Origin of the sequence: Pedobacter sp. Hv1, from assembly GCF_001412215.1 — a bacterium.
Taxonomy (GTDB): Bacteria; Bacteroidota; Bacteroidia; order Sphingobacteriales; family Sphingobacteriaceae; genus Pedobacter.
This window is the reverse complement of the sequence record NZ_LLWP01000001.1, coordinates 286814-945871: the sequence shown is the minus strand read 5'-3', so window position 1 is coordinate 945871 and position 659058 is coordinate 286814. Positions and strand designations below refer to the sequence as shown.

Annotated in this window: 584 protein-coding genes, 4 tRNA genes and 3 rRNA genes (1 of these 591 running past the window's edge); 327 read left to right on the top strand and 264 right to left on the bottom strand. The window is 36.9% G+C overall.

Features of this window, described 5'->3' with window-relative positions:
* The first annotated feature begins 557 nt into the window (after positions 1-557).
* The 8 genes from AQF98_RS04370 to AQF98_RS04335 all read left to right on the top strand — a co-directional run bounded on the left by AQF98_RS04370 (position 558) and on the right by AQF98_RS04335 (position 11832).
* Positions 558-2077 (top strand): 16S ribosomal RNA (locus AQF98_RS04370).
* A gap of 181 nt (positions 2078-2258) precedes the next feature.
* Positions 2259-2333, top strand: a tRNA-Ile gene (locus AQF98_RS04365).
* Positions 2334-2352: 19 nt separating this feature from the next.
* Positions 2353-2429: transfer RNA gene (locus AQF98_RS04360), tRNA-Ala, on the top strand.
* A 199-nt stretch (positions 2430-2628) separates the two neighbouring features.
* Positions 2629-5507, top strand: a 23S ribosomal RNA gene (locus AQF98_RS04355).
* 135 nt (positions 5508-5642) lie between these two features.
* Positions 5643-5754, top strand: a 5S ribosomal RNA gene (gene rrf, locus AQF98_RS04350).
* The 16S, 23S and 5S rRNA genes sit together here with 2 tRNA genes alongside, the layout of an rRNA operon.
* 246 nt (positions 5755-6000) lie before the next feature.
* Entirely contained in the window at positions 6001-7767 is a 1767-nt protein-coding gene (locus tag AQF98_RS04345; RefSeq protein ID WP_055130674.1) for a S8 family peptidase, read from the top strand.
* A gap of 261 nt (positions 7768-8028) precedes the next feature.
* On the top strand, positions 8029-8895 hold the full coding sequence (locus AQF98_RS04340) for a hypothetical protein (RefSeq protein ID WP_055130673.1): 867 nt from the start codon (positions 8029-8031) through the stop codon (positions 8893-8895).
* Between the two features lie 39 nt (positions 8896-8934).
* Complete coding sequence (locus tag AQF98_RS04335) at positions 8935-11832, top strand: outer membrane beta-barrel protein (RefSeq protein WP_082434892.1); 2898 nt, start codon at positions 8935-8937, stop codon at positions 11830-11832.
* Here the strand turns inward: AQF98_RS04335 and AQF98_RS04330 are convergent.
* Positions 11829-13142, bottom strand: a complete 1314-nt coding sequence (locus AQF98_RS04330; RefSeq protein WP_055130672.1) for a sensor histidine kinase KdpD — start codon at positions 13140-13142, stop codon at positions 11829-11831. The genes AQF98_RS04335 and AQF98_RS04330 overlap by 4 nt on opposite strands.
* Before the next feature lie 135 nt (positions 13143-13277).
* Here AQF98_RS04330 and AQF98_RS04325 point away from each other — a divergent pair, with 135 nt between their 5' ends.
* Complete coding sequence (locus AQF98_RS04325; protein WP_055130671.1) at positions 13278-14021, top strand: DeoR/GlpR family DNA-binding transcription regulator; 744 nt, start codon at positions 13278-13280, stop codon at positions 14019-14021.
* Positions 14022-14029: 8 nt separating this feature from the next.
* Here the strand turns inward: AQF98_RS04325 and AQF98_RS04320 are convergent, their stop codons facing one another.
* The 4 genes from AQF98_RS04320 to AQF98_RS04305 all read right to left on the bottom strand — a co-directional run bounded on the left by AQF98_RS04320 (position 14030) and on the right by AQF98_RS04305 (position 21417).
* Complete coding sequence (locus tag AQF98_RS04320; RefSeq protein WP_055130670.1) at positions 14030-15781, bottom strand: serine hydrolase; 1752 nt, start codon at positions 15779-15781, stop codon at positions 14030-14032.
* Positions 15782-15847: 66 nt separating this feature from the next.
* A complete protein-coding gene (locus tag AQF98_RS04315) occupies positions 15848-17155 on the bottom strand; it encodes a RagB/SusD family nutrient uptake outer membrane protein (RefSeq protein ID WP_055130669.1) in 1308 nt (435 codons plus the stop codon).
* Positions 17156-17176: 21 nt separating this feature from the next.
* Positions 17177-20182 (bottom strand): SusC/RagA family TonB-linked outer membrane protein, encoded by a 3006-nt coding sequence (locus AQF98_RS04310; RefSeq protein WP_055130668.1) that lies wholly within the window; start codon positions 20180-20182, stop codon positions 17177-17179.
* Positions 20183-20220: 38 nt separating this feature from the next.
* Positions 20221-21417 (bottom strand): anhydro-N-acetylmuramic acid kinase, encoded by a 1197-nt coding sequence (locus AQF98_RS04305; RefSeq protein ID WP_055130667.1) that lies wholly within the window; start codon positions 21415-21417, stop codon positions 20221-20223.
* A gap of 288 nt (positions 21418-21705) precedes the next feature.
* Here AQF98_RS04305 and AQF98_RS04300 point away from each other — a divergent pair, with 288 nt between their 5' ends.
* The 10 genes from AQF98_RS04300 to AQF98_RS04255 all read left to right on the top strand — a co-directional run bounded on the left by AQF98_RS04300 (position 21706) and on the right by AQF98_RS04255 (position 28295).
* Entirely contained in the window at positions 21706-22410 is a 705-nt protein-coding gene (locus tag AQF98_RS04300; protein ID WP_055130666.1) for a LytTR family DNA-binding domain-containing protein, read from the top strand.
* Between the two features lie 376 nt (positions 22411-22786).
* On the top strand, positions 22787-23290 hold the full coding sequence (locus tag AQF98_RS04295; protein WP_055130665.1) for a hypothetical protein: 504 nt from the start codon (positions 22787-22789) through the stop codon (positions 23288-23290).
* 36 nt (positions 23291-23326) lie between these two features.
* Entirely contained in the window at positions 23327-23584 is a 258-nt protein-coding gene (locus AQF98_RS04290) for a hypothetical protein (RefSeq protein WP_055130664.1), read from the top strand.
* 216 nt (positions 23585-23800) lie between these two features.
* A complete protein-coding gene (locus AQF98_RS04285; RefSeq protein WP_082434891.1) occupies positions 23801-24799 on the top strand; it encodes an ankyrin repeat domain-containing protein in 999 nt (332 codons plus the stop codon).
* 37 nt (positions 24800-24836) lie between these two features.
* Positions 24837-25253 (top strand): hypothetical protein, encoded by a 417-nt coding sequence (locus AQF98_RS04280; protein ID WP_055130662.1) that lies wholly within the window; start codon positions 24837-24839, stop codon positions 25251-25253.
* Positions 25254-25255: 2 nt separating this feature from the next.
* The gene (locus tag AQF98_RS04275; RefSeq protein WP_055130661.1) at positions 25256-25864 is read left to right on the top strand and encodes a hypothetical protein; all 609 of its coding nucleotides are present in this window, start codon (positions 25256-25258) and stop codon (positions 25862-25864) included.
* 11 nt (positions 25865-25875) lie between these two features.
* Positions 25876-26673: a hypothetical protein gene (locus tag AQF98_RS04270; protein ID WP_055130660.1), complete on the top strand. Its 798-nt coding sequence runs from the start codon at positions 25876-25878 to the stop codon at positions 26671-26673.
* 218 nt (positions 26674-26891) lie between these two features.
* Entirely contained in the window at positions 26892-27398 is a 507-nt protein-coding gene (locus AQF98_RS04265) for a hypothetical protein (protein WP_055130659.1), read from the top strand.
* Between the two features lie 51 nt (positions 27399-27449).
* The gene (locus tag AQF98_RS04260) at positions 27450-27893 is read left to right on the top strand and encodes a hypothetical protein (protein WP_055130658.1); all 444 of its coding nucleotides are present in this window, start codon (positions 27450-27452) and stop codon (positions 27891-27893) included.
* Positions 27894-28007: 114 nt separating this feature from the next.
* Positions 28008-28295, top strand: coding sequence for a hypothetical protein (locus AQF98_RS04255; protein WP_055130657.1), 288 nt, complete (start codon positions 28008-28010; stop codon positions 28293-28295).
* A gap of 161 nt (positions 28296-28456) precedes the next feature.
* On the opposite strand, the gene AQF98_RS21795 is transcribed toward AQF98_RS04255, so the two are convergent.
* Positions 28457-31951 (bottom strand): DUF4157 domain-containing protein, encoded by a 3495-nt coding sequence (locus AQF98_RS21795; RefSeq protein ID WP_082434890.1) that lies wholly within the window; start codon positions 31949-31951, stop codon positions 28457-28459.
* A gap of 367 nt (positions 31952-32318) precedes the next feature.
* A tRNA-Met gene (locus AQF98_RS04245) sits at positions 32319-32392 on the bottom strand.
* 105 nt (positions 32393-32497) lie between these two features.
* On the opposite strand from AQF98_RS04245, the gene AQF98_RS04240 reads away from it, so the two are divergent.
* The 3 genes from AQF98_RS04240 (at position 32498) to AQF98_RS04230 (ending at position 35707) form a co-directional block, all read left to right on the top strand.
* The gene (locus AQF98_RS04240; RefSeq protein ID WP_055130656.1) at positions 32498-32878 is read left to right on the top strand and encodes an START-like domain-containing protein; all 381 of its coding nucleotides are present in this window, start codon (positions 32498-32500) and stop codon (positions 32876-32878) included.
* 30 nt (positions 32879-32908) lie between these two features.
* Entirely contained in the window at positions 32909-34354 is a 1446-nt protein-coding gene (locus AQF98_RS04235; RefSeq protein ID WP_055130655.1) for an LptF/LptG family permease, read from the top strand.
* A 141-nt stretch (positions 34355-34495) separates the two neighbouring features.
* Entirely contained in the window at positions 34496-35707 is a 1212-nt protein-coding gene (locus tag AQF98_RS04230; RefSeq protein ID WP_055130654.1) for a bifunctional 3,4-dihydroxy-2-butanone-4-phosphate synthase/GTP cyclohydrolase II, read from the top strand.
* Between the two features lie 47 nt (positions 35708-35754).
* On the opposite strand, the gene AQF98_RS04225 is transcribed toward AQF98_RS04230, so the two are convergent.
* On the bottom strand, positions 35755-40158 hold the full coding sequence (locus tag AQF98_RS04225) for a translocation/assembly module TamB domain-containing protein (RefSeq protein WP_235524164.1): 4404 nt from the start codon (positions 40156-40158) through the stop codon (positions 35755-35757).
* A 77-nt stretch (positions 40159-40235) separates the two neighbouring features.
* On the opposite strand from AQF98_RS04225, the gene tsaD reads away from it, so the two are divergent.
* Together tsaD and AQF98_RS04215 are read left to right on the top strand one after the other, a co-directional pair.
* Positions 40236-41237 (top strand): tRNA (adenosine(37)-N6)-threonylcarbamoyltransferase complex transferase subunit TsaD, encoded by a 1002-nt coding sequence (tsaD, locus tag AQF98_RS04220; RefSeq protein WP_055130652.1) that lies wholly within the window; start codon positions 40236-40238, stop codon positions 41235-41237.
* A gap of 11 nt (positions 41238-41248) precedes the next feature.
* Positions 41249-41470 (top strand): hypothetical protein, encoded by a 222-nt coding sequence (locus AQF98_RS04215; RefSeq protein WP_055130651.1) that lies wholly within the window; start codon positions 41249-41251, stop codon positions 41468-41470.
* A gap of 120 nt (positions 41471-41590) precedes the next feature.
* Here AQF98_RS04215 and recA read toward each other — a convergent pair whose 3' ends face one another.
* From recA to AQF98_RS04200, 3 genes are all read right to left on the bottom strand, one after another.
* Positions 41591-42604, bottom strand: a complete 1014-nt coding sequence (gene recA, locus AQF98_RS04210; RefSeq protein WP_055130650.1) for a recombinase RecA — start codon at positions 42602-42604, stop codon at positions 41591-41593.
* A gap of 127 nt (positions 42605-42731) precedes the next feature.
* Positions 42732-43391: an endonuclease III gene (nth, locus tag AQF98_RS04205; protein ID WP_055130649.1), complete on the bottom strand. Its 660-nt coding sequence runs from the start codon at positions 43389-43391 to the stop codon at positions 42732-42734.
* 59 nt (positions 43392-43450) lie between these two features.
* Positions 43451-44407 carry a hypothetical protein gene (locus tag AQF98_RS04200; RefSeq protein ID WP_055130648.1) on the bottom strand — a complete coding sequence of 319 codons (957 nt, stop codon included), beginning with the start codon at positions 44405-44407 and terminating at the stop codon, positions 43451-43453.
* Between the two features lie 203 nt (positions 44408-44610).
* Between AQF98_RS04200 and AQF98_RS04195 the strand changes: the two genes are divergently transcribed.
* Positions 44611-45285: a hypothetical protein gene (locus tag AQF98_RS04195; RefSeq protein ID WP_055130647.1), complete on the top strand. Its 675-nt coding sequence runs from the start codon at positions 44611-44613 to the stop codon at positions 45283-45285.
* Between the two features lie 77 nt (positions 45286-45362).
* Here AQF98_RS04195 and AQF98_RS04190 read toward each other — a convergent pair whose 3' ends face one another.
* Positions 45363-45554: a hypothetical protein gene (locus tag AQF98_RS04190; protein WP_055130646.1), complete on the bottom strand. Its 192-nt coding sequence runs from the start codon at positions 45552-45554 to the stop codon at positions 45363-45365.
* 309 nt (positions 45555-45863) lie between these two features.
* Positions 45864-46451, bottom strand: a complete 588-nt coding sequence (locus AQF98_RS04185) for an RNA polymerase sigma factor (RefSeq protein WP_055130645.1) — start codon at positions 46449-46451, stop codon at positions 45864-45866.
* Between the two features lie 261 nt (positions 46452-46712).
* On the opposite strand from AQF98_RS04185, the gene uvrA reads away from it, so the two are divergent.
* Together uvrA and AQF98_RS04175 are read left to right on the top strand one after the other, a co-directional pair.
* The gene (uvrA, locus tag AQF98_RS04180; RefSeq protein ID WP_055130644.1) at positions 46713-49514 is read left to right on the top strand and encodes an excinuclease ABC subunit UvrA; all 2802 of its coding nucleotides are present in this window, start codon (positions 46713-46715) and stop codon (positions 49512-49514) included.
* Positions 49515-49528: 14 nt separating this feature from the next.
* Positions 49529-50185, top strand: coding sequence for a LysE family transporter (locus AQF98_RS04175; RefSeq protein WP_055130643.1), 657 nt, complete (start codon positions 49529-49531; stop codon positions 50183-50185).
* A 92-nt stretch (positions 50186-50277) separates the two neighbouring features.
* Here AQF98_RS04175 and AQF98_RS04170 read toward each other — a convergent pair whose 3' ends face one another.
* Complete coding sequence (locus tag AQF98_RS04170; protein ID WP_055130642.1) at positions 50278-51147, bottom strand: vWA domain-containing protein; 870 nt, start codon at positions 51145-51147, stop codon at positions 50278-50280.
* 17 nt (positions 51148-51164) lie between these two features.
* Positions 51165-52883 carry an OmpA family protein gene (locus tag AQF98_RS04165; protein ID WP_055130641.1) on the bottom strand — a complete coding sequence of 573 codons (1719 nt, stop codon included), beginning with the start codon at positions 52881-52883 and terminating at the stop codon, positions 51165-51167.
* 217 nt (positions 52884-53100) lie between these two features.
* Here AQF98_RS04165 and AQF98_RS04160 point away from each other — a divergent pair, with 217 nt between their 5' ends.
* Genes AQF98_RS04160 through AQF98_RS04150 form a run of 3 tightly spaced genes read left to right on the top strand, consistent with a single transcriptional unit; the run spans position 53101 to position 57074 of the window.
* Positions 53101-54513: a TlpA disulfide reductase family protein gene (locus tag AQF98_RS04160; RefSeq protein WP_055130640.1), complete on the top strand. Its 1413-nt coding sequence runs from the start codon at positions 53101-53103 to the stop codon at positions 54511-54513.
* Position 54514: 1 nt separating this feature from the next.
* Complete coding sequence (locus tag AQF98_RS04155) at positions 54515-56329, top strand: sensor histidine kinase (RefSeq protein WP_055130639.1); 1815 nt, start codon at positions 54515-54517, stop codon at positions 56327-56329.
* Position 56330: 1 nt separating this feature from the next.
* Positions 56331-57074, top strand: coding sequence for a LytTR family DNA-binding domain-containing protein (locus tag AQF98_RS04150; protein ID WP_055130638.1), 744 nt, complete (start codon positions 56331-56333; stop codon positions 57072-57074).
* Positions 57075-57157: 83 nt separating this feature from the next.
* Here AQF98_RS04150 and AQF98_RS04145 read toward each other — a convergent pair whose 3' ends face one another.
* From AQF98_RS04145 to AQF98_RS04105, 9 genes are all read right to left on the bottom strand, one after another.
* Positions 57158-59377 carry a cation:proton antiporter gene (locus AQF98_RS04145; RefSeq protein WP_055130637.1) on the bottom strand — a complete coding sequence of 740 codons (2220 nt, stop codon included), beginning with the start codon at positions 59375-59377 and terminating at the stop codon, positions 57158-57160.
* Positions 59378-59427: 50 nt separating this feature from the next.
* Positions 59428-59793 carry a hypothetical protein gene (locus AQF98_RS04140; RefSeq protein WP_055130636.1) on the bottom strand — a complete coding sequence of 122 codons (366 nt, stop codon included), beginning with the start codon at positions 59791-59793 and terminating at the stop codon, positions 59428-59430.
* 50 nt (positions 59794-59843) lie between these two features.
* Positions 59844-60923 carry a bifunctional riboflavin kinase/FAD synthetase gene (locus tag AQF98_RS04135; protein ID WP_055130714.1) on the bottom strand — a complete coding sequence of 360 codons (1080 nt, stop codon included), beginning with the start codon at positions 60921-60923 and terminating at the stop codon, positions 59844-59846.
* A 10-nt stretch (positions 60924-60933) separates the two neighbouring features.
* Positions 60934-61797, bottom strand: a complete 864-nt coding sequence (locus tag AQF98_RS04130) for a YitT family protein (RefSeq protein WP_055130635.1) — start codon at positions 61795-61797, stop codon at positions 60934-60936.
* Between the two features lie 7 nt (positions 61798-61804).
* Positions 61805-62524, bottom strand: coding sequence for a tRNA pseudouridine(55) synthase TruB (gene truB / locus AQF98_RS04125; protein ID WP_055130634.1), 720 nt, complete (start codon positions 62522-62524; stop codon positions 61805-61807).
* A 33-nt stretch (positions 62525-62557) separates the two neighbouring features.
* Positions 62558-63352 (bottom strand): undecaprenyl-diphosphate phosphatase, encoded by a 795-nt coding sequence (locus AQF98_RS04120; RefSeq protein WP_055130633.1) that lies wholly within the window; start codon positions 63350-63352, stop codon positions 62558-62560.
* Between the two features lie 6 nt (positions 63353-63358).
* Entirely contained in the window at positions 63359-63586 is a 228-nt protein-coding gene (locus AQF98_RS04115; RefSeq protein WP_055130632.1) for a DUF3098 domain-containing protein, read from the bottom strand.
* Positions 63586-64464, bottom strand: coding sequence for an ABC transporter permease (locus tag AQF98_RS04110; protein ID WP_055130631.1), 879 nt, complete (start codon positions 64462-64464; stop codon positions 63586-63588). Before AQF98_RS04110 ends, AQF98_RS04115 begins: the two co-directional genes overlap by 1 nt.
* 488 nt (positions 64465-64952) lie before the next feature.
* A complete protein-coding gene (locus tag AQF98_RS04105) occupies positions 64953-66047 on the bottom strand; it encodes a PAS domain-containing sensor histidine kinase (RefSeq protein ID WP_055130630.1) in 1095 nt (364 codons plus the stop codon).
* 257 nt (positions 66048-66304) lie between these two features.
* Here AQF98_RS04105 and leuS point away from each other — a divergent pair, with 257 nt between their 5' ends.
* The 5 genes from leuS (at position 66305) to AQF98_RS04080 (ending at position 76433) form a co-directional block, all read left to right on the top strand.
* The gene (gene leuS / locus AQF98_RS04100) at positions 66305-69106 is read left to right on the top strand and encodes a leucine--tRNA ligase (protein WP_055130629.1); all 2802 of its coding nucleotides are present in this window, start codon (positions 66305-66307) and stop codon (positions 69104-69106) included.
* Positions 69107-69274: 168 nt separating this feature from the next.
* Entirely contained in the window at positions 69275-70870 is a 1596-nt protein-coding gene (locus AQF98_RS04095; protein WP_055130628.1) for a C1 family peptidase, read from the top strand.
* 34 nt (positions 70871-70904) lie between these two features.
* A complete protein-coding gene (locus AQF98_RS04090; RefSeq protein ID WP_055130627.1) occupies positions 70905-74309 on the top strand; it encodes a caspase family protein in 3405 nt (1134 codons plus the stop codon).
* 363 nt (positions 74310-74672) lie between these two features.
* Positions 74673-75230 (top strand): helix-turn-helix transcriptional regulator, encoded by a 558-nt coding sequence (locus AQF98_RS04085; protein ID WP_055130626.1) that lies wholly within the window; start codon positions 74673-74675, stop codon positions 75228-75230.
* A 96-nt stretch (positions 75231-75326) separates the two neighbouring features.
* Entirely contained in the window at positions 75327-76433 is a 1107-nt protein-coding gene (locus tag AQF98_RS04080) for a hypothetical protein (protein ID WP_152969627.1), read from the top strand.
* 150 nt (positions 76434-76583) lie between these two features.
* Here AQF98_RS04080 and AQF98_RS04075 read toward each other — a convergent pair whose 3' ends face one another.
* Positions 76584-77315, bottom strand: a complete 732-nt coding sequence (locus AQF98_RS04075; RefSeq protein ID WP_055130624.1) for a LytTR family DNA-binding domain-containing protein — start codon at positions 77313-77315, stop codon at positions 76584-76586.
* A 226-nt stretch (positions 77316-77541) separates the two neighbouring features.
* Between AQF98_RS04075 and AQF98_RS22110 the strand changes: the two genes are divergently transcribed.
* The 10 genes from AQF98_RS22110 to AQF98_RS04030 all read left to right on the top strand — a co-directional run bounded on the left by AQF98_RS22110 (position 77542) and on the right by AQF98_RS04030 (position 90248).
* Positions 77542-77697, top strand: coding sequence for a hypothetical protein (locus AQF98_RS22110; RefSeq protein WP_161805844.1), 156 nt, complete (start codon positions 77542-77544; stop codon positions 77695-77697).
* A 228-nt stretch (positions 77698-77925) separates the two neighbouring features.
* Positions 77926-78192, top strand: coding sequence for a hypothetical protein (locus AQF98_RS04070; RefSeq protein WP_055130623.1), 267 nt, complete (start codon positions 77926-77928; stop codon positions 78190-78192).
* A 357-nt stretch (positions 78193-78549) separates the two neighbouring features.
* The gene (locus AQF98_RS04065) at positions 78550-78810 is read left to right on the top strand and encodes a hypothetical protein (protein ID WP_055130622.1); all 261 of its coding nucleotides are present in this window, start codon (positions 78550-78552) and stop codon (positions 78808-78810) included.
* A 249-nt stretch (positions 78811-79059) separates the two neighbouring features.
* Positions 79060-80142: a BF3164 family lipoprotein gene (locus AQF98_RS04060; protein WP_055130621.1), complete on the top strand. Its 1083-nt coding sequence runs from the start codon at positions 79060-79062 to the stop codon at positions 80140-80142.
* A gap of 1 nt (position 80143) precedes the next feature.
* On the top strand, positions 80144-80731 hold the full coding sequence (locus AQF98_RS04055; RefSeq protein WP_055130620.1) for a hypothetical protein: 588 nt from the start codon (positions 80144-80146) through the stop codon (positions 80729-80731).
* A 16-nt stretch (positions 80732-80747) separates the two neighbouring features.
* Entirely contained in the window at positions 80748-81209 is a 462-nt protein-coding gene (locus tag AQF98_RS04050; RefSeq protein WP_055130619.1) for a DUF1573 domain-containing protein, read from the top strand.
* Between the two features lie 12 nt (positions 81210-81221).
* Positions 81222-82346 carry an efflux RND transporter periplasmic adaptor subunit gene (locus tag AQF98_RS04045; RefSeq protein ID WP_055130618.1) on the top strand — a complete coding sequence of 375 codons (1125 nt, stop codon included), beginning with the start codon at positions 81222-81224 and terminating at the stop codon, positions 82344-82346.
* Positions 82347-82371: 25 nt separating this feature from the next.
* Positions 82372-85491 (top strand): efflux RND transporter permease subunit, encoded by a 3120-nt coding sequence (locus tag AQF98_RS04040; RefSeq protein ID WP_055130617.1) that lies wholly within the window; start codon positions 82372-82374, stop codon positions 85489-85491.
* A gap of 52 nt (positions 85492-85543) precedes the next feature.
* Positions 85544-87058, top strand: a complete 1515-nt coding sequence (locus AQF98_RS04035) for a TolC family protein (protein WP_055130616.1) — start codon at positions 85544-85546, stop codon at positions 87056-87058.
* Between the two features lie 28 nt (positions 87059-87086).
* Positions 87087-90248 carry an efflux RND transporter permease subunit gene (locus AQF98_RS04030; protein ID WP_055130615.1) on the top strand — a complete coding sequence of 1054 codons (3162 nt, stop codon included), beginning with the start codon at positions 87087-87089 and terminating at the stop codon, positions 90246-90248.
* Positions 90249-90441: 193 nt separating this feature from the next.
* Here the strand turns inward: AQF98_RS04030 and AQF98_RS04025 are convergent, their stop codons facing one another.
* The gene (locus tag AQF98_RS04025) at positions 90442-91854 is read right to left on the bottom strand and encodes a PLP-dependent aminotransferase family protein (protein ID WP_055130614.1); all 1413 of its coding nucleotides are present in this window, start codon (positions 91852-91854) and stop codon (positions 90442-90444) included.
* Between the two features lie 98 nt (positions 91855-91952).
* Between AQF98_RS04025 and AQF98_RS04020 the strand changes: the two genes are divergently transcribed.
* Positions 91953-92849 (top strand): DMT family transporter, encoded by an 897-nt coding sequence (locus AQF98_RS04020; RefSeq protein WP_055130613.1) that lies wholly within the window; start codon positions 91953-91955, stop codon positions 92847-92849.
* A gap of 13 nt (positions 92850-92862) precedes the next feature.
* Here the strand turns inward: AQF98_RS04020 and AQF98_RS04015 are convergent, their stop codons facing one another.
* Positions 92863-93498 (bottom strand): response regulator transcription factor, encoded by a 636-nt coding sequence (locus AQF98_RS04015; RefSeq protein ID WP_055130612.1) that lies wholly within the window; start codon positions 93496-93498, stop codon positions 92863-92865.
* The gene (locus AQF98_RS04010) at positions 93488-95461 is read right to left on the bottom strand and encodes a sensor histidine kinase (protein WP_082434889.1); all 1974 of its coding nucleotides are present in this window, start codon (positions 95459-95461) and stop codon (positions 93488-93490) included. The genes AQF98_RS04015 and AQF98_RS04010 overlap by 11 nt, the downstream gene beginning before the upstream one ends.
* Positions 95462-95669: 208 nt before the next feature.
* Here AQF98_RS04010 and AQF98_RS04005 point away from each other — a divergent pair, with 208 nt between their 5' ends.
* On the top strand, positions 95670-96062 hold the full coding sequence (locus tag AQF98_RS04005) for a hypothetical protein (RefSeq protein ID WP_055130610.1): 393 nt from the start codon (positions 95670-95672) through the stop codon (positions 96060-96062).
* Positions 96063-96171: 109 nt separating this feature from the next.
* Here the strand turns inward: AQF98_RS04005 and AQF98_RS04000 are convergent, their stop codons facing one another.
* Entirely contained in the window at positions 96172-97143 is a 972-nt protein-coding gene (locus AQF98_RS04000; RefSeq protein WP_055130609.1) for a YeiH family protein, read from the bottom strand.
* A 59-nt stretch (positions 97144-97202) separates the two neighbouring features.
* Here AQF98_RS04000 and AQF98_RS03995 point away from each other — a divergent pair, with 59 nt between their 5' ends.
* Positions 97203-98087, top strand: coding sequence for a LysR family transcriptional regulator (locus AQF98_RS03995; protein WP_055130608.1), 885 nt, complete (start codon positions 97203-97205; stop codon positions 98085-98087).
* A gap of 80 nt (positions 98088-98167) precedes the next feature.
* On the opposite strand, the gene AQF98_RS03990 is transcribed toward AQF98_RS03995, so the two are convergent.
* A complete protein-coding gene (locus AQF98_RS03990; protein WP_055130607.1) occupies positions 98168-98641 on the bottom strand; it encodes a hypothetical protein in 474 nt (157 codons plus the stop codon).
* A 348-nt stretch (positions 98642-98989) separates the two neighbouring features.
* Here AQF98_RS03990 and AQF98_RS03985 point away from each other — a divergent pair, with 348 nt between their 5' ends.
* From AQF98_RS03985 to AQF98_RS03975, 3 genes are all read left to right on the top strand, one after another.
* A complete protein-coding gene (locus AQF98_RS03985; protein WP_055130606.1) occupies positions 98990-99496 on the top strand; it encodes an RNA polymerase sigma factor in 507 nt (168 codons plus the stop codon).
* Positions 99497-99502: 6 nt separating this feature from the next.
* A complete protein-coding gene (locus tag AQF98_RS03980; RefSeq protein ID WP_055130605.1) occupies positions 99503-100153 on the top strand; it encodes a hypothetical protein in 651 nt (216 codons plus the stop codon).
* Between the two features lie 331 nt (positions 100154-100484).
* Complete coding sequence (locus AQF98_RS03975; RefSeq protein ID WP_055130604.1) at positions 100485-102914, top strand: outer membrane beta-barrel family protein; 2430 nt, start codon at positions 100485-100487, stop codon at positions 102912-102914.
* A 497-nt stretch (positions 102915-103411) separates the two neighbouring features.
* On the opposite strand, the gene AQF98_RS03970 is transcribed toward AQF98_RS03975, so the two are convergent.
* Positions 103412-105043, bottom strand: coding sequence for an ABC transporter substrate-binding protein (locus tag AQF98_RS03970; protein ID WP_055130603.1), 1632 nt, complete (start codon positions 105041-105043; stop codon positions 103412-103414).
* A gap of 44 nt (positions 105044-105087) precedes the next feature.
* On the opposite strand from AQF98_RS03970, the gene AQF98_RS03965 reads away from it, so the two are divergent.
* Positions 105088-105543, top strand: a complete 456-nt coding sequence (locus AQF98_RS03965; protein ID WP_055130602.1) for a hypothetical protein — start codon at positions 105088-105090, stop codon at positions 105541-105543.
* Positions 105544-105633: 90 nt separating this feature from the next.
* Here the strand turns inward: AQF98_RS03965 and AQF98_RS03960 are convergent, their stop codons facing one another.
* Positions 105634-106155, bottom strand: a complete 522-nt coding sequence (locus AQF98_RS03960; RefSeq protein WP_055130601.1) for an NADPH-dependent FMN reductase — start codon at positions 106153-106155, stop codon at positions 105634-105636.
* A gap of 179 nt (positions 106156-106334) precedes the next feature.
* On the opposite strand from AQF98_RS03960, the gene AQF98_RS03955 reads away from it, so the two are divergent.
* The 7 genes from AQF98_RS03955 to AQF98_RS03925 all read left to right on the top strand — a co-directional run bounded on the left by AQF98_RS03955 (position 106335) and on the right by AQF98_RS03925 (position 114044).
* On the top strand, positions 106335-107138 hold the full coding sequence (locus tag AQF98_RS03955; protein ID WP_055130600.1) for a ParA family protein: 804 nt from the start codon (positions 106335-106337) through the stop codon (positions 107136-107138).
* A gap of 9 nt (positions 107139-107147) precedes the next feature.
* Positions 107148-108047 carry a ParB/RepB/Spo0J family partition protein gene (locus AQF98_RS03950; protein ID WP_055130599.1) on the top strand — a complete coding sequence of 300 codons (900 nt, stop codon included), beginning with the start codon at positions 107148-107150 and terminating at the stop codon, positions 108045-108047.
* The gene (locus AQF98_RS03945; protein WP_055130598.1) at positions 108047-108715 is read left to right on the top strand and encodes a DUF5683 domain-containing protein; all 669 of its coding nucleotides are present in this window, start codon (positions 108047-108049) and stop codon (positions 108713-108715) included. The genes AQF98_RS03950 and AQF98_RS03945 overlap by 1 nt, the downstream gene beginning before the upstream one ends.
* Complete coding sequence (dapB, locus tag AQF98_RS03940; RefSeq protein ID WP_055130597.1) at positions 108712-109455, top strand: 4-hydroxy-tetrahydrodipicolinate reductase; 744 nt, start codon at positions 108712-108714, stop codon at positions 109453-109455. Before AQF98_RS03945 ends, dapB begins: the two co-directional genes overlap by 4 nt.
* 3 nt (positions 109456-109458) lie before the next feature.
* Positions 109459-110658 (top strand): signal peptidase I, encoded by a 1200-nt coding sequence (gene lepB / locus AQF98_RS03935; RefSeq protein WP_055130596.1) that lies wholly within the window; start codon positions 109459-109461, stop codon positions 110656-110658.
* A 164-nt stretch (positions 110659-110822) separates the two neighbouring features.
* Positions 110823-112016 (top strand): signal peptidase I, encoded by a 1194-nt coding sequence (lepB, locus tag AQF98_RS03930; protein ID WP_055130595.1) that lies wholly within the window; start codon positions 110823-110825, stop codon positions 112014-112016.
* Between the two features lie 153 nt (positions 112017-112169).
* Entirely contained in the window at positions 112170-114044 is a 1875-nt protein-coding gene (locus AQF98_RS03925; protein WP_055130594.1) for a mucoidy inhibitor MuiA family protein, read from the top strand.
* Between the two features lie 56 nt (positions 114045-114100).
* On the opposite strand, the gene AQF98_RS03920 is transcribed toward AQF98_RS03925, so the two are convergent.
* Positions 114101-114451: a DUF6370 family protein gene (locus AQF98_RS03920; RefSeq protein ID WP_055130593.1), complete on the bottom strand. Its 351-nt coding sequence runs from the start codon at positions 114449-114451 to the stop codon at positions 114101-114103.
* Between the two features lie 102 nt (positions 114452-114553).
* On the opposite strand from AQF98_RS03920, the gene AQF98_RS03915 reads away from it, so the two are divergent.
* Entirely contained in the window at positions 114554-116188 is a 1635-nt protein-coding gene (locus AQF98_RS03915) for a mechanosensitive ion channel family protein (protein ID WP_082434888.1), read from the top strand.
* Positions 116189-116191: 3 nt separating this feature from the next.
* Here the strand turns inward: AQF98_RS03915 and AQF98_RS03910 are convergent, their stop codons facing one another.
* Together AQF98_RS03910 and ahcY are read right to left on the bottom strand one after the other, a co-directional pair.
* Positions 116192-117079 carry an alpha/beta hydrolase gene (locus AQF98_RS03910; RefSeq protein WP_055130592.1) on the bottom strand — a complete coding sequence of 296 codons (888 nt, stop codon included), beginning with the start codon at positions 117077-117079 and terminating at the stop codon, positions 116192-116194.
* Between the two features lie 123 nt (positions 117080-117202).
* On the bottom strand, positions 117203-118519 hold the full coding sequence (gene ahcY / locus AQF98_RS03905; RefSeq protein ID WP_055130591.1) for an adenosylhomocysteinase: 1317 nt from the start codon (positions 118517-118519) through the stop codon (positions 117203-117205).
* A gap of 185 nt (positions 118520-118704) precedes the next feature.
* Here ahcY and AQF98_RS03900 point away from each other — a divergent pair, with 185 nt between their 5' ends.
* The 3 genes from AQF98_RS03900 to AQF98_RS03890 all read left to right on the top strand — a co-directional run bounded on the left by AQF98_RS03900 (position 118705) and on the right by AQF98_RS03890 (position 120056).
* A complete protein-coding gene (locus tag AQF98_RS03900; RefSeq protein WP_055130590.1) occupies positions 118705-119058 on the top strand; it encodes a DUF2752 domain-containing protein in 354 nt (117 codons plus the stop codon).
* 6 nt (positions 119059-119064) lie between these two features.
* Complete coding sequence (locus tag AQF98_RS03895) at positions 119065-119499, top strand: CCC motif membrane protein (protein WP_200911832.1); 435 nt, start codon at positions 119065-119067, stop codon at positions 119497-119499.
* Positions 119500-119645: 146 nt separating this feature from the next.
* Positions 119646-120056 (top strand): BrxA/BrxB family bacilliredoxin, encoded by a 411-nt coding sequence (locus tag AQF98_RS03890; protein ID WP_055130589.1) that lies wholly within the window; start codon positions 119646-119648, stop codon positions 120054-120056.
* Between the two features lie 239 nt (positions 120057-120295).
* On the opposite strand, the gene cdaA is transcribed toward AQF98_RS03890, so the two are convergent.
* From cdaA to folP, 3 genes are all read right to left on the bottom strand, one after another.
* Positions 120296-121087 (bottom strand): diadenylate cyclase CdaA, encoded by a 792-nt coding sequence (gene cdaA, locus AQF98_RS03885; protein ID WP_055130588.1) that lies wholly within the window; start codon positions 121085-121087, stop codon positions 120296-120298.
* A gap of 181 nt (positions 121088-121268) precedes the next feature.
* Positions 121269-121628: a four helix bundle protein gene (locus tag AQF98_RS03880; RefSeq protein WP_055130587.1), complete on the bottom strand. Its 360-nt coding sequence runs from the start codon at positions 121626-121628 to the stop codon at positions 121269-121271.
* Between the two features lie 169 nt (positions 121629-121797).
* Positions 121798-122652, bottom strand: coding sequence for a dihydropteroate synthase (gene folP / locus AQF98_RS03875; protein WP_082434901.1), 855 nt, complete (start codon positions 122650-122652; stop codon positions 121798-121800).
* Between the two features lie 55 nt (positions 122653-122707).
* Between folP and AQF98_RS03870 the strand changes: the two genes are divergently transcribed.
* From AQF98_RS03870 to AQF98_RS03850, 5 genes are read left to right on the top strand one after another with little or no spacing between them, the layout of a single operon-like run.
* Complete coding sequence (locus AQF98_RS03870; RefSeq protein WP_055130585.1) at positions 122708-123250, top strand: DUF1599 domain-containing protein; 543 nt, start codon at positions 122708-122710, stop codon at positions 123248-123250.
* A gap of 11 nt (positions 123251-123261) precedes the next feature.
* Entirely contained in the window at positions 123262-124413 is a 1152-nt protein-coding gene (locus AQF98_RS03865) for a BT_3928 family protein (RefSeq protein ID WP_055130584.1), read from the top strand.
* On the top strand, positions 124414-125469 hold the full coding sequence (locus AQF98_RS03860; protein WP_055130583.1) for an ABC transporter permease: 1056 nt from the start codon (positions 124414-124416) through the stop codon (positions 125467-125469).
* Between the two features lies 1 nt (position 125470).
* Positions 125471-125914, top strand: coding sequence for a DinB family protein (locus tag AQF98_RS03855; protein ID WP_055130582.1), 444 nt, complete (start codon positions 125471-125473; stop codon positions 125912-125914).
* Entirely contained in the window at positions 125911-126408 is a 498-nt protein-coding gene (locus AQF98_RS03850; protein ID WP_055130581.1) for a shikimate kinase, read from the top strand. Before AQF98_RS03855 ends, AQF98_RS03850 begins: the two co-directional genes overlap by 4 nt.
* Before the next feature lie 61 nt (positions 126409-126469).
* Here AQF98_RS03850 and AQF98_RS03845 read toward each other — a convergent pair whose 3' ends face one another.
* From AQF98_RS03845 to AQF98_RS03835, 3 genes are all read right to left on the bottom strand, one after another.
* The gene (locus AQF98_RS03845) at positions 126470-126865 is read right to left on the bottom strand and encodes an acyl-CoA thioesterase (protein WP_055130580.1); all 396 of its coding nucleotides are present in this window, start codon (positions 126863-126865) and stop codon (positions 126470-126472) included.
* A gap of 65 nt (positions 126866-126930) precedes the next feature.
* Positions 126931-127926: a metallophosphoesterase gene (locus AQF98_RS03840; RefSeq protein ID WP_082434887.1), complete on the bottom strand. Its 996-nt coding sequence runs from the start codon at positions 127924-127926 to the stop codon at positions 126931-126933.
* The gene (locus tag AQF98_RS03835; protein ID WP_055130578.1) at positions 127926-129629 is read right to left on the bottom strand and encodes a M28 family peptidase; all 1704 of its coding nucleotides are present in this window, start codon (positions 129627-129629) and stop codon (positions 127926-127928) included. The genes AQF98_RS03840 and AQF98_RS03835 overlap by 1 nt, the downstream gene beginning before the upstream one ends.
* Before the next feature lie 142 nt (positions 129630-129771).
* Between AQF98_RS03835 and AQF98_RS03830 the strand changes: the two genes are divergently transcribed.
* A complete protein-coding gene (locus tag AQF98_RS03830) occupies positions 129772-132357 on the top strand; it encodes an AsmA-like C-terminal region-containing protein (protein ID WP_055130577.1) in 2586 nt (861 codons plus the stop codon).
* A 97-nt stretch (positions 132358-132454) separates the two neighbouring features.
* Here AQF98_RS03830 and AQF98_RS03825 read toward each other — a convergent pair whose 3' ends face one another.
* From AQF98_RS03825 to AQF98_RS03785, 8 genes are all read right to left on the bottom strand, one after another.
* On the bottom strand, positions 132455-132898 hold the full coding sequence (locus AQF98_RS03825; RefSeq protein ID WP_055130576.1) for a DoxX family protein: 444 nt from the start codon (positions 132896-132898) through the stop codon (positions 132455-132457).
* 429 nt (positions 132899-133327) lie between these two features.
* On the bottom strand, positions 133328-134854 hold the full coding sequence (locus tag AQF98_RS03820) for a glycosyltransferase family 39 protein (RefSeq protein WP_055130575.1): 1527 nt from the start codon (positions 134852-134854) through the stop codon (positions 133328-133330).
* A 76-nt stretch (positions 134855-134930) separates the two neighbouring features.
* A complete protein-coding gene (locus tag AQF98_RS03815) occupies positions 134931-136889 on the bottom strand; it encodes a beta-N-acetylhexosaminidase (protein ID WP_082434886.1) in 1959 nt (652 codons plus the stop codon).
* Between the two features lie 37 nt (positions 136890-136926).
* Positions 136927-137394 carry a hypothetical protein gene (locus AQF98_RS03810; protein ID WP_152969626.1) on the bottom strand — a complete coding sequence of 156 codons (468 nt, stop codon included), beginning with the start codon at positions 137392-137394 and terminating at the stop codon, positions 136927-136929.
* Positions 137395-137398: 4 nt separating this feature from the next.
* Positions 137399-137908, bottom strand: a complete 510-nt coding sequence (locus AQF98_RS03805; RefSeq protein WP_055130573.1) for a GNAT family N-acetyltransferase — start codon at positions 137906-137908, stop codon at positions 137399-137401.
* Positions 137909-138291: 383 nt separating this feature from the next.
* A complete protein-coding gene (locus AQF98_RS03795) occupies positions 138292-139341 on the bottom strand; it encodes a proline iminopeptidase-family hydrolase (RefSeq protein ID WP_055130571.1) in 1050 nt (349 codons plus the stop codon).
* Positions 139342-139570: 229 nt separating this feature from the next.
* The gene (gene dacB, locus AQF98_RS03790) at positions 139571-140977 is read right to left on the bottom strand and encodes a D-alanyl-D-alanine carboxypeptidase/D-alanyl-D-alanine-endopeptidase (RefSeq protein ID WP_055130570.1); all 1407 of its coding nucleotides are present in this window, start codon (positions 140975-140977) and stop codon (positions 139571-139573) included.
* A 155-nt stretch (positions 140978-141132) separates the two neighbouring features.
* Entirely contained in the window at positions 141133-142125 is a 993-nt protein-coding gene (locus AQF98_RS03785) for an aspartate-semialdehyde dehydrogenase (protein WP_055130711.1), read from the bottom strand.
* Positions 142126-142175: 50 nt separating this feature from the next.
* Here AQF98_RS03785 and AQF98_RS03780 point away from each other — a divergent pair, with 50 nt between their 5' ends.
* The 3 genes from AQF98_RS03780 (at position 142176) to AQF98_RS03770 (ending at position 145969) form a co-directional block, all read left to right on the top strand.
* The gene (locus tag AQF98_RS03780; RefSeq protein WP_055130569.1) at positions 142176-144770 is read left to right on the top strand and encodes a lamin tail domain-containing protein; all 2595 of its coding nucleotides are present in this window, start codon (positions 142176-142178) and stop codon (positions 144768-144770) included.
* A gap of 61 nt (positions 144771-144831) precedes the next feature.
* On the top strand, positions 144832-145182 hold the full coding sequence (locus AQF98_RS03775) for a YtxH domain-containing protein (RefSeq protein ID WP_055130568.1): 351 nt from the start codon (positions 144832-144834) through the stop codon (positions 145180-145182).
* 40 nt (positions 145183-145222) lie between these two features.
* Positions 145223-145969: a YdcF family protein gene (locus AQF98_RS03770; protein ID WP_055130567.1), complete on the top strand. Its 747-nt coding sequence runs from the start codon at positions 145223-145225 to the stop codon at positions 145967-145969.
* 1 nt (position 145970) lies between these two features.
* Here the strand turns inward: AQF98_RS03770 and AQF98_RS03765 are convergent, their stop codons facing one another.
* The 9 genes from AQF98_RS03765 to AQF98_RS03725 all read right to left on the bottom strand — a co-directional run bounded on the left by AQF98_RS03765 (position 145971) and on the right by AQF98_RS03725 (position 155493).
* Positions 145971-146849 (bottom strand): sugar phosphate isomerase/epimerase, encoded by an 879-nt coding sequence (locus AQF98_RS03765; RefSeq protein ID WP_055130566.1) that lies wholly within the window; start codon positions 146847-146849, stop codon positions 145971-145973.
* Between the two features lie 33 nt (positions 146850-146882).
* Positions 146883-148115: an MFS transporter gene (locus tag AQF98_RS03760; protein WP_055130565.1), complete on the bottom strand. Its 1233-nt coding sequence runs from the start codon at positions 148113-148115 to the stop codon at positions 146883-146885.
* Between the two features lie 89 nt (positions 148116-148204).
* Entirely contained in the window at positions 148205-148900 is a 696-nt protein-coding gene (locus AQF98_RS03755) for a DUF1080 domain-containing protein (protein ID WP_055130564.1), read from the bottom strand.
* 29 nt (positions 148901-148929) lie between these two features.
* Complete coding sequence (locus AQF98_RS03750) at positions 148930-150387, bottom strand: Gfo/Idh/MocA family protein (protein WP_055130563.1); 1458 nt, start codon at positions 150385-150387, stop codon at positions 148930-148932.
* A 26-nt stretch (positions 150388-150413) separates the two neighbouring features.
* On the bottom strand, positions 150414-150797 hold the full coding sequence (locus AQF98_RS03745) for a c-type cytochrome (RefSeq protein WP_055130562.1): 384 nt from the start codon (positions 150795-150797) through the stop codon (positions 150414-150416).
* Between the two features lie 6 nt (positions 150798-150803).
* Positions 150804-151856, bottom strand: a complete 1053-nt coding sequence (locus AQF98_RS03740) for a sugar phosphate isomerase/epimerase (RefSeq protein WP_055130561.1) — start codon at positions 151854-151856, stop codon at positions 150804-150806.
* A gap of 4 nt (positions 151857-151860) precedes the next feature.
* Complete coding sequence (locus AQF98_RS03735) at positions 151861-153015, bottom strand: Gfo/Idh/MocA family protein (protein WP_200911839.1); 1155 nt, start codon at positions 153013-153015, stop codon at positions 151861-151863.
* Positions 153016-153105: 90 nt separating this feature from the next.
* Positions 153106-154806 carry a GMC oxidoreductase gene (locus AQF98_RS03730; protein ID WP_200911831.1) on the bottom strand — a complete coding sequence of 567 codons (1701 nt, stop codon included), beginning with the start codon at positions 154804-154806 and terminating at the stop codon, positions 153106-153108.
* 18 nt (positions 154807-154824) lie between these two features.
* Positions 154825-155493, bottom strand: a complete 669-nt coding sequence (locus AQF98_RS03725) for a gluconate 2-dehydrogenase subunit 3 family protein (RefSeq protein ID WP_055130559.1) — start codon at positions 155491-155493, stop codon at positions 154825-154827.
* Between the two features lie 227 nt (positions 155494-155720).
* Between AQF98_RS03725 and AQF98_RS03720 the strand changes: the two genes are divergently transcribed.
* Positions 155721-156665, top strand: a complete 945-nt coding sequence (locus AQF98_RS03720; RefSeq protein ID WP_055130558.1) for an NAD-dependent epimerase/dehydratase family protein — start codon at positions 155721-155723, stop codon at positions 156663-156665.
* Between the two features lie 79 nt (positions 156666-156744).
* Entirely contained in the window at positions 156745-157473 is a 729-nt protein-coding gene (locus AQF98_RS03715) for a YebC/PmpR family DNA-binding transcriptional regulator (RefSeq protein ID WP_055130557.1), read from the top strand.
* A 252-nt stretch (positions 157474-157725) separates the two neighbouring features.
* Here the strand turns inward: AQF98_RS03715 and AQF98_RS03710 are convergent, their stop codons facing one another.
* The 12 genes from AQF98_RS03710 to AQF98_RS03655 form a co-directional block, all read right to left on the bottom strand.
* A complete protein-coding gene (locus AQF98_RS03710) occupies positions 157726-158502 on the bottom strand; it encodes a prolyl oligopeptidase family serine peptidase (protein WP_055130556.1) in 777 nt (258 codons plus the stop codon).
* A 93-nt stretch (positions 158503-158595) separates the two neighbouring features.
* Positions 158596-160905, bottom strand: a complete 2310-nt coding sequence (bglX, locus tag AQF98_RS03705) for a beta-glucosidase BglX (RefSeq protein ID WP_055130555.1) — start codon at positions 160903-160905, stop codon at positions 158596-158598.
* Positions 160906-160994: 89 nt separating this feature from the next.
* A complete protein-coding gene (locus tag AQF98_RS03700) occupies positions 160995-161402 on the bottom strand; it encodes a hypothetical protein (protein ID WP_055130554.1) in 408 nt (135 codons plus the stop codon).
* Positions 161403-161498: 96 nt separating this feature from the next.
* Positions 161499-162839 carry a glucoamylase family protein gene (locus tag AQF98_RS03695; protein ID WP_055130553.1) on the bottom strand — a complete coding sequence of 447 codons (1341 nt, stop codon included), beginning with the start codon at positions 162837-162839 and terminating at the stop codon, positions 161499-161501.
* Between the two features lie 11 nt (positions 162840-162850).
* The gene (locus AQF98_RS03690; RefSeq protein WP_055130709.1) at positions 162851-164518 is read right to left on the bottom strand and encodes a glucoamylase family protein; all 1668 of its coding nucleotides are present in this window, start codon (positions 164516-164518) and stop codon (positions 162851-162853) included.
* Positions 164519-164584: 66 nt separating this feature from the next.
* Positions 164585-165472, bottom strand: a complete 888-nt coding sequence (locus tag AQF98_RS03685; RefSeq protein WP_055130552.1) for a LamG-like jellyroll fold domain-containing protein — start codon at positions 165470-165472, stop codon at positions 164585-164587.
* A gap of 20 nt (positions 165473-165492) precedes the next feature.
* Positions 165493-167040: a RagB/SusD family nutrient uptake outer membrane protein gene (locus AQF98_RS03680; protein ID WP_055130551.1), complete on the bottom strand. Its 1548-nt coding sequence runs from the start codon at positions 167038-167040 to the stop codon at positions 165493-165495.
* Positions 167041-167066: 26 nt separating this feature from the next.
* Positions 167067-170093 carry a TonB-dependent receptor gene (locus AQF98_RS03675; RefSeq protein ID WP_055130550.1) on the bottom strand — a complete coding sequence of 1009 codons (3027 nt, stop codon included), beginning with the start codon at positions 170091-170093 and terminating at the stop codon, positions 167067-167069.
* Between the two features lie 254 nt (positions 170094-170347).
* Positions 170348-173251 (bottom strand): triple tyrosine motif-containing protein, encoded by a 2904-nt coding sequence (locus AQF98_RS03670; RefSeq protein WP_055130549.1) that lies wholly within the window; start codon positions 173249-173251, stop codon positions 170348-170350.
* A 73-nt stretch (positions 173252-173324) separates the two neighbouring features.
* Positions 173325-173696, bottom strand: coding sequence for a DMT family protein (locus AQF98_RS03665; protein ID WP_055130548.1), 372 nt, complete (start codon positions 173694-173696; stop codon positions 173325-173327).
* 34 nt (positions 173697-173730) lie between these two features.
* A complete protein-coding gene (locus tag AQF98_RS03660; RefSeq protein WP_055130547.1) occupies positions 173731-174663 on the bottom strand; it encodes a rhodanese-related sulfurtransferase in 933 nt (310 codons plus the stop codon).
* Positions 174664-174791: 128 nt separating this feature from the next.
* Positions 174792-177242 (bottom strand): DUF5686 and carboxypeptidase regulatory-like domain-containing protein, encoded by a 2451-nt coding sequence (locus tag AQF98_RS03655; RefSeq protein WP_055130546.1) that lies wholly within the window; start codon positions 177240-177242, stop codon positions 174792-174794.
* 128 nt (positions 177243-177370) lie between these two features.
* Between AQF98_RS03655 and kbl the strand changes: the two genes are divergently transcribed.
* The 5 genes from kbl to AQF98_RS03630 all read left to right on the top strand — a co-directional run bounded on the left by kbl (position 177371) and on the right by AQF98_RS03630 (position 182173).
* On the top strand, positions 177371-178561 hold the full coding sequence (gene kbl / locus AQF98_RS03650) for a glycine C-acetyltransferase (RefSeq protein ID WP_055130545.1): 1191 nt from the start codon (positions 177371-177373) through the stop codon (positions 178559-178561).
* Positions 178562-179038: 477 nt separating this feature from the next.
* Positions 179039-179977, top strand: coding sequence for an alpha/beta hydrolase (locus AQF98_RS03645; RefSeq protein ID WP_055130544.1), 939 nt, complete (start codon positions 179039-179041; stop codon positions 179975-179977).
* Positions 179978-180100: 123 nt separating this feature from the next.
* A complete protein-coding gene (gene pheS / locus AQF98_RS03640) occupies positions 180101-181141 on the top strand; it encodes a phenylalanine--tRNA ligase subunit alpha (protein WP_055130543.1) in 1041 nt (346 codons plus the stop codon).
* A gap of 43 nt (positions 181142-181184) precedes the next feature.
* Entirely contained in the window at positions 181185-181598 is a 414-nt protein-coding gene (locus tag AQF98_RS03635) for a hypothetical protein (RefSeq protein WP_055130542.1), read from the top strand.
* On the top strand, positions 181598-182173 hold the full coding sequence (locus tag AQF98_RS03630) for a TetR/AcrR family transcriptional regulator (RefSeq protein ID WP_055130541.1): 576 nt from the start codon (positions 181598-181600) through the stop codon (positions 182171-182173). The genes AQF98_RS03635 and AQF98_RS03630 overlap by 1 nt, the downstream gene beginning before the upstream one ends.
* 2 nt (positions 182174-182175) lie before the next feature.
* Here the strand turns inward: AQF98_RS03630 and AQF98_RS03625 are convergent, their stop codons facing one another.
* Positions 182176-182742, bottom strand: a complete 567-nt coding sequence (locus AQF98_RS03625) for a hypothetical protein (RefSeq protein ID WP_055130540.1) — start codon at positions 182740-182742, stop codon at positions 182176-182178.
* A 115-nt stretch (positions 182743-182857) separates the two neighbouring features.
* On the opposite strand from AQF98_RS03625, the gene AQF98_RS03620 reads away from it, so the two are divergent.
* Positions 182858-183388: a hypothetical protein gene (locus AQF98_RS03620; RefSeq protein WP_055130539.1), complete on the top strand. Its 531-nt coding sequence runs from the start codon at positions 182858-182860 to the stop codon at positions 183386-183388.
* A 296-nt stretch (positions 183389-183684) separates the two neighbouring features.
* Here the strand turns inward: AQF98_RS03620 and AQF98_RS03615 are convergent, their stop codons facing one another.
* From AQF98_RS03615 to AQF98_RS03605, 3 genes are read right to left on the bottom strand one after another with little or no spacing between them, the layout of a single operon-like run.
* Entirely contained in the window at positions 183685-185388 is a 1704-nt protein-coding gene (locus tag AQF98_RS03615) for a hypothetical protein (RefSeq protein ID WP_152969625.1), read from the bottom strand.
* Between the two features lie 4 nt (positions 185389-185392).
* The gene (locus tag AQF98_RS03610; protein ID WP_055130537.1) at positions 185393-186109 is read right to left on the bottom strand and encodes a hypothetical protein; all 717 of its coding nucleotides are present in this window, start codon (positions 186107-186109) and stop codon (positions 185393-185395) included.
* A gap of 54 nt (positions 186110-186163) precedes the next feature.
* On the bottom strand, positions 186164-186370 hold the full coding sequence (locus AQF98_RS03605; protein WP_055130536.1) for a hypothetical protein: 207 nt from the start codon (positions 186368-186370) through the stop codon (positions 186164-186166).
* A 447-nt stretch (positions 186371-186817) separates the two neighbouring features.
* On the opposite strand from AQF98_RS03605, the gene AQF98_RS03600 reads away from it, so the two are divergent.
* A complete protein-coding gene (locus tag AQF98_RS03600) occupies positions 186818-188542 on the top strand; it encodes a hypothetical protein (protein ID WP_161805843.1) in 1725 nt (574 codons plus the stop codon).
* Between the two features lie 59 nt (positions 188543-188601).
* Here AQF98_RS03600 and AQF98_RS03595 read toward each other — a convergent pair whose 3' ends face one another.
* Positions 188602-189213: a hypothetical protein gene (locus AQF98_RS03595; protein ID WP_055130534.1), complete on the bottom strand. Its 612-nt coding sequence runs from the start codon at positions 189211-189213 to the stop codon at positions 188602-188604.
* A gap of 269 nt (positions 189214-189482) precedes the next feature.
* Between AQF98_RS03595 and AQF98_RS03590 the strand changes: the two genes are divergently transcribed.
* Positions 189483-190055 carry a Crp/Fnr family transcriptional regulator gene (locus AQF98_RS03590; RefSeq protein ID WP_055130533.1) on the top strand — a complete coding sequence of 191 codons (573 nt, stop codon included), beginning with the start codon at positions 189483-189485 and terminating at the stop codon, positions 190053-190055.
* 194 nt (positions 190056-190249) lie between these two features.
* Positions 190250-191191 carry an NAD(P)-dependent alcohol dehydrogenase gene (locus AQF98_RS03585; protein ID WP_200911830.1) on the top strand — a complete coding sequence of 314 codons (942 nt, stop codon included), beginning with the start codon at positions 190250-190252 and terminating at the stop codon, positions 191189-191191.
* A gap of 68 nt (positions 191192-191259) precedes the next feature.
* On the opposite strand, the gene AQF98_RS03580 is transcribed toward AQF98_RS03585, so the two are convergent.
* From AQF98_RS03580 to AQF98_RS03560, 5 genes are all read right to left on the bottom strand, one after another.
* Complete coding sequence (locus AQF98_RS03580) at positions 191260-192291, bottom strand: AraC family transcriptional regulator (protein WP_055130532.1); 1032 nt, start codon at positions 192289-192291, stop codon at positions 191260-191262.
* A 275-nt stretch (positions 192292-192566) separates the two neighbouring features.
* On the bottom strand, positions 192567-193025 hold the full coding sequence (locus AQF98_RS03575) for a hypothetical protein (RefSeq protein WP_055130531.1): 459 nt from the start codon (positions 193023-193025) through the stop codon (positions 192567-192569).
* 126 nt (positions 193026-193151) lie between these two features.
* Complete coding sequence (locus tag AQF98_RS03570) at positions 193152-194018, bottom strand: AraC family transcriptional regulator (RefSeq protein WP_055130530.1); 867 nt, start codon at positions 194016-194018, stop codon at positions 193152-193154.
* A 138-nt stretch (positions 194019-194156) separates the two neighbouring features.
* Positions 194157-194921, bottom strand: coding sequence for a hypothetical protein (locus AQF98_RS03565; RefSeq protein ID WP_055130529.1), 765 nt, complete (start codon positions 194919-194921; stop codon positions 194157-194159).
* Positions 194918-195412, bottom strand: coding sequence for a MarR family winged helix-turn-helix transcriptional regulator (locus tag AQF98_RS03560; RefSeq protein ID WP_055130528.1), 495 nt, complete (start codon positions 195410-195412; stop codon positions 194918-194920). Before AQF98_RS03560 ends, AQF98_RS03565 begins: the two co-directional genes overlap by 4 nt.
* A gap of 346 nt (positions 195413-195758) precedes the next feature.
* Here AQF98_RS03560 and AQF98_RS03555 point away from each other — a divergent pair, with 346 nt between their 5' ends.
* The 4 genes from AQF98_RS03555 (at position 195759) to AQF98_RS03540 (ending at position 198443) form a co-directional block, all read left to right on the top strand.
* The gene (locus tag AQF98_RS03555) at positions 195759-195869 is read left to right on the top strand and encodes a hypothetical protein (RefSeq protein ID WP_055130527.1); all 111 of its coding nucleotides are present in this window, start codon (positions 195759-195761) and stop codon (positions 195867-195869) included.
* A 149-nt stretch (positions 195870-196018) separates the two neighbouring features.
* Positions 196019-197455: a 23S rRNA (uracil(1939)-C(5))-methyltransferase RlmD gene (gene rlmD / locus AQF98_RS03550; RefSeq protein WP_055130526.1), complete on the top strand. Its 1437-nt coding sequence runs from the start codon at positions 196019-196021 to the stop codon at positions 197453-197455.
* Entirely contained in the window at positions 197455-198021 is a 567-nt protein-coding gene (locus AQF98_RS03545; RefSeq protein ID WP_152969623.1) for a hypothetical protein, read from the top strand. The genes rlmD and AQF98_RS03545 overlap by 1 nt, the downstream gene beginning before the upstream one ends.
* A 5-nt stretch (positions 198022-198026) precedes the next feature.
* Positions 198027-198443 (top strand): hypothetical protein, encoded by a 417-nt coding sequence (locus AQF98_RS03540; RefSeq protein WP_055130524.1) that lies wholly within the window; start codon positions 198027-198029, stop codon positions 198441-198443.
* Here AQF98_RS03540 and AQF98_RS03535 read toward each other — a convergent pair.
* From AQF98_RS03535 to recJ, 5 genes are all read right to left on the bottom strand, one after another.
* Positions 198440-198868: a CBS domain-containing protein gene (locus AQF98_RS03535; protein ID WP_055130523.1), complete on the bottom strand. Its 429-nt coding sequence runs from the start codon at positions 198866-198868 to the stop codon at positions 198440-198442. The two genes, AQF98_RS03540 and AQF98_RS03535, sit on opposite strands and share 4 nt — an antisense overlap.
* A gap of 93 nt (positions 198869-198961) precedes the next feature.
* A complete protein-coding gene (locus AQF98_RS03530) occupies positions 198962-199369 on the bottom strand; it encodes a YkvA family protein (protein WP_055130522.1) in 408 nt (135 codons plus the stop codon).
* A 134-nt stretch (positions 199370-199503) separates the two neighbouring features.
* A complete protein-coding gene (locus AQF98_RS03525; RefSeq protein WP_055130521.1) occupies positions 199504-201015 on the bottom strand; it encodes a GH3 auxin-responsive promoter family protein in 1512 nt (503 codons plus the stop codon).
* A gap of 12 nt (positions 201016-201027) precedes the next feature.
* Entirely contained in the window at positions 201028-201762 is a 735-nt protein-coding gene (lptB, locus tag AQF98_RS03520; RefSeq protein ID WP_055130520.1) for an LPS export ABC transporter ATP-binding protein, read from the bottom strand.
* Between the two features lie 41 nt (positions 201763-201803).
* Complete coding sequence (gene recJ / locus AQF98_RS03515; protein WP_055130519.1) at positions 201804-203513, bottom strand: single-stranded-DNA-specific exonuclease RecJ; 1710 nt, start codon at positions 203511-203513, stop codon at positions 201804-201806.
* A gap of 150 nt (positions 203514-203663) precedes the next feature.
* Between recJ and AQF98_RS03510 the strand changes: the two genes are divergently transcribed.
* Positions 203664-204428 carry an MBL fold metallo-hydrolase gene (locus AQF98_RS03510; RefSeq protein ID WP_152969631.1) on the top strand — a complete coding sequence of 255 codons (765 nt, stop codon included), beginning with the start codon at positions 203664-203666 and terminating at the stop codon, positions 204426-204428.
* Between the two features lie 16 nt (positions 204429-204444).
* Here the strand turns inward: AQF98_RS03510 and AQF98_RS03505 are convergent, their stop codons facing one another.
* The 3 genes from AQF98_RS03505 to AQF98_RS03495 form a co-directional block, all read right to left on the bottom strand.
* On the bottom strand, positions 204445-204840 hold the full coding sequence (locus AQF98_RS03505) for a response regulator (RefSeq protein ID WP_055130517.1): 396 nt from the start codon (positions 204838-204840) through the stop codon (positions 204445-204447).
* Positions 204841-204980: 140 nt separating this feature from the next.
* A complete protein-coding gene (locus AQF98_RS03500; RefSeq protein WP_055130516.1) occupies positions 204981-205568 on the bottom strand; it encodes a YceI family protein in 588 nt (195 codons plus the stop codon).
* 203 nt (positions 205569-205771) lie between these two features.
* Positions 205772-208879: a protein O-mannosyl-transferase family gene (locus AQF98_RS03495; RefSeq protein WP_055130515.1), complete on the bottom strand. Its 3108-nt coding sequence runs from the start codon at positions 208877-208879 to the stop codon at positions 205772-205774.
* Between the two features lie 373 nt (positions 208880-209252).
* On the opposite strand from AQF98_RS03495, the gene AQF98_RS03485 reads away from it, so the two are divergent.
* From AQF98_RS03485 to pth, 3 genes are all read left to right on the top strand, one after another.
* Positions 209253-210194 (top strand): ribose-phosphate pyrophosphokinase, encoded by a 942-nt coding sequence (locus AQF98_RS03485; RefSeq protein ID WP_055130514.1) that lies wholly within the window; start codon positions 209253-209255, stop codon positions 210192-210194.
* A 119-nt stretch (positions 210195-210313) separates the two neighbouring features.
* Positions 210314-210895: a 50S ribosomal protein L25/general stress protein Ctc gene (locus AQF98_RS03480; protein ID WP_055130513.1), complete on the top strand. Its 582-nt coding sequence runs from the start codon at positions 210314-210316 to the stop codon at positions 210893-210895.
* A 343-nt stretch (positions 210896-211238) separates the two neighbouring features.
* Positions 211239-211799, top strand: a complete 561-nt coding sequence (gene pth / locus AQF98_RS03475; protein ID WP_055130512.1) for an aminoacyl-tRNA hydrolase — start codon at positions 211239-211241, stop codon at positions 211797-211799.
* Positions 211800-211806: 7 nt separating this feature from the next.
* On the opposite strand, the gene AQF98_RS03470 is transcribed toward pth, so the two are convergent.
* The 7 genes from AQF98_RS03470 to AQF98_RS03440 form a co-directional block, all read right to left on the bottom strand.
* Positions 211807-213393 (bottom strand): response regulator, encoded by a 1587-nt coding sequence (locus tag AQF98_RS03470; protein ID WP_055130511.1) that lies wholly within the window; start codon positions 213391-213393, stop codon positions 211807-211809.
* 13 nt (positions 213394-213406) lie between these two features.
* Complete coding sequence (locus AQF98_RS03465) at positions 213407-214240, bottom strand: protein-glutamate O-methyltransferase CheR (protein WP_055130510.1); 834 nt, start codon at positions 214238-214240, stop codon at positions 213407-213409.
* A gap of 8 nt (positions 214241-214248) precedes the next feature.
* The gene (locus AQF98_RS03460) at positions 214249-217740 is read right to left on the bottom strand and encodes a response regulator (RefSeq protein WP_055130509.1); all 3492 of its coding nucleotides are present in this window, start codon (positions 217738-217740) and stop codon (positions 214249-214251) included.
* A 119-nt stretch (positions 217741-217859) separates the two neighbouring features.
* Entirely contained in the window at positions 217860-218540 is a 681-nt protein-coding gene (locus AQF98_RS03455) for a LytTR family DNA-binding domain-containing protein (RefSeq protein ID WP_055130508.1), read from the bottom strand.
* Positions 218541-218586: 46 nt separating this feature from the next.
* Positions 218587-220107 carry a TlpA disulfide reductase family protein gene (locus AQF98_RS03450; RefSeq protein ID WP_055130507.1) on the bottom strand — a complete coding sequence of 507 codons (1521 nt, stop codon included), beginning with the start codon at positions 220105-220107 and terminating at the stop codon, positions 218587-218589.
* A 23-nt stretch (positions 220108-220130) separates the two neighbouring features.
* On the bottom strand, positions 220131-220967 hold the full coding sequence (locus AQF98_RS03445; protein ID WP_055130506.1) for an alpha/beta hydrolase: 837 nt from the start codon (positions 220965-220967) through the stop codon (positions 220131-220133).
* 56 nt (positions 220968-221023) lie between these two features.
* Positions 221024-222538, bottom strand: a complete 1515-nt coding sequence (locus AQF98_RS03440) for a sensor histidine kinase (protein ID WP_055130505.1) — start codon at positions 222536-222538, stop codon at positions 221024-221026.
* A gap of 201 nt (positions 222539-222739) precedes the next feature.
* On the opposite strand from AQF98_RS03440, the gene AQF98_RS03435 reads away from it, so the two are divergent.
* The 4 genes from AQF98_RS03435 (at position 222740) to AQF98_RS03420 (ending at position 227267) form a co-directional block, all read left to right on the top strand.
* Positions 222740-223087, top strand: coding sequence for a Spx/MgsR family RNA polymerase-binding regulatory protein (locus AQF98_RS03435; RefSeq protein ID WP_055130504.1), 348 nt, complete (start codon positions 222740-222742; stop codon positions 223085-223087).
* Between the two features lie 91 nt (positions 223088-223178).
* A complete protein-coding gene (locus tag AQF98_RS03430; protein ID WP_235524163.1) occupies positions 223179-224363 on the top strand; it encodes a GAF domain-containing sensor histidine kinase in 1185 nt (394 codons plus the stop codon).
* Positions 224364-224444: 81 nt separating this feature from the next.
* Complete coding sequence (locus tag AQF98_RS03425; RefSeq protein ID WP_152969622.1) at positions 224445-225158, top strand: hypothetical protein; 714 nt, start codon at positions 224445-224447, stop codon at positions 225156-225158.
* 102 nt (positions 225159-225260) lie between these two features.
* Complete coding sequence (locus AQF98_RS03420; protein WP_055130502.1) at positions 225261-227267, top strand: M1 family metallopeptidase; 2007 nt, start codon at positions 225261-225263, stop codon at positions 227265-227267.
* A gap of 101 nt (positions 227268-227368) precedes the next feature.
* Here AQF98_RS03420 and AQF98_RS03415 read toward each other — a convergent pair whose 3' ends face one another.
* A complete protein-coding gene (locus tag AQF98_RS03415) occupies positions 227369-228142 on the bottom strand; it encodes a hypothetical protein (protein WP_055130501.1) in 774 nt (257 codons plus the stop codon).
* A gap of 151 nt (positions 228143-228293) precedes the next feature.
* On the opposite strand from AQF98_RS03415, the gene AQF98_RS03410 reads away from it, so the two are divergent.
* From AQF98_RS03410 to AQF98_RS21985, 6 genes are all read left to right on the top strand, one after another.
* A complete protein-coding gene (locus tag AQF98_RS03410; RefSeq protein ID WP_055130500.1) occupies positions 228294-228821 on the top strand; it encodes a winged helix-turn-helix domain-containing protein in 528 nt (175 codons plus the stop codon).
* Positions 228822-228981: 160 nt separating this feature from the next.
* Positions 228982-231813, top strand: coding sequence for an outer membrane beta-barrel protein (locus tag AQF98_RS03405; RefSeq protein WP_055130499.1), 2832 nt, complete (start codon positions 228982-228984; stop codon positions 231811-231813).
* Between the two features lie 85 nt (positions 231814-231898).
* The gene (locus AQF98_RS03400) at positions 231899-232120 is read left to right on the top strand and encodes a VF530 family DNA-binding protein (protein WP_055130498.1); all 222 of its coding nucleotides are present in this window, start codon (positions 231899-231901) and stop codon (positions 232118-232120) included.
* 96 nt (positions 232121-232216) lie between these two features.
* Positions 232217-232924: a carboxypeptidase-like regulatory domain-containing protein gene (locus AQF98_RS03395; RefSeq protein ID WP_055130497.1), complete on the top strand. Its 708-nt coding sequence runs from the start codon at positions 232217-232219 to the stop codon at positions 232922-232924.
* A 34-nt stretch (positions 232925-232958) separates the two neighbouring features.
* On the top strand, positions 232959-233687 hold the full coding sequence (locus AQF98_RS03390; RefSeq protein WP_055130496.1) for a ThuA domain-containing protein: 729 nt from the start codon (positions 232959-232961) through the stop codon (positions 233685-233687).
* Between the two features lie 112 nt (positions 233688-233799).
* Positions 233800-234018, top strand: coding sequence for a hypothetical protein (locus AQF98_RS21985; RefSeq protein WP_152969621.1), 219 nt, complete (start codon positions 233800-233802; stop codon positions 234016-234018).
* 56 nt (positions 234019-234074) lie between these two features.
* Here the strand turns inward: AQF98_RS21985 and AQF98_RS03380 are convergent, their stop codons facing one another.
* Positions 234075-234803, bottom strand: a complete 729-nt coding sequence (locus tag AQF98_RS03380; RefSeq protein ID WP_055130494.1) for a DNA alkylation repair protein — start codon at positions 234801-234803, stop codon at positions 234075-234077.
* Positions 234804-234838: 35 nt separating this feature from the next.
* Here AQF98_RS03380 and AQF98_RS03375 point away from each other — a divergent pair, with 35 nt between their 5' ends.
* On the top strand, positions 234839-235069 hold the full coding sequence (locus AQF98_RS03375; RefSeq protein ID WP_235524162.1) for a hypothetical protein: 231 nt from the start codon (positions 234839-234841) through the stop codon (positions 235067-235069).
* Here the strand turns inward: AQF98_RS03375 and AQF98_RS03370 are convergent.
* On the bottom strand, positions 235066-235668 hold the full coding sequence (locus AQF98_RS03370; RefSeq protein ID WP_055130493.1) for a Pr6Pr family membrane protein: 603 nt from the start codon (positions 235666-235668) through the stop codon (positions 235066-235068). The two genes, AQF98_RS03375 and AQF98_RS03370, sit on opposite strands and share 4 nt — an antisense overlap.
* A gap of 319 nt (positions 235669-235987) precedes the next feature.
* Here AQF98_RS03370 and rpsL point away from each other — a divergent pair, with 319 nt between their 5' ends.
* The 7 genes from rpsL to AQF98_RS21980 all read left to right on the top strand — a co-directional run bounded on the left by rpsL (position 235988) and on the right by AQF98_RS21980 (position 242816).
* Positions 235988-236401 carry a 30S ribosomal protein S12 gene (gene rpsL / locus AQF98_RS03365; RefSeq protein ID WP_008244597.1) on the top strand — a complete coding sequence of 138 codons (414 nt, stop codon included), beginning with the start codon at positions 235988-235990 and terminating at the stop codon, positions 236399-236401.
* Between the two features lie 16 nt (positions 236402-236417).
* Positions 236418-236885: a 30S ribosomal protein S7 gene (gene rpsG / locus AQF98_RS03360; protein WP_055130492.1), complete on the top strand. Its 468-nt coding sequence runs from the start codon at positions 236418-236420 to the stop codon at positions 236883-236885.
* Positions 236886-236904: 19 nt separating this feature from the next.
* Complete coding sequence (gene fusA, locus AQF98_RS03355) at positions 236905-239019, top strand: elongation factor G (RefSeq protein ID WP_055130491.1); 2115 nt, start codon at positions 236905-236907, stop codon at positions 239017-239019.
* Positions 239020-239153: 134 nt separating this feature from the next.
* Entirely contained in the window at positions 239154-239459 is a 306-nt protein-coding gene (gene rpsJ / locus AQF98_RS03350; RefSeq protein WP_008244591.1) for a 30S ribosomal protein S10, read from the top strand.
* Positions 239460-239626: 167 nt separating this feature from the next.
* Entirely contained in the window at positions 239627-240973 is a 1347-nt protein-coding gene (locus AQF98_RS03345; protein ID WP_055130490.1) for a WG repeat-containing protein, read from the top strand.
* Between the two features lie 9 nt (positions 240974-240982).
* Entirely contained in the window at positions 240983-242233 is a 1251-nt protein-coding gene (locus AQF98_RS03340) for a WG repeat-containing protein (protein WP_082434885.1), read from the top strand.
* Between the two features lie 304 nt (positions 242234-242537).
* Positions 242538-242816: a hypothetical protein gene (locus tag AQF98_RS21980; protein WP_152969620.1), complete on the top strand. Its 279-nt coding sequence runs from the start codon at positions 242538-242540 to the stop codon at positions 242814-242816.
* 80 nt (positions 242817-242896) lie between these two features.
* On the opposite strand, the gene AQF98_RS03330 is transcribed toward AQF98_RS21980, so the two are convergent.
* Positions 242897-243193: a hypothetical protein gene (locus tag AQF98_RS03330; RefSeq protein WP_055130487.1), complete on the bottom strand. Its 297-nt coding sequence runs from the start codon at positions 243191-243193 to the stop codon at positions 242897-242899.
* 308 nt (positions 243194-243501) lie between these two features.
* A complete protein-coding gene (locus AQF98_RS03325) occupies positions 243502-244194 on the bottom strand; it encodes a hypothetical protein (RefSeq protein ID WP_055130486.1) in 693 nt (230 codons plus the stop codon).
* 190 nt (positions 244195-244384) lie between these two features.
* Between AQF98_RS03325 and AQF98_RS03320 the strand changes: the two genes are divergently transcribed.
* The 31 genes from AQF98_RS03320 (at position 244385) to rplQ (ending at position 261060) form a co-directional block, all read left to right on the top strand.
* The gene (locus AQF98_RS03320) at positions 244385-245221 is read left to right on the top strand and encodes a sulfite exporter TauE/SafE family protein (protein ID WP_055130705.1); all 837 of its coding nucleotides are present in this window, start codon (positions 244385-244387) and stop codon (positions 245219-245221) included.
* On the top strand, positions 245218-245613 hold the full coding sequence (locus AQF98_RS03315; RefSeq protein ID WP_055130485.1) for a DUF1634 domain-containing protein: 396 nt from the start codon (positions 245218-245220) through the stop codon (positions 245611-245613). The genes AQF98_RS03320 and AQF98_RS03315 overlap by 4 nt, the downstream gene beginning before the upstream one ends.
* A gap of 182 nt (positions 245614-245795) precedes the next feature.
* A complete protein-coding gene (gene rplC, locus AQF98_RS03310) occupies positions 245796-246413 on the top strand; it encodes a 50S ribosomal protein L3 (protein WP_055130484.1) in 618 nt (205 codons plus the stop codon).
* A 4-nt stretch (positions 246414-246417) separates the two neighbouring features.
* Positions 246418-247047, top strand: a complete 630-nt coding sequence (gene rplD / locus AQF98_RS03305) for a 50S ribosomal protein L4 (protein ID WP_055130483.1) — start codon at positions 246418-246420, stop codon at positions 247045-247047.
* A 1-nt stretch (position 247048) separates the two neighbouring features.
* On the top strand, positions 247049-247339 hold the full coding sequence (gene rplW / locus AQF98_RS03300) for a 50S ribosomal protein L23 (protein WP_055130482.1): 291 nt from the start codon (positions 247049-247051) through the stop codon (positions 247337-247339).
* Positions 247340-247362: 23 nt separating this feature from the next.
* Positions 247363-248187 (top strand): 50S ribosomal protein L2, encoded by an 825-nt coding sequence (rplB, locus tag AQF98_RS03295; protein ID WP_055130481.1) that lies wholly within the window; start codon positions 247363-247365, stop codon positions 248185-248187.
* Positions 248187-248453 carry a 30S ribosomal protein S19 gene (gene rpsS, locus AQF98_RS03290; RefSeq protein ID WP_055130480.1) on the top strand — a complete coding sequence of 89 codons (267 nt, stop codon included), beginning with the start codon at positions 248187-248189 and terminating at the stop codon, positions 248451-248453. Before rplB ends, rpsS begins: the two co-directional genes overlap by 1 nt.
* A 7-nt stretch (positions 248454-248460) precedes the next feature.
* Positions 248461-248823 (top strand): 50S ribosomal protein L22, encoded by a 363-nt coding sequence (rplV, locus tag AQF98_RS03285; RefSeq protein ID WP_055130479.1) that lies wholly within the window; start codon positions 248461-248463, stop codon positions 248821-248823.
* Between the two features lie 5 nt (positions 248824-248828).
* The gene (gene rpsC / locus AQF98_RS03280; protein ID WP_055130478.1) at positions 248829-249677 is read left to right on the top strand and encodes a 30S ribosomal protein S3; all 849 of its coding nucleotides are present in this window, start codon (positions 248829-248831) and stop codon (positions 249675-249677) included.
* A gap of 35 nt (positions 249678-249712) precedes the next feature.
* Entirely contained in the window at positions 249713-250135 is a 423-nt protein-coding gene (gene rplP / locus AQF98_RS03275) for a 50S ribosomal protein L16 (protein WP_055130477.1), read from the top strand.
* A 72-nt stretch (positions 250136-250207) separates the two neighbouring features.
* Positions 250208-250417 (top strand): 50S ribosomal protein L29, encoded by a 210-nt coding sequence (rpmC, locus tag AQF98_RS03270; protein WP_055130476.1) that lies wholly within the window; start codon positions 250208-250210, stop codon positions 250415-250417.
* A gap of 13 nt (positions 250418-250430) precedes the next feature.
* The gene (gene rpsQ / locus AQF98_RS03265) at positions 250431-250685 is read left to right on the top strand and encodes a 30S ribosomal protein S17 (protein ID WP_055130475.1); all 255 of its coding nucleotides are present in this window, start codon (positions 250431-250433) and stop codon (positions 250683-250685) included.
* Between the two features lies 1 nt (position 250686).
* Entirely contained in the window at positions 250687-251055 is a 369-nt protein-coding gene (gene rplN / locus AQF98_RS03260; RefSeq protein ID WP_041878524.1) for a 50S ribosomal protein L14, read from the top strand.
* A gap of 1 nt (position 251056) precedes the next feature.
* Entirely contained in the window at positions 251057-251395 is a 339-nt protein-coding gene (rplX, locus tag AQF98_RS03255; protein ID WP_055130474.1) for a 50S ribosomal protein L24, read from the top strand.
* On the top strand, positions 251395-251961 hold the full coding sequence (gene rplE / locus AQF98_RS03250; protein ID WP_055130473.1) for a 50S ribosomal protein L5: 567 nt from the start codon (positions 251395-251397) through the stop codon (positions 251959-251961). Before rplX ends, rplE begins: the two co-directional genes overlap by 1 nt.
* A complete protein-coding gene (gene rpsN, locus AQF98_RS03245) occupies positions 251961-252230 on the top strand; it encodes a 30S ribosomal protein S14 (protein WP_055130472.1) in 270 nt (89 codons plus the stop codon). The genes rplE and rpsN overlap by 1 nt, the downstream gene beginning before the upstream one ends.
* 154 nt (positions 252231-252384) lie before the next feature.
* Positions 252385-252786: a 30S ribosomal protein S8 gene (gene rpsH / locus AQF98_RS03240; RefSeq protein WP_235524166.1), complete on the top strand. Its 402-nt coding sequence runs from the start codon at positions 252385-252387 to the stop codon at positions 252784-252786.
* Between the two features lie 18 nt (positions 252787-252804).
* Positions 252805-253362, top strand: coding sequence for a 50S ribosomal protein L6 (rplF, locus tag AQF98_RS03235; RefSeq protein WP_055130470.1), 558 nt, complete (start codon positions 252805-252807; stop codon positions 253360-253362).
* 5 nt (positions 253363-253367) lie between these two features.
* Positions 253368-253721: a 50S ribosomal protein L18 gene (gene rplR / locus AQF98_RS03230; protein WP_055130469.1), complete on the top strand. Its 354-nt coding sequence runs from the start codon at positions 253368-253370 to the stop codon at positions 253719-253721.
* A gap of 33 nt (positions 253722-253754) precedes the next feature.
* Entirely contained in the window at positions 253755-254258 is a 504-nt protein-coding gene (rpsE, locus tag AQF98_RS03225; protein ID WP_225871113.1) for a 30S ribosomal protein S5, read from the top strand.
* Positions 254259-254262: 4 nt separating this feature from the next.
* Positions 254263-254442: a 50S ribosomal protein L30 gene (rpmD, locus tag AQF98_RS03220; protein ID WP_055130467.1), complete on the top strand. Its 180-nt coding sequence runs from the start codon at positions 254263-254265 to the stop codon at positions 254440-254442.
* 106 nt (positions 254443-254548) lie between these two features.
* Positions 254549-254995, top strand: a complete 447-nt coding sequence (gene rplO / locus AQF98_RS03215) for a 50S ribosomal protein L15 (RefSeq protein ID WP_055130466.1) — start codon at positions 254549-254551, stop codon at positions 254993-254995.
* 3 nt (positions 254996-254998) lie between these two features.
* A complete protein-coding gene (gene secY / locus AQF98_RS03210; RefSeq protein ID WP_055130465.1) occupies positions 254999-256336 on the top strand; it encodes a preprotein translocase subunit SecY in 1338 nt (445 codons plus the stop codon).
* Positions 256337-256401: 65 nt separating this feature from the next.
* A complete protein-coding gene (gene map, locus AQF98_RS03205; protein ID WP_055130464.1) occupies positions 256402-257187 on the top strand; it encodes a type I methionyl aminopeptidase in 786 nt (261 codons plus the stop codon).
* Between the two features lie 71 nt (positions 257188-257258).
* Complete coding sequence (gene infA / locus AQF98_RS03200; protein WP_008244555.1) at positions 257259-257477, top strand: translation initiation factor IF-1; 219 nt, start codon at positions 257259-257261, stop codon at positions 257475-257477.
* Positions 257478-257485: 8 nt separating this feature from the next.
* A complete protein-coding gene (ykgO, locus tag AQF98_RS21785) occupies positions 257486-257602 on the top strand; it encodes a type B 50S ribosomal protein L36 (protein WP_082434884.1) in 117 nt (38 codons plus the stop codon).
* Positions 257603-257672: 70 nt separating this feature from the next.
* Entirely contained in the window at positions 257673-258050 is a 378-nt protein-coding gene (gene rpsM / locus AQF98_RS03195; RefSeq protein WP_055130463.1) for a 30S ribosomal protein S13, read from the top strand.
* Positions 258051-258194: 144 nt separating this feature from the next.
* On the top strand, positions 258195-258584 hold the full coding sequence (gene rpsK, locus AQF98_RS03190; protein WP_055130462.1) for a 30S ribosomal protein S11: 390 nt from the start codon (positions 258195-258197) through the stop codon (positions 258582-258584).
* 65 nt (positions 258585-258649) lie between these two features.
* Entirely contained in the window at positions 258650-259258 is a 609-nt protein-coding gene (rpsD, locus tag AQF98_RS03185; protein WP_055130461.1) for a 30S ribosomal protein S4, read from the top strand.
* A gap of 77 nt (positions 259259-259335) precedes the next feature.
* Positions 259336-260328, top strand: coding sequence for a DNA-directed RNA polymerase subunit alpha (locus AQF98_RS03180; RefSeq protein ID WP_055130460.1), 993 nt, complete (start codon positions 259336-259338; stop codon positions 260326-260328).
* A gap of 129 nt (positions 260329-260457) precedes the next feature.
* Complete coding sequence (gene rplQ / locus AQF98_RS03175; protein ID WP_055130459.1) at positions 260458-261060, top strand: 50S ribosomal protein L17; 603 nt, start codon at positions 260458-260460, stop codon at positions 261058-261060.
* A 57-nt stretch (positions 261061-261117) separates the two neighbouring features.
* Here rplQ and pepE read toward each other — a convergent pair whose 3' ends face one another.
* The 3 genes from pepE to AQF98_RS03160 form a co-directional block, all read right to left on the bottom strand.
* A complete protein-coding gene (pepE, locus tag AQF98_RS03170; protein ID WP_055130458.1) occupies positions 261118-261810 on the bottom strand; it encodes a dipeptidase PepE in 693 nt (230 codons plus the stop codon).
* 89 nt (positions 261811-261899) lie between these two features.
* Complete coding sequence (locus AQF98_RS03165) at positions 261900-262526, bottom strand: gluconate 2-dehydrogenase subunit 3 family protein (RefSeq protein ID WP_055130457.1); 627 nt, start codon at positions 262524-262526, stop codon at positions 261900-261902.
* Positions 262527-262535: 9 nt separating this feature from the next.
* A complete protein-coding gene (locus tag AQF98_RS03160; protein WP_055130456.1) occupies positions 262536-264272 on the bottom strand; it encodes a GMC oxidoreductase in 1737 nt (578 codons plus the stop codon).
* Between the two features lie 114 nt (positions 264273-264386).
* Here AQF98_RS03160 and AQF98_RS03155 point away from each other — a divergent pair, with 114 nt between their 5' ends.
* The gene (locus AQF98_RS03155; RefSeq protein WP_055130455.1) at positions 264387-265589 is read left to right on the top strand and encodes an SAM-dependent methyltransferase; all 1203 of its coding nucleotides are present in this window, start codon (positions 264387-264389) and stop codon (positions 265587-265589) included.
* Positions 265590-265923: 334 nt separating this feature from the next.
* Positions 265924-267831: a molecular chaperone DnaK gene (gene dnaK / locus AQF98_RS03150; protein WP_055130454.1), complete on the top strand. Its 1908-nt coding sequence runs from the start codon at positions 265924-265926 to the stop codon at positions 267829-267831.
* A 117-nt stretch (positions 267832-267948) separates the two neighbouring features.
* Here dnaK and AQF98_RS03145 read toward each other — a convergent pair whose 3' ends face one another.
* The 9 genes from AQF98_RS03145 to AQF98_RS03100 all read right to left on the bottom strand — a co-directional run bounded on the left by AQF98_RS03145 (position 267949) and on the right by AQF98_RS03100 (position 276360).
* Positions 267949-268644, bottom strand: a complete 696-nt coding sequence (locus AQF98_RS03145; protein WP_055130453.1) for a TMEM175 family protein — start codon at positions 268642-268644, stop codon at positions 267949-267951.
* Between the two features lie 24 nt (positions 268645-268668).
* Complete coding sequence (locus tag AQF98_RS03140) at positions 268669-269745, bottom strand: phosphotransferase enzyme family protein (protein WP_055130452.1); 1077 nt, start codon at positions 269743-269745, stop codon at positions 268669-268671.
* Positions 269736-270635, bottom strand: a complete 900-nt coding sequence (locus AQF98_RS03135) for a sugar phosphate nucleotidyltransferase (protein WP_055130451.1) — start codon at positions 270633-270635, stop codon at positions 269736-269738. Before AQF98_RS03135 ends, AQF98_RS03140 begins: the two co-directional genes overlap by 10 nt.
* 53 nt (positions 270636-270688) lie before the next feature.
* Positions 270689-272260, bottom strand: coding sequence for a helicase HerA-like domain-containing protein (locus AQF98_RS03130; protein WP_055130450.1), 1572 nt, complete (start codon positions 272258-272260; stop codon positions 270689-270691).
* Positions 272261-272728: 468 nt separating this feature from the next.
* A complete protein-coding gene (locus AQF98_RS03120; RefSeq protein ID WP_055130448.1) occupies positions 272729-273184 on the bottom strand; it encodes a GyrI-like domain-containing protein in 456 nt (151 codons plus the stop codon).
* Between the two features lie 8 nt (positions 273185-273192).
* Complete coding sequence (locus tag AQF98_RS03115) at positions 273193-273819, bottom strand: chloramphenicol acetyltransferase (protein ID WP_055130447.1); 627 nt, start codon at positions 273817-273819, stop codon at positions 273193-273195.
* A complete protein-coding gene (locus AQF98_RS03110) occupies positions 273816-274505 on the bottom strand; it encodes an HAD family hydrolase (protein ID WP_055130446.1) in 690 nt (229 codons plus the stop codon). Before AQF98_RS03110 ends, AQF98_RS03115 begins: the two co-directional genes overlap by 4 nt.
* Positions 274506-274586: 81 nt before the next feature.
* The gene (locus AQF98_RS03105; RefSeq protein WP_055130445.1) at positions 274587-275318 is read right to left on the bottom strand and encodes a LytTR family DNA-binding domain-containing protein; all 732 of its coding nucleotides are present in this window, start codon (positions 275316-275318) and stop codon (positions 274587-274589) included.
* Complete coding sequence (locus AQF98_RS03100; protein WP_161805842.1) at positions 275311-276360, bottom strand: sensor histidine kinase; 1050 nt, start codon at positions 276358-276360, stop codon at positions 275311-275313. Before AQF98_RS03100 ends, AQF98_RS03105 begins: the two co-directional genes overlap by 8 nt.
* A 198-nt stretch (positions 276361-276558) precedes the next feature.
* Here AQF98_RS03100 and AQF98_RS03095 point away from each other — a divergent pair, with 198 nt between their 5' ends.
* Entirely contained in the window at positions 276559-278946 is a 2388-nt protein-coding gene (locus AQF98_RS03095) for an outer membrane beta-barrel family protein (protein WP_055130443.1), read from the top strand.
* A gap of 199 nt (positions 278947-279145) precedes the next feature.
* On the opposite strand, the gene AQF98_RS03090 is transcribed toward AQF98_RS03095, so the two are convergent.
* The 13 genes from AQF98_RS03090 to AQF98_RS03030 all read right to left on the bottom strand — a co-directional run bounded on the left by AQF98_RS03090 (position 279146) and on the right by AQF98_RS03030 (position 297169).
* The gene (locus tag AQF98_RS03090; RefSeq protein ID WP_055130442.1) at positions 279146-280909 is read right to left on the bottom strand and encodes a hypothetical protein; all 1764 of its coding nucleotides are present in this window, start codon (positions 280907-280909) and stop codon (positions 279146-279148) included.
* A gap of 70 nt (positions 280910-280979) precedes the next feature.
* The gene (locus AQF98_RS03085) at positions 280980-283796 is read right to left on the bottom strand and encodes a pitrilysin family protein (RefSeq protein WP_055130441.1); all 2817 of its coding nucleotides are present in this window, start codon (positions 283794-283796) and stop codon (positions 280980-280982) included.
* Positions 283797-283806: 10 nt separating this feature from the next.
* Positions 283807-284274 carry a hypothetical protein gene (locus AQF98_RS03080; protein WP_082434882.1) on the bottom strand — a complete coding sequence of 156 codons (468 nt, stop codon included), beginning with the start codon at positions 284272-284274 and terminating at the stop codon, positions 283807-283809.
* Positions 284275-284282: 8 nt separating this feature from the next.
* On the bottom strand, positions 284283-285737 hold the full coding sequence (locus AQF98_RS03075) for a RagB/SusD family nutrient uptake outer membrane protein (RefSeq protein WP_161805841.1): 1455 nt from the start codon (positions 285735-285737) through the stop codon (positions 284283-284285).
* A 13-nt stretch (positions 285738-285750) separates the two neighbouring features.
* Entirely contained in the window at positions 285751-288951 is a 3201-nt protein-coding gene (locus AQF98_RS03070; protein WP_055130438.1) for a SusC/RagA family TonB-linked outer membrane protein, read from the bottom strand.
* Between the two features lie 243 nt (positions 288952-289194).
* Positions 289195-290340 carry a FecR family protein gene (locus tag AQF98_RS03065; protein WP_055130437.1) on the bottom strand — a complete coding sequence of 382 codons (1146 nt, stop codon included), beginning with the start codon at positions 290338-290340 and terminating at the stop codon, positions 289195-289197.
* 64 nt (positions 290341-290404) lie between these two features.
* A complete protein-coding gene (locus AQF98_RS03060) occupies positions 290405-290956 on the bottom strand; it encodes an RNA polymerase sigma-70 factor (RefSeq protein ID WP_082434880.1) in 552 nt (183 codons plus the stop codon).
* A gap of 195 nt (positions 290957-291151) precedes the next feature.
* Positions 291152-291427 (bottom strand): hypothetical protein, encoded by a 276-nt coding sequence (locus AQF98_RS03055; protein ID WP_055130435.1) that lies wholly within the window; start codon positions 291425-291427, stop codon positions 291152-291154.
* A 43-nt stretch (positions 291428-291470) separates the two neighbouring features.
* Complete coding sequence (locus AQF98_RS03050) at positions 291471-292589, bottom strand: M42 family metallopeptidase (protein ID WP_055130434.1); 1119 nt, start codon at positions 292587-292589, stop codon at positions 291471-291473.
* 74 nt (positions 292590-292663) lie between these two features.
* Positions 292664-293074 carry a GNAT family N-acetyltransferase gene (locus AQF98_RS03045; RefSeq protein ID WP_055130433.1) on the bottom strand — a complete coding sequence of 137 codons (411 nt, stop codon included), beginning with the start codon at positions 293072-293074 and terminating at the stop codon, positions 292664-292666.
* A gap of 1 nt (position 293075) precedes the next feature.
* Positions 293076-294245, bottom strand: coding sequence for an MFS transporter (locus AQF98_RS03040; protein ID WP_055130432.1), 1170 nt, complete (start codon positions 294243-294245; stop codon positions 293076-293078).
* A gap of 73 nt (positions 294246-294318) precedes the next feature.
* The gene (locus AQF98_RS03035; RefSeq protein ID WP_055130704.1) at positions 294319-295860 is read right to left on the bottom strand and encodes an acyl-CoA carboxylase subunit beta; all 1542 of its coding nucleotides are present in this window, start codon (positions 295858-295860) and stop codon (positions 294319-294321) included.
* Between the two features lie 73 nt (positions 295861-295933).
* Positions 295934-297169 carry a hypothetical protein gene (locus AQF98_RS03030; protein WP_055130431.1) on the bottom strand — a complete coding sequence of 412 codons (1236 nt, stop codon included), beginning with the start codon at positions 297167-297169 and terminating at the stop codon, positions 295934-295936.
* 198 nt (positions 297170-297367) lie between these two features.
* Between AQF98_RS03030 and AQF98_RS03025 the strand changes: the two genes are divergently transcribed.
* From AQF98_RS03025 to AQF98_RS03015, 3 genes are all read left to right on the top strand, one after another.
* A complete protein-coding gene (locus AQF98_RS03025) occupies positions 297368-297709 on the top strand; it encodes a hypothetical protein (protein WP_055130430.1) in 342 nt (113 codons plus the stop codon).
* A gap of 88 nt (positions 297710-297797) precedes the next feature.
* Complete coding sequence (locus tag AQF98_RS03020; protein ID WP_055130429.1) at positions 297798-299402, top strand: SulP family inorganic anion transporter; 1605 nt, start codon at positions 297798-297800, stop codon at positions 299400-299402.
* Positions 299403-299406: 4 nt separating this feature from the next.
* On the top strand, positions 299407-300042 hold the full coding sequence (locus AQF98_RS03015; RefSeq protein ID WP_055130428.1) for a carbonic anhydrase: 636 nt from the start codon (positions 299407-299409) through the stop codon (positions 300040-300042).
* A gap of 125 nt (positions 300043-300167) precedes the next feature.
* Here the strand turns inward: AQF98_RS03015 and pruA are convergent, their stop codons facing one another.
* Positions 300168-301799, bottom strand: coding sequence for an L-glutamate gamma-semialdehyde dehydrogenase (gene pruA / locus AQF98_RS03010; RefSeq protein ID WP_055130427.1), 1632 nt, complete (start codon positions 301797-301799; stop codon positions 300168-300170).
* A 129-nt stretch (positions 301800-301928) separates the two neighbouring features.
* Between pruA and AQF98_RS03005 the strand changes: the two genes are divergently transcribed.
* The 7 genes from AQF98_RS03005 to AQF98_RS02975 are packed head-to-tail and all read left to right on the top strand — an operon-like array spanning position 301929 to position 312044.
* Positions 301929-302564: a TetR/AcrR family transcriptional regulator gene (locus tag AQF98_RS03005; protein WP_055130426.1), complete on the top strand. Its 636-nt coding sequence runs from the start codon at positions 301929-301931 to the stop codon at positions 302562-302564.
* A 43-nt stretch (positions 302565-302607) separates the two neighbouring features.
* Entirely contained in the window at positions 302608-303942 is a 1335-nt protein-coding gene (locus tag AQF98_RS03000) for a TolC family protein (RefSeq protein ID WP_235524161.1), read from the top strand.
* Positions 303943-303945: 3 nt separating this feature from the next.
* On the top strand, positions 303946-304995 hold the full coding sequence (locus AQF98_RS02995) for an efflux RND transporter periplasmic adaptor subunit (RefSeq protein WP_055130425.1): 1050 nt from the start codon (positions 303946-303948) through the stop codon (positions 304993-304995).
* Between the two features lie 60 nt (positions 304996-305055).
* Positions 305056-308118 carry an efflux RND transporter permease subunit gene (locus AQF98_RS02990; RefSeq protein WP_055130424.1) on the top strand — a complete coding sequence of 1021 codons (3063 nt, stop codon included), beginning with the start codon at positions 305056-305058 and terminating at the stop codon, positions 308116-308118.
* A gap of 59 nt (positions 308119-308177) precedes the next feature.
* On the top strand, positions 308178-309230 hold the full coding sequence (gene lpxK / locus AQF98_RS02985) for a tetraacyldisaccharide 4'-kinase (protein ID WP_055130423.1): 1053 nt from the start codon (positions 308178-308180) through the stop codon (positions 309228-309230).
* Positions 309202-310017 carry a purine-nucleoside phosphorylase gene (locus AQF98_RS02980; RefSeq protein ID WP_055130422.1) on the top strand — a complete coding sequence of 272 codons (816 nt, stop codon included), beginning with the start codon at positions 309202-309204 and terminating at the stop codon, positions 310015-310017. Before lpxK ends, AQF98_RS02980 begins: the two co-directional genes overlap by 29 nt.
* Positions 310017-312044, top strand: coding sequence for a putative porin (locus AQF98_RS02975; protein WP_055130421.1), 2028 nt, complete (start codon positions 310017-310019; stop codon positions 312042-312044). Before AQF98_RS02980 ends, AQF98_RS02975 begins: the two co-directional genes overlap by 1 nt.
* A 51-nt stretch (positions 312045-312095) precedes the next feature.
* On the opposite strand, the gene AQF98_RS02970 is transcribed toward AQF98_RS02975, so the two are convergent.
* Positions 312096-313358 carry a hypothetical protein gene (locus AQF98_RS02970; RefSeq protein ID WP_055130420.1) on the bottom strand — a complete coding sequence of 421 codons (1263 nt, stop codon included), beginning with the start codon at positions 313356-313358 and terminating at the stop codon, positions 312096-312098.
* A gap of 174 nt (positions 313359-313532) precedes the next feature.
* On the opposite strand from AQF98_RS02970, the gene AQF98_RS02965 reads away from it, so the two are divergent.
* Both AQF98_RS02965 and AQF98_RS02960 read left to right on the top strand, forming a co-directional pair.
* Positions 313533-313994 carry a peptidylprolyl isomerase gene (locus AQF98_RS02965; RefSeq protein WP_055130419.1) on the top strand — a complete coding sequence of 154 codons (462 nt, stop codon included), beginning with the start codon at positions 313533-313535 and terminating at the stop codon, positions 313992-313994.
* 70 nt (positions 313995-314064) lie between these two features.
* Positions 314065-314613, top strand: coding sequence for a DUF5606 domain-containing protein (locus AQF98_RS02960; protein ID WP_055130418.1), 549 nt, complete (start codon positions 314065-314067; stop codon positions 314611-314613).
* Between the two features lie 252 nt (positions 314614-314865).
* Here AQF98_RS02960 and rlmH read toward each other — a convergent pair whose 3' ends face one another.
* Positions 314866-315339 carry a 23S rRNA (pseudouridine(1915)-N(3))-methyltransferase RlmH gene (gene rlmH, locus AQF98_RS02955; RefSeq protein ID WP_055130417.1) on the bottom strand — a complete coding sequence of 158 codons (474 nt, stop codon included), beginning with the start codon at positions 315337-315339 and terminating at the stop codon, positions 314866-314868.
* A 53-nt stretch (positions 315340-315392) separates the two neighbouring features.
* Here rlmH and AQF98_RS02950 point away from each other — a divergent pair, with 53 nt between their 5' ends.
* The 4 genes from AQF98_RS02950 to AQF98_RS02935 all read left to right on the top strand — a co-directional run bounded on the left by AQF98_RS02950 (position 315393) and on the right by AQF98_RS02935 (position 319378).
* Positions 315393-317207: a DNA mismatch repair protein MutS gene (locus tag AQF98_RS02950; protein WP_055130416.1), complete on the top strand. Its 1815-nt coding sequence runs from the start codon at positions 315393-315395 to the stop codon at positions 317205-317207.
* 80 nt (positions 317208-317287) lie between these two features.
* Positions 317288-318625, top strand: a complete 1338-nt coding sequence (locus AQF98_RS02945) for a GH1 family beta-glucosidase (protein WP_055130415.1) — start codon at positions 317288-317290, stop codon at positions 318623-318625.
* 103 nt (positions 318626-318728) lie between these two features.
* Positions 318729-318953 (top strand): putative signal transducing protein, encoded by a 225-nt coding sequence (locus tag AQF98_RS02940; RefSeq protein WP_055130414.1) that lies wholly within the window; start codon positions 318729-318731, stop codon positions 318951-318953.
* A gap of 2 nt (positions 318954-318955) precedes the next feature.
* Positions 318956-319378 carry a DUF2007 domain-containing protein gene (locus AQF98_RS02935; RefSeq protein ID WP_055130413.1) on the top strand — a complete coding sequence of 141 codons (423 nt, stop codon included), beginning with the start codon at positions 318956-318958 and terminating at the stop codon, positions 319376-319378.
* Positions 319379-319431: 53 nt separating this feature from the next.
* On the opposite strand, the gene AQF98_RS02930 is transcribed toward AQF98_RS02935, so the two are convergent.
* From AQF98_RS02930 to AQF98_RS02915, 4 genes are all read right to left on the bottom strand, one after another.
* A complete protein-coding gene (locus tag AQF98_RS02930) occupies positions 319432-321090 on the bottom strand; it encodes a hypothetical protein (protein WP_055130412.1) in 1659 nt (552 codons plus the stop codon).
* Between the two features lie 99 nt (positions 321091-321189).
* Positions 321190-322038, bottom strand: a complete 849-nt coding sequence (locus AQF98_RS02925) for an AraC family transcriptional regulator (protein WP_055130411.1) — start codon at positions 322036-322038, stop codon at positions 321190-321192.
* A gap of 134 nt (positions 322039-322172) precedes the next feature.
* Complete coding sequence (locus AQF98_RS02920) at positions 322173-324452, bottom strand: aconitate hydratase (protein WP_055130410.1); 2280 nt, start codon at positions 324450-324452, stop codon at positions 322173-322175.
* A gap of 353 nt (positions 324453-324805) precedes the next feature.
* Positions 324806-325462, bottom strand: coding sequence for a polysaccharide deacetylase family protein (locus tag AQF98_RS02915; protein ID WP_055130409.1), 657 nt, complete (start codon positions 325460-325462; stop codon positions 324806-324808).
* 85 nt (positions 325463-325547) lie between these two features.
* On the opposite strand from AQF98_RS02915, the gene AQF98_RS02910 reads away from it, so the two are divergent.
* From AQF98_RS02910 to AQF98_RS02885, 6 genes are all read left to right on the top strand, one after another.
* Complete coding sequence (locus AQF98_RS02910; protein ID WP_055130702.1) at positions 325548-326909, top strand: TolC family protein; 1362 nt, start codon at positions 325548-325550, stop codon at positions 326907-326909.
* 32 nt (positions 326910-326941) lie between these two features.
* Positions 326942-328303, top strand: coding sequence for an efflux RND transporter periplasmic adaptor subunit (locus tag AQF98_RS02905; RefSeq protein WP_055130408.1), 1362 nt, complete (start codon positions 326942-326944; stop codon positions 328301-328303).
* A gap of 146 nt (positions 328304-328449) precedes the next feature.
* The gene (locus AQF98_RS02900; protein WP_055130407.1) at positions 328450-329448 is read left to right on the top strand and encodes an NAD(P)H-dependent glycerol-3-phosphate dehydrogenase; all 999 of its coding nucleotides are present in this window, start codon (positions 328450-328452) and stop codon (positions 329446-329448) included.
* A 99-nt stretch (positions 329449-329547) separates the two neighbouring features.
* The gene (locus tag AQF98_RS02895; protein WP_055130406.1) at positions 329548-329922 is read left to right on the top strand and encodes a BlaI/MecI/CopY family transcriptional regulator; all 375 of its coding nucleotides are present in this window, start codon (positions 329548-329550) and stop codon (positions 329920-329922) included.
* A gap of 1 nt (position 329923) precedes the next feature.
* Positions 329924-331627, top strand: coding sequence for a M56 family metallopeptidase (locus AQF98_RS02890; protein WP_055130405.1), 1704 nt, complete (start codon positions 329924-329926; stop codon positions 331625-331627).
* A 32-nt stretch (positions 331628-331659) separates the two neighbouring features.
* Complete coding sequence (locus AQF98_RS02885; protein WP_055130404.1) at positions 331660-333618, top strand: redoxin domain-containing protein; 1959 nt, start codon at positions 331660-331662, stop codon at positions 333616-333618.
* Here the strand turns inward: AQF98_RS02885 and AQF98_RS02880 are convergent, their stop codons facing one another.
* Positions 333619-334539, bottom strand: coding sequence for an AraC family transcriptional regulator (locus tag AQF98_RS02880; protein ID WP_055130403.1), 921 nt, complete (start codon positions 334537-334539; stop codon positions 333619-333621).
* Positions 334540-334596: 57 nt separating this feature from the next.
* Entirely contained in the window at positions 334597-335607 is a 1011-nt protein-coding gene (locus AQF98_RS02875; RefSeq protein ID WP_055130402.1) for an aldo/keto reductase, read from the bottom strand.
* Positions 335608-335752: 145 nt separating this feature from the next.
* Between AQF98_RS02875 and AQF98_RS02870 the strand changes: the two genes are divergently transcribed.
* Positions 335753-336091 (top strand): hypothetical protein, encoded by a 339-nt coding sequence (locus tag AQF98_RS02870; RefSeq protein WP_055130401.1) that lies wholly within the window; start codon positions 335753-335755, stop codon positions 336089-336091.
* Between the two features lie 109 nt (positions 336092-336200).
* Here AQF98_RS02870 and AQF98_RS02865 read toward each other — a convergent pair whose 3' ends face one another.
* The 6 genes from AQF98_RS02865 to AQF98_RS02840 all read right to left on the bottom strand — a co-directional run bounded on the left by AQF98_RS02865 (position 336201) and on the right by AQF98_RS02840 (position 341685).
* On the bottom strand, positions 336201-338105 hold the full coding sequence (locus tag AQF98_RS02865; RefSeq protein ID WP_200911829.1) for a DEAD/DEAH box helicase: 1905 nt from the start codon (positions 338103-338105) through the stop codon (positions 336201-336203).
* A gap of 145 nt (positions 338106-338250) precedes the next feature.
* Complete coding sequence (locus AQF98_RS02860; protein ID WP_200911828.1) at positions 338251-339072, bottom strand: hypothetical protein; 822 nt, start codon at positions 339070-339072, stop codon at positions 338251-338253.
* Positions 339073-339126: 54 nt separating this feature from the next.
* A complete protein-coding gene (locus AQF98_RS02855; RefSeq protein WP_055130400.1) occupies positions 339127-339789 on the bottom strand; it encodes an NAD-dependent epimerase/dehydratase family protein in 663 nt (220 codons plus the stop codon).
* 91 nt (positions 339790-339880) lie between these two features.
* Entirely contained in the window at positions 339881-340744 is an 864-nt protein-coding gene (locus tag AQF98_RS02850) for an alpha/beta hydrolase-fold protein (RefSeq protein ID WP_152969619.1), read from the bottom strand.
* 34 nt (positions 340745-340778) lie between these two features.
* Positions 340779-341225: a DUF1572 family protein gene (locus tag AQF98_RS02845; protein ID WP_055130398.1), complete on the bottom strand. Its 447-nt coding sequence runs from the start codon at positions 341223-341225 to the stop codon at positions 340779-340781.
* 1 nt (position 341226) lies between these two features.
* Positions 341227-341685 carry a DUF4293 domain-containing protein gene (locus AQF98_RS02840; protein ID WP_055130397.1) on the bottom strand — a complete coding sequence of 153 codons (459 nt, stop codon included), beginning with the start codon at positions 341683-341685 and terminating at the stop codon, positions 341227-341229.
* A 179-nt stretch (positions 341686-341864) separates the two neighbouring features.
* Here AQF98_RS02840 and truA point away from each other — a divergent pair, with 179 nt between their 5' ends.
* From truA to AQF98_RS02800, 8 genes are all read left to right on the top strand, one after another.
* On the top strand, positions 341865-342632 hold the full coding sequence (gene truA / locus AQF98_RS02835) for a tRNA pseudouridine(38-40) synthase TruA (RefSeq protein ID WP_055130396.1): 768 nt from the start codon (positions 341865-341867) through the stop codon (positions 342630-342632).
* A 67-nt stretch (positions 342633-342699) separates the two neighbouring features.
* Positions 342700-344493, top strand: a complete 1794-nt coding sequence (locus AQF98_RS02830; protein WP_055130395.1) for an ABC transporter ATP-binding protein — start codon at positions 342700-342702, stop codon at positions 344491-344493.
* A 36-nt stretch (positions 344494-344529) separates the two neighbouring features.
* A complete protein-coding gene (locus AQF98_RS02825) occupies positions 344530-345114 on the top strand; it encodes an RNA polymerase sigma factor (RefSeq protein WP_082434877.1) in 585 nt (194 codons plus the stop codon).
* A 115-nt stretch (positions 345115-345229) separates the two neighbouring features.
* Positions 345230-346423: a FecR family protein gene (locus AQF98_RS02820; protein WP_055130394.1), complete on the top strand. Its 1194-nt coding sequence runs from the start codon at positions 345230-345232 to the stop codon at positions 346421-346423.
* A 95-nt stretch (positions 346424-346518) separates the two neighbouring features.
* Positions 346519-349920 carry a SusC/RagA family TonB-linked outer membrane protein gene (locus AQF98_RS02815; protein WP_235524160.1) on the top strand — a complete coding sequence of 1134 codons (3402 nt, stop codon included), beginning with the start codon at positions 346519-346521 and terminating at the stop codon, positions 349918-349920.
* Between the two features lie 11 nt (positions 349921-349931).
* Complete coding sequence (locus tag AQF98_RS02810) at positions 349932-351320, top strand: RagB/SusD family nutrient uptake outer membrane protein (RefSeq protein WP_055130393.1); 1389 nt, start codon at positions 349932-349934, stop codon at positions 351318-351320.
* 57 nt (positions 351321-351377) lie between these two features.
* Positions 351378-352478 carry a cyanophycinase gene (locus AQF98_RS02805; protein WP_055130392.1) on the top strand — a complete coding sequence of 367 codons (1101 nt, stop codon included), beginning with the start codon at positions 351378-351380 and terminating at the stop codon, positions 352476-352478.
* Between the two features lie 31 nt (positions 352479-352509).
* On the top strand, positions 352510-353349 hold the full coding sequence (locus AQF98_RS02800; protein ID WP_055130391.1) for a cyanophycinase: 840 nt from the start codon (positions 352510-352512) through the stop codon (positions 353347-353349).
* 174 nt (positions 353350-353523) lie between these two features.
* Here the strand turns inward: AQF98_RS02800 and AQF98_RS02795 are convergent, their stop codons facing one another.
* Entirely contained in the window at positions 353524-353946 is a 423-nt protein-coding gene (locus tag AQF98_RS02795; RefSeq protein WP_055130390.1) for a hypothetical protein, read from the bottom strand.
* 226 nt (positions 353947-354172) lie between these two features.
* Here AQF98_RS02795 and dctA point away from each other — a divergent pair, with 226 nt between their 5' ends.
* The 9 genes from dctA (at position 354173) to AQF98_RS21780 (ending at position 363438) form a co-directional block, all read left to right on the top strand.
* Positions 354173-355447, top strand: coding sequence for a C4-dicarboxylate transporter DctA (dctA, locus tag AQF98_RS02790; protein ID WP_055130389.1), 1275 nt, complete (start codon positions 354173-354175; stop codon positions 355445-355447).
* Positions 355448-355753: 306 nt separating this feature from the next.
* Complete coding sequence (gene sucD, locus AQF98_RS02785) at positions 355754-356626, top strand: succinate--CoA ligase subunit alpha (RefSeq protein ID WP_055130388.1); 873 nt, start codon at positions 355754-355756, stop codon at positions 356624-356626.
* Between the two features lie 280 nt (positions 356627-356906).
* Positions 356907-357386, top strand: coding sequence for a methionine-R-sulfoxide reductase (locus AQF98_RS02780; protein ID WP_055130387.1), 480 nt, complete (start codon positions 356907-356909; stop codon positions 357384-357386).
* Positions 357387-357631: 245 nt separating this feature from the next.
* Positions 357632-358039, top strand: a complete 408-nt coding sequence (locus AQF98_RS02775) for a hypothetical protein (RefSeq protein ID WP_152969618.1) — start codon at positions 357632-357634, stop codon at positions 358037-358039.
* A gap of 174 nt (positions 358040-358213) precedes the next feature.
* On the top strand, positions 358214-358600 hold the full coding sequence (locus tag AQF98_RS02770) for a septal ring lytic transglycosylase RlpA family protein (RefSeq protein ID WP_055130385.1): 387 nt from the start codon (positions 358214-358216) through the stop codon (positions 358598-358600).
* Between the two features lie 446 nt (positions 358601-359046).
* Complete coding sequence (locus AQF98_RS02765) at positions 359047-360018, top strand: ribonucleoside-diphosphate reductase small subunit (RefSeq protein ID WP_055130384.1); 972 nt, start codon at positions 359047-359049, stop codon at positions 360016-360018.
* 158 nt (positions 360019-360176) lie between these two features.
* Entirely contained in the window at positions 360177-362561 is a 2385-nt protein-coding gene (locus tag AQF98_RS02760) for a ribonucleoside-diphosphate reductase subunit alpha (protein ID WP_055130383.1), read from the top strand.
* An 83-nt stretch (positions 362562-362644) separates the two neighbouring features.
* On the top strand, positions 362645-363067 hold the full coding sequence (locus tag AQF98_RS02755) for a lipocalin family protein (protein ID WP_055130382.1): 423 nt from the start codon (positions 362645-362647) through the stop codon (positions 363065-363067).
* A gap of 149 nt (positions 363068-363216) precedes the next feature.
* Complete coding sequence (locus AQF98_RS21780; protein WP_082434876.1) at positions 363217-363438, top strand: cysteine-rich CWC family protein; 222 nt, start codon at positions 363217-363219, stop codon at positions 363436-363438.
* Here AQF98_RS21780 and AQF98_RS02750 read toward each other — a convergent pair.
* A complete protein-coding gene (locus tag AQF98_RS02750) occupies positions 363435-365399 on the bottom strand; it encodes a sensor histidine kinase (protein ID WP_055130381.1) in 1965 nt (654 codons plus the stop codon). The two genes, AQF98_RS21780 and AQF98_RS02750, sit on opposite strands and share 4 nt — an antisense overlap.
* Positions 365400-365534: 135 nt before the next feature.
* Between AQF98_RS02750 and AQF98_RS02745 the strand changes: the two genes are divergently transcribed.
* The 5 genes from AQF98_RS02745 to fabG all read left to right on the top strand — a co-directional run bounded on the left by AQF98_RS02745 (position 365535) and on the right by fabG (position 369939).
* Positions 365535-366155 carry a response regulator transcription factor gene (locus AQF98_RS02745; protein ID WP_055130380.1) on the top strand — a complete coding sequence of 207 codons (621 nt, stop codon included), beginning with the start codon at positions 365535-365537 and terminating at the stop codon, positions 366153-366155.
* Between the two features lie 132 nt (positions 366156-366287).
* A complete protein-coding gene (locus AQF98_RS02740; RefSeq protein ID WP_055130379.1) occupies positions 366288-367163 on the top strand; it encodes a carbon-nitrogen hydrolase in 876 nt (291 codons plus the stop codon).
* Entirely contained in the window at positions 367153-367863 is a 711-nt protein-coding gene (bla, locus tag AQF98_RS02735; RefSeq protein ID WP_055130378.1) for a BlaB/IND/MUS family subclass B1 metallo-beta-lactamase, read from the top strand. Before AQF98_RS02740 ends, bla begins: the two co-directional genes overlap by 11 nt.
* On the top strand, positions 367860-368906 hold the full coding sequence (locus AQF98_RS02730; RefSeq protein WP_055130377.1) for an agmatine/peptidylarginine deiminase: 1047 nt from the start codon (positions 367860-367862) through the stop codon (positions 368904-368906). The genes bla and AQF98_RS02730 overlap by 4 nt, the downstream gene beginning before the upstream one ends.
* 289 nt (positions 368907-369195) lie before the next feature.
* Positions 369196-369939, top strand: coding sequence for a 3-oxoacyl-[acyl-carrier-protein] reductase (gene fabG, locus AQF98_RS02725; protein WP_055130376.1), 744 nt, complete (start codon positions 369196-369198; stop codon positions 369937-369939).
* Positions 369940-370021: 82 nt separating this feature from the next.
* On the opposite strand, the gene AQF98_RS02720 is transcribed toward fabG, so the two are convergent.
* A complete protein-coding gene (locus tag AQF98_RS02720) occupies positions 370022-370762 on the bottom strand; it encodes a murein L,D-transpeptidase family protein (RefSeq protein WP_055130375.1) in 741 nt (246 codons plus the stop codon).
* A 156-nt stretch (positions 370763-370918) separates the two neighbouring features.
* Here AQF98_RS02720 and AQF98_RS02715 point away from each other — a divergent pair, with 156 nt between their 5' ends.
* Together AQF98_RS02715 and AQF98_RS02710 are read left to right on the top strand one after the other, a co-directional pair.
* Positions 370919-373003 (top strand): hypothetical protein, encoded by a 2085-nt coding sequence (locus AQF98_RS02715; protein WP_055130374.1) that lies wholly within the window; start codon positions 370919-370921, stop codon positions 373001-373003.
* Positions 373003-373614, top strand: a complete 612-nt coding sequence (locus AQF98_RS02710; RefSeq protein WP_055130373.1) for a trimeric intracellular cation channel family protein — start codon at positions 373003-373005, stop codon at positions 373612-373614. Before AQF98_RS02715 ends, AQF98_RS02710 begins: the two co-directional genes overlap by 1 nt.
* 9 nt (positions 373615-373623) lie before the next feature.
* On the opposite strand, the gene AQF98_RS02705 is transcribed toward AQF98_RS02710, so the two are convergent.
* Entirely contained in the window at positions 373624-374121 is a 498-nt protein-coding gene (locus tag AQF98_RS02705; RefSeq protein ID WP_055130372.1) for a hypothetical protein, read from the bottom strand.
* A 73-nt stretch (positions 374122-374194) separates the two neighbouring features.
* The gene (locus AQF98_RS02700) at positions 374195-374506 is read right to left on the bottom strand and encodes a septum formation initiator family protein (RefSeq protein ID WP_055130371.1); all 312 of its coding nucleotides are present in this window, start codon (positions 374504-374506) and stop codon (positions 374195-374197) included.
* Between the two features lie 102 nt (positions 374507-374608).
* Here AQF98_RS02700 and AQF98_RS02695 point away from each other — a divergent pair, with 102 nt between their 5' ends.
* From AQF98_RS02695 to AQF98_RS02675, 5 genes are all read left to right on the top strand, one after another.
* Positions 374609-375193, top strand: a complete 585-nt coding sequence (locus AQF98_RS02695) for an RNA polymerase sigma factor (protein ID WP_055130370.1) — start codon at positions 374609-374611, stop codon at positions 375191-375193.
* Positions 375194-375300: 107 nt separating this feature from the next.
* Positions 375301-376464, top strand: coding sequence for a FecR family protein (locus tag AQF98_RS02690; protein ID WP_055130369.1), 1164 nt, complete (start codon positions 375301-375303; stop codon positions 376462-376464).
* 221 nt (positions 376465-376685) lie between these two features.
* The gene (locus AQF98_RS02685; RefSeq protein ID WP_161805840.1) at positions 376686-379946 is read left to right on the top strand and encodes a TonB-dependent receptor; all 3261 of its coding nucleotides are present in this window, start codon (positions 376686-376688) and stop codon (positions 379944-379946) included.
* A gap of 20 nt (positions 379947-379966) precedes the next feature.
* Positions 379967-381610 (top strand): RagB/SusD family nutrient uptake outer membrane protein, encoded by a 1644-nt coding sequence (locus AQF98_RS02680; protein WP_055130367.1) that lies wholly within the window; start codon positions 379967-379969, stop codon positions 381608-381610.
* Between the two features lie 91 nt (positions 381611-381701).
* Positions 381702-383858 (top strand): alpha-N-acetylglucosaminidase, encoded by a 2157-nt coding sequence (locus tag AQF98_RS02675; protein ID WP_082434874.1) that lies wholly within the window; start codon positions 381702-381704, stop codon positions 383856-383858.
* A 56-nt stretch (positions 383859-383914) separates the two neighbouring features.
* On the opposite strand, the gene eno is transcribed toward AQF98_RS02675, so the two are convergent.
* From eno to carA, 6 genes are all read right to left on the bottom strand, one after another.
* The gene (gene eno / locus AQF98_RS02670; RefSeq protein WP_055130366.1) at positions 383915-385210 is read right to left on the bottom strand and encodes a phosphopyruvate hydratase; all 1296 of its coding nucleotides are present in this window, start codon (positions 385208-385210) and stop codon (positions 383915-383917) included.
* A gap of 217 nt (positions 385211-385427) precedes the next feature.
* Positions 385428-386147 carry an aquaporin Z gene (gene aqpZ / locus AQF98_RS02665; protein WP_369816910.1) on the bottom strand — a complete coding sequence of 240 codons (720 nt, stop codon included), beginning with the start codon at positions 386145-386147 and terminating at the stop codon, positions 385428-385430.
* Positions 386148-386182: 35 nt separating this feature from the next.
* A complete protein-coding gene (locus AQF98_RS02660; RefSeq protein ID WP_055130364.1) occupies positions 386183-386746 on the bottom strand; it encodes an NADPH-dependent FMN reductase in 564 nt (187 codons plus the stop codon).
* Positions 386747-386995: 249 nt separating this feature from the next.
* Positions 386996-388087: an ABC transporter permease gene (locus tag AQF98_RS02655; protein ID WP_055130363.1), complete on the bottom strand. Its 1092-nt coding sequence runs from the start codon at positions 388085-388087 to the stop codon at positions 386996-386998.
* An 84-nt stretch (positions 388088-388171) separates the two neighbouring features.
* Positions 388172-388939 (bottom strand): ABC transporter ATP-binding protein, encoded by a 768-nt coding sequence (locus tag AQF98_RS02650; protein WP_055130362.1) that lies wholly within the window; start codon positions 388937-388939, stop codon positions 388172-388174.
* Positions 388940-389119: 180 nt separating this feature from the next.
* Positions 389120-390232, bottom strand: coding sequence for a glutamine-hydrolyzing carbamoyl-phosphate synthase small subunit (carA, locus tag AQF98_RS02645; RefSeq protein ID WP_055130361.1), 1113 nt, complete (start codon positions 390230-390232; stop codon positions 389120-389122).
* Between the two features lie 353 nt (positions 390233-390585).
* On the opposite strand from carA, the gene panB reads away from it, so the two are divergent.
* From panB to AQF98_RS02630, 3 genes are all read left to right on the top strand, one after another.
* On the top strand, positions 390586-391401 hold the full coding sequence (gene panB / locus AQF98_RS02640) for a 3-methyl-2-oxobutanoate hydroxymethyltransferase (RefSeq protein WP_055130360.1): 816 nt from the start codon (positions 390586-390588) through the stop codon (positions 391399-391401).
* A gap of 201 nt (positions 391402-391602) precedes the next feature.
* Positions 391603-392289 (top strand): RluA family pseudouridine synthase, encoded by a 687-nt coding sequence (locus tag AQF98_RS02635; protein ID WP_055130359.1) that lies wholly within the window; start codon positions 391603-391605, stop codon positions 392287-392289.
* A 136-nt stretch (positions 392290-392425) separates the two neighbouring features.
* The gene (locus AQF98_RS02630; protein ID WP_055130358.1) at positions 392426-392884 is read left to right on the top strand and encodes a hypothetical protein; all 459 of its coding nucleotides are present in this window, start codon (positions 392426-392428) and stop codon (positions 392882-392884) included.
* 50 nt (positions 392885-392934) lie between these two features.
* Here AQF98_RS02630 and AQF98_RS02625 read toward each other — a convergent pair whose 3' ends face one another.
* The 5 genes from AQF98_RS02625 to AQF98_RS02605 all read right to left on the bottom strand — a co-directional run bounded on the left by AQF98_RS02625 (position 392935) and on the right by AQF98_RS02605 (position 398067).
* Complete coding sequence (locus AQF98_RS02625) at positions 392935-393402, bottom strand: hypothetical protein (protein ID WP_235524159.1); 468 nt, start codon at positions 393400-393402, stop codon at positions 392935-392937.
* Positions 393403-393564: 162 nt separating this feature from the next.
* Positions 393565-395019 carry a glycoside hydrolase family 30 beta sandwich domain-containing protein gene (locus AQF98_RS02620; protein WP_055130695.1) on the bottom strand — a complete coding sequence of 485 codons (1455 nt, stop codon included), beginning with the start codon at positions 395017-395019 and terminating at the stop codon, positions 393565-393567.
* Between the two features lie 11 nt (positions 395020-395030).
* Entirely contained in the window at positions 395031-397343 is a 2313-nt protein-coding gene (locus AQF98_RS02615; protein ID WP_200911827.1) for a glycoside hydrolase family 3 N-terminal domain-containing protein, read from the bottom strand.
* Positions 397344-397444: 101 nt separating this feature from the next.
* Positions 397445-397651, bottom strand: a complete 207-nt coding sequence (locus tag AQF98_RS02610; protein WP_055130357.1) for a hypothetical protein — start codon at positions 397649-397651, stop codon at positions 397445-397447.
* A gap of 101 nt (positions 397652-397752) precedes the next feature.
* Entirely contained in the window at positions 397753-398067 is a 315-nt protein-coding gene (locus tag AQF98_RS02605; RefSeq protein ID WP_152969617.1) for a hypothetical protein, read from the bottom strand.
* 236 nt (positions 398068-398303) lie between these two features.
* Here AQF98_RS02605 and AQF98_RS02600 point away from each other — a divergent pair, with 236 nt between their 5' ends.
* Positions 398304-399398 (top strand): sensor histidine kinase, encoded by a 1095-nt coding sequence (locus tag AQF98_RS02600; RefSeq protein ID WP_055130355.1) that lies wholly within the window; start codon positions 398304-398306, stop codon positions 399396-399398.
* 2 nt (positions 399399-399400) lie between these two features.
* Positions 399401-400123 (top strand): LytTR family DNA-binding domain-containing protein, encoded by a 723-nt coding sequence (locus tag AQF98_RS02595; protein ID WP_055130354.1) that lies wholly within the window; start codon positions 399401-399403, stop codon positions 400121-400123.
* Here AQF98_RS02595 and AQF98_RS02590 read toward each other — a convergent pair.
* Positions 400104-400940, bottom strand: a complete 837-nt coding sequence (locus AQF98_RS02590) for a S9 family peptidase (RefSeq protein WP_055130353.1) — start codon at positions 400938-400940, stop codon at positions 400104-400106. The two genes, AQF98_RS02595 and AQF98_RS02590, sit on opposite strands and share 20 nt — an antisense overlap.
* A 175-nt stretch (positions 400941-401115) precedes the next feature.
* On the opposite strand from AQF98_RS02590, the gene hemA reads away from it, so the two are divergent.
* The 14 genes from hemA (at position 401116) to AQF98_RS02520 (ending at position 415339) form a co-directional block, all read left to right on the top strand.
* On the top strand, positions 401116-402342 hold the full coding sequence (gene hemA / locus AQF98_RS02585; RefSeq protein WP_055130352.1) for a glutamyl-tRNA reductase: 1227 nt from the start codon (positions 401116-401118) through the stop codon (positions 402340-402342).
* Between the two features lie 83 nt (positions 402343-402425).
* On the top strand, positions 402426-404003 hold the full coding sequence (gene hemC / locus AQF98_RS02580) for a hydroxymethylbilane synthase (RefSeq protein ID WP_055130351.1): 1578 nt from the start codon (positions 402426-402428) through the stop codon (positions 404001-404003).
* A 15-nt stretch (positions 404004-404018) separates the two neighbouring features.
* Positions 404019-404987, top strand: a complete 969-nt coding sequence (gene hemB / locus AQF98_RS02575) for a porphobilinogen synthase (RefSeq protein WP_055130693.1) — start codon at positions 404019-404021, stop codon at positions 404985-404987.
* 88 nt (positions 404988-405075) lie between these two features.
* Entirely contained in the window at positions 405076-406449 is a 1374-nt protein-coding gene (hemL, locus tag AQF98_RS02570) for a glutamate-1-semialdehyde 2,1-aminomutase (RefSeq protein WP_055130350.1), read from the top strand.
* A 1-nt stretch (position 406450) separates the two neighbouring features.
* On the top strand, positions 406451-407317 hold the full coding sequence (locus tag AQF98_RS02565) for a sensor histidine kinase KdpD (RefSeq protein WP_055130349.1): 867 nt from the start codon (positions 406451-406453) through the stop codon (positions 407315-407317).
* A 1-nt stretch (position 407318) separates the two neighbouring features.
* Positions 407319-408026, top strand: coding sequence for a response regulator transcription factor (locus AQF98_RS02560; protein ID WP_055130348.1), 708 nt, complete (start codon positions 407319-407321; stop codon positions 408024-408026).
* Entirely contained in the window at positions 408026-408544 is a 519-nt protein-coding gene (locus AQF98_RS02555; protein ID WP_055130347.1) for a hypothetical protein, read from the top strand. Before AQF98_RS02560 ends, AQF98_RS02555 begins: the two co-directional genes overlap by 1 nt.
* Before the next feature lie 6 nt (positions 408545-408550).
* Positions 408551-409576 (top strand): uroporphyrinogen decarboxylase, encoded by a 1026-nt coding sequence (gene hemE, locus AQF98_RS02550; RefSeq protein WP_055130346.1) that lies wholly within the window; start codon positions 408551-408553, stop codon positions 409574-409576.
* Positions 409577-409636: 60 nt separating this feature from the next.
* Positions 409637-410185, top strand: coding sequence for a CopD family protein (locus tag AQF98_RS02545; protein WP_055130345.1), 549 nt, complete (start codon positions 409637-409639; stop codon positions 410183-410185).
* A 326-nt stretch (positions 410186-410511) separates the two neighbouring features.
* On the top strand, positions 410512-411642 hold the full coding sequence (locus AQF98_RS02540) for a hypothetical protein (RefSeq protein ID WP_055130344.1): 1131 nt from the start codon (positions 410512-410514) through the stop codon (positions 411640-411642).
* A gap of 128 nt (positions 411643-411770) precedes the next feature.
* Positions 411771-412340, top strand: coding sequence for an RNA polymerase sigma factor (locus AQF98_RS02535; protein ID WP_055130343.1), 570 nt, complete (start codon positions 411771-411773; stop codon positions 412338-412340).
* On the top strand, positions 412330-413085 hold the full coding sequence (locus AQF98_RS02530; RefSeq protein ID WP_055130342.1) for a hypothetical protein: 756 nt from the start codon (positions 412330-412332) through the stop codon (positions 413083-413085). The genes AQF98_RS02535 and AQF98_RS02530 overlap by 11 nt, the downstream gene beginning before the upstream one ends.
* Before the next feature lie 33 nt (positions 413086-413118).
* Positions 413119-413916, top strand: a complete 798-nt coding sequence (locus AQF98_RS02525) for an outer membrane beta-barrel protein (RefSeq protein WP_055130341.1) — start codon at positions 413119-413121, stop codon at positions 413914-413916.
* A gap of 430 nt (positions 413917-414346) precedes the next feature.
* The gene (locus tag AQF98_RS02520; RefSeq protein ID WP_055130340.1) at positions 414347-415339 is read left to right on the top strand and encodes an ABC transporter ATP-binding protein; all 993 of its coding nucleotides are present in this window, start codon (positions 414347-414349) and stop codon (positions 415337-415339) included.
* Positions 415340-415346: 7 nt separating this feature from the next.
* Here the strand turns inward: AQF98_RS02520 and AQF98_RS02515 are convergent, their stop codons facing one another.
* The 16 genes from AQF98_RS02515 to AQF98_RS02440 all read right to left on the bottom strand — a co-directional run bounded on the left by AQF98_RS02515 (position 415347) and on the right by AQF98_RS02440 (position 433217).
* Complete coding sequence (locus tag AQF98_RS02515) at positions 415347-415763, bottom strand: hypothetical protein (RefSeq protein WP_055130339.1); 417 nt, start codon at positions 415761-415763, stop codon at positions 415347-415349.
* Positions 415764-415994: 231 nt separating this feature from the next.
* Positions 415995-416618 carry a GyrI-like domain-containing protein gene (locus tag AQF98_RS02510; protein WP_055130338.1) on the bottom strand — a complete coding sequence of 208 codons (624 nt, stop codon included), beginning with the start codon at positions 416616-416618 and terminating at the stop codon, positions 415995-415997.
* A gap of 70 nt (positions 416619-416688) precedes the next feature.
* On the bottom strand, positions 416689-417387 hold the full coding sequence (locus tag AQF98_RS02505; RefSeq protein ID WP_055130337.1) for a hypothetical protein: 699 nt from the start codon (positions 417385-417387) through the stop codon (positions 416689-416691).
* A 327-nt stretch (positions 417388-417714) separates the two neighbouring features.
* On the bottom strand, positions 417715-418968 hold the full coding sequence (gene ilvA, locus AQF98_RS02500; RefSeq protein ID WP_055130336.1) for a threonine ammonia-lyase IlvA: 1254 nt from the start codon (positions 418966-418968) through the stop codon (positions 417715-417717).
* Between the two features lie 205 nt (positions 418969-419173).
* Positions 419174-420334 (bottom strand): 2-isopropylmalate synthase, encoded by a 1161-nt coding sequence (locus tag AQF98_RS02495; protein ID WP_082434873.1) that lies wholly within the window; start codon positions 420332-420334, stop codon positions 419174-419176.
* A 4-nt stretch (positions 420335-420338) separates the two neighbouring features.
* Positions 420339-421433 carry a 3-isopropylmalate dehydrogenase gene (gene leuB / locus AQF98_RS02490; RefSeq protein ID WP_055130335.1) on the bottom strand — a complete coding sequence of 365 codons (1095 nt, stop codon included), beginning with the start codon at positions 421431-421433 and terminating at the stop codon, positions 420339-420341.
* Entirely contained in the window at positions 421433-422905 is a 1473-nt protein-coding gene (locus tag AQF98_RS02485) for an ATP-binding cassette domain-containing protein (RefSeq protein ID WP_055130692.1), read from the bottom strand. Before AQF98_RS02485 ends, leuB begins: the two co-directional genes overlap by 1 nt.
* 13 nt (positions 422906-422918) lie before the next feature.
* Positions 422919-423509 carry a 3-isopropylmalate dehydratase small subunit gene (leuD, locus tag AQF98_RS02480; RefSeq protein ID WP_055130334.1) on the bottom strand — a complete coding sequence of 197 codons (591 nt, stop codon included), beginning with the start codon at positions 423507-423509 and terminating at the stop codon, positions 422919-422921.
* A 74-nt stretch (positions 423510-423583) separates the two neighbouring features.
* Positions 423584-424345 carry a trans-aconitate 2-methyltransferase gene (locus AQF98_RS02475; protein WP_055130333.1) on the bottom strand — a complete coding sequence of 254 codons (762 nt, stop codon included), beginning with the start codon at positions 424343-424345 and terminating at the stop codon, positions 423584-423586.
* A gap of 68 nt (positions 424346-424413) precedes the next feature.
* A complete protein-coding gene (gene leuC, locus AQF98_RS02470) occupies positions 424414-425817 on the bottom strand; it encodes a 3-isopropylmalate dehydratase large subunit (protein WP_055130332.1) in 1404 nt (467 codons plus the stop codon).
* Positions 425818-425896: 79 nt separating this feature from the next.
* The gene (gene ilvC, locus AQF98_RS02465; protein ID WP_055130331.1) at positions 425897-427378 is read right to left on the bottom strand and encodes a ketol-acid reductoisomerase; all 1482 of its coding nucleotides are present in this window, start codon (positions 427376-427378) and stop codon (positions 425897-425899) included.
* Between the two features lie 180 nt (positions 427379-427558).
* A complete protein-coding gene (locus AQF98_RS02460; protein WP_055130330.1) occupies positions 427559-427936 on the bottom strand; it encodes a glyoxalase superfamily protein in 378 nt (125 codons plus the stop codon).
* Positions 427937-428041: 105 nt separating this feature from the next.
* Positions 428042-428644 carry an acetolactate synthase small subunit gene (gene ilvN / locus AQF98_RS02455; RefSeq protein WP_055130329.1) on the bottom strand — a complete coding sequence of 201 codons (603 nt, stop codon included), beginning with the start codon at positions 428642-428644 and terminating at the stop codon, positions 428042-428044.
* A 6-nt stretch (positions 428645-428650) separates the two neighbouring features.
* A complete protein-coding gene (gene ilvB / locus AQF98_RS02450; protein ID WP_055130328.1) occupies positions 428651-430390 on the bottom strand; it encodes a biosynthetic-type acetolactate synthase large subunit in 1740 nt (579 codons plus the stop codon).
* Positions 430391-430394: 4 nt separating this feature from the next.
* Positions 430395-432074, bottom strand: coding sequence for a dihydroxy-acid dehydratase (gene ilvD, locus AQF98_RS02445; RefSeq protein ID WP_055130327.1), 1680 nt, complete (start codon positions 432072-432074; stop codon positions 430395-430397).
* A 252-nt stretch (positions 432075-432326) separates the two neighbouring features.
* On the bottom strand, positions 432327-433217 hold the full coding sequence (locus AQF98_RS02440) for a branched-chain amino acid transaminase (RefSeq protein ID WP_055130326.1): 891 nt from the start codon (positions 433215-433217) through the stop codon (positions 432327-432329).
* Between the two features lie 526 nt (positions 433218-433743).
* Between AQF98_RS02440 and AQF98_RS02435 the strand changes: the two genes are divergently transcribed.
* Positions 433744-434343: a hypothetical protein gene (locus AQF98_RS02435; protein ID WP_055130325.1), complete on the top strand. Its 600-nt coding sequence runs from the start codon at positions 433744-433746 to the stop codon at positions 434341-434343.
* A 55-nt stretch (positions 434344-434398) separates the two neighbouring features.
* Here AQF98_RS02435 and atpC read toward each other — a convergent pair whose 3' ends face one another.
* The 4 genes from atpC to AQF98_RS02415 form a co-directional block, all read right to left on the bottom strand.
* Positions 434399-434644, bottom strand: a complete 246-nt coding sequence (atpC, locus tag AQF98_RS02430) for an ATP synthase F1 subunit epsilon (RefSeq protein ID WP_055130324.1) — start codon at positions 434642-434644, stop codon at positions 434399-434401.
* An 85-nt stretch (positions 434645-434729) separates the two neighbouring features.
* Positions 434730-436232: a F0F1 ATP synthase subunit beta gene (gene atpD / locus AQF98_RS02425; RefSeq protein ID WP_055130323.1), complete on the bottom strand. Its 1503-nt coding sequence runs from the start codon at positions 436230-436232 to the stop codon at positions 434730-434732.
* Positions 436233-436437: 205 nt separating this feature from the next.
* The gene (locus tag AQF98_RS02420; RefSeq protein ID WP_055130322.1) at positions 436438-436947 is read right to left on the bottom strand and encodes a hypothetical protein; all 510 of its coding nucleotides are present in this window, start codon (positions 436945-436947) and stop codon (positions 436438-436440) included.
* A 45-nt stretch (positions 436948-436992) separates the two neighbouring features.
* Positions 436993-437538 carry a hypothetical protein gene (locus AQF98_RS02415; RefSeq protein ID WP_152969615.1) on the bottom strand — a complete coding sequence of 182 codons (546 nt, stop codon included), beginning with the start codon at positions 437536-437538 and terminating at the stop codon, positions 436993-436995.
* Between the two features lie 196 nt (positions 437539-437734).
* Here AQF98_RS02415 and AQF98_RS02410 point away from each other — a divergent pair, with 196 nt between their 5' ends.
* From AQF98_RS02410 to AQF98_RS02355, 12 genes are all read left to right on the top strand, one after another.
* A complete protein-coding gene (locus AQF98_RS02410) occupies positions 437735-438649 on the top strand; it encodes an SDR family oxidoreductase (protein ID WP_055130320.1) in 915 nt (304 codons plus the stop codon).
* A 176-nt stretch (positions 438650-438825) separates the two neighbouring features.
* Entirely contained in the window at positions 438826-439290 is a 465-nt protein-coding gene (locus AQF98_RS02405; RefSeq protein ID WP_055130319.1) for a redoxin domain-containing protein, read from the top strand.
* Positions 439291-439455: 165 nt separating this feature from the next.
* Positions 439456-439529 (top strand) — tRNA-Arg (locus AQF98_RS02400).
* 376 nt (positions 439530-439905) lie between these two features.
* Positions 439906-440475 carry an adenylate kinase gene (locus tag AQF98_RS02395; protein WP_055130318.1) on the top strand — a complete coding sequence of 190 codons (570 nt, stop codon included), beginning with the start codon at positions 439906-439908 and terminating at the stop codon, positions 440473-440475.
* Between the two features lie 74 nt (positions 440476-440549).
* Positions 440550-441545, top strand: a complete 996-nt coding sequence (obgE, locus tag AQF98_RS02390; protein WP_055130317.1) for a GTPase ObgE — start codon at positions 440550-440552, stop codon at positions 441543-441545.
* 124 nt (positions 441546-441669) lie between these two features.
* Positions 441670-442215, top strand: a complete 546-nt coding sequence (locus AQF98_RS02385; protein WP_055130316.1) for an RNA polymerase sigma-70 factor — start codon at positions 441670-441672, stop codon at positions 442213-442215.
* Positions 442216-442320: 105 nt separating this feature from the next.
* Positions 442321-442971 carry a hypothetical protein gene (locus tag AQF98_RS02380; RefSeq protein ID WP_055130315.1) on the top strand — a complete coding sequence of 217 codons (651 nt, stop codon included), beginning with the start codon at positions 442321-442323 and terminating at the stop codon, positions 442969-442971.
* A complete protein-coding gene (locus tag AQF98_RS02375; protein WP_055130314.1) occupies positions 442955-444169 on the top strand; it encodes a DUF4374 domain-containing protein in 1215 nt (404 codons plus the stop codon). Before AQF98_RS02380 ends, AQF98_RS02375 begins: the two co-directional genes overlap by 17 nt.
* Positions 444170-444262: 93 nt before the next feature.
* Positions 444263-446650 carry a TonB-dependent receptor gene (locus AQF98_RS02370; protein WP_055130313.1) on the top strand — a complete coding sequence of 796 codons (2388 nt, stop codon included), beginning with the start codon at positions 444263-444265 and terminating at the stop codon, positions 446648-446650.
* Between the two features lie 34 nt (positions 446651-446684).
* On the top strand, positions 446685-447890 hold the full coding sequence (locus AQF98_RS02365) for a hypothetical protein (protein ID WP_055130312.1): 1206 nt from the start codon (positions 446685-446687) through the stop codon (positions 447888-447890).
* Between the two features lie 30 nt (positions 447891-447920).
* Entirely contained in the window at positions 447921-449048 is a 1128-nt protein-coding gene (locus AQF98_RS02360) for a PepSY domain-containing protein (protein WP_055130311.1), read from the top strand.
* A 10-nt stretch (positions 449049-449058) separates the two neighbouring features.
* A complete protein-coding gene (locus AQF98_RS02355; protein WP_055130310.1) occupies positions 449059-451542 on the top strand; it encodes an outer membrane beta-barrel protein in 2484 nt (827 codons plus the stop codon).
* 61 nt (positions 451543-451603) lie between these two features.
* Here AQF98_RS02355 and AQF98_RS02350 read toward each other — a convergent pair whose 3' ends face one another.
* The 30 genes from AQF98_RS02350 to AQF98_RS02205 all read right to left on the bottom strand — a co-directional run bounded on the left by AQF98_RS02350 (position 451604) and on the right by AQF98_RS02205 (position 482158).
* Positions 451604-452158: a WcaF family extracellular polysaccharide biosynthesis acetyltransferase gene (locus AQF98_RS02350; protein ID WP_055130691.1), complete on the bottom strand. Its 555-nt coding sequence runs from the start codon at positions 452156-452158 to the stop codon at positions 451604-451606.
* A complete protein-coding gene (gene xrtY, locus AQF98_RS02345; RefSeq protein WP_055130309.1) occupies positions 452151-452753 on the bottom strand; it encodes an exosortase Y in 603 nt (200 codons plus the stop codon). The genes AQF98_RS02350 and xrtY overlap by 8 nt, the downstream gene beginning before the upstream one ends.
* Before the next feature lie 12 nt (positions 452754-452765).
* A complete protein-coding gene (locus AQF98_RS02340) occupies positions 452766-453638 on the bottom strand; it encodes a glycosyltransferase family 2 protein (RefSeq protein ID WP_055130308.1) in 873 nt (290 codons plus the stop codon).
* A 3-nt stretch (positions 453639-453641) separates the two neighbouring features.
* On the bottom strand, positions 453642-454265 hold the full coding sequence (locus AQF98_RS02335; RefSeq protein WP_055130307.1) for a bifunctional 2-polyprenyl-6-hydroxyphenol methylase/3-demethylubiquinol 3-O-methyltransferase UbiG: 624 nt from the start codon (positions 454263-454265) through the stop codon (positions 453642-453644).
* Positions 454252-455424 carry an XrtY-associated glycosyltransferase XYAG1 gene (locus AQF98_RS02330; protein WP_055130306.1) on the bottom strand — a complete coding sequence of 391 codons (1173 nt, stop codon included), beginning with the start codon at positions 455422-455424 and terminating at the stop codon, positions 454252-454254. The genes AQF98_RS02335 and AQF98_RS02330 overlap by 14 nt, the downstream gene beginning before the upstream one ends.
* Positions 455387-456844: an exosortase Y-associated Wzy-like protein gene (locus tag AQF98_RS02325; protein WP_055130305.1), complete on the bottom strand. Its 1458-nt coding sequence runs from the start codon at positions 456842-456844 to the stop codon at positions 455387-455389. Before AQF98_RS02325 ends, AQF98_RS02330 begins: the two co-directional genes overlap by 38 nt.
* Positions 456831-457976 carry a glycosyltransferase family 4 protein gene (locus tag AQF98_RS02320; protein WP_055130304.1) on the bottom strand — a complete coding sequence of 382 codons (1146 nt, stop codon included), beginning with the start codon at positions 457974-457976 and terminating at the stop codon, positions 456831-456833. Before AQF98_RS02320 ends, AQF98_RS02325 begins: the two co-directional genes overlap by 14 nt.
* Positions 457969-458664 (bottom strand): FkbM family methyltransferase, encoded by a 696-nt coding sequence (locus AQF98_RS02315; protein WP_161805839.1) that lies wholly within the window; start codon positions 458662-458664, stop codon positions 457969-457971. The genes AQF98_RS02320 and AQF98_RS02315 overlap by 8 nt, the downstream gene beginning before the upstream one ends.
* 294 nt (positions 458665-458958) lie before the next feature.
* On the bottom strand, positions 458959-460251 hold the full coding sequence (locus tag AQF98_RS02310) for a glycosyltransferase (protein WP_055130302.1): 1293 nt from the start codon (positions 460249-460251) through the stop codon (positions 458959-458961).
* Positions 460252-460254: 3 nt separating this feature from the next.
* Positions 460255-461385, bottom strand: coding sequence for a glycosyltransferase (locus AQF98_RS02305; protein WP_055130301.1), 1131 nt, complete (start codon positions 461383-461385; stop codon positions 460255-460257).
* Between the two features lie 3 nt (positions 461386-461388).
* On the bottom strand, positions 461389-462378 hold the full coding sequence (locus AQF98_RS02300; protein WP_082434872.1) for a glycosyltransferase: 990 nt from the start codon (positions 462376-462378) through the stop codon (positions 461389-461391).
* A gap of 429 nt (positions 462379-462807) precedes the next feature.
* On the bottom strand, positions 462808-463026 hold the full coding sequence (locus AQF98_RS02295) for a hypothetical protein (RefSeq protein WP_055130300.1): 219 nt from the start codon (positions 463024-463026) through the stop codon (positions 462808-462810).
* Between the two features lie 9 nt (positions 463027-463035).
* On the bottom strand, positions 463036-463962 hold the full coding sequence (locus AQF98_RS02290) for a glycosyltransferase family 2 protein (protein WP_055130299.1): 927 nt from the start codon (positions 463960-463962) through the stop codon (positions 463036-463038).
* Positions 463955-464713 carry a bifunctional 2-polyprenyl-6-hydroxyphenol methylase/3-demethylubiquinol 3-O-methyltransferase UbiG gene (locus AQF98_RS02285; RefSeq protein ID WP_055130298.1) on the bottom strand — a complete coding sequence of 253 codons (759 nt, stop codon included), beginning with the start codon at positions 464711-464713 and terminating at the stop codon, positions 463955-463957. Before AQF98_RS02285 ends, AQF98_RS02290 begins: the two co-directional genes overlap by 8 nt.
* Entirely contained in the window at positions 464710-465678 is a 969-nt protein-coding gene (locus AQF98_RS02280; protein WP_055130297.1) for a hypothetical protein, read from the bottom strand. The genes AQF98_RS02285 and AQF98_RS02280 overlap by 4 nt, the downstream gene beginning before the upstream one ends.
* Positions 465679-465687: 9 nt before the next feature.
* A complete protein-coding gene (locus tag AQF98_RS02275) occupies positions 465688-466773 on the bottom strand; it encodes an acyltransferase (RefSeq protein WP_055130296.1) in 1086 nt (361 codons plus the stop codon).
* 39 nt (positions 466774-466812) lie between these two features.
* Positions 466813-467520, bottom strand: coding sequence for a methyltransferase domain-containing protein (locus AQF98_RS02270; RefSeq protein ID WP_055130295.1), 708 nt, complete (start codon positions 467518-467520; stop codon positions 466813-466815).
* Positions 467521-467533: 13 nt separating this feature from the next.
* Positions 467534-468529 carry a glycosyltransferase family 2 protein gene (locus AQF98_RS02265; protein ID WP_055130294.1) on the bottom strand — a complete coding sequence of 332 codons (996 nt, stop codon included), beginning with the start codon at positions 468527-468529 and terminating at the stop codon, positions 467534-467536.
* A 2-nt stretch (positions 468530-468531) separates the two neighbouring features.
* A complete protein-coding gene (locus AQF98_RS02260; protein ID WP_055130293.1) occupies positions 468532-469545 on the bottom strand; it encodes a glycosyltransferase family 10 domain-containing protein in 1014 nt (337 codons plus the stop codon).
* Between the two features lie 19 nt (positions 469546-469564).
* Entirely contained in the window at positions 469565-470764 is a 1200-nt protein-coding gene (locus AQF98_RS02255; RefSeq protein ID WP_152969613.1) for a hypothetical protein, read from the bottom strand.
* Positions 470754-471878: a DegT/DnrJ/EryC1/StrS aminotransferase family protein gene (locus AQF98_RS02250; protein ID WP_055130291.1), complete on the bottom strand. Its 1125-nt coding sequence runs from the start codon at positions 471876-471878 to the stop codon at positions 470754-470756. Before AQF98_RS02250 ends, AQF98_RS02255 begins: the two co-directional genes overlap by 11 nt.
* A 36-nt stretch (positions 471879-471914) precedes the next feature.
* A complete protein-coding gene (locus AQF98_RS02245; RefSeq protein ID WP_055130290.1) occupies positions 471915-472673 on the bottom strand; it encodes a class I SAM-dependent methyltransferase in 759 nt (252 codons plus the stop codon).
* A gap of 3 nt (positions 472674-472676) precedes the next feature.
* Positions 472677-473105, bottom strand: a complete 429-nt coding sequence (locus AQF98_RS02240) for a hypothetical protein (RefSeq protein ID WP_055130289.1) — start codon at positions 473103-473105, stop codon at positions 472677-472679.
* 10 nt (positions 473106-473115) lie between these two features.
* A complete protein-coding gene (locus AQF98_RS02235; protein ID WP_055130288.1) occupies positions 473116-474354 on the bottom strand; it encodes a polysaccharide ABC transporter ATP-binding protein in 1239 nt (412 codons plus the stop codon).
* Between the two features lie 24 nt (positions 474355-474378).
* On the bottom strand, positions 474379-475233 hold the full coding sequence (locus AQF98_RS02230; RefSeq protein WP_055130287.1) for an ABC transporter permease: 855 nt from the start codon (positions 475231-475233) through the stop codon (positions 474379-474381).
* Between the two features lie 10 nt (positions 475234-475243).
* Positions 475244-476374 (bottom strand): glycosyltransferase family 4 protein, encoded by a 1131-nt coding sequence (locus AQF98_RS02225; RefSeq protein ID WP_055130286.1) that lies wholly within the window; start codon positions 476372-476374, stop codon positions 475244-475246.
* Entirely contained in the window at positions 476364-478154 is a 1791-nt protein-coding gene (gene asnB, locus AQF98_RS02220; protein ID WP_055130285.1) for an asparagine synthase (glutamine-hydrolyzing), read from the bottom strand. Before asnB ends, AQF98_RS02225 begins: the two co-directional genes overlap by 11 nt.
* Positions 478155-478278: 124 nt before the next feature.
* A complete protein-coding gene (locus tag AQF98_RS02215) occupies positions 478279-478785 on the bottom strand; it encodes a UpxY family transcription antiterminator (RefSeq protein WP_055130284.1) in 507 nt (168 codons plus the stop codon).
* A 152-nt stretch (positions 478786-478937) separates the two neighbouring features.
* Positions 478938-481349, bottom strand: coding sequence for a polysaccharide biosynthesis tyrosine autokinase (locus AQF98_RS02210; protein WP_055130283.1), 2412 nt, complete (start codon positions 481347-481349; stop codon positions 478938-478940).
* Positions 481349-482158 carry a polysaccharide biosynthesis/export family protein gene (locus AQF98_RS02205; RefSeq protein ID WP_055130282.1) on the bottom strand — a complete coding sequence of 270 codons (810 nt, stop codon included), beginning with the start codon at positions 482156-482158 and terminating at the stop codon, positions 481349-481351. Before AQF98_RS02205 ends, AQF98_RS02210 begins: the two co-directional genes overlap by 1 nt.
* 595 nt (positions 482159-482753) lie before the next feature.
* On the opposite strand from AQF98_RS02205, the gene AQF98_RS02200 reads away from it, so the two are divergent.
* The 23 genes from AQF98_RS02200 to AQF98_RS02090 all read left to right on the top strand — a co-directional run bounded on the left by AQF98_RS02200 (position 482754) and on the right by AQF98_RS02090 (position 507822).
* Positions 482754-483149, top strand: a complete 396-nt coding sequence (locus AQF98_RS02200; protein ID WP_055130281.1) for a hypothetical protein — start codon at positions 482754-482756, stop codon at positions 483147-483149.
* 468 nt (positions 483150-483617) lie between these two features.
* Complete coding sequence (locus AQF98_RS02195; protein ID WP_055130280.1) at positions 483618-484130, top strand: hypothetical protein; 513 nt, start codon at positions 483618-483620, stop codon at positions 484128-484130.
* Between the two features lie 230 nt (positions 484131-484360).
* Positions 484361-484792, top strand: coding sequence for a hypothetical protein (locus AQF98_RS02190; RefSeq protein ID WP_152969612.1), 432 nt, complete (start codon positions 484361-484363; stop codon positions 484790-484792).
* A gap of 97 nt (positions 484793-484889) precedes the next feature.
* Positions 484890-485636 carry a glycosyltransferase family 2 protein gene (locus AQF98_RS02185; RefSeq protein ID WP_055130278.1) on the top strand — a complete coding sequence of 249 codons (747 nt, stop codon included), beginning with the start codon at positions 484890-484892 and terminating at the stop codon, positions 485634-485636.
* Positions 485637-485701: 65 nt separating this feature from the next.
* Positions 485702-486838, top strand: coding sequence for an MraY family glycosyltransferase (locus tag AQF98_RS02180; RefSeq protein ID WP_235524158.1), 1137 nt, complete (start codon positions 485702-485704; stop codon positions 486836-486838).
* Between the two features lie 55 nt (positions 486839-486893).
* The gene (gene gap / locus AQF98_RS02175) at positions 486894-487889 is read left to right on the top strand and encodes a type I glyceraldehyde-3-phosphate dehydrogenase (RefSeq protein WP_055130277.1); all 996 of its coding nucleotides are present in this window, start codon (positions 486894-486896) and stop codon (positions 487887-487889) included.
* Entirely contained in the window at positions 487861-488313 is a 453-nt protein-coding gene (locus AQF98_RS02170; protein WP_235524157.1) for a GNAT family N-acetyltransferase, read from the top strand. The genes gap (AQF98_RS02175) and AQF98_RS02170 overlap by 29 nt, the downstream gene beginning before the upstream one ends.
* A gap of 3 nt (positions 488314-488316) precedes the next feature.
* The gene (gene pgk, locus AQF98_RS02165) at positions 488317-489507 is read left to right on the top strand and encodes a phosphoglycerate kinase (RefSeq protein ID WP_055130275.1); all 1191 of its coding nucleotides are present in this window, start codon (positions 488317-488319) and stop codon (positions 489505-489507) included.
* A 233-nt stretch (positions 489508-489740) separates the two neighbouring features.
* Positions 489741-490211 (top strand): division/cell wall cluster transcriptional repressor MraZ, encoded by a 471-nt coding sequence (gene mraZ / locus AQF98_RS02160; RefSeq protein ID WP_055130274.1) that lies wholly within the window; start codon positions 489741-489743, stop codon positions 490209-490211.
* Positions 490201-491106: a 16S rRNA (cytosine(1402)-N(4))-methyltransferase RsmH gene (gene rsmH, locus AQF98_RS02155; RefSeq protein ID WP_055130273.1), complete on the top strand. Its 906-nt coding sequence runs from the start codon at positions 490201-490203 to the stop codon at positions 491104-491106. The genes mraZ and rsmH overlap by 11 nt, the downstream gene beginning before the upstream one ends.
* On the top strand, positions 491103-491519 hold the full coding sequence (locus tag AQF98_RS02150; protein WP_055130272.1) for an FtsL-like putative cell division protein: 417 nt from the start codon (positions 491103-491105) through the stop codon (positions 491517-491519). Before rsmH ends, AQF98_RS02150 begins: the two co-directional genes overlap by 4 nt.
* On the top strand, positions 491509-493614 hold the full coding sequence (locus AQF98_RS02145) for a penicillin-binding protein (RefSeq protein WP_055130271.1): 2106 nt from the start codon (positions 491509-491511) through the stop codon (positions 493612-493614). Before AQF98_RS02150 ends, AQF98_RS02145 begins: the two co-directional genes overlap by 11 nt.
* Position 493615: 1 nt before the next feature.
* Positions 493616-495073 (top strand): UDP-N-acetylmuramoyl-L-alanyl-D-glutamate--2,6-diaminopimelate ligase, encoded by a 1458-nt coding sequence (locus tag AQF98_RS02140; RefSeq protein WP_055130270.1) that lies wholly within the window; start codon positions 493616-493618, stop codon positions 495071-495073.
* Positions 495073-496320, top strand: coding sequence for a phospho-N-acetylmuramoyl-pentapeptide-transferase (mraY, locus tag AQF98_RS02135; RefSeq protein WP_055130269.1), 1248 nt, complete (start codon positions 495073-495075; stop codon positions 496318-496320). The genes AQF98_RS02140 and mraY overlap by 1 nt, the downstream gene beginning before the upstream one ends.
* 1 nt (position 496321) lies before the next feature.
* On the top strand, positions 496322-497665 hold the full coding sequence (gene murD / locus AQF98_RS02130) for a UDP-N-acetylmuramoyl-L-alanine--D-glutamate ligase (protein WP_055130268.1): 1344 nt from the start codon (positions 496322-496324) through the stop codon (positions 497663-497665).
* Positions 497666-497667: 2 nt separating this feature from the next.
* The gene (locus AQF98_RS02125) at positions 497668-498843 is read left to right on the top strand and encodes an FtsW/RodA/SpoVE family cell cycle protein (RefSeq protein ID WP_055130267.1); all 1176 of its coding nucleotides are present in this window, start codon (positions 497668-497670) and stop codon (positions 498841-498843) included.
* 182 nt (positions 498844-499025) lie between these two features.
* The gene (gene murG, locus AQF98_RS02120; protein WP_055130266.1) at positions 499026-500135 is read left to right on the top strand and encodes an undecaprenyldiphospho-muramoylpentapeptide beta-N-acetylglucosaminyltransferase; all 1110 of its coding nucleotides are present in this window, start codon (positions 499026-499028) and stop codon (positions 500133-500135) included.
* 172 nt (positions 500136-500307) lie between these two features.
* Complete coding sequence (murC, locus tag AQF98_RS02115; protein WP_055130265.1) at positions 500308-501660, top strand: UDP-N-acetylmuramate--L-alanine ligase; 1353 nt, start codon at positions 500308-500310, stop codon at positions 501658-501660.
* Entirely contained in the window at positions 501653-502816 is a 1164-nt protein-coding gene (locus AQF98_RS02110; protein WP_235524156.1) for a cell division protein FtsQ, read from the top strand. The genes murC and AQF98_RS02110 overlap by 8 nt, the downstream gene beginning before the upstream one ends.
* Positions 502817-502843: 27 nt before the next feature.
* Positions 502844-504199, top strand: a complete 1356-nt coding sequence (gene ftsA, locus AQF98_RS02105; RefSeq protein ID WP_055130264.1) for a cell division protein FtsA — start codon at positions 502844-502846, stop codon at positions 504197-504199.
* Between the two features lie 128 nt (positions 504200-504327).
* The gene (gene ftsZ, locus AQF98_RS02100; protein ID WP_055130263.1) at positions 504328-505974 is read left to right on the top strand and encodes a cell division protein FtsZ; all 1647 of its coding nucleotides are present in this window, start codon (positions 504328-504330) and stop codon (positions 505972-505974) included.
* 162 nt (positions 505975-506136) lie between these two features.
* Positions 506137-507378: an aminotransferase class I/II-fold pyridoxal phosphate-dependent enzyme gene (locus AQF98_RS02095; protein WP_055130262.1), complete on the top strand. Its 1242-nt coding sequence runs from the start codon at positions 506137-506139 to the stop codon at positions 507376-507378.
* Between the two features lie 267 nt (positions 507379-507645).
* A complete protein-coding gene (locus tag AQF98_RS02090) occupies positions 507646-507822 on the top strand; it encodes a hypothetical protein (protein WP_055130261.1) in 177 nt (58 codons plus the stop codon).
* A 72-nt stretch (positions 507823-507894) separates the two neighbouring features.
* Here AQF98_RS02090 and dapA read toward each other — a convergent pair whose 3' ends face one another.
* From dapA to AQF98_RS02075, 3 genes are all read right to left on the bottom strand, one after another.
* Positions 507895-508785, bottom strand: coding sequence for a 4-hydroxy-tetrahydrodipicolinate synthase (dapA, locus tag AQF98_RS02085; RefSeq protein WP_055130260.1), 891 nt, complete (start codon positions 508783-508785; stop codon positions 507895-507897).
* 42 nt (positions 508786-508827) lie between these two features.
* Entirely contained in the window at positions 508828-510840 is a 2013-nt protein-coding gene (gene ligA, locus AQF98_RS02080) for an NAD-dependent DNA ligase LigA (protein WP_055130259.1), read from the bottom strand.
* 63 nt (positions 510841-510903) lie between these two features.
* Entirely contained in the window at positions 510904-511575 is a 672-nt protein-coding gene (locus AQF98_RS02075; RefSeq protein ID WP_055130258.1) for a hypothetical protein, read from the bottom strand.
* Between the two features lie 220 nt (positions 511576-511795).
* On the opposite strand from AQF98_RS02075, the gene tyrS reads away from it, so the two are divergent.
* The 3 genes from tyrS (at position 511796) to AQF98_RS02060 (ending at position 514122) form a co-directional block, all read left to right on the top strand.
* On the top strand, positions 511796-513082 hold the full coding sequence (gene tyrS, locus AQF98_RS02070) for a tyrosine--tRNA ligase (protein ID WP_055130257.1): 1287 nt from the start codon (positions 511796-511798) through the stop codon (positions 513080-513082).
* A 105-nt stretch (positions 513083-513187) separates the two neighbouring features.
* Positions 513188-513667: an antitoxin Xre/MbcA/ParS toxin-binding domain-containing protein gene (locus AQF98_RS02065; RefSeq protein ID WP_055130256.1), complete on the top strand. Its 480-nt coding sequence runs from the start codon at positions 513188-513190 to the stop codon at positions 513665-513667.
* Positions 513667-514122, top strand: coding sequence for an RES family NAD+ phosphorylase (locus AQF98_RS02060; RefSeq protein ID WP_055130255.1), 456 nt, complete (start codon positions 513667-513669; stop codon positions 514120-514122). Before AQF98_RS02065 ends, AQF98_RS02060 begins: the two co-directional genes overlap by 1 nt.
* Here the strand turns inward: AQF98_RS02060 and AQF98_RS02055 are convergent, their stop codons facing one another.
* Genes AQF98_RS02055 through AQF98_RS02045 form a run of 3 tightly spaced genes read right to left on the bottom strand, consistent with a single transcriptional unit; the run spans position 514123 to position 517920 of the window.
* The gene (locus tag AQF98_RS02055; RefSeq protein WP_055130254.1) at positions 514123-515106 is read right to left on the bottom strand and encodes an acyltransferase; all 984 of its coding nucleotides are present in this window, start codon (positions 515104-515106) and stop codon (positions 514123-514125) included.
* Between the two features lie 27 nt (positions 515107-515133).
* Positions 515134-515484, bottom strand: coding sequence for a hypothetical protein (locus tag AQF98_RS02050; protein ID WP_055130253.1), 351 nt, complete (start codon positions 515482-515484; stop codon positions 515134-515136).
* Positions 515485-515487: 3 nt separating this feature from the next.
* Positions 515488-517920 (bottom strand): penicillin acylase family protein, encoded by a 2433-nt coding sequence (locus AQF98_RS02045; protein ID WP_055130252.1) that lies wholly within the window; start codon positions 517918-517920, stop codon positions 515488-515490.
* A gap of 193 nt (positions 517921-518113) precedes the next feature.
* On the opposite strand from AQF98_RS02045, the gene AQF98_RS02040 reads away from it, so the two are divergent.
* The 9 genes from AQF98_RS02040 (at position 518114) to AQF98_RS02000 (ending at position 534446) form a co-directional block, all read left to right on the top strand.
* Positions 518114-521032 carry a TonB-dependent receptor gene (locus AQF98_RS02040; RefSeq protein WP_055130251.1) on the top strand — a complete coding sequence of 973 codons (2919 nt, stop codon included), beginning with the start codon at positions 518114-518116 and terminating at the stop codon, positions 521030-521032.
* A 128-nt stretch (positions 521033-521160) separates the two neighbouring features.
* Complete coding sequence (locus tag AQF98_RS02035; protein ID WP_055130250.1) at positions 521161-523002, top strand: glycoside hydrolase family 13 protein; 1842 nt, start codon at positions 521161-521163, stop codon at positions 523000-523002.
* A gap of 5 nt (positions 523003-523007) precedes the next feature.
* Entirely contained in the window at positions 523008-523658 is a 651-nt protein-coding gene (gene pgmB, locus AQF98_RS02030) for a beta-phosphoglucomutase (RefSeq protein WP_055130249.1), read from the top strand.
* Positions 523659-523664: 6 nt separating this feature from the next.
* The gene (locus AQF98_RS02025) at positions 523665-525974 is read left to right on the top strand and encodes a glycoside hydrolase family 65 protein (protein ID WP_055130248.1); all 2310 of its coding nucleotides are present in this window, start codon (positions 523665-523667) and stop codon (positions 525972-525974) included.
* A 96-nt stretch (positions 525975-526070) separates the two neighbouring features.
* The gene (locus AQF98_RS02020) at positions 526071-527897 is read left to right on the top strand and encodes an alpha-amylase family glycosyl hydrolase (protein WP_055130247.1); all 1827 of its coding nucleotides are present in this window, start codon (positions 526071-526073) and stop codon (positions 527895-527897) included.
* 194 nt (positions 527898-528091) lie between these two features.
* Positions 528092-529501, top strand: coding sequence for an MFS transporter (locus AQF98_RS02015; protein ID WP_055130246.1), 1410 nt, complete (start codon positions 528092-528094; stop codon positions 529499-529501).
* A gap of 26 nt (positions 529502-529527) precedes the next feature.
* Entirely contained in the window at positions 529528-532002 is a 2475-nt protein-coding gene (locus AQF98_RS02010; RefSeq protein WP_055130245.1) for a glycoside hydrolase family 31 protein, read from the top strand.
* Positions 532003-532092: 90 nt separating this feature from the next.
* Complete coding sequence (gene glgB, locus AQF98_RS02005; RefSeq protein ID WP_082434871.1) at positions 532093-534096, top strand: 1,4-alpha-glucan branching protein GlgB; 2004 nt, start codon at positions 532093-532095, stop codon at positions 534094-534096.
* Positions 534093-534446 (top strand): DUF6717 family protein, encoded by a 354-nt coding sequence (locus AQF98_RS02000; protein WP_055130244.1) that lies wholly within the window; start codon positions 534093-534095, stop codon positions 534444-534446. Before glgB ends, AQF98_RS02000 begins: the two co-directional genes overlap by 4 nt.
* A 52-nt stretch (positions 534447-534498) precedes the next feature.
* Here the strand turns inward: AQF98_RS02000 and AQF98_RS01995 are convergent, their stop codons facing one another.
* The 3 genes from AQF98_RS01995 to AQF98_RS01985 all read right to left on the bottom strand — a co-directional run bounded on the left by AQF98_RS01995 (position 534499) and on the right by AQF98_RS01985 (position 540298).
* Positions 534499-537165: a CHAT domain-containing protein gene (locus AQF98_RS01995; RefSeq protein WP_055130243.1), complete on the bottom strand. Its 2667-nt coding sequence runs from the start codon at positions 537163-537165 to the stop codon at positions 534499-534501.
* A gap of 96 nt (positions 537166-537261) precedes the next feature.
* Positions 537262-539250: a PKD domain-containing protein gene (locus AQF98_RS01990; protein ID WP_152969610.1), complete on the bottom strand. Its 1989-nt coding sequence runs from the start codon at positions 539248-539250 to the stop codon at positions 537262-537264.
* A gap of 82 nt (positions 539251-539332) precedes the next feature.
* Entirely contained in the window at positions 539333-540298 is a 966-nt protein-coding gene (locus AQF98_RS01985; RefSeq protein WP_055130241.1) for a hypothetical protein, read from the bottom strand.
* A 179-nt stretch (positions 540299-540477) separates the two neighbouring features.
* Between AQF98_RS01985 and AQF98_RS01980 the strand changes: the two genes are divergently transcribed.
* The 3 genes from AQF98_RS01980 to AQF98_RS01970 all read left to right on the top strand — a co-directional run bounded on the left by AQF98_RS01980 (position 540478) and on the right by AQF98_RS01970 (position 544424).
* The gene (locus AQF98_RS01980) at positions 540478-541038 is read left to right on the top strand and encodes an RNA polymerase sigma factor (protein ID WP_055130240.1); all 561 of its coding nucleotides are present in this window, start codon (positions 540478-540480) and stop codon (positions 541036-541038) included.
* A gap of 5 nt (positions 541039-541043) precedes the next feature.
* Positions 541044-541772, top strand: coding sequence for a hypothetical protein (locus AQF98_RS01975; RefSeq protein WP_152969609.1), 729 nt, complete (start codon positions 541044-541046; stop codon positions 541770-541772).
* A 297-nt stretch (positions 541773-542069) separates the two neighbouring features.
* Entirely contained in the window at positions 542070-544424 is a 2355-nt protein-coding gene (locus AQF98_RS01970) for a PAS domain S-box protein (protein ID WP_055130238.1), read from the top strand.
* Between the two features lie 266 nt (positions 544425-544690).
* Here AQF98_RS01970 and AQF98_RS01965 read toward each other — a convergent pair whose 3' ends face one another.
* Entirely contained in the window at positions 544691-545587 is an 897-nt protein-coding gene (locus AQF98_RS01965; RefSeq protein ID WP_055130237.1) for a LysR family transcriptional regulator, read from the bottom strand.
* Between the two features lie 100 nt (positions 545588-545687).
* Here AQF98_RS01965 and AQF98_RS01960 point away from each other — a divergent pair, with 100 nt between their 5' ends.
* From AQF98_RS01960 to AQF98_RS01935, 6 genes are all read left to right on the top strand, one after another.
* Positions 545688-546296, top strand: a complete 609-nt coding sequence (locus tag AQF98_RS01960; protein WP_055130236.1) for an NAD(P)H-dependent oxidoreductase — start codon at positions 545688-545690, stop codon at positions 546294-546296.
* Positions 546297-546733: 437 nt separating this feature from the next.
* Positions 546734-547204: a hypothetical protein gene (locus AQF98_RS01955; protein WP_055130235.1), complete on the top strand. Its 471-nt coding sequence runs from the start codon at positions 546734-546736 to the stop codon at positions 547202-547204.
* A gap of 306 nt (positions 547205-547510) precedes the next feature.
* Positions 547511-548161, top strand: a complete 651-nt coding sequence (locus AQF98_RS01950; protein WP_152969608.1) for a hypothetical protein — start codon at positions 547511-547513, stop codon at positions 548159-548161.
* Between the two features lie 66 nt (positions 548162-548227).
* On the top strand, positions 548228-548782 hold the full coding sequence (locus tag AQF98_RS01945) for a hypothetical protein (protein ID WP_055130233.1): 555 nt from the start codon (positions 548228-548230) through the stop codon (positions 548780-548782).
* A gap of 18 nt (positions 548783-548800) precedes the next feature.
* Positions 548801-549169 (top strand): hypothetical protein, encoded by a 369-nt coding sequence (locus AQF98_RS01940; RefSeq protein WP_055130232.1) that lies wholly within the window; start codon positions 548801-548803, stop codon positions 549167-549169.
* Positions 549170-549468: 299 nt separating this feature from the next.
* The gene (locus tag AQF98_RS01935; protein ID WP_055130231.1) at positions 549469-549885 is read left to right on the top strand and encodes a hypothetical protein; all 417 of its coding nucleotides are present in this window, start codon (positions 549469-549471) and stop codon (positions 549883-549885) included.
* 1042 nt (positions 549886-550927) lie between these two features.
* Here the strand turns inward: AQF98_RS01935 and gap (AQF98_RS01930) are convergent.
* Genes gap (AQF98_RS01930) through pfkA form a run of 3 tightly spaced genes read right to left on the bottom strand, consistent with a single transcriptional unit; the run spans position 550928 to position 553772 of the window.
* A complete protein-coding gene (gap, locus tag AQF98_RS01930; protein ID WP_055130230.1) occupies positions 550928-551929 on the bottom strand; it encodes a type I glyceraldehyde-3-phosphate dehydrogenase in 1002 nt (333 codons plus the stop codon).
* A gap of 5 nt (positions 551930-551934) precedes the next feature.
* Positions 551935-552777 (bottom strand): hypothetical protein, encoded by an 843-nt coding sequence (locus AQF98_RS01925; RefSeq protein ID WP_055130229.1) that lies wholly within the window; start codon positions 552775-552777, stop codon positions 551935-551937.
* An 8-nt stretch (positions 552778-552785) separates the two neighbouring features.
* Positions 552786-553772 carry a 6-phosphofructokinase gene (pfkA, locus tag AQF98_RS01920; RefSeq protein ID WP_055130228.1) on the bottom strand — a complete coding sequence of 329 codons (987 nt, stop codon included), beginning with the start codon at positions 553770-553772 and terminating at the stop codon, positions 552786-552788.
* A gap of 124 nt (positions 553773-553896) precedes the next feature.
* On the opposite strand from pfkA, the gene AQF98_RS01915 reads away from it, so the two are divergent.
* Together AQF98_RS01915 and AQF98_RS01910 are read left to right on the top strand one after the other, a co-directional pair.
* On the top strand, positions 553897-554586 hold the full coding sequence (locus tag AQF98_RS01915) for an NUDIX domain-containing protein (RefSeq protein ID WP_055130227.1): 690 nt from the start codon (positions 553897-553899) through the stop codon (positions 554584-554586).
* A 97-nt stretch (positions 554587-554683) separates the two neighbouring features.
* Complete coding sequence (locus tag AQF98_RS01910; RefSeq protein WP_055130226.1) at positions 554684-555064, top strand: T9SS type A sorting domain-containing protein; 381 nt, start codon at positions 554684-554686, stop codon at positions 555062-555064.
* Between the two features lie 469 nt (positions 555065-555533).
* Here AQF98_RS01910 and AQF98_RS01905 read toward each other — a convergent pair whose 3' ends face one another.
* From AQF98_RS01905 to AQF98_RS01875, 7 genes are all read right to left on the bottom strand, one after another.
* A complete protein-coding gene (locus AQF98_RS01905; protein WP_055130225.1) occupies positions 555534-556385 on the bottom strand; it encodes a hypothetical protein in 852 nt (283 codons plus the stop codon).
* 285 nt (positions 556386-556670) lie between these two features.
* Positions 556671-558461 carry a SusF/SusE family outer membrane protein gene (locus AQF98_RS01900; RefSeq protein WP_055130224.1) on the bottom strand — a complete coding sequence of 597 codons (1791 nt, stop codon included), beginning with the start codon at positions 558459-558461 and terminating at the stop codon, positions 556671-556673.
* An 8-nt stretch (positions 558462-558469) separates the two neighbouring features.
* Entirely contained in the window at positions 558470-559240 is a 771-nt protein-coding gene (locus AQF98_RS01895) for a hypothetical protein (RefSeq protein ID WP_055130223.1), read from the bottom strand.
* A gap of 6 nt (positions 559241-559246) precedes the next feature.
* Complete coding sequence (locus tag AQF98_RS01890; RefSeq protein ID WP_055130222.1) at positions 559247-559744, bottom strand: DUF5004 domain-containing protein; 498 nt, start codon at positions 559742-559744, stop codon at positions 559247-559249.
* An 18-nt stretch (positions 559745-559762) separates the two neighbouring features.
* Positions 559763-561136 carry a RagB/SusD family nutrient uptake outer membrane protein gene (locus tag AQF98_RS01885; protein WP_055130221.1) on the bottom strand — a complete coding sequence of 458 codons (1374 nt, stop codon included), beginning with the start codon at positions 561134-561136 and terminating at the stop codon, positions 559763-559765.
* A gap of 23 nt (positions 561137-561159) precedes the next feature.
* Positions 561160-564216 (bottom strand): TonB-dependent receptor, encoded by a 3057-nt coding sequence (locus tag AQF98_RS01880; RefSeq protein ID WP_082434870.1) that lies wholly within the window; start codon positions 564214-564216, stop codon positions 561160-561162.
* 445 nt (positions 564217-564661) lie between these two features.
* Entirely contained in the window at positions 564662-565675 is a 1014-nt protein-coding gene (locus tag AQF98_RS01875) for a LacI family DNA-binding transcriptional regulator (RefSeq protein ID WP_055130219.1), read from the bottom strand.
* A gap of 127 nt (positions 565676-565802) precedes the next feature.
* On the opposite strand from AQF98_RS01875, the gene AQF98_RS01870 reads away from it, so the two are divergent.
* The 5 genes from AQF98_RS01870 to AQF98_RS01850 all read left to right on the top strand — a co-directional run bounded on the left by AQF98_RS01870 (position 565803) and on the right by AQF98_RS01850 (position 570730).
* Entirely contained in the window at positions 565803-566942 is a 1140-nt protein-coding gene (locus AQF98_RS01870; protein ID WP_082434869.1) for an alpha/beta hydrolase, read from the top strand.
* Between the two features lie 191 nt (positions 566943-567133).
* Positions 567134-568159 (top strand): low specificity L-threonine aldolase, encoded by a 1026-nt coding sequence (locus AQF98_RS01865; protein ID WP_055130217.1) that lies wholly within the window; start codon positions 567134-567136, stop codon positions 568157-568159.
* Between the two features lie 6 nt (positions 568160-568165).
* A complete protein-coding gene (gene accC / locus AQF98_RS01860) occupies positions 568166-569665 on the top strand; it encodes an acetyl-CoA carboxylase biotin carboxylase subunit (RefSeq protein ID WP_055130216.1) in 1500 nt (499 codons plus the stop codon).
* Positions 569666-570256, top strand: coding sequence for a riboflavin synthase (locus AQF98_RS01855; RefSeq protein WP_055130215.1), 591 nt, complete (start codon positions 569666-569668; stop codon positions 570254-570256). It abuts the gene before it with no gap.
* A gap of 15 nt (positions 570257-570271) precedes the next feature.
* On the top strand, positions 570272-570730 hold the full coding sequence (locus AQF98_RS01850; protein WP_055130214.1) for a DUF4268 domain-containing protein: 459 nt from the start codon (positions 570272-570274) through the stop codon (positions 570728-570730).
* 258 nt (positions 570731-570988) lie between these two features.
* Here AQF98_RS01850 and AQF98_RS01845 read toward each other — a convergent pair whose 3' ends face one another.
* Complete coding sequence (locus AQF98_RS01845) at positions 570989-572131, bottom strand: lipopolysaccharide assembly protein LapB (RefSeq protein WP_161805838.1); 1143 nt, start codon at positions 572129-572131, stop codon at positions 570989-570991.
* A gap of 147 nt (positions 572132-572278) precedes the next feature.
* On the opposite strand from AQF98_RS01845, the gene AQF98_RS01840 reads away from it, so the two are divergent.
* A complete protein-coding gene (locus AQF98_RS01840) occupies positions 572279-572578 on the top strand; it encodes a hypothetical protein (RefSeq protein WP_055130688.1) in 300 nt (99 codons plus the stop codon).
* A 74-nt stretch (positions 572579-572652) separates the two neighbouring features.
* On the opposite strand, the gene AQF98_RS01835 is transcribed toward AQF98_RS01840, so the two are convergent.
* Complete coding sequence (locus tag AQF98_RS01835; protein WP_055130212.1) at positions 572653-574425, bottom strand: histidine kinase N-terminal 7TM domain-containing protein; 1773 nt, start codon at positions 574423-574425, stop codon at positions 572653-572655.
* Positions 574426-574566: 141 nt separating this feature from the next.
* Here AQF98_RS01835 and AQF98_RS01830 point away from each other — a divergent pair, with 141 nt between their 5' ends.
* Entirely contained in the window at positions 574567-575154 is a 588-nt protein-coding gene (locus tag AQF98_RS01830) for a porin family protein (RefSeq protein ID WP_055130211.1), read from the top strand.
* Between the two features lie 111 nt (positions 575155-575265).
* The gene (locus tag AQF98_RS01825; protein ID WP_055130210.1) at positions 575266-575544 is read left to right on the top strand and encodes a hypothetical protein; all 279 of its coding nucleotides are present in this window, start codon (positions 575266-575268) and stop codon (positions 575542-575544) included.
* Here AQF98_RS01825 and AQF98_RS01820 read toward each other — a convergent pair.
* Positions 575541-576464, bottom strand: coding sequence for a YihY/virulence factor BrkB family protein (locus tag AQF98_RS01820; RefSeq protein WP_055130209.1), 924 nt, complete (start codon positions 576462-576464; stop codon positions 575541-575543). The genes AQF98_RS01825 and AQF98_RS01820 overlap by 4 nt on opposite strands.
* Positions 576465-576634: 170 nt before the next feature.
* Between AQF98_RS01820 and AQF98_RS01815 the strand changes: the two genes are divergently transcribed.
* Positions 576635-579628: a glycoside hydrolase domain-containing protein gene (locus tag AQF98_RS01815; RefSeq protein WP_055130208.1), complete on the top strand. Its 2994-nt coding sequence runs from the start codon at positions 576635-576637 to the stop codon at positions 579626-579628.
* Positions 579629-580035: 407 nt separating this feature from the next.
* Here the strand turns inward: AQF98_RS01815 and hppD are convergent, their stop codons facing one another.
* Together hppD and AQF98_RS01805 are read right to left on the bottom strand one after the other, a co-directional pair.
* On the bottom strand, positions 580036-581166 hold the full coding sequence (gene hppD / locus AQF98_RS01810; protein ID WP_055130207.1) for a 4-hydroxyphenylpyruvate dioxygenase: 1131 nt from the start codon (positions 581164-581166) through the stop codon (positions 580036-580038).
* A 77-nt stretch (positions 581167-581243) separates the two neighbouring features.
* On the bottom strand, positions 581244-582410 hold the full coding sequence (locus AQF98_RS01805) for a homogentisate 1,2-dioxygenase (protein WP_055130206.1): 1167 nt from the start codon (positions 582408-582410) through the stop codon (positions 581244-581246).
* 252 nt (positions 582411-582662) lie between these two features.
* Here AQF98_RS01805 and rpiA point away from each other — a divergent pair, with 252 nt between their 5' ends.
* From rpiA to AQF98_RS01790, 3 genes are all read left to right on the top strand, one after another.
* Positions 582663-583361, top strand: a complete 699-nt coding sequence (gene rpiA / locus AQF98_RS01800) for a ribose-5-phosphate isomerase RpiA (RefSeq protein WP_055130205.1) — start codon at positions 582663-582665, stop codon at positions 583359-583361.
* A gap of 95 nt (positions 583362-583456) precedes the next feature.
* Entirely contained in the window at positions 583457-584452 is a 996-nt protein-coding gene (locus AQF98_RS01795; RefSeq protein ID WP_055130204.1) for a fumarylacetoacetate hydrolase family protein, read from the top strand.
* A 290-nt stretch (positions 584453-584742) separates the two neighbouring features.
* On the top strand, positions 584743-585630 hold the full coding sequence (locus AQF98_RS01790; protein WP_055130203.1) for a flavin reductase family protein: 888 nt from the start codon (positions 584743-584745) through the stop codon (positions 585628-585630).
* 41 nt (positions 585631-585671) lie between these two features.
* On the opposite strand, the gene AQF98_RS01785 is transcribed toward AQF98_RS01790, so the two are convergent.
* From AQF98_RS01785 to AQF98_RS01745, 9 genes are all read right to left on the bottom strand, one after another.
* A complete protein-coding gene (locus tag AQF98_RS01785; protein WP_200911826.1) occupies positions 585672-586232 on the bottom strand; it encodes a DUF4287 domain-containing protein in 561 nt (186 codons plus the stop codon).
* Between the two features lie 3 nt (positions 586233-586235).
* Positions 586236-586646, bottom strand: a complete 411-nt coding sequence (locus AQF98_RS01780) for a DUF1801 domain-containing protein (RefSeq protein WP_055130202.1) — start codon at positions 586644-586646, stop codon at positions 586236-586238.
* A 61-nt stretch (positions 586647-586707) separates the two neighbouring features.
* Complete coding sequence (locus AQF98_RS01775; RefSeq protein ID WP_055130201.1) at positions 586708-587232, bottom strand: C40 family peptidase; 525 nt, start codon at positions 587230-587232, stop codon at positions 586708-586710.
* Between the two features lie 506 nt (positions 587233-587738).
* Positions 587739-588113 (bottom strand): hypothetical protein, encoded by a 375-nt coding sequence (locus tag AQF98_RS01770; protein WP_055130200.1) that lies wholly within the window; start codon positions 588111-588113, stop codon positions 587739-587741.
* 74 nt (positions 588114-588187) lie between these two features.
* Positions 588188-588889 (bottom strand): SDR family oxidoreductase, encoded by a 702-nt coding sequence (locus AQF98_RS01765; RefSeq protein ID WP_055130199.1) that lies wholly within the window; start codon positions 588887-588889, stop codon positions 588188-588190.
* Positions 588890-589071: 182 nt separating this feature from the next.
* A complete protein-coding gene (locus tag AQF98_RS01760; protein ID WP_055130198.1) occupies positions 589072-590847 on the bottom strand; it encodes an aromatic amino acid hydroxylase in 1776 nt (591 codons plus the stop codon).
* A 323-nt stretch (positions 590848-591170) separates the two neighbouring features.
* On the bottom strand, positions 591171-591659 hold the full coding sequence (locus AQF98_RS01755; RefSeq protein WP_055130197.1) for a GtrA family protein: 489 nt from the start codon (positions 591657-591659) through the stop codon (positions 591171-591173).
* Positions 591660-591723: 64 nt separating this feature from the next.
* Entirely contained in the window at positions 591724-593655 is a 1932-nt protein-coding gene (locus AQF98_RS01750; protein ID WP_055130196.1) for an LTA synthase family protein, read from the bottom strand.
* 69 nt (positions 593656-593724) lie between these two features.
* Positions 593725-594807 carry a calcium:proton antiporter gene (locus tag AQF98_RS01745; RefSeq protein ID WP_055130686.1) on the bottom strand — a complete coding sequence of 361 codons (1083 nt, stop codon included), beginning with the start codon at positions 594805-594807 and terminating at the stop codon, positions 593725-593727.
* 179 nt (positions 594808-594986) lie between these two features.
* On the opposite strand from AQF98_RS01745, the gene AQF98_RS01740 reads away from it, so the two are divergent.
* Both AQF98_RS01740 and AQF98_RS01735 read left to right on the top strand, forming a co-directional pair.
* Complete coding sequence (locus AQF98_RS01740; protein WP_055130195.1) at positions 594987-596186, top strand: NlpC/P60 family protein; 1200 nt, start codon at positions 594987-594989, stop codon at positions 596184-596186.
* A complete protein-coding gene (locus tag AQF98_RS01735) occupies positions 596173-596535 on the top strand; it encodes an arsenate reductase family protein (RefSeq protein ID WP_055130194.1) in 363 nt (120 codons plus the stop codon). Before AQF98_RS01740 ends, AQF98_RS01735 begins: the two co-directional genes overlap by 14 nt.
* 159 nt (positions 596536-596694) lie before the next feature.
* On the opposite strand, the gene AQF98_RS01730 is transcribed toward AQF98_RS01735, so the two are convergent.
* The gene (locus AQF98_RS01730; RefSeq protein ID WP_055130193.1) at positions 596695-598173 is read right to left on the bottom strand and encodes a glycine--tRNA ligase; all 1479 of its coding nucleotides are present in this window, start codon (positions 598171-598173) and stop codon (positions 596695-596697) included.
* 484 nt (positions 598174-598657) lie between these two features.
* Between AQF98_RS01730 and AQF98_RS01725 the strand changes: the two genes are divergently transcribed.
* From AQF98_RS01725 to AQF98_RS01680, 10 genes are all read left to right on the top strand, one after another.
* A complete protein-coding gene (locus AQF98_RS01725; protein WP_055130192.1) occupies positions 598658-599578 on the top strand; it encodes a glycerophosphodiester phosphodiesterase family protein in 921 nt (306 codons plus the stop codon).
* Between the two features lies 1 nt (position 599579).
* Positions 599580-600290, top strand: a complete 711-nt coding sequence (locus tag AQF98_RS01720; protein WP_055130191.1) for an ATP-binding cassette domain-containing protein — start codon at positions 599580-599582, stop codon at positions 600288-600290.
* A 4-nt stretch (positions 600291-600294) separates the two neighbouring features.
* Positions 600295-600828, top strand: a complete 534-nt coding sequence (locus AQF98_RS01715) for a hypothetical protein (RefSeq protein WP_055130190.1) — start codon at positions 600295-600297, stop codon at positions 600826-600828.
* A gap of 134 nt (positions 600829-600962) precedes the next feature.
* A complete protein-coding gene (locus AQF98_RS01710; protein WP_055130189.1) occupies positions 600963-601469 on the top strand; it encodes a hypothetical protein in 507 nt (168 codons plus the stop codon).
* 279 nt (positions 601470-601748) lie between these two features.
* The gene (locus AQF98_RS01705; RefSeq protein ID WP_055130188.1) at positions 601749-602297 is read left to right on the top strand and encodes an outer membrane beta-barrel protein; all 549 of its coding nucleotides are present in this window, start codon (positions 601749-601751) and stop codon (positions 602295-602297) included.
* A 96-nt stretch (positions 602298-602393) separates the two neighbouring features.
* Positions 602394-603122 carry a gliding motility-associated ABC transporter permease subunit GldF gene (gldF, locus tag AQF98_RS01700; RefSeq protein ID WP_055130187.1) on the top strand — a complete coding sequence of 243 codons (729 nt, stop codon included), beginning with the start codon at positions 602394-602396 and terminating at the stop codon, positions 603120-603122.
* Positions 603116-604804: a gliding motility-associated ABC transporter substrate-binding protein GldG gene (gldG, locus tag AQF98_RS01695; RefSeq protein WP_055130186.1), complete on the top strand. Its 1689-nt coding sequence runs from the start codon at positions 603116-603118 to the stop codon at positions 604802-604804. Before gldF ends, gldG begins: the two co-directional genes overlap by 7 nt.
* A 33-nt stretch (positions 604805-604837) precedes the next feature.
* Positions 604838-605962, top strand: a complete 1125-nt coding sequence (gene dnaN / locus AQF98_RS01690) for a DNA polymerase III subunit beta (protein WP_055130185.1) — start codon at positions 604838-604840, stop codon at positions 605960-605962.
* 86 nt (positions 605963-606048) lie between these two features.
* The gene (locus tag AQF98_RS01685) at positions 606049-606735 is read left to right on the top strand and encodes a DUF4397 domain-containing protein (RefSeq protein WP_082434868.1); all 687 of its coding nucleotides are present in this window, start codon (positions 606049-606051) and stop codon (positions 606733-606735) included.
* A 72-nt stretch (positions 606736-606807) separates the two neighbouring features.
* Positions 606808-607482 (top strand): VTT domain-containing protein, encoded by a 675-nt coding sequence (locus AQF98_RS01680; RefSeq protein ID WP_055130183.1) that lies wholly within the window; start codon positions 606808-606810, stop codon positions 607480-607482.
* Here AQF98_RS01680 and AQF98_RS01675 read toward each other — a convergent pair.
* The 6 genes from AQF98_RS01675 to AQF98_RS01650 all read right to left on the bottom strand — a co-directional run bounded on the left by AQF98_RS01675 (position 607479) and on the right by AQF98_RS01650 (position 613501).
* Positions 607479-608435, bottom strand: a complete 957-nt coding sequence (locus AQF98_RS01675) for a zinc dependent phospholipase C family protein (protein ID WP_055130182.1) — start codon at positions 608433-608435, stop codon at positions 607479-607481. The two genes, AQF98_RS01680 and AQF98_RS01675, sit on opposite strands and share 4 nt — an antisense overlap.
* Positions 608436-608476: 41 nt before the next feature.
* Entirely contained in the window at positions 608477-608983 is a 507-nt protein-coding gene (locus AQF98_RS01670) for a ClbS/DfsB family four-helix bundle protein (RefSeq protein ID WP_055130181.1), read from the bottom strand.
* Entirely contained in the window at positions 608983-609435 is a 453-nt protein-coding gene (locus AQF98_RS01665; RefSeq protein WP_055130180.1) for a DUF1569 domain-containing protein, read from the bottom strand. The genes AQF98_RS01670 and AQF98_RS01665 overlap by 1 nt, the downstream gene beginning before the upstream one ends.
* 36 nt (positions 609436-609471) lie before the next feature.
* Complete coding sequence (locus AQF98_RS01660; RefSeq protein ID WP_055130179.1) at positions 609472-610704, bottom strand: DUF3999 family protein; 1233 nt, start codon at positions 610702-610704, stop codon at positions 609472-609474.
* Positions 610685-613036: a DUF2339 domain-containing protein gene (locus AQF98_RS01655; RefSeq protein ID WP_055130178.1), complete on the bottom strand. Its 2352-nt coding sequence runs from the start codon at positions 613034-613036 to the stop codon at positions 610685-610687. The genes AQF98_RS01660 and AQF98_RS01655 overlap by 20 nt, the downstream gene beginning before the upstream one ends.
* Positions 613037-613120: 84 nt before the next feature.
* Positions 613121-613501, bottom strand: coding sequence for a glyoxalase/bleomycin resistance/extradiol dioxygenase family protein (locus AQF98_RS01650; RefSeq protein WP_055130177.1), 381 nt, complete (start codon positions 613499-613501; stop codon positions 613121-613123).
* A gap of 102 nt (positions 613502-613603) precedes the next feature.
* Between AQF98_RS01650 and AQF98_RS01645 the strand changes: the two genes are divergently transcribed.
* The 3 genes from AQF98_RS01645 (at position 613604) to AQF98_RS01635 (ending at position 616310) form a co-directional block, all read left to right on the top strand.
* Positions 613604-614674, top strand: a complete 1071-nt coding sequence (locus tag AQF98_RS01645) for an AraC family transcriptional regulator (RefSeq protein WP_055130176.1) — start codon at positions 613604-613606, stop codon at positions 614672-614674.
* Positions 614675-614717: 43 nt separating this feature from the next.
* Positions 614718-615824, top strand: a complete 1107-nt coding sequence (locus tag AQF98_RS01640) for an AraC family transcriptional regulator (RefSeq protein WP_055130175.1) — start codon at positions 614718-614720, stop codon at positions 615822-615824.
* A 99-nt stretch (positions 615825-615923) separates the two neighbouring features.
* A complete protein-coding gene (locus AQF98_RS01635; RefSeq protein ID WP_055130174.1) occupies positions 615924-616310 on the top strand; it encodes a response regulator in 387 nt (128 codons plus the stop codon).
* A gap of 370 nt (positions 616311-616680) precedes the next feature.
* On the opposite strand, the gene mazG is transcribed toward AQF98_RS01635, so the two are convergent.
* The 4 genes from mazG to mnmD form a co-directional block, all read right to left on the bottom strand.
* Positions 616681-617487, bottom strand: coding sequence for a nucleoside triphosphate pyrophosphohydrolase (gene mazG, locus AQF98_RS01630; protein ID WP_055130173.1), 807 nt, complete (start codon positions 617485-617487; stop codon positions 616681-616683).
* Positions 617488-617491: 4 nt separating this feature from the next.
* Positions 617492-617803 (bottom strand): hypothetical protein, encoded by a 312-nt coding sequence (locus AQF98_RS21775; protein ID WP_082434866.1) that lies wholly within the window; start codon positions 617801-617803, stop codon positions 617492-617494.
* Entirely contained in the window at positions 617803-618918 is a 1116-nt protein-coding gene (locus AQF98_RS01620) for an AI-2E family transporter (RefSeq protein WP_055130171.1), read from the bottom strand. The genes AQF98_RS21775 and AQF98_RS01620 overlap by 1 nt, the downstream gene beginning before the upstream one ends.
* A gap of 423 nt (positions 618919-619341) precedes the next feature.
* Positions 619342-620016 (bottom strand): tRNA (5-methylaminomethyl-2-thiouridine)(34)-methyltransferase MnmD, encoded by a 675-nt coding sequence (mnmD, locus tag AQF98_RS01615; protein WP_055130170.1) that lies wholly within the window; start codon positions 620014-620016, stop codon positions 619342-619344.
* Positions 620017-620080: 64 nt separating this feature from the next.
* Between mnmD and AQF98_RS01610 the strand changes: the two genes are divergently transcribed.
* Positions 620081-620419, top strand: coding sequence for an MmcQ/YjbR family DNA-binding protein (locus AQF98_RS01610; protein ID WP_055130169.1), 339 nt, complete (start codon positions 620081-620083; stop codon positions 620417-620419).
* A gap of 59 nt (positions 620420-620478) precedes the next feature.
* On the opposite strand, the gene AQF98_RS01605 is transcribed toward AQF98_RS01610, so the two are convergent.
* Entirely contained in the window at positions 620479-622518 is a 2040-nt protein-coding gene (locus AQF98_RS01605; RefSeq protein WP_055130168.1) for a M13 family metallopeptidase, read from the bottom strand.
* A 338-nt stretch (positions 622519-622856) separates the two neighbouring features.
* Here AQF98_RS01605 and AQF98_RS01600 point away from each other — a divergent pair, with 338 nt between their 5' ends.
* Positions 622857-624821, top strand: coding sequence for a heavy metal translocating P-type ATPase (locus tag AQF98_RS01600; RefSeq protein ID WP_055130167.1), 1965 nt, complete (start codon positions 622857-622859; stop codon positions 624819-624821).
* Positions 624822-624851: 30 nt separating this feature from the next.
* Positions 624852-625478 (top strand): Uma2 family endonuclease, encoded by a 627-nt coding sequence (locus AQF98_RS01595; protein ID WP_055130166.1) that lies wholly within the window; start codon positions 624852-624854, stop codon positions 625476-625478.
* A gap of 14 nt (positions 625479-625492) precedes the next feature.
* On the opposite strand, the gene AQF98_RS01590 is transcribed toward AQF98_RS01595, so the two are convergent.
* Complete coding sequence (locus AQF98_RS01590) at positions 625493-626197, bottom strand: DUF4386 domain-containing protein (protein ID WP_055130165.1); 705 nt, start codon at positions 626195-626197, stop codon at positions 625493-625495.
* Between the two features lie 12 nt (positions 626198-626209).
* Positions 626210-626668, bottom strand: a complete 459-nt coding sequence (locus AQF98_RS01585; protein WP_055130164.1) for a DUF6326 family protein — start codon at positions 626666-626668, stop codon at positions 626210-626212.
* Between the two features lie 380 nt (positions 626669-627048).
* Between AQF98_RS01585 and AQF98_RS01580 the strand changes: the two genes are divergently transcribed.
* Genes AQF98_RS01580 through AQF98_RS01570 form a run of 3 tightly spaced genes read left to right on the top strand, consistent with a single transcriptional unit; the run spans position 627049 to position 631011 of the window.
* Positions 627049-629733, top strand: coding sequence for a valine--tRNA ligase (locus AQF98_RS01580; RefSeq protein ID WP_055130163.1), 2685 nt, complete (start codon positions 627049-627051; stop codon positions 629731-629733).
* The gene (locus AQF98_RS01575) at positions 629733-630473 is read left to right on the top strand and encodes a hypothetical protein (RefSeq protein ID WP_152969605.1); all 741 of its coding nucleotides are present in this window, start codon (positions 629733-629735) and stop codon (positions 630471-630473) included. Before AQF98_RS01580 ends, AQF98_RS01575 begins: the two co-directional genes overlap by 1 nt.
* A 4-nt stretch (positions 630474-630477) precedes the next feature.
* Complete coding sequence (locus AQF98_RS01570) at positions 630478-631011, top strand: hypothetical protein (protein ID WP_055130161.1); 534 nt, start codon at positions 630478-630480, stop codon at positions 631009-631011.
* A gap of 4 nt (positions 631012-631015) precedes the next feature.
* Here the strand turns inward: AQF98_RS01570 and AQF98_RS01565 are convergent, their stop codons facing one another.
* Entirely contained in the window at positions 631016-631477 is a 462-nt protein-coding gene (locus AQF98_RS01565) for a type I restriction enzyme HsdR N-terminal domain-containing protein (protein WP_055130160.1), read from the bottom strand.
* Positions 631478-631533: 56 nt separating this feature from the next.
* Between AQF98_RS01565 and holA the strand changes: the two genes are divergently transcribed.
* The 3 genes from holA to ychF all read left to right on the top strand — a co-directional run bounded on the left by holA (position 631534) and on the right by ychF (position 636596).
* The gene (gene holA / locus AQF98_RS01560; RefSeq protein ID WP_055130159.1) at positions 631534-632559 is read left to right on the top strand and encodes a DNA polymerase III subunit delta; all 1026 of its coding nucleotides are present in this window, start codon (positions 631534-631536) and stop codon (positions 632557-632559) included.
* Positions 632560-632711: 152 nt separating this feature from the next.
* Positions 632712-635291, top strand: coding sequence for a zinc-dependent metalloprotease (locus AQF98_RS01555; protein ID WP_055130158.1), 2580 nt, complete (start codon positions 632712-632714; stop codon positions 635289-635291).
* A 210-nt stretch (positions 635292-635501) separates the two neighbouring features.
* A complete protein-coding gene (gene ychF / locus AQF98_RS01550; protein ID WP_055130157.1) occupies positions 635502-636596 on the top strand; it encodes a redox-regulated ATPase YchF in 1095 nt (364 codons plus the stop codon).
* A 63-nt stretch (positions 636597-636659) separates the two neighbouring features.
* Here ychF and AQF98_RS01545 read toward each other — a convergent pair whose 3' ends face one another.
* Positions 636660-636956, bottom strand: a complete 297-nt coding sequence (locus tag AQF98_RS01545) for a hypothetical protein (RefSeq protein ID WP_055130156.1) — start codon at positions 636954-636956, stop codon at positions 636660-636662.
* A gap of 135 nt (positions 636957-637091) precedes the next feature.
* On the opposite strand from AQF98_RS01545, the gene AQF98_RS01540 reads away from it, so the two are divergent.
* Positions 637092-637538 carry a DUF4395 domain-containing protein gene (locus tag AQF98_RS01540; RefSeq protein WP_055130155.1) on the top strand — a complete coding sequence of 149 codons (447 nt, stop codon included), beginning with the start codon at positions 637092-637094 and terminating at the stop codon, positions 637536-637538.
* Between the two features lie 2 nt (positions 637539-637540).
* Here the strand turns inward: AQF98_RS01540 and AQF98_RS01535 are convergent, their stop codons facing one another.
* Entirely contained in the window at positions 637541-638437 is an 897-nt protein-coding gene (locus AQF98_RS01535; RefSeq protein WP_055130154.1) for a hypothetical protein, read from the bottom strand.
* Positions 638438-638740: 303 nt separating this feature from the next.
* Here AQF98_RS01535 and AQF98_RS01530 point away from each other — a divergent pair, with 303 nt between their 5' ends.
* Entirely contained in the window at positions 638741-639043 is a 303-nt protein-coding gene (locus tag AQF98_RS01530; RefSeq protein ID WP_055130153.1) for a hypothetical protein, read from the top strand.
* A gap of 648 nt (positions 639044-639691) precedes the next feature.
* Here AQF98_RS01530 and hscA read toward each other — a convergent pair.
* Entirely contained in the window at positions 639692-641554 is a 1863-nt protein-coding gene (hscA, locus tag AQF98_RS01525; RefSeq protein WP_055130152.1) for a Fe-S protein assembly chaperone HscA, read from the bottom strand.
* Between the two features lie 165 nt (positions 641555-641719).
* On the opposite strand from hscA, the gene AQF98_RS01520 reads away from it, so the two are divergent.
* On the top strand, positions 641720-642301 hold the full coding sequence (locus tag AQF98_RS01520) for a tRNA-(ms[2]io[6]A)-hydroxylase (RefSeq protein ID WP_055130151.1): 582 nt from the start codon (positions 641720-641722) through the stop codon (positions 642299-642301).
* 230 nt (positions 642302-642531) lie between these two features.
* Here the strand turns inward: AQF98_RS01520 and AQF98_RS01515 are convergent, their stop codons facing one another.
* Positions 642532-643608 carry a DUF3810 domain-containing protein gene (locus tag AQF98_RS01515; protein WP_055130150.1) on the bottom strand — a complete coding sequence of 359 codons (1077 nt, stop codon included), beginning with the start codon at positions 643606-643608 and terminating at the stop codon, positions 642532-642534.
* Positions 643609-643670: 62 nt separating this feature from the next.
* Complete coding sequence (locus tag AQF98_RS01510) at positions 643671-645005, bottom strand: dihydroorotase (RefSeq protein ID WP_055130149.1); 1335 nt, start codon at positions 645003-645005, stop codon at positions 643671-643673.
* Between the two features lie 146 nt (positions 645006-645151).
* On the opposite strand from AQF98_RS01510, the gene AQF98_RS01505 reads away from it, so the two are divergent.
* The 5 genes from AQF98_RS01505 (at position 645152) to AQF98_RS01485 (ending at position 648091) form a co-directional block, all read left to right on the top strand.
* Positions 645152-646495 carry a DEAD/DEAH box helicase gene (locus AQF98_RS01505; protein WP_055130148.1) on the top strand — a complete coding sequence of 448 codons (1344 nt, stop codon included), beginning with the start codon at positions 645152-645154 and terminating at the stop codon, positions 646493-646495.
* 5 nt (positions 646496-646500) lie between these two features.
* Positions 646501-646797 carry a hypothetical protein gene (locus tag AQF98_RS01500; RefSeq protein ID WP_055130147.1) on the top strand — a complete coding sequence of 99 codons (297 nt, stop codon included), beginning with the start codon at positions 646501-646503 and terminating at the stop codon, positions 646795-646797.
* Positions 646798-646817: 20 nt separating this feature from the next.
* Positions 646818-647084 carry a hypothetical protein gene (locus AQF98_RS01495; RefSeq protein WP_055130146.1) on the top strand — a complete coding sequence of 89 codons (267 nt, stop codon included), beginning with the start codon at positions 646818-646820 and terminating at the stop codon, positions 647082-647084.
* Positions 647085-647212: 128 nt separating this feature from the next.
* Positions 647213-647548: a gliding motility protein GldC gene (gene gldC / locus AQF98_RS01490; RefSeq protein ID WP_055130145.1), complete on the top strand. Its 336-nt coding sequence runs from the start codon at positions 647213-647215 to the stop codon at positions 647546-647548.
* 138 nt (positions 647549-647686) lie between these two features.
* A complete protein-coding gene (locus AQF98_RS01485) occupies positions 647687-648091 on the top strand; it encodes a hypothetical protein (protein WP_055130144.1) in 405 nt (134 codons plus the stop codon).
* On the opposite strand, the gene AQF98_RS01480 is transcribed toward AQF98_RS01485, so the two are convergent.
* The 3 genes from AQF98_RS01480 to AQF98_RS01470 are packed head-to-tail and all read right to left on the bottom strand — an operon-like array spanning position 648088 to position 649649.
* Entirely contained in the window at positions 648088-648588 is a 501-nt protein-coding gene (locus AQF98_RS01480; RefSeq protein ID WP_055130143.1) for a lipocalin family protein, read from the bottom strand. The two genes, AQF98_RS01485 and AQF98_RS01480, sit on opposite strands and share 4 nt — an antisense overlap.
* Before the next feature lie 51 nt (positions 648589-648639).
* Complete coding sequence (locus AQF98_RS01475) at positions 648640-649155, bottom strand: DUF421 domain-containing protein (RefSeq protein ID WP_055130142.1); 516 nt, start codon at positions 649153-649155, stop codon at positions 648640-648642.
* A gap of 2 nt (positions 649156-649157) precedes the next feature.
* Positions 649158-649649 carry a methylated-DNA--[protein]-cysteine S-methyltransferase gene (locus AQF98_RS01470; protein WP_055130141.1) on the bottom strand — a complete coding sequence of 164 codons (492 nt, stop codon included), beginning with the start codon at positions 649647-649649 and terminating at the stop codon, positions 649158-649160.
* A gap of 721 nt (positions 649650-650370) precedes the next feature.
* Here AQF98_RS01470 and AQF98_RS01465 point away from each other — a divergent pair.
* The 10 genes from AQF98_RS01465 to iscX form a co-directional block, all read left to right on the top strand.
* On the top strand, positions 650371-651036 hold the full coding sequence (locus AQF98_RS01465; RefSeq protein ID WP_055130140.1) for a heme exporter protein CcmB: 666 nt from the start codon (positions 650371-650373) through the stop codon (positions 651034-651036).
* A 245-nt stretch (positions 651037-651281) separates the two neighbouring features.
* Positions 651282-651938: a cytochrome c biogenesis protein CcsA gene (gene ccsA / locus AQF98_RS01460; RefSeq protein WP_055130139.1), complete on the top strand. Its 657-nt coding sequence runs from the start codon at positions 651282-651284 to the stop codon at positions 651936-651938.
* A gap of 2 nt (positions 651939-651940) precedes the next feature.
* The gene (locus AQF98_RS01455; RefSeq protein ID WP_055130138.1) at positions 651941-652159 is read left to right on the top strand and encodes a CcmD family protein; all 219 of its coding nucleotides are present in this window, start codon (positions 651941-651943) and stop codon (positions 652157-652159) included.
* Positions 652160-652303: 144 nt separating this feature from the next.
* Complete coding sequence (locus AQF98_RS01450; RefSeq protein ID WP_055130137.1) at positions 652304-653725, top strand: Glu/Leu/Phe/Val dehydrogenase; 1422 nt, start codon at positions 652304-652306, stop codon at positions 653723-653725.
* A gap of 149 nt (positions 653726-653874) precedes the next feature.
* Positions 653875-654513, top strand: coding sequence for a peptide-methionine (S)-S-oxide reductase MsrA (msrA, locus tag AQF98_RS01445; RefSeq protein WP_055130685.1), 639 nt, complete (start codon positions 653875-653877; stop codon positions 654511-654513).
* 175 nt (positions 654514-654688) lie between these two features.
* Positions 654689-655105, top strand: a complete 417-nt coding sequence (locus AQF98_RS01440) for a cytochrome c maturation protein CcmE (RefSeq protein ID WP_055130136.1) — start codon at positions 654689-654691, stop codon at positions 655103-655105.
* Positions 655105-657576 (top strand): heme lyase CcmF/NrfE family subunit, encoded by a 2472-nt coding sequence (locus tag AQF98_RS01435; protein ID WP_055130135.1) that lies wholly within the window; start codon positions 655105-655107, stop codon positions 657574-657576. Before AQF98_RS01440 ends, AQF98_RS01435 begins: the two co-directional genes overlap by 1 nt.
* Positions 657576-658337, top strand: coding sequence for a Rossmann-like and DUF2520 domain-containing protein (locus AQF98_RS01430; protein WP_055130134.1), 762 nt, complete (start codon positions 657576-657578; stop codon positions 658335-658337). Before AQF98_RS01435 ends, AQF98_RS01430 begins: the two co-directional genes overlap by 1 nt.
* Positions 658338-658379: 42 nt before the next feature.
* On the top strand, positions 658380-658712 hold the full coding sequence (locus AQF98_RS01425; protein ID WP_055130133.1) for a 2Fe-2S iron-sulfur cluster-binding protein: 333 nt from the start codon (positions 658380-658382) through the stop codon (positions 658710-658712).
* 114 nt (positions 658713-658826) lie between these two features.
* Positions 658827-659058 carry the 5' portion of a Fe-S cluster assembly protein IscX gene (gene iscX / locus AQF98_RS01420; RefSeq protein ID WP_055130132.1) on the top strand. It continues 14 nt past the right edge of the window, so only the first 232 of its 246 coding nucleotides appear in the window; its start codon is at positions 658827-658829; its stop codon lies off the right edge, out of view.

The following is a 659058-nucleotide window of genomic DNA, read 5'->3' as shown; positions in this document are numbered from 1 at the left end:
GGAAAGCAGAAAAAAACTTCAAAAAAAGTTTTGGAAAGCAAAAAAGTTTCCTACCTTTGCAACCCGCTACGGAGGTAACGACAGAAGGAGAAAGAGATTAGGAGGAGAGAGATTTGAAATAAGGGAAATAAGAAACGGCAAACGTTTTTAAGAAGTTTAAAAAGCTTCGAAAAAAAATAAAAAAAAGTTTGCAAGTTTAAAAAAGTTTCCTACCTTTGCAGTCCCAAACGAAACGGGAGTTCATCAACGGATGTTGAAAGGACAAATACAACAAGATTGAAACAATGAAAACGTCGGGCAGACGATCGGAACAATAAAGACCGATGGAAAGCGAAACGTTACATTGCAACATATAAAGATCACCGCGAGGTAAGATCGAAAAGTTCATTAAAGAGATATCATTTATACAGCGCAGCGAGGCAAACAGGTACGATTTCAAAGTACATGATACCGAGCTGTTTCTTAAGTCTGTTCTATCAGACAACATAATAGAATAAAGACTATTTAATTTTAATAATACTAGAATAAGAATGGTCAGCGTTCAAACAAAACATTTTACAATGGAGAGTTTGATCCTGGCTCAGGATGAACGCTAGCGGCAGGCCTAATACATGCAAGTCGAGGGGTAGGGTTAGCTTGCTAACCTGAGACCGGCGCACGGGTGCGTAACGCGTATGCAATCTACCTCTATCTGGGGGATAGCCCGGAGAAATCCGGATTAACACCGCATAAAATCACAGTACGGCATCGTACAATGATCAAATATTTATAGGATAGAGATGAGCATGCGTGTCATTAGTTAGTTGGCGGGGTAACGGCCCACCAAGACCACGATGACTAGGGGATCTGAGAGGATGACCCCCCACACTGGTACTGAGACACGGACCAGACTCCTACGGGAGGCAGCAGTAAGGAATATTGGTCAATGGAGGCAACTCTGAACCAGCCATGCCGCGTGCAGGAAGACGGCCCTCTGGGTTGTAAACTGCTTTTATTCGGGAATAAACCTACTTACGTGTAAGTAGCTGAATGTACCGAAGGAATAAGGATCGGCTAACTCCGTGCCAGCAGCCGCGGTAATACGGAGGATCCAAGCGTTATCCGGATTTATTGGGTTTAAAGGGTGCGTAGGCGGCCTGTTAAGTCAGGGGTGAAAGACGGTAGCTCAACTATCGCAGTGCCCTTGATACTGATGGGCTTGAATGGACTAGAGGTAGGCGGAATGTGACAAGTAGCGGTGAAATGCATAGATATGTCACAGAACACCGATTGCGAAGGCAGCTTACTATGGTCTTATTGACGCTGAGGCACGAAAGCGTGGGGATCAAACAGGATTAGATACCCTGGTAGTCCACGCCCTAAACGATGAATACTCGCTGTTGGCGATACACAGTCAGCGGCTAAGCGAAAGCGTTAAGTATTCCACCTGGGGAGTACGCCCGCAAGGGTGAAACTCAAAGGAATTGACGGGGGCCCGCACAAGCGGAGGAGCATGTGGTTTAATTCGATGATACGCGAGGAACCTTACCCGGGCTTGAAAGTTAGTGAAGTATCCAGAGATGGATGCGTCCGCAAGGACACGAAACTAGGTGCTGCATGGCTGTCGTCAGCTCGTGCCGTGAGGTGTTGGGTTAAGTCCCGCAACGAGCGCAACCCCTATGTTTAGTTGCCAGCACGTAATGGTGGGGACTCTAAACAGACTGCCTGTGCAAACAGAGAGGAAGGAGGGGACGACGTCAAGTCATCATGGCCCTTACGTCCGGGGCTACACACGTGCTACAATGGATGGTACAGAGGGCAGCAAGCTGGCAACAGCAAGCAAATCTCAAAAAGCCATTCACAGTTCGGATTGGGGTCTGCAACTCGACCCCATGAAGTTGGATTCGCTAGTAATCGCATATCAGCAATGATGCGGTGAATACGTTCCCGGGCCTTGTACACACCGCCCGTCAAGCCATGGAAGTTGGGGGTACCTAAAGTACGTAACCGCAAGGAGCGTCCTAGGGTAAAACCGATAACTGGGGCTAAGTCGTAACAAGGTAGCCGTACCGGAAGGTGCGGCTGGAATACCTCCTTTCTGGAGTAGTATAGACTACTCGCTGCGCAAAAAATGATACATATCTCTAAAGAAAACCAAAAAGATGACGCGAAAGCACTATTAAGGTAGTGGGTTAGCGAGATTGGAAAGGAATTACGGTTGACGGGTTACGATTGACGCGAAAGATAAAATCGTAAATCACCACAGTCGTATCTTATACAGTCCCGTAGCTCAGCCTGGTTAGAGCACTACACTGATAATGTAGGGGTCTCCAGTTCAAATCTGGACGGGACTACAAAAGCGAAAGTTTTTTTGGGGGATTAGCTCAGCTGGCTAGAGCGCCTGCCTTGCACGCAGGAGGTCAACGGTTCGACTCCGTTATTCTCCACCATCACCGGTGCCTGTTACAAAAGGCACGTTTATAATAGGAACGATTGTTCCCGGGATTGAAAAGTTCTTTGACATATTGGAAGAAGTTAAAAAAGAAGAGCAAACAACAATAGAGACGTTGTCAGCTTGAAGTCCTTCGGGGCTAGAATTGACAACTAATCAAAAAAAGCATTTATATAGGCGCAAAAGGCTATATAGAGAAGAAAGTAAGAAAGAGTATACGGGGGATGCCTTGGCTCTCAGAGGCGATGAAAGACGTGATAAGCTGCGATAAGCTGCGGGGATCAGCAAATATGAATTGATCCGCAGATTTCTGAATGGGGAAACCTGGCTAGTTGAAGACTAGTCGCACATAGTGCGCAAACCTGCCGAACTGAAACATCTAAGTAAGCAGAGGAAGAGAAAATAATAATGATTTCCTAAGTAGTGGCGAGCGAAAGGGAAAGAGCCCAAACCAGCTATGTTACGGCATAACTGGGGTTGTAGGACTACGATGTGGTATTAGCAAAATGAAGTGGAACAGGATGGGAAGCCTGGCAATATACGGTGATAGCCCGGTACACGTAAGTAATGCTAGCCTAGTAGTATCCTGAGTACCGCGAGGTCGGAGACGCCTTGTGGGAATCTGCCGGCACCATCCGGTAAGGCTAAATACTCCTGAGAGACCGATAGTGAACCAGTACCGTGAGGGAAAGGTGAAAAGAACCCCGAACAGGGGAGTGAAATAGAACCTGAAACCGTATACTTACAAGCGGTCGGAGCGTCCAGGTGGCGTGACGGCGTGCCTTTTGCATAATGAGCCTACGAGTTACTCTTCTCTGGCAAGGTTAAGTGTTTAAGACACGCAGCCGAAGCGAAAGCGAGTCTGAATAGGGCGTATAGTCAGGGGAGGTAGACGCGAAACCTTGTGATCTACCCATGGACAGGTTGAAGGTGCGGTAACACGTACTGGAGGACCGAACCGATAAACGTTGAAAAGTTTCCGGATGATCTGTGGGTAGGGGTGAAAGGCTAATCAAACTGGGAAATAGCTCGTACTCCCCGAAATGTTTTTAGGAACAGCGTCGTGGTTAAGTTATATAGAGGTAGAGCTACTGATTGGGTGCGGGGGAGTCAAATCCTACCAAATCCAGACAAACTCCGAATGCTATATAATATACACGGCAGTGAGGCGCGGGGTGCTAAGGTCACGCGCCGAGAGGGAAAGAACCCAGACCATCAGCTAAGGTCCCTAAATTACCGCTAAGTTGAACTAACGAGGTGCGATTGCATAGACAGCTAGGATGTTGGCTTGGAAGCAGCCATTCATTTAAAGAGTGCGTAACAGCTCACTAGTCGAGCGATCGTGCATGGATAATAAACGGGCATTAAGTGGTATACCGAAGCTATGGGTAATATTAATATTACGGTAGGGGAGCATTCCAGCGGCAGCGAAGTTGTAGCGTGAGCTATGGTGGAGCTTCTGGAAAAGCAAATGTAGGCATAAGTAACGATAAGGCGGGAGAGAAACCCGCCCACCGAAAGGATAAGGTTTCCTGATCAACGCTAATCGGATCAGGGTTAGTCGGGGCCTAAGGAGAACCCGAAGGGGATATTCGATGGACAACGGTTTAATATTACCGTACTTTTTATAACTGCGATGTGGGGACGGAGTAGTGACACTGCCGCGATCTGACGGAATAGATCGTTGAAGGCTGTAGGTATAGGACTGGTAGGCAAATCCGCCAGACCTGCTGAACGCTGATAGTACCGCGAGCCTTCGGGTAAGTGGATAGTGCAGGTAATCAGACTTCCAAGAAAAACCGCTAAGCTCCAGGTTATAAAAACCCGTACCGCAAACCGACACAGGTATCCGGGAAGAGAATTCTAAGGTGCTCGAGTGAATCATGGCTAAGGAACTCGGCAAAATGGCCCTGTAACTTCGGGAGAAGGGGCGCTGGTAGCAATATCAGCCGCAGTGAAAAGGCCCAGGCGACTGTTTAACAAAAACACATGGCTTTGCAAAATCGAAAGATGAAGTATAAGGCCTGACACCTGCCCGGTGCTGGAAGGTTAAGAGGGGATGTTAGTCGCAAGGCGAAGCATTGAATCGAAGCCCCAGTAAACGGCGGCCGTAACTATAACGGTCCTAAGGTAGCGAAATTCCTTGTCGGGTAAGTTCCGACCTGCACGAATGGTGTAACGATCTGGGCGCTGTCTCAGCCATGAGCTCGGTGAAATTGTGGTCCCGGTGAAGACGCCGGGTACCCGCAACGGGACGGAAAGACCCCATGCACCTTCACTACAATTTAACATTGACATTGGATACAGGATGTGTAGGATAGGTGGGAGGCTTTGAAGCGGCGTCGCTAGGCGTCGTGGAGCCAACGTTGAAATACCACCCTTTCTGTATTCGGTGTCTAATCCCGCTCAGCGGGAGACATTGTTTGATGGGTAGTTTGACTGGGGTGGTCGCCTCCAAAAAGGTAACGGAGGCTTTCAAAGGTAAGCTCAGTACGCTTGGTAACCGTACGCGGAGTGCAATAGCATAAGCTTGCTTGACTGTGAGGCAGACAAGCCGAGCAGGGTCGAAAGACGGATATAGTGATCCGGTGGTTCTGCATGGAAGGGCCATCGCTCAAAGGATAAAAGGTACGCTGGGGATAACAGGCTGATCTCCCCCAAGAGCTCATATCGACGGGGAGGTTTGGCACCTCGATGTCGGCTCGTCACATCCTGGGGCTGGAGAAGGTCCCAAGGGTTCGGCTGTTCGCCGATTAAAGTGGCACGCGAGCTGGGTTCAGAACGTCGCGAGACAGTTCGGTCCCTATCTGTTGTGGGCGTAGGAATTTTGAGTGGGGCTGACCTTAGTACGAGAGGACCGGGTTGGACTAGCCTCTAGTGAATCTGTTGTTCCGCCAGGGGCATTGCAGAGTAGCTACGCTGGGGATAGATAAGCGCTGAAAGCATCTAAGTGCGAAACTAGCCACGAGATGAGAATTCCATATAGGACCGTAGAAGACTACTACGTTGATAGGCTATAGATGTAAAGCTGGTGACAGCACAGTCGAGTAGTACTAATCATCCGAAGCTTTCAAGAGCAGAACGTTGTTTGCTCTTCCAAAATAACTTCTTTCAATAATATGTCATTTAAGGCTTAAGGTAAAAGGCTTAAGGCGTAAGGTGAAAACCTTATACCCTATACCTTCAAACCCTCAACCTTATATAAAAATATTTAGGTGCCTATATCGGCGGTGTCCACCTCTTCCCATTCCGAACAGAGAAGTTAAGCCCGCCAGAGCCGATGGTACTGCAGTAACATGTGGGAGAGTAGGTCGGTGCCAAATCTTAAACAGACCCCTTAGTGAAAACTAAGGGGTTTTGTTGTTTATACAAACTTTTTTAAAGCCCTGATACAACTTTACCTTTCAGTCTGCTTACACTATTATCCTCAAATCCTTATCGCTGTTTTAAAGCAATTATTATTCTATATTTGCTTGTTAAATATTTGTTAAAATAGCCCAAATCTTTAATCTAGCTATTTTAAAACTGTATTATTGTAAATTACGTTAATCTTAAAAACAGTATTTGTTATGAAATTAAGGATTGGTTTATTTTTTGCATTTTTTATAGGGATAAGTGTCAGCGCTTTTGCACAAAATAAGAACGTTACTTTACCACCTAATTGGTTTAATCTTGATTTAACGGCAAATGGGTACTTTGGAATTAGCACCGAAAAAGCATACCTAGAATTGTTAAAAGACAAGAAACCTAAACAAAAGATCATTGTAGCCGTAATTGATGGTGGTACAGATATTAAACATGAAGATTTAAAAGATGTACTCTGGACAAATACCAAAGAAATTCCGGGCAATGGGATAGATGATGATGGTAATGGCTATGTTGATGATATCCATGGATGGAATTTTATTGGGTCTAAAAAGGGCAATTTGGCTTATGATAACCTTGAGCTGGTTCGCATTAAAAGAAAATATGAAGCCAAATATCGATCTACCATTCCGAGCACTGTTTTAGATAGTACAGAGAAGAAAGAATATGCCCTATATAAAAAAGTACTAGCCGATTTTGGTAAAAAATATGACGATGCGAGTTCAACTTTCCCAATTTATATTGCGATTAAAAAGGTATTAGATTCAGTCGCCTTCATTAATAATAAACCGATTCCATCTTTAGAAGATATTGAAAAGTATAAAGCTGATGATGAGATGGAGGAATACATTAAAAAAATTATTAGAAAGGGATCTAAAGAAGATGGAAGTATAGAGAAGTTTTATAAAAATATCAGCAAAGGCTACCACGAACTAGAAGTGATGATGAAGTATAATTTGAATGAAAATTATAACCAACGTGCTGAGCTGGTAGGTGATGATTATGAAAATTCGGCTGAACGGTTTTATGGAAATAACGATGTTACTGGTCCAAACGCAGAGCATGGAACGCATGTTTCTGGCATTATTGGAGCAAATAGGACAAACGAGTTGGGAATTTTGGGTGTGGCCAATAATGTAAGCATTATGACCATTAGAGTGGTACCAGAAGGTGATGAACGAGACAAAGATGTAGCGAATGGTATTCGATATGCAGTTGACAATGGTGCTAGAGTAATAAATATGAGCTTCGGTAAAGCTTATAAGTGGGATAAAAAAGTAGTGGATGAAGCGATCAAATATGCTGAAGCAAAGGGTGTAATCCTTGTTCATGCTGCTGGGAACGACAATAAAAACAACGATACAGAAGAGAACTATCCAAATAAATATTATGATAGTCCTGAAGCTGATGCTTATGCAAAAGCTCATCCAAAGAAAGGTGAGCTTGGTATTATACCACCAAGACCAATGGAAATGGCCCAAAATGGACAGGGAATGCAACGTAGACCTGACCCTTTTGCAAAACCAATTCCACCTGACCCAGCCAAGTTTAATTTACCACATGCTAGTAATTGGATAGAAGTTGGTGCCAGTTCGTATAAAGATGATGAAGACCTCAAGGCCTCTTTTTCAAATTACGGCAAATACAATGTAGATGTTTTTGCACCAGGTTATATGATCAACTCTACAGTTCCAGGTTCTAAATATGAAGAATTTGACGGAACAAGTATGGCAGCACCTGTGGTTTCTGGTTTATGCGCCTTAATTTTGACTTACCATCCAGAACTTAAACCTGCTGAGGTAAAAGAGATCATTATGAAATCTGTGACTAAGGTTAACCATAAAGTAAAATATAAAAACGAGAGAGATGAAAATGTTCGTGTGCTTTTTTCAGAAATTTGCGTAAGTGGTGGTATTGTTAATGCCTATAATGCATTGAAATTGGCTGATACTTATCAGCTATCTAAATAAATACTTAAATAGCGTTAAAATCCCCTGATTATTTTTTAGTCAGGGGATTTTTTATATCCTCATTTTTTTAAATGGTAACAATTTAGCGATGGATACCTACTTCATATTTTAAAAAAGGCGTTTATGAGTTAGAAAAATGGGTTTTTTAATATTTTAGCTTAAACAAAGGACAATTTTTAGTTTTTGCAATTAAGCTATTGCCTCTTTCGTCAGTCTATTCGCTTAAACCACATCAATGTAAACCTGATAACCAAATTAGACATGAAAAGAATTTACTCCATCTTGATCCTTTGTTTTTTAGTAGCTCCATGTTTTGCGCAAAAGTTGCCAGATGTCCAAACCTCAGCCATAAGTGCCCCATCAAATGTGAAAATTGATGGAAAGACTACGGAATGGAACGATACTTTTGCTGCAGAAAACAAACGCACTGAAGTTTATTATACCTTGGCCAATGATGATAAAAATCTTTATCTGATCTTAAAATCATCAAGCTCTGCCAATGCAGGAAAAATTATTGCAGGAGGAATTACTTTTAATGTGAATACGCAAGGTAAAAAGAAAGAAAAAGATGCCTTTAGCATTACTTATCCATTAATCAAAAGAGCACCGGGTGGTAGAGGGGGTGGACAAGGTCAGGGCCAAGGACAGAACAGACAAGGTGCCGGGCAAGGAGGTTTTCAAAATAGAACGCAGCAAACTCAACAACAACGTGATTCTGCAGCTTTGGTACAACGAAAAAATCAATTGGCTACAGTAAAGGAAATCAAAATTTCAGGCTTTAAGAGTATAACAGATACCTTAATCTCTATTTATAATGAGTATGGCATTAAAACCGTTGGCACTTTTGATGTAAAGGGCGATTTTGTATATGAGCTTGCCATTCCACTAAGTTTATTGGAGCTGTCTGTAAATGATAGTAAAGAATTTGCATATCAAATAAAGATCAATGGGTTAAGCAATAGCGGTTTCGGAGGGGGTAACAATGGCGGAAGAACATTTGCCGGCAATGGTGGAGGAAATTTTGGTGCAGCAAGAGGAAATGCTGCTGGATTTAATGGTGGTGGTTCAGGAATGGACATGATGAGCCCTACAGATTTCTGGGGTAAATATAGTTTCACCAAAAAATAATTTTAAGCCCTTTATTCCACCATCTATAATCAGCTCATCATGATCAATTCATATCGCCATATTGTTAAAGGGTTATTTTTATGTGCCCTATGCTTAGCTTTCACAAGCCAGTTATTTGCTCAAACACCGCAAACTGCCCCAAAGCCACAAACTCCACTACCATTAGCAGTTAGAGAAATTAGTGGTATTGTAAAAGATACTACAGACACTGGTATTCCTTATGCAACCGTTCGTCTATTTTCGGATAAAGATACGTTGGTAGTGACCACAAATGTGGATGGCATTTTTGTATTTAAGAATGTAAAATCGGCCAGTTATACTTTAAATATCAATAGTATCGGTTACAAATCCTTAGTAGGAAAGTACAAACAAAACGATGCTGTACCAAGGATAGTAATGGATCCGGTAACCCTTAAAAATCAAGCGAATACCTTAAACGAAATCGTTGTAAATGGTACACCCTCCATTACCTATAAAACAGATACGGTAGAATATAGGGCCAAAGATTATATTGTTAGAGAAAATGCTACGGTTGATGAGTTGTTGAAAAAAATGGAGGGAATGGAAGTAGGTACAGATGGCTCGCTTGTTCACCAAGGTACAGCAGTAACCAAAGCGAAAATTAATGGCAAAACTTATTTAGGTGGAGATGTGGCTACCGCTATTCAGAATTTACCAGCAGAAATTGTAGATAAAATTCAAATGGTTGATGATTATGGAGATCAGGCAGCAAGAACAGGTATCAAAGATGGTGATCCAGAAAAGATATTGAATATTGTAACCAGGGCTGATAAATCTGTAGGGAATACAATTAACCTAAATGGGGGTGCCGGAAATAATGAACGTTATGAGGCGGGTTTATTCGCAACCCGATTAAATGCCAACCAGACCATTGGGGTCAACTCAAAAATAAACAATACGATAAACGGAGTAGCCAACAGTGGAACAGGGAATAATGGCGGTAGTACAGGTGGTGGAAACACTGGAGGTGGCAATGCAGGTGGTGGTCGAGGTGGAGCTGGTGGTGGCGGCAATGCAGGAGGTGGAAATAACAACGGAAATTCATCATCTGGAAGTGGTGGTACCAATAATACCGGAAATAATTCTTTTTCGTACCGCGATCAATTGAGCAAAAAAGTAAGGATAAATACAAATTACAGCTATAATTTTACCAATAACAACCTGACAAACAGTAGTGTTTCTCAAATTTTCAGCTCAAATGGAACAACATTTTCTACTAACAATGGCTCCAGTAACAGCAATAATAAAACACACAATTTTAGTTTTGAACTTGAGGCCGATTTAGATAGCAATAACTTTCTACGTGTAGTACCCACAATAAGCTATTCATCAATTGGAAGTGGAAGTCAATCTGCAATTATGCAAACTGGTTTAATTCACCAAGATCAGACTGGAAAAAATACAAGTACCAATACCAGACCCGTTTTTGGCGCAACAGTGTTTTACCAGCACATTTTCCAAAAACCCAGAAGAAATTTATCTGTACAGTTGAGCTTAAACGATTCGAGACAAGAATCTGAACAAGAAAGAAATTCGAATATTCTTTATTACTTGGATAACAGCAATACTGTTGTTAAAGATTCGTTGATTCACCGCTTGGTAGAAAGAGAAAACTTGACCAAAACGTACAGGGCAAGTTTAACATTTGCAGAACCATTAAGTGCCAACACCCAACTTGAATTTAATGGACAGGTGAATTACAATGGATATGATAATACGGCAACCACAAGTAATATTTTTGCCAACGGGAGTACACATATCATCGATTCTCTGAGTAATATCTACGATTATTCTTTTACACAAGCCCGCTTGGCATTAAATTATCGTTATGGTATTAGCAATGCTTCAAAAGTTAAGTTCTCTGTTGGATTAACCGCAGTACCTGCAGTTTTAAGTGGTACTAAGGTAAGTTTAGGCACTACAACCCATAGAAATAGCTTTAATTTAATCCCAATTGCTCGTTTTCAATATCTGTGGTCTAAACAACATAGCATGCAGATTAATTATTCTGGAAATGCAACTGAACCAACTTTCGATCAGATCCAACCTGTTAGAGATGTGTCCAATCCGCAAAACCCGGTAGTTGGTAACCCAAATCTAAAAGTAACTTTCAACCACTCTATCAATACCAGTTATAATAATTACATCGCTAACGAGAAACTCAATTACTCTATCAATGCCAACGCCACTTTTGTAGAGAATTCTGTAGTAAGAAATACGGTACAAATTGCAGATGCCTATAACAGTTTAAAAAATGAGACCCGTTATGTAAATATTGGAGGTGTATATCGGATCAATGCCAATTATTCGATCAGTAAACAGTTGAGCAATCGTAAATATAACCTAGCCTATAATGGAAACATCTATCATAACCATGGGGTGTCAATGAGTAATAACATTAAAAACATTACCACTACTTGGAGTTTTAATCAAAGATTTGGACCAAGAATTAATCCAACAGAATGGTTAGAAGTCAATCCAAATGTTTCTTATGCTTTTACCAAATCAAATAATACGTTGCCAACTTCTATCGATAGCAGAACAAATACTTTTGCGCTTAATATTGATGGAAAAATGTACATGTGGAAGACATTGATATTTGGATACAGTGCAAGTAAAAATTATGTAAGCGGAATAAATGCCAATGTCACAAACAATCCATTGGTTATCAATAGCTATCTACAGAAAGAAATCTGGAAAAGAAGGGCTACACTTACATTTCAGGCATTTGATATCTTAAATCAAAACAATTTTGTGAATAGAAATATTACCGACGAAAGTATTACAGATACCAAAACGAATGCTTTAAGCAGGTATTTTATGCTTCGTTTTACAGTTCGTTTGCAGAAATGGACAGGCGTACAATCACGTAATGGTAGACAAATGATTAGAAGGGGAGATGGTAGTTTTAACTAAGGATGGATGTGTTGGGTCTGGTCAAGGTCTAAGCTTACAAAAAAAGTAGTACCCTTGTTGAGGTTGCTTTCGAACCAAATTTCACCATTTTGCTGTTCGATATAGGTTTTGGCCAACATGAGGCCAAGCCCAACACCTTTTTCTTGATCGGTGCCGTAAGTACCTTTGTTTTTTAGTGAGAAGATGTTAAAATGATCTTCTTCGCTAATGCCAATTCCGGTGTCGGTGACTTTTAAAATACACTTGTTTGCTTCTTGCTGTATACTCAAGTTGATCTGACTACCTGTTGAAGAGAATTTAATGGCATTGTTCAATAAATTTCTTACAATCAATTGCAACATATCTGGGTCTGCAATTACCCTGATCTCGTTGTCAATTGAATAATCGAGCTCAATATTTTTTTCTGAGGCCAATGTCTGTTGCAACAAAATAGTTTGATGTAAGGTTTTTAGCAAAGGAATTGGGCTCAAGTTTACCGTTATGCCCTGCATTTGATCTTTTGACCAATGTAGAATGTTCTGCAACATGGCTGAAGTTTGCCGAGTTGAGGTCAACAGATTTTGCTCAATTGTTTTTTTCTCTTCCGGATCAAGATCTATTTTATTCAATAAGGATAGATAGTTTTCTACCGAAGCAAGAGGGGCCTTGAGGTCGTGGGCAACAATAGAAAATAATTTATTCTTGGTCTCATTAATTTCTTCTAATGCAATCAATCTGCTTTTTGCTAGTTCTTTTTCTCGGTTGTAATTGTTTTGGATGTACATGGTAATCAAGGCAATCATCCCGGCAACTTCGACCCAGGTTTGTGCAATATCAACTAATCTATGTCGCCGATCTGGATAGAGTGGTTTAACCAATTCTGGATAGAAATATTCTAAAACAAAAAAACCGATTACTAGTAGAATATTTAGGGGAATCCATATGCTGAACTGTTTTTTTGAGGTGAGCAAACTGAGCAGGAAAATGATCAGTATAAAGGTAAACAGATTGACACTTCCAGAGCCTTCGGTTGCAAAATAAGTAGCGCCACAAAGCAGGTTAAAAACAACAGCAAATATACCAATGGCAATGTTCATTTTGTTGCGGTACCTTGAGAGGTAATAACCTAAGCCCAATACAGCAATGAGTGGAAGCATAATCAATCCATAAAAAATAAGCCCAAGCCTAAAATTGATGATTGAATTTATTGATGCAGTAAAAATAGCCAAAATACTAATGGCATGGAAAATTCTAGCCTCCAATGAAAATTGCAGTTCGGTCCCAATAATGGAAGACCATTGAGCGGTAATGTAATTTTTTAATGATTTCAAACGGGATGGATGACCATACCAAATATAGAAATATATATCACAATGCCTAACAGAAATCTACGATATTAGTTTGCAATTGATACATTGATTTTGAGCCAATTTTGGTATATTTGGTTTAATTAAAACCACTTTCTAATGCTCAAGGACGAAAGACAGGCTTTTATTATAAAGCAGATCAACATACATAATAAAGTACTTTCTTCTGATTTAGCCTTGCAATTAAATGTATCTGAAGATACCATTAGGCGAGACCTTAATGAGATGGCCGAAGAAGGTAAAGTTTTAAAGGTGTATGGTGGGGCAATTTCAAAATCATTTCACTATCCTTTTCAGCAAGATGGTGTTTATGCCAGAGATGCCAAGAAAGAGATCGCAAGAAAAGCACTCAAACTTATCCAGAATGGAATGGTGATCCTAACCGGTGGTGGTACAACCATGATAGAGTTGGCACGGATGGTACCCAGCGATCTACGTTGTACTTTATTTACCGTAAGTCCTTTGTTGGCACTAGAGTTAATTGAGAGTTCTAACATTGATGTGCATTTAATTGGTGGCCAACTTTCAAAAAACTCACAAATCAGTATCGGATCGCAAGTGATCAATCAATTATCAGACATCAAAGCTGATCTTTGTTTTATGGGAACAAATGGATTGTCTATTGAAAATGGTATTTCTGATTCAGACTGGGAAGTAGTTCAAATCAAAAAAGCAATGGTTAAATCAGCTCAAAAAACCATTTTGGTAAGTATTGCTGAGAAAATAGATTCTGTTCATAAAATGAAGGTATGTAACCTAAATGCGATTAACTACCTCATTACGGATTTAGATCCCAATGATCAATTGTTAGCGAACTACGCAAAGGTGGTTACGGTTTTATAAACAAATAACTACTTTTTAATTGCCCTATAAATTACATCTTGAATACGGCTACGGATATTCAATGTATTTAAAGATTTGTTGACATCGTCTGGATATACTCTATTAGACAGAAAAATATAGATCAGGTTATATTTGGGATCAATCCAAATGGCTGTTCCTGTATAGCCTGTATGCCCAAAAACCTCGTCAGATGCTAAAGTAGAAGGGTATCCCTTGCTCAAATCAGGATCTTTTCTGTCAAAACCCAAACCTCTTCTGCTTACATTCGATTGTTTGGAGGTAAATAAATTGATGGTAGCAGGTTGAAGATAGGATGTACCTCCATAACTACCTTTATTAAGTAACAGTTGGCAGAAGATAGCCATGTCGTTAGAGTTTGCAAAAAAGCCAGCATGGCCACTTACGCCACCTAACATCGCGGCTCCAGGATCATTTACAAAGCCCTGAACCAACATGCTTCTTAACCAGCCATCATTTTCTGTAGTAGGTACAATCTGATCTTTCTTGAAACGTGTTCTAGGTAAAAAACCAGCTGTTTGCATACCGAGCGGGCGATAATATTTTTGATCAGCGTATTTATTTAATGGAGTTTCTGCAGCTTTTTCTACCATTTCTTTCATGTAGTACATACTTAAATCGCTGTATACATATTTACCTCTGGTTAAAACTTTATCTCTTAACATTTCGGGCCACATTACTTCGTTGTAATAGTTTGCCCTCAAGTAATATTTGTCTGCCAATTGGGTTGGATAACGATCTGAAAATACTGTATCTGTATCCTTTGGTTTAAGTTGTTCGTAAAATTTAATATAAGGATAAAAACCAGCTTGATGTAAAAGCACTTCTTTTACGGTGATGGTTTTCTTTTCGGGCATTTCTCTCGTTCGAGCGATGTAAACGCCAATTGTACTGTCAATGCCTATTTTACCTTTTTCGTATAAGTCCATTGTTGTGGCAGTTGTAGCTGCAACTTTGGTAATAGATGCCATGTCAAAAATGTCTTGGATACGCATGGCTCTATTTCCTGTATAAGTATGTTTGCCATAAGCATTGTTGAAAATAACCTTGCCATCTTTTACAATCATTACCACAGCACCAGGAGCACCCTTGGCAGCAATAGCTTGTTGAACGATCAATGGAATACTGTCAAGATCACTGATATTAATGCCTACCTCTTCTGGTACAGTATACTTTAACCTAATCGCATTGCCATTGGTTGCAATGGCACCAAAAATAAACTGTGCCAAACAAGATGCTCCATTTGCGCTAGGTGTTGGATTAATGATCACAGGAGAACGAAAATTGTTAAAATCAGCTTTTTGATAAGCACCACTTAGTACCAATACAATTTGTTTAGTTTTTTCCAATTCTTTGATCAAGTTGATTAAGCCTTTGGTTAATGGCTTTGATGTTTTAAGGATGGCATAATTGTATAACTTCAAATCATCGTTGAGGAGATTGAGACTAGAAATACTTTCACTATTGTAGGACTGAACTAAGGGTTCAACTTTTGTGAACTTATTGGCAAGACTATCAAAAATGTGGGTATACTGAAAATCAAGATCTACACTTGCCATATTCAAATCCGTTAACTTAACTATAGGAAGTTGAGCTTTCTCATTATTAAAGATGAGGATTTGTTTAATGGTGTTAGCTTCTTCTTTTATCCGAGCTAAGTTTTCGATATGGTTTTGTGCCATAACAGAAAGCGTGCATATTAAACAGATAAATAAGAGGTAGATCTTTTTTGAAGTAATCATTTTACAGTATCATTTTGGGTAAACAAAAAAGCATGTGCAATTGGTGCACATGCTTTTAAATTTGAATTAGATTGCCGGATCAGCAGGGGTATTTGGATTGGTAATACGCTCTTGATCTGGATACGGATAGAAGTTTCTGTTGCGTTCTGTAAAGTCAGCTGGTGGCGCTGGGCGCTCAAACCTGCGGCTGTCTTCTAGTCTTTGGCCAGTTAGGTATAATTCGGCACAACGTTGTTTGTAAACTTCTATTAATAAAGCATCTTTGGTTACCGCACCGCTATAGGCAGGTAAACCAGCATTGACACCAAAAATATCTCCAGAAGTTTGTGTTCTCACTTCATTGATCAATGTTACAGCATCAGTTAATGGTCCATTGCTTCTTAAAATGGCTTCAGCTCTGATCAACTTCATTTCATCAGGTAGATACACCGGTACAAAACCAGTTTGGTCGGTTGTAAAACCTTTTAAAGTTCTGGTTGCGGTTGAACCAGAACCTGTTGTTGTAATATAAAATGCTTCACGTTGATCGCCAGCTTCAAATAACGAAGCTGGAAGACCAAAGCCAGCTCTTGGTACATAGTATTTTAAAATGTTAGCGGTATTCCATAATGGGTTTACACTTACTGAACTATACCCAAATTGGTTTTTGCTACTTAAATCAACTGCAGTTGCATTGGTTATTGCAGCAGCGTAATTGCCAGCCATTAAATTATACCTTGCATTGAAAGCATAAAGTACATTTTTAAGGTTGAAATTTGTGCCAGCCACATTGGTGGTGAACTCTGCAGATACTGGTGTGGCTGTCAATTGTGCAATGGCATCATTTAATAAACGAATAGCTTCAGCCAATACAGCTTGACGAGGAAGGAATGTAGCTTTACCAGTTTTGTCGGTATTGATGTTACTTTTTTCGAATGAAGTTGCTAACGTACCCAAAGCAATAGCTTTGTATAGTTTTGCATGAGCCATCACACCTGATAAGGTACCCCCAGTTATAGTACTAATATTTCCTGCATTGCTCATGATGTCTTCACTCATATTCATCAGTTTTTGCATATTAGCCCATAAAGTAAGGACACTTCCGTTTGCAGTTGGAAATTGTGTTCCGCCAGCTTCTAGTTCCAATACATTGGTAAATGTAGCCACCCCTTGTAATTCGCGACTGGTTACTGCTGGGTAGAAATAAGAAGCAGCAATGCCGTTGGTAGAATAATATTGTCTTAAACCAACACTTAATCCAATGATGCCATCTCTAGTCTTCAACACATCAGCATCTGTGGGTGCATTTACATTAATGGTATCCATCTTACAGCTATTGGCCACTAACATTATAGCGACTAGTAAACCAGCTTTTATTTTATATATATTTTTCATTTTTTTAAAATTTATGGTCAATTAAAAGGTCATGTTGAATCCTAAAATAATTTGTCTCGGGATTGGCACCTCCACAAAATCAAATCCTCTTACTGCCGAGCTTTGTCCTGCAGCATTAATTTCAGGATCGTAACCACTGTAATTGTCAATAGAGAATAGATTTCTGCCGGCAAGATTAAATCTCATGTTGCCTGTTTTAAGAAACTTTGGTTTAAATGAGTAAGAAACAGAAACCTCTCTCAATTTTACAAATGAACCATCTTCGATCCAATTTTCGAAAATAGAAAATAAAGCTGCAGAGTTTCCTTTTGGTACTTCTCCTCTTAGTTCAGGCTCATAACCTTTTAATCCACCATATAAATCTCTATCACCTACACGTCTGGTAAAGTTAAATACATCAGCACCGATAGAAGCATCTAATTGTGCTCTAAATGAGAAGTGTTTTCCCACACTTACTTCATTGATTAATGAACCTACCCAATCTGGATTAGGATCGCCAATTACTTTCTTTAATGTAGCGCCAGAAGGTTGTCCACCAGTTCTTCCTACTTTTTCAGTTTGTGGTAAACCACCAGGTGTAAGTAGTAGAGATCCATCAGCATTGCGAGCAAAATAAGTAGCGTAAAATGCACCCAGTGGATAACCATTTACAGCAGCCACTTGACCAAAACCTCCAGCAAAAGTTAATATACCACCAGGGATATTGTTTACCACATTTTTATTTCTTGAATAAGTAGCGGTCACATCCCATCTTACTTTGTCGGTAAGTACTGGTACCCCTCTAACCATTAGCTCAAAACCTCTGTTGGTCATTGTTCCAACATTAACATACTGGCTAGTGAAGCCTGTACTTGGGGTAAGATTAGCTAGTAACAATAAATCTTTTACATCTTTTTTATAGTAAGAAAATTCTATACCTAATCGATCTTTAAAAAAACTCATGTCTGTACCAACTTCAAACTCTTCTTGACTTTCAGGTTTAATTACATTATTACCCAATAAAACTGGAGAATAAACACTAGGTAACCCCCCAGAATTAACCGGAATATAAGAGGTGTATTGATCGTATGCACCTAAAGCGGTTAGATTTCCAGATTGTCCATAAGATGCTCTCAACTTAAAACTAGAGATGACATTGGATATTTTAGAATTTTTCCAAAAATCTTCATTAGATAAGAGATAACTTCCACTTAATTTACGATAAAACTGTGCTCTATCGTCTCTCCCAAAAACAGAAGAAACATCATAACGTAAGGCTCCCGTTAAATAGAGTTTGTCCCATAAGCCAAATGTTTGTTGAAGGTAAGCACCCATTACATTAATGTCATAACGCATTTCTGCTCCTTGTACTATTCCGTTATTAACGGTTTCTCCAATTAATCCTAATTGTGTAGCTTTTAATCCTGTTTGGAAGGTTTTGTCTGATTGTGCTGTACCTCCAATTCCGGTGGTCGACTCTAACCAATCGTTGATACGGGTTTGATAAGATGCAGTCAGGTCATTATTCATTAAGAAGGTGGTTTTATCTGCTCTCTGTGCAAAACCAGTATTATAGGTAGGGGTGGTATTGCCCACAGGAATATAACCTGTTCCAATTTGTGTAGAATTATCAAAACCTAAGGTATAATTGATATTTAAACCTTTTATAGGTGTTGCATTTGCCTGGAAATTACCAATGAAACGACTGGTACGTTGTGCAAATTTAAAACGATTAATAGCTTCTAGAGGATTGGTTCTTTGTACAGCAGTTGGTGATGTTGATGGATAAATACCAGTGATAGGGTCTTTTGCTGGATTAACAAAGTTATTGCTGAAGATAAAACCGGTTAAGGCACCATAAGCCTCGTTCAAACCGCCATTTGGAATCTCATGGCTAGAGCTTAAAGTGTAATTCATTCCAACAGATATTTTTAACCAGTCATTTAGTCTTTGATCTACTCTTGCTCTAGCACCAACTCTGCTGAAATCAGAATTGTCTATAATCCCTTGGTTAAATAAATAATTGCCGCTTACAAAATATTGGGTACCATTGCCGCCACCAGAAACAGACAGGTTGTTTTCTACGCCTACTGCACTTCTAAAAATATCATCTTGATAATCGTATCGTTGTACAGCCGTTTGAGAAAGATCAGTAGCCGTTGTATTGTTGAATCTAAATGGGTAAGTATTTACATCTAATGTTTTTCTTACATCACTTACCTTAATATTGGTAGAAAAAGCATAAGTGGGTTTACCCTCTTTACCCTTTTTGGTAAAGATTTGTACTACCCCACTACTCGCTCTAGAACCATAAATGGCAGCAGCAGCAGCTCCCTTAATAATCTCTACACGCTCAATGTCTGCAGGATTGATGTCTACCAATCTGTTTTGGGCATAACCGCCAAGATCAAGCAATTCGGTAGAAGTGTTGTTCACAATTACCCCATCAATAATATATAATGGGTCACCTGCGCCTACAACTGTACTAGAACCTCTTAACCTTACACTCATGCCACCTGCGGGGTTACCCGAGTTCTGTGTAATTTGTGCGCCTGCAAGTTTACCACTTAAGGCCTGATCAATAGAAGTAGCGTTACTATTCGCAAAATCTTTAGCTCCTACAGTTGAGATGGCATTACCTAAGGTTTTTTTGCTTGTTGCTACAGAGTTACCTGTTACTACCACCTCATTTAAGCGTACCAAATCTTCTGCAATGCTCGCATTTAAGATAATGTTCTTCTGATCTCCTAAATTGAAGTCTACAGTATATTGCGTATAACCTAAATAACTAACGATAAGTTCATATTTACCAGCAGGAAGTTTTGCTGTGAGTTCATAATTTCCACTCTCGTTTGAAGTGGTTTCAATTGTTTTGCTACTGATTTTTACACTTGCCCCAGCAATAGGCAGTTTTGTTCTGCTATCAGTAACTACCCCTTTAATGAGATAGGGGGCATTCTGGGCAAAAAGGGAACTCACTGTAAACAGTGAGAGAAAAAGTATCAAAAGGCTATGCCTACATACTTTAAAGGGTTGGTTTTTTTTCATAAATTAAAATTTATTTGAGGTAAGTTTAATGCTGTTAATTATTCTGGGAAACTGATTTTGCCCATGGCTGCCGCAGGCATTTCGGGTCTGTTTTTGTATGCTGGCTTTTCTCCTGCAATGCACTCGTTGCCCAATAAAGCAAAAAGAATGGCTTCCTTCGCATCTGGATTGATATCAAGATCTGAAGTGGTTTTAAGCTCACATTTTAGATAATCGCCAATCTTTTTAACCAATAAAGGATTGTGCATGCCACCACCACTTAAGTAAATGGTAAATGGATTGTCTTTCGGTACGCATTGCTCAATAGCCCTTACAATGCCTTGTACAGTAAACTCAGAAAGTGTAGCCATAATGTCTTCATTTGAAATGCCTTGCAACTGAGTGCGTTCAATGGCCTCATCCAAATAAGTAAGGCTAAATAATTCAGGTCCTGTTGTTTTAGGGAAACCAAAATCATAAAAAGGGGTGTCGAGCAAAGCATTTAATAGCTTTTCATTCACGGTTCCAGCTAGAGCGAGTTTAGAATCTGCATCGTAATACATGTTTTCATAGTTCAACTGTACAAATTGATCCATCATGGTGTTTCCAGGGCCAACATCTGAAGAAAAGATCAGGTCTGATTCTTTACCTGCTGGTAAAAAAGTGAAATTGGCTATGCCGCCAATATTTAATAAAATCCTGTTTTCAGTTAAGCTCGAAAATAAAAGATAATCTCCATATACAGCAAGAGGGGCACCTTCACCACCAGCCGCAATATGTTTTTGCCTAAAATCACTCAGGGTAATTACACCCGTTTTAAAAGCAAGGTGATCGCCATCTCCAATTTGGAGGGTAGCATTGGGATAAGAATCCAAGCCATGGATTGAAATGGGCGCATGGAAAATAGTTTGTCCATGACTGGCAATCAAGTCAACATCCTTTACCGGAAATTTCCATTCTTCAAGGCATTGTAAGATCAACTCGGCAAAGTAAGTACCAATATAAGCATTTAACAAGGTCACTTTTTGCAAGTCGACCATTGGTTTTGAAGAGACAGATCTCAGTTCGGCCTTAAATTCGGGGCTATAACTAATAGTTTTAAAATTAATGGTTTTGATTGATGTGCCAATTCCTGCGCCCTTAAACTCGCATAAAGCGATATCGAGCCCGTCTAGAGAAGTGCCAGACATTAATCCAATAATGACCCTTGAAGGAGCATTAGCTATTTCTTGTAGTCTGAGTATGTGTCTATTCATCTACTATTAGGTTTAAATATTTGGTGCTATAAATTGAAACAGGCACAAAAACGCAGTTCTGATGTGCCTTATTTATTGCTAGTGTAAATATATGGAATTTTAAAAATCAATTTATGCATATTTAAAATAAAAAAACGCAAGAACACGCATAATTTTACCTTAATGTGCTTCTAATGTCGCTTAGATGGTATTTTTGAAAAATGGAATAGAGATTGAAGGTGTAGAAATAGCTGTAAACAACGAGTTGATAACCCATTTATAACATATTTTAGATATATTTATCAGACTATGAAATGTTTGATAATAGATGACCAAGAAATCTTTCTTAAGATTTTAGCTAATCTAATGGCTTTAGAGCCATCATTGACGCTCATAGGTAGCTATTTAGACCCTTTAGAAGCACATAAAGAGATTCAGCAAAACGACATTGATCTTTTGTTACTTGATATTGAGATGCCAGAAATGAATGGGATTCAATTGGCAAAGATATTAGGAGATAAAGGGCCATTGATCATTTTTATTACCTCTAGAGCAGAATACGCAGTTGAAGCTTTTAATCTGAATGTGGTCGACTATCTGGTTAAGCCCATTGAGCCAGATCGGTTTTTAAAAGCGATTGAAAAGGCCAAAAGCATATGGAAGAGTAAAGATCTGATCGTTGCTAACGAAAGTGGAAAAGATGGATTCGTATTTATTAGAGATTCTTATACCATTAAAAGAATTAAGATAGATGATATCCTCTACTTTGAAGCCAATAGAAGTTATGTAGAAATACACATGGCTTCCAATCATATCTACTCCATCCATTCATCCATTAGTTCCTTAGAGCAAAAGTTACCCAAAAGCTTTTTTGTAAGGGTTCATCGTTCCTTTATTGTTAATTTGGGTAAGATAGATAAAATGGAAGGCAAAACTTTGATTATAAATGAAGAGACGGTGCCAATTGCGGATGCCTATAAATCTAATCTTAATGAAAGAATGCTGATCTTATAGCTATTCTTTTTATACCAAAATGAAATATTATTGAGCAATGCTTGCCAATTCAATGCAAGTTAATATGTTCTTTCTAAAAGACGTAAGAGGACTTCACATGTTCTCCGAATAGCTTTCAAACTATTCCTTATAGCCTGCCGATGGGCCGTTGCATAAATAATGTACTATTCTTCTTTAATCTAGCTTTAGTATCAAATTATCCAGTTGATTCTTTGAAATAAACGAAGTGCCAATATTGATTAAGCCAATGTTTTTGCCGTTTCGGCAAAAGTTATTGCCTGTCTGTACATTAGCTATTTTTTCACCATGTGGATCGCAATAATTTTGACCTGCCTTTTTTAATTAAATAAAGGGAATAAGAAATTATAAAAACTGTATGTATAACTTTTTACCCATTGATAATTACTTTAGAAAAGATGATAAATTATCTTTTTTCCCAAAATTATTCTTGTCTTTTTGCTTCATTTTGATACTGAACAACTCTTTTGCAACAAATGTGCCCCCGAAAAGTTCTACTACTTGGGGATGTAAAATTGGCCAGAAGGTTTATTGGAACTGGTTAGGTACATTTAATGTTAGTGGGGGAGTTACTTATTATCACTTCAATCCATCTGGAGAATATACACAATGGGATGATGATTATGCATTAAGACCCGAATATAAATGTTATAGGTTTCAGAATATTTCTGGACCAACTCATAGTTGTAGCGTTAATGGTGTAATTGGAATAAGAGGGAATATAGACTCATCTCCAGTTTATTGTTCAATTGATAGCAATTTAGCCATGCTGTTGATGGCTGTAGGTGTATATCTGATATACGCCATCCGTATCAACAGAAATTATAGAAGTGTATTTATAAATAGTGTTTTATCAGCTTAACAAATGTAGGTATTGGGTATACCCTGTAAGATTGAAATGGAAAGCAAAGAAACATCAGTACAAGCAATCGTGCATGTAGTTGAAGAATATTATCGAGGCAGACAAATTAGCGACATATGTGAAACCTATATGATTCCACTGGTTACATTTCATAATTGGTTGGCTGAATATAAACCTATTGCTTTAGAGTTGAGTTTGTTAAAAGTTGAAAATGAAAGGCTAAGGGAAGTGTTAATTGATTTTGTAATCAGTCATCCTACAAGAACAAAAAAGAAAAAGAGGAATGTCTTTTAGCTCAAAGCAGAAAATATGTTTATGTCTAATCTGCTTTAGCAATGAAAAAAAGGACTCTCATAGCAACCTGCTATACAATATTGCTGTTAGCTATTTTCATCTTTCTTTATTTCAATAAAAAGAAATTGATAAAACGCATGAAATTAACAGATACCAGTAGCAACTATTTTTGGTGTCAAAAAAGCAAATTGTACTCCTTCATCAAAATAAAAGTATATGCAGTCAACAAGACTTCAAACCCTAAAGAAAATTAAGTTATTGCTCCTGTTGGGTGTAACAATGGTCATCATCATACTCGCCATAGTTCAAGGTTATTGGGCCACGAAAGCGTACATGGAAGGGTCTTTGGCCAACTGCATGGACTGTAATATGGTATTTGAAATGCTTTCGTCGAGCATGTTGACGGTATTGGTACAGGCAACAGCACTGTTGCTTTTTCGTGTTTTTAAACCTCGTCTGTTAAATACTATTCTTATAGCTACAAGCCTGTTCTTTGCAACTTCAATATTGCTCAACAAACAATTGTTTGAGGCCAGAGAAGTGACATGGGGTACTTATACTCCTATTGAAACATGGATTGGGACTATTCAACTATCGTTGTTACCCGCATTGGTTTGTGCAGCTCTTTATGGCATAGTTGTTTATTTCGTGATGCAAAAATATAGAATCTACAAAAAGCAGATTTTTTCCACTATGCAATCAAAATCCATTCGTAAACTAGCTTTTAAAGGTGATATATCCTCCTTAGAAAAATTGCTTAGAACAAGTAATAGGCAAATCATTAACGAGGCAGATAATATTGGTCATACCGCACTGTTTTATGCCATAGGTGGAGAGCAGGTAGCTGCTGTAAAGCTGCTCTTAGATTTTGGTAGCAACCCCAATAGCAAAGACCATAATGGCATTACCCCACTCGCATTTGTAGCAGAACCTCAATCTATAAAAGAACCAAGTGCCCAAAAAAGACTAGACATCGCCAAGTTATTGTTACTGCACGGTGCTGATGTTTCAATCGATGATCATTATCATAATACCCCTTTATCTGCTGCAGTATTCCATGCGGCTATGGGTATTGAAGATCGTTTGCAGTTGGTGGAGTTGCTCATACGGCATCATGCCAGCCCTTATCGCGAAAATAAATCGGGGATTAGCCCAATGAGCTTTGCAAAAAAAGTGGGGTGGCAATCGCTGATTGATATTTTAGAGAAAAAATAAACTTTTTTAACAAACTGAAACTTATAAGATATGTACTATGGATTTTACCGCCGAGTTATTTAACCTATTAGACAAAGCTAATGGGTATACAGAAATGAATGAAATACAAAAAAAAGAGGTGCTTCTGAAAATAGATCAACAGTGGGATGACCTACCTGAGGCCAAACTAGAATGTAATGAAAAGTCAAAGCTTGCTCTTTTTATGACTAATTCGGCACTTGGTCTTTCTATGCTGGATATGGCGGATAAATGGACCGACATTTTGTTGATGGACCGATTGGACAATCCAATAGAAGTAGGAATGTACAAAGGAGAGATGGCTTTTACCAGGAAAAATTATGTGGAAGCATTCATTCATTTTAAAATGGCCTATGATGCAGGTGGCCAACATGTATTTAAAGGGTCAGATCCAGCATATTTTGACCTTTATAAGAATCCTGAAAAATATATGTGAAAATGATGAAGGATAGTTTAAAAAAAATAGGATGTGTACTAATTGTGTTGCTGTATTTTAAACAACAATCAATGGCGGGTGGTTACGCCGCTTTTGAGGAAAGAACACCATATCATAACCTTTTGGTATACGATGGTTCCTCTTCTTATTTGGTTTATCTGGAATATAGCGATAGTAATTCATCAACAATAGGCAATTCGAATACAAAAGAAAATGCTTATTTCAAACAATTCTATTTTTATAAAGGATACATCGTTGGACGAGCCGATAGCCTGTTCTTTGTGGCTAATGAGCGTAAACCAACGGTGTTAAAATTTACAGATAGTGTTAAGTTTGAAGCCTTCCTCATCAAAAATAATTTAAAACCTAAACTATGGACAAGATGGTATGATCACTATTACGATGAGGCTAATTTTAAATACCTGTTGCTTTTTGCTTTCTTCCTATTTCCTATAACCTTGCTTATTATCTCTTTGTACCTCTATTGTTTTGTGAATGTTTTAAAAGGCAAAAAAGTGAAATTTTATAAAGCTAAAATGTTTTATCTTATTGCTCTGCCTAGTTTTATTCTATTTGTTTACCTTTTTCAAACCTTTCCTCAAAGTATTTAATCGCTATTCAAATGAAGAAATTATTTCTATTAGTTGTAGTGTTAACAATGTTTGCCTGCAAATACAATGAAAAATCTGAAGAAAAATTAAGCGATACCTTATCTCAGATTCATCAGGCTAGTACAAAAGGGGAAACGCTATCTTTTAACAAAGATTCTCTTAATAAAACTGAAGCTTTACTACTGGTAAAAAGTATTTACGATACCGTAGCAAACGAACCTTCAACAGAGAATGTAGCCGATACCATTACAAGAGATGATGTTTCCTTAAAATATTTTGAAAATAGCTCGGGTAAGTATTATGTGTACGTGGTAGAAAACAGAGGGCCAATGTACGGTGTATCAACTGGATGGTGCGATGTCTTTATTCTTAAAAAAACAAACAACAATTGGCAGTTGAACGATTTTAGGTTGCAGGCTGGGGGTGGAGGTATGTATGGAAATTCTGGTTCTTTAAAAGAATTGGTTAAGATTGGAGATGAAAGTCTAGGTATTACCATTTCGGGTGGACAATCACATATGGGCCAGAATTACAATGTGACCATTATTGAATTGAGCCATGGTAAGCTTGGAAAAAGTTTCTTTTTGCCAATCTATCATGATTATGGACAAGGGGCAGGAGATGATTATAAAATAACGGTGTGCGATGAAAACAAATATTATTTCAAAAAAAGCACCAATAATAAAAACTATGATCTAATTATTGATCGATACAATTGTGTAAATAATTCGGCTGTAAAAGTTGATAGTGTACGTATTCTTTACCGTAACGGGTATAACATTCCCGAAAGATTTTTATTTGAAGGATAGGATTGATGGTTTATTTGTAGGCCCAAAAATTGCAGCAAGTGTTAGTAGTAAAAATTATTTACATAGGGGAAGGACAACCTCGAAATTGGACAAAAGGAGACACTCACCAATAACAAACAGGACGTTTAAAGTAATTGGTAGTTGAAGGCCGGAGTACTGCAAATACGAATTACAGAGTGCATTGATAAATTAGATTAGTTTTTAAAATAAAACCACTTATGACGACACTTGAACAATCAATTGAAAAATACAATTCAGAATTGAACGATGATCTCAAAGCAATGCTGATTGCCAGCGAATTTGAAGATATAGAAGACGACAAAAAATGGATATTTCTACTTCAGCTAATCCAGCAAAGAGATACCTATGATCTTGTGAAAATTAATGTGTACAAGATGATTGAACTTGCAGATTTTTCAAGCTTTGGCTTAGAAAAGGTTAAAAATGAAGTTCTTGTTGCTTTAAATGATGAAGAGGATGAATTGGTTCGTCAATGGGGTTTTATCAGTTTAATGAATAATTTTTCTCACTTCCACGATGTGCTAGACTTATGTATGCATACTGTTGAAAATATAACCGAAGATTTAGACTTAAGGCATTGTGCTTATGGTGTAATTAAAAAATCTAAGGATATGGAAAAAATAAAATCCTTTTACGAAAGACTATTACAGGTGGAGGAGTTTAAAAAATATGCTGAACGTTTTTATGCTGAAATAAATAAGTAACAATGTCTATAAAAGCAATTGGCTAGGCTGATAATTTTTAAATGAATAAATATGGAAACAAAAATAGCGCTACAGCAACTTGATATTTCATCAAACTGGGCAATTGTGCGAAATGTGTTTTACGACATTGACCCAGCCGACAATGTTAACGAAGAAGATAAATATGTACATATCTACTGTCAAGAAGATTTGTTATACCTAATCAAAGACAATTATCACTTAGACCTTGGTTGGTATGGTAGTGATAACCTAAGCGATGAGCATACAGGTTATTGCATTCATTTATTCAGAGGAGACAATTGGAATAACGCCGAATTGTTAGAGAAATTCCGCTCAAAAAGTAAACTAATTATTGTAAACAAAATAGCTGAGTTTATGAAAGCTATTGAACTAGGTGAATTTGATAATCTTAGTGGCTATAGCGTTAATGAAAGTGATGCTTCAAACGAAAATGATTTTAATAAAATTGAATTTTTTAGTGTACGACAAATTTAGTGAATAGCCTAAGGGGAGAAATAGAGTAATCATTTATGGAATTATCTAAATCCCAATTAAAAGCAATATTAAGATTAATAAAATAACTACTTCTTGAAAAATAAAATGTATAAAATGAAATATAGAAAAATCGGTTTTGCCTTCTCTATGTTAGCAGGTGGGGTAATTGCAGTGCTTTTAAACCTGACGTTAGTACAAGAACTTTTTACTCCTGATCCATGTTATTACCACAACCGTAAAACAAACTTTTTTTTCAACTTTTTTTATAAACTTTCAGCAGAAAATGGGGATCATCCAATCCCTACACTCTTTAACCTATTGGTTTCGCTGGTAATTGGTATGTTAGTTGGTTTGTGGTTTAAAATCATCATTTCAGAACAAAAAAATAATGCTAAATTTTAAAAAAATAGCCGATGGGAAATTGAACAACACAAATCGATATACTCACTAATACTAGCTCGAAATTAAATGTGTAATAGAAACACTCCATTAAAATAAAATCTCTTAGCGCTAGGTTGCAAATACATTGGTAAAATAGAAACTAGATGCCGCTGCATTCGTATTTAATGACTATGCCGCATATTTTCCATAGATTCGAACCAAACTCTTGAAACAATCATGTTTGCATTCTGCTCTACAGGTCCAATTGTTTCCGATGTGATTTTTAAAAATTCTTCAGTCCCCACAACAATAATTCTGCCTCCTAAAGCTTTATCAGACCCAAGCTGAGCATATTTAGTAAGACTTTCTACAATGATGTAGTTTCTGGCTCCATCGGGCACCATTGAAGGGACTTCATCTAAAGGAATGGTTGTTGCATCAAGCACAGGTACTAGCCCAACATTTTCACTAACAGCTTTGTGTAAGTTAGCTCTAATTGCTGTATGAGATTGTTCTGCTACAGAAGCGGTGGTATCTAATGGTGAAAGGTCTGCGATAATGGTTTCAGGAGGTAAATCTGATTTAAATCCTGCAGCTGCTGCAGTTGCACCTTTCATCTCAAAATAAGGGTGTAAAGCTATATATCCAGCATTTTTACCAGATGGTGCTCTTGCCTTTTTTCTTCTAAAGTCAACAGCAGCTATAGCCCCCGTAGTAATAGCCTGCATGCCGCTTGCTACATAGTAAATATGAACCACTCTACCGCCCTTAGCAAAGGTGTGACTAACAAATTGTCTAAAAGGACCAAGGCGCAACATCAAGGGTTCTTCAAGTCCTCTTTGATGTCTTTCTTCATTAACTCTGGCTGAGAGCAATAAATGCGTTGATTCATTTAAATTTTCAAGTGCTTGGGCTGTTTTGGTAAAATCTTTTTCGAGCCAAGTGATATAGGCTGTACCATCTCTTGGATTAGGGCCGTGTGCTTTGAGGATTGTTTGTGCTTTTAGCAGATTGATCATCAAGCTATGTTTCGCAAACTCCTTAATTCGATGTATTTTACCACTTTTACTCGGACGGTCAACAGCGATAACAGATAATGCATGATGTACAGCTACATTTAATGCAGCTCTGTGTACAAAATCCAACCTCGGATCTATTGCATGAGTTGGCTTAGCACCAATTGCACTTCCTATTCCAATTTGTAATAAACTCATTGGATACAGGCCAGGATTAATTCTTATCATGCCATTTAGGAGTGGAGAAATTGATGGTCTATGGTGACCAAAGCTGCCTCTAACCTGAAGGTTGGTTCTCAAGCCACTTGCATTCCATCCTTTTTGAATTTCTTCTACTCCTTGGTCTTCTTTCTTTATCCAAGTGCCGTTATGGAGTACAAGATTTGGATGTTCTCTACCACTACGATCTGTTATTGGACCCACAGTTGGCCCTCCAAAAAAATGTTCTAATTTAACCTGACGTCTGTTTCTAAGTAAATGATTGGCAAAACTATCACGTATGGGGCGATGTGCAGTAGGCGTAATGGTAGTTAAAGGTCGTAAATCTGTTGTTCGAGAATCTTGAAGTCTCTTTGGTCCTATATCCGACATAGGATTTTTGCTAGATCTTAGAAAGAAATCATGTTTTTCGACTAATTGGTGATGTAATGCATTTAACTCCCTTTCTTTTTTAAGCATTAATTGCAATTCAGTGTGTAGTTTATTTTGCCCTTCCCCCATCTTCGCTTCACTTTCTAGCATTTGATCCCTTTGCATTATTAGTTGATCAAAGGCTCCTTTAGCCGCTATTGCGTCTTTCGCCAAGGCAGCTGCATTTGTTTCAGCTTGAGCTTTACCATCTCCGTCGGTTTCAGCTGCAATTTTTCCTGCAGCTTCGGCTTCAGCTTTGGTTTTGCTCACAAGTTTAGATGCAGGGCCAAGCGATTTTAATAGTAACACTTTTGCTCTAGAAAGTTCATCTAGTTTTCTGGTATATCCATCTAACTCTTCTCTTTTTTTTGCAATACTATCCTTTAAAGGTCTAAGTTCAGACATTATTTTTTCCAGATGTTCTCGTGTTTGAGGTATTGGATCACGTTGAGCTTGTTCTATTAATAGTTTATGGCGCATGATTGCGGTTTCTCGAGCCATTTCTTCATGACCAATAACAGCTCCAGGCCCCCTTGCAATTCTATCTGGATGTTCTGCCATTCGAATCCTTATGCCCATGGGGCCTTCCATTGCTTTATCTTTCATGTTAGGAACACCCATAACCGTAGAAGCAATGTGCTCCCATCCTATATTAACCGGTTCAGTTGTTACACCCTCTTTATATACACCCATTACACGTTGGTGTCTTTCATAATCATGATGAAGGGGGTGGTGTGGGCTACTTCGAAAATACTCTCCAGGTTTACTGAGATTCTCATGACGATCTTTGCCATGGTGTTCAACATCACTTGGTATCCAAGGTGTAACATGGGTTAAATGTTGGCCAAGCGTTTCTAATGCAATGCCTGTATCTGGATCTTTTGCGCTAGCTAACATGCTGGGGCCAAGATGTTCAGGTCTGCTATTAAAAGCTACAGCTAATAATTTTGCATGCTTGCGATGTGCTGTACTTGATTTATCATGACCTAATCCTCTTTCATACCATTCAGGAGCATTCTTTGGTGCAAATACTCGTTCCGGAAGTGCAGGTTGTGTTCTTCCTCTATGGTCTATGGCAGGGGCGAATGCGGATCCTCTAGGGATGTTAGCGCCTCCAATAAATGTATCATCTCTAACGTAAGTTAAAGTGCGCTGCAACTCTCCAGCCACACTAATCACTCTTACCCAACGGTATTCTGGTGCGTTTTTAGCATCATAATGTCTGAATATCTCTGCATTTGGTCCGAGTCTTGACCTTATTTTATCTGATGTTTCAACATCAATAGGTGTTCCATGTGGCAGTAGCTTACCTTGAGTTCCATTAAAAATGGAGCCATGTAAAGCATGAACCAAATGTGTTGTCCCAGTTATTCTGGTTTGCATGCGTTCACGTTGTACAGTATTGCTGCTAATTTTGGAAGAAACAAGCGGTACATCCGCTACAGTATGAGCCATCGCTTTGGCACCCATCAAATCGGCCTCTTTTTCAAGTCCAGCATCATCATTCACATTTACGTTGCCTTTCATCTGTACGGTAGGTTTAACCCTTCCTTGCTTTTGTTGTACTACATGCCAGGCTTCGTGTGCTAAATGTTTTTCCTGGCCAACGGCTAAATGAATATTTGTACCTTGTGCATAAGCATGTGCTTGTAATTGGGCAGGTTGATTAGAGTTGTAGTGTACTTTTACATCATCAAGTGAGTAGCCAGAAAGGTTCTCAATCCCCGATTTCAAATGATCTGGTAGGCCAGTATGGTTTTCTTTTCGTTGTACGGTATGTTGATCAGCTGTAGCTTGCTGATTGGGTAATGGAGTTGTGCTAGGACTATTGGTTATTGATTTTTGTTTGGTTTTCAGTTGTTTAACTAATGGGTTGTTGCTGATAACTTCCTGAAGTTTTCTTTGTGCAATAGCTTCTGGTCTATTGTCTACAAGCTGTAATGTAGAAGGACCATTGCTTGGTGATTTTGATGAGTTTTCAGAAGCAGGCTTGGTTTTGTTTTCCTGCGATTTATCGGCGTGTGTATTCATGTTTGTTGTTTGTCTAATAACCCCGCATCACATCCCGTATTTAAGATAATTCTTATACAAGATAACAAGTTTAAATGAAATATCATCATCCTGCCTGTTTTAGAGAATAGGAGCTAGATGTAGTTGCTAATTGCTTAAGTGCTAGCTGAAAATGTAATATAAGCTTGAATTAAAATTGGAGAAAATAAGTCCGGATCCTATTAATCATATTGTGATAAAAGATGAGGAAAATTAAATGGGATAACAAGCAAAATAAGGATGCTAGAAACTTATTAAGTTGCCAATAAAAGCGGCAAAATGTTTTAGCTATGTTGTGTTAAAACAAAAAAGCCTCTAGCTTTTTAAAGCTAAAGGCTTGATTTTCAAGTAGCGGGAACGAGAGTTGAACTCGTGACCTCAGGGTTATGAATCCTGCGCTCTAACCAACTGAGCTACCCCGCCGGGCATCTTATTTTTTAAAGAGTTGCAAATATAGAATAAATTACTTTTCTTTAGAAATAATAAATAAAAAATAGTCCAATATTTTTAAGATAGAGGTGTTTAAGGATGTCAGAAAAGAAAAAATTTACACTAGAATATGAGTTAAGGTCATCTCCACGGATATTATTTAGTTTCATTAGCGAACCAAATGGTTTGTCGCAATGGTTTGCAGATGATGTGATTTTCAGAGATCAAGTATATACCTTTACATGGGACGATGAAGTTCAGAAAGCAAAATTGCTCAGCATAAAAGAAAACAAGTTGGTGAAGTTTAAATGGCTCGACGATGAACCCCACTGCTATTTTGAAATGGAGATTGTGCAAGATGAATTGACCAATGATGTAGCATTAGCAATTACTGATTTTGCTACCGACGAAACTCGCACTGAAAAAACTCAAATTTGGGACAACCAGATTACTTATCTGTTGAGTGTAATTGGTGCTTAAATTTTCAACGGTATTGTCTATCTTTGCATATTGAAAAAGATACATTTACTGTTAATTAAGGCATTTATTAGGCCTTTTATCGTCACATTTTTTATTGTGATGTTTATCCTTTTGATGTTTTTCCTGTTCAAATATATTGATGATTTGATAGGGAAAGGATTTGAATGGTATACCATAGCTGAAGTAATGATTTATGCTTCAGCATCAAATGTTGCCATGGCATTGCCACTTTCTGTTCTGCTCTCCTCCATCATGACTTTTGGTACCTTAGGAGAAAACTATGAATTAGTTGCCATCAAATCTGCTGGAGTATCTCTACAAAAGGCCATGAGGCCATTATTTGTGTTGATCATTATATTATCAATAGCCTCTTTTTACTTCTCAGATTACATGCTGCCAAAAGCGAATACAAAATACTACTCGCTTCTTTTCGATATCAGAAATAAAAAACTGTCATTTCTAATTAAACCAGGGGTTTTTAACAACAGTATTCCAGGTTATGCCATTAGAGTAGATCATAAAGGAAAGGGAGGAATAGATTCTCTATATGGAATTATGATTTACGATCATAGTGGTACAAATGGCATTCCTAAGATCATTATTGCCAAACAAGGCAGAATGACTAAAACAACAGATGGAAAATACATGCTGCTCAAACTTTCTGACGGAATTAGGTATGAAGAAGATGGGGGTAGGGGAAATAGCTATAACAATAGACAAACGCTAACCAGAATGCGTTTTAAAGAAACGGAGGTAAAGCTAGATTTCTCCACCTTTGGTGACATGAGCCGTACTGATGAATCGAGTTTTAGAAACAATGCACCCATGCTTAATCGTAAGGGGCTTATCAGGAGGCAAGATTCACTTTCCAAAAGCCTAGACAGTGCCAATAGAAGTGCTAAAATTAATGTGAGTAGTTACTATAAAACTACGAGCTATGTGAAAGGATATACGAAAGTTAAGAGTAAAGAAAAAACGATTAAGGGCAATATTCTCAATTCAATTCCTAAAAAAGACCTTACGCAAGTATTGCAAAATGCATCCGATCTTACAGCCAGTATCAGACAGGTAATTAATAATAGAATTCTTAGCTATCAAGATGAAAAAAAGGAAATTATTGGAGCTAGGGTAGAGTACCTTAGAAAATATACATTAGCTTTTTCTTGTCTTTTATTATTCTTTATCGGAGCGCCTTTAGGTGCAATTATCAGAAAAGGTGGCCTAGGTTTGCCAGTAGTAATTGCTGTAGTATTCTTTTTGGTCTACCATATTATCTCTACCGTTGCCGAAAAATCTGCCAAGGAAGGAACCTTGGAGCCTATTTTTGGGATGTGGATGGCAATTATCGTTTTAACACCATTGGGAATATTCTTAACCTATAAGGCTACAGTAGATTCTGCCTTGTTCGATATCGATTATTACAAGCAACTGATCTTAGGGCTGTTCAAACGTAAAAAGCTTAAAGCCAATAATTAATATAGTAAACTTCTTTTAGCCTTATTCATTACTTAATGATGATATTTTAGTAAAATATTGCTCTCAAAAGATTGTAACTTTGTAAATATTTATAATGCAGATGACCTTAATGGCCTTGCTTATAATTAAGACCAAAATAGAATGGAAATTAAATTGAATACGATAGCAGAAGCTATTGAAGATATCAAAGCAGGTAAAATAATTATTGTGGTGGATGATGAGGATCGTGAGAATGAAGGAGACTTTATTACTGCTGCCAGAAATGTAACACCAGAGGTAATTAATTTCATGTCTAAGTATGGCCGTGGATTAATTTGTGCACCATTGATAGAAGATCTTTGCAATGACTTGAAATTGGATTTAATGGTTCAAAACAATACTGTTTTACACCAAACCCCATTTACTGTATCAGTAGATTTAATTGGGCATGGTTGTACTACAGGAATCTCTACACACGATAGGGCAAAAACAGTTCAGGCCTTGATCAATCCAGATACTAAGCCAGAAGATTTAGGTAGACCTGGGCATATTTTCCCCTTAAAAGCAAAAAGAGAAGGCGTATTAAGAAGAACTGGCCATACTGAAGCTACTATTGATTTAGCCCGTTTGGCAGGTTTTGAGCCAGCAGGAGTGTTGGTTGAGATCATGAATGAAGATGGGACAATGGCCCGTTTACCAGACTTGATGTTAATTGCGGCACAGCACGAATTGAAGATCATCACCATCAAAGATCTGATTGCTTATCGTTTAGCTGCTGAAAGTTTAATTAGAGAAGAGGTTACCGTTAGTTTGCCTACACAATGGGGCGATTTTAAAATGACGGCCTACACGCAATTGAGTAACAATGCAACTCACTTGGCCATTAGTAAGGGCGAATGGACAGAAGGTGAGCCGATTTTAACACGCATACATAGCTCTTGTGTTACAGGTGATATATTTGGTTCATGCCGTTGTGATTGTGGCCCTCAGCTTCATAAAGCTTTCCAAATGATAGAAGCAGAAGGTAAAGGGGTGATCGTATACATGAACCAAGAAGGTAGAGGGATTGGACTGATCAATAAATTACGTTCGTATAATTTACAAGATGCTGGTTTCGATACGGTTGAAGCCAATCTTCAACTGGGCTTTAAAGGCGATGAACGCGACTATGGAGTAGGTGCACAAATTTTAAGAGCACAGGGTGTAAGTAAGATGCGCTTAATGTCTAACAACCCAACAAAAAGAGCTGGTTTAATTGGCTATGGACTTGAAATTGTAGAAAATATTCCAATTGAAATAGAAAGCAACAAACACAATGAAACTTACCTTAAAACTAAAAGAGATAAAATGGGTCATCAAATCATGAACCGCTAACATCTTAATTTAGTTAAATATATTGCTAAGCAAGAAAAATCAAAGCCTTATTTCTTTTGATTTTTCTTGCTTTCGTTTATAATGGCTTCTTTGTTTAATGTTTCTTTAGCCTTTTGCGCTTCTTTCTTTTTCTGCTCCCTACGATATTTTCCAGTAATCTTCTGTAAAAATTCATTAAAGGAATCAAACTGCTGACTATAGATCAGTCCAAAAGAGTTCACATTTGCGCTTTGATCTATCCCCGGGTTGGCAAAAATACTTTGTTGCGTAGGTGGTTTAGTGGCTATTTTGCCAACTAACGTCCCATCTTTTTTGATCAGGCCTAAAACCTCCAATTCTCCACCTACATTGTTTTTAGAAAAACCAATTGGTGTAAAATCGTTCGCACTTTTGGTATCGGTAATACCTGCATTGATGATAATACGGTCGTTGAATAATTTGAATGAAGCACTGGCATCATTTAACGAACGGAAATTGATATCGACAAAACTTAAATTTAATGAAGAAAGCAGGTTGTTAAACTGATTGAACAAAAGTTCGGTAGCCGTACTGGTTCCTACAGAGCCTAACTGTTGCCCAAGGTTTTCTTGACCTGACCCTGGTGCAAATCGCCTCTGGATAATCAAACTCAATGCTTGGGTGTTTAGGTTATTACCATCATTAAAGTAAGATTGTAACTTTTCTTTAATAGCTGGGTTGGCAGGAAAGAAGATGTCCAATTTAATATCAGGTTTTAACAATAACCCACTCAAGCCCATTTCTACTTCCGTTTGTACCCTCTCGTTTACATTTGAACCCTGTTCCTGATTCGCCGCTGTGTAAAGGTCTGTAGTACTTGCCCTTAATGCATAAATGGCTTTTAAGTTAATTTGTGCTGCGGTCGGGTTTCCAGTCCACCTAATTGTTCCACCTTGTCTAATGTCAAACCTTTTATTGATCACTTCTTGTGCCGTGAAATCGAAGATACCGCTTTCAATAATGTAGTCGCCTTTCATTTCAAAATCGCCCACACTACTGATATTTAGTTCGAGTTCGGCATTTCCCTTTCCACTTAACTTTCCTAAAATGGTGTAGATGTTTGCTGTACTGTTAGGATCTACCTTTAGTTTAAAATTCATCGTCAGACCATCAAAATTGGCCTGTTTTTTAACCACCTTAGTGGTGTCTTTACTCACAAAAGTGATAAAGTCTTTATCAGAAACCGTTTCAGAACTATTTAACGGAAGGTTAAAAATGGTTCCTTTTTCGGTTTTGGCATTGATATCAATCCTCATTTTATTGGTTGGCCCTTTAAAAGAGAAATTGCCACTTGCATAAGCTTTACCATAATAAACGGAATTATCTTTAGAAGTGGTATTTAACGCCATGAAGTTAGTGGCCACTAAATCAACCTGTATGTTTGGATTGTCTAGGTCGTTAAGGTCTACCGTTCCTGTAGCTGTCGCTTTATTACCATCCACATCTTCCAATACCAAATCTTCGATACCAATTACACTGTTTTCAACCTTTACTTTATCATCTAAAGTATAAGCCGTCTTGAGATAATTTACTGTTAGCTGCCCTTTATTGAAGGATACACTGCCGTCAATTCCGGGTTTGTCAAAAGTTCCTTTTACCGTAAGATCTGCAGATACCTCGCCTTTCAGGTTGGAAACTAATTTTTTAACAAAAGGCTCCAGAATTGCGAGTTTGCTATCATTTAATCTTACGCCTAAGTCAATTTTTTTATCTTTTAGGTCAAGATTTCCAGTTATCTTGAAGGTTTCTTTATTGTCCGTTAAGATTTGAGTATACACATTAGCCCTGTCTTTAGACTTGTCGTAAGAACTGGTATCTGTGAGTTTTCCTATAAAGGTGTCGTTAAATGTTAACGAATCAATCTCTAAACTATCGGTAACTCTTGCAGAGTTTAAGACGTTATAGAGTCGTGTTTTGCCATTTACATTTCCTGCCAGTTTTAAGCCGAGTGTTTTAACAAAAGGATTAATGGTTTTAAGATTGAAGTTCTTAAAACCAACCAACAACAGGTCTTGGGGATCATTGGATAAAATTCCATCAACAGTTAACAGCTGACCTCCATTACTCAAATCAAAATTGCTGATTTCAGTTTTTCCATTGTTAAAGTTGATCCTTACTTTTTCTTGGATGGTCCAATCTTCACTATTGATTTTTAAGTTGGATGGTAAAATGCTAATTTTCGCAGTAGTATCACCTGCAAATTCTACCAAGCCGTTTAAATCCAGTTGGTTGGCATCATCTGCATTAGAAAGTTTTACGTTTAAAGAAAGACTATCGTTTCTTAGGATATTTAAGATATTGACATTTTTGATGTATAAACTATCATTCAGGTCAACCCTATCTGAGGTGATAATGGCTTGTAACTGATTTGAGGTTGTGTTTTCATCAATAATGATGTTGTTTGCGGTAATGCCTTTATAGGTTAGCTTTTTGATGCTTCCATTTAAGGTGGCGGTATTATTTCTCGAGTCGAAATTTCCTATAAGGATAGCCTGGTCATCAATGCTTAGCCCTGGAACAATAAGTTCGGCAATAGGTTCAAATCGTTTTATTCTTAAATTGAAGTCAAAGATCTGGGTATTGTATTTGATAATTTGGGTGTCTAATGAAGGGACATAGGTTTTGGCAATGGCCTTGTAATAAGAAATGATGGTATTAAGGTCATATTGTCCTTTGATACTTGCATCTAAAATGTCGGATTTTACAGTTAGACTTCTATTGATACCAATGCCATTTGCATTCAATTGAACAGAATCAATGGTGTAGATTCCTTTCACATTGTTTAACCTGATCTTTTGGATAGCCAATTCTCCTTGTATATTGTCGAGGTTATTACCAGAGAAATTGGTGCTAAAAGTAGCATCTACCATTAGCGAATCCTTAAATAATTTTAAAGTCTTTAACCTTGCATTTTTAATTGATGCTTTGAAATTAAAGACAGGCAATTTGGGATTGAGGTTTACGCCACCATCAAAATCCAACTGCACATTTTTATCGTTGATCTTTAAGTTGCCATCAAAGTACTTTTTGTCGAATGTGCCATTGATTTTAACATTACGATAGCGGTAGTCATTAAAATCAATATAAGAAATGTCACCATCTAATTGCTCGGTAAGGTCTTTGATTTCGGTACCTTTTCCTTTTACATAAAGTGCAGATGTAATTCTACCTAGGCTCTTTTCATTTAAAAGCTCTCTAAGATTAAAATCGAAGGTTTTTACATTCCCTGTATAAGAAGGAATGCCTTTTTTGTCGATTTTCATGTTTACATCAGATTTGAAGCGGCCCAATTTTGTTTTGAACTCTCCAAAGGCAACAAAATCATTTTGAAAACCAGTAAACGAGCCATTGAAATTGATATTGCCAAACTTGTTTACAATTACAGGGATAGACTTCATAGGTTTTCCTGTAATGTCTGTTAAGATTTCGTCCAAGTCTTTTTTGTTGGTGCCCGCCATTTCAACCTTCATATCCAGAAAAGTCTGATCCCAATCTGGGAGACCTTTCATAGAGAAATCGCCTTTAATGTAGGTGGCTTTACCTGCTTTTAAGGATAGTTTTTTTGCCTTTAAATTATTTACATAACCACTGATTTGTCCATCAATGTCCAAATCGAGCTTCATTTTTTTTAGTGCAGGCGTAAAATAAGCTACATCGCTAGAGGAGATATGGCTGTTTTTAAAATTAGCCTTCATCCTCACTTTGTTCACATAATCATTAAAGTCTCTGAACCTACCAAATTTCATCTGGTAATAATCGGTTAACCTAGTCTGGTTGGTAACCAACAAAAGATTTTTCAACTCAATAGCATTGGTATCAATGGTCGTAAAAGCAGAGAGATTTTTAAGATGGAAGCCGCTTTTCTCTTTAAAAGTTAAATTTTTAATGTTGGCTTGTATCAAATGTCCATTGGTATTCAATTTCTCAAAAATACCATTGAGTTTAGTGAGCTCAATATCTTCAAAATTGATCCCTTTAATTACGGTATCTACTTTTAGATTTTTGTATTTGAAGTTGACATTGTTTAAGATGATCCTATCAAACAAGAATTGGAATTTCTTTTTCTTTGGTCGATTAGGGGGAGCGGGGCTATCGAAATAATCAATAATGAAATCAAGATTTGATGAACCATCCTGATTGTCTTTTAAAAAGAATGAGCCATTATTAATCTGTACCGTATTTACATCTAATATTCTTTCTTTTAAGGAAAGTCTATTGAGGTCTACCATGAATTTTGGAAATTTTGCAAGCGTATCTTTTTGGCGATCGAGTACAACGAGGTCTTCCAGCACAACAGACTTAAATGGTTTAACGTATAAACCACCTATCAATACCGTGTTTTTGAGTTCTTTAGATAGGTATGCCGCTGCTTTTTTTGCTACATAGGTCTGTACTGGCTTAAATTGAAGCGAGAATAAAACAGCTGCAAGCAATATTATTATTGATGCAACGACCCAAAGCAGTATTTTTAATAGTTTTTTAATAGTTTTGTAGCTTAATAATAATCAACGTGTCTGTAATACTTGCCATAGAATCTTCTTGTGATGAAACATCCGTTGCTGTATGTATCAACGGCAAAATTACTGCCAATGTTATTGCAAACCAAACAATTCATGAAAATTATGGAGGTGTAATTCCAGAATTAGCATCAAGGGTTCATCAACAAAACATAGTGCCAGCTGTTCAACAAGCGCTGGCAATTGCCAAAGTTAACAAAAATGAATTAAGCGGCGTTGCTTTTACGCGTGGGCCGGGCTTATTGGGTGCATTATTGGTAGGAGTGTCTTTTGCAAAATCTTTTGCATTGGCTTTAGATTTACCTTTAATTGCAGTGAATCATATGCAGGCACATATTTTGGCGCATTTTATAGATGAGCCAAAACCCAATTTCCCCTTTTTATGTTTGACAGTTTCTGGCGGTCACACTCAAATTGTACTGGTTAAAGATTATTTTGATATGGAAATAGTGGGTGAAACTTTGGATGATGCGGCAGGAGAGGCTTTTGACAAGACAGCTAAAATATTGAGCTTGCCATATCCGGGTGGTCCTCTAATTGACAAATATGCAAAAGAAGGTAATCCCTTAGCATTTAAGTTTCCTGAGCCACAAATCCAAGGTCTGAACTATAGTTTTAGCGGATTTAAAACTGCTATTTTGTACTTTATTAGAGACAGACAAAAAGAAAATCCTTTATTTATAGAAGAGAATTTAGCAGATATTTGTGCATCAGTTCAACACAGTATCGTCAATATCTTGTTAAATAAATTGAAAAAAGCAGCAAAACAATATCAAATTAAGCAAATTGCGATTGCTGGTGGGGTTTCTGCAAATTCAGGGCTCAGAAATGCGCTTTTAGAACAGAAAGAAGCATTAGGTTGGGATATTTTTATTCCAGCTTTTGAGTATTGTACAGATAATGCGGGGATGATTGCGATTGCGGGTTACCACAAGTTTTTAGCGGGTGATTTTATTGGCCAAGAAGTATCGCCAATGGCAAGAATGAACTTTTAAATAATAGAAATATGGGAACGATGAGTTATATCTTTTTTGGTTTAATGTTAATTCCAGCAATTATCTTTCTGGTATGGATGATTAAACAGGATAAAAAGAAAAACTATTTGGGGTTGTTTTTTTTGATATTAGGTGTGCTCATTGCTACCTATACGATTATCCGATTGGATAAGGATTTTATGGAGAAAAACGCAAAAGCTGCTGATGCTCCAAAATCTTCAAGTTTTAGATAAAAAAATCATTTCGACAGCTTTTAGCAACGGATTTCTTTTTGGTAACGCTGCCATTGAGAAATCATTTTCCCGATTACGATCGGTAGGTGATGTATGGGCTGTCGAAATGACGATATAGATTTAAGCTTTCTCTTCTAATTTTTCTCCGGTTACTTCTGTACGGATTTTTGCTTCAATTTCTTCTGATAACTCTGGGTTATCTAATAATAATTGTTTTACGGCATCTCTTCCTTGTCCTAATTTGGTATCTCCATAAGAGAACCAAGAACCTGCTTTTTTGATGATGTTAAAGTCTACACCTAGATCAATGATTTCTCCAGTTTTAGAAATTCCTTCGCCAAACATAATGTCAAATTCTGCAATTCGGAAAGGAGGGGCAACTTTATTTTTTACAATTTTTACTTTAACACGGTTTCCAGAAACTTCATCAGAATCTTTAATTTGAGAAGTTCTACGAATATCTAAACGTACTGAAGCATAAAACTTTAAGGCATTACCACCAGTAGTGGTTTCTGGGTTACCGAACATCACTCCAATTTTTTCACGCAATTGGTTGATGAAAATACAACAACATCCAGTTTTAGAGATCGTTCCTGTTAATTTACGTAAGGCCTGGCTCATCAAACGGGCTTGTAATCCCATTCTGCTGTCGCCCATCTCACCTTCAATCTCCGCTTTTGGTACCAAAGCCGCTACAGAGTCAATTACGATCACATCTATCGCTCCCGAACGGATCAAATTATCGGCAATTTCTAAAGCCTGCTCACCATTGTCTGGTTGCGAGATTAAAAGATTGTCAACATCTACACCTAATTTCTTGGCATACATTTTATCAAAAGCATGCTCTGCATCTATAAATGCGGCAATACCGCCTTTTTTCTGTGCTTCGGCAATGATGTGCGTAGCCAAAGTAGTTTTACCAGATGATTCTGGACCATATATTTCAATTACGCGACCCTTCGGTACACCGCCAATGCCTAATGCAATATCTAAACTGATAGAACCAGTTGAAATGGATTCAATAGATTCTACTGCTGCATCGCCTAGTTTCATTACGGAACCTTTACCGTATGATTTTTCTAATTTATCTAAAGTAAGTTGGAGTGCTTTTAATTTTTCTGCGTTTGGGTTCATGTTCAATCTAATTAAGTAAAAGATAAGTACCGGCTAAAAATGTTATTTATAAATACTAATAACTTTAGCAAACATATTAATTTAATTTTGATTATTGCAAATAAAATCTAAAAAATATTTTAATAATTTACAATTGGCTAATTTCTTTAGTTTTAAAATGCTGTTCGTAATATTTGCAAAAATGGGTAAGCTCGCAAATATTGCATTTCGGGCTTCTGGCTACACAAACATATCTGCCATGTAAAATTAGCCAATGATGTGCCATAGCTATGGTATGTTCTGGTAAATGTTTAACCAAGTCTTTTTCTACCGCTAATGGGGTTTTGCCTTTGGTTAAGCCAATTCTATTGGCTACCCTAAAAACATGGGTGTCTACAGCCATGGCGGGTGCATCGTAAATGACAGAAGCGATTACATTGGCTGTTTTACGGCCCACGCCGGGCATTTTTTGCAATTGATCTATATCTGAAGGTACTTGGTCATTAAATTCGTGCAACAGCATGTTGGCCATGCCTACCAAATGTTTGGCTTTGTTGTTAGGATAGCTTACACTTCTGATATAGTCAAAAACAATATCGGGTGTAGTTTCTGCCAATGCCTTGGCATTTGGAAAACGCTGGAAAAGAGCAGGTGTAACTTGGTTTATTCTTTTATCGGTGCATTGAGCAGATAAAATTACAGCTACCAATAATTGGTATGGATTGTTGTAGTGCAGCTCGGTTTCTGCGTTGGGTTGTTTTGCTGCGAAATGAGTTACAAACTGTTGGTAGCGTTCTTTTTTGAGCATAAACAAAGATAAGGTTTTTAGCTTGTGGGTTTAAAATCTGTTGGCTAGAATTTGGTCAATTAACGGTCGATTTCTTTTAAGAGCTCATCGCACTCTGCAAAAGCATTGTAAAGATATTTGTTGCGGTGTTTTTCTCCTTGTCCACTAAAGGAAACAGATTTTTTAATCTGGCTTTGCATCCATTGTTTGGTTTGCTGGCAATAAGATTGATCTTCAGTTTTTAAATAGTTGAAAGTGTTAAATCGATTGTAGCAAAGCATCGTTTCTTTAAGTTCAACCAAATAAGAGATACTGCCCAACACATCACAGTTGTACCAATTAAAGGTGTGGTTTGGATCTATGGTCTTCTTGCTGCTAATGGCATACATGTTCATGTCTGTAAGGCAGTAACGTACTTGTTCTATCACTTGTTTGGCTAAGGTATCGGTAATATATCCTGCCTCAAAAGCATACCTCACTTGTTCTATTGTGCCATGTACAGTATCTTTTGCCCAGATTTCTGTGCTTGGAATTTCTAAATAAATTTGATTCAGCTCTTTGGCCAGTGTAATAATTTCTTGGTCGAATGTACCAGGGTCAAATTTAAATTCGGCATTCATTACACTGTCAGACCAAAAGAAAAGCTTGAAACAGGTAAGCTCGGGGTATTTGAAAAAGTGAAAGAGCGGAATATCGTCTGTGGTAATGGTAATATGCTTTTGTTTACTCTGCTGAATCTGCTTCAGGTTTTTTAACAGATCTTGTAGGTACAAAAGCATGTTGGGGATTTCTTGATCTACGCTCAGGTAATCGAAAGTAACGGTTGGCAGTTGACTGGGCTTATATAAAAAGGGTGTAGCAAAATGATCAGAAAGCTTAATGATCTGCTGAAGACTTAAAGCGCTGTTCCCTCTTATTTTTTTATAAGCCTCATTAATGCTGATGGCTAAAACCTCTGCAACACTTTGTGCCAGGTTTTGGTAATCGGGCAGGGCCGATTTGATAGCATTAAAGAAAGTAACTTGAAGATTTTGCATCTAATAATATTCTTATAGGTGAATATAAGAATTATTTATCTTATTATGGATTAATATGTTTTATAAAATATCTTTTAAGGATAATTATTTGATTAATTTTTATTTAATTATTCTTTAGAGTTATGAATTTGTTTTTTGATATTTTATTAAGATAATTTACTGGTTTTATCGAGACTATATTTGACTATCAATTTAGCAACGATATGAAAACTAATGTATTTACATTGATCAGCTGCTTTGCTTTAATCCAAGGGGTTGCAAATGCACAAAATGAAACGAATAGAGGCACGGCGCCTGCAAAACAAAAAGACTTGAGCCAGGATAGCCTTATCACTGTCGACAACAAATTAGATGCCGGCGAAAAAAAGATCTCTTTGTTTAATAATCTGTATATGGGAGGGGAGTATGGCGTATCGACTGGTTACCAGAACTTTATACAAGGAGGTATGTGGGCTCAAATTGACCATGATTATTTTAAGATTATGTCGGCGGTAGCTGCCGATCCTGCCACTGCAGAACAAAAACAATTGCATAAAAACCACAGTAAGGATTGTAACTGCATCGAAACCAGGCAACTTTCTGATGTAAGCTTAATTTATGGTAAAAGTTATCAATTCTTCAAAGTATGTCAGATTCAATTTGGTGCAGGCTTGGCTTTTGTTTCTAAAACAGATAAAGATGATGCATTTAATAGCCAAAAACATGAATTTGAGCCAGAAAGGTATAAAAAACGTGGAACCGTGGGTATTCCAGCTGAAGCTAGATTTGTGATCCAATTTAAGCGTTATTTTTCCATTAGTTGCAGTACGCATGTAAATGCCAATCCAATTAAAAGTTTTAAAGGCGTATCTGCAGGTGTAGCCCTAGGCTTGTTTTAAAGGGTGTTTAGGATAGATAGGGGAATAAAAAAAGCTGTTTAACTTTGGGTTAAACAGCTGAATTTTTTTCTTGTAAATTATTTCTTTTTAGAAAAAGCTAAAATCTTTTCGATGGTCTCATCCGATGGATTTTTAATGAGCTTGTCTAATTGTGGCTTAATGCTGTTGTAAAACATTTTGTCTTCAGTTGTTGCTTGTTCCACAGCTTCGTCCGGAGATTGTTGGCCTTGATAATTTACAGTGTTAAGTGAAGTAGAGATTTTAATCATACGCAATTACAATAATTAGTTTAGAAAGAAAACGCAATTAAATTGACTTTATTTCATTCAAGTTACGTATAAAATTTTTGTAACCAAATAAAATTCTTTAAACTAAACAATTAGTAATTTAAAATTTTTAGAATCCTCGTTTAAAAGCAATATTGGCATATTAAATTTTAAAATTTTATTCAAAATAAAAATATGCCTAAAAATAAATCTTGCTAAAAAAGTGCAAATCACCTCTGCAAATTCAATTGGCTATTATTGAATTTTAACCCTGCTCAATTAGAAAGCGGCTAGACTGCTGCTGAAGAAAAATTAAGAATTGCGTTGCGAAACTTCTTTTACCTTCATCATCTTACGCAGGTTGCTCAAAGCATAACGCATACGGCCTAATGCAGTATTGATACTTACATCAGTGAGGTCTGCAATTTCCTTAAAGCTGAGGTCTGCATAATGGCGCATAATTAATACCTCTTTTTGTTCGTCTGGTAACAATTGGATCATTAGACGCAGGTCAACATGTGTTTGCTCCCTCAACATGCGTTCTTCAGCGCTTTCCTCATGAATTTGTAAGAGGTTCAGTACATCAGTACCATCGGCACTGGTAATTACGGGCGCACGTTTTTCTCTACGGAAATAATCGATTACCAGGTTATGCGCAATACGCATTACCCAAGGTAAAAACTTGCCCTCTTCGTTGTACCTGCCGCTGCGCAAGGTTTTAATCACCTTAATAAAAGCGTCTTGAAAAATATCTTCAGCAAGATATTGGTCTTTTACCAATAGATAAATAGAAGTATAAATTTTTGATTTGTGTCTTCTTAGTAGTTCCTCTAAAACAGTTTCTTCTCCGTTCAGGTATAACTTCACCAATTCCTGATCACTATGCTGTTGTATGTTCATAGGAGTGCGTATATTAAAATCTCTTTTTTTATTAAATAATAAATAAGTAGCTGTTTTAATCTATAGCTGATCTCCTTGTTTTTAAGATGTTGGTTTCTAACTTGTGTGAGTTGTAACACCAAATGACGGATTTTTTTTTGATAATCCAATAAAAAATATGTTAAAAAATGTAAATTTTTATAAAACCCATCTTATTTTTGAGCTGGTTGAAACCAAAATTGTAATTTTGGGGTATATTAGCCATATTCTAGAAAGCGGTACATGAGCAAGGAAATAGAGAAAGATCCACACAAAAATATCATCATAAAAGGGGCAAGAGTGCACAATCTTAAAAACATTGATGTTGCTATCCCTAAAAATAAACTAGTTGTAATTACTGGTATGTCTGGGTCTGGGAAATCTTCTTTGGCTTTTGATACCTTATATGCAGAAGGTCAGCGTCGTTACGTAGAAAGTTTATCAGCCTATGCCCGCCAATTTATGGGCAGAATGAATAAACCCGATGTCGATTATATTAAAGGTATTGCGCCTGCAATTGCCATCGAGCAAAAAGTAATTACGTCTAACCCACGTTCTACGGTGGGTACTTCAACAGAGATTTACGACTATTTAAAACTCTTGTTCTCCAGAATTGGGTTAACCTATTCGCCAGTTTCTGGTGCCATTGTTAAAAAAGATACGGTTACTACCGTTGTCGATTATATTATCGGTTTAGGTACTGATAGTGTAGTAACCATATTTTGTCCATTACATCCGCACAATAACAGAAGCATTAAAGAAGAATTGGCCGTGCTTTTACAAAAAGGTTTTTTGCGGGTCTATTTCAATAATGTAATTACAAAAATTGAAGACATACTGGAAGACGAATCTGTTAAGGACATCGAATTAACGGATACCACAACCATTAGGATCTTAATTGATCGTATTGTAGTTAACGAGGAAGAGGAAACTTTAAGTAGGATTGCAGACTCGGTACAAACGGCATTTTTTGAGGGTAAGGGCGATTGTTTTGTAGAACACGAAGGCAAACAGACTTTTTTCTGCGATCGTTTTGAATTGGATGGCGTAAAATTTGAAGAACCAACACCCAACTTTTTCAGCTTTAATAATCCCTATGGGGCTTGTAAACGTTGCGAAGGTTATGGCAATGTAATTGGTATTGATGAGGATCTGGTTATTCCTGATAAGAGCAAAAGTTTATACGACAATGCCATTGCACCTTGGCGTGGCGAAAAAATGGGCGATTGGTTAAAGAAGTTTATTAAAAATGCCGATAAATTCGATTTTCCTATTCATCGCTCGTATAGCGAATTAACAGAAGCACAGCAGCGCCTGATCTGGACAGGTAACCAGTATTTTGCTGGGCTTGATGAGTTTTTTAAAGAATTAGAAGAACAAACCTATAAAATCCAGTACCGTGTAATGCTTTCGCGTTACCGTGGGAAAACGGTTTGCCCGGATTGTAAGGGTACCCGTTTGCGCAAAGATGCTTCTTATGTGAAAATTAATGGAAAATCAATTTTAGATATGGTATTGATGCCATTATCTACTATTCTTCCATTTTTTGAAGGATTGACATTATCAGAAACTGAAGCTAAAATTGCCAAACGATTATTGGCAGAAATTACCAATAGGGTTTTGTATTTAAATAATGTGGGTTTGGGCTATTTAACCTTAAACCGATTGTCTAATACCTTATCTGGTGGCGAGAGCCAACGGATCAATCTGGCCACCTCTTTAGGTAGCAGTTTGGTAGGTTCTGTTTATGTTTTAGACGAACCGAGTATTGGTCTGCACCCACGCGATACCCATAAGCTGATTGAAGTTTTACAATCGTTGAGAAATGTAGGCAATACGGTTTTGGTGGTAGAGCACGAAGAGGAGATGATGAAGGCTGCAGATCATATTATTGATATTGGTCCGGAAGCGGGTACACATGGTGGAAACCTGGTGTTTAGTGGTACTTATGATGAGATTATTAAAGATAAAAGCTCCTTAACAGGTCGTTACTTAGCAGGAAAAGAAGAAATTGCAGTTCCTGCCAAAAGAAGAGAATGGCGAGACCATATCCTGATTAAAGGAGCGAGAGAAAATAACCTTAAAAACATTGATGTTAAATTTCCACTGGGTGTGTTTACCTGTGTAAGTGGAGTTTCTGGATCTGGAAAAACGAGTTTGGTTAAAAAGATTCTATATCCAGCTTTACAAAAGGCCATTGGCAATTATGCAGGCGAACAAACGGGGAGCTATGATGGTATTTTTGGAAATATCGATCTGGTAAGCCAGGTTGAAATGGTAGACCAAAACCCAATCGGGCGTTCTTCACGTTCCAATCCGGTAACCTATGTAAAAGCTTGGGATGATGTAAGGGCTTTGTTTTCGGCATTGCCAGCCGCAAAAGCAGGTGGGTTAAAACCAGCAGCATTTTCATTTAACGTAGAGGGTGGTCGTTGCGACGTTTGTCAGGGCGAAGGTGAAGTAAAGATAGAAATGCAGTTTATGGCAGATATTTATTTGCCTTGCGAAACTTGTGGAGGACGAAGATTTAAACAACAGGTATTAGATATTACCTATCAAGATAAAAACGTCGCGGATATTTTAGACCTAACCATAGAAGAAGCAGTTGAGTTTTTTGCGAAAGAGCCAAAAATCTTACAAAAATTGAATCCTTTATTGGACGTGGGCTTAGGGTATGTACATTTGGGGCAATCGTCGAATACATTATCTGGAGGTGAGGCACAAAGGATCAAATTGGCATCGTTTTTAATTAAGGGCAACAATGCCCAAAAAACGGTCTTCATTTTTGATGAACCGACTACGGGCCTTCACTTTCATGACATTAAAAAATTATTAAAAGCATTAAATACATTAATTGAGCAAGGAAACACTATTTTAGTGATCGAACACAATATGGACATGATCAAATGTGCCGATTGGGTAATTGATATTGGACCAGAAGGTGGAGATAAAGGGGGGCATGTAGTTTTTGAAGGCAAACCAGAAGATTTGCTCAAAGCTAAGGAATCTTATACAGGTCAATTTTTAAAAGCACATTTGAAATAGTAACTTAGCGACTTATGCTCTTCCTAACCTTAATTATAGGCATCCTGTTAAATGCCATGGGATATATTCCGCCAGGAAATATCAATTTGACTGTGGCGCAATTGACCATTAACAAGGGGATGCGTCAAGCCTTGTACTTTATTCTGTCTTTTTCTTGTGTAGAAGTCTTTTTCACATTTGGGATGATGCGTTTTGCCCGTTGGGTATCAAGCGATGTTAACTTAGATTCTAATATCAGCGAAGTAAGATTGGGCACCTATGTGGATGCCTTTATGATCATGCTGTTTATTGTAATGGGTACAATTACTTGGGTTAACCGAAAAAAAGTGCCTAAAACCAAAGCAGAAGATAACAGGAGTAGAAAGGGAAGTGTTTTTTATGGCATGTTGCTAGGTGTTTTAAACCCGGTTCAAATTCCATTCTGGTTGTTTTTTGGCAACTATGTGATCCTTCACGAATGGATCCATACAGATTACCTATCCTTAGTTATTTTTAGTTTGGGCTCGGGTATGGGCTCTGCAGTTGCGTTGTATGGTTATGCCCATTTTGCCAAATACATTCAAGAAAAATTTGCATTGAGCAGTCTTTTGGTTAATAAATCTATCGCTATATTTTTATGGGTATTGGCTTTGTATCTGATCATTAAACAAGCCTTGGTTTATTTTGGATAGGTTACTATCATAAAAAACCCCCCATTTCTTTTCAGAAACAGAGGGCTAATCAGAGTTAAGAACTTAGTTTGTAGAATAAACAATTTTATTGATTATTTATTCTGGCTATTGTTTTGGCACAGGTTATTGATCATCTTAATAATATCGGGAGAGATATTGGCAAAATTTGCCGACATTAATTTTAGTCCACCAGTGTTATTGTCGATCAATTTGGTTTCGTAATTGGTAGTAGCCTGCGACGAAATTAAAATACACTGCACACCAGACGAGTTCGCATTTGTAGCGAGGGTATTTAAAAAAGTATCATCTGCAGCAGTATTCATGTCGTCATCGCCACTGGCTGGAGCATCGGTAATCAAGATCACCAGTTTGGTGATATTTGGTCGCCAGGCACCAGCAAATGATGAATTGATGAGTTTGTCAATTAACAAATCTCCAGGTTCTGGAAAACCATTCCCGTTGCCCAAAGACATTGGGCCATTTAGTTTGGCCAATTGCGTGGCAAATGTAGTATTGTTGGCATAACCAAAATTCTCCATTACGGTTAGGTATTGATTTGTTGTTGGTCCGCTAGTGATCACCAATTTATTCGCAGCGGGCAAGCTGGTATAAGGCACTTGACCTACATAGGCTGGTGCACCACCTTTTGCAGCTTCGTCAAAAATGGTGAGTGCCAATCTGTAATCACCTGCAGATTTTGCGACAATCGTACTCACAATATTACTGATCGAACTTTTGATATTGTCAATTGCACCACCCATGCTTCCTGTATAATCAATTACAAATACTACATCCATTCCTTTGGTACACGCAGGAGGTAAGGTGTTGTTGTCATATTCACAGGTGCTCTTTTTGCAAGAGTTTTGGGTTAATAAGAGCATACATAATATCATAATGTATTTTGATCTGGGGTGAATGATACTTTTATAAATACCATTTTTAATTGTTGTTATCGTTTTCATGATGATGGTCTCCTTAATTATTTTTTATCGTTACAAATTACTTTCATTTCGGTTCTGCGGTTAATGGCATGTTGTGCTTCGGTACAGTTAACATTATCGGCACAGCCATTTAATAACTTAGATTCGCCGTAACCTTTAGCCTCTATTCTGTCTCTGGCAATACCTTGCGAAACGATATAGTCAACAGAGGCATTGGCGCGATTTTGAGATAATACCTGATTGTATTCGGCTGAGGCACGAGAATCGGTATGTGAGCTCAGTTCGACCCTCACCGTTGGATTATCTTTCATAAAGCGCACCAATCTATTCAGCTCTGGTTTTGCAGATTCTTTGATGAAGTATTTATCAAGATCGAATAAGATGTTGTTCAGTCTAATCGCTTTATCGCAATCGATCAGTTCAGCACACATTTCTAATTTGATGAACAGATTTTTAGACCTATCGTAATTTGAAGTTGTAATTTCTTCAAACTGCGAGAAGTAGTTGTCTTTTTTACCGTATAGGGTATATTTACCTATTTCTGCCAATTGGAATACAAAACTTCCTTGTGCATCGGTTATTGAGGTTTTTTTGAATGCCTTTTCGGTATTTTCTAAAATTACACTGGTTGAAGAAAGTGGGTTGGCTGTATTGCATGCAAATATTTTTCCTTTGATGATGAAATTTCTATCGGCATATAATATTTCTTTCTGTACCAACCCTTGATTTTTAAATTCTGATTTGGCTACCATTGCGGGATCTAATGGAGTAGTATATAAGGTGCCATAAGCCACATAATCTTCTGGGCTAACATTTTCAAAAACAACTACGCCCACCGAATTGGTAATACCTTTATATACTACGGTACCGATATTGTTTTTAATCTGAACCTCGGTTTCTGGTAGTAACTCATGCGTATACTTGTCTTTGGCCGTAATTTTTAAAGTGTAGTTTACTTTAGCAGGTTTCTCTTTCGATTTAGGGATTTTAACCACAATGCCTGCAAAAACTCCAATAGAAGCAATATCACAGTTGCATGGTTTGATTCTATCAATCCTTAAGCCATTGTAGGTATTGGAAGTGCCACTACTCCTAAATGGCTGGTAACTCGCCGATACATTTAAAACAGGATCAACTATTTCTGGGGTATTGAAATGTTGTAGATAGTATGCGCCTACATTTACACCCAGGTAGTCGTTAAAAAAGTAATTGGCTTTTAACTGTGCCTTTGCAGATAAAAGGTTTTTTACATCATATCCCGCATGGAAATTGAGTAACTGGTTAAGTGAGGTTGTTGTTTCACGCAGTTCTGTTCTTCCTCCTTTGATATAGGCCAACCCAACTCGGGTATTCAATTCTGCAGAAAATTTTCCGCTTTGGTTTTGGTACCTGAAATCTGGGCCTATGCCTGCAAAAGTTCTGGTAATGGAATGCTCTGATGTAGAAAAACTGGTTAATGGAGTGGATAAAGAGTTGAGTAAGTTATCGGTAGGATAAGTGCTTTTGGGTTTGTTTTTAATGTAATCTAAGTCTATACCCAATCCAAACCATTTCCAATAATGGTCTATAGATAGCCCTAAATCCATTCCGCCTTTATAGTCTATGTATGGTAGGTTGTTACGGTATTTTGGAATATCGTAGCCCACCCGGGGCGAAAAATGCCAGTTTGCCTGTTCAGGCTTTGTTACCATCTGCGCTTTTGCAAATGGAATAGATAATCCTATGAGCAGGAAGATCGTTAGTTGAAGTGTTTTCATAATGCGATGAGTTAATAGTTAGTATTCCTTTTAGGGTATATCAATCGTTATTGTTAATTGTTACCCCTTTTATTTATTATTTTGAATAATTACTAGCATCATATAGTTAAAATTCCTTCTATTATGGTTCTTTTACTAGATAGAAACGCATACATTCTATTTATGCCTTTTTAAGCTGTAGCTTATTGATGAGTTTTGATCATCAAATTAACTTTATATGAAAAAGATATCCTTAATTACTTTGTTTTGTATCATAGCTTTTCAGGCTATTGCCCAACAAAAAATCAAGATCAGTGGCAAGCTATTGAACTGTACAGACCGCATACTGGAACTTATGCCAAGTACAGGCAATTTTAAAGATAGCGTGCTCATTAATACCGATGGAACATTTACTTATGAAACCACTGCCATTCAAACACCTTTTAGGGCAAATCTGACCAACAGAAAACAAATCCAGATTCAATTATTTTTGGCACCTGGTTACGACCTGCAGCTCCAAGCAGATGTTAAGGATAATGCAACCAGCAGATCTACTTTAACCTATACCGGAATAGGTAGCAAAACCAATGCGTATTGGAAAGAGATCTTGGCCAATTTTAAAGCAGATACGGTAAAGTGGCGCCTGAAGACTCCAGATGTATATATCAATCACTTACTGAGCAATAATAAAAATACAACATTGATCGACAAGGTTTTTAATTCTTCCAATAAAGAACCCTATAGTGCCTATTTTAAAAAATCATTATTGATTGATAAAAAATATGGCACATTTCTGTCTATCTATAATAGTTATGCTTATGAAAATAATTACAAATGGGAACAGATAACGCAAATGGCAGCTCAACTTGGCTTTAAACCTTTAATGAGCGAGCTTAACAATGCAGACAATCTGAGCAGTAATGCATTCTCGTATTTTGTTAACGAATATCCTTTCTATTGTGATATTTATAATGCTTTTCCTGCGGATAGCCTCATTAAGAAAAGTGGGAATTATAGTCTATATCTAGCATCAAAATTTTATACAGGACGTGTTTATGACTATGTAGCAAGTAAAAAAATTGAATCAACTTTATCATCTATCTATAAATTGGGTGATTTTCAGAAACTACAACCCTATATTGATAAGATTAGTGATCCAGCACTTAAAAAATCGATCTTGAAAATCGGAGCAGCAAGGGTTAAAGAGGCAATGAAACTACAAGCGGGTGCACCATCGCCAACATTTAACCTGCCTGATACAAGTGGGGTGTTGCATAACCTGGCTTCATTTAAAGGTAAAGTGGTGTATATAGATCTTTGGGCAAGTTGGTGTGGACCATGTAAAGAAGAAACACCCTATTTAAAGAAAATTGTTGATCGATATAAGGGTAATGACAAAATCGAGATCATTAGCATTGCTGCATTTGATGCCAAGAATAGAGAACGTAGATATGGAATCATCAAAAAAGACCAAATGAGCTGGTTACAGTTAGAAGATACCAATGACAGTTTTGCTAAATCATATCAAGCTAATTTTATTCCTAGATTTATCATCATAGATAAACAAGGTAATATTGTAGATAGTGATGCGGTGAGACCAAGTGAACCAGAAAAATTAATGGCTATTTTAAACCAAGAAATAAACAAATAAGATGAAAAATATAGTATGGCTTATTTTATTGTTGAGTAGTGTTTTGGTTAAAGCGCAAAAGGAAATGCAAACTGACACTGGGAAATATGTTCAAATTAAAGGTTCAGGCTATTTTGTTGTAAAAAGCGATTCGAGTAAATACTTAAGATATGATGGGGAAGATATTTTTGATATTCGTAAAGCCACTAAAGGCCAATTGGCAGGACTTAAAAATAGGGAAAGAATTAACATCTTGACCGATGATCGTTTTTGGGGGCTATCTATATTTTCTTATCAATTCCCTTTTCCTAGACAGTCATTAGGGCTTAGGTTTCAGCAAAATACGAAGGCAAAGATATATGAGGGTAGATTATGGAAATGGGGTACACTATATAGAAATACCATTTTAATTGATGGACAATCTGATGTAGAAGTGATCGATGGTTTAATTACAGCAGAAAACGCTAAGGATTATCGTTATCGAATTATACAGAACGATAATAAGGAGTTGGTAAGTTGGACTACACCTACTGTCTTTAAAAAAACAGCCAATCAATTGACTACCTATTGTTACTTGGGCAATATTCCATATCAGAAAAACCAGTTCATTCTGATAGAAATCTATAATGTAAAAAATTATAAAGATAGAGATGCCATCATTATCGATTGGCGGCCAACTAGAAAAATGGCTTTTTGGACAACGGTTGATTATCGGAAAAAAGGGAGAAAAACAAATGTATATTCAGTTTCTTTAGGGAACGATAAGGAATCTGCAAGGGTAAATTTTATTGAAACAGATACTTTAAAGGATATCAGATTCAGATTGGGCGATTCGTTGGTGAGATTGGGTTTTCGTTCACATCACCAAGCTACTCCTTATGATTATCAGATCAACTATAAACGAACTATTAATGAAAAAGTAGAGCGTACGGATTTAGGGGTATGCGACGGAACCTATTTTCTTTATAAGGAATTTTGGGACCAACCTGGCCAATATGAAATTACTTTTACACCAAAACTAAGTAGTGTTGGAGGTAAACCTGTTTTATATCAAAGTGAAAAAGGTGTAACCTATAAATTTACGGTATTGCCCGAGCTGAATCCTAAGAAACTATTTTCTAAAAGGGAGTTACTGTTAATGGGAGTGGTAGCTGCACCTATACTGATAGGGATTGTGCTTTTGATTATTTTCTTTATAAGAAGAAGGGCAAGAAAACGGTTGGCCAAAGAATATCAACAGAAGACGATTGCACAATTGCAGCTAAGTAGTGTCCGTTCTCAGCTCAATCCACATTTTATGTTCAATGCTTTAGCTGGTATTCAAAGCTTCATGAACCAGCATAAAATTGATGAAGCCAATCGTTATTTAGGGAAATTTGCGAGGTTGACACGTAATGTGCTTGATAATAATGAATTGGTTAGTCTCACGGAAGAAAAAGCGTTATTAACAGACTATTTAGAAATGGAACAACTGCGTTTCGGTTTCAGTTATGAATTATTAGTCGCAGCTAACCTAGATATTGAAAATATTGAAATTCCGGCCATGTTATTACAACCATTTGTAGAAAATGCAGTGAAACATGGCATTGCGGAAAAAGAAACTGCAGGAACAATCATTGTATCTTTTGCCAAAAAAGACCAAGATCTGATTTTGACAGTACGGGACAATGGAAATGGATTTGATGTAGAGAAAGATTATGAAGGATTAGGTTTGCAACTTAGCAAAAACAGGATATCTTTATTGAATACGATTTATTCAATTACCCCCCTTGTGCTTGTCATCAAATCGGATACAATGGCAACCGAGGTTACAATCACTTTAACTCAATGGCTATAAAATGAGGGCAATTTTAGTAGATGACGAGCGTGCAAACTTAGTGAACCTACAGGTGCTGCTAGTCAAATATTGTCCAAATATTCATATCGTTGCACAGGTTAACCAAGTAGAAGAAGCCGTGGTGCAGATCAACACACATCGGCCTGACCTGCTATTTTTAGATATTCAAATGGGTAAACAATCGGGCTTTGACTTATTGAACAAGATTAAGGATCAATCTTTTGAAGTGATTTTTGTAACCGCTTATGATCAATATGGAATTCAGGCCGTAAAATTTGCGGCATTAGATTATCTATTAAAGCCTGTAAATCCTGATGAACTGATCAATGCTGTTTTAAAGGCTGAAACAAAAACTAAAAACAAAATACAGAATGAACAATTGAATTTTTTGCTACAACAGCTCAAAAGACCAGAGGCTAGTGTCCAAAAAATTGCATTGCCACAGCAGAATGAAATTAGATACGTAGCTATCAATGATATTTTACGTTGTGAGTCTGATAATACCTATACTTTTTTCTCTTTGGCAAATGGTGAAAAAATATTGATCTCAAAATCGCTAAAGGAATATTCAGACCTTTTAAAACCACAAGGTTTTTTAAGGGTGCATCAAAGTCATTTGGTTAATCCAGAGTTTGTAAAAAGCTGGTTGAAAGAAGACGGAGGAATGCTTTTGTTAAAAAATGGAGATAAAATTCCCGTATCTAAACCTAACCGCGATAGCGTAAAAGCAGTTTTAGGAAAGTAAAAAATACCATTTTATTTTGTCATTCTGAGCGCAACGAAGTATCTCATTTCAAAACTTCCCCACTCAGAATGACAATTTTAGCTTTATTTCAGCAAATCTGGAATTCGTTTATTGTTACCTACAATCCATACAATATCCTCGTTTTCGAATACCAAATTAGAATCTGGATTTAAAATGCGTTGGCCATTGCGCTCAATACCTACAACCAATCCTTGTGTTTTTTCTCTAATGCCAGAGCTGCGGATACTTTGCCCAAAAACAGGCGATTTACTATTGATGATTACTTTTTGCAATGACATGTCTTGCTTAGGGAAGGTACTTTCACTTTCTTCTACAATACCTTCGAAAAGGGATTTTACTGCTGCCAGTTGATCATCGGTACCAATTACCAAAACCTTATCATTAGGGTAAAGTCTTTCTTCACGGTTTGGTGTAGGGATCATAATTTTACCACGCTCAATCAGGGCAATGTTGATCCCGTATTTTTCCCTCACTGCAAGGTCTACTAAAGTTTGTCCTACTAAAGTTGATTCTGGCGCAACTGTGAGCTCTAGCAAGTGGCTATCCCAAGGTAAAATCTCTGGTTGTCTGCTGGCTTCTTCACGGGCATTCAGGTTGTGCAAGAAACGATTTTCCATACGCTCGTAAAAACTTTGCAGTTTTCTGGAGAATACAATCATGCCAATAATAATTAGTCCCAAGGCAATAGAAACGGCAATCCAAGTATTGTAGAACTGTACAATTAAAAAGCCCACAAAGAAAATAGCCAAGGCAATACGCAGTAATTCTAGCGCAACTAAAGGTCCACGGGTATATTTTTTATTCAACCAAAGGTGAGAATAAGCCTTTCTTTCTATCCTTCTAATGGCTAAAGCCCATAAAAATGGAATCATAAAGATCAATGCAATAATTAAACTCACTACAATACCATTGTTGCCATTGAGCAAATGTTCGCTTACAAATGGTTGTAGATATCTTGAAGAAAGTAAAACAATGCCTACTAAAATTACCCCATGGATAATGGTATTGAAAGCATAGGCACGCAATAAAATTTTCCAATCGCTAAAAGTGGTAATGCCTTGCGTACTGGAACTGTATCTACTAATGGCATCTAGCCATTTTTGTGGAAGGATTCTCGCTAAAAAATCATAAAAAGGTTCTGATACTTTGATCAGATAAGGGGTAGTAAAAGTGGTTATGGCCGATGCGGCTACGGCAATTGGATACAGAAAATCGCTGGTTACTTTTAGGGTTAATCCTAAGGTAGCGATGATGAAAGAAAACTCCCCAATCTGCGCCAAACTCATCCCGGTCTGTACCGATGTTTTAAGCGGTTGACCAGATAGCAATGCACCCAAAGTAGAACTGAGTAGTTTTCCTAAAACAGTAGCTAAAGTAACCACTACAATAGGCAAGGCATACTCCAATAGAATACTCGGATCAATCAACATCCCTACAGAAACAAAGAAAATAGCTGCAAATAGATCTTTTACAGATTTTGTTAAATGTTCTATCTTTTCGGCCTGAGTAGTTTCTGCCAAGATAGAACCCATAATAAATGCCCCTAATGCAGGAGAAAAACCAACTTTAACGGCCAGCAATACCATTACTAAACATAAAGCTAGAGAAACGATCAACATGGTTTCGTCGTTCATTAACTTTTTGGTGGCCTTTAAAAAAGTAGGGATCAGGAAAATGCCTCCTAAAAACCAAAGTACCAAAAAGAAGGCCAGTTTAAGGATGGAGACTAACATTTCTGTGCCCGCAAACTGCTGACTAACAGCAAGTGTAGACAATAAAACCAGCAGCAAAATGGCCACCAGATCTTCAACAATCAATACACCAAATACCAGACCTGCAAACTTTTTATGTTTAACCCCAAGCTCTTCAAATGCCCTAATGATAATGGTAGTAGAGGAAACCGATAAAATTCCCCCTAAAAATATGCTGTCCATAGTACTCCAACCCAGCATCTTGCCAACGGCAAAACCGATCAGTAGCATAAATACAACTTCAACTATGGCGGTAATAGAGGCAGAGCCCCCAACTTTAACCAGTTTTTTGAAACTAAATTCTAGTCCTAAGCTAAAGAGTAAAAAGATAACGCCAATCTCGGCCCAAATGGTAATGCTTTTATGGTCGGTAACGGTAGGCATAAAATCAATGTAGGGGCCTACCAAAACCCCGGCTAAAATATAGCCAAGTACTAAAGGTTGTTTAATTTTTTTAAATAGGAGCGTAGTTACCCCAGCTGCGGCAAGTATAAGGCCTAAATCGGCGATCAATACTGGTAAGTGGATCATAAAGAATATTTTTTTGTTAAATAATGGTTATTGCGGATGGGCAAAAACAATTACCAAAAAGTATGCTTCGGAAACAGGCAGTTAAAAATAAACTGATAACTATAATTATTGGTGTTATTAAAAAAATAAACAATCAGAATAGGCGCAAACAAATAATTGACCATGCGTTGCATTAAGCCCACTACATTGGCCATGCTATGGTTATTTACTGTTTGATAAATACGGTCTAAATGGTCTGAAAAAGGTTCTTTGCTTAACGAATTACTACTTTTTGTAGCTAAAGTAGTTACCTTATCAAAAATTGGACTGGATTTTTTGATGGATTTTTGTGGAACTGCAATAGTAAGATCTTCCGAGGCGCTTGCGCTAGGAAAATACAAACAGGCCAACAATAAAAAAGCAATAAAAAACCTCATTGCTTTAAAAATAATAAAAATAATTGGTTTTTAAACGATAGAAGGCACTCTTACAATGCTTGGTAAGTTTCAAAGAAAGCCAAAGTGTCTAATTTGTCTTGATGGAGCTGTTGTGTTAAGGTCTCTAAACCAGTAAATTTTACATCGTGACGTAGGAATTTTAAGAAATTCATCTTGATATTTTGTCCGTAGATTTCACGGTTAAAATCAAAAATATTTACTTCTATATTACGTGTCATTCCGTTAATAGTTGGTCGTTGCCCAATGTAGGCCATTCCTTTGTACAGTTGAAGTCTAGAGTCTTTAGTCCTTAGTCTTGAGTTAGATTCTACTTCCAATCCTTTACTCTCGACTCCTGACTTCTGACTTTGGACTGTGGACTTCTGACTTCCGACTTCAGACTCCTGACTATGGACTTCCGACTCTTCTTCCTGCATTTCAATCGTTACCGCATAAATGCCATCACTCGGAATGAGTTTATACGTTTCTTCTACAAAGATGTTGGCTGTTGGAAATCCGATGGTACGGCCAATTTTATCTCCTTTAATTACAGGTCCATTGATGGCGAAGTGGTAACCTAAATAAGTAGCTGCTAAAGCAACATCACCCTCTAGCAAGGCTTTACGAATTTTGGTTGAGCTTACGGCAACATCATTAATGTCTTGCTCTGGTATTTCTTCTATGTTGTATTGATAGGTTTTAGATAAAGCTTCCAATTCGGCCATGCCACCTTTTCTGTCTTTACCAAAACGATGGTCGTAGCCTACAATGATTTGTTTAGTACCAATGGTATCTACTAAAATATTTTTGATATACTCAGTAGGACTGAGATTAGAAAAATCTCTGGTAAAAGGGGTAATGATCAAGTGGTCTACTCCGAGGTTGGCTAGGATTTCGGCTTTTTCCTTAATGGTATTGATCAATTTCAGGTCTTGGTTTTCTGGATCGATGATCATCCGTGGATGCGGGAAAAAAGTAAGGATTACACTTTCTCCGCCAGAAGACTTGGCCAATTCGCACAGGCGTTTCACAATTTTTTGGTGACCATAATGTACGCCATCAAAAGTGCCAATGGTAACTACGGCATTGCTCAGTTTTTTAAAATCAGAAAGCTGGTGATATATTTTCAAAGTAATCGTATTAATGGAAAGCTTGGCGTTTAACAACTCCGCCTTTGATATCTGCAATTTGTTGTTGTACTACAAAAGCATCAGGGTCTATGCGCCTCACTTCTGTTTGTAGTTTGCTCATTTCGAGCTTGGTTACAACGGTATAAATAATGTCTATGTCTTTTTTCTCTAAATAGCCACCCTCGCCCTTATAAATGGTAACTCCTCTTTTCATGTCAGAGATAATGAAATGTTTGATCTCCTCATTTTTATCAGAAATAATGGTTACACCTGTATAAGCTTCCAATCCATTTACAATAAAATCGATGGTATTAGATGCCGATAAATAAGTTAAAATGGCATATAAAGCGGTGTCGATATTGATAAAATAGGCGGCAAAGGCAAAGATAATGATGTTTAAGATCAAGATGATATTGCCCACCGTTAATTGGCTTCTTCTACTGATATAAAGGGCCAGAACTTCAGTGCCATCAATTACACAACCACCACGCATGGCCAAACCTATACCACCACCCAAAAAGAAACCACCAAAAAAGGCGATCAATAACTTTTCATGCGTAATGGGTACAAATGGAATAAAGACCAAAGCTAGAGAAAGGGCTATAATAGCGATGGATGTTTTAATGGCAAAACCTTTGCCAATTTGCCTGTAACCTAAAATAACGAATGGGATATTAATCACCACGATCAGGTAAGATAAATTCCACTTGGTTAAGGTGCTGATCAGTAGTGAAATACCAGTTACACCGCCATCTATAAAATGATTGGGAATTAAAAAACTTTTAAGACCAAAGCAGGCAGAAATCACCCCGCATACAATCAATGCTACTTCTTTTAATCTTTGCAAATTTTGTGTTTGTGCTTTGCGCTGCATAAAACCCTTATCCGTTAGTTTCCTCTTTCTTATTGCGAAGATACTGAACCAAATCAGCTACTTCAAATGCATTGGCAAGTAAAAAATTACCACTTCTAGTTCTGGTAAGTTTAGAGAGGTATGCACCGTTGTTGAGTTGCTTGCCAAAATCTGAAACCAGCGAACGGATATAAGTACCTTTACTACAAACAATCCTAAAATCTATTTCTGGTAGGGCAACTCTGGTGATCTCGAATTCATTTACCGTTACAAAGCGCTGACGGAGCTCCACTTCTTCTCCTAAACGGGCCTTTACATATAGCCTTTCGCCATTTACTTTTACAGCAGAATGTGCTGGTGGGTATTGTGCAATGTCTCCTTTAAATGGGGTTGTTGCTGCATAAACTGCATCTTCGGTAATGTCATCAATCGCAAATTCTTGGTCAATGGCAGTTTCCATGTCAAAAGATGGAGTAGTGGCTCCCAAAATCATAGTGCCAGTATACTCTTTTTCTTCTGCCTGAAAAGTGTCGATTTGTTTGGTTAGTTTGCCTGTACAGATAATCAATAGGCCAGTAGCCAAAGGATCTAAAGTTCCGGCATGGCCAACCTTTAGTTTCAATGGTTTGAGTGAATTTCTGATCTTTCCAACTACATCAAAAGAGGTCCATTTATAGGGTTTGTTGATGAGGAGCAGCTCGCCTTGGGCAAAGTTAAAATCAGGGAATTGTGGGTTTTCGTTATCCAAAAGCTTAAATTAAATTTATGCAAAGGTACGGGTTTAAATGATAGACAGCTCGTGTCCAGATAAAATCAATGCAATAATAATTGCACCCACTACAATTCTATACCAGCCAAAAATTTTAAAACCGTTTTTGTTTAAATAACCAATAAAACTTTTAATGGCCAATAAGGCAATGATAAATGCCACCACATTGCCAAAAGCTAGAATCTGCATTTGGTCTGTGGTAATGCTATGACCTTCTTTATAAAAATCTAATAGTTTTTTGCCAGTGGCCGCAAACATGGTTGGTACTGCCAAAAAGAAAGAAAACTCTGCAGCTACCTTTCTACTCATTTTTTGGCTCATTCCGCCTACAATGCTAGCGCCAGAACGAGAAACCCCAGGTATCATGGCTAAACATTGGAAGAAACCAATTTTTAAAGCGGTGAGGTAATTTATTTCTTCTTCCTCATTAATGGTAGGTTGGTTAAACCACTTGTCTACAAATAATAAAATAACACCTCCAACCACTAAAGAAACACCAACCGTAAGTGGGCTTTCTAACATCTCGTCTATCTTATCGCTTAACAAAAAGCCAAAAATAGCTGCTGGAATAAAGGCAATAAAAAGTTTGATGTAGAAATTGATGCTTTTAAAGAATCTTTTAAAATACAGCACTACTACAGATAGGATGGCACCCAGTTGGATACAAATGGTAAATAATTTTACAAAAGGATCTGAAGCAATGCCCATTATCGAAGAGCCAATAATCATGTGGCCCGTTGACGAAACAGGTAGAAACTCGGTTAATCCTTCGATAATTGCAAGGATTAAGGCTTGTAAAAAACTCATGTAACCTTATTTTTTGAGTACGGCGTAAATGCCAAAAGCAAAGCCAAACAACACCACCATTGGGGCAATTAAGGTTCTTCTTACATCATAGATGTCGCCAGTTGTGCCTATCATTAAGATAAAGCCAATTACAACAATTGCGATGCTGATTAATAACAATTGATAATTTTTTTTGGTAAAAACCAGTTCTGTTTTTTCTTCCTGTTTTACAGGAGCTGCTTGTTTTTGTGCCATTATCTATAAAGATCGTAAATTTTTAAACGTAAATATCTGCTTACCGCAAATAAGGTACTCATTGAGGTAATGAATATGCCAACGGCAACCATGCCAATGAGTACAAAACCAAATTCGGTATAGTTTCTAAGAATTAAAATCTCAGGAATTTCTTTTTGTGCATAATACAAAAGTCCCAATAAAATGATGATGGCAATAAACGATGCAATTAAACCATGCAAAGCAGCCACTAAAATGAAAGGCTTTCTGATAAAGTTCTTGGTAGCGCCAACCAACTGCATGCTCTTAATTAAAAAGCGTTGCGAGAAAATGGCCAAGCGAATGGTATTGTTGATCAATGCCACAGCAATTACCAATAAAATAATGGCAAATCCCAGTACAATTAAACCAATGGTGTTGATATTTTTGTTCACCATATCAATTAAAGAACTTTGGTAAACTACTTCTTTAACAATAGGATTTTTTTCGATGTTCTTTTTCAATGCGTCGATATTCTGGTTATTGGCATAATCAGCTTTCATATACACATCAACGGTGGAAAGTAATGGATTGTAACCTAAAAAGTTTACAAAATCTTCGCCCAGATCTTTGGTTAAGTTATGTTGTGCAACTTCTTTATTTACATATTCCGTTTGTTTAATAGCCGGATTGCCATTTAATTCTTTCTGAAAGGCTATAATATCGGTTTCTTTAGCACCCTCGTCTACAATAATATTGAGCACAATATTTTCCTTAACATAATTAGATAGATTTTTAGCGTGAACTAAAATTAAACCCAACATACCCAACATTAACAATACCAAGGCAATGCTAAAGATGGTAGAAATATAAATGGTTTTGGTTTTCTTAGCTGCCTCGCTTACTTCGAATTCTTCCATGTATTTATGTTTTTGTTTTGCGAAAATAAAGAAAGATAAGTAAAATGTATATTTAAAAATGGCTTTTGTTTGTAGAAAGCAAAATATGAACCATGCTAATTTAACAATAGCTAATTAATATGTAGCTTTTTGAACCCCATATTTAACGATATTTAACATTTTGGGCTAAGCTCATGTTTGGTTAATCTAAATTAATTTATTGATGCGCCGATTTTGTTCACCACATAGGCTCATAGTTCGCATAGATTGATTGGTTGCTTTGATTTTCAATTTAAACAACCAACCAATTCCAACAGTTTAGCGATTGACAATTCTAACAATTTAGCAATTTAACCTTCACCACATAGGTACATAGTTCACATAGATTGATAGGTTGCTTTGATTTTCAATTTAAACAACCAACCAATTCCAACAGTTTAGCGATTAAACAATTCTAACAATTTAGCAATTTAACCCTCACACATAGTTCACATAGGTTGGGTTGGTGATTATATATCATATTCTTGTCCTTTAAAGGTTATGATAAAAGTTGCCCCTTCATTCACTTTACTCACGATTTCTATTTTACCACCTAAATTGGTAATGTGATTATAGATGAGGTAAAGACCAATTCCTTTGCTGTCTGTTTCTTGATGAAATTTTTGGTGGAGCCCGAAAACCTTATCCTTAAATTGTTCTACATCTAAACCAAGCCCATTATCTGAAAAGATGAGCTGGCAAATACCTTCTTCTTTTCTGGTAGAGATGGTAATAGCTGGTAATTGGTCTGGTTTAGCATATTTGATAGAATTGGTAATGAGGTTCAAAAAGATGCTTTCTAGATACGACTTGTTGAAAGGAATGCTCTCTACAGCCGAAAAATTAGTGGCAAAAGTTACCCTCGAACTCGATATCAGTGCTCCAATACTCTGTTGTACAGCTTTTAAAGTGTCATCAAAACGGAGTTCCTCAATTGGCAGGTTTAACCTGTCGTTTTGAATTAAGATATCTACATAATTGTTTAAGGTTTCCTTCAAGCTTCTGGTGGCCGATTTCAATTTTTCAATAAAACCACTGGTCTGTTTGTCTTGTATCTTGGTGGGGTCTAACAAACTAAAAATAGAAAGCAAGTTGTTTACTGGTGCCCTCAAATCGTGTGCAGTAATATAGGTAAATTGTTTAAGGTCCTTATTTACTTGGGTTAAGTTGGTCAACAACAGGTTGCGTTGTTCTTCCAACATCTTTTTATGGGTAATGTTTTTAGCGATGGCATATACCAGCTGTTCACTATCCAAAGGGATGGAGGTCCAGGATAGCCATACAACCTCTCCACTTTTGGTTACATAACGGTTTTCAAAATTTAAGAGCGGATTGTTCTTGGTGAGGTTAGCCCTTCTTTTAGCGGTAATGTCCTTATCTTCTGGATAGATGAAATCTTTGATAGGCCTGGCAAACAGTTCTGCTTCGCTATAGCCCAATAAGTTACTTACTGCAGGATTGATCTTTCTAAAATAACCATCATACCCTGCTATAATCAGTAGGTCTGGCGAAAGTTCAAAAAAAGGTTCTAGTTTGTAGGTTTTATTTAAGTGATCTTCCTTCATCAATATTCAATGTAGAATAGAGCCTTTAAAATGTTATTAAGGGGATAATCATTTAAATACGCTATTGTTTTAATTCTGAACGAATATAATGGTTTTTTAAGCAACAGGATAAGAAAATTTAAAATTGGAATGTAATTTTAATCTCCCTTGATCTGGTATTTTGTTCAAACAAAATTCTTCAACTAAAGCAATCATTTAACTTTAATCACAAGCTTAATTTCCTTATTTTCGCAAACTATTTAAGAAAGAGCAGATTAATGGATTATCAATTTAAAGAGATAGAACAAAAGTGGCAAAAGTATTGGGCAGCAAATCAGACTTTCAAAGCTGATACCAATTCGAGCAAGCCTAAATATTATGTGTTGGATATGTTTCCATACCCATCTGGGGCTGGTTTACATGTGGGGCACCCACTAGGTTACATTGCATCAGATATTTTTTCTAGATATAAAAGACTAAAAGGCTTTAATGTGCTGCACCCTATGGGTTACGATTCTTTTGGTTTACCAGCAGAGCAGTATGCCATCCAAACTGGGCAGCACCCGGCCATTACTACCGAAGCTAATATTGCTACTTACCGTCGTCAGTTAGACCAGATTGGTTTCTCTTTCGATTGGAGTAGGGAAGTGCGTACCAGCGAGCCATCCTATTATAAATGGACACAGTGGATTTTTATGCAACTGTTTAACTCTTGGTACAATCTAGAAACAGACAAGGCAGAAGATATCACCACTTTGATTGAAAAGTTTAATGCTGCAGGTAGCGATGGTATCAAAGCCGTATGCGATGAGGATGTACGTAGCTTTTTGCCTAGCGATTGGGCAACTTTTAGCCCTGAAGAGAAACAAAGTGAGCTTTTAAAATACCGTTTAACCTATTTAAAAGAAAGTACGGTAAACTGGTGCCCTGCCTTGGGAACCGTTTTAGCGAACGATGAAGTGAAGGATGGTTTTTCTGAGCGTGGAGGTTATCCTGTAGAGCAAAAGAAAATGATGCAATGGAGCATGCGAATTTCTGCTTATGCCGAACGGTTGTTGCAGGGCCTAAATACCATCGATTGGCCAGAGCCGGTAAAAGAGATGCAACGCAATTGGATTGGTAAAAGCGTTGGTGCGAGCGTTAAATTTAAAATTGACACTCCCTCTTCCATTTTCCCTCTTCCATTAGACTATATTGAGGTATTCACTACCCGTATCGATACCATTTTTGGCGTGTCGTTTATTGTATTGGCACCAGAGCACGAGTTGGTAAAACCTTTAACAACCGAAGCACAACAAGAAGCCATTGATCAATACATTGCCCAAACCAAAAAGAAATCTGAATTGGACCGCATGGCCGATACCAAAACAGTTTCTGGTGCATTTACAGGAAGTTATGTAACCAATCCAGTTAATGGAGAAAAGGTACAGATCTGGATTGCAGATTACGTATTGGCAGGTTACGGAACAGGAGCGGTTATGGGTGTGCCAAGTGGCGATCAACGCGATTGGTTATTCGCCAAACATTTCAACTTGCCGATTATCCAGATTTTAGATGCGCAAAAAGACATCGAAGTAGAAGCTGATCCAACTAAAGAAGGAAAATACATCAACTCTGATTTTATAAATAATTTGGGTTACAAAGAAGCAGTATCCTATCTTAACCATTGGATAGAAAGAGAAGGGGTGGGCAAGGCCAAAACCAATTACCGCATGCGTGATGCTATTTTTGGTCGCCAGCGTTATTGGGGAGAGCCTATTCCAGTGTATTTTAAAGATGGCTTGCCTTATCTAATTAAGGAAGAGGAATTGCCATTGATGTTGCCAGAAATTGACAAGTATTTGCCAACCGAAAGTGGTGAGCCACCATTGGGCAGAGCTACGGGTTGGAGTTATGAGCAACAATACGAATATGAATTGTCTACCATGCCAGGTTGGGCAGGCAGTAGCTGGTACTGGTACCGTTACATGGATGCACAAAATGGATGTGAGTTTGCATCGAAAGAAGCAATTGAATACTGGAAAGCGGTAGACTTATATATTGGTGGTTCAGAGCATGCAACTGGTCACTTGTTGTACAGCCGTTTCTGGAACAAGTTCTTAAAAGATTTAGGTTATGTAAACGAAGAAGAACCGTTTAAAAAACTGATCAATCAAGGGATGATCCAAGGTAGAAGTAACTTTGTGTATCGTGTGGTTGATGAAGAAGGAAGAGGCACGAATACCTTGGTATCTTATGGTTTAAGAAAGGATTATAAAACTTCTGCATTACATGTTGATGTAAACATTGTAGAGAATGAGGTTTTAAATATTGAAAAATTCAAACTGTTTAGGCCAGAGTTTGCCAATGCCGAATTCATTCTCGAGAATGGTAAATACATTTGTGGGGTTGAAGTAGAAAAAATGTCGAAATCAAAATTCAATGTGGTTAACCCAGATGTTTTGATTGAGAACTACGGTGCAGATACCTTGCGCATGTACGAGATGTTTTTAGGCCCATTAGAGCAGAGCAAACCTTGGAATACCAATGGTATTGAAGGGGTATTCAAGTTCCTGCGCAAGTTTTGGCGTTTGTTCCATAACGAAGAATGGGTATTTAGCGTAAGCGATAGCATTCCTACCAAAGCAGAATTGAAAGCTTTACACAAGATCATTAAAAAAGTACAGGATGATGTAGAGCGTTTCTCGTTCAACACTTCGGTATCTAGTTTTATGATTGCGGTAAACGAATTGACCGACCTGAAATGTAAAAACCGTCAGGTATTGGAAGATCTGGTTGTGGTACTTTCTCCATATGCACCACACATTTGCGAAGAGCTTTGGGCTTTATTGGGCAATACCGACCTTTCTAACACAGCTTATCCAACATTTAACCCAGCTTATTTAGAAGAAGACGAATTTGCTTACCCTATTTCGGTAAATGGTAAAATGAAAATGAACTTGAACCTTAGCTTAACCTTAGATGAAGCTCAAGTGAGAGAAGCCGTTTTAAGCAACGAGCAAGTTAAAGGTTACTTGGAAGGTAAGGAACCCAAAAAACTGATCTTCGTAAAAGGCAAGATTGTTAATATAGTAATTTAAGGAAACTTGTTTTCATCCAAATAATACAAGGCCACTTCTTTAAGGAGTGGCTTGTTTGTTTTGCCATTTCTCAAAAAGGATGGAGTGCGCTAATCATAAATATACCCATTAGAGGGTATTTACAGTTGTTGAGATATCCAATATCATTGCATCATAAATAATATAGTTATGATATTCAGATATTTTCTCCTGCTCGGTTTAGTTTTTGGCCTATGCCAAGCTCATGCACAACAACGTAGTACTGGTGCTATTTTTAATGCATCAACCATAGAGGCCACTCCACAAAAAGTGACTCTATCTTTTAGAAGTTTTGCAGCAATGCCGAGCAGCTATAGCTTGGAAAAATATTGTCCAACGCCAGCAAACCAAGGTAACCATGGTACCTGTGTAGCTTTTGCCAATGGTTATGGTATTGCAACCATTCTGTATGCCAAAACACATAACCTTACCGATAAGGCACTCATTAACAAATATGCATTTTCGCCTACTTTTTTGTACGAGCAGATTAAAAATACCAACGATAAAGACTGCCAAAGTGGGGCAGACCCAATTACGGCCATCATCACCATGATCAAAGGTGGCGAAGCCTTGATGAGAACAGTTCCCTATCAATGTGGGGTTGCATTAACCAGTTCTGCAAAGGCAGAGGCCATTAACTATAAGATCCAAGATGCAGCCATGTTGTTTGCAGCCAAAGGGATGATGAAAGAAGATGCCTATTACAAAGAACCACAAGATATCATCAACATTACCAAAAAAGCACTTACAGAAGGCACACCAGTTTCTGGAGGTTTTAATATTCCAGAAAGTTTCTTCACCATTAAATCGCCCATTTGGACATCCGATCCGGCCGAAGTAAATAAAGATTGGAAACACAATGGACATGCCATGGCCGTTGTAGGTTACGACGACAATGTTGCTGGAGGTGCTTTTAGGGTTTTGAACAGCTGGGGCAACCAATGGGCCGATGGAGGTTTTGTGTGGATGAAATACAACGACTTTGCCCGTTACTGCGTTATTGCTTTACAGGTTTTTGCCGATCCCAATACCTTAGCGCCAGAAGAGAACAAACCTCAACCGGCCCCAAAACCAAGCCCTACACCAAGTCCAACACCACAGCCAGTACCTGTACCAAAACCTAGTGAAGCTACCTTTGCTTTAAGTGGAAGTATAGAATTTAAGCTCAATACGGGGGCAGATATGACGGTTAACAAAACTTCAACCCGTAATTTAACTGTTGAAGAAGATGTAAAAGGACCCAAAGAAGACTTGGTAGCCTATACCATGAACGGAGTATATGCAAGTGGTACCAAGTTTAGGTTTTACATGAACATAGATCAGGAAGCTTATGTATATGCCTTTGCCACAGATTTAACAGGAAAAGTAAACCTGATCTTGCCATTTGCAGATAACATTTCTACCCATGTGGGCGCCAATAGTACCATTGCTTTTCCATCTGATAGTAAAGTGATCCAATTGGATGAGCAGAAAGGAACAGATTACCTGTTGATTTTATATGCTGCACAAAAGTTAGATGCACAAGCCATTGCCACCCAAATGAACAGCATGCAAGGGGCATTGAGCACAAAAATCAAAACTGTTTTGGGCAATAAGCTGATCGACAAATCAAAAATTACGTACAATACCGATAAAGTAGGCTTTAGTACCAAAGGCCATTCTACCCGAAACCTAACTGTAGTTGACGATAGCAAACCTACCACAGGTAGTGTAGTGCCTTTAATGGTAGAGATCAAACACAATTAATCAAACTAAAAGCCCAACTCAATCACTGTCTGTTATGAAAAAGTACATTATTGGCGTCTTTATCTTGTTTTTTCTTATTGCCAAAAGTTATGGTCAAGAGAAAATGCATCTCGTTATTCCGCAAGGGCATACCAGCGATGTACAGTGTTTGCTCTTGAGCAAAGATGATCGTTACCTGATTAGTGGTGGAGCAGATGGGATTGTTAATTTTTATGATCAAAAACAACAGAAACTCTTAAAAGCCATTCCGCTCCTTTCAGATTTTGGACGGGTAGATCCCAGAAAACTGGAATTCAATGCAACACAGACCAAGGTGCTGATTTCTGGTGATTGGGCAATTTTTATATTAGATGTTGAAACATTGATTTGTAAGGTGCTCTTCCAAAAAAAAGGGGTCATCATGAGTACCTTTTCGCCCGATGGCAAGTCTGTTTATGTGGCTACTAGAACTGGAGGGTACCAAGAAGGAGGAGTTGATTTTCCTTTAAAAAATGGTGCTCACCAGATAGATGTTGCTTCTGGAAAAGCAATAAGTTTGTTTGAATTGGAGCAAAAAGTAGAATTTACCAATGTATTGGTGGCTAAAGATGGACGAACACTTTATTTCTGTACAGCAGTGAACGTTACCAAATATGACATTGCCCTCAAAAAAACAACCGTATTTAATATCCCAAATGTATATGATGTTTTGCCCAATGGGCAACTGTTTGCCTTTAATCTGTTAGATGAGGATAAAAACTTGTACAACATTGTCCGTTACAATCCTTATACTTTACAAGAAGTTGGCAAGCTCACCTTTACAGGAAATTCTTGGCGGTTTAAATATGTGTTATACAAAGATTGGCCCCCTTTAGATATGCTCCATTGGTGGAACATTGATGCCAAACGGCACCGGGTAATCTTAAGCAACAAGCAGGAAGGGATTGTTTACGATTATGAAAAAAATACCGTTACGCAATTGCCAAAATACAGCATGCCTTTTGCCACTTCGGTAGTAGTGAGCAATACCGACCCAAACAAATGGTTTATCGGTTTTGGTGGGGGAGAAAGCACTTTAGATGTAAGAGCTTATAATCCGATCAGCAATGTCATTTCAGAACCGATGCTTAAAGGTGGTTTTGAAAGTAGATTTCTCAGTGCAGCACAACATAGCAATGGATTTGTTTGTAGCCCCAAAGTATCAGACGATATCAAATATTTCAATGTTACTGAATCGGGTAAACAAGTTAAACTGTTAACCTGGGGAAGTGCAAAAACCAGTGCCAAATTGCTCAATAGCATTGGCGAAACGGCTACATTATCGCCCGATGGCAAATACATTACCGCAGCCAATTATTTTGGCTACAATATGATTGCCGATGTATATGGCTCAGGCCAAACCGCAAAAAAGATCTTCGAATCTAAAACTACGGGCAACATTAACACTATCGATTATTCAAATAATGGATTAATAGCCTATTTCAACAATAGAACGATATATATCTACGATATCAAAACAGCTACCATTATCAAAAAGATAACAACTGGGGGTGGAGATATGGCAGCACATGGTGATAAATATGGGGCAATTTCGGCCGATGGAAAGATGGTGTATGCCATGTATGGGGGCAAAAACAATGCAGGAACCGAATTACGATTTGTAGCCGCATTTAATGTAGAAACAGGGCAAGCTATTTGGAGAAGGAGACTGCCTGAAGAATGCACGTTGGTGCAGTTGAGTGAGGATGGAAAAAAATTATACGCCTGTTATGGATTAACCATAGAAGAATTGGAACCAGTAACAGGAAGTGTACTGAACACCAAGAAGTTTAAAGGATTTATGGAAAGTCCTGATGGCTTTTACATTTATGCTTTGAGTAAAAATGCTACTAAGGCATATATTCTTACGCCAGATGGACAAGCCTGTGTATACAATACGGTTGATCAGACCCAATTGTTCAGATTTCCGACAAGGTTACAAGAAGGGATTTTCTTGAAAAATGATAGCTTAATGGTAACAGGTACAGGCAGTACCTTGAAAATTTGGGACATTTATGCCCGCAAAGAACTGGCCAGCATTTATGTGTTTAAAGAAACCAGTGCTTATATTGTTATTACTCCAGAGGGATTGTTTGACGGTACAGAAGAAGCCATTCGCTCCATCTATTTTGTAGAGGGTAAAGAAGTAGTTCCGGTAGAGTCGTTTTACGAAACCTACTATACTCCAAATCTGTTGGCCCGTATTTTAAGTGGACAAAAACTGCCTATTGTTAATGATGTTAGAAACTTGCATCCCAGACCCAAAGCCCGACTTAATTATGCGGTAAAAACACGTAACCTTAAAGTAACTGATGATCAACAAGCAGATTTTACCAATAGCACAGGTTTGGCAGAAATTGCCATCGAAGCTTCGGCAGAAAACGATAGGGTAGATGAGGTAAGGTTGTTCCACAATGGTAAAATTGTAAATGTGGTTAACCGTAACTTGGTGGTAACAGACGAAAAAACAGGTAGGGTAAGGAGATTGTATACCATCAATCTTTTACCAGGCATGAATACATTTAGAGGGGTGGCATTAAACGGACAAAGAACAGAAAGCGCACCCGACCAGATTGCTATCAATTATATAGGTGCCAATGCTGCGGGTTCAAATGTTTCGCCTGTGGTGGTACAAGGAGATATAGACCAAATAGACAAAGAGGCTACCCTGCATTTGTTTGTCATTGGGATCAATGCCTACAAAAACCCTAACATGCGTTTAAATTATGCTTTGGCAGATGCCACTGCCTTTAAAGATCAAATGGAAAAAGGAGCCCAAACGGTAATCAAAAATGTAAAGACCTATTTTGTGACGGATGATCTGGCCAATAAACAGGGCATTGTGAATGCTTTTGAAACTGTTCAGAAGGCCGCCAAAGCACAAGATGTATTTGTATTTTATTATGCAGGGCATGGGGTGATTAGTGAGAAAAACAAAGAGTTCTATTTAGTGCCAAATGATGTAGCTGATCTAAAGAATATGGACGAGAGTTTGGCCAGCAAAGGGATTTCTTCTAAGTTTTTACAACAATATGCGGTGAACATCAAGGCGCAGAAACAGTTGTTTATTTTAGATGCTTGCCAAAGTGCAGGTGCTTTTTCTAAGTTGATTGAAAGTGATGCCACCCAACAAAAAAGTTTAGCCATTGTAGCCAGAAGTACCGGAACGCATTGGATGGCAGCCAGCGGAAGTCAGCAATATGCACAAGAGTTTAGCCAGCTAGGTCATGGTGCGTTTACCTATGCCTTATTGTCTGGGCTTGATGGCAAGGCAAAGGTTCAAAACTTGATTACCGTTAACGGCCTAAAGAACTACATTAGTGAAATTATCCCTAAATTAATGAAACAATACAACGGCTCAGAACAGTTTCCAGTTAGTTATGGTTTTGGTAAAGATTTTCCGGTAGAGGAGGTGAGGTAAAGGTGTTTTATTGGACATCTGAGTTCTAAACTCAACGGGATTGCAAATAATAATGAAAACATAAGAAATAAGTAATTCATTAGAAAATTCGACCAATAGAGAATGCAACTCGAAATTATAGAACACCAAGGTCAGATACATGACAGTCGCCAAAGAATAAAAGTAAAGGTTAGAGACTTAGGTTAGAAGCGACATTTATCTTTGCCGACAACCGGTGATTGAGAGCCGTCTTGACAATGATGTAGTTAGCTAAAGTCGAAGAAATGTCTTGGAAAGTCACGAGAATGTCGTGAAAAGTCAAGAAAATTCCATAAGATTATCGCTTGATTTCTATAGTTTTACACCATACAAAATAGAATATTTATGAAATCAACCGGAAAGATAATCTACGAAGTTCGTATGAAAAAGGGAATCTCTCAGGAGGAATTGGCGGCGATGGCCAAAGTCAATTTAAGGACAATACAAAGAATTGAAAACGATCTTAACGAACCTAGAGGTACTACCATTAATTTGATCTGTAACGTACTGCAAATAGATCAACATGAATTAAAACCACAAGTAGAAGAGAATGATTTTGGTCATCTAGTTCAAAAATCAATAAATGTTATATTTACAATATTATTGAATGTTACAATAGCAGCTATTATCGTATACTTGACAGTTTATGATAATGCTAATATCTATAGTAGAATAGGTGCCTTCATTCTGTGCGTTTTATTCCCATATTTTATCGTATTATTAACACGTAGTTCTACAAGTCTTATGAGACTTGTTAAATTTGGAACAGGATTTATTTTTGTAATCATTTTCTTGCTTTTCCAAGTAAAGATGTCAACAGCGGTGCTTAGTGGTGCTATTCTATCCTCATTAATAGGTCTCTCCATCCTTTTTTATGGAAACCTTATACAACTCAAAAAATGAAAATATATAGGGCTTTAAATATTCTATTTCTATTCATCTACTTTTATTAATTATCCTCACATTATGATAAATTTCATACACCTAATTTTTTTTCAATTGAAAAAAAACCATTTTGTGATTATTTCTATATTCCTGTTATTCACCCTAGGCTTTACTGAAGAACCTTCAAAAACACCATTTAAGAACAAATTAAATACAAAGAAGACTGTTATTAAAGGTAAAGTTCACAATTGGCCTACAGATACGGTATATTTTGCTACGTTTACATTCCATTCTCCATATTCCACCTCAGAAGGTTTTCAAGTACTCACCTCAGATAAAACCTTTGAATACACCTTCGATCAAGTAGATAAACCATTCATTATTTTTCTAACACCAGAGCGAAAGTTCCTTGATTTAAGAAATGATGTTTTATTTGAGAACTTAACTGATAAGTACTATAGAGGGTATTGCCAAAAGTTCTATGATTATCCAATTACTACATATTTGATAGAACCAGGAACTGAAACAAAAGTAGAATTGACAAAAACGAAACGCTACGGTAAAACACAGATTAAATTCTTAAATGACAATACATATAACTCAGAATATTATCAAACTACATTTGAATTAGATGCTGGACTTGAGGAGGTATTAGATTCGAAATTTGATTCAACATTAAAAGATCTTAGAAATATCGATAATGCAATTAAAAATTTAAACAATAAATTAAATGAATTATCAACCAAATTAGATAAGGAGCAGAAATATATAAGCCCATTTTTATATAAATACACAAAGTCAGAAATCGAATTTGGAGCCAAAAAGGAGTTTCTTAGATATTTACTATTAGACCATAAAGAGGAAATATCGGAAATATTTAGAGATGAAATTCCGGAAAAAATAAATAATGTTATTGAATTTAATAAAGGAAAGGTCGATTATGCTACTATGATTGGTCAAGAATACAATGAGTTTCTTGAATTATATTTAACCTTTAAGTTTAGCAAACTCAAAAATAAATTGATTAGCTATAAAGATTTTGATAAAGAAAAATTCGACTTTGCTTTAAAAGAACTTCCAAAAGCATCAAAATATTATTATTTAGCAAATAATCTTTTGCATATAAATTACAATGAAAAAACAAAGGAACTTGTTACTAGACTTATTGGTTTATACCCCGATGGAAAGTTGAATGATAGATTATTAGAAAAATATAACTAATAACAATACACATTTATCAAAAGGTTGAAGAGAATAAATAGTGTTATTAATACGATTTAAGCAATAAGAGCCCATAGTGTAGAATTTCAGTTCCCAATTACCTCATTTTTTTATTCAATTTAATGCCGACTTAATATGATGTATTCGCTTTTATCTTAAAAGGTTTTGATCCATGAAAACCAAAAAACCAGCACGATAAATTGGGCTGATTGGAAAAACCTTTTCAGTGTCTAGGATGATGGTATTGCCTTTAACCTGTTTGATGTATGCCTTCGAAACAATTACTGACTTGCTGATCCTAATGAATCCACTATCCTGTAATAGTTTTTCGGCTCGATTGATTCCAATGCGGATCAAATGAGGTTTAGAGGGTTTTAAAGTATGAATCTCCACATAGTTCCTATCAGCTTGGACGTGGACCACTTGGTCAAGGTTGACTGATAAGAAATCCGCTTTTCCTTCACCCTTGATAAAGCGGAATCTAGACAGATTAGCATCTTGTCGCTGGTGATAATCAGGTAAACGTGGAGTGATGAGTGAGCCTATGGTGAGTGCGAACTTGGAGAATGGATAAGGCTTGAGTAGGTAATTATTTGCATTAACTCCGAAAGCATCCAGCGCATAACGTGCGTGTGCAGTATTAAAAATCAAGAACCTGGTAAAGGGTCTTAGTTGGCTGGCCAATTCGATTCCGTTGATACCGGGCATATCAATATCCATAAAGATAATGTCAACCTGCTGAGAACCATCAATCTTCAGCAATGCTTCAAAAGGATCTGTATAGGTGGCAATTAAAATAAGTTGTGGCAGTTTATCAATATATTGGGCGAGGGCATTAATGGCATGTTGCTGATCGTCTATAATGATGCAATGATGTAACATAAGGGATGAATTTGCCACAAGTTAGCAAAAATGTGCAGCATTTGTCATAAGGCAAGCTTGAGAACTATAATATTAGGTTTGGTAACAAAAATGGCAGTTTCGTCCCATATTTTTTGTTGCAAAAGTTTTGTTCATTAAACTTACTTTTCATTCGATTTAGGAATTCTTCCTATCGCAGTGATTAGATTAAGGGAAAAAAACTGGGTACACAATTAAAGAATATATTATGAAAGCTCTCATTTTGCTATCGGAGGCGTCTTTGTTTACGCTCAGTACCAATTCGCAATCCATTTTCAACTTGAATTTTGAAAAGATAGCAGATTCGATCAAAAAAAAATGCTATCCCGACGTAGATCGTCCAATTCAATTTAAAGGAACTTAAGGAAGTAAAAGGCAACTATTGGAGCCAGTTTGAAAAAAATCAAAATCTAAGAAGAGGAATCTATAAAAATTGATTTTATAAATTCTTAAAGTGGCTTTTTTATAAGTTGTTGTAATGTTTAGCAAAAGTACCATTACTATACTTCTATGCAAAAGCAATAATAAATGATCACCAAAGGGTGGGGTATTCCGAAGAACAAATTAAACTTTACAACATAAATTTTACAACATGAAAAAATTAGTAGGAATTTTAGGTTTAGCTATGATAGCTTCCACAGTGTTTTTTAGCGCTAAGGCTAATGATACCAGTTTAGCAGGTATTGTAGCATCAAATACTTTAAATGCGCAAAACAATCCAACTGAAAATGATACGGATTGTGATTATGATCCTAACGATACTTGCTGGAATGCCGAGACTGGCCAAAAAATTCCAGATTGTGATACATCAATTTTCTGGGATACTTGTGGAGATGTAGATACGGAAACTCTGGGATAGTTTAGGCAAAATTTTAAGACAGCCATTATAGCTACAAAACCAATAAAGAAATAAAAAATTCTCTTATTCCAATCAAAAAATAAGAATAGATAATAATAAAATATAAAAATCCTTTGGGTTTTAAAAATTAAATAAATCTCACAATGTTTAACTTAAAAAAATGTAGCCTATGACATAGACTAGCCCCAAAGGAAGATTTTATAAACGAAAATGACTTGTAATTTCGTTCAACTGTTTTTGTATAAGCAGTTGAAATGTTTGGCAAAAGTAGCATTCCTATATGACTTTGCAAAAACAATAAAACACTAATCAATAAAAGGTAGAAATACCCTAAACAACAAATTAAACTTTATAAAAATGAAAAAAGTAATCGGAACTCTAGCTGTTGTTATGATAGCTTCAACAATGTTTTTTAATGCCAATGCTAATGATTCAAGTTTAGCAAGTATAGTTGCTACAGATACTGCAAACTCAAAATCAGCAGCAGAAAATGATACAGATTGTGATAATGACCCTAATGATGTTTGCTGGAATCAAGAGACTGGTGTAAAATACACAGATTGTGATCCATCAAGCTTCTGGGATACATGTGGCGATCCTGTAGATGATGAAGCATAAGCATAATATCTAAAACTAGGTATATTATATTTCTGAATGTAAGTTAGTTGGTTTAAAGTCTATTTTAAACCGGCTAACTACATTAAATAATTGAAACTATTACAACTCAATAAAAGCAAATAGCACAGAATCATTAAAGAAAATTTCCTAGAGCAAAATCTCAAATGGAGAGTATTAAAAGTCTTGAAATTGCTAAAAACGACGAATGCTTAAGGTAATTAAACATTTAAATAATTAAAAGGAATAAATATGAGTATTTATAATAATGAAAAAAAAAATAGTAGACTAACAATACTAAGTATGATCCCATTTTTTTTTTTGATGGCGTGCAAAAACAAAGATAAAATTGTTTTACACGAAAATATTACTTCATTTTCAAAATTTCCTAAAGAGATAAACGTCTCTTTTAAGGAGCTATATGAATACAATAAGGGAACCCCTAAGTCCATGCATTCTTTAGATTCAACTCTAATAATTTTTAACGTTAGTCATAAGATTGAATCATTTTTTTATAACTATTCTTTAAAAACTGGTCAACTTTCTGAGGGATATTTAAAAAAAGGTAGAGGCCCTAATGAGGCCATTGGAGGATTTTGTTCTGGATTAAGTGGCAATAATTTATGGGCATACGATCTAACGCTTAAAAAAATATTTATTACAGACAAAACAAAAGCTATAACTAACAATAATCCTTCATTCCATGTCAGCCCCTTAAAAACAGATTTCTATAATATAATTCTTCTTGACAGTAATCGCTTTTTGGTTAATGGAAAAGAGGATTCAAAATTCAAAATTCAAGAAATTGATGCTTCGGGAGAAGTAATAACCGAGTTCGGCGAGTTTAAACACATTCCCGCAGACATGCCTTTGGGTGCATTAAAAGATGCTTGTCATTCTTTTTTCTTTTTGAAACCTTCTGGAGGTAAGGTTGCGATGTCATATTTACATACAGATGTATTAGAAATTTATGATATGGAAAAACCATTTAAAAGTAAAGCAGTACAAGGACCCGTAGGTTTTGATTTGGACTTTAAAATTGGGAAACGAGGAAAGTATAATTACATGGAAAAAACAGATGAGACAAAAAAAGCTTTTATAGCGGGAGCTGTCACTGACAAATATATTTATTTAGCATATTCAGGTATAAGCCATACTAAAAAGACTGATTGGAGCTATGCCAAATTTGTTTATGTATATGATTGGGACGGTAATCCTGTCAAAAAACTAAATCTAGATAGACGCATTTCAGGTTTGACTGTCTCTCAAGATGACAAGACAATGTATTCATATGATGTTGATAAAGGATTTTTAGTTGAAGCCAAAATAAATTAAGATGAAAATGTATCATATCTCAAAGTCCATACTAGTGTTGATATGGATGTGCTGTATTATATCTTGCAAAAATAAGGAAGAAACAGACGAAATAGCATCTTTAAAATCTGTGGTTGAAAATACCTTAGGGAAAAAGTTAATTATTCCAGCTAGTTTGCCAACATATTCCCCATTTACAAATTATATTGCTGATAGCGCGGCTATCTTTAATTCCGAGTACAGAATTTATTCTAAAGTAAATGCGTCATGTGGTTCATGTATAACACACATTAATTTATGGAAGAATTTGATTGCTGAATTTAGCAAATATAAGATACCTGTAATATTGGTTTGTAATTCTGATGACCAATTTGAATTGATAAAATACTTCTGCGAAACGGGCAAGCTTAAAAGCTTCTCCTATCCTTTTTTTCTTGACAGGAAAAATGAGTTTGTGAAAAAAAATAAGTTCATGGCCGCAAGTAAAAATTTCGAAACTGTATTAACAGATAAAAATAATACTATACTACTATTGGGCAACCCAGCAGTTTCTAAAGCAATAAATAAGTTGTATCTAAAAGAAATACAAAAAAGAATTAACAAAGATTAACCATTAATACTAAAGCATGATTTCTAAAACCAATATTCAATTGAAACATTTCTTATTGTTTATGCTTGCAATACTTTGTGTCTCTTGTATCTCAAAAACACAAAACAACAATGCAACTACCAATAGTGAATTGACAAACATGGTTTTTAAACAAAAAGAATATGATTTTGGCAATATACCCGCTGAAAAAAATGTGAGTGCTGTATTTGAGTTTTCAAACACAGGAAATAATGCGCTGATAATCAAGGAAGTAACCACTAGCTGCGGCTGTACTGTGTCAGAATGGCCTAAAGTGCCAATAAAACCTAATGAAAGTGGAGAAATTAAGATTGTCTATGATGCCAAAGATCCTGGACGTTTTAACAAAACAGTTACTGTAATTTACAACGGTAAAGATTCTCCCTTAGAATTAACCATCAGAGGAGAAGTTCCTTATCCTAAAAAAGAAGTAAAACATACCTCAAATAAATCCAACTAAAATATTATATAAATGAGCAAAAATTGTAATCGTAAGAATCATCAGATAACTATTGTTTTTTTTGTAATATTAGGTTCTTTATTGTTTCATAGCTGCTCTCAATCCAAAACCAATACCGAAACTGCTATCGAAAAAAAAGCTTATATAGCGGAAAAAAACGAAGTTGAAACCGTGGTTTTGAAAAAAGAATCGTTCCAAAAAGAGTTGGTAAGTAATGGTAAAATTATAGCAACTCAAAAGAGTAGTGTACAATTTGAAGTTAGTGACAAACTAGAACATCTGTATGTGAAAAATGGGGATAATGTTCAGAAGGGACAATTGTTAGCTTCCTTAAATTCATTTAAATACCAACAAAGTCTAGCAAGAGCAGAAATCGAATTGAAAAAAGCCAAATTCCAGTTTGAAGATATGCTGATAGGGAGGGGGATTTTTACCACGAAGAAAGACAGTATTCCTAAATCTATTTATGATATGGCAGCTAGTAGAACGGGGTATGATGTCGCATTACTTGGATTAAAAACAGCTCAGTTTGAATTACAGTCTACTAAGTTAATCGCTCCATTTAGTGGGAAAGTAGCTAATATTGTTAGTAGAGTTCATGAGAATGTAAATGCTGGAAAAAGCTTTATGGCTCTGATTGATGATGCTGTTTTTGAGGTAGAATTTTATTTGATAGAATCTGAAATTGGAGATGTTGCCTTAAACAGTAGTGTACAAATCGTTTCTTTTGCATTGGGTAAAACCTATAATGGGCGCATATCTTCTATTAATCCGTTGGTGGAGAAAAACGGAACGATCTTGGTGAAAGCGACTGTAAAAAATGATGGAAAACTTACCGAAGGCATGAACGTAAAAGTTCGAATTGGAAAAGAGGTGCCAGAACAGCTAGTGGTGCCCAAAACGGCAGTAATATTAAGAGATAATCAAGAAGTATTATTTAAAGTGGTATCTGGCAAAGCCTATTGGACCTATATACAAACTACTTTAGAGAACAGTAGTTCTTATGCGGTAATTTCCCATCCAGATAAAAGCAATGTAACCCTAATGCCTGGAGATACCATTATTGTGGCTGGAAATTTAAACCTCGCTCATGATAGTAAAGTATTTGTTCGCTCTGATAAGAAAAATAAGAACTAATTTTTTTACTTTATAAGAGCCTTTTATGGTAAAATTTTTAATCAATAAGCCCATTGCGGTTCTAATGACTACGCTTTGTATGCTTATTTTAGGCCTTTATTCATTTGGCTTCATCCCCGTATCTTTAATGCCTAATATAGACATTCCTGAAATTACGGTACAGGTTGAAGCAGATAATATGTCTGCAAGGCAAGTAGAAGATGTCATTATAAAAAAATTACGTGCTAACTTGATGCAGGTAAGCCATCTGAAAGATCTTAAAACAGAATCAAGCAATGGCAACGGTATCATTAGGTTAAGTTTTGATCAGGGAACTAAAATTGATTATTCTTTTATTGAGGTCAATGAAAAAATTGATCGTGCAATGGGAAATCTTCCCAAAACAATCAAACGTCCCAAAGTAATAAAGGCTAACATTACAGATGTTCCTGTCTTTTACTTAAACTTAAGCTTAAAAGATCACAGTAGAGCAATAACTGATATTTCTGATAATGAACTTTATCCAGTTTCTCAGAAGTTTGTTGATTTTAGTCGTTTTGCTAATCAAGTTATTCGTAAACGTATTGAGCAAGTGGATGAGGTAGCCATGGTTGATGTAAGCGGACTGGTTTTTTCTGAAATTCTAATTGTCCCTAATACAGAGAAACTAGATGCACTAGGTATTAGTTTGAATGAATTAGAGGCAGCTATCAAAACCTACGATATTGAGGTAGGGAGTTTACTAATTAAAGACAATCAATATCAATATAATGTTCGTTTAGGGTCAAACCTGAGTAGTATCCAAGAAATTGAAAATATTTACATCAAAAAAAGTGATCGAATTTTCCAGTTAAAAGATCTCGCCCAAGTAGTAGAACATCCTCAAAAACGCACGGGACTGGTCTTGTCTGATGATAATGAAGCCATTACAATGGCAATTATTCAGCAGAGTGATGCCCGAATGGAAAATTTAAAATTATCATTAAATTCTCTTGTTGAGAGACTTAAAAACGACTATCCTACTATTACTTTTTCCATAACTAGAGACCAAACCAAATTATTAGATTATGCGATATCAAATATAAAACAAGATTTGATCTGGGGAATTTTATTGGCATTTGGAATCATGTTTCTGTTTTTGAAAGATGTCAAATCTCCATTATTGATAGGAATATCAGTCCCTGTTTCCCTTATAGTTAGTCTAGCATTTTTTCATGTTTTTAATATTTCTATTAATATCATTTCTTTATCTGGGTTAATTTTAGGAATTGGCCTTATGATTGATAATTCCATTATTGTAATTGAAAATATTATACAATATAGAGAGCAAAAATACAGCTTAGTCCAAGCTTGCATTTTGGGTGCCAACGAAGTCATCAAACCCTTATTTTCCTCCGTATTGACAACATGTTCAGTTTTTTTGCCACTCTCTTTTTTGAGTGGCATTTCTGGCGCCTTATTTTATGATCAAGCTATGGCTATAACTATAGGGTTATTTGTTTCGTTACTGGTTTCAGTTACTCTGGTACCCTTGTTATATCATTTGTTCCATTTGAAAGAATCAGGAAAGAAAAGTAGAATAAATCGTTTTCTTGAAAAAACAAATACTTTGGATTATGCCGAATTATACGAAAAAGGATTCCGTTTTGTGATGAGAAAACAAAAGATTTGTTGGGGCATTTGTATTTTTTTACTTATAGTGGGTGCCGTTTTATTTCAAGTACTACCCAAAACCCAGATGCCTTATTTAACTACTACAGAAACATTATTAAAAATTGATTGGAACAAACAAATTAATGTAGAGGAAAACAAACGAATGGTATTGGAATTACTAAAGCCAGTAAAAACAGAAATACTAAATTATACTGCATTAGTAGGTTCGCAACAATTTATTTTAGACAAAGCATCAACTTCTTTAACTTCAGAAAGTGCCATTTATATTAGCTGTGAATCTCCAGAAAAATTGGCAAGGGTTCAAAAAGAAATCATTTTTTTTATTCAAAAGAAATATGCGAATGCAGTTGCTTCTTATAGCAATGTGGATAATATTTTTAATATGATTTTCTCAGACAAACAAGCGCTATTAATTGCCAGACTACAAAATGCAGAAAATATAGGAAGTGCACAAAATGAGCAATTAAAAAAAATTTGGGGGCAAGTGCAACAAAATATAGGAGACATACAAATAAACCGTATTGCATGGCAAGAGCATATCAATCTTGTTGCAAACCAAGAAAAATTAATGGTTTATGGCATATCAACAAATACGCTATTTGATGCCTTAAAAAGTGCTTTTAATGAACGTGAAATTCTATCAATAATAGACAATCAAAATTTTGTACCTGTCATACTTGGAGGCGAAACCAAAACAATAGAGAAAGTCTTAAGTGAAACAGTTGTACAATCTAGAGACAGTGCTTTATTCCATGCGAGCGATTTTATTAAAGTGGTCAATTCACAAGATATGAAAACCATAGTAGGAGGTGTAGAAGGAGAATATTACCCCATCGTATTAAATACCTATGAAGATAATGTGAATAACACGATTGATAATGTAAAAAAAGTGGTAGAAGATAGTAAATTGTACAACGTTTCATTTAGTGGTAGTTTTTTTAGCAACAAGGAGTTAATGGGAGAGTTAACTGCCGTTTTATTAATTTCATTAATCCTACTTTACTTCATTTTAGCTTCTCAGTTTGAATCTCTAATTCTGCCGTTTATCATTTTAATCGAAATTCCATTGGATTTGGCAGGGGCCTTTCTGTTGTTGAAAATTTTTGGTATGAGTATTAATTTAATGTCTATGATCGGTATTGTGGTAATGAGTGGAATAGTAATCAATGACTCCATCTTGAAAATAGATACTATTATCCAATTGCAGCGTCAAGGATATTCTTTAATAAGAGCACTCTTGTTTGCAGGACAGCGAAGATTAAAACCCATATTGATGACCAGTTTAGCTACCATTTTGGCTGTAGTACCACTTCTTTTTACCGGTGGCTTAGGAGCAGAACTTCAAGCTCCATTGGCAACTGTGTTAACTGGAGGGATGATATTAGGAACCATTATAAGTCTTTATTTTACCCCCTTATGCTATTACTATTTCGCTAAGAGGATTGAAATCAGAGCTGAAAAAACTAAGTCCACACTCCCAAAGGTTATTTAATAGTAAATAGGGTAAAAACATTAGATAGTAGCAACAGTTTTATATTTAAGTAATGAGATTAATTAACCAGATACAAGTAGCCTTACTAATCACTTTTATTTTACACAATTTACAAGGTAACGCTCAGAAAATAAATAATATACAGTATAGTAGACAAAAAATTACACTAGATGATATAATTGATATTGCGAGCAAAAAATCCTTAGATGCTTTTAAAGCCAAACAACAATATGGGGCAAGTTATTGGCAGTTTAGGTCTTTTGAAGCAAGCCTATTACCTAAAGTAAATTTGGAGCTAGAGCCGCTAAGTTATAATAAGTCTGTTTTAAAAAGATACGATTCAGAAAATAACATTGATGTTTATAGACCACAACAGAATTTAAACAGCTACGGAAATATTAGTATTAATCAAAACATTAAAGCTACTGGAGCAACAATTTATGCCAATTCCAGTTTCAACAGGTTAGCTAACTTTGGATTAATTGATTCAAAATATTTCTCCGCTGTACCCATTCGTATAGGAGTGATTCAACCTATTATGGCTTTTAATAGTTTCAAATGGGCACGTAAAATTGCCCCCCTTCAATTTGAACATGCTAAAAAAGAATACCTCTATGAATTGCAAGATATAAAGCTAAAAGCAGTTAATTACTTTTTTAATTGGGCTTCAGCAAGTAAAAGAGTTGAACTGGCTCGAGAAAATGTAACAACTACGCAAAAACTTTTTAAAATTGGAAATAAAAGATATGAATTAGGTTCTATAGAAAAAGATGACATTCTTAATCTAGAATTAGATGTGTATAATGCAGAAACCAACTTAATAAGAAATGAGAGAGAGTTGGAAAAAACAGAATCGGAATTAAGATTATTTTTGAGGGAAGACAGCCCTCTGCGTTCCTTACCAGAATTGCCAGAATCAATTTCAGATCTACAAATTGACCCTAAAGAAGCTACTGCACTTGTTGAAATAAACAATCCTGAAATCTTCAATTTAAAAATAAGAAGGATAGAAGCAAAGAGAGATCTGGATAAGGCAATCAAAGATAACCGTTTCGATTTGTCAGTGATAGGGAGTTATGGTCTGAACCAAAATGCGAAGACTTTTAAAGATGCATATGGTAGGTTGTTAGCACAACAAATGATTGCAATTCAATTGCGTATCCCTATCCTAGATTGGGGTGAACGTAAGGGGAATATTAAAACCGCAAAAATGAATAATGAAGTGAGCGAAATTGCCATTCAACAGGAAGGAGATAAAATATACCAACAACTAGGTTTGAAAATTATCGATTTCAATCTTCAGAAACAATTAGTAGCGGTTGCTTTAAGAACTATGGAAATTTCGAAATCTTCTTATGAATTAACTGAGAAAAGATTTCTATCAGGAAGCATCGATCTGCTAAGGCTTACTAGTGCCAGAAAAGCTTGGCAGGCTGCCTCCGAAAATTATGTAATGTGTTTATATAATTATTGGAAATTTTATTATGAAGTACAGCAGTTAACACTTTACGATTTTCAAAGCAAAAGTACTATCAGTAAGAACTTTGATGAAATGATAAACAAATAAAGATCCTCTGGGTTTAAAAAAAATCTACATGAATTTAAAACTTCCATCTTTTACCATATTAACTTGCTTTATTTGTCTAAGCATTATTGGTGCTAGTATGGTTCCTTTATTGAGTGTTCAATTAAATCCGTCAAGAGCTTTACCATCATTGAGTGTTAGTTTTAGTTGGCGTGATGTTTCAGCAAAGGTGATTGAACAAGAAGTGACTTCTAAGTTGGAGGGTGTTTTCAATACGGTTAAAGGGATCAAGGAAATAAATTCTACCACAAATAAAGAAAATGGTTCCATAAATATTCAATTTAAAAAAAATACAAATCTGGATGCTGTTCGATTTGAAATTGCCAATCTAATTCGTCAAGTTTATTCAGAACTTCCTCAAGGAGTAAGTTATCCTCAGTTATCTGTTAGTGGAGCAAACGAGAACTCTTCTCCAATTTTGACTTATAGTGTTAATGCCAATGAAAGTTCTTATCTCATTAAGAAGTATGCCGAAAATCAGATACTTCCAAAATTAGCAACAATAAAAGGAGTTAACAAAGTATATGTATATGGTGCAGATCCTTTTGATTGGGTTGTAAAGTATAATTCAGACAAACTTTCACAACTTTCTATATCGGTTAATGAAATAGAAAACGCCATTAGTCAATATTTTCAAACACAACAGCTAGGGCAGGGAAGTTTAAACTCTACAAATAATGCTGAGATTCAGGAAATATCCATCGTTTTAAGCTATAAATATGAAAATGAGATTGATTGGGATCACATCCCGGTAAAAAAAATAGGGAATAGAATTATCTATCTCAAAAATATAGCTCAGGTTCAATTTAAAGAAGCCCCTATGCAAGCTTACTTTAGAATAAATGGGAAAAATTCCATAAACATGGTGGTGTATGCTGAAAAAGGAGCCAATACTATTGATGTGTCTAAAGAGGTGAAAAAAGAAATTGATAATTTAAAAAGATCGCTAAAAGGGGAGTATTCTTTGAAATTAACTAATGATACTTCTCAATATATTACTGAAGAACTACAAAAAATTGAAGAAAAGATGTTATTTTCTTTGTTGATATTATTTCTTCTCATTTTAATTACAACTAGAAGCTTAAAATACATATTAATTTTATTTTTCAGTATTGTTACCAACTTGTTAATTGCTGTAATATTCTATTATATATTCAAAGTAGAACTTCAATTATATTCGTTTGCAGGCATTACAATCTCTTTAGGAATTATTATAGATAATTGTATCATCATGATAGATCACCTGAGAAACAAAGGTGATAAAAAAGTATTTCTGGCTATTTTAGCAACAACTTTAACCACTACAGGTGCATTATTGTCAACCTTTCTATTAGATGAATCCTTGCAATCCAATTTAAGGGATTTTACCTTAGTTATTGCCATAAATATTGGAGTTTCATTATTTGTTGCATTGTTTTTTGTTCCTGCTCTTTTGGATAAAATGGCTGTCAATCAAAAAAAGAAACAATTTTCAAGAAAAAGAAAAAAAACAATAATTAGATATACAGACTATTATTATAAATTGATTTTAACATTTAAAAAACCGCGTTTCAAATGGGTATTTATTGTTGCTGTATTGCTTGGATTTGGATTGCCATTATATCTTTTTCCTAAAACAATGGATGGAGATGGTTTTTTAGAAAAGACGTACAATAATACGATAGGCAATCAATGGTTTTATGATGAAGTTAAACCTACATTAGAAAAAATACTTGGAGGCTCTCTTAGACTGTTTACAGAAAATGTTTATGAAAATGCTTATTATGCTGATACAGAGCGAACTAAATTGTCAATTTGGGGCAGTATGCCTGAAGGGTGTACTATTGAGCAATTAAATGATGTAATTGTTAAAATGGAAAATTACATCGGAAGCTTTAAAGAAGTGGAAATGTTTGAAACAAATATAAGCAGTTATAAAAAATCAACTATTTCCATTTATTTTAAAAAAGAGATTGAATTTAGTGGCTTCCCACTTAAATTAAAAGGATTGTTGGAAACAAAAGCCATTAGTTTGGGAGGTCTAGATTGGTCTGTTACCGGTGTTGGCCAGGGTTTTTCGAATGCCTTAGGTTCAGACTATAAGAATAATAGAATTATAGTTGAAGGCTATAATTATGATAAATTATACTCCTATGCCCAACTTTTAAAATCACAATTGATAGCAAACTCTTCTAGAATTGATGAGGTAGATATAACTAATGGTGATTCTTGGCGTAATTCTAATTCGTATGAATACTTTTTAGGATTTGATGCCGAAAAAATGGCAATGGCTGAAGTTTATCAAACAGGAATCTACTCTTATCTAAGAAATCAAACACATGCCGGTGGTGTAACCTCATTTATTAGCAATAATGAATTACAACAAGTTAAATTAGTCTCTGATAAATACCAAAAAGTTAATGTTTGGGATTTAAAACATGTTCCTATTAGTATGGGGAACAATCAATATAAATTAGATCAAATGGCAACTGTTGAAAAAAGAAAAACAGGAAACTCAATTTCAAAATTCAATCAGCAATATCGTTTAAAAGTAGAATATGACTTTATTGGACCAGAGCCCTTAGCAAAAAAAGTACGAGAAGATAATGTAACAGAATTGAAAAACAATTTGCCTATTGGTTATAGAGTCTTTGAGCAAGATTCTGGTAGATGGGATATAAAAAATAAACAACAATATTATTTCATTTTCATGGTCATTTTGATCATTTTCTTTATTTGCTCCATTTTACTAGAGTCTTTGAAGCAACCTTTTGCAATAATAAGCATGATCCCAATTTCCTTTATTGGGGTTTTTTTAACATTTTATGCTTTCGATTTTAATTTTGATCAAGGTGGCTATGCATCTTTCATTCTTTTGTGTGGAATTAGCGTTAATGCGGCCTTGTATATCATTAATGATTATAATAATTTAAAAAAAGAATATCCAAAAAGGAATACGCAATTGATTTATTTTAAAGCCTTTAATTATAAAATAATTCCTGTATTGTTAACAATTATATCTACTATGGCAGGTTTAATCCCTTTTGTTTGGAATGGACAAAATGAGGCATTTTGGTTTTCATTTGCCGTAGGTTCTATTGGAGGCCTATTGTTTTCATTAATTGGGATATTAATTTATTTACCATTATTCATTGTGAAGGATGTTAGAACCTCAATGCCGAAAAAAGGGTAAAATGCCTATTCTTCTTCAATCTAGATTCGACAAAAGCAATGATTCAGAAATTGACGATTCAGGATCTTCTTAGAAAAGTATTCAATCACGCACTAAAAAAAAATGTTTAGTAGATTTTTAAAATATCTATAATTACTATCTAAGCACTTATTTTCGGATTAGCTTCTAGTCCCTGAAGGATTATATAAATACCTCAAAGCATCTTCGCCAAGCTTCCTAGCTGTTTCAGCTTAAATCTGATCTCTTCAGACCAAGGTAGGCCTATGCAAAGTCGCATGCAATTTTCAAACTGATCTTGCAGGGTAAACATGCGGCCAGGGGCAATGCTAATTTTTTGTTTAATGGCAAGGTCGTACAATTTCTTGGTATCAATTGCTTTGCTAAACTCCACCCAAAGTGTAAGCCCACCTTGTGGCCTGCTCGTTTTGGTGCCCTCTGGAAAATACTCGGCAATTGCACTCACATAGTTTTGATAGTTTTCTTGTAAAGTTCTACGAAGTTGACGCAAATGGTTTTCATATTTTCCTGTTTTGAGGAAACTGGCTACCGACTCTTGAATAATGGCAGCAGAAGATATCGAATGGATCAGCTTTAACTTAAGTAATTTGTCTTTGTACTTACCCGGTGCAACCCAACCCACACGATAACCCGGAGCCAAGGTTTTGGAAACAGAACTACACCATAATACGTTCCCTTCCTTATCAAAAGATTTACAGCATTTAGGGCGTTGGGTACCGAAATACAAATCACCATAGATGTCATCTTCAATTAATGGGATACGATGTTGGGCCAATAGCTTAACAATTTCTTCCTTACGTTCGTCGGGCATGCAATAGCCAAGCGGGGTGTTAAAGTTGGGCACCAACAAGCAAAGATCAATTTTTGGAATGGCTTCCTTTAAAGCTTCAATGGCTACACCTGTAATTGGGTGGGTAGGCAGTTCCAGTACTTTAAAACCCAAACTAATCGCCAATTGTAATGTGCCTGGGTAGCATGGGCTTTCTATGGCAATGGTATCGCCAGGTTTTCCTAAAGCCATTAAACAAAGCGACACGGCATTCATGGCTCCATTGGTGGTAATTAAGTCGTTTTCTTGTAGGTTCCCTCCCCAAGCAAGCGAACGCATGGCAATCATTCTTCGCAATTTGATATTGCCCTGCAAAGGTTCATAAGCAGTACCGCCTTCTTTAAGTTCACGGGTAGCTTGTACAATTTCCTTTTTTAGTTTGGCTAAGGGTAACAAACTTCCAGATGGGGCACTGATAGAAAAAAGAGTGAGTTCATCATTTCCCATATTGGCGTAAACCCTACTGATCAATTCATCAGGTTCATTATCCTTAGCTAAAGATAAAGGCTGACTGATTTCGGGCAAAGGGAGTTTGAAATGGGGCAACTGTGCTACAAAATAGCCTGATTGTGGTTTTGAATCAATTAGCGATTGAGCTTCTAATTCCAAAAATACCCGTTTGGCCGTATTCATGCCAATGTTGTGGTTTTTACATAACATTCTTACAGAAGGCAATCGATCGCCAGTTTTTAAAATTCCAATTCTGATCTGACTGGCAATCCCATTGGCAATGTCATTGTATAGAAAATCCTTACTCATGTTACAAATGTAACTGTGTCTATTTATAAATGCAAAACTGATACTGTTATTGTTCTGGTAAGCAGGCTACTTTTACTGCAACAATTGAATACAACAACATGGCACATAGCATCTCATTTTTAAGAAGGCCAATCACAACAAGTAACAGTGGTTGGATCAACGGATTTATTGGCGTACTGATCTTTAGTGGTTCGATGCCGGCCACACGTGTGGCAGTATTGGCACTCAGTCCGTTGTTTGTAACGGTTGCCAGAGCAACCATAGCTGGTTTGTTAGCACTTGGTTTGTTACTGGTTTTTAAAGAAAAACGACCTTCAAGAGCGCATCTTTTTTCGTTGGTTATTGTGTCGATAGGCGTGGTGATCGGTTTTCCATTACTTTCGGCCTTGGCACTACAGTATGTAACTTCGGCACATTCTATTGTATTCTTAGGGATGTTGCCCCTTACCACGGCCATATTTGGTGTAATGCGTGGAGGAGAACGTCCACATCCGGCATTTTGGATCTTCTCAGTTATCGGGAGTTTGTTGGTAGTTGGTTTTGCCATTGCTCAAGGACTTTCCGCATCACCTATTGGCGATATCTTGATGTTATTGGCAGTGATTTTATGTGGACTAGGTTATGCCGAAGGTGCAAAACTTTCAAAAACATTGGGCGGTTGGCAGGTTATTTCTTGGGCCTTGGTATTGTCGTTGCCATTAATGGCACCATTGGTGTTTTTCTTAGTTCCAGCTCAGTTAAGTAGCATTGATAGTTCTGCTTGGTTCGGTTTGGCTTATGTTTCTGTATTTAGTATGTTAATTGGCTTTATCTTTTGGTATAAAGGACTGGCACAGGGTGGAATTGCTGCGGTGGGGCAACTGCAATTGCTACAGCCATTTTTTGGTTTGGCACTGGCCGCTACTTTATTGCACGAACAGGTGAGCGTTGGTATGTTGGGTATTACAATTGGCGTAATCTTATGTGTAGCAGCTTCCAAGAAATTTGCAAAATAATAGAGCGGAGATTTTAAACTAAGCGCATTTCTACAGCAGTTTTAATAAGAGTTGCCACATTTTTTGCTTCAAACTTGAGTAACAGGTTTTTACGATGTGTTTCTACTGTTAATGGACTTAAATGAAGAATCTCTGCGATTTTAATGGTAGTATGTCCATTGGCAATCATGTTCAAGATTTCTTTTTCTCTTTTTGTCAATTGTGGTGGACTATTGAGTTCATTGGCTAAAGGGTGGGCCATGATCTCTTTTACAGCTTTGCTAAAAGTAACAGATCCACTCATCGCCTCATTGATACAAGTTACCAATTCGTCGGCAGCTACGTTCTTTAATACATAACCAGTTGCTCCATTTTGTAGCAGCTGTAAAATAATACTCCGCTCGTTATGGTTGCTCAAGGCCAGTACATGGGTTTTTGGCGAAATCTTTTTAATTTCCTTACACAGGTCTATACCATTGGCATCTGGAAGGGTAATGTCTAATAGTACAATATCAACGTTGTTTTTGTGTAAGAAATTGATAAAATCGGTGGCAAAAGTAAAACAGCCAACAATGTTGATGTTTTTAACATTAACCAATAAGCGCTGTAGTCCTTCTTGTACAATAAGATGATCGTCTAAGATGGCTAATCTTACTTTATTAATCGACATATAGTTCTATGTTAATTGTGGTTCCTTCGTTCATTACCGATTCTATATCCATCTTTCCTTTTAAAAGACCTACCCTGTTTTTGATATTGCTTAAGCCAATGCCAGTTTCATTATTGGTTAAATTGAGGTCAAAACCCTTGCCATTGTCTTCTTGCGTAATTAAGAAAACATTTTCGTGCTGGCTACATTGCAGCATAATGTTGCTGGCATTGGCATGACGGATGGCATTGGCCAACATTTCTTGCGCAATACGGTAAATGTTAATTTGGGTCTGTTCTGGAATAGTATCTTCTATGCCAAATGCCTGAAAATCTATTCTGGTATTTTCGGTCATCAATACCTCGCAAAGATCTTTTAAAGCAGTTTCTAAGCCGAATTTAAGCAGGTTTACTGGCATCATGTTATGGGCAATACGACGAAGCTCGGTAACAGAACTGTCTAATTGTGCCATTACTTTTTGTAGCTCTATTTTTTTAGCCTCTACAAAGGGCTCTTTTACTTGCAGCGATAAATTGATTTTTATACCTGCCAACATTCCACCTAAACCATCGTGTAGGTCTCGGGCCAGTCTTCTGCGTTCTTGTTCCTCTCCCAACAATACAGCTTTGCTAAATTTGAGCTGTTGTTGCTGTTCTAACTCGTTTAAATGTTTTTGGTAACTCAGCTCGCGACGTTTTTTCTTGTTTCGATAATACCAAATTCCTAACAAGAGCAACATTAATAGTACTGCGATTACGGCACTCATTAGCCAATTCATTAGCTTGGTGTTTTTTGCTGCCAATAAAGCACGTTCGTTTTTAACCTTTAATACTTCTATTTCTTTTTGTCGCTCGGTATTTCTAAATTTTATTTCCAAAGCATTAATGTCTTTCTTCAGTCTACTATCGTTCAGGCTATCGCTTAACCTGCTGTATTCTTTTTGAAATTTATAGGCTGCAGAGGTTTCCTTTAACTGGTTTAGCGTGGTTGCGAGCTCGGCATAAATGCGTTTTCTGTTATTTACGGTAGACATGATCTCTTTTTGCTCAGAGAGGTAGATGATAATTTGTTTGGCCTCGTTGTATTTTTTCTGGTTATAGAGCACCGAATATTTCATCAACATGATCGCCTGTCTTTCATATTCCTCTTTTAAAACCTCAGCGGCCTTTATCCCCTTGTTAAAGCTGTTTAATGCCTCTTCAAGTTTTGAAAGTTTGGCCAAATAAAGCCCTTCTGTTTGGTAGTACAATGGTGCTAACCTAGAGTTGGGAAAAGATAAAAGGATCATTTTGGCCTTATCAAGCATTTTTTTTGCCTCTTGATAACGTTTGAGCTGGTAATAGGTAGAAGCCAGCGACAGGTAAAGATCAGCTGTGCCTTCGTCAAATTGGTTCCTCACCAATTGTAATGCAGCGCTGTAATAGAATTCTGCTAAACTATATTGACGGTTATTTTTAAATGTATTTCCTAAACCAAGGTACATTCTGCTTAAAAGATCGTTATTGCCACTTCGCTTGGTTAGTGGAATGGCTTTATCCAATATCAGTGTTGTACTTCGTTTGTTATCATTCAATTGTATCAGCACAGAACAATTATACCATGCTCTTGCCCTCAATAAATAGGCATCTTTGGTATTGTATCTAGACAGTAAACTGTCTGCTTTCATGTATAAGGTTTCGCATTTAACTGGATCTGAAGCTGCATAATATTTTGCTTCGTAAAATGGAGAAATGGCTTTTAGATAAGGATACCTTTCGCTTAAATTTTTTGCTTCATCTAAATGGTTTTTAGCTTTTGCAGGTGCTCTATTTTGCCAATACTCAAATAAAAGAAAATTTGCTCGGGCCTTAACACTATCAGATTTTGTGTCTTGCAAAATGTATATCAAGCTATCGGCAGCACTTTGTTTAACAATAGGCATTTGTCCGGCACACCAGAACGAAATAGAAAATAAGTACAAAAAGACAAACAGATACCGGGCCATAGCTATACAAGTATATGGAACAATCTTAAACACCTTGCCATCTTTATCAAAAATACCAGAAAACAGGTATAAAAAATTCCTAGAATGTTGGTATTGTTACGGCTAATGGGCCCACGTAACTTTGATTGTTAAATAGCTAATAAGGAATTTTAGCAATCAGGGAAGCCGAAAACTGCATGTTGAAAGAGTAGGCGCTAATCATTTACCTATGAAAAATTTTAAAAATTATTTGTGCTTAGGCCTGGCTTTAACCTTTGCTGTAGTTTTACTGAGCTGTTCTAAAATACCAAAAGAACCACCTAGCAATGGTGCCCATAATGTTGTTTTCAAGGTTGAAGCGTCAGCAGGAAGTAATCTTCTTGTAGCCAATTATGGATATGATGGTAAGGTAACCCAAGTTGGTTCTTTAAGTGGTAGCACATGGACAAGTCCAGAAATTGTTGTTCCGGCCGGAACCATTGTGCTTGCAGGTGGCGCAGGGGGCAATGGAGCCAGTGCAGCTTCTACAATTAAGATGCAGATCTATGTAGACGGGGTATTAAAAAAAGAATCTACAGGTAGTGGTACGTCACTTACCGTTGCAGTAACTCATACTTTCTAGTTTATTGCTAAAGACAAAGTATGAAGAAATGGTGTTTAAGGCTAACGAACTACACCTTGGGACAAATTAATAGCGGTTAATTTGTCCCGTTTTTGATGTCGCTATTGAATTAAATTAGTAGTATCACTGCCCATAAAGCAGCAACGGAAATTACTGCCCAAAGGATAACGCCTTGTAGCAAAGGCAATATGCCTACCACTTTTAAGGTGTTAAAAGATAATCCACTGCCAATCAGAAATAATGTTAGGGTTAGTCCGAGTTTGGCCACCTGTAAGATGTACGGTGCAATAGGCTGTATAAAAGGCAGGTAGGTGTTGGCTAGCATGGCCAATAAAAAAAGACCAATAAAATAAGGTGGCTTGATTTTTTTCTGCTCTCCTTTAAATAAAAAGGTTGTACCAAATGCCAAAGGTACAATCCACAATGCTCTGGCTAATTTTACCGTAGTTGCCAATTGTAAAGCTTGTTCGCCATACCTACTTGCCGCACCTACAACAGAGCTGGTATCGTGTATGGCAATGGCGCACCATAAACCAAACTGAGTTTGTGAGAGGTTGAAAAAATGCCCTATTGCAGGAAATAGAAACAAAGCCACTGAGTTTAAGATAAACACAGTTCCCATGGCAATTGAGATCTGTTTCTCTTCGGCCTTCACTAATGGAGACAATGCTGCAATTGCACTTCCACCACAAATTGCTGTTCCAGCCGAAATTAAATAAGATATTTTGAGATTAATCTTGAACAGTTTGCCTAAAATATAACCCAATGTCAATACCCCAACAATAGAAACGATGGTAAAAAGTATGCCCTCTTTCCCAGCTTTTATTGCACTGAAAACATTCATCCCAAAACCTAACCCTACTACAGCTATTTTCAATAGCCAATTGGTTGCTCGGTGATTGAGGTGTGGGAAGGGATGTTCCATTAACTGAGCAAAGATTAAACCTAAAAGCAAGGCCAATGGTGGTGAAATGAAAGGGAAAAGGCATAATGTTGCTGCCAAAAGGAATATGATTTTTCGGGTATTTGGATGAAGAAATAACTGTTGCATATTGATTTGTTCTTGAATGCAAATATCCATCACATTTTAGCCTGTTTAAAATCGTTAATTATTATCTTTGATAACTTAAGGTTATTGATATGATTGATTTTAGACTGCAAGTATTTTATACTGTTGCCAAAAGATTGAACTTTACTAAGGCTGCTAAAGAGTTATTTATTAGTCAGCCAGCTGTTACCAAACACATCAAAGAATTGGAATACCAGTTTAAGGCATCTTTGTTTGAGCGGAGTGGAAATAAGAAAATCGTACTGACTACAGCAGGCCAACTGTTAATGTCTTATGTAGAACAGATTGTTGGTATTTACAGAGAATTGGAATTTGACATGAACTTGTTGGTTAAACAAAATAAGGGCATTATGCATATTGGAGCCAGTACTACCGTAGCACAATATGTAATACCAGCCGTACTGGCCAGGTTTCATCAAAAGTTTAAAGACATACAAATTCAGCTCAAAATGGGTAATACCGAAGATATAGAGCAAGCATTGTTACAGAAAGAAATCGAATTTGGAATTATAGAAGGCATCTCACGTCATCCACAAATCAGGTACGAAAAATACTTTACAGACGAAATTGTGTTGGTATGCTCCCAAAACAATACAACGGTTAAAAAAGATACCATCAAACCAGAAGAACTTAAAAACTATCCTTTGGTGCTTCGCGAACCCGGTTCAGGTACACTTGATGTGATTGCCTATGCCCTGAAGGCACAAAATATTAAACTGGCAGACCTTACTGTAGAAATGCAGCTTGGAGGAACCGAGGGAATCAAGTCGTATCTAATGCAAAGCAACTGCCTGGCTTTTTTATCTATACAATCTATTTTAAAAGAATTGAAAAACAACGAATGTAGAATTATAGATATTAAAGGATTAACAATAGAAAGGTCGTTTCATTTTATCCAATTGCATGGCCAACCTGATTCTTTGGCCGAACTTTTTATGCGCTTTGCTAAAGCATAAAATTTTTATGACCTACTTAACCAAAGCAGCCCCATTAACTATTTTAATGAGGCTGCTTTATATCGAAAGTTAGTTGTTGATTATCTGGTTAAGGTAATGATGGTTTCGCGGGTATTTTTAGGACCAGTATCACTAGTGCCAGGAATGCTGCTTTTAACTGGAACAATAACTTCTTTAGAGTGTAATACCAGTTTATTGTCAGTAAGCACATCAATGGCATAAATTTCTTTATCATTCGCACCAAATATAAATGTGAGCTGTTTATCATTGTCAATGGTATAGTTGGTTCCTTCTTCGGCACTTCCACTTTCTTTTAAGTACACCATGTTACTGGTGCGGAAATCAAGATATTCTCCAGGTTTACCAGCTTCACTGTCTTTTTCTATTATCCCGTTTATCGTTTCGATATCTTCTCTTAGGGTGAGATTCCATTTGCCCTGAATTTTTTCTGCTGTTGTTTTCTTTTTCTCCTCGCCATCTCCTCCTTTTTTACAGCTTGCAAAACCCAATACGGCCATTAGACAGATTAGCATTAATTTAGTGTTGTTTTTCATAGTTTTTGATGTTTAAATTAAGTTTTGGTAAATGATGTGCAATAGTAACCACAGGTTAGGTTTTGATGTGAAGCCACTATTGTCACTATGTTTTTAGTTGTTTTGATAAAAATATAACTTAACAATTGATAACCAAAATTTTTAGACAAAACTTCTAACCGATGCTTCAAGTTGAGGAGTATTGTATTTATGATTTTTAGCTCAATAAAGTTAGGAGATTGATCAATGAAATTAATATTCCACTAAGTATTTGAATGACATTTTCTTACACCTCAAAAAATAATTTTCGGTTTGGTTGTGATTTTTTAGAACTTGTTACGAATAATAGGGAAACATGATTTAAAATCAATGCAGACCACAACAACAGTTCAACAAGATTTCGTTTCTACCATAGAGGCCAATAAGGGTATCATATTTAAGATATGTAATTCTTACTGTCGCAATGCGATCGATCGCGAAGACCTTGCCCAAGAAATCATTTTTCAATTATGGAAATCGTGGGAGCGTTTTGATGAGACTTATAAGTTGTCTACCTGGATGTATAGAATTGCCTTAAATGTGGCGATTTCTTTTTACCGGAACGAAAAGAAAACCACACCAACCATTTCCATGGGCGATCACCTGATCGAACTGAGTGATGAAAATTTAGAAGACGGCTTGGAAGCAAACCTCAATGCATTGCAACAGTTTATCAACGAACTCAAACCTTTAGATAGGGCATTGATGATCCTTTATCTAGAAGAAAAACCGCACAAGGAAATGGCAGACATTATTGGAATTAGTACAACCAATGTGGCCACTAAAATTGGAAGGATTAAAGAACAATTGAAACAAAAATTTAACAATCAAAATTAAAAAGACATGGACAATATAGAAATGATCAACCTTTGGAAACAATACGATGAGAAGTTAGAAAAAAGCCTTTCTTTAAATCGGAAAATTATTACTGAGCTGCAGCTGCAAAAGGCTAAAGGTGCATTGAAGCCAACTAAACGGATAAAAAAATGGGCTGTTTTTATTGGGATATTATATGTTATTTTTTTAGGCATGATTATTTATGGCGCAATAAAACATCATGCTTCAATATTTTTTACAGCTTCAATTGTTATTCATTTATTAGTGTCTGTAACGGCTATTGCATTATATATTAGGCAATTATATTTAATTAATCAAATAGATAATAGTGAAAATGTAATAGAAATGCAGCAAAAACTGGCTAATTTGAAATCATTATCACTAACTATTGTTGGTATTAGCTTTTTACAGATGCCCGTTTTTACCACTTGGTTCATCACCGAGAAATGGATAATAGAGGCACCATTAAATTTTGCTTTAATTCAGGTACCAATTGTATTGGCATTTACTGCAGCCGGAATTTGGCTTTACAAAAATATTAACATTAAAAATATTGATAAAAAATGGTTTAAACTCTTATTTAGTGGTCCTGAATGGAATGGAACTATTAAATCAGCTATGTTTTTAGAAGAGATCGAAAGCTTTAAACACAACTAGTTTCCCATGGTTAGTGGAGATGTTAACCATGGCAATGGTAGATACATGAACCCCAAGAGATTGAAATTTAAAAAGTTTCTAAATAAGCATTCAAATCAAAGTACAAAATCCAGCAGATTTTAGCTCCCTAATCAGGTTGCCGTAATAAACAACTCATATTCAGCCAGAATCTGCAAATCGCACAGGTTTGCCTATTGAAGTGGTGTAAAACCATTCACCGACTATTTTTTGCCATTCACCGCCTTTTCAATTCAAATGATCTAAAATGAGTTTAGGTCGATGTAACAAAAACTAATTTTGTTAGACTAATTAGCAAACAAACAATAAAACTATGAAAAAAATTATACTTCTGTGTGCAGGTTTAATGATGATGTTCGGTGCGCAAGCCCAGTTTCCCGGTATGGGAGGGGGTGCCCAGAAAGTAACTGTAACAGGTCGTATCACTGCTTTGGTGTTGGATTCTTTAACCAAACAACCTATAGATTATGCAACAGTATCTTTAATTAAAGTAAAAGACAATAAAACTGTGAATGGTGGTTTAACCGATGATAAAGGTAAAATTGTATTACAGAACATTGCACCAGACGAATATAAACTGGTGGTGGGCTTTATCGGTTACAAAAGCAAAACCATGCTGGTAAAAACAACACCAGAAAAGTTAGACAATAACGTAGGTAATGTGTTTATCGTGGCCTCATCTAATACTTTGAATGAGATTACCGTTGAAGGTAAAAAAGCCATGATCGAAAATAAGATTGACAGGTTGGTATACAATGCAGAAGCAGATGGAACCAATGTGGGTGGCGATGCAACCGACGTGATGCGTAAAGTGCCTATGTTATCGGTTGATATGAATGGAAATTTACAACTACGTGGCGCTGCGGTAAGAGTGTTGATCAATGGTAAACCATCTGGAACCATGGCCAACAGTGTAGCCGATGCCTTAAAGATGATGCCAGCAGAACAGATCAAAAGTGTAGAGGTAATTACAAGCCCTTCGGCCAAATACGATGCAGAAGGTTCTGGTGGTATTGTAAACATCATTACCAAAAAATCGAATGCCCAAGGCGTAAGTGGTAGTTTAAATACAACCGCAGGTACCCGTCAAAATAATGGCTCATTTAACCTTACTGCAAAAACCGGTAGGTTGAGCATGAACACTGCCCTTGGTGGTAACTATGCCTTTACCCAAAACACAAGGGTATTGTCGGTAAACAATACCAAATTAAACAGTGGTGGTACCAATAGCATTCAGCAAGATGGTGTTTCTAAATGGGATAGAAGTGGTTTCAATGGTAGTTTAGGTTTAGATTACGATTTTAACGCCTATAACAACATCAGTACCAATGCCAAGTTCAACCGTTTTTCGAATGGTGGCCCTGGTGAATCTAACTATATCATTAATGGTGTAGCTTCGAAGAATATCAGTAGCATGGATGCCAGCATGAACAATTTGGATTGGAACGTTGACTACAGAAAAACCAGTAAAAAAGCTGGCGAAGAGTTTTCAATTTCAGCACAGTTGTCTACAGGTCGTGCACCACAAACTTTTAGCAATAGCTTAACCTCTCCATTGTATCCAGGTGCATTAGAGACTTTTAGTAGCAATACTGGTAAAAATAACGAGTATACCGCTCAAACAGATTACACTTATCCGTTTAGCAAAGCAACTACTTTAGAGGTTGGAGCAAAAGGGATTTTCCGTAATTTTAATAGTCAATTTGATGCTGCTGCAAAAGATTTCAAATACAATCAGAATGTAGCTTCGGTGTATAGTGTAATTAGCTTTAACCTCACCAAAAAACTACAGGTAAAAGGTGGCGTTAGGGGAGAGTATACGAAGATCGACTTCAATACCAAAACCAGTGGAACAGAGACGAATGATTACTTGAATTTATTCCCAAGTGTAATTGTAGCGCAGACCTTAAAAGGAAGTTCGATGTTGAAACTGAGCTATAACAGAAGGGTACAAAGACCAAGTCAGATTCACTTGAATCCTTTCCGTAACGAGGCCGATCAGTTCAATATCATGCAGGGTAACCCACAATTGAATCCAGAGTTGAGCGATAACTTAGAGCTAGCTTATTCTACCTATATCAAAGGTTCTATTATCAATGCCTCTATTTTTTATCGTCGTACCAACGGGATCATTGAAAACTCAATTTCACCAATTGTTGAAAATGGTGTAAACAAAACCCTAACCTCGTACATTAACGTAGGTTCTTTAAAAACCTTTGGTTTCAACATCTTCGGGTCTTATAACCCTAAACCAAAATGGACTTTAATGAGCAGTATAGGGATGAACAGTTATGACATCAATAGTGAGCTTGTAGATGTGAGCAAAACCTATTATATGTTCAATATCTTTGCCCGTTCGGCCTACGCCTTTGGTAAAGGTTGGAACCTCGAATTATTCGGTGTAGCCACTTCACCACGTCGTACTTACCAAGGTAAAACAAATGCATTTTATTTTTATGGTGGAACGGTTAAGAAAGATATCCTGAACAAAAAAGGAAGTATCGGTTTCAATGTATTGAATCCATTTACCCGCGATCTTGAGATCAAAACACAGAACAACGCTGTAAATAGTTCAGGTACAGTATACCAAAATACACAGATTTTTTACCCTTTGCGTTCATTTAACTTGGCCTTTAGCTATAGCTTTGGTAAGTTGAAATTTACAGAAAAGAAAAAGATCAAAAATGATGACGTTAAACAAGATCAACAAGGTGGTGGCCAGATGGGGGGCGTGCAACAATAATGTTGCTGCAAAATAATTAGGTTGAAACTCGTTCTATATCAAATTTTATTTTATCTTTGATTATAGGAGTTAGTTGATGTGTCAATTAACTGGTCAGAACGAGATCAAAAACAAACCAAATATAAATTCTAGCCTCTGGTGCAATTGTATCAGAGGCTTTTTTTGTGCGTTTGTAATTTTATGAAGCAGTTTTGTGTTTACCACCTAAGGAATGCTTAGACTTAGATGTGACTAAGGTGTCTTAGATGGTTAAAACCCTATGTGAGCCATGTATCTATTTGATAATCAAGTCAATTATTTACCACCTAAGAAGCCTAAGGAATGCTCAGACTCAGATGTAACTTAGGTGCCTTAGATGGTTAAAGCCTAGGTGAACTATGCTTCTATGTGGTTGTATCTTCTAATTATTCACCACCTAAGAAACCTAAGAAATGCTTAGACTTAGATGCGGCTAAGGTGCCTTAGATGGTTAAATGATACACTTCTGTTGTTATTATCTACTTTTTCTTTACCCTTTTTAAGATCATTAAACTTAAAGGGTTAATGGGGTAGCCACTAATGTTGTTCTGTAACATAACCACAGCTTGGTCGTACAATATAGGTACTACAGAAGAATGTTCAATAATCATATTGTCCATCTTGTAATACAACTCATAACGCTTTTTAGGATCGCTTTCAAAATAGCTTTGTTCAAATAAACGGTCAAATTCATCATTGAAAAAGCCAGTGTAGTTAGGCCCAAAAGGAACTCTGTTCTTAGAATAGAATACAGATAAATAGTTTTCTCCATCAGGGTAATCGGCAATCCAAGATCCTCTAAAAAAGTTCACTTCATTTTTGGCCATCATGTCTCTAAGACTGGCATTTGGACTAACATCAACCTTCGCCTTGATACCAATATTGCCCAGTTCGCCCTGTATAAATTCAATCAAGTCTTTATAGGTTGTAGAAGTACTCAATGTTACCTGTGGCATTCCCTTCCCGTCAGGATAGCCAGCCTCTGCCAATAACTTGGCAGCCAAAACGGGGTTGTAATCATAACCTTTCACACGGGTGTTATCAAAGCCCGGCATTCCTCTCGGAATAAAACCAGAGGTTGCAGGAGTACCTACGCTGTTTCTTAAATATTTGATCAGCTTTTTACGGTCTATGGCATAATTAATGGCCTGTCTCACTTTTTTAAATCGCAATGGCGAATTTTTAACAATCGTTTTAGAAGTATCGACCAAGATTCCTACATATTCAGTACACAGGTACGGACCTTTAATCAGTTGAAACTTGCCCGCATATTTGCTGGTCATCTTGCCACTTTTTGTTAAAATATCATCGCGATAGCTTCCGTCGACACTGTTAAAAAAGTCGAGGTCTTTTTTGATAAAATTCATAAAGGCACTTTGTTTATCGCTGATAAATGTAACCTTTACCGCATCGAGGTAAGGTAAGCGCACATCGCCATTCTTTTCCCAATAATGGTCGTTTTTTACCAATACCAAAATCTCATCCTCTTTCCAATATTTAAACTTAAATGGGCCAGTGCCCACTGGGTGGCTCCTAAAGTCTTTTCCATAATGCTCTACCACCTCTTTAGGTACTACCGAACAATATTGTGCTGTTAACAGCTGCATAAAAGCAGGAAATGGTTTAAGCAAGGTAATTTGAAAGGTAGTATCGTTTAGTGCTTTAAAGCTATTGGCGTCTTTTACCTTATCGCTAAAGATCCAACCGCCAGAAGAAGCTACCTTTGGATCAATTAAACGGTAAAAACTATAGGCAAAATCTTCGGCAACCACTTTTCTTCCTTTTCCATTTTTAAACAAAGGATCGTCCTGAAAGTACACGTCATCCCTTAAATTAAAAGTATAGGTTAGCCCGTCTGTAGACATTTGCCAGGTTTTGGCAATGCAGGGTATGGTATTCAAGTCTTTGTCTACCTGTACCAGTCCATTAAAGATCTGGTTGATCATCCAAATGGCATTTTGGTTACGGGCAAAGGCCGGATCAAGAGAGGTTACATTTTGGTCTAGATTGATATTGAAAACTTTTTTGCCATCATCAGCGTTTTTCCCTTTACAAGAGACAATTAACGCTACACAAAAAATCCAAAATATATCACTTATAATTCTACGCATCAGTTTAGGAATACTATTTTTGCACAAATTAATAAATAATTCAGATGTCTTTTTTAAATGAGGTTATAAATAGTGAAAATGATGAGTTTTTACGTGAAGAATTGCATGATCGGGTAGATATTGTAACACATAAGATCAAATTTATGGATAAGGTGCCTGTAATTTGTTTAACTACGGGTAACGAAATCCAACATGCTTTAGATCATTTAATTGAGTTGGCAGGTGGCGAATTGGTACCCATTGCTTTAGAGGCAAAAGTGATCATCTATTTTGAACACCAAGCTGGAATAGGCAGTCTGATCGGTAAAGTGGTAGGCGCAATTTCGCCACAATGGCCTGCGGTAACTTATAACCACGTTTACGTTATGGATGACCAACACAGTCTAGTTAAGTTGGCGCCAGAAATGGTTACTGTTTTAGAAGATATTGCCGAAATGCTCCACCCAGGCTTTTTTGTATTTGGTAACGAAGGAAAGAACTGGATTAATTTTGGAGTGTAAGTTAGGAAATAGTAAATAGGGAATGGGAAATAGAGAATAGGTTAAGAAACTAATGAACCAATGAGCCATTGAACTAATGAACCATTGAACTTAATAAACAATAAACTTATCTACCTGTTGGTTTACAAATTTTAAGGTATCTTCTTTAAAAAGTTGGTCATTTTCATCCAATTCTGTTTTAATGGCCGAAATGTGCAGGCGTAAGGGCATAATGTTAAGGTGCAAATAAGCACAAACCCCATTAAAATGTTCTATGCCACGAATATTGCCATATTTGCCTGAAGAAATTCCTACTAAACAAGCCTTTTTATCAAAAAAACTTTCAGGGAAAGCACAAGCATCGATAAAAGTTTTTAGTACACCTGGGAAACTACCATTGTATTCTGGTATAATGAAGAGAAACTTGCTGGTCTCGCTAACCAAGTCCTGTATCTTTTGAAATTCGGCACTTCTTTTTCCGTATAGATCTGTATCAATTAAAGTAGCTGGTAGGTCTTGTAAATTTAACAATTTGGTTTCCAAGCCCTTTTCTGTCAGTTGTTTCTGATAGTATTTTGCAACTTTTAAGGTATTGCTTGCAGGTCTGTTGGTGCCGGATATGATAGTGATCATGTTCAAATTGTTGATAAGATGTGTAAAACACTTATGGCTTTAATACTGATATTGTGATTTAGTTTGTATCTTAGCTAATTGTTAAAAAATGCCTAAATCGATACAAAAATAGCATTTTTTGAAGATTTTTATTGTAAAATTAGGCCATAATCAAATTTGGCAATTTTTTAAAAAGATAGATGAGTAAAATTATTGCTTTAGCAAACCAAAAAGGCGGTGTAGGTAAAACTACCTCGTCTATAAATTTAGCAGCCAGCTTAGCGGTTTTAGAGTATAAAACACTTTTGGTTGATGCAGATCCACAGGCAAACTCTACTTCAGGTATTGGTTTTGATCCAAGGAACATTAAAAATAGCATTTACGAGTGCATCATTAATGATGTTGATCCGCTAGATGCCATTGTTAAAACCGAAACACCAAACCTTGATCTGTTGCCTGCGCACATTGACTTGGTGGGTGCTGAAATTGAGATGATTAACCTGAGCAGCCGTGAGTACAAAATGAAAGCGGTGCTTGAAAAGGTAAAAGATCAGTATGATTTTATCATTATCGACTGTTCTCCATCTTTAGGTTTGATCACGATCAACTCTTTAACAGCAGCAGATTCAGTAATTATCCCTGTACAATGCGAATATTTTGCATTAGAAGGATTGGGTAAATTATTGAACACAATTAAAATCGTACAAAATCGTTTAAATCCAGAATTAGAAATTGAAGGAATCTTGCTTACAATGTATGATGTAAGATTACGTTTATCTAATCAGGTGGTAGAAGAAGTAAAAACCCACTTCCAAGAATTGGTTTTTGAAACAATTATCCAGCGCAATACCCGATTAAGTGAAGCACCAAGTTATGGTGTATCGGTCATCATGCATGATGCAAATTGCAAAGGAGCTATCAATTATTTAAACTTAGCCAGAGAGATTGTTCGCAAAAACGGTTTGGTAACCGAAGAACAAGATGTAGATACGGCAACTATATAACTTATACAGATGACATCTTTTCAGCGAAAAACAGGTTTAGGTAAAGGATTAAGTGCGCTTTTAGATGATACTGATGCGGCCCATCCACCAAAAAATGGTAACGATGGCCTTGAGCAAACTGCACAAATTGGTAGCATCAGCCATGTAAATATCAATGATATTGAAACCAATCCTTATCAACCACGTACAGAATTTGATCAGGTTGCCTTAAACGAACTTTCAGAATCTATTAAAGTACAAGGGCTAATCCAGCCTATTACCGTTAGAAAACACGGTGCAAAATATCAATTGATTTCAGGAGAGCGGAGATTAAGGGCGTCTAAATTGGCGGGTTTAACACAAATTCCGGCCTACATTAGAACAGCTGATGACCAACAGATGCTAGAAATGGCACTGATTGAAAACATCCAGCGTGAAAATCTGAATGCGATTGAGGTGGCCTTGAGCTTTCAGATGATGATTGACGAATGTAACCTCAAACCAGAACAATTGGGAGAGCGTGTAGGTAAAAACCGTACTACGGTTAGTAACTACCTGCGTTTGTTAAAATTACCACCAATTATTCAAGCCTCTATACGCGATGGCAAAATATCAATGGGCCATGCCCGTGCTTTGATCAGTGTAGAAGAAGAAGCCAAACAACTTTTCCTGCACCAGGAAATTTTAGATAAAGGTTTATCGGTACGCAAGGTAGAAGAACTGGTGCGTAGCATTAACCACGTGCAGATTAAACCCAAATCGGCTCCAGTAGCAGTTACTTTTGAATATCAAAAACTTCAAAAAGACCTGGCCTCTAAATTCGCAACCAAAGTGAAATTGAAGGTGAATGACAATGGCAAGGGAGCTATAGAAATTCCTTTTGTTTCTAACGATGACCTGAACAGAATTTTAGAGCTTTTAGATTGGTAATGCGTATTCTATTCCTTTTAATTGTAGGTGTTTTAACTTTTACCTCGGTAAAGGCCCAAGAAGTGATCGGTAATAAAAATGCCGATACGACTACAGGTAGAGTGGACACCCTAAAAGGTCCAAAATACATTAACAAAGGAAGAATTGCAGGAAGAAAAGCGATCAGAAGATCGTTGATTTTGCCTGGTTTAGGACAAGCTTACAATTATGGTTTAGTTGTAGATGATGTGAAAAGAGGCGTTTATCAAGATAAAAGGGTATGGCAAAAAATCTATATCGTTGGTAAAATTGGACTGATTTATACTGGTGGAGCCTTATTGGTGTCTTCTTTTATTGACAACAATAGAATGTACAGGGCCTCATTAGCCGAATTACAATGGAGGCAACAAAATCCTGGCGCAGCCAATCGCGACAATCAATTTGTGAGATATGAAACTTCCTATTTAACCACAGCTAAAGCAATTTTTAAGAACAATAGAGAGGTGGTACTCATTTCGTTAGCGGTGTTATATGGCGCAAACGTAATTGATGCCTATGTTACAGCTCGTTTAAAATACCACAATGTGGAAAATGAACTCTCATATCAAATTTCTCCAACATTAATTAACGCAAGTCCGATGTATGGCTTTAAGCCCTTGCCCGGATTAAAACTTACGCTCAAACTATGAAGATAGCCTTATTAGGTTACGGCAAAATGGGTCAGATTATTGAACGTTTTGCATTAGAACGTGGCCACGAAATTGTGCTTAAAATTAGCATAGATAACATCAATGATTTTACGTTAGACAATTTGGCAAAAGCAGATGTTGCTATAGACTTTAGTGCGCCAGATGCGGCTGTAGCCAATATTTATAAGTGTTTTGATGCTGGTGTACCCGTTGTAGTGGGTACTACAGGTTGGTATGGCAAATTACAGGAAATTAAAAATGATTGCTTAAGTGGCGGCAATTCGTTAATTTATGGCTCTAATTTTAGTATTGGAGTTAATCTTTTCTTCCATTTAAACAAGGTGCTGGCCAAGCTGATGAACAATTATCCGGCTTACGAGGTGCAGGTTGAAGAGATACACCATACCCAAAAACTAGATGTGCCAAGTGGTACAGCCATGACCATTGCCGAAGGGATTATAGAAGAGCTAGACCGCAAAACAGAATGGTTAAATGAAGTTGTAGGTACGCCAATACCAGATGTGATTAAAAATGAGCAGTTGCTGATTGAATCGCATCGGATTGAAAATGTACCCGGTACACATACTGTAGTTTACAGTTCGGAGGTTGATGAGATAGAAATTAAGCATACTGCACACAGTAGGGCAGGTTTTGCTTTAGGAGCTGTGGTTGCAGCAGAGTGGTTACAAAACAAACAAGGCTTTTATAGTATTGCCGATGTTTTTAATTTTAATAGTTAAGATATGAATTGGAAATTCTGGCAGCGAAATAAAAGTGCCGAACCAAAAAAGAAAAAAAGTAAAGCGAGAGAATGGACTGATGCCATCATCTTTGCTGTTGTAGCAGCAACCATTATCAGGGTGTTTTTTATTGAAGCCTATACCATTCCTTCTGGTTCAATGGAGAAATCGCTATTGGTTGGCGATTTCCTTTTTGTAAGTAAGGTAAACTATGGTGCACGTATTCCGATGACACCTGTTGCTTTCCCATTTGCACACCATACCATGCCAATTACCGGTACCAAAGCATTTTGGGATGGCGTACAATGGAAGTATAGAAGATTACCAGGACTACAAGATATTAAACGTAATGATGTTGTGGTCTTCAATTTCCCGGAAGGTGATACGGTTGCCTTAGAGAACCAAAATGCAAGTTATTACGATTTGGTTCGTGGTGCAGGTTGGAAAACGGTCAATAGCCAGTATACCATCGGCAGTAGACCGGTAGATAAAAGAGAAAATTACATTAAAAGATGTATTGCCATTGCTGGCGATGTAGTGAGCATGAAAAATGGGATTGCCAATGTAAACGGCAAAGACGAGCCACTAAAAGATACCGGAATGATGCCTTATCGGATCCAGTTTAGCTCTACCGATTTTAATCCACAAGTTTTAGCAGATCTAGGCATAAATACAGCCGAAATTCAACGTACAGAAGATCCACAGGCTTACATCGTTAACGCCTCTGCAGAGATCATTACTGAGGTGAAAAAGCTTGATTTTGTTAAATCTGCAGCGTTAAGTGCGGCAAGCAGTACTGAAGTAGAATCGGGTGGTATATTCCCTCATGATCCAAACAGACCATGGAACAGAGATAACTTTGGGCCAATTAAAGTTCCGGCAAAAGGTTGGACGGTTCAGATTGATAGCAATACCATGCCATTGTATTATAGAGCAATAAGAACCTACGAAGGAAATAAAGTAGAGCAAAAAGGTAAGGTATGGTATATTAACGATAAGGAAGCAACTTCTTATACTTTTAAATTGAACTATTACTGGATGATGGGCGATAACCGTCATAACTCGCTCGATTCTCGCTATTGGGGTTTTGTACCAGAAGACCATATTGTTGGCAAGGCCCTATTTATATGGATGAGCTTTGACGGCGAAGGTTCTTGGTTCAGCAAAATTCGTTGGAGCAGAATATTTAAAGGTATTCATTAAGCTTTTAGCAAATGAAATAACAAGCATCCTGATCAATCAGGGTGCTTTTTTTTATGCCTAATTTTTAAATGGCTTAGTGTAGTTAAAGTATGGCAGTTACTAGCGTAACAAAGTGGTCGAATGGCCATCTAATTGAATACTAAACTGAACCAAATTAAGAGCTTATGAATTGGAAATTCTGGCAGCGAAATAAAAGTGCCGAACCAAAAAAGAAAAAGAGTAAAGCCAGAGAATGGACCGATGCCATTATTTTCGCTGTTATTGCAGCTACGATTATTAGGGTGTTTTTTATTGAAGCCTATACTATTCCCTCTGGCTCAATGGAAAAATCGTTGTTGGTGGGCGATTTCTTGTTTGTAAGCAAGGTGAATTATGGTGCTAGAGTTCCGATGACACCAATTGCTTTTCCCTTTGCCCACCATACCATGCCTTTAACAGGTACAAAAGCCTATTGGGATGGTGTTCAATGGAAATACAGACGTTTGCCTGGTCTGCAAAAAATCAAAAGAAATGACATTGTGGTATTTAATTTGCCTGTTGGCGATACCGTGGCTTTAGAAAATCAAGATGCAAGTTATTATAAGTTGGTTAGAGAATTGGGATGGAAACAGGTAAATAGCCAATATACCATTACAACAAGGCCAGTAGATAAAAGAGAGAACATTATTAAAAGATGTATTGGTATTGCCGGCGATACCGTGAGCATGAAAAATGGATTGGTCAGCATAAATGGCAAACCAGAACCTTTAAGTGGCACCGGAAAAATGCCCTACCGAATACAATTTAAAACTGAAGACATTAATCTGGATGTTTTAGTAGGTCTGGGCTTTAGTATTGCAGAAATGAAACAGCTCAACGCCACTACCTATACAGCATTTGGTACGGCAGAGATGGCCAATCAAGTGAAAAAACTCGATTTTGTAAATGCAATTACTTTGGATGTCAAACCTCCATCACAAGATGATGGCGATATTTTTCCGGTTAATACACAGTATAAATGGAACACGGATAACTTTGGACCATTGATCATCCCTAAAAAAGGCTGGACGGTTCAGTTGGATAATTTAACCATGCCCATTTATTACAGGGCTATCCGTACTTACGAAGGTAACAAAGTAGAACAGAAAGGCAAGGAGTGGTATATCAATGATAAAGCTGCTACTTCGTATACCTTTAAGTTAGATTATTATTGGATGATGGGCGATAATCGACACAATTCAATCGATTCTCGTTATTGGGGCTTTTTGCCAGAAGACCATGTAGTAGGTAAAGCCTTATTCATCTGGATGAGTTTTGATACCAATGGATCATGGTTCAGTAAAATTCGCTGGAGTAGGATTTTCAAAGGCATCCATTAAAATTTCTTTGCCAAATGGAATAAAAAAGTATCCTGATCAATCGGGATACTTTTTTATTTTATAGTTTTATGTAATTACCAATTGAATTGCATCTAATCTGTATATAGATTTTTGTCAATGAAAATCCCAATTTGAAACCTTGATCCAATTTTTATGAAAAACTTTTTCTTTTTTAACGTGCTGGCACTATTGATTTGTACAAGTGCAATTGCCCAAGAGACACAAATTCCCGTCAATTCCAAAATTAGTCATGTAACGGTTTTCATCAGTGGGGCCCAAATACAAAGACAGACCGAAAGTGTAGATATCCCGCAAGGCGTAAGTCAACTTGTTTTTACAGGCGTTTCTTCTGTTATCGAAGCACAAAGTATACAGGCCAAAGGCGAAGGTAATTTTACGATCTTATCTGTTGCCCAACAGAAAAACTATTTGTTGGAACGAAAAAATTCAGATCAAAAAACAGCCTATTTAAATAATGTGACCAGCCTCAACGATAAGATCATTGCATTAAGAAACGAAAGTGACGTATATAAGGCAGAAGAAGAGATGTTGATCAAGAACCAGGTAGTAATGGGGCCAAATGTGAACTATGATCTTGTAAAATTGAAACAGGCCTTAGATTTTCAGAAGCAACGTTTAACTGAAGCTAAAAACAAGCAGATCGAAATCAACAAAGAGGTAGGCAAACTTCAGATAGAGTTGGATAAATATAGAAAGCAGATTAACGAAATAGATAGCAAGGGGCCTAAAAATTCTAACGATATTGTGGTTAAAGTTTCGGCCAAAACCGCTACCAAAGGAAAATTTCAGTTGACTTATATGGTGAACAATGCGGGTTGGTATCCTACTTATGATATTAGGGCCACAGATGTTTCGAGCCCCATCGCATTAGTATACAAGGCCAATGTTTCGCAAAGTTCTGAAGAAGATTGGAAAAATGTTAAACTGACGCTTTCTTCGGGTAACCCCACAACGAGCAGTGTAAAACCTTCTTTAGGTTCTTATAACATCGGCTTTCTCAGCGCAGGCTATTTTGGTACGGGAACAAATTCTGCCATCAGATCAGTAAAGGGCAGAGTGGTAGATACAGATGCTAACCAAGTCTTACCTGGTGTATCAGTTCGTGTAAAAAACACTTCAGTTGGTACAGTAACAGATGCAAGTGGTAATTTCAGCTTACAAATCCCTGTTGGGGCTAATGTTTTAGTGTTTAGTTACATTGGTTTTGATACGCAAGAACAACTCATTAATGCCAACCAGTTCAATATCAGATTACGACCAAGCCAACAAATGCTACAAGAAGTTGTGGTAACAGGTTATGGAGAGGCTAAGGCCATGAGAGAAAAACCTGCTCCAGTAGCATTAAGAGGGATGAATAGCTTAACCTCTAATGCAGTAGAAGTAAGTACAGTTGAAAAACAGACCAATGTTACTTTCGACATCCAAAATCCATACACCATTTTAAGTGATGGCAAACAGTTTTCTGTAGATATTGGCAATTATGATTTTAAGGCAGATTATGAATATTATGCTGCACCTAAAATTAGCAGTGAAGCATTTTTAACTGCAAAGATCAGTGGATTTAATGAAATCAATCTGATTAGTGGCGAGGCCAATGTTTTCTTTGAGGGAACGTTTTTAGGTAAAACTTTATTAGATGTTCAAAATGCTGCGGATACGTTGACTCTATCTTTGGGGGTTGACAAAAACTTGGTCATCAAAAGAGAAAAACAAAAAGACTTCAACGAAAGACAGTTTATGGGTTCATCGCAAAGAGACAGCAGACACTTTGTAATCGATATCAAAAATAGAAAAAGCCAAGCCGTTAACCTTATTGTACAAGATCAATTGCCCATTTCTACAAGCAATGATATCAGCGTAGAGAAACAGGAAATTTCGAAGGCCCAACTGGATGAATCTAATGGGCTATTAACCTGGAAAATGCTGCTCCAACCTAATGAACAGAAAAAATTGGTGTTGAAGTACCAGGTCAAGTATCCTAAAAATAAACCTGTTAATATCGAGTAAAAGCAAAAAAGGCATCCCAATCGGGATGCCTTTTTACATGAAGGAGTTTCGCTCCCTTACATTTTTGCCTTATCGTCTAATAATTTTATCGAGGTAGCCTTGAAGCGATTTTTTACAATGCTTCCTGTTACTTCAGCCTTGCTTACAGCGTTACAAAAACCATGTTCGCTATGTGCATCGCCAAAGTCATCAATTTTTTTGCCATCTACAAAGTACGATTTTCCATCAATTTTAACCGCAAGTTCGCAGTCTTTACCTTTCATCTTAAATTGACAGGTGCCACAAGAAATATCTACAATTTGATTTTTTAAAACCTTTGGTGCGGTAGTTGTTTTTTTAGTTGGGCTTTGTGCATTGGCTACAAAACCGAACAAACCTAAAAATAGGAGTAGGGTTAGTCGTTTCATCAGTATTTATGTTAAGTTTCTTAAAGTTAAGACTAAGAATGGAGATACTATTCATATTTATCTAGATTTATTTGTAATTTGTTAAATAAAGCACCTTGGCAGATGAAGTTGATAAAGACTATACTATTTTTATTATTGTTACATCCGGTTGTTAATGCACAAGTTAAAACGGATACATTAACTACAAAAAAAGGTTATCCAGTTGTTTTAAATCGGGATACTTTATTTTATGTGCTAAATAAATTTGGGTCGCTTTCTGCTAAAGAACGAGCAGAGCGAACTTCTGGTCTATTGCAAAAATTGGAAGACAACCTCACAATGGTGCCCGATTCTATTAAGGTAAATATTGATGGTGAAAATGCACAGCTCGCTTTTAATGATGATGTTATTGTAAGTATATCAAAAGCAGATGCAGACAGTGTAGCGACCAATGTAACCGACTTGGCCAAAAGTTACCGAGGCAAAATTGTAAGCTCAATTCAACAATATAAATCGCAAAATGACATTACAGAACTACTAACCCGAGGAGCCTTAGGTCTATTGATTCTGATCCTATTGGGTACAGCCATCTTTTTGTTAAATAAGTATTCTAATCGTATCCGTAATTTCTTTACAAAGTACCTGTCGAGCAGATTAAATGGAATCAAGATCAAAGATTACGAACTAGTTTCAAAAAGTGGCGAATTGCTGTTTCTGAGAAGGATGTTTAATGTGGTAAAGTATATCTTCATTCTTCTAATTGTGTATTTGACCTTGCCGATCATCTTTAGGCTTTTCCCATGGACTAAAAGTTGGGGTGATCTTTTACTCAATTTTATCTTGAACCCACTGCATCAAATTTTGGATAAGACCATTAAATTTATCCCTAATCTGATTAGTATCATTGTGATCTACTTTGTATTCCATTATATCAACAAACTGATCAAATTCTTAGCCACCGAAATAGAAATGGGAAAACTAACCATTAACGGTTTTTTCCCAGATTGGGCCAAGCCAACCTATAACATTGTACGTTTTGTACTGTATGCTTTTATGTTGGTGGTGATATGGCCATTTATACCAGGCTCTGATTCTGATATTTTTAAAGGAGTTTCTGTGTTTTTGGGTTTGTTGATTTCTTTGGGCTCATCTACTGCTATTGGAAATATTGTTGCAGGCTTGGTCATTACTTACATGCGACCATTTAGATTGGGGGATAGGGTAAAGATTGGAGATGTAACAGGCGATGTAATTGAAAAAGCTTTTTTGGTAACCAGATTGAGAACCATTAAGAACGAAATCATCACCATCCCTAATAGTGCCATTTTAAATGGGAATACCTTAAATTACAATGTGCTGGCCGCAAATGAAGGATTAATTGTACATACTACAGTAACCATTGGTTATGACAATCCTTGGAAGACCGTACATGAACTATTGATCCAAGCGGCATTAGAAACAGATGGAATAAATAAGGATCAAAAACCTTTTGTATTGCAAACCAGTTTAGACGATTGGTATGTTTCTTATCAAGTGAATGCTTACACGAACGAACCCAATAGAATGGCACAGATTTATTCTAACCTGCACCAAAACATACAGGATAACTTTAATAAAGCAGGGGTAGAGATCATGTCGCCACATTACCAGACTTTAAGAGATGGGAATGAGATTGCAATACCTCCATCTTACCGACCAAAAGGTTACGAGGTTCCAGGTTTTAACGTGGCTAATAAAGCACCAAAAAATGAAACTTGATCGCTAATTTAACAGCCATTTCATTAGGTCTACGGGCTCGGCAATACTCCAGGAGTGGGGGTGTCTTTGTCCTCCGTTCCGTATGCCCTTGTTTTTGGTTAAAATTAACTCAACCTTTTGGTTGGGCGATTTTTGGAGCAGTTTATTAATGTAACCCGCAGCATCAGTAATATTCATGTCTGACAGGTCCATGTTTCTATTTTTGATCCACCATAAAATATCAGGTTCACTATAGATCCTTAATGCTGTATTGGAATAATCGGGTAACATTGCTAATGTGGTATAATCAGGGTGATAAACCGATAGCTCTTTTAAGCTTTGTTCTGCAGGTTTATTTTGTGTGTTTAAAACATCTAATTTGGATACGAAATCTTTTTCCCTTCCTTTTAAAAGTGATTTTCTTAACCTTACCATGTCTAAAGGTGGATCGATGGCAAAAACCTTATCAATTTTATATTCCTGATGCTTTTCTGCATAAAATTTTAAAGCACAAGTGCCACCAATAGAAAAACCACCAATAAATAGCTTGGTGGCGCTAGTCAGGTTCTGACCCGTATAGAAATGTTTAATCATCACACCCAATCTGGTTAATGAAGTTTGGTCAATTGGAAATTCTTCGTTGTTTTTTGAAAGATTGACCACCATTACTGCAAGGTTGTTTTTTGCGGCCTCTTGTAAAATAGTACTTTGTGCCGAAACCGATAATGGGTTTTCCAAGTAACCTGGTATTAAGACCAAAACACCTTTTAGTTCTTTGTGGTTGGGTACAGCCTGAAAATAATAACATCCATTACCGAATAATGCATCGTTCTCTATTTTTTGTGGCGATTGGGCATAACTAGAAATGGCTGTAAAAAGAAAGAAGCAAAAAACAATACCTATTTTTTTCATTTGATGATTGATGAAGTGGGTTGCTGGACGAATATAGGTTTTTTATTGATTTTGTTGTCGCAATAAAAAAGGGACCTGCAATTTGCAAATCCCTTTTAAACTGTGAGCTTTTAAAGCTTGAGATTAGTATCTATAAGTATCTGGTTTGAAAGGACCTTCTACAGCTACACCGATATAATCTGCTTGGTGCTGATCTAAAACGTCTAATTCTACGCCAATTTTTTCTAAGTGTAAACGGGCAACTTTTTCGTCTAAGTGTTTAGGCAACACATAAACTTTGTTCTCGTATTTACCAGGGTTTGTCCAAAGCTCTAATTGAGCTAAAGTTTGGTTGGTAAACGAGTTGCTCATTACAAAACTTGGGTGACCAGTTGCACAACCTAAGTTAACCAAACGACCTTCGGCCAAAACGATTACGTCTTTACCATCGATGGTATATTTATCAACTTGTGGTTTAATTTCAACTTTGGTATCTCCATAAGTGCCATTTAACCAAGCCATGTCAATTTCATTGTCGAAGTGACCAATGTTACAAACAATAGCTTTGTCTTTTAGTGCTCTGAAGTGTTTTTCGCGAACGATATCGCAGTTACCAGTAGTGGTTACCACAATGTCAGCTTCTTTAATCGCAGTGTCTAAACGTTTTACTTCATAACCTTCCATTGCAGCTTGTAAAGCACAAATTGGGTCAATTTCAGTAACAATTACACGTACGCCTTGTGAGCTTAAAGATTCTGCAGAACCTTTACCCACATCACCATATCCACAAACAACAGCTACTTTACCAGCCATCATTACATCTGTAGCACGACGGATTGCATCTACTAGAGATTCGCGACAACCGTATTTGTTATCAAATTTAGATTTGGTAACTGAATCGTTAACGTTAATTGCAGGTAAGTGCAATGTTCCGTTTTTCATTCTTTCGTATAAACGGTGTACACCAGTAGTCGTTTCTTCAGAAAGACCTTTAATATCTGCGATCAATTCAGGGAATCTGTCGAATACCATATTGGTTAAATCGCCACCATCATCTAAGATCATATTTAATGGCTTGCGGTCAGCACCGAAATGTAATGTCTGCTCAATACACCAATCAAAATCAACTTCGTTTAAGCCTTTCCAAGCATAAACCTGGATGCCAGCAGCAGCAATTGCCGCAGCAGCGTGATCTTGGGTTGAGAAAATGTTACATGATGACCAAGTAACTTCTGCACCTAATTCTACTAAAGTTTCGATTAAAACTGCAGTTTGGATCGTCATGTGTAAACATCCAGCAATGCGAGCACCCGCTAGAGGTTTTGATGGGCCGAATTCTTTACGTAAGCTCATTAGACCAGGCATTTCTGCTTCTGCTAATCCAATTTCTTTACGGCCCCATTCTGCCAGTGAAATGTCCTTAACTTTGTAAGGAACGTAAGTTGTCTCTACTGATGACATAATTTATTGTTTTTAAATGTGATGCAAAGTTACAGGATAGCTTTGTGAAACCCAAATGATAAGCAACACTACAGAGCCGTAAATGGTTTTAAAATTGTAAATTTTAAATTTAGCTGGTCTCAATAATTCACTCTAACTATGTAAATGTTTGCTGCCCACTGTAAAATCATTATTTTTATAGCCAAATGAAGGCAGCTCTATTCTTGTTTTTTCTGGTGTTGTGGAGCGAAAGTAAAGGAGTTCTCCATTGGCTAGAAAACCATTTGCTAACTTGTCCCTTTAAACACCTTACAGGTTTAGATTGCCCTGGTTGTGGGGCACAACGTTCTGTTGTAGCTTTATTGCGGGGCGATTTGATAACTTCCTTTAAATTATACCCTGCAACCCTCCCTATAATTGGGCTATTGGTTTTTTCTGCAATCCATTTGAAATTTGAGCTGAAAAACGGAGCTTTTATTATAAAATTCCTTTATATTGTTGTCACATTAATTATTGTAATCAATTACATTTATAAAATATTTACCCACCAATTAATTTAATTCCTAATGTCTGAAGAACAATTACCACCTCAAGAAAACCCTCAACCAACGCCTAATCCACAACCGCAAAATCCTTTTCCGCCTCAAAATGGAGGTTTCGGTTACGGTATGCAACAAGCCTTGCCCAATGCAACCATTGTATTGATCTTGGGTATTTTATCTATTGTAACCTGTTGTTGTTATGGAGTTATTGGTTTAATATTAGGCATTGTAGCATTGATTTTAAGTAAAAAGGACAGGACTTTGTACGCGGCTAATGTTGCCTATTATACCGAAAGCTCATTTAAAAACTTAAATGCAGGTAGAGTTTGTGCTATCATCGGTTTAATTTTAAACATACTCTATCTCTTGTTATGTATTGCGCTTATTGCCATGTTTGGGGTAGCCACGTTATCAGATCAAGAAGCGATGAAAAAAGCAATGGAAGGCATGCTTCAATAAACTTTATTATGATATTAGAAAGCAACTCATTTAAAGGGTTGCTTTTTTTATGCCCTGTACGTCAGTAAATTGTTATTTTATATTGTGGCCATATTTACAGCATCATATTTGCTATCTTTGCAGTATTATTCATAAAAATAGAAAAGATGTATCCTGAATATTTAGTAGAACCTATGCGTGCCGAATTAACCAACGTAGGTTTTGAAGAATTAAAAACAGCAGAAGCAGTAGATAGCGCTATTAAAAGCGAAGGAACCGTATTTGTTGTAGTCAACTCTGTTTGTGGTTGTGCAGCAGCAAATGCTCGCCCAGCGGCAAAATTGGCAGCCTCAAATGCTAAACACCCTCAAAAATTGGTAACCGTTTTTGCAGGTATGGAAAAAGATGCGGTAGATAGAGCAAGAGGTTATATGATGCCTTTCCCTCCTTCATCACCTTCAATGGCTTTGTTTAAAGATGGTAAATTGGTACACATGATCGAACGTCACCAGATTGAAGGCCGTCCGGCACAAATGATTGCTGATAGCCTGATTGGTGCTTTTGAGCAGTACTGCTAATTAGATAAAAATCAAGAAAAAGAGGATAAGAATGGGTGTTGAAGCCTGTTTTTGTCCTTTTTTTGTATAGTGGGGAATGGGGAATAGTAAGTAGGGAATAGGAAATGGGGAATAGGAAATAGTTTAGTAAAGCTGAAAGCCTAAAGCTACATGAAATCAATGGTGAGCTTATCAGTCTTTGGTCTTGCTACTTGATACTTGCTACTTTGTACTTCTTACTCGATACTTTCTACTTGATACTAAAAATCCTTATTCAATAGTTTTTCCAGTTCGCCAAAAGAGACATTCATTCTTACTCGGCCCTGTTTGGCATAAGCAATTTCACCTGTTTCTTCAGAGATAATTACGGCAACAGCATCTGTGGTTTCAGAAACGCCAATACCAGCTCTATGTCTTAGTCCAAATTGTGGTGGCAGTTTATCGTTATCCGTTAAAGGTAAAATACAACTGGCACTTTTAATTTTATTTTCGGCAATTACCACCGCACCATCATGTAATGGACTATGTTTTTGGAAGATACTTTCCAATAATCGTTTGGAAATTTTAGAGTCGATAATTTCACAGCTATTGGTAAAAAGCTCATCGTCATAAAACTTAACAAATACAATCAATGCACCTGTACGGGTTTTTTTCATGCTTTTGCAAGCATCAATAATTGGCTTGATCCTAATCAGGTTATCTCTTTCTAGGTCTTTACTGCCAAATAAGTAGCCCCACCAAGCCTTGTTTTTTTGGAGGAAGGTATTTTTTCCAATGTGGAGTAAAAATCGCCTGATTTCGGGTTGGAAGATAATCACTAGCGCCATGATACCCACACTCATAAATTTGTTGATAATGGCCGACAACAAATTCATGTGGAGACCTTTTACCGCATAATAAACAATGAGGATAATGAACATGCCCAATAGCAGGTTAACGGCTAAGGTATTGCGGATTAGGCTATAAATGTAATAGATTAAAATGGCGACCAGAATAATGTCTATTCCATCAATCCATGTAATTTTTAGGAAGTCAAAGTCGAGGCTTTTCATTGCAGCACAAGATAGGAAATATTAGGTTAATTGTGTAAAATGGTTAGCTGGATAAAGTGGTTAATCGGTTAATTGTACAAATCGGTTAACTGTACAAATTGGTTAATTTTACAGTATGTTTAATTTCAACAATTAACCGATTAAACAGTTAACCTCTTTCAGTTAATAACTGAATGAATACTTATTTCAATATTGAATTTCTTAATGCATTTAATTTGTTGGTCAGCTCGTCTAGTTTAAGTCTAAAGTGCTTGTACTCTTCGTTATCGATAAACCCTAAATCAAAGGCACCTATGATGTGGTTTACAGTTTCAATAGCACTTGAATAAGACATGGTTATGAAATGGGCCTTGTCCTTTGCGGTAATTCTAGCTGAGCCCTCAGCTAAACAATCGCCAATGCTACCTGCTGAGCGTTTAATTTGACTTGTCAATCCAAATATTTCTTCCTTAGGAAATTTCCTGACCAACATATAGATCTCTTTTCTAAAAATTCGTGCCTTTTGCCAAGTCTCCAGTTTTTCAAATGAATAGATGTGCATAATGATGTGGTTGAATTATACAAAACGATAAATTAGTTTTTTGGGATGGCTATGTCAATTTAAGCAATTAACCGATTAAACAGTTAACCTTTTTGATGATATAGAAATAAACAGTTAACCGATTAGACAGTTAACCTTTTTGATGATATGGAAATAAACAGTTAACCGATTAACCAACCAAACAATTAACCAATTTCACACACTCAACAGCTTCTTTTACATCATGTACCCTTAAAATCGAAACGCCTTTTAATAGGGCAGTGGTATTTAAAACCGTGGTGCCATTTAAGGCATCTGCAGCCTTAATGTCCAATACTTTGGTGATCATAGATTTTCTGGAAAAACCAACCAAGATTGGTAATTCGAAAGTATTAAATACCTGTAGCTGTTGTAAAAGCTCGTAATTATGGGCTATTGTTTTAGCAAAACCAAAACCGGGGTCAATCAGCATATCTTTAACGCCTAGCTTTTTTAGGGTAGCAACTTTTTCTTCGAAATAAGTAAATACTTCTTGGGTTACATTTTGATAACTTGGGTCTTGCTGCATGGTTTGAGGTGTACCCTTCATGTGCATGAAAATATAAGGTACTTGTAGTCGAGCTACAGTTTCGAACATGTTTTTGTCCAATTCGCCAGCTGCAATATCATTGATGAGGTGTGCACCAGCTGCAATGGCTTCGCTGGCTACTTTTGCCCTGAAGGTATCTACAGAAATCAAGGCTGTTGAAAACTCTTTTGCAATCGCAGCTACAATGGGTATGAGTCGTTTGAGTTCCTCGTCTGTACTGACATCGGCGGCACCCGGACGAGAAGAATAGGCCCCAATATCGATGAACTTAGCGCCCTCATTTAGAAAGTTTTCGGTGGCTTTTAAAGCTTCATCAATGGTATTGATCCGGCTGTTGCCATAAAAAGAATCAGGGGTAATATTTAAGATGGCCATTACAGCAGGACTGCTCAAATCTATCAATCTGCCTTTACTATTTAGTGTTACTTTTCGGTTTAAAAATGTATCTTTAGCCATCATTTAATACAAAAATAGGTATTAAAATAGCTTTAAACTAAATATTTTAATTGTTTTGGCCCTAAACACATCACAAGAGTACGATAACGTTATAGCGGTATGTAAATCGCTTTTTTTAAAGAAGACCAAAGATTATGGAACCGCTTGGCGTATCCTTAGGTCTTCGTCTATTACAGACCAGATCTTTATCAAGGCACAGCGCATCCGCACCTTAGAAGAAAAGAAAGTTTCTAAGGTAGGAGAAGATATTACTTCTGAATATATTGGTATTGTAAACTATTGTGTAATTGCCATTCTGCAATTGGAGCTCACGGTTGAAGATCCAAATGAAATGGAGGTTGAAGTGGTAGAGAATTTGTTCGATAAACGGGTAAATGAGACTAAGGAATTGATGTTTGCTAAGAATCACGATTATGGTGAAGCTTGGCGAGATATGCGCATTAGTTCTTTAACGGATCTGATCTTGATGAAAATTTTAAGAGTCAAGCAGATTGAAGATAATTTAGGCCAAACACTGGCATCTGAAGGGGTAAAGGCCAATTATCAAGATATGCTAAATTATTCGGTTTTTGCGTTGATTAAACTAGGTGTCAAATAAAACTTAAAAAAATGCAGAAAATAGCTTTAAACTTTTGTAGGTGGTTTGTTGGGGTTCTATTTATCTTTTCGGGGCTGATCAAAGCCAACGATCCATTAGGTTTTGGTTATAAGCTGCAAGAATATTTTGAGGTTTTCCATTTAACTTTTTTAAGTAATTGGGCAACTGGCATTGCCATTTTGCTTTGTGTGCTGGAAATTGTTTTAGGTGCTTTATTGTTATTCGGATTTTGGCGCAATCAGGTGTTGAAAGGGCTATTGGCCTTAATAGTTTTCTTTACTTTTTTAACCTTTGTTTCTGCCGCATTTAAAGTGGTAACTTCATGTGGTTGTTTTGGCGATGCCATCCCACTTACACCATGGCAGTCATTTGATAAAGATCTGATCTTATTGGTGATGATCGTTTATCTCTTTATTAAACGCATCCACATTCACCCGGTAACCAATCATCCGGGTTGGCAGAGTGGATTGTTCTCTGCTGTTTTCGCCGCTTCTCTATTCTTTGGAACATTTACTTATAACTATTTGCCAATTATAGATTTCTTGCCCTATAAAGTGGGATCAAGTATTCCAGAATCGATGAAAATTCCGCCAGGTGCGGCACAAGATGAATTTCTGATCATGTACCAGCTTAAAAACAAAGCAACTGGCGAAACCAAAACCATGAGCGATAAAGACTACATGAAATTGGAGATATGGAAAGATAACAATTGGGAAGTAGTGGGCGATCCAGAAAAAAAACTGATTAAAAAAGGCTACGATGTGAAAATCAAAGATCTATCGATTTCTGATGCATCTGGTACCGATTATACCAAAGAACTGATCGAAAACCCCTATTATAACCTCGTTATTGTTGCCTACGACCTAAGGCATACAGATGAAGAGGGAATTGCAGAAACAAATGCTTTGGCTTTAAATGCTGCAGAGCAGTTTAACATCCGCACGGTGTTATTAACCTCTAATTCTGCAGCAGATGCTGATGCCTTTAGCAAAAAAATGAAACTTTTTATGGAAGTATTTTATGCTGATGCTGTTCCTCTAAAAAGTATGGTAAGGGCAAACCCAGGTATATTGTTATTGAAAAATGGTGTAGTGATCAATAAATGGCATTACCACAATTTGCCATCATTTGAAGAACTGTCTAAAAAATACTTCGCTAAGTAAATGGGTGCCTACGCAATTAGAAAATTAGTATATGGCCTTGCAGTAATGGCAGGGGTGATATTGGTGGTGTTTGTATTGTTTAATATTTTACCTGGAGATCCGGCAAGGATGACCATGGGACAAAGATCTGATGTACAATCATTAGAGGCTGTACGTAAAGAGTTTGGCTTAGACCGGTCTAAACCAGTTCAGTTTTTTCTTTATATCAACGACCTTTCTCCAATTAGTATCCATCCAGCTACTGAAGAAAATCAACAGAAATATCATTATCAACAATTGTTTAAAGTGGGTAAAGATGTGGTGGTGGTTAAAATTCCCTATTTGAGAAGATCGTACCAAACCAAAAGAGATGTAACCACCATACTTTCAGAAACGGTACCCAATACGTTTGTACTGGCTTTAACAGCCATGATATTTGCCACATTGATTGGTGTACTATTGGGCGTAGTTTCAGCGGTTCATCAAGGCACTTGGATAGATAATGCGGCCAATTCTTTTGCCATTCTAGGTATTTCTGCACCTTCTTTTTTTGCAGGGATTATTATTGCCTGGCTTTTTGGTTTTGTATTGGCAGATTATACAGGGTTAAACATGAGTGGAAGTTTGTATAGTTACGATCCTTTTAAAGGAGAGATCATTACCTGGAGAAATTTATGGCTTCCGATGATTACTTTGGGTTTAAGGCCTTTAGCCATTATTGTTCAATTGACACGCAGTGCGATGTTGGATGTATTGGCCCAAGATTATATTCGTACAGCTAAAGCCAAAGGTTTAGGCCGTTATGCCATTATCTATAAACATGCCTTAAGAAATGCCCTAAACCCAGTAATTACGGCTATTTCTGGATGGTTTGCTTCTTTATTGGCTGGTTCTTTCTTTGTTGAATATATTTTCGGTTACAATGGCTTGGGCAGAACAACGGTTAACGCATTAGAAATGTCCGATTTTCCGGTGGTAATGGGCTCTATTTTGTTTATTGCCTTTGTATTTGTGATTGTGAATATCTTGGTAGATCTGTTGTACGCCTGGGTAGATCCTAGGGTTAAATTGGCCTAATATGTTAGAAGAGATCATGCATTATACCCAAATTGCCGATCAAAAGTTGATCGACATTTTTCAAAACCAAAAAAATATTTCGCCAAAGGCACATGCTCTTTTTTGCCATGTACTCAATGCACAACACATTTGGAGTCATAGAATTTTGAAACAGCAGCCTAAGTATGGTGTTTGGGAGAGTTATGAGGTTGATCGATTTGCCGAAATTTCTAACACAAACTTCCAATTATTTGACCAGATTTTGAAGAGTGTTCCGTTAGATGAAGAAATAACTTATGCCACTTCTAACGGCGACAAATATACTGGCATTACCAAAGATCTTTTATTTCATGCGTTTAACCACTCTACTTACCATAGGGCGCAAATTGCTACCTTGTTCAAGGCAGATGGAATTACGCCGCCTGTAACAGATTATGTTATACTTAAACGCAATCATCAATTATGAGAGTTTTTTTGATCGGATTTATGGGCTGTGGCAAAAGTACCAAGGCTAAACAATTGGCCAGTCGTTTGGCCTGCCCTGTAATTGATTTAGATGCTGTAATTGTAGCAGAACAAGGTAAAACCATTGCCGAATATTTTGCGGCTTATGGTGAGGCTGCTTTTAGACAATTAGAAAGCGATACTCTAAAAAATTATCCTTACCCAGAAACTTGTGTAGTGGCTACAGGTGGAGGTTTGCCTTGCTTTTTCGATAATATGGATTGGATGAATGCAAATGGAAGAACAGTCTATTTGCAAATGGAACCTGCCCAATTGGTTTCTCGATTGCACAATCGGCAAAAACGCCCATTGATTAAAGATATGGACGATGAACAACTGTTTGCTTTTATTCAACATAAACTTGCAGAACGAAACCAATTCTATACCCAGGCTCAATTGGTGGTCAATGCCTTTGATCTAGATGCAGAGCTACTAGAGGAAAGATTAAAAGGATAGGTATTTATTGATGGTTTACCATCTAAGAATGCTGAGTTAAGCTTAGCTGGTATAATTTAAACTATCCTAAATCATCAAATTGTTCTTCAATATACTTGATTGTGGTTTTGCCATGCGGAGTAGGGTCGCCATAATCGTTAATGTTTACAAAAACAATCTTGTCTATGGTTAAGATACTTTTTCTAGTGATCTTATTTCTTACCTCACAGCACATGGTAATGGAAGTATTGCCAAATGCGGTGGCTGTAATCCCCAATTCAATAATATCACCTTGTTTGGCCGAGCTTACAAAATTGATTTCAGACATGTACTTGGTCACCACTTTTGGATTTTCTAATTGTACAATGGCATAGATTGCAGCTTCTTCATCAATCCACCTTAATAGGCTGCCACCAAATAGGGCACCATTCGGGTTAAGGTCTTCGGGTTTTACCCACTTGCGTGTATGGAAATTCATATCGTTGTGTTTGAAGCTAAGTTAAGCATTGGCCGATCGATAATGCTCATCTGAATGCAAGAAACTTAATTTCTTTCACGTCTTGAAAGCCCATTAAAGCCAACTATTGAATCAGGAAGATTGGCCAACTTGATTTCAGTCTTTTTGCTTGGAATAAAAGTTTTGTATTTGAAATTTTTATAATCTTTTAGGGGAACCTCAATAAGGGTATACGCTCTGGTTGCTGCGGTAGAATCGCCAAGGAGCTGTCTGGCACCTTCGCCAATACAGCCCATATTGAGTATTCTTAATCCATCTTCTTGAGCAGGATAATAGGCATGTTGATGTCCGCTAATGTATAAATCAACTTTGTGTTGTTTAAAAAAAACTTTAATCTGTTGCGTAGCTGCTAAAACCTCGCCCGGTTTGTTTTTACTCGCCACAATGGCATAGATTGGGAGGTGCCCAAGTACTATTCTAAGCTTGGCTCTTTTGGCTGTTTCAGAACTGAGTTGATCCTCCATCCACTTGAAAACATCGGCTTGTACATTCGCACCTGCTGCATCCCAGCTGATCAAAAAGACATCATTTTGCAAATAACTGTAATAGAAAGGAAAATTGGTTTTGTCAATATAGCTTAGCCCCAACTGATCCTGGTTTTCACTCCAAAACTTTTTGGCCATTTGTCTGTCTTTGGCAAAACTAGGGGCAGCATCATGATTGCCAACTGTGAAACCAAAAGGAGTTTTCATCGCTTTGATGGGGGTTAACACATTTGCATCAAAGCTTTGCCACATTTCGGCTAAATTTTGTTCAGTTAAGGTCGATTTTTGCCCAGCTACCATATCGCCAGCACATAAAATGAGGTCGGGTTTTATGGTGGCTAGTTCTTTGAGTGTAGCCGCAACATCTGGATGATAATTGGTATCACCATAACCAGAATTCAGGTCGCTAATCACTGCAATTTTAAAAGATTTGTCTTTAGCAATTGGCGTAAGAACTTGAGGTTCTTTTAAACCGCCAACCAACAGGACTATAAATAATCCTATTGGAAGCGCAAAAGACATTAATCTTAATCTCATTATTTCAGTAAGTCCAAATATTCTTGGGTTTGTTTTTCAATGGCTAATGTGGCTACTTTAATTGCAGAACCCACTCTTGTGGTTTCTGGTTTCACCGCCATATTTCCAATGGTAGCTAAGGCATCGGTATACCATTTGCCCCAAACTTCGATGATGTGTTTTTCATCTGCAGCAGCTTTACCTTCAGCAATTGCTTTTTTACTCAATTCAAACTCTGTTTTTAAACGGATCAAAGCATCATTTTTAACCTGATCAACAGTACTTACGGCTGTACTTTCATTGGCCGTAACTAAAGTATAGGCGGCAGTTAATGCGCTAACGCCAACATTTTTCATCGTTGTTGCAGATACCTTATCAATGCGGTCGTTATCGGTATGGTAAAATACATCGGTAAAATGCCACATCAAGAGACCTGGAATTTTATTTTGTAAAAATGGAGTATGGTCGCTACCACCTTCAAAAGGATTAAAGTTTACTGTCCAGTTGGCAAATTTTCCTTGTGCTTTACAGATATCGAAGATAAAATCGTTGTAATAATGAGGGAAAAGGTCTTTTTCTTTTACATCACCAGCTCCCCACTCAGAATGTTTATCTGTTCCACGGGTCCAGATGGCAGAAGGGTCAGGCATTTTTTCAATTAAAAAAGAACCTCCTGTTTTTTTTGTGTCTTCGCCAACCATATCCAAACTCATGCCCCATAAAATTCCCTTGGCACGTTCTTTATCATCTGTAATGTACCTTCCGGTCGATACGATTTCATCACCCCATAAAAAGGTTAAGGTTCTTTGTGGTTTAAATTGACCAGACTTAACCAAATTGGCGGTTACCCTAGCCATCTCTGCTAAAGTTCCTACGCCTGTGGCATTGTCGTTGGCTCCAGGTTCTTGTACGTGTGCACTGTATACAAAACGTTCATCAGGTTTTATACTTCCTTTTACATTGGCTACAATGGTTAATTCTTCAGCTTGGTATATTTTGGTTTGAATATCAACTTTTAAACTTACAGCACCTTTTAAACAGGCTGCTTTTAGTTTCTCTTTTACGCCATAAGATAAAAACAACGACCAGATACCTGCATTGGCTTGCATGCTGCCAAAAGAGATAGAGGTTTGGTATTTCTCGGGTTGGTTGTATTTAGGTACTGAGTAGCCCATTACACCAATAGCGCCCGCTTTAACAGCTAAGGCCACCAATCTTCCAGCCGAGGCATCAGCAAATAAAATCTTTCCTTTGAGGTCTTTACCTTCCAACTCAGCAGCTGTACCTTTCCCTACAAAAACCACTTCTGCGGTTACGCCACCTACAGGTGTAGAAGGGCAGTTGATCGGGATCATATTGCGGTTGGTTTTAAAAGCAATTAAGGGTTGTGCCTCTCCAACTATGGTTACGCTTGCATTAACGGGTTCCCAAGTATTGCGTTTCATGGGTCTTTTTTCAATGCGATAGGTGAGTGGAGCTTCAAATTCATTCGCTTTTTCTTGTACATAACCTGCCTTTTTCAAAATGTTTTCTACATAATGGATACTGGCATCGAAACCTGTATTGCCGGGTACTCGAAAATATTGCTCTACAAAAGCAGTGGTAGCATAGGCATTTTTCTCATTGAAGGCTGCTCGTGTAAGCTTAAAATAATTTGCAGTTTGGCTTTGCGAAAAAGCATTTGCCGATATGAACAATAAGGCGGAAAGTAGAATTTTTTTCATTGGAGTTTTATAAAGCTGAAAGGTAGTAAGTTTATCAATAAAATTATAGATATTAATACCTAAATCTGTAAAAGAGAGTTAAGTTACTTTACTGGCTTACGATTTGCCTTTTAAGGAAGAAAAATATCAATATTCAAACGTTATGTTTAAAAAAATTGCCATCACCTTTGCGGTTCTCCTTGTTGTTTTATTTGCAGCAGCGGCCTGTGTGCCATTAATTTTTAAAAAAGAAATTGTCGCTAAGGTTAAATCATCCATCAATAATAAGGTAAATGCCAAAATAGATTTTGGCGATTTTGATTTAAGCCTTATTAGTTCTTTCCCCAATTTGGGTATAAAATTGAACAATTTGACTGTGGTAGGGGTCGATAGCTTTGCACTAGATACCTTGGCAAAAATTAAACAGACCCAGTTAAATTTAAACCTGATGAGTGTAATCAAAGGGGAAACTTATGAGATAAAGTCTGTCAATTTGAACGAGCCTACCATTTATGCAAAAGTATTGAAAAGTGGTAAAGCCAATTGGGATATCATGAAGCCAGATAGTGCTGTAGCACCAGTTGATACTGCAAAAAGTTCTTTTAAAGTGGCTTTACAACAATATGGAATTGAAAATGGAAAACTGACTTACGATGATGCTTCTTTAGGTGTGTTTTTACAAGCCGAGAACTTAAATCACAGTGGAAAAGGTGATTTTACACAAGACCTTTTCACTTTGAAAACACAATCTGATATCGAAAAACTAACCGTGAAATATGGTGGGGTTCCTTATTTGAACAAAGTAAAGTTAAATGCTGAATTGCCTTTGGATATCGACATGAAACAGATGAAGTTTACGTTTGGCGAAAACCATATCAAACTGAACGAACTTCTGTTATCGGCTGTTGGTTACCTAGCGATGCCAAATGATCAAGACATGGTGATGGATTTTAAATTTAACGCAGAAAAATCAGACCTGAAAAACTTTCTTTCTTTAATTCCAGCCATTTATGCTACCAATTTTAAAGATTTAGCGGCTAGTGGAAAATTTGCAATGAATGGGGTTGCAAAAGGTACTTATAATGATCATTCTATCCCTGCTTTTAATGTGAATTTGGCGATAGAAAATGGAAAGATCAAATATCCATCTTTACCATCGGCTATCAATAACATTCAGGTAAAATCTACTATTTCTAACCCTGATGGTGTTTTAGACCATACTGTAGTTGATGTTCCTGCTTTCCATCTTGAATTTGGAGCTGCGCCAATTGATGGCCGTTTATTGGTTAAAACACCAATGAGCGATCCTTTTGTGGATATGGCCTTGAAAGGCAAATTAGATCTTAAACAACTGACTACTATCTTTCCGATCAAAGACATGAGCCTGAGTGGAATTTTAGCTGCTGATGTGCAGGCTGCGGGTCGTAAATCGGCCATTGACAAAGGACAATATCAAGATTTTAAAGCTTCTGGACAAATGCAAGCCAGCAATTTTGTATATGCTGGTAAAAATGTACCAATGCCAGTAAGCGTGCCTTCTGCTCAAATGACTTTCAGTCCGCAGAACATTAGCTTGAGCAATTTGGTTGCAAAAGTAGGGAAGAGCGATTTTACCGCAAATGGCGCAATAAATAATTACCTAAACTATGTATTCAAGAAAAACCAGTTGTTAAAAGGAAATTTTAATTTATCATCAGGTTTAATTGATGTAAACGAATTGATGGGGCCACCAAGTACTGCTGCTAAACCTGCTGCCGATGGTGCAAAGATGTCGGTTTTTGAAGTGCCAGGGAATATTGACTTTAATTTGGCTATAAAAGCGGCTAAAGTAATTTATGATAAATACGACATCAGCAATGCAAAAGGTGCTTTACAAGTAAAAGACAAAACAGTTTATTTTAAAGACATGGCTTTGAGCATGTTGGATGGAACCGTGAAAATGAATGGTTCTTATGCTACGGTAAACCCTAAAAAGCCTAAAGTTGACATTGATTTTGGGATTGAGAAAATGGATATTCAACAAGCCTTTAGTGCTTTTAATACGGTTAAAATGTTGGCGCCGATTGCCAAATTTGCTAAAGGGATTTTCTCTACCAATTTAAAATTCAATTCTGATCTGGATGAACACATGATGCCTGTTTATTCTTCGATCAATGCGGAAGGTTTAACCAATATCATACAGGCCATTGTTGATGGTTTTGAACCCATGAACAAATTGGCGGCATCTTTAGGCTCTAATGAATTTAAAAAGTTAGAATTAAATAATGTGCTCACTAAGTTCAAGATCAAAGATGGCCGTTTAAATGTGGCGCCGTTTGATATCAAAACTAAAGGGATACTGATGAATGTGCAGGGCTCTAACGGAATTGACCAAACCATGGACTACCAGTTAGGCTTAAATGTGCCTAGGGCAATGTTGGGCAGCAAAGCCAATGATGCAGCTAATACGCTTATTGCTAGCTTAAATAGCAAAGCTGGAACCAATGTGTCCATTAGCGAAAATATTAAGATCAATGCTGTGCTAGGGGGTACATTCCTTAAACCAAGTATTAAATTGAAATATGGTGCAGCAGAAGGTAAAAGTGGTACTAAAGAGGTGGTTAATCAGGTAGTGGCCGAAAAGAAGGCGGAGCTGCAAGCCAAAGCGCAAGAGAAGGTAGATACTTTGAAGAAGAAAGCCGTAGAAAAAGCGACTACAGAAATAGGAAACAAACTGAAAGGTCTGTTTAACAAGAAGACCAATAATTAAAATTTTAAAATGCGTTTCCAATCGAAACGCATTTTTTTATACATGATTCTTTGACTGAAAATGCAATTACAAATTCAGCATCGTTTTTGAATGCTTATTAATGTTTCCTTCTAATTTGATGGTCTACAGAAAAAACACCAGAACCAACAACCCAGAATAGAATTAAGAGGCAAAGCACAATTACAGATAGCCACAATTCCGAATTTAGGGCAGAAAATCCGTTGCTGATATTCACAAACAGGATAGCGCAAACTAAAATTGGAATTTGAATAACTACTGCAAAGCGGGTAACTAAACCAATGGTAATTAAAATACCGCCAACCAAATGGGCAAAAGCCACCAAATGAATGGCCACACTCGACATCATTTCTGAAAACCCGAATACGCTGTTTCTGAATAAAAGTTCTTGTTGTTGGCCTGTATCGCTGATGAGTGCAATACCTTTACTAAAAATTATTAAGCCTAACACGATGCGAACTACAGCTAACCATTTTGCTTGATGGGCATCGCCCCAGTGCTCAACTTTTTGGATAACGTTCATGATAAACCTCCTTTTTTAAGCTGATATTAAGTTACAAAATATATTTAGTTTAACAAATAAATATATAAGGTATAGACTGAAAATGAGAGATTTAGTTTAAATATTTGGTGAGGGTAATCATCAAAATATTGATTAGTCGTTATTGCTGATTTTCGAAGGTTTCTTTACCACATAGGAACATAGGACACATAGTTTTAATTGTTTTGTGTACATCGTGTCTTCGTGGGTCTGTTTGTTTTTACCACAAAGGCACAAAGGGCGCTAAGTTGTTAACTGTTTTATGTATTTGGTGTCTTGATGGTAACTATTTTAAGTTCAATTATTTTACCACATAGGAACATAGTACACATAGTTTTATGGTGCCTTTGCTGTGTGTTGAGCTATAATTTCTTATCATTCCGAGTTTTCGATGAAGCTCATTTCATCAAATTAATCTTTACCCGCTTTCTTTTGGGCTAGCTCTTGTACAATAATTTTATTGATATCAACTTTTGGCTGGGTCATCACTAATATCTGTGTTCCCTTTTCGCGGGCATAAGGATTTTCTATTTTGGCCACAGCGACTATATGTCCAAATAAGCTTTGTTCTCTGGTCAGGTCGGTGTCGTGTGCTTCTTTTATACGGATCAATGTTTTAATTTCAGGTCCCAGTTTCATCCAATTGATATAATCTGCATCAAACGAATGGGCCGTTAAGCCTTTAACTTTGGTGTAATAATTAATTGCTCCGGTTTCTCCATAATTATTGCTAAGGATAAAAACATGTTGTTGATCTGGTAAGCTATTGTAAACGGAATCGGTTTTACGGGCCAGTTCTTCCCAGCCTAACATATCTGCGAAATCTTGAGAGAGCGGATGTTTTTTACCATCTTCCCAAGTATGTGTGCTAAATGGTTTACCTTCTTTTGCTGCTTGTACATAGGCCTCGGGTGTACGAGTTGGCATGGTAATCCTGAACAAAGGCCAAAAGAAAAACAAGATCATCGCAATCACTACAAAACGGAGGCAATAGGTCCAGCCTTTTTGCGAAATCTGACTAAGGTAAATTGCACCAAAAGCAAAAAATATAGGGTAAAGCCCTATGGCGTAATATGCTTTTGCTCTTAAAAAAATAAAAATGGTAAGGCTAAAAACATAAGTCCAGAATAAGATTCTATAAGGCTTAAATGGTGGATAACTAAAGAAAGAGACAAAGGCCGCAATTAGGATGAAAATGGAGCCCAAAAAGAAAAAGATTTGTTCTTTTACAAAATCTAGTCGGTTTACATTAACCAATTGGGTGTCATTCAACTCTTTTAAATGCTTGAATACTGGGAAGTCATTTTGGAATTGCCAAATCAGGTTTGGGCTAATGATCAACAAGCCCAAGGCCAATGCGCCATAAAATTGTGGCTTTAGTAAAATTTTTCGCTGAGGGCTCAATACTAAAGCAGGAAGTAAAGCGATCAGACAAAAAGCAATATTGTATTTATTCAAGAAACCAATGGCAAAGGTAATAGCCATTAAATACAACCATTTATATTGCTCAGTTTGGATAAACCGAACTAAGGTATAAAATAGCAATGTCCAACAGAGAATGTCTAATGAATTAGGCTGATATAGAATATTAAGCCTCAACAAGGTAGAAAAAGTAAGACCCAAAGCAGCCAAGAAACAAGCAAATAAACTGCCTTTTAAACTTTCAATGGTTTTCCAAACCACCAAAATTGTGAGGGCACCAAATAGGGCAGGAAAGAACCTGATCCAAAAAACAGAATTACCCAACTGCAAGATGAGCCACGAAATCCATGAGGTAAGTGGAGGAACTGAATGATAACCCCATGCCAAGTGTTTAGCTTGGTCTAAATGCAGAAACTCATCACGATGAAGTTCATATACTGGATGAACCAGTACATACTGCAAAATCATTTTAACTAAAATGAAAATGCCAAGCAAAACTGTACCTTTCTTTAACATAGGATATTTAATATTTAGACCCCAACATCAAACCAATTGTTACAACATTCTGCTTGGCAAAAATGAGCTGTGCTAGTTATTTTTTGCCAGCTCTTTTTTCTAATTCTTCAATTGGCATATTCATCATACGTCCAACAGGAGTTTTCCCTCTGTAGGTAATTACTTTTAAAACCTTAGCATCAATTGGTGGTACCAATGGCGTAGTATATTTTGGATAAAAATGATCTGGGAAAGAGTTATCAAAGCTATAATACATGTCTAATCCTTCTACTTCTGTACTCAAACTTACTGCTAACTGTCTGTCTGCACTTCGTTTTACGGCAAAAATTGGATCGTAAACACTTGGAGCATATTTAGTTTCGGCAATGTCTAAGCGTTTAAAATGTTGTTCGGTACGGGCAAAAAAGTTTGGCCAATTCTTTTTTTCTTTCGGGCTCCATACTGATTCGGCGATAGCAAAACCCCTTGGCCAGGTCATGTATTCGGCTTGACGGATGTTATACACCTGTTCTGTCCATAAGTTGGCCTGTCCACCTTTAATGTAGATTGGGTTTACACCTTCTGGAACTGGATCAAATTCATAAGATTTACTCAAACGCAATGAAGCGTATACTTTAGGTTCAGTAATCACATCGGCCTGCATGTAATCAAGATAGGCAAATTGAGTTGGACTCATTACTACTTCATGCCCTGCTTTGGCCGCTTCAGTGCCGTGTTTCATATCTCTCCAACTCATTACTGCTGCAGATTGCGAAACACCACCTTCTAAAACTTCATCCCAAGCCATAAATTTCTTGCCTTTAGCCGTGATGATCTGTTCTACTCTTTTTTCAAAATATGCTTGTACCTCGGGAATGGTCTTTAAACCTTCACGTTTCATTAGGGCCGCAACCTGATCATTTTTTTCCCAGAAATTACGGGCAACCTCATCGCCACCCACATGGATGTATTCAAAAGGGAATAATTTAGCAATCTGGCTAAATACAGTATCCAAGAAAACATAAACCTTTTCGTTAGCAGGGCAAAGTGTATTGTCTACAATGCCTAATGGTGGGGCACCACGGCTCCAGTCCATAATCTTTTCGCCACTACGTACCTTGTAGTTTACTGCGTCTGGTGTACATGACAATTCTGGATAAGCAGCAATTGCAGCCAAGCTATGTCCAGGTACATCAATCTCTGGCATGATATTTACAAAACGCTCTTTGGCATATTGTATCAATTCTTTAATGTCTTCTTGTGTATAAAAACCTCCGTAGTTACGTGGCTCTTCAGGTTTTGGTGGAATAAAATCTCCAAATGTACCTGTTCTATTTACTCTCCAAGCTCCAACTTCGGTTAATTTAGGCAAACCTTTAATCTCAATTCTCCAACCTTCATCATCGGCAAGGTGCAAATGCAAAATGTTGTACTTGTAACGTACCATTGCATCAATATACTGTTTCACTTCTTGTTTGGTAAAGAAATGTCTGGCTACATCAAACATAAGTCCACGCCAGCCCAAACGAGGGAAATCGGTAATCTCTACACATGGCATTGTCCATTTGATACCTTTTACCAACTCTTTGCTTTCGATTTCTTTTGGCAACAATTGCAGCAAGGTTTGCACACCATAGAATAAACCAGCAGGCTTATTGGCCCTAATGGTTACTTGTTTTAAACCTACACTTAATTGATAACCTTCTGCACCAATACTGGCATCAGTTTTTTCATTTAAGATCAGTTTAAATGTAGCTGTAGGCGACGGAGTTGAAATGGTAGTTACATAATGCCCGGTTGCTGTTGTTAAGCGCTCTTGTAAAAAAGCAACAGTCTGTTTCAATTCTGCAGACCTACCAGCTTGTATGGTAATATTAGCTGGTAATATAAAATGACCAGTTTGTTTGATTACACTTACAGGTTCTGGAATAATGGCAATTTCTGTATTGGTTACAGGTTCGTTGTTCGAAAAAGTTTCTGAAGTACCTTCTATAGATTGCGCAGAAATATTTGTGCTCGCTAATAAAAGGAGGAAAAAAGATACGATAAGTCTCATGAATAGGATATCCGGTTAAATATTAAACTGCAATTTATTAATTATTGTGCGAATTAGCCTGCTTATTTTGAAAGAATAGGTAAGAAAGTGGAAATCCGATGCAAACGATCAAGATGGCACAGTTTAAAAGTGCCTTTGTCCATGTAAATGGAATTTCTGGAGCCAAAGAATTGGGAACAACCAATAAATTCATCACCATCCAGATCAAAATGCCATACAGAATGGCAATAACATACCCATTTTTAAACCAATACCATAGCTTGTCGCAGATGAATGAAAAGAGAATCGTAAAAGCAAAGGCGATCACAAAATGGAACAATAAGCCTAATAAAATTACAACTGTAGGATCGTATGCTGCTGTATTACCTAGTGCCGCACTGGCAATATATTTAAGCACAATACTTGGGTTTTTACCTGTTTGAATGTAGAAGTTCAAAAATGCAGCTAGGATATCTAAGGTGCCTACAATTAGTGCTGCTTTAATAATCAATTTGATTGGTTTCATATTATTATCGGTTAACGGGTTTTCTAAAGGCATATACCATTTCATCGTAAACGGTTCCATTTTTATAGAAAGTCTCCTTTAGTTCGGCCTCTAGTTTAAATCCTGTTTTTTCCAATACTCTTTGCGATTTGATATTGGTATCAAAAGTTCTTGCATAGATGCGGGTAATGTCGAAAGTGTTGAAACCATAATTCAGCATCAATTTAATGGCACTTGGAACAATGCCCAAACCCCAGTAATCTTCAGCAATCCAATAACCCATTTCTGCATTTTTACAATAAAAATCTGCTTGGGGATGCACACCAATTGAGCCTGCAACTTCGCCATTTACCACAATGGCAAAAATTTGTAATGGGTTTGATGATAGTGCCAAGTTGATAAATGCAATGCCATCATCTTGGGTGTAAGGAAAGGGGAATTTGTTGCTGAGGTTTTTAGCAATATTGTAATTGTTGGCATATTTAACCAAACTATGTAGATCGGTATGTTGAAAGGGGCGAAGTTCAAACTCCATAATTTCTGTTTATTGTGATTGTATTTTGTTTGACCACATAATTACTATTGCTTTGTGTACTTCGTGTCTTGGTGGTTCTATTTGTTTTTACCACAAAGGTGCAAAGGGTACTAAGTTGTTAAGTGCTTTGTGTATTTCGTGTCTTGATGGTTATTATTTGTTTTACCACATAGGTACATAGGCCACATAGTCGTTAATTGCTTTGTGTACTTCGTGTCTTAGTGGTTCTGTTTTTAAGTTCGATTGTTTTACCATATGGGTACACAGTACACATAGTTGTCAATTGTTTTGTGTATTTGGTGTCTTGGTGGTTATTATTTGTTTTACCACAAAGGAGCAAAGACACTAAGTTGTTATGTGCTTTGTGTTTTGATGGTTGAATTTTAAAATTTGATTTTACTTTCACCTGCATCTACACCTTTCATAAACTTAATGATACCCTTCATATAGGTTTGTTGATCGTCGTAAAGACTCATGTGGCTCCCGTTTTTACAGTACAAATAGCTTCCATTTTTTAAGGCAGATGCCATCCATTCCATGTGTTTTGGATCCATCGTATCGTATTGTGCACCAATACTTAAAGCAGGTACTGTAATATTTTTTAACTGGTCTTTGATATCCCATTTTAGCAATTTACCCGAAACACCAAACTCACTTGGTCCTTGCATGGTAACATATAATGACTGATTCATTTTGCTAAAAGAACGGTTAATTGGTTCAGGCCATTGATCTAATGGAATGCGACAAATGTGTTTGACATAAAAATTTGGCATTAAAAGGCCCATATATTCTGGGTTTGCAAAATCATTTTTGGCTTCCATAGCTCTGATCTTTTTCAATACTTGAGGATCCATTTGTTTGGCCAATACCTCGTCGGCATATTTTCCATAATCTGGAATGCTCGACATCATGTTGCTAATGATTAGTCCTTTGAGGTTTTGCTGGTATTTGAGGGCGTATTGCATGGCTAAAATTCCGCCCCACGAATGGCCCAATAGATAAAAATTATCTTTGTTTAAGTTTAATGCCGTTCTAACTTGTTCTACTTCCTCTACATACCTACCCAAATCCCACATGGCAGTGTCTTTTGGATTGTCTGAATTACCACAGCCCAATTGATCATAATAAATAAACTCAATGCCTTCTTTGGGTAAAAAGCTTTCCATACATTCAAAATACTCGTGTGTAGCCCCGGGACCACCATTTAAAAGCAGTACTTTAATTTTTGGGTTATTGCCAAAACGTTTGGTCCATACGTTGAACTTTCCTTTTGGCGTTTCGATGGGGATTAGCTTTGCCCCACCATCAAGTACACCTGTGTCTGCTGTTGCAAAATAAGTGGAGGTATTTTCTGTTGTGTTTTTTGGGGTGCAGGCATACAGTAAAATGCAGAGCACAGCAATTCCTGTATAAAGTAAGTTTCTGGTCTTCATTGCATTGTGGTTTGGTTCAAAGGATGAAGATATAAAATTCTCAGCTCTTTCGTATCATTTCTTTCAGCCCCAGCTGGTTTTCTGATAGCCCCGATTGCAGTGGAAAGCCCACAGTGAGCACAGCGAACGAGGACTTGGAACGTAAGACGGGACTGGCGTTGTGAACAACAGTGCCATTGCGCTACTCATGATTTTAAATCCAAGAAAAATTTAAAGAGATTTCCCTGCTTTATTTCAGCGCATCTAAAACCTTAAATAGTTTTTTACTAATGCCAGAACCACTGTAGTTGTTGATGTTGATGACGGCGATGTATTTATTGCCATTTTTGTCGGTATAATAACCTGCATAGGCCGAAACATCGTTGATACTACCGCTCTTTAGTTTCATGCCATTGTTTTCTGGAAAGGAGTTTTGATAGGCAGCAAACCAATCTTCTTTTTGCACCTGAAATAAGATATTGGCCATGGCTAAAGAAGTTACCCTTGTGCCAGGCGAAAGCCCACTGCCATCTAAAATATTTAGGGCATTTTTATCTAAACCCTTAGCCGTCCAATAATTGATTACTGCAGCTGCTCCGTTTTTAGTACTCGGTGTTTTGCCAGCTTTCCAGGCAATGGTTTTTAAAAGCTGTTCGCCATAAAGGTTGACACTTTTTTTATTGAACCAGTAGATGATTTCGCTTAAATCTGGTGAACTGATGGTAGACAATTTTTGAGTTGGACTAGGTACGGTTTTTCCTTCTAGATTTAATCTTCGGGCTGTTGTAGCTTCGTTGCTGGCAATGTTTAACCTCGCCAAAGTATCTTGTAAGCGATAAGCTGCATCATAAGCTGGGTCTGGTAGGGCCAAAGAAATGCCAGCCTTGCTAATTCCCATACCCCAGGTGCCACGCAGATAGGCCAGGTTACCATAAGGAGGCAAAAAAGCATAAGCATTATCACCAGAGCCTGTACTGCCTGTTTTAAGCTCATTCACTACTTTTAGATAAGGCATGGCAGGTACCATTTCTTTAATGCTTACTTCTGCACCTGTGCTAGCACCGGGTTTTAAATGAATGTCGAATTGATTTTCTCGCCAAGTTAATGAAGAACCGCCTGAACCATAATAATTACCCATATCTTGCCAAATCCAGCCTTCTGGCATAGATTGGGTGCCGAATAAACTATCATCGCCAATAATGGCGCCACTAATTTTTTTAATCCCCGCTGCTTTGATGGCTGTTACCCAAGCGTTCAATACTACTTTTTCCTTGCTTTGCTCATATCGCCATGAGCCTAGTGTAGGGTCGCCACCACCGATAATAATCAGGTCGCCCTGTAAAGTGCCATCGGGTGTAATGCTTCCGTTGTAGGCCAATGTAGTTTGGTATTTAAAATCTTTGCCCAATATGCCAAATGCAGTGGCCGATGTAATGGTTTTTAAAGTAGAAGCAGTGGCCAGACCAATGTTCTCATTTTTGGCATAGATTATTTTTCCCGTTTGGGCATCGAGCACACAGAGCGAGGTAATGGCATATTTTGCCTGCTCATCAGCTACTAAATTTTGATAAGCCTGATCTAATTTTGCAACGGGAAACTGGGCAAAACAATGATAGGATAGAACAGTTAAGGATATAATTAATTTAAGGATCTTCATTTTACGATTTACATTAAAAAGCTTGAGTAATTTTTTCTATTAATTACGACCATTTCATTAATAGGGTAGGATCTATATAATTTTTAGTTTATAAAACTAAACGGCATAAAAAAAGTGATGCAATTTAATGCATCACTTTTAAAAACCGGGTAAAATTATACCAATTCTTTTCTTACCAGATACTCGGCAATTTGTACGGCATTTGTAGCAGCACCTTTGCGTAGATTATCGGCAACAATCCACATGTTTAAAGTATTTGGCATCGATTCGTCTCTACGGATACGACCTACAAAAACTTCATCTTTTTCATGTGCATCTTTAGGCATTGGATATTTAAGGTTGGCAATATCATCAACAACGATAATGCCTTCTGTTTTTTCTAATAACGAAGTTACTTCAGCTAGATCGAAATCATTTTCAAACTCGATGTTTACCGACTCAGAGTGACCACCCATTACTGGAATACGAACTGTTGTAGCTGTTAAACGAATATTTTCATCGCCCATAATCTTACGGGTTTCGTTAATCATCTTCATCTCTTCTTTGGTGTATCCATTTTCGGTAAATACATCAATCTGAGGAATTACATTTAGGTCAATTTGATAAGGATAAGCCATCTCTCCATCAAAATTTCCTTTACGCTCATTCATCATCTGGTCTACGGCTTTAACACCTGTCCCTGTAACCGATTGATAAGTAGAAACCACTACACGCTTAACACGATATTTGTCATGTAGAGGTTTTAGGGCTACCACCATTTGAATGGTTGAGCAATTTGGGTTGGCAATAATTTTATCGTCGATAGATAAGGTATTGGCATTCACTTCAGGTACGACTAATTTAATAGCTGGGTCCATTCTCCATGCAGATGAGTTATCGATTACAGTAGTGCCTGCTTCTTTAAAACGTGGTGCATGTGCCAATGAAGTACTTCCACCAGCAGAGAACAAAGCGATATCTGGTCGCATACCAATTGCAGTATCCATGCTAACGATTGGAAACTGCTTACCCTTAAACGTAATTAACTTACCAACGCTCTTTTCTGAAGCAACGGGAATTAATTCGCTGATAGGGAAATTTCTTTCTTCCAATACTTTTAACATAACGGTGCCTACCAATCCGGTAGCACCTACTACTGCAACTTTCATTTTTCTTTGTTTTTTTATTATATTGAGTTCATTCTTAATATCTACCAAATATGAGAAAAACTTTACTTTTTTTAATGTTACTGAGTGTTAAACTTACATTCGGTCAGGTTTCTGATGATTTTACCGATGGTAATTTCACCACAAATCCCACTTGGCTGGGCAATCAAACTTCGTTTAAAATCAATAATTCCAAGCAATTGCAGTCAGGGTTAAGTGCTAATGCTCAAACAGTTACATTGGCTACGGCTAACGCAATGGCCCTCAACGTAAAGTGGGAATTTGGTGTGCAAATGAATTTTGATCCTACTGCTACCAATCAGACAAGAATTTATTTAATTGCTGATCAGCAGGATTTAAATGGCCCCTTAAATGGTTATTTTATTCAAATCGGAGAGAGCGGTGGCACAGATAGTTACGATTTGTATCGGCAAACAGGTACAACTGTGGTCAAAATTATAGATGGTCCGCCCAAAACCAGAGCAAATGTCAACACCTTGTTAGCTCGAGTTAAGGTAACAAGAAATGAACTTGGCAAATGGGAAATCTATACGGATATTACTGGGGGTAGAAATTATGTGTTGGATGGAACCACAGTTGATTTGAGCTTTACCACCACCAATTGGTTTGGGGTGTACTGCAGGTATACGGCAACAAGATCTGATGGTTTTATTTTTGACGACTTTAAGGTAGAAGAACTCATGCCTGATATGATTGCACCAAGCTTACTCAGTATCAAAGTAGTAGACGAGTTTACTGTTGAAGCTCTATTTTCTGAAGGTTTAACAAGTACTACAGCCTTAATCAATACCAATTATGAGTTGAGTAAAATTGGAAATCCGACAAATGTGGTACTTACAAATTTGCCTAATGTTTACAAATTAACCTTTGCTACAGCATTATCATCTGGAGATTATACCTTAACTGTAAATAAGGTAACAGACCTTAAAGGGAATGAGATTGGAACAAATAATAAGGCCTCGATATTTTACGTGAAGCCTTACTTGGCACAAAAAGGAGATATTGTGATTAACGAGATTTTTGCCGACCCTTCTCCACAGATTGGATTACCCAATGCCGAATTTGTAGAGTTATGGAATACCACCGATGCTTATATTCTTTTAAATGGATGGAAGTATGAAGATTTAACGAGTACCTATACTTTCACAAGTGATACTTTAAAGCCAAAAGCATACCTCATCCTCACGGCCAATGCAGATGCCAGTGCATTTAAAGGTTATGGCAAAACAATTGGATTAAGTACTTGGCCAAGTTTAAATAACGACAAAGATGTTTTAAAGTTAACCAGTTCCACAGGAACGCTGATTGATGAGGTGGCTTACAACATAGATTGGTACAAAGACGAGGTGAAAAAACAAGGTGGTTATAGTTTAGAATTGATTGACCCTAACAATGCTTGTAAAGGCATTCAAAACTGGGGGGCAAGCACCTCACTATCGGGAGGTACACCAGGGCAACAAAATGCTAGCTACCAAAGTCAGTTAGGTACTACGGCTCCCAAATTGCTACTGGCAAATATCATTGATGATTTAACCATCCAACTAGAATTTAGCAAATATATAGATGCGGCAACGGCAGCAATGGTAAGCAATTACAATATCAACAATGGTATTGGGTTTCCAGTTACGGCGTTACCTATGAGCCCGGCATTTACTACAGTAGAACTCAAATTGGCAAGCCCTTTGGTTAGGGGAATACAAAATGTAATTACAGTAAATAACCTTTCCGATTGTGCAGGCAATTTAATAGACCCCTTGGCAAATACAGCGCAGATATTTAAGGCCAAAACCATTCTTAAAGGGGATATTTTAATTAGCGAGGTGTTGGTGAACCCCAAAAATGGAGGAGTAGATTTTGTAGAAGTCTACAACCAAACGGATCATGTATTGGATTTAAAAGAACTGAAATTGTCAAATCTAGAACTCAATGGAAGTAAAATCATCAGCAGTCAATCGCTGTATATGCCAGCCAAAACACATTGGGTTTTAACAACAAATCCAACCCTAATCAAACAAAATTATAAGGCCGATTTTCCTAATCAATTTGTAGAGATGAATAGCTTTCCAGCCTATAATAATGACAAGGGAACTGTGGTTTTGTTAGGGGAGAATGGTATTATCGATCAGTTGGATTATCATGAAGGGATGCATTTGCCACTTTTGAAAAATGCAGATGGTGTATCGTTAGAAAGGGTTTCTTATGCTAAACCAACTCAGGAGATTGGAAATTTTAAATCGGCGGCAGCAGCAGTTGGTTTCGCCACACCAAGTTATCGCAACTCGCAAGAGGAAGATCCGAATCTTGTTCAAAATAAGGTAAACCTGGCAAGTAAAACTTTTTCACCAGATGGAGATGGGTTTGAAGATCTGCTCCAGATCAATTATCAATTTGTGAAAAATGGTCATTTGGCTACCGTAAATATTTATACAGACCGTGGCATATTGATCCGTAAGTTGGAAAGAAATACGTCTATTGCTACAGCAGGTAATTTTACATGGGACGGGATGGATGACAATGGACAAAAAAGTAAGGTAGGTATTTACGTGGTTAAATTTGATGCTTTTGCCCTGAATGGAAAGATGGAAAGCTTTAAGCAGGTTTGTGTTTTGGCGGCAAAATTGAACTAACAAAAGGATATTTTTTAAACAATATGTAAATAGGATTGTTCTTTCTGTTAAAGATACCGTTATGAAATACAGAAAATTAATTGCCCAATGTTTGGCCTACAGATCCAATAACAATGCCCAAGTTGCCGTTGCCGTAATTGCAGGTTTAGCTGCGGGTGCCGTAATTAGTGTTTTATTTGCCCCGGCTCAAGGAACGGATACGCGTAAATTGATTTCGAAAAAAGCGAAAGATTTAGGTAATAATGTTAAAGATTCTTACGCTACCATAATGGACAAAATGAATGGTGCTAGCCAGGCCGAAACAGAAGGCCCTCTTTTTGTACGTAAAGCCCCAAAAAAGAATAAACCAGCCCTTAAAAACAACATTAGAGAAGCTAGTAACGACGATCATACAGAACAAGCTATCGGCTAAAGATAAATTAAAAGCCTATTTTTAGGGTCTATCTAAGGCTATGATTTTCATTCTTTCCAAAGTACTATTGTTTTTGATCAAACCCTTGATCTGGGCTTGTTGTTTGTTCCTGATTGCTTTATTCAGTAAACATACATTGCGCCGTAAACGATTGTTAATTGCAGGGGTGGTGGTGTTACTATTTTTTTCTAATGGTTTTATTTTTGGTAAAGTAGCTGATGCATATGAGGCCAGTTACCCACCTAACGACGTTTACGATGTAGCGATTGTTTTAGGAGGTTTTTCTGGAATAAACAGTAGAAACAATCAGATTAGTTTTGCTGCCAGTGGCGATCGCTTATTTCAAACATTGGCTTTATACAAAAGTGCAAAGGTAAAAAAGATTATGATTGCCAGTGGTAATGGCAGTTTAACAGGAGAGGGGATAAAAGAGGCAGATATGGCGCATGATTATCTTCAAAAAATTGGTATTCCAGATTCTGTAATCCTTATTGAAAACCAAAGTAGAAACACCATCGAAAATGCGGCCAATTGTTATCAGCTTTTAAAAAGAAAGGCGCCGAATGCCAAAATCGTGGTCATTACCAGCGCTTGGCATATTCCAAGGGCTAAGCTTATCTTTTCTAAATATTTTGGCGAAGAGTTAAATTACTATCCAACCAATTTTATCGGCAAAACCGAATTTGGTTGGACAGATTTTATTATCCCCAATGCTGAAGCCTTAAGCAATTGGGAATTTCTTTTTAAAGAATGGATTGGTCTGGTGGTGGATCAAATTAGAGCCTAAATTACAATAATTGTGTATTTACATAATTAAAGCTTGTTTTGATTGAACCTAATTCATCAGGCTTGTAGTTGAACTCGTGCTCTACAAAATAATGTTTTACACCAGCCATTTTTGCTTCGGCAAATATGGATTTAAAATCTATGGCTCCTTGCCCAATTTCGGTATTTACATTTTTATCCTTTTTATCAATGTCTTTTACATGCCACATCTTAAACCTATTGGGATGTGCCTTAAACAAAGCCAACGGATTGGCTTCTGATCTTACTGCCCAATACAGATCCAGTTCAAAATCTACCAAGTTTTTATCGGTTTCATTTAACATAATTTCATACCCTGTGGTATTTCCATATTTGGTAAACTCGAAATCATGATTGTGGTAGGCTAATTTTAAACCAGCAGCTTTGCATAATACGCCAGCTTCGTTTAGTTTGGAAGCAATCTTTTTAAAATCGTCTGCAGTTTTTCTAATTGCAGGTTGTAGGTAAGGAACAGTTACATATTCGCTGCCAATGGTGTTGGCAGCTTCAATATAGGTTTTAAGTACATCTGGATTTTTGCCATCCATAAAATGGTCCATTTCATAATGGCCACTTGGCGCTTTTAATCCATGTTGTTTGAGTAGGGCATTGAAAGCCTTGGCATCCAAGCCCCAAAATTTATCTTTTACAGAGTAACCATAAGTTTCTACTTCTTTGTAACCAATCTCAGCTACTTTGGCAATGATCCCTTTTACATCTTTAGGTATCAAGTCTCTTAAACTATACAATTGCAAACCTATTGCATGTTTGGCTTTATCCATTGAGCAGGCCAAAGAAGGTGCTAAAGCGATACTAGCAGCCAATATACTTGATTGTTTGATAAAGGTTCTTCTAGAATTCATATGATTAGAGTTGAAAAGGTAAATAAATAAGGTTTAGGCGTTGGTTTCTGGCTTCGTTTTGTCGTTAAAGAAAAGGGCAAACAAGATAAATACCACAAAAGCGATAATTGCCGGAATAATCCAGATCATTTTCCAATCGAAACCTCCTTCTGTTAAGGCATAATTATCTTTGATCATACCAGCGATAGCAAAGCCAATTAACATGCCAATACCATAAGTTGCTAAGGTAATTAAACCCTGTGCAGAGCTTTTAAAACGCTCACCTGCTTTAGAATTGGTGTAAATTTGACCAGATACGAAAAAGAAATCGTAACAAATACCATGCAGGGCGATGCCTAAAATCAGCATGAAACTCAATTCGCCAGCATTACCATAAGCAAAAAAGACATAACGTAATGCCCAGGCCAGCATGCCCACCAAGATTGTTTTTTTGAACCCAAATTTTTTGAAGAATATTGGAATAAATAACAAAAACAATACTTCTGAAGCTTGACCAATGGTCATTTTACCCGTTGGGTTGTCTACACCAATGGTAGAAAGGAACAAGTTGGCATTTTGATAATAAAAAGCCAAAGGGATACAGATCAAAATAGACGATACAAAAAAGATGAGGAAGTTTTTGTCCTTCAATAATTTTAAAGCATCTAAACCCAATAATTCCGAAACTTTTACTTTTTCTCCACTGGCCACTTTAGGTGGTGTTTTTGGTAATGCAAAACTAAATATGCCTAAAACCAAAGAGGCAATGCCTGCCATTAAGAAAGTGTTTTTTAACAAACCAGCACCTGTACCTTCTTGCGAATCCCAGTGGAAGTAATAGCTGATCAATAAACCAGCGGCTATCCAGCCCAATGTACCCCAAATCCTAATGGTAGAAAACTCTTTTTCAGGGTCTTTCATCTGGTTAAATGAAACAGAGTTGACCAAGGCCAATGTTGGCATATACAATACCATGTATACAAACACATAAGGATAGAATACGGTAATGTCGCTCGCATTGTACATTTGATACATTAGAACAGCTCCAATAAGGTGTAAAATGCCAAGAATTTTCTCTGCATTAAAATAACGGTCTGCAATCAGTCCGATAATAAATGGTGCAATAATAGCACCCCAAGATTGGGTAGAAAAAACTGCTGCGGTCTGTGAACCTGAAGCTGTTAAATTTGAAGCTAAAAAAGTGCCTAATGTTACAAACCATGCGCCCCAGATAAAAAATTCTAGGAACATCATGAATGAAAGTTTAATTCGGATAGTTGGGTTCATTTTTTTAAGGTTTAGGGTATAGGGTTTAGAGGTGTAAGGTATGTTGGCGTAATTAACCTTACGCCTTTTGCCTTACAGCCTTTCACCTCTTATTTTAGTTCTTTGATCATAATGTTTTTATACCATACATCGTCTCCATGGTCTTGAAGGGCAATTTTGCCAGTTTTATAGGTTCCAAAACCTTCCCATTTCGCGAATTTACTACCTGCAATTAGAGCTTTCCAATTGTCGTCCCATAGGGTAGTATTTACTACTTTTACACCATTTAGGATAAAAGTCAATTTTCCTTTATTGCTAATGATCTCTGCTTTGTTCCATTCGCCAACTGGTTTAACTGGCTCAGAAGTACTTTTAATCATATCATATAGATCTCCAGCTCTGTGCTTGGTTATTTTACCATCTGGATGTCCATCATTGTCTAAAACCTGCATTTCAGGTCCGGTAAGGTAGGTTTGTCCGTATTTAGGGTCTTCATGTACATAAAAGATAATGCCACTGTTGGCTTTTGGAGCCACCTTCCATTCTAACTTAAGATGGAAATTAGCATATTCTTTGTCCGAAACTAGATCTCCACCACCATCTTTGCCTTTTTTTGTTGGGCTCATGTGCAGTGTCCCATCTTGTACTTCCCAAGCAGAACCTACTGTGGTTTTGTTATAGGTATGCCATCCTTTGGTTGTTTTTCCATCAAAAAGCGAGGTAAAACCTTTTTCTTTTTTAGTTTGTGCAGTAGCACTAAAACCTATCGTAGCTACGATTATTGTTGATAATAAGAATTGTTTCATTGTTGATCTTATTTAAATTTTATAAAATATTAAGCGCCTAAAGTCCAGCCCTTTCGGTATTCTCTTTTTACAAACTGATTGACATCATCAAAATTGGTTACTTTCATTTGCTCGTTATCCCAAAGCAATTTGGTGTACCTGCCAGGATAGCTAATTTTACCATCGGCAGCTTTGCGTTGTACATCGGCACCGCGAATGGCCAGATTTGCCATCAATAAAGCTTCGGTTAAAGGCCCTGCAATTTCGAAAGGAGAACTCAGCTCATTTTTGCCATGACCTGCAATACAAGCTTCTACCCATTGTGCATAGTGACCTTTGTCTTGATCTTTTACTCGGGCAAATTTTTGTGCTACCTTAATGTCTGCATTTTTGCTTAATGGCAATAAACGCGGATTGGCACTATAAGTACTGCTCATCATTTTACCTTTTGTACCAATAAATAAAGTACCATTGCCACCATCGCCAAAAGTTTCGTTGGCCTGTAGTTCTTCAGGTCTTTCTGGCTGAATTCCACCGTCCATCCAATGTACGGTTACATCGCCTTTGGTTTTGTTGGTTTTAGGGAATTTTAAGGTTACGTGACTAGAAGGAGGGCAGCTATCTGGGAAATATCCACGTTTAAATTCGTCTACATAAACAGAACCTACACTTGCTTGTACCTCACTTGCATATTTTAAATTCAGTACGCTGAAAGGAGCTTCTAATAAATGGCAACCCATATCGCCTAAAGCACCAGTTCCGTAATCCCACCATCCACGCCAGTTAAAAGGCACCAATTTTTCTACATAATCTTTAAAAGGAGCAGTTCCCAACCATAAATCCCAATCCAATTCTTTAGGAATATCGGCTCTGTTGGCCGACCATGGAATACCTTGTGGCCAAACCGGACGGTCTGTCCATGCATAAACGGTATGTACATCGCCAATTAAGCCAGCATCATACCATTCTTTCATTTGGCGGGGACCATCGTTTGAAGCACCTTGATTACCCATTTGCGTAACCACTTTATATTTTTTGGCGGCCGAAGTTAAAGCACGGGCCTCATAAATATCATGTGTTAATGGTTTTTGAACATATACATGTTTGCCCAATTGCATGGCCGCTAAAGTTTGTACGGCATGGTTATGATCTGGAGTAGAAACAGAAACAGCATCGAAGTTTTTATGTTCTTTGTCGTACATTTCTCGCCAATCTTTATAGAATTTTGCTTTAGGGAAAGCCTTTACACTATCTGCAGCCCTGCGTGTATCTACATCGCAAAGAAAACCAATGTCGGCTTTACCACTTTGTGCAAACATGGCAATATCGCTTTTGCCTTTACCACCTACACCTACACCCGCAATAATTAAACGGTCGCTTGGTGCTAAAAATCCTGGTCCACCCAAAACATGGCGTGGCACAATCATAAATGCTGCAGTTGCAATTGCTCCAGTCTTCAGGAAATCGCGTCTGCTTGTTGCTTCGGTTTCTTTTTTTACATTATCCATTTAGGCTGATTTTTTTATGTTCAATGTTATTTTTTTAGGGATAAAATATACTTGGTCATGAGTTTGGCATCGGCATCGGTTATTTTTGAATGTGGTGTCATAGGTACTGGACCCCAAACACCTTTGCCTCCTTTGATGATCTTGCCAGCCAATAAGCTGATATTTTCTTCTGTTGCAGGGTATTTGGCTGCAATATCTTGATAAGAAGGACCGATCAATTTGTTTTCTTTATGGTGGCAGCCTACACAATCAGATTTGGCGATCAGTAATTGACCAGGTTCCATTGCTGTTTTCGGAGCTTCTGTTGGGGTAGAAGTTGTTGAACTTGAACTGCTGGTTTCGCTACTAGAGCCACCGCATGCAGCTAAAAATAAGGTAATTGCGCTTAAAAATAATAGTGTTTTTTTCATGGTAATTTATATGCCTAAAATTGTTTTGTTAAAATTTGAATCTCCTCCAGATGCCGCAAAATCGTCGAATGCTTTGGTGGTTACTGGAATAATATGATTTTTGATAAATGCTGCGCCTTCTCTTGCACCTGTTTCGGAGTCTTTGATACAACATTCCCATTCCATTACGGCCCAGCCTTTAAAATCGTATTGGGCCAGTTTACTAAAGATCCGTTTAAAATCTACCTGCCCATCGCCCGGTGAGCGGTAACGGCCAGCTCTGTTTGCCCAACTTTGGTAACCTCCAAAAGTGCCTTGTTTACCTGTTGGGTTAAACTCTGCATCTTTTACATGGAAGGCTTTGATCCTTTCGTGATAAAAATCGATGTATTGGATATAATCTAATTGTTGCAGTACAAAATGAGAAGGATCATAAAGTAAACAAGCTCTTTGGTGATGGTTAACTTTGTCTAAGAACATTTCGTAGGTTTCGCCATCAAACAAATCTTCACCAGGGTGAATTTCATAACAAACATCAACGCCACAATTGTCGAATTCGTTTAAAATGGGTAACCAGCGTTTGGCCAGTTCAGTAAAACCATCTTCTACCAAGCCTGCTGGTCTTTGTGGCCATGGATGAAAAGTATGCCACAACAAAGAACCACTAAAAGTAGCATGTGCATTTAGCCCTAAATTCTGCGAAGCTTTAGCCGCATATTTTAATTGCTGAACAGCCCATTCCGTTCTGGCTTTTGGATTGTTCTTTACCTCATCGGCAGCAAATGCATCAAATAGTTGGTCGTAAGCAGGGTTAACTGCTACCAATTGCCCTTGCAGGTGCGTAGAAAGCTCGGTAATGACCAAGCCATGTGCTGCAACCTTAGCTGTAAGCTCGTCTGCATAGGTTTTACTTTCTGCAGCGAGTTTTAAATCTATAAAACGTTTGTCTAAAGTGGGTAATTGTATGCCTTTGAAGCCTAAATTGGCTGCCCATTGGCAAATTCCATCTAACGAATTAAATGGGGCTTCATCTCCAATAAATTGGGCTAAAAATACGGCAGGTCCTTGTATAGTTGTCATTGTTTTAAATTTTAAAATCGAACCATTTGAGGTCTGATTTGCTCGAAGCCACTACATTCTCTATAAAAGCCATTCCTCGAACACCATCTTTGGCATCAGGGAAATCTAACATTTCAGGGCTAGGTTGTACGCCATTTTGTTTGGCCATTAAGGTTAGGGCAAAGTTTTTATAAATATTGGCAAAAGCTTCTAAATATCCTTCTGGGTGGCCAGCTGGTGTTCTGGTATTGTGTTTGGCTATATTGGTTAAATAGCCATTGCCTGTTCTATAGATTTGGGTAGGTTGGTCTAGCCATTTTACAATTAAAGTGTTTGGCTCCATTTGGTGCCATTCTAGTCCGCCTTTTTCTCCATACACATAAATCTTTAGGGCATTTTCTTCACCGGCTGCAATTTGCGAAGCCATTAAAATACCATTGGCACCGTTGTTAAATTTTAACAAAATATTGCCATCATCATCTAATGCTCTACCTGCTACAACAATGTTGAGATCGGCACATATTTTACTGATTTCTAATCCAGAAATATATTCTGCCAGTTGTGCAGCATGTGTACCAATGTCGCCCATACAACCGCTAATGCCACTTTTACTAGGATCGGTGCGCCAAGCAGCCTGTTTATTGTCGCCCTGTGCAGGTTGGCTTAACCAGCCTTGTGGGTATTCAACACAAACTTTTCTAATCTTACCAAAAGCTCCCTCTTTTACCATCTGTTTGGCTTGTTTAACCATAGGGTAACCAGCGTAGGTGTGTGTGAGGCAAAGCAATAATCCAGTTTCTTCCACCTTTTGTTGCAAGGCTTTTGCTTCGGCAAGGCTAAAGGTAATTGGTTTATCGATAACCACATTAAAGCCATGCTCCAAAGCCATCATTGCAGGTTCAAAATGCAAATGGTTGGGAGTAACAATACTCACAAAATGCATTCTTTCGTTTTCAGGGAGCTGATTTTCGGCAACAAACATTTCTTTGTAACTTCTATAACTTCTGTTTGCAGGTAGAAACAGGTCTTTGCCAGATTCTTTTGCCGTTTCTGGGTTGCTACTTAATGCGCCACAACAAAGTTCTATTAAGCCATCTAGATTGGCCGCCATGCGATGAACAGCACCGATAAAGGCCTGTTTACCACCACCAATCATTCCCATTCTTATCTTTTGCTGCATCATAATTGTATAGGTGTAAGGTTTGGGACTTAAGGCGTAAGGTTTGACCATACAAACCTTATACCTTAAAGCTTCTACCTTTTTGCCTTTTTAAATGTTTCCTTTTTTTAATTCGCTAACTGCATAATCGCATGCTCTGGCTGTTAAAGCCATATATGTTAATGATGGATTTTGACAAGCTGCAGACGGCATACACGATCCATCGGTTACAAACACATTTTTAACTTCGTGCATTTGGTTCCATTTATTTAAAACCGAAGTTTTAGGATCAAGACCCATTCTGGCTGTACCCATTTCGTGGATGGCCATACCAGGTGTTGAACCATTATCGTAAGTTGATACATTTTTGATTCCTGCTGCTTCTAACATTTCTGCGGCATCATTCATCATGTCCTTACGCATTTTAAACTCATTGTCTTTAAATTCGCAATCAATTGCCAATACAGGTTGTCCCCATTTGTCTTTTTTGCTTTTGTCAATATATACTTTGTTCTCATGGTATGGCAATGATTCTCCAAAACCACCCAAGCCCATGTTCCAGTTGCCTGGAGTAGAAATTAGGTCTTTAAAATCGCCACCAAATGCCAGTTCAGCAATGTCATTGTGCCATCCCGAACGGCTTGCGCCGCCCTGATAACCAAAACCACGTACATAATCACGTTTATCGTTCCCTACATTTCTATAACGAGGGATATAAATTCCATTGGCTCTTTTGCCAAAGGTATATTTATCGTCGAAACCCTCTGCCTGACCAGAAGCGCCACAACGGAAATGGTGATCCATTAAGTTATGACCCAACTCTCCACTGCCGTTTCCTAAACCATTGGGATGTTCGGCCGAAGTAGAATTTAACAATAAGAATGTTGTGCCTAAAGTAGAACCATTAACGAAAACTATTTTGGCAAAATACTCATGGTGCTCGTTGGTTTCTGCATCTATAATTCGTACACCTTTTGCTTTTTGGGTTTCTTTATCATAAATAATCTCATTCACAATAGAGAAAGGACGTAATTTTAAATTGCCCGTAGCCATAGCTGCCGGAAGGGTAGAAGATTGGGTGCTAAAATAAGCGCCAAACGGACAGCCTCTGCTACATAGGTTTCTGTACTGGCAGCTTCCTCTGCCTCCATGTTCTACAGTGAGGTTGGCTGTACGACCAATGGTCATGATCCTTGCTCTTTTGTATTTTTCTTCAATCCGTTGTTTTACCGATTTTTCTACACAGTTCATCTCCATTGGCGGTAAGAAATGTCCATCTGGAAAGTGCGGATAGTTTTCTATTGAGCCACTGATGCCAGCAAATTTCTCTGCATAATCATACCAAGGTGCAATGTCTTTGTAACGGATAGGCCAATCTACGCCATGTCCGTCTTTTGCATTTTCTTCAAAGTTAAGGTCACTTAAACGATAGCTTTGGCGGCCCCACATTAAAGATTTTCCACCAACATGGAAACCACGGTACCAATCAAATCTCTTTACCTCTGTATAAGGGCATTCCAAATCGTTTACCCAAAAACTTTCATTGTATTCTTGGTAAGGATAATCTCTTTTTTGTACCGGGTGGGTCTCTTTTTGTGCTTCGGTTAACCTACCGCGGTGTTCAAACTCCCAAGGCTTTTTCATGGCCGTGGTATAGTCTTTAATATGTTCTATATTTCTGCCACGTTCTAGTAACAAAACTTTTAATCCTTTTTCAGTTAATTCTTTAGCTGCCCAACCACCACTAATTCCAGATCCTACTACAATGGCATCATAAGTGTTTTGTGCTGTTGCTTTTGTATTTAAATTCATTATAAAATGAGATAAGGTTTATGCATAAACTCTTTGACCAGGTTTAAGGTCAACACAGCCATTGTAACGGCCAGGGATTTCAACAAACTCATAAGCTTGCGTTGCACCAATTTCTGAAGTGAAGAAACCCAGCATGGTCAAGTCTCTAGCTATGGCAAAAAACTGAGGAACAGTTTTTGGTTTTTCTTTGGCTGCCATCGGATTGCCTGCTTTTTCTTTTTCTGGTGCAGCAGCCTTGGTGTCTTGCTCCAATTTTGCAGCAGCATCATTTTTATCTTTCTCTGCTTTTTGGGCGGCAACAGTTTCGTCGCGTACCTTGGTAATCAACTGCTCACGTTCTTTAACAGAAATGTCTAAGAACGATTTTCCGAAATCTTTTTTAGACCTGGTTTCGATATCTTCCAGTCCCTTAACAAAGGCTTTCTGAGCATCTTCAGGGTAACAATCTTTAACCATCATGGTGATGAATGGTCCTACATTGGCTGCTTTAGCCCCTGGCGATTTTTTGGTAGTAGGAATGATGATGTCGGCAATTTCGGAAACTAATTTTTCTTGATCTGTAGTGAAAAGACTTCCATTTGTTTTTCCAGGTTCATTACAGCTGTCGAATAAAGTAGCTATTGTGGTGGCAGATAATGCCCCTCCAATTAAAAAAGCGACACTTTTTACGGCTTCTCTTCTGTCCATACGTTTATAGTTAGTTTTGTGCACTTAAATTAATTAAAAAATATGAAGATTAAGCACCTATTGCATTAATTTATCACAACTTTAGGCTTTAATATTGTACAAAGTACACTTAGGTGTTATTTGGCGACAGTATGGCCAATGTAAAAATTAGTTTACATTAATAAATCGTTTTACCTATTATAAGGTTTGACGCATTTTTTTACCTTTGTTGCAATACCCATGATTGTATGAACGAAAAGATATTAGTTTTAGGTTCTAATGGACAAATAGGAACCGAATTGGTTACTGCGTTGCGCAAGGCTTATCAGAATGATAATGTAATTGCGTGCGACATTAGAAGGCCTGATTATGAAACCAAAAATGCAGGTCCATTTGAATTTGTAAATGTTTTGGATAAGGAAATCTTAAAAGAGATTTTTCAAAAATATAAGCCTACACAAGTTTACCTGTTAGCGGCTTTATTGTCGGCCACTGGCGAACAAAATCCGAAGTTAGCTTGGGATTTGAATATGAATGGTTTATTGAATGTGCTTGATTTGGCCTTGGTTTATAAAACGGCAAAGGTGTACTGGCCAAGTTCAATTGCTGTTTTTGGACCAAATTCGCCTAAAGACCATACGCCACAATATTGCACCATGGATCCGAATACGGTGTATGGAATTAGTAAGTTGGCAGGAGAACGCTGGTGCGAATATTACTATCAGAAATATAATTTAGATGTGAGAAGTATCCGTTATCCAGGGTTGATCAGTTGGAAAGCTGCTCCAGGAGGAGGAACTACCGATTATGCCATTCATATTTTTCATGAAGCCTTGAAAAAAGGAAGTTATGCTTCGTTTTTATCTGCAACAACAGAGTTGCCAATGATGTACATGGATGATGCCATTAGAGGTACCATTGAATTAATGGATGCGCCATCAGCGCAGATTGGAATAAGATCGAGCTATAATTTTGCAGGAGTAAGTTTTACGCCAGAAGTGTTGGCAGCAGAAATTCGTAAACATATACCAGAATTTAAATTAACTTACACCGAAAATGATCCACGCCAAACTATTGCAGATAGCTGGCCAAGATCTATCGATGATAGTTTTGCAAAAAAGGATTGGTTATGGAAACCAGAATTTGATCTGGCGAACATGACAGATAATATGTTAAAGAATTTAAAAAAATAAGATAGGGTGTAGGGTATATGGCTTAAGGCTTAAGGTTGGCCATCACAATACTCCATACCAATAAAAATTTGATACTAAAATGGGAAGAGCATTCGAATTTAGAAAAGAAAGAAAATTTAAACGTTGGGCTAAAATGGCCGTGCAGTTTACACGTATCGGAAAAGATATTGTAATGGCTGTAAAAGATGGCGGATCTAGTCCAGAAACTAACTCTCGTTTACGCACGGCCATGCAAAATGCAAAGGCGGTAAACATGCCAAAGGATAGGGTAGAGGCGGCTATTAAGCGTGCTTCTGATAAATCATTGGCCAATTACGAAGAGATTGTGTACGAAGGTTATGCGCCGCATGGGGTAGCCGTACTCATTGAAACCGCAACTGACAATACTAACCGTACGGTAGCCAATGTGCGCAGTTACTTTAATAAAACCAATGGTACTTTGGGTAAAACAGGTTCATTAGATTTTGTGTTTAACCGCAAGTCTATTTTCAGGTTTACACCTGTAGAAAACATGGACCTTGAAGAATTGGAATTTGAACTGATTGATGCAGGTTTGGAGGAGTTATATGTGGAAGCAGATGAAGAAGGAAATGATGTAGCAGTGGCACAAGCGGCCTTTGAAAACTTTGGTCCGATGCAAAAGGCCCTAGAAGAAAAAGGAATTGAGCTTAAAAGTTCTAAACTAGAGCGTATTGCGCTTTCGCACCACCCAGTTTCTGAAGAACAAGTAGCTGATGTTTTAAAACTGATTGATAAATTGGAAGAGGATGATGATGTGCAGGCAGTTTATCACAATATGGCAGAGTAATTACTAATTTTAGTATAATGGAAAAGCCCTGGATAATTTATTCAGGGCTTTTTGGTTGAATAGGTCGAGATTGCAAATCCCGACCAACAATAGAGATTGCAAATCCCAACCAACGAAAGATTACAAATCCCGACCAACAATAATCCCGACCAACACATAAAAAAGGCCGAAGTTTTACAACTCCGACCCACTAACTATATAAACTTTGCTTTTGTTCCGTTAGTCGGGATTTGTAATCCCGACTTAATACTACTACTTCTGTTGGCTAAATAACCAGGGCAATAATTCTGGCTCTGCAAATGCAGAATCCCAACTGTTGTGGTTGGCTTTGAGATACACATTAAATTTAGGCTCGTGCCCTAATTTTTTCAGTTCTCTATAAACACCAAATGAAAATTGAGGGCTTACCACATCATCTAATCCTCCGTGGAAAATCCATAAAGGTACATGCTGATATTTTTTGGCATTGGCAACATTGTCGCCCCCACAAATGGCAAATGCAGCAGCAAAAGTTTTAGGCAAACGTCTTAAAATCTCAAATGTTCCCATACCACCCATAGATAGGCCACCCACATAAATCTTGCTTTGATCTGTAAATGGTTTTTTCGCAAACTGGTCAGTAAGTTTTAATAAAAGACCCATAGATTTTGTTGGTTTTCCATCTTTTACAAACGTGAAAAAACGTTTAGTGTTCACAATATCAATTTCTACATTGGCCCAATAGCTTTCTTCAGCGCATTGCGGGAAAATCACAATTGCTGGGAAAGTTTTTCTAAAATTGTCTGTTAAGAACATTTTAGAACCATGGGTCAATTGTTTTTCATTATCGTTTCCGCTTTCGCCCCGGCCATGTAAAAATAATACCACAGGGTATTTTTTATTGACATCAAAATTCTCTGGATATAGAATCCTATACTTTAAGGTATCATTTCCCTCAATAAAATTCTCTTTTTTAAATTGGGATAGGTCTTGTGCTAATGCAGTAGAAATAGCAAAACAAAAGAGTAGAAATGGGATAATCTTTTTCATATTCAATCAAATTCTCATCGTTCCAACTAGTGTAGAAGTTTCTTTAATTATAGATTCTTCGCCATGCTCAGAATGACAAAATCATTTTTTGGTTTATTTGGTCAGTTTAAAATCAGCTTGTTTTACATCCCTCGAATTTGCACCGATGAATAATTTGAAATCGCCAGGTTCGGCTACAAATTTTAAATCAGAGTTGTAAAACTTAAGGTCTTCTTCGGTAAGGGTAAAACTTACTTGTTTGCTCTCTCCAGCTTTTAAATTCACTTTTTGGAAACCCTTTAATTCTTTTACTGGGCGGGTAATGCTGGCTACCATGTCTCTGATATAAAGCTGTACCACTTCCTTTCCATCGTATTTTCCGGTATTGGTTAAGGTTACGGTGGCGGTAATGCTTTTGCCTTTGCTTAGCGTGTTTGAACTTAATTTAATGTCGCTAAAGCCAAAAGTAGTATAGCTTAAACCATATCCGAAAGGATAAAGCGGATCGTTACTTACATCTAAATAGTTAGAGCGAAATTTGGTAAACCATTTACCTTCTGCCAAGGGGCGACCAGTATTTTTGTGTGCATAATAAAAAGGAATCTGTCCAATGTTTTGAGGGAAAGTTGCCGTTAGTTTTCCTGAAGGATTTACCTCGCCAAATAAGACATCAGCAATCGAGTTTCCAGCTTCGCTACCCGGGAACCACACGTTTAATATAGCAGGAATATTTTCTTCTTCCCATTTTAAAGCCAATGGTCTGCCAGTAAATAAAACCAACACAATTGGTTTGCCCGTTTTAGCCAATTCTTTTAACAGGTTTTTTTGTGTTTCAGGAATTTCAATATTAGTTACACTGCTGCTCTCGCCACTAAATTCAGAACCTTCGCCCATTACTGCTACCACCACATCCGATTTTTTAGCTACTTCTACCGCTTCCTTAATCATCTCGGCCTCTGGTCTTGAATCGTGCTTGTAGGTAGGGTTATGGATATTTACATAGCGATTTTCTAAGTTGGCATCTGCCAAGAAATTAGAACCACGAGCAGTTAAAATAGTTGCATTTGTCCCTAACACATTTTTCAATCCTTGCAATACCGTTATCGATTTATCGGCTATGTCTGGCATGGCAGCCACACTCCAAGTACCAAACATGTTGGCTGTATTGTCCATTAATGGGCCAATTAAACCAATGGTGCCTGATTTTTTTAAGGGCAATACATTGTTTTTATTTTTTAACAATACAAAACTCTCAGCGGCAATTTCGCGAGCTGCTTGGCGGTTTTCTGGGGTGAATACTTCTTTTGCGGGTCTCGATGGATCGCAAAACTTATACGGATCGGTGAACAGACCTAATTTATACTTTGCCTCTAAAATTAAACGGCAAGCATTGTTGATCTGTGCCAAGGTTACTTTTTTCTCTGCCAATGATTTTTTTAAGGTGCCCACAAAACCATCGCCAACCATATCCATATCTACACCGGCATTTAAGGCCAAAGCAGAAACAGCTTGTAAATCGCCCATGCCATGGTCAATCATCTCTGGAATACCAGTATAATCGGTTACTACGAAGCCTTTAAAGCCCCATTGATTACGTAATATGTCGGTCATTAACCATTTACTGGCTGTAGCAGGGATGCCTTCTACTTCGTTAAAAGAAGCCATGATACTTGCAGAACCTGCATCAATAGCGGCTTTATATGGTGGAAGGTATTCGTTGAACATTTTTACACGGCTCATATCTCCTGGGTTATAATCTCTTCCTGCTTCTGCGGCTCCATAAAGGGCATAATGCTTTACACATGCTAAAATCTCGTTATTGGCTTGTAACCTGCCTTGGAAACCTGTAACCATTGCCTTGGCAATTTGAGAGCCTAAATAAGGATCTTCGCCACTACCTTCAGAAACGCGGCCCCAACGTGGATCTCTTGCAATATCTACCATTGGTGCAAAGGTCCAATTGATACCACTGGCACTTGCTTCTACAGCAGCTATACGGGCAGATTTTTTGATTGCTGCCATATCCCAAGTGCTACTCAAACCTAGCGGAATTGGAAATACGGTATGGTAGCCATGCACTACATCCATTCCAAAAAGCAATGGAATTTTCATGCGGCTGTTTTCTACGGCAATCTTTTGTACAGCTCTTATTTTATCTACACCTTTAATGTTGAATAACCCTCCAACTTGTCCTTCTCTGATATTTTTACTGATGTTAGCGCTATTGGCCTGCCCAGTAGTGATATCGCCAGAACTCGGTAAATTTAATTGACCAATTTTTTCATCAATGGTCATTTTAGACATGAGGGTACTAATGAAAGTATCCATTTGTTGTTGGGCAGCAGGAACTGCTTTTTTCTGCTGGGCAAAACCCTGAGCAGTGCTGAAAACGGCTAATAAAAGAAGGAGACTAATTTTTTTCATTGAAGTATAATTTGTGTGTTGTTTTTATAGATGTTTGTTGGTTTTGTTAGGTTACATGGTCAATAAAATGTTTAACCAATTGATTTGATTTAGTCGATGCTCACAAATGCGCAGGCGCCACAACCAATAGCTAGGTCAGTGCCATTTAAAGTGTTTATTCCTACGCCTCTTGCGTGGTAAAGTTGAATGGTTCTATAACTTGCATCTTCCAATTGTACAGTTCCGGTATAAATATCATCGTTGTAAGGGATCTGGCCAATTACGGTACCATGCGATGGGGTATTGGCAGGTACACTGTAATAGTTTCCTTCGTCTGTTACCGTATTGTATAAATAGACCCAAGCAGTAGTTGAGGTACTGTTATAAGCTACAAAGTCTACCATGGTTTGTTTTTTGACTATCTTAATAACTTTATGATTGTTTTTGCTGGCCGAAATAGGGGTAGTTACTCCTACAACAATTACAAATAGACATAAGACTTGAATAGTTTTTTTCATGATTTAAGTTTTAGGGTTAAAAAATTATAATTGGCTAAACATTTTAAATCTATTCTTAAGTTTATTATCCAGCTACTTTGTTATTTAAAGTGTTTTTTATTTAATGGCAGGACTAGTAAAACCTAATTTTTTTAACCCAGTTTTTACTTCTGGGGCACTCATAAATAATTTCCATAACAAACCAGTTCTGCCATTTTCGATCATCACAACAATAGGACCTTGATCAATGCCCAAATAACGTTTTGGATACCAGTTGTCTGTTTCGCTATAGGCATCATAAAAACCATATTCTCCCCAAACCTTATCGCCCAAATCTTCATATAAATGCCTAATCATTTTCATTGATTCTTTTGGCGTATATGGATAAGATGATAAGGCTGCAGTTGGTGTAATTACACCTAAATCATTTGTTGGACTATGGCCAGAGTAGCCCTTTACCGAGTAACTTGCTGTTAAACCCCATGAGTTAGGACCATAACCTTTAAATTTTTTCGGATTTGCAACGCAATAATCATAATTAACAAGGGTATGATTTTTACCTTCTTCCCAATAGTTGGCATAACGGTCTTTTAAACCACGGGGATCTAAACCTAAATAAGAGTATTGCGACCAAAAAAGTGGGCCTACACTATTTTTTTCTCCGTTATGCGCCAATTTAATGGGATGGCCATAAGGCTTGATATTGGTGTTGATCTTTCCATTTCTTGCCCAACCTTCATGATAAACTTCAGCAGGAATGGTATGGGTAGGAGAGGCAGCAGCCATGATATAGGTAATCAAACACTCGTTGTAACCTTCTAGGGCAAAATTCATTTTCCAGCCTACATTTGGCGACCAGTGCCAGTACAATACATTTTTATTGCCGTTTCTATACCAAGTCCAATCTATGCCTTTCCAAAGTTCATCTACTTGAGCAGCTAATGCTTTTTCTTTTGCATTTCCATTTTTAAAATACTCACGAACGCAAAGTAAACCTTGTGCTAGGTAAGCAGTCTCAACTAGATCGCCACCATCATCAAACTTGCTAAATGGCTTAACTTTGCCACTTGGGTAAATCCAATGTGGCCATACGCCATGGAAACGGTCTGCTTTCTCCAAAAAGTTGACCCCTTTTTGGAGGCGTTCCAATCCTTGTTCCCTGGTAATGAACTTACGTTCAATGCCTACTAAGATAGCCATTACACCAAAACCAACAGCACCAGTGGCAATTACATCTTTGTCGTTTTCTCTGTATACATTGTCGCTATGGAAACGTTCTCTTGCTAAACCAGAAATGGGTTCTGCACCATCCCAGAAATAATTAAAAGTTTGCTTTTCTACCAAAGTCAGCAACTCGTTGTCGCTTAGCTTCTTTTTGGTGGTTGATTTATTTTTTTGCTGGGCCTGACAGCTGATCGTTAATATAAATAGTAAGGAAAATGTATATACTAATTTCATTTGTGTGTGTTTTATAGGTTAGGACTTGCAAATCCAAGTGTTCTCATTCCTGTTTTTACTTCTGGAGCGCTCATAAATAAATTCCACAACAATTTGCTGCGGTGATTTTCTATCATGATGATAATTGGACCTTGGTCTATAGCCAATGTTGAGCTGGCAAACCACGGATCGTTTAAATTAAATGCGTCTACAAAGCCATAGTCTTTCCATATTTTATCACCCAATTTGTAATAAAAGAATTTAAGTGCCTGCATTGACTCTGTTGGGGTATATGGGAAAGAAGATAAAGCGGCAGTTGGTGCAATTACACCTTTATCGTTTGTAGGCGAGCTTGCTCCATAACCATTCGGGAGATCGCTTGCAGTTAAACCCCAACAGTCTGCGCTGTAGCCAGCATTTTTTAATGGATTGGCTACACAATAGTTATAATTGATTAAGGTATGCGCCTTGTTTTGTGTTTCATAATTGGCATAAGCATCGGTTAAGCCCATTGGGTTAATGCCTAAGAAAGAATAATGGGCGAAAAATAATGGGCCCCCACTGGCAATACCTAATGGCAATTGTACGCCATAATAAGAGTTGCCATTTTTCATGGCGCCATTTTTTGCCCAACCCTGATCGTATACTGTTTTTGGAATAGATGAGGTAGGCGAAGCGGCAGCCAATACATAAGTAATTAAACACTCGTTCCAGCCCTGAATGGGTAAATTCATTTCCCAAGCATTTGTAGGGCTCCAATGCCAATACAGTACATTGCTGTTGTCTTTTCTAAACCATGCCCACTCTACACCATTGTAAATGGCATTGATATCTGCCCTTAGGGCAACTTCGGCAGCATCGGCTCCATTAAAATATTGCCTAGCTGTAATTAGGCCTTGCATTAAATAAGAAGTTTCTACCAAATCTGCACCATTGTCTTTTGCACTAAAAGGAAGGGTAGCTCCGGTATTTCCATCTAACCAATGAGGGTAGGCACCATGATGTCTGGTTGCTTTGTTTTTAAGGAAGTCGACAATCTTTTGCAATCTTGCCAATCCTTCTGCTTTGGTGATAAAATTACGGTGAATACCTGTTACAATGGCCATAATGCCAAAACCAGAACCACCAATAGCAATCGTGTTGCCTGATGTGTTTCTTTCTCTGGCCAAGCCACTAACTGGGTGTGCAAAGTCCCAAAAATATTTAAAGGTTTGTTGTTGTACCAAGGTTAACAGCTCATCGTCTGTAATACGAGTAAACTTGTCGCTATTGTCTAAACCAGATACGAGGTTAATGTTGATCGGATTGATCAATCTACCACCACCTGCTGATTTTAGATTGTCGTTTACAGTTAAGGTATAACTGGTAAAAGACTTGAAATCGCTTTGCGGGGTAATGGTTAATGTTTTATTACCATCTTGGAATGAACTTGCAACTGGCATTGTAGCGCCACCTGCATCGGTTAAAGTTATTCCGCTTGCTACGGTTGAAGTATTGATGGCTTCGGTAAAGGTAAATTTGATATTAGGTTTTAAGGTGAGGCCAGTATATTTTAAGGTGCCATTATTTACACCATTTACTGTAAACGATAAGGAAGTATCGGTATTTGCAGGCGTGTCTTTACCGCCTTTTTTGCAGCCTGAAAAAATGAGGATGACCAATAAGAGCTGGACAACATTTAAGGTTTTTATTATTTTCATGCTGTGGGTGTTCAATAAATACCACAGTAGCGCATTTGCACTACTGTGGTAAAACATAGGGTTAAGTTATTTTTTGTCTAAATAAAGCTTGTACATTGCATTTACAACGGCGTCTGGCATAAAAGCATTGTAGATTTTAATCTCGTCAATTTTACCAGTCATGGCAGCATATTCTGTACTTGTGTTTACAGTTTTGCCTGGTATAACGTTGTAATTGCCACCAATGATAAATTCTCCTGGCTCGTAAGATTTGAATAAGTTGTTGCCAACGCCTCTATCAGAATAGCTGCCAATGTTTATTCCATTGGTAAGTACGTTGAACCTGCCAGTTTTTCCATTGTAACTTAATACAAGGTGTACCCAGTTATCAGGACCAATTTTTGGAGATAGTGTAGCGTTCAAATTATCTTGAGAACCGCCACCTATAGTGCTAAATCTCGGACCTACTTTTAATACATCGATATTACTAGCAGGATAACCATTGGTGTTTAACCTTACATCTAAACTTCCATCAAACATACCTGGACGTGCAAACTGCATTAACATGGTTCTTTTAGAGCCATTGTTAGAAATTTGAATCCATTGGCTAATGGTGAAACTTTTAAAAGGATCGGTTTTAAATGCAGCAAATTGGTTGGCAAAATATAGGAAACCTGCATCTAAGCTCAATGCTTTTCCTTTAAAACCAGTAACCAACGAGTTTCCAGCAGCTGTAGTTGGTGCTGTGTTGCTCAATTTTTCCGAATAGTTATCGTCAAAGCTAAAATAGGCAACTAGATTATCTTTTAGAATTTCATCGGTGGTTCTAAAACCTCCAATCGTTCCTGCATAATCATTAGGGTCTAGCTCTGGTAGATTATTTGGATTGCCATCTTTTTCGCAAGATGAAAATGTTGTAGCAGTAAGTAAAATACCTAGTGCACAAACTGTTCTATATAAATTTGAAAATTTCATGTTTCTACTATTTTAAGTGATTAGTAACCTGGGTTTTGCGTTAATACACCTTTACTTAAATCAATTTGTTGTTGAGGGATTGGTAACAATCGATCACGATTTGGATTGTAGCCAGTTTTTCCGGCAGCTATCATTGCATCTTGATCAATACCCCAACGTACAATATCGAAGAAACGTTCGTGTTCCATTGCCAATTCGATTCTTCTTTCCTGACGGATAGCATTACGCAAAGCCGTTTGGTCTGTAGTGGTTACATCTGGAAGAATAGAATTGTTACCCGCTCTTGCTCTTGCACGTACACTGTTCACTGCAGCTAAGGCTGCTGTAGTGTTGGCAGTACCACCTAACTCATTTGCAGCTTCTGCATACATTAAAACAACATCAGCGTAGCGCAAAATACGAACATTCATCCACCAACCAGCTCTGTTATTGTACATGGCAATATAGGTAGGGTTAGCCAATACTTTTTGGTTGTATTTGGTATTTGGTACATCTGTAGGGAAAAGTGGAGCTGTTTGACCATAGATAGTAGTACTTGGTGTTGAAGCCGTACTGCTATACAAAATCGTTCTGGTTTTGCGTGGATCTCCAGGCTCATAAGCAGCCTCTAACATGGCGCTAGGCATATTCCAGCCCCAACCTCTGTTCCATTCTGTACTGCTTCCTCTTGTGCCTTGGATACTTGCATATTGAATTCCATTGTTAGTTGGTACTGTTGCACTAGCTGTACCTTGGATTTCAAAAATCGATTCTTTACTGTTTTCGCCAGCCTCACCAAAAATGGTAGTGTATGGTGTAGACAAGTCGTATTGGCCAGAAGTCATCACAATGTTTGCAGTTGTCATGGCTTGATTCCATTTCTGCTGATATAAATAGGCTTTAGCCAATATACCATTCGCCATTCCTTTTGTTGATCTGCCCACAAATTTTTTGTCCCAAACCGCTGGTAGGTTAGTCGCTGCAAATTGAAGGTCACTTTCTATAAAAGCATAGATCTCTGCTGGTGTACTTTGTGGTACATTTGAAGCTACAGCTTGTATTTTGTCAATTTTAGGTACCCTGCCAAATGCTCTAACCAATACAAAATAAGAGTAACCACGTAAAAATCTGGCCTCTGCTTCAGCTTGGATCTTCATTTGATCTGTAGCAATAATATCTTTATCGTTTTGCACTTTATCCAGAATGGTATTACATCTGCCAATCATGGCATAGTATTCTGTCCATAAACTGTTTACCCTTCCGTTGGTTAAAGCTGGGAAATTGTCCATTGCAATTACATCGGCTCCACCATCAGTAGGGGTACTGCCTTTGTCGGCATCGTCACTTCTAATACTGGTTACTACCATAAAACCATCAGAAACATAATTGTAGGCTCTTAAGGCATCGTAAGCAGAAAACAAGAATTGATCATATGGTGTTCCTCCCTGAGGGTAAGGATAATTGTCGGCAGTATATGCTCCTTGTCTCTGTGTATCCAAGAAATCTTTACAGCCCGAATTGATAGAAACAAATGTTGCTGCAGTTAAGGCCACACATAGGTTTCTTTTATAATTATTAAATATTTTCATTTGATAAAAATTTAAAATGAGGTCAATTAAAAAGTAATATTTAATCCAAAAGTGTAAACAGCTGGAACAGGGTATACTCCGTTATCAGCTCCACCACCTAAAATGCTTCCAATTTGTGCTTCTGGTGTATAACCAGTTGCTTTGGTCCAAGTTTTAAGGTTTTGGCCACTAACGTAAACTCTCAATCTTTGAGCACCTATTTTAGTCATTAATGTTTTACCGAAAGTATAACCCAATTGAACGGTACGCAATCTGAAATAATCTCCCGGCTCTAAAAAGTACGAACTAAACAAGAAATTGTTTCCACGTGTATTGTCTAAAATTGGCTCTACGTTTGAAGTACCAGGACCAGTCCATGCGTTTAACCTGTTGCTCTCGTAGTTTAAAGTAGCAAAATTGGCTGTACGACGTTGGGTATAGATCTTATTGCCTACCACACCTTGACCTTCTACCAAAGCATCAAAACCTTTGTAAGCTAATGAAAGGCTCATGCCATAGCTATATGGAGGAAATGGAGTACCCAAATAAGTTCTATCTAAAGGAGATATGATTCCATCGCCGTTGATATCTTCATAGGCGATATCTCCCAATTGTGAGTTTGAGAATGCTGGCATACTCAACATATCTTTAGCAGTTTGGTAGATACCTACTTGTCTGTAACCATAAAAATAACCGATAGATTGACCTGTGCTGGTTAAGTTGATGCCACTATTTCCTGTAATCTGGAATTCGGTAGTATTACCAAGAGATACAATGCGGTTTTTGTTATAACTGAAATTACCAGAAAGGCTATAGCTAAACTCTTTGCCAATTTTATCAGACCATCCTAAAGTTGCTTCAATACCTTTGTTGGTATTTTTACCCAAATTGGTAAAATAAGTTAATCCACCTTGTGCGGCTGGTAAAGGGAAAGTAGTTAAAAGACCAGTAGTTGTTTTACTGTAGAAATTGATATCTGCACTTAAGCGGGTATCTAAAGCTTTTACCTCTAAACCAATATCTGTACCTTGTACAATCTCAAAATGAAGGTTAGGATCGGGTTGATAAGCATTTTGTACGGCAGTATAGATATTGTCGCCAAATATAGCAGTAGAACCAGTTGAAAGGCCTTGTTGATAAAGGTTTCCAGGAACACTATTTGAGTTTCCTAATCTACCCCAAGAGGTACGGATCTTTAAATAATCGATGCCTTTGATGTTGTTTTTAAAGAAATCTTCTTCACTAGCTACCCAACCAAAACCAACACTACCAAAGGTTCCCCATCTGTTTGCAGGTGCAAATCTCGAACTACCATCTCTACGGATCGTTCCATTAAATAAGTACTTGTCTTTGTAGGCATAACTTACTCTTCCAAATACACCAGCATTGCTTTCTTCGCCACCACCACCAGCATTGCTTTGGATGTTGTTCGGGTTAATGATGCCTAAATACCAAAGATCTGGATCGCCAGGTACCACTAAAGTACTATCTGTACGAGAGCCACTTACACTTGAGTTGGCAAAACGTAAAGACGTGAAACCAGCCATTGCAGTTAGTCTATGGCCGCCTTCAAGAGATTTCTCATAGGTTAAAGTATGATCTTGTTGGTATCTATGGCTTTCTGATTGACCTTGGGTAACTGTAGAACGGAACAGGTTGTCTTTGGTAGTTGTAGTTGCTCCTCCATTTTCGCCTACATTGATAAAGGTAAAAGGTGGGCGAGAAAATCCTCTTGAAGTACCAAAAGCATAATCAGCATATAAAGTAGAACGTAAGGTGAAATTTTTAAGGAATTTTAACTCTGCAAAAATGCTTCCGTTGAATCTGAAATTTTTATTGATTGCTGATCTATTGTTGCGTTCTAAAGCTGCAATTGGGTTACCAACTTGCGCTCTTTGGAAAGAAGGCATTGCATAAAATGTAGAAGCATTGGTTTGAACTGGAACGATTGGGGAGGCCCAAAGCGCATTGTTTAAACCTGCAGAAGCTGGATTGTACTTCGAATGAAATCCAGTAAAATCGCCACCAATTTTAAATTTATCAGTTACTCTAATTTCCTCACTTAAACGAAGTACGAATTTTTGAAAGTTTTCATACTTCACCACTCCATCTTGGTTATTGTAGCCAAGGTTGATTAATGTGGTGCTTTTTTCGCCAGTGTTAGAAACACTTAAACTGTTTGAATTGATGATTGCATTTTGAAGGATCAGATCTTGCCAGTTTGTATTGCCTGTATAATTACTAAAATCGAAAGGCGCTGCATTGATATTGGCAAGTTGGGTTGAATATAGTTTTTTAAATCCTTCTGCATCGGTAACTGCAATTTTATTGAGTACTTTTTGAACACCCACATTGCTGGTAAAATTAATACGGGTTTGACCTTTTGCTGCACGTTTGGTGGTAACGGCAATTACACCATTTGCTCCTCTTAAACCATAGATAGCTGATGATGAAGCATCACGCAATAAATCTATCGACTCAATATCAGCAGGATTAAGGTAGTCGATATTGTCTTGTATTAACCCATCAACTACATAAAGTGGATTTGCATCGTTTGTACTTGCAATACCACGGATCCTGATTACTGGTTGAGAACCTGCACCACCAGAGTTAACTACGGTTAAACCGGCTACTTTTCCTTGTAAAGAAGCCAAGGGACTAACTGCAGGCATTTTTGCGACATCATCTCCGCTTACACTTGAGATGGCACCAGTTAAATCTTTTCGTTTTTGAGTACCGTAACCAACTACCACAACCTGCTCTAGGTTTTTGGTATCTGCTTTTAAGGTAACATCAATTTTTGTTTTGTTGTTGACCGCAATTTCTTGTGTTATATATCCTAAATAGGAATATACCAATGTACCGTTGCTCGGGGCACTAATGGAATAGTTTCCACTAGCATCTGACTGAACTGCACGATTTGTTCCTTTGATGAGTACTGTTACAAATGGGATAGCAATATTGCCATCATCTTTGACACTACCCGTAACTGTAATGTTCTGGGCATTTGCAACACTAAACAAAAACAAACAAAGAATAGTTAGAACAGAAAATTTTGTAAAGATTTTTTTCATACTGTTATCATATTTGATTTAATTGATTGTTCTAATTTTCTGTTTTTGTTTGGTAACTACAAGTTCAGACACCTATACATTAATACATCAAAGTACTGATACGTACTTTCACAAGCGAGAGCTTGAAGTGGGTTATTTGCTTAAAAATGGCGTTTTTAGGTAAATAATAGAAAAAATGGGGGTACTACAAAACCGAAAAATGAATGGCCTTGTAGTGTGTTTAAAATTAAGCTATGAGAGGTAATGATGTAGTGCTACAATTCCATTAAAAACTCAACTAAGTTCTTATCGTGTGGAACTTCTAGTTTTTTACGCAAGCGGTACCGACGTATTTCTACACCTCGAAGTGATATATTTAAGAGTGAGGCCATCTCTTTACTGCTCATATTCATGTGCAGATAAGCACATAGTTTGAGGTCGTTTGGTACAAGATCTGGATGGTTAGCTTTGAGCTTTTTAAAGAAACTTTCGTGCGCTTCATTGAAACTACTTTCAAATAAGTTCCAATCTCGTTCATCGTTCATACCGTCGTCAATTACCTTTTGCAATTTTCGCAATTGGTCTTCCGAAAGCTTCTTGCCATTCTCATCTTTAAGTTTGGTCATCTCTTCGCTGAGTTTTTGAAGGAGCTCGTTTTTATAAACCAGGCTCATGGCAGAGTTTGCCAATTCTCTATTTTTAGAGGCTAATTCTGCCTGAAGTTTTTCTGTTCGTAATTTAATAATCTGTTTTTCGTTGGCTTCTGCTTCTTTCTTTACAAATTCTTCTTTTTCGGCTTGTAATTTAAGGCTAATTGCTTGTTGGTCTTTGTTAAGCTTAGCCTCATAAATTCGTTTACCTGCAATTAGTGCTACCACACCAATTAAGGCATAAAATGCGATAGCCCAATTGCTGCCATACCAAGGTGGTAAAACCACAAATTCAAAACTGGTAATCTCGCTAATCGAACCTTCGTTAATTTTTGCCCTTACCTTAAATACATAAGTGCCACGACTTAAATTAGTAAAATCCTTTTGCGTAGCTGAACTCCAATCAGACCATTGTTTAGAGTAACCTTCTAAATAATATTGAAACTTGATTTTAGATTGGCGATAATAGGGTAGGGAAAAAGAAATGCGAATGTTGTTCCTGCTAAATGGAATTTCTATGGCTTCTTCACTACTTCCATTTTCAGTAAGGGTACTATATTTATCGGTAATGTCTTCTACTTTTCTAATCAGTACCGAGGGTAGTTTTAATGTTTGTGCTTTATTTTCGGTATTGGTAGTGTTGTAAATTACAAAGCCATCGTCAACACTAATTAAATAGATTTTACTACTAATTTGACTAATGTTCTCATAATACTGCACCATTCGGCCATCTAAAATGCTAAACCTGCTCGAATCGATAGCTATTTTACCAGGTTCTGTTAAGTTTACCAAACTCATTTTACCGTGGTTAATGAACCAGTACTTTTTTAATCCGGCATTGATGATTTTATTGGAAGCATAAAAACTGCCAATATTCTTATTTAACGATTCGTAAGGTTTAAAGCTATTGTCAATTTCATCATAAGTTAAAAAACCAGAATCTGATGAAAAAATGATCTTATTTTCTACATTGAAGATATTGATGTTAAAGTTGCTGGGTAAACCATTCTTCTCATCAAAATATTTAATACTGGTTACTTTTTTTAAATCGGCACTTAAAGTCAGTTTGTACAATCCTTTATAGGCATGGCTCACCCAAATATCGCCTTTGCTATCTTGTTCTACATAACGTGATGGTTCTCCGAAACCTGTTATTTTATGGCTAAATTTCCAGTTGCCGGCAGCATCTTTTACAAAAATGACCAAACCAGTATAAGTACCTTGAATTAGGTAGTTGGGATTTGAGTTTAGTTTTTTGATGGTCCAACCTCCACTAATGGTTGATATTTTCTCCATCCTATCGCCCACAATGTTAAATGTACCATCGTTATGGCCGCAAATCAATTGGTTGTCTATTTCGCTCAAGTCCCAAACCTGCCCTTGCGAATTTGGAATGAGTTTAAAATCAAAAGAATTGAATAAATTTCCATTCTCAGGTATCCACGGACTCCAGAACAGCCCTTGATTGGTACCCAAATAAATTTTGTTCTTAACAATTAAACTAGAATAAACAGTCCCAAACTGACCGGCTTTGTCAAAATAGAAATATAGGGGTGAGTTTAGTTCAATGCGGTCTATACCATTATCTAATCCTGCCCAAAGGTTCTGTTCATTATCGGCATATAAACTTAGAATGGTATTGTTCTGTAAACCACTAGATTTATTAATGCGCTGCACAACTTTGCCATTCTCGTCAATAATGATCAGCCCATTTAAAATGGTACCATAAGCATAATATTTATCTAAAATTCTTACGCCATTGTTCAGTTGGTAGGTTTTTAAAAACCAGTTGGCAGGGCTGTTTAACGGTGTAAAACTTTGACCATCGTATATAAAAAGGCCATTTTTACTGGTGCCGATAATAAAGCTGTTGTTTTTGTATGGCAGGATAGATAGAATACCCGTATTGCCCAATATTTCACTTCCTGCTAAGGGTACAAAATTTCTTCCTTTAAGTTCAAAAAGACCTTTGCCCAATACTTCGGCAAAGAGTTTTTGATTAGCCTGATGTAAAAACAAGAAAGCATTTGGGGCTTTTAGTACCACCACCTTTTTATTCTCGTAAAGATAGATGGTAGAAAAAGATTGGAAGAGGATTCGCTTTCCATCAACATATATTTTCCAGATCTCATCACTTAATTGATAAGGTTTTGGAATGAGTTTAACCAACGAATTATAGGTTAATTGTTTGTTTTTGTACGACCAATAGCCAAACTCACCAAAACTACCTGTGTAAATGGTACCATCGCTACCTGTAGCTACAGAACGTACAATTTGACGATTTGGCATTTTATATTGTTGCCAATATTTGCCATCATAGGTTAAAAGTCCTTCGGCGTTACCAAAATACATCAAACCATTTTTGTCTTTGGCAATAGACCAGTTTTGGTTACCCGATAAATAAGATGATTTTGGATAATTCTGAACATAGGGAACCCCAATACTTTGAATATCATTGGCAAAAAGACCAATTGATAACAACAAAAAAGCAAAACAAGTGATGAAATATCTGAATGTATTGTTTTTCATGTATGCAAAGGCGCTGCTAGTCAAATTGTTGTGCAAAATAAATAATTAATAGAGATAAAAAACAAAACAGGACTTATTTCTTGATAAAGGCAAAAAATACAGCCAAAATGATCAGCACAAAAGCAACGATATGGTTCCAGGCTATTTTTTCGGTTTTAAAGAACAGGATAGAAAAAATAAGGAATACAGTAATGGAAATGGCTTCTTGGGTTACTTTTAATTGCATTAAGCTAAAAGGACCGCCATTCTCTTTAAACCCATATTTATTGGCGGGTACTTGAAAAATGTACTCGAACAAGGCAATTCCCCAACTAATGGCAATAATGCTCAATAAACCTAAACTTTTACTCCACTCCATATCCTTAAACTTTAAATGCCCGTACCAGGCCAAAGTCATGAAGGTATTAGAAATTAAAAGGAAAACTACTGTTAAAAAAGCACGCATATCATTGTGTATAAGTTAACAATTTAGTTTGGGTCTAGTTTTTTGCTACGGGTTGAGGCACTTTTACATAATACCCAGTTCCATCATAAGGGCGTTTGCGTGGATGTGTAGTACAAGCTACAGAACAACATCCTTGTAGTTCATCACCACATTCATCACACTGTGTAAAATGCTCATTGCACTCTGGATTGGCGCAATTGATCATTTTAGGTGTAGTTTTACCACAGTTTAAACAGGTAGAAACAATTACTGGATTTACAGAATTTACATCTACTGCAATCCGATTATCGAACACATAACATTTGCCCTCGAAATCTTTACCACCAGCCTCTTTGCCATATTTGATAATGCCACCGTGCAATTGATACACATCTGTAAAACCATGATGTAATAATAAAGCCGATGCTTTTTCGCATTTGATGCCGCCTGTGCAGTAGGTCATCACTTTTTTATCTTTGTATTGGGCTAATGCTTCAATCTGATCTGGAAAATCGCGGAAATTCTCAATGTCTAATGTAATGGCATTTTTAAACTTCCCAAGGTTATGTTCGTAATTGGAGCGTACATCAAGTACCACCACGTCATCACGATTTAACATTTCACTAAATTCTTTAGGCTCTAAATATTGTCCTGTTTTTTCATTAGGGTTAATGATACTGGTATCGCGTAAGCCAGAATGCACAATTTCTGGTTTATATCTGCAATGCATTTTAATAAATGATGGTTCTTCAACCTCATCTATTTTAAAATCGGTTTTGGCAAACCTTTCGTCAGCTTTAACGTGGTTCATATAGGTTGCACAAGCTTCAACAGTACCGGAAACGGTTCCGTTTAAGCCTTCTTCGGCAACGATAATACGGCCAACTAATCCTAAAGATTTACAAAAAGCCAAATGGTCTGCAGCAAATTGTTCTGCATCTGCTATTGGAGAATAGCAGTAATAAAGTAGGGTGTGATATGTTGTCATAATTCATTGATACCGTTGCAAACGGCGTTTAATGTTGGCAAAGATAGCAAAAAAGATTTAGGGCAAAAAAATAAGGTTTAGGATGCCATACCCTAAACCTTATCTCTTCAGTAGATTGTTAACCTTTGCTAAAAACCATAGGTAATTCTAACTCCTTCTTCTACTTTTTTATTGCCATCATAAGCATAGCCATAACTTACGCCAAAACCTAAACGCTCAATACCGAAATAGAATTCTTTGTAATTCTTTTTGTTGGGTTGGGTTAGGTAGTTCACGCCAACAATCTCTTCTAGTTTTAACTTGCGCAACAAAGGAATTTTATTGATAAAGAAACCGGCAAAATTGTGTTCAATATGGGCCTCTAAATATTGTTTGTCTGTACTGTACTGATAAAAATCAAGATACCTGAACTTTCTTAGGTTAGGAGGGAATACGGTAGAATTGTTTCCTCTAAAATGTTTGCTGTCTGGGTAGTAAACGGCATTGTTGTTTAAGAATTTCCCTGCACCAATTACAAAAGAGGTATAGCCAAATAGACCTGCACTAATGCGTTCTTGATAAATTTCTACACTTAATAGATCGTAATCTACATCACTGCTCAATATACCTTTGATTCCTTTTCTATAACCTAAGCTTAAGCGTGGGAACCTAGATTCTTGGTAAAACTTGCCATCAGGTCTGGTAATATAAGTTTGACCAATAGTGTAGGTTAAATCTGCAGCAATGTTAAACGAACTATAGGTCGGAAACAAAGGTGTTTCGGTAGTTGGGGTAAAAGGATTGTTCGAAGTGTATTCTTCATCCTTAACGTCTCTAAATTTATAGTTACTGGTATTTTTTAAAGTGTAGTTTTTAGCATAATTAATCGCTACAGATCCTTGTAAACCGTCGGCCAGTTCTCTGGTGGTAGCTACGGTAGCATATTCTTTTTTATAGAATTTAGCAAGGTTTCTCTCAAATAGCAGAGAGTTGAAGGTATTAGAGCGAAGACTCATCGATCCGTATCTGTTGAGATCTGAAATTGATGAACCGAAACTTGCACTAACACTCGCTCTTTTTAAAGGGTCGTAATAATAGTTAGCACTGATATTGCCCGTAAACATGCGGTTAGAAAAACCATACCTCACTTCAGGACTGATACTATAGTACTTTCTATCTTCTAAAGTTTTTCTGTAGGTTACCCCATACTTAAGTGCAGCTCCCTCAACGGTGTTAAAAAACACAGAACCTAAAATTGGATCGAAATAGATCGATTTTTTATTGTACCTGTCATTGATGCTATAGCCAGATAAGAACAGTTTGCCTATACCAAATTTATTGTTTTTCTTTTCCAACGAATCCAGGTATTGTTTAGATGTTTTACGCAGGGCGATGCTATCCTTTTTCTTGTAGTCGAATTTTTCTTCGTCTGTTAAAGGAATTGGCCTGTTGTTCATCCAGTACAAAGAATCTTTTTTATTAACCGCTCTGGTTACTTTTAAAATCTCTGCAGTAAAATGGTTTTTCGGAAAATTGGGATGAATATTGTAATTGCTATAAATACCCATATAATAACCTTCAAACTTAAAGCCAAATACATTGCCCTTAAATTGAAATCTAACGGTTGTTGGCATATATACACTTTCAACCTTGTTATACTGTTGACTAATATTTAAAGTGTCTACAAAATTAATTCCTGCGGCTTGGGTTAAATCTAAGCTGGTACCCATTAAACGCCAGCTGTTATCGGCAATGTAAACCACACCTCTAAAAACAGGATCGTTTTTTCTGCGTGGAATGACTTCGATTTTATTAATAGTTACTCCATTTTCTTCCGTAGTACCCAAGAGCTTATACTTATAATAAAATAAAGCATTGTCGGCAATTGGCGATACAAAGCTTCTTGAGCTTAAACCACTACCTTCTAACATTAAGTTTTCGTAAAAATTAATAATCAGATCTGAGGCTTTATTAAAGCTAAAAGAGTTATTTCTTCCAGAAACTTTAGAAGACACCATTTCTTCATGGATCTTGTTAGGACGTTTAAAGCTAAATATAGATTGAGATTCTGATAAATATAAAATACCTCTTCTATTGGTATCTAATTCCAGCATTTTTTGGATATCCTGTCCAAAGAATTTTTTTGGCGCCCCTACCAATTTTTGAAGACCTTTAATATATACGTCGCTACTAAAAGACTCTACTTCTGTTAAGTGTTTTTTCCTGTTTTTAATGGCTTGTCTAATAATTTCAAATGCAGGGTCTTCCGCATTTGGCCTTACTACAATGTCTTTTAAGGTATAACTTTCAATACTTAAGGTTTGGTTAACCACCATGTCTGCAGTTACATTGATATTTTTTTCTACAGTTTTGTAGCCAATAGCTTTAAAAACTAAGGTTGCATTGCCTTTATCAACCGTTAATTGATATTGTCCGTCAACATTGGCAGATGCCCCTTTGGTAGAGTTTTTAAGATAAATTGAAGCAAAAGGAACAATTTCTCCATTGGTGTCGATAATTTTACCAGAAACTTGATGTTGCGCCAAAGCAGTACTAAAGGTTGCCAGGCAGCATAAGAGTAGGAAGTAGGTTTTCTTCATATAGGGTTAAAGATAGAATATCAAGTTTTGATTTTAGGCAAATAAACTGTTAAAGTTTGTTAACTGGTAATATATTATATTTGTAGAGCCATTTTTCGGACTAATGGTTGCATCAAAAAAAAATAAATATGTATAAAACATTACAACCCGTTCTACAAAAGGAACTTGAAGAAATAGAAAACGCTGGATTATTTAAACGTGAGCGAATTATTATAACCCCTCAAGGAGCTGATATTAAAGTGAGTTCTGGTGCAGAGGTAATTAATTTTTGTGCCAATAACTATTTAGGGCTATCATCTCATCCTAAGGTTATTGCTGCTGCCAAGCAGGCAATAGACGATTATGGGTATGGAATGTCTTCAGTTCGTTTTATCTGTGGTACTCAAGATATACATAAAGAGTTAGAAGCAAAGATCTCTGAGTTTTTAGGTACAGAAGATACTATTTTATATGCAGCAGCTTTTGATGCAAATGGAGGTGTTTTTGAACCTTTGTTCAATGCCGAAGATGCCATTATTTCTGATGAATTGAACCACGCTTCTATTATAGATGGCGTTAGACTTTGTAAAGCTCAACGTTTCCGTTATAAAAACAGCGATATGGAAGATTTAGAGCAGCAGTTAATTGCTGCAAAAGGTTGTAGACACCGTATCATTGTTACCGATGGTGCTTTTTCTATGGATGGCTCTGTGGCACCTTTAGACAAAATTTGCGATTTGGCCGATAAATATGAGGCATTGGTAATGATTGATGAATCGCATTGCTCTGGTTTTATTGGTAAAACAGGAAGAGGTACCCACGAACATTTTGGCGTAATGGATAGGATTGATATCATTACAGGTACCTTGGGTAAAGCATTGGGTGGTGCATCTGGCGGATTTACTTCTGGTAAAAAAGAAATTATCGATATGTTGCGCCAGCGCTCTCGTCCATATTTATTCTCCAATACATTGGCGCCAGCAATTGCAGGGGCTTCTGTTGCAGTATTAGATATGTTAAGCAGTACAACAGCCTTGCGTGATAAACTAGAAAGCAATACCAAGTATTTCCGCGAAAAAATGACAGCAGCAGGTTTTGATATTAAACCGGGCTTTCACCCAATTGTTCCGGTAATGTTATATGATGCCAAAATAGCGCAAAATTTTGCAGCTAAAATGCTCGAAGAGGGTATTTATGTGATTGGTTTCTTTTATCCGGTTGTAGCTCAAGGTAAAGCCAGAATTAGAGTTCAACTATCGGCCGCACACGAGCAGCATCATTTAGATAAAGCAATAGCCGCATTTACCAAAGTAGGCAAAGAACTTGGCGTAATCAAATAGAATTTAAAGCACCTTTTACAGGTGCTTTTTTGTTATCCTAGGGTTCGTGTAGACACGAACCCTAGGTAGGGCTTATATTATGGTTCGCGTCCGCACGAACCATGATATTCTTAGATTGATCAGGAAACGAATATCAGTAATTCTTGGCAAAATGAGCCCTGCTTTTCGCTTTACTCCGCCTACGGCTCCGTGTTCGCTACAATCAGGTTTAATTAACAAGGGGACTGCTGCAAGGCGAAGGTTCAAAGAGCTACCATCTTCTGTATATTAAACCCGATGGGAGCGGCACACAGTAGAGCGTACAGCGGGAGTATCGGAACAGAAGCGCTACAGAATTTACTTTCCAGAAAAGAAGAATGATCAATTTTTGCTCCCAAGAATGTTTAACAAATGGAAATTTTATCTTTATTTTAACCAAATAGTTTATTTTTATATCCGCAAGCAAACGTTGTTGTCAATTGAAGTAACCCCAAATCAATGAAGAATTTCTCTAAAGCACTATTTGCCCTTACGTTTTTAATAGTAATCGGTAGCTCTTGTAAAAAGGATGCAGCAACCGAAAGTAATCCAAAAATTATAACTGAGGCCAAAACAATGCTCAATGTTTCTTATGGAAACCATGCCTCAAAAATTATGGATGTGTACCTCCCAACTAATCGTACGGCAAATACCGGCGTAGTTGTTTTTGTACATGGTGGAAGTTTCATTGCAGGTGATAAGAGTGACTTTACTACTTTTGTAAAAGAGCTGGTAAGAAATGATTATGCTGTATTAAATATCAATTACCGTTTGGTAGATGCTACAGGCCTAACAGATTCTCCAACAAAGCATAAACGAAGTGAGGTGTTGGTACAAGATCAGGTAAGTGATGTGAGTGAGGTGGTAGATTATGCCATTGCACATGCCAAAGAATGGCAGGTTAGCGAAAGTAAAATTGCATTGGCAGGTCACAGCGCAGGTGCAACACTATCTTTGTTATATACTTATGGCAGCCGAAATACCAATAAAGTAAAAGTGGTGGCAAATTTGGCTGGGGCCTTAGACCAAACTTTTTCGGATATTCCTTTTTACTTTTATTTATTACCAGATTATATACTAGAGGCAGGTTACCGCTATACAGGTTACGTGGCAGAAGCAGCAAATGAACAATATTATAGAGCCATCAGCCCTTTGTATGTGGCCAACGCCAATCAAAAAATTCCGACCTTAAATATCTTTCCAGAAAATAATGCTGTAGGAGCCTTACCTAAACAGGGGAGAGCTACATTTGATGCTTTTACAGCAAAACTGAACAGTTTAAATGTGCCCAATAAATTTGTGATGGTAGCTGGTGCCGATCATGAGTTTACCAAAATGGGTAATTTTGATATTGTATTGAGTGAAACCATGACCTATTTGAATGCCAATTTAAAATAGTACACAAGTTGAGATCGTTTTTTTAGTCTCCTTAGTTCATTTTCTTGTAATAAATACACTTCAAGTTAATTTTTGGACTCGCTGGCTGTAAAATATTTCTTATAAATGCTGTATCTTTGGCAGATGTTACAAGACCAGATCACACAATATACCACAGAGATCAATGCATTTGACACTACAAGTGCCGATGAGCTGGAGCAATTTCGTATCCGTTTTTTAGGAACAAAAGGCATTATCAAAGATATCTTTGATGAGTTTAAGGCTGTTTCTCCTGAAGAAAAAAGAACATTGGGGAAGGTATTAAATGAGTTTAAGCAATTGGCAGAAGCTAAATATCAAGCAATTAATGAGCTTGTAGCCAACTCTGGTCCAAAAACTGAAGATTCTGGTGTAGATTTAACTTTGCCAGGCGAAGGATTTGAAGTTGGTGCTCGCCATCCATTGGCTTTGGTACGAAGAGAGATCATCGAGATATTTAACAAACTAGGTTTTAGTGTAGCAGAAGGTCCGGAAATAGAAGACGATTGGCATAACTTTTCGGCTTTGAATTTTCCAGAAGAACATCCTGCAAGAGATATGCAAGATACTTTCTTCATTAAAAAAGGAGGAGAGAAAGGTGACATCGCTTTGCGTACACATACATCATCTGTACAGGTGCGTATGATGGAGGCTGGTCAGCCCCCTTTTAGAGCATTAATGCCTGGTCGCGTATATAGAAATGAAGCAATCTCTGCAAGAGCACACTGTTTCTTCCACCAGGTAGAAGGTTTGTATGTAGATGAGAACGTATCATTTGCAGACTTGAAACAGACTTTATTCTATTTCGTTCAAGAATTATATGGCGAAGGTACCAAAGTGCGTTTTCGTCCTTCGTATTTTCCTTTTACAGAACCATCAGCAGAAATGGATATTTCTTGTACCATTTGTAAAGGTGCAGGTTGCCAAATGTGTAAATACAGTGGTTGGGTAGAGATTTTAGGCTGTGGTATGGTAGATCCAAATGTTTTGGAAAACTGTGGCATCGATTCAAAAAAATACAGTGGTTTTGCTTTCGGAATGGGTATTGAGCGCATTGCAAACTTAAAATTTGAGATCAAAGATTTACGCTTGTTCTCTGAGAATGATGTACGTTTCTTAAAACAGTATAAATCGGCTGTTATTTAATTCAGGCCTACTAGGGTTTAATAGTTTAAATAATAATATGCACATGAAAAACGTAATTGGTTTAGTATTGATTCTTATACTTGGTGTTTCTTGTGCAAAAGAAAGAAACCTGATCCCTAATGTGCCAGTTAACTTCAGTTCGCCATTAACAGACCCACGATTAAGCAGACTAAGTACTGCCGGTGGTGCGGTAAGTTTAACAGGTTATGGTGTAGCAGGACTGATTATTTACCGTAGAGCTGATAATGCTTATGTGGCCTATGATCGTTGCAGTACTGTTAATCCAGAGAAAAAAAATCCGATCAATATAGACGATCCTAATTTAACGGCAACCGACCCAGCTTCGGGTGCTAAATATTCATTGTATGATGGGAGCCCGGTAAAAGCGCCAGCTACCACATCATTAAGACAATACAGCGTTACCATTGCAGGTAATACTATACAGGTAACAAATTAATGGAACCAGAAAAAATTAAAGAAAGTATCATCAGAGCAGCTAAAGAGCTCTTTCGTAAATATGGTTACCATAAAACCAGTGTAAATGAGATTGCAAAAAAAGCAAGAATAGCCAAAGCAACCATTTACAAATATTTTGACAGCAAAGAACAGGTTTTAGATGCCATATTAATGGATTATCTGGATGTAAACCTTCACGAAATTTTAAGTAATAAAGTACAGTTTGCCAACGAAGAAGAACATTTAAAGGCATTGGTGATGAAAACCTGCCGCTTATCTTATACCGTTTGTAATGAGTTTATCGGTTGGGATTTTGTGAGAGAAAACACCAACTCTCAAGAGTTTTTGAAACATCTTTCAGATCAATTGGAAGCACTTTTATTGTCAGCATACTTAGAATTAGATCACTTTAAAAAGAACCCGGCACGTAGAGGCGGATTGGCATTTCTATTAAAAGCAAGTAAAAGCATTGTCTTTTCTTTTGCCTTTACTTCTGTAAGCGATGCCGATGTGCGCAAGAACTTTGTCACCTTCCAGAAAGAAATCCTACCTTATTTGGTAAAAGCTGCTTTGTAAGGTTAGTCTTTTGTTCCCCACGGAGCAGATGGAGTGGCAATGGGTTTAGTTAAATCAAATTTTACGGTAAACAAACGATCAGAACCTATTCTTCGTAAGTTGTAGGTAAACGAGTCTTTAGTTAAGGTAATCCACCATACATTGCCAGCCGCTGCAGGCAAGAGATCTAAGGTTTCTTGGTCTGCCGGAAAAATTTGGATGCTTTCTTGTCCGCTATTGGTAGCCAAGCCGCCGTATTGTGTAATTTGATCAGGTGTGCCATCTTTATGTCGATGGTCGTGTTTCAGTAAGATCCTGTCATTTTTAAGTTTCAGTACCCAAGTTCTCGATTTATCTTCACCAACAAAAAATGGAATTTTAATCAGACCGTCTTCGCAAGACCTTACATGCATCATCAGTGACTTATTTTTGAAATCGTCTGTTAAACCTTGCGTAATTTCTCCTTGGTAAGCCTTGCCACAATGTTGTTTCAGGTTATTCCAAAACTGCTCTGCGCCAGATTTTTGTTGGGCTGATACAGCTATGTTCACTAACAAGAGCAGGATAAGAAGGGGAAGGTACTTTTTCATGATTTTAACTTAAACCACAAGATAAGCGCATTTGATGGAAATCAAAATAAAACTATTTGGTTAGTTTGTTTTTTTTAAGAAATTGGCTAGCTTGGTTGAGCTAAATACTTAACTAATGAAAATAAACGCTACTCACACTCTTCTCTTCAGGATTACTTTGATCCTTACTTTTTTAATAAATGCCGAACTTAAAGCGCAATTTAAATATGGTGCCAAAATCGAAGTTGGCCGAATGTCGTACCTCAGTAAAACCATACGTGGAAATGCAAGTACAGGGCCAAATCTTGGACGCCCCCGCTTGGAAGAAGGTAAAGATGGTACAGAGATCAACGTCGTAAATGGTTTTCGTTTTAGAGAGGTATTGCTTGTAGGTGTGGGTGTAGGTTATTTAAATTACGAGGGCGCTAAAGGATACTCCATTTATGGCGACATCGAAGCATTGACCTCCAAGAAAAAATGGGCTGCCTTGTTTGGTTTTAGGGCAGGTACCTCCAACCTTAAAGATTACAAAAAATCGGGTACGGTAGAATTTAATACAGGCGTTAACTATAGGCCTATCCACCAATTAAGACTTTATCTAAAAGGAGGGGTAAGCTTTGCATACAGCTCGTCGTTTACAGCGCTGAGGTTGGGTGTTGGGTTTTAATTTTATACTTCAATCGTTTAACTAAATAACCATAGGGCTACACCAAAGCTCAACTTGTACCTGAAAACAGGAGTAATGTTTGCTTATATGGCCATGTTTATCCCCATAAGAATTGGTGCTAGCTTGTAAATGAAATAGCTATAACTTTGTCCACATTCTGAGCTGTAAGGAATAGCATTGATGTGCCTATTCAAAGAACATATAATTGTTAAAATGGTTGTATTCCAAGCCTAAAAATGAGTATCGGCATTGATCCCAACTCAATTGTTGAGATCAATACCGATGAAAAGGTTGAGTTATGAACCTGTTTTTTTTCTCAGATAGCTACATTCATCATCAGTTAATGGTCGGCTAAGATCTATTTTATTGCCATCAATCGTAACAGAACCAAAATCAAATGGAGTAGCCAATTTACCTGTTAAAGCCACAAATTTACCTTGGTACATGGCCAATATGGCATATTTCTTTCCTTTTTTAAGCATCGCTGTACTCGTTTTCAACACACCCTCTTTCATCTCGCCCAGTACAATAATATCCTTGGCAAAATCTTTACCTTCTTCTAGAGCTGTTACAAAACATTGCGGCCTAATCTTTCTGCCGGGATTATCCGGACACGATGTTTCAAGTACAATCTCAAATTCTTTGGCGGGTTCTGGTGGGCACCAACTCGATGGAAATTTAATAGTGTTCGAACTAGCAGGGTCAAACTCCAACACATCATTCGGGAAATCCTTTCTCCAATAACTATATACCAGAGGTAAAAAGTTACTAGCCGTGAAAAAAACTGCTTTATGTGCAATATGAATGGGCTTGCCTTTGTCTAGGGAAATCACTGCGTTTTCTGTTGGTTTACCAAAATCAACTTTGACTCCGTCGTACCCCTTGATATATTGTTTTATTAAGATGCCTTGTGTCGTATTAAAATAGTCAGGACAATCTGCAGACATTGTTACACTTGTATACTGAATTCCAGATTCATTACGCTCACTTGAAGTAGCAACCTGCCAACTAGATAAGTGCGTCATTTCAAAGGTAGCTTCCAATTTTCCAGTTGTGCTGTTCTGTTTCACTACTACATCAGACTCGTATCTCCATGCGGCCAAAGCCTCGTCGTAACTGTACACCTTTAGGCTACTGCCATTGCTAAGCAAGGTTCCATCTATCTTTTTTGCTCCTGTAGGGATAGATATCGTCGTTTGGATTGCTTGTCCAAACTTCTTTACAGCTGTACCGTCTGTGGCAGCCATCTCCATCGAAATCCAGCCAAATGTATCGAAAAATACATTTTTATTATCCGTTGTTTTGCTGTTGAGCATGCCACCCGGAAAATTTTCCTTGGCCTTATTGTTTATGGGGTTAAAGTAGGCCAACGTATAACTTACATTACCAGATACGGCGGCATTGTCTTTGTCCATCAGCTTTGTTCCAGCAGGGATGTTCACTGATGCGGTTGTGCCTGTTGCAGCTACAGGGCTTGGAGCAAAGGTAGTGCTACCCACGGTTACACCAGAACTCGGAACCGCTGGTAATGCCCCCTGTTTGGCACTTACTCCATCGGGTGTATCGTTAACCTTTACCATCGATACAATAAAGTGGCGGTGTCCTTCCTGCACAAGTACTGCCTGTACATCTGCAGGCAAGTAGCCATTGGCTGTGGCATGTATCGTAAATTCGGTGGGTGCAGTGGTGCTGGGCAGTACTCCTTCATTCAAAGCAACGGCCAAAAACCCAGATGCAGTGCCCAGGTTCTTGCCACCAAGGTTGTCTACCACATCGGCTGCATTTTTGCCATAAATAGATATCTTGATTTTCTCGTTTCCGTTAACGTCTAATAATGCACCCGTTTTGGCATCTACAAACTGAAAAGAGGCTGTCGCTTTAGAAAAGGAGCCATCTATTATGGTTACTACCCCTGCTCCTGGGTGTATGCGTTTACAAGTGGTCATTGTTGCTGCTGTTAAAAAGAGTAGCAGTATACGTTTTAATAGGTCAGTTGTCATTTTCTTAGTTTTTTTGGTCTTTGGTCGATTGTGTTTTTCCTAGTTTAAAATTCAGCTGTAAGTTGCCATAAGGATAGAATTGTAGGCTGCTTACATTACTTTCGATAATTGCCCTATTGCTTTCGTTGGCAGTTGGGGCAACGCGTCCGGTTCCGGTAAATCCTAGCCGTGGTTTACCTTGATAAAATGTGCCTATTTCAAAGGCAAATGAAACCCTTCTGGCTTTTGCTTGGTTGCCCAATATCAAACCTAGATAGGGACTAATTGGCATTTTCTTCGATTCTAGGTACAAGTTGCCCAGGTCCAAATTGTAGTTTGGTTCACGAAAATCTCTCGATGCCGTAATCTTCAAAAACGAATACACTGCACCAAAGGACAGCTTGATACCAGAACGGTTTTTGCTCAATGCAAAATCAGAGAACAGGCCTATTATACCACTCCGAAGTGTGTATTTGGCACTATAATCTACAGTTCCTTCTGTTCCACTGGTAGTATAGGGTAATTGAGGGAGATAACTACCCGTTAAACGGAGGTCCCAGCGCTTGGCAATGGGGTAGGCAAACTGAAGGCCTGCACCCGTACTACCCAAGTGTACGCCCATATAGGGTTTACGATGATCTCCAAGGTTGGTGGGTTTACCCACCGGAGCTGATGGCTCTTGTGCACTGGCAGATATCATCAATAGCACCAGTAAAAATGTATAGAGAAGCGTTTTGTTCATGTTTAAAAAAAATTGAATGTTTGGTTATTAAATCTATTGAGGTTGGGTAAGGGTTCAATCAGCCGGAGGTGGTTTACTTGCACTTAAACCTGCTGTTTTGCTATCAATTCGTAAGGCAATTTGCTGTTTTTTTAAAGTGTCGATACTGGTTCTTTTGGAATGAGGTCTTTGACTATTTTTTTCTTCAGAATAAGAATTTGTATATATAAAGTGCACGAAAATGCTACCAGCAAGAAATATTAAAGAGAGGCATTTTTTCATTTTTAACAATTAGTATAAATAAGATTGCTTGTTGGTTCTTAATTCAATATTGATCTGAACGAAGTAAAACTATTTATAAAATGTGAGGCAGCAGTAGCAATAACCCCGTTTCAACGTTTTTTCAACGGTCTAAGTGGGTAGTTGGCTTGTTTGAAATTGCTACTTTAGAACTATGGTTGCTAAAAAGAAATCCTTAACGACAACAAGCAATAAGCCTACAAAAAATTATCGGGTATACTGGTGGATCATTATCATTGGTGTCATGTTAATGGTTTTGGTGTGGTTATATTTTGAAGCATACACCAGCAGCTGATGATGACAAGCTTTTTTAATCTGAAAAAGAATAAACAGAATAGTTGTGTATCTTTATTTGCCAGCCCATGGTGTCAATTTATGGTATTCCGTTCCAAGTCATTTTTACAGTATAGCTTATTAAACCTGTGTGGAATGGTATTTTTTATATCTGTTAGCGCTTTTTCGCAAACCATTCCCTCTAAAAATTTAATTAAAGTATTTAAAAGGTCTGATGTTGACCAAACTCAAAAATTTGCAGATCTATGTAGTGAACTACTTTTAAATTTTAACGAACGTAATTTTAATTTACGTGTAAGAGAAATACAAAAATATCTACGCAACAATACCGATGAGAGGGTAAGAATTAGGACGTTTATGTATGAGCGGTTTGGTTATCAAAAAATAAACAAGCCCGATACCCTGAACACTGCTATTCATTATTTTAAGATGATTAAGCTGGCTGGTCCATTAAAAGATGAACAACTTTTATCAGAACTGTATAGTAAATATGCAGCATTGTGTGCGCCAAGTGAAAAACTATATTACCTGCTGAAATGCATAGGAATTAGGGAACATATCGGCTTGAGCCATTTCTCGGATATTTCTGCAAATTATTATTGGGCAAGTGAGTTATTATATAGTATCACCGATTATAGAAGTAGTAGTACTTATGCTGCACGATGTGTGTCTTTGTATAAAGAAAAAGATAAACGAGATTTTTTGCTCCACTACATCTTAGCGGTAGACCTAGCTGGGGCCTCTTATCTAAAAATCAATCAACCTGATAGCGCAATTTATTATTATCAACATATCAATAATCTGATTGATGACCGCATAGCCAATCCAAGTCGCTATAAATCGCCAATGACCCCACAAATGCTCGAAGTATGGCGAGGTGTTGTTAAAGGTGGAATGGCAAAAGCTTATATGCTTCAAAAGAAGTATGCCGCTGCCTATACTTTATTATTACAAAACCTGAAATCAAGCACCCATTTTGAACAATGGGACGATGTTGCGGGAGTTCAAAATTCGTTGGCAAAAATAGATGAACTAGAACAGCGTATCCCTTTGGCCATATCAAGGTATTTGCAAGCTTACCATTTGGCATCAAAAAGCTCCAAATTAGCTATTTTAGAGTCATCTGCAGAGGGTTTGTCGACTGCTTTTGCCACTCAACAGCAATACGACAGTGCTTACATTTATCATAAAAGATACCTGCAATGGAAAAGTAAATTAGATCAAAATATCAATCAAAGCCGTTTAGACATTGTAAAAACACAGGTAGATTTTGAGAAGATGGAAAAGGAATTATTGCAATCACAAAATAATTTGCTTAACCAAAAAAGGATCCGCAATTCTATCTTGATCACTATTGTATTTTTAACTGCAATAGCCCTATTACTGTACAACCGTAAAAGGTTACAAATGAGTTTACAAAATGAGAAGCTGGAAAAAGAAAAGCAGATATCGGATGCTGGAATAATTTATGCTCAACAACAGATAGATTTCTTTATTCAGAATATTGCAGAAAAAAACAATTTGGTTAAACAGTTGCAGACCCAACTAACCATGGCCGACAATGCAGAGGTTACGTTGGCACTTAACCATTTCACTATTCTTACCGAAGAAGATTGGCAAAAATTTAAAGTTAATTTTGAAACAATTAACCCACGGTTTTTATATCGATTGAAACAAAAAATGCCCCAAATTACTCAAGGAGAGCAAAGAGTGATGGTGCTTACCAAGCTAGGTTTTAGCACCAAAGAAATGGCCAATGCAACTGGTGTTTCTTCAGAAACCATTCGTTCTGTGATTAGTCGGATGCGTAAAAAGTTCAATCTTAATGCAGATATTCGTACAATAGCTAATGAAATTTAACCCTTTTATTGAAAGGTTAAAGTCGAAATATATAAGTGTAGGATACTAAAAATAAGCTGCTAAAGCTCCTTATCTCCCTCATAAATATAAGAAACGTTGTACCAACCTACAAGATCGTTGGTATTGGTCATCTCTGCTGGCGATCTAAAATTAACGCCTTCAGAACGGAACATGTTTTGAGCTAAAGTTAAGCCATGTTCTGTGCCTACTGCTGCGGTAAGGTATGGGGGGCTAACCCTAGTATAGATATAGAAGGTCATGCTATAAGCCAAACGCTTTTTCGATTTAAAGCCATACACTTCCCAAGTATTGACATACCTGTTGTGGCCTTTTAAAGTATCGCCATTAAATTTATACTTTAACAAATCTACTTCAACACGTTTAGGTAATTGCGATAGTGAATCTTTAGATTTAAAAATGAGTTGGCTTGGTGGGGTAAAATTCTTTAACCTATCTAAAAATAATCCTTCTGGCGTATAATCTTTAGAAACTTCTTTGCCCCCAGTGGGATCGCCTTTGTACACCTTAAACTCAGAAACTTCCATTTTTCCGGTGTAATTAAAGGTTGCAATTGGAGAATTGCTTGGTTTTGGTTGTTCTGCATCTTTTTTCTTGCAAGAAAAAAGCAAGCTCATTGCCAATAATGACAAAAGGGGCAAGTATGTTTTCATATTTTCAATAGTAGATGTTTCAAATGTAGCAAAATCTGTTGTACCTAAAAGTTAAGTTTTCGTTAAGGATTTTAATGGATGGAGTAAATCTTTAGAGAAGAATACTTTAGATATGTTGACACAGTAGTTTTTTGTTGATGTAAAACTGATTGTCACGTTTGATATTAATCTATTGATGATCACAAATTAAATTGGATTTGCCATCCTGTTTACTCCCTTCTGATTTTTCTTTCAATATATTTGCTATATTAAAAACGTCAATACTCCTGATGGAACAAATACTTTTTGATTACATAGAAAACTATATTCAACTTTCAGTAGAAGAAAAGCAGATCATTAAAGATTTGAGTCTGATGAAAACTTACGAGAAAGGAACGGTATTGTTAGCAGAAGGGCAAAAATCACAGGATAACTATTTCGTGCTAAAAGGTTGTTTAAGGAGCTATTATGTAATTGATGGCGAAGAAAAGACCACTGGATTTTATACAGAACTGGAAGTATTGGCTCCACTTTGTGTAATGAAAGGAACACCATCCGAGTATTATATCTCTTGTGTAGAGCATACTGTGTTGCTGGTTTCCAATCCCAAAGTTGAGCAAGAAGGATTTGCTAAATTCCCAAGATTTGAAATGTTATGTAGGGTACTGTCGGAAAAATTAGCAGCCAAAATACAATTCGAATTTGACAGTTTTAAAACCTCCAATCCAGAGAAACGTTATCTCACTTTATTACAAAACCGCCCTGATCTTTTTCAAAGAGTACCTCAACATCAATTGGCAAGCTATTTAGGTATTACCCCTCCATCATTGAGCAGGTTACGAAATAGGTTGGTGAAAAAGTAACAACTTTCCCATTATAATTTTTCAGAGGGCTTCATTTCTTAACTTTAGTTAACGGATTAAGTATAACTCGGTTCATAATATTGTAGAAATATTTGTAATCATTATGAAAACAAGAATAGTTTCACTCACATTAGTGTTGAACCCTCTATTGCAGTTATACACCGCTCTTATACATTTCATTCTAAAATATGCAAATGATGAAAGCAGCGATATGTAGTCAATACGGTCCCCCAGAGGTTTTACAGTTACAAGAAGTAGCTATGCCCTTGTGTAAAGACAATGAAATATTAGTAAAAATTATGGCTACAGCTGTCAACTCTGGCGATGTTAGAGTTCGGGGCCTTGTCGTGAGTGGTTTTCTAAAAATAGTTATGCGATTGGTTTTGGGTTTTTTTAAACCTCGTCGCCCAATTTTAGGTACTGTTTATGCAGGTATTGTTGTAGAAACTGGAAAAAATATAAGCCAGTTTAAAGTAGACGAAAAGGTATTTGGAATAACGGGTTTCAAGTTTGGTACCTATGCAGAATATATTAGTGTGAATGAAAAAAGTATTGTAACCCACATGCCGATCAATGCGAGCTTTGAAGCAGCGGCCTCGTTGCCTTTCGGCTGGCATACTGCCATTCATTTTTTAGAAAGAGCGGGTATTGAGAACGTTAAAAAGCCAAAAGTGCTCATTTATGGTTCAACAGGGTCGGTAGGTGTGGCAGCAGTACAATTGGCTAACTATTTTAATGTAGCATTAACTGTAGTTTGCAGTTCTGAAGGTAGGGAATTGATGAGAAATTTAGGCGTTGATAACGTTATTTGTTATGACCTGCAAGATTTTACACAAACACCTCAAAAGTTCGATATCATTTTTGATGCCGTAGGTAAAACATCCAAGCCTGTTTGTAAACATTTGCTCAATACAGGAGGGAATTTTGTAACAGTGGGCGGTTTAGATATGGCAACTGAGAAAGTTATTCACCTTCAATTTATTAGACAGTTATTTGAAAAGCGGAAATGTAGGGCTATTATTGATAGGGTATACCCGTTCAGCGACATAGTGGCTGCACATGCTTATGTTGATGCTGGCCGAAAGAAAGGAGATGTAGTAGTGACTATGTGTGAAATTGATGAAGTTGTTAAATAATGGGGACAAGTACCTGGGCTAAATGTCTTTTAGAGGCTTTGGTTTATAAGGAGGAAGTTTAACTGAACTTATTTTGAGTAGGCTTTCTGGTATTCGGCAGGGGTTAGTCCTGTTGTTTTTTTAAATGCTGTAAAGAAGGTCGATTTTGAATTAAAGCCACTGTCATAGCCTAAACTTTCAATGGTATAGTTTTTTTCAGTTTCCAATAGTTTTTTTGCTTTTTCAATTCTATATTCCTTAATCAGGCTGGAGAAAGATTTACCTAATATTTCATTTATGTATTGCGACAAGAGATGCTTGGTTACTTTTAGTTCTTTTGCAGCTTCTTCGAGTGTAAAGTTTGGATTAAGGAACAGCTCTTTTTCAATAATGATGGATAGTTTTTGACCAATGATATCCAACGTTTTTGGGTCAATTTCTTTGTTTTTATACTTCTCTTTTTCTTGGAAAAAACTGGTTTCACGGCTGTTCTTGAAAATTAAAAGGAGCACAATTACGTATAAAATAAATGTGAATGACAGTGCTCCAGTTATATAAGAGGTATAGGCTGATGTATTATAGGCCAGCCATATCAGCGCAACCCCCAGGTAAATGCTCAATATCCATATATCTATTTTGCGTAGGCTTTCTCTCTGTTTAATTTTTTTGACAATTGGCAAAAGGTATTTTGCCGACAAAACAATATAAATGAACCACTGGACGTAGATTGCCAATAAAATCCACTTGCTCCAAATGCTACGATATTCAACATAGGGATAGAAAAAGCCTAAAATAGATATGATGGCCACATAAGGTATCACGTGTTTTGCCCAATTGGGCTTTTGATCTTCTGTATAGGTTTTGAGGTATAAAAAAAGAAATGGACCAATTAGCACACAGGCAGAAAGCCCAATCTGGATAAAAATATTAGATAGATGTGGATTGAAATAAAAAAATACAGACTTAATGATCCTAATACTTAAAACCAGCAGCAGCAGGGATAAAAAATAATTCGTAAAAATTTTCTTTTTGGCATGTACGGCAAAATAAACCGAAAGCAAGAAACCATTAAAAGCACCCAAGGCACTAAAAAAGAAGAGGAATTGATCTGATCCAGTCATTTTAAGGTAAATGAATAGTGGTTTAAGTTATTGATGAACCACTTCTCGTTAAAATTTGTCGAAGGTAATTATTTTTTGCAAGACTGTTATTTATCACTAGCTATCTAATTTTTATAGCAAAAACAAAAAGGACCCTTTTAAGAAGTCCTTTTTGTTTTCAATACTTTATTTAACTGTTGCAAAGTCGGGGTCTGCTAACTCCAACTTTTTACTGAAATTCTTTTCCAGCAGTTTGCTTTCTGCTAATCAACAATAGTTGTAAGCAGTAAACCAGCTTACTTGGTATAAGTATATGCTTGGGCAAAATCATTTTGTGTAATGGTTTGGTTAATTTCGGCTCTTGCTTGTCCTTCTATTACAGGTACGATTTTGATATTGAAACTGGTGCCTGTTTTTGCTGAGGCACCTAAGCCTACTATTGTGCCATCAAGTGGCATAGCCGTTTCTACAACTACAGGTCCTGCAGACAATTGCGCTGTAGTGATATCCACTACTGGTTTATCTGCTTGTGTTTGGCCATTGACTTTAAAAAAGACATTCCCCTGGTTTGCACCGGCTGCCGTAAAGGATAAAGCAAAATGTTCGGCATTTTGAATTCCTGTTGCGGTAATTGTAAATTTCATGTTGGCTGATTTATTACTGTCGCCCCCATTTTTATCTTTTTTACAAGATGAAAGTGCATTCATTGCCATAACAGGCAACATCAATAAAATTAAATTTCTAATCGTTTTCATAAGATATGGTTTTAAATTTTTCTAAACAATAGGAGGCAAAGCGTGGATTTGATCCTATTCCTTTTTCTGTAAAATTAGAACATGCCTAGCTTACTAAAATGGTCATTTTGTCTTTAAAATGATCATTTACATCTCCTTTCGGTACTGTTGAGGGGTGGTGCCAGTAAATTTTTTAAAGAAACGGTTAAAATTAGATGGATCTGAAAAGCCAAACTCATAAGCAATTTCTTTTGCTGATTTGTTTTGGTAAAGCTGTTTCTTTATTTCTGAAATCAGTTTATAATGGATCATTTGTTGGACTGATAGCCCGCTAAACTGTCTGCAAATTTTATTAAGGAAGCCTGGGCTTACATTAAGCATTTTTGTATAGGCTTCAACACTCCGATTATCCACAAATTTCTTTTCCAGTAAAGATCGAAATCTATAAAAATCTGAGTGGACATAGGGATCCTTTTGAACATTGTAGACACCTATATAATATCTATTGAGAATAACAAGTAACTGATATAAAAGTGCCCTGATCAAATGATTGCTATCATTATGAAGCTGCCCGAATTCCTGTTCTATTCCATATAAAAGTTCTAGACATTTTCCAAATGGTATTTCAGAGAGCTGCATGTTGGTAGGACGTAAATATTGATGGAAATAATGAAATCGATACAGGAATAGTTCATCTGAAAAAAAAAGATGGAGAAAATCTTTTTCAAAGAATAGCGTATAGCCGCTTACTTTCTCCTCAATTTGCCAACGGCGCATTTGTCCTGGACTTGTGAAAATAATGGTTTGTGGAGTAATTGATACCTTATTTTCGTCTAATGTAAAAGTGCCAGTTCCCTTTTCGATAAAGATAATCTCGTAAAAACTAAATTGATGTAACGTACTATTTGATACATAATTTTTCAATGTTTCAATACGTCCAATATCTAATAAGAGTTCAGAACCGTACTTATAGGGGAGAAAGTGATAAGTTTTGATTTTTTCAACAGCTGCCATTTCTTTTTACTGTTTCTTCCCGCACTAAAAATGAGTTAAAATATAAATTCCCCATATCTATTTAATTGACAACACAGTGTACGCTTTAGAATGATCAGAAATATCATACACGGTTATTTTAAAATCGTGTAAGTGCAGTTATTCATAAATTACATAGTTTATTTTATCTACACCAGTATTGCCTGTTTTTTTATCATATGCATATAAAATCAGTTCATAATTTCCGCTAGCATTAATTTGGGTTTGCCCTTCGAAAAGATTAGTCGAGACAAATGTCATTTTAACATCTTTCAGCTGTTTGCCATCCTTCTTAAGAATTCCCTTCACCTCAAATTCTTCAGCATTCCAAACACCTCCTTTTTCTATCACACAGCCGCACATCATTACAACGTTGGCCTCAAATTGGAATGGCTTGTCCTTAATCGAACTAAGAGCGATGTACTGATGAGTGCGAGGTTTCAATATATCTATAATAAAGCCTGGGATTTCTAGGATAATTCCATCTCCCAATATATCCTTGCCCGGAATTAGCCACAGTTCGGTACTTACTTTTGCCTGTGCCTGTTTGTGGTTGAAAGGGGAGACCACCTCTATGCTTACAAATGTAGGCTCATCAATATCTATTTTGGCCAAAAAACCTGCCGTTTGTGCATCAACAATTGAACTTTCTCTAGTCTTCACTGCTTTCATAATCAGTTCTGTATTACCTGTGCTGCCACTTGTTTTGCCTTCAGCCAAAATCTGCTGGTTTGTTTTATTTCTAATGATTACATAAGCGCCTCCAAGCGAACTGCCAATGAATTTGGCATCTCTCGCTTTGGCCCTTACCATAATTTTAGTTTCAGTAGCAGATAGGGCTTTTACAGAAATAAGGAGTGCTATAACAAATAATAATTTCTTCATGAGTTTTCTTTTTTTAGGTATTCGCTTTTAAATCTTTTATGAAAAGAGGTACTTTCCAGCTTTGCATCTATATGGTCGAGATAGCGGAGTATGCTAAGATCTTCATCCAAAATCTCCAATATCGCTCTTTCACAGCTCTGCCAAATAGTTTCAAGTTGGGGCAACATCTTCAATGCTTTTTCAGAAAGAGAAACTAGTTGCTTACGTTTATCAATACTGTCTTTTCTAACATACAGATAACCTTTATCGGTCATCTTTTTTACAATAATTGCTACAGAAGGATGTGCGTAACCCAAAGGCTCTGCAATGGCCGTAATCGAAATTTCCCCCTCTCTCTGCAAAAGCATGAACACTAGGTACCAGTTTGGTTCAATATCTATTCCCATCTCTTTATAGAATTTTCTAACATCATGCGACATCCGGTCGCTAATCCTTTTCAACCTACTATCGAGTGCCTTATATCCCAGTTCCTTAATAAGATCAATATTCATATTTACATTTTTAAGGCAAATATATAATAAATAAAGTTAACTATATAGTTAACTTTATTTATTTGAGTCGAATTTGTTAAAATATTTTAATGGATATACTGGACAAGCCAAAATGATTGATCTTGCAACACCATTTTAACTTTAGCTATAAAAAGTAAGAAGAAATCAATCACATGGATAAGGTTATTCGAGGTAGTAATTTGCGTTCAATTGCTACATCTTCATATCACATTGGCTAAATAACTCAAATTTTTGGAGAGGATTACTTTACATAAAGTTAACATATACCGTTTTGGTTTTTGGTTCATAATTAGCTATATTTGCATAATTATCAATGTAATTCGTCATGAGTAAAGAAGTATTAGAAATTTCTGTAATGGTTGATGAACAATTTGACATGAGCTTTAACTTGGTTGAAGGCATTTTTGGATTAATCCTTAAAGTTTTTGGGAAGTAAAAAAGTTCACTAATTGTTTAAATAATCGAGTTAAGTAACTCGATAGAGATGGTATGTGCTAAAAATGGCATTAACACCTCATTACTTTACCTATTTCTGCCTTAAACCTTAGGCCTTCTACCTTCCACCTTTTTATTATATTTGCAGCAATGAGTAGAAACAGAAGAAATGCTGAGCCTATCCGGATTGCCGGATTGAGTATTATTGATATTGCCGAAGAAGGTAAAGGAGTGGGCAAGGCCGACGAATTGGTTATTTTTGTAGACAAGGCCGTTCCAGGCGATGTGGTGGATGTGCGTTTGGTTAAAAAGAAAAAGAATTTTGCCGAAGCCATTATTGAACGATTAGAAACCCCTTCTGAATTTCGTAAAGATCCTTTCTGTAGTCACTTTGGTACTTGTGGTGGCTGCAAATGGCAACACATGGATTACGATGCCCAATTGCGTTTCAAACATAAAAATGTAGAGGCGGCTTTGCAACGTTTAGCCAAAGTAGATACCACTGTAATGGAACCAATTTTGGGCTCTGCAGCAAACAAGTACTACCGTAACAAACTGGAATATACTTTCTCTAATAAACGTTGGTTAAATGCTACTGATATGGAATTTGAAGCTGAAGGCAGAGAAATGAATGCCCTAGGTTTTCATGTTCCACTACGCTTTGATAAAATTTTAGATATAGAACATTGTTATTTACAGGCCGAACCAAGTAATAACCTCCGATTAAGTGTAAGAGCATATGCATTGGAAAAGGGGTTGAGCTTTTACGATCTGCGTAACCACGAAGGAGCATTGCGTAACCTCATTATCAGGACTTCATCAACCGGAGAAGTAATGGTAGTGGTAGTTTTTGCTTATGTAGAACAAGAACAGATTGATGGATTAATGGAACACCTTAAAAATACTTTTCCAGAAATTACATCACTCTTATATATTGTAAACCAGAAAAAGAACGATACCATTTTCGACCAAGAGGTGATCAATTATGCAGGTAGAGATCATATTTTTGAAGAAATGCCAGTTGATGGCTTGGCAGGAGGAGTGGTGAAGTTTAAAATAGGTGCAAAATCTTTTTATCAGACCAACTCTGAACAGGCTTTTGAACTGTATAAAATAACCAAGGAGTTTGCTGATTTTAAAGGCGATGAACTGGTTTATGACTTATATACAGGTGCAGGTACAATTGCCAACTTTGTTGCAGGTAGTGTGAAACAAGTAGTAGGGATAGAATATGTGCCAACAGCTATAGAAGACGCAAAGTTTAATTCTGCCTTAAACGGAATTGACAATACGCTTTTTTATGCCGGAGACATGAAGGATATTTTAACTCCCGAGTTTATTGCAGCACATGGTAAACCAGAAGTGGTAATTACAGATCCGCCGAGGGCTGGAATGCATGCTGATGTGGTAGCCCGATTATTGGAGATGGAAGCACCGAAAATTGTATATGTAAGTTGTAATGCTGCTACACAAGCTCGTGATCTGGCTTTGCTAAAAGAAAAATATGATGTGGTACGTATCAAACCAGTAGATATGTTTCCGCATACACAGCACGTAGAAAACGTGGTGTTGTTAAAACTTAAATAATGAATAAACTTTGCATTTATTTAGGCGCCCTAATGCTACTGATTGCTTGTAACAACAATAAGCAAACAGTAAATAATGCTGCAAATACTGCCGATACCACTAAAAATGGTTTTACAGTAGATTATGGCAAGCAAGAAGTGGATACTGTGGTACTCAGTACAACAGATTCGGCATTTGTGGTGAAAAATAAAGCAATTAAAGATGATATGGGAGATAAACAAAAGGATTACACCATCCAGGTTTATTTTACCAATCTGAGTTGGCCAAAACTCTCTTTTAAAAATGCAATTGGAGCAGATTTGGCATTGACAGGAGATTTAGATGGAGATCATCTGCCAGAATTATTGTTCAGACCAGAGTGGTTTAGCAGTTGTTGGTCAACTGTTAATTTGTTCTCCTTAAAGAACCATACTTGGAAAATGATCAAAAATGGCAGTATGTATTTTTGTTCAGATCAATATCCATTAAGTAAACGTGTGGTTAAAACGGATACAGGTTATGGTTTATTAACCGATAGTTTAACCGATGATAAATTTATTACCCTAAAGAAAACGATCAAGTTTTAAGAGATATGGAATCGGAAGAGTTATTGAGCAATTTTGGCCAAGAAGGAAATGGCGAAAATAAAGAAAAGAAAAAAAGCCCGTTAATCAGTTTAGAGAAGGATTTAACATTTTATGCTGAATCGATCAAAGAAGTTGCGGTAGAGATTATGGTCGAAGGGATTTCTAAAACTCCAATTTTTATTGCACACCAACATCAGGTAAGTATTGGTGAAGTGATTTTAAATAAAGAAGACCTGAATACCGATTGGACTATACAAGCCTCTACATTAGAAGAATTTGTTCAAAAAGGGATCATTCATCCTGATAAAAAAGAGCAGTTTCTAAAGACCTATAAAAAGCCAGAAAACTACATGTGTGTTTTCGTAATCGTGCCCGAAGGAGCTAATTTTATTTATTATCCTTACCCTAAAAGCGCTAACTAGCTATTGATATAACTTTCTAATTGCGAAATGGTCTGTTTTTGATCTGCGATAATAAATTTCACCACATCACCAATAGAAACCATACCCAATGTTTGCTTATCGACCATTACAGGTAAGTGCCTAATGTGTTGATCTGTCATGATCTGCATACATGTGTCTATGCTATCTGCAGGACCAACTGTAATTGGTGTTACCGTCATGGCATCACTAATAGGGGTATCCTTTGATGATTTACCATGTAATATAATTTTTCTGGCATAATCACGCTCAGTAAAAATGCCCAATAACTGTTCGTTCTCCATAATGAGCAAAGCACTAATGTTTTTCTCTGTCATTATCTTTAGGGCTTCTAAAACCGAAGTAGTTGGAATAACGCTATAAAGCTGAACAGGTTTAGCGTTTAATATCTGTTGAACTGTTTTCATAATCCTTTGTTTGTTAGCTACTTAAATATAACTTAAAAAAACAGCAATCACAAGAAAGAAATGGCAACAATTATAAACATCTTGCGCAAAAAGTTAGATATGGATGGTGGTTCTTTGTCCATCTTTCCAGACCTGATATTTTTCAAGATCCTTAGCTATTTGTTTATAAATCAGTGTTAAAATGTAGATATCATCTATAAAACCTAGGCCAACTATAAAATCGGGGATCAGATCTATAGGGGAAATAAAATACAATAGGCCTGCGATAACGGTAACAACTGAACGTTTAGACAGCTGTGTATAACTTCCGTTAGCATAGTCTTTGGCTAATGAAAAAAGCAATTGTAATTGCTGCCAAACATCGGTTAGGGCACCTTTGTGTAAGGTAGCTTTTTTAATACCTTCCTGTATTTTTGCTAACGTTTGATCTTTGTCTTTTACCAATTTTTTGGCCTTTTTACCAAAAGAATTAAAAAGGGTTTGAAGTCGATTGAGGTTCATAGGGTTTTTGTTTATCAACTATTGTCAATAAACGTACCTAAATCAATTTCCTTACAGAGCGTTTGTAAATAGTGCTTTTGGTCTGGTCTTCGACTGGCTTAAGTTGGTCGGGATTTACAATCTCGACCATAATGTTAAGGCAACATTTCTAAAATCTCATCCACATACTTGCGGTCATTGGCCAAACGTGGTACTTTATGTTGGCCACCCAGCTTTCCACGGGCCTTTAACCATTTGTAAAAAGTATCTGGTGGAGCATTGTGTACCTTTGGTCTGCGGAGTGCCATGTCTTTAAAACGCTTGGCATCATAGTCAGAGTTTACCTCACGTAAGGTTTCGTCCAATATGGTAATAAACTGCTCAAAATCTGTTGGCTGTGTTTCAAATTCAATAATCCACTCATGTCCTCCAGCCTCTTCACCTTTGAAATAAATAGGACAGGCCGTGTAATCCTTTACCTTTGCTGCGGTTGTTGCACAGGCCTTGGTTAAGGCATTCTCTGCATTGTCAATAATCACCTCTTCGCCAAAAGCATTGATAAAATGTTTGGTACGTCCTGTAATCTTAATTCTGAAAGGAGAAAGTGAAGTAAACTGAATGGTATCTCCAATTAAGTATCTCCATAAACCTGCATTGGTAGAGATAATGATGGCGTAATTTTTATGCAGCTCTACTTGCTCTAAAGAAAGGGTCTTTGGGTTTTCATCTTCTAAGTTTTCTAAGGGTAAAAACTCATAGAATATACCATAGTCAAGCATTAATAGCAGCTCTTCAGAGTGATCCTGGTCTTGGATCCCAAAAAAACCTTCAGATGCATTGTAGGTTTCTAGGTAATACATCTCATCAGAAGGAATGAGTTCTTTGAATTGTTCTCTATAGGGTGCAAAGTTTACAGCACCATGAAAATAAAGTTCCAGATTGGGCCAAACTTCTAATAGGTTATTTTTTCCGGTTATTTCAAGTACTTTTTTGGCCAGTACAATGGTCCATGTAGGTACACCAGAAATATTGGTTACGTTCTCTTTGATGGTAGCTTCGGCCATTTTATCCATCTTTTCTTCGTAATTATCCATTAGTGCAATGGAAATATCAGGCGTTCGGTAATATTCTGCCCACATCGGCAAATTTTTAATCAATACAGCAGAAAGGTCGCCATAGTGGATATCATCGCAAAGCTGATTGATCTGGTGACTGCCACCTAAAACCAGCCCTTTTCCAGTAAACATCTGGGTGTTTGGCCTGTTATTGCAATAAATGGAAATCATGTCCTTTCCACCTTTAAAGTGGCACTCTTCTAAAGCTTCTTCAGATACTGGAATAAATTTACTTCTATCGCTTGTTGTACCAGATGATTTGGCAAACCATTTGATTTCTGAGGGCCATAAAATATTCTGTTCGCCCTGGAGCATGCGCTCGATATATGGTTTTAAGGTATCGTAGTTTTGGATTGGAACCCTTTCCTTAAATTGATTGATGGTAAGGATAGATTTATAATCAAATAATTTACCCCATTCTGTATTTTCTGCACTCGAAATCAAAGTATGGAACCATTCTTCCTGAACATCTAGGGGGTACTTGATGAAAAGCTCAATCTGATGGATGCGCTTTTTCATGTACCAAGTAAAAATCGAATTTACAATTGCCATTTGATCGGTAATTTATATTTTTTTTCTACGCAGTACGAAGTTCGATCCTAAGTACACCTTTCGTACCATTTCATTTGCTGCCAATACTTCTGGTGTTCCAGATTCTAAAATCTTTCCTTCAAAAAGCAGGTATGCTCTATCTGTAATAGACAATGTTTCTTGTACGTTATGGTCGGTAATTAAGATGCCGATATTTTTTTGTTTTAATTTAGCAACAATAGTTTGGATTTCCTCAACCGCAATGGGGTCAACCCCAGCAAAAGGTTCATCTAATAGAATGAAGTTTGGGTTTGCAGCTAAAGCACGGGCAATTTCGGTTCTCCTACGTTCGCCTCCAGAAAGTAGGTCACCTCTGTTTTTTCTTACCTTATGCAAACTAAATTCATTAATTAACTCTTCTAGCTTTTCGTGTCGTTCTTCTTTGGTCAGTTTGGTCATCTCTAAAATGGCCATAATGTTATCTTCAACCGTTAGCTTTCTGAAAACACTGGCCTCTTGCGCCAGGTAACCAATCCCTTTTTGAGCCCTACGGTACATGGCATCTTTGGTAATGTCTTCTCCTTCTAAAAGAATTGTGCCCTCATTTGGTTTAATCAAGCCTACAATCATGTAAAAAGAGGTTGTTTTACCAGCTCCGTTGGGGCCAAGTAAACCCACAATTTCTCCTTGGCTAACTTCAAAAGAAACATTGTTTACAACAACACGTTGTTTGTATTTTTTAACCAGATTTTCGGCCTTTAATATCATTCTGTGATTTTAGATTTGCAATTTTAGCGCTACGATTTTATTTAAATCGAACCTTCTATTTTAATTCCTTTAATATTTAATTGTAATCGTTTTTTGTCTTTCCAAACGTTTTCTTCAATTGTATAACAAACAGCAAAAGTTTGTTTTGGTTGCAACAATTTTTCAAACTCTCCTAATCCAAAAGCAATGGCCTCAAAAATAGCTGAATTTTGTTGCTTTATGCTTAGTTTTAAATGGTTTGCACCAACAACTTGGGCATTCCCTGCCAAAGATACACCATTACTTACAAAAATTGGCGCCATATTTTGAGGTCCAAAAGGAGCCATTTGTGTCAAGATCCGATAAAATTTTGCATCAATTTGCGATAATTCAATCGTTGCATCAATTTTAATTTCTGGAATGAGCAGGTTAGGACTAATGCTAGCCGAAACCACTTCTTCAAATTTTTCGGTAAATGGGATTAGGTTTTCTGGCTTAATGGTTAAACCAGCGGCATATTTATGGCCTCCAAACTGTTCTAGTAAATCGCTACAGGCCAAAAGGGCTTCGTATAGATCGTAACCTACTACCGAACGTGCAGAGCCAGTATAGTTTCCATTCGATTCGGTTAAAACAATGGTTGGTCGGTAATATTTTTCTGTTAAACGCGAAGCGACAATGCCAATTACGCCTTTGTTCCAGTCTGACTGAAATACAACGGTTGTTTTGCGGTTCATTAAAACTTCGCTTTCTTCAATAATGGCTAAGGCTTCGAGAGTAATGTTCTGATCAAAAGACTTGCGCTCGGTATTTTGCGAATTGATAAATGTACTCTGCTCATCTGCCAGTATCACCTCGTCACTGAGCAGCATTTTAACAGCATCTTTGGCATGTCCCATTCTTCCAGCCGCGTTAATGCGTGGAGCCAATAGAAATACCACATCGGTAATGGTATAAGAGTCTGATTTTCCAGAAATCTGCATCAATGCTTTTAAACCTGTACACGGATTGGAGTTGAGCTTGGCCAATCCAAAATGTGCCATTACCCTGTTCTCGTCTACTATGGGTACAATATCAGCAGCAATGCTCACCATACAGAGATCTAGATATTGCTCGTAATATTGGTCTGGTAAATTGTTGATTTGGCAATAAGCCTGCGCTAATTTAAAACCAATGCCACAACCCGACAATTCTTTAAACGGATACTCACAATCTGCTCTTTTTGGATCAAGCACAGCCACAGCATCAGGTAATTCATCACCCGGTAAATGGTGGTCGCAAATGATAAAATCTATAGCTAGCGTATTGGCATAGGCAATTTTATCAACTGATCTAATTCCGCAGTCTAACGCAATAATTAAGGTAAAGCCGTTTTCTTTTGCAAAATCAATTCCAGCAGTAGAAATTCCGTACCCTTCTTTGTGTCGATCAGGAATGTAATAGGCAATTTTGTTGGTAAATTGACTGAAAAAACTATAAGTTAAGGCAACTGCGGTAGTACCATCAACATCATAATCGCCATAAACTAAAATGTGTTCGTCATTTTGTAAGGCGCTGGTAATTCTTTCTATGGCCTGTTCCATATCCTTCATTAAAAAAGGATCGTGTAATTGGGCTATTTGAGGTCTGAAAAAGTATCGGGCTTCTTCAAAAGTAGTAACCCCTCTTTGTACCAGTATGTTAGCTAAACATTGGTCTATATTCAATTCGCGGGCAAGTTTTTCACTTGTTTCATTCTCCTCTTGGTCAACCTGCACCCATCTTTTTTCCATCTATTTCTGTTATTGTTTAATCTCTGTTTAGCTTGCCTGAACTTCCGTTTATCAAGATTTCAATGACGGTAAGTTCATACAGGTTCCCTATCTTTGCCTTGTAGTTCGTAAATATATCATTTAATTTCTTTTCAAAAAATAGCTATGTCTTTGCAAGTTTATACATTACACGAAGGGTCTTATTCTGTGGATATTACCAAAAAGTTTTTGCCTTTCGATCCTACAAAAGATAATCCCAAAGATAGACCTGCTTCTTTATTTATTCATGTACAGCCATTTTTGGTGAAGTTAAAAGATACATTGGTTTTGTTTGATACAGGTTTGGGCTATAGCAATGATCAAGGTCATCTACATTTACACGAAAATATCAAAAAGGCAGGGTTTAACCCCGATGATATTAGTATGGTATTGATGTCTCATTTGCATTTTGACCATTCGGGTGGAATGGTGCATCATTTAAATGGTAACATGGAGCTAAGTTTTCCAAATGCTACCTATGTAATACAGCGAGGAGAGTGGGAGAGTGCTTTTACCAGTTCATCATCATCATACCACACCGAAATTTTCGATTACCTACAACGCAATGCACAACTGAAATTTGTAGAGGGGTCTGGACAATTGACAGCAGAGATTAGTTATGAATTGACTGGAGCACATTGTCCATATCACCAAGTATTTTTAATTGATGATGGCCATGATAAAGTGTTTTTTGGTGGCGATGTTTTGCCAGAACCTGAAGAATTGATCAGAAAGTTTATTGCCAAATATGATTTTGATGGCAGAAAGGCGATGGAGTTGAGAGAAGAATTTGGGCAAAGGGCTGTAGCAGAACATTGGAAATGTTTGTTTTACCATGCCAAATCAAAATCTCAGGCTTATGTTGAACTAGACGAAGATCGTTTTAAAATTGTATAAGTATAGAGCGCTAAATTTATAACGCTTTGATCAACTCTGATAACCGTTCGATAGAAAGAGGTTTCGATATAAAACCTTTAACAGTTGAATAACTCTTTGTTCGTTCAATATCGTTTTCGTATACTGAAGAAGATAAAATATAGAGGTCAACATTTTGTTCGATCCCTAAAGTTTGGTAGGCCTCTACAAATTCCCAACCATTCATTACCGGCATATTGATATCTATTAATACTAGGTTTGGTAGGGTTTTTTCTGCTGTAATTGTTTCACTTAGATAATCTATAGCCTGCTGTCCATTGCTTTTGGCAACCATATCAATATCAAATCCTGTCTTCTCTACAATCTTTTTGATGATGAAAATATTAATATCGTCATCGTCTATCACTAACAGATTGATTTTATCGTCTAACATTGAGGGGGTTGTATAAATTAGAAATACCTTTTCTAATGCATTTAAAGGTAGATAATGCAAGTTGAAATAGCAATAAGTTTTTATAAACAAAAAAGACCTAATATTGTGATTAGGTCTTTTTTGTTTGTGTTTTATTCAACTTATTTTTTAGCTACTAATTTCACTGCTAAAGTAAAATCATCGTAGATAAAGTTGTCACCAATATTAGAAAATACTGATTTTGACTTAAATTGAATACCAAATTTCGTTCTGTCGATGGTAATTTTATCGGCAGTAGCAGTAACAGTTTTATCTGCATTCCATGCAATTGTAGCTGGGAAAGTGATAGAACTAGTAACACCTTTAATGGTTAAATCTCCTGTAACATTTACGCTAGCACCAGAACCGTCAACTTTTTTGATTACAAAGTTAGCTGCAGGGAATTTGTCAGCGCCAAAAAAATCATCAGCTTTTAAGTGTTTTTCTAAACCAGCATTTTTGTCTGCATCTTTAATTGTTGTCATATTTACAACAAAACCGCCTTCAGCAAGTTTTTTTCCATTAAAGCCTAAAGTTCCAGAGGTTAAGTTAACAGTTCCGTTATGAGAACCTGCAAATTTTTTGCCTTCCCAAGTAATAGACGATTTAGTAACATCTACAGTGTAAACATCTGCTTTTGGAGCAAACGCAAGGAAAGAAAAGCTGCTTACAACAGCTAGTAATAGGATTGAGGTGATTTTTAATTTCATCTGATTTTTTAATTTTTTTGTAAAGGTATTTAAATAGTTTTAGGTAAAAAATATCATATGTTAAGATTTCATTTTAGAAAATTTCTATTTAGTCTTAACCAAGATAAGTATGTTAGAGTTAAATATACACAAAAGGTTTAGCTTGCGTTCAACAAAAAATGCCACAATTAAATTGTGGCATTTCGATGTTTTTTTGATGATTGTTAATGTTGTGGCCCAGGGCCAAAGAACATGCTAAATCTATTGTAAAGCGCCTCATATTGGTTATTCAGCTCTTGTGATAGCTTTGTTTGTTTGTATTGGGCTGAAATTTTAATCATAGGCTCCAGTCCGTAGGTGAGACCCATTTGAACATTTTGCATTCCGATCAGTTGGTTTTTGCTTTTCGATACATCTGCCAAATAACCGATCTCTTTCTGTATGTAAGCAGCAGAAGTAGTAAGTAATTTATTCGCTTTATCAGTTTCTCCTAAAATATATAGGTTTTGTGCCATGGTAGGTACACTCATCATGTTACGGATACCATAAATTTTTGTAGGCATTACCTCATCATATTTACGTACCACTTTTTTAGCATCTTCAATTCTACCTGCTTTAATTAATCCAGTAATTAAAGTGTTAAAAAGTCTATTGAAGATCGAAATGTCATCAACCGATTGAGAATCTAAATAACGAGCATTTTTAATATTACCCCATTTAAATTTGTTCATTACATTATTATACAATGGATCTAGGTTAATCAAATCTTCACCTCTGTTAACAGTAATGCTATCTTGTTTTAGTGGTAACAAACGCAAAGCTAAACCTTCATTGTAAAGGTAGTTGTCTAAACCATTAAACTGCTCAGAAGGTACGGTGCTACAGAAATAAACCGGTCTTTTCCAATTGTTGTGTACAAGAATATCAAACATGGCCAAAGTACCTTTGGTTACATATCCCTTGTTAAATTTCCAGTCCATTTCTGGTGTAATTTTGGTCAAGTCTGAAGCAGGTAAGGTGCCAGAACTGATCACATCTTGTGGATTAACAGTTAACTTAAAGTTTTTGGTTGGGATAAAGTTGGTTTTGCTACCATCAATCAATCCAATTTTATCATCTGGATCTTCGGATAACAAAAGGTCAACAATTTCTTTAAGTTCTACAGAACCATTTACAGGCATTTCTCTATAGTACATTACATCTCGCTCTCCAGAAACATACTGCGATTCTTTCATGCTAATAGGCAAAGGCTCAGATTGGTGTACCTTTCTTCTCATGCCGTTGATATACCAGTCAGTATCAAATAGGCTCAGGTTAACTAAACGGATGTCGGGTCTAATGCCTTCTACCTCTTGTGCATACCACAATGGGTAGGTATCATTGTCGCCATAAGTGAAGAGAATAGCATTTGGTGCACAAGATTGCAGGTAACTTACTGCAATATCATGTGGAACCATTTTGGTAGAACGATCGTGGTCATCCCAGTTTTGGTTGGCCATTAACAAAGGAACTGCCAATAAAGAAATGGCAGTGGCGCCAATTGCTGCGGTTTGAGGACTCAGTTTTTTAAATACCCATTCTTTGATAGCAATTACCCCAAGCCCTATCCAAATGGCAAAGGCGTAAAAGGAACCTACGTAAGCATAATCTCGCTCTCTAGGTTCTAATGGCTTTTGGTTAAGGTATAATACAATGGCCAAGCCGGTAAAGAAGAATAAAGTACCAATGATACCTGCATCTTTTTGGTTTCTTCTAAAGTGCCATATTGCGCCTAAAAGACCTAAAATTAAGGGTAAAAAGAAATAACGGTTATAAGAATTACTCTCTGTAATGGAAGGAGGTAAGTGCGATTGGTCTCCTAGGTGTAGGGCATCAATTGGTTTGATACCACTTAACCACTGTCCTTCGTAAATACTACCTTGTCCTTGATCTTCATTTTGTCGGCCTGCAAAATTCCATAAGAAATAACGCATGTACATTAAACCTGTTTGGTAACGGGCAAAGAAGGCAACATTGTCAAAAAAGCTAGGGAAATGGGTATCACTAAAACCCATCAAATCTTTGTAGTAATTTACATGGCGATCTTCTTCACTATACATTCTAGGGAATAATACTTCGTGCTGTAAACGACGGATACTATCTGGGAAACCTTCGTTTTCGCCATAGATTTCTTTAGTTTTTTTGCCAGCGATTTCATATTTCGTAGCTCCTTTTCTGTAGATGTTTCCAGTTTCTACTCTGATTGGGTTACTACCATCGTCTTTATATTTAGGGATCGAGTTATAGTTTTTACCAACTAACAAAGGTCTATCACCATATTGTTCACGGTTAAGGTAACTTAAGAATGAGAAGGCATTGTCTGGATTACTATTGTTCAAGTTAGGTTTTGCCTGAGCTCTGATTAAAATCATGGCAAAAGAACCGTAACCAAAAATGATCAATACCGTAGATAATAAAGCGAGGTTTAAAATCTTTTTCTGGTGTTTGATAGAATATCTAATACCTAATACTAAGCCTGTTACCAATAAGATGATAAAGAAAAGTACGCCGGTTCCAAAACCTAGGCCTAGGGTATTCACAAAGAAAAGGTCAAAATAGGCACCAAAAGAAACCAGGTATTGAATAATGCCATATTGTACTACGGCCAAGATTAAAATACCAACCCCAAATGCTTTAAAGATGCCGGTAGTGGTAGGTTTTTCTGTTTTTCTGAAATAATAAACAAATGCAATAGCCGGAATGGTTAACAAGTTTAAGATGTGGATGCCAATAGAAAGCCCCATGATATAGGCAATAAATAACAACCATCTGTCGGCACGAGGCTCATCTGCATGTGCTTCCCATTTTAATATAGCCCAAAAAACAACTGCCGTAGCTAATGAAGAAAGTGCATATACCTCAGATTCTACTGCAGAGAACCAGAAACTATCAGAAAAAGTATAAGCTAAGGCACCAACGGCGCCAGCACCCATAATGGTAATTAAGTTGCTAGTGCTAATTTCTTCATTTCTTTTAACGAGTACTTTTTTAGCCAATGCGGTAATGGTCCAAAATAGAAATAAAATAGTGGCACCACTGGCAACAGCAGAGCCAACATTCATAAAATAAGCAACTTTAGTTACATCGCCCATGGCAAGCATAGAAAAGAAGCGTTGGATCATTAAGAAGAGTGGGGCACCTGGTTGGTGTACAACCTGCATTTTAAGTGCAGATGCAATAAACTCTCCGCAATCCCAAAAACTTACTGATGGTTCTAAGGTAAGAATGTAGGTTAAAGTGGCGATAAAGAAACAAATCCAGCCTACTACGTTGTTTATTTTTGAATATTTCATTGTCTAAATGGTAAAAATAAAATTCTTTGGCGCATAAAAATGCTGCCGAAAATAAAGAATTAGATTGATATTAGCGTAAAGATTTAAGGTCTTTTAACAAAAATTAACCGTTTATTGTGCGTTTGGGAGCTCTTTTAAAAATATTTTAATTTTTTTTTAATTCGGACTTGCAGATGTAAAAAATGTGCGTAAATTTGCATTCCATTTCAGAACAACGGTTGTGATGGAAAATTGTCCGATAGTATAAGGGTAGTACAACGGTTTTTGGTACCGTTTGTCTTGGTTCGAATCCAGGTCGGACAACAAATTTTTTTCGGATTGTGAATAAAACCGCAATCCGATTTTTTTTAACCAGCATTGATACCCGCAAATCATGCCATTGCAATTTAACCCAGTTAAGATTTTTGCCGGAAGTGGCACAAAAGATTTAGCGAAACAAATTGCCGACGCTTACGGCAAACCACTTGGAAATGTAACTTTAAGTCGGTTTAGCGATGGCGAGTTCCAGCCTTCATTTGATGAATCGATTAGAGGATGTGATGTCTTTTTGGTGCAATCTACCAATCAACCTACTGATAATTTAATGGAGCTTTTGCTCATGGTTGACGCTGCAAAAAGAGCGTCTGCACATTACATTACCGCGGTTGTTCCTTATTATGGCTTAGCTCGTCAAGATAGAAAAGATAAACCTCGTGTAGCGATAGGTGCAAAACTGGTTGCGAATTTATTAAAGTCTGCAGGTATCCATCGCATTATGACAATGGATCTGCATGCTGCACAGATACAAGGTTTCTTTGATATTCCGGTAGATCACTTAGATGGATCGGTTATTTTTGTGCCTTATATCAAGAGCTTAGGCTTGAAAAACTTGACCATTGCATCGCCTGATATGGGAGGCTCATACCGAGCTCGCACATTTGCAAAGTTTTTTAATGCTGAAGTTGTAATTTGTGATAAACGCCGTTTACGTGCCAATGAAATTGAATCGATGTCGATTATTGGTGATGTAACTGGACAAGATATTGTGTTGATGGATGATATTTGCGATACCGCTGGTACCTTAGCTAAAGCAGCAGCTTTAATTATGGAGAACGGTGCAAATAGTGTAAGAGCAGTTTGTACGCATGCCGTTTTATCTGGTAAAGCTTACGAAACCATAGAAAACTCGATGTTAGAAGAGTTAATTGTAACAGATACCATTCCTTTAAAACAAGAGAGTAGTAAAATAAGAGTGTTGAGCACTGCAAAATTATTTGCAAAGGCAATTGCCAATGTAAATGAGCATGGTTCAATAAGCGACCTTTTCAAAGTTTAGAAGAGTTGATCGGTTAACTGTTTAAATTGGTTAATCGTTTATAGTAAGAGTTAACCAGTTATGCAATTAACTAGTTAACCATTAGAAAGAATTTAATTTTAACAATAAATAACAATAAAATGAAAACAATCGCAATTAGCGGTTCTCCAAGAGAGAACGTAGGGAAACGCGATGCTAAAGAGCTTCGCTATGAAGGTAAAGTTCCTGCAGTATTGTATGGTGGTAAAGAGCAAGTGCACTTTGCAGTAACAAGCACAGATTTAAATGAGGCTATTTACACTCCAGAAGCTAACTTTTTAGAAATCACTATCGGTGGTACAAAAACTAAAGCTATTATTAAAGAAGCTCAATTTCACCCTTTAACTGATTTATTATTACACGTAGATTTTCTTCAATTATTTGATGATAAAGAAATTGTAATGGAAATCCCTGTTAAATTAACTGGAACTTCTCCAGGTGTTAAAATGGGTGGTAAATTGGTTCAGAAATTACGTAAATTACGTGTTAAATCATTACCTAAGCACATGCCTCAAGTAGTTGAAGTAAGCATTGCTAAAATGGAAGTTGGAAACTTGTTCCGCGTTCGTGATTTGCAAAAAGGTGAGTACGTTGTAACCAATACACCAGAAGATACAATCGTTTCTGTAGGTATGTCTAGAGCATTGAAACAAGCAGAAACTGAAGCAGCTAAAGGTAAATAATTAACCTAAGTTGTTTAAATAAACAAAGCGGTACAGAAGCAATTTTGTACCGCTTTTTTATGGGATAGGATTTTGTTGTGGACATCAATGACGGTAATTGGTTCGTGTAGACAAGAACCAAAGTTATGGAACCAATGGCTGTGTAATATAAACCTGATTGGAGTGGATGCCGATTTTTCTTCGGCAGCAACAAAAAGCAGGACTGAAATTGCCAAGAGCTACTAACATTGTTTTTCTGAATATCTTAAAGTTGAGATTTTCTGCCAGCTGTTGGTAAAATCAATATTTGTTTTAAAATTTTCTCACTTTCTCACTTCCCGACTTTTCTTTTTACCTTTACCGCATGAAATATCTGATTGTTGGTTTGGGTAATATTGGCCCAGAATACGCTAACACCCGACATAATATTGGTTTTAATATTGCCGATGAACTGGTAGACGACTTAGGTGGAAGTTTCGAGCTTTTACGTTTGGCCTATTATGCTGAAGTAAGTTTTAAAGGCAAAAAGCTTCATGTAATTAAGCCTACCACTTTTATGAATTTAAGTGGCAAGGCAGTTAACTATTGGATGAAAGACCTTAAAATTGCCCCAGAAAATGTGTTGGTACTGGTTGATGATTTGGCACTTCCATTAGGTAAACTCCGAATGAAACTGCAAGGCAGCAGTGCTGGGCACAACGGCTTAAAAAGCATTGAAGAGGTTTGTGGCGGACAAAACTATGCCCGCCTGCGTTTTGGGATTAGTGATAACTTTAGAAAAGGCCAACAAGCAGACTATGTTTTAGGGCTATTTGATAAAAACGAGCAAAAGGAACTGCCAACACTCATTAATCGTGGTGTAAGCATGATTAAAAGTTTTGCAACCATCGGGCCAGCACAAACCATGACCTTGTTCAATAAATAGTTTTCAGCTATTTAAAATAGGTCTTAATTTTTTGGTGTAAAACGTTAATGTTAAATGGTTTGCTTAAAATATCATTAGCACCAGCTTTTACAGAAATCTCCTTATCTGTATCGAGCACACCAGCGGTAAAAGTAATGATGGGGATGTTCTCTTTACCTGCAATAAATCCTGACCTGATCTTTTTGGTTACCTCTAAACCATTCATGCCAGGCATATAGGTATCCATTAAAATAACATGGAAATCGTTGTCTTTGAGCATTTCAAAAACATCAAGACCATTGGTAACAGCTTTCACATCAACTTCCCAGTTCTCTAAAATTTTAAGAATCAAGAATTTGTTGATGAGATTGTCTTCGGCTACTAAAATCTTTAAACCTTTTAATGCAGGGAGGTTTTCTGGATCGTCTTCTTCCTTTTCTATCTTTTTGCTTTTGGCAAACTCATACCATTTTGTAAAGCTGAAGGTACTGCCTTTACCTTCTTTACTTTCTAGTTCTAGTGTACCACCTTTTAACTCGACCAGTTTTTTAACAATTGATAGCCCCAATCCTGTACCACCATGTTGCGAAATGCTATGGTCTTCTACCTGTTCAAACTTATCAAAAATCTTATCTTGATTAACTGTAGAAATCCCAATTCCTGTATCAATGATAGAGAATTTAATTTGACTGGTATTGCTTTTCCTATCAAGAACCTCCACCTTAAATGTAATCATCCCCTCGTTGGTAAATTTAATGGCATTGCTCAACAGGTTCATGAAAATCTGGTTGAGGCGTAACGAATCGGCAATGATAATATTAGGTAAGGTTTCGTCAATGTCTAAAACCAGATCCAAACCTTTCTCTCTGGCTCTGATATTTAACAGGTTAGTAGCTTGTTTAATCAAAAGACGAATGTCTGTTTCAGCGTAATTGATCCTAAACTTGCCCGCTTCTATTTTGGAGATGTCTAGTATGTCATTAATTACACCTAATAATGATTCTGATGACACTTGTAAAAGACCCAGCATTTCTTTCTGGTCATCATCTAACGTACTTTTATTGAGCAAATGTACAAGTCCAATAATTCCATTAATAGGGGTACGGATTTCATGACTCATATTGGCCATAAAATTCTCTTTTGCTTTTTTACTTTGCTCGGCTTCGTTTTTAGCTTTGATCAACTCGGCCTTAAAACTTTCTAGTTGTAGATTTTTTTGTTTGATTTCTCGCTGGCTACGAACCAGCTGTATAAACGAATCTACCTTTGCCGAAGTAATATATGGATCTAGAGGCTTATAGAGGTAATCTATAGCCCCAACATTTAAACCTTTAATGGCATATTTGGCCTCAAGTGAAATGGCGGTTACAAAAATAACCATGATCTCTTGGGTGCGCGAATTGTTTTTCAAAATCTCTACCAGTTCAAAGCCATTCATACCTGGCATTTGTACATCAACCAAGGCTATGGCAATATCTTTTTCCCAACAGATACGCAATGCCTCGTTTGGTGATGTAGTAGTGATAATATTGATGTCATGTTGATCTAGGAGTGCCTCTAGCGCAACAATGTTCTCAGGTTTATCATCTACGATTAAAAGATTAATTTTATTCATGGGTAGGTAACATTTAGGTTATTTTTTGATAGATGTTATTCTTTTTATCGATTACTTTAAATTTTTTGGCCAATTCGGCATCCCTAATGCTTTCTTTGGTGCCAAGACATAAAAATCCGAAGTTAGCTAAACTATTGTAAAAGAGGTTAATTACTTTTGCTTGTAGCTCTGTGTTAAAATAGATCAGCACATTTCTGCAAGAAATAAGCTGGAACTCATTAAAGGGACCATCAGAAACTAAATTATGCATAGAAAAGAGCACATTCTTTTTAAGTTTCCGGTTTAGAGATACGGCATCGTATTTTGCGGTATAATAATTAGAAAGAGAATTGGTGCTGCCAAACCCAATATAGTTCTCAGAATATTGTTTCATTTTTTGAAGGTCGTAGATACCTTCTTTGGCTTGTATCAACACTTCATGGTTTACATCTGTGCCATAAAAGAAGCTTCGATTATATAATTCTTCTTCTGTAAATAAAATAGCAAGAGAGTAAAGCTCCTCGCCAGTAGAACAACCAGCACTCCATACTTTAATATGCTGGTAAGATTTTAAGTAAGGAATTACATTTTCTTTTAAAGATTTGAAGAACAATGGATCACGGAACATTTCTGTAATGTTCACCGTAACCTCGGCCAAAAAATGATCGAAATATTCGGCATTGTTAATCAAGTGATCGGTAAGGTCGAAATAACTCAGCTTTTGTAGTTCAATAATTCTAGTGATTCTCCGTTTAAGAGAAGCCATGGTATAATCACCAAAATCAAAACCATGCACCTTTTTAACCAAGTGGATCAGTGATTTTAATTCTTCATCTGAGATGCTTTCTGCCGGTATTTTATTCTTCATGGTCACACTTAACTTAACCAAACACGTAGCATTGATAATAGTTGGTCTACATCAACAGGTTTAGAGATATAATCGTTGGCTCCTGCCTCTATACATTTCTCTCTATCGTTTTTCATTGCTTTAGCGGTAAGCGCAATAATAGGAAGGTTAACCAGTTGTTTTTGGTTCCTTATTCTACGCATTGCCTCATAACCATCCATCTCAGGCATCATAATATCCATTAACACCAAATCGATTTGAGGGTTCTCCTCAATTTTGGCCAGCGCTTCAATGCCATTGTTCGCGATGATGATCTTAATATCATATGCTTGAAGCGCACTAGAAAGTGCAAAGATATTTCTCATGTCATCATCTGTAATTAAGATGGTTTTATCTTTTAATGCCTTTTCTAATGTATTGGCATGTTTCTTTTTCGTAGGTGTCTGTCTTGCTGCTGCAATGGTAGGTGTTGAAGGTTGTTTTTGTAATTTATTGATGAATAGACTAACCTCATCTAACAACCTATCGTTAGATTTATTGGTTTTTAAAACCATGGCTTCAGTGTATTGCATAATGTGAGCCATTTTATCCCTGTCCAGTTCCATCGCAGTATTGATAATTACTGGAATGTGTTTGAGCTCTTCTTTTGCCTTGATTTGGTCTAAGAGGTCGAAGCCAGAAATGTCTGGAAGTTTAAGGTCTAAGATAATGCAATCAAAGTGCTGTTCTTTCAAAATCTCTAGCGCTTCTTTACCTGTATACGCCTGTGATACTTTAGCACCTCTTTCAATTAACTGTTCGGTTAAAGCATTACTCTGCAGAATTTGATCTTCTACAATTAAAACATTTTTAAAAGTATACTGATGCTGGTTGATCAATAATTCAAAAGCATGATCTAATTTGTCTTTTTCGATCGGTTTTTTTAAGAAGCCAATGGCGCCCTCTTGTACAGCCTTGGTTTCTTTCTCGTTTCCAGCCGACATCATGTGCACTGGAATGTGTTGTGTAGTAGGATCTGCTTTTAACTTTTTCAAGATGGTCCAACCATCCATAATCGGCAGCATTACATCTAGTACAATAGCATCTGGCAATAGTTCAGTTGCCATTTGCAAACCCACATCGCCACTGTGGGCTAGTATAGGATTGAAGCCTTTATCGGTAGCATAAATTTTTAATATTTCAGCAAAGTCTACATCATCTTCAATAATCAGTAGGGTATTGCCTTCTGAGCTTACAGGTAGCAATTCAATACTGTTGGCACTAGACTTAATTTCTGGAGTAATGTCATTCGGAACCTCTGGTAATTCGATGTCCTTATCTTCAGCAGTTGCAACGGTGAGATTTAGCGGAACGAAAAGTGTAAAAGTACTTCCCACACCTTGCTCACTTTTAATCTGAATTTCGCCACCCAAAATATTTGCCAATTCTTTACTAATGGATAAGCCAAGTCCTGTGCCACCATATTTTCTGCTGGTAGAACCATCTTCTTGTTGAAAGGCCTCGAAAATAACTTGTTGTTTGTCTGCCGAGATTCCTATTCCGGTATCGCTAATGGCAAAAGACAATACGGTATCGCCACTGGTTTTTAAAGAAGCATTATTCTTGATGACACTAGACTTTGCCAAACCTATTTCTACACCAATTTTACCTTTCTCTGGGGTAAATTTGAAGGCATTGGAAAGTAGATTTTTGATGATTTGTTCGAGCCTGCCTTGATCGGATACAAAATCAGTTGGAAGATCATGTGCCAGATTAATCTTAAATTCTATTTTCTTGTGGTTGGCAAGTTCAATAAACAGCGATTCGATATTGTTTCTTATTTCGCTTGGGCGTATATTTTCTAAGTGTAGGTCTACACTGCCCGATTCGATTTTAGAAAGATCAAGGATATCGTTAATGAGGGTTAACAAATCATTACCTGCATTGTGGATAACACCTGCATATTTAATTTGCTCATCAGAAAGATTATTGGGTCTATTTTCTTTAAGTATTCTTGCTAAAATGAGAATGCTATTTAAAGGTGTTCTCAACTCATGGCTCATGTTAGCCAAAAATTCCGATTTGTACTTGCTGCTCAGTTCTAATTCTGCAGCCTTAATGCTAATGGCCTCTTTGGCCTCATTGATAGATAAATTTCGCTCTTCTAATTGTTGCGCTTTTTCTTCCAATTCGGTATTGGTCTGTTGCAACTCTTCTTGTTGTACCCTTAACTCTTCTTCAGAGGCTTGTAGTGCCTCCGTTTTATAGATCAGTTCTTCATTGGTGGTACGCAATTCTTCTTGCTGACTTGCCAATTCTTCGGCCTGTTGTTGGGTTTCCTCAAATAACTCTTTAAGTTGTAAATGTGCCAAGGCGCTATTCAGTGCAATTCCTATATTTTCGGCAATATTGCTAATTAGTTGGAGCTTTTTTTCTTGTGGTACCCTTAAAAAACCAAGTTCGGCCACAGCTATGGTTTTGTTCTCAAAAATAATAGGCACTAAAAACAAATGGTTTGGAGTAGTTTCGCCTAGGGCAGAGTTTACCTTAATGTAGTCATTTGGAACATTGCTAATCAGTTTAGATTTTTTTTCTAAAGCCGTTTGTCCAACAAGACCTTCTCCAAATTTAATCTGATGTTTGGCCTTGCTTTGGTAGGCGTAAGCACCAGTAAGGTATAAGATATTCTTTTTATTGTCTACCAAAAATAAGGCACCAATTGCAGCATCAATATAATTTCCAATTTTGGTAATGATGTTTGCAGAAAGCGCTTCTATTTCTTGTTCGCCCTGCATGGCCTCATTTATTTCGGCTGCCCCAGTTAATAACCAGTTATTGTGCTCGTTTAAGGCAGATACTTGTGCCAATTCTGTATTGGTTAATAGAATTTCGCGTTCAGTTTCCTTTTGTTGGTCAAATGTTCTGCGGATATAACGCAGTAAGAATAAAATTAAAGCGAAGATAATGAGTGCACTTAACAGCACTACAATTACGGTCTGGTCGCTTCTTTTTGTGTTAGTTGCTTGTCGTTCTTTTAATAATTCTAACTCTCTAGTAATGATATTTTCACTTACACGAAGAAAGTTAACTTTATAAGTTTGGCCTTTATTGGTTAAAATATCTTGACGTGCAGCCTCAAAACCTGAAGTATTGGCAAGTGCCATGATATTCTTCATGTCTTCTACTTTCTGACTGGCATAGATTTCTAGACTATCAACTTTTTTCCTTTGACTAGGATTATCGCTAACAAGTACCTTTAGATCGGCTATGCGTGCAAGAATTTGATTGATGCTTTTATTATACGGTGCCTTGTAACTTTGGCTTTGGGTAATTACAAACCCTCTTAACCCTGTTTCGGCATTGATCAGCTCTATTTCCGCTTTTTCAGCTACATTAATAACCTTATAAGTATGCGTAATCCAATTGGAACTATCTGTTAACGATTGCACGCTCAAATAAGAAGCTAGTGCAGAGATAAATACAAATGCCAAAGAAACGGCAAAACCTGTGAGTACCTGCTGCTTGAATGTGAGTTTAAACATCTTTTATAGAATGACTGATTATCTTATTTCAAAGCACTAAGATAGTGTTTTATAGAATTGATGGTTAAGATAATTAATTGGCAAAATAAAATATAAGTTTAAACTTATATTCCGAATAGCTAAGGTAATTTTAAGCTGGGCAAGTAGGTAATGCCAATGGGAATGGATTTGTCTCCGATGAATACCTGCGACCGATCATATCGGCTTATTTTATCTTTAGAAATGATAAAGGCCCTATGGGTACGTAAAAACTGTTGGTTAGGTAAAATGTCGGCCAATTCATTAATGGTTATTCTAGAGCTTAATAAACGATCTTGGGTTAAATGAATTTGGGTGTAATTGCCCGATGCTTCAATGTATAAGATATCGGTTAAGCTGACTTTGATTTGCTCATAACCATCTTTGATAAAGATAAAATCTGCCTTCTGCTCTGGCGATTGATTTCTAAGATCGAACAGTTCTTTTGCTTTATTACAGGCTTTTAAAAATCTCGAAAGTGAAAAGGGTTTCAGTAGGTAATCCACCGCATCGAGCTCAAAACTCTGAACAGCATGTTCACTATAAGCGGTGGTAAAAATAACCATTGGTGGTTTGCTTAAAGCCTTTAAAAACTCTATCCCACTAATATCAGGCATTTTAATATCTAAAAAGAGCAGATCAACTTTGTTTTGTTGCAAATAGGTGATGGCTTCAAAAGCATTGGTAAAGCTAGCTTTTAGTTCAATAAATGGCACTTTAGCTGCATGGGCAGCAACTATATCTAGTGCTATTGGTTCATCATCTATTGCTATTGCGATCATTTATAATTTGGGGTTGGCTTTATTTTTGGATAAAGGTGCAAAATAATCATTGATTTTTGTTCAGCACATTGTTCAATTGCGTGTACAATTCTTCTTTTTGGCTTGGGCGTTTGGCTTTGGCAACCACCAATTTTCCTTCTTTATCAAAGATGAAATATTGAGGGTAATATTCTGCTTTATCGGCTGTATTGGCCAGTAGTTCTGCCCAAAAAGGAGCAATGGCTTGTCTGTTCTTGCGCAAATGTATCCCGGTCAGGTTATTTACTTTAATAAATTGTCGCCATGAAGAATCCATATCGTTCTCATCCATATCCAGATATACAAAAACCACTTCTTTATCCTTAAATTTTGCTTTTAGCGATGGTAGGTAGGTCAATTCTTCCTTGCATGGCCCACACCAGGTTCCCCAAACATCAAGATAAACTACTTTGCCTTTAAGCGTTTTGATCAATTCATAGATCGAGTTCATCTTTTCATAACCATCTACAATTTTAATTTGGGTATTGGTCTCATTCTGTAACAGCATTTTTTGAAGTGAACTTAGTTTGGTATTGATATCATTAATGTAGATACCATTTGGAAATTTGGCTTTGTAAGCATTTGCTAAGCCTTCAAATTGACGGAGGTCTTTGTCAATGAATAAACCTATAAGCTGATGATAGTTGTACTGTTCTACCACATTTGTTGGGAAGTTTTTGTTGCTCCCGATCCAACGCCAATAAGGTTTGCCGTAATTTTTAACAATGTGATTTGCACTGTCTAAGCTGATGCCAAAATAAGGAATGGGCTCATTTGGTTTAATGTTCTCCTTTTTGATTTGTTTAAATGCCTTAGTTTCTAGGTAACTTAGGTAATTACGCACAAAGCCATAGTATTGTGGGCCTGCCGGAAATGTTTCTGGTTTAGGGTCAACGTTGTCAAAAATCTCAAAGATCAAGCTATCCATTATAGTTCTATCTAATGCTTGTGTTCTGATAAAATCGTTGAGGTAATTATAACTGATGTATTTAAGTTCGGCAATAATAGCTTGTTTGTCTTTTACAGCAAGGGTAGCAGATTGTACTTTTTTTATTTTCTCATCTCGCTGGGTAAAATAAGGCAATACTACTTGTTTTTGCAGTTCTTTTAAGGGTAATTTGGCTAATTTGTTACTCCCATCGCTGTCCATAAAAAATGGATATTGTTCTAAGTCTACAGTCTGCATTACTGTGTTTTCTGCTAAAGCTGTTCCGTATAAAATTTTTAAGGTTTGATCACTTTCGTTGAGGCTAAGCACTAGATTTTTGTTAGGATTTAACAATAAAGTATAGAACTTTTTTTGAAAGATTAGGTTCGCAAATTTTTGCCCCTTAATGGGGATATCAATGGAAAATGCACCTTTTTTTGTAATTGGGATGTGGATAGAATTTTCTTTATAAAAACCAGAGATTACAGGGATATTGATGTTTAATTCTTCCTTGCCAGTGTAGTTGATAATTTTTCCGCTAAGCCTGAACTGGGCGAAACTACTCACAGCAAAACTAAGTACAATTAACAAAACAAATGTTCTTTTTAAAATGAAGTTCATGGTACGGTCAATAAAATTGGTTGCTATTTAGTTAATTGTAATGCATAATATGTTCCCCATTCGGTCAATGCCCTTGAAGTAGCAAAAAATGGGTTTTGTTGATGGTCTGCAAGGGGAGTGAGGAAAATAGATAATTTTAAATTTTTAATTTTATGGGTATTCAATAATAAGTTAAGCCTATTAAAACCACCCACAATATTGTCGGTTTCATTAGCTCCCGCACTTAAGAAGAGGAAAGAATCTTTGATCGGTTTTTGGGTTTTTGCAAAATCAGCTATTTTGTTAATCATTAGGTCATTGAATCGCCATACTGGGGTGCTGTAACAAAAGCGAGCATGGAATAGATCGGGTTTTTCTAATAACGAATACAGTACAAATAGCCCTCCTCTAGAGTGTCCGCTTAATGTTCTGTAACCATTGAAACGGTAGGTGTTTTCTATTTTTGGGATCAATTCCTTTTCAATAAATGATAGAAAGTTATCGGCTTGTCCCAGAGGACTTTGATTGTCGTCTGTTTCTGTTTGCATAAAAGGAGGGGTTTGATCTCTGTTTCTGTTGCCTTTAGAGTTAAGGATACCCACCACAATACATTCGGGTATTAAATTGGCTGCAGCTAAAACAGCAATCTTATCCGAGGTGTGTTGATCTTGACTGGTGCCATCTAAAACATACATTACAGGGTATTTTTTATCGGTTTCCTTAAAATAGTTTAAAGGCAGATGGACAATAACCCTTCTCTTTTCGGCTAAGATGTTCGATTGAAACTCAGTGAAAACCAAGCTGTCTGTAGCAATTTTAGGTTGTGCAATTACTGCCTTACTGATCAACAGCAGTGCAATTAGTTTTAAAAATTTAAGCATAACTATTCCATATTCATTAATGGTGAATAAAAAAATGGACTACTTGAAAAAAGTATTTACTGCAATTGGATGGTTAAATGGATAAAGAATTCTTTGGCACTTTCGCGGATAATCAATTCATGTTTACCTGGATAAAGTAAGGCCAGTCTTTGCTTAACATTGGCCAAGCCAATACCACTCTTTAACTTTTCAGGGTCGTTATCTGGTTTAATGTGGATGCTATTGTGCACATCAAAATATAACGTACTTTCTTTAGTTTGTAAGGTTACTCTAATGTGTGATGGTTGCTGTAAACTAATCCCGTGTTTAAAAGCATTTTCTACAAATGGGATCAATAACATGGGTGTAATTTGCAGATTATTGAGTTGTTCGTCAATTTGTGTTTCTATCACAATACTCGATGACCTCGATGTCCTTAGCTTTTGTAGCGCAATATAATTCTCTAAATAATCTACATCACGTGTTAATGAAATTTTGTCTTGTACATTTTCATGTAACATAAAACGCATCATATCACCTAATTTTTGAATGCCTTCGCCAGTTCTTTCGGCATTCTCTTGTAAAGCTGTACCGTATAGTGTATTTAGCGCATTGAATAAAAAGTGTGGGTTAATCTGCGATTGTAAAAAACTTAAACTAGCGTCAGATTTACCAAGTTCTGTTCTTAAACTAGTTAACTCATTGGTATTGGCCAATCTTCTTTTGTAAATGTACCAGGCTAATGGAGCGCTCACCAATAATTGCGTTGGCAAGTGGAACAAAAGAGTAATGAGCACACCTTCTCCACGAGGGTAAAAAAAGAACAGAGAAATTAAACTGATGGGAATAACTAAAAGTGCAGAGATGAAAAATACTTGCCAAAAATAGGGTCTGAACTTTCTGTTTTCAGAGGGCATATGCGGCAGTAAGTAATAAATTGCATAAACCACAATGCCAACTGCTGCAAAGATCACCAATGTCCAGATGATACAAATCTCGAAGGCAGAATTTGAGGTTACCCAAAGTAACAAACCTACCAACCAAAAAGCAAGCCCTACGGCAATGTCTACCTTCATTTGGTTTTGGGTTTCCATGTTTTTGTGCTTATTTGCCATTAAGTATATGGTCAGCTCTCTAATTAAACCATAAGCAGCAATTACAATGATTAACCAAATGGTATAAGTAAAAGCACTAAAGAAAATACGATTGTAAGCTTGTTGAAGTGTGTCGTATTCTAGGAGTAAATAAGCATGGCTATACGTTTTACAGATACCGGTAATGATCCCCGAACTAATGAATAAAATAAAGACAAGAAAATAATTGAGGAGCTCGTCTTTCTTTTTGATTAAAGATGGAATGACACAAAAATTAATCAACAAGAAGCTGATATACAAAAGAGAAAACCTAAATAATTCTGGAATAAAATAATTAGAAAGGTAAGAATAGGTAAGCCCAATTTCCTTAAAATGGTAATACTCATAACCATAACCATGGTGTCTATTATTTGCATTCGAGATTAAATTGATAATGGCAAATATGTAGATAATGGTTGCAGTCCAGAACTCTGCTTTTTGTATATCTTTTATTTTCATAATGTGAATTTGATCATGCAATTTTAAGCAGCATAAATCTACCTATTTTAAAAATGTGATCAATTATAGAAAAAATGTGATGAATAAGAAGATTTTAAAGCGCTTTACCTTATGTTGTAAGTTTTGAGTAAGAAAATATCCGCACATTAGCTTTTTAGCCGCTAGACTTCTAACTTAGAACCCATAATTTACAATTCAAAAATGACAGTATACGGTATTCCAAATTGCAACACGGTAAAAAAAGGTTTAGATTGGTTAAAAGCAAATCAGATGAGTTATGAATTTCATGATTTTAAAAAGAAAGGCGTAACAGCTGCACAGCTAACAGACTGGTTTAATACTTTTGGCTGGGAAAAAGTGATCAATAAAAATGGGCTTACTTTTAAAAAACTAAGCAAAGAAGAACAAGCAGTTATCAATACACCTGATGCAGCTATTGCGTACTTAATGCAAAACACAAGTGCCATCAAACGTCCAATTGTAGAACAAAATGGAAAAGCAATCCTACTAGGCTTTAATGAAGAAGCTTATGAGGCACAACTCAAATAAAGAGGATACTCTTTTTGAGAATAAGCTAGTTGCTGTCAAAAAGGTTTAAGTAGGGCTTTTTTTGTAGATTGCAGCAATAATTAATTCAAAGGTGAGTATAAATCAAGCAAATCTTCTTCAGGATGTTAAAGCCATTAACAGTATTCCTGCAATTGCAAATATTCTAGAAGTGGTATGTCGTACAACCAAAATGGGTTTTGCTGCGGTAGCACGAGTTACTGAAGAGAAATGGATGGCTTGTGCGGTAAATGACTTGATTGAATTTGGCTTAAAACCTGGTGGTGAACTCAAATTGGAGACTACCATCTGCCACGAAATACATCAGCACCATAAAGCCGTAGTGATTGATCATGTGGCCAAAGATGAAGCCTATGCAGATCACCATACGCCTTTAATGTATGGCTTTCAGAGTTATATTTCCATGCCCATTATACTTAAGAATGGTGAGTTTTTTGGAACTTTATGCGCAATAGATCCAAATCCTGCAAAATTAAATACCATCGAAATAGTGGGCATGTTCAATCTGTTTGCAGAATTGATTGCCTTTCATTTAGATGCGTTAAAGCAGATTGAAATCTCAGAAATCAACCTCAAAGAAGAACGCAAAACTGCAGAATTAAGAGAACAATTTATTGCCATTCTTGGGCATGATTTACGTAATCCGGTAGCAGCGGCCCTTAATGCCGCACAGGTATTATTAAGAATGCCTTTAGACGAAAGAGCCAAACGTTTGGCACATCTTGTTCAAGAATCATCTTATCGGATGAAAAGTTTGATTGAAAATATTTTAGATTTTGCCAGAGGGCGTTTAGGCGAAGGCATTATCTTAGACTATAACTCTAATGAACCTTTAGCGCCAATTTTAAGTCAAGTGGTAGATGAGTTGAAAATGGTTTGGCCAGAACGTGAAATTAAGGTCGAATTTGATTTTATTCGCCCAGTAAATTGCGATGGTACTAGAGTTGCCCAGCTATTTTCGAATATCTTAGGAAATGCATTATCGCATGGTCTAAAAAACTCGCCAGTAGCAGTGTTGGCATCAAGCAACAATAGCCAATTTATGCTAACAGTAACTAATCTTGGCGAAAAAATACCTGAACAAGCCATGGAAAAATTATTCCATCCTTTCTCTAGAGGCGAGGTGAAGGCAGGCCAACAAGGCTTAGGACTAGGGCTCTACATTGCTTCAGAAATTGCAAAAGCCCATCAAGGTACTTTAACTGTCCATTCTACTGATGAAAAAACAGTGTTTACCTTCATTATTCCGAATAGTTAATCAGGTGTTGATTTGGAAGCGTCTTATTTCTGTTAAATTTTGTTAATTGCAAACATTAAGCTAAAAGGAGTGTTAAATTTGATGATGCTAAAAAAGTTACTCTTGTTATTTCTGTTGGTACTACCAACCATCGTATTTGCACAAACTGCCCTAACAGGTAATATATTCGATAATGAAAATAGGACTAACCTATTACAGGGAGTAGCTGTAAAAAACCTAAGCAACAAGTCTTTTGTATTGACAGATAAAGATGGCCATTTTGCCATTGCTGCTAAAGTGGGTGATCTGATCTCTTTTGGCATGGCAGGTTTTGAGACAGATACTGTATATCTCATCAATTTATTTCCCCGCAATGTTTATTTAAGAGTGCAGGTAACTAGTTTAAATGCCGTAAATGTTACCGCTGCAAAAATATCTCCATACTTAAATTTTAAAGATCCAAATGCTGTAGCTGCACGTGGAGTAGATTACAGTAAAGATAGGGGTGGGTTAAGGTTAAATTTGGGCTATGGTAAATACCGAAGAGAGCAAGCTAAGTTGCAGGCCTTAATAGAAGATGAAAAGTATCAAGAAGAAATTAACAAGAACTTTAATGCTGAATATGTTAAAAATCTAATCAAGTTTGAAGGAGAAGATCTGAAAAACTTCATCGCAATGTTTAGGCCTACAGTAGAACAGGTTAAAGCAGACAGACCTTTTAATTATTCATTTTATACGGTAAAGGCTTACCACGCCTGGTTAAAACTGCCACCTTCTCAAAGAAAGCTGCCTCCATTGGTTAAAAAAACAAACTAAAGAGGCTTTTATAAGGTAATTGGTCGTAAAATGCAGTAACATTATTGCATATTTATTTGAAAGTAATCAATTACAATTTACCTTTAGCAAAAAAACAAGAACATGCTTAAATTTATCACTAAACCTATTATGGGGGCATTGGTATTGGGTGTATGTAGCTTAACCAGCTTCGCACAACAGCCTACAACAACAACGCCACCAACTACCAACTACAACCAGGCAGAGGCTTTTGGGCCTTTGTTTTACACACAGAATGGAAACGAATATCGTTCTGCAAATGGCGCGCCTGGCGTTAAATACTGGCAAAATAGAGTTGATTATAACATTACCGCAGAGTTAGACGAAACCAAGAATATGGTAAGCGGTAGTGTAACGATTACCTATAAAAACAATAGTCCAGATAAATTGCCTTACCTATGGTTGCAGTTAGATCAGAATACATTTAAAGAAACCTCTCGTGGTTATGCAATTACACCTGCACGTAGCCGTTATGGTGCACAGGGTGAGAAATTTAATGGAGGTTATAAAATTAAAGGCATCACGGTGTCGCAAAAAGCTGCTGCAGTAAAGTTTACTTCAATAGTAGAAGATACACGTATGCAGATCCGCTTGGATCAGCCAATGGCTGCCAATGGCGATGTGATTACCATTAAGATGGATTACTCTTACATTTTGCCAAAAGAGGGGTCTGATAGAACAGGACACTTGACTACTAAAAATGGAGAGATTTTCGCCATTGCGCAATGGTTCCCACGCATGTGTGTATATGATGATGTAATTGGATGGAACACTTTACCTTATTGGGGTGGTGGTGAGTTCTATTGCGAATTTGGAGATATTAATTTTGCAATTACTGCCCCTGCAAGTCATATTGTAGTAGGTTCTGGCGAGTTATTAAACCCACAAGAAGTATTTACCGCAGAGCAATTGAAAAGATGGAATGCCGCAAAATTAAGTGATGCAACAGTTCATATCCGTTCAGAAGAAGAGGTTACAGACCCTAAATCACGTCCTGCAAAAGATAAATTAACTTGGAAATATAAAATTACCAACGCCAGAGATGCGGCATGGGCTTCTTCGAAATCTTTTGTGTTAGATGCTGCTCGTATCAATTTGCCAAGTGGTAAAAAATCTTTAGCCGTTTCTGCACAACCAGTAGAAAGCAATGGAATGGATTCTTACGGCCGTGGTGTAGAATATGTAAAAGCAAGTATAGAGTACTACTCAAAAACATGGTTTGAATACCCTTATCCAATGGCGGTTAACGTAGCTACCAATATTGGTGGTATGGAATATCCAGGTATTGTGTTTTGTGGTTGGACTGCGAAAAAAAGTTCGGCATGGGGTGTAATTGACCATGAGTTTGGCCATACTTGGTTCCCAATGATTGTAGGTTCTAACGAACGTAAATATGGCTGGATGGATGAAGGTTTCAATACTTTTATCAATGGGGGCTCAACAAAAAACTTCAACAATGGAGAATATGCGCCTAAAAATCCAACAGATATGAACCGAAATGGCAGAAATGCAGTTGGTAACCCACGTACAGAGAATATGATGTTAATGCCTGATGGAATGAATGAGGGGAATATCGGTACAAATTTATATAGCAAACCAGGTTGGGCTTTGAATATTTTAAGAGACCAAATTTTAGGGCCTGATCGTTTTGATTATGCTTTTAAGCAGTACATTAAAAACTGGGCGTACAAACACCCAACTCCTTTTGATTTCTTCCGCTCGATGGAAAATGGAGCTGGAGAAGATCTAAGCTGGTTCTGGAGAAGTTGGTTCTTAAACAACTGGAAAATGGACCAAGGTATTGGCGAAGTTAAAGAAGTTAGAACCGATGGTAATTTAACAGGTTATACCATTCAGGTAAGAAACTTAGAAAAAATGCCAATGCCAATTCTTTTGAAAATTACCAGCAAAAGTGGAAAAATACAAAGTGTTAAGGTTCCGGTAGATGTTTGGATGAGAAACAATGTATGGACAGTACGTTTCCCTACCACAGAAGAAATTAGCGAGATTATTTTAGATCCTGATAAAGTATTGCCAGACAGCAACCCTGACAATAACAAATGGCCTGTTGTAGCGCCGGCATCAAACTAAAAGATCACATTTTAAATGATATCAATCCCTCTGGCCAATAACCAGGGGGATTTTTTGTTTAGGGAGTTGTTGCCGATTTAAACAATGATATCTGTAATTCCTTAATCTAACTGAAGTTCGAATGGCAGATTGTTTTTATTGAGCTGATAATAGGCAAGCAATGCTTTTTGTAATTCCTTATCCTTAGCCATCTTATTAAAACAATAGTGTCTAATTTTCTCTAAATAAACGGCCTTGTCTTTAAATAAATGTTTTTCTTTTCGCTCTGCCTCTTTGATGTATGATTTAAAGTTGACTACAAATGGAGTAGGTTGAGGCTGAGGTTTGTAACTTTCAAAAATGGCTTCAAAGCAAAATGCCTCAATCAAGGTATAATCTTTATCAAATGCATTTTTTAAGCCATTGAGATGAACACATACATAAGCGTTGATGGTAGAATCCTTCTTCACACTTTCACAGTAAAAGAACCTAGAGGCCACCAACATTAATTCTTTAAGCCCGATGTGCATCTTTTTTTGGTTAGAATTTTGAAATGGAAGAGACAATTTCGAAAAATACGACATGAATAGGGGATCTGCAGCCAAACTTTGTGTATACAAATTATTGATTTTAACGGTGTCTGGATATAATTTTTCGTATTGATCTAGAAACTTGCTCTTATTGGTTAAGATAAACCTGAAACGCCTTGGGTATTTGCGCATCCCTTGGCCTAAGAGTCCTGGAGCATCGCTTCTGATGTCGGGCGATACGCCTAAATATTTTTCATTTTCTTCTGTATAATACTTTACATCTAACCGAAAATAAGCAGCAGGGTTTTGGGCAGAAACAGAAAGGGTAACTAGGGTAATGAGTAGTATAGAATAATGTTTTTTCATATTGTTTAATTTGAAAACCTCAGTAATTGGCCTACACAAAACTATGTTGTAAAGTCAAAAGTTATTGATAATCAATGTTTAGAATAAGTGAAGAAAAGCTTTAGATTTTATAATCGTAATTATTGTTTTGACATTTCTTTATATTTAGACTATGCAAAAACATCAACTGTTCATCAATGAGAGGTTTATCCTAGATGAAGACCTTCATACCTTAAAAGATACCAAAACAGGTACAACTACTCGCTTGGAATTAAGGCTTTTGTTATTGATGAGTCTGTTGGCAAAGCGAAAAGGAGAAGTAGTTTCCAGAGAACAGTTGATCAATGATATCTGGAATAACTATGGTGGGGCAGAAGAAGGTTTAAATCAGGCCATATCTTCCTTACGAAAACTGTTAGGAGACATCGATAAAAAGCTAATTGAAACAGTACCGAAAAAAGGATATAGGTTAAATGCTGAGGTAAGTGAAGGAGGTAAATCTGGCAAACCCGTTTTAAGCTACTTGATGTTGGTGATTGCATTGCTGCTTTTAGTTTGGATTGCTTCAATGCTATTTAATAAGGCTGAAAATAAATCATCTTTTGAACCTAATGGTGCAGAAATAGACACCACTTATCAGAAGAAAGAGCTGGATAGTATCCGAAAAAAGGATTCGATTCAAAACACAAAAGGTTTATAATAGTTCCTTAGTGTTCTTCATTTTATATGTCTTTGTTCCAGTGTGTTATTTAACTATAAAGCAAAAATTAGAGAAAAAGTGTCACATTTTAATTTTTGTGTTGTCTTGTAGGTGATAAGATCAAAAGAAGAGCCTTACCCTATTTCCAAACAAACACAAAATGAAACTAAAATTTAAAATTATTTTTATGGCTTTTTGGTGCATTCTATGTACGAAAGTCTTCGCACAAGATGTGGCTTCTATCAATGGTAAATTGATTAGTATCAAAAGCAATGAGCCTATTGGTTATACGGCAGCAGTTTTGGTAAATCCGAATGATTCTACAAAAAGAACAGCTGTATTTACTAATGTATCGGGCGAATTTAGCTTTAAGGACGTTGTAAAAGGCGAGTACATTTTAAAGCTCTCTTCATTGGGCTATAAAGCGATCACTATGAAAGTGGATGCAAATACCAATGTGCTTAATGTAGGCACCATTAAACTAGAAGAAGAAGCCATTACCTTAAATGAGCTCAATGTTGTTGGTCAACAAGCCAGCGTAAAAGTTAAAAAAGATACCATAGAATTTAATGCAGGTTCATTTAAAACCAAACCAAATGCTGCGGTTGAAGATTTGTTGAAAAAACTTCCAGGTGTTGAAATTGATCGAGATGGCAATATTATGGTACAGGGACAAAAAGTTTCTCGTTTAACTGTTGATGGAAAAGATTTCTTTGGTACAGATCCCAAAACGGCTACAAAGAACCTTCCTGCTGATGCCATTGCCAAAGTACAGATTGTAGACAGCAAAACACAAGAAGCAAAGGCTACGGGTATTGATGATGGCCAAAGAGAAAAGGTGTTGAACCTTACCATTAAGGAAGATAAAAAGAATGGCTGGTTTGGCAATGCAAGTGCGGCCAGCGGTACTACAGATCGATATAATGGTTATTTAAGCGCCAATCATTTTAATAAAAACCTACAATTTGCCGTATTGGGCATGAGTAATAATATCAATAATGCCAGTTTTGCCTACACAGACCTGAACAATTTCTCTGGCGGAAACATAGGTAATATTTTTGCTCCGCCGGCAGGTGGAAATTTTTCGATCAATGTAAACAATGGCAGAACAACAATTGGCGGTTCTGGCGTTTTTGATAACAGTGCCATTGGCGAGGTGAAAACACATAGCGGGGGGCTAAACTATAGCAATACTTGGGGCAAGAAAAGTACATTAGCATTAAGCACAAGTTACTTTACCTATTTTTCTACAGGTGATGGCAATAGGTTTTCTAATGTGCAAGACATCAGTCAATCGGATATTTTAAGAACGGCAGAGTTTTCTAATAGAATTAGCAATAACCAAGCACACCGACTTAACTTAAAAGCAGAATACCATCCAGACTCGTTAACTGATGTGGTGTTGAGACCGAATGTGATTTTAAATTATACCACCAATACAAATCACAGAAATTTCAATTCAACGTTTGATGCCAATGGAAAAAGCAATGATGGTACCCAATATTTGAACCAAAAAAATGTTACACCTTCATTTTTTGGCGAGTTTTCCATCCTTCGCCGTATGGCCAATAAAAAAGGTTCGGTTTCTTTAAGGTTAAATGGCACACAGAACACTTTTAACTCAGATTGGGTAAATCGTTCGTTAATTAACAATTACAACAATGGCGTGCCTGTACCTGCTGATTTAAATCAACAGACCGCACAAGAAAATGTATCTAAAACCTATACCTTAAACGCAAACTATATCAGACCTATCTTCAATAGTAAATGGAATGGCAACATTAGTTATGTTTACAACAGGGGGATTATAGATGCTACACAAGCAACTTACGATTACAATACCATCACCGGAAAATACGAAACCATAGTGCCTGCATTTAGCAATACTTTAACCAACCATAACTGGTTACAGGCAGCCAGAGTGGGCCTACTCTATACCCTTACCGATTGGAGTTATAATTTTGGTGTTGGCTTACAGGAAACAGGTTTGGATGCAGCAATTTTTAATAATAGTGGTGTAAATACTGGAACTATTGATAAAAAATACTACAATGTGCTTCCTCGTTTAAGTATCAATTATAAAAATAAGGCCAACCAAACGCTTCAGTTAAATTACAATTCGAGTGTAAACCTGCCGTCGGTAAATGACCTGCAACCTGTGCAAAACAATAGCAATCCACTCTATCAACGTATTGGAAATCCAAATTTAGAGGCAAGGAAAAACCATAGGATCTCGATTAACGTTAACACTTTTAGCCCAGACAACAATAAATACTGGAATGGCTACTTTCTTTACAACATCTCATTTGATGATATTGGCAATGAAGTAAAATATGTAAATGGGGTTCAAATTGTAAAACCAGTAAATGTTGATGGTAATTATTACATCAATGCGGGGAGTTATTTTGGTAGGCCAGCTAAATTAAAAGGTCTCAGAATGGGCTATGGTATTAATTTTTCTATGTCGCATTTAACAGGTTTTATCAACACAGAAAAAAACATTACCAATCGCTATAATGTGGGGCCTAGTGCAAGTTTCAGTTACGATATTGAAGATAAATTGAATACCAGTATCTATTTATATGTAGGTTACAACAAGGTAAATAATTCTATCCCTACGGCATTAGACAATAAATTTTTTGGCTTTAATAATTCAGCTAACATTAGCTACGAGATTTTCAAGAATATCCGTATTGATGCCCAACTGGAACATACGGGTTCAGCTGGTAGAACAGGAGGGTTTAACAACAATGCCTTTTTGTTAAATGCTGGTTTAGAAAAATACATGATGGATAGGAGATTGACTCTAAGTTTAAAAGGCTTTGATATTTTAAAACAGAATACCAATATCGATCGATTGGTCAATAACAGTAGGATAGAAGATGTACGTTATAACAACATCACACGTTATTTTTATCTTTCTTTAAATTATAAAATTGCTAAGGTTGGCGCTTCCAATACCAGAAGTAACCCGAGAAGTACAGTAAACTAAGCAAAATACAGGTGCAAGCTATATTTGCCTTGCACCTGTATTTAAAAGCCTTTGTCATTTAAAGTAAACCTTCTACCTTTGTACAATGGAGGTGAAAGAACAAAAAAACAATCCTTTACACGGATTAACACTTGAGTTTATTGTGAAGCAATTGTTTTTTCATTACGGATGGGAAGAAATGGGCAATTTGGTTAACATTTCCTGTTTTAAAAATAATCCCTCTCTAAAATCAAGCCTTAAATTTCTTCGTAAAACAGATTGGGCCAGAAAAAAGGTAGAGAAGTTATACCTTAATACTTTCCATTAATAGCCAATGGTGTTTGCCAGAAAGTATCGTTTTACAATCATTGTTAAAAAGCGTTAAAAAAAACAAATCAATAAAGTTGTTGGTTAGTTTTGAGTAATGAGATTAAAGATTGTAAGCACTGTTATTCTTTTTGTTTTCCTAGGCCTGAAAGTGCAAGCACAAGTGAGCGGGCTTGTATTTGACCGTTCTTCTAGAAAACCAATGGCTAAAGTTGATGTGTTTAACCTCAATAATCAAACACAAACCATAAGCAATGCCAAGGGTGAATTTAATATCAAGGCTGCCGTAAACGATCTTTTGGTATTTAGTATGCCGGGTTATAGGCCAGATACAGTTTTTCTTATTGACCTAAAACCCATGAGAAGATACTTGGAGGTAGCGGTGAATACTTTGAATACGATATCAGTTGTAGAAAAAACAAACATCAGAGAACAATATGCCCAGACCTTTAATAAAGCAAATGGGGTATTGCTGCAAAAGGGAAGAGGTTTGTTGCTTTATCCTTCTACATTGTTTAGTAGAGAAGGAAGGCAGGCTCGACACTTTAAACGACTGTTGAAACAAGACGAACAGGAAAAGAAAATTGATCAACGGTTCAATGTCAAAACCATTACGGCCTATTTGCCCCTCAAACAGCCAGAACTGGATGCCTTTATTTTTCTTTACAGACCAACCTTAAAGTTTGTAACTAAGGCCAGTGCCGACGAATTTAAATTTTATTTAATGGATTCTTACAATAAGTTTAAATTGTTGCCACCAGAAAAGAAGATCATCACCTCCTTAAAAGCAAAAGATATTGAGTAGATTAGCTTTGTTTACCCATCGCTAATTCAACTCAATGAAAATCCAATCGAATTTAGTTCTCGTCCTTATTATTGCTATCTTTTTTGGTTTTAAAACCGACCAACCCACCAAAAAACAAACCGTTCTTGTTTTCTCTTTAACCAAGGGGTATCGACATGCTTCCATTAAAGATGGAATTGCTGCCATAAAGAAAATGGGATTAACCAATGGTTTTGAGGTGGATACTAGCGAAAATATCAATTCGTTTACGACTGAAAACCTCAAAAAATATAAAGCTTTAATTTTTTTGAACCCTACAGGCTCTAATGTTTTTAATGATGAACAAAAACAGGCATTAAAACAATATATCAATAATGGTGGTGGTTATGTAGGCATTCATGCCGCAAGCGATTTTAATTATGAATGGGAGTGGTATGGAAAGATGGTAGGTGGTTATTTCGAAAGTCACCCGGAAGTACAGCAAGCAAAACTGAATATTATAGACCCAAAACATAAGATCGTAAAAGGTTTACCACAACCCTGGTTGCATAAAGACGAATGGTATAATTTTAAATCTTTTAATACAGCAGTTAAAGTATTGATCAAAGTAGATGAAACTTCATACAAGGGGGGTAACATGAAAAATGATCATCCTATTAGTTGGTATCATGAATTTGAAGGAGGAAGGGTTTTTTATACCGCATTAGGACATACTAAAGAATGTTATACAGACCCTTTATTCCTCAGTCATGTATGGGCAGGCCTTAAATGGGCCATGCATTAAGCAGCTGATTTACAATTTTCTTAATTGATGAATGAACTTCATTAAATCTTCATTTTGGATATGGAACTTAGTACTGTTAATTAATTATAACAATAACTTAAATCATAAAAAAATGAAAACAATTAAAGTTTTAATGATCGCTCTAGTTGCTGCTTTTGCAGTAAATACTGTTAATGCACAAACAGCACCTGCTAAACCAGCAGCAAAAACTGAAAAACCAGCTGCTAAAAAAGAAGAAAAGAAAGAAGAAAAAGCTGAGAAAAAAGCAGCGAAAGCTGAGAAAAAAGCGCATAAAAAACATGAAGCTAAAAAACCAGCTGCTAAAAAATAGGTTTTAGGTAAGGATTTTGTTAGTTGAATGCGCTAGTTTTAAAACTAGCGCATTTTTTATGGCTTATGTTTTTTTAAGTCCAGGTAATAAGTTCTTTCCGCTTGATCAAAATGTTCAATGGCATAACGCAACATGGTTCTGGGCATAGTTGCTGCATACTTGTCTAAAAAACCGATTAAATATTCACGCTTACTTTTACCTGCTTCGCGAATCCAACCGCCTACAGCTTTATGTATTAAATCATGTGGATCATGTACCAATATCTCGGCAATTTTAAAAGTATCGGTGGTGTCTTTTTGTCTGATAAAATAAGCTGTGCTTACAATGGCGGTTCTTCTCTCCCAAACATTTGCTGAAAGGGCAAGCTGATAGAGGATATCTCGAGGCTGGTTAACCAAGTAGCCACCAACAACATGGATTGCACCTAAATCTACCAAATCCCAATTGTTAATGCGGTCGTGTCTTTTTAGGTAAAGTTCAAATAACTCTTTTCTTCTAATGGGGGTTGTTTTTTTGTTTCGGGCTTGTTTATCCATAATGCTCAATGCGCCCGCTCTAACCTCATGAATACTACTTTCCATCAGTAGCTCTATTTGGGCAGGTGGCATGGAGATGAATGCTTTGGCCAGTTCAAATACCTGCCCCATTTTAACTCCCATAAATTCATCATCTTTACCATATTCGTCCTTTTCACTTTTAAAGTAACGTTTAATTTTTGCCAATTCTAGCTCAGATTGGTGGGTTTTCAAACGTTCGATAAATTGTGCTGCGGTGAAATTGCTCATAATTGTACAAATGAAGATTTCATTGAACTTTAATTTTGGTTAACGAAGATAAAGATTTTAGCTTTGAGGAGAAATCAGCCATTATGATTAGAATAAACGAAGAAACCCCAATAGAAATACTCCAAGATATCAAAGTTGGTGATCTGGTAACAGACGGTTTTAGCAAAACGAGCTTGGTAGAAAGTATTGAAACTTCAGACGATGGTTTGTATAAGGTATATGAGTTTTATCTGGTTACAGGTAGAATAATTACCACCAAACGTTAAGCTTTTTTACCTAGAAACTTATTGAAAGTAATTAACAAGAGGCCAATTACCACAAAAGCGATCACCATTAGCCCAGAATTAATAAATACCTTTTGGTAACCCAATTTAGTAACATTTAAAAAGGGGTAAGGGTACCAACCCATTAAATGACCACGAACTAAAGAATAGATCAGGTAAGCCAAAGGAAAATAAGCCCAAACTATTCCATCCTTCCAAATTAAGCGGCCCTTTGGCATAAAAGCAAGCCAATAGAGCATATATAGTACTGGAGTGATCACATGCAATAAATCATCGGCTACCAATTGCCAGCCTTTAGGCTCCCAAATACCCCTTAATACCAAATTATAAACCAGCCCAACAATAAATATGTAAAGTGCAATGGCAGACTGTACGCTAATTGAGGAAAAATACCTGCCAAGCTTTGTATCGGGTATTAAGGTGTAACAGGTGAGGCTAACCGCTACTAAAACATTGCTTAAAATGGTGAAGTAACTGAATACGTTGAGGTAGTTCTCAGCAGTAATAGACAATTGTAAGATAATGCCGAACCAAGCAATTATAGCCAAAAGCAGGGCAGAAATTTTAGGAGAAGAAGCCATTTGATCAAGCGTTGTTGAATTAAATATAATGATGATTATCGAATAAACATTTTTTTGAATTCAAATTATTTTAAGAAAAGTAGATTTTAATTGCTAGAAAGCTGCATTCATTTTATAAGCTGGTTTTCTTAAAATGATCCACTATGTGTCAATATGTTAACAAAGGATTAAGAAATTTTACTTAATTAAAAAAACTCGCACAAAGCCTTGATTATCACAAAATAAGTTCCTACTTTTGCAGTCCCTTAATGTGGCCTCATTGTAGGCTGGCCGTTAAGGAAGTTTTTTAAATAAAAATAGTAGAAACAAAAAGCAAGAAATGCCAACCATTCAACAATTAGTTAGAAAAGGTAGAGTAGCACTGGAGTTCAAGAGTAAGTCTCCGGCGTTGGACAGCTGTCCACAGCGAAGAGGTGTATGTACACGTGTATATACTACTACCCCTAAAAAACCAAACTCAGCAATGCGTAAAGTTGCCCGTGTACGTTTAACCAATGGAAAAGAGGTGAATGCCTACATTCCTGGAGAAGGTCACAACTTACAAGAGCACTCAATCGTGTTAATTCGTGGTGGTCGTGTTAAAGATTTACCAGGTGTACGTTACCACATCATCCGTGGTGCATTAGATACATCAGGTGTAGCTGGTCGTAACCAACGTCGTAGTAAATATGGTACTAAGCGTCCTAAGCCAGGACAAGTTGCTGCAGCACCAACAAAAGGTAAAAAGAAATAATTAGGAGGAAACAGACATGAGAAAATCAAAACCAAAAAAGAGAATTATCCTTCCTGATCCTAAATTTAACGATGTTCAGGTGACCAGATTTGTAAACAATATGATGTTTGACGGTAAAAAATCTATCGCTTACTCTATTTTTTATGATGCAGTTGAATTGGCTGAGAAAAAAGCTGGTGAGAACGGATTAGAAGTATTTAAACGTGCTTTGTCAAATATTATGCCTGCAGTAGAGGTTAAATCTCGTCGTGTAGGTGGTGCAAACTTTCAAGTACCAACAGAGGTAAGACCAGACCGTAAAATTGCTTTAGGCATGAAATGGTTAATTTCTTACGCTCGTAAACGTGGTGAAAAAACCATGAAAGAAAAATTAGCAGGTGAAATCGTTTCAGCAGCTAAAGGTGAAGGTGCAGCAGTTAAAAAGAAAGAAGATACGCATAAAATGGCTGAGGCTAACAAAGCGTTCTCACATTTCCGTTTCTAATTAGAGCAAACATATAAAAATGTCAAGAGATTTAAGATTTACAAGAAATATCGGGATTGCTGCTCACATTGATGCGGGTAAAACCACAACAACAGAGCGTATTCTTTATTATGCTGGTGTTAGTCACAAAATTGGTGAGGTGCACGAAGGTGCTGCAACAATGGACTGGATGGCACAAGAGCAAGAGCGTGGTATTACCATTACTTCTGCTGCTACAACTGTTAATTGGAAATACAGAAACCAGAATTATCATATCAACATTATCGATACACCAGGACACGTAGATTTTACCGTAGAGGTAAACCGTTCGTTACGTGTATTAGATGGTTTGGTATTTTTATTCTCGGCGGTTGATGGTGTTGAGCCTCAATCTGAGACCAACTGGCGTTTAGCTAACAACTATAGTGTTGCACGTATCGGTTTCGTTAACAAAATGGACCGTTCTGGAGCAGACTTCTTAAAAGTTGTTAAACAAGTTAAAGATATGTTAGGTAGTAACGCAGTTCCATTGCAATTACCTATCGGTTCTGAAGATACTTTTAAAGGTGTGGTTGATTTGATCAACAACCGTGGTATCGTTTGGAATGAGCACGATAAAGGAATGACCTTTACCGAAGTGCCTATCCCAGAAGATATGTTAGATGAGGTTGCTGAGTGGAGAGAGAAATTATTAGAATCTGTTGCTGAGTATGATGAGAGCTTAATGGAGAAATTCTTCGAAGCTCCTGAAACAATTACTGAGCGTGAAGTTTTAGATGCTTTACGTCAAGCAGTATTAGATGCTAAAATTGTACCTATGGTTTGTGGTTCATCTTTCAAAAACAAAGGTGTACAAACTATGCTTGATTATGTGATGGAATTATTGCCTTCACCTATGGATAGCGAAGGTGTAACTGGTACTAACCCAGAAACTGGTGAAGAAATTTTGCGTAAACCTGATGAAAAAGAGCCATTTGCAGCTTTAGCTTTTAAAATTGCAACAGATCCTTTCGTAGGTCGTTTATGTTTCATCCGTGTTTATTCTGGTAACTTAGAAGCAGGTTCATACGTTTATAACACTCGTTCTGAGAACAAAGAGCGTATTTCTCGTATCTTCCAAATGCACGCTAACAAGCAAAACCCAATTCCTAACGTAGGTGCTGGTGATATTGCTGCGGTAGTAGGCTTTAAAGATATCAAAACTGGAGATACACTTTGCGAAGAGAAAAACCCAATCATCCTTGAATCAATGAACTTCCCTGAGCCAGTAATTGGTTTAGCAATTGAGCCTAAAACTCAAGCAGACGTTGATAAATTAGGTATGGCTTTAGGTAAATTAGCTGAAGAAGATCCTACGTTTAGAGTTCAAACTGACGAAGAAACTGGTCAAACAGTTATCTCTGGTATGGGTGAGCTTCACTTAGATATTTTAATTGACCGTTTAAGACGCGAATTTAAAGTAGAGGTTAATCAAGGTGCACCACAAGTTGCTTACAAAGAGGCTATCTTTGGTTCAACTCAACACCGCGAAACGTATAAAAAACAATCTGGTGGTCGTGGTAAATTCGCGGATATCCAAGTTGTGATCTCTCCAATTGATTCTGATTTCGAAAAAGGTGGTTTACAATTCGTAAACGAAATTACCGGTGGTTCAATCCCTCGTGAGTTTATCCCTTCTGTAGAGAAAGGTTTTGCTTCGGCAATGGCGAATGGAGTATTGGCTGGTTATCCACTACCTGACATGAAAGTTCGTTTAATTGATGGTTCATTCCACGCAGTCGATTCAGATGCATTGTCATTTGAGCTTGCAGCTAGAATGGCTTATCGTGAAGCGTTACCAAAATGTAAACCTACATTGATGGAGCCAATCATGAAAATCGAAATCTTAACCCCTGAAGAAAACATGGGTGATGTAATCGGTGACATGAACCGTCGTCGTGGCCAACTTTTAGGTATGGACACACGTAATGGTTCTCAAGTAATTAAAGCAACTGTGCCTTTGTCAGAAATGTTTGGTTATGTAACTCAGTTACGTACAATCACTTCTGGACGTGCAACTTCTACAATGGAATTTGACCATTATGAAGCAGCGCCTAAAAACGTACAGGACGAAGTAATTGCGAAATCAAAAGGTAAAGTTAAGTCTGAAGACTAATTAGTATCAAGATAAAAGTATCAAGTAGCAAGACGGAATTTGGTCTTATTACTTGATACTCAATACTAGTTACTTAAAAATAAACAGACCCTTGTTATTAATAGCTCTAACAAACGGTCATAATTAAAAAGAACATGAGCCAAAGAATTAGAATTAAATTAAAATCTTACGATTACAACTTGGTAGATAAATCTGCTGAGAAAATCGTTAAAACTGTTAAACCTACGGGTGCAGTAGTTAGCGGACCAATTCCGTTGCCAACAGAAAAGAAAATCTTCACTGTTTTGCGTTCACCACACGTAAACAAAAAAGCACGTGAGCAGTTTCAATTGTGTGCTTATAAACGTCTTTTAGATATTTATAGCTCTAACTCTAAAACTGTTGATGCATTGATGAAACTTGAATTGCCTAGCGGTGTTGAAGTAGAAATCAAAGTTTAATGATTTTATAAACAAATAAAAAAGCCCTTAGAATTTTCTAAGGGCTTTTTTGTTATACAAGCAATTTTTATCGAACTTGTTATTAATTGATAAATGAAATGGAAAAATTTATTTAAATAAATACCTTTAATCACCTCACAATTAATTACACATTAAATCCTACCTAAATGATTAAAACTAGAAAAAACATTAGATATTTTAACTTTAGCCAGATGTACTTTTTCATTTCTGGCTTATTTCTGTTTTTTACTCAACAGCTAAATGCGCAAGAACCGGGCACTATTCAGCATGATGCTAAGCGCTTAGCAATAGATAAATTTGATGATTTTAGTGAGGGCTTTGCTATTATTACTAATAACAATGAAACAGCATTGATAAATAGTAAAGGTGAGATTGTAGTTCCTTTTAACAAATATTATTTTACAAAGCCATTTGCCAATAATTTTATCTTAGTAAAAGAAAGAGGAGGTTCAAATTACGCATATATGAACTCGAAAATGGAAGTTATTACTCCATTTATGTTCATTTGGGATGCAGATTTTGATACAGATGGCTATGCTTTCAATCGTAAAATAAATAGTAAGAACGAAGATTTTGATAATAACATATCTTCATTAGGTAAGATCATTCCGCTTTATAAACATATAAATGGCACTCCTGTAAGGTTTTATTACCGATTTATGAACGCAGAAATTGATTTTAATGAAGGTCTTGTCGGATATGAGGTGAAATATACAAATGGAAAGAGTATGTATGGATTCGCAAATCGATTAGGGAAACCTGTAATTCTGGCAAAATATGTTGATGCTGGTGCATTTAGTGAAGGCTTAGCTCCAGTTGCGCAGCGGTCTGCTACTGGAGAAATCCTATGGGGATTTATTGATAAAACAGGAAAGGTAGTAATTCCATTTCAATATAGAAATAAACCAGGGGGGTTTCATAGTGGTTTATGTTATATAAAAGCGGTTGATAAGTCTGATTTTACCTACGCATATATTGACAAAACTGGTGCTGTTCAATTTAAGATTTCTGATGAGAATACGGGGAAAATTAATTCAGACTTCAATTTTTTGTCAGCAGTGAATCCTGCCAGTAAAGGGCACGAAAATTATAGAAAACAATATCGTGAGATAAATAATCCATTTCAAGGAAATTTTATGCTCTGGGTATCGTCTTCATTAAAAGTTTCTATGGTTTCTAGAAATGGGCAGGTAACAGATTTTCGCAGTTTTTTAGAATCGAAGGGTTTTGTGTCGAAAAACAAATATAAGCCAAGTCTTTCAAGTCCTTATATTAAAGATGAACACATTATTTTTAATCAAAATGAAAAACTTGGAATGATCAACACTGATGGCACAGTAATCCTGCCTCCAATTTATTCTTACTTAGGGCATTTTGATAAAAAGAGTGGCTTGGCTTACGCCGCAATATATAATGGAAGTGAAAGTAAAGAAGGATATATCAACTTAACCGGTGCATTTGTAATTATAAAAACGAACAAAACAGGAATGTAAAATTCAATCATGAAAAAGCTTTACACATTAATTATTTCGTTAATGGTTTTCGGTGCTCATGCACAGCAAACTGAACCAACAGTAGCAAAAGATGCTAAAATATTATATTTTACTAAACTTTATCCATTTCATGATGGATTGGCCGTTGTAAATACACAAGGTTCGGCAGCAATAATTGATGGCACAGGAAAAATCGTGATCCCCTTTGGTAAATTTGAATATACAAATAACGACGGACCTTATCCAAGGTATTTCAATGGTATGATTAGAATAAAAAAAGATCAAGACTATTATGGTTTTGTGAATACCAAAGGTGTGTTAGTTTTTCCTATTGAACATAGAAAAGGGGTAAACTTTCAAAATGAAGGTTTCGCTACTGTATGGAAATATAAATCTGAATGGAACTGGACAACCTATGTGCTAAAAAAAGACGGTACAAAAACAATGATTAATAATTATGATGCTCAGGGAAAAAAGCTATTCGAGTGGGATGACCCATTTAAATGGCACCTAGGGATGTCACGTATAGTAGATAAGGATAAGTACTTATTTGGTTATATTAATTATATGGGGAAAATAATCAAACCTGTATTTGAGGAGATAACGGACTTTTCTGAAGGCCTTGCAGCAGTTTCAAAAAAAGATGAAATGGGAAACAAAAAGTGGGGCTTCATCAATATGAATGGAGAAACAGTTATTCCATTTCAGTTTAGCAATCAGCCATACCCCTTTTCCTCTGGTTTAAGCCTAATAAAACCATTAAATATGCCCGATTATATTTATGGGTATATAGATAAACTAGGTAATATAGTAATGAAAATAATGAAGGAAAATGATCCTTATGAAATGAGTTGGTCCCCATCAAATGATGCCAATGTTGGAATTTTCTTTGGACAATATGCATTTTGGAAAATGAAGGATCCAAATTTACTGGCATTGATGGACAAAACTGGAAAAATAAAAATACTAAACGACGTTGTAAAACGAAATGGGGTTACAATAGTGTCCTGGGAAAATAGAATTAATGATAATATGATCAGGGTTTTTGGGTATTCTGGTGCAAAAGCTATTTTTAAAGTTGGTTTGATTGATATAAATGGTAGTGTAATTATTCCTCCAATTTTTAATTTATTAAATGATTTTGATCCTGTTTCCAAATTAGCTTATGCTGAAGCAACTATAAATAATAATGAAGTAAAGGGTTATGTTGATAGCAAGGGGATATTTAGGATGATTTTAGGAAAGGCAACTGGACTTTAATACCGTTACTTATTTCTTGTTTGGTAAAATATGGGTACCTTGAAATATTAAGAGGAACGATGTGAAAAGAACTTGTCTGCTAATTCTATTTATTTTTAGTTGCTTAAATCTATTTTCGCAAGACCAATATGTAATGCTAAATTCAAATGTAGGTAGTCGCATAAATGTTAATGATACTACTTGTGTTCGTATTTTAAATGGTATAGTTGTCAACAACAATTACCGAATAAAGGGCTTTGAGGGTGTTAAGATTAAGACTAAAGAAGACTCCAAGCAGCTTGGTTTCAGTGGGAATAAGCATCTCATGATCGTTACACTTGAAGTGCCCGAGATAGCACATCAAGTAGATAGCGTATTATATTCAAGATCAGATTTTATTAAAAACTATCAATATCCATTAGATATTCGGCTGCCGATTTCAATTGGCAATAAACTGATATTGAACGATGAAAAGGAACGTTTGCTGGCGAAATTAACATTAAGTGATATTGTAAAAATAGAATATCTAGACCACCAGAATCCTAAAGTTAACCGTAGTATTACACCTTTTGGCGTAATTAATTTAAGTGTAAAACAAAAGTAGTGAGTTAGAGATTAAAGTTGAATAAAAGAGCTCTTGGTTTAAATCAAGAGCTCTTTTATTTTATTGATTGTTTTAGTTCCTTATGGCTGTATAGGGCCTGGACCATCGCCATTGTCAAGTTCACCTAACTTGCTGCATTCACGGGCGCAGTAGCCAACAGCCTCATAGCCATATTTGCCCTTGCAGTAACTATCTACAGACATCGATCCACAGGCCTCATACCAAGTAGATTCTTTTACCTTGCCATTTACTACACATTCTAAACAGCCACCTCCAGCTGGCCCACCTGGTCCACCACCTAATACCTGTTTCAGTTGTTTCCTGTCTAGCTGCTCACCCTTTTTTAAGCGTAAGCCAGCATCATTTGTTTTTTTCATAATTTGTTGTTTTGTTAGGTTTGTTTAAAGTGAAAAACATTTTGTAATCACCTTATAGTAAATATATTAACTTAAAATTAAGTTACGAAATATTCGTAAAATTATTTGTGTTCATTTGAATTTGAGGATATGCCATTGTTGTTAAGGATGCAAGCGAGTGGAGTTTGAATTAGCTGTTGGTCTTAAAATAGAATTTAAAACTTAAAACAAATAAAAACCCCCAATCTTTTAGGTTGGGGGTGTTACTGTTAAAAAGTATGGTCGATTGAAGAAGATGTTGTTCTCAATCCAATTATATGATTAAGAACTTATCTGTTCTTATTTTTCAATTCTTCTACAATATTCCGTTCATCTTGCAGCTCTCTAGCCAATTTGCGTTGCTGCTCATTTGATTTGGCCTTGTAAGCCTGGTATTCTGACGAAATTTCATCATAAAGCTGGGTTCTGTGTTTGGCTTCCAAAATATTTTTGGCAGATCTGGCAATAACGATAAATAAAGCGAGAGCCAATACAAGAATAATAGACCAAACAATGATATTATAAGTGCCCTTGGTAAAGGAGAGACCTAAAAAGTTGATTTCGTTTATTTTGGCATTGGTGTCGCTCAAAGAAGCTTCTTTACCAGTAATTTCGCCTTGCAAACCACCTATAGATTTATTCTGTTCTGTGATCTTAGCTTTAGCCTTAGCCAGTTCAACACGTTCTTTGCGTAGGGTATCGGTTACGCTTTGCCAAACTGCATCCAATCGAGTAGGATTGATCAACTTATAGCCATTTATCGTTTTAGAACGCGAAAGCATAAATAAGTACTGCCCTTTTAAACTAGGATCTGTATTTTTTGCTGTATCTATTGTTCGAGGAATATAGGCTCTCTTTTTAGCAGGATATTGTTGAACTTTTGGTGGTGTTTGATTTGCTTTTACCGGAGTTTGTGCCCATAAATCCTGAGCAAACAAACTCAAAATTAAAACGCTCGAAATAAGGAGTAGCTTTTGTTTCATCGCAATCTTTCGTTATTAATTTAACAATTATAATCAAAAAAAATTGTCTTTCAATGGTTTGTCGACCTTGTTGTATCAGTTTATAAAGGTTCAAATCGGAGCTTAAACACTATATAGTACACCTTTTTTGTAGTTTACTTAAATCAAAAATATTTAGATTAAGCCGAATATGGCAGGTATATTTGCAGGCATGACGGTATTACTTTTTACCATTATTGTATTGGTTGGTGCATTCCTGGCGGGCCTTGTAGGCTCCTTAACAGGTTTGGGTGGTGGGGTAATCATTATTCCATTATTGACCTTGGGTTTGGGTGTTGATATCCATTATGCCATCGGAGCTTCTATTATATCTGTAATTGCAACCTCATCAGGTTCTGCAGCAGCTTATGTTAAAGAGGGGATTACCAATGTCAGAATTGGTATGTTTTTAGAAATAGCAACCACCATGAGCGCCATTGTAGGTGTTGTAATTGCCACTTATATTAAAGCAGATTATATCATTGTAATTTTTGGACTGATTTTGTTATTCTCGGCATTTATGATGTTAAAGAAAAAAGTAGATCACTCTAACAATGAGCAAACAAGTGTTTTGGCCAATTACTTCAAATTAAATGGCAGCTATCCAACAGAAGGTGGTATCAAACAATATGCGGTGCACCATGTAGTTGGTGGTTTTGCCATGATGTTTGTGGCAGGTACGCTATCCGGACTGCTAGGGATCGGTTCAGGTGCTTTAAAAGTAATCGGGATGGATAACATCATGAAAATACCTTTTAAGGTCTCTACCACTACCAGTAACTTCATGATCGGGGTAACAGCAGCGGCCAGTGCATTGGTTTACCTGCATAAGGGCCAAATAGATCCGGCTATTGCCATGCCAGTAACTATTGGTGTAATTACCGGTGCTACCCTAGGGGCCAAGATTTTAATCAGAACCAAAACAGATAAATTAAAGGTTGTTTTTGCTATTGTAGTTACCTTTTTGGCACTACAGATGATATATAAAGGATTAACAGGACAAGCATGAGTAAAGAGATTAAACATTATTTAGGAGATAAGGATGTGCAAGTGATCTTGGGTACCTTGTTGCGTATTGGTGTGCTGATCTCTACAGGTGTGGTTTTAATTGGAGGGTTAATCTTTTTAATAGAACGAAGCGGAGAGACAGTTGCTTTTGGAAATTTCAAACCAGAAGAAGCAAAGTTTTCTTCAATTGTTGAAATATTTCGCGGTTTAAAAACATTTGATGGGTTGGCTATTATCCAATTTGGAGTGCTGTTGCTCATCTTTACCCCAATAGCCCGAGTGGTTTTTTCTATCTTCAGTTTTCTACTGGAGCGAGATTACATGTATGTGACTATTGGTGTAATCGTATTGTGTGTGATTATCACCAGTTTATATCTCGATGTAGCCCATTAATACCACTTTTAGGGCTATTGTGCTGGCCCTTAGAAAAATAAATGCAATTATTTGAAAAAATAATGAGCTAACTATTTGAAAATTAAGAATTCTTTCCTATTTTTGCCGTCCCTTAGCGGGGATGTATATCCACCTTGAACGAAGCCCTACTGCTTCGATGGGTGTTAAATTAAAAATAGAAAATGTCAGGTATTATTGGAAAAAAAGTAGGAATGACCAGCATTTTTGACGCCGAAGGAAAAAATATTCCTTGTACGGTGATCGAAGCTGGACCTTGTGTTGTAACACAAGTTAAGACCGAAGAGAAAGATGGTTACGTTTCAGTTCAACTGGGATACGACGAAGCCAAAGAAAAAAACACTACTCAGCCTTTAAAGGGTCATTTTGCGAAAGCAAACACAACTCCAAAGCGTAAATTAGTTGAATTTCCACAGTTTGAAGAATCGTTAAATTTAGGCGATACGGTAACTGTAGGTATCTTTAACGAAGGCGATTTTGTTGATGTTGTAGGTACTTCAAAAGGTAAGGGTTTTCAAGGTGTTGTTAAACGTCATGGTTTTGGTGGTGTGGGTGGTCAAACTCACGGTCAGCACAACAGATTGCGTGCGCCAGGTTCATTAGGTGCTGCATCTTATCCAGCTCGTGTATTTAAAGGTATGCGTATGGCTGGAAGAACTGGTGGAGACAGAGTTAAAGTTCAAAACTTACAAGTTTTGAAAGTTTATGCTGAGCAAAACTTAGTTGTAGTTAGTGGTTCCATTCCAGGAGCTAAAGGTTCTTACGTAATCTTAGATAAGTAAGCAGATGGAAGTTAAAGTAATAAACATTTCAGGAAAAGAGACAGGTGCCAAGGTGCAGCTTCCTGAGTCGGTATTTGGTATCACACCAAGCGACCACGCGATTTATTTAGATGTAAAACAGTATTTGGCTAACCAACGTCAAGGAACTCACAAATCTAAACAACGTAACGAAATTGCAGGTTCTACCCGTAAATTATACAAACAAAAAGGTACAGGCGGTGCACGTGCCGGAAGCATTAAATCTCCATTGTTCAATGGTGGTGGTCGTGTTTTTGGTCCACAGCCAAGAGACTATAGTTTTAAATTGAACAAGAAATTAAAATCATTGGCACGTAAATCAGCTTTATCATACAAAGCAATTGATAACAACGTAGTCGTATTAGAAGATTTTACTTTCGATACCATTAAAACTAAAAATTATATCAATTTGGTTAATGCATTAAACTTAGCCGGAGAGAAAACATTGTTAGTTTTGCCTGCACAAAATAATAATATCTATTTATCAAGCAGAAATATTCAGAAAGCTAAAGTTACTACTGCAGATCAGTTAAATACATACGATGTATTAAACGCAGGTAAACTTTTGTTCACTGCAGATTCGCTTAAAACATTGGAGGAGGCATTTGCCAAGTAATATGGAAATTTTACAAAAACCAATATTAACCGAAAAAGCTTCTGCATTAACTGAAAAAGCTAACCGTTTTACTTTCAGAGTAGACCACAGAGCTAACAAGTTGCAGATTAAATCGGCCATCGAACAAATGTACGGAGTTAACATCGTTGCCTTAAACACTATGGTTGTTGTAGGTAAAGTTAAATCTAGAAACACTAAAGGTGGTTTAGTATCGGGACGTAGCCCGAAATACAAAAAAGCTATTGTAACATTGAAAGATGGCGAAACAATAGATTATTACGCGAATATTTAATAAGAATAGAATAATTTATAACTATGGGCTTAAGAAAATTTAAACCAGTCACTCCGGGAACCCGTTTTAGGGTAGGCGCAAGCTTTACGGAGATTACAGCAACCAAGCCCGAAAAATCATTGGTTGTATCTTCTAAGAAATCGGGAGGTCGTAACAATACAGGAAAGATGACAATGCGCTACATGGGCGGTGGTCACAAAAAATCTTACCGTTTAATTGATTTTAAACGTGATAAGTTTGATATCCCTGCAACAGTAGCTACTGTTGAATACGATCCAAACCGTACCGCTCGTATTGCATTATTGCACTACGCAGATGGCGAGAAGCGTTACATTATTGCTCCTGAGGGATTGCAAGTAGGACAGACAGTGCTTTCGGGTGACAAAGCTACTCCAGAAGTAGGTAACACGATGAAATTGGCAAATATTCCTTTGGGATCAATTGTACACAATTTAGAAATTCATCCTGGTAAAGGTGCCCAATTGGCACGTAGCGCAGGTGCTTATGCACAGCTTGCAGCTAGAGATGGTAAATATGCAACGATTAAAATGCCATCAGGTGAAGTAAGATCTATCTTAGTTACTTGTTTAGCAACAATTGGTGCTGTTTCTAACTCTGATCACGCTAATGAAGTATTAGGTAAAGCAGGCCGTAGCCGTTGGTTAGGTCGTCGTCCTAGAACTCGTCCAGTAGCGATGAACCCAGTAGATCACCCAATGGGTGGTGGTGAAGGTCGCTCTTCAGGAGGTCAACCTCGTTCAAGAAACGGAGTTTACTCTAAAGGCTTCAAAACCCGTACACTTAAAAAATACTCAAATCGTTTCATCATAGAGAAAAGGAAGAAATAATGGCTCGTTCGATAAAAAAAGGACCTTATATTGACCATAACGTAGAGAAGAAAGTAGTCTCTATGAATGATTCAGGCAAAAAGTCTGTGATCAAAACTTGGTCTCGTAGATCAATGATATCACCAGATTTTGTTGGTCATACATTTGCAGTACATAACGGTAATAAATTTATACCGGTATACGTAACAGAAAACATGGTTGGTCACAAGCTAGGAGAGTTTGCTCCAACCAGAACATTTAGGGGTCACTCTGATAAGAAAAAATAATTAAGAGATGGAAGCAGTAGCGAAATTAAACAATTGTCCAACCTCACCACGTAAAATGCGTTTGGTTGTAGATCTAATCAGAGGTGAGCGTGTAGAGAAAGCTTTACATATTTTAAAATTTACCAATAAAGATGCAGCAATAAGAGTTGAGAAACTATTATTATCAGCTATCAAAAATTGGGAAACTAAAAATGAAGGTTCTCGCCCTGAAGAAAACCAGTTATACGTGAAAACGATAATGGTAGGCGGTGGTCGTCAGTTAAAAAGATTAAGACCAGCTCCTCAAGGCCGTGGTTACAGAATACGTAAGCGTTCAAACCATGTTACCTTGGTAGTAGATAGTAAAAACGTTGAAACTCAAACTAATTAACAGAAATGGGACAAAAAGCACATCCAATAGGTAACAGGTTAGGAATCATCAGAGGTTGGGATTCTAACTGGTTCGGTGGCAACAACTATGCTGATAAATTAGTTGAGGACGAAAAAATAAGAAAATATCTTTCTGCACGTATTGCAAAAGGTGGTGTAGCTAAAGTAGTAATCGAGCGTACGTTAAAACGTATCACTGTTACTATTCACACAGCTCGTCCAGGTATTGTAATCGGTAAAGCAGGCCAAGAGGTTGATAAAATCAAAGAAGAGTTAAAGAAATTGACTAAAAAGGAAATTCAAATTAACATCTTTGAAATTAAACGCCCAGAGCTTGATGCACAATTAGTTGCAGAAGGTGTTGCAAAACAACTTGAGGCTAGAATCTCATTCCGTAGAGCAATGAAATCTACTATCGCATCAACAATGCGTATGGGTGCAGAAGGTATCAAAATAATGACTTCAGGTCGTTTAGGTGGTGCTGAGATGGCTCGTAGCGAACAGTATAAAGAAGGAAGAATTCCTTTGCATACTTTCCGTGCAGACATTGACTATGCATTAGCAGAAGCTTTAACTACTTATGGTAAAATAGGTGTTAAAGTATGGATCTGTAAAGGTGAAGTTTACGGTAAACGTGATCTTTCTCCAAACATCGGTGCTGCGAGCAATGCTCCAGGTAAAGGTGGCGACAGACCTCAAGGTGCTTTTGGTGGCAGAGATGGTGGTAGAGACAACAGAGGCGGTGGCGACAGAAGGAATGACAAACGCAATAGCGGTGGTCGTCCGGGTCAAGGCGGCGCTGGTGCTGGAAGAGATAATAAAGGTGGTGGTGCCAATAGAGGTCCACGCAAATAGTTAACAAGATCGTTTAACGATAATATTAAAATAAAATGTTACAGCCAAAAAGAACGAAGTTCAGAAAGATGCAAAAAGGCAGAATGAAAGGTTTAGCAACTCGTGGTGCTGAATTGTCATTCGGTTCTTTCGGGATTAAATCTTTAGAGGCAACTTGGATTACAAGTCGCCAGATAGAAGCAGCCCGTATTGCGGTAACTCGTTTCATGAAACGTGAAGGTCAAGTTTGGATTAGAATATTCCCGGATAAACCGGTAACTAAAAAACCAGCTGAGGTACGTATGGGTAAAGGTAAAGGTGCGCCTGAGTATTGGGTAGCCGTTGTTAGACCCGGACGTATAATTTTTGAAGCAGAAGGTGTGCCTTTAGAAGTTGCTAAAGAAGCATTGAGATTAGCCGCTCAGAAATTACCAATTCAAACCAAATTTGTAGTACGTAGAGATTACGTAGAAGCATAAAAAAGTTTAGGGATCAATGTTGTAAATAACTTGTTGTTATAACCGCTAGACCCGAACATAAAAAATAATAAAATGAAGAACTCAGAAATCATAGGGCTTTCACAAGAAGAACTAGTAGCTAAGATTGCAGAAGAAAGAGAAAACTTAGTAAAGTTAAAATTTGCACATACAATTTCGGCTATAGAAAATCCTACCCGTATCAATAAGGTAAGAAAAGATATCGCCCGATTAAACACTGAATTGACTAAGCTTAAAGCTCAGTCTGCAATTGAAACTAAATAACTTTAGAGTCGAAATGGAAAGACAATTAAGAAAAACAAGAACCGGGTTGGTGGTAAGCAACAAGATGGATAAATCTGTTGTTGTAGCGGTTGAGCGTAAAGTGAAACACCCGATCTATGGTAAGTTTGTTAAGAAAACTACCAAATTTATGGCTCATGACGAGAAAAACGAATGTGGTATCGGTGATACGGTATTGATACAAGAGACTCGTCCGCTGAGTAAAAACAAGAACTGGAGATTAGTACAAATTTTAGAAAGAGCTAAATAAGATGGTACAACAGGAATCACGATTAAACGTAGCCGACAATAGCGGCGCAAAACAAGTATTGGTTATCCGTGTACTTGGTGGAACTGGCAAAAGATATGCTTCTATTGGTGACAAAATTGTTGTTACTGTAAAAAGCGCTTTGCCATCTGGTAACATTAAAAAAGGAACAGTTTCTAAAGCAGTTGTAGTAAGAACTAAAAAAGAAATCAGACGTAAGGATGGTTCTTATATTCGTTTTGATGATAATGCAGCAGTATTGTTGAATGCACAAGACGAGCCACGTGGTACACGTATTTTTGGCCCGGTAGCGAGAGAACTGCGTGAAAAACAATTCATGAAAATTGTATCATTAGCACCGGAGGTATTATAATATGAAAAATAAAGTAACACAAGCCAAAGTAAAAATCCGTAAAGGAGATTTAGTAAAGGTTATAGCTGGCGATTCAAAAGGCCAACAAGGTAAAGTACAAGAAGTACTTGTTGCCAAAAGTAGAGTTGTTGTAGAAGGTATCAACCTTGTATCAAAACATACTAAACCAAATGCTGCTACACCAAATGGTGGTATAATTAAAAAAGAAGCTGCTCTTCATATTTCTAACGTACAATTAGTTGATCCAAAATCTGGTAAAACTACTCGTGTTGGTCGTAAATTAAACGCTGACGGAAAATTAGTTAGAGTTGCTAAAATATCAGGGGAGGAGATCAAATAATGGCATACGTACCAAGATTAAAAAGTAAATATAAAGAGGAAATTGTAACTGCTCTTAAAGATAAGTTCAATTACAAAAGCATTATGCAGGTTCCTAAATTAGAGAAAATTGCCATCAACCAAGGTGTTGGCCGTTATTCTGTAACTGACAAAAAAGTTATGGATAGCTCTATCTTAGAAATGACAACCATTGCAGGTCAGCAAGCAGTAGGTGCAAAATCGAAAAAAGATATCTCAAACTTCAAATTACGTAAAGGTATGCCAGTTGGTGTAAGAGTAACTTTACGTGACAATAACATGTATGAGTTTTTAGACCGATTAATTTCTGTAGCTTTGCCTCGTATCCGCGATTTCAAAGGTATCAATGATAAAGGATTTGATGGAAAAGGTAACTACACTTTAGGTGTTACTGAGCAAATCATTTTCCCAGAGATCAACATCGATAAAATCAGCAAGATTTTAGGTATGGACATTACATTTGTAACTTCTGCTACCACTGATGTTGAAGCATTGGAACTTTTAAAACAATTTGGATTACCATTTAAAAATCAAAAAACAGAGCAATAATGGCAAAAGAAGGTGTAAAAGCTCGCGAAATTAAGCGCCAAAAATTGGTTGCTAAATATGCAGACAAACGTGCAGAATTGAAAGCTGCAGGTGATTACGAAGGATTAGACAAGTTACCAAAAAACTCATCGGCTGTACGTTTACACAACCGTTGTAAGTTAACTGGTCGTCCTCGTGGATACATGCGTACCTTTGGTATCTCAAGGGTTTTATTCCGCGATATGGCTTTAGCAGGAAAAATTCCTGGAGTTAGAAAAGCTAGCTGGTAATAAAGAAGTTATAATTTTGAGTTATAAGTTGTAAGTTGTACTTTTGCAGCCCTTACAGCTTATAGCTCATTAGTATATAACAAGAATTAGAATTTTAACCGATAGCAGGTCCCACCGTTGGGTAACGGAAGGAAACCACTATCACAAATCAATAATAATGAATACAGATCCAATAGCAGATTACCTTACAAGGGTAAGAAATGCCATTAAGGCAAATCACAGAATCGTTGAGATTCCTGCATCAAACCTGAAAAAAGAAATTACAAAAGTTCTTTTTGATAAAGGTTACATCGCAAACTACAAGTTTGAAGACACTAATGCACAAGGCGTAATCAAAATCGCTTTAAAGTACAATGCAATTACTAAAATCTCTGCTATCCGTACGTTAACCCGTATCAGCAAACCAGGTTTAAGACAATATGCAGGTGTAGAAAACATGCCAAGAGTATTGAATGGTTTAGGTATCGCAATCTTATCTACTTCTAAAGGTGTAATGACTGATAAAGAAGCAGCCAAATTAAACATTGGCGGTGAGGTATTGTGTCACGTTTATTAATTAAAGGAGGATAGCACAATGTCAAGAATAGGAAAGAACCCGATTAATGTACCTGCAAGTGTAACTGTTACTGTATCAAAAGATAACGTAGTTACTGTTAAAGGTCCTAAAGGAGAATTAACTCAAGCGGTAGACGCTGATATTATTATAAGCCAAGAAGATGGTGTACTTACAGTAAACCGTCCAACTGAGCAAAAAAGACATAAAGCCTTACATGGTTTATATCGTTCTTTAATCAATAATATGGTTGTTGGTGTAACAGATGGTTATAAAATAGAACAAGAATTAGTAGGTGTGGGTTACCGTGCTACTAACCAAGGTAATACTTTGGATCTAGTTTTAGGTTATTCTCACCATTATGTGTTCCAATTGCCGGAAGAAATTAAAGTAACCACCACATCTGAAAAAGGTCAAACTCCTAAAATCATTTTAGAGAGTATCGATAAACAATTGATTGGCCAAGTAGCAGCGAAAATCCGTTCGTTACGTACACCAGAGCCGTATAAAGGTAAAGGTATCAAGTTTGTTGGTGAAGTGTTAAGAAGAAAAGCAGGTAAATCAGCTTCTAAAAAATAATTAAAATGGCAGGAAAAAAATTATCTCGTAGAGATCGTATCAAAAAAGGTATCAGAAAAAGACTTACTGGTTCTGAGAGCCGTCCACGTTTATCAGTTTATAGAAGCAATAAAGGTATTTATGCTCAAATCATTAACGATGTAACTGGTAATACAATAGTTTCAGCATCATCTTTATCTAAAGATTTTACTGGTAAAGGAAACAAATCTGATCAGTCGACCGCAGTAGGCAAGTTAATTGCTGAAAAAGCAATCGCAGCTGGTGTTAAAGAAGTTGTTTTCGACAGAAATGGTTACTTATACCATGGTCGTGTTAAATCGTTGGCAGATGGTGCTCGCGAAGCTGGTTTAGTATTTTAATCTAAGAAATAGGATAAGATGTCAACTATCAATATAAAAAGAGTAAAGACTAGCGAAATCGAATTGAAAGATCGTTTAGTTAGCATACAACGTGTTGCCAAAGTAACCAAAGGTGGCCGTACCTTCAGCTTCTCAGCTATCGTAGTTGTTGGAGATGAGCAAGGTGTTGTTGGTTATGGTTTAGGTAAAGCAAAAGAGGTTACTGAAGCAATTGCAAAAGGTATCGACGATGCAAAGAAGAACTTAGTAAAAGTTCCTATCTTGCACGGTACTGTACCGCATGAGCAAATTGGTAAGTTCTCTGGAGGTTTTGTTTTAATCAAACCTGCAGCAGTAGGTACCGGTGTAATTGCTGGTGGTGCAATGCGTGCCGTATTAGAGAGTGCTGGTATACACAACGTATTGGCAAAGTCAAAAGGTTCATCAAACCCACACAACGTGGTAAAAGCAACAGTAGATGCTTTAACTAAAATGCGTGATGCTTATACAGTAGCACAGCACCGTGGTGTGGATTTAAACAAAGTTTTTAACGGATAATATCATGGCTAAAATTAAAATTACCCAAGTAAAAAGCATTATCGATAGAAGCGAACGCCAAAAAAGAACAATGAAAGCTTTAGGTTTAACTAAAATGAACCAAAGTGTAGAAGTTGAGGCTAACGCTGCCATTATTGGGATGGTAAGAAAAGTTAATCACTTAGTAGCTATAGAGACTATTTAATTATTAAGATCTGTTTAGGATGCACGAAAATGCCCTAAACAGATTTTTATTTATTTATCGCTGTTCCTGATTAGTGAAAGCGAAGGGCAGCACAAAAGTTTAAAAAATGAACTTAAGTAATTTAAAACCTGCAAAAGGTTCTATCAAAAAAGTTAAAAGAATTGGTCGTGGTCAAGGTTCTGGTCGTGGTGGTACTTCCACTCGTGGTCATAAAGGAGCTGGTTCACGTTCTGGTCACTCTACAAAAATCGGTTTTGAAGGTGGTCAAATGCCATTACAACGTCGTGTGCCTAAAGTAGGTTTCAAACCTATCAACCGTACAGAGTATGTTGGCGTTAACTTAGACGTACTACAAGGTTTAGTAGAAAGATTCAATCTAACAAGTATTGATTTCGCTACTTTACAAGAGCATGGTTTAGCTTCAAAAAATGACTTAGTGAAAATCTTAGGTCGTGGTGAAGTTAAAGCTAAATTAGAAGTTACAGCTCACGCTTTTTCTGCAACTGCACAAAAAGCTATCGAAGCTGCTGGAGGCTCAATCGTAAAATTGTAATTAATGAAGAAGCTATTTACTACTTTCAGTAATATTTGGAAAATACAAGAATTAAAAGAGCGTATCTTATTTACGCTTATGATTCTTGTAATCTACAGGTTCGTTTGTCAAGTGGTTCTACCAGGTGTAGACCCAGCTCAGTTAGTGAATACCGAAAAAACTGGCATTTTAGGTTTGTTAGATATGTTTGCGGGAGGTGCCTTTTCTAAAGTATCTATCCTTGCATTAGGTGTAATGCCTTATATCTCTGCATCCATTGTTGTTCAGTTGTTAGGTATTGCAGTGCCTTCTTTCCAGAAAATGCAAAAAGAAGGTGAGAGTGGCAGAAAAAAATTAACTCAAATTACTCGTTACCTAACTGTTGCCATTACTGCTGTACAAGCAGTAGGTTATGTTAAAACACAGGTGCCTAAAGAAGCCATCATGATAGATCATACCATGTTCTATGTTTTGTCTGGCTTTGTATTAACAGCAGGTACCTTGTTTGTAATGTGGTTAGGTGAAAAAATAACTGATAAAGGTATTGGTAATGGTACATCATTGATCATCATGGTGGGTATCATCGCTCGTTTACCAATGGCTATCGATCAGGAAGTACGCTCTGTATTTACTGGTAATGACGGTGGTCTAATCAGACTTGTTTTAGAGATTGTTGCTTTATTTGCAGTAATTATGTTTACAATTCTAATTGTACAAGGTGTACGTAAAGTGCCTGTACAATATGCTAAAAGGATTGTTGGTAATAGACAAGTTGGAGGTGTAAGACAGTATATTCCATTAAAAGTTAACGCGGCTGGTGTAATGCCAATCATTTTTGCGCAAGCATTAATGTTTATCCCGAATGCTTTAATTGGTGTATTCCCTAAGTTAACAGATAGTTGGTTGCATCAGTATACTGATATTACTTCACTAACGTATAGCTTAACGTTTGCATTTTTAATCATTGCATTTACTTTCTTTTATACTGCAATTACAGTTAATCCAACTCAAATGTCGGATGATATGAAAAAGAATGGTGGTTTTATTCCAGGTATTAAACCAGGTTTAGCTACTTCTTCTTTTATTGATGATGTGATTTCTAAGATTACTTTCCCAGGATCGTTATTCTTAGCAATTATCGCTATTCTACCTTCATTTGCTGTTAAGCTTGGTATACAACAAGAATTTGCACACTTCTTCGGTGGTACATCATTATTGATCTTGGTAGGTGTAGTATTAGATACTTTACAACAAGTAGAGAGTTATCTATTGATGCGTCACTACGATGGTTTAATGAAAACCGGAAGAGTAACTGGTCGTACAGGAATTCCTGCGGCTAGTGGTAGCGGTGCTGCATTATAAGAAATGATAGAAGGAGTGAATAATAGTATGAAAAACTAAAATTCACTCCTTCAAAATTTAAAAACATGTCTAAAATTTATTATAAATCTCCGGAGGAGATCGAATTAATAAGGGAAAGTTCTTTACTGGTTTCAAAAACCCTTGCAGAAGTTGCGAAGATTATTGCACCAGGTATTACAACCATTGCATTAGATAAATTAGCCTACGAATTTATAAAGGATCACGGTGCAATCCCAGCCTTTTTAAACTATGGAGGTTTTCCGAACTCATTGTGCATTTCGCCCAATGATCAGGTAGTGCATGGTTTTCCAAATGAATATGTAATCAAAGAAGGAGATCTAATCTCAGTTGATTGCGGTGTAATCAAAAATGATTTCTTCGGAGATTCTGCTTACACGTTTTCTATTGGAGAAGTTGATGCCGAAAAGCAAAAATTGACCAAAGTAACACAAGAGTGTTTAAACTTGGCTATTGAAAAGGCAGTTGTTGGAATGCGAATTGGTGATATCGCTTTTGCGGTACAAAACCATGCAGAAACAAATGGTTTTGGCGTAGTAAGAGAATTAGTAGGACATGGTGTTGGAGTTAAACTTCACGAGAAACCAGAAGTGCCAAATTATGGTAAGCGTGGAAGTGGAGTGAAATTGGAAGAGGGAATGGTGATCGCTATTGAACCAATGATTAATGCAGGAACTGCTGCAATAAAATTTTGGTCAGATGGATGGACGGTAACTACCAAGGACAATAAACCTTCAGCACATTTTGAACACACGGTTGCTATCAAAAAGGGGAAAGCGGACGTTTTATCAACGTTTTCACTTATTGAAGAAGTTTTAAAAGAAAAAAAGTAAAAAAGTAAAAATTTTTATTTAATTTTGCAACCCTGTTTAATAGCAGCTAATTAAGTAAAAATCAATATAATATGGCTAAACAAGCCTCGATTGAACAAGACGGAGTAATAAGAGAAGCATTATCGAATGCGATGTTTCGGGTTGAACTCGAAAATGGCCATGAGATTATTGCTCATATTTCAGGAAAAATGAGGATGCACTACATCAAAATTTTACCTGGGGATAAAGTTAAATTAGAGATGTCGCCTTACGATTTATCAAAGGGTAGAATCACTTATAGATATAAATAAATATTATAATGAAAGTTAGGTCATCAATTAAAAAACGTAGCGCTGATTGTAAGATTATTCGCCGTAAAGGTAAACTTTACGTAATCAACAAGAAAAATCCGAAGTTTAAGCAACGTCAGGGATAATTAAAACATTGAACGTGTTCGTACAACGGTGGCCCGCCGTTCGAGCGTTCTTCTAAACAAAAATATAAATATGGCAAGGATTTCAGGTATTGATTTACCAAGAAACAAAAGAGGTGAGATCGGACTAACTTATATCTTCGGAATAGGTAGAACAACTGCACAGAACATTTTAACTGAAGCAGGTATTGATTTCAATAAAAAAGTACAAGATTGGTCTGATGATGAATTATCGGCTATCCGTACCATCATTAACGACGGCATCAAAGTAGAAGGTGCATTACGTTCAGAAGTTCAATTGAACATCAAACGTTTAATGGATATCGGTTGTTACCGTGGCTTACGTCATAGAAAAGGTTTACCTGTTCGTGGTCAACGTACCAAAAACAACTCTCGTACCCGTAAAGGAAAGAGAAAAACAGTTGCTAACAAGAAAAAAGCTTCTAAATAATAGATAGATAAGAGAGGTTTTAGGTGTGTATTCATATCTAAAATCTTTTTATGTCTGGAATAAAAGATAAAAAATAAGATGGCGAGTGCCGGGCTAGAAAATTTATCCTATCTCAATTCTCCTATCTAAAATCTAAAAGAAAAAATGGCTAAAAGTAAAAAAGTTACCAAAAAGCGTATTGTTGTAATTGAGTCTGTAGGTCAGGCACACATCAATGCTACGTTCAACAACATCATTGTTACCCTAACAAATAACAACGGTCAAACTATTTCATGGTCTTCTGCAGGTAAAATGGGATTCAAGGGTTCTAAAAAGAACACTCCATACGCTGCTGGCCAAGCTGCATCTGATTGCGGTAAAGTAGCATTCGACTTAGGTTTACGTAAAGTAGATGTATTTGTTAAAGGTCCAGGTTCAGGCCGTGAGTCTGCAATCAGAACTTTACAAGTTGCAGGTATCGAAGTGACTTCTATTAAAGATATCACTCCGCTTCCACACAATGGATGTCGTCCACCAAAGAAAAGAAGAGTTTAATTAATCATTTTTAAAGCTAAGAGTCTGCAACTTCAGGTTGTACGATACTTTAAAATCACAAACAAATGGCAAGATATACCGGACCGAAGTCCAAAATAGCCCGTAAGTTCAGAGAACCAATTTTTGGTCCTGACAAAGTATTAGACAGAAAAAATTATCCTCCTGGCCAACATGGCGCTTCAAAAAGAAGAGGAAAACAATCTGAGTACGCAGTACAGTTAATGGAAAAACAAAAAGTAAAATACACTTATGGTGTGTTAGAAAAACAATTCCGTAACTTGTTTACTAAAGCTTCATCTCGCGATGGTATCACTGGTGATAACTTATTGCAATTGTTAGAAGCACGCTTAGATAATACAGTATACAGATTAGGTATTGCTCCAACCCGTTCAGGTGCACGTCAATTGGTTAGCCACAAACACGTAACTGTAAATGGTGAGGTTGTAAATATTCCATCATATCAATTAAGAGCTGGTGATGTAATCGCAGTACGTGATAAATCTAAATCATTAGAAGCGATCACAAATTCTGTAGCAGGAAGAGTAATCAATAAATTCAATTGGTTAGATTGGAATGCAAGTGAGTTAACAGGTAAGTTTTTAGCTTATCCTAACCGTGATGAGATCCCAGAAAACATTAAAGAGAACCTTATAGTAGAGTTATACTCTAAGTAATAATTTTAGTTAAAGCCCTTGTGGCTTTAACTTTTTATGTTACACAACATTCATATAACGATCTAAAAACATTATAAATGGCAATTTTAGCATTTCAGAAACCCGATAAGGTAATCATGCAGAAATCAACTGATTTCGATGGTCAATTTGAATTTCGTCCTTTAGAGCCCGGTTTCGGTGTAACAATTGGTAATGCCTTAAGAAGAATTTTATTGTCTTCTTTAGAAGGTTTTGCTATTACAAGTATTCGTTTTTCAGGCGTTTCTCACGAGTTTTCTACCATGAAAGGTGTTGTAGAAGATTTAACTGAAATCATCTTAAACTTAAAACAAGTTCGTTTTAAGAAAGTAGGTGAATCAGGAGATTCAGAAAAAGTATTCATCATCGTTAACGGTCAAGATCAATTCTTAGCTGGTGATATTACAAAATTCTCTAACAACTTTGAGGTTTTAAACCCTGATTTTGTGATCTGTAACATGGAGAAATCAGTTACTTTAGAAGTAGAATTAACTATCAATAAAGGACGTGGTTATGTACCTGCAGAAGAGAATAAAATTACTGATACAGTAGTTGGTGTAATTGCAATCGATTCGATTTTTACCCCAATGAAAAATGTAAAATACACGATTGAAAACTATCGTGTTGAGCAAAAAACAGATTACGAGAAATTAATTTTAGATATTTCTACTGATGGATCTATCCACCCAGAAGAAGCTTTAAAAGAAGCAGCTAAAATTTTGATCCAACACTTTATGTTGTTCTCTGATGAGAATTTAGTATTAGAATCTCAAGCTAAAGAAGAAACTAAAGAGGTTGATGAAGAAATTTTACACATGCGTAAAATCCTTAAAACCGAATTGGTTGATTTAGATCTTTCAGTTCGTGCTTTAAACTGCTTAAAAGCAGCGGATATCCGCACTTTAGCTGATCTAGTATCTTACGATGTTGCTGACATGTTAAAATTCAGAAACTTCGGTAAAAAATCTTTAACTGAAATTCAGGAATTGGTAAAATCTAAACAATTATCGTTTGGAATGAACCTTTCTAAATTTAAGTTAGACGAAGAATAAAAACGTTTTAAGTTATAAGTGGTACGTATTACGTAGAACTTATAACTCAAAACTTAACACAAATATTCACTGTGTATAATTCCCTCAGATTAATTTCATAGAGACGGTATACACTTTACAAAACAAAAAATGAGACACGGTAAAAAACACAACCATTTAGGCAGAACTACATCGCACAGAAAAGCGATGTTGGCAAACATGGCTTCATCTTTAATTAAGCACAAAAGAATTACAACTACTTTAGCTAAAGCAAAAGCTTTACGCGTTTATGTAGAGCCTATCATTACAAAATCTAAAAATGATACTACACACTCTCGTCGTACAGTATTCTCTTACTTGCAAGATAAAGAAACCGTTACAGAATTATTCCGTGACGTAGCTGCTAAAGTTGCCAACCGTCCAGGTGGTTACACTCGTATTATCAAATTGAACAATCGTTTAGGTGATAATGCTGAGATGGCATTAATTGAGTTGGTTGACTATAACGAAGTTTACGGTAAAGATACTGCAGCTGAAGAAAAGAAAACTACACGTAGAGGTAGAAGCAAAGCTAAAAAAGCTGATGCTCCTGCTGCTGAAGTGAAAGCTGAAAAAGCTCCTAAAGCAGAAGCGGTAGTTGAAGATGCAGTTGTTGTTGAAGAAGAAGTAGCAGCACCAGCTGTTGAAGAAACTCCTGCAACTGAAGAAGCTGCTCCAGAAGCTAACGCTGATGAAGAAGCTCCAAAAGCATAGTTAGATTTAACATCTAAAAATATAAAGCCCTTTAGGATTTCCTAAAGGGCTTTTTGTTTAAAGCTTATTTCCAGAAGCTAACTCATAAGGAGTTTGGTCTTTTTCAAATATCCTAGTAGTGTGTTTACCTTCTACGGTTATTTGATTGCCTATTCTTCTTATCCAATTTCCTTCTCTAAGTCCTACTACCTTGGTGTCATTCTGACTTAGGAACTCTAAAATTCGTGTTTCCCTTGTTTCCCCATTATGCCTAAGCTCTGGTTGAGGATCTAAATAATGAGCATTAATGTTAAACGGAACTAGGCCCATACAATCGAAACTTGGTGGATAAACAATTGGCATATCGTTGCTTGTTTTCATAGTCATCCCGCCAATATTGCTTCCAGCACTGCAACCTAAATAGGGTTTACCTTTTTCAACATTAACTTTTAATATATCCATTAAAGCCAATTCATGCATCGTTTTAACCAATAAAAAGGTATTTCCGCCTCCTGTAAAAAATCCAGTGGCATTTTCTATTGCTTCTTTTCTATTGTCAAATTCATGAAGTCCTTTTACTTTAATTCCTATTGTAGCAAAGAAGTTTGCTGCTTTTAAGGTATAGTCATCATGAGAAATTCCACTTGGTCTAGCAAATGGAATGAAGATGATTTCGTCAATTCCCTTGAATAAAGCTACAATTTCAGTTTTGAGGTAAGCAAGGTATTGTTCACCAAATAGCGTAGATGTTGAGGCCAGTAATACATTCATGGTTTCAAAGATAGAGAGAATGAGCAAGCAATAATCAACTTTCGACTATAATTACATTTTGGTTCTTTTATTGGAACTCACATTCCATTTTAGATCTTTATGTTCTCCATGCCATATTGTTTAAGTACCTCTGGTGGAACACCTGGCCATTGATTAGGGACATTGCCTACATAACCAATATCTTTCACGCCAATTTCACTGGTATAAAATCCTGAAGCAGTTAAACTTCTCATTCTATTAAAAAAAGATACTCCAGCCAACATTTCGGGTTTAGCCTTTTTCGGATAGGCAATTTCGTCGATGATAGCAATTTGTTCTTTCGGCGAAGCCTCAATAAATGACTTCTCATATTTGTTAAAGCAATGAAGGTCCAACCATTTAAGGCCACCTCGCATCGGTACTTGATGCTCCGGAATGTCTTTCACTATAAATTCTATAAAATCAGGTACTTTGGCATCTGTGGCACTTCCAGAAAAATCGTCTTTTGGAATGATGATGTCTGCCAGAACAGCAATAGTAGCCATTTCATGTTTGGTGAAAAAAGTTTCTGACTTCAATTTTACATCTCTTTCCACTTCCCACTGCTCACGGCCTGCTTCTTTTTCTGGGTTAGCTGTTGTCGTGGTTTCAGTAGCAGGTTGTTTACATGCCTCGAGCAGTACTGTAGTGGTTAATGCGGTAAGGCCAATGGCCTTAAGCGAATCGCGTCTATTCATTTTATACGATTAAATATTTTGTCTTTTCTTTTCTGCCAAAATGTATTCGGCTGTTCTCATTGCCAAGGCTAGGATAGTCCAAGTTGCATTTTTATCACCTTGTTGTACAAAGGGACCAGCATCAACCACAAATAGATTTTTACAATCATGTGCTTGGCAATATTTATTTAAGGCTGACTTTTTTGGATCATCGCCCATTCTGATCGTACCAACTTCGTGAATGATTTTTCCTGGAGCTTCGAGACCATAATTGGTTTCAGGACCTTGAATTGTTGAGGTAACAACAGCTCCCATCTCTTTCATAATAGAGAGGAATGTTTCTTGCATGTGTTTGGCTTGAAGAATTTCTTCGGTGGCCCATTTGTAATGAAATCTTAAAACTGGAATGCCATATTTATCAACCACATTTGGGTCAATTTCACAATAATTGTCGGCCCTAGCTATTGCAGTACCACGACCAGCCATGCCTACTCCTGTTCCATATAAACGACGGTAATCATCTTTAAGTGATGCTCCATAACCCCCAGCTTCTTTCATTTTACCATTTCGATCAGGTACCATGCCGTTTTGAGTTGGAACACCTCCACCAAAGCCGTAAGAAGGCATACGCATCCCACCGCCGTATTCAATATGGTAACCTCGAGGAAAATTTAATTTTTTATTGTCTAACCACCATGGAGAATAAATGTGTACGCTACCTACACCATCTTCATTATACCTTTTTCGATCTAAAAGTTGTGGTAAAAAGCCAGAAACACTAGCGCCAGTAGAATCATGAAGGTATTTTCCTACTACACCACTGTTATTTGCCAGTCCGTTGGGATGTTGTGATGATTTTGAATTTAATAAAATCCGAGCCGACTCGCAGGCACTGGCACCTAAAATTATAAGTTTGCCATTTACCTGGTATTCTTGTAAATCTTTTCTGTTTACATAAGAAACACCTTTCGCAGTGCCATCTTTGTCGGTAATTACTTCTCTAACCATGGCATCGGTAATTACTGTTAAATTTCCAGTGTTTACTGCTGGGATAACCAAACATGAAGATGCCGAAAAATCGCCATAAACTTTACAGGCTCGACCACATTGACCACAATAAAAACAAGGTGCACGATCATTATTGCCCTTAATGCTTTCGGTCATTACTGCACCTCTGCCCGGAATAACAGGAACACCTGCTTTTTGAGCCCCATTTTTAATAAAAAGCTCATGCAAACGGGGTTTAGGTGGCTTCATAAAAATACCATCTGGTTCATTTTCAATTCCTTCGGCGGTACCATAAATGCCAATCATCCTGTCAATTTTATCATAAAATGGTTTCAGGTCATCATAGGTTATTGGCCAAGGATCTGTTAATCCGTCTGTTGGTTTAAAGTCTACAGGACCCATTCTTAAAGAAATTCTTCCCCAATGGTTGGTACGGCCACCTAGCATACGCGACCTAAACCATTCAAACTCTGTCTTATCTTTAGTGGTATAAGGCTCGCCATCTAATTGCCAACCTCCATAAGATGCATCGAAATCGCCAAATGGGCGGGTAGTACCAGCACCTCGTCTAGGCGATTCCCAAGGCCATTTTAGTTGTTGGGCATCAGTTCTTGGATCGAAATATTGGCCAGCCTCGAGCATTAAAACTTTTTGTCCGGCATGAGCCAATACATAGGCAGCCATTCCTCCGCCTGCCCCAGAGCCAACTACGATGGCATCATATACAGTAGAAGATTTTTTTATTTGAAAGTCGGTCATTATAAGTGGTTATAATTTAACTATATCCTAATTTAAAGCTTAATTTTGTTAAATAAAAACGATACGGTAGCTATTTTGATCATATAATAGCGAAGTAATTATTAAGCTATTGATATGGACAATACGGGGACATTGGCAATTTTTAAGGATCTTTTAAACACAGTAACTGCTGATGGTACACTAGTGAAAATTTCTTTGGGTAATTACAAGGGGAATGATCGAGAGTTAAAAAATCTCTACGTTAAAAAGGTGATCATTAAAAGAGCAGACATGCTTTCGTTTAATTACCGTTATAAAACTAGAGACATATTTAAAAATCTTTCAATAACAGAAGGAATTGCTTTAATAATCAATTTGTTAAGTAATGATTTTAAGATTGCTACTTTATTTACTACCCATAAGGAAGTAATTTTGGAGCATGATAAAAAGGATGTAATCAAGATTCGGGAAAGAGATTTAAATGTAAAACTGCAACCGAGTTTGGAGCATAACAAAGAAAAGAAACGACTGATTAAACCTAGTGGGAATGCTTATTTGCCTGCATTGAAAATTACCGATGCAGAAGGGAATGTTTTTAAAAATGCCCAAGATAAGTATAAACAGATCAATCAATACATAGAGATATTGAGTTCCTTGATTAAGGAATTGCCCGAAGGGACAATTAAAAATGTGGTAGATATGGGTTCGGGTAAAGGATATTTAACTTTTGCCTTATACGATTATTTGCATCAACAATTAGCGTTAAAGACGAAAGTAACTGGTGTAGAGTTTAGAGAAGACCTGGTTACTCTTTGTAATGGTATTGCTAAACAGGCTAACTTTGACCAATTGAATTTTGTGCAGGGTACAATTGAAGATTACGCAGTAGCTGATATCAATTTATTGATTGCCTTACACGCTTGTGATACCGCTACCGATGATGCCATTTACAAAGGGATACAGGCCGGGGCAGAATTAATTGTTGTTGCGCCTTGTTGCCATAAGCAGATTAGACGAGAGATAGAGCAAAACAAAGTTAAAAACGATGTTTCCTTTCTTACCAAATACGGGATATTTTTAGAACGTCAGGCCGAAATGGTTACCGATGGATTAAGAGCCCTCATTTTAGAATACTGTGGTTATAAAACAAAGGTGTTCGAATTTATTTCTGATGCACATACGCCGAAGAATGTTTTGGTAGTAGGGGTGAAGAGAGCTGAAAGTTTAAAGCTTAAAGCTGAAAGCGAAAGGAAAAAAGAGATTTTAAAGAAAATAAAGGATACCAAGACTTACTTTGGAATAAGTTACCATCATCTGGAAAAACTTTTAGGGATTTAAATAAATAAGGTGTCGCAATTTGCGACACCTTAGAAAGTCTGATGTAAAAGCTATGCACAGCCTTTTGTGCCACCAACCTGATGGTAGCGAACACGAAGTAAAGCGAACAGCCTGCCTGCGGTAGGCTGGCAGGACTGTCATTACCGAATGCCAAAAACCTTGAATCTTTAAACGTACTGCCTTTTATCCTAATTCTGCCAAGCTGTCAGCATAATAATGGACTATTTTTTACATTTTAACAGTTTTTTTGCTGTTATTTCTGCCAAAACCTAATTGGCACATTGCTTGTTATTAGCTTGTAAACATTAAAAATTTAAAAGAAATACATAATAAAATGGGAAAAATAATTGGTATAGACTTAGGAACAACAAACTCTTGCGTTTCTGTAATGGAAGGTAACGAACCTGTAGTTATAGCCAACAGTGAGGGTAAACGTACTACGCCATCGATTGTTGCTTTTGCAGAGAACGGCGAGCGTAAAGTGGGTGAACCTGCTAAACGTCAGGCGATAACGAACCCTACAAAAACAATTTATTCTATTAAACGCTTTATGGGCAGCAGCTATGCTGAGGTTGCTAAAGAAATTTCTAGAGTACCTTATAAAGTAGTTAAAGGCGACAACAATACACCTCGTGTAGAGATTGACGACCGTAAATATACTCCACAAGAAATTTCTGCAATGATTTTGCAGAAAATGAAAAAAACTGCTGAAGATTTCTTAGGACAAGAAGTTACTGAAGCGGTAATTACCGTACCTGCTTACTTTAACGATGCACAACGTCAAGCTACTAAAGAAGCTGGTGAAGTTGCGGGTTTAACTGTAAAACGTATCATTAACGAACCAACTGCTGCAGCTTTAGCTTATGGCTTGGATAAAGCACACAAAGACATGAAAATTGTGGTGTTTGACTGTGGTGGTGGTACACATGACGTTTCTGTATTAGAATTGGGTGATGGCGTTTTTGAAGTAAAATCTACTGATGGTGATACACACTTAGGTGGTGATGATTTTGATCACGTAATTATTGATTGGTTAGCTGCAGAATTCCAAACTGAAAACGGAATGGACTTGGCTAAAGATCCAATGGCTTTACAACGTTTAAAAGAAGCTGCTGAAAAAGCTAAAATTGAATTGTCGAGCACTACTTCTACAGAAATCAATTTGCCTTATATTACTGCTGATGCAAGTGGTCCGAAACACTTGGTTAGAACTTTAAGCCGTGCTAAATTTGAGCAATTGGCTGGCGATTTGATCAAACGTACAATTGATCCTTGTAAATCTGCCTTGAAAAATGCTGGTTTAAAAGTAAGTGATATCGACGAAATTATCTTAGTAGGTGGTTCAACTCGTATTCCTGCTATTCAGGATGCAGTTAAAGCTTTCTTTGGTAAAGAGCCAAGTAAAGGTGTAAATCCTGATGAGGTTGTAGCTATTGGTGCTGCTATTCAAGGTGGTGTATTAACTGGTGAGGTTAAAGACGTATTGTTATTAGATGTTACTCCGCTTTCTTTAGGTATTGAAACTATGGGTGGTGTAATGACTAAATTAATTGAAGCCAATACAACTATTCCTTCTAAAAAAGCAGAAACTTTCTCTACTGCTGCTGATAACCAGCCAAGTGTAGAAATCCATATTTTACAAGGTGAGCGTCCGATGGCTGCTCAGAACCGTACTATTGGTCGTTTCATTTTAGATGGAATTCCACCAGCACCACGTGGTGTGCCTCAAGTAGAAGTTGCTTTTGATATTGATGCCAATGGTATCTTACACGTAAGTGCAAAAGATAAAGCTACTGGTAAAGAGCAAAAAATCCGTATCGAAGCATCATCTGGTTTAACTGATGAAGAGATCAAAAAAATGAAAGAAGAAGCTGAAGCAAATGCTGAAGCTGATGCTAAAGCTAAAGAAGAAGCAGATAAAATTAATGGCGCTGATGCTTTAATTTTCTCTACTGAGAAACAATTGAAAGAGTTTGGTGATAAATTATCTGCTGATAAAAAAGCACCGATCGAAGCTGGTTTAGAGAAATTAAAAGCAGCACATTTGTCTCGCAACTTTGCTGATATCGATGCTGCACAAGAAGAATTGCAAAATGCTTGGAATGTAGCTTCTGAAGAGATGTACAAAGCAGGTCAGGATGGACAGGCACCAGAAGGAGCACCACAAGCTGATGCTCAACAAGGTGGCGATACTGTGACTGATGTTGATTTTGAAGAAGTAAAAGACGAAGAGAAGAAATAATTCAATTCTCAGTCTTCAGTTTGCAGTTCTGAGTTTGGAACTGAATAAACCGTAAAACAATAAAAAAGCGTCGTTGATTAAGTTCAGCGACGCTTTTTTTATGATAATGATTTTAATTTATTTCTTGCGTTTTACAACTGGTTTAGGTTGATATTCTAATTCTTTTACCTTTCCGAAGGTTCTATTTAAAATTAGGATAGCTGGCCAAATTAGCATAGGTGCAAACCTACTGAGCATATTTAAGCCGTTAGCTGAGGGCAAACAAAAATCAAGTACTAATCCAAAAATAAAAATACAAGGAACAGTTAATGTTCTCCAACGTGCCAATTGGCGTGCTTTGAGGTTGTCAAAACCATCAGAAATTCTTCCTCTATGCTTAATAATGTAACTTAACATGGCGTAGTTAAATAGACCTGTGGCTCCAACATTTATGCAATAGAAATAGAAGGGAATGGTAAGTGCCGTGTTTTCGCTATAATAAGCCGAGCTAAAAGGCATTAAGATAATGGTAAACAGGAAAAAGAAGTTTAACCAGATCAACCTGTCATCATAATCTTTAACAAAAGAAAACAAACGATGGTGTGAGCGCCAATAAATAGCAATGACAAAAAAGCTAATGATAAATCCTATAAATAGTGGCAGAAGATCTGATAACTGCTGGGCTATTTGAGAACTGCTCATGCCATGTGCAATATGGGGTGGTTTGATTTCAATGACCAGAAGTGTAATTGCAATGGCAAAAACAGCATCGGTAAATAAAATCATTCTTTCGATCTGGAATTCTTTTTTTAATTCATTGTTGATCTGTGACATAAAGAGGCGTCTAATTTATATGCTTTAAGCTAAACATTCTTCAATGATGTCTTGAAGAATCTTCTCATTCTCGAATAATTCATTTAAGAGTTTCAATTGATTTTTAGCTCTATCCAAGTTTTGTGTAGGATAAGAAATAGGGTAGTAAATACTTCCGTTCAAGTAATCAGTTAAAAAACGTAGGGCTTGCATGTACACAATGTATTTGCCAGAAAATAAGATCAGTTCTTGTTCTGTGGGGGTTAACATATCAGCCATTTCTGACAAATAACCTTCAACAGTAGCTTTAAAATAAGGTAACCTGATCTTGATTTTAGCTAAATCTATCTCATTTTCTGCATAGGCACATAAATAGGTGCGCATCATGTCGCCCAGATCTGAGATAAATTTACCAGGCATTAAGGTATCTAAGTCAATTACACAAATGCCATGGTAATCAGTTTCATCTAAAAGTACATTGCTGATCTTAGTGTCGTGGTGCATTACCCGATTAGGGAAATCTTTACGATGTTCGTAAGATTTATAATAATCTACAATAAAATGATGGCGCAATGCAGTTTCAATTTCATGACTAGCTTTGAGCTTTAGTTCTGTTGAGGTTTGACTTAGTGCAAAGGTGAATTGCTCATAACGCCAAGCCAAGTCATGGAAACCTGGAATTGTAGGTTGGAGCACTTCCGTATCGAAATTATTTAAGAGTCTACTTAATTTGCCAAATTGTTTAGCGGCTTCGTAGGCTTGTTTTGGATCGCTTAAAGTATCAAAGGCCATGGTGTTGGCTACAAAAGGAAGTAAACGCCAATAATCGCCATTATGGGCAAACATTAAATGGCCATCTAATGTCGGAATTGGAGCTGGAAAAAGATAATCTGGATTATTTGCTTTTAAATAATCAGCAACCGCTTTGATATTGTTGGCAATAGCAAAGGGATCTTTAAAAACATGTACATTAATATTCTGAAGAATGTATTGTTTGTTATTTTGCAATGTAGAAAGCAAATAGGTTCGGTTGATATGTCCTGAACCTACTTGTTGTAAAGTAGTGATATTTAAAGTAAATCCGTAAGCCTTTAAAATATCTTCATCAATATTTAACTCCATAGTTTTTCTGGATACGCTCCATCTTTGATCAGCTGATCAATGCTAGCTTGCACGAAAGGTTTATCTTCTTTATAGGTAACGCCAAACCACTGATTTGAAGTTGGTACAACTTTAAAGGTTGCTGTATTGTTTTTTACTAGGGTTTCTCCAATTAAAGGGATAAAGAATTCTGCTTTAGGTTTGTCTTTATTGGCCATTGCAAATTCTTTGAATAGCTCTTCTGTGATTTGAAAAACAGCAGGTGTAAAGCCCCAAAAATTCATCGATACTGGTGTTTCAAAAGTCAATGGATATTGTGTACCTTCTTCTTCATATACAATTACCCCGTTTTCTTCAAAAACTTTGGTGCGTTCAACAATTTCTTGGAGATTATTGCTTTCATCAACTTTACATACGCCACGAGATACTGCACCAAAATCAGAGAGTGTTTTTCCGATTTGATAACCTATGATCGAATAATTGCTGTCATTGGCTTCTGTGGTTAAAAAATCAACCATCTTTTGATAAGCATCAAAACCATAAAAATCGTCTGCATTGATTACACAGAAAGGTTCTTTTACCACTTTTCTTCCAGATAGGATGGCATGTGCTGTACCCCAAGGTTTTTCGCGGTATATTTCTTCTTCGATATCAAATTGTTTCAAATCGAAATTTTGGAAAACGTAATCAACTTCAATCTTGCCTTTTAACTTAGGGTCGAATATATTTCTAAAATTAGTTACAAATTCTTCTTTGATGATAAATACAACTTTGCCAAACCCGGCTTTAATTGCATCATATATAGAGTAATCGATAATGGTTTCGCCGTTCGGGCCAAATCCATCAATTTGTTTCATACTTCCGTAACGGCTAGCCATTCCTGCGGCCAAAATTAATAAAGTGGGTTTCATTAAGTATATTTAGAATTGGAAAATCTTAATTATTGTAATTTCAAAGGTAAGTTTTAAAAGCCAAAAATGCCACCGCTTCTTGTCCTAGGTTTTTTGCCTGTAAGCATGCCAAAAAGACCACGAACAATTTCTTTCCCAATCTGACGGGTAATCGTTGCACCCATTACCTGCTCAACAATGCTTTTCTCTCCTGGTTTGGGTTTACTTTCGGCTTCCACTCTTTTCTGTTCTTCTTCTGCTGCCTTTGCCTCATTTTCTTCGGCCATTTTCAGGTTTATCTTATCTGTAAGCATTTCAAATGCACTTACAGGGTCAATTGTTTCTTGGTATTTTGTAAACAAAGGGCTGGCTTGCATTAAGCGTTCGCAATCTATGGCTGCCATTGGTCCCATTACAGCTCTTGGTGGGGTTAGCATGGTGGCCGCAACTTCTGTAGGGATGCCTTTTTCGTTTAATACAGTTACTAGAGCTTGCCCTGTACCTAAAGCCGTTAGCATTTTGTCTATCTGGTAAAAATCGGACTTAGGGTAAGTATTTACTGTTTTCTTTAAAGCGTCTACATCATTTGGTGTAAATGCCCTTAATGCATGTTGCACACGGTTACCTAATTGCGCCAAAACACTTTCAGGAATATCCATTGGCGATTGCGTACAAAAGAAAACACCAATACCTTTAGAGCGGATTAAACGGATAATGGTATTGACCTGATCTAAAAATGCTTTTGGTGCATCGTTAAAAAGCAAATGTGCTTCATCAAAAAAGAAAACCAATTTAGGTTGATCTAAATCTCCAGCTTCTGGCATCGACTGGTAAATTTCTGCCAATAAACTCAGTAAAAAAGTGGAATATAAAACGGGTTGGTTTTGTACATCGGCAATGTTCAATAGGCTAATTACACCCTTGCCATCAATGCGATTGAAAAGATCGGCGATATCGTAAGAAGTTTCGCCAAACATACCTCCTAAGCCTTGTTGCTCTATGGCCACAATTTTTCTTAAAATGGTACTGGATGTTGCTGTTGAAATAGAACCATAGCTACTTTTAATTTCAGCAGCTCCAGTTCCTTCTGATAAATAGCCTAATAATTTTTTCAGGTCGTTTAAGTCAACAATTGGCATTTTGTTGTCATCGGCATATTTGAAAATTACCGCCAAAACGCCCGTTTGGGTTTCATTTAATTCTAAAATTTTGGCCAATAACACGGGGCCAAATTCAGTTACCGTTGCACGCATTTGTGCACCAGTTTTTCCACTTAAGGAATAAAGTTCTATCGGAAATCCACTAGGGGTAAAAGTTTTATTTAGTTGCTTTGCACGATCTTCAATTTTTGGGTTGCTCGTTCCAGCCTGATATAGACCTGAAAGATCACCTTTCACATCTAACATAAAAACAGGCACTCCAGCATCAGAAAGCTGTTCGGCAAGTAATTGTAAGGTTCTGGTTTTACCTGTGCCTGTAGCACCTGCAATTAGACCATGGCGGTTCATCATGCGCAAAGGCAGATTAACTTCAGCTTCGGCCAATACTTCACCATCTAAAATGCCTGCACCCAAATAAATTGATGCACCTGTTGGGGCATACGATGCTTTTATTTTTTCTATAAATAAAGTCTTTTGATCACTCATAGGATTTTGTTTTTCGCCTTTAAATTAAGAAAGAAATAGCAGAAAGAGAAGGGGATGTTATGGATTAAACTGCTTTATTTTACCAAGCGAGTTTTTCAATCTTATAGAGAGGATAAAATGCATACTTATGGTTAAAGCAAAAAGCATGTCTTTAACGCCAAAAAAAAGACCAATGTAGTTATGATTTGTTATTATCAGTAAACTAAAACTAGTAGAAATGAGGATCAAGGCATAAATGACAGTTAAAGTGCCAAAGATATATTGCCATATACCTAAATGAAATTCTTTAAGTTTAAGACTCTGTAACTTGATCTTTTGAAGTATCTGCCAATTAAAAAGAAGGGGAAATAGCAGTAATGCCAAATTTGGCCAACTCGTATAATTGGATTTTGATATCATAAAATCAATTATTCCAATGAGGAGGTTAAAATAGCTTAGCTTTTTGAGGAGTGAGATCAATGATGTAAACTAAGATTTTACAGATAGATAAATGGATACGGTAGCATTATTCCAATCCTTGCTCTGTTCATCATATACCTCAAAATCTGGGGCATAGACTCTGGGTAGGTCAGTATTCCAGATCTCTATCCATGCATTGGCTACACAATCTGGCATTTTGCCTTTGGCTATTATTTTTTGATAGGTGTTTTGAGGAATGGTAAGCTGGCTGAGCCCTTTTGTTGCAACTGTGCCTTTTTCTACCTTACAACCAATAAAATAGGCATAAGGTTGGGTATAATCTCCATCGTAATTATGATAAACAGCAAATATCTCCTCACTTAGTTTATTTGGAATGCTAGCTATTATATTTTCTGTCTCAAATTGTTGCCACAAGTTTCCACAATCTATCATAGCCTGTTGATTGATATTGCTTGTTTTAGCTGGTAACGATAAACCAATCAGTTCAAATTCTTGTACTTCCATGTTTTAAATTAAAGTGAATTCATTCGTTGCTGAAAATCATCTACAAATAGGCTTACATGGTAACCATCCATAAGTGCATGATTGACATGGATAGCCAATGGCATTATTTTTTGGGTATTTTGCTCGATCATTTTACCAAAAGAAAACTTCGGACAGCTATCTTTAAAGGTAAAACTTCTGGCATGTGATAAAGACGTAAACTTTAACCATGGCATGGCCGAAATATGGATCACATTAGCCCCTGAACTTGCAGGTACCAATCCAGTAGAATCTTTAACTCTTTTGATTTCTTTTTGGGCTTCGACCTGAAAATCTGCAAATTGAACAGCATAATCGATGTACGAAAAACCAAAAGTGCCATCTGGGCGATTGATGACTGCCGAGGCATGCACCGCATCATAGAGATAAATCTGATCGTCTTCAATCCTTAACCTAAAATTTTCAATAGCATTCGCTGCAGCCAATGCCTGATGCAAATAATACAAGAAAAAGCCTTTTCCTTCTCGCTTGCATTTATCGTAGGCTATGGTACAATCGATTTCTACCACCACACCAAAAAAAGGTTCTTCAAATTGGTTAAAGAAATTGAAATGGTCTTTTCTAGGCCAATTTTCTAAGTCAAAAAGCTGTCTCATTTCAGTAGGGGTAAAATATCGCTGATGGTTTGTACTGGTGTAAAATTCTCGTGTTCTACATTATTTTCGATTTCTTCATGCGCCCATGTGGTATGGAAGGGGACATGAACTGCGTGTCCACCAATCTGTAAAACTGGTAACACATCAGATTTCAAAGAATTACCAATCATCAAAAAATTTTCTGGCTTGCAATCTAGATGTTTTAACAATTTTAAATAATCCTTTTCTTGCTTATCGCTCATAATTTCAATGTGATGAAAATATTTTTCCAAGCCAGATTTCTGTAGTTTTCTTTCTTGGTCTAGCAGATCACCTTTTGTAGCTACTACCAAACGGTAATCTCCTTTCAGCGTTTCAAGCACCAATTCTATTCCATCTAATAATTCAATGGGTTTGTTCAGTTGTTCCTTGCCATATTGTATGGCCTTGCTGATCATTTCTAAACTTGCGGTTCCTTCGGTAACTTCTAAAATGGTTTCAATCATTGAAAGCATAAAACCCTTAATGCCATATCCGTATAAAGGCAGATTGCGTATTTCTGTTTTAAACAATTCGTTAGCTACACTGTGTAGGGGTAGGTAATCTTCTAATAAGGCACAAAATTTTTCTTCGGCTTCTCTAAAATAAGGTTCGTTTACCCATAAAGTGTCATCGGCATCAAATGCGATTACTTTGATATTGGTCATTTCAATTGGTATTTTAAGATACCTGTAAAATTATAAAATTTATCTTTTACTGAAATAGAAAGCAGTATAATCTGTTGGATTTTAACGCAATAATTTCAGCTTTTCGAGGAGTCGGTCTTTATGTGTATCGCTGATGGGGATGAGTTGTTCGTTGATAGATACACGCCCACGTTCAATGAAACTGATTTTGTTAAGTGCAATCACATAAGATTTATGGATACGCATAAATTGATCACTAGGCAATTCATCTTCTAACGATTTCATGCTTTGTAAAGTAAGGATTTGCTCGTTGATGGTATGGATAATTACATAATCTCTGGCTCCTTCTAGGTAATAAATATGGTCTAATGAAATTTTAACCAGGCGGTAATCTGTTTTTACAAAGATGAATTGATTTTGTAAAGGAGTACTGGTTTGTACTGGTACAATAGAGGTGGCAACTGTAGCTCTTTCTTGAGCTTTTTCTACAGCAACCAGAAAACGATCAAAGGTAATTGGTTTTAAAAGGTAATCTACCACATGGTGATCATAACTTTCCAACGCATATTCGCTATAGGCTGTGGTAATAATAACCATGCATTTTTTTTGTAGGATCTTCATGAATTGAAGGCCAGTTAACTCTGGCATTTGCATATCTAAAAAAACAAGGTCGACATTGTCATTCTTGGCTAGCTTAAGGGCATTCATCGGGTCTGAAGTAGAAGCCATCAATGTTAAACCAGGGGTTTTATGGATATAATCACTCAAGAGGGCAATGGCCAATGGCTCATCGTCAACCACAATACAATTGATTTCCTTTTCGTAATTATTCATGTAGGTTAATGGTTAATTTAACGCTGTATTCTTCATTAAAATCAACTATGGCCAAAGTGTGTTGATCTCCATAGATCAGGTCCAATCTTTTTTTCACATTCTCTGAACCAATGCCGCCTGTATGGTCTTTGTTAAAATTGCCTATTTTATTGCTCACATTAAACAACAGGTTTTCTTCATTTAAACGAAGGTCGATAATCAAAGGTAAGTTTTCATCGCGTAGGTTGCCATGTTTAAAAGCATTTTCAACAAAAGGAATTAGGGTTAAAGGCGCAATTCTTAAGGTGCAATCTGCAGGAAGCGAGATGTTGATTTTGGTAGCAGGCACAAAATCATACCGCATCAATTGAAGGTCGATGTAATGTTGCAGGTAACGGACTTCTTTGATTAGTGCAACTCTTTCCTCTTCTTCATACAACATGTAACGCAATAGCTCAGATAATTTACTAATGGATGCCAATGCTTTTTCAGATCCTTGATAAACCAGTGTATAAACGTTGTTTAAGCTATTGAATAAAAAATGAGGGTTGATCTGCGACCGTAGAAAAGAAAGTTCTGCCTGTCGGTTTCTAATGATCAACTCGTTCTGCATCTTTTGTTGAAAGTTATTGAGCTGAATGAAAAAGAAAACAATCCCAAATGCGCTGTAATAGATGGTGAAGTAGATATTATCGATGAAATATCTCAAGGGGATGAGCATGTCTGCACTATAATTATGTTTCCCTTTAATGGCAAAAAGGATAACTTCTTCCATCAGGTATCGGATACCAATCATTAATGGAATGCCAATAAGGATATAACATATGATAGCTATGGTTTTTTGTTTGTAGCGGTAAAAAAGGATGTAAAATAAGCTGTAGCTAACCAATGCACATAAGAGCCAAACCAGTAAATGAAATGGATAGTATAAGCCTGCCTTACCACGAAGGAAATAGAATATGTCATCGCCATTATTTAAATGGTTACCAATACTCCATGTCACCTGCTGAAAGGCATAAAAAATTAAAAAGCCAAATGACAGCCAGCCTAGTTTAAACTTCATGGTTAAAGTTAAGTGATTTGATTTTATCGAGCTATTCATAATCCATATTTCAAACTTATTCGTCTGCCAAAACCACAAATCTGTCTTCAAAACCATTGCCGATGAAATTGGCTAATTGGTAGAGGACATCTAACGGTTAAAAGATTTTGCTCTTTGAGGCTAGTTTGGAACAATATTTTCGATAAAGATTAAAAATTTATGAAGAAGATTGTGATCATTTTATGGCTTATTTTTCCATTATATGTATTGGCCCAGCAAAATACCTTACAAGTAAGGGGCAAGGTTTTTGGCAAGGATAGCATCGCCCTAAGTGGTGTAAACATTAACCTGTATGAAGAAGGTACAAACAAAAAATTAAGCACAGTAATTACAGATGAAAGGGGAGTTTTCAGTATTGTAGTGCCTTCTAAAGCAGTTTATTTAGCAATAAACTATCTAGGGTATATTCCTTATAGGGCAAAACCTGTTTTTGAAAATGAATTGATCGTTTACCTACAAGAGCAAACGCAACTGTTAAAAGAAATTAAGGTAAGTGGGCAAAGGCCGCTGATAGAACAACAATTTGATCGGACAGTGGTCAATGTTGATGGCAATATGCGTTTGGGAATGGATGCCACAGATATCCTTAAAAAAATACCAGGTGTAGTGATTAAAAATGGAACTGAGATTTTATTGGAAAATAAAGCCGTAAATGTAATGATAGATGGCAAATCGGTTAGGATGAGTGGAAATGACCTGATGAATTTATTAAGTGGTACCAGTCCGGCAACAATCAGTCAGATCGAAGTAATCCATAGTCCTTCGGCAAAAATTGATGCACAAGATGGTGGTGCAGTAATCAATATCAAAACATTGAAACGTCAAACTCCGGGTTATGATATGAATTTGGGATTAACTACCGGATATGGATGGAAGTACCCTACCAGTCAATCTATTTCGGCAGGCTTAACCTATAGAAGCAAAAATGATTACTTATATGGCACTTATAGCTATGGCTTTGGCAAACAATCTCAAGAAATAGAGATGCATACTTTTTTCCAGGTAGCCAACCAGCGTTTAGATGAAAAACGGACCTATAGCGTTCCATATGGGGGGCATAATGTTAGGTTAGGTTGGGACCATTACCTTAAGAACAAAGCTGTTTTTGGTGTTTTGTTAACAGCTTATGATAACAATAGGAGATCGAACTTGATTACGGAAACCAATATTTCTGCTTTTAGTGCTGCTGCTATAGATTCGATAAGATATGCGGATGCAAAAAATAAAACCAATAGCAAAGGGGGCAACTTGAACTTGAATTATAAAATAACCATAGATTCGGTCAAAAAACAAGAGCTGACCATGGATGCGGATATTGGGATATTTGATTTTACCAATGATAACCAATTGGGTACCCAACTGCTGAATACCGTAGGAAACCCTATTTTTTCAATGCAGCAATTTCTTCAAGGTGGACATACCAAATCTAAAATATATAGCTATAAGGCAGATTATAGCCAGAAATTATATAAGGGAACTTTAGAGGCTGGATTTAAAACAAGTTATGTAGACCTGAGCAATCAATTTAATTCTGTGAGCAAATATGAAGATGGGGCTTTTAAAGACCGTGGAAGTAACGATTTTTTATATCAGGAAACCTTATTGGCAGCCTATGTGAGCAGTAGACAGACCTATCAGAAATTTACCCTACAATTGGGTTTAAGGGCAGAAGAAACTATCACCAGTGGAAATTCACTAACCTTGAGCAATATGGTTAAACGAGATTACCTTAACCTGTTTCCTAATGCTTTGTTGGCCTATAAGTTTGGTAAAAACAGTTTGTCGTTTTCTTATGGAAAGCGAATTGGCAGACCCTCTTATAACGCTTTAAATCCATTTGTAATTGTAAATGGTGCTTATGATGTAAGTAGAGGCAATCCCTATCTTAATCCTTCTTTTACCAATAGTTATAGGCTAGGCTTCAATTCTAGTATTGGGCTTTCTGTTGGTGTATCGTATAGTAAGGTGAATGATGTAATTACAGATTTGCGAGAGATAAACGACCTGACCAAGGTTTCTACCAGTTATAAGACCAATATGAATCAAAACTACAATACAGGGGTGAGTATGAGCTATTACAATCAATTTTTCAAATTGTGGGACTTGAATATAAGTGGGGGTTCATCATTAAACCGTTATCAGTTTGATTACCAAGGCGACAAAATAAAGGTTAAACAATTGACCGCTTATCTTTCTATAGATAACCATTTTAAGCTGCCAAAAGACTGGTGGATCGATGTAAGTTATTATGGACAAAGTAGAGCAACTTATGGTTATCAGATCAACTTGCCTTATTACCATATTGGTTCTACTATTGGAAAAGGCCTATGGAAAAACAAGGCAACGGTATCTTTAGCTGTTAATGATATCTTTTTTACTTCTATAACCCGTAGTGAAGCCAATTACGGCAATGTAAACTATAAGTTAAGAAGCCAATATGATAGCCGTAATTTGCGCTTAAGGTTCAATTATCGTTTTGGTAATTCTAAAATAGAGCTGAGAAAAAGGAATTCTGGATCTACAGAAGAACAAGGAAGAACACAGTAACAAAAACCCCCATTAAGCATTGTTCTTAATGGGGGTTGAATTTTGTTCATCAGTATACGAATTAATTTCTAGTGTTTTTAACCAAAAACTTGATGATTAAAAAAATAATGAGTACCAATAAAATACCATTAAGGATTTGCCAGGCTACAACACCTAGACTGTAATCTATAAGATCCACGTCCACCATAATTGAAATTGGTTATTTTGCATATTTATACATCACAGTTTTACTGCTACCCGTAAGGCTGGCCACAATATAAATTGTTCCATCTGCAGCCACCTGCATATCAAATTCATTTACTTTTTCGCTAATTACCCTTCTTTCGGTGTTCCAGTTGTTGGTGGCTTTGTTAAAGGTTTTAACTAAAACAGAGGTCGCATTTGCATAAGCAAAATATAAAACTCCATTGTCGTCTACAGCCAACGCAAATTTGTCTCTTTCACCACCGCTTGATACTGGATTGCCCAGTTCTTGCCAGTTACCAGTAGTTTTGTTGAATTTCATTACATGGTCTAATCTGCCAGAAGTTGGGGCAACTTGGTAGGCCAAATAAGCTTCGCCTTCTTTATCAACAGCAATACTTACACCTTGGAAACCAACTAGCCCATCTGGAGCTGTAAATGAAGTTAGTCCAACAGCTACCCAAGTATTGTTCTGGTATTTAAATAACGATGGTTTGTTTACACCAGTGCTTCTATCCATTATGCCTAGGTAGTTTTTACCATCCAAACCTTTAATAATCTGGTCGTAAAAAACTGTAATTCCACCCGGAGGCGTTATTGAACCCCAAGTGTTAGCAGTATAACTAGATACATATAAACCCCTTGCAGGAATTCCTGACGCATCGGTTCCAGTTTTTGCCATGGCCACTAATGGAACATCGTTGGCTGTCATTGCAAATGATAAGTAATCAACTTTGATTGGGGTGAACCTACGGCTACCTACTGCATTCCAAGTTGTTCCATTGTATTTGAGTACAGTTGCTTTTTGGTCTCCATTTAGGTAATCCTTATAAGCAATATGGAGGGTTCCTTCAGAGTCGAAAGCAATTCCTGGTACATCGGCCCTAAATTCTGACACACCAGTCATGGCGCCAATATTATTCCAATCCTTACCATCATAGCCTATTACTGCTACTTTTCTGTTATCGGTTTCAATTGTTACTCCGGCCTCATCTTTACCAGTACGTTGGTACACAAAATAAGGGAAGTTGTTGAATGGATTGATCGTCATTTTGATACCTGATGCGGTTACTAAACCTGTTAAGTCCGCTGCAACAAGGCTCCATTGACGGCCCAAGAAATCAATACTTACCGTAAAATTTAAAGGTGTGGTTAAGCTGGCATCATTAAATGAATATATCAAAGGAGTGGTAAAATCATTAATGGTTACTTTGTTTTCTTGTGTGGTACTGCCAATTTTTAGTACAGCTCCAGTGGTGGTTTCAAAACGGGCAACCAATTTGGTTAAGTTTACTGTTTCTGGCACATTCACTTCTATATCTGTGCCTCTAATGATACCGACATAATTTTCGGTCAACCCCGGATTGTCATCTATAAAGAAACCAAAAGATTTTAAGGCCACTTTTTTCTCTACCCTAACTGCATAACTTCTGGTAGTTTTGTCTTCTGCCTTTACTTTATAGATCACAGCTTTGGTGAAATCCTGAACTGAGATTCCGGGTTCTTGTACAATTGTTCCAACCTGTACAATTGTACGTGGGTTTTCCATTGCAAAACTCGCTTTGAGGTTGGTTACATCAACTTCAATGGGTAAGGCAACCACAATTTCTCCATCTTTAATTACACCCGGGTATTCTTTTTCTATACCCAAATTGTCTTTAACGATAAATTTAAAAGAGGTAAAACCTTTGTCGTACATCACGACATCTTTTTTACAGCTCCCCAATAGACCTGCAATTACTAACAGGGTCAATATTGTTCTATTTTTAATATTTTTCATCAGTCTAAAATTTGTTTTAAGATGATAGTTCTCCTAAACACTATTTGTTGGATAGGGAGGTCTATCTCTGTTAATTTAATTTCTTCAAGTTTTCTGGCATCAGGACTGCTTTGATACCTGGTGTTTCTACCAGATACTTTTTTGCATAATCCGCAATCATGGCAGGGCTAATTTTGTTGATCATGTTTTCATAATCATTAAAGAAACTGTAGTCTTTAAAGCCAAAATAAAATTGGTTTCTTAAAGACGAGCTCCAGAACAAATTCTTGCCTGCCTGCTTTTTATAACCATCTATCTGCTGTACTTTGATGTTGGTTAAGTCACTTAAAAAATAATCAGGATTTTCTGCTACTTTTTTAACTTCTAGTTGCGCCTGTTTAATTAAAAACTCTGCTGATTCTGGTGCACAACTGAAAGAGATCCTTGACCTGATTAATGGAGCAGGAATACTGGTTGAGGAAATAGAAACCCCTACACCATATACACCTGAGTTTTCTTCTCGTAGGTTTAACCTAAGCTTTACCTTTAGTACTTCTTGTAATAAAGTTTGTACTAAAATTTCGGGGTAATCGTAATTTACCTCATTGCTCTGATAAAATAAGTTGACGGTACTTTTAGGTGCTTTGCCGGCAAAAACCAAGATGTCTTTTGCAGTATCGCCACCTGCTGGCCCTTTGTATTCGAACTTATTGTTGTAGGTGCCAGCTGGCAAACCACCAATGTATTGTTCAATTAAGGGCTTAATGCTATCTGGACTAAAACCACCAACAATTACAAACTGAAAATCTTTTGCAGATCCAAAACGACTTTTAAAAACTGGAATGATATCTTTAAAATGAAGCTCTTTATTGATGCGCTCGGCAGAAATGTCGGAAGCATAATCATCATCACCTTTTAAAAGTTCGGCAATTGCCTTGTTATACTCGTAAGTTGGCGATTGTTTGTTGTTGTCTAAACGTTCAATTGTTTGTCTTTTGGCCTGCTCAAAGGTTAATGGATCTGCATTAGGATACACCCATTTCAGGTACATCAATTGGAACATGGTTTTGGCATCTTTCCAATCGGCGCTGCTTACTACACCTTCTCTTGTGCTCGACAATACTAGGGTAGCAGAGGCTGTGTTGCCTGCTAAAAATTGTGTGAGTGCTCTTCTGCTAAATTCGCCTGCACCACTTAATCCAGTAACTGCTTTTACAAATTGTGAAGTTACAAATTGTGTAGAATCTAAGGCGTAGATACCACCAGCCCTAAAACCAGATAGCGAAATGTAGTCTTTTTTCTCGTTTGTTGGTTTCAGGTAAACTGTTGTTCCGTTAGATAAAGTCCACTTGGTAACACCTATTGCTGAAATTTGCTCTTCTTTGATCACTTTTCCTGCCTTTGGCTCATTTGCCAATAATTGTTTAGGAATAGTAATGTTGTCTGTCCATGGCGAGATTTTTTCTGCCACAGATTTGGCAAACATCTTTTTTAATGCCAATTGGTTAGGCAGGTTGGCCGCATCTTTTTCTGGTGCGGTAAGTAAAACCACCGTATTTCCTTGGTTATTTACCGATTTTAAGAAATGGATAATGGCTGTTGAATCAATCTGTGCTGCGTATTTAAGCGCCAATCTATTGCGTTCTGCCTTGGCCAACATGGTTGTACCGTTATAAAAAAGATCGTGAATCTCATTTACATACGTTTCTGGCTCTGTTTTATCTTCTGTAGCTGCAGCACGTTTAATGGTAGCAATATACTCTTCTCTTAATTTGATTACCTCGTCGTTGGTAAAACCATAACGGATAATTCGTTGGGTTTCTGTAAGGTATTTTGCAATACCCTCATTAATTTGATCGTGATAGAGTGATACCCCACCAGATACGATCCCATTTTTTAAGACCAGGTTACTTACCGAAAAACTGCCTTCTTTAAAATCATTTTGTAATTGGGCAATTCTACTGAAACGGTTTTTTGCCAAAGCATTGAAAAATGATCTGGTCAATTGGTTCTTATAATCCTCTTCGGTTTGGATGCCCTTAAATGATTTGATTTTATTAAAAATGCTCAAATCTATCGAAGAGGCTTCCTTATCTGTAATGATAGAAAATAGGGTGTCTTTATGAGGGGGCAATTCGTAATAAACCCGGGGTGCTTTGCTTTTAGCTTGGTACTGGTTAAATTCATGTTTGATATAGCCCTCTACCTTTTTAGGGTCGATATCTGTTACAATGGCAATAGACATCAAATCTGGGCGGTACCACTTCTCATAAAAATCAACAATCGTTTGACGTTTAAAAGTTTTTAGGATCTCAACTTTCCCAATAGGTAAACGTTCGGCATATCGAGATTTATTGAACAAAACAGGTAAGTATTGTTCTCTTAAGCGATTGTCTGCACCTTGTTTGCTTCTCCATTCTTCAATCACTACACCACGTTCTTTGTCAATTTCATTTTGGTCAAAGGTGACGCCAAAGGCCCAATCGCCCATAATGTCGATTGATTTTTCTAGGTTCTTCTCGTCTTTGGTATTGATGCTGATCTTGTATACGGTTTCGTCAAAGCTGGTATGTGCATTTAAATCTGCACCAAACTTTACACCTTTAGATTCTAAAAACTCGATGACATCATTTTTTGAATAATGTTTGGTGCCATTAAATGCCATATGCTCAATAAAGTGTGCTAAGCCTTGCTGGCTATTGTCTTCTTGTAATGAACCTGCATTTAAAAATAACCTTAAAACAGAATTACCTTTGGCTCTGTCAGTTTTGTAGATGTAATAGGTAAAGCCATTTTTAAGTTTTCCGGTAACCAAATTCGGGTTTTGCTTCAACTGTTGTGCATTCACACCCAAACTAACCGTTAAGAGTATCAATAGTAAAGCACTAAAATTTTTAATCTTCTTCATCTGTTTCGCTTTATTTTTTAGTGATGACTAGTTGTTTCTGTAATTGATCAGGCCCTGGTAAACCCAGTGTGTAATTTTTACTATTGCTGATCAGCCTGATAATGATGGTGTTATTTTTTGTAGGATCTAAGGCTGCCTCTTTCCATTGAATGGTAATTGGTCTTTCGAAAATGCCTTGTGGGAATGTAAGTTTATTGCTTTTGGTAATCAGGTCAAAATCACGACCTTCTTTAAGCCCATCACCAACTATAACTTCATAGTTGACATCAATGGGTTCAAATTGCAATTCGGCACTCAAATACACATTATAGTTGACCACATCTTTACGGTTCGATAAAACATCAACAGCAGCCTTATTGTCTACCATGATATGGAAAAAAGGATGGTTATAAGGTTCCACTTCTTTTTTACAAGATGATAAAAATGTTAGGCTCGCAATTATTGTTGATAGAATGAAGTATGTTATTTTGTTTTTCATTGTCTTAATTAATTATAGCCAGGGTTTTGGATCATTGCTTTGTTTGCTTCGAGCTCTTTGACAGAGATGGGCAACACAAACTTGTTGTTAGGGTAGGTTAGGCTACAAGTTGTTGCATTACAATCTGCACTTCTTTGTAGGTTTTCTTTCCTTCTTACCAGATCGAACAAACGATGGTTTTCAAAGCATAATTCCCTGTTTCTCTCATTTGCTATTTGTTTATATAGATCGTCATTAGAACTGTAACTGATCGTTATTGTTCTATCTGGATGAGCCCTTTGGGAAATGATTCGCAGGTCTTCTGCAGCTTCGCTGTATTTCTGGAGATTCCAATTGGCCTCAGCACGGTTGAGGTAAAGTTCTGATAAGCGGAGGATTTTGATCGTTAGTGGTCCTGTGCTACTTACCGTTCCATCACCATATTTGGTAGTTAACGATCTGCCAATATTTTCTCCCGCTTTTGGTTTGCTAAACATGGTCTTCAACCTAAGGTCATCCTCATCATATAGGTTCAATATTTTAGTTGTGGCTGTATATTGAGCTGCAGTTCCATCAGAAAACATGGAAAAAACATCAAGTGCAGTTGCCGATAATGTAGCATTGTTCAATTGAAATACCACTTCAATTTTAGGGCTCGCTGTAGCTGCGGGATAGTTAATAAATGATGATTTGTAGTTGTTGGCATTTCCCAATTGATAAGCATTGTCATTGATGACCATATTGGCATAAGTTACACTCTGTGCCCAATCTCCTTTGTATAAATTGACACGAGAAAGTAGACCTAAAGCTGCTTGATAGGTAATGGCAGCTTGTGTAGTCTGATTGGCATATTGCTGTAGGTAGGGAAGAGATTCGGTTAAATCAGAAATGATTTGTGCGTAGGTCTCTTTCATTGTTTTTCTTGCTACAACCTCGCCAGGACTGGGTGTTTTTAACAAAACAGGAATACCTAAATGAGAAGCATCTGCTGTAAAATTATAAGGTTGTGCATACACCCTGCTTGCATCAAAATGAAACAAGGCCCGCATTACCAAAGCTTGTCCATAAATAGAATCTATTGTTTTGGTTTGATCTGGGAATTTTGTCTTTAAATCTGGTAACGAATTGATGATGTTGTTGACACTATTTATTGCACCATAAATATCTTCCCAAATATTTCCTACAGCAAATTCATCATCGCCAGGTGAGCTTTGGAAATTGAATTGTTGCAACATCCGGTTGGTTTTCGAATTGCGGATCAAATTGTCAGAACTGATGTCGGCATACATGCCAAAATAATCCTTGTAATAATTGATCATCAGATTATAAGACCCATTGATTGCGAGTTTGGCCCCATTAACGGTTTCGAAAAGTGTGATTTTTCCCGTTCTGCCAATTGGCTCTTTTTCCAGAAATTTTTTGCAGGAGATGAATGTAATGCAAAATATCATGAACAGGATTAGGGTATAGTTAATTTTTTTCATTTCAATATTTTTATTAAAACCCAACATTTAAACCGAATGAAAGTATAAGTGGTTGAGGATATGGATTAAATGAATTTCTAAAATCGTTGCGATTGGATGGTGTTGAGTAAGGGGTCCAGAAACCAACATTATCGGCTTGGAAATAAACGCTTACGTTTGAAAGTTTTGCCTTACTGATCCAATTTTTAGGTAGGTTATAATTTACACTAATGTTCTGTAACCTTAAACTTGTTTTTTTATGCAGAAAACGAGTAGAGTTACGTCCATTGTTTTCATTCATAAAAAGTGTCGATTTAGGAATATTGCTTAAATCTCCCGGTTCTCTCCAACGATCTAACAGGTTGGTAGATTGATTGTCTGCGGCCAGGTTACGTCCATCAGACTCTGCATCACGTTGAAAATCGCTAAATGCATAACCCCCAACATTGTAAATTAGCAATGCCGACAAAGAGAAATTTTTATAAGTAATGGTATTGGTCATGCCACCAAAAAAATCAGGTGTACCTGAACCTAAAACTACTCTATTGTTCAGGTCAAACTCCTTGGTAATGTTGTTGTTCCTGTCGTACCAAAGCGGGCCACCATCACGTGGGTCAACACCAGCCCAACGGATCAGGTAAAAAGCATTTGCATCTTTTCCAACACTTCTAATCGTCTTGTCTAAAATCTTATCATTGCCATTGTACAATTTGAGAATTGTATTTCTGTTATGGGCAATGTTGAATTTTGTTCTCCATTCAAAATTATCTCTAACAATGTTCTGCGTGTTTAAGGTCACTTCAACACCACTGTTGCGTACCGAACCAATGTTTTGTAGTATTTTGGTAAAACCGGTAGTACGGGTTACATCTACTGCATCTAACATACCTTTGGTGGTATTTTGATAGAATTCTACTTCCATCGAAATCTTTTTGAATAGTCCTATGCTAAGCCCTCCGTTAATGATGTAAGTGGTTTCCCATGAAAGTAATGGGTTTTCTCCACTAATCATCGTGGCACCTTCTTGCCCATTATAGCCATGGTCTAAATCGAATCTATAGATTCCTTTTGATTTATAGGCGCCAATTCTAGAGTTACCATTTGATCCATAACTCAATTTAAGTTTGGCAAAATCAATCTGTTTGATTTTCCAGAATTTTTCATTGCTGAGGGTCCAAGAAGCACCAATAGAATTAAATGTTGCCCACTTTACATCAGAACCAAAATCAGAATTTGCATCTCTACGGAAACTGCCCAGTAAACTGTATTTGTTAGCCAAGGTATATCTCAATTGGCCATAATAAGAAACACTGGTTTTATCATCTCCACTATTAACTTCTTGAATGTTTTTAGTTGCATAGGTAATGTCTCTAACCTCATCATTAGGGAAACCAGACCCACTGATGTTATAAGATCTTCTTTCCTGACTTCTGGCTTCTCCGCCTAACAATGCAGAAAAATTATGCTGTTTAATGGTTTTATCCAGATTGATCCGATGTTGGCTATTCCAATTCACGAAATTGGTTTTCCCTTGGATCATATACCCTCCGTTGTTCCTTTCGCTAAATGTATACATCGAGTTGTAATTTTTTTGCCTGATGGTGCTAAGGTCTAGTCCATTAGTGGTGGTATAACTTAACCAAGGTAAAATCTGTATGGTACCACCAACACTCCCCTGTAGGGCTTTTGTACGTTGCACATCATCATCTAATTTTGCATCGGCCAATTGGTTATAAAAAGCCATCACGTAATTTCCGTTGGCATCAAAAGGACTATCTATAGGTCTGTTGTTGTAATAGGCATCGCCGGGATAGAATAGATTGTTCACATTATAAGAACCCCCAACCCTTAAAAATAGATTAATAGATTTATTTAGTGTATGGTCGATGTTTACCCTGGCAGAAAATCTTTGCGTCTGGTTGGCAATCATAATTGGTTTCTCATCAAAATAACCACCTGATACATAATATCTTGTTTTCTTGTTCCCACCAGAGAAAGAGATGTCGTGGTTAGTGGTAATCCCATTGCGGAAAAATACATCATACCAATCTGTATTGGTATTGCCCAAATCTGGTATTTTGTTAGGGTCTAAAGAAGTATTGTTGAGGTATGATTCTCTATACAGTTCTCTATATTGATCTGCATTTAACACATGGAAACGGCTATCGTTAATTAAATTGATACCTGTTCTGAAACTATAACTGATGTTTCTTTTGCCAGCCATCCCTTTTTTAGTGGTAATTAAAACTACGCCATTAGAACCATCTGCTCCATAAATGGAAGTGGCCGTTGCATCTTTTAATACCACAATAGATTCGATATCATTTGGGTTTAAATAGGTTAAAGGACTGATACTTGTATTTACACCGAGGATGAGATTGGTTTCGTTGCCCGTATTTAATGGAATTCCATCCAATACCCATAATGGTTCGTTAGATGCACTAAATGAAGCTTCGCCACGAATAGTGGTTGAAAATCTAGGTCTGGCCGTACTTGTACCACCTCCTTGTACTTCATACTGTAGGCCTGCAACCATTCCTTCCATTAACTGATCTATTCTGTTTGCAGGTTTACGTTGCAGGTCTGCGCTGGTCAATTGAACTGCACTTCCGATCTGATTTTCTTTTCTTTCGGAACTGCCATAAGCGGTAACGATAATTTCTTGGAGATCGCTTGCGGTTTCAAGCAGTGCTATATCGATGTTTTTATTTCCATTGATGGCAATTTCTTTTGTGCCATAACCGATCATGGCAAATACAAGGGTTGCATTGGATGGAGCTGTAATGCTATAAGCACCATTGCCAGCAGAAGAAACAGCTTTATTGGTGCCTTTTACAAAAATGGTTACGCCTGGTAAGGGCAGGTCAGTTTTGCCGGGCCCTTCTTTCGATCTCACTATTCCAGTTATGGTGATATCTTCGGCAGTAATGGTTGTAGTAGCTTTTGTTTCGCTAATGATGACAGTTTTGTCGATTATTTTATACGTTAACGCTTTACCAGCCGTTATTTGTTTAAGGGCATCTTCAAGTTCAATATTTTTGAGTTCGAGGCTTACCGTACCTGATTTTTTAAGCACAGCGGCATCATACAGAAAGAAAAAGCCACTTTGCTTTTTAATGTTGATACATACGCTTTCTATACCTGCATTACGTACAGATAAGGTTACTTTTTGTGCATAACTTGATGCTTGTACAACAAAACAGCTAGCAACTAGTAAAAGAATCGTTAACCTCATAACTAATAGTGTATTTCTATTAAATAACCTATATACCCCCGGGCACTTGCCGAGAAGGAAATGTTTCATATTTTTGTATGTGTTAGTTTTTAAATTGGTTTATTTCAATAATTTGTCAATGCAGAATAGCACATTTTTTTAGGCCGGGAACATTGCAGTGTTCTCGGCTTTTTTATGCCAATTCTCTAATGGTGGTTTGAGTTGGTTTTGTTACATATTTGATCGGTTTAGTTGTTTGTTTGTTTAAAAATTGACAGTTACAGTTCTATCTTTTAAAGTAAAGGTTGTACCACTTACTGCATTCAGCATCTCTAATACTTGGTTTAAAGTGGCCTGCCTTCTGATGTCTCCACTATACTTTTTTGTTGTTGGTGTACCTTTGTAGGCAATTTTAACATCGTACCATCTGGCTACCTGCTCTAAAATATCGGTCATCTCATCTTCATGGAAATAAAATACGCCCTCTTTCCAAGCGATTGATTTATAGGTGTCTACCTTGGCAACGGTTACATCGCCATTGTTAATGTCTGCTTCATCTCCAGGTTTAAGGAGGGTTTGGTTTTGACCAGAACGAATTTTGATAGCACCCTCTAGTAAGGTAGCCTTGCTCGTTTTTTTGTAAGAGCTGATGTTGAAATGTGTACCTAATACTTCAACCTCGTTTTGATCGAAACTTACTATAAAAGGTAAGTCTTTATTATGGGCCACTTCAAAATAGGCTTCTCCTGTTAATTGGACACGGCGATCGTTTTTATTGAAATCTGTAGAAAATCTAATGGCTGATGATGCATTTAGATAGACCTTTGTGCCATCGGGTAAAATCATTTTATACTCTCCGGCGCTCGGCGTTTTTAATAGATTGTAACCCTTTTGGGTAGGATTTTTGGCCTTATATACCAAAAATCCATTCTTCATTTCAATACTTGTGTTTTTCTGTAGGCGGGCAGTAGGGTCAAGATGTATTGAAGTGCCGTTGGCCATTTGTAATACAGCTTTTGTACTACCTGGCATAATATCATAATTTTGGGCAAGCACAGCAGATGCTGTAGTGCCTTTAAGTTTGTAGGTATAAAGTCCGAGACCAGCAACAATGAACAATACAGCAACAGCGCTGTAAGCAATCCATTTATTCCAGTTCAGTTTGGTTATCGGTTGAGCTGTGTGTTGCTTGGCAAACTTGTTCCAGGCATCATTTGAATCAATTTTGTCAATAAAATCAATTTCTTTTTGAACAGATGATGTCTGTTTGAAAGATTCTAAAAGTTCAACATTTTTAGGGTCGGCATCTAGCCAAGCCTTAAAATCTTCTTTTTCATTTTCAGAAAGCTCATCCTTTAGGAAACTAACAATGAGTTTTGCTATTAATTGAGAGTCTTGTTGCATTTTCATATCTATTGATAAGAAACTTGAAAAGCAAAAAGGGGTGAAAAAGAATTAAATTATTTTTAGCTGATTAATTTTTGATGAGGAGCATAGCAGTTGCCAGCACTAAAAAATCTGGATTTACTCGCATTTTTAGCAATTGTAGGCCTCGTTTTTTTTGTGTTTTTACCGTATTGATGCTAATGCCGAGCTCTTGGGCAATTTGTGGGTTTTTTAGGCCTTCTAAATAGCCCATCCTAAATATGGTCTGACAGTTTTTAGGTAGGGTAGTAATCACTTTGTGCAACTCTGCAATTACCTCAGACCTGATCATGGCATTTAATCCAATGGCATCTTCTATTGGGTCTGCATCTTGGTTGTTGAGGTAAGTATTCTCTAGTTTTAACCTGCGCAGTTTGTTGAAACAGGCATTCCTAACCGAAGTATATAAAAAACTATTGATGGCTTTCTCCTCAAGTTGTAGGGTTTCTTGGGCATCCCAAAAGGCAGCAAACGTTTCTTGAACGATATCTTTTGACATATCCTCATCCTTTAAAAACTGCAATGCAAAATGACATAGTTTGGCATAGTTGTCCTTAAACAATTTTTCAAATGAATTTACGGTATGTATACTTTTAGGCAATTAGGTTATTAAAATATGTTGAGTTACCAAAAATAGTGTTTGTAAACAAAGAATACAAGTAGTTAAAATACTGATTTACTGCTTAAACAGTTCAACAAAAGATAGCTGGAAGATGAATGTTTTATTGTGGAGCATTCTGTTTGGGTTGCTGAGGTCATAAAAAAGGTCTAAGAAATTAAACTTAGACCTTTATTTTTATAATGCTGTATAGTTTGACCGTTTTTCGGCCAATTTTTTATGTAATACGTATGTTCTAAAGAAAAAGAACAGGGTTAAAACCACCATTACAATTAAATTATTGGAGGTAAATGTTTCTTTCATCCAGCTCTGCAATGGAGGAACATCACCACCAAAGCTTTGCTTAATTTGGCCCCAGTTATTGAGCGTGAAAACAAGGATCACAACGACCAACATCTTTATCAATGTTGAAATGATGATTTTCTTGTAATCTATTTTGATTGCTGTAGTCATGTTCTTTGGTTTCAGTAGCACCCAATTTTAGTGCTTTCTGTTTTTACTTAAATTCTCTAAAATCTTGATCAGCCTTAATGTTCAATAAACTTTCGTAAATTAAGCTGATCACATTGTCGACATCTTCTTTATGTACCATTTCTACTGTTGTGTGCATGTAGCGCAAAGGTAAAGAGATCAATGCCGAAGGAACTCCGCCATTTGAATACGCAAAGGCATCGGTATCTGTTCCGGTAGAACGAGAAGAAGCCTGACGTTGGAAAGGGATATCGTTTTTCTCCGCTGTTTTGATCAGCAATTTATTCAAATTGGTTTGTACTGCTGGTGCATAAGAAACTACCGGACCTTTACCACATGATAAATCACCTTGTGTAATTTTACTGATCATTGGGGTAGTGGTATCGTGTGTTACATCTGTTACGATGGCCACATTCGGTTTAATGCGTTGCGCAATCATTTCGGCACCACGTAAACCAATTTCTTCTTGTACCGAGTTAACGATATATAAAGCAAATGGGAGTTTTTTCTTGTTTTCTTTTAACAAACGAGCTACTTCGGCAATCATAAAACCACCAGCACGGTTATCTAGCGCACGACCCACGTAGTAACGGTCGTTTAAAACCATAAATTCATCTTCGTATGTAATGACGCAGCCTACATGGATGCCTAATTTTTCTACTTCTTCTTTGGTAGTACAACCACAATCTAAAAAGATGTTTTTTAAAGCAGGAGCTTCTTCTTTTTCGCCACTACGAGTGTGGATGGCTGGCCAACCAAAAACAGCTTTAACCATGCCTTTTTCTGTATGGATATTTACCCGTTTAGATGGTGCAATTTGATGATCAGAACCACCATTACGAATCACATAGATCAAACCATCACTGGTAATGTAGTTCACATACCAAGAAATTTCATCGGCATGTGCCTCAATTACCACTTTATAGCTGGCTTTTGGGTTAATTACCCCAACTGCAGTGCCATAATTGTCTATAAAATGCTCGTCGATATATGGTTTTAAATAATCTAACCAAAGTTTTTGACCTCCCCACTCATAACCAGTTGGGGCGGGGTTGTTGATATAGGCTTCTAAAAACTGTAATGATTTTTTGGTCACTACTGGAACGTGTTTTTTCTTATTTTCTTCTTCTTTTTTCTTTGCCATAGTTAAATATAATTACACCAATTTATGATTAAGACTACAAATTACACAAAGTTGATCTTTGATCTACCTTATGTTTAAACTATTTCTAGCTCCATTTTTACGAAATCGAAACCACTTGCGGTGTAGGTTTGGTCCGTTTCGCAAAAGCCAAATTTAACATAAAATTCTTTTGCATTTACACGGGCATTGCACCAGAGTTTTGTCAGTTTTTGAACTTTACAAAAATCGATGAGGTAAGTTAACAGTTGCGAACCTAGGCCGTGGTGCTGTGCCTCTGGCAAAACAGCAAACTTTCTAAACTGTCCAACACCATCCGTTACAAATAATGAAACAACACCTGTAAGTTCATAATCTACATAAATGCCAAAATGAATCCCATCAAAATCATTTTCGAGCTTTACAAAATCGTAAGGCTTTTCTGGATACATGGTTAAATGCCGAATGCGCCAGGTAAGTGAGGGGAATATTTGTTCTACCACTGCCACCTTATGCCACAGATTTAAAGTTTTTATTCGAATAGAATTTATAAATCAACATGTTCAGGATAATAATGGCAGTAATTCCGTAACAGAACATGTTCCAACCACCCATATCCCAAAGCCATAAACCTAAAGCAGAACCACAACTGGCTCCAATAAAACTTACCGACATAAAAATGGTATTTAACCGATTTCTAGCTTCAGGAATGAGCATGTAAATTCGGGTCTGGTTAGTTACATGAATGGCCTGTTGACCAATGTCGATCAATACAATGCCGATTACAAAAAGATAAAGATAACTTCCTGTAAAGTAGAATAAGGCCACACTAACAATTTGAAGAATGAAACCAATCATCAAATTTTTACGTGGATTACCTGCATCACTTAATTTGCCTACCAATGGTGCAGCCAATGCTCCTGCTGCTCCTGCAATGCCAAATAAACCGATTTGTAAGGTCTGGAAACTGAATGGTGGATTTGCCAAAAACAAAACCATGGTAGTCCAGAATGCGCTGATGATGGCAAAAGCCAAAAAGTTGATGATGGAAGTCTCTCTTAAAACAGGTTGGGTTTTGATATAACCAAACATAGAGTTCATCAACTCTTTATAAGTACCTTTAAAAGAGGGGTAGCTCTGCGGAAAACGTTTAGCCATTAGTGCAATTAACAAAACGCAAATGCCTGCAGCAATAAAATAAACCGCCCGCCAGCCTAACCAAAAGCCAATACTGCCACTTACTGCTCTTGAGGCCAAAATACCGACAAGCAAACCGCTCATAATGATCCCAATGTTATGCCCACGATTTTCGTCGTTACTTAAATTGGCTGCCAAAGGCAAAATCAGTTGGGGTACGATAGAGCAGGCGCCAATTAATACACTAGCCACTTGTAACAGTAAAAAAGTGTGGGAAAATGCAGCAATAAGTAAGGCCAATATGGCTAATCCTGTAATGATCAGGATCTGCTTTTTGCGCTCAAACATATCACCCAACGGCACCAATAGGAATAAGCCTAAAGCATAACCAGCTTGAGTGAGGTAAGTAATCCGCCCGGCAAAAGTTTCGGTTAAATTAAACTCTTTGGCCACCAAAATCACTAAGGGTTGGCAGTAATAGATATTTGCAACGATAAGGCCAGTACAAAAGGCCATTAATAAGATATCGGCTCTCTTTAACATTGAGGTATGAGGTTTAGGGTTTAAGGTGTAAGGTTGCAAAGAGCCCTAAGCCCTATACCTTACACCCTTTGCCTTATAATGGGATATTCCCGTGTTTTTTTCTAGGGTTGTTCACCACTTTGTTCTCTAGCATTTTAAACGCTTTGATCAGCTTGATGCGTGTTTGTGAAGGCTCAATTACTTCATCAACAAAACCACGTTCGGCAGCACGGTAAGGATTAGCGAAAATATCAGAATATAATTTCTCTTTTTCCAACCATTTCTCTTGCGGGTCTTCGGCTGAAGTGATCTCTTTTTTAAAGATGATTTCTGCAGCACCCTTGGCACCCATTACGGCAATCTCGGCAGTTGGCCATGCATAGTTCATGTCGGCACCAATATGTTTAGAGTTCATTACATCATAAGCACCACCATAAGCTTTACGGGTAATTACCGTAATACGAGGTACCGTTGCTTCGCTAAAGGCATATAAGAGTTTAGCACCATTGGTAATAATTCCATTCCACTCTTGATCTGTGCCAGGTAAAAACCCAGGTACATCTTCGAGAACCAATAATGGAATATTGAAACAATCGCAAAAACGGACAAAACGTGCAGCCTTTGTGGATGAGTTGCTATCTAAAACCCCAGCCAAATAGGCAGGCTGATTGGCTACGATTCCTAAACTTCGGCCTGCCAAACGGGCAAAACCAACCACCATGTTTTCTGCATAGTCTTTGTGCACTTCTAAAAAGCTATCGGTATCAACAACTGTAGAAATTACATCTCTAATATCATAAGGTTGGGTAGCATTTTGAGGCAGAATCTCATTTAAGGCTGGGCGATTTTCGTCTCCAATTTCATAAGGCAAGCTAGCAGGCGTTTCTTCGCAATTTTGTGGCATGTAGCTCAATAATTTTTTAACATGGCCAATGGCTTCCAATTCGTTGGCACAAGCAAAGTGGGTAACCCCAGATTTGGTAGCATGTGTAACGGCTCCACCCAATTCTTCTGAGCTTACTTCTTCATGGGTAACTGTTTTTACCACATTTGGGCCTGTTACAAACATGTAAGAGGTATTTTCGACCATTAAAATGAAATCGGTAATGGCAGGAGAGTAAACGGCACCTCCGGCACATGGGCCCATAATGGCCGACAATTGAGGGATAACACCCGATGCCTGCACATTGCGGTAAAAGATATCTGCATAACCACCCAATGAAACTACACCTTCTTGGATACGTGCACCACCACTATCATTTAAGCCGATAATTGGCGCCCCATTTTTAGTGGCCATTTCCATTATCTTACAAATTTTTTCGGCATGTGTTTCTGAAAGCGAACCACCAAAAACGGTAAAATCTTGAGAGAAAACATAAGTTAATCGTCCGTTAATTGTGCCATAACCAGTAATCACGCCATCACCAAGATACTTTTCACGCTCCATTCCAAAATCGGTGCTGCGGTGGGTAACCAACATGCCAATTTCTTCAAAGCTGCCTTCGTCCATTAAAAAATGGATACGTTCTCTAGCGGTTAGTTTTCCTTTTTTATGTTGACTATCTATTCTGGCCTGTCCGCCACCTAAATGTGCTTTTTGTATTTTATCTTGTAAGATTTCTATCTTATTCTTCATTGTATTTAATTTCTTTGATAATAAGCTGTAAGAATTGCAATAACTTAATTTTTGGCCAATTTTAAAAATAATATTACCAACGGTACTGCAAACGGGTGGTAAAGACATTGTCTTTTAAATCGCTTTGGTATGCTGATAAAGCGGTACCATCATTCACCACATGTTCATTATAAACCGTTAGTTTTAATCTGCTGTTTAACGAGCAGGTAAGGCCATAGCCTAAAGTGCTATATTTAATATCACCTGCTGTGGTATTGTTTCCTGCTAGGCCGATGTTGCTTTCACTAATGTCAGTATTTGGATCATATACATCATAAGCCAATAAAGCGGTAAACCTACTTTTAGCAATTTGCTGGGTTAACCAGAAATAATAGCCGTTAAAATGACGGAGGTATAAATTGGTTAGCGGCTGCGTAGCAAAACTCTGACTGGCATAAGGCCCTGCAATGCTGGCAGAATTGGCCACTCCAGGTTGTGTACCTTCTACATATTCGGTTTTAAAAGTGGTGGTGCCAAAACTATTGTCGTATTGTAACTGTAGGTTTGCACCAAAATATTCGCGGTTAAGGTTTTTACCAACATTGTCTGAACTTGTGTTCGTGGTAAAACTTCCACTTTTTTCCTCAAAATAGGTATCGGTATTGCTGCGTACGGTGCCCTTGTAGATAGAGCCACCAAAGGCAACATGGAATTTTTTGTTGGCCAAACTGTCAAATTTGAAGTTTAAATTGGCAACGACATCTTTTTTAGAATCGTAATCTCTTGCAGATAAGCCGCTTCCATTAACTACTGCCAAATCGGCAATTAAGAACTTGGCAATTTTCTTCGGATGGAAAGTCACCATTGCTCCCAAATCCCTTTCTCGGGGCATTAAAGTTTGAAATACCCTTGCTCTCTCCGGAAAGTCTCTATAACCTGAAGAATAAATGATTGAATAACCAAACGGACGGTTAAATAAACCTGCAGTAAATAGGAAGTCATTAACACTTGGCGCATGGAGCTGTATAAAGGCATCCATCAGGTTAACACCGTTTTGGGTAGCATCAATCTGAAAAACGATGCTCGAATATTTATCAACCCTATCAATTTTAAGCCTTCCTCTACGGATCATGAAACGACTATCACTATTTGGTGAGAAATCTCCACCAGAAAAGGAGGTAATGCCAGCAGATTGTGCCTTTTGAAATTGGGTTTGCAGATAACCAGTGATCTTAATGTCATGAAGATCATAAGATGATGGCGCATTGTTGTTTTGGGTAAACCCTAGAAATGGGCAAAAGAGAAGAAATAAAATAAGATATTTTTTCATCAAGGTAAACTTTTGTTTCGAGGGGTGAAATTACGGTTATTACCTTGTTAATCTTATAATTTTCTTTTTTTTAACTAATGGATAATAGCACCTTTTTGTAAAAATCTCGTTTTAATTTACAATTTAATTACGAATTTATTTGTCAGTTTAAGGGTTTTGGAACTATTTTTGAAGAAATCAAACAAATTTAAAAGATTTATGTTTTTGAGAAAATACCGTATACTTATAGTAATTGCCTTTATGGGCATCTTTACTGCAAAGATGGTAATTTCTGGTGCCCCTGTATTTTTTGCGCATTTAGACAAGAGTTTAATGAATGCCGTAATTATGCAGCTTGAAGTAGAAAATCATGGAGATGATAGTGGTGCCAAAGGCAATGTCAAATTTGCCGATCATAAATTAATGTTTCATCGTTGTGATTTAAGTTATGTACCTGTAGTAATCGATTACGGGATTGACAATAGTTTTATAGATCATTTTCGGAGATACGTAGATCCTTATCATCCACAAGTTCCAACACCGCCGCCTAACTTTTCTTAGTTTTTATTTTATTACCTTCAATCATGCATTCTATTTTGCATGCGGTAATATGATGTCTTAAAAATTATAAAATTTAACGCATAGTGTCATGGAAAATAATAATTCGACCTCTTCTAGGTTCGAAGTGAAGAAATATATATTAAAAAAGAATTTAAAACGCGATCTACCATCAAGTGTAGTAGTGTTTTTGGTAGCCTTACCTTTATGTTTAGGTATTGCATTGGCCTCTGGTGCGCCGCTATTTGCAGGTTTAATTGCAGGTATCGTTGGTGGTATCGTAGTAGGTTTTGTAAGTGGATCGCAGCTTAGTGTAAGTGGTCCGGCTGCGGGATTAACCGTTATTGTTTTAGGTGGTATTGCTCAATTGGGCAGCTATCAGACCTTTTTGCTTGCTTTGGTTTTGGCGGGTGTTTTTCAATTGGTGCTCGGCCTTATTAAGGCCGGCACTATTGGGAATTACTTTCCATCAAGTGTAATCGAAGGGATGTTGGCCGCTATTGGATTGATCCTTATTTTAAAACAATTGCCGCATGCCTTAGGTGTAGATAGCGATTTCTTGGGAGATGAAGAATTCTTTCAAGGAGATAAAGAGAATACCTTTTCTGCTATTGGCAATGCCTTGAGCCACTTTAGTTTGGGTGCCATTGTGATCAGTTTGTTATCTATTCTGATTTTGATCTTTTGGCCAAAAATTAAAAAGGTAAATGTAGTTCCTGCTCCTTTGTTGGTGGTTATTTTGGGTGTTGGACTAAGCTTAGCTTTTCAACAAACAGATTATGCACTAAGAGCAGAACAGATGGTAAACATTCCAATTGTAAATGGTTGGGGAGAGTTTTTAGGTCTGTTCAATACACCAAATTTTTCTGCCATTGGCAATAAGGAAGTTTGGATTGTGGCAGGTACCATTGCTATTGTAGCAAGTTTAGAAACCCTTTTAGGGGTAGAGGCAGTTGATAAAATCGACCCAATTAAACGTGTTACGCCAACAAATAGGGAGTTATTGGCACAAGGTGTCGGAAATATCACCAGTGGTATGTTGGGTGGTTTACCAATGACTTCGGTTATTGTGCGAAGCTCTGCCAACGTAAACTCGGGTGCAAGAACAAAAATGTCATCTATTATTCATGGCTGTTGGTTGTTGTTGTCATTATTGTTTATCCCTGGGTTAATTAACATGATCCCGTTGGCGTGTTTGGCAGCTATCCTTTTGGTTACAGGTTATAAACTGACCAGAATTTCGCTATTCAAACACATGTACCATAAAGGTTGGGACCAATTTTTACCTTTTGTAATTACTGTAGTTGCAGTAGTATTTACCGATTTATTAAAAGGTGTAGCAGTAGGTATGTTGTTCTCTATATTTTATTTATTACGCACCAATATGCGTAACCCATACTTCTATAAAATACAAGAAGAGGGAAATAAAAAGAATATCAGGATCAAATTGGCAGAAGAAGTGTCGTTTTTGAATAAAGCCGCAATTCAGGTTTTATTAACTGGCATACCAAATGAAACAAATGTAATTATTGATGGCTCAAACTCGAGGTATATAGACCCCGATGTATTGGAGACCATATTTAATTACAAGCATAATGCTTATACTAAAGGCATTATCGTAACTTTAGAGCACATTAGAAGTCATTATACTGTGCCAAAATTAAATAAAAATATTGTAGAAGAAATTAATAACTAAGATAATGAAGGCACATACTTTAGAAACACAAACAACAATTACCCCAGAAAGAGCATTTGAAATACTTAAAGAGGGTAATGAAAGATTTGTACAAAATTTAAAAGCCAATAGAGATTTACTAGCACAAGTAAACGATACAAGAGCAGGACAATGGCCATTTGCAGTAATATTAAGCTGTATTGATAGTAGAACTTCTGCCGAATTGATCTTTGACCAAGGATTAGGAGATATTTTTAGCGTGAGAATTGCTGGGAATTTTGCAAACCAAGATATTTTGGGTTCTATGGAATTTGGTTGTAATGTTGCAGGATCTAAATTAATTGTTGTTTTAGGGCACTCAAAATGTGGTGCTTTAAAAGGAGGGTTAGACGCTGCTGCAATCAGAGAGACAGGAATGGAAAATCTTAGTCATTTAGTAGATCATTTTACTCCAATTATTGATGGAATTATTACCGATGGAGAAGAACGTTCGTCGAAAAATAGTGATTTGTTGGAAAGATTGAACGTGCAAAATGTAAAACAAACCATAGCGGATATCCGTAACCAAAGCGCTACATTAAACCAACTGGAAAAAGATGGGAAAATAAAAATAGTAGGTGCCAATTATGATGTCGAAACTGGCATTGTAAGCTGGTTATAGTATTTTAATGCCATTAAAAAAAAGCCTCCAATTTGGAGGCTTTTTTATTTAGAGTGTAAATCCAAAAATGAATTCCCAGCCATGTATGGCTTTTTTCGTTAAGCTTAAAGTCTTTTGCTTTAAGCTTACTCCGCTAAAAAAGGATAGCGATAATCTTTTGGTGGATCGAAAGTTTCTTTAATGGTACGTGGAGATACCCAACGCAATAAATTGATCATCGATCCGGCTTTATCATTTGTACCACTACCTCTAGCACCACCAAATGGCTGCTGACCAACTACTGCTCCAGTACATTTGTCGTTGATATAGAAATTACCAGCCGCATTACGTAAACGTTGTGTAGCTTTTTCTATCGCATAACGATCTTGGCCAATTACTGCACCAGTTAAAGCATAAATGCTAGTGGTATCTATAATGTCTAAAGTTTTTTCGAAGTCTTTGTCTTCATATACAAACACAGTTAAAACTGGTCCGAACAACTCTTCACACATGGTGGTATATTTAGGGTCGTCAACTACCAACACAGTAGGTTCAATGAAATAACCTTTACTCTTGTCGTAATTTCCGCCAGCAATAATTTCTACACCACTGTCTTTTTTTGCAGCATCAATATACTTAGCTAAGCTATTGAAAGATTTTTCGTCGATAACTGCATTGATAAAGTTACTAAAGTCTTCAGTTGGGCCCATTTTAAAGGTCGCCAAATCACGAAGCATAAATTCTTTGATCTGTGGCCAAACGCTTTTAGCAATATAAACTCTCGAAGCAGCAGAACATTTTTGTCCTTGATATTCAAATGCCCCTCTAATAATTGCGGTGCTAGAAACTTCTGGCTCTGCAGAACCATGGATCAGAATAAAATCTTTACCGCCAGTTTCACCTACAATACGTGGGTAGGTTTTAAATTTATAAATGTTGTTACCAATTGTTTTCCAGATATCCTGAAACACACCAGTTGAACCTGTAAAGTGGATACCTGCAAAATCTGGATGAGAGAAAATAACATCTCCAGCATCTGGACCAGAGGCATAAACCAAATTAATTACTCCATCTGGTAATCCTGCTTCACGGAAGATTTGCATTAAAACATTAGCAGCGAAAATTTGAGTGTTTGCGGGTTTCCAAACTACCACATTGCCCATCATGGCTACAGAAGTAGGTAGATTGCCAGCAATTGCAGTAAAGTTGAATGGCGTTAAAGCAAAAACAAATCCTTCTAACGGACGCTGCTCTACTCTGTTCCAACTGCCACGTGGAGATACTGGTGGTTGTTGTTTATAGATTTCAGACATGTAGCTCACATTGAAACGCAAAAAGTCAATCAGCTCACAAGCAGAATCAATCTCTGCCTGATAGGCGTTTTTGCTTTGCCCCAACATGGTGGCTGCATTTAATTTATAACGGTATGGTCCGGCAATTAGATCTGCAGCTTTTAAGAAAATTGCAGCACGATGTTCCCATGCTAAATTTTCCCAATCGCTTTTTGCCGCTAAGGCTGCATCAATTGCTTGGCTCACATGATTTTTAGTTCCTTTACTGTAATTGGCCAATACATGTTGATGGTCATGTGGAGGGGTGATCTTACCCGTTTGTTCGGTATAAACTTCTTCACCACCGATATACATAGGTATGTCGATTACTTTAGAGCGAGCATCAGCTAATGCTGCTTTTAATAATTCGCGTTCTTTACTTCCTGGAGCATAACCCAAAATGGGCTCATTAACAGGTGCTGGTACGTTAAAAAATCCTTTAAGCATAAATTAAGTTCTTGTTTTTACAAAGATAGGTTTTTTGTTTTGAGGCAAATCTATTTAATTGTCAGAAAAAGATGAATAATATTTGCATTATTAACACCGTTAATTATATTTGCATTGTTATTATTTGTTATGGGAATAAAAGAGAGAAAAGAAAAGCACAAAGAAGAACTCAAACTGAAGATTTTAGATTCTGCAAAGAACTTGTTTTTAAAGCAAGGTTACGAAGCAACTTCTTTAAGGAAAATTGCAGAACAGGTTGAGATTAGTCCAACTACCATTTATCTCTATTATAAGGATAAAAGCGATATCATCTATGCTTTGCATCAAGAAGGATTTAAAATGCTTGGTGCACAATTTATAGTGTTGCTACAAGTAGAGGATCCATTTGAAAGGTTAATGGCTATGGGTAGAATTTACATGGCTTTTGCTTTAGAAAACCCTGATTTTTATGAGCTAATGTTCATTATGAAAGAACCTTTGGATTTTGTAGAGAAACATTGTGGTAGCGAATGGGAAGAAGGAGAATTTGCCTTTACAGCTTTGGTAAATACGGTAGCAGCTTGTAAAGCTGTAGGATATTTTAAGCAAGTAGAGGTTAATAATATGGCTTTAAATATCTGGGCAATTATGCACGGCCTATGCAGTTTGAAATTACAGGGGCATTTAGACCATGTGGCAAGTGCACATGTAACCGTTCCTGAAAATAGTACCATTCTGGATGAAGCATTTGATAGCTTGGTTTTGATTTTAAAAAGTTTAAAATAATTTTATGTTAACACTGTTAATGAATAAAATAAAAATAGGGTTGATGTCAACAACCTTAGTCGTTTTAAGTTTGAATGTGAAGGCGCAGGTTTTAGTTGATGACTATATCAAAGAAGCGTTTAAAAATAACATTGTACTACAGCAAAAAAATATCTCCTTAGAAAAGGCACAATATGCTTTAAAAAGTGCTAAAAGTTTGTTCTTGCCTACCATTGCTTTTCAGGGTGGGTATCAGACTGCAGATGGAGGTCGGAATATTCCTTTGCCATTGGGCGATTTACTGAACCCAATTTACAGTACACTAAACCAGATGACTGCTACCAACAAGTTTCAGATGTTAGAGAATCAAAGCATCGATTTTTTGCCAAAGAATTTTTATGATGCAAAAATTAGGACAACTGTTCCAATCATCAATTCAGATTTGGTGTACAACAAACGCATCTCTGAACAGCAATTGGTTTTGAAGGAAACAGAAGTGTTAATTTATAAAAGAGACTTGGTAAAGAACATTAAAGTTGCCTATTACAATTACCTCAATGCATTGCAAGCAGTAGAAATCTATCAATCTAGTCTGCAATTGGCCAATGAAGGACTTAGGGTAAATACCAAATTGTTAGAAGGGGGTAAAGGTTTGCCTGCCTATGTGTTGCGTTCGAAAAGTGAGGTCGAAAATATCAACGCACAATTGGTAGCTGCCGAACAACAAGTGGTTAATGCACAATTGTATTTTAATTTTTTATTGAACAGGGGTGCCGACGAAAAAATCAATTCAGACAAAGCTCAAATAGATGTAGCTAAAGTTGAAGGACAGCTGCTTGATGTACCAGTTTCAAATAGCCGAGAAGAACTGAAGCAGCTAGAGCAGGTAATTGCCATTAATAAAAATGTATTGAAAATGGACAATCGATTTGCGGTGCCAAAACTGGGAGCGTTTTTCGATCTGGGCTCGCAAGCTGAGGGCTTTAAATTTAATAGCAACTCTCGTTATTACATGTTGGGCCTGCAATTGGATATTCCAATATTTGCCGGAAACAGAAATACATTAAAGATCAAACAGACGGTTTTGGATGTTGAAAATGCCGAACTCAATGCAAATCTGGTCGCTCAACAATTAAATCTAACCAAAAGAACAGCACAAAATAACCTAAAGTCGGCCTATCAAAACTACCAGTCATCGTTGAAACAATTTGAGGCGGCTTCGAGCTACCAAAGATTAATAGACAAAGGATACAATGCTGGTTCAAATTCGTTTATCGAAACCATTGACGCCAGAAACCAATTGACCACAACACAACTCTTTACCAATATCTGCAGGTATAAGCTATTGTCAGCTCTTGCCGAACTAGAACGAGAAACCGCAACCTACCAAATTAATTAGACCATGAAGAAAATAGCTTACTCAACATTAGTACTGGCCACTTTATTTTTAGGGGCATGTAATCGCCATCAAAAAGATCAGGATACCATTGTTAACCAAGATATCATTCCTGTTAAAATTTTACCTTTAAAAGTAGAGGATGTCAATCATTCCATTGCTGTAGCTGGACAATTTACCACTAACGATGAAACCTTATTATCGTTCAAAAATGGCGGTATCATTAATAAAATTTACGTCAAAGAAGGAGATCAGATCCAACAGGGCCAATTGTTGGCTTCAGTAAACAGAACGGAAATCACAGCACAAGTTGAGCAGGTAACTTTGGCCTATCAAAAAGCAGAGCGAGATTACAATAGGGCTACTAAATTGTACAAAGACAGTGTAGCTACTTTAGAGCAGATGCAAAATGCAAAAACGGCTTTTCAGGTGGCAAAGGAACAATTAGATGCTGCCAAGTTTAACCAGAACTATGCAGAAATTAGAGCAACCAGTAGTGGTTATGTGCTGAGAAAACTGGCAAACGATGGTCAGATTGTTGGTCCGGGAACTCCTGTGCTACAGATCAATGGCGCCAAACAAAATAAGTGGGTATTGAAAGTAGGCTTAAGCGATAAACAATGGGCAACATTGAAGATCAATGATCGGGCAACCATCACTACCGATGCACTGCCAAACCAAAACTTATTGGCCAAAATAACCCGCAAATCAGAAGGGATAGACCCACAAAGTGGAACATTTGCTGTGGAACTTACACTCGATCAACCTAAAACACAAGGTTTGGCCACAGGGCTTTTTGGTAAAGCCATCATTATCCCTACCAAAAGTAGCAGCGGTTATACCATTCCTTACGACGCCTTATTAGATGGTGGAGAAAATGAAGGTTTTGTTTTTATCACCAATGACAATCAAACTGCTCAAAAAGTTAAGGTGCAGCTTGGCGCTATTCAAAATGATAAAATCAGCATTACTGGTGGGCTAGAAAATGCAACTGCCTTAATTGTTTCGGGAAGTGCCTATTTAACAGATGGCTCTAAAATCAGGATTTTAAAGTAAGATAAAGCGTATACTTCTTTATCACTAACTCACATTTCATTACCACTCAAATCTAATTCAATGAAGATTTCTGAATATGCTGTAAAAAATTACCAGTTTACCTTAATCATGGTGCTCATGGTTTTAGCGCTTGGTATCACTACAATTTTCAATATGCCACGTGCTGAAGATCCAGACATGAATGCACCCAACTTTCCGGTGGTGGTGGTTTATCCTGGGGCAAGTCCTAAGGATATGGAAGAGCTCGTTGTAAAACCGCTAGAGAAACGAATATATGGTTTAGATAATATCAAATCCATTAAAACCACCATTAGAGATGGTCTGGCTGTTATTTTCATCGAATATAAATACAACGTTAATGTTGATGACAAATACCAAGAGCTGGTTAGGGAAGTAAATAGCGAAAGGGCAAACCTACCTCAGGAAATTTATAGCATGGAAGTGCAGAAAATTTCACCATCAGATGTAAATGTGTTACAAATTGCTTTGATTTCTGAAAACGCATCGAGAGATAAATTAAAGAGCAAAGCTGAGGATTTACAAGATGCTTTAGAAAAGATTCCAGCACTTAAAAATGTAGAAATTGTGGGCTTGCCCGATCAATTGGTTAGGGTTGATCTAAATCTGGAGAAATTGGCCCAACTCCATATCCCAATTACTTTTATTGCCAGTGCCATTCAAAGCGAGGTGGCAAATATTCCGGGTGGAAGTGTAAATGCAGGAAGTAAATCTTTCAATATTAAAACAAGTGGCAATTACCAAGACATCGATGAAATTAAAAATACCATTGTATTTAGCGGTAATGGTAAGAATACAGCCTTAAAAGATGTGGCCAATGTTTATTTTGACTATTCGCAAGAGAAAGACATTACTCGTTTAAATGGACACCGGTGCGTATTTGTAGTCGCAGCCCAAAAATCTGGTGGCAATATTACCAAAGCACAAGAAGCTTATCTGCCGGTGATCAATAATTTTAAGAAAACCCTGCCCAATAACATCGATCAGCAATTGATGTTTGATCAGGCCGAGAATGTAAACACACGTTTGGGTGGATTGGGGACCGACTTTTTAATTGCAATTTTATTGGTAATGGTTACCCTTTTGCCATTGGGTACAAGAGCATCATTGGTGGTAATGGTTTCTATTCCGCTTTCTCTGGCCATTGGTATTGTTTTGATCAACGCTTTGGGCTTTAGCTTAAATCAGCTTAGTATTGTTGGTTTAGTGCTCTCTTTAGGTTTGCTGGTTGATGATAGTATTGTAGTGGTAGAAAATATAGAAAGGTGGATGCGAGAAGGGCACAGCCGATTAGACGCTACCCTTAAAGCAACCAAACAAATCGGCATGGCCGTAATCGGTTGTACTGCAACCCTTGTTATTGCTTTTATGCCATTGATGTTTATGCCAGAAGCTTCTGGCGAATTCATCAGAAGTTTGCCTATTGCGGTAATCTGCTCTGTTTTTGCTTCTATGTTAGTGGCTTTAACGGTAGTTCCATTTCTATCCAGCAAAATCTTAAGACCGCATAGCGATGTAAATGGGAATATCTTTTTAAGAACTTTGCAGAAAATTATCCATGGTTCTTATGCCAAATTATTAGATAAGGCTTTGGCAAAACCTGTACTCACTATTTTTATTGCCATAGGGATTTTTGCAGGCTCCGTAGCATTAATTCCAGTTATTGGTGTCAGCTTATTTCCAGCCTCAGAAAAACCACAGTTTTTGATCAATATTTCGACCCCATTACAATCAAATCTAAAATATACAGATAGCGTAACCCGACAGATTGAGCAGGAGTTGAAAAAAATACCAGAAGTGAAATATTTTGCAGCCAATGTGGGTAAAGGTAATCCTAGAATTTATTACAATGTACTGCCGCAAAATGAAAGAACCGATTTTGCAGAGTTGTTTGTATTGTTACAGCCTGAGGTAAGAGCCGACCGAAAAGTGGAGATTATTGAGCAATTGCGCAAAAAGTGGACACCTTATCCGGGCGCAAAAGTAGAGGTAAAAGACTTTGAGCAGGGACAACCGATCATCTCTCCAGTTGAGGTGCGTTTATTGGGTGATAATCTGGATACCCTTAGAAATTTGGCAGGTAAAATAGAAAACATGCTCCTGAAAACCAAAGGGACAATCTACGTCAACAACCCACTTAAAAACTTAAAATCCGATATTAAGGTCGATATCAATAAAGAAAAGGCACAAGCTCTAGGAATACCTACCGTAAATATAGATCGAACCGTAAGAATGGCTGTAGCTGGTCTTGAGGTAGGTAAATTTATCAATCCCAAATCTACTGGTGATGACTATAATATTTTGCTAACCACCAACCGACCATCTTATCCAGACCTTAGTGTTTTCGATAACTTATACATTAACAATAGTCAGGGATTATCAGTACCCTTATTGCAAGTAGCTTCCTTAAAATTAGAAACCTCGCCATTAAGTATCAACCACCATAACAAAACCAGAACCATATCTGTAAATGCTTTTGTGCAAAAGGGCTTTTTAAACGATAAGGTGATTAAGGATGTAGTAAATCAGATGGATAAATTCAAGTTGCCTGCCGGGTATCATTATGAAATGGGTGGAGAGATAGAAAGCAGGAACCAGTCTTTTGGTGGTTTTGGCAGCATTCTTTTAGTTACCTTATTTATGTTTATTGCAGTGTTGGTGTTAGAGTTTAAGACCTTTAAAAGTACGTTAATCGTATTATCGGTAATCCCATTGGGTATTGTTGGTGCAGTTTTGGCTTTGCTGGTAACCGGCAATTCACTTTCTTTCGTGGCTACTATTGGTATTGTGGCTTTGGCAGGTATTGAAGTTAAGAATACCATTTTATTGGTCGATTTTACCAACCAATTGCGTGCAGAAGGCAAACCACTAAACGATGCCATAGAAGAGGCCGGAGAAATTAGATTCTTGCCTATTATATTAACCACTTTTACGGCTATAGGAGGCTTGTTGCCAATTGCATTGTCTAGTAACCCATTAATTTCGCCATTGGCTATAGTAATGATCGGTGGATTGATTAGTTCTACCTTATTGTCGAGGATTGTTACACCTGTTGTTTATAAACTGATGCCACCAAAAGTAGAAGTTCAATTAGAAGAGCAGTAGAAAGGAATGGGGCAGACATGGCTTTTAAATTAAAATAATCCTTATTTTTGAAGTCTAACATGTTTACATACTTACGCCTCTTATTGTTGCCCTTCTCTTTAATCTATGGTTTAATTATCCTGGTTAGGAATAAACTATATGATTGGAAGGTATTCAAATCAACAGCGTTTGATTTGCCAGTAATCTGTGTGGGTAATTTGGTAGTTGGTGGTTCTGGTAAAACACCTACTACCGAATACTTGGTTAGGCTTTTGTCTAACTACAAGGTGGCAATTTTAAGTCGTGGTTATGGTCGTAAAACCAAGGGATTTGTATTGGCAGACGAAAAGGCAACAGCAGCAACCATTGGCGATGAGCCCATGCAGTATTATAAAAAATTCCCAAAAATTACCGTTGCAGTATGTGAAGACAGGGTGAAGGGAATCAATTTGCTCAAAGCAAATCACGATGTGATTTTATTGGATGATGCCTATCAACATAGAGCTGTAAAAGCTGGTTTTACCGTTCTGCTTTTTGAATTTGCCAAGCTTAAAAATTTTCAATTTTTATTGCCGGCAGGTAATTTGAGAGAACCGTTTTCAAACTACAACAGAACAAATGCGGTATTGATTACTAAGAGCCCTAGTCCAGTAAACATTGTAGACCAGATTGAAATTAGACGTAAGATCGATTTAACCTTAGACCAAAGACTTTCTTTTTCTTCCATCAAATATGGCGAGCTTATCCATTTGTTTACGAATGAAACAAAAGTAAATATTGGTAATAACGAAATATTTTTATTGACCGGTATTGCCAATCCAAAGCCCTTAGTTGAATATTTAAGCCAGTTTTCTTCTAATATCCATAGCTTTGAGCACCCAGATCATCATGATTTTACGGTGCAAGATATCAAAGTGCTCATCAAAGCGTTTAATGAGCATCCTGCCAAAGAAAAAATTATAATTACAACAGAAAAGGATAGCCAGCGTTTATTAGGTGATAATTTAAAAGATTTACTGTTAAATTTGCCGATATTCTATTTGCCAATAGAAATTGAATTGGCAACGAAAGATAAAATTACCTTTGATCAAAATATATTAGACTATGTTGCAAACACTAAGAGAATCGGTTGAATACCTTAAACATAAAATAGGTGATTTTGAACCAGAAGTAGGCATTGTATTAGGTACTGGCCTAGGTGGTTTGGTAAAAGATATCAAAGTGTCTCATAGCATTATGTATTCTAGCATCCCAAATTTCCCGATCTCTACCTTAGAATTTCATTCTGGGAAATTGATCTTTGGAGAGCTCGAAGGCAAAAAGGTAGTAGCCATGCAGGGTAGGTTGCATTATTACGAGGGTTATTCAATGCAACAGATTACTTTCCCAATTCGGGTTTTAAAAGCACTGGGTATTAAACATCTGTTTGTTTCAAATGCTGCGGGCTCTTTAAATTCTGAATTTAAAAAAGGTGATCTCATGATCATTAATGATCATATCAACTTGCAGCCAGAGAGTCCACTTCGTGGGATTAACGATTCAGACTTAGGTCCTCGTTTTCCGGATATGAGCAGACCGTACCACCATGGCTTAATTGCTGAAGGATTAAAAATTGCAAAGGCAGAAAATATTACCTGTCACCAAGGCGTTTATGTTTCGGTAACAGGGCCGAATTTAGAAACTAAAGCAGAATATAAGTATTTAAGGGTTATTGGCGGTGATGCGGTAGGGATGAGTACAGTTCCGGAAGTAATTGTAGCCAACCACATGGGCTTGCCAGTTTTCGCCATTTCTGTATTAACAGATGAAGGATTTCCAGAAGACTTACAACCTTTCAATTTGGAAGAGATTTTAGAAACTGCTGCGCATGCCGAGCCCAAAATGACCCATATCCTTAGCAAGCTTATCTCGACGTTATAATGCGAAAAATAATAAAATTCATTCTTTTTTGTGGTTTATCCCTTGGCCTAAGCAATGCTTTCGGACAGGATTTAAGAACAAATATCAATGCCAATAAAAAAGAACAGGATTCTTTAAGGAAAACGTTAGATGCTGAAAAGGACTCGCTGGTGTATACGTCTAAATTTATTCGGTTCACAACGCTTAAACTTACTAAAGATAGTACACAGACATTCCCTATTGATACGAGCTTAGTTGGCATCCAAAACTTTAGTGTGCTTCATCAGCCCCGCAGACCAACCGTTGGAACAGGGGTAATGGGTTTGGCAGCTATGCCTTTGTTATTTGAGCCGAGCAAAACCATTGGTTTTGATGCAGGTTTTCATGCACTGGATTTTTATATGCTTAACCAAGACGACGTTAGATTTTACAGAGCCAGATCTCCTTTTTCGAGTATATATTATGTAAACGCAGGAGAGAAAGAACAGGTTTTAAAATTGATCCATACCCAAAATATCAAAAAGAACTGGAATTTTGGTGCAAATTACAATAGAATCGGTGCAAATGGCTTTTACACACACCAAAGGGGCGATGATTTAAATGCGTCGATTTTTACATGGTACGAATCTCCAAGTAAAAGATATAATTTATGGGCAGATGCCGTTTTTAATACCCTAAAGGCACAAGAAAATGGATCGACTGTAAATGAGAATATATTCGGTACAGATTATGTTGCGCTTGTTGATAAAATGGCAGAACCTGTGCGTTTAACTAGTGCCAAACAATTATGGAGAAAGAACTCTTTTTTATTGAAACAAAGTTATTTTGTAGGTAGAATAGATACTACAGGCGTAAACACCACCCAGAGTATTTTACCAACTAATAAAATTACCCATACGTTAACTTACACCAAAAGTCAATATTCTTTTAAAAAGGATGAAGTTGATAATTATAATGTTTTTCCTCAAAAACTTCCTGGTAGCGAAAAGCCGGTAGACCTAGTGTTTACCAACGACTCAACGAATGTGAAGCATTTGCAGAATGAGTTTATTTATAGTTTTTTCTTAAGAGCTAAAGGCAATTCGATTATTAAAAATGAGTTGAAAATTGATGCAGGAATTCGTCATGATTTTTATCAGTTTGCACAATATGGAATTTCAAGAGACAAAAGTTTTTTCTACAGCCGTACCTCAGCTTTTCAAAATATTACATTATTGGGATCGTTGGGTTATCGCTTTAGCAACCGGATTGACTTAAACCTGGACGTTCAACAAATCTTTCAGGGAAATAATACCGGCGATTTTTTATATGAAGCGAAGAGTAATATTTTGTTAAGCAATAAAGCAGGTAGAATTGCTTTAGGTGCATACATTCAAAACAAATCTCCAGAAGAAATTTATATGCGGTATTTTGGAAATTATTTTGATTGGGATAAGCGTAAAGACTTTGATCGAACCAAAACAGCTAACTTATCATTTAACTATCTCAATGATTTTCTGCAATTGGATGCATCCTTAAATTATTATTTGATTACCGGTTATCTTTATTTTAAACAGGTTGGAACAACAAATAGTATTACCCCAGCGCAACAAGGTGGAGATATCAACTTATTGAAACTAAGCGTAGGTAAAAAATTCACTTTCAGGGGTATTCACTTAGATGCTTATGTGGTTTACCAAAAAACGGATAATGCAGATGTACTGAGAACACCAGAAATATATACTTTTAATAGCGTTTATAAAGATTGGACACTGTTTAAAGTGTTAAAAACACAAATAGGATTTGATGTAAGGTACAATACTTCTTATAAATCTGCAGGTTACTCGCCAGCAGTAAGCCAATTTTATAATACCGAAGGTGGACATGTATTTAGTTCTAAACCAGTGGTGGATGTTTGGTTGAAAGCAGGATTAAGAAGAGCAAACCTGTTTCTTAAATACGATTACGCAAATCAGGGCTTGTTTAGCAAAGGCTATTATACCATAGACAGGTACCCTATGCCAGATCGCCTATTGAAGTTAGGCCTTACTTGGAACTTCTATGATTAATTTATAGGGACTGTTTTAGCAACCACTAACTAAAAACTGCAAACTGAAAAACTAGGTCTTCTGCGGTTTTTTCTTAGCAGCTGGAAATAATACATTATTCAAGATCAATCGGTAACCTGGCGAGTTTGGATGCAAGCTTAAATCAGTAGGGGGGTCGCTCACTTGGTGTTGATAATCTTCTGGATCATGACCGCCATAAAAAGTAAATTGTCCTTTTCCTATTTCTCCGTGTAGGTAGCGTACTTCGCCACCACCTTTGTTTTCTCCTAAAACAGTAATATTGGGTTTAACCAAACTCTTTCTAAATGCTGTAGTTTGACCCATAAAACCTTTAATTACCTTGTCGTGGTCTTGAGTAAGCATGGTAGGTACCAGATCCCACTTGGCAGAGAAATCAAACAACGTAAAATAATCATTTTCTGCTCTAAATTGTCGGGTCTGGGTTACATCAATATCAGAAAACTCATAGCGTTCAGGATTCATATCAATTTTAAAATCTTTAAAGGCTAATGTTTTTTCGTAATCAAGTTTCGATTGTGCATTTGCATCTGTTCCGTCGCCATCAAACATGCTTTCTGCAATGTCAATCCCTTCGGCAGCAAGGGCGATATCAAAACTGTCGGTACCTGAGCACATGGCAAATAAAAAGCCACCACCTGCACAAAATTCTTTAATTCGTTTAGCTACGGCAAGTTTCATCTCACTTACCTTTTTAAAGCCATTTCGCTTAGCGGCATCCTCTTGGTACTTCACATCATCGCGGTACCACGTAGAAGTCCTGAAAGAGGCCCAAAAGCGCCCATATTGCCCTGTAAAATCTTCATGGTGCAGGTGCAGCCAGTCGTATCCAGATAGTTTCTCTTTGAGTACCTCGTCATCATAAATCAGATCGTAAGGAATTTCAGCATAAGTCAATACCAAGGTTACCGCATCATCCCATGGAAGTTTGCTTTTTGGCGAGTAAACTGCAATTTTCGGTGTTTTTTCCAGTTTTACCATTTCCATGTTTACATCTGGATTATTGATCTCGTTTAAAATGGCGGTTACTTTTCCATCAGGTAACACTTCGTAAGAAACGCCCCTGATTTTACATTCATCTTCCACTTTTTTGGCATATTTGATCAAAAAACTCCCGCCACGATAGTTGAGCAGCCAATCTACTTCTCCTTCTTGCTTAATGCTCCAATAGGCAATGCCATAAGCCTTTAAATGATTTTTCTGTCCTTCATCCATAAAAATGAGAATCGACGAGGCTTTTGCAAGCGAAGACAATAAGATGAACAGTAATAAAAAGCTATATTTTTTCAGAATCATGATGAATTACCTAATGCGAATGTAAATTTTTTACTGTCTATTTTAAAATTATTGTGCTCTTAAAACGTTAAAATACAATATTTGATACAGATTTAAATTTCTTAACAGTATTTATACAGTAATCGCATTGCTAATCGTTTCTATTTACTAAATTTGGCCCTCACAAAAAATACTATGAGTAAAGCAATAATTAAAACCGATAAAGGTAACATGACAGTTGAGTTTTATGAAAATGATGCTCCAAAGGCTGTTGCCAATTTTAAAAAATTAGCTGGTGAAGGCTTTTATGATGGTGTAACTTTTCACCGTGTAATTCCTAACTTTATGGTTCAAGGCGGTTGCCCTAATTCTAAAGACCCGGCAAAAGCGCATATGGCAGGTACAGGTGGCCCAGGTTATAAAATTGATTGTGAATTGGATGGAGAGAACCAATATCATGATCGTGGTGTTTTATCTATGGCACATGCTGGTAGAAATACTGGTGGTTCACAATTTTTTATCTGCCATAGCAGAGCCAACACCGCACATTTAGATCGTAACCATACTTGCTTTGGCAAGGTTATTGAGAATGTTGATCTTGTTGACGACATTAGACAAGGGGATAAGATCTTAACAATAGAAGTTTTAGAAGATTAATTAAAGTATTGGGTACTAGGTATTGAAATACAAACAATACACACTACACATTACGCCATACAAACAACATATGAATTTAAGAGGAATTGTAGCCGTATCAGGCAGACCAGGACTATTTAAGCTAGTTGGCCAAAATAAAGCTGGTTATGTTTTAGAAAGTTTAGATGCGCAAAAATTAAAGATTGTAGCTAGCGTTTCAACTACCAAGTTAGCTTCTCTAGAAGATATTACAATCTACGGAGAAGACGAAGAATTAAAGTTAATTAATGTTTTAGCCAATATTGACCAGGCTAAGGCAAATATTCCAGATTCAAAAGCTGACGGTGGTACCTTGAAAAAATTCTTTCTTGAAGTAGCTGCTGGTCATGATCAAGAAAAGGTTTACACCTCTGATATGAAGAAAATCTTGAACTGGTATCAGATCTTGAAAGATTTGCCTTTATTTACTGAGGCAGCCCCAGGCGAACAAGAAGAACAAGCTGGAGTTAAAGTAGAAGATAAAGTAGATGTAAAGCCAAAAGCGGCTCCAAAAGCTAAACCTTCAAATGCAAAGGCTCCAACAGCTAAAACGTCTGCGCCAGCAAAAAAGGCAAACATGACAAGTAAAAAAGGCGTTTAATACACCTGATTATAAAAAAAAACATCAGCTCTATTGGGCTGATGTTTTTTTATGTCCTAATTTTTAGCCTATTAGTTAATCAGATACCATAAAACCATTAATACAATTAAGGTTACGATAATCGCAATATTCATGTATTTTCTTTCTTTAGAGGTATCGGTTCTAAACCTATACTTTCTTTTATAATCACTTGGTAACATAGTTTTGATCTTTTATAAATGATGAAAAATAGGACGTAATTCCATAAATCGACTAAGCATGATGATAAGGCTCGTTCTTTAAAATGCTAAATGCCCGATAGAGTTGTTCTACAAAAAATAGTCTCACCATTTGATGGGAGAATGTCATGTCTGAAAGTGAAAGACTGGTATTAGCCCTGTTGTAAATACTTTCGTCAAAACCATATGGCCCACCAATAATAAACACCAAATGCTGTACACTTCCAATCATTTGTTTATTTAAATAAGCTGAAAAAGATACAGAGCTATGCTTTTTGCCCTTTTCATCTAGCAAAATTACAACATCTGTAGGGTTGATTTGTTTGGCAATTAACTCGGCCTCTTTTGTTTTCTGTTGGGCTTCAGTTAGGTTTTTGGTGTTTTTAATATCAGGAATAATCTGAAGGCTAAAGTTAATATAATGCTTTAAACGGTTCAGGTATTTGTCTATTCCTTCAATTAAATATTTGTCTTCTGTTTTGCCTACAGCTATGAGTGTTATTTTCATCCCTTTATCATGGTGGTATTTTCTATCTTTATACCCTCAAGACTTCAAATATAATGTTAAAAACCCAAGAAGAAATCAAAACCAAGTACGAACTTTTAGTTAAAGACATTACAGCCGAAATAGCACAGGTTAAAATCAAGATCGATAAATTTTCATTTATCCGGGTAGCATTGTTAATTGCCGAAATCTTGGTGTTTATCGTTTTTGTAAAAACTGAAAATGAGCTGGCCACTTTGATAGTGGGTACTTGTTTTATTATTCCTATTGCCGTTTTTGTAATGGTAGTAAAAAAGCAAAATCTATTGCAAAAAACCGAAACCTACCTTAGACATTTATTATGGGTATACAAAAATGAGGTCAACCTTATCAATGATGAGGAAAATGGTTATGATCATGGTGTAGCTTTTGAAGATGAAAACCATCCTTATTTAGCCGATCTGGATATTTTTGGTAGCTCATCGTTATTTGCATTGATCAATAGATGTAGTACCAAAAATGGGGTAGACCATTTATCCAAAAATTTGATTGAGCCCAATACCAAAGTAGAAATATTGGCCAGACAAGAGGCGGTACAAGAAATAACCACTCATATTGATAGTACTTATGGGTTTCGGGCAAATTTAAAGGGCCACGATGTAAGTAAGATCGAACAGATCAAAGAAAAGTTAAGAGGAAAACTGGCCGATCAGCTCCTATTTACACACCAAAATTTTTTAAGAACATATGTTAAAGTTTTACCAACCCTGATCAGTATTTTGTTTCTGGCTGCAGTTATTTTTGGTGGTAAATTATGGGGTGTTATTGCTTTAGTGGCGTTGTTAAATGCATCGATTATATTTTTCTTGACCAAGAAAATAGATAAGGTATATTATGGCTTTAGTGGCAATTCGGCATTGCTAAGTGATTACGCTACAGCCATCAAATGGACAGAAGATACCAATTGGCAAAGTGCTTACCTACAAGGTTTATTCGAGTCGAAAGACAAGGTGAGCGAAGAGATCAAAAAGCTTTCAAAGATCATTCAGGCATTTGATGCGAGATTAAATATTCTGTTGAGTGCAGTTTTAAATTTTTTCTTGTTATGGGATTTGAAATGTTGTATTAAACTAGACATCTGGCATCAGTTGGCTTCAAAAAAAGTAGAGAATGGTCTGGATAGAATTGGCAGGTTCGAAGAATTGATTTCTTTAGCTACCTTAAACTACAACCATCCCAATTGGAGCTTTCCAAAAATTGAAGATCAATTTTGCTTAGTTAGTCTAGAGATGGGGCACCCATTAATTAAACAGCAACATCGGGTGGCCAATGATTTCCACTTTGCACAAACGCCAACAGTTGATATCATTACAGGTTCTAACATGGCGGGTAAAAGTACTTTTTTAAGAACATTAGGTATCAATATGGTATTGGCCTATGCTGGGGCACCAGTTTGTGCAAATCAAATGAACCTATCAATCTTTAAAATCCTTACTTATATGCGGATTAAGGATTCGCTAAATGAAAGCACTTCTACTTTTAAGGCAGAATTAAATAGGTTAAAGATGATTCTGGCCAATGTGGCACTCCATCAAAATTCCTTTGTACTGATAGATGAGATGTTAAGAGGCACAAACAGCAAGGATAAGTTTTTGGGTTCAAAGGTATTTATCGAAAAACTCATTGATATAGGTACGCCGACTTTATTTGCCACACACGATCTTCAATTGTCGGAACTGAAAGAAATTCATCCAGATACCGTTCGTAATTATCATTTTGATATTCAGATAGATGGAGGTGAAATGAATTTTGATTATAAAATTAAATTAGGCCCTTGTACCACCTTTAATGCTGCTATCCTGTTAAAAGAAATCGGTTTGTCTGTTGATTAAATGTTTCGACAATGTAAATGATATTGCAAGCTTAACATAAAGTTCATACCTCTTTTTCATTTTGGGAACTAAAATTTAAAATGAAAGCTGCAGATTTTGGCGCCGATTTTTTGTGGGGAGTTGCAACAGCAGCTGCACAAATAGAAGGTGCAGCAACTACACATGGTAAAGGGCCCTCCATCTGGGATACTTTCGCCAAAAGAACAGGAAAAGTTAAAAAGGGCCATCATCCAGAAATTGCCTGCAACTTTTATCAACAATATAAAGATGATATTGCCCTAGTAAAAATCTTAGGGTTTAAGGTATTCCGTTTTTCTATTTCATGGTCACGCATTTTACCATTGGGCAAAGGATTGGTGAATGAAGAAGGCATCAACTTTTACCATAACGTAATTGACGAGTGTCTAGCCAATGAAATTATTCCGTATGTTACCTTGTATCATTGGGACCTGCCAGAAGCATTGGCCAAAAATGGAGGGTGGACATCTTATAGTGTCAATGCTGATTTTAATGAGTTTGTAATGTTGTGTGCCAAAACCTATGGCAATAAGGTTAAAAATTGGATTGTAATTAACGAACCATTTGGCTTTACCTCATTAGGTTATATGCTAGGTGTGCATGCACCCGGCGAAACGGGACTAACCAACTTTTTTGCTGCCGTACAACATGCTACCATTGCACAAGCAGATGGAGGCCGTATTTTAAGGTCGGAAGTTAGCCATGCGAATATTGGAACCACATTTTCTTGTTCAGAGATTATCCCATATACACAAAATGCGGCCGATTTATTGGCGGCCAAACGCGTAGATTGTTTAATGAATCGTTTATTTATTGAGCCGGCGCTGGGTATGGGTTTCCCAACTGCAGATTGGGATGTATTGGAGAAATTTACAGTAAGTCATTCTGCTTGGCGACATAAAGAAAGAATGACCTTCGATTTTGATTTTATTGGTCTGCAAAATTATTTTCCATTGGTTATTAAATTCAATGCTTTCATTCCAGTAATCCAAGCATGGGAAGTAAAAGCAAAAAACAGAAAAAAAGCACACACGGCCATGGGCTGGGAGATTAATGCAGATAGTTTTTACAATATCATTAAACAATTTGCGGCCTATCCGAATATTAAAAACTTGATGATCACAGAAAATGGAGCGGCTTTTAACGACAAGCTGATTGATAATTATGTGCAAGACAATGAACGGATTGATTATTTCTCTTCTTACCTTAAGGCGATGCTTAAGGCCAAAAACGAAGGCGTAAATATTACAGGTTACATGGCCTGGACCTTAATGGATAACTTTGAGTGGGCAGAAGGGTACCAAGCTCGTTTTGGTTTGGTTCACACCGATTTTAAGACCCAGCAACGCACCATTAAAGACTCTGGTTATTGGTGGAAGAGCTTTTTGGAACAAGAGTAAAATTGCTGCCGTGGGCGTCCTCGCCAACAGGTTATATGAACAGCTATCACAACTTTCAAATTTGTAAAGGAGTGAAGATAAATTAAAACCTTAACTTTGTGGTATGGAAGACAAAATCATCGTTTATAAAACTTACGAAAATCCAATAGAAGCCAATATCATCATGACAAGACTGAAAGATGCAGGTTTCGATTGTTTTCTTTCTGGAGAGAATACGGCTGGATTAAGACCACTCTTAGATTCTTCGATCAGTGGAATTCAATTGCATGTTTTTGAGAATGAAGTAGGGGCTATTGATCAACTTTTAGCTGAGGACGTAGATCTATAGCTATGGAAGATAAGATCATCGTTTACAGTACCTATTACAACCCAATTGAAGCCAATATTGTGAAAGCTAGATTGGAGGATAGCGATATTCCCTGCTTTTTAACCGACGAGAATGTAGCCACAATTAACCCCTTGTATAACCAAGCAATTGGAGGAGTGAAACTCAATGTTTTTGAAAGAGATGTTGAACGAATTAATGTATTACTTGCAGAGCATGAATTTGAGGTTGAGCCTGAACTTACCGATGATGTTGATGCAAATAAAGTTTTATGCGAAAATTGTGGCTCTGATAATGTAAGCTATGGCCAGGCTACCAAAAAAAGATTTAGTTGGTGGGTAACTGTTTTGTCTATTTTCTTCATCGTTTATCCCTTTAAAGCGAATAAGTGTTACCATTGTTATAACTGTGGTCACGAGTTTAAATAAAGAAATCCTGCCTAAATTAAGTTAGTGCAGGATTTTTTATAATATAGCTTGTTTTATTTTATGGTCAGGTCTATTTTGTTAGCCACAATAAAGTCGCGATCCTTGGTCTTTAAAAACTCCTCTAATACAGTCTGTTTATCTACATCGAGCTTTATATTCAAGAAGTCTTTATTGTTGATGGTGATTTTTACCTGCTTATTCAAATCGAACATATCTGGAGAAATGTATAACCTGATGCTTTTTACCCTCGATGTTTCGATGTTGATCTGATTGCCATCTATGGTAGCCTTAATAGCTCCCGACTTATTTTTGTTAAAATCTACTAAACCGGTTTTTCCATTTTGAGTAAGTGTTGGATTTAATGTAGTATGCCAACCCGCTTTCTCTGCAAGTGTATCTAATTGTGCAATCTCTATCCATGCATTGCGGCCATTTTTTACATTGTCTGTTTCCCATTCAATCTTTTTAGGAAAAGGATTCCGAGTTTTAGTGGCAAGCATATCGAAAATAAAATTGATAGAGTCTTTACTTGCGAAAGGTAAACCATGGTTTCCTTTTTTGCTAAAGTTCTGCCAGTTTGCACCATTCGCTATAGCAAGATCATAAATGCCTTTTACCATAGTTAAAGGAAATATTGAGTCTTCAGTGCCACTAACACCTATAAAAGGAGTGTTGTTTTTGAGGTTGCTGATTGGCGTATTTGAGCCATAGACCTTGGGCAGATAATTCAAGCCGAAAAAACCAGCAAATGAAGAGGGTTGGTTTATGGCAAACCAAAATGCACCACTCCCTCCATTAGAGTGTCCACCAATATAAACTTTATTGTCATTAATGTTATACAACGACTTCACATAGGTAATTTCCTTTAAAATGGTTTCAAATGCGAGCTGTTGGTAAAGCCAACCAAAATCCTTTTTGCCAAAGGGATAAATGATAAAGGCATTTTGCTCAATAGCTTTATCCATGATTTTAATTTCTGCCTGACCAATAACGTATTGTGGAGGAACAAAGCCGGGGCGATTGACAACTCCACCATGAAGGTAGACGTACAATGGATTTTTTTGCTTTGGGTGATAACCTTTAGGAATGTGCACCAGAAAAGGTACGGTTAATGCATCATTTACTTTGATCTGATATAAGGTCCAAAAATCATCTTTTTTAGTAGTTGGATAACTGTTGTACTGTTTAATTTTGCTAATTAATTGGCTACTGGTACTTTTTGAGGCCAATTCTTTCCAATATTGATGATCCAATAGTAAAGAACTATTCACTCGATTTGTAGTATCCGTAATCTGGGCGATTATTTTAGCATGTGCAGCCAGTAAAGAATCAGACTTGAATTTAAAAACACTCATGTATTTTTTCCACTCGGGTAGGTCGTGTAGGCAAAAACCTGCACTGTCCAATTCATATTTTTTATAGTCAGGTACTTCATAACCAATCTCGGCAGAGTACTTAAGGTAGTATTTAACCCTTTCCATATTGTTAACGTGACAAGCTGCTACTGCTGCATAATAAGTATCAATATTGTTTGTGCCACGATTTGGGTTTGCATGATAAGATTCATAAAAATCAAAAGCTTTTTTATAATCTTTTTTCTCATAATAAACCCTAGCTGAATCTAATAAGTCGACTTTTTTTTCTTGAGCAAAAAGGTAGGCTGAAAGTGACGATTGTAGAATGATTGCAAAAATAAGGACTGCTCTTTTCATAAAACTAAAGTTTAAAGAATGGGATGTTTAACCTGAAGATTCAGATTGAGTACAAAGAAAGAAGAGTTAGATTACAGAGAATTGTATTTTTCAGCCATTTTATTTGGTCACAAATTGGAAGATCAATTTGTCATTGCCAATTCTCTCAATAGACTTGAAAAATGCTTTAGGGTTAGATCCAGTCAATTTTTGGTAGATCTTATTGAAATAACTTTGGTCGTAAAAATGGCTTTGGTAGCCAATATCGGTCAATCGTTTAAATTGCGATTGATGTAGTTTGTTGTCAATTGATTGCCTAAACTGTGCAATTCTACGGTATTCTACTGGAGATACACCTAAAACCTCTTTAAACCTGCGATTAAATGATCTCAATGAAACATTAAAACTCATCGCTATTTGATCGATGGGTAGGTTTTCTTCAAAGTTGCAAAGTAAAGCAACGGCATTTTCGAGGTAAGAAAGCTGAATGGGAGCCAATCTTTGCAACAAAAATTCATCGATGATCTTTCCCTTTTCTTTTCCATCTTCATGAAGAAATAAGTCTGTCATGAAATCAGAAAAATGGGGGTCATTTTTCCATGAATTAAATTCAGAGGTATGGTAACCCATAATTTTAGACAGTGTTTCGGTAATGAAATGATTGATGCCGAAATCTTTAAATAAGATGGTAATCCTATTGATTTTGCCAGAAATGTTAACCATTAGTGGTGCCTGTCTTTTAACCTGTACAAACATTTCATAGTTTGGGGTTAGACTTTGCTTGGCACTAAAGTAGGAAGGATTTGAATCGAAGTAGCTATCCTTATAAATGCTCAATGCATTATAAGTATGGGGAAAGGAATAATGTCGGCTCGTAAAATTAGGATCGTCGCTCTTGATGAAATAATAACAGGCTACATATTTTTTAAGTGCCTTGCAAGGTTCTATCGTTTCAAAAATATGGCTCATCGCTTAAATGACATCGATAAAAATTAAATGTTGCTTAGGTTTAAAATTAAATAAAAAATCCCATTTAGATTTTATTCCAAATGGGATTTTTTGAAGAAAGATTAAAGACGAAGTTTTACTCCTTGCTCTTTCTCTTACAAACCTGCCTTAGCAGCAGCTTCTTTTCTAATGATATTTAATGCACCACCAGCTTTAAACCACTCAATTTGTTGTGCGTTATAGCTATGGTTAACTGTAATTGTCTCAGAAGTTCCATCTGCATGATGCAATACCATCTGTAAAGGTACATTAGGTGCAAAGGTTGTTAAGCCAATGATATCTAATGTATCGTCCTCACGGATTTTATCGTAGTCATCTTTATCAGCGAAAGTTAAACCTAACATTCCTTGTTTTTTAAGGTTGGTTTCGTGAATACGGGCAAATGATTTTACCAATACTGCACGTACGCCTAAGTGACGTGGCTCCATAGCTGCGTGTTCACGAGATGAACCTTCGCCATAGTTTTCGTCACCTACTACAACAGAACCTAAACCAGCGGCTTTATAAGCACGTTGTGTAGCAGGTACTGGACCATATTCGCCTGTTAATTCATTTTTAACATTGTCGGTTTTTTCGTTAAAGAAGTTAACCGCACCAATTAACATGTTGTTAGAAATGTTATCTAAGTGACCACGGAATTTTAACCAAGGTCCAGCCATAGAGATATGGTCTGTAGTACATTTTCCTTTAGCCTTGATCAATAATTTTAAACCTTTTAGATCAGTGCCTTCCCAAGGAGTAAACGGATCTAACAATTGCAAACGGTGAGAGGTAGGAGAAACGATTACCTGAACTCCAGAACCATCTGCTGCCGGAGCTTGGAAACCAGCATCTTCAACTGCATATCCTTTTAATGGCAATTCATCACCCTTTGGTGGATCTAATTTTACTTGTTCGCCTTTATCGTTGGTTAAAGTATCCGTTAATGGATTGAAACCAAGATTTCCAGCAATGGCAATAGCAGCAACAATCTCTGGAGAGGTTACAAATGCATAAGTATTAGGGTTACCATCGGCACGTTTAGCAAAGTTTCTGTTAAACGAGTGAACAATCGTATTTTTTTCAGCTTTCTCAGCACCTGTACGATCCCACATACCAATACATGGTCCGCAAGCGTTGGTGAAAATTGTAGCGTTCAAATCTTCAAAAGTTCCCAATAAACCATCACGATCTGCAGTATAGCGTACTTGCTCAGAACCAGGATTGATACCGAACTCAGCTTTGGTAGTTAGGCCTTTGTCTATGGCTTGTTTGGCAATAGAGGCTGCACGAGATAAATCTTCGTACGAAGAATTGGTACAAGAACCGATTAGACCCCACTCAACTTTTAAAGGCCAGCCATTTGCAGCTGCAACTTCTTTCATTTGAGAAATAGGAGTAGCCAAATCTGGTGTAAAAGGACCATTCAAGTAAGGTTCTAATTCATCAAGGTTAATCTCGATCAATTGATCAAAATATTTTTCAGGATCTGCATAAACTTCAGCATCTCCAGTTAAGTGTTCTTTAATTTGGTTGGCTGCATCAGCAACATCAGCACGGTTTGTAGCGCGTAAATAACGCTCCATACTGTCATCGTAACCAAAAGTAGAAGTAGTTGCACCAATTTCGGCACCCATATTACAGATGGTACCTTTACCAGTACAGCTTAAATTGATGGCACCATCGCCAAAATATTCTACAATGGCACCAGTACCACCTTTAACGGTTAAAATACCAGCCACTTTTAAGATCACGTCTTTTGCCGATGTCCAGCCGTTTAGCTTACCAGTTAATTTAACACCAATCAATTTTGGAAATTTAAGCTCCCAAGGTAGGCCGGCCATTACATCGCAGGCATCAGCACCACCAACACCAATGGCAACCATACCCAAACCACCTGCATTTACAGTATGGCTATCCGTACCGATCATCATTCCACCAGGGAAAGCATAATTTTCTAATACCACTTGGTGAATAATACCAGCTCCTGGTTTCCAGAAACCGATACCATATTTATTTGAAACAGAAGCAAGGAAATCAAAAACCTCTTTACTTTCTTTATTGGCATGAGGTAGATCAATTTCAGCACCCGACTTTGCAGTAATTAAGTGATCACAGTGAACAGTAGAAGGAACAGCAACTTGTGGGCGACCAGCTTGCATAAATTGTAGCAAGGCCATTTGTGCAGTTGCATCTTGCATTGCAACTCTATCTGGTGCAAAATCAACATAGTCCGTACCACGGATAAATGCTGTATTTGCATTTCCATCCCAAAGGTGTGTGTATAATATTTTCTCTGAAAGTGTTAAAGGTCTGCCTACTACTTTACGTGCCGCATCTACACGGCTACTAAAATTAGCATATACCTTTTTGATCATTTCTATATCAAAAGCCATTGATAAATTGTGTTAAAAGTAATCTATTCGTCTAATTGGTAGCGAATTTACAAAAAAAACAGGCGTAACGCTATCATCTCTATCTCATTATATTATTTGGAAATATTCTAAATAATTTTTATGGCATGTTAAAGAACAGAAAACTACAACTTTAAACCATAAACTGTGAACTTTGAACAGCTTTCCGCTTTGGGCTTTCAACTTTTCACTTTCAACTCCAATTATGTCCACTATCGAACACTTTTGTGCATTTATGAACAGTAATTGTTTTATTTTTAAACTTAATTAACTGTAATATAGCGTGTTATTGTTTTGTGATAGGCTTGGCATTAACTTCGCTCATAGCCGAAATGTTAAAGTGTGCCAAATTGGTAACCTTTTTCGCTTAAATATTTTAATGTTTTGGGTAAGGCATATTGCAAACGATCAAAAGCTTTTAAACTATCGTGAAAGACAATAATAGAACCATTTTTAGCATTTTTGATTACGTTTTGGTAACATTTTTCTGGGGAGAGTTGGAGGTCGAAATCACCACTAATAACATCCCACATGATAATTTGCAGCTTACGATTCGAGGTTTCAGTAGGGTAAACCGAAAATTGAGAACTGTAAACCGAGTTTAGTTTTTTGATTTGGCTCTTTTTTATTTTTCCGTATGGAGGACGAAAGAGCTCGCTTTGCGTAAGCTGTTGGCATTGAAGAAAATTGGCAATGTAGGTTTCATCATTTGTTTTCCAGCCTTTTAAGTGGTTAAAGGTATGGTTTCCGATGGCATGACCAGCATTTTTTACATTTTCAAAAACTTCAGGATGTTTGGTTATATTGTGGCCAATACAGAAAAAAGTTGCCTTTGCTTCAAAGCTTTTTAAAGTATTTAGTACAAAGTCTGTAACATTGGGTATAGGTCCATCGTCAAAGGTTAAATAAATAATTTTTTTCGAGCGGCTCTTATTCCATGTTAAAGCAGAATAGAACCATTTGAGTAGAAGTGGAGATTTAACCAAGTACATAGCCAAAAGTAAACAAATAACGGCTGTACTTAAAAATTTACAAAATTCAATTAATTGTTTATTTAATATTGTGAAACTATTTTTTATGAAACAAGTTGCCAATCCTAGCTTTTTAAAAGGGCTTACATTTATTTTATCTTTAACAGCATTAACTAGTTTAAGCCAAAAAAGCTATGCGCAAGAAGTAATTACCATACAACAGGCCATAGATAAAACTTTAACAAACAATCTACAGGTTAGACAATCAAAATTGAACGAAAGTCTATCTGAAGAGAATTTGAAACAAGCTAAAATGGCTCTTTTGCCAACCTTAAATGGATCAATTGGCCAAAACATGAACTGGGGAAGGAACCAGTCGGCTTCAGGTCTATTTGAGAATAACCAGCGTTATAGCTTAAGCGGTAACATCGGTACAGGTATTGATGTATTTAATGGTTTTGTAAAAATAAATAGGATTAAGGAAAACAAATACTTGGTAGATGGTAGTAAAACAGCTACCGAAAAAGTAAAAAATGACTTGATTCTATCTGTAGTAACTTCATATCTACAGATTTTGTATAATAAAGATCTATTAAAGGCAGCACAAGATCAGTTAACTGTAGCCAAACAACAATTGAACCAACAACAACAGTTGTTAGATGTGGGTAACAAAACTTTGGCAGACTTGTCGCAATCTAAATCACAAGTAGCCACTGCAGAGCTAGGTGTAACCAATGCTGCTAATGCACTATCTATTTCATATTTAACCTTGGCGCAATTAATGGATGTACCATCATCAACTGTTTATGATATCCAGGTGCCCTTAATTGATAGCTTTAAAAAACCATCAGCTCAATATAACGCTGAGGAGGTTTTTAGCAATGCGATGAACCAATTTCCAGATATCAAATTGGCGGCTATAAATACAGCTGGCGCAAAGATTTCTGTTCAAGTAGCTAAAGGTAATTTATATCCAAGGCTTTCATTCAACGCAAGTTATGGCAGTAATTATTTTTACAGTTATAATGCTGCAGGTGCCAATGCAACATTTCACGATCAAATTAAAAACAACTTAGGTAAAGGACTAGGGCTTAGCTTAAGTATTCCGATCTTTAATGGTTTACAGGCAAGATCTGGTGTAACCCGTGCCAAAATTGAGTTGATGAGAAATGAAACAAACGAGCTATTGGCAAAAAATACCTTGAATAAGGTAATCTATCAGGCAATTGCCGACTTAAAGGCAGCAGAAGGTCGTTATGAATCGACAACTAATGCATTTGCAGCACAAAAGGATGCCTTTTATGTGATCGAACAACGTTACAATGTAGGTTTGGTGAACTCTTTAGATTATAGCACTGCATTGACAAATAAAAACAAAGCAGAAATAGATACCATTCAAGCTAAATATGACCTGATCTTTAGAGCAAAAGTGATAGATTATTATTTAGGTAAACAAATTACATTTTAAATAAAGCAAACAAACAATACTTATCCTTAATTATGAAACTTAAACACATTTTAATTGGCGTCGGTTTAATACTTGTATTACTACTAGTTTTAAAGTTTACTGGCGTTATTGGTGGCGAACAGATTGAAAAAGTTACTGTAGATAAAGCAGCAGAAAAGAAAGTGGTTGAAACAGTAACTGCCAGTGGTAAAATACAGCCAGAAACAGAGGTTAAATTAAGTTCTGAGGTTTCAGGAGAGGTAACAGAGCTTTTGGTAAAAGAAGGCGATGTAGTAAAGAAAGGTCAATTACTTTGTAAAGTTAGACCAGATGTTTTACAATCGGGTTATGAGAGAGCAGTAGCTTCTTACAACTCGCAAAAAGCAAGTGTTGCAGCTTCTGAGCAGCAACTGATCCAGTCTCAAGCTAACTTTGTAAATGCTGAGGCAACTTACAAACGTAATGTTGAGTTGTTCAATAAAAAAGTAATTTCTGCATCTGAATTTGATGCTGCAAAAGCCGCTTATTTAACTGCAAAATCAAACTTGGCTAGTGCAAAAGAAAATGTAACTGGTGCAAAATTTGGCTTAGAGCAAAATGGTGCAAACGTAAAAGAAGCAGGTGCAAACTTGGCTAAAACCACCATCTATTCTCCAGTTGATGGGGTAGTTTCAAAATTGTCTATCGAATTGGGAGATCGTATTTTGGGAACATCGCAAATGGCTGGTACAGAAATTATGCGTATTTCTAACTTAACTACCATGGAAGTTAATGTGGAAGTAAACGAAAATGATATCAACCGTGTAAACGTTGGCGATAGTGCTTCGATTGAAATTGATGCATTTGCAGATAAGAAATTTAAAGGTGTAGTTACTGAAATCGCAAGTTCATCAACTAGTGTTGGAACGACAACTACTTCAGTAGATCAAGTAACTAACTTCTCTGTTAAAGTTCGTTTAATTGCAGATTCTTATAGTTCAGTAAAAGGTGGTGCAAAAGATTTACCTTCTCCATTCAGACCAGGTTTATCAGCTACTGTTGATATCGAAAGCGAATCAGAAACCAGTTTAGCTGTTCCAATTCAGGCGGTATTTACCAGCAATAAAGATAAATCTACTGATCCGATGGCAAACCAAGGAAACGATCAGAACCAGGATAAACAAAAAAGTAAATTAACTGATAAAAAAGTAAAACAGTTTGTGTATTTATTTGACAGTAAAACTTCTACCGTTAAACAAGCAGAAGTAACTACTGGTATTCAGAATGATCAGTATATTATTGTTAAAACCGGACTTAAGGCTGGACAAGAGATTGTTACAGGACCATATTCTGCTATTCAGAACAAGTTAAAAGAGAACATGAAGGTGGAGAAAACTGCTAAGGATAAGTTGTTTAGCACTGAAAAGAAAAAGTAATCAGCTTAAATCATAATAATTAAGTATTTTTGAGGCAAGTTAGGTAAGGTTTAAAGTAATTGCATAAAAGCTTTTACTTTAAACCTTTTGCCTTTTTAGATGGTTTGGATATTAGTATTTGAACCTATCGTTAAATCTTAAGAGATATGATTCCTAAAATTGCAATGATTGGTGGCGGAAGTTGGGCCACAGCCATCGTTAAAATGTTGTCTGATAATTTAGCCGAAAAGGAGATTTTTTGGTGGATGCGCAATGAAGAAGCTATAGCGCATATCAAAGCATTTAAACATAACCCTAATTACCTAAGTTCAGTAGAAATTAAAGTGCCTGAAGCTAATATTTCGGCTGATATTAATTTAATTATCAAGAACGCAGACTATTTGATCTTAAATGTTCCTGCGGCCTTTTTAAAAGAAAGTTTAAAAGACGTTAGTCCTGCCGATTTGAAAGGGAAAAAAATCATCTCGGCCATCAAGGGAATTGTACCAGATGAAAATCTGATCATCGGCGAATTTATCAACCAAAAATACGAGGTGCCAATAACAGATATTTCTGTGATCAGTGGGCCTTGCCATGCTGAGGAAGTAGCGTTGGAAAAGCTGTCTTATTTAACTATTGCAAGTATAGATCTTTCTTTTGCAGATACCTTTGCCAAACTTTTGAATACCAGGTATATTAAAACCAATGTTTCTGATGATATTTTTGGAACGGAGTACGCTGCGGTGCTCAAAAATATATATGCTGTAGCCAGTGGTATTTGCCATGGATTGGGTTATGGCGATAATTTCCAAGCAGTGCTCATTTCTAATGCCATCAGAGAGATCAAAGACTTTGTTGATGCCGTACACCCAATTGATAGAGACATTAAGGAGTCGGCCTATTTAGGCGATCTATTGGTAACTGCCTATTCGCAGTTTAGCCGCAACCGTACTTTTGGTAACATGATAGGGAAGGGTTATACCGTAAAATCAGCCCAGCTGGAAATGAATATGATTGCCGAAGGGTATTATGCAGTGAGCTGCATGCATCACATCAATAAAAAATATAAGGTAGAAATGCCGATCAGTCGGGCTGTTTATGCCATCTTGTACGAAAAACACTCGCCACATATCGAAATGCGCTTGCTTACTGAGCAATTGAATTAATTTAAATTATTGATTATCAATTACTTATATTATTTATAACTCTTTATTTCTTTTCTTATAAATATAGTACTATAATTGTAGTATTATATTTATAGTACTATGAAAGAAATTAGGGAATTGACTAAGGCAGAAGAACAGCTCATGAAGGTTGTTTGGCAGTTGCAAAAGGCAACGATCAAAGAAATTACTGATGGTATGCCCGAGCCTAAACCTGCCTACAACACAGTGGCTACGGTATTAAAAGTTTTAAAAGGAAAAAACTTTGTTGCGTTGGAGGCCAATGGCAATGTCTTTTCCTATTATCCATTAGTAGCCGAAAAGGATTACAGACATTTTGCTTTCGACAAAGTGTTCGACAATTACTTTAGTGGTTCTTACCATAGTTTGGTTTCTTTTTTGGTAGAAGAAAAGAACTTAGATGAAGTGACGCATGAGCGCTTAAAACAATTGGCAGATAAACTTAAAGATCTATAAAATGGCTTGGTTGTACTATCTGATTGAAGCAAATATCTATTTAGGCATTTTTTATGCTTTTTATTATTTCGTTTTAAAGAATGAAACATTGTATGTTTTAATCAGATGGTATTTATTGGTTACGGCTGTTCTGGCTTTTGTGTTGCCTCTACTAACAGTGAGTTATACCACACCAATTTCACAGCCTATTGTTGCTCAGTCGGCCAAAAAGTTATTGTACGATGTACCTTTAATAGCCGTTGCTGATAAGATTACTAAGCCTAGTGAGTCTGTTGAGAATGATATCAATTTCACTTTCGATAAGCTATTGTTTTTGGTCTATGGGGCTGTTGTATTGCTGTTTTGCTGTAAGCTTTTATTCCATCTCTATAAAATCGTAAGTATTTATCGAAGAGGGGAAAAGGAAATCCAAGATGACATTACATTTATCAAGCTCCCTTATGCTAAAGAAGAAGTATTTTCTTTTTTTAGCTGGTTGTTCTTGCATCCAAATCTATATCAGAACCGGGTGATTATTGCACATGAAAAAATGCACATCAGGCAAGGCCACAGTTATGATGTTTTATTCTTCGAGCTACTTTGTTGTCTGAATTGGTTTAACCCATTGTTATATCAGCTGTTTAGCGCTGCAAAACTTAACCACGAGTATATCGCAGATCAGGAGACTTCAACAGCTTTGATGAATAAATATGATTACGCCAATCTGCTTATCCAACATGCTTATGTACCAAGAGAGCCCTTAAGCCATTCGGCATTTACCCAAACGCAGCTTGAACAACGGATCAAACAACTGGGACGGCCACAATCGAAAAGAAAGGTATGGGTTAAATGCTTGGTGCTTTTTCCAATGGTTGGGTTATTATTTTTTATTTCGGCCTTTAAAGTAGAGAAGTCTTATGGTTTGATCAATTTTGTTGTTGGCGAAACAGTTAAACCTCAAACCCGCCCATCAAGACCAATAGTTTCCTTACCTAACCAAAAAGAGTTAAAGGTTGCTCCTGAACAAAAAATAATCAAGAAAGTTGGTCAGCAAGAAGATAAGGTTGATAGCACCCAACAAGTGTCTACACCAATGGCAACGAATGTAACAACTAGCGAATTGATCACTGGAGTGGGGGTACTGAACCAAATCGCAGTTGAACTTGCCGCACAGGGCAAAAAACTATACGCAAGAGAGTATATGCTCTATTGGACTACCAATAAGGATAATCTTCCTATCAGAAAAGCGATACATGGGGTGTTGTCAGGTACAGAAGCACAACTATTTAGGGGCATTGTGGCAGATACACTTTATATCGACGAAGCCTATTATAAGATCAAAGGTAATGTTGTCGAAATATCAACAGATAACCTGATGGTAGGTTATGCAGATGGAAAACAAAATGACCAAAAAAAACTGGTTGTGGTTAATGCTTTGAAACGAAAAATTGTGCATACTTTGAATAACGTGGACATCCGTACATGGGGAACAATTTATAAGGTAATTGCAAACCCAGATTATGGATATGTGAAAAAGGAAACCAAACCAGTAGATACATTAGCCATTAAATATGTAGATATGAAAGTGGAGAATGCAAAGTTCAAGTACATTATGGTTTCATTGAACTCACGTGTGCGAGAAGCTAAAATAACGGCGAACGAAATCATTACAAACGAAACAAAAATACCAAAAGAAGACCCTTGGCAGCCAGGTATCATTTGGTAGTTAAATAGACCCAACACCATAAATTTTTAATTATGAAAAATCTAATCGAACGCAGGTTCGTAAAACCTGGCGAAGGACAAACTATTGCCCAAATTTTTATCAAACCAATGGTATTGCTGTTCATTTTTATGGGTGCTACAAATTGTATAGCACAAACTTTAACCGTTAAACCTCAAAAACCTGTCCCAGGTGATACACTTTATATTACCTATGATCCTAAAGGTGGGAAATTTGAAAAAGACACCTTAAAAACAGCTACTGCAATTGTATTTGAAGGTTTGATGCAAGACAATAAAAAAATTAATCTAAGCAAACAAGGTGAGGTTTATGTGGGCAAACTGGTAACGGATTCTACTACACAATTGGTGGCTTTTGCTTTTTCTTCAAAAAAAGTATGGGATACTGCGCCAACCTATGGTCATTTTTATCCTTTCTATAAGGATGGTAAAACGGTAGAGGGTGCCCAATATCTGATGGCCGACTTTTACATTAATGCCACTGGAAAAACACTGTATGGTTTTAATGAAGATTATCAAAAAGCTTTACAATTGGTTCAAGAAGAAAGGTCGCAATACCCAGCAGCCAAAAACAGTATCATGGTGGTGCAGAAGTATTATCAATTGTTATTAAAGTTAAGCCCAGAAAAAGCAAAAACAGAGATATTAGGTATAATTGCGGCAATTGATCAGCAAAAGAAAATAACAGACATGGATTATTTAAAGCAGTTTCGGCTTTATGAAGTGTTGGGAATGACCGAACAAGCAGGTAAAACAATTGAACAATTGGCCATTACCTATCCGAGTAGCCCAGTTATTTTTTCAAAAAGGTATAAAGATGCTTTAACCCCTCAATCGGCTGGGCAGATGGAAGCATTGGCGATAAAATTGATTAACGATTATGATATGCTCCATAGCAAAGATTTCAATTCGTTATTGAGTTCGGTATATTCAGCTGTAAACCAGGCCTATTTAAAGGAATTTAACTTGCCTAAGTTTTATTTCTATGTTCAAAAGCAATCGGCCAATGTTAAATTAAATAACTTGTTTACTGCAGCCCAATTTTTGGCCGATAGCCAAAAAGAACTTGATGCTGCTGAAAAGATCAGTAAATGGGGTTTAGCACTATTGGATACCACAGCTAGTCAAACTACAAATGAAAAGGAGCTCAACAGGTTAAAAGAAAAAAAGATTGAATTTAATGGTGCTTTAGGTCAGATCTTTTATCGCCAGCAAAGATTTGATGAAGCTTTTATGCTACTTAAAAACGTACTAGAGGAAAATGAAGGCAAACTAGCTCAGGTTAACCTGTATTATGCGTTGTTATTGGCTAGGCAGAAAGACTACGAGTTGGCAAAAAATTTATTGGAGACCATCATTAAAAAAGGAGAGACCACCACAGAGGTGATGGATGCCTATAAAGTAGCTTATCAAAACAGTAGCGCCAATAAAGAAGATTATGAGATCAATTTGTCCAAATTACTGGCAGAGGTAGCGAAAAATAGAACAGCAGCGCTAACTAAGATGATGTTAAATGAGCCCGCACCAAACTTTACGTTGGTAGATCAGAAAGGTAAAAAGGTAAGCTTGGCAGCTTATAAAGGGAAGATTGTAGTACTCGATTTTTGGGCTACTTGGTGTATTCCATGTTTACAGGCTTTTCCGGGGATGCAAAAACTCGTCAGTAAGTATGAAAAAGATACAAACGTAGTATTTCTTTTTATCAATACAGCTGAAACATTTACCAAAGACCTCTCCAAAAGAATTACTGCCTATTTGAAGAAAAACAGTTATAATTTTCATGTGTTATTGGATGAAATAGGTACAACTAATGGCAAGAAATATGTGGTACAAACGCAATATGGTGCCTCTGCCATACCTTTAAAAGTAGTAATCGACCAAAAAGGTACCATCCGTTTTAAAACAGTTGGGTATTTGGGTAGTGATGAATTGGTAGTGAAGGAACTGTCGGAATTGATAACAATGCTGAAGTAATCAATTGAACGAATGCCTGAAAGCCAAAGGAGAAAAATTGGTTTTGTTTTTAAATAATTTGCTGAACGATTGGGGGTGCTCAAACCCCAATTGATAAGCAATCTCGCTTACAGAAAGAGAGGTAGTGGATAAAACATCTTTTGCTTTCTCAATCAGTTTGTTATGGATATGTTGTTGTGTGTTTTGTCCTGTTAAGGAACGTAACATATCACTAAGGTAATTGGCAGAAATGTTTAATTGTTCAGCCAGGTAGTGTACTGTTGGTAAGCCCAATTGTTGTACTTTATCTCCATTAAAATAATCAGCAAGTATGGTTTCTAGGTTGATCAATAAATCGTTATTGGCATTTTTACGGGTAATAAATTGGCGGTTGTAAAATCTGTTGGCATAATTTAGCAAAAGATCAATATGCGATAGCATTACATCTTGACTATAATTGTCTATTGTAGAATGATACTCTTGCTGAATATGTTGCATAATGCTCGTAATCATTGTTTCTTCTTTTTCAGAAAGATGTAAGGCCTCATTGGCCGCATAAGAAAAGTAACCATAGTTGGCAATTGTTTTAGCTAGCGGATAGCTCCTGATAAAGTCGGGATGTACCATTAACCACCATCCATTGATAGAAATATCATCTTCCACAACAGTAGAGATGACCTGTCCGGGAGAAAAGAAAGTCATGATGCCTTCATCAAAATCGTAATAATTTTGACCGTACTTCATCTTACCCTTAAAATCCCTTTTGATGCAGATGGAATAGAAGTTGTACTTCACACTTTGTAAATTTTCATCTAAATGACAATTGACCTCACTTAAATTAATTACGCTTACCAAAGGATGTGCAGGTTTAGGCAGACCCAATAAACGATGCATTTCTGAAATAGAATTGATTGGATAGGGGTGGTGTGTCTCTTTTTTCATGCGATCTCATTTAATAAGGAAAAGCTATGGTTAAAGATAGCCTTTCCATATTGTTTTTTACAAATTTACCATGGCCATACCATTTGCATCGTACCTATCGCCTGTGGCTAACCCTAAAGGAACAATAGCTTCTAATGCAGCAAGTTCGGCGACAGTTAGTTTAATTTCGGTAGCTGCAATGTTTTCTTCTACATAATTTACTCGTTTGGTACCTGGTATAGGTAAAAAACCTTTAGAGATGATCCAGGCAATGGCCAATTGCGAAACTGTAATTCCCTTAGCCGTTGCCAACTCTTTAATAGCATGCACCAACTCCATATTTTTGTAGAAATTTTCACCTTGGAAACGTGGAATACTTCTTCTAAAATCATCAGCTGGAAAATCATCTGGTGTTTTAATCTCGCCAGAAAGAAAGCCTCTGCCAATTGGCGAATAGGCTACAAACCCAATGCCTAGCTCTTCCAGTGTTGCTGTAATTCCATTTTCTTCAGCTGTTCTTTCAAAAAACGAATATTCGGTTTGTACTGCAGTTAATGGATGGATCTGATGTGCTTTTTTAATCGTTGCTGCCGAAACTTCAGATAGGCCAATATAACCTACTTTTCCTTCTTTTACCAAGGCCGCCATAGCTTCTACAGTTTCTTCAATGGGTGTATTTGGATCTACACGATGCAGGTAATATAAGTCGATATAATCTGTGCCCAAATTTTTGAGTGAGCGTTCTACGGCTTTTTTAACATAATCTTTTTGTCCGTTAATGCGCCAGGTGAGCTGTTCGTTATCGTCAATCTCAAAACCAAATTTAGTGGCAATAATGTATTTGTCTCTATTTCCTTTGATGGCTTTGGCAATTAATCTTTCATTGTGCAAAGGGCCATATAAATCTGCAGTATCTAAGAAATTGCCCCCAAGCTCTAAAGATCTATGTATGGTAGCGATAGCTTGCTGTTCATCGGCTTTGCCGTAAATATCTGTGCCGGCAATTGTACTCATGCCCATGCAGCCTAAGCCAATTGTAGGAACAATAAGTCCTTGGCTTCCTAGTGGAGTTGTTTGAATGTTGCTCATATTTTTTTTGCTCTAATTAACAATACAAAAGTGGTGTACAGTTGCTTCAAAAAAGTAGCCTAATTACTTATTGTTGTATCCAAAATAAGGATAGCTCTGGCAAACAATAATTTAAAGTAGTTGTTTAGTTATAAAATTAAATCTCATGAAAACGAAAAAGTATGTATTAGGTTTAGCAGCCATGGCTATGATAGCCTCGGTTACATTTACTGCAAATGCGCAGGAGAAGAAAACAGAAGTAGGTAAGGCCTTACAAAAAACAGGTAAAGCTGTAGAAAAGGGCGCTAAAAGTGTAGGGAATAAAACAGCAGAAGTAGCGGTAAAAGGAAGCGCAAAAGTGGTAGACCAAACCTTTAAAGGTAAAATGGCACCAGATGGTTCCAATGTTTACATTGATGGGAAAAACAAGAAATATTATATCGATAAAAAAGGAGCGAAGGTTTATTTAAAAGCGAGCCAGATTAAAACGAGACCAGTTAATTAGTTTACAGTTTTCAGTTGGTAATTTACAATGCTAAGTAAACTGTGAACTGAAATAAAAAAAAGCTCCATGATGTTTGTCATGGAGCTTTTTTATAATTGGGAACTGAAAACTATGAACGACGTCTTCTTTCGCCGCCACCATTGCCTTCACGTCTTCCGCCGGCATTACCGCCTCTATCTTCACGGTTACGACCAGAGAAATCTCTGAAACCGCCACCACTGTTTCCACCTTCGCGTCTTCCGCTTCCACCACCACTACTTCTTCTATCACCACCGCCGCTTCTTCTTTCGCCACCGCCGAAACCACCGCCGCCTTCGCGTCTTCTGTCTCCGCCGCCACCAAAGCTACGTTTGCGTTCGCCACCTTCACTGCTACCTCTAGTATCACCTTCGGCAGTTTTTTCAATCCTTACTTCACGGCCATTAAATGTAATGCCTTTAAAGTTGGTGAATAAACTATCTACTGTTGCATTTTCAACTTCTATGAAAGAATAAACTCCTTTAAGGTCGATTTTTCCAACCGCTTTACCACTGATTTTGCCATTGTTACATACAAAACCTAATAGATCGCCTCTGGTAAAATCATCCACAGAACCAACATTGATAAATAAACGAGTGTAATCGCTATTGTTGAAACTTCTAGCACCACGTTCGCCTCTTTCACCTCTGTCTCCACGGTCGTCAGCACTTGCGTTTAAGTCTGGTGCGTTTTTATAGTATTCTAAGAAACGGTTGAATTCTAAAGATGCAAAACGTTTGATCACGTCTTCTTTAGTTAATTCAGCAAATTCATCCATAATCCTAGGGATATATTGATCAATCTGTTCTGTGTTTACTTCCACATTGTGAACTTTATGAACTAGTGCAAACAATTGTTTTTCGCAAACATCAAAGCCAGTTGGCAATTCTGCTTTTGTAAATTGTTTACCGATAATTCTTTCAATCTGGCGGATTTTACCAATTTCTTTAGAGTTAACGATACAGATCGAAATACCTGTTTTACCGGCACGGCCTGTACGACCACTACGGTGGGTATAACTTTCAATCTCGTCTGGTAAAGAGTAATTGATTACGTGTGTAACGTTGTTTACATCAATACCACGAGCAGCAACATCGGTAGCAATTAACAATTGCATGTTACGATCGCGGAAACGTTGCATTACCTTATCACGTTGTTGTTGCGAAAGATCGCCGTGTAAAGAATCTGCGTTGTAACCATCTTTAATTAAATGCTCGGCAACATCTTGTGTATCCAATTTGGTTTTACAAAATACTACGGCAAAAATTTCTGGGTTAAAATCTACAATTCTTTTTAGGGCAGCATATTTATCTCTGGCACGTACAATATAGTATTCGTGTTCGATATTTACGTTACCTGTGTTTTTGGTGCCCATGGTTAATTCTACAGGGTTTTCCATGTAGTTTCTTGCAATGCGACGAACCTCAGGAGGCATAGTTGCAGAGAATAACCATGTTTTTTTATCGTCTGGTGTAGTCGATAAAATGTCGTTAATGTCTTCTTGGAAGCCCATGTTTAACATTTCATCTGCTTCATCCAATACTACATATTTAACGTTTGTGAAATCGATGGCTTTACGGCCAATGATATCTAACATACGGCCGGGCGTGGCCACTACGATTTGTACGCCATTGCGTATTTCGCGTAGTTGTTGCATAATGTTTGCGCCACCGTAAACGGCAACCACATGTGCATTAGGCGTGTTTTTAGAGAAATTCTTGATGTCGTTTGCGATCTGTAGACATAGCTCACGCGTTGGGCACAAAATTAATGCCTGCGGCTTATTGCTCTTAAAGTCTATTAATTCTAACAGCGGCAATCCAAATGCGGCTGTTTTTCCTGTTCCTGTTTGGGCCAAACCAACAAAGTCGTTACTACCTTCTAACAGTACAGGAATAGATTGCTCCTGAATAGGCGTAGGATTTTCAAAACCTAGCTCTTTTACGGCATTAACAACGTCATCACTTATCCCCAATTTACTAAATGGGTTTATCATTATAACATTTTTTAATTAAGGCGCAAAGGTACGGTTAATAATCGGTATTTTACTGATTGCTAAGTAAATAGTTTTTCGCTCAATAATCTGTTGGAAATTATTGATTAAGAGTAGATTGGAAAATGAAGCGTGAATTTAGCTTCGATTATTCTGCTTTGTTACCGATCCCACTAAGCATATGGGCCAATATCGGCTCACATTTTTCTTTGCAACAAGCATAAAAATGACCATGTTTCCAAGTGGCTGATTTTGGAGATTGGCCCCACCAAAATTCTGCAAGGGCAATGGGTTTCATTTGGTGTTTAAATGCATATTGTAACAGCTTAGGCCCTGCACATTCTCCTGCACCCGCAGGTGGATTTTTGTAACCTGCGGTTTTAAAAATCTCATTTAAACTTTTTTCTTCACCTGCTTGGTTTAAAAAATGATAGTGTTCAAAAATCTCTTTTTGTAAAGTTACAGAATGCTTTTTGCGAGCAACTTGTAGGAGGTTGAGCTGCTCTTGATCTGTTTTATTTTCTTTTAATTCTTTAATCTTTTGACTGAGCTCAGTAAGTTTTTGCATCCCATGGTTCAAAAAACCATCTGGAGAAAGTAAATCGTAAACTGGTGGAACAAATTTAGCATGATGGTTGCCACCAGCCAATTTGCCAGAAAATGCGGCCAAATAGCCAATCTCATTTTGTAAGGTCTCTACCACAAGCACGCCAAACATTTTTCCGATAATTTCTGTAGGATCGGTTGTTAGGCCAAAATTGTGCTGCCATTCTTGTTGGGTATGCAAATGGACTTGTAATTGTGTAGCTGCAGTTTTACATAAAGGATGAGGTTCGGCCCCTAACATCAGCATCAATTGCTGAGGCAGGATATTGAAGTCAATTGAAAACTCAAAAGGAGTGAAGAAAGGATCTTTAGCAGTAATGGGCTTACTCAATTGATAAAGTGATGAAATGGTAGAACTCCGCAAAGGTATGCATAACTTTTTACGTTAAGTAGTGCCGAGGAGATTGTGCAGTAACCATTAAGCTTTAGCTAGCAACTTGATGTCTTCCACTTCCAAAATTGATTTAGAATAGCCCTTTAATACACTATTGATCATGGCTAGACCTACTTCCTTCATGGTGCTTACTCGGTTAGGCATTAAGAAACGCAACACTGGATACAAGGAGCTCATTACTTTATAATAACTTTTAACGTTTTGTTGGCCTTCTGTTGGTTTCATAAAACCGGGCCTGAAATTATAAACCTTTTTAAAAGGTAATCTCATCAGTGCATTTTCAGTTTTACCTTTAACGCGGGCCCACATCACTGTTCCTTTTTCAGTGCTATCTGTCGAACCTCCAGATACATGAGCAAAAACCATGTTGGGGTTAAGTTCAAGTAGTTTTTGAGCAAAATGTAAGGTAATATCATACGTGATGTGCGTATATTGCACTTCATTAAGTCCTCTTGAACTGATCCCCGCACAATAAAAACAAGCATCATAACCTGTTAATTGTTCAGTAACTTCTTCTAGTTTCAAAAAATCAGCTACAATGTATTCTTTTAGTTTTTGGTGTTTGATATGGCTTGGTCTGCGACCTACTGTTAATACTTCAACTATATTTGGATGAGCTAAGCATTCCAATAATACACCTTCGCCCACTAAACCAGTAGCTCCTGTAAGGATTACTTTAATTTCCATAAATATGTAATTTGAACTTGAATTTACACATCCTAAATCCAGTTATCTAAATTTAAATATTGCTGAGACAAAAATGCAGTATAGTTCGGTATTATTTTTTTTGATGTTTAAACAACCATTTTGGGATTTCTTCTCCAAGAATTGGAATTGAAATGATGTCGTTATGTGCAGTACCTTCAAACTCCCAGAACCTGGTTTTGTTTTGATAATTCACTTCTTTATAAAATTGTTGATCACTATCGCCTGGGTTTTCTGTATCTAGCTTTCCATGCATGAGCCAGATTGGAATGTTTGCCAATGCTTTAACATTGCTAAATTCTGGAATACCAGAAATGCTTACTCCAGCAGCAAATAACTCTGGTCTTGATGATAATGAATTGATTACAGACGAGGCACCCATTGAAAACCCAATCACATAAATTCTTTTTTCGTCGATATTTAATGTTCTTTTTAAGGAGTCTATCAATTCTAAAGCTGTTTTTAAACAAGGTTGGGGAATAGATTTGAGCACATTTCTACCGCTATCCAATACATAATTTGAAGAACGGGTTGGAAACTGGGGCGCCAATACATAAGCTGGATATTGCTGTTGAATTGCTGGATCTGCCCAAAGTTTTGCCAATACACCTAACTGATTGATATTGTCAGTGCCTGTAGCGCCAGAACCATGAAAAACAATGACCAAAGGGTATTTCTGTAGGTCAGCTTTTTTTTGCTGAGGTTGAAGCAACCTGTATTTGATAGTTGGTGTAGATTTTCCTGTAAATGTTCCTGCTTCAAAAACCGTAGGGCTAATGCTTTTGATTTGGGCAATGCGTTTCTTTAAAGCTAAGGTGTCTGGGTTTTTTGTAATTTGACGGGTTCCGTATAAAGTGTTGTAACGGTTACAAGAAGACAAGCCCAATGTTAACATGATACAAAGGGCCAATGGAAGTAGCTTAAGTTTGAAATTCACTTGATAAAAAAGTTTGGATTTTGAAAGTAGTGTGCTATTTGTCCAATAGTCGCCTATGGTAGTTGATTTGGCCTAAGTGATAATTTAAATGGGTAGTCAAATGGATCAAAGTAAACATCATTCCACTTTCTTTCTCCCAAATTACGATGGGGAAATTACCCTTCATTTGTTCATCACTTAAGTTATCGAGCCCGTTTTCCACTACGATGATGGTTTCTTTGATGCGTTCTATTAGAGTTGCTCTCGGAATATTTTTGAGTGAAAACTCCAGTTCACGGTTTCTGATATAGGCTGTTTTGGCAAGACCAACACCAATGTAAGCATTTAAGTTTCCAATAAGGTGAAGACATAAATTTCCTGCAGAATTGGAAATAGACTCTTCAATTAACCACATCACCTCTTCATTTTTGTAAGAAGCGATTTCTTGTTTTAGTTTTTGAAGGTCTCTGACAAAGATGGACTTTAATGCTTCAGCTAACATCTTATCTCAATCTGTCTGCAGATTTTAATAATTTTTCATCATTATTAATGCCCCTTATGGCCAAAATACAAAAGAGAATGGCAATTACCGGTAAAAACATGCCCACATTATAATTGGCATTTTCTAAGCCTCCAGGGATATTTTTTGCATATTGGCTGCACCAAAAAGATAATCCAATAATTAAAATGATAGTGAGAATGATTATTCTTTTTTGAATGGTTCTTCTGCTGAAATTGAAAATGTTAATTAAACAGATTAAAACCACTGCTACTGCACTGATAAATAAAGGCAAATAAGATTCTACCTGTGTAGTTTGTGTGCCAATTTTCTTGTATAAGCCACTGGCAATTACATGGTATTCAATTCCGCCTACATTGGCAGTTACCATTGGGATAAAAACAAGGCAGCAAATGGTTAAACTTGCCAATAAAAGCCACACAGATTGTATTCTTTGTATCATGATTTTAAATAATTATTGAACAAAAATAGCTAAAAAATGTGTTTTAAGAAGCACTATTTATAGGGTTCATTCAACTTATTTTTTATTGGAACGACTTTGAAAAAAGTTTTATTGTCAAAATATATTAAAAGCGGATATAGGCACAACTAAATGGCAGGAAAAAAGTATTTTTGCACTAAGTGAGCAGTAAGAGATATTTTATAGAACTAAGTTATGATGGTACAAACTACCATGGTTGGCAAACCCAGCCTAATGGTATTACTGTACAAGCTTGTTTAGATCAAGCACTGAGCATCTATTTTAGACAAGAGATTATTAGTCTCGGCTGCGGAAGGACGGATGCGGGTGTACACGCTACCCAATTCTTTGCACATTTTGATGTTGCAGATGTAGCCGAAGCAAAAGTAATTAAAGCAATTACCGGTATCAATTCACTTTTGCCTTACACCATTGCAGTAAAAAGAATTTTTGCGGTAGATGAAGAAGCACATGCCCGATTCAATGCCACTGCCCGTGCTTACCAATATCATATCCATTTTAACAAAGATCCTTTTAAAATAGACCGTTCTTGGTTTTACAAAGGGAGCTTAGATGTTGATAAAATGAACCAAGCAGCTAAAGTATTGTTAGAATTTACCGACTTTTCTTGCTTTAGTAAATCGAATACACAAACTTTTACCAATAACTGTAAAATCACTTTGGCCAGTTTTGAGCAGCAGGCAGATGGTTTGGTTTTTACGGTAAAAGCAGATCGGTTTTTACGCAATATGGTAAGAGCTATTGTGGGTACCTTGGTGCTTGTTGGTAAAGGTGATATTGAAATTGAAGATGTAGCCAAAATCATCGACAGTAAAAACAGAAGCAAAGCTGGCCAGTCTGTACCTGCCTGTGGTTTATACCTGGTAAAAATAGAATACCCGTTTGTAAATGATCGAATTAAAGAATAATAGAATGGATTTGGTAGTCAAAAACATTCCGTCAATCAAAATTCAACCTTTAAAATTAAAATAATAGATGTCTAAAATAACCGGAGATGCGTTTAATGTTAGCTTGCTCAAAAGAGTTTTTGAGTATGTAAAACCTTATCGTGCTATTTTTAGATGGTCTGTGGTGCTTACCCTTTCTCTGGCATTAATTACGCCCGTTAGACCCTTTTTAATTGGTTATACCTTAGATAAATTTATTCTTTTGGGCGATTATAAAGGTCTGGTAGAAATGACCATTTTAATGGTCTTACTACTGCTTTTGCAAACCTTTATCCAATATAGCCAAACCTTATCTACCAATACTTTGGGGCAATCGGCTATTAAAGATCTAAGGATCAATGTTTTTAACCATATTAGTAAGTTAAGGCTGAAATATTTTGATCAAACGCCAATTGGTCAATTAATTACAAGAACAGTTTCTGATTTGGAGACCATTGCAGATATTTTTTCTGAAGGGCTGATTGCCATGATCGGCGATTTATTACAGGTGATTGTAATTATAGGATGCATGTTGTACATTGATTGGGAACTGACAGTGGTGGTACTCTTGCCTATTCCTTTTTTAATTGTTGCAACACGTATTTTTCAGAAAGCAATCAAGGTGGCCTTTCAAGAGATCAGAACTGAAGTGGCCAACCTCAATACCTATCTCCAAGAGCATATTAGTGGGATTTCTATTATCCAATATTTTGCAAGAGAAGAACAAGAATACAATAAGTTTAAAAAGATCAACTCCCGCTATCGCGATGCAAATATTCGTTCTAACTGGTATTATTCTATTTTCTTTCCCGTTGTTGAACTGATATCGGCCCTGTCTTTAGGTTTGTTGATCTGGTATGGTTCTAAAATGATCTTAGAAAAACCACTGGCTGTAGAGCCGGGTACCATTACTACGTTTATCATGTTCATCAACATGCTGTTTAGACCAATTAGGGAGCTGGCCGATAAATTTAATACCCTGCAAATGGGTATGGTAGGTGCCGAACGTGTATTTAAAGTATTGGATACTCAAGAAACTACTGCCAACAACGGTACCTATGCACCTGAGCAAATGCAAGGACAGATCAGTTTTAAAAATGTGTGGTTCAGTTACAATCAAGATGGAGTAACTGCCGATGAAAACTACGTACTCAAAGACATTTCTTTCGAGGTAAAAGAAGGGCAAACTGTAGCGTTGGTAGGTGCAACAGGTGCTGGAAAATCTTCAACTATCAATATTTTAAACCGTTTTTACGAAATTCAAAAAGGAGAGATCAAGGTAGATGGCGTTGATATTTCGGCTTATGAATTGGGTTATTTGCGCAGTAAAATTGCTACCGTACTACAAGATGTCTTTCTGTTTTCGGATACTATTTTTAATAACATCACTTTAAACAATCCTAATATTGCATTTGATGATGTGGTTGATGCCGCCAAAAAAGTTGGAGCACATGATTTTATTGAACGTTTACCGGGTGGGTACCACTACAATGTGATGGAGCGTGGGGCTACACTTTCGGCAGGGCAGGCCCAATTGATCTCATTTATCAGGGCATTGGTCTATCAGCCCTCAATTTTAGTGTTAGATGAAGCTACTTCTTCGGTAGATACAGAAACGGAAATGTTGATCCAAACTGCTATCGAAAAACTGATGCAGGGCCGAACCTCTATCGTTATTGCCCATCGTTTATCTACCATCCAAAAGGCAGATCTGATCATTGTTTTAGACAAGGGCGAAATCAAGGAAAAAGGCACACATCAACAATTGTTAAAAATGGATGGCTATTATAAACGCCTGTACGACTTGCAGTTTTCATCTGTTGGCATAGCTAAAAATTCATAAAAATGATTATGTTTGGTTAATTAACCAACTTAATCTTTGAAAAACCAGTTGAACATAGTGGATGAGCAATCACTTTTTGCCTTGTTAAGGCAGGGAGATGAGTCTGCTTTTGAACAAATCTACAAGTTATACTGGGCACAACTTTTTAATACGGCTTACAAGCGACTCCCAGAAACCGAAAAATGTAAAGACATTATTCAAAATGTATTTACAGACCTCTGGAATAGAAGAGCAACATTAGATTTAGCAAATCCTGCTGCTTATCTACATACAGCTGTAAGGTTTCAGGTATTGAAACAGATTAGTAAAAATTCAAAAAGTAGTGCTTTTACGGCCACATTCGAAACAGAACTGATTTCGCCTTTAGCAACAGATGGTGAAGTTTTAGAAAAAGAAGTGCGGGTTTTAATTGAGCTGTTTATAAAGGCACTTCCGCAAAAGCGGAGAGAGATGTTTTTAATGCATTATTTTAAAGGATTAAGTACTTCGCAAATTGCCACTCAATTGAATGTTTCGCAAAAAACAGTTCAAAACCAACTGACAACGGCTTCAAATGCCTTAAGGTTAAGGTTAACACAACTGCTTTTAAGTATGTTGATCCTTTTGGTTCTTTTTTCTTAATTCAACTCCATTCTATTTCAACTGTCTGTATCAGATTTACAAGAAAGTAAATTATTTTAATTTTCTTTTGGGAGTTTTTTGTCTTTCGGGTACATCTATATAAAAGGCAAGGAAAATGAACCCCTATAACCATAGAAAAGACCTCGATAAACTCATTAAAAGGTATGTTGCTGGTAATGCAACACCCGAAGAAATTAAATTTATTGAGGAATATTACCAGTATTTAGAAAAAGGAGAAAATATACTTGACCACTCGAGCGAAGCAGAAATTTTACGCTTAGAGGAAGAAAATTTTCAAGCAATTAAGGCTGGTATTGCGCATTCAAAAACCAGCAAAAGAATTGTTCCTTTTTATCGTTATGTGGCTGCAGCTGCAATTCTAGTGGTATTGGGTTTTGGTGTTTTATACCTGTCTAAAAATAAAGGGCTCAATACAGAAAGTGTGTTGGCCATTAACGATAAAACTTTAGATGTTTTACCAGGAGTAGATAAAGCCATATTGACATTGGCTGATGGTTCTAAAATTGTGTTAGATAACCATAGCAATGAAAATATCATGGAAAAAAATGGGTTAACGATCTCCAAAACTAAAGATGGTCAATTGATCTATAAAGTAAGCAATGGCGTTCAGAAGGGAAATACAATTGCTTATAACACCATAGAGACTGCTAAAGGGAACCAGTATCAGGTTTTGTTGCCAGATGGCACAAAGATTTGGCTAAACGCAGCATCTTCTTTAAAATATCCAGAAGTATTTACCGGTAAAGAGCGTAGGGTAATCCTTACTGGCGAAGCTTATTTTGAAGTGGCCAAAGATAAAACCCGTCCTTTCTTTGTCAAAACGGTTTCTTCTCCAAAAGACAATAGAGGCCAGGAGGTAGAAGTATTGGGTACCCATTTTAACATTAACAGTTATATGGATGATCAATCTGTTAAAACCACGCTGTTAGAGGGGAGTGTAAAAGTAAGTAACGACAATTCTTCTAAAATTTTAAAACCTGGAGAACAATCCATCATCAGCAATTATGGATTGGGTACCATCAATATCTTACAAGTAGACACAGACGATGAGACTGCCTGGAAAAATGGGCTTTTCAGGTTTAATAGTGCTGGTTTAAAAAGTATTCTGAACCAATTGGAACGATGGTACGATGTTAAAATTGATTACAGTTCTGTACCTAATAAAAGATACAATGGAATGGTGCCCAGAAGCGCTAAGCTTTCTGAAGTGCTAAAGATGTTAGAATTAACCGGAAACATCAATTTTGAAATAGAAGAAAATAGAGTATTAAAAGTAATTACAAAATAAACGAGGAGGAATATGAAGAAAACCTACAACCAATAACCAACACATTATACAAAAAATCAACAACTATTTAACCACACCTAAACACTCAAAAATGTATGAAATTCTACATTAAAAGCAATGCAGCCAGGGCTGGACAGCCTCAAGGTGCTATTGCAAATTATTTTAACCACAAATTAATCAGGGCTATGAAACTTACCGTTATCTTTTTAACTGTTTTGTGCTTGCAGGTAAGTGCTTCGGCATTTTCTCAACGCATTAGCATCAGCCAAAAAAACATGCCATTAGAGCAGGTTTTAAAAGAAATCAAACGTCAAACAGGTTATTTTTTCTTGTATGATCTGGATCTGATTCAACAAAAATCAAAACCAGTAAACATCAACGTAAAAGATGCCGAACTTAAAGATGTGTTGCTTGCTGCTTTAAAATCTCAGCCATTTAGCTATGAGATTAAAGAGAATACCATTTTGATCACCCCTAAAACAGAACTTATCCAAGCCATGAAAGCAATTGATGTAACAGGTAAGGTAGTTGATGAAAATGGCACGGCCATGCCTGGGGCATCTATTAAGGTAAAAGGTAAGACAATCAGTACCATTTCTGGTAATGATGGGTCTTTTATCTTAAAGAACGTTGGCGAGGGCGAAACATTGGTGATCTCTTATTTGGGTTATGCAGATAAAGAAGTGCAGGCCAAAGCACAATTAGGTACAATTGGCCTATCACAAATATCCAATTTACTAAATGATGTAGTAATTACCGGTTATACCAATTATACCAAGGCTCAATCGGCAAGTGCGAGTTCTTTAGTAGCAGCAGAAAAAATTAACCAAGTACCTGGTTTAACGCTCGATCAGATTTTGCAGGGCCGTGTGCCGGGTATGAGTGTGATTTCTACTTCAGGCCAGCCAGGGCAAAGTGCTTCTGTGGTAATTAGAGGTATTGGTACGGTTAATGGAGTTAGAGGGCCACTCATGATCTTAGATGGTGTGCCTATAGAATCAGGATATTTCCAAACCATTAATCCTGATGATATTGAATCAGCAACCGTATTAAAAGATGCATCAGCTACCGCATTATATGGTTCTAGGGGAGCTAATGGAGTAATTGTTTATACTTCTAAAAAGGGTAAGGCAGGTAAAGTTGCTGTCACCTATAACTCTCAGTATGGTTTTTCTAACTTGAGTAGACCAAACTTTGTGATGATGAATACCAATGAAAGGTTACAGTTTGAAGAAGAAATAGGCTTAACAGGCGTGAACATTGGGCCAGGATGGACTTATTCTCCTAAAAACCCAACTTATGCTGCTGGTACTGCCGCCACCCGTGCTCGTGCAGATTTTGTTTTGGATAGTTTAAGACAAATTAATACCGATTGGAGAGATATCTTTTTCCGTAAGGGTAAATTTCAGGACCAACAGGTGAGCATCAGTGGTGGAAATGAAAAATTGCGTTTCTACAATTCCCTAAATTATTACAAACAAGAAGGTGTGGCCTTAAACACAGGGTTAAATCGATATGCACTACGTAGTAATTTAGATTTTAATGATGATAAGTTTAGTGGAAATGTTAATATTTCTCTAGGTTATTCTCAATCTACCTTTATAGATGGAGAAGGCACCACTTCTGCAGGTACGGCAATGTCTGCGGTATACTATGCTTTACCTTACGAGAAACCTTATGCATCTGATGGTACTTTGGTGCATCCGGGAATTAGCAGTTTGCCAAAATATAATATATTAGATCAACGTGAAGGTACTTTAGCTTTAGAGCGGTTGTTAAATTCAAGTAACAAGACCGATCAATTTAAATCGGTTGTTGGAGGGACATTTTCATATCAGGTTCTTCCTTCATTGAAAGCTACTACCAGATTTGGTATTGATTATAGAAATTCATCAGATGAAAATTACATTAATCCAGATTCTTACTATGGATCCAGATCTAATTCGAATACTTTAGGCGGAAGAGGTCGTTTAGATGAAATAAGTCGCCGAAACTTTGGTGTGGTTTCAACTAGTGGTTTAACCTTTGCTAAAACATTTAATGGTAAGCATGATGTAGAGCTATCAGGTTTTTATGAATATATCTACAATGATTACAAATCTTTTGGATATAGAGGTTTTGGTATTGATAGTCGTTTACCAGAAACACCAGCAGGCATTAACGTAAGTACAGTTTTCTTACCCACGCTTTCTGGTGGTAAAACCAGAAATGCAATGGCATCCTTTATGGGAATTGCACGTTATACTTATGATAATAAATACACGCTTACTGGAAGTTACCGTTACGATGGGTCTACAACAGTGGTGCCTAAAAACAAATGGCATGGTTTCTATTCTGTAGGTGCAAATTGGAATGCTAAAAAAGAAGACTTTCTTAAAGATGTAGCAGTTGTATCTGATTTAAAAGTGCGGGCAAGTTATGGAACTACAGCAAGCTCATTTGGTGGTAATTTTGAATATCAACAGGCTTATGGAAATACCACCTATGGTGGTAATACCGGTATCCGTGCAACCCAAGCAGGTAATATAGATTATGACTGGGAGTATGTTGGAGAGTTTAATGTTGGTTTTGATTTGAGTTTGTTTAAAAGCAATAGGTTACGTTTAAGTGCCGATTTTTATAACAAAATCACTAATAATATGTTCATTAATCAACCACCTTCTGCCGTTTCAGGTTATACTACACTCCCTTTAAGCTCGGGTAGAATGAGAAACAGAGGTATTGAGTTTGATATCAATGGAGATGTAATTAAAACCAAAGACTTTACTTGGAGTTTAGGTGCAAATGCAGGTTACAATAAGAATATGATTCTTCGTGTGAGTGATGTAACTGATTTTTTTCCTGATGGAGACTCTAGAATTATAAAGGTTGGATTGCCTTATGGTACTTATTTTGCACCAGATTGGGCAGGTGTAGATCCAGCAACCGGCGAAGCAAGGTATTATAATTTAGACGGAAGTACTACAGCTAATTATAATGCAAATACGCAAAGTACCACTAATTCTGGTAGTTTATATCCAACATTTACTGGTGGATTTAATACAACAATAAGCTATAAAGGATTTACAGCTTCTGCTTTATTCTCTTTTGTAACCGATGTAATGCGTTGGAACAATGAGGATTTTTATAATGAAAATAGATCTTATAGAACAAGTAACCAGTCGGTAAGGATGTTGTACAACCGTTGGAAGAATCCTGGCGATACTGGAGATGCTGCCATCTTACAACGATTCGATATTCCAAGGAACTTTACCTCTAAAGATATTCAGAATGCTTCTTATTTAAGGTTAAGAAATGTAACCATTGGTTATACGCTACCTAAAAGCATGCTGGAAAAGACTAAGGTTATCAAAGGGGTTAAAATATTTGTTCAAGGACAAAATTTATACACTTGGACAAGTTGGAGAGGTTTAGATCCAGAAAATAATGATGTTTTGGGAAGGTTTCAATATCCTAATACCAGAACATACACCGCCGGAATTAATGTTAACTTTTAATAATCACTGTTATGATTAACAAAATATATAAAAAATGCACTATGTTATTGGCTGTAGTGTTGTTATTAACTTCTTGTACGAAGTTAGATTTTAAGCCAACAGACTTGATCTTGCCAGAACAGGCATTCAGAAATATTTCTGATATTAATTTAGGGCTTATAGGTGTTTATGCGCCTATGGACTATTCTACATTAAGCTATAGTTCTATTGTTTCTGACGAAGCGATATACCCACAAGAAAACACAGTTGGCAATAGCGACGCCTTTAGGTGGTTATACAATGGCTCTAATGGCTCTGTTACGGGTTTGTATTATACAAATTATCAGGCCATTGATCGTGCAAATAGAGTGTTGGAAGCAATGGATAAATTAACCTTTACAGGAACTGATATTGCACTTGCAGATCGTTATAGAGGCGAATTATTGGCCTTACGTGCCTATCTGCATTTTGAGTTGTTAAGGGCTTATGCTTCTTCTTATCAAACGGGAGCATTAGGGGTAACCTATATGGAGAAATCAGCTATCGTTTATCCTGCAAGAGAGAGTTTTGAGGCTGTAATTGCCAAAGCAAAGAAAGATTTGATTGCGGCAAAGGCTTTAATCCCATCTACTTTTACAGATAAGACTAGGATCACAAAAATTGCTGTTGCTGCTATTCAAGCCCGTGTAGCCCTATACGAAAAGAATTGGGTAGATGCTGATAAATATGCTACCGAAGTAATCAATGCGGTACCTTTAGCTACAAAAGCGCAGTTCCCTGGCATTTGGATTGATGCAAACGACAATGAAGTAATCTGGAAATTGAAACGAGTAAGTGGTGATTCTAGAACAGGAGACTTCTTTTTTAGACAATCTGGTAGTTACGTTTTATATGCGCCATCTTTTAAATTGATCGCTACGTTTGATCAGACAAACGACATCAGATATGTGCCTTACATTAAATTTGATAATTCTCGTACCGGAACAAGATCTAAATATCTGGTAAATAAATACATTGGTGGTACTTCATCTACACCAGGTTTAGCCGATGTAAAGCAATTCAGAACTGGTGAGATGTATTTAATTAGAGCGGAAGCTAGAGCTGAGGGCACTGGCGATGCAGCAGAAGATATTAATGCCTTACGTGCCGCTAGAATTAATGGCTATGTGAATGAAACCTTTGCCAATAAAACGGCATTAATTAACGCCATTTATGATGAAAGATACAAAGAGCTCGCATTTGAAGGACATCGTTTCTTTGATTTGAGAAGAAGAAATATGCAAATTGAAAGAACGCCAGCAGATGTAGCTGCTACGGGTAGTGCACTTATTTTATTGCCAACAAAAGCGCAGTATGCCTTGCCAATTCCTGCTACAGAATTATCAGTTAACAAGAACATGGTTCAAAACCCTAACTACTAGGTTAATTATTTTTGGGAAGGGAATTTTTCCTTCCCAAAATGTTTAAAATATTACTTTATGAAACAATTCATTTTAATCTTGTTGATCACCTGCTGTATTTCAACAATAGGCTGTGGTAAATCTAGCGATCCAACACCAGCAAAGCCGGGTGGGGGTGGAACACCAGTTACTCCAATACCAGTAGCTAAAAAAAGACCAGCGTCTATTGGCATTATTGGCGATACGAGTAATGTGGTAAAGCCTGTAAATGGCGGAATGGTACTCATGGGTGGAGGTACGGATGTAGATGCGGCCTTTAAATGGATGATTGACAGAAGTGGAGGTGGCGACGTGGTAATTCTCCGTGCTACTGGAACAGATGCCTACAATCCCTATGTAAATGGTTTAGGGAGTGTCAATTCTGTGGAAACGTTATTGATCAATAGTAGAGAATTGGCCAACAATGATACCGTAGCTTATATCATTCGCAATGCCGAAATGGTATTCATTGCAGGTGGCGATCAGTCTGATTATATGAATTTTTGGAAAGGAACCAAGGTAGATAAAGCATTAAACTATTTATTGACCGAGAAAAAAGCACCAGTAGGTGGAACCAGTGCAGGTTGTGCCATTTTAGGTGGCTTGTATTATAGTGGTGAAACAGGTGGCATTACTTCTGCAACAGCATTGGCAAACCCCTATGATGCAAATGTTACGCTCTATAACAACGATTTTTTAAAAGCCCCTTTTTTACAAAATGTCATCACCGATCAGCATTATTTAACGAGAGGACGTGAAGGGAGATCAATGGTGTTTTTGGGAAGGATTAACAAAGATTGGAAAATAGCCGCAAAGGCCATCGCTGTCGATGAACGTACAGCAGTTTGTATTGATGTAAATGGTAAGGCACAGGTTTTTGGTGATTTTTCGAGTACCAGAGCTTACAGTTATGCTTACTTTTTAGTTTCTGATGCATCCAAACAGCCCGAACAGTTTATAGCCAATATGCCTGTAACATGGAAGGATGGAGAACAGGCGGTTGCCGTTTACGAAATTCAGGCTGCGGTTAATGGTGGTGGAAGTTTTAATGTAGCCAACTTTAATTTAAATGAGGCTACAGGTGGTAAATCGTATTGGTGGTTTATAGAAAATGGAGTTTTAACCAAAAAACTACAATAGTAATTCGTTATGGATTTTAATTAAACGAAACATGAAGAAGATATTTTTAATTACGCTAGGTGTAATGCTTGCAGTGACCTTGCAAGCACAAAACACCACAAAAGGTAACTTGTTTATTATTGGGGGTGGCGATCGGTCTGATGCTTTGATGCAGCAAATGCTCAATACAGCTAACTTAAAACCCAAAGATTATATTATTGTGCTCCCGATGTCTAGCGAAGCACCCGATGCAGGTTTTGAGTTTCTAACCACGCAGTTGAAAAAAATGACCAACCATCAGATGCGCAATTTTAATTTCAGTAAACACGATGTAAATGATAAAAAATGGATTGACTCTTTAGCAGGTGCAAAACTGATCTATATTTTGGGTGGCGATCAAAGTCGTTTCATGAAAGTGGTAATTGGTACACCTGTTTATACGGCCATCCATAAAGCCTATAACAATGGCGCAACCATTGCAGGTACCAGTGCAGGTGCTGCGGTAATGAGTAAATACATGATCACAGGTACACAATTATTAGACACAATATATAAAGAAACGTTTAATAAATTGTGGGATAAAAACATTGAGTTTGCTGAAGGTTTGGGCTTATTGCAACATACCATCATCGATCAACATTTTTTAAAACGCAACAGGTACAACCGTTTGGTTTCTGCACTGGCTGCACATCCAGACTTGGTTTGTGTAGGCATTGACGAAAGCACTGCCATTATTGTGCATGGCGATAAAGCAACTGTAGCCGGTGAAAGTCAGGTAATAAGAATGGCCAATCCGAAAAACTTACAAAAAACCAAAAAAGGACTATTGAAATTTAACCAAGCAGAATTTGGTGTATTTACTGCAGGTGATGTGATACCAATTAAACCCTGATTCCAGTTGGTAGTTTTCAGTTGACATTAAACAGTTAACCAATTAAACGATAGAACAATTAACCAATTAGCCGTTTCCGGTTTATCAGTTGGCAATTTACGGTTAACCAGTTAAACAATTAGTCAATTAAACAATTAACCAATTAACCAATTAATACACTAATACTATTCCCAACTACTTCACTAAATTCTCCTCGAGATAATATGTAAATATATCAGCGCCAACGGTTTTTGTTCTCCTTTGGGTTAAAACAATGCTTGTTTTTCTCAAGAACTCAATATGCCAGTTTACGGCTGGGGTGGTAGCAATGGTAAGGTTTTCTCCGGCAGCATCAATACTATAGTCGGCAGAAATAAGCCCTTTGGTGTATTTGCCATCTGCAGTAAACACCAAGGTATCAATTGGAGAGAAGCGAATGGTGTCTTTCTTTACGGTATCCTTGTTTTTAACTTCGATTGATACCCTAGATTTTAATGGCCATTTGCCAACAAAATGTTCTTGAACAAACTGTTGATCGCTAAGCGTTTCTTTTTTACAGGCGTAAATAGTTAAAGTTAAGCAAGCTAAAAGGAGCACAACGATTTTCAATTTCTTCATTTCAAATGATATTTATTGGGGTAAAGATAACAATTAGTAAGCAGTGTAAAGTCATTGAGCTAAAGTCAATCATTTAATTATACGCTATTCATGTATAACGCTTGCACTGGGTATCTCATTGCAACTAGCGCTATTTTATCTAATGTTGATGTTTTTTTTGCTATTTGCTTAAAAATAGTTTCGATAAAAGAAATTAGTTCTATATTTCAATTTAATTTAATCATGAATGAAATCAGTTTTATCTAATTTAACTTTCCAAGTCTTAGTCGCCATTGCCTTAGGCATTTTAGTTGGCGTATTTTATCCAGGTTTTTCTTCTTATGCCGAGTTAATTAGTAAAAGCTTTATTAACATGATTAGCATGTTAATTGCCCCGATTATATTTTTCACTATTGTTTTGGGCATTGCCCACATGGGCGATATGAAAAAAGTAGGTCGTGTGGGTGGTAAGGCCTTATTGTATTTCGAAATTGTAACCACTTTGGCCATTGCCATTGGTTTGTTTGTTGCCAATGTTTTAAAACCTGGGGTTGGTGTAAAAGTGCCAGAGGGCGATGTTGCCAAAATAGCAACCTATACTGCACAAGCCGGAGAGATCAATTGGTTAGAGTTTATAGCCCATATCATTCCTAAAAATATTTTCGAAGCCTTTACCAAAGGTGAAATCTTGCAGATCTTGTTTTTTGCCATTTTGTTTGGTTATGGTTTAAGTAAATTGGGAGATAAGGGACAATCGCTGTTGAGCACTTTTGATAAGATTTCTAAGGTTTTGTTCAACATTATGAAAGTGGTGATGCGTGTAGCTCCAGTAGGTGCTTTTGGTGGAATGGCCTTTAGTGTAGGTAAATATGGTTTGGGTACTCTATTGCCCATGATGAAATTAATGGGATCGGTTTATTTAACCTGTTTCTTGTTCATTTTTGTGGTATTGCATGCCATATGTCATTATTATAAATTTAGTCTGTGGCAGTATTTGAAGTATATCCGTCAAGAAATTTTAATTGTGCTGGGCACTTCGTCATCAGAGTCGGTGCTGCCAAGTATGATGAAAAAGATGGAAGACATTGGCTGTGACAAATCTGTAGTAGGCTTGGTTATCCCTACGGGTTATTCTTTTAACTTGGATGGAACGGCCATTTATTTGGCAATGGCAGTGATCTTTTTGACCCAAGTTTTTAATATAGACCTGTCATTAGGCGAACAGCTTTCTATTATGGCGGTGTTGATGGTGACCTCAAAAGGTGCTGCAGGAGTAACCGGTAGTGGTTTTATTGTGTTGGCCAGTACACTTACGGCATTGAAGATTATGCCAGTAGAGCACATTGCTATTCTGTTGGGGGTAGACCGTTTCATGAGCGAGGCAAGAGCCATTACCAACATGATCGGCAATGGTATTGCCACCATCGTGATTGCCAAGAGCGAAAATGAGTTTGATCAAGAGAAATATTTGAAAGCAATACAACCAGCAGCCATTGAAAAAGCTGAGGAAGATCACTTTTAAGTTAACAGTTGTCAGTTCACAATTTTAAGTTAGCAGAGACTACAGCTTGCGAAGTACTACCAATTTTGTTAAATAAACCCGATTTAGTGGATGCCACCAAGGAGAGCATGGTGTGGTTGGTGGTGGCAGTAACGAGAGCGGGACTAAAATTGCCGAAGAACCAGTGTCATTGCTTTCCAAATCTTAGATCAAGTTAAACAATAAACGATTTTATGTAAATAAATCAGGATTAAACAAATTATCTGTCTTTTGCATTTGACAATGCATTTCAATTAACTTAGATTTGCACACAAAAAAATAGATATAATGAGTGTTTTAGTAAATAAAGATTCAAAAGTAATTGTTCAGGGTTTTACTGGTAATGAAGGTACCTACCATGCTGAACAAATGATAGCTTACGGTACAAACGTTGTTGGCGGGGTAACACCTGGTAAAGGCGGTCAAACACACTTGGACAGACCTGTATTTAACACGGTTAAAGATGCTGTTGATCAAGCTGGTGCTAACGTATCTATTATATTTGTACCACCTGCATTTGCAGCAGATGCAATTATGGAAGCTGCTGAAGGTGGAATCAAAGTAATTGTTTGTATTACAGAAGGTATCCCAACTAAGGATATGATTGCTGTAAAATCTTATATCAAAGGTAGAGATTGTCGTTTAATCGGTCCTAACTGTCCGGGTATTATTACTGCTGACGAAGCTAAAATTGGTATCATGCCAGGTTTTATCTTCAAAAGAGGTACAGTTGGTGTAGTTTCTAAATCAGGTACTTTAACTTACGAAGCGGTAGACCAAGTAGTGAAAGCTGGATTGGGAATTACAACTGCGATTGGTATTGGTGGAGACCCAATTATTGGTACAACGACTAAAGAAGCGGTAGAATTGTTAATGAACGATCCAGAAACTGAAGGTATCATCATGATTGGTGAAATTGGTGGTGGTATGGAAGCTGAAGCTGCATTATGGATTAAAGCAAATGGTACTAAACCAGTTGTTGGTTTCATTGCTGGTCAAACTGCGCCTCCAGGACGTAGAATGGGTCATGCTGGTGCTATTGTTGGTGGTGCTGATGATACTGCTGCTGCTAAAATGAAAATCATGGCTGAGTGTGGAATTACTGTAGTAGAAAGTCCTGCAGAAATTGGCGAAGCAATGGCTAATTTGTTAAAGAAATAATTTTAATCAAATATATTTTTGAAAGCGTTCTGCATTTGTAGGACGCTTTTTTGTTTACGAGCATTTTTTTTAACCACAAAGGTACTAAGAAGCACCAAGGGAATTGGGTTTTGTGTCTTGGTGGTGAAATATGAAGACTCGAGACTTCTGACTTTCGGACTATAAACATTGACGCCCACATGAAAATCAGAAGCTGATAAATGATTATATTTGTGTAAAGCTTGTAAGGAAAATCCTAATCTCGCGACAAAGCGTATATAGCTAATAAAATAGACAACAGATGAAATCGATGATCAATAAAACATTAATGGCATTAAGCCTGTTAGTTGTAACAAGTTTTGTAGCCTGTGCGCAACAAGCAGAAAAAACAACCCCATCTAAAACCACCAAGAAAATGGAATACAATAAATTAACAAAAGAGGAAGAAGATGTAATTGTTCGTAAAGGAACAGAATATCCAGGGACTGGTAAATATGATAAGTTTAATGAAAAAGGAACTTATACCTGTAAACGTTGCAACGCCGCTTTATACAAGTCAGATTCGAAATTTGATGCGCATTGCGGATGGCCAGCATTTGATGATGAAATTAAAGGGGCGGTAAAGCGTATTCCGGATGCTGATGGACAACGTACAGAAATTGTATGCGCCAATTGCAATGCACACCTAGGGCACGTATTTATTGGCGAAGGATTGACTGCTAAAAACACCCGTCATTGTGTCAATTCTATTTCTATGAATTTTGTTCCGGATAAGAAATAAGCGCATTGAAAAATAAGGAAAAGCCCTAACGAAAGTTGGGGCTTTTTTTTAACTTAAAATTGGTAAAACATGAAGGTCTTTTAATGATTAAAAAGGGTAAAATATATTAATTTGTTAACTGTATCTTGGGTCATTAATTTATAAATTGCTTCCCGAATTGAAGAAGATAGAAACCGCATGAAAAAAATAAGATAGATTCTTTTCAAAAATGGGTTAATTCAGATGAAAGACTTTCTGAAATGTTGGTGGCAATTCAAAATGCAGATGTACCTATTGTTGAACAGGCAGAAATGGCTTTTCAACAATTAGCTGATTTTTATAATTTACCTAAATTGCCAGAAGATATTATTTATGATGATACTAATGAAGACAACTCTATAGAAAAAGTGTCTGTCTATGAAGCATTGGGCCTGATCAAGTACCTAAATGCTGGTGAAGATCCCAGAGGTTTAGTGCTGTTTGCAGTTTATTGTGCTAAATATGGTCATAATATTGATCTTCAGGAAGTTTTTAAGAAGAAGTATGGTAATGAAATACCAACAAATATTGGTGTTGGTTTTAGAGGTGAAAACTCTAATGTCGAAATTATCTTTATTGATCAAAACCAAAGTTGGTTCGATTTAGGTTGTAAATTGTTCTTAAAAAACAGCTAATGTTAATGGTGTCAATCCTTCAAATTCATCAAGTATTTTAATTATTATCGTCCGTGAAGAATCAAGAATCTCTTTTGTTGCGCTAGTTTTGCATGGTTATTCACACCAAAAATCAATACAAAAAAGGCATAAAAAAATGATTTTGTATATTTGCCCTCCGCTGATCAAAACGATATGAAATTTCATTTGAAACTTTTACTGTTCATTTGCCTTGCTTCTTTCGCTGCAAAAGCACAACAAGTACCTACAAAAGAACCTGATACCGTTGTAAAAACTATTTTTGCTACTTATTATGCCAAAAAATTTGAAGGTAGAAAAACAACAAGTGGAGAAAGGTATAGGAGCAAAAAATATACAGCAGCACATCGTACCCTTCCATTTGGTACTATTGTAAAAGTTAAAAACTTGAGAACCGGAAAAACAGTAGAGGTAAGAGTGAACGATCGTGGTCCATTTAGCAAGAAGTTTTCGTTAGATATTTCAAGCTCAGCAGCCAAGGCCATAGGCATTTATAAGCTCGGTTATGCCAAGGTAGAAATCTCTTATGCTCAACCCCTATAAGTTGTACGTTTTTGGTGTTACAACTTCTGTTTTTAAAATTATTAACACTCGTTTTGATTCTGTAAGTCCTTAAAAAGAAATAATTAGCTTTTTTTGATGTTGTTTCTGACAGAATTCTGATGAAAAATGGCCTTCAATTTCACAACATGTTAACAACTTTGTAGCTCAAAAAATCCCTCAACTTCTATATTTGTTAAACAAAGTTCTTTAAAAGAATCCACTCCTAATATTATTTAAGTACTTAATATTTAGTTAATTAAAAACCTGCAAAAAATCAGCGTTTTTCAACATTCTAAAACTAAATGGTATTTGTTGGCGGCTGGATTTTGCTAAAGCTTTTAGGTTAAGGGGTTTGACATTATTTGAAGAATAAAGGGCATCCGGCCCAGATTTTAAAAATGGGAATAACCGATAAAAATTTCTAAACGTTAAAAAAAATTGAACTTATGGAAGAAGAGTTACTACTAAGAGAAAATAAGGATCGTTTTGTTCTTTTGCCGATTAAATATCCTGCGATTTGGGAGATGTACAAAAAGAGTGAAGCAAGTTTTTGGACGGCTGAAGAAATTGATTTATCAGACGATCAGAAACATTGGGATAACTTAAATAGCGGTGAAAGACATTTCATTTCTCATATTCTAGCCTTTTTCTCTGCCAGTGATGGTATTGTAAATGAGAACTTAGCCGTAAACTTCATGAGTGAGGTTCAATTGCCAGAAGCACGTTGTTTTTATGGTTTCCAAATTATGATGGAAAACATCCATGCAGAAACCTATGCTTTGCTGATTGATACTTATGTAAAAGATCCAGATGAGAAAGATCGTTTGTTCCATGCCATTGATACTGTTCCGGCAGTAAAAAGAAAAGCAGAATGGGCATTGCGTTGGATCGATAATGGAAATTTTGCCGAGCGTTTAGTTGCTTTTGCTGCGGTAGAAGGAATTTTCTTCAGCGGTAGTTTCTGCTCTATTTTTTGGTTAAAGAAACGTGGTTTAATGCCAGGTTTAACCTTTAGCAATGAGCTGATCTCTAGAGATGAGGGAATGCACTGCGAGTTTGCTTGTTTATTGTACAGTATGTTGGCAAACAAGTTGACCCAAGAAGCGGTTCATGGGATTATCAAAGATGCGGTAGAAATTGAGAAAGAATTTATTACCGATGCTTTACCAGTTGCCTTAATTGGTATGAATGCCAAACTAATGAGCCAATATATCGAGTTTGTAGCCGATAGATGGGTAGCTGAACTAGGTTATGCCAAAATATACAATGCTACCAATCCATTCGATTTTATGGAAATGATTTCACTACAAGGAAAAACCAATTTCTTTGAAAAAAGAGTAGGCGATTACCAAAAAAGTGGAGTGTTAACCTCTACAGAAGACAAAGCTTCGGCTTTTTCACTAGACGACGATTTTTAAAGAAAGCAGAAAGTTAAAAGCTTAAAGCCGAAAGAAATAAACAGGTAAAAATAGAAGGTTAGGGGTCTTTTTTACCAAAATGTAAAAAGTTAATTATAAGATTTAAGATGTGCGATTTGTTTCAAGTCTCATATCCCAAATCTCAAATCTGTTAAAGTATGTTTGTAATAAAAAGAGATGGCCGCCAAGAAGCGGTGAAGTTTGATAAGATAACTGCTCGTATTGAGAAGTTATGTTATGGTTTTAATGCAGAATTAGTAGACCCTATAGACGTTGCCAAGAAGGTAATTGAAGGTTTATATGATGGTGTTACTACTTCAGAACTTGATAATCTTGCGGCAGAAACGGCTGCATCCCTAACTACCAAACATCCAGATTATGCTTTGTTAGCTTCGCGTATTGCGGTATCTAACTTGCATAAAAATACAGTGAAGTCGTTCTCCAAAACGATGGAAATGTTATATACCTATATCGATCCTAAAACAGATAAACCATCATCATTAATTGCTGATGACGTTTGGGAAGTGATCAAGAACAATGCTGATATTTTAGATAGTACAATTATCTACGATAGAGATTTTGGTTTTGATTATTTTGGTTTTAAAACCCTAGAAAAATCTTACTTGTTAAAAGTAAATGGTCAGATTGTAGAGCGCCCACAACATTTATTTATGCGGGTGTCCGTTGGTATCCACAAAGAAGATATCGAAAGTGCAATCAAAACCTATAACTTAATGAGCGAGCGTTGGTTTACACATGCTACCCCAACTTTGTTCAATGCAGCTACACCTAAACCTCAAATGTCATCGTGCTTTTTATTAACTATGCAAGATGATAGTATTGAAGGAATTTACGATACCTTAAAACAAACCGCTAAAATCTCTCAAAGTGCTGGTGGTATTGGATTAAGTATCCATAACATCCGTGCAACAGGTGCTTATATTGGTGGTACAAATGGCACCAGTAATGGTATTGTACCAATGCTAAAAGTATTTAATGATACTGCTCGTTATGTAGATCAAGGTGGAGGTAAACGTAAAGGTGCATTTGCCATTTATATTGAGCCTTGGCATGCTGATATCTTTGCTTTCTTAGATCTACGTAAAAACCACGGTAAAGAAGAAATGCGTGCCCGCGATTTGTTCTATGCACTTTGGATCTGCGATTTATTTATGCAACGTGTAGAAGACAATGGCGATTGGAGCTTATTCTCTCCAGACGAGGCACCAGGCTTAGCAGATTGCCATAGTGAAGAATTTAATGAGCTCTATACCCGTTACGAAAAAGAAGGTAGAGCCCGTAAAACAATTAAAGCGCAAGAACTTTGGTTCGCTATTTTAGATGCGCAGATTGAAACAGGCACCCCTTATCTATTGTATAAGGATGCTGCAAATAGCAAATCTAACCAACAAAATTTAGGTACCATTAAAAGCTCTAACCTTTGTACCGAAATTATCGAGTATACTTCTAAAGATGAAGTAGCGGTATGTAACTTGGCTTCATTGGCTTTACCACGATTTGTAATTAACGGTGAGTTCGACCACCAAAAATTATATGAGGTAACTTATCAGGCCACCTTAAACTTAAATAGAATTATCGATCATAACTATTACCCAGTTATTGAAGCACAAAACTCTAACTTCCGCCACCGCCCAGTTGGTTTAGGTGTACAAGGTTTGGCCGATGCATTTATCTTAATGCGTTTACCATTTGAGAGCGATGCGGCTAAAGAATTGAATAAAGATATCTTTGAAACCATCTATTTTGCTTCAATGACAGCATCAGCTGATCTAGCTGTGAAAAATGGTGCCTACGAAACCTTTAAGGGTTCGCCTTTATCTAAAGGTAAATTCCAATTTGACTTATGGAACGTAACGCCATCAAGTAACCGTTGGGATTGGGCAAGCTTACGCAAACGTGTAGTTAAAACAGGCGTATACAACTCATTATTGGTAGCACCAATGCCAACTGCTTCTACTTCGCAGATTTTGGGTAACAACGAATGTTTTGAACCATACACTTCAAATATCTATACCAGAAGAGTATTGAGCGGAGAGTTTGTAGTGGTAAACAAACATTTATTGAAAGACCTAGTTGCTTTAGGCTTGTGGACACCAGCCATGAAAGACAGAATTATCTTGGCCAATGGCTCAATTCAAGACATTGCAGAAATTCCTGATTATATCAAAGAATTATACAAAACAGTTTGGGAAATTAAAATGCGTAACATCATCGATATGGCTGCCGATAGAGGTGCCTATATCTGTCAATCGCAATCGCTAAACTTGTTTATCAATGCCCCAAACACTTCAAAACTAACTTCAATGCACTTCTATGCTTGGAAAAAAGGATTGAAAACAGGTATGTACTACCTACGTACACAAGCGGCTTCGCAAGCTGTTAAGTTCACGGTAGAAAACCAAGGTGGTAAAGCAATAGAAGCAGTTATTCCAGATACAATTGCACAAGACCAAGTAGCTGAAGAAATTACCGATGGGCCAGTTTGCTCAATGGAAGATGGATGCATTAGCTGCTCAGGTTAATCTCATTAACCATACTACTTAACACAATTGACTTTGGCAGTTTTTTTATAACTGTCAAAGTTTTTTTTTGATATTTTAGGGCCATGAAAAAATATAAACTGCCAATCCTGCTTTTAATCATCACTGCTAGTATTTTTACGGCTTGTAAAAAAGAAAATAAAGAAACAGACCCATTATTGAGCAAAACCTGGAAAAGGGCTTTACAAGATAAAAATACAAGCACAAACCCTAAAGGTGATGTTCTGTACCAAGCTGTTACCGACTGTCAGAAAGACGATTTGTATAACTTTAATGCCGATGGAACTTTTAAAATAGATAATGGCACTGAAAAATGTGAGGTTACTGAAGAAAAAACAACAACAGGCACGTATAGTGTTGTCAATAAAGAAATCGTAATCAAGGGAGTGAAATATACATTAGCCGAAGCATCAGCAGACCAGCTTAAGTATTACATACCAGTAGCTTCGGGCAGTGGTTATACGTACGTTGTATTTTTATTGCAATAGCTCAACCACTTAAGATTCTAATTATTATGTAAAGGTTCTGGCTGTAAAGTACAGAACCTTATTTTTGTTTATACTTTTGTATTGCAATGAGGTAAGAAGCTATGCTAAACTAACCTGATGTACAAATGAACTAATTAACCAATGCATTAATGTATACTCCCGGTCATAGCAAACATGAAGTTATTCCCTGCGAACGTTGCGGAACAGCTATTGAGTGTAAGGCCAATTCTTATACCAAGTGTCAATGCAGTGCCGTTCAGTTGAGTATCAATGAGGTACAGCACATTAGCGAACTTTACGATGGTTGTTTATGTGCCAAATGTCTTTTCGAGCTGCAACAAGAATATCGAGAGAGTTTAAATTCCATTTAATTTGGAATATGGATAGCAACCAAAGTACCTTTTCCAATAGCTGAATCAAAATCGATAGTTCCTTTTAAAAAGGCAATTCTAGAGACCATATTCTTTAAACCAATTCCCTCGTTTTGGAGAAGAAGCGCAATATCAAAACCCTTTCCATCATCCTCAATTGTAATTGAAACCCCATCTTCATCTTTTAAAAACTGGAGGTTGAGCGTGTTGGCATTGGCATGTTTAATTACATTGTTTACCGTTTCTTGGATCACCCGATAAAGCACCGATTCAACTTGAGCATCTAACCGAGTATTTAAGCCAATGGTTTCTAAAGTAACTTTTAGCTGATCTTTATCAATCTTAGCCAGAAAATCTTTAACGGCAGTAGTTAATCCTGCTTTAATTAAAGCATTAGGCATCATTTGGTGAGAAATAGAACGCATTTCGTCGTAACTCTCATTCAATAGAGAAAGTACATTTTTGGTTTTCTCTTTCTCATGCTCATCAATGTATTGATAGGTTTTTACCAGTCCATTAAAACTAATTAAAGCTGTTGAAAGCAATTGTCCAACACCATCATGCAAATCTGCCGCAATTCGAATTCGTTCATTTTCTTCGGCACTTAAAACCGCCTTTGTAGTTTGTTCTTGCTGTTTATTAATTTCAGTTTGTAATTCGGCCCTGGCCTTTAGTTTTCTACGGTTAAGGATAAAATAAACAATAATTAGCCCAGTAACCATCACAATGCCAGAGATAAAAAGCAAGAGATTGCTTTGCTTGATTTTCAATTGCTGTATTAACGACTGTTGATTGAGCGATTTAATTTTCTCTTCTTTCTTTTCTGTCTCATAACGTACTTGATAAGCTGAAATGGTTTCAGTTTTATCTTTTTGAAATAAAGAATCCTTGATTTTGGTAGCACTTGCAAAAAGTTGGTAAGCTTTATCAAAATTGCCTTGTTGCGCATATATTTTTGATAAAATATGCTTTCCCTCCATTACCTCATTGCTGGCGCCAATGGCCTCAGCACCCTCAACAGCTTGCTGGGCATTTGCAGTGGCCTCTTTAAATCGCTTGAGTTTTAACATCAGCTTTGCGAAATAAATACGGGCAAAGGCGAGTTCTTTTCTATTGTTGTACTTTACATTGAGATCAATAGCAATAGTTAAGAAATCAATGGCTTTTTGTGTTTGTCCCAATTCGCCGTAGGCCATGCCAGCATTGACATAAGTAACGGGCAAAAATTGAAGAATATTAAGTTGTTTAAAGGTTTTCTGCGCTTTTAACGAATAATAGAGACAACTATCGTACTGTTTGGTGTAAAAATAAACCGAACCTAAATTAGCTTCAGTAAATGCCACCTCGCGAGCTTGTTTTAATTTTTGGTAAATGCCATTAGCCTCTCTATAATACTTGATTACGTTTTTGTAATCTCGATGAGCTTTGAAGAGAATGCCCAGATTAGTGCCTACCAAAGCGATGCCTTCAAGGTTTCGGTATTTTTTGTAGGTGTGGTAAGCTAAATTGTAATGTTTTAAGGATAAGGTAAAGTTGCCCAATTCATCGTAAGCAATACCAATGTTGTTTAAGGTATTGGCTGTTTTTAGCTCATCACCAATTTGTTGTCGCAGCTTTAGCGCAGCAGTATTGTAAGCTAACGATTGCTTGTAATTTCCTTGGGCCTCGTAGGTAACTGCCAAATTATGCAGGGCTTCTACCTCTATATGAATATTTTTCTGGGTTTTGGCAATTTTAAGCGCTTGGTAACCATACATACGGGCCGAATCTGGATGATGGTAACGGTACTCCCAACAAAGTTCGAGCAAGAGTGCAAGACGCTTCTTATCCTTTTGACTATTTAGCGCCTCCTTTAAACTATCTATCTTCGATTGTCCCATGGCCATGGTAATCGAACTGATGCACAATAAGATAAATACAGTTGCCTTTTTTACAGTTAAGATGGTTTGATGCATTGGCATGAGAAAGCAATTAAATCAACATAAAACTAGGCGATAACGGAGCTGATTTATATACCCACTAACACGTATTTTTTATTTAAAAACTTAAGTGTTAAATAAATATGTTTATTTTCATGCACGCTCAATTAATTTGCCATGAAAATATTGTTAGTAGATGACCATGCTATAGTTTCTGATGGTTTGCAGGCACTATTGCAAACCGTAGAAGGATTGGAGGTTGTGAACAAATTGACATCAGGAGACTTTGCTTTGGCTTATCTCAAACAACATCAGGTCGATATCATGATTACCGATTATGCCATGCCAGATATGGATGGTTTAACATTGGTGAAAAGATCAAAAGTGATCCAACCCAGCTTAAAGATTATCGTATTGAGCATGCATGATGAAGTGATCATGATCCGTGAAATGTTAGCCGCAGGTGTAGATGGATATGTATTGAAAAAATATGCCCAACAAGAATTGGTAAATGCCATAGAAACAGTAGAGAAGGGGAGGCAGTATTTTAGTGCCGAAGTAAATAAGGCATTATTGAGTGCGCTTTTGCCACAAGAAATGCCAGAAAACCAGATTACCGAACGAGAGTTGGAAGTATTGAGATTATTAGCCCAAGAACTGACCAGCAGACAGATTGCTGATCACCTGTTTATTAGCGAAAGAACAGTAGAAACTCATCGTAAAAATCTGATGCGCAAAACAGGTGCAAACAATGGCATTGGGTTAATGCGTTATGCCTATACTAAAAAGTTGTTGTAAAGCATATACCTTTTAGCCTTCCACCTTTTTTCTTTAACTTTGCAGCCTAATTTTGAATGAAAGAATTTTCAATGAGTGAATGATGTTTTATTCTATCATTCCATTCTTCTATCATTTAACTATTTTTAAGATATGAGCAAAGTAAAAGTTGGCTTGGTACAGATGAGCTGTACAAAGGATAAACAAGAAAATTTAGATAAAGCGATTGTTAAAGTAAGAGAAGCAGCAGCAAAAGGTGCGCAAATTGTTTGTTTACAAGAGCTGTTTACATCCCTTTACTTTTGCGATGTAGAAGATTACAGTAATTTTGATCTGGCAGAAGCTATTCCTGGTCCATCAACAGATGCATTATCGGTAGTGGCAAAAGAATTAAACGTAGTAATTATCGCTTCTTTATTTGAGAAACGTGCAGCAGGCTTATACCACAATACCACTGCAGTTTTAGATGCTGATGGTACTTATTTAGGTAAATATCGCAAAATGCATATTCCTGATGATCCTGCTTTTTATGAGAAATTTTATTTTACACCAGGAGATTTAGGCTATAAAGTTTTCGAAACCAAATTTGCTAAAATTGGTATTTTAATTTGCTGGGACCAATGGTATCCAGAAGCGTCTCGCATTACCGCATTAATGGGTGCCGATATCATGTTTTATCCAACCGCAATTGGTTGGGCTACTGATCAGGACGAAGAGACCAACCAAGACCAATACAATGCTTGGCAAACCATTCAACGTTCGCATGCAGTGGCCAATGGAGTACCTGTAGTGAGTGTAAATAGGGTAGGTTTTGAGCAAGATGGCGCCATGAAATTCTGGGGCGGTAGTTTTGCAACCAATGCACAGGGTAAATTACTTTACTTGGCCTCACACGATCAGGAAGAAACAACGGTTGTAGAATTGGATTTAAACCAAAGCGATTTTATGCGTAAACACTGGCCTTTTTTAAGAGACAGAAGAATTGATTCATACCAACCTATTACAAAAAGATACATTGATGAAGATTAATTTATTGATCGTTTTATTGCTGTTAAGTTTTTCAGTTGATGCGCAAAAGCTAGATATTGTACCAATCAACAAAAAACTGTACGTATACACCACTTATCATGAATATCAGGGTGAATTGGTTTCAGCCAATAGCATGTATTTGGTGACTACAAAAGGGGTGATTTTATTTGATACTCCTTGGGATCAAAGCCAAAACCAGCCTTTATTAGATGCAATAGAGAAAAAACACCACCAAAAAGTGATCAGGGTTTATGCCACACACTCTCATGGAGATAGAGCTGGTGGATTTGGTTTTTTCAATGCGAAAGGTATACCTACCTACGCTTCCAAACAAACCAATGATATTTTGAAAGCTGAAAAAAAACCGATGGCCTCCAATATTATTGAAACAGGAAAAACAGTTCAAATAGGAGATGGTCTTTTTCAAGTGGATTATTTTGGTGCCGGACATACCAAAGATAATGTGGTGGTATGGTTCCCTCAATATAAAGTATTAGATGGAGGTTGCTTGGTGAAAAGTGTGGAGACCGAAGGTTTAGGGTATATTGATGAAGCAGATTTAAAGGCATGGCCAAAAACAATCCTAGCAATCAAAAATAAATACAAAAAAATTAATCAGGTAATAGCTGGACACGATGATTGGAAAGCTCATGGTGCTTTAGAAAAAACTTTAGAATTACTTAAAAGGAATAAAAATTGATAACTACCGACTCAAATACCCCGAAAAAACAAGGTTATGCATTTCCAGCCGAATGGGCTAAACATGAAGCAACTTGGTTGAGCTGGCCTCATAAAGAGGAATCATGGCCGGGTAAAATTGAAACAATTTATGAACCTTACTGCCAATTTATTAAGGTGGTGGCCAAAGGCGAAAAGGTGCGTGTCAATGTAAGAAATGAAGAAATGAAGGCCGATGCCATTACTCATCTCCAAAAAGTTGATGCAGATTTAAGCCAGATCGAATTTTATTTTAATGAGAGTAATGATGCTTGGTGCCGCGACCATGGTCCGGCATTTGTATTAAAAGGTAATGAAAAAGCCGTAATAGATTGGGGCTATAATGCTTGGGGTGGAAAATATCCACCTTATGATCTAGATGATGTGATCCCAACCAAAATTGCACAACATTTTAACTTGCCTTTATTTACGCCAGATATTGTAATGGAAGGAGGTTCTGTAGAATTTAATGGTGCGGGAACTATTTTAACTAGTACGGCCTGTTTATTGAATAAAAATAGAAACCCACATTTAAATAAGGAACAGATTGAAACTTATTTAAAAGAATTTTATGGCGCAGAACAAGTGTTATGGGTAGGAGATGGTATTGTTGGTGATGATACCGATGGTCATATTGATGACATTACCCGTTTTGTGAACGAAGATACTGTACTTACCGTTGTAGAAAGTAACCCTTTAGATGAGAACTATTTATTGTTGCAAGAAAACCTAGAGTTGTTAAGAGGAATGAGATTGTTAGATGGGCGACCATTGAACATTATCAAATTACCTATGCCATCGCCGGTTATTCATGAAGACACTCGTTTGCCTGCATCTTATGCTAATTTTTACATTGCCAATGCAGCAGTAATTGTACCTACATTCAGAGATGTAAATGATCCAATTGCCTTAGAAATTATTCAGAAGGCTTTTCCGGATAGAGCAGTAATCGGAATAGATTCTACAGATATTATTTGGGGTTTAGGCAGTTTCCACTGTTTGAGCCAACAAGAGCCAGCGGTTTAGCTTGAGGGGAGTAGGGAATAGTAAATAGGGAATAGGAAATAGAAAATGGCTTGGGAAACCAATTGGCAATTTTCAGTTGGTAATGGTCGGTTAACCACTTAAGCAATTAACCAGTTAACCAATTTACGTTTGGTACTGGGCAGTTAAACAATTAACCAATTAAAACAGTGTACAGTTATCCTAAACATATCGAAGGATTGAAGAGAAGAAGTTAACAGATTATCAAAAACAAAAAATAGATTATATCTTTGGTCTTGGCCTAGCTCAGACCGACATTAATTATAAAATAATGAAATTACTAGAAGGAAAAACCGCACTGATTACTGGTGCATCAAAAGGAATAGGCCGCAAAATAGTCGAAAAATTTGCAGAACAAGGTGCTAACGTTGCCTTTACTTATTTATCATCTGTAGAAAAGGGACAAGCTTTAGAGCAAGAGCTACAAAGCTTTGGTACTAAGGTAAAAGGTTATCGCTCTGATGCCTCAAAATTTGATGAAGCAGAACAACTGATCAATGATATTGTAGCCGAATTTGGAACAATTGATATTGTGGTTAACAATGCAGGTATTACCAAAGATGGTTTATTGATGCGTATGAGCGAAGAAAATTGGGATGAAGTGATGAATGTAAATCTGAAATCGATTTTTAACGTAACCAAAGCAGCCTCTAAAGTGATGATGAAAGCACGTAAAGGTGTATTCATTAACATGAGTTCTGTGGTAGGCGTTACAGGCAACGCAGGTCAGGCTAATTATGCAGCCTCAAAAGCAGGGATCATCGGTTTTACCAAATCTGTAGCTAAAGAATTGGGTTCTCGTAACATCCGTGCCAACGTTGTTGCGCCTGGTTTTATCCGTACAGAAATGACAGATGTGCTAGATCCGGCAGTAGTAGCAGGTTGGGAAAAAGATATTCCATTAAAACGTGCTGGAGAGACAGAAGATATTGCTAATGTTTGTGTTTTCTTGGCCTCTGATATGAGTGCTTATGTAACTGGACAAACCTTATCTGTTTGTGGCGGAATGCTATAAGAGATTAAAGACAGAAGTACAAAGATTAAAGACAATACTATAAAGTTAAAGGGCGTAAGGTTTAATCAATCTTAGGCCCTTTTTATTTGATGATGTAATTGCCTGCTTCTTGGTTAATTGTAGGTAAGGTTTGACCTTGCTCAAAAGCTACATATCCTTTTTGTAAAGTTTTCCAAAAATTGGCTTGTTGAGGATAAAGTGCTGTATATTTTTTAAGATTGGCAGCTGTCATTTTAAAAGGGAAGATATGTACAGGAATCTCCAATTGCCCATTGTTTCGTGCTTCAACAGCCAATACATATACTTCTTTGATTTTTTCATCAGTTAAGGGGATACAACCAACGGTTACACAATTTCCATGGATGTAAATATCACCACCAGGTTTCTTTGAGGGGCCTGTTCTAGCCAGATCAACTTTGTTGGGATAATCAACCCCTAATGATAAATGGTAAGTGCTTTCGGGATTAAAAACATTGATGTTATAAAACCCTTCAGGGGTCTGCAAATCGCCTTCCATTATTTTGGGTCCAATAGTGCCCGAGTGTGCACAAAAGTCGTAAGTTTTAAACAGTTTATACCTACTTTGTTTGCTAGTTTTTAGCCAAAGCTCTAATTTACCTTCAGTTTTATAAGCTGCAATAAAAAGCTGTAAATCATTCTGCAGCCCAACCTTTTGTAAATCCTTTTGAAGGTTGGCCCATTTTTCATCATAGGCGTTTTTAACCCGTTCAAACTTCAGTTGATTTTCTTTAAAAGTAGTTTGGGCAAAAGAAGAAGAAATGGTCATCATTAAAATGCACACGGTTTTTATTAATATTTTCATCTGTAAATAAGCTGTTTTTCAATAGCGATAGCGCAATCATGCTTTGTATATTCATCTCCATTGGCGATGAAATCATGATGCTTTTAATTATTAGCTATTTCGCAAACAAATTACGTTGATTTTTTTAGAAAATTAGCATCTTTACGTTTAAAGCTTATGGGTAATTTTTTTACAGCCACTTCCGTATTTACTTTTCTTGCCTGCCTATTGTTAGGGTGTTTGTATGCTTGGATTTTATATGGTAGGCATCAAAACCTGACCAAAAATTTAAAATACGCATTAGCTGCATTAAGAATTATTGTAGTAACCTTAATTACATGGTTGCTTTTTGCACCTTTGGTTAAACGGATCAGTTATACTCCTGAAAAACCGATTATTGTTTTGGCACACGATAATTCTATTTCTGTTGCCCAGGTAGAACCTGTTGGTTTCGATAAAAAGAAATATCAACAAGATCTTCAAAAACTAGCCGAACAGCTTTCTGCCAAATATGAAGTAAAGACCTATAGTTTTAGCGATAGTGTAAAAGCAGGGTTAGATTTTTCTGGAAAAGGAAAGTTAAGTAATGCCACAGGTTTGATCAACCAATTAAATGATGAATTGCTAAATCGCAATGTTGGGGCGGTGATTATAGCCAGCGATGGTATTTTTAATAGGGGAGGTAATCCATTATACGAACTGAACCAGATCAAAGCACCCATTTATACCATTGCAATGGGCGATACCATAGCCAAAAGAGACGTTTTAATTGCCAATGTCAATTACAATAATTTGGTGTACTTAGACAATGAATTTACACTTGATATTCAGGTACAGGCTTTTGAGAGCAAAGGGGAAACCACTCAACTTTCTGTTTCAGAAAATGGCAAAAAAATAAAAGAAGAGCCCATTGCTATAAACACCAATGGTTTTGTAAAGGATGTACAAATTAAGTTGAAGGCCAATAAAATCGGTATCCAAAAATATACCATCAACTTGTCGCCTGTAAAGAATGAAATTACCACCAAAAACAATAGCCAGACTATATTCATTGAGGTAATTGATGCCCGACAGAAAGTATTGATAGCTGCAGCGGCCCCACATCCAGATATTGCCACGCTAAAACAAGCAATTGAACTAAATAAACACTATGAAGTTACCCTTGCTCTAGCTGATGATTTAAATACCGTAGATGCGAATAAGTATAGTTTGGCCATCTTGTATCAACTGCCGGGCAATGCGAATACTGCAAGCGCTTTAATTCATAAATTACAAGAGGCTAGAGTTTCTTTATGGTACATTGTTGGAGGACAAAGTAATATCGGGGCATTTAATCAGGCGCAAAAACTGCTTAATTTTAGCAGGGCCAATGGCTCATTACAGGAAGTTTTTCCTTATCCAGATGCTAATTTTACCACATTTAACCTAGATGCCAATAGTTTAAAGCAGTTAAAAGATTACGATCCGTTACAAGTACCCTTTGCCAATATCAGTATCAATGGCAGTTACACTGCTGCACTAAACCAACGCATTGGAAGGGTCAATACCCAAAGTCCATTGTTGTTTTTTATCAATGACAATGGTAAAAAATTAGGTTTTTTATTGGGAGAGGGGATCTGGAAATGGAAACTGGAAGAAGCTAAAAACGAACAAAATTTCCCATTGGTAAACGAACTGATATCGAAAACCATCCAATATCTTTCTGTTAAAGATGATAAAAGGAAGTTTAAAGCCTATAGTAGTAAAAATACATACGAAGAAAATGAAAATGTGATTTTAAATGCTACTTTATACAATGATGCTTATGAACCGGTAAATACACCAGATGTAAAAACCCAAATCAAAAACGCAGAAGGGAAAGTGTTCAACTATACCTTTTCAAAATTTGGTGCTGCCTACAGATTAGACGCTGGAACTTTGCCTCAAGGGAATTACACCTACATTGCCACTACCAATTTAGGAGATCAAAAATATACAGCAGCAGGTGCCTTTTATGTCAATGCCTTAATTGCCGAATACCAACAAACCACAGCCAATCATCAGTTGTTATACACCATGGCACAGCAAAACAATGGTAAAATGGTAATGCCTAACAATTTGTTAAATTTAGCAGATGAAATAGAGAAAAGTGGTCAGGTAAAAACAATCAGTTATGAAGATCGTAAATACGAAGAACTGATCAGTTTGAAATGGTTGTTTATATTGATCGTTGCCTTGTTAAGTATAGAGTGGTTTTTAAGAAAACGTAACGGAGAAATCTAATGGAACTCAATACAATAGATGCCATAGAAATCATAGGGACCATTTCCTTTGCCATTTCTGGTTCTTTTGCAGCCATGCAGAGGCGATTAGATCCCTTTGGTGTATTGATTATTGCATTTGTAACTTCTATTGGTGGTGGTACCGTTAGGGATATGCTGCTTGGAGATACACCAGTAGCCTGGATGCGAGATGTAAACTATTGTCTGCTGATTTTAGTCACCTCATTGTTGACCATTTTCTTTAAAACCCATATCAAAAAATTTAAGGTGACCCTTTTTTTATTCGATTCGTTGGGTTTAGGTTTATTTACCATGGTAGGTGTGCAAAAAGGCATTGTTTTCGGCCTTAGCCCGGGTATTTGTGTAGCATTGGGTACCATTACAGGTTGTTTTGGAGGTATAATCCGCGATACTTTATTGAATACCATTCCTTTGATCTTTAGAAAAGAAATTTATGCTACGGCCTGCATATTAGGAGGTATACTTTATTTTGCTTTGTTGTATTTTAACCTGAAGGCAGATGTGGCAAAAATAATAGTGATTGCCTTTATTTTTACGTTACGAATTATTGTAGTTCGCTACAAACTGGCGTTGCCGAAGTTTGGTTATTGAGAAGAAAGGTTAATGATATAAATATTCTTCCAATTCCCCTTTTTGGTTGGCCTCATTCAATTGCCAAAGCTTGGTAGACCAACTTTTTTTGCTGTTTTGCTTATTAAGGTAAGGTAATATCAATTGCATGGTACCCAAAATCAAAGCTTTTTGATCTTTAATGGTTGGGTTTTCAAGGGTATATTTGGTAAAGCCTGCCATATAAATCAATATCAGGTCAGAATCTGTATTAAAGAAATCAACTTCTTTATCTTCCAATAAAAAGGTATAATCTGGTGTTCCATTCATCCATTTGATCAAAAACTGCCCAGCTTCAGTTCTGGAAGTGTTTTTTTTATCAATTGGAGTAGCAAATAAGTAATCCGTTACTTTGAGTACCAGTGTTTCCGTTCCTCTATAATTCGATTTTTTGTTAAGCTTAACGTGTTTCAGATTGGGGAAATCTTGCGAATAGGAATAATTGATACCAAGAGTACATAACAAGAAAAATAAGATTGTTTTTTTCATGACCCTTTTACAAAAGTTATTTCATTCTTTAAAACGAATATAAGGATTTGGAATAAAAATTCTTAAGAAATGTTTAATTGGTGCTGCTATTTTTTGCATCACCTTTTACAATGACGAAAACATCTTCATTGGCCTTTTTCATGAAATATTTCTCACGGGCAAATTTTTCAGCAGTATTGAGGTTGCTATCTAATTCTTTTAGGTCTTTTTTAACTGCAGCGGTTTCCTTGGTATAAAAGTCTTTCTCTTGCTGTAGTTTATTCACTTCTGCACGATATTCGTATTGAGAAAGCATATCGTTTTTGTCAAAAAACAACATCCATACTGCAAAAGCTACCACAGCTAAAAAGTATTTGTTCCGCAAAAGTTCCAATAGACGTTTCATTATAACAAATATAGAAATCGTTTACCAATTAATAACAAATAATACTCGGATTATTAAAACAATTTAAAAATGTAAAATATTTGTTAAATTAGGATTATAAAAATGCAAGAAGAAGTAAAAAATGAGGATGTTGAGCTAATTTCCATGATAAAGGATGGAGATCGAGCTGCATTTAATAAAATATACAACCGTTACTGGAAGTTGCTTTACGATTCTGCATATAAAATTTTTCAAGACGAAGACATTATTTCAGATATATTGCAGGAAGTTTTTATTAGTCTATGGCAAAGAAGAGATATCGTCGAAATACAGAATTTGAAGGCTTATCTTTATCAAGCAGTACGATTTGCCACCTTAAAAGCCATCCGAACACAAAAAACAGATCGAAAGCTTTATGATAGGCTTGCAGAAATTACAACCGAAATATTTACTGAAGATCCACTGATTTTTAAAGAACAACAATACCTCATTCAGCACCTTCTTGATAAACTTCCGGCAGATTGCCAAGAAATATTTATCATGAGCAGAGAAGAAAGCTTGACCTATAAACAAATTGCTGAAGTACTTCAAATTTCAATAAAAACTGTAGAGAAGAAGATGACAAGATCTCTTAAACTGATAAGAGGAGGGCTAAATATTGAGTTTTGCCTTAGTATTGTACTTTCTTATGGTACGTTCAATTTTTAAATACGTATTCACAGCTACAACTTAATTTATTTACATTTTTTTGAAAAAGATAATATAGCGTAGGGTATCGCTTATATTTTGGTACATATAACATATTAGGCGTGTGTATGCAAAAAGAACAGTTTTTATCCCTTATCAATCGCTACATCAATGGTACGGCCTCAGAAGCAGAGAAGCTGCTAGTAGATCGGTATTATGAAAAATTGCAAACGGAAAGAATAACAGCTATGGCTACCGAAAAAGAGGAGCAACTACAGTTAAGAATTCTGGAAGAAATAAATTTGAGCATTGATGAAACAACACTTGCAACTCAACAACCAATAAGAAAAATCAAACTAGTTAGGCTGCGTTGGGCAGCCGTTGTCGCAATGCTGATTGTAGCAATAGGTGGATTGCTTCTCTACAATGATCATCAATTGAAAATGGTGCCTAAAATAGATGATGCCGCTCAAATATTGCCTGGAGGAAATAAAGCAATGTTGATTTTGGAAGATGGTTCGGCTATTGATTTGAATAAGGCAAATAAGGGTATAATTGCCAGTCAGGCGGGTTTGGACATAGAAAAAGCTGCTGATGGTCAATTGGTGTATTCACGTTTAGCAGATGAACAAACAGATGGGCCGATAAAATACAATACCGTAATTACACCAAATGGAGGTAAATATGAAGTTACCTTATCAGATGGAACAAAGGTTTGGTTAAACGCTGCTTCAAGTCTTCAATATCCTTCTAATTTTACCGGAAAAGAAAGAAAAGTAATCCTTAAAGGAGAAGGCTACTTTGAAGTTAGTCATAACCCATCCAAACCTTTTATCGTAAGTTCAGCTAAACAAGATGTGGAGGTATTGGGCACACATTTCAACATCAATACGTATGCTGATGAGCAGACGGTTAAAACCACTTTATTAGAAGGAAGTGTAAAGGTAACAAGAACTTTAAGTGGAAAAACAACTGATCAGCTTTATCTCAAGCCAAATCAACAGGCTGTACTGGCACCAAATGATGTTAGCGTTAAAATGGTAGATGCTACTGCTGCCATAGATTGGAAAAACGAATGTTTCATCTTTAAAAAAGAAGATATCAAATCGATTATGAGAAAGTATGCCCGCTGGTATGATATGGATGTAGTGTATGTTGGTAATGTAGATCAATTGAAATACAGTGGAAAAATTTCTAGAAATAAAAATCTTAAAGAGGCACTCCAAGTACTCTTGTTAACGGGTGATTTAAAAATTAAAATTGAAGGAAGGAGGATTACAGTGATGCCATAAATTTTACTCTGGGACAGGCTGTAACAAAAAAATCCGAAAGTGCTCGATACACTTCCGGACAATGGTTCGGTTTACCCTCTCTTTATTTTACGCAAAAATATTAACTAAATCGATAGATCTAGTATTAGATCGTCGATAAACCTAAACAGACCAAATGTATGAAATTTTACGATTTTAAATCGTACAGGGCCACCTGTATGAAAAATAAAATTGTGCTAACAATGAAGCTAACAACAATATTGTTGCTTTCTCTTTGCCTACAGGTAGGAGCTTCAAGTTATGCACAAAGAAAGATCACCATAAACGAAAAAAACATTTCACTAGAGCATGTACTGAATAAGATTGGTGCCCAAAGTGGATACGACCTGTTTTTTAATGCTGATCTAATGGAGAAAGCAAAATCAGTTACCATAAATGTAAAGGATGCTCCACTTCTGGAAGTTTTAAAGCAATGTTTTAAAGATCAACCGCTGGCCTTCGAAATTGCAGCTTCGACCATTATTGTACAAGATAAAAAAGCTACAGCTGATAAAGGTGAAATTTTAAAAAAAATAGTTTTTGATGTCAAAGGACGTGTAATAGACGAAAAAGGCGAAGGAATGTTCGGAGCTACTGTAAAAGTAAAAGGTACAGAAACACGAGTGATGACTGGATCCAATGGAGAGTTTGTACTGAAAAATGTACCAGAAGGTGCCATATTACAGGTGTCTTATGTCAGTTATGTTGCACAAGAGGTAAAAGCGGTTACAGGTTCTGAAATGCTGATCCAACTGGTTGCCGAAGCAGGCAGCTTAAATGAAGTGGTAGTTACAGGATTTGGACAAACCCAGAAGAAAGTGAGTTTGACGGCCTCTATCGCTACCGTTCAAACCAAAGATTTGAAGCAAAGTCCGGTATCTAATTTAAGTAATGCTCTAGCTGGAAGATTACCCGGGTTAACTACCATACAATCTTCTGGTATTCCCGGTAGTGATGCTTCAGCCATTTTCATTCGGGGTATTGGTACGTATGGTGCCAGCCGTAGCCCCTTGGTAGTAATAGATGGTTTGCCACGTGGTGATGCCGATTTTGGAGAAATTGATGTGAATGAAGTAGCCTCAATTAGTATCTTAAAAGATGCCGCAGCTACCTCTTTATATGGCATACAAGGAGCCAATGGGGTAATTCTGGTAACTACCAAACGCGGTAAGCTTGGCAAAACCAACATCCAATTTAATGCCCAATATGGCTTGCAAACGCCGCAGCGCTTACAAGAGCGTTTTAGCAGTTACCAGAAGGCAATGTTAGACAACGAGGGTTCGTTGAATGATGGAAATGCTGCCATTTGGACCCCAAGAGAGGTCGAATTATTCAGGACTCAGGAAGACCCCTTTACCTATCCAAATGTAAACTGGTACGATGTAATTTTTGATGATAGTACACCTCAACAGCAGTATAATGCAAACATGAGTGGTGGAAACAACAGTGTAAAGTATTTTGTGTCATTGGGCTACCTGAACCAGGGGGCATTATTTAAGGGCGCAGATAACAACAAATACGGCATTCGCCAGAAATACGACAGGTACAACTTCAGGTCGAACATTGACATTACTGCAACAGATATGATGAATGTTAGGCTCGACTTGGCCTCAAGAATTGAGCAACGAACCGGACCTGGTTTGGGTTATGCGGGTTTGTTCAGTCACGTAAACCTGATGGAACCCTATACTACCCCGGTTTATAACCCCAATGGTACTTATGCTGCAGGGCGTATCATAGCTCCCGATACCCGAAATCCATTGGGTGCACTTACAGAAAGTGGCTATTACGATAATTTCTGGAACAGTACCAATGGTACGATAGAAGTAACCCATAAGCTTGACGTTTTAACCAAGGGCTTAAGCGCAAGAGGGCTGTATACTTTTGAAAATTATGGGGCAATCAACTATGGACAAACGCAGACTTTTACCGCATTTCGTTACCGTAAAGATCCTGTAACAGGTGTAGAAACCTATACGCCATTTAGCCAGCAAACTTCGCTAGCTGCAAGTTCAGGTACTTCTGCAACCCGCTATTTTTATTATAACTTGAGGTTACAGTACGACCGTTCGTTTAAAAAGAACAATTTTTCTGGGATGTTGTTGTTTAACCGAACTTACACCTCAGTTACGGGTAATTTACCTAGGGTATACGAAGGTTTTGTAGCCAGTACAAGTTATAACTATGATTCGAAGTATCTTTTCAATTTCAACATGGGCTACAATGGGTCAGAGAATTTTCCTAAGGGCAAACGCTATGGCTTCTTCCCATCCGTATCAGCTGGTTGGGTAGTATCGGCCGAACCGTGGTACAAGGTTAAAACAATGAATTACCTCAAAATTAGGGGTTCATTTGGCTATGTGGGTAATGATAACATTGGCGGTGCCCGCTGGTTGTTCATTTCAGATTATGCACGTGGTGGTGGTTTTATTTTTGGGAGTACTCCAACAGGATATGGTGGGTATAACGTGAACCGTACTGGTAACCCCAATGTAACCTGGGAAAAATCCCGAAAAATGAACATTGGTCTGGAAACGGCTTTTCTTAACAACGCACTGAAATTGGATGTGGATATTTTTCAGGAAAACCGCACTAACATTCTAACCACTCCGCAAACCATTCCTACTTATCTTGGTATTGCTGGATTAGCTGCCATTAATGTGGGTGAGGTGGAAAATAAAGGCTTTGAAGCGGCATTGAATTTCAATACCAAAGTTAGGGCGGTAAATCTTTTTGGCTATGTAAACTGGACTTATAACAAAAATAAAGTACTGGCCCGCGATGAACCTAATCTAGCCTACCCTTACCAAGCGCTAACCGGTTTACCTGTAGGTTATCAATTGGGCTATCAAGCCATGGGTTTATTCCAGAGTCAGGCCGAAATCGATGCAGCCCCACGTCAGAGTTTTGCGGCCAGGGTAATTCCTGGCGATATTCGCTACCGTGACCTGAACGGTGATAATGTGATCAATGAAAATGACCGTATGGCCATTCAGGCAAATAATTTTCCTTACAATACCATAGGAGCATCTATTGGCGCTTCATGGAAAGGCATTGATTTCAGTATATTGTTTCAGGGATCGTTAGGAGGTAAAACCAATGTGCCTTACTTAGGGCCTGCACGTTTAACTGATGTATGGACACCTGCAACGGCTGCAACGGCTACCTATCCTGCTACACATTACACCTTTACCTCTGGTGCGAACAATAATCAGTTAAGCACCTACTTTATTTACAGTTCTGATTATTTAAAACTCAAGAATATGGAGTTGGGTTATACTTTACCTTCGAAATTGCTAAGTAGATTAAAACTAAGCACGTTGAGGGTATTTGCCAATGGGTTGAACCTGTTTACCTGGGATAAATTGCCATACAAGGATTACGATCCTGAACAAACCGCTAATGGAACAGCCCTTTACCCCACCATGAAAGTGTATAACGTTGGTCTTACCATGAGTTTTTAATAGTATTTAAACTTTCAATAATGAAAACATACATATATAAAATTTTTGCCGTACTACTAATTGTAAGTACGGTATCCTGCAAAAAAAGTTTCCTGGATAGGGTGCCAAGCGATTTCATCAATGAAAGTGAGGTGTTTGGGAATATCGATAATGCCGAGGGCTTTTTAAATAACACCTATTCTGGAATTCCAACCTGGAGGTATGGTGCTGGGCATGCTTATGTCAGTGCAGCTATGACTGATGAGGCCTATCAGCTATGGTCAGACGGAGCCATTCTGTTCAATACAGGGGCCTGGAACCCAAGTAATTTCTTGCCGGTATCTGACGAATGGGGCAATACATATAGCCGCATCAGGGCAATCAATATCTTCTTGACCAATTTTGATAAAATACCAGAAGACCCAAATGTTCCGGGTCGAAAGGCCCGTATGAAAGGCGAAGCTTTACTATTACGTGGCTTTTACCATTCTATACTGTTTAGGGGTTGGGGCAAGATCCCTTTAATGGATCAGCCGCTTTCGCCCGCTACCGATGGCGATGCTGTATTCTTGAAACGAAGCGAATATGCAGAAGTGATGGATTTTATCATCAAAGATCTAGATGCGGGTATGGCCCTATTGCCACCTAAACACAGCGCCGGTTTATGGGGTAGGGTAACCAAAACCATTGGTTTGGCCATCAAATCGAGGCTTTACCTGTATTATGCAAGCCCTTTGCTTAATCCCGCTAATGATCAGGCCAGATGGCAAAAGGCAGCCCAGGCTTCTAAAGAGGCATTGGATATGGCCCTTGCTGAAGGATATGTGTTGGAGCCTAACTATGCTGATGCGTTCTTGAAATATGCCAATTCAGAATGTATCTGGGGCCGAAATATAGGTACGGGTGCCGTTGATGGTATTGACCAGGTAATGCAAACACTAGGCCATGCTGGCTGGTCAAATTGTGGGCCTGTACAGAGTTTTGTAGATGCCTACCAGATGAAGAACGGTCTCCCGATTACCGATCCGGCCTCTGGTTGGGACCCAAAGCATCCCTACACCAACCGCGACCCCAGACTTAACGCAACGGTACTCTACCCGGGTGCGAGATGGAAGGGCAGGACCATTAATATTTATGGACAGGATCGCCCCAGTACCATTCAGCCGGGTACTCATTATTGGTGGAGGAAATACTTGACAGAAAGTTTGAATCTGAACAATAATACAGGAGGGGTAACAAAGGCATTCTCTATCTATCGTACTGGTGAGCTTTACCTGAACTATGCAGAAGCACAGAATGAAGTAGCAGGACCAGACGGTACCGTATATGCAGCCATCAATGCCATTCGCAAACGTGCAGGGATGCCTGATATCCCAGCAGGCTTAAGCAAAGATCAGATGCGTGATGCGATGAGACAAGAACGTCGTATTGAACTTGCTTTTGAAGGCCATCGTTTCTGGGATGTAAGACGCTGGAAAATTGCAGAGGTAGTAGATAACAAGCCAGTATATGGAGTAAATTACACGCTCTCGGCAACCAACCCTACCGATACAACTTTTACCTATTTTGAAATGCAAAAGCGAACCTTTGATCCTAGAAAGCATTATTTTATGCCAATACCACAGCCAGAAATTGATAAACTGGTAGGCAAAAATCCTGGATTTAAGCAAACCGAAGGCTGGTAAAGGTTTTATATTATTTTTTAACGATAGGATAGCGAAAGGCTATCCTATCTTGTTTTTAGCACAAGCCGATATTTTTATTTATTAATTTAATATGTATTCAATAAAACAACTGTCACAATTGTTCTTTGTTATAGGTTTGGTTATATTATGTAATTATTCATCAAAGGCAGAAGAATATCAGCCAGTAAAAGAGATTGCAGGTCGGCATTTTCCTTGGCTTGTGAGTTCATTAAAATTTAGCAAACTATCGGGCAGCGATGGTAAAGATGTTTTTGAACTTTCTACCAGCAGTAATCAGGTTAATATTGCTGCATCTAACGCAAATGCTGCTGCTCAAGGTCTGGGTTGGTACCTTAAATATTATTGTAAGAGGAGTATTTCTCATATGGGCGATCATACTGCTCCTAGCATACTACCTCAAATTAAGGAGAAGGTAAGGATTGTGTCGCCCTATAAACATCGCTATGCGCTAAACTATTGTACCATCAGTTACACCATGAGCTTTTACCGTTGGGAAGACTGGCAACGCGAACTAGATTGGATGGCCTTAAGTGGGGTTAATTTAATGCTCGCTCCTGTAGGTATGGAAGCGGTTTGGCAGAATACCTTGAGAAAAATGGGTTACAGTGATCAGAAAATAGCTGAATTTATTTGTGGGCCAGCATTTACTGCTTTTTTATTGATGGGAAACCTCGAGGGTTGGGGTGGCCCAGTTAGTCAAGCCATGATCGATCAGCAAGTAGTTCTTCAGAAAAAAATTATAAATCGGATGCATGAGTTGGGCATAGAGCCATTGATACATGGCTTCTATGGAGTGGTACCGACCTCATTTGGTGATGAGGTAAAGGCCGAAATTATTAAACAGGGAAAATGGCAAGGCTTTTCTCGGCCTGATTTCTTGGTTCCAAGAGATCCTGTATTTGCCGAAATGGCCGATATCTATTATTCAGAGATTAAAAAACTGTATGGTGAGGACTTACGTTATTTTGGTGGTGATCCATTTCACGAAGGCGGATCTACAAAAGGTATAGATGTAACTGCGGCAGCTTCAGGTATCCAAAAAAGTATGCAAAAAAACTTTCCTGGAAGTACCTGGGTGTTGCAAGGTTGGGGAGAAAATCCCTCAGAAGCACTACTTAAAGGTGTTGATAAAACTAAAACGCTGGTTATTGAGCTATTTGGAGAAAACACCAATAATTGGGAAAAACGAAATGCCTATAATGGTACTCCTTTTATCTGGAGTAATGTGAGTAATTTTGGCGAAAAAAATGGGCTTTATGGTAAGCTTCAACGTTTCGCTGATGAGGTGTATAAGGCAAAAAACAGTACTTATGGTGTTTACCTGGCTGGTGTGGGGATTATACCTGAAGGCATTAACAATAACCCTGTTGCATACGACCTGATGTTGGAATTGGGGTGGCATGACAAACATGTAAACCTACAAAATTGGATTACAGGATATCAAGAATATCGTTATGGTAAAACCACTGAAAATACAAATAAGGCCTGGAAAATTTTGCTGGAAACAGTATATAGTAGTCCTAAGGATTATCAGGAAGGTTCACCAGAATCTATATTTTGTGCTCGTCCAGCTACCACTATCCTTTCGGTGTCCTCGTGGGGTACGAGAAAAAGAGATTATAGTGTAGTTGCATTTAAGCAAGCAGTGCAGCTATTTGCAGCTGCCTCAAATGAGTTTAAAGGGGTTGAAACTTATGAGGTTGACAAGATTGATTTTGTACGGCAGGTATTGACCAACGAGGGCGATGTTGTATATACCAAAATGATGGATGCCCTAATCAAAAAAGATCCTATTGCTTTTAAAACCGAAAGCCAGAAATTTGAAGAAATGATCCTGATGCAAGATTCCCTGCTCAGTTCAAGCCGTTATTTTTCTTTGAACCGATGGCTACAGCAAGCTTCAGATTTTGGTAAGTCAACTAGCGATAAGGCCTTGGCGCTAAAAAATGCAAAGATTCAGATTACTTATTGGGGGCCGGATACAAACCCGAAAACTGATTTGCATGAATATGCCCATAAGGAATGGAGTGGACTCTTAGGCTCTTTGTATCTAGATCGATGGAAAAGTTTTGTCAGCTATCAATTGGATGTGATGGCTGGGAAAGAAGTAAAAGTTCCAGATTATTTTAAAATGGAGAAAGATTGGTCGGAACGTAAAGATTTGTTTAAATCCAAAAAAATAAGTGAGAAGGAATTAAAGAATCTCATTGCTAAAATCTTAAAATAAAAAAAGGCCGCTGGAAGTTTAATTTTCAGCGGCCTTTTTTACAGCTTATTTGAAGCTTATTTTTTAGCGTATTTAAAGTTTTTACCAATAAAACGTGCCGCTTCACCTAATTCTTCTTCAATACGTAACAGTTGATTGTATTTAGCAATCCTATCTGAACGTGAAGCCGAACCAGTTTTAATCTGGCCACAGTTTAAAGCCACAGCTAAATCTGCAATGGTTGTATCTTCAGTTTCACCACTTCTATGGCTCATTACCGAAGTATAACCACTATTTTGAGCTAAACTTACTGCATTAATGGTTTCGGTTAAAGAACCAATTTGGTTTACTTTTACCAATATTGAATTTGCAGTGTTGGTATCAATACCAGTTTGTAAACGTTTAACGTTGGTTACAAATAAATCATCACCTACCAATTGAACCTTATCACCAATTTTATCAGTTAAGCTTTTCCAACCAGTCCAATCATTCTCATCCATGCCATCTTCAATAGAGATAATAGGATATTTAACTGATAGGTCTGCCAAATATTGTGCTTGCTCTTCGCTAGAACGAATTACACCTGTAGCACCTTCAAATTTGGTATAATCGTATTTGCCATCTTTATAGAACTCAGAAGAAGCACAATCTAAAGCTAAATAAATATCTACACCTGGTTTGTAACCTGCTTTTTCAATTGCTTGTAATACAGTTTCAATAGCGTCTTCTGTACCGTCAAAAGTTGGAGCAAAACCACCTTCGTCACCTACTGCAGTAGATAAACCTCTATCGTGTAAAATTGCTTTTAAGTTGTGAAATACTTCAGTTCCCCAACGTAAAGCCTCAGAAAATGATGGAGCGCCAACTGGCATGATCATAAATTCCTGAAATGCAATAGGTGCATCAGAGTGAGAACCTCCGTTAATGATGTTCATCATTGGAATAGGTAGTGTATTGGCATTTACCCCACCAATGTAACGGTATAAAGGTTGTCTACTTTCTGCAGCTGCTGCTTTAGCAACGGCCAAAGAAACACCTAAAATAGCATTGGCACCTAAATTTCCTTTATTTTCTGTACCGTCCAAGTCAATCATTAACTTGTCGATTAAATTTTGTTCAAAAACATCAACACCCTGCAAGGCATTAGCGATTTTGGTATTTACATTTTCAACAGCCTTTAAAACGCCCTTACCCATGTAGGTCTTTTTGTCGCCATCACGTAATTCAACAGCCTCATGCTGACCAGTACTCGCACCAGATGGTACAGCTGCACGGCCCATTTGACCATTTTCTGTAACTACTTCAACTTCTATTGTTGGATTACCTCTGGAATCGAGGATTTGCCTTGCATGCACATCGATTATTAAACTCATTTTATTTATATTTTGATTTAAAAATACCCTTAGTGTAAAATATACAATTACCTAGGGCGTATCCAAAGTTAAAATAATTTTTAAATTATAGGATGGATAACTTTATTTTTTATCAGAAATGTATTTTTATGCCTGAAAATAAGCTGTTTAATGTGATTTGTTACTAAAAAAGCCATTGTAGAATATACAATGGCTTTCGAAGAATATAGTTGAATAATTAAGCTTTTTCGGCAAAAAATAATTTATAAACAAGGCCAGCCAAAACAGCCCCAGCAATAGGTGCTGCCCAAAATAGCCACAGCTGACTTACCGCTTCGCCACCTACAAATAAAGCTTGGCTTGTACTACGAGCTGGATTTACAGAAGTATTGGTAACAGGGATACTAATCAGGTGAATAAGCGTTAAACATAGGCCAATGGCTAAACCTGCAAAACCTTTTGGTGCACGCTCGTCTGTTGAACCTAAAATAACCAATAAAAAGATAAAAGTTAAAACCACTTCAGTTACCAAAGCAGCGACCATGCTATACTTGCCAGGAGATAATTCGCCATATCCGTTAGTTGCAAAACCACCAATGCTGCTGCCATTACCTGTTGCTATTACATAAAGCACACCTGCACCTGCAATACCACCTAAAACTTGGGCAATAATGTAGGGAACAAGATCTTTGGTATCTAATCTGCCAGCTACCCAAGCGCCAACAGAAACTGCGGGGTTTAAATGAGCTCCAGAAATATGCCCTAATGCATAGGCAATGGTAACTACGGTTAAGCCAAAAGCCAAGGCAACACCAACAAAGCCAATGCCTGCCCCGGGGTAATTACAAGCCAGTACTGCACTGCCACAACCACCTAGTACCAACCAGAAGGTTCCAATAAATTCTGCTACAAGTTTTTTCATTTTTTTTAGTTTATTTAAGTTTACGATAATTTGCAATGATATAAATAGGCTAAAAAAATAAAATGAACAGCTTATTTTGTCTCCATTTTTTGTTTAGCCTCTACCCACCACATCAGTTCGTTTATAAAAACAGCAGCTCTTTTGTCTGTACCTTCTTGATCCGTTGGTTGTCCATTTTCATCAAATGTTTTTTCTACGGTAGCTACAGGAAACATAGCAGGCACGGTTAAAGCGCCAATTTTCCATAAGCTAAATTGTAAGGAAGTGATTACCTGTGTTCCGGCAAATGCGCCAGCAGAAACTGTGGCAATTGCTATGGGTTTGCGCTTCCATTCTGCATACAATAAATCAGTTACATTTTTTAAACTCGCTGGATATCCACCATTGTACTCAGGAGTTACAACTATAATACCATCTGCATTGCTTACTGCTGCTGCAAGCGAAAGCATGTCTTCGGTTGGATTGGGAATAAACCTTAGGCGTTCTTCAAAAATTGGGAAATTATACTCCTTAAGGTCAATAATTTGGGCTTCGGCTAATTGGTGCTCGGTCAAGTAATTCTTGAAATAAAGGGCAACTCGATGACTATTTCGGCCATTTCTAACACTTGCCGAGATAATTGCAATATTTTTCATAAACTAATATATTATTTTATTTGCTGATAACATGAAGGAATCTTGTTCAAAATTTTTCAAAAAAAGAATGGTCAGCAACTGTCTGCGTTGAGTTTTGAACTGTATTTTAGAATTGGGGACTTTTTTGCTCGAATACAGTCAAATTTAACCCATTTGTTTTATCTACTGTTTGGTGTTAAAATGCATAAAAAAGGATGATAAGTTTGCCTATCATCCTAAAATATTGAATATCCTATTGGTATAGTTTTATTATTCCCACTTGAAAGTTTTAACGGCTACGGCATAAATCGCAACTCCCCAAATTGCCATGATTAATATCTGGTGTTTGACATCCCATAAATTTGCGCCTTCAAAAGCAACTTTGCGCATGGCATCATTTAAATAGGTAAGAGGCAATGCTCTGCTAATGGGCTGTAGCCAAGTTGGGAAGGCATCTATAGAAAAGAAAGTGCCCGATAATAAAAACTGTGGTAAGGTAATGATGTTTGAAATTGGCGGAATTGTACTCTCACTTTTGGCAATGCCAGAAACCACAAAACCAAATCCCATAAATACAATTACGCCAAGGGTAGCTAGTACCAACATATTGAGCACAGTAAAAGCCCCATTGATCAAAGTGAATTTAAAAGCAAAATGACCAATCAAAATAATAAATAAGGCACCCAATAAAGCAAAGCCGATACGTGCTATACCTTCGCCCAACACAATACTAGAGCGTTTTACAGGTGTAGCAAAAAAACGTTTGATCACTAGGTTCTGACGCAGGCTAAAAAACACAAATGCAGTACCAAATACCCCAGTGCTTAACAAAGAGAAACCCAATTGTCCTGGCAAGATAAAATCAATAGTGCGGTACAAACGACCACTTACTGTACTTGCTCTAATTTCTGTTACTGTTGGTTTTAGATTTTGGGTATTTAAATTATAAGAAAGCTCATTTAAAACCGATTTTAAGATGTTTCCTTTGTCTAAAGATGCTGAGGTATATTTCACGTTGGTGAAATAAGCAGGCACACCATTGGGGTTTTTTTCTACGCTAATTAAAGCATCATAAGTTCCTTTTTCTAATTTTTTATCAATGTTGTCCTGACTATCATTTTTGGTTAATCTAATGATCTTCATTTGGCCCAATGCATTTACAATTGGATTGTTTAGGTCAGAATTAGGTGCAACAGCCACATCTAATTTTGTTCCACCGCCACCTAAAAAGCCAAATACTAAAATAAAGATGAGTGGGAAGGCTAAAGTAAATACTACAGCCGATGGGCTGCGCATAATGGATCTAAAACTTGCTTTGGCAAGTGCTAAGGTAGCTTTGGTATGGCTATATGGTGTTTGCATGATATCGGAGTTGAAAGGTTAATAGATTAGTTGTATTGCTTGATTGTTGTAATTGTTAGGTTTTAAACAGTTATTGACTTAAAGCTAATCTTCACGCCATTCTTTGCCGGTAAGGTTAATGAATACATCTTCGAGATTGGCCTTTTTTACCTCTTTTTTACGCTCAAAACCACTAGCAATTAAATTGTCGATTAATTTATCTGGGGTATCTAGTGCAATGATCTGTCCACGCTCAACAAAAGCTACACGATCACATAATTGTTCAGCTTCATCCATATAATGTGTGGTAATCACAACCGTAGTGCCATTAGCCCTGATTTCGGTAATCAGATCCCATAAGTTTCTTCTAGCTTGTGGATCTAGACCTGTGGTGGGTTCATCTAAGAAAATGATCTTTGGCTCGTTGATTAAGGTAGTAGCAATAGAAAAACGTTGTTTCTGTCCGCCAGATAAAGCTTTGTACTTTGCTTTTGCTTTATCTTGTAAGTTCACTTTCTCTAACATTTCCATTGGGTTTACCGTTACACCGTATAAACCTGAAAACAGTTCCAACAGTTCTACCAAATTTAAGTTTGGGTAATAACCAGCAGCTTGGAGTTGCACGCCAATAATTCGTTTAATGGAACTAGGGTCTTTGTCTACAGAAAAACCATCAACAATTACTTCACCAGACGTTTTTTGACGCAAGGTCTCAATAATTTCTAAGGTTGTTGTTTTACCCGCACCATTTGGCCCAAGCAGCCCAAAAATTTCGTTCTCATAAACGTCAAAGCTCAAACCCTGAACTGCTTTGAAATCGTCGTAATTTTTTACTAGATCTTTAACGCTAATAATGGCATTATTCTTTTCCATGAGGATAAATGTAAGAAGGTTTAGAAGAATAGAGAATGAATTTTATCTGAATGGTAGTAAAATGTCGATAAAATGATGATTTTTCAGGGTGAAATGTGAACGCTCGACTAAAAAATGTTAAGGCCACAAGAGTTTAATCTTATGGCCTTAAATTGAATAAATTTTAATCAAAGTTATAACCTACCAGGTGAGCTCACCTTTAATCATGCCGATAAAATCATCGAATAAATAACGAGAATCGTGTGGTCCAGGAGAAGATTCTGGGTGGTATTGTACCGAAAATGCTTTTTTGCCTTTTACACGAATACCTTCTATAGAGTTGTCGTTTAAATTGACGTGTGTAATTTCTACTTTATCAGATTTTTTAACCTCATCAGGGATTACTCCAAAACCATGATTTTGAGAAGTAACTTCGCAATGGTTTTTAATAATATTTTTAACTGGGTGGTTCAATCCACGGTGGCCATTAAACATTTTCATAGTGCCAATGCCATTGGCTTCTGCCAATAACTGGTGACCCAAACAAATACCGAATAAAGGCTTATCAGCAGCTAAGATTGCTTTAACAGTGTCAATGGCATAAGGCATTGCCGCAGGATCGCCAGGACCGTTAGAGATGAAATAACCATCTGCACCCCACTTATCCATTTCTTCGAATGTGGTTTTTGCAGGATAAACTTTTACATAACTATCTCTCGCATCAAAATTGCGCAAAATGTTTTTCTTAATGCCCAAATCTAAGGCAGCAATTTTATAGGTCGCATCAGGATTGCCATAATAATAAGCTTCGGTAGTAGAAACTTGCGATGAAAGTTCTAAACCACTCATATCAGGCACCTCAGCCAATTTCTTTTTCAACTCCTGAAGATCGGTAATCTCAGAAGAGATAATGGCGTTCATTGCACCTTTGTTTCTGATGTGACGAACTAAAGCACGAGTATCAATTTCAGAAATCCCTACAATATTTTCATTTTGGAAATTATCCTGTATCGATTCTGAAGCTTCTTTTCTGCTGTATAGAATGTTGTAGTTTTTACAAACCAATCCGGCAATTTTTATCGAACCAGATTCAACCTCTTCTTTATGCATACCGTAATTGCCAATATGGGCATTGGTAGTTACCATAATTTGTCCAAAATAAGAAGGATCTGTAAATACTTCTTGATAGCCTGTCATGCCAGTATTAAAGCAAATTTCGCCAGTTGTTGTTCCAATTTTTCCGGCAGCCTTGCCATAAAAAACAGTGCCATCGGCCAATAACAAAATTGCAGGTAACTTGGTGTAGTTAGTCATGTGTATTCCAATAAGAATTGAGGGTAAAAAAAGAGAAAAAAGAATGGAATTTCGTAACGGTTTTGCCGTTTTTGTAAGATATTAAAGAAATCTGATCGAACTCATTCATTTCAGGATACAAAGGTAGGTTTTTCAATGGATTTTTCAAGAGTTTTTTGTCAAATTTTAATATTTATTTAGGTAATCGAAAATGACGAATAGGAAATAGGCTTTGGTTAAAACCTATCTGTTCTATTTTTGTAACCATGTATTAAATTCTATTTTCCATTTCCTATTCTCTATTGCCTATTTCCTATTCACCATTTCCTGTTATTCAATAATAAAACCTAATTTTGTCTATCAAAACAAAAAACATGTCTGTAAACAAAGAAATAAAGCGCATTACTACGCATATTTTGCAAGAAATGAAACACCGTGGTGAAAAGATCGCGATGTTAACCGCTTACGATTACTCTATGGCAACCATTTTAGATGATGCCGGTTTAGATGTTTTACTGGTTGGCGATTCGGCCTCGAATGTGATGGCGGGTCATGAAACTACTTTACCAATTACATTAGACCAAATGATCTATCATGCACAAGGCGTAGTTCGTGGTGCTAGTCGTGCATTTGTAGTGGTAGATTTACCTTTTGGTACCTATCAAGGCAACTCAAAAGAAGCCTTAAATTCTGCCATCCGCATTATGAAAGAGTCTGGTGCACATGGGGTAAAATTAGAAGGAGGTACAGAAGTTGTAGAATCTATTCAGCGAATTATTACAGCTGGAATCCCGGTAATGGGCCATTTGGGTTTAACTCCACAATCTATTTATAAATTTGGTACTTATACCGTTAGAGCTAAAGACGAAGCTGAGGCTAACAAATTAAAAACAGATATTTTGGCTTTAGAAGCAGCAGGCTGTTTTGCGGTAGTATTAGAAAAAATCCCTGCTAAATTAGCTGAAGAAGTAACAAAAAGTGTAACTATTCCAACTATTGGCATTGGTGCAGGACCAAGTTGCGATGGCCAAGTTTTAGTGGTGAATGATATGATTGGCCTAACCAAAGGATTTAAACCTCGTTTTTTACGTCAATATGTAAACCTTTACGATGGAATTTTAAATGCTGCCCAATCTTATATCAGAGATGTAAAAGCAAAAGATTTTCCAAATGAAAAGGAACAATATTAATTGGAACAAAGAATAAATTCAATTTGAAAAGCAGTTTTAGTGCTTCTCGGTTACGATAGTCCCGCTTTCCTTACAAGCCCAATAAAAATTGGGGCTTTTCATTCAATCGGGTTTAGTTTACTTCATTCAGTTCACAAAGAAAAAATAGAACAATTAAAACTCAAGTCTTGATACTTGATACTAAATACTTGATACTACAAAATGCCAATTACCGAAGCAGATATTTTATACGAAGATAACCATCTTATTGCCATCAATAAGCGCTCTGGCGATATTGTGCAAGTAGATGAAACAGGAGACGAACCTTTAGATGAGAAAGTAAAAAAGTACATTGCTGCCAAGTACAATAAACCAAATGGCGCTTTTTTGGGTGTGGTACATCGCTTAGATAGGCCTGTTAGTGGGGTAATCTTATTTGCAAAAACAAGCAAAGCTTTAGAAAGAATGAACGCCATCTTTAAAAATAGGGAAGTACGTAAAACCTATTTTGCGGTAGTTCGCAATAAGCCTGCTAGACTGGAAGGAAACTTAGTACATTGGTTAATTAAAAATCCACAGAAAAATTTAGTAACGGCCTATAACAAAGAGGTGCCGAATAGTCAACGTTCAGAACTAGATTATAAATTAATAGGAGAGGTTGGTGGTTTTTATTTGTTACAAGTAAATCCACTAACGGGGCGATCGCATCAAATTCGTGTGCAACTCTCTACCATGGATTGCCCAATTGTAGGCGATAATAAATATGGTTATCCACGTGGAAGTAGAAAAGGAAGTATTTGTTTACATGCCCGTAGATTAGAGTTTATCCATCCAGTACAAAAAGAGCCGGTCAACATTTTTGCACCTTTGCCCGTAGATGGGTTTTGGGAGCGTTTTGAAAAATTTTAAGTTGTTGATGTTTCTAACGAAATTGTTGAAGCAAAGTTGTTTGTAGGGAAAATGAAGGCTGAAAATTTTAACAATTCCCTATTGTTTTATTTGCAACGATTTTAATACTTTTGTGCAAAGAATAAATTATATACAGATGAAAAAAATATTTTTAACAGCATTAACATTGGGCTTTTTAAGCCTTACAATTGTTTCTTGCCAAAGCGAGAAAAAGGATGGTGCAGCAGATTCTACAGGTATAGCAGAAACTAAAACAGATACATCGAAAACGACAGTTCCTACAGCAGCTACTTCAACTACTCCAGCAACGGCAGAAGAAATTGAAAAAGCCAAAGTTTCAGCTCCAGATTTTTCAGTTTCAGAAATTAATGAGGGATTTAAAGAGTTTACTCCAATTAAAGAAGAATATGTAGCAGCACTTGCAAAGAAAGATGTTCCTGCTGTAAAAGCAGCGCAAGATAAGTTTAATGCCTGGGCAACAAAAGCATCAACTTGGGGTGCTAAACTGCCAGTTAAAGAAAATCAAAAGTATATCGAATACTACGAAAAACTAGTTCAGCAGTGGACTATCGCTGGAAAAACAGCAGCGAAATAACTAAAAACAAAGCCCATTACAAACGTAATGGGCTTTGTTTTTTAATCAATCTAATGACAATCCACTTTGGTAAAAACCATCGCTTGCCCAAAAGTTAACTTGGCAATATTTTTAAAAACAGTTTTTCCATTTTGTTCTTCAATGTCTCCAAAACCCTCTAACAGTTGATCTCCCTTTTTGAGAAAAGCAACTTGTCTAACAGATTCGGTTCCTTCAGCTTTAAAAGTGTAGTCTGCAATTAAGGTATCACCCCTCATTTCTCCTTTAAAAATTCCGGTATTTTTATCTTTCTCGTACAATTTATAGTTTAACTCTCCAGTTGTAATCGAACCACTGGTCATAACAGTTAGGCTTGCCGTATCTTTATCTTTAACATATGCATAACAAAGCTGTTCAGTGCTTGGTGTAATTGTGGTATCCAAAGCCAGCGAATCGTTAGTGCTTTGTTCGGTTTTGTTACCCTGACATGCTACAAATAAACTTGCAAGGCTGATCAGTATCAAAAAAGTTTTTTTCATTGGAATATCATTTGAGTTTTAGCTTCATTTATTTACCTTTTCTAAAGTATCAACAGTAATGGTACAAAAAAGTTTCGCAGATCGATAAATAATCGGTTCAAAAGAAAACCCCGCTAAGGAGCGGGGCTAACTAATCAATCATATAAATATGAAACTCTTATGTTACCAAACATAGGTGCCAGCAGAACCGGCAGGTAAGGTGGTGGTTACAATCTTGCCATCATCTTTAATATTAAATGTTTGGTCTGATGTGCTAGTGTTCATTACAATCAATGCTTTTTTACCTTCTGGAGTTTTAAACGCTACATTAGACAAGGTATTGTTTAAGGTAGAACCTATGCGCACAGAACCGGGTTTAACAAATTTAGAAGCATGAGCAATTACATAATAAGCTACATTTCTACTTACAGCTGGAGCAATAGTGATCGCACCTAAACAAGTGGTACAGCCTCCATCTGGCGTATGCGGATTATAATTTGCATCTGCTGCCAAGTTCCATTCCAATACATTGCGGCTCCAGTTTCTGGTGGCACCTACAATTAAGGTAGATACATGCCATTTCAGGTCTTCTGCAAAATTACCCGGTCCACCAACCCATTGCTCTGTGAAATACACATTCTTGTTAGGATAGGCATTGCGAACGGTAGAGAGCGCCGAAATGTTACCACCATACAGATGGAAAGCAGAGCCATCTACATAAACATTGGCAGCAGGATCAGCTAAAATTGTCATCGGATAATCTGGTCGATCGGCATTATGGTCGTACACAATAATTTTAGTAGCTAAACCAGCGGTTTGGAAGGCTGGCCCAAGAGCACTTTTAATAAAATTAGCTTGATCTACAGCCTCCATATACATACTTGGTGTATTCCCGGGGTGTAATGGTTCATTTTGTATAGTAATGGCATCTATGGTAATACCTTGCGCTTTCATGGCCTGGATATACTTTACAAAATACTTTGCATAAGATTGATAGTATTCGGGTTTTAAACTTCCGCCTTTGTACGCTTTGTTGGTTTTCATCCAAGTTGGTGCTGTCCATGGAGAGCCCAAAATTTTAATATTTGGATTGACTGCTAAAATCTTCTTTAGAATAGGGACCAAATCGGTCATTTCAGCTTCAATAGAAAAGTAATCTTGGTTAATGTCGGTTTGTCCCGTTGGCCTTTCATTGTAGGTAAAAACGTTGGCACTGAGGTCTGATGCGCCAATACTTACCCGTAAATAACTCACCCCAATAGCACCTTCTTCATTTGAGAACAATTCTTTAATTAAAGCGTCTTTTTCGGCTGTACCTAAACTGTTCATTAAAGTGGCACTTCCTCCGGTTAAAGTATAACCAAAACCATCAATAGTTTGAAAAACTTGCGATGGGTCTACTTCTATAGTTGTATTTCCATTGTTTGTTGCCGAAAAATTAAGTGCAACATTTTGCTTTTGTAGCAATACCGATCGATCACCTTTGGTTAACCAAAAACTAACATCGCTGGTTACCGGCGTAACTACTGGAGGTAATGTTGGCCCACCTTTATTGTCATCTGTCTTTGTACCTTTTTTACAAGCACAAGAAACCAGAATAACGGCAAAGCCAAAAAAGATGCTCGAGAAGAATTTCATACTGGTCATGTTTAAGGGATGTAATTGAATTTGATTTTTTTGTCCCCAAGTTGAATTTGGAATTCCCCGGCTTCGGTTACTTTTTTAAGTTCGCTATTTACAAAAGCAATGTCTTCAGCTTTAATTTTAAAAGTAACTGTTTTGCTTTCACCAGCCTTTAATTCAATTTTATCGAAGCCTCTTAAACGTTTAATATCTGGACTGATATCACTAGCAATCAAATCTGAAATATATAGCAATACGCTTTCTTTCCCGATCACTTTTCCTGTATTGCCTACGTCAACACTAATCGTTAAGCTTTCGCCTTTCTTTAAGGTGTTTTTACTTAGTTTGATATCGCCATAGCTAAAAGTAGTATAACTTAATCCATGGCCAAACACATATTGAGGGTTGTAATCTGCATCGTAATTGTAGATACCTTCAGTAGTTCCTCTTGCCTCAGACGGTTTGTGGTAATAAGTAAATAGCGCATTTGGAAATTGTGGGTAGGTATAAGGTAATCTTCCAGATGGATTAACGTCACCATATAGAATATCGGCCAGTGCATTGCCACCAAAATTACCTGGCAAATAGGTTTGTACAATGGCGTTCATTTTCTTCTCAAACTTGCTAATTACACGTGGACGACCTTCATTTAAAACTAAAATGATTGTTTTTCCGGTTGCTGCTAATTTTTGCGCCAATTCGGTTTGTAAATCTGATAAATACAAATCGCTCAAGTTGCCCGGAGTTTCTGTGTAAGAATTTTCACCTAAACAGAGCACAACTACATCTACATTTTTTGCGGCAGCAATTGTTTCTTCCATTTTATCGGCATACTCTTCAAAATATTTGCCGCTCATTTTGTAGCTAACTCCTGGGCTATAGGTTACATTTTCTTTGCCAACCTTGTTTTGTAAAGCTTCTAAAATGGTATTGTATTTGGCTGCAAAATCTTCTACTTTCTCACCTTGCCACGAGTAGGTCCAAGCACCATTTAAGGTTCTCATCGAATTGGCATTCGGGCCAGTAACCAAAATTTTGGCCGATTTACTTAAAGGCAATACATTGTTAGTGTTTTTTAATAAAGTGATAGATTCTGCTGCGGTATTTTGCGCAGCCTGCTCATAGGCTTTACTTCCAAATTCTGGATAATCCTTAATGTTTGTAGTAGGTTTGTTGAATAGGTCAAGTTCATATTTCACTGTTAAAATTCTTCTTACTGCATCGTCTATCCGTGTTTGTTTCACTTTTCCCTCTTTAACTAAAGCAATTAGATCATCGCAAAATGGTTCATATTGATAAGCGATCATAGACATATCTATACCAGCATTAATGGCAATCATTACGGCTTCTTTATTGTTTTTGGCAATATGGTCTCTTTTATACAAGTTCTCAATATCGCCCCAATCGGTAACTACTAAACCTTTAAAGCCCAGTTCTTCTTTTAACAATTTGGTTAATATTTTGTAGCTAGAATGTACAGGTACGCCATTAATCAGTCCCGAATTGATCATAATTGTTTTTGCACCAGCATCAATGGCTGCTTTAAATGGAGGTAAGTGGTACTCTCTTAAAGCTTGGTCAGAAATAATAGCAGGTGTTCTATCTTTACCAGAAACCGGAACTTGGTAACCTAAAAAGTGTTTAATGGAAGCCGCAACCTTAAAAGGATTGGCAATGTTGTTGTCTTTTCCTTGGAAACCATAGATCATTTGTTTGCCTAATTCTGAAATTAAGTAAGGATCTTCTCCAAAACTTTCCCACTGACGTGGAAAACGAGGATCAGCTCCTAAATCTAACAAAGGCGAAAATGCCCAAGGAATTGAACTTGCCCTGGTTTCGTAAGCTGTAATTTCAGCTCCTTTTAGTACCAATGCTCTGTTAAATGTAGCGGCCTGACCAATCTGTTGTGGAAACATGGTGGCACCTGCAGTATAGGTTTCGCCGTGAATGGCATCTATACCATACAATACAGGGATCGCATTTTTGTTAGACATAGCTACCTGTTGTATTTTACTTACTACCTCAAACCAATGTTCAGGAGTTCTAGCTCTGTTGTTCGATGCGTTGAGTACAGAGCCTAATTTATATTTAACCAATGCTTTTTGCATCGCAGCCTCATCTAAGGTGAATGGTTCATCGCTGCTAAAACGATCTTTACCTTTGCCAATCACATCTAAAGTAATTTGGGCCATCTGCCCAACTTTTTCTTCCAATGTCATTTTGGCCAATAAAGAATTTACCTTTTGTTGTAATGCGGTTTGGTTTTGTTTCTGTTGTGCAAAAACGTGTAGACTTGTTAACGTAAGCAATAGCACCAAGCTATAGTTTCTAATGTTCATATCGATTTAAGTATTTTGGATGTAAGAACTCCTAAAATACTGCGATTTTGCATTAAAACCGAACAATGTAAGTCAATTATTTTAAGATAAATAATTGATTTTTAGTCGCTTAATAAGGTTTTGATACGCTTAGTCCGCATCTTTTTAAAATTGTTTCTAATTGATAATGAGCCGATAAGCATTTGGCTCAATTGGGGTTTGCCATTTTTGCTAATGCGTTTAAATAACATGGCCTTGTAGTGGTAAAATGCAGGTGTTTTTTTTGTAAAAAAGATGTGTGTTTGCAAAGTTTTGGCAAAATTTGCCATCGATCACTTTATTTATGATCAATGGCAAGATGCATTTTGTTGTCTTGCTGGTATGAAGATAAAAAACAAGCGCAACAATTTAAAATAATCACCAATTAAAATTAAAAGATCGATGATGTGTTTTTCAAGAATGCCATTACTACATCGCTGGATGGTTTTTTATCCTGTATAATTTGCTTTAAAATCTGATTGAGGCCTTCTCTAACTTTAGCCCTTTCAATTTTGATTTTTCTACCTACAACGGCCTCTTGGTAGACCAACTCTTGATTGGCATTGTAAAATTTAACAATAGCGTTTTTGGGTGTTTTTACATTGCTTTCTACTACCCAATTGGCAAAATTGGCATTTTCTTTTTTTTCTTGTGCGCTTAGGCTTAAGCTGAGCATTGCAATGAATGTGCTGATCAATAGTTTCATGTGGTGTGATTTTGTTGAACTAAAAGTATAACCCTCATCAAACATTTATTTTTAGCGTAGTTATATGTACTTTAAAAATGGTTAGAGTTATCTTTTTATAACATAAAAGCCATAACGTTATGTTTTTGAGCCGAAATAACAGTTGAAAATGTCGTTTGTCTACAAAATGTTGTTGTTTGTCGTCATTTGTGAATAAAAAAGTACGATATGTGGGCTAAAGGTTATTTTTGTAAGTAATGAATAGTTATAGGTTTTCGGATAAACCGATTTCAGTTAATAGAATTGTTGCTCATGTTGCTTTTTGGGTAGTAGTTTGGCTATTTACCTCTTTTGTGTATGGCTACAATAAGCAGGATTTTGGTATGGCATTGGAGAATAATCTTTCCTTTTTGCCTATCCATATCTTATATTTTTATACCGTTGCGTACTTTTTGCCTAGGTTTCTATTCAATAAACAATACTTTATCTTTTTTTTCCTACTGCTACTCTGTGTATTTATACTTATTCCATTACTTACCAGGTTAATGGATGTATTTGTTGTTGAACCTAAGCTAGATGCATATTTAAAAAGCAAAGGTTATTACAAATGGGATAAAGTTACTGGAACAATTTGGGAGCGATTGACCAATGCAGATGCCTATTTAAGCGCATTTAAAGGAGCAAATCTGGTGGTTTGGGTAGCCATAGCAATCAGGTCATTTAAGCTTTGGTACGAGCGCCACCATGCAGCCTTACAAGCCGAACTCAATTTCTTGAAAGGACAGATTCATCCACATTTTTTGTTCAATACACTAAATAACCTCTATGCATTAACCCTAAGCAATTCACCTAAATCGCCAAATATTGTAATGGGGCTCTCAGAAATTTTAAGGTACATGCTTTACGAATGTAATGTAGAACGTGTGGCACTTAAAAAAGATGTTGAAGTGTTGGAAAGTTATATATTGATAGAGAAAATTCGTTATGAAGAACGACTTGACCTGAGTTTTACAAAAACTGGTAATATTGATGTACATCAAATTGCGCCTCTGTTATTGTTGCCTTTGGTAGAGAATGCTTTTAAACACGGAGCAAGTGAGAAAGTAGGAGAGGCTTGGGTAAGCATTGATTTATCGGTTAAAGATAACTTGCTTAAATTTAAGGTAGGCAATAGTAAAGCAGAAACGATTGATCAAATGGCGTCCAACCATTATGGTAAAATTGGCTTAGAAAATGTACGTAAACGATTACAGATCATTTACCCCAATGCGCATGAGCTTAAAGTATTTAACGAAGAAGAAATGTTTGTAGCTATACTTGAAATTAACTTGGATAAAATGAGCACACTATAACCATGAAAATCAAGACACTTATAGTTGATGATGAGCCTCATGCCCTAGAGGTGATAGAAAATTATTTACAGCATTTTTCTGATATTGAACTCGTTGCAAAATGTCCGGATGGGATTAAAGCCTTTCAAATTTTACAGCAAAAATCAATTGACCTGGTTTTTTTGGATATTAAAATGCCGGGTTTAAATGGTACAGATTTAATAAAAAGCTTAAAAAGTCCACCCAAGGTGATATTTACCACTGCTTATAGTGAATATGCAGTTGATGGATTTGAATTGAATGCGATAGATTATTTACTGAAGCCGATTCCTTTTGATCGGTTTTTAAAATCGATGGATAAAGTATTAGCACATTTTGGCAATAATAAACAAATTGTGCTTTCAGAAAAGCAATCATTGGCCAATACAGAGAAATTTCTTTACCTCAAGGTCGATCGTAAAATGATGAAGATCAATGTCAATGAAATCTGTTGGATTGAAAGCATCAAAGACTATGTAAAAGTAGTCTTGTCAGATAGGGTGTTGATCTCTAAACAAAAAATCGGCCTGTTAGAAGAGTTATTACCAGAAGAACAGTTTTGCAGAATCCATCGTTCCTTTATCATTTCCATTGCCAAAGTAGAAAGCTATTATGCTTATGCGGTAGAGATTTTGGGCAGAGAACTTCCCATAGGGAGAAATTACAAACAGAATGTACAAAAGAGCTTTAGAGATACGCAGTATTAGATTTTAAAAATAATAAACTCTTTTCACACACCTGTAGCAATTGGGCAGGCAAAGTTTCGCTTAAATAAGGGTGCGAGGCACCATATACGTGATTGGCATGCTCAATTTTAATCAATCTGCTATTGGGATTTGCATCAGCTAATTTTTGGGCTGTTTCAAAAGGTACATTTACATCATCACTGCCTTGTACAATTAACCATGGAACATGAATTTGTTTAGCCGCATTGATAATGTTTAACTGCGCTTTATTTGCCTCAAAATCTGTTAACAAAGTAACATTAAGCGGCATTTTTTCCTTAGTTCTTGCATTCACTACTTCAATTTTTCCATTTTTTCGCCATTCATCCTCTTGCTCTTTTTTCCAAAGGCTACTAAAATCGGCTATGGCACTCCACGTAATTAAAGCTTTCACCTGTGGATTATTGGCTGTCTGTATAATGCTTAATCCACCACCTCTGCTATGGCCAATTAAGAAAACCTCTTTTACGCCTAAGTTCTGTAGAGCATAATTGATGACCAAATCTACATCTATCATTTCTTTCGAAACGGTATTTGAGGCAAATGCGGCCATATCACTTACATCATTTGGTTTTTCGAGTGTTACTCCACTGTGCGACAGGTTAAACTTTAAATAACGATAGCCATTTTGCGCAAAATAACGAGCTACCAGATGGTGTGCCCCCCAATCTTTAAAGCCCTTAAAGCCATGAACAAAAATTATGAGTGGTGTTTTTGTGTTTTTATCGTCATAAGTTAAATCGCCTATAATAGGTTTTTGATCGGCTCCTGTTAACGAAAACTGTTCTTTATGTATCATAATCTATGTTCAATTGCTATTTTTAACAATAATAACAAATTTAAAAAAACTTGGTTTGTTAATTTTGGGTTAATTTAAAACCTTTCTAAATTAGCCTAAATTACAGCATAATGACAGATATGCGGGTTTACGTTTTTACTTTTGTTCGCACTAAAATTAATAGGCTGTACCCATTTTGGAATATTTAAAGATTATTGCATTTACACATCAACAGATTGATCTAAAAGCTTTAGGGAAATTAGTAATATGTGAGCATACGCTGGACGATAGGTTGAGAAATATCCAATCAGAGTTAAATATCAAAGAGATATTTTACGTTGGTACTTGTAATCGCGTTGAGTTTGTATTTACTTCTTCTCATGAATTGGATAAGGCTTTTATTAGTCGCTTTCTGCATGTTTTAGATATGGGCTTGCCCGAAGAATACATGGAGCAGTTTATTGCAAATGTTTCAGCGTACGAAAAAGTAGAGGCCTTTAACCATTTGTTGCGTACTTCTTGCTCTTTAGAGAGCTTGGTGGTTGGCGAGAAAGAAATTTTGGCACAAGTACGTAAAGCTTATGAAGCTTGTAGAGTAGCCGGTTTTACAGGCGATTACATGAGAATGATCATGAACCGTGTGGTTAAAACTGCCAAGGAAGTTTATACGCACACTAATATCTCAAAAAATCCAGTATCTATTGTTTCTTTAGCGTATCGTAAACTGCGAGACCTGAACATGTGTGCCAATTCTCGTTTGTTAATTATCGGTGCCGGAGAAACCAATAAAAATATTGCCCAATACCTTAAAAAGCATAAATATTCTAATTTTTCTGTTTTCAATAGAACAATTGAAAAAGCAGAAGGATTAGCAAAAGAATTAAATGGTACTGCATATCCACTTTCGGCTTTGGCCGATTATAAAGACGGCTTTGACGTAATCATTACCTGTACTGGTGCTACCCAGCCCATTATTACAGAAGAAATCTATCTCAGCTTATTAAATGGAGATACTACTAAAAAAGTAATTGTAGACTTAGCAATACCTAATGATACAGCTCCAGAAGTGGTCAAAAATTTCCCAATGCACTTTATCGAAGTAGAATCGCTAAAGGAAACGGCCCGTAAAAATATCCAAGAACGTTACGACGAATTGATCAATGCAGAGCATATCATCGACGAAAATATTAAAGAATTTGAAACCGTATTGCGTCAGCGCAAAATAGAAATCGCCATGAGCGATGTGCCTAAAAAAATCAAAGAGATTAAACATACAGCCATCAATGGTGTTTTTGCCGACGAAATCAATACTTTAGATGACAATTCGAGAGCGGTTTTGGAACGGGTTATGGATTACATGGAGAAAAAATGCATCACCATCCCGATGGTAATGGCAAAAGAAATCCTGGTAAAAAATAGCTAAGGCTTTAATTAGCTTGATCAAGCATTTCTATACAGACCCTCTTTCGAAATTTTGATTAAATTTGCGGAAAAACTAGCATAAAGGTGAAGAAAATAATTATTGGTACACGCGGAAGCGATTTGGCATTATGGCAGGCTAACAATACAAAAGATAGGTTAGCTGGCATCGGTATAGATGCAGAATTAAAAATCATTAAAACGCAGGGCGATAAAATATTAAATCTTAGACTGGACAAACTAGAGGGCAAAGGATTTTTTACCAAAGAATTGGAAGAAGAATTACTTGACGGAAGTATCGATATCGCAGTTCACTCTCATAAAGATTTACCAACTACCAATCCAGAAGGATTGATCATTGCAGCAGTTACAGAACGTGAAGATCCCTCAGAGTTATTGCTGATCCTTAAAGATTGTGTAGATGTAAGCCAAAAATTGTCTCTAAAAAAGGGAGCAATGGTAGGTACATCATCAAATCGTCGTAAAGCACAGTTATTGGCCTTACGTTCTGATCTGAATATTGAAGATCTTCGCGGAAATGTACCTACACGTATCCAAAAACTTCGTGATGAAGATTACGATGCCATTATGCTGGCCAAAGCCGGTGTAAATAGATTGAACATCGATTTAAGCGAATTTCATGTAGAGATAGTAGATACCACAGAGCTTGTTCCGGCGCCTGCACAAGGAGCTTTGGCTATTCAGATCCGTGAAAACGATGCCGAATTGTTTACTTCGCTACAACAAATCCATAATCAAGCTACTGCCGAAGAAATTGCAGTAGAACGTAAAGTACTGAACCTTTTTGAAGGCGGTTGCCACATGCCACTAGGCTGTTACTGTAAAAAAGAAAATGACCAATTTGAAGTTTGGACTTCAAAAGCAGAAACTGACGAAGATTTTCCAGATCGCTTGTTCGTAAGAGCCACAAATACAGAAGGTTTAGCCGAAAAAATTGTGGCCAAATTTAATAAAGAGCGAAAAATGCCAGCCAAGGTATTTATCTCGAGAGAAATTGGCGAGCATAGCTATTTTAGAAAAGCTTTAGAAAAAAATAACATCGAAATAGAAGGACGATCGTTGATCCGTACTTTTCCAATTGTGAATATTTTAGATCCATTTTATTTAAAACATCTCGATTGGATATTCTTTAGCAGTAGAAATGGGGTAGAATATTTCTTTAAACTCAACCCAGTTTTACCTAAAAAGGTGCAATTTGGTGTTGTAGGCCGTGGTTCTGAAGATACTTTAAGAAAGTTTGGTCACCTGGCAGATTTTGTTGGCGAGAGTGGAGATATTGTAGAAGTGGCTGAAGAATTTGCAAAATTAGTGGTGGGTCAGACAGTAATGTTCCCAAGGGCACAAGATTCATTGTTGAGCATTCAGAAATCTCTGGGCGCAGATACAAAAATTGTAGATCTACCCATTTATGAAACGGTAATTGAAGATAACATTGATGGAACCGCTGCTGAGATCTTGATCTTCACCAGTCCATCAAATGTAGATGCCTACTTTACCGATAATTTATTAGAACCAGAGCAAAAGGTAATTGCTATTGGCAACTCTACAGGTAAAAAGTTTGAAGAAATGGGCGTAAAATATGCTTTGCCTTATTCTCCAGATGAGATTGGACTAGCAGAAGCCGTTTTTGGAATTGATATCTAATTGAACGATAAAACAATGATACATAGACCCCGTAGGTTAAGAAAAAACCCAATTGTGAGAGAGATGATTGCCGAAACACGGTTGTCAAAAGACATGTTTATTTATCCGTATTTTGTGGTGCCTGGCAATGGTGTAACCAAAGCCATTGATGCCATGCCTGGAATTAGCCATTTCTCTACAGATACCTTGTTAAAAGATGTAGAAAAAGGATTAAAACTAGGGGTCAATAAAATTATGTTATTTGGTGTGGGTGATGAGAAAAGTGAAGATGCACATGCCGCATATGATGCTCATTCTCTGGTACCTGTTGCGGTTAAAGAATTAAAGAAAAATTTTGGCGACGATTTATATGTTGTAACAGATGTTTGCGTTTGTTCTTATACCACCCACGGTCATTGTGGGATCATGAAAGATGATTATATCCAAAATGACGCAACAGTAGATTTGATTGCTAAAATGGCTTTAAACCATGCCGAAGCTGGCGCTGATATGTTAGCCCCTTCTGATATGATGGATGGACGTGTGGCGGCAATTAGACAAAAGTTGGATGGAAGTGGTTTTGTGAATGTAGCCATCATGTCTCATGCTACAAAATTTGCATCGGCCTATTATGGCCCATTTAGAGAAGCTGCAGACTGCGCCCCAAACAAAGGTGACAGGAAAGCTTATCAGATGGATTTCAGAAATGGAACCGAAGCGGTTAGAGAAGCGTTATTAGACGAGAGTGAAGGAGCAGATGTATTGATGGTAAAACCAGCTTTAGCTTATCTGGATATCATTAGCAAATTGAAACAAAACTCAGACCTGCCAATTGCCTGTTACAATGTTTCTGGAGAATATTCCATGATCAAGGCAGCAGCGCAAAAAGGCTGGATAGACGAACAAAAAGTAGTAATGGAAACCATGCACGCTTTTGCCAGAGCAGGAGCAAGCATTATCACCACTTACCACATTAGAGATATAGTAGAGCAGAAATGGATATAGGGGAGTTATAAGTTCTACGTCATAAGTTTTAAGTTACATATACCGCTTACTACTTACAACGTACCACTTACCACTTAAAACTTAATAAATGTTAGAATCGTTAAAGAAAATATTCTCAGGAAACGAAGAAGAGATGCCGGTAAATACAGGTAGCAAGCCTGATATTAGTCGTGAGAAATCGGCAGAGCTGTATGCGAAATCGAAAACCTTTTTCCCTGGTGGGGTAAACTCGCCAGTTAGGGCGTTTAAATCGGTTTACGGTACCCCATTGTTTATTCAAAAAGGCGATGGTTGTATGATCTGGGATGCTGATGGCAACCAGTTTATTGATTTCTGTGCAAGTTGGGGACCTCTTATTTTGGGCCATAACAATGCAAAGATCAGAGAAAAGGTAATTGAGGTAATGCAGAATGGCATGAGTTTCGGTGCACCAACAGCTTTAGAAAACGAATTGGCCGAGCTGATTATCAAGAACAACAGTTTTGTAGAGAAGATCCGTTTTACCAGTTCGGGTACAGAAGCAGTAATGTCGGCCATTAGATTGGCTCGTGGTTATACCGGAAAAGATAAGATCATCAAATTTGAAGGCTGTTACCATGGTCATAGCGATTCTCTTTTGGTAAAAGCGGGTTCTGGTCTGGTTACCTTTGGCGAAACTTCTTCGGCAGGTGTACCCAAATCTTTTGCTGCAGAAACCATTGTTATTGCTTTAAACGATAAAGAAGCCATTACTAAAGCCTTTGAACAATTTAAAGATCAGGTGGCTGCGGTAATTATTGAAGGAATTCCGGCCAATAATGGATTGTTGTTACAAGACAAAGACTACATCGAATTTTTAAGAGCAACTTGTACTGAACATAAAGCTTTATTGATTTTTGATGAAGTGATTACCGGTTTTAGACTAGGTTTTGAAGGTGCAGCAGCACATTACGGCATCAAACCAGATATTGTAACTTATGGAAAAATTATAGGTGGTGGTTTACCAGTAGGGATGTATGGTGCTTCGGCCGAAATTATGGGGCATATTTCTCCAGATGGTGGTGTTTACCAAGCAGGCACCTTATCGGGTAATCCGGTAGCCATGGCAGCGGGTATTGCTACTTTAACTGAGCTTTTACGCTCAGGTTTTTATAAAGAATTGAATGCAAAGGCGCAAGAATTTGCCGAAAGTATTCAACGTTTTGCAAGTGCAAAAAACTACAAATTTAAAGTATTTACCATTGGTTCTATCTTTTGGTTTGCCTTTACCGATAAGGATAAAATACAAACTGCCGAAGACATTGACCCAACAAGCATGGAGAAATTTAAAATCATGCACCGCGAATTGTTAAATCGAGGCATTTATTTAGGTCCATCGGGTTACGAGGTAGGCTTTGTATCGGCATCACATACCAAAATTGAACTAGAGAAAGCAAAAAGAGCTATTTTTGATGCTTTAGACTTGGTTTTTAGAAAACAATAAAATGAAAAAATCGATCGTCATATTCTACTTGTTATTGCTCTACGCTTTGTCGGAGATGTTTTGGTGGGGCACTGTTGTAATTAAACTACAGCCTCAAAGGGTAGGGATGATCATTGGAGAAGGTGCTGTTTTTATCTTTCTACTTTGTGTAGGAGCTTATTTTATTCACGCCTCTATTAAAAAGGAAGATCGTTTGCATGAGCGACAACAAAATTTCTTGTTATCGGTTACACACGAATTGAAATCGCCTTTGGCAGCAATTAAACTTTCTTTACAGACTATTGTAAAGAGAGATCTGGATAAACAGATGCAAACCTCTTTGCTCAATAACTCGCTAAAAGATATTGAACGGCTGGATGACCTGGTGGAAAACATGTTGTTGGCTACAAAAATCGAAAGTAGAACCTATTCTTTTCCGAAAGAGGAGTTCGATTTTTCAGAATTGGTGACCAAAATTACCGATCGCTTACAAGTACATTCATGTGGTAACCAGCAAATTATCAAAGCAGCTATTCAATCTGATGTTAAAGTGGTGGGCGATAAATTCGCTTTGTCATCAGTAGTGACCAATTTAGTAGAAAATGCGGTTAAATATTCAGGCCCATGTGCCGAAGTTGCAGTAGAACTCTGTCAAAATGACGGTAAGGCCTTTTTAGTCGTTTCAGACACGGGTCCGGGCATTCCAGATGCCGAAAAGATGCTTATTTTTGATAAATTTTACCGAGTTGGCGACGAAAATGTGCGTAAATCAAAGGGTACTGGACTTGGCTTGTTTATTGTTAAAGAGGTATTACAAAACCACGACGCTGATATTAGCGTTAAAGATAACGTACCGCAAGGTGCAATTTTTGAAGTAACATTTAATTGATATGCCACAAAAATTAAGAATACTGTTGGTAGAAGACGAAGATCATTTGTTAGATGCCATTAAATTAAACCTCGAATTAGAAGGTTATAAAGTTCACGCTGTTAAAGACGGTAAAACTGCATTAAAAGTTTTTAAGGAAGAACGTTTCAACTTGATTATTTTAGATGTAATGTTGCCTGAGATGGACGGTTTCCAAGTATGTGAAACCATTCGTTTAGAAAATACCGAAGTCCCTATTTTATTTTTAACAGCTAAAAATACAAGCGAAGACCGGGTAATGGGTCTTAAAAAAGGAGCTGATGATTATTTGGTTAAACCTTTCAATTTAGAAGAACTTATTCTTCGTGTTGGAATTTTAGTAAAACGTAGCTTAAAGGCTGATGACCTAAAAGAGTTGAACTCTTATAAAATTGGCGATAAAACCATTTATTTCAATTCATTTGAGTTGAAACAAGATGATGGTGTAGTGGTACCTTTAACTAAAAAGGAAACCATGCTGTTGAAATTATTGATTGAGCGCAAGAACGAAGCCGTATCTCGTGAGCAGATTTTAGAAACAGTTTGGAACTACGACGTATATCCATCTACTAGAACGATTGATAACTTTATCCTTACTTTCCGTAAATACTTTGAACCAGACCAAAAAAATCCAGTGTATTTCCACTCGATTAGAGGTGTTGGTTATAAATTTACAGACATCACAAATTAATGTATAATACCTGGAGCAGATATGCTTTAATGGCAACTTTTGCCATGTCGGCATTGGTAAGTTTATATTACAATCAATATCAGCTGGCTGCAATAGCCGGCTTTCTCTTTGCCTTTGTGTTATGGAGCCATTTTAAGCACAGTTCTGTGTTATTGGCCTCTAAACATTTTAAAGATGCAAATTACGAAAGAGCTGAAAAAATATTGGATGAAGTTGCCAATCCAGATCGCTTGGCCAAAAACCGTCGTGGATATTATGAGTTTATGAAAGCAAATATCGCCTTGCAAAAGGAAGATTTTGAAGCTGCCGAATTTCATTTCCAGATTGCCAGCCGTTTTCCTTTGGGAGGAAAAAATGACAAAGCCTTTGTGCTGATTCATTTGGCCAATCTCGCCCTGCGAAAAAAAGATGGCGAAAGAGCGAAAGCTTATATCGAAAAAGCGAAAGAGCTGGCCACCACATCAAGAGCACAAGAAATTATTAAAATTATAGAGAAAGAAGCCAACGGATTGGCCTAATACAAGATGAAGAATAACTTATTTTTAGACGCTGCATTTTCAAAATCTACAGAACGCCCACCAGTATGGATGATGCGTCAAGCTGGTCGTTTTATGCCTCAATACTGGGAAATCAAGAACAAATACTCTTTTTTAGAGATGTGCAAAAACCCAGAGATTGCTGCAGATGTAACCATGTTGCCAGTAGATTTATTAGGAATTGATGCTGCTATTCTTTTCTGTGATATTTTGGTAACTGGCGAGGCCATGGGCGGCGATTTGAGTTTTACCCAAGGTGTTGGTCCTAAATTTGCAAATCCGGTGCGTACCGCTGCCGATATCGATAAATTAGAAACTGATGTGGTAGATCGTTTACAATATGTAGCTGATGCCATTAAAGTGATCCAACAACGTTTAGATGGAAGTATTCCTTTGATCGGTTTTGCTGGTGCACCATTTACCGTAATGAGTTATTTGGTAGAAGGTGGTTCGTCGAAAGATTTTAAATTGACCAAGTTATTAATCCATAACCATCCAGAATTGGCACATCGCCTGTTGGCAAAAATAGCGAAGGTAACTACAGATTACTTGAACTTACAAATTGCTGCTGGTGTAAATGCACTACAGTTGTTTGACAGTTGGGCATTGGCTTTATCTTGGAACGATTACCAAGAGTTTTCTCACCAATACAACCAACAGATTATTGCAGGGTTAAACAGAACAAATGTACCTGTAATCTCTTTCTGTAAAGGAAGTTCTGTTTTTGCACCAATTATGGCAGAGGCCAAACCAGATGTAATTTCGGTTGACTGGAATGCAGATTTATTGAATATTAAAAAAGCGTTACCTGCAGGTATTGCAGTACAAGGTAACTTAGACCCACATATTTTATACGCAGATCAGCCTGTAATCAAAAAACATATTCTACAGTTGTTTGAGCGCATGCGTGGCGAGCAAGGTTTTATATTTAACCTAGGGCATGGCATTATGCCAGATATCCCTTTCGATAATGTAAAATATGCAATTGAGGTGGTTAAAGAATTTAGGTATTAATTTAGAGATGGCTTTAGTCTACTGAAATAGACCAAGGTTAATAAACATAAGCTTAAATAAATGGAAGAGTATTACAGATATTTTTTATCGGTCCATGTTGTCTTTGTCATCAGTTGGATGGCCGGTCTGTTTTATATCTTGAGTCTCTTTATTTACCACACCGAAGCTAACGATAAACCAGAACCAGATCGGAGTGTTTTAGTAGCACAGTTTCTTAAAATGGAAGCGACTTTATGGAAGATCATTGCCACACCAGCGATGATCATTTCTGTTTTGGCAGGTGCTTCAATGCTTTACCTTAATCCGAGTTTATTAGAAGCAGATTGGATGATGGTAAAGCTCGGTTTTGTTATCGCCTTGATCATTTATCACTTTATTTGCCAACGAATTGTTAAACAGTTGCAGGCTGGGATCTATAAAATGAACAGTTTTCAGCTAAGGCTATGGCGCGAGCTGGCCACTATCTTTATGGTAGCCATTGTATTTACAGTGATCCTTAAAAATGCCGTCGATTGGATTTATGGTTTGATTGGGATTATGGGTTTGGCATTGGTAATTATGTTTGCTGTTAAAGCCTATAAACGTTATAGAGAGAAAAACTCGAAGTAAGTTGTTAAACCCTCTAAGGTGTAGATGGAAGAGGTAAAATGGAAGATGGGGATAGAGTATAAAGTTAAAAGTTGTGAGTAAGTAGTATTCACAAAATTGGAATGCTTTACTGAAACAAATCTTTGTACTAAAACTTTTTACTAATGAAATTAATGAGGTAAAATGGAAGAGCTAAGATGGTTATTGATTTACAACAAATGAACTATTGAACAGCTGACCTATGAACCATTGAACTGATGAACCAATGAACCGAAGACTTTGTCAGTCTGAGCCCCTAGTTTATACTGAGCTTGGCGAAGTAAAAACAATGAACTAATATACCATATATGAAAAAACAGCTACTTACTTTATTTTTAATTTGTGTGGGCTGTTCTGTCCAAGCACAGTTTAACAACGAAGCGATCTTTAATCGAATTCGTCCAACAGATAGCTTAAGTAAAGAACTCCATTTCAATTTCTATAATTTTAATTACGTAAGAAATTACGAATATTCTAACGCATTTCACGATGGCTATACCTTATATGGTACACAAATAGAACCACAATTGGTCTATTATGCCAATCCTAATTTGGCCATTACCACAGGTGCTTATTTGCGCAAAGATTTTGGAAACAATGGCCTATACGATGTAAATCTTCTGTTCAACGTTAAATATCATAAAAGAAACCTCACCTTAGTTTTCGGTAGTTTAGAAGGAAACATCCAGCATGGTTATATTGAACCGATCTATGATTTTGAACGTAAGATCACTACGCCAATTGAATACGGAACGCAATTGTTGATCGATAGAAAAAAGTTCAAATTAGACAGTTGGATTGCTTGGCAGAAAATGATCTATAAAGGCGATCCTGCCAAAGAAGAGATTGTAGGAGGCCTGAATACAGAAAGCACCATTATGGAAAGAGGCCGATGGAAAATAACTATTCCTGCTCAATTTCTGGCCTATCACCAAGGTGGGCAAATTGATATCCAAAAAGAAACGCCAATCAGTACGCTGTTCAATGGTGCCACAGGGATCAAAATTCACAAAGCCATAGGTAACAATATCAAAGAAATATTTACAGATAACTACATCGCAGTTTATAAAGATTTTTCGCCTACTAAAAGAAGAGCGTACCAAGGTGGTTTTGGTTTGTGGTTAAATGCAGGTATGGATACCAAATGGGGTAGTCTGGTTGCCTCTTACTGGAAAGGCAATAACTTTCTAACCATTAAGGGAATGCCACTTTACCAATCCGTTTCCGAAAACCTGTACGAAAACGGTTTCAAACAAAGTAGTAGAAGTATTTTGGCTATCAGGTATGTGTATCAAAAAGAACTGGTGCCAAACTTATACCTAGATGTGCGTTTTGAGCCCCATGTAGACCTCGGAAATAGCGATAACAATCTTCAATTTAACCATTCTTTATTCTTAACCTACAAAGAAGATTTTAGGCTTTTTAAGCGTAAGAAATAAAATAGCTGTATCCTTTTAAATAGAAGATTTAACAATGAAATCATTTAACAATCATACTATTTTAATTTTTTTTTCGTGTACGTGCAACCTTTTGCACCTAGGGTTCATCTACCCTATACAAACCACAAATGAAAGTGACTAAAACATATACGATTGATGACTTGCTTGATGGCTGCAAAGCTGGCGACAGGAAGATGCAAGAAATGCTCTACAAGCTAACTGCATCTAAAATGTTGGCCGTATGCATGCGCTATGCTAAAGACCACATGGAGGCAGAAGACGTATTGCAGATGGGCTATGTAAAAGTTTTTCAAAAAGTTAAAGATTATCGTGGCGATGGTTCATTTGAGGGTTGGATAAGAAGAATAATGGTAAATACCGCAATAGAAAGCTATAGGAAGAACTTACGCAGCTTAAGTGTAGTTCCGATAGAAGATGCTTACGAACAACCATCACAAGGATTTGATTACAGCAGCTTAGGCATGCAAGATTTGATGAAAGTGATCCAGAAATTGGCCGATGGTTACCGCATGGTATTTAACATGTATATTATAGAAGGTTATTCGCATAAAGAAATTGCAGAAACATTAGGCATCTCAGAAGGTGCAAGTAAATCGCAATTGTCTAGAGCGAGAGCAATATTGCAACAAGAAATTATTAAAATGGAGGGATTTGGTTATGCAACACATGCCGGATAAGGAATTCGATAATTTGTTTAGAGACAGATTTAAGGATGCAGAGATAACGCCATCTGCAAATTTATGGGCGAATATAGAACAGCAGTTGGCACCAAAGCGCAAACGTACTTTTCCAATTTATTGGATGGCCGCTGCAACTATTGCTGTAGCTTTTACTGCAATGTTGGCTTTTCAGAAAACTGAAAAAATTCAATTGCGTTTAGATCAAGTTACTGCAAAGGTACCTGCTGTTAATACACAAGAAACACAAGATATCACTGTAACCAGAACTGATGAGTCAGCTTCTCCTGTAAATGAAACAGTAGTTAACAAAAACAGCTTGGCTGCTGTTCAAGTTAAAACACCAAGTGTGAAAGCCGTATTGGTTGCCAAAACAGAAGATGATCAGAAAAATATTGAGATGGCCATGCAACCGAATGTAAACAACAACCGTCTAGCTATTAAACAGGCAGAAGTTAAACCACTTGATGTACTACCTGTAAAAGAAGTATTGGTTGAAAACCCAACGGTAATTGCAGCAGTAGCAGAAAAGCCAAAATTTGAAAGTGGCCAAATTACCGAAACAGAAAGTAGCACAGAGCGCAAAGGAATTAGAAATGTTGGAGACCTGGTAAACTTTGTAGTAGATAAAGTAGATAAAAGAGAGAAGAAGTTTTTGAAATTCAGTACAGATGATGATGACAACTCATCGATTATCGGCATCAACATCGGCTTTCTTAAATTAAACTCTAAAAAACACAAATAAAATATTTAAGACACACATAAACCAAACATACAAATGAAACATTTAATTTTAACAGCAGTTTTGGTAAGCGGACTTACCTTTCTGGCAGCCTCAAGTGCGAGTGCACAGCAAGATAGCCTTAAACGCAAAAAATACGACATAAACTACGGTCTAGGCGTAACCATTGGCGAAAAGAGAGACAGTACTGGTAAAATAGACCAAAGCAAAGGACGTTTTGTAGGTGGTATTACCTTCACTCGTTTAGACATCGGTTTCTCTAGACTAATTGACAATGGTAGCTTTTCTTTGTCGCCAACAAATGATTTTTTAGATTATAAAGGAGCAAAAACCAGCACAGTATCATTTGATGTTCTACAATTTGGTTACAGATTTAACTCGAATTTTAAGATCTATGTAGCAGGTGGTTTCGATTGGACAATGATCCGTTTAAAAAAGAACATCACCATACAAAGCAATACACCAGACCTAAGTTATGTTAACGAGCCAATTATATTTAGCAAAAACCGTTTCTCTAACAGTTATGTACATATTCCTTTAAACTTTGAGCTAAGAACCAATGAAAACAGAAGAGGTAATCGTTTTTATGTAGTATTTGGTCCAGAAATTGGCTTCTTGTTAAACGGAAAAGTTAAACAGATTAGCGATGAACGTGGTAAACAGAAATTTAAAGATGATTACAACTTTGCACCATTCCGTTATGGTGGTACCTTCCGTATCGGTTACAATAGCCTAGCTTTATTTGCAAAATATTACGCAAGCGATATGTTCGATACCACAGCACAAAAAGGATTAAAAAACATGGCCTTTGGTATTACATTAGGCCTAAACTAAAACACACACCACACACAAATAAACCCAAGTCCTGCAGCAGCTGTTGCAGGACTTTTTTGTTTTAGACCACTGCATTACATTAATTCCCAAGTTAGCCGTTCCGTACAATTGATTTGAAAAACAATACCAGCAGCCTTTTTTAAAGTTAGTCCCGTCTTCCGCTTTTAATTAAGTTGCGAGTTGTGTGTTACGAGTTATAAGTCTTCAGCCTTCAAATAGTGATAGGTTGTGAGTTATGTGTTACGGGTACTAAACCCTAAGCTTTCCGTTTTAGGCTTTCTGCTTTGGGCTTTCCGCCTATTCTCTATTTCCTATTTCCTTTCTACTTTGAGCCTTCAGCTTTAGGCTTTCTGCTTTGGCTTTCAACCTATTCTCTATTTCCTATTTACTACCCGCTACCCGCCTCCAGCTTTTTACCTATCTTTACACCGTGAATGAGCAAATAATCTCCGTTAATAATTTAACCAAGCAATATCAAAACATACAGGCATCCGGTATCAAAAACATTAGTTTTGCGATCAATAGTGGAGCTATTGTAGCGATTATTGGAGAAAGTGGAAGTGGTAAATCGACATTGTTAAAGTGTATCTACGGTTTGTTGAAGCCAGATAGTGGTGAAGTATTGTTCAATGGTAAAAGGGTAAAAGGACCAGATGAGCAATTGATTCCAGGCAATGCCGAGATGAAAATGGTGACCCAAGATTTTTCTTTGAACATTTATGCCAAAGTTTATGACAACATTGCCTCGATGTTATCTAACACCAATGTAAAAGCCAAAGAAGAAAAAACTTTAGCCATGATGGAACATTTGCACATCACTAAACTAAAGGACAAAAAGATTATAGAATTGAGTGGTGGCGAACAACAACGGGTAGCCATTGCTAAGGCTTTGATTAGTAATACCAAGGTTTTATTGTTAGACGAACCCTTCAGTCAAGTAGATTCGTTATTGAAGAATCAGCTTCGGGCAGATATTAAAAGACTGGCAAAAGAAACTGGTTTAACTATTATCTTGGTTTCTCACGATCCAACGGATGGTTTGTTCCTAGCCGATCAGTTGTTGATTCTTAAACAAGGTCAACTTTTACAGAACGATCAACCCGAAAAAATCTATCAAAATCCTGCTGATTTATACACTGCAAAAATTTTAGGGAATGCAGTAAGCTTAACCAGAGAAGAGGCTGAGCAATTAGGCATCAAAGCAACTAAACAAAGTATCGTTTTTTATCCAGAATGGGTAGAACTTAAAAGTACCTGGAACAGCCGAAGATTTGAAGTAAAAGAAGTATACTACAAAGGCTTTTACGATGAACTGCTTTTGGAAAGAAATGGAGTAGTGATTAGAGCTTTGCAGCTCAATAGTGGCGAGCATAAAAAAAACGACCACGTTCAGGCGAACATTGGTCGTTTTTTGGAGTTTTAAATCCTAATTAGGTAACATTGTCTGCAGCAATTAGCACTACTTTTACCTTTACGTTACCAGTAGGTTTAATTGGTGTTCTATTTTGTAGATCAGAACTTTGAATGTCAATTTCTACTTTTCCTAAACTAATTACGGTACTGTAAGCATCTACTTCATAAACGAATGGCATCTGTAGATAAGTAGTTCCATTATCATACGAAATGTAAACTAGAACTGCTTCATTGTTTAAAGAAAATTGGTCAATTTCTGGAACATTTTGTACAGTGTAATAGGTTCTGCCATTTGTACTTAAAGTCCAAGCAGTTGTTGGCACATTCAGAACAATTGTTCTGTTTGGTGTAGTCTGATTAATAATAGTGTCTTTTTTGCAAGACGCCAAACCTAGTGAGGCGATGCAGATGAGTAATAGGGCTAGCTTTTTCATGTTGTGTGTGTGTTTTGTAGATTCTATTGCAAATCTTTTGCCAAATTTTTAATCCTAAATATTGACCAGAAAAAAGATCACCCGTTCATGGCTGGACTAATCAATGAGTGTTTTATTTTTTGTCATGCCGAGGTACGAGGCATCTCTATTGGTTGATTGTTGGATAGAGATTCTTCGCTGTGCTCAGAATGACAAAATAAGTATCATGGAATGCAAATTTCTTCCAAATAGCTATTTTACTGGTTCTCTTAATATGGTTCGGAGCTGATCTGGAGCTGTTTTGTTAAAGTCGGATAAGTAAATTTCGTGATGTAAACCATTTTTTTGTAACCCTTCTTTTATACAAAAATCTTGTAGCTTAATTAAGGTTTCCGGTTCTGTGGAGAAGGGGCCAATATGTAATATTTGCACTACCTTTCCCTCATTTAATGTAAATAATTCAACTTCATTAGCCATGTCTATTTGTTTTTTGGTAATTACGTTTTGAACGGCTTGGTCTAATTGTTCTTGGCTTACAAATTCGGGCATCCTGATCATCATTCTATAATTCCATTCGCTACGAGGTATTAGGGTAGGGGCAGTTGTGATAGAAATATTTTGATAATGTTGTTCGTCAAAACTCCATAAGCCTTCTAGTTTAGCCACTACAAAATCTTTATCCATCGCTTTATACTTAAACTTCAAAGTATAAGCTGTAGCATAAAGCGCCTTGAGTTTGTCTGCATATTGTTGCTCTGAAGGATCTCCTTTTCCGGTAATAGATAAGAAATGAGCTTTTTCAATTTCGAGCAACTCTGGCTGATTTGTAGCCCGATAATAAGCTTTGTATTGTTTAGTTAAGTCTAACTTTTGCATGTTTATAATGTTTAAACAGCAAAGTAAATCTGAGCTACTGACAACCCTATGTCAGCCTAAATAAAGGAAATCAATAACCCATCATTTTCATTCCATAATTCCAACGGTCTTGGATGGATAACAGGTCTCCTTCAAATTCGAAACCAGGAAAAAACTTAGACAAGGGACTTTCTTTTCTTAACGATTTTAATAAAATGTTCAGTGATCGATGAGATAGATTTAAGTAAGAGGGGTTGATCAAATTCTGTTCTCGCCACAACAAGTTGCTATCCCAATCTTTGGCTTCGCTGCCCTTTAGAATTTTGCCTTGTCGTAATTTTTGCAAATCTTTCCAAATGTCATCAAATATCAATTGATTGCCATAAGTAACAAAAGCTTTGATTTCTTTGTTCGAGTTTCCTGTTAAGCTTGGAACGAAACTTAATAATTTGCTGAGTTTACGGGTGGTAATGGCAGCTACCCCAGCCCATTTGGTATCGAAGCCTAAAGAATCTGTTTTAAGTTGATACCATTTATAAAAATCAGATCGTTCTTCTATGGTATCGTATTGCTCAAAACCATTGGTGTTTACCAAGTTGATCTCGTTGGCTATACTCCAAATGCCTGTATGATGTATCCTGTCGGTTTTTAGCCAATGACCATCTTTGCCATCATGTTTGCCATTCGGAAAGTCTTTATAATACGCTATTTCATCTTTATACTCTTTACGAGCATAAGAAGAACAGGTATTAGAGAAAAAGATAAGTAGGAAAAGCCCCAAACGCAACATATCCTAAGTTACGATTATGGGGCTAAAAAATTAAACTAATATAGGTTCAGTATAAGAACCGTTGAATTTATAATTAAAACAACGTTTTAGGCTGAAATCGATTGTGCAGAACATTCTTTTACGGTTATGACGCTTCGCGGACAAACTTTTTTCCTATAGATGAAAAAAGTATGCAAAAAAATTCACGGCTGCGCCCAGTGCTTTAACGTTTCTGCTAAGGCAAATTAATACTGCCCGCACTGGCCAAGGCCGATTTTGAGTGAACGGAGAACTCATGCTAAGGCCTGACAAGCTTACCTATAGCAATCTGCTTAACCTGTAAGTAGTTTAAACTAAATATTCAAATAGGGTTTGATCTTGATTGAGTTCAATAATATCAAATTTAAAGGCTTTCATTCTCTCTAAAAGGCCTGTATAATCTTCACGATCTTTTAATTCGATACCCACTAAAGCAGGACCACTCTCACGCTCTGTTTTTTTAATAAATTCAAAGCGGGTAATGTCGTCGAAAGGGCCTAAAACATCGTTCACAAAAAGTTTCAAAGCACCTGGTCTTTGTGGAAAACGAACAATGAAATAATGCTTCAATCCTTCAAAAAGCAAAGATTTTTCTTTGATCTCTTGCATACGTTCAATGTCGTTATTACCTCCACTAATAATGCAGACTACCTTTTTGCCTTTGATTTGTGCTGCACATAAATCCAGCGAAGCTACAGCTAAAGCACCTGCAGGTTCTGCAACAATGGCATCTTCATTATAAAGTTTTAAAATACTGGTACAAACCTTTCCTTCTGGGATGAGTAGAATCTGGTCTAAGATTTCTCTACAAATGGGATAAGTGAGCAAACCTACAGCCTTAACGGCAGCACCATCAATAAAACGGTTAATCTGATCTAATTTAATTGGTCTGCCTGCTTTAAAGGCAGCTTCCATAGATGGAGCACCCTCAGGTTCTACACCAATTAACAATAGATTTGGGTTTTGTTGTCTGAGGTAGGTTCCAGCTCCAGAGGCTAGCCCACCGCCACCTATCGGCATAATCACCACTTCTGTATCAGGTAGATCTTCTAAAATCTCTACACCAACTGTTCCTTGGCCTTCCATTACATGGTAATTGTCGAAAGGAGGTACAAAAGTCATTTGATGTTGTTCCGTAAAACGTAAAGCTTCTGCTAAACAATCGTCAAAAGTATCGCCCACCAAAACAATATCAATCCATCCATTACCAAAAAGGGTAGTTTGACTTACCTTTTGCTTCGGTGTAATTTCGGGCATAAAGATGGTGCCTTTGATTTTTAACTTCTTGCAAGAATAGGCTACACCTTGGGCATGGTTGCCCGCACTTGCACAAACAACACCGTTCTGAATAAGTGAGGCAGGAATTTGGCTCATCATGTTATAGGCGCCACGTAATTTATAAGAACGTACCAGTTGTTTGTCCTCACGTTTTAAGTAGATTTCTGCTTGGTATTTTTCAGATAACCTTTCATTGAATTCTAAGGGCGTATGTAATGCCGTACCCTTTAGTCTTTCTGCGGCAGCTAAAAAATCGAATGTATGTTGTTGTATGGTGGTATTCATTGTTTATTTGTTCAGTGGTGTCATTGGTTCATTAGTAAAAAGTACCAAGTAAAAAGACTTACTAGTTCAATGTCTTCGACAGGCTCAGACTGACAAAGTCTTCGGTTCATTAGTTCAGTCGTTCATTGGTCATCAGTTCAATCGGTCGTTGGTATGGTTTGTCTTCCCAGACTTCAGCCTATAGACTTCGGACTGTGAACTCTTTTTAGACCAAATGCAAAGCAACCAATTGATTGAGATCATGATCATCAATACCTTGTTTACTATCGGCCAAAACCAAAAACTGTTTGTAAACCACATCTAAATTTTCTTTTTCTAAATTGTGACCTAATCTATCTAAGTGATGTTTCAACGCATGGCGACCACTTCTAGCGGTTAATACAATGGCTGCCGAAGGAAAACCAACATCTTCTGGTTTAATGATTTCGTAATTTTCTCTGTTTTTTAAGAAACCATCTTGGTGGATACCAGAACTATGTGAAAATGCATTGCCACCCACAATTGCTTTATTTGGCTGTACTGGCATGTGCATTTGCTCACTTACATGTCTGCTGATATTGTAAAAGCCAGAAGTGTTAATGCTGGTATGAAGATTTAAACTTTTGTGGGTTTTTAAAATCATCACTACCTCTTCCATTGAGGTGTTTCCGGCACGCTCGCCAATACCATTAATGGTACATTCTACTTGGCGGGCACCATTTTGCAAGCCTGCTATAGAATTAGCGGTTGCTAGGCCTAAATCATTATGGCAATGCACAGAAATAATGGCCTTGTCTATGTTTTTGACATGCTCTTTTAAGTAAAGGATTTTTGAACCATATTGGTCTGGTAAACAATAGCCATTGGTATCAGGAATGTTAACTACCGTTGCACCTGCTGCAATAACAGCTTCAATCATTTTAGCTAAAAACTCAATATCAGCCCTTCCTGCATCCTCTGCATAAAACTCTACGTCTTCAACATATCTTTTGGCATATTTTACGGCTTCGATGCCCCGTTCTAAAATTTCTTCTCGGGTACTGTTAAACTTAGTTTTGATGTGCATATCTGAAGCACCAATACCGGTGTGTATACGAGGCCTTTTGGCAAAACGCAGTGCATCAGCAGCTACATCAATATCATTTTTATTGGCACGTGTTAAGGCACAAATGATCGGGTCTTTTACCGCTTTGGATAATTCGATTACACTATTGAAATCTCCTGGGCTTGAGACCGGGAAACCAGCTTCAATTACATCTACACCCAAAAGCTCGAGCGATTTTGCAATGTCAATTTTCTGATTGGTATCTAATTGGCAGCCTGGAACCTGCTCTCCATCACGTAAAGTGGTGTCAAAAATGTAGACTTTGTTCGGATCGTGTAGCATTGCTTTATGAGTTTATGTTTACTGATTGTGATAAAAATTTCATGACTAATGTGCCCATTTCTTTGGTGCCTAGTACTTTGTATCTATTGGTGGTGCTGTCTGCAATATCGTTGGTTCTAAAACCTTCCTTTAAAACCTTGTCTACTGCATCAACTAAAGTTTTTGCTTCTTCCTTTAGGCCGAAACTAATTTCGAGCATGAGGGCAGCCGATAGGATGGAAGCGAGTGGATTGGCAAGATCTTTACCTGCAATGTCGTGCGCCGAACCATGAATTGGCTCAAAGAAGCCTGTACCATCGCCAACTGAGGCAGAAGCCAACATGCCCATAGAACCTGCAATTTGAGAAGCTTCGTCTGTTAAGATATCGCCAAATAAATTGGCCGTTAAAACCACATCAAATTGTTTAGGGTCTTTGATCAATTGCATTGCCGCATTGTCAATAAACATGTGTTCGGTTTGCACATCAGGATATTGCTTGGCAATTTCCTGTACGGTTTCTCTCCATAAACGAGAGGTTTCCAATACATTAGCCTTATCTACAGAGCACAGTTTTTTACGACGTTGACGAGCTGCTTCATAGGCTTTATGTGCAATTCTTTCTATTTCGTATTTGTGGTAAATCATTAAGTCTGAAGCAGTATTTCTATCTTCTGAACGTGTTTTTTCTCCAAAATAAACATCACCAGTTAACTCTCTAAAAAACAGAATGTCTGTTCCTTTTAAAATGGTTGGCTTAATGCTCGATGCTTGTAACAACTCATCAAATAATAGAATAGGACGTAGGTTAGCATACAAACCCAGTTCTTTCCTAATCTTGAGCAAACCTTGTTCTGGTCTAACTTTTAAAGATGGATCATTGTCGTACTTGGCATGGCCAACGGCACCAAAGAGAATGGCATCGCTATTTTTGGCTTTTGCTAAGGTTTCGTCAGGCAATGGATTACCAGTAGCTTCAATGGCCACATGGCCCATTAGTGCTTCATCAAAAGTAAAATCATGACCGTAGGTTTCGGCAATATGTACTAAGGCAGCTTTGCCCCATTCGGTAACTTCTGGTCCAATTCCATCTCCAGGAATAACTAATATTTGCTTCTTCATTATGCTAATTCTTTTTGTGTTCTGTATGTTTTATCGTAACTAACCACTTCGCCTTGATGCAGCTGTAGTTGGTGTGTAAGGCAGCTTGGTAATTGCGCTTCAAAATGTCCTACATAAATTAAGGTCATTCCGTTATTGCACAATTCATCTACCAATTGGTTAAAATGTTGGGTCTGCTGTTGGTCTAGTCCTTGGCATGGCTCGTCTAAGATCAATAGTTCTGGGTTTTTAATGATGGTTCTGGCCAATAGCACCAATCGTTGTTTGCCTAATGGAAGTGTATTTAACAATTCATTTTTAGAGGCGGTTAACCCGAAATATTCAATTAACTCATTTACTTGGTTATTTTTTTCATAACCCAGTTCACAGAAGAGGCCAACACTATCAAAAAAACCAGAGGCAATGCTTTGCCAAACGGTTGATGAAGCATCGAAATACCAATGAAACTCTGGAGAGATTAAGCCGATATGTTGTTTAATGTCCCAAATGCTTTCACCAGAACCTCTTTTTTGTCCAAATAAATAAAGGGTATTGGCATAAGACTGTGGATGATCGCCATTAACCAAGCTTAACAAAGTTGATTTGCCAGAACCATTATGCCCTTGTAAAAGCCATTTTTCGCCAGCTTTTACTTCCCAGTTGATGTTTTTTAAGACCTGTTTTTCTCCATAACTGATGTTTACATCAACCATCTTTACAATTTGAGTTGAAGTATAAATAGGAGAGGTACTTAAAAAATTGGGAACTGTAGCAGTGATCTTTTCAGTGGCTATCGTTTGGCTAAGCATATCCACTTCATTCAATTTTCCTTCTGTTATTACAGCATAGCGATGAATTGAACTAGGCAATGCTGTATCATTACCAATTAAAATGAGTTGTACACCTTGGGCAGCGATTTCGTCTAGCAAGATGTTTAGATTTTGGCGTGAACGTACGTCTAAGCCGGTATAAGGTTGATCAATAATGAGTAATTGTGGCCTGAGCCACAAGGCTTTGATCAGTTGTAGTTTTTTATGCTCACCGCTTGATAATTCGATCAATTGAGAATTTTTGAAAGGAGCAAAATCTAATGCAGTCAAAAGATCCTCTACCTCATTAATATCGATGTGGTTTGCTTTGCCATAATGAACCAATTCGGCATATACCGTAAGGGTTTCTTTAGCTTGTTGGCTGGTGTAACGCTGTTGATAATAAAAATTAGCTACGCCCTCTAAGTTTTTAAACTGGTACCAGCTCTCTACATACAGTGTTTGCGCTGGTAATTTACTTTCCGTGTCGAAGTTGATGGTGACCTCGCCAATTGCACTTTGCAAACCTGCAATTACTTTGGCTAAAGTGGTTTTTCCACTGCCACTTGCTCCACTCAACACCCAATTTTCGCCCCGATTGATGGTCCAATCCAAGTCCCTTAATACCAATTTTTGTTGGTAGTTGAGGTTAAGGTGGTGGATATTGACGGATACGTTGCTCATTGGGAGTTTTGGTTTAGACTTTTTGTTTTTCTTCGAATTGTTCAATCAACTGTTTTTGGTTTAAGATGAAGTCGATATCATCATAGCCATTGATCAAGCATGATTTTTTGTAAGGATTGATTTCAAATGATTCTTGTGCTCCTGTTGCTTCAATAGTTACCGTTTGGTTCTCCAAATCAACTGTTAAGGTAGATTTAGGATCGTTTGCTACAGCTTTAAAGATCTGCGCTAAAAAATCTTCACTTACCTGAATGGGTAATAAACCATTGTTTAAGGCATTGCCTTTAAAGATATCGGCAAAGAAGCTGCTGATTACGGTATCAAAACCTGCATCTTGAATGGCCCAAGCGGCATGTTCGCGACTGCTTCCGCAACCAAAATTTTTGCCTGCCACTAAAATTTGCCCGCTATAAATTGGGTTATTTAACACAAAATCAGCTTTCGGTTGATTGTCATTTTCGTAACGCCAATCGCGAAATAGATTTTCGCCAAAACCTTCACGGGTAGTGGCTTTTAAAAACCTTGCCGGAATGATTTGGTCGGTATCAATGTTTTCTATGTTTAATGGCACTACTGCCGATGTTAATTTTGTGAACTTTTTCATTTTTAATAGTGTCTAGTAATAAGTATCAAGTATCAAGACTTGATTTTTTACTTTGTTGTTTTTGTTTAGGCTTTCTATCTTTTCCAAGCTTTTATTCTTAACCTCTTGTAATCGGCAGTCCATTCTCCATTGTTGTAATAATGAGGTTTAAGGATGCTAACAGCAAGTTTTTTAATGCTTTCGGCCTCTTCTGGGTTAAGGTTTTTAAAGGCATGTTGGGCAAACTGGTTGATCCAAACATACATTCCATCTTCGCCATTTAATTTGGTAGGTCGATCAAATAACCAAGCTTGTTCTACCTCAAAACCTTTGGCTTCTAAAAGAGAAGTATAAGTGCTGATAGCAGGGAAAAACCAAAAATTGGTAACCACTTTATCGGCTAAGTTCAGTTGGGCTGCAGCACTAGCAATTGCATCGATAATGCTTTTTACATTGCCTTTGCCACCAAACTCAGCTACCAATCGGCCACCTGTTTTCAGACTTCTGAATAATCCTTCAACTAACGCTTCTTGATTTTCTATCCAATGGAAAGTAGCGTTGCTGAAAATAGCATCGAATAGTTGACGATAAGGCAATTTTGTTGCATCTACAACCTCGAAAGCCAATTCAGGATATGTTTTTCTAGCCGTAGCAATCATGTCAGTAGAAGCATCTACTCCGAAAATATTGGCCCCTTTTTCTGCAATTTGTGCAGCTAGATCGCCGGTTCCACAGCCCACATCTAAAATATCCTCGCTAGGTTTTGGAGCAAGCCATTGCAATACATCTGCGCCATAATCTGACACGAAATGATGTTGTTTGTTATATAAGTTGGCGTCCCAATGTATTTCTGGCATTTCTTTTTTGTTTTAATGTATGCTAAATGGTTCGTGTGACACGAACCATTTATGCTATTCCTTCCCATTTATGCTTCTAACAATTCTCTTACGTCGGTAATTTTTCCGGTTACGGCTGCGGCAGCAGCAGTTAACGGACTTGCTAAAAGTGTACGGGCATTTTGGCCTTGTCTACCTTCAAAATTTCTATTTGATGTGGATACGCAATATTTTCCGGCTGGAATTTTATCTTCATTCATTCCTAAACAAGCACTACAGCCCGGTTCGCGTAATTGAAAACCTGCAGCTTCAAATATTTTATCCAAACCTTCATTTTTGGCTTGTTGCTCAACTTGTTTTGAACCCGGCACAATCCAAACCGTAACATGCTCTGCCTTGTGTTTGTCTTTTACAAAGTCGGCCACTTCGCGTAAATCTTCAATGCGAGAGTTGGTACAACTTCCGATGAATACGTAATCAACTGGTTTGCCAATTAGCGAAGTATCATCATCAAAGCCCATGTAATCCAATGCTTTTTGATAAGAAAGTTGTTCTTTTTCTGGTTGTGCCTGGGTGGCAGGAATATGTGCTTGAATGCCCATTCCCATACCCGGATTGGTACCATAGGTAATCATTGGGGCAATATCAGCTGCATCAAAAGTTAGTACCTTATCAAATTTTGCATCAGCATCGCTATATAAAGTTTTCCAATAGGCTAGAGCTTTATCCCATTCTGCACCTGCAGGCGCAAACTCTCTGCCTTTGATGTAATCGAAAGTGATTTGGTCTGGTGCAATTAAGCCTCCTCTGGCACCCATTTCAATACTCATGTTACAAATGGTCATTCGGGCTTCCATACTTAATGCTTCGATGGCAGAACCAGCATACTCTATAAAGTAACCTGTGCCGCCAGCAGCAGATATTTGAGCAATAATGTAGAGGATAATGTCTTTTGCACTCACCCCTTTGCCCAATGTGCCATTCACCTCAATCTTCATTGTTTTTGGTTTCTGTTGTAATAAACATTGCGTGGCAAATACTTGTTCAACCTGAGAGGTTCCGATACCAAAAGCAATTGCGCCAAAAGCCCCGTGGGTAGAGGTGTGGCTATCGCCACAAACCATCGTTTTTCCGGGTAAGGTAATGCCTAACTCTGGTCCAATTACATGTACAATGCCCTGAAAAGGGTGACCTAAACCATATAACTCTACTCCAAATTCTGCACAGTTTTTAGTTAAGGTATCAACCTGATAACGAGAAAGTTCTTCCTTAATTGGCAACAGCTGATTAAGTGTGGGTACATTGTGGTCGGCAGTGGCTACTGTTTGTTTTGGACGTAAAACAGGTAATCCTCTCTTGCGCAAACCATCAAAAGCTTGCGGAGAAGTTACCTCGTGGATCAAGTGGGTATCAATATATAAAATATCAGGAAAGCCTTCTTCGCTTTTGACTACGTGTGCGTCCCAAATTTTTTCTACTAATGTTTTTGACATTTTGTGATGATTTTATGTTTGTCGCTCTGAACCTGTCATTATCGCAACAACAACAGGCTCAGGATGACTTTTTTTATTTTTATGCAGTTTTAATGGCCTTCATGGCGGTCATTGCTTTTCTCAATGTGGCGCCAATAATTTCAACTTCGTGGTTACGGATGGCATCGTTTACAGCAATTAAAGCTCTGTTGTCCACTCCGGCATCTTTACCCTCGTTAAAGTTTTTACCTACCAGATCAGCATTAATTTTTTTCATGAAATCGGCCAACAAAGGTTTACAAGCTTGATCGAATAAATAACAACCGTATTCTGCAGTATCAGAAATTACACGGTTCATTTCGAACAATTTTTTACGGGCAATGGTATTGGCAATTAATGGTGTTTCGTGTAATGATTCGTAGTAGGCCGACTCTGGTTTGATACCTGCTTGCACCATAGTTTCGAAAGCCAATTCAACTCCTGCTCTCACAAAAGCAACCATTAGGGTATAATTGTCAAAGTATTCTTGTTCGGCAATCTTCACATCGCCAGCAGGTGTTTTCTCGAAAGCTGTTTCGCCAGTTGCTGCACGCCAAGCCAATAGGTTTTTGTCGCCAGCCGCCCAATCTTCCATCATGATACGGCTAAATTCTCCGCTCATGATATCGTCTTGATGTTTTTGAAATAAAGGACGCATGATGTTTTTCAACTCCTCAGAAATTTCGAAAGCTTTGATTTTTGCAGGATTGCTTAACCTATCCATCATGGCCGTAATTCCACCTTGTTTTAAGGCTTCGGTAATGACTTCAACACCGTATTGAACCAATTTAGAAGCATATCCTTTGTCAATTCCCTTTTCAACCATTTTATCAAAAGAAAGAATAGAACCTGTTTGCAATAAACCGCAAAGAATAGTCTGTTCGCCCATTAAATCAGATTTTACTTCGGCTACGAAAGACGATTTTAAAACACCCGCTTTATGGCCACCAGTACCTACGCAATAGGCTTTTGCTTGTGCCAATCCTTTACCTTGTGGGTCGTTTTCTGGGTGTACAGCAATTAAGGTTGGTACACCAAAACCTCTTACATATTCTGCTCTAACTTCACTACCTGGGCATTTTGGTGCCACCATAATTACAGTCAAATCTTTACGGATCTGCATGCCTTCTTCTACAATGTTGAAACCATGCGAGTACGATAATGTTGCGCCTTCTTTCATCAATGGCATCACCGTATTTACCACCGAGGTATGTTGTTTATCTGGGGTAAGATTGATCACTACGTCAGCATTTGGAATCAATTCTTCGTAAGTGCCCACTTTAAAATTATTTTCAGTAGCATTTTTCCAAGAATCTCTTTTGCCTTCAATCGCTTCTTTGCGTAGGGCATAGGCAACATCTAAACCGCTATCTCTTAGGTTTAAACCTTGATTTAAGCCTTGCGCTCCACAACCTACAACCACTAGTTTTTTTCCTTTCAATGCACTTACGCCATCTAAAAATTCTGAGCTGTCCATGAAGTCGCAAACGCCCAATTGATTTAATTTTTCTCTAAGTGGTAAGGTGTTAAAATAATTTGCCATTGTTTTTGTTAATTTATTTTTTGGTTGATTTCTGTTTTAGTTTTAATATATATTGTACTGGTTTATCCAGTTATTGTTTACTGTATTTGGATTGCAAATCCAAAATGATCTCGGTCGAGATTGTAAATCCCGACCAACATTCCCGACCAGCATTTGTGATCAACATTCCCGGTCAGACTTTTATCCTTGTTCTTTTACATTAGGTTCATTGAAAGAGAGCCGGTTATAAAAAGGATCGTTAACGGTAACACACCAAGTGTCGTAAAATGTTTTTTCTAGCCCCGGTCTGTTGTATTTGTATTTTTTGTCAATTAGGGTTTGATGAAATGCTTTTAAACCTGTACAATCGATATGGATATGTGCACCCGGCGAACAATCGCCATGATGCTCGCTTAAGTGCAATTCAATTCCTCCTAACGAAATCTGGATATAAACTGGACTGTTTTCTTCAAACCGATGCTCCCAGTCTATTTTAAAACCAAGCCAATCCACATAAAATTCAACTGCCTTCGCGTAATCGAATATTCTTAAAATCGGCACTACTTTATTACATTTCATCTTTTCTAATTTTAGGCATTGCGAGGCTAAATCTTGAGCCGAAGCAATCTATTTGTTTTTTCTCATCAGAGATTGCTTCGTCGTTCCTTCTCGCAATGACGTGTTTTACATGGTAAAAACCTGATCTCCTTGGTCTAAAAACTCATTTTCAATGACGTCCTGTCCGGGATCTACACGTTCAAATTCACGCAATTTGGTATTGAAACCTTCGCTGTCTTTAATGATGGCTACTCTGGCGCTTCTTACAAATTCGATCAATCCGTAAGGCTGTAAAACCTCAATCAATTTGTCGGTTTCTTCTCTATGTCCAGTGGTTTCAAAAACGGTATAATCTTTTCTGATCACTACTACACGTGCCCCATGTTCACGCAATAAGCGTTCTACCAATACCTTTTCTGCAATTTCATCTGTAGGTACTTTGTATAAGGCCATTTCTTGCCAAATGATATCTTTATTGGTATTGTAGTATACTTTCAATACTTCGATCTGTTTCTCAATTTGGCGGGCTAATTTCCTCACCACATCTTCCACTTCGTGAATAACAATATTAAAACGATGGATATGCTCAATCTCTGAAGGAGAAGTATTTAAGCTTTCGATATTGATTTTTCTTCTAGAGAAGATAATCGCAATCCGATTCAATAAGCCGATCTGATTTTCGGTATAAACCGTTATGGTAAACTCTTGTTTATGATTTTCTGTGCTCATCGTCTGTTATTTTAATCTGATTTCACTTACACTACATCCCTGTGGTACCATAGGGAATACATTATTTTCTTTGGTTACCATCACCTCTAATAAATAAGAGCCTTTATGGTTTAACATTTCATTTAATGAACTTGCTAAGTCATCGCGTTCTGAAACTTTTTTGCTAGCGATGTAGTACGATTCGGCCAATTTCACAAAATCAGGACTGGTAATGTCTACAAATGAATAGCGTTTTTCGTTAAATAACTCTTGCCATTGGCGAACCATGCCTAAGAATCTATTGTTCAAAATCAGGATTTTAACATCGATACCACTTTGCATAATGGTACCTAGCTCTTGTAAGGTCATCTGGAAACCACCATCGCCAATTACAGCAACAACAGTTTTGTCTGGTGCGCCAAATTTAGCTCCAATTGCTGCAGGTAAACCAAAACCCATGGTGCCTAAACCACCAGAGGTGATGTTGCTGCGGGTATTGTTAAATTGGGCATAACGGCAGGCTACCATTTGGTGCTGGCCCACATCACTCACAATAATGGCTTCGCCTTTGGTTAATATATTTAGCTGGTTAATTACCTCGCCCATTGTAAGTTCTTCACTAGTAGGATTGAGTTCTTTGTGAATGACAGCCTCAACTTCAGCCTTGGTAAATTCTCTGAATTTAGCTAACCATTCAGGATATGTTTTTTCATCAATGAGCTGCGTAAGTAGGGGTAGGGTATCTTTGCAATCGCCCCAAACTGGTACATGCGCTTTTACATTTTTATCAATTTCGGCCGGATCAATATCTAAGTGAATTACTTGGGCCTGTTTGGCATATTTATCTAGGCGACCAGTTACACGATCGTCAAAACGCATACCGATAGCGATCAAAACATCACATTCGTTGGTTAACACGTTTGGTCCATAATTTCCATGCATGCCCAACATCCCTACATTGAGTTCGTGAGCTGTTGGAATGGCACCAGCACCTAAAATTGTCCATGCCGCTGGAATACCACTCTTTTCTACAAAGGCTTTAAATTCTTTTTCGGCCTGGCCCAATAGAACGCCTTGACCGAATAAAATAAACGGTTTTTTAGCTTGATTGATTAAAGCAGCAGCTTCAGCAATGTATTCTTTGCGGATATTAGGTTTAGGTCTGTAACTTCGAATATGGTTACAAGGCACATAACCTTCATAATTGAACAATTGCAATTGTGCGTTTTTGGTAATGTCGATCAATACAGGACCTGGTCTGCCACTGCGTGCGATATAAAATGCTTTGGCCAAAACACTCGGAATTTCATTGGCATCGGTAACCTGATAATTCCACTTGGTTACTGGTGTGGTAATGTTGATCACATCTGTTTCCTGAAAAGCATCTGTACCCAAAAGATGGGCAAAAACTTGTCCGGTGATACAAACTAATGGGGTGCTATCTATTTGTGCATCAGCTAGTCCGGTTACCAGATTTGTAGCGCCAGGACCACTGGTGGCGAATACTACACCTACCTTGCCCGAGCTACGGGCATAACCTTGTCCGGCATGGATACCGCCTTGTTCATGGCGGACTAAAATATGTTGTAATTTCTCTTTATAATCGTAAAGTGCATCGTAAATGGGCATAATTGCTCCACCTGGATAACCAAAAATGACCTCCGTTCCTTCAGCAATTAATCCTTCTAATAATGCTACAGAGCCACTCATTTCTACAAATGTTTTGGTTTGGGGCTGGCTTGCTACTTCTTGTTGTACAGTTTCCATAGTGTTAAGCTTCATCGGTTACACAGCCTTGGGCTGCAGTGGTTACGGTTCTGGCATATTTATACAATACACCTTTTTTTACTTTTAATTCTGGCTGTTGCCATTTTGCTTTTCGTGCGGCAATAATTTCATCGCTAACTTTTAAAGTAATGCTATTTGCTTTTGCACTGATCTCGATCCTGTCTTCATCTTCTACAAAGGCAATCAGACCGCCATCGAAATATTCGGGAGTAATGTGCCCGACGACAAAGCCGTGGGTGCCACCACTAAATCGACCATCTGTAATTAAGGCTACACTGCTACCCAAGCCAGCACCATAAATTGCTGAAGTTGGTTTCAACATTTCGGGCATTCCGGGTGCACCTTTCGGGCCTACATCTCTAATCACTACTACATCTCCGGCTTTTACCCTTCCGCTAGAAATGCCCGCAATCAGTTCATACTCGCCATTAAATACCCTCGCTGGTCCTTCAAAAAATTCGCCTTCTTTACCGCTAATCTTGGCTACACTTCCGCCTTCGGCTAGGTTGCCATACAAAATCTGTAAGTGACCAGTAGCTTTAATTGGGCTTTCGCTTGGGAAGATGATTTTTTGTTCATCGAAATCTAAATCAGGAATTTCTTGTAGATTTTCGGCAATGGTTTTTCCGGTTACGGTTAAACAATGGCCATGTAACCAACCTTTTTTAAGGAGGTATTTCATTACAGCTGGTACGCCACCAATTTTGTGGAGGTCTTCCATCATGTATTTACCACTCGGTTTCATATCGGCCAAAACTGGGATACGGTTACTAATGGTCTGAAAATCGTCTTGTGTTAAAGGTACATCCACACTTTTTGCCATGGCAATTAAATGCAGTACCGCATTGGTAGAACCACCTAAAACCATGATGGTTACGATGGCATTTTCGAAAGCTTCGCGGGTCATGATATCGCTTGGCTTGATGTCTTTTGCTAACAAAACCTTAATGGCTTTACCAGCGGCCAAACATTCTGCTCTTTTCTCTTCACTTAACGCAGGGTTAGAAGAAGAGAAAGGCAAACTCATACCCAAAGCTTCTACGGCAGCAGCCATGGTGTTTGCGGTATAAATACCACCACAGGCACCAGCCCCTGGACAAGCATGTTTAATGATCTCTTTAAAATCGATATCGTCCATTTGTCCGGCAATCTTTTTACCCAAGGCTTCGAATGCAGATACGATATTTAAATCTTCGCCTTTATAATGCCCTGGCTTGATTGTACCACCGTACACCATAATTGAAGGGCGATTTAAACGTCCCATGGCGATTACAGAACCGGGCATATTTTTATCACAACCTGGAATAGTGATTAAACCGTCGTAATACTGACCACCACAAACGGCTTCAATGGAATCGGCAATGATATCACGGCTCACCAAAGAATAGCGCATGCCGGGTGTGCCATTGCTCATGCCATCACTTACACCAATGGTATTAAAAATCAAACCTACCAAATCATTGTTCCAGACCCCTTTTTTTACCACTTGCGCCAAGTCGTTTAAGTGCATGTTACAGGTGTTTCCATCGTAGCCCATGCTGGCGATGCCCACTTGTGCTTTTTCCATATCAGCATCGGTTAAACCAATACCATAAAGCATGGCTTGAGCTGCAGGTTGGGTAGGATCTTGTGTAAATGTTTTACTGTATTTGTTTAATTCCATTTTCTGGTAAGTCTAATTTTTATCGTGTTTTTGTTTTTTTAAGGCATAAAAAAAACCGCCTCTTTTGAAGGCGGTTTTCGGTATTTGTATATTTTTGATTATACGCAACTTCGTCCACCTCTTGTAAAAGAAATGACAATAATAATGTTGCTAATGATGTTTGTTCTAAAATTCATGTCTACGACGTTGAATTACAAACATACTAACAAATTAAAAAAAACAAAGAACTATTTAATTTTTTTGAGGGGACAGTTAAATGATCACCTCGTAATTTACTTTCTCTAACACTAGATTTTTGTAGGCTCTTTGCATGGTAGAACCAATGCTATCGCTCCATTTTTGTCTAAAAACAACATCATCAATGGTGTGGATACCAATCACTTCTGCAGCAGTTCCGCAAAAGAAAGCGCTATCGGCATTCTTTAGTTCAGCAACGCTGATTGGCTTTTCAATAATTTCGATATCGAGTACTTTACAAAGTTCAATTACGGTTGCACGGGTAATACCTGCCAAGATATTGCCCAAAGCAGGGGTGTATAACTTGCCATTTTTTTCGATAAAGATGTTGGCTCCAGGTCCTTCGGCAATGTTTTCGTTCATGTCTAACAACAAGGCTTCATCAAAACCTTTTTGTTTGGCATCTGTAGTAGCTAAAATTGAATTGACGTAATGCCCACTAATTTTTGCTTCTACAAAAGTTGATTTTGGGTTTGGTCTTTGAAAAGGAGAAATGCACACCTTTAATTGTTTGTCGCCCAAATAAGCTCCCCATTCCCAAGCACAGATCATGATAGAGGCTTCTTGTGGTGCAATTAAAGTCATATTTGGCTCACAATACACCAACGGACGGATATAGGCATCCTTGAAATTATTCAACTCTAGCAATTTATAAGTCTGTTTGATCAGTTCGTTATTGTCCCATGGGTATGGAATGTTAACCAATTCGCAAGAGCGTTGTAGCCTTTCAAAATGTTCTCTGATTTTGAATATACGTGTAGCATTGTGCGTTTTATAGGCTCTAATTCCTTCAAACGCTGCCAAGCCATAGTGTAATGACTGGCCGTACAAATCAGTTTTGGCATCTTGTGCTTTTACAAACCGACCGTTAAGATAAATTACTGTGCTTGAGTTGTAGTATTGCATTTTTTCTTAGTTAAAAAAAAGCGTCCCTTTTTAATTGGGACGCTTCGGTTATATCGTGAGTATTAAATCATCATTTTATAGCGACCCTTGCTGCTTACTTAGCAGCAGAATAATAACAATAAGAATGACATTTAGGGCAGCAGTGTAAGTTGCGCTAAATGTGGTACTTAGATTTAAAATTCTTGGGTTGTGCATTGTTGTTATTTTATGAAAACCAATTTAGTTTTTGGTTCATAAACAATCAATAGCAATTAAAAAATAATTGAAAAAAAATATAATACTGATATTTTTAAATATTCGGAATATAATATTGAATATATGTGCTTATTCAATTCATAACGTGGTGATAAGTAGACTAAATATGATTTCGGTATTTGGTATGTTTATTATGCTTGCATTATAATTTGGCAATATTCTGCGTGAAATTGGAAAATGCTTGTTTAAAATTGAAAATTTAACACATTTTTAAGAGCCCTTTTTAGTGTGATTTCACTTATCTATATTTGGTAGGAAATACAATGATAAAATGAAGGCTCTTAAAGATAGATTGGCTGAGAAGACAGACGACCAATTGATGTACTATTTAGAATATGTTGATAAACATACTGATGAGGCGATAAGGCTAGCGATGGCCGAGCTGCAGCATCGAAAAGTTGAGTTACCGGAAGGTATGGTTGAACGTGTTGAACTTCAATTAAGTGATAGAAACATAACTGAAGCTAAGTCGAAAAAAAGTTGGGACAATTTTATGGTACAAGATGATGTATCTCCACAATTTTATTCTCAAAGGGCTATTTATTGTTTTTCTATTCTATTCTCTGTTTTTTTTGGTTCCTTCTTATTGTCGGCTAATTTAAAAGCAGTAGACAAACCAAGATTGCTGGTTATTCTTTATGGATTTGCTTATGCTGTGCTTACAATAATAGTAGGAGAATACATGAAAACTGGCCTTTCCTATGCTTTCATTGCAAATTCAATAGGGGTGATCATCATGCAAACTCTTTTTTGGGATAGACTAATTGGAAAAGAAACCAAATATAATGCAAAGCCAATTTGGAAACCTTTGATTATCGGAGTTTTAATCATTGCGGTTCTCATAATGTTGTTTCTTTTTGCTAACCAATAGGTACAAAAAAAGCCTCGATATTAATCGAGGCTTTTTTTATGTTGTTTGTAAAAGGTTAAGCAACAATCGCTTCTGCCAATACAATAATTTTATTATCCAGAACTTCAACTACGCCACCTTTAATGTTAAAGATTTCTTCGTTTGTGGTACTTTTAACAATTACTGGACCATCTTCTAAAGTAGAGATAATAGGAGCGTGGTCTTTTAATATCTGAAAAGAACCTAAAGTTCCTGGAACGGTAACCGCAGTTACATCGCCTTCGAAAACTTTTTTATCTGGAGTTAATATTTCTAAATTCATATTTTTTAGATTGAGTAGCAAGTATCTAGTAGCAAGTATCGAGACGTGATTTCTAATCTTGATACTTGATACTTATATCTTGATACTAGTTAGATTCTGCTAATAATTTTTTACCTTTTTCGATAGCTTCTTCAATGCTACCAACCAAGTTAAATGCAGCTTCTGGATATTCGTCAACTTCACCATCCATGATCATGTTAAATCCTTTGATGGTATCTTTAATGTCAACCAATACACCTTTTAAGCCTGTAAACTGCTCAGCTACGTGGAAAGGTTGAGATAAGAAACGTTGAACACGACGAGCACGAGATACAACTAATTTATCTTCCTCAGATAATTCGTCCATACCTAAGATCGCGATGATATCTTGTAATTCTTTATAACGTTGTAAAGTTTCTTTCACACGTTGAGCTGTATTGTAATGCTCATCGCCCAAAACAGCTGGAGAAAGGATACGTGAAGTAGAATCCAATGGATCTACCGCAGGGTAAATACCTAACTCGGCAATTTTACGTGAAAGTACAGTTGTAGCATCTAAGTGGGCAAAAGTTGTTGCCGGAGCAGGGTCAGTTAAATCATCTGCAGGAACGTAAACGGCCTGTACTGAAGTAATTGAACCACGTTTAGTTGAAGTAATACGCTCTTGCATTAAACCCATCTCAGTAGCCAAAGTTGGTTGGTAACCTACCGCTGATGGCATACGACCTAATAGTGCCGATACCTCAGAACCTGCTTGTGTGAAACGGAAGATGTTGTCAACGAAGAAAAGGATGTCTTTTCCAGCGCCTTCGCCATCACCATCACGGAAATATTCTGCAACAGTTAATCCTGATAAAGCTACACGAGCACGTGCACCAGGAGGCTCGTTCATTTGACCGAATACCAATGTTGCTTTAGATTCTTTTAATTTTTCAGTGTCAACCGCTTTTAGATCCCATCCACCTTTTTCCATTGAATGAAGGAAATCATCACCATAGTTGATTACACCAGATTCGATAAACTCACGCAATAAGTCGTTACCCTCACGCGTACGCTCACCAACACCCGCAAATACTGATAAACCAGCATAGGCTTTAGCGATGTTGTTTACCAACTCCATAATTAATACTGTTTTACCAACACCAGCACCACCAAACAAACCAATTTTACCACCTTTTGCATAAGGCTCTAATAAATCGATTACTTTAATACCTGTAAAAAGTACTTCAGTTTCGGTAGATAAATCTTCGAAACGAGGAGGAGCGTTGTGAATTGGACGACCACCAGTTTTATCAACAGCAGTAATACCATCAATTGCCTCTCCAACTACGTTAAATAAACGACCTTTAATCTGATCGCCAACAGGCATTTTGATAGGAGAGCCAGTGTCTAATGCTTCCATACCACGTACCAAACCGTCTGTAGAATCCATCGCGATGGCACGTACACGGTCTTCACCAAGGTGTTGTTGAACTTCAAGAACGATCTTTTGTCCGTTTTCTTTAGTAATCTCTAATGCAGAGAAAATTTTAGGTAAATGGGCATCGTTAGCAAAACTTACGTCAACTACCGGTCCGATGATCTGCGCTATTTTTCCAATGTTAGGCATATATTGTTTTTGGTAAAATTATAAAAATCAAAATGTTAAAGGCGTTTTTCAACGCTTGTATTTCGGTCTGCAAAGCTAAGAGTTTTCTGTTAAAATTTTATATATAAATTAAAAGTTTTTCCACAGTTTTTTAATGAGTTACAATTAAAGCAAAAAACGCCATGAAATTGTTGATTTCATAGCGTTTTAAACTATTGTTTAAATGTTAAAAAGTATAGCCTAAGCTTACCCCGCCAAATGGAATAAATTTATGGTCTATTGGGTAGCTATTGTATAAAAGTGTAAAGCCAATTCTATACATGAATCCACCTTGTGGTTTTTGATGCCTAAAGCCCAGTCTCGAACTTAATAGGGCATTCATTCCTTTTTCGTCAATGATTTCATCGCTTAGTGTAAAGCCATTAATGTTTTTTGATTTTTTAGAAACGATAGTCGTTCCAAGACCAAATTCTGCAAAATTTTTTGAATCGCTGTTTTTTCCCAAAAGCAGATTAGCTTCTATTGGTGCAGTAAACCGATCACTTCCAAGCCATGAAATGCCAATTCTGGGAGCAAACCTTAATTGTTGAGATAAGATAAACAGCCTATCATAGTTTATTGAATAAGCCCCTCCATTGCCACCAATTTCTACATAAACAGAATTACGGTTAGATTGTGCAAATGTATTGGTGCATATAAGTAGACAAATAATTGTCAATATATATTGTTTTTTCATATTCAATTTGTTGATTTTATGCCGCTTTAAACTGTGGTGTAAATGTTAAAAAGTGTAGCCCAAGCTAAAGCCTGGATACAGTTTTATAAAATAATCATCACTAATAGTAGCTAAAGACCGTTCATCTTGTTTTATTTTTATTAATAAACCTGCTCTATACATAAATCCTCCTGTTGGTTTTTGATGCCTAAACCCAAGCCTAGCTGTTAATACTTGTCCAAACCTGTTTGTTGAAACCCTTTCCAAGTTACTTGTTTTATATTCCTTTAGTCCAATCAAACTCAGGCCTATACCTGCCTCGGCAAAATTTTTGCTCTCTGTTCTTTTTGCCCAAAGTAAGTTAACCTCTATCGGGATTGATATATTGTTATGGCCTTTAAAATGTTCGGATGTGCTTAATGGGGCATACATGAAACCAATCCTAGGGACTAATTTTAGTTGTGCTGATAAAGGGATGATTCGATCATAGTTAACAGAATAAATAACAGAGTTGCCCAATAGTTCTAGATAGATACTATTCTTTTTGGATTGTTGTGCTGTGCTATTTAAACTGAGCAAGCATAATAATACTGGAAATAAAATATTTTTCAATTTTTCAGGCGTTAATTTATCGATAAAATGAATTTGGATTACAAGATATAAAAACAATAAATAGTCTAATAAAAAACAGCTGATCTTGATGTCGTCTGACTTTTTCTTTCTTTATTTGTTGCTTCATATAGGTGTTGTTTTCATCTCTAAAAGATGAACAACAAATGTATTAGAATTATTAATTAATTGATATTTGATGAAAACCGTATTAGTAACAGGCAGTAATGGGCTTTTAGGGCAGAAAATTACCGAGAAAATTTTAAAAGAAGGTGGTGTAAATTTAATTGCTACTGCCAAGGGCGAAAACCGTTTTCCTGTTAAGGAAGGCTATTTATATGCCGAAATGGATATCCTTAATCCGGAAGAAGTTAGAGAAATTATTGAACAATATAAACCTGATGCAATTATCCATACTGCGGCAATGACCAATGTGGATACTTGTGAGGATGAAAAAGAATTGGCCTATCAATTAAATGTAGAGGCAGTAGCAACTCTGGTAACGCTTTGCGAAGCACACAATATTCAGTTGGTACACCTTTCTACAGACTTTATTTTTGATGGTGAAAATGGACCTTATGACGAGTTGGCCGCACCAAATCCATTGAGCTATTATGGAGAAACTAAATTGAGGGCAGAAGAGCTGATTAAAAATTCGAAAGCCAAATGGGCAATTCTGCGCACCATTATTGTATACGGCATTGTAAGCGACATGAGCAGAAGCAATATTGTGCTTTGGGCAAAAGGAGCGCTAGAAAAAGGCAACCCTTTAAATATTGTAAACGACCAATGGCGAATGCCAACTTTAGCAGAAGATTTAGCCGATTGTTGCTTTTTGGCCATAGAGCACGATGCACAAGGCGTATACAATGCATCGGGTAAAGATTTAATGAGTATTTCTGAATTGGTAGCTAGGGTTGCAGACTTCTGGAATTTAGATAAAAGTTTAATCAACGAAGTAAGTGCAGCCACTTTAAATCAAAAAGCTAAACGACCTGCCCGCACTGGATTTATTTTAGACAAATCGATGACTGAATTAAACTATCATCCACATAGCTTTGAAGAAGGATTGGAGATCTTGGATCAACAACTGAAAAAGAGTATTGGTCAATAGTTGATGGTTTAATAGTCAATAGTTTGTTGGTTAATAGTTCAGTTTTGTGAATGAATGATCATAGCTTAATTTATCTTTTTTACCATGAACTATGAACCATGAACTGTTAACCATGAGCTATGGACCATTAACCAAATCTTCATCTTAACCTTATCATCAATTAAAACAATTAATATATGTCATTACAAGTAGGCGATAAAGCCCCAGATTTTAAATTGTTCAGTTCAGAACTGAAAGAAGTTTCATTAGCAGATTATCAAGGAAAGAAATTGGTGATCCACTTTTTTCCGATGGCCTTTACCGGAACATGTACCACACAGTTGTGTACCATGAGAGATAGTTTTGGTTATTACGAAGGAATGAATGCAGCGGTTGTTGGTATCTCTGTAGATTCTCCTTTTACTTTGGCTAAATTTAAAGAAGAACAAGTTTATCAGTTTCCATTGTTATCAGATTTTAACAAAGAAGCTTCTCAAGCTTACGGTGCTTTTTACGATGAATTTGTATTCAATTTAAAAGGTGTATCTAAAAGAGCTGCCTTTGTGGTAAACGAAGAAGGAGTAATTACCTATGCTGAAGTTTTAGATGTGGCTACTGATTTGCCAGATTTTGAAGCCATCAAAAAGGTAGTGAGTGCATAAACACAATACTGTTCGTGATTTGTGGTTAACCTAAAAATAATTTAACAGACAAACAACTAAGGAGTTATCCGGTGTATTGAGGTGTTAATTTGAATTATTATATAAAAAAATTGTTAAATTGGATTTCAAGCATTACTTTTGCAGTCCGTTAACCATAACGACAATGCATTTGTAGCTCAACTGGATAGAGCATCTCACTACGGATGAGAAGGTTTGGGGTTCGAATCCCTACAAGTGCACTGAGAAAAGCCTTAGAGAAATCTAGGGCTTTTTTGTTGAACTTTCTTTCGACAAGCTGTCAAAATCCAATTTACCTATAACAATTACCATTTCAAAGAAAGAGATGGCCTGTCTGACAAAACCTACTGAATTCGGAAATCAACTCACAATTGCAACAATCACAAAAAGAAATCTTAACCTATTGTTAATATAGATTTTACCACTTCTGCTATTTAATTGTTAGCGATTAGCTGTCAAAGTTTAAAAAAATACGAAAGAGATAATTTATATTTATATATTTGCAGCCGCAAAGGATTAGCCTTTTAGAGGTTAATTTATGTTTTTTTTAATCAGTGGTAATCTTCCTTTTAGGAAGCTTTAATTAACTAGACCTTAATGCTAAATTTTGTTCTCTTTGGCCCTCCAGGTGCAGGTAAAGGCACCCAATCTCAGAAACTGATAGACAAATATCAGTTGGTACACATTTCTACAGGAGATCTTTTTAGAGCACATATTAAAAACCAAACTGCTTTAGGTAAACGGGTGAGTCAGCTCATTGCAGATGGAGAATTGGTTCCGGATAAGATTACGATTGACATGTTGGAGGAAGAAATTGATAGAAACCCAGATGCAAAAGGTTTTGTATTTGATGGTTTTCCAAGAACTATTCCTCAGGCAGCAGAATTGGATAAGTTCTTAGAAGGTAAAGGAAGTAACATTGCAGGTGTAATTGCTTTAGATGTAGATAAAGACGAGTTGACCAAACGTGTGGCGCAACGTCAGAAAGAAACAGGTAGAGCAGATGACCAAGCAGATAAGTCGCAAAAAAGAATTGATGAGTATTTTAACAAAATCATTCTGGTATTGCCTTATTACGATGAGCAGAAAAAATTGACTAAAGTAAACGGTATCGGTAACATCGATGACATTTTTAATAATTTGTGCGCTGTTATTGATCAGTATTAAAATATAATCAGGATAAAGGATAGCGGGAAAGATTGTTCAGTTCTTCCCGCTTTTTTGTTTTAAAATAAGTTGTTATGTCACAGGGATCAAATTTTGTAGATTACGTAAAAATATGTTGTCGTTCTGGTAAAGGGGGGGCAGGTTCTGCACATTTGCATCGTGACAAACTGACCTCAACCGGCGGGCCAGATGGTGGTGATGGTGGAAGAGGTGGACACATTATTTTAAAAGGAAACGCCCAGTTTTGGACTTTACTGCATTTAAAATACCGCAAGCACATTATTGCCGAAGATGGAATGAGTGGTGGAAGTAGCCAGAAAACTGGCAAAACCGGAGCAGACGAAATCTTAGAAGTGCCATTGGGAACCATTGCCCGTGATGCAGAAACAGGAAATATCCTGTTCGAAATTACAGCAGATGGCGAAACCAAAATATTAACCCCTGGTGGTAGAGGTGGCTTAGGTAACTGGCACTTTAAAACACCAACCTTACAAACCCCACGCTTTGCACAACCTGGAGAACAGGGAAAAGAAGAATGGATGGTTTTGGAGCTGAAAGTATTGGCTGATGTGGGTTTGGTAGGTTTCCCAAATGCTGGGAAATCAACTTTATTGTCTGTTTTATCGGCTGCAAAGCCAGAAATTGCCGATTATCCTTTTACAACCTTAGTACCCAACTTAGGCATTGTTTCTTATCGCAATGGAAAATCTTTTGTTATGGCAGATATTCCGGGGATTATTGAAGGCGCATCAAAAGGAAAAGGATTAGGCTTTAGATTTTTGCGCCATATTGAACGTAATTCTGTATTGCTTTTTATGGTTCCGGCAGATACGAGCAGAAGTATCAAAGAAGAATACGAAATCTTAAAAAATGAACTGCAACAATTCAACCCAGAATTGATGCAAAAACCTCATTTATTGGCCATCACCAAATCTGATATGTTGGACGAAGAGCTCAAAGCAGAAATGAAGGCCGATTTACCAAATATGCCTTTTATATTTATTTCGGCCGTTGCCCAGCAAGGGATAACAGAGTTGAAAGATATGTTGTGGAAAGCCATTAACGAATAACCCATTCCAATTCTCTTTTGGTAAAAAGCGGGTCATCATTGTATCAAAGCTGTAGTAAATTGGAGTTTATTATTTATATTTAGTCTAAATAGTATATATTTGCGGCAGATTAAATATATTCGATTTGCCACTTTTTACAAGCACAACTACTGATTCCTTAACCTTAAAAATAGATAGCACTACTTTTGAAAAAGTCTATCAATTGTATTGGGAAAAAGTTTATGCTGTTTGTTACAATAACATTAGAGAGGTAGAACCCGCCAAAGAAATGGTACAGGATATCTTTAAATCCTTATGGGAAAGAAGGAATGAACTTGAAATAGCCGATATTCAGCGCTATTTGTTAAGAAGTGCTAAATTTAAAACCTTCGAGTACATTAGAAATAAGGTGAACCAAGAAAAACATATCTGTATCAAATTTCAAGACTGTAGCCTTTCTTCTAACTGTACGGAAGAAAAAGTGTTGTTTAACAACCTTACCGAAAAAGTAAATATCTTGGTTGATACATTACCTTGTCAATGTAAAAGAGTATTCCAAATGAGTAGAGAGAAGGGGCTCTCTAATAAGGAAATTGCAGAAGAATTGGCCATTAGCGAACGTGCAGTACAATACCATATCAATAAAGCATTGGGCGTATTGAGAGAGAACCTGGTTAATTATGCCATATAAATTTGTGATCGACTTTCGTAAAACCTTTACTTATGCTACTTATATTTGTTCAGACTTTAAAAGCCTGACTTGGTTTCATTACCAATACAGACAAATGATCAACAGATGAAAATCAGTAAAGAGCTAATTGAAAAATTCCATAGAGACGAATGCAGTTCTGAAGAAAAGGAATTTGTACAACAATGGCTATTTAATGATGATGGCGAAGAATTGGTAGATTTTAACGAAACCGAAAAGGAATTACATAAAGTTCAGATGTGGGATGAAATCAGAACGATTTTACCGCAAGAAAACCATCCTATTCAGCAACAAAGAACAGCGAGGTTCCAATTCTGGAAAGGGGCCATTGCAGCTTCTATTGTTTTTGTATTGCTCATTTCTGGAGTAGCTATTTATCAGCACAATTCAAAAAATAGCGTATTGCAATGGGTAGATGTAGAAAATACTTCTGGGATACAGGTTAAATATGTTGATTCTAAAGATTTCAAACTTTCGGTTGGCCCTAATACCTCGGCCAAAATTGATCAATTAACAGGTATTGTTGATCTGGCTGGAAGCTTACTGATCCAACCTAAAGAAGATATTGAATTAGAATTTACAGGTGCTACAAAAAAGATGTCGTTTAAAAAGGGACAGACCTATATCATTTTAAAAGGTAAGGATGGAAAAGATCAAGTCATCATCATCAATGAAAAAAACCTGATCGATCTTCCACCAATTATCCAAAAGCAAATTATTAATGAATTTAAGATCTAAGCTGAGGCTATTTTTTTCGTGTTTGCTTTTTGCTGTGATTTTTGGTTGTACTCAACATCCTCAAGATAAAACTGCCCAGTTAGCGCCTAAATATAGTCTTTACATCTTGGCAAAAGATGGGAGTAATTACTTGATAGAAACTTCTTCTTTAGCAACTGGTACTTTAAGCCCAGAAAATGATGGTGTAGCAATTGATGCAGATCAAATTAGTAGGGCTGATTTGGTAAAAGATGGTTATTATTATGATTTGGATGAGCGAACAGGACAATTTGCAAAATATACCATCAACAATAAAAAGCTAAAACAAATAGCTGCCATCACACTGAAAAACTTTTCGATAGAAAACTTTGAATGGTTTGGTAGTGATACCCTTTTACTTACCGGTTTAAACCATATCAAAGATTCTGAAGTGGTTTATAATTTAATTACAACCACAAATATGAAAGTGGTAAAGGCTGGCAAAATGGACATTCCAAAACCTCAGGGTATTTTCAACAATATTTCTGTAGGTGTGGTGGAGCGTAGAAACAACCAATTATTTGTGGGTTATACCTATCATCAATTGTTAAGCCCCTCTAGTTACCATACCAGTGATACGGTTTATCTTTCGACGTTGAAATACCCGGAAATGAAGGCAGAAAAATTAACGAAGGATACACGTTCTACCTATCCCGGTGGTATCAATACCATTCAACCTTATTCCTTTAACGATGAACAGGGCAATTATTATGTAATGACCTGTCCGGGTATTGCGCTAGGTAATAGACCAGAGTTACCTACGGCCTTAATGCGCATTCAAAGAGGAGAACAGCAAATAGACCAGAATTATTTTTTCGATTTGTCTGGTTCAATTATTCAGAACCATGCCTATGGGATCTGGTATGTTGGCCATAACTATGCGATTGTAAGAAGCGAACGAAAAGACTTATATAAAGACCTTAACGACCATTACGAAACGGCACATTTTAGCTATTACCTAATTGATGTACTGAACCGTAAAGTGATAGAAAGATTAAAACTTCCCTTAGATAGAGGTACCCGTAAGAACTGTATCATTGTTGAGGGAGATGTAGTTTATATCGCGATCAATTCTAAAACTGAGGGTAATTATATCTGGCAGTATCACCTTAAAACCAAGGTACTTCAAAAAGGACTACAATTAAATGGCAGTACCGATTATATCTTAAGAATAGATTGATTGCACCAAGATTAGAAAAATTTCATTTTTTTTCGTTGTCAACCTTCGCCAAAGTGAGGTTTATGCTACCACCTAGTATAAACGCACAAAAAAATGTTATTCCGTAAAATTATACTTTCATTTTTATTTCTACTTAACTCCTTATTTGCATTCGCTCAACAAAAATCTTCGATCTCTGGTGTAGTTACCGATAGCTTAGCAAAGGTTGAAGGTGTATCTGTTGTACTTAAAAATACAAAAATCGGGACTGCCACCAATGAAGAAGGATTTTATCAATTATTGGACCTGAAACCTGGAAGTTATACCCTGGTTGTTTCTTATTTAGGTAAAGTTAACCATACCAAACAATTGAAACTAGAAGCAGGAGCACACCTCAACCTAGATTTTGTGGTGAAACAGGATGGACAGAATCTGAACACAATTGCAGTGAAGGGGCAAACCAAAATAGTGGCCTTAAAGGAATCGGGTTTTAGTGTAAACGGTATTGAAACCAAGCTATTCTTAAATACAACTACAGATCTTAATCAACTCTTGAACCGAAGTACTGGCGTAAAAGTACGAGAACAAGGTGGTATGGGTTCTGATTTTAATTTTTCGCTCAATGGCTTATCAGGTAAACAGGTTAGATTTTTCTTAGATGGCATACCTATGGAAACTTTTGGCAGTGCAATGGGGCTCAACAATATTCCTGTAAATCTGGCCGAAAGAATTGAAGTATACAAAGGGGTGGTGCCTGTAGAACTTGGGGCCGATGCACTTGGTGGAGCAGTGAACATCGTGACCAATCAAAATACGAAGAGATTTTTAGATGCCAGTATCAGTTATGGTTCTTTTAATAGCAGTAGGGCAGCTTTAGCTGGTCGTTTTACCGATGAAAAAACCGGATTAAGGATCAATATCAATGCTTTTAACAATTATTCTGATAATGATTATTTAATGCGCAACAATCCAAAATACAATGCGGCCATTAAAGTAACAGAAGGCGATCAAGTTGTGCTTAAAGATGCTCGTCGTTTCCATAGTGCCTACCGCTCTACCATGGGACAGGCAGATGTTGGTCTGGTAGACAAAAAATGGGCCGATATCATATCTCTAAGTTTTACTTATTCCAACCTCTATAAAGAAGTACAAACAGGGGTAAACCAAGATAAGGTTTATGGTCAGGTAAACAACAGGGAGCAATTTTTTATGCCAGCGTTAAAGTATAAAAAACAAAATTTTCTGGTTAATGGGTTAACGGTTAATGCAACTGCTTCGTATTCTATTAATCGTTCTAATGTAGCCGATACCTCTTCTTATTTGTATGGATGGGGTGGAAAGGGTAGACCCGAACCTATTTCTGGAGAAATAAACGATATCAAAACCATTTACCATTATAAAAATGAGGCAGCTATTGCAAGGGCTAATTTTGCCTACGAGCTGAATAGCAACAATAGTTTAAACCTTAACTACACCTATAATTACTTTGCCCGTAGTGCAACAGAAGATTTGGGTACCGTTAAAAACAATTCTTTTGATGAACCCAATACGATTGGTAAAAATATTATCGGTATCGCATTGCAGAACAACCTTTTGGGAAAAAGATGGAGCAACACCTTGTTTGCCAAGTATTATAATTTTAATGCATTTGTACGTAATGCGGTATACTTTAGCCCGGATAACAGTTGGTTAAAATCAGATTCTGAACTAGCGCAAAACTTTATCGGTTATGGAATTGCCTCTCGATTTAAAATTACAGCACAATTTGGCATCAAGGCATCTTACGAGCATGCCTACCGTTTACAAGAAGGAGATGAATTATTTGGCAATGGAATAGATGTAGCCTCAAACAAAGACCTCAAACCAGAAAGTAGCGATAACCTAAATGTTGGGGTCTATTTAAGTCACAAAATTAACGAACACCGTTTGAATGTAGAAGGAAGTTATTTCTATAGAAACGCAAAAGACTTTATCTATTTTACGGTTGGTGGTCTTTATTCTAACTACGCTAACCTAGGGCGTGCTAAAATTAATGGTGCTGAGGCCGAAATTCGTTACAATTATAGCGATCTGTTAGAGTTCTCGGTAAATGCTACTTATCAAAATGCCATCAATAACCAACAATTTGAATTGGGTACTGGACTAAAAGATGCTACTTATCAAGACCGTGTACCCAACCAGCCCTGGTTGTATGGCAATGCCAATTTTAGTATTGGTAAAAATGATGTTTTTGGCAAGGATACTCGCCTACAGTTCAATGCATCATCACAGTTTGTGAACTGGTTTTATCTAAACTGGGAAAGTAGAGGGAGTGCCGAATCAAGAAATAAAATTCCTTCTCAATTGATCCACAATGTTGCTGTTTCCTATTCTTTAAAAAATGGGAAATACAATGTTGCTTTAGAATCCTTCAATGTGACCAATGAGCTGGCCTACGATAATTTTAGACTTCAAAAGCCAGGGCGCTCTTTCGCCATCAAACTGAGATATTTTATCAAATAGTTTAACCCAATTCATCATAAAAAACAATAAAATCATGTTAAAAACTAACAAAAATCAAATCTTATTAGTTGCTTTAATGTTTGCGATGCTAGGATTTTCTTCCTGCTCAAAAAAATCAGATCCTGTTAATCCACCAGAAACCGCAGAAAAAGACTATAGTTTTTTAGTTACTGCCGGTACGCCATCAGCTACTTATATTTTACATGCAGCCTCACTAACCGAAGGTACAGCCACAACAGCAGGTAATGGTGTTGAAACAGATTTAACAGTGGTAACTGCCAAAGGAGGTTATTATTATGCAACCAATAGTGCTGGTAACTTGGTCAAATTTACTTCAGATAACAAGAAGATCACTACAGTAAAAGAAATTCCTTTTAACAAAATTAGTTGGGCCTATTGGTCGAGTTTTTACATTTGGAAAGACGATAAAACTTTAATTTTCTTTAGTGTAAACGGTGGTAAACAATATGAATATGCTACCTTAAATGTAGAAACCATGACCTTTACAGCAAATGGTAACATCAATATCCCAGTGCCACCAACTGGTTACTATTATTGGGGTAACAGTGCCACTTTTGTAGGCAATAAATTATACATCAGTTATACCAGCAATGCAGATGCAACAGATCTTTCTGTAAACGAAAGTTATTTGGCAGCTATTGATTATCCTGCAATGAACAACATTACAGTAACCAAAGATGCACGTTTCAATTTCCCTAGCCACTATACCTTACACATGCCGGGCGCATTTAATTATAATGGAACAGCCTATTTCTTAAATTCTCCGACCATTTGGTCAACAGCAATGCAGAATAAGCCATTTGCTATTTATAAAGTAAACAATGGCAGTACTGCTGTAGATGCAAATTATTTCTATGAATTAACCGATAGAACAAAAGAAGAAGCATTGGGCTTATTCAACGCTGGTAACGGTAAAGCCATTGTTAAAATAGTAGATAAAACACAGATTGATGGCTCATCAGCTTACTCAACCAAATTTATTACAGATTATTATGTGGTTGATGTGGTTAGTCAAACCAAAACAAAAATCAACATGCCTAGGAGTGTTGCAGGTGCTTATACCGAAAACGTAATTGTAGAAGGAGATCATGTTTATATCGCAGCAAAAACTGCAGATGGTTTTTATATCTATCAGTATAGCTTATCAAGCCAAGTGGCAAAAAGAGGTTTAAAATTGGATGGTGTAAACTCACTATCTCGTTTTGAAAGAATGAAATAAGAATAGATTAATTGCTCAAAAACCAATCTCATGTTTGTTAAGATCTTAAAAAAAATAAATGCATGGCTCCATTTATGGCTAGGTTTAGCCTCTGGCGTGGTGGTTATTGTATTGGGTATAACAGGCTGTATTTTGGTTTTTGAGCAAGAAATCAAAAGTCTCACCTCTTCGTGGTTACATGTAGAAAAACAGCCCAATCAAAAAGTATTGGCTCCTTCTGTATTGTACCAATCGGTAGAGAAAGCTTTACCGGGTAAAAAGATCCATTCTGTTTGGTACCATGGAGAAAATAGAACTGCCCAGTTTAGTTTAAATTCTGATTCGGTAGTTTATGTTAATCCCTATACTGCAGAAGTGGTAGCGATGGTAGACCACGAAGATTTTTTCCATTTTATAGACGAAGGGCATTTTCATTTATGGTTTCCCGAAGAAATTGGCGAATATATTGTAGGCTGGGGAACATTCATCTTCTTTATCCTCTTAGTTACGGGCATCATTTTATGGTGGCCAAAAAAATGGAACAAAGCAGGCAAAGACCAAAGTTTTAAGATCAAGTGGAAAGCCAAGTTTAAACGCATTAATTATGACCTTCATAATGTATTGGGCTTCTATTCCTTACTCTTGGCTTTATTAATGGCCATTACCGCATTGATCATGAGTTTTGCTTGGTTCTCTGATGGTTTTTACTGGCTAACAGGAGGAGCGGGTAAGCCCGGTAAAAGGCCCGAAATCAATACGATAAAACCATCAACAAATACAGCCTTACAAAATGCAGATCTGATTTGGCACAAGGTAACAAAAGAGATTGCCCAGCATAACAAAGACCAGATCATTGTAAGTTTTAATGAGAAACCAGACGAACCGATTTATGCTTGTACAGATATGATCAATGGCTATTGGAGAGATCTATATTTTGACCCAAGTAACTTAAGCTTAATGGCCAATTCTAATAAAAAACTGGAAGAGCTCAAATTTGCAGATCAGGTTCGGAAACTTAATTATTCGCTTCATGTAGGTGCCTTTGGAGGCCTTACTACTAAAATTATGTACTTTTTGGCCAGTTTAATCTGTGCCAGTTTGCCCATAACTGGTTTTTATATCTGGTGGGGTAAAAAGAAAAAGACCAAAAAAACTAAACCAAAACCGGTTTTAAACTAAATCATTTTTTATGCAATTCAATATCAATTTAGCAGGAGAAATTCCTGCTGCAAGGAGAGTTATGTGCTTTGCAAGCTGCCTATTGCTCTTGATAACTAGCTGTTTAACTGTAGCTGCACAGGCCAATGGCGAGGTAAAAGGAAAGTTGATAGGTAACCAACAAGGACCTGTTGCCTATGCATCCATCTCACTTAAATCGGCAGAGGGGAAAGTTTTAAAAGGAACCTTAAGTGATAGTCTTGGCCTATTTGTTTTTACAGGCTTAAACGATGGAAACTATCAATTGAGCATTAGTGCTATGGGATTTAAAAGTTTCAATGGTCCTTTGTTCAAATTGCAAGAAAAATTGGATCTGGGCCAACTGATATTAACAGAAGATGCTACAGCCTTAAAAGGAATTACCATACAGGCACAAAAAAAACTGATTGAACAAACGATAGATAAAACCGTTCTCAACATAGAAAACAGTATCCTTTCTGACGGAAATACCGCTTTGGAACTGCTTCAAAAAGCGCCAGGCGTAAAAGTAGATGACGATGGGAAAATATCACTCAAAGGCAGGCCAGGGGTAATGGTGCTCATTAATGGCAAATCAACCTACCTTTCGCCAAAAGAGCTGAGTACCTTATTAAAGGGTACCAACTCAAATTCAATTTCAAAGATAGAGATCATGTCTAATCCATCGGCTAAATATGATGCGGCTGGTAATGGGGGGATCATCAATATCCAGATGAAAAAAAACAAGGCCATTGGCCTGAATGGTACGGTTAATTTAAATGGAGGTTCGAGTCGGAATGCACGATATGGCGGTGGACTGAACCTCAATTACCGCAACCAACAAATTAATGTTTATGGCAGTTACGATTATGGTTATAGAGGAGAAACAGAATACTTAGATTTTACCCGTCGTTTTTATGATGGTGGAACTATTGTGGAGCCTGCAAGCCGTACCTCTTATCAAGATACCAAAACAAATGAACCCTTACATACCAATAACTTTAGGTTTGGCTTAGATTATGAGTTAGACAGCACCAATACTTTAGGGCTATTGATCAATGGCAATGTGGGTAAATATACACATGATAGCCAAACAGGTAATGTATTTAAAGATGCTAAAAATGCGGTACTGAGTAGAATGATGACCACCAATTACGACAAACAGAATTGGGAAAATCTAACGTACAATATGAATTATCAGCATAAATTTAAAAAAGAAGGTAGGTTATTTACTGCTGATGTTGATTATGCCAGCAATAAGTTTACTTCAAGGCTGAACCTGAATACAACTACTTTGGCAATTCAGCCTGGTCAAAACGAAAGTATAACCAGTAGAAGAGGCTATGTGCCAGCTGTAACTGATGTCTATTTGGCCAAGGTTGACTATGAAGAACCACTAGGCAAAACATTGAAATTTGAAAGTGGATTGAAAAGCAGTTTCACCAATGCAGACAACAATTTAACTTATGATATTTTAACAAATGGTACTTGGCAACATGATAAAAATGGCAGCAATCATTTTAAATATAAAGAACAAATTCATGCGGGTTATATGAACCTGAACAAAGAATTTAAAGGTTTTAGTGTACAGGCTGGGCTAAGGGCCGAATACACGCATACCATTGGGCATCAGTTAACTACTGATTCATTACAACGCCGAAGCTATCTCCAATTCTTCCCAAGTATATTTGTGAATAAACCATTGGGAGAGCACCACCAATTGCAGCTGGCGTATAGCAGAAGAATTGAAAGGCCAGATTATGGCGATCTGAACCCTTTTAGGGTGTTTAGAGACCCATTGCTATTTTATCAGGGCAATCCATTTTTAAAACCAGAACTGATCAATGCCTTACAGCTTAGCCATAGCTTTAAAGGAAAGTATACTACCAGTATCAGTTACAATCAAACCAAAGATGTAATGACCTGGGTAAACGGACAGATTGATGAACTGAACACCACCTTTGAAATGCCACAGAACCTAACCAAACTTGTTAATTATGGAGTCAGTTTTACGGCATCAACCAACTTTTTCAATTGGTGGACAGGTACCCACTTTGCAGAGGTTTTTAGAAATGAGTACTCTGGTACGGCACAACAAACCAGTTTTGACAATAGTACTACCAGCTTTAGTCTAAACAGTCAAAACACATTTAAAGCTGGAAAAGGTTATACTATGGAGCTGAGTGCCTATTATTACTCTGGTTCAGTTTATGGAATTTCTTCTTATAAAAGCAATTACGAAGTGTCGGCAGGTGTACAAAAGACCCTGTTAAAAGAAAAGGCAAGTCTTAAGCTAATGGTTAATGATATTTTTCAGAGCAATAGATACAGAGAACAAACTGTTTTTCAACAGATCAACATGTATATGAACAAAAGACCAGATAGCAGGAGGGTGATGTTGTCGTTTTCTTATCGTTTTGGTAACCAGAATACCAATCAAAGCAAGCGGAGAACAGGGAGTGAAGATATTCAGCAAAGGATAAAAGGAGGGAGCTAAAATGAAACAAAAAAGGGTCGGCTAAATTTAGCCGACCCTTTTTAATATTGTAAATTTAAAACTAAGAAATTATTCTATCCTTAACTTTAACAGCAGGATTACCTTGATAAATACCATAAGGTTCCAAATCTTTTGTAGCTACTGCTGCAACGGTAAGTACAGCATGAGATTTTACGGTAATTCCGGGGCAAACAATCGCTCTTGCACCAATCCAAGCTCCATTTTCGATAATGATCGGTTTGGTAATCAAGTCGAAACCTGTTTTTTTGTAGTCGTGGTTACCAGTTAAGAGCATGGCCTGTTGAGAGATACAAGCATTGCTGCCAATTCTAACTTCTGCCAGATTCTCTATTCTACATTCTGCAATCCACGAATGGTCACCAATGGTTAATTTCCAAGGATAGTGTACATAGAGCCCTGGTTTTATTCTTACATCTTTTCCAATTTTTGCGCCGAACATTCTTAGAATCATCACCAAGATGGAGCTAAAAGGGATAATGCCAGAACGAACAAACATTACGCTAGTAAAATACCAACAAATGAGCTTTAAAGAAGAGGCACCAGCATTGAAACCTTTTTTGTCAAAGTTTTTTTGAAGTTGTGTTTCCTTATTCAATTTTTGATTCTGTTTCTTTTTTAGCAACCAACTTTGTATTCTTTTTTATCCAATAGTACAACAGTACAAATACACAGATATAGACAATGATATTGAAAATTTCATGGTGGTAAGTAAAATTACTTCTTTGCGATTTGAAAAACCCTAACAATACACCCAAGGCAGCTATTCTGGCTACGTTTAATAAATAAATCATCAAAATGCCTATCACAAATAGTTTAAGTTTAGCTTTAATTTTTGCTGGAAATGCAATTACAAAAGCAGCGAGAAAACTCATTACCCCAAGGCCTAAACAAGCATAATTGATCCGTAGCCATGGCCCATTAACCACCATAATATCCATTTGGTTATAAACAGCATAAAAACCAAATAGTTTAATGATCCAAACGGCGGGTAAAATCAAAGCAGATTTTAAGAGCTGTATATAATTGAAATGGCTTTGAAGAAATTCATTATAAAATCTACCACCATCGCTCATGGCACTATTCATAAACAAATTTCCTTGGCTAAACAGAAAATAAAAGAACAACAGCTTTACCACAAATAGGATAGCTGCTTTATTCGCCTTTTTTTTATCGTCTATTGATTGTTCCATAATTAAGCGTAATTATTTGTTCAATGAATTTACATCATTTGATTTTAATATTTCTTTAATTTTTACATCTACAATTAACCTAAACCAGAAACCTTGTAGAAAATGGAACAAAATTCCATTTGATCCGTCTAAAATGCCTAATCTAAAGAACAGCCTATAGATAAAATATACAAATGGTCTTAGGCCTAGTGGCATTTTCCACCACATCTTTTTTAACCAAGCAATTCTTTCGTCTGGACTGCCCCAAAATTTAGGCTGCACAGTTTGGTTACGTAAATTACCTAACCTTTCCACTTCTTCCTGCGCCGTTAGGTCACTATATCTATTGTGTTTAGCAATCCAAAAACTGATTTTGTTCTCTTTTAGATTCTCTTCAATAATGTGGCCTTTTTTCCATATTTCGGTTTGCCCTGGAACCACAAATCTGTGATCCATGTTTTCGTTTAAATCTGAATAACCAACAGATTTCCTGAACATTTTGAGTAAATATTTAGGGTAAAAGCCCCCGTACTTAATCCATGAACCCTTAAAATAATTTTTTCTATTGAAATAGATGCCATTGATATTCTCAAAATTGTCACTTTTGAAATTTTGCAACATCATAAAAAGCTCGGGAGTTACAATTTGATCTGCATCGAGGCCAATGATCCAAGGCGTTTGCACATCGAAATTTTTAAGGGCAAAATCCCATTGTTTAGGATGGTTTTCGAAAGCATTTGTTTTAACCTGGACCTTATAGTTTTCTGCAATTTTTAAAGTATCATCAGTACTGCTAGAATCGAGTATATACGTATTGGCATTTAAACCAGCAATGGATTCCAAGAGCCGCGGCAAATGTATCTCCTCATTAAAAGTTAAGATGATGAAACTAAATTCTTTATTCATGTATTAAATCTTGGCTTTAATGATCATAGATTTCCAAAGATAGGGTATTCGTCCGCAGCCTACAAAATTGGTAACTGTAAAGCCTTGTTCTGTAAGTAATTGCGTTAATGTATTTTTAGACCATAATTTGATATGTCCACCATCCCATAAAGGGTTTGCATGGCTATCCCATTTACCAAAGAGCGAGAGCATTACGTTTTTAATATAACCATGATAAGGTGTAGTTAAGATCAATTCTCCTCCACCATTTTTTAGAAGTATTTTTTTACAAAATTGGATAAATTTTCTCGGATCGTATAAATGTTCAATTACTTCAGTGGCGGTTACAGTATCGAAGGTAAGTTGTGCAAATTTATCAGGTAATTCACCGATTGATAAATCCTTTACTGCAAATCGATCTGCCGAAAATTGTGAAGCCATTTTTATTCCGCTTTCTGAAGCATCTGTACCATAGGCGTTGAAGCCATTTTCTACAAATAGTTTAACCAGGGCACCATTTCCACAACCAAGATCCAGTATAGTTTGGTTAACTTGTTGATCTAACAAATTAAGTACTGGAGCTGCAATATAGCCATGAACATAAGTTGCGGCTGCATGATTAAAGCCATAATCTTTATAGTCTGGCATTAGTTAAATTCAGATAAAGCTTAATATATCTGTTAATTAATGTTCCTGAGTTAAAATCTGCTAAAATAATTTGAGGTGCCATTGCTTTAATTTTCAACCTTGTCTCTTCTTGTTGATAGGCCAAAGCTAGTTTTTTTTGAATATCTTCTATAGTTAATTGGGTAACCCAGCCTAAATCTTTTTGTTGTACATAATCAAATAAGCCTACCTGGTCTGACAGTAAGACTGGGGTGCCAACACTTAAACTTTCGATAATTACGTTGGCAAAGTTTTCGTTATGTGAGGTTAGGGCCAATAGATCATGTTTGGCAATCAATTGAAATTTGTCTTCATTGTTAACTTGCCCTATCCATTTGATTCGCTTAGCGATATTTAGGCTTTCAGTTTTCAGCCGTAAGCTTTTTACATACACTTCTTCCCCAGAACCAGCAATAGTTAATTCCCAATCAAATTCTACAAGAGCTAAAGCATCGAACAATAATTCTAATCCTTTTTTTTCTTCTATCCTAGAAAGAAAGATCAGTTTAAATACAGCTGACTTTGCGGGGGCTACTTTCTGATTGTTTTGTTGAACAAATGGGAAGTTAACCAGATTAGGAATAATAGTAATGCTTTTTGGTTGGATAAAGTCTAAAACATCTTGTTGCTCTTTCTCACTAGTCACATGGATATGGCAATATTTAAGCAAACTTTTGCCCATCAGTTGATGGATCATTGATTTAAAGCCTGAATTCCTATTTCCTGCAGTATAATTGGTTAACATTCCTCTTGGCGACAATACCACTGGCACATTACACCATTTGGCTATAGCACAACTAAAAATAGAAACTAAATTCCACCAGGCATGGATGTGAACTACCAATTGGAGTTTGGAGGATATTTTGATCTTTTTTCTTAAACCCGAAAATAATGCAGGCGAAAAATGGGTATGGTCTTTTGTTAAACGTTGATAATAAGTAACCTCAACCCCATCAATCTGGGTTGTTTTGTTAGGTTCAACAGCTAACTCTGTTTTGCCATTGGCTGTAGTGGTTAAAACTTCAGTATCAATACCTGCCTCAACCAAAGCTTCACAAAGCTTGCTTACCGACATAGTAGGCCCACCATAAATATAAGCGGGTTTATATGCTGCTGTTATCTGCAGTATTTTTATAGACATTTAATTCTGTTAGGGTATTCGACCTTTTGAGTATCCAATAGATGGCAAACATGGCTAGATACCCATAAAATATATTGTTCACCAAAAACTCAAAGTTATTGCCCCTCCATAAGTTTTGGAAAATGGCATTAAACATTACAATACAGCCTAATTCATACCCTCCAAATAACTCTTCTGCTTTATTGCTCATCCATTGTGTAACCAAGCCATATAGAAAAATAGAAATAAATACACCAATTAAACCAGCACTCACATAACCGTCTACAACTGGTCTGGTTTTAGCAGAAACTGAAGACGATTGATAGGCTACCCCCGCTTCATATACACGTTCCATTGAAATGGCCTCGGTTACAAACTTTTTGGGCCAAAGTGCTCTTGGAATAATGGCGAGCACAGAGTTTTTTGCAATCTCTAATCCATAATACGGATGTTCTTTAGGAATATGTTTAACAAAAGTGGTAAACATGTTAATTTCACTCAACCTATTGGTTAGAAAAGTCCAGTTGGTTTCTTCAATTATAGGAGCTTCATTAGTTAATAGGGCATCAAATGCTTCTTGTCTTGCCTGTGCGGCTGATTTTTGTCCCGACCAAGATTGCGATCTTACAATATTGGCAAAAGTTGGCAGAATATATAATAGAATGTAAACTGTTGGAATGGCTAAGGTGAGGATTACTCTTTTGTAATATGGGTAGAGCAAAAAGCTAATAATGATCACATTGATAATGATACTTTCCTTGTAACCAGTAAGAGTTGATGCTAAAAAGTTAAAGACAAATAAACCACCACCAAAAATCATATAACCTGTTTTGCGTTGTACCAGCCCTCTTACCAAAACCAATGCACTACAGGTAATGGAAATATTGATTAAACCATAAGAAAATTGATGTATACTCGAAATTCTGGATGTAACACCGCCTAATATATAACATGCTACACATAACCAGATGAGGAAAAAATCTAGGTTGAGGTTTAATTTGTGCTTTATTATAGGGTATTGTTTAATCTGGACAATCATTCCTGTAACCAATGCTGCATGGGCCAATAAAGATAAACGTTGGCATTTGGCAATGGCATAAGTTTGTTCATTTACCCTAAAAGGCAAATAACTTATTTTATTAAAATACTCATAGCCCAGGTGATCCATAAAGTAAAAAATGGAGGTGCAGCACATAAACCCAGCAAAGATCAATTGAACCAGCACAATTGGTCTCATGATCTGTTTTGTAAATGGCAGGTCTAAAGGAATAAATCTTACTTTAGAAAATAAAGTCCAATAAAAAATGAAAAATGAACCTAACCATGCTACAAAAAAGGAAACAATAGGATCTATTTGAACAATGATAGAAATGATCCATGGAATATAGATCAAGATCAATACTTTTTGCTTGGATTGGTTTTGAGTACTAGCTGTTAACATATTTAGAAATGGCATTTATCTGCTGCTCAAAACTCCAGTTTTGGATAGTAATGAAAGCATTTTGGCCATTGATTTTTAGTATGGTTTTATCTTTTGTTAAAGCTATTAATTTTTGTGACAAATCTGCTAGATCTCTACTTTTAAAAATAGCACCGGTATGGTTTGTGACCAAATCAGATGCACAACCCACTTTGTCTGATACCAAGACGGCCTTGCCAGCAGCCATTGCTTCATTCACAGCTAAACCCCAAGTTTCTCCTGGCCCTTTAGAGGGGAGGCAAAATAAATCACAGGCTTGATAAACGACCGGCATTTGTGTTTGATTTTGAAAATCCATAAAAAGAACATTTTCCAAGTGATCATTTTTTACCTTGGCTTTTAACTGTTCTTCTAGTACGCCATTGCCAACAAAAAGTAAGTGAATGTTTGTACTGTTTAATTTAATAAAGGCATCTAATAACAATTCTGGATCTTTTTTCGGTTCCAATTTACCCGCAAACAAAATAAGAATATCCTCTTTATCAATGTTTAGTTTTTCCCTAAGCTGATCGGCTTCGTCTTTTCTATCGGTAGAAAAACGAGTATTGTCGATTGCATGTGGTGCAAAGACCAATTGTTTTTCCTTTAAACCATATTTTTTGAAATAAGCATAATTTGCAGTGCCAACATAAAAGGCGGTATCAATATGTTGGTACACCCATTTTAAAAAGATACTTCTTAATATATTTTTAAAACCAGGTTGTTGGTCTATTAAAGTAGAATCGCCTCTAAAATAAATCAGAATTTTACCTTTAAAATGGCGCATTATTTTCAAATGACTTTGATAAGCCCAACCATAGATTAAAATAGCATCTGGCTTAAAATCATTAATCTTTGTGATGGCATTTGGATTGATAATACCCTTAAAATGATGACTACCTTTATCTTTTGCAGTATTCTCTAAAAACTCGTAGGTATAACCATCTGTTAAGGGAATATCCCAGCTAATGTTTTTCTTAAAACCATGGTCATATTGCGGTACATCACCCCTGGTATAAAAAACCTGAATATCCATTTTATTATCTAGAAGCCTAAAAATAGGGGCATAATATTGAATAGGGTGGGTAGATATAATTGCTAATTTCTTAGTCATAAGGTATGGCTACTATATTTCCAGAACGGAGATTTTCAAAGGTGGTTATTTTTTTTACACCGCTAAGCTCTACCATAAAAAAATGATAACCAAGAGGCTCAATCTTGGAAAATATATAATTTGCTGGTAAGCCAGTTTTTTTATGGTAATTATTGTCATACTCAAAAATAATTTTGGGTTTAAATTTAGTAATGGTCTTCATCAGGCCATCTATAACAAAACTCTCATAACCTTCGACATCGATTTTTATAAAATCTACTTTTTCTGTTATAATAATTTCATCCCCTATTCTACAGGTTACCGTAATGTCGCCATTTTGATCAAAAAGATTAAAAGATCCGGGATTTGTACTATTAACGTCCGCTACAATTGAGATTGTTTCGTTTTTATTGCTTAATGCAATTTGATGAACCTCAATGTTTTTGAAACCGTTTAGGGCAATATTACGATTTAAGCTTTCAAAATTTAGTGGAATAGGTTCAAACGCAATTACTTTTCCCTTTTTACCAACAAGGTCTCTGAAAAATAAGGTATGAAAACCAATATTTGCCCCCACATCTAATATGGTATAATCTGCTTCAATATGTGTTTGAAATACTTTTTTAAGTTCAGGTTCATAATCGCCCAAATAAACTATTCTAGCACCAATCCAAGTTGAGGTATCGCAGCCAATTTGAAAATTACCCAATAATGGTTTAACCACTACTTTTTGCTTTTTAAATTTATTGTTTTTAAAAAGGAGATTGAATAAACGATGTTGCCCTTTGAAGAAAGAACGCTTGAGGATAAACTTATAAAAAAACTGTAACATCACATTTGTTTGATTTAATGGTTGATCATATCAAATATTTCGACCTGTTTTTTTGTTAAAAAAGAGGTAGGATAAGGTTCAAATGCTGAACAATTTGTTGTTGGTATTTCCTTGTTCATAACATTTTTATGTACTTGCTAGTGGTTTCGAAGGCTGTTGTAGCATTTTGCTCTAATTATACTTTTTGGAATGGATAACCTCATTAAATACTTCACACTGTTTCATGGTCAATTGTTTAGCAGAAAAATTTTCAAAATAATTCCAATCTGTGGTCGATTTTATCGACTGATCTAGAAGACCATTAAGAAAATGTGTGATGACATTGGTCGAATTTTCTAAAGTTTCATCGATATCGATTAGGGTACCACAATTGGCATTTTTGATAATATGATAAGTACTGCTATGTTTAGAAAATATGCTCAACAATGGCTTTTTTGCCAAAACATAAGGATATAATTTAGAGGCAGTATAGCTTTTTTCGCTTGAGCCAGGCATAATGAGCGCATTGGCACTCAGTATCGTCTTAAGTGCCTCAAAATAACTTATTCTATCTGTTTGCTCGCTTACAAATGCGGTTACATTAAATGCTTCGGCAATAGGTTTTACGGTCGGTTGTCCGGTTCCTTTTGGTGCATAACTGGTACCAATAAAATAGAAATAAAAATTTGATAAAAGTTGAGGGTTATTTATTTTAATCTGCTCTAAAGCTGAAAACAGCAAGGAGAGTGATTTTTCCATAATTTTACCAACAACACCCACATAAGCAATGGAGATGATATTTTCAACTTTGGGAATGAAACTCTTTATTTCTTTTTTTTGAGCAACTTCAAAATCTTTTTCAAAATAGCCAAATGTGATGGTCGAAGTTGGAATATTTTTGATTTTTTGGTAACGATTTTTTAAGGTTTCGATGTAATTTTCAGACACGCTGATTATTCCATCAACACTTTTCATCGCTATAGGTTCCAAAGTTTTATTTAAACGATAAGAAAACCAATATTTCTTAGGTCGTTCAGATTTTGGCCTGTTTTTATAATAATCCGAATGCCAAGGATCTTGCATATCTATTACGTAAGGAATATGGAATTTTTTCTTCCAATGTGCACCCAAAATACATACAGGAAACTGAGTAGTGGAAAAATAGATCAGATCAAATTTTTCCTTGCTAAGCAGTTGATCAACATATTTTTTATAGAACCATAATGAGCGTAGCGCTATGCTACCCAAACCAATTTTTGAAGTAAATTTTTTCGAAAATGCATTTACTTCATGAATTTTGATGTCTTCTGGTATGGTTTCTTTTAATAATGAATCCTTTACCATATCAGAGTGGATTTCTTTAACGGTAACTATTTCAGCATCCCAACCAAATTCTTTAAAATAAGGGAGGCTTACTCTAATTCTGTGCATATCTGCAGCATTTGAAGGCGCAAAATAAGGCGAAATGATGAGTACTCTTTTCAAATTTTAAGCAGATAGTTGTATCAATGTCTTTTTTAACCGCTCTGCAAGTTCATTGGCCGTTACGCTACTATTTTTAACAGCGATGATCTCGTTCACGTAGTTTTGATAATCATTTGCCGGCAACTGTGTACACGTTGCAATGCTTGCTGCCATAACAGCAGGAATATTTTCTGTTTCTATTAAACTTCCCTGGTTAATGATATAACCTCTTTTACCTGCAATAGTGGTAACGGTAGGTATTTCCCATTCAATGGCTTTAGCTAGTTTCATAGAAGCACCTCTGGAATAATTAAAGATGGGATTAATAAAAAAACTCCAGTTTTCAACTTCCTTTAATAGGTTTTCATCACTTAATGGGCCTAAATAATTAACAAAATCATATTTGAGTTGTAAACTTTGTCCAATTTCATTGGGTTGCCCTACAATTCTTACCTCGAACGATAAATTAAGTTCAGCTAATTTTTCGAACAATTGATGCAGTGCAATGATATTAGGTGTATGGTTTAAGGTGCCTACATAGCCAAAAACATTTTTGATTGGTGCTCTTTTAATTTGAACTGTTTTATCGATTAACCTAGGGATATAAAAAGGATAATTTAAGCCCAACCATTTTTCTACTGCACTTTCTTCTTCAGACATGGTACAAACCAGATCTACATACCTCTTTCTATAGAATGATTCTGTAAATAGGGCCAAGCCCAATTTTAATATACCCGTATATTTTTTAAAACCATTGAACCTAGGCTTAATTCCGGTTAAGTCTCCTAAAAAATCTCCAGATTCGTTACCATGCGACATAATGATCACCTTAACATGTTGGAATTTAGCTTTGATGATTTTAGAAAAACGGATCAGCTCTGACTTGTTAATGAAAACATGAGTGATTTGCTTTTCGCTAATGGTAGCAAGCAATGTACTGCTATATTTATCTATAGCGTAGCTGATGTAGTTATCGAGGTTTAACTTGTATAGTAATCTAAATACTAAAGATTTGCTATAACCAACCTCAAAATAATGCAACTCGTCTGCCGTTGCTTTAAGGATTTTCAGAAACTCCTGAGAACAGATTTGTACCCCTCCAGGAATTTTAGAATTGAGATCTAATGGATTATGAAGAAAAAGGCCTTTGATCATTATTTATAAGCTTTTTGCTACTTGATGATAGATGTTAGCATAATCTTGCGCACATTTCTCGAGTGTTAGATTTTCTGAAATATATTTTTCCGGATTGAATTTTTGATGCTCAAGTTTGTTCATGAAATCAGAAATTTTGCTGCTGAAATCTACAAAATCTTTGAATTTTAAACCGCATCGCTCATCCCAATAAGGTACAGAACTTACAGGTCCATATTTAATCGTATCTGGATAATATTGCGGATCTAGCCAATACTCTTGTTGGTCAAAAGCCATTATAGGAGTATTGCTCGCCAAAATTTGTTGGTAGGCTAGGCCCTGCGTTTCATGTTCACATAAAAATATAGCCGCTCTACTACTGGCTACTTTCTCTACCAGCTCTTCGGGTTTGTATTCGCCATAAACAATGGTAGTATAAGTAAGTCCCATTGCGGTAAGTTTTTGTTTGATGGGCGTAATTATTGTTTTCTCATAAATATCGTGGTTCCATCTAATCTTGTCGTAGATCAAAAAATCAAACTGTGGAGTTTTTTTGATTGACTGATTCCATTTATAGGTATTGATACCCACAGGCCATGATTGAACAATTTCTCCATAATAAGGAATAAACATGTCTCTCATCCAATCTCCCGGAACTAAAATTCTTTTAATATTTGGATAATCTTGCAGCAGATTTGGTGCATCAAGCGGGTGCGAAAAAACAGAAGCACCAAACAGTATTGGATTTTTAAAATTTTTGGTTTTTAATAAATGCGGTTTCCCAATTACGCCTATCAATTCATTGGAATTTTTTTTTGCATAATTGTAATCATTAAAACGATAGGGGATACCTAGCTTATCAAGACCTTTCATTAATTCGAGTGCCACCATCATTTGGCCACCAATTTTAGGTTTACCGCGAACTATTCTTCTAACTGTTTTTCTTAGAATATGATCATACTTAAACCATCGATCAGGATCTGGGTCTTCGTAAAATAGGTTTAATGTTTGCATTATTTTTTTTTGCAATAAGTCCATAACTCATTCCGCGATTTATAGGAGAATTTTTCTCTAGTAATTTCTTAATTAATCTTTTCACAATCCTAAATGGATTTTTTTGAGATTTGCATCAAATAAATTTGTTTTTCCATCTAGTGTAACGTATTCTTCAATAATAGACCCATTGTCCATTAAAAGGCGTTCAACGATATGTGGCCAAGGTGTAAATACATGATGATTTAATTCTAAATCACTTACCGTAAAACATGGTATTTCCCCAATAAAAAATAATGAAAATCTAGCTCCACTCCATAATGGATTAGGTGTTGTTAAAATTAATTTCCCTCCAGGGTTTCGATACCAGAGCTAAATTTGAAATGCAGTTCCAAGGATTTGTTAGATGTTCAACTACATCTAACAATAACACATAGTCTGCACTATTATCTAATTTTTTTCTTCAAAGTTAATATCCCATTTGTTTATTGAAGCAATCTCTGGAGCTAGATCATAAGCTTTATAATTAATGTTTTTGGTAATTGAGCTTAAAATTATACTGTCTTTTGCACCAAAATCGTAAATAACAGGGCTTTCTTCTAGTAAATTGTTAATTACAGAAGAAGCCCACTCATAACGAGAATTATTAATATTTTTACTAATTACCATATCAAATTTTTATATTATTGAACGGCGTATGTGCAATAATTTTTCGGTGTATTTAAATCCTAATTTATGATATAATAAACCTAAAATTCCCTTTTCTGGTATTTTGAAATTAGGATTAAGTTCAAATACCCATTTTACCAATGTTATTGCATCTTTAAGATTGCTTTTAGCAATCCAATGCGCTAATGGCCAAAGTACTTCACAAGCTGCATTTTTTCTAGCTTGAGTTAACTTACCATCTGATTCTAGTTTGCCTAAAATTTTCTTAAATATATTCCAATGTTGCCAATTGGTAACTTGCGCTTTTAAACCTTGATAATTTCCTTGCATTTGTTCTGTATGCTTTACCCAATAACCTCCACATCCTTCTACAAAGCAAATTTTTGGCTCTAATAAAGCATATTCAAGAATAAACATTCGATCTTCTCTGAAAGCATAATCTGGTCTTCTGGGTACTTTTTTAACCATATCTGTTTTAAACAACATGCCCAAGAAATGACTTCCGTATCTATTACTCAATTGTATTTCTAAAAAATCTGGCCATTCTATTATTGGCTCATATCTGATGATCTCTTTTGTCTCTTCAATATAAGAATCTACACGGCTATATACTAATGACGAGTTTGTAGCTTCTGCTTTTAGAAACTGTGTGTCTATAATGCCTTTTTCTAAAAAGTCATCGCTATCAAGAAACCTAATATACTTACCTTTGGCAACTGATACTCCATTATTTACAGCGTATGTTTGGCCTTGATTGTCTTGTCTAATTTTAACTAAATTATCTTGTTGAGCTAACCATTCCCAAGTTCCATCTTGGCTACCATCATCTACAACAATAATTTCTACTATACAATTCGTATGCAGACAGCTTTCAATAGCTCTAGGTAAACACCAAAGTCTATTATAGGCTGGTATAACTATACTTACGTCAATCATTTTTTAAAATTTTTTTTAGAAAATTTCTTAGCATTAAGTAATGCTTAATTCCAAAATAATTTAGATATGCTATTTTAGTATTTAGTGCATTATTTGTTTGATAGAATAGACTTGATGCATTACTCTCATTAAATAATAGATTTTCGATAGTTTTATTTAATGTTTCATTATTAACTTGGATGTGTTGGTTATTAACATAATCAAGAATATTTAGTTTATACCAAATGGCTAGTTTATTATTAAAGACAAATTCTTTTCTAATGCTATCTACTAAAATAAAATTTTTTTTTAAAAATAAATGATGCCAAAACAATCGATTTTGACAATTAATATGTCCATTTCCAAGTTGATTTGGCACAGCTGCAGAAAATATAACCACTGGTGCTGATTGGGTTAAAAAATGGATTAAATGCTCTGAACTTTCCGTTAATAAATGTTCTGCCACTTCAGTACAAATAGCAAGGTCATATTCACCATTTGACTTTAGAAAATTAGATATTTCTGAATAATTATTTAAATCTACTTTTGAAAACTCGATTTTATCAAAGCCCCTAAAGTCTGGATCAGAAAAACCATCAATTGCTGTTACACTAATTCCTAAATTTGCAAGAGCTACTGTCAAATGACCTGGCCCACAACCAAATTCAATAACTTTTTTTGGTTGATATTTGTCTCTTATTGTTATTGCAATAGTAGAATATTCAGTGTCAAATATCTCTTCACTAAAATATTTTTTTTCATAAATATTCATACTATGCGTTCTGATTTTTTGATGCTCCGATTACCAAAGAACAATTTATAAATTGGCCTAAATAAATTTTTAAAGGTAAGATTCACCCTATTTGGATATTCAATTGAAATTTTTGAGAAAACTTCTGTAAAAATGTTTAGGTTACTTTTTAGTGCTCTTTTTAGTCTAAATATCTCTCTTTGATAAGGATAATGGTCTATATAAGTGCCCAAAAAATGAACAATTAAGGGTTCAACCTTTTCAAATGGGTACCAATTTTGATGTAGAAGATTAGGTTTTGCAGGATTTAGCATCCATCTTTTACCGTTGATCACATCTATTTTGTAACCTCCTTGGCAAGCTTGGGGATCACTCATTACTGTTCCATCATCTATTAATGGCTTCATTTGGTGTAGTGCCATTGCTAGTGCCATAATTACCTCATCGTTCGGCCTGTTACGTAGTCTTACAAAACCAATTTCATCATATTTTTTCTCTAGTTCTCTAGCAGTAGTATATACTTCTGTCGCAGTGTTTCCCTTTTCAAGATAGTAAATGCCCCCATTAAATTTTGGCATTTTGGAAATATTAAAATCTTTACAAATTTTTTTGACATCTCCGAACCATTCTCCTTCTGTAATATAATTCCCCAAAACCGAAACATGATTGCCTTTAAACTTCTCAAATAGGTTGTCAAGATAGCCGAAAATGAGACAATCACTATCAATAAATAGAGTTTGTCCCTCTGGGGCTAAATGATCAAGATGTAATTTAGATGAAAAACCTTCTCCCAACTCGCCCGGTTTAATCTCTATAAACTTGATTTTTTGTTTTATAAAATTAGGAACTAGATTAATCTGATCCGTTACAATGTAAAAATCTATGGTAGTGTCTTTATGCCACCAAATAAAAGACATTGCTAAATTTACCGCTAGATCTATATAAAGTTTTTTCGAAGTGGCTATGGTAATAATATTTCTTTTCATTCGAATTAGTTATAATCTTTGTTTTTTAGCATAAATAATGAATGGGTTTTCAAGTAATCTGTAACAACAATAAGATATTGCTGGAATAGTAAGTATTCCAATAACCATAATTACACTTCTATATTCGACATGGACATAATGAATTATTACAAAATTTTTTAAATAAATAAGTGGAACATGGAATAAATATAATGAATAACTTGATATACCTATAGCTATAGGTATGGTTAACCATTTTTTATATCGTTGAAAATATTTTTCTTTTGAAATGAATAATACAAGGATTGGAGCACATATTAAAATTTTTAAATTATACTTTATTAATACATCGTTTTTCCAAGAGAAGTAATTACTTATAATAAATAGCACAATGATAATAAGGGAAGTAATAATCCATTTTTGTGTTTTAAAATAAGCAGGGTTTTTCAAATGTGTGTCGCAAATCCAAGCCCCAAAGCACCAGCTAAATATCAGATTAGAAAATAAATATTGTTGTGGTAAGCTTAGTTCTGATTTCGATAATTGAAAGTAAGAAATACTGATAATAGAAATGACTGCAGAGAAAAGAAGGGCTTTTGATACATTATATCTATGTTGTATAGAATTGAATAATGGATAAAATAGATAAAAGAACATCTCAATAGTGATAGTCCATAAAACTATATTTATTGTTGAAAAGTATTTAATTGATAATCCTTGTAGATTAAAAAGATGAATAAAAAGATCTGGTTTGTTTGGAAGAGGAATGTAATTGGTAATTATACTAACAACAATGGAGAAGAAAATTGCAATCAAATATGGAGGATAAATTCTCAAAAATCGCTTTAAAAAATATTGTTTTATAGACATGAAGGTATTTAACGCAATTCGGTGTGAAGATAGGTGAATACAAAATCCACTTACAATAAAGAATAATGGCACCGCAAAGCTGCTGCCAATAATATTAGTATACTCAAGAATTTTGATGTTAGTTGTTTTTGCTAATATCCAACCAATATTATGATGGTAATAATATACTGATATTGCGGCAATAAATCTTAATATATCTATTGCAATAAGATTTATTGTGTTCTTTTTTATGTATTCTTCAGTCATTTGAAAAATTTATTCCATTTAAGAACATACTTTTGAAGTTTATTCCCTAGTTGCTTCAATTGCTAATGTATAAGGTTTTGATAAGCCTTTGTGTGCTTCGATATTATTTAATTCTTCAAATTCAGATTCTGTAGCATTTGTTTGAACTATTTTTGTAAAGCCTGCATTTGTTAATAGTGCTGCTAGTGTTTTATAATCGTAAATAAATTTATGGTCATAATTTAGGAAAATATCATTTACAAAAAATGAAACATTCTCTTCATTATTTTCTGGAATGTAATTTTTAGCATTGTAAAAACCTAATTTAATCCAATCGTTTATGATTTCTTTTATATATGGCGTTTCTATTGGACTATCTTCGAAATAACTTTTAAGATATGCGGTTAAATTGGGCGTGCATACTCGAAAAACTCCCCCAGGTTTTAAAATTCTATATATTTCACTTATCATTAGCTTTGCATCTTTATAATGAATGTGCTCTATGTGATGCTCACTGAAAATAAAATTAAAACTATCTGAAGGTATAGGGAGCTTTTTGGTTACATCTAAAAAGTAAATTCCATTTCTAGGGAAATAATCTGTATTTAGCCAACCTGATAAATTGTTCTGACCTGCACCAAGTTGTATTTTCTTTATATCTGCAGACTGTAAGTAATGCTCAATTTGAGTATTAGTTTTTCTTGATAAATAATAATGTTTAATTTTTAGCCCAAAAGAATAAACTATTGGAATTTTTTTGAGAAACATAATTCTATATATTTTATTTAGTTAACTTTAAATTTACCATAAAATAACTCAAAATCTTCGCAAACCTCCAACCAAAAATTTTACTAATTAATTTACCCTTTTTTGTACTACCGTAACTAAACAGTTTTAAACCAAGGTCTTTCGCTTTTTTTACACAATATTCAGAAATATCTTTATATTGAGGATATGCATAAATAGCAATGTCCCAATAATGTTTTGCCATCATATAATCGATAACTTGTTTTTTATCACTATTGTAATTCAAAAGATGTTGATGTTTTGAAGTAATCGCTTTTACCATAGATAGACACGCTTCATGATCCCGGCGAATGGATAGGTTAATTCCATTTTTAAATTTCCTATAATAATTGAAAACAGCCGGAGTATATGTAATTCCTGCACTTGCTAAAACAACTCTACAAAAATATTCTCCGTCATCATCCACGCTGAGTGTTTCGTCCCAAAAGCCAGCTCTATTAATAACTTGAATTGGGGTTAACCAAGAGTGAATGGTAACCATAGCAGCAGGTCCATTCCCCCCATACAAATTAATCAAAAATCCCAATGGATCATTTGTAGAAAATAGAAAGTCTAATTCTGTTTCAGCTGGTTGATTTATTAAGTGGTCTTCTCCATCAAAAAAGAAAATAGTAGAGCATGTGGCCACTGTATCTATTGTGTTTTCTAAGGATTTTAATTGACTTTCAATTTTATCTGGACTTATTAAATCATCAGCATCTAGAAATTGAATATAATCGCCCTTTGCTTTTTTAAGACCTAAATTTCTTGCCGAGGAAGCTCCGTTATTTGGTTGATTAAAAATATGTATGGTTTCATTTTCATATTTTTTTGCAATAGCTAATGAATTATCGGTAGACTCATCATCAACAATAATAATTTCAATATTAGTCCAAGTTTGATTAAGTGCTGATTGTATGGTTTGCTCAATGTATTCTGCTTTGTTATAGACTGGTATAATGATGGAAACTAAAGGTTGTTGAACTTTCATTATTACTTTTTAGAATTGAAAATATCAGACCATCTATTGTCTAATTTAGAATTTATGGGAACGCCATTATTATTAAACCATGGCTGTTTTAAATACTGTATATAAAGATTTTCATCTTGATCTATTTCGATAATTCGGTCAATTAATTGTGAAAAATCCAGTTTATTAAATTGTATCTTCATTTTTAATTCACGACCGTTGGCTTTTAATCTTCTGATAATTTTTCTTAGAAAACTCTGATGGAAACTTGGTCTATAATCTTTAAAATTTTGTTGAGCAGTATTTTCTAATACTTTAAGAATTGGACCTGCACTTGCAGAAATATAATCGGGCACATTTACAAAACTATTTATATTAAAAATTTCAGAAATATTCGGATCCCCACAATATATGGGCAAACTATAACTCTGCATCGCATCATACAATTTTTCGGTTTGATATCCTGGATATACATAGTTCTCGAAAGCAATAGTAAATTTATAAGGAGCTATAAACTGTCTTTTTCTCTCCCACATATCCCCTTTAAATAACTCATCTATAGATGGCATGTTATTCATTGATTTTCCAGGAGCATCGACTTTTTTGTACTTAGAAAGTTGTTTAAAAAACTCTTCCCTATATGGTACTCGATTTGAATAAAGAAAGTTACAAAATTTAGATTTACTATTTAGTATTTGATCAATGTCATTATCTGTCAAATTTTTTATTAACTTTTTTGGATTTATTCCATGCCATTGTATACGTCTATATTTAGGATCATTAATTTCGGATTCTGATGGAATTCCAAATGCATAATCACAGATAGAAAGATCAGGATAAATGTTTTCGCAGAAATAGCCAATCCTTACATAATTGCCAGATTTTGGGATATCATTACCATAAGGTCCAAAAATGATAAAATCAGGATTTTCACTTTCAATAAATTCAAATTTATCAGTTAGATCTATAAGTACATCCGCCAATGTATGTTCAAATGTTAATCCATTTTGACATTTTAATTTAATTTGTTTAAGCATTTAAAAGTAATTAAAGTCGCTAAAAGTCGGATAGAACATAAGTCAAGTAAGATGATAAATATAGCTCCGGGTTCATTACCTCGTTGTATAATCTTTTTGCTTCGTGTTTTTGGGTATCATAATTTTCTGAAATTGAAGATAAAGCCTTACTCATTTCTGAAAAGTCATTAATTATATACCCAAAATTGTATGTTTTTAATAAGTCATTGAACGAATTATTTTTTGTAGTTATTGTGGGTATTCCCATCATCATGTAAGTATTAAACTTGCCAGATGAATAACCGATTTCACCAAAATTTTTGCCATCATAGTGGCTATCGCTAGTAAAAGAAAGGTATGTTGCTAAGCCTACATCAAATTGTTTTAAAAATGGTATATACTCTTCATATGACAATTGTAGATTAACTATTGAAACAGGTAACCCTTTTTCAATGTAAGCTTGAATTTCTTTTACCTCAGCAGAATTTGTATTATTTATAAAACGATTATGAATAACTAAATGAAAATCATTATTCCATTTTTTTTCCATTTCACTTAAAAGTTCAAATAAACCAGACCATTTATACAAACTTCCTGAATATATCAATGACTTATTATCATTGGGAATATTTATTAAAAATTTTTTTGGAGTAGGAGAATCATAGTGCTTCGGTTTAACAGGAGCAACCGGCATGTAAAAGGTTTCGTCAATTTGGTATGGCTTATTTTCTTCTAAAAATAATTTTAATCGATACTTATCTTGTATGAGTAATGATTTTATCTTCTTCTTAAGAATTGAGATTTCAATTAGCTTATTTTTTCTAATCAACGGATCTTTAATCTCATCTAAAAAGAATAACTCAAATGAAATGTAATTGTAGTTGCTTTTTAGATTTGGAAATAACTTGTTGGCAATGATTAAACCCTCTGGATCTACGCAAATTACCTCTTTAATTTGATACTTAAAGGTAAGTAGTTTAGCATTAATATAAGGGAAAAATGTTCTAGGAAAAAAAATGGAAGGTCTACGTGGAATTCTAGGATAGACAAAAGGTAATACCTTAAATATTACATTTCTAGATATTTTTTCATGAATATTTGTAGGGATTTCATGAATAAATAGAATGATTTTTATTTTTCTATCAATTAATTCTTCTAAAATACATAACATTGTGGGATTTGAAAACAAATCTCCATGCGGATGTATAATTGCTATTACTTTTTCTTTATTAATAAACAAAATCTTTTATAAGATGAGTAACGGTTAATATTTCTTCTTCTTTTAGGCCTAAACCACTAGGTATATAAAAACCATTTCTGGCTAATTTTTCGGCAACTGGATATTGTTCATCTTTAAAGAATCCCATGTTTTTAAAAACAGGTTGCTCGTGCATAGCCCAAAAGAAAGGCCTAGTGCCAATTTGTTGGACAGCAAGATATTTAACCATTTCTTCTTTGGTATGTTGATCTGGGGCTACCAAACCAAATATCCAATAAATGTTTTGGGCGTAACCTACATCAGCCAAGGGCAATTGATATCCTTTGTCGGTTAAAAAAGCTAATTTCTCTTGATAAAGTGTACCCATCTTACGTTTGATTTTGATAAACTCTTCAATTCGTTCAAGTTGTGCTAAACCCAAAGCGGCTTGTAGATTGGTCATTCTATAATTCCAACCCAATTCGTAATGTATAAAACGTGGGCCATTAGGCTCAAAACAAAGATTGCGTAGTTTTTTACACCTCTCGGCCAATTCTTGATCGTTGGTTAGCAACATCCCTCCTTCACCAGTGGTGATGTGTTTATTTGGATAGAAGCTAAAAATACTGATATCACCTAAGCTACCACACATTTTCCCTTTGTAGGTTTGTCCATGCATTTCAGCAGCATCTTCAATAACTTTGAGATTATAATTTTTGGCTAGGGCTAGTACGGGATCCATATCTACAGGTAGACCATAAATATGTACCACAACAATTGCCTTGGTACGGGGTGTAATTTTTGCTTCTAATTGATCAATATCCATGTTCCAGGTCTGTGGATCACTGTCAACCAAAACAGGTGTGGCCCCTGCAGTAACTACTGATTGAGCGGGTGAGATGATGGTAAAAGCAGGCATGATTACTTCGTCACCAGCCCCAATATTTAAAGCTTTAATGGCGATATCCAAAGCAGCTGAGCCATTACTTACCGCTATGCCATAATTGCAGCCGATATAACTACTGAATTTGGTTTCGAACGCGTTAATAAATGGCCCCTCACTTGATATCCATCCCGTTTGGATACACTCGGTCAAATATTTTAACTCATTGCCATCGAGAAGTGGAGTATTTACAGGGATTGGTTGTGGTGTCATAATCTTTATTATCTAATCACTTTGATCTACTCGGGGTTATCTATTTAACTTTTTAAGTACATAACATACGCCCCATGTAGCGGTACTTGGAATGGCCTTGGTTTCAAATTCTTCGGTATGTAATAGCTCAAAACCAGTAGCATAAGCCAATAACTCTATTTCTGGTCTGCTGAAATGACGCATAGGATGGGTTTCGTTGATCTGTTGCGCTTCATTTGTATGTAGGTCTTGAATATTGATCTGGTAGTTTACATCCACTACATTACGCTCAGGATAGATAACTGGATTGGCCTCCCTTAATACTTTTACATCCTGATTGCTTAATATCTTGGTTCTTTTTTCGGGAACTTGATGATAGATAGCCGAACTGTGCCATACATCAAAGATAAAAATACCATTAGGTTTGAGGTGTGCATGTACATTTTCAAAAGTTTGGATCAAATCCTCATTAGCTGTCAAATAGCTGATCACATGGAATAGGGAAGTAGCTACATCAAATTGTTCAGCTACCTGAAAATTGGTGATGTCGCCAACCTGAAATTCAATTTGTGGGTTTTCAAGCTTTTTGGCAATGCCCACCATATCGGCACTTCTTTCAATACCTAATACTTTAAAGCCTTTTTTGGCTAAGCGGAACGCATGTTTTCCAGTGCCAGCGCCAAGTTCTACAATTGATTTGCTAGCTGGACTATAGGTGTTGATTAGGCCCACTACATAGGCTGTTTCAGCATCGTAATCCTTATCCTGGTAAAGCAGGTCGTAATATTGGCTATATAACTTAAAATTATTGTCCATGGATTAATGACTAGGTTTAATGTTTTCAGGGTTGTGTTCAAATCTCACTTTATCTTCATCGCCACAATAGGGACCTTGTTTTACTTCTATGATCTCTGAATTTTCGATCATTTCAAAACCATGCCCTCCAGCGGCCAAAAGAATGACATCACCTGTTGCTATGGTTCTGCTTTCAAGATAGTTACGGTCATCATCGTAAAAATCGACCCTTACCTTCCCCTTTTTGATATAGAGTACCTCTTGGGTTAAAGTTACTTTTCTTTCTACCAAATTGTGCACATGCGGGTCAATAACATAACCTTTTGGTCTGTTCATGTAACCCAACTGCTGCGAAAAATCGCCAGGTGTAAAAAAGGAAATCCCTTCTTTGTGGTAATTGGCCCTAATGATAATGGCGAGTACAATCTCTTGATGTATAATTTGTTCTATCATGCGTTTCTACTTAAATTAGTTTAGATTGAGCGACTAAAAAGCCTGTTCTTGCACTATAGGGAAAAGTTCTTTCGGCCATTGGCGCTTGGGTTACTTCAAAACTCAATATATTATCCTGCCAATCATAGCTCTCCGCCTCACTAGCGCCCAACCAAGCATAAATATAATAGGTGCCCGGAATAAAACCTGTGAGCTCAATTTCACAAGCATAGCTCGATTCGCCTCCAGCAAACTGAATAAATGGCTTTAAGGAAGGAACGGCCTCCATTATGGTGCCACCTAAGCTGCTTTTGATACCGAAAACGGCAAAGGCAGCAGGATTATTGGCTGCTGAGCTAGTGGTAAAATTTATAGTTAAAATAAGGTTCGGTTGCTCACCAGAAAGCTTGTAGCTGACGCGATTAAAGTGGGGGTGAAAATTTTCTTTTTTAGAAATCCAGCTATCCACAGTATTTAATGCACTGTTTTGGTAATATTCAACACAAGCTGCAGCATTGCCTATATAGCCCATGGTGCCATTGCTCAACACAATTCCACTTCTACAAAGGTTTAAAACGGCGTCCATGTTATGGCTTACAAAAAGAACAGTCCTTCCTTCTCCTTGGCTTACTTCGCCCATTTTACCCAAACACTTTTTCTGAAACTCGGCATCGCCTACGGCCAATACTTCATCCACAATCAGGATTTCACTTTCCAAGTGTGCGGCAACGGCAAAGGCCAAACGTACATACATGCCTGAGCTATATCTTTTTACTGGGGTATCAATATAACGTTCTACCCCTGCAAAATCTACAATCTCATCAAATTTTCTTTTGATTTCATGTTTACGCATCCCTAAAATCGCTCCATTTAAGAAAATGTTCTCTTTTCCGGAAAGCTCGGGATGAAAACCAGTACCTACTTCCAATAAACTGGCAATGCGTCCCTTACCACTGATCTTACCGGTAGTGGGGCCAGTAACACGGCTCAAAATTTTTAATAAGGTGCTCTTTCCGGCACCATTACGCCCAATAATCCCTACTGCATCACCTTGCTGAATCTCAAAATTGAGGTCTCTTAAACTCCATACAATATCACTATCGCCCTTAGTACTGCGGTCATTTGTTTCACCAATTCTTAAAAAAGGATCTTCTTTTCCCCTAATTTTTGCATACCATCTTTCCAGGTCACGACTAATCGTACCTGTCCCAATCTCTCCCAATTGGTAGGCCTTACTCAAATTTTCTGCTTTGATAGCTATGTTCGACATGTTAAAAGGAAGTAATGCTAATGATTAAACAGTATCTACAAAAGTTTTTTCTACTTTATTAAAAATAAGCGTACCCACAACTAAAAATAGGAGGGTTACACCTGTTGAGTAACCTAAGCTGCCCCAACTAAAAGAACCCTCACCCAAAAAACCATACCTAAATGTTTCAATGATAGGAGTCATAGGGTTGTATTCAATAACCCAACTATAAGCGGGATATTTTTCAATAGCCGTAGATAGGGGATAAATTACGGTAGTGGCATACATGAGCAATTGGACACCAAAGCCCACCAAAAAAGCCAAGTCCCTATATTTGGTCGTCATGGCAGAGATGATCATACCTGCACCTAAACCCAATAATGCCATTAATAACACAACTACAGGAAACAGGACAATGGCCCAATTAATGTTAAAATGTGCTCCACTGAAATAGTAATAGGCCATGAAGGCAAAAAATAAGATCATCTGCACCCCAAAGCGTACCAAGTTGCTCACTATAATACTTAAAGGCATAATCAATCTCGGAAAATACACTTTTCCAAAAATGCTGGCATTATCTTTAAATACGGTTGATGTTTTGGTTAAACAATCGGCAAAATAATTCCATGCGGTAATGCCTGCCATATAAAACAGTGGCTTAGGCAGGCCATCAGTAGAAATGCCAGCGAGGTTGCCAAAAATGAAAGTAAAGATAATGGTGGTAAATAGGGGTTGAATAAAAAACCACAATGGCCCTAAAATGGTTTGCTTATAAAATGAAACAAAGTCACGGCGAACCAACAGGCTTAAAAGATCTCTATAGGCCCAAACTTCTTTTAGTTTAAGGTCAAAGAGACTATTTTTTGGAGCTATTTCCCAGCTTTCTGTGTTTTTACTCATCGTTGATTATTTAACAAATTGTTCCATTTAAAATAATATGTTTAATGTTTTCACGGTATTTTTCATAATTAAATACTTCATAAACATTTTTTTGTAAAGCTAGTTTCTCTACATCGCCGGAAGGTTGTGCCAATAGTTCACTTAACACTTGTTCTACTTCGTTTAAATTATCTGGATCAACCAATTTACCTAGTTTTCCGTTATTCAGGGCATCAACGCTACCATCTTTATTGCCAGCAACTACTTTCAATCCGCTGGCCATAGCCTCTATAAATACAATACCAAAGCCTTCTTTTTTACTTGGCATTACAAATATGTCTGAAAGCAAAAAATGATCACTTATTTCGGCCTCATCAACAAAACCGATCAATTTGATATGATTGCCAATTTTATAGGTTTTAATTAGATTTTCTAATCTAGCTTGTTCTTCCTCATCTGCTTTTCCGGCTAACAAAAAAACAATATTGGGATCTTTTTCTATCAATTGTGGTAATATTTTAATCACATTATCATACCCTTTATACTTTTCGCTTGAGGATAATCTAGACAAAGAAATTAAGATGGTATGATTAGTAGTTAGATGATATCTTTTAAGTAATGATGTAGGTTTGCTAAAATCTTTTGGAAAATAATAAAAAGGATCTAAACAGTTATTCAGTACCTCTATTTTATGATCGCTGATTTTATGTTCACTCTTTATTTTTTCCTTGGTATAATGACTTACTGCAAAAATTTTATCTAATCTGTTTAACGCTTTTAGTTTTGTTTCTGGCAGTTTTCTCCAAATTTCTATACCGTGCGCAATTAAGTATACTTTTGTTTTTGGACTAAATCTCTTAATTAAATAACCAATTGATAAGAGGTTGATATGGCTTAGCAGTACAACATCAGATTGCATTCCTTTGAGTAAGGATTTGATGACAAAATATTTCCGATTACCATCAAAAGCTACATATTGTTGTTTTCTTAAATATCTTGAATCACGATTAAAGTCCTTATCGTACATACAATGGACAGTAGGAGCCACCAATTCTTCTTCACTTAAATCGTATAAAGATCTACAAATGGTTCGGCAAACCTTTTCTATTCCACCAGTAAAATCAAATACCTTTAAGGTTAAAAATAATACTTTATGAGCCATGAAATATTTTGTATAGTGCAAATGCAGATGACCAATGCAGGTTATTTTCGTTAAACGCAGTGATCAGTTTTTTTGCTTTTTTATTTTGATATAAATCAGGAGAGGAGATGTCTTTGTTTTTTCTCATCCATTCTTGAAAAGGGAAGGTAAAACCCATTTTAGACCTGTTCCAGGTTTCTTCTGGCAGTTCATCTCTATAGGCCTCAATTAACAAACGTTTCTTTTGTAGTTCGCCATAGCGGATAGAAGGATGGATAGAAGTAACCAAATTGATGAAATTGATATCCAAGAATGGCACCCTGGCTTCTACACCATGGCTCATACTCATAAAATCGGTATCCTTTAACAGCTGGTTTTGCATGTACATATTCATTTCAAACCAACTTGCCCTTTCTTCATCATTTAGATATTTAATGCTATCATCCAATGGGATATTCTGTAGGCAATTAATTACTGTTTGAATATCAATATCTAATAGGTTGGCAATAATATCAGGAGTATATAAGCCTCTCAGACACAAGTATTCGCCAACGGGCGATTGAAAACTCAAATAATATAATCTTCTCAGCTTGGTGCTTTTTAAAAACCTAGCCGATTTGATCATCTCTCTGCTCAGTTTGCTGAAATTCTGTATTTTTCTAATCCGATCAAAAGAGGGATAACCTCCAAAAAGTTCATCAGCACCTAAGCCAGATAGTACAGATTTGATCCCATTTTCTTTGGCACATTTACAAATGAACCAGGTATTGATCCCATCATTGGTAGGCTGATCCATGTCGTGTAACACGTTTTCAAAATTGTACACAAAATCACGATAGGTAATGATATGTTCTTGATGATTAGACGTAACACGTTGGGCAATTACCTTACGATGTGAACTTTCAGAAAAATCTATCTCGTCAAAATTAGCAGAAATAGAGGTTAGGTTCCCTGTAGCGTATTTATCTGCCAACAAAGTGATGATACTTGAATCTAACCCACCACTAAACAACACTCCAATAGAAGTATCAGAAATCAATTGAAATTTAATGGCCTTTGTCAACTCTTCCCTTACACCTGCAATGGCTTCATTTTCATCAAGTATTTTTATGGCAGTTTTAAACTCATGATAGGAGTGGATCTTAAAGGAATTGTCCGCCAGTTGATATTTTAAGAAGCTACCTTTTGGTAAACTATATACATTTTTTAAAGTAGTAAATGGTTCTGGGATATGGCCAAAAGCTAGGTAGTATATTTTCCAATTTTCGTTAATCTGCTGTTTAAACCCCGTATGTTCAAAAGCCTTAACTTCAGATGCAAAAGAAAACTGGTGGCGATCTGCACTGTAGTATAATGGTTTTATTCCGCTTTGATCTCTTACTAAATACACACAGTTCTTAATTTTATCGTGTATACAAAAGGCGAATATTCCATTGAGCTGATTAAACGCTTCCTCTCCCCAACATTGGTAAGCTTTAATGATTACCTCAGTGTCTGTATCTGTTTTAAACTTAAAGCCTTTTTTAATTAATGCCTCCCTTAAGATTTTAAAATTATAGATTTCACCATTATAGGTAATCACTATATTTTCATCATCGCTAAACATTGGCATATGCCCCGCTAAGCTGAGATCTAAAATGGCCAACCTTCTATTTCCAAGGCAAACCATGGTATTGGTATCTACAGCATATCCGAAATCATCCGGTCCACCATGTATCATACTATTACACATTAATGTGATATAGTGTTTAAGTTGGTCGACAGAAAATTCTTTAGTAATTATTCCTGCAATTCTGCACATTTATTGGTTTGTTAAAAGTAGATCTCTTCAATAAATTGGATTAGCAAATAAACCGATTTGCGCAAACATAGCTTCGCCCTCTCAGTCACATTAACTTTTAATTAACTGACTGATTTTGTTTGTGTTACCTAATTGGCTCTATAAAGGCCAAAGAAGTATTAATCATAATCGAATAGCCCAAATTTTGTAACCTTAGTACTATTCCTTTTTTGTTTTTTAAAGATACTAATTCTGCTACAATTCCCTTAAAGGGACCAGCTTTAATTAAAACTTTTTCTCCTAAAGAAACTTCGTAGTCAATTACCTCAAGATCAGTTACATTTGCCAATAACAGTTTTAAATCTTCTAACTGTTTATCGGGAATTGCAGCAATTTTTCCGGAAAAATATATGAAACGACTTATGCCCGGAGTAGTTAATACCTCTGTATATTCTTTGGCAGAAATATAAATGAAAAGATAAGATTTGAGCAAGGGCTCTTCTATAACCTTTTTACGATCGCTCCATTGTTTAACCGTTTTTTTTAAAGGCAGATAAGAAATAATCTGTTTTTTATTTAATTCAATTTGTGTTTTTTTTTCAGCACGAGATCTCGTATATATTGGATACCATTTATACGTATTGTCTATCATATCTAGTTCTAGTTTTAAACACTTACCTTAATCAAAGAATCTCCAATTTAAAGAGATTCTTCAAAGGCTAAAAAATTATAAAATGCATTGCAAAAGCATGCTTATTATAAACAACTTTGATGTGATCTTGTTTAAACAATGAATATGTAAACCTATTTATCTTTTTTCTTCCAGAATTCCCACCATTTTTTCGGATCATCGTAATAGCCAGAACCTGCATAACCAGAGTAATCTGAGTAATAATAAGTGCTATTGCCACCACCACGAGCATAATCCGTAGTATAGTAGTTCGAGTGTAGCGCATCATCACCAAATGCATTTAATACAATAGCCCAATTGCTCAATCCATACTCGCGAGAAAGCCTCTCAGGGATAGCAGCAGCTCTGAATTGTGACTTACCAGATCTAATTACAAATATGTTCACATCCGATTGACGGATCAATGGAATAGCATCAGAAACCAGACCTACCGGAGCTGTATCTATCAATACATAATCGTACTTAGGTGTCAAGATCTCCAATAGCTTTTTCATCGATTCTGTATGTAATAACTCTGAAGGGTTTGGAGGTACTGGTCCAGAAGGAATGAAGTCTATATTGTGCACTTCATCATGCATGGTTACCTCTTCTAGTGTTTTTTGACCAGATAAATAAGAACTTAAACCTATTTTATTATTGCTTCCAAAAACCTTGTGCAATTTAGATCTACGTAAATCGGCAGCAATTAATACCACTTTTTTATCGATAAGCGCAAGTGTACCAGCTAAATTAACGGTAACAAACGATTTTCCTTCTCCAGAAACCTCAGAGGTTACGCAAATTGTTTTACTCTTTTTATTGGCGGCCAAAAAGCTCAGATTGGTTCTCACTGAACGTACCGATTCGGCAAAAACAGATTTTGGTTTTGCCAGAGATAAGGCTTGTCTATTGTCTTTATCAATATATTCAGGGAATTTTCTAATTACACCAATAATAGGCGTATTGGTTAAAGCTTCAACAGTCTCCTTATCGTAAATATATGGATTTAGGAAACGTACCAATAGAATTAGTCCGAAACCACAGGCAAGACCTACCATAGCTGCAAACGTATAAACTTTTTGTTTGTCTGGAGATATCGGATAGTCATAAGAAGGAGGTGTTGCCTGATTTACAATTACTGCACCAGATACTACTGCCGATTCGTTTAACTCTGATTCTAATTTCTTCTCCGATAAAAGTGAAAGATATTTATTATTTACATCGAAACTAGATTGAAACTGTATAAAATCTTTCTCTTTATTGGGAATTTTATCAAGCGTTTGGTTAACGTCTACAATTTGCCTACTTAAGAGGGCTAAGGTTTTTAGATTTCTTTGCTTTAATGAATTGATATTGCTTTGGATCACATTTCTGATGCCTCCTATTTGTTCATCTATATCTTTAACAAGTTGAGATGAAGCCTGAAACTGTTGAAGTTTGTTTTCTCTTGCAAGTACAAGGGTGTTGTATTGGCTAATTAAACCGCCTAATAAAGTACTAATATTACCTTCAATATCCAGATTCATTTCAATTTTACCGGCATTAGAACTTACCTGGTTTTCTAATTGATTAATGCCAATCATTTCTATATCTAGAGCCATTTTCTGACTTTCAAACTGCCCCAATTTGGCAATATTGGTTTGGGCATTGCTGTTAAGGTCAACAATCTTGTTTTTGTTTTTGAAATTGGCCAATTTTGCACCTGCTGTATCCGCTTCTCTTTTCAAAAAGCCCATTTGTTTTTCAATAAACTGTACCATTTGCCTTGCTGAACGTCTTTTTTGAACAATGTCATACTTGACATATTCTTTCATAATTTCGTTCAGAAAGTCAGCAGCAAATACAGGATTACCATCTGTAATATTTACAGACATTACATTGGTAAATCTTCCTGCTTCACTTGTGGAAATAATGGATCTGCCTAAAAAATCCATTTTACTATTGAACTTAAAGCTGTATTGCCCAGGGCCAGTAATCGGGCTGGTGATTTTAAAAATCGTATTTCCCTCTTCAATCAGCTGGCCATAATGATATTTCTTTTTTTGGCTTTTCGGGTTTTCTGTATAAGTAAGGTAAAAAGTGGTATTGTTTAAAGGCTCAACATTATATAATGCCCTACCAAAATTAACTGAATCTTGTTTTACAATTTCTATAGTAAAGGGTTTATTAGGATAGGTTTCTGTACTTCTAATCCTACCTTTATTATAATAGGAGATTTTATAATCGAGATTGGAAATAGCGTTTAATAATACCTCGCTACTTTGCATAACGTACCCTTCTGCTTGGATTCTATCGGTATAACTGTAAGATTGTGTAGCAATACCTTGTGTAGTAGAAATTGATGGGTTATTTTCTTTTAACTGTAATTGCCCAGAAGTAGTAAAAACAGGAGGGGTATATAATAAATTTATCCTGGCAATAATCAGTGCAATAACCACGCAGCCTGCAATCCAGTACCAGCGACTAAAAAAAACTTTAAATATCTTATAAAAATCTATGTCCTGCCTAACAGACTTAGGACTAGGGGCGGTTTCTAAATTACTCATTATCTTGTAAAGGTAAATATTAGTACAGCAAGGTTAATCACCACTAATAAGGGTTGTACAATATTATTGAAACTTTGTAATTTCTGACTTAGAACAATATTTTTAGTAGGTTGTATTACAATAATATCATTGTTCTGTAGGATTAATTTTTTGCTAGCCAAGCTATTGATGTCATTCAAATTTACATAGATTGTTTCGGGCCTGCTTTTATCGCCACGGATAATTTTCAATGTTTTAGGGTCTGCATCTTTTGTAATGCCGCCAGCTTGACCAATAATTTCAATCAGATTGGTATTGTCTCTTTCCAATAAGTAATTGCCCTGACTACTAAATTCGCCAAGTAAAGTAACTTTAACATTTACAATTGAAACTTCGATAATTGGTTTTTTCAATTGATCTTTCTCATAGATCTGTTGCAATTTAATGGTTGCTTCTTTTCTGGTTAGGCCAACAATTGACACTCTGCCAATGGCGGGTAAATTTACCGTACCATCATTGTCTACTGGATAGGTAATCATATTGGAATCTCCAGCACCAGGGCTCACACTTGATGCCGTGCCTACCGCACCAAACTCACGGTTTTGTAAATTTCGTACAGCGATCACATCATTTACTTTTATACGGTAATAGATGTCTCCCAAACCTTGATCATTTACTACGTAAACGTGTTTAATGGTGTCGGTTACGTTGTCTGTTGGCGAATTAAATAATGTCTTTTTTCTACGTGCATTGCTGGCAGAACATGCCGAAAGAAGTAAGGTTATGATGGAAAGAAACAGAAGGTTTTTGAGAAGAGTTGCTTTTTGCATGATTTGATGCTCCTAAGTAAGAGATAGGTTAATTTACGAATAAAAAATAAAATTCAGCTTAAAGGTGCTGAAAATATGGTAATTAAAAAAGTTAGATTTTAATCTTTTATAAAATATGAAGATTGCGTTTTTTCGCTTGTTTTTAAGCAATTGATAGTGAGATTAGTACGTTTTAAGGGCTTTTAATAATGTTGATTAATTCTTGATTGTTGATAACTATTTAGGTAAAACTATGCGTTACGCCATCTAATTTATTTTGGTGAAACCATTTGCTGAAAAATGTACATTTTTTCTCTGGATCAAAGATGTTTTCTATGCACTTGATATTGATTTAAAGAGAGTTATGGGATGTTGATTTAATGCAAGGGCGAAAATGAGTATATATTTCCTCATACAGTAGATTGATGTGTAAGTATTTCCCCACTTAAGGAAGGGTTCTTTATGTATGTTGTGTAAAGAAAATAAATATCACTAAAGTTAAAAGCGGATATCGTCCTATTTAAGGGGGATTTTTGATTTTCTTTTTTATTTTCGCAACAAATTTCTGGTTGGGCATGTTAGTTGACTAGCGATATAAAAAAATAAGAATTGTAATATGCTAAAGTTCAAAGGGGCCATTCTGATTGTCTTTTTCTGTTTATTAAGCTTTAAAGGTTTTGCTACTTGGACTGCTTCTGGCTGTATTTCTGATGATACGGGTTATCTATATACAGGTTATGTTTCTGGAAATACCTACGAGACAACGCCTGTAGTTTACGAAACTGGTACAGGCATATATTGCAACCCAACTTATAATCGAGTTTGTAGAATAAGAACTAAATCACAATGTAGACAGTGTACCACTAATCCAGATAATAATGGTTGGTATTACCAGAGTGGGAAAGAATACTACTATATGGCCTGTCCTATTGATGATTATGTGGGTCTAATCTTGGTGGCTGTTGCCGGGCTTGGGGTATTGGCTATTCGTAAAGGATTGATCTTTGGTTAACAGCCAAGCTATATATTAATCCACTAGTCTTATTTTATTCATACAATTTATTTCTTCAACGATTTTATACAACTCTTGTATTACTTTCTTAATGGTTAATTTTTGGCCGTTCTTTTTCTAGAAACTCTGCTTGGTATTCGTTGATATTTAACTGTCACCTTATTCTTGTTGTTTTATTAACGGATTGATGCTGATAATTAATTTGTTACTAAATTTCTATTAAATTATCGACGGGGTCTTTTTGGGACAAACGGGTAATTATTTCCCCAAATATCTACGATTTAATAAATTTTCAATATAGAGTAGCTTAATCACTATACAAAGCTCGAGGTAATTTTTATGATATATTAATCTTTAAGCAAGTATTAGGTCCTCTAAATGTTTGATTATGACATTAATTTAATACTTTTAGGGTTTGATGGCACCTATGTTGCCTTAAGTGTATTGTACAAAAAGCAAGATCCTTAAGTGAAATTTTTAAAACTCCTACTTCTAATATTCATACCCTTAAGCACTTTCGCTCAAACTTCCGGTACCGGTTGTAGAGTAGAAGATAAGGTGTATACAGATTATTTGGGCGATGCCTCTCCGTATCACCCAAGTAACCCAAGCAAAAAATTCTACGGAACTAATCACTATATTCCAATCTATTATGGTTCAGGGCATAATCAGTACCAAGGATATAGATGTGGTTATATCAATATTTATCCAGCAAGTTCTTATTGGAATGGCAGTGAAAACGTACCTATTCCAGCAGAAAACGAAATCACTTCTAGTGCTTCTGGAGCTTGTGTAATTTCAACTTCTTTAGGTGGCTCTGTAATTAGAGAAGGCGATTATGTCTCTTTTACTTACAATAAGCCAGGCAAATGTTCGGTAACTCCACCTGCAGAATTGCCTTTAGACGATTACATCTGGGTGGCTTTAATAGCAGCAGGTGGCCTTGGTTTTTATTTCATGAGAAAATATAGCTTAGCCTAATATTATTTCAGATTACAGTACCTGATGGGACTGAAAATTATTAATTTCTTAATTTGATTTTCACGCCCGATTAAACGTATATTTGTTTACTGTATCTAATCCCTTATTACATACAACAATAATTTTGAGGCCTAATTTTTACTTATAATAAAATTTGGTGCGTTAATATTAATTTATAATTAAATATTGTTGGCATATCAATTGCGATCTATTTGATCAATCGACTATACATGAGGGCTATAAAATATCTTATTCTTTCGTTTGCCTTTTTGATGGGGTCTTATCAGTGTTTTGCAGAAACCGTTACTGGTTGTAAGTTTGGTAACGACGATTTTCTCTATACTGGTTACAATGGTGTGCAGCCTTATCCTGTTAGTCAATGGTATGTGCCAGAATATCCAACTTATACTACACCTAAAAAGGATTTTTTAAATTCTTGGTATACCAGCTATAACAATTGCCCATATTTTGCCAATAACCCAACCTATGGGGCACAATGTGCGATACAAGGCGTTACTTACGTTTCTGGTGGTGAGGTGAGGAACCTTGGTCAAACGATTACCTATACACTTACCTATGATTGTCCACTTGACGGATATACTTGGGGTTTGTTAATTTTGATAGGTGGCTTTGGGGTGGCTGTTATCAGCAAAAGAATTTAACCTTTTGTGTGCTTTATACAGATTATGTTTTTGCTTTATTTATCTTTAGAAGGTTTTCAATTAAAGCGTATCACAATTAGTCAATAGCGTTATCACAATGAAAGTAAGTTTAATTACCGTAGTTTATAATGGAGAAAAGTATTTAGCAGATTGTATAGAATCTGTAATCGGTCAAACTTACCATGATCTAGAGTATATTGTAATTGATGGCGCTTCAACAGATTCTACACTTTCCATATTGGAGAAGTATAGCGCTAAGATTACAAAATTTGTATCTGAAAAGGATAAAGGAATGTACGATGCCTTGAATAAGGGTATTGATATGGCCACAGGAGAAATTATTGGGATTTTAAATGCGGATGATATGTTGGCCTCGGCTGATGTGATTGCCAACATTGTAGCCCAATTCGAAAAATTTGATGCGGATGGGGTATATGGAAATCTAAACTATATTAATCCGCATCGAGCTAATGCAATCGTAAGAAAATGGGTATCTAAACCCTTTACACAAAAAGATATTGAAATGGGATGGATGCCTGCACATCCAACACTTTATTTAAAGAAATCACTTTTTAAAAAATTTGAATACTACTCTTTAGATTTTGGAACTGCAGCAGATTATGAGTTGATGCTTAGGTTTTTATACCAGTGCCAGATTAAGGCAGTATTTATAGACCAATTGATCGTAAACATGAGGATAGGTGGGATGAGCAACGCCTCTATGAAACACCGTTACCATGCTTTGGTTAATGACCTTAAAGCCCTTAAAGTCAACCGCCTTCCTTTTCCATTATTTACCTTATTATTAAAGAAAATGAGCAAATTAACGCAGTTTTTACATTAAAATTAATTTAATTAACAATCTGTAAATTTTAATACTATTTTTGAGTACAAACTAAACATTTTATTGTGGGCATTCTCCCTTGGCACCTGATTTATTATATTGCAATTGTTGGCTTGGCTTTTTTTTTGTCGGTAGCTGGTATCCCTTCTATTATCCAAACGGCAATTAAGTACCGTCTTTTCGATCAATCAGATAGTCATCGTAAATCTCATCGCATCAATATTTCGAGATTGGGTGGTGTGGCTATTTTCTGCAGTTTTACCATTACCATTTTATTGTTTGCTACTACTGTTAGTTACCAACAGGCCAATTTTTTAATTACTTCTTGTATTATTCTTTTTGGCTTGGGCTTAAAAGACGATTTGTATGGTGTGTCTCCCGGAACAAAATTTTTATTGCAATTGGTAGTGTCTGTAATCTTGGTTGTTTTAGGAGGGTTTAGGCTAACTAGTTTGTATGGCGTGTTTTTTTTATGGGAAGTGAATATCTTTTGGGGTAGTTTATTTTCTATTGTGGTAATTATTTTTGTGAATAACGCCTTTAACCTCATTGATGGAGTTGATGGACTTGCCGGTACATTGGGTGCAATTGCGACCTTAAGTTTTGGGGTATTTTTTGCTTTGGCAGAAGCATTGCCCTATGCCTTTATTGCTTTTGCCATGTTTGGTGCAATATGTGGCTTTTTGGTTTTTAACTACACCCCGGCAAAAATATTTATGGGAGATACAGGGGCTTTAATAATTGGTTTGGTATCTGTGGTATTGGCTATCAAGTTTATTGAGTTAAATAAGGTTGGTTCATCCTCTTCGCCATATTTTTATTCAGCACCATCAATAGCAGTAGCTGTATTGTTGGTTCCGATATTTGATTCGCTACGCATATTTTTTATCCGTATCCTGCACCGTCAATCGCCATTTAAGGGCGATCGCAATCATATCCACCATCGCTTGCAGCGTTTGGGCTTTAATTCCTATCAAATTGTACTCACTTTAGGGGTGTTTAACCTATTGATGATTTTGTTTGCGGTGTCTATGCAAAATTTGGGTAACTTCTTTTTAATTACCTTGTTAATAGGTGTTTGTGTGATAGTGAATGCTTATGTGACGTACATTCTCGGCAAAAGAGATGATCCTAAATATAGGATTGTAGATGTGGTGCTGAAAGATACACTTAGCAGCGAAAAACGCTCTCGAATAAATTAAAAAAAACGACAAAAAAACAGCATTCCCTTTAAAAGAATATAGGTAGTTTTGCTACATGAATTTAGCAATAAATGGATTTGGCAGAATTGGGCGTACTTTTTTGCGTACAGCATTAGAACGTCAACTCAATGTCGTAGCTATTAACGATTTGACAGCGCCTAAAACCTTGGCGCATTTATTTAAATACGACTCTGTTCACGGAGTTTATAAAGGCGTAGTTTCTTATACCGATGAGCTGTTGATTATTGACGGCAGAGAGATCAAAATCTACAATTGTACAAACCCTAGCCAACTGCCTTGGGCAACGCTTCAAATCGATTTGGTAATTGAATCAACAGGCAAATTCACCAATCGGGCAAATGCAAGTTTACACCTTAGTGCAGGTGCAAAACAGGTCTTAATTTCTGCGCCAGCAAGCGATAAAGATATTCCTATGGTGGTTATTGGTGTAAACGACACAAAAATTGATTTGAAGTCGGAAATTTTATCAAATGCCTCTTGTACTACCAATAATGTGGCGCCAATGGTTAAAATATTAGATGACAATTGGGGGGTAGAAGAAGGATATATCACAACCGTCCATTCCATGACAGGAGATCAGAACCTGCATGATGCACCACATAATGATCTGCGCAGGGCAAGAGCTGCATCTTCCTCTATTATTCCAACAAGTACAGGTGCTGCAAAAGCAATTACGCATATATTTCCACATTTAGATGGTAAATTGGGCGGTGCAGGTATTCGTGTGCCTGTGTTAAATGGTTCCTTAACAGATTTTACCTGTATCTTAAAAAAGAAGACAACGATTAACGAAATCAACGCAGCTTTTAAACAAGCAGCAGACGGTAAATTAAAATCGATTATTGAATATACAGAAGACCCAATCGTTTCCGTTGATATTATTGACAATGCACACTCGTGTGTATTTGATGCGCAGTTAACATCTATTGTGGGCGATTTGGTTAAAGTGGTGGGTTGGTACGATAATGAATCTGGATATTCAAATAGATTAGTAGATTTGATTGAAAAAATTGCAATCGCCAATGGTTAAGTTTATTCCGTTTGAGCTTGCTTTGCCGCTCAGAAGTAAAATATTAAGAAATGGGCAGCCACTTAAAGAATGTGTGCTCCCAACCGATCAAGTAGATGGTGCCTTTCATTTGGCGTTTTATGAAAATGAGGAAATTGCCTGTATCGGCTCTTTTTTTCCTAAAAATTACGCAGATCGAAAAGAATTGGGTTATCAACTGCGTGGAATGGCAAGCGACGACCGATTTAAAGGAAAAGGTTACGGTACAAAATTGGTTCAATTTGCAATTGAGTATATTGATAAAACAAATGCCGAATATATTTGGTGCAATGCAAGATCCTCAGCAATTGAATTCTACAAGAAACTAGGCTTTGAACTTGCTTCTGATGAATTTGAGATAGCTGGTATTGGGCCACATTACGAAATGATTTTAAATATAAAATAAGATATGAAGACAATAGACCAGTTAAACTTTAAAGATAAAAAAGCTTTGATCAGGGTAGATTTCAATGTGCCGCTAGACAAAGATTTCAATATTACCGACGATAAAAGAATGCGTGCCGCTTTGCCAACCATTAACAAAATATTGAATGATGGTGGGTCTGTAGTTTTAATGTCTCACTTGGGTAGACCAAAAGGAGGCCCAGAAGCTAAATATTCTTTAAAACATATCTTGGATGATTTGTCTAAAATGTTAAATCTAGATGTGAAGTTTGCTGACGATTGCATTGGGGAAGAAGCAGAGAACAAAGCTAAAAATCTTTTACCTGGTGAGGTGTTGTTGTTAGAAAATCTACGTTTTCATCCAGAAGAAGAAAAAGGAGATGTGAGTTTTGCTGAGCAATTGGCCAAATTGGGTAATGTATATGTGAATGACGCTTTTGGTACCGCACACCGTGCGCATGCGTCAACCACTATTGTAGCACAATTTTTCCCTACAGCTAAATACTTTGGTTATTTAATGGCTGAAGAGTTGAAAAATGCAGAAAAAGTAAACCATGGTGCTGCTAAACCATTTACAGCAATTATGGGTGGTGCTAAAGTTTCTGATAAAATTTTGTTGATCGAAAGTTTGTTAGATAAAGTTGATAACCTGATTATTGGTGGTGGTATGGCCTATACCTTTGCAAAAGCACAAGGTGGAGAGATTGGTACCTCACTTTTAGAAGAAGATAGAATGGCGCTTTGCTTAGAGTTGCTTGAAAAAGCCAAAGCCAAAGGTGTAAACCTAATTTTACCAGTTGATACTGTAATTGCTGATAAATTTGACAATGATGCGGCTAAAGATCAGGTAGATACAGGTAAAATCCCGGCCAATTGGATGGGTTTAGATATTGGTAGCAAAACCGTTGCTTTGTTTAGCGAAACCGTTAAAAATTCTAAAACCGTATTATGGAACGGTCCGATGGGTGTTTTTGAAATGGCTAATTTCGAACAAGGCACCAAAGCCATTGCAGAGGCTGTAGTAGCAGCCACAAAAAATGGTGCTTTCTCTTTAATTGGAGGAGGTGATTCGGCAGCAGCCATTGCAAAATTTGGGCTGGAAGATGAAGTAAGCTATGTTTCTACCGGTGGTGGGGCATTGTTAGAATATATGGAGGGCAAGGAATTGCCAGGTGTAAAAGCCATTCAAGATTAGATAAATTTATTTCCCCTATGGTTCGTGCCAACACGAACCATAGGGAGTAAACGGCCTGATAGGATCAAATCCTGTCAGGCCGTTTTTTGTTTCATCTTTTTTTTATTCAAATACAGCCAAAATTTGGAGTAAAGTGGGAGATTTTAAGATGTTGAAAACTTTTTGTGGTAGAAAGTGGTAATTTGTGGTAGAAGTATTTATTTTTACACTACATAAAAAGCGCAAGTGGTAAAATGATTCAACTATTAGGAGAATTTGATTGTAAGTTAGATGCGAAGGGACGCCTGATGGTGCCTTCGAGTCTAAAAAAACAATTGCCTAATGTAGAGCAAGAGGGCTTGGTTGTTAACCGCGGTTTTGAAAAACATTTGGTTGTTTATCCTAAAAAAGTTTGGGAAGGTATTGTGGCTGAGTTGAGTAAGTTGAATCAGTACGAGAAAAAAACCAGAGAATTTATCCGCTTTTTTACGCGTGGTGCTACCGAATTAACTTTGGATGCCTCTGGTAGGGTGTTGTTGCCAAAGTCATTATTGGAGTTTGCCGGTATTAGTGGAGATGTTGTTTTGGCCTGTCAATTTGATAAAATTGAGCTGTGGGCTAAAGATGCTTATGATAGTTTATTAGATAACGAACCTGAAAATTTTGCAAATCTTGCAGAAGAAGTAATGGGTGGTAAAGATAGGAGAGACGAAGATGGAAAATAATTACCACGTACCCGTATTATTGAAAGAGTGTATCGAAGGTTTGAATATCAAGCCTTCTGGTGTATATGTAGATGTGACTTTTGGTGGCGGTGGACATTCGAGAGAAATCTTAAAAAATTTAGGTAAAGATGGGGTATTGATCGCTTTTGATCAGGATCCAGACGCACAACGAAACAAAATTGACGACCCTCGTTTTATTTTTGTAGACCAGAACTTTGGTTTTCTTAAAAACAACCTGCGCTTGTTGGGTTACAAACAGGTAGATGGAATTTTAGCAGATCTAGGGGTTTCATCTCATCAGTTTAATGAACCGAGTAGAGGATTTTCCATTCGTTTTGATGCTGACTTGGATATGCGCATGGATAAACAGCGTCCCTTAACTGCTGCTGTGGTTTTAAATACTTATGCAGAAGATAAGCTGCATAAAATATTCGGTATTTACGGCGAGGTGAAAAATGCAAAATCTTTGGCCAAAACCATTGTAACTGCAAGGATCAATCAGCCTATTTTAACACTTGCCGATTTTAAAAGTGTAATTGCTGCACATATCCCAAAAGGAAAAGAGAATAAATACATGGCGCAGGTTTTTCAGGCCTTGCGTATAGAGGTAAATGCAGAAATAGACGTACTAGAGAGTTTCTTAGAGCAGAGTGCTGCAGTATTAAATACAGGAGGTCGTTTGGTGGTGATGTCTTACCACTCTTTAGAAGACAGGCCGGTTAAAAATTTTATTGCTAAAGGCAAATTTAGAGGAGAGGTAGAGAAAGATTTCTTTGGTAACGAGGAAAAACCTTTTAAAACGATCACTCGTAAGGCGGTGATAGCAGATGAAGAAGAGTTGGCCGTGAATAGCCGAGCTAGAAGTGCAAAATTAAGGATTGGAGAAAAGATATGAATAACCAATTCAAAAAAAGGATAGAAGAGCAAGAAGAAGAACTGCTGGAACAAGAACAGCAGAAAGCTCCCAAAGAACCGACTAAAGAAGGTGCAACAACGGCTTTTTTTAGGAAGTTGTTTACAGAGGGGGTGGTAAGCAAGGAGTCGGCAACGGATATGCTTCCATTTTTGATCTTTTTATGTGTGTTGGGGATGGTTTATATCGCGAATAGCCACATGGCACAAAAGAACATTAGAAGTATTGATAAACTAAATAAAGAGGTTAAAGAGTTGAGTTGGGAATACAAATCGTTAAAAGCCGATTTGATGTTTAAAAGCAAGTTAACTGAGGTAGCTAAAAAGGTAGATACATTAGGTATAAAAGAACTGATAGAACCACCAAAAAAAATTGTAGTAAATAATGAACATTAGAGCGAACATATTATTAAGAGTGTATTTGGCCTTTGGGCTGATTGTGCTTTTCGCCTTTGCTGTTTTGTTGAGGTTGGGCGATGTGCAATTTATTCAGGGAAAAAAATGGAAGGCCATGGCCGACAGTCTTTCTGTAAGAGAATTTGATATTGCTGCTGCCAGAGGGAATATTTACTCTGTAGATGGTAGTTTATTGGCAACCTCTGTGCCTGAATATGAGTTGCGAATGGATGTGTTTGCGGGTGGTATTCAAAAAGATGAGGTGTTCAACTCGAAGGTTGATTCTTTAGCAATGAAATTATCTCAATTTTTTAAAGATAAAAGCAGTAAAGATTACTCTCGTATGTTGAGAAAAGCTAGGCAAGACAGTGTTGGTTACCTGCTTATTAAACGTAAGGTTTCTTATCAGGACCTGAAAATTGTGAGAACTTTTCCGTTGTACAACATAGGTAAATATACAGGTGGTTTAATAGCTATTCAGCAAAATAAAAGGATTTTGCCTTTTAAAGATTTGGCTGCAAGAACCATTGGTTATAAAAATGAAAATGTTAAAAATGGTGTAGGACTGGAAGGTTCTTTTGGCAATTACATTAACGGCGAAAGTGGTAAGCAGATTATGCAGAGGATTAGTGGAGGTGCTTGGCAACCAGTTAATCATGACATGGAAGTGGCGCCAAAAGATGGAGCTGATATTATTTCTACAATTGATATCAACATGCAAGACTTAGCACAAAATGCTTTGAAAAAGCAACTGATTAAAAGTAATGCACATCATGGGGCTGTAATTGTAATGGAAGTAGCAACAGGCGAGGTAAGGGCTGTGGCCAATTATACCAAAGTAGCCGAGGGCGAATATAGAGAGCAGTTTAATTATGCTATTGCCGGAAACCAAGATCCAGGGTCTACTTTTAAACTGGCTTCTTATATGGCTTTGTTAGAAGATAAACTAATAGATACAAACACGATGATTGGCACGGGTACCTATCAGGTTCCGGGCAATAAAAAGATAGTTAAAGATTCGCATGCTAGTATTGGTGTGGTTACCGTAAAGAAAGCTTTCGAGCAATCTTCAAATGCAGCGATTGCTGAGCTGGTAAACCGTTCGTATCGCGATAACCAATCAAAGTTTACAGATCATTTGTATGAATGGCATTTGAATGAAAAAATGAATTTGCAAATCCCTGGAGAAGCACAACCGGTGGTAAAAAATCCTAAAAATAAAAGCTGGAACAAAAACCTAACCCTGCCGCAAATGGCTTATGGTTATGAAATGCAGCTTACGCCACTAAAAATGGTTTCGTTTTACAATGCCATTGCCAATAATGGAAAATATATTGCTCCAATTTTTGTAAGAGAAATCAGAAGGTTGGGTAATCCTATTGAGCAGTTTAAAGCAAGGGTAATTAACGAAAAAATCTGTTCAGATGTTACCTTGAGCAAAATCAAAGCAATGTTAGAAGGTGTGGTAACCGAAGGTAGTGGTAAACAGGTTGTTTATAATCCATTGTATAAAATAGCCGGTAAAACAGGTACAGCACAAGTAGCGGATGGTAATTTGGGTTATACTGCCAATAAACAGTATCAGGCTTCTTTTGTAGGTTATTTTCCAGCTGATAAACCAAAGTATACCATGATCGTGGTTATCAACGATCCGAAGGGTGCTTATTATGGTGCATTGGTATCTGGGCCGGTTTTCAGGGAAGTGGCCGATCGTATTTATGCCAGCGATATCGGTATGTATAGTGCGGTAAAACAAAATGTAGTAGGAAACACTGTGGCACCAGAAGCCAAAGCTGGAGAAAGTAAGGCTACTAAACAAGTATATCAGGCTTTTGGTATTAAAGCATTGTATGCATCAAAATCTGATTATTTCAACTCTGTTGATACCAGTAATGGTGTAGCTTATCAAGAGAATGTACCTGTAAAAGGAGTAATGCCAAATGTAAATGGTATGGGCTTAAGAGATGCCATGTATCTAATTGGTAATGCTGGTTTAAAGGCAAGAGTAAAAGGAAGTGGTAAAGTGATGGCTCAGTCTATACAAGCAGGAAGCAGAGTGGGCAAAGGTTTAATGGTAGAATTAGAATTACGATAAGATGCAGTTGCAAGATTTATTATATGGTGTAGCAATTAAAAGTTTGGTGGGTAAACCTGATCAAGAGGTGGAAGCATTGGCTTTTGATTCTCGTCAGGTAAAGGCCAACACCTTATTTTTTGCCATCAAAGGAACTGTAGTAGATGGACATCAGTATATTGAACAAACTATCGAGGCGGGTGCAACAGTCATTATCTGCGAGGCTTTACCAACTGTTTTAAATCCGTTAGTTACCTATGTAGAAGTAGAAAACTCTTCAGTGGCTTTAGGTGTGGTTGCGAGTAATTTTTACGACAATCCATCGGCCAAACTGAAATTGGTTGGCGTTACCGGTACCAATGGTAAAACTACAATCGCCACACTTTTATATCAATTGTTTCGCGAATTGGGCAATGGGGTTGGCTTAATTTCAACTGTACAGAACCATATTAACGATACCATTGTTCCGGCAACACATACTACACCAAATCCAATTGCCTTAAATGCTTTATTGCAAGATATGGTAAATGCAGGTTGTACGTACTGTTTTATGGAGGTGAGCTCTCATGCGGTAGTTCAACACCGTATTGCGGGACTAATTTTTGGTGGGGGGATCTTCTCTAACATTACCCACGACCATTTAGATTTTCACCACACTTTTGAGAACTATCTAAAAGCAAAAAAAGAATTTTTTGACCACCTTCCAAAATCAGCATTTGCATTAACCAATGCTGATGATAAGAACGGAATGGTCATGTTGCAGAACACCAAGGCCAGCAAAAAAACGTATGCCTTGAAACAGATGGCAGATTTTAAAGCAAAGATTCTCGAAAATAAATTTAGTGGGTTGAACTTGGCTATTGATGAGGTTGATGTTTTCTTTAAAATGGTAGGTTCTTTTAACGCCTACAATTTATTAGCTACTTACGCCACTGCCGTTTTATTAGGTCAAGATAAAATAGAAGTATTAACTGTACTCAGCACTTTAACTGGTGCCGAAGGTAGGTTTGATTATATGGTTTCGGCCCAAGGTGTAATAGGGATTGTAGATTATGCCCATACACCAGATGCAGTTCAGAACGTGTTGAGCACTATTGCAAACATTAGAAAAGGCACCGAGCAGGTAATTACGGTAATTGGCTGTGGGGGCGATAGAGATAAAACCAAACGCCCAATTATGGCGCAGGTGGCCTGCGATTGGAGTGATAAGGTGATCTTAACCTCTGATAATCCAAGAACAGAAGATCCGCAAAGCATTATCGCTGAAATGGAAAAAGGTGTTTCGCCAACCAACCAACGTAAAACGTTAAGTATCCTCGATAGAAAGGAAGCCATTAAAACAGCTTGTCACATTGCTAAACCTGGAGATATTATCCTTATTGCAGGCAAAGGACACGAAAAATACCAAGAGATCAATGGTGTAAGACATCATTTTGATGATAAAGAAGTGTTAACTGAACAACTAAACCTAATCAACTAATGTTATATTTATTATTCGAATATCTGCATAAGCACTATGATTTTCCTGGATTAAGGTTGTTTCAATACCTTACTTTCAGAGCTTCATTGTCGATTATCCTTTCGTTGATCATCACTACGGTTTACGGGCGTAGAATTATTGACTACCTACAGCGCAAACAAGTTGGTGAAACGGTAAGAAACTTAGGTTTAGAAGGACAAATGCAAAAACAAGGTACACCAACAATGGGTGGAATCATGATTTTGCTTGGTATTTTGATCCCAACGCTATTGTTTGCCAATATTACCAATGTGTATGTAATCCTCATGATTATTACTACAATTTGGATGGGTGCCATCGGCTTTTTGGACGATTATATTAAAGTATTTAGAAAAAATAAAGAAGGATTAGCTGGTAAATTTAAGGTTGTTGGTCAGGTAGGATTAGCCATTATTGTGGGTTTAACCATGTTCTATAACCCAAATATTGTAGTACGACAAGCAGTTGATGAAACAACGGTAGTAAAAAATGCAGCGCCAATGGTATTGCGTCAAAAAGAAAGCAAGTTTTATTATACGCAGGATGTTAAATCGACCAAAACGAATGTGCCATTTTATAAAAACAACGAATTCGATTACGCTAAAGTACTGAAGTTCTTAGGACAGGATTATGAGAAATATGCCATTATTGTATTTCTGGCTTTTGTAATTATTATTGTTACTGCGGTTTCTAATGGGGCCAACTTAACCGATGGTATAGATGGGCTGGCAACGGGAACATCGGCTATTATTGGTTTTACATTAGGTATTTTAGCCTATGTGTCTGGTAACACGGTGATTGCCGATTACCTCAATATCATGTATATCCCTAATTCTGGGGAGCTGATCATTTTTGCAGGTGCCTTTGTTGGAGCTTGTGTTGGTTTCCTTTGGTACAACTCTTATCCTGCACAAATTTTTATGGGCGATACCGGAAGCTTAACCATTGGTGGTATCATCGCCGTTTTTGCCATCATGATCCGTAAAGAATTGTTGATTCCAGTTTTATGTGGCGTATTCTTGGTAGAGGTTTTATCAGTTACACTACAGGTAAGTTATTTTAAATACACCAAGAAACGTTTTGGCGAAGGAAGAAGGATCTTCCTGATGTCGCCTTTACACCACCACTACCAAAAGAAAGGATACCACGAAGCGAAGATCGTAACCCGTTTCTGGATCGTGGGGATCTTGTTGGCAATTGTCACTTTCGTAACCTTAAAACTACGCTAAGATGGAAACAAAGAGGATTGTAATTCTTGGAGCAGGCGAAAGCGGAGTGGGTGCAGCAATGCTGGCACAGAAACATGGTTTTGATGTTTTTGTATCAGACTTTGGTGGCATTGCAGATCGCTATAAGTCAGCTTTGCAAGAACTGAATATCTCTTTTGAAGAAAAACAACATACCAACGAACTGATTTTAAATGCAAGCGAGGTAATTAAAAGTCCTGGGATACCAGCAAATGCCTCAATTGTAAAAGCATTGGTCGAAAAAAATATTCCGGTAATCTCAGAAATCGAGTTTGCCAAAAGATATACCAAAGCCAAAACAATTTGCATTACAGGCTCTAATGGCAAATCAACTACCACCATGTTGACTTATCATATTTTGAAAAATGCAGGGTTAAATGTAGGGCTTGGTGGCAACATCGGACAAAGTTTTGCAGCACAGGTATGTGATGCAGAATTTGACTGGTATGTTTTAGAGATCTCAAGCTTTATGCTTGATGATATGTTTGACTTTAAAGCAGACGTAGCAGTTTTGCTCAATATTACGCCAGACCATTTAGATCGTTACGATTATAAATTAGAAAACTACGCTGCATCAAAAATGCGCATTGTTCAGAACCAGACAGCAAATGATGTTTTCATTTATTGTGCTGACGATGAAGAGACCAAAAAATCACTAGAAAAAACCAAAATCAATGCTAAACAATATCCTTTCTCTATTCGTAAGAAAATAGAAGAGGGAGCTTATTTAGAGGGCGATACGATACATATCAACACACACTTAAAAGAACCATTAACCATGTCAATTTCAGAGCTAGCTTTACAAGGTAAGCACAACATTTACAACTCTATGGCCTCAGGCATAGTAGCTAAAGTATTAGAGTTACGTAATGAAACCATCCGCGAAAGCATGGGTAACTTTAAGAACATAGAACACCGTTTGGAGTTTGTGGCCAAAATCTCTGATGTTACCTACATCAATGATTCTAAAGCTACCAATGTAAATTCTACTTGGTATGCCTTAGAAAGTGTAAATACCGATGTGGTTTTAATTATGGGTGGTGTTGATAAGGGTAATGACTATGGCATGCTGAAAGATTTAGTAAAAAGTAAGGTAAGAGCCATTGTGTGTATGGGCAAAGACAATAAACGTATCCACGAAGCTTTTGAAGATGATGTAGAAATTATTGTCAATACATTTTCTGCAGCTGAGGCCGTACAAGTAGCCTATCACTTGGCTAAAAAGGGCAACACAGTATTGTTATCACCAGCGTGTGCAAGTTTTGATTTGTTTAAAAATTACGAAGACAGAGGTAATCAATTTAAGGCGGCTGTAAAAGAGTTATAGTTATGTTCAATATCAATGCAATTTTAGAAAGGACCAAAGGAGATCGATGGATTTGGCTGATCATTATCATGCTGTCCTTGATTTCTATTATGGCAGTATATAGCGCTACCGGAACAATTGCCAATAAAAAAGGTATTTCTGTAGAACGATATCTATTGTTTAAACATGTCATATTTGTGTTCTTGGGTATTGGTATGATCTACATTTCGCACCTGTTAGATTATAAGTATTATGCAGGTATTTCTAAAATTCTAATGATCATTACCTTGCCCTTATTGCTGTATACCTTGGTTTTTGGTGGTCAGATTAACGGGGCGGCCAGATGGGTACAGGTTCCAGTAATCGGTTTAACTTTTCAAACATCCGATTTGGCAAAACTGGCCTTGATTACCTTTCTAGCTAGGATGTTGACTAAGAAACAAGAAAATATTAAAGATGTTAAAAACTCATTTGTGCCTATTATGGGCTCGGTTTGTGTCGTTTTTATCTTAATTGCATTAGCCAACTTATCAACCGCATTAATGCTGTTTGGTGTAAGTATTTTATTGTTGATTATTGGACGTATCAGTATCAAACAGATATTAGTGGTTTGTGCCGGAGGGATTGTACTATTGACCTTTGTTATTTTTCTAGGACCAAGAAGAGAAACCTATAAATCACGTATCAATGCATTTATGCATCCAGAATTACAACATTCTGATAAAACCTATCAGGCAGATCAGGCAAAAATTGCTTTGGCTACTGGAGGTGTTTTTGGTAAAGGACCGGGTAATAGCACACAACGTAACTTCTTACCTCACCCATATTCTGATTTTATTTTTGCCATTATTATCGAAGAATATGGAACAGTAGGCGGTTTAGCCATTGTAGTGCTATACCTGGTTTTGCTTTACCGATGTGTGCGGATTGTAACCCGAAGTCCGAAAGCCTTTGGGGCTTTGTTGGCTGCAGGGCTAAGTTTTAGCTTAACCATACAGGCATTTGCCAACATGGCGGTAGCTGTAGGTTTAGGGCCAGTAACCGGTGTGCCTTTGCCATTGGTAAGTATGGGTGGTACCTCCATGATTTTTACCAGTATTGCATTTGGCATTATTTTAAGTGTAAGTAGAGATATAGAAGAGCACAGTACCCATAAACAAGAAAAAGTAATTGTTGGTGAAATTCCTGCGATGGCGTAAAGAGGGTTATGAGTTGTGGGTTACAAGTTGCAAGCCAAGAAGAAAAAACAAAAGGATAAAAGAATAAAAAAGGTGATAAGTTATAGGTTACAAGTAGTGAGGGCGTAAAAGCAAGAGGGTAGAAACTATTTCCCATTTACTATTCCCTATTTACTTTTAACAAAAGAAAAACAAAGCATAAAATGAATAATTTCCCAAAAATTATCATATCTGGAGGTGGCACAGGCGGGCATATATTTCCCGCCGTTGCCATAGCCAATGCCTTAAAAAGCATTTCGCCAAACTGCGAGATTCTTTTTGTTGGGGCAGAGGGAAGGATGGAAATGGAAAAGGTTCCAGCCGCCGGATATCAAATTGTGGGTTTAAATATTAGTGGAATTCAGAGGGGTTCTATCTTAAAAAATTTGGGATTGCCTTTTAAAGTAATTTCAAGTGTGCGCAAAGCGATGAAATTAATTTCAGACTTTAAGCCAGATGCTGTAGTGGGTGTTGGGGGTTATGCCTCAGGACCATTATTATATGCCGCATCAATGAAAGGTATTCCTTACTTGATACAGGAGCAAAACTCTTATGCAGGTATTACCAATAAACTGCTGGGTAAAAAAGCAGCAAAAATCTGTGTAGCTTTTGATGGAATGGAGCAATTCTTTCCGGCAGAGCGAATCCTGAAAACAGGAAACCCAGTAAGAACAACTATTGTTGATATTGCAGGCAAACATCATGCAGGTGCAGAGTTGTTAAAATTAGATCCTTTAAAAAAAATCATATTGGTTACTGGTGGAAGTTTAGGCGCCGGAACCTTAAATAAAAGTATTGAAAAACACTTGCCAGAAATTATTGCACAAGATGTGCAAGTGATCTGGCAAACAGGAAAATTCTATTACAAAGGCATTATAGAAAGATTGGGTAGTAATTACCATCCCAATATTGTAGTGTTAGAATTTTTAAATAAAATGGATTTGGCCTATGCTGCAGCAGATGTAATTATCTCAAGAGCTGGAGCAGGTACCATTGCAGAACTTTGTTTAATTGAAAAACCTGTGATTTTGGTGCCATCGCCAAATGTGGCAGAAGACCACCAAACCAAAAATGCTTTGGCATTGGTTAAAAATGATGCCGCAATCCTGATTAATGATCGTTCTGCAGAAGATACATTGGTGGCAGAGGCATTGAAATTGTTAACGAATAAAGAGCGTTGCAAAACGTTAAGTGAAAATATAGGTAAAATGGCATTTAGAGATGCCGATATAGTGATTGCCGAAGAAGTGTTGAAGCTGGTAGGTAAGAGGTGAAAAGCTAGCTATGAGATTTGAGAAAAGAGATTAGGCTCACTGCTCATCACTCAAAAAAAGAAAATAGAATTGACAAAAAGGATATAAAAAGAGGAGGGATTGGTAATTTGAATGGGAGCGTTTGTCTCACATCTCAAATCTAAGGTCTCAAATCGCAATACAAAAAAAGAAAATGGAATTAGCAAACATCAATAGAGTGTATTTTATAGGTATCGGTGGTATCGGTATGAGTGCGCTTGCTCGTTATTTTGCTAAACGAGGTATTGTGGTTTGTGGATATGATAAAACCCGTACCAATTTGACCATTGCCTTAGAGCATGAGGGGATTTTGATTTCTTATTTAGATGAAGAATCTGTGGTGCCAGTTTGTTTTGCAGAAAACCATCCAGATACTTTAGTAGTTTATACGCCAGCAATTCCTAAAAACTCTAATATCCTACACCATTTTAAAAGCAATGGCTTTAGCTTAAAAAAACGTTCTGAAGTTTTAGGGATCATTAGCCAAGGTATGTTTTGTGTGGCAGTAGCAGGTACGCATGGTAAAACTACCACTTCATCAATGATTGCGCATATTTTAACTGATACTGGTTTTGGTTGTACTGCATTTTTAGGCGGTATTACCAGTAACTATAACAGCAATGTGCTATTCGGGAAAAACAATGTGGTTGTGGTAGAAGCAGATGAGTACGACCGCTCGTTCTTAACGCTTCATCCAGATGTAGCTGTAGTGACCTCTATGGATGCAGACCACTTGGATATTTATGGCGATGAAAGCCATTTGCATGAATCGTTCTATCTCTTTGCCGACCAATTAAAAGCAGATGGAAAACTATTTGTAAAAGAAGGGTTGCCATTGCATGGGATAACTTATAGCTCAAATTCAAATGCTGCCTTAAATGCAAGTAATATCCATGTAGAAAATGGAAATTTTGTTTTCGATTTTAAAGATGGTTTTACCACGATAAAAGATTTGAGCTTGGCCATGCCAGGTAAACATAATGTAGAGAATGCAGTAGCTGCCATTGGTGTGGCTTTGAGTTTGGGTATTCATCCGCAAAGTATCAAAAAAGCAGTAGCTTCATTTAAAGGAGTGAAAAGACGGTTTGAAACTTTAGTCAATACACCAACTCATATTTATATTGATGATTATGCACATCATCCAGAAGAATTAAGGGCTTGTTTTGATGCGGTAAGACAATTGCATCCAGATAAAAAATTAACAGTCATCTTTCAACCACACCTGTTTACCAGAACTAGAGATTTTGCAGACGATTTTGCAAAAGTTTTAAGCACTGCAGATGAGGTGATTTTGTTAGAAATCTATCCAGCTAGAGAATTGCCTATCGAGGGGATCAATTCGCAATTTTTGCTTGATAAGATGACCATTACAAATAAAGAAATATGTGGAAAAGATTCAGTCTTAGAACACATAAAGAATAAAAAACCTGAACTACTTTTGACAGTTGGTGCAGGAGATATTGATATTTTGGTTGAACCTTTAAAAAATGCCTTAAAAGATGCTTAGAAGGATAAACTGGAAAGCGATATTTAAAGGGTTTGCTTGGCTTGTTTGCCTAGCAGGTGTAGTGGTATTGATGAGTTTTATCAGTATTAAAAAGAAAGAGGTAAAATGTACCAAGGTTGAAATACTTATTCCAGGTGCTGATAATTTTATTGAAAGGGAAGAGGTTGATCTGATTTTAAAAGAAAGTCAAGGGGTGTTGGTAGGTAGAAACCTAGAGAGAATTAATATCCATCAGATTGAAAAATCGCTGAAAGCTAATCCATATATCGCATTTGCAAAAGTGTATGCAGATATGGATGGTATTGTACATATTGAAGTAAAACAACGTCAGCCAGTTTTAAGGATATTGAATGCTGCAGGACAAGATTTTTATATAGATAGCAACGGATTGAAAATGCCAATGTCGCCAAACTTTACAGCTAATGTTTTAGTGGCCACAGGTAATATTTTGGAAGCATTTAGAGGTAAGGTAGATACTTTATTGACCCCATTAGCTGCTGATTTGTACAAAACGGCATTATTTATGAAGAAAGATACTTTATGGAATGCGCAGATTGAGCAGGTTTTTGTGAACGACAAACAAGATATTGAACTTATTCCACGTGTAGGTAACCAACGTATCATTTTGGGTAATGCCGATTCGTTGGAAACTAAGATGAACAACCTATTGGCGTTTTATAAACAAGCAATGCCATTGGTAGGGTGGAATGCGTATAAGACCATCAACTTGAAGTACACCAATCAGATTGTATGCGAAAAATATGATTCGTTAGCCATAAAAAAGATGGAGCCTACTGTAACGATGAGTGATAGTGCAATTGCAGCAAAGAAAACTATTGATTCTGTAATTAAAACAACCGTACAAGATGAAATTAAAAAGGCAACAGCCGAAGCAGCAGTTGAGGCTAAAAAAGTAACGCCAAAACCAGTTGTTGCCAAAGAAAAACCTGCAGAAAAACAAGCGGTCAAATCAACAGAAAAGACAGCCACAAAACCTGCCGATAAAAATGGAGCGAAAACTACAGAAAAAGTACCTGCTAAACCAGCAAGTGCTAGCACTCCAGCAAAAACGAATGTAGCCAGCAATAAGGAAAAAGAAAAACCCAAGCAGGCCACTACAACAAAAGAAAAAACAGATACCAAGAAGAATAAATAAAAGTAAACTCAACAAAATAGTATAGTTATGGGCAAAGAAAAATCTACCATTCAGTCTCCAATCGTAGTAGGATTAGACATTGGTACAACAAAGATTTGTGTTATTGTGGGGCGCAGAACACAGCACGACAAAATTGAAGTTTTAGGAATAGGCAAAGCCGAATCTGCTGGGGTAACCCGTGGTGTGGTTTCTAATATTCAGAAAACAGTTCAAGGCATTGCCGCTGCAGTTGAATTGGCAAGTAGCCAATCTAACGTAGAAATTCGTGTAGTTAATGTAGGTATTGCTGGTCAGCATATCAAGAGCTTACAGCATCGCGGTATTTTAACTCGTAGAGAGTTGAATAACGAGATCAGTAAGAAAGATATCGACAAGTTGGTTGATGACATGTTTAAATTGGTGATGCCTCCAGGCGAAGAAATTATTCATGTATTGCCCCAAGAATTTACCATCGATAACGAACCAGGTATCAAAGACCCAATTGGTATGGCAGGTGTACGTTTAGAAGCGAATTTCCATATCATTTCTGGACAGGTAACGGCGGTAAAAAATATCATGCGTTGCGTAACCAATGCAGGCCTACAAACCCAAGAGTTAATTTTAGAGCCCCTTGCTTCTTCTGAGTCGGTGTTGAGCGATGAAGAAAAAGAAGCTGGTGTTTGTTTGGTTGATATTGGTGGTGGTACTACAGATATTGCCATTTTCCACGAAGGAATTATCCGTCATACCGCTGTAATCCCTTTTGGGGGCAATAGCGTAACCGAAGACATTAGAGAAGGTTGCTCTGTAATGCGTAATCAAGCAGAGTTGTTAAAAACTCGTTTTGGTTCGGCATTGGCTGAAGAAAATAAAGAGAACGAGATTATCTGTGTGCCAGGTCTACGTGGTAGAGAGCCTAAAGAAATTTCGGTAAAAAACTTAGCTTACGTTATCCAGGCCCGTATGGAAGAAATAGTTGAGCATGTTTACTACGAAATCAAATCTTCTGGATATGAGAAAAAATTAATTGGTGGTGTGGTGATTACTGGTGGTGGTGCCTTATTGAAGCATTTAAACCAATTGGTAGAATATGTTACTGGTTTAGATTGTCGTGTAGGTTACCCGAACGAGCATTTATCTAAATACGAAGACATGCCAAAAACGATATACGACGATTTGAAAAGCCCAATGTATGCAACCAGTGTTGGTTTGTTAATCAAAGGAATTCAAAAAGCAGAAGAATTGTTAGAAGAAATGAAACAACCAGGCGTTTTTGTAGAAAAGCCAACAGCAGCCAAAGAAAAAGCAAAACGTGGTGGTTTGTTTGATAAGTTACTAAAGAAAACTACAGATTTCATCAAGGATGATATGAATGTGAGCGACGAAGATTACATTAAACCGTAATATTTTTCCACAAATCGGGATTTTTCCACATTATTAACAGTTGTGGAAAACGCCTGTTAAAAAAGTGTTAATATTACAAAAGAGATGAACAGAAAATTTCAATTTTTAAACAACTGATTCATAACGATATGAAGTTCGAAATGTTAAAAGATAAGTCATCCATCATCAAAGTTATTGGTGTTGGTGGCGGTGGAGGTAATGCGGTAAACCATATGTACCGTCAAGGAATTACTGGTGTAGACTTTATTATTTGTAATACAGATGCGCAAGCGCTAGAGTTTAGCCCAATTCCTAACAAGGTACAATTAGGATCAAGTTTAACCGAAGGAATGGGTGCAGGCTCAATTCCAGAAGTAGGCAAAAACTCGGCTATTGAAAATATAGACGACATCAAGGCGATGTTGGGTAGCACTACCAAAATGCTTTTCATTACAGCAGGAATGGGTGGTGGTACCGGAACTGGTGCCAGTCCGATTATAGCCCAAGCTGCTAAAGAATTAGATATCTTAACAGTTGCCATTATTACCACTCCTTTTGCCTTTGAAGGTAAAAGACGTAAAATGCAAGCAGATGATGGTTTAGATGAGTTAAAAAAATATGTAGACTCTTATTTAGTCATTTCTAACGATAGGTTGCGCGAAATTTTTGGTAACCTGACTTTAGGTTCAGCTTTTGCTCAAGCAGATGATATTTTAACCACTGCGGCCAAAGGTATTGCCGAGATCATCACTGTACCTGGATATATCAACGTAGATTTTAAAGATGTGCGTACGGTAATGAAAGACAGTGGAGTATCTATTATGGGTAGCTTTGCAGCCGAAGGCGAAAACCGTGCATTAGCAGCAGTTGAAGGTGCATTGGCTTCTCCATTGTTAAAAGATAATGAAATTGAAGGTGCGAGATACATCTTGTTAAATATCAGTTCTGGTATACGTGAAGTAACTATGGACGAGGTAACCATCATTACAGATTTCATTCAAGATAAAGCAGGTCTTTCTGCAGATTTGATTTGGGGTAACTGTATTGACGAGAGTTTAGATGATAAACTATCTGTAACCATTATTGCTACTGGTTTCCAAACTACTGAGCAAAGAGCAAAAGATAGACAGAATGTTAAAAAGATTTCTCTATTAACACCAGAAGAAGCACCTTTAGTACGCCCAGTTGAACCAGTTAACTCTTTTATTGAAGCTAGACCAGAGCCAGTAAGTACTGAGCCTGTTTTAAAAGCTCAAGATGAGCCTAAGCAATCTGATTTATTTGGCGATTTATTTAACTTAAACAGAGTGCCTAAAGTTGAAGAGCCTGAAAATTTAACCATTGTTCATCAATTGGTTGAAGAAGAAGCTCCAGTAGCAGAGGCACAACAAGAAGCAGGTTTTGAGTTTGAAGTGAAATTGGCAGAGACTGATTTTGTATTCGAAACGCCTATTGCGCAATTTGAAATAGAAGAAGAAGTAATTACACCACAGCCAATTGCAACAATTGAAGAAGTTGGTGCTGATGACGATAAAAATGATGAATCGGTAGAAGATCAACTTAAAAAATCGAGAGAAAGAATTTTAAGATTGAAAGATCTGAGCATGAAATTGCGCACTACCAATGGTTTACAAGAGTTGGAAAATGAGCCAGCTTACAAACGTAAACAGATGCAACTGCAACAAGTTCAGCATTCTTCAGAATCACAAGTTTCTAGATTTACCTTAAGTAATGATGAGGATGGTTCAACAGAGATTAGACCAAACAACTCATTTTTACATGATAATGTTGACTAATAAGCCAACTAAATAAGTATTTAAAGCCTTAGCAATAAAATTTGTTAAGGCTTTTTTTGCATTCAGGTGCCGTCTAATGGCGGTTGTTAAATAGGTATTTTAAGCTTAAATTTGCAAAAATTAATATAAAGAATAGATTACATTAAATAAATAATAATAACATTGGATATTTTCGATAAAGTAGCAAAGCGCATGGGCCCAATTGGGCAACACCAAAAATGGTCTCATGGATATTTCTCTTTTCCTAAATTAGAGGGAGAGATTGCACCACACATGAATTTTAGAGGGAAAGAGTTGTTGGTTTGGAGTTTAAATAACTATTTAGGCCTTGCTAATCACCCAGAAGTTAGAAAGGCAGATGAGCAGGGAGCAGCAGAATTTGGTATGGCTTACCCAATGGGTGCCCGTATGATGTCTGGTAACTCTAAATATCATGAGCAATTGGAACAAGAGCTAGCTACCTTTGTGGGTAAAGAAGATTCGTTTTTGCTCAACTTTGGTTACCAAGGCATGGTATCGATTATTGATGCTTTATTGGATAGAAATGATGTGGTGGTTTATGATGGAGAATCACATGCTTGTATTGTAGATGGTTTACGCTTACACATGGGTAAACGTTTTGTTTACAAACACAATAACATTGAAGATGCACGTAAACAATTAGAAAGAGCAACTAAATTAGCAGAGCAAACAGGTGGAGGCATCTTGTTAATTACTGAAGGTGTTTTTGGCATGTCTGGAGCGCAAGGTAAATTAAAAGAACTGATCGATTTAAAGAAAGAGTTCAATTTCCGTTTGTTGATAGATGATGCACATGGTTTTGGAACAATGGGTGCAACCGGTGCAGGTACACACGAAGCACAGCACTGTATAGAAGGTGTAGATGTTTATTTTGCAACTTTCGCAAAGTCGATGGCTGGTATTGGCGCTTTTGTAGCCTCAACCGAAGAATTGACCAATTATTTTAGATACAACATGCGTTCTCAAACTTTTGCTAAAGCATTACCAATGCCAATGGTGATCGGTTTGTTGAAACGCTTAGAACTGTTAAAAAACAATCCAGAATTAAGAGAAAAATTGTGGAAAGTAGCTACAACCTTACAAAAAGGCTTACGCGACCGTGGTTTCGATCTAGGTGTTACTGATACCGTAGTTACTCCAGTGTTTTTAAAAGGGGAGTTGTTAGAAGCTACTGCCTTAACTATGGATTTGCGTGAAAATTATGGTATTTTCTGTTCAATTGTAGTCTATCCTGTTATTCCAAAAGGAATGATTGAATTGAGGCTTATTCCAACCGCTGTACACAGTATGGAAGATGTTCAAAAAACATTGGATGCCTTTAGTGAGGTTTCTGAAAAGCTAAAAAATGGCTACTACAAAGAGAACAAATTCTCTACTACATAGAAAAATATAAGTATTTATTAAAAAAATGCCCTCACAATACTGCAGAGGGCATTTTTATTGTCATTTTTGGTTAACTTATTGATTTTTAGTTAATTATAATTTTATTACCGTTAATTGCTTGTTTATAACCCCGTTAAATGTGGAAAAAAACCGTTGTTTACGCACTTTTTTATTGATGCAAAAATTTTTTTATTAAAATAAACATCTTACTTTAGTATTAGAGTATTAATCAAAACCTTAAAAAAACTAAAAAGGAGTAATTTAAAAATGAAAAAATTTAACGACGTAAAAGCACTTGTTGCAGCTTTAGAAGCTGATGCAGACAAATTCTACAACAAAGCAAACAGCGCAGCTGGAACACGTGTACGTAAGGGTATGCAAGATCTTAAAAACTTAGCTCAAAGCATTCGTTTAGAGATTCAAGAAACTAAAAACAAAGCATAATTAGCAAATTGTTTTTTAAAAAAAAGCGCCCATAACCAAGGCGCTTTTTTTATGTCATTTTTTTTGCGGTTTTTATGCCAGTGTAATTAAACTTTCTAATTGCTCAGCTAAGCTTTTATTGAGCTCAACAGAAGCTTTAACCAAAGGAAGGCGAACTGTATCGCCGCAAATATTCAATTGTTTTAAGGTCGCTTTTACGCCCGCTGGATTGCCTTCTGCAAACATCAATCTGGTAATCTCTAACAAGCTTAAATGTGCAGGCAATGCTTTGGTAAAATCGCCCTGTAAACATTGGTTGATTAGTGTTGATAATTGTAACGGTAAAGCATTACCTATTACAGAAATTACACCAACAGCACCTAAAGCAATCATGGGTAAAGCAATTGGGTCATCACCAGAGATCAACAAGAAATCGGCAGGTTTATCTCTCATAATCTGATTGAACTGCTCAAAGCTTCCAGAGGCCTCTTTGGTGGCAATTATATTTTTGAAATCATGTGCCAAACGGCAGGTAGTTTCGGCACTCATGTTGCTTCCGGTACGCCCTGGTACATTATACAAAATGATTGGTAATTCGCTAAGTTCACTAAGGTATTTATAGTGCTGGTAAACGCCTTCTTGTGTTGGTTTGCTGTAATAAGGGCTAACCGAAAGTATGGCACTGTACTGATTGTTTTCGAATGTTTGAATAGCCTCTCCAATTGCAATAGTGTCATTGCCACCAATACCGGCAACCAAAGGCAAACGACCATTATTAATTTCAGCAGTAAAATCCCACACCTTCTTCTTCTCGTCCTTGCTCAATGTGGCTGTTTCGCCTGTTGTACCTAATGATACAAGGTAGTCTATACCTCCATCAACCAAGTGATTGATCAGTTTTTTTAATCCCTGATAATCTACTGTTCCGTCTGTGTTAAAAGGTGTAACCAGAGCTACACCAGTACCGTGAAATTTGTTATTCATTTTCTATATTTATTAACCACTATTTGTGTCCTTGTGGTTATACTAATTAATCATCGCTATTAGCTCGTCCTCTGTTATCAGAGGCACATTGAGTTTGGTGGCTTTTTCTAATTTAGATGGGCCCATGTTATCACCTGCAACTAAATAGTTTAATTTGGCAGAAATACCACTTAAAATCTTTCCACCATTTTCTTCGATCAGTGCCTTTAACTCTTCTCTGCTATGCTTTTCAAAAACTCCCGAAATTACAAATGTTTTTCCAATAAGTTTCTCGCTTTGCAACAATATTACAGTTTCCTGTACCTCAAATTGTAATCCTGCGGCTTTTAAAAGCACTATTTGCTGTAAATGTTCTTCTTTACTAAAGTATTCTTGAATACTTTCGGCTATGCGCCCCCCAATTTCGTCAATAGTTGTCAACTCTTCTATAGAGGCCTTTGCTAAATTGTCTATGTTTTTAACACCTCTAGCTAGTTTTTTGGCAACTGTTTCGCCCACATACCTAATGCCCAGGCCAAACAATAGTTTTTCGAATGACATTTGTTTAGAAGCTTCAATGCCCTTTAACATATTTTCTATAGAGCGTTCGCCAAAACGTTCTATCTGTTTCAGCTCTTCGGCTTTTTCGTGTAAGGTATACAAATCGCTAATGTGAGCCACTAATCCTCTTTGGTAAAAACTTTCAATGGTTTCATCGCCTAAGCCATCAATATCCATCGCCTTGCGACCTATAAAATGTTGTATTTTACCTACAATTTGAGGAGGGCAACCTTCATCATTTGGACAATAAAAAGCAACTTCTCCTTCTTTTCTAATTAAGGTTGTGCCACATTCGGGGCAATTGCTGATGTAGACAATCGGTTTGGCGTTGGCTTGTCGTAAATCTAAATTTACTTTAATGATTTTAGGAATGATTTCTCCACCTTTCTCTACAAAAACGGTATCATTTTCATGTAGGTCTAAACGTGTAATCTCATCCGCGTTGTGTAATGTAGCACGCTTAACTGTAGTGCCAGCCAATGCTACGGGTTTAAGATTGGCTACAGGTGTTACTGCTCCGGTTCTTCCAACTTGATAGGTAACCTTCTCTAAAATGGTTTGCACCTCTGCAGCCTTGTATTTGTATGAAATTGCCCAACGTGGAGATTTGGCAGTAAAACCTAGTTCTTGTTGTTGTGCATAGCTGTTCACCTTAATTACAATCCCATCAATATCATAACTTAAATTGAAGCGTTCGTTTTCCCAATGGGCGATAAAAGCCAATACATCATCAATATTTTTGCTTAATCGGGTATGTTCGCATACATTAAAGCCCCATTTTTTAACTGTTTGTAAACTTTCCCAATGGGTTCTGAATAATTGCTTATCACTGTAAAGCGTGTAAAGGAAGCAGTCTAAAGGTCTTTTACTTACTTCTTTCGAATCTTGCATCTTTACTGTTCCACTGGCAAAGTTTCGAGGGTTGGCATAGGCAATTTCGCCTAATTCTTCACGCTCTTTGTTCAAACGCTCAAATGCGGCTCTGTGCATAAAAACCTCACCTCTGATCTCAAAGAAATCGGGAATTTCCTCTCCTTTTGTACGGTGGGGGATGGTATGGATGGTTTTGATATTGCTGGTTACGTCGTCGCCTTGTGTGCCGTCTCCACGGGTAACTGCTCTAGTAAGTACACCATTTTCGTAAGTTAAACTAATGGATAAGCCATCAAATTTTAGTTCACACACATATTCAAAGTCATCGCCAATCGCTTTTCTAACTCGCTCATCAAAATCACGTAGGTCTTGTTCATTATAGGTATTGCCCAATGAAAGCATTGGCCATTTGTGTTTGATGGTTACAAAGTTTTTGGTAATGTCTCCTCCAACTTTTTGGGTAGGAGAATTGGGGTCTGCAAATTCTGGATGGTCTTTTTCCAGTTTGGCAAGCTCTTCTAGTTTTTGATCAAATTCATAATCAGCAATGGTAGGCATTGCCAATACATAATAATTGTACGTGTGCTGGTTTAATTCTGCTACCAGCGCATCCATTTGTTCTTTTACAGCAAAAATCGACATACAACAAATATAATTATTAGTATTGAGACGGAGGTAATTAATACATGAGTGATGTATTACAACTTATAACTTGCCTTCTATTTCATCAAAGATTGACAGATAGTTTTGCTCGAGCATCACCTTGTATATTTCAAGTTGCTCATTTAATAAGCTTACTGTTGTTTCGTGAAAAGGATGTACCCATAAACGCATGCAGATTCTTTGTAGGGCATAGCTGATGTTCTCTAGCTTTTGATAACTCAATAGGTATCTGCTAGATCTGAAGCTATTTAAAAAAGCAAAGAACTTATCGGTGTCTTCGCTGCCACATTTTTTAAGGAAGGTGTTTAATACTTTGTCATCCACGTTATTTAAATGCTCATAGAAAGCATTGATGTCTATTTTGTGATGGGTGACTAACAAATGGTCTAACACCAATTCTACACCAATATGAGCCAAGAAAGACGGCCTTACTGGACTATCGCCTAAAATAGGCAAAAGCAGTTGTTTGAGCTTTGCTGTTTCTGTAAAGAAGAAGGTTGAAGAATGAAATAAAAGATCGACTTCTAGATGTCTTTTCCAGCCAGTTAATAACGAATTGAGTTTTGGATCAGTAGTAAAAAGCTCAGGACTTTTTTGAGGGTAAAGATTCCAGTCCTTGTGTGCATTTTTGACCAGATCTGGCAAAACGGTTCCAATCACCATATTTTCATCCTGGTTGTTTCTTTCAAAATAAAAATGCGAAAGGAAGTTCATGTAACAAAGGTAGGGAGAAAGATTGAGAGTGGGGTGTTAAGTGTTAAGTATCGAGATATGAGTATCAAGTATCAAGATTTGAGTATCGAGTAGCAAGATGTGGGGGCAAGTATCAAGTAGCAAGAAGTTCGCTGTTTTTAGCATTTAGCTTTCAGCTTTATGTTTTATACTTTTAGCTTCTCGCTCAAACTACTATCTTTGCCACCTAAAATCATAAGTAATGACAAATTTTGTAGAAGAATTGCGTTGGAGAGGTATGTTGCATGATATCATGCCAAATACAGAGGAAAAACTAAAAGAAGGTATGACTTCTGGTTATATTGGTTTTGATCCGACTGCAGATTCGTTACATGTTGGTCACTTAACACAAATTATGACGTTGATCCATTTTCAAAGAGCTGGGCATAAGCCTTTTGCTTTGGTTGGTGGTGCAACAGGTATGGTTGGCGATCCTTCTGGAAAATCTGATGAACGTAACCTACAAACACCAGAAATGATTGAGCATAACCTTAAGGGGATGAAAAAACAATTATCCAAATTCTTAAAATTTGAAGATGCTGGAAATGGTGCGGTAATGGTTAATAATGCCGATTGGTTTAAGGACATGAATTTATTTACATTTATTAGAGATGTAGGTAAACACATTACAGTAAACTACATGATGGCAAAAGATAGTGTGAAAAGACGTTTAGAAGGCGATTCTGGGTTGTCTTTTACAGAATTTTGCTATCAATTGATACAAGGTTATGATTTCTATTATTTATGGAAAAATAACAACTGTCTGTTACAAATGGGTGGTTCTGACCAATGGGGAAATATTGTTACCGGCACGGAATTAATTAGAAGAAAAGATCAAGGCACGGCCTATGCAATAACTACTCAGTTAATTAAAAAGGCTGATGGAACTAAATTTGGTAAAACAGAAAGTGGTGCCGTTTGGTTAGACCCAGAGAAAACGTCCCCTTACAAATACTACCAGTTTTGGTTAAATGCATCAGATGATGATGTTAAAAAATGGATTAGAATTTTTACCTTAAAAACGCAAACAGAAATTGAGGCATTAGAGGTTGAACATGATGCAGCGCCACATTTGCGCATTTTGCAAAAAGCATTGGCAGAAGACATTACTGTAAAAACACATTCTGAAGAAGCCTTAGAGACCGCTATTAAAACCTCAGAATTTTTGTTTGGCAATGGCGCTTTGGAGTTTTTACAGACTTTAGATTCGAAAAGTGTTTTAGAGATCTTTGAAGGCGTACCACAATTCAATATCTCCAAAGCTGAATTAGCTAACGGAATTGATATTGCCACACTTTTGGCAGAAAAAACAACCGTTTTCCCTTCAAAAGGAGAAGTGAAAAAAACAATACAAGGTGGTGGACTAAGTGTAAATAAAGCAAAGGTTACAGATGCCACAGCTAACTATAACACTGTAGATTTAATTAATGATGAATTTATTATTGTTCAAAAAGGCAAGAAAAATTATTTCCTGTTAATTGCAGGATAACTCTTGTTAAACCATATTCATCCCGATCTGAAAAGTTCGGGATTTTTTTTTGAGAAATTTTTTAATACCAGACAAAATGTATATATTTGGGTATAATTGTCTGATATGAAAAAGAAAACCATCGAGCCAACTCTAGCAGAAGAACCAATGGTAGCCTATGCCACTATCAATTATACCCCAATGACGGCGATCATGGGTAATAGGTATGCCAATGCCTCTGATTTTGATTTGCTCAAACTTGCCCGCAAAGGCATTTCAAAAAAATCATTATTGGCTTTGGCTAAACAAATTTCATTAACCATTGAAGAAGTAGCGGCCGTTCTACATATTTCAGAGCGTACTTTGCAACGTTATACCCCAGAAACCTTAGTTAAAACTGAGCATGCAGATAGAGCCATTGAATTGGCACTTTTATTTGAGCGTGGGATAGCAGTTTTAGGCAGTGAAAAAGCATTTAGCAGCTGGGTAAAAACACCAAATTTTGCTTTGGGTGGTCAAGTTCCGTTTAGTTTATTGGATACCCACATTGGTTTCACTATGGTCTCGGATATCTTAGGCAGGATAGAACACGGCGTATTTAGCTAATGTTAGTTTACAGAATCTCATCGCCAAAATTTATAGAAGATCTAAGCGGTACCGGAGCCAAACAATATGGTGGGCGCTGGAACGATAAGGGTATACCCATGGTGTATTTTGCAATGAGCAGAGCTATGGCTGTAATGGAAGTATTGGTACATTTAAGGCCTGTAGCACTTGACCAAGATTTTGCATTAGCTATTTTTGAAATTCCAGATGATGATATGCTTACCATAAAAGTTAAAGACCTGCCTGAAAATTGGAAAGAAGAAACGGAAATAGAAGCCCTGAGAAAAATTGGTAATCAGTTTATAAAAGACAATAAACAACTTGTAATGAAAGTTCCTTCTGCTATTTTAGAGGAAGAATATAACATTATTTTAAACCCTAATCATCCTCAAGCGGTAAAGGTGAAGTTAATAGAGAAACGGGTGTTTCGCTTTGATAAGCGATTTAAATATTGATTACTGTACCAGTAAATTACAACCCCTGATATCGGCATTGTCAAATCTGCCCAACACTTCAAAACTGCCATCAACGTAGATTTTTCCTAAATCTTGCGTAGCAATAAAAGAACAAGAATTTACATTGGCTAAGTCAATGACATTGATGCCCCCACTTTGTTTATTTTGAAGTAGACTCAAAGGATCTGAGGTGTCTCTCAATAAGATTTTCATCCAAGGTGGACAATTGAAAATACCTTGTCCATAAGAATAACCTTGTGATAGTAATTCTGTCATTCCATATTCGCTATGGATCTGTTGCACACCAAAACCCTTGTAAAGTGTATCATGCAATTCTTCGCGGACCATTTCTTTACGCTTGCCTTTCATGCCCCCGGTTTCCATTACAATTAGTTCTGGGAAATTGATCTGAAACTGCTCTACAAAATCTAATAGGGCATAGGTAACGCCAATTAAAATGGTTGCTTGTTTGGCGTTTTTTAAATTTTTAAGCGTAGCGAGAAGCTGATCGTGGTTATGTAGAAAATAACCGCTTAATGGGTGTTTGCTTTGTTTCAGTAGGTCATCAACCATGTAGATTAAAGAAGAACCGTCTCTTTCTAAATAGGATGGAAGCAATGCAAGCATACAAAGCTCTGCAGGATCTCCATAAAATTGTTCGAAAGCCTTATTGAAACTTTGTTTGTAAATACTGAGCTCGCTTACAAAGTGTTTACTAGTTACCTGACCAGTGGTGCCAGAGCTGCTAAAAACGATTTCAACTGGAGCATTTGTACTTAAAACATCGTGGCTCTTAAAAAAGCTGATGGGTAAAAACGGAATTTGCTCATAGTGTTTTATCGCATCTACATCAATTTTTAGATTTCGGATATAATCACGATAAACCAAACAATTTTTTGCTTGATGCTGAAATATCGTTAAAGCCACTTGATTAAAAATGGCTTCGTTATCAATAGAAAAAATTTGCTCAGGAGTTATATTCACTGTGCAAAAATACAAAGAAATATAATTTTAAGCAGGGGTTTTAAGGCTAATTATGGCTTTTCTGAAGTGGTAACCACAGTAGCCACTTATTCCGGCCACCAGACCGCCTAATAACACCGTAATTAATAATATAATTGGCCAAAGTTTAACGCCGATCATTTCGGCAACCCTTGTGGCCAGCACATTGTGGTTGGGTAAACTTTTAAATAAGGCCATGCCTAACCATAATAACAAGATAGCTAAAAATGGTTGCCAAAAAGCAATCCTTCCAGTTTTGCCAATTAAGCCGCAGGTTGCAAATGAAATAACAATTACTGCCCACCAAGGTAAAACCATTTGTAGTAAAAGGGAGGCTATGATAACGACTAAAAAAACCATGTCTTATTTTTTTGAAATTTTATAATGAGAAATTATTTTGCTCGATTTATCATCTGCAGATTGCATAAAGAATAAATCGTAAAGCTTGCCTTGGGCCCAAGTATCTATCATGTTGTCGTAAAATGGACTTCCAGGATTGCCAGATTGACCACCAGGATAAACACCATGACCTTTAGGGTTTTTTCCTAATTCTACAACCATTCGCCATGATGGTCCATTAGATTCACTAATGGCATTTACCGTACTTTTTGAGCCGCCAATTAATAAGGTTTTAGATCCAAATCCTGGTATTTTCGCTAGGTGTGGTACATTGGTATTTTTTACTTTTGCCCAGTTCCAATTTTTGCCAATCGGCCCATATTTTCTTTCTAGACTGTCGCACGCAAATTTAAAAGATTCGTTAACCAAATCTGTCAAGGTTTCTTTTTGACTTGTTTTTACATTGTCGAACCATTTAGAATTCGGGTCTTTTTGAATCAGTTCTACTGTACGATCTCTTGATGGGTAACGCATCGGAATATCTGCAATGGTAAACTCATCATCCCAGATGTTATAGGTTAATCTTTTTGTCCATAGATCAAAAATACTAGCACCTACTTCATTGGCTTCAAAATATTTATTCCATTTGGTAGTAATGCTTAAAGCCTCTTTTTGCGTAGCATTGAGTTGTCCAGCATTAATTAATGGTAAAATAGAGGGCAATAGATTTTCTGCAATTAAACTGTAGGAATCGCCTTGCAAATTGCGCATGCTATCTACATTAGCTTTTGTCATTGTGGTAAGCCTATTGTTAATTCGCTGACCACGTTCGTATGGAGAAAACTCCCAATTGATGTAATATGGATAGGTTTGGTCTGTTGAAGACTGATTGGCAGAGCTTACAAAATTTCGAGGCGGATTTTTAACGGTAGGATTTTGGTTTGCGGGAATCCAGCCTTGCCAATCATTTCCAGGATCTGAACCATCTAAAATAAACTTGCCTTGGTCTTTCCATTTCAACGGGAATTTTCCATTAGGTGTAATGGCGATATCATTTTCTGCACTGGCAAAGATGAAATTTTGGGCAGGTGCGGTATAATAAGTTAATGCCTTTCTATAATCGGCATAGTTTTTACCCCTATTTAAGTAATAAAAGGTCAGTAGCTCGTTTGATTTGTCGTGGGCAATCCATCGTAAGGCATTCCCTACTGGTACATTGTTGGCTTTGCTGTATTTGGGTTTTTGGAAATATACTACTGGACCATGATGGGTGTAATAAACCGTGTCAATCTCATCGGCAGCACCTCTGATCTTGATCTTTTCAAAACGCTGGGTCGTATTTTTCCAAGCATTGTTGTACCAATAATCTTTGTGTGTATCGTCCTTAAATTTAATTTGATAAAAATCCAACACATCAGCCGCTACATTGGTAACTCCCCAAGCAATATCTTTGTTAAAACCAATAATTACCCCAGGAGCACCCGGAAGAGAAACCCCATAAGAATTTAGGCCTGGTGCATTCAACTGGATCTGATACCAGATAGAAGGTAGAGTTAAATCAAGATGTGGGTCATTGGCTAATATTGGATAGCCCGAAGCCGTTTTTGCACCAGAAACCGCCCAGTTGTTACTGCCAATACCTTCAACCTTTTGTTTGGTCTGTACATTGCCTGTTAACATTTCTGTGTAGCCTTTTGGTGTTGGTGGAATTGGAAGTGGCGTAAAATCCCACTTGGTACCAACTGGAATAATTGGACTTTCTTTGAAAGGATAATCTGGAAAAAGGTCTTTTGTAATTTCTGGCCCAAATTTTTTAAGGATATTGGTCATGTAGAATTCATCAGAGCCCATGGCCAAAACTGCCGACATTTGTTTTAACAGTAATGCGCATTTGATGGGAGTCCAGTCTTCTGGTTTAAAATCTAACAATTTATATTCTAATGGTAGTTTTGCCCTATTTAAAGAATGGATATAATCATTGATGCCCTCGGTATAAGCCAAAATCATTTCTTTGGCTTTAGGATCTTCCATCATTCCTTTTAAGGAGTTTTCGGCACCATATACCATGCCCATCCTTCTTTGATAACGGTCTACTTCAATAGCTTTTTTACCTACAACTTCTGATATTCTGCCAGCCGCAAAACGGGTTTGGAAATCCATTTGCCATAAGCGGTGCATTGCAGTAACATAACCCTGAGCATAATACACATCATGGTCGTTTTTTGCAAACACATGCGGGATCATTTTATCATCAAAAAGGATGTCAATCTTATCTTTAGCACCTTTAAGGGTTATATTTTTATTAGCCGTGACCATGCTACTTTCGGCATTTTGCCAAAAACCGGTAAAGGGATTTAAAAATTTAAGTAAAGGGGGGGTATCACCAAATTTTGTGTTGAACGCATATGCCAATAAAATAGGTATAATGATGCAAATGAGGGCTTTGACTCTGTTCATTAGTTTGATTTATAGGTTTAATTGGTCGATTATCTATTTCGTTACAGAAACATGTTCTGCAATTTACTATAAAAATGAATTGAAATCCAATCAAATTAGATTTTGTAAAATAAATTTTCTGCCAAATAGAATTTGTTAGTAAAGAAATTTGTATTAAGTTTATAGTAAATAAACAAATATAAACTACTTGAGTATGAACAAAATCTTTACAAAAATCATCTTTTTGCTTTTTATGCTTTTTGCAACTGGTGTTGCAGTGCATGCGCAGAGCATAGTGGTTAGTGGTTCTGTTACAGATAAACTAACTAAAGAGCCAATCCCGGGCGTAAGTGTTGTTATTAAAGGGAAAACAATAGGTTCATCAACAGATTTAAAAGGTCAATTTTCTTTTTCAACTACTGAAAAAGCCCCTTTCACATTAGTTGCTTCTTACATTGGCTTTGCGTCGGTAGAAAGAGAAATAACAAGTGCAACAGCTAATATTACTTTCGAATTAGAAGCAACTGCTATTTTAGGTCAAGAGGTTGTTGTATCTGCTTCAAGAACGCCAGAGCGTATTCTTGAGTCGCCGGTTTCTGTAGAGCGTATCAGTTCTTCAGCTTTAAAAGAACTTCCTGCTCCTTCATTTTACGATGCCCTTAATAATTTAAAAGGGGTTGAAATGAGCACACAAAGTTTAACCTTTAAATCTGTAAATACACGTGGTTTTAACGCCAATGGCAATACTCGTTTTAACCAATATATTGATGGAATGGATAATCAGGCTCCTGGTTTAAATTTCTCAGTAGGTAATATTGTAGGTTTATCAGAACTTGATGTAGATAATGTGGAGTTATTACCAGGTGCTGCTTCTGCCTTATATGGTGCGGGTGGTATCAATGGTACTTTATTAATGACTTCTAAAAATCCTTTCCAATACCAAGGTGTTAGTTTTAGCTACAAAGGTGGTATCAACCATGTTGACGATAACAATACGAACCAAGGTGTAAGAGAATTTAAACAATTCGATTTGCGTTTAGCAAAATCTTGGAACAATAAATTCGGGATCAAAACCTCATTTGGCTTTTTACAAGCTAAAGATTGGGCAGCTACAGATACCAGAAATTTCGACAGAACTTCTCGTCAGTTGAAAAGTGGAGATAGAAGCAGTGACCCGAACTATGATGGGATTAACGTATATGGTGACGAAGTTAGCCAAAACATGATCAACGTAACCCAATCGTTAAACGCTGGGATTATTGCTGGGGTTAATGCAGCCAGTGGTGGTGCAATTCCAAATATCCAAACCTCTTTAAATGGTGCGTTTACGGCTTTAGGTGTGGCCAATGGTGCTGCGCCAACTGCTGCTCAACAAGCAGCTGCTTTAGGCCTTTTCCCTGCTGCCTTAAGACCAACAATTCAAAGTTATATGCCTTTTTATGTTGGATTAAGAGTGCCAGGATTATTACCAAACCAATTTGTATCTAGAACTGGTTATGCAGAGTCTGACTTGGTAGATTATGATACCAAATCATTAAAAACTTCAACTTCATTACATTACAAGTTTAGCAATACGATTGAAGCCATTGCACAAGCAAATTGGGGAACTGGTACTTCGGTTTACACAGGTACAGATCGTTATTCGTTAAGAAATTTTAAAATTGGACAGTACAAATTAGAATTAAAAGGTCAAGACTTCTTTTTAAGAGGCTACACCACACAAGAGCGTTCAGGCGAAGCTTATAACGCAACTATTTTGGGTACATTTATCAATGAAGCTTGGAAACCATCTGGTGGTTTAACAGGCTGGTATGCGCAATACATTGGCAACTATATTGGTGCTAGATCAAGCGGACAGACCGATGCTGCAGCTCAGGCTTTTGCCAGATCGCAAGCTGATATTGGTCGTTTAGTACCTGGTACTCCTGGTTACGAAACTGCTAAAGCAGCAATTACTGCTAAAACTATTGGTCCACAAAACGGAGCTAAGTTTAATGATAAAACCAATTTATACCACTACGAAGGGATGTACAACTTTTCTAATGCATTAAATAATGTAGTAGAGCTTCAAGTTGGTGCTTCTTATCGCGATTATTTCTTGCATTCTGATGGAACCATCTTTGATGATGCAAACCGTGATATCATCATTAGCGAATACGGAGCTTTTGCACAATTGGGTAAAAAATTCGGAGAGAAATTTAAATTAACAGTTGCAGGTCGCTACGATAAAAGTAAAAACTTTGAAGGTAGACTTACCCCACGTGTAACTGGTGTATGGACAGTTGCTCCAAACAATAACATCAGGATGTCTTATCAAACGGGTTACCGTAATCCAACTACACAAGATCAGTATATTGATTTAGCTGTGGCTGGTGGTACTACACGTTTGATTGGTGGTTTACCAGAATCAATCGATAAATATGGTTTAAATACCACTAAAGGTGTTACATCAAATAGTTACAGAGCTTTCTTAGCTTCAGTTGCTGCAGGTGCACCAAATCCAGGATTATTACAATCTTATACTTTTGATGCTGGTGGTCTTCGTCCAGAAAGTGTACAATCATTTGAGTTAGGTTACAAAGGCTTGGCTACAAAAAGTTTGTTGATTGATGCTTATGCCTATTATAATATCTATGAAGATTTTATCGGAGGTGTTGAGTTGTTCCAAAACCCAACTACAGCCCCTGTTAAATTTACTGTTCCAGTAAACATTGCTGGTAAAGTTAAATCTTATGGTGGTGCATTCGGATTAGATTATCAAGTAGGTAAATTTAATTTCAATGGAAATACTTCATATAATAAATTGAGTGATTTACCTGCAAACTTTGACAATAACTTTAACACACCTGAGTGGAGATTTAATGCAGGTGTGGGCAGTAGAGAAATTGTTAAAAACTTTGGTTTTAATGTGCAGTACCGCTGGCAAGATGAGTTCTATTGGAACTCTACTTTTGCTTCAGGAACGGTTCCTGCTTTCTCAACTTTTGATGCTCAAATTAACTTAAAAGTGCCTTCAGTTAAAGCTGTTGTTAAATTGGGTGGTTCTAATATCTTGAACAAATATTACATCACTTCATATGGTAACCCTCAAGTAGGTGCGCTTTACTATATCGGATTTACATATAATCCATAGTAGTTTATAATTTAAAGAAAAGCTCTCCGTAATTGGGGAGCTTTTTTTGTTTGAAGGCTTTATTTTATGAAATCTTTTGCTTTTAATTTAAAAATTAACACTTTAGCTAATGCATCAATAATCTGTTAATGAGAAGGAACCTATTTTTTTTAGTCTTAATTTTTTTCGTACAAAGCCAATTTCTATTTGCCCAACAGCCAGCAATAGAAAGAATAGAACCTTTAAATTGGTGGGTTGGTTTTAAAGATACTTCTTTGCAATTGTTGGTTCATGGCCATCAGATTGCAAATAAAAAGGTCAGTTTAAGCTATGCTGGTGTTAAATTGATCAATATACAAAAGGTAGATAATCCAAACTATCTATTTGTTAACCTTCAGATTTCGCCGGCCACTAAACCTGGTAAATTCAATTTGATTTTTACCCAAGTGGGAGAAAAAACCATCAATTATCCTTACGAATTGAAAAAGCGAACCAATCAAACGCAAGGAGTAACCGATAAAGACTTTATTTATTTAATTATGCCAGACCGTTTTGCCAATGGCGATGAAAGCAATGATCGGATTGCGGGCATGAAAGACAAAACCTTTAGCAGAGATTCCATCTTTTACCGTCATGGGGGCGATCTGCAAGGTATAATCAATAAGTTACCTTATTTGCAAGAACTGGGTGTAACTACACTTTGGTTAAATCCAGTATTGGAAAATGATGAGTATAAAACTTCTTACCATGGTTATGCCAATACAGAAAATTATCAGATCGATCGTCGGTTTGGTAACAATGCATTGTATAAAAAATTGGTCGATGAATGCCACAAGCGTGGAATGAAAATGATCAAAGATTTGGTACACAACCATATCGGAGACCAACATTTTTTATATTTAGATCCACCAGCCAAAAACTGGTTCCATCAATGGCCAAAATACACAGGCACTACTTATAAAGATCAGACCTTGTTTGATCCTTATGCAGCCAGTGCAGATAAAAAATTAATGACTGATGGTTGGTTCGATCGTCACATGCCTGATGTGGACCAGCAAAACCCATTGGTTAAAAAGTACATTACCCAAAGCCATATCTGGTGGGTAGAATATGCAGGTTTAGACGGATTTCGATTAGATACCTATGCCTATAATGATAAGGTATTTATGGCCGAATGGGCAAAGGCCATTACTGCCGAATTTCCAAAATTTACCTTTTTTGGCGAAACTTGGGTAAATGGAACCGCTAATCAGGTATTCTTTACAGCAGGCAATACCGTTAACCAACATTTTGATACAGGTTTACAAGGCGTAACAGACTTTCAAACCTATTTTGCTATTAATGAGACCCTGAATGGGAAATTTGGCTGGACAGATGGTGTAAATAGACTGTATACGGTTTTGGCAAGCGATTACCAATACAAAGACCCTACACGCAATGTATTGTTTTTAGATAACCATGATGTGAGTAGGTTCTACTCGGAAATAAGAGAGGATTTTAATAAATACAAATCGGGTATTATTTTATTGTTTTCTTTACGTGGTATACCACAAATGTATTATGGTACAGAAATCTTAATGAAAAACTATGCCAATCCAGATGGTAAGGTACGAGAGGATTTTCCTGGGGGCTGGGCAGGAGATCAAACCAATAAATTTACACCGGGCGGAAGAACCGAAAAAGAAAACGAAGCTTTCAACTTTGTGAAAAAATTAGCAAATTACCGAAAAAACAATGCAGTTTTGCAAACTGGTAAACTGATGCAATTTGTACCAGAAAAGGGTATTTATGTGTATTTTAGATACAATGCCCAAAAAACGGTAATGGTAGTGATGAATACCAACGAGCAAGCAGAAGAATTGACAACAGCACGTTTTGAAGAAAGGATTGGCAAATACAAAACAGGCCTAAATATCGTTACAGATGAGCAACTACCGCTCAACAAATTGCAGTTAGCTGCCAAAACAACTTATATATTTGAACTACAATAAATAATATGTCTAACCTAAAAGCATGTATTTTTGATCTTGATGGCGTTATCGTAGACACGGCGGTGTACCACTATAAAGCATGGCGAAGATTGGCCAACCAATTGGGATTTGATTTTACAGAAGAACAAAATGAAGAATTAAAAGGCATTAGCAGAATAGAGTCTCTAAAAATTATATTAAATTGGGGTGCTGTTAGTAAAACTGAAGAAGAGATGCAGGAGCTCGCTAGTTTAAAAAATACCTGGTATGTTGAAATGATTACTAAGATGACCCCTAAAGAGATTTTGCCGGGTGCAAAAGAGTTTTTAGAATTGGTAAAGGCCAATCATTATTTAACTGCCTTAGGGTCGGCGAGTAAAAACTCAGAAACTATATTGAATCAAATTGGCCTAACACACCTGTTTGATGCCTTGGTAGATGGAAATAAAGTCACCAAATCTAAACCCGATCCAGAGGTTTTTTTGGTTGGAGCAGCAGAGCTGAATGTTGAACCCAGTGCATGTGTAGTATTTGAAGATGCCATTGCGGGGGTACAAGCTGCTAAAGCAGGATACATGAAAACAGTGGGCATAGGCAATGCAACTGTTTTAAAAGAGGCAGATTTAGTAGTGCCTGGACTATATGAAATGACTATTGAAAAATTGGAGAATTTATAATCGAGAATGAAGAACTATATCAAACATCACGAGTGGCAGATTATCGAAGAAGGATTTGATCCACACTTGAACAAGATCTCTGAAAGTATATTTAGCTTGGGCAACGGCCGAATGGGCCAACGTGCCAACTTTGAAGAAACCTATACTGGCGAAACCTTGCTGGGCAATTATGTGGCTGGAGTGTATTATCCAGATAAAACCCGAGTGGGGTGGTGGAAAAATGGTTATCCAGAGTATTTTGCCAAAATATTGAATGCCACCAACTGGATTGGAATTAATGTTGTGGTAAATGGTGAAGTGTTAGATCTGAATGCTTGTAAAGTGTTGGATTTTAGTCGTGTACTCGATATGCAGCAGGGGACATTGACCCGAAAATTTGTTGTTGAACTTAAGAGCGGGAACGTTCTCGGAGTTGAATCTGTTCGTTTTTGCAGCATTGTTGATGATGAAGCCGGAGCCATTAGCTATACCATCACACCCCATAATTTTGAAGGCAAAATTGAAATAGAAGCCAGTTTAGATGGAGACATTAAAAACCAGGATTCTAATTACGACGAAAAGTTTTGGAACGAAGTGAGTGCCAAACAAGAAGGCAATTTTGCTTTGCTGAATATGGAAACCAAAAAAACTGCTTTTTGGGTAAGTTCAGCTATGCACACAACGATTGCTCAAGATCGTAAAGATTTGGCATTAGCACCAGTTTTTGTATGCAAAGAAAAATATGTTGGCCAACAATTTACGGTCGACGTAAAAAAGGATCAGGCAACAACGATCTATAAGTATGCGGTAAATCTATCTTCAGAGAATTATGCCAAAGCAGAATTAGAAAAAGCCACCATTGCGACTTTAAAAAGAGTAGTAGGTAAAGGATTTGATCAGCTTTTGGATGAACAGACCAAAGCATGGGGCATAAAATGGCAAAATGGCGATGTGGTAATTGAGGGAGATGTTGCAGCACAACAGGCCATCCGTTTTAATATTTTTCAATTGCACCAAACTTATACAGGTGAGGATGCCCGTTTAAATATCGGTCCGAAAGGCTTTACAGGCGAAAAATATGGTGGTTCTACCTATTGGGATACTGAAGCCTATTGTTTGCCTTTTTACCTGGCCACAGCACCGCAACAGGTAGCAGAAAACTTATTGATCTACCGTTACAAACACCTAGAAAAAGCAATAGAAAATGCAGAAAAGCTAGGTTTTGCCAATGGAGCGGCTCTGTATCCAATGGTAACTATTAATGGAGAGGAGTGTCATAATGAGTGGGAAATTACCTTTGAAGAAATTCATAGAAATGGCGCCATTGCCTTTGCTATTTTCAATTACATCCGTTACACTGGCGAGCAAAAATACTTGGGAGAATATGGTTTAGAAGTATTGATTGGTATTGCTCGTTTTTGGGCACAACGCATCAACTGGAGTATAGAGAAAGAAAAATATGTAATGCTTGGCGTTACTGGTCCAAATGAGTACGAGAACAATGTAAACAACAATTGGTACACGAGTACCATTGCCACCTGGTGTTTAAAATATACCATCGAAGCTATTGAGCTCGTTAAGGCAACTGATGCGAAAAGATTAGATGAAATCTTCAACAAAACAAAGTTCGATCAAGGGAAAGAAACTGCACAATGGAAAGAGATCATCGACAAAATGTTTTATCCTGAAGATGAAAAATTAGGTGTTTTCTTACAACAGGATGGGTTTTTAGACAAAGAACAAGTTTTGGTTAAAGATTTACCTGCTGCGGATAGACCATTGAACCAAAAATGGAGCTGGGACAGGATTTTGAGATCGTGCTTTATCAAACAGGCAGATGTTTTACAAGGCATCTATTTCTTTGAAGAAGATTACGATCTGGAAACCATTCGCAGGAACTATGATTTTTATGAGCCACGTACCGTTCACGAAAGTTCTTTATCGCCCTGCGTACACGCCATTATTGCGGCAAAATTGGGAGACCTGGATCGGGCTTATGAGTTTTATCTACGTACGGCTCGTTTAGATCTGGATGATTATAACAATGATACCGAGGATGGTTTACACATTACTTCAATGGCAGGTACTTGGTTAAGTGTGGTTGAAGGTTTTGGAGGGATGCGTATCAAAAATGATCAATTGTACCTTCATCCGGTTTTACCAGAAAAGTGGAAGTCTTATGCCTTTAAAATTGGTTTCAGACAGGCCATTGTTACCGTGAAAGTAGACGGACATGGAGTGACTTTGAAAAATGAGAGCGACAAGGCTTTAGCCCTCACTATTTTTGAGACTACTCATCAATTGGCAGCAAACGAAACCTTAACCATTCATTCTTAAACCATTAACAGTTGAAACGATCATGAGTATCCCATTTAAAAATAAAACACATGCTCATGATCACTTCATTACCGTTGAGCAGCAAACCATATCCTAATGAAACCTGTTATCAAAATAGCATTATCGATGACTCTAGTTTGGAGCTTATCTGCTTGCGTAAGTAAAAATAACCTACAAATGTTAGACCCCAACCAAACCACTACGGAGAAAATTGAAAATAAAAAATTGGTCATTTACCAAACGCTTGTGCGGCATTTTGGTAATCAGAACAATACCAACAAATTTTATGGTTCAATAGCAGAAAATGGAAGTGGAAAATTTAACGACATTACCGACAAAGCTTTAAATGAACTGAAGAAGATGGGGGTTAACTATGTTTGGTATACTGGAGTAATTGAACATGCTACCATGACAGATTATACCAAAGATGGAATTAAAGCAGATGATCCTGATATTGTAAAGGGAAGAGCAGGTTCGCCCTATGCCATTAAAGATTATTATGATGTGGATCCAGATTTGGCTGTGGATGTTAAAAATCGCATGGCAGAATATGAAGCTTTAATTAAACGAACACATGATAGAGGGTTGAAAGTTTTGATGGATTTTATCCCTAACCATGTAGCCAGAACTTATCATTCTGACGTTAAACCAACTAATGTTGTAGATCTGGGCGCAAATGACAATACGAGCAAAAGTTTCGACCCTACAAATGATTTTTATTACATCCCGAATCAGCAATTTGTAGTGCCAGTAGGTTATAACCCAGGGGGCGATGGATTTAAAAGCACATTAAAAGACGGTAGGTTTGAAGAGAATCCTGCCAAGGCCACCGGGAACAATGTATTTAGTCCAAGCCCTAAAATAGACGACTGGTTTGAAACCATTAAATTGAACTATGGTCTGGATATTCAACATAACAACACCAAAAATTTTGTGCCGCAGCCACCAGTTTGGAAAAAGATGAGAGATATTTTAGCTTTTTGGGCGTCAAAAGGCGTAGATGGTTTTAGGTGTGATATGGTAGAAATGGTCCCTGTAGAATTTTGGAGCTGGGCAATTTCAGACCTGAAGAAAAAATATCCACAGTTGATTTTTATTGGCGAAGCTTATGATAGAAATGAATACAAGAATTTCTTGGTAAATGGGAAATTCGATTTCTTATACGATAAAGTTGGACTCTATGATGGCATCAAACGTTTAATGAAAGCCGAAGATAAGGCCACCGTTAAAGATATCAGTACAGTTTGGCAAAAAGAAAGCAATGGTTTTTCACAACACATGTTACGATTTTTAGAAAACCACGATGAAGAACGGATTGCCTCGAAAGGTTTTGCAGGTAATCCTTGGTACGCTGTTCCTGCTATGGTGGTTACCGCAACTTTATCGTCTGGGCCTGTAATGATCTATAACGGACAAGAAGTAGGAGAGCCCGCATTGGGGGCAGAAGGTTTTGGTGGCGATGACAATCGTTCGTCTATTTTTGATTATTGGGGTTTACCGCAACACCAGAAATGGATGAATAAAGGTGCTTTTGATGGTGGTTTATTAAATGAGGATGAAAAAAAGCTGCGCCAGTTTTATAGCAAACTTTTGCAGTTGGTTAACAGTAATGAGGCCATTGCCAAAGGGAATTTTTATGAGCTGTTGCAAGCCAATCAAGGTGCAGAAGGCTTTAACGATAAGGTGTATGCCTATTTAAGATATACCGAAAATAAACGGGTATTGGTATTGGCCAACTTTAACAGAAACGAAACCAAATTAAAAGTAAAATTGCCTAAAGACGTCTTAGCAGCCTTTGACATCGAAGATAAAGCCATTGCGTTTAGAGATTTATTGTCTCAAACTAAATTTTCGACCAATAATATAAACGAAGGTCTGAACATATTTATGCCAGCTACAAGTGCGGTTATACTTGAATTTTAACATTTTGATTAGCTCAGTTAATTATGAGTTGTAAATGAACAGTTAACCAGTTAAACAATTGAGCAATTAACCAATTATGAGAGTTGTAAATGAACAATTAACCAGTTAACCAATTAATCAGTTAAACAATTGAGCAATTAACCAATTAAACAATCAGCCTGTCGAAGACCTAACCAACTAAACTAAACCAACCAATGAACCAACAAACCAAACCAAAACTCTCCTTTTGGAGCATCTTTAACATGAGCTTCGGCTTTTTGGGTATCCAATTCGGTTTTGCCCTACAAGGGGGCTTTATGTCTCGTATCTTTCAAACCTTGGGAGCAAGTCAAGATAGTATCCCTGCATTATGGGTGGCCGCACCCTTAACAGGCCTATTGGTACAACCGATTATTGGTTATTTGAGTGATCGTACTTGGAGCTCAAGATGGGGCCGAAGGAAACCCTTTTTCTTAATCGGGGCTGTATTAAGTACGGTAGTACTATTTTTCTTGCCCAACTCGCCAGTACTTTGGATAGCAGCTGGGTGTTTGTGGGTTTTAGATGCCTCTATTAACATTACAATGGAACCATTTAGAGCTTTGGTAGCAGATAAATTGCCAGATTCGCAACGTTCTTATGGTTTTGTAATGCAAACCTTGATTATTGGCGTAGGTACTTGGGTGGCCAGTAATTTGCCATGGTTGGTTAACCAATTGGGTGTGTCTAACGAAGCCTTACCCGGCATTGTACCTTTATCTGTAAAAATAGCTTTTGCTATTGGAGGGGTAGTTTTCTTAGGATCGGTCTTGTATACCATTTTCACCACTACAGAATATCCGCCAGAAGATTTGGCCGCTTTTAAAAAGGAGAATGAAGAAAGTAAAGGCTTTTTAAATGGTTTCAAAGAAATCTTTTCTAGCATTGGCAAAATGCCAAAAACCATGAAATTATTGGGCGTGATCCAGTTTTTTAGCTGGTTTGCCTTTTTTGCCATGTGGAGTTTGGCCACACCGGCCTTAACCAGTCATGTTTTTCATGCACCAGTTCCGGTAGAAAGTGCATTTAACATGGCCGATGAAAGTTCTAAAGCCTTGTTCATGTCGGCCAGTAAAGCCTATAACGATGCAGCAGATTTAGTGGGCTCTTATATGGGCATGTACGGTTTGTCATCTATGGCTTTTGCATTATTGCTCACCTTTTATGCAGCTAAAAAAAGCATCAATAGAAAATATATTCACATGTTTAGCTTGGTAGCAGGAGGTCTGGGTTTTATTTCTATGTACTTTATCCAAGAGCCTACACAGTTGATCTATTCCTTTATCCTGATCGGAATTTCATGGGGCAGTATCTTATCTATGCCTTATGCCATGTTGTCGAGCGCTATAAATCCTAAAAAAATGGGGATTTATATGGGGATTTTTAATATGTTTATTGTAATTCCGCAAATCATTGCCGCAACAGGAGGTTTAAACTACCTATACCATGTTATTTTTGGTCCTGAGGTAATCAATGCAATGCTGTTGGCAGGTGCTTCGTTAATTATTGGAGGCTTGGCCAACTTTTTGATTACCGATAAGAAGGTGATCACGCATCAAGCAGAAGATACGGAAGTATTGAGTTAAAGGATATCAGCAGCAATTAAAAATTTATGGAAGAAGGAAATAGCAAAGACGAAAAGGAAGTTATCAAAGCCGCAGCATCAGATCATATAGAAGAAGATATCATTCAACACCTTAATAATCCTGTTACTGACCTAAAACCAATTGTAAAACAATACTTAACGGCGGTTAAAGGTGTAAAGAAGGAAGGGAATAAATTTTATTTTTCCGATGGCAATGCCCGTGTAGAAGTGAGGGTGGTGAGTGATGAAATCATCAGGGTGAGATTGGCACCACATGGTGTCTTTTTAGACGATTTTTCTTATGCTGTACCTACTGTAGACCAGAAAGTAACCACATTTAGGCTAGAAGAGCATGACGACGCTTATGCCATTTCTACCAATACCGTAACCTGTAAAGTAAGCAAAGAGGCATTTTTGGTTTCTTTTATAGACAATACTACGGGCATGGTGATGAGCCAAGACACTTCTCCGATGCATTGGGAAGAAAATGTTGAATTTGGTGGATATTATGTTTTTGCCACTAAAGAATGTTTACCCGAAGAAAACTTCTTTGGCTTGGGAGATAAATCGGGCAATCTCAATTTAAGAGGCCGCAAGTTCCAGAATTGGAATACCGATGCCTATTCTTTTGGTTGGGATCAAGATCCTTTGTATCGTACTATTCCTTTTTATGTAGGGATTCAACAAGGAGCTGGCTATGGTATCTTCTTCGACAATACCTTTAGGTCTTATTTCGATTTTGGAAGAGAGAATAACGACAAAACCAGTTTTTGGGCCGATGGGGGAGAATTGCAATATTATTATATCCACGGGCCACACATGATGGATGTGGTAAAACGTTACCAAACCTTAACTGGAACACATAAATTACCACCAAAATGGGCTTTGGGTTACCATCAATGTAGATGGAGCTATTATCCAGAAAAGAAGGTTAAGGAAATTGCAGAAGGCTTTAGATCACGTCAAATTCCTTGCGATGCGATATATCTAGATATCGATTACATGGATGGCTACCGCTGTTTTACCTGGAACAAAAAGTATTTTCCAGATCCTAAAAAAATGATCAAAGAATTGGCCAGCATTGGGATGAAAACTGTGGTAATGATCGATCCTGGTATTAAGGTCGATGATAATTATTGGGTATTTAAAGAAGGAAAAGAAAACAATTATTTCTGTCGACGAAGCGATGATTACTTTATGGAAGGCCATGTTTGGCCGGGTAGATGTCAATTTCCAGATTTTACCAATCCAACGGTTAGGGCATGGTGGGGTGGTTTGTATAAAGAACTGGTAGACCTTGGTGTTGCTGGTGTTTGGAACGATATGAACGAACCAGCAGTTTTTGGTGCTGGCACTTTTCCTAATGATGTAAGACACAATTACGATGGTTATAGAGGTTCGCACCGCAAAGCACACAATGTGTATGGCATGCAAATGGTGCGTTCTACCTACGATGGTTTAAAGAAACTGATGCGCAACAAACGTCCGTTTACCATTACTAGAGCAGGTTATTCGGGTATGCAACGTTACGCCTGTGTATGGACAGGAGACAATGTGGCCACCTGGGAACATTTGAAATTGGGCAATATCCAATGTCAACGCATGTCTGTTTCTGGGGTACCTTTTTGTGGAACAGATATAGGTGGTTTTAGTGGAGAGCCAGATGGCGAATTGTTTACCCGTTGGATCCAATTGGGTACTTTCTCTCCATTTATGCGGGCACACTCTGCTGGCGATACGGCCGAACGTGAACCATGGAGCTTTGGTGAGCCTTTTACCGCCATCAACCGTAAGTTTATTGAGCTGAGGTATCGTTTAATGCCGTACATCTATTCTGTATTTTGGGAGCATCACCGTTATGGTTTCCCTATTTTAAGGCCATTGGCCATGTTAGAGCAAGAGCTGATCAGCAACCATTACCGTCAGGATGAATTTACATTTGGCGATAAAATATTAGTTTGTCCAGTATTAGAACAAGGCGCAGTTTCTAGAATTGTCTATCTACCAAAAGGACAATGGTACAACTTCTGGACCCACGAATTGTTAGATGGAGGCAACGAATACAACATTGCTGCACCATTAGAAGATATGCCACTGTTTGTAAGAGCAGGTTCTGTTATTCCAGAATATCCAGTAATGCAGTATGTAGGCGAGAAACCGATAGACGAAGTTTGGCTAAATGTATATTATGCAGCTTACGAGGTAAACTCTTTCTTGTTTGAAGACCATGGAGATACTTTTGCCTATGAGCAGGATATTTACCTAGAAAAGAAATTTAGTGTAAAAGGCGATGGGAAGAACCTATTTATCCAACAAACCATTGAAGGATTGTATACCCCTAATTACGAGTTGTATGATTACAATGTAATTGGTTTACCATTTCAGGTAAGTAAAATTTATGTAGACGATAAAGAAATTACTGATTTTAATATAGATGAACGTAAACGTTTAAGATTTAAATCGAACAAGAACTTTATGCATATTAAAATTATAGGAGCATAAATCTGAGTTACGTGTTGCAGGTTGTGAGTTAAAGGCCTAGGTCTCCAAACTTATAACCAATAACATACAACCCATAACCCAAAACCTAAAATGGCCAGCACAAAAAAAAGTACCACAGGTAAAACTACCACGGCAGTTAAAAAAGTAAAGGCAAGCAAAAAGGAACAAGTACTTGATACCTATTTGAAAAGCGTTTGGGTCTATAGTTTATTTACCGATTTCGATATCTCCTTATTTCTAAGTGGCAAACATTTCCGTTTGTACGAAAAAATGGGGGCACATTTGTGTACCGTTAACAAAAGCAATGGTACCTATTTTGCCGTTTGGGCACCCAATGCGCAGCAAGTTGCGGTAATGGGCAATTTCAATGCTTGGAATAGAGCTAGTCATCCACTCAATAAAAGATGGGATGCTTCTGGTATTTGGGAGGGATTTATCCCACATGTGGGCAAAGGCGAAGTTTACAAATATTATATCAAAGGCTTTGATGGTAGCGATCTGGAAAAAGGAGATCCCTATGCATTAAGATGGGAGCATCCTCCGCAAAAAGCATCTATTGTTTGGGATACCGCTTATACTTGGAAAGATAAAGCTTGGCTCAACAAAAGACCAAAGCTTAATGCTTTAGATCAACCCATGTCTGTTTACGAGCTACATTTAGGTTCATGGCAACGCGATCCAAGTAATCCAGAACGGGTATTGAGTTATGGAGAAATAGCCAAAAGCTTAGTTCCTTATATTTTAGAGATGGGCTTTACGCATGTAGAGTTAATGCCCATTATGGAATATCCTTACTACCCATCTTGGGGATATCAGATTACAGGATATTTTGCGGCCAGTTCCAGACATGGCGCTCCACAAGATTTGATGTACTTGATTGAACAATTGCACCAAAACAACATTGCGGTAATTTTAGATTGGGTACCCTCACATTTCCCGGGAGATGCCAATGGGCTATTCAATTTTGATGGCACCCATTTGTTTGAACATGCCGATATGCGCAAAGGCTTCCATCCAGATTGGAAATCATACATCTTTAATTACGATCGGAATGAAGTGCGTTCATTTTTGATCAGCAATGCCCTGTTTTGGTTAGATCAATACCATGCCGATGGTTTGCGTGTAGATGCGGTAGCTTCTATGCTGTATTTTGATTTCTCGAGAACAGCAGAAGAAGCAGGGACGAATGAATATGGAGGCAGTGAGAATTTAGGTGCCATCCAGTTTCTTAAAGACCTGAACGAAGCTGTATATGGCAATTATAAAGGAGTACAAACCATTGCCGAAGAAAGCAGCACGTTTGATGGCGTAACTAGACCCGTATATGCTGGAGGTTTAGGTTTTGGCATGAAATGGATGATGGGTTGGATGAACGATACCTTAAAGTATTTTAAAAACGATCCGATCAACAGGAAACACCATCATCATCAGTTGACCTTTAGCATGACCTATGCTTTTACCGAAAACTTTATGTTGCCCTTTTCGCACGATGAGGTTGTACATGGTAAATCGTCAATGATCTATAAAATGCCCGGTGATGAATGGCAGAAATTTGCCAATCTGCGTACCTTGTATGCCTATATGTTTACACATCCGGGTACCAAACTGCTCTTTATGGGTAATGAGTTTGCACAAACCAATGAGTGGAATTTTACAGAATCTTTAAATTGGGATTTATTGCAATATCCACCCCATGCAGGCATGCAAGAATTGATTAAGGCCTTAAATCTGTTGTACCGCAAAGAACCTGCTTTGTACAAATATAATTTCTCTTACGAAGGTTTTGAATGGATAGAGGCCGATAACGCCGATAGTTCGGTATTTATATATGCCAGAAAATCTGACAAAGCAAAAGATACTTTAGTGGTGGTACTTAACCTTACGCCAGTTTATAGAACCAATTTTAGGATAGGTATACCAGTAAAAGGTAAATGGAAAGAAATTTTCAATACCGATTCAACCACATTCTATGGAAGTGGAAAACTGAACACAGGGGTATTGCCAACTGAAAATATTCCGCAAAACAACCAGAAACAATCTATTCTAATTAATATTCCACCTTTAGGGGTTTGTATATTTAAAAAGGGCGTGTGAAAAAGAGAGAATTTACATTTAACAAGAACGAAAAAGGAGAGTGGTACCTAGATTTGCCCGAATGGAGTGGTGATCCAGAAGACCTGCAAATGGTAGAAGGTGCAGACCAATGGTTAGACCTAGTTAGTAAAAGTGGAACAAAAACTAAGCTCTTAATGTCCGATCAGAATTTTACTGACGCAGAGGTGCTTACCTTATTACGTGTTAGGGAAGAAAACCTTGGTGGTGGCGGAATTTATTATCTTGAAACTTATCAAAATGAAAAAGTAGAACTGAAAATTTGGTTGTGCGAAATAACAAGATTTGTTTTCAAAGACTTGCCACAGAAAATCTATTTTTCAATCCCATAAAATCAATGCAAAATATGCATCAATTTTAAGCTTTTTCGAAGAGCTACAGTATTTAAAAGAATCTACGCTTCATCCATACCACTAATCCCATTACAGCAATCAGGGTAATGCCAATACCTAGTAACAAGCGCCAATTGGTGGTGGTGGCTAACTCAATCTGCTGGTCGGTGCCCATATAGATCAAGCTATCCCAATAATAGGGCAGATAAAAAGCATCAGCAGTTTGTGGTGCATTTAGCCAATCAAGTTTGGCTTGGTGTAGCGCATTACCACTACTTTGTTGTTGCAACAAGTGTTTGTAAAAATTGCTGGTAATTACCGAGGCAGCTACATCATTTACATTCCATAAACCAGCTATGGTTGCAGGGGTGCCAATGGCATTAAAACCTCTCGATAAACTGATTACGCCTTCGCCATTGGCCAATAAACCATCGGCAGTACGACAAGCACTGAGGAGCACTAATGCCGGAGCCTGTTTTTTTGCAGCTAGTTCAAATAAGAACAGCTTTTCTTTGTCGAAATCGAGGGTAGGCTCTTGGTTTTTGCCAGATAAATAAGCATGTGTGCCAATATGTAATACACTACTTTTTTCAAAAGCCTTGTTAAATGTACTGGCATTTACTTCTTCATTAAATAAGAAATCGCCCTTTACTATTTTTTTGATCGCTGCGGCCTCATCCTCAACTGCTTTTAAAGGTTTATTGTTATTTTTTTGATGGGTAATAAAAAGTCCAGTAAAGTTTTGGTTTTGTGATGCCGTTTTGTTAGCTGTTAAGGTTTTTAGCGAAAATGCATAGGAAATGGTATTTTGTTTGATCAAAAATGGCCAATTGGCAATATTAGGGTTATACTTCCCATCGGTAATCAATCCATCAAAAGAGATGTAACCCAATGCGCCATCGGGAACAATGACAACAGATTCGCCTTTTGTAAACTTAGTTCCTTTTAAAATGGATTGATAGAGGTTGTAAGAAGCCTGATAAAATTCTTTTGGGGCATTCAGCATGGCATTCGGCCCTTGTTGAAAATAAACAGTATTGTAAGTTTGAATGGCTGATCTGATCTGTGCAGCATTTTCAATTTTGATTACATTGTTCACTTTTTTGTTATGGATATCGATGAGATAGATCAAATCTCTACCAACAAAATATTCAATGATCCTTTGATTGGGCAAAGTGCTTAACAATTTGCTAATTGGTATACTGTGCTCTTCAATGTTAAATTGTTTATACTTCTGTTTGATCTTTTTATTGACTAATACCAGATCAAATTTTAAGGCAGCTGTGGTCTTGTTGCTCTTGTTTTCTTTAGCTTCAATTTTTTGTTTTTCATTATAAATAATGGCACGCTCTAGTGCCAGCTTTTCTTTAAAAAGAGGATCTTTGGTTTGGTTAGAAATCAGCAATTGGTTTTTATTGATCTGGTCTAAAAGTGTTCTTCCCTTGCTGTATTCTGCTAAATCTAAAATCTCGTTCAGCAGGTTTTTATCCTTAGTCTGTTGATATTGGAGATAACCAATTTCAATACCTCTTTCAGTTAGATTTTTTAAATTGGCCTGTAAACGTTCTTTTGTTACATCATCTGCAAATTCATTTCTAATCTTGTCTGCATAAAACAGGGCCAATTTAATATTGGCTAAGGCATCCATTGGTTTTTTTAGCTGCAAGTAAGCATTCGCTTTTTGCTCAAAAATATCAACCAGTTTATTGTCTCCATATATTTCTTTGGTAATGATGCGATTGTTCTTATCCGTAATTTTTAATGTAAACAGAGCATTGTTAAATAGTTCAATGGCCAATAATGGTTGGTTCTGACTTAATTTTATGTTTCCTTTTAAAATCAAGATATTCGCCTTTTCGCGTAACCTACTACCTCTAAAATAGGTATTGAAAATGTGGAGCGCTTTGTGGAGGTAAACATCAGCTTTTTTAGCATTTTTAAGGTTAAAATGGGCTAGGCCAGCTGTACTGTAAGCACCCATTAGCAAATAAGCATTATCAAAGTTTACATCTTTCTGTTTGGCGATATCATTTTCAGCAAGTTTTACAGCTGCTGCATTGTCCCCCTTTTCAATTAAAATATTGGCCAATATGTTGTTCAGTATGAAGTCGACCCCAACCCCGGCTTTTGCTAGCTGAAGCCCAGTTCGAACATTTTTTTCGGCATCTTCTAATTTGCCCATAGAACGATAAGAGGTAGAAATACTACCATAAAGTGATGCAATATCTTCTGGAGCTTGTTTGGTTTTGATCAGATAGTTTAAAGTATTCAATTGTAACTTTAATGCCCGCTCATAATCGCCCAAACGTGTATAGTTGTTACTTAATGGTTTTAAGGTGTATTCGGTAATCTCGTAATTAGATGCCTTTTGTTTGACATAATAGGCATAAGCAGCCTCGTAACAGTTGATAGATTCTAAGATGTTGCCCTCCAATAGTTGGTAATAACCCTGTGTGTTGAGTAGACTAAGATAGGCATGGTCTTCTTCCTCTTTTTTTGTTTTTCTCCAAAGTTCCTTCTGGGTCTCTATCAGATACGATAAACGTATTTTCGGTCTTGCAATGGCATAGTCTAAGCGCTCATAAACCCATGCAATAATATTGTCTTTTGCTCTTAAAGAATCCAACCTATGGTTAAAGGCTACATCTTGCGCAGAAACGGCTAGGCCTAGACAGCTAAATAAAACAAGGCAATAAAAACGTAACAAGGCTGAACGCATAAATAGGATTGCATTTCAGCTAATTTAAAGAAATTATTTAGCTTATAGATTAATCCTTAGCTCCACAACAAATCTTAGACTATGGACTAAAAAAAGCTAGAACTTCCAAGTTACATAGGTAGCCATTCGGTTATTGTTTGTCTTCGGATCGTAAAGGTATCTAAAACCAATAGAAGGGCCAACCCTAACCAAGCCCAACTGTACATCTGTAAAAAATGAAACCCTTGCATCAGCAAAGTTTTTTTTCGCTTCATTGGCAATCACCTGTAGGTTAGGCTCTGCTACACCTGCAGCATTGGGGCTAAAAGTATAGTCTAAAACATCAGTAGCTTTTTGATAAAGATCTAAAGACACTAAAGTGCCTGCTCCAACACCTATAAAAGTATTCAAGTTGTATCTTACCTGTAAAGGAACTGCATTGATGGTGGTAATCTTTTCTGTTCGGGTATAATCTTTTTTAACAATAAACTGGGGTTTTTGGTTAATAATCGTATCCCTTCTTTTGGTGTCAGATTCAACTAAAAAGCTACTTTCTTTAAAAGAATTGAGGTACAACTCAACTTGCCAATAAATTTTGTAAGGCGAATAAGGTGCTAAACTAGCTCCAATTACCATGTTTTTATTGTTTAGGTAATTTTTATTATCTGTTTTAAATGGAAAGCCATAACCCAAAATAAGGGCAGGGGAGAGCCCCATTTTAAATCGGCCAACTGCTCTGTTGGTATAAATGGGCTCGTTTTTGTCAAATACAATGGCAGCTCCACTTTTGATGGGTAGTTTTTTAGGTTTTTCTTTAAACTTAATGGTATAGGCTACAAAGCCCATGGTAGAGTCGGCATCGTTAACACCTTTTTGATCGAGTCCAGGCAGATAGATGTTGCTAAATACAAAATGTACACTGTCTTTCCCCATGATGGTTTTGATGCAACTTTGATTGGTATAGGCCGAATCGCAATTGACCACTTCTGGTTTGGTACCTGTTATTTTTAGGGTAGTGGGATCAAATACTTCAGAGATATTTACGGCCACATCTACTTTTTTTGCTGGACCTTTACCCGTATTTTGGAAACGGATCTTATAACTCAATTCCCTGTTTTTTCCAGTAAGTCGATAATTCATTCTACTTTTTTTCAATACCATTTTATTCGGGTCGTGAGAGGCTACAATCTGTAATTCCATGTTAAAAAACTCAGTTTCGATCAAAGGATTATCAGGGATAAAAACAGCCGAAATCCGAACCACCGCATTGGTATCCTTTAACATTTCTGGTGTAGTTTTAAAATGCATAAACAAAAAACGTTCTTCATTCTGTTTCAAATTCTCAAAACGCCAGCTTTCGTGATTTTTAAAATCTTTGGCCTTATCCTTTAATAAGATGTTTGCATCAGCCTGATTAGTGGCTGGCAGCTCGTTGTTTATTGAAGCATAATAGATCGGCTTTTTCGCACCTGGCAAATAGGCCACATTCAACATCGATTTTAGATCGGTTTTTTTCTCGCCGTTATAGGCCCTACTTTCTTGTAGAACAAAGTTATTGTTGGCAAATTCTCTATCATTGTATAAAATAGCTACAGTACCACTTATGTTCTGTTGGGCATTGGTGGCTTTGTTCCGGTAGCCAAATACCACCATCATGTCATCGCCAGGTTTGGGCATGCAATTGCTTTTCATTTCTATGTTGCCGCCCATTTTAAATAAAGTAGGCTCTTTACTATTCGAGGCTAACAGTAACATGGGTTTACTTGCTCCTGGTTTAATTGGTTTAGGTTTGGTAGGTGGTCGTTTGCCATCATCATAAAGATTGGTAGCAAAAAGTCTTACCATTACAGGGTCTGTACTTTTATAGATATGGAAGGGATTCTTTTCAAAACTAAAGCCGCCATCACCAAATTCCCAAAAGTAGGTGTAAAATGGGGCAGGAGCACCAGCAATTTGTCTTAACGGCCTCAATTCTGAGCTAAATTGGGTAATACCATCTTTGGTGGTATAATTAACAATGGCGGGTACAGTATCTGTGGGCAATACTTGTGCAGAAACTGTAGTTAAACCAAGGCACCATAAAACTAAGAGTAGCGATCTCATCATTATTAAATTTATATATTTTTATCTACAAAATGCAAAAAAGGTGAAGCCGGTTACAGCTTCACCTTCCAATTGGTTTTTATTTTTAATACGTATTTAAGCTGGTAATGGCCGCTTGCACCTGTGCTTCGGTAGTTTCTATTAAACTTAAACTAATGTTTTGACTAGCAACAACCGTAGTTTCCAATTCTGCATAATAGTATTTGCCATCTTTGATACAGAAAGAAAGGAATTTGCCCTGTACGCCAATTGGCATTAGGTTGTCGTAGCTTTTTACTTTGTTGGGTCCATCTGGGGTATACAATTGAGCGGCTACATTGCTTCCTTTTGCACAAAAGAATACAAATGTTTCGCCGGTATAGGCCATAAAGGTAGCCATGTTGCCAGGATTGTTCAATACCTCAACTCTAACGGTTGTTTTAGGGTTGGTATAGCTATAGAATACATCGCAATTGATCCAACCTAAAGTGCCAAAGTTAAAGTTGTAAAAACCGTTGATTGGGTTTGCCTCGAATGGGGCACCATTTGCATTTATCTTTGGTGCTTGCCAAGCCATTTGGTTTGCTGCGGCACCTGCATTTTCTACGCCTTCCCAAATTTGGGTAAACCCTGTTCTGGTGGCAGGTATTTTAATGGCTAGGGGTGAAGCTAGGGTCTTGTCAACGTCACTATTGCCAACTTTCGCATTGATAAAGATAAAACCATCAGATGCCAATGGCGCACCACTAATGTGGTTGGTATTGGTACCACTAAATAATACATCGCTTCTTTTTAACATTTCCATTGCTTCTATGGTAACCTGACCTGTAACTGGTGCACCTGCAATTTTAAAAGCGTTAGCCGGAATGGTAATTACCGTACCACCTTTTAGGGTTAAGGTATTTGCGGTGGTGGCATTAATGGTAAAGGTTTGTTTTTGTGGGCCAAATAAGGCTACAAATTCTTTAGCGGTTTTTGCAACGTTGCCATTGGTTGCGCCATCTTTTTTGCAGGCTACCATACATAAAACAATAAGGGCAACTAATACTGATTTTAAGTTTAACTTTTTCATGATTTCTATATTTTAAAAACTGCTTACTCTTTTTAAGGCTTTTCAGCGTCGGCCATTTCATAGGGTTTGATGATATATCAGACGGATCGGAAATTTGTTACCCCTTTATTTTCGATTTTTTTTTGGCAATGGACAAGAAAGGTTAAATTAGAGCACAAAACGTTTAAAATCAATCGTCAATGGCCAAAGCAGTACATCTAGATCAACGCTATCTTATTGGGTTGGTAAATAATGATGCCGCAGTAATTAATGAGATCTATAAAAAATGTGCAGGCAAAGTAAAATCGTTTATTGTATTTAATAATGGTACAGCTAACGATGCCGAAGATATTTTTCAAGAGTCTTTGGTTGATGTGTATAATCAGGCCAAATACAAAGATTTACAGCTCAGTTGCCCTTTTGAGCCCTTTTTGCTATTGGTGTGCAAACGCAAATGGCTCAATGAACTGAAAAAAAGATCAATTTCACCGGTAACAAAAGGAGAGGATGATTTATTACATATTGGCGAAGATACATTTGAACAGGCAGAGCGCTTGGAAGAAGAAAAAGAACAGACTACTTTATTTTTAAAAGCCTTTGAAAAACTAGGCGAACGCTGTAAAGAAATTATTAAATGGAGCATGCAGGGCGAGGCACAAGAAAAAGTGGCTGAGGCCCTGGGCGTAACTTATGGCTATTTAAGAAAAAAGAAGTCGGAATGTATGGCAAGCCTAATTAAAATGGTGCAGATTAATCAATAGAAATGATGACTGAGGATAAAATCTTATTAACAGCCCGCTATGTAGAGGGCGATATGGATGAAGCTGAAAATGCCGATTTTGAAATGCGTATGCAAAGCGATACTGAATTGCAGGAGCATTTAAAAGATTATAAGCACGTTCATCAGCGTTTAAAAATACAATTGGCACCAGATCAACAAGATATTGCCTTTAAAGAAACATTGAAGCATACAGGGGCTCAATACTTTGCAGCGCCTAAAGTAGTTTCATTTAAAACCAACCTTAAATGGTTAAGTGGTGTAGCTGCAGTTTTAATTATTGGACTTTTGGTTTGGGCACCTTGGCGTAGCAACCTTTATCAAACCTACCATATTGATGCGCAGATGCTGGTAACCGAAAGAGGCGCCGAAAAAATTACCGATCTAGATAAAGCGGCCGTCCTTTTTAATGATCAAAAATATGTAGAGGCTCAAAATCTATTGGCCAAACTTGTCCAACAACAACCAGAAAATGCAATGATCCATTACTATTATGGTTTAAGTTTAATTGAAATTAATAAGTTGGTTGAAGCTAGAAGTATATTGACACCAGTATATGGTAACGAATCTGTTTTTAAATATGATGCAGCTTATGCTATTGCAATGAGTTATTTAAAAGAAGATCAAAAATCCGATTGTAAAATATGGCTCCAAAAAATCCCGGAAGGAACCACGCACTATCAAAAAGCAATAGAACTGTTAGGTAAACTTAAATAACAAGTATCAAATACGTAACCATCTAAAAACAACTCCACACTAAGGTGCCAAAATTTTGACTATAGGTTAAATCGTCTAAATGTTTTAGTTTGTGTTGTTTTTTGTGTTAATATGTTGTTTTATAGCTTGTTGCGTTTTTGTTGTTTCGTTTTTATCAAGTGTTTTTTCTTTTAAGTAAATTTCTTTAAGTTAAAATTGTTGTTACACTATTGCCAATTTTGCTATATTTAACGCAACTAAATTTATGCCCTCAACTAAACTCATACCAATGGCACTCCTTAATCAGATATAATACTTATGGACAAAAAGTCTTCTAAGTTGAGCATCTGGTTTTTGTCGAGACCAAAAAGAACAGGTGCCATCTTCTTCCTTGTGTTGCTAACCTTCATTTCATTAATTGTAATGCAGCGTTACCAACTATTTAAAGAGAACAAGCAGAACCAATTGTCTAACATACTGGAAGCTGCCGAAAAAAACATAGAACAATCTTTAAAAAACAGCTATACTGTAGCATTAACTTTAGCCCTAACTGTAAATAACGATGGCGAACCCATTAATTTTGAAGGCGTAGCAGAGAAGCTGATCAAGTCTAATCCAGATCTACAGGCAGTACAGTTGGTGCCCAATGGAGTAATCAAGTACGTTTATCCTTATAAAGGCAATGAAAAGGTATTGAATCTAGACTTGTTTAAAAGTGTAGAACGAACCGTTTTAGAAGTCAACAAAACGATCCAGAGTCGTAAAATGTACTTTCAAGGCCCTGTTAAACTTACCCAGGGGGGAATTGGGGTAGTAGGCAGATTGCCATTGTACATCAATAATAAGTTTTGGGGCTTTTCTGCTGTAGTGATCAAACTCGATGTGCTTTTTAAAAATGCAGGTATAGACAATAGCAAGTACGAACATTATAAATTCCAGTTTTCTAAAATAAATGAGCTGACCAAAAAGGAAGAGTTCTTTTTGCCATTGAATATCGATGTGTCAAAAGAAATCTCCAAATCGGTGGTTTTCCCAGATGGCGATTGGAAATTATATATCATCAATACCAATCCTTACGATACTTGGCTTGAAATATTAAGTGCCATTATTTTTGGATTTGGCTTAGCTATACTTTCTACTTATCTGCTCATCAAACTCCTTAAAAAGCAGGCACTATTGCAAGTTCGTTTCCGTAACCAGGAATCGAAACTGATAGATACCGAAAGTAAGTTTAAAAAGATTTTCGACCACGCAGCCATCGGCATTGCAAGAGTTAATTCCATAACTGGTCAAATTTTAGAAGTGAACCAATACCTGTGCAATTTTTTAGGCTACAGCAAAGAAGAGCTGATGCAAAAAAAGATCAAATCTATCATCTATCCCGATGATTTGGCCGAAGATGGTATTTTGTTTAAAAAATTGTTATCTGGGCAGATCAGACAATTTAACAAAGAAGAAAGATACCTTAAAAAGGATGGCAATTTGATATGGGGCAACGTGATTATTACCCCATTATGGAATGAGGGTGAAGAACCCAATAACCATATTGTAATTGTAGAGGATGTAACCAAACGCAAGGAAGAAGAGCAGTTGATCATCGATTCGCAAAAAAGAATAGAATCCTTAATTAACACTATTGACGGTATTGTTTGGGAGGGCGATTTAGCTACGCATCAGTGTAGCTTTGTAAGTAAAAAGATTACAGATATTTTAGGCTATGGCGTTGAAGAGTGGAAGAGCAGCCCCAGTTTTTGGATAGATCACCTGCATCCAGATGAAGTAACACACATGAAAGCCTACCTCGGCCAATATATTAGCGCAGGTAAACAACATGATGCTGAATACCGGATGTTGGCCAAAGATGGTACTGTAGTTTGGATCAGAGATATTGTTACCGTAATAGAAGAGCCAGATCAGCCTACCAAATTAAGAGGGGTAATGATTGATATTACCAGCAGAAAAGAAGCAGAAACTGCGTTAAACAAATCATTTACTTTGGTAACCGAACAAAATAAACGCTTGTTAAACTTTTCTTACATTGTGTCGCACAACCTGCGTTCGCATGCCAGTAACATTCAAGGCATTTCTGCTTTGATAGAGAGTGCCAAGACCGAGGATGATAGAGATGAGATGATCCAGCTTTTAAAAACAGTAGCTGGCAACTTAAACGAGACCTTGTTTAACCTTAATAACATTGTAAATATACAAACCAGTATAGATACAGTAGTAGAGCCTTTAAATCTGAGCGTGTACATTGCTAAAACCTTGGCCACGCAAAATGCACAGATCTTAAATAGAGAAGCACAGATCGTAAATAAAATAGGTCAGGATATTGTGATCAATTATAACAAGGCTTATTTAGAGAGTATTTTGCTTAACCTTGTTTCTAATGCACTTAGGTATAGTCACCCAGACCGTAAACCTGTAATTACTTTAACCTGTTTTGAAGAAGATGGGCAGCAGGTGCTCAGAGTATCAGACAACGGAGTAGGTATAGATTTGAACAAACATGGCAGTAAGATGTTTGGTATTTACCAGACCTTTAATGGCAATGCCGATGCCCGAGGTTTAGGCCTGTTTATTTCTAAAAACCAGATCGAATCTATGGGTGGTAAAATTGATGTAGAGAGTAATCCGGGTAAAGGCACTACGTTTAAGATTTATTTCAAGTAAAAAGTACTTAGTACAAAGTATAAAGACATGATGCTAATTAGTTCATTGGTTCACTTGTTCATTAGTTTAAGTAGGGAATAGGTTAGTAAAAAGTAGTTAGTACAAAGTATAAAGACTTAGCAAAGTATCCCAATTTTGTGAATAAACTCCGATGTCATCACATTTTGTGAATATTGCCCACTTATAACGTAAAACCTTGAACTTATAACGTACAACTTAAAACTTTCCACTTATAACTTAAAACGTACAACTTATAACTTTCTACTTTACCCCATCATTTTCCTAAACAAGTCTTTAATCAAATTGATCTCGTCTACGTAAACTGTTTTCTTTCGATTGCCAAAATACAATACGTTCTGCAAAGGTGTATGTCCTTCCCAAACCAGTTTAACCTGTCCGGCTTCTACTTCTTTGCGACATAAAAAATCAGGAACAATGGCCAAACCCTTACCACCAGTTAAACAACGGACAATAGAATTCAAGTTTGGTACAATATAGTTAGGTCTAAAATCGGGGTTTTTATTAAAGTTGAGCTGCCAAAACCTAAACAAATGTTCCATATCGCCTGTGGTACCATACCACTTCTCGGCCTTTAACCATTGTTCAGCTGCATCAAGATCGCCCTTGTTTAATAAGGCTTTAAAAGCTTTAGTATCTGTATCATTACCACCTACCAATACAATGGTTTCAGAAGAAAAAGCCTCATGTACAATATTGGTTGATGTACCCCTTTGCGGGGTAATAATCAGATCTAAAATACCTTTCTCCAAGTTGTTAAGCATTTCGCGGTACTCGCCAAAACGGATAATTACATTAAAAGGCAGGGTATGTACATATTGCTCTAAAGTAAGCTGAAAGGTTTCGAAACACATGCCTACACTAATGGTAGGTGTATGTTTTTCTGTGCTTTTCTGAAAAGTCTTTTCTACTTCCTCCAATTTAGTCAAGGGATCAATCACAGCATTGTAAAACACTTTTCCCTTTTCTGTAGGGATCATTTTGCGGCCTGTACGTTCAAACAATTTGTAACCTACATAACTCTCTAAAGAGGTAAGGTGCAAACTGGCACCGGGTTGCGAAATGAAAAGCACCTCTGCTGCACCGGTTAAAGTACCCGTTTTATAGATTGCCTTAAAGGTGCGGTACCATTCTAAATTTACCATGGGCTTAACTATTATAATTCTGATACAAAGGTATGAATTAACTTGTTTTGATGATAATTGATGAGCTGGTAAATTTGCCTCATCAAAAAAGATAAGATACATGAAAAAGATATTCATTATAAATGGCGGCCAGAAATTTGGTCACTCTGGTGGTTTGTTTAACGAGACCATTGCGAATGCTACAGCTACATTTTTTAACCAACAAGAAGGTTTTGAAATTCGAACAACCAATATCAACGAACCTTATGATGCCAAAGCTGAAGTAGAAAAATATACCTGGGCGGATGTCATCATATACCATACCCCAATCTGGTGGTTCCAATTGCCATATGCCCTTAAACAATATATAGATGTTGTATTTAGCGAAGGTTACCAAACAGGTATTTACGAGAGCGACGGCCGTTCTTCTAGTAACCCAGCCATTAACTACGGTACGGGTGGTATGCTGCATGGTAAAAAGTATATGGTTACGAGCACTTGGAATGCGCCAAAAGAAGCCTTTACCTTACCAAACGAGTTTTTTATGCAGACCAGCGTAGACGAAGGAGTTTTATTCGGTTTTCACCGGATGAATGCCTTTACAGGGATGACCCCGCTACCAAGCCTACATTTTTACGATGTATTAAAAAATACTGATATGGAAAGAGACCTGAAACAATACCAAACACATTTAGAAGAGATTTTTGTAAAAGAAGAAGCTGAGTGTTAGTTGGGTTGTGGGTTATGAGTTATGTGTTGCAGGTTATGGGTTGCTAGTTGTGTGTTGTAGGTTACAGGTTGTAGGTTTTGGTGTTAAAGATTAATAGGAGTGGGGAATAAGGATTTGAGGTAGGAGATGGTGTAGTGAGATTCGCTACGATCTTCTAATTATTTCCTATTCCCCATTCCCTATTTACTCCTTATCAACAAGAATGAATTTTACGAACTATTAACCCAAAATTTGTATATTTCAGTTGCCTGTTTGCATGTGAACCAATGAACAAATAGGGAAAATGGAAAAGGGGAGATGGAAGATGGAGTTGAAAGTTTTAAGTGCATAATATTCACAAAATTGAGATACTTTGTACTAATCATAAGAAGTAAATACAAATGGTAAATTGGCTTATATAAAAAATGGATCTATAACACCTACAAACCAATAAACATATGATCACAAAAGAGCGGCTAATGATATTGATGTTCGTACTATTTCAAATAAGCTGTACTGAGCAAAAAATTGAAAAATACAATGTTTACTCTACGCTAAAGGATAAAATTTTATTGGCAAAAGAATCAGGCCAAAAGGTTAAACTGGAGCTTTGCAATATAAACTCATTCAAATGGGATAAAATTATTATCATACCGCCCTATTCGACAGCAAAAATGCTTGAAAAATATAAATTAGACAATACAAGATTTGTAGAAAATAAGCTGCTGGATTCTTTATATCTTGAAGACAAATGCTTATTGTTATTTGTAGAAAAAAAGACAATTATGAAGTACAACTTTATGCCTCGTGTGCCTTTGGATTTTAATTATATTAATGATACAGATACTATTAAAATCTTATCAAAAAAAATGGCATGTGAACAGCTTTACATTCATAATGTTAATAATAATTTAAAGTTAGTTTATTAAAACTATTGTCTAATTCATTCTAAATCTCTCTTATAGGCTCATTACTTTGTCTCATAATTCAGATCAAATTCGTTTGCTACTTTTTAGCTCGCCTTGCGTTTTTCGCTTCAGCTTCACAGCTGCGTTGTTCGTGTCATGACATAGCCAAAGTCATGCTACGCATTTCTCCTTTGGCACTTCGACTCAGCTCACAATGCAGGCTAGCAATTGCGGTTTGCATTTTAATATGAAGACTTAAAACAATACGTTATCTTAGTTTATTCCATAAACAATATTAAATCGAAAATTCAATAATATATAATGACAATGTGCAACTTAAATATCTCTCTCGAAGATATAAGTAATACCATAAGCATTTGTACTCCGTTTATACTACTCATTTGGTTTTACTACTCCCAAAAGCAATCACTTTCTAAGATTTACTATAATCAAATTGATGGAATTTATGCTGGATATACAATTCCAACGACTCCGGAAGAAGGAAGATTTACCAAAGCAGGAATGATTTTTAATGTTAGAGATACTGATGATAATGGCTACTTTAAAGGCGAACTTGAGTATGTGGAAATAAGGCACTGGACTAATAATCATCAAATTTATTCAGAAAGAATAATCGAGGCTCAGTATATGTTTTTAGGTAATGTCCGATTTGAACTTTCCTTAGATAAAACACGTCATCCATTTAAACAAGGTGAAAATAGAGTTTATACGGGAATTCTGTCTATTGTTGATAGATTAGACTTCCAGTTTGAAGAGTTTAAGATTGAAGATTATTCAAGTGCTGAATACAAGATTACTCACTTTCGTGAAATGCAGGTGATGAAATTTGAACTAATCAAAAAGCATCGACCTGAATTTGCACTATTGCCCAACTCGTTTACTCTATATAAGTCGATAGGATTTGATTTTGAACCCTATACTTCAGTCAAGTCTGATTTGTTTCCAAACCTTAGCTAACACTTTTTCATCTAGCAATATACTTATCTTAACAGTTCTAATGGAATTAACATCTATATTTAAACTATGAAAGATACAATGCAGGTTGACGCTAAAGATGCTCAGAAGTACTTTGATGCCATGACAGAATTTCAATTTACTCACAACGAATTAAGAAAAGACTTTAACAGTATCTATGAGATTGTGGGTAATTTAGATGAAATGAGCTCATCTTATAAACCTTTGTTAAGAGCTTCACTTAAAGAACTTTTTAGTCTAATCGAGGCTGACCTATATCTATATAACCAGTACAATGCTTATACTAATTACTTTGATAAAGAAGCTTTCAGTGATAAGTTTAAAAAAACCTTTAAGAGACATGGGCGGACGTTTAATAGGATGCCTGATGTATTGTCATTTAACTCTTTGAATTTTGAATTGTTTAATGAATTGAAAGCTAAGAGAGATAAAATTACTCATCCAAAAGGATTAGCTGACCTTCATGTTGACAGGAATGATTTAGCATCAATCTACAAATTCTATGTACTTTATACTGACCATGTAAATAATTTAATGACTGGAACTTCTTTTTCATATACAATGCCAATAAGAGACATTTTAGCTTGGAAAAGCCAATTATAAGTCAATAGATAACTAAACATGAATTTTAAAAGAGGCGAGATACTTCGCGCATCAAAAAGGGGACGGAAACAGGGTTTCCACTATATCATATATTATAGTGGTTTCGATAACAATAATTTTATAGGGGCAATGTTAACTTCTATGGTAAGTGATAAGAACGTTTTACTTAGTCCAGAACATTTTGAACAATATAATCCACAAGGAGACAGATACCAAGTTCAATTCGACGATTCTTATGTTGTTATAGCAAAGCTAATAAAATTAGAGAGTTGGGGGCCATTTATACCAAAAGGTCAGCTAAGTCAAATTGGCTGTGAGTTTATAACAGATTTAATAGATAATTTACAAGAGGAAACCTGGGAGGATTATTTAAAGAGAACAAAGTAATAGAAATCAATACTTTGTTGCTTTTATTGTAAGTAACCAATCCACAATTGCCGTTAAAACAAATGGAACGAGATTTTGAACATAAATTAAAAATAATTGGAGACGTTTGGAACAGTTTCATTCTAAACTATAAATACTGTTCAAGTAAAATCAAGTTTAACAAAGAAGCAAAAATTTGTGTTTTTACATTTTGCTATTGATGTATTTAATAGCCCTCCTCTGGCGCAAGCGTCCCACTTGTGCACTTATAAAAAAAGACGGATATTGACATCTTCAAGTTTACTATTATCTTAGTAATCATGAATAGAAACATCATTAAGCAACTCCGATGGTTGGTAGTAGTACCTGCTTCCATTGGGTTAGGTATCTTGTATGCAACGTATATTAGTCCAATTTTAATGGGAGGAATGAGCAATAGTTTTGAACATGGTGCTAGCCCTTTAATGGCTAGTATGATAACAATTGTATCAGCCTATATCATTGCTCCAACATATAAGTTCAAGACTTCATTAACAATTGCATGTTTATGGTTGTTAGCACCACTTACAGGTATAATTATCATGATATTTGGCATTAAAATAAACGGCGAAGAACAATATCTTCTTGATGGCGGTGTTGCATTGTTTACTACAATACTAGGAGTACTTTTTGGCTTATTCATTACATGGAGGCTGACCGCCAAACATAATCAATCAGATGAAAAAATAATTGTTTGATTTATCCCATTGTAACTAAGTGTACTCAAATTACAAAAGGCTTATAAACAAGAAAAGAGATCATCCATCCAGACTGATCTCTTTTTCTAACCAAATATAAACCTGTATGAACGGGTTATTTTTTTATAAGCCAATTGGCTTCTTTTATCTTTTTTTGTGGCTCTTGTAATTGCTTACTCACCAATGATGATGCAAATATATAAATTATTTTCAATAGTGTAAAAAGTACACTAAGAAAAAACATAATTATTTCAAATTTTCTGTTATTCAAATGACAAAAGGGCGCTCCTGCATTGTTTTCGTCATATCTATAACGCAAAAGTACCCGTAATATTTGATCAAAAAGGGGTTAAGGTGTTAAATGTTTGTTAAATAATCACCTAGTTCATTGGTTTTGTTAGCCGTTTTTGAAACATGAAGGCATTAAGTAAGGTTAAGGTTTTTCTTTGTTGTCTTCACTTCTTAATGTTGAAATAGCACTTCGACGAGCTCAGTGTGACAGAGGGTTGAAACATGAAGGCATTAAGGAAGATTAAGAGTTTCTTCATTGTCTTCACTTCTTAATGTTAATACTTCGACGAGCTCAGTGTAACAGAGGGTTGAAACATGAAGGCATTAAGGAAGATTAAGAGTTTCTTCATTGTCTTCATTTCTTAATGTTAATACTTCGACGAGCTCAGCATGACAAGGGATTGAAACATTAAGGCATTAAGGAGAGTTAAGGTTTTTTATTGTCTTCACTTCTTAATGTTAATACTTCGATGAGCTCAGTGTGACAGTGGGTTAAAACATTAAGGCATTAAGTAGAGTTAAGGTTTTCTTAGTTAGCTTAACTTCTTAATGTTGAAATAGCACTTCGACGAGCTCAGTGTGACAGGTCGTTGAAACATTAAGGCATTAAGGAAGATTAAGGGTTTCTTCATTGTCTTCATTTCTTAATGTTAAAATTGATAGCCTAACTGCGGTGGTGAAATTTGTGAACACAAAAAATGGCAATACCAATTAAGATACTGCCATTATATTCAAACTTATCGAAGGTTTTTTATTTTAATGTTCCGTAGTATTCTACAAATTTAGCCAATGCTGAAGAATAACCCCACTCATTGTCGTACCATGAAACTACTTTTACAAAGTTGTCGTTCAATGCAATACCAGCGCCAGCATCAAAGATAGAAGCATGGTCATCGCCAATAAAGTCTGAAGAAACAACCTCATCTTCAGTATAACCTAACACACCTTTTAAAGCACCTTCAGATGCTGCTTTCATCGCATCTTTAATTTGCTGATAGGTAGCAGGTTTTTCTAAACGTACAGTTAAATCTACTACAGAAACGTCTGCAACAGGTACACGGAAAGCCATACCCGTTAATTTACCCTTTAAAGCAGGGATTACTTTGGTTACCGCTTTGGCAGCACCAGTAGAAGAAGGGATAATGTTAGAGAAACCACCACGGCCACCTCTCCAATCTTTTGCAGATGGACCATCAACAGTTTTCTGCGTTGCAGTAACTGCGTGTACGGTACTCATTAAACCTTCTGCAATACCCCAATTATCATGCAATACCTTAGCAATAGGTGCTAAACAGTTGGTAGTACAAGATGCATTAGAAACCACAGTCTGATCAGCAGTTAATTGATCGTGGTTAACGCCCATTACATAAGTAGGGATGTCGTCATCTTTAGCAGGAGCAGAGAACACTACTTTTTTGGCACCTGCAGCAATGTGTTTATCGGCATCGGCACGGGTTAAGAACAAACCAGTAGATTCGATTACGATCTCTACACCAACTTCGTTCCATTTCAGGTTTGCTGGATCACGCTCTGCAGTAATGCGGATCGTTTTTCCATTTACCACCAATTGTCCATCTTTTACTTCAACAGTACCGTCAAAACGGCCATGTGTAGTATCATATTTTAACATGTAAGCCATGTAATCTGGCTCGATCAGGTCATTTATCGCAACAATATCTAAGCCTCTTTTCAATGCAGCCCTAAAAACTAGTCTGCCGATGCGGCCAAATCCATTTATTCCTACTTTAGTCATTTTTATTAATTTGAGTAATAATCAAGTAAATTGTATATCGGTTCTTTTGTAATACTGATGATATTAATGTCGTGTTTTTCGGCAGTTAGGCGTAACCTATCTTGAAATGTTCCGGCTACGCTACCTACAAAGTGTACTTCTTCGTTAGGGTGGTGGGCCAATGTTGGTACCAAGTAGGTTTTGATGTATTTTTCAAATGCCTGATCTATCAGCTGCTCCATGTATTTATGATTTCTGTTGTCAACATAGAAATCAAAAAAGGAGCTCAGGTAGTTCTGTGCATTTGGTTTTTTGTAGATTTTCTCTAAAATGATAGGTCGGTCTACATTGTATCTTTCTTCAAATTGTTTTTTAAGTTCGGCAGGGAGCTTGTCTTCTAGAAAGTTCTTTAACAACATCCGGCCCAGATAGTTTGCAGAACCCTCATCGCCCAAGATAAAACCTAGGCCATAATTGTTGTGTTCTGGTTTCTTGCCATCAAAATAAGCACAGTTGGCACCGCTGCCCAAAATGCCTACAATTCCTTTTTTATCGTAACAGGCCGCAATAGAAGCACCATATAGATCGTCTTTAACTTTGATCCTACTATTAATAAAAAACTGTCCCAAGGTTTCGGCCAGGTCTTTTTGGCTTTCTACCGATGATGCACCAGCCGCAAAAACATAGATCTTTTTAATGCTCTCTGCGTGGTTAATCAGTACAATGTTCTTATTCAAAAGATAAAGGATATGCTTTTGATCGTTAAAACAAGGGTTGATGCCGGGCATGGTACACTCAGCTATGGTTTTACCTTCGTTAGAAATTTTCCAAAAAGCACTTTTCGATCCGCTATAAACTACTGCTATCATATTTTATATTATATAGACAATACATGTGTCATCTCTAATAAATCGTCTTCCAATTTATAGGTATGTGCATGTAATGCCTCATCTATGCTTGTTAATTTAATCTCGTTGCCACGTAAACCTACCATTTGCATGCTTGCGCCTGCAATGAGGGCGTTAACAGCTGCAAAGCCTAATCTGCTACCCAAAATACGATCGAAACCACTCGGACTGCCACCACGTTGTAAATGGCCTAAAATGGTTACTTTGGTATCGTAATGAGTGAATTTTCTTTTTACACTTTTGGCAATATCATAAGCGCCGCCATATTTGTTTCCCTCAGAAACAATTACAATGCTCGACGACTTTTTGGTAGATACACCCGCTTTTAATTTAGAGATCAACTCTTTTAACGAGGTTTCTTTTTCAGGCAACAACACTGCTTCTGCACCACTTGCAATAGCGGTACGTAGGGCAATACAACCAGAATCTCGGCCCATTACTTCAATAAAGAACAAACGGTCGTGAGAGTCGGCTGTGTCTCTGATCTTATCAATGGCTTCGATAATGGTATTTACAGCAGTATCGTACCCTAAGGTAAAATCAGAACCATAAAGGTCGTTATCAATAGTGCCGGGAATACCGATTACATTGATACCATATTTTTTGCCAAACCGCTGTGCACCGGTAAACGTACCATCGCCACCAATTACAATCAGGCCATCAATCTCTTTTTGTTTTAGGTTTTGGAAGGCTGTTTCCATACCCTCGTCTTCCTTAAACGCTAAACATCTAGCTGTTTTTAAGATGGTGCCACCCATGTGTAAAATGTTACTTACAGAGCGGGCATCCATCGGCTTAATGTTGTTATCAATTAAACCTTGATAGCCCTGCATTACGCCGAACATATTTTTGCCGTGGTATATACCAGTGCGTACAACTGCTCGTATACAGGCATTCATGCCGGGGGCATCTCCTCCAGAAGTTAGTACAGCAATATTTTTAATACTTGGTTCCATTATATTACACGAATATAGTGTGTATTTTTTACACTAAGTAATTTTTTTTTCATTATTTTTACAAAATAACCGAACAAGTGTATTTATTTTGTTCTAATATTATAAAATATAAAACGATTTTGTCTTGAAAGAAGTATTACCTGTATTTAACTCGGCCGTTTCTATTGATTGTGTTTTGTTTGGCTTTGATGGTGGCGAACTAAAGATCTTATTGATAGAAAGAAACGAAGAACCTTTTAAGGATTGGTGGGCATTGCCTGGTAACCTGGTTGGCGAAGATGAGAGTGTAGATCAATCTGCTTCTCGGATTTTACATGAGCTAACTGGTTTAAGTGATGTTTACATGGAACAGTATTATACTTTTGGCGAAGTAAATCGACACCCACAGGGTAGGGTAATTACTGTGGCCTATTATGCCATGCTGCGGTTAGGGGGTGATAAAGCGTTGAAACCTTTAACCAATTATGCTAAAAAGGCGCAATGGATTAATGTAAGTGAATTGCCTAAGCTGGCTTTTGACCATCAGCATATTTTTGACAAAGGCCTAGAAAAGGTAAAACGAAGAATTAAACATTTGCCAATTGCTTTTGAACTTTTGCCAGAGAAATTTACCTTAACACAGGTGCAGAATGTGTATGAGCTTATTTTAGGCAAAAAACTGGATAAACGGAATTTTAGAAAGAAAATATTAAGTTTTGGGGTATTGAAAGAGCTTGACGAGAAGCAGAAAGGTGTTTCTTTTAGGGCAGCAACTTTGTATAAGTTCGACAAACGGAAATACGCCAAATTGTTTAGTAAAGAGATTTCTTTTTAAGTGGAAAAGACATTTAATTATAAATAAAAAAATAATCAGCATTTCCTTAACTATTTTATTAGGGAAGTGTTATCTTTACACTATCAACCAAGTATTAATGGCGAAACTCTACAAATTAATTGTACTTATTATCGGTTTAACTGCGATGAACACAGCTGTTCAGGCGCAAGTAAGCGCTAGTAATGCAATTTCGCCAAGTACAAAAGAGTTGATCCAAAATGTTGGTTTTACCAACTATCCAAATCCTGCAGTTACTTATACCAATATTGCTTATAACTTGGCCACTAGGGCGAAAGTTAATTTAAGGGTTGTTGACCTTACTGGAAAACAATTGGCCGTATTGGTAAAACAAGAGCAAGCAGCTGGCAGACAAGAGTATTACTGGAACTTGAGTAAGTACAAGATCACTTCTGGGATGTATATCTTAATCCTTCAAATTGATAACAAAAGCTACAGCAGAAAAGTTATCGTTCAATAAAGCTTAAAGCGGAAAGCAAAAGGCTGAAAGCTCAAAGCATTCAATTGTAAACTGGTACTACAAAAATTCACAACTCTATCAATAAATAATCCTTAGTCTTTATTCATTCGTAGGCACTATTTGCATAACCCGTTGGCGTGGACGCCAACTTGAGCTAAAGTTGTTTTATATATTTAACTATTTCCAATTAATGATTGTCACACTGAGCTTATCGAAGTGCACTACTAAAAGGTCTTCGACAGGCTCAGACTGACATGGTTGATATAATTAGTTCATTGGTTCAGTTGTTCATTGGTACAAAGTATAAAAACAGAATAGCTCATTGGTCATTAGTTTACTGATAAAGCTCAAAGCGGTTGAATTGTGAACTGGTACTGGCAACTGAGAACTGTCGACTGCAAACTCATAACTTACAACCCATAACCCATAACTCAAAAAAAAAGCCTCGATTAATATTGAGGCTTTTTTTTTATTTTTTGCTTAAATGGTAGTCTACCAGATCGTCTATTGGCGAGCGGATAATTTTACCTACGCCCATTTCGTATCTATCGGCTACGATACTTAAAATATCTCTAAAGCTATAACCTACAGAACCTACACAGTTTAATGCATAGTTTTTGTAGTTAGGATAGTGGATTACTAAGTTCTCGAAGAAAGCGGTAAAGGCATAATCTACCACACCTGTTGTATATTCTTCGTAGCTGTCTTTAAAATCGTAAATAAACTTGCTAAAGCTAGCGCAGAAACGGTTAGGTAACGGCTTGTTGTAGATATGCTCAAAAATATCTTCGTTGGTTAATGCGTAATTGTCGTAAAAGCTTTCTCTTAATCCTTTAGGCATGTAACCTTTCATGTAATCGGCCAAGATGCGTTTGCCAATGTAACTGCCACTGCCTTCGTCTCCTAAGAAATAACCTAGCGAATCGATGTTCAATGAAATGTCATTGCCATCGTAAAGGCAAGTATTGGTGCCTGTGCCTAAAATTGCAGCAAAACCTTCGTTATCTCCTAATAGGGCACGGCATGAAGCTAATAAATCGTGACCGATGTTAACTTTGGCATTCGGAAATACTTTTTCCATGGCATCTGCTACAATTTTTCTTTTTGCATCAGTAGAACAACCTGCGCCGTAATAATTTACTTCTGTTAGCTTTTCTGGTTCTAAATGGTCTGGTAAAGAACTTTTCAAAGAGTTTTCAATATAATCGCTATCAGAAAAATAAGGGTTGTATCCTTCAGTGTTAAAATGGATTTTTCTTCCCGCTTCATTGATTAAACACCAATTCGTCTTTGTTGATCCACCGTCTGCAATAACTATCATTTTTTTGGTTTGTTAAGTTATGTATTAAGTAAAAAGTCTACCAATATATGTGGGTTTTTTTGAAAAAAAAATTAAAATTTAGTTTTTTATTCCTTAACACTGAGTTTATATCAAACGTTTGAATTAGTGGTTTTAAGGGCATTATCTAATAAAGTGTACTTTATACACTAATAAGGCCTAATTAAGACCAGTTTTGGCTTTGGTATATGGTCTGATTTTCCGAAAAATAAAACATAAAAAAAGTCCTTAAAATTAATTAAGGACTTTTCTATTTTGAGGTATGTTTTAATTTTTGGTAATGGTATAGGTTCTATTGTACTCGTCTAAAGTAATGGTATAACTGCCTGCAGTAGCAATCATCAGGTTGTCGCCACCTTCCGCAATTGCACCTGCTTTGCCACCGTAGTTATAATCCCAACTTCCTTTGGTTACAATAAATTTAAACTCTCCAGCTGTCATTGCTGTGGTTACTGTCCATTTGCCATTGCCACTATAAGTCATGGCAGGTAGCGCAGCATTACCTGCAGAATTATCCCAACCACCAGCAGTTGCATTACCTACCAAGAATATGGTACCATCGGTAACCGAGTATTTCAGGTTTTTGATGTCTGTTCCGTCCCAAATGATTCTGCGTAAGCCAGATGGCCCTACAACAGGGAAGTTGCTTTCATTTGTTTCTGCCAGCACACCGTCTGCAGTACCTTTGCCATAATCTCTAGATTGAGATACCGGTCCACCGCCATTTGGCCATTCCGCACCGTCAATCATTTTCCATTCCTGTCCAGCAGTTAAATTTACAAAGCCCATAAACTTATTGGTGCCCATAAAGTTTAAACCTTGGCTAGGGAAAATATTAGGTGGGTTCCAGCCTGCGGCAGTTGCGCCACCTACAGCACCCATACGTCCGTAGTTTGCCTGTACATAATATTTAAGGTTCTTTTGATCGAAGGTTACACGGTAAACGCCAGAAGGACCATAGTTTTCAATGTTTACTTCGTTGTCTACCACAGCATCGCCTGGGCTTCCAGGTTTCATGCCCCAGTCTGAAGCATTTAAGCTACCACCTGGCCATTGTTGTTGGTTCAAGAATTTCAGACCACCATTACCTGCATTTAATTTTACATAAATGTAGAAGGTACCTGGGTTTGAAACATCGGCAATCATTGGTAAAGCATTTTCTGCTGTCCAGCTTGCAGGTGTATCGCCACCAACCAAGAAAATTTTAACCTCTCTGGTAATCACCAGATCATTTACATAATCTGCTGTTTTTTTGAAATTTCCAGAAGTTGCTTCAACTGTCCATTGCAAAGCAACAGGGGTGGCCTGATCTGTAAAACCAGCGGCACTTAGCTTATCGCTGATATCTTTATAACCTACAGCTAAAGCAGAATCTAAACCGTTATTGTTTGAGGTATAGGTAAATAAAGGACTAGCAAAGTTGCCACCTTTAGCTACAAACTTGATTTGATATTTAACTAGATTGGCTGCTACTCCAGGAAATGATTTTTGCCATTTAAAGTTCAGGAAATCTGTAGTTGAGTTTGGATTGATCACCAATGAAGTATTCGAAGAAACAGGACCGTACAACAAGAAGTTGGTTACCCCATCGCCCATACGGGTAATGGCAATGTTCATTGCTGTTCCAGTAGTAACTACCTTTACATTGCCATTGGTGGCTTGGATAGCCCAGATCAGGTCAACTTTTGCACCATCTGCAATTGATTTTGCTTTTAGAGCATCGTCTAATTGTTTTTGAGTTAAGGTTAAAGTAGTACTGGTACCCGCATTATCTGATGGAAACTCAATAAGTGGTACGTCTATTGATCCAGTTTTTAACGCAGCTACAAATTTATAGGTAGGTTTTGTGCTTACACCTGGTGTAGCAGCAGTCCAACTAAAAGTAATCTTGTTACTTGGCGTAGCTGAGTTTAATACCAACATGGTATTGTTTACAGGAGCAGCAATAGCAAATGCACCCAGCGCTTCGCCTTTAGACACCTCATCGAATTCTGTTTTTTTACAACCAAAAGCAATTGCTACAACTGCCAATAGTGTATATAATATCTTGTTTTTCATTTTTGAGCTTAATTAAAGACAGTATAAACAACTTCGTTTACAGGAGCGCTTGTAGGTATGTTACCACCATTGGCATCTTTAATACTCCCTGTAAATTGATAGGTGAACTTATTTAGTTTTGTTCCAGCTGGAATGGTAATTACACGATCTGGAATAAATGAATAGGAATAAACAGTTGTAGATTCTTTAATAGCCACTAAACCTGTTTTGGTACCCACTACGGCTCCGGCATCGTTATAAAAAGTTAGGGTAACTTTTACGTCGAACATTCTTTGTACGTTCTGTTCTGTGGCCTGATCTTGGTGAAAATAAACCGTACTCATGTCGGTAGCATCTAATTTACCCGGAAAGATCCTGAACTGTGATGGACTAAATACCAAAGGGTCGAATTTAAAGGGCTTAAAATCTTGTGTTTGTTTAGAGCCATCTTTGCTTTTGCCCAAAAAACCAAAGTTGATTAGTTCTGCAGGGCTTTGGCCAAATAGGGTAGTGCCAGTAAATTTGAAAGTAAATTTGTTAGTGGCAATTTTGGTCATTCTTGCTGCATCAGAAGAATTACCCCATTGACCATTGGTTAAGGCATCTTTACCACCTCCAACACCATCGTTAGAGAACATCCAAAGGTAAACATCGTCTTGTCCAGCCATTGGTGTACCCGTTACATCTAAGGTAATGGTTACTTCGTCTTCTGCGGTAAAAGTAGCAGGGCTGAAGGTAACTTGTGCAAAAGCAAAAGCTACGCTGAAAGTAAATATGATTGATAATATCAGTTTTTTCATGATGGATTATTTTTTAGTGAATTCATAGATATAACTCACGACAATTTTGCCATTTGCTTTTTTGATCTTTCTCAGATAGAATTTTCCGCTTTTTAAACCAGCGTAAGAACCCAAGGTGAGATCGGAAGTCATGTTTCCATTTTTTAATGTAATAATGGTAGGCGCTTTGGCATTGTCTACCACCCAGTTTCCTGTATTAAAATCAGAAATCTTTGGCGAGTTGCCTGGCGTAATGGTAAACGAAGTAGGTGCCCCCGAAGCATCGCCTTGTAAGGCAATAGACAGGTCTTTATAGGCATATACATTGGTAATGTCTAGCTGTTTGTAAGGAAAGCCCTTAGTAGTGGCATCTTGGTCTACCTGGGTAACTTTTGTTAAACCCCAAGTACCCTGCATTTCCTTTAAAATATTGTCTTCGGCACCAATAGGCCCAAATTCTTCTGGCTTGCAACCCCATACCGAGATTACACATAAGGCCAAGATGATATATTTAATATTGTTCATTTCTTATCGAATTTAATTTTAGTTACAGCCACCTTCAACATTGCGTTGGAAACTGGTATTACTTGCCATTTCGCTTACTGGAAATTGTAAGATTAAACCTGTACAATTCCAAATTGCACCGCGTCTATCAATATTTTCGCCTTTGGCACCAATTCTTTTAATTTCATACAAACGGTCTCCTTCTGCTACCATTTCTATCAAGCGTTCTGCACGGGCATTGGCTTTGATCAAAGCGGCCGATGAATTGGCTGGGATAGATTTGGTACCTGCATAGGCTCTGTTCAAGATATCGTTGATATCGCCAACGGCCACACTTAAATTGGTATTTAATTCTGCAGCAGATTCTGCCCTGATCAACTTCATTTCTGTTAAATGGAGTACAGGTACATTAAATCTTTCTTTGTTGTATTTGGTGGTTACAATTTCGCCTGGATATTTTACCGTATTGAACCATGCTTTACGCACATCGTTAGTGGTATTAACAAATGCATAAAAAGCAGGGGTGAACCTTAAGGTTGGCAAGTTAAAATCAGAACGGAAGTTGTCTCTCAATGAACCACCAGTGCTGTAACTGCCTTCAGTATTGATGATCTGAAAAATAGCTTCTGTACTTAATCCTTCAGAAAATCTTTTGGTATAATCTGCTTCGAAAGTGAATCTGCCACTCGTAATTACCTGATTGGAATAAAGATAGGCATTGGTGAAATCGTTCATAGAGAAATAAACCCTTGCCAATAAAGCTTTGGCAGCTAATTTGGTCGGATAACCCGGATTGACATCATTTAGTTTAGTTTCGGCAGTTTTTAGATCGGCGATGATTTGATCGTAAACCTGTTTTACCGTTGCTCTTGTAGCAGGCTCTATCGCTGTGCTTGTTCTTAATGGTACACCTAGCTGGCTATTGTCTGCTGTTGTGCCATAAGGTTGTGCCCAAAAGCGTACAGATATAAAATGAGCAAATGCACGCACAAATCTAGCCTGACCTTCTAAGTCATCTCTTTTAGCAGCAGTAACACCTAAATTTTCGAGCACGGTATTGGCTCGGTAATTGGCCTGATAAATTTCGGTATAGAAACCATTTTTGTAATCGCCAAAAACAGAGGTTTTTCTATTGTAGATCTCGCCGTAATCTCCATTTAACAAATTACCTTGAAGATTGTCTGCCATCAGTTCTGAAATTACCTGATATTTTCCGCCAAATACACCGCCACCCCCTAATATCTGATAAGCTGAATTCATTACCGCTGCTACACCAGCCTCGTCTTTTAAAGCTTCTGCTTTAGTAACCACATTTAAGGGTGGAGCATCTAAAAACTTTTCACAACTTGTTATCCCTGTAACGATCAGTAGTAAACAAACTCCTTTTGCTAGTATTTTATAATTGATTTTCATTTTTCTAATTTTTAAGATGCGTACTAAAATGCTGTTGAAAAGCCAAACGTTATTGTTTTTTGTTGTGGCGTAGTTAAATAGGTCACATTAGGACTCATGTTTCTATCCTGAGGATTTTCAAAATCCCTAGCTATTTCTGGATCGCCACCTGGGTACTTGGTAAAAGTTAAGAGGTTCATTCCAGTAGCAAAAACCCTCGCATTACGCATGCCAATTCTTTTGGCAAAATCGGCTGGGAGGTTATAGGCTAGTGTTAATTCTCTCAACCTAGCAAATGAAGCATCGTATAAGAACATGGTAGAGTTGTAATTCCACTCACTAGATAAGCCCGGATAGTTATTAGAATTCATGGTTAAACGAGGGAATTTTGCAATATCGCCAGGTTTTCTCCATCTATCTGCAATGTCAGTTCTGATGTTCCAATCGGTAACCACACCCAATTGACGTTTGGCAGAGCCATCGTAAATATTGCCACCAATTGCAAAAGTGAATAGGGTAGTTAATTCAAAACCTTTAAAAGTAAATGTATTGGTTAAACCACCTACATAATCAGGAATAACCTTGCCAACGGCAACACGATCATCCAAAGAGAAATTCTTAGTTTGGTAACCATCTTTATTTAACCAGATCGGTAAACCATCATTAGGATCTACACCATAATAACGTACCAAAAAGTTGGTGCCTACTGGTTTGCCCAAAATGATACGGGTATCGTTAGTACCACCACCAATGGCATCAGCCGATAGACTACCGATACTTACTACTTCGTTATAGTTTTTAGAGATGTTAAAATTAGTGGTCCACTTAAAGTTTTTACCATTAACGTTAATGGTGTTTAAGCTCAGCTCTAAACCTTCATTCAGGATTTCGCCCACATTTTGATAAGCAGTGCCAAAGCCTGTTGAAGGAGAGATACCACCATTGATCAATACATCAGAAGTTCTTTTGTTGTAGTAAGCAAACTCTCCAGATAAACGGTTATTGAAGAAACCGAACTCGATAGCAGCATCTATACTTTTTAACTGTTCCCAATGTAGGTTAGGGTTTTCTACGTTTTGTGGGCTGGTAGCAGGATTTCCATTGTACGAACCACTGTTACCAAATTTAGCATAATACTCGCCCGGAGGGATGTTCGCATTACCAGTAATACCATAACTGGCTCTTAATTTTAAATTGCTAATGGTTTTGTTGCCCTTTAAAAAGTCTTCTTGGCTAATGGTCCAAGCAGCAGAAGCAGCAGGGAAGTAACCGTATTTTTTATTTGGACCGAACTTAGACGAACCATCTCTACGCATTAATAGTTGTAGGAAATATTTGTTGTCGTAAGCATAATTGATACGACCAAACAAACTGGCAAAAGTTGTTCTGTTTAATCCATTTACATAATATAGCGAATTGGTTGATGCCATTACAGCCATACGTGCAAATAAAGCAGCTTGGTCTTTAGAGTAAGGGGTATTTGCATCGCCTCCAATACCACTTGGATAACCATTTTGCTCAAAATTTTGTGCTTCGGCACCAGCTAGAATGGTAATTTTGCTTTTATCAATGTTGATGTCGTAATTGGCAGTACCTGTAAAGTTTCTGTTTAAGATTTTGTTGTCCCAACGATTGGCATAACCATTGGCATTGCCAGTTAATTCTTTTGGCGAAAACTGATCTTCTACTACACGCAGGTTATCCATATTGGCAATACCTTTTAAGGTGAAGTTTTTGAAAGGTTTCAATTCTAGGGTAATGCCTGCCAATAAACGTTGATCAACACTTTTCCAATCCATATAATTAATGGTACGGGCAGGATTTGCTCCATTTACCCAATAGGTACCATCAGCATTAAATACCGGATAAATTGGCAAGGCTGTAGACATGGCATCGCCAATACCACCACTCCAAGCAGCACTTACCCTAGTGTTGGTACCTTTACTGTAACCAATATTGATATTTGCCGAGAAATAATTGGTTGGTTTGATATCAACGTTTGCTCTAACACCATATTTCTCGTAAGAGTTGCCTTTTAAAAAGCTCTGGTTGTCGCCATAATTGGCGCTGATATAGGTTCTTAACTTTTCTGTACCTTGACTAAATGACAATTGTTGATCGTTTGATTTTCCAGTTTCTGTAACCAGATTAAACCAATCTGTATTGTTTTGTTGAGCTTGTGCCCAGGTTAAATTTTGTGGCAAGGTAGCTAAACCAGTATTGCCATCGTTTATCCATGCTTCTTGACGCAGCTGTAACCATTCTGGACCATTTACAAAATCTGGTTTGTTGGCATAAGTGCTTAATCCAAATTTAGTAGAGAAGTTAATGGTAGGCTTACCTTGCTTACCACGTTTGGTAGTAACCAATATTACCCCATTTGCACCACGAGAGCCATAAATGCCGGCAGCACCTGCATCTTTTAAGATCTCTACAGATTCAATATCGTTTGCGTTAATGGTAGCTAAAGGATTTTGGTTCATAGCCCCTCTGTTACCATTTAAAAATGGATCGGCCGTTACCGGGATCCCATCAATTACATATAAAGGATCACCACCCGCACTAATAGAGCCAATACCTCTAACTCTAATTACTGAGCCACTACCAGCTAAACCGCTACCTTGCGTAACTTGTACACCAGCAGCTCTTCCTTGTAAGCTGGCTTCAAAACTTGGGGTAGGGAGGGCAGTTAGTTTATCGCCACCTACTCTTGCTATGGAGCCTGTTACCTCACGTTTGGTTTGCGTACCATAACCCACTACAATTACTTCATCAAGACCTTGAGCTTCTGGTTTAAGCTCGAAATTGAGCACCACATTGCCAGCACCAACGGTAGCTGTTAATTTGGTAGCAGCATAGCCAAGATACTTTGCAGTTAGGGTATAAGTTCCACTGTTTAAACCTGTGATTTTAAAGTTTCCATCATTGTCTGTAATTGTGATTTTTTGGGTCCCATCAACCTGTACTGTTACACCAGGAATTGGGAGTTTTGAATCATCAACAATTTTACCAGAAATGCTTCCAGTTTGCGCATAAGTTGTTAATGTGCAGAGTGCAAAAAACATTAACATACAAAGCTTAATGGGGTAAAGTACTTTCATAGAAAAAGCCCGTTTTAAAGGTGAAATATTTGGTTATAATTAATTGTGTATTACACTATTGTAAATTTAGCGTAGCATATGAAAAATCAAAATTTTATGTCATATTTTTTTTGAACGCCATATTTTATACAGGTAAAATGGCCAAAATGACAAATAATTTATGGAGTAATAAATTTAAAATATTTAGTGTTTATAAATTAAATTATTGATTATGAGTTAATTGCGAATCAAAATATCTCAAAATAGTGTAATAATTACACTAAGATGTTTTTTAGTCGATTTTCGGGAACGTTTTCGGGAACGTTCCCGAAAAATTCAAACCAAAATGAAAAGATGTTGCAACATCAAGTACAAAATTCTGCGTGTTTTCGGAAAATCTCGTTTTTTTTTGAAAAAAATTGACCTGAATTTAACTTCAAAAAACAGGGGTAGAGCAGCGCCAAATTTAGCCCTTTGAAGTAGACTCTCTTTGGAACAATTTAGAGTTTAAAACCACCTCACTTGCGGGGTTGATATCGTTCGGATTTTCGAGCATTTTAAAGAGCAGTTCTGCTGCGGTTTTACCTAAATCTGAGGCGGGCTGTGTTACCGTACTTAAAGCCGGATTGAGCAAAGGCGCAATCTCCAAACTTGAGAAACCAATTACTTTTAAATCCTTTGGTATAGAGAGGTTTATGTCGTAACAAGCATAGTAGGTAGCAAAGGCCAAACGCTCTACAGAAGTAAAAACACCATCGGGCTTTAATGTAGTAAAGGCTTCTTTTAAAAGATCGATGTTCTCTTTGTAGTTATTGGTACAATCGATGATCAATTCTTCTTGAAATGGAATTTTAAATTTCTTTAAAGCATCAATGTAACCTTGCATCCTTGTTTTGCCAATAGAAAGGGTTTTATTTACCGCTAAATAGGCAATACGCTTACATCCCTGCTGGATCAGGTGTTTGGTTGCAGAAAAACTACTTTCGTAATCGTTGGTAATTACTCTTGGCGTAATGATATCTTCATAAACACGATCGAAAAATACTAAAGGCAAGCGTTTTTTCGAAAGTTCGTTCAAATAGTTGTGGTCATTGGCCTCACCAGAAACCGACATGATAATGCCATCGGCCCTGCCATTGTGCAAGTGTTTGATAAAAGAGACTTCTTTCTCAAACTGATCGTTGGTGGCATAAATTAGAATGTGGTAACCTTTGGCACTGGCTACCCTTTCAATACCTTGAATGGCCAAAGAGAAATAGTTATTGGCCAACTCGGGTACAATAACTGCTATGGTTTTACTTTTCTGTTCTCTTAAATTACTGGCGTAATGGTTGGGTTGGTAGTTCAATTGCTTAGCCATAGCCAGGATACGTTCTTTTGTAGTGGCGCTAATATCGCTATTGTCTCTAAATGCTCTAGAAACAGTAGAAGTAGAAAGATGAAGGGCTTGTGCTAATTTTTTGATATTGACATTGTCCATTCTACCGGCAGCAATTATATGGGTTTAATTTATTTGTGTGTAAATATAAATGATAAAAAAAGTAATTATTTCTATTTATTTGTTAAATGATTTAAAAAATTAAGTTAAATCGACTAATGATCGTGAAATGATGAAACGAATTTGTCTGTTTTTTGGGTTAATGCTAGTATATATTGGCCTACATGCCCAAGTTAAGGTTCGATTTGAGCTTCAACATATTCCTAAAAGTAAAGATGGAACGCCACAGTATTTTATGGCTGGTAGTTTTAACAATTGGTCGCCAAATGATACCATCTTTAGGTTTAAAAAAGCAGGTGATGGCGGTTATTACATAGATTTAAAATTGAAAGCTGATGCTTACGAATTTAAGATTACCCGTGGTACTTGGGACAAGGTTGAGGCAAGTGCAAATGGAAAAACCATTGGCAATAGATCATTTCAGCTAAAGAAAGATACTCTCATTCAAATTAATGTGGCCAATTGGGCCGATGAATTTGAAAAAGAGCTGCCCAAACACACAGCTTCAGTAAATGTACATGTGGTGGATAGTGCTTTTCTGATTCCGCAATTGAATGCAAAAAGAAAAGTTTGGATCTATTTACCGCCTTCTTATTCTTCTGCTAACAAAAAATATCCTATCTTATATATGCACGATGGACAAAACCTGTTTGATGAATTTACTGGTGGTTACGGAGAATGGGGTGTTGACGAACTTTTGGATAGTGTGATTGCCAAAGGGGGAAAGGAATATATTGTGGTGGGCATTGATCATGGAGGGAGCGAAAGGTTAAAAGAATATAACCCTTACGATAGCCAATATGGCAAGGGGAAAGGCAAGGCCTATGTCGACTTTTTGGTGAATAACCTTAAACCTTATATTGACCAGCATTACAGAACCAAAACCGATTTTAAAAACACTGCCATTGCCGGAAGCTCTATGGGTGGTTTAATTTCTATGTATGCCATTGCAACTTATCCTAAGGTATTTGGGAGTGCTGGGATATTTTCTCCCGCCTTTTGGGTAGGAAAAGCCATAGAAACTGAGCTGAAGAGTAAAGTTGAAGTGCTAAGTAAACATAAAATCTATTTTGTGGCTGGAAACTTGGAAGGTAAAATGATGATCAACGATATGCAAAGTGCCTATCGAATTTTGGATCCTACCGGACAAAATAAAAATATCAAAGTAGTAGAAAAATCCGATGGTAAACATAATGAAGCTTTCTGGCGTAGGGAATTTCCTGCGTTTTATGAGTTTATTAGTAAATGAGATCAGAATAAACTCAAAATACATGTCAGTCTGAGCTTGTCGAAGACAGTAAATACATCAAAAAGTTTTTGGTGTATTTCGAAGGACTCAACGTGACAATAATGAATGTTTACTGATAATATTACAAAATCAATAGGGCCTTTTGCAAATGAGTTTTTTAATTTGCCTTAATGTTTAGAACATAAAAAACTATGGATAAAATAGACTTTAGAAGTGATACCGTTACCAAACCAACACCGGGTATGCTCGATGCGATGATGAACGCAAAAGTTGGCGATGATGTTTTTGGGGAAGATGAAACCGTGAATGCGTTGGAAGAAAAATTGGCAGGTTTATTTAATATGGAAGCTGCGCTGTTTTGTCCATCGGGTACCATGAGCAACCAGATTGCCATTAAATGTTTTACCCAACCTATGGATGAGGTCATCTGCGATCAAACAGCCCATGTTTATCGTTATGAGGGTGGTGGCATTGCCTATAACTCTTTGGCATCTGTCCGCTTATTAAATGGCGAAAGGGGAATTTTAACTCCAGAGTTGATCGAGCCCGAAATTAATGCAGACAATGTCCATTATCCAAATTCTAGTCTGGTTGTGCTAGAAAATACGGTGAATAAAGGTGGAGGTAAATGTTATCAGCTTTCCCAAATAGAACCTATTCATCATTTATGTGCCATTAAAGGAATTAAGCTTCACTTAGATGGTGCTAGAATATTTAATGCTTTGGTGGCCACAGGCGATAAAGCCGCCAACTATGGCAAATATTTCGATGGTATTTCTGTTTGCTTATCTAAAGGTTTAGGTGCACCAGTTGGATCTGTACTGTTGAGCTCGAAAGAAACCATCAATAAGGCCAGAAGAATTAGAAAAGTATTGGGAGGCGGAATGCGCCAAGCAGGGTTTTTAGCTGCTGCAGGTATTTATGCACTAGACCACCATGTTACCCGTTTGGCAACAGACCACCAGCATGCCAAAGCATTGGCAACTGCTTTAACTCAAACCAATTATGTAAGTGCGGTAACCCCCGTTGAAACCAATATTGTACTTTTTGATGTGAGAAATGGACTGAAATCAGATCAAGTTGTAAAGGCATTGGGCGCAAAAGGTATCCTGTGTAACAGTACTTCTGACAAAACCATAAGGTTTGTAACGCATTTAGACTTATCTTCGTCCCTGATTGATCGGGCCATCACAACCATCTCTCAATTGAATTTATAAATACATATGCCTACTATCACTAAGATTTTAATTGCTAATCGTGGCGAAATTGCGTTACGTATTATGCGTTCTGCCAAAGAAATGGGAATTCAAACCGTTGCTGTTTTTTCAGAAGCAGATCGTACGGCCTTACATGTGCGTTATGCAGATGAAGCCATTTGTATCGGACCAGCACCTTCCAACCAGTCATATTTAATCGGATCAAAGATCATTGAAGCCTGTAAACAAACAGGTGCCCAAGCAATCCATCCTGGGTATGGATTTTTATCAGAAAATGCGGCATTTGCAAGAGAAGTAAAAGCTGCAGGTCTGATTTTAATTGGTCCAACGCCAGAGGCCATGGAAATTATGGGCAATAAACTGTCAGCAAAAGCTGCAGCCCTTAAATACCATATCCCTATGGTTCCGGGTACAGAAGAAGCCATTACAGATATCAATGAAGCCAAAGAAAGAGCGGTTGAAGTTGGTTTTCCAATTTTGATCAAAGCAGCAGCTGGTGGTGGTGGTAAAGGAATGCGTATTGTAGAGAAAGTGGCCGATTTTGAAGAACAGATGCATTTGGCCGTAAGTGAGGCTACTTCTGCTTTTGGAGATGGATCGGTATTTATTGAAAGATACGTAACATCTCCACGACACATTGAAATACAGGTTTTAGGCGATACACATGGCAATATTGTTCATTTATTTGAACGTGAATGTTCGGTACAACGCAGGCACCAAAAAGTAATTGAAGAAGCACCATCGTCTGTATTAACCCCAGAAATTAGAGAACGAATGGGTAAATGTGCGGTAGATGTGGCCAAATCTGTAGCTTATGTTGGTGCAGGTACAGTAGAATTTATCTTAGATGAAAACCTCGATTTCTTTTTCCTAGAAATGAATACCCGTTTACAAGTTGAACATCCGGTTACAGAAATGATTACTGGATTAGACTTGGTGAAAGAACAAATCAAAATAGCCAGAGGTGAAGCTTTGAGTTTTAAACAAGAAGACCTGAAAATTAATGGCCACGCCATGGAGTTAAGGGTATATGCAGAAGACCCATTAAATAATTTTCTACCAGATATTGGTACTTTACAAACCTACACTACGCCTAAGGGCAATGGGGTAAGAGTTGATGATGGTTTTGAAGAAGGAATGGAAATTCCGATCTATTACGATCCGATGATTGCCAAATTGATTACTTATGGCAAGGATAGGGCAGAAGCGATAGAGCGAATGATCCGAGCTATTGAAGAATATGACATTACGGGCATACAAACCACATTGAGCTTTGGTAAATTTGTAATGCAGCATCCAGCTTTTACTTCAGGTAAATTCGATACCCATTTTGTAGGCAAATACTTTAATGCAGATAGCTTAAAAAATGACAAGGAAGAAGAAGCCATGTTGGCGGCATTAACCGCTGTACTGTTGTTGCAAAAAGAAAAAGTAAAAATTGATGGTGTTGCTCAAAGTACACAAACAGAAAGCAACTGGAAGAGAAATAGAAAGGACTATATTTAAATGTTTACAGGAATAATAGAAACACTGGGCGAGGTAGAAAATATTGTTAAAGAAGGCAGCAATATGCATTTTACCATTCATTCTGAGATCTGTGCAGAACTGAAGATAGACCAAAGTGTGGCCCATAACGGGGTTTGTTTAACTGTAGTAGCTCTAGCAGACCATTCGCATACGGTTACCGCTATTGAAGAAACCCTGAATAAAAGTAGTTTGGGCAATTTAAAAATTGGCAGCAAGGTTAATTTAGAACGTTGCATGCAGATGAATGCCCGTTTAGATGGACATATTGTACAGGGTCATGTAGACCAAACTGCTACCTGTGTTATGGTAAATGAATTGGATGGTAGCTGGGAATACCGATTCCAATATGATTCAGCCTTAGGTAATGTTACTGTAGAGAAAGGTTCTATCTGTGTAAATGGGATCAGTTTAACCGTAGTTAATTCTGCTCTAGATGAGTTTTCGGTATTTATTATTCCTTATACTTTTGAGCATACCAATTTGCACGAGGTAAAAGTTGGCGATACAGTTAACCTAGAGTTTGATATTATTGGTAAATATGTGGCCAGGTTAATGGGCAATCAATCATAGCGAATTTCCAGCTTAATGTACAGTAAAGAAGAAGCTTCTAAAATCCGTCAGCAGTTCTGGATTACCTTTGGTAAATACCTTAAGCTCATTCCATCGGCAGAAGGTTTAGCTATTAATTGGATCAATTATAAAACAGGGGTGAAAAATGTGTTCTTTAGAATGAATGCAGAGCAACACCAAGCTGTAATTGCCATTGAGCTTACCCATAGTGATGAAGAGATTAGAAACGAATTTATAGCACAGTTTAAGGCCTTAAAGCTGTTGTTTACTGCAGCCGTAAATGAGGAGTGGGAGTGGGAAGAAAATACAACCAACGAATTTGGTGCACCAATGAGTAGAATTTCTAAAACGCTACATGGTGTAAGTATCTATAACCAACAAAACTGGCCCGATCTGATCTCATTTCTAAAACCAAGACTCATTGCATTAGATCAATTTTGGGTAGAGGTAAAACCCCTTTTCGAAGATTTATAGTTGTTAAGTTGTACGTTATAAGTTAAAGGTTAAAAGTAGAAAGTTCAAAGTCGCCAATATTCACAAAGTATGATGGTATGGTAGGCATCCTCACAGAATTGATGCATTTTATATCTATTCCCTATTTACAATTCACTATTCCCCACTTAAACTAATGAACTATTGAGCAAATGAACTTCCCGACTTTCGGACTTCAAAATTTCTACTACCGAACCAACAACTTAACCTATTCCCCATTCCCTATTTACCATTTCCTACTTACTTCTTCAATTCTAATATCCTGCTTTTGGTATACTCAATCTGTTCTTTTTCTTTATCAGCATCTGGTTTGCTCTTTAGGTACAGGTTGTAATAGGTCAGTGCATTTTTTGCTTGTTTCAATTTGAGGTCGTAGACCAGCGCTAAACGATAGTATAAACTTGCACTGGGTTTATTAAAGGAAAGGCCCTTTTTATAGGCCGCAATGGCATTGGTAGGTTGATCATTCGCTTCATAAATTGCACCAAGGGTGGCATAATAATTCACGGTATTTACTGAGATTCCTTCCTCAATGGTTTTTTTAGCATAAGTGGCCGCCAGCTCATATTTTTTTTGCTCTCTATAACAGAGTGTCATATAATATAAAGTAGCTTCGGTCTGTTTGTCCATTTTTTCTAATATCTGATATAAGAGGAGGCATTTTTGATAGTTCTTTAAAAAGAAATAAGCCTTACCCACATCTTTTACCACATTGGCATCCACTTCATTTTGTAGGAGTTTTTCACCTACTGCAATCACCTCATCGTATTTTTTTAGTTCGTTGGCAATAGGTAGTTGTGCTTCTAATAAAAAAAGATTACTTGTATCGGCTACAATAGCAGTTTTTAGAATGTCGTAAGCAGGTTGAAAGAGACCCAATAGTTTGTAGGCTTGGGCAAGGTCGTAAGCCACAATAGGATCAGCTGCGTTTAAACGGTTGGCCTTATTGAGATAAGATACTTTGAGTTGCAGGCTATCCACGGTTAGGTCGGCCAATTGTTTATAAGCCTTAAAGTTGTTCGAGTCTAATTGGATAATATTTTTTAGAAAGCTTTTTGCTTTGGCATTTTGCCCTTTGCGTACACTGATACTGGATAGGCTGAATAATACAGGTAAAAATGTTGGCTGCTGTGCATATATTTTAAGGTAGTTTTTTTCAGCCTCAGGTAACTTGCCAGCCATGAGGTTACAATAAGCAATTTGGTTCAATACTTTTACATCTTGGGTACCATCTGGGTAAATGCTTTGTAGATATTGTGCTGCTTCGGCATAACGTTGTGTTTGATAGAATTCTAACAATTTTTCTGCATCTATGGTACGGGTTTGTGCGCTAACAGTTTGCTGAAAGAGAATGCAAATCAAGAATAGGAAAATATTTTTCATAAAGGCCATTAAAAAAACTAAATTATTAGTTAATTTATTAAATTCCAAATGCTGACACCATTAAAATGGCAATTTTCAAAACTTTTTCCGCTCAAATTGGTTCTATTAAACAAACAAGACAGTTATACATTAATTAAAATAGTGAATATGGATACTTTAAAGAAGTTTGAATTAATGGAAAAAATTGTGAGAGAGTTAGAAGATCTACAACACTCGCAACAGGCAATTATCCAAAAGATTGGAAAAATTGAAGTGGATAATATAGAGCTAGGGGATAAAAAGTTAGACAAAGATCTACCAGACATGCACCAACGTGTAGCGGATAATTTAGATTCTATTGTAGATATCTTAGCTTACTTTGCAGACAAAACACAAAACTTTGGCAATAAAAACAATGTCGATGCCTTAAAAGAACAACAAAGTATTAATGAAGCTACAGGTCATTAATAGAAAGCAGGGTTAGCAATGAGTTAGCCCTGCTTTTATTTTAATATGGAATTACCGATTGAAAACGATGGAGTTTAACCATAAGCATTAACCGTTGGCAAAGAGATGCAAAACTTGGCACCTGCGCCGGGTTTACTTTCTACAAAAATATCCCCATCATTACGGGCCATAAAATCTTTACAAACAATTAAGCCCAAACCTGTACCTTTTTCGTTTAAAGTACCTCTGGTAGATATGCTTTCGTCTTTAAAAAGTCTGGCCAATACATCTTCGCGGATACCTACACCATTATCTTTAATGCAGACCAGCATGGTGCTATTTTTCTGATAGGCCGCTGTAATGTGGATCTCACAGTTTTCATTACAAAACTTAATGGCATTGTTAAGGATGTTCCTTACCACAATTTGCACCATTAACACATCAGCAAAAACCATTTCGCCCGGAAAAACATCGTGGATAATCTGTATCTTTTTAAGACTTGCAGCAGGTAAGTGGTAATTAATTTCGTTGATAATGAGGTTTCTTAAATTGAAAAACTCCTTTTTAATTCCAAATCCTTTCAATTGACTTCTCGACCAGTGTAAGATATTTTCCAAAAGATCGGTGGTGTAAATAATGTCTTTACTTAAAGTTGGAGAGATGGTTTTAAATTCATCGTTGGTAATCTGATCGTTCGCAATCATCTTTAAAACTTCCGATAAATTAACTAGCGGTCCTCTTAAATCATGAGCAATGATAGAAAATATCCGGTCTTTTAACTGATTCAACCTTTCCAATTCATTGGCTTGTTCTCTGGCACGAATGGTATCCTGTTTAAACGCAGTTAGATCTTGTAGTTTAATAATGCTAAAATCACTGTTAATCTGGTTGTCGTTCAAAAAAAGGATATCAGCTTCTAAAAACAGATTTTGTTCATTCACCATAATATTGAGTTCCATTTTTCCGGGAATATGTGCATTGATCTTTTCAAAAAATGCAGGCTGATCTGGGAAAATATCGACAAGTGAAGCACCGATCAGTTTGCTCCCTTTTTTCAAATGGATATATTTCTTGATCGATTTATTGTAATCTATTACCCTATTTTTTTGATCAAGGACAAAGAAACCATCTCGCATCAACTCCAATACCTTCTCTCTGGCCAATGGAATAATGTCGAAAAGCTTGAAACGAAAAATTCCGATCAGAATTAAAAAACTGGTTACAATAAAAGCAAAAGGGGTGATGTCTACATGTCCGAGGGGTCTGTAGCCAAGTAAGTAGCATAAATTTGCAGCCCAAGGAATAAATGCGGCAATAATGATGCTGTAGTTCTGCTTTCTATAAATCGGATCAGAAGTTCTGAACTTTGCCAAGATCAAGTAACAACCACAGGCCAACAGTAGATAAAAATAAACGGTAAAGAGTTGATACCATAAACCTGTTTCGATATTGGCCATTGGAAAAGGCCCACTGGTATCTACCGATATGTTTTTATAGTATAAATGATGGTATTGGTTGGTCCATACCATTGCCACGGTAATGATTGGAACAATAAGGATCAAAGTGATGTTGCGAGGTTTTTTATACCAGCAATCTTTACCACAAAACTGTAGGCAAAATAAAAACCAGTTTAAGGGCAAGGTAGCAATACCCAAGTATTCAATATTGATAAAGAATTTGATTTGAGAGAGCGTGCTGCTGGCCAACTCTAAACCATAGGCAATAGACCATATGGAGTTGGAGAACATCATTAAGCTAAACCATTGTACTGCCTTGCCGCCTTTTCTGAAAATGTAATTGGATAGAATAATTGTTGCAAACCCACATGCTAATAAAATAACGGCATAGGTATTGTATGTAAAGTTCATTTAAGGGTCATGAAAAATATCCAATAATGGTAATATTGAATTTCAATAGGGAGCGACTAAAACTACACAAATTGGCTTTCAATTTAAAATATTATTAAATTTACATAAATAAATTATCTTACAAGTTTATAATATTTCGTTATGAGAAAAATCATCCTATCTATGTTGCTGATCAGTTTTAGCTGTTTAGCCTACAGTCAAGCGTTACCTACATTTCAACTTGGAGTAAAAGGGGGAGTAAATCTTTCTAAATTTAAAACCTCAAATACCTTTAGCAGCGACAACCAAGCAGGTTATTATGCGGGTATATGGGCACGTATTGGTGGTGCAGGCATCTATCTGCAACCCGAACTTTATCTATCTGGTAAAAATACCACTTTAACAAGCAATGCTGGGCAAGACAATAAAGTGAAATTTAAAAGCTTGGATATCCCCGTATTAATCGGAACCAAATTTGGTGCTGCGGGTTTTGGTCTGCGTTTAAATACTGGCCCAGTTATTTCATTTAATTTAGATGAAGATCAAAATTTTGGTCAGGCAGCTTCTGCTGCATTTAATGGCAAGTTTAAAGACAAGGCATTTGCATGGCAGTTTGGGGCAGGTGTTGATATTGGTAAATTAAGTGCCGACTTGAGGTATGAGTCTGGACTTTCTAAGATCAATTCAGATGGTTATCCAACTACCAAATTGAACTTGTACACCCTAGGTATTGGCTTTAGAATATTTTAATTAGACCATCTTTTTGGTTAAACGAGGAATGGGTAATCTTTTAGAGGTTGCCCATTTTTTTTGGCTTCAAAATTGATGATGTATTTATACTCAACCCTAAATCTTATCACTATGAATATCAAAGAACTGTTGTTAAACGGACAAAGCTTTTTAGCGCTATTGAAAGAGTTCGCAATTGAAGCAAAAGACATCATTATTCAGGACGAAGAGATGATCCTTGCTGACCAAAATTTAGCACAAAGCGAGATTGTAAAAGAGACAATCTGTATAGAAGGTAAAAACAAAGATGGGATTTTTAATTTTTTTGGAACCTTACATTGCAATTTGTTAAATCAATTGGCAGTTTTCGAAATGCAGGGTTTTGAGCGGGTTGGCCTACGTACCAATTAGTTTTTTTCTTTAACTATTTCTTTCAATTCGTATAAAAAAGCACCTTTAATTGGGCGTATAGGTCTTTTAGTGGCATCGCTCAATACTTTTACAAAACAGGCGCCATAATAGAATATAAACGAAGAGTAGAATACAAATAGCATAATTAGAATGATGGAGCCTGAGGCACCATAAACGTTGCCAATGTTACTTAACGGCAGCATAATGCGTAAAATGTATTTTCCGAGTGTAAATAATATTCCAGTTAACAAACCACCACGAACTGCAATTTTCCAGCTTGGTCTGCCATTGGTTAAAAATCTAAAAAGTACGGCAAACCAAGTGGTTACAATAATAACAAAGAGAAGTTGGTTTAAAATGGAGAGAAAAATCTTTCCGAAGGTTGGCGAAGCGGTGTTGATATAGGTGCCTATAAAAGCCTGAATACTATCTGTTAATAAGCCTACAAAGAATAAAATGCCTGCCAGCAGAATAATTACCATAGAACGGCCTCTAAGTTTGAGGTTAAATAAAATTCCTAACTTCTCATTTAGTCCAATGCTCCAAATTTGGTCCATAGAGTTTTTAATGACCCCAAATAGTGTGGTGGCCACAAAAATAAAAAATACAAAACTGAGAATGGTTGCCCACCAATTGTAATCGATACCCCTAATATTACGTAGCGTAAAACGAATCTGTTCGGTACTGCTTTCATCTAAAATACTCGATAAACGCTCAAACAATTGTTTGGCCATAATTTTTCGGTCTACAAAAAAACCGAATAAACGGATTAAAATGAGCAAGATGGGAGGGAGGGCGAAATTGGCAAAAAAGGCAGTGGCACCTGCTAAACGTAAAGGGTCGTTCTTTCTAAATAACTTAAAAGCTATTCTAAGATGTTTGAAGAATAATTGTGACCTTTTTATTGTTTTAGCGTACATCTTTACATTTTACCCCAGTTACCAAAATTAATAAAATTATACCAATAAATGGCTTTTTAGCGGTTAAAGTATGTTTTTGCTTGGCTGTAACCATATAATTCATCCTTTGCATTAAACAATCGAGAAATAAATTAAATTTACAGCTCAATAGTACTGTAAAGCGCTGATCTATGAAATCTCTATTTTTAACTGGACTCTTTTTGAGCTTGTTCTGCTTATGTGGCTCTGCCCAAGAAATTAAATATACTACCTCAAAAAATAGCTGGAACGCCGATTCATTGGGCAACCAAAGGGTATTGGTCAGTTTTGCAGGTATAGGTAAAATTGCCAAAGTAGCTATCGCATGGCGGAGGAGTGATCCAAATCCTGAGCAAAAGATGATCATTGTACAAGATGCCCGAACAGGAAAGAAAATTAACCATATTTTGCCCTTGTCCATTACCAAAGAAAATGGACTGATCTGTTTCGAACCAGAAAGTGGAGCAGGTCAATATTACATTTATTACCAACCTTATAAAAACGAAGGTAGGTCTAACTATCCTAAAGGAGTTTATCCTAAACAAGAAAAATTAGCAGATTGGATGACCAAAAAAGAAGGTGAAGCCATTCCGGTAAATGCTAAAGTAGTACAGATCGAATCTATCAATGCTTTCAATAGCTTGTATCCGATGGAGGTAATTGCTACATCAACTGAGGTAGCGCAACTCAAAGCCAAAAATGCAGAACCGGCTTATCTTGTTTTCCCAGAAAATAGAAATTATCCAATTGTGATGAAGAATGACATTCCACAACGTTGGATCATTAAAGGGCCACAAAAAACATTTACTGATCAGGCTTTAAGAGGTGAGAATTTCTCCTTCCAGTTGGGCATTTATGCGTTAAAAGATTTGCAGCAGGTGAAGTTAAAATTTAATGACCTGAAAGATAAGGTCGGCAATAAAATTTCTGCAAAACTGATTTCTTGTTTAAATACAGATGGGGTAGCTTATGATGGAAATCCGCTAAGTAAGGAAGTAAATGTTGCACAAAACCAAGTACAGGCGTTATGGTGTTTGTTAACTATTCCAACTACTGCTAAGGCAGGCAAGTATAGTGGAACAGTAACTGTTTCTGCTGCCAATGCACCTAGTCAGAATATTCAGTTAACCATTCAGGTTGGGGCACAATTGAGTAAGGAAAATGGGATCAACGAACCTTGGAAACAAACCCGTTTAACTTGGCTAAATTCTACACTTGCCCAAAAAAATACGGTCATTGCTCCATATACAGCATTGGTAGTGCAAGGAAATACCATAGGCCTTTTGGGCAGAAAAGTTGAGTTAGATAAAAATGGTTTTCCCAAACAAATCCAAACCTTCTTTAGTCAGGAAATGACAGATTATACCACTACCCCAAATAATTTATTGGCAGAAAATATCCATTTCCACTTTGTACGCAAGGCTGATGGCAAAAATATAAAGCTGAATGATGGCGGTGTTGAGTTTACCAAAAAAGAAGCAGGTACCGTACAATGGAAAACCAAAAATGCGAACGACAGTTTGCGGATGGAGGTAAATGGTAGTTTAGAATTTGATGGCTTTTTAACCTATACAGTTAAAGTTACAGCTTTACAAGATGTTGATTTGAAGGATGTAACAATGCATATTCCATTTAACAAAACAGCCGCGACTTATATGATGGGTTTTGGACAAAAAGGTGGTCTTCGCCCTGAGCAGGTAGAATGGAAATGGGATGTGGCCACTAAAAATCAGGATGGAGCATGGTTGGGCAACGTTAATGCTGGCTTGCAATATTCGCTACGTGATGAAAAATATGTAAGGCCATTAAATACCAATTTTTACCTACAAAAGCCTTTACTCTTGCCTACATCATGGGGTAACGGAAACAAAGGTGGGGTTACCATTGGCATTAAGGGAAGTTCTATGTTGGCTAATAATTATACAGGCGAACGCCAGATGAAAAAAGGAGAGGTGCTGTATTATAACTTTACTTTGTTAATTACGCCTTTCCATACCATAGATACCGATTTTCAATGGGCAAACCGTTTTTACCATAAGTACAATAGTATTGATAGCATTAAGGCAACGGGCGCAACGGTAGTAAATATTCACCATGCTACACCAATCAATCCGTGGATCAATTATCCATTTATTGAACATGCTAAAATGAAAAGTTACATTGATGAAGCGCATCAAAAAGGATTGAAAGTGAAAATCTACAATACCGTACGAGAACTGTCAAACCGGGCTTACGAAACTTTTCCGATGCGCAGTTTAGGTCACGAAATCTATTCTCCAGGTAAGGGTGGAGGTTTTTCTTGGTTACAAGAACACATAAAGGACGATTATATCGCCGCCTGGTTTGTGCCTGAGATTAAGGATGCAGCCATTGTAAATAGTGGAATGAGCCGTTGGCACAACTATTATGTGGAAGGTATGAACTGGTTAACCAAGAATGTGGGTATTGATGGCATTTACCTAGATGATGTAGCGTTTGATCGGATTACCATGAAACGGGTAAAACGGGTGCTGACCCAAAATGGACATCCAGGAATTATTGACCTGCACTCTGCCAACCAATACAACAAAAGTGACGGTTTTAACAATAGTGGCAATTTGTATATGGAACATTTTCCTTACCTGAACAGGTTATGGTTTGGAGAATATTTTGATTATGAGAAAAATAAGCCCGATTTCTTTTTAACTGAAGTAAGTGGTATTCCTTTTGGCCTAATGGGTGAGATGTTACAAGATGGGGGTAACCAATGGCGTGGCATGGTGTACGGAATGACCAATCGTTTGCCTTGGTCTGGAAATAATGATCCACGACCAATTTGGAAAGTATGGGATAATTTTGGAATGAAAGGAACAAAAATGATCGGGTACTGGTCTGAAAACTGTCCGGTTAAAACAAACAATGGCGAAGTGTTAGCCACCGTTTATCAAAAACAAGGAAGTGCTTTGGTGGCGATAGCAAGTTGGGCCGATCAAGATGTAAAGGTAGCATTGACTATAGATTGGAAGAAATTAGGTATTGATCCAGCAAAGGCGAGTATTGTAGTGCCAGAAGTTCAGAATTTTCAGGTAGGAGCTAATTTAACAGCACAAAGTGAATTGACCATTCCAAAAGGGAAAGGTTTGTTGATTGTGATTAAAGAAAAATAAAACTTATGGCTTAAAGTGGATTAAAAATCCACAATTATTTTAGTCGAGATGGCACATCTCGACCAACACTCAATAAAAAAAGCGAACAATTCTTGCAAACATTTTATGGTGTTTAATGGTTATACTCGAAAAAATAGCTGATGAATAATTTCTTTAGAACTATAATTGCAGGCTATGGTGCCAAAAAACTAGGTGGAGGTTGTTTGTCAACCATTCTCATATTTGTGATCATCTATTATGCTTTAGGGCATTGTTAAAGGGATGATGATTACATAAAAAAGCTCCATTTATAATTGAAATAAATGGAGCTTTTTGTTATTTTCTTAAAAAATCTGTCACGTTGAGCCTGTTGAAACGTTGCTTTAAGTCTTCGACAAGCTCAGACTGACAACGATCGGGTTATGTGACTATAAATTTCCTCTTAACTCTTGTTCGCGTTCTAACGATTCAAATAAAGCTTTAAAGTTACCTGCACCAAAAGATTGTGCACCTTTACGTTGAATAATTTCGAAGAAAAGTGTCGGGCGATCTTCTACTGGTTTGGTAAAGATCTGCAACAAATAACCTTCCTCATCACAATCAACCAAAATGCCTAAGCCTTTTAATAGCTCAATTTCTTCGTCAATTTCACCTACGCGATTTGGCATCATATCGTAATAAGCCTCTGGTGGTGCACTTAAAAATTCAACACCTCGAGCCTTAAGTTCTTTTACTGTTTTTACAATATCTTTGGTAGCTACAGCAATGTGCTGTACGCCTTCACCTTCGTAAAACTCTAAATACTCTTCAATCTGCGATTTCTTTTTACCTTCTGCTGGCTCGTTGATCGGGAATTTAGAGAAACCATTTCCGTTGCTCATTACCTTACTCATTAAAGCAGAATATTCAGTATTGATCTGTTTGTCGTCAAATGAAAGGATGTTTACAAAACCCATCACCTCTTCATACCATTTTACGGTTTCGTTCATTCGGTTCCAACCCACATTTCCTACACAATGGTCAATGTACAAAAGACCAGCATCGCTAGGGTTGTAGTCGCTGTTCCACTCGCGGTAACCCGGCATAAATGGACCTGTATAGTTTTTGCGCTCAATAAACATGTGTACGGTTTCGCCATAGGTATAAATCCCCGACATTTTTACCTCGCCATGCTCATCAGTTAGCGTTTGTGGTGCCAAATATGGTTTTGCTCCACGTTTGGTCGTTTCTTCAAAAGCGCTATAGGCATCATCAACCCAAAGGGCCAATATCTTTACCCCATCGCCATGGCTTTTAACGTGCTCAGCAATAAGACTATCAGATTTTAGCGCAGTGGTTAAAATTAACCTGATCTTGCCTTGTTGTAAAACATACGAAGCTCTGTCGCGAACGCCAGTTTCTGGTCCAGCATAAGCTAAAGATTGAAAACCGAAGGCTGTTTTATAATAATGTGCAGCTTGTTTGGCATTACCTACATAAAACTCGATATAATCTGTTCCATTAATAGGAAGAAAATCTTGTGCCTTTGCTATTTTTTCTGCAAATGTTTGTGTTGTCATTTTTGTTGTAATGTTTAAAAGTTTTAAGGTTTGAATGTTAAATCTTGCCTTATCCTAAAAATTCTTAAATTCTGCTCTTATTCTACATTAATCTGCCAGCTGGTGTGGTAACTTTCGTCTTCAATATCAACTGCATCTTGTGTTAACATTAAAGGTCTGAAAGGGTCTATCATTACCGCTAACTCTTCTGTTTTTTCTTTACCAATTGATTTTTCTACAGTTCCTGGGTGCGGTCCGTGAGGAATTCCACCCGGATGGAGCGTAATCTGTCCTTTTACCACGCTTTTACGGCTCATAAAATCACCATCTACATAATACAATACTTCATCGCTATCTACATTGCTATGGTTATATGGTGCAGGAATCGATAAAGGATGGTAATCGTATTTACGTGGAACGAAAGAGCAGATCACAAAGTTATGCCCTTCAAAAGTTTGGTGTACTGGTGGTGGTTGGTGCAAACGACCGGTAATCGGTTCAAAATCATGGATTGAAAATGCCCATGGATAATGGAAACCGTCCCAACCCACAAAATCAAAAGGATGGGTGCCGTAAGTATAAGGATACATGATCCCTTGTTTTTTGATCAATACCTTAAAATCTCCAAACTCATCAATAGTCTCGAGGTTTTGAGGACGTTTGATATCTCTTTCGCAAAAAGGAGAATGCTCTTCCAACTGCCCAAAAGCATTACGATAGCGTTTTGGGGTACGGATTGGGCTAAAACTCTCTACAATAAAAAGACGGTTTTTCTCATCATCAAATTCCAATTGATAAATGGTGCCACGAGGAATAACCAAGTAATCGCCATATACAAATTTGATCTGGCCAAAGCCAGTTTTCAAGGTGCCACTTCCTTCGTGGATAAAAATCACTTCGTCTGCCTGACTATTTTTATAGAAATAATCGGTCATAGATTTTTTAGGAGCAGCCAAAGAGATGTGCAGGTCGCTATTGACCAAAACTGGCTTGCGGCTCTTCAGGTAATCGTCTTCTGGTTTGATGTTAAAGCCAATCAAACTGGTGTGACGTAAGTGTTTTTCTCGAGCAATTTTGGGCTCTACAGAATAAGGTTCTCCTAAAGATTTTACAATTGTAGGTGGATGGCAATGGTAAACCAATGAGTATAAACTCGAGAAACCTTCGGTAGAAACCAATTCTTCAGCATATAAATTGCCATCGGGTTTACGAAAAACCGTATGTCTTTTAGCTGGAATTGTTCCTAAGGTATGGTAAATAGGCATAGCGTTAGGTAATTTGGTTAGTATGTAAAATATATAACGATAAAAACGTGAAAACGTTTGAATTGGTGCGCTTAGAATGAAAGGGCTTAAAAAGAATATTGGGCAAAAATGATCTTTGAAAGCATGGCATACCTAAATGCAGCGAGAACCTCGTTTGCATTGTGATTTTGATATGATGAATGGCTGATCATTTACGAATCTAAATTACGGTTTAAATAGCAAAGTTCAAATTTCTTTCCTTACTTTTAAAATATGTCTATCCAATCTGAGCATCATCAAGACGAAGAAAAGCTAGCTGCTGCAAAGGCGGCTGTAGCTTTGGTTAATGATCATGATGTGGTAGGTTTGGGCACAGGTTCTACAGCAACTTTTGCCATTCAAGAATTGGCTGCAAGGGTAAAAAATGGTTTACAGATTAAAGGTGTGGCAAGTTCAGTTAAAACCGCAACGTTGGCTATTTCTTTAGGCATTGAGATGCTCGAGCTTGGAACAGTTAGCCATATCGATATCAGCATTGATGGTGCCGATGAATTTACGGAAGACCTTACTTTAATTAAAGGTGGTGGTGGAGCCCTTTTTAGAGAGAAAATAGTAGCCTCGTTAAGTAAAAATAGTATTATCATTACAGATGCCTCTAAAAAAGTAACAAAGCTTGGTGCTTTTAAAGTGCCTGTTGAGGTTGTACCTATTGCTTATCAATATGTTGTAACCCAGATTGAAAAACTAAATGGGCTAACAAAGCTGAGGTTAAATGGAGCAGAAACCTATTTAACAGATAACCATAATTATATAGTAGATGTAGACTTTGGTTTAATAAACGAGCCAGGAAAATTATCGGTAGACTTAAATCAGATTGATGGTGTTTTTGCTCATGGTCTGTTTGTTAACCTTACCGCTCAAATAATAATGGCAAAGGAGGGGAGCTTAATTAAATTTACAAAGCCTAAATAGATATCAATCAATTTGTTCCTGATTTTCTTAGCCAAAAGAATTGTACAGTTTAATGTAAAACACTAGCTTTATTCCATTATTTAGCCAAATATCATATGAAATTAGTATCGTATAAAACCGAAGATAGAGAGCACCTAGGTGTTTTTGTAAATGGACATATTTACAATCTAAATTCTTGCAACAAGTTAATTCCTGACGACATGAATGCCTTTTTGCAAGGTGGAGATGCTTTAATGGAAAGAGCCAAACAGATCAATCAAGATATTATTAGTGGCGCTTTACAGCCTAAGGAAGAAATATTCTACGAAATTTTGGCGCCAGTTCCACATCCTACTTCTTGTAGAGATGGATATGCTTTCCGTCAACATGTGGCTGCAGCAAGAAGAAACCGTAAGGTTGATATGATTGCCGAGTTTGACCAATACCCGATTTTCTATTTTACCAACCACAATGCTATTCAAGGTCCCGGAGAAATAGAATGTATGCCAGATCATTTCCAGAAATTGGATTTCGAATTGGAAGTTGCGGTAGTAATTGGTAAAAAAGGCCGTAATGTAAAAGCGGCAGAGGCAGACGATTATATTGCAGGATACATGATCATGAACGACATGAGTGCCCGTACTTTACAAATGGAAGAGATGTTGTTGAATTTAGGTCCGGCAAAAGGAAAAGATTTTTCGACTGTAATTGGCCCTTGGTTGGTAACACCAGATGAGTTGGAGCCTTATAAAGTAGCCGCTAAACCAAACCATGTTGGCAATGCCTATAACTTAAAAATGACTTGTAATGTAAATGGAGTAACCTTATCTGAAGGTAACATGGCAGATATGGATTGGACCTTTGCAGAAATTATAGAGCGTTGCGCTTATGGAGTTGATATTTTACCAGGAGATGTAATTGGCTCTGGAACCGTTGGTACAGGTTGTTTATTAGAATTGAATGGTACAGGTCTGTTAAATGATCCAAACTACAAAGTGCAATGGTTACAAGCTGGAGATACTGTTGAAATGGAAATTACTGGCTTGGGCAGTTTAACCAATATCATTACTAAAACGGATACCGACTTTTCGATACTTGCCTTAAAAAAATAAAAAACGTTTTTGAAAATCAAGGTACTGGGCATATCGGTTGCTGCGGTCCTGCCATACACTTTATCCCGATGAAAAATCGGGATGCTCGTTCCTGTCAGGTTTAAATTACTTAGGTAAAACCTACTATGATAAACCCGACAGTAGCGGAAATACTTTTTGCAAGTAATGGTTTTGTGCTATTGGTACAAACATTTACAAAAAGATTGGAGCAAATGGCGGGGCTAACATTAATCGAAGCTGCTCTAATTGATTTTCGATATCAATGATAAGTTATTAAAATTCAACGTACAATGCTAACTCTAAACTGTGACGATTTAAGCCCTGTTCAATTGCAGAATTATCTGCAATATGCCATTGCTCCTCGTCCAATCTGTTTTGCTTCTACTATTGATGCCGATGGGCGCATCAATCTGAGTCCCTTCAGTTTTTTTAACATGTTTAGTACCAACCCACCAATGTGTATCTTTTCTCCGGCACGTAGGGTGAGAGACAATACCACTAAACATACTTTAGAAAATGTGCTTCAGGTTAAAGAATGTGTAATTAACATTGTTGATTATGCCATGGTACAACAAACCAGTTTGGCCAGTACAGAATATGGCAAAGGGGTAAATGAATTTGAGAAAGCCGGGTTTACCATGTTAGAGTCGCATTTGGTTAAACCGCCAAGAGTGGCAGAGGCGCCAGTGCAATTGGAATGTGTGGTTAAAGAGGTAATTGCTTTGGGCGATCAGCATGGAGCGGGTAACTTGATACTGGCCGAAATTAAACGCATCCATATTAAAGAAGAGATTTTAGACGAAGATGGCAAAATAGATCAAGCGAAGATCGATCTGGTAGCTCGTTTAGGTGGCGATTGGTATTGCCGAGTAACTCCAGAAAGTTTATTTAAAGTAGCCAAACCTTTAACTACCTTAGGAATAGGGGTGGATGCTTTACCGGTTTCGGTGAGAAACTCTAACGTTTTAACTGGAAATGATTTAGGGATGTTGGGTAACATTGAGCAGCTGCCAACCGAAGACGAAATTGATGCCATGCGATGGAATACTGCTGTTAAAGATATTTTAGATGCCACTATTGGCGATGCCAATAACCGTGAAAGAGAATTGCATGAGCTGGCTAAAACTTGGCTAAACTTAGGGAAGGTAAGTGATGCTTTAAAGGTAGTATTGCTTTAAAAGCATTCTTGGTTCGTGGGGCACGAACCAAGAATATAAATTTATCCGGCACCTTCGTAAGCTTGCTTTAACCAATCAATTACGAAGGCATCCACATCAGCTTCATTTTCTAATTTGATACGGTGTGTACACATGGCATTGAAACTTCCGGCAAGTTCTAATTTGCCTACAGCAGCTTGATTTTTGATGTTTAGGCCCAAATCTAAACGGGTTTTAGTGCTGGGTTGAATAATGGCAAACTGTTTTTTGCGCTTTACACTAACGTAAGCATTTTTAGGTGAGAATTCTACATCTGCGCCTAATGTTGCCATTGCTTTTATCAATTGCTCATAAATAGGCTTAAGTGTTTCCTTTCCGTTATATTGCTTCTCTACTAATTCATCCTTGTTTGTGGTCGAACCTGCATCGCCACCTCTAGCTTTAAGCACAATCATATTTGCAAAGCCATGTCCTAAGCCATATTCTGCTTTGAGGTATTTTACCATTTCGCCATGTTTTTCGGCTCCATGAGCTTTAAGGATTGGAATCCATTCTTCTAATGTTTTGCCAGTATTCTTCTGAAGATTGGCAACCATGTTTTCTACTGCTTTATCTACGTCCATTGTTTAGGTTTTCAGTTTTTCGTAACTCATTATGCACAGTTCTTTAAGTACATTTATATCAATATCGGCTAATTTTTTAACATAAATACAGCCTTTGCTTGCTTTATGTTTGCCAAATCTGGTTAACAGCTCTTTTTTATCATCAGCATCACAACCTAAAATATAGAGACTAATATTTGCCTTTCGGGGAGAAAAACCCATCATAAACCAATCGTTGGTTCGGCCGCTTTCATAGAGATACTTATAATCGCCAACTCCAACAATGGCAGGTCCCCACATTTTAGCAGAAGCTTGTGTAACCTCTTCCATCAGTTTGCAAATGGTTTGGCAATCTTGTCGGGTAGTTTCATCTTCAATCTGCATCAAATAATCTTGTACAAATTGCTCGGTTGCTTTTGTTTTAAGCTCTGCCATGTCAATTGTTTTGTTGAGATGAAGATAAAGAAAATGATGAAAACTGAGAAAGGCTTTGGTATTATTCCATAATGCTTACCGCTTTCATGAAACGACTCTTATAATAGTCGTTAAACTCCGTAACGGTTACGCCATGTGCCTTGCCTGAGGTGGAATGGATAAATTTGATATCTCCATCTTTAATGGAATAAATGATACCCACATGCCCAATTTTTCTTACTCTTGGGTTTGTGCCTGTAAAAATGAGCACATCGCCTACTTTGGCATCTGCTAATTTAATGGGTACACCAGTACTGGCAAATTCTCTGGAAGATCTTGGAACTTTGAAACCAAAATTCTCGAATACATAACTGACAAAGCCAGAGCAGTCAAATCCTTTATCAGGATTGCTAGAAGCATATCTGTAAGGCACACCAACCATTGATTTGGCAAAGGTGAGCAGTTGTGCTGCAGGAGAATTGATTTTACTTAATATTTTTTTCATCATTTCCTGATATTGCGCAGGAAGTGAAGCACTGTTGTCTTGTGCTTTGCTTGAAAGAGAGACGAATAAGAGGAAACAAAAAATAAATAGTATTTTCTTCATATCGGGTTGTCAAAGATAATAAAAAAACAGAAATACAGTAAGATGTTGATAACTTGATGGTTGTCTGCTAATACAATCAAAGAAGCTTGATTTCTGGGCTTAGAATTGACAATTAAGTCTATGTTTGTGATGTGCCTATATGGTCAAAAAACGAATAGTTACCCACATAGATACATAGGACACATAGTTTTTATTTACTTGAATCCCTATGGGTACAAATAAAAGGGCTTTTTCGTTATGTGCTCAAGAATTGATAATTGAGTCTATATTTTCTATGTGTCTATGTGGTCAAAAAAACGAATAGTTAACCACATAGTGACATAGGGCACATAGTTGGTTTTATTTTTACAACTAAGTCTATGTTTGCTATGTGTCTATGTGGTCAAGGAACAAATAGGTTAAACCACATAGCAACATAGGTCACATAGTTGATTCTTGTTTTTAACAAACTCTGCAACAGAAATTGCGAATGAGGAGAGAGATTTTTTAAAAAAACCTAATTATTGCTAAATAGTTGGAAACATGGTTTGTGCTTTTTCACCAATTAATGGGATTGGTTTTTTCTCGCCATTAATGGCGCCAATTAAACCGATGATCCATATGATGAAAAGTACAAGCTGAATTGCCCACATTACATAAAGCATTAGACCCAAACCACCGGCCAAGAAAAGTATACCTAGAATAAAGTTTAATCCCCAACCCAATACCGTAGATACAATGGCAAATAATAAAGTTTGTCTTAACTGATAGCTGCCTAGCTCGGTTTTATTGTCTTTATGCATCGCAAAATAAGCAATGAGCCATCCAATTATTGTAAAATAGCTAATGATGCTTGCCGTTTTGCCATTGTCTGGCGTGGTGAAGTTGTTGTTTGTTTCCATAATTAGTTAATTTTAATTTAGTTCAAGTGGTTACTTGATTAAACAAATTACAGAATATAAATGTAATATCCTAATTATGGGGTAGTTACGGCTACTGGTAATACTTTTCCATTGAAAAATTTATGTCCAGTGCGAGCGAAGTCGGCTACATATTTGCCCATTTCAAAAGCCATTACCGGACTTTCGTAACCTGGAAAAGCAGCTTCTAGCATTTCTGTTTGTGCAGAGCCTAAAGCCAAACAGTTTACTTTAATACCTGTTTCGGCCAATTCAAAAGCTAAACATTCGCTTAAAGTATGTAGAGCCGCTTTACTGGCCGAATAAGCAGCTAAGCCTGCAAATTTAACGCTACCCTGAAAACCGCCCATGCTACCAATATTTACAATGTGGCCACCTTTTGGTATAAATGGTAGGGTATACCGAATCATTTTGAAATGGCTCATCACATTGTGTTCTAACATTTCGGCCAGGTCTGTTTCTGTGGTTTCTGCAAAGGGTTTGTTAATCAGGCTTCCAGCATTATTGATCAATATATCTACCGAACCTAATCGCTCCTTAATAAAGGGAACTAAGGCGGTATAATCATCATTTACCAGGTCAAAAGCAACAGGTAATAAAGTGCAATCTGGATTGATACTTTTTGCAATTTCATGTAGTTTTCTCAGTTTATCTGCCGAACGAGCAATGCATAAAACTTTATTCTTACTGTCTAAAGCAAATTCTAAAGCAGTTTCAAAACCTATTCCGCTACTTGCGCCTGTGATAATTACGTTCATTTTTTATAGTAGTTAGTATGTGATAGTTAGTATTTAGATAGAAGAGCTTCATAGCGTCTTTGTACTTTATACTAACTACTTTTTACTCTTATTAGTCTTCTTCTGTGATCAATTGTGTTAATAGAAAGTGTAAATGGCTTCATTACGTCTTTGTACTTTATACTAACTACTTTGTACTCTTATTAGTCTTCTTCTGTGATCAATTGTGTTACTGGGTTGGCAATTACATGTAAACCATCGTTAATCAGCTTGGCATGGTCTGGTTCTGCTGCGGCCTTCATCTCTAGGTAGATACGAAGTTCTTTTTCAAAATCGGTATCCAAATTTTTATGGAAAACAATCTCTAAGATCTCTAAAGCACAAAGCCAATCTGCACGATGGGCAGTTTTGAGCTCATTAAAAATCGTTTCCAGCTCTTCATAACCAGTTTGGTTTTCTCTTACAGAGCGCACCTTTTTGTACAATATATGTAGCTTTTGGGTAGCCTCATCGTAAGTTACTTTATGAGTTTGTTCTTTGCTTACAAAAACAATTTCTTCATATTGGTCTTTATCTGCGGCACCATTAAATACAGAAACAATCTTTTCGCCAATGGCCATGTCGTAAGTTCCCCATTCTGGTTTGAATAAAATGTTTCCATTACTTTCTTTAACCGTACAGTCTTCAAAAGCAATTAAAATCAATTTACCATTCTCAATTAAAATCTCTTTAACTATACCCACTACGTCAATGCCACTCTCAAAAGTTAAATTGGCTTCTTGCCCTTCTGCAATACCGATCTGCTCCAGTTCAGTTAAACTATGATCTTCTAATGCTTTGGCTATTCCTTTTAATTTGCCAACTGGCGATGAAAAACCATCGGCATGGTAATCTTTTCCGTGACCATTTAATTGTTTGCCAGCAAAGGCCAATGCCGAAGGACCAGTAGTTTTAATAAAGGTCAATTCGTCTGCCTGGTTTAAGCCAACATCAGTAAAAATTCCTGTTAACTGTAAGCCAGAGCTGTATACTGCCGTACTCGGATTTTTACATTCAATGGCTTTCAAAATACTCTCTGCACCACCACGTCTAAACGCCATCGTATCGGCGAATGCTTCTAACACATCAATCAGATTTTGAAAGGTTGGTGTTACAAACAGTTGTGGCTGTGGTTTGGTAATGTCGTATTGGTAATTGATGGTGTCTATATTGTACCAGATTTTTTTAACATCGGGGTTCATACAGGTTGCACTCTCGCCAATGGAAGAAAGTAGGCCTGCACCATAAATTTTTGGATTCTCTAAAGTTCCGATTAGTCCGTATTCAACTGTCCACCAGTGTAAACGGCCTAGTAGTGCCATTTCAGATGGTTCGCCCATGTTATCGGCAATATGGCGTAGCGTTTTTTCTGCTTGTGCAATTTCTTCTTCATCACCATCTACTGCTTCTTTTAAAATAGAAAGCTTGCGTATTGCTTCATACAATTCAAAATCCTTGCTAGAGAACATGGCCTTTGCACCAATTGAGCCAAAATAGCTCAAGTAGTTGTTGTAGTCTGTGTCTGCAATAATTGGGGCATGGCCAGCACTTTCGTGGATAATATCTGGGGCAGGCGTATATTCAATATGATTAATCTGACGAATATCTGCCGCAATAACCAAAACTCTATAAGCTTGGTACTCCATAAAGGCAGCTGGAGGAATAAATCCATCAACAGTAACTGCACCCCAGCCAATTTTACCAAGGTTATCATTCATGGTTTGCAGGTCGGGAATATATTCAATACTCAAACCTGCTCTTTGTAAACCTTTAATGTAAGGATAATAGGCCACATGTTTTAAATAGCTATAATTCTGACGCATTACATATCTCCAAACAGCTTGATCTATTGGAGTATATTTCTCGTAATGTTGTTCAACTATAAACTGCCTTAAATGTTTAGGGAGTTTAGCTACTTGTTGATTGTTAAAATCGCTCATTGTTCATGTGGGTATTGATATTGGCTAAAATAGCTTGTTCGGGCTAGTAATCCAAAAAAAGAATGCCCTTTTACGCTAAAATGATGAGAATCATAGTTTAGATGATACCTACTTGCTTGGGTTTTCAGTTCTTTTGCTTGCATCAGAAATATCTTATCTTCTTTAGTCAAGCGCTTTATTTTGCACAGTTTTTGGTTTGATAAACCCGGTTGTAGCGGGCACGAAGACGAGGAACGAGGCGAAGTAAAGCGAAAGACGGGACTGGCCTTAAAAAAAGCGGCTGTCTTTGCTTTTCTAATAGAATGAAATAAGAAGTATTTAAGCTATTTCTTTTTACTTAGCTTTTTTACACTGAAGGTAAAATAGTGCTGGTACAGGTAGCTAAAACCTGCAATTAGAAAACCAACTACAAACCTTGCTACTGTTGGATAAACCTGTAATACATCGGCAAAGAATTTATACAAAAAGATGTTGAGCAAAATATTGATGAACTGTAAGTTCATGAATCTAAACAATTGTACTCTACCTCGAACTTCGCTATGGGTAAATACAATATACCTGTTAATGAGGAAGCTCAATGGAATAACGATGGCAAAATCTACTACATAAGCCGCGATACCTCTTTTTAGCGTAAAAAATAAAAGATCTACTTCTTCGGTTTTAAAAAGGTGATAGAAAGCTAAGTAATAGACAACGTTGCCAAGTACAAATGTGGTTCCTCCGGTTACCAAATACCTAAAGTTGTGCAAAGAAATGTATTTCTTAAATGGCGGATGAAAAAAATCTATAAGTGCTAATATCGCTTTGCGCATTGAGGTATAAGTTGGTCTGTTATATTCTATTATTTAATATTTGCCTGTTTGTTCGCTAGAACTATCAATTGCCAACCGTTAACTTATCCTTGATCATTCTGTTATTGTATTGTTGGATAAAGGCTTTTAAGTGTTGTTCCATATTTTGCTGCACTTCGGGCAATTTGTCAATAATGTTATTTTTGGTCAATCTGTCTGTTTTAAGATCGAATAGGGCTGTAGATTTTTGTCCATCGTTGATCAAGAGATAATCACCTAAATAAAAACTAAAGCTACCATCATTGTTGTTGACAACAAAATTAGTATTTGTAGGGTTCAATGCATCAAAACCAAAAGCAAAATAAGGCTTAGGATAATTGAGGTAGTTTAAAACAGTTGGCATAATATCCATCTGTTGGATCAATTTATCAGTTCTTCCTTTCAATTCTCCACCTGGGTAATAAAATAGAATAGGAATAGAAAAAGAACCTGGTGTGGTTTGATATTCGGGCAGGTAAGACACGGTAGCATGATCGGCCACTAAAACAAACAAAGTGTTTTTATACCATGGCATTTTTGAGGCGGTGGCAAAGAATTTTCGGATAGACATATCTGTATAACCCATGGGTTCTTGCACAGGCAGCGGTCCCTTAGGGAATTTGCCTATGTATTTTTCGGGTACTTTAAAAGGATGATGGGAAGAAACAGAGAAAAAGGCAGAGAAAAAGGGCTGTTTAAATGTATTGATGGTTTTGGCCATGTACTGCATAAAAGGCTCATCCCAAATGCCCCAAATGCCATCAAAATCTGCATCGTTATTGTACTCGGTTTTGCCATAATATTTTTTAATGCCAGCCAGATTGGTATAGGCAGAAAAGCCCATTGAACCATTGGGAGCACCATGGAAAAATGCAGTTTCATACCCTTCATCTCCCAATAATTTGGCTATACTAGTGGTTTTGTTGCCAGAGTAGCTAGACAGCACAAAAGGCTCGCGAATGGAAGGAATGCCCGAAATGATAGAAGGTAGGGCATCAATCGATTTTCGCCCGTTAGCATAAGTGCGATTAGAGGTGAAGCTATTGGCTACCAAACTATCAATAAAAGGGGTGTAGCCTTTGTAGGTGCCATTTAATACATCTTTATTTAAGGCGCCAACATGTTCCTTTCCTAAACTTTCGATAATTAAAAATACCACGTTCAGCTTTTTGAAAGGAGCCGTGTTTGCTGGTTGATGGGTAGGGTTGTATAAACTATCTAAGGTTTTTTCATTGTAATAATTAATGGGTTTGAGATTGGCTGCCTTTAGCGTTTTCATGATGGTGAAAGGCGTGTTTAAGACCAAACTCATGTCGCCAGGAGATTTTACAAAATCACCAGCATTGCTCATGGTAATGGGTCTGGTGCTGTGTCGCCAGCCACCACGCATGCCCACTACGCAAAGCCCCATAATTAAAACTAAAATCAATGTATGGCCCAAATAGATTTTCCAATTAAATCGGGGCGCCTTTTTGATCCGGATAACATTGTAGAGTTTGATAAATACATAGGTGAAAATAACAAACAACACCAAGAGGTACCAGTAATCTGCCAAGAAATCAAAAAAGAGTTTGAGCTTGTTCTGTTCATTGCCAAATTGTGAAAAAACACTTGCCGTAGTGTGTTTTAAAGTGTATTTGTAATAAACAAAGTCGATGAAGTTGGCTAAAAACCCAATACTATTGGTAATGAGGAATAACCATTTACAAAAAGATTGGTAGCCCTTGCCATACCTAAAGGGAAAGGGTATGGCCTGTAAAATAATGTACAGGGAATTGAGGTACAGCAGCGCAACGATATCAAACTTAATGCCACCCAAAAAGATGTACAATAGCTCTGAAAAACCAATATGACTAAACAATGATCGGTTGAATAGGTAAAAACCCAACCTGCAAAGCGCATATAAGAACAATAGGGTCAGAAAACGATAGACTAATGCTACGTAAATGGATTGTTCTCTTTTATTATGCTGGCTCATTTTTTTGCTAAAAGCCGGCAATTTAACTAATGAGAATGGGTTTAAAAAATTTAGTAGTTTTAATTAGGTTTAAGGAGCGATAGTAGTAAATAAATAAGTAGCAAAAATAACCAGCAACACTACTCCCTGTAACATATTGGTTTTGCCTGTAGCTAACGATAACATAATGGTAAATAAAGAAAGGAGTAAAAGTACAGTCGCTTTCATGTCAATACCCAAGGTAATGGTCATTCCGGTAAAAATGGCAACACCAGCTACTGCGGGTATGGTTAATCCGATACTGGCCAATGCAGAACCCAATGCCAGATTTAAACTGGTTTGCAGCCTGTTTTTTTTCGCTGCTCTATAAGCGGCTAAACCTTCGGGTAAAAGCACCACGGCAGCAATAATTACACCCACCAAAGATTTTGGGGCACCTGCATCAATTACTGCACTTTCAATATCTGGAGCCAAAGCTTTGGCCAATAATACCACAATACCTAAACAAACCAAAAGTAAAAAACCACTTAATAAAGCTGTTTTTTTGGTGGGTGGTTCTGCATGCGCATCTTCATTGCCATCTTCTCCGGGTGGAAGAAAAAAATCACGATGTCTAACTGTTTGGGTTAATACAAAGGCACCATAAATAATCAAAGAGATGATGGCTACAAAACCCAATTGAATTGGACTGTAAAATGGTCCGGGCCTACTCGTAGTATAGTTTGGAAGAATAAGGGTAAGGACAATAATTGCGCTTAGGGCTACCAAGGCCACACTTACACCACTTAAACTAAATTCTTGTTGTTTGTATTTTGCACCACCAACAAGTAAACATATGCCAATCATTCCTGTTAAAATGATCATTACAGCAGCTAAAACCGTATCTCTTGCCAATGCCGTTGTTTCTGGTCCGCCGGTTAACATGAGCGATACAATGAGCGCCACTTCTATTGTAGTAATGGCTAAGGCTAGTAACAAGGTTCCATAAGGCTCCCCAACTTTATGGGCAACAACTTCGGCATGGTGTACTGCTGCTAAAACACTACCAATTAATAAGGCCGTTAAAATTAAAATGTAGGTGGTAACCAATCCACTTATTGGACTGAAATAAGCAATCCAAGCTAAAATAGGTAAAGCAATTGTCCAAAAAGGTAGTTGTAATTTTTTTAGCATAGAGCTCATATAATTTATTGATGGAAATGATATAGCTAATATAACATTTCAAATTAAAAATTGTTTGAAAAAACAGTGGTAAATCTTCGTTTAAATGAGGTTTGTAAATATTAAATTACCTAATAAATCGGCATAAAGAATCAAGTTTATGTAACTTAGTTCTTTAATTTAAATGGCAAATGAAAAAATTCTTTTTAGGATTTGTTTTAAGTACCTGTTGGTTTGTAGTGCATGCACAATTGGATACAGCAGCATATCGGACCAAAGCTATAGAAATACAGAAAAAATATGCTCCTGATAAAAGGGCTATCTATTTCAATCTGCAGATTAAAGGAGATTCTGTAAAATTAGAAAGCACCTCGCAACTGGCATTAAAAGAGTTTGAACTGGTAAAACCTCCATCTGAAAAGATAAAATTTAGTGCAGTTTTATTGCCTGCTAAATCTTTAAATGGTTTTGATTATGGAGTGGCTAATCTTTCAGTTTGTAACAATAGGGCAAATCCACAACATGGCGCAGAGCTAATGACCCAAATGTTATTGGGAACACCATTAAGGGTATTGAAAAAACAAGGTGGATTTTATCTGGTACAAACACCTGATGGTTATCTGGCATGGACCGATAGTGGTGCTATTAAATTGATGGACCAAAAACAATACGAAACTTGGCAAAAGGCAGAAAAGGTTATATTTACGAGCGATTATGGGCATGGTTTTACTACACCAGATCTCAATAGCAAAAGAGTTTCTGATCTGGTAAATGGAAATATCCTACAGTTGTTAGGGCAAGAGAAAGACTTTTTAAAGGTAGCTTACCCCGATGGAAGAACGGCCTATTTGCCCAAAGCACAAACAAGCCCTTACCAGCAATGGGTAAAAAGACCAAACCCTAGTGCCAATGCTATTTTGGCAACAGCACAAACTTTGTTGGGCGTTCCTTATTTATGGGGTGGTACATCTATTAAAGGGGTAGATTGTAGTGGTTTTACCAAAACAGCCTACTTTTTAAATGGGATTGTAATTCCTAGAGATGCTTCGCAACAGGCCTTGGTAGGCGATGTTGTTGATGTTTTAGAGCATGATTCAATCAGTGTGGCCAAATGCTTAAAGAATTTACAGCCGGGCGATCTTTTGTTTTTCTCTGCTGCAAAAAGGAGAGGAGTAAATGGGGGTAAAGTATCGCATACGGCAATTTACATGGGCAATGGCGAATTTATCCAGTCTGCTGGGATGGTGAAAATTAACAGTTTAGTGCCAAGTGCGGCTAATTACGATGCTGGTCAAAGCACGACCTTAGTTGGCGCACGCAGATTATTAACAGAAATAGGCAAACCAGAAATTACAAGAATAGATCACCACGATTGGTATGGGAAAAACTGAGCTAATTACCATTTACCACAATCAAAGCTGTAGCAAAAGTTGTAATGCTTTAGAAGTATTAAAGCAGAGCGGAAAAACCTACGAAGTTGTAGAATATTTGGCAGATGTACCTACTATTGAAGACCTGAAAACCATTGTAGCAAAACTAAAATGCAAACCTCATGAATTGATCAGGACCAACGAAAAAGTATACATAGCACAGTTTAAAGGAAAGGACTTAACAGATGAAGAATGGATTGTAGCGATGCATGAAAATCCGATCTTGATTCAAAGGCCTATTCTGATAACGAGAGATAAAGGAATTATTGCGAGAACACCCGAAGCATTAGATAATTTCCAAAAAAGCTAATGTTAGTCTGGATTTAAAATCCAGACTGTATGATTTGGTGGATTTACAATCCACGATTAGCATAGTCGAGATTTCAAATCTCGACCAACCCAATCCGACTAACTCGAGCAACAAAAAAGCCAATTCTGAAAAGAATTGGCTTTAAACATATTTTTAAAATTAAGCCAATAGATTTCTCCAGCTTACTTTACCTTCAATAATTGAATGCAGTTCTTTAATCTCAATACGTTGTTGTTCCATGGTATCGCGGTGGCGGATGGTAACGGTATTGTCTTCCAAACTTTGGTGATCAATAGTTAAACAGAAAGGAGTACCAATCGCATCCTGACGGCGGTAACGTTTACCAATAGCATCTTTTTCTTCATAGATACAGTTGAAATCGAATTTCAGGCTATCCATAATTTCACGAGCTTTTTCTGGTAGACCATCTTTTTTGGTCAGAGGGAAAATTGCTACTTTAATTGGAGCTAATGCAGGGTGCAAACGTAACAAGGTACGACTATCTTGTTTTTCTGCTGTACTTAAATCTTGCTCCTCAAAAGCATTGATCATGGTTAACAAGAACATGCGGTCTAAACCAATTGAAGTTTCAATTACATAAGGTACATAATTGCCATAAGGTTTACCATTTTCGTCAAGATCATTGTCGAAATACTGCATTTTTTTACCAGAAAACTCTTGGTGTTGCGTTAAATCGAAATCTGTACGGCTATGGATACCTTCTACTTCTTTAAATCCGAATGGGAATTCAAACTCAATATCAGTAGCAGCATTGGCATAGTGTGCTAATTTAACGTGATCGTGAAAACGATATTTTTCAGGCGATGTTCCTAATGCTTGGTGCCATTTTAAACGAGCTTCTTTCCAGTAAGCAAACCATTTTTTGTCTTCGCCTGGGCGCACAAAGAATTGCATTTCCATTTGCTCAAATTCACGCATACGCATGATAAACTGACGGGCAATTACTTCATTTCTAAAGGCCTTGCCAATTTGTGCAATCCCGAAAGGAATTTTCATTCTTCCAGATTTTTGCACATTTAAAAAGTTAACGAAAATACCTTGTGCAGTTTCCGGGCGAAGATAAACTTCATCACTACCTTCGGCCATTGCACCAAATTGAGTACTGAACATTAAGTTGAACTGACGCACATCGGTCCAGTTTTTAGTGCCACTAACTGGGCAGGCAATTTCATGCTCTTCAATTAAAACCTTTAAACGAGGCAAATCTTCAGCAGTTAAAGCGGCATCCATGTCAGCCTGTAATTTAGCTGCTTTATCTGTTTTGCCATCTTTTTCGTAACGAGCAATCTTATCCTCTAATAATTGATCGGCACGGTAACGTTTTTTCGAATCCTTATTGTCAATCATCGGATCATTAAAACCATCTACATGTCCGCTGGCTTTCCATACCTTAGGGTGCATGAAAATGGCAGAGTCGATACCTACAATGTTTTCGTGCATTTGCACCATTGCTTTCCACCAGTAGGTTTTAATGTTGTTTTTTAGTTCGGCACCTAATTGTCCATAATCATAAACAGCACTTAAACCATCATATATTTCGCTGCTTTGAAATACAAAACCATATTCCTTAGCATGAGAGATTACATTCTTAAATTGTTCGTCGTTTGTTTTAGCCATAATGAGCCAAAGATAGTAATAAGTAAGAAAGTAAGAAAGTCCGAAATCAGGAAGTTCATTGGTTCATATAGGGAATAGAGAATAGGAAATGGGGAATAGGTTCAATGGTATAAAGTAGTTAGTAGAAAGACAGGGTAGTTAATCAGTTCAGGTAGGGAATAGTAAATTGTAAATAGGGAATAGGTTCAATAGTATAAAGTAGTTAGTAGAAAGTATAAAGACATAACGTTTATTAGTTCATTAGTAAAATATCCCAATTTTGTGAATGTATTTAACAATCCTCACAATTTATGAACAAAACTTACTTACAACTTATAACGTACAACTTTCAACCTTTAACTTTCAACCTTTAACTTACAACTTATAACGTACAACTTATAACGTACAACTTTCTACCCCCAAACCACACCTATGTTACAAGTCCTTTATCAGAATTTAACAGTGGCACAATCTAAACATTAAAACAATTCACTTATTTTTGGGCATGAAACAATTTAACTTATTGGTTGTCGCAGTTTGTGTACTGTGCCTTTCTTTTATTGCACCTGCAAAACATCATTATATCTCTTTTCGCAATGCGGATGAGTTGAGAAGCTTTTTAAATCGTAAAACAACTGGTTTTCCATTAATCAGTGCACACCGTGGTGGCCCTATGGCTGGTTTTCCGGAAAATGCGATCGAAACTTTCGAAAATGCAACCACCCACCAGCCCGTAATTATTGAATTTGATGTGGCTTTAAGTAAAGATTCTGCCTTGGTAATTATGCACGATGATAAGTTAGATAGAACAAGTACTGGTACGGGCACTATTGGCAGTTACACTTATGCAGAATTGCAAAAATTGACACTTAAAGACAATGATGGAAAAGTAACGGCTTTTAAAATCCCAACGCTAGATCAGGTTTTAACATGGGGCAAAAATAAAGTGTTGTTTACCATTGATATTAAACGTGGGGTACCTTATGCCAAAATTGTAGCAGCTGTACGTAGAACCAAAGCAGAAAATAATTCGATCATCATTACCTATAATGCCAATCAGGCTGCAGAGGTACATAAATTAGCACCAGACCTTATGATTTCTGCTTCTGCAAGAAGCATTGCTGATATTGAACGTTTAAATCAGATGGGAGTACCAAACGATAGGATTGTAGCTTTTGTAGGTACAGCAGCACCAGATAAAGCAGTTTACGAATATTTACATAGCAAAGGCATTACCTGTATTTTAGGTACAATGGGCAACTTAGACAAAAGTGCCATTGCCAATCCGAACCAAAAAGTTTACGAACAATTGTTAGGCAACGGAGCGGATATCATCTCTACAGACGAGCTGGTATTGGCAGGTGCACAATTTGATAGTTATAGAACCAATAAAAAACTTAAATTTGCCAACCTAACAGTGAAGTAAATTGAGTATTAAGGTAAAAGAATTAGCAAAAAACTTTGGTCAACAAAAAGCAGTTGGAGGCATTAGCTTTGAGGCAAAACCAGGTCGGATATTAGGTTTTCTTGGTCCAAACGGAGCAGGTAAATCTACCACCATGAAAATGCTTACCGGTTACCTTGTACCTAGCTCTGGCGATGCCGAAATTTGTGGAAAAAGTATTTTGACTGATGAATTGGCCGTTAAAAGAGCAATAGGTTATTTGCCAGAAAATACGCCATTGTACCTTGATATGTATGTTCGCGAGTTTTTGAGTTTTGTTGCGCAAACCTATCAAATAGAAAATCTAGCACATAGGGTAGAAGAAGTGATTAAACAGGTTGGCTTAACACCAGAACAGCATAAAAAAATAGGAATGTTGTCTAAAGGTTATAAACAACGTATTGGTTTGGCACAGGCCATTATCCACCAACCTCAGGTACTGATATTAGATGAGCCAACTTCAGGTTTAGATCCAAATCAGTTGACTGATATCAGGGCCTTGATCAAAAATCTTGGACAAGATAAAACGGTAATCCTTTCTACACACATTATGCAGGAAGTGGAAGCCATTTGCGACGATGTAATTATCATTAACAAAGGTAAACTGGTTGCCAATGCATCGCTAGCAGAGTTGAAAAAAACACATGCTTCACAATCGTTAGAAGAGATTTTTAAAAAATTGACTTTAATTTAGCCGAATGAAATTTAAGACTTTAATTGCTTTTTTGTTTGTTAGCTCAATATTTACTGCTGTAAATGCGCAACAATCCAATATTGGTTTAGGTGGAGAGATTAGCTTCCCATCGGGCAACTCTTCTAATGCCAGTGCAATAGGTTTGGGAGGTTATTTAAAAGCAGAATTAGGTTTGTCTAGTAAATTCTCATTAACCGCTAGTGGCAGCATTAGTAATTTCTTTGGAAAGAGATTTTTCGGAGCCAAGAGTCCATCTCGGGCTTATGCACCAGTAAAAGCAGGACTCAAATATTACACTACTGAAAATTTTTATCTAGAAGGACAATTGGGCGCAGCCATTCCTTTAAACCAAGGCGTAAAAACAGCTTTTGCATGGTCGCCGGGTATTGGTACCTATATTAAAACCAGAGGTTCGGAAAATAAAATTGATATTGGTTTAAGGTATGAAGGCTGGACAAGCTCTAGCGTAGTAAACAGTAATAAAACCACAACCTTTAGTTTTATTGGGGTAAGGTTGGGTTATGTATTTGGTTTATAGTTATTAAGATACTTATAGTTAAAAAGCTTTCAATTGAAAGCTTTTTTTGTTTACATAAAGTTAAAACTAAGTCACACGTTTGAAGATAATAGATGTATATATTGCCCTTTCTAATTAAACAGCTATTTAAACACATGAAAAAACTACTATTAGCATTAACCTTACTAGCTGGCCTAGGTTTGGTAGCAAATGCACAAACAGAAGGAAGCGTTAAAAAAATAAGTATTGGTGCTGAAGGAGCTTTGCCAACTAGCGGAAAGTTTAGCGATTTTTTAATGGCAGGTGCATCATTACAGTTTGAACAACCAATAGCTCAATCACTTAATTTAACGGTTTCTGCAGGTTATACTCGTGTTTTTTCAACACTGAAAAGGGCTTCTTCTTCCATTGATTATGTTCCGGTAAAAGCAGGGGGGAAATACTATTTTGCGAGTAATTTTTATGGAGCCGGAGAAATTGGTGTGGCTTTTAAAACTGGAAATGGTGGAGGTACAACATTTGCTTTTGCTCCAGGTTTTGGAGCATCCTTTTCTATTGCGGATAAATCTAGCTTAGATTTTGGTTTACGTTACGAAACTTGGTCTAACAATGGCGCTACTTCATTTTTTGGTTTAAGGGCAGCTTTTGCTTTTGGATTATAAGCATTTGATGATATTTATAGATAGAAGCTTCTGGATTATTCTGGAAGCTTTTTTGTTAAGGAGCAACGTGTAACTGAATTTTGGCTTCCATTACGAAATCTGAACCAAAAGAAGTGCCGCTTCAATTGTAGCGTTAAGTGTCACTTTTACGTTTGCGTTATAAGAAAGCTCTTGTCAATAACTAAAAAATTCTTTTTAGAATAAAATAAAGATGCATCTTTATAGAAAATAAACCTATACAAGATTATCATATCAACTATTTAAACGTAAATCAAACACATGAAAAAATTATTACTCTCATTTGCAATTGTTGTTGGGTTAGGTCTAGCGGCAAATGCGCAAACAGAAGGCCCTGTTCATAAAATAAGTATCGGCCCTGATTTTATTTATCCTTTCGGGCTAGCAGCAGATTCTTATAACATTGGTTATGGTGGTTCTGTAATGGGCGAATACAATATTGCTAAAAAATTAAACTTAACAGCATCTGTTGGTTTTACCATGCTTTCTTATAAAAAAGAAGTAAAAGCACTTTTTACCGATTTAAAAAATGATGTTTATTATCCAATTAAATTAGGTGCTAAATATTATTTTGGCCCGGTTTACGCTGGAGCTGATGCAGGAATTGGGTTGAGCTTAAAAGACAATAGAAACTCGTCATTTGCCTTTTCTGGTACTGTTGGTAAAACATTTTCAGTTTCTCCTAAATCAAGTGTAGATGTAGGGATCCGCTACGAAGGCTGGTCTATGTACCGTGAACAAGAGGGTGTTACCCTTATAGATAATTATTCTTTTGCTGGAATACGTTTAGCTTATGCTTTTGGGCTTTAGGCTTTAAAAAAATATAATTAAAAAGTCTCGACTATTTTGTCGGGACTTTTTTGTTTTAGCAGATATTGTATAACTTCGGCAACACAATTTAAATGAATGTACGCAGTTTTTAAAAGAGAATTATTTAGTTTCTTAAACTCGCTAATGGCCTATATCACCATTGGTATATTTTTGTTGGCCTGCGCTTTATTGTTGTGGTTTTTTCCCGATACTTCTATTCTAGATTATGGTTATGCCGAACTCAGTAGTTTTTTTAACCTGGCGCCATTTCTATTTATGTTTTTAATTCCGGCAATTACCATGCGCTCATTTGCAGAAGAACGCAGAGAAGGTACCTATGTACTTTTGGCAACTCGGCCATTGAGCGATCTGCAGATCATCTTGGCTAAGTATTTTGCCTGTGTGGTGTTGTTGTTTTTTGCCTTAATTCCAACATTGGTTTATTATTATAGCATATATGAATTAGGCTATCCTAAAGGGAATATAGATACTGGAGCAGTAATAGGCTCTTATTTAGGACTGTTTTTATTAGGGAAAGCTTTTACAGCGATTGGCATATTTGCCTCATCCATTACAAAAAACCAGGTTATTGCCTTTGCTGTTGCTGTTTTTTTGTGCTTTTTCACGTATAGCGGCTTCGACTCTATCAGTAAAGTTTTCGAATTACAATATCTAGGTACTGTTTTGGTTAATTTAGGTATTAACGAACATTATCAATCCATTAGCAGGGGAGTGCTCGATACCCGAGATCTCATCTATTTTATTTCTTTTGTACTGCTCTTTTTAGGTTTAACCAAATTGGCTATAGGAGGTAGGAAATGGTAAAACAACAGCCTAAATACCTCAAAATATTCATTTTTGTATTCTTGTTGGTATTGTTAAATGTAATTGGACAATATTTTTATACCCGCTTCGATTTTACCAAAGAAAAGCGATACACCTTACACCAAAAAACAAAGGCTACGCTACAAAAAACAACTAAAGATATTACCATAACGGTATTTTTAGATGGAGAAATACCTGCAGCATTTAAACGGTTGCGCAATGCCACCAAAGACTTATTGAACGATTACAAAGCCTATTCAAATGCGAACATCAAGATTGTTTTTGAAGATCCTTTAAAAAATGTACCAGCCAATGAGCAAGAAGCCTTAATTGATGAGCTTGCAAAAGCAGGGATTAAACCAGTTGCTGTAAATATTAAAAATGATGCGGGGCTTACGCAAAAGCTCATTTTTCCGATGGCATTGATTACCTATGATGATAAAAAGACCGCCATCAATTTATTACAAAAAGCAGGAGGCGCTGCAACAGACTACGAAGAAAATATCAACAGCTCTATTAAAAACCTTGAATATACTTTTACTACAGCTTTAAAAAGATTGCTCAAAGGAAGTAGCCCCATTATTGGTTTTACCGAAGGGCACGGAGAAGCTTCAAATTTATATTTATATGATGCCATCAATAGCCTTTCGCAACAATATTTGGTAGGCAGGGTTGATCTTTCAGTGGTCAATAAAGAAGCATTAGATAGTTTAAATGTATTGGTAATTGTAAAACCTACCAAACCATTTACAGAATTAGAAAAGTACAAGCTCAACTATTTTGTAATGAAAGGGGGTAGATTGGTTTGGTCTATAGATCAGGTAAACGCAGAGTTGGATAGTTTGCAAAATAGGGGGCAGGTAATGGCATATAACAATAAACTGAATATTGATGATATGCTATTTGAGTATGGTGCCCGTATCAATTATAACTTGATTACCGATCTCAACTGTGCCATGATTCCTTTAGCTACTGGTGCGCCAGGCCAACAGACGCAAATAGACATGGCTCCATGGTTATATTACCCAATCCTTATTCCAGATACCAATAGCAACATCGTTAAGAATTTAGATGGTATCCGTAGCCAATTTACAAGTACCGTTGATACCATTGGCGTAGCCAATGTGAGCAAAAAAATCATCCTTCAAAGTTCTCCTTACAATAAGGTTTTTGAAACCCCTAAAATGCTTTCTATACAGATGGCAGCACAACAGCCTGATCAGAAAGAGTATACAAGCACAGCTAAAACTGCAGGCGTTTTATTAGAGGGAAGTTTTAGATCGGTATTTTTAGATCGTCCAGTACCTGCAGGTATCACAGAAAACTATACCGTGCCTGCGCAGAGCAAACCTACAAAAATGGTGGTAATTGGCGATGGGGATATTTTTACCAATCAGGTTAATAAAACAGATCATTCTCCTTTTCCTTTAGGTTTTGATCGCTACACCCAACAGAATTTCGGAAATAAAGCGTTATTGTTAAACATTGCCGATTATTTTACAGACGATGACAACCTGATCGCCCTGCGCAACAAAGAAATTAAAGTGAGGTTATTAGATAAGGTCCGCTTGCGAACAGAAAAAGCAAAATGGCAGCTTATAAATTCAATTGTGCCACTTTTATTGTTAATATGTTTCGCAATTTTTCAACATTATTACCGCAAGCATAAGTATGCGAAGTAATTTTTATATTTTTGAGATTATACAACACAAACTATGAGATTTATAGTATCAACTTCAACGCTATTAAAACATTTACAAACAGTTAATGGTGCTTCTAGCAGCAGTACTGTTTTGCCTATATTAGAAAATTTCTTGTTCGAGATCAAAGAAGGGAACCTAACCATTTCTGCAACAGATCTTCAAACGAGTATGACTACTTCTTTACCAGTTGAGTCTAAAGAAGAGGGTAAGGTGGCTGTTCCATCTAGAATACTATTAGATACTTTAAAAACGTTGCCAGATCAGCCAATTTCTTTCAATATTGACGATAATACTTTCTCTATTGAAATTAGTGCGGGCGATGGTAAATATAAATTGAGCGGAGAGAATGGTGATGATTTTCCTAAAATCCCTGTAGTAGAAAATGCTTCGTCTGTAAACTTGCCTGCTTCAGTTTTAACAGAAGCAATTACCAAAACCATTTTTGCAGTTAGCAACGACGAGTTAAGACCAGCAATGACAGGTGTTTATTGCCAACTTTCTCCTCAACACATTACTTTTGTAGCTACAGATGCACATAAATTGGTGCGTTACCGCAGAATGGATAGTAAAGCAGACAAAGCTTCGTCATTTATCCTACCTAAAAAAGCATTGACATTGTTAAAAGCAGCTTTGCCAAGTACAGATGTTAATGTTTCTGTTGATTACAATGCAACCAGTGCTTTTTTCAAGTTTGATAACATCAATTTGGTTTGTCGTTTAATTGATGAGCGCTACCCAGATTACGAAGCGGTAATTCCGGCAAACAATCCTAACAAGTTGGTAATAGATAGAGCATTGTTTTTAAACACTTTACGTAGGGTAGTTATTTTTGCTAATAAAACTACACATCAAGTGCGATTGAAAATTAATGGAAGTGAGTTGAACATCTCTTCAGAAGATTTAGATTTTGCAAATGAAGCACACGAACGTTTAAGCTGCCAATATGAAGGTGAAGACTTAGAAATTGGCTTTAATGCTCGTTTCTTAATTGAAATGCTAGGCAATTTAAGTGGCGAGGAAGTAACTTTAGAATTGTCGACACCTAACCGTGCAGGTTTGTTAATTCCACAAACGAATGATGAAAATGAAGATGTTTTAATGTTGGTAATGCCAGTAATGTTAAACAATAGTTACTAAATATTAAATTTTTAGTTAAAATATAAGGTAATGGCTTGGTTTTTGACCGAGCCATTGTTGTATCAACCAAATACTAACCTAAAACTATGAAATCAACGCTACTTATCTCAAAAAGGCAGTTTTTTGGTGTCCTATTTTTTGCTGTTATTGCTTCAATGTGTCTAGTTTCCTGTAAAAAGGACGTGCCCGCAAAAGTGACCATTATGGGTAAAGAAGCAAAAGTTAAAATAGTGAATGCTGCCAAAAACAAAGGAGATTTTTTCTTCGATAACAATAAAATCAACGGCCAATCTTTATCGTTTGGGCAAAGCAATGATGTAAAAGTGGCTTCTGGTAATACAAGTATCTCTTTTTATGCAAACGGAGTACAAGATGTATCTACTACAATCAATTTTGTATCAAGTTTTTCTTATACTGCATTTTATGTGGAAGATAAAGCTGGTAAAGGCGATATTTTAGCTTTTGAAGATAATTTAGGGGCTACTGAAGCAGGAAAAGCTAGAGTGCGTTTTATGAATTTAAGCCCCAGTTTTACTAATTCTATTAATATTAATTTGCCAGGAAGCACATTGTTGGTTAACGCATTGGGCTTTAAAGAAACATCATTAGATTTTTCTATTGAACCGAATGTAAATTTAGGTATTTCTGTTTTAGGTGCTGGTGGTGTTAAGGTGATAGATGGTAGTGAGTTTGAAGCTGGTAAGATTTATACAATTTGGATCAGTGGAACATCTAACGCAAATTTAACCGTAAATAAAATTACCTATAATTAACATCAAATTTCCAAAATAGGTAGGCTTTACAAAAGCATATGCCTACTTTTGTAAAAATTAAAAAATATACCTTTGGAAATTTTCGATTTACTACTCCAGTTACTTACTGATACCAAGCATACATTAGAGGTAATTATGCAAAATTATAAGACTTGGACTTACCTCATTCTATTTATCATCATTTTTGCTGAAACAGGATTTGTGGTTACTCCATTTTTACCTGGCGATTCGATGCTATTTGCAGTAGGAGCACTTGTTGCAGGCGAAGGAACCGGTTTAAACATCTGGTTTATGTTGGTTATTTTAATTGCAGCTGCTATTTTAGGTAATACCTTAAACTATAGATTAGGAAAGTACTTTGGTATTCGGGTATTTAAAGAGAACAATAAAATATTGAAATTGAAATATTACCACCAATCTCACGAATATTTTGAGAAACATGGTGCAAAGGCTATTGTTTTTAGTCGTTTTTTACCCATTTTTAGAACCGTTGCCCCTTTTGTTGCAGGTGCGGCAAATATGTCTTTTGGCAAGTTTACCTATTATAACGTTGTTGGCGGGGTAGCATGGATTACCAGTTTATTATTTGCGGGTTACCTGCTTGGTAAAATTCCTTTTGTTGAACAAAATTTTGAAATTTTAGTTGTTGTTATTGCTGTAGGTACATTTTTACCAGTAATATTTGCTGCTTTAAAATCATTGTTTAAGAAGAAAGAAAAAGTAGCAGATAAAGAGACAGAAGCTTAAAATTCTCGTCCAATAATCCTTCCTTCTTTATACTTTTTGTTTTCCAATTCTTGTTGTTTCTTATCTTCAAGTGTAGGTGCTGTTTTAATGAGGTTTTTTAATTCAGGTTGTCCGGCATCTACCCAAGCAGAGAACCAAAAACTCCCAGTCATTAAGATTGCCGAACGCATTTGTTTTTCAATCATGCCTTTCGTTTTGTCTTGATAAGCTTTGGCATAGGCCGATGAATATTGCTTCATTACGGTATTATTTCGCTCAGAGAAGCTATACTTTTGATCTGAAGGAAATGAGCTATTCAACTCCGCCTCAAATCTCAGTACGGTATCTAATAAGCCATGCGAGTGTTTTACAATTTTCCATGCGGCTTTTAACGGATTGTTTAAATAAACAGCCTTACCCACCAAAAAATTATAATTACCAGCAAATAGCTCTGGTATTCTGCTCTCCCAAAAAGCATGTAGCCCAACCTGATTGGTTAATTGGCCATTGTGATTAACAGTAGTATGCAAAGGAACATGCGCATCGCCAATATAATGACCTAACTCTGCCGAATATTTTAATATTTTTAAAGAATCGTGCATTTTAAAAGCCTTAACCAAGCTGTAGTAAGTTCTTTGGATCTGCCAAGGAACAATGCCACTTGCATTCAGTTTTTTCTGGCCATATTTGGCTAAAGCGGCTTCAAATTTTTCAGGGATACTATCGATATTCTTTTCATAGTCTTCAACATCTAAATAATGCCTAGGTGCTTCTAAAGTATCAATGTACCTGCGCTTATCTGGGTCAACAGCATGATCTGTAATGTATTTGTTGGCTTGTTTATAAAAACTGACCATGCCATCTGGCAAAGTAAAAATGGCCAGTTGATTGATGCGGCGATGAGCGAAAAAGCCCCAAGAGGTACACAATAATAGCGGGATGATTAACAATGGTAAAATCGTTAATCTTTTCATAAATTGAAGATAAGAAAAAGAATAGTGTTGAGTCGATTATTTTAGCTGTTTAGCTTTCTCCATTTTCTAATTCGACTTAGCGCATTTTGATAAGGTGATGAAGTATTAAACTGGATCATTCTACCAAGCGTCCATTTTTGATACCAGGTAACCCCATATAATTCCTCATTAGTTTTATTGGCAATAAGTGATAAGATTTGGTTTACTGTTTGGTCTAACTTTTCAAATAAGGTTTCTAAACTATCATGCTCATACGTTTTGTAAAACTGTTGGGCCAGTAATCCGAGCTCATTCCATTTGAAACCAGTTTCTGGAAAATCTACATGTTGTCCATCTGCTTTTCTATGGTTCCATTTTAATACCAATTGCCCCCAGCCAACTAAATAAGCAATTAGATCTTTGATATTCATTAGCGTGTTTTTGGTATGTCCGTTTAGCGATCTAACCGAAGTTAAATCGCTAGGGATGGTTTTTAGCTCTGCTAACAACTTCGCATAGTTGTTTACAATTGCTTTTGTAAGTTCGGCCTTATTTTGAGGAATTGCCATTAAGCATCAAATTGGCTTAAATGGTAGTCTAAATGTTTATAGAACATGGTGTTCCATTGTGCTACACTTAATTTGCCAAAAGAAAGTGATTCCTTGTTGTCGAAAAAAGCTTCTCCAAGTGCTTGTGTTTTTTCAATATAGGCGATCAAGCGTGCTTTTTCTTTTTCAAAGTCTTTTGTTTCGGTAATTATAAAAGCTGGGGCTGTTGGCCCGTTCTTTTTATAGGGCTTGTCGCCAACAACGGTATCTTTAGCGAAAAATCTAAGCATTAATTTAATAAAAGCATTTGGTGCCTTGTGGATATTCTCATAAGCCATTTCGTAAGTTACACAGCAATGTGCAAGCATTTGTGCAACATTCATTTTGCCCCATAGTGCCTCGGTAGTTGGTGTTAACTTATTTATTCTTTGGATAAGTTCAGTTGTTGTTGCTGTTTGGAAAACACTTTTCATTTGTTGTTGAGTTAAATTATAAATTGAAATAAAAACCTAGTTTTTTAACATTTTAAAAGCAAAGAAACCTAAAAGAAAGATAATTAATACCATTAAACCCCAAAGCCAAGCTTTATTTTCGAATAATGGGTTTTCTGTTTTGGTGATAGATGTGGTGTTCTGCTGCTCATCGCCCATGGTTAAAGCGGTAATACCAATAGGGATTTTGCTTTCGAAGTTTTTGAGCTCGTAACTTGGAGCGCTTGCATTTTTATCTCCATAATAAAGTGCATATTCATAATCCGTTTTTTCAAATCGGGCAATCAACTCACTTATTGGGCCTTTTAGTACAATACCGTTTAGCTGTAGCGGTTTGTTGTCGTTATTGTCAATTGTAATTCTTAGGCGAGAGGTTAAGGTATTGCTAAAGTTAAATGCCGTATTTTCTAACGAACTGATGGTGCCTTGATAAAGCGTTTGGTAATTGTATTGAATACCTTTGTCTGTTTTGAAGCTATCGGTTACAGATTCGATTTTTATGGGTCTGTAAAAATCTAAATTGCTTTTTACATTTAGTTTGAGATGAGATAAGGGGCTAGGATTTACCAAACTTACCTCAATTACACTCTGTTTATTTTTAATGTCATTGTGTAACTGATAGGCTTGCACAGCAACTGCTGTATCAATGCCACGTAAGGTGTCTGTTTTTAGAATTTTGGCTGCTCTAAGTTGTGGTTGTTCGTTGGCCTTCACCAAAATTCTAAAATAGCCATAATTTGCATTTGGAAAATTTAATTGACTAAAATGATAATCGGTATTGTTGTTTAAGATAGATAAGATGCGGTAGTTTTTTAAAATAGTAAACCACTCGTTGTTGTTATTGCTACCTTCTAATGTTACTTTCCAATCGAAATTTCTTTGCCCAAAAGAAAGCCTAATCTGGTTAATGGGTGTATTGGCGGTAGTAGATTGAAAAGTGTAATAATAACCCTGTGCATTATTGCTTTGGTTAATGATGTTAAAGGAAGTTTCGCTTTCGATAATTTGATCGGCACTTTGCTCTAAGATATAGGGAACCTCAATGGTATCTTTGCCCTTTATTCCATAGATCCTTAAATCATTTAAGTTGCGTTGTGTATTTTTAAATATGGCATTAGGTAAGGGTAAACTATGCCAATTGCTTGTAATCCCTTTTAGTTCTCGTTGGTATTGATAGTGTTTAAGCTGTGCTTTTACACTTAAGGTAAGGCAAAACAATAAGGCAATAAGTTTAATTTTTCGCTTTAACATCGTCGTTAATTAAATGTTTGTATTTATTGTAAAGGAAAGAGATAATTAGTAAAAGGATACCCAATGAAATGAAAACAATGGTTCTTGAAATAGTGCCTAAAGATGAAAGGTCGTAAAAACACAATTTGATCAAAGTAATGCCAAATAAAACAATTGCACCAATACGAAGGTATTTCTTGTTCTTCCACAAGCCCATGCTAATTAAAAACAGAGAATATACTCCCCATAATATGCTTAAGCCTAGTTTATAGCCATTCTCTAAACCATTAAGCTGTAACAATTGTAATAATTCGCTACTTAATACCCAAAGAATAGCGATGTACAATAGGTAATCGAATGCAGTGCGGAATTTCAATTTAAAGATATCCGATTTACTCAATTGGTAACAAACCAAAATGAGCAGGGCAAAAAATGCAATTGCAATATATCTGATGCCAATGTTGAGGATACCACTACTAAAATATTTGTCTGATTGTGAAATGTAAGCCTCACGTAACTCACTTAAATCGTAAAGACCTTGCGTTAAAAAGGCCAGAATAACCAGTACATTAATCACCAAATTGGCTACGGCCAATTCTTTGCTTTTTATTTTTTTAAGATTAAGATAGGTTAGGCCAGCAGCAAAGAAAAGCGTATAGATATAAACCCAAGTAGTTTTAAATAATGGGTAATTATAATTGTAGGCAAAATTTCCAACTTTTAAACTAGGTGTAGTGTTGATTTTGGTGCTTTCAAAAGCATTTTGAAAAATATTGGCAATCTCAATCCTAAATGTATAATAAACAGTAATGATTAAAATGGTAGGAATACAATAAGTTAAGGCTTGTCTAACTGCACTAGTTTTTACGATTTCTTGTTCGTCTTTTACTTGTCTATTGATTAAAAACATGCCCAAGAATGAAGCAATGCAAAGGCAAGAACTTAAGAAACCAACATTGAAAAAAGATTGAACTGGAGTATAATCATTAAGGTAACTAAATTCGCTAGAGGCCAAGGCCCAATCTTGCAATAAGCTAAAAAAAGCTAAGAAAATTAAGGGGAAGGAAAGCTTTTCGTATATGGCAATATTTTTTGTTCTGCCCAAGTAAAATAGAATAAATGCTTCTATAGCCCAGAATATGGTTACCCAATTTCCACTTAACTGAACTGGAACAGCCATGGTGATAAACGTAATTACCATAGCCAATATAAAATAGAATAGGTTTTTGTCTGCAAGTTTTAGTTTGTAAATAACTAAGCAAACTATAAAATGGATAATGGCATTGCCAAGCGTAAATAAACCTAAAAGCTCAGCTCCCCTTGGGTTTTGTTGCAACACATAATAACCAACCCCATAGAAAATAAAAGAGTTGAGTAGTAAAATAATGATGTCTGTAATTTGGAACTGCTCTTTTTTATTGACTTTATAAGCAAGATTGGTAAGGTAAAATGTAAGGAAAAACAACCCTGAGAACAACATAGAAATTTTAAAATACCCGGCATTTTCTGCCAATGGTACCCGCCAGGCTAAAAATATAATCCAGGTTAGGGCAAAAGAGACATAGAATAACGATTTCCAGTATTTTTTAAAAGCCAATACCAATATTCCGGCATTGATAATGGCCATGTAACTAAATAAAATGACCACTTTACCAGAGCCATCACTCAATAAGAAGGGAACGGCATAAGCTCCAACCAAACCAATATGTGCAATAACTTGTTGGTTATATTTAATTGCTGCAATAACTGTAAACGAAGTGAAAACAACCATTAAGCCAAAAGTTAAGGCTTGCGGAATGAGCGCATAATAGGTATAGGCAGCATAGGTAATGAAATAGAGTATGGCAATGGCGCCACTTAACAATACTGCACTAAAGCTCTCATATTTGGCCTTTAATCTAATGGCAAATGCCATTAAACCTGCTCCAATAGCATAACCTAAAATGATCCGGGTTAAAGGACTGATCATCTCATGTTCTATGGCATATTTTGCCCCAATAGCTACACCAATGATCAAGATCAGAATACCAATTTTGTTGATCAGATTTTCGCCGATAAACTTTTCAAAATCAGATTTGCCTAAATTTTCACGTTTAAATTTATCTGTAAAGCTTGGTTGTGCAAAAGGCTTAACCTGTTCTGGTTTGGCGAAACTTGGAGGAGTGTTTTTTGGTAGAAAAACTGGCTGAGGTACTGTTTTTTGCGCTAGGGGAGTAGCTTCAATTCCTGGCGATCGTAATTGTTTGATGTCTTCCTTTAAACGATTGATTTCAGCTTCAAAATCTTGCTGTCTGAGCAAGAGATTTTCTATTTTTAACAGCAGCAGATTTAATTTTTCTTCGTTTTTGTCCATTGGTAAATGGTATAAATAACAATCGTTTTTGGTTTATCTAATCAATATAGTAAATAATTTAAGATTGAAGATAATGCAAATCAACTAATCACTAACGGTAATCCTAAAACCATTACAATCTTTAATTACAAATTCTCTACTACCGTAAATTCGGGTAACAATGCCTTCAATAATTTCTGCATTCTTGGCTTTTACTTCTTCAAAAAACTGATCTATTTCAGGTACCCAGATAATGAAATCGGTATTTATTTTTCTAAAATCAGCATTTGTTTTAAAGTGGGCGATATCTGCTTTTCCAAAATGAAGCTGAAAACCATCTCTTTCTACCATGGCATATACTGGTGGGTCCATAAAATATCCTAAAATGTTAAAGCCTAGAACATCTCTGTAGTAGTTGGCAGTTTTTACTACATCTGGCACCACCAATTGGGGCGCAATTCCGTATAATTTAGCGCTATCCGACATATTTTTTCTGTATATGATGCTCACAATTTAATAAAAATTGGCTGAATTAAATTGTTGAATAAATTAATATAATGTGTTAGTTTTGTAGTAATCACCCTTAATATGAAGTTCAATTTTAATTATTCTAACTGGATTCGATCTTCGAATAGAGCAAAGAATGAGTTCAATCTCATTACCTTACTTATCTTTATTTTAAGCTGTATAAATATCTATTATAAAATCAATTGGACTGCTAATGGTTTTGTTCCTGCGGTTAACCTTTGGAACCCAAGTTGGTTGCTTTTTGGTCCGTTGTTATTCTGTGCTTACAAGGTTTTTACTGGCCAAACCATTAAGGTTAGTTTAAAACATGCTTTGCATTTATTTCCCTTTCTGTTGTTTGCTGTCTTGTATGTCATCGCCTATGTTTATATGGATAAAAACGATCCATGGCATAGCAATCCCTTTAAATACTATCAGAATACCTATATCGTTATTGTCATCTCTTTATTAAGCTATAGTACATATATCATTAGAATGGTATGGCGTTTCGATGTTGAAAATAAACCCTCAACAGAGTCGCTCATTCTTTCTATTGCAGCAATCTACATCTTAATCAGCGTCATTATGGCAATGATATATGTGGTTTGGGGCATAGTTTATGTTGATACCGGCATAGATTACAGGTTATTTGCCTATGCACTTTTATTTTTCTCTGCCATTGCCATTGCTTGGTATTGGGTATTTGGCAAAGATCATGTTTTAGCTGAAGATGAATTGCCAGCACGAAAAGTAACGGGCGATTACATTAAAAGTTATACCCATTCTGCACTTACAGAAACATTAGCTACAACTTACAAAGAGCGAATTACTTCTTGTTTTAACGATACCACAATTTATCTAGACTCCAATCTTTCGTTAGAGTTATTGTCTAAAGATCTACAGATTCCGAAGCATTATTTATCGCAGTTGTTTAATGTTTATTTCAAAAAGAGCTTTCATAGCTTTGTAGCAGAGTATAGAATCAAATATGTACTCGAATTACTGAATACGAATAACGGAAGGCTTAAAATAGAATCATTGGCCTACTCTTGTGGTTTCAATTCAAAAACCTCATTCAATAGGTATTTCAAAGAAAAAACTGGTTTTACACCTTCCGAATATCAAGTGCAGCTGAATCAACAAAGTGCATAAGAGAGTAAATTAATGATATAATTTTTAGCCTATTCTCTTTTTTATGTTCCAGATTTTTCCTTTAATACCTTTCACACTACTGATCATTTGTGTACTGGCATTAATTACCTTCTATTTAGCTTACCGTTCTCCAGATAAAAGTGCTTTTGACCGTATTTTGTTGTGGGGCATCCTTTATATCTTTTTGCATAGTTTCTATGTGTTTATCATTGAAGTATTTTATCCTACTGAGCCTTGGCGAGACCAATTGATACCTTTCGCATTTGGTTACGGCCCATTTTTGTATTTCGGCATTCTCTCGTTAAGAGATCGTAAGGTAGAGATATGGAAACTTGTAGTTCACTTGGTTCCGTTTGTGGTATATCTCATCCTCTTTGCATTATTGGTTTCTGGCTTGCTTGAAAACACCTTGTTAATGCAGAAAAGAATTGGCAAACATATCTTTATTTTAGGCCCCATATCTTTTGTTACTTATGCCATTTGGTCTGTTTTTGCAGGTAGAATAGTATTTAAGGAGAAGCTGAGGCAAAAGCTGGCCATGTTTGTATTTGCAAGGGTGTTGCTGCTTTTTATTGCCTTAATTTTTATCATCGTATTTTTCTCAAAAACAGTTGCGCACGATGAGCAAGCCGTTTATCTGCTTCGCATGATCATTTATGTTTGTATGTTACTGAGCGTTTTTATGATCTTCAGTTATGTGGTAGATAAGCTAATAAAGCCCAGCAGAACTGAAACTAAAAAAGTGAAAATAACTGGGGCAGATGATATAGAATTGGCTAAGTATGAACGCTCAGCATTGTCTGCCTTGCAGTTAGAAGATTATGAAAAGAAATTGATCTATGCAATTAAGGAAGAGCAGCTTTATTTAGATCATGAGTTGTCTTTAACCAGTTTGGCAGCACATTTAAGAATTCCTAACCACCATTTAACACAGGTATTTAGTATGAAAATTACACAGACTTTTTACCAGTATATTAATGGGTTTAGAATAGTACATGCTTGTGAGTTGTTGCAATCTTCAAAAAAAATGATCAACCTCGAAGAACTTGCCGAAAAAAGCGGTTTCAATTCGAAGGTTTCCTTTAATAGGCAATTTAAACAGATTATGGGCTGTACGCCTTCTGCCTATCGCAATCAATTGTCTGTTTAATTGTACCATCCGTATGGGGCGGTGTTCATGATACATGGATTTATATCACACTGTTTTTAAATGTTATAATTTCAATGTATTGTTATAATTGAAGATGAATTGGAAATTTTAGAGGATAAACTTAAATCGGTATTAATTTTAGAAAAGGAACTGGTTTTTAGCACCATCTTGAAACATGTGGTGAAAAGTTTAATTGACAATTCATTCATAGCCCAGGCAGAAACTGTATCGGCTGGGATGGCATTGTTAGCCATCAATAAATTTGATTTGCTGATATTGAATATCTCCTTAAATGATTTCAATTGTACACCAGAATTCGTTTATTCTATTAAAAAAGACTTCGCAGCAATGAAAATTATTATAGTTTCTACAGCTATTTTGCCAGATTTAAGGGTTTATTTAAATTCTGGCGTAGATTGTTTTGTGAAAAAAACAGGCAACATCAAACCCGACTTAAGTACAGCTATTTCCTCTGTTTTTAAATAAGTTAATTAAATTTCTGTATAGTTATTTCTATTTAATTTAAGGTTAAAAATGTTTCATCCGTGTGGCGTGGACGTCATGCCACACGGATGAAACCTATAATTGGCAGATCAGCCTACATCTTTGCCTAAGACTTAAATGCAATTAAAAACATGAAACTTGAACAATCTAATTTAAGAATTAGCACAAAAAGGAGAAGAGACAATATGATTGCTTATACAATTATCTGTATTGCGGTTTTTGCTTTTGTAATTATTGTTATTGATACACTCGTTCAAAAATATAGTTAATTCTAAATTAACGCTTAATAGGGAAGGTGTAAGATGTGTAGAAGCATCATACATCTCCCTTCTCATTTAACACTATTCGATTCTTATAATTTCTTAGCCTCATTCCAATAAACATCCATTTCTGCCAAAGTCATATCTTGTAGCGCCTTTCCATTTGCTTTAGCTTTACTTTCTAAAAACTGGAACCGTTTGATGAACTTTTTATTGGTTTTTTCCAATGCATTTTCTGGGTTGATGTCGATAAAACGAGCATAGTTAACCAATGAAAAAAGAAGGTCGCCGAATTCTCCCTCGGCTTTGTCTTTATCAATGTTTTCATTTTCTGCAATATTGAATTCATCTTTAAACTCTTGCAGTTCTTCTTCAACTTTGGCCCATACTTGTTCTTTTTCATCCCAATCGAAACCTACACCTCTGGCTTTTTCTTGTATCCGACTGGCTTTTACCAATGCTGGTAAAGAGGCGGGAACGCCACCCAAAACAGATGGGTTGCCTTCTTTCAATTTGATCTGTTCCCAATTTCTTTTTACATCTTCTTCATTGTTTACTTCAACGTCTCCATAAATATGTGGATGTCGATTGATCAATTTGTCGCAAACGCCATTTAATACATCGGTAATGTTAAAAGTCTCCGTTTCACTAGCAATACGGGCATAAAAAACCAAATGCATCATAATGTCTCCAAGTTCCTTTTTGATTTCCTGCATGTCGCCCTCTAAAATGGCGTCAGATAATTCATAAGTTTCTTCAATGGTTAAGTGCCTTAACGTTTCCATCGTTTGTTTTTTATCCCAAGGACATTGGGTACGAAGGGTATCTAATACAGTTAACAATCTTAAAAAAGCAGTGTCTGGGCTTGATGTAGCAGGAGGTGGAATATTTGCAGGCATATTATTATTTGATGATATTAAAAGTAATGAGCATGGTAGTAATAAAAAGAACAATTAGGCCAGCAAGAAATAAAATATCGGCAAAGCCTTCCATTTTGGTTGCTCGTGTTGTGCTACTTCTCATAGAAAGAAAAGAAAGTATGCAACTAGACATGAAAATGATAATGGCCAGAGCTGCACCTTCGTCTATATATGAAGATTCGGACAGTTTTGATATTTTTACCGATGTTAACACGATAAAACAAAATCCCAATAGATTTGCTGAGGTACTTAGAATATGAGGCGATCTGTTTTGTTTCTCTTTCTCTTCTTTCATTATTCGGCGTCTTCGAGCTTAATTTTTTTGGTAATTCTGTAAGTTCTTCGTTTTCTTGGCGATTTATATTCTTCACCTAATAAAATTCCCCAAGCTTGTAGGCCATCTACTCTCTCGAAAATTATTTTTAACATGGCCAGATAGGGGATGCATAAAAACATGCCAGAAATTCCCCAGATCATTTCGCCAATAATGATACCTATGAAAGCAAATAGGGCATTGATTTTAACTTTTGAGCCTACTATTAAGGGCATTAGTAGGTTGCCATCAATGGTATGCACACCAACAAATACCAGAATAACCAATAGTGCTTTTGCTGCACCTGCTGTTGCAAAAGTAATTAACGCACTAATTACTAAAGCTGTAGAAATGCCCAAATAAGGAATGATATTGAAAATACCGGCAATTAAGCCTAGTAGTATGGCATATTTTACTCCTAAAATGGATAAGGCTGTAATCATTAGTAACGTAACAATTAACATCTGTAAAAATAAGCCAGTAATGTATTTCTTAATAATCCGTTGAATTTCTCTTACAATATCGCTTACCTTGGTTTTGTGTTCTTCTGCAAAAACAGCAGTTAAAAAGTTAAATAATAGGCCACGGTAGTTTAAAATGAAAAATGTAAATAACAAAGTAAAGGCTAAAAACAACAAGCTAGATGATAAGGTAAGTAAAGTAGCACCGATAATAGAAGCACTGGTAGCTAGGGCTTTCTCAGCATTGTCCATAAAAATATGATTTCCCTGAACATCTAAATTGGTATGGAAGGTTTTATTGCCCCAATGTTTAATTTCTTCAAATGCAGAGGTTACCTGTTTTACCAATAACGGCCAATCAGTCCATAACTCTCCAAGTTGGCCCACCAAAAAATACATTAAGCCATAAATTACGGCAATCATTAAAATTACAGAAGTAAGTGCGGCAATGCTTCTTTTAAATTTAAATCGACGCTCCAAGAAACTCGAAAATGGCAATAATAGAAAGGCCATTAATAAAGAAAAGAGCAATGGCGATAACAAACTTTTGCCTAAAATGGCCAAATATCCTAACATAATGATGGATAAGAGCACCAAAGCAAGCTTAGCAACAAAAGGCAGTGAAATTTGTTTCATGATAGATATTTTGAATAAAGATAAGAATTAGTTCATTGGTTTAGGTAGGGAATAGGGAATAGTAAATAGGGAATAGGTGTTGTTCATTTATTGGTAGAAAATCAGTAGCCCAAAGTAGGGAATGGGGAATAGTAAATTGGGAATAGGTGTTGTTCATTTATTGGTAGAAAATCAGTAGTCCGAAGTAGGGAATGGGGAATAGTAAATTGGGAATAGATTAAATTGTTCATTAGTAAAAAGTAGTTAGTACAAAGACTTAGCAAAGTATCCCAATTTTGTGAATACACTTAACAAACATCACAATTTGTGAACAAAACTTACTTACAACTTATAGCGTAAAACTTTTAACTTTCTACTTTCAACTTATTTTATTGATGCATTGATAAAGTAACTTATTTCCTATTTCCCATTTCCCAAAACTTTTTACTTTAAACTCTTAACCGCTCTTAACATTTCTCTTTTTCCAGGCGCTCCTTGTAATTTTTCGATGGTAAAACCACAGGCTTTAACAGCTCTTTTTAAATGGCCAGTAATGGCATAGCTTACAAATACACCCCCTTCTTTTATAAAACTACAAGCATGGGCAATCATTTCATTGGTCCACATTTCTGGCTGATGCTGTACAGAAAAAGCGTCGAAGTATAAAACATCAAATAGTACATCGGTTTTAAATTTGGCCAAAGTAGTATGTGCAATTTCAAGGTTACCATAGTTGGATAAAACTTGTTGCTGTATCAATGCACTTTCGTATGTATTGATAAAGTTTTGCCAAACATGATGTGGTACATATTGCTGGTAATTGGTTTGGTTGATGGTGTCCTGCGAAAGTGGAAAAGCTTCAATCCCGGTATAGCTAAGTTTAAGATGGTTTTCTTCGCAATGCGCATAACTTAAAATGAAATTTAGGCCAGTACCGAAACCAACTTCTAATATGCTGATTTCCTTTTCGACTTTTTGATTAGCGGCAAATTTTAGTCCTGCCTCTAAAAAGACATGTTTGCTTTCTTGTAATGCACCATGTGCCGAATGGTAATGTTCGCCTATGGTTTCGTTAAATAAGGTATTCGAACCATCGGCTGTTAGCGTAAGAATATTCATAGTGTAAAATTAAAGCATTAAACTTGTATTTGTATTTTATCTTTGTTGCTTCAGTCTTTTAATTATGGATATTGAACGTTTTAGGGAATATTGTTTAAGCTTGCCAGGAACCACCGAGGGGATGAAATGGGAGCATCTCTGTTTTATGATTGAAGAAAAAATTTTCATCATTATCGCTATTGACGAAGGAAATAGCTTTTCTACAAAATGCACACCTGAAGAATTTGATGAGTTAACAGCTAGAGATGGTATTACACAGGCACACCACATGGCCAAAAGACAATGGGTTAGGATAGAGAACTTAGAGGTATTAAGTGAAACTGAGTTGAAAAGAAGAGTAGAGACTTCTAGAGCATTGGTATTAGCCAAGCTACCTAAAAAACTACAGGCAAAATATATATAACGTTTTAAGCAAAAAAATAGCCATCTTAATTTTAAAGATGGCTATTTTTTATTTGCTGTTTACCACAACCTAATTCGGTCTTCTGGTTTTTTGTAAAGCTTGTCGCCAGGTTTTACATCAAATGCTTGGTACCAAGCATCCATGTTTACTGGTGCGCCAATGGTTCTGTAAGGACCAGGAGAGTGCGAGTCTGTTTTGATCAATTGAGCAGCAGCTTCTGGTAAAATGTTACCTCTCCAAACTTGTGCCCATGATAAAAAGAAACGTTGGTCTGGTGTAAAACCATCTATTTTCTCATTGCTCTGACCTTGTTTAGTCATTTTAAATGCAGTATAGGCCGCATTTAAACCACCTAAGTCGCCAATGTTTTCGCCCATGGTTAATTTACCCAATACATGGATGGTATCAACAACGGTATAAGCACTGAACTGTTCGCCTAATGCTTTTGTTTTGTCGTTAAATTTAGCACGGTCTTCGTCTGTCCACCAGTTTTTAAGGTTACCATCTTTATCGTATTGGCTTCCTGTATCGTCAAAACCATGGCTCATCTCGTGGCCAATTACTGCACCAATACCACCATAATTTACAGCATCATCTGCGTTTGGATCGAAGAAAGGGAACTGTAGAATCCCAGCAGGGAAAACAATTTCATTCATAGTTGGGCTATAAGATGCATTTACAGTTGGAGGTGTCATTCCGAAACGAGTGCGATCTAAAGGTTTGCCCAATCTGTTTACATTTTCATTATAACCCCATACACTTGCATTGCGTAGGTTTTGGAAATAAGTTCCTTTATGGATTTCTAAGCCAGTATAAGTTTGCCATTTGGTGGTATAACCTACTTTAGGCGTAAAGGCATGTAATTTTTCTAACGCTCTTTTTTTGGTGGCATCACTCATCCACTCTAAACCATTGATTCTAATTTCAAAAGCTTTGCGCAAGTTTACGATCATTTGATCCATACGCACTTTTGCATCTGGTTTGAAATATTTAGCTACATAAAGCTGGCCTAATAATTCGCCAATGGTACCATCTGTTAAGGCAGACATGCGCTGCCAACGTGGAGTTTGTACTTTTTGACCTGTTTGTGCTTGTGTAAATGCAAAACTTGCGTTTACAAAAGGAGAACTTAGGTTATTTGCCGATCCTCTTAAAATACTCCATTCTAAATAAGTTTTCCAATCTGCCAATGGTACACTGGTTAACATGCCATTTAGGCTTTTAAAGAAAGAGATAGAGTTTACCAAAACGGTATCCTGTCCGTTTATTTTAAACTTAGGCAATAAGGTTGTCCAGTTAATGTTTGGAGTAACTTTGTTAAATTCGGTAACTGTTAATTTATTATAAGTTTTGTAAGGATCACGCATTTCAATTCTGCTCATCTGAGCTTCTGCTAAAGCCTTTTCTAAATTAAATACAGTGGTTGCTTTTTGTTTTGCTTCAGCTTCACTGCTACCTGTAAGTGTAAATAACTTCACCATGTAAGCATTATAGGCTGTTCTAATTCTTTGGCTTTGTGGATCGTCTTTTAAATAATAATCACGATCGCTTAAAGATGTACCACCTTGAGAAATGTTAACTACATACTTGGTTACATTTTTTCTGTCCTGACCAACACCTAAACCAAACATACCACCACCAACACCTGAAGTACGCATGTAAGCAATCTGGTCTAACAGACCTTGTACACTATTGATTTTTTTTACTTTTTCTAAATCGGCTTTGATTGGGGTATAGCCTAATTTTTCGATGGTTAAGCTGTCCATGGCTGCGGCATAAAAATCGCCAACACGTCTGGTTACAGAACCTGCAGGTGCAGTTTTATCAGCTGCAGCTTTTTCTACCAAACTTCTTACAGCTTGCGCATTAAATTCGCGAAGTTCGTTAAACGAGCCCCAACGTGTTTCTTTGGCAGGCACAGGATTTTTCTTGATCCATGTTCCGCTTGCATATTGGTAAAAATCATCACCAGGTTTAACACTTAGATCCATATTAGCAGGATCTATATATTTTTTAGGGACGTTTTGCGCATAGGTAGTAAAGCTTCCTGCCATGATACCTAGAATCGCAAAATAATTTTTGAATTGGTTAACTTTCATTAGTTATGATTTGTTTAATGATGATAAAGCCTGCACAGACCGATATAGAAATTCGCTAAAGGATGATTGATGCAGATTTCATGCTTTAAAAATATTTAAAGCTGAAATTAAGAAATACCTATTAAACTATAGAAAGTTAATAGAAATATTACTTGTTAAACCAGTAATACAATTTGTTTAAACCTATTCTACGAAAAATACTAAGGCTAAATATGGATAATCTAAATGATTTCATGTTTTGTATTTTGTATAAGTATTAACATATTTTAACATATATTATTGTGTAGCCATAGAGAATTCATAGCAAAAAGCATAATTTTGAATAATTCTAAATTACAATGGAAAAAGAAAAACATTCGCATGTAGCACAAGAAGATGGGTGCTGTAGCCATAACCATAGCCACCAACACGAAAATGGTGATGAACATGATCATGACCATGGCGACGCATCGTCATTTAAAACCTATTTACCAGCTGCCTTTAGCTTAGCTTTCTTATTAATAGGTATTGCCTTAGATTATTTTAAAGTTGATTTTTTTACCAGCTATGTGCGCATGGGCTGGTATGTACTTGCTTATATTCCTGTTGCTTATCCGGTAATTAAAGAAGCAGCTGTTACCATTGCCAAAGGCGAAGTGTTTACAGAGTTTTTATTAATGGCCTTAGCTACCATTGGTGCACTGGCTTTGGGCGAATATCCGGAGGCTGTAGCTGTAATGTTGTTTTATACCGTTGGTGAGTTATTTCAAGGTGCAGCGGTTGCTGGTGCAAAACGAAATATCAAAGCTTTATTAGATGTTAGGCCTGATGTAGCTAGTGTATTTAGAAATGAAAAATTTGAAACCGTAAAACCAGATACAGTAGCAATTGGAGAGACCATTCAACTAAAGGCGGGAGAAAAGGCACCACTAGACGGCGAATTGTTAAGTGAGAGTGCCAGTTTTAATACAGCAGCTTTAACTGGCGAAAGCACACCAAGAACCATTCGAAAGGGCGAAACTGTATTGGCTGGAATGTTAAACTTAGATGGGGTGGTTACCCTAAAAGTAAGTAAGAAGTTTGCAGACAGTGCGCTATCTCGAATTTTAGAAATGGTACAATCTGCTACTTCCCGTAAGGCTAAAACCGAATTGTTTATTCGCAAATTTGCTAAAATTTATACGCCAATTGTATTCTTTTTGGCTGTGGCCCTAGTTATTCTGCCTTATTTTATTGTGGCCGATTATCAGTTTCAGACTTGGTTATACAGAGCTTTGGTGTTTTTGGTTATTTCTTGTCCTTGTGCTTTGGTCATTTCTATTCCATTGGGTTATTTTGGTGGCATTGGAGCGGCATCGGCAAATGGCATTTTATTTAAAGGTTCTAACTTTTTAGATGTGATTACCCAAATCAACACGGTAGTGATGGATAAAACAGGGACATTAACCCATGGTGTTTTTAAAGTAAAACAAATCCAGAGTGAAATAGATGAGGCTAAATTTATGGCCTTATTGGCAGCCATAGAAAGTCAATCTACGCACCCAATAGCTAAGGCAATTGTAAACCACTATGGTGATCAAACACTTTTAGAGGTTACTGAAGTTAAAGAGATTGCTGGGCATGGTTTAACAGCGGTAGTTGAAAAACAAAAAATAACTGCTGGTAACGCCAAACTCCTTAAAAAAGCCAACATTGCTTATCCTGCAATAATTGACGAACAAGTGGAGACCATAGTAATCTTGGCAATTGACGAACAATATGTAGGTTATGTAATTATTGCTGACGAAGTTAAGGCCGATGCCAAACAAGCGGTAACTGAACTTCATGCCAATGGTGTAACACAGGTAGTAATGCTAAGTGGTGATAAAACTGCAATTACAGCAAAATTGGCTAAGGAATTAAATATTGACCAAGCTTATGGTGATTTATTGCCAGAAGATAAGGTTGCTCAATTAGAGCAGATTAAAAAAGATAAAAATGCTGTAGTTGCCTTTGTTGGTGATGGAATTAATGATGCACCTGTGTTGGCTTTAAGCGATCTGGGTATGGCAATGGGGGCAATGGGTAGCGATGTGGCCATTGAAACTGCAGATGTGGTAATCCAGAATGACCAACCAAGTAAAATTGTTACAGCCATTAAAATTGGTAAGGCCACTAAAAAAGTGGTTTATCAAAATATTAGCCTTGCATTTGGTGTAAAAGCAATTGTTTTAATTTTGGGTGCAGGTGGTTTGGCCACCATGTGGGAAGCTGTTTTTGCCGATGTTGGTGTGGCATTTTTAGCCATCCTTAATGCCATTAGAATTCAAAGGATGAAATTTTAATATCCGGCTAGAAATGAGTATATTAGGCTTATGGCAACGGAAACTCCATACAAAGATTTAACTGATGAGAAAGTCTATCACCTCAATGATATAGACCAAACCAGAACTTATAGTTATGCCCATTATTTAAACTGGCTTTTTGACGAAAGAGTAGAGTTAATTAAAGGGAAAATTTTTGAAATGAGCCCTGCACCGTCAAGGGTTCACCAAGAAGTTTTTGGAACAATTTTCATGGCAATAGGTAATTTTTTAAAAAATAAACCCTGCAAAATTTATGGTGCACCCTTTGATGTCCGTTTTCCGAAAGAGAGCAAAGCTGATAAAGATGTGTACACTGTTTTACAACCAGATATCTGTGTGGTTTGTGATTTAACCAAACTAGATGCCCGTGGGTGCATTGGCGCACCAGATCTGGTGGTTGAAGTTTTATCACCGGGTAACAACAAAACAGAACTGCTCCATAAATACAAAATTTACCAAGAGTTTGGTGTAAAAGAATATTGGGTAGTGAGCCAAAGCGACCAAACCATTTTAATTTATACGCTAGATGAACTAGGTAAGTTTCAACCCTCTAAAATATTTACATTAAGCGAACAGGTTACTTCTTCAGTTTTACCTGGTTTTGTATTAAACCTTGATGACGTTTTTGAAGCCTAATTATTAGTTTCTATTTATCCATTACCAAGGTGGTTGCTTTTTTCTTTAGCGCCCATAATTAAGAGCCATAAGCAGGTTCCAATTTCTCCAAGGCTTGCGGGCAGCCTTACATACGATGAAATGCCAAGTGCTCCGTAATTGGGTAATAAAAAGTTTCCTAAGAAATTTAAGAGGTATCCAAAACAGCCAGCCATTAAGAGCACGCCTAAAAATTTTGGCAGAAAGCCAGACTTGAATACCAGATAACCGAATGGAAATAACCAAAGCCCCCAAAAGATCTGAACAATTAAAATACCCGAATTATATAAATCGAGATAAAACATAACCTGGGTTTGCATTTGAGCAATGGCTGCACCTTTGAGCAAAGTAGAACCACTAATTAACGAAAGCACCGCAAATTTGTTTAAGAGGTTAATGAAGGAAATAGGTACACTAACAATGGCTAAGATAACCATTACCTTGGCGTGGGTTTTATTTACCGATTTGAGCAATTGATAAAGCACAATTGGTAAAAACAAAAAGAAAGTATAACAGACAAGGCTACTTACCATACCAAGCCTGAACAGGAATTCGGAACCTGTAATGTTACTTACGGTTTGTGCTGCATTGTTCCATACGATAAGTTTAGAAGGAACATAAGCTAAACTAAACATGCCAGTTAATACCACAACTAGGTAAAGTAGACCAGCTATACGTGCTGTTTTTTTATTAGAATACATTTTTAATCGGTTTTAGTTAGCTACTTTATCTTCACTTTTTACGCGTGGCCATCTCAAAGCGAGCCACACCACAGAACTGGTTAGTATAATTTCAATGCAAGCCAGATAGGCATAAAAAATTTTCCATTCGCTCATCGATTTTGTGAGAATCAGGGCCATGATCAGCGTAAATAAAACTCCTGCAATTATATTTGTCCAGCGGTTAATTTGAGGTTTAAGCACCAATGAAAAGAAAATCATTAGACTGGGGATAGTCATCATGATGGCAAATGAGAGTAAGGATGATGGGGTAGTGACACCTACACCAGAGTTGCCGTCCATTAGTCCTTTAATGCGGCCTGGAACAAATAATGAAAAGAAATCTCCATAAACATAACAGAACATTACGGCTACCCATAATGCAGATAATTTAAGCTTGATACTGATCTTGAAATCTTCGAGTTTGTGCTTTTGAGTTTGGGTTGAAAGCATAGGTTTTTGGTTGGTTAGTGAATTGGTACTAAGAGTGGTTCTCTGTTTTTAGATGTAACTTTATGCATAAAGTTACACTTGGCTATATTGGGTGTTTATTTATTTAACAATTTGCGCTACAATTGTTTACCTGTAGCTTCTATTGCTGTAATGATGATTTGTTAAAAGGTAGACTGACCTAACAAAACTAAACCCGAACGCAATGGAAATACTTTTGTTGCCCTTATGTTGATTGTTGAATATGACCATCGCAAAAGATTGTAATGGAGTGCGGGACTAACACTTGATCGGGCTACTGTCTGTGCTTTTCGAATTTTAAGGCTTTAAGTTTTGCCCTTAAAAGCGTATTTTTACCAGCTAAATTCGACACCAAAATATAAATGAGCATATCTACTAAATACAATCCTGCAGAAACCGAAGATAAATGGTATAGTTACTGGCTTGATAAAAAGTTTTTTCACTCTGAGCCAGATGAGCGTGAGCCTTATACAATTGTAATTCCACCACCAAACGTAACTGGGGTATTGCACATGGGGCACATGTTAAACAATACCATACAGGATGTGTTGATTCGTAAGGCCCGTATGCAAGGGAAAAATGCTTGTTGGGTACCTGGAACAGACCATGCCTCTATTGCTACCGAAGCAAAGGTTGTGGCGATGCTTAAAGAGAGGGGAATCAATAAAAAAGATATCTCTCGTGAAGAATTTTTAAAATATGCCCTAGAGTGGAAAGAGAAATATGGGGGTATTATTTTAGATCAGTTAAAGAAATTGGGTGCAAGTTGCGATTGGGACAGGACCCGTTTTACAATGGAAGATGACTTGTCTGAAGCTGTAATTGATAGTTTTATTCATTTGCACAAAAAAGGTTGGATTTACCGTGGTATTAGAATGGTTAACTGGGATCCGGCAGGTAAAACTGCAGTTTCTGATGAGGAGGTGATACGTAAAGAGGTAAACCAGAAATTATATTATATCAAATATCGGATTGCAGGAACTGATAACGGTGCATTAACAGCTGAAAACTCGTTAACAATTGCCACTACTCGTCCGGAAACGATTATGGCTGATGCGGCTATCTGTATCAACCCTAACGATGAGCGTTTTACACACTTGAAAGGTAAAAAAGTATTTGTGCCTTTGGTTAACCACGAAATTCCGGTTATTGAAGATGAATATGTAGATATTGAATTTGGTACGGGCTGTTTAAAAGTTACCCCAGCGCATGATTTGAATGATTATGAATTGGGTATCAAACACAAATTGCCTGTTACCGATATTTTAAATGATGATGGAACCTTAAATGAACTGGCTGTGATTTTGGTGGGCGAAGATAGATTTATTGCCCGTAAAAAAATTGCCAAAATGTTGGATGAGGCTGGTCATTTAGAAAAAGTAGAAGACTATAAATCGCAGGTTGGTTTCTCTGAACGTACAGATGCTGCCATTGAACCAAAATTATCAATGCAGTGGTTTGTGAAAATGAAAGAGATGGCACAACCTGCTTTGGATGATGTGCTGAATGGAGAGGTAAACCTGATTCCGAATAAATTTGAGAATACCTACCGTCATTGGATGGAGAATGTTAGAGATTGGAATATTTCTCGTCAGTTGTGGTGGGGACAACAAATTCCGGCCTGGTACGATGCTAAAGGAAACTGGGTAGTTGCCAAAACCAAAGATGAAGCCTTAGAAGAGTTTTGGAAAAAGAAACACTTAGAAGAAAATTGTGCTGAGGCAGATAAAGCTGGGTTTAAAAACCAGTTGGCTCCTTTTATTAAACAAGATGAAGATGTAGTAGATACTTGGTTCTCATCGTGGTTATGGCCAATTTCTGTTTTTGATGGGTTTAAAAATCCAGACAATAAAGACTTCAATTATTATTATCCGACCAATGATTTGGTAACTGCTCCAGAGATCTTATTCTTTTGGGTGGCTAGAATGATTATGGCGGGACACGAATTTAAAGGTAAAAAGCCTTTTACCAACGTGTATTTAACGGGTATTGTTCGTGATAAATTGGGTAGAAAAATGTCTAAATCGTTAGGGAACTCTCCTGACCCGATTGGACTGATCGAAAAATATGGCGCCGATGGAGTGAGGGTAGGTATGTTAATGTCATCACCTGCAGGTAACGACTTGATGTTCGATGAATCTTACTGTGAGCAGGGCAGAAATTTTGCCAATAAAATATGGAATGCCTTCCGTTTGGTAAAAGGTTGGGAAGTTGATGGAAATTTGGAAAACCCTAACCAACAAGCAATTTCTTGGTTCGAGAATCGTTTCAGCGAAGCTTTAAGCGAAATTGAGGCAAACTTTAAACAATACCGTTTATCTGAGGCTTTAATGGCTACCTATAAATTGGTTTGGGACGATTTCTGTGCTTGGTATTTGGAAATGGTTAAACCTGCTTATCAACAACCAATTGATGCGGAGACTAAAAAAATATCCATTCACTATTTTGAGGAGATCTTGAAATTGTTGCATCCGTTTATGCCTTTCCTTACCGAAGAACTCTATCACGATGAGTTGTTTGGCGAAAGAACAGAAATGGATTGTTGTATTGTAGCTTCTTATCCAACTATTGGTGCAACAGACGAGCAATTATTGAAAGAAGCAGAGTTGATTAAAGAGTTGATTTCTGAGATCAGGAATGTAAGAAATACACGTCAGATCTCTCCGAAAGATGGACTGCCATTGAGCATTAAGTCTAACTCTGATTTGGCTTATGAGAAATGGACCAATATTGTTTTCAAATTGGCAAATATAAGTGAGGTAGAACTAGTTAATGATAAAATTTCTGGTGCTGCCAGCTTTATGGTAGGTAAAGATGAATTTTTTATTGTGTTAAATGAAAATGTTGATCTTGATGCAGAAAAAGAACGTTTAACCAAAGAATTGGAATACCTACAGGGTTTCTTAAAATCTGTTGATGCCAAATTAAGCAATGAACGTTTTGTGCAAAATGCCAAGCCAGAAATTATTGCGAACGAACGCAATAAAAAAGCTGATGCAGAATCGAAGATTAACATCATTACAGAAAGTTTAGCGTTATTAGGATAATGATGAAAATTTTTAAAGCATTCTTGTTCCTTGCCATTGTTGTGTTGGCTGCTTGTAGCAGTAACGAAAAAAAGGAGGCCGAAGCACAGGATTCTTTAACAAATGAAATGGATACGGTGGGTGCTAGCCAACCTGCTGATAGTACTGTTGCTGTGGCAAAAACAGCCGTAGGCTTATTGGATAACCCAAATACAATTTTGGTAAGCTGCGATGCTGTAGGTAAAATTAGTATGGACGATACTTATGAAGATATTGTAAGTAAAGCAGGCAAAGCAAATATGAAACAAGACTCTGTTTTTGTGAAGGGTGTTTTTCAACATACGTTTGTAACCAAGGTTTGGAGGGGTACTGCTGGCGAAATTACCATTAGCTGGCAAGAAAGCGAACAGCCTTACAAAACCATTCAAAACATTATTGTTGATGCTCCAGGCTCAACCTATGTTACCGAAAATGGGATTAAATTAGGTAGTCCAATGTCTCTGATCAATAAGCTAAATGGCAAATCATTTATGTTAATTGGTTTTTCTGGACAAAATGCAGGTACTTTAATGAATTTTAATGGAGGAAACTTAATTACTCAAATTCCATGCATTAGAGCAGTTTTCGAATTGCCCAAAATGAAATCGTACCCTAAAGAAGTGAATGCGGTTTTAACACCAAATATTGTACAGTCAAATAACGTTGCTTTTAAAATCTACGACCCATTGGTTAAAAAACTCATCATTAACTCTAAACGATAATACCATGAAGAAACTTGCACTTTTATGTCTGGTTATAGCCTTTGCTTCTTGCTCAAACGAAAAACCTAAAGCAGTAAGCGCGGGGATTTTTTTAGAAGATCAAGTGAAGGAGTTTATTGAGCTAAATCCTGATTGGACAAAAGATGAAGCAAAGGAAAAAGAGGTTACAGAAAAGTTCAAGCACAAGCTGATCAACCTGAGCAATGAGGCAGATTTCTTAAAAAACATGCCAATGAAATTGGAGATGATTAAAGATACCATCATTAGTGAGCAAGCCACAAAACTGGCCATTTTTAAGGCCTATGGAGATACCAGTAGAAATAAAAGTTCATTGTTGAACTATATGCAATTGCAGATTGCTGGAATAGTTTCTGATGCGCAATTGGCAAAATTACCGATCAATAAAAACTATACTTTAACAGGTACGCTTTACAAACAGGGCAAAAGGGCCGATGTAAAATTTATCCATGTAGCCGAGTTTAACGGTTATGATTTGGGTAAATATACTTTCTTAATTACAGGGTTTAAGCCATTGTAAGTGATTACAACTCTTTGTATAGAGGCAATTCCTCAATAAAAGTAAATTGTTGCCCTTGATGATCTATTTTAGCATAACCATGTATTAGGCCATTGGTAACCACCAACCATTTGGTTTGATGTACCGAATTGTACCTTGCTGCCTGATCAAATACCGATTGTGTAATTTTTACCGTAGGTGCTTTGCATTCTATCACCATAATTCTTTCGCCTTGCGTATTAAAAATCACTACATCAGTTCTTTTTTGAAGCTTATTGAGGTTTAGGCCACCTTCAATCTGGATCAATGATTTTGGAAATTTCTTTTCTATGATAAGAAATTGGATGAAATGCTGCCTTACCCATTCTTCGGGTGTCAATACCAGGTGTTTTTTTCGGATCTCATCAAATATAAAATAGAGACCATCCCTTTCGGTAATTTTAAAAGGATGGGGTGGTAAATTTAAAGCTGTAGGTACAAATGCCATTTGTGCAAAAATAACCTTTAATATTTAGTTTTTAGCCGTTACATTTGGATAATTATATGAGCGCTGTAGAGATAATAAAAGATTTAAAAGCCAGAAAGTTTAAACCCATGTATTTGTTGCAGGGCGAAGAACCTTATTACATTGATCAAGTAGTTGATTACATGGAGAACCATGTGCTTAATGATGGAGAAAAAGGTTTTAACCAAACCGTTTTGTATGGCAAGGATACCGATATGGCCACCATTTTAAATGCGGCTAAAAGATATCCGATGATGTCTGAATATCAGTTGATTATCGTTAAAGAAGCTCAAGACCTGAAATGGGCAAAAGAAACAGAAGGAAGTAGCAAAGATGCAGAAGTGGTGCTCAATTATTTTGAGAAGCCATTGCCGAGTACCATTTTGGTATTGGCCTATAAATATGCCAATTTTGACAAGCGTAAAAAAATCTATAAGGCTATTGCCAATAATGGGGTAGTTTTTCAGTCTGATCCTGTAAGAGATTATAAATTAATGCCTTGGATTGAAGAGCACATTAAAGAAAAAGGTTACAAAATTGCACCACAGGCGGCAGCGCTGATGGCAGAGTATTTAGGTACAGATCTCTCTAAAATTGCCAATGAAGTAGAAAAATTATGCCTCAATATTAGCAAGGATACCGTTATCCAAACCGATCATATTCAGAAAAATATTGGTATAAGTAAAGAATACAACGTATTTGAACTGCAAAAGGCATTGGCTACCAGAAATGTGTTAAAATGCAATCAGATTGTTAATTATTTTGCAGATAATCCGAAGGCAAACCCAATGGTGATGGTAATGGCCAACCTAAATTCCTATTTTACGAAGATTTTAAAATACCATTACCTACCCAATAAAAACGATGCAGCTAAAGAGCTGGGTGTAAGTCCTTATTTTATTAAAGACTATGAAACAGCAGCAAGAACATTTAGTGATGCCAAGACTTTTGATATTATTAGCTTATTAAGAGAATATGATCTAAAAAGTAAAGGTTTGGAGAGTACAGGCAATACAACAGATGGCGAACTCCTCAAAGAGATGTTGTTCAAGATGATCCATTAAAGATTTAGTTATTCGGTAATAAAATTTTGATCATACAGCCCACGTGATCAATTGTTTGTGTTTTTTTCATTTGTAACTACAAAGTTATCTGTCGGAGCCATCGTTTTGTAGACACTCCTTTATATTTACTCCACAATTAACTTATAATGTTCATGAAAAAACAATTACTAACCATTTTACTGGCTGCAGGTGCTATTACTATAGCGCAAGCGCAAGTTAGACCAGGTGGTGGCGCAGGGGCTGGTGCGGATACGACTAGAAGAGCTCCTGGAGCTGCTTTAGGAGGGGCAAGAGCCCAACCTAGACCATACGCTCAAGTGATTACTGACAAAGCAGTAACGCAAAGAGGTATGATTACTACCCATAAATTAGACGATAAATTTTTCTTCGAAATTGCTGATACCACTTTGGGAAGAGACATTTTGGTAGTAAGTCGTATTTCTAAATCAGGTGCAGATGTACGTGCAGCGCAAGGATATGCGGGCGACCAAATTGGTAGTTCTGTAATCCGTTTCGAAAAAGGACCAAATAACCGCATCTTTATGCGTAAGGTAAGCTACAGAACTTACAGTCCAGATAGTACAACTTCAATGTACCAATCGTTAAAAAATTCTAATATCCAAGCTATTGCAGCTTCATTTAACATTGCCGCTTATACATCAGATAAACAAGGAAGTGTAATTGACATGACCGACTATATCAATAGCGATAATGATATTTTTTACTTTAGCTCTTCAGGTGCTAAAACCCGTTTTAGATTGGGTAACCAATTGGCAGATCGTAGTTACATTACCAGTGTTAGAAGTTTTCCTACCAATGTAGAAATTACATCGGTTAAAACTTACAGCTTATCGGCTGCTGCTTCTCCATTTGGTGGTGGTGCACCTGCTGGCGGTGGCGGTGGTGGTGCTACAGGTTCTGCAACTTTAGAGTTAAACGCTTCGTTGGTTATTTTACCTAAAGTGCCAATGAAAGCTCGTTATTTTGATCCACGTGTTGGTTATTTCGCAGTTGGTTATACCGATTTCGACCTTAATCCACAAGGTGTGAAAGAAATTGAATTGGTAAAAAGATGGCGTTTAGAACCAAAACCACAAGATTTAGCAAAATACAAACGTGGCGAATTGGTAGAGCCTCAGAAACCTATTATTTTCTATATCGATCCGGCAACACCTAAAAAATGGGTGCCATATTTAAAAGCAGGAGTTGATGATTGGGCTAAAGCTTTCGAAAAAGCAGGTTTCAAAAATGCAGTAATGGCTAAAGAAGCACCTACAAAGGCTCAAGATTCAACTTGGAGCTTAGATGATGCTCGTCACTCTGCAATTGTGTACAAACCATCAGAAATTGCAAATGCAAGTGGTCCAAGTATTTCAGATCCACGTAGTGGAGAGATTATGGAAAGCCATATCAACTGGTTCCACAACGTACAAAAGTTGGTACACGATTGGTACATGATCCAAACTGCTGCTGTTGATCCAAGAGCACGTAAAATGACTTTCAGTGATGAGTTGATGGGCGATTTGATTCGTTTCGTTTCTTCTCACGAGGTTGGCCACACTTTAGGTCTACGTCACAACTATGGCTCTAGCTCTACTGTTCCGGTAGAAAATTTACGTAACAAAAAATGGGTTGAAGAAAACGGACATACACCATCTATTATGGATTATGCTCGCTTTAACTACGTAGCGCAACCAGAAGACAATATTTCTTCTAAAGGTTTATATCCTCGCATTGGCGATTACGATAAATGGGCAATTGAGTGGGGTTATAAATACTTCCCAGATAGCAAAACTGTAGAATCTGATATGAAAATATTAGATAAAATGACTTTAGAGTCGGCTAAAAACAGACGTTTATGGTTCGGTACAGAAACCAATTCTGATGATCCTCATTCGCAAAACGAAGATTTGAGTGATAACGCAATGAAAGCAAGTGAATATGGTATCAAAAACCTAAAAGTGATTTTAACCAACCTACCAGTTTGGACTAAAGAAAGCGGTGAAGGTTATGAAAACTTAAGCAACATGTATGGTCAATTGACTACTCAATTTGGTCGTTACATGGGTCACGTAGCTAAAAACGTTGGTGGTATTTACGAAAACCCCAAAACTGTAGATCAAGCAGGTCCTATTTATGAGCGTACTCCAGCTGCTACTCAAAAAGAAGCAATGGATTTCTTAAATAAACAATTGTTTACTACACCTAAGTGGTTAATTAACCAACCAATTTTTGATAACATCGACGAAAATCCTTTAGAAGTTGTTTCTAAATTACAAGGAAGTACTTTAAACCGTTTATTGGGCAATAGTACATTAAGTAAATTGGTAGCTGCAGAAGCAACTGATGGTGCAACTGCTTATAAAATCTCAGATTTATTCTCTGATATGAACGGTGCGATCTTTACCGAATTGAGTTCAAATTCAACAATTGATGTGTATCGTCGTAACCTACAAAAAGCTTACGTAGAAAAATTAATCGCAATTGCTAAACCAGCTCCTGCTCCAGCAGCAACCAATATTATTGTTGGTGGCGGTGGTAGAGGCGGTGGCGGCGCTGCTAGTGGTTTAACTGCTGCGCAAAGCGATGTGCTTTCTGTAGTGAAAGGTCAATTACGTCAGTTAGAAGGCAGAATTAAAACTGCAGCTAACAGCCAATCAGATTCATTGAGCAAATATCATTTGTTAGATCTTTCTGATCGTATCGAAGCTGCTTTAGATAGCAAAAAATAAGCTAGACTAATTTATTAAATTTCTTTTTTAGGCGCCCCGAAATATTGGGGCGCTTTTTTTGTGTGCCACATTTTAACACCTGTATCAAATATTATTTACATCGCCTATAATTTACTAGGCAAAGGCCTTAAAAATTAATATCTTTGCGCAAAATAGCAAACAATAATTAGGCCCTTAACTTGGCTTAAACAAGTATAATTTAAAAGAAACATGGCATTACAATGTGGTATAGTTGGGTTACCCAACGTTGGTAAATCAACCTTATTTAACTGTTTATCAAACGCAAAAGCACAAGCAGCAAACTTTCCATTCTGTACAATTGAACCAAATATTGGGGTAATTACAGTACCAGATGATCGTTTGACCAAATTGGCAGAATTGGTAAAGCCAAATAAAGTACAGCCAAATACCATAGAAATCGTAGATATTGCGGGTTTGGTAAAAGGAGCTTCAAAAGGAGAGGGTTTAGGTAATCAGTTTCTTGGGAATATTAGAGCTACCAATGCGATTATTCATGTATTGCGTTGTTTTGATGATGGAAATGTAATCCATGTTGATGGTTCTGTAGATCCAATTCGAGATAAAGAAATTATCGATACCGAACTGCAATTGAAAGATTTGGATACAGTGACCAAAAGAATTCAAAAGGTAGAAAAAATGGCGAAGACCGATAAGGATGCCAAAAGAACTTTTGATATTTTAACTGTGGTTAAAGCACAATTAGAAACAGGTAATTCGGCTCGTTCTGCAGCAATTGAGGCAGAAGATTTTGAGTTTATCCAAGATTTGGGCCTATTAACGCAAAAACCTGTAATGTATGTTTGTAACGTAGAGGAAGGATCTGTGATCAATGGTAATGCTTATACCGAAAGAGTAAAAGAGGCAGTTAAAAATGAAAACGCAGAAGTTTTGATCATTTCTGCCAAAATAGAATCAGAAATTGCTGAATTGGAATCTTACGAAGAAAGACAAGAATTTTTGGCAGATCTAGGTTTAACTGAATCAGGTGTAAATAAATTGATTAGAGGGGCTTACCGTTTGTTGGATTTATATACTTACTTTACAGCTGGTGTACAAGAAGTAAGAGCTTGGACCATTACCAAAGGTTTTACTGCACCACAAGCTGCAGGAGTAATCCATACAGACTTTGAAAAAGGATTTATCCGTGCAGAGGTAATTAAATACAATGATTTTGTAACCTTAGGTTCAGAAGCAGCTTGTAAAGATGCAGGTAAATTAGGTGTAGAGGGTAAAACCTATGTTGTAGAAGACGGTGATATTATGCACTTCCGTTTTAACGTATAATTGTTAGCGACTAAAAAATATAAACCTCTTGAATGATCTTCAGGAGGTTTTTTTATGCGTAAACTATAACAAGATGATAAGTAATTGAATGCTGATCAACAAAATGCCCAGAGAACTGATAAATAAAAGCCCATTAAAAGCACTTACTTTAAATTTTGTAGCAATGGCCGATAACAAGCTAAAAAGGAAAAATGAGATCAATAGAAAAGGAATAACCAACATCCAATAGGTTAATTGGATAGAAGTATCAAATAGGTTAAGGTCTACCCCCGAATCAAAATAATTTGCCTTGCCGATATATAAAATCAGGGCAATAATTAATGCCGGAATAAGGAGAGAGAAGAACGCTACTTTTTTCATTCTTTAAATATAATATAATCCTTCGAAAACCAAATATTTTCAAATTGTTAACAGATCATATTTACAATGTCATAATCACACTTATGCCTTCATTCAGCAAACAACAAACAATATCTTTGAAAAAATAGAGCTGAAATGGATTTAACGTGCCCAATCTCTGCAGAGCGGATTAATGAAAGTGTAGTTAGGATTATTGCCATATTAACGGCAATAATTACAGTAATTTGTATCCTGATGGGCAATTATTGGGCAATGGTTTTTTTAACTATAGATTTTGCAATACGGGCATTTACATCTGGTAAATGGAGCATATTAAGGATGATCGCTTCTCAAATCTTTAAATTATTTTCCTTGCCCCAAAAAATGAAAGATCTGGCGCCTAAGAAATTTGCTGCAACCATGGGCTTTGTTTTCTGTTTGTTAATTAGTGGAGTATACCTGCTTAACTTCCCTAATTTGGCCATGGGATTAGCCATAGTGTTAATTATTTTCGCCCTGCTAGAAGGTGTTTTTGCAATTTGTGTAGGCTGTTACATCTATTCTTTTTATCATCTGCTGTTTTTGAAAAAAGGGGAGGAGTAATGTTATCTTTTTTTGTCAATAATCGCTTTTAATCCGGGTTCGCAGGTTAAAAGATGCCAGCCACCAAACACAACAAATACCTTGTCTTGCTTATCTAATAATTGATCAATGGTTTGTAATAGGTATTGGTCTCTGATCTCTTTAGATTTTCGGCCAATTTGCTGAAATTTTCCTTTCGGATCAAATGGATTGGTTGGGGCTAATGTTTCTAAGGCAAATGGTCTGTTGAGCAGTTTTTCGTAATTGGCTTTATAAAAGGCAAGGGTCTGTTCTTCCTTGCTCAATTGTACAGCACCTTTTTTCATGATGTAGTTTTTGATAAAACCATCAAATTTCTCTGCCATGGCAACACTATCAGTTATACGGGCTCCTTTTAATCCCCACATTAAACGCTCGGTTACAATATAGGCCAAAAACTCACCCTTGGTATATTGTTTCAATAGCGATTTGAACTCTAGGCTATCTTGGATATCACCATTCACTGTTTTAATTTTAAGGCTATCAGCCAGAATTTTAACCAAGCCAATTTCTCCATCTTGCAATAGTGCTTCTTTTTTTGAAGCATACACTTTTTTAGAAAGATCGCCACCTTCATTTACGCAGACTTCTGGTTTAGAAGCAAAAAATTGTTGTTCAATACCTGCAAACATAGGATTGCTAATATCGCTATCATCAGTAAGGTGGTTTACACCGCAGAAAATGATCTCCTTTTTCCCATTTTTAAAGGTCAATACATAAGGATTTGATGGGAGTTTTCCAGTTGAATCCAGTTTAATATCGAGATAACTTACAGTTGGATAAAGTGGTGCTGCTGTTGTTTGTTGCTTTGGGGTTTGTATACAACTATAGAAGAGCACACTCGTGATCAGCGTAAAAATTAGGGAGTTAGTTATTTTCATTGAACTTTAATCTTAAGACTAAAATAACAATTAAAAAGAAATTAGCGAGCGTTTACTTTTTCATTTTTTTTGTTCAATTGGATGTATTTACAGCTTATTTAATTTATAAAATGAACAGCATTTATAATTTTTAATCTATTAATTTAGAACTAGCCTTAAACAAAACGTTAGCAGAAAACCTGGAGTGTTTTCTCTTAACAGGTGATGTTGTATACCTCAGTTACAACAGTTCAACTTAACCCTATTTTATTCACCTATCCTTTTTCGTTTGCTTTTTCAATGGTAAAATAGCAATCACTAAACATGAAAACATTAAAGAGAAACAACTTAATGATCTTGACCTTGGTTTTTGGTGTAGCCATTATGCTTACCCAAAGCGCCTTTAAATTAAGCACAAAAACAGCAGAGTACAAGTACATCAACACAGGTGTGCATTACATTAAAGTTGATGACGCAGATTTGAGCGGTTGCTCTTGGGTAACAAGCTCTTACTATTGTGTGGTAGAAACCAATACAGATATGGGGAGTAGTTTCGCTTTTAGTCAATTAGGCGCAAGTGGAGCAACACCGGTTGCTGGTGCCTCATTGTCTGTTTACGAACAATAGTTATTGACCATAGGGAAACATAGGGTAAATTATTTTGCCTTATGTTTTATTAATTGGTTTTAACCATCTAAGACACCTGAGTAAATGTGCCCTATAGCGTATGTTTCTCTTAATGCCTTAATATTTCAAATCAAGCTCGACCTTTCTTAGGTTGCTAAGGTGGTGATACAAATAGGTAGAAAATCATTCACCACATAGAAAGATAGGGCACATAGTTGTTGTTTTGCCTATGTGGTTAAAAAAACGGGCATGTAATATTCACTACATCGCAAACAAAAACTTCATGTCTCTTTTTTACCATCTAAGACACCTAAGCAATAGTGGACTAACCTTTATTACCACAATAGATATTTCCTTAATGCCTTAATATTTCAAATCAAGCTCAGCCTTTCTTAGCTTGCTAAGGTGGTGATACAAATAGGTAGAAAATCATTGACCACATAAAAAGATAGGACACATAGTTGTTGTTTTGCCTATGTTGTTAAAAAAACGGGCTTGTAATGTTCACTACATCGCAAACAAAAACTTCATGTCTCTTTTTTACCATCTAAGACACCTAAGCAATAGTGGACTAACCTTTATTGCCACAATAGATATTTCCTTAATGCCTTAATGTTTCAAATTAAACTATTAATAGAAGATAGGATACTAAGGCTTGTCTATGCTTTTACCTTTCATGGCTTGCCCAACGGCCATGTCCATTAATCGTTCTGCAAACGGACGGGTAAACTCATTCAGTTCGTCGGCTTTTTTAAGGATCCGGTCTTTATCTCCACTATCTAAAGCATCTTTAAGTTCGGCAATAATTACAATGGTTAAAGTCAGTTCTTGTTCGTTTAAGATGTTGCCATTCTTTTTAATGAAACGTTCTGCAGTATAAACCAATTGTTCGCCTTCACTCTTCGCTTCAATAAGCATGCGTTGTTCTACATCACTTTTGGCATTTTCAATACTATCAATCAACATTTTTTCAACGGTATCGTCACTTAAACCATAACTTGGTACAATGTCAATTTCTTGTTTAACGCCAGAGCGTAACTCAATGGCCTGAACAGTTAAAATTCCATCTGCATTTAATAAAAAGTTAATGTCAACCTTTGGCAAACCTGCAGGCATGGCCGGAATTCCTTTGAGATCAAACTCAGCCAATTTGCGATTTTCTTTAACTAGGTCACGCTCGCCTTGGTAAACAGAAATCTTCATGTTCACCTGGCCATCAATAGAAGTGGTATATTGGCGGCCGGCTTTGGTTGGCACTTTACTGTTACGGGCAATAATCACATCCATTAAACCACCCATAGTTTCTATACCTAAAGAAAGTGGGGTAACATCTAATAACAGAATGTCAGATCGGTTACCCGCAAGGATATCAGCTTGTATAGCGGCTCCTAAGGCCACAACCTCATCAGGGTTGATCTGATCGTGTGGCTGGCGATTAAAGAACGTACTTACCGCTTGTTTTACATAAGGTGTACGTGTAGAACCACCTACTAAAACAACCTCGTCAATTTCGGCAATGCTTAAATTGGCATCGGCCAAAGCCTGTTTACAACAATTTAAGGTTTCGGCAACTTTATCAGCAATCAATTGCTCAAAGGTTTGTTTATCTAGTGTGCACCAGATTTCGCCAACCTTTTCATTGTATAAATTTTGTGTCGATAATGCCTTTTTGGCTGCTTCTGCTTGCAAACGTAAAGTCTGCATCAAAATATTGTCTTGCGCTACCTCTTTAATATCTAATTTATTTTGCGCTATCCAGTAGTTTAAAATCGCTCTGTCAAAGTCATCTCCGCCTAAAAAGGTGTTGCCATTGGTAGCAAGTACTTCGAAAATGCCATTCTGGATTTGTAAAATAGAAACATCAAAAGTGCCGCCTCCCAGATCGTAAACAGCAATGGTTTTTTGTTGTGTTGGGTCTAAGCCCAAGCCATAAGCTAAACTGGCTGCAGTAGGCTCGTTAACGATGCGCAATACATCTAATCCTGCCAATTTCCCTGCATCACGTGTGGCCTGTCTTTGGCTATCGTTAAAATAAGCTGGAACAGTAATTACAGCCCTATTTACTGGAGTTTTTAAGGCGTGTTCAGCTCTGGCTTTTAATTCTTTTAAAATCTCGGCCGAAAGCTCAATTGGGGTGTAAAATCTATTTCCTGCTTTAATTTTTACCAAAGCATCGGTATCATCATCAATCACTTTATAGCTAAAAATATCTTGATGGCCAGCTACATCTTTATAAGAGCGACCCAATAAACGTTTTACCGAAAAGATGGTGTTTGTAGGGTCTGTAGTAAGGTAAGCTTTAGCTTCATTGCCCACCTCAGCATCGCCATATTCATTAAAATGTACCACAGATGGTACCAAAAGCCCTTTTCCAGTATCATTAATTACCTGTGGGTTTTTATCTGGATTGATAAAAGCAACCAAACTATTGGTTGTACCTAAATCTATACCAACTATAATTTCTTCTTGTTGTAATGAACCTGTAGCCAGGTTGATGGATATTTTTGCCATAACAGGCCAAATTTACGATAATGTTGTAAGGTTAAAGTCCTAAAGATGTAAAAAGTAGGTAAAAGGTAAAATGGAAGATATAAAATGGGAAATGTGTAATGTAAAATGGAAGATTTGACGTTGCTCACAAATCAATTTTCAGACTAATTGCTTAATTTTGGACTTATGCTAGGATTGAAATTATTAACAGACCCACGTTGGGCAGATATTGCTGAATCTAATTTAGAAGAGATTTTAACCGACCACGCTTGGTGCGAACAAAAAGCAGCAACCAATGCCATTAACCTAATTGCTGATAATTGCGAACATATTGATTTGGTGCAGGAACTGACTATTATTGCTTTAGAAGAAATGCAACATTTTCAACAGGTGGTTGATATTATTAAAGAGCGGGGTTATACTTTAGGTCGTGGTAGAAAAGACGATTATGTGGGGCAGTTGATGAAATTCTGTAAAAGAGATGGAAGCCGAAATACCTCATTTATTGAAAGATTGTTGTTTGCAGCAATGATTGAAGCCAGAAGTTGTGAACGTTTCCGTGTACTTTCGTTAAATATCAAAGATGCAGCCTTGGCCAAATTTTATCATGATTTGATGGTTTCTGAGGCTGGTCATTATACTACTTTCTTAAACTTTGCCCGTAAATATACCATTGATGTTGATGTAGATAAACGTTGGAAAGAGTGGTTGGCCTTTGAAGGCGAATTGATCCAAACTTTTGGGAAAAAGGAAGCGATACATGGGTAGAAGAGGGAAATAGGGAATAGTAAATAGGAAATAGAGAATGGATGTAAGATGTAAAAGGGAAGATGGAATTGAAGTTGAAAGTATAAAGTTGTACGTTATAAGCAAGTCTTGTTCACAAATTGTGATAATTGCTAAATACATTCACAAAATTGGGATGCTTTACTAATGAACAAGTGAACCAATGAACTGATTAGCATGATGTCTTTATACTTTTTACTTACTACTTTATACTAATGAACCAATTCCTTCTTATGCAAATTCCATAACCAAATTACAATATTCTGGTAACTGTCTATGCCGCTTTTCTGCTTGTTCAGTTTCAAAAATTTATCAAAGGCAACACCCATATAGGTAGACATGTCTCCATTATATTTTGCCCAAAACTCATTTTCTGCCTTAAAATTAGCCAATACCTTAGGGTCTATTTTGTTAAGCATTGTCGCATAATCTTCAGGCGATTTAATCCTAACTTCTAACAAAATGTAGCGTAACATGTTATAGTTAACTGAGTACAAAAAGTTGGCATCTTTGCTGTTGATGCCCACCAGATAAGCAACCAGATTTGCTTCGTCTTCTCTGGCTACACCCATTTGGTGCGAAATTTCATGACAGGTTACAAATGGCAATACCCAAGCAGGCAGTTTCATGTTCAAATTGGCCTCGCCACTTAAAGGGTTGTAATAACCTTCAATACCAATCTTACTTACCATCCAGCCATTTAAAACAGATTTTACAGATGGTGCTTTGTAGCTAAAAAATGGATTTTTCTCAGCCATTCGTTGGTAATCAACTACGGCTTTTTCTTTAAGTTCAGCAATGGTATAACTGAGTTTTGGGGTAGTTTGAGGTTGTAATGCTTTGAGCTTTTCAATAAAATAATCGCCCAACAACACCAATTCTTTAACCGAATATTTCTCGTTGCTAATATTTAATTGCTGGGTAATGCTGGGTCTAGAATAATTGAGGCCCCAGAGCAATTTAAAACTGATAGATAGCAAAAGGATAATGTTGAAGAGCTTTAATGGAACAGCTAATCGGTCTGTTTTGGTCAGTAATTTTCTTCTTTTAAAGAACAGGATCAATTTTCTGATCGCCAATAAAATCAGTAAAGTATATAAAATATCGCCCAAGGCAAAAGGAAAAATGGAAGAGACCCACCTTAGAACAATAGCGATAATAGGATAAAGGCCATTTGAATACCAACTGAGCACCAAGTTCGGATATAAGCCAAAAATGGATAAAAGAATAGTAAGGCCAACAAGAATGGCCGTTTGGATCAAGACTTTACGAAGTAGTGTTGCCTGCATAATTTATTGAAACAAACTTAATCGATTTGTTGGCTAAAGTTCTCTATTTAAATCAAAGAAACTTATCTGGTAAAACTCAATCTTTTTCCAAATTCTCTGGTTACAAACTTTCCATTTTGGTAAGCCAAGTTACCCGAAACAAAAGTATGTGTAATGCTGGCCTGGAAAGTATCTCCATCAAACGGAGACCAACCACATTTATAGAATATATTTAATGGGGTTACTTTAAACGCATCGTTCAGGTTAACCAAAACCAAATCTGCCCAATAGCCTTCGCGAATAAAACCACGTTGCTCTACATCAAAACAGATGGCCACATTATGGGCGGTTTTTTCTACAATCTTTTCTAAAGATATTTTACCCTGCAAATGCATTTCTAAAAGCGCAGGTAGGGCATGTTGTACCAATGGTCCGCCAGATGGTGCTTGTGCATAGGGTTGTTGCTTCTCTGCCAAGGTATGTGGCGCATGGTCTGTAGCAATTACATCAATATTGTCGTTTAAAACCCCTTGTAAAATACCAGCTTGGTCGGCTGCCGTTTTTACCGCTGGGTTCCATTTAATGAAATTTCCTTTTTTAGCATAATCGGTATCATTAAACCACAGGTGATGCACACAGGCTTCGGCAGTAATCTTTTTCTCTGCTAAAGGAAGGCTATTGTCAAACAAGGCAATCTCTCTAGCAGTAGAAATATGGAGGATATGCAAACGGGTTTGGTAACGTTTAGCCAACTCAACCGCTAAAGACGAAGATTTGTAACAGGCTTCTGCACTACGGATCAAGGGGTGCATATCTATAGTAAGATCCTCACCATATTTGGTTTTAAAAATGGCTAAGTTCTCTCTAATGGTTTGTTCATCTTCACAATGTGTAGCCACCAAAATAGGTGCTTTACTAAAAATGTTTTCTAAAGTTTTTTCATTGTCTACCAACATGTTTCCGGTTGATGAACCCATAAAAACCTTAATGCCACAAACATCTTTAGCATTGGTTTTTAAAACCTCTTCAATGTTGTCGTTGCTGGCACCCATATAAAATGAGTAATTGGCCAATGAAGTTTCTGCGGCAATGGCATACTTATCTGCCAATAACTCTTGGGTTAAAGTGTTGGGCACAGTATTAGGCATTTCCATAAAAGAGGTAATACCACCCGCCACAGCTGCCATACTTTCTGTAAAAATATCTGCTTTATGCGTTAGTCCGGGTTCTCTAAAATGAACCTGGTCGTCAATCATGCCCGGTAAAAGGTAAAGCCCTTCTGCATTAATTTCTTGTGCTGCTGGGGCAGATAATCCTTGGCCGATTTTCTCAATCCGTCCATTTTTAACCAAAACATCAGCTATAAATTGTTTGCCTTCGTTAACTAAAGTAGCGCCTTTGATCAGATAAGTATTCATGGCGATAAAGTTAGTGTTTTAACAGAAAAAATTGAATATAAAGTAGAAAGAATGAGGGGGGTATAATATTGGTTCGTAGGATACGAACCAAGGAGTAGTTGGTAATCCACGGCCCATATCAACCTTATTCCGTATCTTTGTGCGCTATGGCAAAATCGTTCGAAGAATTTAATTTAAATAGGCAGATCCTAAATGCAGTTGCCGATGCAGGTTATACCGTTGCTACACCTATTCAGGAAAAGGCAATCGCACCAGTTTTATCTGGTCAGGATATTTGTGGCATTGCAGAAACTGGAACAGGGAAAACAGCGGCTTATGTACTGCCAATGTTAATGAAATTAAAGTATGCACAGGGCGATGCAGCAAGAGCTTTAATTTTAGCACCAACCAGAGAACTGGCCATGCAAATTGCAGAGCAGGTAAAGCTTTTCTCTGCCTATACCGATCTGCGTTCTGTTGTTATTTTCGGAGGGATAGGTCCAAAAGCCCAAAAAGAACAGATTAAAGCAGGAGTAGATATCATTATTGCCACGCCAGGTCGTTTTTTAGACATTTACCTGTCTGGAGAGATCAATACCAAATACCTCCAGTTTTTGGTGCTAGATGAGGCTGATAAAATGATGGATATGGGTTTTATTGGCTCTATTCACCGTATTTTAGAGGTGGTGCCACGTAAACGTCAGAACTTGCTTTTTTCGGCAACGATGAGTGAGCTGGTACAAAAAATTGCCGGCGACTTTTTGAAACATCCTACCATTATCGAAGCATCTGAGCAGGCTACACCGGCACAAACGGTAACGCAGGTGTTGTACGAAGTGCCAAATTTTAAAACAAAAATCAATTTATTACAGCATTTACTTAAAGATGATGAAGCATTTAATAGGCTGATCATTTTCTGTAAAACCAAAACGGTAGCTGATAACATCTATAGTTTTATTGTTCGTCGTTTTGGCGAAGAATCTGTTCGGGTGATCCATGCCAATAAAGGACAAAACACCAGAATTAACTCTATCAATAGCTTTAAAGAAGGAAATATTAGGGTTTTAGTAGCAACTGATGTGGCTTCTAGAGGAATTGATGTAACTGATGTAAGCCATGTCATCAACTTTGATGTACCTATCATTATTGAAGATTATGTGCATAGAATTGGGCGCACAGGTAGGGCTTTTGCCACTGGCGATGCCATTACTTTCTGTACAGAGGCTGAGAAGTACTATATCCGTAAAATCGAAAAGTTAATCCGTCAATATATTCCGGTGCTGCCTATTCCAGAAGAAGTTTTTGTAGAAGAAACGCCTTATGATGAACGTCAGCATATTGCCAGAGAGATCGACAACCAGAAACGTAAAGAAGATCCAGATTTTAAAGGGGCTTTCCACGAAAAGAAGAATGCCAAACAGATAGAAGAACGCGAAAGAGAAAAAACTAGGAATAAAGCATACAAAGCCAAAGTTTTTAAGAATAAAAAACGATTTGATAAAAAGAAGTAAACTGTATGCTTAAGAAAGTTAGATTTACTGTTTTTAATGTGTTTATAGCACTACTTTTAGCTGGGGCAATTTTCTTTACAATCGGTGCGTTACGAACAGATGGACTTAATTTAAATCCATTATTTGCTTTAATTTGTTTTGTTCTCGCTTTTGGGCTATTCAGTATTCGTTTGCTTATCAGATTTTTTTTAAAAGATTTAAAAAAGGCGAGCATCGCTGAAAAAATACTGTTGACGATTGTAGCCTTAATCTTTTTCTTTTTCTGTGTTATTTTATTGGAACTGATGGGGTACTTTCTATAGTAATAATTAATTTATAACAAATGAAACTGCGATTAACCCCTTTAAACATTGTAACAGCCTTAGGTATTGCTTTTTTGGCGGTCAGTTTTTTCCAACCAAAAACTACCAGTGTAGGGCATGTACAGATGAGCAAGTTCTATCAATTGATCTTTGCGGCATTGATCGTCGTTACTATTATTAGCGATTTGATCTTTAGGTTCACCTTAAAAGATTTGAAACGCATTTGGCTGGTAGAAATGGTGTTTGTTGCACTCACCATTGTTCTTTTTTTAATATTACAAAAGTAAAACGAAGCGTGTTGAAATTTGCTTTGTAAAATCAGCATATTTGCAACCGAAAAAATAACAGCACCATATCAACTGTATTTAACATTACCATAGGTGAAGTGATTTAAATCAGTGAAAACATTCATAACATGAGAAAAGCAGAAATAAAGATAACTGTAGAATTAGATAACCAGAACATGCCAGAGAATATTCTTTGGGAAAGTACAGATGCAGAAACACAAGATCAAGTGCCTGTAAAATCGATGATTTTGGCCTTGTGGGACCACAACTATAAAAACTCTATGCGTATTGACCTTTGGACAAAAGACATGCCTGTTGATGAGATGAAACGTTTTTTTTATGAAACCTTACAGACCATGGGCGATAGTTTTTTAAAGGCAACGGGCGAAGAAAACATTGTAGAAGATTTACGTGATTACTGTGCCCACTTCGCAGATAAAATGGGTATTGATCCTAGGAAATAATGTTATGGGTTACAAGTTGTGTGTTGCAGGCCTATTCATCTAAACTTTCAACTTATAACTTTTAACCTTCAACTTATAACGTATTACTTGTAACTTTGAACTGATAACTTTCAACCTTGAACTTTTAACTCTGCAAATATGTTGATCATCAATAAAATAAATGCTTATATCGGTCTTTTGCTAGCGGTAATTGCCATTACCATATCACCAATGATTAAGGTGCCATTTAAAGGAAATTGGAATTTATATCAAACTGATAGCCGTTTATTTTTCATTTCCATAGCTTTAATTGCATTAACCTCATTGTGTTTATTTGTACGACAGTTAAGAGCATTTAGGTTATTGTCTTTTGTAATGTTTGCATGGGCTGTTTTAATGGCTGCTGCTGTATATTTTAAATCTAACCATTACTTCAACTCTAAATTTTTTGATAAGGTTTTAGCAAAAACTATCCATTACCAGTGGGGGTGGATAGTATTGTTAGTGGCGGTTATTCTTTTGGTAACAAGTGTAAGAAAAGGTGAAAATTTATGGCCTAATTAATGCATTTGCGAGGTGAGTTTGTTTATCTCATAACCCTTTGCCTTACATCTGGCTACAATTTCATCGTAAACGTTTTTGGCCATTTTTTGGTTACGGCTCATGATAAATAAGAATTTGCGATCTGGATGGCCTACCACTACATAAGAATAATCATCGGCCAGTTCAATAATCCAATAATCTACTTTAATGGGCCAAATAAATTGAGCTTTCAATTCGCCATTCTGCCCTTTTTCTGAAGGGAACATTTTCGATTTTCTGGAATAGGTCGTTTCATCACTAGGTTTTTTATAGGTGGTCAGTACATCATAATAGCCTTCGTTATTTAAAGTGTATCTGGTAATCGTTTCTCTACTGCCTTTATCAAATATGGTGGGGATAGAATAGAGAGAATACCAGGTGCCAGCATACTTTTTCAACTCTATTTTGGCAACAGGTGTATTTTTTTCTGCAGAGAAACTGCTTAAGGTGATCAATAAAAGTATAGCTAAACCCTTCATAAACTACTTTTTAGAATATTTACGAATTATAGCTGAAAACGGTTTGCAGGTTTACATATTTAAACCCAAGCTTTTGTGTACTTTTTTGCGTTTAAAATGAGTTTGTTTTAAGTCTTTGGTTCCGGTAATGATACTAATGTTTCCATCAACCTCAAATATGGCCAATTTTACATCCTTGTAATGCTCTACACCATGTTCTCGCATCGCTTCTTTCAATTCCTCATCGGTAATTCCCAAATGGCTCAGTTTGTCGAAATTTAATTTGCCATCGTGGATCAAAATTTCTGGATGCTGAAAAATAAAATCCCTTAGTTTTTTGTTCTTAAAGGTTATTTTCTTTAAGATATAATTGAGGATAAACAATACAGCCGCTGCGGCCAAACCACCCAATAAACTGGTGTTGTTGCCCACCATGGCATTTTGTACCGCGTTACTGATCAATAAGATCAAAACCACATCAATGGTATTTAATTGCGAAAGTTCTTTTTTACCAGTTAGGCGAATAGCAATCAGCATAAAAGCATAAACAGCCAAACTACGCAGGGCGATATCTAAATATGGGTTCATTTTTAAAACTTTAAAGTCATTTGTCCTTTGCCACTAATTTCTTTTTCATGTTCTAACAACCATTGTTTGCGCCACAACTCGCCAGCGTAACCTACCAATTTGCCATTACTGCCAATTACCCTATGACAAGGCACTACAATGGCCAAATTGTTTTTTCCGTTGGTGGCCGCAATTGCCCTAATAGCTAAAGGATTATTTAACTGTTCGGAGAATTTGAGATAGGATAGGGTGTCGCCATAACCGATAGTACAAAGTGCCTCCCAAACAGATTGCTGAAATTCAGTTCCTTTCTGCATCATGGCAAACGTAAATTCTTTCGATTTGCCCTCAAAATAAGCTTGTAGTTCTGCTTTAGCCGTTATTGTGATGTGATTTTCTGCCAAGTCAGTGATGTCCTTTTTACCAAAAGTAATCTCGTACACAGCTTGGTCATCAGCTAAAATGATCACCTCGCCAATTGGACTTTTTAAAACGCTACAGTATTTATGCTCCACAACACAATATTACGAAATAGATTGGTTCATTAGCTCATTAGGGAATAGAAAATGGGAAATAGGGAATAGGTTTAGTATAAAGTATCTAGTAGAAAGTATAAAGACATAACGTTTATCAGTTTAAGTAGGGAATAGGGAATATGTTGTTTGTTCATTCAATGGCCAACTCTCAAAGCTGTCACATTGAGCTTGTCGAAATGTTTTGTTAATTGGTCTTCGACAGGCTCAGACTGACAAGATGATTGGGTTCATTGGTTCACTTGTTCGTTGGTATAAAGTAGTTAGTACAAAGTATAAAGACATGTGACAATAGTTCATTATTAAAATATCTCAATTTTGTGAATGAATTTAATAAACATCACAATTTGTGAACAAAACATACTTACAACTTAATAATATTAGTATAAAGTAGTAAGTAAAAAGTATAAAGACTTTACTCAAGGGTTCATTTGGTAATAGTGGGAAAGTCAGGTGTCCGAAATTAATCGGCTTGAATCTTTAACACATAACCCAGAACTTTCAACTTACTTACGACTTATAACGTACAACTTTTCACTTTATACTTTAAACCTTTAACTTACTTACAACTTATAACCTACAACTTTCAACTTTTCTATCTATTTCCCATTCCCTATTTCCTATTCCCCCCTAAAAAAGTCATCTAACCTTCAACTTTTAATATTCAAGCGCCTAAACCAAGCTTTTGATTATCTTTGTGGCTATGCAAATTGCAAATCAGGTTAAACATTTGGTCAAAAAGGAAATGTTGTTAGAGTGGCGGTCTAAATATGCGCTCAATGGTGTTTTACTTTATGTAGTTTCTACTGTTTTTGTTTGCTTTCTGTCTTTTATCTCAATGCCAGAAAAACTAACCTGGAATGCATTATTCTGGATCATTATGCTTTTTGCCTCTATTAATGCTATTGCTAAAAGTTTTTTACAAGAAAGTAAAGGCAGGCATTTGTATATCTATACTTTGGTAAGTCCTACGGCATTGATTATTGCCAAGACCATTTATAATAGCTTATTGATGATCGCTTTAACATTAATTGCCTTATTGTTCTACTGTATCGTCTTTCCGGCACCAAAAGAAACAGATTTGCCCATGTATTTTGTGGCTGCGGTATTGGGCAGTTTGAGTTTTGCTACCGTGTTTACCATGGTTTCGGCCATTGCCTCAAAAGCTGGTAATGGGGGTATGTTAATGGCTATTTTAAGTTTTCCGATCATTATTCCAGTATTGATTGTACTGATCAAATTGGCTAAAAATGCCATAGATGGATTAGACAGAAGTGTAAGTTTAGACGATATAGGGCTTTTAGCGGTGATAAATGTAATGGTAATGGCGGTGTCTTTAATATTATTCCCATATTTGTGGCGTGATTAGACAACACAACGCAAATAGCGATAGGCAGTATGTAAATCTGGTTTTTGTGCACTGAATGTTGTTTTTTAAACCCGATTGTAATGAAAAGCCCACAGCGTAGCGAGGACTTGTAATGGAAGGCGGGACTGCTTGAACCGATGAAATGTTGACTTTGTTTTACGGAAAGAAAATTAATAGAACAAAGCAAAAGAATAAAGAAATAACTATTAAATGGATGGTCTCACATCTTAATACGAATAAATAGAATGAAAAAAAATTGGTGGAAAATTTTAGGTGCTGTTTTGGTACTTTACTCAACAATTGCTGGCTTTTTAATAGGTGTGCCACGTTTGGCCATTTTACACGAATCGATAAGGAACCTTTATTTCCATGTGCCCATGTGGTTTGCCATGATTGTACTTTTTTCTAATTCTATTTTTTATAGTGTTAAATCTTTATCAACACAAAGTGAAGAAGATGATCTGAAAGCTGTAGAAAGTGTTAATGCAGGGGTATTGTTTGGTATTTTAGGCCTACTTACGGGTATGGTTTGGGCCAAATTTGCCTGGGGCGAGTTTTGGAGCTTTGACCCGAAACAGAATTTTTCGGCCATCTCTCTTTTATTGTATTTTGCTTACCTTATTTTAAGAAATGCCATAGATGAAGAGCAAAAAAGAGCTAAAATTTCGGCTATCTATAATATTTTTGCCTTTCCGATGATGATTGTACTCATCTTTGTGCTGCCACGTTTAAAAGATTCGCTACACCCAGGTAATGGGGGTAACCCGGGTTTTAATATGTACGATCTGGATAGCAGAATGCGTATGGTTTTTTACCCAGCCTGTTTAGGATGGATCCTGATCGGTTATTGGGTGTATACCATCCGTTTCAGAATTAGTTCATTAGTTTATAAACAACAATAATTATGAAGAAGTTTGCTTTTACCTTAATGATGTTAATTACTTCATTAAACCTGTTTGCCCAAAATAACGATATTGAAATGGCCGATGCATTACGCAGCAACGGAAAAATATATATCGTAGTGATATGTGTGGCCATCATTCTAATAGGTTTATTGATCTATCTGTTTACATTGGATAGGAGATTAAAAATGTTAGAAAAAAAAAATTCTAACAAAAACTAATTTTAAACCTCATAGACCTAATCTTTTAGGCCTTTTATTATGGTGTTTATCTTACACTAAGCAAAATTTCACTTGCATTAATGGGTTATTTTAATGCAATTTTGCACCCGTAAAAGAAGAAAACCAATTATAAAATAACAAATAATGGCTAATACAGCAAACGAGACAAGTTTCTTTACAGATGTTTGTAAGAACTTTGATAGCGCCGCCCAATTTACCAATCATCCAGAAGGTTTATTGGCTCAAATAAAAGCATGTAACAGTGTATATCGTTTTCAATTCCCTATACGTAGAGGAAACGGTTTTGAAGTAATTGACGCATGGCGTGTAGAGCACTCTCACCACATGAGTCCGACAAAAGGTGGTATCCGCTATAGCGAAATGGTTAACGAAGATGAGGTGATGGCACTTGCAGCTTTAATGACCTACAAATGCGCTATTGTAAATGTTCCTTTTGGTGGTGCTAAAGGTGGTATTTGTATCAACCCTAAAAACTATTCTGTTGCAGAGTTAGAAACAATTACTCGTCGTTACACAACAGAATTGATTAAAAAGAATTTTATTGGCCCTGGTATTGATGTTCCTGCTCCTGATTACGGATCTGGTGAACGTGAAATGAGCTGGATTGCTGATACTTATATGACCATGAACCCAGGTTCTTTAGATGCCTTGGGTTGTGTTACCGGTAAACCAATTGCTTTACACGGTATTCGTGGTAGAAAAGAAGCTACAGGTCGTGGTGTTGCTTATGCGGTACGTGAATGTGTTTCTTTTGGAGAAGATATGGCTAAAATTGGCTTAACTGCTGGTTTAGAAAATAAAAAAATAATTGTACAAGGTTTAGGTAACGTAGGTTACCACTCGGCTAAATTCTTAGCAGAATTTGGTGGTATCATTGTGGGTATCTGCGAGTTTGAAGGTGCAATTTACAATGCAAATGGTTTAAATATTGACGAGGTTTTTGCTCACCGTAAAAACACTGGTTCAATTTTAGGTTTCCCAGGTGCTACAGACTTTAAAAATTCAATGGAAGGTTTAGAGCAAGAATGCGATATCTTGGTTCCTGCAGCTTTAGAAAACCAAATCACTGCTGATAACATCCGTAGAATTAAAGCAAAAATTATTGCTGAAGGTGCAAACGGACCATGTACACCAGAAGCTGAAGAGATTTTCTCTGAAATGGGCGGTATCATTATTCCAGATATGTACTGTAACGCTGGTGGTGTAACTGTTTCTTATTTCGAGTGGTTGAAAAACCTTTCTCACGTAGCTTTCGGTCGTATGGAAAGCCGTTACGCAGAAAACTCAAATGCAAACTTGATCAATACTTTAGAAACTTTAACCGGAAAAAGCATCCCTGCAGAAAACCGTTTAATGATTGTTAAAGGTGCATCTGAAATGGAATTGGTAAACTCTGGTTTAGAAGACACCATGATCCACTCTTACCGCGAAATTAGAGAAACATTGATGAACAAACCTGCAATTAAAACTTTAAGAACTGCAGCATTTGTAAATTCAATTGATAAAATTGCGATTTCGTACATGAATTTAGGTATCTGGCCATAGGCTAACCTATCATATTTAAAAAGCCCTGTATCTTTAAAAGATGCAGGGCTTTTTTTATGGATTGGAATAATCTGTAAAAACCATGACAATTGTTGAAAAACATTGTTGGCTTTTCATCGTATATTGTAGTGTAACAAATGATCAATGCCATGAATAGACTATTTTTAATTATCTCCTTGTTTTTATTCGCTTCTTGTGGAAGCGGAGATGCGCAGACCAAAGCAGTTTTACCCGAGGCAAAAAAAGGACAGCAGACAGCCACCTTTGCCGCTGGATGTTTCTGGTCGGTTCAAGAAGGGTTTAGTGAATTAAAAGGGGTAATTAAAGCTACAAGTGGTTATGCTGGTGGTACTACCAAAAACCCAACTTATGAGCAGGTTGGATCTGAGCGAACTGGTCATGCAGAGGCAGTGCAGGTAATTTACGATCCCAATGTAATTAGCTTTGCACAATTGTTGGAAGCATTTTTTTATATGCACGACCCTACAGAGTTGAACAGACAAGGTCCAGATATTGGCACCAGTTACCGTTCTATTGCTTTTTACCGCAATGCGGAAGAGAAAAAACAGATTGAGGGTGCCATATTGAAATTTAATAGAGATAAGATTTATGGCGGTGCAATAGTAACCGAAGTTAAGGCGTTTGATACTTTCTATCCTGCAGAAGCTTACCATCAGAACTATTATCGCCTACATCCAAACGAAAGTTATGTAGCCAATGTATGTGGGGCTAAAGTGCTCAAACTTAGAAAAGCAGTACCTCAGTTGCTTCAGGATAAGTATAAATAAAAACAGTGCTTTAGCTCGGCTATTCTCAAATACTTATATAGACTGATTAAAAACTAATAGGTTTTAATTAGAGAACTATCAATTAATTGTCACGATACGTATAACCGAAGGCTGAAAATGCTTGAGGTAGCATTGTTTTTTTATCTTTGTTGTCAGGATTTTTAATTTTAATTAAATGAGAAAGAGTGCAATAATTGGTTTAATTACGATTGCCATCTGTATTGGTTTTTTAGTTAGTTTAAACGCAGATACCGATACGTATTCTAATTTCACACAAGCAGCTACTTCTAATAAAGAAGAGCATGTAATGGGCCATTGGGAAAAAAGCAAAGGCATGCAATACGATGCGGTTAAAGATCCTAACCACTTTGCTTTTTTTATGAAAGATGAAAAAGGTGAAGTAAAAAAAGTAGTACTCAACGGTACTAAACCACAAGATTTTGAACGTTCAGAAAAATTGGTGCTGATTGGTAAAATGGATAATGATACCTTTTACGCATCAAAGATATTAATGAAATGCCCTTCTAAATACAACGACAACCTGGTAGAAGTACAGCAGGATGGTCAAGTAAAACAATACAAAAAATCTTAATGGATCATATTCAGTTTATTGGAGAAAATCTTCTTCCAGGTAAAATAGGACAGTTTTTTATCGTCCTTGCATTCGTAGCGTCTTTGTTATCTACTGTCGCTTATTTTTTCGCAGTTAAAAACAAAAACGAACAAGACAGATCTTGGATAAACATTGGCCGTTATGCCTTTTTTATAAATATAGTGAGCATTTTAGGTATAGGGACAACCCTGTTTTACCTTATCCTAAATCATTATAACGAGTATTATTATGTTTGGTCGCACTCGTCAAAAGAACTCCCTGTTTATTATATTATCTCTGCTTTTTGGCAAGGACAAGAAGGAAGCTTCTGGTTATGGGCTTTTTGGCAAAGTCTTTTAGGTGCTATTTTGATCTGGAAAGCCAAAACTTGGGAAACAGGAGTAATGACGGTGGTGGCATTTTCGCAAGTGTTCTTAACTTCTATGTTATTGGGCGTACAGATTTTTGGAGAACGTATTGGTAGCTCGCCTTTTATCCTATTAAGAGAAGCGATGAACCTGAAAGAAATGGTTCCTGTTTTCAACGATCCAGAGAAATACAAAAACTACCTTAAGTTTATTACAGATGGTAAGGGCTTAAACCCATTGTTACAAAACTATTGGATGGTTATCCACCCACCAACCTTGTTTTTAGGTTTTGCCAGTATGGTGGTTCCATTTGCTTATGCCATTGCGGCTTTGTGGCAAAAACGATACAAAGAATGGGTTAAACCAGTATTGCCTTGGGCTTTGTTTGCGGTAATGATATTGGGTACAGGTATTATTATGGGTTCTTTCTGGGCTTATGAGGCACTTAACTTTGGTGGTTTCTGGGCATGGGATCCGGTAGAGAATGCTTCTATTATTCCTTGGTTAACCCTAATTGGCGGCGTACACGTAATTATTGCCTATAAAAATACAGGTCATGCCTACTTTACGGCCATTGCCCTTATTTTAGTTAGTTTCTTATTGGTGTTGTATGCCTCTTTTTTAACCCGAAGTGGTATTCTCGGCGAAACCTCGGTACACTCATTTACCGATTTGGGTATGTTTGGCCACCTGATCTTATACATTGTAGTGTTTTTGGGTATTGCAGTTTATTTTGTTGTACGGAGATGGAACGAAATGCCGATTACCCATAAAGATGAAGAAACTTATTCTCGTGAGTTCTGGATGTTTATCGGTGCCTTAGTGGTTACCGTATCTTGTATCCATATTATATTTGCTACTTCGGTGCCTGTATTTAACAGGGCTTTTGGCACTTCATTTTCACCACCGATAGATGCCATTAAATTCTATAATAAATGGCAGGCTCCATTTGCAGTTTTAATTGCATTGATCTCTGGTTTCTCGCAGTTTTTAAAATATAAAAGAACCGACCCACGTAAATTCTATAGCAGCTTAATTTCTTCTATTGTATTTTCATTGGTTATTACTGGGGCATTTGCATGGTTAACAGGCGTGTATACCAATCTCATGTATGTGATTTTAACTTTCAGTTGTATATTTTCGGTGTTAAGTAATGCCAGATTGCTAAGTGGTGTATTTGCTGGTAAAGGCAACAAGTTAGCAGGTTCTGCAGTTGCGCATATTGGTTTTGCCTTATTGTTGTTAGGTGCCTTGGTGGCTGCTGCTACCAGCAATCCAATTTCGGTTAATGCAAACAATTTTATTCCGGTTAAGGATTTTGAGAAAAACCAAAAACCAGGAGAAAACATCATGCTGTATAAAAACGAGCCTAAAAAGATGGGCAAGTATACAGTAACCTATATCAGCGATACTACCATTGCCCCAAATACTTATTACAAGCTTAATTTTAAAGCAGTTGACGAAAAAACTGGTAAGGTTAAAGAAGACTTTATTGTTAATCCAAGTATCCAAGAAAATGGTAGAATGGGATTGATTGCTTCTCCAGATACCAAACATTACCTAACAAGTGATATTTATACGCACATTACCGCTGCTGCTGAGAAAAAACCAGAACATGAAGCACATGAAGGGCACTCTGAAGATGAAAACTACAAAGCACCTAGAATTGTAACTGTAGCTGTTGGAGATACCCTCCATACCAGTAGTGGGGTTTTAACCATTAAGTCTTTAAATAGTAAACCAGTTGTGAGAGACCTTAAAATTGCTCCAGGCGATTTAGCGGTAGGTTTGCCAATGGAAATAGATGTAAGTGGTAAAATCTATAAAGCTGAACCATTGTTCTTGGTAAAAGGTAACAATACTTTCGATTTTGCCAGAAAAATTGATGAGCTAAGTTTGAGAATAAGGTTTACTAAAATTATTCCAGACCAACAGAAATTTGAGGTGATGATTTACGAAAAGCCTGAAGCAGCTAAAGACTGGTTGGTATTCAAATCTATTGAATTCCCTTATATCAATTTATATTGGATCGGTACAATTGTAATGGTAGTTGGTTTCTTGATGTCTATTATTAGAAGGAAAAAAGAACTGCAAACAAAATAATGAAAATTGTAATTATAGGCGCTGGAAATATAGCTACACATTTGGCCAAGGCACTGCAAGCCAAAAATGTGCAGATTGCCCAGGTTTGGTCCTATCATTACAACAATGCATTAACACTGGCAAAACAAGTCAATGCGCAAGCAATTGACAGTTTAAATGAAATTGACCAACAAGCAGATGTATGTTTGATTGCTGTTAAGGATGATGCCATTAGCGAAATTGCCGAACAAATTAAAGATTTTAAAGGCTTAATTGCACATACTTCTGGAGCCGTGAATATGGAAGTATTGAATGGGATTGCCGAGCATTATGGTGTTTTTTATCCACTACAAACCTTTTCTAAAGATAAAGAATTGAGCTTTGTCGATATTCCATTGTGCTTAGAAGCGAATAATGAGATAGCTTTGCAAACTTTAAAACACTTGGCAGCGAAATTAAGTACCCATAGTGTAGAAGTAAATAGCGAAAAACGCAAAATATTACACTTGGCAGCTGTTTTTGCTTGTAACTTTACCAATCATTTATATGCATTGGCAAATGAAGTTTTGAAATTTAACGAATTAGATTTTGCTATTTTAAGACCATTAATTAATGAAACGGCAGCAAAAGTTCAACATGCCTTGCCTTTAGCGGTACAAACAGGACCAGCCATTAGAAATGATGAGCAGACCCTAAAAAAACATGAAGAATTGCTGGTACAACAGCCACAATTACTAGAAATATATAAAACATTAAGTAATAGCATTAAAAAAACCAGATAATTATCGGATTGCGGTTTTAGCTACTTACTTTTGCAATTAATTATGAGTATTTTTAAATTAAAAATAAATTTTGAAGAAGAAGGCAAAGCGCCTGTTGAGCTACCTATTGCTGCCGGAGAAGACGTTTTAGACGTTTGTTTGGATAATGGAATAGAACTACAGCACAATTGTGGTGGAGTTTGCGGTTGCAGTACTTGTCATATTTATGTGAACAAGGGGATGGATAATATTCAAGAAATATCAGATAAGGAAGAAGATTTTATTGATAGAGCAGTGAGACCTAAGATTACTTCGCGTTTAGCTTGTCAATGTATCATTATAGATGGTGATATTGAAGTAACGATACCAGATCAGTCTGAATTTTTAGGACATTAAGCCAGTTAACAGTTTTCAGTTAGCAGTTAACCAAATACTTTGTCAGTCTGAGCCTGTCGAAGACAGTTAAACAATTAAGCACTCAAGCAATTCAACAATTAGAATAATAAACGAATGAATAACGATAAATTTGCATTACCAATTTACTGGAACGACCACGAGGATATTGCGCAGGAGCTTTACGAGAAATTTGGAGCTGAATTTAATGAAGCGAAAATATACCGTATCAGATTTACAGAGCTGTTAGATTGGGTACTTTCTTTGCCAAATTTTAAAGGTACACGTGAAGAAAGTAACGAAGGGCATTTGGAGCAAATTCAATCGGCCTGGGTTTACGAATGGAGAG

What these genes read in the sequence shown, in the direction of transcription:
- AQF98_RS04345 (WP_055130674.1), top strand. Translation starts at nt 6,001, where the DNA reads ATGAAATTAAGGATTGGTTTATTTTTTGCATTTTTTATAGGGATAAGT.
- AQF98_RS04340 (WP_055130673.1), top strand. Translation starts at nt 8,029, where the DNA reads ATGAAAAGAATTTACTCCATCTTGATCCTTTGTTTTTTAGTAGCTCCA.
- AQF98_RS04335 (WP_082434892.1), top strand. Translation starts at nt 8,935, where the DNA reads ATGATCAATTCATATCGCCATATTGTTAAAGGGTTATTTTTATGTGCC.
- AQF98_RS04325 (WP_055130671.1), top strand. Translation starts at nt 13,278, where the DNA reads ATGCTCAAGGACGAAAGACAGGCTTTTATTATAAAGCAGATCAACATA.
- AQF98_RS04320 (WP_055130670.1), bottom strand. Translation starts at nt 15,781, where the DNA reads ATGATTACTTCAAAAAAGATCTACCTCTTATTTATCTGTTTAATATGC.
- AQF98_RS04315 (WP_055130669.1), bottom strand. Translation starts at nt 17,155, where the DNA reads ATGAAAAATATATATAAAATAAAAGCTGGTTTACTAGTCGCTATAATG.
- AQF98_RS04310 (WP_055130668.1), bottom strand. Translation starts at nt 20,182, where the DNA reads ATGAAAAAAAACCAACCCTTTAAAGTATGTAGGCATAGCCTTTTGATA.
- AQF98_RS04305 (WP_055130667.1), bottom strand. Translation starts at nt 21,417, where the DNA reads ATGAATAGACACATACTCAGACTACAAGAAATAGCTAATGCTCCTTCA.
- AQF98_RS04300 (WP_055130666.1), top strand. Translation starts at nt 21,706, where the DNA reads ATGAAATGTTTGATAATAGATGACCAAGAAATCTTTCTTAAGATTTTA.
- AQF98_RS04295 (WP_055130665.1), top strand. Translation starts at nt 22,787, where the DNA reads ATGTATAACTTTTTACCCATTGATAATTACTTTAGAAAAGATGATAAA.
- AQF98_RS04290 (WP_055130664.1), top strand. Translation starts at nt 23,327, where the DNA reads ATGGAAAGCAAAGAAACATCAGTACAAGCAATCGTGCATGTAGTTGAA.
- AQF98_RS04285 (WP_082434891.1), top strand. Translation starts at nt 23,801, where the DNA reads ATGCAGTCAACAAGACTTCAAACCCTAAAGAAAATTAAGTTATTGCTC.
- AQF98_RS04280 (WP_055130662.1), top strand. Translation starts at nt 24,837, where the DNA reads ATGGATTTTACCGCCGAGTTATTTAACCTATTAGACAAAGCTAATGGG.
- AQF98_RS04275 (WP_055130661.1), top strand. Translation starts at nt 25,256, where the DNA reads ATGATGAAGGATAGTTTAAAAAAAATAGGATGTGTACTAATTGTGTTG.
- AQF98_RS04270 (WP_055130660.1), top strand. Translation starts at nt 25,876, where the DNA reads ATGAAGAAATTATTTCTATTAGTTGTAGTGTTAACAATGTTTGCCTGC.
- AQF98_RS04265 (WP_055130659.1), top strand. Translation starts at nt 26,892, where the DNA reads ATGACGACACTTGAACAATCAATTGAAAAATACAATTCAGAATTGAAC.
- AQF98_RS04260 (WP_055130658.1), top strand. Translation starts at nt 27,450, where the DNA reads ATGGAAACAAAAATAGCGCTACAGCAACTTGATATTTCATCAAACTGG.
- AQF98_RS04255 (WP_055130657.1), top strand. Translation starts at nt 28,008, where the DNA reads ATGAAATATAGAAAAATCGGTTTTGCCTTCTCTATGTTAGCAGGTGGG.
- AQF98_RS21795 (WP_082434890.1), bottom strand. Translation starts at nt 31,951, where the DNA reads ATGAATACACACGCCGATAAATCGCAGGAAAACAAAACCAAGCCTGCT.
- AQF98_RS04240 (WP_055130656.1), top strand. Translation starts at nt 32,498, where the DNA reads ATGTCAGAAAAGAAAAAATTTACACTAGAATATGAGTTAAGGTCATCT.
- AQF98_RS04230 (WP_055130654.1), top strand. Translation starts at nt 34,496, where the DNA reads ATGGAAATTAAATTGAATACGATAGCAGAAGCTATTGAAGATATCAAA.
- AQF98_RS04215 (WP_055130651.1), top strand. Translation starts at nt 41,249, where the DNA reads ATGGGAACGATGAGTTATATCTTTTTTGGTTTAATGTTAATTCCAGCA.
- recA (WP_055130650.1), bottom strand. Translation starts at nt 42,604, where the DNA reads ATGAACCCAAACGCAGAAAAATTAAAAGCACTCCAACTTACTTTAGAT.
- nth (WP_055130649.1), bottom strand. Translation starts at nt 43,391, where the DNA reads ATGCTCAAAAAAGAACGCTACCAACAGTTTGTAACTCATTTCGCAGCA.
- AQF98_RS04200 (WP_055130648.1), bottom strand. Translation starts at nt 44,407, where the DNA reads ATGCAAAATCTTCAAGTTACTTTCTTTAATGCTATCAAATCGGCCCTG.
- AQF98_RS04195 (WP_055130647.1), top strand. Translation starts at nt 44,611, where the DNA reads ATGAAAACTAATGTATTTACATTGATCAGCTGCTTTGCTTTAATCCAA.
- AQF98_RS04190 (WP_055130646.1), bottom strand. Translation starts at nt 45,554, where the DNA reads ATGATTAAAATCTCTACTTCACTTAACACTGTAAATTATCAAGGCCAA.
- AQF98_RS04185 (WP_055130645.1), bottom strand. Translation starts at nt 46,451, where the DNA reads ATGAACATACAACAGCATAGTGATCAGGAATTGGTGAAGTTATACCTG.
- uvrA (WP_055130644.1), top strand. Translation starts at nt 46,713, where the DNA reads ATGAGCAAGGAAATAGAGAAAGATCCACACAAAAATATCATCATAAAA.
- AQF98_RS04175 (WP_055130643.1), top strand. Translation starts at nt 49,529, where the DNA reads ATGCTCTTCCTAACCTTAATTATAGGCATCCTGTTAAATGCCATGGGA.
- AQF98_RS04170 (WP_055130642.1), bottom strand. Translation starts at nt 51,147, where the DNA reads ATGAAAACGATAACAACAATTAAAAATGGTATTTATAAAAGTATCATT.
- AQF98_RS04165 (WP_055130641.1), bottom strand. Translation starts at nt 52,883, where the DNA reads ATGAAAACACTTCAACTAACGATCTTCCTGCTCATAGGATTATCTATT.
- AQF98_RS04160 (WP_055130640.1), top strand. Translation starts at nt 53,101, where the DNA reads ATGAAAAAGATATCCTTAATTACTTTGTTTTGTATCATAGCTTTTCAG.
- AQF98_RS04155 (WP_055130639.1), top strand. Translation starts at nt 54,515, where the DNA reads ATGAAAAATATAGTATGGCTTATTTTATTGTTGAGTAGTGTTTTGGTT.
- AQF98_RS04150 (WP_055130638.1), top strand. Translation starts at nt 56,331, where the DNA reads ATGAGGGCAATTTTAGTAGATGACGAGCGTGCAAACTTAGTGAACCTA.
- AQF98_RS04145 (WP_055130637.1), bottom strand. Translation starts at nt 59,377, where the DNA reads ATGATCCACTTACCAGTATTGATCGCCGATTTAGGCCTTATACTTGCC.
- AQF98_RS04140 (WP_055130636.1), bottom strand. Translation starts at nt 59,793, where the DNA reads ATGAGGTTTTTTATTGCTTTTTTATTGTTGGCCTGTTTGTATTTTCCT.
- AQF98_RS04130 (WP_055130635.1), bottom strand. Translation starts at nt 61,797, where the DNA reads ATGCAGCGCAAAGCACAAACACAAAATTTGCAAAGATTAAAAGAAGTA.
- AQF98_RS04120 (WP_055130633.1), bottom strand. Translation starts at nt 63,352, where the DNA reads ATGAGTTTTTTACAAGCCTTAATCCTTGCAATTATCGAAGGATTAACC.
- AQF98_RS04115 (WP_055130632.1), bottom strand. Translation starts at nt 63,586, where the DNA reads ATGGCACAAAAACAAGCAGCTCCTGTAAAACAGGAAGAAAAAACAGAA.
- AQF98_RS04110 (WP_055130631.1), bottom strand. Translation starts at nt 64,464, where the DNA reads ATGGAAGAATTCGAAGTAAGCGAGGCAGCTAAGAAAACCAAAACCATT.
- AQF98_RS04105 (WP_055130630.1), bottom strand. Translation starts at nt 66,047, where the DNA reads ATGAAGGAAGATCACTTAAATAAAACCTACAAACTAGAACCTTTTTTT.
- leuS (WP_055130629.1), top strand. Translation starts at nt 66,305, where the DNA reads ATGGATTATCAATTTAAAGAGATAGAACAAAAGTGGCAAAAGTATTGG.
- AQF98_RS04095 (WP_055130628.1), top strand. Translation starts at nt 69,275, where the DNA reads ATGATATTCAGATATTTTCTCCTGCTCGGTTTAGTTTTTGGCCTATGC.
- AQF98_RS04090 (WP_055130627.1), top strand. Translation starts at nt 70,905, where the DNA reads ATGAAAAAGTACATTATTGGCGTCTTTATCTTGTTTTTTCTTATTGCC.
- AQF98_RS04085 (WP_055130626.1), top strand. Translation starts at nt 74,673, where the DNA reads ATGAAATCAACCGGAAAGATAATCTACGAAGTTCGTATGAAAAAGGGA.
- AQF98_RS04075 (WP_055130624.1), bottom strand. Translation starts at nt 77,315, where the DNA reads ATGTTACATCATTGCATCATTATAGACGATCAGCAACATGCCATTAAT.
- AQF98_RS22110 (WP_161805844.1), top strand. Translation starts at nt 77,542, where the DNA reads ATGAAAGCTCTCATTTTGCTATCGGAGGCGTCTTTGTTTACGCTCAGT.
- AQF98_RS04070 (WP_055130623.1), top strand. Translation starts at nt 77,926, where the DNA reads ATGAAAAAATTAGTAGGAATTTTAGGTTTAGCTATGATAGCTTCCACA.
- AQF98_RS04065 (WP_055130622.1), top strand. Translation starts at nt 78,550, where the DNA reads ATGAAAAAAGTAATCGGAACTCTAGCTGTTGTTATGATAGCTTCAACA.
- AQF98_RS04060 (WP_055130621.1), top strand. Translation starts at nt 79,060, where the DNA reads ATGAGTATTTATAATAATGAAAAAAAAAATAGTAGACTAACAATACTA.
- AQF98_RS04055 (WP_055130620.1), top strand. Translation starts at nt 80,144, where the DNA reads ATGAAAATGTATCATATCTCAAAGTCCATACTAGTGTTGATATGGATG.
- AQF98_RS04050 (WP_055130619.1), top strand. Translation starts at nt 80,748, where the DNA reads ATGATTTCTAAAACCAATATTCAATTGAAACATTTCTTATTGTTTATG.
- AQF98_RS04045 (WP_055130618.1), top strand. Translation starts at nt 81,222, where the DNA reads ATGAGCAAAAATTGTAATCGTAAGAATCATCAGATAACTATTGTTTTT.
- AQF98_RS04040 (WP_055130617.1), top strand. Translation starts at nt 82,372, where the DNA reads ATGGTAAAATTTTTAATCAATAAGCCCATTGCGGTTCTAATGACTACG.
- AQF98_RS04035 (WP_055130616.1), top strand. Translation starts at nt 85,544, where the DNA reads ATGAGATTAATTAACCAGATACAAGTAGCCTTACTAATCACTTTTATT.
- AQF98_RS04030 (WP_055130615.1), top strand. Translation starts at nt 87,087, where the DNA reads ATGAATTTAAAACTTCCATCTTTTACCATATTAACTTGCTTTATTTGT.
- AQF98_RS04025 (WP_055130614.1), bottom strand. Translation starts at nt 91,854, where the DNA reads ATGAGTAAGGATTTTCTATACAATGACATTGCCAATGGGATTGCCAGT.
- AQF98_RS04020 (WP_055130613.1), top strand. Translation starts at nt 91,953, where the DNA reads ATGGCACATAGCATCTCATTTTTAAGAAGGCCAATCACAACAAGTAAC.
- AQF98_RS04015 (WP_055130612.1), bottom strand. Translation starts at nt 93,498, where the DNA reads ATGTCGATTAATAAAGTAAGATTAGCCATCTTAGACGATCATCTTATT.
- AQF98_RS04010 (WP_082434889.1), bottom strand. Translation starts at nt 95,461, where the DNA reads ATGGCCCGGTATCTGTTTGTCTTTTTGTACTTATTTTCTATTTCGTTC.
- AQF98_RS04005 (WP_055130610.1), top strand. Translation starts at nt 95,670, where the DNA reads ATGAAAAATTTTAAAAATTATTTGTGCTTAGGCCTGGCTTTAACCTTT.
- AQF98_RS04000 (WP_055130609.1), bottom strand. Translation starts at nt 97,143, where the DNA reads ATGGATATTTGCATTCAAGAACAAATCAATATGCAACAGTTATTTCTT.
- AQF98_RS03995 (WP_055130608.1), top strand. Translation starts at nt 97,203, where the DNA reads ATGATTGATTTTAGACTGCAAGTATTTTATACTGTTGCCAAAAGATTG.
- AQF98_RS03990 (WP_055130607.1), bottom strand. Translation starts at nt 98,641, where the DNA reads ATGAAAAACAACACTAAATTAATGCTAATCTGTCTAATGGCCGTATTG.
- AQF98_RS03985 (WP_055130606.1), top strand. Translation starts at nt 98,990, where the DNA reads ATGCAGACCACAACAACAGTTCAACAAGATTTCGTTTCTACCATAGAG.
- AQF98_RS03980 (WP_055130605.1), top strand. Translation starts at nt 99,503, where the DNA reads ATGGACAATATAGAAATGATCAACCTTTGGAAACAATACGATGAGAAG.
- AQF98_RS03975 (WP_055130604.1), top strand. Translation starts at nt 100,485, where the DNA reads ATGAAAAAAATTATACTTCTGTGTGCAGGTTTAATGATGATGTTCGGT.
- AQF98_RS03970 (WP_055130603.1), bottom strand. Translation starts at nt 105,043, where the DNA reads ATGCGTAGAATTATAAGTGATATATTTTGGATTTTTTGTGTAGCGTTA.
- AQF98_RS03965 (WP_055130602.1), top strand. Translation starts at nt 105,088, where the DNA reads ATGTCTTTTTTAAATGAGGTTATAAATAGTGAAAATGATGAGTTTTTA.
- AQF98_RS03960 (WP_055130601.1), bottom strand. Translation starts at nt 106,155, where the DNA reads ATGATCACTATCATATCCGGCACCAACAGACCTGCAAGCAATACCTTA.
- AQF98_RS03955 (WP_055130600.1), top strand. Translation starts at nt 106,335, where the DNA reads ATGAGTAAAATTATTGCTTTAGCAAACCAAAAAGGCGGTGTAGGTAAA.
- AQF98_RS03950 (WP_055130599.1), top strand. Translation starts at nt 107,148, where the DNA reads ATGACATCTTTTCAGCGAAAAACAGGTTTAGGTAAAGGATTAAGTGCG.
- AQF98_RS03945 (WP_055130598.1), top strand. Translation starts at nt 108,047, where the DNA reads ATGCGTATTCTATTCCTTTTAATTGTAGGTGTTTTAACTTTTACCTCG.
- dapB (WP_055130597.1), top strand. Translation starts at nt 108,712, where the DNA reads ATGAAGATAGCCTTATTAGGTTACGGCAAAATGGGTCAGATTATTGAA.
- lepB (WP_055130596.1), top strand. Translation starts at nt 109,459, where the DNA reads ATGAATTGGAAATTCTGGCAGCGAAATAAAAGTGCCGAACCAAAAAAG.
- lepB (WP_055130595.1), top strand. Translation starts at nt 110,823, where the DNA reads ATGAATTGGAAATTCTGGCAGCGAAATAAAAGTGCCGAACCAAAAAAG.
- AQF98_RS03925 (WP_055130594.1), top strand. Translation starts at nt 112,170, where the DNA reads ATGAAAAACTTTTTCTTTTTTAACGTGCTGGCACTATTGATTTGTACA.
- AQF98_RS03920 (WP_055130593.1), bottom strand. Translation starts at nt 114,451, where the DNA reads ATGAAACGACTAACCCTACTCCTATTTTTAGGTTTGTTCGGTTTTGTA.
- AQF98_RS03915 (WP_082434888.1), top strand. Translation starts at nt 114,554, where the DNA reads ATGAAGTTGATAAAGACTATACTATTTTTATTATTGTTACATCCGGTT.
- AQF98_RS03910 (WP_055130592.1), bottom strand. Translation starts at nt 117,079, where the DNA reads ATGAAAAAAATAGGTATTGTTTTTTGCTTCTTTCTTTTTACAGCCATT.
- ahcY (WP_055130591.1), bottom strand. Translation starts at nt 118,519, where the DNA reads ATGTCATCAGTAGAGACAACTTACGTTCCTTACAAAGTTAAGGACATT.
- AQF98_RS03900 (WP_055130590.1), top strand. Translation starts at nt 118,705, where the DNA reads ATGAAGGCAGCTCTATTCTTGTTTTTTCTGGTGTTGTGGAGCGAAAGT.
- AQF98_RS03895 (WP_200911832.1), top strand. Translation starts at nt 119,065, where the DNA reads ATGTCTGAAGAACAATTACCACCTCAAGAAAACCCTCAACCAACGCCT.
- AQF98_RS03890 (WP_055130589.1), top strand. Translation starts at nt 119,646, where the DNA reads ATGTATCCTGAATATTTAGTAGAACCTATGCGTGCCGAATTAACCAAC.
- cdaA (WP_055130588.1), bottom strand. Translation starts at nt 121,087, where the DNA reads ATGAAAAGCCTCGACTTTGACTTCCTAAAAATTACATGGATTGATGGA.
- AQF98_RS03880 (WP_055130587.1), bottom strand. Translation starts at nt 121,628, where the DNA reads ATGCACATCTATTCATTTGAAAAACTGGAGACTTGGCAAAAGGCACGA.
- folP (WP_082434901.1), bottom strand. Translation starts at nt 122,652, where the DNA reads ATGGCTAAAGATACATTTTTAAACCGAAAAGTAACACTAAATAGTAAA.
- AQF98_RS03865 (WP_055130584.1), top strand. Translation starts at nt 123,262, where the DNA reads ATGCAGAAAATAGCTTTAAACTTTTGTAGGTGGTTTGTTGGGGTTCTA.
- AQF98_RS03860 (WP_055130583.1), top strand. Translation starts at nt 124,414, where the DNA reads ATGGGTGCCTACGCAATTAGAAAATTAGTATATGGCCTTGCAGTAATG.
- AQF98_RS03855 (WP_055130582.1), top strand. Translation starts at nt 125,471, where the DNA reads ATGTTAGAAGAGATCATGCATTATACCCAAATTGCCGATCAAAAGTTG.
- AQF98_RS03850 (WP_055130581.1), top strand. Translation starts at nt 125,911, where the DNA reads ATGAGAGTTTTTTTGATCGGATTTATGGGCTGTGGCAAAAGTACCAAG.
- AQF98_RS03845 (WP_055130580.1), bottom strand. Translation starts at nt 126,865, where the DNA reads ATGAATTTCCATACACGCAAGTGGGTAAAACCCGAAGACCTTAACCCG.
- AQF98_RS03840 (WP_082434887.1), bottom strand. Translation starts at nt 127,926, where the DNA reads ATGAGATTAAGATTAATGTCTTTTGCGCTTCCAATAGGATTATTTATA.
- AQF98_RS03835 (WP_055130578.1), bottom strand. Translation starts at nt 129,629, where the DNA reads ATGAAAAAAATTCTACTTTCCGCCTTATTGTTCATATCGGCAAATGCT.
- AQF98_RS03830 (WP_055130577.1), top strand. Translation starts at nt 129,772, where the DNA reads ATGTTTAAAAAAATTGCCATCACCTTTGCGGTTCTCCTTGTTGTTTTA.
- AQF98_RS03825 (WP_055130576.1), bottom strand. Translation starts at nt 132,898, where the DNA reads ATGAACGTTATCCAAAAAGTTGAGCACTGGGGCGATGCCCATCAAGCA.
- AQF98_RS03820 (WP_055130575.1), bottom strand. Translation starts at nt 134,854, where the DNA reads ATGTTAAAGAAAGGTACAGTTTTGCTTGGCATTTTCATTTTAGTTAAA.
- AQF98_RS03815 (WP_082434886.1), bottom strand. Translation starts at nt 136,889, where the DNA reads ATGAGACTTATCGTATCTTTTTTCCTCCTTTTATTAGCGAGCACAAAT.
- AQF98_RS03810 (WP_152969626.1), bottom strand. Translation starts at nt 137,394, where the DNA reads ATGAAACCAATCAAATTGATTATTAAAGCAGCACTAATTGTAGGCACC.
- AQF98_RS03805 (WP_055130573.1), bottom strand. Translation starts at nt 137,908, where the DNA reads ATGGAGTTTGAACTTCGCCCCTTTCAACATACCGATCTACATAGTTTG.
- AQF98_RS03795 (WP_055130571.1), bottom strand. Translation starts at nt 139,341, where the DNA reads ATGAAGACCAGAAACTTACTTTATACAGGAATTGCTGTGCTCTGCATT.
- dacB (WP_055130570.1), bottom strand. Translation starts at nt 140,977, where the DNA reads ATGAAGATCCTTAAATTAATTATATCCTTAACTGTTCTATCCTATCAT.
- AQF98_RS03785 (WP_055130711.1), bottom strand. Translation starts at nt 142,125, where the DNA reads ATGAAAGTTGCAGTAGTAGGTGCTACCGGATTGGTAGGCACCGTTATG.
- AQF98_RS03780 (WP_055130569.1), top strand. Translation starts at nt 142,176, where the DNA reads ATGAGAAAAACTTTACTTTTTTTAATGTTACTGAGTGTTAAACTTACA.
- AQF98_RS03775 (WP_055130568.1), top strand. Translation starts at nt 144,832, where the DNA reads ATGAAATACAGAAAATTAATTGCCCAATGTTTGGCCTACAGATCCAAT.
- AQF98_RS03770 (WP_055130567.1), top strand. Translation starts at nt 145,223, where the DNA reads ATGATTTTCATTCTTTCCAAAGTACTATTGTTTTTGATCAAACCCTTG.
- AQF98_RS03765 (WP_055130566.1), bottom strand. Translation starts at nt 146,849, where the DNA reads ATGAATTCTAGAAGAACCTTTATCAAACAATCAAGTATATTGGCTGCT.
- AQF98_RS03760 (WP_055130565.1), bottom strand. Translation starts at nt 148,115, where the DNA reads ATGAACCCAACTATCCGAATTAAACTTTCATTCATGATGTTCCTAGAA.
- AQF98_RS03755 (WP_055130564.1), bottom strand. Translation starts at nt 148,900, where the DNA reads ATGAAACAATTCTTATTATCAACAATAATCGTAGCTACGATAGGTTTT.
- AQF98_RS03750 (WP_055130563.1), bottom strand. Translation starts at nt 150,387, where the DNA reads ATGGATAATGTAAAAAAAGAAACCGAAGCAACAAGCAGACGCGATTTC.
- AQF98_RS03745 (WP_055130562.1), bottom strand. Translation starts at nt 150,797, where the DNA reads ATGAAAAAAACACTATTATTTTTAAGCGCAATTACCTTATTTTTAGCT.
- AQF98_RS03740 (WP_055130561.1), bottom strand. Translation starts at nt 151,856, where the DNA reads ATGACAACTATACAAGGACCTGCCGTATTTTTAGCCCAATTTATTGGA.
- AQF98_RS03735 (WP_200911839.1), bottom strand. Translation starts at nt 153,015, where the DNA reads ATGCAGCAAAAGATAAGAATGGGAATGATTGGTGGTGGTAAACAGGCC.
- AQF98_RS03730 (WP_200911831.1), bottom strand. Translation starts at nt 154,806, where the DNA reads ATGAATTTAAATACAAAAGCAACAGCACAAAACACTTATGATGCCATT.
- AQF98_RS03725 (WP_055130559.1), bottom strand. Translation starts at nt 155,493, where the DNA reads ATGGACAGAAGAGAAGCCGTAAAAAGTGTCGCTTTTTTAATTGGAGGG.
- AQF98_RS03720 (WP_055130558.1), top strand. Translation starts at nt 155,721, where the DNA reads ATGAACGAAAAGATATTAGTTTTAGGTTCTAATGGACAAATAGGAACC.
- AQF98_RS03715 (WP_055130557.1), top strand. Translation starts at nt 156,745, where the DNA reads ATGGGAAGAGCATTCGAATTTAGAAAAGAAAGAAAATTTAAACGTTGG.
- AQF98_RS03710 (WP_055130556.1), bottom strand. Translation starts at nt 158,502, where the DNA reads ATGAAAAAGATTATCCCATTTCTACTCTTTTGTTTTGCTATTTCTACT.
- bglX (WP_055130555.1), bottom strand. Translation starts at nt 160,905, where the DNA reads ATGAAAAAAATTAGTCTCCTTCTTTTATTAGCCGTTTTCAGCACTGCT.
- AQF98_RS03700 (WP_055130554.1), bottom strand. Translation starts at nt 161,402, where the DNA reads ATGAAAAAAACTATTCAAGTCTTATGTCTATTTGTAATTGTTGTAGGA.
- AQF98_RS03695 (WP_055130553.1), bottom strand. Translation starts at nt 162,839, where the DNA reads ATGAAATTAGTATATACATTTTCCTTACTATTTATATTAACGATCAGC.
- AQF98_RS03690 (WP_055130709.1), bottom strand. Translation starts at nt 164,518, where the DNA reads ATGAAAATAATAAAAACCTTAAATGTTGTCCAGCTCTTATTGGTCATC.
- AQF98_RS03685 (WP_055130552.1), bottom strand. Translation starts at nt 165,472, where the DNA reads ATGAAATTTTCAAATTTATATAGAACAGTTTGTGCACTAGGTATTTTA.
- AQF98_RS03680 (WP_055130551.1), bottom strand. Translation starts at nt 167,040, where the DNA reads ATGAAAATATTTAATAATTATAAAAGAAACCTATGTGTGGCCTTAACT.
- AQF98_RS03675 (WP_055130550.1), bottom strand. Translation starts at nt 170,093, where the DNA reads ATGAAAAAAATCTTTACAAAATTTTCTGTTCTAACTATTCTTTGTTTG.
- AQF98_RS03670 (WP_055130549.1), bottom strand. Translation starts at nt 173,251, where the DNA reads ATGAAAAACAATACATTCAGATATTTCATCACTTGTTTTGCTTTTTTG.
- AQF98_RS03665 (WP_055130548.1), bottom strand. Translation starts at nt 173,696, where the DNA reads ATGCGTGCTTTTTTAACAGTAGTTTTCCTTTTAATTTCTAATACCTTC.
- AQF98_RS03660 (WP_055130547.1), bottom strand. Translation starts at nt 174,663, where the DNA reads ATGACAACATATCACACCCTACTTTATTACTGCTATTCTCCAATAGCA.
- AQF98_RS03655 (WP_055130546.1), bottom strand. Translation starts at nt 177,242, where the DNA reads ATGAAGAAAACCTACTTCCTACTCTTATGCTGCCTGGCAACCTTTAGT.
- kbl (WP_055130545.1), top strand. Translation starts at nt 177,371, where the DNA reads ATGTATAAAACATTACAACCCGTTCTACAAAAGGAACTTGAAGAAATA.
- AQF98_RS03645 (WP_055130544.1), top strand. Translation starts at nt 179,039, where the DNA reads ATGAAGAATTTCTCTAAAGCACTATTTGCCCTTACGTTTTTAATAGTA.
- pheS (WP_055130543.1), top strand. Translation starts at nt 180,101, where the DNA reads ATGTTACAAGACCAGATCACACAATATACCACAGAGATCAATGCATTT.
- AQF98_RS03635 (WP_055130542.1), top strand. Translation starts at nt 181,185, where the DNA reads ATGAAAAACGTAATTGGTTTAGTATTGATTCTTATACTTGGTGTTTCT.
- AQF98_RS03630 (WP_055130541.1), top strand. Translation starts at nt 181,598, where the DNA reads ATGGAACCAGAAAAAATTAAAGAAAGTATCATCAGAGCAGCTAAAGAG.
- AQF98_RS03625 (WP_055130540.1), bottom strand. Translation starts at nt 182,742, where the DNA reads ATGAAAAAGTACCTTCCCCTTCTTATCCTGCTCTTGTTAGTGAACATA.
- AQF98_RS03620 (WP_055130539.1), top strand. Translation starts at nt 182,858, where the DNA reads ATGAAAATAAACGCTACTCACACTCTTCTCTTCAGGATTACTTTGATC.
- AQF98_RS03615 (WP_152969625.1), bottom strand. Translation starts at nt 185,388, where the DNA reads ATGACAACTGACCTATTAAAACGTATACTGCTACTCTTTTTAACAGCA.
- AQF98_RS03610 (WP_055130537.1), bottom strand. Translation starts at nt 186,109, where the DNA reads ATGAACAAAACGCTTCTCTATACATTTTTACTGGTGCTATTGATGATA.
- AQF98_RS03605 (WP_055130536.1), bottom strand. Translation starts at nt 186,370, where the DNA reads ATGAAAAAATGCCTCTCTTTAATATTTCTTGCTGGTAGCATTTTCGTG.
- AQF98_RS03600 (WP_161805843.1), top strand. Translation starts at nt 186,818, where the DNA reads ATGGTATTTTTTATATCTGTTAGCGCTTTTTCGCAAACCATTCCCTCT.
- AQF98_RS03595 (WP_055130534.1), bottom strand. Translation starts at nt 189,213, where the DNA reads ATGAAAACATACTTGCCCCTTTTGTCATTATTGGCAATGAGCTTGCTT.
- AQF98_RS03590 (WP_055130533.1), top strand. Translation starts at nt 189,483, where the DNA reads ATGGAACAAATACTTTTTGATTACATAGAAAACTATATTCAACTTTCA.
- AQF98_RS03585 (WP_200911830.1), top strand. Translation starts at nt 190,250, where the DNA reads ATGATGAAAGCAGCGATATGTAGTCAATACGGTCCCCCAGAGGTTTTA.
- AQF98_RS03580 (WP_055130532.1), bottom strand. Translation starts at nt 192,291, where the DNA reads ATGACTGGATCAGATCAATTCCTCTTCTTTTTTAGTGCCTTGGGTGCT.
- AQF98_RS03575 (WP_055130531.1), bottom strand. Translation starts at nt 193,025, where the DNA reads ATGAAAACGATTAGAAATTTAATTTTATTGATGTTGCCTGTTATGGCA.
- AQF98_RS03570 (WP_055130530.1), bottom strand. Translation starts at nt 194,018, where the DNA reads ATGGCAGCTGTTGAAAAAATCAAAACTTATCACTTTCTCCCCTATAAG.
- AQF98_RS03565 (WP_055130529.1), bottom strand. Translation starts at nt 194,921, where the DNA reads ATGAAGAAATTATTATTTGTTATAGCACTCCTTATTTCTGTAAAAGCC.
- AQF98_RS03560 (WP_055130528.1), bottom strand. Translation starts at nt 195,412, where the DNA reads ATGAATATTGATCTTATTAAGGAACTGGGATATAAGGCACTCGATAGT.
- AQF98_RS03555 (WP_055130527.1), top strand. Translation starts at nt 195,759, where the DNA reads ATGAGTAAAGAAGTATTAGAAATTTCTGTAATGGTTGATGAACAATTT.
- rlmD (WP_055130526.1), top strand. Translation starts at nt 196,019, where the DNA reads ATGAGTAGAAACAGAAGAAATGCTGAGCCTATCCGGATTGCCGGATTG.
- AQF98_RS03545 (WP_152969623.1), top strand. Translation starts at nt 197,455, where the DNA reads ATGAATAAACTTTGCATTTATTTAGGCGCCCTAATGCTACTGATTGCT.
- AQF98_RS03540 (WP_055130524.1), top strand. Translation starts at nt 198,027, where the DNA reads ATGGAATCGGAAGAGTTATTGAGCAATTTTGGCCAAGAAGGAAATGGC.
- AQF98_RS03535 (WP_055130523.1), bottom strand. Translation starts at nt 198,868, where the DNA reads ATGAAAACAGTTCAACAGATATTAAACGCTAAACCTGTTCAGCTTTAT.
- AQF98_RS03530 (WP_055130522.1), bottom strand. Translation starts at nt 199,369, where the DNA reads ATGAACCTCAATCGACTTCAAACCCTTTTTAATTCTTTTGGTAAAAAG.
- AQF98_RS03525 (WP_055130521.1), bottom strand. Translation starts at nt 201,015, where the DNA reads ATGGCAATTGTAAATTCGATTTTTACTTGGTACATGAAAAAGCGCATC.
- lptB (WP_055130520.1), bottom strand. Translation starts at nt 201,762, where the DNA reads ATGATATTAAAGGCCGAAAATCTGGTTAAAAAATACAAACAACGTGTT.
- recJ (WP_055130519.1), bottom strand. Translation starts at nt 203,513, where the DNA reads ATGGAAAAAAGATGGGTGCAGGTTGACCAAGAGGAGAATGAAACAAGT.
- AQF98_RS03505 (WP_055130517.1), bottom strand. Translation starts at nt 204,840, where the DNA reads ATGTTAGACGATAAAATCAATCTGTTAGTGATAGACGATGACGATATT.
- AQF98_RS03500 (WP_055130516.1), bottom strand. Translation starts at nt 205,568, where the DNA reads ATGAAATTAAAAATCACCTCAATCCTATTACTAGCTGTTGTAAGCAGC.
- AQF98_RS03495 (WP_055130515.1), bottom strand. Translation starts at nt 208,879, where the DNA reads ATGAAATATTCAAAAATAAACAACGTAGTAGGCTGGATTTGTTTCTTT.
- AQF98_RS03485 (WP_055130514.1), top strand. Translation starts at nt 209,253, where the DNA reads ATGCCATTGCAATTTAACCCAGTTAAGATTTTTGCCGGAAGTGGCACA.
- AQF98_RS03480 (WP_055130513.1), top strand. Translation starts at nt 210,314, where the DNA reads ATGAAAACAATCGCAATTAGCGGTTCTCCAAGAGAGAACGTAGGGAAA.
- pth (WP_055130512.1), top strand. Translation starts at nt 211,239, where the DNA reads ATGAAATATCTGATTGTTGGTTTGGGTAATATTGGCCCAGAATACGCT.
- AQF98_RS03470 (WP_055130511.1), bottom strand. Translation starts at nt 213,393, where the DNA reads ATGAATAAAATTAATCTTTTAATCGTAGATGATAAACCTGAGAACATT.
- AQF98_RS03465 (WP_055130510.1), bottom strand. Translation starts at nt 214,240, where the DNA reads ATGAAGAATAAAATACCGGCAGAAAGCATCTCAGATGAAGAATTAAAA.
- AQF98_RS03460 (WP_055130509.1), bottom strand. Translation starts at nt 217,740, where the DNA reads ATGTTTAAACTCACATTCAAGCAGCAGGTACTCACAGGTTTTGCCGTT.
- AQF98_RS03455 (WP_055130508.1), bottom strand. Translation starts at nt 218,540, where the DNA reads ATGATCGCAATAGCAATAGATGATGAACCAATAGCACTAGATATAGTT.
- AQF98_RS03450 (WP_055130507.1), bottom strand. Translation starts at nt 220,107, where the DNA reads ATGAACTTCATTTTAAAAAGAACATTTGTTTTGTTAATTGTACTTAGT.
- AQF98_RS03445 (WP_055130506.1), bottom strand. Translation starts at nt 220,967, where the DNA reads ATGCTTAAATTTTTAAAACTAATTGCACTGCTGTTGATCAGTAAGGCA.
- AQF98_RS03440 (WP_055130505.1), bottom strand. Translation starts at nt 222,538, where the DNA reads ATGAAAATAAAAGATATACAAAAAGCAGAGTTCTGGACTGCAACCATT.
- AQF98_RS03435 (WP_055130504.1), top strand. Translation starts at nt 222,740, where the DNA reads ATGACAGTATACGGTATTCCAAATTGCAACACGGTAAAAAAAGGTTTA.
- AQF98_RS03425 (WP_152969622.1), top strand. Translation starts at nt 224,445, where the DNA reads ATGATGCTAAAAAAGTTACTCTTGTTATTTCTGTTGGTACTACCAACC.
- AQF98_RS03420 (WP_055130502.1), top strand. Translation starts at nt 225,261, where the DNA reads ATGCTTAAATTTATCACTAAACCTATTATGGGGGCATTGGTATTGGGT.
- AQF98_RS03415 (WP_055130501.1), bottom strand. Translation starts at nt 228,142, where the DNA reads ATGAAAAAACATTATTCTATACTACTCATTACCCTAGTTACCCTTTCT.
- AQF98_RS03410 (WP_055130500.1), top strand. Translation starts at nt 228,294, where the DNA reads ATGCAAAAACATCAACTGTTCATCAATGAGAGGTTTATCCTAGATGAA.
- AQF98_RS03405 (WP_055130499.1), top strand. Translation starts at nt 228,982, where the DNA reads ATGAAACTAAAATTTAAAATTATTTTTATGGCTTTTTGGTGCATTCTA.
- AQF98_RS03400 (WP_055130498.1), top strand. Translation starts at nt 231,899, where the DNA reads ATGGAGGTGAAAGAACAAAAAAACAATCCTTTACACGGATTAACACTT.
- AQF98_RS03395 (WP_055130497.1), top strand. Translation starts at nt 232,217, where the DNA reads ATGAGATTAAAGATTGTAAGCACTGTTATTCTTTTTGTTTTCCTAGGC.
- AQF98_RS03390 (WP_055130496.1), top strand. Translation starts at nt 232,959, where the DNA reads ATGAAAATCCAATCGAATTTAGTTCTCGTCCTTATTATTGCTATCTTT.
- AQF98_RS21985 (WP_152969621.1), top strand. Translation starts at nt 233,800, where the DNA reads ATGAAAACAATTAAAGTTTTAATGATCGCTCTAGTTGCTGCTTTTGCA.
- AQF98_RS03380 (WP_055130494.1), bottom strand. Translation starts at nt 234,803, where the DNA reads ATGAGCAATTTCACCGCAGCACAATTTATCGAACGTTTGAAAACCCAC.
- AQF98_RS03370 (WP_055130493.1), bottom strand. Translation starts at nt 235,668, where the DNA reads ATGGCTTCTTCTCCTAAAATTTCTGCCCTGCTTTTGGCTATAATTGCT.
- rpsL (WP_008244597.1), top strand. Translation starts at nt 235,988, where the DNA reads ATGCCAACCATTCAACAATTAGTTAGAAAAGGTAGAGTAGCACTGGAG.
- rpsG (WP_055130492.1), top strand. Translation starts at nt 236,418, where the DNA reads ATGAGAAAATCAAAACCAAAAAAGAGAATTATCCTTCCTGATCCTAAA.
- fusA (WP_055130491.1), top strand. Translation starts at nt 236,905, where the DNA reads ATGTCAAGAGATTTAAGATTTACAAGAAATATCGGGATTGCTGCTCAC.
- rpsJ (WP_008244591.1), top strand. Translation starts at nt 239,154, where the DNA reads ATGAGCCAAAGAATTAGAATTAAATTAAAATCTTACGATTACAACTTG.
- AQF98_RS03345 (WP_055130490.1), top strand. Translation starts at nt 239,627, where the DNA reads ATGATTAAAACTAGAAAAAACATTAGATATTTTAACTTTAGCCAGATG.
- AQF98_RS03340 (WP_082434885.1), top strand. Translation starts at nt 240,983, where the DNA reads ATGAAAAAGCTTTACACATTAATTATTTCGTTAATGGTTTTCGGTGCT.
- AQF98_RS21980 (WP_152969620.1), top strand. Translation starts at nt 242,538, where the DNA reads ATGATCGTTACACTTGAAGTGCCCGAGATAGCACATCAAGTAGATAGC.
- AQF98_RS03330 (WP_055130487.1), bottom strand. Translation starts at nt 243,193, where the DNA reads ATGAAAAAAACAAATGATGCTGGCTTACGCTTAAAAAAGGGTGAGCAG.
- AQF98_RS03325 (WP_055130486.1), bottom strand. Translation starts at nt 244,194, where the DNA reads ATGAAACAAAAGCTACTCCTTATTTCGAGCGTTTTAATTTTGAGTTTG.
- AQF98_RS03320 (WP_055130705.1), top strand. Translation starts at nt 244,385, where the DNA reads ATGACGGTATTACTTTTTACCATTATTGTATTGGTTGGTGCATTCCTG.
- AQF98_RS03315 (WP_055130485.1), top strand. Translation starts at nt 245,218, where the DNA reads ATGAGTAAAGAGATTAAACATTATTTAGGAGATAAGGATGTGCAAGTG.
- rplC (WP_055130484.1), top strand. Translation starts at nt 245,796, where the DNA reads ATGTCAGGTATTATTGGAAAAAAAGTAGGAATGACCAGCATTTTTGAC.
- rplD (WP_055130483.1), top strand. Translation starts at nt 246,418, where the DNA reads ATGGAAGTTAAAGTAATAAACATTTCAGGAAAAGAGACAGGTGCCAAG.
- rplW (WP_055130482.1), top strand. Translation starts at nt 247,049, where the DNA reads ATGGAAATTTTACAAAAACCAATATTAACCGAAAAAGCTTCTGCATTA.
- rplB (WP_055130481.1), top strand. Translation starts at nt 247,363, where the DNA reads ATGGGCTTAAGAAAATTTAAACCAGTCACTCCGGGAACCCGTTTTAGG.
- rpsS (WP_055130480.1), top strand. Translation starts at nt 248,187, where the DNA reads ATGGCTCGTTCGATAAAAAAAGGACCTTATATTGACCATAACGTAGAG.
- rplV (WP_055130479.1), top strand. Translation starts at nt 248,461, where the DNA reads ATGGAAGCAGTAGCGAAATTAAACAATTGTCCAACCTCACCACGTAAA.
- rpsC (WP_055130478.1), top strand. Translation starts at nt 248,829, where the DNA reads ATGGGACAAAAAGCACATCCAATAGGTAACAGGTTAGGAATCATCAGA.
- rplP (WP_055130477.1), top strand. Translation starts at nt 249,713, where the DNA reads ATGTTACAGCCAAAAAGAACGAAGTTCAGAAAGATGCAAAAAGGCAGA.
- rpmC (WP_055130476.1), top strand. Translation starts at nt 250,208, where the DNA reads ATGAAGAACTCAGAAATCATAGGGCTTTCACAAGAAGAACTAGTAGCT.
- rpsQ (WP_055130475.1), top strand. Translation starts at nt 250,431, where the DNA reads ATGGAAAGACAATTAAGAAAAACAAGAACCGGGTTGGTGGTAAGCAAC.
- rplN (WP_041878524.1), top strand. Translation starts at nt 250,687, where the DNA reads ATGGTACAACAGGAATCACGATTAAACGTAGCCGACAATAGCGGCGCA.
- rplX (WP_055130474.1), top strand. Translation starts at nt 251,057, where the DNA reads ATGAAAAATAAAGTAACACAAGCCAAAGTAAAAATCCGTAAAGGAGAT.
- rplE (WP_055130473.1), top strand. Translation starts at nt 251,395, where the DNA reads ATGGCATACGTACCAAGATTAAAAAGTAAATATAAAGAGGAAATTGTA.
- rpsN (WP_055130472.1), top strand. Translation starts at nt 251,961, where the DNA reads ATGGCAAAAGAAGGTGTAAAAGCTCGCGAAATTAAGCGCCAAAAATTG.
- rplF (WP_055130470.1), top strand. Translation starts at nt 252,805, where the DNA reads ATGTCAAGAATAGGAAAGAACCCGATTAATGTACCTGCAAGTGTAACT.
- rplR (WP_055130469.1), top strand. Translation starts at nt 253,368, where the DNA reads ATGGCAGGAAAAAAATTATCTCGTAGAGATCGTATCAAAAAAGGTATC.
- rpmD (WP_055130467.1), top strand. Translation starts at nt 254,263, where the DNA reads ATGGCTAAAATTAAAATTACCCAAGTAAAAAGCATTATCGATAGAAGC.
- rplO (WP_055130466.1), top strand. Translation starts at nt 254,549, where the DNA reads ATGAACTTAAGTAATTTAAAACCTGCAAAAGGTTCTATCAAAAAAGTT.
- secY (WP_055130465.1), top strand. Translation starts at nt 254,999, where the DNA reads ATGAAGAAGCTATTTACTACTTTCAGTAATATTTGGAAAATACAAGAA.
- map (WP_055130464.1), top strand. Translation starts at nt 256,402, where the DNA reads ATGTCTAAAATTTATTATAAATCTCCGGAGGAGATCGAATTAATAAGG.
- infA (WP_008244555.1), top strand. Translation starts at nt 257,259, where the DNA reads ATGGCTAAACAAGCCTCGATTGAACAAGACGGAGTAATAAGAGAAGCA.
- ykgO (WP_082434884.1), top strand. Translation starts at nt 257,486, where the DNA reads ATGAAAGTTAGGTCATCAATTAAAAAACGTAGCGCTGATTGTAAGATT.
- rpsM (WP_055130463.1), top strand. Translation starts at nt 257,673, where the DNA reads ATGGCAAGGATTTCAGGTATTGATTTACCAAGAAACAAAAGAGGTGAG.
- rpsK (WP_055130462.1), top strand. Translation starts at nt 258,195, where the DNA reads ATGGCTAAAAGTAAAAAAGTTACCAAAAAGCGTATTGTTGTAATTGAG.
- rpsD (WP_055130461.1), top strand. Translation starts at nt 258,650, where the DNA reads ATGGCAAGATATACCGGACCGAAGTCCAAAATAGCCCGTAAGTTCAGA.
- AQF98_RS03180 (WP_055130460.1), top strand. Translation starts at nt 259,336, where the DNA reads ATGGCAATTTTAGCATTTCAGAAACCCGATAAGGTAATCATGCAGAAA.
- rplQ (WP_055130459.1), top strand. Translation starts at nt 260,458, where the DNA reads ATGAGACACGGTAAAAAACACAACCATTTAGGCAGAACTACATCGCAC.
- pepE (WP_055130458.1), bottom strand. Translation starts at nt 261,810, where the DNA reads ATGAATGTATTACTGGCCTCAACATCTACGCTATTTGGTGAACAATAC.
- AQF98_RS03165 (WP_055130457.1), bottom strand. Translation starts at nt 262,526, where the DNA reads ATGAATAGACGCGATTCGCTTAAGGCCATTGGCCTTACCGCATTAACC.
- AQF98_RS03160 (WP_055130456.1), bottom strand. Translation starts at nt 264,272, where the DNA reads ATGACCGACTTTCAAATAAAAAAATCTTCTACTGTATATGATGCCATC.
- AQF98_RS03155 (WP_055130455.1), top strand. Translation starts at nt 264,387, where the DNA reads ATGGACAATACGGGGACATTGGCAATTTTTAAGGATCTTTTAAACACA.
- dnaK (WP_055130454.1), top strand. Translation starts at nt 265,924, where the DNA reads ATGGGAAAAATAATTGGTATAGACTTAGGAACAACAAACTCTTGCGTT.
- AQF98_RS03145 (WP_055130453.1), bottom strand. Translation starts at nt 268,644, where the DNA reads ATGTCACAGATCAACAATGAATTAAAAAAAGAATTCCAGATCGAAAGA.
- AQF98_RS03140 (WP_055130452.1), bottom strand. Translation starts at nt 269,745, where the DNA reads ATGGAGTTAAATATTGATGAAGATATTTTAAAGGCTTACGGATTTACT.
- AQF98_RS03135 (WP_055130451.1), bottom strand. Translation starts at nt 270,635, where the DNA reads ATGAAACCCACTTTATTAATTTTGGCCGCAGGAATGGCTAGCCGTTAC.
- AQF98_RS03130 (WP_055130450.1), bottom strand. Translation starts at nt 272,260, where the DNA reads ATGAGTGATCAAAAGACTTTATTTATAGAAAAAATAAAAGCATCGTAT.
- AQF98_RS03120 (WP_055130448.1), bottom strand. Translation starts at nt 273,184, where the DNA reads ATGGAAGTACAAGAATTTGAACTGATTGGTTTATCGTTACCAGCTAAA.
- AQF98_RS03115 (WP_055130447.1), bottom strand. Translation starts at nt 273,819, where the DNA reads ATGAGACAGCTTTTTGACTTAGAAAATTGGCCTAGAAAAGACCATTTC.
- AQF98_RS03110 (WP_055130446.1), bottom strand. Translation starts at nt 274,505, where the DNA reads ATGACCAATATCAAAGTAATCGCATTTGATGCCGATGACACTTTATGG.
- AQF98_RS03105 (WP_055130445.1), bottom strand. Translation starts at nt 275,318, where the DNA reads ATGAATAATTACGAAAAGGAAATCAATTGTATTGTGGTTGACGATGAG.
- AQF98_RS03100 (WP_161805842.1), bottom strand. Translation starts at nt 276,360, where the DNA reads ATGAAGTTTAAACTAGGCTGGCTGTCATTTGGCTTTTTAATTTTTTAT.
- AQF98_RS03095 (WP_055130443.1), top strand. Translation starts at nt 276,559, where the DNA reads ATGAAGAAGATTGTGATCATTTTATGGCTTATTTTTCCATTATATGTA.
- AQF98_RS03090 (WP_055130442.1), bottom strand. Translation starts at nt 280,909, where the DNA reads ATGAAAAATATTAAAAATAGAACAATATTGACCCTGTTAGTAATTGCA.
- AQF98_RS03085 (WP_055130441.1), bottom strand. Translation starts at nt 283,796, where the DNA reads ATGAAGAAGATTAAAAATTTTAGTGCTTTACTATTGATACTCTTAACG.
- AQF98_RS03080 (WP_082434882.1), bottom strand. Translation starts at nt 284,274, where the DNA reads ATGAAAAACAAAATAACATACTTCATTCTATCAACAATAATTGCGAGC.
- AQF98_RS03075 (WP_161805841.1), bottom strand. Translation starts at nt 285,737, where the DNA reads ATGAAAAAAATTAACTATACCCTAATCCTGTTCATGATATTTTGCATT.
- AQF98_RS03070 (WP_055130438.1), bottom strand. Translation starts at nt 288,951, where the DNA reads ATGAGGTTAACGATTCTTTTACTAGTTGCTAGCTGTTTTGTTGTACAA.
- AQF98_RS03065 (WP_055130437.1), bottom strand. Translation starts at nt 290,340, where the DNA reads ATGAAAATGCAACAAGACTCTCAATTAATAGCAAAACTCATTGTTAGT.
- AQF98_RS03055 (WP_055130435.1), bottom strand. Translation starts at nt 291,427, where the DNA reads ATGACTACAGCAATCAAAATAGATTACAAGAAAATCATCATTTCAACA.
- AQF98_RS03050 (WP_055130434.1), bottom strand. Translation starts at nt 292,589, where the DNA reads ATGGCAAAGAAAAAAGAAGAAGAAAATAAGAAAAAACACGTTCCAGTA.
- AQF98_RS03040 (WP_055130432.1), bottom strand. Translation starts at nt 294,245, where the DNA reads ATGTTAAAGAGAGCCGATATCTTATTAATGGCCTTTTGTACTGGCCTT.
- AQF98_RS03035 (WP_055130704.1), bottom strand. Translation starts at nt 295,860, where the DNA reads ATGAAGAATAAGATAGAAATCTTACAAGATAAAATACAAAAAGCACAT.
- AQF98_RS03030 (WP_055130431.1), bottom strand. Translation starts at nt 297,169, where the DNA reads ATGAAAAAATATCTTATTTTATTTCTTCTCTTTTGCCCATTTCTAGGG.
- AQF98_RS03025 (WP_055130430.1), top strand. Translation starts at nt 297,368, where the DNA reads ATGTTTTTGAGAAAATACCGTATACTTATAGTAATTGCCTTTATGGGC.
- AQF98_RS03020 (WP_055130429.1), top strand. Translation starts at nt 297,798, where the DNA reads ATGGAAAATAATAATTCGACCTCTTCTAGGTTCGAAGTGAAGAAATAT.
- AQF98_RS03015 (WP_055130428.1), top strand. Translation starts at nt 299,407, where the DNA reads ATGAAGGCACATACTTTAGAAACACAAACAACAATTACCCCAGAAAGA.
- pruA (WP_055130427.1), bottom strand. Translation starts at nt 301,799, where the DNA reads ATGCTTAAAGGATTTTTTAACGTACCAGCACCTGTTAATGAGCCCATT.
- AQF98_RS03005 (WP_055130426.1), top strand. Translation starts at nt 301,929, where the DNA reads ATGGGAATAAAAGAGAGAAAAGAAAAGCACAAAGAAGAACTCAAACTG.
- AQF98_RS03000 (WP_235524161.1), top strand. Translation starts at nt 302,608, where the DNA reads ATGTCAACAACCTTAGTCGTTTTAAGTTTGAATGTGAAGGCGCAGGTT.
- AQF98_RS02995 (WP_055130425.1), top strand. Translation starts at nt 303,946, where the DNA reads ATGAAGAAAATAGCTTACTCAACATTAGTACTGGCCACTTTATTTTTA.
- AQF98_RS02990 (WP_055130424.1), top strand. Translation starts at nt 305,056, where the DNA reads ATGAAGATTTCTGAATATGCTGTAAAAAATTACCAGTTTACCTTAATC.
- lpxK (WP_055130423.1), top strand. Translation starts at nt 308,178, where the DNA reads ATGTTTACATACTTACGCCTCTTATTGTTGCCCTTCTCTTTAATCTAT.
- AQF98_RS02980 (WP_055130422.1), top strand. Translation starts at nt 309,202, where the DNA reads ATGTTGCAAACACTAAGAGAATCGGTTGAATACCTTAAACATAAAATA.
- AQF98_RS02975 (WP_055130421.1), top strand. Translation starts at nt 310,017, where the DNA reads ATGCGAAAAATAATAAAATTCATTCTTTTTTGTGGTTTATCCCTTGGC.
- AQF98_RS02970 (WP_055130420.1), bottom strand. Translation starts at nt 313,358, where the DNA reads ATGATTCTGAAAAAATATAGCTTTTTATTACTGTTCATCTTATTGTCT.
- AQF98_RS02965 (WP_055130419.1), top strand. Translation starts at nt 313,533, where the DNA reads ATGAGTAAAGCAATAATTAAAACCGATAAAGGTAACATGACAGTTGAG.
- AQF98_RS02960 (WP_055130418.1), top strand. Translation starts at nt 314,065, where the DNA reads ATGAATTTAAGAGGAATTGTAGCCGTATCAGGCAGACCAGGACTATTT.
- rlmH (WP_055130417.1), bottom strand. Translation starts at nt 315,339, where the DNA reads ATGAAAATAACACTCATAGCTGTAGGCAAAACAGAAGACAAATATTTA.
- AQF98_RS02950 (WP_055130416.1), top strand. Translation starts at nt 315,393, where the DNA reads ATGTTAAAAACCCAAGAAGAAATCAAAACCAAGTACGAACTTTTAGTT.
- AQF98_RS02945 (WP_055130415.1), top strand. Translation starts at nt 317,288, where the DNA reads ATGAAAGCTGCAGATTTTGGCGCCGATTTTTTGTGGGGAGTTGCAACA.
- AQF98_RS02940 (WP_055130414.1), top strand. Translation starts at nt 318,729, where the DNA reads ATGGAAGACAAAATCATCGTTTATAAAACTTACGAAAATCCAATAGAA.
- AQF98_RS02935 (WP_055130413.1), top strand. Translation starts at nt 318,956, where the DNA reads ATGGAAGATAAGATCATCGTTTACAGTACCTATTACAACCCAATTGAA.
- AQF98_RS02930 (WP_055130412.1), bottom strand. Translation starts at nt 321,090, where the DNA reads ATGAAAAGAGCAGTCCTTATTTTTGCAATCATTCTACAATCGTCACTT.
- AQF98_RS02925 (WP_055130411.1), bottom strand. Translation starts at nt 322,038, where the DNA reads ATGAGCCATATTTTTGAAACGATAGAACCTTGCAAGGCACTTAAAAAA.
- AQF98_RS02920 (WP_055130410.1), bottom strand. Translation starts at nt 324,452, where the DNA reads ATGGCTTTTGATATAGAAATGATCAAAAAGGTATATGCTAATTTTAGT.
- AQF98_RS02915 (WP_055130409.1), bottom strand. Translation starts at nt 325,462, where the DNA reads ATGTACTTGGTTAAATCTCCACTTCTACTCAAATGGTTCTATTCTGCT.
- AQF98_RS02910 (WP_055130702.1), top strand. Translation starts at nt 325,548, where the DNA reads ATGAAACAAGTTGCCAATCCTAGCTTTTTAAAAGGGCTTACATTTATT.
- AQF98_RS02905 (WP_055130408.1), top strand. Translation starts at nt 326,942, where the DNA reads ATGAAACTTAAACACATTTTAATTGGCGTCGGTTTAATACTTGTATTA.
- AQF98_RS02900 (WP_055130407.1), top strand. Translation starts at nt 328,450, where the DNA reads ATGATTCCTAAAATTGCAATGATTGGTGGCGGAAGTTGGGCCACAGCC.
- AQF98_RS02895 (WP_055130406.1), top strand. Translation starts at nt 329,548, where the DNA reads ATGAAAGAAATTAGGGAATTGACTAAGGCAGAAGAACAGCTCATGAAG.
- AQF98_RS02890 (WP_055130405.1), top strand. Translation starts at nt 329,924, where the DNA reads ATGGCTTGGTTGTACTATCTGATTGAAGCAAATATCTATTTAGGCATT.
- AQF98_RS02885 (WP_055130404.1), top strand. Translation starts at nt 331,660, where the DNA reads ATGAAAAATCTAATCGAACGCAGGTTCGTAAAACCTGGCGAAGGACAA.
- AQF98_RS02880 (WP_055130403.1), bottom strand. Translation starts at nt 334,539, where the DNA reads ATGAAAAAAGAGACACACCACCCCTATCCAATCAATTCTATTTCAGAA.
- AQF98_RS02875 (WP_055130402.1), bottom strand. Translation starts at nt 335,607, where the DNA reads ATGAGCAACATTCAAACAACTCCACTAGGAAGCCAAGGACTTATTGTT.
- AQF98_RS02870 (WP_055130401.1), top strand. Translation starts at nt 335,753, where the DNA reads ATGAAAACGAAAAAGTATGTATTAGGTTTAGCAGCCATGGCTATGATA.
- AQF98_RS02865 (WP_200911829.1), bottom strand. Translation starts at nt 338,105, where the DNA reads ATGATAAACCCATTTAGTAAATTGGGGATAAGTGATGACGTTGTTAAT.
- AQF98_RS02855 (WP_055130400.1), bottom strand. Translation starts at nt 339,789, where the DNA reads ATGGAAATTAAAGTAATCCTTACAGGAGCTACTGGTTTAGTGGGCGAA.
- AQF98_RS02845 (WP_055130398.1), bottom strand. Translation starts at nt 341,225, where the DNA reads ATGTTAGCTGAAGCATTAAAGTCCATCTTTGTCAGAGACCTTCAAAAA.
- AQF98_RS02840 (WP_055130397.1), bottom strand. Translation starts at nt 341,685, where the DNA reads ATGATACAAAGAATACAATCTGTGTGGCTTTTATTGGCAAGTTTAACC.
- AQF98_RS02830 (WP_055130395.1), top strand. Translation starts at nt 342,700, where the DNA reads ATGTCTAAAATAACCGGAGATGCGTTTAATGTTAGCTTGCTCAAAAGA.
- AQF98_RS02820 (WP_055130394.1), top strand. Translation starts at nt 345,230, where the DNA reads ATGAACCCCTATAACCATAGAAAAGACCTCGATAAACTCATTAAAAGG.
- AQF98_RS02815 (WP_235524160.1), top strand. Translation starts at nt 346,519, where the DNA reads ATGAAATTCTACATTAAAAGCAATGCAGCCAGGGCTGGACAGCCTCAA.
- AQF98_RS02810 (WP_055130393.1), top strand. Translation starts at nt 349,932, where the DNA reads ATGATTAACAAAATATATAAAAAATGCACTATGTTATTGGCTGTAGTG.
- AQF98_RS02805 (WP_055130392.1), top strand. Translation starts at nt 351,378, where the DNA reads ATGAAACAATTCATTTTAATCTTGTTGATCACCTGCTGTATTTCAACA.
- AQF98_RS02800 (WP_055130391.1), top strand. Translation starts at nt 352,510, where the DNA reads ATGAAGAAGATATTTTTAATTACGCTAGGTGTAATGCTTGCAGTGACC.
- AQF98_RS02795 (WP_055130390.1), bottom strand. Translation starts at nt 353,946, where the DNA reads ATGAAGAAATTGAAAATCGTTGTGCTCCTTTTAGCTTGCTTAACTTTA.
- dctA (WP_055130389.1), top strand. Translation starts at nt 354,173, where the DNA reads ATGAAATCAGTTTTATCTAATTTAACTTTCCAAGTCTTAGTCGCCATT.
- sucD (WP_055130388.1), top strand. Translation starts at nt 355,754, where the DNA reads ATGAGTGTTTTAGTAAATAAAGATTCAAAAGTAATTGTTCAGGGTTTT.
- AQF98_RS02780 (WP_055130387.1), top strand. Translation starts at nt 356,907, where the DNA reads ATGAAATCGATGATCAATAAAACATTAATGGCATTAAGCCTGTTAGTT.
- AQF98_RS02770 (WP_055130385.1), top strand. Translation starts at nt 358,214, where the DNA reads ATGAAATTTCATTTGAAACTTTTACTGTTCATTTGCCTTGCTTCTTTC.
- AQF98_RS02765 (WP_055130384.1), top strand. Translation starts at nt 359,047, where the DNA reads ATGGAAGAAGAGTTACTACTAAGAGAAAATAAGGATCGTTTTGTTCTT.
- AQF98_RS02760 (WP_055130383.1), top strand. Translation starts at nt 360,177, where the DNA reads ATGTTTGTAATAAAAAGAGATGGCCGCCAAGAAGCGGTGAAGTTTGAT.
- AQF98_RS02755 (WP_055130382.1), top strand. Translation starts at nt 362,645, where the DNA reads ATGAAAAAATATAAACTGCCAATCCTGCTTTTAATCATCACTGCTAGT.
- AQF98_RS21780 (WP_082434876.1), top strand. Translation starts at nt 363,217, where the DNA reads ATGTATACTCCCGGTCATAGCAAACATGAAGTTATTCCCTGCGAACGT.
- AQF98_RS02750 (WP_055130381.1), bottom strand. Translation starts at nt 365,399, where the DNA reads ATGCCAATGCATCAAACCATCTTAACTGTAAAAAAGGCAACTGTATTT.
- AQF98_RS02745 (WP_055130380.1), top strand. Translation starts at nt 365,535, where the DNA reads ATGAAAATATTGTTAGTAGATGACCATGCTATAGTTTCTGATGGTTTG.
- AQF98_RS02740 (WP_055130379.1), top strand. Translation starts at nt 366,288, where the DNA reads ATGAGCAAAGTAAAAGTTGGCTTGGTACAGATGAGCTGTACAAAGGAT.
- bla (WP_055130378.1), top strand. Translation starts at nt 367,153, where the DNA reads ATGAAGATTAATTTATTGATCGTTTTATTGCTGTTAAGTTTTTCAGTT.
- fabG (WP_055130376.1), top strand. Translation starts at nt 369,196, where the DNA reads ATGAAATTACTAGAAGGAAAAACCGCACTGATTACTGGTGCATCAAAA.
- AQF98_RS02720 (WP_055130375.1), bottom strand. Translation starts at nt 370,762, where the DNA reads ATGAAAATATTAATAAAAACCGTGTGCATTTTAATGATGACCATTTCT.
- AQF98_RS02715 (WP_055130374.1), top strand. Translation starts at nt 370,919, where the DNA reads ATGGGTAATTTTTTTACAGCCACTTCCGTATTTACTTTTCTTGCCTGC.
- AQF98_RS02710 (WP_055130373.1), top strand. Translation starts at nt 373,003, where the DNA reads ATGGAACTCAATACAATAGATGCCATAGAAATCATAGGGACCATTTCC.
- AQF98_RS02705 (WP_055130372.1), bottom strand. Translation starts at nt 374,121, where the DNA reads ATGAAAAAAACAATCTTATTTTTCTTGTTATGTACTCTTGGTATCAAT.
- AQF98_RS02700 (WP_055130371.1), bottom strand. Translation starts at nt 374,506, where the DNA reads ATGAAACGTCTATTGGAACTTTTGCGGAACAAATACTTTTTAGCTGTG.
- AQF98_RS02695 (WP_055130370.1), top strand. Translation starts at nt 374,609, where the DNA reads ATGCAAGAAGAAGTAAAAAATGAGGATGTTGAGCTAATTTCCATGATA.
- AQF98_RS02690 (WP_055130369.1), top strand. Translation starts at nt 375,301, where the DNA reads ATGCAAAAAGAACAGTTTTTATCCCTTATCAATCGCTACATCAATGGT.
- AQF98_RS02685 (WP_161805840.1), top strand. Translation starts at nt 376,686, where the DNA reads ATGAAGCTAACAACAATATTGTTGCTTTCTCTTTGCCTACAGGTAGGA.
- AQF98_RS02680 (WP_055130367.1), top strand. Translation starts at nt 379,967, where the DNA reads ATGAAAACATACATATATAAAATTTTTGCCGTACTACTAATTGTAAGT.
- AQF98_RS02675 (WP_082434874.1), top strand. Translation starts at nt 381,702, where the DNA reads ATGTATTCAATAAAACAACTGTCACAATTGTTCTTTGTTATAGGTTTG.
- eno (WP_055130366.1), bottom strand. Translation starts at nt 385,210, where the DNA reads ATGAGTTTAATAATCGATGTGCATGCAAGGCAAATCCTCGATTCCAGA.
- AQF98_RS02660 (WP_055130364.1), bottom strand. Translation starts at nt 386,746, where the DNA reads ATGAAAAATATTGCAATTATCTCGGCAAGTGTTAGAAATGGCCGAAAT.
- AQF98_RS02655 (WP_055130363.1), bottom strand. Translation starts at nt 388,087, where the DNA reads ATGCAAACACCATATAGCCATACCAAAGCTACCTTAGCACTTGCCAAA.
- AQF98_RS02650 (WP_055130362.1), bottom strand. Translation starts at nt 388,939, where the DNA reads ATGGAAAAGAATAATGCCATTATTAGCGTTAAAGATCTAGTAAAAAAT.
- carA (WP_055130361.1), bottom strand. Translation starts at nt 390,232, where the DNA reads ATGACTAACTACACCAAGTTACCTGCAATTTTGTTATTGGCCGATGGC.
- panB (WP_055130360.1), top strand. Translation starts at nt 390,586, where the DNA reads ATGTCTGTAAACAAAGAAATAAAGCGCATTACTACGCATATTTTGCAA.
- AQF98_RS02635 (WP_055130359.1), top strand. Translation starts at nt 391,603, where the DNA reads ATGCCAATTACCGAAGCAGATATTTTATACGAAGATAACCATCTTATT.
- AQF98_RS02630 (WP_055130358.1), top strand. Translation starts at nt 392,426, where the DNA reads ATGAAAAAAATATTTTTAACAGCATTAACATTGGGCTTTTTAAGCCTT.
- AQF98_RS02625 (WP_235524159.1), bottom strand. Translation starts at nt 393,402, where the DNA reads ATGAAAAAAACTTTTTTGATACTGATCAGCCTTGCAAGTTTATTTGTA.
- AQF98_RS02620 (WP_055130695.1), bottom strand. Translation starts at nt 395,019, where the DNA reads ATGAAATTCTTCTCGAGCATCTTTTTTGGCTTTGCCGTTATTCTGGTT.
- AQF98_RS02615 (WP_200911827.1), bottom strand. Translation starts at nt 397,343, where the DNA reads ATGAACATTAGAAACTATAGCTTGGTGCTATTGCTTACGTTAACAAGT.
- AQF98_RS02610 (WP_055130357.1), bottom strand. Translation starts at nt 397,651, where the DNA reads ATGGCAAATTTTGCCAAAACTTTGCAAACACACATCTTTTTTACAAAA.
- AQF98_RS02605 (WP_152969617.1), bottom strand. Translation starts at nt 398,067, where the DNA reads ATGAAACTATTGATCAGCACATTCATTGCAATGCTCAGCTTAAGCCTA.
- AQF98_RS02600 (WP_055130355.1), top strand. Translation starts at nt 398,304, where the DNA reads ATGAATAGTTATAGGTTTTCGGATAAACCGATTTCAGTTAATAGAATT.
- AQF98_RS02595 (WP_055130354.1), top strand. Translation starts at nt 399,401, where the DNA reads ATGAAAATCAAGACACTTATAGTTGATGATGAGCCTCATGCCCTAGAG.
- AQF98_RS02590 (WP_055130353.1), bottom strand. Translation starts at nt 400,940, where the DNA reads ATGATACATAAAGAACAGTTTTCGTTAACAGGAGCCGATCAAAAACCT.
- hemB (WP_055130693.1), top strand. Translation starts at nt 404,019, where the DNA reads ATGATACATAGACCCCGTAGGTTAAGAAAAAACCCAATTGTGAGAGAG.
- hemL (WP_055130350.1), top strand. Translation starts at nt 405,076, where the DNA reads ATGTTAGAATCGTTAAAGAAAATATTCTCAGGAAACGAAGAAGAGATG.
- AQF98_RS02565 (WP_055130349.1), top strand. Translation starts at nt 406,451, where the DNA reads ATGAAAAAATCGATCGTCATATTCTACTTGTTATTGCTCTACGCTTTG.
- AQF98_RS02560 (WP_055130348.1), top strand. Translation starts at nt 407,319, where the DNA reads ATGCCACAAAAATTAAGAATACTGTTGGTAGAAGACGAAGATCATTTG.
- AQF98_RS02555 (WP_055130347.1), top strand. Translation starts at nt 408,026, where the DNA reads ATGTATAATACCTGGAGCAGATATGCTTTAATGGCAACTTTTGCCATG.
- hemE (WP_055130346.1), top strand. Translation starts at nt 408,551, where the DNA reads ATGAAGAATAACTTATTTTTAGACGCTGCATTTTCAAAATCTACAGAA.
- AQF98_RS02545 (WP_055130345.1), top strand. Translation starts at nt 409,637, where the DNA reads ATGGAAGAGTATTACAGATATTTTTTATCGGTCCATGTTGTCTTTGTC.
- AQF98_RS02540 (WP_055130344.1), top strand. Translation starts at nt 410,512, where the DNA reads ATGAAAAAACAGCTACTTACTTTATTTTTAATTTGTGTGGGCTGTTCT.
- AQF98_RS02535 (WP_055130343.1), top strand. Translation starts at nt 411,771, where the DNA reads ATGAAAGTGACTAAAACATATACGATTGATGACTTGCTTGATGGCTGC.
- AQF98_RS02530 (WP_055130342.1), top strand. Translation starts at nt 412,330, where the DNA reads ATGCCGGATAAGGAATTCGATAATTTGTTTAGAGACAGATTTAAGGAT.
- AQF98_RS02525 (WP_055130341.1), top strand. Translation starts at nt 413,119, where the DNA reads ATGAAACATTTAATTTTAACAGCAGTTTTGGTAAGCGGACTTACCTTT.
- AQF98_RS02515 (WP_055130339.1), bottom strand. Translation starts at nt 415,763, where the DNA reads ATGAAAAAGCTAGCCCTATTACTCATCTGCATCGCCTCACTAGGTTTG.
- AQF98_RS02510 (WP_055130338.1), bottom strand. Translation starts at nt 416,618, where the DNA reads ATGCAAAAGTTAGACTTAACTAAACAATACAAAGCTTATTATCGGGCT.
- AQF98_RS02505 (WP_055130337.1), bottom strand. Translation starts at nt 417,387, where the DNA reads ATGTTGCGTTTGGGGCTTTTCCTACTTATCTTTTTCTCTAATACCTGT.
- ilvA (WP_055130336.1), bottom strand. Translation starts at nt 418,968, where the DNA reads ATGAATACCACCATACAACAACATACATTCGATTTTTTAGCTGCCGCA.
- AQF98_RS02495 (WP_082434873.1), bottom strand. Translation starts at nt 420,334, where the DNA reads ATGCTACACGATCCGAACAAAGTCTACATTTTTGACACCACTTTACGT.
- leuB (WP_055130335.1), bottom strand. Translation starts at nt 421,433, where the DNA reads ATGAAGAAGCAAATATTAGTTATTCCTGGAGATGGAATTGGACCAGAA.
- AQF98_RS02485 (WP_055130692.1), bottom strand. Translation starts at nt 422,905, where the DNA reads ATGAGCAACGTATCCGTCAATATCCACCACCTTAACCTCAACTACCAA.
- leuD (WP_055130334.1), bottom strand. Translation starts at nt 423,509, where the DNA reads ATGAAAAAGTTCACAAAATTAACATCGGCAGTAGTGCCATTAAACATA.
- AQF98_RS02475 (WP_055130333.1), bottom strand. Translation starts at nt 424,345, where the DNA reads ATGCCAGAAATACATTGGGACGCCAACTTATATAACAAACAACATCAT.
- leuC (WP_055130332.1), bottom strand. Translation starts at nt 425,817, where the DNA reads ATGTCAAAAACATTAGTAGAAAAAATTTGGGACGCACACGTAGTCAAA.
- ilvC (WP_055130331.1), bottom strand. Translation starts at nt 427,378, where the DNA reads ATGGCAAATTATTTTAACACCTTACCACTTAGAGAAAAATTAAATCAA.
- AQF98_RS02460 (WP_055130330.1), bottom strand. Translation starts at nt 427,936, where the DNA reads ATGAAATGTAATAAAGTAGTGCCGATTTTAAGAATATTCGATTACGCG.
- ilvN (WP_055130329.1), bottom strand. Translation starts at nt 428,644, where the DNA reads ATGAGCACAGAAAATCATAAACAAGAGTTTACCATAACGGTTTATACC.
- ilvB (WP_055130328.1), bottom strand. Translation starts at nt 430,390, where the DNA reads ATGGAAACTGTACAACAAGAAGTAGCAAGCCAGCCCCAAACCAAAACA.
- ilvD (WP_055130327.1), bottom strand. Translation starts at nt 432,074, where the DNA reads ATGGAATTAAACAAATACAGTAAAACATTTACACAAGATCCTACCCAA.
- AQF98_RS02440 (WP_055130326.1), bottom strand. Translation starts at nt 433,217, where the DNA reads ATGCAATACTACAACTCAAGCACAGTAATTTATCTTAACGGTCGGTTT.
- AQF98_RS02435 (WP_055130325.1), top strand. Translation starts at nt 433,744, where the DNA reads ATGAAGGCTCTTAAAGATAGATTGGCTGAGAAGACAGACGACCAATTG.
- atpC (WP_055130324.1), bottom strand. Translation starts at nt 434,644, where the DNA reads ATGAATTTAGAAATATTAACTCCAGATAAAAAAGTTTTCGAAGGCGAT.
- atpD (WP_055130323.1), bottom strand. Translation starts at nt 436,232, where the DNA reads ATGCCTAACATTGGAAAAATAGCGCAGATCATCGGACCGGTAGTTGAC.
- AQF98_RS02420 (WP_055130322.1), bottom strand. Translation starts at nt 436,947, where the DNA reads ATGAAAAAACAATATATATTGACAATTATTTGTCTACTTATATGCACC.
- AQF98_RS02410 (WP_055130320.1), top strand. Translation starts at nt 437,735, where the DNA reads ATGAAAACCGTATTAGTAACAGGCAGTAATGGGCTTTTAGGGCAGAAA.
- AQF98_RS02405 (WP_055130319.1), top strand. Translation starts at nt 438,826, where the DNA reads ATGTCATTACAAGTAGGCGATAAAGCCCCAGATTTTAAATTGTTCAGT.
- AQF98_RS02395 (WP_055130318.1), top strand. Translation starts at nt 439,906, where the DNA reads ATGCTAAATTTTGTTCTCTTTGGCCCTCCAGGTGCAGGTAAAGGCACC.
- obgE (WP_055130317.1), top strand. Translation starts at nt 440,550, where the DNA reads ATGTCACAGGGATCAAATTTTGTAGATTACGTAAAAATATGTTGTCGT.
- AQF98_RS02380 (WP_055130315.1), top strand. Translation starts at nt 442,321, where the DNA reads ATGAAAATCAGTAAAGAGCTAATTGAAAAATTCCATAGAGACGAATGC.
- AQF98_RS02375 (WP_055130314.1), top strand. Translation starts at nt 442,955, where the DNA reads ATGAATTTAAGATCTAAGCTGAGGCTATTTTTTTCGTGTTTGCTTTTT.
- AQF98_RS02370 (WP_055130313.1), top strand. Translation starts at nt 444,263, where the DNA reads ATGTTATTCCGTAAAATTATACTTTCATTTTTATTTCTACTTAACTCC.
- AQF98_RS02365 (WP_055130312.1), top strand. Translation starts at nt 446,685, where the DNA reads ATGTTAAAAACTAACAAAAATCAAATCTTATTAGTTGCTTTAATGTTT.
- AQF98_RS02360 (WP_055130311.1), top strand. Translation starts at nt 447,921, where the DNA reads ATGTTTGTTAAGATCTTAAAAAAAATAAATGCATGGCTCCATTTATGG.
- AQF98_RS02355 (WP_055130310.1), top strand. Translation starts at nt 449,059, where the DNA reads ATGCAATTCAATATCAATTTAGCAGGAGAAATTCCTGCTGCAAGGAGA.
- xrtY (WP_055130309.1), bottom strand. Translation starts at nt 452,753, where the DNA reads ATGGAACAATCAATAGACGATAAAAAAAAGGCGAATAAAGCAGCTATC.
- AQF98_RS02340 (WP_055130308.1), bottom strand. Translation starts at nt 453,638, where the DNA reads ATGAATAAAGAATTTAGTTTCATCATCTTAACTTTTAATGAGGAGATA.
- AQF98_RS02335 (WP_055130307.1), bottom strand. Translation starts at nt 454,265, where the DNA reads ATGCCAGACTATAAAGATTATGGCTTTAATCATGCAGCCGCAACTTAT.
- AQF98_RS02330 (WP_055130306.1), bottom strand. Translation starts at nt 455,424, where the DNA reads ATGTCTATAAAAATACTGCAGATAACAGCAGCATATAAACCCGCTTAT.
- AQF98_RS02325 (WP_055130305.1), bottom strand. Translation starts at nt 456,844, where the DNA reads ATGTTAACAGCTAGTACTCAAAACCAATCCAAGCAAAAAGTATTGATC.
- AQF98_RS02320 (WP_055130304.1), bottom strand. Translation starts at nt 457,976, where the DNA reads ATGACTAAGAAATTAGCAATTATATCTACCCACCCTATTCAATATTAT.
- AQF98_RS02305 (WP_055130301.1), bottom strand. Translation starts at nt 461,385, where the DNA reads ATGATCAAAGGCCTTTTTCTTCATAATCCATTAGATCTCAATTCTAAA.
- AQF98_RS02300 (WP_082434872.1), bottom strand. Translation starts at nt 462,378, where the DNA reads ATGCAAACATTAAACCTATTTTACGAAGACCCAGATCCTGATCGATGG.
- AQF98_RS02295 (WP_055130300.1), bottom strand. Translation starts at nt 463,026, where the DNA reads ATGGTAATTAGTAAAAATATTAATAATTCTCGTTATGAGTGGGCTTCT.
- AQF98_RS02290 (WP_055130299.1), bottom strand. Translation starts at nt 463,962, where the DNA reads ATGATTGACGTAAGTATAGTTATACCAGCCTATAATAGACTTTGGTGT.
- AQF98_RS02285 (WP_055130298.1), bottom strand. Translation starts at nt 464,713, where the DNA reads ATGAATATTTATGAAAAAAAATATTTTAGTGAAGAGATATTTGACACT.
- AQF98_RS02280 (WP_055130297.1), bottom strand. Translation starts at nt 465,678, where the DNA reads ATGAAAAGAAATATTATTACCATAGCCACTTCGAAAAAACTTTATATA.
- AQF98_RS02275 (WP_055130296.1), bottom strand. Translation starts at nt 466,773, where the DNA reads ATGACTGAAGAATACATAAAAAAGAACACAATAAATCTTATTGCAATA.
- AQF98_RS02270 (WP_055130295.1), bottom strand. Translation starts at nt 467,520, where the DNA reads ATGTTTCTCAAAAAAATTCCAATAGTTTATTCTTTTGGGCTAAAAATT.
- AQF98_RS02265 (WP_055130294.1), bottom strand. Translation starts at nt 468,529, where the DNA reads ATGAAAGTTCAACAACCTTTAGTTTCCATCATTATACCAGTCTATAAC.
- AQF98_RS02260 (WP_055130293.1), bottom strand. Translation starts at nt 469,545, where the DNA reads ATGCTTAAACAAATTAAATTAAAATGTCAAAATGGATTAACATTTGAA.
- AQF98_RS02250 (WP_055130291.1), bottom strand. Translation starts at nt 471,878, where the DNA reads ATGACACCACAACCAATCCCTGTAAATACTCCACTTCTCGATGGCAAT.
- AQF98_RS02245 (WP_055130290.1), bottom strand. Translation starts at nt 472,673, where the DNA reads ATGGACAATAATTTTAAGTTATATAGCCAATATTACGACCTGCTTTAC.
- AQF98_RS02240 (WP_055130289.1), bottom strand. Translation starts at nt 473,105, where the DNA reads ATGATAGAACAAATTATACATCAAGAGATTGTACTCGCCATTATCATT.
- AQF98_RS02235 (WP_055130288.1), bottom strand. Translation starts at nt 474,354, where the DNA reads ATGTCGAACATAGCTATCAAAGCAGAAAATTTGAGTAAGGCCTACCAA.
- AQF98_RS02230 (WP_055130287.1), bottom strand. Translation starts at nt 475,233, where the DNA reads ATGAGTAAAAACACAGAAAGCTGGGAAATAGCTCCAAAAAATAGTCTC.
- AQF98_RS02225 (WP_055130286.1), bottom strand. Translation starts at nt 476,374, where the DNA reads ATGGCTCATAAAGTATTATTTTTAACCTTAAAGGTATTTGATTTTACT.
- asnB (WP_055130285.1), bottom strand. Translation starts at nt 478,154, where the DNA reads ATGTGCAGAATTGCAGGAATAATTACTAAAGAATTTTCTGTCGACCAA.
- AQF98_RS02215 (WP_055130284.1), bottom strand. Translation starts at nt 478,785, where the DNA reads ATGATAGACAATACGTATAAATGGTATCCAATATATACGAGATCTCGT.
- AQF98_RS02210 (WP_055130283.1), bottom strand. Translation starts at nt 481,349, where the DNA reads ATGAGTAATTTAGAAACCGCCCCTAGTCCTAAGTCTGTTAGGCAGGAC.
- AQF98_RS02205 (WP_055130282.1), bottom strand. Translation starts at nt 482,158, where the DNA reads ATGCAAAAAGCAACTCTTCTCAAAAACCTTCTGTTTCTTTCCATCATA.
- AQF98_RS02200 (WP_055130281.1), top strand. Translation starts at nt 482,754, where the DNA reads ATGCTAAAGTTCAAAGGGGCCATTCTGATTGTCTTTTTCTGTTTATTA.
- AQF98_RS02190 (WP_152969612.1), top strand. Translation starts at nt 484,361, where the DNA reads ATGAGGGCTATAAAATATCTTATTCTTTCGTTTGCCTTTTTGATGGGG.
- AQF98_RS02185 (WP_055130278.1), top strand. Translation starts at nt 484,890, where the DNA reads ATGAAAGTAAGTTTAATTACCGTAGTTTATAATGGAGAAAAGTATTTA.
- gap (WP_055130277.1), top strand. Translation starts at nt 486,894, where the DNA reads ATGAATTTAGCAATAAATGGATTTGGCAGAATTGGGCGTACTTTTTTG.
- pgk (WP_055130275.1), top strand. Translation starts at nt 488,317, where the DNA reads ATGAAGACAATAGACCAGTTAAACTTTAAAGATAAAAAAGCTTTGATC.
- mraZ (WP_055130274.1), top strand. Translation starts at nt 489,741, where the DNA reads ATGATTCAACTATTAGGAGAATTTGATTGTAAGTTAGATGCGAAGGGA.
- rsmH (WP_055130273.1), top strand. Translation starts at nt 490,201, where the DNA reads ATGGAAAATAATTACCACGTACCCGTATTATTGAAAGAGTGTATCGAA.
- AQF98_RS02150 (WP_055130272.1), top strand. Translation starts at nt 491,103, where the DNA reads ATGAATAACCAATTCAAAAAAAGGATAGAAGAGCAAGAAGAAGAACTG.
- AQF98_RS02145 (WP_055130271.1), top strand. Translation starts at nt 491,509, where the DNA reads ATGAACATTAGAGCGAACATATTATTAAGAGTGTATTTGGCCTTTGGG.
- AQF98_RS02140 (WP_055130270.1), top strand. Translation starts at nt 493,616, where the DNA reads ATGCAGTTGCAAGATTTATTATATGGTGTAGCAATTAAAAGTTTGGTG.
- mraY (WP_055130269.1), top strand. Translation starts at nt 495,073, where the DNA reads ATGTTATATTTATTATTCGAATATCTGCATAAGCACTATGATTTTCCT.
- murD (WP_055130268.1), top strand. Translation starts at nt 496,322, where the DNA reads ATGGAAACAAAGAGGATTGTAATTCTTGGAGCAGGCGAAAGCGGAGTG.
- AQF98_RS02125 (WP_055130267.1), top strand. Translation starts at nt 497,668, where the DNA reads ATGTTCAATATCAATGCAATTTTAGAAAGGACCAAAGGAGATCGATGG.
- murG (WP_055130266.1), top strand. Translation starts at nt 499,026, where the DNA reads ATGAATAATTTCCCAAAAATTATCATATCTGGAGGTGGCACAGGCGGG.
- murC (WP_055130265.1), top strand. Translation starts at nt 500,308, where the DNA reads ATGGAATTAGCAAACATCAATAGAGTGTATTTTATAGGTATCGGTGGT.
- AQF98_RS02110 (WP_235524156.1), top strand. Translation starts at nt 501,653, where the DNA reads ATGCTTAGAAGGATAAACTGGAAAGCGATATTTAAAGGGTTTGCTTGG.
- ftsA (WP_055130264.1), top strand. Translation starts at nt 502,844, where the DNA reads ATGGGCAAAGAAAAATCTACCATTCAGTCTCCAATCGTAGTAGGATTA.
- ftsZ (WP_055130263.1), top strand. Translation starts at nt 504,328, where the DNA reads ATGAAGTTCGAAATGTTAAAAGATAAGTCATCCATCATCAAAGTTATT.
- AQF98_RS02090 (WP_055130261.1), top strand. Translation starts at nt 507,646, where the DNA reads ATGAAAAAATTTAACGACGTAAAAGCACTTGTTGCAGCTTTAGAAGCT.
- dapA (WP_055130260.1), bottom strand. Translation starts at nt 508,785, where the DNA reads ATGAATAACAAATTTCACGGTACTGGTGTAGCTCTGGTTACACCTTTT.
- ligA (WP_055130259.1), bottom strand. Translation starts at nt 510,840, where the DNA reads ATGTCGATTTTTGCTGTAAAAGAACAAATGGATGCGCTGGTAGCAGAA.
- AQF98_RS02075 (WP_055130258.1), bottom strand. Translation starts at nt 511,575, where the DNA reads ATGAACTTCCTTTCGCATTTTTATTTTGAAAGAAACAACCAGGATGAA.
- tyrS (WP_055130257.1), top strand. Translation starts at nt 511,796, where the DNA reads ATGACAAATTTTGTAGAAGAATTGCGTTGGAGAGGTATGTTGCATGAT.
- AQF98_RS02065 (WP_055130256.1), top strand. Translation starts at nt 513,188, where the DNA reads ATGAAAAAGAAAACCATCGAGCCAACTCTAGCAGAAGAACCAATGGTA.
- AQF98_RS02060 (WP_055130255.1), top strand. Translation starts at nt 513,667, where the DNA reads ATGTTAGTTTACAGAATCTCATCGCCAAAATTTATAGAAGATCTAAGC.
- AQF98_RS02050 (WP_055130253.1), bottom strand. Translation starts at nt 515,484, where the DNA reads ATGGTTTTTTTAGTCGTTATCATAGCCTCCCTTTTACTACAAATGGTT.
- AQF98_RS02045 (WP_055130252.1), bottom strand. Translation starts at nt 517,920, where the DNA reads ATGAACAGAGTCAAAGCCCTCATTTGCATCATTATACCTATTTTATTG.
- AQF98_RS02040 (WP_055130251.1), top strand. Translation starts at nt 518,114, where the DNA reads ATGAACAAAATCTTTACAAAAATCATCTTTTTGCTTTTTATGCTTTTT.
- AQF98_RS02035 (WP_055130250.1), top strand. Translation starts at nt 521,161, where the DNA reads ATGAGAAGGAACCTATTTTTTTTAGTCTTAATTTTTTTCGTACAAAGC.
- pgmB (WP_055130249.1), top strand. Translation starts at nt 523,008, where the DNA reads ATGTCTAACCTAAAAGCATGTATTTTTGATCTTGATGGCGTTATCGTA.
- AQF98_RS02025 (WP_055130248.1), top strand. Translation starts at nt 523,665, where the DNA reads ATGAAGAACTATATCAAACATCACGAGTGGCAGATTATCGAAGAAGGA.
- AQF98_RS02020 (WP_055130247.1), top strand. Translation starts at nt 526,071, where the DNA reads ATGAAACCTGTTATCAAAATAGCATTATCGATGACTCTAGTTTGGAGC.
- AQF98_RS02015 (WP_055130246.1), top strand. Translation starts at nt 528,092, where the DNA reads ATGAACCAACAAACCAAACCAAAACTCTCCTTTTGGAGCATCTTTAAC.
- AQF98_RS02010 (WP_055130245.1), top strand. Translation starts at nt 529,528, where the DNA reads ATGGAAGAAGGAAATAGCAAAGACGAAAAGGAAGTTATCAAAGCCGCA.
- glgB (WP_082434871.1), top strand. Translation starts at nt 532,093, where the DNA reads ATGGCCAGCACAAAAAAAAGTACCACAGGTAAAACTACCACGGCAGTT.
- AQF98_RS01995 (WP_055130243.1), bottom strand. Translation starts at nt 537,165, where the DNA reads ATGCGTTCAGCCTTGTTACGTTTTTATTGCCTTGTTTTATTTAGCTGT.
- AQF98_RS01990 (WP_152969610.1), bottom strand. Translation starts at nt 539,250, where the DNA reads ATGATGAGATCGCTACTCTTAGTTTTATGGTGCCTTGGTTTAACTACA.
- AQF98_RS01985 (WP_055130241.1), bottom strand. Translation starts at nt 540,298, where the DNA reads ATGAAAAAGTTAAACTTAAAATCAGTATTAGTTGCCCTTATTGTTTTA.
- AQF98_RS01980 (WP_055130240.1), top strand. Translation starts at nt 540,478, where the DNA reads ATGGCCAAAGCAGTACATCTAGATCAACGCTATCTTATTGGGTTGGTA.
- AQF98_RS01975 (WP_152969609.1), top strand. Translation starts at nt 541,044, where the DNA reads ATGACTGAGGATAAAATCTTATTAACAGCCCGCTATGTAGAGGGCGAT.
- AQF98_RS01970 (WP_055130238.1), top strand. Translation starts at nt 542,070, where the DNA reads ATGGACAAAAAGTCTTCTAAGTTGAGCATCTGGTTTTTGTCGAGACCA.
- AQF98_RS01965 (WP_055130237.1), bottom strand. Translation starts at nt 545,587, where the DNA reads ATGGTAAATTTAGAATGGTACCGCACCTTTAAGGCAATCTATAAAACG.
- AQF98_RS01960 (WP_055130236.1), top strand. Translation starts at nt 545,688, where the DNA reads ATGAAAAAGATATTCATTATAAATGGCGGCCAGAAATTTGGTCACTCT.
- AQF98_RS01955 (WP_055130235.1), top strand. Translation starts at nt 546,734, where the DNA reads ATGATCACAAAAGAGCGGCTAATGATATTGATGTTCGTACTATTTCAA.
- AQF98_RS01950 (WP_152969608.1), top strand. Translation starts at nt 547,511, where the DNA reads ATGTGCAACTTAAATATCTCTCTCGAAGATATAAGTAATACCATAAGC.
- AQF98_RS01945 (WP_055130233.1), top strand. Translation starts at nt 548,228, where the DNA reads ATGAAAGATACAATGCAGGTTGACGCTAAAGATGCTCAGAAGTACTTT.
- AQF98_RS01940 (WP_055130232.1), top strand. Translation starts at nt 548,801, where the DNA reads ATGAATTTTAAAAGAGGCGAGATACTTCGCGCATCAAAAAGGGGACGG.
- AQF98_RS01935 (WP_055130231.1), top strand. Translation starts at nt 549,469, where the DNA reads ATGAATAGAAACATCATTAAGCAACTCCGATGGTTGGTAGTAGTACCT.
- gap (WP_055130230.1), bottom strand. Translation starts at nt 551,929, where the DNA reads ATGACTAAAGTAGGAATAAATGGATTTGGCCGCATCGGCAGACTAGTT.
- AQF98_RS01925 (WP_055130229.1), bottom strand. Translation starts at nt 552,777, where the DNA reads ATGATAGCAGTAGTTTATAGCGGATCGAAAAGTGCTTTTTGGAAAATT.
- pfkA (WP_055130228.1), bottom strand. Translation starts at nt 553,772, where the DNA reads ATGGAACCAAGTATTAAAAATATTGCTGTACTAACTTCTGGAGGAGAT.
- AQF98_RS01910 (WP_055130226.1), top strand. Translation starts at nt 554,684, where the DNA reads ATGGCGAAACTCTACAAATTAATTGTACTTATTATCGGTTTAACTGCG.
- AQF98_RS01905 (WP_055130225.1), bottom strand. Translation starts at nt 556,385, where the DNA reads ATGATAGTTATTGCAGACGGTGGATCAACAAAGACGAATTGGTGTTTA.
- AQF98_RS01900 (WP_055130224.1), bottom strand. Translation starts at nt 558,461, where the DNA reads ATGAAAAACAAGATATTATATACACTATTGGCAGTTGTAGCAATTGCT.
- AQF98_RS01895 (WP_055130223.1), bottom strand. Translation starts at nt 559,240, where the DNA reads ATGAAAAAACTGATATTATCAATCATATTTACTTTCAGCGTAGCTTTT.
- AQF98_RS01890 (WP_055130222.1), bottom strand. Translation starts at nt 559,744, where the DNA reads ATGAACAATATTAAATATATCATCTTGGCCTTATGTGTAATCTCGGTA.
- AQF98_RS01885 (WP_055130221.1), bottom strand. Translation starts at nt 561,136, where the DNA reads ATGAAAATCAATTATAAAATACTAGCAAAAGGAGTTTGTTTACTACTG.
- AQF98_RS01880 (WP_082434870.1), bottom strand. Translation starts at nt 564,216, where the DNA reads ATGAAAGTACTTTACCCCATTAAGCTTTGTATGTTAATGTTTTTTGCA.
- AQF98_RS01875 (WP_055130219.1), bottom strand. Translation starts at nt 565,675, where the DNA reads ATGGACAATGTCAATATCAAAAAATTAGCACAAGCCCTTCATCTTTCT.
- AQF98_RS01870 (WP_082434869.1), top strand. Translation starts at nt 565,803, where the DNA reads ATGATGAAACGAATTTGTCTGTTTTTTGGGTTAATGCTAGTATATATT.
- AQF98_RS01865 (WP_055130217.1), top strand. Translation starts at nt 567,134, where the DNA reads ATGGATAAAATAGACTTTAGAAGTGATACCGTTACCAAACCAACACCG.
- accC (WP_055130216.1), top strand. Translation starts at nt 568,166, where the DNA reads ATGCCTACTATCACTAAGATTTTAATTGCTAATCGTGGCGAAATTGCG.
- AQF98_RS01855 (WP_055130215.1), top strand. Translation starts at nt 569,666, where the DNA reads ATGTTTACAGGAATAATAGAAACACTGGGCGAGGTAGAAAATATTGTT.
- AQF98_RS01850 (WP_055130214.1), top strand. Translation starts at nt 570,272, where the DNA reads ATGTACAGTAAAGAAGAAGCTTCTAAAATCCGTCAGCAGTTCTGGATT.
- AQF98_RS01845 (WP_161805838.1), bottom strand. Translation starts at nt 572,131, where the DNA reads ATGAAAAATATTTTCCTATTCTTGATTTGCATTCTCTTTCAGCAAACT.
- AQF98_RS01840 (WP_055130688.1), top strand. Translation starts at nt 572,279, where the DNA reads ATGGATACTTTAAAGAAGTTTGAATTAATGGAAAAAATTGTGAGAGAG.
- AQF98_RS01835 (WP_055130212.1), bottom strand. Translation starts at nt 574,425, where the DNA reads ATGAACTTTACATACAATACCTATGCCGTTATTTTATTAGCATGTGGG.
- AQF98_RS01830 (WP_055130211.1), top strand. Translation starts at nt 574,567, where the DNA reads ATGAGAAAAATCATCCTATCTATGTTGCTGATCAGTTTTAGCTGTTTA.
- AQF98_RS01825 (WP_055130210.1), top strand. Translation starts at nt 575,266, where the DNA reads ATGAATATCAAAGAACTGTTGTTAAACGGACAAAGCTTTTTAGCGCTA.
- AQF98_RS01820 (WP_055130209.1), bottom strand. Translation starts at nt 576,464, where the DNA reads ATGTACGCTAAAACAATAAAAAGGTCACAATTATTCTTCAAACATCTT.
- AQF98_RS01815 (WP_055130208.1), top strand. Translation starts at nt 576,635, where the DNA reads ATGAAATCTCTATTTTTAACTGGACTCTTTTTGAGCTTGTTCTGCTTA.
- hppD (WP_055130207.1), bottom strand. Translation starts at nt 581,166, where the DNA reads ATGACAACACAAACATTTGCAGAAAAAATAGCAAAGGCACAAGATTTT.
- AQF98_RS01805 (WP_055130206.1), bottom strand. Translation starts at nt 582,410, where the DNA reads ATGCCTATTTACCATACCTTAGGAACAATTCCAGCTAAAAGACATACG.
- rpiA (WP_055130205.1), top strand. Translation starts at nt 582,663, where the DNA reads ATGTCTATCCAATCTGAGCATCATCAAGACGAAGAAAAGCTAGCTGCT.
- AQF98_RS01795 (WP_055130204.1), top strand. Translation starts at nt 583,457, where the DNA reads ATGAAATTAGTATCGTATAAAACCGAAGATAGAGAGCACCTAGGTGTT.
- AQF98_RS01790 (WP_055130203.1), top strand. Translation starts at nt 584,743, where the DNA reads ATGCTAACTCTAAACTGTGACGATTTAAGCCCTGTTCAATTGCAGAAT.
- AQF98_RS01785 (WP_200911826.1), bottom strand. Translation starts at nt 586,232, where the DNA reads ATGGACGTAGATAAAGCAGTAGAAAACATGGTTGCCAATCTTCAGAAG.
- AQF98_RS01780 (WP_055130202.1), bottom strand. Translation starts at nt 586,646, where the DNA reads ATGGCAGAGCTTAAAACAAAAGCAACCGAGCAATTTGTACAAGATTAT.
- AQF98_RS01775 (WP_055130201.1), bottom strand. Translation starts at nt 587,232, where the DNA reads ATGAAGAAAATACTATTTATTTTTTGTTTCCTCTTATTCGTCTCTCTT.
- AQF98_RS01770 (WP_055130200.1), bottom strand. Translation starts at nt 588,113, where the DNA reads ATGGAAACAAACAACAACTTCACCACGCCAGACAATGGCAAAACGGCA.
- AQF98_RS01765 (WP_055130199.1), bottom strand. Translation starts at nt 588,889, where the DNA reads ATGAACGTAATTATCACAGGCGCAAGTAGCGGAATAGGTTTTGAAACT.
- AQF98_RS01760 (WP_055130198.1), bottom strand. Translation starts at nt 590,847, where the DNA reads ATGAGCGATTTTAACAATCAACAAGTAGCTAAACTCCCTAAACATTTA.
- AQF98_RS01755 (WP_055130197.1), bottom strand. Translation starts at nt 591,659, where the DNA reads ATGCGCAAAGCGATATTAGCACTTATAGATTTTTTTCATCCGCCATTT.
- AQF98_RS01750 (WP_055130196.1), bottom strand. Translation starts at nt 593,655, where the DNA reads ATGAGCCAGCATAATAAAAGAGAACAATCCATTTACGTAGCATTAGTC.
- AQF98_RS01745 (WP_055130686.1), bottom strand. Translation starts at nt 594,807, where the DNA reads ATGCTAAAAAAATTACAACTACCTTTTTGGACAATTGCTTTACCTATT.
- AQF98_RS01740 (WP_055130195.1), top strand. Translation starts at nt 594,987, where the DNA reads ATGAAAAAATTCTTTTTAGGATTTGTTTTAAGTACCTGTTGGTTTGTA.
- AQF98_RS01735 (WP_055130194.1), top strand. Translation starts at nt 596,173, where the DNA reads ATGGGAAAAACTGAGCTAATTACCATTTACCACAATCAAAGCTGTAGC.
- AQF98_RS01730 (WP_055130193.1), bottom strand. Translation starts at nt 598,173, where the DNA reads ATGGCTAAAACAAACGACGAACAATTTAAGAATGTAATCTCTCATGCT.
- AQF98_RS01725 (WP_055130192.1), top strand. Translation starts at nt 598,658, where the DNA reads ATGAAACAATTTAACTTATTGGTTGTCGCAGTTTGTGTACTGTGCCTT.
- AQF98_RS01715 (WP_055130190.1), top strand. Translation starts at nt 600,295, where the DNA reads ATGAAATTTAAGACTTTAATTGCTTTTTTGTTTGTTAGCTCAATATTT.
- AQF98_RS01710 (WP_055130189.1), top strand. Translation starts at nt 600,963, where the DNA reads ATGAAAAAACTACTATTAGCATTAACCTTACTAGCTGGCCTAGGTTTG.
- AQF98_RS01705 (WP_055130188.1), top strand. Translation starts at nt 601,749, where the DNA reads ATGAAAAAATTATTACTCTCATTTGCAATTGTTGTTGGGTTAGGTCTA.
- gldF (WP_055130187.1), top strand. Translation starts at nt 602,394, where the DNA reads ATGTACGCAGTTTTTAAAAGAGAATTATTTAGTTTCTTAAACTCGCTA.
- gldG (WP_055130186.1), top strand. Translation starts at nt 603,116, where the DNA reads ATGGTAAAACAACAGCCTAAATACCTCAAAATATTCATTTTTGTATTC.
- dnaN (WP_055130185.1), top strand. Translation starts at nt 604,838, where the DNA reads ATGAGATTTATAGTATCAACTTCAACGCTATTAAAACATTTACAAACA.
- AQF98_RS01685 (WP_082434868.1), top strand. Translation starts at nt 606,049, where the DNA reads ATGAAATCAACGCTACTTATCTCAAAAAGGCAGTTTTTTGGTGTCCTA.
- AQF98_RS01675 (WP_055130182.1), bottom strand. Translation starts at nt 608,435, where the DNA reads ATGAAAAGATTAACGATTTTACCATTGTTAATCATCCCGCTATTATTG.
- AQF98_RS01670 (WP_055130181.1), bottom strand. Translation starts at nt 608,983, where the DNA reads ATGGCAATTCCTCAAAATAAGGCCGAACTTACAAAAGCAATTGTAAAC.
- AQF98_RS01665 (WP_055130180.1), bottom strand. Translation starts at nt 609,435, where the DNA reads ATGAAAAGTGTTTTCCAAACAGCAACAACAACTGAACTTATCCAAAGA.
- AQF98_RS01660 (WP_055130179.1), bottom strand. Translation starts at nt 610,704, where the DNA reads ATGTTAAAGCGAAAAATTAAACTTATTGCCTTATTGTTTTGCCTTACC.
- AQF98_RS01655 (WP_055130178.1), bottom strand. Translation starts at nt 613,036, where the DNA reads ATGGACAAAAACGAAGAAAAATTAAATCTGCTGCTGTTAAAAATAGAA.
- AQF98_RS01650 (WP_055130177.1), bottom strand. Translation starts at nt 613,501, where the DNA reads ATGTCGGATAGCGCTAAATTATACGGAATTGCGCCCCAATTGGTGGTG.
- AQF98_RS01645 (WP_055130176.1), top strand. Translation starts at nt 613,604, where the DNA reads ATGAAGTTCAATTTTAATTATTCTAACTGGATTCGATCTTCGAATAGA.
- AQF98_RS01640 (WP_055130175.1), top strand. Translation starts at nt 614,718, where the DNA reads ATGTTCCAGATTTTTCCTTTAATACCTTTCACACTACTGATCATTTGT.
- mazG (WP_055130173.1), bottom strand. Translation starts at nt 617,487, where the DNA reads ATGCCTGCAAATATTCCACCTCCTGCTACATCAAGCCCAGACACTGCT.
- AQF98_RS21775 (WP_082434866.1), bottom strand. Translation starts at nt 617,803, where the DNA reads ATGAAAGAAGAGAAAGAGAAACAAAACAGATCGCCTCATATTCTAAGT.
- AQF98_RS01620 (WP_055130171.1), bottom strand. Translation starts at nt 618,918, where the DNA reads ATGAAACAAATTTCACTGCCTTTTGTTGCTAAGCTTGCTTTGGTGCTC.
- mnmD (WP_055130170.1), bottom strand. Translation starts at nt 620,016, where the DNA reads ATGAATATTCTTACGCTAACAGCCGATGGTTCGAATACCTTATTTAAC.
- AQF98_RS01610 (WP_055130169.1), top strand. Translation starts at nt 620,081, where the DNA reads ATGGATATTGAACGTTTTAGGGAATATTGTTTAAGCTTGCCAGGAACC.
- AQF98_RS01605 (WP_055130168.1), bottom strand. Translation starts at nt 622,518, where the DNA reads ATGAAAGTTAACCAATTCAAAAATTATTTTGCGATTCTAGGTATCATG.
- AQF98_RS01600 (WP_055130167.1), top strand. Translation starts at nt 622,857, where the DNA reads ATGGAAAAAGAAAAACATTCGCATGTAGCACAAGAAGATGGGTGCTGT.
- AQF98_RS01595 (WP_055130166.1), top strand. Translation starts at nt 624,852, where the DNA reads ATGGCAACGGAAACTCCATACAAAGATTTAACTGATGAGAAAGTCTAT.
- AQF98_RS01590 (WP_055130165.1), bottom strand. Translation starts at nt 626,197, where the DNA reads ATGTATTCTAATAAAAAAACAGCACGTATAGCTGGTCTACTTTACCTA.
- AQF98_RS01585 (WP_055130164.1), bottom strand. Translation starts at nt 626,668, where the DNA reads ATGCTTTCAACCCAAACTCAAAAGCACAAACTCGAAGATTTCAAGATC.
- AQF98_RS01580 (WP_055130163.1), top strand. Translation starts at nt 627,049, where the DNA reads ATGAGCATATCTACTAAATACAATCCTGCAGAAACCGAAGATAAATGG.
- AQF98_RS01575 (WP_152969605.1), top strand. Translation starts at nt 629,733, where the DNA reads ATGATGAAAATTTTTAAAGCATTCTTGTTCCTTGCCATTGTTGTGTTG.
- AQF98_RS01570 (WP_055130161.1), top strand. Translation starts at nt 630,478, where the DNA reads ATGAAGAAACTTGCACTTTTATGTCTGGTTATAGCCTTTGCTTCTTGC.
- AQF98_RS01565 (WP_055130160.1), bottom strand. Translation starts at nt 631,477, where the DNA reads ATGGCATTTGTACCTACAGCTTTAAATTTACCACCCCATCCTTTTAAA.
- holA (WP_055130159.1), top strand. Translation starts at nt 631,534, where the DNA reads ATGAGCGCTGTAGAGATAATAAAAGATTTAAAAGCCAGAAAGTTTAAA.
- AQF98_RS01555 (WP_055130158.1), top strand. Translation starts at nt 632,712, where the DNA reads ATGAAAAAACAATTACTAACCATTTTACTGGCTGCAGGTGCTATTACT.
- ychF (WP_055130157.1), top strand. Translation starts at nt 635,502, where the DNA reads ATGGCATTACAATGTGGTATAGTTGGGTTACCCAACGTTGGTAAATCA.
- AQF98_RS01545 (WP_055130156.1), bottom strand. Translation starts at nt 636,956, where the DNA reads ATGAAAAAAGTAGCGTTCTTCTCTCTCCTTATTCCGGCATTAATTATT.
- AQF98_RS01540 (WP_055130155.1), top strand. Translation starts at nt 637,092, where the DNA reads ATGGATTTAACGTGCCCAATCTCTGCAGAGCGGATTAATGAAAGTGTA.
- AQF98_RS01535 (WP_055130154.1), bottom strand. Translation starts at nt 638,437, where the DNA reads ATGAAAATAACTAACTCCCTAATTTTTACGCTGATCACGAGTGTGCTC.
- AQF98_RS01530 (WP_055130153.1), top strand. Translation starts at nt 638,741, where the DNA reads ATGAAAACATTAAAGAGAAACAACTTAATGATCTTGACCTTGGTTTTT.
- hscA (WP_055130152.1), bottom strand. Translation starts at nt 641,554, where the DNA reads ATGGCAAAAATATCCATCAACCTGGCTACAGGTTCATTACAACAAGAA.
- AQF98_RS01520 (WP_055130151.1), top strand. Translation starts at nt 641,720, where the DNA reads ATGCTAGGATTGAAATTATTAACAGACCCACGTTGGGCAGATATTGCT.
- AQF98_RS01515 (WP_055130150.1), bottom strand. Translation starts at nt 643,608, where the DNA reads ATGCAGGCAACACTACTTCGTAAAGTCTTGATCCAAACGGCCATTCTT.
- AQF98_RS01510 (WP_055130149.1), bottom strand. Translation starts at nt 645,005, where the DNA reads ATGAATACTTATCTGATCAAAGGCGCTACTTTAGTTAACGAAGGCAAA.
- AQF98_RS01505 (WP_055130148.1), top strand. Translation starts at nt 645,152, where the DNA reads ATGGCAAAATCGTTCGAAGAATTTAATTTAAATAGGCAGATCCTAAAT.
- AQF98_RS01500 (WP_055130147.1), top strand. Translation starts at nt 646,501, where the DNA reads ATGCTTAAGAAAGTTAGATTTACTGTTTTTAATGTGTTTATAGCACTA.
- AQF98_RS01495 (WP_055130146.1), top strand. Translation starts at nt 646,818, where the DNA reads ATGAAACTGCGATTAACCCCTTTAAACATTGTAACAGCCTTAGGTATT.
- gldC (WP_055130145.1), top strand. Translation starts at nt 647,213, where the DNA reads ATGAGAAAAGCAGAAATAAAGATAACTGTAGAATTAGATAACCAGAAC.
- AQF98_RS01485 (WP_055130144.1), top strand. Translation starts at nt 647,687, where the DNA reads ATGTTGATCATCAATAAAATAAATGCTTATATCGGTCTTTTGCTAGCG.
- AQF98_RS01480 (WP_055130143.1), bottom strand. Translation starts at nt 648,588, where the DNA reads ATGAAGGGTTTAGCTATACTTTTATTGATCACCTTAAGCAGTTTCTCT.
- AQF98_RS01475 (WP_055130142.1), bottom strand. Translation starts at nt 649,155, where the DNA reads ATGAACCCATATTTAGATATCGCCCTGCGTAGTTTGGCTGTTTATGCT.
- AQF98_RS01465 (WP_055130140.1), top strand. Translation starts at nt 650,371, where the DNA reads ATGCAAATTGCAAATCAGGTTAAACATTTGGTCAAAAAGGAAATGTTG.
- ccsA (WP_055130139.1), top strand. Translation starts at nt 651,282, where the DNA reads ATGAAAAAAAATTGGTGGAAAATTTTAGGTGCTGTTTTGGTACTTTAC.
- AQF98_RS01455 (WP_055130138.1), top strand. Translation starts at nt 651,941, where the DNA reads ATGAAGAAGTTTGCTTTTACCTTAATGATGTTAATTACTTCATTAAAC.
- AQF98_RS01450 (WP_055130137.1), top strand. Translation starts at nt 652,304, where the DNA reads ATGGCTAATACAGCAAACGAGACAAGTTTCTTTACAGATGTTTGTAAG.
- msrA (WP_055130685.1), top strand. Translation starts at nt 653,875, where the DNA reads ATGAATAGACTATTTTTAATTATCTCCTTGTTTTTATTCGCTTCTTGT.
- AQF98_RS01440 (WP_055130136.1), top strand. Translation starts at nt 654,689, where the DNA reads ATGAGAAAGAGTGCAATAATTGGTTTAATTACGATTGCCATCTGTATT.
- AQF98_RS01435 (WP_055130135.1), top strand. Translation starts at nt 655,105, where the DNA reads ATGGATCATATTCAGTTTATTGGAGAAAATCTTCTTCCAGGTAAAATA.
- AQF98_RS01430 (WP_055130134.1), top strand. Translation starts at nt 657,576, where the DNA reads ATGAAAATTGTAATTATAGGCGCTGGAAATATAGCTACACATTTGGCC.
- AQF98_RS01425 (WP_055130133.1), top strand. Translation starts at nt 658,380, where the DNA reads ATGAGTATTTTTAAATTAAAAATAAATTTTGAAGAAGAAGGCAAAGCG.